The organism is Pseudomonas sp. PDM27, assembly GCF_019219205.1.
GTDB lineage: Bacteria > Pseudomonadota > Gammaproteobacteria > Pseudomonadales > Pseudomonadaceae > Aquipseudomonas > Aquipseudomonas laurylsulfatiphila.
The window spans coordinates 456,407-1,208,761 of record NZ_JAHUWF010000001.1 but is presented as its reverse complement, the minus strand read 5'-3'; the positions used below and the strand labels follow the sequence as shown (position 1 = coordinate 1,208,761).

Here is a 752,355-nt window from a genome sequence, read left to right as displayed (position 1 = left end):
CTGGCGGCCTTGAGTTTGAATTCACTGGAATAAGATTTACGCATATCCAAACACCTCAAATTTGGGCGCCATCATAGCGCCCGATTGAAGTGTCCAAAATCATTAGGCCAGTTCAGCTTGCTCGCGAAGGCGGTGTATCAGGCGACGTGGATGTTGAATGTGCCGGCCCCTTCGCGAGCAAGCCCGCTCCCACAGGTTACTTGGCGTTTTTGGGATTTCGTCTGGCTGCAATTCCCTTGTGGGAGCGAGCCTGCTCGCGAAGGCGGTGTATCAGGCGACGTGGATGTTGAATGTGCCGGCCCCTTCGCGAGCAAGCCCGCTCCCACAGGTTCTGTTTGGTGTCAGGTTCTTCGGGCGAGGGCGCCCATGGCCATGAACAGCGCCGCAATGGCCCGGGCCTCGTGGAGGTCGCCGCGGGCCACCAGTTCGGGGATCTGCGCCAGTGGTATGCGCAGGCATTCCAGGGGTTCGGGTTCGTCGCCTTCGAGTTGGCAGGGGCTCAGTTGTTCGGCCAGTACCACCCGGTAGCGATGGCACAAATGCCCCGGTGCCAGGGTCAGTTCGCCCAGTTCGGTGAGGCGTGCGGCGCGCAGGCCGACTTCTTCGCTTAGTTCGCGTTGCGCCGCCTGCAAGTAGTCTTCATCGGGCTCGGCGCCGCCCTTGGGCAGGCCGAGTATGGTTTTTTCCACACCGACCGCGTATTCGCGCACCAGCAGCACATGCTCCGGATCAGGCATCGCCACCAGCATCACCGAGCGATAACCGGTGCCGCGCAGGCGTTCGTAGACCCGCTGCTGGCCGTTGCTGAATTGCAGGTGCAGGGCTTCGATCTGAAAGTGGCCGCTTTGCGCCAGCAGTTCAGTCTTGAGGATGGTTGGGCAGTTGCGCATGGGGCAGTCCCCTGTTTGGGATGAGGACACTGTGCGCTGTACAACGGGGGCCGCCATCGTCCGAGCGGACGAGGGCGGCAATGAGGCTCAGCCGAGGGTCGCCACGCTGCGCAGGATCAGGCGCACCAGCATGGTCTGGCGGGTTACGCCGGTCTTGGAGAAGGTCGAGCGCAGGTGGGCCCGCGAGGTGTTGCGGCTGATGCCCAGTTCTTCCGAGGCTTCGTCCAGGGTCAGACCGTTGGCCAGCAGCATCGCCAGCTGGGTTTCCGCCGGGGTGAAGTCGAACAGCGCGCGCACGATTTCCTGCGGCGCGGTGGACTGTTGTTCCGGGTCGCTGATGAAAATCACCACGGTCGGGCACTGCTTGCCTTCGCTCCAGTCGGTCAGTGGCACCGAGCGCACGATGATCCCCAGGTCCGCTTTCCCGGACGGGCGCTGCACGCGCAGGGCTTCGACCACCGACGGGTTGCTGCTCTTTTGCGACAGCAGCGACTGCTTGACCAGGCGGCGGAACTCCTGGGTGTCCCGGGCCGTGCCCACCTGCAGGCCATCGTTGACCAGTTTGATGCCGTCCTTTTCCTGGATCAGTCGATCGGCCACCTGGTTGGTCTGCAGCACCTTGCCGGACTCGTCGAGGATGATCGTGCCGACCGCCATCTGGTTCACCGCGCCGGCGTACAGGTTGCGCTCGGCTTCGATGCGGTTGAGCTGCATGTGGATCTTGATCGACCGCTCCAGGTGTGGAATGAAATGCGTGAGCATGGCCTTTTCTTCGTTGCCGAAAGGCTTGTCGTCCCGTCCACGGCTGATGCGAATGCGGCACTGGGCGCCGTCAACGGTGTTGATGTCGGCACCGAGGATGTGGAACACGTCCACCGGTTCAAGGAAGTTCTTGTAGAACTCGGAATTCTGCCAGTCGTCGTTGGAGACGAACTCGGCGAGGGTCACGACCTGGCGGTTGGGCAGGTCGACAAAGGGGTCGAGGCTGAAAAAGTGTTTGTTGTACGACGCGGTCGCCTCGGTCGAAGTGCCGGTGGTGTTGACCATCAAGCCGTCCACGTGGGCGCTGGGCGGACGCAGGATGAAGGTCACGTACTTGCTGTTCAGATGCACATTGAGCTGATTGAGGAACGTCGCCCAGGGAATGGTTTCCAGCGGCCCCTGATAGAGGTTGCCGATCAAATCACTGAACGTATCGAGGCTGAGGCTCTGCTGCATAGGGAAAAACCGTTTTTATTATTAGCGTTGGCGGTGGCCGAGGATAAGCGCCGGTATCGACTCCTTGCAACGCTCGGGCTCAGGGCCTGACAGGCGGCTGCCGATCAGGCCCGGGGCGGGCGAAAAGCCGCTGGCGTCAGACCCGTTCGCTGGCGCGCACGACAAACTTCTTGTGCTCGGCCACGTCCGCCGACAGCGCCTCGACGTCGGTGTAGAACTGCTCGTACCAGCGGCGCAACTGATAGACCGGGCCGTCGCCGTCGCACAGCAGCGGGTTGTCGACGCGGGTCTTGCTGTGCCAGATGGCCACGTCTTCGTAGAAGGCTGCCTGGGCCTGTGCCACGTAGGCCTTGGCCATCGCCTGGTTCTGCTCTTCGCTGAGCCCCGGGATTTTTTTCACCAGCACGCCGTAGCGCAGGGTGAAGCTGTCCAGATCGATCGGCACGTGGCAGTTGAGCAGGATCGAGTGGATCGGCTGGCCGTTCATGGCGCCGTTCATTTCGGTGATCTGATAGGCCGGGCCGAAGTAGGTGGCTTCGGTGGTCAACACGCTGTCGCCGGACAGGCGTTCGCTGCGGGCGCGCATGATCTGGGTGGCCAGGTGGCCTTCGAAAATGTTGATGAACTCATCGACCGGCGCGCCGTGCACGGTGCCGAAGTGCGCCATGTCGGCGATGTTGTCGATCAGTTCGCGGCAGTTGGTGCCAATCTGCAGTTCAGCGACTTCCCATGCAGCCCATTCGTCGCTGTAGCAGGCGTCGATGCGCGGAATGCGTTGTTCCGGCAGCGGCGGGTTGCCTTCGGGGTCATTCCAGACGAACAGCAGCTGGTTTTCTTCCATGATCGGCCAGCTTTTGATTTTGGCCCGTGGCGGGATGCGCTTGGCATAGGGGATGTCGTCGCACACGCCATCGGCGCCCCAGCGCCAGGCGTGGAACGGGCAGCGGATCGAGTTGCCTTCAACGCAACCGGTGCTCAGGTCGGCACCCATGTGCGGGCAGTAGCCGTCAAGAATATGCAGTTCGCCGTCTTCACCCTGGAACGCCACCAAGCGGGTGCCGAACACCTCCAGGCGATGGGCCTTGCCGTCGCGGTATTGCGCGGCCAGGCCCAGGCAATGCCAGCCACGGGCGTAGCGGTCTTCCAGCAGTTTGGCTTCGATGCGGTGCAGGGTACTCATCTTATTATTCTCCCAAGGGATCACGGGGTTGGCGCATGTAAGGGATTCTGCCGCCCCTGTAAAAGCGGGCATCGTCTGAATGGACGATGGCTGCTTTAAGCAGGCCCGCTCTACTGGCGCCATTGGACCCATGGCAGGAGTTGGCGATGAGCAATGAACAAGGGCCGGTCGCGGTGATTACCGGGGCCGCCAGTGGTATTGGCCGAGGCCTGGCCGAGCACGCGGCGACACTGGGCATGCGCCTGGTGCTGGCGGATCGGGATGCGGCGGGCCTGCAAGCCCTGTGCGACGAATTGAAGGCCGGTGGTGCGCAAGCGATTGCCTGCGTCACCGATGTCGGTGAGGTGAAGCAGGTCGAGCGCTTGCGTGACCGGGCTGTCGAGCACTTCGGCGGGGTCGACCTGCTGTTCAACAACGCCGGCGTCATGCAGACCGGCTTCAGCTGGGAAATCACCGAAGCGCAATGGCAGCGCATGCTCGACGTTAACCTCAACGGCGTGATCAACGGTATTCGCAGCTTTGTGCCGCTGTTGCTCAGCCAGGGCCGGGCGGCCCATGTGATCAACACCGCGTCCCTTGCCGGGCTGGTCAGCAGTCCGCTGATGGCTCCGTACAACGTGACCAAGCAGGCGGTGGTCGCGCTCTCGGAAACCCTGCATTACGAACTCGCCATGCTCGGTGCGCCGGTGTCGGTTTCGGTGCTGTGCCCGGGGCCGGTGGCCAGTGAAATCATGGCGTCGAACCAGTTGGTGGACAGCGCCGGATCCGACTTCAGTCAACTGCTCGACAGCACCATTCGCCAGGGCATGACCCCGGCGGAACTGGCTGCGCAAGTGTTCGCCGCCGTCGCGCAAAAACGCTTCTGGATCCTGCCCCACAAGGGTTTCAAACCGGCCCTTGAGCGCCGGGTACAAAGCATCCTGGGCGAGACCAATCCGCAATTTCAAATGACCGACGTAGAGGACGATGCCCATGCCGCTCGATAAGCAGATCGCCGGGGTTCTCCAGCAATTTCGCGACCTCCCGGAACCCGATTTCAGCCAGGTCGATGCCGCTCAGTACCGGCAGTTCTCCGATAACCTGCTGCCGGCCATCCCCGGCGACCCGATGAGCGAGGTGCGCGATCTGAAAGTGGCCGGCGCGGACGGTGAGCTGGATGCACGGCTGTACCGGCCATCGGAAGCGCCCGACCTGCCGTTGCTGGTGTATTTCCATGGCGGCGGATTTGTCATGGGCAATCTCGATACCCACGATAATCTTTGCCGTTCGCTGGCGCGCCAGACCGAGGCAGTGGTGGTGTCCGTGGCTTATCGATTGGCCCCGGAACACCCGTTCCCGGCGGCGCCCCTCGATTGCTATGCGGCCACCTGCTGGCTGGTTGAGCACGCGGCTGAACTGCGCGTCGATGGCAGCCGACTGGCCGTGGCCGGGGACAGCGCCGGTGGCAATCTGGCGCTGGCGGTCAGCCAACTGGCGGCGCAAGGCAAGGGACCGAAGATCCGCTATCAGTGCCTGTTCTACCCGGTCACCGATGCGGGATGCGACAGTCAGTCCTTCGAGGAATTCGCCGAAAGTTATCTGCTTTCGGCCAAGGCGATGCGCTGGTTCTGGCAGCAATACCTGCAAGAGGATGGACAGGCGGATGATCCGTTGGCCTCGCCATTGCGAGCCGAAAGCCTGGCAGGCTTGCCGCCGACCACCTTGTACACCGCCGGATTCGATCCCCTGCGGGACGAGGGCGAAGCGTTGGCCGAGTGCCTGCGCGAAGCCGGTGTGGTGGTGCGCGTGCAGCGTTACGAAGGCATGATCCACGGTTTTATCAGCATGGCGCCGTTTGTTGAGGCCGCAGCACAAGCGTTGACGGACGCTTGCGCCGATTTGCGTAGAGCACTCCAATGAGCGGCCTGGTTTTCAATACGGTGCCGCAACTGATCGAGGCCATTGGTGCCGGTCAGATGGTGGTGATCACCGACGATGAACACAACGGCGAAGGCTCGCTGCTGATGGCCGCCGAACAGGCCGGGGCCGAGGCCGTTACCTTCATGGCGGTGCAGGCACGCGGGCTGATTTGCCTGGCCCTGACCGAGCAGCGCTGCCGCGCGCTGGGCCTGGACCTGATGGTGCCCAACTCCCGGGCGCAGCATGGCGTGGGGTTTACCCGCTCGATCGAAGCCGCCACCGGGGTGTCCACCGGCATCTCGGCGGCGGACCGGGCGCGGTCGATCCAGGTGGCGGTCGACCCGGCCAGCGTACCGGCGGACCTGGTGCAACCGGGGCATATCTTCCCGGTGCAGGCCTTGCCCGGCGGCGTGATGCAGCGGGCCGGTCATGTCGAGGCCGCTTGCGACCTGACACGGCTGGCGGGGCGGCAACCGGCGGCCACCCTGGTGGGCATTCTCAACGAGGATGGCGAACTGGCCCGTGGTGCCGAGTTGCATGAGTTCGCTCAACGTCATGGCTTGCGGATCGGCACCATCGCCGACCTGATTCACTACCGCATCCTGCATGAGGGCACGATCGAGCGCGGCGGTGAGTATCCATTACAGACTCGCCACGGCGAGTTCCAGGTGACGACCTATCAGGACACCTACCAGGGCGCGCTGCACCTGGCGCTGGTCAAGGGCCGGATCGACAGCACACAACCGGTGCTGGTGCGGGTGCAAAGCATCGAGACGTTGCGCGACGTGCTGGGGTGTGAAAGCGAAGGCGGGACACAGCAGTGGACCCTCGAACGCTCGCTGGCGAGCATCGCCGCCGCCGGTAACGGCGTACTGGTGTTGCTGGCGCAGAAGGAAACCGCCGACGGCGTGCTTGAACAACTGCGCCAGCGCAGCGGCGGCAAGCCGCGCGCACCGCAGTTTCCGCAACGGACCCTGGGCATCGGCGCCCAGATCCTGCGCGACCAGAACGTGCGCAAAATGCGCCTGATGAGCTCGCCGGTACCCTACAAGGCCGTGTCCGGCTTCGATCTGGAAGTGACCGAGTTCGTGCCGTTCCAGCCGGTAGTCTGAAGCCAACACCTGAACCTGTGGGAGCGAGCCTGCTCGCGAAGGCGGTCGGTCAGTCGACATCCATGTTGAATGTGCGGGCCTCATCGCGAGCAGGCTCGCTCCCACAGTAATTTCGGTTGGTTGCATATTGTGTGTACACCCACGAACCCTGTGGGAGCGAGCTTGCTCGCGATGGCGGAGTGTCGGTCGACATCTATTTTGAACGTGCCGGCCTCATCGCGAGCAAGCTCGCTCCCACAGTAATTTCGGTTGGTTGCATATTTTTTGTACACCCACGAACCCTGTGGGAGCGAGCTTGCTCGCGAAGGCGGTCGGTCAGTCGACATCCATGTTGAACGTGCCGACCTCATCGCGAGCAGGCTCGCTCCCACAGTAATTTCGGTTGGTTGCATATTTTGTGTACACCCACGAACCCTGTGGGAGCGAGCTTGCTCGCGATGGCGAGCTATCAGACACACCCAGTCAAAAGCTGACCCAACTCTCAAGCATCCACCGGTCTAGCCTTTCTCCTGAACTCACCATGTAGAGGGCAAAGGAATGCCGGATTTACCCGCCTCACATCGCCTGCGCACAGACCGCTATCCTGAATCCAACAGGATTTACCTGCTGACGAGCAACACGCTGGGCCGAGAACCGGTATTCAAGGATTTCGGTTTGGGCAGGCTGGTCGTCAAGCAATTTCAATATGCACAGGAACAATACTGGGCGAACTCTTTAGCCTGGGTCGTCATGCCCGATCATTTTCATTGGTTGATCGAACTGCAGCAGTGCTCACTCAGTCAACTGATGCGAAAAACCAAATCATTGAGTACGCGAGCCGTGAACATGTCCGTCGGACGTAAAGGCAGTCTTTGGCAGCAGGGTTATCACGATCGGGCGTTGAGGCGGGACGACGACCTGGTAAAGCTTGCTCGATATGTCGTCGCCAACCCGCTGCGCGCGGGATTGGTGGGGAAGCTGGGCGATTATCCGCTGTGGGACGCGATATGGGTTTGATCCGTAACCGCGTTGCCACCATCGCGAGCAAGCTCGCTCCCACAGTAGATTTGGTTGCCCGCAGATGTTGCGTACACCCGCTAACCATGTGGGAGCGAGCTTGCTCGCGATGGCGGAGTGTCAGTCGACATCTCTTTTGAATGAGTGCGCTTAAGGCTTGATGCCTTGCAACATCTTCCTCGCCTGATCCTGCACCGCCTGCGGCGCGGTCATGTTGCCGTCGATCACGGTGATCACTGCATGGCCTTGCCACAGTTGATAGGCATCGGCTTTTTGCTGGGTTTCGGTCGGTGACTGCGGGGCGGCCAGGTTGACGTGGACCACGCCGTCGGCGCCACGTTGTGAGGTGAAGTTCACCCGGTCCCAGTTGCCGATCGGGGCAAAGCTCACGCCCTTGACTTCATCGGGTTTCAGCGGTGGGTAGTTGAGGTTCAGGCCGCTGACACCCGGCAGGCCCAGCACGTTCAAATCACACTGGTGTTTGCTCCTGGCACAGGCCTGTCTGGCTTCTGTACCGGCCAGGCTCGCCTGTTCTATCACCTTCACGGCAAAGCGCGCCGTGTCGTCCATCGCACCGAGGGTCTTGCGGTAGCCGGCCTGCTGGTCGCGGATGATCAGGTCCATGTCGATGGCCGTGGACACCGCCACTGCCGGAACCCCTTTGAACATCGCCCGCACAGCCGCGTTGAGGGTGCCGGACATCTGCGTCAGCGGGCCGACGTTTTCGCCAAAGTTGCTGCCCGAGACCACCAGGTCCGGCGGCGAATCCTTGAGGAACACGTCGAGTCCGACGTTGACCGCATCCACCGGCGTGCCAATGGCGGAAGTCTTGCCGGCGGGCGGCGTATAGCCCTGCGGTGGTCCGACGCAATACCGACCCGGCGCCAGTTCGGTCACCGCCAGGGCCTGGCCGGGTACGACCACGCTGGCGGCGCTGATGCCGCTGCTGTCGTTCAACGGGCCGACCAGGGTGACCTTATGCCCGGCAGCGGTCAGGGCGCGGTACATCGCATCGATGCCGGGCGCGCGGCAGCCATCGTCGTTGGTCAGCAGGATGTTCAGGGCGTTGGCCTGCATCGACAGGCCAACGCTGGCCATGGCGATGACGCCGGTGAGGAGTTTGTTCATGGGGACTCTTCCGTGGGAGGCGCGGATTTTACAAAGCACAACGCCCCGACCGAAGAAATCGGTCGGGGCGCGGTGAGTTTAGCGGGTGCCGAGTTTGCGCAGGTTGCCAGGGGTGAATTCGTCTTCGGTGAAGGCGGTGGCGTTGAGCTTGGCCGGTTTCTGATCGACCAGCATGCGGTCAACCAGGTAGGAGCCGGCGATCAGGTCGTGGTAGATGCCGAGGCGAGCGTGGTAGCGCTGCATTTCGTAGGCGTAGATCGAGGTCTGCATGTTGGTGCGCCACAACTGGCCACGGCTGTCGTAGTTGTCGGCCATGGTTGCCGACCAGGTGTCCTCGTCGAGGTACAGTACGCGCTTGGCGTATACGTGGCGGGCACCTTCCTTGAGGTTGGCCTGCAACACCCAGACGCGGTGTTTCTCGTAGCGCATGTACTGCGGATCGACGTGACCGGTGGTGTCCAGGATCTGGTCGACCGTTACGCTCGGGTCGTCGATCTTGTAGTTGTGGTACGGAATGTAGATCTCTTTCTTGCCGACGATGGTCCAGTTGTAGCGGTCCGGCGCACCGTTGAACAAACGGTCTTCGTCGTATACGCGAAAACCACCGGCGCCGGTCGGCGAGTCGTAACCCACGGTCGGTGCGCGACGTACCCGGCGTTGGCCCGGGCTGTACTGCCAGGCCTGGCGCGGGGAGGCGGTCGGGTTGATGAACTCGTGGCCGACCACGATCTCGCCTTTCTTGCGCACCGGTTCCAGGGTGGTGATCAGGAAGTGGGTGAATACACCGTTGGCGGTATCCAGGGCTTTGTCCGGGCTCGACCAGATCGAGAAGATCTTGTAGTCGACCTCTTCCAGTACCTTTTCCTTGTTGGAGTACACCACCGCCTGGCCGTAGACGGCCTCTTCAGTGCTGGCTCGCCCCTGCAAGGTATGGTTGAACATCAACTCGCTGCCGTTCTTCGGGATCGGGAACGGCGAGGCACCCCAGGCGTTTTTCGTGTCGTTGTTGTCATTGTCGAGTTCGGCGGTGACGGCGTTTTTCTTGACCTGGTCTTCCAGGCGCTGATCCAGGCGGAAGTCGCGGTGGCTCGGGTACACCGGGATCTTGAACGTGTCAGGGTAACGCTTGAGCAGCGCTTTCTGGCCATCGGTCAAGTTGTCGGCGTACTTGTCCATGTTCTTCGAATCGATGACGAACAACGGCTTTTCCGCGGCGTACGGGTCCGGGTACGGGGTGCCGGGACCGGCGTATTTGAGGCCGGGTGGCAGGCCGCGCCATTTGCCGGTCCAGGCCGGGATGCTGCCGTCGGCGTTGCCGGCTTTTTCGGCACCCATCGGGGTCAGGTCCTGGCCCAGGCGGGCGGCTTCTTCGGGGTTGACCTTGGCGTAGGCCAGGCCACTGCCGAGCAGGCCGACGGTCAGCGCCGTGCTCAATAATGTTTGGGTGAATCTGGACATGCTGTGCTCCTCCGACAGGGGAATCAGAACCGGTACTTGAAGTTGAGCGCGACGTTGTCGCGGTCGGCCAACGGGCTGTTGTTGGCGTTGCCGAGGTAAGCGTTGTAGCGGGCCTCGACGGTGAAGTTGCCCAGGTAGCGCCATGAACTGCCGATGCTGGCGCGGTTATCGTTCTGGCCGGCGTTGATCGAGCCGACCATCGAACTGTCGCCGTGGGCGGCGGCGCTGAAGGTGACAGGCACAGACATGTCCCATCCGCTGAACACGTCGTTGTAGTCAAAGTTCGCCTGCACCGTGTAGCCCCAGGCATCGCGGTCATAGACCAGGCTGTCGGTTCCCGGCAGCGCGAAGCCCGGCGCCAGGGTCACCGGTTGCGACTTGTCGTTGCTGACCACGGTGTTGTAGACCACCTCGCCGGTCAGGGTGGTGTTGTCGGCGAAGGAGGTCGGGCCGAGCACGTAGATCATCGACGTTTGCGCCTGCACGGTCTTGCCACGCACAGGGCTGGAGAAACCGTTGTCGACCATCACTGGCGTGCCGTCGCGGTAGCTGACTTCACCGGCCCAGCTGACGTCGCCCAGCACGGTGGCGAAGCTCGCGCCGAACAGGTCGATGTTGTCGAAGTAGCGCACCTGGTAGCGGCCCAGCGTTGTCGCGAAATCCAGGGACGGAGTCTTGTCGTGATAGCGCGAGTAGTAGATGCCGAACTCGGTGTTGTTCAACGACTCGGCGGCGTAGGTGAAGGCCAGACCGTACTGGCCGCTGTCGCTCGGCTTGTCGTCCTTGAGGCGGGTGACGAAACCGGAGGCGTCGTTGAAGCCGCCCTCATCGATGAAGTCGGTGGTGGAGAAGTAGCTGCCCACGCCGAACAGCTCGGTCTTTTCCCATTTGTATTGGTAGTACGCCTGGACACCCAGGCTTTCGGTCAGGGCGAACTGGGTGAACAGTTGGCCGACCGGCAGCAGGATTTCCTTGACCTCGACGCCCGGCGTGGTCGCCTTGGTCGCGTCGACCGGGCTCTGCGCTGCGGAAATACCCGGGTAGAACAGGCTTTCACCCCAGCTCACCACCTGGTTACCCAGGCGCGCGTTGAGGGCGTGGCCGCTCACGTCCCAGGTGCCGTAGGCGTAGTAATCGAGCATGCGCAGTTCATTGCGATGCTGGTCGATGGTGTCCTGGGAGAAACGGTCGGGTTGGCTGCAATGGCCACCGGCAAAGCAGTTCGAGGTGCCGGTGGTGTTGTCGTTGCCCTGATCGTAGACGTTGTCGTAGAAACCGGTCGCGCGGACGAACACGCCGTAGTTGTCTTGCCACTTGATGTTGGCTTCGGTGAGAAAGCCGCTGCGGTTATTGATCAGGCTGCCTTTATCGAACGCGTTGTCACCATCGTTGGCGTTGGCATCGGCAGTCAGTTTGTGATCGCGAGACTCGGTCCGCCAGGCGAGGCTGTAAGTCAGTGTGGTGTCCCAGTCGATGCTCAAGTCTTCGCTCGGCTGAAAGCTCATGGCGTTAACGTGAGCGCTTAATCCGCCAGCCAGCAACAGCAATGCCAGCTGTACGCGAGGGTGCTGTGTTGGTGGGGCGATTATTGTTTTTATCATGTCGTCCTCATGGCCCAGGTCAGACCTGCCCGACCTGCATTTCAGGGGGGTGATTGGTGCTGTGGGCGACTATGGAGTCACGACTAGCGCACAACATCGTCCAAGCGGACTAAGCGATTTGTACGGGAACAGCCGCACCGGATCGCTGTAGGCGCTGCCGCAGGCTGCGATCTTTTGATCTGGCCTTTGAAAGATCGCAGCCTCGTTGCACTCGACAGCTCCTACAGGGGGTTGGGGGCTGCGGCCTTCTCTGTAGGAGCTGCCGCAGGCTGCGATCTTTTGATCTGGCCTTTAAAAGATCGCAGCCTCGTTGCACTCGACAGCTCCTACAGGGAATGGGGATTGCGGTTTTCTCTGTAGGAGCTGCCGAAGGCTGCGATCTTTTGATCTGGCTTTTGAAAGATCGCAGCCTCGTTGCACTCGACAGCTCCTACAGAGGGAGCTGCGGTCTTCGGCTTAGTCCCATCGGACGATGAACACCCGGCGCGTGCGGCGAACAATCCCGAGACCGACTGCACCGGGCGAAGATCCGGCGGTGGCGGTTTCTGCCTGATGGGCGCTGAACAAGGGTGATCGCATGAACGCTGCCGGGATCAAATGGGACGAGTGTTGTGATGTGTTGGTGATTGGCTCGGGAGCCGGGGGCATGACGGCTGCGCTGCGTGCCCACGACCTGGGCTTGAATGCGCTGCTGATCGAGAAGAGCGGCGAGTACGGCGGCACCTCGGCGGTGTCCGGCGGCGGCATCTGGATCCCCAACAACCACCGGATCAATGCGCTCGGCGGCAGTGATTCGGCAGCCGAAGCGATTGCCTACATCCGTGCCGTGACCCATGGCGAGATCGACGACGGGCGCATCGAAGCCTATGTCGAGCACGGCCGGGAGATGGTCGAGTACCTGGAAAGACACACCCGGGTACGCTTCGAGGCGCAACCTCGCTACGCCGATTACTACCCGGAAGTCGCGGGCGGCAAACCGGGTTATCGCTCGATGGATCCACAACCCTTCGATGCCGCCGAACTCGGCGAAGAGTTCCTGCGCATGCGCGCACCGTCCCCCGGTACCCTGATGATGGGGCGCATGGCGATGACCATGAAAGAGGCGCAAGTGCTGCTGTGCCGTGGCCCCGGCTGGTTGCGCCTGACCCTGCGGGTGATGTGGCGTTACTGGCGTGACCGCGAGGGTCGACGTTTGTCTCGCCGCGACCGCTACCTGACCCTGGGCAATGCCTTGATCGGTGCCTTGCGCTGTTCGTTGCAGGATCGCGGCAAATCCCTGTGGCTCAACTGTGCGCTCGAAGAACTGCTGTTGGTCGGCGACCGGGTCGGCGGTGCGCGGGTCAATCGCAACGGTCAGTTGCTCAACGTCAAGGCGCGCTACGGGGTGATCGTTGCCTCCGGTGGTTTCGAGCGCAACCAGGCGATGCGCGAGCAGTACTTGCCGCAGCCGTCCCGGGCCAACTGGAGTGCCACGCCGCCGAACAATACCGGCGACGGCATTCGCGCCGGCCAGGCCATCGGCGCGCGTACCGCGTTGATGGAGCACAGCTGGTGGGCGCCGACCACTTTCGTCAAGGGCGAAGAGAAGCAGCGTGCGTTGTTCGTCGAACGAACCTTGCCGGGGTGCGTGATGGTCAACGCCGCAGGCGAACGTTTCGTCAACGAAGCCGCGCCCTATACCGACATCGTTTATGCGATGTACGCCAACAACCGCGAAGGCGCCGCGAGCGTGCCGTGCTGGATGGTGTTTGACGCCGAGTTCCGCCGCAAATATCCGTGCGGTGCCTTGCTGCCGGGCTATGCCCAGCGCGACTGGCAATTGCCCGAGCATCTGCGTGACTACTTCCACAAGGCGTCGAGCCTGGAAGAGCTGGCGACAAAAATCGGCGTCGACGCGGGCGGGCTGGTGCGCACCGTGCAGCGCTTCAATGGCATGGCCGTGCAGGGCGTCGACGAGGATTTCCACAAGGGCGACTCACTGTTCGACCGCTACTACGGCGACCCGAACGTGCAACCCAATCCGTGCCTGGCGCCGTTGCTCAAGGGACCGTTCTACGCCGTGCGCATCGACGCCGGCGACATCGGTACCAAGGGGGGGCTGCTGACTGACGTGCACGCCCGCGTGTTGCACGAAGACGGGCAACCGATCAACGGCCTGTACGCCATCGGCAACAGCGCCGCCTCGATGATGGGCCGCACTTATCCAGGTGCCGGCTCGACCATCGGCCCGGCCATGACCTTCGGTTACCTGGCCGCCAATCACATCAAGTGCCAGAGCGAAACCGCTTCGGCGAAAACCTTGTTCGGGAGCGTTGAATGAATCAGCCACGTCAACAGATCGCTGTCGTGACCGGTGCCAGTCGTGGAGTGGGCCAGGGCATCGCCTTGGCCCTCGGTGCGGCGGGCATGACCGTATACATCACTGGCCGCGCCCCGGCGCAGGGCGGCTCGAACCTGTACGGGCATGCCCTGCACGGCTCGCTGGAGGACACCGCCGCCGCGATCACCGCCGCCGGTGGACGCGGTATCGCGGTGGTCTGTGACCACGCCGATGACGCGCAGGTCCGGGCGTTGTTCGAGAAGGTAGAGCAGGAGTGCGGGCACCTGGATTTACTGGTGAACAATGCCGCGTTCATCCATGACCAGTTGATCGAACCGGGGCCATTCTGGGCCAAACCGCTGGAGCTGGTACGGATTCTCGACGTCGGCCTGCGCTCGGCCTACATCGCCAGCTACTATGCCGCGCCGCTGTTGCTCAAAAGTGCCCAAGCGCTGATTTGCTTCACTTCATCGTTCGGGGCCGGGTGCTACATGCACGGTCCGGCATACGGCGCGCAAAAGGCCGGGGTCGACAAACTGGCGGCGGATATGGCCATTGATTTCGAAGGGCAGGGCGTGGCGGCGTTGTCGCTGTGGCTCGGCCCGCAACTGACCGAGCGCACCCGGATTGCCGGCCAGCAGCACGGTGAGCAGTACCAGGCGTTTCTCGCCCAGGCCGAAACCCCGCAGTTCAACGGGCGGGTGATCCAGGCCTTGCTCAATGATCCGCAGTTGATGGCGCTGTCCGGGCAGACCTTGATCACCGCCGAAATCGCTCCCGGCTACGGCATCTGCGAAGCCGAAGGCCGCCAGCCGCCGTCCCATCGCGCCATGCTCGGCGACCCGCGCCAACAGCACCCGGCGCGGGTGGTCTGAATTCACAGTCGTCAGGCACACACACAAACCTGTGGGAGCGGGCTTGCCCGCGATGAGGGCGTCAGCTTCAACATTGATGTTGACTGACACACCCCCATCGCGGGCAAGCCCGCTCCCACAGGTAATGTGGCATTAATCAAAATATCGCCGACGCTTAACTGACTGGCTGCAATGCCCACTCACGCAACACATTCTTCGTCACTTTGCCCGCGGCATTGATCGGCATGCTCTGCAGCACCTGCACACGGCGCGGCACCTTGTAGTTGGCCATCTGCTCACGGCACCAGGCGAGGAACCGCGCCTGCTCGATTTCCATTCCTGGCGCAGGCAACAGGAACGCCATCGCCACCTCACCCATGCGCTCATCGGGAATACCGATCACCGCGGCCTGGGCCACGCCCGGGTAGGTCAGCAGACACTGTTCGATCTCCGCCGGGTACACGTTGAAGCCACCGGTGATAAACATGTCCTTTAGGCGGTCGGTGATGCGCAGGTAACCCTGTTCGTCGAGCATGCCGATGTCGCCGGTGTGCAGCCAGCCGTCGGCGTCGAGAATCTCCTGGCTGGCTTCGGGGTTGTTGAGGTAACCCTGCATCAGGTTGTACCCGCGGATCTGCACTTCACCGGGAATGTTCGCCGGTTGGCTGCGGCCAGTGTTGCCGACACAGCGCACTTCCACTCCCGGCATCGCCCGGCCGCTGGTGTTGGCGACGATCTCTGCGCAATCACCGGAGCGGCAGATCGTGGCGAAACCGCAGACTTCCGTCAGGCCATACGCGGTGACGATGGTGGCGAATCCCAGTTCGTCGCGCATGCGGTGGATCATCTCCACGGGAATCGCCGCCGCGCCGGTTACTGCTACCCGCAATGAACCCAGGTCGAACTCGCTGCGTTGCGGATGGGCCAGCAACGATTGATACAGCGTCGGCGGCCCGGGCAACACGGTGATGCGTTCGCGCTGCACGCATTCGAGCACGGCCTGCACGTCGAACACTTGCTGCGGCAGGAGGGTGCAGCCACGCATCAATGCGGCCAGCCAGCCGGCCTTGTAGCCGAATGAGTGGAAGAACGGATTGACGATCAGGTAGCGATCGCTTTCGCGCAGCCCGACGATGTCGCTCCAGTCGCGCACGATGCGCAGGTTCTGGCCGTGGCTGGTCATCACGCCCTTGGGCTTGCCGGTGGTGCCCGAGGTGAACAGCACATCGGACAAGGCTTGCGGGCCAACGCTTTGCTCGCGGGTGCGCAAGGCCAGTTGCGGCACGTCGGCTGCCAGATCCATGAACCGTTCCCAGGCCAGGGTACCCGGATTGGCGCCGCGCAGGCTGACGATATGGCGCAGTTCAGGGAGGTCTTCCGACACCAGCATGCCGGGGTAGTCCGCGCCGAGGAATTCGCCGATGGCAAACAGCACGCAGGTGCCGCTTTCGCGCAGGATGTAGCCTGCCTCGCTGCCCTTCATCCGGGTATTGAGCGGTACCAGGGCGGCGCCGACACTTTGCAGGGCCCCGGCGGCGACGATCCATTCCCATACGTTGGGCGCCCAGATCGCCACGCGGTCCCCGACCTGTACGTCGAGGGCCAGCAGTGCGCGGGCAGCCTGGCGACGCAACTGGTCGAGTTGGCGATAGCTGATGGTATGGCCCGCGTCCTCGATGGCCGGGCGGTCGCCGTAGGCCAGGGCAGCGTTGGCGAACAGTTGAGCGATGGTCAGTGCGGTGGCGACAGGCGGCATGGGGCCTCCCCGGTTAGAAGACAGTTGCGAAAAAGGGAGTAGGCCGGGCAGGGCGCCCGGCCGGATTGCGAATTACTGGGCGGGCGGGGCGAAACGGCGACCGGCGGAGAAACCACCGTCCACGGCGATCATCTGGCCGCTGACAAAGGACGCTTCGTCCGAGGCCAGGAACAGCGCGACATTGGCCACTTCTTCCGGTTGCCCGGAGCGGCTGAGCATGTGCTGCGAGGCGAAGAAGGCGTGGAACGCATCGTTGTCACGGACCATGCTGGTCATCGGCGTTTCGATCAGGCCCGGGCACAGGCCGTTGACGCGAATGTTGGCGTAGCCGTAGTCGATGGCCATCGAGCGGGTCAGCTGGTTGATGCCGCCCTTGGACACGTTGTAGGCCACGTTGCCGTCGCAGCCCTGCAGGCCGAAGATCGAACCGACGTTGATGATCGAACCACCGCGCTGCTCCACCATCGACGCCAGCGCGTACTTGCTGGTGAGCATGCTGCCGGTCAGGTTGATGTCCATCACCCGTTGCCAGTTGGCGGTGGTGGTCTGGGTCACGCTGCCCTGGTCGGCGACGCCGGCGGCGTTGACCAGAATATCGATGCGCCCGAAGCGGCTGATGACGTCTTGCATGACCTGCTGGACCTGCGCTTCGTCGCGCACGTCGAGGGTCATGAACAGGCCGGGGAAATCCGCCGGTGCGCTGCCGATGTCCAGCCCGACCACTTGCGCGCCTTCGGCAGCGAAACGGCGCACGCAGGCCAGACCGATCCCCGAAGCGCCGCCGGTGACCACCGCGACCTTGTTCTGCAAACGAGCCATAACTGCACCTCTTTATTGTTGTGGGCTAATGCTGTGGCCGAGTCTAACTGCAGACCGGGCCTGAGTGATCGTCCAATGAGACTAAGCAATAGATCTCCCGTCGTGCACATTTCAACTGTGGGAGCGGGCTTGCTCGCGAAGGGGGCGGCAGCCTCGACATCATCGTTGCCTGACACACCGCCTTCGCGAGCAAGCCCGCTCCCACAATTGACCGCATTCCCCCGTAGGAACGTACCCTCAATCCGGGAATTTCAGGCGTACCCGGGCACCCGTCGGGCGGCTCTGGCAGGCCAGCGTCCAGCCGTCGGCCAGTTCCTTGGGGGTCAGCACGTCGTTGCGCGCCAACTGGACTTCACCTTCCTTGACCACGCACATGCAGGCCCCGCAAAAACCCTCTTCACAGGACGACGGCACGTCGAGGCCGGCCGCTTTGCAACTTTGCAGCAAGGTGTCGCCGGGTTTGCAGGCAATTTCGTGTTGCTGGCCATCGAGTTCGACGATCAGCGCTTCGCATTGCGACTGCATGGCCGCGGCCCGCGCCACGGCCTCTTCGGCCAACAGCTCGTCGGGGTCCGGTGGCGAGACGAAACGTTCGACATGAATGCGATCGGCCGCTTCGCCCAGTGCCAACAGTGTGCGCTCCACGGTGTCCATGAAGGGGCCCGGACCGCAGATGAAGTAGTCGCCGCCGGCCGATCCGCGCAGCAGATGACGGACCTGATGGTCCGTCAGGAAGCCCTGCACCGAATCGAGGACGTGCACCACGTGCAGTTGATCAGGATGCGCCTTGATCAACCGGCACAGCTCGTCCTTGAAAATCACCGACGCTTCATCGCGGTTGGCGTAGATCAACTTGATCGGCCGCCGGCTGCCATGGAGCACTGATTTGAGAATGGAAAACACCGGGGTGATGCCCGAGCCGCCCCCGAACAGGACCAGGGGCTTTTCGGTGTCCGCCTGCGGGTCCAGGCAGAAATGCCCGGCCGGTGGCAACACTTCCAGCCAGTCGCCGACCTGGACTTCGTTCATCCAGTTCGACACCCGGCCACCGTCAACCCGTTTCACCGTGACCTTGGGCAGCGCGTCCGCGAGGGGCGAGCTGGCCATGGAGTAGCAGCGGGTCAACAGTTTGCCGGCGAAGGGCACGCGAAAACTCAGGAACTGGCCCGGTTTGTAGCGAAAGCGCTCACGCAGGGTTGGCGGTACGTCCAGCACCAGCGAGCGCGCGTCAGCGGTCTCGTCGATCACCGCGCACACTTGCAATGAGACGCTTGCCGTCGTGTGTTCGGCCGGGGTCAGGTTCTGTTGTTGCGTGCCCATGTTCACCTCGACCTCAGAGCCCGCTGATCAGTTGGGCGTTGTCGACGCGGATCTCGGCACCGTTGACGAACCGCGACTCGTCGGTGGCGAGGAACAGCACCACGTTGGCAATGTCCCGTGGCGCCGCCATACGGTTCATCGGGTCCTGGTCCAGCGCTTCCTGCGGGATCGGCTGTCCGCCGGCCAGGGCCTGGGTCATCGGCGTGTTCACACCATCGGGGTGCACGCTGTTGCAACGGATGCGGTAGCCCTGCTGCTTGCAGTGCAGGGCAATGGAACGGGTCATCGCCGCCACCGCGCCTTTGGACGCCGAGTAGGCGCAGAACAGCGGCATGGCGCCCAAGGCGGCGACCGACGACATGTTGATGATCGAGCCGCCACCGCTTTCCTTCATCGCCTGGATGGCGTACTTGCAGCCGAGGAAGTAGCCGTCGCCGTTGATCTTCTGCACCTTCTGCCACAGCTCCAGGGTGGTGTCTTCGATGCTGCCCAGGGCCAGGATCGCGGCGTTGTTGACCAGTACGTCGAGGCGGCCGAAGTGTTCGACGGTGGTCTTGACCACGTGTTGCCAGTCGCTTTCGCTGGCGATGTCATGGCGGATGAACAGCGCGTTGGCGCCGATTTCCGCAGCCGCCTGGCGACCGGCTTCTTCGTTGAGGTCGGTCAGTACCACTTTGGCGCCTTCGCGGGCCAGCAGCAGGGCGTCTTCGCGACCAATGCCGCTGGCGGCGCCGGTGATGATGCAGACTTTGCCTTCTACACGTTGCATTGTTGTTCTCCTGATCGTGCGGTTTGAAGTGCGAATTGGTCGGCCACGTGGGCGGCAGCCCGGCGACCGGAATAGATGCAATCGGCCAGTGACAGGCCGGAGACATACAGGTTGGAGGCGACCCCGACCGCATTGCGGCCGGCGCTGTACAGGCCGTTTATTGGCTGGCCGGCAGGGTCCAGCACCCGACCGCTGGCCTCGCAGACTTTCAACCCGCCCAGGGTGATGACCGGGCAGGGGAACAGTTTGCTGGCGAATGAAAGATCGAGGGCGTACCACGGGCCCTGGTCGAGGTTGGCGAGCATCGCCGCGGACTTGCCGAACTCGTCGGCGACTTCACCGCGTGCCGCGCGGGAATAGCGTTCGACACTCTGGCGCAGCAGTTCCGGCGGCAGATGGCAGCGCTTGGCCAACCCGGCCAGGCTGCTGCTGCGCTTGGCGTTGAACAGCAGGTTGAGCAGCACCGGCAGGCGCTGGAAATTCCACACCTTGCCGGGACCGACCTGACTCAATGCCTCACGTACCAGCGCACGGTTGAGCACCAGAATGGCGCGACCATCCTGTTCTTCGACCATGGCGTGGCCGAGGGTTGCGCCGTAGATTTCTTCGTTGGCATAACGCTGTCCGCGGGCATTGACGATCAGCCCCCGGGCCCAGGCCAGTGGCGGATTGATGAAACGCCAGGCGCTGACCTTGTCCATCCGCGCCACGCTGCCACCGGCGCTCTGGCCCAGGGCGATGCCGCTGCCATTGCACCCGGTGGCGCCCAGCGGCAGGCCGGCCAGGTACTGCGGCGCGTGCTGGCGCACCAGATCGCGATTGAAGATGAAACCACCGCTGCTCAACAGCACCGCCTGTTCGGCGCGAATCAATTGGCGGATGGCGCTGCTCTGTTCGATACGACGCTGACGGGCGCGCAAGCGGTCGGCCAAGGCCGGAGCGTACATATGAATGGCCGCGGCCCAGCGCGACAGACGCGCATGTTGTTTGGCAGCGCGGCTACCCGAAGGCAACTGCCAGGCTTCGACACCGAGGACCTTGTCGTCGAGGTCGAGCACCAGCCGCCGTACTTCGCACTGGCTGCGCAGGCGCGCACCATGACGCAAGGCGCTGGCCTTGAGCGGGGCGAACAGACTGGCACCGGACATGCCCGGGCCTTTGGTGCGATGGCCACGGGGTGCCGGCTTGGCGCTGGCGGCATAGGCCGGCACGGCTTCGTTGCCCGAGTAATAAAGGTAGTACTGGTCGCTCGGGTACGAGGTCTTGTGCGGCGGCACGCTGGCTTCGAAGGCTGCGCCTTGTCGCTCCAGCCAGGACAGTTGCTCGCGGCTGCCTTCGCAGAACGCCCGCAATGTCTCGTGGCTGACGGCTTCACCGACTTCCTGACGCAGGTAATTGAACATGGCGTCGCTGCTGTCTTCATAGCCCGCCTGGCGCTGATACGGCGTACCGCCGCCGGCATAGACCACACCACCGCTGATTGCCGTGGCGCCACCGCCTTCGAAACGATCCAGGGCGAGCACCGACAGGCCGCGAGTGCTGGCTTCGATGGCGGCACAGGCGCCGGCTCCGCCAAACCCGATGATCAGCAAGTCGCAGCGGTCATCCCATGGCAACGGGTCGGCGCTGTTCACTCGCAACGCCGTCAACCGGTTCAGGCTGTCCATGTTCGGGCCTCAACCAGCGGCTGCGAGAGAAGGTGCGGGTTTGGCGGTGGTGGTGTAGCTGCCGTCAAGGTAGACCAGCGGGGTGATGGCGTCAGTGGTGTGGATCTGCAGGATGCGTCCGATGAACACGGTGTGGGTGCCGTAGCTGAAGTGGCCGTCCTGGCGGCAGAGGATCGCCGATTGTGCGTCACCCAGGTAAGGAATGCCGCCCGGGCTGGTCAGCCAGTTGCCACGGTCGAAGCGTGCTTCGCCCTTGATCGCGCCGCTGCACAGGTTGGCCAGGTCTTGTTGGTCGACGCCGAGGATGTTCACGCAGAAGTCGGCGCCGGTCGCCAGTGCGGCGTGGGGCGAGGCGGTCTTGTTGACGCAGATCAGCAGTGATGGCGGCTCGGTGCTCAGGGAGTCGACCGCGGTGGCGGCCATGGCGAAGCGTTCGGAGCCGTTGCTGGTGCTGATAATGGTGACGGACTTGGCCAGGCGGCGCATGGCCTGGAGCATGTCGGCTTTGAGATTGGCGTCGTTCATCGCACTGGGCCTTTTTTTTTGGGGGTGGAGTGCGATGGATTCTTGCTCTGACGTCCAGTCGTCACATCGTCCGAGGGGACTAGGCCTTGGCGGCCTCCGGGCCGACCAGGCTCTTGGTTGATTGAGTACATATCCGTTGCTGCGGTAACGGCGGCTTATGGTTCCGCTCTTACAGCGGGTCACTTTGGCAAACGCCCCAAAGTAACCAAAGGTCTCGCCCCTTACGTACGGCCCCTCGCTGAGGCTCGGGGTTCCTTCGCTCCGGTGTCCATCCGGGGGCATTGCCCTCCGGTCGGCTTCGCTTCGACCTACATGCAATGAGTTCGACTGCGTCGAACGACGCTGCGCGCCCATCCCCGGATGAACACCTCCGCTCAGCCTGCCGAGGGGGCGGGTAGATCAAGAGCTGCAGGCGAGCTAACGCTCGGCCTGATGAGTGGTGAGAAGCAGCGCGGTGTGGGCTGCTCTGCTTTTGCTCTTCTGTGGGAGCGAGCTTGCTCGCGAAGGCGGCCTGACAGCCGACCTGAACCTGGCGGATGTACCTCGACCCTGTGGGAGCTGGCTTGCCTGCGATGGCGGACTACCGGCCGGCAGAAACCTTGCTGCTGTACTCAGTTCCTGTGGGAGCGAGCCTGCTCGCGAAGGCGGCCCGACAGCCGACTGGAATTTTGTGGCTGTATCACCCCCAAAAGATCGCAGCCTCGTTGCACTCGACAGCTCCTACAGGGGAATGCGCATGCATCAGAACCAGGCCGGCCGGTAGGCCGCCTCGGGCTCTGTAGGAGCGAGCTTGCTCGCGAAAAACCTGAGAGCACCGCGGGGTGCCAGGCTTCCCGCATCATCGTTGACCTCCATCGCGAGCAAGCTCGCTCCTACAGGCTTTTCCAAGTGACCCGCTGTAAGAGCGGAACCCTAAGCGGCCGGTACCGCAGAAACGGATATGTACACCCTCAAAAATCCATGCCGCCTGACACAAAGCCATCGCGAGCAAGCTCGCTCCCACAGTGATCTTCAGTGGCCACAAGTATCGAGTAAAACAGGGGGCTCAAAGTGGGTCTGCCCGCGAAGATGGCCTGCCAGCCAACACATCACTTTCTGATTCACCCCCACCCAGATACCTGTTCCCCAAAACCACATGGTCCGTTTGAGGGATGCCCGCCGCTTTGCGCATTGCTTGAATGCCAGCGTAGGGGCACTACACCCGCCCCGTTGCACGCGCGCCCCGGCGGATGGGGTGAACAAAGGAGAACAATAAAAATGCTCAACCAAGACCTGATTCGCCAGCGTCTGAGCCAACGTGCCCGTGAGTTGGTGCCGATCCTGCGTGAACGCGCCCTGAACGCCGCGCAAGCCGGGCAGTTGCCTGAAGAAACCCTGAAGGATTTCCACGACGCCGGGTTCTTTCGCATCCTGCAACCGTCCCGTTGGGAAGGCTATGAGCTGGAACCCAAGGATTTCTTCGACGTGCAGATGACTCTGGCCGAGGGCTGCATGTCCTCGGCGTGGGTGCTGGGGGTGGTGGCGATCCACAACTGGCAGCTGGCGTTGTTCGACGACCGCGCCGCGCAGGATGTCTGGGGTAGCGATTCCAGCGTGCTGATCTCGTCTTCCTACATGCCGGTGGGCAAGGTCGAGCGGGTCGACGGTGGTTTCAAGTTGAGCGGTCGTTGGGGCTTTTCTTCCGGCAGCAAGCACTGCGACTGGGCGTTCCTCGGTGCGCTGGTGCCGCCGGAAGAGGCGGGCGGGGCGCCGGATTATCGGACGTTCCTGGTGCCGCGCAGTGACTACCAGATTCTCGACAACTGGAATGTCATGGGCCTGGAAGCCACCGGCTCCCACGACATCCTGGTGGAAAACGCCTTCGTTCCCGAGTACCGCACCCATCGCGCGCTCGACGGTTTCATGCAGAACAGTCCGGGCAATGCGGTGAACACAGCGCCCTTGTTCCGCCTGCCGTTCGGGCAGATTTTCGTGCGTGCGGTGTCGTCGTCCGCCATCGGTGCCCTGCAAGGCGCGGTGGATCAGTTTGTCGAGCACAACCGCGCCCGGGTCGGGGTCAATGACGGTCGCAAGATGGTCCAGGACCCGGCCGCGCAATCGTCGCTGGCCAATGCCATGGTCTGCGTCGATGAATGCAAGACCGTGCTGCATCGCAACTTCGCCCTGATGCTGGAGCGCGCGCAGAAGGGGGAGCCGTTGAGCATGCCCGAGCGGGTGAAGATGCGTTACGACTCGGCGCTGGTGGCCGACAAGTGCGCCAAGGCGGTTGGCGACCTGATGTTCAACAGCGGTGCCTCGACGATCTTCCGCAGTCACGCGATCAACCGTGCCTTCCGCGACATTCACACCGGTCGCGCCCACGTCGCCAACAGCCCGGCCAAGTACGCCTGGAACCTGGGCGGCGTGAGCATGGGGCAGGACAGCAGCGACTTTTTCCTCTGACGCTTCCCTACAGCTCTTTTTCTATGAAACGGGCTAGTCCGTTTGCGTGATTCGAGCGCCCCGTCGATGCACGAGCATTGACGGTAAGGCGAAGGTCTACGGCGCCGACTGCGCATCCAAATAAGCACAAGGATCAACCATGAAATTTTCCCTGATTTACGAAGCCCAGACGGTGGACTCCAGCCGCGAAGGCGACCGCAAGATTTTCGAAGACACGGTCGAGCAGGCCGTGCTCGCCGACAAGCTCGGTTTCGACACCTTTTGGTGCGTAGAGCACACGGCGCTGAGCAACTACTCGCACATGTCCGCGCCGGAAACCATGCTGGCTTTCGTGGCCGGTAAAACCGAGCGCATCGGCATCGGCCACGGCGTGGTCTGCCTGCCTCCGGCGATGAACCATCCGGTGAAAGTCGCCGAGCGCATCGCCACTCTCGACCTGCTGTCCAAGGGCCGTGTGCACTTCGGCGTCGGCAAGGGCGGCACCCAGCAGGAAGCCGGCACCTTCGGCTACGACCTGGCGACCTTGCAGCCGCAGATCGACGAGATGATGTACCTGATCCCGAAAATGTTCGTGCAGGACGAGATCGAGCACAACGGCGACTTCGTGCAGATCCCCAAGCGCCCGATCCATCCAAAACCGTATCAGGACCCGCACCCGCCGATGTACCTGGCGTGCACCAACACCGAGTCGTTGAAAAACGCCGGCGGTCGCGGTATGGGCGCATTGGTGCTGGGCTTCGGTGGCCCGGAAGAAATCGCCAAGAAGGTCGAGGTGTATCACACGGCCTACGACAACCGCGATGAGAAGAAGCAAGTGGGCTTCCGTCCTAACCGGCACATCGCCGCGCTGTGCCCGGCCATCGTGCTGGACGATAACGAAGAAGCGCGCCGCATCGGTATCCGTGGCCAGCGTTACTTCATGGAATCCCTGGGTTACTGGTACGGCGGTGGCGAGCGTCCGGATCCGCAGAAGTGGAAGGACGACACCTTCGTCGATGGCAACGGCCAGAGCGTGATCAAGTCGCGCTTCGCCTCCGAAGAGGTCAGCGTCGACTTCTCCGACCCGACCATGGCGATGATGAACCCGAACCACGCCTACGGCACCGTCGAGGATTGCATCGGCTACGTGCAGCGTCTGATCGACGCCGGCGCCGACGAAATCCTGTTCATCTGCCAGATGGGCACCGTGCCGCAGTGGGCGCAGCTGGAAACCTTGAAGAATATTGGCGAGAAGGTGATCCCCCATTTTCGTAAGGGCTGATGTCAGGACGAAGCTAGCCGGTTAACGAATGTTCTCCATTCGGACCGAACCTGTGGCGAGGGGGCTTGCCCCCGTTCGGCCGCGAAGCGGTCGCAAAACGGGGCAGCACGGTTTTTCAGACATTCCGAGTCGCCCGGTCGTGGGACTACTTCGTAGTCCCACGGGGGCAAGCCCCCTCGCCACAGGAAGTAGCACAAGGAAATTGATCGCTTGTGTTACAGGCCTGGCACGGACGTCAGGTCACCTTTCCAACGGGTCCCCAAGGCCCGTTTTTTTATGCCTGCACCAACCCCACAGCCACCACACCTCTGTAGGAGCTGCCGCAGGCTGCGATCTTTTGATCTTCGGCCACTCCAACTCTGCCAAAAGATCGCAGCCTTCGGCAGCTCCTACAGGGGGGGACCATTTGGAGGGCAGCTCACGCAATGTTTTGCTGGGTATTTCAAACAGTGTGATGCTGGCGGAGATCACGGCGAACCGGGGGCTGGACCAAATATCACCACCTGCACAACGCAACGCCAGGAACTGCCGCGGTTTGCGATCTTTTGATCTCTATTTTCCATCGACTCCGAGAAGATCAAGATCAGAAAATCGCGACCAGCGATAATTCCTACAGGGATTTCCTGGTATTGACGAAGAGGTTCAAACGCCCATTATTTTGTTGGGCTTTATTGAAGGTCATTACTGCTGCAATTGTTGCAAATATATACCTGGCATTGTGAGTGGCTGATATCGCTCCTATATTTCATCAGCTGCTCGCAATGATTGTTTTTTAACGAGATCAAAAATAACAAACAAACGTCGCCACTAAACTCGGAAAGGAATTATTCCATGCGAAAATACCACGCAATGTTTAAAGGCCTGCTCCTCGCTGGATTACTCAGTCCACTGGTCAGCCATGGAAAGCAGATGGAGGATAAGACTGATATTCAGGCATTGGCCACATCTCCTCAATGGTTGACAACCAAGGTTTATATAGAGGGAGCCCCGGAAGTAGACGTCAAGGAAAAATATCCGGGTGTTGTTGGGATATCCATGTGGGATCCCGGCCGTAATCGCTATGAATTTTTTTATACCGATACCGGGCAATCAAAGTATGACAATGGCGGCGGCGGTTACTTCCTTGTCACCGGTGACAAAACAACGCATATCCTGGTGCCTGATAAAGGAACGGTCAGAACGGTGGTCAGAAGACTGGAAAAGTTGAATGACGAAGAATTCACCTACTCACGAGAGGTGCCTCGCGACATGGTAGATACCAATGCGCCTGTCCGGATCTATGTGGTCCATGCGCCCTACAGAGGACCTTTAAAGACCTCGATGTCGCACTAAAAGCCTTTCGGCAGTCATTTATTAAGTAGTTATTTCGATACTTCAAGGCGTCCGCGTTAAATGACGCCACTCTGAAGTGGCATCCATAAAAACCCAAAAATAAAAGGTGCAACATGAGTATGAAATTCAGAACGCTATTGATGTCTACGCTACTACTGGCCGGAATATACTCGGCTGGCGCCCATGCACAGCCGACAACGCCTTCGGCGGCAAAAGACGCTATCGCCACGCCAGATAATGCACTCATGCTGACTGTTTTCCTGAAGCACGATCAATCGCGCCCATTGGGGGAGTTGAAAGAGCAACTCGCCAAACAGGATTTTTACAAGGTGTTCCCTCCGGCCGGGGTGGAGGTTGTCAGCTGGAATATAACCATGGGGATAGGACAGGTCATCGTTCTACGCCTGCCTGCCTCGCGTCTCGCCGCGGTCAATCTCGCACTTGAAAACACCGCGTGGGGCAGTTACCGGACAGAGTTCTTTCCGACCTATGATTTCAAGGAAATAGCCCTGGCAGAGCAAAAGAAAGTGCGAGAAGCCAAGTCTACCCAGTAATCACAGAGCCAATGCGCAGCGTCTTGAGCGTGCAGGATTTACCTCGGCTGCGAACACAATCGCACTTTCCTAAAACGGGCCATTTCTGGCCCGTTTCTTTATGCCTGCACTCATCCCACAGCCACCACACCGTTGTAGGAGCTGCCGCAGGCTGCGATCTTTTGATCTTGATTTTTATCGATGCCGAGAAGATCAAGATCAAAAGATCGCAGCCTTCGGCAGCTCCTACAGGGTGTTTGTAAGGGTTGTTTAATGCCTGTCGGAATCACTTCTTGAAAGCTACAGCGCCTTGCGTCGTTGCCTACAGGTACGCCAGAATCCGCCGGCTTGTGCGCCTTGGACCCCCTCGGTAACTTGATTCGTGTCACTGCCCATCAGTGATCGGGTTTAGTCGCCTGTGGTTACACGAAGCGTGCATGCATTCCAAAAAGTCAGGTCATTTCATGTCTGCACTTGATGGTAGCTGTGCGCAGGGCGCTCTCGGGCGCGCCGGTTTCGTGTCTCCCCGGTCGACTAACCTGCGTACAGCTGCCACCCCCTTGTTTGGTCGCAATTGGGTGACGGCTCCAATTTCTGGAGACTGAATCATGGTCAAACCTTCACCTAATCCCCCCGAAACCGAACGCATCCCCTCACTCGCCGACATCCGCGCCATGCCGCGCAAACCCAGCACCATGTACACCGTCAATCCCGAACTCGATGCCCAAACCCTGCTGGGCGATGCCTGCCAATCGCTGGCCTCGGCGAATGTCATGACACTCGATCTGGCGGACCATACCGAGGGCCCAAGCCGCCACACCCTGCTGGGCATCGCCCAGATCATCATGCTCGGCGAGCTGTCGGTGAACCGTGCACTGGATCGGCTAGACCCACCTGAATAGCTACTGATCTGCAAATGTGAAAACTGTGGGAGCGAGCCTGCTCGCGAAGAGGCCGGCACATACAACATTGTTGTTGCCTGACACTCCGCCTTCGCGAGCAGGCTCGCTCCCACAAGTTATTTTTGATGCCCCAGCCATCATTTCCGCTAGTCCCATTGGACGATGTTGCCCCTCCCCGAACCCGTTTGAATAGGCCCTACATAAAGTCTCCCCCGGCACCAGCCGAAGGGCGGCACCGCCTGAGTAAAACGAGGAGTGCATCCATGGATATCCGCGGTCTGGGTTACGTCACCCTGTTATCCAGCGACCTGGCGCAATGGCGCCACTACGCAAGCCAGGTGCTGGGCATGATGGTCAGCGGCGACGATGAGCTTTTGTACCTGAAAATGGACGAGCGTCATTATCGCGTGCTGGTGCAGAACAGTGCCGAGAACGGCTTCGGTGCCTGCGGCTGGGAAGTGGCCGGCAAGGCGGCGCTGGAGCAGGCAGTCAGCGAGCTGCAACAGGCCGACGTGCAAGTGACCCGTGGCACCGCCGCCGAGGCCGAGCTGCGCAAGGTCCAGGAGCTGGTGCACTTCAGCGACCCGGATGGCAATCGCCACGAAATTTTCTGGGGCCCGCTGCAGGACTTCGCTCGTTTCGTCTCGCCGGTGGGCGTCAAAGGTTTTGTCACCAACGACCTCGGCATGGGCCACGTCGTATTGCCAGCACCCGCCTTCGAACGCTGCCGCGACTTCTACGAACAGGTGATGGGTTTTGGCCTGTCGGACCTGATGAAAGTCCGCTTCACCCCGGACCCGGCCGAGCCGCAAAAACGCATCCACTTCCTGCACTGCAACAACGGCCGCCACCACTCGCTGGCGATTTTCGAGTGCCCGATGCCCCACGGCTGCGTGCACATGATGGTCGAGGTCAACGCGCTGGATGAAGTCGGCCGCGCCCTGGACCGCGTCCACGCCAATGGCGTGAAGCTGTCGGCCACCCTCGGCCAGCACACCAACGACCAGATGATTTCTTTCTACATCAAGACCCCGTCCGGGTTTGACCTGGAGTACGGCTGCGATGGCCTGGTGGTCGACTGGGACCGCCACACGCCGTTCGAAAGCACCGTAGTCAGCCACTGGGGCCACGACTTCAGTGTCGGTCGCCAATGAGGAACAAGACGATGGACAAGCAAATGAGCACCGCCGAGATCGTCGGCCAACTGCGTGACGGCATGACCATCGGTATCGGTGGCTGGGGCCCGCGCCGCAAGCCGATGGCGCTGGTGCGCGAAATTCTGCGCTCGGACCTCAAGGACCTGACCGTGGTTGCCTACGGTGGTGCCGATGTCGGCATGCTCTGCGCCGCCGGCAAGATCAGGAAACTGGTGTTCGCCTTCGTCTCACTGGATTTCATTCCGCTGGAGCCTTACTTCCGCAAGGCGCGCCAGGAAGCGGCGCTGGAAGTGATGGAGATCGACGAAGGCATGCTGTTGCTCGGCCTGCGGGCGGCGGCGATGAATGTGCCGTTCATTCCGACCGCCGTGGGCCTGGGCACCGATGTGCTGCGCCACAACCGCCAGATCAAGTTGATCGCCTCGCCCTACGCCGATGGCAAGGACTGGGTAGCGATGCCGGCCCTCAAGCTCGACGCGGCGCTGGTGCATGTCGACCGTGCCGACAAACGCGGCGTGTGCCAGATCAGCGGCCCGGATCATTACATGGACGACCTGTTCGTACGGGCTGCAACCCACAGCTACGTGACCTGCGATGAACTGGTCGACAGCGACTACTTCCATCAGGACAGCGCCCACGCCCATCAAGTGTTCTGGGAACGCAACCTGACCACCGCCGTGGCCCACGTGCCGGGCGGGGCGCATCCGTCGTCCTGCGCGCCGCTGTACGGTTTCGATGTCGCGCACTTCAAGGCCTACAACGCCACGGTGCAGGCGGCCGATGGCTGGGAAGGTTACGTGCGCGACTACGTCGACTGCACCCACGAACAGTACCTGGACAAGGTTGGCGGCCTGGCTGCGATCCGTGAACTGCCGTTGCCGATTTTCTAAGGGAGCCTTCCGATGAGCACTACCACTTACAGCCTCGCCGAACTGATGATCTGCGCGGCCTCCGAAGCCTGGCGCGAAGACGGCGAAGTGTTGGCCACCGGCATCGGCGTGATCCCGCGCCTGGCGGCATCCTTGGCCATGCTGACCAGCAACCCGCAACTGCTGATGACCGACTCCGAAGCCTACATGGTCGCCGAACCGGTGCCTTTGGGCGCACGCAAGGGCTACGAGCCCAAGCGCGACAGCTGGATGGGCTTCTCGCGAATTTTCGACAATGTCTGGGGCGGCAAGCGCCATGCACTGGTCGGCCCGACCCAGATCGACCGTTTTGGCCAGGCGAACATTTCCTGCATCGGCGACTACGCCAAACCCAAGGCGCAGATGCTCGGTGTGCGCGGTTTCCCCGGCAACTCGATCAGCCACGCCAACTCGTTTTGCGTGCCGAGCCACAACCGTCGGGTGTTCGTCGAAGGCGAAGTCGATATGGTCGCCTCGGTCGGCTACAACCCGGCCCGCCTGGCGCGGGGCTGGAAGCTGGACGACATCGACATCCGCCTGATCATCACCGACCTCTGCGTCCTGGATTTCCTGGGCCCGCAACGGCAGATGCGCATTCGTTCGCTGCACCCCGGCGTGACGGCGGCGCAGGTCCAGGACAACACCGGCTTCGAGTTGCACGTGCCGGACGACTGCCCGACCACCGCCGCCCCGACCACCGAGCAATTGCAACTGATCCAGCGTCTGGACCCGCACAACCTGCGCGCCCTGCAGCTTAAAGACAACCCGCCAGGCCAGCGCTGAGCGCCCGCGTTTTCGGAGACAAGTGATGGCTGAACATAACGACAAGAACGAGGCCGAGGTGGTCCTGTACGAAGTGCGCGACGCGGTGGCAATCGTCACCATGAACCGTCCCGAGTACCACAACGCACAGAACTCGCAGATGACTTATGCGCTGGACGCGGCGTTTCGCCGGGCCTGCGATGACGATGAAGTGAAGGTCATCGTGTTGCGCGGCGCCGGCAAGCATTTCTCCGCCGGGCATGACATCGGCACCCCGGGCCGCGACGTCGACAAGAGCTTCGATCGCGCCAGCCTGTGGTACGACCATGTGAACAAACCGGGCGGCGAGTTTCTCTATGCCCGGGAGCAGGAAGTCTATCTGGGCATGTGCCGGCGCTGGCGCGAGATGCCCAAGCCGACCATCGCCATGGTCCAGGGCGCGTGCATTGCAGGTGGGCTGATGCTGGCCTGGGTCTGCGATCTGATCGTCGCCAGCGATGATGCGTACTTCGCCGATCCGGTGGTGCGCATGGGCATTCCCGGGGTCGAGTATTTCGCCCACGTGCATGAACTCAATCCGCGCATCGCCAAGGAATTCCTGTTCCTCGGCGAGCGCATGCCGGCACCGCGCGCCTATCAGATGGGCATGCTCAATCGGGTGGTTGCTCGCGACGAGTTGGAACAACAGACCCTCGACATCGCCGGGCGCATCGCGCAGATGCCGCGTTTGGGCCTGCAACTGAGCAAGCAAGCGGTGAACAACGCCGAAGACCTGATGGGCAAGCGCGCGACCATGGACATGGTGTTCGGCCTGCATCACTTCGCCCACGCCCACAACGAACTGGTGTCCGGTGACCGCCTCGGCGGCTACGACGCCAAGGCCATGGCCAGTTCCCAGCGCAAAACGGGCGAGGCGTGAGCATGGCGATTTCGTTGAATACCCGCCTGACCGAACTGCTCGGTTGCCGCTACCCGATCATCCAGACCGCCATGGGCTGGGTCGCCGACCCGAAACTGGTGGCGGCCACGGGCAATGCCGGTGGTTTCGGTTTTCTCGCCGGTGCGACCATCGAACCGCAGCAGATGGAAGCGGCGATTATCGAAACCCGGCGCCTGACCGATCAGCCGTTCGGGGTGAATTTCCACATGTACCAGGCCAATGCCGGAGAGATCGTCGAGCTGGTGTTGCGCCATAAAATCCGGGCGGTCAGCTACAGCCGTTCGCCGGGCAAGCAAATGATCAGCCGCCTGAAAGATGCCGGGGTGGTGTGCATTCCCACGGTCGGCGCACTCAAGCATGCGCAGAAAGCCGTGGAAATGGGCGCCGATGCGGTGACGGTACAGGGCGGCGAGGGCGGTGGGCACACCGGTTCCGTGCCGACCTTGATGCTGCTCGATCAAGTGGTCAACGCAGTCTCAGTGCCGGTGGTGGCGGCGGGCGGCTTCAAGGACGGTAAGGGGCTGGTTTCTGCATTGGCCTACGGCGCCGAAGGCATCGCCATGGGCACGCGTTTTCTGATGTGCGCCGACAGCCCGGTGCCGCAGGCGACCCTGGCGCGCTACCTGGCGGTCAAGGACCCGGCGGCGATCATCATCAGCCGCGCCATCGACGGCATGCCGCAACGGATGATCCGCAACGAGTTGCTCAACCAGCTGGAAAACAGCGGCGGTCTCAAGCGCCTGTTGCTGGCCTTGCAGAGCGGTTTGGCCTACCGCCGCCACACGGGCATGAGCCTGACGCAACTGCTGACCAGCGCGCTGAAAATGCGCGGCGCCGGAGAGCTGACCGCCGCGCAAAGCATCATGGCCGCCAACGCGCCAATGGTGATCCAGAAAGCCATGGTCGACGGGCAACCGGCCGCGGGCGTGTTGCCTGCCGGACAGATCGCCGCATCCATCGACAGCTTGCCCAGCTGCGCCCAATTGATTGAACAGATCGTCCGCGACGCCGAAGCGCGCCTGGGTGAGCTGTGCCGCCGTGTGTCGTAAGAGGAAAAGACATGAAACCATTTAGTGTCAGCATCGATAACGGCATTGCCGAACTGGTGTTCAACCGGCCGCCGGTCAACGCCTTCAACAACCAGGGCTGGGCGGATATCGCTAGCGAGATCGAGGGCCTGGGCCGTAACAACGACGTGCGGGTGATCCTGATTCGTGCCGAAGGTCGCGGCTTCTGTGCCGGGGTCGATATCAAGGAACTGGCGGCCGACGGCAACCTGATCGTCGCGGTGAACAAGGGCAACTACGACAGCTTCAAGGCCATTCACCGCAACCCGAAACCGGTGATCGTTGCCGTGCACGGCTTCGTGCTGGGCGGCGGCATCGGCATCTGCGGCGCCGCCGACATCATCGTCGCGTCCGAGTGCGCCACCTTCGGCGTGCCGGAAGTGGATCGCGGGGCCATGGGCGGCGGCGCGCATTTGCAGCGCCTGTTCCCGGTGCAGAAGGTCCGCCACATGTACTTCACCGGCGAGCCGATCGACGCCGCCGAGGCTTACCGTCTGGGCGCCGTGGAGCAGGTGGTCAAGCGCGAAGACTTGCGCGAAGCCGCGTTGCAGATCGCCCGCACCATCGCCGCCAAGAGCCCGGGCATGATCAGCCTGGCCAAGGAAGCGCTGACCGGCATCGAAGACGGCAATCTGGAAGACAAATACCGCTGGGAGCAGGGCTTCACCCTCGAAGCCTACCGCTCACTGGACTCTCAGGAAGCACGCGACTCGTTCGTCGAGAAACGCGATGCCCGATTCAACGGCTGAAGGCATACCCATGGACCTGACCTATACCCCGGCCCAGCAGGCCTTTCGCGTTGAGGCGCGGACCTGGCTGGCGGCCAATGTACCGAGTGAACCGCTGCAATCGTTCGACACCGAACAGGGCTTTGCCGAGCACCGCGCCTGGGAAGCCAAACTCAACGAAGGCCGTTGGGGCATGGTCACCTGGCCGACCGAGCTCGGCGGGCGCGGCTGCGACCTGATCGAATGGCTGATTTTCGAAGAGGAATACTACCGTTCCGGGGCGCCGGCACGGGTCAACCAGAACGGTATCTTCCTGCTCGGCCCGACCCTGATGGAGTACGGCAGCGAAGAACAAAAGGCACGGTTTCTGCCGCGCATGGCCACCGGCGAAGACATCTGGGCCCAGGCCTGGTCCGAGCCGGGTGCCGGTTCCGACATGGCGGCGATCCGCTCCAAGGCGGAACGGGTGGGCGACCACTACGTGATCAACGGTCAGAAGACCTGGTCGACCCGCGCCGTGTGGGCCGATTGGGTGTTCGGTATTTTCCGTACCGATCCACAGTCCCAGCGCCATCACGGCCTGACCTTCATCCTGCTGCCGCTGAATACGCCGGGCATCACCGTGCGGCCGATTCCGCAGCTCAATGGCTTGCCGGGCTTTGCCGAAATCTTCTTCGACGACGTCAAGGTGCCGGTGGAAAACGCCCTCGGCGGTGAAGGCATGGGTTGGCACGTGGCGATGTCCACCGCCGGTTTCGAACGCGGTTTGTTGCTGCGCTCGCCTGCGCGTTTCCAGGAAACCGCCAAGCGTCTGGTGCAACTGTACCTGGCCAACCGCGAGCAGGCCGACCGCGACCCGGCCATCGGTGAGGCGGTGATGCGTGCCTGGCTCGATGCCGAGGCCTACACCCTGAGCACCTACATGACCGCCTCGCAACTGGTGCAGGGCGGCAAGATCGGGCCGGAGTCGTCGACCAACAAGATCTTCTGGTCCGAACTCGACCAGCGCATGCACGACACCGCCATGAGCATTCTTGGCCTGCGTGGCGAGCTGCTGCCCCAAGCCCCGGCCGCCGGTGACGTCGGCCATTGGCTGGAAGGTTTCCTGTTTGCCCAGGCCGGGCCGATCTACGCCGGCACCAACGAGATCCAGCGCAACATCATTGCCGAACGCATGCTCGGCATGCCGCGTGCCTGAGGAATAGACCATGGACTTTAGTTTCAGCCGCGACCAACTGCTGTTTCAGGACAACGTTCGCAGCTTCCTGATCAACGAAGTCACCCCGGAGCGCATCCGCGAACTGTGGCAGAGCGACAGCGGGCGCAGTGAGCGACTCTGGGCGCAACTGGTGGAGCTGGGCCTGACCGCGCTGACCGTGCCCGAGGCGCAGGACGGCATGGGCATGAATGAATTGGATTTTGTGCTGATTGCCCAGGAATGCGGTTACGCCGGTCTGCCCGAACCGCTGGTGGACACCATGCTGGTGGGCGTGCCGTTGCTCGCCGCCCTTGATGAGCAACACGCGGCGCTCAAGCAATACTGGTTGGCGCGGGTCGCCGAGGGCAGTGCACGCCTGGCCGTTTCTGAACCGGGTAACCCGCTGGTCAGCGATGCCCATGTTGCCGATCTGCTGTTGCTGGCCCATGGCGACGAGGTACATGCGCTGGAGCGTGATGCCGTTTGCCTGACCCGCAACGAGTCGGTCGACCCGAGCCGTCAACTGTTCCAGGTCGAATGGACGCCGACGCCCGCTACTTGCGTGGCCAGCGGCGAACAAGGACGGCGCTTGTGGGCAGCCGCCTTCAACCGTGGCGCCCTCGCCAGCGCCGCGCAATTGCTGGGGCTGGCCAAACGCATGGTCGACCTGGCGGTGGACTACACCTTCGAGCGCAAGCAGTTCGGCAAGCCGGTCGGCTCGTTCCAGGCGGTCAAGCACTTGATGGCCAACGTCGCGGTACAGATCGAGTTCGCCAAAGGCCCGTTGTACCGCGCCGCTTATGCGCTGGCCGAGCAGCAACCGGGGCAGGACGTGCTGGTGTCCCACGCCAAGCTGGCAACGGCGGAAGCGGCGATGCTCGCGGCGAAGAACACCATCCAGGCCCACGGCGCCATGGGTTACACCTGGGAAGTCGACCTGCATCTGTTCATGAAACGCGCCTGGGCGCTGGACAAGGTCTGGGGCGATCGCGGTCGTCACAAAGGACGGATTCGCGCGGCGTTGTTTGACGGCACCCCAGAGCTGGGTGCGGGCAGTACTTTCTAAACAGTCAGTAAGGGTGACGAAATCCCTGTGGGAGCGGGCTTGCTCGCGAAGAGGCCGGCACATTCAACAGGTATGTTGCCTGACCCACCGCTTTCGCGAGCAAGCCCGCTCCCACAGGTTATCGGCGCCTGATCTTAATTTTTATACCGAGGTAGACCATGCCTGAAGCCTATATCGTCGACGCCTTGCGCACGCCCACCGGGCGGCGCAAGGGTGGTTTGAGCCAGATCCACGCCGCCGACCTGGGCGCGCATGTATTGCGCGCACTGGTCGAGCGCAACGCCATTCCCGACGAGGATTACGACGACGTGATCTTCGGCTGTGTCGACACCATCGGCCCGCTGGCCGGTGACATTGCCCGCACCAGTTGGCTGGCGGCCGGCCTGTCGCAATCGGTGCCGGGCACCACCATCGATCGCCAGTGCGGTTCGTCCCAGCAAGCGGTGCACTTCGCCGCCCAGGCGGTGATGAGTGGCACTCAGGACGTGGTCATCGCCGGTGGCGTGCAGACCATGACCCAGATCCCGATTTCCTCGGCGATGATCGCTGCCGAGCCCTTGGGCTTCACCGATCCGTTCAGCGGCTCCGAAGGCTGGGTGCGGCGCTACGGCGCGCAACCACCGACGCAGTTCCGTTCGGCGCAGATGATCGCGGAAAAATGGGACCTGTCCCGGGCGCAGCTCGAAGCCTATTCGCTTGAGTCCCATCGGCGGGCCCTGCAGGCCATCGAGCAAGGTCGCTTCAATCGCGAGATCGTGCCGTTGGCCGGTGTGCTGCATGACGAAACGCCGCGCCAGACCAGTCTGGAAAAAATGGCCGAGCTGGAATTCCTGTTCGGCTGCGACCGGGTCACCGCCGCGGTGTCGAGCCAGACCTGCGACGCGGCCAGCGCGATGCTGATCGTCTCCGAAGCGGCGCTCAAGCGTTACGGCCTGACGCCACGGGCACGCATCCATCACCTGAGCGTGCGCGCCGAAGATCCGATCTGGATGCTCACTGCGCCTATCCCGGCCACGGCCTACGCGCTCAAGCGTGCGGGGATGAAACTGGAAGACATCGACCGGGTGGAGATCAACGAGGCCTTCGCTTCGGTGGCCATGGCCTGGTTGAAAGAGACCGGCTATCCCCACGAACAGACCAACGTCAACGGCGGCGCGATTGCCCTCGGCCATCCGCTGGGCGCCACCGGCACCCGTTTGATGTGCAGCCTGCTGCATGAGCTGGAGCGCAGCGGCGCACGCTTCGGTATGCAGACCATGTGCGAAGGCGGTGGGCAGGCCAATGTGACCATCATCGAGCGCTTGTGATTTCAAGATGTCCACTGAACCTGTGGGAGCGGGCTTGCTCGCGAAGGCGGAGTGTCAGCTACATCAATGTTGGCTGACCCACCGCTTTCGCGAGCAAGCCCGCTCCCACAGGGGGTTGTGTCGATTAGTGATGAAATTGAAGGATGAACAACATGAAAATCTGTGAAAACCGTGTCGTGATCATCACCGGTGCCGGCGGTGGCCTGGGCCGCGCCTATGCGCTGGCCTTCGCCGCCGAAGGCGCGAAGGTGGTGGTCAACGACATCAACCGCGAAGCGGCCCTGGCCGTGGTCGGCGAAATCCTCGGCCAGGGCGGCAGTGCCGTGGCCAACAGCGACGACATCACCCGTTATGACTCGGCAGGGCTGATCGTGCGCCAGGCCATCGAAACCTTTGGCGACCTGAATGTGGTGGTCAACAACGCCGGCATCTGCCGCGACCGCATGTTCGCCAGCCTCAGCGAAGCCGACTGGGACGCGGTGGTGGCGGTGCACCTCAAGGGCCACTTCTGCATTTCCAGCCACGCCGTGAAGTACTGGCGTGAGCAGGCCAAGGGTGGCGCCAGGGTCGATGCGCGGATCATCAACACCAGTTCCGGCGCCGGTTTGCAGGGTTCCATTGGCCAGTCCAACTACGCGGCGGCCAAGGGCGGTATTGCCTCGCTGACGCTGGTGCAGGCGGCCGAACTGCGCCGCTACGGGATCACCGCCAACGCCCTGGCGCCGGCCGCGCGGACCGGGATGACCGAGCAGGTGTTCGCCGACACCATGAAAAAGCCTGAAGAGGGCTTCGATTATTTCGCCCCGGAAAACGTCGCGCCGCTGGTGGTGTGGCTGGGTTCCGAGGCGTCCGCCGAGGTGACCGGGCAGATGTTCGAAGTCGAGGGCGGCAAGTTGTCGATCGCCGATGGCTGGCGCCGTGGCCCGCAACTGGATCGCCAGGGCCGCTGGGCGGTGGGCGAGATGGGCGATGCCGTCGCACAGCTTGTGGCTCAGGCTGTTCCGGCAGCCAAAGTGTACGGCAGCTGAAAAAGACCGGTCTCAGATGGGCGGCACGCGGCTATAATCGGCCAAAATCGAACCCCTGTGGGAGCGAGCTTGCTCCGGGCGGCGTTCCGACGATGGACTCCAGCGCAACGCGTGTATTCAGACAGAACGCGTTATCGTTCACGTCCATCGCGAGCAAGCTCGCTCCCACAGGTTTCCCGCGATCCTCCCGTCACCACACGAGACCTGCCATGACCATTTCCCTGTACGACGCTTCCGTGCCTGTTTTCCAGCAAATGCTCAACGCCCTGAGCGATGTACTGAAAAAGGCCGAGGCTCACGCCACCGAAAAAAACATCGACCCTAACGCCTTTCTGCAAGCGCGCCTGTTCCCGGACATGTTCCCGCTGGTGCGCCAGGTGCAGATCGCCGTTGATTTCGCCAAGGGCGTTTCTTCGCGTCTGGCTGAAGTTGAAGTGCCGAAGTACGACGACACCGAAACCACTTTCGCCGAACTGCAAGCGCTGCTGAGCAAAGTTCTGGCTTACATCGGCGAGTTCACGCCGGAGCAGATCAACGGCAAGGAAGGCATCGAGATCGTCACCCGTCCGGGCACGCCGAAAGAGAAACGCTTCAGTGGCCAGGCCTACCTGCTGACCTACGGCCTGCCGCAGTTCTTCTTCCACGTCACCACCACTTATGCACTGCTGCGCCACAATGGCGTGGAAGTGGGCAAGCGCGACTACATGGGCGCGTTCTAAACCGCCCAGGTACAAAAAAGCCCGCCAAGGTTTGCGCCTTGGCGGGCTTTGTTTTACGTCAAAAGATCGCAGCCTGCGGCAGCTCCTACATGGGAACGGTGTACGCCCTGTAGGAGCTGCCGCAGGCTGCGATCTTTTGATTTTCAGGCCAGGCGCTCTTCACCCAGGCAAGCCGCCGCCGTGAACAGCACATCGGTGGACGAGTTCAGCGCGGTTTCCGCCGAGTCCTGCAACACGCCGATGATGAAACCGACCGCCACCACCTGCATGGCGATTTCGCTCGGGATGCCGAACAGGCTGCAGGCCAGCGGAATCAGCAACAGCGAACCACCGGCCACACCCGAAGCGCCACAGGCGCAGATCGCCGCGACCACGCTCAGCAGGATCGCGGTCGGAATGTCCACGGTGATACCGAGGGTGTGCACCGCCGCCAGGGTCAGCACGGTGATGGTGATCGCAGCACCCGCCATGTTGATGGTCGCACCCAGCGGGATCGATACCGAGTAGGTGTCTTCGTGCAGGCCCAGGCGCTTGCTCAGTTCCAGGTTGACCGGAATGTTCGCCGCCGAACTGCGGGTGAAGAATGCGGTGATGCCGCTTTCACGCAGGCAGGTCAGCACCAGCGGGTACGGGTTGCGGCGCAGTTTCCAGAAGACAATGATCGGGTTCATCACCAGTGCCACGAACAGCATGCAGCCCAGCAGCACGGCCAGCAGGTGCGCATAGCCGATCAAGGCGCCGAAACCGGAGGTGGCCAGGGTCGAGGCCACCAGGCCGAAGATCCCCAGCGGGGCGAAGCTGATCACCAGGCGCACGATCACGGTCACGCCATTGGACAGGTCGCCCAGTACTTCGCGGGTGGTGTCGCCGGCATGACGGATGGCGATGCCCATGCCGATGGCCCACGCCAGGATGCCGATGAAATTGGCGTTCATCAGCGCGCTGACCGGATTGTCGACCACGCTCAGCAACAGGCTTTGCAGCACTTCGCCAATCCCGCCCGGCGCTGTGACCGCGACGTCCTGGGTCGACAGCACCAGGCTCGACGGGAACGTCATGCTGGCAACCACCGCGACCACGGCGGCGGTGAAAGTGCCCAGCAGATACAGGAACAGAATCGGCCGGATGTGGGTTTCCTGGCCGTGCTTGTGGTTGGCAATCGACGCCATGACCAGCACGAACACCAGAATCGGCGCGACGGCTTTCAGTGCCGAAACAAACACTTTGCCGATGAACGCCGTGGATTTGGCCACGTCGGGGGCAAACAGGGCCAGGGCAATACCGGCGATCAGGCCGATCACGATCTGCGTGACCAGGCTCAAGCGTTTAAGGCGGTGCAATAGAGAAGGGGATGAAGCAGTCATAAAACAGCATCTCTGATTTTTTATTAATGCATGGTTTCGCAGGTTTGCGGCAACAAACAGGGCAGGCCGCAGGCAGGAAACCGAGAAGGAAACACAGGGATCAATGTCTTTTAAGGTGTTGAACGTCGCATTTCTTGTGGGAGCGAGCTTGCTCGCGATGACGGTGGCACAGTCCATAGTTGCGTTGTCTGACAGTCCGCCATCGCGAGCAAGCTCGCTCCCACAGGTTTTGCCCTTAAATAATCGGCATTAACCACAGGGTGTACTTTTTTCAGGGCGCGGACTTTATCACAGCGCAGGTACGATCCTTCAGACCTGTGACGAACTGACGCCCTGGTCTTCAACGCGAATTGCAGGTTCGTGCAACCGCATCCGAAAACACTCTGTTAAGATTCGCCATCCTCATTTTCATGTCTGCCAGTGGGCCTTCGGGCTATCGCTGGTGTCGTCGTTTTCTGGAGTTGTGCATGCGGTTGTTGCCCATTCTTCTGTTGTCTGCCGCCGGTTTCACGGTGCTGACCACGGAATTCATCATCGTTGGCCTGTTGCCGGCGATCGCCAGGGACCTTGAGGTCAGCATCCCGCAGGCCGGTTTGCTGGTGACCTTGTTCGCGTTCACCGTGGCCGCGTTCGGGCCGTTCCTCACGGCTTATTTCGCTCGCTTCGAGCGACGCAAGCTGTTCATCTCGGTACTGATCCTGTTTGGCCTGGCCAATACGCTGGCGGCGCTGGCACCGAACATCTGGGTGATGGCGTTTGCCCGGTTGATCCCGGCGCTGGGGTTGCCGGTGTTCTGGGCGCTGGCCAGCGAGACGGCGGTGGACATCGTCGGGCCGGATTACGCCGGTCGCGCCATTGCCAAGATCGGCTTCGGCATCGTCTGCGCCACGGTGTTCGGCATTCCGGTGGGCACGCTGATTTCCGATGCGTTCGGCTGGCGCAGTGCCTTTGCGATACTGGCGGTCATCGCCTTTGCCAAGGCGTTGCTGCTGTTTATCTATCTGCCCAGGACCAATCTGCACCAGCATCAGGTGAGCTTCCTGTCGCAGTTCAAGATCCTGCGCAGCCCGCTGATGCTCGGTCATGTGTTGCTGTCAGTGATTGTGTTCAGCGGTATGTTCACGGCCTATACCTATCTGGCCGACATCCTCGAGCGTCTGGCCGGCTTCAACGGCACCGTGGTCGGCTGGTGCCTGATGGGCTTCGGCGCGGTCGGGTTGATCGGCAACTCCCTGGGCGGCCGGGCAGTGGATCGGCATCCGTTGATGGCGTCGATGATGTTCTGCGCGTTCATGATTGCCGGCCTGGTGGCGCTGGTGCCGAACATCCATTCGCCGCTCGGTCTGGCGGCGGCGATGGGCATCTGGGGCGTGACTCAGGCGGCGTTGTTCCTGGTCAGCCATGTGCGCCTGATGAAAGCCGCGCCCGAAGCGCCGGCATTTGCCGCGTCGCTGAACATCGCCGGGGCCAACCTCGGCATCGGCCTGGGCGCGATGATCGGTGGCCGGGTGATTGACAGCGTCGGCCTGCAAGGCCTTGGCTTTGCCGCCGCCGCTTTCATCCTGGCCTCGATCCTGCTGGCCATCGCCCTGATGACGTTCAAGCCGCGCGAAGCGGTTACAGCGCTGTAAACAGCTCGCGTCGGGCACCTTCGGTAATGGCGACAATGCCGGGGTGCTTGACCTTGCGCTCCACTGAGATGGCATAGAACGACTCGCTCACCGCGTCGGTCTGGCCGATCACTTGCACGCCATACTGGCGTTGCACTTCATCGGCAATCACGCTCGGGCCGATGAAGATCCCGCTGCCGGATTGGCCGAAGGCCTGCATCAGGGCGCTGTCGTCGAACTCGCCGACAATCTGCGGTTGAATCTGCTGCTCGGCGAACCAGCGCTGCAAACGGCTGCGCACCACGGTTTCCGGGCCGGGAATCAGCAGCGGCGCGCCGTGCAGGTTGCGCGGGAAGTCCTGACCGAAACGTGCCGCCAGCTCAGGGGTGGCGAAGAAGCTGATCCCGCACTCACCCAGTTTCTGGCTGTAGCCCTTGATGTCCAGGTGCGACGGCATCGGGCTGTCGGAGATCACCAGGTCCAGGCGCTGGATCGCCAGGTCGGCCAACAAACGTTCAAGCTTGTCTTCGCGGCAGGTGATGCGCAGCGGTTCGCTCAACTCCATGGTGGGTGCGATCAGGCGATAGACGATGGACTTGGGCACCACGTCGGCCACGCCGACACGAAACAGAATCTGCTGCTCATTGGGTTGTGCCCGCAGCATCAGTTCCAGTTCGCCACCCAGCTGGAACATTTGTTCGGCGTAGGGCAGTGCCTGGCGCCCAGCCTCGGTCAGTTCGAGTTGCCGTCCGACGCGCCGAAACAACTCGATGCCAAAAGTCTGTTCCAGCAATGAAATCTGCCCGCTGATGGTTTGCGGCGTGAGGTTCAGCTGTTCGCAGGCACGCACGATGCTGCCGGTCTTGGCCACCACCCAGAAATAATGCAGTTGTCGGTAATTCAACATAGGTACGGTCCCTGTAGGAGCTGCCGAAGGCTGCGATCTTTTGATTTAAAAGATCGCAGCCTTCGGCAGCTCCTACACAAAAGCAAGAAGGTCTGGATTCGTAAAAATCGAAGTATATACCGCAAAAATACGAATTTTACTGAAGTGTTTGCTTCCCTAGAATGCATCGCTATCAACGGGCCATCGTTTCGGTCCCGTTCGTTCTATCGAGGGAGCATCATGAAAATTAAAGCCACGGCGCTGTTGATCACATCTTTACTGGTATTGGCCGGTTGCGACCAGGCCGAGAAAAGCGCGCAACAGTTGATGGGCAAGGCGGCCGAAAGCGCCAAACAAGCGATTGACGATACCCACAAGGCCGCCGAACAGGCGCTCAGCGATGCCACCGGCGGGTTGATCAGCAAAAAAGAATCATCGGAAAAAGAATCGGAAAAAACCGAATCTTCCTCCCAGGAAATCTAAACCGTATTACAACGAGTCAGGACTGACCCATGGACTACCTTTTACAACTTGCCGCCAGCCCCACTGCCTGGGTTGCCCTGGCCACCCTGGTGGTGATGGAAATCGTGCTCGGCATCGATAACCTGATCTTCATCTCGATCCTGACCAACAAGCTGCCCGAGCAACACCGACAGAAGGCGCGGCGCATCGGTATCGGCATGGCGCTGATCCTGCGATTGGGCCTGCTGAGCACCATCGCGTTCATCGTCCAGTTGACCGCTCCGGTGATCGAGATTCTCGGCCACGCGTTTTCCTGGAAAGACATGATCCTGATCGCCGGTGGCCTGTTCCTGTTGTGGAAGGCGACCACCGAGATCCATCACAGCATGGACCCGGCGCCGGATGATCCGACGTCGAAGACATCCACCGTGACCCTGGGCTTTGCCGCGGCGATCGGTCAGATCCTGATGCTGGACATGGTGTTTTCCATCGACAGCATCATTACCGCTGTCGGCATGACCGAGCATTTGCCGATCATGATCATCGCGGTGGTGGTGTCGGTGCTGGTGATGTTGTTTGCCGCTGATCCGTTGGCCAAGTTCATCAACGACAACCCGACGGTGGTGATGCTGGCCCTGGGCTTCCTGATCATGATCGGCATGACGCTGATTGCCGAAGGCTTTGGCGCCCATGTACCGAAAGGCTACGTCTATGCGGCCATGGCATTCTCGGCTTCGATCGAGGTGTTGAACATGATGTCCCGCCGGGCCAGGCAGAAGCGTGTAGCCACGGAAGTCTGACCGCCGCTAAAAGGAAACGCCTGAACACCTTGTAGGAGCTGCCGCAGGCTGCGATCTTTTGATCTTCTGGGAAAAAGATCGCAGCCTGCGGCAGCTCCTACAGGGATGTGTTCAGGCGTTTTTGTTTGAAATTCAGGTCAGTGGGCGCTGGCGTGGCGGCGGGTTGCCTTGGCGGGTTTTGCAGGTTGAACGGGAGGGTGATGGTGGCGGCGAGTGATGCGCAGCACGCCCCACAGCATGGCGGCGGCTACCGCCAGCCAGCTGCAAATCAACATCGCAATGATCATGGTCAGGCTCATCTGTGCCTCCTCTTTGCCCTGCTGCGGGCACACATGCTTCGCTGTCGTCTCTTTAGAACACAGTCTAGCCGTTACTGCATTTCAGACTATTGACCGAAAGTCGGCAGTCACCAACCAGTTCGCTCTATCGAATGCACGCGTCTGCCGTTTAAAGCTATACCCTGGCAGCGCGGCGACCTATGATCGACGACCGAGCCGGGAATGGGATTGCCTGGCGTCTGAACCTGAACAAGAGAGAGCTGATGGTGCGGGTATTTTCTCGAATTTTGTCGGCCATGCTGATGGCCGGTTGCGTGGCGAGCCTGGCGGGTTGTGCCGGGAGCGTTACGCCCGAGATCAAGCGTTTGCCGGAGCGTGTCGAACTCAGCGGCCGATTCTACCGGGGCGATGCGTATCAAAGCGGGCCGCAGGTGCTGGCCAGCATGCTGTCCCAGCAGGGCATCGTGATCACCCCGGGCTTGCTCGAAAAGCCCTTGCATTTGCCGGGGGGTGAAGCGCAGTTGCAACAGAACATGCAGAACCTGGCCCGTGAGTACGGGATGGTGGTTTATCCCCTCGACAGCAATCTTGCGGCCTTGTTGACGCAGGTCGCCGCCGGTTATCCGGTGATGGTGCGCTTCACCGAGGGCTCGGCCATGTGGGCCGAACCGCGTTACGCCATTCTGGCCGGCTACAACCGCCAGAAGCAGACGGTCCTGTTGCGTGCGGGGATGGATCGCCGCGAACTGATGAGCTTCAGCGCCTTCGAGTCGGCATTCAAGGACGCCGGTGGCTGGGCCGTGCTGATCCAGAATCCGACGCAGATCCCGTCTCAGGTCGATCAACAGCGCTGGCTCAAGGCCGCCAACGAGCTGGCTCAGGCCGGTCAGGAGCAGGCTGCCGCCAAGGCGAAAAAGGCCCTGGCCGCGCACTGAGTCCGTTGGTCACCCGACGGGCACCATCGCTCGCCGCCAGCCTCTGATCTTCATAGGCCCGGATCATTGCTCCGGGCCGAGATCAGGAGGCACCCATGGCTCATTCCACAACGCCCGTCGGTCCGCACTCGTCTGAACATTCCTCTGGCGATGAGCTGGGTTTCGACCCCGACTCCCCTGACCTTACCGATCCTCAGGTCGACCCGATCGGGCCCGCCAAGGCACCGAGGGATGTGAAGCCGGGTGACAACCCCAAGGCTCCGGCAAAGCCCTACGATCCACTGGGTGATCTGAAACCTTAGGTTCAATGGAGGTGTGTATGTCTACCGATTCCAGTTTTGACGACAAAGGTCCGGAAACTGTCCCCACGACCCCCGAGCAAAGCACCGACCCGGTGATGGATCCGGACAGCCCGTTGAGGGATCCGCTGGCGCGGCCAACGGTGGCGCCCACTGAAAAGCCGAAGGGGTGGAGAGATCCAAGTACCGGCGACGGCATCCCGGACGACGACCAGATGCCGCTGCCCAATGACTGAATAGCCGCCACCTGTAGGAGCTGCCGAAGGCTGCGATCTTTTGATCTTGCTTTTAAAAGATCAAGATCAAGATCAAAAGATCGCAGCCTTCGGCAGCTCCTACAGATTGAAGTACCAAAAAAAAGCCCCGAGTGATCGGGGCTTTTTCATGTGTTTGCAGCAGGATTACTGCGACGCTTCAACCACGCCGCTCTGCCGCTGCTTGAGGTTCTTGTCTGCCTTGTACTGCAAGGCTACGGAAGGCACGTCTGCGCTCTTTCCGCTCTCTACCCAATTACGCATGCGTGTGGCATCGGCAAAATGGGTGTACTTGCCATAGGCGTCAAGGATCACCAGAGCCACCGGGCGGTTACTCATTCGGGTCACCAGCACCAGGCAGTGGCCTGCTTCGTTGGTGAAACCGGTTTTTGTCAGCTGGATGTCCCAGTCCGGCTTGCGGACCAAATGGTCGGTGTTGCGAAAACCCAGGCTGTAGTTGGGTTTACGGAACGAGACGGTTTTTTCCTTGGTCGTGCTCAGCTCGGTCAACAGCGGGTACTTGTGCGCGGCGATCAACAGTTTGCTCAAATCGCGAGCGGTCGACACGTTGCGCGGGGAGAGACCGGTCGGCTCGACGAAATGCGTGTTGGTCATGCCCAGCGCCCGAGCCTTGGCGTTCATAGCAGCAATGAACGCGGCATAGCCGCCCGGATAGTGGTGGGCCAGGCTTGCAGCGGCGCGGTTTTCGGATGACATCAGGGCAATCAGCAACATTTCCCGGCGGGGCAGTTCGCTCTTGAGCTTGACCCGGGAGTACACGCCTTTCATTTCCGGTGTGTCGCTGATGTTGATGTTGATGTATTCATCCATGTTCTGGCGGGCTTCAACCACGACCAGGCCGGTCATCAGTTTGCTGACGGACGCGATGGGGACGACGACGTCAGGATTGCTGGCATAGATGACTTTGTTGGTCTGCATGTCCAGCAGCAAGGAGCTGCCGGAAGCGAGCTTGAGTGTCTTCGTATCTCGCGGCGCTGCGGTGGTCTCATCAGCACTGGCGATTGGCGTGAGGAAAGTCCCTGTAACTGCAAAAAATAGGCTCAGGATCGAAAGACGGATTTTCACGCTGGCAGACTCACAAAGTGTTGATAAGCCGTTCTGTAACGGGCTATTTCGTAAAAAGCGCGACATTCTGGAGTATGGCTGAATAACTGTCGATGGTTGTTCAAACAACAGGCGAAAGTCCTGAGAAACATGAAAAAAATGTCATTTTCCGTCGGGTGGTCGCGTGTGTTTCGCAGGCAAAAAAAACCCCGCCAAGGGCGGGGTTCTTCGATTCGCTGTCCGCGTCTGCGGTGAAACTCAGCTGTGCAGGGTTTCAGCGGCGTACAGGGTGTTTTCCAGCAGGCAGGCACGGGTCATCGGGCCAACGCCGCCCGGCACCGGAGTGATCCAGCCGGCGCGGGGCAGGGCGGTTTCATAGATCACGTCACCGACCAGCTTGCCATCGTCCTGACGGTTGATGCCGACATCGATCACGATCGCACCTTCCTTGATCCATTCGCCCTTGACCAGGCCCGGCTTGCCGGCGGCGACGACGACCAGGTCCGCACGGCCGACATGACCGGCCAGGTCCTTGGTAAAGCGGTGAGTGACCGTCACGGTGCAACCGGCCAGCAGCAACTCCATCGCCATCGGGCGGCCAACGATATTGGACGCACCGACGACCACGGCATTCATCCCGTAAAGATCGACCCCGGTGCTTTCCAGCAGGGTCATGATGCCTTTGGGGGTGCATGGGCGCAGCAGCGGGATACGCTGGGCCAGGCGACCGACGTTATAAGGATGGAAGCCGTCGACGTCTTTGTCCGGACGAATGCGCTCCAGCAGTCTGGAGGCGTCCAGGTGTTCGGGAAGCGGAAGCTGGAGCAGAACGCCGTCGATCGCAGGATCGTCGTTCAGGCGATCGATCAGCTCGGTCAGCGCTTCTTGAGTGGTTTCGGAAGGCAGGTCATAAGCTTGGGACAGAAAGCCGACCTCTTCACAGTCTTTACGCTTGTGCGAGACATAAACCTGAGAGGCAGGATCGCTACCGACCAGGATCACCGCGAGGCCGGGCGTGCGCAGGCCTTGCTGGCGACGCTCGGTGACACGTTGGGCGATCTGCTGGCGCAGGCTGGCGGCGATCGATTTGCCGTCGATTAGTTGTGCAGTCATTGCGCGTGATTAACCATCGAGAGGGGAAAAAAAGAGAACGCATTCTCGCATGTCATGCGGTGAGGGCAAAGGCGCTTGGTCTGCAAATTCCCCTAACTCCTTTAATTAAATGAATTTTTTTTAAAAAGGATTTGACGACCTTCGGGTGGCTCTATACTATTCGTCGCACTTGTCGGGCACAGCCTAGCACTGGTTAGGAAGGTTGAGCGGGATTACGATTCTGCAAGACTGGAAAGCACTTAGTTTGTAGTCCTCCAAGGGTACAGCTAACAAGGCGCCCGTAGCTCAGCTGGATAGAGCATCCGCCTTCTAAGCGGATGGTCGCAGGTTCGAGTCCTGCCGGGTGCGCCATTAGGCAGCTTTGGCACAAGTAACGCGATATGGTGGGCGTAGCTCAGTTGGTAGAGCACGGGATTGTGACTCCCGTTGTCGTGGGTTCGATCCCCATCGTCCACCCCATATTTCGAAAGGCGCCAGATTAACAGTCTGGCGCCTTTGCTTTAACGGCTTCATCCGCGGATGTGGTGGAATTGGTAGACACACTGGATTTAGGTTCCAGCGCCGCGAGGCGTAAGAGTTCGAGTCTCTTCATCCGCACCAAATAAAGCTTCGATCAGGCTGTTGGCCTGGCTGGAGCTTGATAAAGAAGTTGTTTGGCTTCTTTAACAGGCAATATGGTGGGCGTAGCTCAGTTGGTAGAGCACGGGATTGTGACTCCCGTTGTCGTGGGTTCGATCCCCATCGTCCACCCCATATTTCGAAAGGCGCCAGATTGAAAAGTCTGGCGCCTTTTTTGTTTCGGCGGCCGCAGGTTCCGGGTCGCAGGGGCGGGGCGTTTCGTCGTATTTATGTTTCTCGATGATGCGGTCCTGTCCGCCGGTCTTGCTTGCGAGGCTGGCTGTCAGGGAGATGATTGGCGACCTCTTCTATATAGGAACGGTCGGCGCAGAGCCTTGGCGTGATTGGTTGTATTTGCCATCGGGGCGAGGTGCATTGGTGTATTCGCCCCTATAAATTGCCTGCTGCTTTTTTACCCGTTTTCAGTAGGGTGACTTCTTGAGTTTGACCCACTAGAATGCATGCCCTTGATTCTGGGGTCGGAAACGGCCGGCTAACGTCTGTGCAACGAGGAATATCCATGCAAGTTTCTGTTGAAAATACTACTGCTCTTGAGCGCCGCATGAGCGTCACCGTGCCGGCTGAGCGCATCGAGAGCCAGGTCAACAAGCGTCTGCAGCAGACCGCCCAAAAGGCCAAGATTGCTGGCTTCCGTCCAGGCAAAGTGCCAATGAGCGAAATCAAGCGCCGTTTCGGTGCTGACGCTCGCCAGGAAGCTGTAGGCGACGTGATCCAGTCCTCCTTTTACGAAGCTGTGGTTGAGCAGAAGCTGAACCCGGCTGGTCAGCCTTCGATCGAGCCAAAATCCCTGGAAGCGGGCAAGGACCTGGAATACGTAGCCGTATTCGAAGTGTTCCCTGAGTTCACCGTTGCCGGTTTCGACGGTATCGCCGTCGAGCGTCTGAGCGCTGACGTGACTGACGCCGATCTGGACAAGATGCTGGAAATCCTGCGCAAGCAGAACACCCGTTTCGAAGTGGCCGATCGCGCTGCCCAGAACGAAGACCAGTTGAACATCGATTTCGTCGGCAAGGTCGACGGTGAAGTGTTCGCTGGCGGTTCCGCCAAGGGTACCCAGCTGGTTTTGGGTTCCGGCCGCATGATCCCTGGTTTCGAAGATGGCCTGGTTGGCGCCAAGGCCGGTGAAGAGCGCGTTCTGAACCTGACCTTCCCAGAGGACTATCAGAACCTGGACCTGGCTGGCAAAACCGCCGAGTTCACCGTGACTGTCAACACCGTTTCCGAGCCAAAGCTGCCAGAACTGACTGAAGAATTCTTCGCCCAATTCGGCATCAAGGAAACCGGTCTGGAAGGCTTCCGCGCCGAAGTTCGCAAGAACATGGAGCGTGAGCTGCGTCAGGCGATCAAATCCAAGGTCAAGAATCAGGTAATGGACGGTCTGCTGGCCACCAACCCGATCGAAGTGCCAAAGGCTCTGCTGTCCAATGAAGTTGACCGTCTGCGCGTGCAGGCTGTCCAGCAGTTCGGCGGCAATATCAAGCCTGACCAACTGCCGGCCGAGCTGTTCGAAGAGCAAGCCAAGCGCCGCGTAGTGCTGGGTCTGATCGTGGCTGAAGTGGTCAAGCAATTCGACCTCAAGCCAGACGAAACCCGCGTTCGCGAGATGATTCAGGAAATGGCTTCGGCCTACCAGGAGCCTGAGCAAGTTGTGTCCTGGTACTACAAAAACGACCAGCAACTGAACGAAGTTCGTTCGGTTGTGCTGGAAGAGCAAGTTGTGGATACTGTTCTGCAGAAAGCTAGCGTGACCGACAAATCGGTCTCTTACGAAGAAGCGGTCAAGCCGGTAGAAGCACCACAAGCCGACTGATCACTTTTGCGGTAAGAAGCAAACACCATAAGCCAGCCTTCGTGCTGGCTTATGCGTATTCAAGACATAACTATTTGGGAGTGACTGCAGAGCATGTTCCGTAATTCGTATATTCAGCAGAACTCTGATATCCAGGCCGCAGGCGGCCTGGTCCCGATGGTTGTCGAGCAGTCCGCTCGTGGCGAGCGCGCCTACGACATCTACTCGCGCCTGCTCAAGGAGCGAGTGATCTTTCTGGTTGGCCCGGTAGAGGACTACATGGCCAACCTGATCTGTGCGCAACTGCTGTTCCTTGAAGCGGAAAACCCGGACAAGGACATCCATCTCTATATCAACTCCCCGGGCGGTTCGGTGACGGCGGGCATGTCGATCTACGACACCATGCAGTTCATCAAGCCTAATGTGTCGACCACCTGTATCGGTCAGGCGTGCAGCATGGGCGCATTCCTGCTGACGGCCGGTGCCCAGGGCAAGCGTTACTGCCTGCCGAACTCGCGAGTGATGATTCACCAGCCACTGGGCGGTTTCCAGGGCCAGGCGTCGGATATCGAAATCCACGCCAAGGAAATCCTCTTCATTCGTGAGCGTCTCAACACGCTGATGGCCAAGCACAGCGGGCGCACGCTTGAAGAAATCGAGCGCGATACCAACCGCGATAATTTCATGAGTGCGGACGCTGCGCGTGAGTACGGGTTGATCGACGAAGTGATCAGTCAGCGCCCTGCTTAAAATAAGCAGCTCAAAATAAGGTTGGTCGGCGGGTCCGATCACCTGCGGGCTTGAAAAAGCCCGCAATAGCCTTCATCTTGTGTTGCAAGCCTATCGGATTTGGATCGAACGAATGACTGACACCCGCAACGGCGAGGACAACGGCAAGCTGCTCTATTGCTCCTTCTGTGGCAAAAGCCAGCATGAAGTACGCAAATTGATTGCCGGCCCCTCGGTCTTTATCTGCGACGAGTGCGTCGACCTGTGCAATGACATCATCCGCGAGGAGGTGCAGGAAGCACAGGCCGAAAGCAGCGCGCATAAATTGCCTTCGCCTAAAGAAATCAGCGGCATCCTTGATCAGTATGTGATTGGTCAGGAGCGTGCGAAAAAGGTTCTGGCCGTAGCGGTGTACAACCACTACAAGCGCCTGAATCAGCGTGACAAAAAGAATGACGACGTCGAACTCGGCAAGAGCAACATCCTGCTGATCGGCCCGACAGGCTCGGGTAAGACCCTGCTTGCCGAAACACTGGCCCGCTTGCTGAACGTTCCGTTCACCATCGCCGACGCAACCACCCTCACCGAGGCGGGTTACGTGGGTGAGGATGTCGAGAACATCATTCAGAAGCTGCTGCAGAAATGCGATTACGACGTGGAAAAAGCCCAGATGGGCATTGTCTACATCGATGAAATCGACAAGATTTCGCGCAAATCCGACAACCCGTCGATCACCCGGGACGTTTCCGGTGAAGGCGTGCAGCAGGCCCTGCTCAAGTTGATCGAAGGCACGGTCGCTTCCGTTCCGCCTCAAGGTGGTCGCAAGCATCCGCAGCAGGAATTCCTTCAGGTCGACACCCGTAACATCCTGTTCATCTGCGGCGGTGCGTTCTCCGGTCTGGAAAAGGTTATTCAAAACCGTTCCACCAAGGGCGGTATCGGTTTCAACGCGGAAGTGCGCAGCAAGGAAGAAGGCAAGAAAGTCGGTGAGTCCCTGCGTGAAGTCGAGCCTGACGATCTGGTCAAGTTCGGTCTGATCCCGGAATTCGTCGGTCGTCTGCCGGTCCTTGCGACGCTGGACGAGCTTGATGAGGCTGCGTTGATGCAGATCCTCACCGAGCCGAAAAATGCTCTGACCAAGCAGTATGCCAAGCTGTTCGAGATGGAAGGCGTTGATCTGGAATTCCGATCCGACGCTCTGAAATCGGTCGCCAAGCGTGCCCTGGAGCGTAAAACCGGTGCTCGCGGCCTGCGTTCGATTCTCGAAGGTGTATTGCTCGACACTATGTATGAAATCCCCTCGCAATCCGAGGTGAGCAAGGTAGTGATCGATGAAAGCGTGATAGAAGGCAAGTCCAAGCCACTGTATATCTATGAAAACAGTGAGCCGACCGCCAAGGCCGCGCCAGACGCTTAAGCGTCACGCAGCTTGAACAAAGAAGGGGCCTTCGGGCCCCTTTGCTATTTGGGGCTGGCTCGCCGAAACGGCGGCCTGGCTTTTGTAGGCGCTGCCGCAGGCTGCGATCTTTTGACTTTGCTTTTCAAAAGAGCAAGATCAAAAGATCGCAGCCTGCGGCAGCTCCTACAGGGTTATGCGAAGTATCCAGCCCCCTGCAGGCTTCGATCTTAAAAGTCGTTCCTTTATCTGCTTGTTTTTTTCCAGAGCAGCCCCCATCTTGGTTTCAAGCTTACTTCCATCTGTTTACGGCCTTACGGCCGCCGTAGAGGCGAAATCATGAAGACAACCATCGAATTGCCTCTCCTGCCATTGCGTGATGTCGTGGTTTATCCGCACATGGTTATCCCGCTGTTCGTGGGGCGCGAGAAATCCATCGAAGCCCTCGAGGCTGCGATGACGGGTGACAAGCAGATTCTTCTGCTGGCCCAGAGAAACCCGGCTGACGACGATCCCGGTGAAGAGGCCCTGTACCGCGTGGGTACGATTGCCACCGTTCTGCAGCTGCTGAAGCTGCCTGACGGCACGGTCAAGGTCCTGGTCGAAGGTGAGCAGCGGGGCGCCGTTGAGCGCTTCAGCGAAGTGGACGGCCACTGCCGTGCCGAAGTCTCCCTGATCGACGAAGTTGACGCACCAGAGCGCGAGTCGGAGGTGTTCGTTCGCAGCCTGCTGTCCCAGTTCGAGCAATACGTGCAGTTGGGCAAGAAAGTCCCGGCTGAAGTCCTCTCGTCGCTCAACAGCATCGATGAGCCAGGTCGCCTGGTGGACACCATGGCCGCGCACATGGCCCTGAAGATCGAGCAGAAGCAGGAAATCCTCGAAATCATCGATCTGTCGGCCCGGGTCGAGCACGTTCTGGCGTTGCTCGATGCCGAGATCGATCTGCTGCAAGTCGAAAAACGCATTCGCGGCCGCGTCAAGAAACAAATGGAGCGCAGCCAGCGCGAGTACTACCTGAATGAGCAGATGAAGGCCATTCAGAAAGAGCTCGGTGACAGCGACGAAGGTCATAACGAAGTCGAAGAGCTGAAAAAGCGTATCGACGCCGCCGGCTTGCCGAAAGACGCGCTGGCCAAGGCGACTGCCGAACTGAACAAGCTCAAGCAGATGTCACCGATGTCCGCGGAAGCGACCGTGGTGCGTTCGTACATCGACTGGCTGGTTCAGGTGCCGTGGAAGGCCCAGAGCAAGGTACGCCTGGATCTGGCGCGTGCCGAAGACATTCTGGATGCCGACCACTATGGCCTCGAAGAGGTCAAGGAGCGCATCCTCGAATACCTCGCCGTGCAAAAACGCGTGAAGAAGATTCGTGGTCCGGTGCTGTGCCTAGTCGGTCCTCCCGGGGTCGGTAAAACGTCCCTGGCAGAGTCGATTGCGCATGCCACCAACCGCAAGTTCGTACGCATGGCCCTCGGTGGTGTGCGTGACGAGGCGGAAATTCGTGGTCATCGCCGTACTTACATCGGTTCGATGCCAGGAAGATTGATTCAAAAAATGACAAAAGTGGGTGTGCGCAACCCGCTGTTCCTGCTCGATGAAATCGACAAAATGGGCAGCGACATGCGCGGCGATCCGGCATCGGCGTTGCTGGAAGTGCTCGATCCCGAGCAGAACCACAACTTCAACGATCACTATCTGGAAGTCGATTACGACCTGTCCGATGTGATGTTCCTGTGCACTTCGAACTCGATGAACATCCCGCCGGCGCTGCTGGACCGGATGGAAGTGATCCGTCTGCCGGGCTACACCGAAGACGAGAAGATCAACATCGCCGTGAAGTACCTTTCGCCTAAGCAGATCACTGCCAACGGTTTGAAAAAAGGCGAGCTGGAATTCGACGCCGAAGCGATTCGCGACATCATCCGCTACTACACCCGTGAAGCCGGTGTGCGTGGCCTTGAGCGGCAGATTGCCAAGGTTTGCCGCAAGGCCGTCAAGGAACATGCGCTGGAAAAACGCTTCTCGGTGAAGGTCACCGCAGACATGCTGGAGCACTTCCTGGGCGTGCGTAAATTCCGCTATGGCCTGGCCGAGCAGCAGGATCAGATCGGCCAGGTGACCGGGCTGGCGTGGACTCAGGTGGGTGGCGAACTGCTGACCATCGAAGCCGCTGTGGTACCGGGCAAGGGCCAGTTGATCAAGACCGGTTCCCTGGGTGATGTGATGGTCGAGTCGATCACAGCCGCGTTGACCGTAGTTCGCAGTCGGGCGAAGAGCCTGGGCATTCCCCTGGACTTCCATGAGAAGCGCGACACGCACATCCATATGCCTGAAGGAGCGACCCCGAAAGACGGCCCTAGCGCCGGCGTGGGCATGTGTACGGCCCTGGTTTCGGCATTGACCGGCATTCCGGTGCGCGCGGATGTCGCCATGACCGGCGAAATCACCTTGCGCGGCCAGGTGCTGGCCATTGGCGGCTTGAAAGAAAAACTGCTGGCTGCCCATCGTGGCGGGATCAAGACCGTGATCATTCCTGAAGAGAATGTGCGCGATCTCAAAGAGATTCCGGACAATATCAAGCAGGATCTACAGATTAAACCGGTTAAATGGATTGACGAGGTCCTGCAAATTGCGTTGCAATACGCGCCGGAGCCCTTGCCGGACGTGGCTCCGGAGATAGTCGCGAAGGATGAGAAACGTGACGCGGATTCTAAGGAAAGAATTAGCACGCATTAGTACGTATTTGCCTGGGGGGCTTCCTTGACAGTTTTTTAGAGCCCTTGTTATAAAGCGGCTCTTAAGTGTCTGTAGGCCATTCAGCACTCGTTTTTGCTTTCACCAAAAAAACTTAGAATCATACTCAAATAGATATAAGGGGACTTAGAGTGAACAAGTCGGAACTGATTGATGCTATCGCTGCATCCGCTGATATCCCGAAAGCTGCTGCTGGCCGTGCGCTGGACGCTGTAATCGAATCCGTCACTGGCGCTCTCAAGGCTGGCGACTCTGTTGTTCTGGTTGGTTTCGGTACTTTCTCCGTTACCGATCGTCCAGCTCGCATCGGTCGTAACCCACAGACCGGTAAGACGCTGGAAATCGCAGCCGCCAAAAAACCAGGTTTCAAAGCCGGTAAAGCACTGAAAGAAGCTGTCAACTAAGTTCGATTCAGGTTTTTACCCATCCGGGTCGGGGTCATGCCTGACTTGGCAGCGGAGCGGCAGTCCTGACTGCAGGTCGCCGGTTCAAGACACCAAGGGTCGCCAGTTCGAGTCTTTGATCCGCTCCGCCAGTTACGAGAAGGCGCATCCTCGGATGCGCCTTTCTTCTATCCGGATTCTACCCACGCTCCACGGTTGCCTAATTTTGAAGTTCAACCGTTTCTGGGGGACGCATGCTGCAGAATATCAGGGACAATTCACAAGGCTGGATTGCCAAGACTATTATCGGGGTCATCGTTGCACTGATGGCCTTGACCGGTTTCGACGCCATTTTTCAGGCCACGACGAGCAAGAATGAAGCGGCGAAGGTCAATGGTGAAGAAATCAGCCAGAACGAGCTGAGCCAGGCGGTCGATATGCAACGCCGCCAGCTCATGCAACAGCTGGGCAAGGATTTCGATGCTTCCTTGCTGGACGAAAAAATGTTGCGCGAATCGGCTCTCAAGGGCCTGATCGATCGCAAGCTGCTGCTGCAAGGCGCAGAACAATCGAAGTTTGCCTTTTCCGAAGCGGCACTTGACCAGGTCATCCTGCAAACACCGGAATTTCAGGTTGATGGCAAGTTCAGCTCCGAGCGTTTCGACCAGGTGATTCGCCAGCTCGGCTATACCCGCATGCAATTCCGCCAGATGCTGGCTCAGGAAATGCTGATTGGCCAGCTGCGTGCCGGTCTGGCCGGTAGCGGCTTCGTGACCGATGCGCAGGTACTGGCATTTGCCCGTCTGGAAAAACAGACCCGCGATTTCGCTTCGCTGAACATCAAGGCTGACCCGTCGGCTGTGAAGCTGACCGACGAAGAGGTCAAGGCCTATTACGACGAGCACGCCAAGGAATTCATGACGCCGGATCAGGTGGTCATCGACTACCTCGAGTTGAAGAAGGCTTCCTTCTTCGACCAGGTCAGCGTCAACGACGAAGACCTGCAAGCGGCCTATCAGAAAGAAATCGCGAACCTGTCCGAGCAACGCCGGGCTGCGCACATTCTGATTGAAGTGAACGACAAGACCACTGAGGCGCAAGCCAAGGCGAAGATCGAAGAGATCCAGGCCCGTCTGGCCAAGGGTGAGCAGTTCGAGGTGCTGGCCAAGGAGTTCTCCCAGGATCCGGGTTCGGCGAACAACGGCGGTGACCTTGGTTTTGCCGGTCCTGGCGTCTACGACCCGGCGTTCGAAAAAGCCTTGTATTCGTTGGCCAAGGACCAGGTTTCGACGCCGGTTCGCACCGACTTCGGTTTCCACCTGATCAAGCTGTTGGGTGTGGAAGCGCCTGAAGTGCCAACCTTCGCCAGCCTGAAAGACAAGCTGACCCGTGCGCTGAAAACCCAGCAAGTCGAGCAGCGTTTCGTTGAGGCGAGCAAGCAGCTGGAAGACGCCTCGTTCGAAGCGTCCGATCTGGCTCAGCCGGCGCAGGACTTGAAACTGACCGTACAGACGTCCAAGCCGTTCGGCCGCGAAGGCGGTGAGGGCATTGCAGCCAACCGTGCCGTGATCACTGCCGCGTTCAGCCCGGAAGTCCTGGATGAGGGTGCGAACAGCACCGCCATCGAACTCGATCCGGAAACCGTGATCGTGTTGCGTGCCAAGGAGCACCTGAAGCCTTCGCAACTGCCGCTGGAAAGCGTTGATGCGGCTATCCGCGGGCAATTGGCCAAGGAGCACGCCAGCGCCGACGCCAAGACCAAGGCTGAAGCCTTGATCGCCAACCTGCGCGATGGCAAGACCCCGCTGGATCAGGCCGTCGACGGCCAGGCCTGGAAAGTCACCGAAGCGGCGACCCGCGCTCAGGAAGGGGTCGACCCTGCTGTGCTGCAAGCGCTGTTCCGCATGGCGAAGCCGGTGGCCAAGGACAAGCCGACCTTCACCAGCGTGACGCTGGCGGATGGCAGCCTGATGATCGTGCGCCTCAACGGCGTGAACGAAGCAGCGGCGCCGACCGAAGAAGAGAAAGCGCAGTACCGTCGCTACCTCGCTTCGCGCATCGGCCAGCAAGACTTTGCGGCGTATCGCAAGCAGCTGGAAAGCCAGGCGGACATCAAGAAATACTGATGCCTGACCAGGTTTAGCGCGACACAGGAGACCCCGGCCGAAACGCCGGGGTCTTTTTGTTTGGCCGTACGTCATTTGCCGCGGTGACTTTTGTGCAAAACCGGGGTCAATCAGCCTGTAACCGTTTTAAGACACGATCGATGCTCCGCTAAGCATCGATCTGTTGCACAATACGCCCCGAACCGTTTTCCTCAGGATGTTCAATGTTTAAATCATTTCCCATGCGGATTGTCGGCGTGGCTGCCGTGCTGGCCGTTGCAGCCGGTTGTTCATCGAACAAGGCTGCCATCTACGAGCATGAGAACTTCGACGATTCCGGCACCTTCTCCCGTAACTATCCGGTCACTGATATCCAGAGCTGTGAAGCCGCCCGCCGCGCCTTGCTCAGTCAGGGTTACATCATCACCAGCAACGATCCGAAGCTGGTCAGCGGTCACAAGAGCTTCCAGCAGACCGGCGAGAACCACATGGAGATCAGCTTCAGTGTGGTGTGTGCCGATGACGGTAGCGAAGGGCACCATGCGACTGTGTTCGCCAACGCCCTGCAGGATCGTTATGCGCTGAAGAAGACCAACAACTCCGCCAGTCTTGGTGTGGGCGTGCTGGGCTCGGTGTCGATGCCGATCGGCTCCTCTGACGACTCGATGGTCAAGGTCGCCAGCGAAACCGTATCGTCTGCCAAGTTCTACGAGCGTTTCTTCGCACTGGTCGAGCTGTTCCTGCCGCCGGAAGCGAAAAAGGCTGCGCACATTCCCGAAAAGCCGAAAACAGACCTGGGCATGCCTGAAGCCAAGCCGGCGCCGGCTCCCCTGGCTCCCGCCGCGACCACTGCACCGGCCGCAGAGCCAACCCCGGTGACTCCGGCGCCGGCTCCAGTGGAACCGGCTCCAGCGGCCTCTGAGCCGGTCATGCCGCCGCCTGAAGCGGCACCCATTACTCCGGTTCAGAACATGGATCCGGCACCGTCGGTAGAAACCATCACGCCGCCGACAAACCCGACCGACATGCCGCCGCCGAGCGAGGCGATTCCGGCGATGCCTGTCACCGGCCAGTGATTGTTCGCGTTACGGGATCGGCCAACGAGTCACGATCCCGTAGCGAGCGCATGGATTGATCCGCGTCAAACAAGGCCGCTGTCCTGCGGCCTCCCACGAAAAAAACCAATGATAAATTCCTGACCAGCTGCTACGTTTTATTCAGTAGCGACGGAGTGTCGTGTCCGCGTCATTTTTCTTTCATGCGGACACCTTATGCTCAAGGCATTGGTCATTTGTTCAGACGTTTTTCAATACGGGTTGGGGGATTCAAAGATGGACGATTATCAAGAAGAACTGCTCGAGTACCAGGCTTTCGAACTGGACCCGCTGGAACCCGCAGAAGACGCCACCGAGCTTTAAAGCTCCAACTTGTCGCTTGCGGCTAAAGGCTTCAGGCTGTTTTTCGATGACTGCGGCGAAACTCGCCAGGTGTCTGCCCGTTCCAGCGTTTGAATGCGCGTTGAAAGGCTTCGGCTGAGGCAAAGCCCAGCAGATAGGCGATTTCCCCGAACGCCAGTTCGGTGTCGCGTATGTAGGTCATGGCCAGGTCGCGACGGGTTTCATTGAGGATTGCGCGAAATTGCGTGCCTTCCTCGGCAAGTTTGCGGCGCAGGGTCCAGGTGGGCAGCTTCAGGCGTGCCGCCACTTCTTCCAGGTCGGGCTCCCGGCCACCATTGAGCAAGGGACCCAGCAGCGCGATGATGCGTTCACGCAGGCTGCGGGTGCGTGTCAGTTGTTCCAGCTCCTGCTCACACAGTTGCAGCAAATGCCGCCAGGTGCTCGGGCAATGCTCGGGGTTGCGCTGGGCGAGGCTTGCCAGGCTCAGGCGCAGTTGATTGCGTTCGCTGCCAAACTGGATCGGACAGTCACCCAGGACGTCATAGGCCGCGCGGTAACCGGGTTCGTCGAATTCGATCTCGATACGTTCGGCGCGCAGCGGGATGGCGCTGACACTGGATAATTGCTGCAACCAGCCAGCAATGATCGAATCCACCACGAAGCGGTTGTAGGCGTTGTAGGGGCTGATCGAATAGAAGCGCAGCCAGGCGCCCCGGGCGTCTTCGTGGAAGCTTGATTGGCCGCGATAATTGGACCCATACAAGGCTTCGAAGCGGATCAGGCAGCGCGCGGCTTCACGTACTGTGGGTGCCTGGGCAGCGGTGACCCCTGCGAGGCCGATCTGGCTCAGGCGACTGAGCTGGCCCATGCGCAAACCAAGGGCCGGGTTGTCGGTCAGTTGAATGGCGCCGTGGCCCAGGCGCATGTAGCGCGGTATTGACAGGCGGGCACCGGCCTCGCTCAGTCGCGCTGCATCGAGGCCGTATTGATCGAGCAGCGGCTGCGGATCGACGCCATGACTGCGCACGGCATCGGCCAGGCTATGAACAAAGCCCACCGACAGATCGCCGAGGCGCATCGGCTGCGGTTTCATGGCTTACAACCAGAGGTTCAGCAAACGCGCACCCTGGGCGTTGCCGTCGGAAAACTGCTGGCCGTTGCGGCTGAGGAAACTGTACCCGGCGCTGCCCTGATCCCAGAACTGACCCCGCAGGAACACACTCATGCCGGCGACAGCCAGACTGGCCGGTACCCGGGTCGTGAGGGTCAGGCGCTGCCAGGCCTGGCCTTCGCTGACTTCTCCGGGCTTGAGGTTGACCGACGCCGGCTCCGATGAACCCCTGTAGCCACGCCACGGCTGCTCCCAGGTGCCACGGCCGGGAACAAAGGCCGGTACCGCAACCAGTTGTACGCTCTGGTCGTTGAGCTTGAGGTAGTTTTCCGGATACCAGCTGTCGTGGCCGATCAATACGCCCAACCTTCCTGCGGGGGTATCAACGACGTTGAGCGAGTGTTCGGCGTTCGCCTTGATCCCGTTCTGTTCTGCGAAGAACGGGTGCATCTGGCGCTGGGGCTGGCCGATCGGCAGGCCATCGTTGCCGAACACCACACTGCTGTTGTACAGCGCGCCGCGACCGATTTTCAGGGTGCCGTCGATGATGCTCGGTTCGGGCAGCACGATGGAGCCCGCGACCAGCGTCACGTGGAATTCCTTGGCCAATCCTCCGAACAATGCCTGGTAGTCTCTGGCCATCGCCTTGGCTTTCATGCGCAGGTGGGCATCGTCCAGGCGGTTGCCACCCTCGGCGCTGATCAACGCTCTGGCGAACTTCAGGGGATTGCTCACCGCCAGCCAGTTCATGGCCTCCTTGAGGGTGCCGGCCTGATACAACTCATCCTTTTCGCCGCTGACCATCAGCCAGGTACCGACGTGTTCCGGCAACACGACGACGGTCTTGCCGTTCAACAAACCCTGGTCCCGGGCTGCTTGCAGATAGGCCGCGAGTTTACGGTGCAAGCGCTCGGGGCTTTGATAATCGGTAGGAAACAGTTCGGGCTGAATGCCCAGCAGATTGCCACGATCCGCAGGCGTACCCTGGTCGACAGCCAGGTTGATCCGCAGGTCAGAAAGGTAGTGACCCACCGGCCGGTCCGCGGCCCACATCGCGTAGGTCGTGAGGGCGGCGAGCAACGCCATGGAAAATGTCAGGTACAAAAGTTTGCGCATGGGGACACAGTTTACAGCCTGGAGCCGGGTGTGGCTTTTGATTTGGAACCGGATCGAGCATAAAGGGAATCAAGGGCTTAGTGGGCAACTTTCAACGCTGACGGTTTTTTCGCGGTCGGCGGCCTTTCTGCGTCGAGATGCAGCAATGAATGACCGGGTTGAGCGCGAGGGGAATTGACGGGGAGGGGGCACCGGTCGCCATCATGTTGCTCGACCGGCCGGGAGGTGAACGTTATTTGGTGACCAGCAGTTCCGGGCCGAGGTAGTTGTTGATCTGGTCGATATCGTCATCGCCCAGGCTGCCCACCGAAGAAGCCAGGCGCAGACGCGACAGCAAATAGCGCACTTTGGCCTCGAACAGATCGTGACGTGCAACAAAGAGCAGTTCTTCGGCATTGAGGACGTCCGAGTTGGTACTGGTGCCGCCTTCCTTGAAGCCCTTGCGTGTCGATAACAGTGAGCGTTCGTTGGACACTACGGCCTTCTCCAGGGCGCGAATGCGTTTGGCACCGCTGAGTATGCCTTGATACTCACGGGTGGTTCCGGTGATGACTTCCTGACGCGCGGCGTCAAGCTCATCCAGGGCCTTGTCGCTATTGGCGCTCGCCTGGCGCGTCAGTGCGCTGACGCCGCCGCCGCTGTACAGCGGGATATTGACTTCCAACCCGACCGAGCCGTAGTGGTTGCGTTGGTTCAGCTCGGAAAGCGATTGGCTCTCACCCGCGGTGTAGCCGGCGATGAAATCCAGTGTTGGCCAGTGGCCTGCCCTGTTGCGCTTGACTTCTTCCTCGGCGAGGTCGCGGCTGTAACGGCGCGCATGGATCAGTGGACTATCGGACTGGGCCTTGACCAGCCAGTCCTGCAGGTTGCTCGGCAGCAGCGGCGGTGTATCGAAGCTCGGACGCAAGGTGGTCAGCGATTCGGGAGTCTCACCGATATATTCCTCAAGCTTGGCGCGCGCGTTGACCAGGTTGTCCTGCGCTTCGATCAGTTCGGCTTCGGCGAGGTCGCGGCGGGCGGCCGACTCGTCGATGTCGGTGACGGTGCCGGCCCCCAATTCCATGCGCCGTTTCGCCGAGGCGAGTTGTTCATCGAAGGCGCTCAGCTTGGACTTGGCCAGGGTGATGGTTTCGCTGGCCAGGAGCACGTCGAAATAGCTTTCGGCCAGGCGCACCGCGGCGTCCTGGCTTTTGGCATCGAATACCGCGTTGCTGTAGTCGGCACGCTGCTGACCCTGGCGGTACTCGGCCATCTTCTGTTTGTTGAACAGCGGCTGGCGCAGGCGCACGTTGGCGCCCTTGGAGTCGTAGTGCAGATCATTGTCGATGTTGTTCTGGCTTTGAGAGCCGTTGACCTTGTTGTTGTAGGCCGATGCGTTGATCTGCGGCAGCAGGCCGGCCTTGCCGATGGCGCGGTTTTCGCCGCCGGCTTGTTTTTCATGCACGGCGGCCTGGTAGATAGGACCCTGGTACTGCAACAGGTCCCAGGCTTGCTTGAGGTCCATGGCGTCAGCCGGCAGGGCCAACCCCAGCAAGCAGATAAGCAGGCAATGACGTTCCATTTCATTGTTCCTTGAATGAGCTGTCCACGCGTTCGAGCATTGGTTTAAGAAGATAGCTCATCATGTTGCGTTCGCCGGTCTTGATGGTGACGCTGGCGGGCATGCCGGGGCGAATGTGATTGGTGCCAAGCAGGTTCATGCCGTCGGGCGTGACTTCCACCTGGGCCAGATAGAAGGGTTGCTTGCTTTCCTCGTCCATCAGGCGGTCGGCGGAGATGGTCAGCACGCGGCCGGGGATGTTGGGCGTCTTGGCATGGTTGAAGGCCGGGAAGGAAATGTCCACGGGCAGGCCGGGGACCATCTTGTCGATGGCCTGCACGGGAATCATCGCGTCGACCTGCAGCGGTTCGTTGAGCGGAACGATTTCCATGATCTTGAAACCGGGCTGAATGACCCCGCCGACGGTGGCAATGCTCAGGCCCTGGACCATGCCATCGATTGGCGAGCGAATCACCGTGTGGGTCACTTCATAGTCGAGCGCGCGCAAGCGGTCGGCCAGGGTGGTGTTTTCCTTGGCGGTTTCAGTCAGCTGCGATTCGACTTCCTTGAGGTAATCGTGCTGGCGCTGCAGGATGCGCAGCTTGATTTCGGTGGTCTGGCTACGCACGCGGGCGATGTTGTTGAGGTTCTCGGCCTGGCCGGCAGAGAGGTCGGCGTTGCTGCGTTCCAGCTCGAGCAGACGATTGCGCGGCACATAGCCTTCAGCCGACAGCACGCGGGTGCCTTGCAGTTCCTGATTGAGGAAACCGATCTGCGAGGCGCGGGCGCTGTAGACCTGTTGCAGGCCCTTGAGCTGCACTGCCGACGCTGCCAGGTTCTCCTGCAGGATGCTGATTTCGCCAGCGAGTCCGGCGCGGCGGGTGTCCAGCAGGCGCTGCTGCAGGTCCATGGCGGCCTCCAGGCGGTAATCACCCTTGAAGCGCTTGAGCAGCTCGGGATCGTAGGTCACCACATCGCGACCGTCCCGTTCCGCTTCCAGGCGGTTTTCCACGGTCTTGCTGACGATGTACTGGGCGCTGATCGCACCCTCTTCGGCAGCGGCCCGCAACGAGTCGAGGCGGACCACTTCCTGGCCTTTTTTCACGAGATCGCCTTCGCGAACGAGAATGGCCTCCACGGTACCGCCGGTGAGGTGCTGTACGGCTTTGCGATTGTTGGTGACTTTGACTGTGCCTGTCGCGACCACGCCGGCATCCAGCGGTGCCAGCCAGGACCACAGGAGGAAGCCGCCGAAGCCGGCGAGCACCAGCCACACGCCCCATCGTGCGGGTCTGCCGACGTCCAGATCTACCACGCTGCGAGGATCGGCAGGAATCATCTCGGTGTGTTGGCTCAATTGCATGATCGGTCACTCCCGTGCTTTGACGGAGGCCAGCGGAGTCGACGCGCCTGCAGGCATCACACTGGCCTTGCGCAGCGCTGCGAATACTTCATCGCGCGTGCCAAGCATCTGCACGCCGCCGTCACGCAGCATCAGCACCTTGTCGACGGCGCAGAGTACGTTGGGACGGTGGGAAATCAGGACGACGGTGGCACCACGGCCCTTGAGTTCGGCCAGCGCATCGACCAGGGCCTTTTCGCCGATGTCATCGAGGTTGGCGTTGGGCTCATCCAGCACGATCAGATTGGGCTCGCCATACAGTGCGCGGGCCAAGGCAATGCGCTGTTTCTGGCCACCGGAAAGCGGGCTGCCATCGGTGCCCAGGCGGGTGTCATAACCCTGCGGAAAACGCAGGATCATCTCGTGCACGCCGGTGATCTTGGCGGCGCGGATGACCGCTTCACTGTCCACTTCGCCAAAGCGTGCAATGTTGTCGGCGATGTTGCCCTCGAACAGCTCCACGTCCTGGGGCAAGTAGCCGAGCCAGGGGCCAAGTTCGCCCTTGTTCCAGGTGAATATGTCTGCGCCGTCCAGGCGCACCTTGCCGGCCTGCGCCGGCCAGACCCCGACCAGCAGGCGGGCGAGGGTGGATTTGCCCGAGGCGGACGGGCCGATGATGCCAAGGCTTTCACCGGGGACCAGACTGAAGCCCACCCCGCGCAGAATCGTGTTGTTGGTACCAGGGGCACCGGCATACACGTTCTCCACAGCCAGCATGCCCTGCGGCCGCTGCAGCGACATGCTCGGTGGCCGGCGCGGAAAGTCTTCCAGCATCTCGTTGAGCCGGCTCCAGGCCGAACGGCAGCCGAGCAATTGCTTCCACGAGGCGATGACCTGTTCCACCGGACCCAGTGCACGGCCGGTGAGGATCGAGCAGGCAATCATCATCCCGGGTGTGATCTTGCCTTCGATCGCCAGCAGCGCGCCGGCGCCGAGGATCAGTGACTGCAGCGTGATACGCACGAAGCGCCCGGTGCTGCTGATCATGGCGGCGCGGTCGGAGGCCAGGGTCTGCATTTCCAGAATGCGCAAATGGCTTTGGAACCAGCGCTTGCTGATCGACGGCAGCATGCCCATGGCCTCGATGACCTCGGCATTGCGCAAGTTGTTGTTGGCGTATTGGGCGGAGGACATGGCGGCCTGATTGGCTTCGGCCAGCGGCTTCTGCGTCGCCTTTTCAGTGAGATAAGCCAGGCCCATCAGAATCAGGGATCCGATCAGCGTGATCAGTCCGAGCAGCGGGTGGATCAGATAGGCGACCAACAGGTAGATCGGCGTCCAGGGTGCATCGAAGAAGGCGAACAGGGAGTTGCCGGTGACGAACTGACGAACCTGGGAGAGATCTTGCAGGGCCTGGGCCGGATTACCTCCGGCGCGGCTCAGGTTGCGTTCGAATGCAGCGTTGAAAATGCGTCGGTTGAGGTCCATGTCGAGACAGTTGCCGACCCGGATCAGCACCTTGGTGCGGACCATTTCCAGCGTGGACATCAACAGGAAAAGACCCACCACCAGCACAGTCAGCATCGTCAGCGTCGTGACGTTGCGACTGACCAGGGCTCGATCATAGACCTGCAACATATAAATAGCTGGCGTCAACATCATGACGTTTATGACGCCACTGAACGCCGCCAGCATGTAAAAGCTGCGGCGCATGCGAAAAAGGGCGTCGGACAGTTCGGAACGGATGCTCGACTGCTTGGGCATGGTGATCCTCCCACTTCGAAAAGGCGGTTGCCCTTGGAGCGCAACAGCTAACAGTAAATGTAGTCCCTTAAACGACTTATGCACGCGCAGGCTGGTCGCTCTGTGGATGGCGAGTCTTCCGAAATCTCTGCGTTGCTCCCTTATGCAGGAGCGTAGGTCGCGGTGAAACAGTCCGAAATAACATTTCGCTCTATACCTGCACTCAACTTTCTATATGTCTTTTAAAAACAGCTAGTTGTGATCACCAAGCACCAGTCGTCTGTTTTAACGACGTAATATTGACAAAGATTTGCTATGGAACTTTAGTCTTAGTTATCGGGGGGCCCACCCGCCTGAAGCTTGTCATTGTTTTGGCAACGCAAGGTGCGGTGATTTCCCGGAAGGAGCAGAGCATGTCGATCATTGCGTTCTTTTGCAGAGTGAAGGGGCTTTCCAGCAAGTTTGCCTTTACCTCCTGTTTCCATGGCCCGCCCAGGGCGCGTACTCGCTCTGCCTGACCGTTCGGCGAGCCATTCACTACGCGAATTCCAGGCGCGTATCCCGGGTCCCGGGTAACGCCAGCTCTCTCGCTAGAAAACAAGACCAACAAACTGCACAAGCCAGCACGTGACTTGGCGCGGATGGACTTTCTCGTCCCGCGCCTTTACCCAGACAGATCGAGGGCAATCCAAAATGGCCAATTTCAACAAGTCGGACCTGGAGTTCATCCTCAAGCAAATCTTCATCGCAGAAGCGAATGCCGACGGCGCCAGCCTCAGTGATTTGCTTCCCAACAGTCAGGTGCCATTCGGCCTGCGTACCGTCGATGGCAGCTTCAATAACCTGCTCACCGGCCAGAGTGAATTTGGCGCCGCGGACAACGCCTTCCCGCGCCTGCTTGATCCTTCCTTTCTATCGCCGGCATACGCCGGGACCGGGACGGTGATCGACCCGCAACCACGGATTATCAGTAACCTGGTCGTCGACCAGACCGCCAACAACCCGGCGGCCTATGCCGCAGCTTTCGACCCCGGACTGGACGGAGTGCTCAACTTCGGCGTGGTGGGTGCGGGTAATGACGACGTACTCAAGGATGGCGTAGAGATAGTCACCAGCCCCGGGCTGGATGGCGTGTTCGGCACGGCAGATGACAAGGACGTGTTCTTCATGCCCAACGTGTCGCCAGACGTCGGCCTTACCGCCAGCTTCAACTCGTGGATGACCTTCTTCGGCCAATTCTTCGACCACGGTCTCGACCTGGTTACCAAGAGCGCGACTGACGTCGTATTCGTTCCGCTGCAAGCGGATGATCCGTTATTCGTACCGGGCAGCCCGACCAATTTCATGGTGTTGTCACGTGCCGTGCGTACCGCCGGCGCGGACGGCGTAGTCGGCACGGCCGATGATGGCCAGACCAATACCACTTCGCCGTTCGTCGACCAAAGCCAGACCTACAGCTCGCACCCCTCGCATCAGGTGTTTCTGCGCGAGTACGTCCTCAACGCGGCAGGTGACCCTGTTGCCACGGGGCGCTTGATTACCAACCGCGATCTCGGTGCCGATGGCATATTCGGCACTGCCGATGATGGCGCCGGTAATGGCATGGCGACCTGGGCAGTGGTCAAGGCTCAGGCCCGTGACATGCTCGGCATCAACCTGACTGACGCCGATGTACACAACGTTCCGCTGCTCGCAACCGATGCATACGGCAACTTCATCCGCGGGCCGAACGGCATGCCGCAAGTGGTGATTCGTATCAGTAACGGTGCTGACGGCATCGCCGGGACGGCTGATGACGTCACTCAACTGGTCGAAGGCAACCGGGCTGCTCCGATCAGTCTGGCCAACGCCGTGAGCACCGGGCATGCCTTCCTCGACGACATTGCCCACAATGCTGCGCCGGTCGTCGTCGGTGGCGTTCTGCAGGCGGATGCCGACACTGCAGTCGGCAATGCGCAGCCTGTTGGCCCAGGTGGCAACAACCTGACCTATGACAACGAACTGCTCGACTCCCACTACATTGCCGGCGACGGCCGGGTGAACGAGAACATCGGCCTGACCACCGTGCACCATGTGTTCCACTCCGAGCACAACCGCCTGGTCCAGCAGTCCAAGGACACCATCCTTGCCTCCGGTGACCTGGCCTTCCTCAATGAGTGGCTGGCTGACGACGTGACGGCGATACCGACTACACCCGCCGAAATCGCGGCGCTGGTGTGGGACGGTGAACGCCTGTTCCAGGCCGCCAAGTTCGGCACCGAGATGCAGTACCAGCATCTGGTGTTCGAGGAGTTCGCGCGGACCATTCAGCCACAGGTCGACGAATTCCTTGCGCCCAACGGCTATGACACCTCGATCAACCCGGCGATCCTCGCCGAGTTCGCCCACGTGGTTTACCGCTTCGGCCACTCGATGTTGACCGAGACCGTCGATCGCTTCGACCCCGCATTCAATCCGCTGCTCACTGATCCGAACAATCCGGACTCGCAACTGGGCCTGATTGCGGCCTTCCTCAACCCGCTGGCGTTCGCCGGCAGCGGAGCGACCGCGGACGAAGCGGCAGGGGCGATCATTCGTGGTGTGACTCGCCAGGTCGGCAACGAGATCGACGAGTTCGTCACTGAAGCCCTGCGCAACAACCTGCTTGGTCTGCCGCTCGATTTGCCGGCCCTGAACCTGGCACGTGGTCGCGACACTGGCATCCCTACCTTGAATGAAGCGCGTCGTGAGATGTACGCATCGACCGGCGACAGCCAACTCAAGCCGTACATCAGTTGGGCTGACCTGGTGGACCACCTCAAGCACCCCGAGTCGCTGGTCAACTTCATCGCGGCCTATGGCACGCATGGCACGATCACGTCGGCAACCACGCTGGCAGAAAAACGCGCTGCAGCCCTGGCGCTGGTATTCGGTGGCGCGGGTTCGCCTGCAGACCGCCTGGACTTCCTCAATAGCACCGGTGCCTGGGCCAACGTGACTCAGGCTGGCCAGGATGGCGTGCTGGGTACCGCAGACGACGTGACGGGCGTGACGATCACGGGCCTCGATGATATCGACTTCTGGGTCGGCGGCCTCGCCGAGCAGAAAATGCCGTTCGGCGGCATGCTCGGCTCGACGTTCAACTTCGTGTTTGAAACCCAGATGGAGGCGTTGCAGAACGGCGACCGTTTCTACTACCTGTCGCGTACCGCGGGCCTGAACTTCGGCACTGAGCTTGAGAATAACTCCTTTGCCAAGTTGATCATGCTCAACTCCGATGTCACCCACCTGTCGAACACCGTGTTCCTGACGCCGACGTTCACCCTCGAGGTCAATCAGGCCAACCAGTTCACCGGCTTGGGTGTGGATGGCAGGGCCGATCCGACGGGCGGCATCATGATCAACGGCGTGGAGGTCGTGTCGCTGGTGATTCGCGACAACCCCGAGACCGTAGGTCCGGATACCAACTATCTGCAGTACACCGGTGAAGACCATATCGTCATGGGCGGCACCGCCGGCAATGACATCATCATTTCCGGTGAAGGCGATGACACCCTTTACGGCGACGCCGGCAACGACCGCCTCGAAGGCGGTGCCGGCAACGATGCGGTACTGGGCGGCGATGGCGACGACATCATCAGCGACTCGTTCGGCGACAACCGTCTGGAAGGTAATGCCGGTAACGATGTGATCGTGGCCGGCAGCATGCTGGTTGCTGGCAACCTGATCCTGGGTGGCGACGGCCAGGACTTCATCATCACCACTGAAGACATCAGCACCACCTTCGGCGGCCAGGGTGACGACTTCATCCTCGGTGCCAAGACCAACCTGCCTCCAACCGGCAACGAAGGTGATGACTGGATCGAGAAGGGCACCCAGGACGGTGCGCCTGGCGATAACTTCTCACCATTGCTCAATGACGATGTGATCGGCAACGACATCTTTGTCGGCGGCGGTGGCTTCGACGAAATGATCGGCGAGGGTGGTGACGACATCTTTGTCGGCAGCGATGCCCAGGACAAGATGGACGGCATGTCCGGTTTCGACTGGATCACCTACAAGAATGACAACATTGGCGTGACCGCTGACCTGAGCCTGGCCGCGCTGGCGCAGCCACACGGCAATACGCCAAACCAGAACGCCGGGGTGTTCAATCCGGTCGGCGCCTCGCCGGCCTCGATTCTCGACCGTTTTGCCGAGGTCGAGGGCTTGTCCGGTTCGAGTTTCGGCGACGTGCTCAAAGGCGATGATGTCGATGCCGACACCATCATCAACCACGGTGGTGCCACGGGCAGTGCGCTGACCAATGTTGCGTTGATCCGCGGACTGGACCAGTTCCTGGCTGATGCCGGCTTGCCGGTCACCGGCTTTGCCACTGGCAACATCATCCTTGGCGGCGATGGCAGTGACCTGATCGAGGGTCGTGGTGGCGATGACCTGATCGACGGTGACAAATGGATCAACGTCAGGATTGCCGTTTATGACCCGGCTGACGTCAACCATACCGGTCCCGAAATCGCCTCCTTCGACAGCATGGTCGATATGATCCCGTTCATGCTGGATGGCAGCATCAACCCTGGTCAGCTCAAGGCCGTGCGGGAGATCCTGCCCGGTACCTCGACCGGTGGGGCGGCCTTCGACACCGCCATTTTCTCCGGGCTTCAGGACGAGTACACGGTGACCGTCGACGACCGCGGCACCGCCGATCTGGCGGACGACGTCTATACGGTGACAGACAGCGTAGCGGGCCGCGACGGCGCCGATACCCTGTTGCATATCGAACGCCTGCAGTTCTCCGATAACCAGCTAGTGCTGGTGGATGGGCTCAATGCCCAACCGACTGGCAGTCCGACTATCACCGATGGCAACGGCGGCGCGATCGTCGTGGGCGACACGCTGACTGTCAGCGTGGCCGGGCTGCGCGATGCCGACAACATCACGGCGGGTAATCCGCTGGGCTTGATCAACAGTTCCGTGTCCTACTACTGGCAGTTCGAGGCAACTCCAGGCAGCGGCGTTTTCGAGGACATCATCCTGTTGCCGGCCGGTGACCTGGCATTCCAGAGTGCCGACGGCACCACGTTCAAGGTCTCTCCCGACCTTGCCGGGCTGTCGTTGCGCGTCAAGGCGATCTACCAGGATGCTCATGGCACGACTGAAATGATGTTCTCGCAACCGACTGCCGTGGTGGCTCCCGGCACGCCGGTCGTACCGACGGCGCCGGTACCGGTGGTGGATGCCACCGCGGGTGGTGCGGGTCTGCACATGGTCCGCTCCGACCTCAACTTCATTCTTGACCAGATCAAGATTGCCGAGGCTGATGCGGCCGGTCAGGACATCCTCTCGCTGATCCCGAACATCCGTGCGCCGCTGGGCCTGCGTACGGTCGACGGGTCGAACAACAACCTGTTGAACCTCAACGGCAACAATCACACCGAGTTTGGTGCCGCCGACAACCTCTTCCCGCGCGTGAGCGATCCGGTCTTCAATCCGGCGGAAGGGGGGACGTCGTATACCCAGAGCAGCGGCCTTGTGATTGACTCGCAGCCGCGCACCATCAGTAACCTGATCGTCGATCAGACCGCCAACAACCCGGCGGCCTATGCCACGGCTTTCGACCCGGGCGCGGACGGTGTGCTCAACTTCGGCCTGGCGGGTAATGACGACGTGCTCAAGGATGGCGTATCGATAGTCGCCAGCCCCGGCCTGGACGGTCAGTTCGGTACTGCCGACGACCGCGATGTATACCTGTTCGAGAACACCACGGCGGATGCGGGGCTGTCAGCTCCGTTCAACGCCTGGATGACCTTCTTCGGGCAGTTCTTCGATCATGGCCTGGACCTGGTGACCAAAGGCGGTTCGGGCACTGTCTTCATTCCGCTTCAGCCGGATGATCCACTGTTCGTCCCAGGTAGCCCGACCAACTTCATGGTCCTGACCCGTGCGACCAACCAGCCAGGGGCGGATGGCATTCTCGGCACCGCCGACGACATCCATGAGCACACCAACACCACCTCGCCGTTCGTGGACCAGAACCAGACCTACAGCTCGCACCCGTCGCATCAGGTGTTCCTGCGCGGTTATGAACTGACCGCCGACGGCCCTGTCGCGACAGGCCGGTTGATCACTAACCGTGACCTGGGGGCGGATGGCACGTTTGGTACCGCCGACGACGTTGAAATCGGTGGCATGGCAACCTGGAAGGTGGTCAAGGCGCAGGCGCGCGATGTGCTGGGCATCAACCTGACCGACGCCGATATCGACAGCGGCCCGCTGCTGGCGACTGACGCCTATGGCAACTTCATCAAAGGGCCGAACGGCTTCCCGCAGATTGTCATTCGGGTAAACAACGGGGCAGACGGCATTGCCGGCACCGCCGATGACGTCACTACGCTTGTCGAAGGCAATCCGGCCAGTCCGGTCAGCCTCGTGAACGCAGTGCGCACTGGCCATGCCTTCCTTAACGACATCGCCCACAACGCTGTACCGGTCGTTACCGGCGGGGTTCTGCAGGCGGATGCCGACACCCTTGTCGGCAATGCGCAGCCTGTTGGCCCAGGCGGCAACAACCTGACCTATGACAACGAACTGCTCGATGCTCACTACATCGCCGGCGACGGTCGGGTCAACGAGAACATCGGCCTGACCGCGGTGCATGCGATCTTCCACTCCGAGCACAACCGCCTGGTCCAGCAAACCAAGGACACCGTGCTCGATTCGGGTGACGTGGCCTTCCTCAACGAGTGGCTGCTCACTCCGGTGGTCACCTTGCCAACCACCCAGGCTGAGTTCGATGCGCTGCAGTGGAATGGCGAGCGCTTGTTCCAGGCTGCCAAGTTCGGCACCGAGATGCAGTATCAGCACCTGGTGTTCGAGGAGTTTGCGCGGACCATCCAGCCCAACATCGACCTGTTCTTTGCACCGACCCAGGTCTATGACGTCGACCTCGATCCTTCGATCGTCGCCGAGTTCGCCCACACCGTGTACCGGTTTGGCCACTCGATGCTGACCGAGACTGTCGATCGCTATGACATCGACTTCAACGTGATAGGCGATCCGGCCAGCGCCAATCCCGATCAGCAACTGGGCTTGATCGCGGCGTTCCTCAACCCGTTGGCGTACGCCGCCAGTGGCGTGTCGCCAGAGGATGCGACCAGTGCGATCATCCGTGGGGTGACCCGGCAAGCCGGTAACGAAATCGACGAGTTCGTCACCGAGGCGCTGCGCAATAACCTGCTCGGCCTGCCGCTCGACCTGCCGGCGATCAACATCGCCCGTGGCCGCGACGTGGGGATTCCTTCACTCAACGCGTTCCGCCGCGACATCTACAGTCAAACCGGTGACACCCAACTCAAGCCGTACAACAGCTGGGTCGACCTGGTGCAGCACCTCAAGCATCCGGAGTCGTTGATCAACTTCATCGCCGCCTATGGCACGCATGACACGATCACGACGGCGACCACGCTGGAAGGCAAACGCGCTGCAGCGATGGCGCTGGTCTTTGGTGGTGTGGGGGCCCCGGCTGACCGCCTGGACTTCCTCAACAGCACCGGTGCCTTTGCCAACGTGACGCTGCCCGGCAGGGATGGGATCGCGGGCACTGCCGATGACCTGAGAAATGTCACGATCACGGGCGTCGATGCCATCGATATGTGGATCGGCGGCCTGGCCGAACAGAAAACTCCGTTCGGCGGCATGCTCGGCTCGACCTTCAACTTCGTGTTCGAGAACCAGCTGGAAAAACTGCAGGACGGCGATCGCTTCTACTACCTGGAGCGTACCTCTGGCCTGTCGATGAATGCGGAGCTGGAAAGCAACTCGTTCGCCAAGCTGATCATGGCCAACACTTCGGCCACGCACTTGCCTGGCCTGGTGTTCTCGGATCCCGGGTTCTACCTGGAAGTGGATCAGGGCAGGCAGTTCAACGAAGGCCTGCTATCCGTCGATCCGCTCGGCCCGAACGGCGAGCAGGTGGTGTTCCGCGACAACCCGCTGACAGTGGGCGCGGACACCAACTACATCAAGTACACAGGTGATGAGCACATCGTGCTGGGCGGCACCGAGGGCGCAGACATCCTCCTCTCCAGTGAAGGCGACGACACGGTCTGGGGGGATGGCGGCAACGATCGCATCGATGGCGGTGACGGCAACGACCAGCTGCGTGGCGGCGCTGGCGACGACATCATCACCGATACCGGTGGCGACGATAACCTCCAGGGTGGCGACGGCAACGACGTGCTGCACGGAGGCAACGGCGTCAACCTGATCATTGGCGGGTTCGGCAACGACTTCATCGTGACCGGTGAGGACGCCTCCGAAGCCATTGGTGGCCAGGGCAACGACTTCATCCTGGGCAGCAAGGCCAACGAACAGGACATGGGTAACGAAGGCGACGACTGGATCGAGAAGGGCACTTCGGACGGTGCACCTGGCGACAACTTCGACCCGCTCGGCAACGACCCTGTGATAGGCCACGACGTCTACATCGGTGGTAACGAGAACGATAAGTTCAACGGTGAAGGCGGTGACGACATCATGGTCGGCAGTCTCGGCATGGGTGACCGCTATATCGGTGGCTCGGGCTATGACTGGGCGACCTTCAAGGATCTCGCCCAGGGCGTGAGCGTCGATTTCAGCGACCGCTTCTTCGATGTGCCACCGATGCCGGGTTCGGGCGCTTCGGCGCTGGTGCGTTTCGACATCATGGAAGGTCTGTCGGGTTCGACCCACGGTGACTACCTGCGCGGTGACAGCGAAGATGCAACATCGCTGCCTACGGCGGGTGCAACCGGCAGTGTGCTGACCAACATCAGCCTGATCGACGGCCTGGCGGGTCTGTTGCCAGCCGGAGCGACGTTCTTCGACGGTGGCAACATCATTCTCGGTGGTAGCGGCAGCGACCTCATCGAAGGCCGCGGTGGTGACGACATCATCGATGGTGACAAGTGGCTGAACGTGCGCATCAGCGTACGGGCGAATGCTGATGGAAGCGGCGCGGAGATCGCCACGTTCAACAGCATGGAACCCCTGGTGCCGTTGATGCTCAACGGTACTTACAACCCGGGCCAGTTGGTCATCGTGCGGGAGATTCTGACCGGCACTGACAACTTCGACACCGCGGTGTATTCCGGTAATGCGTCGGAGTACAGCGTCACCCTCGACGGCAATGCCGTCATCGTGACCGACCTGGTGGCAGGCCGTGATGGCGTGGATCGCCTGACGGGCATCGAGCGCCTGCAGTTCGCTGACCAGGCGCAGGCGTCCGGTGTCGGTACCGCAGTGAACAGCGGTCCTGTGGGGCGTCTGGCGATCCTTGATAATGCCACCGGTGCGCGTGAGGATACGCCTGTCGCCGGCCAGCTGTTGCGCGTCAGCGATCAGTCGGTCCGGGACCTGGACAGTGTGAGTGCAACCAATCCGACCGGTGCGGTTACCGGTCCGGTGTCTTACTACTGGCAGGTCGAAACCGTTGCCGGTTCGGGCATCTATGAAGACATCACCATTATCGCCGCCGGCGAAGCATCGCGGGTGACGGGCACCACCTATCTGGTGGCGGATGATGTCGCCGGTCTGAACATCCGTGTTCGGGCGGTTTATCAGGATGCCGACGGTACGCTGGAGTTCGTCGATTCGTCGGCGAACAACACACCGACTGCAGGTCCGAGCATCCTCGGGCTGGCGACGCAGAACCAGGTGTTGACCGCTGACCCGTCGACCATCATCGATGTCGATGGCCTGAGCAATCCGCAGTTCACCTTCCAGTGGCAGGAGACCAACGGGGTGACCTTCGTCAACATCGCCGGAGCCACCGGCAGCACCTTCACGCTCGGCCAGGCTCAGGTCGGCGATCAGGTGCGCGTGGTGGTCAGTTACGTCGATGACTTCGGTGTCGCCGAAAGCGTTGCGTCCGATGCCACGGCACCGGTGGTCAACGTCAACGATGCACCGACAGGTGCGTTGCTGATCAGCGATACGACACCGACTCAAGGGCAGGTGCTGACCGCACAGACGGCCGGGATTGCCGATCCGGACGGGCTGGGCACATTCAGCTTCCAGTGGCAGCAAGGTACCGGGACTACCTTCACCAATATCGCTGGCGCGACCAACGCTACGTTCACCCCAGGTGCGGCACAGGTCAACCAGCAAATCCGGGTGATCGCACGCTACACCGATGGCTTCGGCACGCTGGAGTCGGTGACCTCTGCGGCGACGGCGCTGGTCGTGCTGCTGGGTGCGGTGCAAACGGGTGACGCCCTGGCGAACACCCTCGTCGGTACCGCAGCTAGCGATGTGCTGTTTGGCTTGGGCGGGAACGATACGCTCATTGGCCTGGGTGGTGTCGACCAGCTGTTTGGCGGCATCGGCGACGACAATCTCAGTGGCGGAGACGGCAACGACTTCCTCAATGGCGAGGACGGCAACGACTTCCTCAATGGCGGAGCGGGTAATGACCAGATGCTGGGCGGCGTCGGCAACGACACCTTCCGCGTCGACTCAGCCGGGGACGTGCTGATCGAGTTGGTGGGCGAGGGTCAGGATTCCGTACAGACCTCGCTGGCCAGCTTCACTCTCGGCGCCAATGTCGAGCATCTGCTCTACCTTGGAGTCGCCAACTTCACCGGCAACGGCAACGCACTGAACAACGTCATCACCGGCGGGACGGCCAATGACACCCTCAACGGCGGTGACGGCAACGACACATTGATGGGTGGTGCCGGTAACGACGTTCTCACCGGCGGTGCGGGTAGTGACGCAATGGTCGGCGGAGCCGGCAACGATACCTTCCGCGTCGACTCAGCCGGGGACCTGGTGACCGAGGCGGCGGGTGAAGGCTCCGATTCCGTACAGACGACCCTGGCCAGTTACACACTGGGCGCCAATGTCGAGAATCTGCTCTTCACCGGAACCGGCAACTTCACCGGCAACGGCAACGCGTTGAACAACGTCATGACCGGTGGGGTGGGTAATGACACCCTCAATGGCGGTGACGGCAACGACACGTTGCTGGGTGGCGCTGGCAACGACGTCATCACGGGCGGTGCGGGCAATGACCGGATGGTCGGCGCACTGGGCAACGATACCTTCCGCGTCGATTCAGCCGGGGACCTGGTGGTCGAGGTGACGGGTGAAGGTACGGACTCCGTACAAACGACGACGAACAGCTACACGCTGGGTGTCAATGTCGAGCATCTGCTCTTCAACGGAGCCGGCAACTTCGTCGGCACCGGCAACGCGTTGAACAACATCATCACCGCCGGGACCGGTAATGACACGCTCAACGGCGGTGACGGCAACGACACATTGCTGGGTGGCCTCGGCAACGACGTCCTCAATGGCGATGCAGGTGCCGACCGGTTGGAAGGCGGAGTCGGCAATGACACCTACCGCGTCGATTCTGCCGCGGACGGGGTGATCGAGTTGGCGGCCAGCGGAGAGGACTCCATACAAACCTCGCTGTCCAGCTACACACTGGGCGCCAATGCCGAGCATCTGCTCTACACCGGAGTCGGCAACTTCGTCGGTACCGGCAACGCGTCGAACAACGTCATCACCGCTGGGGTGGGTAATGACAACCTCAACGGTGCAGACGGCAACGACACTTTGCTGGGCGGCCTCGGCAACGACATCATCGATGGCGGTGCCGGCAACGACAGTATTGCCGGTGGTGCCGGCAACGACACGATGAATGCCAGTACTGGCGACGATGTCTTCGTGTTCGGACTGGCCTTCGGCAACGACCGGATCATCGGCTTTGATGCCAATGCGGCGGGCGGCCAGGATCTGCTCAACTTCGTCGGGGTCGGCATCACGGCTGCGACGTTCAACAGCAGTGTCAACGTCCTTGATCAGGGAGCGGATACATTACTCACCTTCGGTGCCGGTTCCATCACCCTGGTAGGTGTGGGAGACCCGAACACCATCTCGGCCTCGGACTTCATCCTGGCCTCTTGATGTTCTGACAGGCACTGTCGCAAGGAGCGTGGACCACGGAGGGGAGGGCAATGGATGCCCTCCCTTTCTTCTTCCACTCGGTTTTCCGGGTGCCAGCAGCGTACTGGAGCTCGACAAGGCAGGCTGGAACCGAGCTGCGCAATCAAAAAAAGGGGACTTTCGGCCGTGAACATTTCAGCCACCTGCCTCTTGATCAGCCTGTTGGCTTCGGTTGCGGCTACTGCCCTCGGAGCTGTTTCAGTGTTCGATCTGGACTTCACCCGATCGGCCATGGAAACCCTGAAAAAACTGGATATCAACGACGCTTGCATCATCTCCGCTTCAAGTCCCGCCGCGTTTACCTTCTGCCGAAAAGGATCGTCGACGCTCTGGAAATATCAGGTGCTGGATCTGGAGCAACAGGCGGCGATTCAAGTGGGGCAAAAGCGCACTTCGACGGACTATCAACGAATTACCGTTGTGCAACTCAATAGCGTTGCCTGCGAGCAGGATCACCTTGTCGCATTGGCTAAACCGGCTATCAGGCGAGGACTTGCCCTTAGCCTGATCACCCTGTTTCTGTTGGTCGGCCTGCGGTATACCTACCGGGCAATCAGGCAGGGTTATTACGTACAGGCCGGTGTTGCGAGGCCCGGTTTGCAGCGATTGAGCGAATCCGGGTTACCGCAACATTCAACGGTCATGGCGTTGCTCGCCTGGGGCATGGCGGCAGCTACGGCATTTGTGTACTTCGGCTTTTAAGTCTGGGGCGAACAGTATTCATCCATCAGGCGGTGTGAACTCGCTGGCTCACACGCTTGAGCACCTGCCAGTAAGTGGGCGGTGGCGGCACGATGCCGCGCTGCCGTAAAAGAGCATGTAACTTCGGCAGGCGAAAATACGGCACCGATGCCATCAGATGATGCTCGATGTGAAAGTTGACCCGGATAGGCGCCACGCAAGCGCGGGCGATCAAACCGGCCTGTGTGGTTCGCGTATTGCGAAGGACGTCCGTGCCGGGTTCCAGGCAGGCATGTTCCGCCATGGAACGAATGCGGATGAACAACGGGAACGGCGTGACATAGGCCAGCACCCACACGCCGTACAACCACGCCTGTCCACTGACCCAGAATGCGGCAAGGAGCAGGCCGTTGGTGAGCAGCATGCCGCTGGCGTTTCTGAAAAAGGTCCGTGGGTAGTCCCACCAGCGACGACCTGCCTGCGGCAGGCGGCGGATATCGCTGGTGAGCGACCACTGCAGCACGCCGGCATCCATCAGCACGCGTCCAGCCAGGAACTTGAGGCCGGTAGTGCCTGAAAGATCACGCAGGCACTTGCGCATCATGGAGCGGCGCGTCGTAGGCAATCCGGCAACCAGGCAGAGATCGGGATCGTCGACGGATGAGGTCCTGGCATGATGAGTCAGGTGATAGGGACGATATTTGCGCAGCTCGTTCCAGATCGGCCGGGCGCACAACCAATCGACCAGTACGTCATTGCACCATTTGCTCTTGAACAATGTCCCGTGCGCGGCGTCGTGCTGCAAAATGCCAAAGCACAACTGGCGTCCGGCAATAATCACGACACCCGCGATCAGGGCGAGACTGAATCCCCACCAGGGCAAGAGTTCGCGGGCCCAGGCCAGGCTTGTAAAGGTCAAGGCCAACATGCCCCAGGTAGACACCACCGCCCAGGCACCCCAGAGGTCTGAGCGTTCGCTGAAGGATCTGATTTCGTCGCGGCTGAGAATATCGCTGATTTTAGTTTTGTTATGCATGTCTATCCTCGACATCAAGGGCCTGGAACCGGCCCGGGTGATGAGTCAGTTGAGTCTTCAGGGCTGTTGCACAAAGGTGCGCCAGATCTGGTGGCCGCGATCCACGAAACGCTGGGTGCAGGCAAAGAACTCCGTGCGCAGCGCCACATCGACCATAGGTTCCGGTAGCAGGGGATCGAAGACGATCTGGCGGATGCCTTCGCGGCCGAGGATGAAAGATTCGCGTGCGGCCATGTCCGGCTTCAGTTGCCCGGCGCGCAGCGTCCAGCTTTCCAATTGCTCGCACTGGCGGCGGTAGCTGTCGTTGAGCAACTCACCCTTCCACAGGTTTTGTATTCGCTGCGCCTGCGCCTCTTCGAAGCCCTGGGCCTGGAAAACCAGTGCGGCCGGTTCCAGGCCGAGTTCGATCAAACGTCGACGCAACGACTCGATATCAGGCGAGATATTGTTCGGGCGCACGTACAGGTCTTTGTCCAGCTCCGCGAAACCCAGCATGTGCAGGGCCCGTTCACGCTGGCGCAAGGTGTTGCGATCACTGCGCCCCAGGGCGTTGCACGCCACCATCAGATAACTGCCGTCCCACGGCCGCAGATGCTGCTCCACGTTGCGCCACTCGAACAACTGCGCCGAGATGTCCCTGGCCTGTGGCCCCAGCCGATAACTTCCTCGGCCCGCACCTTCCAGCAATGCTTCGATAGTGAGGCGCGCCAAGGTGACCCGGACGTTGTTTTCACTGATGCCGAATAGCTCGCAGGCGACGATGGCTTCCCTGACCTGCAAGGGAACGCCGTTTTTAGCAACCAGCAGTTCGAGCGCCAGGCTTTTTACGCAAGGTTTCATTGTCTTTCCAGGTCATTACAGGTTGTGAATAAATCTATCGTGCCGTGTAATATTACACAATAGTAAGTTTATTCATTTTTATTGTAATGATCAGGTTGACGGCCTTATGTCATGCGCTCGCCTGGAAAACGCCTTCGCCGGCAAGCCTGCTCCCACAGGGTTTTGCGTCGCTCACAAAAGGAGGGTGAATACGCGTTCTCTGTGGGAGCTGGCTTGCCAGCGAAGACGGCCTCGCGTCATGCACCGGCCTGGAAAACGCCTTCGCCGGCAAGCCGGCTCCCACAGGTTTTTGCGTCGCTCACAAAAGGAGGGTGAATACGCGTTCTCTGTGGGAGCTGGCCTGCCAGCGAAGACGGCCTCGCGTCATGTACCGGCCCGGAAAACGCCTTCGCCGGCAAGCCGGCTCCCACAAGGTTTTGCGTCGCTCACAAAAGGAGGGTGAATACGCGTTCTCTGTGGGAGCTGGCCTGCCAGCGAAGATACCTTGGGCTGCCGGATCAACGGCGGTTTACCGCTCCAGGCATGGCCACTACCCACCCTGTGGCAGCACCCGGGCATTATTTCCCGAGCCTTCGATGTAAACGTTCATGCCTTTGCTCAGGGCCGGATTGATCGGCTGGGTGACCGATACCAGCACGCCACTCTTCACCCGCACGATGACCTGCTGCGCCGCTACCGGCTGGTCATACTTTTTCTTCTCTGCGTAATTGCCGCCCACCGCACCGGCGAGTGCACCGGCGACCATGGCGACGTCGCGCCCGGTGCCACTGCCGATCAGGCTGCCGATACCGAGGCCGCCAAGGCCTCCGAGGACAGCGCCGACGCCACTGTCGTGATTGGTCTGCATCTGCGTCAGCGATATCTGCTCGATCTTGCCCGAGCGAATCTCCATTTCACCGGCACCGCCCTCGTTCGATCCCACGGCGGAACAGGCACTGATCAAGACAGTCGCCAACGCGACCGTCAGCCAGGACAGGATTGCTTTCATAGCTGTGCACCTCGTCATTGGTATTTGATGGCAATGCCTTTGAGCTTGCGGCCCTGGATCGTATCGATGTCGCGGTTCCACAGAGGTCCGGTCACGTAGGCGGCAACGGGTTGGATCCGGTCATAAACCACCACCACCGCGTCTGCACCCAGCTTGGCGCCTTCTTCACGCAGTTTCTGTTCGACCTGGGTGATGGGAGGCGCCGGGTCGACGCTGGCATCGATCAGGATTTCGCCCAAACGCACGCTGGGGCGCGTCGGTTCCGTGCGTAATATCTGGACTTCGGCGGGCAGGGTCGGAGCAGGGTGCTCGACCCCGACGTAGGCGGTCGTCTGGGCATCCACCGTTGCGCAAGCGCTTAACGCAAGCGCGCTGGCGATGAGTGCCGCGGCGATTAAAGGTCTGTGCAGATGTGTGAGTCGAAGCAATGTATGGGAAGCCATGTCAGCTATTCCTCTATCGGGAAGAGATTCAACTGCGGATGAATGCCCAGAGATCGACGTTCAACTTGTCGATCGCCGCCTTGAAGTCCTGGGCGGTGATTTTCTGGGTTTCATTGGACAGTTGCTTGCCGAACACCTTGCGCACGACCCTGACCACGGTCTGGTTGTCTCTCGCGTCGACGAGCTCGGCCTCGATGTACAGCTCGGTGTCCTGATCGCGGTGACCGGTGGCCGCCTGTGTCGCCCCGACGACAGCGGCGACGGGCACCACTTCATACCATTTCATGCCTTCGTTGGAGGCGCTCACGCCGGTAATCGCGGCGCGCAGGATCAAGGTTTTCGAACCTTTTGGCGCGGCACTCGTGTGGTGGACCATCCGGTATTTCTGCCCCAGCGTCGCCTTGACCCTGTTGGACATGTAGTCCCGGATGTCATCGAGTGTCTGCTGGTTGACCCGCTCATTGGGTTGGGGCGCCGGATACAGTTCCAGTCGCTCGAACGCTACCGTGTCATAGGCATTGGGGTTCCACGACGGGCTCACCCAGCGCATCGCCGTGCCGCCGCTGGGCGTGGTGACCTCCTGCAGATTGTCGTAGTTGGACAGGTAGCCGGAGTATTGCGCCTGTTCAGTGACTTTGGAGGTGCAACCGCCGAGCAGAAGCCCGGCCACGGCGGCACCGACAAGCAGGTTTCGGGACAGACTCATGATGCTGTGATCTCCTCGGATGAAGTCGCTTTTGTGTGGCAAGACACTCAAAAGCGCCAGGTCATGTTTCCGGTCACGGCTTGAATCCAGGCGCTGTCGAATTGACCGGAAATTCGATTGCCCGAAACGTTTCTGGTCTGGTCCACCGGCATGTCGCCAATCCAGATCATGGCCCAGCTGAGGTTGACGTCGGTGTCCTTGTCCAGCGCATAGGTGGCTCCTGTCGCAAGGCGCCAGGATTCGGCCATCGGTACGGTCACGGTGCGGTTCCTGTCCGACACGGCACTGCTGTCGTAAGCCACGCCGACGTTCCACAACCATTGCTCGGTGGCCTGGTATTGCGCACCCAGGGACAGGTGCCAGGTGTCCTTGAAATGTGCGTCGACAGTGGTTGATCGGGCGCCGAGCGCCGTGGTGTCGACCTGCACCGCGATGTCGCCGAACTCTGACCAGTCCTGCCAGTTGACCGAAGCGAGCAAGGCCCATTGTCGGTCCAGTTGCTGGAACAGGCTCAGGGTGACGGTTTGCGGCACCTTCATGTCGAGTTCGGTCTTGGTGTTGTTGACGCGCTCGAGCAGTCGGCCATCGCCTTTCACATCCAGCCGGTCCTCGAAGTCCAGATCGACCTGGCTGGTGTAGGTCAGGCCAATGCGTGTGCCGGCTTGCGGGGCGTAGATCACGCCGACATTCGCACCGAAGCCCCAATCCTGGTCCTTGTACTTGAATTGGCCGTCGGTGCGGTCGGTAAAGCCGAATGGCGAGCGGTCAATCGCGGTCTGGGCTTGCAGCATGCCGTACATGGCCTTGACGCCCAGCCCCACCGACCATTGCTCGTTGAAGCGGTAAGCCACGCTGGGCACCAACGACAAACCACCCAGGCTGGCGTTCTGGGCGAAGTAGCGGCCTGACCAATCGTTGTCGTAATTGACCGCCAGGCCGAAATCGGCGTACTGGCCGAAGCCGACGCTCCAGTGGTCGTCCAGTTCATGGCTGATGAAAAAACTGCCGCCGGGGATCGGGTCGAGGGCATTGCCACTGCCGCTGCCCGGCACGTTGGTGTCTTCGTCGCGATCGAACTTGAGGTCGCCGTAAAGCACCTGCAAGCCCGCGGTGATCTGTGTTCCCGGCAAGTAACTCAGGCCCGCCGGATTACTGGCAATGGTCGAAGGGCCCTGGGCCCGGGCGGCGGCGCCGGCGTTGGCCAGGCCAGCGTTATCGGTGCCGATTTCGTAGAGCATGAGGCCGCCGGCCCAGGCTTGCTGGCTGCATAGGGCCAATAACGTAAAGGCAGGCATTGCTCCTGATCTGGTTTGCATGGATTAGATCCCGGCAAGTGTACATTTTCGAAATAAGGGTAATAGCGATCGTCGAGAAACTTTAATTGCATTGAACCAGTACGGCTCGATCACACATAAGTGGTAGTTCATATTCTCGATATTGGAAGGAACAACTTGTGAATAGCGCCATCCATGTTATTCAGAGTCGTGAAGTAGAGCGCCATAGCGCTTCACCCCGGGGCAGGATGAAGCGCAGCCCTTGTTGATTACTGTTGGGTGCCTGGCAGTAGTTCAAAGGTCGGAGTAAACGGGGTGATCGCCGCCATCAACAGTTCGAACGGTTTGCGATCGCCCTCGAAAGTGGCTTTGCCGGCTGCAACAAGTTGATCAAAGCTGGTTTTCCTGGCCATCACACCTTCAAGGTCAGCACGGTCAAGCGTGATGGTAAGGTCGGGTTTGCTGGCTTGCTGCCCCTTGATATTGGTCAACGTCGAGTTGCTCAACTCCACGACAAACTGCTCGCCGTTATCGGGTGTCTTGAGGTTGAAGATGAAGTGCTGGTTCGCGACTTTGCTGCCATCCAGGGCAATGCCCAGGTACTCCAGCCATAACTCGGTGCTCATGCCGCGGATCATGTCCGCACCACCCGTTTTTGGCGGCACACCCTTGGGCATGCCATGGCGCAGTTCATAGGCTGCCGAGAGGAAACTATTGCGCACGCCAGCACTTTCTTTCTGATAACCGACTTGCTCATAGACATCCGCGAGCAAGTCCTTGGCCTTGCTGTTCTGCGGTTCGGCATACACCAGCTTGTTGAGGATTTCATAGGCTTCGCGGTACTTGCCCTGATCGAACAAGGATTGACCCTTGGCCATGATCTTGTCGGCGCCGCCCATCATTTCCACATACAAGGGTGCCGAATCCTTTGGAGACAACGGCATCAGCGTCGCCGGATTGGCATCCCAGTAACCCAGGTAGCGGTTGATCACGGCGCGACTGTTGTGTTCTTCCGAGCCGTGGTAGCTATGGGTGGCCCAGTTGTTTTTCAGGCTTTCGGGCAGTTTATAGACGTTTTGAATCTCGTTGATGGTGACGCCCTGGTTGGCGGCATGCAGCACGGCGTTGTTCAGGTTGGCATAGGCATCGCGTTGCGCGCGCATCACATCCTGAATCCGCTCATTGCCCCAGCGTGGCCAACTGTGGGAGGCGAACATGACGTCTGCCGTCTGACCGTAGCGATACAGGGCATTGTTGATGTTCTTCGACCAGACCAGCGGGTCGCGGACGAGGGCGCCGCGCAGGGTATAGATGTTATGGATGGTGCCAGTGATGTTCTCGGCTGCCCAGAACGCCTTGAATTGTGGAAACCAGGTGTTCATCTCCGCAGGCGCTTCAGTGCCAGGCGTGCTCTGGAACTCCATCTCCACGCCGTCGATGGTCAGGGTCTCGAAATCTTTGGTAATAAAGCGATTAGGTTCGATCAGGCCCATGTTGCCACTGGAAGCGTTTTTACCAATGGCCATGTCGACATGACCATAGGGGCTGTGCGGCAACAGCAAACCATATTGCAAGAACGCCCGCCGGTTCATGGCGTTGCCGGCATAGACGTTTTCAGCCACGGCATGCTCCATGAAACCTTGCGGTGCAATCAGCGGGATCTTGCCGCTGCGGACATCGGCCTCGTCGACCACGCCACGGATTCCGCCAAAGTGATCGGCATGGGAGTGGGAGATCACCACCGCCACGACCGGGCGCTTGCCCAGTTTTTCGTTGATGAAGTCCAGGGCGGCCCTGGCGGTTTCCTTCGACAGCAGCGTGTCGAAGACAATCCAGCCGGTGTCGCCCTTGATGAAGGTGATATTGGCCAAGTCAAACCCGCGCACCTGGTAGATCTTGTCCGGAACGACTTCATAGAGACCATAGGCCGTGTTGAGCACCGCCTGACGCTGCAGCGACGGATTGATGCTGTCGTAATCCTTGCCTTCATTCAGGAAGTTGTAGCTGCCCATATTCCACGCGACGTTCCCGGCGTCGGCCATGATCTTCTTGTAGGGCGGTGCGGCGATGAAGCCTTTTTTCGCTTCTTCAAGGTCGCGCTTGTCTGCAAAGGGGAGTGTCTTGCGCACAGTGTTCTGCATGTCGACCGTGTAGGACGAAGGCGCCTTGCCCTTGCTGTCGAAGTGCACGTTTTGCGATGGAGCCGGATCGGAAGCTGCGCCGTTTGCATCGGCCGCGAAAACGCCAGGGCTGATGCCACCGCCAAGTGTGATCGCCAGTGCCAGATGGAGGGTCTTGTTGTACATGAAAGGTTCCTGCGCCAGATGAAGTGTCCAAGGGCGTCAAGGCAACGCGAGTGTTCTGCGTTCTCGGCTTGACCTGTCGAACCATGAATAGCATATTGAGTTAATTCCGAAAAATTCCGTTTTAAAGGCTTTCGATAACATAAAGGTTATGAAATGACGCCGAACCGTCTACGTCAGTTTTTGGCATTGATCGAGCACGCACACTTTGGCCGAGCGGCAAAGGCGCTGGGTGTTTCCCAGCCGGCGCTGAGCAAAAGCATCCAGTTGCTGGAGCGCGAACTCGGGGTCACGTTGTTCGATCGACGCACCGACGGTGTTGTATTGACTGCATTTGGTCATTTGCTTCGGGAGAAGAGTCAGCGCCTGTTGGTGGCAGAACAGGATCTGCGGCGTGACATTGCCTTGCTGGCGGGCGGGGATATCGGCGCACTGAAAGTCGCTTTCGGTCCTTACCCCAGTATCATCAGCGGCTACGCCAGCATCGCGCGGATGCATGCCCGGCATCCGCAAATCAAGGTGACGGCCCATGTGGCCGGGTGGCGGGAGGTGGCGCATCAGGTCACAACCGGCGTGGTGGATCTGGGCATCGCTGAAATCAGTACATTGCAAGGCCGGGAAGAACTCACCTGCGAGCTGTTGGGGGAACATGAAGGCCGCCTGTTCTGTCGCCCGGACCATCCGCTGCTGGCGCAAAACCGTCCCCTGACGCTGGCACAAACACTCGATTACCCCTGGGTGGCGTCGCGCATTCCCTTGCGATTGGCGACCCACTTGCTTCCGGCAACGCTGGGTTGCGCCGGTGCCTATGATGCGTTGACCGGAGACTTCGTACCGGCCATCGAAATTGATGTGCCCATGCAAATCGTGAAGTTCGTCGAGAACAGCAACGCCCTGGCGCTGGGGAATCTGTCGACGTTCGAGCGCGAATTGTCGGCGGGAGAAATCGCGCCGTTACCCGTTCAGGACCTCGCACTGCGTACCCGGTACGGCTTCATTTACCTCAAGGAACGTTCGCTGCCCCCCGCGGTAGAGGTGTTCATGAAAGAAGTGAGGGCAGTGGAGGCCGACGTTTGCCAGCGCGAAAGTCTGTTGGTCAAGATCATGGAGGCGTGAACGCCAGGGACAGATGACACTGTCAGCGTTTCTTCTATTTTTTTTCCTGATCGCCGGGTGGCAGGTGTGAAGTTTTCCAATGCGGATTTATTGAGGTACAGCCCATTTATTAATGAGCTATACCCAATGTTCCCCCATGCACTTCTTCCACTTTTGGAGGTTGTTATGAATACCCGCATCGTTCCACTCGCGCTACTCATTGCAGGTCTCTTCGGTTGCAGCACGGCTTCAAACCACTCAATGAATCTGCCTCTGGCGGCCACCCACCGCAATGCGGGCCAGACAGGCAACGCCACCCTGACAGCCGAAGGCAACCAAACCAATTTTGATTTCTATATCACGGGCGTTCCGACCGGAACCCTCCTGCCGCCGCGCATTTACACCTTCATCAACAAAGGCAGCTGTCAGCAACCCGGACCTGTCGCCTATGCGATGAACGATAAGGTCAATACAAAAAATGAAGCCGGGTCCAACGGTTGGAGCTTTTACCGTAATGCGCCTATCGCAACGTCAGAGTTGCTTTCCGGAAAGTATTCCATCGTCGTGCGTACATCACCCGAAGATGGCAGCGTCGATATTTTCTGCGGCGATGTCGCGCAGGCAAAGCGATGAAATGAGGTGATCCATGAAGGGGCGGCTTTGCGGCCGGCTCCTTGTAAATGCGCGTCTATACTCACCATCCGGTTAGTGGTAGGGCTGAATACTGGGTATGCATAGGACTGGAGCCAAATGCCATTGCGGTCAAAGCTCAACATATTTAAGGAAGCCGCACCCGTGACGGACGACCGTCAGTATTAAGGATGGGGCAGTTGAAGTTTTTGAGCCTTGAGAGATGAGAGCACGACGTATCCGAGATGGGTGGTTATGTGAATCAACTGGAAGAGGATCAAGTTCATGAAACTGAGAAAACTTGTACTGACGGGACTGGCGTTAAGCAGTCTTGCAGGTGCAGCCAGCCTGTCGACAGTGACTCAAGCGGCAGACAAGAAACCCAACATCCTGTTCATCATGGCCGATGACATCGGCTGGATGCAGCCGAGCATCTATCACCAGGGCCTGGCGGTGGGTGAAACGCCGAATATCGATCGCATCGCCCAGGAAGGCGCGAAATTCATGACCTACTACGCCGAGCAGAGTTGTACGGCGGGGCGCAATGCTTTTTTTACCGGGATGCACCCGCTGCGAACCGGCATGATCCCACCGCAATTGCCCGGCAGCCCTTCATGGCTGCGCCCTGGTACCCCGACACTGTCCAAGTTCCTGCTGGATCTGGGCTATAACACGGGCGAATTTGGCAAGAACCACCTGGGTGACAATTTTGAGGCACTGCCGACTTCCCACGGCTTCCAGGAATTCTGGGGCTACCTCTATCACCTCGATGCGATGCAGGGCGTGAGTTTTGTCGATATCAACAAGACGCCGCAGGTGCAGGGCATAGCACCGCCCTGCAAGACCTCTCCCATCAATGGGCTGCCGGATGTACCAGGCGCCATCGATCCGCGGGAAGGTACCTGCCTGACGCCACCTCGTCCGGTCATGTCCTGCGTCTCCAGCGACGGTACGCAGAAGAACACCACATGCAAGGACGAAGGGCCGCTGACGCTGGAACGCTCGAAGTCCGTGGATGAAGAAATCTCTGCCAAGGTCATCGACTTCCTCGACCGCAACGATCCGAAGAAGACCAACAAGCCCTTCTTCGTCTGGTACAACCCGGCGCGCATGCACATCACCACGGTGCTGCCACCCAAGTATGACGCCATGGTCGGTGAGCCCGGCGGAAAAGACTGGGGCACCAACGAAGCAGGCATGAAGCAACTGGACGACAATATTGGTTATGTCCTGAAGAAACTCGAGGACATGGGCCAACTGGACAACACCATAGTCGTCTTCACCACCGACAACGGTGCGGAAACCATTACCTTCCCCGACGGCGGTACAACCCCGTTCAAAGGCGGCAAGTTGACCACCTGGGAGGGTGGCATGCGCGCTCCGCTGGTCATCCGCTGGCCCGGGGTGATCAAGCCAGGCACTGTCCTGACCGACATCTTTGCCTCCCTCGACTGGGTGCCGACACTGGTCAGTATCGCTGGCGGCAAGAAGGGCAATGAGCTGAACGAGCAGATCATGGCGGGCAATTACCCCGGCATCGTCAAGACCAAGCTCGATGGCGTGGATCAGACGGACTACCTGACCGGCAAGTCCGACAAGTCGGCGCGCGACACCTTCTTCTACTACACCGGGTCACAACCTTCGGCGGTGCGCTACAAGAACTGGAAGATGTACTACACCATAGTGCCGGATACCGCGACGGGCGGGTTGTATGGCGCGACCACTTTCCACTGGACCCAACTGCTGAACCTCAAGCGCGACCCCTTTGAAACAACCGTTGGTGCCGACGCCAAGTCCATCTCGGGCTATGCCGGTGCCTTGGGCTCAGCGGGTAACGCCTATATCTACAACTGGAACATGCTGCCGATCGGACAGTTGCTCTGGGAGAAGGAGCTGATGTCGTACAAGGACTTCCCGCCTATGCAGGCGCCGGAAACCTACAACCTGGACGGCATCCTCAAAGCCATGCGGCAGAGTGGTCATAACGGACACGATTAACCTCGCGGCTGGTGAGCTGCCATAAAAAAAGGGCGCCCCAACAGGCGCCCGTTTTTTTCGGGAGAGCTTTCAGTCCTACTTCGCTACACCGTTGAGTAGCACCCCATAGGACTGCAGAAACTCCACCGTCCCGTGAAAGATCAGACCCACGCCCATCGCCGAAACGAAGAAACCGACGATGCGGGTCGCGGCATCGATGCCTTGCGGGCCAATCTTCTTGAGAATGTTGTTGGCGTAGGCCAACGAGAGGTAAGTGACCAGCATGGTGGCGCAGATCGCCAGCGCCACGACGGCGAAGGACAGTACGGCGCGGTCGGAGTCCTTGATGGTGCTCGTCAGGCCAATCACCGTGGCAATGGCGCCGGGGCCGAACATGATCGGCATGGCCATGGGGATGAAAGATACGTCCTCGTCGCCTTTGCCACCGCTTGGAATCAGGCTGCTGTCGGGCGAGGGCGCAAAAAGCTCGAACCCGATTCGCATCAGGATCACCCCGCCGACCACTCGAATCATACTCAGCGGAACTTCAAACAAACGCAGCAGCAGGTTGCCGAAGATCAAAAAGAAAAACATCAACAGCAATGCGTAAAGACAGGCTTTGCGTGCAACACGGCGCTGTTCGACAGAGTCTTTGCCCTGCAGCAGACCCAGGAATACCGGAATGGCCTCCAGTGGGTTGATGATTGCCAGCAGGGTAGTGAACATGCCGAAGAACAGGGTGAAGTAGGTGTTCATGGATGGTCTGCCCAAACGGGTGGTTGACCAAGTTACCTTAGCTGATCAGGAACAAATCACCTCAAACCACTGCCGCACTGTTCGGAACCTGTGTACCGATACCGCTGACCTCCGGCAGCAACGCCGAAGGTCGATTCGACGGCAGGATCACCTACTGGCGGACACCCAGTCCGCCGCGCGTTCGGCGATCATGATTGAAGCGGCGTTGGTGTTGCCGCCCACCAGCGTCGGCATGATCGAGGCATCCACCACCCGCAGCCCCTCGATGCCATGCACGCGCAATTGGCTGTCCACCACCGCACGCTCGTCGTTGCCCATCTTGCAGGTACCGACCGGGTGATAAATGGTGTCGGTACGCTGGCGCAACAGCTCGATCAGCTGTTCATCGCCGTACAAGCCGTCGCTGAACATATCCTTCAAGCCATAACGCGCCATCGGCGCTTGTTGAATGATGTTCCGGGTCATGCGGTAGCCCGTGAGCAGGGTCTCGACATCTTCGTCATGCCCGAGAATGTTCGGGTCGATGCGCGGTGGGGCGCTCGGGTCGTTTGATTGCAGGCCGACGCTGCCGGTGCTCTTGGGCCGTAACACGCAGACGTGGCAACTGAAGCCGTGACCCCAGTGCAGCTTGCGGTTGTGGTCGTCGATCATCGCGATCACCGAATGCAGCTGGATATCCGGGCGTGCAAGTTTGGCATCGGTTTTCAAGAAGCCGCCACCTTCGGCGAAGTTGCTCACAAAAGGGCCGCGCCGATGACGGGCATAGTCGATCAATGCCTTGCCCATCTTCACACTGCCGCGCAGTGAGACACCCATCAATGACGTATCCTGGCTCCTGTAGCTGAGCACGACATCCGGATGGTCCTGCAGGTTTTGCCCGACACCGGGCAGTTCGTGCTGCACCGTGATGCCTTGGGGCTTGAGTTCCTCTTGCGGGCCAATCCCCGAGAGCATCAGCAATTGTGGGCTGCCGAAACAACCGGCACTCAGCAGGACCTCCCGGCGTGCTTTGATGGTCTGGCGATTGCCCTTGAGGCGCAGCTCGACACCGACGGCTTTTTTGCCTTCGAGCACAATGCGTTCGGCCGCGGCCGACGTCAGCACCGTGAGGTTCTTGCGCAGGTGTCGAACCGGTTTGAGGAACGCGGTGGCCGTGCTCCAGCGCCGACCGTCGCGGATCGTCACATCGAACTGGCCAACGCCTTCCTGGTCGACGCCATTGAAGTCGGGATTGTGGCGGTGTCCGGCCATCTGTCCCGCCTCGATGAAAGCTTGCGTGACGGGATGCATCGGGTTCCTGCCGACATAGAGTTCGCCTTGCGCCCCGTGGTAGTCGCATGCGCCGCGGTGGCTCATTTCACTCTTGCGAAAGTACGGCAGTACCTCGGCGAACGACCAGCCGGGATTGCCCAGCGCCTGCCAATCGTCGAAGTCACTGTGGTGGCCGCGGATATACACCATGCCGTTGATCGAGCTGCTTCCGCCCAGTACCTTGCCGCGTGGCTGGTAGCCGCGACGGCCGTTCAAGCCGGGCTGCGGTACTGTGTGAAATGCCCAGTTGACGTGTCGGCTCGGCAGGATCGCCGCGACGCCCACCGGGGCATGGATCAATGGCGAGCGGTCTTCCGGACCGGCCTCCAGCAAACATACCGTGATATCGGGATTTGCACTCAAGCGGTTGGCCAGGACACAGCCGGCTGAACCGGCACCAATGATTACGTAGTCGAATTCCATCACACAATGATCCCGAGCGAGCGAACAGGGGCTGCTTCACCAGGAAGCAACAAAGGTACCTGGGACCGATTGTTGGCTGAAGGCGTTAGAAAATTATTGACCTCTCATGCCAATTATTTGATCTTTGACGACATGACTACATTGATCAGAACAAGCTCCTTGACCGGATTCCGTGAGGTGGCAAGCCAGCTTGGCGGGCAAGCCGACCTCATGCTCGAGCGCTTCCGCATCCATCCGGACGTGCTGATGGACGAGGAAGCACGGATACCGTTGCGTTCGCTGGTCGGGCTGCTGGAGTTTGCCGCCCGAGAGCTCGATTGCCCTGATTTCGGCCTGCGCATGGCCGAATACCAGGACTTGCACGTCTTGGGGCCGATTGCGGTCATCGCTCGAACGTGCGCAACGGCGGGGGAGGCGCTGGAGCAAATCATCCGTTTTATCGGCTACCACAGCCCGGGCATCCAGCTTGATCTGGACCTGAGCGAGAACCACGCGCCGCGCCTGTTGATCGACATCCGCCTGTCCGGACCGACCCCGCGACGGCAAATGGTGGAGCTGGCAATGGGGGTGGCGCATAACGGCATGAAGTTGCTGTATGGCGACAACTTCGTTGCCCAGGCGGTTCTGTTTTCCGCCAATCACTCAGTGGCTCAGGCACGGTACCGGCGCTATTTCAAAACCGCGGTGTGCACCGGGCAATCCTGCAACGCCCTGGTACTTCGTGACGAACAACTCAATCAGCGGATTGAACAGCAGGCCCCCTACCTGCATCGCGCACTGGAGCAGTATTTCCAGCAGTTCGACTTGCAAGCGACGTCGGATGTTGTCAGTCAGGTCGAGCGCCTGGTGTTGCGCATGATGCCGATACAGCGTTGCCGTTTGCCATTGATTGCCGAACAACTGGGCATGCACGTGCGTATGTTGCAGCGAAGGCTGGCCGAGCAGGGGAGAAGCTTCGATGAAATAGTCGAGAGCTTGCGGCGTGACCGTGCCGACCACTATCTGGCAGAGCGGCACATGCCGATGTCCCAGGTTGCCGGTCTGCTCGGCTATAGCGAACAAAGCGTGTTCAATCGCGCTTGCCAGCGCTGGTTTTCCATGTCGCCGGGAGCCAGGCGTCGTCAGTTGTTCGAATGAAGCTTTATCGATCTTCGCGCGGATCCTGCTGGCTGGAGAAATCTCAACCGTCACCGCTATTGCGAATCACAGCCTTCAGCCAGCGCCGCAGCCGCAAGACTTTGGGAGACATCTCATTGCCATTGAGACACAGCAGGCGGTAAGCCGACACGCGCTCCAGCTTCTCCTTGAAAGGCAGGACCAATTGGCCTGTCTTCAGGTGCTTTTCGATCAGCCCCAGCGGAGCCATCATCAATCCGTGTCCGTCGATGGCCGCCTGCAGGCCATCACTCAGGCTTTCAAAAAGCAGCTCACGCTGTGGCGGGATATCCATGCGTCCGGCGGCTTGATTCCAAAGTGTCCAGACGCCAGGCGCCTGGGCTAGCGCAATGCGAGGGATACTTTCGATGCGCTCCCCGGCAACGAGTCTTGCCGCTATTTGCGGTGCACAGACAGGCGCACCGGATACATCCGCCAGTTTTTCCGAAAATACGTTGAATCGGGTTTGCGTGGTATGGCGAATGGCGATGTCCAGCTCGCGGGCTTCCAGATCGGCCACTCTGGATGAAAACTCCATATGCACGGTGATATCCGGGTTCTCACGTTCGAACTGCGCCATGCCCGCACTCAGGTAGGTCGCCGCGAAACTGGGCGCCACACTGATGCGTAAAGGGTTGGTATCACTGGCTTGCTTGACCGCCTGAAGCCCGATAGAGATCTCCGCCAACCCCCGGCTGACGTGCAGCTGGAGCTTGCGACCGCTTTCGGTCAATTCGATTTGCCGATTGCGTCGAACAAAAAGCGCCACACCCAATACGCCTTCCAGCCTTCGAACCTGGTGACTGATTGCCGAAGGCGTCAGGTGCAGGAACGTCGCGGCCTCTTGAAAGGAGCCCAGCCGCGCAGCGGCTTCAAAAGCATTGAGCGCAGGCAGTTGTCGCACGCTTTCTGCCGGGATGAGGATCTTCTTTTCACGTGACATTTTGTCATCCAAGTAAAACCAATGTCGTTTGTCGAGCTCACGACCCCGCTCGTACTGTTGTTCACGAGATCGATGATCCGAGGCGCACCTATGCGCCCCGGAACACGCCACGACCAATACCACGAGCGGGGTAAAAACATGAATTCATTTCTGTTGCAAAGGCCGTTGGAAGTGCCTGTCGGGTCCTTCGCCGGGTTATTCCTGGAGCGAATCCAACGCTACGCAGACAACCCTGCGCTGATCGACGGGCTGAGCGGTGAACAACTGACCTATGCCGAACTGTCCCGGCATGTGCGTGTGCTTGCCGGCAACCTGATAGAGCGCGGTCTGGAGCCAGGGGAGGTCACCGCCATCATCGCGCCGAACAGCATCTGGTTCCCGGTGGCTCTGTACGGTATAGCCTTCGCCGGCGGCGTGTACTCCACACTCAATCCCATGTCCTCGCCGGAGGACGTGCGAGAACTCCTCAAGCTGGTGGGGGCCACGCGTGTGATCGTCACCCCGCAAGTCTTCGAACGGCTGCGTGACACCTTGATCACATTGGAGTTGAAAGAAATTATCGTGCTGGGTGAGTCTGCGGGCCTCACGCCGTTTGCCTCGTTGCTGGTGGGCAAGCCTCTGGCCGAAGAGCGCTGCCGTGATCTGCAAAAGGACCTGTTGGCCCTGATGTTCTCCAGTGGCACCAGCGGCTTCCCCAAGGCGGTGATGCTCAGCAATCGCAACTACGTCGCGGCGACCGAGCAGGTGACCGCCGCCCAGGTTTTCCGCAAGTCCGACACCATCCTGGCGGCGCTGCCGTTCTTCCATATCTATGGACAGACCAGCTTCATAGGCTCGGCGCTTTCTCAGGGCGCGCGCTTGATCGTATTGCCAGCTCTCGACCTGGAAGTGACTTTGCGCGTGATTCAGGATTACAAAATCACTGTCGCTCCGGTCGTTGCGCCCGTTGTGTTGCAGTTTGCCAAGCATCCTTTGGTCGATCACTTCGACCTGTCGAGCCTGCGCCTGGCCATCTCCGGTGCCTCGCCCATCAGTGCTGACCTGCTGAAGAGCGCCGCCGATCGATTGAAAGTACCGGTGCTCAACGGCTGGGGCCTTACCGAATCCACCACCACCGGCGCTGTTTCCGAGCCGGGCATGCCGAAAGAGGCCGAAGGTTCGGTCGGCCGGGTGATGCATGGCATTGAGGTGCGGGTCGTGGAAATCGGCGGCAGCCAGGACGTGGCGCCAGGTGCGGATGGCGAGCTGCTGATACGCGGTCCCAATGTGATGCTCGGCTACTTCAACAATCCGGCGGCAACCGCCGAAACGATCGATGCGCAGGGCTGGCTGCGAACCGGAGATGTAGGCCGGATCGATGAACACGGCAATCTGCGAATCATCGACCGCGCCAAAGAGTTCATCAAGTTCAAAGGCTTCCAGATCAGCCCGGTCGAACTCGAAAGTGTGTTGTTGATGCACCCCGCGGTGGCGGATGCCGGCGTCGTGCCCAGCCCTGACACCGAATCCGGTGAAGTGCCCAAAGCCTTCGTTGTGCTGCGCTCACCTGTGACCGAAGCCGAACTGATCGACTTCGTCGCACAGCGTGTAACCCCCTACAAGAAACTGCGCGACATCGAGTTCATCGACGCCATTCCGAAGAACCCGGCAGGGAAAATCCTGCGGCGGATCCTGGTACTGCGCGAGCGCGAAAAACGCGAAACCCATGCCGCGTCCGGCGACCGCCTTGAGGATCGGGTCGTAGTCACGCGCCACGGTAATGTGCTGTCGATCTGCCTGGACCGTCCGCGCAAGATGAATGCCTTCGACCGCGACATGTTCATCGGCCTGGCCAAGGCCATGGCGATCTACGAAGACGATCCAAGCCTGCGTTGTGCGGTGTTGCATGCCAATGGCCTGGTCTTCACTTCGGGCATGGACATCGTCAGCACTGCGCCTCTCGCCGCGCGGGGAGAGTTGCGTATCGGCGATCCATCGCTGGTGGATATGCTCGAAATCGACCCGGCCGTTCGCCGCCGAAGCAAACCGGTGGTTCTCGCCGTTCATGGTAAGTGCATGAACCTGGGGGTGGAGCTGGCGGCAGCGGCGGACATTGTTATCGCCGCGCAAGAGGTCACGTTCATTCAGCGCGAGGTGGCAGTCGGGTTGTTCCCGTTCGGGGGGGCCACCGTGTTCTTGCCGGCAAAAATCGGTCTCGGTAACGCGCTTCGCTACATCCTGACGGCGGAGGAGTTCGATGCTCAGTCCGCTTGCCGGATGGGGCTGGTGCAAGAAGTCGTACCGCAGAGCCAGCTGATGACGCGCGCTTTCGAATTCGCACGGCTGATTGCGCAGAACTCACCGTCCGGGGTTAAAGCAGCGCTTGCGTCGGTGCGCCTGGCCCGTGAAAAAGGCCCCGAGGCGGCGCTTGCAACACTGCTCAGTGAAGTCGCCCGGTTGACCGGCGCAGAAGACTTCAAGGAAGGCGCAGCAGCCTTCCTGGAAAAACGAGCGCCGAACTTCAAGGACGCGTGAGCGCCACACCGGATGCATTGAATCCTTTGCAATAGAAGGGGGGCGGCTGCGCGACAAGCGTAGCCAAACCCATTTGCCGCCTTTCAATCACTACACAAGGAACTCGGCATGAGTGCCCTGAACATTGCCCAGCCCATCGTTCCCCCCGCCATGCAATCCTGCTTCGAGCACCAACGCGCCGCCTACCTCGCCACGCCCGAGCGCAGCTATGCCCAGCGCGTGGAAGACCTCAAGAAATTGGCGCGGATGCTGAAAGACAACCGCCAGGCACTGATCGAAGCGATCAACCAGGACTACGGCAACCGCTCCACCTTCGAGACGCTGTTCGCCGAGTTTTTCGTCGTGCTGGGAGATATCAAGTCCACCATCAAGCACCTGAAGAAGTGGATGAAACCGCAGAAGCGCCACATCGATCTGATGGTCTACCCCACCTCCAGTAACCGTGTCATTCCCCAGCCGCTGGGCGTGGTCGGCGTGATCGTACCCTGGAACTTTCCGCTGCTGCTGTCGTTCGGGCCACTCACCGCCATCTTCGCCGCCGGCAACCGGGCGATGGTCAAGATGTCGGAAAACTCGAACAATCTGACGCGTCTTCTGATGTCCATCTCACCGAAATATTTCCAGCCGCAACAGCTTCAGTTCTTCGAAGACAGCGGCGCCAATGGCTCGGTGGGCCCGGCTTTTTCCTCGATCTCCTTCGACCATCTCTTCTTCACGGGCTCGGGTCAGACCGGCCGCGCCGTGATGGCGAATGCTGCGCGCAACCTGACCCCGGTGACGCTGGAGTTGGGCGGAAAATCACCCGCCGTGGTCGCGCCGGATTTCCCGATGACCCTGGCCGTCGATCGCATCATGTGGAGCAAGGCCTTCAACGCGGGCCAGATCTGCACCAACGTCGACTATGTCTTCATTCCCGCCGGCTCCGAGGCGGACTTCGAGCGCGAAGCCCAGCGGGTCATAGCCGAGCGCTACCCCGATATCAATCATGCCGATTACACCTCCATGATCGACCAGCGCGCCTATGACCGCATGCAGGCCACGCTGGATGATGCTGTGGCCAAGGGCGCGCGCGTGGTCAATCTTTTCCCCGAGCAGACGCCGGACAAGACCCTGCGCAAGTTCCCGCTGACCCTGGTGTTCGACGTCAGCGACGACATGGTCATCATGCAGCGCGAGATCTTCGGCCCGCTGCTGCCGGTCAAGACCTACACCACTCGCGAAGAAGTGGCCGGTTATGTCAACCAGCACGACAGGCCACTGGCGCTGTATCCCTTCACCAGGGACCGCGCCCTGCAGGACTACTACGTGTCCCACATCATGTCGGGCGGCGTATGCATCAACACCGCGCTGCTGCACGTGTCTCAGCACGACATGCCCTTCGGCGGCGTCGGCGCCAGCGGTATGGGCCATTACCACGGTTACGAAGGCTTTCAGACCTTTTCCAAAATGCGCCCCGTCTATCGTCAGGGCTTCTTCGCGGCCACCAGGATGATGCTGCCGCCCTACGACAAAGGACCGCTCAAGCCCAACAAACTGATCGAACTGATCATCAAGTTGAAGGGCTGAAGCCCTGTGTACCTGACTGTTGCATAACGTCTTCAAAGGAGTTTTCCATGCCCCTCTATGAATGCCAGACCGTCAAGGGAACGCTCAGCGAGCGTCAACGCCAATCGCTGGCCGAGTCCATCACATCCATTCACACCCAGGAGACGGGCGCGCCGGCCAGCTATGTGCACGTGCTGTTCAAGGAGCTTGAAGCGGGAAGCGCATTCACCGCCGGCCAAGTCGCGACCCCCGCGATAATTCGCGGCCAGATACGTGCAGGACGACCACAAGCGACGCGCCACGCCATCCTGCGCGCAATCACCGACGTTTACATGGCAGTCACCGGGGCCGATGCGAATGCAGTGGTGGTGGCAGTGGTCGACATTCCCGCTTCATGGGCCATGGAAGGCGGTCATATTTTCCCGGAACCGGAACAGCCCCCTGAAGTGGCCTGACACGCTTCGCTGCGACGAAAACATTTGCGCATTTTTTGACGGCCGATAATTTTGCGACCGTCGTAGGCGCCCCTTACAAAAAAAAGGAATCACCCATCATGTCCAACGAAAACCCCCTGTTGATCACGCGCCACGGCGCCGTTATGTCCATCAGCATCAATGACGCACCGATCAACCGAATGAGCTTCGCTTTCATCGACGCTCTGGAAGCGGCGGTTGAAGAGGCCGCCACCGATTCAAGTGTACGTGCCCTGCTTTTCACGGGTGAAGGCGAGGCCAATTTCTCCGTTGGCATGGACCTCAAGGAGGCGATGCGCGAGGTTCCAGCCCGCGGTGGTTGGGACACCGTGCTTGACCAGCGCCTACGTGTTCTGGCGCGCATCGAGTCCCTGGGCAAGCCGTCGATTGCCACTATGTTCGGCTACTGCCTGGGCGGCGGGCTCGAATTGCCCCTGGCCTGCCATTTCCGTCTTGCCGCCGATACGGGCACGCAGATAGGTCTGCCCGAGATGGATCTGGGAACCGTGCCGGCATGGGGCGGTTCGGTGCGCCTGACTCGCTGCATTGGTCGTGACAACGCGCTCGATATGGTGTTGCGTGCCCGCAGGATTGACGGTCACGAGGCCTTGCGCATGGGGCTGGTGCGTTCCGTTCATCCCGTCGCCGAACTCAAGGCAGCAGCGATGGCGCTGGCGCAGGAACTGGCTGAGAAGGCGCCACTGGCCGTGGACGGTGTACTGCGCTGTATCGTAGGCGCCGACGAGAGGACACTGGACGAAGGACTGCGTGTAGAGCGCAAGGCTTTCCTGCGCTGCGCGGCGAGCAAGGATCAGGCTGAAGGTGCACGCGCCTTCTTCGAAAAGCGCAAGCCGGTATTTACGGGGAATTGACCATATGAGGGGTGGCCACTCCCGGTCACCCCCTGTTGCTGCTCATTTCGATCATTAAGTTGTCAGTTACGGTCATTGAGCAGCCGCGTCGCGACTCTTAGTCTGTCGAACATGACTGATGGGGGCCGTAGAGCTCCTGCACTTTCCGTGATCGAACGATGTGGAGTTACCGATGACCGCCGCTCAATACCCGCACCTGTTGGCTCCGCTGGACCTGGGTTTCACCACGCTGCGCAATCGCACCCTGATGGGTTCGATGCACACGGGCCTTGAGGAGAAACCGGGTGGTTTCGAACGCATGGCGGCGTACTTTGCCGAACGTGCCCGTGGTGGTGTCGGCCTGATGGTCACCGGCGGTATCGGCCCGAACGACGAAGGTGGCGTGTATTCCGGTGCGGCCAAGCTGACGACCGAAGAAGAGGCGCTCAAGCACCGTATCGTCACCCGTGCCGTTCATGACGCGGGCGGTAAAATCTGCATGCAGATCCTCCACGCCGGTCGTTATGCCTACAGCCCGAAACAGGTTGCACCCAGCGCCATTCAAGCGCCGATCAACCCGTTCAAGCCCAAGGAGCTGGACGAGGAAGGCATCGAGAAGCAGATCAGCGATTTCGTCACCTGCTCGGTACTGGCGCAAACCGCCGAGTACGACGGTGTGGAAATCATGGGCTCCGAAGGTTATTTCATTAACCAGTTCCTCGCCGCCCACACCAACCACCGTACCGACCGCTGGGGTGGCAGCTATGAAAACCGCATGCGCCTGCCGGTGGAAATCGTTCGCCGCGTGCGTGAAGCGGTCGGCCCGAACTTCATCATCATTTTCCGTCTGTCGATGCTCGACCTGGTCGAAGGCGGCAGCACTTGGGAAGAGATCGTTCAACTGGCCAAGGCCATCGAGCAGGCCGGCGCGACCATCATCAACACCGGTATCGGCTGGCACGAAGCGCGGATTCCGACCATCGCCACCAAAGTGCCGCGTGCGGCGTTCAGCAAGGTCACGGCCAAGCTACGTGGTTCGGTGAATATTCCGCTGATCACCACCAATCGCATCAACACGCCGGAAGTCGCCGAGCAAATCCTGGCCGAGGGCGATGCTGACATGGTGTCCATGGCGCGGCCATTCCTCGCCGATCCGGATTTCGTCAACAAGGCCGCTGAAGGTCGTGCCGATGAAATCAACACCTGCATCGGCTGCAACCAGGCCTGCCTCGATCACACCTTCGGCGGCAAGCTGACCAGTTGCCTGGTCAACCCGCGTGCCTGCCACGAAACCGAACTCAATTACCTGCCCGTGCAGCAACCGAAAAAAATCGCCGTGGTCGGTGCCGGCCCTGCCGGTTTGTCCGCCGCGACCGTGGCGGCCGAGCGTGGCCATCAGGTGACGCTGTTCGATTCGGCCAGCGAAATCGGCGGTCAGTTCAACATCGCCAAGCGCGTTCCGGGCAAGGAAGAGTTCTTTGAGACTATTCGCTACTTCAACCGCAAGCTGCAGACCACCAATGTCGAGGTGTGCCTGAACACCCGCGTCGACGCGGCACAGCTGGTCGAAGGCGGCTACGACGAGATCATCCTGGCCACCGGCATTGCGCCGCGCGTGCCGGCCATTCCTGGCGTGGAAAACGCCAAGGTGCTGAGCTACCTGGATGTGATCCTGGAGCGCAAACCGGTCGGCAAGCGTGTTGCGGTGATTGGTGCCGGTGGTATTGGTTTCGACGTTTCCGAGTTCCTCGTTCATGAAGGTGTCGCCACCAGTCAGGATCGCGCCGCGTTCTGGAAGGAGTGGGGCATCGATACGCACCTTGAGGCACGCGGTGGTGTCGCCGGTATCAAGGCCGCACCTCATGCGCCGGCCCGCGAGGTGTTCCTGCTGCAACGCAAGAAGTCCAAGGTCGGCGACGGCCTGGGCAAGACCACCGGCTGGATCCATCGCACGGGTCTGAAGAACAAGCAGGTGCAGATGCTCAACAGCGTTGAATACCTGAAGATCGACGACGAAGGTCTGCACATCCGCATCGGCGAAACCGGCGAGCCGCAGGTGCTGCCAGTGGACAACATCGTGATTTGCGCCGGGCAGGACCCGCTGCGTGAATTGCATGAAAGCCTGGTGGCGGCGGGGCAGAGCGTGCACCTGATCGGTGGCGCGGACGTCGCGGCAGAGCTGGATGCCAAGCGGGCGATCAATCAGGGTTCGCGGTTGGCGGCGCAGTTGTAACAGACAGGTCTGTGGCGAGGGAGCTTGCTCCCGCTGGGCCGCGAAGCGGCCCCAAATCGGTAGGTCCGGTACATCAGAAGTATCGAGTGTTCCGGGTTTGCGCCTGCTGCGCAGGCGAGCGGGAGCAAGCTCCCTCGCCACAAACCAGGTGATAACATGCCGGCTCTTCACCCAGAGCCGGCATTGATGCTTCTTCCTCCCGATACCTGGCTACCCCAGGCTCCCCTCGAACCCCTTCACCTCGACTGGCTCACCCACGCCGGCGTCGAAGTCGCCATCCTGCGTCTGGACCGGATCGATCCGCTGATCAGCGGCAACAAATGGTTCAAGCTCATCGAACACCTGAAGACCGCCGACCGCGCGGGGGCCGAAGGCATCATCAGTCTCGGTGGCGCGCACTCCAATCACCTCCACGCCCTGGCGGCGGCGGGCAAGCGTTTCGGCTTTGCCACCGTCGGCCTGTTGCGCGGGCATCCTCAGGAAACGCCGACCGTGAGGGATTTGCAGGCATTTGGCATGCAGTTGCACTGGCTGGGTTACGGCGGCTATCGGGCGCGACACGAGGCCGGTTTTTGGCAGCCATGGCAAACGCAGTATCCGACATTGCATCCGGTGCCTGAAGGTGGGGGCGGATTACCCGGCGCACGAGGGTGCATGCAGTTGCGGGCGCAGGTTTGTGCGCAACTGACTGGATTGGGCTGGAGTGATTACGACGGCTGGTGGCTGGCCTGCGGAACCGGCACGACCCTCGCGGGGCTGGTGCTGGCCGAAGCCGGTGATCATCCGGTTTACGGGGCGTTGGCGGTACCTGACGATCATGGGGTGGTGCAGCAGGTCGAGCGGATCGTGCAGGAGGCCGGAGTGGTCGATGCGGCGTATGAGCTGTTTGAGGCCAGTCGCGGCGGCTTCGCGAAGGTCGATCCGCTGCTGCTTGAGTTCATCGAAAAGACCGGGCAGGCCAGCGGCATACCCCTGGAACCGCTGTATACCGGCAAGGCGCTGCTGGCACTCAAGCAACAAGTCGAAGCGGGCCGATTCGCCCAAGGTACACGACTGGTCTTCATCCACACCGGCGGCTTGCAGGGGCGGCGAGGGTTTGATTCACAAGCCTGAAACGCACCGCAAATCAATGTGGGAGCGAGCTTGCTCGCGATGAGGGCATTGCATTCGGCACATTTGTCGACTGACACACCGCCATCGCGAGCAAGCTCGCTCCCACCTCTCGGGTTGCCGTCAAGTTCAGCTATCGCGGGTTTCGCCTTTGGGCATCATCCGCAGCAAGGTGTTATCGCCCACCACATAATGGTGATACAGCGCGGCCACGGCATGCAGGCCGATCAGCCAATAGCCGATAGTGCCGCCGAGCTCGTGCCAGTCCTGGAGTTGTTTGCCCAGCTCCTTGTTTTCCGCGATCGGCATCGGCAGGTCGAAACCGTAGAACATCACCTGGTTGCCTTTGGCGCTGGTGACCAGCCAGCCGAGAATCGGCGTGACGATCATGAAAATGTACAGCGCCCAGTGCATCAGCCTGGCCAGCGTCGTTTGCCACGGCGGCGAAGCGGGGAAGACCTGCGGCGCCGGGCCGAGACTGCGTGCGAACAATCGCAGCCAGACCAGGACGAATACGGTCAGGCCGAGCATGAAGTGTGATTCGACGATCAGCGTGCGCCCGCCACTGCCCTTGGGAAATAGCCCGCGAAACTCGATACAGGCGTAAACCAGCGCCAGCAGGACCAGCATCAACCAATGCAGCGTGATCGATACGGTGCTGTAGCGCGACTCGGAGTTTTTCCACGGCATACGGTGTTCCTCAGAGGTCCGGTTTAAAGCCACCGCTCTTGTCCGACGGTGTGCCTTAACTGTAATCCTGTTTCACCGGGTTTGCCTGAGGTGATCGATCGCTGTCAGGTAATTGATGTAGGGCTGCCGCAGGCTGCGATCTTTTGATTTTCGGCGGCATTGGGGACCGGAAAGTCAAAAGATCGCAGCCTGCGGCAGCTCCTACAAGGGCGGTGCGGTTTTTAGCTCGATTGCGGCATTTCGCCGTTGGCCAGGCGCTTGTTGATGTCGGCGATCACCTGCGGCAGATCGGTGATGGTGTCGATCATGTAGTGCGGGCGCGAATCTTCGAACATTGCATGGATGCGCTTGCGCTCGCTGTCCAGTTGGTCGCTGCCCAACGCACGATAACCTTCGTAATCCAGGCCCAGGGCGTTGCCCGAGCAGATCAGCGCCACGGTCCACATGCCGGCGCGGCGACCTTCGAGAATGCCTGGCACGGTGTCATCGATCTTCACGCACGCGGCGACATCGTCGATGCCCAGGGCGATGACGTTGGCCAGCGCCTGGGCCGGCCATGGGCGGCCATTCGGGACTTCGTCGGTGGCCACCACGTGATCGGCCACATAGCCGTTGGTGGCAGCCAGTTCGACCACCTTGTCCATGACCTGTTTCGGGTAACCGGAGCAGGAGCCGATCTTGATCCCTTGCTCGCGCAGGTTGGCGATGGTCTCCAGAGCGCCCGGAATCAGCGCCGAGTGTTCGGCGATTTTTTCGATCTGCAGCGGCATGAAACGCTGGTAAATCGCGGTGACGTCGTCGTCGGTCGGCGTGCGGCCGAAGACTTTGCGATAACGCTCGGCAACTTCCGGCAGATCGCACAGGGTGCGGATGTGGTCCCACTTGCCCATGCCCATCGGGCCACGGGCTTCTTCGATGGACACCTGGACGTCGAACTCGGCGAACGCCTCGACGAAAATCTGCGTCGGGGCGAAGGAGCCGAAGTCGACCACGGTGCCGGCCCAGTCGAGGATGGCGGCCTGGAGTTTGCTTGGGTTGGAGTAGTTCATGGTGATCTGAATCCTGTAATAACTGGCTATTTAGGAAAACTGTTCTTTGTGGGAGCGAGCCTGCTCGCGAAGGCGGTATATCTGCCGACATTTATGTTGAATGTCAGACTGCATTCGCGAGCAGGCTCGCTCCCACAGGGGATCGGGGTGAATCAGATCTCCAGCACTTCCATCTCGCGCAACACTTCGCCAATCGCGGCCACGGCTTGGCGCATCTCGTCCGGTTGCACATGCCCGATGCAACCGACGCGGAAGGTTTCGACCTGGGTCAGTTTGCCGGGGTAGAGGATGTAACCCTTGGCCTTGACCCGCTCGTAGAATTCCTTGAACTGGTAGCGAGGATCTTTCGGGGCGTGGAAGGTGGCGATGATGGGCGCCTGAATGGCCGCCGGCAGGAAGCTGCGCAACCCCAGGTTACCCATCTCTTCCATGAGTGCCTGGCAGTTGGCGGCGTAGCGTTCGTGCCGGGCCGGCAAGCCGCCTTCTTCGTTGTATTGCAGCAGGGCTTCGTGCAGCGCCGCGACCACGTGGGTCGGCGGGGTGAAGCGCCACTGGCCGGTCTTGGCCATGTAGGCGTGCTGGTCCTGCAGGTCCATCGCCAGCGAATGCGAGTTGCCGGCGGCGCTGGCCAGGGATTCTTTGCGAGCGAAGACAAAACCCATGCCCGGCACGCCTTCCAGGCATTTGCCCGAGGCGGCGATCAGGGCGTCGAACGGCACTTGTTGCGCGTCCACCGGCAAGGCACCGAAGGAACTCATGGCGTCGATGATCAGGCGCTTGCCGTGTCCCGCGACGACCTGGGCGATCTCCGGCAGCGGATTGAGGATGCCGGTGCTGGTTTCGCAGTGAATCAGGGCGACGTGGGTGATGCCGTCGTCGGCGCGCAGCAGGCGGTCGACGTCGGCGGCGGTGGTCGGTTCGTCTTCGGCGGTCTCGAAGGTGCTGAAGGAACGGCCCAGCACTTCGCAGATTTTCGCCAGGCGTTTGCCGTAGGCGCCGTTGATCAGTACCAGAACCTTGCCATCGCGAGGCACCAGGGTGCCGATCGCTGCCTCGACGGCGAAGGTACCACTGCCTTGCAAGGGCACGCAGTGGTGGGTGGCGGCGCCGTTGACGATCGCCAGCAATTGCTCGCAGAGGCTGGCGGTCAGTTGATTGAAGCGGTCATCCCATGAGCCCCAGTCGATCATCATCGCCTGACGGGTGCGGGCCGAAGTGGTCAACGGGCCGGGGGTGAGCAGGATGGGTTCGGCAGCACTCATTTTCGTGTCCTCGCAATCGATGGGGTGAAGCTACGGGGCTTAAATTGCAATTTGCCGTGCTATCAATCAAATTGTTTATTGTTATGCCAGCCATCAGTGAGGATTATTCATGAACCTGTTTCAGCTCCGCGCCTTCGATGCGGTGGCCCGGGAGGGCAGCTTTACCCGGGCGGCGGCGCGGCTGTTCATCAGCCAGCCGGCGGTCACCGGGCACATCAAGGCGCTGGAAGAGCACTATCAGATCACCCTGTTGCGCCGCACCGCCCGACGCGTGGAACTGACGGAGGAGGGCACCAAGTTGGCGGCGATCACCCGGGCGATGTTCGGCCTGGCCGAAGAGGCGCAGGTGATGCTCGAAGCCAACCGGCAATTGTTGACGGGGCGCCTGGAGGTGGCGGCGGACGGTCCGCACATGGTCATGCCGATGCTTGCCAGCCTGCGCGCGCGCTATCCGGGGATCACGGTGAACCTGCGCCTGGGCAACGCCCAGGAAACCCTGGCGGCGCTGCTGTCCGAACATGCCGACGTGGCGGTGCTGACCGAAGTCGAGCCACGCAAGGGCTTGCATCTGCAGGCGCTGAACGAATCACGGATTTGTGCGCTGGTGCCCGACGGGCACCCTTGGGCGCAGAAGACCAAAGGCGTGCAGCTCAAGGAACTGGACCAGGTGATCATGGTGCTGCGCGAACCGAGTTCGATTACCCGGCGCACCTTCGATGAGGCTTGCGCCCAGGCCAGGGTCAATCCGCGGGTGCTGCTGGAACTGGACAGCCGCGAAGCGGTGACCGAGGCGGTGGCCGCCGAACTGGGGGTAGGGGTGGTGTCGTCGGTGGAAGTCAGCCACGACCCGCGAGTGGCGGCGGTGCCGATCATTGGCGAGGGGTTGGAGAACCGGCACATGATCGGGTGCATGGAGCGGCGCCGGGATTTGCGGTTGATTCAGGCTTTTTTGGGTTTGGCGCCCACTCCGTAGGCAGGTCCGCCGCCATCGCTGGCAAGCCAGCTCCCACAGGGATTTATGCCAGTTCGCCGATTTTGTGTACGACTCAATACCTGTGGGAGCTGGCTTGCCAGCGATGGCTTCGGTCCTGCCTACACAAGACTCTCGCGAACCATCTCAAGAAACGTCGCCACGATTCGCCGCGAACTCTGCTCGCGCAAGCACACCAGCGTTTCAGTCAGCCGCCGTTTGCAATCGGTAATCGGCAATGAGCAAACCCGTGAGTCGGCGCCGAACTCGGCCGCCGACACCACGCCGATGCCAATCCCGACCACCACCGCTTCACGCGCCGCTTCCCGGCCTTCAACCTGGATCGCCGGACGAATGCGGAACCCGGCGCCGGCCATTTCCTCCTCCAGGGTCTGGCGCGTCACCGAACCGATTTCCCGCAGTACCAGCGGTGTGTCATCGAGGTCGGCGAGGGTGATGGATTCACGGTCGGCCCACGGATGATTGCGCGACACGAACGCCACCATCGGGTCATTGCGCAGGGGCAGGGAGATCAGGCGTTCGTCACTGACGTCACGGCCCAGCAACGCCAGGTCGGCCTGATAGTTGAACAGTCGAAACAGCGACTCATCGGTGTTGCCGGTTTCGATCTTCACGCTGATCCCGGGGTAGCGTTCGCAGAATCGGGCAATCTGCGGCAGCACGTGCACCGGCGCATCCACCGCCAGAATCAGGCTGCCGGTCTGCAGGGCCTGGGACTCCTGCAGCAGTTCCTGGGCTTCGGCTTCAATCACAAAAAGCCGCTGGGTAACGCTCAGCAGGCGTTCGCCCAGATCGGTCAGGCGCACCGAACGCTTGTTGCGGTGAAACAGCAAAACACCGTAGCGCTCTTCAAGTTTGCGCACTTGGTCGGAAATCGCCGGCTGCGTCAGAAATAGCCGCTCGGCGGCTTTGGTAAAGCTTCCATGTACCGCAACGGCATGGAACGCTTTGAGTTGGGCGTGGGAAACCGACATCGATATCTCCAGTAACAAGCAAAGCTTATTTTGGAAATACGATAAATCGATTTCACTTATTAAACAGTAATTGTTTTTATCACTCTCAGCCCCGCTGACCGGTCAGTCGAACCGCAGCGGGTGCCATGAGCCTGGGCGTGCGAAACAGGACTCATCTGACCGGTATCCGCCGTAGGGACGGGGCGATATCGCAGTGCTCAACAATAAAAAAACAGGCGTTTGCTTCCAATTCTGCCGGCACACTCACACCCTGAGGTCAGAACCACAATGAACAAGCACATCGGCACCATCAAGCGTTGGCGCGTGCAGATCTTCGCGATCACCTGGCTCGCCTACGCCGCTTTCTACTTCACGCGCAAAGCCTTCTCGGTGGCCAAACTCGGCATCGCCGAAGACCCGACCTTCATGCTCGACAAAATGGCCATGGCCAACCTCGATGCCATCTACCTGACGGCCTACGCCGTCGGCCAGTTCACCTGGGGCATCCTGGCCGACCGCTTCGGGCCGCGGGTGGTGGTGCTCGGCGGGTTGCTGATTTCCGCGGGTGCGGCGCTGGTGATGGGCAATTTCGCAACGTTACCGATTTTTGCTACCTGCATGCTGATACAAGGCCTGGCGCAGTCCACCGGCTGGTCGGGATTGTGCAAGAACCTGGGCAGTTTCTTTCCCTCCGAACAGCGCGGTCGGGTATTGGGCCTGTGGAGTTCCTGCTACGCCTTTGGCGGGCTCGTGGCCTCGCCGTTTGCCGGCTGGTGGGCGTATACGCTCATCGGCACCTGGCATGCGGCGTTCATTTCCAGTGCGGCGGTGGTTGGGCTGGTCGCCGTGCTGTTTTTTATTTTCCAGCGCAACAAACCTGAAGACGTCGGCTTGCCGGCAGTGGAGCCGGAGCCAGAGCTGACCGCTGAAGAAACCCTTGCCCAAAGCAAAATCAGTATCTGGGTGCCACTCAAGGAAATCCTGCGCAACCGCACGGTGCTGGTGCTGGGGCTGGCGTACTTCATGCTGAAACCGGCGCGCTACGCGATTCTGCTGTGGGGACCGGTGATCGTCTTCGAACAGATGCCTTCGGTGGGCAAGGTCGGTGCGGCGATCATTCCGACCTCGTTCGAACTGGCCGGGTTGCTCGGGCCGATCATGATCGGCCTGGCCTCGGACAAACTGTTCGGCGCCCGGCGCATGCCGGCTTGCGTACTCAGTCTGTTGGCACTCACCGTGACCCTGGCATTGTTCATGGGCGCCCTGCATACCGGCAGTGTAGTCCTGGTGGTGGCGCTCTTGTTCGTCATGGGCCTGACCCTCTACGGGCCGGACTCGATGATCAGCGGCGCGGCGGCGATCGATTTCGGCACGGCCAAGGCCGGTGCGACGGCGGCCGGGTTCGTCAACGGTTGCGGTTCCGTCGGGGCGGTGCTCGGCGGATTGCTGCCGGGTTACTTCGACTCGGTCACCGTGTTCATTGTCTTCGCCGGCTGCGCGCTGTTCTCGGCGCTGGTGCTGATCCCGCACTGGAACAGCCGCCCCAACGGCCTGAAAACCAACCATCCCTGCGTACCCAACCGGGCGATGAACATCAAACCCCTGCGTACCTGAATCCTGTCCCTCGCCGCCGATGTGTACATCGGCGGCGGTGACACCGGGCTGTGGACCGCGATCATGCTCATGGACGGTGGAGCAGCCAGTCGAACAGCAGGCGGGTATCGCCCCGGGGTTCACGGGACTGTGGGTTCAGAGGTCGTGGCCGAGGGCCCAGCGCCGTACAGAGCACCGGGCGATCCGGGTCACTGTCGAGGAAAATCACCTGTACCTCACTGCCCGCCACGGGCAAGCGGGAGGGATCGATCCAGTCTTCGGCGGTGGTCAGCGCCAAGGGCAACCACAGGCCGCTGGGCAACGACTCTGTGGCGGAATCTGTGGCGGGCCAGAGGTTCACCCGAATCCGGCCATCCTCGTCCACTGTCGGCGGCTGTCCGACCGGGCCGCACACTTGGCCGGGCTGATACCCGGGAATGCTCGGCCTGGGTTGTTTAAGCGCGGGCCTGAACACCGTCGACCAGGGGATGGCGCTGAATTGATTGCGGTAACCCAGGGCCATGCCCGCTGAGTCGTCGAGCAGAATTGATGGCTGCCCCCCCTGATGGCTTGTTTCGGTCACCAGCCATTGATCATTGAAACTCGCCAACGGATGCCCGGCCACCTGCACGATCCGTCCGCTGCGTAATGCGCCCAGGTTGCTTTGACCGTGGATCTGCAGGTGCCGGCACCGCAGGCGTTCCAGTTGTCGCCGGCTGAGCTGGTCGCGATGTTGTTGTTCGCGAGCGAGAACCGGTCTGGCCGTGGTGAACGAGTGATTGGCTGCGCCGTCGCTGATGTCCGCTGCACCAGGATTGCTCGCACCTGGGCGCACAGGGGGGAGCGAGGCATCATGGCGCTGGAACAGTTCGCTGATCACGGGTTCGTGATCGTCGACTGCGTCGCTGCGCAGCGACATGAGCAGTGGCTCCTGGGGGAAACTCAGGCTGTCATCGGCCAATACCAGCACATGGCCGTCGCGTTGATGCTCGAAGTGGTAGTGGATGCCTTCTTCCTCGCACAGTCGGTGCAACAACGCCAGATCGGTTTCTTCGTACTGAATGCAAAAAGGTCGCACGGGATAGTGCCCGGTTGCCAGTTCAAAGCGATAGCTGCTGGCGGGCAACCCATGTTCCTCGAGCAGTTGGTGCAGGATCATGGGCACGCTGGCGCGCTGGAAAACCCGTCGGCGGCGTCGCTGCTCCAGCGCCTGGAGACGGGACACCAGCACCAGTTTGTAAGCGACCCGGTGTGCGCTTCGATGTTCACACCCGGCGCTGTGCAGCACGCCATGTATGCCTTGGTCGTGGCCAAACTCGAGAAACGCCGGCTGGTGCAGCAATCGCTCAAGGTTCAGGGCCGGTGCCAGCCCGATAACCTCGATGTCGAATCGATAGGGCTGGTTGAGTGCGTCATGACCGCTGAACCGGACCACCTGGAAACTCAGGTCGTCATCGAGAAGCGTCAGGGTGGTGGGACTTTCCTTGTCGTTGTGCATCTAACACGCTACCGCCGTGAAGTAGGGTGCAAAGCGTACGAAACCCCGGCGCATTGCGGGCACGGTAAAGCGACATTTCCGAATCGCCCTACAACCGCTGGTGAAGATGTCGATGCCAGTCGGGATTTTTTGGTCGATTGCCAACTTTAGGCCGTATAAACTTGTGCAAAGCGTCGGCCAATAGATGTCTCGGCGCCACAGATGCCACAGATAAGAGAGTGAGAAATGGGCGCACAGTGGAAGGTTAAACACAAAGAAGCGGCAGCCAATGCCAAGGGCAAGATCTTCGGCAAACTGGTGAAGGAAATCACCATCGCTGCGCGCAACGGCGCTGATACTGCTACCAACGCACACTTGCGTCTGGTGGTTGAACAGGCCAAGAAAGCTTCGATGCCCAAGGAAACACTGGATCGCGCCATCAAGAAGGGCGCGGGCCTCTTGGGCGAGACCGTGCAGTACCATCGCGTGACTTATGAAGGGTTCGCCCCGCATCAGGTGCCGTTGATCGTCGAGTGCGTGACCGACAACATCAACCGCACCGTTGCCGAGATCCGCGTGGCGTTCCGCAAGGGCCAACTGGGCGCTTCCGGTTCGGTAGCCTGGGACTTCAACCATGTCGGCATGATCGAAGCGTCGCCGGACACCCCGGACGCCGACCCGGAAATGGCCGCCATCGAAGCCGGTGCGCAGGATTTCGAACCGGGTGAAGAGGGTGCAACCCTGTTCCTGACCGAACCGACCGACCTCGACGCGGTACAGAAAGCCCTGCCGGAACAAGGCTTCACCGTGCTGTCGGCCAAACTGGGCTACCAGCCGAAAAACCCGGTCAGCGGCCTGAGCGACGAGCAGATGGCGGAAGTGGAAGCCTTCCTCGAAGGCCTCGATAACCATGACGACGTGCAGGACATGTTTGTCGGGTTGGCGGGTTAAGTCTTTGTGTCAATGACGGTTCTGTTGTCTGTCAGACCGTCATCGCGAGCAAGCTCGCTCCCACAGGTTTAGCGCTGTCCCTGTGGGAGCGGGCTTGCTCGCGAATGACCGCGCAGCGGTCACAGATTTTTCAGTTGCTCCACGACTTCGCTAAACCCCGGCCGCGCCAGCACCTGCGGCTGACAGCAACGCCGCTCCAGATCTTCCAGCACCCCACGCCGATCATCGCTCAACCCCGAGTCGATCCGCGCCAGCAACTCCCCCAGCAACACCCCAAACGCCCGCACCTCGATCCGCTGCAAGGCACGGCTTTCAAGGCTGTCGGAAATCCCGTGGAACGAGGCCGCGCCAAAGTCCCCCAGCAAGCAATCTCCCTGCTCATTCCACAGGATATTGTGCCCGTAGAGGTCGCCGTGGGTGATGCCATGGCTGTGCAGGTGTTCGGCCACCGAGGCAATGCCCGAGGCAATGCGCAGCGCCACGGTCGCACTGAAGCGCAAGTCGTCGGGGTAGATGTCACGGCTGCACGACGCCAGGCTCGGCAGTCCGGCGAGGTTGCGGTAACACGGTGCGATCAGTTGCATCACCAGCCCGGCGGTTTGCTGCGGGTGATCGATAATCCGCCCTTCGACGCGGATCAGGTTCGGGTGCAGGCCGGCGGTGATGCAGGCGTTCATCTCGTGCAGCGGTGAACCATCGCTGGTCATTTCGCCCTTGTAGAGCTTCACCGCAACGGCCATGGGCGGCTGGTCAGCCGGTTGCCAGACGGCCTGATGAATCACCCCGGACGCCCCTTCGCCGAGCTTTTTTTCCAGGCGCAATGCCGACCAGTCAATGCACGGTGTCGCGTCGAGGGCCGCGGCGTCGGCTTCGGTTTCCAGCGGGTTACCGGCGTATGCCAGCCAGGTCAGGCTCGGCAATTCCAGCAACCATTGCGGCAACTCGGTCAACTGGTTGGCGGCGATGCGGATCAGCTCCAGCCGATGGCACTGACGCAACGACTCCGGCAGCGCGTGCAATCGGTTGCCGGCGAGCATGAGCTTTTGCAGATATGGGCGCTCTCCCAACTCACTCGGCAGCGTCTCGATGCAGTTGTCGGTCAGGATCAGCCAGCGCAGCAGCGGGGGCAGTGCCGCAGCGGGCACATGGGCGATGCGGTTGGCCTTGAAGCCGATCATCGTCAGTGCGGTGCATTGGCCCAGGCAGGCCGGCAACTCGGTGAAGCGGTTATCGGAGCAGAACAGCACGCGCAGACGGTTCAGGCGATGCAAGTCATCCGGCAGGGCGCTCAAGGCATTACCGCTGAGGTTGAGTACTTCCAGCGAGTCCGCCAGATCGAAAATTTCCCGAGGGAATTCCGTGAGGTCGTCGACCAGATCCAGCCGCGTGATGCCTGACAACTCGCCGGCACGCAATTGAGCAAGGGTATGCATGAACAGATTCGCCATTAGCCAAGGGGAGGACGCGTGGCCCTGGAAAGGGGCGACATGATAGCGGGAAAGATGTGGCGCCTGTCAGGCCGCTTTCGCGAGCAGGCTCGCTCCCACATTGGATCACTCCCGCCCGGGCAATTCGGTCAACTGTGGGAGCGAGCCTGCTCGCGAAGGGGTCAGTCAATGCAACAAAAAGATATCGATCAAACTGGCTCGCTGACTTCAACCAGTTGCCCCAGTCGACTGCGGGTGCGTGCCAGGTCAATGGCGTCACCGTCCAGGCTTTCGCGCAAGGCGTGCTGCCCGAGCAGCGTCAAGTGCTTGTCCTGATCGTAGAGCACGTCGATGAGGTTGATGAAACGTTGCTGGGCGGCAATCGAGCACTCACCGAGCGGCGGCAGGTCATCGATGATCCAGCGGTCGAAATGGCGACACAGCTCCAGGTAGTCCATCACGGCCGTGGGTTGGTCGCACAGGTCGGCGAAGGTAAAACCGATGCTGCGCCCTTCGCACAGGCGTGCCTGGAAATGCCGGGTGCCCACTGGCAAGCAAACAGGTGGGAGCTCACGATCCGGCAGATTCAATGAACGCCGCTGCACCGCGCTGGCCGGCCACACATAACGGCCTTGGGTGAACAGCTGTTGCGCGTGGCTGCGGACCTGGCTGCGATAATCGTGCGGCCCGCCGACTTCCATTACCTGCATGCGCGCATTGATCAAGTCGATCACCGGTTTGAAGCGGGCGTGGTACAGCGGATTGGGCAACAGGCCTGCGGGCGGGTAGTTGGAGGTGACCAGCAACAGGATGCCACGCTGGAACAGTGCCTTGAACAAGCGGGTGATGAGCATCGCATCGCCGATGTCGTGCACATGGAACTCATCGAAACACAGCACCCTGCAATCGCTGAGCAGGGCATCCAGGGTGATCGCCAGGGCGTCGGGATGATCGCGATGCTCGAACATGCCCTGGTGCAGTTGGGCGAAAAACTGATGGAAGTGCAGGCGTTGTTTTTGCGCAAGGGGAACGGCGCGGAAAAAACCGTCGAGCAGCCAGCTCTTGCCGCGCCCTACGGCGCCATGCAGGTAAAGGCCCGGAAGGGTTTGCGTCGAAGTGCCCATCAACAGACAAGCATGTCGGGCCATACAGTCGATCACGCGTTGCTGGCTGTGACTGAGGGTGTAGCCCCGGGAATGGGCCTGGTGACGAAAGTAGTCGTGGATAACCTCGCTTGCCTCGGCGCTGCCGGCAGCCGGTGCCTTACCGAGAAGGCGACGCAACGATTGCCAGCGCGATTTGATTCGCGAACGATTGGGCGGTGAAACGGCCACTGAGATGTCACCTCTGGTGTGCGGGCAGGCTCCCCGAGCTGCGGCGGCATAGTGTAACCAGATGAGGGAATTTGCCTCCAGCTGTGTCGGAATATTCCGAGCCACCGTAACCGGGTTCTAAGGGAGCACCGCAAACCCTGTGGGAGCGAGCTTGCTCCCACAGAGGGGGATCAGAACTGAGTGGTCTGCTTGAGCATCTGCGCTGCCGCTGTGTCCGCCGGGCTGACCATCGCATAGTTGTAGCCACCACCCGACCAGTACTCGGCCTGCAGGTCTCCATCGCTACGGCTGCCACGGGGCAGCAGGAAGTTTTTCGGTCCTGGCGGGCGCACATAGAAACTGATTTTCTGCCCGCCCTGATTCTCGTAGACCACCATCGCTGCCGGGCCTTGCTCGGTACTCAGCAAACGCCCGCTGGCCGGCTTGAACCCGGCACCCGAGAGGTCGGGCAGGCGATTGGCCCGGGTGAAGTAGCGGTCGAGCCAACCTTGCATGTCACCGTCGTCGCCGGCCTTGTAATCCGCGGGCAGGATGCCTTGCTGGGCAATCAGGCGATACGCCTGCAGGGCATCGGTCATTGGAAGCTGGGGGCTCGCGAGTGTCATCTCCCGCGCTTGCCAACCGCTGAAACCGCCGACGCTGACCGCGATGAGCAATACCGCGGCGCTGGCCAGGTGTCGACGGGATTGGCGTTTGAGGCGCTGGCGTATCACCGCCGGATCCAGGTTCGGGTTCGACGGTTGTTGGAAGGCGCCACTCAAGACCGCGCGCAGTGTCTGCGCATCCTGCTGCCAGGCGCGCACTTGCGCCGCCACCTGCGGGTTGCTGGCCAGGAAAGTCTCCACCAGGCGCCGGTCGGCGTCGCTCAGTTGGTGGTCGACGTAGGCGTGCAGGTCTCGCTCGCTGGGGGGCATGCTGATCATTTGAGTCTCCGCAGGGATGGGCGGTTGATTTCGCCATCGCTGAGTTGGCGCAGGGCCTGGCGAGCCCGGGACAGGCGGGACATCACGGTGCCGGTGGGGACGTCGAGAATCTCGGCGACCTCTTTGTAACTCAAGCCTTCTACCGAGACCCAGAGCAGCAGCGCGCGTTGTTCGGTGGGCAGTTGATCGAAGGCATTGAGGGTCGATTGGGCAATGACCGTGCGCTCCACCGAGGGCTGGGCATCGTCACGCCCGGTAAAAAAGTCGAGCATGCGCGCGTAGCGCCGGGAGCGGCGGTGCGCATCGAGAAACTGCCGATACAGAATCGAGAACAGCCAGGCGCGCAAGTCGCCCTCGGCGCGTTTGCCAGCCCACCTCGACAGCGCCCGCTCCAGGCTCGCCTGCACCAGGTCGTCAGCGCTGCTCGGGTTGCGCGTCAGCGATACGGCGAACCGTCGCAATCCGGGAATGATTTCTCTGAGTTGTTCGTCGATATCGTTCATGAAGTCCTGACTAGTCACTACGCTGGACAATGGACCAGGAAGACGCTCGGTATTCGAGGTTATTCCACGTCAGAAAAAATAAATACCGCGCGTGGGAATAAACCTGTGTGCGGTTCGTCTGCTTGATTCTTCTCACTTGTGGCCGATGGCCCTGGAGTCTTTCATGGTAGATCGATCATCACCGCCCACCCGGCCACCCTTGAGTGCAGGGAGCCTGACGTTGCGTCTGGCTGGCATTGCCGTGGTCGTTGCCGCACTGGCCGGGGCATTTGCCTACGTCAACGGCACCTTCGACCCACAACGCCTGACCCCGAAGAAACTGATCAACGTGCTGGAAACCAACAACGGCGTGCACCCGGGTTTCCGCCGCAACCATTCCAAAGGCGTGTGTGTGATCGGACATTTCGAAAGCAGCGGTGAGGCGCGCAGCTATTCCACCGCTCAGGTGTTCAATGAGGCGCAGACGCCGGTGGTCGGGCGTTTCGCCTTGCCGGCCGGTAACCCCTACGCGCCGGACAGTGCCGTGCCGATCCGCAGCATGGCCTTGCGCTTCACTCAGGCCAACGGCCAGCAGTGGCGCACCGGGATGAACAGCATGCCGGTGTTCCCGGTGGGCACGCCCGAGGCGTTCTATCAATTGCAAAAAGCCCAGTCGCCAGATCCGGCCACCGGCAAGCCGGACCCGAAGGCGGTGCCCGCATTCTTTGCTTCGCACCCGGAAGCGGCGCCCTTCCTGGCCTGGATCAAAACCGCCAAGCCGTCGGCCAGTTACGTGACCGAAAACTACAACAGCGTCAATGCGTTCTATCTGGTCAACGCGGCGGGTCAGCGCCAGGCTGTGCGCTGGAACATGGTGCCCCTGGCCCAGGACGCACCAGGGGCCACGGCAGCTGAGGGCAGTGATTTCCTGGAGAAAGACCTGGTCCAGCGAATCGCCGCAGGTCCGTTGCGCTGGCAACTGAACATCACCCTGGCTAACCCCGGCGATCCGGTGAACGACGCCAGCAAGGCCTGGCCCGAAGGACGCAAGGTGTTGAACGCTGGCACTCTGGTGCTTGAAAAGACTCAGCCGCAACTCAACGGCGAATGCCGTGACATCAATTACGATCCACTGGTGTTGCCTGCCGGGATCGAAGGTTCCGACGACCCGTTGCTCGCCGCCCGTTCAGCCGGTTACGCCAATTCCTACCTGCGTCGCACCAGCGAAGTCAGCCAGTTGCCCGCCGCCAAGCAGGAGGTCCAGCAATGAGCACCCAACCGAACCACTTCGCCCCGCTGGCGCGCCTGCTGCACTGGCTGATGGCGCTGATGATCATCGCCATGCTGTTTATCGGTGCCGGCATGGTCGCCTCGGTGTCCGAGCGGCATGAATGGCTGATCCATTTGCACAAACCCTTGGGGGTCGCGATTTTGCTGTTGGTGATTGTGCGTCTGGTGGTGCGTTTCTCTACCACGCAGCCTCCGCTGCCAGCGGACCTGCCGGGTTGGCAAGCGCTGGCGGCCAAGGCTTCGCACGTCTTGTTGTATGCACTGATGCTGGTCTTGCCGCTGCTGGGCTGGGCGATGATTTCGGCGTCGGGCGAACCGGTGATGCTCAGCAGTTCGTTGCAGCTGCCGTCGATTGTGTCGGCGAATGCGCAGCTGTTTGCGTTTTTGCGCAAGGCGCACGGGTATCTGGCGTACCTGCTGTTTCTGACCGTGTTGCTGCATCTGGCGGCGGCGTTGTTTCACGGTTGGGTGCGGCGTGATGAGGTGCTGGACAGTATGTTGCGGGGTAAGGATCGCGGTTAATCACCGCCTGAAAAAGATCGCAGCCTGCGGCAGCTCCTACAGAGGTACGCCGATTCCTGTAGGAGCTGCCGCAGGCTCGGGCCGCGTTCGGACGATCTTTTGATCTTGAAGGGTGATCAGCGCAAGGTATCGACCATATCGGCGAGCGTGGTTAGCACATCCTTGCCCAACTGCTTCGACCGCTTGCCCGACCAGCCCGTCAACGGATTCGGATGGTCGTCATGATCCTTGAACGGCATTTCCAGGGTCAGCGACAGGCAGTCGTACTTCTGGCCGACGCTGTTGCAGGCCAGCGTCATGTTGGCCTGGCCCGGTTCGTCGCGGGTATAGCCGTACTTGGTCTGGAAGTCCTTGGTGGTGTGCTTCAGATGACTGCGGAAGTGCTCCTCGAGCTTTTCGATCCGTGGCGTGTAGCCTGGATTGCCTTCGCAGCCGGCGGTGAACACGTGAGGGATTTCCTCGTCACCATGGACGTCGAGAAACATATCGACGCCGTACTTTTCCATCTGCTGCTGAACGAACAGGACCTCCGGGCTGATTTCCTGGCTGGCGCTCTGCCAGGCACGATTGAGGTCCTGGCCCATGGCGTTGGTGCGCAGGTGGCCGTGGAAGGCACCATCCGGGTTCATGTTCGGCACCAGGTACAGGTCGGCGCTGGCCAGCAGTTTGTTCAGCACAGGGTCGTCGTGTTTTTCCAGGCGTTCGATCACGCCTTCCATGAACCACTCGGCCATGTGCTCGCCCGGATGCTGCTGGGCAATCATCCACACCTTGCGTCGACCTTCGGCCCCGGTGCCTTTGCGCAACAACTGGATGTCACGGCCTTCGACGCTTTTGCCGGTGGCCAGCAGTTCGGTACCGGCCTTGCTCAGCGCCTGCTCGATCAGCCAGTCGTGACGGCCACGGCTGTAGGGTTCGAAGTAGGCGAACCAGGCGTGGGTCTGCTCGGCTTCGAGGCTGAAACGCAGGCAATCGCCTTCGAAAATGGTGGGTACGCGGAACCAGTTGACGTGATCGTAGGAGGCCACCGCCTGATAGCCGGTCCAGGCCTTGTTATAGGAGGACTGGCTGGCATTGTTCAGGCGAAACCAGTGCTCCTGGCCGACATGCAGGCCGCTGGCCTTGAAGTGGAACCACTGGAAATGGGCACTGCGGGTGTCCGGGCGAATGGCCAGAAGCGGTTTGAGCGGATCGCTGATGTCGATGACTTGGATGTTGCCGCTGTCGAAGTTGGCACTGATGTCGAAAGAGGATTTGGCCACGGTCATAATCGGGTCCTGAATATGATTTTTATCGCGGCTACTTTACACGCAAGAGAGGGGTGAAACCGAGGGAAATTGCGGGTTGCAGGGGTGGGGGCGTCCTCCTTGACGCCGACGCAGCTTAGAAGCTATGCGATTGATTCTCAAGTGCTATCTGTCGCTGGTTTGAACCAATGATGCCGGGCTTCTCTTGCCAACTGGAATTCTTTTGATATCATCCGCGCCATCGAATTTGCGGCACCCAAAGACTTCATTAGCCTGAAGCCAAAGCCAGAAAAAACTGGCAAAAAAAAGACCCGGCAAAAAGCCGGGTCAAAAACCGTGATTAGCCTGATGAGGAGATAGTCCAGGAGACCGACCTAAGGTCACCTGGTTCATCGACTGATCTCGCGACCAGTTGATGCAATAATAATCATTCTCGTTTACGGGTCAAGCGTTTTTATCTGCGCGACAGGAAAATTCTTTCCTGTCCTCTCGATTTGCCTTCTCACCTCAAGCATTTTCATACTTTTCCAGCGAGCGATCGACCATCGCCTTGGCCATGTCGATCATGTGCACCGTCGAAAACGCCAGGTCACGGTTTACGCCTTGCAGGTGACTGGCTGATTCGTACGCAGTGGCGGCAGCACAGCGCAACAGGTCCAAAGCATGGACCAGCGCCTCTTCGCCGCTGATGTTGCGGTTCACATCAAAAAAACGCGACTCGGCCACTTCCTCCGAAACGGCAGGTTTCAAGTAATAGTCCAGCGCGCGTTGTGCCGCCGCCGAGTCCAGGGATGAGGTGAGGGTAGTGTCGATTTGCACGTCCGGCAGATCATTGGCGGGTGGGTTCATGGCGATGGCAAGCTCCGTGTTAGATTCAGATCCGTGATTCGATCCTAATACGAACTGTATTTGTGACGAGGATTTAAATACTACAATTTGTGTTTTGATGGTCGGAGTCGCCCACGTATCGTGCCGCACATGGATAAATGGATTGAATTGGTCAAGGCCAAAATGAGTGAACTCAAAATCACTCAAGAGATACTCGCCGAGCGCCTCGGGATGTCCCAGGGCGGCATTGGCCACTGGCTCAACAAACGTCGTGAGCCGGGCATCGAAGACATGAACCGTGTGTTGCAGGCGCTGGGCCTCGAGTTTCTCGAAGTGGCGCTGGTGATCCGGGAACCGCAGGCATCAACGGACGACGAAGTCCCCCTGGCCCACAAGTACAACCCGTACTTTCGCTACCCGATCAGTGACTGGCACGAGCCTGCCGAAGTGCGCGACGGCGAGGTCCCGGTGTACGGCAAGGAGCGCTATGAACTGTCCGATTACCACGCCCGGGGGCCGGCATTCTGGTTGAGAGTGGCAGGCGATGCGATGACCGCACCCAATGGCATCAGCATCCCGGAAGGCATGTTGATTCTGGTGGACCCGGCCGTGGAAGCCGTGCCTGGCAAACTGGTCATTGCCCAGTGGCCGGACAGCGCCGAAGCCACGTTTCGCAAGCTGATCGAAGAGGGCGGTCAGCGTTATCTGGTCCCGCTCAATCCGACGTATCCGAAAGCCTTGTACGCCGACGAATGTCGAATCATCGGCGTGGTGGTTCAGGCAACAGCCAGGTTCTGATCAGATCGGTCCTGGCAATGCGTAGGACCGATCTTCATTTCACGCTTCTTCCAGTTCGACCAGCGCACTGCCTTCACTGACCATCTCGCCTTCCTGGCAATACAGCGCCTTGATCACCCCGGCATGGGGGGCGCGAATGCTGTGCTCCATTTTCATCGCTTCAAGTACCACCAACTGCGCCCCGGCCTCGACCGATTGCCCGGCCTCCACCAGCACGCGGACGATGCTGCCGTTCATCGGTGCGGTCAGCCCGCCCTGATGGCTGTGGCTGGCCTCGACGGCGCTGATCGGGTCGTAGGCCTCGATGCGGTGCAATTCGCCATCCCACTGCAAATACACATGCTCGCCACGGCGTATCGCGCGGTGTTGACGGCGCACGCCAGCCTGCTCGGTCAACAGATGCTCCCCCTTGAGTCGGGCGCTGTGGGCATTGATATCGCCCAGCGTCAGCGCGCGGTCCTGGCCTTCACAACTCAAGTGCAGAGTGATTTCTCTCGGCAAACCGGCACGCAGACCAGAAGGCGCCGCCCACGGTGAACTCGGGTCATCGGCACGGGTTGCGTGCGGCTGGCTCTGGGCAAATGCCTGGGCGGCGGCTTGCCAGAACTCATCGCCGAGTTCCGCTGGCGCCGGCAGCAACTGTTCCTGATAGCGCGGAATGAAGCCGGTATCGAGTTCGGCAGCGGCGAACGCTGGATGACCGATGATGCGCCGCAGGAAATTGATGTTGGTCTTCAACCCGCCGATGGCGAACTCGTCGAGCATGCTCAGCAAGCGCAACCGTGCCTGTTCACGATCCTCGCCCCAGGCAATCAGCTTGCCGAGCATCGGGTCGTAGAACGGCGAGATCTCATCGCCTTCTTCAACGCCGCTGTCCACCCGGCGCCCAGGCCCCGGGGTGGATTCGCGATACAACTCCAGGCGACCGGTCGCCGGCAGGAAATCATTGCCCGGATCTTCGGCGTACAGCCGCACTTCGATCGCGTGGCCCACCAGCGGCACCTGATCCTGAGTCATCGGCAACGCTTCGCCGCGCGCCACACGAATCTGCCAGGCTACCAGGTCGAGACCGGTGATGGCTTCGGTGACCGGGTGTTCGACTTGCAGGCGGGTGTTCATCTCCATGAAGAAGAATTCGCCGCGGGCATCCAGCAAAAACTCAACGGTGCCGGCACCGACGTAGCCGATGGCCTGCGCCGAGCGCACAGCCGCTTCACCCATGGCGCGCCGCAGTTCCGGACTCAGGCCCGGTGCCGGGGCTTCTTCGACGACCTTCTGGTGCCGGCGCTGAATCGAGCAGTCACGCTCATTGAGGTACAGGCAGTTGCCGTGTTGGTCGGCGAACACCTGGATTTCCACGTGACGTGGCTTGAGCAGGTATTTCTCCACCAGCATCCGCGAATCGCCGAACGACGATTGCGCCTCGCGCTGGGCCGAGGCCAGGGCTTCGGCCAGTTGGCTGACGTCCTCGACCACTTTCATGCCCTTACCGCCGCCGCCCGCGGTGGCCTTGAGCAGCACCGGGTAGCCGATGCGTTCGCAGGCGGCGCGGAAGGTTTCCAGGTCCTGGGCTTCGCCGTGATAACCAGGCACCAGTGGCACGCCGGCGGTTTCCATCAGGGCTTTGGCCGCGGACTTGCTGCCCATGGCGTCGATGGCCGAGGCCGGTGGGCCGAGGAAAATCAGACCGGCGTTTTCGATGGCGCGGGCGAATCCGGCGTTCTCCGACAGAAAACCATAGCCGGGGTGAATCGCCTGGGCGCCGCTGGCCTTGGCGGCGGCGATCAGTTTGTCGATCTGCAGATAACTGTCGGCGGCTTTGCTGCCACCCAGGTCAACGCGAATGTCGGCTTCGCGGCTGTGCCGGGCGTCACGGTCGGTGGCACTGTGCACGGCCACGGTCGTCAGGCCCAGGGCCTTGGCGGTGCGCATCACCCGGCAAGCGATTTCGCCACGGTTGGCCACCAGCAGGGTGGTGAGGACAGGTGCGCTCATCAACGGGGCTCCTTGGTGGTTTCGGCTTGCCAGCTCGGCGGACGTTTTTGCAGGAAGGCACGCAGGCCTTCCTGCCCTTCGGGGCTGACGCGGATGCGGGCGATGGCGTTTTCGGTGTAGCGGCGCAATGCCGGGGTCAATGAGCCGTCGCCGACTTCGCGCAACAGATCCTTGCTGGCGCGCATCGCGGCCGGGCTGTTGAGCAGCAGGTTGTCGATCCACTGCTCGACTTTCTGCTCCAGCTCGGCACTGGCATAGCTCTCCGACAACAGGCCGATTTCCCGTGCCCGTTGTCCGCCAAAGCGCTCGGCCGTCAGGGCATAACGCCGGGTCGCGCGCTCGCCGATGGCTTGCACCACGAATGGGCTGATCACCGCGGGTGCCAGGCCGATGCGCACTTCCGACAGGCAGAACTGCGCGTCATCGGCACCGATGGCCATGTCACAGCAACTGATCAGGCCCAGCGCTCCGCCGAAGGCTGCGCCTTGCACCACAGCCAGGGTCGGCACTTTCAGTTTGGCCAGGTTGTACATCAATTCCGCCAGTTCCCGGGCGTCATCGAGGTTGGTGGCGTAATCGAGTTCGGCCGATTGCTGCATCCAGGCAAGGTCGGCGCCGGCGCTGAAATGCTTGCCACGGCCGCGCAGGATCAGGAAACGCAGGCTGGCATCGCTCGCGACTTTGTCGAGGGCGATGATCAGTTCGCGGATCATTTCGGCGTTGAAGGCGTTGTTCTTTTCTTCACGGCTGAGCCAGAGAGTCGCAAAACCCCTTGGATCGCTCAGCAGTTCGAGGGTGTTGAAGTCGCTCATAGTGTCCGTCTCCACGGCTCTTGTGTAGGAGCGAGCTTGCTCGCGATGGGCTACAGGGCGGCGCGCTTTTCCAGAAAACACGCGTTATCGTTAACGTCCATCGCGAGCAAGCTCGCTCCTACAACAAAAAAATCACATCCGGAACACACCGAAGCGGCTCGGTTCGATTGGCGCGTTCAACGACGCGGACAAGGCCAGGGCCAGTACGTCACGGGTCTGGGCCGGATCGATGACACCGTCGTCCCACAGGCGCGCGCTGGAATAGTAGGGGTGACCCTGCTCTTCGTACTGGTCGAGGATCGGTTGCTTGATCTCGGCTTCCTGCTCGGCACTGAAACCATGGCCGCTGCGTTCGGCCTGTTCGCGCTTGACCTGCACCAGCACACCGGCCGCCTGTTCGGCGCCCATCACACCGATGCGTGCGTTTGGCCACATCCACAAGAAGCGCGGATCGTAGGCGCGACCGCACATGCCGTAGTTGCCGGCACCGAAGCTGCCGCCGATGATCACCGTGAACTTCGGCACCTTGGCGCAAGCCACCGCCGTCACCAGTTTCGCGCCGTGCTTGGCAATACCGCCGGCTTCGTATTTCTGGCCGACCATGAAGCCGGTGATGTTTTGCAGGAACAACAACGGAATGCCGCGCTGGCACGCCAGTTCAATGAAGTGCGCGCCTTTCTGCGCCGCTTCGGCGAAAAGAATGCCGTTATTGGCGAGGATAGCGATCGGGTAACCGTGCAGGTAAGCAAAACCGCAGACCAGCGTGGTCCCGAACAGCGCCTTGAACTCGTCGAACACCGACCCGTCCACCAGACGCGCGATGACTTCACGCACGTCGAACGGCTGCTTGGCATCGGCCGGCACCACGCCGTACAACTCGTCGCTGCTGTAGAGCGGGGCGATCGGCGTGCGTTGCTGAACCTCGCCTTGCTTGCGCCAGTTGAGGTTGGCCACGCTGCGGCGCGCCAGCGCCAGCGCGTGTTCATCGCTCTCGGCGTAGTGGTCGGCCACCCCGGAAATCTTGCAGTGCACATCGGCCCCGCCGAGGTCTTCGGCGCTGACCACTTCACCGGTCGCGGCCTTCACCAGCGGCGGGCCGGCGAGGAAGATCGTCGCTTGCTCGCGGACCATGATCGCTTCGTCGGCCATCGCTGGCACGTAGGCGCCACCAGCGGTGCAGGAACCCATGACCACGGCAATCTGCGGAATGCCCATGGCGCTCATGTTGGCCTGGTTGAAGAAGATCCGGCCGAAGTGCTCACGGTCGGGGAACACTTCATCCTGGCGCGGCAGGTTGGCGCCGCCGGAGTCCACCAGGTAGATGCACGGCAGACGGTTCTGCTGGGCAATGGTCTGGGCGCGCAGGTGCTTTTTCACGGTCAGCGGGTAATACGAGCCACCTTTTACCGTGGCGTCGTTGGCGACGATCATGCATTCGACGCCTTCCACACGACCGATCCCGGCAATCACGCCCGCAGCGGGGACGTCTTCGCCATACACCTCATACGCCGCCAGTTGGCTGATTTCCAGAAACGGCGAACCCGGATCGAGCAAACGGTTGATGCGCTCGCGAGGCAGCAGTTTGCCCCGCGAGGTGTGGCGTTCCTGAGCCTTCGGGCCGCCACCTTGCGCCACTTGGGCGAGCAGGGTGTGCAACGCGTCGACCTGCTTGAGCATCGCCGCACTGTTGGTGGCGAACTCCGCTGAACGAGGGTTGAGCTGGGTATGCAGAATCATGGCTTACTCCGTAAGCAGCTTTAAGCGGCAAGCTTCAAGCTGCAAGAGGAACGCTTCTGCTTGTCGCTTGAAGCTTGCCGCTTGCAGCTGACGAAATTCATTTCGTCTCGTTAAACAGTTCGCGACCGATCAGCATGCGACGGATCTCACTGGTACCGGCGCCGATTTCGTACAGCTTGGCGTCACGCAACAGACGGCCGGCCGGGAATTCATTGATGTAGCCGTTGCCACCGAGAATCTGGATCGCGTCGAGGGCCATTTGCGTGGCGCGTTCGGCGCTGTAGAGGATCACGCCGGCGGCGTCCTTGCGCGTGGTTTCGCCGCGCTCGCAAGCCTGGGCCACGGCGTACAGGTAGGCGCGGCTGGCGTTGAGCTGGGTGTACATGTCGGCGACCTTGCCCTGGATCAGCTGGAATTCGCCGATGCTTTGGCCGAACTGCTTGCGGTCGTGGATGTACGGCACGATCAGGTCCATGCACGCCTGCATGATGCCGGTCGGGCCACCTGAAAGGACGACGCGCTCGTAGTCGAGGCCGCTCATCAGCACTTTCACGCCGCCGTTGAGTACGCCGAGGATGTTTTCTTCCGGCACTTCGACGTCATCGAAGAACAGCTCGCAGGTGTTCGAACCGCGCATGCCGAGCTTGTCGAACTTGTTGCTGCGGCTGAAGCCTTTCCAGTCGCGCTCGACGATGAACGCGGTGATGCCGTGGGGGCCCTTTTCCAGGTCGGTCTTGGCATAGATCACGTAGGTGTTGGCGTCCGGACCGTTGGTGATCCAGGTCTTGCTGCCGTTGAGCACATAGTGGTCGCCACGCTTGTCGGCGCGCAGTTTCATCGAGACCACGTCGGAACCGGCATTCGGCTCACTCATGGCCAGCGCGCCGATGTGCTCGCCGCTGATCAGCTTCGGCAGGTATTTGGATTTCTGTTCATGGTTGCCGTTGCGGTTGATCTGGTTGACGCAGAGGTTGGAGTGAGCGCCATAGGACAGGGCCACCGAGGCCGAGCCACGGCTGATTTCTTCCATCGCGACCACGTGGGCCAGGTAACCCAGGCCAGCGCCGCCGTACTCTTCCGGCACGGTAATGCCCAGCAGGCCCATGTCGCCGAATTTGCGCCACAGGTCGGCGGGGAACAGGTTGTCGATGTCGATCTGAGCGGCGCGCGGGGCGATCTCCTTGGCGACAAAGGACTGAACCTGATCGCGCAGCATGTCGATGGTTTCACCGAGGGCAAAGTTCAGGGATGGATAGCTCATGGGGCACCTTTTGGCTTTTTTGTCGGGTGGGGAGGGCCGTGATTCGGTTCTCACCTTTACGTTAACGTAAGCCTGTGACGAATGGCTGTCAATCACCCTTTACGTTAACGTCAACTTGAGCGAGAGTAGAGCCAGTTCAAGATAGAACGCGGACCCATCCTGTGGGGCCGCCGGTAGCCCATAAATAAAGACAATAGGGGTCGTCATGGATCAACCCAGTGCAAGCCCGCAACGCAGTTACACCCGTGGTTCCCAGGACAAAGCCTTGCTGGCGATGACCATCGGCCAGGCGTTTGACAACACGGTCGCGCAGTACCCGGACGGGGAGGCGCTGGTGGTGCGCCATCAACAGCTGCGTTACACCTGGCGACAGTTGGCCGAGGCTGCGGACCTGCACGCCAGGGCACTTCTGGCGCTGGGGCTGCAAGCCGGGGACCGCCTTGGTATCTGGGCGCCGAACTGTGCGCAGTGGTGCATCAGCCAGATTGCCACCGCGAAAATCGGCGTGATCCTGGTCAATATCAATCCGGCGTATCGCAGTTCCGAGCTCGAATACGTACTCAAGCAATCCGGCTGCCAATGGCTGGTGTGCGCCGGCGCCTTCAAGACGTCGAACTATCACGCGATGCTGCAAGGCCTGGTGCCCGAGCTGGCCGAGCAATCCATCGGCAAACTGCAGAGCGAGCGATTGCCGCAGTTGCGTGGCGTTGTCAGCCTGGATGCCCAACCACCGTCGGGGTTCCTGCCATGGTCGCAACTGGCCGATCTGGCGGACAGCGTGACAGTCGAGCAACTGCATGAGCGCCAGAACAGCCTGCATTTCGATCAGCCGGTGAATATCCAGTACACCTCTGGCACCACCGGTTTCCCCAAGGGCGCGACCCTCAGTCACTACAACATTCTCAACAACGGTTACATGGTCGGCGAAAGCCTGGGCCTGACGGCGACCGATCGCCTGGTGATCCCGGTGCCCTTGTATCACTGCTTCGGCATGGTCATGGGCAACCTCGGCTGCATCACCCATGGCAGCACGATGATCTATCCGAACGACGCGTTCGATCCGTTGCTGACCCTCGGCACTGTGGCTGACGAAAAAGCCACGGCTCTGTACGGCGTGCCGACCATGTTCATCGCCATGCTCGATCAACCTCAACGTGCCGAATTCGATCTGTCGAGCCTGCGCACCGGGATCATGGCAGGCGCGACCTGTCCTATCGAAGTGATGCGCCGGGTCATCAGCGACCTGCACATGAGTGAAGTGCAGATTGCCTACGGCATGACGGAAACCAGTCCGGTGTCATTGCAGACCGGTCCTGCAGACGATCTGGAATTGCGCGTGACCACCGTCGGCCGCACCCAGCCGCAGCTTGAAAGCAAGATCATCGACGAAGCGGGCAACCTGGTGCCACGGGGTACCATCGGTGAGCTGTGTACTCGTGGTTACAGCGTGATGCTGGGTTACTGGAACAACCCCGAAGGCACCGCGGAAGCCATCGATCAGGCAGGCTGGATGCACACCGGTGATCTGGCGAGCATGAACGATGAGGGGTACGTGTGTATTGCCGGGCGCAACAAGGACATGATCATCCGTGGCGGTGAGAATATTTACCCGCGGGAGCTGGAAGAGTTTTTCTTCACGCATCCGGCCGTTGCGGATGTTCAGGTGATCGGCATTCCATGCTCGCGCTACGGCGAGGAGATCGTCGCCTGGATCAAGTTCCACCCCGGCCACAGCGCTACCGAACAAGAGCTGCAAGCCTGGTGCAAGGAGCGCATCGCGCACTTCAAGACGCCGCGTTACTTCAAGTTCGTGGAAGAGTTTCCGATGACGGTGACCGGCAAGATCCAGAAATTCCGGATGCGCGAGATCAGTATCGAGGAGCTCAAAGCGAAGCTGTAGGAGCTGCCGAAGGCTGCGATCTTTTGATTTTCAAGAGATCGCAGGCTGCGCCAGCTCCTACAGATGTATGTGGGAAACCTGAATGCCAGACAGCACAAAGGGGAGCCGAAGCTCCCCTTTAATTTGTCGTTGCGCGTGCTCTTTTTTTATTATTGAGGGTCGGTCTGTTTTTGTTTTTGGCAACCGTTGCCCTTTACCGCTGTTTTTGGCGATCCCCATCCGGGATCAAGAGCAAACGTATTTTTTTGAGCGCTGATCTGCTTTTTCGCTGAGCGATCCAACCAGTACGGGAGCTACCTGAAGGTAGTTTTATTATTCTCTGTCTGGCCGCGGGTCACTTCGAAAAGCACCCTGAAAAGCACATCTTCTCCAAAAAAATCTGTTAGCTGCGTCTCTGCCGTGTTGTTTTTGTTATGTCAGAGTCGTTACGTCTTGTTTTTATTAGGGTTGCCGCAATTTTTTTATTCTTGTTATGCGATAGATATAGCAGGAGCCGTGCCAACTTTATAAAAGCCTTTAAAATCAACGCTTTGCGATTTTGTAGGGTTTTTCGACTCAGGCAAAACCCTACATTTTGTTTCCGTGTTACTCGCTTGTGCCCACGTTTGAGTCTGTGCGGTAACACCCGGACACACTCAACCCACTCACTGTGCGCTGCGGGCCCTGGCCACGCGGGAACCGGTAGGGCGACCCAATACGCTGCAAATCTGTTGACCGGCGAGCATCAGGGCGTCGAGGTCGATTCCGGTGGCGATACCCAGGCCGTTCAGCAGGTAAACCACGTCTTCGGTCGCGACGTTACCGCTGGCTCCCTTGGCATAGGGGCAGCCGCCGAGACCGGCGATGGAGCTGTCGAACACCGAGATACCTTCCAGCAGGCTGGCGTAGATGTTGGCCACGGCCTGGCCGTAGGTGTCGTGGAAGTGCCCGGCGAGTTTTTCACGGGGTACATCCTTTGCTACCACTTCGAACATTTTCCGCGTCGCGCCAGCGGTGCCGGTGCCGATGGTGTCCCCCAGCGAGACCTCGTAGCAGCCCATGGCATAGAGCTCGCGAGCGACCAAAGCGACTTGCTCCGGGGGAATGTGACCTTCATAGGGGCAGCCCAGCACGCAGGACACGTACCCGCGCACGGTCACTCCCTGTTGTCTGGCGGCGTCCATGATCGGCGCGAAACGCTCCAGGCTTTCGCTGATCGAGCAATTGATATTGCGCTGGGAAAACGCTTCGGACGCTGCGGCGAACACGGCCACTTCCTTGACCCCGGCGGCGAGGGCATCTTCGAAACCGCGCAGGTTGGGAGCGAGCGCGCCATAGACCACACCCGGTTTGCGCTGGATCTGCGCGAAAACCTCGGCGGAGCCGGCCATCTGCGGCACCCACTTGGGCGACACGAAACTGCCGACTTCTATATAGCCGAGCCCGGCTGCGGTCAGTGCATCGACCAGTTGCACCTTGTCGGCAACACTGATGGGTTGGGCTTCGTTTTGCAGGCCGTCGCGCGGGCCGACTTCGACAATGCGTACGTGGGTGGGGAGGGACATGGGCTTTGACCTGTTGTTTTTGTCTGAATGCGCCGAGAACCCTGTGGGAGCGAGCTTGCTCGCGATGAGGGCTTCACATTCAACATTTTTGGTGACTGACACTCCGCTATCGCGAGCAAGCTCGCTCCCACAGTGGATAGTGTGGATCTACTGAATCGATTCCTGGCTTTTGAGGGTCTGCTCCAGCGCCTGTACGCAGCGCTCTTCGGCAGTATCGAGCTCCAGTTTCATCTGTTCGATGTCCAGCAGCTGCTGTTCAAGCTGCTCACGGCGCTCGCTGATTTTCGCCAGCATGCTGTGCAACTGTTTGGTGTTACCGCTGGACGGGTCGTAAAGCTCGATCAGCTCGCGGCATTCAGCCAGTGAGAAACCGATGCGTTTGCCCCGCAGGATCAGCTTCAGGCTGACTTTGTCCCGGGGCGAGTAAATGCGTTCCTGGCCGCGGCGCTCGGGGCTGAGCAGGCCTTGTTCCTCATAAAAGCGAATGGCGCGGGTGGTGATGTCGAGCTCGCGGGCGAGGTCGGAAATGCTGTAGGTCTGGCTGCTCATGGAAGCGCTCGCAAAAGGTCATGGCGCTAAGCTAATGGCAGGTTGACGTTTACGTCAAGGGAGAAAAGATCGCAGCCTGCGGCAGCTCCTACATGGGATTTGTATTCACCCTGTAGGAGCTGCCGCAGGCTGCGATCTTTTGATTTTTCTCAAACCGGCTGCTTATCCAGCTTTTTCTCCTGCGCCGTTACCTGCTGGCACAGCTCGATCATCTGCTCGCGCATCCAGCGGTTCGCTGGGTCCTGGTCAGTGCTTTCGTGCCAGTAAAGGTGGGTTTCCACCGGCGGCACATCATTGACCGGCAGATAAAAGGCGTGCAGGTCGTTGCGGCGGGCGAAGCGTTCCGGCACGGTCATGACCATGTCCGTCTGCTGCAACACCTGCGAGGCCATCAGGTAATGCTGGGAACGCAGGGCGATCTTGCGCTGGATGCCCATCTTGCCCAGCGCCAGGTCGACATAGCCGAGGCCGCTGCGGCGGCTGGAAATATGGATGTGGGTCAGGCTCAGGTAATCATCCAGCGTGAGTTTTTCCTTGCCCGCCAGCGGATGCCCTTTGCGCATAGCACACACGTAACGGTCTTCCATCAACTTGACGTGACGCACCTGCGGGTCGGTGTTGAGCGGCGCATCGACCGCAAAGTCCAGGCGGCCGGCCGCCAGCTCCTTGGTGGTCTCGCGGCGTTTGGACAGAAAACTCTCGATGATCACCGTCGGCGCCAGGCGGCGCAGACGCTGGAACAGCGGCGGCAGGATCACCGCTTCGGTGAGGTCGGTCATGCTGATGCGATAGGTCTTGACCGCTTGCTGCGGGTTGAAAATGCGGCTTTCCTGCACCGACACGCGCAGCAGTGAGAGCGCATTGCGCACCGGACCGATGATGTTCTGCGCCATGGGCGTCGGCACCATGCCCTGGGCCGTGCGTACGAACAGAGGGTCGTTGAAGGTCTCGCGCAGGCGGGCCAGAGCGTTCGACACCGCCGGTTGGGTGATGCCGACAATCTGCCCGGCACGGGTCAGGTTGGCTTCGGTGTAGATCGCGTCGAAGACGATGAAAAGGTTGAGATCGACCTTGCTCAGATTCATTACGCGGCTCTCTTATTGTGTGGGCGGGCTGACCTTGACGATCAGCCGATCATATATCGGTGATGAATGTTTATACACGCCGAGAATAGGCTAGGTAAATTTTCATGGCTGTTCTAGCATCGATTGCATGATCTAAACAACCTCCCCCAAGAAGGTATCTCGCTCATGGATTTCGCTTATTCGCCCAAGGTTCAGGAACTGCGTGAGCGCGTAACAGCGTTCATGGACACCTACGTTTATCCCGCCGAAGCCGTGTTCGAGCGCCAGGTCGCCGAGGGCGACCGCTGGCAGCCGACCGCGATCATGGAAGAACTCAAACTCAAGGCCAAGGCTGAAGGGCTGTGGAATTTGTTTCTGCCTGAGTCTGAACTCGGTGCCGGTCTGACCAACCTCGAGTACGCGCCGCTGGCGGAAATCATGGGCCGCTCGTTGCTGGGGCCAGAGCCGTTCAACTGTTCGGCACCGGACACCGGCAACATGGAAGTGCTGGTGCGTTACGCCAACGAAGAGCAGAAGCAACGCTGGCTCGAACCCTTGCTGCGCGGCGAGATCCGCTCGGCGTTCGCCATGACCGAACCGGACGTGGCGTCCTCCGATGCCACCAACATGGCCGCCCGTGCGGTGCGCGATGGCGACGAGTGGGTGATCAACGGCAAGAAATGGTGGACCTCGGGTGCTTGCGACCCACGCTGCAAAATCCTGATTTTCATGGGGCTGAGCAATCCGGACGCGCCACGCCACGCCCAGCACTCGATGATTCTGGTACCGGTCGATACCCCCGGCGTGAAGATTGTGCGCCCGCTGCCGGTGTTCGGTTACGACGATGCGCCCCATGGTCACGCCGAAGTGCTGTTTGAAAACGTCCGGGTGCCGTACGAAAACGTCCTGCTGGGCGAAGGACGCGGCTTCGAAATCGCTCAAGGTCGCCTTGGTCCGGGCCGGATTCACCACTGCATGCGTTCGATCGGCATGGCCGAGCGTGCACTGGAACTGATGTGCAAGCGCTCGGTGAGCCGTACGGCATTCGGCAAGCCCCTGGCGCGGCTGGGCGGCAACGTAGACAAGATCGCCGATTCGCGGATGGAAATCGACATGGCACGTCTGCTGACACTGAAGGCGGCGTACATGATGGACACCGTTGGCAACAAAGTGGCCCGCAGCGAGATCGCGCAGATCAAGGTCGTCGCGCCGAACGTTGCGCTGCGGGTGATCGACCGGGCGATCCAGATCCATGGCGGGGCAGGGGTTTCCAACGATTTCCCGCTGGCCTACATGTACGCGATGCAGCGCACCCTGCGACTGGCCGACGGTCCGGACGAAGTGCACCGTGCGGCGATCGGCAAGTTCGAAATCGGCAAATATGTGCCGAAGGAGATGATGCGTAGCGGGCAGTAAGACCGCGTCATCGTTCTTCGCGAGCAGGCTCGCTCCCACAAGGGAACTCTGTGGTCACAGATAGTGTGTTCACTGAAGATCCACTGTGGGAGCGAGCCTGCTCGCGAAGGCGTCCGCACATTCACCACAGCACTTTCAATACACCCAAACCTCAACCCGCCGATTCTTGATCCTTCCCTCATCAGCGCTATTGGCCGCCACCGGCATCTGCGCTCCAAACCCGCGAATCTCGCGAAACACCACACCGCTTTTCACCAGCTCCCGCCTTACCGCCATGGCCCGCAGCTTCGACAAAAGATCGGCGCGCGCCGGGTCGCTCTTGGCATCGCCAAAGCCCACCAGTGTTACCTGGCCATTGGTTTTGTCGTGCTGCTTTATATAGTCGAGCACCCGGGACAAGTCTTGTTGCGCCTTGTTGTCCAGCGTTGCGCTGCCTTCTTCGAAACGAAAGTTGACCGACAAACGCTGCGCGTGACGGCTCAGGGCCTGATAACCCTCGGGCATCAACGCATTGGGTGTCACGGTCATGGCCTGGACGGTCTGGGCGATGAAACCGTTGGCGGCGACAATCGCTTGACCTTTACTGCTTTGGGCGAACGCCGCCAGTGCATCGGCCCAAGGGTTCTTTGCGCCCGGCGGCAGATAGAAAAACAGTCGACGGGACAGCGGATAGTCTTCCGTGGCAATCAGGTTGTTCAGTGGCGGCATGGCTTGTGATTGCCCATCGACAATCGCCACGGCTTTGGCCCGACGCACGTAGGGCAGGCCGATAAAACCAATGCCTTGTGGGTCGACGCTGACCGCATCAGACAGTTGTTCGCTGGACTCGAAGCGTTTCGCCGCGCTGCCGAGGGTTTTCCCATGGCCACTGAGGACCAGTTCCTTGAAGGTGTCGTAGGTCCCGGACTGATCATCCCGCGCATACAGGTGAATCGGCCCGCCGCGACCGCCGATGTCTTCCCAGGTCTTCACCTCGCCACTGAATATGCGCGCCAGTTGCACGGTGTCGAGTTGGCTCAACGGGTTGTCCGGGTGAACGATGATCGCCAGGCCATCGATGGCGATGACCTGTTCGGCGCTCGGGCTTTTCAGGTCACCGAGGGATTGCAGGCTTGTCAGTTCGCTGTCCTTGATCGGGCGCGACGAGGTGGCAAGATCGGCGCTGGCTGTTTTGAGTGCAGTGAAACCGGTGCTGGAACCATGGGCCGCCACCTCCACCACGACCCGATGGCCCTCAGCGGTTTCGCCGACAATGCGCAGTTCGTTGGCGGTGTCCGGGGTTTCGCGGTGAATCCTGCGCAGGCCTTGTTCGCCCATCAAACCCTCGACCAGCGCAGGTCCCAGGGCCGCGCCGATGGTGTTGGAGCCCTGAATGCGCAGCACCGGGCCTTGTCCGGATGTCGGCAAATTGCCAGCAGCCGCCAGGTGTGGGAAGCCGAGGCACAGCATCAACAGGAACAACACGCGCAGCATCATGCCGGCACCTTATATAGCCAAAGGAGGTGTCGGGAGATTAAGTCAGTGAGGTTTCCGAAAAATGACAAGTTGCAGTGCTGGTCCCCTGTGGGAGCGAGCTTGCTCGCGATAGCGGTGGTTCAGTGACAATGATGTCGACTGACACTCCCTCATCGCGAGCAAGCTCGCTCCCACAGGGGATTGTGGTTGGTCCTGGATCAGCTCAACTCAAGCCAGATCGGCGCATGGTCCGAAGGTTTTTCCATGCCGCGCAGTTCATAGTCCACACCGGCGGCCTTCACCCGCGGCAGCAAGCCGTGGGAGGCGAGGATCAGGTCGATGCGCAGGCCGCGCTTGGGTTCGTCTTCGAAGCCACGGCTGCGGTAGTCGAACCAGCTGAAGGTGTCGCTCACGTCCGGGTTCAGGTGACGGAAACTGTCGACCAGGCCCCAGTTCTTCAGGCGGGCCATCCACTCGCGCTCTTCCGGCAGGAAGCTGCATTTGCCGGTCTTCAGCCAGCGCTTCATGTTGTCCGGGCCGATGCCGATGTCGCAGTCTTCCGGGGAAATGTTCACATCGCCCATCACCACCAGCGGCTGGTCGTTCTTGAACTGGCTTTCCAGCAATTGCTGCAAGTCGCCGTAGAAGCGTTCCTTGGCCGGGAATTTGGTCGGGTGGTCGCGGCTTTCGCCCTGTGGGAAGTAGCCGTTCATGATGGTGACCGGTACACCGTTGGCGTCGGCGAAGGTGCCCCAGATGAAACGCCGCTGGGCATCTTCTTCGTCGGTGGCGAACCCTTTATGCAGGGCCAGCGGTTCCTGGCGCGAGAGCAGGGCGACGCCGTAATGGCCTTTTTGCCCGTGGAAATACACGTGGTAGCCCAGCGCCTGCACCTCGGCCAGCGGGAACTGCTCATCGTGGACCTTGGTTTCCTGCAAGCCGATCACATCGGGCTGGTGCTTTTCGATCAGCGCCGCCAGCTGATGGGGGCGGGCGCGCAACCCGTTGATGTTGAAGGAGACGATCTTCATGGTCGGCAGTCCTGGCAAAAGGGCGATGCTAGCTGACATGGGGGAATCGGGCCAGTGTGGGGATTGGGTTTTGCCTGTCAGTCTTGTGTGGGCAGTGATGGCCCTTTCGCGAGCAAGCCCGCTCCCACAGGTTATGCGCCGGCCTTTGCTTTTGTGGGAGCGGGCTTGCTCGCGAAGGCGATTTCATTGCCTACACTGATTGCGGATCTTTAAGGAACTGTGTCAGCGCCGATCAGCTCGTAACAACAGTAACAACAAGAGCGCAGCCATCCGAGCTGTGCCGGGGAGATCAACCGTCATGCCCGAAACCTCGACCGCCATCGCCGATATTCACATGCTCGACAGCGGCTACGCCCGTGAAGCCCGTTCATTGCTGTACCAGGCCTATCGGCACGAACCGACCTTCGGTTATCTGTTCGAGTCCGAACGCACCGGTTACGAACAGCGGGTTCGCGCCACGGTGCGCGAACTGGTGACCCAGCATTTTCTCCAGGACCTGCCGGCCATCGGTCTGCTGGTCAACGACCGCCTGATCGGCATCGCCCTGATCGCGCCGCCGCAACGTCGTCTGGGGGTCACCGAAAGTTGGGCGTGGCGCCTGCGCATGGTGCTCAGCACGGGATTTCGCTGCACTCGTCGCTACCTCGAATATCACGCTGCCGTGGAGGCCTGCGTGCCGAACGACTCGGTGCACGTCTTGCCGTTGCTGGGGGTTCACCCGCAGTTCCAGGGCCAGCATTTCGGCGAACAACTGTTGCAAGCCGTGCACAACTGGTGCGCGGTGGATGAACACTCACAGGGCGTGATTCTCGACACCGGGAATCCTCGCTATCTGGAGTTCTATAAACGTCAGGGCTACGAGGAAATCGGTGAAGTTGCCGTAGGGCCGGTTCGCGAGCACGTGTTTTTTCACCCCAATCCCCAGGTGTTACAAACAGCAACGGCTTAGCCCACGAACTTTCTTTGCATGTCAGGCTCTATCACGCTTCCATGTTCATGAACCATGCTCGTGATAGCATCCGCGCCTATGAAGTTTCCAGGAAGATTTACCAGTGGCGTGCTCATGCTGTTATCCAGCTGCACGGCGCTGGCGCAAAGTGAATTGGATGTGCGGATCAAACCGTCCAACGATGAACTGAAGGCCAATATAGAGGGCTATATCGGCAGCCTCGGCGATCGTGACGAAGAAGCCTTGCAGCGCTTCAGTCGTGGCGCCGAGGAGCAGGCGCGCAAGGCCGCCCAGGCCTTGGGTTATTACCAGCCGCACATCGACAGTGAAGTGAAGGGCGGCGATAAGCCGCGCCTGGTGTTGAAGGTCGACCCCGGCGAGCCGGTGCACCTGCGCAATGTCACGGTGCGAGTCGAAGGACCCGCAGCGTCCCTCAAATCCTTTCGAATCCCCAAAAGCGACGCGCTCAAGCCCGGTGCCGTGCTCAACCATGGGCATTACGAGGACGCCAAGCGCCTGATCCAGAACCAGGCTTCGCGGTATGGCTTTTTCAGCGGCCACTTCACCCGTTCGAAACTGTCGGTCGACCCCCGGGCCGGCGTTGCCGATATCGAACTGATCTATGAAAGCGGTCCGCGCTACACCTTGGGCAAGGTCAGTTTCGAGGGCGATACGCCGTTCGATGACGAGCTGCTGCAACGCATGGTGCCCTTCAAGGCCGGTACACCTTACGACTCGGAGCTGATTGCCGAACTCAATCAGAACCTGCAATCGAGTGGCTACTTCGAAGGCGTGCGCGTGGACGCGGCACCTGCGACGTCAAAAGAGAATGCGATCCCGGTGGACGTCAAGCTCGAAACCCGCAAGCCACGGACCATGGGCCTGGGCCTGGGGTTCTCCACCGACGTGGGGCCACGGGCCAAGGCCAACTGGACCCGGCACTGGGTCAACGCACAAGGGCACAGTTATGGCTGGGAAACCGAAGTCTCGGCACCCCGGCAAAACGTCGGGCTGTTCTACGACATTCCGCTGGACCCGCCACTGACCGACAAACTGCGTTTTGCCGGTGGCTACCAGAATGAAGAAATCGCCGATAAGGAAAGCCACAGCAAGCTGCTGACCCTCGGCCCCGAGTGGCACAGCAAGCTGCCCAGCGGCTGGCAACGGGTGGTGTCGCTGAAGTGGCAGCGCGAGGATTACCAACTGGGCGATGACTCGGGACTCAGTACCTTGCTGATGCCCGGTGTGAGCTATTCGTACCTCAAAAGCGACAACCGCATCGATCCGCACAACGGCTATCGCCTGCAATTCGAATCCAAAGTGGCCAAGGAAGGCCTGGGTTCCGACAGCAACCTGCTCTACGGCACGGCGTTGGTCAAAGGCCTGACCACAGTGTTCGATAAACACCGCTTCCTCGGGCGGGTGCAGGTCGGCGGCAGTGCCACCAACGGTTTCAAATCGGTACCGCCGTCGTTGCGCTTCTTCGCCGGTGGTGATCAGAGCGTGCGTGGCTACGACTATCAGAGCCTGTCCCCGGAAAACTCCGACGGCGACCGCATCGGTGGCCGCTACATGGTGGCCGCCAGCGCGGAGTATCAGTATTCGGTCGCCGAAAAATGGCGGGTCGCGACCTTTGTCGACCAGGGCAACGCCTTCAACACCCTCGAACTGCCGAACCTCAAGACCGGGGTCGGTATCGGCGTGCGCTGGGTCTCGCCAGTGGGACCGATCCGCCTGGACCTGGCCCATGCGCTGGACGACGATGGCGGTATTCGACTGCACTTTTCCATGGGGCCTGAGTTGTGAAGCGTGGTTTGAAAGTAACGCTGTTGGCGATAGCCGCACTGTTGATGCTGGTTGTCCTGACGCTGGCCACGGTGCTCGGCACGGCGACGGGCAGCCGTTGGGCCTTGGGTTTCGTACCGGGTTTGACCCTGGACAATTTCCAGGGCCGGCTGGGCGGGCAGTGGAGTGCCGACCGGGTGCTGTGGCAGCAGGACACCAGCCGGGTTGAACTGAACCAGGTGATTTTCGCCTGGTCGCCGTTGTGCCTGACCCGCATGACCTTGTGCATCGAGCAATTGCAGGCCGACCAGGTCAGCCTGACGTTCCCGCCGGGTGGCGAAGAGCCGGACAGCGGCCCCATCACACTCCCGGAGCTCAAGTTACCCTTGGCCATCGAGCTGGGGGAGATCAAGGTCGGCAGCCTGTTGTTCAACGGCAGCGAAGAGCTCAAGGGCTTGCAACTGGCGGCGCACTGGACCGCGGCCGGTTTGAAGATCGACGCGGTGTCGTTACAGCGCGAGGACTTGAGCCTGAACCTGTCCGGTTCGCTGCAACCAAGCGGTAACTGGCCACTCAGCGCCGAAGGCAAACTGACCCTGTTGGCAACCCCTGAACCTCTGGCGCTGGCACTGAAAGTCGACGGCGACCTGCTCAAGACCCTGAACCTGAAAGCCGACAGCAGCGGTTACCTCAACGGGCAACTGACCGGCGAGCTGCAACCCCTGGTGGACGACCTGCCGGCCAAGGTGCGGATCACCGCCGATGGTTTCAAACCCGGTGCCGATCTGCCGGACACCCTGCAACTCAATCAGCTTGAGCTCACCGGCGCTGGCGACTTGAAGAACGGCTACGCGCTGCTCGGCAAAGCCACGCTGCCCGCCGAGCAAGGGCCGGTCGCCCTGGCGCTGCAAGGCAAGGTCGACGCCAACGGCGCGCAGATCGCCGCGTTGGACCTGACCGCCAACGACAAGCAAAGCCTCAAGCTCACAGGGCTCGTGGATTGGAGCAAAGGCCTGAGCGCCGAAGCGAAAATCGACTGGCTGGACTTCCCCTGGCACCGTCTCTATCCCTTGATCGACGAGCCGGAGGTAGCGTTGCGCCGCTTCACCGGTGAGGTGTCCTACACCGACGGCAAGTACCTCGGTCATTTTGACGCCGCGGCGGATGGTCCGGCGGGCGCCTTCACCCTGGCCAGTCCGTTCGCCGGCGACCTGACGAAAATCTACCTGCAACAGATTCAACTCCAGGCCGGGCAGGGCAAGGCTGAAGGGCACCTGAACCTGCAGTTCGCCGACGGCATTGCCTGGGACACCGCGCTGGACCTGTCGGCGATCAACCCGGCGTACTGGGTCGCGGAGCTGCCGGGCACGCTGGCGGGGCCGTTGCGCAGCACGGGCGAACTGAAAAACGAAGTGCTCAGTCTCAATGCCGACCTGGACCTCAAGGGCAAACTCCGCGGCCAGCCGGCGGTGATCCAGGCCAAGGCCGATGGCCGTGGTGAGCAATGGAACCTCAACGCCCTGCAGGTTCGCCTGGGCGAGAACAGCATCAGCGGCAAGGGCAGCCTGCAACAGAAGCTCGCCGGACAGATCGATCTCAAGCTGCCGCGCCTGGCCCAGCTCTGGCCAGAGCTGCGCGGCCAACTCAATGGCCGCGTGGATGTCGCCGGCACACTCAAGGCGCCCCAGGGCAAGCTTGACCTGCAAGGCTCGCAATTGGTTTTCCAGGACAATCGCCTGCAAAGCCTGAACCTGGACGCCACGCTGGACAGTGCGCAACGGGCGAAAATCGACCTCAAGGGCAGCGGCATCCAGGCCGGTGACACCTCGCTGGGAACCCTGACCGCCAGCGGCCAGGGCGACATCAAGAACCAGAAGCTGAGCCTCGATCTGCAAGGGCCGAAGCTGAAACTGGCGCTGGGTCTGGACGGTGCGCTGGATAAAGGCAATTGGCGTGGACGCCTGGCCAGCGGTGATATCCAGGCCGGTGGCCAGGACTGGAAGCTGCAAGGGCCGGCGAAACTCGAACGCCTGGCAGACGGCAAAATCAACTTCGGTGCCCATTGCTGGGCATCCGGCCAGGCCAGCCTGTGTGGGGAAGACTCGCGCCTGATGCCCGAGCCGAAGCTGCGTTATCACCTCAAGCAGTTCCCGATCGACAGCCTCGCGCAGTGGTTGCCGAAGGATTTCGCCTGGCAGGGCCGGCTCAATGCCGATCTGCAACTGGACCTGCCGGCCAGTGGCCCGAACGGCCAGGTCAGCGTCGATGCCGGCGGCGGCACGTTGCGCATCAAGGAAAAGGACCAGTGGCTGGACTTCCCGTACCAGACCCTGAAGCTCACCAGCAAACTCACGCCCAAACGTATCGACACCGAACTCAATTTCGTTGGCGGCAAACTCGGCGAACTGATGGTGCAGGCGCAGCTCAATCCGTTGCCGAAGAACAAACCGTTGAGCGGCTCGTTCCGCTTGAGCGGGCTGGACCTGTCGGTGGCGCGACCGTTCGTGCCGATGGTCGAGAAGCTGACCGGGCGCCTAAATGGCAGCGGCACGATTTCCGGCGGACTTTTGGCACCGCAGGTCAATGGCAGCCTGCAACTCAGTGACGGCGAGGTAACTGGACCGGAGTTGCCGATGGAGTTGCAAAACCTGCACGTTCAGGCGCTCATCGCCGGTGAAAGCGTGCAACTGAACGGTGGCTGGAACAGCGGCAAGGCCGGGCAGGGCAGCTTGAACGGCAACATCGCCTGGGGTCAGGCGCTGGTGGTGGATCTGGCGCTCAAGGGCACGCAATTGCCGGTCACCGTCGAGCCTTACGCCAAGCTTGAAGTCGCACCGGACCTGAAAATCTCGATGAAGGGCGATGAGTTGGCCATCGCCGGTAAAGTGCTGGTGCCCAGAGGCGAAATCACCATTCGTGAATTGCCGCCGTCGACGGTCAAGGTTTCCGATGACACGGTGATCGTCGGTCAGCAGACCGAGGAGGGCAAGCCACCGCTGGCGATGAAGATGGACATCGAAGTGCTGGTCGGCGAGGACAAGCTGAGCTTTGCCGGGTTTGGGCTGACGGCGAATGTGCAGGGGCATGTGCACATCGGCGACAACATGGACACCCGCGGCGAGCTGTGGCTCAACGACGGGCGTTACCGCGCCTACGGCCAGCGGCTTTCGGTGCGCCGGGCACGTTTGCTGTTTGCCGGGCCCATCGACCAGCCGTACCTGGACATCGAAGCCATTCGCAAGACCGACGACATCATCGCCGGCATTCGTTTGAGTGGTAGCGCCGAACAACCGACCACGCAGATCTTCTCCGAACCGGCGATGAGCCAGGAGCAGGCCTTGTCCTATCTGGTGCTCGGGCGTCCGCTGAGCAGCAATGGCGAAGACAACAACATGCTCGCCCAGGCGGCCCTCGGGTTGGGCTTGATGGGCAGTTCCGGTGTGACCAGCGGCATCGCCAAGAACCTGGGGATCCAGGACTTCCAGCTCGACACACAGGGCAGTGGCGACGCCACCAGTGTAGTGGCCAGCGGCAATATTTCCGAGAAACTCAGCCTGCGCTATGGCGTCGGCGTGTTCGAACCGGCCAACACCATTGCCCTGCGCTACAAGCTGAGCAAAAGGGTCTACCTCGAAGCGGCGGGCGGCGTGGCCAGTTCGCTGGACATCTTCTACAAGCGGGATTTCTAGGCCTGCGTTTTCGTTAAAACCGAGTCGCCCCCATCGCGAGCAAGCTCGCTCCCACAAGGTCCAGTGCGATCCCTGTGGGAGCGAGCTTGCTCGCGATGGCGTCAGTGTGGCCGCAACAAATTCCGATGCCATTGATCAACTATTTACCAAGCATGCTAACTATTACGTTGACATTCGCTGCCTAGGCAGTAACATTTAAACATACATTCACTGCCTAGGCAGCTAACCGGTGGTCAGATGAAACATTTCTCTCCAGACGATTTCCACAATTGCCATCTCGGCCTGCTGCTCGGACGCGCCGCGCTGCTCAAGGACCGGATCATCGACACCCACATGGAACCCCACGGCATCACCGCCGCGCAGTTCAAGGTGTTGATCATCATGGCCCAGTACGGCGTCGATTCGCCGGGCGAGTTGTGCCGTCACCTGTCCCTGGACAGCGGCTCGATGACTCGCATGCTCGATCGTCTGGAACAGAAGGGCTTCCTCGCCCGCCAACGCTCCGAGGCGGATCGTCGCCAGGTGCAGCTGGTACTCACGGAGGAAGGGCAGAGGTTGGCTGATCGCCTGCCGCACATCGGTGCCGAAGCCATGAATGAACTGGCCGGTGCCATCACTCCAGATGAGCTGAAAACCCTGGAGATGATTCTGAAGAAGATTTTGGTAGCAGCCGGTGACTCGATCACCCTGCTGCGAGTAGGTGACAAATGAGCAGTAAACCCTTGCGTGCCGGCCTGAGCCTGGTGCTGCTGGCCATGAGCCTGGCCGGTTGCGCCAGTTACAGCGGCCTGAAAACCGAAGGTGTCAGCCTTGACGCGAAAAACTTCAAGGCCGGGCAATCCCTCGGCGGCGTGACCCTGTCGCCGGCCGCCTGGCCGAAAAGCGACTGGTGGAAAAGCCTCGGCGACCCGCAACTCGACGGCCTGATCCGCGAGGCCCTGCGCGACAGCCCGGACATGCAGATCGCCGACGCCCGTGCCCACCAGGCCAGCGCTGCCGCCTACGCCGCCGACGCCGCGCGAATGCCGACCCTGGATGCCAGCGCCGGTGTCAGCCGCTCGCGCCTGGCCCGGGACCAGGACCCGCTCGGGCAGGGTGACGCTTACGCCACCGTGCGTAACATCAGCACCAGCTTCAACTACAACTTCGACCTGTGGGGCGGCCAGCGTGATGCCTGGGAAGCGGCCCTCGGCCAGGCCCGTGCCGCCGAAGTCGACCAGCAGGCCGCGCAACTAACCCTGGCTGCCGACGTCGCCCGGGCCTACAGCGATCTCGGTCAGGCGCACATCGTGTATGACCTGTCCAACGAAGACCTCAAGCGCACCCGGCAAATGCTCGAGCTGAGCCAACGCCGCCTGACGGCCGGGATCGACAGCCAGTACCAGTTCCAGCAGACCGAAAGCCTGGAAGCCACCTCCCAAGCCAATTTGATCGACGCTGAAAAGCGCCTGAACAGCGCGAAGATCGCCCTTGCGGTGCTGCTCGGCAAAGGTCCGGACCGCGGCAATGAAATTGCCCGGCCGAACATTCTTCAGCCGAGTGCGGTAGCGCTACCTTCGGTGTTGCCGGCCGAGTTGCTCGGGCGTCGCCCGGACCTGGTCGCCGCGCGCTGGCGGGTCGAGGCGGCGAGCAAAAGCATCGACGCCGGCAAGACCCGGTTCTACCCCAACCTGAACCTCAGCGCCGCTGCCGGCGCCGAGTCCTTGTTGGGCGATGCGATGTTTGGATCGGCCAGCCGCTTCTTCAACATTGCACCGACGATTTCTGTGCCGATTTTCGACGGTGGCCGCTTGCGCGCCGACCTCGATTCGCGCGACGCCGACTACGACCTCGCGGTGGCGCAGTACAACAAAAGCCTGGTGAAGGCGCTGGGGGATGTCAGTGACAGTATCAACCAGCTGCGCGATATCGGCCGGCAGATCGCGGCCCAGCAGCACGCCACCGACATCGCCCAGGACTCCTACAACACCGTGGTCCAGCGTTACGGTTCCGGCATCGGCAACTACCTGGACGTGCTCAGCATCGAGCAGCAATTGCTCCAGGCCCAGCGTCAGCTGGCCAACCTGAATGCCGAGCAGATCGACCTGTCGATCCAACTGATGCAGGCGCTGGGCGGCGGCTTCCAGCCTGAGGCCATCGCCTCGGCCGACGCCACGCCAGCCACGCTGACCCACTAATTCAAGGTACTCGTCATGGCCACTGCCGATACAACTCAACCTCCTGAAAACTCCCAGGGCAACCCCAGCTCGGGCAAACGCAAGTTCATGCTGCTGGTCCTGGCTGCCGCCGTCGTGCTCAGCGGCGCGGGCGTCTGGGCCTACCACGAGTTCTACGGGCGCTGGAGCGAAAGCACCGACGACGCCTATGTGAACGGCAACGTGGTGGAAATCACCCCGCTGGTCACGGGCACCGTGGTCAGCATCGGCGCCGACGATGGCGATCTGGTGCATGAAGGCCAGGTGCTGGTGAACTTTGACCCGAACGACGCTGAAATCGGTCTGCAAAATGCCCAGGCCAATCTGGCGCGAACCGTGCGTCAGGTGCGCGGCCTGTACAGCGATGTCGATGGCATGAAAGCCCAGGTCAACGCGCAGAAAGCCGAAGTGCAAAAGGCCCAGGACAACTTCAGCCGGCGCAAGAACCTCGCCGCCGGCGGGGCGATTTCCCAGGAAGAGCTGTCCCACGCCCGCGACGACCTGACCTCGGCGCAAAACGCCCTGGCCAATGCCGAACAAAAGCTCAAGACCACCAGCGCGCTGGTCGATGACACCGTGGTGTCTTCGCACCCGGACGTGATGGCCGCCGCCGCACAACTGCGTCAGGCCTACCTGAACAACTCACGCAGCGTCCTGATTGCACCGGTTACCGGTTACGTGGCCAAGCGTTCGGTGCAACTGGGCCAACGCGTGCAACCGGGTACCGCGCTGATGGCGGTGATTCCGCTGGATCAGCTGTGGATCGACGCCAACTTCAAGGAAACCCAGCTGCGTGACATGCGCATTGGCCAACCGGTCGAGATCGAGACGGACCTGTACGGCAGCAGCGTGAAATACAGCGGCACCATCGACAGCCTCGGCGCCGGCACCGGCAGCGCCTTTGCCCTGCTGCCGGCGCAGAACGCCACCGGCAACTGGATCAAGATCGTGCAGCGCGTACCGGTGCGAGTCCACATCAACGCCGAAGAACTGGCCAAACATCCGCTGCGGGTCGGCCTGTCGACCATGGTCGACGTGGACCTGCACGACCAGAGCGGGCCGGTGCTGGCACAACAGCCGCCGCAGAAGGCTTCGTTCAGCACCAGCGTCTACGACCGTCAGTTGGCCGAGGCCGACGCGATGATCACCCAGTTGATCCACGACAACAGCGCCGCGGTCAGCAAAACCGCGCAACGCTGATTCGCCACTACACCGCCCCTGTGGGAGCGAGCCTGCTCGCGAAAGCGGACTGACATTCAACATCAATGTCGACTGAATCGACGCCTTCGCGAGCAGGCTCGCTCCCACAGGGTTAGCTGCGCCCGTCTGGTTTCAAAGGATTCGCCATGAGCAATAACGCGTCTTTCACACCGCCAAGCCTGCTGCTCAGCACCATCGGCCTGTCGCTGGCGACCTTCATGCAGGTGCTCGACACCACCATCGCCAACGTGGCGCTGCCGACGATCTCCGGCAACCTGGGCGTGAGTTCGGAGCAGGGCACCTGGGTCATCACCTCGTTTGCGGTGAGCAATGCCATCGCCTTGCCGCTGACCGGTTGGCTCAGTCGGCGTTTTGGTGAGGTGAAGCTGTTTGTCTGGGCGACGCTGCTGTTCGTGCTGGCCTCGTTCCTGTGCGGGATATCCACCTCGATGCCCGAGCTGGTGGGTTTCCGGGTGCTGCAAGGGGTGGTGGCGGGGCCGTTGTACCCGATGACCCAGACGTTGCTGATCGCAGTTTATCCGCCGGCGAAACGGGGGCTGGCCCTGGCGTTGCTGGCGATGGTCACGGTGGTCGCGCCGATTGCCGGGCCGATCCTCGGCGGCTGGATCACCGACAGCTACAGCTGGCCGTGGATTTTCTTCATCAACGTGCCGATCGGCCTGTTCGCGGCATGGGTGGTCACCCAGCAGATGAAAAAGCGCCCGGTGGTCACCAGCCGCCAGCCGATGGATTACGTTGGTCTGATTGCGCTGATCATCGGCGTGGGGGCTTTGCAGATCGTGCTCGACAAGGGCAACGATGCCGACTGGTTCGAATCCAGCTTCATCGTGATCGGCTCGGTGATTTCGGTGGTGGCCCTGGCGTTCTTCGTGATCTGGGAAATGACCGACGAACACCCGGTGGTCAACCTGCGCCTGTTCGCCCACCGCAACTTCCGCTACGGCACCATCGTGCTGATCCTGGGCTATGCCGGGTTCTTCGGTATCAACCTGATCCTGCCGCAGTGGCTGCAGACACGCCTGGGCTACACCGCGACCTGGGCCGGTTTTGCCGTGGCACCGCTGGGGATCCTGCCGGTGTTGCTGGCCCCCTTTGTTGGCAAATACGCACCGAAATTCGACATGCGGTTACTGGCCGGCGGGGCATTCCTGGCCATTGGCCTCAGTTGCTTCATGCGCGCCGGGTTCACCAATGAAGTGGATTTCCAGCACATCGCCATGGTGCAGCTGTTCATGGGGATCGGCGTGGCGCTGTTCTTCATGCCGACCCTGACCATCCTGCTCTCGGACTTGCCGCCGAGCCAGATTGCCGACGGTTCCGGGTTGGCGACGTTCCTGCGGACCCTGGGCGGTAGTTTCGCGGCGTCGCTGACCACCTGGATCTGGATTCGTCGGGCCGACCAGCACCATGCCTACCTGACCGAAAGCATCACCCCGTTCGACCCGGCGACCCGCGAAGCACTGAGCAACCTGGGCGGGGCGGGGGCCAAGGCCTACACGCAACTGGATCAGATGGTGATCAGCCAGGCGTACATCATGTCCACGGTGGATTACTTCACCTTGCTGGGCTGGATGTTCATGGGGCTGATCCTGATCGTGTGGCTGGCCAAGCCGCCGTTTACGGCGAAGGCGGGGCCTGCGGCGTCTGCCGGGCACTAACAAACACTGCAGAACCCCTGTGGGAGCGAGCTTGCTCGCGATGGCGGTGGATCAGTCAACAGAGATGTTGAATGTTAATCCGCTATCGCGAGCAAGCTCGCTCCCACAGGGATCTCCTACAGCCTTCAGTTCGCGGGAGCTGCCAATTGTGGCGGCGGGGCGAAGTCAAACGGCGCCAGCGCAAACCCTTGCTCATCCACCTGCAACGCCCAACCCTGGCGATCCCAATCCCCCAGCACGATGCGCCGGGCGGCCTGGTCGCCCAACTGCAACTTGTGGATGGCCGGACGATGGGTATGCCCGTGGATCAAGGTCTTCACCCCGTACTCCTGCATGATCCGCGGAATCTCTTCGGGCGTGACGTCGACGATGTCATTGGCCTTCATCCGCACCTGGGCACGGCTTTCACTGCGCAGTTTGCGTGCCAGCTTGTGCCGGGTGCGCAAGGGCAGGTTGCGCAGGATGAACAGGGTGATCGGGTTGCGCAGGTAGCGACGCAGCTTCATATAGCCTTCGTCGCGGGTGCACAGGCTGTCGCCGTGCATCAGCAGCACCGGTTCGCCGTTGAATTGCACGACACTCGGGTCTTTCAGCAGGGTACAGCCGGCCTGCTTGCAGAAGGCCTTGCCGAGCATGAAATCACGATTGCCGTGCATCAGGAAAATGGCCGTGCCGCTGTCGCTGAGGTCGCGCAGGGCCTGGCAGATGGAACGCTGGAAGGGCGTCATGGCGTCGTCGCCAATCCACACTTCGAAAAAGTCGCCCAGGATGTACAACGCACTCGCCGAGCGGGCGCGTCCGGCGAGCAAATCCAGAAACGCCCGGGTAATGTCCGGGCGCTCCTCTTCCAGATGTAAATCTGAAATCAGCAATATCACTCAATGATCTCGGCTTTCTCGATGATCACGTCGTCTGCCGGTACGTCCTGGTGGCCGGACTTGGAAGTGGTGGCCACGCCTTTGATCTTGTCGACAACGTCGGTGCCGGCGGTCACTTTACCGAATACCGCGTAGCCCCAGCCTTGAACGTTCTTGCCGCTGTGGTTGAGGAAGCTGTTGTCCGCCACGTTGATGAAGAACTGTGCGGAAGCCGAATGCGGCTCCATGGTGCGGGCCATGGCGATGGTGTACTTGTCGTTGGAAAGACCGTTGTCAGCTTCGTTCTGGATGCTTGGGCGCTTGTCTTTCTTTTCTTTCATGCCTGGCTCGAAACCGCCGCCCTGGATCATGAAGTTACCGATGACGCGGTGGAAAACGGTGTTTTCGTAGTGACCGGCTTTAACGTATTCGACGAAGTTGGCCACGGTGATCGGGGCTTTGTCGGCGTTCAGTTCGAGGACGATGTCGCCGAAATTGGTAGTCAATTTGACTTGGGTCATGATCGTTACTCACTTAAGGAATTCGTGGTGTTGGAACAGCATGTCCCGCCACCGGTTCAGCCTTTTTGGCCAAGGTGCGCAGTTTAGCGTGCCAGACGCGAATTTCGAGGCAGTTTTTTCATTTGCGGCCCATTAAATGCGACGGTTTACAGAGTGCGCTCTGTCAGGCACTTGACGGCATCGGCTATGATAGCGGCTTTGTTTTGTCCGGCCTTCATTACGGCCACGCACTTGTACGTTCAAGGATCCTATGAGCAAGCCCACTGTCGACCCTACCTCGAATGCCAAGACCGGCCCAGCCGTGCCGGTCAACTTCCTGCGGCCGATCATCCAGGCAGACCTGGACTCGGGCAAGCACACGCAGATCGTCACCCGTTTCCCGCCTGAGCCCAACGGCTACCTGCACATCGGCCATGCCAAGTCGATCTGTGTGAACTTCGGCCTGGCCCAGGAGTTCGGCGGCGTCACGCACCTGCGTTTCGACGACACCAACCCGGCCAAGGAAGACCAGGAATACATCGACGCGATCGAAAGCGACGTCAAATGGCTGGGCTTCGAGTGGTCCGGTGAAGTGCGCTACGCCTCGCAGTATTTCGACCAGTTGCACGACTGGGCGGTGGAATTGATCAAATCCGGCAATGCCTACGTCGATGACCTGACTCCGGAACAGGCCAAGGAATACCGTGGCAGCCTGACCGAACCTGGCAAGAACAGCCCGTTCCGCGACCGCAGCGTCGAAGAGAACCTGGACCTGTTCGCCCGCATGAAGGCCGGCGAGTTCCCGGACGGCGCACGGGTGCTGCGGGCCAAGATCGACATGGCCTCGCCGAACATGAACCTGCGTGATCCGATCATGTATCGCATCCGCCACGCTCACCACCACCAGACCGGCGACAAGTGGTGCATCTACCCGAACTACGACTTCACCCACGGTCAGTCGGACGCCATCGAAGGCATCACCCACTCGATCTGCACCCTGGAGTTCGAAAGCCACCGTCCGCTGTACGAGTGGTTCCTCGAGCACTTGCCGGTGCCGGCCAACCCGCGCCAGTACGAGTTCAGCCGCCTGAACCTGAACTACACCATCACCAGCAAGCGCAAGCTCAAGCAACTGGTCGATGAAAAGCACGTCAACGGCTGGGACGACCCGCGCATGTCCACGCTGTCGGGTTTCCGCCGCCGTGGCTACACGCCGAAATCGATCCGCAACTTCTGCGAAATGATCGGCACCAACCGTTCCGACGGCGTGGTCGACTTCGGCATGCTCGAGTTCAGCATCCGTGACGACCTCGACCACAGCGCTCCGCGTGCCATGTGTGTGCTGCGTCCGCTGAAAGTCGTGATCACCAACTATCCGGAAGGCCAGGTCGAGAACCTCGAACTGCCGTGCCACCCGAAAGAAGACATGGGCGTGCGCGCTTTGCCGTTCGCCCGTGAAATCTACATCGACCGTGAAGACTTCATGGAAGAGCCGCCGAAGGGCTACAAGCGCCTGGAGCCGGCCGGTGAAGTGCGTCTGCGTGGCAGCTACGTGATCCGCGCCGACGAAGCGATCAAGGACGCCGATGGCAACATCGTCGAACTGCGTTGCTCGTACGATCCGGACACCCTGGGCAAGAACCCGGAAGGCCGCAAGGTCAAAGGCGTGATCCACTGGGTGCCGGCCGCGGCCAGCGTCGAGTGCGAAGTGCGTCTGTACGATCGTCTGTTCCGTTCTCCGAACCCGGAGAAGGCCGAAGACAGCGCCAGTTTCCTGGACAACATCAACCCTGACTCGCTGCAGGTACTCACCGGTTGTCGTGCTGAACCCTCGCTGGGCAATGCACAGCCGGAAGACCGTTTCCAGTTCGAGCGCGAAGGTTACTTCGTCGCCGATCTCAAGGACTCGAAACCAGGTCAGCCGGTATTCAACCGTACCGTGACCCTGCGTGATTCGTGGGGCCAGTGATTCAGCGTCAAGGGAAATAACGTGCTTACGATCTACAACACGCTCACCAAGAGCAAAGAAGTCTTCAAGCCGCTCGATGGCAACAAGGTGCGCATGTACGTGTGCGGCATGACCGTGTACGACTACTGCCACCTGGGCCACGGCCGCAGCATGGTTGCGTTCGACCTGGTGACCCGCTGGTTGCGCTTCAGCGGCTACGACCTGACTTATGTGCGCAACATCACCGACATTGACGACAAGATCATCAATCGGGCCAACGAGAACGGCGAGTCGTTCGAAGCCTTGACCGAGCGCATGATCGCGGCGATGCACGAAGACGAAGCGCGCCTGAACATCAAGAAGCCGGACATGGAGCCGCGTGCCACCGATCACATCCCGGGCATGCACGCGATGATCCAGACCCTGATCGACAAGGGTTACGCCTACGCCCCGGGCAATGGCGACGTGTACTACCGCGTCGGCAAGTTCATGGGCTACGGCAAGCTGTCGCGCAAGAAGATCGAAGACCTGCGCATCGGCGCACGCATCGAAGTCGACGAGTCCAAGCAGGACCCGCTGGACTTCGTATTGTGGAAAGCCGCCAAGCCGGGCGAACCGAGCTGGGAATCGCCGTGGGGCGCCGGGCGTCCGGGCTGGCACATCGAATGCTCGGTGATGTCGACCTGCTGCCTGGGCGAGACCTTCGACATTCATGGCGGCGGCAGCGACCTTGAGTTCCCGCACCACGAAAACGAAATCGCCCAGAGCGAAGCGGCCACCGGCAAGACCTACGCCAACGCGTGGATGCATTGCGGCATGATCCGTATCAATGGCGAGAAGATGTCCAAGTCCTTGAACAACTTCTTCACCATCCGCGACGTGCTCGACAAGTACCACCCGGAAGTCGTGCGTTACCTGCTGGTATCGAGCCATTACCGCAGTGCGATCAACTATTCGGAAGACAACCTCAAGGACGCCAAGGGCGCCCTGGAGCGTTTCTACCACGCGTTGAAAGGCCTGCCGAACGTGGCACCTGCCGGCGGCGAAGCCTTCGTCGAGCGTTTCACCCAGGTGATGAACGACGACTTCGGCACGCCGGAAGCCTGCGCGGTGCTGTTCGAGATGGTCCGCGAGATCAACCGTCTGCGTGAGAGCGATCTCAATGCAGCGGCCGGCCTGGCGGCGCGTCTGAAAGAACTGGCCAGCGTGCTGGGTGTATTGCAGCTCGAAGCCGATGACTTCCTGCAGGCCGGTGCCGAAGGGCGCGTGGATGCAGCCGAAGTCGAGGCGCTGATTGCTGCTCGCCTGGCGGCACGTGCCGGCAAGGACTGGGCCGAATCCGACCGCATCCGCGACCAGCTCACCGCCATGGGCGTGGTGCTGGAAGACGGCAAGGGCGGTACGACCTGGCGTCTGGCTGACTGATTGCCTGATCCGCTATAAAACAAAACCCGTCTTGTGCGGGTTTTTGTTTTTTAGAATCAAAAGATCGCAGCCTGCGGCAGCTCCTACACGTGGATTGCGTACACCTTGTAGGAGCTGCCGCAGGCTGCGATCTTTTTCAACCGTCCAACTGCCGCAACCGCTTGTACAGGGTATTGCGACTAACCCCCAACAGCCGCGCCAGATACGAAATATTCCCCCCGACCGCCTGCAACTGCCGATTCAGTGCTTCCACATCATTCAAGTCGATGCCCAATGGCTCCGGCGTCTCCACCGGTTCCATCTCCAGGTCGACAAAAAAATCATCCGGCAAGTGCTCTGCCCGCACCGGTTGTTCTTCGGCCATGGCCAGGGCCACCTGGATCACGCTGCTGACCTGGCGCAAGTTGCCCGGCCACGGGTGGCGGCTGAACAACGCCATCACTTCCTGGCTCAAACCGGCCCATTGCGCTGGTTCGCGGTGCTGCTCCCACAGGCGCTTGAACAGTGCCTCCTTATCGCTGCGCTCACGCAGGGGCGGCAGTTCCAGGGTCAGGCCGCCGATGCGGTAGTACAAGTCTTCACGAAACCGCCCCAGTTGTACTTGTTCGCGCAGCGAGCGGTTGGTCGCCGAAATGATGCGCAAGTCCACAGGGAACAATTCGCTGCTGCCCACTGGTTGCACGCAACGCTCCTGCAACACCCGCAACAGTCGCGCCTGAGTCGGCAGCGGCATGTCGCCGATTTCGTCGAGAAACAGCGTGCCTTTGTCAGCCTTGCGGATCAGCCCGATGCTGCCTTTCTGGTTGGCGCCGGTGAACGCGCCTTTCTCATAGCCGAACAACTCGGATTCCACCAGTTCGGCGGGAATCGCCGCACAGTTGACGGCGATGAGCGCTTGTTTGCTGCGCGAGCTGGCCTGGTGCAGGGCTTTGACGAAGACCTCCTTGCCGACCCCGGTTTCACCGTGGATCAGCAGTGGAATGTCTTTTTCCAGCAAGCGTTCGGCCTGGCGCACGGCTTTTTCCACGCGGCTGTCGCCGAAATGCAGGGTGTTGAGGCTGATGGCCGCGGGTGCAGCGACAACCGGCTCGGTGAACACTCGAGGTTGAATGGATGCCTGTTTCGGCCGCTTCAGCAGGCACTGGAAGCGGTTGCGTCCTGAGGTTTGCAAGGCAAAGGGCAGGCCTTCGGGCTGATTGAGCAGCTCCAGCAGCGAAACCTTGAACAGGCTTTCGACACTGACCCGCGACAGGCTGATGCCCAGCAGATTGTCGGCCCGGCGATTGGCCGACAGCACCTGGCCGCTTTCATCGAAAATCAGCAAGCCGGCCCATTGGCTGTCGAGGTTGTTCAGCCCGGTATTGAACGTCAACTGGAAATGCTGGCCATGGAACAGGTTGAGGATCAGCCGGTTTTCCACGGTCTGGCTCATCATCTTGACCATGCCCAGGGTGTGCGATGGCGGCAGGTAGCTGTCGCTGGACACGTCCAGCACCGCGATCACCTTGCGCTCGGCATCGAAAATCGGCGCGGCGGAACCGGTCATGAAGCGGTTGGCCTTGAGGAAATGTTCATCGTGCTCGATGTGCACGGCTTGCTCACAGGCCAGGGCGGTGCCAATGGCGTTGGTGCCGGTGCAACGTTCCATCCAGCTGGCGCCGGCGCTGAAACCCCGGGCCAGTTTCGGCTCGATAAAGCGCTGGGTGCCCCACGATGTGAGCACCTGGCCCTGATGGTCGGCGAGCATGATCAGGCAATTGGAATTGCTCAGGATGTTCTCGTAGTAGGGCAGCACTTCCTGATGGGTGGTTTGCACCAGTGAATGCTGGCTCTCCAGCAATTGTGCGATGCCCGCGGCCGGCAATTGATCGAATGCCGGCGCGCTCTGATGACTGAGGCCGAACGCGCGGCAACGCGACCAGGAGTCCTGGATGATGGCGTCGTGGGACAGCGGCGATGCGGGTGCGGGCATGGCAGTCAGTCTCTGAATCAGCATTTTATTGTTGTTATGGCTACATGCACCCCCTGTAGGAGCTGCCGCAGGCTGCGATCTTTTGATCTTGTTTTTGAAGAGCAAGATCAAAAGATCGCAGCCTGCGGCAGCTCCTACAGGGAGGCGTGAACGGTGTCTAGAGTGTTGTTCACTATTGTTCACTGTCAATGGGTGAACTGTTCAATTGTTCATTTCAGATTGTTCATTTGTGTTCAGCAACGAACGTGGACGGGCTGTGGTTTTCACTCATTTCAAGCTAAATCAACGGCTTGGGATTTTTGGCACGGATGTCGCTTTATCGCTCCGGTCGCTTGACTCCAATAATAAAAGGCCGAGCCATGTCACTCACCCTGGAGCACGTCAGCCGCACCGTCGAGGGCCAGACCTGGATCGACGATGCCAACCTGAGTTTTGAACCCGGTTCCTTCAACGTTTTGCTGGGTCGCACCCTGTCCGGCAAAACCAGCCTGATGCGCCTGATGGCCGGTCTGGACAAGCCCGACAGCGGCCGCATCCTGATGAACGGCGTCGATGTTACCCAACGGCCGGTGCGCTTGCGCAATGTGTCGATGGTTTATCAGCAATTCATCAATTACCCGACCATGACGGTGTTCGACAACATCGCCTCGCCGCTGCGCCAGGCCGGTGTATCCAGCGAGCTGATCCAGAGCAAGGTGCTGGAAACCGCGAAGATGCTGCGCATCGAAAAATTTCTGAAGCGTTATCCGCTGGAGCTTTCCGGTGGCCAGCAACAACGCACGGCCATGGCCCGGGCGCTGGTCAAGGATGCCGAGTTGATCCTGTTCGACGAGCCGCTGGTCAACCTCGACTACAAGTTGCGCGAGGAACTGCGCCAGGAAATGCGCGAGCTGTTCAAGGCGCGCCATACCATCGCGATCTACGCCACCACCGAACCCAACGAGGCCCTGGCCCTGGGCGGTACCACCACCATTCTTCACGAAGGCCGGGTAATCCAGAGCGGCCAGTCGTCTTCGGTCTATCACCAGCCGCAAACCGTGCTGGCCGCGGAGCTGTTCTCCGAACCGCCGATCAACCTGATGCCGGGGCGCATTGCCGGCAACGAAGTGAGTTTCGCCAACTTCGTGCACTTTCCGCTGAACGTCGATTTGCGCCCGGTGGGCGAGGGCGAGTTCCGTTTCGGCGTGCGACCCAGCCATATCTCGCTGGTGCCGAGCAATGACGATGACCTTGAACTGGCGGTGACCGTCGAGGTGGCCGAGATCAGTGGGTCGGAAACCTTCCTGCACGTGCGCAACGAGCATTTCCTGCTGGTGCTGCACCTGCCGGGAGTTCACGAATACGACGTCGATGCGCCGATCCGTATCTACATCCCGACCCATAAACTGTTTGTGTTCGATACGCAGGGCCGGCTGGTGCAGGCGCCGGGCCAGCGTGTCGCGAGGGTAGCCTGATGGCCGAAATCCGTTTGCAGAACCTCGCCCACAGCTACACCAAAACCCCGGTGGGACCTGAGGACTACGCGATCCGCGAGATGGACCACATCTGGGAGCAGGGCGGCGCCTATGCGTTGCTCGGTCCGTCGGGCTGTGGCAAATCAACCTTGCTCAACATTATTTCCGGGCTGCTCAGTCCGTCCCAGGGCCATGTGCTGTTCGACGGCAAAGCGGTCAACGACCTGACGCCGGAGAAGCGCAACATTGCTCAGGTTTTTCAGTTCCCGGTGGTCTACGACACCATGACGGTGTTCGACAACCTGGCCTTCCCCCTGCGCAACCAGGGCATGGCCGAGGCAAGGATTCATACCAAGGTGCAGGAAATCGCCGAAGTCCTCGACCTGCAGAATCTGCTGAGCAAAAAGGCGCGCAACCTCACCGCCGACGAAAAACAGAAAGTCTCCATGGGCCGCGGGCTGGTGCGCGACGATGTGTCGGCGATCCTGTTCGACGAGCCGCTGACGGTGATCGACCCGCACCTGAAGTGGAAACTGCGACGCAAGCTCAAGCAGATCCACGAGCAGTTCAACATCACCATGGTCTACGTCACCCACGATCAACTGGAGGCCTCGACCTTCGCCGACAAGATTGCGGTGATGTACGGCGGGCAGATCGTGCAGTTCGGCACACCACGGGAACTGTTCGAGCGCCCGAGCCACACTTTTGTTGGCTACTTCATCGGCAGCCCGGGGATGAACCTGATCGAGGTTCAGCCGCAACCGGGGGGCGTCGGGTTCGCCTCGACCCACCTGCCGCTGTCCGAGGCCATGCAGCGACGCATCGCCGAATCCGAATGGAAAACCCTGAAGGTCGGCATTCGCCCGGAGTTCGTCCATGTGTGGGACGAAGCCTTTGATGATGCGCTGCGGGCACAGGTCGTACACGTCGAAGACCTGGGTACCTACAAGATCATGAGCCTCGACCTCGATGGCACGCCCCTGAAAGTGCGCCTGGCCGAAGACAAACCGGTGCCGCAGGGCACGGCCTACATCAGTTTTCCTGCGCAATGGCTGATGGTCTATGCCGATGATTTCCTGCTCGAAGCCCATGCCAGCCAAGAGGTGCAGCCATGAACAAGGTGCAGAACAACAAGGCCTGGTGGCTGGTGCTGCCGGTGTTCCTGCTGGTGGCGTTCAGTGCGGTGATCCCGATGATGACCGTGGTCAACTATTCGGTGCAGGACATCTTCGACCAGTCCAGCCGCTATTTCGTCGGTGCCGATTGGTACAAGCAGGTACTGCTCGACCCTCGGCTGCACGACTCGCTGTTGCGCCAGTTCATCTATTCCGCCTGCGTGCTGCTGATCGAAATTCCGCTGGGCATCGCCATCGCCCTGACCATGCCGACCAAGGGCCGCTGGTCGTCGGTGGTGCTGATCGTGCTGGCGATCCCGCTACTGATCCCGTGGAACGTGGTCGGCACCATCTGGCAGATCTTCGGCCGCGCCGACATCGGCTTGCTGGGGGCGAGCCTCAAGGCCATGGGAATCAACTACAACTATGCGGCGAACACCATGGACGCCTGGGTCACCGTGCTGGTGATGGACGTCTGGCACTGGACCTCGCTGGTGGCGCTGTTGTGTTTCTCCGGGTTGCGGGCGATTCCGGATGTGTATTACCAGGCGGCGCGGATCGACCGTGCCTCGGCCTGGGCGGTGTTCCGGCACATTCAGTTGCCCAAACTCAAGAGCGTGCTGCTGATCGCGGTGATGCTGCGTTTCATGGACAGTTTCATGATCTACACCGAGCCGTTCGTGCTGACCGGCGGCGGCCCGGGCAATGCCACGACCTTCCTCAGCCAGACCCTGACGCAGATGGCCGTAGGGCAATTCGACCTGGGGCCGGCCGCGGCGTTCTCGCTGGTGTACTTCCTGATCATCCTGTTGGTGTCCTGGCTGTTCTACACCGCCATGACTCACTCTGACGCCAACCGTTGAGGCCCGCGCCATGAGCAAAAGAAAGCTTATCCCTTTGCTGCTCTACATCCTGTTCCTGCTGGTGCCGATCTACTGGCTGCTGAACATGTCCTTCAAGAGCAACAGCGAAATCCTCGGCGGCCTGACGCTGTTTCCGCAGGATTTCACCCTGGCCAACTACAAGGTGATCTTCACCGACCCGAGCTGGTATACCGGCTACATCAACTCTGCGTATTACGTGAGCCTGAACACGATCATTTCCCTGACCGTGGCACTGCCGGCGGCTTATGCGTTTTCGCGTTATCGCTTCCTGGGCGACAAGCACCTGTTCTTCTGGCTGCTGACCAACCGCATGGCGCCACCAGCGGTGTTCCTGTTGCCATTCTTCCAGCTGTATTCGTCGATCGGGTTGTTCGACACCCATATTGCCGTGGCCCTGGCTCACTGCCTGTTCAACGTGCCGCTGGCGGTGTGGATTCTCGAAGGCTTCATGTCCGGCGTACCCAAGGAAATCGACGAAACCGCCTACATTGATGGCTACAGTTTTCCCAAGTTCTTCGTGAAGATCTTCATCCCGTTGATCGGCTCCGGCATCGGTGTGACGGCGTTCTTCTGCTTCATGTTTTCCTGGGTCGAACTGCTGCTGGCGCGAACCCTCACCTCGGTGAACGCCAAACCCATCGCGGCGGTGATGACCCGCACCGTTTCGGCATCCGGTATCGACTGGGGTGTACTGGCGGCGGCGGGGGTGTTGACCATCCTGCCGGGCATGCTGGTGATCTGGTTTGTTCGCAACCACGTGGCCAAGGGCTTTGCCCTGGGCCGGGTATGAGGAGCTGATGATGGAATGGATGAGTTGGACCGCCCCCACGGCGGCGTTCTTCGGCGTCATTGCCTTGATCCTGGTGGGCATGACCACCTGGGAGTTGCGTTCGCCGAGCGTGCTTCGGCGAGGTTTGCTACCGATTGCCACCACCCGTGGCGATCGCTTGTTCATCGGTCTTCTCGGCAGCGCCTACCTGCATTTGCTGGTAATCGGCGTCACCGACTGGAGCATCTGGGTGGCGTTCGCGTTGTCCCTGGTGTGGCTGTTGGCTGTGATGCGTTGGGGCTAGGGTCTGTACGAGAGATCGCCGAGCGGCGATCAGGCAAGGCAAAAACAGGCGAGGTAGCGGAGTTGACGTCAGTCAATGAGCATACCGAGCCTGTTTTTAACGCAGCATGATCGACGCGCAGGCAGCTCTCGTACAGAGCCTGCTCCGAAACCCTAAAAGGAGGTCTTATGTTCGACAAAAACAATAAGCTGCGACATAGCATTTCATTGGCAGCCATGCTGGCACTCAGCGGTTTGAGCGCTTCGGCCTGGGCCGATGCCTACGAAGATGCCGCAAAAAAATGGATCGGCAGTGAATTCAAGCCATCCACACTGACGGCCGATCAGCAGCTGGAAGAATTGAAGTGGTTTATCAAGGCGGCGGAGCCCTTCCGCGGAATGAACATCAAGGTGGTCTCGGAAACCATCGCTACCCACGAGTATGAGTCCAAGGTCCTGGCCAAGGCCTTCACCGAGATCACCGGGATCAAGCTGACCCACGACCTGCTGCAGGAAGGCGACGTGGTGGAAAAGCTGCAGACCGTGATGCAATCGGACAAGAGCATCTATGACGGCTGGGTCAACGACTCGGACTTGATCGGTACGCACTTTCGGTACGGCAAGACCGAATCGATCACCGACCTGATGGCGAACGAAGGCAAGGACTTCACCTCGCCGACCCTCGACATCAAGGACTTCATCGGCATTTCCTTCACCACTGCGCCGGACGGCAAGATCTACCAGTTGCCTGACCAGCAGTTCGCCAACCTGTACTGGTTCCGTGCCGACTGGTTCGAACGCGCGGACCTCAAGGCCAAGTTCAAGGAAAAGTACGGCTACGAGCTGGGCGTTCCGGTGAACTGGTCGGCCTATGAAGACATTGCCAAGTTCTTCAGTGAAGACGTCAAGGAGATCGACGGCAAGCGCGTCTACGGGCACATGGACTACGGCAAGAAGGACCCGTCCCTGGGCTGGCGCTTCACCGATGCCTGGTTCTCCATGGCCGGTGGCGGCGACAAGGGCATCCCCAACGGCTTGCCGGTGGACGAGTGGGGCATTCGTGTCGAGGACTGCCACCCGGTGGGTTCCAGCGTGACCCGCGGCGGCGACACCAACGGCCCGGCGGCGGTGTTCGCCACCACCAAGTACGTCGACTGGCTGAAAAAGTACGCGCCTCCGGAAGCGGCGGGCATGACCTTCTCCGAATCCGGCCCGGTGCCCTCCCAGGGCAGCATCGCCCAGCAGATTTTCTGGTACACCGCCTTCACCGCCGACATGACCAAGCCAGGCCTGGCGGTGATGAACGCCGATGGCACGCCGAAATGGCGCATGGCGCCGTCACCACGGGGACCGTACTGGGAAGAGGGCATGAAGTTGGGTTATCAGGACGTGGGTTCCTGGACCTTCATGAAGTCCACGCCTGAGAAGCAGAAACTGGCGGCCTGGCTCTATGCGCAGTTCGTGACTTCGAAAACCGTGTCGCTGAAGAAAACCATCGTCGGCCTGACGCCTATCCGCGAATCGGACATCAACTCACAAGCGATGACCGACCTGGCGCCGAAACTCGGTGGCCTGGTGGAGTTCTACCGCAGCCCGGCCCGCGTGCAATGGACCCCGACCGGGACCAACGTACCTGATTATCCTCGCCTCGCGCAGTTGTGGTGGAGCCACATCGCCGAAGCGGCCAGCGGCGACAAAACCCCGCAACAGGCACTCGACGGCCTGGCCAAGGATCAGGACGCGATCATGACCCGCCTGGAGCGTTCGAAGGCACAAGCCAGCTGCGCACCGAAAATGAACCCCGAGCGCGATGCTCAGTACTGGTTCGATCAGCCGGGCGCTCCGAAACCTAAACTTGAAAACGAGAAACCGAAAGGCGAAACCGTGAGCTACAGCGAGCTGCTGAAATCGTGGGCGGATGCGCGTAAGTAAGTGTTTGGGAATGTGAAAGGCGAACGGCACCGAAAGGTGCCGTTTTCATTTGTGCTTGACCTACAGTCTTCGCGAGCAAGCCCGCTCCCACATTTGATCGGAGATGGGCTGACTAAATCAAAATAGCCAAATCCGTGTACTTGGCCACCAATGGGTCAGACGTTAGAAGTTTCATGGGTTCAGTCATCGCGGTTGCAACAATGAGGCGGTCGAACGGGTCACGATGGTGATGTTCGAGGTCTTTCACGGCAATGGCATGTTCTGAGGTCACTGGCAATTCGATGAAACCGCTTTCGAGGCAGTACTGGCGGATTTCTTCCAGGTCAACATTCAGCTTTCCCAGCCCGACCTTGATCGCCATTTCCCAGAATGTCGCTGCGCTGATGTATATGTCGGCAGCGTCTTCAATAAGCTTTCTAGCCTTTCCGGATAGTTTGGGGTCATCGCTGAGAGCCCAAAGCAAAACATGAGTGTCCAGCAGAACCCTCATTCGTGGGTTCCTTCAAAAGCATCCAGCATGTCGTCCGGCAGTGGTGCATCGAAGTCTTCAGCCAGAACCAGTTTGCCTTTCATCGCACCGATACGCTTCCCGCTGGTTTTTCCTACGGGAACAAGGCGGGCCAAGGCTCGACCATGCTTGGCAATCGTTATGATCTGGCCGGCCGCCGCATCATCGACGAGTTTGGACAGATTGTTTTTTGCTTCGGCCAACGGAACGACGATCATGATTTCTCTCCCATATTCTGGATAAATATAGCCAGAATTTTTCGGGGTGGCAAAGGCAAGCGAACCATAGGTCGGTTTCGCCATTTCATTGCACATCATCACCATCGGTTCTTGTTTCATTTGAATACTCCTGTAAGCCCGTCGCTCACATTAGCGTTCGGAGCAGTCGCCGGATGTCATCAATCGCTGATCGCCAGACAAATACTTTCTGAAAAGAGGGTAGGCAATGAAGATTAAAAGATCGCAGCCAGCGGCAGCTCCTACAGGCTGTACGCCTCCCGAATGTAGGAGCTGCCGCAGGCTGCGATCTTTTGACCTTGCCCCCCCAAACGCAAAAACGGCACCCGAAGGTGCCGTTTTTGTTTGTTGCCGAGAGTCGCCTAAGCGATCAACCCGCCAGGCCCGACTGTTGAACCAGGTTCAGCAGCGGTTGTGGGTACAGGCCGAGGAAGAAGGCCAGTACCGCGATGGCCAGCAGCATCACGCCGCCTGCACGTTGTTCCCAGTGCAGCTGGGCGTCGACGCGACGCAGGTTCGGTTCGATCAGGTACAGGGTGACCATCACACGCAGGTAGTAGAACACGCCGATGGCGCTGCCCAGTACCAGGGAACCGACCAGCCACCATTGGTGCGACTCGACACCGGTGGCGATGATGTAGAACTTGCCGATGAAGCCCGCGGTCAGCGGGATACCGGCCAGGGACAGCATCATCACGGTCAGTACGGCAGTCAGGTACGGACGCCGCCAGAACAGGCCACGGTATTCGTACAGCGCGTCTGCGTCACGGCCTTTGTACGGCGAGGACATCAGGGTGATCACGCCGAAGGCGCCGAGGCTGGTGATCACGTAGGTGACCAGGTACACGCCGATGGCTTCCACGGCCAGGCCCTTGCTCGCCACCAGGGCGATCAGCAGGTAGCCGAAGTGGGCGATGGACGAGTAACCCAGCAGACGCTTGAGGTTGCTCTGGGTCAGTGCCAGCAGGTTACCGAACAGGATCGACGCAATGGCGATGATGGTCAGCACGTCGCTCAGCACGCCGCTGCTGGCCGCTGGCGAGATCTGGAACAGGCGCACCATCACTGCGAACACGGCCACTTTGGAAGCGGTGGCCAGGAACGCTGCGACCGGTGCCGGAGCACCCTCGTAGACGTCTGGAGTCCAGAGGTGGAAGGGCACCAGCGACAGCTTGAACGCCAGGCCGATCAGCATCATGCCCAGGCCCAGCTGTGCCAGCGAGCTTGGCAGGCCAGTAGCCGCCAGCGCCTGGCCGATGCCGACGAAGCTCAGGGAGCCGGAGTCTGCGTACAGCAGGGCCATACCGAACAACAGGAACGCGGAGCCGGCAGCCGACAGCACCATGTACTTGATACCGGCTTCCAGCGAACGCTTGTTGAAGAAGGCATAGGCCACCAGACCGTAGACCGGCACCGACAGCAGTTCCAGACCGATGAACAACCCGGCCAGGTGCTGCGCGCTGACCAGCACCAGGCCACCGGCGGCGGCCATCAGGATCAGCAGGTACAGTTCTTCGCGGTTGCCCGGGTACCCCGTGCCGCCATCGCCGAGGTAGGCGTGGGCGAGGGTGACACAAGCGAGGGTGGCGACCAGGATCAGTGCCATGTACAGGCAAGCGAAGCTATCGATTTGCAGCAGTGGGGTCACGGCCAATGGCGCGACCTTCAAGGCTGGCAGGATCGACAGCAACGCCAGGTTCAGACCCGCCACGGACAGCAGGAAGGTCTGGGAGTGGTTGCGGCGCCAGGCAATTGCCAGCATCACCACGATGATCGTGGCGCTGGTAATCAACAGCGGCGCTAGCGCGATAAAGTGTTGAGTCGTGAATTCCATAGCGCTCTTACCGGGCCGAAGCGAGTTGAGTGAAGGCGGTGCCGAGCCACTGCTGCACGCCATGCATCGTCGCGGCAGAGGTATCGAGGAACGGTTGTGGGTACACGCCGATGTAGATCAGCAGTGCAGCCAGACCGACCACCATGATCATTTCGCGACCGTCCATGCCATGCATCACCGCGTCCGATTTGGCCGGGCCGAAGTAGGCACGATGGATCATGATCAACGAGTAGACCGAACCGAACACCAGGCCGGACGTCGCGATGATGGTGACCCATGGGGCGATCGGGAAGGTGCCGATCAGGATCAGGAACTCACCGACGAAGTTACCGGTACCCGGCAGGCCCAGGGACGCCGCCGCGAAGAACAGGCTGAGGGCCGGCAGGTAGGCGATCTTCGACCACAGGCCACCCATTTCGCGCATGTCGCGGGTGTGAGTGCGTTCGTACAGCTGGCCGCTCAGGATAAAGAGTGCCGCCGCCGACAGGCCGTGGGCCAGCATCTGCATCACCGCGCCCTGCAGCGCCAGTTGGCTGCCGGAGTAGATGCCGATCAGTACGAAGCCCATGTGGGAAACGGACGAGAAGGCGATCAGACGCTTGATGTCGGTTTGCGCGAACGCCAGGAACGCACCGTAGAAGATCCCGATCAGACCCAGGGTCATGGCGAACGGCGCGAACTCGGCCGAGGCATTCGGGAACAGCGGCAGGGCGAAACGCAGCAGGCCGTAGGCAGCGGTTTTCAGCAAGATACCGGCGAGGTCGACGGAACCTGCAGTCGGTGCCTGGGCGTGAGCGTCAGGCAGCCAGGAGTGGAACGGCACCACGGGCAGCTTGACCGCGAAGGCGATGAAGAAGCCGAGCATCAGGATGTACTCGGTGGTCGTCGACATCTTGGTCTTCAACAGGTCGGCGTAGTTGAAGGTAATCACGCCGGTGTCGTTGAAGTTGACCAGTACCAGGCCCAGGATCGCCACCAGCATGATCAGGCCGGAAGCCTGAGTGAAGATGAAGAACTTGGTCGCCGCGTAGATCCGGGTTTTCTTGCCGTCCGAAGAACTGTGACCCCAGAGCGCGATGAGGAAGTACATCGGCACCAGCATCATTTCCCAGAAGAAGAAGAACATGAACAGGTCGAGGGCGAGGAACACGCCGACGACACCGCCCAGGATCCACATCAGGTTCAGGTGGAAGAAGCCCACGTGACGCTGGATCTCTTTCCACGAGCAGAGTACCGAGAGGACACCCAGCAGGCCGGTCAGCATGATCATCAACAGCGACAGGCCGTCGAGGGCCAGGTGCACGTTGATGCCGAAGCGCTGGATCCAGACATGCTTGAACTCAAGCGCCCAGGTCGGATCGGCACCCGGTGCCGGAGCGAATGAATAGTCACCGTTGGCCCACAGCCAGAGGCCGAGGGAAAGCAGCAGGGACATGGTGATCAGCGCAATCCAGCGGGGGAGGGTGGCGCCGAAGCGCTCACCCATCCAGCACAGCAGGCCGCCGATGAAGGGGATCAGGATTAGCCAAGGCAGAATCATGACGGGTTCGTTTCCTTTCGCAAATTCGCAAGGTTCATATCAGACCGCTACCAGCACGACGGCGCCGATGACCAGCACGGCACCAGCAGCCATCGAGGCGGCGTACCAACGCAGTTGACCGGTCTCGGTACGGCTCAGGGCGGTGTGACCGCCTTTGGCCATGCGCGGGATCAGACCGATGGTCTGGTCGAGCGGGTCTTTGCGCAGGATGTGGCTGATCGCCAGGTACGGCTTGACGAACAGTTTGTCGTAGATCCAGTCGAAGCCCCAGGCAGCGAACCACCAGGCCGAAAGGACACGGCCGATGCCGCTGTTGGCGATGGCCGTCACGAAGCGACGCTTGCCGAGGAACAGCAGCGCGGACAGCAGGATACCGGCCAGGGCGATGGCGCCCGAGGCGATTTCCAGGCTGTGCTTGGCTTCGCCGCCGGCATGGCCGACGCTCTCAGGCAGCACGCCGTGCAGCGGCGGAACGATCATTGCGCCGACGAAGGTCGACAGTACGATCAGTACCGACAGTGGCAGCCAGTGGGCAATGCCGTGACCGGCGTGGGCTTCGGTCTTCGCTTCACCGTGGAACGCGATGAAGATCAGGCGGAAGGTGTACAGCGAAGTCATGAACGCACCGACCAGACCTGCATACAGCAGACCTTCGTTACCGCTGGCAAACGCTTCCCAGAGAATTTCGTCCTTGGAGTAGAAGCCCGCGGTCACCAGTGGCAGGGCCGCCAGGGCCGCGCCACCGACGATGAAGCTGGCGTAGGCCAGTGGCAGTTTCTTCCACAGACCGCCCATCTTGAAGATGTCCTGCTCGTGGTGGCAGGCAACGATCACCGCACCGGATGCAAGGAACAGCAGGGCCTTGAAGAAGGCGTGGGTCATCAGGTGGAAGATCGCGCCATCCCAGGCACCAACGCCCAGGGCCAGGAACATGTAGCCGATCTGGCTCATGGTCGAGTAGGCGAGGATACGCTTGATGTCGGTCTGAACCAGGGCTGCAAAACCTGCCAGGACCAGGGTCACGCCACCGACAATGCCTACCAGGTGCAGGATTTCCGGCGCCAGGGTGAACAGGCCGTGGGTACGGGCGATCAGGTAGACACCGGCGGTCACCATGGTTGCGGCGTGGATCAGTGCCGAAACCGGAGTAGGGCCGGCCATCGCGTCCGCCAGCCAGGTTTGCAGTGGCAGTTGTGCGGATTTACCGACAGCGCCACCCAGCAGCATCAGGGTGGCCATGACCATCCAGAAGTCGCCGGCCTGGAATTTCTGCGGTGCCAGCACCAGCAGTTCCTGGACGTTCAGCGTGCCCAGTTGGGCAAACAGAATGAACAGGCCGATGGCCATGAACACGTCACCGATGCGGGTCACGATGAAGGCTTTGAGTGCGGCGTTACCGTTGTTGCGGTTGCTGTAGTAGAAACCGATCAACAGGTACGAGCACAGGCCCACGCCTTCCCAGCCGAAGTACAGGAACAACAGGTTATCGCCCAGCACGAGGAACAGCATGCTGGCGATGAACAGGTTGGTGTAGGCGAAGAAACGCGAGTAACCGGCTTCACCGCGCATGTACCAGGACGCGAACAGGTGGATCAGGAAGCCGACGCCGACGACCACACCGAGCATGGTCAAGGACAGGCCGTCCAGGTACAGGGCGAAGTTCGGCGTGAAGCCTTCCACCGCCATCCACTGCCACAACACCTGGGTGTAGTGGCCGCCTTCCGGCGGGGCGACGTTGAATTGCCAGATCACATAGGCGGTAACGATCGCCGACAGACCGATGGAGCCGACGCCAATCAACGCGGCCAGGTTTTCCGAGATGCGTCCACGGGAGAACGACAGCAGCAGGAAACCGATGAGAGGGAATACGAAAGTCAGATAGAGAAGGTTCATCCGCGCATCTCACTGGCAGCGTCGATATCGAGCGTGTGGAAGCGGCGATACAGTTGCAGCAGGATCGCCAGGCCAATACTGGCCTCGGCGGCTGCCAGGCTGATCACCAGGATGAACATGATCTGTCCATCCGGCTGCGCCCAGCGGCTACCGGCAACGATGAACGCCAAGGCGGAGGCATTCATCATGACCTCCAGGCTCATCAGCACGAAAAGGATGTTGCGGCGGACCATCAGGCCGACCAGACCGAGGCAGAACAGGATGCCGGCGACCGCCAGACCATGCTCCATGGGGATAGCAGGCATCGTCATTGCTCCTTGGCTTCGTTGCGGCCCAAGTGGAACGCCGTGACGGCTGCGGCGAGCAGCAGCATCGAGGCGAGTTCAACCACCAGCAGGTAAGGACCGAACAGGCTGATGCCCACGGCCTTGGCGTCTACGGTGGTGTGGCCGATGGCTTCACCGGTCTGGTGGGAGAACAGCACGTACAGCAGTTCCACCAGCAGCAGCGTGGCGAGGAGGACCGGGCCGCCCCAGATGCCGGGCTTGAGCCAGGCGCGCTCCTGCTGAACCGAGGCCGGGCCCAGGTTCAGCATCATCACCACGAACACGAACAGCACCATGATGGCGCCAGCGTAGGCGATCACTTCCAGGACACCGGCAAACGGTGCGCCGAGGGCGAAGAACGTCATGGCCACGGCGATCAGCGAAATGATCAGGTAGAGCAGGGCGTGCACAGGGTTGGTGTGGGTGATCACGCGAAGCGTGGACACCACAGCGATACCCGATGCGAAATAGAAAGCGAATTCCATCTTTCTTCCTTAAGGCAGCAAGCTCTTCACGTTGATCGGCTGGGCTTCGTTCTGCGCGGAGCCTTTCGGCTTCCCGGCAATCGCCATACCTGCAACACGATAGAAGTTGTAATCAGGGTTTTTGCCGGGGCCGGAGATCAGCAGATCTTCTTTCTCGTAGACCAGGTCCTGACGTTTGAACTCGGCCATCTCGAAATCCGGTGTCAGCTGGATCGCGGTGGTCGGGCAGGCTTCCTCGCAGAGGCCACAGAAAATGCAGCGCGAGAAGTTGATGCGGAAGAAGTCCGGGTACCAGCGACCGTCTTCGGTTTCAGCTTTCTGCAGCGAGATGCAACCGACCGGGCAGGCCACGGCGCACAGGTTGCAGGCTACGCAACGCTCTTCGCCATCGGGGTCGCGGGTCAGGACGATACGTCCACGGTAGCGCGGCGGCAGGTAGACCGGTTCTTCCGGGTACTGCAGCGTGTCGCGCTTGCGGAAGGCGTGGCCGAAAATCATCACCAGGCTGCGAAGCTGGGTGTAGAAGCCATGCACGATGTCAAATATGTACTTCATGATTCTCTATCCTCACTGAGCCGCGACGGCGGGCGTGTTGAGCAACACGATCGCAGCGGTCACCAGCATGTTGACGAGGGTCAGCGGCAGGCAGAACTTCCAGCTGAAATCCATCACTTGGTCATACCGTGGGCGCGGGATCGAAGCGCGCAGCAGGATGAAGATCATGATGAAGAACGCGGTTTTCAGTGCGAACCAGATGAACGGGATCTGCGGCAGGAGGCCGAACGGACCGTGCCAGCCACCGAAGAACAAGGTCACCAGCAGCGCCGAAATCAACACGATGCCAATGTACTCGCCGACGAAGAACATGCCCCATTTCATGCCGGCGTATTCAATGTGGTAACCGTCGGCCAGTTCCTGTTCCGCTTCCGGCTGGTCGAACGGGTGACGGTGAGTCACGGCCACGCCAGCGATGAAGAAGGTCAGGAACCCGAAGATCTGCGGAATGATGAACCACAGGTTCTGCGCTTGATATTCAACGATGTCGCGCATGTTGAACGAGCCGACCTGGATCACGATGCCCATCAGCGACAGGCCCATGAACACTTCGTACGACACAGTCTGCGCCGAGGCACGCAAGCTGCCCAGCAGGGCGAACTTGTTGTTGCTCGACCAGCCGGCGAACAGCACCGCGTAGACCGAGAGGCCAGCCATGGCGAAGAAGAACAGGATGCCGATGTTGATGTCCGCCACGCCCCAGGTCGGGGTGATCGGGATGATCGCGAAGGCAATCAGCAGGGCGCTCATGGCCACGACCGGTGCCAGGGTGAAGATCATCTTGTCGGCGAATGGAGGCGTCCAGTCTTCCTTGAAGAACATCTTGATCATGTCGGCGGCGATCTGGAACGCGCCGAACGGGCCGACGCGGTTCGGACCGTAACGGTCCTGCCAGAGGGCGAGCAAACGACGCTCGACCCAGCTCAGCAGGGCGCCGCAAACCACCACGGCGAGCAGAATCACCACGGCCTTGAGGACCGTGATGATGATGTCGATCACTTCAGGAGTGAACCAGGTCATTGAGCTGCCTCCTGCAGACCGTCAACGGATTTGCCAAAGATCGCTGGCGGAATGCCGGCGATGCCCGCAGGCAATGCCACCAGGCCTGCGCCCAGCTCTTCATTGATGCGCAACGGCAGACGCAGGGTCTGGCCGGCCACGTTCAGGCTCAGCATGGCACCGTCGTTGACGCCCAGGCGGTCGGCTTCGGACTTGGCCAGTGCGACGTAGGCAGCCGGAATGCGTTCCTGGACCGGAGCGGCTTTCGAAGAGTTTTCTTCGCTGCCGAACAGGTGGAAGAACGGCACGACCTGCCAGGTGCCTGGAGCCGGGTTGAACGCGCGCGGAACGCTGGCGAACCAGTTCAGCGAGTCACCGGTGCTTTCGATCAGGCGGGTGCCCGGGTCGCCAGCGCGGATGTGACCACCGACTTCGTCCTGGAACTTGTTCCAGGCTTGCGGCGAGTTCCAGCCCGGAGACCAGGCGAATGGCACTTGCTGACGCGGTTCGGCCGAACCCGAGTAACCTTCCATGGAGAAGGCGAACGCGGTGTCCTTGTCCTGCGGGGTACGCGGTTCGTGCACGTTGATGTCGGCGCGCATGGCGGTACGACCGGAGTAGCGCAGCGGTTCACGGGCCAGTTTCATGCCCTTGATGCGGAACGCGGCGGACGGTGCGGCGTCGACAATGCGGTTCAGGACCGGGGTGCTGGAAGCGACAGCGGCGGTGGCGTGGTCCAGCTGGGTCCAGTCGATCGGCTGGTTCAGCAGGGTGGCGCGCAGGGCATGCAGCCAGCGCCAGCCTTCGTGGACCAGGATGCTCGCGTCCATGTACTTCGGATCGAAGACCTGGAAGAAGCGCTGGGCGCGGCCTTCCTGGCTGACCAGGGTACCGTCGCCTTCAGCGAAGCTGGCAGCTGGCAGCACCAGGTGCGCGCGATCGCTGGTGGCGGTCTTCTGATGGTCGGCGACGATCAGCACTTTCGCGGCAGTCAGGGCGGCATCGACACGGGCCTTGTCGGTACGGGTGTACAGATCGTTTTCCAGCACGACAATGGCGTCGGCCTTGCCATCGATCACCGCTTGCAGCGCGGCGTCGACCGATTCGCCACCGAGCATGGCCAGGCCGAGGCTGTTGGCCTCCGGCACGATCAGGCTGATGGAACCGTTCTTCTCGCGCAGCTTCAGGGCCTTGGCGATGTTCGCGGCAGCTTCGATCAGGGCTTTGGAGCCCAGGGAAGTACCGGCGATGATCAGTGGGCGCTTGGCCGCGAGCAGGGCGTCGGCGATGCGCTTGGCCAGTTCGAGGGCTTCAGCGTCCAGGCCTTCAACGGCAGGCGCGCTGGCGTCGAGGGCGTGCGCCACGGCGAAACCGATGCGGGCCAGGTCGTCGGGAGCGGCGTGAACGCACTCTTCGGCGATGTCGTCGAGCTTGGTTTCAGCCAGGCTGGCGATGAACAGCGGGTTCAGCGCGTGCTGGCCGATGTTCTTCACGGCGGCGTCGAGCCAAGGCTGGACGCGCATGGCGTCGGCCATGTCTTCGGCCTTGCCCTTGACCGATTGGCGCAGGGACAGGGCCATGCGCGCAGCCGTCTGGGTCAGGTCTTCACCGAGGACGAACACGGCGTCGTGGTCTTCGATGTCGCGCATGTTCGGCACTGGCAGCGGGCTGTCTTTGAGCACTTGCAGGACCAGGCGGATGCGCTCCAGTTCGGCGGCTTCGATACCCGAGTAGAAGTGCTCGGCACCGACCAGCTCGCGCAACGCGTAGTTGCTTTCGAGGCTGGCGCGAGGCGAACCGATACCGACGATGTTGCGACCGCGCAGCAAATCAGCAGCTTTATCCAGCGCGTCGTCGAGGCTCAGCTTGGTGCCGTTGGCCAGCAGCGGCTGACGTGGACGGTCTTCGCGGTTGACGTAGCCATAGCCGAAGCGGCCACGGTCGCACAGGAAGTACTGGTTCACCGAACCGTTGAAGCGGTTTTCGATGCGGCGCAGTTCGCCGTAACGCTCGCCCGGGGAGATGTTGCAACCGCTGGAGCAGCCATGGCAGATGCTCGGCGAGAACTGCATGTCCCACTTGCGGTTGTAGCGCTCGGAGTGAGTCTTGTCGGTGAACACACCGGTCGGGCAGACCTCGGTGAGGTTGCCGGAGAACTCGCTTTCCAGGGTGCCGTCTTCAACGCGACCGAAGTACACGTTGTCGTGTGCGCCGAACACACCGAGATCGGTGCCGCCAGCGTAGTCCTTGTAGAAGCGCACGCAGCGGTAGCAAGCGATGCAGCGGTTCATTTCGTGGGAAATGAACGGGCCCAGTTGCTGGTTCTGGTGGGTACGCTTGGTGAAGCGGTAACGGCGCTCGTTGTGGCCGGTCATTACCGTCATGTCTTGCAGGTGGCAGTGACCGCCTTCCTCACAGACCGGGCAGTCGTGAGGGTGGTTGGTCATCAGCCATTCAACAACACTGGCGCGGAACGCCTTGGACTCTTCATCTTCGATGGAGATCCAGGTGTTGTCGGTGGCAGGGGTCATGCAGGACATGACGATGCGACCACGGGTGTCGTTCTCGTCGGTGTACTGCTTGACCGCGCACTGGCGGCAAGCGCCAACGCTGCCCAGGGCAGGGTGCCAGCAGAAATAAGGGATATCGAGGCCTAGCGACAGACATGCCTGTAACAGGTTGTCTGCCCCATCGACTTCGAGCTCTTTGCCGTCTACGTGGATAGTGGCCATGGTTCAAAGTTCTTCGTTGGCCCGGTGTCAGCGGGCGTGGCTAATGGAATCTTGTCATTCGCGTGAATCAACACAGCCGCTTACGGCGTCATCACACGAAAAGCGAAGGGCACGGACCCTTCGCCTTTTTAAGCGGTTACGCGCCGACTACGATCGGCCTTGCCAGAGGCGGGACGGCGGCGCTGACAGGCGCGATACCGGCTTCGAACTCTGGACGGAAGTATTTGATTGCGCTGCCCAACGGCTCCACGGCGCCCGGTGCGTGAGCACAGAAGGTCTTGCCTGGGCCGAGGAAACCGACCAGACCCAGCAGGGTCTCGATGTCGCCTGGCTGGCCTTCACCGTTCTCGATGGCCATCAGGAGCTTGACGCTCCATGGCAAGCCATCGCGGCACGGGGTGCAGAAGCCACAGGATTCGCGGGCGAAGAACTGCTCCATGTTGCGCAGCAGGGACACCATGTTGACGCTGTCGTCCACCGCCATGGCCAGGCCGGTACCCATGCGGGTGCCCACTTTGGCGATGCCGCCGGCGTACATTTGTGCGTCCAGGTGTTCCGGCAACAGGAAGCCGGTACCGGCGCCGCCTGGCTGCCAGCACTTGAGCTTGTAACCGTCGCGCATGCCACCGGCGTAGTCTTCGAACAGCTCGCGACCGGTGACGCCGAACGGCAACTCCCACAGGCCCGGGTTCTTGACCTTGCCGGAGAAGCCCATGAGCTTGGTGCCCATGTCTTCGCTGCCTTCGCGAGCCAGGGATTTATACCAGTCCACGCCGTCGGCAATGATTGCCGGCACGTTGCACAGGGTCTCGACGTTGTTCACGCAAGTCGGCTTGCCCCACACGCCAACGGCAGCAGGGAAGGGCGGCTTGGAGCGCGGGTTGGCGCGGCGGCCTTCGAGGGAGTTGATCAGTGCGGTTTCTTCACCGCAGATGTAACGCCCGGCACCGGTGTGGACGAACAGCTCGAAATCGAAACCGCTGCCCAGGATGTTCTTGCCCAAAAGGCCCGCTGCCTTGGCTTCTTCCACGGCACGGTTGAGGTGCTTGGCGGCGGTGGTGTATTCGCCACGCAGGAAGATGTAGCCGCGGTAGGTTTTCAGCGCACGGGCGCTGATCAGCATGCCTTCGATCAGCAGATGGGGCAGTTGCTCCATCAGCATGCGGTCTTTCCAGGTGTTCGGCTCCATTTCATCCGCGTTGCACAGCAGGTAGCGGATGTTGATGGATTCGTCCTTGGGCATCAGGCCCCACTTCACGCCCGTGGGGAAGCCCGCACCGCCGCGACCCTTGAGGCCGGAATCTTTCACGGTCTGGACGATGTCGTCCTGGGCCATGTCGGCGAAGGCCTTGCGCGCAGCGGCGTAACCGTTCTTGGCCTGGTACTCGTCGAGCCATACGGCTTCGCCGTCATCGCGCAGACGCCAGGTGAGCGGGTGAGTCTCGGCCGAACGCTTGATGCGGTTGGCTGGACCGAAGGAAGTCAGGGTCATACGTAGCCCTCGAGCAATTTGGCAACGCCTGCTGGCTGCACATCACCGAACGTGTCGTCGTCGATCATCAGCGCCGGCGCCTTGTCGCAGTTGCCGAGGCAGCAGACCGGCAGCAGGGTGAAGCGACCGTCGGTGGTGGTCTGACCCAGGCCGATGCCGAGCTTGCTCTGGATTTCGCTGACCACGGACTCGTGGCCGCCGATGTAGCAGACCATGCTGTCGCAGACGCGAATGATGTGGCGGCCGACCGGCTGACGGAAGATCTGGCTGTAGAACGTCGCCACGCCTTCAACGTCGCTGGCCGGGATGCCGAGGATCTCGCCGATGGCGTACAGGGCGCCGTCCGGCACCCAGCCACGCTCCTTCTGGACGATCTTCAGGGCTTCGATCGACGCCGCGCGCGGGTCTTCGTAGTGATGCAACTCGTGCTCGATGGCCGAGCGCTCGGTTTCACTAAAGGTGAAACGGTCTGTCTGGATAAGCGTGCTGTTCATGCTTAGCGGTCCACGTCGGCCATAACGAAATCGATACTACCCAGGTACGCGATCAAGTCCGCGACCATGCTGCCTTTGATCACCGAAGGGATCTGCTGCAGGTGCGGGAAGCTTGGGGTACGAATCCGGGTGCGGTAGCTCATGGTGCCGCCATCGCTCGTCAGGTAATAACTGTTGATGCCCTTGGTCGCTTCGATCATCTGGAAGGATTCGTTGGCCGGCATGACCGGGCCCCACGAAACCTGCAGGAAGTGCGTGATCAAGGTTTCGATGTGCTGCAGGGTGCGCTCTTTCGGCGGCGGCGTGGTCAGCGGGTGATCCGCCTTGTACGGGCCTTCCGGCATGTTGCGCAGGCACTGGTCGATGATCCTGATGCTCTGGCGCATCTCTTCGACACGCACGATGCAGCGGTCGTAGGCATCGCCATTGGCGGCCAGCGGCACTTCGAATTCGAAGTTCTCGTAGCCCGAGTACGGGCGCGCTTTACGCAGGTCGAAGTCGCAACCGGTCGAACGCAGGCCGGCACCGGTGACGCCCCATTCCAGGGCCTCTTTGGTGTTGTAGTCGGCAACGCCGATGGTCCGGCCACGCAGGATGCTGTTGTCCAGGGCGGCTTTCTGGTATTCGTCCAGACGCTTGGGCATCCACTCGACGAAGTCCTTGACCAGCTTTTCCCAGCCGCGCGGCAGGTCGTGGGCGACGCCACCGATGCGGTACCAGGCCGGGTGCAGGCGGAAACCGGTAATGGCCTCGATCACCGTGTAGGCGCGCTGGCGGTCGGTGAAGGTGAAGAACACCGGGGTCATGGCGCCGACGTCCTGGATGTAGGTACCCAGGAACAGCAGGTGGCTGGTGATCCGGAAGAACTCGGCCATCATGATGCGGATGACGTCGACCTTCTCCGGCACCTTGATGCCGGCCAGCTTCTCGACCGAGAGCACGTACGGCAGGTTGTTCATCACGCCGCCGAGGTAATCGATACGGTCGGTGTACGGGATGAAGCTGTGCCACGACTGACGCTCGGCCATTTTCTCGGCACCACGGTGGTGGTAACCGACGTCCGGTACGCAATCGACGATCTCTTCACCGTCCAGCTGCAGGATGATGCGGAACGCACCGTGCGCCGAAGGGTGGTTCGGGCCGAGGTTGAGGAACATGTAGTCCTCGTTCGGGCCGGAGCGTTTCATGCCCCAGTCTTCCGGCTTGAAGCGCGCGGACTCTTCTTCGAGCTGCTGCTTGGCCAGGTTCAGGGTGAACGGATCGAACTCGGTGGCGCGCGCCGGGAAGTCCTTGCGCAGCGGGTGACCTTCCCAGGTCGGCGGCATCATGATGCGCGACAGGTGCGGGTGGCCTTTGAAGTCGATGCCGAACATGTCCCAGACTTCACGCTCGTACCAGTTGGCGTTCGGCCAGATGCTGGTGACGGTCGGCAGGCTGAGGTCGCTCTCGGACAAGGCGACCTTGATCATTACGTCACTATTACGCTCGATCGACATCAAGTGGTAGAACACGGAGAAGTCGACGCCGTTCGGCAGCCCTTGACGCTTGGTGCGCAGACGCTCGTCCACGCCGTGCAGGTCATAGAGCATGACGTACGGCTTGGGCAGGTTACGCAGGAAAGTCAGGACTTCGACGAGTTTGGCGCGGGCAACCCAAAGCACCGGCATGCCGGTGCGGGTAGGCTGGGCGGTGAACGCCTCCGGGCCAAAACGGTTGTTCAGTTCGACGACCACATCCTGGTCGTCTGCCTTGTAAGGCGGGATGTACAGAGCACTGCCTGTAGTCATGGTTATTTATCGCTTTCGGTCAACGTAAAGAATGAAGCCAGCTTCTCGTTTCTTTGAAACAGCAGATCTGGATCAGACTTCGTCGGGGCTGCGCAGGTTGGTTACCTGAATACGCTGTTCGCGGCGCTTTTCCTTCTCGGAAGGCATCTCGGCGCGATACACGCCTTGATCGCCAACGACCCAGGAAAGTGGGCGACGCTCCTGGCCAATCGACTCCTGCAACAGCATCAGGCCTTGCAGGAAAGCTTCAGGGCGGGGCGGGCAGCCAGGCACGTAGACGTCCACGGGCAGGAACTTGTCCACCCCTTGAACGACGGAGTAGATGTCGTACATGCCACCGGAGTTGGCGCACGAACCCATGGAAATGACCCATTTAGGCTCGAGCATTTGCTCGTAGAGACGCTGAATGATCGGCGCCATCTTGATGAAGCAGGTACCGGCGATAACCATGAAATCCGCCTGGCGCGGCGATGCCCGGATAACCTCGGCGCCAAAGCGCGCGATGTCGTGGGGCGCCGTGAAGGCGGTGGTCATTTCCACGTAGCAGCACGAAAGACCGAAGTTATACGGCCACAGGGAGTTCTTGCGCCCCCAGTTGATCGTGCCGTTGAGCACGTCTTCGAGCTTGCCCATGAAAATGTTTTTGTGGACTTGATCTTCTAACGGATCGGAAACGGTTTCCCGCTGGCCAATCGGATACTGCTCGTTAGGAGCATCGGGGTCGATCCTGGTGAGATTGTATTGCATTGCCAAAGCCTCATTGTTTCAGCTTCGCTTGCCGCTTGCGCCGAGCTTCCGGAGCCCAGTCAAGGGCGCCCACTCGGAATAGGTAGACAAGGCCTGCCAACAGAATTGCTATGAAAACGAGAGCTTCGACGAATCCGGTCCAGCCGCTTTCGCGGACGGACACAGACCATGCAAAGAGAAAGAGGGCTTCGATATCGAAGATCACGAAGAGCATCGCGACCAGATAGAATTTGGCTGAGAGCCGCAAGCGGGCGCCACCTGTAGGTAGCATGCCGGACTCGAACGGTTCGTTTTTGCTGCGGCCCCAGGCTTTTGACCCGAGGAGGCTGGAGACACCCAGCATGAAGGCGCAGAGGCCGACAACGCCTAGAAGGAAAATGGCAAAGCCCCAGTTGTGGGCCATGAGTCCTGTCGCTTCGGGCATGCTGGTAATCCTTAACAGAGAGCAAAGGTCTCTGAGCTTGAAAAGAAACAAAAGCAGTGACGATATGTCGCAGCAATCAATCCCGCTGATTTTATGGCTAAACACCCGGCAAGTAAAATTCCTATAGCGAAATTATTTATAGGAATAAGGACATAGGGAACCCCAAAAGCCCTGTGGCCCTTGGCCCGTGGGCATTAGCCGGCATTTCGTCAATTATGTTTTGTAAGGAATGTAACGAACATAGTTATAGCTAAATGATAATCAATATTGTTTGGCTTGGTTTTTATACTGCTTGTCCTTCAGATACTCGGGAAGTTGTCTTATATGGGCGTTACTTGTAGGAGCGAGCTCGCTCGCGATGGTCGTGAACGATAACGCGGGGAACCAGATTCCCCAGCGGCGTCCTTGAGTTTTTCGCGAGCAGGCTCGCTCCTACAGGGAGAGTGTGGTGTTGGTGAAATCGCAGGCAAAAAAACGCCCCGAACCAGGCGGTCGGGGCGTCAGATGTGCAGCGCTGCGGTTAGCTTTCTATTCAGTCCGCAGCGGCTGATGTCTCAGGCGAAGCAGATCAGTGGAACTGTTCTTCTTCAGTCGAACCGGTCAGTGCAGTTACCGAAGACGAGCCACCCTGGATCACGGTGGTCATGTCGTCGAAGTAGCCGGTGCCCACTTCCTGCTGGTGAGCCACGAAGGTGTAGCCTTTGGCGGCGTCAGCGAATTCCTGCTCTTGCAGCTTCACGTAGGCAGTCATGTCGTTGCGGGCGTAGTCGTGCGCCAGGTTGAACATGCTGTGCCACATGTTGTGAATGCCGGCCAGGGTGATGAACTGGTGCTTGTAGCCCATGGCGGACAGTTCGCGCTGGAACTTGGCGATGGTCGCGTCGTCCAGGTTTTTCTTCCAGTTGAAGGAAGGCGAGCAGTTGTACGACAGCAGTTGGTCCGGGTATTCCTTCTTGATCGCTTCAGCGAAGCGACGAGCCTCGTCCAGGTCCGGCTTGGCGGTTTCGCACCAGATCAGGTCGGCGTACGGAGCGTAGGCCAGGCCGCGAGCGATGGCCTGGTCCAGACCGGCGCGCACTTTGTAGAAGCCTTCCTGGGTGCGTTCGCCAGTCACGAATGGCTGGTCGTACGGGTCGCAGTCGGACGTCAGCAGGTCAGCGGCGTTGGCGTCGGTACGGGCCAGGATGATGGTCGGAGTACCGGCGACGTCAGCTGCCAGACGGGCAGCGGTCAGCTTCTGTACGGCTTCCTGGGTAGGAACCAGTACCTTGCCGCCCATGTGGCCGCATTTCTTCACGGAAGCCAGCTGGTCTTCGAAGTGAACGCCGGCGGCGCCTGCTTCGATCATGCTCTTCATCAGCTCGTAGGCGTTCAGTACGCCGCCGAAACCGGCTTCAGCGTCAGCCACGATCGGCGCGAAGTAGTCGATGTAGCCTGCGTCGCCCGGGTTCTTGCCGGCTTTCCACTGGATCTGGTCGGCACGACGGAACGAGTTGTTGATACGCTTGACCACGGTTGGAACCGAGTCCACCGGGTACAGCGACTGGTCCGGGTACATCGATTCGGCGGAGTTGTTGTCCGCAGCAACCTGCCAGCCCGACAGGTAGATCGCCTGGATACCGGCTTTGACTTGTTGTACAGCCTGGCCGCCGGTCAGGGCGCCCATGCAGTTGACGAAATCTTTCTCAGGACGGAAGGCTGGCTTGGCACCCTGGGTGACCAGGTTCCACAGCTTCTCGGCGCCCATTTTTGCAAAGGTGTGCTCAGGTTGAACCGAGCCACGCAGGCGGACGACGTCAGCAGCGGAGTAAGTGCGTGTCACGCCTTTCCAGCGCGGGTTTTCAGCCCAGTCTTTTTCGAGGGCTGCAATTTGCTGTTCGCGTGTCAGTGCCATGGGAGATAAACCTCGTCGCGTCTTTATGAAAAGTTGTTCTGCGGTGGAAAATTCCTGCGCTCGCTGACCAGAAGCTTAAGCGTCAAGTCGGATTCGGCGGGGAGGGCGACGGGATGAACGATGGGCTCGAGGGGAAGTGAGCAGGTAAAGGCGAACTGCGGGCGCATTCGGGCGTCGTGGGCCTTGGTACGAACATCAGTGTGGTGCCGGGTTACCTATTACGCTTCCGTCCCTCGGGACAACTTCGTTCCAGTCGACAACCTCGTCAAACACACCTTGTGGGCGGTACAGACACGAAGCGGTTCGCGGGGTAGGTGCGAACATCGCCTCGAAGGCCCTTGCCAGGGCCCCTGATTAGCGGGAGCGAGGCCATCATGCCTTCGCTTTTTTGGCTCGTCAAACGTTTTGTAGTGCTTTTTTTCAAGCACTACATCTTTGGTCTAATACGACTCGCCAGTCAGTTTTCGGTGGTTTAGTCCAAGGTGTCGACTTTCACCCGCAAAGTCATGTCGTTGCGGCTCTGGGTTGAGTAGCTGCGGGTCTGGCCCTGTTTGTCGGCCTGGGTCTGGCCATTGACCCCGGCCAGCAGGATCCACTCACCGAGGTGGCCGGTGACGGTTGTGTCGGTACTTTGCACGTTCACTACATCCTGACGTTCCTGGCTCATGCGGTCACGGTTGGTACTGATCGAGAGGTGAACGATGTCGCCGGTGACGTTTGCGGTGACGTAAAAGCCCTGGGTGACGTTGCGGTATTCGGTCTGGCTGCGCAGGTCGCCATAGCCATCGGTCTGCGAGCTGGTCAGTGGCACGCTCTGGCCGACCTGGATCAGCGCCGGTGCGCCTTCGCTGGCCTGCACTTGTTGAATGCCGCCGTCACGGCTGTCGGTGCTGTAGTTGATGATGCGGGTCTTGGCGCCGTTGGCTGAAGTACCCTGGTCACCCTGGAAGTTGTTGTCGCTGGTGTCGACAGTGATCAGCAGGCGCTTGGGTGCTGTGTCGAGTTGGGAAACAAGGGCTTTAAGTTCGTCGATCTTGCGTTGATCGGCGTTGACGATGAGTTGATTGCCGTAGGCGCTGACCTGTCCGTCCTTGCCGATGAAATCCTGCGCCACCGGCAGCAGGTCGGCGCTGGTGCGGTAGTTCAGGGGCACGATTTCTGTGGCTGCCATGACCGAAAAACTGCAGGCTACCAGCAGGGTGCTGAGCAGGGCGCGTAGGGACATATCCGTTATCTCCGGCTTTGTGATTTGTGTAGGAGCGAGCTTGCTCGCGATGGTCGTGAACGATAATGCGTGAAGCCTGACACCCCGCGGCGTTCTCAAGTCCATCGCGAGCAAGCTCGCTCCTACAGGTGCATGTGTTGATATTGCCAGTTTGTCGGCCTGGAGTGGCGCTAGTTGAATCCTGGACAGCAAAACGCCCCGGCATCGTGTGATGTCAGGGCGTTTTGTGGTGTTCTTGAGGCTGCTATCGCGAGCAAGCTCGCTCCCACAGGGATCGATGGTGTTGCCAGAATCTTCAACAACTCACAGATCTATTGTGGGAGCGAGCTTGCTCCGGGCGGCGTTCCGACGATGTAGGCGACTCGGTCTCAGGCCGAATGCCGCACCATGTCCACATGCGGAATCCCGGCTTCCAGGAACTCCTCACTGACCATGTGAAAGCCCAGGCGCTCATAGAACGCCGTGGCTTGTACCTGGGCGCTGAGCATCTGCTGCTTGAGTCCGCGCTCTTCGGCTTCGCCGATGACCGCTTGCATCAATGCATCGCCGACTTTCAGGCCGCGCCAGTCCTTGAGTACCGAGACCCGGCCGACATGTCCATCGGGCAGCAGGCGCGCGGTGCCAATCGGAAAGTCGCCTTCGTAAGCGAGGAAATGCACGGCATCAATGTCATCGGCGTCCCATTCCAGTTCTGGCGGAACGGATTGCTCGGCGACGAACACCGCTTCACGAATGCGCCGGATCTCGGCGTTGTCCTTTTGCCAGTCTGCGACACGTACGTGAATCTTATTCATCGGCAAACCCCAGGCTTCCTTGCTTGACCAGTTCGCACAAGAGGCCGCGGCCGTCTTCATCGTTCAACCATTCGCCGAGGTTGTCGGTGTGCAGCGCGTCGGCGGCGCAGATCATCTTCAGCAGTTCGCGCAGTTTGCCCGGCAGGTAACGGCTCTGGCCGCTGGCGAACAGCAGCAGGTCGTCATCGACTTCGGACCACGCCAGGCGCGCGCTCGGGTTGCGAATCAGGATCGCGCCTTGCTCCAGGGCGGACATGAAGTCCTCTTCTTCGACGTCTTCCGGACCCACCACCAGTTCCGGGTAGCGTGGCTCGGTCATGAACTGGCCGAACCAGGTCAGCAGCAGGCGCTCGTCGCTCATGTGCTCGGCCAGCAGGCCTTTGAGGCGGTCGAGTGCATCGCGCTGGATCTGGTGAGGATCGGCAGCCGGCAAGGCGTCGGCGTCGGTGTAGCGTTCTTCGTCCGACAGGAACTGGCTGAGGAAGTCGGTGAAGTGGGTCAGCACTTCAGCGGCGCTCGGCGCGCGGAAGCCCACCGAGTAGGTCATGCAGTCATCCACGGCGACGCCGCAGTGAGCCAGGCGCGGCGGCAGGTAGAGCATGTCGCCCGGTTCCAGCACCCATTCATCGGTGGCTTCGAATTCGGAGAGGATGCGCAGGTCGGCGTGGGTCAGCATCGGGCTCTCGGCGTTGCACATCTGGCCGATCTTCCAGTTGCGCTTGCCGTGGCCTTGCAGCAGGAACACGTCGTAGTTGTCGAAGTGCGGACCCACGCTGCCACCTGGCGCGGCGTAGCTGATCATCACGTCGTCGATGCGCCAGCTCGGCAGGAAGCGGAAGTTTTCCAGCAGTTCGCTGACTTCCGGGACGAACTGATCCACGGCCTGAACCAGCAGGGTCCAGTCACGCTCAGGCAGCTTGCTGAATTCATCTTCGGCGAACGGGCCGCGACGCAGTTCCCATGGACGCTCGCCATTCTCGATGATCAGGCGCGATTCGACTTCTTCTTCCAGCGCCAGGCCGGCCAGTTCGTCGGCGTCGATCGGGCTTTCGAAATCAGGAATCGCCTGACGGATCAACAGCGGCTTTTTCTGCCAGTAATCGCGCAGGAATTCCCGTGCCGTGATGCCGCCCAGAAGTTGAAGAGGAATATCAGGATTCATGTGTAACCTATTGAAAAAATGCACTTTTCAGACGGGAATAAAAACGCCCGGCGCGGCCGGGCGTCTTCAAAGGGTCTAGCGATCGATCAGATGCGTTTGGCTTGCTCTACAGCGTTGCCGATGTAGTTCGCCGGGGTGAGCAGTTTCAGCTCGGCCTTGGCGGCGGCTGGCATGTCCAGGCCGTCGATGAAAGTCTGCAGCGCTTCAGGGCTGATGCCCTTGCCACGGGTCAGTTCTTTCAGTTTTTCGTACGGGTTTTCGATGTTGTAGCGACGCATCACGGTCTGGATCGGCTCGGCCAATACTTCCCAGCAAGCGTCCAGGTCGGCGGCAATCTTCTGCTCGTTGAGCTCAAGCTTGCTGATGCCCTTGAGGCTGGCTTCGTACGCGATCACGCTGTGGGCGAAGCCGACACCGAGGTTACGCAGTACGGTGGAGTCGGTCAGGTCGCGCTGCCAGCGGGAGATCGGCAGCTTGCTCGCCAGGTGCTGGAACAGGGCGTTGGCGATGCCCAGGTTGCCTTCGGAGTTTTCGAAGTCGATCGGGTTGACCTTGTGCGGCATGGTCGACGAACCGATTTCGCCAGCGATGGTGCGCTGTTTGAAGTAACCCAGGGAGATGTAGCCCCAGATGTCGCGGTCGAAGTCGATCAGGATGGTGTTGAAGCGGGCGATCGCGTCGAACAGCTCGGCAATGTAGTCGTGCGGTTCGATCTGCGTGGTGTACGGGTTGAAGCCCAGGCCCAGCTCGTCTTCGATGAAGGCGCGGGCATTGGCTTCCCAGTCGATCTCAGGGTAGGCCGACAGGTGGGCGTTGTAGTTGCCGACAGCGCCGTTGATCTTGCCCAGCAGCGGAACGGCAGCGACTTGAGCGATCTGGCGCTCAAGGCGGTAAACCACGTTCGCCAGTTCTTTGCCCAGGGTGGTCGGCGAGGCCGGTTGACCGTGGGTGCGCGATAGCATCGGCACGTCGGCGAAACGGATGGCCAGTTCGCGGATGGCGTTGGCGGTCTGGCGCATCAGCGGCAGCATCACGTCATCACGGCCTTCGCGCAGCATCAGGGCGTGGGACAGGTTGTTGATGTCCTCGCTGGTGCAGGCAAAGTGGATGAACTCGCTGACCTTGGCCAGCTCCGGCAGCTTGGCCGCTTGCTCTTTGAGCAGGTATTCGATGGCCTTGACGTCGTGGTTGGTGGTGCGCTCGATCTCTTTGACGCGCTCGGCGTGCTCCAGAGAGAAGTTTTCCGCCAGGGTGTTGAGCACAGCGTTGGCTTCGGCGGAGAACGCCGGCACTTCGCTGATGGCAGGGTGAGCGGCCAGGCGCTGGAGCCAGCGCACTTCAACCAGAACGCGGGCACGGATCAGGCCGTACTCGCTGAAAATTGGGCGCAGGGCCTGGGTTTTGCCGGCGTAGCGGCCGTCAACAGGGGAAACCGCAGTGAGCGAAGAGAGCTGCATGGGGTGTTCTCGGACAGTCGGGCAACGAAATGGGGCGCGTATCATACATGAAAAAATCCGCCGGTCCGTCGCCAACTGACCGGCGTATTACGCGTATTGCAGAGTTCGGTGCTGTCGATGCGGGTTATTCGTTACGCATCAAGGGGTAAAGCTCTTTGAGCAATTTTCGACGGCTGATTACCAACTGCCAGCGATGACCGCCCAATTGCCGCCACAGGCGTGCAGAACGGATGCCGGCCAGCAGCAGGGCGCGAATTTTCGAGGCGTTGCTCGGTTGTTGCAGGTTGCGCATGTCGCCGTGCACCTGGATACGTTGGCGCAGGGTGCTCAACGTGTCCTGGTACAGCGCGCCGCAGGCGGCGATCACGTTTTCGTGCGCCGGGCCGAAGTGTTCGACCTGGGACTGGATCTGCGGCAAACGCTTGCCGATCACCTCGAGCATGTCGCCACGTTTTGCCAGTTGGCGCTCAAGACCGAGCATCGCCAGGGCATAGCGCAGCGGCTCGCGCTGCAGGGCGCTCGGGTCGCGCTCGAGGGCGCCGATCAGGGCGCGATAGCCTTCACGCAGGTTGATGTCATCGCCGCCATAGACTTCCAGGGTGTCCTTGGGGTCACGGATCAGCAGGCTGCCGAGCATGCAGCTCAGGCCGGCCTCGTTGGTCTGGCCGCTCTTGGCAATCCTGTCCACCAGCACCGCGGCGAGAAACACGCCGCCCAGTGCTGTCAGTTGCTCCTGAATCGGGTTCATAGGGCCTGGCCCTTGCTCGTCCACGGCTCGGCGACTTCAATCACGCCGCCGCCGAGGCAGATCTCACCGTCATAGAACACCACGGACTGGCCCGGAGTGACCGCGCGTTGCGGATCATCGAAGGTCGCGCGATAACCGGTGGCGGTTTTTTCCAGGGTGCAGGGCTGGTCGCTCTGGCGATAACGAACCTTGGCGGTCAGCTTGCGTGGCTGGCTCAGGTCGATCGGGTTGACCCAGTAGATATCGGAGGCGAGCAGGGCGCGGGAGAACAGCCACGGGTGGTCATTGCCCTGGCCGACGATCAGCTCGTTGTGCTCCAGGTCCTTGATCAGCACGTACCACGGCTCGTCGCTGGCGTCTTTCAGGCCGCCGATGCCCAGGCCCTGGCGCTGGCCGATGGTGTGATACATCAGGCCATGATGGCGGCCGATGATTTCACCTTCGGTGGTCTTGATCTCGCCCGGTTGTGCCGGCAGGTACTGTTTGAGGAAGTCGCTGAAGCGGCGCTCGCCGATGAAGCAGATCCCGGTGGAGTCCTTCTTCTTCGCGGTCGCCAGTTCGTACTTTTCGGCAATCGCGCGCACTTGCGGTTTTTCCAGCTCGCCGACCGGGAACAGGGTCTTGGCGATCTGTTCGCCGCCGACGGCGTGCAGGAAGTAGCTCTGGTCCTTGTTCGGGTCCAGGCCCTTGAGCAGTTCGGTGCGGCCATCGATGTCGCGGCGACGCACGTAGTGGCCGGTGGCGATCAGGTCGGCGCCAAGCATCATGGCGTAGTCGAGGAACGCCTTGAACTTGATTTCGCGGTTGCACAGGATGTCCGGGTTCGGCGTGCGTCCGGCCTTGTATTCGGCCAGGAAATGCTCGAACACGTTGTCCCAGTACTCGGCGGCGAAGTTGGCGGTGTGCAGCTTGATGCCGATCTTGTCGCACACGGCCTGGGCGTCCGCCAGGTCATCCATGGCGGTGCAGTATTCCGTTCCATCGTCTTCTTCCCAGTTCTTCATGAACAGGCCTTCCACCTCATAACCCTGCTCGATCAGCAGGAGGGCGGAAACGGAAGAGTCCACGCCGCCGGACATGCCGACAATGACGCGCTTCTTTTGTGTGTCAGAAGGGGCTGGATCACGCATAGGGATTCAATGAGTGTCTTGAAAAAGGACGCGATTCTAACAGGCCGGAGCCTGCATGGCTAAAGAGAAGGACGGATCAATTCAAGGCCGAAGTGTTGGCCTGCCAGATAGTCATCGATGCAGCGCATGATCAGCTCGCTGCGCCAGTTGTCGCGCTGCTCGATTAATTCCTCGCGGGTCAACCACTTGGCGCCGACGATGCCGTCGTCCAGTTGATAATCGGGGTGGTGTTTCAGCGCTTTGGCGATGAAGCAGACCCGCTGGTAGGTCACGCCGTTGCTCGGGGCGGTGTAGAGGTAAATGCCCAGTACGCCGGTCGGTTCGACATCCCAGCCAGTTTCCTCGAGGGTTTCGCGCACGGCGGCTTCGGTCAGGGTTTCGTTCGGATCCAGGTGGCCTGCGGGCTGGTTGAGCACCACGCGACCGTGCTTGAGTTCTTCGACCATCAGGAAGCGGCCGTTGTCTTCGACGATGGTGGCGACGGTGATGTGGGGTTTCCAGTCCATGAAGTGTCCTCAGATTAAGCTTGGAATGCGATTAATGTGGGAGCGAGCCTGCTCGCGAAAGCGGTGGGTCAGCCAGCATTGATGTTGAATGATAAACCGCATTCGCGAGCAGGCTCGCTCCCACGGGGTCCGATTTCGACAGATAAAGTTGTGTGAAGGCCAGAAAACACAAACCCCGGCACATGGCCGGGGTTTGTGGTGCTTCCTTACAACCTTAAACCAGCGCTGCAACCGCTGCGTTGAAGGTTGCGCTTGGGCGCATGGCCTTGCTGATCAGCTCGGCGTCGGCGTGGTAGTAACCGCCGATGTCCACTGGCTTGCCCTGAACGGCGTTGAGTTCGGCAACGATGGTCGCCTCGTTCTCGGTCAGGGTTTTGGCCAGGGTCGCGAACTGCGCTTGCAGTGCAGTGTCTTCGGTCTGGGCGGCCAGGGCTTGAGCCCAGTACAGCGCCAGGTAGAAGTGGCTGCCGCGGTTGTCGATGTTGCCGACTTTGCGCGATGGCGACTTGTTGTTGTCCAGGAACTGGCCGGTGGCTTGGTCCAGGGTCTTGGCCAGTACCAGCGCCTTTGGATTGTTGTAGGTCACGCCCAGGTGTTCCAGGGACGCGGCCAGGGCCAGGAATTCACCCAGCGAATCCCAGCGCAGGAAGTTCTCTTCCAGCAGTTGCTGAACGTGCTTCGGCGCCGAACCGCCGGCGCCGGTTTCGAACAGGCCACCGCCGTTCATCAGCGGCACGATCGACAGCATCTTGGCGCTGGTGCCCAGTTCCATGATCGGGAACAGGTCGGTCAGGTAGTCGCGCAGTACGTTGCCGGTCACCGAGATGGTGTCCTTGCCTTCGCGGGTGCGCTGCAGGGTGAACTTCATGGCGTCGACAGGCGACATGATCTGGATGTCCAGGCCGGCAGTGTCGTGATCCTTCAGGTAGGCCTGAACTTTCTCGATCACCACGCCGTCGTGGGCGCGCATTGGGTCCAGCCAGAAAATCGCCGGAGTGCTGCTGGCGCGAGCACGGTTGACGGCCAGTTTGACCCAGTCCTGGATCGGCGCGTCTTTGGTCTGGCACATGCGGAAGATGTCGCCGGCTTCGACCGACTGCTCCAGCAGCAGGTTGCCCTTGCTGTCGGTGACGCGAACAACGCCGTCAGCCTTGATCTGGAAGGTCTTGTCGTGGGAACCGTACTCTTCGGCTTTCTTCGCCATCAGGCCAACGTTCGGCACGCTGCCCATGGTGGTCGGATCGAATGCGCCGTTGGCTTTGCAATCTTCGATCACGGCCTGGTAGATGGTCGCGTAGCAACGATCCGGGATCACGGCCTTGGTGTCGTGCAACTGGCCGTCGGTGCCCCACATCTTGCCGGAGTCGCGGATCATCGCTGGCATCGAGGCGTCGACGATCACGTCGCTCGGCACGTGCAGGTTGGTGATGCCTTTGTCGGAGTTGACCATCGCCAGGGAAGGGCGAGCGGCGTAGACCGCCTGGATGTCAGCTTCGATGGCCGCTTGCTGTTCAGCAGGCAGGGCCTTGATGCGAGCGTACAGGTCGCCGATGCCGTTGTTCAGGTTGAAGCCGATCTGTGCCAGCACGTCAGCGTGCTTGGCCAGTGCGTCTTTATAGAACTCGGCAACGATCTGGCCGAACATGATCGGGTCGGAGACCTTCATCATGGTGGCTTTCAGGTGAACCGACAGCAGCACGCCTTGTGCCTTGGCGTCTTCGATTTCGGCGGCGATGAAGCTGCGCAGGGCGTTTTTGCTCATGACCGCGCAATCGAGGATCTCACCGGCTTGTACGCTGGTCTTTTCTTTCAGGACGGTGGCGGTGCCGTCTTGAGCGATCAGTTCGATTTTCACGGCGTCAGCGGCGTCGATCAGGGCGGCTTTTTCGCTGCCGTAGAAATCGCCGGTGCTCATGTGCGCAACGTGGGACTTGGAGTCCTTGGCCCAGGCGCCCATTTTGTGCGGGTGCTTGCGCGCGTAGTTCTTGACCGACAGCGGAGCGCGACGGTCGGAGTTGCCTTCACGCAGAACCGGGTTCACGGCGCTGCCCTTGACCTTGTCGTAGCGCGCCTTGGCTTCTTTGTCGGCGTCGCAGGTCACGGTTTCCGGGTAGTCCGGCAGGTTGTAGCCCTGGGCTTGCAGCTCTTTGATCGCGGCTTGCAGTTGTGGAACCGAAGCACTGATGTTCGGCAGCTTGATGATGTTGGCTTCAGGCGTAACGGCCAGGGCGCCCAGTTCGGCGAGGTGGTCGGCTACGGCTTTGTCACCCAGTTGCTCGGGGAAGCTGGCCAGGATGCGCCCTGCAAGAGAGATATCGCGGGTTTCAACGGCGATATCAGCCGAGGCGGTGAACGCCTCTACGATAGGCAACAGTGAATAGGTGGCGAGGGCAGGAGCTTCGTCGGTGAAGGTATAGATGATCTTCGAGCGGGTGGGCATATTCGGATTAACTCTCTCTTCTTTGCTAAAGCGTGCGCAGAAACTCGAGGGCGCCGGGTAAGCGCGTTCGTTCAAAGTCATCCATGAGCCGAATATCGAGGTTTCGTTGCTGTGATGTTGGGTGCATCAGTGGGGCGTCAAGCAGTCGGGCTGCGGTAACAGACCGACTTATCGGGTTGAAACTCTCGTCGTAGAGCCGTTCAACACGTCGTGACCCTTTAGTCAGCGGCGGCATTATACATAGGTAGCTGGCAATCTGCCGATGGTTCATACGCAACGAATGTCGTCCATTGGTCTAAAGGTCGCAGGGGCGAGGAGGGCGTAAGGTCATTCGTCGTGCTTGAGTTTGGCGTTTTTCCCTTTGCTTTCAGGCTTGTAGGCCGCTGGTTGTGCGGCTTTGCGGCATATGGATAGAACATAGGGTTTGCGCGCCGATTCAACTGGGTTACGCTCGAACCAAGCCAGATGTTCAATCCAATCAATGGAGTTCAGCATGGGTTACAAGAAGATTCAGGTTCCAGCCGTCGGCGACAAAATCACCGTCAATGCAGACCATTCTCTCAATGTTCCTAATAACCCGATCATCCCCTTCATCGAAGGCGACGGCATTGGTGTCGACATCAGCCCGGTCATGATCAAGGTTGTCGATGCTGCTGTTAAGAAGGCTTATGGTGGCGAGCGCAAGATTTCCTGGATGGAGGTGTACGCCGGGGAAAAAGCGACTCAGGTCTACGATCAGGACACCTGGCTGCCTCAGGAAACCCTGGACGCGGTCAAGGATTACGTGGTTTCCATCAAGGGCCCGCTGACCACCCCGGTCGGTGGCGGCATCCGTTCGCTGAACGTGGCCCTGCGCCAGCAACTCGACCTGTACGTCTGCCTGCGTCCGGTGCGCTGGTTCGAAGGCGTGCCTAGCCCGGTCAAGAAGCCGGGTGATGTCGACATGACCATCTTCCGCGAGAACTCCGAAGACATCTATGCGGGTATCGAGTGGAAGGCCGGTACGCCGGAAGCCACCAAGGTCATCAAGTTCCTTAAAGAAGAAATGGGCGTCACCAAGATCCGTTTCGACGAGAACTGCGGTATCGGTGTCAAGCCGGTTTCGCTGCAAGGCACCAAGCGTCTGGCGCGCAAGGCCCTGCAATATGTGGTCGACAACGATCGCGATTCGCTGACCATCGTGCACAAAGGCAACATCATGAAGTTCACCGAAGGTGCCTTCAAGGAATGGGCCTACGAAGTGGCGGCTGAAGAATTCGGCGCGACCCTGCTCGACGGCGGTCCGTGGATGCAGTTCAAGAACCCGAAAACCGGCAAGAACGTCATCGTCAAGGATGCCATCGCCGACGCCATGCTCCAGCAGATCCTGCTGCGCCCGGCCGAGTACGATGTGATCGCGACCCTGAACCTGAACGGTGACTACCTCTCCGACGCCCTGGCGGCGGAAGTGGGCGGTATCGGTATCGCACCGGGTGCCAACCTGTCCGACACCGTGGCCATGTTCGAAGCCACCCACGGTACGGCGCCGAAGTACGCCGGCAAGGACCAGGTCAACCCGGGTTCGCTGATCCTCTCCGCTGAGATGATGCTGCGCCACATGGGCTGGACCGAAGCGGCCGACCTGATCATCAAGGGCACCAATGGCGCGATTTCCGCCAAGACCGTGACCTATGATTTCGAGCGTCTGATGGAAGGGGCGAAACTGGTGTCGTCTTCCGGTTTCGGTGATGCGCTGATCTCGCACATGTAAGAAAACGCAGGTACACAAAAACCGCCTGATTCAAGAAGTTGAGTCAGGCGGTTTTTTTATGGCTGGTTGACCCGGCGGTGTTAAACCGAAACGGTCTGCTCAGGTGACTGTGTCGCGGCTTTCAAGGCATCTACCGGGTTGGTGATGTTGACCGCGTGAAGGCCTTTGGGCCCCTGGATGATGTCGAATACGACGGCTTGCCCGGCTTTCAGGGTTTTATAACCTTCCATTTTAATGGCCGAGTAGTGGGCAAACAGATCTTCTGTCTTGCCTTCCTCGTTGATGAATCCGTAACCCTTGGCGTTGTTGAACCACTTCACCTTGCCGACTGCCATACCCAACTCCCTCTGCAACAGACTCCATCACTGGAGTATCATCCACTACATCCGCAGTCGAACCTGTAAATAAGTTTGACTCCGCGGACCTTTTTTACCCACTGTGGGCTCTATTGGTTGTAACACCCTTTTGCCGATAGTCAAGCTGACCGGCAGTCGGAGTTGAAATCGCTGATAGCCGCCCCCACCACTGTATTTGAACAACTGACGAACCTTTCTTTCCATGCATGCAATCAGCCAGATTCGACTAACATTCAATCAGGATCGCCCTGATTTACACGACGACGATTCCGCAGGCATTGCTGTTCAGGAGGCAAAGCCTGCTCTACAGGCGCCGCCGATGTACAAGGTGGTTTTGTTCAATGATGACTACACACCGATGGATTTCGTCGTCGAAGTGCTCGAGGTGTTTTTTAACCTGAATCGCGAGCTGGCGACCAAGGTCATGCTGGCCGTCCATACAGAAGGACGGGCAGTATGTGGAGTGTTTACCCGCGACATCGCGGAGACCAAGGCCATGCAGGTCAACCAGTACGCCAGGGAAAGCCAGCATCCGCTACTCTGTGAAATCGAGAAGGACGGTTAATCGCCGACCACTTGGGTATGAGGTGAAGCTATGTTAAACCGCGAGCTCGAAGTCACCCTCAATCTTGCCTTCAAGGAGGCCCGTTCGAAGCGTCATGAGTTCATGACCGTCGAACACCTCCTGCTGGCCCTATTGGACAATGAGGCTGCCGCCACCGTTCTGCGTGCGTGCGGCGCAAACCTCGACAAACTCAAGCATGACCTGCAGGAGTTCATCGACTCCACCACGCCATTGATCCCCGTGCATGACGAGGATCGCGAAACCCAGCCAACCCTGGGCTTCCAGCGTGTCCTGCAACGTGCTGTGTTTCACGTACAGAGCTCGGGCAAACGCGAAGTGACTGGTGCCAACGTGCTGGTCGCGATCTTCAGTGAGCAAGAGAGTCAGGCGGTGTTCCTGCTGAAACAGCAGAGCGTTGCCCGCATAGATGTCGTCAACTACATCGCCCATGGCATTTCCAAGGTGCCGGGGCATGGCGATCACTCTGAAGGTGAGCAAGATATGCAGGACGACGAGGGCGGTGAGTCTTCTTCCTCGGGCAATCCCCTGGATGCTTATGCCAGCAACCTCAACGAACTCGCGCGCCAGGGTCGTATCGATCCGTTGGTGGGGCGTGAGCTGGAAGTCGAACGTGTCGCACAGATCCTGGCACGTCGACGCAAGAACAACCCGCTGCTGGTGGGCGAGGCGGGCGTGGGTAAAACCGCGATTGCCGAAGGCCTGGCCAAGCGCATTGTCGACAACCAGGTGCCGGACCTGCTGGCCAACAGCGTGGTTTACTCCCTCGACCTGGGTGCCCTGCTGGCCGGTACCAAGTACCGTGGCGATTTCGAGAAGCGCTTCAAGGCGTTGCTCAATGAGCTGAAAAAACGGCCGCAGGCAATCCTGTTCATCGACGAGATCCACACCATCATCGGTGCGGGTGCTGCGTCCGGTGGTGTCATGGATGCCTCGAACCTGCTCAAGCCGTTGCTGTCCTCGGGTGATATCCGTTGCATCGGGTCGACCACCTTCCAGGAATTCCGCGGCATCTTCGAGAAGGACCGTGCCTTGGCCCGGCGCTTCCAGAAGGTCGATGTGTCGGAGCCTTCGGTGGAAGACACCATTGGCATTCTGCGCGGCCTGAAGGGGCGTTTCGAAAGCCATCACAATATCGAATACAGCGATGAGGCCCTGCGCGCGGCTGCCGAACTGGCTTCGCGTTACATCAATGATCGTCACATGCCGGACAAAGCGATCGATGTGATCGACGAAGCGGGTGCCTACCAGCGCCTGCAACCGGTCGAGATGCGTGTCAAGCGCATCGAAGTGCCTCAGGTCGAAGACATCGTCGCGAAAATCGCGCGGATTCCACCAAAGCACGTCACCAGCTCCGACAAGGAATTGCTGCGTAACCTCGAGCGTGACCTGAAGTTGACCGTGTTTGGTCAGGATGCCGCGATCGATTCGCTGGCCACCGCGATCAAGTTGTCCCGTGCCGGCCTCAAGTCCCCTGACAAGCCTGTCGGTTCGTTCCTGTTCGCAGGGCCTACCGGTGTCGGTAAAACCGAAGCGGCGCGTCAGTTGGCCAAGGCGCTGGGTGTCGAGCTGATTCGCTTCGACATGTCCGAGTACATGGAGCGCCACACCGTATCGCGTCTGATCGGTGCGCCTCCGGGTTATGTCGGGTTCGACCAGGGCGGTCTGCTGACCGAAGCCATTACCAAGCAACCACACTGCGTGCTGTTGCTCGATGAAATCGAGAAAGCGCATCCGGAAGTCTTCAACCTGCTGCTGCAGGTCATGGACCACGGTACCTTGACCGATAACAACGGGCGCAAGGCGGATTTCCGTAACGTGATCGTCATCATGACGACCAACGCCGGTGCCGAGACAGCTGCGCGTGCTTCGATCGGTTTCACCTTCCAGGACCACTCGTCCGATGCGATGGAAGTGATCAAGAAGAGCTTCACGCCGGAATTCCGCAACCGTCTGGACACCATTATCCAGTTTGGTCGCCTCAGCCATGAGGTCATCAAGAGCGTGGTGGACAAGTTCCTTACCGAGCTTCAGGCGCAGCTGGAAGACAAGCGAGTGTTGCTGGAAGTCACCGATGCGGCCCGCAGCTGGCTCGCCGAAGGTGGCTACGATGCAGCGATGGGTGCTCGCCCAATGGCGCGCCTGATCCAGGACAAGATCAAGCGCCCACTGGCGGAGGAGATTCTTTTTGGCGAACTGGCCGAGCATGGCGGTGTGGTGCACATCGACATCAAGGATGGCGAGCTGACCTTCGAGTTCGAGACCACGGCCGAGATGGCCTGACGTTAAACCGCAACAAAGCAAAAAGGCGCCGAAAGGCGCCTTTTTGTTGTCTGTAGGTCATACACAAATCCTTTGTGGGAGCGGGCTTGCTCGCGAAAGCGTCGGCATATCCAGCATCCCTGTGTCAGACAGATCGCATTCGCGAGCAAGCCCGCTCCCACAGGGTTTGGTGTGATGGCAGCTAAATCCCAGACAAACAAAAACGCCCGGCATAAGCCGGGCGTCTTGTATTGACCAGATTAGCGGGCGCGGTAAGTGATGCGCCCTTTGCTCAAGTCATAGGGAGTCAGCTCTACGCGCACTTTGTCGCCGGTAAGAATACGGATGTAGTTCTTGCGCATCTTGCCGGAGATGTGCGCGGTTACGACGTGCCCATTTTCCAACTCCACACGAAACATGGTGTTGGGCAGGGTGTCGACGACAGTGCCTTCCATTTCGAAGCTGTCTTCTTTCGACATGCAGTAAAGCCCTCGGTGTCCAATGAATGGCCCGGTGCAACTGCGCCAGGCAAAAGCGGCGTGCATTGTGCCCGAAAAGTGGGGTTTAAGCCAAGGGGTTTAGGGCCGGCTCTAGTTTAGAACCACCCAGCGCTGATTAATCAGCAACTCAATAGGGCGATATTGAGTCTTGTAATTCATTTTTTTGCAGTTTTTGATCCAGTAGCCGAGGTAGACCGCCTCTAGCCCCAGTCGCCTGGCCTCGGCGATTTGCCACAGGATTGCATAGCGCCCAAGGCTGCGACGCTCTTCGGATGGTTCGTAGAAGGTGTAGACAGCCGAAAGACCGTTCGGCAGTAAATCGGTGACGGCGACGGCCAGCAGCTGGCCGTTCAGGCGGAACTCATAAAACCGTGAAAACGGCAGGTCCCGCACCAGGAAGGTCGAAAACTGGTCGCGACTTGGCGGATACATGTCGCCATCGGCGTGACGCTGTTCGATGTAGCGCTGGTAAAGCTCGAAGTACTCTTCGTTGAAGCGGGGCTTGGCCGGACGCACCTGCAAGTCCGCGTTGCGCTTGAAGATGCGTTTCTGTTGTCGGTTGGGCGTGAACTGTCCCACGGGAATGCGCGCCGGAACGCAGGCATTGCAATTCTGGCAATGCGGCCGGTAGAGATGATCGCCACTGCGACGAAACCCCATCTCCGACAGGTCTGCATAGACATGCACATCCATGGGCTGGCTAGGGTCGAGGAACAGGGTTGTGGCCTGCTCATCGGGCAGATAACTGCAAGAGTGCGGCTGAGTGGCATAGAACTTCAAACGCGCCAACTCGGTCATGATCAACCCTCGGGATAATGCTTTTGAATAAGTGTAAGCCACGCGCGCAAATGTCGCTCAGCAAACCCAGGTGGCATGGTTGGGTTGGTCCAGATATCCGGCCAGATAGCTGGCAAACTCGCGGCGAGGAATCGCCCGGGCTCCCAAACTATGCAGGTGATCGGTGGGCATCTGGCAGTCGATCAGTACAAACCCTGAGTCTTTCAGATGCCGGACCAGGGTGGCAAAGCCGAATTTCGAGGCGTTGTCAGCGCGGCTGAACATGGACTCGCCAAAAAATAACTGCCCCATCGCCAGGCCATACAGGCCGCCGACCAGTTCGTCTCCGTCCCACACTTCCACCGAGTGCGCGTGACCCCGCCTGTGCAGCTCGATGTAGGCCTCTTGCATCGCTTCGGTGATCCAGGTGCCGTCGGCGTAATCCCGGGGCGCCGCACAAGCGCGAATGACGGCGGCGAAGTCCTGGTCGAAGGTCACTTGATAGCGTTGCTGGCGCAGCAGTTTGTTCAGGCTGCGCGAGACGTGCAATTCGTCGGGAAACAAAACCGTGCGCGGGTCCGGAGACCACCAGAGAATCGGCTGGCCTTCGGAAAACCATGGGAAGCAGCCGTGGCGATAAGCCGAGATCAGCCGATCGGCGGACAGGTCGCCACCGGCAGCCAGCAGCCCGTTGGGGTCGCGCATGGCCTTTTCCAGCGGTGGGAAATGCAAGGTGTTGCGTTGTAACCAAGTCAGCATGGCATCCGGGCTTGCAGAAGGGGAGGGCAGTGGCGGGCATTGGCCCGCCATAAAGTTTGCCTTCAAACGGCAGGAATGTCGTCGAGGTATTTTTCGGCGTCCAGCGCCGCCATGCAACCGGCACCGGCCGATGTAACGGCCTGGCGATAAACATGGTCGGCCACGTCGCCAGCGGCAAACACACCTGCAATCGCCGTGGCGGTAGCATCGCCTTCGCTGCCGCCCTTGACCAGCAGATACCCGTCGCGCATTTCCAGTTGCCCGATGAACAGGTCGGTGTTGGGTTTGTGGCCGATGGCGATAAACACCCCGGCCAGCGGCAGCTCTGTGGTTTCACCTGTTTGGCTGTCCCGCAGACGGGCGCCGGTCACGCCACTGGCATCGCCGAGCACTTCGTCCAGATTCTGGTTCCAATGCAGGCGGATATTGCCGTTGGTGGCTTTTTCGAAGAGTTTGTCCTGGAGGATTTTCTCTGAGCGCAGTTTGTCGCGTCGATGGATCAGGTGCACTTCCCTGGCGATGTTCGACAGGTACAAGGCTTCCTCGACCGCGGTGTTGCCGCCGCCGACCACCGCGACCACCTGGTTGCGATAGAAGAACCCGTCACAGGTCGCGCACGCCGACACCCCTTTGCCGGCAAATGCTTCCTCCGACGGCAGGCCCAGGTATTGCGCGCTGGCGCCGGTGGCAATGATCAGGGCGTCGCAGGTGTAGGTGCCGCCATCGCCAATCAGTTCGAACGGCCGTTGTTGCAACTTGGCGGTGTGGATGTGGTCGTAAACGATCTCGGTGGCAAAGCGTTCGGCGTGTTTTTGCATGCGCTCCATCAGCACGGGGCCGGTCAGGCCTTCGACGTCGCCTGGCCAGTTATCGACTTCGACGGTGGTGGTGAGCTGGCCACCTGCCTGTATGCCGGTAATGACAACGGGCTTGAGGTTGGCGCGGGCGGCATAAACGGCTGCGCTGTAACCGGCGGGACCGGAGCCCAGGACAATCAGGCGGGAATGCTTCGCTTCGCTCATAAAAACACCTCATAAGCCTTTGTCACAAAAGACAATGCATGCTCAAATTGAATAGCATGTCATGTGCTGTTGACTATGCTACACCCAAGGGTCTCAAGCATGGCGTCGTGCGTACAAACCCGTACAATGCCCTGCGTGTTACATATATTCAGTGCGCACCGTGTTTATAAAAACCGGGGCGCAGTGTTAAAAGTAGTCCCGGTTACGTGTGTTAACTTTTTTACCTGCCTGGATTGGGCAGTTTTTTAGACTTTCAACAGATGGACGCGCCATTGGCGCAGGAAAAGAAGCGTTTTGAAGAAATCCACCGCAGCACCTAAACCAGCCGTCGTTCCGCTCTGGCGCCAGCACTTGCACTACCGACTCAAGGAAGGTGCGCTGATCGCCATCGGTGCACTGTGCCTGTTCCTGATGATGGCCTTGCTGACCTATGGCAAGGATGATCCGGGCTGGAGCCATAACAGCAAGATCGACGACGTGCAGAATTTCGGCGGGCCCGCGGGCTCCTACAGCGCCGATATCCTGTTCATGGTGCTGGGTTACTTCGCCTACATCTTCCCGTTGCTGCTGGCGGTCAAGGCGTACCAGATCTTCCGCCAGCGTCACGAACCGTGGCAGTGGAGCGGCTGGCTGTTCTCCTGGCGCCTGATCGGCCTGGTGTTCCTGGTGCTGTCGGGGGCCGCGCTGGCCCATATCCATTTCCATGCCGCGACCGGTCTGCCGGCCGGTGCGGGCGGTGCGCTGGGCGAGAGCCTCGGCGAACTGGCGAGGAACGCCCTGAATATCCAGGGCAGTACGCTGCTGTTCATCGCATTGTTCCTGTTCGGCCTGACGGTGTTTACCGACCTGTCGTGGTTCAAGGTGATGGACATCACCGGCAAGATCACCCTCGATCTGTTCGAACTCTTCCAGGGCGCGGCCAATCGCTGGTGGGCGGCCCGTACCGAACGCAAACAGCTGGTCGCCCAGTTGCGTGAAGTCGATGACCGTATGGATGAAGTGGTTGCGCCGACCGTCACCGACAAGCGCGAGCAGGCCAAGGTCAAGGAGCGGTTGATCGAGCGTGAGCAGGCCCTGAGCAAGCACATGTCCGAGCGCGAGAAGCAGGTGCCGCCGGTGATTGCACCCGCGCCGCCAAAACCGGCCGCGCCGAGCAAACGCGTCGAAAAAGAGAAACAGGCGCCACTGTTCGTCGACAGCGCCGTGGAAGGCACCTTGCCGCCGATCTCGATTCTCGATCCCGCGGAAAAGAAACAGCTCAATTACTCGCCCGAATCCCTGGCGGCGGTCGGCCACCTGCTGGAAATCAAGCTCAAGGAGTTCGGCGTCGAAGTGAACGTGGACTCGATCCACCCGGGCCCGGTGATTACCCGTTACGAAATCCAGCCGGCGGCGGGGGTTAAGGTCAGTCGCATCGCCAACCTGGCCAAAGACCTGGCCCGTTCCCTGGCCGTGACCAGCGTGCGCGTGGTGGAAGTGATTCCGGGCAAGACCACGGTCGGTATCGAGATTCCCAACGAAGACCGGCAGATCGTGCGTTTCTCCGAGGTGTTGTCGACCCCCGAGTACGACAACTTCAAATCCCCGGTCACCCTGGCCCTGGGTCACGACATCGGCGGCAAGCCGGTCATCACCGACCTGGCGAAGATGCCGCACCTGCTGGTGGCCGGTACCACCGGTTCCGGTAAGTCGGTGGGTGTGAACGCGATGATCCTGTCGATCCTGTTCAAGTCCGGCCCGGAAGACGCCAAGCTGATCATGATCGACCCGAAAATGTTGGAACTGTCGATCTACGAGGGCATTCCGCACCTGCTGTGCCCGGTAGTCACCGACATGAAGGACGCCGCCAACGCCCTGCGCTGGAGCGTTGCCGAGATGGAGCGACGCTACAAGCTGATGGCCAAGATGGGCGTGCGCAACCTGTCGGGCTTCAACGCCAAGGTCAAGGAAGCCCAGGACGCCGGCGAGCCGTTGAGCGATCCGCTGTACAAGCGCGAAAGCATCCACGACGAAGCGCCGCTCCTGCAAAAGCTGCCGACTATCGTGGTGGTGGTCGACGAATTCGCCGACATGATGATGATCGTCGGCAAGAAGGTTGAAGAACTGATTGCCCGTATCGCCCAGAAAGCGCGTGCGGCCGGCATTCACTTGATCCTCGCGACCCAGCGTCCGTCGGTGGATGTGATCACCGGTCTGATCAAGGCCAACATCCCGACCCGCATGGCGTTCCAGGTATCGAGCAAGATCGACTCGCGGACCATCATCGATCAGGGCGGTGCCGAACAACTGCTGGGCCACGGTGACATGCTGTACATGCCGCCGGGCACCAGTCTGCCGATTCGTGTTCACGGTGCCTTCGTGTCCGACGATGAGGTTCACCGCGTGGTGGAGGCCTGGAAGCTGCGGGGCGCGCCGGAATACAACGACGACATCCTCAATGGCGTCGAAGAGGCGGGCAGCGGCTTCGAAGGCAGCAGCGGGGGCGGCGACGGTGACGATCCCGAGGCCGACGCGCTGTACGACGAAGCGGTCCAGTTCGTGCTGGAAAGCCGTCGCGCCTCCATTTCCGCGGTTCAGCGCAAGCTCAAGATCGGCTACAACCGCGCCGCGCGCATGATCGAAGCCATGGAAATGGCCGGGGTCGTGACGTCCATGAACACCAACGGTTCGCGTGAAGTCCTGGCCCCGGGCCCGGTGCGCGACTGACCCGAATATGAAAGGGTGGCGCCCTTTGGCGCCGCTCGCACTCCCACGAATGTTATGAGGACTCCCATGCGTCTGATCCGCATGCTGTTGCTGCCGGTACTGGCTTTGACCACGCTCCAGGCTAACGCCGATGACAAGGACGTGGCACGCCTGACCCAACTGCTGGAAAAATCCCAGACCCTGACGGCGCGTTTCTCGCAACTGACCCTTGATGGCACCGGCACCCAGTTGCAGGAAACCGCCGGCGAGATGTCCCTGCAGCGTCCGGGCCTGTTCTACTGGCATACCGATGCGCCGGCCGAGCAGACCATGATCTCCGATGGCAAGAAAGTCACCCTGTGGGACCCGGACCTGGAACAGGCCACCATCAAGAACCTCGACCAGCGCCTGACCCAGACCCCGGCCTTGCTGCTGTCCGGTGACGTGTCCAAGATCAGCCAGAGCTTCGACATCAGCGCCAAGGAAGCCGGCGGCGTGATCGACTTCACCTTGAAGCCGAAGACCAAGGACACCCTGTTCGACAGCCTGCGCCTGTCGTTCCGCAATGGTCTGGTCAACGACATGCAGCTGATCGACAGTGTCGGCCAGCGCACCAATATCCTGTTCACCGGGGTGAAGGCCAACGAGCCGATCCCGGCGTCCAAGTTCAAGTTCGACATCCCTAAAGGGGCGGACGTGATCCAGGAATAAAACGCAGAACCCCTGTAGGAGCGAGCCTGCTCGCGATGGACTCAAGGACACCGCTGGGTGTCAGGCTGCCAGCGTTATCGTTAACGTCCATCGCGAGCAGGCTCGCTCCTACAGGGGATAGAGAACCAGTGAGGTTTTGTAGATAGTCATGGACCTGTTTCGCAGCACCCCCATCGCCCAGCCCCTGGCCGCCCGCCTGCGCGCGGCCAACCTGGACGAGTACGTCGGTCAGGAACACGTGCTCGCTCGCGGCAAGCCCTTGCGCGAAGCGCTGGAGCAGGGTGCCCTGCATTCGATGATTTTCTGGGGGCCGCCGGGCGTGGGCAAGACCACCCTGGCGCGATTGCTCGCGGAAGTCTCGGATGCACACTTCGAAACGGTCTCGGCGGTGCTGGCCGGGGTCAAGGAGATCCGTCAGGCGGTGGAAATCGCCAAGCAGCAGGCCGCGCAGTATGGCCGCCGCACCATTCTGTTCGTCGACGAAGTGCATCGTTTCAACAAGTCCCAGCAGGACGCGTTCCTGCCTTATGTCGAAGACGGCACGCTGATTTTCATCGGCGCGACCACGGAAAACCCTTCGTTCGAACTCAACAACGCCTTGCTCTCCCGCGCCCGCGTCTACGTGCTGAAAAGCCTCGACGAAGCGGCCCTGCGCAAACTGGTGCAGCGCGCGCTGACCGAAGAGCGGGGCCTGGGCAAGCGCAACCTGACCCTCAGCGATGAAGGCTTCCAGATGCTGCTGTCGGCCGCGGACGGCGATGGTCGACGCCTGCTCAACCTGCTGGAAAACGCCTCGGACCTCGCCGAAGACAACAGCGAGATCGGCACCGAGCTCCTGCAAAGCCTGCTCGGCGACACCCGTCGACGCTTCGACAAGGGTGGCGAAGCGTTCTACGACCAGATATCCGCGCTGCACAAATCGGTGCGCGGCTCCAACCCCGACGGCGCGCTGTACTGGTTCGCGCGCATGATCGACGGCGGTTGCGATCCGCTATACCTGGCACGGCGTGTGGTGCGCATGGCCAGCGAAGACATCGGCAACGCCGACCCGCGCGCCCTGAGCCTGTGCCTGGCGGCGTGGGAAGTGCAGGAGCGTCTCGGCAGCCCGGAAGGCGAGCTGGCGGTGGCCCAGGCCATCACCTACCTGGCCTGCGCGCCGAAAAGCAACGCGGTGTACATGGGCTTCAAGACCGCATTGCGCGCGGCCGCCGAACACGGCTCGCTGGAAGTGCCGCTGCACCTGCGCAATGCGCCGACCAAGCTGATGAAGCAGTTGGGCTATGGCGACGAATATCGCTATGCCCACGACGAACCGGATGCTTACGCCGCCGGGGAAGACTATTTCCCGGAAGAGCTCGACCCGATTCCGTTCTATCAGCCCGTGCCCCGTGGCCTGGAGTTGAAGATCGGCGAAAAACTCAACCACCTGGCAAAACTCGACCGTTTAAGCCCCCGGCAGCGGAGAAAATAGTGCTTCCCTTGATCGTTGCGGTTTCCGTCGGCGGGATGGCCGGCACGCTGTTGCGCTTTGCCACGGGTAACTGGATCAACGCGAATTGGCCGCGGCACTTCTATACCGCGACGCTGGCCGTTAATATCGTGGGCTGTTTGCTGATCGGCGTTCTATACGGTCTGTTTTTGATACGCCCGGAGGTGCCCATCGAGGTGCGCGCCGGGTTGATGGTTGGCTTCCTCGGGGGGCTGACGACTTTTTCATCCTTTTCACTGGATACGGTGCGCCTGCTTGAAAGCGGGCAAGTGCCGCTGGCCCTGGGCTATGCGGCGCTCAGCGTATTCGGCGGGCTGCTTGCCACCTGGGCCGGCCTGTCCTTGACCAAACTTTGATAAACGAGAAACCGACATGCTCGATTCCAAACTGTTACGTAGCAACCTTCAGGACGTAGCGGACCGCCTGGCATCCCGTGGCTTTGTACTGGATGTTGCGCGCATCGAAGCGCTGGAAGAACAGCGCAAGACCGTCCAGACCCGCACCGAAGCACTGCAGGCTGAACGTAACGCGCGTTCCAAATCCATCGGTCAGGCCAAGCAGCGCGGCGAAGACATCGCGCCGCTGATGGCGGATGTCGAGCGCATGGCGGGCGAATTGAGTGCCGGTAAAGTCGAACTGGATGCGATCCAGACCGAACTGGACTCGATCCTGCTGGGCATTCCCAACCTGCCGCACGAATCGGTACCGGTCGGCGAAGACGAAGAAGGCAACGTTGAAGTGCGCCGTTGGGGCACCCCGACTGCCTTCGATTTCCCGGTTCAGGACCACGTGGCCCTGGGCGAGAAGTTCGGCTGGCTGGACTTCGAAACCGCGGCCAAGCTGTCCGGCGCCCGTTTTGCCCTGCTGCGTGGCCCGATCGCCCGTCTGCACCGCGCCCTGGCGCAGTTCATGATCAACCTGCACGTCACCGAGCACGGCTACGAAGAGGCCTACACGCCTTACCTGGTCCAAGCCCCGGCGTTGCAAGGCACCGGTCAACTGCCGAAGTTCGAAGAAGACCTGTTCAAGATCGCCCGCGAAGGCGAGGCCGATCTGTACCTGATCCCGACCGCCGAAGTGTCGCTGACCAACATCGTCGCCGGCGAAATCGTCGATTCGAAACTGCTGCCGATCAAGTTCGTCGCCCACACGCCTTGCTTCCGCAGTGAAGCCGGTGCTTCGGGTCGTGATACCCGCGGCATGATCCGTCAGCACCAGTTCGACAAGGTTGAAATGGTGCAGATCGTCGAGCCGTCGAAATCGATGGAAGCGCTGGAAGGCCTGACCGCCAACGCCGAGAAAGTCCTGCAACTGCTGGAACTGCCTTACCGCACCCTGGCGCTGTGCACCGGCGACATGGGCTTCAGCGCGGTCAAGACCTACGACCTGGAAGTGTGGATCCCGAGCCAGGACAAGTACCGCGAAATTTCGTCGTGCTCCAACTGTGGCGACTTCCAGGCCCGCCGCATGCAGGCGCGCTTCCGCAACCCGGAAACCGGCAAGCCGGAACTGGTACACACCCTGAACGGTTCCGGCCTGGCAGTGGGTCGCACCTTGGTGGCGGTGCTGGAGAACTATCAGCAGGCCGACGGTTCGATCCGTGTGCCCGAGGTTCTCAAGCCGTACATGGGTGGCCTTGAGGTCATCGGTTAAATGAAATATCTGCCGCTGTTTCACAACCTTCGCGGCAGTCGTGTGTTGGTCGTCGGTGGGGGGGAAATTGCCTTGCGCAAATCCCGCCTGCTGGCCGATGCCGGTGCGCAGCTGCGGGTGGTTGCACCTGAAATCGAAGCACAACTGCGCGAACTGGTTGCCGGCAGCGGTGGCGAGTGCCTGTTGCGTGGCTACGCCGAGGCGGATCTGGACGGTTGCGGGCTGATCATTGCCGCCACCGACGACGAAGCGCTGAATGCACAAGTCTCCGCCGATGCCCATCGGCGTTGCGTGCCGGTCAACGTGGTGGACGCGCCGGCCCTGTGCAGCGTGATCTTCCCGGCCATCGTCGACCGCTCGCCGCTGATCATTGCCGTGTCCAGCGGTGGTGACGCGCCGGTGCTGGCACGCTTGATCCGCGCCAAGATCGAAACCTGGATTCCTTCCACCTACGGTCAACTGGCCGGCCTGGCGGCGCGTTTTCGTCATCAGGTCAAAGGCCTGTTTCCGGATGTGCAGCAGCGTCGGGCGTTCTGGGAGGATGTTTTCCAGGGTCCGGTTGCCGATCGGCAACTGGCCGGGCAGGGCGCTGAAGCCGAGCGTTTGCTCCAGGCGAAAATCGATGGTGAAGCTCCAGTGGCGACCGGTGAGGTCTATCTGGTGGGGGCGGGGCCAGGTGATCCCGATCTACTGACGTTCAAGGCACTGCGCCTGATGCAGCAAGCCGACGTGGTGCTGTACGACCGTCTGGTGGCGCCGGCGATTCTCGAACTGTGCCGCCGCGACGCCGAGCGGGTCTACGTCGGCAAGCGCCGTGCCGATCACGCGGTGCCGCAGGATCAGATCAACCAGCAATTGGTGGACCTGGCCAAGCAAGGCAAGCGTGTGGTGCGACTGAAGGGTGGCGATCCGTTCATCTTCGGTCGTGGCGGTGAAGAGATCGAAGAACTGGCAGCCCATGGCATCCCGTTCCAGGTCGTGCCGGGAATCACGGCGGCCAGTGGTTGCGCGGCCTATGCCGGGATTCCGCTGACCCACCGCGATTACGCGCAGTCGGTACGCTTTGTCACCGGGCACCTGAAGGACGGCTCAACCGATTTGCCCTGGGCCGATCTGGTCGCACCGGCGCAGACGCTGGTGTTCTACATGGGCCTGGTGGGCTTGCCGATCATCTGCGAGCAACTGATCAAGCACGGTCGCGGTGCTGATACCCCGGCGGCGTTGATCCAGCAGGGTACAACGGTCAATCAGCGGGTGTTTACCGGAACCCTGGCCGATTTGCCACGATTGGTGGCGGAGCATGAGGTGCATGCGCCGACGCTGGTGATCGTCGGTGAGGTGGTGCAACTGCGCGAGAAACTGGCGTGGTTCGAGGGGGCTCAGGGGCAGGTCTGAAGACCGAGTTGTTCCCATTCGCGAGCAAGCCCGCTCCCACATTGGATTCGTGAACGACACAAATCCCCTGTGGGAGCGGGCTTGCCCGCGAAGAGGCCCTCACATCCACCGCAAAACTCAGCTCAGACTCAGGCCTTTCGCCAAACCCCTTTCCCACTCAACCGCTCCCGGTCATGAGCCACGGTAAAGTCCTGCGCCGGCCCCTTGGGCACCACACCCGTCGGGTTGATGGTGCGATGGCTGGCATAGTAGTGATTCTTGATGTGTTCAAAATCCACCGTCTCGGCAATCCCCGGCCACTGATAAATCTCCCGCAGCCAGTTCGACAGGTTCGGATAATCCGCAATCCGCCGCAGGTTGCACTTGAAGTGCCCGTAGTACACCGCATCGAAGCGAATCAGCGTGGTGAACAGGCGGATGTCCGCTTCGGTCAGGTATTCGCCAGCCAGATAGCGGTTGGCGCCCAGCAGCAGCTCCAGGCGGTCCAGTTCGGCAAACACCTCGTCGAAGGCTTGTTCGTAAGCCTGTTGCGACGTGGCAAACCCGGCGCGGTACACGCCATTGTTCACTGCCGGATAAATCCGCTCGTTCAACGCATCGATCTCACCGCGCAGCGGCGCCGGGTAGAAGTCCAGGTCGTTACCGGTCAGATCGTCGAAGGCAGCGTTGAACATGCGGATGATTTCCGATGATTCATTGTTGACGATGCGTTTGTGCTGTTTGTCCCACAGCACCGGCACCGTGACGCGGCCGGTGTAATCAGCGGTATCGGCGGTGTAGCGCTGGTGCATGAAGTCGAAGTGATCGAGCTTGTCGCCGGTGGAGCCGAGGGTTTTGTCGAAGGTCCAGCCGTTTTCCAGCATCAGCCAACTGACCACCGAAACGTCGATCAGGCTTTCGAGGCCTTTGAGTTTGCGCAGGATCAGGGTGCGATGGGCCCACGGACAGGCCAGGGACACGTACAGGTGATAGCGACCGGGTTCTGCGGCAAAACCGCCGACGCCCGTCGGTCCCGGCTTGCCGTCTGCGGTCAGCCAGTGCCGACGTTGCGCCTGTTCACGCTGGAACGCGCCGTCCTTGCTGCTTTCGTACCACTTGTCCTGCCAGCGGCCATCGACTAACAAACCCATGTTCAAGACTCCAGAAGCCAATATTCGTTGGAGTCGAGTCTATTCCCATGGGTTCGAACAAAAAGCGCAAAGATCGGGCGCGAATGATCGGTTAAATCGATTTGTTGCGCGCGGCCCAGTATTGTTCGGCGGTTTCAAAGGCCTGTTCGCGGCTCTGGCCGAGTCCACGCAGGGCCAGGGCCATGGTCGAGATCAGCGCCATTTGCGGATAGCTGTCGACCACGTCGCCACGCCACACCGCTTTCAGGTGTTCGGGATCGAGCGAGGCGGGTTTGACGTGACGCTGCGCCGACAACTGCGGCCATTCCTCGTCCCAACTCTCGCCGCCAGTGGTGCCATACAGGTGGCTGTCGGCGTCCGGGTTGATCTCGATCTCGCCGCCATCGCCCTTGATCACGATCGCGGTATCGCCGAGCAAGCCGCTGGCATCGCGATGCACGGCCTGATAGCCGGGGTGGAAAATGCTCTGCAGGCCGCAACGCGCGCCCAGCGGATTGAGAATCCGCGCCAGCGAGTGGATCGGCGAGCGCAGACCGAGGGTGTTGCGCAGGTCGATCATCCGTTGCAGCTGCGGTGCCCAGTCCACCAGGGGCATGAAGGCCAGACCGCCGTTATCCAGCGCCGAGCCGACCTGTTGCCAGTTGCGGCACAGCGGGATGTTCAATTCACCCAGCAGTTGCTCGCTGTACAGGCGACCGGCCGTGTGGGCGCCGCCGCCGTGCATGAAAATCCGCACGCCGTTTTGCGCCAGGCACTTGGCTGCCAACAGGTACCACGGCAAGTGCCGCTTCTTGCCGGCGTAAGTCGGCCAGTCCAGGTCCACCGCCAGCGCCGGAGGGTTCAGGCGTTCGCGCAAGGCTTCGGTGAACCCGGCCATTTCCTCGGCGCTTTCTTCCTTGTGCCGCAGCAGCATCAGGAATGCGCCGAGCTGGGTTTCCTCGATCTTTTCATCGAGTACCATGCCCATGGCCTCGCGGGCCTCGACCCGGGTCAGGTCACGGGCGCCGCGCTTGCCTTTGCCGAGGATCCGCACAAACTGGGCGAACGGGTGCTCGGCGGGCGTTTCGAGGGTCAGTGCTGGGTAATCGGTCATAAGCAATTCGTCGGTTTGGGCAGGCCCGCCAGCTTCGCGGCGAGTTTGGCGGGGGTGCCTTTGAACAGTCGGTTCAGGTGCAGGCTGTTGCCTTTTTCCGGGCCGAGTTTCAATGCGGTGTACTTGATCAACGGGCGGGTGGCCGGTGACAGCTGGAACTCGGCGTAGAAACTGCGCAGCAGTTCGAGGACTTCCCAGTGTTCGGGCGTCAACTCGATGTCTTCGGCCGCCGCCAGGGCACTGGCCACATCGGCAGACCAGTCATTCAGTTCGACCAGGAAACCGTCCTTGTCCAGCTCGATGGCGCGAGCGCCGACCGTCAATGCATTCATAGCCAACTGTTGACCTTGTCATAGTGAATCGACAGTTCGACGAAGGCCGGGTAATCGATCGCCTGGGCCCAGTCCGGAACCACCAGCGCACGGGCCTGGGCATCTTCGGCCAGGACGAACAGCTTCAGGCCACGGGTGCTGAGCGCTGTGAACGGCACGGTGCCTGGCTGCAATGCATAGGCCGCATCGCCGGACAGCAGCAATCCGTCGTTGGCACCGATCACGCGCAGGCAACTGGTCAGGCGTTCGTCACCGAACGGGGAGTGAGACAACACATGCAAAGTCGACATCAGAGGGTAATCACCTGGTCGTAACGGTCAATGAGGGCGGTGATTTCGTGGGCGGCCAACACCCGGGCTTCTTCCAGCACCAGGCCGCTCGGGTCGAGGCCGCGCCGGCTGATGCTGTCGCCACAGGCAAACAGTTCCTCGACACCGAACAGCGGCAGGGCTTGCAGGTTGGCGCTCAGGTCTTTCTGTTGCAAGGTCCTGGCGTTCTGGCTGGCGGCCAGCTGGAACACGCCGTCATCGAGAAACAACAGGCCAATCGGCAGATCGAAGGCCCCGCCGGCCAGCACGATATCCAGCGCTTCCCGCGCGCCCGGGCCGGACCATGGCGACTGGCGGCTGATGATCAATATGGATTTGGCCACGTCATGCGCCTCCGAAACAGATCAGGCGGTCGGCATCCTGCGCCGCGTCATGCAATTGGCCGAGGCCGGACAATTCCCACGGCGCACCGACGGCAACGGCCTCGCGCTGATAGCGCCGGGCCTCTTCTTCATTCAAGACACCACGCCGCAGGGCGGCGGCGATGCACACCACGCCATCGAGTTGGTGGTCGCTGACAAAGGCGCGCCATTGCTTGGGCAAGTCCGCTTCATCCTGGGGCGTGACCACGCTGGCGGACGCGTTGTAGACGCCGTCCTGATAGAAAAACAGCCGGACGATCTCATGCCCGCCGGCCAGCGCCGCTTGGGCGAACAGCAGGGCGCGGCGCGAGGAGGGCGCGTGGGCGGCGGAAAACACGGCGATGGCGAACTTCATGACAGACTCGATCAGCGAAACTGCGGCCATGATAATGCTTTATCGGCGGGTCGGCGAAAGTAACCTGCCATATCCCCGCAAACCCCCTGTAGGAGCTGCCGCAGGCTGCGATCTTTTGATCTTGTTTTTAAAAAATCAAAGTCAAAAGATCGCAGCCTGCGGCAGCTCCTACAGGGGGATAGAGGTGTCAGCGCGGCATGTACCCCAACTGCCAGCGTCGCGGGATCTTCAACGACAGTACCCCGAGCGCGGCAGCCAGCAGGCCACTGGCAAACAACGCCTTGAGTCCCAGGTGATGTTCCAGCACGGCACCGAGTACCGCGCCAGCGAACATGCCGGTCCAGGGGATCAGTTGCACGCGCCAGCCGTTACGGCGCTCGCCGAGCATATAGCGGCCCAGTCCGCGGCCGAAACGCGACAGGGCGCCGGTGACGTAAGTCAGGCCCACCGGCAGGCCGTTCACTTCTTCCACCGCGGCGTTGAGCATGCCCATTGCGATGATCGCCGCCAGCAGGGCCGGCAATTGCCCGTCATAAGGCCAGGCTGCGGCGGCGCACAGCAGGGTGGCGATGCACAACAGCAGCGGCAGGGCCCGCCGGCCACCCAGGCGGCTGACGATAATGCCCAGGGCGTTGCCGACGATGAAGGTGGCGACGAGGATCACCAGGCGCAGGGTCAAGCCAAGGTCGCCCGTGCTGATGGCGACCGCCATCCGGGTGGTGTTGCCGCTCATGAACGAGACGAAGTCGCCGCTGGCCATGAAGCCGATGGCGTCGGTCATGCCGGCGAGTACCGAGAGCATGGCCACCAGGCTCAGGCCTATGCGTCCGCGCCATTTCTGCGTGTGCAAGTGACCGGGGCTGGCGTGGGTCCTGGCGGTGTTGGGCAGCATTGGCGACGGCATCCTTGAACAGGCTTAGGGTTTTATCCCATTCAACTCGCAATACTCCAGCCAGTCCATACCGGCCATTTCCGCCACTTCCCGGTGCACTTCCAGGCGCTGCGCTTCGTAGTCTTCGGCCGTAGCAGCCGTCAGTTGCAGCGTCAGCTCCCAGGCGAACAATCCTTGGCGTTCCGCCTCGGCCTCGAAGGCTTCGTGCAAGCGTTCGTCGCGGTACTGCGCCGGGGTTTCACCCTTGGCCTGGGCCTGCAACGGGTTGAGGTTGTCGAGGTCGTGGCGCAACTCGGGACGTTCATCGAGAAACCGCTTCAGTGCCTGTTCATGTTGCTGCTCGGTTGCCGCCATGGTCGCTCCTTGAAAACGGATTACGAGGATTGCTGCTTGCTGGCCTTGGCCGCTGCCGCCAGGCATTCGAGGGCAAATTGCTCGGTGTAGGTCATCTGGATCGGCGTGGTTTCGCCTTTGACGGTTCTTTCGCCGTCGAGGATGTAGCGAATCCGCTTGTCGGTGACGCCGATTCGCTTGGCGATCCAGGACGGCGTCTGCCCGATCTGGCTGATCAGCTTGTCGGCATATTCAGTGCTCGGTTTGTAGAACTCGGCATTAGGTGTCATCAGATTTCCAGTCAGGGGTGCGATGGGGCGTTGTTAGCGCGACAGGGTGCGCGAATCGTTGTGCGCTGTCGCGGTATAAATGCAGTAAAGCAGAACGATACGGGCTGCCGGGGTGATAAAGTCCGCTTTTTCCCGATGAGTGAATGCAATGCGAATTCTGATGGTGGCGCTGGCCGTGACGTTGCTGGCCGGATGCGCCAGCTCGGCGATGAACGACGCCCGCACCAAGGCCCCGTACAAGACCCTGAACTCGGAAAAACCGGGGAAGGACGTCGTCCAGTGCGTGCAGTTCTCCTGGCAGGACGAGGCCGTGTTCGGCGTGGATGCCGCCGCCTATCTGGAGCCTGGCGAGAAGGGCGGCACGACCGTTTATACCCGTTCGGCGGAGTCCTTCGTCGACGTGACCACCGATGCCTCGGGCACGGTGTTGAGCTACTACGCACAGAAGGATGATTTCGTGGCCAAGCGCCGCTTGGCGGCGTTGGCGACTTGCCTCTGATCTGAAGGCTTGTTGCATTACCCCTGTGGGAGCGAGCCTGCTCGCGAAGACGTAGTGTCAGTCGCTATCAATGTTGGCTGATATACCGCTTTCGCGAGCAGGCTCGCTCCCACATTGGTTTTGTGTATTGATCAGTAATTCAGGCGCTTCTGGAAGAAGAAGTGCTTGTGCCCCGGCGGGTAATCGGCAATGTGCCCGATCTCGCTGTAGCCGCATTTCTTGTAGAACTCCGGCGCCTGGAATTCGAAGGTGTCGAGCCACAGCCCGACGCAATGTCGTTCCCGCGCCAGGTCCTCGGCCATCTGCATCAGTTTCGAGCCCAGGCCCTGTCCCCGTGCCTGTTCCGGCACCACCAGCAAGTCGATATACAGCCACTGGTAAAACAATCGGCCATGCAGACCGCCGAGGATCTCGTCGTTGTCGTCGCGCACCAGCAAGGCGATGTGCTCAGGCACGTTGCCTTCGGCCTTCGAGCCATTGTAGGCGCGCAAGGGTTTGAGGATGGCCTGGCGTTGTTCTTCCGTGGGGTTTTGCGACAGTTCGATACGCAGGTTCATGGCTATATCCTTATGGCAGTGAAGCCGCAGCCTATCCCGGTTGCAGCGATTGTTCCATCCCCGGGAAAGTTGAACCGTCGCCAACGCACAGCTGTCATTCCTTAAGACGCGTCACTCCAGACGCCGCTGATGAGGACAACGCCCCGTGAACATTTTTGAAGCCTTGCGCGAAAGCCACGAACGCCAACGGACCTATGCCAAGGCGCTGATCCGTACCAGCGGCGATACGCCTGAGCGGGTCGAGGCGTACAAGCAACTCAAGTCAGAATTGCAGGCTCACGCCACGGCCGAAGAGCGGCATTTCTACATCCCGTTGATGAAGTTCGACAACGGCGTCGACCTCAGCCGTCATGGCATCGCCGAACATCACGAAATGGACGAAATGATGGAGGCGCTGGATGACACCGAAATGTCCAGCCCGGCCTGGTTGGTGGCCGCGAAGAAGCTTTCGGAGAAGGTGCATCACCACCTCGAGGAAGAAGAGCAGAAGTTCTTCCAGATGGCCGGCAAACTGCTCGACGACAAACAGAAAGAGTCGTTGGCCGGGCAATACGAGAAGGAGTACAAGGCGCAGCTTGCTTGAAGAGGCGGGTTTTCACCTAACATGTGCACTCTCTGACAAATAACAGGACGCGTTGTCATGTCGAACACAGCCGAGCGGGTCAACATCCTTGAGTCCCAGGTGTTGTCCCACGACTGGTACCTGCTGAAGAAAATCACCTTCGATTACCAACGCAACAACGGCGAGTGGCAACGCCAGGTGCGAGAGGTCTACGACCGTGGCAACGGCGCGGCGATTCTCCTGTACAACCGCGAAAAGAAAACCGTGGTACTGACCCGACAGTTTCGCCTGCCGGTGTTCGTCAACGGTCACGACGGGCTGTTGATCGAAGTGGCGGCGGGGCTGCTGGAAGGCGCGGCGCCTGAAGACCGCATCCGCGATGAAGCGGAGGAGGAGACGGGTTACCGCGTGCACCATGTGCAGAAGGTGTTCGAGGCGTACATGAGCCCCGGTTCGGTGACGGAAAAACTGCACTTCTTCATTGCCGAGTACGACGCCAGGTCGAAAGTCAGCGACGGTGGCGGGCTGGAGGCGGAAACCGAAGAGCTGGAAGTGCTGGAGTGGGCGTTCGACGACGCGCTCGAAGCGTTCTACCGTGGCGAGATCTGCGACGCCAAGACCATCATGCTGTTGCAGTATGCGGCGATGAAAAACCTATTCAATCAATCCTGATCTCCCCGTAGGAGCTGCCGCAGGCTGCGATCTTTTGATCTTGCATTGAAAAGATCAAAAGATCGCAGCCTGCGGCAGCTCCTACAAGGTCAAAAGCCGGGCAGGCGCGCGGTGCCGGGCGTTTGCCCGCCTTCAAGGGTGAGCAACAACGCCTTGGCCTCCAGCCCACCGGCAAACCCGGTGAGCTTGCCCGACGCACCAATCACCCGGTGACACGGCGCCACGATCGAAATCGGGTTCTTGCCATTCGCCGCACCCACCGCCCTGACCGCCGCCGGGTTGCCGATCTGTTCGGCGATCTGGCTGTAGCTGCGGGTCTCGCCGAACGGGATGGTCAGCAGCGCCGCCCAGACCTTTTTCTGAAATTCCGTGCCGGCAAAGTCCAGTTCCAGTTCGAAGCGATCGCGGGTGCCGGAAAAATATTCGCGCAGCTGCGCGGCAGTGCGCACCAGGATCGGGTTGTCCGGCGCCTCGCTCATCGGGCCGAGGCGCACCCGCCCGGGTTTGTCGTTTTCCCAGAGGATGGCTGCCAGTCGCGAACCGTTCGCCACCAGCTTCAACTGGCCGACCGGGGAATCCACGGTGATGCAGGTATAGGTCATGCCAGGGCTCACGGGAAATTGCTGAACAGGCGTTAAGGATACTGTGTCGACGAGGAGGCGCAATACGTAATCCCGACCATACTTGCTCACTGCTTTTGAAGCGTTCCCCAGGTTAATAACAAGAAGAGACCGACTCATGAAGTACGAACCTTTTGCCAAATCGCTGATTGCGACCTCATTGGCTCTCAGCTGCCTGACTGCTCACGCTGCCTCCGTGGCCCCGGCGACGGGGGAAAACGGCATGGTGGTCACCGCCCAGCACCTGGCCAGCCATGTGGGCGTGGATGTGCTCAAGAACGGCGGCAACGCCGTCGACGCAGCGGTCGCGGTCGGCTATGCGCTGGCGGTGGTGTACCCCGCGGCAGGCAACCTCGGTGGCGGCGGTTTCATGACCATCCAGTTGGCGGACGGGCGCAAGACCTTCCTCGACTTCCGTGAAAAAGCGCCGCTGGCCGCCACCGCCAACATGTACCTGGACAAGGACGGCAACGTCATTCCCGATCTGAGTACCCGTGGCCACCTGGCCGTGGGTGTGCCGGGCACCGTTTCGGGCATGGAGCTGGCGCTGTCCAAGTACGGCACCAAGCCGCGCAAGGAAATCATCGCCCCGGCCATCAAGCTGGCCGAAGACGGTTTCGTGCTGGAGCAGGGCGACGTCGATCTGCTGGACTACGCCACCGACATGTTCAAGAAGGACATCAAGGATTCCGGCTCGATCTTCCTCAGCAACGGCGAGCCGATGCAGGTCGGCCAGAAGCTGGTGCAAAAGGACCTGAGCAAAACCCTGCGGGAAATCTCCGAGAAAGGCGCCGACGGGTTCTATAAGGGCTGGGTGGCCGACGCCATCGTCACCTCCAGCCAGGCCAACAAGGGCATCATCACCCAGGCCGATCTCGACAAATACAAGACCCGCGAACTGGCGCCCATCGAGTGCGACTACCGTGGCTACCACGTGGTCTCGGCACCGCCACCGAGCTCCGGCGGCGTGGTGATCTGCGAGATCATGAACATCCTCGAAGGCTATCCGATGAAGGATCTGGGCTATCACTCGGCCCAGGGCATGCACTATCAGATCGAAGCGATGCGCCACGCCTATGTGGACCGCAACAGCTACCTGGGCGACCCGGATTTCGTGAAGAACCCGATTGCCCACCTGCTGGATAAAAACTACGCGACCAAGCTGCGCGAAGCGATCAACCCACAAAAAGCCGCGGTATCGAGTGAGCTCAAGCCCGGCGTAGCGCCCCATGAAGGCAACAACACCACGCATTACTCCATCGTCGACAAGTGGGGCAACGCGGTGTCGGTGACCTACACCCTCAACGACTGGTTCGGCGCGGGCGTGATGGCGAGCAAGACCGGGGTCATCCTCAACGATGAAATGGACGACTTCACCTCGAAAATCGGCGTGCCGAACATGTACGGCCTGGTGCAGGGCGAGGCCAACGCCATCGCACCCGGCAAGGCGCCGCTGTCGTCCATGAGCCCGACCATCGTCACCAAGGACGGCAAGGTGGTGATGGTGGTCGGCACTCCGGGTGGCAGCCGCATCATCACCGCGACCTTGCTGACCATGCTCAACGTGATCGACTACGGCATGAACATCCAGGAAGCGGTGGATGCACCGCGTTTCCACCAGCAATGGCTGCCGGAGGAAACCAACCTGGAAGCCTTCACCACCAGCCCGGACACAGTGAAGATCCTCGAAAGCTGGGGGCACAAGTTTGCCGGTCCGCAGGACGCCAACCACCTGGCGGCGATCCTGGTCGGTGCACCGTCCCTGGGTGGCAAGCCGGTGGGCAAGAACCGTTTCTACGGGGCGAACGACCCACGGCGTAACACCGGGTTGTCGCTGGGTTACTGAGGGTTGTGTCCGGAGGGGGACGGGCTTATGTTCGTCCCCTGAACCATCGACCGTTCAAGGAAGGAAATCATGACCACTGCGTTGTTAATCATCGACGTCCAGCAGGCTTTGTGTTCCGGTGAGTACGAGTGCTTCGAGATCGGACGAGTCATCGACACCATCAATGACCTGTCTGCCCGGGCGCGCAAGGCCGGCGTGACCGTGGTGCTGATCCAGCACGAAGAAGCGGGCAGCCCGCTGGCGCATGAGACTGCCGGCTGGCAACTGGCCGCAGGGCTGCAAACCTCGCCCGCGGATCATCGCGTGCGCAAGACCACCCCGGATTCGTTCTACAAGAGCCACCTGCAAAAACTGTTGCCGGTGCAAGACTTCGAGCGCCTGGTCATCTGCGGCCTGCAAACCGATTACTGCATCAACTCCACCGTGCGCCAGGCCCTGACACTGGGCTATGACGTGGTGCTGGCGAGCGACGCACACTCCACCGTCGACAACGGCAACCAGACCGCCGAAGACATCATCGCCGAACACAACAAGGACCTGAAACGCCTGACCGGTTCCGTGGCGCGGATCGACGTGATCCCGGCCAAAGATATTCAACTCTAATCCACCACATTTCCCTGTGGGAGCGAGCTTGCTCGCGATGGCGTCATTCCAGCCAGCTTTGATGTTGACTGACCCACCGCTATCGCGAGCAAGCTCGCTCCCACAGTAATCCCGGTTGCCCGCAGATGTTGCGTACACCCACCGCCCCCTGTGGGAGCGAGCTTGCCCTCGATGGCGTCATTCCAGCCAGCTTTGATGTTGACTGACCCACCGCTATCGCGAGCAAGCTCGCTCCCACAGTAATCCCGGTTGCCCGCAGATGTTGCGTACACCCACTAACCCTGTGGGAGCGAGCTTGCTCGCGATGGCGTCATTACAGCCAGCATCGGTGTTGGCTGACCCACCGCTATCGCGAGCAAGCTCGCTCCCACAGTAATTTCGGTTCCTGGCAGATGTTGCGTACACCCACCACCCCCTGTGGGAGCGAGCTTGCTCGCGATGGCGTCATTACAGCCAGCATCGGTGTTGGCTGACCCACCGCTATCGCGAGCAAGCTCGCTCCCACAGTAATCCCGGTTGCTGGCAGATTTTGCGTACACCCACCAACCCCTGTGGGAGCGAGCCTGCTCGCGAAGGCGTCATTACAGCCAGCGTTCATGTCAGCTCACCCAGAGCCCCCACAGGCCCTACACCGCTCCGAAAATCTCGATCAGCTCGTTGAGGAACGCACTCACCAGGTCCTTCTGACGAGATGAATGCCGCACCGCCGCATGAAAGCTCACCTCATAGCGCAGCAACTCCGGGTTCAGCGGGTGCAATTGCCCCAGCTGTTCATGCCGGGTCGCGTAGTGCTGCGGCAGAAACCCCAGGTGCTGGCCGGACAGGATCAGCAGGGCCGCGCCGTCCATGCTGTCGGTGAGCACGGTCAGGCGTTCGATGGAGGTGGGGGCCGGCATCTCCGGCAGTGGATGGCTCGGCCAGACCCAGTCAAAGCCGCTGACATCTTCGCGGGTCAGTGCGCCGACCTGGTCGAACAGCGGATGCGAGGGCGCGCAGTAGGCAATCTGGGTTTCCGGGAACAGCGGGAAATAATCGATGCTGGGCAAGCGGTGCCAGAAGTAACCAATGGCCAGGTCGATATGGCCGTTGATGATTTTCTCTTCCAGCAGGGACGACGACAGCTCGGTGAAATGGAAGTACAGCCCCTCGTGCCGAGCCCGCAAACGGGCGATGGCCAGGCCGATTTTCTTGTTCGCCACCGGATCGATCTGCCCCAGCAGGCCAATGTTGATGCTGCCCGAGACTTTGCGGTTGATGTGCTGCACCTCGACCCGGAATCCTTCGGCCGCCGCCAGCAAGCGTCGGGCCGCCTCAATGAACTGCGTGCCTTTGGGCGTGACGGAAAACCCGCCACGTCCGCGTTCGCACAGACGGAAACCGACCCGCGCTTCCAGCGTCGCCAATTGCGCGCTGATCGTCGGCTGCGTGGTGTTGAGGGCGGTTTGCGCCGCCGAGATGCCGCCGGCCTCGACGACGGTCAAAAATACCCGGATCAGACGCAGATCCAGCTCCGTAACAGTTCCCAGCATGGGGGCTCCTGGTTCTCGATTACATAGGCGCTGATCTATGTGAACAGTGTGCCTGCGATATTTTATTGCCCGGATTCACACCCTACATTGCCGTGAAACCAGCGTCATCGTCAGCTTTTTCTGGAGTTTCACCCGATCTGGACGTCGTAGCGAGCGCTGTAACCACAAAAACAACAAACACCCGCATAGGAACAATCGTATGTCAGGTTCCCCAGTGTCTGCGCGCGCCGCCGAGGCGAGTGGCGGATTGGCCATCGAAGGCCACTCCATCGATTACATTCCGGAAAACGAACGTCACGCCAAACTCAGCAGCCAGGGGCCGTTCTGGTTCCTGGGCAACTTCCACTTCTTCACCATCTCCATCGGCTTTGTCGGCCCGAGCCTCGGCTTGTCCGCACTGTGGACCATGCTCGCCGGTGCCCTGGGCATCATGTTCGGCACCATTTTCATGGCGTTCCACGGTTCCCAGGGCCCGGAAATGGGCCTGCCGCAGATGATCCAGTCCCGCGCCCAGTTCGGCTATCGCGGGGTGATCCTGGCGTTGATGGCGACCATGTTCGTGTTCGTCGGATTCAACGTGGTGAACATCTCGCTGATCATGAACGGCCTGGAACATGTGTTCGGCATTGACCCGACCATCGTCGCCGTCGCCGTGGTGCTGATCGGTGCGCTGTTGTCGATCTACGGCCACGACCTGATGCACAAGGCGTTCAAGTGGGCCTTGCTGGCGACCTTGCCGCTGTACGCCCTGGTGACCATCGCCCTGATGTTCGGTGCGGGCCAGGAAGGCGTCACGCCGGCGACCGATCTGGGCTTCAACTGGGTGGCCTTCGCCACGCTGTTCGCCATCGGTGCCAGCTACAACATTTCCTATGCGCCCTACGTGTCCGACTATTCCCGCTACCTGCCGAAAAACACCAGCCGGGTGAAACTGATCGCGGCGGTGTTCATCGGTGCCTCGTTGTCCGGCAGCTGGATGATCGGCCTCGGCGCCTGGCTGGCGCAGCAGTTGAAAGCAGCGGATGCACTGGTGGCGTTGAACCAGGTCGGTTCTTCCATGGTGCCGGGATTGGGCAATCTGCTGGTGATCGTCTCGGTGGCGGGCTTCCTGCCGATCATCGCGCTCAACACCTACAGCGCCATGCTGACGCTGCTGACCGGTGTCGACTCGATCAGGAAAATCACCCCGACACCCCGCGCCCGCGTGCTGTCGATCAGTGTGATCAGCGTGATTCTGTTGACCTGCGTGCTGTCGATCAAAGGGGACGGCATCGCGCTGTTGAACACCTTCCTGGTGCTGTTGCTGTACTTCCTCGTGCCGTGGACCGCCGTCAACCTGGTGGACTACTTCTTCGTGCGCAAGGGCCGCTATGCGATCCCGCATTTCTTCACGCCGAAGGGCATCTACGGCGCCTGGCAATTTCGCGGCATCGCTTCGTACCTGATCGGCTTCGCCGCGATGGTGCCGTTCTTCTACATCTTCGATGCCGCTGCCGGCAAAGAGGTGTTTGTCGGCCCGCTGGCGCGGGTGCTGGAAGGCGTGGACATCGCCTGGCTGGTGGGCCTGGTGGTCTCGGGGCTGACTTATTACCTGCTCAGCCGCTCGATTGACCTGGCTGCCGAACGCCGGGTGATCGACGCCCTGAGCGAGAGCGACATCGTCGCCATGACCCATTCATCTGCGGAGACAGGGCGTTGAACAACGCAAAAAATACCGTGGTCGCCTGTTGCCAACTGGCACCGAAAATAGGTGACCTGGCCTACAACCGCACGCTCACCGAGCGCGCGATTCGCCAGGCGGCGCACCAGGGCGCGCAAGTCGTCGTGCTGCCTGAACTGGTGCAGAGCGGTTATGTGTTTGCCGATCGCGACGAGGCGCTGAGCCTGGCGGAAACCGTGGACGGTCCGACCTTGCAGTTGTGGCAGGCCCTGGCCCGTGAGCTGAACCTGGTGATCGTCGGCGGCTTCTGCGAACGCCTGCCCGGCGATGAGCTGGCCAACAGTGCGGCGATGATCGACGCCAATGGCCTGCGCGCGGTGTACCGCAAGGCGCATCTGTGGGATGCCGAAAAGGACATCTTCACCGCCGGCGATGCGCCGCCGCCGGTGATCGAAACCGTGCATGGACGGCTCGGCATGCTGATCTGCTACGACCTGGAATTCCCCGAGTGGGTGCGACTGCCGGCGCTGGCCGGCGCCGATCTGTTGTGCGCGCCGGTCAACTGGCCCGACGGTCCGCGGCCGCTGACCGAGCGCCCGGCGGAAGTCTTGCGGGTGCAGGCCAATGCCTCGGTGAACCGCCTGTTCATCGCCGCATGCGATCGCTATGGCCATGAGCGCGGGGTCGGCTGGGTGCAAGGGTCGGTCATCGTCGATGCTGACGGCTACCCCTTGGCCGGGCCGGCGGAGCAGGGCGGCGAGCAGATCCTGCTGGCGACGCTGAACCTCGCCGAAGCGCGCAACAAGCGCATCAGCGCCCGCAACGACCTGCATCAGGACCGCCGGCCACAGCTGTACGGGTTGCACAGCAGTTTGTAACCGATGATGTCATTGCGTGCTGGACGCCCGTCAGGGGCCTATGGCATCGTCGAAACGAAAAGCCATGCAGTGAACGGGATCGCAATGATGGGGGCGGGAAATAAAGTCGACGGTGACGCAACGATGGTCACGCTCAAGGCGTTCAATCATTGCGTACTGCACCTTGGCCGGCTGGCGCGGGAGAGCGGGGCGTCGCGATTCATCGCCGATGGCCTGCAGGCCTTCGGTCAACTGGTGCCCTTCGCCTCTGCCTGGTGGGGCGAAATGTCTGCGCCAGGTCCTGAGGTGCCCATGCAAAGCTGGATGCATGGCAGCATCAATCTCCCTGAATCCTTTGCCGCCGAATGGCATCCGGTGGCGGCCAACGATCAGTTCTCCTACGCCACGCTCAATCATCCCGGTGAAGTGGTGCGCGACAAGGGTTTCACCGACCCTTGCGAGGCAGTCAATGATTTCGCCCGGCGCTTCGATCTCTATCACTTGATGAGCATCACCTACGAATTGCCCGAAAGCGGCCTGATGTTTTTCGTCTGCCTCTACCGGGGTGAGGATGAACAGGCGTTCGAGGAGAACGAAGCCGAGCTGTTTTTGGCGTTCTGCGATCACCTGTTCCAGCTGTGGCGGTTTCAGGTGCAGGACATGATTCGCTTCGACAGCGAAAACGGCGCGAGTGATTTTGGCGTCGCGCGCATGGACGGCAGTCTGCTCTATGTGGGGGCCAGGTTGTGCGTCGCCATCCAGCGCGAACTGCCCGGCTGGAGCGGTTCCACGCTGCCACCTGAGGTGATCGCGCAATTGTCCAAAGCCCCCTGTGTGATCCGTCTGGGCCGCTGCGCCCTGACCCTGAGCCCCAACGCCGAACACGTCATCCTGTCCCTCGAAGCCCCCTCGGGCGGGGATGGCCTGGCACCTCGGGAGCGCACGGCAGCGATGCTGTTCGCCGCCGGCCATTCCTACAAAGAGATCGCCAAACTCCTCGCCTTGAGCCCCGCGACCGTGCGCACCTATCTGCGTAACTGCTACTTGCAGCTCGGTGTGAAAAGCAAGGTGGAACTGGGCTCGGTCCTGCGTTCGCCGGGCGGGCTGACGGAGTCCGTGCGCCGGGATTAATCCCAGCCGTTTCAATTATTTGCCTGACCCCTCCTCATTTGCAGAGGTCCATTCGAACGCTGCTCCCTATAGGGTAGGCCCTGTCTATACAAGGGCTTGTGCAGCCGTTCGGGCCGCTTCAAAACAATAAGAACAGGGGTGAGGCATTTGAGACTTTCCAGGCTTTTTGTCGCCATTGCGGCGACCACGACATTTTCCGGCATGGCGTTGGCGGCGACACCCGCCGACACGGTCATGCGCAATGGCTACGTCTACACGGTCGATGGCCAGAATTCCGTGCAGCAGGCCATCGCCATTTCGGGCGGCAAGATCGTCTACGTCGGCAGCGATGCCGGGGTCGACGGCTACATCGGCAAGCAGACACAGCTGATCGACCTGGCCGGGCGCATGCTGATGCCGGGCTTCGTCGATGCGCACATGCATCCGGGGGATGGTGGTCGCGCCATGACGCTGTGCGACCTGAAATACCAGACCATGACCCGCGCGCAGTTTCAGGCGAGCATCCAGGCCTGCCTCGATGCCGAGAAAGACAAGGGCCCGGACGTGTGGCTGGAAGTCGGCAGCTGGGATCGCATGGGCATGACCGGGCTTGACGGCGACGCCGACAAATCGACCCTGGATGCGCTCAAGACCCAGCGTCCGATCCAGGTGCGCTCCACCGATTTTCACACCGTGCTGACCAACTCTCGCGGCCTGGAACTGGCCGGGATCAACAAGAACACCCCCGACCCCGAAGACGGCAAGTACCGACGTGACAGCGCCGGCAACCCGAACGGCATCTGCGAGGACGGCGCCGCCGAGTCTCTGGCCGCCGTGGTGCCGCCGGCGACCGACGCAGAAAAGCTCAACCAGACCCGTGCGGCCCTCGACGCCATGCGCCAGCAGGGCATCACCAGCTTCTTCGATGCCCTGTCGGGAGCGGAAAGCGGCAAGGCCTTCACCACTCTGCAAAAAACCGGCGAACTGACCGCCCGGGCCTTGCTGGCGATCAAGCTGGACCCGGCCGCCGCGGCCGCCGACCCGGTGAAAACCATCGCCGAGGCCAAGGCCCTGGCCAACACCTACGACCAGGGCGAAGTGCATGTCGCGCCGGGCGTGAGCATGCGCCACGTCAAACTGTTCATGGACGGCATCATCAATGCCCCGGCGGACACTGGCGCCATGTTGACCCCGTACCTGCACAACAGCGGCACCGACAAGGCACCGCAGTGGACGCCGGGCAAGAACCTGGGCGAGCTGTACTTCCCGCCACAAGTGCTCAATCCGCTGGTGCTGCAAGCGGTCAAGGCCGGTTTCGATCCGCACCTGCACGCCACCGGCGAGCGCGCGGTGCGCGATGCACTGGACAGCGTCGCCTACGTGCGCAAGGAACTGCCCGGTCAGGATTTCCGCCCGGCCATCGCGCACGCCGAGTCAGTCGACCCTGCTGACTACCCACGTTTCAAGGCGCTGGACGTCACGGCCACCATGTCGTTCCAGTGGGCGCAGCAGGCACCGTCCACGGTCGACGGCACCAGCGATCACCTCGGCGCCGAGCGTTTCGAGCGCATGGAACCCTCGGGCAGCATCGCCAATGCCGGCGGCCGTGTGGCGTTTGGCAGCGACTGGCCGGTCGATCCCCTCGATGAGTTCCTGGCGCTGAAAGTCGGTGTCACCCGTTCCGGCGACCCCACCAACCCGCACAGCTATGGACCCAAATATGCCGGGCGACTCAACAACGATCCGGCCATGTCGCGAGCCGAAGTGCTGCGCAGCATCACCCTCAATGCCGCGCAACAGCTGAAGCTGGAGGCGGTGCTGGGCTCGGTCGAAGTCGGCAAGTTCGCTGACCTGATCGTGCTCGACAAGAACTTCATGCAGGTACCCGAGGAGGCGCTGGGCCGCAATGACGTGCTGTTGACGCTGGTCGGCGGCAAGGTCGTGTGGGCCAAGGCGCCGTTCCTGGGGCTTGCGCCAAACGTGGTTTCCCAGGCCGTTACTTCCCGATCCGCCCAATAAAAACCAGAGAGCGTTCCGATGCGATTGATTCCAAACCTGTTGGCCGCCGCACTGGCCTTGTCGTCGGTGCAGGCGATGGCCGCCGCTGACCTTGTGTTGTTCAACGGCAAGGTCTTTACCGCTGAACCCGGCCAGGCGCTGGTGCAGGCTGTTGCGGTGCAAGACGGCAAGATTCTCAAAGTCGGCAGCGATGCCGAAATCAATGCCCTGGCCGATGCCAAGACCCAGCGCATCGACCTGGCGGGCAAGGTGTTGATGCCAGGCATGATCGACACCCATAGCCACCCGGTGGTGGGGGCGTTCGACAGCATGAAGGCCAACCTGCTGGACGAAGTCAAACCGCTGTCGGAACTTGAGCAGTGGTTGATTGAAGAGGACAAGGCCGGGCGTGCCCGGGCTGGTGATGTGATCAGCGTCGCCGGGGTCAGTTCGGCCTATTGGGAAAAAAGCCGTGAACTGGGCAAGGTGTTCAATCAGGGGCGCTGGGCCGATCAGCCTGTCGTCTTCAGCGGCATCGACGGCCACACCGGTTGGGCCAACAACGCGATGCTCAAGCGTCTGAACATCGACGCTGCACTGGTCAAGAGCCTGCCGGAGAAAGAGCGCGGTTACGTCGGCCATGAAGCGGACTTCACCCCTAATGGCTACTTTGCCGAATCACGCTGGGACGTGGTGCGCAGCGGGATTCCCGCGCCCAGCCAGGAGACCATGCTCAAGGCCGCGAAAGAGGCGGTGCGGGTCAACAACCAGTTCGGCATCACTGCGTGGATGGACGCCGCGGCGAACGGCGGCAGTGAAGACTCACTGTTCGATTTCCACGCCACCGCCGAAACCGTCGGCGTCCTGCCGCTGTACAAGGCGCTGGCGCAGAACGGCGAACTCAGCGCCCACGTCGCCGCGTTGATGGTCACCAACCCGAAGAGCAAACCGGCCGACCTGGAAGTGATCGCCACGGTGATGAAGCAGTTCGAAGGCGTGCCTAACCTGACGTTCCCCGGCATCAAGGTCTTTGTCGACGGCATTCTCGAGTTCCCAGGGCAGACCGCTGCGGTCATCGTGCCGTACAAGAACAGCCACAAGGACGGACAACTGCTGACCGACCCGGCGCACTTCGGTGAACTGGTGGTGGCGGCGGAAAAACGTGGCTGGATCGTGCACATGCACGCCGTCGGCGACCGCGCGGTGCGTGAAGCGCTCAATGGCGTGGCCTATGCGCGCAAGCTCAGCCCGAAGCCGGTGCCGCACAGCGTCGCGCACCTGCAACTGGTCAATCCCAAGGAGTTTCCGCGCTTCAAGCAGCTTGGCGTGATCGCCTCGATGCAACTGCTGTGGGCCACCGGCGAGTCCTACACCGTCGAACTGGTCAAACCCTACATCAGCGCCTTTGCCTACGGTTACCAGTATCCCGCGCGGTCCCTGCATGACGCTGGCGCAACGATTGCCGGTGGCAGCGACTGGCCGGTGTCGAGCGCCAATCCGTTCAACGCCATTGCCCAGGCCAGCACGCGCAAGGGGCCGTTGGGCGTACTCAATGCCAAGGAAAGCATCGACCGCCAGACCATGTTCTATGCCTACACCCTCAATGCCGCGAAAACCCTGGGCCTGGACAAGCAGATCGGCTCGCTGGCACCGGGCAAGCAGGCTGACCTGATCATCCTCGACCGCGACGTGTTCAAGGTCAGCGATGACGACCTGTTCGAAACCAAAGTCCTGAACACCTTCTTCGCCGGCAAGCAGGTCTACGCCCCCGCGTCCTGACCTGCGAACACCCGACACACGCAAAAACCGCCAGCCCCTCGTCGCGCGAGGGGCCTGGCATCGCCATGCCTGAAATTCCCCGTACGCCATAACAACAAGAGAACTGTATGAACGCACTTTCAGCATTGACCCTCGCCGCACTGGCATTGGCCCCCCTGAGCAGCCACGCCCTGGCCCTCAACGATGACTTCAGCCTTGACATGACCCTGGGCGTCGTCAGCGACTACCGTACCCGTGGCATCTCGCAAACCCTGGGGGATCCGGCCGTGCAGGGCGGGGCAACGCTGCTGCACAGCAGTGGCCTGTACATCGGCGCCTGGACCTCCAACGTGGATTTCGGTGGCGACTTCGATACCCGGCAGGAGCTTGAGTACTACGCGGGTTATTTCTGGCAGGCGACCGAGGCCATCAGCCTGGACCTGGGCTACATCAAATACGACTACCCGAAAAACTCTGAATTCAACCTCAGCGAGGTCTACGCCATTGTCGATGTCTATGGCGTCAAGCTCGGTGCCTATTACTCAAAGGACACACCGAACTTTTTCGGCGAGGACCAGGACACCCTTTACACCTACCTGAGCTACAAAATCGATCTGCCGGCTGAAGTCGGCCTGGACCTGCGCTTTGGACGCAACGATGTGAAAGACCCTGCGTTCTGGTCCGCCAGTGGCGATAACCGCGAGTCTTACTACGAGTGGGAGGCCAAGCTGACACGCGACTTCGTCGGCGTGACCTGGGGCCTGAGCTACGTCGACACGGACTTGTCGAAAAGCGAGTGCAGCAGTTGGTATGGGTATGACGACCTGTGTTCGGCCACGGTCGTTGCCAGTGCCACCAAGACCTTTTAAGTACACCCCCGACAACAAAAACAGTTCCTCAAAGGAAACACCGTCATGAGTGCGCAACGCAGTCCCCTGATCGAGACCCGCTCGATCGATTTCATTCCCGAGGCCGAGCGTCACGGCAGCCTCTACAGCCAGTTCACCCTGTGGCTTGGCGCCAACCTGCAGATCACCGCCATCGTCACCGGCGCCCTCGCCGTGGTGCTGGGCGGTGATGTGTTCTGGTCGCTGATCGGCTTGCTGATCGGGCAAGTGCTCGGCGGCGCCGTGGTGGCGCTGCACGCGGCGCAAGGGCCGAAGCTCGGGCTGCCGCAGATGATCTCCAGCCGCGTGCAGTTCGGGGTGTATGGCGCGGCGATCCCGATTGTCCTGGTGTGCCTGATGTACCTCGGTTTCAGCGCCACCGGCGCGGTGCTGTCGGGGCAGGCGATTGCGCAGTTGATCAGTGTCAGCGACAGCGCCGGCATCCTGATTTTCGCGGCGTGCATCGCGTTCCTGACGATCTTCGGCTATCGGGTGATTCACCTGGTCGGGCGGGTGACCAGCGTGCTGGGCATCATCGCCTTCGCCTACCTGTTCACCCGGTTGATGACCCTCAACGACATCGGCCTGCTGCTCGACAACCGTCATTTCAGCTGGAGCACGTTCCTGCTGGCGGTGTCGCTCTCGGCGTCCTGGCAGATCGCTTTCGGCCCTTATGTGGCGGACTACTCGCGTTACCTGCCGAGCAAGACGTCGTCATGGAAAACCTTCGCCGCTGTCGGTCTCGGCACTGTGCTGGGGGCCCAGGCTTCGATGGTGCTCGGGGTGTTCGCCGCCGCACTGGCCGGGGCGAATTTCCGTGGGCACGAAGTGGCGACCATTGTCGGTCTGGGCAGCACCGGGGGGATCGCCTCCTTGTTGTACCTGAGCATTGTGTTCGGCAAGGTCACGGTGTCCACCCTCAACGCCTACGGCAGCTTCATGTGCATCGCCACCATCATCAGTGGCTTTCGCCGCCGCCTGGAAATCAGCGCCCGCCAGCGCATGCTGTTTGTGCTGCTGATCGTCGCGGCGTCCACTGCGCTGGCATTGGCGGGGCAGTACTCGTTCCTCAACTCGTTCAAGTACTTCATCCTGTTTTTGCTGACGTTCTTCACCCCGTGGAGCGCGATCAACCTGGTGGACTACTACTTCATCAACAAGGAGCGTTATGACATCCCGGCGCTGTCCGACCCGACAGGCCGCTACGGTCGCTGGAACGTGCTGGGGATCAGCGTCTATGTGATCGGCGTGTTGATCCAGTTGCCCTTTGTCGACACCCATTTCTACTCCGGGCCGATGGTTGCGCAACTGGGCGGCGTGGACATTTCGTGGATTGTCGGGTTGTTGGTGCCGGGTGTGATCTATTACGCGCTGGCCAAGCCGTCGATGGGTGCTGTGGTGGTTGAGCGGGGTTAATATCGGAAGAGCGGCGAGTACCTGTGGCGAGGGAGCTTGCTCCCGCTGGACTGCGTAGCAGTCCCATCTTTTAGGGCCGCTTCGCGCCCCAGCGGGAGCAAGCTCCCTCGCCACAGGGTCCAGTGTTTACTGGCGTTCGGGGAGTTTCCAGCGCTCACGCAACTGCTCGTACTGCGCTTGCGGCAGTTGCACCAGCACCGGGGATTTGCCAGGGTCCAGCCAATCCAACAGCCGCGCAATATCTGCCGGGTCCATGGCCGTACAGCCACGGGTCGGTGCCGTGGGGCCGCGCCAGATGTGGAAGAAAATGCACGAGCCGGCAGCGGGAGAGGCCGGGGTGTTGTGCTGGATGAAAATGCCCTGGCGGTACAACTCATCCGGGCGGCGCATCCGTTCGGAGCTGCTCCAGTCTTTTTCGACGACCGCGCCGTCGACCAGTTCGTTGTAGCGAGTCGATTGGCTGTCATCCACGCATTCGATGCTCGGTGTCAGCGACAGATAGGGCAGGCGGGTATCGGCCGAAGGCGCGTAGCCAAACGCCGTGCCCAGCTTGAACATGCCAGCTGGCGCCTTGCCGTCGCCTTCCTGCTTGACCGGTCCTTCAGGTGGCCCGCTGTCGAGCAGCCCCTTGCCCCAGCCCATGCCGTTCTTGCCGAGAACGACGGCAAAGGGCGCTTCGAATTTGCGCAAGGTCTGCCCGTGCCGTTCATAGCGCTGGGCAGTACCCTGGATGTCATTCCAGCCTTTACTGGTGACCACGATCAGTTGGTCGCTGCCATCGAGTCCCTGGGCCATGGCGGCCAGCGGAAAAAGCGCCATCAACATGGCCTTGAGCAGATTGTTCATGGCGCCAACGGCGTGATGGGGAAGTCCATGACGTCCGGCTTCGGTGGATTGCCGCTGTACGTGAAGTGCCACCACTCGGCCGAATAACCCACAAAGCCTTCCTTGGCCATGGCATCGGTCAGTCGCTGGCGATTGGCCCTGGCCGTGGCGTTGATCAGCGCCGAGTCGGTGTGCGCGCGCTCATCGAAGCAGTCGAAACCGGTGCCCATGTCGAGCGCGCCGTCGTGCCAGCGCTCGCCGTAAGGCGCCGTGCAATCCACCGGTGTGGCCGAAGGCGTCCAGGTGTCGGCGGGCAGGGCGTCGGGGCCGGTCATCGTCAGGTCGACGGTGTTGCCCCGGGAGTGATTGGACACCCGGGCCACATACCCCAGGCGCCAGAAGTCCTGCTTGTCGACCCGCGGATAGAACTCGGTCTTGAGCGGGTCGCCGGGTTCGCTGGCGAAGCGGCCCATGTCCGCCACCGCGCGGGTCGGGCGATAGCAGTCGAATACCTTCAGCCCGTAGCCTTCGGCTTTCAGTGCGCTTTGCACTCGGGCCAACGCCTTCGCCGCGTCCTGCGACAGCAGGCACTCCGCCGCCTGGTAGCCGTCGAGCGGGTGTCCGGTGAAATTGTGCGCGCTGGCGTAGCGGATGTCCTGCACGATGCCCGGGTCGACGCTGCGCACATACAGCATGTGCCCGGGTTTCGAGTCGTCGGCCATGCACGTCAGGGCAAGGCTCAGGCACAGCAACAACAGACAGGGTGAACGCGGCATCGGGACGGCTCCATGCATGACCAGTCACTCCATCATGGCTGGAAACCGCCGGCACCTCCATGAAGTTGTTGATCGGCATGATAGGACGAGCGCACCAGCGGCCCGGACGCCACGTTCTTGAAGCCCATGCGCGTGCCTTCCTCGGCGAACCAGGCAAAGGTGTCCGGGTGCACGAAGCGCTGCACCGGCAGGTGACTGCGCGAGGGCTGCAAGTACTGACCGAGGGTCAGCATGTCGATGTCGTGCTCGCGCATGCGCTGCATGACTTCGATGACTTCCTCGTCGGTTTCGCCCAGGCCCAACATCAATCCGGATTTGGTCGGTACGTGGGGCACGGCGAGCTTGAACTTCTGCAGAAGGTCCAGCGACCACTCGAAGTCCGAGCCAGGGCGCGCGGCCTTGTACAGACGCGGTACGGTTTCCAGGTTGTGGTTGAACACATCCGGCGGCTCAGTGGCGGTGATCGCCAGGGCCACGTCCATGCGTCCGCGATAATCCGGCACCAGGGTTTCCAGTTGCACGCCGGGGGACAGCTTGCGGATCTCGCGCAGGCAATCGACAAAGTGCTGGGCGCCGCCGTCGCGCAAATCGTCGCGATCCACCGAGGTGATCACCACGTACTTCAGGCGCAGTTCGGCGATGGCCACGGCCAGGTTCATCGGCTCGTTGGTGTCCAGCGGCCTGGGCCGGCCATGACCGACATCGCAGAACGGACAGCGCCGGGTGCAGATGTCGCCCATGATCATGAAGGTTGCGGTGCCACCGGAAAAACACTCGCCGAGGTTCGGGCACGAGGCTTCTTCGCAGACACTGTGCAGCTTGTGCTTGCGCAGCAGTTGCTTGATCCGCTCGACCTCGGGAGAGATCGGCATGCGCACGCGGATCCAGTCGGGTTTGCGCGGGAATTCATCCGTGGGAATGATCTTCACCGGAATCCGCGCGACCTTTTCCGCGCCGCGCAGTTTGGTGCCGACCTCCACCTTGGCCGGGTGGTTGCCGGTCGATTCGACAATGGCGTTCATGGTGTTTTCCTTGTGCAGCAGGGTACAGAACCTGTGGGAGACCCTGTGGGAGCGAGCTTGCTCGCGATGAGGCCATTACATTCAGCATTGATGTTGAATGAAAGTCCGCCATCGCGAGCAAGCTCGCTCCCACAGGTTTTTTCCCACAGGGTTTTGTGTTGTGTGCTTAGTCGCGGTAAACCGGGAAGTCCGCGCACAGGGCGGCCGCCTGGCGGGCGACATTGGCTTCGATGTCGGCATCGCCCAGGTGATCGAGGATGTCGCAGATCCACCCGGCCAGGGCGATGCTTTGCGCTTCCTTGAAGCCACGGCTGGTGATCGCCGGCGTACCGATGCGCAGGCCGGAGGTCACGAACGGCGATTGCGGATCGTTGGGCACGGCGTTCTTGTTCACGGTGATGCCGGCACGCCCGAGGGCGGCGTCGGCGTCCTTGCCGGTCAGGCCCTGGCGGATCAGGCTGACCAGGAACAGGTGGTTGTCGGTACCGCCGGAGACCACGTCATAACCGCGCTCGATAAACACCTGTGCCATGGCCTGGGCGTTGCGGATCACCTGCGCCTGATAAGTCTTGAATGCCGGCTCCAGCGCTTCCTTGAAGCACACGGCCTTGGCCGCGATCACGTGCATCAGCGGGCCACCCTGGCCGCCGGGGAACACGGCGGCGTTGAGCTTCTTCTCCAGCTCCGGGTTGGCCTTGGCCAGAATCAGGCCGCCACGGGGGCCGCGCAGGGTCTTGTGCGTGGTGGTGGTGACCACGTCGGCGTAGGGCAGGGGATTTGGGTACAGACCGGTGGCCACCAGCCCGGCGACGTGGGCCATGTCGACGAAGAAGTAGGCGCCGACCTTGTCCGCAATCTGGCGGAAGCGCGGGAAGTCCAGGGTCTTCGAATAGGCCGAGAAGCCGGCGATGATCATCTTCGGCTGGTGCTCGAGCGCCAGACGCTCGACTTCGTCGTAATCGATCAGGCCGGTGGTGGTGTCGATGCCGTACTGCACGGCGTTGTACAGCTTGCCGGAAAAGCTCACCTTGGCGCCGTGGGTCAAGTGGCCGCCGTGGGCCAGGCTCATGCCGAGCACGGTGTCGCCCGCTTGCAGCAACGCCAGATAAACCGCGGCGTTGGCCTGGCTGCCGGAGTGCGGCTGGACGTTGGCGTAGTCGGCGCCGAACAGTTGTCTGGCGCGATCGATGGCCAGTTGCTCGACCACATCGACGTGCTCACAGCCACCGTAGTAGCGCTTGCCCGGATACCCTTCGGCGTACTTGTTGGTCAGGCCGCTGCCCTGGGCCTGCATCACCCGCTGGCTGGTGTAGTTTTCCGAGGCGATCAATTCGATATGGTGTTCCTGCCGCGCATCCTCGGCGTTCATCGCCGCCAGCAGTTCGTCGTCGTAGCCTTTGATCTGGTCGTGTTTGCTGAACATGGTGTGGTCCTTTTTGCGGATTCGTGGGGGCTTCAAGCGTCGGCGTGTTCGGCGGTCAGGCGTGCATAGGCGTCTTGATCCAGCAAGTCGCTCAACGCCTCGACATCGACCGGTTTGAAGCGAAAGAACCAGCCTTCGCCCAACGGGTCTTCGTTGACCAGTTCCGGGCTGCTCTCCAGCGTGTCGTTGACCTCGACCACCTCACCGTCCAGCGGCATGCCGATGCTGCTGGCCGCTTTCACCGACTCCAGCACCGACACTTCAGCGCCGGCACCGAAGGCGCCCAATTCAGGCACCTGAACGAACACCACATCCCCCAGCGCCTGCTGGGCAAACGCCGTGATGCCGACGGTGACCAGGCCATTGCTCTCAAGGCGCAACCATTCGTGATCGACGGTAAAACGCAATTGGCTCATATCAACTCCTTATTGTTTTAAGGCTCGTGGCGGGGCGACGAGCGGGGTTGGAGGAGTGATAGCAAGGGCGGTGCCAAGGTTTATTAGTTGTTTTAAATCAATGGCTTGATGTGATTTTATTAAGCGTGAGAGATTTCGTCCGTATTGAAATCAATACAGGCAAACAGGGCAGTGGGCGCAGACGCCGTCATTGCGGGTGGGAAAGGTTTTGTCTTGATTTCGCTACGCTGTATCGATTTGCGAACGACGATCTTGCGCACGACTTAGTCCCCTGTGGGAGCGAGCTTGCTCGCGATAGCGGCATGACAGTCACATTGATATTGACTGACACTCCCTCATCGCGAGCAAGCTCGCTCCCACAGGGGAATGTGTTGTCGGTGACAATGTGTTCTGACAGATAACTCAGGGCTTGCCGGGAATGCCGTACTTGCGCAGGCGAATCGCGATGGCGCTATGGGACGTCTGCAACCGCGCAGCGAGCAATCGACTGGACGGATAGCTGCGATAAAGCTGTTCCAGCAGGTTCTTCTCAAAGTCGCCAACAGCCTCTTCCAGGCTGCCCACTTCACCGTCGTTTTGCCGCTCGACGGCGGTGCGGGCGATGTCGAGGTCGTCGATGTCCACCAACGGATTCTCGCAAATCGCCGCCGCGCGAAAGATCACGTTTTGCAGTTGTCGCACGTTGCCCGGCCAGCGGTTGCCGAGCAGGGCACTGAAGGTGCTCGGTGCCAAGCGACAGGCCGGCCGCTGGATCTGCGCGCAGGCCTGCTGCATGAAGTGATTGGCCATCAGCAGGATGTCGTGACCGCGCTCGCGTAGCGGCGGCACTTGCAGGTTGAGCACGTTGAGGCGGTAGAACAGGTCTTCGCGGAAACGTCCTTCGGCGACCATTTTTTCAAGGTCGCGGTGGGTGGCGCTGAGCACCCGCACATTGACCCGTACTTCCTTGTCGCCACCGACCCGACGGAAGCAGCCATCGCTCAAGAAACGCAGCAACTTGGCTTGCAGGTAAGGCGACATTTCCCCCACTTCATCGAGGAATACCGTGCCCTGGTCCGCCAGTTCCAGCAGGCCGAGCTTGCCGCCCCGTTGCGCGCCGGTGAAGGCGCCGGGGGCGTAGCCGAACAGCTCGCTTTCAGCGAGGCTCTCGGGCAGTGCCGCGCAGTTCAGGGCCAGGAATGGCGCGTCGTGCCGTGGGCTGATGGCATGGCAGGCACGGGCCACCAGCTCCTTGCCGGTGCCGGTTTCACCCTGGATCAACAGTGGCGCATCCAATGCTGCGACCCGTTGCGCGCGGGCCTTGAGCGCGCGGATCGGCGGTGATTCGCCGAGCAGCGCATCGAAGCCTTCGGCATGGTCGTGGTGCAACGCCGACAGGCGTTCGCCGATGCGATTGGGTTGATACAGGGTGAGCAGGGCGCCAGCGTCGGTGATCGGCATCGCGTCGAGGAGCAACGTCTGGCCGCCGAGACTGACCTCGTGCATCGGCAGGCGGAAATGATGGGCGATCAGGGTGCGCTGCAAGTCGGCATCGTCGAACAGGGCGGTCAGCGACTCACCGGCCGGTTCGCGGCCGCACAGGGCGATCAGCGCCGGGTTGGCCAGCAGCACATGACCACGGTCATCCACCGCCAGCACCGGGTCGGAACTGGCGGCCAGCAAGGCGTCCAGTTGCAGGCGTCGGCGTTGCCCCGGAAGGATGTCGACCAGGGTCACGGCCTGCACGCCGCGCACATCGAAAAGGGCTTCGCGCAGTTCTTCGAGCACCTCGGTGCCGAGGGTCGGCGCATCGATGTAGACGTTCGGCGGGACCATCTCCACGGCGTCCAGGTTGAAACTGCGTCCACCGAGCAGGGCCAGCACTTCCTGGGTGATTCCGACGCGGTCGATGAAGGTGACGTGGATGCGCATGACGGGCCTGCAAGGTTGTCGAACTGAAATCAGTATGCCCGGCAAATTTTCAATTTGGCGAGTGGCATATCACGGCTTGGCGGTTTTACGGGCGCTGGCGGCCAGGTCCTCGAGGAACGCCTGGAGGATGGGCGGCGGTGCCGTGCCGCGCCGGGTGATCACATCGAAGGGTGACTTCAGGCGCAGGCTCGCGGCTGCCAGTTGATGCATCTCGCCGCTCTTGACCCACTGGCTGGCGAAGTGCTCGGGCAGGAAGCCGACATAGGCGCCGGAGATGATCAGGATGGCCGAAGCCTCGATGTTGTCGACGGTGGCCGCCGCCTTGCTCACGCCCAGGTGCTCGAGGTCGTATTGCTGCATGTAGCCACGCACGACGATGCGCCCGGCGGCGACTTCTTCGAGCAATTCCTCACCTTCAGCCTGGCTGCCAAACAGCGGGTGGCGCCGCCCGCAATACAAGCCCAGGGCTTCCTGGTACAGCGGCGATTGCAGCAGCCCCGGCACATGGATCGGGAAGTGCCCGATGGCGAGATGGAGTCGACCGTCGAGCACCCGTTCTTCGAGTTCCGCCGGGGTGCCGACGTACACGTTCAGGTGCACGTCGTGGCCCCGGGAGACGAAGCGCTGGGTGGTGCGCGGGATCGGCGAGTCGGGGTCGGTGATCGTGGTGTCGATGATCCCCAGGTTGAGCTTGCCGCTGATGTGCTGCTTGAGCACGTCGGCGTCCATGCAGAAGTTTTCCACCGCCGACAGCAGGCGCTGGGTGGCTTCATGAATCGCCACGCCCTGTTCGGTCAGGCGAAAGCCGCTGCGCCCGCGCTGGCAGAGTTTGACCCCCAGGCGGGTTTCCAGGTGGGTCATCTGCTCGCTGATGGTCGACTGCCCGGCATTCAGCGCCGCCTGCGCGGCCGAGAAGCCGCCGCAGCGGACAATCGTGGCAAACACCCTGAGCAGTTTCAGGTCGACATCGTGCAGCTGGATCATCTTGGACCTCCGCCTGTGGACGCATCGGGAATGCCGATATGAGTATCTGATGTTTAGCATTTTTTCCACGAAAACCTGCGCCCATAGTCTCTCCAACGGCGGTCGCCTTGCAGTCCGCCAGGCCGATAACAAGAAGTGGAGAGGCTAGAAATGTCGAACAACGGTTATGAATCCGGTCGCCTGAACCTGCCATTCGTGGGTCATTGCACCTTTGGCAAATCCCCGGTGTGCACCGATTGGGACGCACTGGATGCCGACGTCGCGGTGCTCGGCGTGCCCAACGACATGGGCACCCAGTGGCGCTCCGGCGCACGCTTCGGACCACGCGGGATTCGTGAAGCATCGACGCTGTTTTCCTTCGGTCACGCCGGCGCCTACGATCACGAAGATGACGTGATGTACCTCACCGCATCGGATGTGCGCATGGTCGACGTCGGTGATGCCGACATCGTCCACACCGACATGGCCACCAGCAACAAGAACACTGAATACGCCGTGCGCAAGATCCTCGATGCCGGCGTGATGCCGGTGGTGCTCGGCGGCGACCACTCGGTGCACGCGCCGGTGATCAAGGCCTTCGAAGGCCGCGGCCCGATCCACATCATCCACTTCGATGCGCACCTGGATTTCGTCGACGAGCGCCACGGTGTGCGCTACGGCCACGGCAACCCGCTGCGCCGCGCTTCGGAAATGAACCACATCGTCGGCATGACCCAGATGGGCATCCGCAACGTGTCGTCGTCCAACCGCGACGACTACGAAGCGGCCCATGAAGCCGGCTCGAAAATCCTCTCGGTACGCGACGTGCGCCGCCTCGGTGTCGAGGGTGTGCTGGCGCTGATCCCGCAGAACATCAACTACTACATCACCATCGACATCGACGGTTTTGACCCGTCCATCGCCCCCGGCACCGGCACCCCGAGCCACGGCGGCTTCCTCTACTACGAAGTGCTGGAAATCATCCAGGCCCTGGCCAAGCGCAGCAAGGGCAACATCGTCGGCATGGACCTGGTGGAAGTGGCGCCAGTGTACGACCCGACCGGCATGACCTCGATCCTCGCCGCGCAACTGCTGCTCAACAGCATCGGTTTCATCTTCCACGAGCGCGGCAAGGTGCGTGCGGCCGCCGAGAGCGAAACCACTCCAGCCTGATATCGAAACCAAAAAGCTCAGAAACCAGAGCCCCGGCAGGACCTGACTGCCGGGCAGAGAGAATAAAAATGGACACGATCGTCAAGAGTTACCTGCAAAAATTCGGCGTCAGCGAAGCCACCCAGACCTTCCTCAGCAAGGTCCAGAAGATGTTCATCGGTGGCGCCTGGGTCGAAGCCAGCGACGGCCAGACTTCCGATGTGATCGAACCCTCGACCGAAGGCCTGATCACCCGCATTCCCATGGGCACCACCGCTGACCTGGACCGCGCCGTGCAAGCCGCCCGCGCCCAGTTCGACGGCGGCGCCTGGCGCCAGGCCAAACCGGCCGAGCGCGAGCGCATGATGCAGCGCCTGGCCGACCTGATCGAACAGAACGCTGCCGAACTGGCGGAAATCGAATCGATCGACATGGGCAAATCCGTGGCCTTCGCCAAGGACGTGGACATCCAGGGCACCGTCGATACCCTGCGTTACTTCGCCGGCTGGGCCACCAAGCTGCACGGCCGTACCGTCGAACCTTCGTTGCCGGGCAACTACCTGGCCTATACCCGCAAAGAAGCGGTCGGCGTGGTCGGTGCCATCGTGCCGTGGAACTTCCCCTTGCAGACCATGGCCTGGAAGCTCGGCGCGGCCCTGGCGACCGGTTGCACAGTGGTAGTCAAGCCCGCCGAACTGACCTCGTTGTCGGCCCTGCGTTTCGCTGAACTGGTGCAGGAAGCGGGCATCCCCGACGGCGTGATCAACATCGTCACCGGGCGCGGCAGTGTGGTCGGTGCGGCCATGGCCACCCACCCCGGCATTGACAAACTGACCTTCACCGGCTCGACCCCGGTCGGCCAGACTGTCGGCCGCGCAGCGCTGGATGACATGAAGCGCCTGACCCTCGAACTCGGTGGCAAATCACCGGTCATCGTCTGCGCCGACGCCGACATCCCGGCCGCCGCCCAAGCGGTCGCCAACGGTGTGTTTTTCAACTCCGGGCAGGTATGCGACGCCGGTACACGGGCCTATATTCATAGCAGTGTCTACGACCAATTCCTCCGCGAGCTGATTGCCTACACGCGCACCCTGAAAATGGCCCCGGGCCTGGACCCGGACTGCTTCATCGGCCCACTGGTATCGGCCCTGCAAAAGCAGCGCGTGACCGAGTACATCGAGACCGGCAAGGCCGAAGGCGCCGAACTGGTCTACGGCGGACAAGCGGTCGATGGCCCAGGCTTCTTCGTAGAGCCGACCATCTTCGCCCATTGCCGCAATGACATGCGCATTGTCCAGGAAGAGATCTTCGGACCGGTGCTGGTCACCGCACCCTTCGACGATGAAGAGGAGGCCCTGGCCCTGGCCAACGACTCGCCTTACGGCCTGGCGGCGGCACTGTATTCCAACGACCTGGGCAAAGTGCACAGCCTGATCCCGCGCCTCAAGGCCGGTTCGGTCTACGTCAACGCCCACGGCACCCTCGATCCGTCGATGCCGTTCGGTGGCTACAAGCAGTCCGGGTTCGGCAAGGACCTGGGCGCCGAGCAGCTCGATTACCTGCTCGAAACCAAGGCAGTCTGGATCACGCTGCCAGGCTGACGCTGATCAGTTAAGACAAGGAATAATGCAATCCCTGTGGGAGCGAGCTTGCTCGCGATAGCGGACTGTCAGCCAACATCAATGTTGCATGTCACGCCCCCATCGCGAGCAAGCTCGCTCCCACAGGTTTTGCGCCAAAGTTGAAAGCAATTGCACCTTTGAAATTCGGGAACGGCAAGGACGCGCCCCGGGAGTCGTTCCCCCCGAAAGAACGCGGTTATCTCGTCATGATCTTCCAACAATAAGAGACCATCATGAACACTAACGCCAAGTCAGCCCCGAGCGTGTCCGGCCTCGATGACAAACCCGTCGTCGAAAGCCATTCGATCGACTTCATCCCCGAGAACGAGCGCACCGACAAACTGTCGAGCCAGGGCCCGTTCTGGTTCCTCGGCAACTTCACCTTCTTCACCATGACCATCGGCTTCGTCGGCCCGAGCGTCGGCCTGACTGCGCTGTGGACCACCCTGGCCGGCACGCTGGGCATCATGTTCGGCACGCTGTTCATGGCGTTTCACGGTTCGCAAGGCCCACACCTGGGCCTGCCGCAGATGATCCAGTCCCGCGCGCAGTTCGGTTATCGCGGGGTGATCCTGGTGCTGCTGGCGACGCTGTTCGTGTTCGCCGGTTTCAACATCGTCAACCTGGTGCTGATGATGCAGGGGTTGCACACGCTGTTCGGTTTCAGCCCTGCGGTGATCGCGGTGGCGGTGACCATCCCGGCGGCGGTGCTGGCGATTCTCGGCCATGACTGGATGCACCGCAGCTTCAAATGGGCGCTGTTCCTGTCGTTGCCGCTGTATGGCCTGGTGACCATGGCGGTGCTGATGGGTTGGGTGCCGGATGCGGTGCTGCCGGCACTCGCGGAAGGTGAAGTGGCCCGGGAGCCGCTGGGTTTCAACTGGACCGGTTTCATTGCGCAGTTTGCGGCGGCGGCCAGCTACAACATCGCCTACGCGCCTTATGTGTCCGACTACTCGCGCTACCTGCCGAAAAATACCTCCAGCGGCAAGCTGATCGCCGTGGTGTTCCTTGGGGCTTCGCTGTCCGGCGCATGGATGATTTCCGTGGGTGGCTGGCTGGCCGATCACCTGCATACCACTGACGTGCTGGTGGCCCTGGGGCAAGTCGGCAACACCGTGTCGCCACTGATGGGTACGGCGGTGGTGGTGGTCACCATCCTGGCGTTCCTGCCGGTGATCGCGATGAACATCTACAGCGCCAAGCTGACCACGCTGACCTGCGTCGATTCGATCAAGCACATCGAACCCACCCGCAAGGCACGCATCCTGGCCATCGGCTTCGTGATCCTGCTGCAACTGGGCGTGGCCCTGAGCATCCAGAGTTCGGGCAAAGGCCTGTCGGTGCTGGGGATTTACCTGGTGGTGATGCTGTACTTCCTGGTGCCCTGGACCTCGGTCAACCTCACCGATTACTTCTTCGTGCGCAAGGGCCGCTACGCCATCCCGCACTTCTTCATGCCCCACGGCAACATCTATGGCAGCTGGGGACTGCGCGGCATCGCCGCCTATGCCATCGGTTTTATCTCGATGATTCCGTTCTTCTACATTTTCGACGGCGTTGAACAGCGCGAGGTGTATGTCGGCCCGCTCGCCAAGGCACTGGGCAGTATCGACATCGCCTGGCTGGTCGGGCTGATCGTCTCGGGCCTGGCGTACTACTGGCTGAGCCGCTCGATCGACCTCAAGCGCGAAGAAGCGGTGATCCAGCAGATCGAGAAAACCTCCCCGCAATACACCACCGGCGACACGCTGACCCACAAACAGCAGCCACTGCCGGTATTCACTGAATCGACGGTCGGGAGATAAGCATGACCACGCAAAAATACGACTACATCATCATTGGCGCAGGCTCGGCAGGTTGTGTGTTGGCCAACCGCCTGAGCGAAGACCCGGCCACCTCGGTGCTGGTCCTGGAATTCGGCGGCAGCGACAAGAGCGTAGTGATCCAGATGCCCAGTGCCTTCTCGATCCCGATGAACACCAAGAAGTACAACTGGCGCTACGAGACCGAGCCGGAGACTTTCCTCAACGGCCGGCGCATTCACTGCCCACGGGGCAAGGTGTTGGGCGGTTCGTCTTCGATCAACGGCCTGGTGTATATCCGCGGCCATGCGCTGGATTTCGACGAGTGGGAATCCCTGGGTGCCGAAGGCTGGGGCTATCGCAACTGCCTGCCGTACTTCAAGCGTGCCGAGAGCTACGAGTCGGGCGGCGACAGCTATCGCGGGCAGTCCGGACCCTTGCACACCACCAACGGCAACCACATGAAAAACCCGCTGTACGGCGCCTGGGTCGATGCCGGCGCGGAGGCGGGCTACATCAAGACCGAAGACTGCAACGGCTACATGCAGGAGGGTTTCGGTGCCATGCACATGACCGTGAAAAACGGCGTGCGCTGCTCCACGGCCAATGCCTACCTGCGTCCGGCCATGGGCCGTCCGAACCTGACGGTGATCACTCACGCGATGACCCGACAAGTCATCCTCGAAGGCAAACGTGCGGTGGGGGTCATGTATGACCACGGCGGCCAGACCCACCAGGTGCTTTGCAACCGCGAAGTGCTGATCTCATCCGGGCCGATCGGCTCGCCGCACCTGCTGCAACGCTCCGGCATCGGCCCGGCGGACGTCCTGCGCAAAGCCGGGATCGGCGTGCGCCATGAGCTGCCGGGGGTAGGGGAGAACCTGCAGGATCACGCCGAGGTGTACATCCAGTTCGGCTGCAAGGAACCGGTGACCCTCAACAGCAAGATGGACCCGCTGAGCAAGCTGATGATCGGTCTGCGCTGGCTGCTGTTCAAGGACGGCCTGGGCGCCACCAACCACTTTGAGGCCGGTGGCTTCATTCGCTCCGAGAAAGGCCTGCGCTGGCCCGACATCCAGTTCCACTTTCTGCCGGCAGCGATGCGCTACGACGGCAACAAGCCGATCAAGGGCCATGGCTTCATGGTGCTCACCGGGCCGAACAAACCGAAAAGCCGTGGTTACGTGCGGGTTCGCTCGGCCGACCCGTACGAGCATCCGGAGATTCGCTTCAACTATCTGGAGCGGGAAGAGGACCGCGAAGGTTTCCGCCGCTGCATCCGCCTGACCCGCGAGATCATCGGCCAGAAAGCCATGGACCGCTTCCGCGACGGCGAAATCGCCCCGGGCGCGCAGGTGACCAGCGATGAAGACCTCGATGCCTTCGTGCGCGACAACCTGGAAAGCACCTACCATCCCTGCGGTTCGTGCCGCATGGGCGAGGACGACATGGCGGTGGTCGACTCCGAATTGCGCGTGCGTGGTATCGCCGGTCTGCGGGTGATCGATTCGTCGGTGTTCCCGACCGAGCCGAACGGCAATCTGAATGCGCCGACCATCATGCTGGCCGAGCGGGCGTCCGATCTGGTGCGTGGCGTGCAGATGCTGCCGGCGTCGGATGTGCCGGTGGGGTTGGTGGAGGGCTGGGAAAGCAGCCAGCGTACTTCGTTGCCGGGGCGTAACGTGCGGGTCTGACCGCAATCCGCAATCCGATATGGAGATCCAATGTGGGAGCGAGCTTGCTCGCGATAGCGGAGTATCAGTCGACTTCAATGTTGAATGAAATACGGCTATCGCGAGCAAGCTCGCTCCCACAGTGGACGGCGGTGCTTTCAGGAAAAAAAGTGCGTCGTTGTTTCTTGACCATTGCTAGTCTGTAAATCCTTGAGACCGCAATGGAGCACCCTCATGGCTATTCAGGCCCTGCGCGCCGACGCATCGCATATCGACCAGATCGCCCCTCTGTTTGACGCCTACCGGATGTTCTACGAGCAGCCGTCGAACCTGGCGCAGTCGCGCGCCTTCATCGCCGAGCGCATCGCCCGGGATGAATCGGTGATTTTTCTGGCCCGGGACGCCGACGGTGAAAACCTCGGCTTCGTCCAGCTGTTCCCGACTTTCTCCTCGATCGATGCCCATCGCACCTGGCTGCTCGGTGATCTGTTCACCACACCCGCGGCCCGGGGCAAAGGCGTCGGCACCTTGCTGATGAGCACCGCCCGGGATTTTGCAAGGCTGGCCGGTGGCAAAGGCATGACCCTGGAAACCGCCACCGACAATTTCACCGCCCAGCGCCTGTATGAATCCCTGGGCTGGGTGCGCGATCCCGGTTACTACACCTACTGCCTGGATCTGAAAAAAGACTGAGTCAGCAAGCCTTTCAGGCAAACACCGGCCGCATGAATGAACGCTCGTAGCTGAGGATGAATTTCCGGTCTTCGGCGTATTTGAACGCCGCGATGCACGCCGGATCGTTCATCGATTGCTGCCGGTAATGTTCGTAGGCCGCCAGGCTGGGAAAGGTGAACAGCGCCAGGGCGATGTTGTTGGCGCCCTCCGAAGGCAAAAAGTAGCCGTGGTGCTGGCCACCGAACTTCTCCACCAGGGGGATCCACAACTTGCCGTAGTGCTCGAAGGCCTCGAGCTGGTAGGGGTCGAGCACGTATTTCAGGTAGCAGGTCACCATTGTTTCACTCCTTGATCAGGTTTTGAGGGCGTCGCTACTGTAATCAACAGTGGGCGCCCGGCACAGCCGCTTGTTCGACATTGACCGGTAAGTTTGCGCCAGAGGCCTGTGCTGGCGCCGCTGCACTATTGGTTCAGTCAATAGTCACCATCAAGAATCGCAAGTTCTGTTTTTTGCGCAAAGGCGGAAAATTGCCGGCATTGAACACGCTGCTCAAGGAACCTGCGCGATGAAAATCTTGACCCGACTGGCTGTGATTGCCCTGTTGCTGGGCAGTGTTGCGTCGACCGCATCGGCCGTTGCCGAGGACGCACGCGCCTGCCACCTGCCGCCCATCACCGGTAGCCAGGGCGGCTTGCAATACGGGCAGACGGTCGGGGTGCTCTACAGCGAAAACACCGTGGAAAACCTGCAATACCTTGAGCAATACCACTCGGTGGCCGTTCATGGCGCGAAGAACGCACTGGATGCGCGAATTCGTCAGGCCTTCGTCGACAGCTCCGATCCGCAACTGGCCATCGACTGGCTGCTGAGTTCGTTGCACAAGAGCTTTCTGTCGGTGACGGTCTACGACAGCCTCGATGCCCTGGTGCAGGCCCATCCCGATGTCGTGGTGATGCTCGATACCCACAACCAGTTGCTGACCCAGCGTAACGACCGGGTCGAGGCGCGTTTCGCCGCGTGGTTCTACGACGCCAGCCTGCAATACATCGGCAAGGCCGAAGGCGCGGTGGAAAAACAGCTGCCGTCGGTGTGGGTGCATGAAAAGACCGCGCCCGAGATTGCCGCGCAAATCGAACAGCAACGCGACCTGCAACTGACCGCGTTGAAACAGTTCGATGCGTCGTTGAAGGCGCTGGTATCCGCCGGATTGACCGCAGCAACCCATTAACCAGCCAACTCACCATAGATTGCATTTCAGGACCTGATTCATGCGCACTTTTTTTGCCCCGACCCTGGCCTTCGCCTCGCTGTTGCTGGCCGGTTGTGCCACGCCGAACAATCCGACGCTGACCTTGCAGACCAGCAAGTCGCCCGAGGCGTACACCCATTGCGTGGTGCCGAAATTGCAGCACGATGCACTGGCGCCCACGGTGTCGCAGACCCAGCGCAGCTACCGGATCGTCGTATCGAGCAAAGTGGCGGCGGACAACGTGCTTGAAACCTACAAGGCCCCGAACGGCGGCAAGGTGTTCCTGTACGAGCGCAAGCTGCTGGCGTCGACCTTCGTGCCGTCCAGTTTCGAGCGTGCGGCGCAGGAATGCCTGTAAGCGCCATTTCAGGCAAAAAAAAAGCCGCCGGGAGAGGCAGCAGAAAGTTAAAGCACGCATTGGATGAGCTGAGTATGGCGCCCACTTCATGACAATTCGATGACAAATGAACAATTGTGGCAAGGGGGCCAACAGCGTCTACCCTCATCGGTCACAACCATCATGATGACGGTGCAGACGGTGATGAAAACGGACAAGGTTGAATCAAGCGAAGCCTCGGCACTGATCGATGAGCGAATCCGCGAACTGACCGACTGGCGCGGCGAGACCCTGGCCCGCCTGCGCAAGATCATCCGGCAGGCCGACCCCGAAGTGATCGAAGAGTGGAAGTGGCGCGTGCCGGTGTGGTCCCGTGCCGGCATCCTCTGCACCGGCGAGACTTACAAGCAAGTGGTGAAGCTGACCTTCGCCAAGGGCGCGTCGCTGGACGATCCGTCGAAGCTGTTCAATGCAAGCCTTGAAGGCAATACCCGACGTGCCATCGATGTACGCGAGGGCGAGCAGATCGATGAAAAGGCGCTGACGGCGTTGATTCAGGCGGCGATTGAACTTAATACATCCCGCACCAGGAAGTAAGCTCACGCACAGCCCCCCCTGTGGGAGCGAGCCTGCTCGCGAATGCGGACTGACATTCAAAATCAATGTCGACTGACACACCGAATTCGCGAGCAGGCTCGCTCCCACATTGGGCGGTGCCCATCTGACCGTTTTGGATATCCTCAGCTGTCATGTTCCAATAGCGAGCATTCGCAGACTGGAACCGCAACATGAAGAAAATCGCCGCCCTGACTCTCGCCCTGGCGCTCAGCGCCGGCCTGTTCAGCACTCCCACCCTGGCTGCGGGCGATGTCCAGGCCGGGGAGAAAGTGTTCAAGCGCCTCTGCAGCGGCTGCCATCAGATCGGCGAATCGGCTCGCGCCTTTTTCGGCCCGCAGCTCAATGGCGTGATCGGTCGCCACTCGGCCGTCACCACGGACTACGTGTATTCCGACGCGATGAAATCCGCCAACCTGGTCTGGGATCGCGAAACCCTGATCGCCTACCTCGAAGCACCGAAGAAAGTGGTGCCCGGCACGCGCATGATTTTTTGGGGCCTCAGTGACCCGGAAAAAATCGAAGACCTGTTGGCCTATCTGCAAACGTTTCCGGCGCAGTAATCACTCGCCCAGGTTCTCCACCAGCCATTGAGTGAAGCTGCGCGCCATCGCCGTGTTCTCGCTGTCACGGTGGGTCAGCAGCGCCCAGTTCGGGCCGCGGATGGTTTGTTCCACCATCGGCTGCAACAGCCCGGTGGCCCGCGCCTGCCGACTCAGCAACTGGCTCACCAGCGCAATGCCGAGCCCGGTGCAGGCGGCGTCCAGCAGCAGCCCCGGATCGGAAAAGTTCAGCCCCTGATCCATCTGCCCCACATCAATGCTCGATTCCACCGCCCAGTGGCTCCAGTCCATTTCCCGCTCGCCATGCAGGGTGGTGCGCTGTTCTGTCGGCACCGCCAACAGGCTCGGGTGACACGCCGGATAGAGGCGGTCGGCGTGCAGCACCTTGAAACTGCATTCGGCCTGGGAACTGATGTCATCGCGCACCGCCAGGTCGATGGTCTGGCTGGCCATGTCCGGCACTTCATCGGTGCTGAAGATCCACAGATCGACCTGCGGATGCTGGCGACGGAAATCCCCCAGGCGTGGCAACAACCAGTGCCGGGCAAACGCCGGGGTGGTGTTGAGCACCAGTTGATTGGGTTTCTGGTATTGCCCCAGCCGGCGAATGCCCACGGCCAGTTGCTGCAACAACGCCTGGGTGGTGCTCAGCAGATCGTGACCGGCATCGGTCAGGCTGACGCTGCGCCCACTGCGATAGAACAGCGGTTGCTCCAGGTACGCCTCAAGGCTGCGGATCTGCTGGCTGATCGCCGACTGGGTGAGGTGCAACTCTTCGGCGGCCTTGTGAAAACTGCCCAGCCGGGCGGCGGCTTCGAAGCCGCGCAGGGTGCTCAGGGGCGGCCAGTGTTTGAGCATATCGATAAGTTCCTCTAATCAGTTGCCTGCAAAATCCATCGTTTGTTTGCCCGTTTTACCAGCCGTAGCATGCATGCCAAGACCGCCAAGGGCGTTTTCATTGAACACAATGACTTAACTCAGAGGTACTTGTCATGCAGCAGAACGTTATTCAAAACAGCGGTTGGACGATGCCGGCCGAATGGGTCACCCACGCCGCCACCTGGATGGTCTGGCCGCACAACAAGGCCCTGTGGGAGTCGGGCTGGCGGGTGACGCTGCCCCAGGTTCAAGAGGACTTCGCCCGGGTGGCCAACGCCATCGCCCGTTTCGAGCCGGTGAAACTGGTGGTCGATCCATCAGCGGTCGCCAGCGCCAAAGCCTTGTGCGGGCCGAACATCGAGTTGATCGAACTGGCGGTCAACGACAGTTGGTGCCGCGACTCCGGCCCGAGCTTCGTCTGCCACCCGCAGCAAGGCCTGGCCGGTGTGAGCTGGCGCTTCAATGCGTGGGGCGGCAAGTCGGCCCACGATCTGGACGAAAGCCTGGCCCGCCGCGCGCTCAATCATCTGGGCCTGGAGTGTTTCGGCACCGCGCTGAGCAACGAGGGTGGTGCCATTCATGTGGACGGCGAGGGCACGCTGATCACCACCGAGTCGGTGCTGCTCAACCCTAACCGCAACCCGGGCGTGACCAAGGCCGAGATCGAAGAGATCTTCACCCGCCTGCTGGGCGTGAAGAAAACCATCTGGCTGCCGGGCGATCCGGACTACGTGACCGGTGACATGACCGATGGCCACGTCGATGGCGTGTGCGCCTTCGCCCGCCCAGGCGTGTTGCTGGTGGACGCGACCCACGACAAACAATCGGTGTACGCCGAAGTCGCCCGGGAGAACCGTCGCGCCCTTGAACTGGCCACCGATGCCCAAGGCTGTCAGTTCGAGCTGATCGAACTCTATGAAGCCACCGACGCGGTGGACACCGAGGCCGAAGTGTTCTGCGCCTCCTACACCAATTTCTACATCGCCAACGGTGCGATCATCATGCCGGCCTACGGCATCGATGCCGACAAGGTCGCTGCCGAAGTGCTGGCGCAGGCGTTCCCCGGTCGCGAAGTGGTGCCGGTGCGGATCAACCATCTGGCCCATGGCGGCGGCGGGGTGCATTGCATCACCCAGCAACAGCCGGCCTGGCCGGTGCGGGGTTGATGCCATGACACTGTTGACCATCGCCACCACCCAGATGCCCTGCACCTGGGACCTGAAACACAACCTCGACCAGGCCGAGCAACTGGTCCGCGAGGCCGCGGCCAAGGGCGCGCAGGTCATCCTGTTGCAGGAGCTGTTCGCCACGCCGTATTTCTGCATCGAGCAACACCACAAGCACCTGGCCCTGGCCGAGGAGTATCGCGACAGCCACGTGCTCAAGCGCTTTGCCGCATTGGCCAAAGAGTTGGGCGTGGTGCTGCCGCTGAGCTGGTACGAGAAGGCCGGCAATGCCTACTTCAATTCGTTGAGCGTGGCCGACGCCGACGGACGCCTGTTGGGCGTGTATCGCAAGACCCACATCCCCAACGCCATCGGCTATCAGGAGAAGGAATACTTCAGCCCCGGCGACAGCGGGTTCCGGGTCTGGGACACCGCGTTCGGGCGCATCGGCCTGGGAATCTGCTGGGATCAATGGTTCCCGGAAACCGCCCGCTGCCTGGCCTTGATGGGCGCCGAAGTGTTGCTGTTCCCCACGGCCATCGGCTCGGAGCCTGGCTGTGCCACCCTCGATTCCCGCGATCACTGGCAGATGACCATGCGCGGCCACGCCGCCGCCAACCTGTTGCCGGTGGTGGCGGCCAACCGTGTCGGCCGGGAAGCGGCGACCACCGACCCGACCCTGCAAATGAGCTTCTATGGCTCGTCATTCATCTGCAATCACAAGGGCAAGTTGCTCGCCGAAGCCGACCGCGACAGCACCGGCGTGCTCGTCCACACCCTGGACCTGGCGGCCATGCGCGAAGACCGCCTGACCTGGGGCATCTACCGCGACCGCCGTCCGGACATGTACGGCGCCTTGCTGACCCAGGACGGTCGTCAGATCCACTCACGCTGGGCAACCCAAGGGGTGTGACATGAATACGATCAACAAGCTGTGCCTGGCCATGGGGCTGGCGCTGACCTGTGCGGTGCCTGCGTTGCACGCCGAGGAGAAAACCCTGCGGCTGTACAACTGGGCCGATTATTTTGCCGAGGACACCCTGAGCAGGTTCACCGCCGAAACCGGGATCAAGGTGATCTACGACGTCATGGACGGCAGTGAAACCCTGGAAGCCAAGATGCTCGCCGGCGGCAGTGGCTACGATCTGATCTTCCCCGGTGATACCGTGGCCGAACGCCTGATGCGCGCCGGCAGCCTGCAACCGCTGGATCAGTCCAGAATCAGCGCCTTGAACGACGTCGAGCCCGGGTTGCAGAAGCTGCGCTCGCACTATGAGCATTCGAGCAACGCCACGGTTCCCTACACCTGGGGCACCATCGGCCTGACCTACAACGCCGAACAGGTCGCCCAGCGTGCGCCGGACGCACCGGTCAACAGCCTGGACATGCTGTTCAAGCCGGAGCTGGCGGCGAAGTTTGCCGATTGCGGCATCTCGATGATCGACTCGCCGGACGAAGTGCTGGCGGTGGTGCTCAACTACCTCGGCCGCGACCCGCGCAGCGGCAAACCGGCGGATCTGGCGGCGGCCAGTGAGTTGCTGATGAAGATGCGGCCGTACGTGCGCAAATTCCAGTCGCAACCGGTGACCGATCTGGTCAACGGCAACCTGTGCATGTCCCTCGGCTACAGCGGCGACATGACCCAGGCGCAGCGCACGGCCGACAGCGCCGGCAAGAAAACCACCTTCCACTACCGCATTCCCCGCGAAGGCACCACGGTGTGGATGGACACCATGGCCATTCCCGTCGACGCCCGGCACCCGGAATACGCCTACGCTTTCATCAACTTCGTGATGCGCCCGGAAAACATGGCGGCCATCAGCAACTTCACCGGCTACCCGACCTCCAACGCCAAGGCGCGGCCGGACGTCGATGCCGCGATGCGCAACAACCCGGACATCTACATCGATGAAGCCACCTACGCGCGGCTGATTCCCGGCAAGGACATTCCCCAGGTTGACATGCGTGCACGCATGCGCACCTGGACCAAGTTCAAGACCGCTACCGTCAATTGATCACCGGTCGGCCCGCGGGCCGGCCAAACCCCGGATTTCAGGAACACATATGCCGACACGTCGAACATTCATCAAGCAGGTATCGGTCTTTGCCGGACTGGGCGCGGTGGCGTCCATGGGAGTGGGCTTTGCCGCTCTGCCGGTGCGCGCGGCCGGCAAAGGCAACGGGTACATGCCCGATGAAGGTGAAAAACACCAGCGGGCCTTCATCGCCTTCGGGGCTCAGGCCGCGATCTGGGAGGACTTCACGCCCCACGTGCAAGACGCCCTTGGCCGGATCGCCCGCAGCATCGCCGAATACGAGCCGGTCACGGTGTTCTGTCGCCAGAGCGAACGGCGCCTGGCCGAAAGCAAATGCGGCAGCCACAACACCACCTTCGTGATCACCGAACTGGACGACATCTGGATGCGCGACATCGGCGCCAACTTTGTCGTCGATGATAACGGCAACCTCGGCGCCGTGGACTTCAACTTCAACGGCTGGGGCAACAAGCAGCAGCATGAGGACGATGCGCAATTGGCCGCCCAGGTCGCACAAAACGCCAGGGCCGAGTACCAGCGCAGCGAACTGGTGGGCGAGGGCGGTGGCATCGAAGTGGATGGCCACGGCACCGGGATCATGACCGAAAGCAGCTGGATCAACCGCAATCGCAACCTCGACTGGAGCAAGGCCGAGGTCGAAGCGGAGCTGAAGGAACGCCTGGGCCTGCGCAAAATCATCTGGCTGCCGGGCATCAAGGGCAAGGACATCACCGACGCCCACGTCGACTTCTATGCGCGCTTCGTCAAGCCCGGGGTGGTGATCGCCAACCTCGACAACGACCCCGAGTCCTACGACTACAAGGTCACTCGCGCCCATCTGCAGATCCTGGAAAACGCCACGGATGCCGATGGCCGCAAATTGCAGGTGCATACCGTTTCGCCACCGCTCAACCCGCGCAACAGCCAGTTCAGCAAGGACAACCAGGACTTCGCCGCCGGCTACATCAACTACTTCGTGATCAACGGCGCGATCATTGCGCCGCAATTCGGCGACAAGCAAGCGGATGCCAAGGCCTTCGACCTACTTTCCGAACTCTACCCTGACCGTGAAGTGGTGCAACTCGACATCGACGCGATCTCCGCGGGCGGTGGCGGGATTCACTGCGTGACCAGTCATCAGCCGATGGTGTGATGATTTCAGGCTCTACACAAAACCTGTGGGAGCGAGCCTGCTCGCGAAGGCGGTGGGTCAGTGAACAATATATTGACTGACACTCCGCCTTCGCGAGCAGGCTCGCTCCCACAGGGATTTTGGGTGAATCAGTAAGTCAGGCCCTGCTGGCCTTCAGATAAGCACCGAGGCGCCGCCCCATCTCCTCACCCAACGCCTGCAAGCCACTCAGCGGTCGCACCATCACCTCAAACTCGACAATCCTGCCCTGTTCGTTGAAGCGGATCATGTCGATGCCCTTGAGCTCTTTCTCGCCGACCCGGGCGCTGAATTCGAGAATCACGTTCAAGCCATCCGCCGTCGCCAGCTCGCGGTGATAGGCAAAATCCTCGAACACGTTCATGACCGTGTTGAGGATCATCGACACCACCGGCGCCCCCGGATACGGCGTGTGCGCCATCGGCGAGCGGAACACCGCCTGCGGATCGAGCAATTCGGGCAAGGCGCTCAAGTCGCGGTTGCCGAGCATCGCGTGCCACTGCTTCAAGGACGCGGCGACGTTGGGGTTCAGGTTCAGCTCAGACATCTTCAACTCCTGTTTTTATTGTTGTGGTGCGAAAGCGTTGGTCGATCACCCTGGCGGCATCGTCGGCCCACTGACAGTAGAGCATCGGCCCCGGATGAAAGCCGTCGCTGGCCATCAAGCCCGGTTCGGGCGCCAGCGGGGTGGTCAGCATCGTACATTGATCCACGCCGGCGGCCAGATCCGCAAGCCGTGCATTGAAACGACGCGCCCTGTACCCCAGAAACCAGCGCAGCGGCTGCGGCAGGGCAGGGAACAAATGCATCGGCGGAAGCGGCGACACCACAACCTGCTTCACCGCGAATGTGTCGCACAACAGCGCCATCAATCGCTGTTGCCGAGCGAGCCACTGATCCAGGGTGAGCGAACTGGTGACATCGTTGACGCCAATCGACAACAGCGCCACATCGAACGGCTCGGGGGCGTGCTGTTCGAGCAGCTCCAGCAACCCTTGCGAATCCAGGCCGGTGCGCGCCCAGAGTTTCCACGACACCTGATAATCCTCGGCCAGGCGCTCGACCAACCGACCGCTGAGCGCCTCGCCTTGAGTCGCCGCCCCCACCCCCGCCGCGGCGCTGTCGCCGACAATCAACAACCGCAGAACGTCGCCGCTGCCGGCCTCGCCCTGGCGTTCGCCTTCGGCTTCCGGCAGCCTCGGTGTCACCCGTCGCGTGTACAGGCCCTGCATCAGCAGCAATGGGCCGAGCAAAATTTTGGCGAGGGTTTCAACCCGGCTCATATGACGTTATCGCCCCGCAATACACAGCTCCCCGGTCGCACGAATCATCGCCTGGCCATGCAGGTAATCCTTGATCAGCGCCGAGCGTTCGGTGGCCAGCCATTGCGGGCAGTTCGGGTCTTTGCGGTAGGGCAGGAACGCGGCGTACTGCGTGAGCAGCAGGTTCTGCAGTTTGTCGAGTTTGGGCCGGATGTCGTTGTTGAGGTCCGGTCGTGGCGTGTCCGGTGCCTCGTGCGCCGCTTGCCATTGCGCGAGCCGGCCGTATTGCACCAGTTTGCTGGCTTCGATCTGGGCGGTGATCAGGTCGGCGACATCGTCGGGGTCGAGCTTGCGCTGGTCCGCCTGCTGGCGCGCGTTGGCGATGACTTGCGCTTCCCGGGCATTGTCCTGGACCGGTTTGCCGCTGTCCCACTTGGTCAGCGCCACCAGCTCACTGATGTACAAGCGCTCATTCATCGTCGCCAGCAAGGGTTGCAGGGCATCGGGTGCCGGGGGCGTCGTGCCGGCCTGGGCACCGCCGGCGAACAAACCGAGCAGGGCGCAGGCCAGCCAGTGCGAAAGGCGTGGGGAACGGGGCATGGACGGAATCTCCTTGGACGCAGAAATCACTCCCGCTTGTGTATCACAAGTGCGGCCAGGGAACGACAGGTTGCGAATGATTCAGGCCAGCAACCGCTCAATCTGCGCCAGTTCCCAGGTGCTGAGCAAACTCACCGGGTCGGTGCCGAAGCGCTGCCCGCTGTCGAACGCATACTCGCGGCCATCGGGGCATTGGCCGTGCAGGCAGTGGCGCAAGTGACCGGCGTCGACATCGAGCAACAGGCGCCAGCCGTCGATGTCGACCCGAACATGACTGGACTCGCAAGCGTCGTCGACTCGCTTGAAGGTGCGAATACCCTGGGCGGCATCGCGCAACGGCTGGTAAACCTCGCGGGCGGTGAGGGCGGGCACAGGTGTCTCCAGGATGAAATCGGGGGAGGCACAGGATAGATCATCAGCGTGCATAGAAGCCCGGCTTATGAGGCCGGCTTCACGCCGCGAGCCACCAGCGGCCCTGCAACAAAGAAACAACCCGGAGTTTCGGCCTAGACCACCTGCACATTCTGAGCAGTACTCGCCACGGCATGACAACCACAGGCCAGGAGATGGCCCTGCAATACCACCGGAATGCCGTTCATACGCCGGCGGGGATGCCCTTCGACGAAGGCAAACTCGCCCAGATGCAGCGGGCAGGAAGCCTTGTCGCCCAACACCGCCGGGGTTTTTCCATTGAGGGTATGCGTGCCTTCGAGCTGGCAGGAAACCACGGTGCCACCGCTGCTGGTGGCGTCGCCCAGGCAAATGGGATGGCTCATGTTCTGGGTACGCCGCCGTTAGGGGAACCGAACTTGAAAGGGTCGGCACCTCGGTTCTCGCGGTTCTTCGTTTTGCGCGCCTCGTCCGGTGGGCGGATCATCTGTACCGTCAGACTGCCGTCCTGGCCGGCGTAGACCACCGCGCTGGCTCCGCCGTCCAGGTAGCTGGCGATGGTCGCCAGGTTGATTTCCACCAATGCTCCACTGACCCCGGTATTGCCCAGACGCCGACCGATGTCGTAACCCTCATCGACATTGCCCAGCTCAATGCCATGGCCGTCCGTATTCAGGCCGTGCAAGGCCATGGTCAGGGCGATCTCAGCGTCCCGGTTGTCGGTGGTGTCATAGAACACGCGGACCGGCTTTTGCCCTTTGGGTAATGTCTCCAGGGCTTGCAGCCAGCCTGCCTGCAGGGCTTTGGCCTGCAAGGCCGGTTTTAGGCGCTGGCCGTGTTCATCCTGCATCGAGACCTTGATTGGTCGGTGCAAGTAACCCAGCACTGGCGCGGCGTCGAACTCTTTGACCTGGTGTTGGGCCCAGCGGATGGGTAGCCATGGGGAGGGTTCGAACTCTCCTGGCCCGCGGTTGCTGATGGTTTGCCACAGGGTGGGGAGTTGGGATTGCCAGTAGGCGGTGGACATGGTGCCGGGGGCATCGGGGTTTGCAAAACCCTTGGCACGCTCCGCCTCTTCGTACACATCTCGAAATTCTCGGGAATGCTTCCAGTAAAATGCCCAAAGTTTGCCCAGATCAGTGTTTTTGTTTTGGTTGTCCTCACGCTCGTGAGTGGCATAACGGCGAATGTACCGATCCACCCGATCCGAGCGAGTGACTAGCAGCCCCGCCATGCTTTCGTACACCGTGGGGACGACGTGGCCGTTCTGCAACCCAGGGGTGCCAGGCACGCGTAAACCGTTTCGCGTGACGTCGCCGTCCTCGCTCACGATCAAGGCCTGGGGCACTTTGGGGTTGTCATCAAAGAACTGGAACAAACGCTCGATCATGCCTTGGGCATGGGTCGTATTCTCCGCGTCCTGCCACAAAAACAGCGTGACACCAAGCGTGGCGGCATTGCGACCGTTGAGGATATTGCTCGCAGCCCCTGTATCTGAAGGTTGTTTGGGCGGCGCGATGGAAAACACCGGGATTGGCCAGTACGCCACTGACGCGCCTGCCGAATGTTTGAATGAAACTCGGATTTTGATATCTCTACTAATCTCTCTGAAGTCCAGTGAGTCCGTGTAGTCCTTGGGGTCTCGTGAGTAAATCGAAGCAAAGTTGTCGTTTTTCTTTTTGATGAAATGCCAGATTTCAGATTGATGATCGTGATAAATCCCGAGACCTACCCCTCGTATTTCCAAGGCATAAGTCCGCGCTTGCGTGGCCTGCCGCTCGGCGATCTGCGCCTTGACGTCGGCTTTGTAAGCGGCAAGCCCCGCCCTTTCATTGGCCACGGCCTCTCCCCACCAGTGAACGCTGAAAATCAGCACCAAGGGACCCAGAATGGCGGCGATACCCCAGCGCATTACCGGGTTCATGTCTCGAAGTTCCATGTTGAGTTCCTGTGCCTTGATTTGAACAATCCAGACGAAGCCGAGCCAAAGGATCAGCAGTACGCCGGCGATCCAGAGATAGGGCTTCAGTTTCGGTAGCGCTCGGGGGCTGTGTTGAGGATCGCTCACAAGGCACCTCCTTTTTTAGAGGCGCTGGCAAGCAGAGCGGGTGGCGTCAGCGAGACCAAATCGGAGGGTGGAAATATGCCCTCTTGGTAATACAAATAGCTGGACTTCACTAGCGCCTGAGCCTCAGTGCTGAGTCGCAACCACCCTGGCAACCGTTCAACTTGCTCGTATTGTTTTTTGTCCATCTTCCAATCCGCAATCGCCACCAACACCTCACGCATCTCCGGGTCGTCAAGGCAGTGGGCCTGGCCAATGGCAATGTCCATCGCCGTCACCCAACGCTGGTTTTCCGGGCTGCGTAGGATTGCCGAGTGATAGGAGTTGGCGCCCCAGGTCCCCTGGTCATGTGCCATGCGTGCCCGGGCCTCGCGTGGGGTTTCCTCGCGCTCGTGGCAGGAACTGCCGCTGGAGCGGGCCGCGCCCTTTCGTACGGCGCGCGTATGCTCCTCCGGGTCTTCGGACAACCCGTTGAAACGCGCCAGCGCTTCCTGCTGCGTGGTGTACGGGGCGTCATACTCGATGGGCATTTTGATCCACAAGAAGGTCGCGGCGTCCTTGCCCAGCGCGATGCTTTTTGCAACCTCATCGGGTTTGTCCAGGCCCGCGGTGGTCGGGCTGCCTTGGATGGCTTCGCCACCGAACATCTGCGGCGCATGGGGCGGGTGCAGCGCCTCGGCGTTGATCAGGCGTTCCTGCCCCTTGGCTATCGGCGCTTGCGAGGCCACTCCGGTGACAAAGGAAGCGCCCGGGTAGCGGTGTTCGCCTGGCGCGCGGATGAACTCGGGTTGTGGCGGCTTGCCCACCAGCACCGGCTCGCCGTCACGATGGCGTTTGGTCCACAGCCGTTGATAGAAGCCCAGAGACTGCAGCGCCATCATCGCCGGCCGGCCATCCGGCGTTGCATCCGGCACCCCGTAGGTGCCGATGCCTTGCACGTCGTCCAGAGCCACGGTGGTGTCGTCCGGGCAAAAATACAGGTACACCTTGCCGCGATTGTCGCGCTCGGGGAAAACGCTGAGGTTGCCGATCTTGTCCTGGCGGGTCCCCTGCGTCGGTGACCATCGAGGGCCGCTGCGACCGCCATAGGTTTTGGCTTCCCGGAGCGCGGATAATGGTGGCTGGGGATGGGGCGTTTGCGTGACCGCCATGACGATACGGATCAGGGTGGCGAGGGTGTCATGGTCCTTGGGGGTGACGTCGCGCAGGACGCTATAAGGCGTGTCCACGAGAATCAGGGTATCGGCGCAACGCTGCCCCTTGTCCACCAGCAGGGCTTGCGCCAGTAATGCGATCAGGGTGCCTTGGCTATGGCCCATGATGGTGATGGTTTCATCGGGGGATACCCGGCGAATTTCCCTGACCAGCATTGCCAGACGGTGAGCGGCTAACACAAAGTAATGCCGCAGCGGCGCATTGGCGAAGAGTAGGTAATTGTTCGGCTTGATCAATTCGACCATGCCGGTTTTCCGGTTGGCCTTGAAGCCCTCGCCATACATCTCTTTCAGGTTGTTGGTGGCATTGACAAAAAAACCACCGGCCTTGGCAAAGTGGCGATCCAGGCGATTGCCCTGGATATCCTGAAACTGGTTGCGCATCCTGAACGGATCACCGGCATCATCACGCTTGACGTGTTCCGGTGCGGCGCGATAGCCCCAGTAGAACGGGATCATCAGGCTGCGGGTTTTGGGTGCGGTAGTATCTCGACGATAAAGGTAGGTATCAGGGTCATCGAGTATGGCACTCTGATCACTGCTCAACTCTTCACGCGGCACTTCCTTCGCTGCACTGTAAGCCGCCCCATACCGCCCCGCCTTGAGATCCGGCCGATCCAGCCGCTCATTCACCCCCTGGCACAACCCGGTTTCCACCGACTCATAGGACGCCCCCGGGTCATTCACGCCATGCAGGAAGATCACCACCCCCGGCAGGTCGGCGGGCACTTCCAAGTTGCGCACGGTGTTGCAGTTGGGCAGCAGGCGAGTGGTGAGTTGCGCCACGCAGTACATCTCTTCGCTACTCATTGGCGGCCACCGTTCGGGCCTTTGTCACGCATCGCCGCCGTTTGCGCCTGATGCATCTGCTCGCGCTCCACCCGCTCGGTCAGTCCGCTTGAATCCGTCAGTCCTTGCACCGTGCTGCCATCCTCCAGTTTGATTTGGTAAGCATGCTCGACCGCCAGTCGGGCGCTGCCGTCGTCGTGGCCGGGGTAGTGAAAGGCCAGGCGTTGAGCGGTGGAGTCACGACCAAACGTGGGCACCGAAGCACTGTCGGTCTTGGGCCCCACCCAGTCATGCTCGCCGGCATGCACAATCGCCTTGCCCTGCGTTCCGATCTCGACCCCGCCACCGATCCTGATGTAGCTGCCGTCATCGGCCACCAGGCGGATGGTGGGGGCGGTGATGAGCACTTCGCCTTCGGCGGCCGACAGGTGCAGGTTCTTTTGCGCGTTGAGCACCATGTCGTCGTCCTGGGCCTGCACCAGCACCTTGCCGCGATTGGCGATGGCGCTGATGCCCTCGTCCTGGGCGAAGGCGCTGATGCCTTTGCCGGCTTGCAGGCGCATGGCCGCGCCGCTGCTCAGCTGCAAATGATCCTGGGCGGTGGTGTCATGGTTTTCACCGGCGTAATGCACCTGTGAGCGCGGTGTGGCGCTGGCAATGCCGGCTGCAGCCGCCACCGCGACCACCGGTTCGCCCGGACTGTTGCTGGTCGGTTCAGGCCATTGACTCAACGACTGGCGCAACGCCTCGATGCCCTGGGTGTCGATCTTCGGGCTGCCACGGGCAGCGGCGGTCTGGCCGAGGGCCTGGAACAGTTCGCCGCACTCGGCCAACAGCTTGAGCAGTTCTTCGCGGTCCAGCTGTGAGCCCTGGGCATCGTGGCGAGCGTAGGTGGTCAACAACAGCCCTTGGGCCGCCCGCAGGGCAATCGCGGCATCGCTGCGCAGTTCGGCGCCCTGGCCGCGCGCCTGGGCCTGCCCGTCGGTTCGCGGCGTGACGAGCTTGCCCAGGTTCAGCGCGGTGGCCTGATGGGTCGTGCCCAGTCGGGTGCGCAACGCCCCGGGTGTATCGTCGAAGAGCAGTTCGTTGAAGCCCTGGCCCTGATGTTCCCGGGTCTGGATCCCGGATAAGGTTCGATTGCCCGGCAACCCCGTGGCGTTACTGAAGTGCGGGGGAAAATGGTCGGCGTTGTAGAGCACCGACGTCACCAGGGGACGGTCGATGTCGCCACCGAGGAAAGTCACCAGCACTTCCTGACCGATGCGCGGCAAGAACTGGTGGCCGAAGCCGGCGCCACCACTGGGCATGGCGACCCTTAGCCAGGTCGTGCCCTGGGTGGGGTCCTGCGCCCGCTGCCAATGAAAGCGCACTTGCACGCGCGCCAGTTCGTCGGTGAAAACCTCCTCACCTTCCGGGCCCACCACAATGGCGGTGAGCGGCCCGGAAATCGTCGGCCGCGGGGTAATGATCGGTGGGCGAAAGGCAATCTTGTGGCGGATGCAGACGAAACGGTTGTCGTAGCTCGCCGGTTGATCCGTCAGGTAGTTGTTGCGGCCCTGGTGCTCCACCTTGAGCAGGAGGAACTGACGATCATCCACGGGATCAGCATCGTGATCGAAGTGCTGGGTCAGTTCGAAGGTGTAGCCCGGCAGCATGGCGCGACAGTTACTGGCGCCCTCAAACGTCTTGCCCTGGACCTCCAGGGCTTCGAGTCGATGCCGCACCAGCGCTTCGCCCTCTGCGGGCATACCGTGGCTGTAATGACCGGGAAAGTCGTAGATCTCGTAGGCTGGCACATCACCCTGGACGTTGAGGCTGGGCATGCTGACCGGCAGCGGATTGCGCGGCTGCCGGTAGTCGAACGTCCGGATGGCCATCTTGCCGGACTGCAAAACCCGCTGGCTGCTCCATCGGGTGATCGAGTCGGCGGTCTCGGTGACCGCCGCGCTGTGGTAGCGGATCCGCGGTTGCCGGGCCAGCGGCTCAAGGTGGCGGGAATGGTCGGTGATGATCAGGCGGTGTTCTTCCTTCGTATGCTCGAAGTAGAACAACAAGCCCTCCCGCTCCAGCAGGCGCAAGACGAAATCCAGATCGCTCTCGCGGTATTGCGTGATGTAGCTGTGGGACTTGAGCGGCTGCTCCAGGCGGAACTCGAACCTGGGCAGCACGCCATAGTGGGCGAACACCGTGCGCAGGATGTCTTCGATGTTCTGCTCTTGAAAGATCCGCGAGTCGACGCGTCGCGACAGCATCCACAGCCAGGGGCTCAAGGTGGCCGAATAGTAAGCCAGGCCGCCGTCACTGTTCTGCAGGCTGAATCGACTGATGTAGCCCTGAATGTAACGCGCCTCGCCGGTTGCCAATTCAATCTCGAGTGACGCCGGTTGTCCCATTAACGACTTGAGTTCCAGTCGCGCATCCTGACTGATCAGCGACAGCTCGAAACTGAATAGTGTCGATAAGCCCTCGGCGCCGGAGAAATGCTCGAGCAGCAGCTCCTGCTGGTTCGCAATCGGGGAGGTGAACCTGATCAGACGCCGGTTCTGTGGCGAGGATATTTTTGTCAGTTCCATTAACAAGCTTCCTGCGGCATAAGCAACCCGTGGTCGCCCCAGGACCTGCGCATCCATGCTCCTAGCGAAACCCAAAGGCGGCAATTAAGTCGCTTGTGAAATAGCTTGTATGTAGGACGCTTCCTTTTTTAGATGCGGATTTGTCGGCGCAATCGCGATCGACGCAGTGGCGCTGTACGTTTTTTGTTTTGGGCGGCGGTAGATACGTGGGTACCGGGGGCGAGTCCTGAAGCAGGCGTGAACCTGTTTCAGGACTGGACTAAATGCACGCAGCGGCCATCAAACTCAGGCTTGTTTGTTCAACGCCGCTTCCGCCGCGGCGATGTCAGCCTGGCGCTTGACGATCATGTCGCCCACCGGTGGCCCCTGGAAGCGCCGGGCTTCAAAACCGAACCAGACGATGGCGGTCAGGACCAGGAAACCGATGGTGATGTACAGCGCCCAATCGTTCGGTGGCTGGATGCCGATGACGAAGATGATGATCATCGACAGGATCGAGAGGATGGCGAACACCGAGTACCAGAATCGCCCCATGTTCCATGGCCCCATGGTCGGCCACTTCGACGTCCCGTAGGTAAACAGGCCGAGCGCGATGGGAATGGCGAAGGAGAAGAACAGGAAGATCACCGTGCAGGACACCACGATCGTGTAGACCGGCGTTGCCCCGACCGAGATCACCGACGAGCCCCAGTCGAACAGGACGGCAAGGGTGGCACCGGTCCAGATGGCCGCCACCGGGCTGCGAAAGGTCGGCGAGACGGAGGACAGGGCTTTGGAGCAGGGCAGGCCACCGTCCCGGGAGAAGGCGAAGATCATGCGCGAAACCGAGGTGACGGTGGCCAGTCCGCAGAGTACCTGCGAGATGAATATCGCCACGAAAAGCACCAGTTTCAAGGTCGGGTTGACCTGGGTGTTCATGGCCCAGAAAAACACGTTCCAGCCTTGCTTGGCCGCCTCGTCCATGTTCGGCAGCATCAGCACGAACGCGCTGAGCATCAGCCAGCCGAACAGCAACGACCAGACCACCGACATGACCATGCCGCGGGGCACCGACATGGCCGCGTTGCGGGTTTCCTCGGAGGTATGCGCCGAGGCGTCATAGCCGGTGATGGTGTAGATCGGCAGCAGCAGGCCGAGCATGAACACCCAGCCGTTGGAGACCTGCGGCCAGACGTTGCCGCCCGCTTCGCCGGAATAGTTGCCGAAGGTCCACAGCCGCGCGAATTCATAGCTGGGTGCCGAGATCAGGCAGACGATGGTCAGCGCCAGCGCCGTGGCGAAGATCAGGTAGCCGGAGAAGTCGGTGAGCTTGGCGGTCAGGCCGATGCCCAAGTGGTTGCACAAGGCTTGAAGGCCCGTGAGGATTGCCAGGAAAATCACCCTGACCGTGGTCGTGTCCTCCATGCCCAGTGCCGGTCCGAAGGCACCGAAAAAGAAGTAATAGGTACCGACGTTGATCGCCCCCAGCACCGTGACCAGCCCCAGCAGGTTGAACCACGCGGTCAGCCAGCCGGTGAAGCGGTTACCGAGGATCGAGCCCCAGTGGTACAGGCCGCCGGCGGTGGGGTAGGCCGAGGAAATCTGCGCCATGGCCATGGCGAATACCCCGGAGATCAGGCAGCCGATCGGCCAGCCGATCCCGATGGATATACCCCCCGCGCCCGAGGTGCCCTGGGCCAGTGAGTTGATACCACCGGAGAGGATGCAGATGATCGAAAAGGAAATGGCGAAGTTGGAGAAAACACCCATTCGTCGTGAGAGTTGCTGGGCGTAGCCCATGCTGTGCAGCACCTTGACGTCATCGTCGTGCGCTTCGGTGCCCGGCTGGCTTGTTGGGTTCATTGTTGTGTGCCCCTTTTCAGGTATTGGACAGGCCGAACTGAGCCGCCGTAGGCTCGACCTTGGTTTTCTGTAGGAGCGAGCTCGCTCGCGATGGACTTGAGGACGACGCGGGGTGTCAGGCTCCCCGCGTCATCGTTGACGTCCATCGCGAGCAGGCTCGCTCCTACAGACGGCCGTGAAGTGCCGCGTCGAAAATCTTTGCCACGCCGTCCCGGGTCAAGGGCAGCGGGTTGCCACCTGCCGAGGGGTCGACAATCGCCATGTCCGCGATCAGGTCGGCCTGCCGGTCATCCACGCCCAGTTCAACCAACGTATGGGGCACGCCGATGTCCTTGCGCAGCTTGAGGACGAAGGCCAGGAAACTGTCGAACCCCGGCGAGGGCAGGCGCAGGTACGCCGCCAGGCGGGTGATGCGCTCCTCGATGGCCGTGCGATTGAATTGCAGGACATAGGGCATGAAGGTGGCGTTGGTCATGCCGTGATGGGTGTCGTACAGCGCACCCACCGGATGGGAAAGCGCATGCATCCCGCCCAGGCCTTTCTGGAATGCCGTGGCGCCCATGGCCGCCGCCGCGAGCATTTGCGCGCGCGCCTCGAGGTCCGACGGCGTGTGTACCGCTTTCACCAGGGCGTTGGCCACCAGGCGCATGCCTTCCACCGCAATGCCATCGGCCAGGGGATGAAAACCGGGGGCGCAGTACGCTTCCAGGCAATGGGATAACGCGTCCATGCCCGTGCCGGCGGTGACCTTGGCGGGCATGCCGACGGTGAGGGCGGGGTCACTGATGACCACGCGCGGCATCATTTTCGGGTGGAAGATGATGCGTTTGGTGTGGGTGCGCTCGTCGATGATCACCGCCGCACGCCCGACTTCCGAGCCGGTCCCCGCCGTGGTCGGCACGGCAATGACCGGGGCGATGCGGCTGTCGTCGGCGCGGGTCCAGTAGTCGCCGATGTCTTCGAAGTCCCAGACCGGGCGGGTCTGGCCGCTCATGAAGGCAATCAGCTTGCCCATGTCCAGGCCACTGCCGCCGCCGAAGGCGATCACACCGTCATGTTTGCCGGCGCGCCAGGCGTCGAGCCCGCCGGCCAGGTTGGCTTCGACCGGGTTGGGCTTGAGGTCACAGAACAACGCCACACCCAGGCCGGCGGCGCGCAATGCGTCCAGTGCCGCCATGGTGATCGGCGCGCGCGCCAGGCCGCTGTCGGTGACCAGCAAGGGGCGCTCGATCCCCTGGCTGCGACAGACATCGGCCAGCTCGGCAATGCGCCCGACACCGAAACGAACGCTCGTGGGGTAGTTCCAGTTTCCTGTCAGGTTCATGGTCTACACCTCGTGACGCAGATGAAAGGATTTGGCCCGGGTCAGGTGCTCGTAGCCCAGTGACGACAGGGTGACGCCGCGCCCGCTGTTCTTCACGCCGGTCCAGGCCAGCGCCGGGTCCAGGTAATCGCAGCGGTTCATGAACAGCGTGCCGGTGGCGACCTGGTTGCCCAGGCGTTCGGCCGCTGCGAGGTCCCGGGTCCAGATGGACGCGCTGAGCCCGAACTCACTGTCGTTCATCAAGGCGATGGCCTCGTCATCGCTGGCCACCGGCATGATGCCGACCACCGGGCCAAAACTTTCATCGCGCATGACCGACATTTGATGGCTGACATCGACCAGGACCTGCGGCGCGAGGTAGGCGCTGCCCGGCACGTCGGCGCTGAAGGCCTGCGGATCGATCAGCGCCGTCGCGCCCTGGGCCAGTGCTTCGGCGATCTGGCCACGCACGAAAAACGCGGCGCCCGGTGTCACCATCGGACCGAGGGTGGTGGCTTCGTCCAGCGGGTTGCCCAGCACGTACTGGCGGGTCAGTTCGGCGAAGCGCTCGACAAACACCGGGAAGATTTTCTGGTCGACGTAGATGCGTTCCACCGCGCAGCAACTCTGCCCGGAATTGAAGAAACTGCCGTCCACCAGGTTTTCCACCGCATGCTCGAGGTTGGCGTCAGCCCGCACGTAGGCCGGATCCTTGCCGCCGAGCTCCAGGCCCACGCCGATGAAGCGTCCCGTGGCGGCGCTTTCCATGGCCTTGCCGGCATCGACTGAACCGGTGAAATTGACCTGCTGTACCCGGCCCGAATCAATGATCGCGGCGGTCTGCCGATGATCGAGCAGCAGGTTGTGGAACAGGCCATCCGGCAGATGGGCGCGGCGCATGGCCTCGGCGAAACGCTCGCCCACCAGCAGCGTCTGCGACGCATGCTTGAGGATCACGCTGTTGCCGGCCATCAGCGCCGGGATGATCGTGTTCACTGCCGTCAAATAGGGGTAGTTCCACGGCGCGACCACCAGCACCGTGCCCAGCGGCTCGCGCTTGATGTAGCGTCGAAAGCCCGCCACAGGCGCCGGCTCTACAGCGGCCAGCGCTTGCGGCGCGATGGCGATCATGTGCCGGGCGCGTTCGGCAAAACCGCGCAGTTCGCCGGCGCCATAGCGCACCGGGCGCCCCATCTGCCAAGCCAGTTCCGGCACGATGTCGGCCTGCATCGACAGCATCGCGTCCACTGCGGCGCTGCACAATGCTGCGCGTTCGCTCAGTGAGCGGCGTTGCCATGCCGCCTGTGCGCTGGCAGCGGCGGTCAGCGCCTGCTCGACCTGCGCCGCATCGGCCATCTCTCGTTCGACGTACACCCGGCCATCGACCGGGGAGATCAATTGCACCTTCGCAGTCATGATGTTCTCAATAGCGCTCGAAGCCGCGCTGCAGTTCCCAGTCGGTGATTCGCCGGTCGTACTCTTTCTGTTCCCACTCGGCGGTGTGCACGTAATGGTCGACCACCTCATCGCCGAACGCCTCGCGCAACATGGCGGAGGCCTTGAGGGCGGCGCTCGCCTCGCGCAGTGTCTTGGACACTTCCGGCAAATGCTCGTCCTGGTAGGCATCCCCTTCGAAGGGCGGCACGAGATCGAGCTTTTCGTCGATACCGGCCAGGCCCGCCGCGATCAACGCGGCGAAGGCCAGATAGGGGTTGAGGTCGGCACCGCCGATGCGGCATTCGATGCGGATGGACTTGCTGCCTTCGGCGCACAAGCGAAAGCCGGCGGTGCGATTGTCGCGGCTCCACACCGCCCGCGTCGGCGCAAAGGTACCGGCCTGGAAGCGCTTGTAGGAGTTGATGTAGGGCGCGAGAAAACAGGTGATGTCGTTGGCGTACTTGAGCTGCCCGGCGACCCAGGCACGCATCAGTTTCGACATGCCGAACTCGGCTTTCGCGTCGAAGAACAGCGGCTTCTTCGCGTTCTTGTCCCACAGCGAATTATGGATATGACTGCTGGAACCGGCGGCGTCGTAGCGCCACTTGGCCATGAAGGTGATCGCCTTGCCCTGCAGCTGCGCGATCTCTTTGCAGGCGTGCTTGATGATGACGTGGTGGTCGGCCATGGTCATCGCATCGGCGTAGCGGATGTTGATCTCTTCCTGGCCCGGGCCCCATTCGCCCTTGGAGTTTTCCACGGGAATGCCCGAGGCCTGCAAATGCTTGCGAATCGCCCGCAGCACCGGCTCTTCGCGGGTGGTCTGGAGGATGTTGTAGTCCTCGATGTAATGGCCGGCGGTTTTCGGTTTGTGATAGTTGCGCTTGTGGATCGCCTCGTAGCTCTCATCGAACAGATAGAACTCGAGTTCCGAGGCAAACATGCCGGTATAGCCGCGCTCGCGCAGGCGCTCGACCTGCTTTTTCAGAATCGCCCGCGGGCTGTGGGGCAGGTCCTGGCGATGGTGATGATCGAGCACGTCGCACAGCACCAGCGCCGTGCATTCAAGCCAGGGCACGCGCCGCAGGGTGGACATGTCGGGCTTGAGCACGAAATCGCCGTAGCCCTTGCTCCAACTGGCCGCGGCGTAACCCGGCACCGGCTCCATGTCGATGTCGTCGGCCAACAGGTAGTTGCAGCAATGGGTTTCTTCGTGGCCGCTGTCGATGAAAAACTCGACCTGGAAGCGCTTGCCGACCAGGCGTCCCTGCATGTCGACCATGCAGACCAGCACGGTGTCGATTTCGCCGGCGGCAGCGGCGCGTTTGAGTGCATCAAAGCTGAGGAGGGGCTCGGTCATCACGGCAATCCTGCGTGAAAGGTTTTGGCCAGTCTGAGATCGCTGTTGCAGACGCTCTCCAGAAACACCCAAAACCTGCAGAACCGAGCATCATGAGCAACGAGTTGCTCAAAGCTTAGCCTACCGTAGCAATGTGCAACTATTGTAGGAGCGAGCTTGCTCGCGATGGACTCGAAGACACCGCGTTTAATCAGAAGCCCCGCGTCATCGTTGACGACCATCGCGAGCAGGCTCGCTCCTACAGGTCAAGGGTGCTCGCGTTTACTCCGGCAATCCCGCCAGGCGCAATCCATCGACGAAACGGGCGAAATCTTCAGGCCGTTGAATGGGCAGCCAGTCCTTGAGGGCGCACAGGCGCAATGAGGGATCCAGCGCTAGCAGGCGTTGCATCGCCGGCTTCGCTTTGTCCATCCGACCACCGAGCGCGTGACTGGCCGCCACCAGTGCCGCGGCGACCAGCAGGCTGGGCAGGTTGCCCAGTGCCTTGTCCGCCCAGGCCGCAGCGGCATCGAAGTCCCCGGCGAAGAAATGCGCGAGCGCCATGCCGACCTGCATCCTGAACATTTCCGGGTCCAGCGGGCTCAAGCGAACGGCATGGTTCAAATGCTCGATGGCCGCGTCCGTTTCACCGCGCAACGCCCGCAGGATACCGCCCAGAAACCAGGCGGGGGCGAGGTTGGGATTGAGCAGGCGCGCCCTGTCGAGCAGTGCAATGCCGCCGTCGACTTCGCCAGCGAGATGGGCCAGCGCATGTCCGCCCCGGGTCAACGCCACGGCATCATCGCGGCCGAGGGTCACCGCCAGACGCGCCAGCCGTATGCCCTCGGCGATTTCCGCGGGTCGATCGCTCATCCAGCCATTAAGCTTGCGCCAGAAGTGGCACCAGGCAGCCATGCCATAGGCCGAGGCAAATTCCGCATCGAGCTCGATGGCCTGGTAGAACATCGGCAGGGCCTGCTCGATGGCTTCCCGGCCGCCGCTGTGCAGTTTTGCCATGGCCCGCAGGTAGTAGTCGTAGGCGTCCAGGCTATCCGTCGGCTTGCGCTTGGCGCGTTCGATTTCTGCCCGCTCCAGTTGTGGCGCGATCGCGCCGACGACGCTTTCGGTGATTTGGTCCTGCAGCTCGAAGATATCGTCCAGCAGGCCTTCGAAGCGCTCGGCCCAGAGGTGCGTACCGCTTGTCGCGTCGATCAGTTGCCCGGTAATGCGCAGCTTGTTCCCGCTCTTGCGCACGCTGCCTTCGAGCACGTAGCGCACGCCCAGCGCCTGGCCAACGCCTTGGGCGTCCACCGTCTGGCCCTTGTAGGTGAAGCTCGAATTGCGCGCGATGACGAACAGCCAGCGAAGGCGCGACAGGGCGGCGATGATGTCCTCCACGACGCCGTCGGCGAAGTATTCCTGCTCCGGGTCGCCGCTCAGGTTCTGGAAGGGCAGGACGGTGATCGAGGGTTTTTCCGGCAGGACCAGCGCCGGGGAGGGGAATGGCTTCGGGGCGGCGGTCGGGTGTTCATCGCTCTCGGGCTGTCGCGCTTGCCCGGCCAGGTCGCCGTTGATCCGGCCAACGAAGCGGTAGCCTTTGCGGGCGACGGTGCGTACCAGTCGCTGCTCCTCACCGGTATCGCCGATGGCCTTGCGCACGGCATTGATGTGGCTGGTGATGGTTGATTCCGAAACGATCCGGTCGCCCCACACCGCCTTGAGCAATTCGTCCTTGCTGACGACGCGGTCGGGATTGTTGACGAACAGCAGCAACAGGTCGAAGACCTGCGGACCGACGGCCACGACTTGCCCACGTAGGGTCAGCTCCCGGCGTTCCTGATCGAGTACGTAGTCTTCAAAACTGAATGGCAAGTCGGGCATCCCCTGGCGAAGCGCCCTCAACTCCGTGTCCCAGGCGGCTGATTGGTAACTGGGAAAGATGATACGGCAGCTCGACAGCCGCTGCACCGTCGGCGGCAAGGAAGGCTGGACGAACGTCAGTTGCCTTGGACAAAAATCCAAGCGCTCTCCAAGGCAAACCCAAGGACTTGCCTGACCCGTGCAGGCAATCTCTCTACACCGACGCAATGGTTGCCGTCGACAAGTGGAGAACAGTCATGAAGATCGTCGTCATCGGAGGCTCCGGCCTCATCGGATCGAAACTTGTGAACACCCTTCGCGAGCGCGGCCATGATGCGCTCGCCGCCAGCCCCAGCACGGGCGTGAACAGCATCACCCGCGAAGGCCTGGCCGAAGCGATGGATGGTGCTGACGTGGTGGTCGACGTGGCGAACGCGCCATCGTGGGAGGACCAGGCCGTTCTCGACTTCTTCCAGACCTCCAGCCGTAACCTGCTGGCCGCCGAAGCCGCCGCCGGAGTTCGTCATCATGTTGCCTTGTCGATTGTCGGCAGCGAACGGCTTCCCGATACCGGTTACTTCCGGGCCAAGGTCGCGCAGGAAGCCCTTATCAAGGCGTCCAGCATTCCCTACACCATTGTGCGTGCCACGCAGTTCTCCGAGTTTGCCGGCGGCATTGTCCAGTCGTTCGCCGTTGGCGATGAGATTCATGCGTCCCCGGCGCTGATCCAGCCGATAGCATCCGACGACGTGGTAGCGGCGCTGGCCGATGTCGTGCTGGCAGCGCCGCTCAATGGCACCGTTGAAGTCGGCGGTCCGGAAACCATGCCGATCGACGAACTGGCCAGGCGCTATCTGCGAGCCACCCAGGACAGCCGCAAGGTCGTGCCGGACGTACATGCCCGTTACTTCGGCGCCGTGCTCAACGATCAATCGCTGGTCACCGGCAAGAACGCACGCCTGGGGGCGATCCGCTTCGACGACTGGCTGGCCCGGTCGACAGCGCAGTAACGCATCGCACCCTCACATATACCTACCCATCCAGGAGAAATCCCATGGTTACCCGATTGCTAATGGCCGCTGTCTTCGCCGCGCTCTCGATCAGCGCCGTCTCGGCCGCCGAGCCGCCCCCCGGCAAGGTGACGGTGGTGTTCGACCGTCCCATTCCCAACATCCCCGGCAAGAGTATGAGAGGCGTGGTCGTCGAGTATGGGCCGGGTGCCGCGTCGCCGGCCCACACCCATCCGAAAACGGCCTTCATCTATGCGACGGTGCTGGAAGGCTCGTTTCGCATCCAGGTCAAAGGCCAGCCGGAAAAGATCTACAAGGTCGGCGAAAACTTCGTGGAGGAGCCGGGTTCCGTGCACCTGGTCAGCGCCAACTCCAGTGACACCCAACCGGCACGCCTGTTGGCGGTGTTCGTCCTCGACACCGAGGAAAAGGTGCTCGTCACCCCGATCAAACAGTGAGCCGATCAACCCGCTCATGAAGGCCCGACAGCCGGGCGGCAGACCCTGCCGCCCCGTGGCTGCCTGGTGCTTGCCACTGAACAGGACATGAAAAAATGAACTCGCTCCAGGACAAGGCCGCCATTGCCGCCGCAACACCGGTGGTCATGGTGCGGCGCAGCCAGCGCAAGACCATCGGCCTGTTGTTGTGTGTCGCGGCCGTGATGTTCGTGGCGGTTTGGGGCGCCATGGCGTTTACCCGTGGCGTGACCTCGACCGACAACGCCTATGTCCGCGGCGACGTCACCTCGCTGGCCGCCAAGGTCGCCGGCTATGTCACGGCGCTCGAGGTCGAGGACAACCAGGCCGTGCGCGCGGGTGATGTGCTGTTTCGTATCGATGACCGCGACTATCGCGCCAAACTTGCGCAAGCCGAGGCCAATGTCAGCGCCGCCCGGGCGAACCTGACCCATGTCGACGCGCAGATCCGGCTTCAGCATGCACTGATCAGGCAGGCCGAAGCACAAAGACGCTCGGCCACCGCCGACATGAGCCTGGCGGCCAAGACCCACGACCGCAGCCGCAAACTGATCGTCAGCAATGCCGTGAGCCAGGCACTGGTCGATGAAACCGGCACGGCACAATCCAGAGCCGTGGCGTCGGTATCGGCCGCTTCGGCAACGGTCGAGGCCCAACAGCAGCGCATCAGTGTGTTTGTCGCGCAAAGAGAGGCGGCCGTGGCAGCGGTGGCCCAGGCTGAAGCGGCCCGTGATCTCGCCCGGATCGATCTCGATCACACCGTGGTGCATGCGCCGGTGGATGGCGTGGTCGGCAATCGTCAGGTTCGCCTCGGCCGCTTCGTCACGCCGGGTGTCGCCCTGCTCGATATCGTGCCGGTCAACGATGTGTGGGTCGTGGCCAATTTCAAGGAAACCCAGCTCGAACAGATTCGCCCCGGTCAGCCCGTGCGCGTCACGGTCGATGGCTACCCCGATGCGGCACTGGCTGGCGTGGTCGACAGTTTTGCACCGGGCAGTGGCTCGGCGTTCAGCCTGTTGCCACCCGACAATGCCACCGGGAACTTCGTACGTGTCGTACAGCGCGTTCCGGTGAAGATCCGCCTGGCTGACAATCCGCTGCCGGGGCGCATCGTGCCGGGGCTGTCCGCGCGGGTAGAGGTTGCGCAAGGGGCCGGCTCATGAGTCGCGCCAGGCCGACGACCGGCGTGCTGCTCATCGCGGGCATCGTCCTGGCCGCGTTGACCGAAGCGATCGCCAGCACCGTGCTCGCCCTCGGACGCGGCGACATCATCGGCGACACCTATGCCACACCTGACGAGTTCGCCTGGCTGGATGTCGGCTACATCGCCCTCAAGCTGATCGGGTTCATGCTCGCCCCTTGGCTGATGCAGCGGTTTTCTCCACGCAACGTGCTCATCGGCGCCACCCTGGTCATGGGCCTGGCGTGCTGCGTGGCTGCCGTCAGCGCTTGGCTGGAGCTGCTGATCGCATTGCGCATCCTGCAAGGCTTCGCCGGCGGTGCTTTGCTGGTGGCGGGTCAGGCGATGATCTTTCGCGGTTATCCGCGCGCCCTTCAGCCGATCCTGCAAGCCCTGTTCGCCATGGCGGCCGTGGTCGCGTCCGCGACCCTCGCACCGGCCCTGCAAGGGTGGTTGATCGACAGCCAGTCCTGGACCTGGATTTTCTTCAGCGTGGTGCCGCTGGCATTGGCAGCGACCGGGCTCTTGCTCATCGCCGACCACCCCATGCCCGCCAGGGGCCGGCAGCCTTCGTTTGACTGGCTCGGGTTCTCGTTGCTCGCTGCGGCCCTGTTCTGTTTCACCTACGTGCTCAGCCAGGGCAGCCGCTGGGACTGGTTCGAGGAACCGCGCATCCTGGTGCTGACGGTGCTCGGTGCCGCCGCGCTGCTGGGCTTTCTCGGCCAACAGGTCCTGGCCGACGGCCAGGGGCTGCTTGATTTCAGCCTGTTCAAATCGAGCGATTTCACCTTTGCCTTTATCGTCAGTTTCGTCGCCGGTGCCGCGCTGTTCGGCAGCGCCTACCTGATCCCGGCATTCGCCCTGTCGGTACTCGCCTTCACACCGACCGATGCCGGCCTGCTGCTGTTGCCCAGCGGCGGTTTTTTTGTCGGGTCGCTGCTCATCGCCGCCTGGTTGTTCCAGGTCCGCCGCGTGCCGCCGGTGGCGACCGTGCCCTTGGGCATCCTGCTGATCATGGCGGCGATGTGGATGCTCTCCGGCTCTACCAGCGAAAGCGGCAGCGATGACATGATGGTGGCCATCCTGCTGCGCGGCCTGGGCCTGGGCTTCCTGTTTCTGTCGATCACACTGATCGCCTTCACCCACCTCAACAGCCGCAACCTGGCCAGCGGCATCGGCCTGTTCAACACAGGCCGCCAGCTGGGTGGCCTGATCGGCGTCGCCGGGCTGCAGACCTTGATCGAGCATCACGCCGTCACCAACGGCGCGGTCCTCGGCACCTACGTCACTCCGGGTGGGCACGCGCTCATCGAGCGGCTGACGACCACCACCGCGATGCTGGCGGGGAAGGGCATGGACCCGCTGACCGCCGGCCGGGCGGCCAGCAGCCTGCTGGGCAAGGCGGTGTCAGGTCAGGCCACGGTGATTGCCTTCGACACGGCGTTCTTCGCCGTGGCCCTGCTGTTCGTTTTTGCCGCGCCCATCCTGGTCGGCATCAAGATTGGCCTGGCGCGCTATGCGAAAGCGCAGGAACAACGGACGAACTGATCACCCGCACGAAAAAGCCCGGCGGTTGAGGCCGGGCTTTTCGTTGAGTCCTGCGGTAAAGCACTGCATTCAGACAGCGCGGCTTTCGATCAGACGGTCGGAGCCACCTTCGGCGACGCGGTTTTGCAGCAGCTTGTCGGAACCGCCTTCGGCAACACGGTTTTGCAGGAGCTTGTCGGAACCGCCTTCGGCAACACGGTTTTGCAGGAGCTTGTCGGAACCGCCTTCAGCGACGCGGTTTTGCAGGAGCTTGTCAGAGCCGCCTTCGGCGACGCGGTTTTGCAGGAGCTTGTCAGAGCCGCCTTCGGCCACACGTTTTTCCAGCAGGCGATCCGAACCACCTTCGGCCACACGATTCTCGAGAAGGCGATCGGAGCCACCTTCAGCCACACGGCTTTCAATCAGACGATCCGAGCCGCCTTCAGCGACCACAGGTTGAGCAGAGTTTGCGGCGAAAGCGTTAACTGCGAAAACCGAGAAAGCGATGCTGAGGAGGGTCTGGCGTTTCATGAGGGTGTGCTCCGGGGTGCTTATGGGTTGGTATGGAGCAGATGTTACGCCGGGGATTTTTTAAGAGAACTTCATTGAACTGATGGTGACTATCGATGCGGTCAATGGATCGCAGATCCATGTGGGAGCGAGCTTGCTCGCGATGGCAGTTTCACATTCAACATCTGTGTCGATTGACACACAGCAATCGCGAGCAAGCTCGCTCCCACAGGTTTTCATGTGCCTGACAACGGGGCTCAAGCCTCGCTGATCTGGCTGACGCTGGTGATCTGACCATTCCAGACCATCTCGTAATGCGCTGCTTGAATGATCGAAGACACGGGCCTCGGCGTCATCAACGCCCAGCAATGACTGCCCGGCATGCGCACTGAGTGATAACGCAAACCGGGACAACCGGCGTCCCGCACCGCCCGCCCCAGCACGCGGGAATGGCTGTAATCGTCCGACGCATACACCGGATCGGTCAGCGGCAGGGCGGTGGCGTCCTTCATCCCGCCATCGCCAAAGGCACAGGCCAACCCGCGAAACACAAACCGCTCATAGTTCAGGCCCGGCACCTTCGACCAATACAGAGCCTGGTGATGCCGCACTTCGGCCAGCGCCGCTTCCATCGAATCCGCCAGGTACAACACCCCGAAACTGCCGTCACTGAAGCGCGACCCGGCCGGATTGACATGGGTAAACGGCGCGATGGCGTAAGAGCACCCGGCAATCCCGAACGGGATCTCGCTGCGCGCAATCAACTCCAACTGACCCAGCTCATTCTTCAACCGCGGATTGGTCAACGCCTGAATCTCGAACAGCACCTCAAACTCATCCGCATCCGCGACGTCATCAAACAACGCAATCGGCGGAAACTTCGAATTGACCAGGCGATAAGCCTGCAACGACTGACCGGCAAACACCGCCAGCTCACTCGCCATCACCATTGCGCACCCCGCAACATGTCGATGCGGCGGTAGGTTTCATACAGCGCAATCATGTCGCCCTGGGCCATGATCTCCAACGGGCTGCGGCCATTGAAAAACTCATTGTCATTGGCCATCGAGGCAAAGCCGTACACGTTGTCCGGGTTGTCGAACACCAGCCGCAGCGTGGCGTGAATGTTCAGCACGAAGCTGATGCGCTGCATCTGGTCTGCATCCAGTGCCACCGCCCAGTCCGGGTCACGCTGACGGGCGCGGGTGTAGGTGCTGCGGGAAATGCGCAGGATGCGACAGGCCTGGTCGCTGGTGGCCTGCCACTTTTCCAGAATGCTCACCGCAGCGCGCAGGCCGGTGACGCATTGGTTCTTGCTGAAGGATTGGGGTTGCAGGGGGACGGCCATGATCAATACCTGTCTTGACTCTATAGACTCAAAGATAGATATTCTGAATCTGTAGAGCAAGTCGGTTCGACCGGCGGACCACTTCCCGCATCAAGCATCACTGATGAAACGTGCGCCCCAACGCATCCAGCCGAGTCGCAATAGGCGGCAAGCGCCGACTGCTCGACGCCAGCGTCTGCACATCATCCGCCGTGTTCTGCGCGATGCCCTGCACCGACTGCAAGCGCCCGACAATCTCGACACTCGCCGTGGATTGTTCGCGGGTCGTCGTGAAAATTCGCCCGTTGAGTTCATCGATCTGCGAGATGTCGCTGCCAACCGCCTGCAGCATCGCCGCCGCTAATTGACTGTCCTCGACACAGCGCTCCACACCTTCGCGGCTGTCCTGCATGGCCTCCACGGCTTTGCGGCTGCCTTGCTGCAAGGCCTCGATGATGGTCCGGATTTCCTTGGTTGACACCGCCGTGCGCTGCGCCAGGCTGCGCACTTCATCGGCCACCACCGCAAAGCCGCGGCCTTGCTCGCCGGCACGCGCCGCTTCAATCGCCGCGTTGAGGGCCAGCAAATTGGTCTGCTCGGCAATGCTGCTGATCACCTCCAGCACCGTACCGATCTGCTGCGCCTGCCCGGCCAGCACCTGCACGGTCTGGTTGGTGCCTTCCAGGCGCGAGGCCAGATGGGTGATTTCCTGCCGCGCGCGGTTCACGCTTTCCTGCCCGCGGGTGATCTGCACACTGGCCTGGCCGGCATGGGCAACGGCATGCTCGACATGCACCACGATGTGCTCCATCGCATCGCCCATGCGCTGCATCGACCCGGTCATCTGCGCGATTTCCGTCAGCTGATGCCTGGCGCCTTTCTCCAGCGTGTTGCTGGCCTTGGCCAACTCCTGGCCCAACTGACCCAAACCGTTGGAATCACGCACCACCCCGTCCACCAACGCGGTGATCTGCATCAGGAACTGATCGAAACGCTGCGCCAGCGACACATGCACCCGCGCCTGGTCACCCTGACCGGCACCCACGGTGAACTGCGAAGTCGCGGCGAGCATCTTGTCCAGCATGTCCTGGCTCTCTACCGCGTCGGCCTGGCTGTGCACCGCCAGATAGAGCAGCGCGACCGTCTCCATCACCACATAAAAGGCGTGAACGAACACCATCGTCCAGCCACCGTGATGCGCCATCACATACACCGGAAAACCCTGGTGCTGCAGCACATGGAACACCACGTGATGCAGCGCAATCGTCACCGCCGCCACCAGAATCGGCAGCCAGTCCCGATAAAACGTGAGCACCGCCAACAACGCAAAGATCCCGAAGTGCGACTCAATGACCCCCTCGGCCTGATTGATGTGCAACGCCGCCATCACCATCAAGCCAACACCGAGCAAACAGCGCATCAACCGCGAGCCGCCGATGGCGCGATACAACAGCGTCAACAACAGGCTGGTACCGCCACCCACCAGCAGCGCCTGCTTGAAGGTGTCGTGCCAGAACGCCAGGCCCACCGCGAAAGCGAACATCAGCCAGATCAGGCCCAGCATGATGCGGTCGGCTTTGCGGTAGTGGTCGAGGAAGCGAGGGGGGAAGGGCATGTACGCTGACTCCATGTAATCGAACCGGGAAGAAACCGGGGTTGGACTGATACCGGAAGACAAGCCTTTTTTCGCTTGATCCATGGAGGCAAATCGGTTGCCGCCATGGTCGGGATATTGAGAAATCGTGAGGAGTGTAGCTGTTTGCCATCATTCATGGCCGGGGTGGCGGGGCAGGGGCGAACAATGTCAGATTTAGAGGCAAGGAATGCTGAATTGGCGGGGGTAGGGGCTCGCATGCAGGGACGCGCCGGAGCCTTTGGCGAGGCCGATATCGGCCTATGCGGTCACTCGTCAAAAGCTGCAGTCGGCTGGGATCCAACCGGTCGATACTTTCAGAAAATGGCGATTTCTCCTGGCCCGAACACCCCACACAATCGCACCCTGTATTGGGGGATTTTCCCCGTTCTCGGGGCTTTTATCCTGGTTTCTCATACGCCTGCCTGAAGCCGGCGGTCAGAGGGGGCATGGCATGGAGCCATTAGCCCCATCCTGTCACTTTTGGCGGGAGATTTGCATCGTTCTCATCCCGGCTCGACATCAGACATTTCGCCAGCCGGGCCAGGAGCAGTGGCTCGTAGCCCACGTATTGCCACGCGCTCCGGGGAACCCGTCAGAGGTGTTTGCGATGAAACTAGATACCGGAAGGTTCAAACCTAGTGCATTGTCCAAAACCAGGCTGGCGCTGAGTATCTCTGCTGCCGCGATCATGTTCGGGCTGGGCCTGTCCCAGACCCATGCAGCCCCCCTCGACAACACCGATCCACCGCCTCCTACCGACCCATCGGCGTTCACCAATCCGCCCGCCGACCCCGATGCCGCATTGCGAGACTTGCTCAAGCTGCCTCCCGCCAATGTCGGCGCCTTCGACTTACCCAATGGAGTGGTCGGTAACCGCAAGACCCCCTTGGTCGACAATGTGCTGCCGCCCAATCTGCAACCGAGCTTCAACATCCCCACTAACGGTAATGCCAGCCCGGTGTTCGGGGTTCAACCGTTCACACAGAAGCTGGAGCTGTTCGAGGAGTTCGGCTCGAACAAACTGAACGCGGCCGACCCGCCATCACCCGTTCCGTTTCCGGTTCCGACGCTGGGTCCCGCACCGGCGCAAGACCCCTTGAAGGTGGCGCGTAGCGGCCCGTCGCCGGCTGCGCTGGATGCCTTTCTCAGGCAGCCGGCATTGACGCCCTTCCCGACAGAGTTCTCCAATGTGCTGGACCGCAACCCCTGGAGGGCGCAGATCGAGCTTTTCCTCAATCGCCGGGTCGATTCGCCCGCAGAAGGCCGGCCACCGGGAAAAGGCTGGTCGCACCAGCGTTTCAATGAGTTTTTCCCGCGCGACGCCTTCAAGACGGTGCAAGCCGGTGCGCACGTCAACAGCGGCTTGCGTGATCGTATGCAACGGCATAACTACGCCGTGGGGGAATTCGCGCCAGGCGGGCTCTATCACAACACCAACGGCAACCCGGCCAACGAAGGCACAACCAAGGGCATTCAGGTGCAGTTTCACCCCAACTTCCCTGTCCAGGACCACAATGCGTTGTGGACATTCGACGGCACCTTTCCGCCCAAACTGCTTCAAGTGCGCTATGGCCAGGCGATGCTGATGCGGCATTACGATGCCTTGCCGATTGACCCGTCGGCCAACCGGGGCTTTGGCCTGCACACCATCAGCACCCATGAGCATAACGGCCACTCGCCCGCGGAAAGCGACGGTTTTGCCAACGCGTTCTTCTTCCCGGGCCAGTACTACGACTATCGCTGGCCGATCCAGTTGGCCGGTTACGACAGCATCAATACCAGCGCTCAGGATCCGCGTGCGGCGTTCCCGTGCGATCCCGGTGAAAAGCTTTTCGTCAACGACGCCACCCCCGGCTTCAAGACCTGCAACAACGGCACCATCAAGATCCGTGGCGACTGGCGCGAAACCATGAGCAGCCACTGGTTCCACGACCACATGCTCGATTTCACCGCGCAGAACGTCTACAAGGGCAATGCGACGATGATGAACTACTACAGCGCCGTGGACCGTGGCAACGAGTCGGTCGACGACGGGGTCAACCTGCGCTTGCCCAGCGGTTCGGGCCTGGGCTGGGGTAACCGCGACTATGACGTCAACTTGACGATCGCCGACAAGGCCTGGGACCAGACCGGCCAGTTGTGGTTCAACCCCTTCAACACCGATGGCTTCCTCGGTGACCAGGTGCTGACCAACTGGGAGTACAAGCCCTTCCTGGACGTACGTGCCCGTCGCTACCGTTTCCGCATTCTCAACGGATCGGTTTCTCGCTACTTCAAGCTGGCGGTGGTGCGTCAGGTCAATGGTAATAGTGGCGAGTTTCCTGGCCCGAGAAACTCCGGGGTTTCCTATAACCGGGTGCCGTTCCACATGATTGCCAACGACGGCAATATCATGGAACACGCGGTGCCGTTCGATGGCAGCCTGGACCTCGATGGTGACGGCGACAGACAGGACCACAATGCCATTCTGCCGATCCAGGGCATTTCCGAACGCTATGACATCGTCATCGACTTCGCGAAAAACGGCATCAAGCCGGGTGACAAGATCTTCTTCGTCAACATCGAGGAGCATGAAAACGGCAAGCGTCCCGAACGTGACATTCCATTGGCGAATGTACTCTCCGGGAGTTACCTGCCCGTTGTCAGGCAAACCAGCCACGGGCCACAGTGGATCAACGGTGACCCGGGCGTGGGCCTGTTCATGCAACTCAACGTCCAGCCTTACACCGGCCAGGACGTCAGCATGAACCCGGTCGACTTCGAGCCCGCCAAGCCTGGCAAGCCCGAGGGCAGGTTCATGATCCCTTTGCCTTTGCACCGTGACGACCCTGCCGATATCGCCCGGCTTGCCCGGGCGCGGCACCGCACCTTTATCTTTGGCCGCTCCGATGGCACGGATTCCAAGCCCTGGACGATCAAGACCGATGGCGGCCCAGGCTTCAACATGGACCCGCGGCGGATTTCAGCCGCGCCACAACTGGCCACTGGCCCGACACCGGCGGGGTTCAAGGGGGAGGGCACGCTGGAAGTCTGGAAAATCCAGAACGGCGGCAATGGCTGGAGTCACCCGGTGCATGTGCATTTCGAGGAAGGGATCATTCTCACTCGAGGTGGCAAACCACCACCAGAATGGGAAAAAGGCGCGCGCAAGGACATCTACAATGTAGGCTCCCATCCGGAGAGCCTCGACAATGTCGAAATGGCTTTACGCATCCGTGAGTTCGCCGGTACCTACATGGAGCACTGCCACAATACGCAGCATGAGGACACGGCGATGCTGCTGCGCTGGGACTCCGAGCACCCTGGCCAGTTCCAGTTGATGCCCACGCCATTGCCCAGCTGGGACGGCGTGAAATTCGTGGCCTCGGTGGCGTTACCGACATTCCGTACGGGGGATGGCGTCGGGCCACAGGTCAACAATGACCAGGAGGATAACAGTGGCAGTGGCAGTGGCAGTGGTAGTGGAAGTGGAAGTGGAAGTGGAAGTGGAAGTGGCAGTGGAAGTGGCAGTGGAAGTGTTAGCGGGGGCAAAGGCTAGCATCGTCCATCAAGCCACTTTTCCCGTCGGACAAAAAACGGGCGCCTTCTGCGCCCGTTTTCATTCACTGCGCAGCCTGCGCCCGCAACCGCCGACCAATCACATCCATCAAGTCGCAACCCTCGCGCACTGGAATGACCAGTAGTTTGAAAAAAACCTACAACGCATCGTGCCGAAACCGATCTCGGATCGGTAGGCGATGCTCTCCAACACCTGTGTAACCGTCCGAACACGACATTCGCCGTTGTTTGAAAAACATCGTAAAAATAAATCGGTCTTTTTGTTTTGGTGGCTCTCATATATATGGAAGATTGAATTGGTGCTTTTGCTGTAAGGGGTGCGCCGGAAGCCGCAGAGGTTGTTTGGGGTTTATGTGATTTTTCGCGCGTGACGTATGTGGTTAATATTTAATCGTTGAAGCTTATAAGTTATTTCGGCATAACTTTTATGCTGTTTGTTGTGGAATTCATATTATTGCATGGAGCGCTATATGCAGGAACCAATTACACATTACTCGCCTTTGATAACGCCTGAATCTCGACAGGTTCTAGCTACAGAAGACCAAGTTTTTCCTTCAAGCTTCGAAAGTATTTTGTTTTGGGATGGGGGTCTCCCGGCAGTTACTACGCCCCATAGTATTGAGAGTACAAAAAACCCCAGTTACTCATACCAAAAGTTGGAGGCGATAGGGCTTTCGGTGCACGATCAGATAACGAGTTTTTTTTCTGGTGCTACACCGAATGTTCGAGATTATCTAGAAAAACGCATAGTCGCAGCTATTGATGGGCAGGAGTTCAATGCATTGGAAGCTGCCTTAAAAAAGAAAGCGATCATCGTAGAGCTTCTACAAAGGGCCAGAATCCATAGAAGTTGGCGCGATGCACTACTATATAATGGTTGGGACGCATTGTCGCTAGACAGAAAAATGAGTGTCGTAGTATTTGCATCGAATACGGATGCAGAAGACGATATGGCAGTGCGACAAAGCTTTTATGAAGAATATATTTTATCGCTAACTGCCGCCTACGTTAAACGAATCCTTGTCGAAGCCATCTCCATTCTGGAGGACGCTTCCACAACTGCAGACGCTGCAATCCATCGCGCTTTGGCAAGGGGCGAAGTCGCTTACACCTACAGGTTACACATTGGTAATGGCATAGAGGCGGGAACTGTGGCGGGTGCCATTGCCATCCATGTCGCCGAAGGTTGGCCCTTCGGGGCAGTGATCCATAAAGGCATTAAGTTGTTGGCAGGGTTGGGGGAAGCACTTATCAGTCGGGCCACTGCTGTTGGGATCGGGGCCTTGTTCTATTCACCTGCTCTTGCTAACGGCGAACGCTTTCCTCAAACAGTACTCACACTACCCGGCAGCACTTTTTTGCCAACGCTGCCGCCAAACCTGAGTGAAATCGCCGCTACCGAAGGAACCATTGACCTTCCTTATCGGATTGTTGGCGACCTTAACCGATACACACTTGTTGCAACCCCGGCTGGAGGGGGTGTCTCGGCAAAAGTGCCAGTGCGAGCATTGGTGTTCGATCCAACGACCAGCAGCTACAGTTTCACGTCAAACGATACGCCGCCCAATATCCTCAGTTTTCCCATTATTCACTTGGGAAGCAATTCGACAACTTCGCCCGCCCGACCTGCGCAAGTACCGACGTACACTGGAGTGACGCTGTCGCCATTGCTTGTGCAGCCTGAAACCTTTCCCGCGTTCGAATTGCCTGATTTCAGGGATTGCATTTACTGCTTTCCGATTGAAAGCGGCCTGCCGCCAGTATACGTTGTTTTTAATAGTCCTTATAAAGGAGCAACCACAAAGGGGAAATACAGCGGCCGATTTTTCAATCCCGCCAAAGCCGGAGGCCCAATCCTCGATCTCGATTGGACAAATGCTACCGTGACCCAAGCGGGTATTGATCTGGTCAAATTACATGCGGGACGTTTCAGGCCCTCGGATGCCAATGCCATCATGATTGATCGCTTGGAAAAAATTCTGTTGGGTAAATTGGTGGTCACAGAAGTGGATAAACGCTTCTATACTCATGAAATCAGAGAGCTGGAACGTTTCAGGGCATTAGGTGTGGTAGACGGTGTAGAACCGAATGACGAAGGTGTTATTTGGAATAATACACATGCCGCGACGCTGGAAGATTACAAAGTCAAGGATGCTTTTGAACTGCTCTATACACCTGATGCTATAGAGGCGGATCGAAAACAAAGTGAACGAGAGTACAAGGAACTTGGAGGGGTAAAATAATGAGCGTCATGGAAATCATCGTACTTAACGAAAAACCTGAAGAGGTAATTCTATTTCTTACCAAAAATGAATTAGGCATCTCTTTGCCTAGGCTTGATGGTATTTATAATCGGGCTAACTGGGCGCATGTGGGGAATAACATAGGGCTATTAAATCTTGTCAAAAAAATGAGTGATGCCGGTTTTGTCAAATACAGTGGAACCGGAGTTGTAAGGGGGCCCAACTGGAGAGAGCCGGCATTCATGCTCGAAGGCAAATATACCTTTGATTGATAGCACTAAGTGCCTGAACGCAGGTGCCAGAGAGCGGTGACCGTAGCCATCATTTCGTGGCCGTCCGGTTCCCTTGTCCAGTCGTTTAAATCATCGAAGGATTTCCAGGTTGAGCCGCTACCCAGCGGCTCTTCTCTTTGCTACGGGCATATTGAGTATCTTCGCCTGATTGGTTTTTCGCGGCCTCGAATCAAGCTGACGGGTAACCCCTTTCTGGAGTAGCAATAAAACGGGCGCGAGAGCACCCGTTTTTTTTTACTCCGCAGCCTGCGCCCGCAACCGCCGACCAATCACATCCATCAAATCACAGCCATCGCGCAACGGAATGACCAGCAGCTTGGAAAAGTCTTCCAGCACCACCGTGTCGCAACCGAGCTCGGAACGGTAGGCGATGTTTTCCAGCACCTGCGTGACTGTCCGAATCCGGTAATCGGCCATGGCTTGCAGGACGTCGAGTGGGGCTTGGGTGTCGATGAGCAGGGAGGCCGGAACCAGGTCGATTCCGGTGAGGGGCATGTATCGATTCATTTTGAATGATCTCTGTTTGTTGGGCTCAAGGCCATCAGTTGGTCATTCTCTGTGTTCAGGTCGCCAAACCCGAATCGCCATTAGGGCGACGGCGCCGACTATAAGCCGCACGAGATCAGCGCGGGAAGGTGAGGCATTCCGAGCTTTGTGTAGGACCTTTGAGGATGAAACTTCAGACCTTTCACCTCAGGTCGCTGGAAATCCAGACACAGACCTGAGATGGTCATCGCCCCTTGGTTTCAGCCACCCACGCTATCCTTAATCATCGCTCCTGCCGTCGAGATGGATCTTCGCCCATGCAAACCCCCAACCCCCAACGCCCCCTCTGGAAAACCTACCTGTTTTTCCTCGCCCCGATGGTGCTGTCGAACTTCCTGCAATCCATGTCCGGCACGGTCAACAGCATCTACATCGGCCAGATGCTCGGCACTCAAGCGCTGGCGGCGGTGTCGGGGATGTTCCCCATCGTGTTTTTCTTCATCGCCCTGGTGATCGGCCTTGGTGCCGGCGCGGGGGTGTTGATCGGGCAGGCGTGGGGGGCGCGGGAGACGCATCTGGTGAAGGCGATTGCCGGGGCAACCTTGTTGTTGGGGGTGTTGATCGGGTTGACGGCGGCGGTGGTGGGCAGTGTGTTTGCGCGGTCGGCGTTGGTCGGGTTGGGGACGCCGGCGGATGTGCTGGACGATGCGGTGGCGTATGCCCATGTGATGTTGTGGATCATGCCGTCGCTGTTGGTGTTTGTGCTGTTCACGCAACTGCTGCGCGGGGTGAGCGATACCTTGTCGCCATTGTTGGCGCTGGTGGTGTCGACCATGGTCGGGTTGGCACTGACGCCGGCGTTGATTCGCGGGTGGATTGGCTTGCCGCCGCTGGGGATTCAGAGTGCGGCGTTTGCCGGGTTGGTGGGTAACCTGGTGGCGATGGGGTTGCTGGCGTGGCGCTTGATTGGCAAGGGCCATCCGCTGGCGCCGGACCGCGAATTCTTTGCGGCGATGAAGCTGGACATGGCGATTCTCGGCAAGGTGCTGCGCATCGGTTTGCCCACCGGGTTGCAGATGGTGGTGTTGTCGCTGTCGGAGCTGGTGATTCTGGCGCTGGTGAACCAGCACGGCTCTCAGGCGACGGCGGCCTATGGCGCGGTGACGCAGATCGTCAATTACGTGCAGTTCCCGGCGCTGTCGATTGCGATTACCGCGTCGATCCTCGGGGCGCAGGCGATTGGGGCCGGGCGCATCGAGCGCATGGGGCCGATCCTGCGCACGGGATTGATGATCAATCTGTGCCTGACCGGTGGTCTGGTGGTGCTCGGGTATTTGCTGTCGCATTGGCTGCTGGCCTCGTTCCTCACGGAAGAAGCGACGCGGACCATGGCCCAGCACCTGTTGCACATCATGCTCTGGAGCCTGTTGGTGTTCGGCTTCCAGGCGATCATCGGCGGCATCATGCGCGCCAGCGGCACGGTGATGGTGCCGGTGGCGATTTCCATTGTCTGCGTGGTGGGGATTCAATTGCCGGCGGCCTATCTGCTGGATGCGAAGTTCGGGCTGCAAGGGGTGTGGATGGCGTTTCCGGTGGCGTATCTGGGGATGCTGGTGTTGCAGACGCTGTATTACAAACTGGTGTGGCAGCATCAGAAGATTGAGCGGTTGGTGTAGGCGGGACGAAGAGAGCGGATAATGCTCTGCACCGAAACCTGTGGCGAGCGAGCTTGCTCGCGCTTGAGTGCGTAGCACTCACAAAATTCGGTCATCGTTATTGGTTTTTGGGGCTGCTGCGCAGCCCAGCGGGAGCAAGCTCCCTCGCCACAAAAGCCTCTGCCACAAAAGGCAGGTTTGGCTGAAGTTCGCAGGCGCAATCGCCTGGGGAGGTTTTCACATGAGCCCCTTGTCCCATTCCATCCTGCAAGACCGGCCGGCAGCCGGACGGCGTTTGATCGAGCCGCTGTTGCCTTACGCCAATCGCCCCGATGTCATCGTCCTGGCCTTGCCCCGTGGCGGCGTGCCGGTGGCTTATGAGGTGGCCACGGCGCTGAAGGTTCGCCTGGACCTGATGCTGGTGCGCAAGCTCGGCGTGCCGTCCCATCAGGAGTACGCCATGGGCGCGATTGCCAGCGGTGGCGTCCAGATTCGTAATGAAGAGGCGCTGCGGGTGCATCCGATTGCCAAGGCTGCATTCGACGCCGTGGTCGAACGGGAAAGCCGCGAGTTGCTGCGCCGCGAGCAGGTCTACCGCGGCACGCGGCCGGCGGTGCAGCTCAAGGATCAGGTGGCGATCCTGATCGACGACGGCCTGGCCACCGGCGCTTCGATGCGGGCGGCGATCCAGGCGCTGCGGGTGCAGGAACCTGCGCGCATCGTGGTGGCGGTGCCCGTGGCACCCATCGAGACGGTGGAGGCGCTGCGCCGCGAGGTGGATGAACTGGTCTGCCCGCTGATGCCCGAGTGGTTCACTTCGATTGGCCATTGGTACATGGACTTTTCCCAGACTTGCGATGCCGAGGTGATCGAGCTGTTGCTGCGGGCGTGGCAACGTGAGGCGTGCGGGTAGCGCTGACGGTCATCGGCAGGTGGTCGCAAATCCCCGCGCGAGGTGGAATAAACACCGGTTGTTTGCTTTAGTCCATCTGGTGCCGGCCTTTGTGTGCGGCATGCCAACTCAAGACGGGAGTCCTCCCGGAGAGTGCCATGAACCTTCGATCCGCGCGTTGCATCGCTCTGGCCGGCACGTTGGTGTTCGGCCCGGTGCTGTTCGCTGAAGCCGTGGAATACAAGGAGGTCAACGCCAAGGCCAGCACCTTGAGTTTCACCTATCAGCAGATGGGGTCGAGAACCTACGGCACCTTCGGCAAGTTCAAGGCCAATCTCGACTTCGACACCGATAACCCGGGCGCCGCCCATGCCGCACTGACCATCGACCTGAGCAGCATCGATGCCGGCAGCGACGACGCCAACACCGAGCTGCAAAAACCGGCGTGGTTCGACACCGCGACTTATCCGGTGGCGACGTTCGAATCGACGTCCGTCAAGGCCCTCGGCAATAACCGTTACACCATCACCGGCAAACTGTCCCTGCGCGGGCTCACTCGGGAAGTGAGTGTGCCGGTGCAGTTGAGGTCGGAGAGTTCCATCGGCATCTTCGAAGGCCAATTGGTGCTCAAGCGTAACGACTTCAAGATAGGCGAGGGCGAGTGGGCGGACAGTATGGTGTCCAACGAGATCAATATCCGTTTTCGGATGGTGGCGCCGCAGCGGTGACTGTGAGGCCGCCTTCGCGAGCAGGCTCGCTCCCACATGTGATCTTTGGTGAACACAATATCTGTGTACGACGCCGATCCAATGGTGGGAGCGAGCCTGCTCGCGAAGGCGGCCTGACAGTCAGCGCAAATGCCAGGCACTTTGCGAATAGAACCTCACTCGGCCCACCGCACGATCCGCAAAAAAAGCGCCCGGTCCACATGGCATGGACCGGGCGCCGATCAATCCGCGCTAGTGCACTGGCACTGTCACGGTTTTGCCGAAGGCCGACTTGATGGTCGCTGTCGGGTTGGGCGACGGGCCACTGCCGACGGTCGTCACCGCTATATTCCAGCGCGCGCCTGTAGCCGTAGGCGTCAGGGTGGCGGCGCCGAGGTTCACCGTGCCGGTTGTGGTCGTGGCAGTCGCCGTGATGGTATTGCCCGTGCCACGCGAGGTGGTGCCGGACAGCACCCAATACCAGCGGCTGTTACTGCGAGCGGTGACGGTAGCGCTGGTGACGATCAGGTTCTCGACGACCGCTGCCGAGACCGCCACGGACACTGTTGCCGGTGCCGACTCCGCACCCTTGGCATCGGCGGCCTTATAGGTAAAGGTCGCGGTGAACGGGGCGGGGACCGTGGCCGGTGGTGTGTAGATCACGCGCACGCCGTCGGTGCTGACCGTGCCCTTGCCGGAGTCCGGTTGCTCCAGGCCCACCACTTTAAGTGGCACGTTGCCGTCAGGGTCGTTGTCGTTGGCCAGTACGTTGATGGTCACCGGGCCGCTGTTGCTGATGGCGCTGTCGGGGTTGGCGATTGGCAATTTGTTATCGCCATCATTGTTGCGAGTATCGCCAGTGCGGAAGGTTGGCAGCGCGGCGGAGTTGACGTAGTTGACGCCGTCCCAGCCGGGCAGGGGCGTTGGCATCAACTGGAACTGGCCGGGGTGCTCGATATCCCAGCGCAGCAACATGGCGTTGTCCTCGTGCTGGGTATTGTGGCAGTGCTCCATGTAGGTCCCGGCGAATTCACGGAAGCGGATCGCCATTTCCACTTCCTGCGAGCTGTCGATGCCTTCGCCGATGCGATAGACGTCCTTGCGTGCCCATTTTTCCCATTCCGGTGGCGCCTTGCCGTCGCGGCTGAGGACGACGCCTTCTTCGAAGTGCACGTGCACCGGGTGGCTCCAGCCGTTGCCGCCGTTCTTGATTTTCCACACTTCCAGGGTGCCGTCGCCGGAGAACCCGGCATCGGTCGGGCCGTTCGCCAGTTGCGGCGCAGCGCTGATCCGCCGTGGGTCCATGTGGTAGCCGAAACCGCCGTCGGTCTTGATGGTCCAGGGGGCTTCGTCGGTGCCGTCGGAGCGGCCGAAGATGAACTCGCGATGCCGTGCTGCTTTGAGTTTGGCCTGTACGACCGCATCGTCGCGGTTGAGGGTCAGTGGGATCATGACCTTGCCGGCCGCTTTCCCCGGTTTGGCGGGTTCGTAGTCGGCAGGGTTCATGCTCACGTCCTGGCCCGAATAAGGCTGTACCACCATCTGCATGAACTTGCCCACCACCGGGTCGCCGGCGTCCCATTCCAGCCCTTTGCTGCCCGACTTGAGCACGGCCTTGTACCTGCCGGACAGCACATCGGCCAGACTCAGCGGTACACTCTCCGGACCCTTGCCGGTCTGGTGCTCCATCAAGTTGACGAAGTACAGCTTGTCACCGACAGAGATCCCGTTTTTCGCGAAGTTGACGATGATGTCGAAACGCTCGGCAATGCCCTGGGTGGGCAGTATCGCGTTGTGGTCCTGCACATCACCGTCACCGTCCAGGTCCATGCTGCCGTCGAACGGCACGGCGTGTTCCATGAGGTTGCCGTCGTTGGCGATCATGTGGAACGGCACGCGGGTATAGGACACGCCCGAACCTGCCGGGCCGGGGAATTCGCCGCCGGTGCCGACGACTTCACGCACCAGCGCGATCCTGAAGTAGCGCGACACCGAGCCGTTGAGAATGCGGAAACGATAGCTGCGCGCCCGCACTTTCAGGCGCGGCTGGTACTGCCAGTTGACCAGGATCTGATCGCCGAGGAAGCCATCGGTGTTGAAGGGGTTGAACCACAGCTGGCCGTTCTGATCCCAGGCCTTGTCGGCCACCAGCAGATTCACATCGTAGTCACGGTTGCCCCAGGGCAACGCCGAACCGCTGGGCAGGCGCAGGTTGACGCCGTCCTGCAGCGCTTCGTTACCGCGGTCCAAGGCGCTGTAGTAGTTCATCATCACCGCGTTGCCTTTGTAGACGTTCTGCGCGGTGAAATCGAGCATGTGGTCGTGGAACCAGTGGGTGCTCATGGTTTCGCGCCAATCGCCACGAATCTTGATGCTGCCGTTGTTGCAGGTCTTCAGGCCCGGAGTGGCGTCGTTGACGTACAGGGTTTCGCCCGGGGCGCAGGGGAAGGCCGCGCGTGGATCTTCAGCCTTGGTGTTGATGGTGTCGTAACCGGCCAGTTGCATCGGCCAGCGATAGTCGTAGTACTGGCCGGGAAAGAAAAACGCATTGGCATAGCCGTCGCTTTCGGCCGGGGAGTGGCCGTTGTGTTCGTGGGTGGTAATGGTGTGCAGGCCAAAGCCCATGTTGGCCGATGGATCGATCGGCAGGGCGTTGTAGTGCCGCATCAGCACCGGTTGGCCGTAGCGCACCATCAGCAGTTTGACCGGAAATGTGCCGTCGAAGGTCCAGAGCGCCTTGTGGTTCTGAATCGGCATGTTGGGGTGAAAACGCGTGTCGATGCCTTTGGTGGTGCCCGTGGTGGTCGGGATGTCCGAGGTCTGGTAGTAGAGACCGCCCGGCCCGAACTCACCGACGGCGTAGTTGTGCAGCTGGCGACGGTCGCGCATGCCGCCGTTGAGCTTGGCGCCTGCTTGCACGGTCTTGAAGGCGACCTGCGGGTAGAACTCGTTCCAGCGCTGATGGGACCAGCCTTTTCCAGGCGGACGCCCTTCAGCCGGCGAGCCGACCGGATGGCGGTTGAGGAAAGCTTCGATCTGCGCTTGCCACGGGTTGCGATCCAGCACGTTGGAATACTGTGACGGAAACGGGTACAGCCCCGGCTGGCGCATGAAAGCTTCGAGCGCTGTGGCCGAAGGACCACTTCGGGCGATGCTGTTCGGGTCCTGGTTGGGCGCCGGGCCGACAGTCGGAGGCGGGAACGTCAGGGGTGGCGCGGGCAGTGTCGGGTCGAGTTTTTCCGTGCCGAATTCTTCGAACAACAGCAGTTGCTGAGTGTACGGCTGGGCCCCGAACAACGGGCTAGGCTTGCCATTGGTGGGGATCTTGAATGATGTTTGCTGGGCTGGTTGAAGCACGTTGTCGGTCGTTGGCGTGGTGCGGGTGCCGTACATGCCATTGGGCAGGGCGATGGCGCCTTGGTCAGCGGGTGGCATGGTCAGAATGGCATCCAGCGCGGCCTGGGGGGCGGCCGGCGGGTTGGTATATGCCGAAGGATCGGTTGGAGGCGGATAGCTGACATCGTCAAGCGGTGCGGCGTTGGCAGTGCCGAGGCTGATGTTGATCAGCATCACAGCGGCGATGCCCGGTTTGCTGAAACCGAGCGGTTTGAGGTCAGGCAGGTTTTTCATAGTGTTTCCCTCGGGGCGCGCCGATGTGGCTGACGTACGCAATGCGGTCGATGCAAGAGCTACGCCAATCGCGAGGGAGTCTCGGAGAGTATGGAAAGCTGATTTGTATCAAAACATTTAAGATCTTTCTGTCGCGCCGAAGTGGGTGGCAATCCTCAGGTTCGGGGGCCTTGACCCACCCATTTCCCCAATCACCTGCCACCCCACCATCACCCTTCGGACCGCAGGTGTCAGGCGCGTTATGATAGGCGGCCCTTGCCTCCCGGAGCCTGTCACTGCAATGCCCCTGATCAGCCACTTCAAGACCCCGTGCCCCGAGCACATCAATAGCCAGATCCTGCAGATGGTGGTCGACAACCTGACTGACATCAGTATGGTCGCGATCCCGCCCAGCAACCTGCTGTACAACCTCTATCAATACGCGATCGGCTTTGAGGTGCACCTGTATCTGGAGGCGCTCAACGGTGAAAAAGGCATTGCCGTGGAGTTGATCGTTGCCACTGACGAAGACGATCCGCAGAAGGTGCTCGGCTTTGTGCTGTACCTGCCGGTGCAGGACGACCCCGAGGCCTGTGGCGTGGCGTACATGGCGGTACAGGCCGAGTATCGGCGCCAGGGTGTGGCCCGACGGATGCTGCGGGAAATGGTCGACCGCTATCCCCATGCCGAGCTGACGTGCGCGGTGGCCAAGGTGCCGTATTTCGAGGCGATGGGCTTTCAGGTGGTGGGCGTGCGTGCGACCCAGGTGTTGATGAATACCCGCGACCACAGCACCGATGGCTTGATGGCGTTGCTGGACGTGGCGTCGATCTACAGCTCGCTGGAAGTGCGGCAGATTCATACCTACCTGCTGCAAAAGCACGGCAAGCGGGCCATGACCGACGCGGAAAAACAGCGCGACCGGCATCTGGACCAAATGACGCGCAAGGCCAATGAATGTGTGCGCGAGCGCTTGGGTGATGAGGCAGTGCCGGCGAGTGGCCCAAAACTGCGTTTGGTCTAGATCCATTGTGGGAGCGAGCCTGCTCGCGAAGACGGCGTCACATCCAACATCAATGCTGCCTGACCCACCGCTTTCGCGAGCAGGCTCGCTCCCACATTTAACGGCGGTCAGCGCTTAAGCCAGCTTCACATTCATGGTAATCCGCGCCGTGAACACCTTCTTGCCCTCGGCATCGTGAATGTCCACCGGCACGATCTTGTCGCCTTCGGTGCTCCAGTCCACTGCATCCCCTTCGGCCACCGCCGTCACATCGCTCTTTGCCTTGGCCAGGTATTCCACGGTCATGCCCTTGGGAATCCAGCGCGCGCCGGCAGGAATGGACACGTCGGTCATCATCCCGGCGGCCAGCTCGGCGGCGTTGCACATCGCTATCGCATGCACCGTCCCCAAATGATTGGTGATCTCCCGGGCAAACGGCACCTGCACGGTGGCCGAGCCTTTGCGCAAATCCTGGACCAGCGGGTTGATGGTGGAGAAGTAGGGCGCCACCTGGCAGGCCATTTTGCTGAACGCTTCCGGCCCGGCGCTGTTGAACATGCTGAGGAACTGACTCATTTTTTTGCCTCTTGAGGATGACAGGTTGCAGAACAATCTTCCGTAACAGAATAATGTTCTGTGACGGAACAGTATTCTGTCGAAGAGAAATCTGTCAACCTGACGCCACTTGTTCGCTGGCAACCGCCAGCCTCCACCCATGACTTTTGCGGACTGTTTTTCAGCATGGATACCGCCGATCTGCTCGAACGCTGCTACCCCGGACGACGCGCCGAACTCAAGCGCGACATCTTCAGGAAGGCCCTGTGCCTGTTCAACGAACAGGGGATCGAGGCCACCACCATCGAAATGATCCGCGCCGAATGCGATACCAGTGTCGGCGCCATCTATCACCACTTCGGCAACAAGGAAGGCCTGGTGGCGGCGCTGTTTTTTACCGCCCTGGATGACCAGGCCCGTTTGCGCGACAGCTACCTGGCGGATGCACACACCACGCAGGCGGGGGTGCACGCGCTGGTGCACAGCTATGTGGATTGGGTCGATAGCCAGCCGGAGTGGGCGCGGTTCCAGTACCACGCGCGATTTGCCGTCACCAAGGGGCCGTTCAAGGATGAACTCGCCACCCGCAACAAGGCGCGTAACAAGCAGTTGCTGGAGTGGCTGGGGGCACAGGGCCATGAGCTGGGGAGTTTTCCGGCGGAGCTGATACTGTCGCTGATCATCGGCCAGGCAGACAGTTATTGCCGCGCGTGGCTGTCGGGCCGGGTCAAGGGCAGTCCGAGGGCGTACCGGGACATGCTGGCGCAGGCGGCGTGGCGGTCGTTGTGCGCCCCCGAAACACAATGACTTTTCCCTGTGGGAGCGAGCCTGCTCGCGAAGACGGCGTCACATCCAACATCAATGCTGCCTGACCCACCGCTTTCGCGAGCAGGCTCGCTCCCACAGTGATTTGTGTGGGTTTTTCAGAGGCAAAAAAAGAGCCTCAAAGCTCTTTGATGGGGAGGAAGTAGAGCCCTTGAGGCTCAAGATGCGCATGAAGCAGGCGGTGAGCTTGGTAGGGGTTCAGTGCACTCACCACCTACGCAGCGGCTTGCACAAGCAAGCGACTGCGTAAGTTCATCCTAAAAAGACCGAGTGTTTCACTCAAGTACCGCTAGTCGCATCCCCCGGCCAGCCGGCGCGGCGCAACGCCTTGAGCAGGGTTTCGGCATCCAGCCCCGGCACCCCATGCCCGTTGCCTTCGGCTGTTTCGGCGGCGAGCAGGGCATTGATGATGGCTTCTTCCACGGCTTCGGTGGCGGCCAGGAACAGCTCGCTGATGTGGTCGTTGTTGACCATGCTCAGGTTGTTTGTGGTCGGCGCTTTCTTGCTCTCGTAGGCCGCCGGTGGCACGTGATCGTTACCGGTGGCGAAAGCGATGAAGATGTCGCCGCTATGGTCTTCATTGCCGCCGCCGGTGCGGGCCAGGCCGAGGCTGGCGCGTTGGGCCAGGCGCGTGCACTGGTGCGGCAGCAACGGCGCATCGGTGGCCAGGCAGACCACGATCGAACCCATGCCCGGATGGGGCAGCGAGGCCTTGAGGAACGGCGAATCGACCTGTTCCATGTAGCGCCCGACCGGATACCCGTCGACGCGCAGTTCGTTGCGGATGCCATGGTTGGCCTGGACAATCGCCCCCACTGTCCAGCCGCCCTGGGCGCTGTTCAAGCGTCGAGACGCGGTGCCGATGCCGCCCTTGAATTCGTGGCAGATCATGCCGCTGCCGCCACCGACATTGCCTTCGGCCACCGGGCCACCCGCCGCCGAGCGCACGGCTTGGGCTACGTGTTCAGGCTTCACGTGAAAGCCGTTGATGTCGTTGAGCAAGCCGTCGAAGGTTTCCAGCACCACCGGCATGTTCCAGTAGAGGCGTCCGTCATCGGCTTGCTGCTCGCGGTCGACCACGATCAGCGCATCGCGCACCACGCCCAGGCTGTGGGTGTTGGTGAAGGCGATGGGGCTGGTCAGCAAGCCCGCTTCGCGAATCCACTCCAGCCCCGTGGCATCGCCATTGCCGTTGAGTACATGCACGCCGGCAAAGCACGGTTGCTGACTGGTGGAACCGACACGCGGCTCGATGACGGTGACGCCGGTGAGGATGTCGCGGCCGTTGGCCGTGCGTCCTCGTACATCACAGTGGCCGATCCGCACGCCGGGGACGTCGGTGATGGCATTGAGCGGACCGGGTTGCAGTTGGCCGAATTGGATGTTCAGGTCGCGGGCACGTGGTTTCATGGGTTTTCTCATCTTCGATTCGTGGCAGAAAAAAATATTTGTTGGGCACCACGGACACTGTGGGAGCGAGCTTGCTCGCGATGGGGTCGTTACATTCAACATCTATGGCAACTGATCCACCGCTATCGCGAGCAAGCTCGCTCCCACAGGGGTATGCGGTGTCCTTGCTATTGACCGTTCTTGACCTTGCTCCAGATTCGCGTGCGCACGCGTTCGGTCGCTGGCGGCAGGGGCTGGAGGGTGAACAGGGTGGCCATGGCTTCGGCAGACGGGTAGACGGCCGGGTTGTTGCGGGTCGCTTCGGCCACCAGCGTGGTCGCGCTGCGGTTGCCGTTGGGGTAGTTGAGGTGATCGCTGACCGGGGCGATGACTTCAGGGCGCATCATGTACTCGATGAAGGCCATCCCTTGTTCCGGGTGCGGGGCGTCCTTGAGCAGCACCAGGGTGTCGAACCACACCGGTGCGCCTTCCTTGGGCAGGCTGTAGGCGATCTTCACGCCGTTGCCGGCCTGCTCGGCGGTGGTCTTGGCTTCGAGCATGGCGCCGGACCAGCCGAGCGCCACGCAGATGTTGCCGTTGGACAGGTCGCTGATGAACTTCGACGAGTTGAAGTAGGCAATGTGCGGCCGCAACTTCAGCAGCAGCGCTTCGGCCTTCTTGTAGTCTTCGGGGTTGGTGCTGTTGGGCGGCAGGCCGAGGTAGTGCAGGGCGACCGGCAGCATCTCCGACGGCGAGTCGAGCATGGCCACGCCGCACTCGCCGAGCTTGGCCAGGTTCTCCTCCTTGAACACCAGGTCCCAGGAATCCACCGGCGCCTTGTCGCCCAGTACCGCGCGCACTTTGTCGACGTTGTAGCCGATGCCGTTGGTGCCCCACAGGTACGGCACGGCGTACTGGTTGCCCGGATCGTTGTTGGCCAGTTTCGCCAGCAGATCGGTGTCCATGTTCTTGAAGTCCGGCATCTGCGCGCGGGGCAGTGGGGCGAGGGCACCGGCCTTGATCAGGGTCGGCAGACTGAAGTTGCTCGCCACCACCACGTCGTAGCCGCTGCGGCTGGTGAGCAATTTGCCTTCGAGCACTTCGGCGCTGTCGAAGGTGTCGTAGACCGGCGCGATCCCGGTGTCTCGCTTGAAGTCGTGCAGGGTCGTGGGGCCGATGTAGTCGTACCAGTTGTACACGTGCACGGTCGGGGCTTCGACGGCTTGCGCCGACAACGACACCGCCAGACAGGCGCCAAACCCCAGATTGAAATACAAGCGGTGACGACTCATGATGCGGCACTCCTGGCCTGTTGCGGCCGGTGGTAATCAGGAGTTTGCAGCGTATCGACCGGGGTGGCCTTCACCCATTCCCATCATGGGTTACTCAAAAGGGGTAGTGCGTGGACGCGTTGTTGAAAGAGTTGCCGGTGCACCAGGGGCTGGCGCGGGTCTTCGCGACGGTGGGGCGGGACGGTTTCTGGCGGGCGCTGGTCGATACCCTGCGGCTGCTGGTGCCGCTGGACAACGCCCTGGTGGCGCTGATGCGCCCGGGCCACGTGCCGCGCCTGCTGATTGATTTCGATGCCAAGGGCAACAGTGCCGAGCAGGAAGAACTGGCGGACTACCGCGCCGGCATGTACCTGCTCGATCCGTTCTATCAAGCCGTGTGCGCCGGCATCGCCGACGGCTTGCACAGCCTCGAATCGGTGGCCCCCGACCAGTTCCAGCACAGCGAGTACTACCTGAGTTACTTCAGCACCGTGGTCGGTGGCGACGAGTTGCAGTTCATGGTCAACCTCGACGGCGCCGTGCTCGGCCTGTCCCTCGGGCGTTCGACGCGCTTTGGCCTTGAGGATCAGGGGCGCCTGCTGTGCGTGCGTGACTGGGTGCTGTCCGCGATGCGCCGCCACCTGGAGTTGCTGCCACCGGAAGGGCCGGTCGCCGAACCGCCGGCGGGTGACCTGGCGACCTTGCTCGATCGCTTCGACGCCCGCCTGACCGTGCGGGAAATCGAAACCGCGCGCCTGATTCTCCAGGGCTTCTCCAGCAAGGCCATCGCCCAGCAAATGGGCATCTCCCCGGAGACGGTGAAAGTGCACCGACGCAACCTCTATCACAAGCTCAACGTGAACGGGCATGGCGAGTTGTTTGCGCTGGTGTTGCAGCCGCGTTAATCCGGGTTGAGTGGTTGACCAAGGCGTCGCCTTCGCGAGCAGGCTCGCTCCCACAGTTGAACTGCATTCCATTGTGGGAGCGAGCCTGCTCGCGTAGGGCGCTATGCGGTCTTCAGCCCTGCTGTTGCTGCCAATGCGCCTTGAGGTATTCGATGAACACTTTCACCTTGCGCGTGTTGCGCCGGTGGGCCAGGTACAGCACGTAGATCCACGGCCCGAACGCGCCGGGTTCACGCCAGTACTGCGGCATCAAGTCGACCAGTTCGCCACGCGCCAGATAGGGCGCGGCACTCCACTGCGGAATGAACTGCAAGCCCTGTCCATCGAGCAGGCAGGCCAGCAGAAAGTCGTAGTTGTCGCTGGCCACCCGTGGCGTCGGTTGTGTCAGCCGAATCCGTTGTTCGCCTTGCTTGACCCACCAGAAATGCCGGTTGAGCAGCGGGTGGCGGAAGATCAGCCAGTCGTGCTGCTGATAGTTCTCCAGTGAAACATCCTCGCCCTTGCGCGCCAGGTAAGCCGGGCTGGCGCAGAGCAACACCTGGTTTTCCACCAGCGGCTGCGCGATCACGCCAGGCAGGTCGATGGGGCCGTCGCGCAGGGCCAGGTCGTAGCCGCCGTCCACCGGGTCTTCGAAGTTATCGCTCAGGTCCACTTCCAGTTTGACCTGCGGGTACGCGGTCAAAAAGCGACAGCACACCTGGTTCAGAAAAGCCGGCGCGAACGAGGGCGGGGCGGTGATCCGCAGGTCGCCGCGCAGTTCATGCTGCAACTGTTCCACATCCTCGGTGGCCAGTTGCAGTTGCATCAGCGCCTGACGCGCGCCTTCCAGGTAGATGCGACCGGCTTCGGTCAGCGCCATGCGCCGGGTGGTGCGGTCGAACAGGCGCGTGCCGAGTTCTTCCTCCAGTTGAGCCACGGCCTTGGTCAAAGCCGATGGGGTCTTGCCGAGCAGGTCGGCGGCGCGGCTGAAATTACCCTGTTCGGCGGTGGCGACGAACATGGTCAGGGCACTCATTTTATCCATTTATCTATTCCTGATAGGCACAGAAGTTGTGCGGGAGCAGGCATTCAGTTCTCGATTCGGCTTGGATAGTCTTGGCTACAGCCCAACAAAAATAAAGAGCCGCCCATGAAACAGATTCTGACCCTGGCCGCGTCACTTGTCCTGGCCTGTTCCTCGATGGAAAGTATGGCCGCTGTCGATCTCATCCTGCACAACGCCAGGGTGTACACCGCCGAACCCGGCCAGCCCTTGCAGCAGGCCATAGCGGTGGAGAACGGCAAGGTTTCGGCGGTGGGTTCCGATGCCCAGGTGCTGCGGCTCAAACAGCCGGGCACGCGCATCGTCGACCTGGGCGGCAAGGTGCTGATGCCAGGGTTTATCGACTCGCACTCGCACACGGTGAAGGGCGGCCTGCAATTGCGTCAGGCCAATCTGGACGGTGAGTTGCTGGCGCTCGACGAGCTGGAAAAACGCCTGCGTCAGTGGCGCGAAGACGGCAAGGCCAAACGCGGTGACATCCTCAGCGTCGGCGGCTTGCCATCGACCTACTGGAGCCAGGTCGAGGCGCTTGAGCAGCGCTTCAATCAGGGCGAATGGGCAGACACGCCGATTCTCTTTCTGGGCTGGGACCTGCACACGGGGTGGGCCAACCGGGCCATGCTTCAACGTGCCGGTGTGGATGCCGCGCGGGTCAAGGCGTTGAAGGACGAAGAGCAAGCCACGATCGGGCATCACGACGATGGACGGCCCAATGGCTTCCTGGTCGACGCCGGACTGTATCCGGTGCAGGCCCTGCTGCCACCACCGACCACCGAGGAATTGATGGCGGGCGCGCGTGCAGCACTCGACTATTACAAAAGCCTGGGCATCACCGGTTGGATGGACCCCATCGCCAATGAAATTCCCGGTGGCGATGTGAACAATCAGTCGCTGGGGGTGTTGCCGATCTACAAGGCGCTGGCCGAACGCGGCGAGTTGACTGCGCATGTGGCCGCATTGCTGATGGCCGATTCGAAAGCCACACCGGCCGATCTCGATGAACTGGACAAGGTCCGCCAGCAGTTTATCGGCGTGCCCAACCTGACCCTGCCGGGCATCAAGATTTTTGCCGACGGCGTGGCGGAAGTTCCGGCGCAAAGCGCCGCCATGCTGGAGCCCTACAAGGACTCGAAAAAATCCGGCGAATTGCTGATCGACCCGGCGCACTTCGGCGAGCTGGTCAGCGCTGCCGACGCCCGTGGCTGGCTGGTGCACATCCACGCGATTGGCGACCGCGCGGTGCGTGAATCGCTCAACGGCATCGAACAGGCGCGCAAGGATCGGCAAAGCGGGATTCCCCACTCCATCACGCACCTGCAAATGGTCAACCCCAAGGAGTTCGCCCGCTTCAACCCCCTCAACGTGATTGCTTCGATGCAGCTGTATTGGGCCATGGCCGATGAGTCGAGCATGGACCTGGTCAAGCCCTATGTCAGTGCCATGGCCTTCCTGTATTCGTACCCGGCCCGCTCGCTGCTCAAGCACGGCGCGACCATTGCCGGCGCCAGCGACTGGCCGATCACCACGCCGGATCCGTGGAAGGCGATCTACCAGGCGGTCAGCCGCACCGGCCCCAAAGGTGTGCTCAACGCCGCCGAAGACATCGACCGCCAGACCATGTTCCAGGCCTACACCCTCAACGCCGCCCGCACCCTGCGCCTTGAAGAACAGATCGGTTCGCTCAAGCCGGGCAAACAGGCCGACATGATCGTCCTCGACCGGGATGTCTTCACCGTCAAGCCCGAGGCCCTGCGCGATACCCGAGTGTTGCAGACCTGGTTCGCTGGCCGCGAGATTTTTGCCCTTAAACGCTGATTCCATTCAGACCGGACACAGTACCTGTGGGAGCGAGCCTGCTCGCGAAAGCGGTGTATCAGGCAATACAGATGTCGACTGACACACCGCCTTCGCGAGCAGGCTCGCTCCCACAGGTTAATCACCCATGTTAAGAAAGGAACACCGCTCGTGAAACTGCATTGCTTCGTCACCGACACCCACAGCCCACAGATCCGAGGCCAGCAAATCGGCGAAACCTGGGCGGCGCAAATCGGCAAGACGGTGGCGCTCTATCTCGACTTTTTCAATCAGGTGGGCGTGGCGCCCGAGCAGGTGCGCGCCCTGGGCGAAGCCAGCCTGCAAGCACTCACCGACTGGAGCCCGAGCCTGGCCCAGGAACTGCAAGCCACGGCCGAAGGCGCCGGGATTCCCCTGTGGCAACTGGCGAGCCTGAACGCCCGCACGGAAATCCTCGCGGTGATGCCGGCCTCTCTCGAGGGCGAATGCTCGACAGCGGTCTTCGCGCCGGCGGGGGCCGATGCGCCCAGGACCCTCCAGACCTGGGACTGGCACGATTCGCTGGTGCCCCACGGCATGCTGCTGCAACTGACAAACCCTTCCGGCATGACCGTCAAGCTGTTCACCGAGTTCGGCATGCTGGGCAAGATCGGCGTGAACAGCGCCGGCCTCGGGCTGCACTTCAACATCCTCCACCACGCCAGCGACAACGCGGTAGCCGGGGTGCCGGTGCACGCCATTGCCCGACGGATCCTGGAGGAGGCGACCAGCGTTGAAGAGGCCATTGCCCTGGCGCGGTCGGCACGGGTCAGTGCGTCGACCGTCCTGACCGTGTTCTCGAGTCGTGATACGGCGCCACGGGCGGCGAGCATTGAAATGTCCGCCGCCGGCACCGCTGTGGTCCTGCCCGGCGAAGACGGCTGGATCACCCACACCAATCACTTCCTTGACCCGGTGCTGAGCCTTGGCGAGCGAACGCCGGATGCATCGACCACCTACGCACGCCTGGCCCATGTCGACGCGGCGCGGGTCGACATGATCCATGGCGACTTGAATCGCCGAGCAGCGGCCATGTGTGGTGACGCTGGCGACGAGGCGCCGATCTGTTTCCATCCGGACCTGAGCCTGCCGGCCACCGAGCGCTGGGAAACCCTGCTGACCATCGGCATCGACAGCGAAAACGCGGTCCTCGAATACGCCGCCGGCAACCCGATGCTGCTGGCCCGCGACGGCTTTCAGCGCTTCTGAAACGACGTCCTCCATAACAACAAAAAGAGCACTCGATATGGCTAGTTACGGTCATTCCCCGGCGGGTTCGCAGTCCGCCCTCAGAACCTTCTTCGTCTCTGGCATGGGCACCGCGCTGGAGTTCTATGACTTTGTCATCTACGGCACGGCGGCGGCGCTGGTGTTTCCCAAGGTGTTCTTCCCGCAGATGGACCCGTTGACCGCCACGCTGTTTGCCTTCGGCGCCTTTGGTGCGGGCTTTTTTGCCCGGCCGTTGGGTGGCATGGTGTTCGGGCACTACGGCGACAGGATCGGCCGCCAGAAAATGCTGGTGATCACCCTGTTGCTGATGGGCTTGAGCACCCTGTTGATCGGCTGCCTGCCGGGCTATTCGTCGATCGGCCTGGCCGCGCCGGCACTGCTGGTGTTGCTGCGGTTGATACAAGGCTTCGCCGCCGGTGGTGAGTGGGGCGGGGCGGCGCTGTTCGGCATCGAGTCGGCGCCGCCCGGTCGACGAGGGTTGTGGGGCAGTTTCACCAGCATGGGGATCGGCATCGGCGGCATCCTCGGCGCGGCCGTGTTCGGCATTGTCAGTGTCGCCTCCAACGATAATCTCGCCGATTTCGCCTGGCGCATTCCCTTCTGGCTGGGCGGTGTGCTGGTGTTGATCGGGCTCTATGCGCGGCTGCAAAAACCCGTTGAACAGCGTGTCGAACACAAGACGCCGGTGCGTATGCCACTGATCGCGGCACTGCGGGCGCGGCCCAAAGAAATGCTGCTGTGCACGGGGATCGCGTTTGGCTACGTGACCATCGCCTACATCGGCAGCACGTTCTTTTTGTCGTACGCCACGCAGATCGGTTACGGCAGCACCGATGCACTGATCTTCGATTTTTCGCTGTCCGTGGCCATCGTCATCACCGCACCGCTGTTCGCCTTGCTCTCCGACCGGATCGGCCGCCGCAAGGTCATGATCCTCGGCGCGGTCATCATGGCCGTCGGGTTTTTTGCCTTCTTCCCGTTGGTCGGCATGAAAAGCCTGCTGGTATCGACCCTGGCCTACATCGCGGTTGGCGCGTTCATGGGAGCGACACAGGGGCCGATTCCGGCCTTTCTCGCAGAGCAGTTCCCCCGGGAGATGCGCTATTCGGGGATGTCCGCCGCCTACCAGATCGGCGCTGCACTTGGCGGCGGTACGGCGTCGAGCGTGGCCACGGCGATCCTGATTGCCACCCATCACAATGCGGTGGGTGTAGCCGTGTACGGCTCGGTGGCGCTGGCGATTGTCGCGGTCTGCTCTTTCTTCTTGAGGGAAACCGCGCACTTGAGCATGGCGCAGATTGATGAGGTGGCGGGAGAGGGAAGGCATCCGTCGGTGGCTGGTTTAGCTACACGCCCTTAGAATCAAAAGATCGCAGCCTGCGGCAGCTCCTACAGGGTTTTGTATTTCCTGTAGGAGCTGCCGCAGGCTGCGATCTTTTGCTTTTCAATTGCCGAGCTTGAACACCAACGCCTTCAACCCACACTCGACATCCGCATCCGGAAACTCCGGCGGATTCTCCAGCCGCTGCTCAAACCGCAGCCCCGGCGCCTCACGAGTCACGCCATCGATCAGGAAGTCCGCCCCAAACGCCGGGTCGTTCATGCAGGCCAACACCGTGCCTTCAGGGCTGAGCAATTCCGGCAGGCGACGCAGTACCCGCTGGTAATCCTTGGTCAGCAAAAAGCTGCCTTTCTGGAACGACGGCGGGTCGATGATCACCAGGTCGTACGGGCCTTTGCCGATCACCTTGCCCCAGGACTTGAACAGGTCGTGGCCGAGAAACGTGACCTTGCCCAGGTCGTGGCCGTTGAGCCGGTGGTTGTCGCGGCCACGGCTCAGGGCCGGGCTCGACATGTCGAGGTTGACCACGTGGCTCGCGCCGCCTTCGATGGCCGCCACCGAGAAGCCGCAGGTGTAGGCGAACAGGTTCAGCACCCGCTTGCCCTGTGCATGGGCGCGGACCCAGTCGCGGCCGTAGCGCATGTCGAGGAACAGCCCGGTGTTCTGCTTGCGGCCCAGGTCGACCCGGTATTTCAGGCCACCCTCGGTGATGGTCATTTCTTCGATGACGTCGCCCAGCAGCCATTCGGTGGTGCTTTGCAGCAGGTAGCGATGTTGCAGCAACAGCGTATGGGCGCCGGATTTTGCCCACTGTTCAGACTGGGTGATCGCCATCAGCCGCTGCTTCAGGTCTTCCAGCTGCCCGGCCTCCGGCTCCTTGAACAACGCCACCAGCACCACGCCCTGCAACCAGTCCACGGTCACTTGCTCCAACCCCGGCCAGCAGCGGCCACGGCCGTGGAACAGGCGGCGGGTTTCGGCAGGGGCGGCCGCGAGGGCGGTCAGCAGGTGCTGGTCGAGGGTGGCGAGGGCTTCAGGGTTCATCGGGTCGGGTCGGTGGCGTGGAAAGGGGCGGCATTTAACCATAAATGCGCACTCGACGGACCACACAAGTCCCCCTGTGGGAGCGGGCTTGCTCGCGAAGGCGTAGTGTCAGCCGCTATTAATGTTGGCTGACACTACGCCTTCGCGAGCAAGCCCGCTCCCACAGGGTTTTCGGTGCTCGCTATGCGCGAGTTATCACGTTTAATTTAACTTTACGTGAGGATTTGGCGATCTTCCGGCTCCCATAATCGGCTCCAACGAATAACAACCGGGAGCCGGACATGTCGCAGTCAACTGCTTCACCCAAGGCCAGTCATCCACGCTGGCTACGCCTGACCCACTGGCTCAACGCCCTGGCGGTGCTGGTGATGGTCACCAGCGGTTGGCGCATCTACAACGCCTCGCCCCTCTACGAATTCAGCTTTCCCAGGTCGATCACCCTCGGCGGCTGGCTCGGTGGCGCGCTGCAATGGCATTTCGCAGCGATGTGGTTGCTGGCGATCAACGGCCTGATCTACCTGGCCTTCAACCTGTTCAGCGGGCGCCTGAAGCGGCGTTTCTTCCCGGTGTCGCCCAAAGGCGTGCTGCACGACCTGTGGGCCGCCTTGCGCGGAAAACTCGGGCACGCCGACCTCAGCCATTACAACCAGGTGCAACGCGTCGCCTACCTGTTCGTGATGGTCGACATCACGCTGCTGGTGCTCTCCGGGTTGGTGTTGTGGAAGTCGGTGCAGTTCCCGCTGCTGCGTGAATTGATGTTCGGTTACGAAGGCGCACGCCGTGTGCACTTCTTCGCCATGGCGCTGTTGGTGGCCTTCGTGGCAGTGCATCTGCTGATGGTCGCGCTGGTGCCGAAAACACTGTTGGCCATGATCGTCGGCCGCAAGGAGCAAGCATGAAAAAGCGCATTCAGATCCCCGGGCTGGACGAATCTTCGATCCTCACCGACGCCCGCAAGATCCTCGCCCCGCAAATCGAAGACCGCTCGCGGCGTTCGTTCCTGCTGCGTGGCCTGACCCTCGGCGGCGTGGCCATGTTGTCCGGTTGCAACATCACCGACAACGAAAGCGTCGACACCGCGCTGTCCTCCATGTCGCGCTTCAACGACCGGGTACAGGGCTGGCTGTTCAACCCCAACGCCATGGCGCCGACCTATCCCGCATCAATGATCACCCGGCCGTTTCCCTTCAATGCCTTTTACGGCATCGACGAGGCGCCGACAGTGGAGGAGGAGAGCTATCGCCTGGAGGTCAGCGGCCTGGTCGCCGACAAACGCAGCTGGCGCCTCGAAGAGCTGCGCGCCATGGCCCAGACCGAGCAGATCACCCGGCACATTTGCGTCGAAGGCTGGAGCGCAATCGGACGGTGGGGCGGCGTGCGCTTCAGCGATTTCCTCACGCGCATCGGCGCCGACACCGACGCCAAATATGTCGGCTTCAAATGCGCCGACGACTACTACACCAGCATCGACATGGCCACTGCGCTGCACGCACAAACCCTGCTGGCGCTGACCTGGGACGGCGCGGTGCTGCCGCGCGAGTACGGCTTCCCGATGAAGCTGCGCATGCCCACCAAGCTTGGCTACAAGAACCCCAAACACATTCAGGCGATTTTCGTCAGCAACACCTACAGCGGCGGTTACTGGGAAGACCAGGGCTACAACTGGTTCGGTGGCAGCTGACGGATGCCTGGGCATTGCATACAACCACAACCCACGCTCCAAGGAGTTTCATCATGAAAAAGTTGACCACCGTTGTACTGTCCATGTGCCTGGCCGTTGGCGCTGCCTCTGTATTTGCGGCTGACACCATGAGCAACGACAGCATGAGCAAGGATTCGATGTCCAAGGATGCCATGTCCAAGGACGCGATGAAGAAAGATGCAATGTCCAGGGATGCGATGAAGAAAGACGCGATGTCCAAGGACTCCATGAGCAAGGACGGCATGAAAAAAGACGCCATGTCCAAAGATGCGATGAAGAAGGACGCCATGTCGCAGTAAACATCAGCCGCCTCCAGTGGGAGCCCCCACTGGGGGAGCGGCAATCGATGGAGAAGGTGCGTCGCAGCCAGCAAACAATTAGTTACGATGCCAGTCTTGCCGAAAGTGCACGCGCAACCAAAACTGCATGTTTAAAGTGCTGTACTCAATTCGCGGTAGAAAGAAATAACATGCTCTCACCTAGTATTTCATCATTAAACAGTCTGGCCACTAGCAAGCAAGCTGACACACCGACAGTGGCGGCACCATCTTCCGAACACTATTTTCTTTCTTCTTTTTCTCCCGCCAATGGCGATCTGGTGTTAGGCCAGATATCCGTTGTAAGCAAGGGAGGCTCAATATGGACGCCAGTTCGTCTGCTGGGAAGTCTGTTGTCAATGTTTAATATAGTGGTTCAAGAGCCTGAGTCGTTTTGTTTTCAAGATGCGGAGTGCACGGAAATAAACGACAGGCCGGATTCGATCGTGGATTTGGTGGACATGATGGAAATGGTCTTGAAGGAGGAGCGTCAGCGTAAAAAATCAAGAGTGAACAACGAGCCGGTCAGGCAGCTCTCGAGTATAACTATTCACAATTCTAACGTTGATTCGGCGAGGGGGGCAGTCCATGAGAAGGCTTGCGTCTGGAACTTTTGCAATGGTTTTCTTAAGGCGATGGGTGAGGTTGAGGAAAGTATTGAAGACTCCAAGGTCAGTGGTGGCAGCGCATTGACGGATTATTGCGGTATTTTTTTGCATAATAAACTTGATCAGTTGTTTTTAGAGTTATGCAAGCATCCTCGTTACATTCCGGTAGATACACTTCTCGCAACTGCAAGTAAACAGAAAGAACCCCTCGATGGGAAACCATGGCAACGTATTCATAAACCCGCCGCCCATTTATTTTCGATTATCAGCAAGGACATGATTGATGCGTTCACTCGGCCTCAAAGCAAGTCCGAGCCTACAGCCCGCATTCATTTTTTTCTGGATGACATCAAGATAAATGATGTGGTTGACGGGACTGACACAGATGCCAGTAGAACAACGTCTGAGGAACTGCGTCATCTCTATCAACGCAGGGATGAGTTGGGCGATACGGTGAGGTTCTATCAAGATAACCTGGCGGTACCATCGCCGTGGGAGCAGGATCCGGAACTGTGGAGTCGATGCAAAATAAGTGTCAATTCTGCTCAAGCGCCATCAGCACCTGAAAAAACCATAACCAAAAACGTTCAAGCCGACTCAAAGGGAGAGATGAGTGAATCGGTTTCATCCCTGTTGACAGATGAGTATTACGATCTTCTTCGTGATTTCGCTGGTATTGAGATCGCGAGAGGAAATATAGGCTCTCCGGCGGAAATTAGTAAAAGGTATGAGGAGGGAGAGTGGGGTGAATTTATTACCCTGGAAGAATTTGCGTCTCTTTTAACCTATGAGGAATTTTATAGGTACATACAGCCTTGTTTGGATAAGTTTGATTCAGAAAAAAAGGGTATTAATACAATCGTAGTGTATATGGTGTCTGCGCTGAATAAGCTGAGAGAATCTACGCGTTCTACATATTGTGATAACTTTGTTGTAGGCAAGTTTTTTGTAGACAAGTTTTTTGCAGCGCGCAAGAATCTGTTAGATGAGTTTCGCAAACACAGCTACTTGCCCAACTCTGTTATGCCGATAAAGCCGGTTCCTGATCGTCATGATCAGAAATTTGCGGACCTTGATCAGATATTCGACTTCAAGAGAAATGATAAAGATGAGTATGAGTTTGTCCGGAAAAGCGATGGCGAAAGCTGCAAGCTGAACGGCGTGTTTTCCTATGTCATCCTTCCAGAAAAACCTGATCATGTTTATTGCGGTGTGGGAAATGGTCTGCAGAATTCGAAAGGGGGGGGGAACATATATCGGTTTTTTAATCCAGACTACGTAGAAGGTCACAGTTCACTGGCTCAAGGTAAAGATGTGCTGTTTGCTGGTGAATTTCTGTTTGAAGACGGACAGCTGAAGCTCTGGACTAATGGCAGTGGTCATTATCTACCAGTAGCTGAGCTTCGTTTGACTAATTTAACGGAAGTTGTTAAGCGCATACTTCCTGAAGATTTATTTCGAGATCACGATAAACTGACGGAAACTGAAAGGACGGCGCGCAATAGGTATTTGCGGATTTCGGAGGAGGACGAAAGCATTTTGAGGGATCGTTACCCCGCACTTGCCAACTATGATTCCGCCCCCAAAACCGATCTAGATGTCTTCAGGAAATTAATGATTGATAGAGGGTTGGGGTACCGGGTGGACGTACGATTTAGTGATACGAAAAGCGCAGGCGCCGTAGGAAGAAAAAAATGAGATGAAGTAACCGCTCCCATCGACGCCGCTACGAGCAGAGTACTCTGGGGGGTATGACTTGAAATCATACCCCCGTGACTTGTAATGGTTACAACCCACCCAACGCCAGGTGTTAAAAAATCGCAAACCAGCTCAGTCGTTCGGTGGAGCCGATATGACTATCAGCAAGGTGCCGTTGCAAGTGTTGTTTGCGCTGACGTCTTCGCGGGCAAGCTTCCCACAGGGATCACCACTGAACCTGTGGGAGCGGCGATGCGGCGATCCGACTTGCTCGCGAAAGCGTCCTTGCAGACGCTACAAATCCCGGATCAGAAGTAATACCCGATGTTCATGTACAACTGATTCTCCCAATGATCCGTCCCGCCCACCCCAAGGCTCTGGGTATAGCTGCTGCCTCCAATGTACGGATCGTTCTTGCCGAAGATCCATTCCGTGGCGATCCACAATTTGCTGAACGAGAACGAAGTGCCGAGGATCGCCCGCTCGGAGGTCTTGAAGTCATCGGCGGATTTGTCGAAGGCGCTGTAGTTGGCGTAGAGCTTGACCCCGCTGATCTGGTCGAACAGGTACTTGCCGGCCACGTCATAGCTGAGGTCCGCCACGTACAGGTTGCCGCGGCTGGCGACGTTGTAGGTGCCGTCGTAACCGCCGAAAGTCACCAGTTCATCGGTACCGGGGTTGCGTGGAGACATCTGCTGGCGCGCTGCCTGCAACTGCACGCCCCAGGGGCCGTTCTTGCCCAGGTAGTGCAGTGCGACGGCATTGCGCCGGCCGTCTTTGTCGGTGTCGCGGTTTTGAATGCTCGACGTCAGGCCGGACAGGCCGACCTCGGATTTCCACGGCCCCAGGTCCAGCGCCCTGGCTACGCGCAGCACCACGGTGTGGCGTTCCTGGTTGTCGCTGCCGTCGGTCACGTAGCTGTCGGCTTCCGATACCACGCTGGAGTAGGTGACGCCATTGCTGGTGCCTTTGCCTTGCCAGGCCGGGCGCAGGTAGTAACCGGCCTGGACGTTCCAGTCGCCGCTTTGCTGGATGTACTTGGCGCCGACCTGCTGCACGTCTTCCAGGCCGATGACGTTGCCCAGGGTTTCGTAGAAGGTGCTGCCGAAGTACGGCTGCAATCCGAACGGCACCGAGTTCAGGCCCACTTGCACCTGCTGGTCGGGGTTGAACCTGTAGCCGGCCCACGCGTACTTGGCGAACTGGATGTCGCCGTAGTTCCTGGTGTACTGGTAGGGATAGGAGCGGCCGTAGAAACGGTACTGGGCCTCACCGATCCAGGTGTCGGAGTTGTACTTGGCGCTGAGGAATACGGTGTCCAGGCCGAATTTCTGGATGTCGCGGTCCGGGTCGTAGTCCCAACGGGCCCGCACCGCGCCGCCGAGGTCGAGATTGTCGGTGACTTGCACGGCCATGGCCGGGGCAGCAAAGGTGCAGAGTAGCGCGAGGTACAAAGGACTCAAGCGCAGGGAAACAGGGAAGGGCATGTGGCAGCTCTCGGTTATTTTTATTTGAGATGCCGGCCAGTCTTGCGATCTGAGCTGCGATGAACAAACGATTAAAAATCCGCTGAAACCTTCCTCGAACGCATGTTACTGAAAAAATCCTGTAGGACAATGTATCGCCGTCATGGGATCCTTGCGCCCTGTCACTGGTCCTTGAGAGCCTTTCATGAAACGCAAAATGCCCGGCCTGAATGCGCTCAAAGCGTTCGAAGTGGCCGGTAGCACAGGCAGCTTCACCCGCGCCGCCGAACTGCTCAACGTCACCCAGAGCGCGGTCAGTCGCCAGGTGCGGCAGCTGGAAGAGCAACTGGGCGAAAACCTGCTGGAGCGCCGTCACCATCACCTCGAACTGACCAGCGCCGGCCGGGTTTTGCTGCGGGCATTGCACCAATCCTTCGACAAGATCGAGCTGACGGTGCGCAGCATCCAGCAGAAATCCCATGCCAACCGCCTGCACATCAACGCGCCGCCGACCTTCACCAACCGCTGGCTGATGCCGCGCCTGGGGCGCCTGCGCGAGAAGCATCCAGAGCTGGAGTTGAGCATCACCACGCGCCTGCAGGACAGCCTGGCGGAAACCAGCACGCTGGACTGCGCGATCCGGTTCGGCAACGGCGAATGGGATGGCCTGGACAGCTCGTTACTCTTCAAGGAGCGGCACATCGCGGTGTGCGCGCCATCGCTGTATGCGCGGGAGTGGAGCGAGCAGGGCATCGACCTCAATCGCCTGACGCTGCTGCATGTGCTGGCCCGGGAAGACCAGCGCTACCTGACCTGGAAACACTGGCTGGACGCGGCACGCATCCATGGCGTCGATACTCAGGGCGGATACGAATTCGACCTGCTCGACCTGGCGATCCGCGCGGCCATCGATGGCCTGGGCATCACCATCGCCGACTGGCACATGGTCGCGCCGGAGCTGGCCAGCGGGCAGCTGACCCAGGTGCTTAACGTGCATGTCGAAGGCCATCAGTCGTATTGGCTGGTGACCCGGCCGGAACAGTCACTGCCGCAGTTGCAGGTGTTCAGCCAGTGGTTGCAGGAAGAAATCTGGCTGGCGCAAAGGCAGCTCGAACCCTCCACCGCCGTCACCTGAACCCCCCTGTAGGAGCTGCCGCAGGCTGCGATCTTTTGATCTTGCTTTTAAAAGCCAGGATCAAAAGATCGCAGCCTGCGGCAGCTCCTACAGGGTAACGTGCGTTTTTTGAATGTTATCTCGCTCAATAAATCGTTTGTCCAACTTGCGCCGGATGCCAAGACTGCTCGAACTGGATAAAAACAACGATGGGCGATGCACATGCGACTCGAGCGAAACTTTGTTAACGGGCAATTCAATGAGCCGGCCAGCGCTGCGTTGATCGCCGTCTATAACCCGGCCACCGAAGCGCTGATAGGCCACGTCTCGGCCGCCACCCGCGACGAAGCCACGGTTGCCGTCGAAGCGGCTGCAGCGGCGCAGAAAACCTGGGGCAAGCTGACCAGCATCGAGCGCGCCGAACACCTGCGCGCTTTCGCCGATGCCCTGGAGGCCTGCGCCGAGAACATTGGTGAAGCCCTGGCCGCCGAGTCGGGCAAAAGCGTGAGCGATGCCAGCAACGAAGCCCGTTACGCTGCGCAGATCACCCGTTATCACGCCGAATGGGCGCGCCGCATCGAAGGCGAGATCATTCCCAGCGACACACCGAACGAAAACCTCTTTCTGCACCGCGAACCGATTGGCGTGGTCGCCTGCCTGATCCCGTTCAATTACCCGGTCTACACCTTGCTGCGCAAAATCGCTCCGGCGCTGATTGCCGGCAACACGGTGGTCGTACGCCCGAGCAACAACACGCCGACCTCGGCCTTCGAAATCGCCAAGGCTGTACAGCAATCCGGCATGCCGGCTGGCGTGATCAATATCCTGACCATGGATCACGCCACCGCCGCCACGGTTTGCACCCACAAAGCCGTGGGCCTGATCACCCTCACCGGCAGCGTCAATGCCGGGCGCATCGTGCTCGATTATTGCAAGGCCAACATCGCCAAGCCGTCCCTGGAACTGGGCGGCAAGACCCCTGCGATCATCGAGGCCGACGCCGACCTCGAAGCCGCCGCCAGTGCGATCGTCGCCTCCAAGACCACCCACTGTGGCCAGTTGTGCACGGCGGTGGAGCGGGTCTATGTGCAGGAAAGCGTCTACGACCAATTCCTCGGCCTGCTGAAAGAGAAAATCAGCGCCGTGAAATACGGTGACCGCGCCACCGACGCCAGCCTTATGGGGCCATTGGTCAATGCCAGTTCGCAGCAGAACATCCACGCCATGGTCGAGCGCGCCATCGCCGACGGCGCGGTGCTGGAAACCGGTGGTGTGCTGCCGGAAGGCAAGGGCCATTTCTATCCGCCGACCCTGCTCAGTGGCTGCCGCCAGGACATGGAAATCATCCAGGAAGAAATCTTCGGCCCGGTGCTGCCAGTGCTCAAGTACCGCGACATCGACGAAGCCCTGGCCATGGCCAACGACCACCAGTTCGGCCTGTCGTCGGTGCTGTACACCGAGAACTATCGCACCGCGCAGAAAGTCGCCAACGCCATCGAGGCGGGCGAACTGTACGTCAACCGCACCCCGGCCGACCCGTACCAGGGCTTCCACGCCGGCTGGAAGCGCTCGGGCCTGGGTGGTGATGACGGCAAGCACGGCATGCTCGAATTCACCCAGACCCGCCTCGTGGTCATGAAGTACTGATTTACCCGGAGCACCCCTCTCGCTTATGTGGGAGCGGGCTTGCTCGCGAAGACGTCTTATCAGTCGACATTGATGGTGCCTGACACTCCGCTTTCGCGAGCAAGCCCGCTCCCACATTGGCCTGAGTACACCTGAGTCATATAAAAACAATTATTCGAGCGCCCGGACCACCGGGTGCCAGAGGTCTACTCGATGTCCAAGCCAGCAACCACTGTTGCCGCTGTTCAGGGTTCGAACGCGGGTTCAAAAAGCCAAAGCGACAAGGGAAGTCGTTATTTCCAACTGATGCTGTTGGTGCTCGCCGCCGGTGCGATCTATCCGATCCTGTACCTGCGCCAGGTCTACCAGACCACCATGCTCGAGGTGTTCCAGATCAGCCACAGCGAGCTGGGCTACCTGTACTCGATGCTCGGCACGATCTTCCTGCTCTCGTATTTGCCCAGCGGCTGGCTGGCGGATCGCATCGCACCACGCTTCCTGATTTTCTTCTCGCTGGTGGCCACCGGTGCCCTGGGCCTGTGGTACTCCACCGCGCCGTCGATGACCGGTTTGATGATCATCTTCGGTTGCTGGGGCCTGACCACCGGTTTGACCTTCTGGGCCTCGGTGCTCAAGCGGGTGAAGATGATTGCTCATCACACCGAGCAGGGTCGGTTCTTCGGCATCCTCGACGGCGGTCGCGGTCTGGTCGAAGCCCTGCTGGCAACCGTCGCCCTGGCGCTGTTCGCCTTCGCCACCGAAACCCGTGGCGAGTCGGTGGCCGAAGGCTTCAAGCACGTGGTCTACCTGTATTCCTTCACCTGTATCGCCATCGGCTGCGTGCTGGTGCTGATCAAGGACCCGAAGGCCATGGAAGACGCGCCGACGGTGGAGAAGGGCAAGTTCAACCTGCTCAGCGACCTGACCACGCTGGTGAAAATCCCTGAACTGTGGCTGGTCACCGCCATTGTGTTCTGCGGTTACCACATCTTCTGGGCCACCTACAGTTTCTCCGATTACCTGCAGGGCGGCGGCATGACCGCGGTCATGGCCGGCACCATCACCACCATCAAGCTGTGGATGCGCCCAATCGGTGGCATCGGCGGCGGTTGGCTGGGTGACAAGTTCTCCAATATCTCGGTACTGGTCGTCGCGTTGTTCCTCGCTTCCCTGGCGATGATCGGCCTGATCGTGTTCCCGGCCCTCAACAGCCTCGGCCTGCTGATCGGCACGGTGATTTTCATCGGCCTGATGACCTACGCCATTCGCGGGCTGTACTGGGCGATTCTCGACACCTGCAACATTCCGCTGCGCATCACCGGCCTGGCCATCGGCATCGTCTCGGTAGTGGGTTACCTGCCGGATGCCTTCATTCCCTTGATCAACGGCTACCTCACCGAGCATTTCCCCGGTGCCTTTGGCTACAAGCTGTATTTCGGCTACATCGCGTTCGTCGGCCTGCTCGGGACCCTGGCGGCCCTCACGCTGCGTGCACGGATCAATCGTCAATCGTTAAAGAAGACAGGTGCCTGAGATGAAAATCGTCGCCCTTGAAACCCATATCGTTGCTGTTCCGCCACCGCACATCGGCGGGATGTACTGGCTGTTCGTCAAGATCAGGACCGACTGCGGCATCGAAGGCGTCGGCGAAATCTACGCCGCGACCTTCGGCCCCAAGGCCATGCTGCCGATCATCGAAGACGTGTTCGAGCGCTACCTGCTGAACCAGGACCCGCACCACATCGAACGCTTTTTCCGCCAGGCCTATTCGAGCGGCTTCACCCAGCGCCCGGACCTGACCATGATGGGTGTGGTCAGCGGTCTGGAAATGGCCTGCTGGGACATCATCGGCAAGGCGGCGAACAAGCCGGTCTACGAGTTGCTCGGGGGCAAGGTCCACGAAAAGCTGCGCTCCTACACCTACCTGTACCCGGTCAACAGCAAGGGTGAGTACGACTACGACGACCCGGACCTGGCCGCCGAGTGCGCCATCGAAAACATGAACAAAGGCTTCACCGCCGTGAAGTTCGACCCGGCCGGGCCGTACACCGCGTACTCCGGTCACCAGATTTCCCTGGAAGTGCTGGAGCGCTGCGAAACCTTCTGCCGCAAGATCCGCGAAGCGGTGGGCGACAAGTGCGACCTGCTGTTCGGCACCCACGGGCAGATGGTGCCGTCCTCGGCCATTCGCCTGGCCAAGCGTCTGGAGAAGTACGACCCGCTGTGGTTCGAAGAGCCGGTGCCGCCAGGCCAGGAAGATGCGATGGCGCAAGTCGCGGCCAAGACGTTGATTCCTATTGCCACCGGTGAACGCCTGACCACCAAGTACGAATTCTTCAAGCTGCTGCAGGCCGGCGGCGCGTCGATCCTGCAAATGAACGTCGCACGCTGCGGCGGCCTGCTGGAAGCGAAGAAGATCGCGAGCATGGCCGAGGCGTATTACGCGCAGATCGCCCCGCACCTCTACAACGGACCGATCGGCGCGGCGGCGAGTTTCCAGTTGGCGACTTGCACGCCGAACTTCCTGATCCAGGAAAGCATCATGACCTGGGGTGGTTTCCATGCCGAAGTCCTGACCAAACCCTTGCAGTGGGAGGACGGCTACATCATCCCGTCCACCGAGCCGGGCCTTGGCGTGGAGCTGAACATGGACGTGGTGCGCAAGCATTCGCCGTACACCGGTGAGCGGTTGCACCTGCAAATGGCGCCGACTCCGGCGGATGTCAAAGACACTTCGCCGGCCAGGGGCTGACGGGAGAGGGCGCAATCCCCTGTAGGAGCTGCCGCAGGCTGCGATCTTTTGATCTTGCTTTTGAAAAATCAAAAGATCGCAGCCTCGTTGCACTCGACAGCTCCTACAGGGGGAGGCGCGGTTTTTTTTGTACAACGACTTACGCGGTAACCGTGCATGACATACGACTACATCATCGCTGGCGCCGGCGCAGCAGGCTGCGTTCTGGCCAATCGCCTCTCGGCTTCCGGGAAACACACGGTGCTGCTGCTGGAAGCGGGCGGGAAAGACTCGTCCTTCTGGTTCAAGATCCCGGTCGGCTTCGCCAAGATGTATTACAACCCGACCTTCAACTGGATGTACTACAGCCGCCCGCAAAAGCAACTGAACAACCGTGAGATCTATGCCCCGCGCGGCAAGGTGCAGGGTGGTTCGGGCTCGATCAACGCGATGATCTACGTGCGTGGACAGGCCCATGACTTCGATGACTGGGCGGCCAACGGCAACGACGGCTGGGGCTTCAAGGACGTGCTGCCGTACTTTCGCAAGCTGGAAAACCACCCGCTGGGTGACAGCGATTACCACGGCGGCAGCGGCCCGATCAGCATCACTCCGATGAAGGGCCAGACCCATCCGATCTGCGATGTGTTCCTCAAGGGCTGCGATGAACTGGGCTACCCCATCAGCGACGACTTCAACGGGCCGAAATTCGAAGGTGCGGGCATCTACGACGTCAACACCCGCGACGGCCAGCGTTGCTCCAGCAGCTTCGCCCATTTGCACCCGGCATTGAGCCGACCGAACCTGACGGTCGAGCATTTTGCCCTGGTCGACCGGGTACTGTTCGACGACCGGCAACGTGCTACCGGGGTTTCCATCACCCAGCACGGCGTGGTGCGCACTTTCAGCGCCAACAAGGAAGTGATCCTCTGCGCCGGTGCCGTGGACACGCCGAAGATCCTGCAACTGTCCGGCGTGGCCGATCAGGCGCTGCTGGCCAGGCACAACATCCCGCTGGTCAAGCACCTGCCGGCGGTGGGGCAGAACCTGCAGGACCACCTGTGCGCCAGTTACTACTACAAGGCCAACATCCCGACGCTGAACGACCAGCTCAGTTCGCTGTTCGGCCAGTTCAAACTGGGCCTGAAGTACCTGTTTACCCGCAAGGGCGCGCTGGCGATGAGCGTCAACCAGGCCGGCGGGTTCTTCCGTGGCGACGGGCAGCAGACCAACCCGAATTTGCAGCTGTACTTCAACCCGCTGTCGTACCAGATCCCGAAGAACAACAAGGCCAGTCTCAAGCCCGAGCCGTACTCAGGCTTCCTGCTGTGCTTCAACCCGTGCCGGCCGACCAGTCGCGGGCATATCGAAATCGCCTCGAAAAACCCGCGGGATGCGGCGCTGATCGACCCCAATTACCTGAGCACCCAGAAGGACATCGACGAGGTGATCCAGGGCAGCCGCCTGATGCGCAAGATCATGCAGGCGCCGGCGCTCAAGGGCATCACCGTCGAAGAGGTGTTGCCGGGACCGGTGGTCGAAACCGACGAGCAGATGCTGCAGTACTTCCGTGAAAACAGTGGCTCGATCTACCACTTGTGCGGTTCCTGCGCCATGGGCCCGGACGAGCAGAAATCGGTGGTGGACAAGCGCCTCAAGGTCCACGGACTGGACGGATTGCGCATCGTCGATGCGTCGATTTTCCCCAACGTGACATCGGGCAACACCCACGCCGCCGTGTTGATGGTGGCGGAAAAGGGCGCCGACCTGATCCTGCAGGACGCGTGATGCCGGTCACCTGGTTGTATCAAAAATGAATTTCCGCGGTCTGCGCTGCTCATACCTTTAGGCAGCGGATCCAATTCCGCGAAATCATTGAGGCAATCAGGGAGCGGCACGGTCATGAGTCGAGTACCGACGGCGGACGGACATCGTCCTGGCGGGTTGATTCTGGTGGTCGAGGACGACCCGCTGATCCTGGAGTTTCTCTGTGAGATTCTTCAGGAGGAGGGTTTTGTCGTCGAGCCGCACAGCAGTGCGGATGCGGCAGCGGTCTATCTGGAGCAGCATGCGCCGCAGGTGGGCATGCTGCTGACAGACATCACCATGCCCGGCACGCTCAATGGCGCGGACTTGGCCAACCAGTTCGGCGATCGCTGGCCGGACAAGCCGATCATGATCATGTCCGGTTTCGAAACCCCTGAAAGCTCAGGGGTGCGGCACGCGGTCTCGTTCATCAAGAAGCCCTGGATGATCGGTGGGCTGCTCGATTGTGTGAGCCAGGCCTTCAAGTCCAAACGACTCAACTGAGCCGTTCGCAGATGCTACATTGCCGGGCACATCCGTCCGGCAGCTGCGAGGTTCCTTTCCTTGTCCGATCACCCTGTATTCAACTCGACTTACCGTGCCTTTCTGTTCGACATGGACGGCACCGTCCTGACGTCCATTGCCGCTGCCGAGCGGGTCTGGACCACTTGGGCCGTGCGCCATGGTGTCGATGTCGAGTCCTTCCTGCCGACCATTCACGGCGCCCGCGCCATCGACACCATCCGGCGCCTGGGCTTGCCCGGGGTGGATGCCGAGGCCGAAGCCGCGTGGATCACCGAAGCGGAAATCGACGACGTCGACGGGGTCTTCGAAGTGGCGGGCGCGGCGAAATTCCTGCGGTCCTTGCCGGCCAGACAGTGGGCCATCGTCACCTCCGCGCCACGGGAGCTGGCGCTGCGGCGGATGGCGGCGGCGGGGATTCCCGAGCCTGAGGTGATGATCACCGCCGAGGATGTGAGTGCCGGCAAGCCTGACCCCGCGGGATATCGACTCGCGGCCCGGCGCCTGGGCGTGGAGCCTGGGCAGTGCCTGGTTTTTGAAGATGCCACGGTGGGGATTCTGGCGGCTGAAGCGGCGGGGGCGGATTTGATTATTGTCACGGCGACCCATGAGCAGCCGATCGAGACGGTGCATGGGACGTTGGCAAGTTATGAATCGGTGCGGGTTCTGGTGGATGCCGCAGGTCTGCGCCTGCACGCGGTCTAATGTGGGAGCGAGCCTGCTCGCGAAGACGTCGTGTCAGCGGCTATTGATGTTGGCTGACACACCGCTTTCGCGAGCAGGCTCGCTCCCACAGGGGATATGTGGCATTCAGTAGAGTCCCGGAACCAACCGCCAGGTGCGGGCGCAATAGGCTTCGTATTCGCTGCCGAACTGCGCCCTGAGCAAGGCTTCTTCCGAGTGAATCCGGGCAATCAGCGGGATCAGGGTCAATGCCGCCAGCAGCAGACCGACCCCCGAGCGAAACGCCAGTGCCCAGCCCACGGCGATGACCATCATCCCCAGGTAACTGGGGTTGCGCAGGCGCCGGTAAATGCCCTCGGTGACCAGTCGGTGCCCCGGCTGGATCGCCACCAGCCCGCTGAAGCGCTTGCCCAGCACAAACACCGGCCACAACCGCAGCGCGCCGCCCGCGATGAATAACAGGGCCCCGAACCAGCGCACGCCTTCACCTCCAAAGGTCCAGAAATCGATGCGGTCGGTATAGGCCGGCACAAAGCCGCTGAGCACGCCGATCACGCCGAAGACCGGGAGGACCCAGCGATTGGCCCGGTCTTCGCGTTCTCCCGAACTCAGGTTGACCTCGGTAAACAGCGATGCGACAGCCATGACCAGGGTGGCCAGGGCGACGACAACCAGTGAGCCGTGGCTGAAGTAAGCCGCGAAACCGCCCAGTCCCCAGATCGCCAGGGCGAGGTAGGCGAGGGTGCTGACGACGGCGAAAAACGCCAGTTTGGCCGAGATTTTCATGGCGCCTCCAAAAAAGACCTCCGGTATGTTCAGTGTAGATACCGAGTGTTCCCACGCAGAGCGAGGGGGCGATCAAATCACCTCTGCCCGCGCATTGCGCCGGATCACCTGGGGCGGTTGTCCGAACACCCGCAGGAAGGTTTCGCGCATGCGTCGGCGGTCGGTGAACCCGGTTTCCACGGCGATCTGGTCGAGGGTCAGGCGTCCGCGCTCGAGCATCTGTCGCGCCGCTTCCAGACGCAGGTTCTCGATGGCCTTGGCCGGCGATTGCCCGGTTTCGGCGCGAAACGCCCGGCTGAATTGCCGGGGGCTGAGGTTGGCCACTTGTGCCAGTTGCTCCACCGAAAGGGGCTGGGCGAGGTGTTCCCGGGCGTAGCCGAGCACGGTTTGTATGCGGTCGGATTTCGGCGCCAGTTCCAGCAGCGCCGAATGCTGCGACTGGCCGCCGGCGCGGCGGTGGTACATCACCAGTTTCTGCGCCACGGCCCGGGCCAGCTCGGCGCCGTGGTCCTTTTCCACCATGGCCAGTGCGAGGTCGATACCTGCGGTCATGCCGGCGGACGTCCAGATCGAACCGTCGATCACGTAGATGCGATCAGCCTCGACCTTGATCGCCGGAAACCGCGCCTGCAGTTCCCGGGCGTAGGCCCAGTGGGTGGTGGCCCGCCGTCCGTCGAGCAAGCCGGCCTGGGCCATGACGAACGCCCCGGAGCAGATCGACGCCGTGCGGCGCGCGCTGTGGATGCTGGCCTTCAGGTAGTCCAGCACGGCCTCGGGCGCCTGCTCGACGATCGAGTCGCCGCCGACCACGATGACGGTGTCGAACACGCGCCCGTCGAAGGCCTCGGTGCAAACGCTCAAGCCACCCGAGGCGCGCAGGTTGTGACCGTTTTCCGACAGCACGCGCACGTCATACAGGGGCTGTGCGGCACTGAAGTTGGCGTATTCGAACACCGGCATGGCGGCCAGTGCCATGGACTGGAAACCCTCGAAAACCACGAACGCCACGCTGATCATCGGCTTGTCCTCAAACGGTTATGTCCGAAAAACGTACTTTAAACGTCATTTGAGACAGGCGTAAGTCCCTTTATAACGGTCTGCACCCGGCGAATCTCTCGCCTTACCCTTGAGGAATTGCACCATGGCTCTCTCATCCAAAGGCACTGCACTGATCACCGGCGCTTCTTCGGGCATTGGCGCGGTGTATGCCGACCGCCTGGCCCGCCAGGGTTACGACCTGATCCTGGTAGCCCGCAGCCGGAGCAGACTCAATGCCCTGGCCAAGCATTTGAGCGACCAGACCGGGCGCAGCGTGGAGGTGGTGGCCGCCGACCTGACGAACAAGGCGGATTCGCTGCGGGTCGAACAGATCCTGCGCAACGACGCCAGCATCACCCTGCTGGTCAACAACGCCGGGGTCGGTGGCGTCATGCCGCTGCTGGCCAGCCCCGTGGACGACATGGAGGCGATGGTCAGCCTCAACGTGACGGCGTTGATGCGCCTGGCCTACGCCGCTGTACCCGGCTTCGTTGCCCGGGGCGTCGGCACCCTGGTCAATATCGCCTCCATCGTCGCCATCGCCCCGGAAATCCTCAACGGCGTGTACGGCGGGACCAAGGCGTTCGTCCTGGCCCTGAGCCAGTCGATGCAGCATGAACTGGCGGACAAAGGCGTACGCGTCCAGGCGGTGTTGCCGGGGGCGACCGCCACCGATTTCTGGAGCGAGGCCGGCAACCCGGTGGAAAATCTGCCGCAGGAGATCGTGATGTCCGCCGAAGACATGGTCGATGCCGCGCTCGCTGGCCTGGCGGCCGGTGAAACAGTGACCATCCCGGGCCTGCACGATGGCAGCCAGTGGGATCGTCACGAAGCCCAGCGCAAGACGCTGTCCGGGTTGTTTGGCAATAGCGTGGCGGCGCCGCGTTATCGCTGAGACTGCCCCCGGACCGGGTGAACTAAACTTGCATGAGAGGACCGTTCACCGCTGGCTCGTCGACCTGTCTGGCGAGCCGGTGGCGTGTAACAGGAACCGACATGCTGCACATCCGCACGCCTTTGATCCTGCACCCCGGCCTGTCGACCCCGACCCGCCGCATCTGGCTGAAACTGGAAAACCTGCAACCGGGCGGCTCGTTCAAAATACGCGGCATCGGCTTGCTGTGCAGCCGGGCGGCGCAGCAGGGCAAGCGCAAGGTGGTCTGTCCCTCCGGCGGTAACGCGGGACTGGCCACGGCCATGGCCGCGGCATGCCTGGGGCTCAAGGCCTGCATCGTGGTGCCGCACACTACCCCGCACAGCACCCGGGCGCGGATCAGCAAGACCGGCGCCGAGGTGATCGAGCACGGCAAGGTCTGGGACGAAGCCAATCAACGGGCCCGGGAACTCGCCCAGGACCCACGCAGTGAATTCGTGCCGGCCTTCGACCACCCGGTGTTGTGGGAAGGGCACAGCACGATGGTCGATGAAATCCTTGCCGACTGCCCGCCAGTGGACGTGCTGGTGGCATCGGTGGGCGGCGGTGGCTTGCTGGCCGGCCTGCTCACCGGCCTGATTCGTCATCGGCACACCGATTGCCGCATCGTCGCCTGCGAGACCGAAGGCGCGGCGTCGTTCGCCGCGGCAGTCGCGGCCGGGCACCCGGTCAGATTGCCGAAAATCGACACGGTTGCCACGTCCCTGGGGGCCGCGCAAGTGGCCGCCTGGCCGGTCAGGCACATCGGCGATTTCCCCTATGAGTGCGTAGTGCTCAGTGATGATGAAGCGATCATGGGCGTGGTGCGTTACGCCAATGATTTGCGTCAGCTGGTCGAGCCGGCGTGCGGCGTTTCATTGGCGACCGCCTACCTGGATCACCCGGCGATTGCCGACGCCCATGACGTGGTGATCGTGGTGTGTGGCGGGGTGAGTATCAACGCGCAACTCGTGGCCGGGTGGGCACGCATGTCCACTGACATACACGCGAGGCAGGGCTGGAAACGCTATCCCGGTGTCACAAGCCCCACCGCTGGCGATGACGGTCTTCAGTGATCGGCGGCAACGCCTTCCTGGACGAGGATGGCGCGGGCCAGGTCTTCGTCGCTTGCGTTGTTGAGGGCGGGATTGTCCTGACGGATCTTTTTCAACACCGACTCCAGGTAAGCACCACGAATCGCACCGCCGCTGGCGACGAAGCTGGAGGCGTCATCCCGGGCGGGAATCATGAGTTTGTCGTCTTTGAATGTTGAGTACAGCGAGGCGGAAACCCCGGCCGAGGTAGCGACATCTTTGGCATCCACATCGGCCAGAGCCGAACCTGCGGGTAAACAAAGTACCAGTGCAGAGATGATTAATAGGCGGCGCATGACGGTGTCCTCCGACAGCCTGAAGCATAAGGGATGTACCACATAGTTTAGGATACGTGGCAGTCGACGAGAGTTCCGTGGAGAGAGCTCTGTGACGTCGCCGCCGAGAACAGGTGTGGGAGGCAGGGTCGTTGAGCGTCGATATTCAAAGCGTGGTGATCGGGGCCGGCGTCGTCGGGTTGGCGGTGGCCAGGTGCCTGGCCATGAGCGGGCGGGACGTGCTGGTCGTCGAGGCCGGGGCGGGCATCGGCACGGGCATCAGCTCGCGCAACTCGGAGGTGATTCATGCCGGTATCTATTACCCGGAAGGCAGCCTCAAGGCGCGGTTTTGCGTGGAGGGCAAGCAGCGTCTATACGCTTTTTGCGATGAGCACGCCGTTGAATACCGGCGCGTCGGCAAGCTGATCGTGGCCACCGATGCGCAACAGCGCTCGGCGTTGCAGCGTCTGTTGGAGCAAGGGCGGCTTAATGGTGTCGATGACCTGCAATGGCTCGACAGCGCACAGGCCCGCGAGCTCGAGCCGGCGTTGTCGTGCGTCGCGGCACTGTGGTCGCCCTCTACTGGCATCGTCGATTCCCACGGGCTGATGCTGGCACTTCAGGGCGACGCCGAGCGGTTCGGTGCGACGCTGGCCTTGCGCACGCCGTTGCTGTCGGCCCTGTGCCTCGACCAGGGCTTCGAGCTGCACATGGGCGGCAGCCAACCCATGACCCTGCGCTGCCGCGAAGTGATCAACTGCGCGGGGCTGTCCGCTCCCGAGGTGGCGCGCGCTATCGTCGGTCTGCCTGCACAGTGCGTTCCCCAGGCGCATCTGTGCAAGGGCAGTTATTTCAGTCTCAGCGGCCGGGCACCCTTTCGGCACCTGGTGTATCCGGCCCCGGAGAGTGCGGGACTGGGCGTGCACATGACGCTCGACCTGGGCGGGCAGGCGCGCTTCGGGCCGGATGTCGAATGGGTCGAGCACATTGATTACCGCGTCGAACCCCGTCGGGCCGAGGGTTTTTATCAGGCGATCCGCCGTTATTGGCCGGGTTTGCCGGACAACAGCCTGCAACCGGCCTACAGCGGCATTCGCCCGAAAATCAGCGGGCCGACCGAGCCGGCCGCCGATTTTCTCGTCAGCGGATGCGCCGAACATGGCGTGCCGGGGCTGGTGAATCTGTTCGGCATCGAGTCACCGGGGCTGACCAGTTGCCTGGCGCTTGCCGAGTACGTGGTGAAACGCCTCGACGACCGATGATCAGTGCTGGCCCTGCCTTGCGGGCATCGGGTCTATGCTAGGGAGTGCGCTTACTGCCATCGGAGACCTCTGATGATCACTGTACGCACTGCCTGCCTGCTGGCCGATTACAAACGCTGGGCCAATCAGCGTCTGTTTGACAGCCTTGCGGCGCTTCCTCCGGGCGAAGTCAAAAAACAACGGGTGTCAGTGTTCAACAACATGATCGGCACCCTCAATCATGTCTACGTGGTGGATTGCATCTGGCGGGCGCACCTTGAAGGCCGGGGACACGGTTTCAAGACCTCCCACGATCTGCTGCATGCCGACCTGTCCGAACTGCGCCAGGCGCAAAAAGAGATCGATCGCTGGTACTGCGACTGGAGCGCCCGGCAAACCGATGCCTCCCTGGACAAGCCGGTGGAGTTCACCTTTGTCTCGGGCGAAAGCGGCACCATGAGCGCCGGCGCGATGCTGATGCATGTGGTCAACCACGCCAGCTATCACCGCGGCTGGGTGGTGCAGATGTACTTCGAGATTCCGGCCATGCCACCGGTGACCGACATGCCGGTGTACCTGCGCGAATCCGAGCCGGTGCTCCTGCAGTCGATCAATGCCCCGACGGTGGCGCCGCCATGTGTTGTGCAATTTTCGAACGCAACCAGCGTTCTGCCGGATCGTTATCGCTGACCCCGTTCCAGACCATCGACAGTTCGGACAGGTTGATCTCAAAGGGCGCATCGTCCGCCCGTAACTGGCTGCTGCCTTCGATCAGCGCACTGGCCGCGTAATCCGGTACGGTGGCGAGCATGTCAGTCCCCGCCAGCAAGGCCCGCAAGCCCGCGAACTGTGGCACCGCCAGCACCACCCGGCGCGAACGGCCGATGCGGGCCAGGTCATTGTCGATGGATCCGCTCAGATCCCCGGAAAACGACACCAGTGCGTGAGGGCGTTCGCAGAACTCGTCGAGGGTCAACGGGCCGGGACGGTCATCGCCGCGCAGGATCTTCACACTCAGGTCGCGCAGTTTCTTGCGCTTGGCGTTGGCCGGCAATTCCGTGGTGTAGCTGATACCGACGGAAATCTCGCCACTGGCCAGCATCGACGACATCAGCAGGAAATTCACCCGGCGCACCACCACCACAACGTTCTGCGCCTCCTCGCGAATCTGCTTGAGCAGCGGCGGAAAGAGCCCGAATTCGGCGTCGTCGGACAAGCCGATGCGAAACACATCGCGACTGGTGGAGGGCTCGAAATCCTTGGCCCGGCTGACCGCCCCGGAAATGGTGTCCATCGCCGGCTGCAACTCCTTGAGAATCTGCAACGCCCGCGGAGTCGGCTCCAGGGTTCGACCGTTGCGCACCAGCAACGGGTCGTCGAACAGATCGCGCAACTTGGCCAGTGACGCACTGACAGCGGGTTGACCGAGAAACAGTTTTTCCCCGGCCCGGGTCAGGTTCTTCTCGAACATCAGGGTTTCGAAAATCACCAGCAGGTTCATGTCCACGCGGCGCAGGTCATTGCGGTTCATTGTGGCGGGCTCGGTGGGGGTGGGTTTTTTCAGTAAAGCAGCAAACCCTGCGGAATCTAGGGTTCGCTGAATACCTGTGGGAGCGAGCTTGCTCGCGATTGCGGTGCATCAGGCACATCATCGTTTACTGATGCTCCCTCATCGCGAGCAAGCTCGCTCCCACAGGTTCGGCGCTTTATTCAGACGGATCAAGTCGATCCAGCGCCCGGTTCACTGCCAACTCACCCAGCATGATGACCTGAGCAATGCCCAGCAGCGTGTTGCGATGCGAGCCCTCCAGAAAACCCGCCAGATCGTTGGTCATCACATTGGCCGAGGCCAGTGATTCGCAGGCGTGGGCCAGCAGGGTTTCGGTGTCGAGGTCGGGGTTGATGGTGAACATCGTGGACGGTTTGTGGGGCGTGGCCATGATGTTGGCGGCGGGGTTGAGGTAGTGATTGAGGGCGTGTTCGGCGGCTTCGTGGAATGGCTTGGCGTCGGGGCTTGCGTAGGGGGAGGCTGGATCGGTTTCTGGCGGGTTGGGTGTTGGTTTGATCATCGATAGAACTCCAGTACTGTAAAAAATGGAGCCATCACTTTCGCTACCAAACGAAGGGCGGTGGCCATGCACAGGTTGGTAGACCGGAGTACTGGAACCGGCGCCCCCGAAGAGGCCCTGCGCATGACGACCATAAAAGCAGCAACTGCTTGAAGTGGCGCTACGCGCAGTACTCCGGGCTACCAAACCCGATCGCTGTTTTTCAGCGACCGGCTAACGATAAAGCCCGGACCCAAGGCGCGTAAGCCGGCGGATTCTGGCGTAACCGTAGGCAATGACGCAAGGCGCTGTAGCTTTCATCAAGTAACGCTGACAGCCGTTAAACAAGGTCGGTCAGTCGATGTTTAATATGCGGTTGTCACGACAAAAACATGGCTTTGGGCGTAGCACGAAACCTGTGGGAGCGGGCTTGCTCGCGAAAGCGGTGTGTCAGTCGACAACATTGCTGGCAATGCCGACGCCTTCGCGAGCAAGCCCGCTCCCACAGGTTCATGGGGTGGATTCAGGCTCGGTCAACATTTTGCGGAAGGTCTCCACCAACGGCCGCAAATTGATCCGGTGCCACGCCGCCCACAGCGGTCGGGTGAGGGAAATCCATGGCACTTCCCGCAGCACCACGCCCGGCGGTGCGTTGCGGCTCAAGCCTTTCTGGATCATGGCGATGCCCAGTCCCGAGGCCACCAGTGCCATGGCGGTGAACGGGCCGGTGGCTTCCATGCGGATATCCGGGGTGAAGCCGGCGCGGATGCAGGCGCTGACGAAGTTTTCGCGGCTGGCGACATTCTGGTGTTGCACGCCAATCCACTCCTGACCGGCGAGGTCCGCCGGGGTCAACACGGCCTGTTGTGCCAGCGGATGGTGCTCGGGCAGGGCCAGCAGCATCGGGTCGTCCAGCACCTGAAAACCCAGCAGGTCCGGGTCGTCTTCGGTCGGTGGTTCGCTGACCAGGGCGATGTCCAGGCTTCGCTGGCGCAAGCCTTCGAGTTGTTCGGCCGAGCGCAGGTTGTACAGCGCCACATGCACGTTCGGCCGGTTGACCCGCAGCACGCGCAAGGCATTGGGCAGCACGCCGGCATGCATGGCATTTTCGATGTAGCCGATGCACAGGCCGCCTTCCTCGCCGCGCCCCAGGCGTTTCCCGAGGGATTCCAGGCGATTGGCGTGGGTCAGCAGGGCGCGGGTTTCGGCGAGGAAAGTCTGGCCGTCGCGGGTCAGGCGGATGCGTTGCTGGCTGCGCTCGAACAGGGTCAGGCCCAGGCGCTCTTCGAGCTGGGCGATCTGCCGGCTCAGGGGCGACTGGGATATGTGCAGGCGTTCGGCGGCGCGCCCGACGTGTTCTTCCTCGGCGACGGCGACGAAGTAGCGCAATTGGCGGATGTCGATCATGTCAGACCTTCAAGGACTCAAGTGCTGCACATTATGTCTTGGACGGTCCGATGCTCGCAATCTAGGATCGGCTCAACGGTCAGCCACCTGACCTCTGATACTCAAGAGGATTCACCATGAGCTTGAAAGACAAACTGCCCGGCACGCTGGGTTTGGGCACCGCACCACTGGGCAACATGTTCCGCGCCATTCCCGAGGACGAGGCAATGGCCACCGTCCATGCCGCCTGGGACGCCGGCGTGCGTTACTTCGATACCGCGCCGTTCTACGGTTCCGGCCTGTCGGAAATTCGCCTCGGCGCCGCATTGGCCCGCTACAACCGCGACGACTACGTACTGAGCAGCAAGGTCGGCCGGGTGATCCTCGATGAAGTCGAAGACACCGCCGCCCGTGACCTGGGCGAGAAGAGCGGGGTGTTCGAGCACGGCCTGCCGAACAAAATCGTCAACGACTACAGCGCCGACGCGACCCTGCGTTCCATCGAAGACAGCCTCAAGCGCCTGCAAACCGATCGCCTGGACATCGTCTGGGTCCACGATATCGCCCAGGATTTCTACGGCGATCAATGGCTGGAGTACTTCAACCAGGCCCGCACCGGCGCGTTCAAAGTGCTGACACGCTTGCGCGAGGAGGGCGTGATCAAGGGCTGGGGCCTGGGGGTGAACAAGGTCGAACCCTGCGAACTGACCCTTGATCTGAGCGAAGCGCAGCCGGACGGTTTTCTGCTGGCGGGTCGCTACACTCTTCTGGACCATGATCGCGCCTTGCAGCGTTTGATGGACGCCGCCCTGGCGCAGCAGGTCGAAATCGTGGTCGGCGGTCCTTACAGCTCGGGCATCCTGGCCGGTGGCGCGCACTTCGAATACCAGAAGGCCAGCCCGGCGATCATCGACAAGGTCGAGCAGATCAAGCGTATCGCGGCGGCCCATGGCGTCGACGTCAAGGCCGCAGCCTTGCAGTTTTCGCTGGCTAACCCGGCAGTCGCCGCGGTGATTCCGGGTTCCAGCCGTCCGCAGCGGATTGCCGAAGACGTGGCCGCGCTGTCGGCGGTGATACCCGCTGCTTTCTGGCAGGCGTTGCGTGAGGCGAAGCTGGTCTCCGAGCGCGCGCCCTTGCCCCTCATTGGAGCTTGAACATGAAGATTGATTTGAGTGGAAAACTGGCAATCGTCAGCGGCAGTACCGCCGGCATCGGCCTGGGCATCAGCCAGGCATTGGCCGAGGCGGGCGCCACGGTGGTGGTGATCGGCCGCGATACGGCCAAGGTCGAGCAGGCACTGGCGAGCATCCGTCAGCGTGTTCCAGCTGCGCAATTGCGTGGCGTGACCGCCGACCTGGGCACCGCCGAAGGCGCCGAAAAACTGTTTGCCGCCGAACCTCGGGCAGACATCCTGGTGAACAACCTCGGGATCTTCAATACGGTGGACTTCTACGACGCCCCGGACAGTGAGTGGACGCGCTTCTACGAGGTCAACGTGATCTCCGGTGTGCGCCTGTCCCGGCACTACACACCGGGCATGGTCAAGCAGGGTTGGGGGCGGGTGATCTTCCTGTCTTCGGAATCCGGCGTGGCGACACCGGCGGACATGATCAACTATGGCGTGACCAAAAGCGCCAACCTGGCGGTGTCCCATGGCCTGGCCAAACGCCTGGCCGGCACCGGGGTGACGGTCAACGCGATCCTGCCCGGCCCGACCTTTACCGATGGCCTGGAAGACATGCTCAAGGACGCCACAGCCGAATCCGGGCGCAGCGCCCGGGACGAAGCCGATGCGTTCGTGCGCAAGGCCCGGCCGACGTCGATCATCCAGCGCGTGGCGGACGTCGAGGAGGTTGCCAATCTGGTGGCCTACATCGCTTCGCCGTTATCCTCGGCCACCACCGGTGCTGCCTTGCGGGTCGACGGCGGTGTCGTCGACAGCCTGGCCATCTGAACCTTATTGATTGGAGAAAGCATTTCATGGCAACTGCAACAGCCTTCATCGACATCCCGGCTTCGGCCGATCAGGTCTGGCAATTGATTGGCGGGTTCAACTCGCTGCCGGACTGGCTGCCGTTCATTCCCAGGAGCGAGCTCAGTGACGGCGGGCGCGTGCGCAGCCTGCAAACGGCGGATGGCGCGGTGGTGATCGAACGCCTGCAAACCTTCGACAACGCGGGCCGAACCTACAGCTACTCGATTGAGCAGGCACCCTTTCCGGCGATTGATTATCTGGCGACGATCAAGATCGAGGCACAAGGCGAGGGCGCGCGGGTGACCTGGTCCGGGCGGTTTGAACCGGTGGGCGTGAGCAATGAGGAAGTGGAGGCGTTGTTTACCGGGATTTATTCCGGCGGACTGCAAGCATTGCGGGCCAACTACCCGGGTTGATTCACCCAGCGGAAAACACCACCAATCCCCTGTGGGAGCGAGCTTGCTCGCGATAGCGGAGTGTCAGGCGATATATTTTTACCTGATACACCGTCATCGCGAGCAAGCTCGCTCCCACAGGGGGTGATCATTGTTTGTAAGAGTTTGTCAGGCCGGTGGAATCAAACTCTCCCGACAATCAAGCACCAGCCGCGCACCACCCAGTTCGCTGCTGCCCACCTCCAGCGTAAATCCGTGCAGGCTGACAATCGCCGCGACGATGGACAGGCCCAGCCCGAAGCCGGTCTTTTGATTGCCGGCCTCGGCGCGATAGAAACGCTGGAATACCGCTTCACGCTCTGCCTCGGGAATGCCGGGGCCTGAGTCGAGCACTTCGATCCGTGTATGCCCGCCAGCATTGACCCCGCGCAGGATCACCGCACCACCGGGCGGGGTGAACTTGATCGAGTTGCTGAGCAGGTTCGCCACAGCTTCGAACAGCAGCGCCCGGTCGCCATTGAGAGGTGGCAATGACGCGGGCAGGTGCAGTTGGAAAACCAGGCCGTCGTCTTCCGCCAGGGGCAGGTAGAACTCATGCAGTTCCTGCAGCAACGCCACGGGGTCCAGTTGCACGAAACCGGAGCGGCGCCGGCGATCTTCCAGTTCGGAAATCCGCAGCAGGCCACGGAAACGCGCCATCAGCGTGTCGGCCTCGGCCAGCACCAGGTCCAGTTGCATGGCCTGCGGCGAGCCTTCGCCGGCTTGCTGCTGCATGCGGTAAAGCTGCGCGCGCAGACGGGTCAGGGGCGTACGCAGGTCATGGGCGATGTTGTCGCACACGCCCTTGACCTCATGCATCAGGCGCTCGATGCGTTCGAGCATGGCGTTGACGATGGCGGCGAGCATGTCCAGTTCGTCACGCCGATTGGACAGTGGCAGGCGCCGGCTCAGGTCGCCCGCGACTATGGCTTCGGCACTGGCCTGGATCCCGCGGATGCGGCGCAACGGTCGGCGCCGCAGCAGATACCAGCCGACGATGCCCGGCAGGATGGTCAGGGTCACCCCCCAGAACAGCGCGTGCAGAATGATGCGGGTCACGGCGAACAGCGAACCGTTGTCGCGCACCAGCACCAGCCAGCGGCCGTCGAGGGTGCGGGTCGCCACGGCGTCGCAACTGTCGGCGGGCAGCGTCAGGTCATCATTGTCGCCGGAGGCATCGCAGTCGCGCAGCATGTGGATCTTGCCATCGAGCGGCAAGCCGTCCGGAATGTAGCGCAGGGCGCCACTGAGGTAACGGTGCCGGGCATCGAACAGGCCGTAGGCGTCGATGCCGCGGATGTCGAAGGTCATGCTGACGGCGAGGGCGTCCACCAGTTGCTCGCCCGAGAACCGCGAAAACAGGTGCTGGCGCTGCATCAGTGAGTGCTTGGCCAGGTTGTCCAGGTAAGCGGAAACCTCGTAGTACATGACCCCCATGAGGATCCCGCTCCAGATCACGAACAGTGAACTGTAGAGCGCCAGCAAACGGCTGCTGGAAGAGCGCCAGCCTTTAGACGGGTTCGGCAATGACATAACCGGAGCCTCGCACGGTCCGAATCAGTGGGACATTGCCAGGCGGGTCGATTTTCTTGCGCAGACGGCCAATGTGTACGTCGATCAGGTTGGTGCCGGGGTCGAAGTGGTAACCCCAGACTTCTTCGAAAATCATCATCCGCGAGAGGATTTGCCCGGTATTGCGCATCAGGAATTCCAGCAGTTTGTACTCGGTGGGCAACAGCGTCAGCAGTTGACCGTCGCGACTCGCTTCGTGGCTGATCAGGTTCAGCTCCAGGTCCGCCACCCGCAACGTGGTGGCCTGGGCGGTCATGGTGTTCTGCCGGCGCAGCAGGACTTCGACCCGGGCGGCCATTTCATCGGTGGCGAAGGGTTTGGTCAGGTAGTCGTCGCCGCCGGCGCGCAAGCCGCGTACGCGTTCATCGACGTCGGACAGTGCGCTGATCATCAGGATCGGTGTCGCCACGCCCATGGTCCGCAGCGTGGTGACAATCGCCAGGCCATCGAGCTCGGGCAACATGCGGTCGAGGGTGATCAGGTCATAGTTGCCGCTGACTGCCCGCTCCAGCCCTTCGCGGCCATTGTCGACCCAGTCGACGTCGAGGCCGTGGCTACTCAGTTCGGCGACAATTTCCCGGGCGGTCACGGCGTCGTCTTCGATGGTCAAGATGCGGGTCATAAGGCTGGCCTGATTTGCAGTTCAATACGAAGTTGCGAGCATTTTGCCAAGAAAAAACCGCGACTTAATAAATTAACTTTCATCTGGGCGGGGTCCTCGTTCGCAACATTGATATCATTGAGCCATAACTTCAATGGGGTGCTGCATCGTGCGTAACTCGATCCGCCATGGCTGGATGCCGATTTGTCTGTTGTTGTTCAGTGTGTTCAGTTCATCTGCCTGGGCTGGTAATACACCTTGCTCTGGCAAAAAGGGTGGAATCGATCGCTGCGACGGCGATCTGTTCCTGTGTAACGACGGCTCCATCAGCGGCTCGAAAAAAAGTTGCTCGGCCATGTTCGGCGGTCAGACCCAGGAACGTCCACAGGCGTTTATCCAGGACACCCAGGGTTGCTCCTGTGGCACCGGTTCGTTTTGTACCGGGCCAAGAGGCGGCGTTTACTGCCTGACCCCCAGCGGCAATAAAAGCTATAAGCGCAAATAACCCATGCATAAAACCCGTTGGCTCAACCTGTTCCTTGCAGTTTGCATGAGGCCGGGAAGTTCAAACTTTCTAAGCAATTGAAGCACAACGATTTATTCAAAGTGCGTGACTGGCACGGTGACTGCAATTCCTTCCTCGAAGAGTTGTAACACCATCTTTCTGCCTGGAGCGATACAACTATGAATAGATCCTCTGACGGTTTCTATCCCGCCATGGATGAATCCACCACGCTGTCCGGCGTGTCCTGGGGCGCGATTTTCGCGGGTGCCGCTGCCGCGGCGGCGTTGTCGCTGATCCTGGTGTTGCTCGGCTTCGGCCTGGGTTTTTCGGCGGTATCGCCTTGGGCCAATGAAGGCGTGAGCGCCAAAGGCCTGGGGATCTCGACCATTGTCTGGCTGGCCTTCACCCAGATTGTCGCTTCGGGGCTTGGCGGTTACATCGCCGGGCGACTGCGGGTGAAGTGGGCGTACATGCACGGCGATGAAGTTTACTTTCGCGACACGGCCCATGGTTTTCTGGCCTGGTGCGTGGCGACGCTGGTGACGGCCACGCTGGTCGCCGGGTCGGTCAGCAGTCTGGTCGGCGGTGGCGTGCAGGCCGGGGCGAACATGGTCGGCGGTGCCGCCAGTGCCGCGACGCAAGCCGTGGGCACGGCGGCGGGCAATACCCAAGGTGATGAGTACGGTTACTTCGTCGACAGCCTGTTCCGTGATGATCGCCCGGTTGCCGTCAGTGATGATGCGGCCCGGGGCACCGTCACCCGGATCTTTGTGCGTTCCCTGAGCAGGGGTGAGCTGGCCGCCGAAGACCGGACTTACCTGGCGCAACTGGTCGCGCAGCGGACCAACCTCACTCAGGCCGACGCCGAACGTCGTGTCGATGAGGTCTATGCCCGCACCCAGAAAGCCGTGGCCGACGCCAAGCTGGCCGCTCAACAAACCGCTGACACCGCTGCGAAAGTGGCGGCGTGGACCACGCTGTGGATGTTCGTTGCGCTGTTGGCCGGTGCGTTCTTCGCCAGCCTTGCCGCAACCTTCGGTGGTCGTCGTCGGGATGCGGTGGTGTATCTGGAAACCGATACCTACGTCACCACTGCACCGATTCGTTAATCCAGGAGAACTACCATGCGTTCATTACTGCTGTTCTTTCTCGGCGTGCCGATCCCGATCATTATCTTGATTGCGTTGTTTGTGCATTGATTCGACTGCCGCTTCTGCCTTTGGGTGAAGCGGCGCTTTTGCTTAAGCCATCGCGAGCAAGTCGGATCGCCGCACCGTCGCTCCCACAGGAAAGCGTGATTCCCTGTGGGAGCGAGCTTGCTCGCGATGGCGGTCGATGAGGCGAAATGAATCTGTCAGTCAATCGGCGTACTGACAAACACCTCAAGCCCTTCGGCATACGCCGTGAACGCGGCGATCCGCGGAAACTGCGCCGCACTCACCTGGTCCGGCACCACCAGGTTGGTGAAGCTCCAGGCTACAGCGAGGGTGATGCCGTCCTGCTCGATCGCACCGTCAGTCTTCAGCGGCTGCTTTTCCAGCTCCCGCTCCAGCGCCGACCAGGCCGCCACCAGCTGTCCTTCGACCCGCTGCACCCAAGGCTCGAATTGAATTTCCGCCGGCCGCAGGTTGCGCTCGTAGTAAAGCTGCACGGACTTTTCGCTCGCGGCCAGCGCCAGGCCGATCAGGCGCAACGCGCGCAGGCGCTGAGCCGGTTCGACGGGCATCAGGCTGTTATCGGCCAGGGTTTCCAGGTAGTCGATGATCAGCGTCGAGTCCATCAACACCTCACCGTCATCCAGCACCAGCGTAGGTGCCTTGACCACCGGGTTGATCTGCCGGAATTGTTCGAAGTGGCGGAACACCGAGATCGATTGATGTTCCAGCGTGACTCCCAGGCATTTGGCAGAAATGGCGGCGCGCCTGACATAGGGCGAGTCCAGCATACCGATCAGCTTCATGGTCCTTTCCTTTATATGGCCATTTCGGGAGGGACAACCTTAGCTGAGGTTCGCAGCCATGCAAATGGCAGGGAAAAAGGCGGGGAAAATGGCCCCGTGCAGGCCGTTTGTCTTCTATATACAGCCGCTCGATTGAATTTCTTGCTATAAACGCACTCCGATTACCGCCTCAAAGCCTGCTGTAGAGCATTTTCAGGGCTTTGTCGGACAAATTCGCTGTCTTTTCAGTTGCTGAGGCCTCAAGTCGGCCTTAGACTGCCGCCCCTCGTAAATTGAGTGCCGGGTGGCGCTTGGAACAAACGGCGCCTTTCCGATGGCCTGCCCAGGTCTGCCGGAACGCTCCCTTATTCGCCTTAATGCACGTTTTTTTATAGAGATATCAATGACAAAGGACAAGTTGCTGGCCATGCCGGCGGATGACTACATGAATGCCGAGCAACATGCTTTTTTCTCCGAGCTGTTGCAGAACATGAAAGTCGAAACCCATGAGCGCATCGAACAGAACCGCATCGCCATCGAAAGCCTGGACACCCCGGCCGATCCGGCAGACGCGGCTTCGGTCGAAGAAGAGCGCACCTGGCTGGTGAACGCGATCGATCGCGACCAGCGCATGCTGCCTCAGTTGGAGCAAGCCCTTGAGCGCATCAAGGAAGACAGCTTTGGCTGGTGCGACGACAGCGGCGAGCCGATCGGCCTCAAGCGCCTGCTGATCAGCCCGACCACCAAGTACTGCATCGAAGCTCAAGAGCGTCACGAGCAAATCGACAAGCACCAGCGTCAGGCCTGATTCTGTGAGGCAGCCCTGTTGAACCGGGCTGCCTGAAAAGATCGCAGCCTGCGGCAGCTCCTACATTTGTTCCGTAGGGGTTGCTGCAGGCTGCGATCTTTGTTTTCTGCCGTCTGCGATTTCCCGATTCTTATATTGATCTGCTGCAACGTTCGCGACTAAAGGCTCATGGATAATGGCCTTATGCCGGCGTTTAATGCGAAGACAACAATTAGAAGTTTTCCGGGGTGACGATGATGACAAGAGACGGGTCTCTGGCTGCGGCAGTGCCTGCACCAGTGCTGTTGCCGAAAAACCGCTGGCTGACACCGACGCTGCAAAGCATCGCCTTGATGCTGTTGTTATGTGGCATGTCGTTGGGCGGTTGGTCGCTCTACCTTGGCCTGCCCCTGGCCGTCCTGATCATCTGGCTGCCTCGCTTGCGTTCGCGCGCGACCCCACAGGCGGCTTCCCCCGGCAACCCCGATGCCATCGGCGTGTTGACTCGCGACCTTTCCTACACCACCAGCCATAACGCGCTTTCGGCCGCCGGGGTGGCGTTCTCGGTTCGGCAACTGGCGGAAAAACTGCAATCGCAGCTCTCGGCGGCGGCACAGATCGTCAGCAACGCCGAGGTCATGATTACCACCGAACACGCCACCTCGCTGCTCAGTCGCCAGGCGCTGAGCGCCGCCAGCGAGGCTCATCAAAGTGGCGCGGTGGGGCGTACGGAACTGATCGAGTCCATTGCCCGCATGCATCAGCTCAGCCAGCGCGCCAGCAACAGCCGTGAACTGATCGAAGCCTTGAGCCTGCGCAGCGATGATATCCAGCGCGTGACCCTGGTGATTCAGTCCATCGCCAGCCAGACCAACCTGTTGGCGTTGAACGCCGCCATTGAAGCGGCGCGGGCGGGGGAGCACGGTCGCGGGTTTGCCGTGGTGGCCGACGAGGTTCGCGGACTTGCCGCACGCACGGCGACCGCGACGGGCGAAGTCGGCGAGATGGTGGCCGATATCCAGCAACGGACCGCGCAGGTGGTGGAGCAGATCCGCCAACTGTCCAGCGACCTCGACAACGGCGTCGAGCAGGTCGAGCGCACCGGGCAGCACCTGGAGAACATTGCCCGTCTGGCGGCCAGTGTCGAGTCCCAGGTCGGGGAAATCGCCCAGGGCGCAGACACCAACCGTGAACAGCTCGACAGCCTGTTTCACGCCATCGAACAGATGCGCAGCGACCTGGCGGTCAGCGATCAGCAGACTCAGCGTCTGGCCCAGGCGGCGGTGCAAATGGAAGGGCAGGCCGAAACCATCAGCGAGCGACTGGCCGAGGTGGGGCTGGATGATTATCACCAGCGGATCTATGACCTGGCCCGGGAAGGCGCGAGCCGGATTGCAGAACGTTTCGAGGCGGATATCGATGCCGGTCGAATCAGTCTGGACGACCTGTTCGACCGCAACTATCAGGTCATCCCCCATACCAGCCCGGCCAAGTATCAGACGCGTTTCGACCGCTACACCGATCAGGTCTTGCCAGCGATCCAGGAACCCTTGTTGCCGCGTCACGAAGGATTGGTGTTCGCCATCGCCTGCACCCAGCAGGGTTATGTGCCGACCCACAACCATGCGTTCAGCCAGCCGCTGACGGGGGACGCGCAGGTCGATGCCTTGCAGAACCGGACCAAACGCAAGTTCGCCGACCGCACCGGGATCCGCTGCGGCAGCCATCAGAAGGCCGTGCTGCTGCAAACCTATACCCGGGACACCGGCGAGTTGATGCACGATCTCTCGGTGCCGATCATGCTCAAGGGCCGGCATTGGGGCGGTTTGCGCCTGGGCTACAAGCCGGAAAAACCGCGCTAGAAACCCCGGGTTGCCGGGTAATGCTGTTCAACTGTAGGAGCGAGCTTGCTCGCGATGGACTCAAGAGCGCCGCGTTTAGTCAGTAAACACGCGGCATCGTTAACGACCATCGTCGGAACGCCGCCCGGAGCAAGCTCGCTCCTACAGTGGATCGGGTTGCCGGGTGATTGTTACAAATCCTGCAACTGACCTGTGCAGCGTTTTGCTGTTTCCTCGTCGAGAATTTAACTAGCATACCTATTAATTAGGTTGCTAATGAAGTTCGAGGTCAGCATGCAAGGCAAAGTTGATGTCGCGGTCATGATCGGCAGCGGCGTACCTGCCAATCTGCGCTCCATGGGACGCAAGGTTTGCTGGGTGGTGTTGCTCAATGGCGAGCGCCGGGGCACGGCGTTCTCCAGTCGCGACGAAGCGGAGGAGTGCAGGGCTGCCTGGTTGGCGCAATTGAACGCCGAAAGACCTGACAGCCTGCATTGAAGTGGTCAGTGGGTCTGATGCATGCGCAGGTTCAGGTCGTCGACTACTCGCGCCCAGTCTGCGTCTTCGCGTAGTTGTTCCTTGAGGAAGCCGGCCTGCTGCGGTGACCAGAACTCGGCGTCGATGAGCTTCTTGTCGTCGGGCAGGGAATGGCCGGCAATGAAGTCGTCGATCGCTTTCTGGCTCGAGTCCAGGCCGAGCTGGTCGAACAGGCCTTTCAGGTCGTGTGTCGGTGATTCCATCTTCATCTCCTTGCAGGTCATCAGTCGGGACGAGGGGCGACGTGCAGTCTCCTGGTTTCGAGGGCGCCGCACGGGTGGAGTTCGATCACGATGTTCAAACGCAACACAGAGCATAGACCGCCAATCCGGGTATCAGGCTTTCAGTGCCCCGGCATCGACCGCCGCCTTCAGTTCCCTGGCCGATTCCTGGGCTGCGATGGCAGCGACATCCGGGGTTTTGAACCAGCGATCTTTTTCGACCTGGTGATAGGTCACGGTCTTGAGCGGTGGTTTGGCGCGCATGACAATCACGGCCTGGAATTCACCCTCGACTTCTCTGGCTTCACCCCGGATAAAAAACTCGCCGATATCAAATTCCGTCACGTTGCAGACTTCCCCTGGAAATACATTGTTGTTGTCAACGCCATCCGATTTGTTGCGGATTCGTTTTATTGGGCGGGCAGTATGGCAGTAGTTGCCCGTCGACGGCTGAGATAAGTCGACGGGCAGACCAAACGTTGATGAAAATGAGCGCGACAGGCCTGTCAACCCTGTGATTCAAGAAACCGGGCGAGGGCGCAGGCTTCGTTATGATTGGCTCGGAAACCTCTTACACAGCCGGTAGAAATATCCTTGATGTGAAAGAAGGCAATGCCCGCCATCACCACCTGAAAGCGCGGGCGGGAAGGGACATCGGGAAGCGGTCCGGAACGGCCGAACGGTCTCGGCTGCGAGATCGCTGTTGTTTGCGAGTCAGGCACCAAGGGATAGGCAAAGTGTGTCAGTGTGCACATATGAAGTCCTTTTCATTGTTTTGCCGACGTATGTACGTCGTTTTGGCTAGTCTTCAGGAGCATCGCTGCTCTAGAATCACCCTTATTGGTGGGTGAATGATGTTTATCTAAAGCAATTTTTTGCTGACGATATGTAGGAAATTTTTTTCTCTTGGTGAGATTTTTCCCCGAAGTTGATAGTCCATAATTTTCGGGCAGCAGGAAGGGCGTTTTCCTTCAGCCTGTGACGAACACCAGTCAGGACGACGCGAGTGACGTTCCAGTAGTCTTCTCAAGCTTCGTGATGAATGAGTGCACTGCTCATTCAGGACATCAATCCGGGTTCTCTGGCGACACCTTCGGCATTGCCGCTTTTTTGGCTGTGCGTTTGTTTTCGCGTACGGCGCCATTTTTCAGATGTGGGGATGTTTCCTTGGCAGTAAGTAATCTCGATATGCATGCCTTGTTCGTGCTGGGCGATTTGCGCGCAAAGCTGGTCAAGCAGTTTCAGTCACGTTTCGTTTACATCACCGAACAGAACGCTGAAGGCATTTACATTGCCGAAATCGACACCGAATCAGCCCTGGTGGTGGACGACAAGCCCGGACTCAAGCTCAAGGTCGGCGATCATTTCAGCGCCTCCGTGTTGCCCAGTCGCGAAGGCGGCAAGCTGGACATCAGGTTCCGCGACATCAAGCTGACGGTTTACGGCATTGGCGATTACGCCTTCGTGACCACCGCCGATGGTCAGGGGGTCGTGTTCAAGGAAGGTCACAGCGTGGTGATGGTGTTTGCCGCCCATCAACAGTTGCAGGAAGGCCTGACCAAGACCCTCAAGGCCGTGACCGCCAAAGTGGCCAAGTGGCGCAAGGGCGAGCTGGTGACCTTCAAGGCCAGCGAGTGATGACCCTGACCCGCGCCGACTTCCACGAACAGAACCTGGCCAGCGCTCAAGACGAAGCGCGGCGGCTGTTCGAGCACAAGCCCCTTCTGCAAGGAGCCTGGCTGAACTGGGTGGCGTCACAGCTTTACCAATTGCAACCGGCGCCCTACGCCAGCATGGTCAGACGAGAGCTGACGCGTTTGCAGGAAACTTCCGAAAACTGATCCCCGCACCTCGAAAGCAGGAACCTCTACTACAGTCATTGGACTGAGTATTCAGAGGCTTCGCGGTCTACTGCCAGGCCATCCTGCTATTGCTGTGAACAGCACGAGGTGCAAAAGCATGAACGGATTACGACGGTTGCTGGCTGCTGTCCTGGCCACTTTCGGTTTGCTGGCGACACCCGCCCAGGTGTTTGCCGCCCAGGCGCCGATCCACTTCGCCGACCTGAACTGGGAAAGCGGCAGCCTGATTACCGATGTCCTGCGCATCATTGTCGAGAAGGGCTACGGGCTGCCCACCGATACCTTGCCGGGTACCACCATCACCCTGGAAACCGCGCTGGCCAACAATGACATCCAGGTCATTGGCGAAGAGTGGGCCGGTCGCAGCCCGGTCTGGGTCAAGGCCGAAGCCGAAGGCAAAGTCGTCAGCCTCGGCGACACGGTCAAGGGCGCTACCGAAGGCTGGTGGGTGCCGGAATACGTGATCAAGGGCGACCCGGCCAAGGGCATCAAGCCGCTGGCGCCGGACCTGCGCAGCGTCAGCGACCTGCCGCGCTACAAAGACGTGTTCAAGGACCCGGAAGCCCCGACCAAAGGGCGTTTCCTCAACAGCCCTATCGGCTGGACCTCGGAAGTGGTCAACAAGCAGAAGCTCAAGGCGTACGGGCTGGACGACAGCTACGTGAACTTCCGCAGCGGTTCGGGGGCGGCCCTGGATGCAGAGATCAGTTCGTCCATTCATCGTGGCAAGCCGGTGCTGTTTTACTACTGGTCGCCTACGCCTTTGCTCGGCCGCTTCAAGCTGATTCAACTGGAAGAGCCACCGTTCGACGCCGAAGCCTGGAAGACCCTGACCGACGCCGACAACCCCAATCCACGGCCGACCCGTTCCCTGGCTTCGAAGCTGTCGATCGGTGTGTCCACCCCCTTCCAGAAGCAATATCCGCAGATTGCCGAGTTCTTCGCCAAGGTCGACTTTCCGATCGACCCGCTGAACAAGGCGCTGGCCGAGATGAGCGAGAAACATACACCGCCGCGCCAGGCGGCGCAGGCGTTCATGAAGGCTCATCCGGACGTCTGGCGCGCCTGGCTGCCCAAGGACGTGGCGGACAAAGTCGCCGCCGCCCTGTAGGCGCTGCCGCAGGCTGCGATCTTGTCTGAAAAAGCAAAATCAAAAGATCGCAGCCTGCGGCAGCTCCTACAATGTTCTGTTCAAATCCCTTTCAAGGATTCCTGACCATGACCTTGCTGTTGGCTCAATGGCTGGTGACGATCTTCGCCGTGATCAGTCTGGTGCATGTGTATTGGGCGTTGGGTGGCGAGTGGGCGGCGGTGGCGGCGGTCCCGCAAGTACCGCAGGAGGGCAGCGCAAAATTGAGGCCGGCGTTCAAGCCACGAGGCTGGATCACGCTGGTGGTGGCCGGGGCATTGCTGTTGATCGCCGTGCTGGTGTGCTGGCGGGTGGGTTGGTGGCTGCCGCCCTTGCATCACTGGTCGTTGCAGTGGGTGATCAGCGCCATTGCGATCTTGCTGTTTGCCCGGGCCATTGGCGATTCGGAGCTGGTGGGCTTTTTCAAGGAGGTCAAAGGTTCGAAATTTGCCCGGCTCGACACCTGGGTTTATTCGCCGTTGTGTGTGGTGTTGGGGGCGGGGTTGTTGGCGGTGGCCTGGGTCTGATACCGCGACGTTTCTGTAGTGACAGTACTGGCCTCATCGCGAGCAAGCTCGCTCCCACAGGTTTTGTGTGCGCCACAAATCCACTGTGGGAGCGAGCTTGCTCGCGATGAGGCCGGTCCAGTCGATGCAAATCCTTGGTCTAACTCCCGCTCTCCGTACGCCGACTACTCACCTCAGCCGGCACATCATCCCCGGCCATACGCTTACGAAACAGCGCCGCCCGGGCCAGCAGCAAGGTGGTCACCGGCACGGTAATCGCCAGCAGGATCGGAATCAGCCAGGCGTGCAGGACCGGCGCAGACTTGAGCGCCGAAAAGTAGATGATCGAAGCCAGCGCCACGCACCAGGCTCCGAGTGTCGAGGCCAGTGCCGGTGGGTGCATGCGCTGGAAGTAGTCCTTCATGCGCAGCAGGCCTGTGGCGCCGATCAAGGCAAACAGGCTGCCGAGCACCAGCAGGATCGCCACCGGGATTTCCACCCACATCGACAAGGGCGCATTCATTCGATCACCTCACCACGCAGCAGGAATTTCGCCAGGGCGAAGGAGCCGACGAAACCGAACAGGGCGATCAGCAGCGCCGCCTCGAAGTAGGTGTCACTGGCATAACGAATACCCAGCGTCAGCATCATCAGCATCGCGACGATGTACAGGTAGTCCAGCGCCAGGACCCGGTCCTGGGCCGACGGCCCTTTGAACAGGCGGATCAGGGTCAGGATCATTGCCAGGGAAAACAGGAACAGGCTCAGCAGGATCGCGTTCGCCAGCAAGGGGCTCATTCAAAGATCTCCATCAACGGACGCTCGTAGGTCGTCTTGAAGTGCTGGATGAACAGCGCCTCGTCGTCCAGGTCGAAGACGTGCAACAGCAGAATGCTGCGGTCCAGCGCCAGCTCCGACCAGACCGTACCGGGCACCACCGTGGTGATCATCGACAGCGCGGCCAGGCCATTGGCGTCGCGCAAGTCCAGCGGCACCTTGATGAATTGCGAGCGGGGCGGGCGGTGACCGGCATTGAGCACGCCCCAGGCCACGGCGAGGTTGGACACCAGCACATCGCGCCCGACCAGCAGGACCAGGCGCAGGATCACCCCCGGACGACGGATGCGCACCGGCAGCGGACGCAGCCTGCGCATCATCAGCGGCGCGCAGAACCCCAGCGCCGCCCCCAGCAGCAGATTGCCGGGGCTGGTCGACAGGTTCAGCAACAGCCACAACAGGCACAAGGCCAGCGACAGCAAGGGTGCGGGAAACAGACGCTTCATGGTTGCACCTCCTGCGGGCTAGCCTTGGCCGTGGGGTTCGGTACGACGCGGGTGTCGAGCACCGCCATTACGTATTGCTGCGGGTTGTACAAGGCATCGGCGGCGGCCTGGGTGTAGCGCAGCAGCGGATCGGCCTTGAAGGTCAGCGCAATGCTCAAGCCCAGCAGCGCGAAGATCGGCACGCATTCCAGGCGTCGCAGCAGGGGCGATGGTCGTTCCGCCGGCGTCCAGAAGCGCTGGATGCCCAGGCGCGAGAATGCGACCAGCGACGCCAGCCCCGACACAATCAACAACACCAGCAGGCCCCACGCGGCATTGGAAATCGGTGTGTCGCCGCTGTTGCCCAGGCCCAGCGGATTGAGCAGGGCGCCGATCAACCCGAGTTTGCCGATAAACCCGGAGAGCGGCGGCATGCCGATGATCAGCAAGGCGCAGGCGATGAAGCTCAGGCCGAGAAACGCCATGGTCCACGGGATCACCTGGCCGACCACGGCTTTCTGGTCGTCGTCGAGGTTGGTGCCTTTGGGGGGATGCAGGGATTCCAGGGGGCGGGGCAACAGTTCGGCTTCGTCTTCGAGCTGTATTTCGTTGGCCGAGCGCGAACGCTCGATCAGTTCGGCCAGCAGGAACAGCGCGCTCAAGGCCAGGGTCGAGCTGAACAGATAGAACAGCGCAGCGCCCACCAGGTTCGGCTGGGCGAAACCGATGGTCGACAACAGGATGCCCGCCGACACCAGAATGCTCAGGCTGGCCATGCGCTCCAGGCGTTGCGCGGCGAGGATCGCAAGGGCGGCACAGACGATGGTCGCCATGCCGCCGTAGATCAGCCACTCCCCGCCAAAGAACGCCGATGCCCCGGCCTGGGCGGAGAACAGCAGCGTCCACAGGCGCAGCAAGGTGTAGACGCCGACCTTGGTCATGATCGCGAACATCGCCGCCACCGGCGCGCTGGCCGAGGAATAGGCCGGCACCAGCCAGAAGTTCAACGGCCACATGCCGGCCTTGGCCAGAAACGCGACGGCCAGGATCCCCGCGCCGGCGTGCAGCAAGCCCCGGTCAGCTTCGGACACCAGCGGGATCTTTACCGCCAGATCGGCCATGTTCAGCGTGCCGGTCACCCCATAGATAAGCGCCGCGCCAATCAGGAACAGCGACGAGGCCAGCAGGTTGATCGAGATGTAATGCAGCCCCGACGACACCCGCGCCCGGCCCGAGCCGTGGAGCATCAACCCGTAGGACGCGGCCAGCAACACCTCGAAGAACACGAACAGGTTGAACAGGTCCGCGGTGAGGAATGCGCCGTAGAGCCCCATCAACTGGATCTGGAACAGCGCGTGGAAACTGGAACCGGCGCTGTCCCAGCGGGCCATGGCGAACAGCAGGGCACTGACGCCGATGATGCCGGTCAGCACCAGCATCAGCGCCGAAAGACGATCGACCACCAGCACCAGGCCGAACGGCACTTGCCAGTTGCTCGGCAGGTACACGCCGATGGAGCCTGGCACGCCGGTAGTTTGCGTCCATTGCAACAACGCCACGGCAATGCCCAGCCCGAGCAGGCTGGAGAACAGATTGATCCTGGCCTTGAGCGGCCGGTGCTTCTCGCCGAGCATCAGCATGATCGCGGCCGTCAGCAACGGCAGCAGGATGGGCGCGACGATCAGGTGGGTCATCGCCATCATTCCCTGGGCTCCCGGCCATCCACATGGTCGGTGCCGGTCAGGCCCCGGGACGCCAGCAGCACCACCAGGAACAGCGCGGTCATGGCGAAGCTGATGACGATCGCCGTCAGTACCAGCGCTTGCGGCAACGGGTCGGTGTAGTGCAACAGATCCTGCGGCACGCCGTCCTTGATGATCGGTTCCTTGCCGATGAACAGGCTGCCCATGCTGAAAATGAACAGGTTGACGCCGTATGACAGCAGGCACAGGCCCATGACCACCTGGAACGTCCGGGGGCGCAGGATCAGCCAGACGCCGGACGCGGCCAGGACGCCGATGGCGATTGCGATGACTTCTTCCATCAGACGGCTCCCTTGGCGGCAACGGATTTAGGCTGGGCAGCGGTTTTGTGACCGCGCACCGATTGGTGGGCGAGGGCGGTGAGGATCAACAGGGTCGAGCCGACCACCACGCCGTACACGCCGATGTCGAAGAACAGCGCGCTGGCCAGGTGGATGTCACCCAGCAGCGGCAACGAAAAATGCCAGGTATGGGTGGTCAGGAACGGGTAGCCGACCAGCATCGCACCCAGGCCGGTGGCCGTGGCAATCATCAGGCCCGTGCCCATCCAGCGCAGCGGTCGCAGGCTCATTTGCGCCTCGACCCACTGCGTGCCGGCGACCATGTATTGCAGGATGAACGCCACCGACATCACCAGCCCGGCGACAAAGCCGCCGCCCGGTTGATTGTGTCCGCGCATGAACAGGTAGAACGACACCACCAGCGCCACCGGCAACAGCAGGCGCACCAGCACCGCCGGCACCATCATGAAGCCGAGCGCGGTGTCGCTGGCGTGACGCGGGTTGACCAGGTCGGTGACCACATCCGGTGCGAGCAAGCGTTGCTGGGCCGGCAGTTGCAGGCTTTCTTTCGGCGGACGGAAGCGACGCAGCAGGGCGTACACGGTCAGGGCCACGGCCACCAGTACGGTGATTTCACCGAGGGTGTCGAAACCGCGGAAGTCCACCAGCATCACGTTGACCACGTTGCTGCCGCCGCCTTCGGGCAAGGCGCGACTCAGGTAGAAGGAGGAAATGTCGTTGGGGGTCTGGCGCGTCAGCATGGCGTAGGCCAGCAACGCCATGCCGACACCGACCACGGTCGACAGCAGCAAGTCGCGGATCCGCCGCACCCGCGCGCGACGCAGGCTGCCCGGCAACGGCGAGACTTCTTCGATCCGTCGTGGCAGCCAGCGCAGGCCCAGCAGGATCAGCACCGTGGTCACCACTTCGACCGCCAGTTGGGTCAAGGCCAGGTCCGGCGCCGAGAACCAGACGAAGGTGACGCAGGTCATCAGGCCGCAGACGCTGACCATGGTCAGGGCTGCCAGACGGTGATACTTGGCCTGGTATGCCGCGCCAAGGGCACAGGCGATGGCCAGCAACCACAGGGTGACGAAGACGATCGAGCCGGGGATCTTCGGCCGGTCGCCCCAGTGCAGGCTGCTGTGCAGCATGGGAATCAAGCCGGCCAGCACGGCGGCGAGCACCACCAGGAACAACTGCATCTGCAGGCGCCGGGTGCCAATCCGCGGCTCCAGGCGACGGGCCAGGCGCAGGCTGGCGACCAGTGCCCATTCGAACAGGTGCTTGCCATCCAGGCGGCCAATGACGGGCGGGCGGTTGAAGCGTCCACGCTTGAATTGATTGCGCAGCAGCAGGTAGACCACGGTGCCGCAGGACAAGGCGATCAGGCTCATGATCATCGGCGCGTTCAGGCCGTGCCAGATCGCCAGACTGTATTCGGGCAGGGTGCCGCCAACCACCGGTTGCGCCGCCGCCGCGAGCAGCGGGCCGACCACCTGTGCCGGGAAGATCCCCACCAGCAGGCAAGTGAACACCAGCAACTCGACCGGCGCACGCATCCAGCGCGGTGGCTCGTGGGGGGTGTGAGGCAAGTCGGTCGCGGGCGGACCGAAGAACACATCCACGGTGAAACGCAGGGAGTAAGCCACGCTGAAGGTACCGGCGATCGTTGCCACGATCGGCAAGCTCAACTCGACCCAGCGCGTGGCATTGATGAACACGGTTTCGGCGAAGAACATCTCCTTGGAGAGGAAACCGTTGAGCAACGGCACGCCGGCCATCGAGGCGCTGGCGACCATGGCCAGGGTGGCGGTGAATGGCATCAGCTTGTACAGGCCGCTGAGTTTGCGGATATCGCGGGTACCGCTTTCGTGGTCGATGATGCCGGCGGCCATGAACAACGAGGCCTTGAACGTCGCGTGGTTGAGGATGTGGAACACCGCGGCGACGGCGGCCAGCGGGCTGTTCAGGCCGAGCAGCAGGGTGATCAGGCCGAGGTGACTGATGGTCGAGTAGGCCAGCAATCCCTTGAGGTCGTTCTGGAACATCGCGCAATACGCCCCGAGCAACAGGGTGCAGGCACCGGCGCCGCTGACGATGTAGAACCATTCTTCACTGCCCGAAAGCGACGGCCATAGCCGCGCGAGCAGAAACACCCCGGCCTTGACCATGGTCGCCGAGTGCAGGTACGCCGACACGGGCGTCGGCGCGGCCATGGCGTGGGGTAGCCAGAAGTGGAAGGGGAATTGCGCACTTTTGCTCAGGGCGCCGATCAGGATCAGGGGCAACAGGATAGGGTAGAGGGCATGGGCGCGAATCAGGTCGCCGGCGGCCAGGACCTTGTCCAGGTCATAGCTGCCGACCACATGGCCGAGCAGCATGACCCCCGCCAGCAGGCACAAACCGCCCGCACCGGTCACCATCAGCGCCATGTAGGCACCGCGCCGGGAATCGGCGCGATGGTGCCAGTAGCCGATCAGCAGGAACGAGAAGAGGCTGGTCAGCTCCCAGAAAAACACGATCTGGATCAGGTTGCCGGAGATCACCAGCCCCAGCATGGCGCCCATGAAGGCCAGGAAAAACGCGAAGAAGCGCGGCACCGGATCGTTCGGCGACATGTAGTAGCGGGCGTACAGCGACACCAGGGTGCCGATGCCCAGCACCAGCAGGGAGAACAGCCAGGCGAAACCGTCCATGCGCAGAACGAAGTTCAGGCCCAGGCTGGGCAGCCAGGAAAACTCTTCGCGAATGACGCCGCCATCGGCGATCTGCGGGTACAGGAATGCGACCTGAACGCTGCCGATCAGGGCGATCAGGCCAGCCAGCAGGGATTCGGCGTTACGGGCATTGTGCGGCAACACGGCCGCCAAACAGCTGCCTATGAAAGGCAGAAGCAGTAGAACTATCAGGGACATAGGCTTCTAATCTGCGGAAGTTTGTGAAGCATCATACGTGCCAGCTCCCGGATCGCCAAACGCCAAGCTGTCGCAGAATCCTACACGGTAGACGGAAAAGCCCTGATTCACATTGTTTCCGGTAGAAGGGTTTCGCCTGTGCCGACGCCTTCGCGAGCAGGCTCGCTCCCACAGTGGGAATGCGTTTCCCCTGTGGGAGCGAGCCTGCTCGCGAAAGCTATTCAACAAACAAAGCAGAGGCTACGGCTTAACCCTGTGTTTCCCGCTCCAGTTCTTCTTCGACCGCAGCCGCCTTACCCTTGGTCTTCAACTCGCTGACAATCACCGCCGCCACAATCAACCCGGCCCCGACCAGGGCAATCGCCGGCAAGCGTTCCCCGGCGATGCGCCCGACAATCCCGGCCCATACCGGCTCGCCGGCATAGATCAACGTGGCGCGGGTCGGAGACACGCTTTTCTGTGCCCAGTTCATCGCCACCTGAATCGCCGCACTCGCCGCCCCAAGGCCCAGTGCGCTGCACAGCAGCAGCCAGGAGAAGTCCGGAATCGCCTCGTTGGTCGGCACCACCATCAGGAACGACAGCGCCGAAGTGACCGCCAGTTGCACCACCGTCACCCGGCGCACATCGACCTGGCCGGCATAGGTGCTGATCAGGATGATCTCGGCCGCAATGGCCACGGCGCTGATCAAGGTGGCGATTTCACCGGGACTGAAGTTGAACGACGCACCGGCCGGCCCGGACAACAGCATCAACCCGGTAAAGGCCAGCATGATGCCGATGCTCGGCATCAACCCCGGACGCCGCCCCAGCACCAGCCATTGCAGCAATGGCACGAACGGAACATACAAAGCGGTAATGAATGCCGATTGGCTGCTGGGAATGCTCTGCAGGCCGACCGTCTGCAAGCCGTAGCCGAGCATGATCGCCACGCCGATGAACGACCCGGCCTTGAGTTCGAACAGGCTCAGGTCGCGCAGGTGACGCCAGGAGAACAGGGCGACGATGCTCGCGGCGGCGGCAAAGCGCAGGCCGACGAAAAACATCGGGCCGCTGACGGTCATCGCATGCTGAACCAGCAGGAAGGTTCCGCCCCAGACCATCGTGATCAGCACCAGCACGCATTCGGCCTTGCTGAACCTTGTGAAACGGGAGGAAGCCTTTGGGGAATTCACCGACGTCATGACCTTGCACGCTACTGGAGGGGGACGCACAATGCGCCGAATGTTGCGCAGTATACTGCCCAACCCCACTCAGTGAGCAATATAGTGCACAAAGATTCTACCCAACGGGCTTCGGTCCTCCAGCACGTCAGCCAAAATGTTCGTCGTTTGCGTCATGCCGCCGACCTGAGCCAGACCGCGCTGGCCGAAAAGTCCGGTGTCAGCCGCCGAATGCTGGTGGCGATCGAGGCGGGGGAAAAGAATGTCAGCCTGACCACCCTCGACCGCGTGGCCGAAGCCCTCGACGTCGCCTTCAGCGATTTGATCCAGGCCCCCGACGCCCGCGATCCCAGCCGTATCAATGAGCTGGCCTGGACCGGCACGATTCCCGGCAGCAAGGCCGTGTTGCTCTCCAAGGCCCAGGCCAGTCGCGAAGTCGAGCAGTGGGAGTGGTGCCTGCAACCGGGCGAGGTGTATCCCTCGGAACCGGACGCCGATGGCTGGAGCGAGCAGATTTATGTCTTCGAAGGTTGCCTGACCGTTATGCTCGGCGACCGGCCACAGAATATTGCGGCGGGTGAATTCTTCATGTTCGCCAGCAACCAGCCGCACTGTTATCGCAATGACGGGACGGTAGCGGCGCGGTTTGTGCGAAATGTGGTGATCTGAACAGGGAGAGCAGGATGGGCCAGACCTTGAACAATGACGCCGATGTCCTGATTGTCGGTGGCGGTCTCAGTGGCGCGATGCTGGCGGCGCAGTTGATGCGATTGCCCGGTCGGCGTCGGGTGCTGGTGATCGAACCCCGTGCCGAGTTGGGGCGGGGCGAAGCCTACAGCGCGGTGGAGTTGGGCCATACGCTCAACGGCAACGCGGCGCGCATGAGTGTCGACCCGGACAACCCCGACGACCTGACCCAATGGCTTACCGACTACATTGCCGGCGGCGGCTGGCCGGAGTCGGACCAGCAGCATGTGCCGATCAGCGAATTGTTTCCGCCTCGGGGAATCTTCGGCCTGTACGCTCGGCAGCGCCTGGCAGAAGCGCAGGCGGTGGGTGCCTTGGTCGGTTCGACGGTCGAGCATGTGCAGGCCGAAGTGGTCGATTTGCAAACCGATGCAGACGCCGTGCGGTTGACCTTGAGCGACGGCCGATGCCTGCAGGGCGCTTTTACGGTACTGGCCACCGGGATGTTCCCCGCCGCGCGCACGCCACAAACCCAATCCAGCGGCTTGAATGCGGCCGCCCTCGATCCGTGGGACGTGGCGGCCATGCAGCAGCTCGATCCGCAGTCGACGGTCATGATCATCGGCTCGGGCCTGACCATGGTCGACGCCGTGGTATCCCTCGAACAGGCCGGACATCGCGGGCCGATCGAAGTGTTTTCCCGCCATGGGCTGCTGCCCCATGTGCGCCGCCAGCCACCGGCCTGGGTGGATTTTCTCGCCGAGGATCAGGACCTCCGCACGCCTCGCCAGTTGCTGCGCGAATTGCGTCGACACTGCCGGGACGCCATTGCCCAGGGCATCGATTGGCAGGCGCCACTGGACACGGTACGGGCACACATCGGCCGCTTGTGGCATCAGGCGACGGATGTGCAGCGTCGGCAGTTCGTGCGGCATGTGCGGCCCTGGTGGGAAAGCCATCACCACCGTTCGCCACCCTTGAGTGCCGAACTGGTAGAGCGTTTGTATAAAGAAGGACGGTTGCGTATTCACGCAGCGTCCTACCAGGGCCTTGAGCCTTCGATCAATGGCGGGGTGAGCATCCGCCTTCGACGACGCGGCGAGGCGCAGGCCTGTGTGGTCAGCGGTGCTGCCCTGATCAACTCCAGCGGTATCGAATACGACTGGCGCCGGGTCGCGCGACCGTTGCCCCGGCAACTGCTCGCCCGTGGCCTGGTGCGGCCGGGGCCGTTGGCCCTGGGCATCGCGGCAGAAGTCGATGGCGCGGTGCTGAACGCGCAGGGGCTGCCTGCCAGCCGTCTGTTTGCCATGGGCCCGCCGTTGCGCGGCCTGTGGTGGGAAAGCACGGCCGTCACTGATGTGGCGAGCCAGGCCAAGGCGCTGGCCGAGCGACTGGTGCGTTAAGGCTGTCCATTCAACACACTGCGTCGTGCGCTGCACGCCCCGCACTCCCTCTGTAGGAGCAGCCTTCGGCAGCTCCTACAGGGAAACACTCTCCCACCCTGTAGGAGCGAGCTTGCTCGCGAAAAACCTGAGAACACCGCGGGGTGTCAGGCTCCCCGCATCATCGTTGACCTCCATCGCGAGCAAGCTCGCTCCTACAGGTCGGGCGGTGTTCCGTTTTTCCAAGTAACCCGCCCCGCAGCCCCCCGATTACTGCTGCATCACGGTTGCCTGGTTGGTCGACCCATACTGTTGCACGGTGGCTGTCTGGGTCATGCCGCTCTGGTCGATGTTGGCGATGTTGCCGGTGCCGCCCTGGGTCACGTACGCCACGTTCATGGTGTCGGCCTGTTTGACGGTGATCATGTTGTCGCTGCTGCCGGACAATTGCTGGGTGTACGCGCGGTTGCTGCTGCCGTCCTGATTGAACTCAGTGCTGTTGCCCGAGCCCATTGTGCTGCCCATGGCCAGGTTGGTCTCGCCGCGCTGGTCGGAGATCAGGATGTTGTCAGTGCCGTTCTGGTCGAAGTACAGCTCGTTATACAAATTGTCCTGGCTGATGGTGGTTTTGTTGCCGGTACCGGTCTGGTTAGTGGTGACGATATGGCCGGTGCCGTTCTGGGTGAAGTTGGCGACGTTGTCGTAGCCATTCTGGTTGATGGTCGCACGCTGGCCGGTGCCGAACTGGCCGCCGGTCTGCGGGCCTTTCCAGTTGCTGGCGTAAACCTTGTTGCCGTCGCCTGTGGTGTTGACATTGAGCACCTGGTCTGTGCCGTTTTGGTAGGTGAAATGCACGTTGCTGTTGCCTTGTTGATAGAGCGCCAGGGTCGAGTTGGCGGATTCGTACTGGTCGGCATAGAGGGCGTTGAGGTTGCCGACCTGCAACACCGAAGCCACGTTGTTATCTCCAAAGCTCTGGTCGACGATGGTTTCGTTGGTGTTCCCGTATTGGTTGATGGTGGCCTGGCTGGTGACCTGAGTCTCTTGCCAGACTTCGGTGCCGTTGCCGTTGCCGTACTGGTTGATGGTCAGGTTGCCGCCCTGGCCGTTGCGCTGGTCGCCATAGGCATAGTTGCCGTCGCCGTTCTGGTTGATGTCCATCCGGGCGCCGTTGTGCAACACCTGTTCGGCGGTGCCGTAGTTCTCGTTGCCGTGCTGGGTGACCGTCGCTTTATTGTCGACTCCCACTTCCGTCTGTTCGACGTTGGCTTCGTTGTTGTCACCGAACTGGAAGGTCTTGGCGGACGCGCCGTCCTGGCTGCTCTGGTAGATGAGCGAGAAGCTGCCGTTACCTTCCTGTTGCTGCAAGGCTTCGCTGCTACCCACGCCGATTGACTGGCTGGCATGGGTGTTGTTGTACGTGCCGGACTGCAGCTGATGGATGGTGCTGCCGTTTTCGTACAGTTGCTCGGCATAACCGGCGTTGTACTGGCCGGACTGTTGCTGGTCGATGGTGCTGGTGGCGGTGTCCTGCACCGCCGCGGCATCGTTGCCCAGCCCCTGTTGCTGTTGATTGGCGCTACTGAGCGGAGCCGCGATCTGCTTCACGTCGGCGATGTTGGCGGTGCCGTCCTGAAACTGGTTGGAAACGCTGTCTTCAGCCATGGCCTGGGCACTGGCCATGACGAGGATCGCGGCGGTGAGGGGCGTCAATTTGAACATGATTGAATCTCCATATCGGGTGCAGTGCTTTAGCGATATTGTTTGACCGAAACGCTCATGCCGTTCCCGGACTGGTTCACGGCGCTTTGCAGCCCCGTGCCGGCCTGGTCGATGCTGGCGCTGTTGTCATTGCCGTTTTGCGAGATCCGGGCGCGGTTGTGGCTGCCTGTCTGGGTAATCGAGGCATCGTTACCGGACCCTTGTTGATTGATCATTGCCATCAAGTCGCTTCCTTGTTGCAGGATGTACGCCTCCTGATTGCTGCCCGACTGGACGATGCTGCCGAGCAACGACTGACCGTTCTGTTGCAGCATCGCGACGTTGGCCTGGCCGTTCTGGTCGATCAACGCGTGCTGACCTGCCGGTGGTGGCAATTCACCAAGATCGCCACCGGGGCCGAGGTCCTCGTTTTCCATCAAGTCGTCGGCGTGCACGCCTGCACTGCCGCAGAGCAGAAGCAGGCAGAGCAGGGCGGCAGTCGAAGTTTTCATGGGCCTGTCCTTAGGGTTGAAGCCGGCCCCATCAACCCGCGCGGTTGATGGGGCGCGGGCTCAGTTGGCGATCACCGGCACCGTGCGCACGGAGCCTTGGGACGAAGTGATTGTGGCGGTCGGGTTCGCCGACGGAACCACCGTGGTGGTGTTGTTCACCGTCAACCTCCAGCGTCCATTCAGCGGTACGGAGGTGGTGCCCAGGGTGACCAGCCCGGCAGGGGTCGTGACCTTGACGGTGATGGTGTTGCCGGTGGTCACCGATGAGGTGCCGGCAAAGTCCCAGGTGAAGCGGTTATTGGAGCGGGCGCTCACCGTTGCGGTGGTCACTGCGAAGGTTTCCGCAGCAGGCCGTGGCGAGACTTGCACCGTGACCGTGGCCGGTGTCGTCGACACGGCGCCGAAGCTGTCCCTGGCGAAGTAGGTGAAGGTCGTGGTGAAGGCCGTGGGGACGGAGGCCGGTGGCGTGTAGGTGAGCACCGTGCCGTTACTGCTGACGGTGCCGCGACCTGTCGGTGGTGGAGTGAAGCTGGCGACGGCCAGCGGCAGGTTGCCTTCCGGATCGGTGTCGTTGGCCAGCACGCTGATCGGGATCGCCACACCCAGTGTCGTGACGGCATCGGCGACTGCCACCGGCGGCCGGTTAGGCGCCACGGTAATGGTCACGGTTGCCGCCGTCGTCGAGGCCAGGCCTTTGACGTCCTGGGCCTTGTAGGTGAAGGTCGCGGTCAGCGGCGCGTTGACCACGGCGGGAGGGGTGTAGACCACCGCCGTGGTGCCGCTCAATGCCACGGTGCCCTGGCCGGCGGCCGGTGGGGTCAGCGCGGTAATGCTCAGCGGTGTGTTGCCATCAGGGTCCCTGTCGTTGGCCAGCAGGTTGAGGGTGATCGGCACGCCGAAGCTGGTGCTGCCGGTATCGGCGACGGAGATCGGTGCCTGGTTAGCGCCGGTGTCCGGTGCAGTGCCGACGACGACAACCGGCTCGGTGTCACTGCCACCGGCGGCGGATTTCACCGTGACGGTTGCCGGTGGTTGAGCCAGGTCGGCCACCGTCAGGCGTTGCAGGGTGCCGGTTTTCGACAGCCGTCCGTAACCCTGGGCGACCATGTCCGGTACCACCACTTCGTCGGTGGAGGTGGCCTCGATCAGCAGGCTGTGGTTGCTCCAGCTATAGCGAGCGGTCTGGATTTTCACCACGTCCGAGAGCTTGCTCGACACCGCGGTCGGGCGGGTGGTGCCGGCCGGGTTGGTGGCGGTCACCACCACGACCGGCGGCACAGTGCCGTTGGCCAGCAGATGCTGGGCGAAGAACGTGCCGTTGTTATCGCTCACCATGTTGGTCTGGCAAGGCGTCGGTGGTGGGCCGGGCACCAGGGCGATGCTTTCGCGAAAGCACAGGGTCGAACCATTGGCGGCTTTGGCGAACACTTCGACCCGGGTGTTGTTGCCCCCCGTGCCGGCGGTGCGCCGGTAGGTGGCACGGCTCATGTCCACCGCGGTTTGCGCGCGGCTGTCGAGCACCTTGCCGGCCACGGTGAAGAGGTTGGTCTGGATGGTCCCGGCCGGGCCCTGGATGCGTACGAAGTTGGTGTTGTTGGGGCTGCCGGTCACGGCCTCGGTGAGGTTCGGGTCGCCGATGAAGGTTTCGATGGCGCCGGTGTCCGGATTCACTGCGGTGTAGGGGCCGTTGACGCTGCGCAGGAACGGCCCGAGCGCACCGTTGACCGCACCGGTGAATACCCCTGGCGCACCGATGCCGACGTCCCGGGTGATGTTGATCGCTCGACGGCCAGGGGTGGTGACGTTGACCGTTTCCACACCATAGGGGTGGGTAATGGTGTAGGTCCCGGCAGTGGGAATATTTATCCGCATGCGAATCCGCGCGAAGCTGATCTGGTCGCCATCGACCGGATTGCCGCCAGCAAAGGCAGCCTCGATCCCTGCGACATAAGCGTCCATGCCATAGCCGGCGGCGTTGTTGGGGATGCTGGTCTCGGCCAGGTACCAGAAGGCTTCGTCCGGCCAGTTATCCGGGAACACCATCGGCTGGGTGTCATCGAAAATGCCGGGTGTCGGCAGCAGGGTGCACATGTAGGCCGGTGGCACACTGGCAGCGACCCGTGTGCTGACGGCACGGGACTGGCACAGCTCCATCGACAGCTGATTGTTGTCCTGATACCAGATCGGGAATTTCCCGGTGGCAAAGGTGTAGGGGCCGGGATCGACGGCGGCGAGTTGCGCGAAAGCACTGCCGGACAGCGATAGAGTCAGTCCCAGGGCGTTGACCGCCAGGCGTGGCCATTTGTTCATGATGCCTCCTGATGAGGATCTGGGCATGTGAGCGTTCATTGCACGATGACCACTTCTTCGGTATCGCTGCCGCCATTGGCTGACGTCACGCGAACCTGGGCTGGCGGAACCGGCGTGATGCCGGTGGCCAGGCTTTTCACGGCGCCGTCGCCACTCAGGGCGCCGATGGCAAGACCGGTGCCGGTGGTAGCGGTGAGCACCGGTGGCGACGTTTCGTCGCTGGTCGAGGCGGTGATGCTGATTTGCCCGGTGCTCAGGCTGTACTCGGCACGTGAGATGGTCACCAGGTCGGTCAGCGGCATGGGCAAGACGGTCGGCGTGCTGCTGGGGATGGCCAGGTGGTTGTCGGCGGTCACCTGCAAGGTGCTCGGCAGGGCCGGATTGGTCGGCGACTGCGCATACCAGTGGCCGGTGGTGTTCGCTTCGGAGAAGTTCAGGACCGGGTTGTTGCTGGTCAGGGTCACGCTGGCCGGTGGCGGCGGGGCCATCACGAACACATCCTGCTGGGCCACCGGTGCACTGGCACCGGCATGTCGCGAGTAGGTGCTGCGTTCGGCGATCACCGGGGTCGGCCGGACCACCGTCGACAACTTGCCGGATACGGCAAAGAGGGTGGTGCGCAAGTCCAGGCCATTGGGGCCTTCGATGCGCACGTAGTTGGTGTTGAACGGGCTGCCGGTGACGGCTTCGTTGAGGTTCGGATCGCCGACGAATTTTTCCGCCTGGCCCGTGGTCGGGTTGGTCTCGGTGTAGGGGCCGTTGACGCTGCGCAGGAAGGGTCCGACGTCACCCTTGAGCGCGCCGTCATAGGTTTTTGGCGCGCCGATGCCGATGTCCCGGGTCATGTTGATCGCCCGCCGGCCGGGGGTGTCGATATTGAATACGTCGACGCCGTAGGGGTGGGTGATGACATAGGTGCCGGCGACGGGCACGTCGACGCGGATACGGATACGGGCGAAGCTGATCTGATCGCCCTCCAGCGGATCACCACCGCTGAAGGCCGCTTCGAGCGCCGAGACATAGGTCAGGTCGATGCCTCGGGCGGCGTCGACGATGGTCGTTTCGCCGGTCGCCCAGAACGCTTCGTCGGGGAAGTTGGTCGGGAAGACCAACGGTTGGGTGTCATCGAAAATCCCGGGGTTAGGGATCAACGAGCACATGTAAGTCGGGGCGCCAGGCGCGCTGGGAACCCTGGAACTGACAGCCTTTGACAGGCACAGGTCAAGGGTCCGGCCGTGGGCATCCTGATACCAGGCGGCGAAGTTGCCATTGGCTGGCAGGTAGGGTCCCGGGTCTACGGCAAACAGCGCTGCCTGGGCGATGCCTTGGGCTAGAGCGGTCACGACCAGCGCGGTCGCGGTTTTGCACAGTAAAGGGTGCATGAGTATTCCCTCTATCGAAGTACCTGCCCCTTGGGGATGGGTCAGTTGGCAGGGAGGGTGGCAACTTCCATACCAATCAGCGAAAACGCCCGGGAGAGGCCCGGAGTAAAGGCGTTGACGCAGTCGCGGCCGACAGACCGGGAAGTGTTCAAGCGGGCGGTTGTCCCCAACATTGGGGTAATGGGGCGTATGGGAGAGGGGAATCGCAGTCCCCGGGTCCGGGCAAACCGCCTTGAGTGGGCTATAAACCTAAGGGGGGTTACCGGGAACGTGTCCATGACCACAATCGCTAAAGTGCTTGCGACCGAAAGCGAAGTCCGCTTGAGAACGCGCAAGCAGCCGTTCGATCTGCTGCGCTGGTTTTCGCTGATCAGCATGGCGGTGATCGGTACGGTGGCGGTGGCGCTGGGGGCGGTGTCCACGCGGTTCGTGATTACCGAAAGCGTGCAGCGCGATGCGCTGTTGACCTCACAGTTCGTTCAGGCGATCGCCGTGGCCGAAGTGCGCCATGTGTCGATTCCCAACGTGCGGACCATGGGCCAGTTGCTCGACCCACGAACAGACAAGGACTTTCCCGACGTCGACCCGCTGGCCCGGGCCAGTGCCCGTGATGAATTCCTCGACCATATCGAAAATCTGCCGGACGTGATCCTGGCCAATATCTATGCCCCCGACCGCATGGTGATCTGGTCGACCAACCCGTCCTTGATGGGCACCACGATTCATGACGATGAAGACCTCGAGCGGGCATTCAACTCGAAGACTTCCGTGTCGACCAGTTACCACGAGGTGGACAAATCCCGCATGGAGCAGAAGTTCGTGGTGCCACCGAAATTCATCTTCCTCGAGAACTACATTCCCCTGTTCGACGCCGATGGCACCACCGTCACGGCGATGGTCGAGATCTACAAGGAACCGCAGGACCTGATCAACCGCATGGAACGCGGCCTGGTGCTGATCTGGCTGGCGACCGCCCTGGGCGGCGCGCTGATTTACCTGGGCCTGTACTGGATCGTGCGGCGTGCGGCGATCCTGCTGGCGACGCAGCAGAAGCAGTTGATCACCAACGAAACCTTCGTCGCGCTGGGGGAGATGTCCTCGGCGGTCGCCCACAGTCTGCGCAATCCGTTGGCGAACATCCGTTCAAGCGCCGAGCTGGCGATGGAGTTCGACGACGGCCCGGCACACCGGAACATCAGCGACATCATCGGTCAGGTCGATCGCATGTCGAATTGGGTACGGGAGTTGCTCCAGTCCCTGCGACCGCTCAATGACGAGGCGGAACCGGTGAACCTGGTGGCTGCACTGCACGATAGCCTGCTGGCTTACGAGCAGCAGATCGGCAAGGCCAGGGTCAACGTGGTGTTCGAGCCGGACCAGACGCCCATGGTCCTGAGCCAGCACGTGCAACTGACCCAGATCCTCAACAGCCTGCTGTCCAACGCGGTGGAAGCCATGGACAGCGGCGGAACGCTGACCATCCGGATCGAGCCTCGCGAAGCCGAGCGTGTCAGCGTGACGGTCAGCGATACCGGCAAAGGCATGAGCGAAGAACAGTGCACCATGGCCTTCCGGCCGTTCTTCACCACCAAGCAGGGCGGGCTGGGCGTCGGGCTGGTGCTGGTCAAGCGGATCATGGAGCGTTTTGGCGGGGTAGTGACTCTCGATAGCCGTGAAGGCGAGGGCACCACTGTTCGCCTGTCGTTTAATCTGGCCCCCTGATAATGGGGACGAACTGTCCCCGTTAACGGGTCAAACCCCCAGTCATTTCCACGGACGTAGTGCATTGATGTCGATAAACCATTGTTTTATCGAGTGTTAATGATTTTGCAGACAGCAGTTACAGAACTGGCGAGATCCTTGCAAGACCACCATCACCCCCTTCACGACATCGAGGCGGCTGGCGATGGAAAAAAAAGCGCAGTGCAGCGAAGAATCCTTCGATTTGCCTGACGGGGTCAAAGGCTCACGCAACACCGCGCGGGTGGAAAACGCTCTGCCGCCTGCAGTGCAGGCCCGTTTTGACTACCCCACCACGCCAACGGCGCCCTTGCCGTTTCCACCGACGGCCAATGGCCCGTTGCGCCGCACTGCCAACCTTCCTCAATCGCAACGGCTTCGGTCCTGAACTTGAACAGGGAGGGTGTCGACATGAACATGCAGACGCATTCACCGCGCTCACGCGCTTTGGGCATGCACCTGGTGCTGATGCTGGTGACCGGTTTGCTGGCCAGCCAGTTGCTGGTCGCCAGCCAGCCATTGTCGACGCCCACACCGGCTCCCGCAGTCGCTCCCGAATCCGCTGTCGTTGAAGACGCCACCCCGTGGGGTCGCGACTATTTCCCCAACACCCTGCTGACCGACCAGGACGGTCGGCAACTGCGTTTTTTCGATGACATGATCAAAGGCAAGGTGGTGGTGATCAATTTCATCTTCACCACCTGCAGCGACTCCTGTCCCCTGGAAACCGCGCGTCTGCGTCAGGTGCAGAAACTGCTGGGAGACAGGGTTGGCAAGGACATCTTCTTCTACTCCATCAGCATCGACCCCTTGAGCGACACCCCCGAGGTGCTCAAGGCCTATGCGCAACGCTTCCAGGTCGGGCCCGGGTGGAAATTCCTCACCGGGGAATTCGCCGACGTCACCGAGCTGCGGCAGAAACTGGGCCTGTTCATCGAAGGCATCGATAACGGCCGCAACAAGGACCACAACCTGAGCCTGATCGTCGGCAACCAGGAAACGGGCCGCTGGATGAAAGCCTCGCCGTTCGAAAATCCGTGGATCCTGGCCGACCAACTGGCCAACACCCTGCAGAACTGGAAGCAGCCCAGTGTCGAAGAAAGCTACGTCGATGCGCCGGAAATCCGTCCGCCAAGCAATGGCGAAGAGCTGTTCCGCACCCGCTGCGCGTCTTGCCACAGCCTCGGCCCACTGGACGGGCAGGGCATCGGTGTGCACAGCATCGGCCCGGACCTGATCGGCGTGACCCGTAAGCGCGATCCTGCCTGGCTCAACCGCTGGATCCGCGAACCGGATCGCATGCTGGCGGAAAAGGACCCGATTGCGACAGAGCTGTTCGAACGCTACAACCGGATTTCGATGCCCAACCTGCGGCTGGACCAGAAGTCCGCCCAGTCCATCATCGACTTCCTGCAGGAAGAAACCGACCGTCAGCATCCACCGGTGGCGCCCTTGGTCAGCGGTAACGAAGAGCCGGAACATCATCACGCCGTCGAACAACCGGAGATGCCCCCGGTGCAATAGCGTCAAAATAGTTATGTGGGCCAGTCAATTGCTATCAATGTTACCTACACTGACTTGATACAGGGCTGGAAAGGCTGGTTTTCAAGGACTCAGGACAGACCCCATGCAGATACTGGAACAACAAAAAGTACCTGCGCCGCAGGCCCCGGCAGCTTCGCGCAAGGGCTGGCTGCCTCAATTCAACTTGCTGCGCTGGTTCTCCCTGGCCAGTTTTTTCATCATTGCCGTGGTGGCGCTGGGGCTGGGCTACATCTCCACGCGCTTCGTGGTCGATGAAAGCATCGAGCGCGATTCGATGCTGACCGCGCAGTTCATCCAGGCCATTGGCGAGGCCGAAATCCGTCACGCCGGAATTTCGCCGGGCAGAACCATGGGCGAAATGCTCGACCCGCGACTGGACCATGCCTATGCCGACGTCCGTCCCGAATCCCGGGCCGCCGCACGTGCCGAGTTTCTCGATCATGTGGAGCATCTGCCGGACATCCTGCTGGCGACGGTGTATGCCCAGGACCGCACCGTGGTCTGGTCGACCAACCCCGAGTTGATCGGCGTGCGCATCGAGGACGACGATGAACTGGATGAATCCTTCGAAATGAAATCGCCGGTGTCCACCAGCTACCACGAGATCGATGAAGAGCGTCCCGAGCAGCGCCTGCTGCATGAACCGGAATACCTGTTCGTCGAGAACTACATCCCGATGTTCAACGCCGACAAAAGCAAAGTGATTGCCATGGTGGAGATCTACAAGGAACCGGTGGACCTGGTGGGACGCATCCAGCGTGGCTTCAAGGCGATCTGGCTGGCAACCCTGATTGGCGGGGCGGCGATCTACCTGGGGTTGTTCTGGATCGTGCGGCGTGCGGCGATACTGTTGCAAAGCCAGCAAAAACAGCTGATCGCCAACGAAACCTTTGTCGCCCTGGGGGAAATGTCCTCGGCGGTCGCCCACAGCTTGCGCAACCCACTGGCCAACATCCGCTCCAGCGCCGAACTGGCCCAGCACATCGCCAGCCAGCCGGCCCAGAAAAACATTGGCGATATCATCAATCAGGTCGACCGCATGTCGCGTTGGGTCCGGGAGTTGCTGGTGTCGTTGCGGCCGATGAATGACGACTTTGAAACGGTCGACCTGGTGCTCGCCATCGAAGACACCCTGAGTGCCTTTGAGTCCCTGATCAAGCGCTCGAACGTCGAAGTGCGTTTCGCGCCCGCCAGCGTGCCACCGGTCGTCAGCCACCAGGTGCTACTGACGCAAATACTCAATAGCCTGTTTGCTAACGCACTGGAAGCCATGCCCAAGGAGGGCATGCTGACGATCGAGATCGACTCCACGGTGCCCGGCTACTTGAGCATGATCCTGACCGACACCGGCAAGGGGATGTCCAAACAACAACAACAAATGGTCTTCAAGCCGTTTTTCACCACCAAACAAGGTGGATTGGGCGTGGGCCTGGCCCTGGTCAAAAGAATAATGGAGCGTTTTGACGGCTCGGTCGAACTGACCAGCCGGGAGCAGGAAGGAACCCGCGTTTGTCTCAATTTCAAAGTGGCAACGGGAGGGGTATATGGAGCACAGCATTCTGCTGGTCGAGGATGACGAGATCCTCGCCGAGAATATTCAGACTTACCTGGAGCGCAAGGACTTCGAGGTGACCGTCTGCCACTCGGCTGAAGATGCACTGGAGCAGTTGGGTTCTTTCGCACCTGACGTGGTACTGACCGACAACTCGTTGCCGGGCATGAGTGGTCACGACCTGATCCAGAAGCTGCGCATCAGCGCGCCGGATCTGAAAGTGATCATGATGACCGGTTATGGCAACGTCGAAGACGCCGTGGTGGCAATGAAGGAGGGCGCCTTTCACTACGTCACCAAACCGGTGGCCCTGCCGGAACTCAAGCTGCTGCTCGACAAGGCCTTGGCGACCGACCGCATGGAGCGCACGCTGTCCTTTTATCAGGAGCGTGAAGCCCAGAAGTCGGGGGTGCAGGCACTGATTGGCGAGTCGGCACCGATGGTGTATCTCAAGGGCACCATCAGCCAGTTGCTCGACGCCGAACGGCGGATGGCCAACAGCGATCTGCCGCCGGTCCTGGTGGAAGGCGAGACCGGTACCGGCAAGGAACTGGTGGCCCGGGCACTGCACTTCGACGGCCCGCGCAGCAAAGGCCCGTTCATAGAATTCAACTGCGCTTCGATCCCGTCCAACCTGGTGGAATCAGAGCTGTTCGGCCACGAGAAGGGCGCCTTCACCGACGCCAAGGACCGTCGCATGGGGCTGGTGGAAGCGGCTGATGGCGGCACGCTGTTCCTCGATGAAATCGGTGAAATGGACCTGCTGTTGCAAGCCAAGCTTCTCAAGCTGTTGGAAGACCGGACCATTCGCCGGGTCGGTTCGGTGAAGGAGCGCAAGGTCGATCTGCGGGTGATCAGCGCCACCAACTGCAATCTCGAACAGATGGTCCAGCAAGGCAAGTTCCGCCGCGATCTGTTTTTCCGCCTGCGCATCATTTCAATCAAGGTGCCGCGCCTGTACGCCCGTGGCGCCGATATCCTGCTACTGGCCCGGCACTTCCTGGGGCTGCATGGCAAACGCTACGGCAAGCCGAACCTGTATTTCAGCAACCAGGCCGAAGAGTTGCTGCTCAGCTACAGCTGGCCAGGCAACGTACGCGAATTGCGCAACATGCTCGAGCAAACGGTGTTGCTGGCGCAAAGCGACACCATCGCTGCCCATCAATTGAACGTCTGCCTGAGTCTGGTGGATGAGCCACCGATGTTTCACCACGAGCCGCAACATTTCAGCGAACAGCGTCCGTCCTACAACGGCGGCGAATCCATGAACCTGCCGGAAGTGGAGCGCGACATGGTGCGCAAGATGCTCGACAAGACTGACTGGAACGTCACCAAGTCGGCACGCCTGCTGGGTCTTAGCCGTGACATGTTGCGCTACCGGATCGAAAAGCTCGGCCTCGCCCGCCCGGACAAACGCCAGTGGTAATCATTGCAACACCGGGCCCTGTCTCAGGCAGGACATCAAGCAACCGGGATTCTCGACTTCCTGGTTCACGTAGACGCCACGCTCAGGATCGTAGGAGCGGATAAACACCCGGACCGTCGCATCAGCCACGGTTGGCAGGCGCGAGTCGGTAAACACATGCTCGCTTGAAACCGGAATGAAATCCCCGGGCGCGGTCGGGATGTATGAGCCCGGCGGGATGATGTTCATGGACGGTGGTGAGGGGTGGGCGAAGGGTTGGTCGGCGCCGTAATAGTTGAATTCACTGCTGTAGTCCGTGGTGTTTGGAAAGTCGTCGGCGTGGGCTGCAGCGGACAGGCTCAGGCAGAAGGCGAAGAGAAGCGTCAGGTCGGTCTTTTTCATGGCAACACCTGCTAAATCGGTTTAACCACATTTCCCCCAAGGTCATTAACTATAGCTGGCGCCGAGAGCCGCCGTCGGTGTTGCGCGGATTACAAGTTCGCAACACCTGTCAGGAACATGTTGATCTAGACTCCGGCCGGTCAATTCGACGACCCGAACCCTGGAGCGTGCAATGGAACTGCCGACAAAAGAACAAGTCATCGCCAGCAACCGCGAGGCCTGGAATGACTCCGCCCGTCACCACAAAGACTCCAGCGAATGGCAAGCCTTGTTGAAGGGTGTGGAACAGGCGGATTTTTCCTGCCTGGATGACACCCTGACCGCGTTGCTGGCCCAGACCGGTGTCGACGGCAAGGAGGTGCTGCAACTGGGCTGCAACAACGGCCGCGAAAGCCTGTCGCTGTTCGCCCTGGGCGCGCGCAGCGTGGTGGGCGTCGACCAGTCCGACGCATTTCTCGAGCAGGCACGGGAACTGGCTTCCCGCTCGCCCCATGCGCCGCAATTCATCGAAGCGGACATTCACCACTTGCCTGCACAACTGCAGGAGCGATTCGACCTGGCGCTGATCACCATCGGGGTCTTGAACTGGATGCCGGACATCGGCGAATTCTTCCGCCATGTGGCGCGTACGCTGAAACCGGGGGGCGCGCTGGTGGTGTACGAAACCCACCCGTTCCTGGAAATGTTCGACCCCGAGGCCGCCGATCCTTTTCGCCCGGCCAGTTCATACTTCCGTCGCGAACCGTTCGTGCAGCACGAACCGATCGTCTACGAGGGCAAGATCGAACAGCCGGCCGCGCCGTCCTACTGGTTCGTCCACACCCTGGGCGACCTCTTCGGCGCCGCCATTGCCGCAGGGCTGCAGATCCGTCACTTCAAGGAATACCCGCACTCCAACCGCGAAGAACTGTATGACCGCTATCAGCAGCAGGTGGCGCAGTTGCCGTTGTGTTTTACCTGGGTGGTGGTGAAGTCAGCGACATAACGCGCAGAATCAAATCAGAGATTTGAGTGATTGACCGTGTGCCCTGGTTGCGCGCAGAGATCTATGCCCAGGGCATGAATGACCTTCAGGACCGTATCGAAACGTGGTTTTGCTCCGGGCGCGAAGGCTTTGTAGAGGCTTTCGCGACCCATTCCCGAGTCTTTGGCAATCTGTGTCATGCCACGGGCTTTCACCACATAGCCGATAGCGCGAAGAAACTCCTCGTTGTCACCGTCTGCCAGTACCTGAGACAGGTACTCGCAAATGGCTTCATCACTGTCGAGCAGCGCCGCCATGTCGAAATTCGTCAAAGTCTGGCTCATGGTCAAACCTCCTTTGCCATTTTTTTTGCGCGTTTGATATCGGCGGTTTGAGATGACTTGTCACCCCCGGCCAGCAAGACAATGACGACACCGCCTCGCATCGTGAAGTAAACCCGGTATCCGGCACCCACGTCCACGCGCATTTCAGAAACGCCATCACCGACTGATTTGTTATCGCCGAGATTACCCGCAGATGCTCGGTCAATGCGACGAGCGATAGCTAGCTTGGCCCGCAAATCGCGAATTGAGGCGTGCCATGCTGCGAAAGTAGTGGTTTGCTGGACAAGATAATTCATTGCTCGAATGTATCCAAATGGATACAGATGAGCAGTCAGACATTTCCGCGATCAGGTGGTTTTTTTCTGAGGAAGATGTAGGCGACTCCTTCGCGAGCAAGCCCGCTCCCACACCGGATTTGTGAACGACACAGATCAAATGTGGGAGCGGGCTTGCTCGCGAAGGGGGCAACACGGTTAAGCGGATAACCCCGTGATCAAGCCTGCGCCTGCGCCTGTGTCACCACCGGCCGCCCCGGTTTGCGTAGCGGATCCAGGCGTGAGCCGCTGTAGCGGGTTTCGCGGAAGAAGCGCCAGCGGCCGAACAGGCCGTAGACGTGGGTGACGCGGCCCTGTTCCTGATAGCCCATGCGGATGTGCAGTTTCAGCGCCGGGATGTTGTGGGTCTCGCAAACGTCCACCACCTTGTTGCAGCCTTGCAGCGCCATGGCATCCCAGAGGGCCACCTGGACATCCACGGACAGGCGGGTGCCGAAGTAGGCGCGGGTCATTTCGCCGCCGAATTCGAAGAATTCGCCTTCCTTGACCGGGAACCAGCAGCCGTAATAGTGACGGTCGAAATAATCCCGGGTGCTGCCCCAGATGAAGCCGATCGCATGGCCTTCGTCATCCAGGTACATATGTCCGGTATGACCTTCGGCGGCGAGCTCGGCCATGGTCCCGACACGGTCGCCGAAGTGCTTGGCAAACGCCGTGGCATTCTCCGGGGTGATGGTCACCTGGCGGACGGGAGAATAGGGCCTCAGCTTGTGCGGCGGTACCGGGCTGACCAGGTCGCGCTCCATCCACAGCAACTCCCAATGGAAGAACACATAGCGCTTCCACAGCGTACTGAACGTGCGACCCAGGCCCTTGCGCTTGATGTGTTCGTGAAGCTTGTCGAGTACGCTCATGAAGCCCTCCTTTAACCGAGGATTGGTGGTGTGTGGTGAAGGTATTGATGGGTATAGATCACCCGTGGCAAGTGCATGGCCATGTCTTTGCCATCAATGTATTTCAAGTTATGTATCAGTCTTGACACAGTTTTCAGGCGTCAAAAAGCTGCTCGTCCCGGACGTATTCGGGAGGAAAACAGCCGATTGAAAGCTGTACTACCTGTGGGAGCGAGCCTGCTCGCGATAGCGGTGGTTCAGTCAACAAAGAGGTTGAATGTTCAGGCCTCTTCGCGAGCAAGCCCGCTCCCACAGGGGATTGCGGTTTATTCGAGAACCACCTGCGCGCGGTGGGGCGCAGCCTCGCCAGCGGCGGTATAGGCCACCCGCGGCACCCCCGGCAAACGCTGTTCCAGCAACGCACTCAAGGACTCTCCCGGTTCCAGGTAGGCATCGCCGAAGTCGGCGCCGAGGCGGTTCGGGTGGGCGACGATTTCCAGTAGTCCGTCGGGCGGCAGCGCGGCGTTGCGCAGATCCACCGGGGTGCACACATAGTTGGCGGTGGTGCCGGCCAGGTGGCTCAGGCGACGGTTGAGCAGGTCCTTGAACACGCGCTTGGGCAGGCTGAGGTTTTGTCCCAGGTTGCGCGCCAGACGCACGGGCACTCCCTGGCGGGCGGCGAAGCGCGCGACGATCTCGCCGATCGGCCAGATGTTGTGCACGTGTTGATGGGAGTCCAGGTGACTGGGGCGCAAGCCGTTGTCCAGGCAGCGTTGCCACTGGGCTTCGAGTTCTTCGAGCACGGCGTGACGATCCCGGCGCCCGAGCCAGAGGCGGGTGCGGCGCAGGTTGAGGTCGAACACGCCGGCGCCGTCGCAAAAGGTCGGGCGCTGCACAATGCTCTGGCTCAACGGACGGCCGTAGGTCAGGTTGAAGTGCAGGCCGATGCGGCCTTCGAGCAACGGGTGCCGGGCCAGGACGCAGGCCGCTTCGAACGCCGGCATGTTGGCCATGGCGGTGGCGGAACTGATGAGCCCGGCCTGGAACGCGCCGAGGATCACCGCGTTTTCGCAGGCGCTGAGGCCGAAGTCGTCAGCGTTGACTATCACTTGCCGGGGCATGTTCAGCCTCCTTGGGTTTTTCCGTAGGCACAGGTGTTTTGACAGCCGGTGTCGCGACGGGCGCCGGGGTGGCGACTGCAGCCGCTGCACGCCGGGCGCGCCATTGCTGTAATCGGGGTTTGAAGCGTTGCCAGACCCGTAAGGCCAGCCCCAGCACCAGACCGCCCGGGCGCCAGGAGTAAAAACTCCAGCGCCAGTGTTCCAGTTGCCCGGTCATGCGTTCGTGCAGTTGATGGCTGGAGTTTTCCAGGCTGACCCGTGACGCATCGATCCACTGCCAGTGGTCTTCCAGGCCCCAGCGAATCCACTCTTCGAGCAGCACCCGACCGCTGCCCAGGTCGGCATATTGCGGCAGGAACGCCAGGTTGTAGTCGTACAGCCGACCCTGTTCCAGCAAACCGAGGCGATAGCTGATGCAGCGCCCCTCAAGCTCCAGCACCACCACGCGCACCAGGCCGCGGGCGGCCAGTGCAGTGAAGGCGCGGTCCATCCACTGGCGATGGCGTGCATCGGAAAAGATCCCGACCCCTTCATCGCCTTTCCAACTCACGGCTTCGACTTCAGCGATCTCCTGCAACAGCGGCCCCATGGTCAACGCGTCGGGGGTAATCCGCCGCACCCGGGCGCCACAGGCGGCGATGCGTTTGCGTGCGCGGCGCAGTTTGTAGCGCGGATCGCCGGAGACTTCCTGATGGTCGGCCTCGCTGATCAGGTGCACCGGCACCCGACAGCTCAGGCGTTGTTCGGCGGTCGAGCTCAGCGCCTGCCACGGTGCCAGGGCCTGGGCCGTGGCACCGGCCAGTTCGTTCAATTGCAGCAGGGAATGGGGCAGGCGCTGGCGGATCTGCGTCAGCGCCTTGCCTAAAGCGTCGCCGTCCAGCCAGGTCAGCAGCGCGAGGCGGTCGGCGAGGGGATAGCCCAAATGATGCAGGACCCGAAATGGCACACGCGCAAAGCGCTCCACGGACGCCACCAGCGGCAGGCACAGCGCCAGTTCGTCACCCTGCCAGCCGAGCAGCACGTGCAACTGCTCGCCGGGTTTGAGTGCCTGTTCCGATGCGCATAGCCAGGCCAGGGTGTTGAACGGCGTGTGGTCCGTCACGCGCTGGCGCAACGCTTCGTAAGCCGCAGCGGGAAAGTCGTGGGTGCACAGCGAAGTGTGCCATTCGAATCGTAGCGTCATGGGATCACGTCGCCTCGGCGGTGGCAGGTTCACGCGCCGGTTTGCGCAAGGTTTCCAGGCGCGAGCCGGTGTAGCGTGTTTCGCGGAAGAAGCGCCAGCGGCCAAACAGTTCGTAGACGTTCATGATCCGTCCCTGTTCGTTGTAGCCGGTGCGTATATGCAGCTTGAGTGCGGGGATGTTGTGCCACTCGCACACGTCCACCACCTTGTTGCAGCCTTGGGCGTGCATGGCTTTCCACAGCTCGGTTTGCAGGTCCATCGACAGCCGGGTACCCCAGTAAGCCCTGGTCAGTTCGCCACCGAACTCGAAGAACTCCCCTGGCTTCACCGGGAACCAGCAACCGTAGTAGTGCTTATCGTGATAGTCGCGGGCGGCCCCCCAGATGAACGCCACCGCGTCACCCTTGTCGTCCAGGTGCATTTGCCCGGTGTAACCCTCGCGGGCCAGTTCGGCCATGGTCTCGACCCGGTCGCCAAAGTGACGGGTGAAGGCCACGGCGTTCTCCGGGGTGATGCTGACGACCCGCAGCGGCGGGTAGGCCTTGAGTTTGTGCGGTGGCACCGGGCTGACCAGGTCACGTTCCATCCACAGCAGTTCCTGGTGGGAAAACACGAAGTGCTTCCAGATTTTTTTCAGGGTGGCGCTCAGGCCTCTTTGCTTGATGTGTTCGCTGAGTTTGTGCATTGCACTCATGTTGTTGGCTCCTGACGGGATTGCCCGTGAGTGGAGTGATTCCTGCGCGCGGCGAAATGCCGACACGGCCAAGCACAAGCGGGGCGGTCATGAGGCGATCCAGCTGAGGGCGAACAGGGTTTGCCCGGGCAGCTCGAAGCTCACGCGACCGTCCCGGCAGTTGAAGGGCGCGTCGCGGCTGCGATTGTCGGCACCGAAGTAACGCAGGGCGCCCTTGCCCAGCGGGCAGGCCACACCGTTGAGGTCGACACGCTGCAAACGCGTGCCCTTGTTCACCCCCAGCAGCGTGCGGTTGAGGTCGTCGGCCATGGCCAGCGCATCGACTTCGAAGGCATCGTTGTCCAGGCGCACCACCTGGTGCAGCCAGTGTTGCCGGATGAACTGCTGGGCCAGGCCGACGGGTTTGAGTTCGAAATGATCATCGCCGAGCACCCGCAGCATGCCCTTGGGGTACTCGGGTTCGTCCGCGGCCTGGAACCAGCCGAGCATGTCGAGCAGGCCGTCCTGGGACGCGTTGATCACCACCGAAGCCCACCACAGCGAGGCGTAGTGGGTTTCCTGATCGTAAGGGCTGAGGCTGGCACCGCTGGACATGTTGGTCTGGTCGAGCAACAAGGCCTTGCGCGGCCGACCCTGGGCGTCGAGCCCCACCAGTTCGGCGGCACGGCGCACGCTGTCGCGGTAGACGCGGGTCGCGAGCAGGTCGCGGATCATCCATTCGTGCCAGGCCAGGGCGTCAATCTGCTCGCCGTTGTCCTTGAGCAAGCGCCGGGCCCAATCGATGCCACGCCGCTCGCTGGCGTGGTCGGACAACGGCCCGTTGATAAAACGCGAGCTGGCCGGAATGGCGATGCGCACGCCGGCCCTGGCGTTGTCGGGGTTGCCGCGAACCTGCCGGGCCATGCTGTTGAACTGGGTCTGGAAACTGGCGTAGTCCGGGTAATTGAGGTTCGGCTCGTCGGCAAAACCGATGTAGTGCGTGCCCTTGCCGCCCAGGGCACGGGTCGCGGCCAGCCAGGCCTCGAGGCCGCCATGGCTGGTGCTGTCGGCGCGCAGTTCGGCTTGGCGCTGGCTGCCGGCCAACAGGGTGATGTCCTGGGTGATGCCGAACCGCTCCTGGTACAGGCGACGGAACGCGTCTTCGTAGTTCGGCCGCGTGGCCATGATGTCGACGAGGCTGTAGTAAGTCGCCGCCTGCGGTTTTAGCGCATCGAGCACGGCAAAGCTGGCGGGCGGTGGCATCACGTAGGGCAGGGCGATGCCCAGGTTCGGCGTGTTGCCGAGCAGCTCCTTGTGCAGGGTCAACCGGGTCCGGCCATTGTCCTCGCGCAGCGGCTTGAGCTGTTGCGGATTCTGTGCGAACAGATTGGCCGTGCCATCGAGCCAGAACGCCGCCTTGCCGCTGCCTTGCAGGCGCAGGCGCCAGACCTGGTCGCTGTCGGCGACCGGCAGTTCGGCCTTGTCGAATTGCCAATAGGCGCGGTAGGGCTTGAGGGTCAACGTCAGTTGCTTGCCGTCGCCCACGCGCTGGGCTTGCAGGGCTTGGACGCCATCGTGGAACTTGCCGGCGAGGACGGCGTGTTCGCCGGCCGCGACCTTGAAATACAGCTCGTCGCCGTCACGGGTTTCCGCGCTGAAATGCACCTTGGCCGGAGCGAACAGCGCCACCGTGCGCTCATCGTGTTCCACGCGGTAGCGGCGGAAGCTGTAGCCCGGAATCTCCAGGCGATAACTGCTGGCACCCGGTGCCAGTGGCCAGCGCTGGCTGCCCTGGGTCTCGGCGGCGGCAATCGCTCGTTCGCCCGCAAGCTTGCCCTGGCCATCGAGCAGATACAGATGTTCTTCGTTGGCCCCGGCCTGCCACGCCGCCACCCATTGCACGCTCAGGGTGTCGGGGCGATCCGTTTGCAGGTACAGGCTGCCGTCGCGGATATCGGCCCAGCGCATCGGCCCGGCGTAGACGTCGACGCTCAGGCCAAGGCTCACCAGCAGCGCGAAATACTTCATGCCGACTTCCGTTGCAGCACCAGCAGCATCGGCGCGATATCGCTGGGCAGGATGATCAGGGTTTGCCAGAGCGGCACCTGGCTCAGGCGGCAATACATCACCAGCAGGGCGACCGTCACCGCCAGGTAGGCGATGGACGAGGCCGCCGCCGCACCGACGATGCCGTAGGCCGGGATCAGCACCAGGTTCAGCGCCAGGTTGAGCAGGGCACCGAGGCCCATCAACAACGAAATCGAACCCGGGCGATTCTTGCCCAGCAAGTCCAGGCGCAGGATGCTCGCGTAGCACAGCCCGAGCAGGCCCGGCAGCAGGGCGAGCAATGCCGGATAGGCCGGTTGGTAGGCCACGCCGAACAGCGTGACGATCAGCCATTCACCGATCAGCGCCATGCTCAGGCAGGCGCCGAGCATCACCGTGGCCGTCAGGCGCAAGGCCAGCGGCGTGACTTTGTCGATGCCGTCTTCCTGTTGCAGCAGGCGTTTCATCAGCGGCGTGGTCACCGCTTCCGGGACGATCAACAGCAACTCGGCGGCGGCGCTGGCCATGGCGTAGTGACCCAGCGCGGTGCTGCCGAGCAGGGCGCCGATGAACAGGTAGTCGGAGCGCAGGATCACTTGCTGGAACAGCAGGTCCGGATGGCTGCGGGCGCTGTAGCGCAGCAGTTCGTTCTGGCTGGCGCGGTCCCATTGCAGGGTCAGTGGCTGGTTGCGCTTGAGCCACACCCAACCGACCAGCACCACCAGGCTGATGCCCGCCAGCCAACTGATCAGCGCCGCTTCCAGCGCCGCGCTTTGCCACATCCAGAACAAGGCGAGGAACAGCAACAGCGGCACCAGCGACTCGATCAGGCGCAAGGCATTGAAGGCGACTACGCCGCCCGAGGCGTTGTGCAAGGTCAGCAAACCGCTTTTGAGCACCGTCAGCGGCACCGCCAGCAGCAACAGCCAGGCGAGCAGGCCCAATTGCGTGGTGATGTCCAGTTCACTGCCGAACTCGCGGGTCAGCGCCACCACCAGCAGGGTCAGCAACGCCGCCAGCAGGCAACCGAACACCAGCACCTGGCTGAGCAGCAATCCCATCGGTCGCTGCTTGGCCGCCTGATAACCCACCGCGGAGTTCAAGCCGCCGCTGGTGGCCGCGCTGATCAGGTCGGGCAGGGTGCTGAGCAAGGCAAACAGGCCGCGTTCGCTGGGGCCGAGAATCCGCGCCAGCAGCACGTTGCGCAGCAAGCGCAAGGCGATCATCGCCAGTTTGGTGCCCATGCTCAGGGCCAGATGCTTGAGGTAGTGGCTGCGGCTCATGGACGTGCCCCACGGTAGATGCGCCAGGACAGCAACTCGGGATTGCACGCGGTACGCTGGCTGACGCCGAAGCGCGGCAGGGCCAGCGGATCTTCGGTCCCTCGATAAATGCCGGTGCCGGTGCCCAGGGCAAACGGGAAGTCATGCCTGGCCACCTGTTGGCGCACCCGCGCATCGTTGTCGCCATTGGGGTAGCAATAGACCGGCAGCGGCCGGTTGCAACCGATCAGCAGCGCGTCGCGACTGCGGCGCAGTTCTTCGTCCAGGCGTTGATCGTCGAGACCGGTGAGGATCGCGTGGCTGGCACCGTGGGGGCCGAAGCGCACCAGGCCGGACGCTTCGAGCGTACGCACCTGCTGCCAGTCCAGCGCCTGGGGCAACGACTCCTGCGGGCAGTCGTCGGTCAGGCGATTGAGGTCCGGTGGCGACAGGGTCTTCAGGCTCTGCAGGAAATTCAGCAACGCCAGGCTGCGGCGCTGCTCGTCCGGGTCATCGCACAGTGTCGGCAACGGACGGCCCGCGAGTTGCAAGCGTTCGATCAGGTGCCGGCGTGCCTGTTCGCCATGGCTGTTCCACAGGGTTTCGCCGATGCTTTCCCACCAGAACCGCTGGCGGCTGCCGATGAAATCGGTGGACAGGAAAATGCTCGCCGGCACCTGGTATTCCCGCAGCAACGGGAAGGCATTCACTGCGTTGTCGCGCCAGCCGTCATCGAAGGTCAGCGCCACTTTCGGCCGCTCCGAGCGCGGCGTGCCGGGTTGCAGAATGTCCATCAGCGGCACGCAGTCGAAGTGTTTTTTCAACCACAGCAGCAGGTGTTCAAACGCCTTTGGCCCGACGCACAGTTCATTGCGATGGGGCAGTGCGGCGGCCCGGTCGCTGGCCAGCACCCGGTGCAGCATCAGGATCACCCCGGCGCCGTGCAGTTGATTGCGCCCGACCGGGGAATTGAGGTACAGCCAGCCACTGGTGCGTTTTAACAATTGCTTGATCGCCATGGCACGCATCTCTCATCGATTTTGCTCGGGGTTCCATTGGGCGTAACGCTGACCGCGCAGGAACTGCCACAGGCCAATGCTCATCCCGGCAAGGGTCACCAGAAGGAACGCGGCGAGGCGAAAGGGTTTGGGCAAGCGGTGTTGCGAATCCAGCAGGCCGGCAATGGCTACCGTGTAGCCGAGCAGTTGCGCGATCAGGCTCAGGCGATAGAAGTCGTGGTCTTCCCACAACCAGAAATTGCTCAGCAGCAACGGCAGCAACAGGATCGGCGCCAGTCGCCGGATCAGCTTGTGGCTGATCAGGGCAATCGCATACAGGCCGTGGGTCAGCGGATTGAGCAGCTCGCGGCGCTGGGCCAGGCTTTGCAGGCCACCGACCGTGACCCGCTGACGGCGGCGGAACTGCTTGTCGGCTTCGTCCACGCCCTGGTCGATGACCCGGGCCTGGGGCACATAGACAATCTTTTTGAAGGCCGCCGGTGCGCAGGTGCTGATAAAGAAGTCGTCGTTGACCTCCGCCGGCACGTTCTGGAACAACTCGCGACGCAGGGCGAGCAATGCGCCGTCGGCGGAGACCATGCAGCCGGTGCGATTTTCCACGTAGCGCAGCCAGCCTTCGTAATGCCGATACAGGCTGTCGCCAATGCTCAGGCCCTTGCCGGTCACCGGGATCACCATGTGCCCGGCACAGCCACCGACCTGCGGGTCGTTGAGCGGTGCGAGCAGATGGCCGAGGGTGTCGGTGGACCATTGGTTGTCGGCGTCGGTGAACACCAGGATCGCGCCGCTGCTGATCGCGACCCCGGCATTGAGCGTCGCCGCCTTGCCCTGGCGGGGCAGGTCGAGCACGCTGATGCGCGGGTCATCGACCCTGCGGGCGCAGGCCACGGTGTCGTCGGTCGAACCGTCACTGGCGAGGATGATGTGCAGCGAGCGGGCCTGGTAATCCTGGGCCAGCACGGTGCGCAGTTTTTCCTCGATATGCCGTGCCTCGTTGTGGGCGGCAATCACGATGCTCACGTCCATCGGTTGCGCCGGTCCATGACGCGGTGCCCGATAAAAGGGTGCCAGCAACGTCAGTAACAGGGGGTAGCCGAGGTAGGCGTAGACCGGTAGCAACAGGCACAACCAGAAAATGAATTCAGCCACGGGCGGGCCTCCTGGCATTCCAATGACAAAGGCTGAGGATGAATCCGGCGCCCGCCAGGTGCAGGCGCACCCAGTGCAGGCCCCAGAGTTGCAAGGTCAGGCGCATGTCGTGGTGCTTGGCACTCTGGCGCAGGCTCAGGCCCAGGGCGGGCAGGAGAGTCAGCATCAGCATCAGCACCGCATGGTGGGGGAAGCCGTCGAGCAGGGCGGAAATGGCCAGGAAGTCGATCCCCCAGGCGGCCATCGACAGCAGCGGAAAACGCAGCAGGCGCAGGCTCGGGCCATGGGTGCGCAGCAGTTGCAGATGACTGCCCTGGCGCCACAGTTCCTTGCCCATCCATTCGCGCCAACTGCCTTCGTAGCCCCAGTGCAGCGCCACGCTCTGGTTCACCGAGCGCAGCCTGGCGCCGGCGTCGGCCAGGCGCATGGTCAGTTCCTTGTCCTCGCCGGTGCGCAGTTGTTCATTGAAACCGCCAACCTTGTCGAACCAGCGACGGCGCATCAGCAGGTTGGAACTGGGCAGCCATTGCACGGCATGCAGCGGCTGCGTATCGGGGCGCAAGGTGCGGCGCTGCCAGGCATCGGCGTACCACGGCGCTTCGGCCGGGGTGTGCAGGTCAAGCCCCATGACATCGGCCTGGCCGACGGATTCGAGGTCGAACAGCAGTTCGAACCAGTTCTCCGGCATCTCGATGTCGGCATCGATAAAGGCCAGCCATTCACCACGGGCGATCGCCGCGCCGCGATTGCGCAATGCGCCGATGAGCAGGCCGGGCAGGACCAGCACCTGGGCGCCGAACTGCCGGGCGATGTGCGGGCCCTGGTCGTCGGAGCCGTTGTCGACCACGATCAACTCGCATTCCACCCTGGCCGCATCGGCGGCATGTTGTGCCGCAAACAGGGTCCGGGCGATGTGCCGGGCTTCGTTGTACATCGGGATGACGATACTGATGCGGGTCATGCCTTGGCCTCCGTCAACGGGGCGTCTTCGGCCTTGGTGCGCAGCACGCTGGTCAACGCGAGCATGATCCACAGGTATTTGTGGTTCGGCGCGCTGAGGAACATCAGGAACAAGGTCAATGACAGAAAACTCATGCTCAGGTGGGTCATCACATCGGCTCGCGCTGCGTCCCCGCGCAACAGCCAGGCCCTTCGGGCGCGAAGCAGGTTGTACAACCCCAGGGCCAGCATGCCGACGAACATCAGGCCGGCGGGAATCCCCAGTTCACTGAAGATTTCCAGGTAGGTGTTGTGGGCGCGCCGGTACAGGTCTTGGGTCTCGCCCTTGATGGAAAAGGCCTTGGCGTAACCGGTGGTGGCGTAATGCAGCGGGAAGGTGCCGGGGCCGGTGCCGAGCAAGGGGTTCTCGGCAATCATCGAGCTGCCGACCACAATGTAGGAGGCGCGACGGCCCAGGGACGGGTCCTGGCTCTTGGCCCCGGAACTGAGGATGCTCAGCGACTGGATGCGCTCCACGTAACCGGCCGGCATCGCATAGAACCCCAGCGGAATCACAATCGCCAGGCCGAGCATGGCAAAGCCCAGGTGACGCGGACGAATGCGTGGCAACTGTGCACGGTAATGCCACGCACCGATCAACAGGCTGAGGAACAACACCACCAGCCCGGAACGGGAATCGGTCTTGGTCATGCCGCCCAGCAACAGGAGGGTGCAGCCCCCCCAGAACAACCGGTGCAACAGGTTCGGGCTGCGCACCACCAGCAACAGCGCCATGGGCACGGCGAAGGCGATCAGCAGGGCAAAGTTGTTCGGGTCCTTGAGCAGTCCGGAGGCGCGGCCCGCGTCCTGGTATTTGGTGGAGAACATGGCCATGGCGCAGGTCACCGCGACACTGATGGCGACCAGCCGGGCGAACATGTCGAGGTTCAACTCACGCGCCACCAGCAGGGTGATGACAAACAGAATCAGGCCGACGCTCAATTCGCGCAGGTGGCCCAGGGAGATGCCCATGTCGTCGGTGTTCAACAGGCTCAGCAGGTACAGCAGCATGAAACCGACCAGCAAGTGCCAGATATTGCTGCGCAGGCGATCGGCCGGCAGTTGCCGAATCGCCAGTTGCAGCATCAGGATCAGCGCCAGCGAAGCTCCGAGGAACTTGGAGCCCGATAACGCGTTGTCCTTGAACAGCCCCTCGAACGGCAGGATGGCGACAATGCCCAGCAGGCCCCAGGCCGGTTTGCGGTACAGCACCGCGACACCCACCAGGCCCAGCACCGCGCCCGGCGCCAGGTACGGATAGGGGCTGGCCAGCAGACCGAGGCAGACCAGGCCGAGCAAACTGACGATCGAGAGTGGAAAAATCACGCGCGTGCCTCCCGTGCAGTGCGGATGTAAAGCTGCGACCAGCGTTCGGCCAGGGCCTTGAGGTCGTAGCGATCCCGTTGCGTACGTTTTGCGTTTTCGATCAACTCGCCGGCCAGTGCCGGGTCTCGCACCAGCGTGCCGATCTGGCGGGCGAGGGCGGCGCTGTCGGTGGGCGCGGCGAGCAGGCCGTTGTGGCGGTCCTGCACGACATCGGGAATCCCGCCGACGCCAAAGGCCACCACCGGCACGCCGGCCTGCATCGCTTCGAGCAGAATCATCGGCGTGCCTTCGGTGCGCGAGCTGATCACCAGCGCATCGAGTTGCCGCCACCAGGCGCGCATGTCGGTCTGGTAACCCGGCAACGTGATGCGTGCCTGCATGCCGGCCTCGTCGATGCGCGCCTGCAGGCTTTCCCGCTCCGGCCCGTCGCCGAGCATCACCGCATCCAGTTGCGGATACTGCTGACACAACGGGATCAGCGCATCGAGAAACAGGTCAGGGCCTTTTTCACTGCTCAGGCGCCCGACGTAACCGGCCAGCCAGCGTTGACGTGCGCCACTGTGCGGCAGCAGGTCGTTGGCCGCCGGCAGGCCGTTGGGGATCACCTGCAACTTGTCCGTGCGCACGTTGGCCTGGCGATGCAGCACCGCAATGCTTTCGGCGACACACACCACCCGGTCCACCGAAGCCGTGCGGCACAGTTGCAGGCTCAGCCAGGTGTAGAACTTCTGCTTGCGGCTGCGCGGGGTGAAGCCGTGCTGGGTGATCACCAGGGGCAGGCGCAACAGCGTGGCGCCGACCCAGCCGAACAGCAGGCCCTTGAAGTTGTGCGTATTGATCAGTGGCCGCCGGTTCCGACGCTGGCGCAAATGCCCCAGCAACGCGCCCAGGCCCGCGCAGCCCAGGCAATCGACACCGGCCTGGCGAAAACGCGCGATCAGCTCTGGCGGCGCATCGAGAAACAGCACCTGGTGCTGCCCCGGCGTCGCCAGGCAATGGTCCAGCAGCATCCGCTCGGCCCCATAGAAGCCGCCGCTGCTGAGCAAATGAATGATCGGCAGGTCGCGGGGGGTGCCGAGCGCCGCGTTCAATTGCGCACCCAATGCACGAGGGCCGGAACGCTCCAGTTCTTGTGCGGATTGTTTGGCAGGACGCTTTGATCGTTGAGCACCAGCAGCACCGGCAAGCCCAGTTCATGGCTGATTTGCGCAGGGTGCTTGAAGCGGTGGTCGAAGAACTCACGCACGTAGACCAGGGCAATCGCCAGCAGCAGACCGGTGAACAGCCCGAACGGAATGATCAGCAGCGGTTTGGGGAACGCCGCCTCAGTCGGTTCGAACGGCGGGCTGAGCACCCGGGCGTTGGACAGGTCGTTGTCCAGCGCACGCGCGGTGCTGCTTTCGGCGAAGCGCTGGGCATAGGTGGAGAACGCCGCATGCAGCGCATCGATCTCGGTGTCCATCTGCCGCAGCTTGCTCTGGGTTTCCTGCAACTGGTGGATGCGGTTCTTGAACTCGGCAATGCGCGCGGTTTTCTGGTCGATGATCGAGCTGACCGTCGCCAGGTCGCTGGTGCGCTCCTGGATCCGGTTGCTGACAATCTTCAGGAACTGCCCACGGGTGCGGGTGATTTGCTCACGTGCCAGCAGCATCGGTTCACTGCTGGGCTGGAAGATCGCCAGGTCGCTCATGTAGCGGCTGACCAGGGTCGTCAGTTGCTCACCCAGCTGCTTGATCTCGCGGTCTTCGAACGCGACGTTGTCGACCGTGGTGGTGAAGGTGTAGGGGAAGGTGTAGTCGTTGAACCGGGCGTTGTTGGCGCTGGCCAGGTTGGTTTTCAGGTATTCGAGCCAGCGCTGGCTTTGCAGCAACCGGTCCTGATACAGGTTCAGCGCTTGCTCCTCGGTGTTGATCGCGTTGAGGCGGAAGGTGATTTCTTCCTTGGGATCGGACGAGCCGATCTTTTCGAGCAAGGCCAGGCGGTTGGCTTCCAGGCCATCGAGACGCACCTGGTACTGCAATTTCTTGGTTTCGTAGAAGCTCTGCGGCAGGTCGATCGATTGCATTTCCTGGCGGTTGACCAGGTAGTTCTGCAGCAGGGCGGCGACGAAGCGGGTGCCCTGGGCCGGGTCAGGGAAGCTGTAGACGATCGAGATCACGTTGGAGCCTGGCAAGGTTTCAACCTTGAGGGCGTCGGACGCTTCCTGCGTGAGGACATCGAGCGCAGTGTCGCGTACCGGATCGGTCTGCAGCCCCAGCATGTTGCGAAGCGGGTTGATCACCTGCTCGCGAACGGGATTGCTGACATACCGTTTGAACGGCTGCACCAGCAGTTTGTTGAAGACGCTCACGGGCGGTGTGTACTCACCCTTTTCGCGCAACTGGTCGATGGTCTGGCGAATCAAGGCCGGCGAACGCAGGATATTGCTCTCGGTCTCCATGTCCGCCAGCGACGGCGGAATGAAGGACGCGTTCTCCTGGTTGAGGGTGCTGGTGGCATCCCCCTGGGAGAGCTTCTTGGACTGCACGATCACCTGGGCGGTGATATCGAAGCTCTGCTTGAGCATCAGCGGCAAGACCACGGCGATCACTGCAAAGATCAGGAATACTCGTTTCACCAATTGCTTGTTGGCGAAGAAGATCCTGAAGAACTCATGCAGGTAGTTTTCCTTTGGATTCATGGCGGTCACCTGTGAGTTAGTCGTTGCTGTCTTTGTTGTCGACGCGATAGCTGAAGCTCATGCCCACGCCCTGGAACAACACCACGTCCGCCAGTTGCCGGGCGAGTTCGCCGGCGCTGGCCAGTTTGGTCTTGGGCACGTACAGCATGTCGTCCGCCTGCAGGTAGGCGATCTGCGAGGCATCGCCGGACAAGGCTTTCTCCACGTCATAACGATGCGCGACCACCTGGTTGCCGTTGCGCCGCATGATCATCACCGAGTCCAGGCGCGCCTTGACGTTGGAGCCGCGTGCCATGGTCAGGGCCTCAAGCACCGATACCGGGCGGCGGATCGGGTAGGAGCCCGGCTGGCCGACTTCACCCAGCACAAAGATCTCGTTGCCGGCGGTGGACTTGAGCAGCACGTCCACGGTCATGCGGCCCGGCAAGGTGGCGTAGCGTTTATTGAGGTAGGCCTCCAGCTGGTTGACGGTCATGCCTTGCAGCGGCACGGAGCCGATTTCCGGGAAGCTGGCGTAGCCGTCGGTGCCCACGGTGATTTCCCGGCTCATGCCGGTGCCGGGGTGGTTGAGCACGGACTTGAGGTTCTGCTCATTGGTCAGCGGGCTCACCAGGTTCACCGACAGCTGATTGCGGTTGGGCTGGAACAGCTGTTTGCGGTCGTAGGCGCGCTGAATCGCTTCGCGTGCCTGATCGCGGGTCAGCCCCTCGATTTTCACCGAGGTGTTGGCCCCAGGCAGTTCGATGGTGCCGTCGGGCAGCACCAACTGGTTGCCGTTGAGCTGGCTGGCGGCGGTGAAGTTCAGCGAGATCATGTCCCCGGACTGCACGCGATAGGCGTCGGAACCACTGGTGCTGATGTGGAAAATCACGTCCAGTACATCCTGTGGCCGCAAGGTCTGCTCGACCTTGGGCACGTCGGTGGCCTGGGCATTGGCCGGCGGGGCCGTGAGGATCTGCACCGGCATGCTTTGGGACTGGTCGGAGGAAGTGCTGGAGCAACCTGCAAGCGGCAGCAACAGCAGGACAAGCATCTTGGCGTTCATGGCGTCATCCTTTCTGGTGGCTCACAGGTTTTTGTACAGCCACTTGGGCATGTAGTACTTGCGTCGGTTGAACACGCTGCCGACCAGTTTCGCGCCAGCCTGGCTCAGGCGCTGGGCCGCGGCCTGGGCCACTTCCCAGCGGGTGTCTTCAGAGCGAACGACCATGACCACGCCGTCCGCCTGGGTGCTGATGGCCAGGGTGTCGGAATCCGAATACACGGCATCGCCGTCGATCACCACGAAGCGGTATTGACTGCCGAGTTGATCGAGCAGCGGGCCCAGGCGTTCCGGTGTGAGGTGTTCGTTGCCCCGGGGGTGGCGGCCGAACGGCAGTACGTGGAACGGCAGGCTGGACACGTCCACCACACAGTCCTGCAACAAGGGCGGGTTCTGGGTGTTGAACAGCAAGTCGTGAAACCCCCGTTCCCGGGTCAGCCCCAACTGTTGCGTGAGGTTGGTCGCCGACTGGCTGGCGTCCACCAGCAGCACCAGGCCGCTGCTCATCTGCGCCAGTTGGCTGGCCAGCGCCAGGGCGCTGGTGGTGGTGCCCGCGCCGGGGTTGGCGGCGGTCAGGAACAGGATCCGCAGGTCCTGGTCCAGCACGGTCGATGTCAGGTTGGACTCGCTCGGGCTGGCAATGCTGAGGCTTTTAGCAGTTGAACCGTCCATTTAACTCGCTCCGTGGCCGCTGAATACTTTGAAAGGGGTTTTCAACAGAATCTTCAAATCAAGCAGCAGGCTCTGTTGGGCGATGTAACGCAGATCCAGCTCGACACGCTGGTCGAAATCGATATTGCTGCGCCCGGAGATCTGCCACAGGCCGGTCATGCCGGGGTAGATACTCAGGCGAACGAGGTGATTGTCCTTGTAGCGGTAGGCGTTGAACGAAGTGGGCCTGGGGCCGACAAGACGCATGTCGCCGCTCACTACGTTGAACAGGTTCGGCAGCTCGTCGAGACTGGTGCGCCGCAGAAAGCCGCCGATGCCGGTGATGCGCGGGTCCTTGTCGATCTTGAAATCGATGGCGTCGGCGCCGTGCTTGTTCAGGTGCCGCAGGGACTCCTTGAGCTCCTCGGCGTTGATGACCATGGTGCGGAACTTGTACATGCCGAACAGGCGGCCGCGGTAACCGGTGCGCTTTTGCACGAACATCACCGGCCCCGGGCTGGTGCACTTGATGGCCAGCGCCAGGCCCAGCAGCACCGGCGCAATCAGCACCAGGATCAGCAGCGCACCGCAGCTGGCCAACACGCGGTTGGTGCGCGACAGGGTCCAGGGTCGGCCACCGTCGCGACCGGTAATCCAGCCACGTCCCTGCATGTGAATGGCGGCGTCCATGCGCATGCGGTGCTCGGGGTCCATGCGCTTGTCTCTGCGCATTGCATCCAGGGGCACACTTTTCTCATGACCAGTCATAATTCCTCCGCAAAGTTCAGCCGCGTGCGGCGTGGGCGATAGGCAGTTAGTTAGTGCTAAACAGATTATTGTTTAGTTAATTGTTTTTTATCGCTTTGTTACTTAGTTAATTGGTATTAGTCAGTTAATTACTTATTTGATTAGTGTTAAATGTTTAATTACTTGGTTAGTAGTAAGCGCGGAACCAGGCAACGAAGCGCCCAAGTCCCTCATCCAGCTCGATGCGCGGCTGGAAATCGGTCGCGTGTGCCAGGTCGCTGGCATCGGCGCAGGTGTTGAGCACATCGCCGGGTTGCAGCGGCAGCAGCTCGACCCGGGCTTTGTGACCCATGTGTTTTTCCAGCAGCGCCAGATAATCCTTGAGCGCTACCGGGTGCTGGCCGCCGATGTTGAAAATCCGCCAGGGCGCCATGCTCGTGGCCGGGTCCGGGTGTTCGCGGTCCCATTGGTCATTGGCTTGCGGCGGGCACTCGATCAGCCGCGTGATGCTCTCGATGATGTCGTCGATGTAGGTGAAGTCCCGCTGGTGCTCGCCGTAGTTGAACAGCTTCAGTGGCTGCTCTTCGGCGATGGCCCGGGCGAACTGGATCGGCGACATGTCGGGCCGTCCCCAGGGGCCGTATACCGTGAAGAAGCGCAGCCCGGTGCAGGGAATACCGAACAGGTGGCTGTAGCTGTGGGCCATCAACTCGTTGGACTTCTTGGTCGCGGCATACAGCGAGAGCGGATGATCGACACCATCGCGCACCGAGTAGGGTGTGTGCTGGTTGGCGCCATACACCGAGCTGGACGAGGCGTAGATCAAGTGTTTGACCGGGTGGTTGCGGCAGCTTTCGAGGATGTTCAGGAAACCGCTCAAGTTGCTGTCCAGGTACGCCCGGGGATTTTCCAGGGAGTAGCGCACCCCGGCCTGGGCGGCGAGGTGGATCACCACCTCGGGTTTCTCCCTGGCAAACAGCGCCTCTATGGCCGGCGTATCGGCCAGGTCAACCGTTGCGAGCTGGAAAGGGCGTGCCTGCTCCTGCACCCAACGCACACGATCGTGCTTGAGTTGCGGGTCGTAGTAGCTGTTGAAGTTGTCCAGGCCGAACACCTGGTGGCCGTCGCGCAACAGTCGCAGCACGCAATGGGCACCAATGAAGCCGGCCGCTCCGGTGACGAGAATCTTCATGGACGCAAGGCCTCGGGCACGATGTGGCGCAAGCCGATGCCGCTGTAGTGCAGGCCGGCAGCCGCCACCTGTTCCGGGTTGTAGAGGTTGCGCCCGTCGACGATCACCCGGCAGCGCAGTTTGCTCGCCAGCAGGTCGAAGTCGACCACGCGGAAGTTCTTCCACTCGGTGCAGATCACCAGGGCATCGGCGTCTTCGAGTGTGTCATCGCGGGTGGCGCACAGATGCAGGTCGTCGCGGTAGCCGTAGAGGCGCCGGCATTCGGACATGGCTTCCGGGTCGTAGGCCTGCACGCTCGCGCCTTCGGCCCAGAGTGCCTCCATGAGATAACGGCTGGGGGCTTCGCGCATGTCATCGGTGTTGGGTTTGAACGCCAGGCCCCACAAGGCGATGGATTTGCCGGCCAGCCCGCCGGGAAATTGCGCCTTGAGTTTGCTGAACAGGATATGGCGCTGGAGGTCGTTGACCTCGGTCACGCTACGCAGCAGACGCAAAGGCATGCCGCAGTGCTCGGCGGTGTGCAGGAGGGCGCGCAGGTCCTTGGGGAAGCAGGAACCGCCGAAGCCGCAACCGGGGTAGATGAAGTGGTAACCGATGCGCGGGTCCGAACCGATGCCTTTGCGCACCGCTTCGATATCGGCGCCCAGCAACTCGGTGAGGTTGGCCAGTTCGTTCATGAAGCTGATGCGCGTGGCCAGCATCGCGTTCGCCGCGTACTTGGTCAGCTCGGCACTGCGATTGTCCATGAACATCAGTTTTTCGTGGTTGCGGCAGAACGGTGCGTAGAGGTCGCTCATCTGGCCGCGGGCTTCATCGTCGGCGGTACCGACGATGATCCGGTCCGGGCGCATGCAATCGGCCAGGGCACTGCCTTCCTTGAGAAACTCCGGGTTGGACACCACCCGAACCTTCAACGAGCCTTTGCCGCGGCGCTGCAACTCTTCGACCGCGGTGGCACTGACCTGGTCCGCCGTGCCGACCGGCACCGTGGACTTGATGATCAGGGTGCGGTCGGCCTCCATGTAACTGGCAATCTGCCGGGCCACGTTCAGCACATGGCTGAGGTCGGCGGAACCGTCTTCGTCGGCGGGCGTACCGACGGCGATGAAGATCAGGTCGGCATGCTCCACCGCATCGCTGGCCTGGGTGGTGAAGAGCAGGCGACCGGCCTTGATGTTTTCTTCAAGGGTGGCGGAAAGCCCTGGTTCACTGATCGGTGGCACGGCCTGTTGCAGTTGCCGGATCTTGTTCGGGTCGATGTCGACACACAAGACACGATGTCCGACATCGGCCAGTGCCGCTGCTTGTATCAGGCCAACATAGCCCGTACCAAATACGCTCACGTCCATATTGGCGTGCCTCGTAAGACAGTGGAGAGTCGCGAAGTGAAAACTGTAAAAAGGGGTATAGACCAGCCTCGGAAAACCGCGTCAACCATCCGGCATGTTAAAAGGGCAAGACACCCCCAAACTCGGGGGGCCAATTGCCATCAAACGCGCACCACTGTTGGGTTTTCCCCCGATTTCGGGTTTTTGGCGAGAGTCCAAAGAAAGCGATAAACGGTCGTAAGCCGCGAAATACAAGGGTTGTAGCAGCTTGAGTGTGTCAGATTTGAGTCACCGGTTTCTTGACGCTTTTCCCCAAGGTCCGACCGTTCTTGCGCGTATGTGGCGATATGCCAGCGTCAAGAATCGACCGACAATCTATTGGCATGTTGCCTTTCGGGGTCATTGCAAAATTCAATGATCTGACAGGTCGACGGGGGGCTGGCCAATGGCACTTTCATGAGTCGGGCGCACCTTCTACCGGAGCGCCCGGGAGCGGGGGAGGCGGTGTCAATTGACCACGCTGGCACCCCGCCTTGCGTCGGCGGTTTGCGGTTTCGCCTTGGGGTCGTGCAGCAGGGAGAAGCCACGATCGAGCAAGGTGTGGCCGATAACCCGCGAGCCCACTTCGTTCAAGTGTGAGTCGTCCAGGTACAGCAACTGACCCTCGATGATCGGACTGCACACGCCGGCCGGGCATATCACCTGGTTGGGGTCGATGAAGCGTATCTGCGGGAACCTGGCCCGCACGTCCGCCCAATACGGCGCCAGTGTGCTCTGGACGACCGAGCAGTTGCGCCCGGTGCCGAACATCAGCCGGCGAATCGGGCAACTCGCGGCCTTTTCGATGTGCTGGTTGCTCAGGATGACGATCACCTGGCCGCTGTTCTCCACCACCCGCCGCAGGCTCGCTTCGACCAGATCCCTGGCCCGGTCATCCTTGGGCCAGATCGCCGCCAGTACCACGTAGCGATACTTGTTCTGCTCGATCAGGCTGAACACCCGCTCGTTGCGTTTCGCACAATGGGCCGCATACACCGGAGGCATTTCGGCGGTGTAGCCGAGGATTGGCGGGCAAGAGTCCATGGTGTAGTCCATGAGCATGATGTTGTCGGGCCTGGCCAGAATGTCGACCATGCCGGTGAAGTGATTGGCAAACGAGTCGCCGATCATGATGCCGTCCAGCGCCTCCTTGGTTGCGCCCAATCGGCAGTGCTCATTGGGTTCGGTCTGGTACAGCGCATTGGGCACATGGCAGCCGCGGCGGACCTCGGCAGGCTTGTTCAGGGTCATCCCTTCAAGCGCTGAAACGTCGGCGTTGAAGCGTTGTGGAAAACCGTTGAACTGCAGGCTCAGCCCTGCCAGCACAGCCAGCCCCAACGCCGGAAGGGCAAACCGGCGGGTGAACACCCGGGCAAAGTGCAGGCCTGCCCCGGTACGGCGAAACGGCACCTCGACGTACCGCCAGGACAGCCACGACAGCAGGACAGAGGCGGCAATCAGCAGCGCGCCCACGGGCAGGTCGATGGGGATTTCCACGTAGTTCAGGAAGGCAATCAGCGGCCAGTGCCACAAATACAGCGAGTAGGAGATCAGGCCGATAAACACCATGGGCCGGCTGGTGAGCAGGCGTGAGTGGCGTTCACCGCTGCCGGCCAGGATCAGCAAGGCGGCGCCCAGGCAGGGAATCAGGGCGTTGATCCCGGGAAAGGTGGAGTCGGGGTTCAAGGCAAACAGCGAGAAACCGATCAGCAGGTAGCCCGCCAGCGCATAGCCATGGGCCGCCCGTTTGCCGATCACGCGCGGTGAATGGAGGTAGATCGCCAACAGCCCGCCCAGCATCAGTTCGAAAAAACGCGTGGGCAGCAGATAGTAGGCGGCCGTGGCGAAGACCCCCGTCGCGTACTCGGAAACCCCCACCGCCAGCACCACGCCGATGGCCAGCACGGGCAACACGTAACGCGGCGCCAGCCGATACAGCAACACGATGAACAGCGGCCAGATGACGTAGAACTGCTCTTCGATACCCAGCGACCAGGTGTGCAGCAAAGGCGCTTCGCTGGCATCGGCGGCGAAGTAGTTACCGTACTTGACCCAGATGTAGATATTCGAGACGCCCAGCAGCGAGAGCAGGGCGCTGACGTTGAGCCGGACCAGATCGACCGGAGACAGGATGAAGGCCCCGGCGATCACGGTCGCCAGCAGCACCGTCGCCAGCGCCGGCACGATGCGGTTGATGCGCCGCTGATAAAAGCCCTTGAGCGAGAACGCATTGCGCTTGACCTCGGAAAACACCTGGGAAGTGATCAGGAATCCCGAGATGACGAAGAAGATGTCGACGCCCACGTAGCCGCCGGGCAACAGGCTCGCCTTGAGGTGATGCAGCAACACTGCAATCACCGCGACAGCGCGCAGCCCATCTATGTCGGAGCGATACTTGCCTTGAGCCATGCGCCTGCCCATCCCTAAAACCGCAGCCATCCATCGATGTCCGACCCGTGACAATCGCTGTCAGGCTTGCGGACACTCAACCCACCCATCATTTGTAGCTGGAAACCGGGGGTACGCAAAAAACGATGGCATCCGAGGCGCACGAGCGTGGTTTTTTGTGGGAGCGAGCCTGCTCGCGAAGACGGCGGCACATCCAGTATCGATGTGACTGACATACCGCTTTCGCGAGCAGGCTCGCTCCCACAGGGTTCTGCGCTTTACCCGACTACCATCACCACTGCACGAACCCGAGGTATCGCACTGTTTTTTGTGGCTTTTACCGCGTGGGCACGGTCCCCTGTGGGAGCTGGCTTGTCGGGTCGCCGCATCGCAGCGATGGTCGTCAACGATAACGCAGGTGACCTGGATAGACGCGGTCCCCTGTAGGAGCTGGCCTGCCAGCGATGGTCGTTAACGATGACGCGGGTGAACTGGATCAACGCGGTCCCCTGTAGGAGCTGGCCTGCCAGCGATGGTCGTCAACGATAACGCGGGTGAACCGGATCAACGCGGCGCACTGGAGTCCATCGCCAGCAGGCTGGCTCCTACAGTTTCCCGGGAGTGAGTAAAGAACCTTTTTATTGTCCTTGCCGGGCTCGCCAGGCGCCCGGCGCGCACCCCAGCCACCGCAGGCATGCACGATTGAAGCTTTGTACATCGCTGTAGCCCAGGCGGTCGGAAATCTCCACCAGCTCCAGGTCTGTCCCCTGCAAAAAGTCTTGGGCCCGGTAGCGGCGGTACTCGTCGAGCAACTCGGAAAAACTCCAGCCCAACGCCTTCAAGCGTCGGGCTGCGGTGCGCTCGAGCAGATGCTGGGTGCCACACCATTGCTGCCAGTTGGCTTGTGCGAGGTCGACGATCAAGTGGTCGCAGACTTGCTCCAGCAAGGTCGGTTCGCTGTTGCGTCGGGTCTGTTCCAGCAATTCCACCAGTGTCTGCTCCAGTTCATGATTGCCCGGCGTCAACGGGATGACGAACAGCTGTGGATCGAGGCGGATCGAGTGTTGCGCCTGTTGCCACTGCACGGGGGCACGGAAGGCTTGCTCGTGATCCTGCGGGTTGGCGGTGCAGGGTCCGGTCAGCCCGATGCCCAGCACCGGATCGCGCCCGAGGCCGCTGGCGAGGAACTTGCGCCGCAACATGCTGCACAGGCTGATGAGGATGTAATCGGCGGTGGCTGCGCCGGCTTTCACGCTGCCGCGATCGAGCAGACGCAGTTCGACGTTGTCGCCGCCGCGCACGATCTGCGCCTGGAAGTGCCCGTTGAAAAACGGAAAGAAGCGCACGAAATACTGGCAGGCGCTGTCCAGTGAGTCGGCCACGTCGAACAGGTACGTCAGGCCATTGGTGGCGGTGGAAACGAAACGCCGACCGGCCGCCAGGCCGATCAGCGGATCGCCGGTCTGTTCCAGGGCAAACGCCCAGAAGCGCCGCGACATGAACAGCGGAACGCGCATGAATGGCGTGCGCAACTCGAACAGGCTGCGACGAAAAAGGCCTTCGATCTGTTCGCGGTCCACACCACGGGCCAGCAACTCTTCGATGGCCGGCAGCAGGGTCGGCGCGTAGAACGCATTGGGTATGGATTGATCGTGCAGTGGCTGATCGCTTTTTGTCATGTAGGGCTCACAGCTTGTTCCGGAACACTGGTTAGGCTGCCCGACGTTAAGCGATTTGCCGGAGCAAGACCATGCTTGATTTACGCCAGCTCGATTTGAACCTGTTGCTCGCCTTCGATGCGATTTACCAGCAGCGCAGCGTCACCCGTGCCGCCGAGGTGATGTGCCTGTCGCAACCGGCCATGAGCAATGCGTTGCGTCGCCTGCGCGAGTTGTGCGGCGATCCGCTGTTCATCAAAAGTCGCCTGGGCGTGACGCCGACACTGGTCGCCCATCGTCTGGCCGACTACGTGCGTGCGGCGCTCGAGTCATTGCGCGATGGCTTGCGCATGATCCCCGCCGCGCGGCAGAACAATCCGCTGCTGCGCATCAGTTGCCTGGATTGCCTGCAACCGGTGTTGCTCGATGCCTTGCTCGAATCGCCCCATGCCGATTGGCAGGTGCGATATTTCCAGCCCCGGCGCCGTGACGCCTTGCAGGACCTGGCCAGCGGCAAGCTGGATATCCTGATCGACCTCGACCAGCCGCTGGCCGGGCTGGCCGGCCTGCACAAACAGGCATTGCCCGCCGACCATTACGTGTTCGCCTATGGCGCCGCGCTCAAGGCGCCGCCGCGCACCTTGCAGGAATACCTGGAGCAACCGCAGATTCAGGTGTCGAGCCGCCGCGACGGACTCAGCCCGGTGGACCTGCAGCTGGGCTTGAAAGGCCTGCGCCGCCATGTCGCGATGAGCACCCAGAGCACCCTGGCCGCGAAGCTGATCGCCGACCGCCAGCCACTTGGCATCAGCCTGCCAAGCCGGGTCGCCGGTGTGCTGGGCCTGCAACACGTGCCGCTGCCCCTGGACGAACCCGTGGAGTTGAAGCTGGCGCTGTACATCGAGTCCCGCTATCGCTTCGAGCGCAGCCGCGAGGAGGCGATGCATTGCCTGCTGCGCGCCCTCGGTGAGCCCCGGGCATTGCAGGCGCTGGCGCGGCGTGCGTGACACCAAGGCAACGCCGAACCCTGTGGGAGCGAGCTTGCTCGCGATTGGGCCGTGTCAGGCGACATCATTGTTGAATGACACACCGCTATCGCGAGCAAGCTCGCTCCCACAAGGATTGCGGCGTTGCAGGCAAGCCTTAGTTCGATGCCAACAACCGCCGGTCAACCGTCAGCACCGCCTCGACCATCGCCTGTGCCGCCGGTGTCAGGGAGTGCCCCGCGCGGCTGACGATGCCGTAGTGCAATTGCAGGCCGGGGTCGTCCTTGGGCACATCGGCAAACTCCAGCAGGCGGATCAGGCCCTGGTCGGCGAGTTCGGCCAGGGCCTCGATGGTCGCGATGCCCACTGCGTCGGAGCGCATCACCACGCGGCGGATGGCATCGAACTGCGCGCATTCCACGCTTGGGTTGAAGTCCGCCTCGCCCTGCGCGTCGGCGAGGATCTTGCGAATCATCGGTGGTATTCGCGTGCCGACCACCGCGTAGTCGAGCAGGGCGCGCAGGGACAGGTCCTGCTGGTGCGCCAGGGGGTGACCGACACGGCAAAAGAACCGCCCGCGCCGGGGGCGCAACAGCTGCACCTGGTATTGCGGGTCGCCGGTGAAGTACCGCGCGTCGGCCACGAGGAATTCGATCTGCTGTTCACGAAGCCAGACCGCCAGTTGTTCCCAGTCGCCCTGGTGGAAACTGATGCGGATCGCCGGGTGCGCCTGGATGAATTCCGCCAGCGCCTCGGGCACCAGCAACTGTGCCGGATACGGACCACAGCCGAAGTGCAGCTCGCCACCGGTCAGGCCGTTGTATTGCGTCAGTTCGTTGTGCAGGGCCTGGCTGCCGGCGAGCAGGCGCCGGGCATGTTGCAGCACCAGTTCACCCTGGCCCGTCAGGCGGAATTCTCGGCTGCTGCGCTCCACCAGCGCGCAGTCGAGGTCGCGCTCCAGGGTCTGGATGCTGCGGCTGAAGGCCGGTTGGCTGAGGTTGATCGCCTCGGCGGCACGCCCGAAATTGCGGTAATCGGCCAGGGCGACAAGGTGGCGGAGTTGTCGTAGATCCATCATGCGTCTCCTGCATTTGGCGGATACTTTTAATGCATTGGATCGATAACACAGAGGCTGGCATAAGTACACGCCTGTCTTCTCGCCGTAACCTGCCATGACCAGCCAACCGTTCATTTCCAGCGCCTTCACCCGCACCATTCTCAGCCATGCCCGGCAGTCCGGCCTGTGTCAGGACCAACTGCTGCAACGGGCCGGCATCTGTCTTTCGTTGCTCGAAGGGCAGGACCTGCAGGTGCCTGCGCACCTGGTCGAGCGCCTGTGGAACGAATGCGAACGTGCGGGCGCGGGGGCGTCGTTTGGCTGTGAACTGGTCAATGGCATGGCGACCACCACGTTGCGGGGTTTGAACATCCTGCTGGACTCCGCGGCCACCTTGCGCGCGAGCCTGGCGTGCTTCACTGATTTCCTGCCACGGGTGACCAATTATGTGGTGGCGGAACTGGAGGAGGGTGACGGGCAGGCCCGCCTGCACCTGCGCAATGCTGGCCGGCAGGCGCATTTTTTCGGCCTCGATGCGGCGACCCTGACGTTGGTGCGCAACATCGCCCGACGTTTGGGGCGGGCGCCGGCCGAGGTGTTTGTCAGCGTTCGCCTGACCCCGCAGCAGGCGGCCGGGCAGTGGTTGCGTAGCGCGGGTATCGAGGTGCTGGAGGGGGCACATCCGTGTTTGAGCCTGCCAGCGGTTAGCCTGGATGAGCCGTTGTTGGGGGCGAATGCGTTTTTGCATCAGAGCATGTTGCGGCATTGGCAGACTGCGGCGGCGCAACAGAGTCGCAGCGATAGTCTGGAGTTGGCGCGGCATTGGTTGACGGCCGGCGATCAGCCGATTGAGCGGATTGCCGAGCGGTTGGGGTATCGGCAGGCCAGTAATTTTATTCGGGCGTTTCGTAAGCGGTTTGGGGTTACGCCTAAGCAGTTTCGTCTGGGGGTGTAGTTGTTGGGTGTGGTGTACATATCCGTTGCTGCGGTAACGGTGGCTTATGGTTTCGCCCTTACGGCGAGTCACTTTTTTTACAAGCGCCTAAAAAAAGTAACCAAAAAAACGCTCGCCCCGAACGTACGGCCCCCTCGCTGAGGCTCGGGGTTCCTTCGCTGCGGTATTCATCCGGGGGCATTGCCCTCCGGTCGGCTTCGCTTCGACCTACATGCAATGAGTTCGACTGCGTCGAACGGCGCTGCGCGCCCATCCCCGGATGAACACCTCCGCTCAGCCTGCCGAGGGGGCGGGTAGATCAAAAGCTGCAGGCGAGCTAACGCTCGGCCTGTTGAGTGGTGGGGTTGTACGCCGACCCACTGTGGGGGCGAACCTGCTCTTCGGCTAAACGCACGCCCCCTGTAGGAGCTGCCGAAGGCTGCGATCTTTTGATCTTGATCTTCCGCTCTTTCGACATCGTCAAAAATCAAAATCAAAAGATCGCAGCCTTCGGCAGCTCCTACAGGGAAACACGCACGCATCAGAATCAGGCCGGCGGGCTCTGTAGGAGCGAGCTTGCTCGCGAAAAACCTGAGGGCACCGCGGGGTGTCAGGCTCCCCGCATCATCGTTGACCTCCATCGCGAGCAAGCTCGCTCCTACAGGCCGGGCGGTGTTCCGTTTTTCCAGGTACACAGTCAAAAGCAAAGACGAATCAGCGAATAAAGTGAATCTTCCCGCTGTCATCATTGCCCATGTAAATGCCATAAACCCCGGCCTGCCGCTCCTCGATATAACGCTCGAGAATCTGCCGGATCGCCGGATAGTAGATGCTGTCCCAGGGAATCTCCTCAGGCGCGAAGAACTTGTAGTCGAGGGTTTCCGGCCCGTATTGCCCGGTGATCTCCAGCGCGATGGCGCGGAAGATGATGTACACCTCGCTGATCTTGGGCACGCTGAAAATCGAGTAGGGCGAGACGATTTCCGCACGCACGCCACTTTCTTCCCAGACCTCGCGCAAGGCCGCCTGTTCGGTGGTCTCGCCGCTTTCCATGAAGCCTGCGGGCAGGGTCCAGGTGCCGGGGCGCGGCGGGATGGCGCGCTGGCACAGGAGGTACTTGCCGTCCTGCTCGATGATGCAGCCGGCGATGATTTTCGGATTGATGTAGTGGATGTATCCGCAACCGCGGCACATCAGGCGCTCGTGCGTATCGCCCGGCGGCAGCTGCTGACCGAGATCAGCGCTGCCGCACTTGGGGCAAAAGCTCGGGCTGAACATCTCAGCGACCTATGCGCGGTTCTTTCAGCGCGATGGGCAGGGTGATCGCCGGGACGTCGCCGGTTTCTTCCTGCTTGCGCTTGAGGTAGTCCAGGGCCACGGCTGCGGCCGCGCGCACGTGGTCGACGCAAGCCTGGTGGGCGGCCAGCGGGTCACCGCCCTTGATCGCCTCGACCATGCGCTCCATTTCCTGGTTGCTGGCGCCGCGACGGTTTTCCTGGGACACCGAGGTCGCCCGCAGGTAGCTGATGCGTGCCTGCAACTGGCGCAGTTGGGTGGCCGCGACATGGTTGCCCGAGCCTTCGAGCAGCACGTCGTAGAAACCCTGCACCGAATCGATGACCTGTTGCAGTTCGCCGTCCTTGAGCGCCTTGCGGTTTTCTTCGAGGGCTTTTTCCAGGGCCTTGATGTCCTTGGCCTTGGCACGCAGGGTGAACAGTTGCACGATCAGCCCTTCGAGCACGCAGCGCAGCTCGTAGATGTCCACGGCGTCGGCCAGGGTAATGATCGCCACACGCGGGCCCTTGGCATCGGCGAATTCCACCAGGCCTTCGGATTCCAGGTGACGCAAGGCTTCGCGCACGGAAGTACGGCTGACGCCCAGGCGATCGCACAGATCGCGTTCGACCAGACGGTCTCCCGGCAGGAGCTGGAAGTTCATGATGGCGCTTCGCAGTTTATCCAGCACGATTTCGCGCAGGGTGACGGGGTTGCGATTGACCTTGAAGCTGTCGTCGAGTGGCAGGCGTTTCATGGGGTCCGCTCTGATTGTGGCTGTCCATGCAAAAAGAGCACTTCGATTACGGGAATCCCGGTGCTCGGTCGGATCAAACAGCCAAGGGTTAACTGGAGGCCTCGGCATCGGCTTCGGCGAAGGCTTCACGGGCGAGCCGGAAACTGTCTACGGCAGCGGGGACACCGCAATAAATGCCGACCTGAAGCAATATTTCGCGTATTTGCTCACGACTCAGGCCGTTACGCAAGGCGCCGCGCACATGCAGCTTGAGTTCATGGGGCCGGTTGAGGGCCGAGATCATCGCCAGGTTGATCATGCTGCGTTCCTTGAGGGACAACCCCTCACGACCCCAGACATGACCCCAGCAATACTCGGTGACCATCTCCTGCAAGGGGCGGGTGAAGTCGTCGGCGTTCTCGATGGAGCGCTTGACGTAGGCCTCACCCAACACCTGGGTGCGGATCTTCAGGCCTTTTTCGTATTTTTCGTTGCTCATTTGCGTAGCTCCCGTGGGCTCAAAGGCCGCCCATCAAGGTGTATTTGAGTTCCAGATAATCCTCGATGCCGTACTTCGACCCTTCACGGCCCAGCCCCGAGGACTTGATGCCGCCGAAGGGGGCGACTTCGGTGGAAATCAGCCCTTCGTTGATCCCGACCATGCCGTACTCCAGCGCCTCGCTCATGCGCCAGGCGCGGCCCAGGTCGCGGGTGTAGCAGTAGGCGGCGAGGCCGAATTCGGTGTCGTTGGCCATCTCGATGGCCTGGGCCTCGGAGTCGAAACGGAACACCGCGGCCAGCGGACCGAAGGTTTCATCGCGGGCGACTTTCATCTGTGGGGTGACGCCTGTGAGCACGGTCGGCTGAAAGAAACCGTTGCCCAGCGCATGACGTTCGCCACCGCACAGCAGTCGTGCACCCTGGGCCAGGGCGTCTTGCACGTGCTCTTCGACCTTGGCCACGGCACGCTCGTTGATCAGCGGGCCCTGGGTGACACCTTCTTCGAAGCCGCTGCCGACCTTGAGCTGCGAAACCCGTTCGGCAAGGCGTGCGACAAAGGCATCGTGGATGCCGGCCTGCACCAGGAAGCGATTGACGCAGACGCAGGTCTGCCCGGCGTTGCGGAATTTGGCGATCAGCGCACCGTCGACGGCACGTTCCAGATCGGCGTCGTCGAAGACAATGAACGGCGCGTTGCCGCCCAGTTCCAGCGAGACCTTTTTAAGTGTCGGCGCGCACTGGGCCATCAGCAGTTTGCCGATGGCGGTGGAGCCGGTGAACGACAGTTTGCGCACCTGCGCACTGGCGGTCAGCTCGCCACCGATGGCGATGGCGTCGCCGGTGATCACGTTGAAAATACCCGCTGGAATGCCGGCCTGTTCCGCCAGCGCGGCCATGGCCAGTGCCGAGAACGGTGTTTCCGGAGCCGGCTTGACGATGCACGGGCAACCGGCGGCCAGCGCCGGGCCGGCCTTGCGGGTGATCATTGCTGCCGGGAAATTCCACGGCGTGATGGCCGCGACCACACCAATCGGCTCCTTGCTGACCACGATGCGCGCATCGCCCTTGTGGCTGGGAATGGTGTCGCCGTAGATGCGCTTGGCTTCCTCGGCGAACCACTCGATGAAGCTCGCGGCGTAGAGGATTTCGCCCTTGGCTTCGGCCAATGGCTTGCCTTGTTCCAGGGTGAGGATTTCGGCCAGGGCATCGGCATTTTCCAGCATCAGGGCATGCCAGCGCTTGAGCGTATTGCTGCGCTCTTTGGCGGTCAGCGCACGCCAGGCCGGCCAGGCCTTGTTGGCGGCCTCGATGGCCAGGCGCGCGTGCTCGGCGCCGAGGTTCGGCACCTGGCCGATCGACTCGCCGGTGGCCGGGTTGAAGATGTCCTGTTGCGCACCATCGGGCGCATCCAGCCATCGGCCATTGATGTAGGCCTGCTGGCGGAACAGTAACGAGGCTGCTGGGCTCATGCCGGCTCCTGAAAAAAGTGATGAACCTGTGGGAGCGGGCTTGCTCGCGAAGGCGGAGTGTCAGTCGACATTAATATGACTGACCCACCGCTTTCGCGAGCAAGCCCGCTCCCACAGGGGGATTGTGTACAGCCATCAGGCCAGGGCAGGCAGCGGGCCCAGCTTGCCTTTGTGGTAGATCATCGGCGTCACCGGTTGCTCGGGCAGGATCAGGTTCTTCACCGCGCCGACGATGATCGCGTGATCACCGCCATCGTATTCGCGCCACAGTTCGCACTCGATGATGGCCGTCGCCTTGGCCAGGATCGGGTTGCCCCGTTCGCTCAGGTGCCACTCGATGCCTTTGGCCTTGTCCTTGCCTTTACCGGCGAAGGCATAGGCTTCGGCGGTCTGGTCGGCGGACAGCAAATGAATCGCGAACTGCTTGCTGTCGCGCAGCACCGGGTAGGTGTCGGAGCCGTAGTTGGGGCAGAACAGCACCAGTGCCGGGTCGATCGACAGCGCACTGAAGGCGCTGGCGGTGATGCCGACGATGCCGCCGTCCGGGTCCAGGGTGGTGACCACCGTGACCCCGGACGGGAACGAGCTCATCACGTCTTTGTAAATGCCGGGTTCGATCATTTTCCAGGACTCCTAGCGCATCACGAAGGGATCAGGCATCGGTGCCTGGGACAGGTTGATCCACACCGTTTTCAGCTCGGTGTAGGCCAGCACCGAATCGATGCCGCTTTCGCGTCCATAACCACTGTTCTTGAAACCGCCGATCGGCGCCATGGCCGAGACCGCGCGGTAGGTGTTGACCCAGATGATCCCCGAACGCACGTCCCGGGCCAGGCGGTGGGCACGGCCCAGGTCGCGGGTCCAGATGCCGGCGGCGAGGCCGAACTGTGAGTCGTTGGCGATCGCCAGGGCTTCGGCTTCGTCTTTGAAACGGATGACCGAGGCCACCGGGCCAAAGACTTCTTCCTGCATGATCTTCATCGAGTTGCGGTCGCACTCGAACAGCGTCGGTTCGTAGAACCAGCCATCGCCCAGATTCTCAGGACGCTTGCCACCCAGGCGCAGGCGCGCACCTTCGGCGATGGCATCGGCCACCAGGCCTTCGACCACCGCCAGTTGCTGCGCGGTGGCCATCGGGCCCATTTCGCTGCTGTCTTCCTGGGGGTTGCCGATGCGAATGCGCTGGGCGCGTTCCACCAGGCGACCGACGAACTCGTCGTAGATTTCGTCCTGCACCAGCAGGCGCGAACCGGAGACGCAGCTCTGCCCGGAAGCGGCATAAATCCCGGCGATGGCGCCGTTGATCGCGCTGTCGAGGTCGGCGTCGGCGAAGATGATGTTCGGCGATTTGCCGCCCAGTTCCAGGGACAGCTTGGCGAAGTTCTCCGCACTGCTGCGCACCACATGCCGCGCCGTGGCCGCGCCGCCGGTGAAGGCGATCTTGCGCACCAGCGGATGGCGGGTGAGGGCGGCACCGGTGCTCGGGCCATAACCGGTGACGACGTTGACCACCCCCGGCGGAATCTCGGCTTCCAGGGCCAGGCGCGCCAGTTCGAGGATGGTCGCCGAGGCGTGCTCCGACGGCTTGATCACGATGGTGTTGCCCGCGGCGAGGGCCGGGGCGAGTTTGATCGCGGTCAGGTACAGCGGGCTGTTCCACGGGATGATCGCGGCAACCACGCCCATGGCTTCGTGCACGGTGTAGGCAAACAGGTCCGGCTTGTCCAGCGGCAGGGTGCCGCCTTCGAGCTTGTCGGCCAGGCCTGCGGTGTAGTGGAAGAACTCCGGCAGATAACCCACCTGGCCACGGGTTTCGCGGATCAGCTTGCCGTTGTCGCGGCTTTCCAGCTGCGCCAGTTGTTCCTTGTTTTCGGCGATCAGGTCGCCCAGGCGTCGCAGCAGTTTGCCGCGCGCGGTGGCGGTCAAGCCGCGCCAGGCCGGGCTGTCGAAAGCGGTCTGCGCGGCTTGTACGGCGCGCTCGACATCAGCTTCGTCGGCATCGGGCAATTCGGCCCAAGGTTCGGCCAGCGCCGGGTTGAGGCTTTCGAAGGTCTTGCCGGACAGGGCATCGACCCATTCACCGCCGATGCACATCTGGAAGCGTGCGAGTGTCATGCAACGATCCCCTTGATCTGGTTTTGTTGGGAGTGCGCGGCCTGCAGAAACTCCAGCAACAGCTGGTTGACCAGGCGCGGCGATTCTACGGGCATCATATGCCGTTGCTCGGCGAGCACGGCAACGGTCGCACCGGGAATGCGTTCGGCCAGTTGCCGGGCCATTTCCGGGGTCGAGCCGGGGTCCAGTTCGCCGGTGGCGATCAGTGTCGGCACGCGGATGCTGCCCAGGTCGTCGGCGCGGTACATGTCCTGGGTGGCGAACAGTTCATAGGTGGTCAGGTAACCCTGCGGGTCATTGCCGGCCAGGGTCTGGCGGATCGCGGCGATCTGCGCCGGGTTCGCGGCCTGGTATTCGCGGCTGAACCAGCGCGACAGTGCCGCTTCGGCGTTGGCGTCCGGCCCGTGTTCGGCAGCCTGGCTGGTGCGGGCGATGACCCCGGCGCGCTGTTCGGCGCTGCGGTTGAACACACTGTTGAGCACCACCAGGCCTTCCAGGCGTTGCGCGTAGTGCAGGGCAAACGCCCGCGCCACCAGCCCGCCCATGGAAAAACCGATCACCGTTGCCTTGGGCAATTGCAGGTGGTCGAGCAGCTCCAGCAACTGGTCGGCATAGCCGAGCAGCGGTGTGCCACTCTCTGGCCGCGGACTGGCGCCATGGCCGAGCATGTCGTAGGCGATGACGCGGTACTTCGTGGCCAGGCCAACGATCTGGCCGCCCCACATTTCTTTGTTCAGGCCCACGCCGTGGATCAAGACCACGGGCTGGCCTTGGCCGGTCGCCAGGTAACTGGTGCCAGCCGGGGTGAGTTCAGCGGTGAGCCGAATCATGGAGCGCTCCTGCAATGCCTTCTTGTTGTCGTTCTACCGGCCGGTTACTGGGCTTTTTCGGCGGCCAGTTCTTCCAGGTCGATGTAGCGGTTGCCGATGCGCGGATGCAGGCGGCCGCCGTCGGCGCAACCCAGGACCACGACGATTTCGTCGGCACGCGGGGCGTCTTCGATCTGCATTTCCAGGGTGATGTAGTGCGAACGCAGGCCTTCGTCGTCCTTGTGCATCATCGGGATCTGGATCGAGGTGCCCGGGCCGCCGCGCTTGTTGGTGAAGCTCAGGTAGCTCTTGGCCTTGACCGCTTCGCGGTAGTGGTTGCCGAAACGCAGGGTGTGGATCACCGCCGAAGCGTGCTCGATTTCGCCATCGGCACCGACCACCGCAGCCTTGCCGTAAGCCTCGATCTTCTCGGCACCGCCGATGATGCCCACCAGGCGCTCGACCATCAGTGCGCCGAGGTCGGAGCAGTTGGCGCGGATCTGTGGTTTCAGGTCTTCGACGAAACCGTTGCCCAGCCAGGGGTTTTTCATCACCACGGCCAGACCGACCATGGTCACGGGCTTATCGGTGGCTTTGCCGCCTTCAATAAAGGTTTCTTCGACATAGCTGACGATCTTGCGGATTTCGAAACTCATGAGCTGCTCCGTGGAGGTTTTGGGTGTCTGTGCGTCTGATGGTATACCATAATACCGATAGCACAAGTCCCTGAACGGAGTTTCTGGCTGGATGGCGTGCAAAAGTGTGCGCCGTCGGTCGCAGCGGACAAACGGCAGGCACGGGGTTACGTCGCCTTGGGGGGAGTTTTGTTCAGGAAGGCGAGGGAGCTTGCTCCCGCGGGGCGCTCCAGTGCGAAGCTGCCGGAATCCCCGGGGGGAAAACAGATCTGTAGGAGCTGCCGAAGGCTGCGATCTTTTGATCTTGATTTTGCTTCTGCGATCTGGAGATTGCTGAAGATCAAGATCAAAAGATCGCAGCCTTCGGCAGCTCCTACAGGGGAACGCGTGCACCACCAACAAAATCCGCCAGCCCGCCATCGCCAGCAAGCCGGCTCCTGCCGTTATCGGTGCTACCCGGAATTACGTGAACAACCAAAAAAAGGGACTGCTGTGCAGTCCAGCGGGACGGTGCGGCGATCCGACAAGCTCCCTCGCCACAGGGTTATCTTAGGAGGAGGGAGTGACGTTGCTTGATGGTCGTCAGGACTTCGCTTCCTTGGTCCCCAGCACATCACGGATGTTGTCCACCACATTGCTGTCCTTGATCACATCATTGAGCCAACCCTCGAGCGGCATGTTGCCCCATTTGATCGCGCGTTCGATCAGGTAGGGGACAGGGCTCTGGGGCTCGGTCTGCTTGAAGAATTGCGCGATTCCCGCCAGCAGGGTGAACGCCTCGTCGCGGGTCTGTGGCGTGGTGCGCAGCGGTGCGACTGGAAGGTCTTGCCGGGTCTGGGTCATTGCAGCACCTGTGGGTTGTGCGCCAGCGCTTTCGGAAACGGCCGGGATGGGCGCGGCAGCGGCCGGGTTCAGTTCGATGCCGCGATCCTTGAGCAGCTTCTCGGCCAGTTGGCCGGCGCGGGACAACACGTCGTGGAGCCCGGCAAAACTCGGCGCGTCATGGCCGAACAGCCTGTCGGCGGTGTTCTGCAGCCGTTGGCATGCGTTGAGGCTGGCGGCTATTTCGCCGGCCTTCAGGCGCAGGTGATCGGAGTCGGTCAGCACCACCGAACGCTGGAACACCTCGGCGTTGATCTTGCCTTCGTCGAGGGCGGCACGCATGGCCTGGGGGTTCTGCAACCCAAGGTTTTCCACGTGCCGGGATTCGTCATAGCGCAGCAGGCCGTACTGTTGGCCCTGGGTGATGGGCAGTCCGCCCACGACCTCCGCCAGCGACGTTTTCATCCATGCCAGGCGGGCAGCGCGTTCATCGACCCCATCCTCGAGGGACGGGAAGAGGTCGGTCCAGAAATTGTCCAGTATACGTTCGGCCAGGGTCAGGCCGAAGGTGATACCTGTGAAATGGTGCTTGTGCGCCAGGGCTTCGCTGAGCCAGGCGACGAGCATCAGGTCCTTGCTCTGTCGAGCCAGGCCCTGTGCAGCCAGGGTGAGGGTCAGGTCCCAGTCGGATGACTTCAGGTCGGTTTGCCAGTCACCCTGGGTCAGGTAGTCGGGGTCTGCTCGCCGTGCTTCTTTCACCTGATCGAACAAGGTGGAAAAGCTCAGGTCTTCGCCGCTCCCCTCGTTGATGGGCGCTGTCAGTTCGGCCAGCGAAAGGTCGTTGAGAAATTCAGACATGGGAAACTCTGATCAGGCTAAAAGAACACCGTGCCCGCCGGGCAGGCACGGTGCTGAAAACGAGCCGCTTGCACGGCCCGTCGTTACCACGGTGTTATGCGTAAACCTTGTTCGCGGTGCGGTCCCAGCCACCGGTGACGTTGCCGCCGCCCTGGCCATCTGCACGGCTCTGCTGGGTGTAGGTGGTCTTGATGCGAGAGAAGTTGAAGCTGATTTCTTCGATCGGCAGATCGCCAACGGCTTTGTCTTCACCGTCCTGGCTGCCGCCGGCGATCGCTCTCACGGAAGACACGATGACTTCTTCCAGGTTGATGGTCAGGTAGGTCACCTTGTCGCCACCGGCGCGGTTCACGTTCAGTTGGATATTTTTAATGTGCTTGCCGTTGCAGCAGTGTTCGAACAGCTTGGCAGAGGCCTTGTCCACGGCTTTGCGGATTTTGAAGTCGCTCAACGATGCGCGTTCCGACGAAGCACCACCCGACGAGCTGGCCGTCGCGGAAGTCGCTTGGGTGGCGCCGTACTCGTAGCCCAGCACTTCGATCCAGTCCTTGTGTTTTTCGTCCAGAACTTCACCTGGAATGCCGTCGATCTTGATGTATGCGTCAAATGCCATTTCTATTTTCTCCTTACCTTCATTTAAAGGGAGACGACTTGCGCGCAAGTCACAGCCCTTCGCTTTAACCTCTTTGAAACGATCAAGAGAGGTGTCTTATGCCAGCCCGGGCCTCTCGTCGAGATGACCCGGATGCCGGTAATTCTTCACAAGGCGCGCTTTGCTCAGTTGAGTGCCCGCACTTCGATCTCTACTCGCCGGTTAGGCTCCAGGCAGTGAATCAGCTGGGCCCTGGGTTGCTGCATGTCGCACTTGACCAGAGGCTTGGTGCTGCCTTCGCCGATCGCTTCCACCAGCTCGCCGGGCACGCCTTTGCCCACCAGGTAGGTCTTGATGGTTTGCGCCCGCTGTCTGGACACCTGCAGGTTGCCCTGGGGATCGCCGAGTTGATCGGCGTGCCCGGCGATGATGATTTTTCCGATGTTGGGGGTGCTGAGCAGCTTGCCGGCGATCGCACTCAGCTGGCTTTGCCCTTCAGTCTTCAGGCTCTGGAAATCCGCACGGGCGAAGGCGAACAGGGTGTCCGACTCCAGCGTGATGGTTTCGATCGAGCGCAACGACTGGGTCAGCAGGCTGTTGATGTAGTTGCGCGAGCTGGAGATCAGGAACGCGTTGTCGAGGATCTGCGGCACGTCCGGTTCGTGGATCTGGTCGCTGTAGAAGTTGATCTGGCGGCTGGCGAACTCATAGTCCGAGGCGGCGACGCTGGCGTTGCCGACCTGACGGGCAATCGCCGGGTACCAGTAATCCGGGATTTTCGCTTTCAGGAACCCGGGGTCGGCCTTCTCACGCTGGGCGCGCGACAGCATGACGTAGGTGTCCAGCGTCGCCTTGCCGAAACCGGCGATGGACTGCGCCCGGTTGTCATTGGGCAGCGCCTTGGGTTCGACGCTGTCCACACCGGTCACGGGCATCAACTCTTTGGCGTTGCGCTGATAGACCTTGAGGGTGGTCAGCAAATACAACGAGCGGGTCAGGTTGTCGGCCGTGGGCTTGAGCATCACGCTTTCCAAGCGGTCGAAATAGTGGCTGCGCACCAGTGGCTCTACCTTGTGCCCTTGATAGAGCCCCAGGCGCAGGCGCAGCGGCACGCCCTGATCGTGGTGTTGCGCGTAGTAGTGCGCAGTCCAGAACCGCAGGCGATCCAGGGTTTGCCAGGCGGTGTACTGCCCGGTGGCCGATTGATCGTCGGCGGCGGCCTGGGTCAGTTCTGTGGACAGGCTCTGCAGGGTGTTCTTGTTGTTGACGTACGACCAGCCCAACAGGCTGCACAGCAATGCAGCGACCAGTCCGGCACCGCCGATCCAGGCTGCCCTGCGCCGACGCTCGCGGTGGTTGGTGGTGTACAGCGCCACCAGGTGCTGGTCGGGAATGATGACCTTGCGGAACAGACTGTTGATGAACAACGGTCGCGGCTGCGCATTGCCGTCGGCGATCTCCCGGTCACCTTCCAGCGAGAAACGCTCTGTCACCTGCCGTGCATGGCCGCCCAGTTCCGGCTGGTCGGCATCGAGGGCGCTGGTGAAATAGAAGCCGCGCAGCAGCTCCGCACTTTGGTAAGGGTTGGCGCGCAGCAGGGCATCGACGAACAGTTGAAGCCGGGGCTTGAGGGCCGCCAGTTCCAGCGGGAACCGGTACACCGCCGAATCCTGCCGGGTGATCTGGATGTCCTGCGTGACCAGTTGCTGGCTCGCCACCTGTTGCCAATAGCTGACCAGTTCGTCCATCGCGACGCCGAAGCGCTGTCCCCAGTCGGCCTGTTCATAGCCTTTGTGGGAAAAGGTCTTGCCCATCACTTCGCCGCGGGCGGTCTCGTCCAGTTGGCGATAGAAGGGCGCGAAGCCCGGCACCAGGTCGCACTTGGTGAACACCAGGTAGACCGGCAGGCGCACTTCCAGCAAGGCATGGGTTTCCTGGATGCGTTCACGCAGGCGCTTGGCGATGCGCTCCTGATCTTCGAGCGAGGCTTGCAGGATGTCGTGGATGCTCACCGTGACGATCAGGCCATTGAGTGGCCGGCGCTGGCGATGCTGGCGCAGCAGTTGCAGGAACGCGCGCCATTTGCCGGCTTCTTCCTGGTTGTTCATGTAGCGCCCGGCGGTGTCCAGAAGCACGGCCTCGGAGCTGAAGAACCAGTCGCAATTGCGCGTGCCCCCCAGACCTGCGACCCGCACGCCTTCGCGCTCGGCGTAAGGGAAATTGAGCCCCGACTGGTAGAGCATGGTGCTCTTGCCTGCCGCGGGCTGGCCGACCACCAGGTACCAGGGCAGGGCATACAGCGCATCCTTGGGGTTGCTGCCCCGAGGCTTGTTGCTGTGCAAACGCTCGATGCTCTGCAACAGGCGCTCGCGCAGCAGGCTGACCTCTTCGCGATCCGCCGGGCTCGCGTTCAATACGGCCTGGTCGGCATCCTCGCGCAGCAGTCCTTCGAGGTTGTGATGCCGGGACACGCCGCGATAAAGCAGCAGCACATAGCCGGCGGACAGACCCAGGAACACACCGATGCCGGTCAACAGGCTGTTGAGCGAACTGAAGCCGAATGCACGCCCAATGCCCCACACCACGAAGATCGTGAGGAAAAAGCACACCCCCAGGATGTAGGGCTGATAGCGCAAGAAGTAATACTTGATCTTGTTCATACGGACTTCGAATCCAGGGCATCGACAAAACGGTCGATAACGTCACCCAGAGGGCGGTCGATTTCGGGAAAAGCGTGTTTGCGGTGGTGCTCGTCAAAGGCATCGAATGACGCCAGCACGTCATAGCTCTGCGAGCGGTCATGGATGCCAGTCAGCAGGCGATAGGCATCGCTGGTATTGCGTGAGGCAAAGCAGATCAGCCGGGGGCGCATGAAGTCGTCCGCCAGCAGGTTGATCTGCGGCACGGCGCGTTCGGGTGTCATTTGCGTCAGCCAGGTGACCCACAAATCGGCGGTCGGGTTTTTCAACCCCCGTTCCGCCGGCAAGGGCAGGGCGATGCCGATCGGCGTGGCCTGACCGAGGTGCTTTTTCAGGGCCTGGAGCCGGGTCAGCACGGCGTTGGTAACGAATTCCGGGTAGGTGCCCTGTAGCGCGTAGGCGATGTCGCCCAGGTTGAAGTTCACCAGGAACTTGTCGTGCACGCGCCGGAACAACTCGAAGTCCTGTCCTTGCAACGGGCGCAGGGCTTTGATGCGCTCGAACAGCACCGAAGTGCTTTCGCCCTGGACGGCCATGTGCAGCAGCGGCCTGATCTGCCCGCTGAACAGTTCGCCCAGGGTGAACGGATTGACCAGCGGTTCGGCTTCGCTGGCCTTGAGCGTCTGGAAAATGAAGAACGGGTAACGTCGGCCACTCGCATCCCTTGAGCTGATCAACCCACCCAGCAGCCAGTTGCCGTTGCGCGCGCGATAGCTGAAAAAGCACACCGGCAAAGCGTCGAACAACGCCCGCCAGTCTTCGCGATGCTGCAGGGCGGCCAGCGCCCCTTGCAGCCAGCTATCGAACTCGCAGACCTCGTCGCCCGCACCTTGCAGGCTGACGAAGTCCGGGCTCGCGGGGACCTTGCCGAAGCAGCCGATCATTGGCCGGATCCCGGGTTCAAGGTGCGGCGGCTCACAGCGCTTGACCTTCTTTGGCGTTGAGCGCGCTCAAGGCCTTGACGTTGGCCAGGTCGGTCAACTTGACGCCGCCGTAGTTGCGCACGGCGAGGCTGACCGGGCCACTGCCGGTGTTCCAGCTGAAGCGTTGCTGGATGCCGTCCAGATCGCTGACCCGTGCGCTGTCGTTCATGCGCAACAGGCCCCAGCGGCCCGGGTAGTCGAACACCGTGATGCGTTCGCCAGTCAGGGTCACCACATCCAGGCGTGCGCCCGGCGTGGTGGTCGTGCCCGGCCAGGAGAAGCGGCTCCAGCTGGTCTTGCCGTTGCGGTAGTGCTGCACCTGGCCATCGAGGGTGAAGATGATGTCGGTCAGGTTGGCCGAGGGCTCGAGCATGATCTCGAAGCCGTTGTCGCGGTCCGACAGGCTGGCGATCACCTGGCCCAACGAACTGGCCTTGTCGATGCTGTTGACCATGTTCGGGTTGACCAGCGGCGTTGCCTTGCTGTTGCTGCTCATCCCCAGGCCTTCGCCACCGGACAGGTTGCCGATTTCGTTGCGCTTGAAGTTCGGCAGCAGCCCGGACTCCGGGTCGACGAAACGCTGCAGGTCCTTGACCGAGGCTTCATTGCGGCTGCCTGGCGCAATCGGGTAACGGTGCGCCATGACCTGTTCCCAGGGCTTGGCGATCTGCTGTGCCCAGGCCTTGGCAATCTGTTGGCCGGCCGGGTCGCGCAGGGTTTCCCAGGCAAACTGGATCGGCAGGCTGAACAGGCCCTGCAACGATTCGGACAGGCCACCCTGGCTGGTGTCGACGGTGGTCTCGACATAGTTGCGCACGCTGGTCACTTCGCTTGGCAGCCCTTCGAGGGTTTCGCTGATCAGCTGCTTGCTGCTCTTGCCAACGTCCTGGGAGCGCTGGATGTTGTTCATCCGCACCTTGAGCTTGCGCAAGGCCGCGAGGTAGCGGTCCATGATCGTGCTGTCGGCGCCTTCGGCGTTTTGCACGGCGAAAACCCGCGACACCGGCTCGAAGCGCTTCGCCAGGCTGCCGTCATCGACCGCCGGCAACGGCGAAATCAGCGCGCTGGGCGACGTGTTCTTGCCATCGAAAATCCCGCTGACGCCGCTCCAGAATCCGTCATCGGGCTTGACGCCCGCCGGCAGTGTTTCGCGGGGGGCCGGGACATCCCATTGGGTGTTGTCGTTGACCGCCGCCAGGAGGATTTTCACCGGCGAGTTCTGCACGTCGCTGAGCAGGGCCAGCTGTTGGGTCGCGTTGGCCATGTCGGTGAAATGGCGAACGCCGACGCTGTCGATCAGGGTGTACCAGGCCTGGGTGTAGTCGCGCTTGTAGCGCGTCATGAACTCGCGGATGAAATTGGCTTTCTGCACGATGCTGTCGCCGCCTTCGCCGTCGAGCACCCAGTCCGATTCGTTCTGCAGGTTGCCCGACACCAGCTTGATCAGCTCAGGCTTGACGAACTGTTCCCAGCCCTGGCGGGTGAAAATCGCCGGCACCGCCTCGGTGCCGTACAGCAACTGCCGGCCGGGCATCGGCACCAGGTCGCTCAAGCCCACGGCCGGGAACTGACGGCTGGATTCGAGTTGCAGGCGCAGGTATTCACGGTCCACCAGCGAGCTGGAAATCATGAAGGACTTCAGGCTGTTGCGGGTTTCGCTGATGAGTTGCTCGTTACGCGACAAGGACGGTGCCTGGCCATTCTTGAGCAATTGCACGTAGACCGGCGAGTTGTCCTGGATCACCGCCGTGCTGACAGGATTGTCGGCACTGGCGGTATTGGCCCAGGCCACCGGCAACGCAGCGCCGACGAACTCCGGGTCCGGGTGGGTGCCGGGTTGCGTCAGCATCAGGTAGAGCTTCAGTGCGTTATAGGACTCGATGATGGACGCGACTTGTCGCTCATCCAGGCGCCCGAGCATTTCTTCGGACAACGACAGCCCGCCGGTGGTCGCCGACAAATCCGCGGCATCGCTGGCCGTGGCCGGGTTGCGCAGTGCTGCCAGCGCTTCGCTGCGTGCCTTGTTGGCAGCGCCCTTGGCCGAGCCGCTCAGGCGACTGGCCGCCTCACCGGTACTGCGCGGCAAGCCGCTCAGGCGACTGGCCGCCTCACCGGTACTGCGCGGCAAGCCGTTCAGGCGGGTGGGCAGCTTCAGGCCTTGCGCACGGCCTTTGCCGGCGTTGGCCTTGGACGACGCCGAGGCAAAGCTGTTCTGCGGGTCCATGGTTTTGGCGAACTCGTTGAAGGCGCGCATCTGCAATTGCAGTTGCAAGGTGACGGGTTCCAGCGCCTGGGTACGCAGTTGTTGCAAATAGGCGGCTTGCGCGACGCGGTAGATGTCGTCACCGCGATACAGTCCTGCGCCCAGCTGCAACGGCACGCCTTTGGCACGGTTCTTCTCGATGACCGAGAGTTGCTCGCGCAACAGCTCCAGGCCTTGGCCCGAGGCGAGCAACCCGGCACGCTCCGGGGACTGTTGCAGCTCGGTCAGTTGCTCGCGCAACGTGGCCAGCCACTGACGGTTGTTCTGGAACGACAGGGCTTGCCAGCCAATGAACGCGACGCCGGCCAGTACCGCCAGGCCCAGCAGGGCAGGGCTGACGGAGGTGTTCTTGCCAAGGCGCGACTGATAAAGGGTCAGGTCGCGATCCGGGAAGATCACCCGGCGGAACGTATCGGTAATGAAATAGCTGCGGTCGCTGATTTTCTTGCCGGTGCTTGGCTCCGATTGCTCATGTTCCGGTTGCTCTTGTTCCGGTTGCAAGGCGAACGACTCGGCCAGGTCGTCTTCATACACCTGGCCCAGCTGCTGGTCGGTCTGCAGGGCGCTGGTGAAATACAGCCCGCGCAGCAACAGGGGCGCACCGCTGCGACCGGTCTCGGCGAAGTGCTGGAGAAACTGCTCCAGCACGCCGGACAGTTCGGCGAAATAGTTCGGGAAGTTCAGCAGTGCGCTGTTGGCATCGGCACCCAGCGCAATCATCTGGGCGTCGACGTGACGGCGAATATGGTTGTGCAGATTGGCCAGCTTGGCATCCAGCACCGGGCGCAGACCCTGGTTGCGGATCTCGGACAAACCGAAGGTCATGCCCAGCGGTTGCTGGCGTTCGTTCAGGTCCAGGCCCTCGAACGCCTGGCTGAAGCCCGGCAGTTGATCGGTCTTGCTCAGCATCAGGTAGATCGGTGGACTGGCGTCCAGGCAAGCGTTGTACTCCTCGATGCGCGACACCAGTTGCGCGGCGAGTTCGTTGCGCTCGGCCGCACTGCACGCCAGCAGTTCAGGCAGGCTCACCACCAGCACCAGGCCGTTGACGGCGGCCTTGCTGCGTTGCTTTTTCAGCATGCGCAGGAAGGCGGCGAACTCGCTGGCCGACGGGTCGTCCCGCAGGTAACGGCCGGCCGTATCGATCATCACGGCCTCGGGGCTGAAGTACCAATCGCAATGCTGGGTGCCGCTTTCGGTGTCGTTGGCGCTGCTGGCAATGCTTGCGGAAAGGCCCGAGCGGGTCAGCAACGAGGTCTTGCCCGCCGCGGACATGCCGATGACCAGGTACCACGGCAAATCGTAAAGTGCCGACGAGCCGCCGCCACCGGCCGAGCGGTCGGTGCGCAGCATCGCAATCGCGTGCTTGAGACGTTCGCGCAGCACCTGCTGATCGCGGAACTCACCGGTGGACTTGAGCGAGCGATCGACTTCGATCTGCACCAGGTTTTCAAGGTTGTGCTCCGCCCGGATACGCTTGTACTGACGCAGCACAATGATCAGCAGGTAGAAGGCGCTGACGATCGCCATCGCCTCCGGCGCATAACCGCGCAGCCAGCTCACATGCGGCGCGACGAACCAGCAGACCGCCAGGCTCGCCAGCCACAGGGCGGGAACGAGGAACCAAAAGCTTTTCAACAAACGCAATAATGTCTTCATGTCTTCCTGACTCGGTTACCTGACCTGTGCTCAGGCACTGAACAGCTGGCTGATTTGTTCGGACAACGCGGCTACGTCCTTGGCCAGCAACCAGTCCAGCGTCAGGTAGACACCTGCGCAGACCAGCGCAATCAGCGCCAGGTAGAGCCAGAGGGGAACTTCATGGCGCAGCATTTGCGAGACCTGGTCGGGCAACGCCCAGTCAGGCGAGAGGGCCTTGGGCGTCTTGCGATAACGCGCGATGTCCTGGCCCAGGGTATTGGCCAGGTAACGCAGCTGATCCTTTTGCCCGAGGCTGAACTTGCCTTCGAAGCCCAGGGCCAGGCACAGGTGGTAGACCTCGAGCACATCAAGGTGCTGTTTGACGTCGCCACGCAGGGCATCGATTTTTTCGAAGAAGCCTTCGCCGGCCAGGTGCACGCCGAAGTAGCGGAACTGCAGCGGCTGCAATTCAAAGTGCCGGCGCAACTCGTTGTCCCCGGAGCGCAACACGCTTTCATCGAGGAACGCACACAGGGCGTACTGGGTGTCCTTCACCTGTTCGACGCTGTAGTTGGCGCTGCGGGCATCGCGCTCCAGTGCCTTGAAGAAGGTGTCGACACTGGCCTCGAAGGCGCTGACCGACGTCACTTGCCGGCCCTTGCGCACGATCAGCGCCATGCTGATGAAGTCTTGCACCAGGTCTTTGAGCGTCGGTTTTTCACGGGCGGCCGCAACGGCGCCTTGCAGTACGGCTTCGGTCATTTGAGTACCGCCATCAGTTCAAGCTTGAGGTTGGTGAAGGCGCTGGGCGCGTAGAAAGAGATGGCCTGGGCGCTCATCATTCGTTCATACACCCGGCCGTGGGGCTCGATGGAGAAGTAGTGATTGTCCAGTCGCACCGGAATCGCATTGGGCAGGCGGGTCGAATGATTGAGGGTGACGCCGGGCATGGCGCTGTTGACCACCACTTCGATGTCTTCCGGCGAGCCGACCTTGAACGCCCGTGGCACCAGCTCCAGCAGGCTTGCGCCCGGCATGTCGGCGTGCACGGAGATGTAGAAGTCCGCCTCGGCCAACCGTGGGTCGTGCAATTGCCCTTGCCAGTAAGAGGGTTTGGTCTGGGTCAGGTTGATCACCACACACTGGTTCGGCACGACGTTGTCGAGCAGCACGCGAATCATTTCGTCGAGCTTGACCAGCGAGGCCGCCGGGTCGTGGTGGTCGTATTCGGGGATGTCGTTGAGCTGCGTATCCAGCGAGAACGTCAGCAGGCCTCCGGCGAGTTCGGCCAGGAACAGATACAAGCGCTCGGGGTGCAGGCGCGGATGCGCGAGCAGGTGCGCCAGGCTCGGGTGGGCACGGTTCACCGTGTTCAACAGCCAGAACAGGGTGACGTCGCTGGAGCCAAATTCGGCGATCTGGTCCGCGCGCTCGCGACGACGACCCGACAAGGCCTTGCTCTTGGATTGCAGGGCGCCGAGCAAACGCTTGCCCAGTCCGACCAGGGTGTCGTGGGTGCCCAGGTGCAGCGTCGGGTGCACGAAATGCCCGTCGAGGTTGAAGCCGCCGATGTTGTTGCGCGACAACCGGGCAATCGGGCACCAGGTGTAGCCATCGAGGTTGTCGCCGTCGATCAGCATCACCACGTTCAGGCGCAGGCTGGTGATTTCGTTTTCCAGGTCGCCCTCGTTGAGGTCCGGCAAGGTGTCGAACTGCTTGCGAAAGCGCCGCCCGGTCTTCTGCTCCTGGCCGTCTTCGACGTAGTTCAGGCCGAATGGCTCGGGCAGTTTCAGCGCGGCGTAGACCTTCAGGTCGTTGCCCTTGAGCAGGTCCTTCAGGTCACGGGCCGCCGGCAGCGGGTCGTGCTGCGGTGCGTCGAACAGGCTGCCGTCGGGAAACACCAGCTTCAGGCGCTTGAGCTGCAGGGAGCCGGTGGCAAGGGCTTCCTCGTCCACTTCGAGCAACTGCACGCCCCAGTGAAAAGGCGTGTTGCGCAGGGTCGCCTGCGCCAGCTGATGCTGGTGGAACTCATCCTGATACTGGAAATGTTGTGGCAAAAGGAACATGCCTTCGGACCACATCACCCGGCTTTGCTTACTCATTGAGCGCTTTCCAATAATGAATTCAATTTCGACTCCACGGCTTTTTCCGCGGAGGCACTCGCCTGGTCCTGGGCTTTCTGTACCACGGCGTCCTGCACGCGCTCGGTCAGCGTGGGTTCGGCCGGTTGCTCAGCGGCTTTGGCCAGTTGTTCCTGGGTCTTGGGTTTATCGAGGACATCGACACCACTGACGGCAGACACCGTGTTGTTGTCCACCAGCACACGCAAGCCGTCGGAGGAGAACCAGATGCCGTCCTTGCGCAGGGAGTTGGCGTCGAACGCGACCTTCCAGCGGCTGTTCTCGTCGTTGCGGAAAAAAGCCGCGACGCCGACATAGCCCGCCGCCTTGTTCAGCGGCCACTTGTCGACTTGCCCCATGCCGGGCAACAAGGTGATTTCGCGGTTTTCGATCAGGGTATTGCCGAGGGCTTTTTGCGGGTCGTCCCACAGCGAGTCGGCATCCACCGACGCAAAGCGCTCCAGCGAAGTCAGCTGGTACACCCGCAGCACCACCGAAAGCGGCTTGCCGGCCGCATCGGGGTTGAGCTGGTTGCCGCCGTCGGACGTGAGGATGACCTTCTCGTTATCCTCGAACAGCATGTCGCCGGCCCAGGTATTGTCGACCCGCTTGCCGACCCGGTCGGTGACGCCGCAGGCGCTGAGTACCGTCATCATCGCCACCGCCGTCAGGCATTTGGCCAACGTCGTCCTCGCGGGACGCTTCCCTGAATATCTCTTGTCCATGACCACTACCTGTTAATGCCCGATCAGCTCAGGCGATAGGCGAAATCGCCGTCGCTGCCCAACTCGATGTTCAAACTCTGAATCGGTTTGTCCTGCGCCATGCGCTCCAGGACCCGCTGGGCCAGTTCCGGCATCAGGGTCTGGGACAAAATGTTGTCGATGTTGCGGGCGCCGCTGTCGACCTCGGTGCAGCGCGAGGCAATCGCCTTGACCAGTGCTTCGTCATAGCTCAACAGCGCTTGATGATTGCGCTCGAAGCGCTGGCGAATGCGCGCAAGCTTGAGCGCGACGATGCGCTCGAGAATCGCGTCCTTGACCGGGTAGTAGGGGACGATGGTCAGGCGGCCGAGGAAGGCGGGCTTGAACACCTGGTTCAACTCGTCACGCAGCCCTTCGACGATGTCCTGTGGCGTCGGTTGCGGCTGTGCATTGAGGCACCACTGCATGATGCGGTCGGTGCCGGTGTTGGACGTGAGGATGATCACGGTATTGCGGAAGTTGATCTCGCGACCTTCGCCGTCATCCAGCACGCCTTTGTCGAACACCTGGAAAAACAGTTCGAGCACGTCCGGGTGGGCTTTCTCCACTTCATCGAGCAGCACCACGCTGTACGGCTTGCGTCGCACCGCTTCGGTCAGCACACCGCCCTCGCCATAGCCGACGTAGCCCGGTGGCGAACCCTTGAGGCTGGAGACGGTGTGGGCTTCCTGGTACTCGGACATGTTGATGGTGATGACGTTGCGCTCGCCGCCGTACAGGGTGTCGGCCAGCGCCAGTGCGGTTTCGGTCTTGCCGACGCCGCTCGGGCCGAGCAGCAGGAACACGCCGATCGGTTTGTTCGGGTCTTCCATGCGTGCGCGGGAAATCTTGATGCGCTTGCCGATTTCGTGCAGTGCGTGGTCCTGGCCGAGCACCCGCTCGCCCAGCAACGCCGGCAGGCGCTGCACGGTTTCGATTTCGTCGCGCAGCATCTTGCCCAATGGAATGCCGGTCCAGCCGGAAATCACTTCGCCGATGGTCCCGCCATCCACCAGGGCATGCACCAGCGGTTGCTCACCCTGGACGCTGGCCAGTTCGGCGCGCACCGCGGCAATCTCCTGGGCATCCGGTGTCTGATTCTCCGGGTGGCTGAGGGCACCGAGTTTTTCCACCAGTTGCAGTTCGCGTTGCCATTGTTGTTCGAGGGCGTCGCGGGTCTGCTGTGCGCTTTGCAGTTCGGTATTGAGGGCGGTCAGCCGCCGGGCGTGGTCGCTGCCTTTGGCGGCTTCCTGCTGCAGTACCGCGATTTCCGCCTGCAGGTTGTCGATCTGGCGTTTGCAGTCTTCCAGCGGCCCCGGCTGCGCCGATTGACCGAGGGCCACCCGCGCGCAGGCGGTGTCCAGCACGCTGACGGCCTTGTCCGGCAACTGGCGGCCGGTGATGTAGCGATTGGACAGGCGCACGGCCTGCACCAGCGCTTCGTCCATCACCGTGACCTTGTGATGCTCCTGCATCTTGGCCAGCAGGCCGCGCAGCATGTGGATCGCCTTGTCTTCGTCCGGCTCTTCGACCTTCACCACCTGGAAGCGCCGCGCCAGGGCGGCATCTTTCTCGAAGTACTTCTTGTACTCGGCCCAGGTGGTCGCGGCGATGGTGCGCAGTTCGCCCCGGGCCAGGGCTGGCTTGAGCAGGTTGGCGGCATCGTTCTGCCCGGCCTGGCCACCCGAGCCGATCAGGGTGTGCGCTTCGTCGATGAACAGAATGATCGGGTGCAGGCTGCGCTTGGTTTCTTCGATCACCGACTTGAGCCGGTTTTCGAATTCGCCCTTCACGCCGGCACCGGCCTGCAACAAGCCCAGGTCCAGGGTGTGGATGGCGACACCCTTGAGCACCGACGGCACGTCACCCTGGATGATGCGCAGGGCCAGGCCTTCGACCACGGCGGTTTTGCCGACGCCGGCCTCACCGGTGAGGATCGGGTTGTTCTGGCGGCGGCGGGTAAGGATGTCGACCATCTGCCGCACCTCGAACTCCCGGCCCAGCACCGGGTCGATCCGGCCTTCGCGAGCGCTTTGCGTGAGGTTGATGGTGTATTGATCGAGGGCCGGGGTCTTGCCGTTGCCTTTTACCGTGCCGGCGCTGGCGACGTCGGACGTGCCCAGCGGTTTGGCCTGTTTCGACTCGGCGCTGCTGTCCACCAGTGCGCCGAGGTTGACGCGCAAGTCGTCGGCGTTGATTTTCTCAAGCTCGGCGGCGCTGGCGACCACCACGCGGCGCAGTTCGTCGTCATCGAGCAAGGCTTGCAACAGATGACCGGTGCGGATCTGCGCCTGGCCGAACTCGATGGACGCCAGGACCCACGCCTGTTCGATCATGCGGGTCAGGTGTGGCGACAGCGCCGGCGTGCGCGTATTGCCTTTCTTGAACGTCCCCAGTGCCGTCACCAGCTGCGCCTGCAAGCGTTCGGGCACCACGTCGTAATGACGCAGGATGGCCGGCAGGTCGTTGTCGTGGCTGTCGAGCAACTGCAACAACAGGTGCTCGATTTCGACATCGTAATGGTGTTCCGACAGGCACAAGGCCGCGGCGCTTTCAGTGGCGGCGCGGCTGGTGTCGTTGAGCTTGGCAAACAGGGACTTCAGGTTCACAGGGAGACCCCATCAAAAGGAATGTGGAAGAGGGCACAACGGGATGGCTCGACGTCGGAGGCCGGTCGCTTGAGCCAGCCGAGCCAGCCCAGCGAAACGTTGCCTTGGCGCCCCAGGCGCGCAACGGGCACGGCCTGGGGTTTGAGCCTGGGCGCCAACTGGAAGTCGAGTTCGGCACCGACATAGAAACGCACCAGTTCCACCAGTTTCCGGTAGTCCTCGGTGCCTGGCTGGAAGCGTTGATAGTCGGCCAGCTCCAGTGGACCCATCTCGATGCGCACGCACGACTGGTAGTCCCAGACCCGGTTGCCGGCGACGGCGCTTTGCCCGAGCACGGCGTTCTTGCGCCCCAGTTGCGTGCACTGGCTGGCGTCGAGTTTCAGCCAGCGACCGGCAAACGGCTTGACCTTGAACGGCAGCGAAAAATAGAAGGTCAGCATCGCTTCCAGGTTCAGGGCGTTGCGCGGTTTCTGCGCAAACAGCCCGGAGAAATAGCTGAACAGTTCGCGGCGCAGGGGCGAGCCTTGGCGGTCGAATTTCTGCTTCTGCGCCTCGGGGCCGAAACCCACCAGGTTGAGCAGGTAGCGATCGAAGTCCGAAGTACCGTTGCGTTCGTACTCGATGTAGAACTTGTACTTTTGCCAGGCCTCGTAGAACAGCGTGGTCATGCGGTGCGAAAAGATGTCGAGGAAGGCATGGGCCGCGTCATCGCGGTACTGGATGTGCCGCTCGATCAACAGCTCGGTGTACGGGCGCGGCAACACACCCGAGGGCCCGACCAGGCCCATGAAGGTGACTTGCATCTCGGACAGCGGCAGGCCGGCCACGGACACCTTGCCTTCACGCTCGAACTGCAGATCGCTGACTTCACTGGCCGGGAAGTTGAGCGACAGCTGCGAGCGAAAACGCAGAGGGTCTTCGTGCGGTCGGGTTTCCAGGTCCATGCGCCCGGTTCTGCTGTAATGCAGGCGAAGCAGGCGCACCAATTGGAAAAACTCGAATCGGTGCGGCTCAGCCCTTGCCTGGTCGATCAGACCAGGGGTTGATCGCCGGTTCGCGGTGGCCATTGGACGACTCTCTTTTCGCGCTGCAAGGTGCGAAGGGTTAATTGGGTAAAACTGTTCATGGTGCAGTACTGACCAAAGAAGTGATCGAGCACCATGCCGAACAGGAACACACCGCTGCCGGTGTATTGGCTTTCATCGAAATTGAGGGTGATGCCGACGCCGCGCACGAAGTTCGGCCGCGGGTGGCCGATGCGCGCCACCACTGGCTCGCTGCTCACCGAGACGATGCCGTTGATCTGTTTGCGCAGTGCCGACAGGTTGCGGTAGTTGTAGAGCGACAACAGCTCCAGCAGCACTTCGCGACCACGGGACACCAGCGACATATGGTTGAGCGACAGGTGTGAAATGAGCCGCCAGATCACGCCGTTGCCCAGCGGCACGCGAGCGGTGGCGGTGGGCTTGCGCAGGCAACGGATGTCCTTGATCACCGAGTTGCCCGGGATAGTGAAATCGCCGCGCTCGCCACCGAAAGGCAACATCAGCGGCAGGTCGCGGTTGCTGCAGGTCAGGCGGATGCTCAACGTATCGTTGTTGGCCTCCATCAGCCCCAGTTCTCGATCGACCACCCGGATAAACACGTTCGAGCCATCGCGCTGGCCGGTCTGTACGGCTCGACGTCGGGCAATCCAGAAGCTCTGGCCCGGGCCCTGATCGCCACGAGGCTCGAAAAATGGATGGCAAGTGCCCACCTGATCGATGCTGCCCACTTTGCGCACACGTCGTACGCGGTCGATGGACACCACTTCGGCCGAGCTTTGCAGGCGCACATCCGGCGTCACCGCGTACTCGTGCTGGGCGTGGGTCAACTTGATCGGCTCGGCTTGCTGGCGGAACAGGTTGATGATCGGCGTGCAATTGAGCTTGAAGTTGTTGCGCCCGATGTTCTGCGTCAGGCGCGCCAGCCGGTCGCTCAGGTCGTAGTCGGAGAAGTAGAAATTGATCTCGACTTTCTCGACCTCCTTGCCCGCCAGAATCCGTGCAAAGCCCGACAGGTCGAAGAACATGAACTTGTCGGGGAAGGTGAAGTACTCGTGCAGCAGGCGGTAACCGAGGAACGAGCGCTCCGAGTAATCCACCAGGCCTTCATCCAGGCCATAGCCGACGGTTTTCAGCGCGTTGGCCGGCAAGGCGACTTCGCGGGTGCGACCCTGATCTTCGAAGCTCAGTGTGGCCTTGGCCAGGTTGTTGAACAGCAGTTCGTACAGTTGCAGCATCAACGTGCTTTCGCCGTCGAGGAAGAACCGCAGGCGGTCCAGTTCCAGCTTGCCGAACATCACGTCGCCGGTCGCCACCAGGCCGATGCGCAAGCGCGCGACCAGGTCAGCGCTGTGGCCGTTGAACGCCGAACGTTCCATCTCGATGAACGACGCCTGTTGCACCGCCACCGGCCACAGCTCGACCGGGTAGCAGGTGCGGAATTTACACACCACGCCATCGATCGGGTTGGCACTGATTTCGGTATGCCGGGGCACACGGAAGGCTTCGGTGACTTTTTCCTGCTTGCCCAGGTTGAACTCGACGATCGACATCGACGGGGTAGGGCGCAGGTAGTGCGGGTACAGCACTTCGAGAAACGACTCGACGATTTCCGGCAGCTCGTCGTCGAGTTTTTTGTGTACCCGTGCAGACAGGAACGAGAACGCTTCGATCAAGCGCTCGGTATGCGGGTCTTCGCAGTTATCGCCCTCGATGAGCAACCGCGAAGCGATTTTCGGATACTGGCTCGCAAACTCCTGGCCCAAAAAGCGCAGGTGCGACAGTTCCTTTTCGTAATAGGGCAGCAGATCGTCGAGCATCAGTTGAGGTTCTGCACTTTGTATTCCTGGGTATTGACCTGCAGCACCGCGTCGAAGGACACCTGACGGGTGACGTCTTGCAGGCGCAGGACCGCGTCCACGCGAAAGGTCAGCATGCGTTGGCCGGTCTGTTGGGCAAGCAGTTGGACTTTGACGCTGCGAAAGCGCCGGTCGCCGACCGAGATCGCCTTCTCCAGCTGCCGCTGGATCAACAGGCGATCCTTGGGGTCAAGCACGCTGCGACTGGTGAAATCCGGCATGCCGTAGTCGAGGATGGTGCCGCCCAGATTGACGAAACCTTCCAGCTCGTTGGCGACCAGGGACTGGCGGGTGTTGACCAGGATCTCCAGGTCGCGAACGATGCTGGCCTTGTAATCGGCCAGCGAACACAAGCGCTGCGATGACGCTTCGATGGACTGGTGCGGACGATCGTCCAGCAACCGGTCCAGCAGTGATGGCAACAGCTTGTGTTGACTACTCATATTGCCTCCCTGGCAATGTGCTCGATCAGCCGCGGGTCGATTGCGGCAATTCAGCCACCAGGCGCAACGAAGCGGTGAGCTCGTCCAGTTGGTAGTGCGGGCGCAGGTAGGTCACGGCCTTGTACACCCCCGGCTTGCCCGGCACTTCGAACACCTCGGCGCGGGCTTCGCGCAACGGGAACTTGGCCTTGGCTTCCTGGCTCGCGGTGTCGTCCAGCAACACGTAGCTCGACAGCCACTTGTTGAGGAACAGCTCGACGTCCTTGCGCGAGGCGAAGCTGCCGATCTTGTCGCGCATGATCGCCTTCATGTAGTGGGCGATGCGCGAGGTGGCGAAGATGTACTGCAACTGCGCGGAAAGCCGGGCGTTGGCGTTCGCGATGTCGGTGTTGTACTGCTTCTGCTTCTGCGCCGACTGGGTGCCGAAGAACGCGGCGTAGTCCGTGCCCTTGCAGTGCACCAGCGGAATGAAGCCGAGGTCCGACAGCTCTTTTTCACGGCGGTCGGTGATGGCGATCTCGGTCGGGCACTTGAGGGCGATTTCACCGTCATCGGTCTTGAACGTGTGGGTCGGCAGGCCTTCCACCAGGCCACCACCCTCGACGCCACGAATCGCCACGCACCAGCCGTAACGGGAAAACGCATCGGTGACCCGGGTGCCCAGCGCGTAGGCGGCGTTCATCCACAGGTACTTGTTGTGGTCGCGTCCGTCGACGCTTTCGACAAAGTTGAATTCCTCGACCGGCGTGGTATCCGGGCCGTAAGGCAGGCGACCGAGCACGTGGGGCAGGGTCAGGCCGACATAACGCGAGTCTTCGGAGGCGCGGAACGACTTCCACTTGGCGTATTCGACAGTGTCGAAAATCTTCGCCAGATCCCGTGGGCCGGACATGTCGGTGAACGAATCCCAGCCAAACAGCTCAGGCGAAGCCGCCGAGATGAACGGCGCATGGGCGGCCGCGGCGACGTGGGAAATCTCTTCGAGCAGGTACATGTCTTCCGGGCTGCGGTTGAACTCGTAGTCACCCAGCAGCATGCCGAACGGTGCACCGCCGAAGGTGCCGTATTCTTCTTCGTAGATCTTCTTGAACAACGCGCTCTGGTCGAATTCGGAAGCGGCTTTGAGGTCGCGCACCAGGTCTTTCTTCGACGCGTTGAGCAAGTGGATCTTCAGCGTGGTGCTGGTCTCGGTCTGGTCCACCTGATACTTCAGGCCGCGCCAGGAGGCTTCCAGCTGCTGGAACTCACTGGCGTGCATGATTTCGTTCATCTGCTCGGAGAGCATCGCGTCGATCTCGGCGATGCGTGCATCGAGCACGGCGATCAGGTCCTTGCTTGGCGTCATTTCGCCTTCGAGGATCTGGTTGACCAGTTCGCCGATCAGGTCGCGGGTACGGGTGCGTTCAGTCTCGGAACGGGCCACGCGGCTTTCGGAAATGATGCTGTCGAGCAACGAGGATTGTGCGGTGAAGCTGTCCACTTCAACCAGCGTGCTGTCCTGTTGAGTCACGGTTTGCTTGTCGTTCATCGTCAGGCTCCTACGCTTTGCCGTCGGTGGCCGGAACGGCGGCTTCACGGCCGAATTCCTTGCCCAGGGTTTTCAACTTCTCGGTGTTCTGCAACACATCCATCAGCAGCTCTTCGAGCTTGTCGTTGCCGCCCATCTTGTTGCGCAGGTCCGCCAGCTTGTTGCGCACTTCCAGCAGCTTGCGCAGCGGCTCGACCTGCTTGACCACGTTCTGCGGTTCGAAGTCTTCGAGGGCGTTGAAGTTGAGCTCGACGCCCAGCTGCGTGCCGTTTTTCGCCAGGGTGTTGTCGACGCGGTAGGTCAGGCGCGGCTTGATGCCCTTGAGCACGCCGTTGAAGTTGTCGCGGTCGATGAAAATGAACTTGCGGTCCTTGAGCTTCGGCAGCGGCTCCAGCGGGTTGCCGGAGAAATCGCCCAGCACACCGACGACAAAGGGCAGCTCTTTCTTTTCCTGAGCGTCACCGATATCCACGTCGTAGGTGATATGGACCCGAGGCGCGCGGACGCGGTCGAGTTTGTGCTGGGTACTTTCCTTCTTCGCCATCGTGATCTCCTGTGCGAACAATTCGCTGCAAGTCGTTTGCGTGTCGGTTCAATGGGTGGCCGAGCGCGTTACATTCCTTCGATCGTCAGCAGCAGGCGCTGACGGATTTCATCGTTCATTTCCATGATGTTGGCGTGCCCCACCAGCTCTTCGAAGCTGGTGTTGCCGGCGATCTGGGTGCTGCTGCGGATCACGGCCTCGTCGGGCAACTGCGAGCGAACCGGCGAGCTGATGACGCAGAAGGGCAGGTCGCCGAACTCCTTCAAGCGTTCGAAACTGACGGGGAAACGCAGGCCTTCGAGCAGGCGGCTGATGCCGGGCGACTTGCTCAGGCAGTAGAACAGCACCAGGTAATGCACCACGAAGCGGTACAGCTCGGCGCTGCTGCGATTGGGGTCTTTGATGACGGTGCGAAAACGGGCCAGGTCGAACGAACTGAAGCCCACCACCCAGCGCACGGGGCTGGTGATACGAATGGATTGACCGCTTTGGGACAGCACCTTGTCGTACTCCAGCGCAAACAATTGCGGGGTCGTACTGAGCAGGTTGAGGGGCACTTCGAGTTCATTGACCAGCTGGAACGGAGCGGCCGAGCCGATGCGGTCGAAGAGCTCCTTGAGTTCCTTGAAATGGTGCTGGGTCTCGCGCCCGCTGCTGCGTTGCGCGCCTTGCAGGTATTCACCGAAAAACGCTTGCGGACGAATCAGCAAAGCCAGGGTCGCCAGATAATCCGAGGCCTGCGCCTTGAGCGCATCGGAAATGGCCCGGGTCTGGCTTCGCAGCTGGATCAATGCTTCAACATCAAAAAACGTCTGAGTCATCGGTACATCGTCCTTGAGCACTTCGCACCTTCCTGGAATAAAACCGGAGAGCATGTCGAGTGACTTGATTCACAAGTGGACATCCGTCCACGAGAAGTGACTGCTGGTGTTCGTCATCAAAAAATCACACTGCCGGAAACAATCGGAAGTGTGATGCTGGCATATAGATATCGAGTTGCCAGTAACGTCGTGTATGGCAACACGTCGTATCGAAAAGTTCATTCGGGGGGCAGATTTTTTCTCGTTTTTGTTACATGCCGCAATGATGCCTTAGTGCCACTATTTGCGGGATGTGTCTGTCAGACAGTTCCGAAAGCCAGTCAATTCAATGGTTTCAGAGGCGTGGTGGATCCAATTTTTAATTGAAAATAATTTGTAAAAGGTGAACCGGTTCACCCAATGCCCGCTTGAGGGTCTGTTAAAGAAAAGATTGAAGGATAAGTGTCATATAGCCGGCAAGGAAGTGATGGCATCTCAGGATATCCGGGATATACAAGGCGTCATTTCCATTGCTGAACGAGTGTTCGGGCAATTTGGCGTTACATATCGTCGATATTTCTGTATAACGCGCCGGGTACGAGTGCGCCCCGTAACTTTCATGTCGGGCCGTGCAATAGCGTGAGGGCTTTCGGGCCTTTGTTAAATGGAATTTATGCTCGCCACGGATGTCAGGCGACGCGACTATTGAGGCCCTGTCTCATGAGAACGTTGAAACTCATTGCCGTACTTATTCTCCTGCCGCTTTGCCTTGGTTTGTTTGGCGTCTGGGAGTTGCAACGCAGTACCGAGAGCATTCGGGACTTCGCCGAAGCCAAAGCCGAGTTGGGCGTGATGCGTCCCGAAATCGAAGCGATGCTCGCCAAGCCGTTCTCACGCTCGGCCAAGGTCGATATCAACGGTGAACGCATGGGTGTTCACCAGGCTTTGTCGCTCATTACCCAAGCCGAGCATGAACTGACCATCCTGCAACCGGTGGCAGCCGTGATGAACAACCTGGCCAAGGGCGTCATCGCCCTCGGCCTGCTGGCCTCGCTGGTCGGTGTGCTGGGACTGCTGGGTTTGCGTTGGGCCGGTGCCCGCGCCAGTCATTCCCGTGAACGATTGCTGCACACCTTCAGCCGAGTGAGCCGCCTGTTGCCGTACCTGCTGGTGGGGCACATCGTCGCCATGGGCGCGGCGGTGGCGGCTATCCTCGGTTTCGAAGGCCTGGGGCTGTGGCACATGGGGAAAATGGCCACTGGTGAATTCAAGCTGATGCTCATCGTGCTGATGCTGATGCTCGGTTTCCTGTATTCGATCTGGCAGATGGGCAAGCAGCTGCCGGTCATGCTGCACATGTTCCAGTCCACGCCGATGAGCGTGCTGGGCCAGGTGGTCACACCGCAACAGGCGCCGGCGCTGTGGGCCTATGTTCGCGAACTGGCGGACCAGCTCGGCGCGCTGGCACCCGAGCACATCGTGCTGGGCATGACCGAAGGCTTTTACGTCACCTCCAGCGACGTCAACCTGCTCCCGTCAGGCACCGCGCTCAAGGGCCGCACCCTGCACGTGCCGATGATGTACCTGGGCTTGCTCGATTCGGCAGAAACCGGCGCGGTCATCGGTCACGAACTGGCGCACTTCGCCGGTGCCGATACCGAGTACAGCCTGCGCTTCGTACCGATCTACGAGGGGATCGGCCGCAGTCTCGGGGTGATTGCCGAAACCATGCTGCAAAGCGATGTGCTGCAACGCACGACGCTGTGGCCGGCTTTCATGCTCGGCGAGTATTTCATGGAGCGTTTCGATCATGCGGTGAGCCACTGGAGCCGCGTGCGGGAGCTGGCGGCGGACGCGGCGGGTGCGCAGTTGACGGGAAATATCGCCATCGCTTCGGCGCTGGTGCGCATCTCTGCCATCGACCCCTTGTTGCACCAGGGGGTCTCGACCCATGTGGTCCACGCGACCAACCCCAGCGCCGAACACGTCCTGACCCGCGACTTGCCAGGCAGCGTACTGCAGGAGCTGACCGCGCAGCCGCTGACCCTGCCCGAGGAGGAAATGGCAGCCAGCCTGCCTCATCCGTCGGACACTCACCCCTCCAACCGCGAGCGGCTGGCGTCCCTGCAAGTCACGGTCGAAGAGGCCGTCAGCCGCGGCACCCGCCCGATCATCGCGGCACAGGCCAGCGCCGCGATGGATCACTATTTCGCCGATCCCCAGGCATTGCGTGCGCGCATTACCGAGGACTTTCTCGGCCACTACGTGGAGCAGGATGCGGCGGTTGTGCAAGCGTTGCGTAACCATGCCGGCAATGCCACGGAGGAAGTCCGACTGCATGAAGGCGCACGATTGCGCGGGTGGATTACCCTGGGTTGCTTCTCGCTCTTCATGTTGCTGGGTTTGGGCCTGCTGATCCTGCCGTACCTGTTACCGCAGGTTTTCGTGGACGCGGATGCCACAATGAAGTTGGTTGGCATTCTGCTCTTGATCAGCATGGCGTTCCTGCTGCCACTCTCCTTGCGCATGCTCACGCGGGCGAACAAGACTGCGTTGCTACTGACGCCCGAGCACTTCGTGTTCGCCAACTTCAAGGCGCCATTGCCAATACAGCACGTCGCCGATTTTGGTCTGCAAGTGGGGCACGGGGTGCACTTGAATTTGCTGCTGGAAGACGACGCCCCCATGCCTGAGTTGGCCTCGCGTTCGTTCTTTTCACCGGATGCGAAACTTAACAGGAAAAAACGCTGGGTCCAGTTGCAGCTGCTTCAAGTCTGCCGTGACGACAAAAAACTCAAGGACCAGGAGTTGGCAGACCTGATTGGCACCTATCTGAATGCAGGCACTGCGCGGCACTTGCTGCAGCAGCGATTCGAGCAGGCTTGAAGGCTTTCAGCATTGGCAAGCGTGGGGTTCCGGGTTCAATGGCTCCCTGCGCAAAGCTGATGAAGATCTGAAAGCAGCCCTTGCAGTTGGTTGTTTTGAAAGGCATACATTTTACAAGGATGCGTACATGACACTGCCCCACTTTATTTACCATCCCGATCCCGTCGGTAGCGGTTCGGTGCAACCCTCTTGCGCCACTTGCGTGAGCTGCAATCAGGCGCGAGGCTTCATTTATGTGGGCCCGGTATACGCCATTGATGAATACGAAAACTGCATCTGCCCTTGGTGCATTGCCGACGGGAGTGCGCACCAGCGCCTGGGCGCGACGTTTGTCGATGACGAGAGTATCGGCCTGGACGGCGAAGACACGCTGAGCGAGGCGCAGATCGCCGAAGTCAGCCAGCGCACGCCTGGTTTTAATGGCTGGCAGCAAGAGCGCTGGTTCACTCACTGCGACGACGCAGCCGAGTTTGTCGGTAAGGCCGGCCATGCAGAGTTGCTTGAACTGGGCCCGGCAGCCATCGCTGCCGTTCAGGACTCGACAGGCTTGGAGGACGGTCCGCAGTGGCAAGCGTTCTTCAATGTCCTGGATAAGGATCATGGGCCTACCGCCTACCTGTTCAAATGTCGCCACTGCGCCACGCTGGGCGCTTACCAAGACAGCCATTGATACCCAAAGTGCTCAATCCGTGGCGACCCACAAGGAAGAGTCTCTGATGACCGACGATCATACCCCCGACTTCACCAAAGTCCCCACCGGCATGCTGCCGTTCCCGTCTGTTGAAGACGTGTTTGTCGCCGATCAACTGGAGCTGGCCGACCATCTGCACCCTTTGTTCAGCTTGGATATCAGCACCGTAAACCCCGAGTGGTCGGGCGTGCTGCACATGCTCAGCCCGTTGGAGCCGTACGAGGGCTTTGTCGGCGAGCTGACCGAGTGGGACGGGTGCCATGGCGACCTGCTGAAAACCAACTGGATCGGCTTCAAGGTCGAGCAAGGGCGCTATCGCTTGTGCGGCGATCCACGTTACTTCTTTCTGCACGAGGGGAATGCACAGCTGGCTGATCCTCACCCGGAGGCGAGAGCGGATCTGGAGCGGCACTACGCCGATCAGCACAGCGCTTTTGCCGCAACCGTTGAAAGGTTTAAAACCAGCGGTGTGCTGGCGCGTGAGGATGGCGAACCGTTGTATGCAGTGGAATTTGTCGCGCAACTGGGCGGCGAAGTCGATGGCTGCGCCAACTGGGTGGAGGCGGTCGAATTTCCAATGCACATCGTTGAACTGGACCCCGACCGCGGTGATTCGAATGTCTACCCCCTGAGCCCTGCGGATAACCGGTTTTTCCACGTGGCAAGCGTTCCGGGCTGGCATTACCGGACGGCCGGCGCAGACATGATCGTCATGTTCTACGAGCCGATTGAAGGCTTGGTGCTATTCACCTTCGATTACAGTTGAATCCCATGAATAAGGCCGAACTGCAAACGCTTGTAGTCAGAGTTAAAAAGTATCTCGCGATTATCTTTATGCTCTGCCTTGTAGGCGTTGTCATCTATGCGTACCTGCACAAACCGGAGTTTCCTTCTGCGATAGTCCTGAAGCAAGACTTCATTCCGGGGCAGTCAATCTACATCGTTCAAGATGCCAGGGATGCAGATGAGCCCAAAAGCCTGAGGTTCTACGTCAACAATGGCGACGGCAGGAATAATGAGACGATGAAGGTGCTCCTCGGAAAGACCCCGCCCTTCCTGGTCTCGGACACTGACTTGAAAGACGTGGTAATCCAGCGTGTCTCCAACGGCCTGCACATCAAACTCAAAGGCGCAGTCTCGAATTACCAGAGCAACCTTTACCTTGAAGACGGCGACACTTACACCACCTACCGTGTAAGCCTTGAACAAGTCGAAACGCGACCGCCCTTGGCGAGCGGTCGGTAAGCTTGCTTCAGCAAGGCAATCACCGCGCAGACAACCGCAATCGCCAGCGCCGGCCACTGCATCGGCAAATCGATGATACTGGTTGCTGGCGAGGGGGGGGCTGGTCGTATTGATGGCGTGCTTGCTGCCATTCTCGTTGCGCATGCTCAAACGGGTGAACAAGACGGCGTTGTTGCGGACGCCCGAGCACTTGGTATTTGCGAACCTAAAGGCGCCATTGCCGATCCGGCACATCGCCGATTTTGGTCTGCAAGCGTGGGGTGCGAAGTTCAATGGCACCCTGCGCAAAGCTGATGAAGATCTGAAAGCAGCCCTTGCAGTTCGTTGTTTTCGTCCAGCAAGGGTTGTGCGTTTTCATAGAGGACAACGTCGTTGATCGAGCCCATGCCGCCGTACAGCGACATCAGTCGAGACAACGCGTATGCCATATCCTGGGGCAGCGCAAGGCTGCACTCCTCAACTCTGTCGGCCCATTGCGGGTGACCGAATCTCCTCAGCAGTTCTGCTGTTCGGGCAAGGTTCGAGGAGATCTTGCAGATGTCTTTCATGGCGCCAGTCCTGAGCGAATCATTTATCAACGTTCACAACGTTGGCGGAACCATGGTTCCAATCGACCGAGTAGCTGAGGCCATTCCAGTTACCACTGATCAATACCCAGTATTTAATGCTATGTATGAGGAAGACTTTCCGCCGGCAATCCGTTAGGCAGCTGAATCTTCAGGCCGCGTGCGATCTGAATGCCTATGTAGAAGGCATCCCCCAGTACACCAGAAAGTTCAGGATCGTCGGCTTCAAACTCTTTGCCAGCCCATACGCCGATGGTCAAATCGTGCAGCCGGGCTTTATCTTTTTCAACGCCCAGCAACACGTTCTTGATGAATTGCAACTGGATCAACGAGCTTGAGTAAATCTGGAATTCTGGACAGCCGTTGTATCTCAGGGCGGTGATGGCTAGCGCATTGTCGATGTAGTCGAGGGCGGTTATCGGCGTTTTCAAGAGGCGGTCCCTCTCGGTATCAGCGTTTTGATTGCTGCGCGACGCCACGTATTGATCAAACATTCGAACCTGCTCTCCGATCCGGGCAGAGTCTCGATTGGAATCAACATGTTTTCTATAGGTCAGGAATTGTTCCGATTGTGGTCCATGGGCCAGCAACGAAACAATGGCCGCACATTGTATGAGCCAATAGATCTCGAACGAGGATTCGGTGCCTCGACAATAACCAATATCTGTCCCTTTGCTGTACAAGTCACGAGCCAGTTGGCTGGCTTTATCGCGGTTTATCGTCGTCTCTGATTTCCATCCGGCCCGGTCATTTGCGATGACGAATACCCGATAACGCTGCAACAGGAGGGCATCCACTAGCGTCAGGTCCGGGCAGGCGGGGGGCATCAGCGGTACAAACACTTGTGGCTCACGATTGATCGGCAGCCAGGACAGGTTCCTTTCCACTCGGGAAGGTGGCTTGTCCACTTCGGTCAAGGTGGCTGTATCGACAACCTGCTCGCTGGGGGCGGGTGAAGGAGCGATTTTTTGCCCGAAAAGGCTTTTCAAGCGATGCAGTAGTTTTGACATGGAGGTAGCCGTTCAAGGATTTTGATTTTGAGTACAACTATCCGCTGACAAGAATTTCCAGGGAGTACTTGCCGTTTCCGCCAATCGCGAGCCCCAGCAGGCAACCTTTTGCGCGGTCCAGCGCCTGCTCTTCAGTGAGGGTGCAAGGCCTGGAAGTCAGCCACTCAGGTTTCCTGTATCTGGGGGCGTCCGGCTGCAACATGTAATCCATGCGCTGGCGCAGTTGAGGAGAGGGCGGTGGGAGCAGGTGGTCGTAACGTTCAGTGTATTGGGTGAGCGCTTCGTTTGAGCTTCTGAGATCAATAAGGTTTTTAAACATCTCGGCACCAGGCAATGATCTGTCACGACGAATCGTCTGATTTGAGTACTGTCGTAGAGTCTTAGTGCTGAGAGTCAATTACATAAAGTAGCCGATAGCGGGTCATTGCATCGCTAAGTCTTAATCTGAGATAGGTATGTGCAGGGCCCAGTGCTTCAAGAATCAGCGCCGACTCCTCCAGATAGGATGCCCTTTTAGAATGAGTCCACGTCGACGGAGCGGACTGCAAATTCGTGATACGGTCGCATAGCTTGATCGCTGCGGCCTCCCTCGAGTGCGCGGCGATGCTCTGGAAATAACGTTCTTCGGAGAATGGAACAATCAAATTTTTGCTCAGGCAGCCGACGGTCGAGGCTACCAGGGTGCCAAAGACATCAGCCAGCTCTGCCTGCGTAGTAGGCGTGTCTTCTAATACGTCATGTAATAGGGCTGCGGGCAAGGCGATCTCAAGGGCGCCAACCGTCTCTACCCGATCCGCAAAAATCAGTTCATTGGCCACCATCGCCACGTGCGTGGTGTAGGGAAGCTCCGAGCCTTTCATCTGCTGGCCGAGGTGAGCAGTGGAAGCAAACAGCCAAGCCTGGTTGTAGAGTTGTTGCAGGTCGATGGGTGTCATTGGCGGACTTTCGGAAGAATGACGGCAAAAAAATGATGTAGCTAACTTGGCCGGGGTGAAGAGAATGTTTTAGATGGCCGTTCCTCTATTTGCCCCCGGCTGCACAATTAGCAAATTATCTAGCTCTCTACGACGACATTTCATGACAAACACCAAGGCTGTATCGGGATCCTTTTGGAATAGATCGAAACTGGCACGGTCAATTTCGTAGTATTCCTCGTAGTCAACCATTCCGTTGCTAACTGGAATCGACACGTAAAAGCGGCCTGTAGTCTCCTCGACTCCAATGGAAAACATGTGTTCACGGCTTACAAAAGCATCTTTGAATTTCATGGCATTCTCTAAAATAATGGATGCGTGCGAAAGGCCTCAACAGAAAGCGCTCCCGCATCTATTACCGCTTCGCTGTTACCATTGGGTAATTTACCTCCGGGAAGCCAGAATTCGTTGGCCCCAGCCTCATTGCCGGATGGAATGCGAAGGTTCAAGTCTCTAGGAGTCGGGATGTCTACGCGCACTAGAGTGTTACTTTCCAGAAAATCTTCTGGAAGTCCAAGGGCTTTTTCCAATGCTCGTTTGTCGCCATTGGTGCTGTCTAGAAGTTGATTGGCTTCATGCTTTGGCATTATGAAGGAAGTACCATCCTTCTGAGCGATTCCGTACTTGTCAAGGTTTGATTTTGTCATGAGTCGCGAGGCGCCCTTGTCAAATTGTGCCAAATGCTCGGAAACATATTGTGGCTCCAGGTAGGTGGCTGCATCTGGCCTAGTACCTTTTGGCATAGCCAGAATATCCGCTTCGGTGAAGCCAGGTTTGAATTTCGTCCCGGGTTGCTGGTTTGGCCTGCTTGCTGGCTGTTTCGTAAATTGCTCGCGCAGCGCGTGCTGTTCCGATTCTGCCCGCATCAAAGGCGCCGGCTCCCTAACCCGCAACTCATCCCGAGCCAGCAACTTCTGCTCATTCCTTGCCAGCCAGCCCGCCAACTGCTTGTTCGATATCTCCGCCTGTAGCTTCGCGCTACGGGTCGCGATGTTTTCCATGCTGTTCATCACACCGGCTTTCATCTGGCCTCGGGTCAGGTAGGTGACGATGGCGGTGAGCAGCAGGAGTACAAGCTGCTCCTGTCCGCGAGCCAGTTGTCGTGCCGCGCGTTCGATGCGTTCCTGTACCAGTGCGGCGGAGCCGCCGCTGGGGTCGAGGCCGGACGGCTTGACGCCTTCTTCGGCGTGCCAGGCCGTGGCGATGCCTTCCTGCAAGGTCGAGAGGCAGGCGGGCAGGCCCTGGTAAAAATATTCGGCGATGGCGGCCAGGCCCAGGCCCATCAGGATCAGGTTGCCGACCTGCAAGCCGATACCGGCCCCGGCAGCGGCTCCGGGGGCTGCGCCGATTCCAAAGGCGAAGGCCCCCGCTGCGCCGCCGGCCACGGTGCCGATCGCCACGCTGCCGCCGAGAATCATCGAGACTTCTTTGACCAGTTGCAGCAGCACCGGCAGGATCTGCTCGATTTCAATCGAGGCCCACTTGCGCTTGAGGTCCATCTGGATGATCGGGTAGGAGAGGGTCATCGCCTGATGCACCGCATCGATGCGACGACCGCCCATGTAGCCGTAGGCCTGGCTCGCGCCATTGCTGACACGCCGGGTGAAGCCGTTCCAGTTGTCGTGCACGCTCTGCAAGCCGTCGTTGACGCCCTGGTTCAGCTCGTTGAATTTCTGGTCGAGGTTGCGTTCGACATCGGCCCAGCTGGGCACGTTGGCTAAAAGATCCATTTACTCGTCACTGTCCTTGGGGGTAAGGCGCTTCCTTGTTGCTGCGGTCGAGCTGTCGAATATCCGACTTCACATCATTGCCAAAGTGATGGCCATCAGCCGCACTTCAGACTGTGGGGCGGGTAGAAGATTTCAACATGGATCCCATTTTTGTTATTCGCGTTACATTCGGCAATGATGGCAATAAGGCATTAGTCGCCAACAAGTGGTCGCTAACTTCCCGTTCATCCTTGATATATCAGCGTTTCTGGCTGGCCAGTGTGGCGATAATTATTTTTCGGGGATTATCCTGAACTGAGTTCCAAGTGCGTGGAAGTGCGCGCATATATGGCGTGCGGGTTGACACAATGCATGACATGGGTGTCTCCTTCCCGCGTTCGAGCATCTGTGATGCCTGCAAAAGTGTGACAAATTTCGCAAATATTTTACTGAATGATGGCACTTTCATACTGTCTTGCGGTCGCAGTTTCTGACGCCTGTTTCGTGTGAGGAACTTCACTCGGCGTTTAAACAACCCCGATGAAAATGAAGCGTTTTTGCAGGCAGTCGCTTACAAGACTTGCAAATTGCCACAGTCCGAAAACATGGGGCGGCGAGGTGTTCGCCCTGATCGATGATGTGGCAAACAGGGTTTTGACCCTCTTATCTGATTCGTTATGCGCAGTGGTTGAGAGAGGGCGGTAGCTTTCCACTGTTTTCAAGGAGATACACATGTTGATGGACCTTGCCGCAATGCTTTCCCCGCAGAATCGGCGCCTGTTCAAGTTCAAGAACCTCGCCAACCCCGAACAGCAATTGTTGCTTGAGTCCTTCAAGGGGACTGAAGGTCTGTCGCGTGCGTACAACTTCGAGTTGCTGCTGGCGTGCCAGGACTCCGGCGTCGAGCTGAAGTCGATGATGGGTCAGCACGTGGTTCTGGAAATCGAGCTGGTAGACACCACGCCTCGTTACCTGGCGGGCTACCTCACGCGTTTTGCCAGTATCGGCAGCGACGGTGGCATGGCCCGCTACACGGCGACGCTGAACCCCTGGTTCTCCATGCTGAAGAACCGTTTCGATACGCGCATTTTCCAGGGTTGCACGGTGGAAGATGTCGTCACCCAGGTGTTTGCCTTGTGCACCGCGTTTTCCCGGCACGAGTTCCGCCTGAGCAAGCCGCTCAAGCATTACACCTACATCACCCAGTACCGCGAATCCGACTTCAACTTTGTCCAGCGCCTGCTGGAAGAAGAGGGGATGTTTTACTACTTCGAGCACACCGCCGAAGGCCACACCATGATCATCTGCGACGACTCCACTACGTTGGTGCCGTTGCCTGAGCAGCCGCAGATCCGTTTCCACACGGCATCGGTCACCGAGACCGCCGACTCCATCACCCAATGGAGCGGCAACCGCCAGTTGCAGTCGGGGAAAATCGCGGTCCAGACCTTCGATTATCGTCAGCCGTCCAACCGCTTGCCGGTCGCCATGAAGAGCCTGAACAAGCAGGGCGATGTCGACGAATTCGAAATCTACGACTTCCCCGGTCAATACACCCACGGCACCTACGACGAAGGCGAAGCGCTGCTGCGGTTGCGGGTCGAAGCGCTTGAACTCAAGGGCAAGAGCTTTCATGGCGCCAGTAACTGCCGCGCGATGAAGCCCGGTTATACCTTTGAGCTGTTGCAGCATTACGATCACGATCAAGGCCCTGCCGATGAGCGTCAGTTCCTGCTGATGAGCGTCGAAAGCGAAGGCCACAACAACTACCTCAACGGGCACCAGGCCAGCTACTACAACACCTTCTCCTGCGTGCGCAAAAAGATCGTCTTCCGCCCTCAACTCACCACCCCGCGTCCGACCATCTCCGGCCCGCAAACCGCGATCATCGTCGGCCCGCCGGGGGAGGAAATCTTCACCGACGAACTCGGCCGCGTGAAGGTGCAATTTCACTGGGACCGCAAGGGCGAGCACAACGACAAGAGCTCCTGCTGGGTCCGCGTCGCGCAGTCCGGTGCCAGCGGCGGCTTCGGCAGCATCCAGATTCCCCGGGTAGGCGATGAAGTCGTGGTGGTGTTCCTCGACGGCAACCCCGACCGCCCGCTGGTCATGGGCAGCCTCTACAACAGCCAGAACACCCCGCCCTGGTCGTTGCCGGCGAACAAGACCCAGAGTGGTTTTTTGACCCGGTCGATGAAGGGTGACGGCGGCACGGCGAACTTCTTCCGCTTCGAAGACAAAGCAGGTGCCGAGCAGATCATCATGCATGCCGAGCGCAACATGGACACCGAGATCGAGGTCGATGAAGTCCATACCGTCGGCAGCAACCGCACGATCAAGGTCGGTGGCACGCACACCGAAACGATCAAGAAAGACACGGTGATGAATGTCCAGGAAGGCTCGCTGACGATTCAGGTCGACAACCAGTTCATTCAGGTCAGTGCCAATCAGCACATCATTCTTCAGGTGGGCGGCAGCAGTATCAAGCTGACCCCCGAAGGCATCGAAATAAAAGGCGACGCCATCGATATTCTTGGCAAGAACACCTATGTCCACGGCGACCGTGTCGATATCAACAAGTGAGAAATCAGACCATGGTCAGGACCAGTATCTACGACCGTATTTCCGAGAAACGGATCGCGGCCGAGACACTTGCGCGGCAACAGTTGCAGGAGGCTGCCGAGGCTTCGCCCGCTGTCATCGAGCCTGAGCCGGTAGCGGTGATACCGCTTCATTTGGCGCGCAATGAATTGAAAGTCGCGGGGCTGAATCTGGTAATGCCGCAAGGCTTCAACTTCCGCGACATCGATACAACGCTCGAAAAGCAGGGTCATCCCGTCACGTTCAGTGTCAAGCGTCGTCCTGCACCTGAAGGGCTGACACTGCAACGTTCGGTGCAGTTGTATGTGGAGAACCTGCGCAAAAACCATCCCGACGTCACCATCGTGCGGCAGAGCGATTGCCTGCTGGCGGGCAGTCCGGCGATTACCCTGGATTATATCTTCACGGCGGGACAGGAGCGTCGCCACGGCAGAACGACCAGCGCAGTCATCCATCCCGACAATGGTAACGAGCGCCAATGGTTGAGTATGTCGACGATGATCAATCCCGCTCATGCAGAGCTTGCCGATTGGTTGATCGAGTTCGAGACGATGCTCGAAAACATCAGCGCTGACTAAGCCTTTTCCTCTTTCACCTATTCACGGAACGCACGCCCAATGGACTATCAGCTTCAGGAAGGATCCATCACTTTGCCGGAAGGTTTTCAGGACCGCACGGTGAACATGTTTGTACTCGGCAACAGCATTCCTGCGCCGCTGAACATCACACTGTCGCGCGACAACATGCTGCCGGCAGAGAATCTGAAGGCTTACATCGAGCGCCAGGTAAAACTCATTGCCGCCAAACTGCGCGGCTATACCTTGCTCAGCAAGAAGCCGGCAGCGCTGTCCGGAGAGCAACCGTTCTCCGGCATCCAGGTGGATGCTTACTACATGAACGATGGTCGACCGGTTTACCAACGGCAGGCCGCGTTCGAAATCGAACCCGGTCGCATCCTTGTGTTTTCCACGACCAGCCAGGCTGATTTCAGCGTCACACAAAACCAGAATTGGCTGCAGCTGCTGGCAAGTTTCAAACCGCGCCAGGCCGATACGGTGTCCACCGACAGCGCCGAACAGGAGTAACCCATGTTCGAAGCTGCGCGTTGGGGCGATGAAATTGAACACACCAGTGCGCTCGGCGGTTTTCTCGCCGGTGCAGTGATCGGGCTTGCGATTGCGACGGCAGCCGCATTCATGATCTGCACGGCGGGGCTCGGCGGAATTCTGCTGGGAATTGCCGTAGGACTGGCTGCCAGTTTCGTCCCCATGATTGGCGAAAGCATAGGGTCGGCAATGAGTTCGCCCGCCGGGGGGATCAAGCTTGAAGGCTGCTCGACGGATGTGTTCATCAACGGCCGCAATGCCGCCCACGCAAAGTTGAGCATGGGCACGTGCGATAAACACCCTGCGCCGGTCATGGTTGCCGAAGGCTCTTCCAACGTTTTCATCAACAATGTGGCGGCTTCGCGCAAGGGGGACAAACTGACCTGTGGCGCGAAGATCTCCAGCGGCTCGAACAATGTGTTCATCGGCGGCGGGACAGAGCGCTATCTGGATGTCGACGAAGAAATTCCCGGCTGGCTTCGGGTCACCGTCGACGTGCTGATGATTGTCGCCTCGATGGGCCGCGCAGTAGGTCCGATCTTCAGATTGGGCATGACGCAAGGTCTGAAGGCTGCCGGGCCTTGCGCATTGAAGTTTGGAGCGACCGTGGCGGCCAGCTATCTGGCCGGGCGCTTTGTCATCGGTCCGGCCGTTGAGCGCGCAATCGGCGGTTTGAGCGGTAACCCCGTCGACCTTACCAGCGGGCGCAAGCTATTGCCCGAGTCTGGAGAAACCGACTTTGCGCTCCCGGGGCTCATGCCGATTGAATGGTCTCGCTTCTATGCCAGCGACCTGACCGTCGACAGCGTGCTCGGCAGAGGCTGGGTCTTGCCTTGGGAGCAAAGCCTGCGCAGAAGCGGCAGCTTCGTCTACCTCACGGATAACCAGGGGCGCAGCGTGCCCTTTGTGGATGTGGAGCCCGGTGATCGCATCTATAACCCCTATGAGCAGCTCCACCTGGTCCGCACCGAAGGCGGCCACTACCTGCTGCAAACCCTCGACAACCTGTTCTTCTACTTCGGTGAGGTGCCGGACGACAACAGCGATGTCCCGCTGCAACGCCTGGAAAATGCCCTCGGGCATTACCTGCATTTCACCCGCACGGCTGAAGGCCGGTTGACCGACATCAGCGCCACGGGTGGTGTTCGGGTGCACCTGCACTATGACAACCCGCTGGGGCGCCTGACCGACGTCAAGCGCGTCGTCGACAACCAGGCGGTTGAAACCCTGGTGCAGTACCGCTATGACGACAACGGCCAACTCATCGAGGTGATCAATCGCAACAGCGATTCGATGCGCCGCTTCAGCTACGCCGACGGTGTGATGGCCAGCCACAGCAACGCCCTGGGCCTGAGCTGTCATTACCGGTGGGAAACCATTGAAGGCCAGCTGCGTGTGGTGGAGCACTGGACCAGCGATGGCGAACACTTTCACTACCGCTACGACTTCAAGCACCGCACCTCGTGGGCCACTGACGCACTGGGGCGCGAGCTCCAGGTCCACTACAACGAAGATCGCCGCGTGATTGCCAGTCGTGACTTCGGCGGTGAGCAGTACGCTATCGACCTCGACGAAGCGGGCAACATGACCGGTCTCAAGCTGCCGGATGGAAACCGGTTGGGGTTCAAGTACGACAACTTTTCGCGTTTGCTTGAAGAAACCGACCCATTGGGCCGCCAGATCAAATACAAGTACCACCTCGGTACTACGCTGGTCACAGAAACCACCTTCCTGGACGGCAGCACCTGGCAATCCCGCTACGACGCCAAGGGCAACCTCATCGCCGAAGTCGACGCCCTCGGTCACACCACCGAATACCTCAACGGCGACGATGGCCTGCCACACACCATCATCGACGCGACCCACAAGTCCAAATACCTGTGGTGGAACACCCTGGCCCAGGTCGAGCGCTTCCAGGATTGCTCGGGTAAAAACACCACATACCGCTTCGACGAGCGCCAGCACCTGGTCGCCGTCACCGACGCGCTGGGTCAGACCACCACGCTGGAACGCAAGCCCGACGGCGAAGTGCTGCGCATCCATCACCCGGACGGCAGCGCCGAATCCTTCACCTACAACGCCCTCGGCCAATTGCTCAGCCATACCGACGGCAAAGGCCAAACCACGCGCCTGCTACGCACCGCCCGGGGCCTGCCGAGCAGCCGCCAGGACGCCAAGGGGCAGCGCATTCGCTACGAGTACGACCCGGCGATTCGCCTGACGGCACTGATCAACGAAAACAACGCGGCGTACCAGTTCGCCTACGATGCGTCCGACCGGCTGGTCGAAGAAAAGCGCATCGACAACCTGACCCGGCGCTTCAGCTACAACCTCGGCGGGCATCTGACCCAGGTCGACGAAACCGGCTACGGCGAGCGCGGCGAACGGCCACAGCGTCGCACCGAATTCGAGCGCGACAGCATCGGCCGGCTGCTGGCCAAGCTCAATGCCGATGCCCGTCAGGATTACGCGTACGACGACGCTGATCGCCTGCTGTCGATCCAGCGCCTGCCGAGCGCGCAGGGCAAGCAACTCGGCGTCAGCGAAGAAACCCTCGAATTCTCCTACGACCTGCTCGGCCGCCTGATCCAGGAGACTACGGCTCAACGCGCCTTGTCCTACGAGTACGACCCACTGAGCAACCTCACCACCCTAACGTTGCCCACCGGCCAACACCTCAATCACCTGTACTACGGCAGCGGCCACCTGCACCAACTCAACCTCGACGGCCAGCTCATCAGCGACATCGAGCGCGACGACCTGCACCGCGAAGTCCTGCGTACACAGGGCAAACTCACCAGTTGTTTTGGCTACGACGCGATGGGCCGCAAGAGCTGGCAGTTCGCCTCGCGCCTGCCGGCGGAAAAACTCTCGCGCCTCCACAACCCCGGCATCCAGCCCGACCTGCTGGTCGAGCACGCCTACAACCCGATCCACCGCCGTCACCAGTACGACCCGGCCGGCGAACTGACCCGCACCCTCGACAAACTGCGCGGCGAGATCAAGTACGAGTACGAAGCCAACGGCCAGTTGCACAGCCGCGACACCGGCCAGCTGATCGACAGCGAAGAATTCCGCTACGACGCCGCGGCGAACCGGCTGAACTTCAACACCAGCCAGTTTGACCACGTCAAGGACAACCGCCTCAAGCGCTGGCGGGATCAGGAATATGCCTACGATGCGTGGGGCAACCTGATTGAAAAGCGCAGCGGCATGGGCACGCTGCAGACGTTTCGTTATGACTGTGAGAATCGGTTGGTGCGGGCCGAGACGCTGGTCAACGGTAAATTGGAGAGTACCGGTTCGTATCGGTACGATAGCCTGGGGCGGCGGGTTGCCAAGGTTTCAGAGATCAATGGCAAGACCGAGCAGAAGCACTTTTTGTGGCAAGGCCTGCGGATGCTGCGGGAGGAAAGTCCGGGGCGGAGCAGTCTGTACCTGTATGAGCCGGGGAGTTATGCGCCCTTGGCGCGGGTCGATCAGGCAGAGGGTGGGGAGCAGCAGCTTTACTATTTCCATACCGACCAGATTGGTACGCCGCTGGAGATGACGGACCGTGATGGGGAGATTGTGTGGCAGGCGACGTACAAGGCGTGGGGTTCGGTTGAGAAGCTGACGGTCAATGAAGTCGAGCAGAACCTGCGGTTTCAGGGGCAGTATTTCGACGACGAGACGGGGCTGCACTACAACACGTTTCGGTATTACGATCCGGAGGTGGGGCGGTTTGTAACGCAGGATCCGATTGGGTTGTTGGGTGGTAGTAATTTGTATGGTTATGCTCCCAACACAAACGGGTGGATTGACCCCCTGGGCTGGTGTGTCAGTGCTGTGGTTACACGTGGCGCAGCAGGACAACCTCTTCGAGCAACAGCGACAATTACCGCGAAAGATCTCGGTACTGGAACAGCGACGAATGCTTCATCAAGAGCTTGGGCACGTGCGCTGGGTGATTCAAAAGACGATGCGGGACATATAGTCGGAAAGCTTTTGGGTGGTTCAGGCGGTAAAGATGGTGTTTTTCCACAGCTCTCAAGAATAAATCGTGGTCTTTTTAGGGATTTTGAAGGGGAGGTTGCCAGTTTCGTAAGAAATAATGGGCCGGTGGATGTAGATATTAAATTTATCTATGGTGCATCAAGTACCAGGCCGACCAAGGTTGTGTATAACGTTTTTCAGCAAGGAAAAACTGTACTGTCGGATATTTTTAGTAACTGAGGTTGTTATGGAAGAAGAAGTTTCGGTGGTTGAGGCGTTGAAAGGATTTATGTCGGAAATGCGAGATTGGGAGACAGCTTTTCGCGATGAGCAGATGAGTCTGATCGATGCGGATAAAGATACATCTGACTGTGATAAAAAGTATGAAGTGGAACTTAAGAGGGTTCTAACCAAATTTTCTGTGTCAGATGAACGAAGCTGGGCTCGGCTGGTAGATCTCGGTTGTGGGTCTCCTCCGACTTATGATCCAGAGAGGGATGTAATAAACAAACCTGTTCAAGAAGGTAAAAATTACGCTGTGGTTGTCGAGCAGATGGCTAGGCTAAAGGCTGTATATAAGTTTGTTCTGAAAAATACTGGAAATGGCTGGTTGATAGTGAAAAAAGAAACAAAAAATGGTGATAAGTGGAAAAAAACCGCTCTTTGACCTTTGTGTAAAAGACGGTGGAGTGGTCTGTTGCACCTGTGGCGCGGTAATTCATGGGTGTGTTTGGTTGTTTGTCTGTGGTCAAGGATTAGTGGAGTTTGTGCCGTTCTTTAAAATTTTAACTTTCGAGTGGTTTAAGGTTTTTTAAGCCGTTTTCTCTTTAATCTAAAACTACATGGGAAACATTGGGTCGAGTATTCAAAAGTGCTCGCGCCGGCCAAAAGATCAATCGCCAGTATTATGGCGCAGCCACTTGCACCAACTCAACTTCGGCGGCCAACTGATCTGCGACATCGAACGGGGCGACCTACACCCACCCCAGTATCCAGCCCGACCAAGCAGCAGATAGAGCTATTATGGTTAGAGACTACCGTTTAAAGATGCAGTATTCGTGAAGAAGTCTGAGCTCAAATATTGGTGTTGAGATATTTTTAAGTTAATAAGGGTGGGAGGGTTATTATGGGGTGGGCTGAACTGGAAGAGTGTGTATATAAAGCTGCAAAGTCTGCTTTTTCGAGCCTGAAAGGTGCTCATCCTAATGAAGAGTTTTACGTATGTGCTCTATATACTGATAGCGGTGCTTTGACCATTTGTCCATCTGCTAACTCTTTTCGTGGGTTGGAAGACAAGATAGGTCAAGAAGAAGAGGGAGATAGAACTTATGAAGTTGTTCAATATTATAAGTGGGCATCTTCTGAGTGGGCGTATGAAGCTTGGCAAAGTGAAGAGTTTGAAGGGGTATGCAAGGCTCTAAGGGAGTCTGCAGAGCGGAGCGATTTTGAGAGTTTTCAGGCGCAGGTTTTTCAAGTGATGACAAACGCTCTTCATTTGCTAAAGAATGAGGGTTTTTTTGAATCTTTTAATGCTCATCAGTCTCCTGTTCTGTTTGTAACTATCACAGATGATGATCGTGCAGAGGAATTTGAAAATAAGTCCGCAGAAGTTCTTAATGGTGAGCAGGTTTTTGATGAGTTTGTAAGTCGTTACAATGGTGTGGAGTAAGAGTCTCATCGACGCACGACTCGTTACCTAAAAATTCCTTGTCAGGAATTCCCGGTCCGCATACCGCAAGTGAAGTTCTCAGGGCAACAATTCAACAAGGAAGAAAGGCTCCGCCGCCTGGTGCAATAACTGATTTGGGATTGTAATATGATTGAAATTGACGAAGAGTGTAAAAAAATAGAAGGGTCAGAATTTTTTTATAATATGGGGGGTGACGGGGCTGACGATGGTCGATTGATATATATAAAAAATGTCCGCGAGGTTTTTGTAGAGCCTTCTGATGCTGAGTTTAAGGGGCGCTACGATGGTGTTGAGTGGCTGCCCACATCCCCAACTCAACCGGACCCTTTTTATAATATTCCTAATCCACATTCTGATCTTGTTGCTATGCGGATGAAGGTAAATAAGGCGGTAATGGCTGCGACTAAAAATCTTGGTAAAAATAAATTTTTGTGTGCGTCGCATGACTTTAGCCTTGCGGCAAGAAATGGAATCTGCTTCGCTTTTAGGCAATATGTCTCTGAAGAGTATTACGGACTTGGTGATCGATGGTCGACAATAATAAAATTGTATTACTGTGGTCGCTGGCCTGTTGGCTTCTGTAAGGATGAAATAGTCGTTATTTGATTTGCGATGGATGAGTTGAGTATCTCCGTTGTCGGCAGTTTGGTGAGGGATTTTTAGTTTGTGTAGTTATGTGCGCTTCGCTCTTTTATAATATGATTAGTTTGTGGTCAGGTGATCTAGTGCTCCGTTCATGTCGTCGACGACGCAATTCCCTGCCGCATCAATGTCTTGAGCCTGAACTGTAATTACCTCTGAGAAAACATCCACAGCGGCTAACGTGTGGTGGAGCAATGGACCAGCTATGGTGAGCCCTCAGCATCGGCCGTCTGCTGGCCAAACTCAATGCCGATGCCCGTCAGGATTACGCGTACGACGACGCTGATCGCCTGCTGTCGATCCAACGCCTGCCGACCGCGCAGGGCAAGCAGTTGGGTGTCAGTGAAGAAACCCTCGAATTCTCCTACGACCTGCTCGGTCGCCTGATCCAGGAGACCACAGCGCAAGGCGCCTTGTCCTACGAGTACGACCCACTGAGCAACCTCACCACGCTGACGTTGCCCACCGGCCAACACCTCAATCACCTGTACTACGGCAGCGGCCACCTGCACCAACTCAACCTCGACGGCCAGCTCATCAGCGACATCGAGCGCGACGACCTGCACCGCGAAGTCCTGCGCACCCAGGGCTCGCTCACCAGCTGCTTCGGCTACGACGCGATGGGCCGCAAGAGCTGGCAGTTCGCCTCGCGCCTGCCGGCGGAAAAACTCTCGCGCCTCCACAACCCCGGCATCCAGCCCGACCTGCTGGTCGAGCACGCCTACAACCCGATCCACCGCCGCCACCAGTACGACCCGGCCGGCGAGTTGACCCGCACCCTCGACAAACTGCGCGGCGAGATCAAGTACCAATACGAAGCCAACGGCCAGTTGCACAGCCGCGACACCGGCCAGTTGATCGACAGCGAAGAGTTCCGCTACGACGCCGCGGCGAACCGGCTGAACTTCAACACTAGCCAGTTTGACCACATCAAGGACAACCGCCTCAAGCGCTGGCGGGATCAGGAGTATGCCTACGATGCGTGGGGCAACCTGATTGAGAAACGCAGCGGGATGAACCGGCTGCAGACGTTTGTTTATGACTGTGAGAATCGGTTGGTTCGGGCCGAGACAATGGTCAATGGCAAGCTGGAAAGTACCGGTTCGTATCGGTACGACAGCCTGGGGCGGCGGGTTGGCAAGGTGTCAGAGATCAAGGGTCGGACCGAGCAGAAGCACTTTTTGTGGCAAGGCCTGCGCATGTTGCGTGAGGAACGTCCGGGGCGGAGCAGTCTGTACCTGTATGAGCCGGGGAGTTATGCGCCGTTGGCGCGGGTGGACCAGGAGGAGGGTGGGGAGCAGCAGCTTTACTACTTCCATACCGACCAGATTGGTACGCCGCTGGAGATGACTGACGCGGACGGGAGTATTGTCTGGCAGGCGACGTACAAGGCTTGGGGGGCGGTTGAGAAGCTGACGGTCAATGAAGTCGAGCAGAACCTGCGGTTTCAGGGGCAGTATTTCGACGACGAGACGGGGCTGCACTACAACACGTTTCGGTATTACGATCCGGGGGTGGGGCGGTTTGTTACGCAGGATCCGATTGGGTTGTTGGGTGGTAGTAATTTGTATGGTTATGCTCCCAACACAAACGGGTGGATTGACCCTCTAGGGTGGTGCGTGACTACTAGCGTCACGAGAGGGGGAGGAGGACAGCCGCTAAAAGCAACCGCCACTATTACTCCAAAAGATTTGGGAACGGGTACTGCAACTAATGCATCATCCCGGGCATGGGCCAGATTACTGGGTAATTCTGATGATGATGCCGGCCATATAATCGGTAAGCTTCTCGGTGGTGCGGGAGGTAAAGATGGAGTTTTTCCACAGTTAAAAGGTATAAATCGCGGGCAGTTTAGAGACTTTGAATCGGCTGTCGCCAATGCTGTAAAAAAGAAAGGTGCAGTAGATGTTGAATTGAATTTCATCTATGGCAACGGTGGGACGCGACCAACATCGATAACCTATGATGTTTATCGTCAGGGCAATAAAATACTCGAAGGAATTTTTGGGAATTGATATGACTGATAAAGATCGTTCACTGCAAGCATTAAAGGTTGTTAATGACTTTATGGCTAATATGAACTCTTGGGAAGTAGAATTCTTTAGAGTTCGAAAGGAAAATCTAGCCGGAGGCGGGGATGATCCTGCTATAAAAGCTCGCTTTAGCGGTAAGTTGGAAAAAGTACTACAAAAATTTGCGTTGAAAGATAAAAGCAATTTTGGTCGTTTGATAGACTTGGGTTGTACGAATCCTCCAACGTATGATCCACAGTCTGACGTTATAGAGGTCATTTCTGTGAGCGACGATGAGATTGTTTTTCAGATTCAACAAACTGTTGGGGTAGAGGTTACGTCGCGAATTTTCATGGTTTTTAAGGCTGGCGAATGGCGAATTAAAAAGAAAGAGAGTTTGGGGTATGACGATAAGTGGAGGCGTTCGCCTTTGTAATGTAAGTAATTGAAATGGAGTTTTCGGCTTTCAGTGACTCCTCAAAGGATATTGGTGGGAAGCGGAGTTGGAGATGGTTTGTGGAGTTGGTCAAGATCTTTAAAATTTAATTCTTTGAGTGACTGTGAGCTTTTGCTTCAGTCACTCTCTTTACTAATCTATTACATAGATTATTAATTTCGAAAGCGTCTTAGGGCATTCCCTATATTCCACCGTCACGGTCTAGGTGATGCTCATCGACATGAGCGACGACCTGCACCGCGAAGTCCTGCGCACCCAGGGCACCCTCACCAGCTGCTTCGGCTACGACGCGATGGGCCGCAAGAGCTGGCAGTTCTCCTCGCGCCTGCCGGCGGAAAAACTCTCGCGCCTCCACAACCCCGGCATCCAGCCCGACCTGCTGGTCGAGCACGCCTACAACCCGATCCACCGCCGTCACCAGTACGACCCGGCTGGCGAGTTGACCCGCACCCTCGACAAACTGCGCGGAGAGATCAAATACCAATACGAAGCCAACGGCCAACTGCATAGCTGCGACACCGGTCAACTGATCGACAGCGAAGAGTTCCGCTACGACGCCGCGGCGAACCGGCTGAACTTCAACACCAGCTAGTTTGACCACGTCAAGGACAACCGCCTCAAGCGCTGGCGGGATCAGGAATATGCCTACGATGCGTGGGGCAACCTGATTGAAAAACGCAGCGGCATGGGCAAGCTGCAGACGTTTGTTTATGACTGTGAAAATCGCTTGGTGCGGGCTGAGACGCTGGTCAACGGCAAGCTCGTAAGTACTGGTTCGTATCGGTACGACAGTCTGGGGCGGCGGGTTGCCAAGGTTTCAGAGGTCAACGGCAAGACCGAGCAGAAGCACTTTTTGTGGCAAGGCCTGCGCATGTTGCGTGAGGAACGTCCGGGGCGGAGCAGTCTGTACCTGTATGAGCCGGGGAGTTATGCGCCGTTGGCTCGGGTGGACCAGGAAGAGGGTGGGGAGCAGCAGCTTTACTACTTCCATACCGACCAGATTGGTACGCCGCTGGAGATGACTGACGCGGACGGGAGCATTGTCTGGCAGGCAACTTACAAGGCGTGGGGCTCGGTTGAGAAGCTGACGGTCAATGAAGTTGAACAGAACCTGCGGTTTCAGGGGCAGTATTTCGATGAGGAGACGGGGCTGCACTACAACACGTTTCGGTATTACGATCCGGAGGTGGGGCGGTTTGTAACGCAGGATCCGATTTCTTTATCAGGAGGCATGAATTTTTACTCGTATGCACCAAGCCCTAATAACTGGGTTGATCCATTAGGTTGGTGTTCTACGAAGTTAGGTAACAACATGGGAGCACGTACCGGCGATGGAATGGCAAATCACCATTTGATACCCGAAGAGCTGATAAAAAGTACTCAGTTCAAAAAAATGTTTGGTAGGCTGAACAAAATTGGTTGGGATCCGGATGGGGCGTCAAATGGGATTTTTCTACCTGGCTCAAAAGATCTAGCCAAAACTACTGGCATGCCGGGGCACTGGTCGAATCACGGTCAGTACACTGAAGCTGTAAAAAAACAAGTTGGTGAAACTTAACAATAACCTAAATAATTTGACTGATATAGATCTGGCGCTTGGCGTGAAAAATGTTCAAACGTGGGCTGCTCAGGGTCTAGAAGGCGGGCTATTTAAACTTGATGCCATAACTGGTCGGTTGCTTTAAAGGTGGAAAAATGAAAGATATATATATTATTAGTTATGATCCGGATGGTGAGGGTGCGCCATTTTTTTTTGATTTGAGTTGGGTTCCCGATTTGCCAACCTTCCATTATCCCTCCGAAAACCCAGAGCAAGGTGCCTTAAGCGACTGCTATCGAGCAATGGCTGATGTTCCCCAATTAACGGCAGATTGGTTGCCGGATCATTTTTTGGCGTCCAAAGACTTTTTGGCTGTCTGCGATGTTTTTGAGTGCAAGTATGTTAGCAGGCCGGTTGAACTTTTTACTCAGGGGGTGGCTAAGCAAGATAAGTCATATTTTTTCTTCGCCGTTGTCGAAAGGCTGAGAGCTATGGATTTGGATAGTTCCTCTTTCGTGCTGGATAGTAATGTGAAGTCAGGCGCTCTCGATTTGAGGGGTTCAACTTATGAACGTATTGATAAGCTTGTAGTTTTGGAAAGTGTTGATTCTGATTTGTTCTATTTTGAAGAGATTCATGAGGTTGCATGTTCTGCTCGCTTCCTTAATGAGTGCATTAATAAGAAAATCCATGGTCTTACCTTTAAAAAGATAGATGATGATTATCGGTATGCGCCCTGGGATGATTTTTAGTTAGACGAAGCCGAATGTTATGACGGTGAGAATCGGTTGTTCCGGGCTGAGACGCTGGTTAATGGCAGGCTGGAAAGTACGGGGCCGTATCGGTACTACAGCCTGGGGCGGCGGGTTGCCAAGGTTTCAGAGGTCAACGGTAAAACCAACTCAACCTCGACGGCCAGCTGATCAGCGACATCGAGCGCGACGACCTGCACCGCGAAGTCTTGCGCACCCAGGGCACCCTCACCAGCTGCTTCGGCTACGACGCGATGGGCCGCAAGAGCTGGCAGTTCGCCTCGCGCCTGTCGGCGGAAAAACTCTCGCGCCTCCACAAACCCGGCATCCAGCCCGACCTGCTGGTCGAGCACGCCTACAACCCGATCCACCGCCGTCACCACTACGACCCGGCCGGCGAACTGACCCGCACCCTCGACAAACTGCGCGGCGAGATCAAGTACCAATACGAAGCCAACGGCCAGTTGCACAGCCGCGACACCGGTCAGTTGATCGACAGCGAAGAATTCCGCTACGACGCCGCGGCGAACCGGCTGAACTTCAACACCAGCCAGTTTGACCACGTCAAGGACAACCGCCTGAAGCGCTGGCGGGATCAGGAATATGCCTACGATGCGTGGGGCAACCTGATTGAGAAACGCAGCGGCATGGGCACGCTGCAGACGTGCACTGCTCGAGAAGCTAGAGTGGGTAGTAGGCTTGAGGCTACTTTCGGCAAGCAAAATGTTTTGAAAGAGCGCTACTTGAGAGACGTTACAGGAAAAATTGTAAAAGGTCCGGATGGCACTGCACGGCGCGTGGATTTCGTCGTTAAGCGTTCCGATGGGAGTTGGCAGCCAATTGAAGTGACCAGTAAAACGGCAAATAAAACGCTCCAGCTTATCAAAGAGCAAGAATACGCGAGGCTGGCGGTATGTTTGTGCGAAATCCTAAGACAAAAGAGTTGATTGAAGTTTCGGATGTTTCTAGATTAATAAGGGTGGACTAATGGTCGATTTTACAAAGTATAGTGTTCCAATGTTGTATAGTAGGAATAAGAATTTAGAGTATAAACAGCACGTCATTGATGCATCAATGGCATTGTTAGGTTTTTTGTGGAGGGAGGGGTTAATTGCAAATAAACCTTTTGATGATGCTGGGGGGTTGAAAATGGATTTCATTGTTAAGTTATCTGATCTTAGTCCGGAAGGAGTAGAGCTTTTTAAAAAAGCAGTACCAGCATGGCTTCAGAAAGTTGACCGTGGAGGTGACCGATCAGATGTAGTGGGATTAGAGAAAGAACTGAAAAAAATCAGGTCTAAGTGATTAGTTGAGGTAGCACCAAAACGCCACCGCCAACCTGCTTAAATTCAATACCAGCCAGTTTGACCACGTCAAGGACAACCGCCTCAAGCGCTGGCAGGATCAGGAATATGCCTACGATGCGTGGGGCAACCTGATTGAAAAGCGCAGCGGGATGGGCACGCTGCAGACGTTTGTTTATGACTGTGAAAATCGGTTGGTGCGGGCTGAGACGTTGGTCAACGGTAAGTTGGAAAGTACCGGTTCGTATCGGTACGACAGCCTGGGGCGGCGGGTTGCCACGGTTTCAGAGATCAACGGTCGGACCGAGCAGAAGCACTTTTTGTGGCAAGGCCTGCGAAAGGGACGTAAAGGTAAACTTAATGGTAAGGCTGGACAGCCACTAAAAGGAACATGTTGATGAGTATATTAAAGGTTAAAGAGCCTGTAACGATTGCTGCTGTGATTGAGGCCGTGCAAGCGGGTGATGTTATAATTGATGATCTGTGTGTGTACGTTGAAGATGATGTTGGAACTATAACTCCAGAGCTTGTTTGTTATTTGGATGCATATCCTGAAATGGCAGGAGATGTTGAAATTTACAGTGATTTTGTGGCGGCGAATGAATTGGAGTTAATTTATTATGGTCAGCAGTTTAATGATGTGCTGAGGAATGTTCTCGAGCAGGAGGTATCTGCAAATATAGTTAAAGTGGTGGCTGCGCTTAATTACTATCTTGAAAATGACGATTTTATGGAAGTGAATTAGTGGTGTGTTCAAGGGTGTAAGTGCGTTGGAGAGGGTAAAGTCGTTGTTGGCTTTAATGCTCGACTTGCAGTTGATCGAATAAAGGGAGCGGTTTCAATTAGGTAGTATGGCTTTTCTGAAGTTTTGGCGTTGTACTTTGATGTCTTTTTGAGGCTTTGGTGGGTGGTGTTTGTATAGCTCCTTAAAATTATGTGTTTGGAATGGTTTGGGAGCTTCCTAAACCATTTTTTTATTGAGTTGGTAACCTGATCCGGTGCTTTAGCTACAACCTCGGCGGGCATCTGACCCAGGTCGACGAAACCGGCTACGGCGAAGGGCCACAGCGCCGCACCGAATTCGAGCGCGATAGCATTGGCCGGCTGCTGGCCAAACTGAATGCCGATGCCCGTCAGGATTACGTGTACGACGACGCTGATCGCCTGCTGTCGATCCAGCGACTGCCGAGCGTGCTATTAAGAAATCCCTCGGTGAAGGTGTTAATTTCAAAAGGTAGTTAAGTATGAATTATTCAGATTTGCTGGTGCTTAAGGACGAGGCGTTGACTAAAATTAGCGACGAGAGTTTTTGCGCTAAGTTTGTTGATGATGCTGCTCATGGGGAGATTTCTTTTTCTAAGGGGCCATGTCATACGATAATTCCATTGGAGCTCGAAATGGCGGGTGTTACTCCATCAAAAATTATTGATAAGGAACCGGCCAGTAAAAAGAACGTATCTAAGTATTTTCTTTGTGATGGTCAAGTAGTAAGAATTGAAAGTTATAATTCTCAAGGCTTGCTGGATGAGTTCGAGTTTTTTAGGTCTTTTGGAGGTCTATTATTTTCACTTCGGAAAAATAAACATAATGAGATCCTTTGGCTAAAGATAGCAGAGCTAAAAGATGGGAAGGTTCTAAGAGCTTGTCGCGTAGATGGGGATATGGAGTATTGGGCATATCGATATAGCTGGGAGGAGGACAGAGTTAAAGAGGTTGTTTTATTGGCGAGTAATGGTGTCGCTGGTACCGTAATCAAGGCTGGATATGATATTGATTCGACTGTTGCAAGGCTCTTTTTCTTGAGTGATGGTAAAGAGGTAGATATATATTCACATGTCTAGAAGCCGATTTTTATATGGTGGGTAGATGTTGGTCTATGAATACGGCGTGCTAAGCAACCTGAGGGCGTTCTAGCGGATCTGTGAGTTGTGGGTGAATATATGATTTCGAAAAAAGTAATGGATTTCTGTAGGCAGAAAGGCTGGTGGTACGCTGACGTCAGTGCTGACTATGAAATAGAGCTAAAAAAAATAGACGTTGATGCGTCTAGCGATTTCGGTCAGTTTTATCTTCATGTTGAGGATGGGCCGACTTTTATGAGTCGCGGCAAAGAGATATATCAAATTTGTTGGTTTTCAAAAAATACTAATTTTGATTTGGCGCTGAAACGAACCCATGAAACGCTCGGAGTACCTTTAGAGTATCTTCCATTGGATAGCTTTGAAGGTGAGAGTGGTTTTTTTTATAATAAGCTAACTGGCGAGGTGGTTGAGCTTACTCTTGGTGACTCATTGGCTGAGTTCAAACAGGGGAGGCTCAAGCCCCAGTGGGCAAGTTTTAACGAGTTCTTGGAAAGTTTTTTTGAGTTAAATTGAAGGGGTTTGTACTCAGCAGTTTTTCGTCGGTAGGAGATTGTGGATGAAAAGCGTAGCAAAAATTGAGATATTTCAACCTGGGATCGTTATTTTTGATCCGGTTGCATTGAATGATTTTGTTCTAAGTAATGGGATAGATACTGGTAATTTATTCGAGCTTTTTTTGAGTGACGAAACCATTGGGTTAAGTGTAGTGGAAAAGGGGGTGATTTTTCCTATCTATCAAATTCCGGAAATGGAATATAGTATTTTTCTAAAGGGAACAGACCAAGATCAGAAGTCCAGTTTTAATAAAGCGGTAAAGAAATTTTGCTATTCTGGGATCCCGTTGGTAGTTGTTTCTGGTTTGGTTGTTATTGCTGATCTGAATGCTCTAATGAATTGGGATAGTGATTATTTTCTGGATTATAGAGAGGCTTGTGTTGATGGTCTTGGGAATAATGATTATCTAGAGGTTGCGAGTGGTTTGTATGATTTGAGTATTAGTGGTGTCATGGGGTTGGGTGAACCATTTGTTTCTTTAGGTTATGAACTGGAGTTCAAATCCGTGGCGCAGTTCCCGAAGCTTCCAAATGATGCCTATACTGATGATTGGGACTTTTCCATTACTTGAGTGAGTTCTTCCCTTGGTGACTCCTTGAAACAAACCGCTAGGAAAGCAGGTCAGCAACCTAGGTGATAAAATTATCTCGATAATTTCAAGTAATAAATTTATGGCTCAAAAATTTACTATCGTTACTGATACTGCAACAGTCGCAATATTCGACCTTGCAGCTATAAGGCATAGGATGTCGGACACTCCTGATTGGTGGAGTATCGTTGCAGATGAAATTCAAGAGATTAATGAGGGGAATGTAGCTTTTTTGGGGTTGGGGCAGGATGGTAGTTACAAAATAGCAATTGTCGATGATATAGCTGCGGATTTCGGAGTCTTGTACCTTGGTTTTCCTTCTGGGCAAGTGTTCGTCGGCGCAGGTGAAGATACTACTGGTGGAGATCTTGAGCCTGATGGCTCTGACTCTATTCAAGGGGTGGTAGTTAATTTTAAGCCGGGGAGCTATTTGATGAAATATAAAAAAACAGAGGATGTTCTAGAGTTGGCTTTTCAATCATCGATGAAAAAAACTAATGACCTTGCGGACTCGATAAGGATTTAGGGTGATATTGTTTATCTTGTCTGATGTATCGGAGTCGGGGCGCTTGTCAAACCTTAGGGCATATTGTCAGTTGTCTCGTTAGAGTCGGAGTTGGTTAGGGGTGAATTTTTTTTTTGGGTCTCTGATTTTCAGAGTGGCTTTTAACCTTAATACCTTAGGCCACTTCCTGCATATTGCCCGCACCGCCTGGAGACTGCTGAACATTCGTTAGGACGTCTAGTGTGTTAATACATCCGCAATGAGTACACCCCGGTGATTCGCCTGATTGCGTTGGTCAACTAAAAGGTTGGGTGGTTATGAAGGTTTATTCAATAACGCAAGATGATAAATACAAAACATTGATCGATGCGGATCAGGTGGAAAGTCTGCTGGGATTCGCTACAAAGCTGGCATATGGTGAAGTGATTTTAGAGTCTGAAAGACAGGCTTTTTGTGTCGTCTATAATAGTGATGATAAAAATAAGCCGGCACGTTCTGATTTTTTTACTTTTTTCAGGCCGATCTTGGTTGTCTCGGAAACAGCATATGATGCGCTTGATTTTTTGCAGGTTTTTCCTAGGGTTAAGCTGCTCGGGCCACGCGCAGGGGATGTCGCAATATTCATTGCCGAGCTTCTATCAAATGCATTTGATATTGATCAATCCGATTATGATAAGGGGGAGGGTGGTTACGTCGTTTATAACGCGGTGTTAAAAGTTCCAGAGAGTTACATGGGTGAAATTTTTCGCATTCCTGAAAATCCGCAAGTGCTATATGTCAGTCAGGTTTTCAAGGACGCTGTAGAGTCACTAGGCCTAAGAGGGCTCGCTTTTAAGGAAGTTGCTCGGAGTTGTTGAAGGGGCTGTGAGGTGTGCAGAGGTTGTATTGAAATGGTGTTTTTTTGTTTCGGAAGTAGATGTATTTTTATATGACTATGGAGAAGATAAATACCCAGACAGCCGTTGATAGCGCCGAGAAATACAGCCTGGGTTATTACCGTGCAGGCATCGTGCTTTACGTGATACGCGAGTTTCTGGAAGTTGACGGACGTAAAGTCCCGGTGTCGGCCCTTGCTTCAGTCAATTTGAACGCCTGGAGTGAGAAGGTCACTCTGAAAGACGAGGCGGGGAATCAGATTCTATCAACGGTGTGCACCGGCATCATGAGTCATGACCTGCTCCTCACGACGCTGGATGTGCTGCTGGATGCTCAACGGGCAAGCAGCGGTGAGACTGTCGAGAGCCTGGCCTGAGAATTCCAGGGCCTGAGCAATACAAAAAAAACCGGCTGATCAGGCCGGTTTTTTGTGGCGCGGTGGTAGAGCTTCTGACAATCCGTGAAGTCGCGTTTTTGCCTGCGACTCAATCATTAACCTGGAGAGAAAGATTGTCACTCCGGTTAGATCGATTATTTCTTTCCGCTATTTATATAGATGCAATCTGCATATCCATAACCGATTAATCCGCGTCATGGCTTTTACCTTGTCCGTGATCGAATCCGATTGTTCGTCACAGCAGAAACAATCGTCCTGCCTGCCTCGTTAAGCCTGCCCCGACATCGACTTTAGCTGTTCGATCGTCAGCTTGTTGCGCTCGGCCGATTCCCTAGAATCGGCCTCCATCAGCTTCGCCCAACTATCCAGTCCTTCAGGGAGCAACACCATGATGAATGCCATGCAGATGCAAATGCCGATGAACGCCACCATGCCAATGATGCCGATGATGGGCATGCCGATGATGATGGCGACCATGTCCTGCGACATGATGGACGACGGCATGATGTGCAAGATGATGCCGGCCGCTGGCATGGACATGGCCATGTTCAAGAACAGCGCTGAAATGATGCAGATGATGATGAACTGCGGCATGCCGATGATGATGCACTGCGGCAACATGAGCATGATGTGCATGTCCCAGGCGAGCATGGCCATGCCGATGATGAACATGATGATGCCAATGCCGATGATGGGCATGCCGATGCCGTCGATGAAGTGCGTGATGGAATGCACCATGATGGCTGACGGCATGATGTGCAAAATCATGCCGATGGCCGGCATGAACATGGACATGATGAAAAACTGCTGCGCGCTGATGATGAAAATGATGAACGACTGCGGAATGCCGATGATGATGAGCTGCAACGGCATGCCGCTGATGTGCTGCACCTGCTGATCCCTGCGATGTACCTGTAACTGTAGGAGCGAGCTTGCTCGCGATGGACGTCAACGATGACGCGGGTTTTCTGAAAAAACGCGTCAGCCTTGAGCCCATCGCGAGCAAGCTCGCTCCCACAAGGTCGTTTCAGTCCAGGCGTTCGGGGTAGGTCACTACAAGATAAGCCACCGCTTCACTGTCGGCGGGGTTGCGATAGCGGTGGGGCTGGTCGGCATAAAACAGGATCGAGTCCCCCGTGGACAGCAGGTAACGCTCGTCGTTGACGCTGATTTCCAGCACACCCTGCGCCACCACCAGGTTTTCCTGGACGCCTGGGCCATGGCCCTGCGAATGGTCCTCTCCCAATGGGCTCAGGCGCAGTTCGTAGAATTCCGATTGGCGCGCCACGTCAAAGGGGAACAGGGCGCGGCTGACAAAAGCGCCGTTGGCACTGACCAGGCGTTTGCTCTGGCTCGCCGACAGCACGGCCACACCTTCGAAGGCCCGATGCTCCAGAAACGCAGCCACCGATACCTTCAAGCCTTTGGCGATTTTGCACAGCACCTTGATGGACGGCACGCTGCGCCCCGATTCGATTTGCGCGAGCATGGCACGGCTCACGCCGCACTGTCGGGCCAGGGCATCGAGGGACAGATGGCGCTTGCCCCGCAGGCGCAGCAGGTTTTGTGCTACCCGTTCGCAGATTGGGTCCTCTTCAGGGGCATCCGGATTGTTCAGGTCCAGCACAGGCTCGTCTGCGCTAATCAGAAAGCGCGAGGGTTCGTGCGCGTTCACGCCTGACGTGTCTCGGTAGACCGAGACGCCTGAACCCACTGGAATGCCTGAAGTCCGGCGTTGCGTGCGTACATCTCCCACATGGCCCGTGCCCGTTGCTGAGCTTGTTTGCGTTTGCGGTAGCTGGCGAAGTCGATGAGGTTGTCAGTCGGATTCATGGGGCACTTCACTGTGGTGATGAATGACGGGATGACTGGAGAGTACGCTTCTACTTTTATAACGATAAATACTTAATTTTTATTTGTTAATTCCTTTTTGTTCTTTGTGCGGGTGGTTTCAGGTGTCAACGCAGTACCTGTAGGAGCCAGCTTGCTGGCGATGGACTGCAGTGCGCCGCGTTTATCCAGTTCACCCGCGTTATCGTTAACGACCATCGCTGGCAAGCCAGCTCCCACAGGGGACCATGCCCACGCTGAAACTGTAGGAGCCAGCTTGCTGGCGATGGACTCCAGTGCACCGCGTTTATCCGGTTCACACGCGTTATCGTTAACGACCATCGCTGGCAGGCCAGCTCCCACAAAGGACCGTGCCCACGCTGAAACTGTAGGAGCCAGCCTGCTGGCGATGGACTCCAGTGCGCCGCGTTCATCCAGGTCACCCGCGTTATCGTTGACGACCATCGCTGGCAAGCCAGCTCCCACAAGGGACCGTGCCCACGTAGAAAATGAAGTGACCTCCAAGCCAGTCAACGCCCCCCAAAAAACCATGAAAAAACCCGGCTGATCAGGCCGGGTTTTTTGTTGGGCGTTGTGGTGCGGCGATTAGTTATGCCGCACGATTCTGGATCAGACGATCCGAACCACCTTCAGCAACGCGGTTCTGCAGCAGTTTGTCGGAGCCACCTTCAGCAACGCGGTTCTGCAGCAGTTTGTCAGAGCCACCTTCAGCAACGCGGTTCTGCAGCAGTTTGTCAGAGCCACCTTCAGCAACGCGGTTCTGCAGCAGTTTGTCGGAGCCACCTTCAGCAACGCGGTTCTGCAGCAGCTTGTCGGAGCCACCTTCGGCGATGCGGTTCTGCAGCAGTTTGTCAGAACCACCTTCAGCAACGCGGTTCTGCAGCAGTTTGTCAGAGCCACCTTCAGCCACGCGGTTCTCCATCAACTTGTGGGAACCATCGGCGGCGACGCGGTTTTCGATCAGGCGATCGGAACCACCTTCAGCCACACGGCTTTCAATCAGACGATCCGAGCCGCCTTCAGCGACCACAGGTTGAGCAGAAGTTGCGGCGAAAGCGTTAACTGCGAAAACCGAGAAAGCGATGCTGAGGAGGGTCTGGCGTTTCATGATCGTGTGCTCCGGGGTGCTTATGGGTTGGTATGGAGCAGATGTTACGCCGTGGATTTTTTATGAGAACTTCATTGAGTTGATGGTGACTATTGATGCAGTCAATGGTGGGGAGCGGGCTTGCTCCGGGCGGCGTTTCGACGAAGGCGGTGTGTCAGTCGACAAGATTGCTGGCAATGCCGACGCCTTCGCGAGCAGGCTCGCTCCCACAGGTTTTTGCAGTGGCCACGGGGGGCGGGGTTAGCGGGATATGAGGCCGTGGTCGATGGCGTATTTGACCAGCGCCGCCGGTTTGTCGATGTTGAGCTTGCGCCGGATGCTCAGGCGGTGTGTCTCCACCGTGCGCACGCTGATGTCCAGTTCCCGGGCCATTTCCTTGTTGTTCAGCCCTTGCGCCATCTTCGACAGCACCTGGCTTTCCCTCGGGGTCAGTTCGTTGTCGGAGTTCCTGTCGGCGATCAGCCGCTGTGCGATGTCGGCGCTGTAGAAGGTCCCGCCGCTGGTGATGGCTTCGATGGCGGCGATGATTTCCCGTGACGGGGCGTTTTTCAGCACGTAGCCGCTGGCGCCGGAGCGCACCGATTCACTGACGTATTCGTAATTGTCGTACATGCTCAGCACCAGCACCTTGAGCGATGGGTACTGGCTGCGCAGCACGCGGGTCAGTTCCAGGCCGTTCATGTCCGGCAGGCTGATATCGACCAGCAGCAGGTCCGGCTGGCAGCGCCCGACCATGTCGATGGCGTCGGCGCCGTTTTCCGCTTCGCCGACCACTTCCAGGGGCGACATCACGGCCAGCAGTGCCTTGATGCCGTCGCGCACCAGGGAGTGATCGTCGACCAGGGCGATGCGGATCGGGGAGGGCAGGTTCATCGCAGCTATTCACTCTTGTAGTGGTGGGGCCGGCTCAGTGTTTTGCGCCAGGCTTCATCGGCAGTCGTACGTCCAGCTCGCTTCTGCCCGGCATCGAGATCAAGTCGAAGCGCCCGCCATAATGTTCGACGCGTTCGCGGATGTTACGCAAGCCAATGCCGGCCTGACGACGTTCGACCTGGGCGACGTTGAAACCGATGCCGTCATCGACCAGCGTCAGCCGCACGGACTCGTCGCAGCCGCGCAGTGTAATGGACACGTGCTTCGCCTGGGCGTGGCGTTCGATATTGGTCAGGCCTTCCTGGACGATGCGGAACAGCGACACCGCCGCGCCGTCGACCAGTTGGCAGTCGAATTCATTTTCGTCATAGGTCACGGTCAGCCCGCTGCGCTGCTCGAATTCCGCCGCCAATTGGCCGATGGCCGCCGGCAGGCCGAGGGTGTCGAGCAAGGATGAGCGCAGGTCATGGGAGAGGCTGCGCACTTCACCGATGGCATCGCCCAGGCGTTCGGTGGCGTCCCTCAGGGTGTTCAGGCCCTTGTCCCGGGCTTGTCCGCTTTCCAGCAGGTGGCAGGCCAGTTCGAACTGGAACTTGATCGAGACCAACACCTGGCTGACGCCGTCGTGCAACTCGCGGGACACCCGGGATCGCTCCTCTTCCTGCAGGCTGACGATGCGTTGGGTCAGGCGCTGCAGTTTCTTGTCCGCCAGGCGATGCTCGCTGACGTTGAGGGTCATGCCGGTGGCGAAGACGAACAGCACCGCGACCAGTGCGACCACGGCAATCGCCATCATGGTCTTGCGGATGCCCATGGCCACTTCGGCACGTGCCTGCTGGGTGGCGCGCTCGACGTCTTCGAGGTAGATGCCGGTGCCGAGCATCCAGCCCCAGCGGTCAAGCATCACCACGTAGGCGAGCTTGTCGGTCACCTGGCCGGAGGAGGGCTTGTTCCAGGCGTAGCGTTGGAAGCCTTCACCGGATTGCGCGCTTTTGAGCAACGCCTGAATCACCGGCAGGCCGTGGGGATCCTTCATGTCCCACAGGTACTGGCCCACCAGGTCCGACTGGCGCGCATGCATCAGGCTGCGGCCTTCGTGGTCGTAGACGAAGAAGTAGCCGTTGATGCCGAAGCTGAGCTTGCGCAGTTCTTCCAGCACTTGCTGCTGGGCGCGGGCGTCGCCATGGCCGTCGTCGTACAGCGGGGCGATCAGGCTCTGGGCCATTTCCACGTAGTTTTTCAGTTCCGCACGCTTGCTCGCCAGAATGCTGTCTTCGATCAGTTGCGCCTGTTGATCGCCCAATTGGCGGTTGAGGGAAATCACCAGCGCGCAGATGACGGCAATGGCCAGCACCAGCGGCAGAATCCCGAGGGCGACGATCTTGTGTTTGAGCTGCATGTTGACTCCTGCCCGCGCGAAGGCTGGGGATCATATGCCAAAGAGGCGTTCGGCCAGTAGCGTTGCTGGACGGAATGACTGTCGGCCGTGATGCCACTTAATTGAAATGCAGAACCTGTGGGAGGTGGCCCCGGATCCGGTGGTCAACCCACATCCCCTGTGGGAGCGAGCTTGCTCGCGATGAAGGCGGTACATTCAGTAGTGATGTGGCAGACAGTCCGCCATCGCGAGCAAGCTCGCTCCCACATTTGATTGGCGTGTTCTACGTAGAACTACGTAGACGCCATGTACGTAGTAACGCGGATTTATTTGTGGACGGCATGCGCAGATATTGGGCCAGCTCCGCACCGCGGACACAATTATAAAAATTACCGCCGCAGTCACTGGCTGTCGGCAGGAGACACGCTATGCCCCGTCTGGCTAAACACCTCGCCTGGTTTGCCGTGGCTGTCCTGGGAGCGATTGCGCTGAGTGTCGTGGCCCTGCGCCGCGGCGAAGCGATCAACGCCCTGTGGATCGTAGTCGCAGCCGTCGCCATCTACCTCGTTGCCTACCGCTACTACAGCCTGTTCATCGCCAACAAAGTGATGCAGCTCGATCCTACTCGCGCCACGCCGGCTGTGCTCAATAACGACGGTCTGGACTATGTGCCGACCAACAAACACGTGCTGTTCGGTCACCACTTCGCGGCCATTGCCGGAGCGGGGCCGCTGGTCGGGCCGGTACTGGCGGCGCAGATGGGTTACCTGCCCGGTACCCTGTGGCTGATCGCCGGCGTGGTGCTGGCCGGTGCCGTGCAGGACTTCATGGTCCTGTTCATGTCCACCCGCCGCAACGGCCGCTCCCTGGGCGACATGGTCCGTGAAGAAATGGGCCGCATCCCCGGCACCATCGCGCTGTTCGGCTGCTTCCTGATCATGATCATCATCCTCGCGGTGCTGGCGCTGATCGTGGTCAAGGCCCTGGCCGAGAGCCCGTGGGGGATTTTCACGGTGATGGCGACCATCCCGATCGCGATGTTCATGGGCATCTACATGCGCTACATCCGCCCGGGTCGCATCGGTGAGATCTCGGTGATCGGCGTGCTGTTGCTGCTCGGTTCGATCTGGCTCGGCGGGCAGATTGCCGCGGATCCGGTGTGGGCCAAGGCCTTTACCTTTACCGGTATCCAGATCACCTGGATGCTGATCGGCTACGGTTTCGTTGCCGCGGTGTTGCCGGTGTGGCTGATCCTGGCACCCCGTGACTACCTGTCGACCTTCCTGAAAATCGGCACCATCGTGGCTTTGGCCATCGGTATCCTGGTGACCATGCCCGAGCTGAAAATGCCGGCCCTGACCCAGTTCATCGACGGCACCGGCCCGGTCTGGAAGGGCGGTCTGTTCCCGTTCCTGTTCATCACCATCGCCTGTGGCGCGGTGTCGGGTTTCCATGCGCTGATCGCTTCCGGCACCACGCCGAAGTTGCTCGCCAATGAGGGGCATGCCCGTTACATCGGTTACGGCGGCATGCTGATGGAATCCTTCGTGGCCATCATGGCGATGGTCGCGGCTTCGGTGATCGATCCGGGCGTGTACTTCGCCATGAACAGCCCGGCGGCCGTGGTGGGCGCCGATGCGGTGGCCGTTGCGCAAACCGTCAGCAGCTGGGGCTTTGCGATCACGCCGGAAGCGTTGCAAGCGGTGGCCCATGACATCGGGGAAACCACCATCCTGGCCCGTGCCGGCGGTGCGCCGACCCTGGCGGTGGGGATTGCGCAGATCCTGCACCAGCTGTTGCCGGGCGAGAACACCATGGCGTTCTGGTACCACTTCGCGATCCTGTTCGAAGCGCTGTTCATCCTGACCGCGGTCGACGCCGGTACCCGTGCCGGGCGCTTCATGCTCCAGGACCTGCTCGGCTCGTTCGTGCCGGCCCTGCGCCGCACCGAGTCCTGGACCGCCAACCTGATCGCCACCGCCGGTTGCGTCGCCATGTGGGGTTATCTGCTGTACCAGGGCGTGATCGATCCGCTGGGCGGCATCAACACCTTGTGGCCGCTGTTCGGCATCTCCAACCAGATGCTGGCCGGTATTGCGCTGATGCTCGGCACCGTGGTGCTGATCAAGATGAAGCGCCAGCGTTATGCCTGGGTCACCTTGCTGCCGGCTGTGTGGTTGCTGATTTGCACCACCACCGCCGGTTTCATCAAGCTGTTCGATGCCAACCCGGCGATCGGCTTCCTCGCCCTGGCGAAGAAGTACAGCGATGCCCTGGCCAATGGTCAGGTACTGGCCCCGGCCAAGAGCATCGAGCAGATGCAGCACGTGATCTTCAACGCCTACACCAACGCCACGCTGACCGCGCTGTTCCTGTTCGTGGTGTTCAGCATCCTGTTCTTCGCACTCAAGGTCGGTATCGCCGCCTGGGGCAGCAAGGAGCGTACGGATAAAGAAGCGCCATTCCAGGCGCTGCCGAATGCATAGGCGAGGAGGGCAGCATGTTCAATGACCTGAGTCGCCTGGGTAAATACCTCGGTCAGGCCGCGCGCCTGATGGTCGGCATGCCCGACTACGACAACTATGTCGAGCACATGCAGACCAAGCACCCGGACAAACCGGTGATGGACTACGAGGCGTTCTTCCGCGAGCGCCAGGAGGCCCGTTACGGCAGTAAAGCCGGACCCAAGTGCTGTTGAGTGAACAATAAAAAACCGGCTGAAAGGCCGGTTTTTATTTTGTCTGGAGCAAAGTCCCGAGAGATGGAGGCCGCGCGGCGATCCGGATTGTCGCCGTCCCTGTTGCCCCGGGTCAGTCATGGGGCCTTGTCATTCTTTCGCCCGTGAGGCTGATGATCCGGCTTGGCGATCTTGAGTGCCCGGTCGGCGACCTTGGCGTTATGCACCAGGCGAGCGAGCACGGCGACAACGATGATCGCCAGCAATACCCAGATGACAATGGCTTTGAGGTACATGGCGCAACCTCTCGCGGCAAACAATCCTTCCTGTCGCCCACGTCCTTGTAGCAAATGGTATTAATCCATTGTGGCAGGTGTTGATGATCTTGCATCGCGTGACTGATTTGCGCTGTTTATCAGCTATCTCCACCGGATGAAGCGACAGTTTCCCCGACCGGTACTTTAATGGATGGTCTGGAGCGACTGATCGCGGGGCTGTCATAGCCTCAAGGCTATGGATCCCATACCGAAAAGCTATTTCATCAATCGGTGATCCGGATCCACGCTCAAGGGTGGTTAGCTGAAAACAAAATCAAGAGGAGATGCCATGTCAACTGAATCGAAATGCCCGTTCAATCACGCCGCTGGCGGTGGCACGACGAACCGCGACTGGTGGCCGAACCAACTGAACCTGAAGATCCTGAGTCAACACTCGCCCAAGTCTGACCCGTTGGGGGGCGACTTCAACTACGCCGAAGCCTTCAAGAGCCTTGACTTCCAGGCGCTGAAAAATGATCTGACTGCGCTGATGACCGACTCCCAGGACTGGTGGCCGGCGGACTTCGGTCACTATGGGCCTCTCTTCATCCGCATGTCCTGGCACGCCGCAGGCACCTATCGCACCGGTGACGGCCGGGGCGGGGCCGGTTCCGGCCAACAACGCTTTGCACCGCTCAACAGCTGGCCGGACAACGTCAGCCTCGACAAGGCCCGCCGGCTGCTCTGGCCGATCAAGCAAAAGTACGGCAACAAAATCTCCTGGGCCGACCTGATCGTCCTCACCGGCAACGTCGCCCTGGAGTCCATGGGCTTCAAGACGTTTGGTTTTTCCGGTGGTCGCGCGGATGTCTGGGAACCGGACGAAGACGTTTACTGGGGTTCTGAAAGCAAATGGCTGGGCGGTGACTCGCGTTACGGCAAAGAAGACAAACCGGTGCAGAAACCCGGCGATGTGCCCTTGGTGGCTGAGCCGGGCAGAAACGAGGACAGCCGTACCGAAAATGGCCGCAATCTGGAAAACCCCCTCGCCGCAGTGCAGATGGGCCTGATCTATGTGAACCCGGAAGGCCCCGAAGGCGAACCGGACCCGGTTGCCTCGGCCAAGGACATCCGCGAAACCTTCGGCCGCATGGCGATGAACGACGAGGAAACCGTGGCGTTGATCGCCGGTGGCCACGCCTTCGGCAAGACCCACGGCGCCGGGCCTGCCGACAACGTCGGGGCGGAACCGGAAGCTGCCGGCCTGGAGCTGCAAGGCCTGGGCTGGAAGAGCACATTCGGCACCGGTAAAGGGGCCGATACCATCACCAGCGGCCTGGAAGTGACCTGGACCACCACGCCAACCAAATGGAGCAACAACTACCTGGAAAACCTGTTCGGTTTCGACTGGGAACTGACCAAGAGCCCGGCCGGCGCCCATCAGTGGAAACCGAAGAACGGTGCCGGTGCCGGGATCATTCCGGATGCCTTTGATCCGTCCAAACGTCGTGATCCGACCATGCTGACCTCGGACCTGGCCCTGCGTTTCGACCCGATCTACGAACCGATCGCCCGGCGCTTCCTGGCCAACCCCGATCAACTGGCCGATGCCTTCGCGCGCGCCTGGTACAAACTCATTCACCGGGACATGGGCCCGCTCTCGCGCTACCTCGGTCCGGAAATGCCCGGCGAGGAACTGCTGTGGCAAGACCCGATCCCTGCCGTCGATCATCCGCTGGTGAATGACAGCGATGTGGCAGGCCTGAAAAGCAAGGTGCTGGCGTCCGGCCTGTCGGTGTCGCAGCTGGTATCGACGGCGTGGGCCGCCGCGTCCAGCTTCCGTGGCTCCGACAAACGCGGCGGTGCCAACGGCGGGCGCCTGCGCCTGGCGCCACAGAAGTCCTGGCCGGCTAACCAGCCGGAGCAACTGGCCAACGTGCTGGCCAAACTGGAAGGCATCCAGAAGGAGTTCAACAGCGGCGGCAAGAAAATCTCCCTGGCCGACCTGATCGTGCTCGCCGGCGGCGCGGGTGTCGAACAGGCGGCGAAAAACGCCGGCCACAGTGTGACGGTGCCGTTCAGCCCAGGCCGCACGGACGCCAGCCAGGAACAGACCGATGTCGAGTCCTTCGGTTTCCTTGAACCGATTGCCGACGGCTTCCGTAACTACCTGAAAACCCAGTACCGCGTGCCGGCCGAATCCTTGCTGATCGACAAGGCACAACTGCTGACGCTCAGCGCGCCGGAAATGACGGTACTGCTGGGTGGCCTGCGGGTGTTGAACACCAACGTCGGCCAGAGCAAACACGGTGTGTTCACCCAACGGCCGGAAGCGCTGACCAATGACTTCTTCACCAACCTGCTGGACATGGGCGTGGAGTGGAAACCGGTGTCGGATGCCCAGCAGGAGTTTGAAGGGCGTGATCGCAAAACCGGTGCGGTGAAGTGGACGGGCACCCGGGTTGACCTGGTCTTCGGTTCGAACGCGCAGTTGCGTGCGCTGGCCGAAGTCTATGCCAGCGCCGATGCGCAGCAGAAATTCGTCAAGGATTTCGTGGCTGCGTGGACCAAAGTGATGAACCTGGATCGCTTCGATCTGGCGTAATCAAAAGGCCTGAACTTGCCGCGACCTGCAGGGACCCGGTCGCGGCAAGCCTTTCTACTGTTGTTCAGCACCGACAGACCAGGCATCGATCACCGATTGCAGGAACTGCTGCGACAATCGCGGGTTGTCCAGGGCTCTGGCGATCAGTATCGCCCCGGTAATCGATGACAGGATGCGCAAGGCTTCCTGGTGCTTTTCATCATCGGTTTCGCCGTCGACCAATGGCATCAGCGTTTCGATCAGGGTCTGCACGCCTTGGGTGAACGAGTGGCTGACGGCACCGCCGTTGCGCGCGACATCGGCCGCCAGGGCAGGGATCGGGCAGCCTTCGGTCCAGTTGTTCATGTGGCTTTGGCTCAAGTACCTCTTGAGCAGTTCGGGGATGGATTTGGCCGCTCGCCAATCGTCGATGTTGGTTTCGAACGTACGGCTCACGGCCTCCGACGCCAACTGCTCCTTGCCACCGGGGAACTGTCCGTAAAAGCCGCCGTGGGTCAGGCCCACAGAGCGGGACAGTTCGCCGATCCCGATTCCGTCGATGCCTTTTTCCCGGTACATCCTCGAGGCTGCGCCGAGGATCGCTTCCTTGTTGGCGGCTGCCTTGTCTTTCGTCACTTTCATGAGTGGAGTCCTGTCTTGCGATGGGCGCCATGGCAATTTTTTGCTGAAGGGCTGGTATTAATGATGGTCGTAATATAAATTCGCGGCAATGGCCTTGCAGGAAAAACACCTCACAGGTGCTGACCCATGAAACGTAATGATCTGCGCAATATCGACCTCAATCTGCTGGTGGTATTCGAGGCGCTCATTCAGGAGCGCAACGTCACTCGGGCCGCGCAAAGACTGTCCCTTGGCCAACCGGCGGTCAGCGGCGCATTGGCTCGTCTGCGCACACTGTTCAACGACCCCCTGTTTAAACGCATTGGCCACAAAATGGAACCAACCACCCGAGCCTTGCAGGTGGCGCAAACGCTCGGGCCGGCACTGGACTCCATTTGTTTCGCCGTCAGTCTGACGGGTTGTAATGAAAAAACCTGCTGATTCATAGGGGCCTTCACTGATTTGGATCCAGCGATGGTCGTCAACGATAACGCGGGTGAACTGGATGAACACGGTCCCCTGTAGGAGCTGGCCTGCCAGCGATGGTCGTTAACGATAACGCGGGTGAACTGGATAAACACGGTCCTCTGTAGGAGCTGGCCTGCCAGCGATGGTCGTTAACGATAACGCGGGCGAACTGGATGAACGCGGCGCACTGGAGTCCATCGCCAGCAGGCTGGCTCCCACAGTTTCATCGTGGGCACGGTCCCCTGTAGGAGCTGGCCTGCCAGCGATGGTCGTTAACGATAACGCGGGCGAACTGGATAAACGCGGCGCACTGGAGTCCATCGCCAGCAGGCTGGCTCCTACGTTTCAGCGTGGGCAGGGCCCCCTGTGGGAGCTGGCTTGCCAGCGATGGTCGTTAACGATTACGCGGGCGAACTGGATGAACGCGGCGCACTGGAGTCCATCGCCAGCAAGCTGGCTCCTACAGGTATTGCGTGAAAAACGACGCGGACGCGGTCCCCTGTGGGAGCTGGCCTGCCAGCGATGGTCGTTAACGATAACGCGGGTGAACTGGATAAACGCGGCGCACTGGCGTTCATCGCCAGCAAGCTGGCTCCTACAGTTTCCCCGTATTGCGTGAATACCTTTTTTTTGTGCTTATACATGATAGCCATCATTAATAGTGATACCCAAGTTCACTCCATTCGATTCGTCGCTGCCCCTTGTGCGGCCGAGAATTCTCCAACCCTTAAACCGTCTGGCGGACACCCCCATGGAACAGTCACTCAAACCTTTGCGTTATCCCCTTGCTGCCCTGACCCTGGCGGCCATCACGGCCTGCGGTCACGCACCCGATGCCGCCAAGGCGCCGGGTGCGCCTTCTGTCACCGTCGCCAAAGTGCTTGAGCAACCCATTACCGAATGGGACGAAGTCACCGCCCGTCTGGAAGCGCCGGAAACCGTCGTGGTTCGTCCGCGGGTTTCGGGGCAGATCGATCGTGTCGCCTTCACCGATGGCGAGTCGGTCAAGAAAGGGGATCTGCTGTTCCAGATCGATCCACGTCCGTTCGAACACGAAGTGCACCGCCTCGAAGCGCAGTTGCAACAGGCTCGCGCCGCGCTGGTTCGAAGCGCCAACGAAGCGCAACGCGGCCAGCGCCTGTTGAGCAGCAATGCCATTTCTGCGGAACTGGCCGACACGCGCAGCACCACGGCCCAGGAAGCCAAGGCCGGTGTCGATTCGGTTCAGGCGCAGCTGGATCTGGCGCGCCTGAACCTGAGCTTCACCCGCGTCACTGCGCCGATCAGCGGCCGGGTCAGCCGTGCCGAAATCACCGCCGGCAACATCGTCACCGCCGACACCTCGGCGCTGACCAGCGTGGTCTCCACCGACAAGGTCTACGCCTATTTCGACGCCGACGAACGCCTGTTCCTCAAGTACGGCCAGCTCTCCCGTGAAGGCCGGCGCAGTCAGTCCACGCCGGTGTACATGGGCTTGTCGAACGAGGAGGGCAATAGCCATCTGGGGCAGATGAACTTCGTCGACAACCAGGTCAATCCCAAGACCGGCACCATCCGTGGCCGCGCAGTGTTCGACAACGCCGACGGTCAATACACCCCGGGCCTGTATGCCCGATTGAAACTGGTGGGCAGCGCGGCCTATGCCGGCCTGCTGATCAAGGACGAGGCCGTGGGCACCGACCTTGGCAAGCGATTCGTGCTGGTGATCGACCAGGACAACAAGGCCGTGTACCGCAGCGTCGATCTGGGGCCGAAGCTCGAAGGCTTGCGCATCGTGCGCAGCGGTTTGCAAAAAGAAGACCGGATCGTCATCAACGGCCTGCAACGGGTCCGTCCCGGCGCGGTGGTCGCGCCTCAGGACGCGCCGATGGCCGATGCGCAAACCGTCGCCAACCTGGCCCGTCAGCGGCAGGCCGTCGAGGCGGGTAATCAGCCCGTCGCTCCGTCACCGGCGCTGGTGAAAACCGATGCCGCCGTTTCGCCTCGCGGATAAAGGAACACTGCCATGAAGTTCTCCCGGTTCTTTATCACGCGGCCGATCTTTGCCGCCGTGCTCTCGCTGCTGATCCTGATTGCCGGCGCCATCGCGCTGTTCCAGTTGCCGATCAGCGAGTACCCGGAAGTGGTGCCACCCACTGTCGTCGTTCACGCCAACTATCCGGGGGCCAACCCCAAGGTTATCGGTGAAACCGTGGCCGCGCCCCTGGAGCAAGCCATCACCGGTGTGGAGAACATGCTGTACATGTCTTCGCAGTCGACGGCCGATGGTCGACTCACGCTCACCGTGACCTTCGCCCTGGGCACCGATCTGGACAACGCCCAGGTACAGGTGCAGAACCGCGTGACCCGCACCGAACCGAAACTGCCGGAGGAAGTGACGCGCATCGGTATCACCGTGGACAAGGCGTCGCCCGAGCTGACGATGGTGGTGCACCTGACCTCGCCGGACAAGCGCTACGACATGCTCTACTTGTCCAACTACGCGATCCTCAACGTCAAGGATGAGCTGTCGCGCCTGAACGGAATCGGTGACGTGAAGATGTTCGGTATCGGCGACTACTCGCTGCGCATCTGGCTCGACCCGAACAAGACCGCGTCACGCAACCTGACCGCCACCGACGTGGTCAATGCGGTGCGTGAACAGAACCGACAAGTGGCGGCCGGCCAACTGGGTTCACCGCCTGCGCCCAACGCCACCAGCTTCCAGATGTCGATCAACTCGCAGGGGCGCCTGGTTACCGAGGAGGAGTTCGAAAACGTGATCGTCCGCAGTGGTCCGGACGGCGAAATCACCCGTCTCAAGGACATTGCGCGGATTGAACTCGGCTCCAACCAGTACGCCTTGCGCGCCTTGCTCAACAACCAGGAAGCGGTGGCGATGCCGATCTTCCAGCGCCCGGGTTCCAATGCCATCGACGTTTCCGACCAGGTGCGGACGAAGATGGCCGAGCTGAAGAAGAGCTTCCCGGAGGGCATGGACTACGAGATCGTCTACGACCCGACCATCTTCGTGCGCAGCTCGATCGAGGCGGTGGTTCACACCTTGTTCGAAGCGCTGATCCTCGTGGTGCTGGTGGTGATCCTGTTCCTGCAAACCTGGCGCGCCTCGATCATTCCACTGGTCGCCGTACCGGTGTCGTTGATCGGCACCTTTGCCGTGATGCACCTGTTCGGTTTTTCGCTCAACGCCTTGTCGCTGTTCGGCCTGGTATTGGCGATCGGCATCGTGGTCGACGATGCGATCGTCGTGGTGGAGAACGTCGAGCGCAATATCGAGACGGGGCTTGATCCGGTCGAAGCGACGCAAAAAGCCATGGGCGAGGTGACCGGCCCGATCATCGCCACGGCATTGGTGCTGTGCGCGGTGTTCGTCCCGGCGGCGTTTATTTCCGGCCTGACGGGGCAGTTCTACAAACAGTTCGCCCTGACGATCGCGATCTCCACGGTGATCTCTGCGTTCAACTCGCTGACCTTGTCGCCGGCATTGGCGGCGGTTTTGCTCAAGTCCCACAGCGCACCCAAGGACCGCTTTTCGAGGATTCTGGATCGCCTGTTCGGTGGCTGGCTGTTCAAGCCCTTCAACCGGCTGTTCGAAAAGGCCGGCAACGGGTATGTCGGGACCGTGTCCAAGGTCATCCGTGGCAGCAGCGTGGCGTTGCTGGTCTATGCCGGCCTGATCGCCCTGACCTACATGGGCTTCAGCACCACGCCGACCGGGTTCGTGCCGACCCAGGACAAAAAGTACCTGGTGACCTTCGCGCAACTGCCGGATGCGGCCAGCCTGGATCGCACCGAGTCGGTGATCCGGCGCATGAGTACCATCGCCATGAACGAACCGGGCTTCGACAGCGCCGTGGCCTTCCCGGGCCTGTCGATCAACGGTTTCACCAACAGCCCGAACGCCGGTATTGCCTTCATCGGCTTGAGCGCTTTCGATGAACGCAAAAGTCCGAGCCTGTCCGCCGGAGCGATTTCCGCTTCGCTGAACGCCAAGTTCGGTGGCATTCAAGACGCCTACATCGCGGTGTTCCCGCCGCCGCCGGTTCAAGGCCTGGGCACCATTGGCGGCTTCCGCCTGCAGATCGAAGACCGCGGCAACCTGGGTTACGACGAGCTGTACAAAGAGACCATGAACATCATCGGCAAGAGCCGCAGCGTGCCGGAACTGGCCAACCTGTTCACCAGCTACACGGTGAACGTGCCCCAGGTCGAAGCCGCCATCGATCGCGAAAAAGCCAAGACCCACGGCGTGGCGATCAACGACATTTTCGACACGCTGCAGGTGTACCTGGGGTCGCTGTATGCCAACGACTTCAACCGTTTTGGCCGTACCTATCAGGTCAATGTCCAGGCTGAGCAACAGTTCCGCCAGGAGCCGGAGCAGATCGGTCAGTTGAAGGTGCGCAACGACCGTGGAGAGATGATTCCACTGGCCACCTTCGTCAAGGTCAGCCCAACGTCGGGGCCGGACCGGGTCTCGCACTACAACGGTTTCGTCACTGCAGAAATCAACGGCAGCGCGGCCCCGGGCTACAGTTCCGGCCAGGCGCAGGCGGCGATTGAAAAGCTGTTGAAGCAAGAACTGCCCAACGGCATGACCTACGAGTGGACCGACCTGACCTACCAGCAGATCCTCTCCGGCAACACCGCGTTGCTGGTGTTCCCGCTCTGCGTCCTGCTGGCGTTCCTGGTGCTGGCGGCCCTGTATGAAAGCTGGAGCCTGCCGCTGGCGGTGATCCTGATCGTGCCGATGACCCTGCTGTCGGCGATTGCCGGGGTGATCATCTCCAAGGGCGACAACAACATCTTCACCCAGATCGGCTTGATCGTGCTGGTGGGGCTGGCGTGCAAGAACGCGATCCTGATCGTCGAATTCGCCAAGGACAAACAGGACCAGGGCCTGTCGCCGCTGGACGCTGTTCTCGAAGCCTGCCGCCAGCGCCTGCGCCCGATCCTGATGACGTCGTTCGCGTTCATCATGGGCGTCATCCCGCTGGTGACGTCCACCGGCGCCGGTTCCGAGATGCGTCGGGCCATGGGGGTTGCCGTGTTCTCCGGGATGCTCGGGGTGACCTTCTTCGGTCTGTTGCTGACACCGGTGTTCTACGTCCTTATCCGTCGCTACATCGAACGTAAAGCCGCGCGCCAGGCGGCCCGCGCTCACTCGCTCAAGGTCATCGATCCGGAGGCACACTGATGAAGGCTTTCAAGCTGTTTTTACCGAGTCTGCTGGTCACCGCGCTGGCCGCCTGCACCGTCGGGCCGGATTACAAGACCCCGGACACGGCGCCTGCCCATGTCGTCTCGGCACAAGGGGCCAACTACGATCAAACACGTTTCGAATCGGTGTGGTGGCAGCAATTCGATGACCCCACGTTGAATCAGCTGGTCGGTAAAGCGCTCAACGGCAACCGCGATCTGCGCGTGGCCTTCGCCCGCTGGAAAGCCGCCCGGGCGATCCGCGATGACATCAGCAACGACAACCTGCCGGTGGTCACCAGCCGGGTCAGCAGCCAGCAGGGCAAGTCGCAGGTGCCGGGTCTGACCGAGCAGCGGGTCAACACCGATCGCTACGACCTGGGCCTGGACATGGCCTGGGAGATCGATCTGTTCGGGCGCATCCAGCGCGAACTGGAATCCAGCGATGCCCGGGAAGAAGCCACGGCGGCGGACCTGTACCAACTGCGGGTGAGCATGATCGCCGAGTTGGTGGATGCCTATGGTCAGCTGCGGGGTGCGCAACTGCGGGAAAAAATCGCCTTGGCCAACCTCAAGAACCAGAGCGAATCGCGCAGCGTCACGGTGAGCCTGCGTGACGCGGGCGTGGGCAATGAACTCGACGTGGTGCGTGCCGATGCCCGCCTGGCGGCCGTCGAGGCGAGCGTGCCGCAACTGCAGGCGGAGCAGGTGCACCACAAAAACCGCATCGCCACGCTGCTGGGTGAACGCCCGGACACGCTGGGCATCGACTTGAGTCCGAAGGACTTGCCGGCCATCGCCAAGGCGTTGCCGGTTGGCGACCCCGGTGAGCTGTTGCAGCGGCGCCCGGATGTGCGCGCGGCAGAGCGCCGACTGGCGGCTTCAACGGCGGATGTCGGGGTGGCCACCGCCGACCTGTTTCCACGGGTGAGCTTGAGCGGCTTCCTGGGGTTCATCGCGGGGCGTGGTTCGCAGATCGGCTCCAGCGCCGCCCGCGCCTGGAGCCTGGGCCCGAGCATCACCTGGGCCGCGTTTGACCTGGGCAGCGTGCGGGCGCGCATTCGTGGTGCAGACGCCGAGGCCGAGGGTGCATTGGCGACCTATGAGCAACAGGTGCTGCTCGCCCTGGAGGAGTCGGAAAACGCCTTCAGCGACTACGGCAAGCGCCAGCAACGCCTGCTGTCGCTGATCCGGCAAAGCGAGTCGAGCCGTGCCGCGGCCGACCTGGCGGCGACCCAATACAAGGAAGGGGTGGTGGACTACCTGGTGTTGCTCGACGCACAACGCGAGCGCCTGAACGCCGAGGATGCCCAGGCACTGGGTGAAACCGACCAGTACCGGGCCATTGTGGCGATCTACAAATCCCTGGGGGGCGGATGGGACAGCGGCGACACCCGGCTCGCGAAAAACAACTGACAAACCCGTTGTTGCTGTTGTAGGAGCGAGCTTGCTCGCGATGGACGTTAACGAAAACGCGTGCTTGCTGGCTAAGCGCGGTGTTCTTGAGACCATCGCGAGCAAGCTCGCTCCCACAGGTTTAGTGGCGGGCTTGCCCGCGATAGCGGTGTATCAGACCTGCAAATATTCCCGAGCCAACAAGCAAGCCCGCTCAATCAGCATCGGTGCCATTTCAATCGCTGTCGGCGTGCCCTGGCGGGTGTGAATCCAACCCAGGTACGTGGTGCCACGCAGCATCAGGAACAGCGCCAGGGTCTTGCGATCCGCCTCGGTCAGCGGCTTGACCGCGTGGTAGCCGTCGAGCAGCGCGGCCTTGATCTGATCAAAGCGCGGGTCATCCAGGCAGAAGTACAGCGCGGTGGCCAACTCGAACATGTGCCAGCCAAACCCGGCATCGTCGAAGTCGATCAGGCGCAAACGCGGGCCTTCGATCAGCAGGTTCTCGGGCACCAGGTCGGCGTGGATCATGCCGAAGTTGCCCAGGTGCCGACCGTATTGGCGCAAGTCCTTGCGCGCCGTGCGCCGGGCCTGTTGCAGCAGGTTCCGCTGCTCATCGCTGAGTTGTTCCAGCTCCCAGAAACGTCCCCAGAACGGGTTGGCGCCGATCAGGCCTTCTTCATCCCAGGCGTGCCGGACAAACTCGTCCGGCTGCTGCCAATCCGCCGAATGCAGGTGAATGCGCGCGGCAATCGCGCCGGCCTCACGGAACAGAAAATCGATTTCGGTATCGGCCTGCACCCCGTTCTCCGAGGTACCGGCGGTGGCGCCCGGCAGCCAGGCGAGCATGTCGATGTGGCGCGGCTCGCCGATGGCTTGATGGGTGACTTCGACCAGGTGGCTTTGATTCTGCGCACGGATGATCTGCGGCACGGTGATGCCGGCGCCGGCCAGTGCCTCCATCCATTGCAGCTCGGAACGCAGCGCGGCTTCGCCGTGATAGCCATTGCGGTGGATGCGCAAGGCAACCCGCTGACCATCGTGGCGGTGGGCGGAGAACACCGCGTTCTCGCGAAACTTCACCAGTTCGATGTTGGCGAACTCGCCGTCCCACTGTTGCAGGGCATGGCGCGCCAGTTCGTGCAGGCGGGCCACTTGCTGGTCGTGTGGCAGGGTGTGGAATTCAGTCATGGCAGGGCCTCAAATCGCGCTCAGGGCGTGGTCCAGGGTGTCGACAAACAGGTCGGCGTGATCGCGGCCGAACACCAGCGGCGGCCGTAGCTTCAGAATGTTGTCGCCGGCGCCGATCTTGCTGATCAGCACGCCGTTCTCGCGCATGTCGTTGACCACCTTGCGCGCCTCCAGGCCGGCCGGCTCCTTGCTGGTGTGGTCGCGCACCAGTTCCATGGCGAAGAACAGGCCCTTGCCGCGCACGTCGCCGATGATCGAGTGCCTCGCGGCCAGCGCTTGCAGGCGTTGTTGCACGTAAGCGCCGACGTCTTGCGCGTTTTTCAGCAGTTGCTGTTGCTCGATCACGTCCAGCACCGCCATGCCGACCGCCGCCGCCACGGGCGAGCCACCGAAGGTGTTGAAGTACATCGCATGGCGCCCGAAGGATTCGACCAGGGCCTTGTGGGTGATCAAGCCGGCCAGTGGATAGCCGTTACCCATGGGTTTGCCGAGGGTGACGATGTCCGGCACCACGCCGTGGGCCTGATGCCCCCATAGGTGGTCACCGGTACGGCCGAAGCCGGACTGCACTTCGTCGGCGATGAACAGACCGCCGGCAGCGCGGATCAGCGCGGCGGCCTTGTTGACGAAGCTGGCCGGCACCCGTGGCAGGCCTTCGTTGGCGAACAGGGTGTCGATCAGCAGCGCGGCCGGGCGAATGCCCTGGGCCTGCATCGAGGCAATCGCGGCGGCGATGTTGGCCGCGTATTGCTCGGCCAGTTGCGCCTCGGTGATGCCGGCCGGCGCGTGGTACAGGCACGGAATCGGCACGGCGCGGGCATGGGCGGCGAAGGGTTCCGGCGAGGGCAGGGCGGTGGTGACTTGGGCCAGCGACGCCGAGTTGCCGTGGTAGTTGTAGTCACTGACGATGATGCCGGTGCCGCCACTGGCAAAGCGTGCCAGACGCAGCGCCAGCTCATTGGCCTCGCTGCCGGTGCAGGTGAACATCGCGGTGTCCAGCGGCTCGCCGAAGGTCGCGGTCAGGCGTTCGGCGTAGCGCACCACTTGCTCGTCGAGGTAGCGGGTGTGGATGTTCAGCGTGGTGGCCTGGCGGTGCATGGCCTCGGTCACGTGAGGGTTGCAGTGACCAACACAGGGCACGTTGTTGTAGACGTCGAGGTAGCGACGACCGTCGACGTCGAACAGCCAGACACCTTCGCCGCGCACCAGGTGCAAGGGTTTGTCGTAGAACAGCGGTGAGGCGCTGCCCAGTACGCGATGGCGGCGTTGCAGCAGAGTGTTTTCAGGCATGGTCCGGAACCTCGATGACAGTGGCGCGACGGTTGCGCAGCAGGTAGTTGAAAATGCACAGGCTGAAGGTCACGGCGAGGGCGATCAGCATCAGCAGGTCGAGCTGGAAGCAGGCGGCGATCACCACCAGCGTCAGGGCCAGGCCCAGCCAGGCAACCAGTTTGCCGCCGGGCAAAGTGAAGGGCCGTGGCAGGTCAGGCTGGCGGGTCTTGATGCGCAGGTACGCGGCGAAGATGAACAGGTAGCCAACGTTGAGCAGCAACACGACCGCGAGCATCACCGTGGCCGGGTCCACTTCGGACAGCGGCAGGCCGATGGCGCCGATCAGCAACAGCGCCGGCCAGGGTGTGCCGCGTTTGCCGGTCTTGCCCAGCCATTGCGGGAACAAGCCGTCGCGGGCCATGGCGAACAACTGCCGGGACGCGGCGAACACCAGTGAAAAGAAGGTAGCGATCAGGCCGAACACCGCGCCGCAGCCAATCACCTTGGCCAGCCAGGAGCCGTCACCGAAGGCGCTGCTGCTGGACATCGCGGCGTACAACGGATCACCTGCCGAACCGACCAGCTCGACGCCACCGGCACCGGGTGCGCAGACCAGCACCACCAGCGCCGTCACCAGCAAGGTGCCGATCGCTGCCAGAATGCCCCGTGGCATGGTGCGGCCGGGGTTGTGCGCCTCTTCGGCTGCCGAACCAGTTTGCTCGACCGTGATGAACAACCAGATCGCGAAGGGTACGCAGGCGAAGATGCCGCCGAGGCTGACCGGGGTGACGACGTTGGCGGGCAGTTTCAGCAAGTTGGCCAGTTCGACATGGGGCGCCATGGCCACGCCAAAGGTGAGCAGGGCGACCACGGCGATCACGCCGGCAATGAAGGTCAGGCCCATGGCCTCACCGACGCCGCGCATGTGGATGCCGATGATCACCGCGAACAGCGCGGTCTTCACCGGCCAGCCACCGAGGCCGAAAATCGATTCGGTGTAGGCGCAAATGAAGGTCGCTGCCGCACCGGTGCCGATGGTCAGCGCCAAGGCACAGGCAACGCCGACCAGATACCCCACGAACGGCCCGAACGCACTTTGCGCATACACGAACACGCCGCCAGCGCTGGGCAACGCCGTGGACAGTTCCGCCACGCACAAGGCCAGGCCGCCGCAGAGCAGGGCCATCAACAACGTGGCGATCAACATGTTCAGCCAGCCACCGGCCGCCAGCCCGAAGTTCCAGCCGGAAAACTGCCCGGCCACCACCAACGCAATTCCGAGGCCGGCAATCTTTGGCCAGCCCAGCGCACTTTTCTTGAGCACAGAAATCTCCCGCGACCCGAAGGCCGATTTATTGTTTTAGTGAGATGTGGAGGGGTTCAGCGTTGCATTGCAGGGCACTTTGGAGCGGGTTGTGCCCCAGAGGTCGGCTTCGATACTACGCCGGGGGTGTGGCGGGGCAGGTGTGCGTGTGTGCCATGTGGTTGGTTGTGGGTGCCAGATGTGGGCCTGCTCGCGAAGGCCGGGTGTCAGGCGACGGTGGTGTTGGCTGTGCTGGCCTCATCGCGGGCAAGCCCGCTCCCACAGGGATCTCTGGTAAACACAAGATTTGTGCATGGCAGAGATCCAAATGTGGGAGCGGGCTTGCTCGCGAAGGCGGAGTATCAGTCGGCAGGGATGTTGGCTGTGCCGGCCTCTTCGCGGGCAAGCCCGCTCCCACAGGGATCTCTGGTAAACACAAGATTTGTGCATGGCAGAGATCCAAATGTGGGAGCGAGCCTGCTCGCGAAGGCGGGGTGTCAGGCGACGGTGGTGTTGGCTGTGCTGGCCTCTTCGCGGGCAAGCCCGCTCCCACAGGGATCTCTGGTAAACACAAGATTTGTGCATGGCAGAGATCCAAATGTGGGAGCGAGCCTGCTCGCGAAGGCGGGGTGTCAGGCGACGGTGATGTTGGCTGTGCTGGCCTCATCGCGGGCAAAGCCCGCTCCCACAGGGGATCTTTGGTTAACACAAGATTTGTGCATGGCAGAGATCCAGATGTGGGAGCGGGCTTGCTCGCGAATGCAGGGTGTCAGTCGGCAAGGATGTTGGCTGTGCTGGCCTCTTCGCGGGCAAGCCCGCTCCCACAGGGATCTCTGGTAAACACAAGATTTGTGCATGGCAGAGATCCAAATGTGGGAGCGAGCCTGCTCGCGAAGGCGGGGTGTCAGGCGACGGTGATGTTGGCTGTGCTGACCTCATCGCGAGCAGGCTCGCTCCCACAGGGGATCTGAGATGCACCTGGAAATTGTGTGTGGCAGAAAATCCAAATGTGGGAGCGAGCTTGCTCGCGATGGCGGAGTGTCCGTCGATGATGAGGTTGGCTGTGCTGGCCTCTTCGCGGGCAAGCCCGCTCCCACAGGGATCTTTGGTAAACACAAGATTTGTGCATGGCAGAGATCCAGATGTGGGAGCGAGCCTGCTCGCGAAGGCGGTGTATCAGGCAACTCCGATCTCAGATACGAAAACTCCCCACCAACTGATTCAACCGCCCGGCCTGTTGCTCCAGCTCGGTGCAAGCACGCAACGTCGCTTGCAGGTTCTCCACCCCTTGCTGGTTCAGGCTGTTGATCCGGGTGATGTCGACATTAAGGGCCTCGACCACCGCCGTCTGTTCTTCCGTGGCGGCGGCGACGGACTGGTTGACGTTGTCGATCTCGCCGATGCGCTGGGTCACGCTGCCCAGGCGGGAGCCGGCGAGGTTGGCGATGGTGACGCTTTCTTCGCTGTGGCGCTGGCTCTCGGTCATGGTGGTGACCGATTCCCGTGCGCCCACTTGCAGCTCTTCTATCATCTGCTGGATCTCCAGCGCCGAGGCCTGGGTGCGTCCGGCCAGGCTGCGCACTTCGTCCGCCACTACCGCAAAGCCACGACCCGCTTCACCGGCCCGCGCCGCTTCAATGGCCGCGTTGAGCGCCAGCAGGTTGGTCTGCTGGGAAATGCCCTTGATCACTTCGAGGATCTGCCCGATGTTCACGGTCTTGTCGTTGAGCACTTCGATGTTGGCGCACGAGGCACTGATCTTGCCCGACAGTTCGTGCATCACCTCGATCGTGCGTTGCACCACCTGGCGTCCGTCCTCGGCCTGTTGCCGGGCACTGGACGCCTGGTGCGAAGCATCGCTGGCGTTGTGGGCGATCTCTTGCGCGGCCGCGCCCAACTGGTTGATCGCCGCTGCCACGCTGCTGGTGCGGGTGGATTGATCGTCGAAATTGTTCAGCGAAGCGTTCGATGCATTCAGCACGCGCCGCGCCCCTTCATTGACACCGAGGGCCGCCGAGGACACCTCGCGCATCGACTGGTGGATGCGTTCGACAAAGCGGTTGAAGGCGGTCGCCAGTTGACCGATTTCATCCCGCGATTGCACCTGCAGGCGCCGGGTCAGGTCGCCTTCGCCGAGGGAGATGTCCTCCATCACGCGGGTCAGCACTTGCAGCGGCCGGGTAATACGCCGCGCCGTGTAGCCGATCAACAGCAAGCCGAGCAGGGCCGAACCGCCACCGAGGAGCAATTCCAGCGCGGTGCTTTGCACGCCCTGGGCATCGAGTTCCTTTTGCAAGGTGGTCACCGGTGCCAGCAGGACGTCTTGCGGCACTCCGACCAGTACGCCCCACGGTGCGGCGCCGGCAATTGGTGACAGCGGCTCAAGCACCTCGATCTGCCGGGCGTCGACAAACACCTTGGGTTTGCCCTGGCGCAAGGCGTCCATCACCTCGACGCTGTCCATCGGCTGGCCGAGACGGCTGACATCCTGGCTGTCGGCGGAGATCACCCCGCGCGGGCTGATGATGCTGATCTGACCGTTGCCTTCGAACAACTCACGGGCGCTGGCCTGGCTGTTCTGTTGCAGGGCGGCGAGGTTGATGTCGAGCCCGACCACGGCGATCACCTTGCCGTTTTCCAGCAACGGGAAGGCCACGCTGGTCACCAGTTTGCGGCTGCCGGACGCCTCGTCGAAATAAGGCTCGAGCACACAGGCCTGACGGGTGTCGCGGGCGCAGGTATAGAAGGCGTTGTAGGGCGCACCGCTCGGCCCCGGCTCGGTGTTGGCAAGCAGGCCTTCGTCGCCGATCACTGCTTGCAGCTCGCCGGGTTTGCTCTGCACCCAATACAGGGCGAAGCGCCCGGTTTCGTTGCTGCCAATGTCCGCCTGGTGGGCGAAACCGGCGTCGTCGCCGTCAAGTCCACCGGGTTCGAAAATGACATAAAGCCCGAGCAGGTCGGGCTTGTCGATCAAGGCCTGGTGAAGCTGGGTACTCAGCTCCCGGCGCAGTTGCTGGCGGGTCAGGCTGCCCTGTTGTTGCAACTGTCGCAGGTACAACAGGTAGCGCGATAACCCCTGGCCATATTCGTGGGTCTGCATGAAGGTGCGTTGCACTTGCATGGCCTGCACTTTGCCCAGGGCCTGCATGTGTTCCCTGGCCGCATTGGCGAGCATGTCACCGCTGGCTTGCGCAACCTGCTGGCTGCTCTTGTGGGTCTGATAGAGCGACAAGCCCATCAACAGGCCGACGACCAGCAGCAGGCAGAGCCCGGCGAGGAGGGCGATCTTGCTCTGGATCGTCAGGAGTTTCTTGTGCATTGGAAATACCTTTTTCCACGTGGGCAATGACGCCGCCATTGCCCACGACCGAGGTTAGAAACCGGTGACGAACAGCAGTTGGGCGTAGACGTTCCGGTCGTTGTTGCCCAGTTGCGTGCCGCCGTTTTCGGCGCTCTTGTCCGGCTGGTAGATGCCCACCAGCGGCATCACGGTCAGGTGGTCGTTGACGTGCCATTCGGCATACAGGTCGACTTCGTGGCCGTCGGTATTGCCCAGGCTGCGGTCGATGGTGTCGAAGTTGAAGTACAGTGCGCCCAGGTTCAGGTTTTCCAGCGGCGAGACTTTCAGCCCGACGTTCTGAATCCGCGAATTGCTGTTGAAAGGGCCGGCGTAGTTGCCCGCCACTTCACCCTGGAACCAGGTGCCATACCCACGGCTCATGCCGTAGAACAAGGTGTCGTAGCCTTCCGAGAAGCGGCTGTAGCGGTAGCTGACGTTCGGGGTCCAGGTCGCGTCGGAGAAGGTCCAGCCGGCTTCCAGGTACCAGGCGTCTTCGGTGGCGGCGTGGGGTTTGTCCTGCTTGGCGTATTCGCCGGACAGGAACAGGTCTTTCACCCCGGCATTGCCCGCCGCGCGCACGCTGTAGGTCTTCATGCCGTCGCGTTCGAGCTGGATCGGCGAGGCGTACTGCTCGTCGATGTCGGTGGTCTTGATGTAGGTCAGGCCCACCGTGCCGGCCTCGGCCACGTGCTCCAGGGTGCCGACGTACATTTCGGTCTTGGCCTGGGCACGGTTGTCGGACTTGAGCCACATCAGGTCGCTGCGCCAGCCTTCCTTGCCGCCCAGACGCAATACGGCGGTTTCGTCGAAGGCTTTGCGGGCGGCCAGGTAGTAGGCGCCACCACGGTTGAACTCGCCGTCGGCCAGGCCCTTGCCCATGTTCAGGGCGTCGCCGTCGATCAGGAAGCCATCGCCGACCACGATGTTCTGGCGGCCGAAGGACAGGTCCACACCGTCCTTGCCCAATGCGCCAAACAGATCGGCCGAACGCCAGCCGAGGTAGGCGTCTTCGAACTTGGTGGTGCGTTCGGTGCCATCGCTGAAACCGGCGGCATCGCCGTCGCCCCAGGTGCCGGAGCTGAGCAGGTTGCCCGCGCCGTACGCCGTGCCCGCACCGCCCAGGCCCTTGTCGAAACTCAAACCGTATTTGATGTAGCCCTCGCGCCACGACGAGGAACCTTCGTCGAGACGGCCGGACAGGGCGTAGTTTTCCTGGCTGTGGAAAATGCCGAACGCGGCTTCGAGGGTGGCGTTCAGATGGCTGTCATCATCGGCGTACAGCTCATAGGCATTGGCCTGGCCGGCGCTGATCATCAGCGCGAGCGTCGAGAGACGAAGCAAGGGGGACTTGAGCATGGTGTGGCATCCGTTCTTGTTCTTGAGCGCAGGTTTGCGGTCTGCCCGGATACTAAGTCGCGGCTTTCGTTCGCCCTTTTCCCTGTTTGCCAATTAGTTGGTTGTGCATGCCAGATTGTCCGGTTTGGCAGCCCGGCCAACATAACTGGCACGCAGGGCAAAACCTGCGTGCCGGCGACCACCGACAATCCCCACCCAGCTGCCGAAGCACCCTGGCCTCGGCATTTTTTGGTGTTGGCGTTCGCCTGCCGGCGAGCGCGTGGATTTTCAAGGGCGTTTTCCTATGTTCACTTCGCTGCGTTTGCCCCTCATCGGCTTGCTGTCCTTCACCCTGGCTCAGGCGGTGTCTGCCGCCGAGTGCGCCACGGATACCCAGCGTGGTGCCGCAGTGTTTGCCACTGAGTGCAGCGTCTGCCATGCGGTGACCCAGGGTACGACCGGGATGATGGGGCCGAACCTGTTCGGCGTGTACGGGCGCAAGTCCGGCTCGCTGCCGGGCTTCAGCTACTCCCAGGCCATGCGCGACAAAGACGTCAGCTGGCAAGCCGAGAACATCACGCAATTGATCACCCAGCCCCAGGCCTACGTACCGGGTACCTACATGCCGTATATGGGCCTGGCGTCCGCCGACGACCGTCAGGCGGTCGCGTGCTTTCTCAAAGAACAACACTGATCAGGCCGCATTTGCGCCTGAACAAATCGTCTGAATGAAAGGTGAATTATGAGCAACGTTGAAATCCTGCCCCAGGTGGCTGCATTCCTCGAACGTCGTCACGGCTGCTTCATTGACGGCCAGTGGGTGTTTGCCGAGGGCGACAGCATCGCCGTGGTCAACCCGGCCACCGGGCAAATCCTGTGCGAAACCCTGGATGCGCCGCTGGAGATCGTCGAGCGCGCCGTACAGTCGTCGCACAAGGCGTTCAAATCCGGCGTGTGGTCGAGCCTGCGCCCGGCCGACCGTGAGCGCATCCTGCTGAACTTCACCCGCCTGGTCGAAGAACACGCCGAAGAACTGGCCCAGCTGGAAACCCTGAGCCAGGGCAAGTCGATCAACATGGCCCGCGCGCTGGACCTGAACGCCACCGTGGAATTCATGCGCTACATGTCCGGCTGGGCGACCAAGATCGAAGGGCAGACCTTTGACGTGTCGATTCCGCTGCCACCGGGCGCGAAGTTCACCGCGTTCACCAAGCGTGAGCCGGTGGGCGTGGTGGTCGGCATCGTGCCGTGGAACTTCCCGCTGCTGATCGCCGCCTGGAAGCTGATGCCGGCCCTGGCCACCGGTTGCACGGTGATCATCAAGCCGGCGATGGAAACCCCGCTGACCGCCATGCGCCTGGCCGAGCTGGCGCTGGAAGCGGGCATCCCGGCCGGCGTGTTCAACGTGGTCACCGGTGGCGGTGCCTCGGTCGGCGGTGTGCTGACCTCGCATCCTCTGGTGAGCAAGGTGTCGTTCACCGGTTCCACCGCCGTGGGCAAGAGCGTCGGCGTGGCGTGCATGGAAAACATGACGCGCTTCTCCCTGGAACTGGGCGGCAAGAACCCGATGATCGTGCTCGCCGATGCCGACATCGAAAAAGCCGTGCAAGGCGCGATCCTCGGTGGCTTGCTGAACAACGGCCAGGTCTGCGCCGCGGCATCGCGCTTTTATGTGCACCGTTCGATCCACGACAGATTCGTCGAAGCCCTGGCCGCCGCGGTCTCGGCGATGCCGATTGGCGCGGGCATGAATGGCGACGCGGCGATCAACCCGCTGGTGTCGCGCAAGCAACAACAAAGCGTGCTCAAGCACATCGAACTGGCTCGCCAGGAAGGTGCGCGGGTGGTGACTGGCGGTGAGTTGCTTGAGGGCGACGGCTTCTTTGTGCAGCCGACCATTCTGGCGGACATCGACCACAGCATGGCCGTGGCCCGCGAAGAAGTGTTCGGCCCGGTGCTGGGCGTGATGCCGTTCGACGACGAAGACGCCGTGATCGAACTGGCCAACGACAACCGCTACGGCCTGGCCGCCAGCCTGTGGACCAACGACCTGGGCAAAGCCATGAACCTGGTGCCACGCATTGAAGCCGGCACGGTGTGGGTCAATGCCCACGTGTTGCTCGACCCGGCGATGCCGTTTGGTGGCGTCAAGCAATCGGGCATGGGCCGCGAGTTCGGTCGCGCGGTGATCGAGGCCTACACCGAGCTCAAGTCGGTGTGCATCGCCCACTGATAAACCTGTAGGAGCTGCCGAGGGCTGCGATCTTTTGACCTTGCTGTAAAAATCAAAGATCAAAAGATCGCAGCCTTCGGCAGCTCCTACGGATGGGGGTTACGCGGGAGGTGGCGGTTTCGCCAGTACGGTGGGCAGCGAGTTTGGTCGTGCGGTGATTGAGGCACCTGTAGGAGCTGTCGAGTGCAACGAGGCTGCGATCTTTTGATTGTGTTTCTAAAATCAGGATCAAAAGATCGCAGCCTTCGGCAGCTCCTACAGATGGGTGTTACGCGGGAGGTGGCGGTTTCGCCAGTTCAATGCCGGCGGCACCCAGGCGCTTGAGAATTTCAAACAGCAACTCGCTCTTGATCGCCCCGACCGTACGCGGGCTGCCGACGTAGCCGGTGATGGTCAAGGTGATGCCTTCCGGTTTCAACTGGCTGAAGCGCAAGAACGGCGCCGGTTTATCCAGGATGGATTCGTGCTCGGTGTAGCTGTCCATCAGCAGGTTTTGCACCAGTTCCGGATCGATATCCAGCGGGAACATCAGTTCGAGTATCACCACGCCCTGGGCGCTGCCGCCGAGGGTGACGTTGCGCAGGTTCTGCGAAATCAGGTGGGAGTTGGGCACGATCATGATCGAGCGGTCGGCCAGTTGTATTTCCGTGGCCCGCACGTTGATCCGTCGTATGTCGCCTTCGACGCCACTGATGCTGATCAGGTCGCCGACCTTCACCGGGCGCTCGGTCAACAAAATCAGGCCGGAGATGAAGTTCTTCACGATCTCCTGCAGGCCGAAGCCGATGCCCACTGACAGGGCGCTGACGATCCAGGCCAGGTTGGTCCACTTGATCCCCAGCGACGACAGTGTGAGCAGCACGACCAACGCGTATCCGATGTTGGCGAACAGGGTGCTCAGCGAGGCGCACATGCCCGGGTCCATCTCGGTTTTCGGGAGGAACTCGCCGTCCAGCCAGCGGCGTAGCGTGCGAATCAGGTAGACACCGATCAGCAGTGTCAGGAAGGCGCGCATCAAGTTGTCCGGGACGATGTTCAGCTTGCGCAGCCCTTCGCCACCGAGAATGGCCGCGGTGCTGGTGACCAATTGCCCGAACGTCGTACCTACGCCGCCGACAAACAATGCAATGACGCCGACCAGCATCAGGATGGCGCGGCCCGCCCCGGAAAACACGGTGCATATCTGCTCCAGGCGTGGATTGCCGATGCCCAGCAGCTGTTTGATCGCCTTGCCGGTTGGTTGCCTGGGTGAAAAAAGCGATTCGCAGGTGTCCTGGTACACCTGCGTGAGCAGGTAGAACGCGGCGAAGACGATGAAAATCCACACCATTTCATAGGTGATGAACCGGGCCATCGTCACGTAGCCGATCACCAGGGCAAACAGGGATACCACCACGGCAATGCCGGCAAACACATAAATCAGGCCGGCGGACGTGGTGACGCCTTCGGGAGTCTCTCCGGCAACGATCAGCGCCCGTCGGGTCTTGCTGACGCGCAACAGCAGCGCGCCGATCACCAGTGCCACGACCAACGCCACGATTCCCCGGCCGAACAACACCACTTCGGCGCTCATGCCGGTGACGTTGCTCATCTGCACCAGTGTGACCAGCACCAGCAGCAGGCTGGCCAGCCGCCTGGGGTAGGGCTCCATCGCCAGCGCCACCGGATCGGCGATATCGGGCAGGCGCCATGAAGGATGTTTGGTCGACAGCAACGCACGGCTCAACCCGGTGATCATCACGCAGGTATAGGCCAGCTTTTCCAGGTATTGCGCCAGGTCGGCCAGCAGCGGGGTGTAGGGCAGTTGCCGGGTCGCGGCAAAGTGCAGCAATTGCAGGGCGATGCCGGCGCTCAGCACCGTCGCCAGTACCGAGGCCAATGCCAGGGAGCTGCGCCGTAACCGGCCTTCGGGCATTCGATGAATGCACAGCCACGCCAGACCCCGACCGGCGAGTTTTCGCCCCAGGCTCCAGATGACCAGGGCCAGCACCAGCAGGGAGGCCGTGATTGCGCGTTGACCGGGTTGCCAGGCCGCCTGGTGCGTGAGCTTGAGTTGCTGGACGAGGGCGCTGAAACGTTGGCGGTCATCGAGCGGAAGATTGAACAATGGCGACCAGAACCGCGGGTTCAGGATGCTATTGGTCTGCTGGGTCACCTCCGCCTCCAGCAGGCTGCGGCGGATGCTGGCGATCTGGGTGATCAGCTCGGCGGCACTGACTTTCAGCGCAGCCAGGGTTTTGAGCTGGTTGTCGATCCTGTCTTTTTGCTCGCCGAGGGTGTCTCGCTGGGTGGTAATGGCAGACGTCACCTGTGCGCTCTCGTCGAGCGGCACTGGCCCCAGCACGGTGAGTTGCGCCTGCAACTGCGCCTGTCCGGGCAGCAGCGATGTGGAGAGGCGTTCAATATTCTGGATCAGTGCCAGCACCAGGTCCTGCGAGCTTTCCAGCTGGGTGTAGGTGCTGGCCTGGGAAACCTGCTGCTTGAGGCTGTTCAGCTGGCTTTGCAGCCCCAGCAATTCGCTGTCGGAGATGCTGATGACCGGGGCGGTGGGGGCGGGAGCAAGGGTGTCGGCCATGGTCGCCGCCGACAGCCATCCCGGGGTCGCCACCAGCAGTGCGAAGGCGACGTAAATCATTGACTTCCATACATTGAACATCGGCGTGCTCGACGGGTTGTTAGTCACTTAGCCAATGAGGTTAGGTCATGACACGCAGCCTTGAGCGATGTTTTGTCGAAAGTGTCCGGTCGGTTTTCGCCCGGGCGCTACTCATGCTGTTGCCGCGCCGGGAAAAACAGTTCGAAGCAGGTGACGCCGTCGACACTGCTGACGTGGCAGACGCCATTGTGCAGTTGCATGATCGTCGCCACGATCGACAGGCCCAGGCCATTGGACTGGGCCGAGCGCTCGCGGGATTCGTCGACCCGGTAGAAGCGTTCGAACAGCCGTGGCAGATGCTGCGCCGGGATGGTCTGGCCGTGGTTGCGTACCTGCACCTGGATGCCGTCGGCGGTCGGGTTGGCGTGAATGCACAACTCTGAATGCGGCGCGCCGTACTTGATGGCGTTGGCGCACAGGTTGGCCAGGGCACGGCGCAGCAACATGGGCTCGGCCCAGATCAGGCCGCTGCCGTGGGCATTGATGCTGATGCCTACATCGGTCGCCGGGCCTTCGAAATAGTCGGCCATGCGTTGCATTTCGTCGGCGGCATCCAGTTCCTGGCGCTGGCGCAAGGCACTGCGCGGATCGGTACGGGCCAGGAACAGCATGTTGTCGAGCATGCGTGCCAGGCGTTCAAGCTCTTCGACATTGGAGGCCAGCAACTGCTGATAGGCGTCGGTGCTGCGGTTCTGCTGCAAGGCCACCTGGGTTTCGCCGAGCAGGTTGTTGATCGGCGTGCGCAGTTCGTGGGCCATGTCGGTCGAAACCTGACCCAATTGCACAAAACCCTTGTCCAGGCGGTCGAGCATGGCGTTGAAGGCGTCGATCATCGGCAGCAGCTCCAGCGGTGCGCCCTGGCTGTCGAGGCGCTCGTTGAGGTTGCCGACGTCGATGCTCTGGGTGTGGCGGGCCAGGCGCCGCACCGGCAACAGGCCTCGATGCACCAGCACATAACCGGACAACGCCAGCAGAATCGCGGCCACGGTGGCGAACAGGTAGACGTTGAGCCGGTAATCGGCGAGCACGGCGGTGCGTTCGGTCATCAGGCGCCCGGTCACCACTTGCAGGCTGCCCAGGTCTCCGGAGTCGATGGTCGCCGCCAGGGCGGAAAACGGCACGCCGTTGACGTTGGGCAAATGCTGCACGTCGTCCAGGGTCAGTCGATGATCCATCGCCACCGGGGTCAGCACCGGCATTTTCAGGTTACCCGGGTTGACCACCAGCAACGGCGGTTGCCCCGGGGTGCCGATGGTCAGCAGGGCCTCGCGGTTGCCCATCATGTTCTGGAACAGCGCCGGTTTGGCCTTGATCAGGTCCAGGGTGTTGCTGTCGTTGAGGAAGGTGCGCAACTGGTCGATGCGGGTGATCAGGGCAATGTCGTCGCGATGGATCAACTCGCGTTCCAGGTCGCGGTACAGCGCCACGCCCAGCAACGCCAGTGAGACAAACGCCAGCAGAGCAAACACCAGCGCCAGGCGCAGGGTCAGGGAGTGGCTCAGACGGGAGGCGGATCGCAGCGGCGTCATGGCATTCATGGGGGCATTCAAGGTTGAGTGTCGAAGCGATAGCCGATGCCGCGCACGCTGTGGATCAGCTTGAGCTGGAACGGGTCGTCGATTTTCAGGCGCAGGCGACGCACCGCGACATCGACGACATTGGTGTCACTGTCGAAATTCATGTCCCAGACCCGCGAGGCGATCATCGAGCGTGACAGCACTTCGCCCTGATGCGTGGCGAACAGGTGCAGCAGGGCAAACTCCTTGTTGGTCAGGGTGATGCGGTTGCCGGCGCGGCTGACGCGACGCTTGAGCACGTCGATCTGCAGGTCGTCGACGTGCAGGTGTTCGTCTTCCCGGGTAGGGCCGCGGCGGGTCAGGGTGCGCAGGCGCGCCACCAGTTCGGCGAAGGAAAAGGGTTTGATCAGGTAATCGTCGGCGCCCAGTTCGAGGCCCTTGATACGGTCGGCGATGTCATCCCTGGCAGTGAGGAACAGCACCGGTGTGTCGGCTTCCTTGCGCAGGCGGCGCAGGACTTCCCAGCCATCCATCTTCGGCATCATGACGTCCAGCACGATTACGTCGAAGTCGTGTTCCAGGGCCAGGTGCAGGCCATCGACGCCGTCGCGCGCCAGGTTCACGGTGTATCCGAGTTCCTGCAGGCCGTTGAGCAGGTAATTGCCGGCCTTGGGTTCGTCTTCGACTACGAGGATGTTCATGGACAACCTGCCTGGTTCGGTCGGGCTACGGGGGCGCATCAGTGGCGCAAGTGTAGCCCGATCGGCAGTGATGGCAGGCATCCGCTCAGTTCTCGCCCAGGCAGTTCACACCCTGAACCTGATAGTCCAGTTGATGCTCGCGACCCTGGTGGTCGAGGTAGTTGAACTGCGCGGGCACGATGCCGCACTTGCCGTTGAGGTCGGTCATGGACAGCACTTTGGCCACGTCCACCGGGACATAGAAACCGTCCTGGTCGTGGATGATTGGCGAGGTGGACTGGGTGGCGGCAAATGCCGAGCCGGTGGCGAGCAGGGCGGCAAGGCCAAGGATCAACAGTTTCATCACAAGTCTCTCTTTTCAGGGTTGAGGGGCTGCCGGTGGTTGGCCTGGCAGTGAGTTCAGGCTAACGGTGTGATCCGGACAGCCGACCAACAACTTGATGACAAAGCTGTAATGAAACGCCCCTGCAACACCGCAATCCCCTGTGGGAGCGAGCTTGCTCGCGAAGACGGTGTGTCAGATACCTGAAATGTCGACTGACACTCCGTCATCGCGAGCAAGCTCGCTCCCACAGGGGGGGCAGCAGCAACCCGCGGATCCATGGCCTAAGCTTGTTTGCAGGCCCATGCTCTTCGAACACCTCGATGGGCAAGCGGCACCTATAAAAACAATGCAATCAGGAGATGCCCATGTCCGCTTTGATCCGTCGTTTCAGTCGCTGCATGGCCGCCGGTTTGACCGCTGCCGTGCTTGTCGCACCAGCCTTCGCGCTCGATACCGTGAAATTCATGGCCCCGGGCTCGGTGGGCGGTGGTTATGACCAGACTGCCCGTGTGCTGGGCAAGGCCATGGTCGAGGCCAATACGGCCAAGTCCGTGACCTTCGAGAACAAGGGCGGGGCGGGCGGGACCCTGGGGCTGGCGCAATTTGCCAACAGCACCAAGGGCGATCCGAATGCGTTGCTGGTGGTCGGGGCGATCATGGTCGCGGGCATCGAACAGAACAAGTCGCAGATCAGCCTGAAGGATGTGACGCCCATTGCCCGGCTGTTCACCGAGTACAACGTGATCGCCGTGCGCAAGGAATCGGAATACAAGACCCTCGATGACCTGATCAAGGCCTTCAAGGCCAACCCGACGAGCATCACCTGGGGCGGCGGTTCCAAGGGCTCGGTGGATCACATCGGCATTGCCGAGCTGGCGGGCAAGCTGGACGTGCCGGTCAACAAGGTGAACTATGTGGCTTTTGGTGGCGGTGGCGAGGTGGTCGCCCAGGCGCTGGGCGGCCAGCTCAAGGTGATCACCGGCGGTTTCGCCGAGCTGGGGCAGTACATCAAGAACGGTCAGTTCCGTGTCCTGGCCATCGGCGCGCCGGAGCGTGTTCCCGGCATTGATGCGCCGACCCTCAAGGAGAGCGGCTATGACGTGACGATCGGCAACTGGCGCGGCGTTTACGGTGCGGCGGGCCTCACCCCGCAGCAGCGTAAAGAGGTGATCGACGCTGTCGTGGCCGCCACCAACAGCAAGGTCTGGCAGGACAATATCCAGACCAACGCCTGGACCCCCAGCGTGTTGACCGGCGATGAGTTCGGCAAATTCGTCGACGAAGAACACGTGCGGTTGCACGCCATGCTGGTCAAGGTCGGGCTGCTTTGAGATGACCACACTGCGCGCAGTGGTGCCGACGCAATTGGCGGTCGGCCTCGGCCTGATCGCCATCAGCGTGGTGTTGGCGATGGGGGCCTACCGGTTTCCGCCGGAAATGGGTTTCGTCATCCTCCCGGCCTACGTTTACCCCTATGTGGTGGCGGCGTTTCTCGGCGGTGTGGGCCTGTTGCTGAGCTATCAGGCGCTGAGCGGCGGTTTTCGCGAGCTGGATAACGACGACGCAGGCACGGTGCCCGGTGGAAAAACCGGCGCCGCCTGGGTGACCGCCGGGCTTGTCGGGGTGGCGCTGCTGATCAACCTCATCGGTTTTGTGCTGGCCGCCGGGTTGTTGTTCGCCTGTTCGGCGCGGGGGTTCGGCAGCCGTCACCCGCTGCGGGACCTGGCCATCGGCATTGCCCTGACCCTGCCGATCTACTGGCTGTTCAACGCCGGGCTGGGGGTTTCCCTGCCGTCGCTGATCAACATCTGGCTTTGAAAGGAGATCGACACCGTGGACATTCTTTCAAGCCTGGCGATGGGTTTTGCCGCGGCACTGACGCCGATCAACCTGATGTGGGGTTTTATCGGCTGCCTGCTCGGCACCGCCATCGGCGTGTTGCCGGGAATCGGACCGGCGCTGACGGTGGCCCTGCTGTTGCCGATCACCGCCAAGGTCGATCCCACCGGCGCGCTGATCATGTTTGCCGGTATCTACTACGGTGCGCAGTTCGGCGGTTCCACCACCTCGATCCTGCTCAACACCCCGGGTGAATCGTCTTCCATGGTCACGGCCCTGGAGGGCAACCAGATGGCGCGCAACGGCCGCGCCGGCCCTGCGCTGGCAACGGCGGCAATAGGCTCCTTCGTCGCCGGTACCATCGCCACGGTTTTGCTGACGCTGTTTGCGCCGGTTGTGGCCAGGCTGGCGCTGAATTTCGGCCCGACCGAATATTTCGCCATCCTGGTGCTGTCGTTCACCACCGTGTCGGCGGTGCTTGGCGCCTCGATGCTGCGCGGGTTCGCTTCGCTGGGCGTCGGCCTGACCATCGGTTTGATCGGCCTGGACTCGACCTCGGGCATTGCCCGCTACACCCTCGGCGTTCCCGAACTGGTGGACGGTATCGAGGTGGTGCTGGTGGCGGTCGGTCTGTTCGCGGTGGGCGAGGCCCTGTACAGCTTGCTCTATCAAACGGAAGCGAACGAAGGGCGGCATCGCCTGACCTCGTTGTGGATGACCCGTGCCGACTGGAAACGCTCGGTGCCCGCGTGGCTTCGCGGCACGCTGATCGGCTTTCCGTTTGGTTCGATTCCGGCCGGCGGTGCGGAGATTCCGACCTTTTTGTCCTATTCCACCGAGCGCAAGCTCAGCAAGTACCCCAAGGAGTTTTCCGCCAACAAGGGCGAGGGCGCCATCGAAGGCGTCGCCGGCCCCGAAGCGGCCAACAATGCCAGCGCGACCGGATCCCTGGTGCCGTTGCTGACCCTGGGCATCCCGACATCAGCCACCGCGGCGATCCTCCTGGCCGCGTTCCAGAACTACAACCTGCAACCGGGGCCGATGCTGTTTGAAACCTCCGCCGACCTGGTCTGGACGCTGGTGGCCTCGCTGTACATCGGCAACGTCATCCTGCTGGTGTTGAACCTGCCGCTGGTAGGGCTGTGGGTCAAACTGCTGCAGATCCCCCGGCCGTACCTGAATGCCGGCATCCTGGTGTTCGCCACCATCGGCGTGTATGGCATGCGCCACTCATCCTTCGACCTGCTGCTGATGTTGGCGATTGGCTGGGGCGGGGTGTTGATGCGGCGGTTCGACTTCCCCGTCGCCCCGGTAATCGTCGGCATGCTGCTGGGGCCGATGGCCGAGAAACAACTGCGCAACGCCTTGTCCATCGGCCAGGGCGACTGGACGGTGTTCGTCACGCAACCGATCTCTGCGTTCTTTCTCGCCCTGACGCTGCTGGTGCTGGTGGTGCCCCATGTGTTGCATAAACGCGGGATCAAGTTGCATGAGGATGATTGAGCAATCCCTGTGGGGGCGACGGTGCGGCTCGCTCCCACAGTAATTTCGGTTGTTCACGAATACTGCGTACACCCACTAACCCTGTGGGAGCGAGCCTGCTCGCGAAGACGGAGTGTCAGCGAAATAAATGTCAACTGACTCGACGCCTTCGCGGGCAAGCCCGCTCTCACAGTAATTTCGGCTGTTCACGAATACTGCGTACACCCACTAACCCTGTGGGAGCGAGCCTGCTCGCGAAGACGGAGTGTCAGCGAAATAAATGTCAACTGACCGGACGCCTTCGCGAGCAGGCTCGCTCCCACAGTGATTTTTGTCACTCGCACATTTTGCGTACAGCCTCATGCAGTGGCTTGTGCGGTGAACCACTGCATGACCGGCGCGCACGCCGGATGGGTGGCCGCCGAGGGTTGCAGGCACAACGAGTAAATCCCCCGGGTCTTCAATGGTTCACCAAACGGAATCACCAGTTCGCCGCGCTGGATCGACTCGCCTGCCAGGGTCATGTCGGTCATCGCCACCCCCAGCCCCCGGGCGGCGGCATCGAGTGCCAGTTCGTCGAGGTTGAAGGGGATATGCCGATAGTCCTGCAACGCCTTGCCGCCATGGGCTGACAACCATAGCTGCCAGTCATGTTGATCGGAGGAGCGGTGCAACAACGCGAACCCCGACAGATCCTCCAGCGAAGCCAATGGCCGGGTCGGGGTGCCCAGCCCAGGCGCACACACCGGCACCAGGGCTTCCTCGAACAGCGTCAGGCAATCGGGCGCTGTGGACGGTTCAGGCAGATAGAGAATGTAGGCGTCGCTGTCACTGGCAGGTTCCACGATTTCGGTGGCCACGGTTTCGATTGCCAGGGAGACGTCCGGGTGATGCCGGTAGAAATCGTTCAGTTTGGGCAACAACCAGCGCACCGCCAGTGACACGTGCATGCGTATGCGGAACGGGCGTTGCTTGGGCGCCAGCCGGTCTTCCAGCGACCTCAATTGTTCGAGGATGGTACGAGCGCTGGCCAGCACCTGCTCGCCTTCCGGGGTCAGTTGCAGGCTGCGGCTGCTGCGCACGAACAAAGCGACACCGAAGTGGCTCTCCAGTTGCTGGATCTGTCGGCTCACGGCGCTTTGGGTCAGGCAGAGCTTTTGCGCGGCCTGGGTGAAACTGCCTGACCCGGCGACCTCGACCAGGGCCTGCAAGCCCTGCAGCGAGGGCACGTGGCGTACTTTATCCATGCGTTTTAAGAATGCCTCGATGATTTAATAACGTTGGTTGTCTGCGTTATCAGCCTTTAGATTCTAGTCATGGACACCGTTCACGAAAACCATTTATGCGAATCCTGCATAAAACGCTGATCGAGACGGTTCACAGAACAAGAACCTGAGGTGACGCATGGAAAATATCTGTGGCTGGATTGCGCAAGCGGGGAGTTCTCCGTTGCGCGATCCGCTCAAAGGCACGCAGCACGCCGACTGGCTGGTGATCGGCGCCGGCATTACCGGCCTCAGCGCGGCCCACGCCCTGGCACACATGCACCCCCAGGCACGCATTGTGGTCGTTGACCGCCAGCGGGCGGCGCAGGGGGCATCGGCGCGTAACTCCGGGTTTGTGGTGGCCCACGAACATCCCGTCGCCGGCGAGCTGTCGGGAAGCGCCGGGTTCGCCGGCTATCAGGTGGATACGGCGATCGGCCGCGCCGCCGCCGATGAAGTGCGCAAGCAGATCGCCCGGCTGGGCATCGAATGCGACTTCAGGGAGTCGGGCTATTTCTTTGCCGTCAGCGATCCACGCAAGCTGAGCGACGTCGAGGCCAAGTTGCAGACCTTGCGGGCCGTTGGCGCCAGTGCGCAGTTCCTGCAAGGCGAGCAACTGATCGAGAAACTCGGCACCCGCCACTACCGTGCCGGAATCTGGTGCGGCAATGGCAATGCCTTGCTGCAACCGGCCAAGTACGTGAAGGGCCTGCTCGATGCCTTGCCGCCGACAGTGACGGTCCATGAGAACAGCGATATCGCAGGTCTTGAGCGCCTCGGCGACGGCCGGATCCGTGCCCGGGGCCAAGACGGCTGCGTTGAAGCCAGACAGGTGTTGGTCTGCCTGAACGCCTTCCTTCCTCGTTCCGGGATCGACGACAGCGGCACCTTCGCGATGGAACTCAGCGCCAGCCTCACCCGGCCCCTCAGCGATCAAGAGTTTCAAGCCCTGGGGGCGCCAGCGTCCTGGGGTGTGCTGTCGACCCGTCCGTTGGGCGCCACGGTACGCCTGACGCCGGATCGCCGGGTGATGATCCGCAACACCGCGGAATACCGCTCCAGGGATTTGTCATTGAGCGAGCTGTCGGCCCGTCGCCAACACCACGTGCTGGGGTTGCAACGGCGTTTCCCGATGCTCGGCGAGCAGGACATCGAATACACCTGGACCGGTCATCTCAGCGCTTCGCGCTCCGGGCAACCGTACTTCGCGAAAGTCGAGGAGGGCGTGTTCGCCGTGGCCGGGTGCAATGGTTCCGGCGTGGCGCGGGGCACGCTATGGGGGCGCTTGCTCGCGGAAATGGCCTCGGGCGGTGATTCACCCTTGCTGCAATCGGTCATCTCGCGGGCACAACCCGGCTGGCTGCCGCCCAAGCCGCTGCTCGACATCGGTGCCATGCTGCGTATGCGCGTGGAAACGGTCCGGGCCAGAAGCGAAGTCTGACCAACACGAACTTCACAACAAGAACAACAGCACTTCCCATCGAAGGTGATTCAACATGCGCGTCAATACGCTTTCCCTTGTGGCCCTGATCTCGACCTTTTCCGCTGTCGCCTACGCCGACGAAACCGTCAATATTTCCAATTGGAACGGTTACATCGCCGACGACACCTTGCCCGACTTCACCAAGGCAACCGGGATCAAGGCGACCTACGACATCCACGACAGCAACGAAGTGCTGGAATCGAAACTGATGACCGGCAATACCGGTTATGACGTGGTCAGCCCGTCGAACCACTTCCTGTCGCGCCTGATCAAGGCCGGCGCGATCCAGAAACTCGACAGGAGCCAGTTGCCCAACTGGAAAAACCTCGACCCGGCATTGATGAAGAAGCTTGAGGTCAACGACCCGGGCAACCAGTACGGCTTCCCTTACATGTGGGGCACGGCGGGCATCGGCTACAACGTCGAGAAGATCAAGGCGATCTTCGGCAATACCGACGTCACCCATTCCTGGAAGCTGTTCTTCGACGAGAACAACATCAAGAAACTCAGCGAGTGCGGCGTGGCGATCATCGACAACCCTACGCAGATCCTGCCGATCACCCTCAACTACCTGGGGCTGCCGCCTCATAGCCACGAGCCGGCCGATTACAAGAAAGCCGAGCAGGCACTGCTGAAGATCCGGCCTTACGTCCAGTATTTCCATGCGTCCAAGTACATCAGCGACCTGGCCAACGGCAACGTCTGCGCGGTGATCGGTTTCAACGGCGACATCGTGCAGGCCGCCGCCAGCGCCAGGGAAGCGAAGAACGGCATCGACATTGCCTACTCGATCCCGGACGAAGGTTCCACCTTGTGGCTGGACATGGTGGTCATGCCCAAGAGCGCGCCACACGAGAAGAACGGCTACGCCTACATGAACTACCTGCTGGAGCCGAAGGTGATTGCCAACATCAGCAACAGCATCCACTACGCCAACCCCAACAGTGCGGCGGATGCCTTCGTCGACCCGGCGGTGAAGCAGGATCTGGCGATCTATCCGCCGAAAACCGTGATGGACAAGCTGTTCACCGTCGAGGACTTGCCCGCGGCCATCGCACGCCTCAGCACGCGGTTGTGGACCAAGCTGAAAACCAATACCTGACGGTGGCGTCATGCGCACAACTGTCACTTGAGCAAAATCACTGTGGGAGCGAGCTTGCTCGCGATAGCGTCAGGCCAGACGACATTGATGTTGAATGGGCCACCGCGATCGCGAGCAAGCTCGCTCCCACAGGTTGTTTCGGGGGGATCGGTTCAGGCCTCGATGGCCGGGAAGTCGATGTCGGTCAGGATTGCGTTGTTCAGGTAGTTGGTGAGCGTCTGCGCAGCCACATGGGCGATCACTTCGATGATCTTGCCGTCGTCGATACCCGCGATACGGGCTGCGGCGATCTGCTCGGCGCTCAGGTGGCCACGGCTTTCGGTGACCTGGCGGGCGAGGGTGGCAATGGCGTTAAGCTCGCCGTGTCGTGCGCTGAGGATCTCCTGCTTCGACAGTCCGGCCTTACCGGCGAACACCGAGTGAGCCGCCAGGCAGTACTCGCAGCCGTTGACTTGCGAAGTGGCGAGGAACACCGCTTCCTTTTCCGTGGCGCTCAGGGACGTCTTGCCCAGTGCGGCCGAGTTTTGCAGGTACGAGGCCAGCACGGCCGGTGCGTGGGCCAGGACTTTGAAGACGTTGGGCAGAAAACCGATTTTCTTCTGCACGCCTTCCAGCAGCGGGCGGGTGGTGTCGGTGGCGTTTTCCAGGCTGATCGGGGCAATGCGGGTCATGGTGATACTCCGTGATGTGAGGCGCGGAATGCGCTGGGTACGGAGCTCATGTTAGGGAGAAGGTCTGGTGTATTGGATGCAAATCGTCGAGGATATGCGACAGATCGTCCAGAACTGCCTTCGGGAGCCTTGTCATGGATCGCTTGTCCACGTTGCTCACCCATTTCGGCGTCAATGCCGGCACTTTCCATAGCGGAATGTTCTGCGGCACCGTCGCCTACGACGGCAAACAGGCCAGCGGTCATTTGCACCTGCTTCAGGCCGGCGAGTTGCTGCTCAAAATGGGCGACCAGCCGGACCTGCAACTGACCGAGCCGAGCCTGATCTTTTTCCCCCGGCCCTATCGGCATCGTCTGTTTGCGTCTGAAGCATCCGGCACGCAACTGGTGTGCGCGACCCTGGATTTCGACGGCGGTGCGGGCAATGCCCTGGCGGCGGCGCTGCCGGATTACCTGGTGCTCAAGCTCGATGAAATCCCGACCCTGGCCGGGACCCTGGAATGGCTGTTCAACGAGGCGTTCGACGGTACGTGCGGGCGTGAAGCGGTGATGGATCGCCTGTTCGAGCTGCTGGTGATTCTGTTGCTGCGGCACATCCTGAGCACCACGGGCCAGCAACCGGGCATGATGGCGGGCCTTGCCGATGCGCGCCTGGCGCGGCCCCTGAGCCTGATGCATCAAAGCCCGGCCAAGGCCTGGAGCGTGGCCGAACTCTCGGTCGCCGCCAACATGTCGCGGGCCAGTTTCGCCGAACACTTTCGCCGGGTGGTCGGGCAGACGCCGGTGGATTACCTGGTGAGCTGGCGCATCAGCCTGGCGCAGAAGCGCCTGCGCGAGGGCCGGCCGATAGCGCTGATTGCCGAGGAAGTGGGGTATGAGAGCCCCTCGGCGCTGGCCCGGGCGTTCCGGCGCAAGACCGGGCTGAGCCCGCGGGAGTGGAAGGGTAGTTGATACACCCGAAAACCCTGTGGGAGCGAGCTTGCTCGCGATAGCGGTGTGTCAGACACCTGATATGGCGACCGACACTCCGCCATCGCGAGCAAGCTCGCTCCCACAGGTCCCGCGGTGCAGCTTCTTGCGCGAGTATCAGAACTTGAACGCCTGCCGTCCCACCAACAGCCATTTACCGTCCTGCTTTTGCCAGATCTGGAAGTTCTCGATCTCAGTGGGCACCACTTCAGTGCCTTTGAGCGCTTGCGCCGAGAAATGGTGGCGGACCAGTGCGACATCGCCCGAGACGGTGATGGTCTGGTTTTGCATCTCAAGGGTCTTGAACGCGCTTTTGCCGGTTTCGATGTCGGCGATGAAGGCCTGCTTGTCCTGGATCTTGCCGCTGGAATGCCCGTAGGTCAGGTTCTCGGCGGTCAAGGCTTTCAGCTCCGGGATGTCCTTGTGCAGCATGGCCTGGGTCAGGTGGTCGACCGCTTGGGCCACGTCCTTGTCCGAGGCGGCCGGGGTGGCGGCGACGTAGCCGGTGAACAGGCACAGAAAACCAATCAGCACTTTTGCTTTTTTCATGGGTATTTCCTTGTTGTTGTAGGGATGACTGATGAATGGATGAGTATTCATCAGTCATCGTACAACTTATCACGCACTGGAGGGAAAAAGCGAACTTGCCCGGCGACCTTGCCTCGAAGTTAAAAGGGCGATGTCCTGACTTCGAGGTATTGCAGCCATGCAGCCGAACCAACGTATACGGCACGACCTGACGTTGCTGATGGTGTTCCTGGTGATCGTCGTGGTGTCGGGTTTTTCTCCCCGCAGCCGGGTGGACTGGGCGTTGGAAAACCTGCTGGTGCTGTTGCTGGTGGGGACGCTGGTCGCGGTTTCTCGGCGATTCCGCTTGTCGGCGTTGTCCATCACGTTGGTGTTTGCGTTTCTGTGCGTACATGAACTGGGCGCCCATTACACCTATTCCCTGGTGCCTTACGATCGTTGGTCTTCGGCGTGGTTGGGCTTCAGTTTCGATCGGGCGGCAGGTGTTCACCGCAATCACTACGACCGGCTGGTGCATCTGAGCTACGGGCTGCTGCTGGCATATCCGGTGCGCGAAGTCCTGTGGCGGCTGACGCCGCTGCGCGGGTTCTGGCTGTTTTTCGTGACCCTGAACATCATGCTGTCGACCTCCGCCCTGTACGAACTGGTGGAGTGGATCGGCGGTGCCTTCCTGGGCAATGACACGGCGAAGGCCTTCGTCGGCGCGCAAAACGATCCGTGGGATTCGCAAAAGGACATGGCCATCGCGGTCGCCGGTGCGTTTGCCAGCCTGTCGCTGGTGTCCCTGCGCGGCATGCGGCAAAAGCAACCGGTGACGACCGCATGTCGCAAAAAACACAATCTGTGGCAATAGGCTTCAATTACTGCGCGACCCCGTCGATAACCTCTTCAAGAGTGCCATCCGCGCGGGGGAACCCCGCCGCCTAACGTGCCAGAGAGGAACCACAGAGTGTCCATAAAACTGCGTTTAATGTTGCTGATCGGCACCGGACTACTGGCTGCATTGATCATGAGCCTGGTCAGTTACCTGGGGAACGCCCGGATGGCCGAGGCCGTGGGCGACGACAACGTCAGCATGGCCGCGCTGCGCAATCACCTCGAAGCCGACATGATGCACGACGCGTTGCGCGCCGACGTGCTGTCGGCCATGTTGGTGGGCTTGAACAAGAGCACCAGCAGCAAGGCCGAGGTGCGCAGTTCCATCGAAGAGCACACCCAACGCTTTCGCGAAGTGCTCGGGGAAAACCTCAAGCTGCCGGTCAGCGACACCATCAAGGCCGGCCTGAACAAGATCAAGCCCAGCCTCGACACCTACATCGGCACTGCCGAGCGTATCGTCGGGCTGGCCCTGGAAAACCCGGAAGCCGCGCAACAGGAACTGGGCACGTTCAACAACGCCTTCAGCCAACTGGAAGACCAGATGGAGGCCCTCAGCGAGTTGATCGAAAGCGACACGCAACAGACCAGCCAGGGCACCGCGCTTGCCATCAACAACGCCAACCTGACCCTCGGCGGCGTGCTGATCGCCAGCCTGTTGTTGCTGCTGGCCCTGGGGCGTTCGGCGATCCTGAGCATCATGGGCCCGTTGCAAACCGCCAGCCGCATTGCCGAGAGCATCGCCCATGGCAACCTCAGTGAGCCGATCGTCGAGCCCACCCACAAGGACGAAGCCAGCGCCTTGATTCGTAGCCTGGCAACCATGCAGCGGGATTTGCGCGGCATGATCGAGGTCGTCCGCAGCAACGCCCACGGCGTCAGCGGCATGAGCGAACTGCTGAGCAACGGCTGCCATGAGGTGGCCGGCAGCAGCCAGCAGCAAAGCGCGGCGGCCAGCACCATGGCCGCGGCCGCCAGCGAAATGACCGCGAGCATCGAGGAAATCACCCGGCATGCCGAACGGGCGCTGAACATGGCCAATCAGGCAGAAAACCTGGCCAAGGATGGCGGCCGGGTGATCCACCAGGTGGTCAGCGACATGGACGGCATCGCGCGTTCGGCGCAGCAGTCGGCGCAGGTGATCCGCACGCTGGACAAGGAGTCCGAAGGGATTTTCAACATCATCCAGGTGATCAAGGGTATTGCCGACCAGACCAACCTGCTGGCACTCAACGCCGCCATCGAAGCCGCCCGCGCCGGCGAGCAGGGTCGCGGTTTTGCCGTGGTGGCCGATGAGGTCCGCAGCCTGGCGGGGCGCACCAGCGCTTCCACCCAGGAAATCGCCAGCATGGTCGCGCGCATCCAGCAAAGCACTCGCGAGGCGGTGGTCAGCATGGAGGAGGGCGTGGCCCAGGTCGACAAAGGCATGGCGGTGACGGCCGATGTCGAGCGCGCCATCCGCGAGATCCTCGATGCCACGCTGCACACCACGCAACTGGTCAATGACATCAGCCGTACCATCGGCGAGCAAAGCCTGGCCAGCAACGAGATCGCCCATCAGGTGGAGATGATTGCCGGCATGTCCGAAGGCAACAGCAAGGTGATCGGGCAGACGGCGTCGACCACCGATGAACTGTCCAGTCTGGCGGGGCAGCTGTCGCAGTCGGTGGATCGGTTCAGGCTTTGAGGTAGAGGTTGCCTGACAGGACGCCATCGCGAGCAAGCTCGCTCCCACAAGGGCAGGGGTGTACACAAATGCTGAGTACATCCAATCCACTGTGGGAGCGAGCTTGCTCGCGATGGCAATAGTCCAGACAACGCAGGACTAACGGCCTACAAATACTTGTCCGTCACCGCCCCCTCCGAAGCACTGGACACGGTCTTCGCATACTTGGCCAACACCCCGCGCTTGTACTTCGATTCCGGCCGCACCCAGCGGCTCTTGCGCTGCGCAAGCACGGCATCGGAAACATCGACCGTGATCAACCGCGTTTCAGCATCGATGATGATCCTGTCGCCATTCTCGACCAGCGCAATCGGCCCGCCTTCAAAGGCTTCCGGCGTGATGTGACCGACCACGAAACCGTGGGAACCACCGGAAAAACGCCCGTCGGTGATCAGCGCCACCTCCTTGCCCAGGCCCTTGCCCATGACCGCTGAGGTCGGCGAGAGCATTTCGCGCATGCCCGGCCCGCCCTTGGGCCCTTCGTAGCGGATCACGATCACTTCGCCGGGTCGCACTTCGCCATTGAGAATGCCGGCCAGCGCACCTTCCTCGCCGTGATAGACCCGTGCCGTGCCTTCAAAGCGCAGGCCTTCCTTGCCGGTGATCTTGGCCACGGAGCCGGTGGGCGAGAGGTTGCCGCGCAGGATGACCAGGTGCGAGTCCTTCTTGATCGGCTGGTCGAAGGGCCGGATCACGTCCTGTCCGGCCGGATAGTCGGGCACGCCGGCGAGGTTTTCCGCCAGGGTCTGGCCGGTGACGGTCAGCACATCGCCGTGCAGCATGCCGGCATCGAGCATGCGTTTCATCAGCGGTTGAATGCCGCCGATGGCCACCAGCTCGCTCATCATGTACTTGCCGCTGGGGCGCAGGTCGGCGACCACCGGGGAGATCTTGCCCAGCTCGACGAAGTCATCCAGGGTCAGTTCCACATCCACCGCGTTGGCCATGGCCAGCAGATGCAGCACGGCGTTGGTTGAGCCGGCGAGGGCGATCACCACGCGGATCGCATTCTCGAAGGCTTTGCGGGTCATGATGTCCCGGGGCTTGAGGTCGAGCTTGAGCAGCTCCATGACCTGCTGGCCGGCGCGGAAACTGTCCGAGGCCTTGTCGCCGCCAATGGCGTCCTGGGAGCTGGAGCCGGGCAGGCTCATGCCCAGCGCCTCGATGGCCGAGGCCATGGTGTTGGCGGTGTACATGCCGCCACAGGAACCGGGGCCGGGAATCGCCACTTCCTCGATCTGCTTGACCTGGATCTCGCTGATGTCGCCCCGCGCGTGCTGGCCCACGGCCTCGAACACGGAAATGATGTCGGTATGCCCGGCGCCCGGCTGGATGGTGCCGCCATAGACAAAGATCGATGGGCGATTTAGCCGCGCCATGCCGATCAGGCAGCCCGGCATGTTCTTGTCGCAGCCGCCGATGGTCACCAGGCCGTCGAAACCCTCGCAACCGGTGACCACTTCGATGGAGTCGGCGATCACCTCGCGCGATACCAGCGAATACTTCATGCCTTCGGTGCCGTTGGCGATGCCGTCGGAGATGGTGATGGTGTTGAAGATCACGCCCTTGGCGCCCGCGGCATTCGCACCTTTTTCAGCTTCGCGCGCCAGCTTGTCGATGTGCATGTTGCAGGGGGTGACCATGGCCCAGGTGGACGCGATGCCGATCTGCGGCTTGTCGAAGTCTGCATCGGTAAAACCCACGGCCCGCAGCATGGCCCGGGCGGGCGCGGCTTCGACGCCGTCGATCACTTGGGATGAATATTTGCGCAGATCGTCTTTATCGCTCATGACAACACCTCAAGCCTCAGCGGAAAAAGCCCAGTGAGTATAGTTCCCCTCCTGAAAGGCAAAAGATCGCAGCCTTCGGCAGCTCCTACAGGGTTTTTTGCACTGGCGGTGTATCAATGTAGGAGCTGCCGAAGGCTGCGATCTTATGATCTTGAACCGGACCACACAGTCTCGAACAGACGCGCGGGTTTGCCATGTCGTGATATTCTTCGCAACAACTTGGTTTGACCTATTCTGTTTACCCGTCCTCGCGACGGGCGAACGAATCACTGTCGCTCAAGTAGCTGAAGCCAAAAAAGATAAAAAGTCAGTTCAGAAGGGACAAAAAACTGGGGTCGATGCAGTTCATCGGCCTTGTGTGCCCACCCTGCAATCCTTGAGTGCCGCATCCGTGACTGCCATGAAACACGGGGCTGTGCGCATGAGGATGGAAGGGCGGATGGCGTTTTATCATAGGTGCTACAGATGTTTAAGAAAGTGAACACAGCCCTGCTGGGGCTGGCCTTGTCGTTGGGGATGACGACAGCCCAGGCCGAAGAAGCCAAGAAGGTCGACGTACTGCTGATTGGCGGCGGCATCATGAGCGCGACCCTGGGTGTCTGGCTCAACGAGCTGGAACCTGGCACTTCGATGGAAATGATCGAGCGCCTCGACGGCGTCGCCCAGGAAAGCTCCAACGGCTGGAACAACGCCGGTACCGGTCACTCCGCCCTGGCCGAACTGAACTACACCCCGGAAGACGAGAACGGCAAGGTCTCGATCCCGAAGGCCGTTGAAATCAACGAAGCCTTCCAGATCTCCCGTCAGTTCTGGGCCTGGCAGGTTCAGCAAGGCGTGCTGAAGAACCCGCGTTCGTTCATCAATTCCACGCCGCACATGAGCTTCGTGTGGGGCGATGACAACATCAAGTTCCTGAAAAAACGCTACGACGCCCTGCAGGCGAGCCCGCTGTTCGCCGGCATGCAGTACTCCGAAGACCCGGCTGTGATCAAGCAGTGGGTGCCGCTGATGATGGAAGGGCGTGACCCGAACCAGAAAATCGCGGCCACCTGGAGCCCGATCGGCACCGACGTGAACTTCGGCGAAATCACGCGTCAGTTCGTTGCACACCTGCAAACCACGCCGAAGTTCGACTTGAAGCTGTCCAGCGAAGTGCAGGACATCACCCGCAACGAAGACGGCAGCTGGCGTGTCAGCTACAAAAACCTGAAAGACGGCAGCAAGACCGAAACCGACGCCAAGTTCGTGTTCATCGGCGCCGGCGGCGGTGCCCTGCACCTGCTGCAGAAGTCCGGCATTCCTGAAGCCCAGGAATACGCAGGCTTCCCGGTCGGCGGCTCGTTCCTGGTGACCGAGAACCCGACCCTGGCCGAACAACACCTGGCCAAGGCCTACGGCAAGGCTTCGGTGGGCGCACCGCCGATGTCGGTTCCGCACCTGGACACCCGCGTGCTGGACGGCAAGCGCGTGATCCTGTTTGGCCCGTTCGCGACCTTCAGCACCAAGTTCCTGAAAGAAGGTTCGTACCTGGACCTGCTGACCACCACGACCACCCACAACGTGTGGCCAATGACCAAGGTCGGCATCAAGGAATACCCGCTGGTCGAGTACCTCGCCGGCCAGCTGATGCTGTCTGACGAAGACCGCCTCAATGCCCTGAAGGAATACTTCCCGAACGCCAAGGCTGAAGACTGGCGCCTGTGGCAAGCCGGCCAGCGCGTGCAGATCATCAAGCGTGACGAAGCCGCCGGTGGCGTGCTGAAACTGGGCACCGAAATCGTCGCTTCGCAAGACGGCAGCATCGCCGGCCTGCTGGGCGCCTCCCCAGGCGCATCGACCGCCGCACCGATCATGCTGACCGTGCTGCAGAAAGTGTTCAAGGACAAGGTCGCGAGCCCTGAGTGGCAGGCAAAACTGCACCAGATCGTACCGAGCTACGGCACCCAGCTGAACAACAGCCCTGAGAAAGTCGCTGAAGAGTGGGCCTACACCGCCAAGGTGCTGGAACTGACTCCGCCACCAGCGGTGATTGCGCCGGCTGTGAAACCAGTGACTGTCGACACGGATGCGAAAGCGCCGAAGCCTAGTGCTGCGAGTGATATGGCTCTGTAACTAGACGCCGGATCAAAAAAAGCCCACTGAACCGGCGACGGTCAGTGGGTTTTTTGTGGGCGATGACCAGGACATGCCGAAAAGCTGTTCACTTAAGCGTGTCTTCAGTCAAAGAGAAACCCGTGGCGAGGGAGCTTGCTCCCGCTTGAGTGCGTAGCACTCACATAAAAAACGGCACATTTTTTGGGGCCGCTACGCAGCCCAGCGGGAGCAAGCTCCCTCGCCACAGAAAGCAGTGTGTCTGAGGCATTTGCTTAAGTGAACAGCACTCTCTCTATGCCGCACATATCGGCAATCCCTGTCATCAATTGCCAAGTATCTGACGCTCAATGTGAAGCAGACAGGTTGGCTGTGTCGATACTGATTTGTTTACCGACCTGGGTAACGCGAAACCGTAAGTCTGAGACCTCTCCGCCCTGGCGGGAATATGGGCGGCGTTCCGACTATGGACGAACTTGCGCTGCGTTTAGTCAGTCAGCGCGCGTTTTCGTTTACGTCCATCGCGAGCAGGCTCGCTCCCACAGTTGTCAGTTGCATCTCGATAAAACAATCATAGAGAGCGCAGAATGAAGTTCAGTTTTATAGACAACCGCCAGCCGAGCCGCCGGCGGGTTTTACGCGATGCTTTCACGTTGGCTTTGGCGGCTTCGCCGGTGGCAAATCTCGCCAGGGCAGCCGAGGAAAACACTGAGGAAGTGACCTTTGCCGCGGGTCCGCGACCATTGGTGCAATACCCGCAAAAACGCCCGTTGACCCTGGTGACCACGCGCCCGCCGCACCTGGAGACGCCGTTTTCTGTCTTCAATGAAGGGGCCATCACGCCCAATGACGCGTTTTTCGTGCGTTACCACCTGGCCGATTTTCCGACAAGCATCGATCCGGACAGTTACCGCCTGACGATCAAGGGCTTGGTCGACACGCCGCTGTCGCTTTCCCTTGCCGAACTCAAGGCGCTTGCCGAGCCGGTGGAGGTGGTGGCCGTCAATCAGTGTTCGGGCAACAGCCGTGGCTTCTCGATGCCGCGGGTGTTCGGGGCTCAGTTGGGCAATGGCTCGATGGGCAATGCGCGATGGCTGGGGGTGCCGCTCAAGGCGGTACTGGAAAAGGCCGGAGTGAAGGCTGGTGCCATGCAAGTGACCTTCCGTGGGCTCGACAAGCCGGTGCTGCCAAGCACGCCGGAGTTCATCAAGGCGCTGGACATCAGCCATGCCATGGACGGCGAGCCGATGATCGCCTGGTCGATGAATGGCACCGACCTGCCATTTCTCAACGGTTACCCGATTCGTCTGGTGGTGCCCGGTTATTTCGGCACGTACTGGGTCAAGCACCTGAGTGAGATCGAAGTCGTCGACCATACCTACGATGGTTTTTTCATGGCCAAGGGGTACCGGGTTCCGGATAACGATTGCCTGTGCATTGCCCCCGGTACCACGGCGGCGAACACCCAACCGATTTCCAGATTGCCGGTGCGCAGTTTCATCACCAGCGTCAAACATGGCGATGTATTGCCGCTGAACCAAAGCCTGGTGCTCAAGGGCATCGCGTTCGATGGCGGCGCCGGGGTCAACAAGGTTGAGGTGTCGATCGACGGCGGAGCTACATGGCGCGAATCCACCCTCGGGCAGGACCTGGGCCGTTTCTCCTTTCGTGAGTGGACGCTGCCGGTCACCTTTACCAACAAGGGCGCCACTCAGTTGATGGTGCGCGCCAGCAACAGGGCCGGCGAGACGCAGCCGCTGCAAGCGGACTGGAACCCCGGTGGCTACCGCCGCCATGTCGTCGAAACCCGCCACGTGACCGTCGCCTGAGGAGGGCTGCATGAAACTTTTGACCTCCCTGCTGTGCGCCGCTCAGGTTTGCCTGATGACCCTGGCAGACGCCGCGCCACTCTCGATCACCTTGCCGCCCGAAACGGCAGCGTTCAAGCCCAGTTCGCTGCCTGGTTACCCATTGGCGCAGCAGAAGTGCTCCACCTGCCATTCGGCCGACTACATCAACTTCCAGCCGCCCGGCATGAGCCTGGCGCAGTGGACCGCCGAAGCGGGCAAGATGCAGCACGTGTACGGTGCTCCGATCAGCGACCGGGATGTGAGTGTGATCGGCGCCTACCTGGCGGCGACCTACGGCAGTGCAAAGGCCAGCGACGCCGATGTCCAGGCGGCCTCGAATCCGCCGGTGGAGCAGCCGCCGACGGTATCGGTGGCAAAAGTGGCTTCAGCCTTGCTCAAGGACAACGCCTGCCTGTCCTGCCACGCAATCGACCATAAGGTCGTTGGCCCGGCCTATCACGATGTGGCGGCCAGGTATGCCAACGACCCCCAGGCACTGGCCCGGGTAATGTCCAGCATTCAGCGCGGCGGCAGCGGGAAGTGGGGGGATGTGCCCATGCCGCCCTTCGCGCAGTTGGGCCCGGACGACCTGAAAAGCCTGGCGACGTTCATCATGAGCCAGTGAGCCCGCCGTCCAGATAGCGGGCAATGGTCGCCAGTTGGGTGGAGCACGCGTTCCCCTGTAGGAGTTGCCGCAGGCTGCGATCTTTTGATCTTGATCTTCAGCTATCTCCAGATCGCAAAAGCAAGATCAAAAGATCGCAGCCTTCGGCAGCTCCTACAGTTATTTCGAAATCCGTGTTCCGCGGGATTCCGTGAAGAACCAAAAAAAAGCCCACTGGAGCGGCGACGCTCAGTGGGCTTTTCTGTGAGTGCGATTTGTTCAATCCATCTAGGGATTGGCGGCACTGAAGCGCTTGAGAATGTCCTGGTACATTTTGGTCCGCCGGTGATCCCGGCCATATCCCCCCGCGGCGGCGACGGTGCCGGCCTGGACGTGGTCCAGGTACTTGAAGATTTTGCCGGGGGACAGAAACACCACCTTGTAGCCGAGGCCGATCGCGCGGTCCTGCAGTTCATAACCGGGCACCCGGTCATCGATCTGGAAATGCAGACCCTGCTGCTTCATCAACCTGCAATTCCATAGCGTGCAAAAGCTTTTCAGGTGGGTTTCGGTGTAGGGCTTCGGTTCTCTTGAGCGTAGGCCCAGGGAGAGTTTCAAGCGGCGAAAATGGTGCTTTGCGAAGCGTGAGGTGAAGCGCCAGACAGTCCTTGGCAACCCGCGATTGAGTTGCTCGGTGCAGCCGACCGCGATGACGTTTCGATCCCTGGTGCAGTGCTCCATCATCAGCGCAAAGATGTTGGCATCGAAGACGAAGGTGTCGGTGTGCATCAGGAACAGATGGTCGGTATTGACCCTGGCCAGCGCCATGTCCAGTGCCTTGCCATGGGCGATGTGGCCGGGTTCTTTGGTGGGGGCATCGCGTTCGATCAGGTTGATCCAGTCCAGTGAGCGCAGGTACTCGACGCTGGCGTCCGCCGAATCGTTGTCCACCACCCAGACGGGTATGCCGGCTTTGCGTGCAGGCTCACGCAAAAGGTCCAGGCAGATCCTGGTCAGATCGAGGGTTTTGTAGTTCACCAGAACGATGCTGAACGGCGGTTTGGCGCTTGTATCGACACGGGCCATCTTCGAAATGCTCGACTACCTGAAAGCTTCGAAGACTAAACAAGCAACCTTAGCCCAAGCTTAATTTCACCTGGGCGGGTTGGCCGTTGGCATTCAGGCGGCCTCGATACGCCTAGGGCTTGGCCTGGTTTTTCAGCTTCTCTTCGATTTTCGCATCGACCGCCGCACGAATCTGGTCAACGCTGAAACTGGCAGGCTTCTGGCTCGGCGGGTACTCGATGAAGGTCTGCAGGAAGCGCGCCGCCTTGGCAACACCCGCGGCCATCAGGTAGGAGTTTTTCACCAGCCAGTCGTTGTACTGGTCCGAGACCAGGTCAGCCCGTTCATAAGGGTCCATGCGCAGGTTGAACAGCTTCGGCACGCGCAGTGGCACGAACGGGCTGCTCCACACCGCAAAGCCACCGGGTTCGCGCTGTTCGGCGAAGACCACTTTCCAGTTGTCGAAGCGCATCGATACCAGCACGCCGTCGTCGTTGAAGTAGTAGAACTCGCGACGCTCGCCTTTAGGCTGTTGGCCGGTCAGGTACGGCAACTGGTTGTAGCCGTCCAGGTGCACCTTGAAGCTGTTGCCACCCGAGGTCGGTGCCCAACCCTTGAGCAACTTTTCCTTCACGTCGGTTTCGCCCGCGGCTGCCAGCAAGGTCGGGAACCAGTCCATGCCCGAGAACATCTCGTTGGACACTTCACCGGCCTTGATCTTGCCTGGCCAACGAATGATCGCCGGCACGCGGTAGGCGCCTTCCCAGTTGGAGTTCTTCTCGTTACGGAACGGCGTGGTGGCTGCGTCCGGCCAGGAGAACTGGTTCGGGCCGTTGTCGGTGGTGTAGACGACGATGGTGTTGTCGGCGATTTTCAGGTCGTCGAGGGTCTTCAGCAGTTTGCCGACATCGCCGTCGTGTTCCAGCATGCCATCGGCGTAGTCGTTGCCGGGCATGCCGCTCTGGCCCTTCATCGAGTCGCGTACGTGGGTGAACAGATGCATGCGCGTGGTGTTCATCCAGACGAAGAACGGCTTGTCGGCCTTGGCCTGTTTCTCGATGAAGGATTGAGCGGCAGCCGTGGTTTCGTCGTCGATGGTTTCCATGCGCTTGGCGGTCAGCGCGCCGGTGTCTTCGATCTTGCCGTCGGCGTAGCTGTGGATCACGCCGCGTGGCGTCCTGGCCTTGACGAAGTCAGGGTCATCCTTGGGCCAGTAAGGGCGCTCGGGTTCCTCTTCGGCGTTGAGGTGATAGAGGTTGCCGAAGAACTCGTCGAAACCGTGGTTGGTCGGCAGGAATTCGTCCTTGTCACCCAGGTGGTTCTTGCCGAACTGGCCGGTTGCATAACCCTGGGACTTGAGCGCCTGGGCGATGGTGATGTCGCGTTTTTGCAGGCCGATCGGCGCGCCCGGCACGCCCACCTTGGTCAGGCCGGTGCGCAGCGGTGACTGGCCGGTGATGAACGACGAGCGCCCGGCGGTGCAGCTGTTCTCCGCGTAATAGTCGGTGAACAGCATGCCTTCGTGGGCGATGCGGTCGATGTTCGGCGTCTTGTAGCCGACCACGCCCATGGAATAGGCGCTGATGTTGGTCTGGCCGATGTCATCGCCGAAAATCACCAGAATGTTGGGTTTGTCAGCGGCATTCGCCGCCATTGCCATGACCGTTATCGCCACCAGGGCAAGTTTCGGCAGCCACTTTTTTATGCGAGTCATCTGACTGGCTCCTTGTTGACGGGCGTCGCACAGGGCGACCAGCGGCCATGTTCGAACGTCGTCAAAAGGTTCGCGCCACCCGTATCAGGTGGCGTGGCCGTCGATATGCAACACCGCGCCTGTGACGCTGGCGCCGGCACCGCTGGCCAGCAGTAACAAGGGGCCGTTGAGTTCTTGCAGGCCGGCTTCCTTGCCTCGACCGGCCGCGATGACGTTGACGCGAATGCGGTGCGGTGTCAGCGACTGGGCCATGGCGCGGCTCATGCGGATCAGGCTGCTATTGGCGCGCAGGCACGGGTTCGGCTCGCTGATGGGGCGCGGCGGCGGGTCGATGTTGACGATGCTGCCACCGCGTTCGGCCCGGATCATGTGCAGGCTGGTGCAGTGGACGATGTGATTGTTCAAGGCAACATGCTCGCGCTCGGCGCTGTTGTTGATCAGCACATCGACGCTGCCGAATCGCTCCTGCACGGTGTCCAGGGCGGCTTCGATGCTCGGTCTGCGGGCGCTGTCGAGGCTGACAACCATGACTTCGCCACCTTCCCAATGCAGGTCGGCCGCCAGTTGCTCCAACTGCGAAGGGTGCTGGCCGCCGAGGGCCACACGGGCGCCGGCGAGGCTGATCAGGCGGGCGAAATGCGCGCCCAGTCGGGTGCTGGCATCGGCCACCAGGACGGTCTTGCCGGCCATGGAAAACGGCTGCATGAGATCGCTCATGGGCGTGCCTCCGCGGTCATCGGGCGGCGGGTGATCAGGGCTCGTGGGACAGGTATCCCGGGCGACGGAACAGGCGCGGCGCCGAGCATTTTCAACACCAGTTCCGAGTAATGGCGGATGACGGCATCAATGCTCCAGCGACCATCGGCCTGGTACCAGACGCAGGCATGGGTGAGCATGTTGAACAGGGTGCGGGCCATCAATTTGGGTTCGGCGCAGCTCAGCGAACCTTCCTTGACCCCTTGTTCCAGCAGTTCCTGCAGGGCGTTCAGATACTGACGCCGGGCTTGGCGGACCTGCTCCAGATCCTCTTCGTCGAGGCTTCTGAACTCCAGATTGCCGAGCATGGCCTCGTCCTGGTGTTCCAGGTGATAACGCACGTGGCAGGCGATGAAGGCGAGCAGTTTGATATCGGCGGTCGCGGACTTTTTGGGGCGACGCCGTGCCCACTCCCGGGACACCCCCTGGAAATACTCGAGAATCAGCTCCAGCAGCAGTTCGTTTTTGCCTTTGTAGTAGAGGTACAGCGTCGAGGCGTTGATGCCAGCTTCAGTGGCGAGCTGGCGCAGGCTCATCGAGCCGAAGCCGTTGCGCGAGATCAGTTTGATGGCGGCCAGGCGGATGTTGCTTTCAGTCATGTTCATGGGAGTGATCCTGCGGTCATCAAAACTCAAACACGGATTGTGTGGCGAGGGAGCTGTTGTGGGAGCGAGCCTGCTCGCGAAAAATGCCCGGACAACCGCGGTCAATCAGATGAAGCGCGTTATCGTTGACGTCCATCGCGAGCAGGCTCGCTCCCACAACAAGCTCGCTCCTAAGGTTTTGGTTATTGCAGATTGCCAGCCACCGCGATGGTCTGCGCCGTGATGTAGTTCGACTCCGGCGAGCAGAACAGGTACACCGCATCAGCCGCTTCCTGCACGGTGCCCGGACGACCCAGCGGGTTGCGCTGGGCGAACGACTTGGCGGCTTCCGGGCTGATGCCGACACGGATGTCACGGCCTTCGATGTTCACCGTAGCGCCGGCATGGGCGTCGGCCTTGGTCATGCGGGTTTCGATGAAACCGAAGGCCACGGCGTTGACGTTGACCTTGAAACGACCCCATTCGCGCGCCAGCGCACGGGTCATGCCGATCACGCCGGCCTTGGCCGAGGAGTAGTTCATCTGCCCGGCGTTGCCGTTGAGGGCCGACACCGAAGAAATGTTCACCACTTTGCGGAATACCTCGCGCTCTGCCGCCGCATCGGCCTGGGCCTGGGCCTTGATGATCGGGTAGGCGGCACGCAGGATGCGAAAGGGCGCGGTCATGTGGCAGTCGAGAATGGCGTACCACTGCTCGTCGCTCATCTTCTGGATCACGTCGTCCCAGGTGTAGCCGGCGTTGTTGACGATGATGTCGATGGCGCCGAAGTTGTCCATCGCGGTCTTGACGTAGCGGTCGCCGAAGTCCGGGGCGCTGACGTTGCCGTGGCAGACGGCGGCTTCACCACCCAGCTTGCGGATCATTTCAGCGGTCTCGTGGGCCGGATCGGCGTCCAGGTCGTTGATGACGATGCGCGCGCCTTCGCTTGCCAGTTTCAGGGCGATCTGTTGACCGATGCCACGACCGGAACCGGTGACCAGTGCGACTTTGCCTTCGAGTTTTGCCATGGGGTGTTGCTCCTCAGTGATCAGTTTTGTTTACAGAGCGATCACGGCGTCGCCAACGATTTTGGTCTCGCCGTATTGATTGGTGGTGCGCACTTCGACTTTGATCCGTTGCTCGCCCTCGACCTCGAAGCGCTCGACGACAGTGCCGGTGCAGGTGATCTGGTGACCCAGGTGAGTGATGCCGAGAAAGCGCACGCCGAACTCGCGCAACTGACGCTGATCGACCCACTGGGTCAGCAGGCGACCGAGGTAGGCCATCGACAGCATGCCGTGGGCGAACACGTCGGGCATGCCGGCCCGGCGGGCGTAATCGGTGTCGATGTGGATGGCGTTGTGATCACCCGATGCACCGGCGAACAGGGCCAGGGTGGTGCGGTTGATCGGCGGCAGGGCCAGTGGTGGCAGGGTGTCGCCGACGTTGATTTTTTCCAGGCTAATCGCGTTCATCAGTGTTCTCCGCTTCAGCTGTTGCGCTGCACAAGCACGCTGCGCAGGTCCGCAACGTGCTCACCGTGCTGATTGGTGACTCGGGTTTCGCGCACCACGAATTCCAGCGCGCCGCCTTTCTTGTCGTAGATGTCGGCGATGCGCACATCGAAGCGCAAGGTGTCGCCGGCATAGGCCATGCGGTGATAACGGAAGGATTCTTCGCCGTGCAAAATGCGCGCGGTGACGATGCCCAGTTCGTCACGCCAGGCGTTCGAAGGAATCTGGAACTCCAGCGAGAACAGAAAGGTCGGCGGCAGCGGCAGGTTGGGATACCCGGCATCGCGTGCGGCCTGTTCGTCAAAGTAAACCGGGTTGGTTTCCCCGGTGGCCTTGGCGAAGAAGCGCAGTTGCCCGGCTTCGGCGGTCACGAGGAAAGTGGGCAGTTGTCTGCCGATGTGTTTCTTGTCGATCATCGAAATGGCTCCTTTGCTCTGCGGGCGCGTCAGTTTTTCTGGTAAACGGTGACCACGCAGGCGCCGCCCAGGCCGAGGTTGTGCTGCACCGCAATGCGCGCGTCCTGCACCTGGCGTTGTTCGGCGGTGCCGCGCAATTGGTGGGTCAGTTCAAAGCACTGGGCCAGGCCGGTGGCGCCCAGCGGGTGGCCCTTGGAGAGCAGGCCGCCGGACGGATTGGTCACCCATTTGCCGCCGTAGGTGTTGTCACCGTCGTTGACCAGTTGCTCGCCGCCGCCCTCAGCGCACAAGCCCAGGCCCTCGTAGGTCAGCAGTTCGTTCTGCGCGAAGCAGTCGTGCAGTTCGATGACGTCGACGTCCTGCGGGCCGATGCCGGCCTGGTTGTAGGCGACATCTGCAGCCATACGGGTCATGTCGAAACCGACCACGCGGATCATGTCCCTGGCGTCGTAGGTGCTCGGCAGGTCGGTGGTCAGCGCCTGGCCCGCCATCAATACGTCGGTGCGCAGACCGTGCTTTTTCGCGAACGCTTCGGACACCACGATGGCCGCGGCAGCGCCACAGGTCGGCGGGCAGGCCATCAGTCGGGTCATCACGCCTTCCCACAACATCGGGGCGGCCATGACTTCTTCGCTGCTCACCACGTTGCGGAACACTGCCAGCGGGTTATTGGCGGCGTGACGGCTGGCCTTGGCGCGGATCTTGGCGAAGGTTTCCAGTCGGGTGCCGTACTTCTGCATATGCGCGTAGCCGGCGCCGCCGAACTGGCGGATGGCATTGGGCAGGTCAGGCATGCTGATCAGTTCGTTGGCCAGCACCAGGGCGCGTTCGGTGGCCGGTGCGCGATCGGTCCAGGCGGATTTCAAGGCACCCGGGTTCATGTGTTCGAAGCCAAACGCCAGGGCACAGTCCACCGCGCCGCTTTGTACGGCCTGGCGAGCGAGGAACAGGGCGCTGGAGCCTGTGGCGCAGTTGTTGTTGACGTTGATCAGCGGGATGCCGGTCATGCCCACGCGATACAGGGCTTTCTGGCCGCAGGTGGAGTCGCCGTAGACATAACCGGCGTAGGCCTGCTGGATGTCATTGAAATCCACACCCGAATCGGCCAGGGCCTGGCGGATCGCCTGTTCACCCATGACGTCGTAGGGCTCGTTGGTCCCCGGTTTCTTGAACTGGATCATGCCGACGCCAGCAACGAACACTTTATTGCTCATCGTTGTTTTCCTTGTTGTTTGAGAGGGTCAGAGCTTGCGCGCGATCATTTCGCGCATGACTTCACTGGTGCCGCCGTAGATGCGATTGACCCGTGAGTCGACGAAAGCGCGGGCGATCGGGTACTCCATCATGTAGCCGTAGCCACCGTGCAGCTGGACCATGTCGTCGATGCATTTCCACAGGGTCTCGGTGGTGAAGAGCTTGGCGATGGCCGCTTCTTCCAGGGTCAGGCGCCGGCGCATGTGCTCGCCCAGGTAGTAGTCGACCATCACCCGCATGGCGGTGGCCTGGGCCTTGATGTCGGCGAGCTTGAATTTGCTGTTCTGGAAGTCCCAGACGGCCTGGTTGAAGGCCTTGCGGTCTTTCACGTATTCGAGGGTCTGCTCCAGCAGGCGCTCCAGCTTCGCGGCGGCGGACACGGCGATCGAGAAGCGCTCCTGGGGCAGTTCGCCCATCAGGTAGGTAAAGCCCAGGCCTTCCTCGCCGAGGCGGTTGCCGACGGGCACGCGGACGTTGTCGAAGAACAGCTCGGCGGTGTCCTGGGCGTGCTGGCCGACCTTTTCCAGCTTTCGCCCATGCTTGAAACCGGCGCGGCTGGCTTCCACGGCGATCAGGCTGATGCCCTTGGCGCCGGCAGCCGGGTCGGTCTTGCACACGACAATGACCAGGTCGGCGGTCAGGCCGTTGCTGATGAAGGTCTTGCTGCCGTTGATCACGTATTCGTCGCCATCGCGCACGGCGGTGGTGCGCACGGCCTTGAGGTCGCTGCCGGTGCCGGGCTCGGTCATGGCGATGGCCAGGATGATCTCGCCCGAGCAAATGCCCGGCAGCCACTGCTGTTTCTGTTCTTCGTTACCGCAGCGATTGATGTACGGAGCGATGACGTCCGAATGCATGCCGAAGTAGGCGCCACTCACGCCGGCCCGGGCGAACTCCTCATTGAACACCGCGCAATGACCGAAATCACCGCCGCCGCCACCGTATTCGATGGGCAGGGTGATGCCGAGCAAGCCTTCGCGGCCGGCCTTGAGCCAGGTTTCGCGGTCGACCTGGCCGGCCTTGTCCCAGGCGGCCTGGCGCGGCAGGCATTCGCGTTCGAAAAAGCGTCGCACGGTGGTGCGGAACATCTCATGGTCGTCGCGGAAAACGGTTCGGGCGATGTGCACGCAAGACTCCTCAAACATGGCAGGCCGGCCTTGGGCCGAGCGCTTACGCAAGGCGCGGACTGCGCCTGTGATCTGAGGGTTACGATAGGTGGGGCCCGTGGCCCGAACGCCACCCGAGCCGGGTGGCAGGGAAAAAAACAATCCATGTAGGAGCTGCCGCAGGCTGCGATCTCTTGATCTTGTTCTTGAAAAACAAAGTCAAAAGATCGCAGCCTGCGGCAGCTCCTACAGGGTTTCAGGGGTGGACGTTGCTGTCATCCTGGGATTCCAGGTCGCGCACCCGGGCCACCGCTTCATCGCGGCTGCTGACGCCGAGCTTGCTGTAGATATGGCTCAGGTGCCATTTCACGGTTTCCGGGGACAGGCCCAGGGCTCGGGCGATTTTCTTGTTGGGCAGGGCCTGGGCCAGCAGGCGCACGACTTCGATTTCCCGCTCGCTCAACGGTTCGATCCCGGCCGTCAACGGTTTGCTGGTGGCCGTTGTCGCAGGTTTGGCCTTCGAGATCGCCGGGGTCGTGGCCTCGGCCGCCTGCAAGCGCTCGACATAAAACGCCAGCACCGGGTCCAGGACTTCGCGGGCGGCGATATCGCAGATCAGTTTCAAGCCATCCGGATGGGCGTCGAGGAGGCTGCGCACCAGGCCAAAGCGTTGACCTCGGCGCAAGGCTTCGATGACTTTGATCCGTGCCCGTTCAGGGTTGCCGCGTTCGGACTCGATCACGGCGCTGAGCACCAGCAGGCGCGTTGCCCCGAGTTGGCGACGATGCCGGTCGCAGGTTTCGATCAATCGTTCTATGCGATCGAAAGCCCCGTCCAGATCACCCTGGACCAGTTGCCAGCGAGCGCGGGCATTCTCGGCCAGGATGTGGATTTCCTTCAGGGCCGTGTGCCCGGCATCCGGGTGACGCGCGTCGATGGCTTCCAGGCGCGCCAGTTTGGTCTGGGCTTGTGCCGTCTCCCCGAGAATCAGCAACCAGCGCACTTGCCAGGTCAGGCAGTAGGCTTGCAGGCGCTCCAGACCGAGTTTGATCGCGTACTCATCCAGCCGCTCGACAAACGCCAGGGCTTCTTGATGGTTACCTGCCAGCCATTGCACGTTCCATAACACTTGCAGCACACGCAGGACGGAATCGGGAATCGAAATGCGTTCGAGAATGTCGATCCAGCCCGAGAGCATTTTGAACGCGGCGTCGACATCGTTGGTTTCGTACAGCACCTCACCGAGCAGCGCGGCGGAGAGATAAGTCGCGTCGGCGCCGGCCTTGCCACATTGGCCGGCCTCATGCAGCACGTCGCGGTAAACCCTTTCCGCCTGAGTCATCTGGCCTTCAAGGGCCAGGCTCAAGCCAATCATGCAACGACCCTGAAGGCTGCCGGCCGTGGTCCCCAGCAGCGGTTCGCCATTGATCAGCAGGTTCGGCCGGTCGAGTTGCACCTGCCGAGCCTTTTCGTATTCGCCGCGGTGCATGTACAGCCAGGACAGGATGTTGGCGCAGGAGCCGATGGCCACGCTGTTGCTGCCCGGCGGCGGGTTGAGCAGTTGCGGCAGGACCGTCATGGCCGCGTCGGTGTCGTCGCGTTGCAGGGCCAGGGAGGCGCGCAGCAGCGAGATCATGAAGTGGTCATGGACTTCGCTCTCGGGTACGTCGCGAAACAGTTGTTCGAGACTGGCGCTGCAGGCCACGAAATCCCGGGCATACAACTGCATCCGCGCCTTGAGGATGCGCAGCTTGACCCGGGCCTGTACCTGTTCGACCGGCAACAGCCGTACCAGCTCGATCAACATGCGCAGGTCGCCATGGGCGTAGAGCGCCTCGGCGTGTTGCTCCACCAGGTCGGCGGCGGCAGCCGGGTCGCCGCCCATGACCGCATGGTGCACCGCTTCATCCAGGTGATTGTGGTCACGGAACCAGTGCCACGCCCGCACGTGCACCGCGTGTTGCTCGGCCTGGCTGCGGGAGTCGAAATACTTGAGCAGGGTTTCGCGCAACAGCGGGTGCAGGCGATACCAGGTTTCACGTTCGGCGCTGTCCACCGGGATCAGGAACAGGTTGTCCCGCTCCATGCGCGTCAGTAGCGCATTCGCTTCGGCAACCGCCTGCGGGTGGCCGCTGAGAGCGGCGCACAACGAGGCGCAGAATCGGTTGCACACGGCCATGAGCAGCAGCAGGTCGAGGTCGGTCGGCGACAGGTGAGACAGCACTTCGACTTCGAAAAACTTGGCGAAGGCTTGATCGTCCCGCAGCTGCGTGTGCCCTGATGGGGTGTCCGGGGTGGCAGGCGGGCGGTTCTTTTTGCGGCTGACGGCGAGCAGTTGCAGGCCGGCGACCCAGCCATCGGTCAGCTCATGCATCATCCTGGCGTCGCGGGCATTGATCTCGCCCAACTGCGCCTTGAGGAACTGTTCGGACTCGACCGCCGTGAAGCGCAAGTCCCGCAGGTTCAGCTCGAGCACCAGTTCCTGGCTGCGCAACCGCGCCAGGGACAACGGCACGGCACTGCGCGACACCAGCGCCAGGTGCAGGTTGGCCGGGGCGTAGTCGATCAGCCATTGCAGGGCCTGGTGAATGCCCACGTCGGTCAGGTGGTGCAGGTCGTCGAGTACCAGCACCAGTTCACGGCCACGGCTGGCAATGCTGCGCACCAGGGTGATGACAGTGCGCTCAACGGCTTCGCTGTCGATGCCGCGACCTTCCAGTTGAGTCGCGTCCCGCACGAGTGCCGGGTCGATTTGGCCGAGGCTCGCCAGCAGGTAGTCAAGAACACGCGTCAGTTCGTTGTCGTCCGCCGACAGCGTCAGCCACGCCACGTCGAATCCCAACGGCAACAGCGCCTGGCGCCAGGCGATCAGGGTCGAGGTCTTGCCGCAGCCGGCCGGCCCCTTGAGCACGATGCAGCGCAGGCGTCGGGCCTTGAGCATCTGATCCTGCAGGCGTTCGCGGGAAATCAGGCGCCCGGTGCTGCGCGGCGGAATCAGTTTGGTGCTGACGATCGGGGACTGAACCGGATTGAAGACCTGGCTGGCATGGGGGTCCGATGCATTGGACTTGCGGGGTTTATCCATGGGGCTGTCCGATTCTTTCTTGTTTTGTGGGTGCGTCGAATCTCATCGAGTGTAACCCAGGGCATGGGTGGCATGACCCTGTCTTTGGCGGCCACCACCCGATGTGGGTGGTGGTCGTCGATCAACGGATTGATCTACTGGAAGGCACAAGAATAGGAGTGCTGTGGCGCTCCGTCAGAACAGTGGAGCGTTGGCAATGGGCGTACTGAGTGGCATTCGGGTGGTGGAGTTTGAGGCAATCGGGCCGGCGCCGTTTGGCACCATGCTGTTGGCCGACATGGGCGCCGACGTGGTGCGCATCGACCGCCCGCAGAAGGCCAGTGACCTGGGGCCGAAGCTGGAAGGCAAGCGTGCCGATATTACCGGACGCAATCGGCGTTCGGTCACCCTCGACTTGAAGCGCCCGGACAGTGTCGCCGCTGCGCTGGAACTGATCGAACGTGCCGATGTGGTGATTGAAGGGTTTCGCCCCGGCACGATGGAGCGCCTGGGTCTTGGCCCTGACATCGCGCTCGAACGCAATCCGCGCCTGGTCTACGCGCGGATGACCGGTTGGGGCCAGACCGGCCCGATGGCCGACCGCGCCGGGCATGACCTGAACTACATCGCCTTGTCAGGTGTGTTGTCGAGCATCGGCCCGGCCGGTGGGCGACCAGTACCGCCGCTGAACCTGGTGGGCGACTACGGCGGTGGCGGCATGCTGCTGGCGATGGGCGTGCTGGCGGCGCTGGTCAACGTGCAGCGCGGCGGCGCCGGCCAGGTGGTCGACGCGGCCATGACCGAAGGTGCGGCGCAACTGGGCTCGGTGATCTGGGGCCTGCTCGCCGGCGGGCACTGGACAGAACAGCGCGGCAGCAACCTGCTCGACGGCGGCGCGCCCTGGTACGACACCTACGAAACCCGCGACGGCCAGTACATGGCAATCGGGCCGATCGAGTCGCGCTTCTATGCGCAGATGCTGGAAATTCTCGGACTGTCCAACGCCGACCTGCCCAATCAGCACGACCGGGCTGGCTGGCCGCGGCTGCGTGAGGACTTCACCGCTGCGTTCCTGGGCCGCACCCGCGAGCAGTGGGTGGCCGCGTTCGAAGGCAGCGACGCTTGCGTTGCACCGGTGCTGGGGCTTGTCGAAGCCGCCCGGCATCCCCACGGCGTTGCCCGTGGCAGCTTCATCGAGGTCGACGGGGTGGTGCAACCGGTCCCGGCTCCGCGTTTCCTTGGCACGCCATCGGCGCAACCGCAACCCGCTCCCGAGCGTGGCGAGCACGGCGGCGACGCACTGCGCGACTGGGGCTTCGACACGCCGGCCATCGAGCGCTTGCGTGAGCTGGGTCTGGGATGGCGCGCCTGAACGCGTTCGCCCCGAAAAAACATAAAGATCCGCGCAGCGCAGGAGTCACCCATGGCCATTCAGTTCAAGATCATCGATCACGTGGCACTTGTCACGCTCGATGCGCAACAGTCGAATAACGCGCTGACCCTCAGCGATTTGATGCACCTGCGCAAGACTCTGGGCGCCTGCCAGGATGACGAACAGGTGCGGGTCATCGTGCTGACCGGTGCCGGCGAACGTGCATTTTGCAGCGGCGCGAGCCACAAGGAGTCGCTGCTGGCCGCATCGGGTTTCGTTGCCGGCACCCTCAAGAGTCGCGAAACCGAAGCCGAGGAGGGCGGCTACAGCCGACTGTTCGACCTCAGCGACCTGGACATCTGGAAACCGGTGGTCGCCGCCATCAATGGCGCCTGCCTGGGCGGCGGTCTTGAGCTGGCGCTGCAATGCGATCTGCGCATCGCTTCGTGCGGCGCTACGTTCGGCTTGCCTGAAGTGTGCGACGCGACCATTCCGGCGGCCGGCGGCGTGCAGTACCTGCTCCGTGCGATTCCGGCGGCGCACGCGATGAAAATGGCTCTGACCGGGGAGTCGATCGGCGCGCAGGAGGCTTTGGACATCGGTTTGATCATAGAGCTGCTGCACCAGGACCGTCTGCTGCCGGCGGCGCTCGATCTGGCCGGGCGCATTGCCGCCAATGGCCCGCTGGCAGTGCAGTCGATCAAGCGCCTGGCCTTGCAGACCGCCCACCTCGCACCCCGGGATTTCGTCACCCAGGCCCATCTGCACTGGGGGTTGCTGCGCGACAGCGAAGATCACACCGAAGGGCGCATGGCCCAGGCCGAGCAGCGTTCACCGAAGTACACCGGCACCTGACGCAACAGGCAGCGCCGCATTCGTCCTGACCTGACAACAATAATTCACAGGAGAACCCCATGTATTTGACCCAAGGCCTGCACCGCGTGTTGCAGCAACGTCCCCATGCCGTGGCGACGGTCTTTCGCGACCGCCGCCGCACCTATGCCGAACTGGTCGAGCGGGTGGCTCGTCTGGCCGGGGCCTTGCAGCAACTGGGGATGCAGACCGGCGACCGCGTCGGCCTGCTGGGCCTGAACTCCGACCGGTTCCTTGAGTATTTCCTGGCGACCTGGTGGGGCGGCGGCGTGGTCAACCCGGTGAATATTCGCTGGAGCGTGCCGGAAATCGTCTACTCGCTGGACGACTGTGACACGCGCATCCTGCTGATCGACGACACCTTCCTGCCCATGGCTGAAGACATCGCCGGCAGCGCCAAGGTACGACCATTGCTGATTCACATCGGCGACGGGCCATTGCCCGAAGGCATGCTGTCCTATGAGCAACTGATTCGTGAAGCTACGCCGGTGGACGACGCCTTTCGCGGCGGTGATGACCTGGCGAGCATCATGTACACCGGCGGCACGACCGGCCGGCCGAAGGGCGTGATGCAGTCGCACATGAACCTGTGGACCGCTGCCGTGGCCCGTGCGGCCGATGTGCCGGTGTCGGCGGATGCCCTGACCCTGCACATCGCGCCGATGTTCCACCTGGCAGCGCTGTCGCGGGTCATCCTGATCTCGCTGCTCGGTCTGCCGAGCATTTTCGTCCCGGCCTTCGATGCCCTGGACGTGATGCGTACCATCGAGCGCGAGCGCATCACCGACATCCTGATCGTGCCGACCATGCTTCAGGCATTGATCATGCACCCGGAATTCGCCAGACATGACCTGAGCTGCCTGCGCAGTCTCACCTACGGCGCCTCGCCGATTGCCGTGCCCTTGCTGGAGCTGGCGCTCAAGGCGTTGCCCAATGTCGAGTTCACCCAAGGGTACGGCATGACCGAAGCGGCGCCGCCGATCAGCGCCAACGGTCCGGAAAACCACAGCGCCGAAGGCATTGCCAATGGTCGTCTGCGCTCGGCCGGGCGGCCCGGGCTGGGCGTGACCGTGCGCATCGTCGACGAACACGACAACGAGGTGCCGCGCGGCACGGTCGGCGAAGTGCTGGTCCGTGGCCCGAACATCATGCTCGGCTACTGGAACAAACCCGAAGAAACCGCCCAGGCTCTGCGTGGCGGCTGGATGCACACCGGCGACGGCGCCTACATGGACGACGACGGCTATATCTACATCGTCGACCGCTTCAAGGACATGATCGTCAGCGGTGGCGAAAACGTTTATTCGGGTGAAGTCGAAAGCGCGATTTCCAGTCACCCGGCCGTCGCCGCCTGCGCAGTGATCGGCATTCCCTGCGCGCAATGGGGCGAAGCGGTGCATGCGGTGATCGTACTCAAACCCGATCACGAAGCCGCGGGCGCCGCGATCATCGAGCATTGCCGGCGGCAGATCGCGGGCTACAAGACGCCGAAGTCGGTCGAGTTCCGCACTGCGTTGCCGCTGTCTGGCGCGGGCAAGGTGCTCAAGCGCGATTTGCGCGAACCGTTTTGGGCCGGCAAGGACCGGGGTGTCAGCTGATGCCACAGGTGAACGGCGGCGCAGTCATTCCCGATGGCTTCTGCGCGCTGGAACAACGCTCGGGTTTTTTGCGCTGTTGCGGCGACTTTTATGTGCATGAAACGCTGCCGATCCTGGCGGTGCGCCTCGAACCCCAGCATCTCAATTACGTGCGCATCGCCCACGGCGGCTTTCTCGCCACGGTGGCGGACAGCGCGTTCGGCGTCATCTTACGGCGCCATTCGGTGTCGCAGTCGGTGGCAGTGACGGTCAATCTGAACGTCGATTACCTCGGTCCGGTGCGCGAAGGAGACTGGCTGGAGGCGCATGTGCATGTGCTCAAGAGCGGCGGCACCTTCATCAACGCCAGCTGCCTGTTGAAGGTCGGCGAGCGCCTGGTGTTACGTGCCAACGGTGTCTTCACCCCGTGGAAAGGCCAGATGCCATGTACATGACCCAATGCCTGCAACGCACACTGCAACAAAATCCGGATCAACTCGCGACGGTTTTCGGTGATCGCCGTCGGACCTATCGCCAGTTTGGCGACCGCGTCGCACGTCTGGCGGGTGCCTTGCAGAATCTGGGCATGGCGGCCGGCGATCGGGTCGGCATGCTGGCGCTCAATTCCGACCGCTACCTGGAATACATCATGGGCGTGTGGTGGGGCGGCGGGGTGCTCAACCCGGTGAACATCCGCTGGAGCGTGCCGGAGATCGTCTATTCGCTGGACGATTGCAGTACTGGCATCCTTATCGTCGACGAACACTTTGCACCACTGGCCGAGAAGATCCGCATCAGTGCCCGCCATGTGCCACGGTTTATCTATGCCGGCGAGGGCGAAGTGCCGGTGGGCATGCTGGGTTTCGAGCAATTGATTGCCCAGGCCACGCCGGTCGAAGACGCCGGGCGTGGCGGTGAAGACCTTGCCTGCATCATGTACACCGGCGGCACCACCGGGTTTCCCAAGGGCGTGATGCAGTCGCATTTGAACCTGTGGTCGGCGTGCATGCCGCGCATGGTCGACATGCCGCCTATCCATGACGGTCGACTGTTGCACGTGGCGCCGCTGTTCCATGTCGCCGGCATGGCTCGGGCACTGATTCAGTTCATGGCCGGTGAAAGCCATGTGCTGCTGTCGAGTTTCGACGCGGCCCAAGTGCTGCAGGTGATCGAGCGGGAACGGATCACCGAGACGCTGCTGGTGCCGACCATGATCCTCGCACTGCTGGCTCATCCGGACTTCGCTCGCCATGACCTCGGTAGCCTGAAACGCCTGACCTACGGTGCGTCACCCAGCGCTGGCGAAATGGTGGAACAGGTGTTGGCCCGGCTTCCGGATCTCGAGCTTTCACATTCCTACGGGTTGACCGAAGCCTGCCCGGTGGTGTCGAGCAATCTGCCGTGCAATCACACGCCGCAGGCACGCAAGAGTGGTCTGTCGCGTTCGGTCGGGCGCGGCGGGTTGGGGGTCAACGTGAAGATCGTCGACCCGCAAGGTCAGGAAGTTGCGCGTGGCACGGTGGGCGAGATCATCGTGAGCGGGCCGAACATCATGCAGGGTTACTGGAACAAGCCCGAGGAAACCGCCAAGGCATTGCGCGATGGCTGGTTGTACACCGGCGATGCCGCGTGGATGGATGAGCAGGGATACCTGTTCATCGTCGACCGCTTGAAGGACATGATCGTCAGCGGTGGCGAAAATGTTTACTCGGCGGAAGTCGAAAACGTCCTGGCGCGGCACCCGGCCGTGGCGCTGTGCGCGGTGATCGGCGTTCCCCATGAACAGTGGGGCGAGGCGGTGCATGCGGTGGTGGTGCGCAAGCCCGGTGCCCAGGTCGATGCCGAGCAATTGCGCAGGTACTGCCGCGAGTTCATCGCACCCTACAAATGCCCGAAAACCGTTGAGTTCCGCGACGAACTGCCGCTCTCGGCCGCCGGCAAAGTCCTCAAGCGCGAACTGCGCAAGTAGCCAAACCACACCCCCCCTGTGGGAGCGAGCCTGCTCGCGAAGGCATTACGACATCCAGCAATGATGTTGACTGATCCACTGCTTTCGCGAGCAGGCTCGCTCCCACAAGGGACTGTGTGCCTCCCCTGAACTCCATTGTTCACCCCATCGCAATCGCTACCCGATCCGGGTGGCTTCACGACCCACCCCCCGCCAATACAGTGGTTCCACGAACCAGGCGCAAGCCTTGCCTGGCAACCCACTGGAGATCCCGATGCATATCAACCGTACCGTCTACCGTGAAGACCACGAAATGCTGCGCGACACCGCGCGGCGTTTCTTCGAGCGTGAGTGCCTGCCCAAACAGGCACAGTGGGACGAGGCCGGGCAGGTCGACCGGGAAACCTGGCTCAAGGCTGGCCGCCACAATCTGCTGTGCCTCACCGTGCCGACCGAATATGGCGGTGGCGGCGGCGACTTCGGCCACTCGGCGGTGTTGATCGAAGAGCTTTACCGCGCCGGGGTTTCGGGCTGGAGCCTGGGCGTGCATTCGGACATCGTCGCGCCCTACATCGTGCGTCTGGGCACCGAAGAGCAGAAGCAGAAATGGCTGCCGAAAATCTGCACCGGCGAAACCGTTCTGGCCGTCGCGATGACCGAGCCGGGCACTGGCTCCGACCTCAAGGCGATCCGCACCACCGCCGTGCGTGACGGCGACGAGTGGGTGATCAACGGCAGCAAGACCTTCATCAGCAACGGCCTGACCTGCGACATGGTGGTGGTCGTGTGCAAGACCGACCCGAGTGCCGGGGCCAAGGGCTGCAGCCTGATCATGGTCGAGTGCGACCGTGAAGGGTTCCGCCGCGGGCGCAAGCTGGACAAGGTCGGCCAGCACGCCGCCGACACCGCCGAGCTGTTCTTCGACGATGTCCGTGTGCCGGTGGGCAATCTGCTCGGTGAAGAGAACAAGGGCTTCATGCACCTGATGGAAGAGTTGCCGCAAGAGCGCCTGGTGATCGCCCTGTACAGCGCCGCCAAGCTCGAACGCCTGCTGGAGCAGACCGTCGAGTACGTGAAGGATCGCAAGGCATTCAACCAGACCGTCTGGGACTTCCAGAACACCAAATTCAAGCTCGCCGACATCAAGGCCCAGGCCACGGCCGTGCGCCTGACCATTGACCACTACATCAGTGAGCACATGCGTCGTCGCCTCACGGTGCAGGAGTCGGCCATCGCCAAGCTCCTGGCCACCGAAACGCTGTGGAAGTGCATCGACGACATGGTCCAGCTGCATGGCGGCTACGGCTACATGATGGAGTACCCGATCGCCCGCGCCTTCGTCGACATGCGCGTGACGCGTGTCTTCGGTGGCACCAGCGAAGTGCTGCGCGAACTCATCGCGCGCCAGTTGTGATTCCTTTTCCCGCATTTTTTCAGGTGACACCATGAGCGAAAAAGTACTGGTTGCCGGCGTCGGCATGATCCCGTTCCGCAAGCCCAGCGACAGCCCGACCTATGTGCAGATGGGCGCCGAAGCGGTGCGTCGCGCCCTGGCCGATGCGGCGATCGATTACAGCCTGGTCCAGGAGGCTTACGCCGGTTACGTCTACGGCGATTCCACTTGCGGCCAGACCGTGCTCTACGAAGTCGGCATGACCGGGATCCCGGTGGTCAACGTCAACAACAACTGCTCGACCGGCTCCACCGCGTTGTACCTGGCGCGCAAGGCCATCGAATCCGGTTCGGCCGATTGCGTACTGGCGGTGGGTTTCGAGCAGATGCAGGCCGGCGCATTGAAGTCCCACTGGGACGACCGCCCGCCGACCCGTGAACGTTTCCTGCCGATCCTGCGCGGCCTCACCGCCGATATGGATGGCATGGCCCAGGCCATCCGTACCTTCGGTGGTGCCGGGCGCGAATACATACAGAAATACGGCACCAGAATGGAAACCTTCGCCGCAGTGCGCGCCAAGGCCAGCCGTCATGCTGCCAACAACCCGCTGGCATTGTTTCGCAAGGTGCTCAGCGTCGAAGACGTGATGAACGACCCGGTGATTCTGCCAGGTGTCATGACCCGCCTGATGGCGTGCCCACCGACCTGCGGTGGTGCGGCGGCGATCCTGGTGTCCGAGCGTTTCGCGAAAAAACATGGCCTGCGCCACGACGTGGAAATCGTTGCCCAGGCCATGACCACCGACACACCCGAATCCTTCAACTTCGAAAAACCGTCGATGCTCGACTGGGTGGGCACCCACATGACCCACGCCGCCGTGGGCCAGGTGTACGAGAAGGCCGGCGTCGGTCCACAGGACATCGATGTCTGCGAACTGCACGACTGCTTCGCCCAGAACGAAGTGATCTGCTACGAGTCGCTGGGTTTCTGCCCCGAGGGCGGGGCCGAGAAGTTCGTCATGGACGGTGACAACACCTACGGCGGGCAGATCGTGATCAACCCGTCCGGCGGTCTGCTTTCCAAGGGCCATCCATTGGGCGCGACCGGTTTGGCGCAGTGCTACGAGTTGACCCAGCAATTGCGCGGCAACGCCGAGCAGCGTCAGGTCGACGGTGCGCGCCTGGCCATGGCCCATAACCTCGGACTGGGCGGTGCATGCGTAGTGACGCTGTACGGCAAAGTCAGTGGAGGTGCCCGGTGAGCAGCTTGCTCGACGCCTTTCGCTTGACCGCGCTGCCGCCACACGCAGAAGCCTTTCGTGCCGAGGTCAAAGCTTTTCTGGCCGAGCATCTGCCAAGGGTTTCGGCGAGTGTGCGAGCGCGCAGCTGGACCGGCTTCGATGCAGGTTTCAGTCGGCAACTGGCGCAGCGCGGTTGGGTCGGCCTGACCTTGCCCGCCGCTTATGGCGGTGCCGGGCTGGATGCGTTCAGTCGCTTCGTGCTGGTGGAAGAGCTGCTGTCTGCCGGTGCTCCGGTGGCGGCACACTGGATCGCCGACCGCCAGAGCGGGCCGTTGATCCTGAAGTTCGGCAGCGATGCACAGAAGGACTTTTTCCTGCCGCGCATCTGCGCCGGCCAGGCGTTTTTCTGCATCGGCATGAGCGAGCCAAACTCGGGTTCGGACCTGGCCAGTGTGCGCAGCCGTGCCACCCGTTGCCCTGAAGGTTGGCGCCTGAGCGGGCGCAAGATCTGGACCACCAACGCCCATCACGCCGACTACATGATCGCCCTGGTGCGCACCAGCGGTGCGCCCGAGGACCGTCAAAACGGGCTGTCGCAATTCATCATCGACCTCAAGCAGCCAGGCATCAGCGTGCGTCCCATCGTTGACCTGGCCGGTGACGCGCATTTCTCCGAAGTGGCCTTCGACAACGTCTTGCTCGGCGAAGACGCGTTGGTGGGCGAGGAGGGCAGTGGCTGGAAACAGGTCAACGCTGAACTGGCGTTCGAGCGCAGCGGGCCGGAACGTTTCTACTCCAGCATCGTGTTGCTCGACCTGTGGGCCGAAACGTTGCGGCGCACGGGCGCGACGGCCCAGGAGAGCGCATTGCTCGGCAGTTTTCTCAGCCAGCTCACCTGCCTGCGCAACCTGTCGCTGGCACTGACCGCACTGCTCGCACGGGGTGAAAGCCCGGTGGTGGAAGCCGCACTGGTCAAGGACATCGGCACCGAATTCGAGCAAGCGATCCCGGCAGCGATTGCCGCGGCGATCAGCGCCGATCCGGATGCACCGGTCGATGAGGCGCTCTACAGCACGGTCGCCTACCTGAACCAGGTCGCGCCGACTTTCTCGTTGCGCGGCGGCACCCGGGAAATCCTGCGCGGCATGATCGCCCGCGGCCTTGGCCTGCGCTGATGCACCTCCAACAGGAAATACTTCATGTTCACTGAAGCCATTGAAAAGATCCTCAGCGACTTGTGCACGCCGGCGCGGGTCCGTGCCGTGGAAAGCGCAGACAGCGCAACGACGTTGTGGAGCGCCCTGGAAGACAGCGGTTTTCTCGAGTTGCTGACGCCGGAAGTCGCCGGTGGCGCGGGCCTTGCGCTCAACGCACTGCTGCCGATTTTTGTCGCCTTCGGTCGCTGCGCGTTACCGGTCCCGGCGGCGCAAAGCATGGCCGCTCGCGCGTTGATGCGTGACTGCCCGAGCGCGCCACCGAGCGGCATGTTGACCCTGGCCGGTACAGCCCATCGCGAGCCCGATGGCCTGTTGTGCGTGCCACGGGTGGCGTTTGGCTTGATGGCCGATTTCGCCCTGGTCAACCTGGAAGGCGAGTTGTTGCTGCTTGATTGCAGCCTGGCCCGCCGTCAGCCCACGGGCGTTTACGGCAGCCAATGCGCCACCTTGTACTGGTCGCAGGACTCAGTCGGCAGTGCCATCGGCAATAACGGCGAGGAAGTACGGGTGTTCAACGCCGCTATCCACGCCGCCGCCATCGCCGGCGCCATGGAGCAGGCACTCGCCATGACGCTGGAGTACTGCAACGACCGCGTGCAGTTCGGCAAGGCCATCGGCAAGTTCCAGGCGGTGCAACACCAGCTCAGTGTGATGGCCGAGCAGGTTGCCGCTTCGCGCATCGCCGCTGAACTGGCGTTTACCGGCGATTCGCAGGTGCCGCCGCTGATGGCGACGGCCATTGCCAAGGCGCGGACCAGCATGGCGGTGCCTCAAGTCACGGCCATCGCCCATGCATTGTTCGGCGCCATTGGCGTGACCGAAGAACTGGACCTGCAACTGTTCACCCGGCGCCTGCACGAGTGGCGCGTCAGCGAAGGTTCGGAAACGTACTGGAACGGGATTGTCGGCCAGGCGTTGCTGACGCAGCCGAACGTCACGGCCTGCGAATTCGTGCGTCACGTCACCCCGTCTCCCACCGCTTGAGGATCAGCCATGAAGCCGTTTTTGAAGTACGAACAGGACGGTCATGTCGTCACCCTGACGATGAATGACCCCGAGCGACGCAATCCGTTGACCGGCAACAGTGCCGTGCCGGAGTTCCTCGAAGCCATCGAGCGCATTGAGCGCGACAGCAGCGTGCGTGCCGTGATCATCACCGGCGCCGGCACAGCGTTTTGCTCCGGCGGCAACGTGCGCGACATGGACCGCTATGGGCAAATGTCGGGCATGCAATTGCGTCAGGAATATCGCACCGGCATTCAGCGCCTGCCCCTGGCGCTGTTCAATCTGGAAGTACCGGTGATCGCCGCGGTCAATGGCGCGGCCATTGGCGCGGGGCTGGATCTGGCCTGCATGTGCGACATCCGCGTGGCGTCCGGGCAGGCGAAGTTTGCCGAGAGCTTCGTCAAGTTGGGGATCATTCCGGGGGACGGCGGCGCCTGGCTGTTGCCACGGATCATCGGTCTGTCCCGCGCCACCGAACTGACCCTGACCGGGCAAATGATCGACGCTCGCCAGGCCGAGCAATGGAATCTGGTGTCCCGCGTTGTTCCCGCCGAACAGTTGCTGGATACGGCACGGGAAATCGCCGCGTCGATTGCCGCCAACCCGCCTCACGCCGTGCGTCTGGCCAAGCGTTTGTTGCGCGAAGCCTTGCACACCCGACTCGACACGCTGCTGGAAATGTCCGCGACGTTCCAGGTGCTGTCGCACCAGACCGCCGACCACCGCGAAGCCGTGGCGGCCTTTATCGACAAGCGCGTGCCGAACTTTACCGGGTGAATGTCACCGAGCGTAACGCCCGGCTTGAACTGGGCTGTTACACCGCGCGAAACCTCGCGACCAACACCCCCTCAAATCACCCGTTTGGGTGTGAGGGACGGGCCGGAGCCCCACTAGCATGGGCGCTCCAACACTTAATCCTTAACCGGAGAAACCGCATGACAACAAAAACAATGCGCGGAGTCTTCCAGCCGAGTCTGCTGGCCGTCGCTGTAATGATTGCCACTTGCGCGAGCAATCAGGCTCACGCTGTTGATTTCAATATCGGGGAAGTTCAGGGCAGTTTCGATTCATCGCTGTCGATAGGGGCGAGCTGGTCGACGGCTGATCCGGACAAGCAATTCATCTCCAACTTCAACTCACAGGGCGTTACCGGCGGAAAGTCCGCGTCCCGGACCACCGACGACAACCGCCTGAATTTCAAGAAGGGTGAAACCTTCTCGAAGATCTTCAAGGGCGTGCATGACCTGGAGCTGAAGTACGGTGACAGCGGCGCCTTCGTGCGCGGTAAATACTGGTACGACTTCGAGCTGATGGACGAGAGCCGCCCGTTCTATGACATCAACGACTCGGGGCGAGATCGCGCGGCCAAGTCCTCCGGCGCGATGTTCCTCGACAGCTTCGTCTACCACAACTACTCGATTGGCGATCAGGTCGGCAACGTGCGCCTGGGCAAGCAAGTAGTGAGCTGGGGCGAGAGCACGTTCATCGGCAACTCGATCAACAGCATCAACCCGATCGACGTCGCCGCCTTGCGTCGTCCCGGTGCGGAAGTGAAGGAAGGCCTGATTCCGGTCAACCTGCTGTACGTGTCCCAGGGCCTGGCCGACAACATCACCGCCGAAGCGTTTTACCAGCTGCAATGGGACAAGTCGGTGGTGGACAACTGCGGCACCTTCTTTGGCAATGACGGCGTACCGCAAGGCTGTGACGACCGCCTGGTGATCGCCGGTCTCGACCTGCCACCGGGCGTGGCGAAGAACACCGGTGGTTTGGCGGCCATTGCCGCAGGCACCGATGACGCCTTTATCCCGCGCCTCAACGACAACGATGCACGCGACAGCGGCCAGTATGGCCTGGCCCTGCGCTGGTACGTGCCGGAAGCCAACGACACCGAGTTCGGCGCCTATGCGATGAACTATCACAGCCGCAACCCGCTCCTGAGCATCAACCAGATGAGCAACCCGGCCGGGGGCGTGGCTTCGGCGCGCAGTGCCCGCTACTTCATCGATTATCCGGAGGACATTCGCCTGTATGGCTTGAGCTTCCAGACCAACGTCGCGGGCGTTTCGCTGGGGGGGGAACTCAGCTACCGGCCGAACATGCCGCTGCAACTGAACACCGCCGACCTGTTGTCTGCGGCGACCTTCGGCGCCACATCGCCTCTGATCACCACCGGTTTCGCCGGGCGAACCCTGGGTGGCGAGGTCAATGGCTACAAGCGCATGCCGGTGACCCAGGCGCAGGTGACCGCGACGCAGTTCTTCGATCAGGTGTTCGGTGCCAGTCGCCTGACCCTGGTGGGCGAGGTGGGTTACAACAAGATCAACGGCCTGGGCAAGGCGGACGGTACGGACCTGCGCTTCGGTCGCAGCCCGGCCTTCGGTTCCGGCGAACTGCCGGGTGCCGCCGGTGCCGCCACTTGCCGTGGCAGCGCAGTGGGCCAGCCCAACGCCAGCAACCCGGCGCAGGAGTGCAACAACGATGGCTTCTACACCAGCAGCAGCTGGGGCTATCGCCTGCGTGGCAAACTCGATTACCCGAACGCGATCGCCGGTATCAACCTGTCGCCGAACCTTGCCTGGTCCCACGACGTCCAGGGTTACGGCCCGAACTTCGATGAAGGTTCCAAGGCGGTCAGCCTCGGTGTCGATGCCGACTACCAGAACACCTACACCGCCAGCCTCAGTTACACCAATTACTTCGGTGGCGATTTCAATACCAACGTCGACCGCGACTACGCCGCGCTCAGCTTCGGCGTGAATTTCTGATGCAACCCTGCCAGAGGAAACTGAACATGAACGCACGTTTAATTCTGCGCGCCGGCGCACTGAGTCTGTCGTTGCTGGCCACTGGGGTCATGGCCGCAGTCACTCCGCAGGAAGCGGCCCAGCTGGGCACCAACCTGACGCCGTTGGGAGCACAGAAAGAGGGCAATGCCAACGGCAGCATTCCTGCCTGGACCGGTGGCCTTAAACCCGGCGCGGCGCCACTCGACAATGGTTTTCTTGGCGATCCGTTTGCCGGTGACAAGCCGCAGTTCGTGATCACGGCAGCCAACGTCGAGCAGTACAAGGACAAGCTGACCCCAGGTCAACTGGCGATGTTCAAGCGCTATCCGGACAGCTACCGGATCCCGGTGTACAAGACCCAACGCACGGCCGCGTCGCCACAGAACATCTATGACCTCGCCAAAAAGAGTGCGGTGACCACCGAACTGACGCCCGACGGCAACGGCCTGGTGAACTTCACCCAGACCCGCTATTACCCGTTCCCGATTCCGAAGAGCGGTGTGGAGGTGTACTGGAACCACACCAACCGCTATCGCGGCGGCAACATGGAACGTATCGCGGCCCAGGCGGCACCGCAAACCAACGGTTCCTATTCCATCGTCGAGTACGAAGACAAACTGGCCTTTCCACAGTTGATGGAAGGCGTCGATGCCGGGCAGGCCGATAACGTTTTGTATTACTACAAACAGGAAATCACCGCGCCGTCGCGCATGGCCGGCAGCGTGGTCCTGATCCACGAGACCATCGACCAGGTCAAGGAACCGCGCCTGGCATGGGTCTACAACGCCGGTCAGCGCCGCGTGCGCCGTGCACCGCAAGTGGCGTATGACGGCCCGGGCAACGGTTCCGACGGCATGCGCACCGCCGACAACACCGACATGATGAACGGCGCGCCGGATCGTTATGACTGGAAACTGGTGGGCAAACAGGAACTGTACATCCCGTACAACAACTACAAGTTGCAGTCGCCGAAGGTCAAATACGACGACATCATCAAACCGGGGCACATCAACCAGGACCTGACCCGTTACGAGTTGCACCGCGTGTGGCACGTACAGGCCACGCTCAAGCCCGGTCAGCGTCACGTCTATGCCAAGCGCGATATGTACTTCGACGAGGACACCTGGCAACTGGCCGAGGTCGATCACTACGACGGCCGCGGTCAGCTGTGGCGAGTAGCGGAAGGTTATGCGGTCAACGATTACGAGCGCGGTTCGTCGAACTTCTCCATGCTCGGCATCTACGACCTGATTGCCGGTCGCTACAACGTCCTGGCGATGACCAACCAGTCCAGGCATGCCACGACGTACGGCATGACCGCGAAGATGACCGACTTCACCCCGGCGGCGCTGCGCAACGACGGCATTCGCTGACCCGTTGCCGCGCTTCAGACAACGCCCTGTTCGCAGGGCGTTGTGCGTTGTTCGGCACCTACCACCTGATGCGGGTGGCGCGTTATCTGGCGGCGGGCTCAATGATGGTGCCTACTCCCCATCAGCGAGGTCCGCCATGTTTGTGCCACGGCCGCATCTGATCGATGCACTTGAGGGCAAGCCGTGTAGCTTGCAACTGCTTTGTGCGCCTGCCGGGTATGGAAAGACGTCCTTGGTGCAGCAGTACTTGCAAGGCATTGCGCCGTCGGGGGCGGTGGTCTGGATGGCTTTGGGCGGACAGCGGCAGACGCTGGAGCACTTTATTGCCAGGTTGGCGGGGGCGCTTGGGTTGCCGGTGGATACTGCACCGGATGGGGTATTGGCGTTTCTTGATTCAGGACTCTCGGTGCCTGTTACGCCGCTTTCGCGAGCAGGCTCGCTCCCACAGGGGGACGCGGTCAACTGTGGGAGCGGGCTTGCCCGCGAAGGGGCCAACGAATCCCGCGCGATCCGCCTGGTGTTCGACGATCTTCCCGTGGATATGCCCGCAGACCTGAACCACTGGTTCGACCAACTCCTGTCCCTCAAAAACCCGCAACTGCAGGTGCTGGTCACCTGCCGCCAGCGTCCGGACTGGAATCTGCCGCGCCTGATGCTGACCGGTCAGTTGCTGGAGTTCGGTGCCCGGCAACTGGCCCTGCGCCCCGATGAGTTCGAATCGCTGATTGACGCCCTGGCGCCACACACCGATGCGCTGGCCAGGGGAACTCTCTGGCATGAGACCGGCGGGTGGTGCGCCGGTGTTCGCCTGTCGCTTTCGCTGGATCATGCCCAGCCATCGCCATTGCTCGGCCAATACCTGGAACGTGAACTGTTGTCGCGCTTGAGTGACGAGCAGCGCGAAGTGATGGGTGGGCTGGCACATTTGTCCCGCGTCAGTGCGGACCTCTGCGAACAGTTGTGGGAAGGCCGGCAAGCGGCGCGGGTGTTCAACAGTCTGTTGGAGTGCCAGGCCTTTGTGTTCCCGATCGAGCAACAACCCGGCTGGTTCCGCCTGCTACCCGCCGTGGCGCAAGCCCTGCAAAGCCAATTGAACGGTGCACCGTTGAACCGGCTGCGCTTGCGGGCCTGTCAGCTGCTCAGTGTGCTAGGGCATGTCGACGACGCGGTGGAGCAGGCACTGTGTGCCGATCAACCTGAAGTGGCTGCCAATTACATGGAGCGCCTGTGGCTGAGCTGGATTCTCAGAGAACGGCACTTGAGCAAACTGATGGATTGGCGTGAGCGCATCGAGCCGCAGTTATTGCACAGCAGCCCGCGTCTGATCTATCTGTGCGCCAAGGCCTTGCTGTTCAGTGGGCGACTGGACGAAGCCGCCGAGTGCCTGGCGCGTCTGGGGCATTTTTTGCCGTTGCCCGACCCGGTACGCAATCAACGCCTGCTGGCGAACTGGCAGGCGTTGTTTGGCACCTTGCAGGCCTTGCGTGGACAGACCGGGGCGGCGCGCCTGCATTGCCGTGCAGCCCTTGATTATCTTGGGGGAGAGGACTGGTTGTCGGTGTTGTTGTGCCATTGCATCCTGGCGCGCCTTGCCATGGAGACCGGCGATCTTGCACAAGCGCAAACCTTGCTCGATCAGTCGCTGGAGTTGGCCCGGCGCCAGGGCAGTCATGAATCGGAAGTGCTGGTCAATGCCGACCGGGTCCGCCTGATGATGCTCAGGGGACAAGCGGGTTTTGCCCAGGCACTGTTGCGCACTGAGCTGGACCGGTTGGCCCCGGTCTCGTCGCAGCCTTATCCGTTGCTCGGTCGGTTGCTGTTCCTGCGCGGTGAGTTGCTGCTGCAGCAAGGGCATTGCAGCGAAGCCGAAGCGGTGATCCAGGCGGGGTTGCTACAGGTCCGCGATTGCTGCGCACCCTTTGTACTCAATGCCTATCTGCTGCTCGCGGAGATTGCCTCGCGCAACCACGACCCACAAAAGGCTCATTTGCTGTTGCATGAGGCCGAGCGGCGCATGCAGTGTGGCAAGATCGACAACGCCTTGTATCAGGCACCGATTGCCCGGCAGAAAAACCGCATTCTGGCCCGTGAACAGCCCGCCGAAACCGGCCAGGTTTCTGTCACTCGTCTCTCTGCGGGTGTGCCGGATTACCAGGATGACCTGACCCCCCGCGAGGTGTCGGTGCTCAAGTTGCTGGCCGAGGGCATGTCGGTACGCGAAGTGGGCAGCCGCTTGTTCATCTCGGAAAACACCGTGAAAACCCACGCCAAGAACATCAACGTCAAGCTCGGCGCCTGCCGTCGCACCCAGGCCATCAACAGCGCCAAGGCCATGGGCATCCTCGCCTGAATTCATCGCCGTCACGCCACCCACCTGATCCGGGTGGCGGCGTGGCGCCCGCGATGATCAACCATGCAGCCAGACCCTGTGCATTGCCGCCCGGCCGTGGCCGCGGCCTGACAAAAACAAGAGAGGTAGTGATGAGCGCCATCGAGAGTTCGACGAGCTGTGACATCCGCACGATCCTGGAAAAACAGCGCGCGGCCTTCCAGGACCGCGAACCCTATACCCTTGAAGAGCGCTGTGAGTTGCTCGACCGGGCCATCGGTTTGCTGGTCAATCACGAACAGGACATCGTCGAGGCACTGACCGCTGATTTCGGCCATCGCAGCCCGGGTTTCTCCAAGGGCAGTGAAGTGCTGTCGCCACTGGCGACACTGCAGCAGACCAAGGCCGAACTGGCCGAATGGATGCGTCCGGAACAACGTCGGGCCCGCGCCGGCGAAGCCTGGGTGCAATACCAGCCGCTGGGTGTCGTGGGCATCGTCACGGCCTGGAACGTGCCGGGTTACATGGTGTTCAGCGGGCTGGCCGGCGCATTGGCGGCGGGCAATCGGGTGATGATCAAACCCTCGGAATTCACCCCGCATACATCTGAGCTGATCGCGCGGCTGATCCGCTCGGTCTACGCCGAAGACGAAGTGGCGGTGGTGCTGGGTGGTGCGGACGTCGGGCAGGCGTTCTGCGGCCAGCCGTTCGACCATTTGCTGTTCACCGGTGCCACCAGCATCGGCAAGCACGTGTTACGGGCCGCGGCGGAAAACCTGGTGCCGGTGACCCTGGAGCTGGGTGGCAAGTCGCCAACGATCATCTCGCGTTCGGCAAACTTCAACGAAGCGGTGGCCAAGGTCGTGATCGGCAAGCTGCTCAATGCCGGTCAGTTGTGCGTGGCTCCGGACTACGTGTTTGTCCCGCAAGAGTCGGTAGAGGCTTTCATCGCCGTGGCCAAAGCCGTGGTGGCGAAGTTCTTCCCGACGCTCATGGACAACCCCGACTACACCTCCATCATCAACACACGTCATTTCGAACGCTTGCAGGGTTACCTGAGCGAGGCCCGCGCCGCGGGTGTCGAGCTGATCGAACTGAATGCCGGCGCTGAAGATTTCAGCCAGTCGCCGCTGAACAAGATCGTACCGACGCTGCTGCGCAATCCCGGCGACGACCTGCAGGTAATGCAGGACGAAATCTTCGGTCCGCTGCTGCCGATCAAACCCTACGAAACCCTCAGCGAAGTCATCGCCCGGATCAATGCGCGGCCGCGTCCGCTGGCCTTGTACTACTTCGGCAACGATGCCGCCGAAGAAGCCCTGGTGCTGACCCGTACCTGTTCCGGCGGCGTGACCCTCAACGGCGTGATGAGCCATGCCAGCACCGAAGGCCTGCCTTTCGGCGGCGTCGGCCAGAGCGGCATGGGGGCCTATCACGGCATCGACGGTTTCCGCACCTTCAGCCATGCCAAAGCCGTTTTGCGTACAGCGGCCAACCCGGCCTGAACCCCACATCATTGTCGAGAGAACTGTCATGAAAGCTGCCGTATTCCATCAGGTTGGAGCCCCGCTGGTCATTGAAGAAGTGGGCATCAGCAAACCTGGCCCGCGTGAAGTGTTGATCCGCACCAAAGCCGTGGGGGTGTGCCACTCGGACCTGCACGTCATCGACGGCTCGTTTCCGTATCCCGGCCCGATGGTGTTGGGTCATGAAGCCGCCGGCGTGGTCGAGCAGGTCGGCTCCGAAGTGCGTTCGGTCAAGCCGGGTGATCATGTGGTCACCTGCCTGACGGTGTTCTGCGGCCATTGCGAGCACTGCGTCACCGGCCACCTGGCGCGTTGCGTGTCGCCGGAAACCAAACGTGACAAGGACGAAGAGCCGCGCCTGACCTACGTGCAGAAACCGATGCCGCAATTCGTCAACCTGTCCGGGTTCGCCGAGCAGATGCTGGTGCACGAAAACGCCTGCGTGGCGATCCGTCGCGACATGCCGCTGGACCGCGCCGCATTGCTCGGTTGCGCGGTGACCACTGGCACCGGCGCGGTGTTCAACACTGCCAAGGTGCGTCCGGGCGAAACCGTGGCCGTGATCGGTTGCGGTGGCATCGGTCTGGCGGCCATCAACGGCGCGGCACTGGCCGGGGCAGGGCGGATCATCGCCATCGACATGCTCGACTCGAAGCTGGAACTGGCCAAACAGTTCGGCGCCACCGACCTGATCAACGGCCGGGACGGCGATGCCGCCAGGCAAGTGATGGAACTGACCCGTGGCGGTGTGCACCACGCCTTCGAATGCATCGGCCTCAAGCAAACCGCCGAGCAAGCCTTTGCCATGTTGGCGCGCGGCGGTACCGCCACCGTGATCGGCATGCTCAAGCCCGGTCTGAAAATAGAGCTGGACCCGCTGCAACTGCTGCATGAACGCCGTATCCAGGGTTCGTTGATGGGTTCCAACCGCTTCCCGGTCGACATGCCGCGCCTGGTCGACTTCTACATGGCCGGCAAGCTCAAGCTCGATGAAATGATTTCCCAGCGCATTCGTCTGGACCAGATCAACGAGGCGTTCGATGAGCTGCGTCGCGGTGAACTGGCGCGTTCGGTGATTGTTTTCGATTGATAAGCCCCGTCATTTCCTTGTAGGAGCGAGCTTGCTCGCGAAAAACCCGAGAACGCCGCGGGGAGTCAGGAAGCCAGCGTTATCGTTGGAGACCATCGCGAGCAAGCTCGCTCCTACAGGGGGTGTGGGTAAGCCCCAATGCTTTTGGAGTGGATGGATGGACATTGAATTCTCTGCGCACGAGCGCGCGTTTCGCGAGGATGTGCGCGCATTTCTTCGTGATCACCTACCCGTTGAATTCGCCGAGCGGATCGCCCTGGGCAAGCGCCTGAGCAAAGCGCATCAGGTGCAATGGATGCGCACACTCAACCGGCAAGGCTGGCTCGCACCGGGCTGGCCTGTCGAGTTCGGCGGTACCGGTTGGAGCGATGTGCAAAAGCATATTTTCGACGAGGAATGCTTTGCGGCCGGGGCGCCGAAAGTATCTTCCTTCGGTTTGAAAATGGTTGCCCCGGTGATCATCAAGTTCGGCACCGCCGAGCAGAAAGCACACTTCCTGCCGCGGATTCTTTCCTGTGAAGACTGGTGGTGCCAGGGTTACTCCGAACCGGGTGCCGGTTCTGATCTGTCGTCATTGAAAACCCGTGCGGTGCGCGAGGGCGATGACTATGTGGTCAACGGCCAGAAAACCTGGACCACGCTGGCGCATTTCGCCGACTGGATGTTCTGCCTGGTGCGCACCGACCCCGAGGCGCGTCAGCAACGGGGCATTTCGTTCCTGCTGATCGACATGAAAACCCCCGGCATCACCGTGCGGCCGATCATCACCCTCGACGGCGAGCATGAAGTCAACGAAGTGTTCTTCGACAACGTGCGGGTGCCGGTGGCGAATAGGGTCGGGCAGGAGAACGAGGGCTGGACCTGCGCCAAGTACCTGCTGACCCACGAGCGCACCAGCATCGGCGGGATCGCGCAGAACAAGGCATTGCTCACCCGGCTCAAGCGCATTGCCAGCCAGGAAGTCCGCGATGACCGGCCATTGATTGACGACCCGTTGTTCCGCACACAGATCGCTGAAGTCGAGATGCAGTTGATGGCGGCCGAAATGAGCAACCTGCGAACCCTGGCGGCGACACAAAACGGCGAAGTACCCGGCGCCGAAAGCTCGTTCCTGAAGATCAAGGGCACCGAGATCCGGCAGGCCATCACCTACCTGATCAGCAAGGCCGTGGGGCCGTACGCGTTGCCGTTCATTGAGGATGAGTTGGGTTACGGCAGCGAACCCTTGCTGTACACCGACTACAGCAGCGCGGCCACCTACCAGTACCTGGATGCGCGCAAGGCCTCGATTTATGGCGGCGCCAACGAAATCCAGAAGAACATCATCGCGAAAATGATCCTCGAACTGTAAGGCGCCCCGATCATGGATTTCAAACTGACAGAAGAGCAAATGATGCTGCAGGAAACCGCCGCGCGCCTGGTGCGCGACGTGTATGGTTTCGAGCATCGCGAGCAATACCGCCAGAGCAGACACGGCTTCAGCGACCCGTTCATGCAGCAACTGGGCGACCTCGGCCTCTGCGCCGTGCCCTTTGCCGAGGCTTATGGCGGCTATGGTGGCAGCGGTGTGGAGAACATGCTGATCATGACCGAACTGGGCCGTGGCCTGTGCCTGGAGCCTTTCCTGCATTCGGTGATTTTCGCCGGTGGCCTGGTCGACCAGTTGGGCACCGCCGCCCAGAAAGACACGCTGTTGCCGCAGGTCGGCAGCGCCAGCCTGCAACTGGCCGTGGCCCTCGATGAGCCGCAGAGTCACTACCAGTTGCACGACGTTCAGACGACCGCCGAGGCGGTCAGCGGCGGCTGGAAGCTCAATGGCCGCAAGTCGGTGATCATCGGCGGTCAGAGCGCCGGGCTGATTCTTGTCTCGGCGCGCACCAGCCACGGGGCTCGGGACGAGAAGGGCATCACGGTGTTTCTGGTCGACCCGCAAGACCGCGGCGTCGGTCGACGCGATTTCGCCACCATGGACGGGCGGATGGCCTGCGAGCTGTACCTGGACGACGTGTTCGTCAAAAGCAGTGCGGTACTCGGCGCAGTGGGGCAGGCCTTGCCGGCGCTGCGTTATCAGCAGGGCCGTTGCATCGCCGCGCAATGCGCCGAGGCCGTCGGCAGCATGGAAGCGGCGTGCGCGTTGACCCTCGACTACCTGAAAACCCGCCAGCAGTTCGGTCAGCCCATCGGCAAGTTCCAGGTGCTGCAACACCGTATGGTGGACATGCGCATCGAGCTGGACCAGGCCACGTCCATGACACTGCTCGCCGCCTGCGTGGCCGATCAGGCGGACAGTGACGAACGCAGCCGCATCCTGGCAGCCGCCAAGTTCATCGTCAGTCGCGCCAGCCGCTTTGTCGCCGACCAGGGTATCCAGTTGCACGGCGGCATCGGCCTGACCTGGGAGTACATGCTGTCGCACCACGCCAGGCATTTGCTGATGGTGGCGCGTCAGTTTGGCGATGACGATCACCATTTGCAGGCTTACGCGAAGTTGCTGCAGGTGGCGTGAGGCATACCCCAACCGCGAGGCTATCGCCGCCCGCCACGTTAGAACGTACCTGTGCGCACCTCGCCGCTGCGGGTATAGCGAGCGATCAGCACACCCCCGGGTGAGCTGATCGAGTTCAGCAAGGTGAAGGCCGCCGCCTGTGCGTTGTCGTCGAACAGGCGCTTGCCGCGTCCCAGCAGGATGGGGTGAATCATCAGCCGCAACTCGTCCACCAGGCCGGCGGCGAGCAGTTGGCGCACCAGGTCGCCACTGCCTTGGGTCAGTAGACGAGGACCGTCCTGGCACTTGAGCGCGCTGATCGCGTCGACCAGGTTGCCCTGTAGCGCATGACTGTTGTGCCACTCCAGCGAATCGCCGCGATGGGTGGCCACGTGCTTGGGGACGCCGTTGAACAGATCGGCAATGGTGTGGTGGGGTGAGTCGGCCGAAGCGTGCGGCCAATAGGCGGCGAAGATGTCGTAGGTACGACGCCCCAGCAGCAACTCGAACGGCTGCGAGAACAGGTCCTGTACGGCCTGGCCGGTTGTCTGGTCGGCGTAGGGCACGATCCAGCCACCGAAGCGGAATCCGCCACTGGTATCCTCTTCGGGCCCGCCGGGGGCTTGCATGACGCCGTCCAGACTCACGAACGCGGCAACGGTCAGTGTGCGCATGCTGTTCTCCTGATTCGTCCTGGTTAAAGAGGTTAGACAGGGGCGTCTGCGATTGGTTGAGACATTCCCTGCCGGATGGTCGAACCTCTATTTGAGTATGCCTGCGCCGTAACCAGCGGCGATGACCATGAGTGCGAGAAAACAGATCAATTGTAGGCAAAAGAAGGTAAACCGAACCGCCACGAAGCTGTCGGTCTGCACATGGGATACGTGAACCAGAGACTGACACACACGAGCGATCAGGACGATCATGGACAAGTAGCTCACCGCAGGACCGTCGACACCAAGGGCTGAAATCACGAACACGATGACGCCAAAGACCGGCAGATTTTCCACACAGTTGGCGTGTGCTCTTGTCCCGCGCCGATACCAATCCTCGCCTTCGAGCTGATCGCTTCGGAAAGAAGCGATCGGAACATTCGAGAACAGGATTCTGACCCAGCGATAGACCCCGACGGTTGCCATCAACAACAGTAAGGTCCAGGTCGCAAATCCAAGCAGCATCCACATCGGAGTCGTCATGGCTGCCATCCTCAATCCATCAGTTTCAGCGCGTCATCCCACTGTCGCGCGACCGACACGCGGTCGGTCGCGTCCTGTCGATCACTGGCCCATGATGGGTGCCAGTGCGGTCTGGACCCTGGACATCTGTGCCGGGGTTGTCATGCGCGCAAGCAGCCGGCCAAAGTGTGGATGCTGCACGCCCGAGACAATGTATTGCCAGCGGTAAGCGCTCAGCACGCAGGCCTTGATTTGCGCGGTCTCATCGACGCTGAACGATCGTGAAGCATTTCCCATGAAGTAGTCGGCATCGGCTGCCGATTGTGCCTGCAGGATCGCGTCGACGGCCGCCACCAGGGCAATCAGATCGTTCACGGCCTGGTCGCGCTCGGCCGGGGAGAGTTTCGCGTGCTCCGCCTCCCACTCCAGTTCATCGAGTACGACGTGGCGGCTTTCATCCTTCCAGTGAAACTTGAAGACGTCCCTGAACAGTGGGCACAACTCCTCGCGCGGGGCGATGCTCTGCACGTAGTGCGTCTGCACGAACAGCTCGATATGACAGGTCAGCGCCAGTACCGCCCAGGTGCTGGCCGCCAGCACCGCGCGCGCCACATCGTTCGGATCGGCAACCTGACGATATCCCGCCGGCAATCGAGAACCCATCATCGTCTCGATACGCCGGAACAGCTCCTGATGCTTGATCTCGTCGTTGGAAAAACGCACCAGCGCTTCGAGTGCGAGCTGATCGTCAAATACATGGGCCCGACCCTGGTCGAGCATCTTGGCACTGATAAAACGCTCGACCAGGCCAAAAATGTACGCATAGGTTCGGCCCTGAATCTGGCTGAGCAGGCGCGCCTCGTCTGCGCCGAGGAAGGTCAGGCGGTCGATATGCGACAGGCCGTCGGGCAGGAATTTGCGCGAGAAGTCGAAGCTGCGGTCCTGCAGCAAGTCGCGATCGATCTGCCATTCCGCTTTCTTCGAGGATCTGACGAGTTGCGCATAACGGGCGGCGTTGCCCGAGTCCGGGCGGGGCAGGGTAGCGGCGGTGTTCATACTGATCTCCGGCTGGCGTGGTCGAGTTGGGATGGGCCAATTACGGTTAGCGCGGGAGTCAATGACAATCGGTGAAGCGTCTGGGGATCGTCTCGATCACTGAGCCCGCGTTGGTGCTAATCTAGGCCTCGCCGTTCAGGCGGCGAATGACCAGTGCGCCTGATTACATGCTCGGGACTCCGGAAAGGAGGGCTGGCAATTGCTGGATGCGCTATCTGATGTATTGCGGGTGATTCGGCTGTCTGGAGGGGTCTTCCTCGAGGCGGAGTTCACTGCGCCCTGGTGTCTGAGCGGAAGAATCTCCGCCGACGATTGCAAACCGTTCCTGGCGGCCCCTCGACATATCATTGCCTCGCATTTTGTCGCGGCGGGGCACATGCAATTGCGCATCGACGATGGCCCCACCCTCGACGTGCGGGCAGGCGAACTCATTCTGCTTCCTCGCAATGACGTTCATACCTTTGGCAGTGATCTAGGCATTGCACCCATGTCGGCGCGCGAAGTCATTCAGCCGCCGGAAGTCGGCGGCATATCACGCATCAAGTGCGGCGGGGGCGGCGAGGCCACACAGTTACTGTGCGGATTCCTCGGCTCTGAAACACCGTTCAGTCCGTTGCTTTCGTCGCTGCCATCCTTGTTGAAGCTGGATGTCCGCGCGACGGCTTCGGGCGCCTGGATTGAAAGCTCTTTCCGTTTCGCCGTCAGTGAGATCGCGGCGGGGCGCGTCGGCTCGACAACGGTCATCGCCAAGCTCTCCGAACTGCTGTTCGTCGAAGCCGTCAGCCAGTATGTCGCGAACCTCCCCCCGGAACGGCGCGGGTGGCTGGCGGGGTTGCGAGATCCGCATATCGGGCGCGCACTGGCGCTGCTCCATGCCCGTCCAACCGAGGGCTGGACGGCGGAAGCCCTGGCGCTTGAAGTGGGCATGTCGCGCTCGGTATTCGCGGAGCGATTCACGGCATTGGTCGGACAGCCACCGATGCAATACCTGACGCTCTGGCGTATGCACGTGGCGGCTCAACACCTGCGCGAAGGTCGCGGTAACGTGGCGCAAATCGGCTTTGCAGTGGGCTACGAATCCGAAGCGGCGTTCAGTCGCGCATTCAAACGCCAGTTCGGCACATCACCCGGTACCTGGCGCAGACAATCGGCATGAGAAGGGCTGGTGCCTGGGGGCGGTCTGATCGAGCCAGGTGGAGAATGTTTCCTCGTGGCGTGAAGCGGCCATTCCCTGTGTGGACGCAGGGTCCAGCAGGGTGATTGAACCCATCAGAAATTAGAGCGATCCTCCGTCTGAATTAGCGGACGCTCACTTGATTTCAACCCCATCCTGCAATGTCGCTTTCACGTCTCTACTCATTTGTAGTTACCCCTGGCGGGTAATTACGTGTCGCTCTACCGCGCAGCATACTCTGGCCAACCCTGGCGGATTGGGCCCTTACTTAACTGTGCAAGGAACAGAGATGAAGATTGAGTTGGTGCAACTGGCTGGCCGTGACGGCGATGTCGTTCACAACCTCGGGCGAACCTTGGAGGCTATCGCTACCTGCGCGGTTGACACGGATCTGTTGATCTTCCCGGAAACCCACCTGACGGGATTTGTCGATGCCGAGCAATTGGCGAGTGTGGCCGAACCCTTGGATGGCCCCACCTTGCAGGCCGTCCAGCAGATGGTGCGCAAGCGTAATGTCTCGGTTGTCGTCGGCATTGCGGAGAATGATGGCGGTATCTTTTACAACACCTCGGTACTGGTGACCCCAGAAGGTATCGCCTTGCGCTACCGCAAGACCCACTTGTGGCCATCGGAGCGTGGTCTGTTCCAGCCGGGTGACCGCTATGTCACGGCACTGTGGAAGGGCGTACGTGTAGGCATCCTGATCTGCTACGACATCGAACTCCCCGAAAACGCCCGCGCCCTCGGGCAGCTCGGCGCCGAGCTGATACTGGTCACCAACGGCAACATGGATCCCTACGGCCCGGTCCATCGCACGGCAATCATGGCTCGCGCCCAGGAAAACCAGGCGTTTGCTGTCATGGTGAATCGGGTGGGAGAAGGGGACGACGGCCTGGTGTTCGCGGGGGGCAGCGCGGTGGTCAATCCGTTCGGGCAAATAATGTTTGAGGCCGGTCGCGAGGAGTGTCAACAGGTGGTCACGCTTGACCTTGGCCAGCTCAAGGAGTCCCGTCGGGATTACGACTATCTCAACGACCGTCGCCTGCACCTGACAGGTGTACAACTCGAGCATACGGACGGTCGTCGCGAGCTGCTGATTCCTTGAGTCGCTCGAATTCTTTTTCCCAGTATACGTTATTGATCTTGCCGATGTCGGCCCTGCCATATAAATCTAACAATCAGCAGGCGCAGCGCTGGTATTTTAAACAGCGCTACCGCTCCGGAGTCTCCAGATGAACCCGAAAGTCGGTTTACAGCTAGTCCTTGCCTCACTGTTGAGTACAAGCATCCTCTGCACTGAGGCTGCTGAGCCCCAGATGAATATCTACAGTTGGTACGACTTTATCGCACCGGATGCGACGAAAGATTTTCACAAGGAAACCGGCATCAAAGCGACGTATGACTCGTTCGATAACGCCGATGTCATGCAAAGTAAAGTCATGGCCGGTCGTAGCGGCTATGACGTGGTGATTGCTACCGATGGGCTGTTGCCAAACCTGATAAAGGCCGGTGTCCTCAAGGAAATAGACCGCGCGCAATTGTCCAATTATCACCATCTCAACCCGGATATCCTTGCCAAGTTACACGCTAACGATCCCGGTAATCGATACGCAATTCCGTATATGTGGGCGACCACCGGGATTGGTTATGATGCGGACAAGGTCAAGTCGATCCTTGGTCCGGATGCTCCGGTCAATTCATGGGATCTGATTTTAAAGGAGGAGAACCTCGCCAAGTTAAGCCAATGCGGCGTGGCCATGCTGGACGCACCGGGCGAGATTTTTCCGATAGTAATGCATTACCTTGGGCTGCCCTATAACAGTCAGAATCCTGAGGACTTCCGCAAAGCTGAGGCGCTGTTGCTGAAGCTGCGCCCTTACATCCGTTACTTCGACTCATCCAAATTCAGCGCTGACTTGGCCAATGGCGACATCTGTGTTGTGCTCGGCTGGGCTGGCGGAGTTTTCGGGGCACAAGAGAGTTCCAGACTTGCTGGTAACGGACGCAATATCATCTATAGCATTCCTCGCGAAGGTGCACCGGTTTGGGTGGAAAACCTTGTGCTGCTTAACGACTCCCCGAATCCAGCGGAAGGAATGGCCTTCATCAATTACATGCTACGCCCTGAGGTCATCGCCAAGTCCTCCAACTACTTGGCATATCCGAATGCCAACAAGGACGCCACCGCGCTGGTCGATGAGAATATTCGCAATAATCCTGACGTTTATCCTTCGAAGCAGGTTTTGGATACTCTGTTCCCGCTGGAGCCGATCTCGCTGAAAATGGAACGGGTACGCACCCGTCTCTGGAGCAAGATCAGGACTGGCAGTTGATCGTATCTGCGCAAGGACGATCAGGGGTTATTGTTCGCACCGCCCCGGATTGCTCCGGGGCTTCGCACTAGCGACGATAGTAACGGCGATCGTCCTCGTAACGGTACCGCATGGCCCGATCGTGGTGGCGCTCCCAATCACGATGGCGCTCGGCTTCTCGGCGGGCTTGCTCTCTACGCCACTGATCTCTACGCCACTGATCCCTGCGCCAGTCGTCTCGGCGCCAATCGTGTCTATGATCGTGCCAACGGCCGTCATGCCAGTATCGGTCGTCATGGGCCAGCAACGGCCCTGGCTGCTTGCCGGCCATGCTGGCCAGGGTCGGCCAAGGGTTGTCGGCGGCCTGGACGGGAGTCTGGATGGCTGGGGCTTGAGTTGCAAAAACAGGGGTTGAGTCCTTCATCTGTGTGGCGGATGCCGAGCCCACTGCCGCGAACGCGAACAGGCCGAACAGCACCATCCGTGGGACATGGAATTTCATGAGCGAAGACAACCTCTGATGGACAATCGGACGTGTGGCCATCTGGCGGCGGGTAGCCTGCGGGGGCGTGCTTACCGAGCGGATGTGCCTATCCACATAGACCGGTAAATAGGGAAAAGTTCTAGGGGGCCGGTGCTTAAATAGCCAACGGTCTCAGGCGTGGGCTGATAACAAACAGAAGCGGTGGCGATGGCCGTTGCAGCAGGAACTTCAGGGTGTTGGCTTGGTCTATAGCGGCCCTGTATCGGCAGTGCCATCCGAGTTCAGTCGAGTCCGCCCCCTGATGCCAAACAAGAGTTCTCTGCCGGTCCTGATCCTGGTGTTCTGCGCTGTCACGTCGTTTTGTTCTGTCGCTGCCGAGCGAAGAGCGCCCGCGCAGAGCAACAGCGCATCAACCACACTGATCGAAACAGCCTCGCGGCAGTATGAAAACGGCCAACTGGACCAGGCCGCCGCCACGCTTGAGCGTGCCCTGCATATCCAGCCGAACAATCCCGCGACGCTGCATTACCTCGGTGTTTTGCGACTTCAGCAGGGACAGTACCAGCAGGCTGAAACCTTGGCGGCGCGCTCGAACATGCGGGTGGGTAACAACGTCCAGTTGCGCAACCGCAACTTCCAGTTGATCCAGGCGGCGCAGCAAGCCCAATCTTCGGGAACCCCACCCAATGCCAAGGAGGACGTGGTCGCCGTACAGAAGGGGCTGGAAGAGGAGACCCAAAGGCGCCGCGAAGCGGACGCGGCGGTTGTCGGGCAATCCACTGCGGACACCGGGCGTGAGGCTGGCAACTTCATTACTGCAGAGGCAAATCGGGTTTCGGATGTACCGACGGCGGGCAGAGTAGGGGCCGAGGGGCAATTGCAAATGGCTAATGTCGGGCCAGAGCGGGCGTACGCCGAGGTCGAGATTCCCCGCGGCCATATGCCGCCTCCGGGCAAATGCCGAATCTGGTTTCCTGATCGTCCGCCGGGGCATCAGCCTAAACCCGGCAAATGCAAGAAGCTGCGATATCGGGTTCCCTCAGGGGCCTACCTGGTGCGCGGGTGAGTTTGCGGGTGTCCGCTTTTGGCCGACTGCTGCCTGTCACGAAGGGCTTCTTTCGAGCCACTGCGGACGGTGGAACGGGGTACGAACCTCTGTGGAGCTGGCTTGCCAGCAAGGGCATCACCAAGGTGGTTCAGACAGATGACGGCTCCTGAATCGCGGGCAACCTGCATTCATCTTGTAGATCAACCCCCAGCCATTCTTGTCCGCTAGTTCTAGCAGGGCCAGTAGGTGGTAAATACGTGGTCCATTGTTTAAACAGCTCAAGGCTCAAGATCGAACTGGTGGAGTTTCTCCGCTGCTGTGCCGAACTGACCAAGGTGGTAAACGGCCGCACCTGCCGACGAGAATGTAAACTTCTCATATTCTTTGGGGGCGAGACCGGTGGTGACGTGCGGATGGTAATTTTCGCCGGACGACTTTGGAACAAAGTCCGAAACCTAGGTGATCAAGCCCGGGAGGACCTCGGGAACTTGGCGCTGATGAAGAAGTGTCTCGCGGTCGCGCTATCTGACCCTACGACTCACATGGGACGTGAGTCCGTGGACCATCGGGAGAAAGCACCAAATAGGTACGTCGACCCTGCCCTTTGGCAGCCACAGCGTCCAACGGTGACTTACGTCGGGACGGTCGTATTTTGTCTGTCCATCTATGAGATCAGCGAATACGTTCACGTGAAGCGGCCAGACAAGAAATACATCCGAATGACGTCGCTGCCGGTGAGTAAACGACGCTCCGATTTTCCAGATGGATGGATGATGAGCGCCGATATGCCAAGCGGAAGAATCTGCTTGCAGGTGTACTCCCCGTACCACGGTGTGGAGTGGGTTCAGCGCTGGGTTGAAGACAAGCCTGGCGATTTGGTCGGCAAGATCCCGAGCATCATAAAGTTGCTGATCGCCGAGGCGCCAATGCTGGCTGCCAAGGTTGAGATCCAACGAGTGCGGAACGAAAGGAACGACAGCGGCACAAGTTAGAGATCGAAGAGTGAAGACGTAAGGAAGAGGAAAAGTGCCGACTCAAGGCAATCCAGGACAGCCGCGATCGACTCGAATTAGTAATTCAGACCTGGGCAAAAGTGAACCGCTTTCGGGTTTTCTTCGACAACCTCTCCCAAAAAGCGGAGCTTCTCGAATCAGGAGTGCGGCAAGTTGTATTAGATCGCTTAGCCCAAGTGAAGGATCTGATCGGTGATTTCGACGCTCTCAAGCATTTTGAGGGTTGGGATCCACCGGAACGCTAGGAGTATCCATCACGGGGGGGGACGCGGGAGTTTGGTGGCGTTCGCGCGTGAAAAATCTTTCGAGATCATTCCGTGTTGATCGACGACTTTTCGACTTGAAAATCCTTTATCAATAAAGCAGACCAGAGAAATCGGTTCTACGCTCCACCTCCGAAGCCCCGGCCCCCCAGAGTTAGGGCAAATCAGGAGAAAGCGAAGTGCATGGACTGACCCAGATCCACATTCAGAACTTTCGGGCGTGTAAAAACGTCTCTTTATCCCTCGGCAGCTTTACCCCTCTGGTGGGGCAAAATAACGTTGGCAAATCCACGGTGCTAGACGCAATCCGAATTGTCCTAGCGCCGAAAACGTTCGCTAAAACGGATGCTTCTGACCCGGCGTTGCCAATAGTCCTCAGCGCCTGTATTTCTGGAATAACTCCGGAATTGATCGCGTTAATTCCAGAGCCAAGACACCGCCTAGCTATTGAACCCTATTGCGTTAATGGAGAGCTATGGATCCGCACCACCGGCACAGGAACCTCCAAGCCGGTTCAGGAGGTCTGGCAACCTGATGAGAAGGATGCCAATGGCATTCCTACAACCTGGCGCGCGTACCCGACGGGACTGCCGTCAGTTGTTTCTGCTCTGCTTCCTGAAGCTCTTCATATTCAAGCCATGGACGATGTGCCGGAGGATTTAGGAAAAGGAAAAGCTGGCAGCACTATTCGCGGGCTGCTCGATGAAATCATGACGCCAATCCTCACAGCACATGTCGAAGTCACGCAAGCCTTGGAAGCAGTTCGACGCATATTGACGGTTGATGGCGATCAGAGATCTCCTGTATTGGCAGGCTTTGACAATAACGCTACCGCTGCCCTTGGAGAGTTCTTTCCAGGATTGCGCTTGGATTTAGATGTCCCCTCAATCGATGTAAAAGAATTCTTTAAATCGGGAGACTTACACGTTACCGACGAGGCGTCCGGTGATCGTCGACGATTTGATCAGGTGGGAAGTGGCGCACAGCGAGCGATTCAGATGGCGCTCATTCGGTTGCTGGCGGATTTGCGCCAAGCCACCGCACAGGGCATTTCTAGGCGGATGCTGCTGATTGATGAGCCGGAACTTTTCTTACACCCACAAGGGGTCCGCAAGCTTCGAGAAGCGCTTAAACAACTTTCGGTAGCGGGCTTTCAGGTTGTGTTCACTACCCACTCCCCCCTAATGCTCAGCAGGGATAACGCTCCAGATACAGTCATCGTTCGGAGGCATCCCGTTGACGGCTCTGTCGTCCGCGCACAGTTACGCGAAGCTGTTGCTGCTGCAATGGAGGAAGCTCAGGCTCAGTCGCGAACTCTTTTCGAGTTAGGCAACGTTGCTGACATCTACTTCGCAGAGAAGGTAATTCTTTGCGAAGGTAAAACCGATCAGCGTCTGCTGCCGTTGGTGTACGAAAGGCTTTATGGATCGAGGCCAGAGCTTGATCGCATCTGCTTTGTGGCGCTAGGCAGCTGCTCCAGCATCCCTAAAGGCGTTTCGGTGCTCTCAGCTATGGGTATCACCTGTGGAGTAATTGCAGACTTGGATTTTGCTTTCACGCACGCCAGGAGTGGTGCCGAGTCTTGGTTATCAAAAGACGGTGAGGATATGGCCAAAGTAAGAGACGTGTTGGCCAGAATTGGAGCGGAGCAAGGTGTGCCGCTGGGTGGGAACGGTCTGCCCGTCAATGCTGGTGGATTGAGAGCGGCGGATACTTGGGCGCTTTTCGCACAGGACGCGGATGGCCTCAAATTAGCGGAAGCAGTTCATCAAGAGCTTTTGGCCCGAACTACGTGGGTATGGCCTATCGGCTGTATCGAGGATGTATTCGGTATTCACGAAAAAGGCGAGGAAGCCATTCTTGAACAAGAGGATTTTCTACGTGGCGCTGATGGTGCATCAACTGAGGCAAGGGCGCCGTTGCTGAAGGCCTGCTTGGAATGGTTGAGAGCAATTTGATCGGCCAATGAGTAGATTTAAGGAGGCCACGTATCAGTGGCCTTACCAATACAAGCATGCCCCCCTGCTCAAAAAAGGACCTAGGCGGGCGCGGTGCCTGTCCTGAGAGCCTTGGGTAATTGCACAGACTTGCCCGCCCATTTGCATTCGAGCTGACCAATCATTTGCATTAGATTTGACTAGCATGATTCGCGTACATGACGGGGCAGAAAACAACCCAATGCTGACGGTGGTGCTTATCCATGGATTTTTGTAATAGGGTTATGGTACCGTTTTGTCTGATCGGTGCGCACACAATAGAGAGTGGCTAACTCGTTACCTAGCCTGCCGGTACTGGAGTTTTCTGGTACGTCTGGATCAGTCTGAGAGTGACGCACCGGTCAAATTTTCCCCTTCCGTCTACCGGGCTCATAGACGGAGTAGAACCATGTTTTGGTCCCTACGATTCGAATCCGATCCTTCGTCTCCAAGCCTTCGACGGTTGAATCTTCAATAAGGGTGGTCTCGCGCTTGAGGATCACTATCACTTCTGAAGCTTCCCGTGCTGGCCATTTCACCATGGCCGATACGCCTAGGTAATCGTATTGCGCCCACGAGCCATCGGTGAACTGCCTAGTCTTCAAGCCTCTACGTAGCTTGTGCCAAGTCTCAACCGTCTCAATGATACGCGCTGCGACTGGTAACAACTCAAAGCTCGCCTGTATGCGAGAGAGCGGACGTCGCACTCGAGTGATGTGAGACCAACCAGTCCGGTTGATTGTGACTGCGCCAAGTGTGGGATGTGAGGCGCCTGCAGTCTTCCAAATTTGATAAAAGTCCCAGGCAGCAGGTTTGAGGCTTTTCGAGAATAGGTTAAGACGATTTGGCAGATTACCCTGCTTCGACATATCTACCTCTGCCAGCCCCAGCGCTCGATGCTGGCCGGTGGCGAGTCGAGAAAAAGGGCGAAGGCACTCAATGCCTGGTTGAAATCGGTTTTTTAGTTGAACGATCACCGTGCCTCTGTCGGTGTAAGACTCGGTCAGTTTGAGATCGGCCCACCAAGCTTGGCTCGGTACCTTCCCTTGACCTCCCACCTCCTTTACGTACAGTAAGGCAACCGGCAGGGGAGATTTTTTCCAAAGCTCTCGCTTGGTTTCGATGTTAGGAATTTTAATTTCAATAAAATCTTCCCCCGTGCGGGCTACATAGCTAGCCCCGCTCTTAATCTGCACATGAATCAAACCACCGGTGAAAAGGTGTTTCCACGACCTCCGATCTTCTGGCCGATCCTCGTCCACCTTCAAGGTACGCAAGTAAATCAGCCCATCCACACCGTCATCGTCGACCTGCCCCATTTCTTGCCAGGACCAACCCCATGCACGGCAAACCGAATCGGTATAGGCCGTGCTTGCAGCAGAAATTCGATTCGACTCTGATGTCACCTTTGGTACCTTTCCAGTATTTTCAACATCCGCAATCTACCACGGGCCACGACGGCATTGCCTGTCACCCAATGGCCAGAATAGATGGAAATGGTAAAAGTGTTGTCTGTTCATTGTTGCGTATTTGCTACTTTTACAGCGCAACCCTTCAGCCGCTATCTCCGTTAGCGAGTGTTTGAGTCTCGACAATCGATATCGCAGACCACATCAATCCGATGCCGAAATGTCGATGAGATCAAAAGACTCCATGGGTGGGTTACGCTAGCCTGCATCAATCAATCACTGGCCACTGTCATATGACCCCTCTAAACGCAGCCATCCAAAGCAACGATCAGCTGGACTTTGAGAGGGGGAGAGAGGCTGCTCGTCTAATTTGGGAAGATGATCCTGCGGCGGACGCCTTGGTCGATCCACGAAGTCCAGCGTTCGCGCATGCGATGATCGATGCGTCGGTTGAGGAGTTGCGAAACTCGAAGGGCCTGTTGAAAAAGATGATTGATCGCGCAACTGCCGGTGCAGAAGACTTGGCTGTTGCTCAGTTTCAAGGCGTTATCGAAGTTATTCAGAACGCCGATGATGTTCGCGCCAATGAAGTGCGATTCGCCCTCAGAGACGGTCCCAGAGGTCGGCAGTTGCTCATTGTGCATGATGGAGAACCGGTCACTTGTCACAACGTTCTCGGTATGGCATTACCGTATCTGACATCCAAGACAGAGCGAACTGATCAGCGCGGACGTTTCGGTATCGGAATGAAAACGCTCAAACGCGTCGCTGATGCCATTGCGGTGCATTCTGCTCCATACCACTTCTCAAGTGATCAGCAGCGCTTCGGCAGAATTGATGCCGAGCCAGAGATAACAGGTTTTTACGAGCCGAGCAGTGAAACGTTGTTAGTGGCAGATCTGAGCGATACCTTTGAAGAGGAAAACCTCGCCGATTGGTTCGACACGTGGCGTGATGAAGGGCTTATGTTCCTTGCCTCAGTTAGCAGATTTCGTTGGTGCGAAATCAACGGGACCACTCGAAGTGAACGCTCCCTAGTTTTTTTACCTTGGGTCAACTCCGACTACTCGCTCCACCACCAAGGGATAACGCGGTTGCAATCCAGGCATGTCGTTGGGCCAGAAAATAACTGGACCGTCTGGAGGGCAACTGTGCAGGTTCCCACTCACCTGCACCCAGCACATAAGGCACGAAGCAATGATACGAATATTTCTATCGCATTAGGCGCACAAGAGGGAATGTCTGGTCTTTTCATTGGCTTTCGTACGCAGGTCAATGTGTCCCTACCGTTTTCGTTAGATGCCCAGTTTGACCCCAGCACATCTCGAGAAGCAATCATTGAGAACGCTTGGAACAGTTGGCTGATTGACCGAGCCTGCGATGTGGTGGCGACCATTTCCGCGGGGTTATTGGCGTCCGAACCAAAGCGTGCTTGGGCGTTGGTGCCACTTGCTGAAGAAGGAGTCGGTGAGGCCAATGATTACTGGCTGCATAAGCGTTTTTCTTCAGGCCTTCAGGCTACGCGCAATTGGTTAGGAACCGAGGCACTGGTCTGCCTACGTAGTGGTATGTCGACGCTCACGAACGTTGTTTATGAAGACGAAGTGCTCGATGGACTTCTTGATGAAGAGGATCTTGGCCGAATGGTCGAAGGCCTCAACCCGCTTGAAGCTGACATCCGCGATAAAAAAGAACGCTGGCGGCAAGTTTTGAGTGCCTTGGGTGTATCGCGTGTTCTTGGCACAGAGGCTCTATTGGAATCGCTGGAAAACGGGTCGTTTGAGGATAAGTCAGAATCCTGGTGGGTGGAGTCGGGATCACGGTTGGTGCTGCATCACCCCGACGATGAGCTTTTCGATAGGGCATTTTTGTTGTCCCATCATTATCTCGCATTGTCCTGCAAAGAATTTGGTGAGACCGCTCGACCGCTTGTGTTTGGTGCCTCTCCGTCACCTTTCGCTGAACGCTGGGATCTTCTGGAGTGTCTCCATTCGGCATACGCTCATGGTGATGCGGGCGAAACAGTCATTAATTGGCTGGAAGCCAACGCGGCCTTCGTAACTGATCTCGACGCCAAGACAGAGCTTGCAGCTTTTGCTGAGGCTCTTAAAGGTCAGAAGATTGACATTACCGATGATGACTTGCGTGATCTTCGAGCGCGTTTCGATGAGGTTCCGGACCAGCAGGCGGAGCCGTTAGGCTTAGAAATCGGTGCTGTATTACGAGTTGATGGCCACGTATTTAAGTCCGGAAAAACCTCGCGCCAGAAGGTGTCGCTTGCCGAAAGTTACCTTTGTAAGACTCTCGACGGTGAAAACTCCACTTGGCCCGATGCAGCAGGAACTACGACCAACATCCAGTGGATTTCGGCTAGATACGAGGCTGTGCTCAAGACCGAAGCTGGAAAATGGGCTAAGCGCAAACGTGACGATGGCTCTGTCTCACGAGGCCCGAGAAAGTTTCTAAGCCTACTGGGGGTCGAGAGTACCCCACGTGTCATGAAGTTGGATGAGCGCGTACGGTGGGGCGGCGTAAGACGATCGGCAGACCTCCGACAGAAAGGAGCAGAGCTAGTCAGGTACGATCAAATCTCGCCCGATTTGAGCCGCGTACTGCATAGCCTGCTCGCCCTCAGCAAGCGCGATGCGAGAATACGTAGTTCTGCGTTACTACGAACTTTGTCTCGAAATTGGGACCGTGTTTATTCGCCGCGAAGCGCGGTGCCGGCTGAGCACCTGGCGATAAAATATACGTACAGTCGCGGCGAGATCAGTGCCGCTTGGGTCAATGAGCTACGTGATAGTCGATGGATTGCTGTGGGGCGTGGGGAATTAGTTGTACCGCAATCAGCAGTGCTACGAACGCCTGAGACGCAGACTACTTATTCGACTTTCGTTTGCGATATCGTTGGTAGAGAAATCAATACCAGCCTCGCGGCCTCGCTGAATTTGATTACGGATGTCCGAGTCGGGGATCTAGTGGCGACGCTTGAAAAGTTACGTGATAGCGGTGAGGTTGTGACTCATGCCCAAACGCTACCTCTTTATAGGACTATCGCCAAACGTTGCCCACCAGTGACCACCTACAATGCACGGATCGGCGAATTAAGTGTTCAGGAGCTTCGTCAAAGGTTTTTAGCCAAAGGGGGCTTGATTCATGTGGGCGAGAGTAGATGGCGTGGGCCAAACGATCTCATGATGGGGATGGATATATTTCATGATCGACAGTCATTTGTGCCTGGTGGCATCGCTTGTACCAATCTGTGGGTGATGCTCGGTGTTGCAGAGCCAGATTTTGACGACTGCATCCAGTTCTGCCGAGATTTAGCTGTAGCCCCCTATGATCCAGAGGCGGAAGCGGTGCTAATGGACGTTTATCGATACATGGAAGGCATCAAAGATTTAATTGAGCCAAGGCATCGGGCCAAACTCCGTACCTTACCTGTTCATTGCGAAGACGGATGGACTACAGCTCGACCGGTTTTTTATGTAGAAAACTCAGAATTACGTAATCAATTGGCAAAAAATATACTGTCATTGAAATTCTGGATTCCTCCATGCGATGTGCGCGACCTGCCTCATCTTATGAGGTTTCTAGCCGTTGTAACGCTTAGCCCGAGCCTTAAGATCGAAGCAGAAAGTGAAGAAGCTGTCGAGTATGGAGAGCAGACGCGAATGCGCTTTGTGCACGCACTTGATCACCTTTCGACTGAGTTGGCACACAGCGCGCCTGCACTGCGAGATCGTATAGCTATCGGATGGGACGAGCTTAAAGCGGTGCCATTGATGGTCTATCACCGGTTAATCCCTGTCAGGGCGACATTTCCTGATTTGCCCTTGCCAGGTGTTTTGGTATCGCTAAAAGCCTTCATGCAGGAAAGTCCTCCAGCATTCCATTTTCGAGACGACGACATCGGTGACCGGGATTCGGCGGGCAAAGTTATTGCGTCAATGTTCCCCATGGAAGGGCGCCGAAGAATCGATGCTGAGTGGGTGCTCGCGTGGCAGAAAAGTAGGGACGTAGTCACTGCCGAGATTCGACTTGCTAGCGACGAAAAACGTAACGATGCAATGCAGGAAGCGGCCGCCGCTATTAATGCCTCGCTCAAAGGCAAAATTATCGTCACACAACCTAGAAGTAATGTTGCTTATATCAAGCCACGGACGCTCAAAGAAACGGTAGGCGCTGTCGTTGGCGCTACCATTAATCCTGGTACCACGCGGCTAAAACCCGCAGCCAAACCTGCGGGAGTTTTGAAAACCAAACCACCAAGCCCAAGCGATACGAATGAGTCATCAAGCCCAAGTGCCCCCGCCGCATATACGAATGCCGACCTCGAGCAGCGCGGCTGGGAAATACTTGTACAGGCACTAGAGACGTCGGCAGATCGACGCCTTGTTGATTTTCGTAAGCGTCAAGGAGTAGGGGCAGATGGAGTGTTCGACTGGAAAACGTTTGTCGAAATGAAAGCAACCGCTCGTAGTCCTCAATCCCAAATCGAACTATCAAATAATGAGTTCAAGCGTGCGAAGGAGCGTGGTAGCGACTTTATACTGGCGCTCGTCTCCGGACTTGAAACGGGATATAGGGACGAGGTAAGGCTGATTTTCGATCCTGCAAATTGCGCAACGATCCGACCTACAAATGGTGTGAGACTGGTGGCATTACTAGAGCTTCCTTCAATCATCATCCATTTCGAAAATACCTAAGGCTACGCTTTATCGGCAGGGCGCACACCAAGCGAGTGCCCCCCCTTACAAACTTGGATTGAACCAATCGATACAACAGACTGGCTAAACCGTTCGGCAGTCATTTCGTAGTTTAGCGCTTTCCGAGGACGGCTATTTAGCTACCTTGACACCTCGTTGAGCGTGGCTCGCGAGTGATCCGTATGCGATTACGGCAGTTATAAGCATTATCTACACCCACTATCTCTCATTAATAGTTGGGCGCGACCAGCGTAGAGACATCAGCGGCTACCTGCCTACAATCCGCTATTGGCCGCTTTCTGCCTGTTGCGAAGGGCTTCTTTCGACCGATTGTGTCTGCCAGCGATTCCAGTGGCCTGGCACGGACGAAAATGAAACCGCACGGAGCGGTGGATAGCGCAGAGTCTGCTCGTTACTGCGAAGGGGTTAACGGGGCGCGGGTCAAGACGTTGGCTGAAAGGTCCATCAATCAGCCAGGTGGTCTGCGTGTGGCGATCAGGTGTCAGTACTGAGTCTATCCACGACTTCAAGCATGGATGCCTTGCTGGACTCCTGTGCCGAGGGAGGTGTCATGCTATCCACGCTTGAGTTTGTGCTACACCCACTATGAAACCGTAGGCTCCTCACCACGCATCGTGCCCGCCGTGCTGGCGACCACAAGCGCCACGGCGCAAGCCAGCAAGGCGAATGCCGTGAAAACCCCCATCACATGCAAGCACGGCATGACATGATTCCAGGCTCGAGCCACCCCCAGGAAAGCGGCGAACAGCCAGCCACTCATGGAGAACGCCCCCAAGAGTGCAAGGCGACCGCGGTCGGAACCCGGTAACAAGACGAAGGGGGCTTTTTGCAACAACGGGAAGCCGACGCGATGCAACAGACCGCCGTTCAGGGTCAGCAGCGCGACAACCGCCACCTTGGCCCAGAGCTTCTGGTTGAGCAAGTACGCAGTGCCCTCGAGAAGATACCCCTGAAGGACCAACAGCAGACCACTGCCCCAAAGGGCCAGTAACGCGAGGGTGGCGATTTTCCTGGTTTCTTCCAGATACTCAAGCTTCGCCTGATCCAGCGCTTCCTTGCGCCAATTCCAAAGCTTGTGATCGGCTAGCAATACCCTGCCGAGGGCAATACAGCTGGCGAGCAGATGAACGTACACGAGGAGCATTTTAAGCATTATTTTTTTTGACCTTCTTATTGTATGGACAATGCGCTCCCTGCGTCCTGAGTTTGAATATTAATGATACGTATTCCTGCTTGTAACAACAAGTTTCAATACCCTCTAGTCAGCATTTTTTACGCTTACCTGTACGTGTTGATTGGATCCATTCGGGCATCTGCAGGTTCAGGTGTTCGGTTCTAACCGGGAAAGGCCGCTCCTGGCCGTTATTTATCTGTCACGACCGCAGCCGATTGCTGCCGGATGTGCCCCATAAGCCCTAAAGCCTGAGATGACTCTTGGACTTCTGTACCAACTTCTCAGCTCAAACTCATCGAGTTTTTGAAATCACACCACTCATGTATTGATTTATATCGCGAAGATCCTTAATCCTCCAGGCGTACGGCGATAGCTTTACACCATTCTCTTGCAAAGTTCTTGGAATCAAGTCTCCATTTGGACGAAGTATTATCGATGACACAATAACGCCCGGATAATCATTTAACCGTTTTTTGAAAGCGGAGGTTGTAAGGTCAGGCGTAGGAGGGTTGCTTTTATTAGCCAGCGGTCCTGTTCCTTTGAGATCTGTTCCGTGGCACATGATACATCTCTGTGAGTAGATACTTTTCCCGTTAACATTGTCCGCGAAGGATAGTGAAGTTTGAATGAGCGATAACATTCCGAGCGTGACGATGAATAATGTTTTCATTTTGATGCGGCCTTGTTGTTTAAAACAGATCTGAATCGAGGGGCAAATCCCGGAGGTGCCACTGCAACACTCAGTTCATTAGCAATGTGCTCGCGCCCACGAGAGGTCGACTGGCGAAACACAGTGATCAGGTTGTCAGCGGACAGTTGTTGTATTCAGGTGCCAGAGGGCCAACTTGAGCGGGCGGTCATTTTGCTTGTCTGGCAACGTCGAAGCCGGGAGGCCGATGGGGTTGTCGCCAGCGAATGCCTGTAGTTTCAGGCAGATAAGGGGCAGGGCGCCGAGCACTGTTTTCATTGTTTTCATCTTCCTTGATGGGATCAGCGTCGATTGGACGCGATCAAGTGCGCGGGAAAGATATCAGCCATCGTGTCGGCCTACACCGTCATTTCTGATGCCCGTTGAATCAACTCGTTTTCCTGGCGCATCCCGGTGACGGCTTTTGACTGTGGAGCAGCCTCTCGCGACAAGCAGAAAGCGGCCAGGAGCAGTCAGTCAGCGCGCTTACAAGAGGAGGGGCGATACAGCTTCCCCTTCAACTGACCTTGCTGCGATACCAGACGGCAGTACGTTCATTATCAGCTTGGGATTTTCGTATTTCGAACTGCCGTGATTCGTGCAGGACATGCCTCCAGCTGCTGCAACCGTAGCGCTTGGGCGTCTGTTCTGGATAGGTACCACCAATCCAGCGGATGGCTGCTTCCAGTCGCGTCCAGCCACCTTCGGCAAGCTCGGTTTCCGCTTCACGTAAACAGCTGCATATCCCACTGCCGGGCCAATCGACTGAGCCATCCACCCGGATACCGTCGAACACATCTTCAAATGCTTGGCTCTGCATAAACGAAGCCAGTTTATCTCGTGCCTCACTCATGTGTTTGGCCCAGGATTGCAGATTCAGACAATGCCGATTGATGGTTTCGTAGCTGTCCTCCAGAAAGCCATCCGCCGCCTGGCAGCCTGATTCAGTCCAGAGATCGAAACGCTCAATGAAGTGGTGGACCAGTTCATTGCGCAGGTCAACGAGCTCCTTGAGAGCGGCCTTCGTTGCCTCATAGCGCTCGCCTGACATTTCCATTTGGTGTCGATAGCTGAACCAGATCTGGTCACCGGCATCGGCTTGCGTCTGTGATTCTTCTTTTTGGGACGACTGGGTCAGAAAGCTTTCGGTCAACATCCCCATCAACGTGCCCATGGTTTTTTTCTGGGCACATGCGATCTTTTGCTCACGGATGATAGGCAGCTGATCCGCAGGACCGCTCAGCTCGCCATGGGCGGTAAGAGCTTTCAGTAGCAGTTCGTATTGTTGCAAGCTCAACAGGCAGCGCCCCAGCTTGCGCTGCACTATAGGTTGAAGGTCAGGTACATCATCCGAAGGCAATTTAGTGACTTCATCCATGATTAACGACTCAGGCATAAGTGGTAGGGCTGGAGCGATTCACCGCAATACGCTTGCCCTGCCAGGAGGGCTTGCAACGCGTAAATCGGATGCTTTCAAGTTCGATTCCCAGTTATCGGAAGGTGCTTTCGTATCTGAGGTGTTTGGTTGGGAAATTACACCCTACTTGACCACCCATTTGCATTGGACCTGACCCGTCACCGATTCTAGACGAGCACGGTGTTATTACCGCCTATGTGGAGCGTCTCACACTGGTTCGTGGCGCATCGGCGCGACCCGGCAACGAAGGGTTGGTTGGCCATTCACCAGCCTTTAATCTTGCCCTGTCGGAGCTGCGGCGAGCGTACTTTGTACAGGCGACTGAAAGTACAAGGTTTGGTCTAGTACCTGGCGCTCACGCTGCACGACTGCCAATGACCGCCATCCTGGCAGCGTATTAACCTGCCAAGGCATCCCGCGTCTTGGCAGGCTGCCATTTAAGTAGTTGTTATAAAAGATAAAAACAAAATATCCCCTCTTGGTATGGCGTGTGCTAACTGCATAATCATGACCACTCCTGCCATCAACCTCAGCTTCTCGGAATGGTCGAGTGTGTTTGGTAACGCTAAGATCACCGCTGCGTGTTTACCCGAACCTAAAAAAATAAAAACAGGTGTCTCCATGCTTCTCGACCATGCGTTGTTAATCGATGCCAGCGGCACGCCGATACGCCAGCACCATAAAAATTATTCAACCGAATGGGATGAAATCAGCGACTGGTCGAACCGCGTTTATATGCCCTATCGTGTGTCCCCTACGGGGTATGCAATCAAGCCCCACGCAACCATGCATTCGTCCAGGATTGGCGAGTTGACGCTGAGTCGTTTTGCCTATGGCGTGGCGGTGTGCGTCGATGATTTTTCGCCAGAAGCCGGGAATGCACTTTTGCTCACGACCATTCGCGGCAATGCCCGGCACTGGGTGCAGCGTTCTGTCACTGAAGATACGGCTGTGGGAGGATCCTTCATCGCCGATTGCAGTCGTGTCGATTACCGGATCGACCTTGACCCGGATCACTTGCAGCTGAATCTGACCATTCCTCATGGGATTCTGGAGCAGACAGCACAGCAGTGGTTTGGGTTCGTGCCCGATGATCAGTTCTGGAGACACAAGTGCGTCATTGGTGGCGTTGGTTCGAGCTGGCTAAGTCTGCTGGAGTACACGGTTCGTTGTGTGGCGGAGGCTCCCGATCACATGGCTAAAGGGCGTATGGGGGCTCACCTGGAGCAAAGTCTTTGCGTTCATCTGCTGCAAGAGTGGGCTGGCCGCGCCGCGCAAGCCGGGTTTGACTTCAGTAGTCCCATGAATCGGATTGCACCCCGTTACGTCAGGGCTGCCGAAGAGTTCATGAGTGCCAATGCCGCGAGCCTGCCGACGATGGCAGAGGTTGCCAGTGCGGTCGGGACCAGTGTGCGGGCATTGAGTGGTGCCTTCTCACGATTTCGCGGTATGACGCCCGGTGCATTCTTGCGCGAGCAGCGATTGCAGGGGGCGCGGCGCGATTTATTGGCGACGGATCCGGAGTCGGGCACGACCGTTTCGTCCGTCGCCTTTCGCTGGGGATATTTGAATCTGGGTGAATTTGCGGGGTGCTATCGCAAGCGTTTCAGCGAGTTACCCTCCCAAACCTTGCGGCGCCGGCTGCGCTAGCGATTTGACGAAGGACAAGGGCACCGAGAGCTGTGTCGAAGCCGCTCTCGGTGCCCAGGAATCCAGTCATTTGCTGCGGATCAGAACACCCACAACAGCCGTAGGTTGACCCGCTGCTTTTCCTTGAAACCGTTGTCGACCGAGACGTCCTGGCCGTAATTGACCAAGGCCTGGAAGGCAGGGGTCAACCAGTATGATCCCCCGACACGAAACTTACTGGTGTCGGGTTCATCGCTCTGATCCTGTCCGTCAAGGCGTGTCTCGCCACCCCAGAGTTGAGACGCACCGACATGCACCGACAGCTTGGGTGTCACGGCGTACCTCAGGTAGGTCTGGGCTTGCCATTGCGGTTTCTGGCGCAATGTCAGACCTTGACTCGAGAAGTCGTCATTTTTGCCAAACAAGGTCACATCAGCGGTGAGGTCCAGGGACAGTTTTTCAGTGAGACCGGTCACATAACCCGTTTGCAATATCAGCTTCCAACGGTTTTCGCCAAGGTTGAGTGCATCGTTTCGGTCATAGTTACCGGTCGGCACGTACAGGTAGGGCGCAATACCCCAGTAACGGTTTTTCGCCGGGTCATTCACCAGCCACAGGGTAGACGCCAGGATCAGATCACCCACGCCACTGGTTTGTCCCAACGAGTCGTTATCGCGTGTACCTTCCAAGCGACCGAAGGGCAACAGGAACTGCGAATTGACGGTGTAGTCACCCAGTTGTTGGTAATTTGCGACTCGCAGTATGCCGATATCCGAGTCGAGCCCCGCTTTGACCGCAACCTTGTGGCCATCACTGTAAAGCGAGCGCCGCTGCGCATGTTGCAGGTAAAGCAAGCCGATGTTGCTGCCGGCTGGCAGCGCAGCAGCGTATTCGCCGGCATCCACATCGATGGCCTGGGCGTTGCCCGCCAGCATGGCCATCGCAAGGCCGGCACCAAACATTGAAGTGTCAAGCGCGCCTACCAAGGATCGAACGCGCGCAGGAGTACGTATGGAGAGCTCCATGAGTCACCTTTTTTATTTTTGTTGGTTTTCAGAGAGGGAACAGTTTTTTGCACCATCGCCTGGAGCCCCTGGCGGGCTCTCTTAGGACTTAAGGCGAATCAGCTACTGGCTTGGTTGGTCAGATGGCGGTAGGCCGCCGTTTCGAAATCCAGATACGCATTGACCGAAACGGGATCGGCGAATGGCAATATCTGGGTGGCCCAAAAACCACCGATGCCGTTCTTGCGGTCGATCCAATAGTAAAGATTGGCCAATCCGGCCCACGCCAAAGAGCCCGCAGGTCGGCCGGTGGGGGCGTCTTGTTCGTTTATCATGAAACTCAACGCCCATGACTTTGACATGCCCGGGAAAAACTCCGCGGTGTGAGAGATGCTTGGAATAACGCCGGGAAGTGCTTTGACTTTCAGATGTTCAAGGCCATTTTTTTCAGCGAAGCGAATCGTTTCCGGTCTCAGAATCCGTCCGTGATCACCTTGCCCATCGTTAAGCCAGGCACGGATAAACAGGCAATAATCCTTCACAGTCGAAAACAGGCCATGACCGCCCATGTGCACTTCGGGCTCCTGCGAAACGATGGAGTCCTCGATTGCCGTCAGCGATCCATCCTCTTCCCGCTGATGCAGGCCAGCCCGTCGCTGGAGCATCGACGGGGTCATGGTAAACCCGGTATCGGTCATGCCCAGTGGCTCGAAAATACGCTGTCGCATTACGTCACCCAGACGTTTGCCAGTAATGGCCTCCACCACCAGGCCGGCCCAATCCAAACCGGAGCCGTATTCCCACTGTTCCCCTGGCTCAAACAGCAAGGGTGTTTTCAGCGCTGCCAGCGACCCGCCGATGACGCTGGGTTGTCCTTGTTCCTGAACCAGTCTGTTGTAGTTTTCGTTGAAGAATTCATAACCAAAGCCTGCCGTATGAAGCAGAAGCATTCGGGTGGTGATGTGCTTTTTGGGCGCGCGAAGCCGTGGGGTGCCGTCGCTATCAAACCCTTCGAGCACCTTCAGTTCGCCAATCATCGGTACATAGGTACTGGCCGGTGCATCGAGATCGAGTCGACCTTCTTCGACCAACTGCAGCACTGCCGTGGCGGTTATCGCTTTCGTCGTGGAATACATGGCGAAAACACTGTCGGTCGTCATTGCACCTGCTTGACCGGACATTCGTTGTCCTGATGCACCCTCGTAGAGCAAACCGTCGCGCCCGGTGATTGCTGCGACTACGCCTGGGACGCGTTGATGTCCAGTCGTGACGCTTTCGAGCAAGTGGTTGAGTGATGATGTAAAACCTGGATTCATTTTTTTATTCTCCTTGAACCCAACCTATAGTCCGCTCGGCTAGAGCCTATGGCAGGGCAGTGGTAGGACTGACTGAGCCGACGTCACGTGATGAACGTCGGGCCAGTGGAGAGTACGAAAATAGAATCAGAGGGTTTGTCGGCTGCCGGCAGAGGATGTCGGAGTCAGGCACTTATTCAAGTACCGCGCAGATGGGTGCTGTGTAAGCGACTGCGGCCAGAATTGAGTGCTCGCTGGTGGCGCGACCCTGGCGAAAGCATTACGAGTCTTTTGGGCGTCAGACGGCGCGCAGGAGGCGTGGCTTTATCCAGGGGCAGAGGCAGGCGATCAGTACGACTCCGCCAAACCGGAACGATCCATCATGCGAACACTGGCAAAGGTCGATTCGTTTCGCGCCTGGTCGAGCGCTGTCAGCGGTTTGGTCAATGACGGCTGCGTCGTCGCAAGCGTTGCCAGTTTGCGACTCGTTTCAGGGCCGGAACGCTCCTCACTGGGTGGAATACCAAAGTACTCGCGATAGCATTTGGAAAAATGCGGTGTGGACACGAAGCCGCATACATACGCCAACTCAATGATCGACAATGATGTTTGCTTGAGCAGTTGTCGCGCTCGGACAAGCCGTAACCTCATGTAGTAGCGTGACGGCGTACAGTGAAGGTATTTCTGAAATAGCCGCTCCAGCTGTCGACGTGACAGGTCAACGTATTCAGCAAGGTTATCCAGGTCGATCGGTTCCTCGAGATTGGCCTCCATCAACGCGACGATTTCCTGCAGCTTGGGCTGATGAGTTCCGAGCACATGCCTGAGTGGAACGCGCTGATTGTCCTGTTCGTTGCGTATGCGCTCGTAAACAAACATCTCGGAGATGGCTGCGGATAATTCACGACCATGATCGCGACCGATCAGGTGCAACATCATGTCCATGGGGGCCGTTCCGCCGGAACTCGTGAATCGGTTTCGGTCGAGGGTGAACAGGCTCGCGCTGATGCTGACTCGCGGGAAAGCTTCCTGCATGGCCGCCAGAAATTCCCAATGCACGCTGCACTCGTAGCCGTCGAGCAGCCCGGCTTTTGCGAGCGCCCAGCTACCGGTGCACACGCCTCCCAACCGCCTGGATTGACGCGCCAGGGCTTGCAGCCAGGTAATGTGCTCGCGGGTAATCACGCTCTGGATTCCAATACCGCCGCACACGATTACAGTGTCCGCCACCAATGGATTTTTCCATGAAGCATCCGGGGTGATTTGCACGCCGTCACTGGCCCAGACAGGCTCTCCACCGGGGCTGAACGTATGCCAGCGATATAACTCTCGCCCCGACAACTGATTGGCCATGCGCAGTGGCTCTACTGCCGACGCCAGGGAAATGAGTGTGAATTTGTCCAGCAGCAGAAAACCGACGGATTGAGTCGTACCGTCGGACACGGTGGAGTTCGATGACATCGTGGTCATGTCCTCACAAAAAGCGATGACGGCCTGAGACACAGGAGCGGGTAATACCCCCTGTCCTGGCGAAGGGGGTATCAGGTTGGGCGCAACGACCTCGCTGGTTTTATCCCGCCGATGTCACGCTCGCAGCTTGCGCGGGGTGACGCGATGTCAGCAGGCCGATAAAGGAGATCGCCAGCGCCAGGCCAATGGTCGTGCTCACTTCGGTACGGTGATCAGGGGAGGCCATCATCACCGCCAGCGCCGCGCAGATGAACAGGATCACCAACCAGGTGAGCCATGGAAACAGCCACATGCGAAAGGTCAGCTCGACGTTCTGCCGACGCAACATCCGGCGCATGCGCAGCTGCGACACCGCAATGGCCAGGTACACCACCAAGGCAATCGCGCCGGAACTGGCCAGCAGGAACTCGAACAACCCGGCGGGCATGAAGTAGCTCCACACGGTGATCGCCGCGCCCAGCACGGTGCTGGCGATGACGGCTGCCCGCGGCACGCCTTCGGAGGAGGTCGCCTTCAGTGCCTTCGGCGCATCACCGCGACGGCCCAGCGAGTACAGCATGCGCGAGGCAATGTAGATCGAGGAGTTCATGCAACTGGCCACGGCGATCAGCACCACCACGTCCACCATGAACTTGGCGTGGGGAATGTTCATGATTTCCAGCGCCCGCTGGTAGGAACCTACCGAAGCCAACAGCGGATCGTTCCAGGGCACCACGGAGATGACCACGAAAATCGACAGCAGGTAAAACACCCCGATGCGCCAGATCACCGAACGGGTGGCCTTGGCAATGTTCTGCGAGGGATTGTCGGATTCGGCGGCGGCGATGGTGACCGCTTCGGTACCGATGAAACTGAACATGATGGTGATGAAGGCGCCGACTACCGCCGACAGCCCGTTTGGAGCAAACCCGCCGTGCTCGGCCATCAGGCCGCTCAATCCGCTGACTTCCCGATCGGGAACCCAGCCCATCAACACGGCAAAACCTACGCCGATGAAGCCGATGATCGCCACCACCTTGGCCATGGCGAACCAGAACTCGAATTCACCGTACTTGGACACGCTGAACAGGTTGGTCACCACCAGTGCAATGATCGACCCCAGGGCGAACAGCCAGGCATCGATCTGGGGAAACCACTGGTTCAATACATGCCCGGCGGCCAGCGCTTCGATAGGGATCACCAGCACCCAGAACCACCAGTAGAGCCAACCGACGGTGAAGCCAGCCCAACGGCCGATTGCCTGGTCGGCATAGGTGGAGAAGGAGCCGGTGTCCGGGTTGGCCACCGCCATTTCACCGAGCATGCGCATGACCAGAACGACGAGCAGGCCAGAGAACAGATAGGCCAGCAGGACCGCCGGGCCAGCCGCCGCAATGGCGTGTCCTGAGCCAACGAACAAACCGGCGCCGATAATACCGGCGATTGACAGCATTGTTACGTGACGAGGCTTGAAGCCCTGCGCCAATTGGCCACTCGAATCCTTGGAGCTCGGGCTAATCATTGGTTTTTTATTCTCTGCCGATCGACATTTAAGCGGATGGATAGGGCAACAGATCATCATTGCTGCCTGCCGGGCTTCCTGAAAGAAGCACCCTTCAAACGCTGCAGTTCTTATCAAGCCCATCATCGTGACGTGGTCGTTTCGATGAAAAGGTGCGCCACCTTACCCGGCTTGTCCGATGATTCAGTTACCTGATCACGCCACATCCGTGTCTGATATCGACACAGGAAGACATTGTGTTCGCGATGAAAACCAATGAGTCACTACGCGGCCAAAGGTAATCATCTCGGTTTATTGAGAGTGCTTTTGGTCAGGTAGGGAGACTCGTTGCCTATAAGGAATGAATTAACCGCTCCTCAAGAACCTCGATTTTGGTTGACTGACTTCCTCGGGGCGTGAGGCGGCCAGTCACGCCTGGCTATCGTCGGCTAGTAATGGAGGGGGGAGTGAAGGGCAATCCAGGTTCATATCAGGTGCGAGGAAAGGTTGCAGTAAATGTTGTACCGGTGGTGAGAGTAGAAGTTACAGCCACTTTGCCGCAGTGCGCCTTTACGATCTCCCGAACGATGAACAGACCCAACCCGACACTTCTGAGTTCGGCATTGTCATGACTGCCTCGGATCATCGGCTCGAACAAATCCCCAAGCAACGCCTCAGGTATAGGGGTGCCGAAGTTGTGCACGGTTATAACGAGAACTTGATCTTCAAAGCGTGTGGAAACGGTGACTTCGCTATCGCTGGCACCATAGGCGACTGCATTGGCGACCAGATTGCCGATGAGCTGATAAAGCCGATCGCTGTCTGCAGAGAAAGCACCTTGCCCATACCGCAGATGGGTCAACGTATGCCCGGGAAAAGCCAGGCTCAACTCGTCCAGGCAATCGGCTATCAGGTCGTGTAAATCGACCGGTTTGGGCAGGACCGAGATACCTCGCCCCACCTGAGTCAGGGTGAAATCCAGTAGATCGGCCACCAGGCGCTGCGCACGCTCGGCCGAATGGGTGATGTGGCCAAGTATCTGGACCTGTTTGGCATCCATCTCTCGGCGGCCCAGCAGTTCCGTGGCCATTTTTATGGCTGACAACGGGTTGCGCAGGTCATGACTGACAATCCCGATCAGTTGCTCGGCGAACAGGGCCCTGTCTTCAGCCGCAGCGTACGTGATACGCAACTTGTCCTGGGACATGTCCAGTACGCGTTGGTCCTTGAGGTGTTTCGCCAAATGCCTTTCGGCAAGCATTCGGGCATTGAGCAGTTCGCGCTCGTACCTTTGGCTATCCGCAGCCTTGAACAGGGTCATTTCATGAAATATGCCAGCAGAATGCTCACAGCTGATGGCGCTGAGCATCATTGGAATGGAATGTCCGTTGTAGTGAGCGAGATCGAATTTCACGTCAGCAACGACGCCCTGAATCTGCATGAGGGGCGCCCAGTACATCTTGTGGAACGTCCTTCCCTCGGGGCTCATCAAATCCTGGATGTGACGACCGAGCAGCTCTTTTCGCCGGTAGCCTAACCAGCGGCAGAATGTGAGGTTGACCTGTGCGATCTCGCCATTTTCTGCGGTCAGCAGCAATCCACAGTCAGCTTCGTCGAAGAGAACGTCAGAACCGGGCTGCGAATTTTCATCTTCGGACATTTGTATTCACTGACCAATGGGGCCGATATCTGGAAAATTATAGACACGGCTTGTGCAAAGGCCCTCAGAACTTACCCCTTTCAGAGTGATTGGCCTCGATATTTTTTTGGGGCGTTCACTGGTTTGGAGGTCACGGCCCCTTGTGGGAGCTGGCTTGTCAGCGATGGTCGTTAACGATAACGCGTACCGATCAACGCATGTCCTGGTCCTGAGATTGATTTGTTGAACTAGGACTGAACGTACTCATCTAACCTATACGTGGGAATATTTCCCGCGAAGCGATACTGACTGGTGTTGATGGATCATGCGCAAACCGCAGTTGCTCTTTAAAGCTGCAGATTGATGACCGTACCGGTTGGCTGGCCGCTCAAATGGGCGGCCGGAAACTTACTGGACATTGCGTTCGATACGGACATGACTACGCAACTCCAACCGGAGGTTGGAACATGCAGCTCAATAAATGTTTATTGGCTCTGGCAATTGGCGCAGTCCTGTCGGCATCGACTGTACTGGTGCCCGATTACATCGGCAGTTTCTCCAGCGTGTATGCCAAAGAAGGTGGCAGCGGCGGTGGTCAGGGTGGCAGCGGCCAAGGAAAGGGTGGTGATCATGGAGCTGGAGGCGATCATGGAAAGGGTGGCGATCATGGAGCAGGAGGCGATGGAAAGGGTGGTGATCATGGAGCAGGAGGCGATGGAAAGGGTGGCGATCATGGAGCGGGAGGCGATCATGGAGAGGGTGGTGATCATGGAGAGGGTGGTGATCATGGTGCGGCAGGCGATCATGGAGAGGGTGGCGATCATGGTGCGGCAGGCGATCATGATGCGGCAGGCGATGATGGTGTAGCAGGCGATCATGATGCGGCAGGCGATGATGGTGTAGCAGGCAATGGCAATGCGCATGACAACGACGCAGACAACAATGGCGCAGACGCTGCCGTGAACGACGCAGATGCAGTCCGGGACGCTGCCAAAGCCGATGCGGATGCCGTCCGGGATTCGGCAATAGCCACTGCAAATGCAACCAGGGACGCCGCCAGAGCTCAGGCAGATGCAGCCAGGGACGTAGCAAACGCTGCTGGCGTAGCGGGCGCGGATGCCACCAGGGATGCTGCCAGGGCCGCTGCGGATGCAGCCAGGGACGCCGGCAAGGCAGGCGCAGATGCAGCCAGAGATGCTGCCAAAGCTGCTGCAGATGCAGCCCGGGACGCCAAAGTTTACGCAATATGCCAGAGAGTCGAGCAAAGTCCGACCGAAAGATGCCAGAAAGGCTGGCAAAGTTGAGGCGAAAGACGCCTGAGAGATGTGGCAGACGGCCGAGACGCCACGGATATACACGCGCCTGAGGTACGCAAATAGGCCTGCGCGTTCCGTAATGAACACGGCAGGCCTTCCGGTAGAAAACGTCTCGCAACCTTGAGGGGCGTATCGGCAATGAATCGCAAGCCCTTAAGCGTCGCGGGGCTTGCAGCGTTCTTTCGAAATCTGTCGCACAGTCCGAAACACCGACTGCTTTTGGCCGGCGTTTGCCGCCGCGCCGCTTTCTTCCAAGAGCATTCATAAGGGGATGGCAAGAAACGACTCGAGGCGAACATCCTGAAACCTCACTATGGAGCGCCTATCCAAAGCGCTCCTGTCAGTCAGCGGTCAAAGCCAGGCTTTGATTTGAGCGCAGACTGCCTGGGTGGAAATGCCATAGCGATCATGCAACGTCGGCAGGGCACCGGCATCGAGGAATGCATCGGGCAATGCGATCTGCCTGAAGGTTGGCGTCACCCCATTGCGCAGCAGCACCCCGGCAACGGCCTCGCCGAGACCGCCAATAATCGAACTGTTCTCTGCTGTGACCACCAGGCGACCAGGCTTCCTTGCCTCGGCGAGAATGGTTTGCTCATCCAGTGGTTTGATCGTTGGTACGTGCAGCACGGCGACATCGACGCCGTCCGCCTGCAGTTCCTTCGCGGCTTCCAATGCTCGCATGGTCATCAGGCCGGTGGAGATGATCAACACATCGTTACCGGTGCGCAGTGTCTTGGCCTTGCCGATCTCGAATTTATAGCCGTACTCATCCAGCACCAGCGGTACATTGCCGCGCAGCAGGCGCATGTACACCGGCCCTTGATGCGCGGCAATGGCGGGCACGGCCTGCTCGATTTCCAGGGCGTCGCAGGGATCGACGATCATCAGGTTGGGCATGGCCCGGAAGATCGCCAGATCGTCCGTGGCCTGGTGGCTGGGTCCATAGCCGGTGGTGAGGCCGGGCAGGCCGCAGACGATCTTGACGTTGAGGTTTTCCTCGGCGATCGCCATGCAGATGAAGTCATAGGCGCGGCGCGAAGCGAACACCGCGTAGGTGGTGGCAAAGGGTACGAAGCCTTCACGGGCCATCCCCGCGGCCGCGCTCATCAGCAGTTGCTCAGCCATGCCCATTTGATAGAAACGGTCGGGATGTGCCTTGGCGAAGATGTGCAGGTCGGTGTACTTGGACAGGTCGGCGGACAGACCGACGATGTCCTGGCGCTGATCAGCCAGCGCCGCGAGCGCATGACCGAAAGGCGCAGATTTCGTGGCTTGGCCTTCCGAGGCAATCGACGCGATCATCGCCGAGGTGGTCAGGCGTTTTTTGATCGGTTCGGCAGTCGAAGTCGGAGTGTTGGCGGCGTTGCTCATTGGTTATTTCCTTCTTCAAGATTGATCAGTGCCAGATCCCATTCGTGTTCTTCCACGCGGATGAAGTGTGTCTTCTCGCGGGTTTCGAGGAAGGGCACGCCTTTGCCCATTTTGGTGTCGCAAATGATCACCCGTGGCTGGCTGCCGGAATGATTGCGCGCGGCATCGAACGCGGTGACCAGTGCGTCGAGGTCATTGCCATCGACTCGCTGAGTGAACCAGCCAAAGGCTTGCCAGCGATCGACGATGGGTTCGAACGACAGGATCTCGCTGGAGTAACCGTCGGCTTGCTGGTTGTTGACGTCGACGATGGCGATCAGGTTGTCGAGCTTCCAGTGCGAAGCCGACATCACGGCTTCCCAGGTCGAGCCTTCGTTCAACTCGCCATCGGACAGCAGGTTGTAGACGAAGGAGGGTGAGCCTTTGCGCTTGAGGCCCAGGCAGGCACCGACCGCGATGCCCAGACCCTGACCCAGCGAACCGCCGGTGATTTCCATGCCCGGGGTGTAGGCGGCCATGCCTGACATCGGCAGGCGGCTGTCGTCCGCGCCGTAGGTTTCCAGCTCATCGAGCGGGATAATTTCGGCTTCGATCAAGGCGGCATACAGCGCAATCGCGTAGTGACCGATCGACAGGTAGAAGCGATCGCGGCCCTCCCATTGCGGGTCTTCAGGCCGATAGTCCAGGGCATGGAAGTAGGACACAGCCAGCAGGTCGGCGGCACCGAGGGCTTGGCCGACATAGCCTTGCCCCTGAACTTGCCCCATGCGCAACGCGTGGCGGCGAATGTTATGGGCACGCTCTGTCAGTGTTTTGGGTGTAACGAGTGAAGGATTGGCAGTCATGGTGAAAGCTCCAATAAATCAACGATTGACCGAGGCGGCGGGAATTCGCAGCACCAGCGTGGCGCCGAACACCAGTACGCCGGTGATCAGGTACATGCCTATGGCGCTGGAACCGGTCTGTGTGGTGATCCAGCCGATCAGGTAAGGCGAACAGAACCCGGCGAGGTTGGCGAAGCTGTTGATTGCCGCAATGCCCGCGGCGGCGGAAACGCCCCCGAGCAATGTGGTGGGCAGCATCCAGAACAGCGACGTCGCGGACAGGATTCCGGACGCGGCCAGGCTCAGGCTTAGGATGGACAGGACGATATTGCCGCCCAGCAATGCGGCGAGGGCCAGGCCGAGTGCGCCGGCAATCATCGGGGCGATCAGGTGCCAGCGTCGCTCGCGGTGTTTGTCGCCACTGCGACCGACCAGCAGCATTGCCACGATGGCGCAGAGGTAGGGCAGGCTGGTCAGGAAACCGATGTGCAGCGGATCGGAAACCCCGGCATTGCGTACCAGTGTCGGTAGCCAGAAGGTGATCGCGTACTGGCCCATTACAACGCAGAAGTAGATGCCTGCGAGCAACCACAGACGACGGTCGCGAATAAACTCGCCCACCGACGCATGGGTGATTTTCTGCTGGTCATCCTCGGCCAGTTCGCGGCGGATCAGTGCTTTTTCGTCGTCATCGAGCCAGGTGGCCTGGTGTACGCCATCCTTGAGATAGCTCAGTACCAGCAAGCCGATAAGAACGGTGGGCACAGCTTCGAGCACGAACATCCACTGCCAGCCGGCCCAGCCATGCATGCCGGCGAAGTGATTCATGATCCAGCCGGAGATCGGGCCACCGACCATGCCGGACAGCGGAATGGCGATAAACCACAACACGGTCATGCGCGCACGCCGATAGGACGGAAACCAGTAGGTCAGGTACAGCAACAGCCCCGGCGCCAGGCCTGCTTCGGCAATGCCAAGCAGAAAGCGCAAGGCATAAAATTGCCACGCGGTTTCGACGAAGGCGAACAGGGCGGAGACGATGCCCCAGGTGATCATGATGCGGGCGATCCAGACCCGCGCACCGACCTTGTGCAGGATGATGTTGCTGGGAACTTCGCAGAGGAAATAGCCGATGAAGAACATGCCGGCGCCCAGTCCATAGACCGTTTCGCTCAGCGCCAGATCGTTCATCATTTGCAGCTTGGCAAAGCCGACATTGACCCGATCCAGATAGGCACACAGGTAGCACAGCATCAGAAAGGGCATCAGGCGCCACGCGGTTTTACGGTAGGCGTTGGAGCGCACGGTCGAAACCGCTTCGAGCGACAGGGTAGTCATGATGGTCTGATCTCTTGTTTTTATTGACCGCCAGGCAATCAAGCCTGGCTGCATCGTCGATCCAGAACCGCACGGGCCGCGCAGGCCCGCTCAGGTGTATTCAGTGAATCAGCATGCCGCCGTTCACATCCAGGGTGATGCCGGTCAGGTAAGAGGATAGGTCGCTGGCCAGGAACAACGCGGCGTTGGCGACATCCTGAGCCTCACCCAGACGTCCCAACGGGATGCCGTCGATGATCGCGTGGCGACGTTCGTCCTGCATCAGGCCACCGGTGATGTCGGTGTGGATCAAACCGGGGGCGATGGAGTTTACGCGAACCTTGTCCGGCCCCAGTTCCCGTGCCATGGCCTTGGCCAGGCCCAGCACGCCGGCCTTGGCGGCACTGTAATGCGGGCCACCGAAAATGCCGCCGCCGCGTTGAGCGGAGACCGACGACATGCACACGATGCTGCCGCCCGACTGCTGGCGCATCATCGGAATCACCGCCTGTGACATCAGTAGGGTGCCGCGCAGGCTGACGTCCAGCACCTTGTCGTAATCGGAGGGGCGGATATCCAGGGTCTTGAGGGGCTGGGTGATGCCGGCGTTGTTGACGAGAATGTCGATGCGGCCGAAGTGCTCGATGATTTTGGCGACGGCCTGCTGGACTTGCGATTCGTCTGCGACATTGGCGGCGAGGCCGAGATGACCTTCCCCCAGGGAGGCGGCGGCATCCCGTGCGGCGGATTCGTCCAGGTCGATGATCACGACACGTGCGCCTTGTTGCGCGAAAGTGGTCGCTGTTGCGCGGCCAATGCCACGTGCGGAGGCTGCACCGGTGATGATCGCGACTTTGCCTTTGAGAAGCATGGAAGAGTACCTCTGATTGTTTTTATTGGGTCGATCCACGAAGAACCGATGACTCAGCTTGTTCTCCAGGCGGACCCTGAGCAATAACGCGAATGTCACTCGATGCTGAAAAAAATTCAGCACTCGCCAACCAACTCTTCCAATGTTTGAATAGCTGAACGCCCGGCCCAAGCCACTTGCAGCGGAAAAACAATAATCATGCGTTCACCTGGCGATGCACCTCCGATCCTTCCACCACTGAAAGCCATTCAGGCCTTCGAACAGACGGCACGCTTCGGCAACGTCGCCCGCGCCGCCGAACTGCTCGACCTGACGCCCTCGGCAGTCAGTCACCAGTTGGCCAAACTCGAGGCAATGATCGGGCGGCAGCTGTTTCTCAGAACGGCCAGGGGCGTGACATTGACGCCAGTCGGCGAGCAGTACCTCACTGAGGTTTCCGGCATCCTGCACAGTCTGGCGGTGGCCACCGAACGGGCCACCAGCGATGTCAGCCTCGATTGCCTGCGCTTGCATTCGTCGCCCAGTTTCGGCTTGTTGTGGCTGATGCCGCGCCTGGAGCAATTTCGCCAGAGTCATCCCGATATCCAGCTCAACCTCTCGTGCTCCTACGAGTCGCTACACTTCAGTCGCGACAAGATCGATGTGGACATCCGCCACGGCATGCCCAATTGGCCCAGCTACGAAGTACGGACCATCCGCAATGAAAAAATTGCCGTGCTGGCGTCCCCGAAGCTTCTGGAAAAACGCCCCATCCGGGCGGTCGCGGATTTACTGGACTGCAATCTGATCCTGTCGGAAGCGACGCTCATCAAGTGGCCGCAGCTGTTTGCTCAACATGGTCTGTCGCGACCTGAAAGACCCTACACACTCAGCTTTGACCGCTCCTACATGACGCTGGAGGCCGCCAATCACGGTCTTGGGTTTGCCTTGGAAAGCACGCTGCTTGCGCAGGACTATCTGGCGCGTGGCGCGCTGGTCGAGGTAGCGCCTGAGTTGAGCGCCCCAATCACTGCACACCACCTGGTTTTCCCCAGAGCCCATGCAAATTTTCCCAGGGTGAGAAGATTTCTGGAATGGATGCAGAATGAGTTAGGGCATGACCTCAATTACTGACCCTGATGTCATGACGCCCTGCACGCCCACTTCTAAAAAACGTAAGGCGGCGGTATTGTGACCATATTCCTGTGGAGTCACGAGTTGTCAGTCTACGATAGGATGAGTAAGCTGCTGTCATGAATCAGCCATCAATACCTACCTCCTCGCCGAGCATTCGTGGCCCAGCGGAGCACGACATTCGAGACCAGATTGTCGCTGCTGCCAACGAGCACTTCAGTCAGTATGGCTACGGTAAAACCACGGTTTCCGACCTGGCGAAGGCCATCGGTTTTTCCAAAGCGTACATCTATAAATTCTTTGATTCCAAGCAGGCGATCGGCGAAGCGATCTGCTCAAACTGCTTGGGGCAGATCGTTGCGGCAGTCGAACAGGCTGTTAATGCAGACGCGATTTCACCAACCGAGCGTTTCCGCAGACTGGTAAAAACCGTCATTGCCACGGGTGTGGACCTCTTCTTCAATGATCGCAAGCTCTACGACATCGCGGCATTTTCCGCTTCGGAGGGCTGGGACAGTGCCCAGGTTTATGAAGCACAGATCAAGCGCTTTATCTTTGAGATCGTGCGTCAAGGGCGAGAAATTGGAGAGTTCGAGCGCAAAACCCCGCTGGACGAAACAGTAGAGTCGATCAATCTGGCGCTGCGACCTTTCGTCAATCCTCTGCTGCTGCAACACAATCTGGACTTTATTGAGGAGGCGCCCACGCTGACCTCCAACCTCATCTTGCGCAGCCTCATGCCTTGACGCGTTTCAGGTGATTTGAGTCGAGGCGACATCCCCTTCATTGCGTTTTCTGTTCCCGGTACATGAGTGCCGGGAAGACGATCAACTTTGCTGTTTGTGACTACTGACCAAATTGGTCGAAAGGATAATATGGGGCGCTGTAGTTCTCGATGTTCTCTTTCAGTGACACCCATAGAGTCCAGGCCATGAAAAAATAAAACTCAAGAGCCCCGTTGGCCTGGCAGTCGTGCTTGCGTCCTCCAATGTGCTTGCCGGTGGCTTCGCGCTCAACGAACAAAGCATCAGCGGGATGGGATCCGGTTTTGCCGGTCGATCTTCATCTGCGGAAGACGCCAGTACCCTCTTCGGCAATCCGGCGGGCATGGCGCGGCTTAAACGAGAGCAGGCCAACGTGGGGGCGGCCACGCTGTTCGCCAAGTCTGATATCAGCCAGACTCGCAGTACGTTTGGAGGGACGGAAGAGGGCGACATGGTGCCCACGACCACCGTACCAATGGGGTATTACGTCAAACCCATCGATGACCATTGGGCATTCGGCGTCGGGTTTTATGTGCCTTTTGGGTTGATCACTGACTACGGCAGTGGTTTTGCCGGACGCTATTACGCCAACAAGAGCGAAGTCACCACAATGACTTTCCAGCCGACCATCAGCTAAGCCTTTAACGAAAATATTTCGATCGGATTCGGTCCGACCATTAACCGTATCGGCGGTGAAATATCGGGGATGGTGCCCAATCCACTAAGCCCGGGACTTAATGACGGCAAGCTCAAAAGCACTGGCGATGACACCGCACTTGGATTCAACGCCGGTGTGCTGGTGCAGGCGACAGATCAGACCCGCCTGGGGCTGACCTATCACTCCAAGGTCAGTTACCACGATTACCGAAGAGCAGAACTGGCATGACACGTGGGCTCACGCTATCGGTGCGACCTATCAATTGAATAATCAATGGGTGCTTCGTGGCGGGTTTTCGGTTGATCAGTCACCCACCAACAACACCAATCGCGGGCCCCGGATTCCTACGGGCGACCGAAAGGTTGTCAGCTTCGGTGCCGGCTGGACGCCGGTGGAAAATGTCACGATCGACCTCGCTTATTCCTACCTTTGGGAGGAGAGCGTAGAGGTCAATGACAGCTCGGCAACGAGAGGTGCATACAGTGCCAAATACAAGAACAGTGCGAGCGGGCTCGGTACTTCTGTCAGCTACCGTTTCTAGCTGAGCGTTGTTACATCGCAAATGTCGGTTCGGGAGTGCGTGTTGCCTCCCGAATCCAGACGCTCAAGGACCTGTATATCGGGCCATTTCTCAGAGAGAAAGGTTGAAGCCTGGACACTGCACCGCTGGCGAGCTTCATCGCGACGCAACAGGCAGGGTTTCAGGAGGTTGCCAGCCGCCGCCGAGCGCCTTGAATGCCGCAACCGCGGCCCGTGCCGATTCCGTCCGTGCCTGCGCTCGGGCATCGGAGGCCTGCAGCATCGTTTCGTCGGCGTGCAGAACATCAATCAGACTGGCTGTGCCTTTTTCGTAGGCAATGAACGACGATTGGCGAGCCTGTGTCAGAGAGGCCTCGCCTCCAGCGAGAGTGGTTGCCTGAGTGTCGCGATTCACCAGAGCGGAGAAGGCATTCTCGACATCCTCAGTGGCGCGTAAAACCGACTGGCGGTAAGCGGCTAGCGCTTCGGCTTCTTGTCCCTTGGCTTGATCGATTTGAGCGTTTATGCGGCCGAAGTCAAAAAGCCTCCAGCGCAGCCCCAGTGCACCCGCCGACTGATTGGCGCCGCCAGTGAAAAGGTTGCCGCCGGATACAGCTGTGGCACTACCCAGCAATGCGCTGAGCGAGAATTTCGGGTAGTACTCGGCAATCGCCACACCGATGCGCGCATTCGAGGCTGCCAGGCGGCGTTCAGCCACGATCAGATCTGGCCTGCGGCGCAGCAGATCGGCCGGTGTTCCCCAGACCTTGATCTGCGGCGCAAGAGGAATGCTCCCCGTATCTGCCAGTTGCGTGCGGTGAGTGCCGGGCGGTGTGCCGAGCATGACATCCAGTGCATTCATGGCAGCATCCAGGCCAGTCTGGAGCACTGGTAGTGTCGCCTGGACTTGCGCTAACTCTCCCTCAGTCTGCTGAACCTGGTAGTTGGCAGCGAGGCCCTTGCCGTAGAGCAAGCGGACTTTCTCCAGCAGTCCCTGCCGGGTTTCGACTTGTCGCTTGGCAATGTCCAGCCGGGCCTGCAATCCACGGATAGTGATGTAGATATCGGCCGTCTGTGCTGCAACCGCCAATCGCGTGGCGGTCGCGCCCGCCTCGGAGGCCTGGTACTCGGCGAGTGCGGCTTCGCGTCCGCGTCTCAGGCCGCCAAAGACATCAACTTCCCAGCCAGCATTGAGGTTGAGCTCGTAAGAACTTCCGTACCGATCATAGCCAGGCATCGAGTTCAAAACCTGGCCGAGTGGCGTCTCGATGGATTGGTAGGAGCGCGCGGCCTGGCCATCGATGCTCCCGGAGGGCAACAAGGCGGCATTTGCGGCACCCAATCCTGCCCGTGCCTGTGTGACTCGCGCTGCCGCTTGCGCCAGATCCAGGTTCTGTTCAAGAGCCTTGGAGACGAAGTCGGTCAGCACGGGATCTCCAAAACTATCCCACCAGCTCACGAGACTGGTCGGCACGGTTGCAGGCCTGTGCTCAACAGCTGGTTGACCCAGATAACGATCGGAAAGAGGGAGGCTCGGTCGTTGATAGTCCGGACCGACCGCACAGCCGGCCATCAAACTGGCGGTCACCAAAAGAGCGATTGGGTGTAGAGGAGGCATTTGGGTTCCTTCAATGAGGATTGATTGTGACCATATTAATTAAAGGTCACATTCTGTCAATCAATGAAGTCTATTGTTTTTTGCTGTCTGTCAGTTATTTTGTGACCATTGACATAAGTGGTCACAGTGCCGAAAATACTGGGCATGTCCAATTGTTGAGTAACGGAACCCATGCGCCGGCTTCTACCTGTCCCGATTGCCGTTTGTCTGTTGCCTCTCGTCCTGACGGCGTGTGGCGACTCATCCGTCGTTGATGATCCACGCACGCATGCTCCTTTGGTGAGGTCCTCTGCGGTTCAGGGGGCGTCCGAGGCTTCACGATCTTTCACTGGCATCGTGGTCGCCCGCGTTCAGGCTGACCTGGGCTTTCGGGTCTCGGGCAAGATACTTGAGCGCCTGGTTGACACTGGCCAGACGGTCAAGCGGGGTCAGCCACTCATGCGCCTCGACCCGATCGATCTCGGGTTGCAGGCGCGGGCACAGCAAGAGTCGGTCATGGCCGCTCGGGCGCGAGCCAGACAAACAGCGGATGACGAGGCTCGATATCGCGACCTGGTTGCCGCCGGAGCCATTTCTGCCTCGGCGTACGATCAGGTCAAAGCCGCGGCTGATACCGCAAAAGCACAGCTCAGTGCGGCGCAAGCGCAGGCAGACGTCGCTCGCAATGCGTCGGGTTACGCCGTGTTGTTTGCTGATTCCGACGGAGTAGTGGTGGAGACACTTGCCGAGCCAGGACAAGTCGTCAGCCCGGGACAGGCTGTGGTTCGACTGGCGCGGGCAGGGCAGCGCGAAGCCATTGTGCACTTGCCCGAAACGCTGCGTCCGGCGGCAGGTTCCACCGCGCAGGCAACGCTTTATGGCAACGCCACGGATGCAGTGACAGCCAGGCTGAGGTTGCTTTCCGATTCGGCCGATCGCATGACGCGCACATTTGAGGCGCGGTATGTGCTCGAGGGCGCGCTGGCCAATGCGCCGTTAGGTTCGACTGTCACTCTGCGGATCGCCGAAGGCAGCGCAAATGGTCAGGTGTTGCAAGTGCCGCTGGCTGCTGTCCATGACCCGGGCAAAGGTGCCGGCGTCTGGATTGTTGCGGGCAACCCCGCGAAGGTGACTTGGAGACCTGTGCGTATTTTGAGCGTGGACGATGATGCAGCGCGAGTTGCAGGTGATCTCAAGGTCGGTGAGCAAGTTGTCGCGTTAGGTGCACATCTGCTGCGTGAGGGTGAAGAGGTGAGGCTGGCTCGACAGGGTGACGTCGAAGTTGCCGGGAGCCATCCATGAGCCAGGGGCGCTTCAATCTTTCGGCGCTCGCCGTTCGCGAGCGTTCGATCACGGTGTTCCTGATCTTCCTGATCGGTGTCGCAGGGATCCTGGCGTTTTTCCAACTGGGGCGTGCGGAAGACCCGCCGTTTACGGTCAAGCAGCTGACGGTCATCACGGCGTGGCCGGGCGCTACGGCGCAGGAGATGCAGGACCAGGTCGCCGAGCCACTGGAAAAACGCCTGCAAGAATTGAAATGGTACGACCGCACGGAAACCTACACCCGTCCGGGTCTCGCCTTCACCGTGGTGACACTGCTCGATCGCACTCCGCCTTCCCAAGTGCAGGAGGAGTTCTATCAGGCACGCAAAAAGCTCGACGATGAGGCGATCAAACTTCCGGCGGGTGTGATTGGCCCGATGGTCAACGACGAGTTTTCAGATGTGACCTTTGCGCTTTTTGCCTTGAAAGCCAAAGGCGAGCCGCAGCGACTGCTGGTACGTGATGCGGAATCGCTGCGCCAGCGCCTGTTGCATGTGCCGGGTGTGAAAAAGGTCAACATCATTGGTGAGCAGAGCGAACGCATCTTTGTCTCCTTATCCCATGATCGGTTGGCCACGCTGGGCGTATCTCCCCAGGATATTTTTGCCGCGCTGAATAATCAGAACGTGCTCACGCCAGCCGGCTCCATTGAAACCAAGGGGCCAGAAGTCTTCCTTCGTCTTGACGGTGCCTTCGACAAGATGCAGAAGATTCGTGACACACCGCTTGCGATTCAGGGGCGAACCTTGAAGCTCTCGGACGTGGCGACGGTCGAGCGTGGTTACGAAGATCCGGCGACCTTCCTGGTGCGTAATAACGGTGAGCAAGCGCTGTTACTGGGTGTCGTGATGCGCGAGGGCTGGAACGGTCTTGATCTGGGCAAGGCACTGGACGTGGAGACGACCAGGATCAATGAAGGCATGCCGCTGGGCATGACGCTTACCAAGGTCACCGATCAGTCTGTGAATATCAGTTCGGCCGTCGACGAATTCATGATCAAGTTCTTCGTCGCCTTGCTGGTTGTGATGCTGGTGTGCTTTCTCAGCATGGGCTGGCATGTCGGTATTGTCGTGGCGGCGGCGGTGCCGCTGACCCTGGCCGTGGTGTTTGTGGTGATGGCGGCCACGGGCAAGAACTTTGACCGTATTACCCTCGGGTCGCTGATTCTGGCACTGGGGCTGCTGGTGGACGACGCCATCATTGCGATCGAGATGATGGTGGTAAAAATGGAGGAAGGCTACGACCGCATCAAAGCGTCCGCCTATGCCTGGAGTCATACGGCCGCACCGATGCTTTCCGGCACCCTGGTGACCGCTATCGGCTTTTTGCCCAACGGCTTCGCACAGTCGACAGCCGGTGAGTACACCAGCAACATGTTCTGGATCGTGGGCATTGCCCTGATTGCCTCATGGGTGGTTGCGGTGGCCTTTACCCCCTATCTGGGTGTGAAGATGTTGCCGAAGATCGAAAAGGTCGAAGGGGGGCAGGCGGCCATTTACAACACCGCCAACTACAACCGCTTCCGCCGGATTTTGACGCGCGTCATCGCCCACAAATGGCTGGTGGCCGGTACTGTTATCGCAACATTTGTCCTGGCGATTGTCGGCATGAGCCTGGTCAAGAAGCAGTTCTTCCCCACCTCGGATCGTCCTGAAGTGTTGGTTGAAGTGCAAATGCCCTATGGAGCCTCAATCGAGCAGACCAGCCTCACCACCGCCAAAGTCGAGGCCTGGCTGCAAAAGCAGGATGAAGCAAAAATCGTCACGGCCTATATCGGACAAGGTGCGCCGCGTTTCTACCTGGCCATGGCGCCGGAGCTCCCTGATCCGTCATTCGCCAAGATTGTGGTGTTGACGGAGAGTCAGGAGGCACGGGAGGCCCTCAAGTTCCGTATTCGCGAGGCCGTCGCTGAAGGGCTTGCCCCGCAAGCGCGTGTCAGGGTTACGCAGTTGGTGTTTGGTCCATATTCACCTTTTCCTGTCGCCTATCGGGTGATGGGGCCTGACCCGTCGACATTGCGCGAGATCGCCGCTCAGGTACAGGCAGTGATGCAGGCGAGCCCCTTGATGCGAACCGTCAACACTGACTGGGGGCCGCTGACACCCACGCTGCATTTCACCCTGGACCAGGACCGCTTGCAGGCGGTGGGGCTGACCTCCAGTGCTGTCGCACAGCAGTTGCAGTTCCTGCTGGCCGGGGTGCCGATCACGGCCGTTCGTGAAGACATTCGTTCGGTGCAAGTGATCGGACGTGCTGCGGGTGATATCCGGCTCGACCCTGCAAAAATAGAAGGCTTTACGCTAGTGGGCACGGCGGGCCAGCGGATTCCGCTGTCCCAGGTAGGGGCAGTGGACGTGCGCATGGAGGATCCTGTCCTTCGGCGTCGTGACCGCACGCCGACCATTACTGTGCGTGGCGACATTGCCGAAGGCTTGCAGCCACCGGACGTCTCAAGCGTGATCATGAAGGAACTGCAACCGGTGATCGGCAAGTTGCCGGATGGCTATCGTATCGAGCAGTCGGGGGCTATCGAGGAGTCGGGCAAGGCCGGTCAGGCGATACTGCCGCTGTTGCCGATCATGATTGCCGTCACGCTGCTGATCATCATCCTGCAGGTGCGTTCGGTCTCGGCGATGATCATGGTGTTCCTCACCTCGCCACTCGGACTGATTGGTGTGGTCCCGACACTGCTGGTCTTCCAGCAGCCGTTTGGAATCAATGCGTTGGTGGGGCTGATCGCCCTGTCGGGCATTCTGATGCGTAATACGCTGATTCTGATTGGGCAAATCCATCACAACGCACTAGAGGGACTGGATCCGTTCCATGCAGTGATCGAAGCCACAGTACAGCGCGCTCGCCCGGTGCTGCTCACAGCGCTGGCGGCCATCCTGGCGTTCATTCCGCTGACGCACTCCGTCTTCTGGGGAACCCTGGCTTACACACTGATCGGAGGTACGTTCGTCGGAACCATCGTGACACTGGTGTTCCTGCCGGCGATGTATTCCATCTGGTTCAAGATCAGTCATGTCAGTCAGAGGCAAACTGAAACAGCAGAAGTGACCTAAGCGCTCGGATCTACTTATAAGAGAGGGCTTCACCGTATTGGCGCTTCGCGATCAGGTCGTGCCCCCAACGCTTAATCCTGTGAATCCCGATGACGCGGCAACCGGGCTGGCCCGACCTGGGTCGCCCTGAAGCCCCGGAAGATGGCACTAACGCATGTGCTTTCGAATGGGTTCGGATTTGGTGGGGGGAGTTGGTATCGGAGGTCTGGCGTTGCGCAAACGACTGAAAAGGTGCGCAAAGGATCCAAAAAAGACCGAGTGGAAAACGCAAGCTTCAGAAACTACAAAGCCCTGAATAGCCAGGGCTTTGTCGCACCCAGGATGGCGCAGGCGATGGGATTCTGCCAGTGCTCTTCATGATTGAGCACCATGGTTAACTCAGATCCTTTCTGCAACCGCGTTTTCTCTCATCCAATATTTGAGTGGTACGTAAGGATGCTCAACTGTCTGTCGGCGAACCCTCATCGCAGAGAAAAGATTGAGGTTGCGACAAAGCACTACGAACTGACGACAGACGCTGCGAATGGCTTTGCCGTTGTCTTTGCGAAAGCCGGCGATGGTTTTGAAGTCAGGAGCCAATCCAAAGCTGCCCTTCACGAAAGGCAGCCAGCGGTCAGAATCGGTCTCCTCTGCGCCTCATGAACTCGACTTTCAGGCGCGCTTGGGGAGCTTCCAGTTCGGGCGGATGAAGTGGCATGTGTAGCCATTCGGTATGCGTTCGAGGTAATCCTGGTGCTCTGGTTCCGCTTCCCAAAAAGGCCCGGCCGGTTCTATTTCGGTGACTACTCGGCCCGGCCAAAGGTGTGAAGCATCGACATCGGCAGCGGTGTCCTCGGCAATGTCGCGTTGCTGTTCATCGAGGTAGTAGATCGCCGAACGATAGCTGGGGCCCTGGTCATTACCCTGACGGTTGGGCGTGCTGGGGTCGTGTATCTGGAAGAAGAACTCAAGGATCTGCCGGTAGCTGATCACGGCAGGGTCGAAGACGATCTCGATGGCTTCGGCGTGGTTGCCATGGTTGCGATAGGTGGCATTCGGCACATCGCCGCCGGTATAACCGACCCGCGTGTGCAGCACACCGGGATAGCGCCGCAGCAGATCCTGCATGCCCCAGAAGCAGCCGCCGGCGAGAATGGCAGTTTCGGTTTGTCTGGTCATGGTCTGTCCTTCCTCTCGGGGACGTTGTGTATAGCCCCTGTTATGAGGGCGTGTTGGCCAATTCCAAGGTTTCGCGCAAACAGGATTGGAATGACCGTTCCTGGCCGCGTGAAGACATCCGGATATGGGCAAAGCGTGGCACAGTTTCCGGAGATATTTCGACGTCGCAGCGTCGCCGCGGCAAGGCGTTCTATTGAGTTGGCATGGCTTGGCGAACAGCCGTTGCGAGAGAAATAAATCTCATTCGCCATTTATCTGGCGCTCGTCTGACGCTCGTCTGAAAAACGTCGGATAAATGACGTTTCGCGTTGTTCTTTCACCCTCCTGACCTAGGCTCAAGCCATGTGGGGAGGAGGTGAAGTCCATGCGCAGATTATTGATTGGCTCGTCGATGCTGGCCTGTCTGGTGGTGCTGGGCGGCTGGTTGAGTCGACCACAGCCGTTGCCGGTCAGGCTGCTGGAGGTTGAGCGCGGGCCGGTGGAGACACTGGTGGCCAACACGCGCGCGGGTACGCTGAAGTCCTGTCGGCGCTCGCATCTGTCCTTCAATGTCGGCGGCCAGGTTGCCGAGTTGCTGATCGCCGAGGGCCAGCGGGTCCAGGCGGGTCAGGTGCTCATGCGCTTGCGGCAGGTCGAGCAGCAGGCCCGGTTGCAGGAGGCCGAGGCGCGGTTGGAGGCCCAACGCAACGCCCGCGAACAGCGCTGCCAGCAGGCTCATCTGGACCGGCGCGACCTCGATCGCCTGGGCCAGTTGGCCGACCGCAAGCTGGTTGCCGCCGACCGCCTCGATCAGGCCGAGACCAAGGCTAACCTGGCGAAGCTGATGTGCAATGCCAGTGCCGTGCTGATCCGCGAGGCCGACGCCAGCCTGCAGTTGCAGCGTTCACTGCTGGAGCAGACGACCCTGCGTGCGCCATTCGCTGGCGTAGTCGCAGAAATCAACGGCGAACTCGGCGAGTTCGTCACCCCTTCGCCGCCGGGTATTCCCACGCCGCCGGCGGTCGACCTGATCGACGACAGCTGCCTGTATGTCGAGGCGCCGATCGATGAAGTGGACGCTGCCCGGGTTCGCCCCGGAACCGCGGTGCGGATCACCCTGGATGCCTTCCGTGGCCAGCAGTTCGCTGGCCGCGTCAGCCGCATCGCGCCCTATGTGCGTGAACTGGAGAAGCAGGCGCGCACCGTCGATGTCGAGGTGCGCTTCGACCAGCCGCCGGCCGATCTGGTCCTGCTCACCGGCTATAGCGCCGATGTCGAGATCCTCCTGGAGCAGCGCGAACGTGCTTTGCGCATCCCCACCGAGACCCTGCTGGAGGGGCAGCGCGTGCTGCGCTATGACCCGAGCGCCCGGGTGTTGCGCGAGGTTGAGGTGCAAACCGGGTTGAGCAACTGGCGCTGGACCGAGGTGCTCGCCGGGCTGGACGAGGACGCGCGCATAGTCGCCAGCCTCGAGCAGGAAGGGCTCAAGGACACCGTGTCGGTGATCCCGGTGGATGCGGCGGAGACTCAGCAATGATCCGCCTGCGCGGCGGCAGCCGCAGCTTCCAGTTGGGCGAGCAGCAGGTGATGGGGCTGGACGGCCTGGACCTGGACATCGCCGCCGGTGACTACGTGGCGGTGATGGGGCCGTCGGGCTCGGGCAAGTCGACCCTGCTGAACATCCTCGGTTTGCTCGATGCGCCGAGCGCCGGCGAATACTGGCTGCAGGGCGAGGCCACGGCGACGCTGAGCGAGGCGCGGCGCGCCCAATTGCGCAGCCAACTGATAGGTTTCGTGTTCCAGTCCTACCACCTGATCGCACGGCTGACGGTGCTGGAAAACATCGAGCTGCCGATGGTCCTCGCCGGTATCGGCGCGGCGCAACGGCACAAGCGCAGCAGCCAATTGGTGGCGCGCCTGGGGCTGGGCGATCGCATTGCCCACCGCCCGGGCGAGCTGTCCGGCGGTCAGCGCCAGCGCGTCGCCATCGCCCGGGCGATGGTCATGCAACCGGCGCTGTTGTTGGCCGACGAGCCCACCGGCAATCTCGATAGCCAGGCCGGCGCCGAAGTTTTCAGCCTGCTGGAGGAGCTCAACGACGAGGGGCTGACCCTGATAGTGGTGACCCACGACGCCAGCCTGGGCGCCCGTGCGCAACGCCAGTTGCACATGCGTGACGGGCGGATCCACAGTGCTGCGTCGCAGCAGGCGCTGGCCTGATGCGCGCCGCCGATGCCCTGGCCTTCTGGCTCGGCGCCTTGCGTGGGCATCGCTCGCGCAGCCTGATGCTGCTGCTGGCCATCGCTATCGGGGTGGTGGCGGTCAATCTGCTCACCGGTCTCGGCGCGGGCGCGCGGGCCTTCGTCCTGAACGAGTTCTCGGTGCTCGGGCGCGACATCCTGATCGTTTTCCCGGGCCGCAAGGAAACCACGGGGCGCATGCCGCCGCTCACCGGCCTGACACCGCACGAGTTGACCTTGCAGGACGTCCAGGCCATCACCCGGTTGCCGGGCATCCGCCGGGTCGCGCCGATGCAGGCCGGGCAGATGGAAGTGATAGTCGGCAACCGCAATCGTGAGGTGCTGACCCTGGGCACCACCCGGGACTTCTTCGCCATTCGCCAACTGACGGTCGTCCAGGGCCAGCCCCTGCCGGCGCTGGACCCTGAGCAGGGCGAGGCCGTCTGCGTGATCGGCGGCAAACTCCGGCGCGAACTGTTCGGTGCGCGCCCGGCCCTGGGTGAATGGTTGCGCGCCGGCGACCGGCGCTTCCGGGTGGTCGGTATCCTCAGTGAGCGGGGCGAATCCCTGGGGATGGATTTCGCCGAAATGTTGATCATCCCGGTGGCCAGTGCCCAGGCCTTGTTCAATCGCGAGGGGTTGTTGCGAGTGTTTGTCGAGGTGCGTGGACCGAGCTTTCTCGAGCGCAGCAAGCGGCTGATACTCGCCGCGCTCAAGGAGCGCCACGAGGGTGAGGAAGACGTCACCCTGATCAGCCAGGACAGCCTGCTCAGTTCCTTCGACGAGATACTCACGGTGCTGACCCTGGCGGTGGCCGGGATTGCCGCGATCAGCCTGCTGGTGGCTGGCATCCTGATCATGAACGTGACCTGGATTGCGGTGAGCCAGCGCAGCGCCGAGATCGGCCTGCTCAAAGCCATAGGTGTGACGGCGGCGCAATTGCGCCTGCTGTTCCTCGGCGAGGCGGCGCTGCTCGCCCTGGCGGGGGCGCTGGCGGGGCTACTGCTGGCCGAAACCTTGCTCTGGCTGGGGCGCCTGGCGTTCGATCTGCCGCTCTATGCACCCTGGTGGGCGCGGGCCAGCGCGGTGCTGCTGGCATTCGGCACGGCGCTGCTGTTCGCCTGGCTGCCGGCCGCTCGGGCCTCGGCGCTGGAGCCGGTGGCGGCGCTACGCCCGCCGGGAGCACACTGATGCGCTGGCAAGATGGTTTCCGGCTGACCAGCTCGGCGCTGACCTGTCGACCTTTGCGCAGCCTGCTGACCCTGCTCGGGGTAGCGATCGGGATAGCCGCTGTGACGCTGCTCACGGCCATAGGCGAAGGCGTGCGTGGCTATGTGCTGGAGAACTTCTCGCAGTTTGGTACGCGGATCATCACCGTGCGCCCGGGCAAGACCCAGACCAGCGGTCTCGGCGGTCTGCTCGGCAGCGTACGGCCACTGACCATCAGTGATACCGACGCCCTGCGGCGCTTGCCGCATGTCGAGGCGGCGGTGCCGATCATTCCGGGCAGCGGGGATATCCAGTACGGTCAACTGAGCCGGCGCAGCGACATTCTCGGTGGCGGCCATCAGTTGGCGCAGGCCTGGCGTATGCAGCTGAGCCTGGGCGAGTTCCTGCCCGTGGCCCGTGACGGTCGTTCGCCGCCCTATGTGGTGCTCGGCCATCAGCTGCGTGTCGAGCTGTTCGGTGCACGCAATCCGCTGGGCGAACTGGTCCGCGTCGGCGGCGTGCGTTTCCGGGTGATCGGCGTGATGGCGCAGAAGGGCCAGTTGCTCGGCTTCAACCTCGACGATATCGCCTACATCCCGGTGGATTGGGCCGAAAGCCTGTTCAACCGCACCGGGGTGGTCAAAGTCCATGTGGTGTTCGGCGCCGGCACCACTTCGCGGGCGTTGAGTCAGCAGATTCGCCAGGTGCTCGGCGAACGGCACGGCGAGGAGGACTTCAGCCTGAGCACCCAGGACGACATGCTGCGCAGCTTCAACCGCGTTCTCGGCACCCTGAGCCTGGCCATCGGTGCCTTGGGGGGCATTTCCCTGTTGGTCGGCGCCGTCGGCATTCTCACCATCATGACCACCACTGTGGGCGAGCGCACGGCGGAAATCGGCCTGTTGCGGGCGATTGGTGCCAGTCCGCGGCAGGTGCTCGGGCTGTTTCTCGCCGAAGCGACGCTGCTGTCCCTGGCCGGTGGTCTGCTGGGTCTGCTGTTGATGGGCCTGCTGCTCGGGCTACTGCACCTGGCCATGCCGAGCCTGCCCTTGGCGCTGCAGCCGCTGTTTCTGCTGCTGGCGCTGCTGCTGGCAGCGGTACTCGGCATTCTCGCCGGCCTGGCGCCGGCACTGCGGGCGGCCCGCCTGCATCCGGTGGCGGCTCTGCGCAGTGAATAGCGGCCAGGCCTGGTTGTACGCTGCGTGACGATAACGGAAACGCCGGCGCTGGGCCGGTGATTTTAATGGGTTGGCGGCGGCAAAAAGCGAGTGTAAAACTCCGGCAACAAGTCCTCGGAATTCAGAGTGTCCATAGAGGATACATTCCTGCGGGTTTACGTTGATCAATGTTTCGAGTGATCGCTTAGGGTCGTTTTCAGCCGGTCACCACAGGCAGAAAACGGCCAAAAGCGGCCCGTGGACACTCTATTAGCGAAACAGTAGCTTATGCAGCAAGCGAGAACTGATGTGTATTCTTGGTCCGTTTTCAACCACGCTTGTGCATTTCCCTTCGCGTCACATCTTGGACGGAAACGAATGAACCCAACTCTCCATAAGGCAGCTAATGGTCATCTGACACTTGATTTCAACGAGTCGTCAGACGCTTGTTGGCTATCGATAGCTGAAGATCTGATCAACCTTCGAGGGTTCAAACGGGTGGGTTCACCCGTCATAGGCATCAGTGAACAAATTCACCGAAATTTCCAGTGTGCTGAGTTCAAGCTGACGGCCGGCTGGGACAATTGGTCTGGACATTACTTGCTTTCAGACTCTGTGGCGGGTGATGTATTTCTGCAAAAGCTATTCGACCAGGTTCGCGCCTGACAGGCGGCTCACGTCATCCATTTCGCAGATTGAGAGTGCGTGTCTGAGTGTTTTCGGATGGCTGCAAAGGGTCGTTTTCTGTCTCTCGCGACCGGCAGAGATCGGCCAAAAGCGGACAGTGGACACAGTGATGGCAAATAGGTAGCGTTACCGATAGCACGAGTGGCACTAACTGTCAGATCACCAAGCTGCAAGGAAGCCAGCATGACCAGGACTACCTACGACAAGGCAACGCGCGCGCTGCCCCAGGACATGTTTGAATATGCTCCGCCTAAATCGCTGGCTATCTCGCTTTTCGCTGAGAATTCCGCGGAATATTTTAAATCAATAAAATCTATTGTTGAATAATATCATGAACGCTCGAAATGATGGAAAAGCTTACGAAGCGATGGTGTTTTGGGTATATACAGCATTATGCAAAGATGAAAGACTTACGTCAGTTGAACGTGACGTAAAAGTCGAAGGCCCTGATGGGTTGCGACAAATTGACGTGTTAGTCAAGCATGAACATGCGGGGGTTGCGTATACAACAATCATCGAATGTCGCGATTACGCAGGAAAACTTAACGTAACGCACCTTGATGCATTCGCCTCAAAGCTAATAGATGTGAAAGCAAGTAAAGGGATTCTTGTTTCGAGGAAGGGGTTCAGCAAAACAGCGGTGCAAAAAGCAGGTCGCTTAGGTATAGGCCTGTGTGTTGTTGATAATGCCGATACAATGCTGAAGCAGCTTGTCGTTGCGGTTCCAGTCATCGTGAAGGTCATTCATCCCTCACTTCAAGTCCAGACAATGATGAAAAACGATAGTGCCGAAAGAAAAGTACTTGCCAGCGCTTTGACGACCATCAACGATGTACCATTACGCAATCTAGTGATTCAAGAACTCCGCGATGGAGTGATTAATTTACCCGACGAGGCTCAAGTTTTTGACTGGACTCCGAGAACCTTAATCCCACCATTTTTTGTCCGAGATGCTAGCGGGGTGAAAGTTGAGGTTCCTTGGTTCACTGTCTCACTACATCTAGATGTCTGGTATTTGTTCGGGCATACGGATAATTTACCGGACTTTGTATCGCAAACGCGTGTAGGCGATTCCACTCACAATGTTTTCATGCCCAGCCGTTTTAAGATGGGCCTTAATCAAAGTTTTGCGCGCTATGATCAATATTCGGAAATTCCCTACAACTATAACGAAGCAATTATCGGGGTGTTTATTCCTGAGGCCGATAGTCCAACCACTTCGACTCATGAGGCATGGATTTTAGGGAGTTGCCGATGATTTTTAAGATGACCAGTGCTACCACCGGTAGCCCATAATTCTGGGGCGGCGAGTTACTAGTCGCTATCGTTCAATCACCTCACCTCGATATGTACGGTATCGAGGGGCAGTTTTCGACCCATACCCGCCGCTCAAGAGGGCCGAGATGTCGGTTGTATATTTTAAATTCTTACAATCCCTGAGCCAGGTTTTTCTAAAGCCTTAAGCCACCCCTTGAGACCGGTGTTGTCTACTTCATTGATAGCGTACCCGCGAGCAATAATAGTTTCTTTTGCACCAGGGCTCAACTCCGAAGTTGTAACAAGTAGCCCGAGTTCGGCATTAAAGTGCTGCATATCCGCATGCAGGCCTTTTACGATAACTTTTTCAACTTTGGCTTTTTGCCGCTTACATTGGATTATTATGTGAGGTGGGTCGCTTTCTTCATTCTGGTTACTTTTCCATACTCGGACGTCGATTCCATCATCGTTTGAACCAGGGCCAAGCTCTACAGAAAAACCTTGCTGGTGAAAATACTCAGCAGTCAACTCTTCAAATTTCCTCCAGTGCATATCAGAAAGTCTGTCATGATTTGCGATTAGATAATTTACAAATCGCTGGTCTAAAAACTTACCAGCTTCAATTTTTCCCGAGCCGCCCTTAAAAAGACCCTCCAAGGCTTCGACGCTTTTCCACTCGGTGTATCGCAGCCCAGAATTAGGATTCAAGCGCATCCCTTCATCTATAACTTGTATTCTCTCTAGAGCTAGCTCTGCGCCTTTCATGCCATGTTTTTTATGAGCAGTGCGAATGAAAAGGGTTGGATCAAGTGTTCTAGTATCTCTTGCAATCGCAGCTTCTATAAGTTTTGGCCAAACCTCAATGAAAATTTGTTGTACGCCTGCATGGATGTGTTCAAACTCCGTGCCATGGTACTTATGAAAAAGGCCAATGCCTGTAATATCTCCATTAAACTCTTCTTTCGTATATCCAATTCGATGAAGCAATTTGTAAAACAATTCGTCGTAATCTTCGGATCGAAGTCTTACTACTTGTGTTTCAGAAGCCCTTAGAAGGTCTGAATAACCAGTGTCCACCAGATGGTCACACATTTCCTCAATAGACAAAGCTAGGCCGGACTTGTATCCAGCGGTTTCGGACAAACTATCGCCCAGCACCTCTGGGTTGAACCAGATTGATCCCATACTGCTTCCCCAAAATTCCGGATTGTCGATACACCTAATGCTAATTACTTCCAGAGATATAGTAATGAATTGTTTCATCCCCGTAGGATAGTACACCTTTTCTTTCCGTAGCTCCGTGTATACGCAAAAGCTTAATCAGGGGAATGCGAAGTCAGTGTGTCGCGACGCATCGCGCCATACTCCGCTTGCTAACTGGTTTAACTTTTCTGCAATCCTACTGCTGTCTCGTGCGACTCGGGCTGGCTGAAAGCAGCTCGCTTCTGGCCGGTTTCTACCTATCATGACGCGCAAAAATCGGCTAGAAGCGGACATTTATAACCAGCAATGCAAATTTTTCGAAGCTGTACGAGGCATGCAGCGGCGACATCGACGCATTCGTTCTTCAACCATGTTGCACGGATCCATGATATAGCTTGACGGATAGCAATAGGCTACCATCCAGATATAAATCCATCACTCATGGACGGTAGCGGTGACGATCATTCGAGAAATTTATAAATGGTCCCAAGATTTATCCGCTTGGCAGCAGGACGCGATTTCCCGGCTTTACCAAAACCGATTGCTTTCGTCGGTTGATCTAGACGATCTCTACGCGCTCGCTAAAGCGGAGGCAGGCATCCAGGACCCTGAAGGTCGCGTGCCTCAGGTGCTGCGGGACACGCAACTCGCTCCCCCCGCTGACCCTGCTCGATTGGTACAACTGACCTCCATCAAAGAACTTGAAAATGTCAATGCGCTTGCTAATGGCGGGCGCTTACCGATCGCTCCGACTGGAATAACTGTCATTTATGGAGAAAACGGTGCAGGTAAGTCTGGTTACTCCCGTGTCTTCAAACACGCATGCAGGGCAAGAGACCGTCGAGAGCCAATCCTCCCCAACGCCAATCTCCCGCCAACGGCGGGCGGTGTAGCGAAAGGGGTATTCGAGGTCACCATTGACGGTGTCGCTGCTGATCTACCCTGGCAATACAATACGACTGCGCCGGGGGAGTTGTCTGATATCTCTATTTTTGACACTCACTGTGCTCGAGCGTATGTCGATAACCATGGGGATTTCGCTTATGCACCTTATGGTCTGGATATTCTCGAGGGTCTAGGCTCCGTCTGTGTGAGGCTGAAACAGCGTGCTACGGAGGAGAAGAACGCTAGCGCGCCTAGCGACGCGGGTTACGTCGCGCTTGCCAGAGAGCAAACGGCTGTTGGAAAGGTGCTTTCAGAAATCCCAACCAAGACGACTGCGCCGGATGTTGAGGCGCTCGCCTTACTGACTGATGAAGAGTCGAAACGGCTGGTTTTGTTGACAGCAACCTTGGCTGAGGCTGATCCGAAACAAAAAGCTCAGGCTTTGCGGCAAAAGGCGACACGTTTAAATGCCTTAAAGGAACGAATCATAGCTGCCGCTGCGCTGGTAAGTGACGAAAAAATTAGTCGATTAAAGGAGCTGATCGCCAAATCAAAAAGCGCCAAAGCGGCAGCGGAATTGGCGGCCGCGGAGTTTAAGCAGGCGACTGGTTTGCTCTCAGGTACCGGCGGCGATGAGTGGCGAGTGCTGTTCGATGCTGCACGTGCCTTCGCTGTCATCAGTCACGCCGATCAGAAGTTCCCCGAGCTTCATGCTGAATCGACCTGTCCGCTGTGCCAGAACGTCCTTGGCGACGATGGTGCTAACCGACTGGTGAAGTTCGACGAGTTTATCCGTCAAGCGGCGGAGGCCACTTCGAAAGCGGCCCGTGAAGTGGCCGCTGCTGCTTACAAAGCAATTCAGAACGCCTCGTTGGATATCGTATTTCGCGATGGCTTGGTGGAGGAGTTGGCAGAGTTAAACGCGCCGCTTTCTGCGGGATGTTTCGCTTTGCAGGAATCTCTCAAGGCTCGCCAGCAATCTGTACTGGATGCATCTGCTGGAAGGATCTCGTGGGATGTCGTCTTGAAAATTTCAGAAGCCCCGGCACCGCAGTTGGCTCAGATAGTTATTGATCTACAGGCGCAAGCTACTGCCCTGGAGGCAACGGCTGATGAAAAGCTGCGCGCTAGCATGATGATCGAGCGCAATGAGCTCAATGCTCGGGTCCGCTTGCTGGCTGTTAAAGATTCTGTGTTGGAGGCTATCGCTAAGCATGAACTTTGTCGAAGGCTTCAGGTATGTATCGGCGGTATGGACACCCGAGGGATCTCGCGCAAGTCGACCGAGCTCTCACGTTCGATTGCCAGCCAAGACTTGGCCGACGCATTGAACGAGGAGTTCCAGCGGCTGAAGGTTCACCATCTTAAAATTGTGATGAAGCCGGAGTCCCCGGCAGGGCGGACAACGTTCAAGCTGGTATTGCAATTGCCAGGCGGGGGTACTCCGTCTGCGATTCTAAGTGAAGGCGAGCAGCGAGCAATCGCTATTGCGTCATTTCTCGCAGAGGTAAAGTTGGGCCGAGGGCGAGGTGGGATCGTCCTTGACGATCCAGTGTCATCGCTTGATCACCGACGGCGTTGGGAAGTGGCGGAGCGCTTGGCCCTAGAGTCACTGACTCGCCAGGTAATCGTTTTTACGCACGACATTTATTTTCTGTGCATTCTGGAGCAAAAATCTGCCGAACTGAACGCGACACTGACGAAGAATTACATTCGCCGCACTAGTGATGGATTCGGCGTACATGCCAGTGATTTACCTTTTGACGTACTCGGAACGAAGGAACGCATTGCTCGACTTCGGCAAGAGCTCGTCGAAATTCGCAGAGCCGTCAAGGATGGAAATGATGACGGCCAGCGTCGGTTGACAACCTCCTGCTATGGTCGTCTGCGTTTGGCATGGGAGCGTAGTGTAGAGGAGGTGTTGTTTAACGGTGTCGTCCAGCGGTTCGGGGAAGGTGTTTCAACGATGAAGCTGAAGTCGGTCGTAGTGACAGATGATGATTACCGTGTGGTGGAGCAAGGGATGACAAAGTGCTCTAAATTCGAGCATGACGCCGCATCCCCAGTTGGAAGGCTGCCATTACCTGAACCTGATGAGTTGGAACAGGACATCGGAAAGCTTTCAGCCTGGCGAGATCTGGTTAACAAACGAAATGATGTCACGAGGGGGCAGCGATAGGTATATGGCCTCATCGAAATGCGCATAGGGCGTTTCCAGTTTCAGGTAGCTTCACCTTGAGGCGCGCCCTACCGGGCGCGCTACATCCAGCCACAATGGTACATCTTCATCAAGGTTTGGTAAGTCAGGCTATTCCTGTACAGGCCGCTCCTGGCGGCTAGCTGCTTACTGCAAAGGCCTGCTTTTGGCCGTTTTCTGCCTGTCGCCACCATCAGCTATGGGTCGGTTTCTGCCTTCCATGACCGGCTGAAACCGACCCAAAACGCACATCAGTGACAGGCAACGCCTCGGCGATGTTCAAGGAGGAGCAGGGCGCCTGATGCAGAACGGGCGATATTGATAAACCGGCGTCGCTCAGCCCATTCCGAACCCCACTCAGGCAGGGAACCGGGCTATCCAGTGCCTGGCAATTTCTTCGCGCCGGCAGATCCACACCGCGTCGTGGCCTTGCACGTAATCGAGAAAGCGCGCCAGCGCCATCGCACGACCGGGATGGCCGCTGATCCGCCCATGCAGGCCGACGCTCATCATCTTCGGGTGTTGCGCGCCTTCCTGCCACAGCAGGTCGAACGCACCCTTGAGCAGCCGGAAGAAGTCTTCACCGCAGGCGAAACCGTTCGGCAGCAGGTAGCGGGCGTCGTTGTTGACCAGTGTGTAGGGGATCACCAGGTGGGCGGGCGAGCCCGGGAGCCAGTAGGGCAGGTCATCGTTGTAGGCGTCCGAGCTGTAGAGAAACCCGCCGTCCTCACGCAACAGGCGACGGGTGTTCTGGCTGACCCTTCCTGTGTACCAACCGACGGGGCGTTTGCCGCAGGCCTGCTCGATCACGTCGAGGGTGAGGCGGATATGGCGCCGCTCCTGGTCTTCAGGCATGTCGCGATAGTCCAGCCAACGGTAGCCATGCCCGGCAATCTCATGGCCGGCCGCGCAGAGCGCCTGGCCGATCGCCGGGGTGAGTTCCAGTGCCCGGCCGACGGCGAAGGCGGTCAGCGGCAGGCCTCGGGCGCGGAACAGTTCCAGAATGCGCCACACGCCTGCGCGCGATCCGTATTCGTACATGCCCTCGACGCTCAAGTCCGGTTCCCCCACACGCGGCGGGCGGCCCGGTAGCTCGTGAAGCCAGGCCTCCGACTGGGCGTCGCCATTGACGAGGCAGGATTCCGCGCCTTCTTCGATGTTGAGGACGAACTGCACCGCGACGCGCGCTTCACCCGGCCATCGCGGGTGGGGTGGGCGGCCGCCATAACCGATGAGGTCCCGGGCGGACATCAGCCCAGCTCGAAGGTGGTGACGCCGAACACACGTTCGTGCGCGATCGCCGGAGGAGGGCCGAGGTACATGCGAGCGCAGCCGAACACCTCGGTCATGCCCTGTTGGCGCACGAGCGCCATGGCGGCAGGGTTGTTCTCCGGGGCATCGAGAAACAGCGGGCCACCCTGCGCAAATTCCGCCAGGCGCGCGTAGAGGGCATTGGCCGCCAGGGCGTCATCGGCGAACAAGGGCCCGATCTTGCAGTCTTCCCGGCAGCGCCTTATGACGCCATAGCCGCTCAGCCTGCCCTCGCGCCGGCAACCCACGGCGAGTGCATCGGCCTGGGCTATCCATCCGCTCAGGAAGGTTGCGCGCGGGGCGGGGAAGCAGGTGCGGTCGTAATCGACCACCTGATCGAACGGGAAGGCGGCCAACGGCACGATGTCCTGGTCGTCTGCCTGGGAGGTCGTCGGGCGCTCGGTGATCTCGGCACGAAAACGCAGGTTGCGATGGGAGAAGACGAAACCACCCTTGGCGTAGTAGTCCTGCATCGTGAAGACGCCGTCCATGCCGATGCTCGCGCCCGGGCGCAGGCGGGCGAGGAGTCGCTCGCGGCGTGCGTGCCAGAGGGTATTGCCCAGGCCCTGGCTGCGATACTCAGGCCGGACGATGAAAAACCCCATGAAACCGAATTCGCCATGGTAGGAGGTGATGGCACCGCCGCCGATCAATTCGCCGTCCTGGGACGCCGCGATGAAGGCGGCAGGGTCGGTGGCCCAGAACAGCTCGGCGTCGTGAAGGCCGGGGTTCCAGCCCTCACGGGCAGCCCACTCGACGAGTTCGTCCAGCTCGGGACGGGTCATGTTGCGTATGACCAGCTGATTGGACACCGTGAAATTCTCCTCAGTCGCTAATCGAGCCTGTGGTCCATCCCCGCCCGGAACTCTTTCGGTATAGCTTCAACCCGAGTATTGATCCAGCTCGTCACATCGCCTTGAGGCGTTTACAGGGGCGCTTTCAAAAAGCGCTGTTCATGATCTGGATCCGGCAACAGGCAGGTGTCGTATTTCCCGAAGAGCCGATATCGATTGAGCGCAATGCGGTCGTAGGCCCAGTCTCGAAGTGGGCGAGGGATGATGCGCAACAGGTTCACGGGGCGCCAGATGGCGGGTAACTGGGCAAAGATTTCGAAAAATGCTTGGGAACGCTCCCAGTAGAACCGGTCGCGGATCACCGCCATGCTGTGGAATTGATCCATGGGCAAACCTGCCCAGGCGAGCAGCGCCTGCCCCTCGGGTGACTGAACCGCCGCCAACCGCACGCGCCGCTGGCGGTCATGGCGAATCACGAACCTCACCCAGCCATTGCACAGCTTGCAGACACCGTCGAACAACACCACCGTCTCTCCGGGTTTGAGCAGCGGCGCGGGGGAGGGGAGGATTTTCGAGGCTGGCATGAGCGTGGGTCCAAGGACGCCTGGGTATCCCGGATCATAACCGCGCGCCGGCGTTGAAGTCTGCATTGGGCCGACGGCCACAAGCGGACAGTCGAACGCTTACATTTCTCGATGGCTATTGCAAAGGCTGGGTTGCAGCGCTCCGGGAACCGGCGAACGCACTCGTGCCAAGCCAGCGCCACAAGTTTTCCGCATCCTGCACAGCGCCGTCTACACGCAGCTCCCGCGACTGGAGAACCTCCCTGGGTGTGCGGTCGCCAGTCCACACCTCGGTCAACGCGCGCACGCTAGAGTCTACGACGAGCGTGAGTTCGCGTCCGGGGTCATCGCGGCACAGATCTGCCACACCATGTTCGACCACAAGCCACCACTCTTTCTCGCCGGAGCGCGCGTCGCGGAACCTGAAGTGGATGACCACCGACCGGGACGGGAACATCTCGATGCGCGCGAACCGGCGCACGTCCCACATGAGCAGGCCCGCATCGAGTTCGTTATCGCGAAGGCGGCTACCTATCCAGCGCGCGCCCCAATGGCCTAGCGCCATTATGATGGGGCGCAATTCCTCGCCTGCCTCGGTCAGGTTGTACTCCCAGACCTTGCCCACGGCTGTGCGATATACCACACCGATATCTTCCAGGTGGCGCAGCCGCTGTGCCAGCAAGCTGGTGGACATTCGCGGTACGCCGCGGTGCAGTTCATTGAAGCGCTTACTGCCGCATAGCAGTTCGCGCACGACCAAAGGCGTCCAGCGCTCGCACAGTGCCTCAGCACCGCGCGCAACCGTACAAAACTGACCGTAGCTTTCGTCCATCGCCTGTACTCCGCAACTACAACGCTTCAGATTCTGAACTAGTCTCGCGACTTCGCCACGTGCACGCTCAAACCTGCGAAACCCACTGTCTCAGGAGAACGTCATGACCAAGATAGCCATCATTCAGCGGCCGCCAGTGCTGCTCGATCGCAGCGCGACGATCGCCCGAGCCGTGCAATCGATCGCTGAGGCCGCGGCGGCGGGAGCCTCGTTAATTGTTTTACCCGAATCGTTCATTCCAGGTTATCCGTCGTGGATCTGGCGGCTGGCGGCGGGAAAAGACGGAGCTTTAATGGGCCAGTTGCACACCCGTCTGCTGGCCAACGCCGTTGATATCGCGAATGGTGACCTGAACGAATTGTGCGAGGCCGCCAGCGCTCATGCCGTGACAATCGTATGCGGCATCAATGAATGCGAGGGGCGTAATGGCGGCGGCACGCTCTACAACAGCGTAGTCGTTATCGGTACGGACGGCGAAGTGCTCAACCGGCATCGCAAGCTGATGCCAACGAACCCCGAGCGCATGGTCCATGGTTTCGGTGATGCGTCAGGGTTGCGTACGGTCGATACACCTGTCGGCCGCATTGGTACGCTCATCTGCTGGGAAAACTACATGCCCCTGGCGCGCTATTCATTGTATGCCCAGGGCGTGGAAATCTACGTCGCCCCCACGTACGACACCGGCGAGGGCTGGATCAGCACGATGCGTCACATTGCACTCGAAGGGCGATGCTGGGTGCTCGGCAGTGGCACCGCGCTGCGCGGCAGCGACATTCCCGATGACTTTCCGGCTCGCATGCAGCTGTTTCCCGATCCGCAAGAGTGGATCAACGACGGCGATTCGGTGGTGGTCAACCCTCAAGGCCGGATCACAGCCGGTCCACTGCACCGAGAGACAGGCATTCTGTATGCGGACATCGACGTCTCACTCGTGGCCCCAGCGCGGCGCACGCTCGACGTCACCGGGCACTATGCGCGCCCTGACATTTTCGAACTGCAGGTGCGGCGCACGCCGGCGACAGCGGTGCGCTATATCGACGGGTGAAAGTCACCAACGCTCAGGCGATCCATCTCAACTTCGACGGTAGGCGTAACAACTGATGAAGGAGTCATTCCATGAGCATTCAAAGGTCTTACAAAGGCAGTTGTTTTTGCGGCGCAGTCGAGTTCACCGTCAGCGGTGAGCCGGCCGCGATGGGCTATTGCCATTGCGAGTCGTGTCGACATTGGTCGGCAGCGCCGGTCAATGCCTTCACGCTGTGGAAACCCGAGGCGGTGCAAGTTACTCGGGGGGCTGACAACATTGGCACCTACAACAAGACACCGCAGAGTTATCGCAAGTGGTGCAAGCGTTGCGGCGGACACCTCTTCACCGAACACCCGGGGATGGGGCTTATCGACGTGTATGCCGCTGTCATCCCGGATCTCGTGTATTCGCCAGGCGTTCACGTCCACTATCAGGAGACCAGGCTGCGCATCAAGGACGGGTTGCCCAAGCTGAAGGATGTCCCCAGTGAGTCAGGCGGATCGGGCGTCAGCGTGGACGAGTAGTGCCAGGTTTTCCAGAGGCTGTGACGGGTCGCCATGGGCCGATTGCTACCCCTCACAGCTGGCAAAAATCGACCCGAAGCAGCCAGTCAAAAGGTAATTGATTCAAAATCCGGAATTCCGAAACGACGGTCATTCGGGGGGCAGGGCGGAGCGTTCGGTTTCGCCTTGCAGCAACGCCAGGGCCCGATCAAAGTCGAAGCGCTCAAGCTGCTGCGCTACCCGGCTCAGACGTCTGGCCAATGCATCATCGAGAGACAACCGACGCAACTCATCAAGCGCCTCAATGGCTGCAGTGTCACTCTCAGCCAATAATTGCTCGAGCCGAGTGAGCCGGTCACCGAGTTCCGCCTCGGCCTGCGGCGACTTCGCCCCTATAGGCGTTTTTTCCTCGGGCAAAAGCGCCAGCGCACTCAATACGGGTATCAAACACTGCCTAACCTCGGCCAAGTGAGCTTGCACGCCATCGATCGGCTCGCCAGCCTGGCACGCTTGTTCCAGCTGTGCTGCAGCCTGTGCCAGCGCCTTGGCGCCGATGTTCCCCGCGTTACCATGCAGGGTGTGAGCCATTCGAACCGCCGCCGTTGGATCGGCGTCGGCATCGGCGATTGCCGTTTCGAACTGTTCGACGAAGTGCTTCTGGGTCCCATGGAATGTGCGCAGCAGTCGCAAGTAAAGGGCCGTCTTGCCCGAACAGGCAGCCAGACCGGCGACCTGATCGATGCCTGCAAGCTCGGCGGGCAACTGTCCGGATGTCTCGGCAACGGTTGCCTCCCACGCCCGGCCGCCACGCCCGGGCCGTGGCGTGATCCACCTGGCCAGCGTGGCGAACATGCCGTCGACGTCCAATGGCTTGGACAGGTGGTCATTCATGCCGCAGGCCAGGGCGCGTTCGCGGTCCCCGGCCATGGCGTCGGCGGTCATGGCGATGATCGGCAACGCTGCGAAGTCCGATTGCTGGCGAATCCTGCGGGTCGCGGTATAGCCGTCCATCACCGGCATCTGGCAGTCCATCAGCACACCATCGAAATCGCTGTCCCGGGCCAACCAGTCGAGTGCCTGTTGGCCATCGAATGCCAGCTCGAGCTCGATGCCTGCCTCTTGCAACAAGTCGCACGCCAGCTCCCTGTTCAGTTCGTTGTCCTCCACCAGCAGCAGGCGCGCGCCCTTCAGGCGTGCCATGTTGTCAGCGCTCTGCTCGGTGCGCTCATGGGCGCGGGTAGCGGTTTGGGGCACTTTGCCGAACACTGTGCCTATGGCTTCGAGCAAGGTGGACGGCGTGACCGGCTTGGTCAGCACCACCGGCAGATGGACGTCCTGGTGCCTGGCCTGTTCAAGTAACTCCTCGCGATCAAGGGCGGTGACCATGATGACGGACGGTGTGCGTGCCAGGTTGGCAGAGCGCATCTGGCGGACCGTCTCCACCCCATCCATGCCCGGCATCCGCCAGTCCATCAGGACCAGGTCGAAAGGCAGTGAATCTTTCTCGGCCTGCGCCAGCATGCGCAGGGCCATGCGACCACTTTCGGCGACGTCCACTTCGACACCGAAGCTGTGCGCCATGCCCGAAAGAATTTCCCGCGCACTGGCGTTGTCATCGACCACCAGCACGCGGATGCCCAGCAGTTCATCGGCGGTGAACATGCGTCGCGCAGGAGCATCTGCCTGCAGGCCCAGACTCACGCAAAAGTGAAACGTCGAACCGCTGCCCAGCACACTTTCGACCCAGATGCGGCCTCCCATCATCTCCACCAGACGCTTGGAAATCGCCAGGCCCAGGCCGGTCCCTCCGTACTTGCGAGTGGTGGAACTGTCGGCCTGGATGAAGGACTGAAAAATTCTCTGGCATTGCTCTTCGCTCATGCCGATGCCTGTGTCGCGCACCCAGAAATGCAGCTCGACCTTGCCCTCGTCATTCCCGGTGCGCTCGATGCCCAGCACAATCTCACCCTGTTCGGTGAACTTCGTCGCGTTGTTGCCCAGGTTGGCCAGGACCTGGCCCAGCCGCAGCGGGTCGCCAATCAGTGCGGTCGGCAATTCGGCAACCGTGCTGTAGAGCAGCTCCAGGCCTTTATCCTCGGCCCTCAGGCCCACCACGTTGGTGAAGTTCTCCAGCACGTCTTCCAGGCGGAACGGAATACGCTCCAGGTCCATCCTGCCGGCTTCGATCTTGGAGAAATCGAGGATGTCGTTGATGATCCCCAGCAGGCTCTCCGCCGAGCGATGCACTTTCACGATGTAGTTGCGTTGCCGGTTATCGAGGTCGGTGCGCAGCGCCAGGTGACTCATGCCGATAATGGCGTTCATCGGCGTGCGGATTTCATGGCTCATGTTGGCGAGGAATTCACTCTTGGCCCGTGTCGCCTCTTCGGCGATCTCCCGGGCGTGCTGCACTTGCGCCTCGGCGGCCTTGCGGTCGGTGATGTCGTAATACCAACTGGCGCTGATGTTGCGCTCGCCGAGCGTCAGGGGGACGGCCGAGAGCAAGACCTCGAAACGCTTCCCTCCATCGCGCTGCAGGCTGGCCTCGAAGTTTAGAACCGCGCCCTTGGCGGCTGCGGCCAGGAAGCGGTCGTGTGCCTGTGCATCGCACCAGAAGCGACTTTCATCCATTTCGCCCAGTTGCTCGCGGCTGACGCCGAACAGGCCCTCCAGCTCCGGGTTGCAGTAACTCAGGAGGCCATCATCGCCACGGATCAGCATGGCCACCGGACTGCTGTCCAATACCGCACGCAACTGCGTTTCGCTGGATTTGAGCGCCGCTTGCATCTGCCGCCGCTCGCTGACATCGCGAACCGAAGCGCAGATACAGGTGCCACGCCCCTCCAGAAGCGGCAAGTGCGACAGGCCGATCTCCACGGAAAACAGGCTGCCATCCTTGCGAAGGCCCTTGAGGTCATCGAGTTTCGCGCCCATCTGCCGGGTGCTGCCATGGGCGATGAAGCCATTGCGCAAAGCCACATGCCGACCACGCGCCGCGTCAGGCACCAGCCGCTCGATGGTCTCGCCCACAAGTTCACCCGTGGCATAACCGAACAGCGTGTCCAGTTGCGGGTTGGTCATCAGGATCTCGCCCTCGGCATTGATGACGATCATGCCGTCCGGTGCCGCTTCGAGGATCGCGCGATACCAGGCCTTGGTGGCACGCAAGGCAGTCTGTTGTGCCTCCAGCTCCTTCGATTGCAGCTCCAGCCGCAAGGCCTGCTGACCCATTTCGTCGGCCTGGCGCCGGGTCTCGCTCAGCAAGGACTGCACCGCCAGATGACGCTCCATCACCGCCATGGCACCGGCCAGGCGTGGCATGGCCTCCTGCAGCAGCGACTGTTCACGGGCCCCCAACGGTTGATAACCCGCCAGCTCGAGCACACCGAGCAGACGTTCACCGCGCAATACCGGCTGCACCAGCAGATAGCTGGCCGGCACTTCACCTAATTGCGAATGCAACCGTCCGAGCGGCTGCGTCAGCCCCTGCAATTCACGAGGCGCACGATCCAGCGCGCACTGCCCTAGAAGGCCGGCTCCCAGAGCCACCGTCGGCGCCGGCGGGTAATCGGGATCGGTCGCGTAACCGCCAATCAGTTGCAGGCTTTCATCTTGATCCTGCACGCTATAGAGCACGCCTCGGCAGGTGCCGAGCATGCTCGCCATATGGCGCAAAAAAGCCTGGGCCAGATCGCGTGGCGTTTCCGCTTGTGGCAAGTCAGCCTGGAGTTGCTCGGTTTGCGCCTTGACCCAGCGTTGGCGCTCCAGTTGTTGCGACTCGGTTTGCAGCGTCGCGATGGCACGCGCCAGATCACCGGTTTCATTTTGCAGATCGATATGGGGAATCGTCCCGTCCAGTCGGCCAGCCGTCAGCTCGTCAACGGCAGCGCGAACCCGGTAAAGGGGCAGGCGAATCGAGCGGCTGATCAACCAGCCCATCAACCACGCCAGTGCCAGGCCGCCCAGCAGCAATTGATAAGTGAGCCGGGTGCTGCGCCCGGCAAAGTCTGCGATCTGTTTGGCCGTGTCATGAATGGAGGCCTGTTTGATTCGCGCCATCTCCTTGAGCAAGTTGTCCCCTCGCTCATCCAGCCCCTGGAACCCGACGCTATTGATCATCCGCAAGGCTTGCGCTTGATCCCCAGCGGCAAGTTCCAGTGCTGCCTCACTGTCGTGCAGCAAACGCTTCAACAAAACCTCGAACGTGGCGAATCGCTCCTGGTTTTCCTCGCGCCAGAGGGTCGGTTGTGTCTGTAGCAGCGCCTCTTCAAGATGTTGTCGAGCCTCACGAAATTGCTCGACGCCCTTGCTACGATCATCTGCGTTGTTGCCGCCGACCGCATGCTGCAATCCCTGCATGAGATGCGACATCTGCACCCGTGCTTCCTGCAAGGGTTCAATACCCGCTAACTCATGCTGGTACAGCCTCTGCATATCCGCTTTCAACAAATCCTGGGTACGCAGACTCTGCACGCCGAGCACCAGAACCAGCGCCCCTAATGTCGCGAAGCCGAGGATCAGCTTGATACGAAGAGGCAGGCGTTCAAGTTGAGCGAGTACTCGGGTCATGGCAATTCCCGTTGATGAAAAACCGGCGCGTTGACCGTTCAGGGTTTCTGGAGAGTGCGTTGCAGGTTGATCAGCATGGCCATGTCCTGATCGCTGTCCGCAAAGCGCTCGGCAATGAGATGGAATTGCTCGGCGTTGGCAAGGAAGGCATCACAGACGTCTGGGTCGAAGTGGCTCGCGCGCCCCTGCCGAATGATCTCCACGGCCTGTCCGTGCGGCATTCCCGCCTTGTACACACGACGACTGATCAGCGCGTCATAGACATCCGCCACCGCCATCAATCGGGCGCTCATGGGGATTTCTTCGCCAACCAGTCCCTGCGGGTAGCCGCTGCCATCCCACTTTTCCTGGTGGCTGTAGGCGATTTCCTTGGCCATGCGCAAAAAGTCCACCGAAAGGCCCAACTGATCCTCGGCACGCTGGATGGCATCGCGCCCCAGGGTAGTGTGGGTTTTCATGATCTCGAATTCTTCCGGGGTGAAACGCCCCGGCTTGAGCAGGATGTGATCAGGAATGCCGATCTTGCCGATATCGTGCAGCGGTGCCGACCGGAACAGCTGGCGGATGCTGTCATCGTTCAGGAACGGATTGAAACGCGGATGATCGCGCAACAGTTCAGCCAGCAGCCTGACGTAGTGTTGGGTACGACGGATGTGGTTGCCCGTCTCGTTGTCGCGGGTTTCGGCCAGTGAAGCCATGGCCTGGATAGTGACGTCCTGAATGGCTATGACCTCACGGGTGCGGCGCTGGACTTCCTGTTCGAGGAAGTCATTCTGATCGCGAAGGAAGTCAGCCGCGGCCTTGATCTTCAGTTGGGTCTGCACCCGGGCCAGGACCAATGGCGGACTGATCGGCTTGGTGATGTAGTCGACCGCGCCCAACTCCAGGCCCTGGATTTCGTTTTCCATTGACGCCAGGGCCGTGAGGAAAATGATTGGAATCTGGCGGGTGCGCGGATCTTGCTGCAGCAGCCGGGCCACGTCATGCCCCGACAACCCCGGCATCATGATGTCGAGCAGGATCAGATCCGGCAGTGGATTGTTTTGCAGCACCCGCAACGCCGCTTCGCCGCTGTTGGCGGCCTTGACCCGATACCTGTCCTTGAGCAGGTCAGTCATCAGCATCAAGTTGTCCGGCGTGTCATCGACCACCAGAACGGTGGCCGCAGGATAAACATCCTGTTCAATGCCCATGTCTTTAGGCTCCGCTGCCCGATGAAGGAATGCGTAAAGTCCCTCTATTGCAGACAAGCGTAGCTCTATTCGTCGCAATTGCTGATGGAGAACCCAGGCAGCTCAATAGCCTTCCTCGGAAAACACGGAGTTACGAAACGCCCGTGGTCTGGCAATGATTCGAAAACAATAATGACAAAAACATCAATATTGAAATATTAATCAATATTGAATACCTTGACCCTGCCTGACGATGAGACCTGTGCGCCTCACGACTTCAATCACAACAAGGGCTCGAGATGAACAACAACAAGAAAGTTTCCGAATTGCCTTCCTCCACCGTCGATGTGCTGGTCGTCGGTAACGGTCCGGTAGGGGCGACAATCGCGGCGCTGCTCGGCCGCTACGGGGTTACGACCCTGGTGCTGGACAAACTCCACGAAATCGTACTGATGCCTCGTGCCATTGCCCTGGACAACGAGGCCCTGCGCATCCTGCAACTCGCCGGATTGTCGGAGGACGCTTTCGAAAAGATCGCTATCCCTGAAGTGAGGATGCACTCTCCGGTCCTCGGGCAATTCGGTCGAGCCGATACCCAAGGGTGCATCGATGGCCATCCCAAGCTTGTGACGTTCTATCAACCCGACCTCGAACGAGCGATGCGTGGCCAGGTTTCCCGACAGAAATCAGTGACCAGCCTGGGTGGTTTCGAGCTGGAGAGTCTGGTCGAGGAGGCGGACGGCGTGGTCGCCACCGTACGGGATGAAAATGGGCAGTCGCATGCCGTTCGCGCCCAGTACCTGATCGGTGCGGATGGCGCCAGCTCCAGGGTCAGGGCACTGATCGGCCAGGAGTTCGAAGGGCAAACCTATGCAGAGGATTGGCTGATTGTCGATGCCAGGAACCGGCATCAGTCAGCCATTGATCACATTGAGTTTATCTGTGATCCACGGCGGCCCACGCCGCACATGCCGGCACCCGGTGGCAGGGAGCGTTGGGAATTCATGCTGCAGCCCGGCGAATCCCGGGAGGAGCTGGAAAGCCCGGAAAGCATCGCGCGGCTCATTGCGCCATGGGTCAATCCGCAGGAACTGGACATCGAGCGCAAGGCGGTCTATCGATTCCACGCGCGCTGCTGCAATCGATTCAGCAAGGGACGTACTTTCCTCGTCGGCGACGCCGCACACATCACCCCTCCTTTTGTGGGGCAAGGTCTCGTAGCGGGCCTTCGTGACGGCGCCAACCTTGCCTGGAAGCTGGCTTGGGTTCTTCGTGGCCATGCCGCGCCTGCGATACTCGATACCTATGATGCAGAGCGCCGCCCGCATGCCCGGGCCATGATCGATCTGGCAAAGCTCATGGGCCGCCTGGTGATGCCAAAGAACAAGATTGCCGCATTCTTCATCCACGGCCTGATGCGCACGCTGGCGTTGACCCCCGCTACCAGAAGGTACTTCGAGCAGTTGGACATCAAGCCGAAAAACACCTTCAAGCACGGCCTGTTCGTGCAGCATCGCAGGGGTGACAAGTTGGTCCGTGGCAGCCTGTTTCCCCAGGCTTGGGTCCGCACCCTGCAAAAGCAGATCAAGCTGAGCGACGATGCACTGGGAGACAACCTGACCCTGGTTGGATTCGGTGTTGACCCGTTGTCGCTGCTCACCACTGATCAGATCGTTTCCTGGGAAAAGATGGGGGGCCACTTCCTGGAGGTCAGACCTCGCGGTCAACGTTCCGGCGGCCGTTGTGACTTCATCGAAGACATGAACCATGACATCCTGCCGCTGGCTGCAAAAGGAACGCTGGTCGCCGTTCGCCCTGACCGTATCATCATGCATCACGTCCCTGGCACAGAGGCCAGTAGACTCCTTGGGGACTGTTGGGGTCTGCTGATGAGTGATGACGCCACGCCTGACCGCGTTTCCATTACTATCAACGAGCCCACCCGATTGCGAGCTTGATCATGCCTTCCCCCACACTTTCGTTAGACGATGCCGCGCCCCAACCTCTTACCAGGGGCTACAAGAAGCGTGAGCGCACCCGTCGCGGTCTGGTGGACGCGGCGTTGCGCCTGGTTGCACGCAAAGAAGTGGGGGAGATCGCACTGTTGGAGGTGGCCGCGGAAGCGGAGGTATCCAACGGGACCATCTACAACTATTTCCGCACACGCGACGAAGTACTGGAGGCGGTGGGCATCGCCATGGCCGCCGAGTTCTCTGACGCCATTTCCGTGTTGACCTCGGACGTGCAGTGCGGCGCGCAGCGGCTTTCGATTGGTGTTCGCATGTTTATCTGTCGGGCCGCTACCGACCATCAATGGGCAAATGCACTGCTGCGCATCATCCATTTCGATCAGGCAATGCGCTCGCGCCTGGCCACCCATGTCCTTGACGATTTGCGCGAGGGGCTGCGTGCGGGCACTTTCGCCTACGTGGACGAAGGCGTTGCCCTGGACATGGTCTTGTCATGCACCACTGGAGCAATGCGCTCGGTTGTCGAGGGCCGTGCAGCGGTGGAGCACGATCTGCGGGTCAGCGAAATGATTCTCCAGGCGCTGGGCGCAACACCTGCCAGAGCCAGGAAAATTGCCAGCAAGCCGCTTCCCGCCTGATCGGATGTCATCCCGACGCTGCCAGTGACTTTCGGGCCGAAGCCACTGCCCGAAAATACTGAACATGCATGTTCATTTGCGTTTTTTTGCAAAGAGCTCATTTTTAGCTTTTTATGGCCTCGTGCACTCTGTTTTCAAGAGTTATAACGCTTTTCATCGGGATTGACGGATTTAATTCAAAAACCACTGTTGACGCCAATTGAACACGAGTGTTCAATTGGCGTCATAGAGGTAATCCTGGAGAGAGAACCGTGGAATCCCTGAATCCAACGCAACGCCGCCTTCATCAAGCCGCTTTTCGCCTGTTCGCTGAACGAGGTACCTCGCAAGTGAACATTCTGGACCTTGCACAAGCGGCCGGCGTGGCGCGCGGAACGGTCTATAGCAACATCGACAACATGGAAAGCCTGTTCGAGGCAGTTGCCGGGCAGCTTGCGGCGGAGATGCATGAGCGCGTGAGCAAGAGCTTCAACTCCCTGTCCGATCCCGCTCAGCGCCTTGCCAATGGCATCCGGTTCTTCATCCGTCGAGCGCATGAGGATTCCCATTGGGGGGCCTTTATCCATAAGTTCGCCATGAGCAACTCGGCATTGCGCGAAATGTTCAGCGGCCAGGCGACGACCGATCTTCTGAACGGACTTTCCAGTGGGCGCTACACCTTTCGCCAGGAGCAATTGCTCTCGATACTCACGCTGATATCGAGCAGCGTCCTCGGCTCGATTTTCCTGGTGCTGGAAGGGCATAGAACGTGGCGCGAAGCGGGCTCTGACACGGCTGAGCTGGTGCTGCGGGCACTGGGCATTCCACCGCAAGAGGCTCGTGCACTGGCAACCTCGGAGTTGCCGGTACTGCCGTCTCCAGACTGATCACCGAACCCTTTCGACCCGATAACACCCCCTGATTTTCCAGGGGGCGGGATAGCTTTGCCTTAAAAAACCGGAAAACAACAACAATGACCCACAAAAAAGAACGGCACCGGCTGGCGACTCCGCAACCGGCCCGGCATCCGCAGCCGACAGTGAAGGCGCAGGATCTGACGCACCTGATCTTTCAACGGCCGGACTTGAACCAGGCGGCGCGCTTCCTGACGGACTTCGGCCTGACGGTCGGTCAGCAGGACGCCGACACGCTCTATCTGCGCTCTACTGAAGCGAGTTCCTACTGCTACCGCGTCCAGCGTGCCGAGCAGGCACGGTTTGTCGGGTTCGGTTTGGCTGTCGAGTCTCTCGACGATCTGGAAAAGCTGACTCAGATCCCGGGTGCGTCATCGATCGAGAAGTCGGACCATCCTGGTGGCGGGTATCGCGTCCAACTGAAGGATCCTTCCGGTTTCATCGTGGAGGCTGTTTGCGACCGGACGCCAGCCAGACCTTTGGAACATCGGGCACCTCTATCCTGGAACCTGGCGCAGCAGCAACCGCGAATCAACGCTACACAACGTCCGCCGATGGCTCCGCCTGAGGTACTCAAGCTCGGTCATATCGTCATTGAAGTGGCCGACTACCAGTCGACCTGTGCCTGGTACACCCGGCATTTCGGATTTATTCCCAGCGATGTGCAGGTACTCCCCGACGGCTCGCCTATCGTCGCCTTCATGCGCCTTGACCTCGGCGAAACGCCCACCGCCCACCATACGCTCGCGATAGCGCAGGGGTTCATGGCTGCCTATAGCCATAGTGCCTATGAAGTCGTCGATGCAGATGCGGTGGGCATGGGGCAGCGCGTCCTGCGGGAGCAGGGGTGGGAACACGCCTGGGGGATCGGGCGGCACATCCTGGGCAGTCAGATCTTCGATTACTGGCAAGACCCATGGGGCGATAAGCACGAGCATTACTGCGACGGGGATGTGTTCACGGCCACTCGTCCTACGGGCATCCATCTCGTGAGTCCGGAAGCAATGGCGCAGTGGGGGCAGCGCATGCCCAAGCGTTTTACCAAACCCAGGATGAGCTTCAGCAATGTGCGAGCGCTGGTCCGCAACCTGCGACGCAGCCCGGACTTGACGATTCGCAAGTTGATCACGCTGATGCGGATGTTCGGGTAGAGCGGCCACCATGTCGGGCATCGCTACCCGGTATAGCCGGCGAGACGTACTCAAGGCCGGAGCCTTGATCGCCAGCGGCTCGTTGATCTACAGCGTCGCCAGCCCACCCTCAGAACAACACCACAGTTCTCGCGCCGTCGAGCGCGGGACAAACGCTGCCCCAGGAGTACCTTCAATGTCCGCTGTACACGTCGTCCGCTTTGAGTTTGAGAACGGAATCCACTGGGGCGTGCTACGCCAAGACCGTATCACGATTGTCCCGGGCACTTTTGAGACCACGGGTGACTTCATCTGCCAGAACAGTATCGACGACCTCGCTCGACTCGAAGGTACGCAGTTGGAGGCGCACGAAGTGAAGCTGCTGTCGCCGGTGACCCGTAACCAACAGTTCGTCTGCCAGGGGGCCAACTACCGGCAGCACATGATCGAGTCGGGCATGGACCCGGATGCGAAGAAGTACAACATGATGTTCACCAAGGCGACCAGTTGCCTGGTGGCCGCAGACAGCGTTCTGATCAAGCCGCGCACCGTGCGCTTCCTTGACTATGAGATCGAGCTCGGGCTGGTGATGAAACGCGCAATCAGCGGCGTAGTGACCGTCAATGACGCCAACCTGCATGAGTTCGTTGCGGGTGTGGTCATTGTCAACGACTACTCGGCACGCGATATCCAGATCCCTCAGATGCAGTTCTACAAGGGCAAGAGCTTCCGTACTTTTGGCCCGGTCGGCCCGTATCTCTGCCTGCTGGGTGCCCAGGACATGCATTACCTGAAAGCCTTGCAGTTGCGCCTGACGGTCAACGGCGAAGTCCGACAAAGCGACAGCACCGCCAACCTGGTGTATGGCCCCGCTGAAACCCTCACCGAACTCTCCACCGTCCAGGATCTCGCCCCCGGCGACCTGATCGCCACCGGTACGCCTGCTGGATGCGCACTGACCATCCCTTCGCCGGCCAAACAGCGCATTGCAGCCCTGATGCCGGAAGCCACCAAATGGAAGCTTTTCCTCAAGGCGCAGGAAGGACGGACGCAGTATCTCAAGGCAGGCGACGTGGTCGAGGCGCGCATTCGCAGTGCCGATGGCGTGATTGACCTGGGTGTGCAACGTAACCGAGTCGTAGAGGAGGCCTGAAAATGATGGTGCGATCTCTGAGCGACATTGAAAGTATTGAGCAGGTCCCGCTGGCAGAACGTGGCTTGGCTTCAAGCACTTATGAAGCACTGACGCGGACAGCCGAGCTTGGCCCCAACGCGCCGGCACTGAGTTTCTTCGCCGACGCTACCCGCTTCAGGAACACCCACCACTGGAGCTATGCCGAACTGGTCGCAGACATCACTCGCGCGGCGAATGCCTTCCACGACCTGAGCATTACCCCGGGTGAAGTGCTGGCCTTCATCCTGCCCAACCTGCCGGAAACCCACTTCACCATCTGGGGGGGTGAAGCGGCCGGTGTCGTCATGGCGATCAATCCGCTGCAAGAGGCCAAACAGATAGCGGCCTTGTTGCGGGCCGCGAACGCCAGCGTGGTGGTAACGCTCGCGCCGACTCCGGGCAGTGACCTGTGGCCCAAGCTGGCTTCGCAGCTGGATCAACTTCCCCAGATCAAGCACGTCGTGTGGGTTGGCATGGGGCCTTACGTTGATGCAGCTCAGCGTGAATCCCTGGAGTCCCTGGCAGAAACAGAACGTGAGTTGCACAGGGGCGCCACGATTCACGAATTACGCACGTTGATGGACGCTCAGCCAGGCACGCACTTGAAGAGTGCCCGGTTGTTTCGCCCGGAGGATCGTTCCTCTTACTTCTGCACCGGCGGTACCACCGGGTTGCCCAAGATTGCGATGCGTACCCATGGGGCGGAGGTGTTCAACGCGTGGGCCATGGCCACGCACATGCAACCGCATGGGAGTGGTCAGGTCATTTTCTGTGGGTTGCCGCTGTTCCATGTAAACGCTCAGTTGGTGACCGGCCTGATGCCTTGGAGCCAAGGTGATCATGTCATCCTCGGCACGCCGCAGGGTTATCGCGGTGAGGGGGTGATGCCACGCTTCTGGGAGATGGTTGAGTACTTCGGCATCAACTTCTTTTCCGGTGTTCCAACCGTCTATTCCGCACTGTTGCAAAACGAGCTGGAAGGCCGCGACCTGTCCAGCCTTCGTTATGCCATGTGTGGTGCCGCGCCGATGCCGGTCGAACTTTTCCGGGAGTTCGAAGGCCGGACCGGGGTGAAGATCCTCGAAGGTTATGGACTCACGGAGGGCGCATGCGTCTCCTCGGTTAACCCGCCCCATGGCGAACGCTACATCGGCTCCATCGGTATACGGATTGCCTATCAGGACATGCGCGCAGTCATGCTCGATGACGCTGGAGAGTATCTGCGCGACGCTGACCCAAACGAAATTGGCGTGATCACCATCACGGGTCCGAACCTGTTCGAGGGCTACGTTGAGGAAAGCCATAACCGGGGTCTGTGGATTGAGATCAATGGTCAGCGCTGGCTGAACACGGGCGACCTGGGTCGCCAGGATGAAAATGGCTACTTCTGGCTGACCGGGCGCAAGAAGGAGCTGATTATCCGCGGCGGCCACAATATCGATCCCAAGCAAATCGAAGAGGCGCTGCAAGCCCACCCGGCGGTGGCGTTGGCGGCGGCCATCGGCAGCCCGGACGCCTATTCGGGCGAAGTGCCGGTCGCCTACGTGCAACTGCGACCAGGCCACGTCTGCAATATCGAAGAGCTTGAGCAATTTGCTCAGCACCACATCAGTGAGCGGGCGGCCATTCCCAAGCGGATCGAAATCCTCGAAGCACTGCCATTGACGGCCGTTGGCAAAATCTTCAAGCCCGCCTTGCAGCAGCGCGAAGTAACCCGAGTCGTTCGGCAGGAAGTGCAACGCATGTGTCTGAAGGACATTGCGGTCGAGGTCATCCAGCATGAACAACGTGGGTTAGTCGCGTGCATCCGCGCCGGAAGAGATCAAGAGTCTTTGGCCCTCCTTCTTGGTCGCTATAGCTTTCAAGTGGAGTGGCTCAAATGATCCCGGCTTCGTAAGTTCGGCGCCTGGGCCCTGATAGTCGTCAGCCAGGGCCTTTCACAACTTCGATCAACTCCAACCGGCACTGCCAAGTGCACCGGAAGGCGAAGCTTTGCCTGCGCACCAATCAATAAAAACAATTCGAGGTGGGAAATGAAACTGAGCAAGCGTGCAACCCCGTGTCTCTCAGCTGTGCGAGAAGTGTCTTCCTGGATCAGATTCACAGGTGCCGCGGTAATACTCAGCGTTTCAACAAGCGCAAGCGCCAATGGCATTGCCTTGAACGAACAAAGTGCAAGCAGTGCGGGAACTGCCTATGCGGGAAGGTCATCTTCCGCGCTGGACGCCAGCACGATCTTTGGAAATCCTGCAGGTTTGACCAAATTGAAACGGACCGAGATTTCCGGCGGAGCTGCGGTCGTCTCGGTGAGCGATGACATCAGTGATGCGCAGAGCAGTGCCCCGGGAACGAATAAAGGGGACTCGGTACCGTTGGGCGTTGTGCCCTTTGCCTATATGTCGACGCCGCTGGATGATCGATTTTCGATTGGCCTGGGTCTCTATGCTCCGAGTGGTCTGATCAATGATTACGAGAGCTCTTTTCAGGGCCGCTACCATGGTTCCTATAGCACGACCAGGGAGATCACCCTGCAGCCCACCATTGCCTGGCGGATCAATGATTACGTATCCATTGGTGGTGGACCGACCATCAACCGTTTCAACGCAAAACTTCAGAACTACCTGGCCACCGGCGCCCTGAACAACGGCGAGGACACACGGGTCACCATCAAAGGCGATGACACCGCACTCGGTTACAACGTCGGGGTTTTGTTTGACTTGAGTGATGCCACCCGTTGGGGGATTAACTATCACTCGAAGGTGGACTATGAACTCGAAGGGCATACCGAGATTTCCGGCTCCCCGAGCGTTGTCCCGCTGGACGGAAAGTATGACAATAAGATAGACCTCACGATGCCCGAATCCGTCGACACGTCTATCACCCATCATTTCAACAGTCGCTGGACGGGCTACCTGGGGACCACCTGGAAGCGTTGGAGCCGGATCAAGAAGGTCGAGGCCGTCAACAGCGGCCTTACTCCCCTGGGCCAGGCGGCGGGGCTGGGAAGTGTGACCGAAGAAATGAACTGGCGGGACACCTGGAGCACCGCCGTTGGCGCCTCCTGGCAGTTGAACCAACAATGGCTGCTGCGCGCGGGCTACGCCTATGATCCTTCGCCCGTCAGGAATGCCGATCGCAGCGTGCGCGTTCCGGTTGGCAATCGCCAGGCCGTGACCCTGGGTGGTGCTTATTCGCCGAGTCCGGATCTGACGATAGACTTTGCTTATGGTTATCTCTGGGATTCCAAAGTCTCGGTGAAGCAGTCGAACAACTCCGGTCTTCAACCGCAATACAGTGCCAACTACCGCAATAGTGCGAATGGCATTTCAGTGCAGGCAACCTATCGGTACTAAGCGACACGACTCCATTTTTAATAAACTTGTGTTGCCACGACCGATTGAATCCACAGTCGATTGCGGTCTGCCAGCAAGTGCCACTTCTACCCGAAAGCCGTCGCTGAGCATCGGCTCACCCCCTTGAAGGGCCTGTTGCTTAGTCGAAGCTTGACGGCCTCGGGATTATTCTGCGCAATCCGGCATCAACAGCAGGTGGTGTCCGGTTCTTCTGGCGCGACTCCAAGGGGATAGAGCCGATCATCAAACTGACTCAAGCGCGGGTACTCGAGGGGGGCATCCTCACCGATGTTTTCCAGGCGTTGGCGGTACCCCTTCAGGAAATCCTGTCGAGCTTCATCAGTGATGTACGGCACATGCCAACCGACGAATGGCTGCAGCACGTCCATTCCGACATAGGCCAGGGTTCCGCGCAGTAGCGGGCGCAACATGTCCTCCAATGGACCATGGATGGCGTTGTCGCCGAACATGTGTTCGCGTCCGCCCAGGGTCACGGTCACCAGGGCTTTCTTGCCGCGTAGGCCGCCCTGATCGTAGAAACGCTTGCCGCCGTAACAAATGCCGGATACCAGAACCCGATCGATCCAGCCCTTGAGGATGGCCGGTGTCGAGAACCAGTAGACCGGGAAGTTGAGGATCAGCAGGTCCGCCCACAACAGTTTGTCCAGCTCTTGCTGGATATCGGCGGCGAGTGTCTGTTCTTTGCTGCTGCGTCGTTGCTCAAGTGCGTAGACCAGATACTCGGGGTTTTCCCGGGCGCGGAAATCCCCGGCACCGGCCACCGGATTCCAGTTCATTTCGTACAGGTCGGATACCCGGACCTGATGCCCTTGGGATTGCAGCGTCTCAACCGCTTGGTCGCGCAAGGCGGCGGTAAAGGAATTCGGTTCGGGATGGGCATGTACGATGAATACATTCATGGCGATTCCTTGAATTGAGGGGGGGCTGAGTGCAGTGCACTCGCGCCGGTCAAAAGTAGGTGGGCCATGTGCGCATTTCGTGGCGCCCGATACCGTTATTGATGGCGCGCCGCTGTGCCGCCAGTGCCTCGACGAGAAAACGACGGGTTTCTCCCGGTGCAATCACCTCGTGGGTGCCCAGCGCACCGGCCAGTGCAAAGGCCGAGGTGTCTTTCGAGAATTCAGCGTACAGGCGCTCGTAGCGCTCGGGATCCGTCTCGCGCGTCACGTCATGCACGACGCTGACCGCAACGCCCGGGTCGACGAAGCTGACGTCGGCCGAGCACCAGGCGGCCGACTGGTCGCTGTTGCGGCCACCGCCGAAATTCAGATAGGCCTGGCCGAAACTCTTGCGCACGATCACCGAGAGCTTAGGTACCGAGCACAGTTGTACGGCGTGGATCATGTTCATGATGTGCGCCGGTGCGCTGCGTTTCTCGCCTTCGATGCCCACGAGGAAGCCGGGGGTATCGACAAGAAACACCAGTGGAATGTTGAACGAGTCGCACATGGCGATGAAGCCGGTGGCCTTGCGGCAGGCATCGGCGTCCAGCGCTCCACCCTTGAATTGCGGATTGGAGGCGACGATCCCGATGCTGGCGCCTTCAAGGCGGGCGAGAGCGGTAACGACCGAGCGACCGAATCGGTCCTTGAGCGCAAACAGGCTGTCGCGGTCGACCAGCGTCGCCAGCAGCTTGCGCATGTCGTAGGTTTTGCTGCGCTCCACCGGGACGATGGTTTCCGGGCCCGACGGGTCAGGTCGATCCTCGGGCCCGCAGGGCAGGAGGGCGGGTGTCTCATTCGAGTGAGAGGGCAGGTAGCTGAGAAACTGCCGGATCGCGCTCAATGCTTCCTGGTCAGTGTTGACCACCTTGTCGGCCAGACCGGTGATTTCAGCATGCATGCGCCAGCCGCCGAGTTCCTCGGCGTCCGAGGATTCACCGATCGCCACGGAGGTGACTTTGGGGCTGGAGACGGCGAGCAATGCACCCTTGCGCATGACGGTGAAGTCCGCCAGGCACGAGTACCAGCTTGCCGATCCAAAACACGGGCCCAGTACTGCGCTGACCCACGGGGTTTCGCGGCGCCGGCAGTATTGCTGGGCGTCCTGGCCGGCACTGGCCATGCTCGCCGCGCCCATCGCGTCCTGCATGCGCTGGCCGGACGATTCGCCAAGAAAGATCAGCGGCATGCCATTGCGAGTGGCGCATTCCTTCATGTAAGCGATCTTGCGTGCATTGATCCATGAGGACGACGCGCCTTTGACCGTCATGTCGTTGGAGACCACGGCCACCCTACGCGAATCGATGCGACCGAAGCCGGTGATCTTGCCGTCCGCCGGCGTGCTGTCCCGGTCCTCGGGCCGGGAGGAGTGGGCGAGCATGCCGATTTCGCTGAACGACTGCGGGTCGAGCAGGCCCTCCAGTCGTTCCCGTGCATTGAGCACGCCAGCCTCGCGGCGCGCCTGGAGCTTGGCCTCGCCACCCATTTGCAGGGTGTTTTCGCGGCGGGTCTGCAGTTGCTGTTCCGGTGATGGGTGTTCGCAGGTCATCGTGAGGTCTCATTGGGAACTGTGACGGCACGTCCGACGATTTCGCCGTGACGCAATGTGTGAAGGACTGGCGGCACTTCGTACAGACGGGCGCCATCGCGCCAGTCGAACAGACGAAGGGCCTGCAGGGTGCGGATCGGGACTGTCGTCTTCATGGTCGATCACCCTTTGCCAGAACCAGGGTCATGAACGCCGACATCAACAGCCCGCTGGACTGGACCAGGCAACTGCTGGCGTTGGCGACCTGGCGCCCGGCGCATTCGCCACGCAGCTGACGCACGGATTCGATCATCAATTGCATGCCGAACTGGCCGGAGTGGTTGAAGGCCAGCCCGCCGCCGGAGGTATTGACCGGCAATGCACCGCCGGGCGCGGCAATGCCGCTGCGCAAGAATGCGCCGGCCTGGCCGGGTGGGCAGAAACCCATGGCTTCGAGTGCGACGAGCACGTTGATGGTGAACGCATCGTAGATCTGCACCATGCTCAATTCGTCGCGCGCGATGCCGGACATGCAAAGCGCACGCTCGGCACAGTCGGCGATGACCCCAGGGCCGAGCCAGTCGGTCGAGCCCAGTGGCGTGACGTGATGCCGATAGGTATCGGCGAAGCCGCGGATGTAAACCGGTGGTTTCGCCAGCGTGCGTGCGCGGTCTGCTTTGGTGAGAATCAATGCACCGGCGCCGTCGCTGACCAGGCAAATATCGGCCTTGCGCAACGGGTCAGAGATCAGTGGCGACGCCAGGTACTCCTCCATCGTCAGCGGTTTGCGCAGCGTCGCCTGAGGATTCAACTGTGCCCAGCGTCGTGCGTTGATCGCTACTTCGCCGAGGTCCTCCTCGCTCGCCTGGTAACGATGCAGATACTGCTGCGCGAGCATCGCGTACCAGCTGATCGGGCTCAGTACACCGTAAGGCGCAACAAATTGTCCCGACGGCGAGCGCGGCTCGTTGATGACGCCGCCGCGATTGCGGCTCTGATCCAGTCGCTGGGTGCTGCCGTAAGTGACCAGCGCCACCGAGCACAACCCCGCCTCGATCGCGGCCATGGCGTGGATCAAATGGGTGAGCGGCGAGCCGCCGCCGACCACCGTGCTGTCGACATGACGTGGCGTGATGCCCAGGTACTCGCTCACCAGCAGCGCGTTGGCGCGGTCGTCCCAGTGCGCGAAAACCCCATCGACATCGGCCAGGGTGAGGCCGGCATCGAGCAGGGCGTCACGGGCCGAGCGGCATTGCAGCGACAGCGCGGTGTCGCCAGGCGCCGCCTTGCCAAGCCCGGCCTCGCCGACACCGACGATGGCATAGCGGCCCGCCAGGCGGGAAGGGTCGTTGCTCATGCTTGCGCCTCCTGGGCGACGAGTTGCGCGCGCACGTCTTTCTTCAATACTTTGCCGACCGGACTGCGCGGCAGGCTCTCCCAGAACAACACTTGCTTGGGCGTTTTCAGGCTGCCGAGTTTTTCGCGGCAGATCGCGACGAATTCCTCGGCGGTCGCGCTGGCGCCGGCCTTGAGTTCGATCACGGCGATGACTTTCTCACCCCAGTCGGCATCGGGCAGCCCGACCACCGCGCAATCCATCACCGCCGGATGCGCCCAGATCACTTGCTCGATCTCGCTTGGGTAAATATTGAAACCGCCGGAGATGATCATGTCCTTGGTGCGATCGACGATGTACAGATAGCCGCCTTCGTCGAACACGCCGATGTCGCCGGTGTGATGCCAGCCGAAGCGGCGGGCCTCGGCGTTGGCTTGCGGGTTGTCGTAGTAACCCGGCGCTACCAGTTCGCCGCGGGCGACGATTTCGCCGCGTTCACCAGGCTCGACGAAGCGTCCTTCTTCATCCATCAGCGCCACTTCGCAGGCCCCGGTGGGGCGACCGGCCGAGCCCAGGTGCTTGCCGTCGCGCATATGGTCTTCGCGAGTCAGCAGAGTGATCACCCCTGGCACTTCGGATTGACCGTAGGCCTGCATGAACACCGGTCCCCACAGGGCAATGCCCTCGCGCAGCTTGTCCACGGACATCGGCGCCGCGCCGTAGATCACGTATTCCAGCGAGGAGCAGTCGCGGGTCCGGGCATCCGGATGCGACAGCAGTCGGTAGATCAGGGTCGGCGGCAGGAACAGGTGGGTGATGCGCTCCCGTTCGATGGTTTCCAGGACGGTGCCGGGATCGGCGGACGCTGCGATGACGTTGCGCGTGCCGAAAATCGACAGCGCCATGGCGGTCGCTCCGGCGGCGTGGGTCAGTGGTGCCACGACCAGGTGCGCCGGGCTTTTCGCCGGTGGCATGAACTGGTTGCTGATGCGGTAGCAGGCCAGCAGCGCACGATGGCTTTGCATGATCGCTTTCGGCCGGCCGGTGGTACCGCCCGAGGATTTGATCAGGGCGGTATCGTCCAGCGAATTGCGCACGGTGCAGCGCTGGCCGGCGTGTTCGCGACACCAGTCGGCGATGCTCAGGCCGGCGATGGGCTGGTCCAGGCCGATCACCGTGGTCAGCGTCGGCACGCCTGCGCGGATGCGTTCGACATGCTCGGCGTACTGGGAATGCAGGACCAGCACCGACAGTTGGGTGAAGCTCATGAACCAGATCAGGCTGTCGATCGAGTCGCGGGCGTTGAGCGGCACGAAAGTCGCCCCCGCGCGCAACGCGCCGAGCATGGCGACGAAGCCCAACGGGTGATTGGGCGCCAGCACGCCGACATGGGCGGATCGCAGGCGCAGCAGGGACAGGGCATGACCGATCGCGTGGGATTCGGCTTGCACCTGGGCGTAGGTGAGGCTGAACCCGGTGCCTTGCAGGCAGATGTTATCGGGATGGCGATTGGCGCCGGCATCGAAGTAGTCGGTGATCATTTCCATGGTGACGGCTAATCCAAAAGAGTGAACTGGGGCAGCGTGCAGGATTCGCTGACGGTTTCGAAACAGACCCTGACGGCGGCGCCGATCCGCACGCGCTCAAGGTCGGCGTCGAGGATGTTGGCGACCAGCCGGACGCCTTCATCGAGGTCGATCAGCGCGACGACGTAAGGCAGCCGGGCCTCGAAGGCCGGCGACGGGGCAATGCGGCTGACCGTGAAGGAATAGATGCGCCCATGGCCGCTGGCATCGATCCACTCGATGCGCTCGGACAGGCAGCCGATGCAGAATGCGCGCGGGTAGAACTGGCAGTTGCCGCAACTGGCGCAACGCTGGATGACCAATCGTTGCTCCTGGGCGGCCGCCCAATAGGCGGCCGTTTCGGCGGTGGGCTGCGGCAGTGGTCGTGGCGGGATGGGAGTCGACATGGCAGCCTCAGTGAGTACGCAATTCGAAACCGGCCATGGCGATATGCACATGACGTTGTTCCGGCAGCCTGGCCAGACCGGCGATCAGCTCGCTCAGCGGACGACGCACACTGAAGGTGTCGTCGATCACTGTCGGCACCAGACCGGTGATTTTTTCGTCGCCGTACATGGCCCGCAGCAGCAATTCATCATCCGACAAGCCGGCGTAGCGGCGACGCAGTTCAGGGACTCGCGGCGCCAGTACCGGCGGCTGTAGGGCGATTTCGCGGGAACCGTTGGCGAGCACACGATCCTTGACGTCTGCGTCCACCGGCAGTGGCAGGGCACCGAAATAACCGCACACGTACTTTTTCACTTCATCCGGCACCACCTTGTAACGCTCGCCGCTCAGCACGTTCATCACCGCTTGCGCGGCGATCATCGCGGGGAAGGGCGTGGCCATCACCGGCGAACCGAGTTCGACGCGGATCCGCGCGATCTCTTCGAGCACCACCGGCAGCTTGTCGGCGATGCCCGCCAGTTGCAGCTGCGATTGCAGGTTGGACATCGCGCCACCGGCGTACTGGGTAACGAAGTGCGCCGGGTCGTATTCCGCCGGAATGCCTACCGGGAAGCCGTTCTCTTCGGCAATCCCGGCGAGGTAGTCACCGATCTCGTCCGCCGCGCGGTCATCGAAGTCGACCTCGAAACCAATCTCGCGCAGGTTGCGGGCCAGCATCTGCGCCGATGGCCCGGCATTGCCGTTGGCCAACGGATCGATCGAGCACAGCAGCCGGTCGGCACCCTGTACGGCTGCTTCAAGTGCAACCAGCGAGCCGGTCGCGTTCAGGCAATGGGTGAGCACTTCCAGTGGTCGATCGCCGATCACAGCCTTGATGGCCGGCACAATGCTGCGCACCTGCTCCACTGTCATGCTGCCGCCGGCATCGCCGAAGGCAAAGGCATCGATGTCGAAGCGCTGGATGGCCTCCCGGGCCTTGGCGGCATAGAAAGGTGCGTCATAACCGGGTGCCAGGTTATAAATCAGCCCGATCGTGGTGGTGGCACCCAGGCGCTTGGCCGTGGCGATCGATGTCGTCAGGTTGTCCCAGCAATGCAGTGACTCAAGAAAGACAATATCGCGCGCGCCATTGGCGACCAGCCGTTCAACATACAACTCGCTGAGGTCATCCGGCTCGGGGTAGAAGCTGCGCAACATATTGCTGCGCACCGCTGCACGCAGCGGTGTGTGGCGGATACGCTCGGACAACAGCCGTAGCCGTTCCAGTGGATTCTGGTTGAGGAACAGTACGCTGGCGTCGAATTGCACCAGCGCTACGGTTTCAATGGCATGGAAGCCCAGGGCATCCAGACGCTCGGCCATCGGCAGCATGTGCTCGGTGCGCATGCGTGTGGCCCACAGGCACTGGTGCGCGTCACGCAGGGTGGCATCGACCAGCTGGATACGGCGACGTTTGCCGGTGCGGATGAACTCCGCATTCACTTTTTCGCGTAGTTGATTCAGCACATGTCACCCCTTGCTGTGTTCGAGATGGATGGACAGGCCCGGGCCTGTGACACTCAGTACGGTGTAGCCGGGCCAGCGTTGCAGCAGCCCTTGGGTCAGGGCTTGCTCGGGGGTGCGGATTTCATACTCAAGCTTCTGAAACGGCGGCAGTGCAGGGCAGCCGCAGATCAGGGCGGCCAACGCATCATCGGTGGACAGATTGATCGGACGGCACGGCGTCGCGACGGCGCCGATGCGTTGTTGCAGGCTGGTCAGTGACGTGTCGATCGGGCCGTAGCAGCCCTGCAGCCAGCGGCGCAAGGCGGGTTGCAGCGTGGCATAGCGTGGTTCGGCATCCAGATGTTCGAGTGCCTGTCGTGCAATCGCTTGCGCGAAGGGCGGCAGCATCGGCGGGTTGCCCAACTCCTGGCGTATGCGCGTGCACTCGCGGGCAAACCCGAACAGATCCGCCAGGCGTCCGCGCGAACGCAAGGCCTGCATGGCGTCGGCGGCGATTTCGCCTGGCAGTTGATGTTCGTAAGGTGCCAGGTCGAATGCCCAGGGCTGGCTTTCGGGGAAACCTTGCTGATCCGCCACGGCGGCGAACTGGGCCTCGGCTTCTTTTATACGGTCCGGGTCCGGGGCTTGCAGCGACAGTTCGAGCAACGCCGCCGAGCGCACCAGCAGGGGCAGCGCAGGCGTCGATGCACCATTGGCGACACAAGGCAGCGCGGCATCGAGGCGATCGATGCCCAGTCGAATCGCCTCCAGTGCAACCTGCGGGCCGAGTCCGGTGTGGCAGCGAGTGTGCAGATCCAGTGGCGTGCCATCGAGGCCATCGCGCAGTGCTGAAAGCAACCCGGGCAGGCGATCGACATGCAGCAGGCCGGCTTCGTCGCGCAACATGATGCGCTGTGCGCCGGTCTGGGCGAGTCGTGCAGCAGAGGCCGAATAGTGGGCATCGCTGTGCTCATGATCGTCGACGTAGGGCAGGGCGGCGATGACGCTCAGGCCGTTGGCCAAGGCCATTTGCACAGCGCTGTCCAGACGCTGGAAATCCAGCTGCGGATCGATCAATACAACCTCGCTGATGCCATTCCGGGCGAGCAATCGCAGCCAGGTGTTCAGGGCCTCGCCCGACAGCACATCGAAATAGCCATGGGTCGCCAGCAGATTCACCGTGGCGCGCAGCGGCGTGCCATTGGCGCGCTCGCGCAGCGCAGCAACGCGTTGCAGCGGGTTTTCCTCACGGCTGACGCACTGGGCGATCACCGCCGGGCTCAAGACTTCGATGGCGGCAAGACGTGCGTGCCCCAGCGAGTTCATCGTCCCCAGCAACATCGCGGTGCTGGCGGCACCGCCCCAGACGGCGGTCTGGCCGTCACTGAGGCTGACATCGACCAAAGTAGTCATGCTCATGCGCGCTCCCTGGCTTGTTTCAACGCCTGCTTGCGGGCCGGTACGAACACGTCTTCGACCCAGCGTGTGGTGACGCGGCCGGCGACGAAATCCGGATGATCGAGCACGGCGTGGTGGAAACTGGCGGTGGTCGACAGGCCGACGACTTTCATGTCCTCCAGCGCCTTGCGCATCAGCACGATCGCTTCACTGCGCGTCGGTGCATGCACGATCAGTTTGGCCAGCAGCGAGTCATAGAACGGCGGCACGGTGGCGCCGCTGAAGCAGTGGGTATCGACGCGCACGCCCTGGCCCTTGGGTGCCAGCCACTCGCTCACCAGGCCGGGGCTGGGCAGGAAATTGCGGTCCGGGTCTTCGGCGTTGATCCGGCATTCGATGGCGTGACCGCTCAGTTTGACGTCGGCCTGAGTGAACGACAGCGGCAGGCCGGCGGCGATGCGGATCTGCTCGGCCACCAGATCGAAGCCCGTGATCATTTCCGTCACCGGGTGCTCGACCTGGATGCGGGTATTCATTTCCAGGAAATAGAACGTACCGTCGCGGTCATCGACCACGAATTCGATGGTACCCGCGCCGAAGTAACCGACGTTTTTCGCCAGACGCACGGCGCATTCACCCATTTGCTCACGGGTTTGCGCGGCGAGGCTCGGGGAGGGGGCTTCCTCGATCAACTTCTGGTGACGACGCTGGGTCGAGCACTCGCGTTCGCCCAGGTGCACCACGTTGCCGTGGCGATCGCCCATGATCTGGATTTCGATATGCCGCGCCAGCTCGATGAACTTCTCGACGTACAGGGTCGGATCGCCAAAGGCCGCCTGGGCTTCCGAAGAAGCCGAGCGGAATGCCGCCTCGGCCTCTTCATCGCTGCGCACGATGCGCATGCCACGTCCGCCGCCACCGGCGGTGGCCTTGAACAGCACCGGGTAGCCGATTGCGCTGGCGATGCCGCGTGCGGTCTCGGCATCGGCCACCGCATCGGAGCCGGGGACGCGCGGCACTTCGGCTTTTTCCGCCAGACCGACGGCGGTGATCTTGTCGCCCATCGAATCGATGATCTGCGCCGACGGACCGATGAACGCCAGCCCGGCGTCTTCGCAGGCCTGGGCGAAATGCGAGCGTTCGGACAGGAAGCCGTAGCCGGGGTGGATGGCGTCGCAGCGATGCTCCAGCGCCGTACGGACCAGCAACTCGGCGCACAGATAGCTTTGCGCGGCGGGCGGCGGGCCAATGATCACGCACTGGTCGGCCAGGCGGGCGGCCAGGCTGTCGCTGTCGGCTTCGGACACCGCCGCCACCGATTCGATACCCAGGGTCTTGCAGGCTCGCACGATGCGAACGGCGATTTCGCCACGGTTGGCGATCAGGACCCGACGAATGTCGCGGGTTGCCACGGGAATGCTGCTCATCAACGAGCCTCCGGTTCAATAATCATCAAGATCTGGTCGCGCTGAACCATCTGCAGGTCCTGGGCGACGATGCGCACCACACGGCCCTTCACCGGGGAGGCGAGGGTGTTGAAGAGCTTCATGGCTTCCACCAGGCACAGTGGCGCGCCGGTTTCCACCAGGGTGTTTTCTTCAACGAACGACGCCTGGTCGGGGCTGGGTTTGCGATAGAAGGTGCCCATCATGGTCGCCCGCACGGCCACCTGGCCCTCGGCGATTTCAGGCGCGCTTGCGGCTGCCGCAGGGGCGGCGGCCGGTGCGGTTGTTGCCGGCGCGGCGCCTTGGGCAGGCGCCAGCGAGCGCTGGATCGTGCCGGATTTGCTGGCGGTCAGCGTGGTGTCACCGACGCGGACTTCAAGGAAGTCCAGATGGGTCGTGTGATCCAGGATCTCCAGGATTCTTCGTGCTTCTTTATGTGTGAGCGACATGCCTCGGCCTCTTGTTGTTCGAATTGCCTGGTCGGATAAAAACATCGAAACGTAGGATTGTCAACAATCGTACAATCATGTAATTTGCAGTTCGTGAGCCAAGGCGTTCGCACAGCGCTGGATACAAAAAGCGTAGCCCGCGACGGCCAGAGGCCTGGCGATTTCAGAAAACAGTGGTGTTTTGGAGGGGGCGAGAATGAGTACAATCGCGGTTAAGTCGGATGTCGCGGGTACGGTGTGGCAGATTCATGTCCGCGAAGGCGATATCGTTGAAGAAGATCAGACCCTGGTCATCATGGAGTCCATGAAGATGGAAATCCCGTTGATGGCGCTCGAGTCGGGTCGAGTAGTGAGTGTCCTCGTTGCCGAAGGCGACGTAGTGAAAGATGGCCAGGATGTTTTGCTGATGGAGTGCGATTGAAGTCTATGTCAATGAATGCAGGTTCGGCGTCGGCCGCCAAGGGCGGTAGTGCAATAGGTATCACGCGGGCCGGTCGCCAGCGCGTTCTGACGATGCCGGAGCAGATTGCCGAGAGCATTACGCTGGCGATTCTGCGCGGTGAATACGGGCCGGGCGATTCGGTGCGTGAGCAGGAGCTGGCCGATCACTTCCAGGTCAGCCGTGGTCCGATCCGCGAAGCCCTGCGCATTCTCGAAAAGGTCGGCGTCGTGACCATCGTGCCGCAGCGTGGCGCGCATGTGACTTCATTGAGCAGGCAGGAAATCGACAACCTGTTCGAGATCCGCGCCGTGCTGGCCGGGTTGCTGGCCAAGTACCTGGTCGATCTCGATGCAGCGCTCGTCAACCAGATGGACGCCATCGTCACCCGGCTTGAACTGATCGCCGGGCAAGCCGATGCACTGGACGAGTATGCCCAGGGCAGTTATCGCCTGAGCACGGTGTTGTTTCAGTCCTGCGGCAACAAGCAGTTGGCAGAACTGATGGGTGCACTGGCGATCCAGACCGCACGCTACACCCGCTTGGGCTTGCGCTCACCGGAGCGTCGCCAGGCTTCCGCCGTTTATTGGCGCGGGTTGGTCGAGGCACTTGGGCAGAACAACAGTAGCGCCGCCGGCAACCTGATGGTCGAGCTGATCAACGCTTCCCATCAAGCGGCATTGAACCACTTGGAATAACCGTACACAGGGGGCACAACACTCCCTAGTGCTGTGTCTAATTGTCGACAATAAGACAAAATATCATGACAAAAAAACGCACCGCAGGACTCATGCTCAGTTGGGCAGCCCGGCAACACCGCGGCCGCACCTCGCTGATCTTCGGCAACAGGGCACTGACTTACGACGAGGTGGAGGCGGGCAGCAACCGTCTCGCCCACGCCCTGATTTCCCTTGGCTTGCAAGTGGGGGAGCGCGTCGCCGTGTTGCTCGACAATTCGCCTGAAGCGATAGAAAGCGTTTTCGCTGCAGAGAAGGCCGGCCTGGTCTACGTGGCGCTCAACGCCCGGCATACCTTGGCCGAGCAGATCGCGATCCTCGACGACGCCGGCGCGAGCCTGCTGGTGGCGGGGCCGGAATTTCGCGAGATCAGCCTGGGGGTCATGGGTCGCGTCGAGAGTCTGCGTCATGTCATGGCGCTCGACTGGCAGGCACCGCAGGTGCTGGATTACCGTCAGCAACTCGCCTCGATGCCGGCCTGTGCGCCCAATGTCCAGGTGTCGCCCGACGCCTTGCTGCGTATCGCCTATACCTCGGGCACGACCGGCAAACCCAAGGGCGTCACCTATACGGTCAAGCGTTGGTACGAGCGCCTGACCAACCATTTCTACGCCATGGAATACAGCCTGGGCGTGACCGATGCGATGTTGCACGTCGGTCCCTTGACCCATGCCGCCGGTGTGCACCTGTTGCCGTGCTACTTGCGGGGGGCGCGCAATGTGATCCTGGAGAAGTTCGAGCCGCTGGAAACGCTGCAACAAATCGAACGCCAGCGGATCACGCAAATGATGTGCGTGCCGACCATGCTCACGCGTTTGCTCGACACCCTCGACAGCGGGGTCGCGGCCGATCTGTCGTCGCTGCGTTGCATCCATTACGGGACCGCGCCGACTTCCGTCGACCTGATCCGCCGGGCCATGGCGCGGTTCGGCCCGGTGATGCGCCAGCAGTACGGAATGACCGAGGCCGTGCAGCCGCTGGCGGTGCTGTATCCGTACGAACACGCAGAGGATGGCGTGCTGCGCTCCTGCGGCAAACCGACTGCCAACGTGCAGATCACGGTGCGCGACGCCCAGGGTATAGAGAGGGCGGTGGGGGAAATCGGCGAGATCGCCATCGCCACCGATGGCATCGGCGAAGTGTCGTTCTGGCGCCGTCCCGATCTGGAAGCCGAGGCGATCCGTGATGGCTGGTACTACTCGGGCGATCTGGGTTACCTCGACGAGCAGGGCTTCCTTTATATCGTCGGGCGCAACAAGGACATGATCATTTCCGGTGGCTTCAACGTCTATGCGCGGGAAGTCGAGGACGCCCTGGAAAGCCATCCGCAGGTGCTCGAAGTCGCGGTGCTCGGATTGCCCGATGCGGAGTGGGGCGAGCGCATCGCAGCGTTCGTCGTGCGCCGCGAAGGCACCACCGTCGACAACGAAGCTCTCGGCATTCACTGCGCCGCGCTGATCGCCGGCTACAAGAAACCGCGCCTGATCGAGTTCGTCGACGCCCTGCCGCGCAACAACGCCGGCAAGGTGGTTAAAAACATTCTGCGCGACGACTATCTCGCGCGCCTGCAGAGGAAATCGTCATGAGCACGCCTGTTGCCCCTGAATGGTCCCGGGAACTCGCCGACATCCGCGCTCGCCGCGAAGTTGCCTATGCATTGGGCGGCCCGGAAGCAGTGGAGAAGCATCATGCCCAGGGCAAGCTCACGGCGCGTGAACGCATCGGTCACCTGCTCGATGGCGAAAGCTTTGAGGAATTCGGCATCCTCGCCGGTGCCGTGAAATACACGGCCGAGGGCAAGATCGCTTCCGCCACGCCGAGCACGGCGGTGGTTGGCGTGGGCAAGATCGAGCAGCGACGCACCGTGGTCGCGGCGGACGACTTCACCATTCGCGGCGGATCGTCGGAGGCGGCGGTCGCGGAAAAGTGGATCTACGCCGACCGTTATGCCTGGGAATACAAGCTGCCGATCATTCGCATGATCGACAGCGCCGGCGGCAGTGTGAAGCTGCTCGACAAGCTCGGCCACACCAAGATTCCGGGTTATGCCTTGCTGCCGATCACCAATCTGCTGGGCGCCGTGCCCGTTGTCGGTATCGCCCACGGTGCTTGTGCCGGCCTCGGTGCGCTGCGGGTCGCCGCCTCGCACCTGTCGATCATGGTGCGCGGCCAGAGCCAGGTGTTCGCGGCCGGCCCGCCGGTGGTGAAGCAGGCGTTCGGCGTCGATATCGACAAGAACGACCTCGGCGGATACGACCAGGTGCATCGCCACAGCGGCATGATCAACCTCGCGGCCAACAGCGACGCCGAGGCGCTGGACCTGGCCAAGCGCTTCCTGTCGTTCCTGCCGGGCAATGTCTGGGAGCAGCCACCGCGCGCGGCATCGACCGATTCCCCCGGTCGCCGCGACGCCTGGCTCAACGATGCGATTCCCCATGACCGGCGCAAGATCTTCAACCCGCACAAGATCCTCAAGTCGCTGGTGGACAAGGACAGCCTGTTCGAGATGTCCCCGGATTTCGGCGCGTCGACCATCACCGCGTTCGCCCGTCTCGACGGCTACCCGGTCGGGATCATCTGCAACAACCCGCGGGTCGGCGGCGGTGCGCTGACCCGTGCGGCGGCGCTCAAGCAGACCCGTTTCATCGACCTGTGCGACACCTTTCATCTGCCGATCATCTACCTCGTCGACCAGCCTGGGGTGATGACCGGCCAGGAAGCCGAAATGCAAGGCACGCTGATTGCGGCGATGCAGGCAGTGCATGCGATCGAACAGGCGAGCGTGCCGGTCATCACTATCGTGCTGCGCCGCTGTGTCGGCCTCGCCGGCGCCATGGTCAGCCCCTGGCACGGCCCGACGGGTACCGCCTTGCCGCACCGGTTTGCCTGGCCTTCGGCGCAGTGGGGCTCGATCCCGATCGAGGGTGGCGTGGCCGCCGCCTACAAGCAGGAAATCGCAGCCGCGGACGACCCGCTGGCCCGGCGCAAGGAACTGGAGGCCCATTACCAGGCCCTGGCGTCACCGCTGCGTACCGCCGAGCGTTTTGGCGTGATCGACATCATCGAGCCGGACAGCACGCGTCCATTGCTGTGCAACTGGGTGGGTGACGCGTATCGCATCACCGCACTTTCCCTGGGGCCGAAGCGGCGGACCATGCGCTAGTCCTGGCAGGACGAGCGGCATCCGGCCTTACCTTCATAACAACAACTCAAAGGTACAGACGATGTTCTGGAAAAAGAGTCCTTGCGCCGTTTTGGCAACGCTGATGGTGATTCACCTGCTGGCCCAGGTGGACCGCAACATCCTGCTGGGCTTCGCCCCGCAAATCACCGGCGAGCTGGCGATCAATAATGCCCAGTACGGCTTTCTGGTCGGCGCGGTCTGGGTCCTGAGCTACGGGGTGATGGCGGTGTTTCTCGGCGCCCTGGCCGACCGGCACAGCCGGCCACGGGTGATCGGTGCCGGCATGCTGGTCTGGAGCGCCTGCACGATTGCCTCAGGCTACGTGCAGAACTTCGAGCAAATGGTGGCGGCGCGTTTTCTGGTGGCCACCGGTGAAGCCGCGCTGGTGCCTGCCGCCACGGCACTGTTGATGGAGTTGTTCTCGGAGAAGCGCCGGGGCACGGCGATGGGCCTGTTCTACCTCGGCATTCCGCTTGGCATCGGTTGCAGCTTTTTGTTGGCGGGTACCCTTGGCGCCGCCCATGGCTGGCGCACCACGTTCCACTTCCTGGGGCTTGCCGGGATTGTCATCGGCCTGCCGTTGATGTTGATGAGCGACAAACGCAGCATCCACGCCGTGCAGGAGCGCGGCGCGTCCCTGACGACGCAGATGGCCGCGGTGTTAGCGGAGCTGCGCACTAACCGCGTGGTGCGCTACACGGTGGCCGGTTTCGTGTTGGCGCATCTGGTCTATCCGGGCATTTCGTTCGCGCAATTGTGGATCGCCCGCGAACGCGGCATGGACCCGGCGACCATCGCCACGACCATGGGCGTCATGCAGATTGTCTTCGGTTCGCTGGGCGCATTGGCCGGTGGCGTCTTGAGCGATCGCCTGGCCCCGCGTTTCAAGGGTGGCCCCGCCAGTGTGCTGGTACTGCTGGTGCTGGTAAGTGCGCCGTTCATGATCGCTTATCGCCTGGTGCCGACGGATTCGCCACTGTTCTACGTCGGCATGGCAGTGGGCATTTTCATGTTGATGTCGCTGTACGGTTGCGCGACCACCGCGATCCAGGGTGCGGTGCCTGTGCGCATGCGTGCGACGGTCATGGGTTGCTCGATGTTGCTGTTGAACCTGTTCTCGGTGGCGCTCGGCACCTTTGTCGTGGGCTGGATCAGTGATGTGCTGACGACTGCCGGCGTGGCTTCGCCGCTGAGCCGTGTGTTGCTGGTCAGCGACATTCTGGCGCTGCTGCTCGGTGGCTTGTTCTTTTATGTGGCGGCGCGGATCAAGCGTGAAAGCACGCGTGCGCTGCCGGCCATGGGAATCAAGGTCTAGCTTATGTCCAGGTCCGCCGTCATTCAGTTTCAGTCGGTTGTCAGCCAGTACCTGCCGGGTGTGCTGGCGAGCATTGTCGTGGCGATTGCCGCGCGCTTCCTGGCTGATCAATACCACGCGCCGGTGATGCTGTTGGCGCTGCTGCTCGGCATGGCCATGAATTTCCTGGCGGCGGGGCCGAGCAAGCCGGGTATCGACTTCAGTGCCCGTGAAATCCTGCGGGTGGGCGTGGCCCTGCTGGGGCTGCGCATCTCCCTGGAGCAGATTGCGGCATTGGGCTGGCATCCGGTGCTGATCGTTGTGGTGTCGGTGGTGGTGACCATCGTGGTGTCCATGCTGGCGGCGCGCGCCATGGGTTTCAACGTGCTGTTCGGCCTGTTGTCCGGTGGTGCTACGGCCATTTGCGGTGCTTCGGCGGCGTTGGCCCTGGCGGCGGCGTTGCCGGCCCATCATGCCAAGGAGCGCGCGACGCTGTTCACGGTGATTGGCGTGTCCAGCCTCTCGACCCTGGCGATGATTGTCTATCCGGTGATTGCCCGGGCGCTCGGTCTGGACCCGCTGCAGGCCGGGGTGTTTCTCGGCGCCACCATCCATGACGTCGCCCAGGTGGTGGGCGCCGGGTACAGCATGTCCCATGACATCGGCGATACCGCCACGGTGGTGAAACTGATGCGCATCGCCATGCTGCTGCCGGTGATCGTCTGCGCGGTGTTGATCACCCGGTCCCAGGGCGGGAACGACACCGGTCAGCGGCCGCCGTTGCTGCCCTGGTTTGCCGTGGCCTTCGTGGTGCTGGCGACGGTCACCAGTTTCGGCTGGTTGCCTGCGGCGGTGCAGAACCTGGGCAATCAGATGTCGAGCTGGTGCCTGGTGGTCGCGATCAGCGCGCTGGGCATGAAAATCCAGCTCAAGGAGCTGGCCACGGTGGGGCTCAAACCCATTGTGTTGATGGTCGGTGAAACCGTGTTCCTGCTGGGGCTGGTGTTGCTGTTGATACGACTCGTCGGTTGAGTCGGGTCGTTCCATACCGCGCAGGATGCTGAGTCCGGCGGTATTGATCGGGTTACTTGAATGAATCGAACACTCCCCTGATGGGGATAAGAGTGGTGAGCACTGTCGCGCCCGAATCGGGTGGCCAGATGTTTTTTCATGAACATAAAACAACAACAAGAAAAGATCGGAGCCAACGTATGCGGATCAATAAAAAACTCGGTGTGGGTGTGTGGGAGCCAACACTGCTGGCCTCTGCGCTATTTATCGCGGCAGTGCCGGCGGCTCATGCCTTTGAACTCGATACCGGAAATGAAGACTGGACGGTACGTTTCGACAACACTTTCAAGTTCAACTATGCCCAGCGGGTGGAAAGCCCCAACAGCAAGTTGGCCCGGTCATGGAACAACAACGACGGTAACCGCAACTTCTCTTCGGGCAGTGCGGTGTCCCAGCGCCTGGACGTGCTCTCGGAACTGGATGTGGCCTACCAGAAGAAGATGGGTTTTCGCGTCAGCACCAACAGCTGGTACGACCATGCCTACGACAATGTCGGCAGTGACAACGCGGCGACCAACCAGTTGAACAATGGGCGCCCGGATTCGCGCCATGTCAGCGGCTATGTCGATCGCTATTACAACGGGCCGTCGGCGGAAATCCTCGATGCCTTCGTTTTCGGCAGCGCGGAAATCGGTGACGAGTCGATCCTCAGCGCCAAGCTCGGCAAGCACACCCAGTACTGGGGCGAGAGCGTCCTGGCCTTCGCCCACGGCAACAGCTACGGCCAGTCCGGCCTGGACATCACCAAGGCGCTTACGGTGCCAGGTACCGAAGCCAAGGAATTGTTCATCCCGCGCAACCAGCTGTCGATGAGCTTCACGGTCAACCCGGAGCTGACCCTGGGTGCGCAGTATTTCCTCGACTGGGACGCTTCGCGCCTGCCGGAATCCGGGACCTATCTGGGCTTCAACGACGGCATCCAGAACGGCGGGCACAACCTGTCGCTGATCGGTGGCTTGAATCCGCGCTTCGGTACGCCCGGACCCTTGGGGGCGAACCAGTTCCTGCGCCTGAGCAATGGCCATACCTTTACCCCGGACAAGCATGGCGACTTCGGCCTGATGGCCAAGTGGAGCCCGGAATGGCTGGAAGGCACGCTCGGCGTCTACTACCGCAAGACGTCCGACATCCTGCCCAACCTGGTGCTGCAACCGACCGCTGTCGGCCCGGCGCAGCTGATCTCCGGCAACATCGGCAGCTACAACCAGTTCTACGTCGATGACATCGATATCTATGGCCTGAGCCTGTCGAAAAGCGTTGGCGATGTCAGCGTCGGATTCGACCTGAACTACCGCGAAAACATGCCGCTGGCCAGTGTGCCGGGCACCGTCAATGCGGCGGCGGCCGCCGCCGGGGTGCCAGGCTTCATCGGCAGCTTCAACGGGGAAAACGGCGTGGCGCGCGGCAACACCGTGCACGCGGTGCTTAACGGCCTGACGACTTTCGGCGACACGCCGCTGTGGGACAGTTCCTCGTTGCTGGTCGAGCTCGGCTACAGCCGCTGGCTGAAAGTGACCGACAACAAACAGCTGTTCAAGGGTGAAGACTGGTACCACGGCACCGACAAGGTCACCCGCGACAACTACATCATCGGCGTCAACTTCAACCCGACCTGGTACCAGGTGTTCCCCGGCGTCGATATGTACATGCCGATGACCTACAACGTCGGCCTCAATGGCAACTCCGCCGTGCAGCTGGGCGGCAACGAAGACTCCGGCAGCTACTCGGTCGGCGTCGGCTTCGACATTCGCAACCAATACCGCTTCGACCTGAAATACGTGGACAACTTCGGTCCATTCGATACCTGCAGCTCACCGGGCAGCGCAGGCAGTCAGGGCGACGGCTCCGCACCGGGTGTGAACGGACAGTACAACTGCACGCCAGGACAAACCACCGCCTTCGGCGGTACTCCGGCCCAGCTCAAGGATCGCGGCATGGTGACGGCCACCTTCAAGACAACTTTCTGATTCGCGATTGCTTAAAACCCAATCAGGAGAACGACACAATGAAATGCATGCACACTCTGTTGACCGCCTCGGTTGCGCTGGCCTTCGCCGGCCTGGTCCAGGCCGCCGTACCCGCCGCCGACGCCGCGAAACTGGGCAGCAGCCTGACCGCCGTCGGCGCCGAGAAGGCCGGCAATGCCGACGGTTCCATTCCGGCCTACAGCGGTGGGCTGACCAGCCTGCCGGCAGGCTTCAAGGCCGGTGACACTTTCCGCCCGGATCCATACGCCGGCGAGAAACCCTTGCTGGTGATCGACGGCAAGAACGTCGCGCAGTACAAAAACCAGCTGACCGCCGTCACCGTCGAACTGGCCACGCGTTTTCCAAGCTTTCGCGTCGAGGTCTACCCGACCCACCGCAGCGTCGCGCTGCCGCAAAGCGTGCTGGACAACACCCTGAAAAACGCCACCGGCGCCAAGTCGCTGGAAGGCGGTAACGCGATCGAGAACGTGCTGCCTGGCGTGCCGTTCCCGATCCCGCAGTCGGGCGCCGAGGCCATGTGGAACCACCTGTTGCGCTATCAGGGCGTGGCTTATTCCACCAAGTACGATTCGTGGAACGTGGATTCCTCGGGCTCGCAGAACCTGGCGACCAGCGGAGAGGTGGTGAACTCGTTCCCGATATTCGAAGACCCGGACAAGGTCATCGATGGCAAGGACACCTACTTCCAGACCCGCCTGTTGTATACGGGCCCGGCGCGCCGTGCAGGCGAGGCGATCATGCTCAAGGACGCCGCCAACCCGCTGGCGCAGGCACGCCGTGCCTGGCAGTACTTGCCCGGGCAACGCCGCGTGAAGCTGGCACCCACCCTGGCCTACGACACGCCAAACCCGGGCACCGCAGGTTCCGGCACTTATGATGACGTTTATGTCTTCAACGGTGCGCTGGATCGCTATGACTGGAAACTGGTCGGCAAGCAGGAAATGATCGTGCCGTACAACGCCTACGCCCTGAGCTATCTCAAAGACACGAAAACCTTGACCACCCCGAATCACCTGGCGCCGCAGTTCGTGCGTTGGGAGAAACATCGGGTGTGGGTTGTCGAGGGCACGCTGAAGGCGGGTGCCCGTCACGTCTATAGCAAACGTCGCTTCTATCTGGATGAGGACAGCTGGGTCGCTCTGGCATCGGATCAGTACGACGCCCGTGGCCAGCTCTATCGCGGTTCGTTCAGCTTCCTCTCGCAAAGCTACGACGTGACCACGCCCAACACCACGCCGCACGTGATCTACGACCTGGTCGGCGGTACCTACAACATCAACGGCCTGTCGGGCGCCTACGGCGGCATCAAGTACATCGCGCCGCTCTCCAAGGCGCAGTGGTCGCCGGATGCGCTGGCCGGTAACGGTATTCGCTAAGCCAAGCGCAAGCAAACGCTCGCACGATCCACTGTAGGAACGAGCGGGCTCGCGATGGACCAGAGGGCGACGTGGGCATCCAGACAGCACGCGTCATCGTTCACGACCATCGCGAGCCAGCTCGCTCCCACATGACCTGCACGACGCGGTTTTCCGAAGAGGACGCAGCATGTGTTCATATAAAAACAATAGTTTGCGTTTGGCGTTAGGCGTTGTGCTCGGCCTGTCGCAGGGCATCACCCAGGCGGCCGATTACGTCGATGTGCTGGACCTGCCCGCCAGGGCCAGTGCATTGGCCGTGCGCAGCCCGTTGCTGGACGTCGCCAATGCCGGGCAACGGCTGGTGGCGGTCGGGCAGCGCGGGCACATTCTTTATTCCGACGATTGCGGCCAGCAATGGCAGCAGGCGAGCGTACCGGTCAGCAGTGACTTGAGTGCGGTGTATTTTGCTTCGCCGCAGCAGGGCTGGGCCGTCGGCAACGATGGCGTGATCCTGCACAGCAGCGATGCCGGCGTGACCTGGAACAAGCAACTGGACGGTCGACAGATCGGCGCGTTGCTGGTCAGGCATTACACGGCGCTGGCCACTGCCGAGCCGGCCAATGAGCAGTGGCCGCTGTTGGTCGCTGACGGTCAACGGCTGGTCGAGGAGGGCGCCGACAAGCCGCTGCTCGACGTCTGGTTCGCCGACGACAAGGTCGGCTACGTGGTCGGGGTGTTCAACCTGATCCTGCGTACCGAGGATGGCGGCCAGAGCTGGACGCCGTTCCAGGACCGTACCGACAACCCGCAGAACTTTCACTTGAATGCCATCGCCTCGACCGGTGATGCGCTGTACATCGCCGGCGAGCAGGGCCTGCTGCTGAAATGGGAGGCGGCGCAGCAGCGTTTCGCCGCCCTGGCTACGCCCTATCAGGGCAGTTTTTTTGGCGTCGTCGGCAAGCCTGGGGAAGTCGTGATCTACGGCCTGCGTGGCAATGCGTTGCGCAGTACCGATGGCGGGTCGAGCTGGACGCCGTTCGACACCGGGCTGCAGGTCAGCGTCACTGCTGCCGCGATTGATGCCCAGGGTCACTATCGCCTGTTCACCCAGGCGGGGCACATGCTCGCCGATCAGCGTGACAACGCCCAATTGCAATTGATGCCGCAACAGAACCCGTCACCGGTCGCCGGTGCCACCCTGGCCGTCGATGGTTCGCTGGTCGTGGTGGGTACGCGTGGCGCACGTGCGCTTCTCAAAGAATAAGAGCCAGAACATAGAGCGAGTACTCAGACATGGCCCCTACCAAGCAAGACAACATGCCGGTGATCCGCGACCTGCGCGATTTTGATCGGCGCTCCGGCAACCTGCTGGAACGGCTGGTGTTCAACTATCGTCCGCTGTTCATCGTGCTCATGACCCTGGCCACCCTGGTGCTGGGCTACATGGCGGCGACCCGTCTGGAGCTGCGCCCCGGCTTCGAAAAAATGATCCCGCAGAGCCAGCCGTACATTCAGAATTTCCTCGAGAACCGCCACTCGTTACGCGGCCTGGGCAATTCGGTGCGCGTGGTGGTGGAGAACACCCGGGGCGACATTTTCGACCCCGAATACCTGAACGTGCTCAAGCAGGTCAACGATGAGCTGTTCCTCACCGAAGGCGTCGACCGCGCCTGGATGAAATCCCTCTGGACCCCGGCCGTGCGCTGGACCGAAGTCACCGAAGAGGGCTTTCAGGGGGGGCCGGTCATGCCCGACAGTTATCAGGGCTCGCCCTCCGATATCGAGCAGATGCGCCAGAACATCAACCGCGCCGGCATCGTCGGCAGCCTGGTGGCCAGCGATTTCAAGTCGAGCATGTTGATCGTGCCATTGCTGGACAAGGCTTCGGCCACGGGGAGCGGCATCAACTATCACGCGTTCTCGCAAATGCTCGAGGAGCGTCTGCGCGACAAGTTCGAATACGCCGGTGACCCTGCGGCGCGCAAGGCCGGGGAGGAGGGCAAGGGTCACTACAAGGTCCGGGTGATCGGTTTTGCCAAGCTGATCGGCGACCTGATCGACGGCCTGATCCAGGTGATGATGTTCTTCGGCCTGGCCGTGGTCACCTCGCTGGTGATCATCTACCTCTACACCCGCTGTGTGCGCAGCACCTTGCTGGTGGTCGGCTGTTCGCTGATCGCGGTGGTCTGGCAGCTGGGCATCGTCGCCTGGTTGGGTTACGCCATCGATCCGTACTCGGTGCTGGTGCCGTTTTTGATCTTCGCCATTGGTGTGTCCCACGCGGCGCAGAAGATGAACGGCATCATGCAGGACATCGCCCGTGGCACCCACAAGCAGGTGGCCGCGCGCTACACCTTCCGCCGCCTGTTCATCGCCGGGGTCACCGCGTTGCTGGCCGATGCGGTGGGTTTCGCCGTGCTCATGCTGATCGACATCCCGGTGATCCAGGACCTGGCGATCACCGCCAGCATCGGTGTGGCGGTGCTGATTTTCACCTCGCTGCTGCTGATGCCGGTGGCGCTGTCTTTTGTCGGCGTCGGCAGCAAAGCCGCCGATCGTGCGCTGCAGATCGACACGCGGGCGAGCGCGCATAAAGGCTTCGGCAAACTGTGGGACAGTCTTGACCGCTTCACGACACCGAAGTGGGCCACCGGCGCCGTTCTCGTTGCAGCCTTGCTCGGGATCGGCGGATTCGTGGTCAGCCTGCAACTGAAAATCGGCGACCTCGACAGCGGCGCCCCCGAGCTGCGCGCGGATTCGCGCTACAACCGCGACAACGCCTACATCACCCAGCATTACGCACTGTCCAGCGACCTGTTCGCGGTGATGATCAAGACCCCGGCGGAGGGCTGCCTGAACTACAAGACCCTGGTGCTCGCCGACCGCCTGGCCTGGGAGCTGCAACAGTACCCAGGCGTGCAGGCCACCGCGTCCTTGGTCAACGCGGTACGGCAGATCACCGCCGGTACCTACGAAGGCAACCCCAAGCTCAACAGCATCCAGCGCAACCAGGACGTGCTGAACTATGCCGCGCAGCAAGCCTCGGTCAACTCACCGGAGTTGTTCAACACCGAGTGCTCGCTGATGCCGGTGATCGCCTTCCTCAAGGATCACAAGGCCGAAACCCTGGATGCCATGGTGGCGATTGCCGACAGGTTCGCCAGGGAAAACAGCAGCGACGATCGCCAGTTCCTGCTCGCCGCCGGCACTGCCGGGATCGAGGCGGCGACCAACATGGTGGTGCGCGAGGCCAATCGCACCATGCTGCTGTACGTCTACGCGGCGGTGACGCTGTTCTGCCTGATCACCTTCCGCAGCTGGCGGGCCACGCTGGTGGCACTGTTGCCCCTGGTGCTGACCTCGATCCTCTGCGAAGCCTTGATGGTGGCCATGGGCATTGGCGTGAAGGTGGCAACGCTACCGGTAATAGCCCTGGGGGTTGGCATCGGCGTGGATTACGCGCTGTATTTGCTCAGCGTCCAGCTGCAATACCAGCGCCAGGGTTTGCCGTTGTCCCAGGCCTACCGCAACGCCGTATCCTTTACCGGCCGAGTGGTCGGCCTGGTCGGCATCACCCTCGCCGCCGGCGTGGTGTGCTGGATCTGGTCACCGATCAAGTTCCAGGCCGACATGGGCATGCTGCTGACCTTCATGTTCCTGTGGAACATGCTGGGTGCATTGATATTGATCCCGGCGCTGTCGCATTTTCTTTTGCGTACACATCACGTCCTCGGCAAGAAAACGGACGCGGTGGCGCCTGAAGTGTCAGGTGCCGAGGCGTCGCAAGGGCTTGAGCGTTGCGACACTGACCTGGCGGGTAAGGGCAGGGTGCCCGTCAGTCGGGTGGAGTAAAGGGATATTCCGGGTGATGCGCCCTGCGGTACTAGCGATGGTTGCGATAGCGTTCGGTCAAGGACTGCACGAGGGTGACGTAGGATTGCGTCTCGGCGTAGGGAGGCACGCCGTTGTACTCGGCCACGGACGCTTCGCCGGCGTTGTAGCCTGCCAACGCCAGCACCTGGTTGCCGTTGAAGCGCTTGAGCAGCCAGGCCAGGTAGCGCACGCCGCCACGAATGTTCTGTCGTGCGTCGAACGGATCGTCCACGGCGAAGCGCTCGGCGGTGGCGGGCATCAACTGCATCAGCCCCTGGGCGCCGGCTTCGGAGATGGCGTAGGGGCGAAACGCCGATTCGGCATGTATCACGGCGCGGACCAGCGCCCGGTCGACACCATAAAGACCCGAAGCGGCTTCGATCTCCCGCCGATAGGATTGGGTGTCCAGGCGCAGTGAGGCGACCTTGAAATCCTTCGGCGCCCTGCACAGATAGCAGCCCTTGATGAAATAGAGATCTATGACATCGACCCGTGCGGAAATCCCGACGGGGCGCCGGCTCACATATTGACGAACACCCCTGTGGATGAAGGTGAACACCCGAACCCGCACCGCGCCTGAATTGTCGTCCTGCACAAGCCGGGGCAGGGCCTTTGCCTTGGCGCCGACACCGGCGCCCGCCATGCCATTGAGACGAGTGCAGCGGGCGCTGGCGATGGCTTGGCTGCTGTAGCTGATGGCTCCGTCCCTGGCTTGGCACTTGTACATGGCGCTGGCGCACAGTGGCGCGACCAGCAAGGTCAGCCCGATGCCGCCAAGAAGGCTCTTGCGAGCCCATCGCCATGCTCTGCAACTCATCACATCGCTCCGCGCCGCAGGCGCCGATCAGGCCTTGGGGCGGCTGGTCCGGGCGCTGCCTTTGGAGGGCCTGTTCCGGGTGGCCCGCCTTTTGTTCTGATAGTTATACGCCTTGTAATCGGCCTTGGGACTTGCGTTGACGTACGGGCTGCTTGCGACCCGTTGCGGTCATTGGCAATTCTCTATTGCAGCCATTCCCTGGTTGCACATCAATGCGGGCATGCACCCAGTCGATGTTGGGCTACTCTTTTCTTGCCGGTTCCCAATGAGGAACTCGCCATTGGCGGATGCCTGGTTCAGGTGTCCAATTCTCCTGGCGCGACGGGAGGCATGCGATGCGGCAACCCAAGATCGTAATCGTCGGTGCAGGATTGGTTGGCGGATCAGCAGCCCTGTTTGCGGCCGTGGCTATTCCGAGCGCCGAGATCGTCATCATCGATGTCGAGCGAGTACGGGCCGAAGGGCAGACACTGGACCTCACCCACGCAGCAGCATTCTGGGGGCACAATCGCTTCTATGCCGGTGATTACGAGAACGCACGAGACGCGGACATCATCGTAATCACCGCTGGTGTCGGTCTGAAGCAAGGGCAGACTCGTCTGGACTTGGCCAGAACCAATGCGGCCATCGCAGCGCAAGTTGTGGATCGCACTGCACCGTTGGCCCCGGATGCGATCTACGTAATCGCGACCAACCCCTGCGATGTGTTGACCAGTGTCGTTTTTGACCGCCTGCGTTGCGCGCGCGAGCGCGTTATCAGCACCGGCACCTCCCTCGACACCGGGCGGCTACGATCGCTGCTCTCCGAGCGGCTGGGCGTCGTGGCGCCTGCGATTCACGCCTACGTTCTCGGCGAACACGGCGAATCCGCGCTGATCGACTGGTCCGGCGCGACGGTCTGCGGAATGCCCCTCGATATGTTCCTGGCCAGGAGCGGCAAAGAATTGGGGCCTGCCAGCCGCGATCTGATCCTGCGCTCCGTGCACGAGGCAGCCACGCTCATCAAGGAAGGCAAGGGCGCCACCCACTATGGAGTCGCCAGTGCGATTGGGCGAATTTGCCAGGCCATCGTACATAACACCGACCTCATTTTGCCGGTCGCTGTCGTGCATGCTGAAGTCGAAGGCGTACCGGAGGTGTGTTTGTCGCTGCCGATGGTGGTCAATGGCAGAGGTGCGCAGTTACTGGCTTATCCGGAACTCGGCCCCATCGAGCGCGAGGCCTTGCAGCGCAGTGCATGCATCGTCAAAGAGGCAACCGACAGCGTGCTTCTCGCCCGTTAGGGAAATTGCGCACGCTCTGAATAAACCGAACAGTGCCGCCAAGAGGTTTATATCATGGCTGTATTACCCGCAAAGGATTCGCAACCTGCAAGCCCAGCCATGACGAAACCGACGCCATCGGAAGGGCACCTCAGTAATGTCTGGAAATTTCTCGTCCCGGTGGGCATAGGTATCGTGCTCTGGTTCCTGCCGGCGCCGGCTGGCCTCGACGTGAAGGCGTGGCACATGTTCGCCGTGTTCGTCGCCACCATCGCCGGCATCATGACCGCCCCTCTTCCGATGTCGGCGGTAGCCATTATCAGCGCTACGGTGGGCGTACTGGTTGGCGTCGTGTCCTTTGCCGATGTCACCAAATCCACGGGGACGGACCTCGTCTGGCTGGTGATGCTCGCCTTCTTCATTTCCCGAGGCGTGATCAAGACCGGACTGGGGCACCGCATCGCACTCCTGTTCATGCGGCTGCTGGGCAAGCGAACCCTGGGGCTGGGTTATGGACTGGTCATGACTGAACTCCTTATCTCGCCCGCCATGCCCAGCATCACTGCTCGCGCCGGTGGGGTGATGCTGCCGATTACCCGAGCGATGTCGGAGGTCCTCGGCAGCCATGCCGATGACCCTGAATCGCGCGGCAAGGTGGGGAACTATCTGATCCTCTGTGCCTTCCACGCCAACATCATCACCGCAGGCATGTTCATCACGGCGATGGCGGGAAATCCCCTGGCGGTCAAGATGGCCGCAGACCAAGGCGTCTCAATCAGTTGGCTCGAATGGGCGGTGGCAGCATCAGTTCCCGGTTTGCTGTGCCTTGCCCTCATTCCGTTGGCCTTGCTGTGGATTGTCCGGCCGCAGATTCGCCAGACACCCGATGCGAAGGCCCTGGCACAGAGAGAACTCCTGGCAATGGGGCCCATCTCGGCCAAGGAAATCATCATGGCGGTGATCTTCGTTGGCTTGCTGGTGCTTTGGATTTTCGGTGAGGATCTGAAAATCGGAGCGACGCTGGCGGCGGCTCTCGGTGTCTCGTTGCTGTTCATCACCGGCGTACTGACCTGGCAGGATGCCCTTAATGAGAAATCCGCCTGGGACACCATGATCTGGATCGGCCTGCTGATCATGCTGGCCTCCAAACTCAATGAGTACGGCATGGTTTCGTGGTTCGGCAAGGAGTTCGGGGCATACCTGGAAGGTTTCCCGAGGCTGGCTGTCTATATGCTGGTGGCGGCGATCTATTGCTACATCCATTATTTCTTCGCTAGCGCCACGGCACATATCAGTGCTCTGTTTCCCCTCTGCATGGCGCTTATGGTCGCTGCCGGCATCCCGCCATTCACAGCAGCGGTCGCTCTCGGCATCCTGAGCAGCGTCAACGGTTGTCTGACCCAATACGGCATCGGTTCCGGGCCGGTCATGTTCGGTGCCGGTTACGTCACTCAGGGGGAATGGTGGAAGACCGGCTTCTTGATGAGCGTCATCTACATGGTTATCTGGCTGGTCGTCGGCCCGCTGTGGTGGCAGTTGCTTGGACATGTTTGAGACGGCACTGGAGAATGGAAGTAGCCAGTCACCTGATTGATAAGGGCGGTACTGCGCTATCTGTTGACACCTATGTACGAATGCGCAGCAGTCGAGGAACTGGAGATGGATCAATCATCGCACGTTGACCTGTTACCAGTCGGGTCAGGTCAGAGCCTCTACGCTGAAGGGGTAGGGTAAAACAACGTCTGCTCCTGACCGATTTCTGCCTGTCGCCACCGTCAACCTGGCTTTCCCTTATGGTTCGAACATGACGTCCGGGCGACCAGCGTCATGTTCGTCGAAGGTCAGCGCCATGGGCCGGCAGTGCCCAGGGCAGGATGCCTTCCTGGAACTCCCACGTCCGGTATGTGCTGCGGGCAAGATGAGGGCTTAGTCAACCATCACCTCGTCCAGTGCCTGCTCGAGGGTGCTGACCGTGCGCTCGATATTGTGCAGCTTTTCGAGTCCGAACAGACCGATGCGGAAGGTCTGGAAGTCGGCCGGCTCGTCGCATTGCAACGGCACTCCGGCGGCGATCTGCAGGCCGTGGTTGGCAAATTTCTTGCCACTCTTGATGTCGGCATCATCGGTGTAGCTCACCACTACGCCAGGGGCCTGAAAGCCGGCTGCAGCCACGCTTTTGAAACCTTTGCCGGTCAACATTGCGCGAACCCGATCGCCCAGAGCCTGTTGTTCGTCGCGAACCTTGTCGAAACCGTAGGCTTGCGTCTCTTTCATCACTTCGTTGAATCGCGCGAGGGAATCGCTGGGCATGGTCGCATGGTAGGCATGTCCGCCCTGTTCGTAGGCCTGCATGATCTGCAGCCACTTTTTCAGGTCGCAGGCGAAGCTGCTGCTTTGCGTCTGTTCGATGCGCCCGAGGGCCAGGGAACTGAGCATCACCAGGGCGCAGCAAGGGGAGGCGCTCCAGCCTTTCTGCGGTGCGCTGATCAACAGGTCGACTGCGCATTTGTGCATATCAACCCAAATCGTGCCTGAGGCGATGCAGTCCAGCACGAACAGGCCACCCACCGCATGCACGGCGTCGCCGACGGCCCGCAGGTATTCGTCGGGCAGGATGATCCCCGATGAAGTTTCAACGTGGGGGGCGAAGACTATCTGCGGCTTGTGCGCCGCAATGGCTGCCAGCACTTCGTCCAAAGGGGGTGGGGTGTAGGCAGCCTGGCGACCCGTATCGACCGGTCGGGCTTTCAGCACCGTGGTAGCCGCCGGGATGTTGCCCATCTCAAGGATCTGGCTCCAGCGATAACTGAACCAGCCGTTGCGTATCACCAGGCATTGCTGGTCGGTGGCAAACTGTCGCGCCACCGCTTCCATGCCGAATGTGCCGCTGCCCGGGACCACCGCAACAGCCTGGGCGTTGTAGACCTGTTTCAGGGTCGTGGAAATGTTCTTCATCACCCCTTGAAATGACTGCGACATGTGGTTGAGCGAGCGGTCGGTGTAGACCACTGAGTACTCGACCAGCCCTTCGGGATCGATATCGGGATATAGCTTTGACATGGAGTGACTCCTTTGGCAGGGACCTCAGTGGTATCGACCCTGCCCTAAGCCTTGGCAAATGACAAGATTGTTCGGGATGGAATGGCGACTTCTGTCGAGCGGCTGGCATCATCAGGGCGTGAAGCTGCCATTAGAGAAATAACGCTGCCTGGCGAAAAAAAGAAATAAGCGCCCCTTGGCCTTACGCCTTTCCTTTGTCGAATCAGATTCCTCTGCTAGATTTTCTGCCGATGTGTTTACTGCCATAAACACGTTTATCGAAAACTCCCAAGCAAGGAAGCACCTTCATGAAAAAGACTCCTCTTTTCACCCTTGGTCTGCTCGCAACGGCGATGTTGCTCGGTGCGACGGCCGTGCAGGCGCAGAGTGAGCCGGTGGCTCAGGTGTCCGGGCCTGAGGCCGATGTGAAGGTGACCGAAACCTATGTGCGCATGATGGCGCGCGAAGCCTATTTCTGGGGTTGGCCGATGGCCAACATCTATAACCGGCGGCTGAAGTTCAAGGACCTGCCGCAAGCCGGCCTGATGGGCGGCATCGTGCCCGTGGCGCCGATCAATCATCTGTCGATGCTCACCGATTACATCTCGCCAGGTGAACGCCTGGTGGCCTGCCCGAACCAGGACGTGGTCTACGGTGCCGGCAGCATCGCGCTGGATCTGGAGCCGGTGGTCTTGCAGGTACCGGATTTCGGCGACCGGTTCTGGGTGTATCAGGTCGTGGACCTGCGCTCCGACAGCTTCGCCGAACTGGGCAAGATGTACGGCACCAAACCCGGTTTCTACCTGCTGGTGGGCCCGGACTGGAACGGCAAGGTGCCTGAGGGCATCACCCAGGTTTTCCGCGCAAAAACCAACACCGGTTTCGTGATTCCACGGGTGTTCCAGGACGATACGACCGAGGATCGCAAGGCGATCCAGCAGTATTTGTCCGGCATCGATATGTACCCGGTGTCCAAATACGACGGCAAACTCAAGCAGCGTGACTGGAGCAAGTCGCCGAAATTCCCGGCAGAAGCGGCCGGTGCCGAAGAAACCCGCTGGGTCCTCCCGGAAAAATTCTTCGATGAACTGCCGGCACTCCTGAAGGACGCCAAGCCATTGCCCAGCGAAGAAGCACGCTATGCGCAGTTGTCGGTACTGGCACAGATCGCCCAGCGTGATCCGGAGCTGAAAAAGGCCATGATCGACGAGGCGCAAAAGTCTGATGCCGAGGTGGTCAAGCCGCTGTTGCAGTTCCGCAATTATGGCAAGCAGTTGCCCAATCACTGGAGCACCATCGACAACGGCGCAGCGTTCGGCACCGACTACTTCCTGCGCACGGCGGTGGCCCGCTCGAACATCTTCGTCAACAAGCAGATCGAGACCAAGTACTTTTACCAGGACCTGGATCAGTCCGGCACGCGCCTCAATGGCGGCCAGCGCTACAGCGTGACCTTCCCTAAAGATGCCTTGCCGCCGGTCAAGGGTTTCTGGTCGCTGACTTTGTATAACGAACAGCACTTCTTCGCAGATAACCCGCTGGGCCGTTATTCCCTGGGCACCAAGAACAAATCGCTCAAGCCCAATGCCGACGGCTCGCTGACGCTGTACGTGCAGAGCGAATCCCCGGGTGCCGACAAGGAAAGCAACTGGCTGCCCGCGCCCAAGGGCGCCGATTTCTCGCTGTACGTACGCGCCTATTGGCCTGAAGCCGCCGCGATGAACGGCCAGTGGACGCCGCCAGCGGTGGTCAAGCTCAACTGAAAACCGTGCCCCTATTTATCTTCAAACTGCGCCACATAAGGACATCCCATGAGCAGCTTGCGTAACACCCTGACCGCCCTGGCAGTGGCGGTCTCCCTGAGCGGCGTCGCCGATGCCGCCACGCGTTACGAAGAGCTGGCCAACCAGCCCTTCGAAAACGGTTTCCCGACCGAGGCCACCGCACGCAGCATGATCGACGAGCTGATTTTCCAGCGCGCCGTGCAGTCGTATCTCTGGTCGTTGCCAGCCATCAACATCTGGTCGATGAAGGAGGCGTCGGAGAAACAATTCGGCGCCGGCTACAACATCCTGCCGACCTGGAAAAAACGCATCAACGCCAAGACCTTGGTGACCACGCCGAACTCCGACCTGGTCTACGCCATGAGCTATCTGGACCTGGCGAAGTACGGTCCGCTGGTGGTTGAAGCGCCGCCCGGCGTGCAGGGCATGTTCGACGACTTCTTCCAGCGGCCGATTGTCGGTCCGACCATTGACGGCAAGACCTGGCGCGGCGACGTCGGCCTGGCGGGCCCCGACAAGGGCAAGGGTGGCACCTATGTGCTGCTGCCGCCTGGCTACACCGGCCCGGAGCCCACCGAAGGTTTCGTCTACCGCTCGCGCACCAACAACGTGTTCCTGTTCTGGCGCACTTTCTTCAAAGACCCGAAAGACCTGAGCGTGCCGGTGGCCGAAGTCGAGCGCACCAAGATCTATCCGCTGGGCAAGAAGGATTCGGCGCTGCCGATGCAGTTCCCCGATGCCACCGGTGCACCGATCAACATGCTGTTCCCCGAGGATGGCCGGTACTTCGATCTGCTGTCGCGCTTCATTGAAGCCGAAGCTGTCGACCCGGCGGACATGGACATGCGCGGCTTCCTGCACACCATCGGCATCGAAAAGGGCAAGGCCTTCGCCCCGGATGCACAGCGGCGCAAGCTGCTGGATGAGGCGGCACGCACCGCGTTCAAGATGAGCAAGGTGGTCACCAGTCATCTGCTGATGAAAGAGCCGGGCGGCCTGTACTACACGGATCGCCAGTACGTGAACACCTTCGCCGGGGAAAACACCGAGTTCCAGTCCAGCGGCACGTTCACCAACCTCGAGCAGCGTGTGGCGTTCTTCACCTCTGCCTACTCGGACAGTCCGGGCATGGTGATGAACATGGTCGGCGCCGGCGCCAAATATCCCGCCACCACCCGCGATGCCGACGGCAAGTTCCTCGACGGCGCCCACACCTACAAGCTCAACCTGCCCGCCAATGTGCCGGCGGCGTTGTTCTGGTCGGTGACTGCCTACGACAACCTGACGGCATCGGGCCTCGACAACGGCCAGCCGTTCCCGTCGCTCAACCAGATGGACAAACCGGCGCAGAACAGCGATGGCTCGACCGACCTCTACTTCGGCCCTGAATCACCGGGTACGGGCAAGAACTGGATACGTACCGTGCCGGGCAAAGGCTTCCTGGTGATCGTGCGTTTGTATGGTCCCAAGCAAGCGTTTTTCGATCAGAGCTGGAAGCCCAGTGATTTGATCAAACAGTAATGATGAGTTGCCTTGCCCCGTTGTAAAGCGGGGCAGGGCGAACCAGGGAGAGACTGCTGAGCTAAATTAGCCGGTGCGTTAACCGGCGCGACGATCAGTATCCATTTCCATTGTCCGATTTGAGGGGACTCAGACAGTTCAGTTTGCTTTACCAGTCGCTGAACAACGCCAGGTAATGACGTGATACTGATAGTCCGCAATTGGCCGATTTGGACCATTCGCGAGTGCTCGCTTTTGCCGGGGACGGATGACCAAGCCAAAAGTGGCATTGATCTGATCGGCCAAAGACGCTTCGATCCACCGAGCGGGGCTTCTCACCCTGTTAATCCCTGTTAGCTGCCGTATTGAGTGCCATGACGATCCACGCCGCGCCGTTGATCATCACAGACCGCTCGCCGGGGATGCCCGCGAAGGCTGTGCGAACCGCGGTCGAGGCACGGGCGCGGATGTCGTCAGGCTGATTAGCGAGCACAAGCGACAGCGGGCCGCCCTCGAACGCCATCTTTACCGCGTCGTCGATCGCCGCGTCCCGCGTCTCGCCCTCGCCGAACGGGATGGAAGCATCGAAGGGCGTGATAGTGACATCGGTGAAGCCGGCTGCTGTCAGGATGCGTGCCACCCGCTCCCGGTCGCCGAACGAGAATGGGCCGGGCGCTTCGGGATCGGGCGGGGTGATCGGCGGGACGATCCCCTTGATCGCGCCCATCGGCAAGCGCACCCAATCGTTCTCGGCCATGCCGCGCCAGCAGACGAAAGCGACCCGCGCGCCCGGCTTGAGCGCACGGCGCATATTAGCGAATGCCGCCGTCGGATCGTCGAAGAACATCACTCCGAAGCGCGAGAACAGGATGTCGAACGCGCCCTCGGGCAATTCGGTGCTGCTGGCGTCGGCCACCTGGAACAGGGCCGGCGTATCCTGCGGCGTTAGCGCGCGCGCTCTGCTGATCAGCGGTTCGGATATGTCCACGCCGAGCACATGGCCGCCCGCGCCGACGCGGGCGGCCAGATCCAGAGTAGACGCCCCCGCGCCGCAGCCGACGTCCAGCACGCGTTCGTCCGTGGCGGGCGCCGCGGCTTCGATCGCGGCCTGGCCGAACACCGCCATCATGGCATCGAGCCGAGCCTGGTTGGCGACCCAGTACTCCCCGCTTTGACCATTCCAGTCGGCGACTGGATAGGCATTTTGCTCTTTCATGCTATCTCCTTGTTCTGATTCGTTTGTAACTGGCTACCCTTTAATCGAGGCAAGGGGGAAAGGACGCTACTTGGCCCATGCCGCGATCCGTTCCGCGATCGCCTCAGGGGCCTCGATGTGCAGGAAGTGACCGACGCCGGGGACGACCTCCATCGCGTGCGGGGCGGCGAACCGATGTCGGTCGTCGACCTGCGGGGGAAGGATGCAGCCGTCGTTGGCACCGTGAAGCTGCAACAGGGGCACCGCGATCGGCTGCGAAAGACGGCGCGTCGCCCCAAGCATGCCGGGGCGCAGCATTGCCCGGTAGTACTTTAGGGGCGCGGGCATGCTGGCCCGCAGGTGCTCGCGTAGCTCCGCCTGGAGAGCAGGATCGAGGGAGAGGCCGGGCGACCACTGACGCCAGAGGCGGTGGATGAGGGCGAAGTCGCGGGCTGTGACCATCCAGCCGCTTCCTGGCAGTTGAAAGAGCCCCATGTACCAGCTCCGGCGTAGCTGAGCGGGGTGCGTCAGCCGGCTCATGAACGTCAGTGGGTGAGGGATTGCGAGCGTGATCGCTCGTTCGATCTTCTCTGGTGCGGTGACGCAGGCATCATATGTAATCAGGGCGCCCCAATCGTGGCCAATCAACTCCACGGCTCGCCCCGGAGACCAGCGGTCGATCAGCGCGAGCACGTCGCTGGTGAGGGCTGCGAAGTCGAACGGCCCCGCGGTCGGGGACGGCGCGTAACCACGAAGCCAGGGGGCGACGACGCGACGTCCGCGGCGACCGAGCTCGGCAAGGAAGGGCTTCGCGGTCGGCGGATGGTCCGGGAACCCGTGCAAGACAAGCGTCGGTTGACCATCGGGATCGCCACACTGCAGCGCGTGAAAGGTGCCGTGTGGCAGATCGAAGGTAACGTGTTCGAACTCCATGTGTGTCAGCCTTTTCCAAGAGTGGTCGGACGAGAGATGCTGATGCTGGCTTCGGTGCCTCTGGTTTTGGACATGTGCGTCTCCTCAGGCACCGGGTGAGCTGCGGGGGCAGCCGTCCAGTCGGTTTTCGATGACACCGGCCCGCGACCTTCAGAATCCGATAGCCCGCGGCAACCGGAGAAGGGAATCTGTGCTCTCAAACCAGCATCGACTGTTGGGCGAAGATACCCGCCATCGCGCCTTGCCATGATGCCGTGGTGACCGAGGCCATGAGGGGATTGGCGAGGTCGCCGGCGGCGTAGACGCCGGGCATGCTGGTTTCGCGGCGCTCGTCGACCTGTAGGGCGATGCCCAGGGGGGTGTCGACCGTCGCAAGGCCCAGTGATTCATGCAGGGGGGCGGACGGCTTGTTGCGCGGATGCGCGAACAGAATGTCGACCGCGACAGGGGGGCCGGCGTCGAGCCTGACGGTGGCGTTATAGCTCTCGTCATGGTCGATTTCGGTGATCCAGCCATCGACGACAGGGATGCCGCGGCGCACCAGATCGGCCCGGATGTCGGGTGGAATGTCGTGACCATTGGCGAAGACCGTTAATGTGTCGGTCCAGTCGTGGTACAGCCTGACGTAGTTGTGCGACGGCGGGCCGGACCAGACGAGACCCCAATGCCGGCCGGCAACTTCAAAGCCGTCGCAATAGGGGCAAGGCACGATGGAGGTGCCCCAGCCTTCGGCAAAGCCGGGAACTTCAGGCATCTGGTCGGCGACGCCATAGCTCAGGATCAGGCGGCGCGCCTTGAGGCTTTCGCCATCGCCAGTGAGGACGGAGAAATCGTTGATGGCGCCGGAGATACTCTCAGCCCGGGTAGTGACCAGCCTGACCGTGGGATAGCGCGCCAGCTGCTGCCGCGCCTCGGCCAGGATCTCCAGCGGTGGCTTGTGGTCGTGGCCGAGCAGGCCATGCGAGTGGTTGGCGAAGCGATTGCGCGGCAGGCCGGTATCGAGAACGGTGACCTTGCGGCGGGCACGGCCGAGCTGCAGGGCGGCGGCAAGACCGGCAAAGCTGCCGCCTATGATGAGGACGTCATTCATGGTGATGGGCTCCGCGTTGTGGATGAAGGGAGATTGGCATGTACTTTTAAGATACTTTGAAGTACCCTAATTCATGAATTAGAATACTGTCAAGTACTGGAATTTTTATGACCGAAAACAGCCAGGGCCGGCGCGGCCGGCCCGCTAACGAGACGCTTGGTCAAACAATCGTCGACGCCGCGTGCGAACTTTTTGTGGAGTTGGGTTTTCAAGCGACGACCATGGACAAGGTCGCCCAGCGGGCGAAGATCTCCAAGCTAAGCATCTATCGGCACTTCGAGAACAAGGAGGCGCTCTTCAGCGCGGCCATCGCGGCCCACTGCCAGCAGTTTGCACCACAGGCCCTTTTTGAAGGCTTCGACGGTTCGGCCGAAGATCAGCTCATGGCGGTGGGATCAACCTTGCTTCGCACCCTGTTGAGCCCGGACGTGCGCAGTGTCGAAGCCATGATCATGGCCGACAAGACGAATCAAAAGTCGTTAAGCAAGCGCCAATACGAAGCCGGCCCCGCCTATGTCATCGCCCAAATCGAGGCCCTGTTGCGTCAGTTGCACGCGAAGGCGATTTTGAACGTGCCCGATCCTCTCCAGTCCGCCCGCTTGTTTGCCGCGCTTTTCAAAGGATCCGATCTCCTGATTATCGCGCGCTTCGATGAGGCGAGAGCAGAGGACGACAACGAAATCGAATCCTATTGCCGGTCGGCCGTCGACATGTTCATCGCCGCGCACGGTGGCAATGACCACGCGGGCGAATAAGCATTTGATTGCTCCGGGCAGCTTGGCCTGGGGCGTCGTCCAGACGCTTCGTCATATTGGGCTGGCGCGCGCCAATATGGCGACAGTATCGAAACGCTTCTTTGGTGGATCACCTTCAGCATTTCACGAACTGGCAACTTCGTGACCGGGGTCGTCCCGACAAACCTTCACCAGTCACCTCGCCCAGGGAAAGTAGGGCAGCAATCGTTCCGTCTCCTTTCTGACCACGGCGTAGCATTCACAACTCAGCGCCTCGAGCCGGGCCCTGTCCAGGATCTTGATGTGTCCCCGACTGTATTCGATGACACCCAGGCGCTGGAGCTTGCCGGCGGCGTCGGTCACGCCTTCGCGGCGTACACCCAGCATGTTGGCGATCAACTCCTGGGTCATGGTCAGTTCATTGCCTTGCAGGCGATCGAGCGACAACAGCAACCAGCGGCACAGCTGCTGGTCGATGGAGTGGTGGCGGTTGCACACTGCCGTCTGGGCCATTTGCGTGATCAGGGCCTGGGTGTAGCGCAGCATCAGCAGCAGCATCTCTTCATGGCGGTTGAACTCATCCTTGAGTGGCTGGCCGGGTAACCGGTAAGCATGCCCGGCACTTTGCACAACGGCGCGGCTGGGCGTGCTTTCGCCGCCCATGAAGACTGCAACGCCGATCAGGCCTTCGTTGCCGACCACCGAAATCTCGGCCGAGGCACCGTTCTCCATCACATACAACAGCGACACGATGGAGTCGGTGGGGAAGTAGACATGCCGCAGGGCGCCGCCGGACTCATAGAGCACTTTGCCCAGTGGCAGCTCGACCAGTTCGAGGTGGGGGAGCAGGCGCTCCAGTGCTGGCGCCGGAAGTGCCGCCAGCAGGTAGTTCTGTTGTGGCTTGGGTACAGCAAACATATCAGCCACCCTTCGAGGGAGAATTCCCTGAGGGGGACAGGGTACTCCAAAGCGCGCTATGCGGGGCAGCGCACCGAAGCAGCCGCTGCCATCTGCCATGCTCAAGGGAGCGACGCTGCCTCTGCAGCGCCGAATGTTGGAGGTTGTCATGAGCAAGCACATTGACCCGAATCTTCGCCAGGGCCCTGGCAAGCCCACTGCGAAACAGCCACAGAGCACGCCGCTCCCCCTGCATGACAAGCCCGGGCAGGCTGCCAACCCGCCCGTACACATCAAACTGGGTGAGGCCGTGCAGCCGCACCACCAGGGCCCGAGTCATCCAGTCTGAATCCAGGCCCGCCTAGAGCGCTGTTTCTCAGCGCTCAAGATCGGTTTCGACGGTTCTATCCCACCCTGGGGTTTCGGGTTGGTGCGCTTTTACCGGGCATGTCACCACGACCTGATGTTCTGTGCCGTCATCGAGCAATTCCAGCGCGTCATTGCCCAGCAGCTCGCCGTCCAGCGTGATCGAGGCAGTAGTGCTTGTGCCGGGGCGTACATGGATCTGGTAATGCGTCGCCCCATAGCGGTAGCGCAGCGTGTAGCCAGGCCAGCCCTGCGCCAGCAGCGGTACGATATGCAATGCAGTCCCGACCCGCTGCAATCCGAGTAATGACTCCACGATGAAGCGGTACGTCCAGCCGGCCGACCCGGTGTACCAGGTCCACCCCCCACGGCCTGCATGGGGCGGCGTGCCGTAGACGTCGGCAGCCATGACATAGGGCTCGACCTTGTAGGTTTCGAGGCGCTTGGCGACTTCATGGCCGGCGGGGTTGATCATGTTGAGCAAGCGCCAGGCACTGATGTCGTCGCCAAGCTCGGCGAACGCCATGCCGGCCCAGACGGCGGCATGGGTGTACTGGCCGCCATTTTCCCGTACGCCCGGCACGTAGCCCTTGATATAGCCGGGCTCGAGCGAGCCTGTGTCGAAGGGTGGATCGAGCAGCAGGACCGCGCCTGTGTCGGGCCGTACCAGATGCTGCTCGAATGACGCCATGGCCGTGCGGCGCCGCGTTGGCGAGGCGGCCCCCGACAGTACCGACCAGCTTTGCGAGATCGAGTCGATGCGGCATTCGTCATTGTGGGCCGAGCCCAGGACCTGGCCGTCGTCGAACCAGGCGCGCCGGTACCATGAACCGTCCCAGGCATGCTCTTCCAGACTGGCCTGCAGCAAGGCGGCCTGGCGGGTACAACGCTGTGCGAAAACAGGGTCGCCATGCAATTGGGCAGTGATGGCAAACTGCTGCAACACATCAAAGCTGAAGAAGCCCAGCCACACGCTTTCCCCTTGGCCCAGATGGCCGACCCGGTTCATCCCGTCGTTCCAGTCGCCCGTGCCCATCAACGGCAGGCCGTGGCTGCCGCGCTGCAGGCCGTGTTCGATGGCGCGAACACAATGCTGATAGAGGCTTTCTTCGAGGTGCGATTTGCCCGGCAGGTCGTAATAGGACTCTTCCCCAGCATATAGCGGTCGGCCTTCAAGGTAACCCACGGGTTCGGCCAGCACGCTGAGGTCGCCGGTGACGCTGAGATAGTGACTGGTCGCCAGCGCCAGCCACAGATAATCGTCCGAACAGCCACTGCGCACCCCCCGATCGAGCGGCGGGTGCCACCAATGTTGCACGTCGCCTTCGGCATATTGATGGGCTGCACACAACAACAAATGGCCACGTACGCTGGCGGGATCGGCATGGATCATCGCCATGCTGTCTTGCAGTTGATCGCGAAAGCCGATGGCCCCGCCGGACTGGTAGTAACCACTGCGGGCCTGGAAGCGACAGGCGATGACCTGGTACATCAACCAGCCATTGACCATGACATCGATGCTCGGGTCGGGGGTCTGGACCTGAATCACGCCCAGTTGCGAACGCCAATGTTCGCGTACCGCCTCGAGTTCTGCGGTGGCCGCCCCCAGGCCGCGGTACTGTTGAACCAGGCGCAGGGCTGAGGTGGTATCCCTGGCGGCACCGAGGCGGAAGACCACGTCCTGGTCGTCACCGTTGTCGAGGTCGAGGGTCACCTGAATCGCCGCACAGGGATCCATGCCCCCACCGGTTCGACCCGACAGGCGTGCCTGCTGTAGTCCGGCAGGTGCCTTGAGGCTGCCATTGCGGCCAATGAACTCGGTGCGATCGCCGCTGATGCTGGTGGCGGTCGAGTCGGTATCGAGGAACGCCACCCGTTCGCAAAACTCGATCGAATAGGCGTTCCTGGCAAAAAATGCGCCGCTGCTGGGGTCGGCTTCCGTCACCACATGCATCGCCGATTTGCTGCGCAAATCGCCCAGCACCCACTCGACATAGCAGGTCGTCGACAGGCGCCGGGCGCGGCCTGAACGGTTGCGAATCTGCAAGTGCGAGAACTTGATCGAAGCATCCAGCGCCACGTACACCCACAACTCGGTGTGGATACCGTCTTCATCGTGCTCGAAGACGCTGTAGCCGAAACCGTGCCGGGTGCGGTACGCGCCAGTGCCGGGACAAGGCTGTGGCGTCACCGACCAGAAATGCCCGGTTTCTTCATCGCGCACGTAGATCGCCTCGCCGCTGGCGTCGGTGAGCGGGTCGTTATGCCAGGGGCTCAGACGAAATTCGTGAGCGTTTTCCATCCAGGTGTAAGCGCCCCCACTTTCAGAAATTACCGTACCGAAGTGCGGGTTGGCCAATACGTTGGCCCATGGCGCCGGCGTCGGCCTTCCCGGCTGCAAGGTCATGACATACTCGCTGCCGTCGGCACTGAAGCCGCCATAGGCGTTGCCCAGGAGTAAACCGTCGATGGCGGGCAGGGTAGCGGCCGCTTTTGCCTGGCGCTTGTGCGTGGGCACGAATGCCGGGTAGGCCGGGCTTGCGTGACGCCGATGGACCTGCTCGGCAATACTGCCGTTGCCTTCGCTCAGCACCAGGCGCGCCACCGACAGGATCAGCGTGCGGTCCTCGTTGGACAGCTGCTGTGCGGGACGCACGAAAATGCCCCCGGGACGGTCGATCAGCGAAGCTTCGCTGCCGGACGTCACCACCCCCATGATCAAGTCCTGGAGTTGCTGGCGATAGCCGGCCTGGTCTTCGTTCCAGATGACCAGGTCCACCATCAGCCCCTTTTGCCGCCAGTAGGCATGGGCCTTGACCATCTGGTGCACGAGTTCGATGTTGTCGACGGTGGCGATCTGCAGCAGAACGATGGGCAGGTCGCCGGAGATCGCCTGGCCCCAGAGGCTCGATTGATTGCGTCGGTTGGCCATCAGGACGCTGTTTTCCGCGCGTAACGAAGCATTGGCGTAGAGGATCGAAGAGGCCATCTGTTCGAACAGGCGCCCATCTTCCAGCGAGACATTGAGTTGGCGCAGCAACACCTGGCTGTGGGTCCATGCCAGGTCGAAGACGCGATCGGCGAGGTGCCGGTCGCGGTATTTGTTGATCAGGTACAGACAGTCCTCACGGCTGTCCGCGATGCCGGTCACCAGGTCAATGGTCGCCGTTTGTCCGGGGTCCAGGGTGATACGGCAGCGGATGGCCACGATCGGGTCCAGCACCGAGCCTGCGGTGCCGGACAACTGCTCGACATTGCCATCGAGCGCCGCGGGTGCTGAAACGTTGCGTCCGCGGCCGATGAATCGCGCCCGATCGGTCTCGTAGGAAATGGCATCGATGTCCACGCCATGGGCGGCCAGCAGGTGGCACATCCAGGGGACGGCTTCCTCACTGGAGCGACGCCTGCGGGTGCAGACGATGGCCTGCAGCGCTGGCAACAATTCGGTCTGCACGAACAGGTTGCTGAAGGCCGGGTGCATGGCATCACTGATTGCCGGCGCCAGGACCACCTCGGCGTAGGTGGTGATCTCCACGCTACGGCGCACGCGACTGCGGTTGGTGATGTGCAGCCTGCGCAGTTCGATATCGTCTTCGGGGGACACGACGATCTCGGTGTGGGTATCGAAGTCGAGCTCGCGAACACGAAACTCGGCCCGGGCATCGCTGAAAATCGCTTCATGGCTTTCTGGCCGGTGCCGGGTCGGCTGGTGGGCCGAGGACCAGAACACGCCGCTGCTGACATCGCGCAGGTAGCAGAACATGCCCCAGTTGTCGCAGGTCGCGTCTTCATGCCAGCGGGTCACGGCGATGTCGTTGCAGCGGCTGTAACCGCCGCCGGCACTGCTGAGCATGACGTGGTAACGGCCGTTGGACAGTAGCTGGACGGCGGGGCGCTTGCGTCCGGGATCGGCGAACACTCGCAGCCTGGTTTCCTGTGCGCGCCCGTTTTCATCTGTGGCAGGTGCCAGGGTTGCATGCAGGTAAGGTGCGGCGGTTTTGGGGACGCGTTCCTGCAGCAACAGGGTGGTCGCCTGGAAGGCCGGGACCGACTCGAAGCGGCGCTGCATGGGCCGGTCCAGCAGCAGGCTGGTCAAGGCCAGCAGACTCATGCCCTGATGGTGCGCCATGAACGAGCGCACGATCGCATAGCGCTGGCCGCGTGGCAGGCGTGCCTCGGTGTAGTCGACCGCTTCGTACAGGCCATAGCGTCCGGCCGACCCTTGGGCTGCCAGGCGTTGCAGGTTGCGGCAGGCCGCTTGCGGCTCGACCATCAGCGCCAGGGCGCTGGCGTACGGCGCAATCACGGTATCCTCGGCCAACCCGCGCTTGAGGCCAAGGCCTGGAACACCGAACGCCCGATACTGATAATTGAAGTGGGCGTCGAGGGTGTTGTAACCCGACTCGGACACGCCCCAGGGGATGCCCAACAGGTTGCCATGTTCGATCTGCAAGGCCACGGCCGCGCGGCAAGTCTGCTCCAGCAGCGTCCCTTCATAGCTGGGCATGACCAGGTTGGGCATCAGGTACTCGAACATCGATCCTGACCAGGAAAGCAGTACCGGTACCCCCCGATTGTTGCTGAGCAAGCGTCCGAGGGTGAACCAGGCTTGTTGCGGCAGCTGGCCCTGGGCGATGACCACGAAATTGGTCAGGCGAACCTCTGACGCGAGCAGGTCGTAATAACCGTTGTCCAGCCTGCGCTCGTCGGCGTTGTAGCCTATCGAGAACAGGTCACGTTGAGCATCGTAGAGGAAGGTGAAGTCCATGCTCGCCAGTGACGAGGACAACTCGGCCAGGCGCTCAAGGTGGCTGATTCGTGCGCGAGCCAGATGTTGTACGGCCTGCACTTGCGCCTGATTGGCGGGCAGCCACAGCGTGCAATCGAGCTCGGCCATTTGCCGCAGGCTGAGTGCTGGTGCTGGTGCTGGTGCTGGTGCTGGTGCTGGTGCCCGGGCGGGTGCCAATGGCAGCTCGAAGCGCAGTCGTTCCGCCCGCAGATCCGCACACTGTGCCTGCAATGCCTGCAGCCAATAGTGTGCTTCTTCTGCAGCGGTGGCCGCAGTGTCGATTGCCAGGGCATCCGCCAGATCGAGTAATTGCAGGAGGTTGTCCGGGGTGTCCTGGGTCATGGCCAAGGTCACCTTCGTGCGCAGTTCAAGCACGGCACGGTCATCGAGGTTCCCGTCCTGTAACGCCTGCTGCAGCACATCGAGGGTGTCGCCCAGACCGCTGAGGGTGCGCTGATCGAACAGGGGGGTGTCGACCAACCCCAGCAGCCCCGGCCGCAGGGTGAGCAGCAGACCCGCCAGGTTGCCGCTGTCCACGGTGGACACATACCGAGGCGCCAGCGGCAGGAGTGACTGGGTGTCGTACCAGTTGTAGAAGTGCCCATGGTGTCGCTCAAGACCGGCCATGCACTCAAGCGTGGCCGTGACGCGTTCAAGCAGGCGCCCGGTACTCAGGTAACCGAAATCGTGGGCCGCCAGGTGCGAGAGCAAGGCCATGCCCATGTTGGTCGGTGAGGTGCGATGGGCAATGGTTGGCTTGGGTATCTCCTGGACGTTGTCCGGCGGCAACCAGTTGTCCTCAGGCCCCACGTACCGATCGAAGAACGCCCAGGTCCGGCGTGACAGCATGCGCAGGAAGCGCAGCTCTTGCACTGACGGGTCAAACCCCGCCGGGGTTGTCGGCAGGCTGATCCACCAGGCAATCGCCGGACTTACCAGCCACACCAGCAGCAAGGGTGCCGCCAGTGCGAGTACATGAAGAGAGGGGAGCAGGGCCAGGAATAGAATCAGCGCCAGCGCAGGGGCAATCCACATGCTTTTATACATGCCGGACAGATCGTTGCCACTGGAGCGCTCGACTTCACGAGACGGTTGCCATTGCAGCAGGCGGCGCTTGCTGATCAGCATGCGCCACAGTGAGCGGGCAATCGCATCGAAGCTCAACAACGCATCGGATGGCAACCAGACAAGCGACAACAGCGCGCGCATGAAATGCTGGCCCGAGGTCCGTAATGCCGCACTCAGGTGTTGCCCCAATGGAATATCGGCAGCTTTCTGTACCAGCGCCAGTACCGATTGCAGCAAGGGTTGGAGAAATACCAGGATGACCACCGCCAATGTCCAGGAGACGGCCTCGTTCGAACCTAGCCAGCCCCATGTCAGCATGACCAGGAAGGCGCCTGGCTCCAGGCTGCGGCGCAGATTGTCAAAAATCTTCCAGCGGGCAAGGTTGCAAAGAAGGTTGGGCGCAAATCCTCCCTGGGGTTTCGGTGCCCACGGCAAGGCCCAGTACAGCACTTGCCAGTCCCCGCGAATCCAGCGGTGTCGGCGCTTGGCATCGGCGCTGTAGCGAGACGGGTATTCCTCATACAGCTGTACATCGCTGAGCAGCCCGCAGCGGGCATAGCAGCCTTCGATCAGGTCGTGGCTGAGAATGCGGTTGTCGGGCAGGTAGCCCTCGAGTGCCTGTTCGAAGGCGTCGACGGCATAGATGCCCTTGCCGATGAAGGAACCGTTCTGGAACAGGTCCTGATAAACATCGGAGACGGCACGGGTATAAGGATCGACACCGGCATCGCTGCCAAACAGGCGGGCGTAGGTCGAGCGTGCCGTGCTGGGCAGGCTGATCCCCACGCGTGGCTGGAGGATGGCGTAACCGCTGACGATCTTGCCGCTTTGTTCATCGAATACCGGATGGTTCAGCGGGTGCATCATCGCACCGATGCACTGGCGCGCGACATCCCGGGGCAGCAGGGTATCGGTGTCCAGGGTGATGACGAAACGCACCGATTCCAGTGGCGCGACATCACCGACGATCAATGCAAAGCGCTGCTGTCCTTTACCTCGCAGCAACGCGTTGAGCTCGGCGAGCTTGCCGCGCTTGCGTTCATGCCCCATCCATACCCGCTCGGTCGCGCTCCAGTGCCGGGGCCTGTGCAACAGGAAGAACCGGTCGACCTGGCCATCGGCATATTTGTGGTTGAGCGCCTCGATCAGTTGGCGCGCCAGGGCGAGCAATTCGGCATCCTCGGGCATCACCTCGGCAGGGGCGTCCATGAAGTCACTGAGCAGCGCAAAATGCAGGTTGGCATCGCGGTTGGCCAGGAATCGCACTTCCAGGCCTTCCGCCAGGGCCTCGATGTCGCCGGCGTTGGCAAACATCGTCGGCACCGCCACCAGCGTTCGCGCCTCGGTCGGTATGCCCTTGCTGTAATCCAGGCGCGGCAGCAGCGACGGGACGACCGTGAGCGTCACCAGCCAGTTGACCAGCCCGATCGCCAGGCGGCTGGTCATCAATAACGCGGGCACGGCGAGCAGGACCAGGCACCACAGTGGCGTGCCGCTGTGATAGGCACTGCCGAGGAATGGCCAGGCCAGCAGCAGTGTCAGCAGCAGGGAAGGGCACAGGTAGAACTTCAACGGGGCGCTCTGCAGCAGTCGCTTCCATCGCTCGTGCAGCGGCACGCTGGCATGCAGTGCCTGCTCCAGTCTGAGTAACCCGTCAGCCACCAGGTAATAGCCCACGTGCCCGGTGACACCGGCCGTGGGCTGTGTGTTCGCGGCCAGTTCGAGGGATGCTTGTGCCACCCTGGTTTCGGAATGCACGCAATGCCGGGCAAGGCGTTCGACCACATGGCGGTAACGGTCACGGGTGGCAAAGTCCATGTTCGCGTAGACGCCTGCCGGGTCCGTGCGCAATACCTGTTCGACATGGCTGAGCAGCTCGACGAACTCGCGCCAGTCGGTCGCTGCCAGCAACCGCAAGCTGGCGATGCTGTTGCTGATGGACACCTGATCACCGGATTGCTGCTGGGCATCCATCTGCACCAGGCGTTCGACCGTCAGGCCGGAATCACCGAGCGTCTGTTCTATCCACGCCATGGGCAATATCAGCGCGGCGCTTTGTCCGTGCAGGCGGCGCGCCAGTTCCGCAACGAAGGGTGGCGTCATCGGCGGTGCCGATCGCGCCATGTCGGCAACGGTCAATACCACGCTCTTGGCGTCGCGCTCGGCCATTTCGATCAATCGATCGGCCCAGTCATCGGCAAGGTTGCGGTCATCCCGGTTGGCCATGACCCGGGATGCCACGCGCCGCAGGTTCTCGATCAGCGCCAGGCGCAGCATGATCGGGATGGCCCATAGCTCGCCCAGGGTCAGGGCCGTGATGGTCTGATAAGAGGCGATGAAACAATTCAGGCTTGGCGCGTCGACCCGGCCATCGCCGTGCGCGATGGTTTCCAGGGCGATGTCGTAGACCCGCGGCAGGCCTGCCGAAGGGCCTTCGGCCAGGCGTGGCAGCTCGCGGCTATAGCCGTCGGGCAGGTGGGTCCTGGCGGTACGGATGTTTTCTTCGATCAGGTAGAAGTTGTCCAGCAGCCATTCCGCCGCCGGGGTCGCGCGTCGGCTGGACAGCTGTACAGTCTTGAGCGCCGCACAGCTACGTTCCAGAAGCAGTTGGTTGTCAGTCAGACGGCCCAGCAGGGCATCCTTTTTTGACAGGCGCCCGAGCAAATGTTGGCGGGCCAGCACGATGCCGTGGTCTGCCATCTGCTGCGCATTGAACAGGTCGGCACGCAGGATGGGCTCGTACTCGAACTTGTGCCGTGCTGCACTCCACCTGAGCCAGATGGCCGGTGAGCGCCAAAGGCTGGACAGCGTGCGAGTCAGGATATTTTGCATGAATTCCTTCGTACGACCCGCGCGGGGCAGGTCGCTTGTGGAATGAAGGCGGTTCTACGCCAGGCCAGGTGTGCGGGGCATTGCGCCGCCGGGCGCTGCATTCCACCGACGAGTGTGGATGGTTCATCGCGGCGAAGTCTGTTCGTTAGCGAACATAGGGCATGTCAAATGCAGGGGGCCGTGTGATCAGTGAGCGATCCGGGATGCCGCTTTTGGCCGCAAAGCGACGGCATGACCGTCGCCGTGGAAGTGGTCGCTAAACGTGGGCGCCGAATGCCTATGTCTGGCCTTGAGTTGACCGACCCTGCCAATCGCGCAGCCATTGCAAGCCCTTGGAGGTGTCGCCGCGTGGCCGGTACTCGCAACCGACCCAACCGGTGTACCCCAGTTGATCGATCAGCTCGAACAGGTAGGGATAGTTCAGCTCGTTGTTCATGTCCGGTTCGTGGCGATCCGGTACGCCCGCGATCTGGATATGGCCGATGTTGGCGATATCCCGTCGCAGCTTCGTCGCCACGTCACCCTCGACGATCTGGCAATGGTAGACGTCGAACTGGACCTTGAGGTTGGCCTGGCCGACCGCTTTGCAGATAGCCTGGGCCTGATGTTGGTAGTTGAGGAAAAACCCCGGCATGTCGCGGGTGTTGATCGGCTCCAGCAATACGGTAATGCCAGCCTTGGCGGCTTGTGTCGCTGCGTGGCTGAGGTTTTCCAGGTAGGTTTGCTGGTGCCTGGCGCGATCCGCTTCGTTGGCCAGCAGCCCGGCCATGACATGGATGCGGTCGTTGCCCAGTACCGCGGCGTATTCCAGAGCCTTGTCGAAACCGGAGCGGAACTCCGACTCACGGCCTGGCAAGGACACGGTGCCTTTTTCGCCGGCCGCGATATTGCCAGGCGGTGCGTTGAACAGGGCCTGGACCAGGCCATTGTCGTCGAGCCGCTGTTTCAATTGCTGTGGGCTGTAGTCGTAGGGGGACATGTATTCCACTGCCTGAAAACCATCGGCGGCGGCGGCGGCGAAACGGTCGAGAAAGTCATGTTCGGGGTAGAGCATGCTGAGGTTGGCAGCGAAACGAGGCATGAAGACTCCTGCGGTCAAAAAATCAATCTGTGGGTTACCCCTGCACACCAACGGCTTCGTGCAATTCATCCAGCGCCTGGGGCAGCGGCGACAGGATGTCATCCTCGTGCCAGACACCGGCCAGCGTCAATGCCACCCGGTGGCTCGAGTGGGTGTGGACCACGCCTCGTCCCTGCACCTCTCAGTCGAGATGGCTGCCCACCACGTCGACTATCCGTTGAGCAATCTGCACGGCGTGGGTCTCCAGCGCGAAGTGGCCGGTATCGAGCATCTCGACCACCGCATCAGGGTTGTCACGCTTGTAGGCCTCTGCACCTGGCGGAATGAAAAACGGATCGCCCTTGCCCCAGATCGCCAGTGTCGGCACTTGGGCATCGCGCAAGAATTGCTGGAACGCCGGGTACAGCTTCAGGTTGTTCCGATAGTCATAAAACAGATCGAGCTGGATGTCCTTGTTACCGGGCCGTTCCAGCAATAGTGCGTCCAGATGATAACCCTCGGGTGCAATGAGATCGGGGTTGCTCACGCCTTCCACATACTGCCAGCGCGTGCCTTCCAGGTGCAGGATGGCATCGTTGATCACCTGGCGATTGGCGGGCGACGGATCGTTCCAATACTGGCGGATCGGCGCCCAGGCATCCCCCAGGCCTTCGAGATAGGCATTGCCGTTCTGCGAAACGATCGCGCTGACCCGCTCCGGGTACGCCAGCGCCAGGCGCAGGCCGACCGGCGCCCCATAGTCGAAGAAGTACATCCCGTAACGCTTGAGGCTCAGCACATCGACGAACTGGCGGATCGTCTCGCCGATGGCGTCGAAGGTGTAGACGTAGTGGCGTTCGGCGGGCACCTCGGTGAAACCGAAACCGGGCAGATCCGGCGCAATCAGGCGGTACTTGTCTGCGAGCAGCGGGATCAGGTCCCGGAACTGGTGCGACGAGCTGGGAAAGCCGTGCAGCAGCAAGAGTACGGGAGCGTCGGCAGCACCGGCTTCGCGGTAGAAAACCCTGACGCCGTCGGCTTCAACGAATTTGCAGGCAATGGTGGTGTGCGGGAGCGTGGTCATGACGGATCTCCATTGTAACTGTTTAAAGTTATTTATACGGGTTACCTATTTTCATTTTGCACGGACTTTGTAACTGGTCAAATCTTTTTTGTGGGTTACAATCCGTGCATCGATTCCCGGGAGATTTCCATGACTGACGCCGTCGCCACGCCTGACTTGCCCGTACCGCTGGTGCTGGCCGACCATCCGGCGCTGGACCTGCTGAACACCCGAATGGTGGTTGAAGGCCAGCGGCGCGACCTGCTCAACAGCGATGCCGACGCGGCGCGCTGGCTGGAGCAGATCGGTTTCGGTCGGGCGACGGACGTGGCAGTGGGGGACGGGCAGTTGCTTGCCCGATTGCGCAAGCTGCGCGATTGCATCGAGAGCCTGTTCGCCGCCCGTCGAGAGAACCGCGTGGCGGATCCGGTAGTGCTTAATGCCTTTCTGCTGCGGGTCGTGCCGCAACTGGTGTGGGAGGAGGCGGGCGCGCCGGTGCTGGATCGCCTGCACCAGGGCGATGCCGGCCACCAGCGTCTGGGCAGGCTCGCTTACGCCGCCGCGGAGTTGCTGGCCGAAGGCGATTTCAGCCTGGTACGCAAATGCGAAAGCGCCGAATGTTCACTGATGTTTTACGACCGCACCAAATCGCACAAACGACGCTGGTGCAGCATGGCGCTGTGCGGAAACCGGCATAAGGTCGCCGAATTCCGCAAGCGACGCCAGGGTGTTGTGGACTGAGGGCCATGACGCTGCGTGGTATTGGCAGGGCGGCGCCCCGGTCAGCCTGAACCACAGTCATCCGATCTTTCATCGCGCGTTGCTGCCTGTGAAGACCGCGTCGTCGAAGGTTGCACTTTGAAATTTCCTGCCGCCATCACGCTCATCCCTAGCGGTTTGTGCGAAAACCCGCTCGCGTGCCCGGGTTTTTTGCACGAATCTGCACTGCTGTCGCTCGTATCATTTCACTCGGTAAAAACGCTGAGCATTTGCGATGAAAAAAAACACGACCCTGTGGGACATCAGTCCACCCTTGAGTAGCGAAACACCGACCTGGCCGGGGGACACGCCTTTTCTGGAGGAACGCGTCTGGACCTACGGTCCCGAGTGCCCGGTGAATGTCGGACGCATCACCCTGTCACCGCACACCGGTGCCCACGTCGATGCGCCGCTGCATTACAGCGCCGACGGCGCGGCGATTGGCGAGGTCGCGTTGGATGTGTATATCGGGCCTTGCCGCGTTTTGCATTGTCTGGACAGCGGCGACCTGGTGCAGCCCGGGCAACTGGAAGGGCGTTTGCACGATGTGCCTGAGCGTGTGCTGCTGCGGACCTATCGCCAGGCACCGCTGGCTGCCTGGGACCCGGCGTTCACGGCCGTTGCCAGGGAAACCGTCGATTTGTTGGCCAGCCTGGGTGTGAGGTTGATCGGCATCGATACGCCGTCACTGGACCCGCAGCAATCCAAGACGATGGATTCACACCGTGCCGTGGCCCGTCACGGCATGGCCATTCTTGAGGGGGTCGTGCTCGATGACGTGCCGGAAGGGGATTACGAGTTGATCGCGTTGCCGCTACGTTTTGCCAACCTCGACGCCAGCCCGGTCCGGGCGATTTTGCGGCCGTTGAGTACTCAACAACGCGAGTGACCCAAACGGCAACCCTGAGCCGGGCGCCGGTTCCGGTAGCGGGTGTCAGGCGTTACTCTCGGTGAATTTTTCGTAGTACAGCTGCACGCTCTCCAGTGCTTGTGCCTGCAGCCAGGTCTTGATCGACTCCACCATCGGCGGCGGCCCGCAGACGTACATGTCGACCGGGCCATCGCGAAGTTCGGCGACGTCGAAGTGTTCGGCAATGTAGCCGCGCTTGCCGGTCCAGTGCGGCGACGGTTCGCTGACCACCTCGGTGTATCGCAGCCCCGGGAGGTGTTGCGCATACGCCTGGATGCGCGCCTGTTCGCACAGGTCGGCCGCATCGCGCACGCCGTAGTACAGATGCACGGGTTGCTCGCAGCCGCGTTCAGCCAGTTCGTCGAGCATGCCCAGCAAGGCAGAAAGTCCGGTGCCGCCAGCCACCAGGATCAGTGGCCGGGCGACGTGCCGCAGATAAAAAGCCCCCAGCGGTGCCTCCAGAACGATGGGGTCACCCACCTGACAGCGTTCGCGGATGTAGTTGCTCATCACGCCATCGGGCAGCAGGCGAATCAGGAACTGCAGCCGATTGCTGACGCCCGGCCGGTTGGCGAAGGAGTAGGAACGCTTGTTCTCGGTCCCCGGAATCTGCAGCCGGGCGTACTGCCCGGGCAGGTAATCCAGCGACTGGCCCACATCGCCCAGATCCAGATGCAGGATCGCCGTGCTGGCCGACACCTGTTTGACCTCGGTGACCGTTGCCGTGAGTTGATCGGGGCCAGCGGCGTTGCACAGGCTGGAAGCGAAGTCGAAATAGAACGCGGCGTCGGATTTGACCCGGGTCTGGCAGGTGAGCATTTTGCGTTGTTGCAGGTCCTGGCTGGAGAGGGCTTCCTCATCCACATAGTCCTGGCTGTAATCGCCCGACTCGCAACGCCCCTGGCAGGTTCCGCAGACGCCTTCGCGGCAGTCCAGGGGGATGTTGATGCCATTGCGCAGGGCGGCGTCGAGCAGGATTTCATTGGCCTGCACAGGGAAGAACAGCGTTTTGCCGTCGGCAAAGCTGAACGCGACTTTATGGTTCATGCCCGGTCTCCCTGGGTTCAGAGGTGATAGAAGTCGAGTACCGAATTGATCGTGTCGTTGAGCAGCAACACATGCTTGCGAACGATCAGCCAGCTATCGGCGTGGGGCTTGAGGCGGTAGGTTGCGCGGCCGAAAAACTGTTCGGTCGTGGCCAGGCGGTAATACAGGGTGTGCCAGTTCAGCTGCACTTGCAGCTCGTCGTTTTCCAGGGGGGCGATCCGCACGTTGCCGATCTGATGCAGGGTGCGCGGCATCGGCGTCGAGGACGCGGACTTGCCCGTGCGCAGGCGGAACACGCGGTCTTCCAGGCCTGAACGGTTGGGGTAATAGATCAGCGACATTTCGCGTTTGGGGTCGCGGGTGTAGACGTGTTCGGAGTCCCATTGCGGCAAGTGGAACTCGCTGTGCTCGGCGAACAGCTGGACATAGGCATCCCAGTCCTGGGCGTCGCACAGTTCGGATTTGCGATAGAAAAACTGTTCGATCCGGTACTGCAGTTGCGCATTCATCATTGCACCTCACGGAGTTTCAGGGATTTGGCGTCCAGGCCGTCGAGCAGGAATTTCTGCCAGTTGCTGTGCTGGTTGACGTAAAGCCCTTCATGGGTGAATTCGGTGCCGGTCATGGCCGGGGCAATGCCGATCGCTTCGCTGTTGGGCGTGGCGCCGCTGGCCCAGCGGTGACTGCCGCGGGAGATATCGCTCCAGCGTTCCAGGCGCGCCTGGAAGCCACGCTGGGCTTCACGGAATTCCACCAGGTCATCCGGCGTACCCAAGCCCGAGACGTTGAAGAAATCCTCGAACTGGCGAATGCGGTTTTCGCGGTCGGCGTCCGACTCGTTCTTGACCCCCAGGCACTGGCTGATGATTTCCGTCTTGTTCCACGCCACCGGACGGATGATGCGCAATTGCGAGCTGATCTGATCGAGGAAAAACAGGCTCGGGTAGATGTTCAGGTTGCGCAGGCGATGCATCATCCACTCGGCTTTTTGCTGGCCATGTTCTTCGATCAGCCGCGGCATGATCGTCGCGTAGCCGGAGCGTACCGAAGGGTTGGGCATGTCGCTGAACAGCAGGCTGTGACCGTTGTTGAACGCGAACCAGCCATCATCGGTATTGGCATCGCCGGCGCCGAGCTTGCTGTAGTCGAGGGTGTTGCTGGCGGCGTTGCCGTTTTCGCTGTTGACCTGCTGGCGATGTTGCACCGTGGCGACGTAGTTGTAGTGGACGGTGCTGACGTGATAACCGTCGAGGCCGTTTTCGTTTTGCAGCTTCCAGTTGCCGTCGTAGGTGTAGGCCGACTTGCCGGGCAGTACTTCCAGCTCACCGGTTGGCGACTGGGCGACCATCATGTCGAAGAACACTTTGGCATCGCCGAGGAAGTCTTCCAGGCTGTTGTCGGCGTGCACATCCAGGCTGATGAAGACGAAACCCTTGTAGCTCTGGATGCGGGCTTTTTTCAGACCGCGTGTGGCTTTGTCGAAGCCTTCCGGGTATTCGCCCGGTGCCTTGACCTTGACCAGGCGGCCATCACTTTTGTAGCACCAGGCATGGAACGGGCAGGTGAAGGTCGATTGATTGCCCTTGCCCACGCGGGTCAGCGTCGTGCCGCGATGCTGGCAGGCATTGATCAGTGCATTGAGCCGACCCTCACCGTCGCGGGTAATGATCATCGGCTGGCGACCGGCGCGCACTGTTACGAAGTCGTGGTTGTTGGCCAGTTCGCTTTCGTGGCAGGCGTAGATCCAGTTCTTCTCGAAGATCAGTTCCATCTCCAGATCGAACAGCTGCGGTTCGGTGAAAATCTCCCGGGCGATGCGGAACACGCCTTCTGCGGGACGGAAGTCCAGGCAGCTTTCGATAAACGTTTTCCATTGCTCGACGTTTCTTTCGCCACTCATGGTGTGCACCTTTTTTTATTCGGCTAATCGGTGCGCTCATTAGAGAAGCGGGGCGGGTGATGGTCTATCCGATAAGTTGGCGAAGGCAGTCCGTAAAATTGGGGGGGCAGGTAACAGTCGGTTGGGCAGCGATGACACAAATCCGCCACCAGGTGATAAACGGCTGCACCTGATTGCGCCAATCAGATACTGTTTTGCACGACGTCGAGTGCGGATCGAGGGCTTTTGCGGCTTCGCCAGCCATGTCTTGTCCGCTTAGTTGCCAATCACTATCCGTTAATTCGGTGTCGACGTTTTATGGCGTGGAAGTTGCTCCTGTCCCGCCTGACAAGCGCCACCAGAGCGCGCAGAACCAGACTCCGTGAGTGCACCATGATGAGTAGCAAAGTGGATCCGCAGTTTCGCGACATTCGTGTCGACAGCGATGACCTGGAGGCTGCCAGAAGCTGGATGTCCGGTATTTGCGGACCCCATCGACTCGTGAGCGCGACCCCCGAACGGATCCGCTTTCATCACAACGCCAACATGTTCAAATCGATGGCCACCACCTTGGGCACCATCGAATACGGCACCGACGTCACCATCGATATCGAAGACGCCGAGCACTTCAGCAGCTATAGCCTGAGCCTGCCGTTGTCGGGCGAACAGGAGCTGAGCAAGGCGGGCAGCGTGGTCAGGTCCGACCGCGATCAAGGGGTCATCATTTCCCCCAATGAACACCAACTGCTGGCGATTTCCGGTGACTGTCGCAAGGTCCAGGTGGTGATTACCCGAGTGGCGATGAGCGAGGCTCTGGAAGGGATGCTGCAACGGCCACTGGATGCGCCGCTGCGCTTCGAACCGATGATGGATGCGATCGATGGGGCGTCGGCGTCGTGGTGGCGCATGGCGCGTTATTTCATCGACGAGCTGGAGCGAAGCAGTGAACTCTTCGAGCAGGTGGCCTTCACCCGGGACATTGAAAGCTCGCTGATCAAGGGCTTGATCCTCGCCCAGCCCAACAACTATTCGCAGGAACTGCGGGACGCGTTGGGCGTGAAATTGCCGCACTACCTGGTCAGGGCTCGACAGTACATCCACGACAACGCCCGCGAAGCGTTGCACCTGGAGGACATCGAAGCTGCTGCCGGTGTTTCACGCTTCAAGTTGTTCGACGCGTTCAGGAAGTACTTCGCCTTGTCGCCAATGGCCTACCTGAAAAAGTATCGCCTGAATGCCGTACGCCAGGAGATTCTCGAGCACGGCTCGGCACGCAACATTTCCGGGATAGCCATGGGCTGGGGGTTCATGCACCTGGGCCGTTTTTCCACCGAGTACCGCAAGTTGTTCGACGAAACCCCGAGCATGACGTTGCAGCGCAAGGAGGCCCGGCGCCTGCACGGGCTCTGAGGGACGCTGCGGTCTTACTTGCGTACCACCAGATCGAGCAACTGCTCGCGCTCCTTGATTTTCTGCAGGACGATCTCCGAACGTATGTCGGTGACGCCGGCGGTGCGGTTGAGGTGATTGACGATGAAATCCGAGAAGTGTTTGAGGTTGCGGGCCTGGACCCGCAACACATAGTTGCTCGCCCCGGTAATGACATAGGCGGTGACCACCTCCGGCCACTGCTGGACCTTCTTGATGAAGGTCTCGTGCCAGTCCTCGACGTCCTGTCGCAACGACACATGGACGATGGCTTCCAGCTCGATGCCCAACCGTTCGGCATTCAGTACCGCGCGATAGCCGGTGATGATTCCTTCGCTTTCCAGCAGGCGCAACCGGCGCAGGCAGGCCGACGGTGACAAGGCGACTTTCTCCGCCAGCTCCTGATTGCTGATTCGGCCATCCTGTTGCAACTGATGCAGGATTCGCAGGTCTGTCGAGTCAAGATTCATGGTTTGAATAAATCCGCGTTTATGGGTATTGGATTCGAATTATCTGCGAAATAACTACTACATGGCTGGTTACTTTGCACGAAAATTCTCCAAAGGTTCGTTCATTATCTCTCTACCCAAAGGCAAGTTGATCGCCTTGAACCAGGGCGCCTGATCCGGCTGATGCAACCCGCCCGGATGGCGTCCCATGACAAAAAAACAGGACACTCGATGACGACAAGAAACAGTTGCCTGGCGCTTGATGCCCAGGACGCTCTGGCGCCCCTGCGCCAGCAATTTGCGCTCCCCGAAGGGATTATCTACCTCGATGGCAATTCCCTCGGTGCGCGGCCGATCGCGGCATTGGCGCGGGCACAAGCGGTGGTCGCCGAGGAATGGGGCAATGGCTTGATCCGCAGCTGGAACAGCGCTGGCTGGCGCGAGCTGTCCGAGCGTCTGGGCGACCGCCTGGCGGGTTTGATCGGCGCGGGGGCGGGTGAAGTCGTGGTGACCGATACCACCTCGATCAACCTGTTCAAAGTGCTGAGCGCTGCCTTGCGCGTACAGGCCACAAGGTCACCCCAGCGGCGAGTGATCGTCAGCGAATCGAGCAATTTCCCCACCGACCTGTACATCGCCGAAGGCCTGGCGCAGATGCTGCAACAGGGTTACACCCTGCGCCTGGTCGACAGTCCTGAAGCCTTGCCGCAAGCCATTGACCAGGACACGGCGGTGGTCATGCTCACCCACGTCAATTACAAGACCGGCTACATGCATGACATGCAGGCCCTGACCGCGCTGACCCACGAATGTGGCGCGCTGGCCATCTGGGACCTGGCGCATTCCGCAGGCGCAGTACCGGTCGATCTGCACCAGGCGGGTGCCGACTACGCCATCGGCTGCACCTACAAGTACCTCAATGGCGGGCCGGGATCGCAGGCCTTTGTCTGGGTTTCGCCGTCATTGTGCGATCTGGTGCCGCAACCCTTGTCCGGCTGGTTCGGGCACTCGCGGCAATTCGCCATGGAGTCGCATTACGAGCCGAGCAGCGGCATCGCGCGTTACCTGTGCGGCACTCAACCGATCACCTCATTGGCGATGGTCGAGTGCGGCCTGGACGTGTTCGCCCAAACGGACATGGCCAGCCTGCGCCGCAAATCCCTGGCCCTGACGGACCTGTTCATCGAACTGGTCGAGCAGCGTTGCGCGGCTCACGAACTGAAGTTGATCACGCCGCGCGAACACGCCAGACGCGGCAGTCATGTCAGCTTCGAACACCCCGAAGGTTATGCGGTGATCCAGGCCCTGATCGACCGTGGCGTGATTGGTGACTATCGCGAACCGCGCATCATGCGGTTCGGTTTCACCCCGTTGTACACAACCTTCACCGAGGTCTGGGATGCGGTGCAGATCCTCGGCGAGATCCTCGACCGGAACACCTGGTCGCAAGCGCGATACCAGGTTCGCCACAGCGTGACTTGAACCTTGCGGCGTCCTTGTCCAGCTGCGGGCATTTTCCCGCAGCGGGCGTTCGGTCGCCGGCAATAACCAGTTCTGCAATCACAATAATAAGGAGCACGCAGAATGAAACTGTCCCTCTGGCCTGCCTTGCCGCTCGCCATCTCCAGTTGCCTTGGCCAAATGGCCTGTGCCGCCTCTGACAACGGATTTGTCGAAGACAGCAGCCTGACCCTGACCAACCGCAACTTCTATTTCTACCGCAACAACCTCAACAACCCCGGCGGTCAGAACTATCGGGACGAGTGGGCCCACGGGATCATGCTCGACTACCGCTCCGGCTACACCCAGGGAGCGGTGGGTTTCGGGGTCGATGCCTACGCGCAGTTGGGCATCAAGCTCGACAGTGGCAAGGGGCGCACGGGCACAGGGTTGTTGCCGGTCGATTCCGATGGCCGTCCCGAGGATGAGTACTCCGAAGCCGGTGGTGCGCTGAAGGCGCGGATTTCGCAGACCGAGCTCAAGTACGGCAACCTGACACCGCTCAATCCGGTGTTCGGCACCGGCAATGCGCGACTGTTCACCAGCAGTGCCACCGGCTTCCAGCTGACCAGCAATGAGCTCAAGGCATTGCAACTGGACATTGGCCACTTCACTGCCGGCAATGACAATAATTCGACCAATGCCGATGGCGCCCTTAAAGCGCTGTACGCCGGGGTGGAAACCCGCAGCGTCGATTACCTGGGCGGCAGCTATGCGCTGAGCGATCAGTTGAGTGTCAGCCTGTACGGTTCGCAGTTCACCGACATCTGGCGGCAGTACTACGGCAACGTCAATTACACCTATGTGCTGACGCCAGACCAGTCGCTGAACCTGGATTTCAATCTCTACCGCACCAACGATAACGGCGACAGCCTGGCCGGAAGGATCGACAACACCACCTGGTCGTTTGCCACCGCGTACAGGTTCGGCGCTCATCGGTTGACCCTGGCGTACCAGCGGGTCGATGGCGAAGAACCGTTCGATTACCTGGGTTTCGACCAGCAACCGGGCACGTCGATTTTTCTCGCCAACTCGATTCAGGTCCTCGACTTCAACGCCCCCAACGAACGCTCCTGGCAACTGCGCTATGACCTGGACATGGCGCCTTTCGGCGTACCGGGGCTGAGCTTCATGTCGCGTTACGTCAGTGGCGACCACATCGATGACAGCCATTACGACGGCGGCCCCAATGGCGCCTATGGGCGTTACGGCGATGACGGCAAGCGTTGGGAACGCGACCTCGAGGCGCGCTATGTCGTGCAGTCGGGCAAGGCCAGGGACCTATCAATACGCGTGCGTCAGGCCAGTGTGCGTTCCACCGCACAGGTCGCCCGGGCCGACACCACGGACAACAACGAAGTCCGGGTGATCGTCGAATATCCACTGAGTATTTTCTGATCCGTGTCCTGCTGTGCGTGGCTGATCCCCACCGTTTAACCCACAACGTGCTCTTCAAGAAAGACAAAATCCAGAGGACATAGAAATGACCGATAACTGCGGTTTCGAAACGATATCCAACCGTGAACATGGCCTGCGGCGTCAACTGACGTCGGGGCAGATGAGCATGATCGCCATTGGTGGTGCAATCGGCACCGGGCTGTTCATGGGCAGCGCCTATGCCATTGGTTATGCCGGGCCGAGCGTGCTGTTGAGCTATGCCATTGGCGCAATCATCACCTTGCTGCTGATGGGCTGTCTGGCGGAAATGACCGTGGCCCATTCGACCTCGGGTTCGTTCGGCGCCTATGCCGAATTTTATGTCAGCCCGTTGGCCGGGTTCCTGGTGCGCTATGCCTATTGGGCGGCGATCGTGCTCGCGGTCGGTACGGAAGTGACGGCGGTGGCGATGTACATGAAGTACTGGTTTGCCAACGTGCCGGAATGGATCTGGATCGTCTCGTTCTCCAGCGTGTTGATCGTGCTCAATGCCATCAGCGTGAAGACCTTCGGTACCTTCGAGTACTGGTTCTCGACCATCAAGATCGGCGCGATTGTCGGCTTCATTATCCTGGCGGTGTATGTGGTGTTCGGTTCCGGCAATCCGGAATACGGCGTGCACAATTACACCGCTCACGGCGGTTTCTTCCCCAATGGCCTGCAAGGGATGTGGATTGCGGTGATCGTGTCGATCTTCAGCTACCTGAGTGTGGAGATGATCGCAGTGGCGGCCGGTGAGGCGAAGGATCCGGAGCAAGCGGTGAAGAAAGCCTTTCGCGGGACTATCGTGCGCCTGGTGGTGTTCTACCTGTTGACCCTGGCATTGATGCTGGCGATCGTGCCTTGGGTCCAGGCTGGCCATGCCCAGAGTCCGTTCGTCACGGTCATGCAGGCCATCGGGATTCCCGGCGCCACCGGTGTGATGAATTTCGTGATCCTGATCGCGGCGTTGTCGGCGATGAACAGCCAGTTGTACATCACTACGCGCATGATGTTCAGCCTGTCTCGAGCCGGCTACGCACCAAAATCCATGGGGGTGTTGAGCAAGACCGGCATCCCGTTGAACGCGCTGTTGCTTTCAAGTTCGGGGATCGCCCTGGCGACCTTGCTCAACATCCTGTACCCGGAAAGTTCGTTCACCCTGATGATGGCGATCTCGATGTTCGGCGCGATCTTTACCTGGTTCATGATCTTCCTCACTCACTACTGTTTCCGTCGTTTTCATGAACGCAATGGCAACCGTAAATTGTCGTTCCGCATGCGTCTGTTTCCCTACAGCACATTGTTGGGGTTGGTCCTGATGGGCGCTGTGATGATCACGACCTACTTCACAGAAGCCTTCAAGATGACCCTGGTGTTCGGTGTGCCGTTCTTGCTGGTGCTTTCGGTTGTCTACGGCATTTTTTTCAGGAAAACCAAGGCCGTTACGGTGCTGAATCCGCAGCCCAGGGGCTAGACCGAAGGGAGTCCCGCTGTTGCGGGGCTCCCTTGTTTGCAGTGCACGGCCGAATATCTGTTGACCTGGCTGTTTCGTACCAACAGACTTTCTCCTTTTGTGTGTTCCTAAAGGTCCGTCTGATGCGTAAGTCATTCACTGTTGTTGCATTAAGTCTGCTTGTATCGCAGTACGCCCTCGCCGGCGAAGCCACCAACACGGCTATCGGTGGCGGTGTCGGCGGCGCTCTTGGCAGCGTGGTCGGTCAGGCTATGGGCGGTAGCACTGGCGCTGCAATCGGCGCCGGCGTCGGTGGCGCGGCCGGGGGCGCGATGACCGCCAAGAGTGGCAAGAAGACCGAGTCCGCTATTGGCGGAGGTCTCGGTGCAGCGGGTGGCCAGGTCATCGGCAACAGTGTCGGTGGTTCCACCGGTGGCCTGATCGGCGCGGGTCTGGGCGGCGCAGCAGGTGGTGCGATCGGCAACAATATGGCCGATGACGACGACCACCACGATTCGGGCTACAAGCATAAGAATAAACACAAGAACAAACATAAACACAAACATCACGACTGATCGCGGGTGCCGAGACAGAGCATTTGGAATGCTGTGTTTCAAAAAGGGGAGCGGGCATGGCGCTCCCCTTATGGGGGTAATACTGCATCTGTGGCGAGGGAGCTTGCTCCCGCCGGGGCGCGAAGCGGCCCCTCCTTTCCCTAAAGAGCAGGGGACTGCTGCGCAGTCCAGCGGGAGCAAGCTCCCTCGCCACAGGTTGCTTATTGTTCGCTCTATCTCTTAAGTGAACAGCATTACCCCTATGGGTGGTCTTTCAGGTCGTGTCCGAGCCGCCTTGACGTCTCGGTGATCACCCGGGGTAGAGGCCTCTCGGCCACTCGTCCATGAGCCATTGGCGTTCTGCCGGTGATTCGATTGCTTTCACACAGCGTTATCCATTTACGCCGGGTGCTGACGTGTCCCACCGTCGGTCGGCTTTTTCCTGCGTGGGTTGACCCGGAGCCAGAAAGGGCTAGCTTTCATCGAGTGGGAAAAATTCCCACGCCAAGATTTCAGGATAAACAACAAAGCTTACTCCCATGCCGCTCCCGGATTACAACGCGGATCGCGTTGGCACTGCTCGCGGTAAATCACCAGGAGAATGCACGATGAACACTTACCTGCTTTTCAAGAAAGGTTTATTGGCGCTGGCGATCGGTGGCGTCCTCTCGGCCTCCATCGTTTTGGTACCGGACTCCATTTCCCATGACGCCACTGCCTATGCCAAGGATGGTGGTGGTGGTGGTGGTGGTGGTGGTGGTGGTGGTGGTGGTAACGGCGGTGGCGGGGGTGGAAGCCACGGTGGCAACGGCGGTGGTGGTAGCGGTGGTGGAGGCCACGGTGGTAACGGCGGTGGCAGTAGTGGAGGCCACGGTGGCAACGGCGGTGGCAGTAGTGGAGGCCACGGTGGTAACAGCGGTGGCAATGGCGGCAACAGTGGCCATAGCGGCAGCGACCATGGGAATGGCAATGGGAATTCAGGCCATGCGGGTACTGGAAACTCGAACTCCGGTCGCAGTGGCACCCATGCAGAACCGGGTGACGACCATGGCGTTCACGTCGGTGGCGAGCCAGGTGACGATCACGGCGTTCACGTCGGTGGCGAGCCAGGTGACGATCACGGCGTTCATGTCGGCGGCGAGCCAGGTGACGATCATGGCGTTCACGTCGGCGGCGAGCCGGGTGACGACAAGGGCGTCCACACCGGCGGCGAACCCGGCGACGACAACAGCCGGACCTGAAGCGGCCTGATGCCCCATGCAGAACCCGGGAGACCGGTTTTGCATGGGGGCACGTAAAAAATACTGCCTGCATTCATGGGATTATTTCCCACGCAGCTATACTGGGGTTAACTGTCCGGGAATGCGCTGAATGCAATCGACTACCTTGCCCACTTCGCTCCTCAAAGCCCTGCGCCATGTCATGCGGCCGCTGGTACGCCTGATGCTGCGCAAAGGCGTCACGTACCTGGTTTTCGCCGACCTGCTCAAGGAGGTGTTCGTCGATGTGGCGGACCGTGAGTTCCGTCTGGGCGACAAGGCACCGACCGACAGCCGCATCAGCCTGCTCACCGGTGTGCATCGCAAGGACGTACGGCGTTTGCGCAACACCGGCGACCCCGCTACTTCCACGCTTCCGGAAAACATCACCTTCGGTGCGCAACTGGTCAACGCCTGGAACAGCGCTCCCTTCTGCAACGACACCGGCCAGCCATTGCCGCTGCCTCGTTTGGCCAGTGTCGGCGGCGACCGTTCCTTCGATGCCCTGGTGGCGAAGGTCAGCACGGATATCAGGGCGCGGGTGGTGCTGGACGAGTGGCTGCGCCTGGGCGTCGTGCGCCTTGACGAACAGGAGCGTGTGCACCTCGAAGCCCAGGCCTTCGTGCCGCAAAAGGGTTTCGATGAGAAAGCGGCTTACCTGGGGCATAACCTGCACGATCATGCCTGCGCTGCGGTACACAACTTGAGCAGCGAAGGCCCGGCCTTTTTTGAACGCAGCGTCCACTATGACGCACTGGCCCCGATGAGCGTCGAGGCGCTGCGCGAGGCCGTTGCCAGCGAGGGAATGCAGGCCCTGTTGAGCTTCAATCGACTCGCCGCCGAGCTGGAGTTTCGCGACCTGCCCAGCCTCGAACCGCGCCAGCGCATCACGGTCGGCCTGTACTTCTACACTGAACCTTGCGATCCCAACTCACCGACGGCTCCCAAGCCATGACCATCCATCTGCGCCTGATTCGAGCAGCCGCCCTCGCTCTGGGCCTCGGGTTTGCGATTGTGTTGCAAGCCGCGCCGGCCTGTGTCAGCCAGAATGACGCGGGCAGCAGTGAAGTGCCGCTCATCCAGGCTCCGGGTGGCACCGGCGGTACGGGCGCGGCGCCTGGCGGCATGGGCGGTACGGGCATCGGCACCGACAATGGCGGGGTGGGCGGTACCGGCGCACCGCTGAACAAACGCCCAGGCGGCATTGGTGGCACCGGTGCCGTCGCCGGCGGCGTGGGTGGCACCGGCATCAGCAACGACAACGGCGGAATCGGCGGCACCGGCATTGTCGGCACCATCACCGGGTTCGCCTCGATCTGCGTCAATGGCGTGGAAGTGCACTTCAACAAAAACGTCCCTGTGAGTGAGAACGGCATTGCCGCCACCAGCACCCGCCTGGCAGTAGGCCAGGTGGTTGCCGTGGAAGCGTTCAATTCCCGGCGCGGTCTGGAGGCCGGGCGCATTGCTATCCTGCATGTCTACGAAGGCCCTTTGACAGCCCTGCCCAGAGACTCCATGCCCATGCGTGTCATGGGCCAACCGGTACGCCTGGCCAACGGTGCTCAAGTCGCTCCCGGCCTGCGTGCGGGTGATCCCGTACGGGTCAGCGGGCTGCGTGATGCCCGTGGTGAAGTGGTGGCCAGCCGCATCGACCGTGCGCCCGGCCTCAAGGAGGCCAGCGCCATCGGCCCGATCGATCGCAGCGGTTATCTGCAGGGGCTCAAACTCGGCAACCATCCGGGGCCGGCGCAGGAAATGCTGGTGCGCGGCCAGTGGTCGGGCCGCGAACTGGAGGTGAGCCAGAGTCGCCCCGACCCGAGCCTGCCGTTCATTGGCCGGGCACACAATGCGGTGATCGAGGGCCTGGTACAGGGCCGGCAGGACCGTCGCCTGGTGGTGGGGGGCTTCAATGTGACGATGGCGAGCGACACCGTGTTTGCCGGTGTGCAGTCTTCGCAGCTGACGCTGGATCGACGCGTGCGGGTTACCGGCGTGTTCAGCGGCGCGCGGGAGGTACAGGCCACGCGTATCGAATTGCCTCGCGAGCGCTCCGATTCACCCGCCAGCAACCAGCACGGGCGGGTTCGAAACAGCGAGCAAAACACGGACGACTCAAGCGGCTCGGGCCATTCGGGCAGCTCGGACGATTTCAACAGCGCCGGCGACTCGAGCGGCTCCAACAGCTCCAACAGCTCCGGCAACTCGCGGGATTCGGGGAACTCGGGCAGTGACAGGAGTGGCCGCTCCGAGAGCGGTGGCAGCGTCGCCGACAATACTCGCCACGGGGGCAATGACAGTCATGGCGGTGGCGACAGGATCGAACGCGTGGATGTGGATGTGGATGTGGACGTGGACAAGTCCGGCAAGTCGGAGCGTGTCGAGAAGGTCGAGCAATCCGGCAAAGTCGAGAGAGTGGAGAGGGTCGAGAAGGTAGAGAAGGTAGAGAAGGTAGAGAAGGTAGAGAAGGTAGAGAAAGTCGAAAAAGTCGAAAAAGTCGAAAAAGTCGAACGTCCGGAGAAGGTCGAGAAAGTCGATCGGCCAGAAAAGGTTGAGAAAGTAGACAAGGTTGATCGGCCAGAAAAAGTCGAGAAGGTCGAAAAAGTAGAAAAAGTAGAAAAAGTAGAAAAAGTCGAGACCATTGAAAAAGTCGACCGCTCTGGCAAGTCGGGTTAAACAGTGAAGGCATGATGCACTTGCGCCATAAGTCACTAGGCTGTGTAAGTCACGCAACAAAGCCTGCGTGTGAACTTCGATGACGCAAGACACGAGGTGAACATGGACCCCAAGCGCATCCTGCTCGTCGGTTGGCTGGCCAGCCTGGCCAGCCTGGCCAGCCTGGCCTTGCCGGCCTTGGCCGATACCTTCTCGACCTCGATCGGAACCGACTACTCCCGGGGCGATTATGGCACCGGCACGACTTCCGAAACCTGGTACGTCCCGCTGGTCGGCAAATACGAAACCGGTCCCATGACCTACAAGCTCACTGTGCCCTGGCTGCGCATCACCAATCCTTCGGTCGGCCCTGACGGCGAGCCGTTGCCCGGCGGTTGCGACAAAGTGGAAAGCGGTTTGGGCGACACTGTCGCCGGTGCCGACTATGCCGTGCTGGACGGCAACATTGGCGGGCTGTTCGTGGACCTGATCGGCAAGGTCAAGTTGCCCACAGCCGACGAAGACAAGTGCCTGGGCACCGGCAAAACCGACTATTCCGCCCAGGTCGATGTCGCCAAGGCCTTCGGCCGGGTGACCGGGTTCGCCACGCTGGGCTGGAAAAAATTCGGCGATCCGTCAGGCTCCGACTTCGACAACCCGATATTCGCCGGCCTGGGCTTCGCCATGCCCGTGTACGCGCGCACTACGGCGGGGGTGTCCTACGACTGGCGGCAGAAGGTCGTATCCACGGGCGACCAGATCAAGGAACTCACCCTCTTCCTCACGCACAAGCTCAATCAGAACTGGAAATTTCAGTTGTATGCCGTCAAGGGGTATTCCGATGCGAGCCCGGATGGCGAGGCTGGACTGGTGTTCACCCACACCTACTGATACCCGCCAGTTTCCGGGCCCCGATGGGTTTTGTCGTCTCAACCCAGGCCTGCGCCTGCTTCAGTCCGGATGGTCGGTGGTTGACACACGGGCTGACAGGCCTAATCTGAAAGTGTGGGAATATTTCCCACGCACAGATGCCGACTGGCTCTGAAGGATCGTTCGGAAACCGCAGTTGCTTGTTTTTGCTGCAAATTAATGGCCGTGCCGGTTGGCTGGCCGCTCCAATGGGCGGCCGGGAACTCACTGGACATTGCGTTCGATACGGACATGACTACGCAACTCCAAGCGGAGGTGCATCATGCTTCTAAAAAAATGTTTGTTGGCCCTGGCAATTGGCGCAGTCCTGTCTGCATCGACTGTGCTGGTGCCCGATTATGTCGGTAGCTTCTCCAGCGTGCATGCCAAAGATGGCGGCAGCGGTGGTGGCGGCAGCGGAGGAGGCGGAGGAGGCAACGGAGGCGGTGGCGGTCACGGTGGTGGTGGCGGCGGTGGCTCCGGAGGCGGCGGTCATGGTGGTGACGGCGGAGGCGGCCACGGTGGCGGCGGTGGTGGTAACAGTGGTGGTCACGGTGGCGGCAGTGGCTCCGGCAACGGAGGCTCCGGAGGCGGTGGTCACGGTGGTAATGGCGGAGGCGGTAACGCTGGCGGTGGCCATGGCGATGGTGGCGGTGACGGTGGCGCAGGACATGGCGGCATGGGCCGCGGCGATGCTGACCATGGTGGTGTTGCCGGAAACGCAGGCCCAGGCAATGCCCGTGGCGATAAAGCCGATAAAGCCGATAAGGCTGATAGGGCCGATAAGGCTGATAGAGCCGATAAGGCCGATAGAGCCGATAGAGCCGATAGAGCCGATAAGGCCAATAGGGCTGACAACGATGCCGCAGATGCAGCCAGGGACGCTGCCAAAAATGACGCAGATGCAGCCAGAGACGCTGCCAGAGCTGATGCAGACGCAGCCCGGGATGCTGCGAAAGCTGATGCAGATGCAACCCGAGATGCCGCCAGAGCTGCGGCGGATGCTGCCCGTGACGCTGCAAAAGCTGCAGGTGTAGCGGGTGCGGATGCAACCAGAGATGCTGCGAGAGCCGCTGCAGATGCCGCCAGGGACGCTGCCAAGGCAGACGCAGATGCAGCCAGAGATGCAGCCCGGGCTGCTGCAGATGCTGCCCGGAACGACGCCAAGGCCGATGCGAACGCGGCCAGAGAGGCGGCCAAGGCCAAGGCGAGGGAAGCCCGAGAAGATGTGGCGGACGCCCCTGACGCTCCAGACGCCCCGGATGTCGACGTGGTTGAGGTACAGAACTAGGCCTGCACGCAACGCAACGGCAGGCATACCCGTAGAAAACGTCCCGGGAATTTGAAGGACGTATCGAAAAAAAGTCGCAAACCCTGCAGGGTTTGCGACTTTTTTTGTTCGTTCACGTAATGGCGGGGAACACCGATATTTCGTTATTTGTGTGCCCCGGGACTCCGTGAAGTCCCTTTTTTGCCATCGTGTTGCGCGGTCGCGCTACACCGATCAGCCGTTGCTGCGATTGGTCGCCTTGGCCTTGCTTTGAGCGACAGCGGCTTCAGCCTTCTGCTTCTGCGCAACCTGGAAGGCTTCCATCGAGACCTTGCGGGCCGACTCCATGCGATTGAATGTCTTGTCACCACCACCGGTGGCCATCGCCAGAGAAGAAGCGGTAAGCGCGGCGATGACGAAGAGAGCTTTCATGGATTTCATTTGGATATCCTCAAGTGAGAAAAGTGAGATGGGTAAATAGTTAAAAACGGAATTCATTGGCAAAGGCTGAACGGGCTTGTTCAACCTGACTTCACCAGCCAGCCAGAGCAGCGTTTCCGGTTCCCCAGGTACGTTGCTCCATACGGCCTTCAGCGTTTTTGTTTTTCGCCCAGACGGTGAGCAGCACCATCATTCCAAAGCCACCGACGATGAGAACCGGATAGGCCGCCAGCAACTCGACCAGCGAGTATTTCCAGGCCAGCGGACGACCGACACCGAGCATGGCGGCATAAAACCAGGACACACCAGAGAGCGCGCCGGAGAACAGCGCCAGCATGCGCAGGTTGAAGGAGAGTTTGAGTATCGAACCGGCTTTCTTCAGTGCCGGCAATACAGCGCTATGCAACAGGAAACCGTTAAAGGTCAACAGCACAACGATGCCGATTTTGGCTTGCAACTTTGGATTGAGGAAATATTCCATCCCCTTGCCGGCATAATCTATTCCGACAATAGCAATGCCTGTAATCCAAAGCGCTACAAGTGCAAGCGATACGGTTTTTTGAAGGCTTTCCAGATGCGCGTCATCATGGTGACCCGACACATCCCCCTTCAGGAGTTGCTTGACCATGGCAATGTCACTGGTCAACACAAGCCCGATTGCCACGCAGCAGGCGATAAGATGGAAATATACAACGCCCAAGCGAATATATTCCGCGGCTGGCGAAGTCAGTATACCAAGTTCCATGATTACCTCTTTGTACTCTTAGTGGATCAACATGACTTCAGCACGGCTAGTTGAATTTATCCGTTGCTGACTGCAGTCAGGATCCAGCAATTTCTATTGTTTAATCTTGCGGCGTTGTGCTGCGAAGAAAAAAGCGAGTTTAGCGAATGAACTTTTTGATCATTCGGTTAGTTCCATTTTCAGGTAACAAAAAACCTCATTCGCACTGGGCGTCTATATGAGGTTTAACTTCCGCTTCTTGAGTCAGCTGAGCATCGGAGCCCGTGTGACCTGTTGCGTATTCTGAACGAAAAAAGCCGTCTCCGTTCATTTTTTGATCAATTTTGCTGACCAACGGCAGTGCCGAAAATGGTCGCATATTGCCATCACTGGAGGGCGCAGCCAGCACCATGACTGGCTTTCGGCGGGTCGGGGGGCGGATAAAAGTCCCGTCGATTTTTTCGTCTTTTTTTGCATATTCCAGGGTGAAAATCGGGGGGTATAAGCCAATCAGCCATCAAAAAAGCCCTGGTCGGGGTCAAAAACCAGGGCAATGCACTGCCATTTTTCTTTCGAAAAAAGCACATTCCGGACAGTTGATTGCGTCGGCATTAACAGGGCGGTCAGCACCGACTGGGAAGTAGTGCTGACCGGCCTGTGTTTATCTCACCGAACCAGTTCGACCTCGCTCGGGCGCCACGCTTTCGTGAAGAACGACTCAAGGGGGCTGTAGAGGCGCAGGAGCATGAACCAGCCCTTGTCCGGCATGGTTTGTATCCAGTTGCCGGCTTTGGCGTCCGCAGGTCTGGAAGGGCCGAAGTAGATGGTCATGGAACCATCCGCGTTTTCGACGGCCGCCGGTGACGGGTAGGTTTGACTGCCGGCACGGGGGTAGCGCTGTGGTGTCTGGAGCATGGAGCGCGTCTGGTTGTCGTAGACGGTGAAGGACCAGAATTTCGCCGCAGGGATCTTGGGTGGCAGGGTCACCTTATAGGTCTTTGCGCCATCGAAGGGGTTCTTGTCGGCGTCAGTAAAACCCATGAGGTACTGCGAGCCTACATTGGGCACGCGCATGATCATGCCCGGCGAATCCATGGTGTAGCCGTAGTAGAAGGCCGTGCGCGAATCAAGCGTGCGCGCGCCAGTCGGTGGCAATGGCTTGAACAGGCCTTCCTTGGTGATCAACGGCGGCGGTGTTTCAAAATTGAAGCCGCCTTGCCACAGCATGTTGGCCCACATCGAGTTCGGGTAATAGGCCCAGCCGGGATACTCGGCGCCACGCCAGTTCAGCGCTCGTCCAGCGGCGTTGCCCACGGCTGCCGCGTCGCTGAGGATCTTCTTCATCCGCTCGTCCGGCGCAAAGGGTTTGCCCTTCACGATACCAATGGCCGCCAATTGGCCCATGAGTTCCGGGCTGAACGAGGTGGCAGGTTCCAGCTGTACAAGCTTGTCGAGCATCTCGAAGTAGGAAAAATCGTTGGGCGGGATGGTGTTGAAGGATTTGCCACTGCCCTCGATGAACTTCGTTGGCGGTATCGGGGGGATGGGCTCCAAGCGGATTTTGCCTTCGAGTGCCGTGGCAATGCTGGTGCCGTGGCCACCCGGCGTGTAGGGGTAGATCTTGAGTTTTTCCTTGATGAGGTCAACGGCAGGTTTCGGGTCGTTGTTCTCCATAAAGGCACGTACGGCGTAGAGCACATGGTTGGTCTTGGAGCGGCCGACAAAGTAGCCGCCATCAGGAACAGGACCCTCGTAGCCGGGTGGAAGAATCAGGTATCTACCCCCTTCACCCCGATCAGGTCCGGGTGCGCCAATGTCGATGATCCAGCCAAACCACATGTCATTGAGCGTGCCGAGGGCCTTGGGTGGCACTTCAATCACCAAGGGTCCTTTCGTCAGGTCGAGGGTTGCCACCGAGTAGATCGTATCGGCGTTGGCCGTGAGAAAGAGCGAGTTGGAGTCCATCAACTCGGAGAAGATGACCACCGAGTTGTCTTCAGCGCCAATGCTGTGGAAACCCTCGCGAATCGCATAGGCCGAGGCGCCGGAAAAACTGTTCACGAAGGCATCGACACCCCGTGTGAACGCCAGTGTGTCATAGACATTCCGGGCAGTTTCGGCGCTTGGCGCGCCATCCTTGAATTCCAGCACGCCGATTCGGGTCTCGACACGGTCCGGCGTCTTGATGGCGGGTGGAATGTCGGTGGCCGCCTGCGCCGAGGTCAGCACCGGCAACATCAGGGTAAAGAAGGACGTGAGTACGGCGATGGGTTTGAGAAGGTGCGCCATGGGTGTCTCCCGGGGGGAAGTTTGAAGTATCGATGACTCAAACTGAGGAAGGGCATGGCGCAAGGATTTTCGAAAGCCAGGCAAACCACAGCCTGGTTCCAGGTCATCGAAGGTGTGCTGAAACTGAAACGCCCGGATGACCTTTGACGGATATTGCGCGCAGGTGACGGAGCAGCACGGAATGCTCGATCAGTTCTTCCAGCCGACCCAAGCATAGGTGCACATTTGCCATCGCTCCAGCCAGCGGCAACTGTTGGTCGATTGTTGCCTGTCTCGAAGGGGTGCAATCGACCGATACCCGCCAGACAGAATCATTCTATGGAGTGAGTAATCCCGGTTCATGGGCTTCACGACTGACGCTCATCTTGTCGCCAGCGAGAACGGGAGGGTGGCCGAGTAAACGTTCAGCAGCCTCCAGGCTGTCTTTCTGTGGACAGGTGAAAGGCAGCTCGTGGCCGCTTACTGCCTGTCACGAAGGAGAAAAAATGGCTGAACGGAGTTTGCAGAAATGGAAGTAGGAAAAATATTGACCCCATGGCGTATCTTTCGCCTCGTGAAAACAACGCGTCAGCCCAAATGTCACCGGCCTGCATCGATTGATGTTCTCGATCAAGGCGATGCTGCCGATAAAAACAGTGATAGGACAGTTCTCTCAAAAGTAGGAATTAGAAATTTTCCCGGCGATTACGTATTGCAACGCTATGCCTCAATGTGTCATCAGGCAGAAGTTCCTCATCAATAATGCATTCAATTTTGCTGCCCGACTCTACTTTTTCAATAAGCTCCCTAATCGCTATCTTCATGAACCAGTGGGGCGTTCGGTCTAGGCTCTGCGCTGCAGTTTTCAGCCGATTATGTGTTCGGGAGTCCAGTTTTACGCCGAGTGTGGTGGTAGCCATTTCAGCCTCATCTGTTTTTTTAAAAGGAAATAGTCGGGGTCGTTTTAAGTTTGGCGCTAGAAGAGGGTCAGTCGAGTTTTTTTGAAAGTTTCTCGCGATTTCAGTTGAACGGTTTTCGTGACTGGCTTTTTAAAAGCTATCAAAAGCCACATCTACACTCACATTGTTCGAGGTCAGATAAGGCCTTCGATAGCTGTCCAAAGTGCACCTGCCGTTGATTTACTGAAATACAGTTATTCGATGTTCTTTTTTATCGACCGGTGCATGATCAGGCACGTTTTTTCTGTGCGACCCCGGATACTGGGGTCAGCCTGGCAAACAAGTCTTTGGGATCGGACAGTTCCGGTACTAACTCAATTGTGCGGCCGATATCGAACGCTTGTGCGACCTCCAGTACATAACGCAGGGCCGAGTAGTCTTCCAGCGCAAAGCCGACTGAATCGAACAGCGTTACTTCTTTTACGTTTTCGCGACCGCCGACTTCGCCGCTCACGACACGCCAGAATTCGGTAACTGGCGAATCGGCTGGCATTTGCTGAATTTCACCTTCGATGCGACTCTGTGGCTCGTACTCAACGAAAACCCGTGACATTTCGACAATCGAACGGTGCAGCTCCGTCTTGCCGGGGCAGTCACCGCCGACCGCATTCAGGTGCATGCCAGGCTCGATCATTTCCGGAGTCAAAATGGTTGCGTAGGCTTTGTCTGCGGTCACCGTGGTCACGATATCGGCGCCCTTTACAGCGTCTGCGATATTTGAGGTAACGACAACCTTGATGCCAGGAAATCCTTTGAGGTTGGCGGCCAACTTTCGGGTGGCATGGGGGTCGATATCGAATAATCGTATTTCGTCGATGCCCAGTATTGTGTGAAAGGCAATGGCCTGGAACTCGCTTTGTGATCCATTGCCGATTAGCGCCATGGTGCGCGAGTCAGGACGGGCCATGTATCGCGCAGCCAGCGCTGAGGTGGCTGCGGTACGGATCGCTGTCGTCAGGGTCATCTCGCTGAGCAACACGGGCTCACCGGTTTCGACATCGCCAATGGCACCAAACGCCATGACCGTCAGCATGCCGCTCAGGGTGTTTTTGGGATGGCCATTTACATATTTGAAGGCGTACAGCGACGCATCCGAAACGGGCATCAACTCGATGACCCCCTCGGCAGAGTGATTGGCTAAACGTGCGCATTTTTCAAAGTCGTGCCAACGAAGGTAGTCTTCGCGAATGTACTCCGCCATTTCGGAAATAAAGGCACAGATGCCTTTGCGTGATACCAGTTGGCTCAGGTCATTTACATCAATATATCGCGTCATATCTTTGTCCTCGGCGGCAAGTGGAGAGCAGTTAATCAACATTTTTAGCATTGCTTTTCGAGCAGCAGTCGGCGCTGCGCCTGTTTAAGGGGCAGTCATTCAGGTATACGACAAGCTATGAATCAGGTAGCAGCTTTCAAAACCTAGATGTCCTTGGACAACTCCAGATTTAAACCTTTGCGGTTAAGTGCCCATAGATAACAAAGTCCCACCACTATCCAGATGCACCCCAGCTTCTGTGCCTCGAGCCCCATGTTGTACATGATCGCGCAAGTGATAGTGAAACCCAGTACAGGGGTTATCAGGTGGCGCCAAATGGCACGGGACTTCATGCGGCGCCAGTAATAGTTGATAACGGTAATGTGCAGGATAATGAAGCCACTGAGTGCGCCGAAGTTAACTAACGATGTCAGCGTGTCTACGGTGTCGATGAAAAAATAGCAAATGATCATCGACAGTACGGCGACCATATAGATACTCACATAGGGCGTACTGTATTTCGGGTGTACTTTCGCCAAAATCCTGGGAAGTTTCCCATCCCGAGCCATCCCGAACAGCAATCGCGAAACCGCGGCTTGAGAGGTAATGGAGACAGCAACGCCCCAGGCCAGCGCAGTGGCGATTGCAGTCAGTGAGGCCAGCCAGCTTCCTCCTGCAATCTCTGCTATTTCATAGAACGCGGAATCTGCGGAAGTAAAGCCCATACCCGCCGCCAGATCGGTGGCCAGCCAGGTCTGTGCGACAAAGATGGCGCCCATGACCAACAAGCTGATCAATGCAGCTCTTCCCACGCTGCGTCCGGCATCGCCCTTGGTTTCTTCTGCCAAGGTGGAGATGGCATCGAAGCCCAGGAATGAAAGTACCGCGATGGAAACGGCCTGCATCATCAAGGGAAAGCTGAATGCTACAGGGTTGTACAGAGGCGAGAGCGTCAAGTGCCCGTTCCCGGCCCCTGTGTGCAAAGCGTTCCAGCCACAGGCCAGGAAAATGCCAAGGACAATGAGTTGTGCCAGTAAAAAGAGGATGTTCATTCGAGCGGTGAAGGTCATGCCGCGCAGGTTAACGAGCGTGGCAGTTATCAGGAACGCAAGAATGAAACCTGTTTTCGGAATGGCGGGATACAGGTGATTCAGCGCGATGGCCGCATAGATATACAGCAATGGCGGGATCAGCAGGTAGTCGAGTAACAGTAGCCACCCGGCGATGAATCCGGCATTGGGATGCAACCCGCGTTGCGCGTAAGAGTACACAGATCCGGCGATGGGGAAGGCGCGAGCCATGCTCCCATAACTCAGTGCCGTGAACAGCATGGCAACCATGCCAATGATGTAGGCCAGCGGTACCATCCCGGGAGCTTCGCTGTTCACGTACCCGTAGACTCCGAATGGAGCTATCGGGATCATGAAAATCATTCCATAAATGACCAGGTCGGTAAGCGACAAGCTGCGTTTGAGTTCTTGTTTATAACCAAAATCTTCAATAGCCATGATTTGGTACTTCCGTATGCAAGTAAGGCGGCTATTTCAGCCCGTCAACCAGAAACGGCATAACGGCTGAAACAGGTTTTTTAAACCCGGCAGGTTAAAAGACGCCTAGGCGGTTTTTTTATAGTTGTATGACCGATTTAACAAGCAACAGCATTTACAACAGTGGAGCCAAGTAGTCTGACCATGACCGAACAGCTTCCGGTTTTTGCAATAAGTCGTTTCTCACTTCAATGAGTGCAGCGTTGATGCCCCGTTGATCGCCATGAAAGGGCACCGTCATATCCTCAAGAGGATTGATCTCGTAAGGTTCGTTGGCCGCTACCTTGAGGTCGTGAGCCGCCAGGCCTTGAATCAGCGTATGCGCGTAAGTGTGAGCACGGTCAAACAGAATGCCGACTTCAACCGCGCGCGGCTGGCCGTGATAGACCGGTGTGAAACTGTGGACCCCAATGACCCTGACTTCTCGGCCCATGGCCAGTCGAGCGTCGATCAGTTCGCTCAGCTTTTGATGAAAGGGCTTGAACAAACGTTCTTGCCGATACTGCCGTGTCGCTCCATCCAGACGTTGATTGCCCAGCACATCGTAAATTTCACTGCGAACTGGGATGCTGTCCAGCGCTTCGAGCGGCCGATTCAGATCAATCAGCAATCTGGAGTAGTTCGCGGATATCAATGTCGCGCCGAGTGCCTCCGACAGGCTTTCGGCGAGCGCCAACGCGCCGATGTCCCAAGCGATGTGCTGCCTGGCCGCCTCGTCGGTCAGGCCCAGACCATCCAGTTCTGGCGGGATAAAGGCGCTGGCGTGTTCGCAGACCAGAATGACCGCGTGCTCGGCGTTTTCCCGGCTCACGGTGTAAACCGGCTTGTCGTACAAGCCGTATTCCAGTGTTTCAGTAGAGTCGTGCATAGTGATCACACAGTTCGGCAGGGGTCATGGTCTGCGTCGACTTCAGCTCTTGGGCTTTCACGGCAAAGTACGCATCGAGGAGTAGCTTCGGCAGTTGCTCAAACAGCTCCTTGCTGTCGCGCAAACTGGCCAATGCCTCACTGAGGGAACCAGGCAGGGCTACGATGTTTCGTGCCTGACGTTGTTCCTCACTCAGTGTGTCCGGCGACTCATCGGCCGAAGCGTCCAGAACCAGTTTGTGTTCGATGCCTATTCTGCCGGCCATCAGCACTGTGGCCATGGTCAGGTGCGGCGATGACGTCGCATCGAGCGGGCGAAACTCCAGGTTGTATTGTTTGGCGGGTGACTTGCCCCCGATAGTGATAGTCGGGCATATGCGCAGTGAAGCCTCTCTGTTGCGCTGTCCCAGGTTGGCATATGAAGCACTCCAGTGATGGGGTTTCAGGCGCAGATACGAAATGGGCGTCGGCGCGCTGAATGCGCACAGGGCTGGCAGATACTTCAGTACCCCTGCGGCCCAGTGCTGGCCCAGTGTCGAGAGTCCATTGTCTTGCTCGGGACTGTACATGACGGGGTGTCCAGCCTGATCCTGCAAACTGATATGCAGATGCACTCCGTTACTCACCCCATCGGGTTGCAGCTTTGGAGAAAAACTGATGTCCAGGCCCATCTGCCGGGCGATTTCGCGGGTGATCTCCCTTACGTTCACTGCCCTGTCGGCAGCGGCGACCCCCTGAATGGGGCGGCAGGTGATTTCATATTGAGCCTTGCCGTATTCCGGCAAAAACATTTCCGGCTCTACGCCGGCGGCTTTCAGGGCACTCAACAACCAGCCACCGAAGGACGCGGCGTGATGTTGGGCGGCGAGGGAAAATGCGTGGTGCGAGTTAGCCGGGTCCAAATAGCCCAGGTTGAATTCATGCTCGAACGCTGCCGTAACCTCAAGACCCAGTTCGTCGCGATAGCGCTGGATTTCATTGCGCAACAATGTGCGTGGGCAGGCCGACCAAGGCTGTCCATCGGTTTCGCAGATATCGGAGTGGATGAAGTCCAGACCCGGTGCATTGGCGTCGGGGCCATTGGGCACGCGGACGCGGCTTCCCATGTCCGGAATCAGGCGCAGATCGCCACAGGATCCCCATGGGTTATCGGAGGCCACCACGTCCTGTGGCGTCAATGCACTGTTGGCAGGTACCCAGCCACAGCCCGCAACCCGGTAACTCTCAAGCTCGTCGCTGGGAAATGAACGCCCGCGCGTCACACCAATCAAGTCAGTGGTGACAATGGTGGTCAGGGCCGTTGGTGCAATTGGTGTTTTATCTGCGCTGGACAGGCTCATGCTCCCATCTCCTGCAAACGGTTGATGACGGTTTGAGTGTCGGTGATCCAGCAATACCCTTTGATGGCGTCCAGACAGGCTTGATGCCTTGGTGCCGTGTAGGTCGCGCAGGCATCCTCGACCAGTGTGACCAGATAGCCTCTGTCCGCCGCATCGCGAACGGCCATGTCCACACATTGGTCGGTGACAATCCCTGCGATGATCAGATGCCGGGTTTCAAGATTGCGCAGCACGTAGTCGATGTTCGTCGAGTTGAATACACCCGACGAGGTCTTGGGCAGCACGATTTCGTTCTCGGTGACGGCCAGCTCATCAATAATGCCCGCGTGGAAGCTGCCCCGGGGCAGGTGCATATCCGACAACTTGTGATCCAGCGAGCGGTCACGACCATCTGCCGTCAGGCTCTCGATAATGGTGTGCAGCACATTTTGCCGAGCGCCGCGCACCGCCTTCAGCAGTTTTACCTGGTTCGGTATCACCGTGGTTTGAGCGCGAGTCAGGAAGTATTCCGCCCCTGGCCCTCGCAAGTGAGGATCAAACTGCGGATCCAGCCAGGCACGCTGCATATCGACCAGTAAAAGGGCCGTCTGGCCGTAACTGAAGGGCAAATCACGCGGAGAGTGATGGGGAAGGGTGAACATTATTATTTTTCCTCCAGGAGGTGGGCGGCGAATCCGGCGCGCAGCGAATCAATACCTTCCAGGCGATCATTGAGGTTGTTGCTGCGTTGAGTCAGGGTGGCAATCAGGGCTTCCACCTGGGCGAGTGCGGGAACCAGGGTGTCGAACGCAGAGACCGATTCGACGGGGGCGCTGATGATCAGGTCGGCCAGTTCGCGCAGGGGAGAGACGTAAATGTCGGTGAAAAGAACGATGCGGGCATTGCGTGCCTTGGCTGCGGTAGCGACACGCAGTGCCTGGGTCTGATACCGGCGATAGTCGAAAAGCAGGATGACGTCCTGGCGCTGAATGTCATACATCCGATCGGGAAGTTGGGCATTGTCTTCCAGCGTGTGGCATCCCGAACGCAACAAGCGCAAGTGATTGACCAAATAGCCGGCGAGGAAACTGCTGAGTCGACCGCCGAAGCAAAAAATCTGGTGCCGGTTGTCCAGGATCCAGTCGACGAGAACACGCACATCTTCGGGCTGAGTCAGTGCCCGGGTTTCTTGAAGGGTGCGGCTGCTGTCTTGCAAATAGAGTGTCCAGGTATCGTCCTGGGACAAGTGAGCACGGGGCTGGAGCAAAGTGATAGGGGAACGTAAGCGTTGATCCATCTCGCTGAGCAGGGCTTCCTGGAAATCAGCGTAGCCACCAAATCCCAGCTTCTTCACCAACCGCATGATGGTCGGGTCGCTGACGCCTGCCTGCTCCGCCAAGCGGGCCATTGCGCCGAGTCCGCTTCGTGGATAGTGGTCAAGCAAAACACGGATTACCTTGCGCTCCGATGGGGTCGGCTTCAGAGCGGCATCGGTAATTTTTTCACGTAAATTTGTCATTGGATCGCCTTTCAAAGCGCTGTTGTTTTTATTACAGAACCAGTTGAATTGAGTCTATATGTAGTGAATCGAACATGTCTAGCGTTTTCTGTGCCGCCTGTCTTTTTCACTACAGTGAGGAAGAAATGGCTTTCGCCTGTCGATTCTTGAACATGGGCCCGTCAGACGACCGCCTCGTGTTCGACGTATCTGCACACATCATTGCCGACATGGAAAGCCATCGCGGAGAATAGGTCGGGTTGTTCCGATCCTGAGAAACCAGGCCGTCTCGCGAGACGGCCTTTTCACAATAGTTCGCGACGGGCGCGCTGTTGGCGCTGTCGCTCTGGACCGTAGGTTCGCGTGGCACTGATGACACCGACCGGGCTGGACCATCTCCTTGCTCGGATGGACTGCCTGCGTAGTTCGCCAAGCTATTCTCACGGGGCTCGCGCACCAACGCATGATCGGCGCGTTCGGATTCAGTCAATGGCAGTTCAGAGGCCATTGCATGCTGCCGCTGGTTATCGCTTGACTCGAACGCCTGCTTTGTCGTTGAGGCCGTCCGGGGGGGCAGTGTCCGCTCCTGGCCGATTCTGTCGGTCGACATCGGCAGCCATGGGTTGATCAGGGCCGATCGCAATAAGGACTGTCTGGAGGCTCTGCAGGTATTGCGCCTGGCACAAAGCGACCAGGGCGGACGTGCACGGGGACAGCGCTCTGACCGCAGGCAACGGCCGTACTATAATTAATGTCTGTCAATGTTTGTGTGGCGAGCGCTCCAAAACGAATCAGGTATCCATAGCGTTCACCTGACAGGCAAAGGGCAGCACAGCAAAAGGGATGGACAATACGTCTGATTACTCGAGAGAGGGTTCAGCCATGAAAATTCACTCCTTCCAGCATTACTCTCATGGTCTGGAAATGGCCGTTCACGATGCATGGATTACCGCCAAGGTGAAGTCCACCCTGGCATTTTCCGATCCGACCCTTAGCCTGCATATCAATGTCAAAACCCATGCGGGCATAGTGGGGTTAAGCGGCCGCGTCAACACTCATAGACAGTGTGAACAGGCCATCGATCTGGCCCGTTCGGTTCATGGTGTCGCCGAAGTCGATGCCAGCGACCTGCAGACCCATGTGTTCACGCCAGGGAGTTTTCCAGAAGCGCCCAACGCCGAAGAGAGCACTGAGCGCCGGCCACAATCGTCGACAAAGATGGACGACAAATGACAATGGCAACTTTGTAGGCGCCGCGCTCCCGGTCGGGAACCGAGAGCGCAGGGAAGCTGAATGCCCCTGTGCCCCAGAGTGAAACACCCATGGCTTCGTGGACATTTCCGAGTGGCTGCTCAGGCCGTTTTCTGCCTGTCATCCAAGGGTCTGCATCAGGCTGCGTAATTGGAGAATCGCCTGCGCAATCGGGGAGGTTGGCAGGCAGCGCAATCGCTAGTTTAGGGCCCATCCAACAACAAGACCTCGCTATAGGAAGGCTTATGCAATACAGGCTTGCCATCTCGCACTGTGTGCCCTGCGCTTTTGAGTCGACTAAGGGAAACCTTTAGCCGGATTGAAGTTTTCCCCCCAACGGATGCTGTTCATCTCGATATCGGCGCGGCGCCTACTGACTTACCTTGGGTAGACAGGAGGCGTGTCGTCTTGGCGGGCTGTTGCATTGAGCCCGCCTGGCGTTTTACCCCATAACAACAATAGGCCTGACCATGCTCGAACCCATCGTTCTTTATATCCCTGATGCAATTCGCCTTCCTGCGCAAGAAGGCTCGGTGTTCGGCTGCCGGCATTTTTAACTTTTAGTTCGAATCTGCTCCTATAAATACAGTGCCCAGCACATACAGATGTGGAGAAGTTAGATGCTTCAGGTAAAACAATCTTGCCGTGGGCTTGGTATTGCCGGCGTGTTGGGAATGATCTGTTCGCCGGCAGCCTATGCCGATGTTGTCGATGATAGTCACTTGAAAGTGGATACGCGTAACTTCTACTTGCACCGTAATTACACCAATAACAATGCGCCGGTCTCTGAAGTGCATAGTTGGTCTCAGGGTTTCGATGCACAGTTTACGTCCGGTTACACCGACACGGCCCTGGCGATCGGCCTTGATGTGGATGCGCAATACGCCGTGCGCCTGGATTCATCGGGCAACGACGGTTCGCTGCCTTTCAGCGTCAGTGACCAGCAGACGGCGGATGACTACAGTCGCGCCGGTGCAACCTTCAAGATGCGCTACAGCAAGACCGAGTTGAAGGTCGGTGACCTTCGCCCTCAATTGCCGGTGGCGTACGATGACACCAGTCGGCAACTGGATACGATCTATCAAGGGGCGGTGGTCGAGTCCAGGGAAGTCGATGGATTGACGATGACCGGTGGCCGGTTCTGGTCTGCCGTGACACGGGAATCTTCCAACCACGAGAAACTGTACAAGTTTGGCTCCACCGATAATCTCGACAGTGACGGCCTGGACTTTGGCGGCGCAACTTACGACATTACCAAGAACCTGCAAGCCAGTTATTTCTATGGCGTGTTGCACGATATTTATCAGCAGCACTATTTCGGCCTGATGCATATGGCTGACTTGGGTAATGGCTACAAACTCAAGACCGACTTGCGCTACTTCAATAACAATGAAGATGGTAGTGCCTTGAACGGTGAGATCGACAACCGTTCCTACGGTGGCCTGTTCACCTTGCTCAAAGGCGCCCATATGTTTGGCCTCAGTTACCAGCGCATGCTCGGTGACAGCGTGTTCCCGACGATGAACGGGTTTATCCCGCAACCCTATCTGGTGCACTGGTCGTCCCTGGGGTTTGTCCGCCCGGATGAAAAGTCCTGGGGCGCGCGCTACAGCTATGACTTTGCCGGGATGGGCATGCCGGGGCTGAAGCTCTACACCCGCTACATCAAGGGAACCCACTGGGATCGTGGCGCCAACCTGAGCGACAACCAGGAAAGCGAACGCTTCCTGGGGCTCAGCTACGTGGTGCAGAGCGGGGCGCTGCAAGGCCTGGGGCTGGACCTGCGCAACATCGACGTGAAACAGAAGTACGGTTACGACTACAACGAATTCCGTTTCGCCACGACCTACACCTGGAAGTTCTGGTAAGCCCGGTCCACCCGGAGTTTGACCCCATAACAATAAGAGGCCTGACCATGTTCGAACCCTTTGTCCTTTACCTCTGCCCCGCAACTTCCCAGTCGGTGCGCTGTGCACCGTCACCCGGCGCGCTGCGCCCATGAGCGGATTCCAAGAGGAGCAAACACTAATGAATATCCAGGTCGATAACGCGGTCCTGCAACAGCAGAAGAAGAAAACCTACATTTACGAGTGGTACGTGGTCGGCCTGTGCATGATCGCCTACATCTTTTCATTTGTGGATCGGCAGATCCTGGCGCTGATGATCGAACCGATCAAAGCCGATCTGCAGATCAGCGACACCCAGTTCAGTTTGCTGCACGGGCTGGCCTTTTCGTTGTTCTACGCGTTCATGGGCATGCCCATTGCCTACCTGGCGGATCGCTTCTCCCGGCCGAAGATCATCGCCGTCGGCGTGGTGTTCTGGAGCCTGGCGACTGCCGCCTGCGGCATGAGCAAGAACTTCCTGCACATGTTCCTCGCCCGCATTGGCGTGGGTGTCGGCGAAGCGGCCCTGTCGCCCTCGGCCTACTCGATGTTCAGCGACATGTTCCCCAAGGAAAAACTTGGCCGCGCCGTGGGCATCTACTCGATCGGCTCGTTCGTCGGTGGTGGCCTGGCCTTCCTGGTGGGTGGCTATGTGATCGCGATGCTCAAGGACATGAACACCATCGAAGTCGCCGTTCTCGGTGCGATGAAGGCCTGGCAACTGGCGTTCTTCATTGTCGGCCTGCCCGGTATCGTGGTCGGCCTGTTGATCTGGCTTACCGTGCGCGACCCGGCGCGCAAGGGGCTGCAGGTCGATGCACAGGGTCAGGCCAAGAAGGTTGCGATGAGCGATGGCTTGCGTTTCCTCGGTCGCCACCGTGCCACCTTCACCTGCCATTACCTGGGCTTTTCGTTCTACGCCATGGCCCTGTTCTGCATGATGAGCTGGAGCCCGGCGCTGTACATCCGCAAGTTCGGCCTGTCGCCAATGGAGGCCGGCTACATGCTCGGCACCGTGCTGTTGGTGGCCAATACCGCAGGCGTGCTGTTTGGCGGATGGCTCACCGACTACCTGGCCAAGAAAGGTCATCAGGACGCCGCCATGCGCACCGGCGTCATCGGTGCCCTCGGCATGGCGGTGCCGGCCGTGCTGTTCCCGCAAGTCGATCAACTGTGGCTGTCGGTGACGCTGTTGGTGCCGGCGATGTTCTTCGCTTCGTTCCCGATGCCGGCGTCCACGGCGGCGATGCAGATCCTCGCGCCGAACCAGGTGCGCGCGCAGGTCTCGGCGGTGTTCCTGCTGATCAGCAATCTACTGGGCCTGGGCCTGGGCACCACGCTGGTGGCGCTGTTGACCGACCGCTACTTCGGATCGCCCGCGGCGGTGGGTTCGTCGATGTCGCTGGTGATCGCCGGTGCATCGGCGTTGACGGTGCTACTGCTCTGGCGTGGCTGCCGTCGTTTTCGGGAAAGCTATGCCCGGGAGTATCCGACCCGGGCCTGATTGGTCATAGTCCACGATCGGCGCCTCGGCCTCGCTCCCTTTGAAGGGCGCGGGGCCGAGGTGCTCCAGGACAGGAGAACCCTTGATGTTGAATGATGTACACCTGCTGGAACGGCACAGCCTGCTCAGCTCGGCCGATTACCGCGAGATCAAGGACAAGGTCAGCCAATACCTGTGCCCCCACAGCTTCAACGTGCTGCGTGACGAGCCCATCCACACTCGGCTCAACGGGGTGTTTTTCGGCGATTCGGCACTGCTCGACCTGCGCTATGGCGCGCCGGTGGAAATCACCATCGGCGACATTGCCGATCAGTACCTGTTTCGCATTACCTTGCAGGGGCACTGCGAGGTGGCCCACGGGCGGCGCAGCGCGGCGATGCAGTCGGGCTACCTGAGCGTTTCCTCGCCGTTCGCGCAAAGCCGCATCGTCACCGATGGCGAGTGCCGCAACCTGATCCTGCGGGTCGACCGTGATGCCCTGGAGACGCAACTGCAACGCCTGCTCGGCCGCAGCCTACGGCAGTCGGTGATCTTTGATGTCAGCGTCGACCATCTGGGCGCGGGCGTCGTCAGCCTCTATCACACCCTGGACTACATCTGCCGGCTGTACGGCAGCGGCGTCGACGGTTCGCGCCTCGCCAGCGGCTTGTCCGAATACCTGATGCAACTGCTGCTCACACAGCTGCCGCACAACTACTCGGCGGATCTGTTGATCGACTCGCGCGCGCCGCTGCCGCACCACGTGAAAAAGGCCCGTGACTACATCGAGGAACACCTCGACGGACCGATCAGCCTGACGACCCTGAGCGAACTGTGTGGCGTCTCGGTGCGCACCCTGCAAAACGGTTTCAACCAGTTCCTTCAGCAGGCGCCGGTCGAATACATCCGTGACCGGCGCCTGGCGGTGATCCACGAGTCGCTCAAACAGGGCAGGGCCGGCGAAACCGTCACCGATATCCTGTTGCGTCATGGCATCAACAGTTTCGGGCATTTCTCCAGCGCCTATCGGCAACGCTACGGCTGTCTGCCGTCGGACACCCTGCGGCGGCAGAAGCATTGAGACTCCTGCGCAATCCGTCAGTCGGCTGCGCAATCGGATAAGTGCGCGACGGTGCGGCTCGATAGGATCGAGTCACTGACAAAAAGGAGTATCTGCATGAATATTACTGTGCTGGGTGGTGGTCACGGCTGTTACGCCGCTGCTGTCGAAATGGCTGAAAAGGGGCACCCGACCCGCCTGTGGCGTCGAGACTCCACCGCGCTCAAGGAGCTGCTGGCCATCGGCAGCCTGACCATCAAGGACTACAAGGGCACTCGCCAGTTGTCCGTCGGCCAGCAGGGCGACAAGCTGTCGTTCACCGACGACCTGGCCGAAGCCCTGGGCGATGCGCAACTGGTGATCATCCCGCTGCCGTCGACCTCCCACGAAGACCTGGCCAAACATGTTGCGCCGCACCTGCACGACGGTCAGGTGGTGTTCCTGCCACCGGGCACTTTCGGCAGCTTCGTGTTCGCCAAGGCCATGGCCGATGCGGGCAACCGGAGCAAGGTCGCCTTCGCTGAAACCGGTACGTTGCCGTACCTGGTACGCAAGCATGGCGCCAGCGACCTGGTGATCAGCGGGTACGCCACCCGCCTGCCGACCGGCGTATTTCCCAGCAACCTGTCCGAGCATGCTTTCGCGGTGCTGCGCGAGGCCTACCCGAGCGTCGAGCCGATTGAAGACGCCCTGAGCGGTGCGTTGATGAACGCAGGCCCGATCATCCATCCGCCGCTGATCATGATGAACGCCGGTCCCCTGGAGCATTTCGAGGCCTGGGACATTCACAACGAAGGTACCCAACCGTCGATCCGCCGCGTGACCAACCAGCTCGATGCCGAGCGCATGGCTGTGCGCGAAGCACTGACCTACGGCGCGCCGCACTTCCCCCTGGCCGACCACTACAACACCACCGAAGGCGATGAGTGGATGTACGGTCGCGGTGCCCACGGCAAACTGACCGACAGCGGTGACTGGCGCGAAGACATCGACCTGCAGAAGCACCGCTACATGCTTGAAGACACACGCCTGGGCCTGTCCTTCCTGGTGTCCGTCGGCCGCTGGGCCGGTGTGCCGACTCCGGTCGCGCAGGGTCTGCTGAGCATTGCCTCGGTCGTCGCTGCACGGGATCTCTACGCCGAAGGCCGTACCCTGGAAAACCTCGGTCTGGCCAAACTGAGTCGAGCGCAGATGACCGAACTGCTGACCAAGGGCTACAACTGATGAACGCCGCGCTGCCCCAGGTCAGCGTGGTCGGCGCCGGCCGGATGGGTGAGGGCATTGCCCTGGCGTTCATCCATGCGGGCCTGCCGGTCACCCTCATCGACATCAAGGATCGCTCCGAGGAGGAACGGCACGGCTACTTCGAGCGTGTGCGCAACAACATCCGCAGCGAATTGCAGATGCTGGTACGCCTTGGTGTGCTCGAGGGGGATCAGGCGGACATCGCGATAGCCCGGCTGACGGTGCAATCAAAATCCCGGGCCGCGGCGACACTGCCTCAGTGCGACCTGGTGTTCGAAGCGGTGCCGGAGGTCATCGCGGTCAAGCAGGAGACCTTCGCCTGGGTCAGCGAGCATGTCCCGGCGTCGACCATCATCGCCTCGACGACGTCGACGTTTCTCGTCACCGAGTTGAGCGAAATGGTCAGCACGCCTGCGCGCTTCGTGAACGCGCACTGGCTCAATCCCGCGTACCTGATGCCGCTGGTGGAAGTCAGCCGCAGCGAAGCGACCTGCCCTCAGGTCGTCGAACGGCTGCTGCAACTGCTCAAGCGGATCGGCAAGGTGCCCGTGGTGTGCAATCCGGTGGCTGGCTACATCGTGCCGCGCATTCAGGCATTGGTGATGAACGAAGCCGCACGGATGGTGGAAGAGGGCGTGGCCAGCGCAGAAGATATCGACACCGCAGTGCGCGTCGGTTTCGGGCTGCGCTTCTCGGTGCTGGGCCTGCTTGAATTCATCGACTGGGGCGGCGGCGACATTTTGTACTACGCCTCGCGCTACCTGAGTGGAGCGCTGTCACCGCGCTTCGAATCGCCACAGGTGATCGCCGACAACATGCAAAACGGCCGCAATGGCTTGCGAGATGGCCAGGGTTTCTACGACTACCGTGACATGGACGTGGAAGCCTATAAGCAGCAGCGTCTTGGCGATTTTGTCCGCAAGCTGCAATTGTCGGGGTTGACGCCAGCGTTCGATGGCGCCTTGAAGCAGGCCTGAGCCTCAGGGCCCGGATGCCGGGCCCTGACTGCACGAGGTTGCAGCGAGGGCCTTTGCCCGCTCTCAGTCGATCCAATTGCGTAGCCTGAGCAGGCCAGGCGCAGGCCTGATACCAGCAGGCGATCAATAATCCCAGAAGGCTGCAATCCAGCGGAAAGCATCACCGTCGATCGCCACTCGGCCGACCGAGGGGAAGGGCAGGTGAGTGGCGACAAACAGCTCGCCGCTCGCCGCCGCTTCCTGTAGCAGGCGGACTCGAACGCGAACCGATTCCTCGGGATCGTGTTCGAAGCCGTTGTGCCAGTCGGGATGGTCGAAGGCCACCGGGAACAGGGCGTCACCGGCGAAGGTCAGGCGCTCGCCGCCGGAGCTCACGTAGACCACGCAGTGCCCGGGCGTGTGGCCGCCGGTGAGTTTGGCGACCACACCCGGTGCCACTTCATGCTCATCCTCGAAGATGTGCAGCTTGCTGTGGTACTGCTCCATGAACTGGTTGGCGGTTCTGCGCAGGACGTCCGGCACCGGTTGGGGCATCGAGGTCTGGGAGAAATCGGGGGTTGTCCAGAAGTCGACTTCGGTGGCCGTGACGTGGATGCGCACGTCGGGACGCAGGCGGTTCTTCACCTCATCGACGAGCAGCCCGCCGATATGGTCCATGTGCATGTGGGTGATCACCACGTCGGTGATGGACGCGAGGTCAATACCGGCGGCCTCCAGTCGCTTGGGGAACTGCCCGGCTCGCGGAAAACCGGGGAACTGGCCGCCCAACCCGGCGTCAACCAGGACGGTCTGCTCGCCGCTGCGTACCACCAGCACGTTCAGTGCCCAGTCGAACATGTCCGGCCCGAGGTACATGTCCTTGAACCAGGCCGCGCGGGCAGCCGGGTCGGCGTTGGTGGACATGGTCTCGGTCGGCAGCGGCAGCACGCCATCGCTGACCACCAGAACGTCAATCTCGCCGAGCCGCAGTGCGTAGCGCGAAGGCACCAGTTCCTCGGCATCCGCTTGCTGCCGGGGGAAGGATTTCAGAGGCATGGTCATGGTCGTTCTCCTATTGCTTGTGTCGAATACATCAGGCGAATGTCGCTCTCGCGACGGCAGGAAAATGCCGCGAGGTGTTCAGGCCACCGGGATCATGGGATCGGCTGCGGCCAGGGCGGTGCGCCGGTCGGCGGCCGGGGGGTAGATCCACAGGGTGTTGATCTGCGTCTTGAGTTCCTTGGCTTCTGCCTTCACCAGCTTCAGCTGACGATCCCAACCTTCGGTGTACACCGCGCCCCAGGCACCCAGGTCCAGGCAGGTCACGTATTTGGGCTGGCGGTAGAGGGTCGGGGGCACGCCCAGCAGGTCGGCGGCGGCGTTGTTGCCGGCGTGGCGGCCCAGGCTGATCGCGTGCTGGCAGGACATCGCGGCGAAATTGCCGATATCGTCGGTGGCCGCGTAGGCCACATCGCCTGCGGCGAACACCTTGCCCTGGCCACGGACCTTCAGGTTGCCGTCAACGTGCAGACGGCCCTGGCCATCGCGCTCGCCAGTGAGCTGTTCGGTGAGGGCACTGGCGCGGAAACCGACGGTCCAGATCACCGTGTGGCTCTCGATGTGTCGGCCATCGGCGAGGGTTACGCCGTTGGCGTCTACCGAAGCGACCGTTGCGCCGGTGATCCACTCGATGCCCAGCGCTTCGGAGGCCTCGACGATGGAAGGACGAATGCCGTCGCCCATGGCGGCGGCGATGCGCTCACCGCGATCGACGATTATCACTCGTACGTCCTGGTCTGCACCCAGCACGGCGCGCAGGCGGGCAGGCATTTCGGTGGCTGTCTCGATGCCGGTGAAGCCGCCACCGGCGACCACTACCGTGTTGCGGGCGCGGCTGGCAGGCTGTTTGCCGAGCGACATCAGGTGACGCTCCAGGCGAGCGGCAGACTCGATCTGGTCAACGTCGAAGGCGTGCTCGTTCAGGCCCGGCACCGGGGGACGTGACAAACGGCTGCCGGAGGCCAGCACCAGCCTGTCGTAGGCCAGTTCGGCAGGGCGGCCGGCCTCGTCGCGGTAGCCGACGCGGCTGGTCTGCTCGTCGATGCGTTCAGCGGTGCCTTTGACGAAGCGCACGTTCACCGCGTCGAGCAGGGCATCCAGCGGGGCGAACATGCTATGCACATCGGCTTCATAGAAGCGCGGGCGAATGCGCAGTTCGGCTTGCGGCGCCAGCAGGGTGATCTCCACATCCTGGCGGTCATGCATGTCCAGCAGGCGGGCGGCGCTCAAGGCACTCCACAGACCGCCGAACCCCGCACCAATAACCAGAAGTTGCTGTTTCATGATGTGCTCCTGACTCGAATGAATGAAACTTGAAGCAGTGGCCTCAAGCTCGGCGTGACAATGAAGGGTCGCCACGAAATACAAGCGGCGTTGTTCTGTTTCCAGTCGTCCGCTGTGGATTCATGCTATGGGAGCGAACTTCGAGGTGCACTTCTCCATCGGTGTGCGGGAATTACGCATCCGTTGAAGAAAGTTATACGAAGGTATCGGTCAGGAACCTGGCCAGGGTATTCAGTGCGCTTGTCGCAAGGCGGCTTCGACACAAGCCAGTAACTGTTCGGCTGCGAATGGTTTGGGCAGGCAGGCAATCACCCCGGGCAAACCCGAAGTGATGCGCGGATTCTCGCCCGGGTAGGCGGTGATGAAGATCACCGGGACGTGCAGGCCGCGGGCGCGCAATGCCTCGTACAGCTCAACGCCACACATGCCGGGCATCTGGATGTCGGAGATCAGACAATGGGCATTCGCCGGACCGTCGGAGTCGAGGAACTCGCGGGCCCCGTCGTAGGTGCGCGCCTGGTAGCCAGAGGCGCGTAGAAGGCCTTCCAGGGCAGTGCGAATGGATTCGTCGTCGTCGACGACTGCAATGACAGCCCTGTTGCGGATTTCAGTCTGTTGCATCATGTGGGGCACTCGTGGCGGCGCCTGCCGTACTTGCAAGATACGCCGTCGCCTGAGTCGGAAAAGTATACCTAGGTATAAATGAACAAGACTTGAGTGTGGAAATCCTGACTGGAAGTCGGGTGCTCATGAGATCTGTCGCGCAAAGTTCGAGAGGAGAATACGCAGGTATAAGTTCGAGGATCCAAGGGATGCTTTCATTGGCCTCATGTACTAAAGACTCGCCCGGCTTGCCTGAATACGCTGCAATCACATCGCAGACCCCGAACACATATTCGGATGCGACGAGGCGCTGTTCGAATCCAACTTCACCAGGCGGGTGGTCAAATGAACAGAAACGATCTGCGGCATGCCGACATCAATTTGCTGGTTGTCTTCGAAACCATGATGCGTGAGCGCAACGTCACCCGGGCGGGCGAACGCCTGTTCCTGGGTCAGACCACCATCAGCAGCGCGTTGGGGCGGCTTCGTTCCATGTTCGATGATCCGCTGTTCATCCGCACCGGGCGGGTGATGGAGCCGACAGCCCGAGCCGAGGAAATCCACGCACGACTGGCGCCTGCGCTCGAAGGTATTGCCCTTGCCCTGAGTTGCAGCCAGGCGTTTGATCCGGGCACCAGCGAAGCATCCTTCCATGTCGGGCTCTCCGACGATGTCGAGTACGCGCTGCTGCCAGGGTTGATGAAACACCTGCGCATCGAAGCGCCCAACGTCACGCTGGTGGTCCATCGGGTGGATCAGTGGCAGTTGCCGCAGTTGCTGGTCAGCGGTGACATCTCCGTGGGCATCAGCCTGACCCGGGACCTGCCGGCGAGCGCCCGTTGCCGCCGTTTGCGACCCATGCAGTCGATGTTGCTGCGTGCCGACACGGCGGTTGGGCCCGTAACGCTGGAGGAGTTCTGCCGGCGCCCGCATGTGGTGGTCTCCACGCAGGGACATGTGACCGACGATGTCGACCGCGCCCTGGCTCGCCATGGTCGTCAGCGCCGTGTGGTGCTGACGGTCCCCCAATTCAGCGCTTTGCCCGCACTGCTGGACAGCAGCGACCTGCTGGCCATCGTGCCTGACTATGTGGCCCAGGAGATGGTCCGCCTGGAAGGGATGCGTGTCGATTACGCGCCGCTGCCCCTGTCGAGCCCGGACCTGTCCATGGCCTGGCGTGGCGCCAGCCATGCGGACCCGCGCGAGCGCTGGTTGCGCGCCTGCTTCGCACGCTATCTGGCGCAGCAGCCGGAGCGCCCGGTGGTGCTGGCCGTGGCCTGAGGGCGGGGCTTCAGCTTTCGCGGGTGAACCGGCTGCGGTAGTCGCGCGGCGAAATCGTCAGGTGACGCTGGAAGGTGGTGCGCAGCCTTTCCTCGTCGGCGAATCCGCAGGCGCGGGCGATCTGCTCGATGTTGCGCGGCGAGGTCTCCAGCAGACGCTTCGCCGCCTCCAGGCGGAACAGTTCGATGGCCTTGGCGGGCGGGCGCCCGGTATGCCGCTTGTAGACCCGGGAGAAGTTACGCAGGCTCATCTTCGCCTGTTTCGCCAGACGCTCCACGGTCAACTTCGGGTCGTCCAGGTTCTCGGCCAGCCACAGGTGCAATTCGTCGAACACCGAACTGTCCTGCGCCTGCATCTGCAACAGCGTGCTGTATTGCGCTTGTCCACCCGGACGCTTGATGTACACCACCAGCTCGCGGGCCGCCTGCATGCTGACTTCCCGGCCGCAGTCCGCCTCCACCAGGGCCAGTGCCAGATCGATGCCGGCGGTCACGCCCGCCGAGGTCCATACTGCGCCCTGCTGGATGAAGATCGCGTCGGCGTCCACCTCCAGGGCGGGGAAGCGCTGTTGCAGCGCGTCGCACATGGCCCAATGGGTGGCGGCGCGGCAGCCGTCGAGCAGGCCGGCCTTGGCCAGCAGGAAGGCGCCGCTGCAGACTGAGGCCACGCGGCGTGCGGTGGGCGCTTCGCGATGTAGCCACGCCACCAGTTCGACGTGGCTGTCCAGGGTCTGGCAGATATCGGGAGCACCGGGAACGACGAGGGTATCGATGGCTGCGAGATCGAGCTCGCCAAGCGAGCAGGTGTCCACCGCCAGACCCTCGACGGTGCTCACCAGGCCGCCATCGAGACTCGCCGTGCGCAGCCGGTAGCCGGGCAACCCGCGCTGGGAGAGCGCCTTGCTGGCTGCCCAGAACACTGTCTGTGCGCCACTGAGATCGAGCAGGCCCATCTGCGGGTAGGCGACGAACACCACCTCGCGCTGGCCCGTCCACGGCTGGTGGTGTGTCGAGTGGTGCAGGGTGGTGGCGTTCGTCATGGAATCCTGCCTGTTCGAATGGCGGCTGAGCCAGGGCCTGCACGGGGAATTTTCGAGCACTCGCGGCTGGCCGTTTTTCAGGGGTTTCTGGCCTAACGCCGGCGTGCATCGGCATGCTAGCTTTGCTCGCAGCTCAAGTCATTGCGCCACCGCGCGCGTGCTGACGCCGACTCCCGAAAACACCGCCCCGGTTGCGGATGACCGTTTGGCTGGCGCATTGCTGCGGGTGTCATCATGGACTATCTTTTTTGACCTGCACACCGCCCATGATGCGGTCCCGCTAAGGAGGCAAGATGACTTCGTGGTCGAATCCCAACCCGCCGCAAAGCCCGCGGGGTCCCAAGGAACCGGTGGTCTATGTGGTCGATGACGATGAGTCCATGCGTCTTGCGCTCGATGGGTTGTTGCGCTCGATCGGTCTGCAGGTCCAGACCTTCGAATCCTCTCAGGATTTCCTCGCTTTTGCCAAACGCGACGTGCCCGGTTGCCTGATCCTCGATGTGCGCCTGCGCGGCGAAAGCGGCCTGGCATTCCAGGAACAGATGGAGAAGAGCGGCGTTCGCATTCCCATCGTGTTCATGACCGGCCATGGCGACATCGCCATGACGGTCAAGGCCATGAAGGCCGGCGCGGTGGACTTCCTGGCCAAACCGTTCCGTGACCAGGACATGCTTGACGCTGTCGCCAGTGCCCTGGCCCGTGACAGCGAACGCCTGCTTGCCGAGCAGTCAGGCGCGGCCCTGCGCACCGCCTTCAAGGCGCTGACTCAAAGAGAACGCGAGGTCTTGCGCTTCGTGGTGGCGGGGTTGATGAACAAGCAGATCGCGGCGGAGCTCAACCTGAGCGAAGTGACCGTGAAGGTCCACCGCGGCCAGGTGATGAAGAAGCTGGGCGCACGTTCTGTTGCCGAGCTCGTGCGCATGGCCGAAACGCTGGGCGTCGAACCTGCGCGCCGGGCAACCTGAGCGGGGCCCGCGCCCAATAGCCAAACACGCCGCAGGCCACCCTTCCGAGCGGCACCAGAAACCTCCTGAACGGTGCCGTGCCGATGGCGAGCAGACAGCAGATCTTGTGGGATGATGGCGAGCGGGTGTTCTCCCGCGTTCAGCGCTTGGGGCAGGGCGGTGGCAGTGAGCTGCTGGTGCAGCCATCCGCCGAACAACCGCTGCCCGCGACCCTCGACCGACTGGCTCACGAATACAGCCTCAAGGATGATCTGGACAGCACCTGGGCCCTGCAGCCACAGGCGCTGACGCGCGAAGGCGGGCAGACGCGTCTGCTGCTCGACGACCCTGGCGGCGAACCCCTGTCGCACCTGCTGCTGGCCCCTCTGGAGGTAGAGCCCTGCCTGCGCCTGGCCATCAGCATCGCCGAAGCGCTGCGCCACTTGCACCAGCGTGGCCTGGTGCACAAGGATCTCAAGCCCAATCACATCCTGGTCAATTGCCGCGACGGTCAGACACGGCTGACCGGTTTCGGCCTGACGTCCCGGTTGCCACGCGAACGACAGGCACCCGAGCCGCCGGAGACCATTGCCGGCACCCTGGCGTATATGGCGCCCGAGCAGACCGGGCGGATGAATCGCTCCATCGACTCGCGCAGCGATCTCTACGCCTTTGGCATCACGCTCTACCAGATGATCACTGGCGTCCTGCCGTTCAGCGCCAATGACCCGATGGAGTGGGTGCACTGCCACATCGCGCGCAAGCCGCTGCCACCCTGCGAGCGGGTGTCCGGTGTGCCGCTCATGCTGTCGCAGGTCGTCATGAAACTGTTGGCCAAGACTGCCGAAGAGCGTTACCAGAGCGCCGCGGGGGTCGAGCACGACCTTCGCCGGTGCGTGGCCGACTGGCAGCGCGATGGGCGCATCGAAGCATTTTCCCTGGACGAGCAGGGCGCGACTGACAGGTTGCTGGTTCCCGAGAAACTCTACGGTCGCGAGCGCGAGGTGCAAATCCTGGTCGAGGCCTTCTCGCGCATCGTCAATAGCAGCGCTCCGGAACTGGTGCTGGTGTCCGGGTACTCCGGAATCGGCAAGTCCTCGGTGGTCAACGAACTGCACAAGGTACTGGTGCCGCCACGCGGGCTGTTCGCGTCCGGCAAGTTCGACCAGTACAAGCGCGACATCCCCTACTCGACGCTGGTGCAGGCCTTCCAGGGCCTGGTCCGCACCCTGCTGGGCAAGAGCGACGAGGTGCTGGCTGACTGGCGCAGCACGTTGCTGGAGGCGCTGGACCCCAACGCCCGGCTGATGACCGACCTGATTCCGGAGCTGAAGCTGATCATCGGCGAGCCGGCGCCGGTACCGGAGCTGGAACCGCAACAGGCGCAGCGGCGTTTCCTGCTGGTGTTTCGCCGATTCATCGGCGTCTTCGCCCGCGCGGATCACCCCCTGGCGCTGTTCCTCGATGACCTGCAATGGCTGGACGCAGCGACCCTCGACCTGCTCGAAGACCTGCTGACCCATTCGGAACTGCGCCACCTGATGCTGGTGGGCGCGTACCGAGACAACGAGGTGGATGCCAGCCATCCGCTGACCCGCAAGCTCCAGTCCATTCGCCATGCCGGCGTGCGCGTCGATGAGATCAGGTTGCTACCGCTGGCTCGGGCGCACATTGAACAGCTGATCGCCGAGGCGCTGCGTTGCCCTCCACCCGGCATCGTGGCCCTGGCCCGGCTGGTGCAGGACAAGACTGCTGGCAACCCGTTCTTCGTCATCCAGTTTCTTCAGGCCCTGGCCGAGGAGGAGCTGCTGAGCTACGACCATGCGGTGCGCCGGTGGCGCTGGGAACCGGAGCGCATCCACGCCAAGGGGTACACCGACAACGTCGTCGATCTCATGGTCGGCAAGCTCGCGCGCCTGCCAGCGGATACCCGGCAGGCGCTTCAGCAGCTGGCGTGCCTGGGCAGCGTGGCGCAGATCGACACCCTGGCTACCGTGCTGGAACTGACGCCGGTCCGCGTCCATGGGGTGCTGTGGGCGGCGGTGCGCCAGGAGCTGGTCGTGCAACTGGAGGGGGCCTGTGCGTTCGCCCACGACCGCATCCATGAAGCCGCCTATTCGCTGATCGCTGACACTTCCCGGGCCGAGGCGCACTTGCGGATCGGCCGGATCCTGGCGGCGCAGACGCCAACGGAGCGGCGCGAGGAAGCCATCTTCGAGATCGTCGGCCAACTGAACCGTGGCGCCAGCCTGATGAACGCGCGCGGTGAGCGTGAGCAACTGGCCGAGTTCAACCTGCTGGCCGGCCAGCGGGCCAAGGCTTCCACTGCCTATGCCTCGGCGCTGGCTTACCTGGGAGCCGGCGCGGAGTTGCTCGACGAGGATGGCTGGGAGCGCCGCCACGAACTGCGCTTCGCCCTGGAGCTCAACCGCGCGGAGTGCGAGTTCCTGACCGGTCAACTGGCACTGGCCGACGAGCGCCTCACCGCGTTGGCGGAGCGCGCCACGACCACGGTGCATCGTGGGGCGGTGGCCTGTCTGCAAATGGACGTCTGTCTGCTGCTCGATCGCAGTGACCGCGCGGTAGGTGTGTGCCTGGCCTATTTGCGCCAGGTCGGTATCGATTGGTCATCCCACCCGGACGACGAGGAGGTGCGCCGCGAATACGAGCAGATCTGGATACAGCTGGGCGAGCGCAGCATCGAGCAGCTCATCGATCTGCCGCTGATGGAAGACGCGGCCTCGCTGGTCACCCTCGATGCCTTGAGCAAGCTTTTTGCACCGGCTCTGCAGACCGACGCCAACCTGGCCTGCCTGACCATCTGCAAGGCGGTCAGCCTGAGTATGGAACGCGGCAATTGCGACGCTTCCTGCGTGCTTTATGCCAACGTCGGGCGGGTGGCCGGTCGGCGCTTCGGCGACTATCAGGCGGGCTACCGATTCGGCCGTCTGGGCTGCGAATTGGTCGACCGGCGTGGCCTGAAACGCTTCGAGGCGAGCACCTACCTGTGTTTCTCGATGTTCGTTGCGCGCTGGATGAGACCGGTGCGCGAGTGCCGGGAACTGCTGCATCGCGCCTTCGTCGCGGCCAACCGGGTCGGCGATCTGCCTTACGGCGCCTATGCCGGCAATGGTCTGATTTCCGACCTCCTGTTCATCGGCGAACCTCTGCAGGACGTACAGGGCGAAGCCGAGCACGGTCTGGCCTACGCGCAGAAGGTGCACTTCGGTCTGGTCATCGACTTCATCAGCACCCAGCTGGCGTTGATCCGCATGCTGCGGGGACAGACTCCGGTCTTTGGCTGCTTCGACGATGGCCAGTTCGATGAAGCGCGCTTTGAGGCGCACCTGGGCAGCACGCCGGACCTGGCGCTGGCAGCGTGCAAGTACTGGGTGCGCAAACTGCAGGCACGCTACCTGGCCGGCGACTACGCGGTAGCGGCAGACTGCGCGGCGCAGGCCAAGGCGCTGATGTGGATCGCTTCGTCATTCCTCGAGGAAGCCGAGTACCACTTCTACGCGGCACTGACCCTGGCCGCCCGGTTTGATCCCGACTCCACCGGGGGGCCGGCTGCGCAACTGCAGGCGTTGGCCGAGCACCATGGCCTGCTGCAAGTCTGGGCGCAGCAGTGCGCGGAAACCTTCGCTTGCCGGGTTGCACTGGTGGGCGCCGAAATCGCACGCATCGAGGGGCGTCTGGTCGAGGCGCAAATGCTTTACGAGCAGGCCATTCAGTTGGCGCAGGATAGCGGCTTCGTCCATCTGGAAGCGCTGGCCAACGAGCTCGCGGCGCGCTTCTACGGCGCGCGCGGCCTCGGCAAGATCGCCCGGCTGTACCTGCAGGATGCTCGCTATGGCTACCTGCGCTGGGGCGCCGACGGCAAGGTCCGGCAGTTGGAGGGACGCCACCGGCACCTGCGCAACGAGGAGCCGGCACCCGGCCCGACCACTACCATCGCTACTCCGGTGGAGCACCTGGACCTGGCCACGGTGCTCAAGGTTTCCCAGGCAGCCTCGGGAGAGATCGTCCTCGAAAAGCTGATCGACATGGTCATGCGCACGGCCATCGAGCAGGCCGGCGCGGAGCGTGGCTTGCTCATTCTCGCCGAGGCCGGCGAACTGCGCATCGCGGCGGAAGCCGACACCGGTAATGGCACCACACAGCTGCGCGACGGGCCGGTGAGCGCGGCCGCGCTGGCGGAGTCGGTGCTCTACCAGGTGCTGCGAACCGGGGAGAACCTGTGCCTGGAGGACGCTTCGGCCGATCCCGCGTTCGCTGCGGACCTCTACATCCACCAGCGCGGGGCGCGGTCGATCCTGTGCCTGCCGCTGATGAATCAGGCCAAGCTCACCGGCGCGCTCTACCTGGAGAACAACCTCGTGGCCGGCGCGTTCAGCCCGGCGCGCATCGCCGTTCTGCGGCTGCTGGCGTCGCAGGCGGCAATCTCGCTGGAGAACGCGCGCCTGTACCGCGATGTGGCCGAACGCGAGGCCAAGATCCGCCGACTGGTGGAAGCCAATATCATCGGCATCATCGTCTGGAGTGCCAATGGCGAGATCATCGAGGCCAACGATGCCTTCCTGCGCATGGTTGGCTACGAGCGCGACGACCTGGTTTCCGGGCGTGTACGCTGGCACGACATGACCCCGCCGGAGCGGCGCGCGGAAAGCGAAGAGGCCCTCGCCACGGCCGTGCGCACCGGCCGTGCACGACCCTTCGAAAAGGAATACATCCGCAAGGACGGCTGCCGTCTGCCGGTGATCGTCGGCCTGGCTGCCTTCGAGGCCAGCGTGCAGGAAGGGGTGGCCTTCGTGCTCGACCTGACCGAACGCAAGCAGGCCGAGGAGCAGGTCCGCGAGGGCGAGCGGCGCTACCGCGAGGTGCAGACGGAACTGGCCCATGCCAACCGTGTAGCCACCATGGGGCAACTGGCGGCGTCCATCGCCCACGAAGTGAACCAGCCGATCGCCGCCACTGTGACCAATGCCAACGCCGCCTTGCGCTGGCTGGACGCGCAACCGCCGGAACTGGGCGAGGTGAGCCAGGGGCTGGGGCGCATCATCAAGGATGCCAATCGTGCAGCGGATGTGCTGGGGCGCATTCGTGAGCTGATCCGCAAGACGCCGCCGCAGAAGCAGCCGGTGGACGTCAACGCGGCGGTGCGCGAGATGGTCGAGTTCACCCGCGGCGAAGCCGTCAAGCATGGCGCTGTGGTGCGTACACGACTCGCCGACGGTTTGCCGCAGGTGAATGCAGACCGGGTGGAGCTGCAGCAGGTGCTGCTCAACCTGATCATCAATGCCCTCGAGGCCATGGGCGGCGTGCCCGATGGGGAGCGCCACCTGCTCATCAGCACCGGGCACGAGCCGGACGGGATGCGGGTGACGGTCGGCGACAGCGGGCCAGGGTTCGCCGCGGAGAGCGCCGAGCGGGTCTTCGCGCCGTTCTACACCACCAAGGCCACCGGCCTGGGCATGGGCTTGTCGATCTGTCGCTCGATCATCGATACCCACGGCGGTCGCCTGTGGGCCAATGCGAACCTGCCGCGTGGTGCGCTGGTGCAATTCACGCTGCCGGCGCATCCCGCAACGGGCGCGGCGCTTGAGCTCGAGTGACGTGATTCGGGGGAAAAGGTCCGGAGCAGCAGCCTCCGGACCTTTTTGCCTGCAACTGCACTGCGTTACGACGGTCGATCCATCAACCCTGGATGAACGCCAGCAGGTCCGCATTGATGATGTCGGCATGGGTGGTGCACATGCCATGGGGCAGGCCCGGGTAGGTTTTCAGCGTTCCGTGCTTGAGCAGCTTGATGGTCAGCCGTGCCGAGTCGTCGATGGGGACGATCTGATCGTCTTCACCATGCAGGACCAGGGTTGGCACCTCGATCATCTTCAGATCCTCGGTGAAGTCGGTTTCCGAAAAGGCCTTGATGCAATCGTATTGCGCCTTGGCGCCGCCATTCATGCCCTGGCGCCACCAGTTGTCGATCACCGCTTCGGATACCTTGGCATCCGGCCGGTTGAAACCGTAGAAGGGGCCGGCGGCCACGTCCCGGTAGAACTTCGCGCGGCTCGCCGCAAGCGCCTCGCGGAAGCCGTCGAACACTTTCAGTGGCAGGCCGCCCGGGTTCTTGTCCGTGCGCAGCATGATGGGCGGCACGGCACCGATCAGCACCGCCTTGGCGACACGACCACCGCCACCATGGCGCGCGACGTAGCGGGCCGCTTCGCCGCCACCGGTGGAGTGACCGATGTGCACGGCGCCCTTGAGGTCCAGATGGGCTGCCAGCTCCGCAAAATCGGCGGCATAGGTGTCCATATCATTGCCCACGGCGGACTGGCTGGAGCGGCCATGACCGCGCCGGTCGTGGGCGATCACGCGATAGCCCTTGCCGAGGAAGAACAGCATCTGGTTATCCCAGTCGTCGCTGGACAGCGGCCAGCCGTGATGGAACACGATGGGTTGGCCGGTGCCCCAGTCCTTGTAGAAAAGACGCGTGCCGTCCTTGAGCGTGAGGTATCCCGAGCCCTGATCCCGGCGGCGTGAACCGCCACTCGCTGGCGTTTGGGTTGTGCTCGATTGACCCGCCAGGGCAGGCACGGCCACTGCCAGTGCGGCAGCCGCCACGCCGGCGTTCATCAGGGCGCGGCGGGTGGTTCCTTTGGTTTCGTCGGTCATGGTGAAGGCTCTCGTCTGGGTACCGCTGTTGCGGCGAATGAGGACCGGTACGACCGGTCTAGCGAAGTGCGCAAGGCTTTTCGCATTGAGGCCGAAGTACCGGTCCACAAACCCTATTCCCAGGCAATAGCCCGCACCATCGTCCATGGGTATCGCGCAACCATACTTAGGTTTCGTGGATGGCTGGATCAGCCGCCTCGTCCATGCGCTTGCGGGCTATTGCGGCATGAGTCTGATTTATCCGGGACCTTGCGGATCAGGTGGTAAAGCCGAACAGGCGTTTTGGGGTCTCCCACAGTATCTGGTGGCGGTCGCTGGCATTCGGGAACATCTCGCCGAAGTTTGTCAGGACGGTGCCCAACTCCATGTTTTGGTGTGCGCGCAAGAACGGCCAATCCGTGCCCCACATACAGTTTTCGGCAGTGAACGCCTGCAGCAGTGCCAGTTGGTATGGCTTGGCATCGGCAAAGGGGTAGCTCTCCCTGGAGTATTGCGACAGCCCGGAGAGTTTGACGAAGGTACGTCCGTTGCCAGCCAGCGACAGCAATGCCTGGAAAGCCGGCTGCTGCAAGCCGGCACGGGCATCGGGCCGGCCGGAGTGGTCGATCAGCACCCGGGACCGTGTGCGCTGCAGCAGCGGCAACAGCGCAAGCAACTGATCGTCCTTGACCTGGATCTGGGCATACAGGTCCAGATCGGCCAGGCGTCCCATCAGGGTGTCGATCTTCAGAAAGCGTTCAGGACCCAGCAGCGCAGCATTGAGCGCCACACCGACGACACCCTGCGCCTTGTACTGCGCGAGCGTCTCGCTGGAGATGTCGTTCGGCACCACGACCACACCTTTATGACGGCCCTTGTTGCGAGCCAGCGTGTCCAGGAGACAACGGTTGTCGTAGCCATAGGCAGAAGTCGGCTGCACGATCACTGAATGGCGTATCCCATAGGCCTGCATGACCTGTTCGTAATACGCCGCGGGGCCGACCTCAGGGCCAGCCGGTTGGTAGGTAGAGTCAGCCGGATAAGGGTATTGGACAGGGTCGATCACATGATGGTGGCAATCGATCTTGGGTTGCGACAGCAGACTGAGTAGTTGGGAGTCCATAACCGTACCTGGCGATTGATCGGTGCCTTCATTGTCTGCGTGCTGCGTGGTGCTGTTGCGGGAGGCCTGGCTCAGGACCGGCATGCCAAGCGCGGCGCTGGCGCTGAGTACGACGGAACCTTTCTTGAGCAGCGAGCGGCGGGACAAGCCCGTGTCATCGAGATGTGTGGTCATGTTCAAACCCTTGTTTTTAGTGTGTGCAGCTACAGAGCGTCCATCACTGCAACCGCCGTCAAGGCAGTTGCGTCGACCTTAGAACAAGCGCTTCCCAAGCGTCCTCTGTGAAGTCGTTAAGCAGGTATCGGTTTTTGTTATGGGCATTTCCATCTGACTGGGCTCCTGGGCGCTTTAAATCCTCCGATAAGAAAAACAGATACCCGTTTAAGGATTTCCCAGAGGCGGCGCAGACAGCCGCGGCTTTAAAGTCACGCCCAGCGTTCGGCTGTCGGGCGGCCTCAGGCCTGCAGCGATCACCAGGCCGTTCGGTATCTCTACAACAATAAGAAGGTGAAAACATGAGTCACGAAACGGTCGACATCAAGGCGTGGATCGACAACCGACCGGTTGCCGGGTACCAGTGGTTGATCATGAGCCTGTGCTTCTTCATTGTTCTATTCGATGGGCTGGATGTGGCGGTCATGGGTTTTATCGCGCCTTCACTGATTCAAGAGTGGGGGTTGTCCAAGGCGGCGTTTGGCCCGGTCATGAGTGCCGGGATGATCGGGCTCGCCATCGGCGCCCTGACCGCCGGCCCTTACGCTGATCGTGTGGGGCGCAAGAAAGTGCTGCTGTTGGCGGTGACAGGGTTCAGTGTACTGAGCCTGGCGTGTGCGTTTGCGCGTAACCCCTATGAGCTGGCGGCCTTGCGGTTATTGACCGGTGTGGCCCTGGGCGCCGCGATGCCCAACACCACCACGCTGCTTGCCGAATACTTGCCAGAGCGCAATCGTTCGCTGTTCATCACCATCATGTTTACCGGGTTCAACATGGGGTCGGGGCTGGGTGGCTTGTTGGCAGCCTGGCTGATTCCCCTGTACGGCTGGAAATCGGTGTTGCTCGCCGGTGGCATTCTGCCAATGGTGCTGCTGCCTTTCCTCTGGTTGTTGCTGCCTGAGTCCGCACGATTCCTGGCAGCGCGCAATGCGCCAGCGGCCCAGATCGCCAAAGTACTGAACAAGCTGGGGGGCAAGTTTTCGGCAACCACGAACTTCACCCTCGCCGAACCCCAGGCCCAGCACAAGGCGCCGGTGCGCATGCTGTTCACCGAACGTTATCGGGCCGGCACCCTGGCGTTGTGGCTGACCTATTTCATGGGCCTGCTGGTGATCTACCTGACCATGGGCTGGATGCCGACCCTTTTGCGCGAAGGCGGTCTGTCCATCGAGCGTGCTGCCACCATCACCGGCCTGTTCCAGATCGGCGGTACGGTCGGGGCGATCGTGGTGGGCTGGATCATGGACCGACGCAATCCGAACGGCGTGATCGCCACCTCCTATGCACTCGGTGGCGTGTTTATCCTGCTGCTGGGGGCCTTCAGCCTGGAGTCGAGCCTGCTGGCGCTTGGCGTGATCGCCGCCGGTTTCTGCATGAGCGGCGCGCAGACTGGCCTCAATGCGTTTGCCCCTGGTTATTACCCGACGGATTTCCGTGCAACGGGCGTGAGCTGGATGCTCGGCATCGGTCGTTTCGGCGGTATCTTTGGCTCTCTCATCGGTGGTGCGGTGCTCAGTCTCGGGTTGGGCCTGCCGTTGCTGTTCGCACTGTTGAGCGTGCCGGCCTTCATCGCCGCCCTGGCGATCCTGGCCAACGGTCTTGCACGGCGCCGGGTCAGCCGGGCGCTGCTGGCGCAATAAACTTTTTCGAACACAGGAACTCATCATGGCACGCATCATCGGTGGCCTCGCTGTCTCCCATACACCTACCATCGGCTTCGCTGTCGATCACGATAAACAGAATGAAGCGGCCTGGGCGCCGATTTTCGCAGGCTTCGAACCGATCAAGGTGTGGTTGAAGGAGCAACAGCCGGACGTGCTGTTCTACATCTTCAACGACCATGTGACGTCGTTCTTCTTCGACCACTATGGCGCGTTCTCCCTCGGTGTCGATGAGCGTTACGAGGTCGCCGACGAAGGCGGCAATCCGCGCTCGCTGCCCGCAGTGGGCGGGCATGCCGCGCTGTCGCGACACATTGGGCAAAGCCTGATGGCCGACGAGTTCGACATGAGCTTCTTCCGCGACAAGCCGCTGGACCACGGGTTCTTCTCGCCGATGTCGGCGCTGTTGCCCTGTGATCCGGCGTGGCCGGTGCAAATCGTGCCACTGCAGGTGGGGGTGTTGCAGTTCCCGATCCCCAGTGCATTGCGCTGCTACAAGTTGGGCCAGGCCCTGCGTCGGGCGATTGAAAGCTATCCCGAAGACCTGAAGGTAGCCATTGTCGCCACCGGCGGCGTGTCCCATCAGGTGCATGGCGAGCGTTGCGGTTTCAACAACCCGCAGTGGGATGAGCAGTTCATCGATTTGCTGGTCAACGACCCGCAGTGCCTGACCGGGATGACCCACGCCGAATACGCCACCCTGGGCGGGATGGAAGGCTCGGAGGTGATCACCTGGCTGATCATGCGTGGTGCGTTGTCGGCCACGGTGAAAAATCTGCATCAGGACTATTACCTGCCCTCCATGACCGGTATCGCGACCCTGTTGCTGGAAAACCAGGACCGTGCAGTACCTGCCGAGGTCAATGCACGCCACCTGCAGCATATGCAGCACCAGTTGGCCGGCATCGAAAAACTCGAAGGCACCTATCCATTCACCCTGGAGCGCAGCGCCAAGGGTTATCGCCTGAACAAGTTCCTGCATCGCATGATCGAGCCGCAGTGGCGCCAGCGTTTTCTCGAAGCGCCGGAAGCGTTGTTCGACGAAGGGGGCCTTAGCGACGAGGAACGGGATCTGTTGCGCCGTCGTGACTGGCGCGGGCTGATCCAGTACGGGGCGATCTTCTTCGTGCTGGAGAAACTCGCGGCGGTACTCGGGATTCCCAACTTGCAGGTCTATGCCGCCATGCGTGGGCAGAGCCTGGAAGCGTTCATGAAGACCCGGAACCAGCAGGTGCTCTACTCGGTGGCGGGTAAAGGCCCGCGCTGATCATCAGCGGTTAGTGCAGCGGCTCGTCCCGGGCCGCTATCCATTCTTTTCCTATTGATCTTGCTGTGCCCGGATACTGCGGGCGCAGGGCATTTCCTTACCCAAAAATCGGAAAAACAATAACAATGAAAAACACCGTTGATCACCGATTCGTCTGTTCCCTGGCTGTTGTCTGTGCACTCCCGTTGCAAGCGTCTGCTGCAGGCTTCATTGAAGATGCCAGCGCCAACCTGAACCTGCGCAACTTCTACATCAACCGCAACTTCACCAACCCGGCCTATCCACAAAGCAAGGCCGAAGAGTGGACCCAGAATTTCATTCTCGACGTCCGCTCCGGCTTTACCCAAGGCCCGGTGGGCTTCGGGGTGGATGCGCTGGGTCTCTATTCGGTCAAGCTCGATGGCGGCAAGGGCACCGGCGGCACTCAGCTGTTGCCGATCCATGGCGATGGGCGTCCCGCCGAGGATTTCGGTCGCCTGGCAGTGGCCGGGAAAATGAAAGTGAGCAAGACCGAACTGAAGGTCGGGGAGTGGATGCCGGTGTTGCCGATCCTGCGTTCCGACGACGGTCGTTCGTTGCCGCAAACCTTTCGTGGTGGCCAGGTCACTTCGCAAGAGATCGACGGCCTGACCCTGTACGGCGGACAGTTCCGGCAGAACAGTCCACGCAACGATGCGAGCATGGAAGACATGTTCATGCAGGGCAAAACCGTGTTCACCTCTGATCGCTTCAACTTCGTCGGCGGCGAATATAGCTTCAACGACAAACGCACGATGATCGGGCTGTGGAACGCCGAGCTCAAGGACATCTATCAGCAGCAATACCTGCAACTGGTCCACAGTCAGCCCCTGGGTGACTGGACGCTGGGCGCCAACCTCGGCTACTTCTGGGGCAGTGAAGATGGCAGTGCCCGTGCCGGCGACCTGGACAACCGTACCGTCTCGGCGCTGTTATCGGCCCGGTATGGCGGCAACACCTTCTACGTCGGTCTGCAAAAACTCACCGGCGATGATGTGTGGATGCGGGTCAACGGCACCAGCGGCGGTACCCTGGCCAATGACAGCTACAACAGCAGCTACGATAACGCCCGGGAGAAGTCCTGGCAGTTGCGCCACGACTACAACTTCGTCGCCCTCGGCATTCCCGGCCTGACCCTGATGAACCGCTACATCAGCGGCGATAACGTGCACACCGGCGCGATCACCGACGGCAAGGAGTGGGGGCGTGAGTCAGAACTGGCCTACACGGTGCAGAGCGGTCCGCTGAAAAGCCTCAACGTCAAATGGCGCAACTCGAGTATTCGCAAGAGCTTCAGCAGCAATGAGTTCGATGAGAACCGGGTGATCGTCAGCTATCCGATCAGCCTGCTGTAAAATCAAAAGATCGCAGCCTGCGGCAGCTCCTACCAATATTCACATATCCCTGTAGGCGCTGCCGCAGGCTGCGATCTTTTTTTGAAGCCGTTACCTCATTCCTGCGCTGCCTGTTCGCGGATCACCCGGCGAATCATGTCCATCAGGGCCTGGGCCACCGGGGAGTGCAGGCAGCCATTGCGATAAGTCAGACCGATAGCCCGGGTGGTCTGGTTCAGTTCCAGGGGCAGGATGCACAACTCGCCCGAGGCGATCTCCTGTTCCAGTTGATGGGCGGAAACGGCGGCGAGCATGTCCGAACGCAACAACAGGCCGCGAATGATCGCCATGTCGCCGCTTTCTACTACAGGCCGGGGCGGCGCAATGCCGAACCGGGTGAAACACTCATCGAGCATTTGCCGGGCCGGCGAGCCGGCGCGAGGCAGCACCCATCGGGCGGCGCCCAGTTCATCGTGCGCCACGGCTGTCGAACAGAGCGGGTGACCGTGCCGCGCCACTACCACCATGTCTTCCGTGAGCAGTGCTTCGCCGACCAGGTCGCTGGCGTAGGCCTCCGGGCGCAGGGCACCGAAGACGAAATCGACATCACCGGCACGCAGTTCTGTGGCCAGCAGATCAAACGGACTTTCGTTGGTGATCACCTGGATGCCCGGGTGTTCGGCCATCATGCGTACCATGGCTTCGGGCAATATCCGGGTGCGGCCCAAGGGCAGGGCGCCGACCTGCACCACGCCTTGCAAGGTGCCGCGCAGAGCGGTGATGTCGGTCTCGATGTGGCGCAATTCGTTCAGCGCCCGGCGGATCGCAAAGAGGATTTCGTGGCTGGCACGGGTGGGCTGCAAGCCGCGAGGCGTGCGCTCGAACAGCGGTTGGCCGCACCCGCTTTCCATCACCTTGATGGTCGAGCTGATGGCCGGCTGACTCAGGCCGAGCAGGCTGGCAACGGTCTGCATGTGCCGGGTTTCGCAGAGTTTGACGAACACTTGCAGGCGCCGGGCCTGGAACAGGTACAGCGGCTCGACCGCTCGTTTATCCCCGCCACCCAGCAACCGCGGCACGCTGTCCAGCTCCGCCAGCACACGACGTGCCCGCGGCAGCAAGCGCTCACCAAAATCGGTCAGGCGCATACCGTTGGCGTGGCGTTCGAACAGTGGCACGTCGAGCCGCGCCTCCAGCTCGGAGATCGACCGTGTGACCACCGATTGAGCGCGGTACAGCGCCACAGAGGCCCTGGAAACACTCCCGTGATCGGCCACCCGGACGAAGGCGCGGACGTGCATCAGGCTGGGCAGTTCTGTGGCTTCCATGGTGCGTGGGCTCTGCAAAGGGTCATTCCGGTTGGACTATGCCGCTGCCTTGATCGAGTAGCAATAAAAAAAACGCATACCTGCAACACTTCAACGCATTACTCCTGTGGCGGGTCGCGATGCGATGCTCTTTGGAAACGCAGGAGGAGTATCCGCAATGATCGAGTCACCGAAAAATGCGCTGGTCATCAGCGCCCACTCTGCCGATTTCGTCTGGCGCGCGGGCGGTGCCATCGCGCTGCATGCGCAACAGGGCTATGCCGTGCACATCGTCTGCCTGTCCTTCGGTGAGCGCGGTGAGTCCGCCAAGCTGTGGCGCAAGGGCCAGATGAGCGAAGAGAAAGTCAAAACCGCACGGCGTGAAGAGGCCCAGGCCGCGGCCGATATCCTGGGGGCCAGCGTTGAGTTCTTTGACATCGGCGACTACCCGATGCGTGCCGACAAGGACACCCTGTTTCGCCTGGCGGATGTGTTTCGTCGCGTCCAGCCCGAGTTCGTCCTCAGCCACTCGGTGAAAGACCCTTACAACTACGATCACCCGCTGGCCATGAACCTGACGCAAGAGGCCCGCATCATCGCCCAGGCCGAAGGCTACAGGCCGGGCGAGAAAATTGTCGGTGCGCCGCCGGTCTACAGCTTCGAGCCGCACCAGCCCGAGCAATGCGAATGGCGCCCCGATGTGTTGCTGGACATCACCTCGGTCTGGGACAAGAAGTACGCGGCCATCCAGTGCATGGCCGGTCAGGAACACCTCTGGGAGTACTACACACGCGTCGCCCTGCAACGCGGTGTCCAGGCCAAGCGCAACGTAGGTATCACCTCCAGCCGCGACATCGTTTATGGCGAGGGCTACCAGAGCCTCTTCCCCCGCGTGACGGAGAACCTGGCATGAGCGAGCTGATCGGAAAAACCGGTGTTGTCGTGCGCAACATCCCCAGGGCCGAGCAGGCCCTGGTCGATGAACTGGGGCGCTTCGGTGTCGCGACCATCCACGAGTCCCAAGGGCGAAAAGGCCTGCTGGCGTCTTCGATTACCCCGATTCAACGAGGGGCGGTCGTCAGCGGCTCAGTAGTCACGGTGCTGGTCGCACCGGGCGATAACTGGATGTTCCATGTGGCAGTGGAGCAGTGCCGCCCCGGGGATATTCTGCTGGTTGCCCCCAGCTCGCCGTGCACCGACGGCTACTTTGGCGACCTGCTTGCCACTTCGCTCAAGGCCCACGGCGTGCGTGCCCTGGTGATCGATGCCGGGGTGCGTGACACCCATACCTTGCGCGAGATGGGCTTCCCGGTCTGGTCCCGCGCCATCAGTGCCCAGGGCACCATCAAGGAGACCCTCGGTTCGGTCAACCTGCCGCTGGTGTGCGGCGGTCAGTTGGTCAACCCGGGCGACGTGGTGGTCGCCGATGACGACGGCGTGGTCATCGTGCGTCGGGGCGAGGTCGCGCAAGTTGTCGAAGCCAGCCGTGCCCGCGCCGACCTGGAAGAGCAGAAGGCCTTGCGCCTGGCCAGGGGCGAGTTGGGGCTGGACATCTACAACATGCGCCAACGGCTTGCGGAAAAGGGCCTGCGCTACGTCGACAGCCTCGATGAACTCGGAGACTGAACATGGGCCAGACACGTATTCCTTGCCTCTTGATGCGTGGCGGGACGTCGAAAGGCGCCTACTTCCTGGCCCACGACTTGCCCGACGAGCAAGCGCTTCGAGACCGCGTATTGCTGGCGGTCATGGGCTCGCCGGATGCGCGGCAAATCGATGGCATCGGTGGCGGCGACTCGCTGACCAGCAAGGTGGCGATCATCAAGCCCTCCGCGCGCGCCGACGCCGATGTGGACTACCTGTTCGCACAGGTGCTGGTCAATGAGCCGCGGGTCGACTACGGCCAGAACTGCGGCAACATTCTTGCCGGTGTCGGACCGTTCGCTATTGAGCGCGCACTTGTGGCCGTGACGGGTGATGTAACTCCGATACGCATTTTCATGGAGAACACCGGACAGATCGCGATTGCTCATGTGCCCACACCGAACGGCACCGTGCGCTACTCCGGCGAAGCACGCATTGACGGGGTGCCGGGCTGCGCTGCGCCGTTGGTCGTTGAGTTCAAGGACATCGCCGGGTCCAGTTGTGGTGCATTGCTGCCGACAGGCAACGTGGTCGATTTGTTCGACGGCGTTGAAGTCACCTGTGTCGACAACGGTATGCCGGTGGTGTTGATCCGCGCAGAAGACCTCGGCCTCAACGGTCATGAACGCCCTGAACAACTGGATGCCGACAGCGAAATCAAGGCCAGACTCGAATCGATCCGGTTGCAGGCCGGCCCACCCATGAACCTTGGGGATGTCAGCCAACGCAATGTGCCCAAGATGTGCCTGATTGCGCCAGCACAAGCGGGTGGAGCACTGAGCACCCGGACCTTCATCCCCCATCGCTGCCACACCAGCATCGGTGTGTTCGGTGCGGTGAGCGTGGCGGTTGCCTGCTTGATCGAGGGCAGCGTGGCGGCAGGCGTGGCGCGTGTCGTTGGGGGCGATATCAGGCAACTCTCGGTTGAACACCCCACGGGGGAGTTCACCGTAGAGTTGCGCTTTGAACATGATCGTTTAACGAGTTGCGGCCTGATGAGAACGGCCCGATTGTTACTGGACGGGGCTGTCTGTGTCCCGCGGACGCTATGGGCAGGCAAGCAGGGCGATTAAGCGGTGTGTACAAGGGCTCCCGTAGCGTCAGGCGCTTTTACTGCAAAGTCCCGTACGCCATCCACGTCAGTCGATGGGCAGCGATATGCTCAATCTTGTTCCTTTGTCCGGTGCGCTGTCGATCCTGAACTCCCCACCCAGCATGCTGATGCGTTCCTTCATGCCCACCAGCCCGAACGAGTTCAGTTTTTTGCGATCCGTCATGCCTACGCCGTTGTCCTTGATCTGCAGGTAAAGCTGGCGACCCTCCCTGGAGAGTTCGATGTGCACCTGTGTCGCTTGCGCGTGCCGGGCAATATTCGACAGTGATTCCTGCACGATGCGGAACAGCGTGGTGGCGGATTTTTCATTCAGGTCGCAACGGAAATTTTCGTCTTTCGCCGACATCGTGCAATCGATCGCGTTGCGCTGCCGGAACTCTTCAAGTTGCCACTCGATCGCGGCCTGCAATCCCAGGTCGAGTACGGGTGGCCGAAGATCATTGATGATACTGCGCACACTACGGATGGCTGTATCGAGGTGATGCAGCGCATCGCTGGCCTTTTCGTTGAGCCTGGGGTGCATGGCACCGGTGCGCGCCTGCAGCATGGAGACATCGATGCGCAACGCCAGCAGACTCTGCCCCAGCTCGTCGTGGATGTCGCGTGCGATGCGCTTTCGCTCTTCTTCCTTGATGTGCTCCTGATAGGAGGCCAGTTCTCGCAGCTGCCGCTTTGATTGCAGCAATTCTTCGGCCTGCATCGTCAGTTTGCGCTGCAAGTAGAACAGGTCGACAAACACCTGGATCTTGGCGCGAAGCACTTCGGCCACTATCGGCGAGAAGATGTAATCCACGGCGCCGGACGTATAGCCGCGGAAGCGCTCGGAATCGGTGTCGGCCTCCGCGGTGACGAAGATAATGGGTGTATGGGCCGACTTCGGGCGGCCGTGAATGAGTGCAGCGGTTTCAAAACCGTCCATCGCCGGCATTTTCACGTCGAGCAGTATGACGGCGAAGTCGCGCTGCAATAGCAGGCGCAGCGCCTCACGTCCGGACGTCGCCGTGGCGACATCGAGGCCCATGTCGGTAATCACCGCGGCGAGCGCCGTGAGCTTGGCGGGATTGTCATCCACCAGCAACACGGAGGCTGGCACGCCATCAGGCGGGGCAGGGTGCCGCACCTGGGCGTTCTCCTTGAATACCGGAGGTTGCTTCATCGATAGAGCCATCTGCGCATCAGTGACAGCAGCTGGTCGGTATCCACCGGCTTGCTGACGTAGTCCGAGGCGCCTGCCTCGATGCACTTTTCACGGTCACCCATCATCGCCTTGGCCGTCAGCGCAATCATGGGCAGGGCTTCAAATCGTTTGAAGGTACGGATCTGGCGCATGGTTTCGAAGCCATCCATCTCGGGCATCATGATGTCCATCAGCACGATGTCGGTATCGGGCTGCTGTTGCAGCAGTTCTATGGCGGTCCGGCCGTTTTCGGCGGTGGCCACCCGCATGTTGTTGCTCTCGAGCACGCTGGTCAGGGCAAAGATGTTGCGCACGTCGTCGTCGACCACCAGGGCCTTTTTGCCCTCGAGGCTGTCCGAGCCCTCATAGAGTTTTTCCAGCATCCTGCGCTGGGTCTGCGACAGCCTGTCGACGACACGGTGTAGAAACAGTGCGGTTTCGTCGAGTATGCGCTCGGGGGATTGAACGGCCTTGATCACGCCCTTGCCCAGCAGTGTCCGGAAACGCTCGTGTTGCGGCTTGGTCAGTGTCTCTGCACCGTAGACGACGATCGGCAGTTCACGCCTGGCCTGGTCTTCCTGCAACGTCTCGAGCAGCTCGATGCCGGATGCGTCGGGCAGTTCGAGATGGATTGCCATGCAGTCGTAGCGTTTCTTTGCCAGTTTCTTCAAGGCTTCAGCGCCGCTGGCGGTCGTTTCGATCTTCACGTCGGTGTTGCCGAGCAGATCGAGGATGCGGGCGCGGTTTGCTTCGTCGCCGTCGATCAGCAGCAGGTTCCTGGTCTTGCGTCCCGCGAATGCGACGATGCCGACCAGCGCATGTTGAATCTCATCGGCTGTGACTGGCTTGAGCAGATAGTCGAAAGCGCCATAGCGCAGCCCGCGTGTGCGGTCGTCAGTGCTCGAGATGATCTGGACCGGGATGTGACGCGTGGCGAAATTTCCCTTCAACTGCTCGAGCAGCAACCAGCCATCGATGTCTGTCAGGCCCGGGTCCAGCGTGATCGCGGCGGGTTTGAAGCGCTCGACAAGTTCCAGTGCATCCGCGCCACGGGTCGTGACGATAGCCCTGAACCCCTTCTGGTGCGCGGCCTCGAGCAGGATGCCGGCGAATCGGGCGTCGCCCTCGAGCATCAGCAGCACCTGGTCCCCGGGTTGGACCGACTCGCGGTCGTCGAGTATCTGTGCAGAAGGGCCTGACATAAGGTCGCGCCTGACCTGGCCAGGTACTGCCTCTGTCGCGGGTTCATCCAGCATCTGACGCTGGGCATCCTGTGTTCGCAAGGGCACGTACAGCGCAAAAGTACTGCCCTTGCCGATCTCACCGGGGATCAGCCGCAGCTCACCGCCCAGCCGGTGTGCGAGCTCGCGGCTGATCGACAGGCCGAGGCCGGTGCCACCGTATTTTCGTGAGGTTCCGGTATCGGCTTGCTGGAACGCTTCGAAGATCAGCTTCTGCTTGCCGGCCGATACGCCAATGCCTGTGTCGGTGACCACGAAGGCGACCACCGCATCGGCGCGATTCAGTTCGCTGTGATCCACACTCCACCCGGACACAACGGGCTCGATGCCGATCTTGACGCTGCCTTGTTCCGTGAACTTGAAGGCGTTGGACAGCAGGTTCTTGACCACCTGCAGCAGGCGCTTTTCGTCGGTCCACAAGGCGGGGGGCAGGGTAGGCGCCAGTTCGATCGTGAAGGTCAGGCCCCGGCTTTCGGCGACCGGGCGGAAGGTGCGTTCGATCTGGTCGTGCAGATCGGCGAACAGCGCTTCATTCAGATCCAGTGTGACCGTACCCGACTCGATCTTGGACAGGTAGAGAATCTCGTCGATCAGCTCCAGCAGGTCTTTGCCCGCGCTGCGGATGGTCTTGGCATATTCGACCTGCCTGGGGGTGAGATTGTGTTCCGCGTTGTCGCTGAGCTGGCGGGCCAGGATCAGCAAGCTGTTCAATGGCGTTCTGAGCTCATGGGACATGCTGGATAGGAATTCGGACTTGTACTTCGAGGTCAGCGTCAGCTGCTCCGCCTTCTCCTCCAGCGACAGCTTGGTGATTTCGACTTCGCGGTTCTTGCGCTCGACTTCGGCTTTCTGCTCCGCCAGCAGTCCGGCCTTGTCCTCCAGCTCCTCGTTGGTCTGTCTCAATTCCTCCTGTTGCCTTTGCAGCTCGTGCGCCAGCGATTGCGACTGCTTGAGCAGTTCTTCGGTACGCATGTTGGCTTCGATCGTGTTGAGCACGATACCGATCGATTCGGCCAGCTGATCGAGGAAGGTTTGATGAATGATGCTGTAGCGCGTGAACGAAGCCATTTCGACGACGGCCTTGACCTTGTTCTCGAACAGGATCGGCAACACGATGATATTCAGCGGGGCGGCAGCACCGAGTCCCGATGAAATCGCGACGTAATCGGCCGGTACATCGGTCAGCAGGATGCGCCGCTTCTCGTAGGCGCATTGCCCGACCAGGCCCTCGCCGAGCCGCCACTCATCGTTCACATTGATGTTGCCCTTGTACGCATAAGCGGACAGCAGCTTGAGTTTCGCCGGATCCGGCGGGTTCTCGTCCATCATGTAGAACACACCGTGCTGGGCGTTGATCAGCGGAGCCAGTTCAGACAGCACCATCTTGGAGACTGCCGCCAGATCGCGCTGACCCTGCAGCAGGCGGTTGAATTTCGCCAGATTGCTCTTGAGCCAGTCCTGCTCCGCGTTTTGCCGCGTGGTTTCGCGCAGGTTGCGGATCATCTCGTTGACGTTGTCCTTGAGTTCCGCCACTTCACCCTTTGCTTCCACCTCCACGTAACGGGTCAGATCGCCCTTGGTCACGGCCGTCGCCACATCGGCAATTGCACGCACCTGGTTGGTCAGGTTGGCCGCCAGACCGTTGACGTTGTCCGTCAGGTCGCGCCAGGTGCCGGCAGCACCCGGCACGTGGGCCTGGCCCCCCAGCTTGCCCTCGACGCCCACTTCACGCGCCACCGAGGTCACCTGGTCGGAGAACAGCGCCAGCGTATCGGTCATACCGTTGATGGTGTCGGCCAGTTCGGCGATCTCACCCTTGGCTTCCAGTGTCAGTTTCTTCTTCATGTCGCCGTTGGCGACGGCGGTCACCACTTTCGCGATGCCTCGCACCTGGCTGGTCAGGTTGGCCGCCATGAAGTTCACGTTTTCGGTCAGGTCCCTCCAGGTGCCGGACACGCCTTGCACCTGTGCCTGCCCCCCGAGCTTGCCTTCGGTGCCGACTTCGCGCGCCACCCGCGTCACTTCGGCGGCAAAGCTGTTGAGCTGGTCCACCATGGTGTTGATGGTGTTCTTCAGCTCCATGATTTCGCCCTTGGCTTCCACGGTGATCTTGCGCCCCAGGTTGCCTTTGGCCACCGCCGTCGTCACGTCGGCGATGTTACGCACCTGATTGGTCAGGTTGGCCGCCATGCTGTTGACCGAGTCGGTCAAGTCTTTCCAGGTGCCACCGACGCCCGTCACCTTGGCCTGGCCGCCGAGTTTGCCGTCAGTCCCCACTTCGCGCGCCATGCGCGTCACTTCGTCGGCAAAGGTCGAGAGCTGGTCCACCATGGTGTTGATGGTTTCCTTGAGCTGGAGAATTTCACCTTTGGCTTCGGCTGTGATCTTGCGCGACAGATCGCCGTTGGCCACCGCCGTCGTCACGTCGGCAATGTTGCGCACCTGGGTGGTCAGGTTGGCTGCCATGCCGTTGACCGAATTGGTCAAGTCCTTCCAGGTGCCGGACACGCCGGTCACTTCGGCCTGTCCACCCAGTTTGCCTTCGGTACCGACTTCCAGCGCGACCCGTGTCACCTCCGAGGCGAAGCTGGAGAGCTGGTCGACCATGGTGTTGATGGTGTTTTTCAGTTCGAGAATCTCGCCCTTGGCTTCAACGGTAATTTTCTTGCCGAGGTCGCCGCGCGCCACCGCCGTCGTCACCTGGGCGAGGTTGCGCACCTGAGTGGTGAGGTTGGCCGCCATGCCGTTGACCGATTCGGTCAGGTCGCGCCAGGTGCCTGATACGCCGCGCACTTCCGCCTGGCCGCCCAACTTGCCTTCGGTACCGACTTCCAGCGCCACGCGGGTCACCTCGGCCGCGAAACTCGAGAGCTGGCCGACCATGGTGTTGATGGTGTTTTTCAGCTCGAGAATCTCACCCCGGGCTTCGACGGTAATCGTCTTGCCCAGATCGCCTTTGGCCACGGCAGTGGTCACGTAAGCGATGTTGCGCATCTGGGTGGTCAGGTTGGCGGCCATGTCGTTGACGGAGTCGGTCAGGTCTTTCCAGGTGCCGGACACCCCTTTGACATTGGCCTGCCCGCCGAGAATCCCCTCAGTGCCGACTTCGCGCGCCACGCGGGTGACCTCGGAAGCGAAGGAACCCAGGCGCGTCACCATGGTGTTCACGATCTCGGCGGATTTGAGGAACTGGCCCCGCAGTTTCAGACCGTCGAGTACCGGCGGTACCTGCTGGCTCAGATTACCCTCGGCCACCGAACCGACCACGCGAATGATCTCGTTCATCGGGCTGATGAGGTCGCTGGTGAGCGCATTGCTGGAGTTGACGATCTTTTGCCACGAGCCTTTCATCATCGGCAATTGGATACGCTCATCGACCTTGCCCTGCTTGCCGATCAGTTGCGCCACGCGTTCGAATTCGGTGGTGGTCTCGGCCGCCATGTCGATGATCTCGTTGAGCGTGTCGGCGATCTTGCCCGGCATGCCAGTCCAGTCTTCCGGCATACGGGTGGTGAAGTCACCTTTGCGCAACGACTTCAGCGCTGCCAGCAATGTCTTCATGTCCAATACTTCGATCGGTGTCGTCACTGTGGCCATGTCTTTGTCCAGTCAAAATGATGCCGCGGGCAAGGCATCACCCCTTGCCGCAAGAGCCGGCATTGCAGTGTTTACCCTGTTGAAAACTGCGCGCTGGCTTACGAAATACTAGCAAGGTTGGTGCAATGCCCCGGATCCTGGGGGAAATTGTCATCTTGCAGTGCAATCCCGACCTGCTAACGTAGAGCCCGGCAGCAGATTCAATGGCTTGCTGGCCACTGGCCGCAGGGTTTGTGTGGGAATGCATGAGCGCGCGCCTCTGGGCCGGCGGGTTCAACATCATCTGTACATCGAGACACGATACGGCCAGGGCCTTGCGGGTGCGAATGGAAAAGACCGATGACTGACCACAAAATCAGAGTCTTGCTGGTGGATGATCACAGCATCGTGCGTAGCGGTGTGCGACGCATGCTGGAGACGGCCGGCGAGATCGACGTAACGGGTGAAGCCGAGACGGCACAAGACGCCATGCTCCTGGTCCGCGAGCAGGATTTCGACGTGGCGCTGGTCGATATTCAGCTTCCCGACAAGAACGGCCTCGAGCTTCTCAAACTCATGCGTGCGCACAAGCCCAAGCTCGCCGTTCTGATGTTGAGCATGCATTCGGTCGAGGCCTATGCGTTACGCGCAATCAAGCACGGCGCAGCGGGATACCTCACCAAGGACATTTCCGCAGCCACCCTGGTGGCGGCCGTTCGCAAGGTGGCCTCAGGCGGCAAGCACGTCAGTCCCGAGCTGGCGGAAAAACTGGTCAATGCTATTGGCAGAGGCGACGAGGCACCCCACGAAGCGCTCTCCGACCGGGAGCTTGAAGTACTGAAGCTCCTCGCTGCAGGCGAAAGAATTGTGCGCATCGCTCAGATACTGCATTTGAGCCCGAGCACCGTCACGACGTACCGGGCACGCATCCTGGAAAAAACCGGGATGGACAGCAACGCGAAACTGGCCCGCTATGCACTTGAAAACGGCTTGTTAACCTAGAGTGACTGCTTGTAGTGGAACCACTACAAGCTTTTGGCTGATATCTCCACAAAGAACTCCTGCTAACGTCGATAGCGGAGACCGTCCCGATCAAGCATATTTACCCCTCGGAATATATTGGTCTGCTCAATGGAGTTGTCTTCGTCAACGAGTCAGAAAAAGACTCCGGAATGGATATTCACAAGTTGAGCACTGAGTGCACGCTGCATTCATGTTGAATCAACGTTCAAACTGGAGGGCGTCATGATGATAGGTTATGGGTTATGCGCATTACTGTGGGGGGTAGTGCTGCTGGAGGAAATCCAACTCATGCCCCGTCAGGAATGGAAAGAAGAGGGTCTGAAAAAGGTTCTATTGCTGCGCCGGACCAGAACACAGACTGGCTACTTTATTGCGTTGATCGCTGGCGCAATGTGCCTTTATAGCGAAATCCTGGTGGCGCCGGTCGAACAGAGTATTTTCAATCCGGAGCTGATACTTGCCGTATCTGGTGTTCTTTGGGGGGCTTATCTTTCCGTAGTCTGCATGAAGGGGAAGCGATAGAGGCCGCTGGATCTCGTTTAAACCGGCGTTAGCAGCACCGTTTTCGAACTGCTAACAGCGGATTTCATTGGCAGAAGCCGAACTTCCTTGTTCAGCCTGGCTTCACCATCCAGCGAGGGCGGCGTTTCCTGGAATCCTGAAGCCTTGCTCCATACGCGTTTCGGTGTCTCTGTTTTTTGCCCAGGCAGTAAGCAGGACCATCATCCCGAAACCGCCGACGATGAGAACCGGATAGGCTGCCAGCAACTCGACCAGCGAGTATTTCCAGGCCAGCGGACGACCGACACCGAGCATGGCGGCATAGAACCAGGACACGGCGGAGAGAGCGCCGGAGAACAGCGCCAGCATGCGCAGGCTGAAGGAGAGCTTGAGTAACGAACCGGCTTTTTTCAGCGCCGGCAATACAGCGCTATGCAACAGGAAGCCGTTAAAGGTCAGCAGCACAACGATGCCGATTTTGGCTTGCAGTTTTGGATTGAGGAAATACTCCATCCCTTTACCGGCATAATCGATCCCGACAATACCAATGCCAGTAATCCAAAGTGCTACAAGTGCAAGCGATACGGTTTTTTGAAGGCTTTTCATGTGCGCGTCATCTTGGTGACCTGACGCATCCCCCTTCAGGAGTTGCTTGACCATTGCGATGTCACTGGTCAAGACCAGCCCGATTGCCACGCAACAGGCGATAAGATGAAAATAGACAACGCCCAAACGCACATATTCCACGGTGGACGAAGAAAACATACTAAGTTCCATGGTGACCTCTTTTATTCAATAGTGAATCAACTTGGCTCTTGGCACGGCTTGATTACCGTTGCTGACTGCCATTCAGATCCAGCCATTGTTATCAATTAATCCTGGGGCAATACGCCACCAAGATAATAGTGAGTTTCGCGAATGAACTTTCAGTCATTCGAATATGTCCATTTTCAGGTAACACAAAACCTCAATCGCACTGAGTGCACAGGAGGTTTAACTTCCGCTTCTTGTTAGGGGGCGGCTAGGCCCGGAACCCGATCGAGGAGTTGATCAGGCAATGCTGGTAGGGTCGGCAGGGCTTCCACCCCATTCGAGGAAACGGATCTTGTGAATCTCGCCCTCGCTGTCTTCGTAGACCAGGGTCACCGGTACGACGCCGGTCTTGTCGGATGTATCGGTGCGCTGCAGCACCCGTTTCACATCGATGTCCATACCATAGTGGTATTCGACGGCTGAGACATGTGCACCCGGGTCTTGCAGGTTGTTCTGGTCAAAGACACTGGGTGCGAGACTGGAAATCACGGCACTGACTATCGTGGCCATGCTCATAAGGCTGTACCTCCACTGAAGTTCACTTGACAAGGACTTAATGTGACACGTCATGAAAGTGAAGTTCACTTCACCTCGACGAACGTGCCCGCCTGAAAAGCCTGTAGTGGCTGCAAACTCTCTGCAATTCCCCGCGCTTGACGCCTCTCGACCATTCGTCCTAAAACCCCTGAATTTGTTGGTTAAAGTCCGTTTTTGACGGAGGTCATAACATGTCATGACGGATTTTTTTTGCTCTTCTCTCTTCTGTAGGAGCGAGCTTGCTCGCGATGGAGCATCCGTCTGGCACGCGGGCTGCAGCCATTAATTCCATTGGTTATGGAGGTCAGAAGCATTCGTTCTATTGCCTGTGGCATGGGTGGCTAATCTACGGAGGTTGAAGGAGGGCAACCTTCAGGACGGTGCAGCCATATGGACGAAAATCCGATTGAAACCGACTACCTGGTCATCGGTGCTGGCGCGATGGCCATGGCCTTCGTCGATACCCTGCTCAAGGAAACCAATGCACGCATCGTGATGGTGGATCGACACGATCGAGCTGGCGGGCACTGGAATGATGCCTACCCGTTCGTACGGTTACACCAGCCCTCGGCCTTCTATGGCGTCAACTCACGGGAACTGGGCAGCGGAACGAAAGACACGACGGCACTGAACGAGGGCTTGTATGAGCTAGCCTCCGGTGCCGAGGTGGTGAGCTACTTCGATCAGGTGATGAATCAGCAGTTTCTGCCCTCAGGTCGAGTCCGTTTTTTCCCCATGTGCAACTACACCGGCGACCGCCTTGACGATCACCGGTTTACCTCGCTCGTCAGCGGCGCCGACCATCAGGTCCGGGTGAGCAAAAAGGTGGTGGACGCCACCCATGCCCAGACGGCGGTGCCCTCGACCCACCCGCCCAGGTACAGGGTGGAATCCGGCGTGCAATGCGTGCCACTGAACGACCTGCCGAAAATCCGCCACCCGTACGCCAGCTACGTCGTGGTGGGATCGGGCAAGACCGGGATCGACGCTTGCCTGTGGTTGCTGCAAAACGGTGTTGCCCCCGCAACAATCAGCTGGATCATGCCGAACGATCCGTGGTTGATCGACCGGGCCAACATGCAACCCGGCCTCGACAGCTTCGAACGAACCATCGGGGGGCTCACGGCACAGTTCGAGGCCATCGCCGCCGCAGACTCGATCCCGGACCTGTTCTCCAGGCTCGAGGCGACAGGTCAGCTCTTGCGCCTGGACAAGTCCGTCGAACCCACTGCCTACCGTTGCGCCACAGTCACACAGGCGGAACTGCGTGAGCTTCGACGCATCGACAACATCGTGCGCCTGGGGCGGGTGCGAGTGATCGAGCCAACGCGCATCGTGCTCGACCAGGGCAGCATCGCCACGAGCCCACATGCTCTGCACATTGACTGCAGCGCCAGTGCCATCCCGACACTCCCTGACATGCAGGTGTTCGACGGCGGCAAGATCAACCTGTGGATGGTCAGCAGCTGCCAACCCGTATTCAGCGCGGCCTTGATCGCCTATGTGGAAAGCCACCTGGTCGATCAAGCGCAGATGAATGCGCTGTGCACAATGGTCCCCCCGCCCCACGTCCCCTCGGACTGGATCAGAATCTGGGCGGTCTACCTGGGTAATCAACTACGCTGGGGAGAGCATGACGGCCTGGCCCGCTGGATCAAGCAGTCACGTTTGTACTTTATGACGGCGGTGGTCAGGGGTTTGCAAGAAACCGACACCGAGAAACTGGCACAGCTGCATCGACTCTATGTCAGCCGGCAGCAGGCGCTGGCGAGTTTGCCACGGTTGCTGGGGGCCATCGCTTGAATCGCAGGAAGCGCACATGAACGAGCCACACTTCGAACTGCTCGACATCAATGGCATCCACATGCGGATAGCCACGCAAGGTAGCGGCCCGCTGGTCTTGCTATGCCACGGTTTTCCGGAGCTGTGGTACTCGTGGCGCAATCAGCTTGCTGCACTGGCGGCCGCCGGCTACAGGGCGGTAGCACCCGACATGCGCGGCTATGGCGGCACAGATGCGCCGGCCGAACCCGACGCCTACACCACGCTCCACCTGGTAGGCGACATGGTCGAGTTGGTCAACGCACTCGGCGAACGGCAAGCCGTGATCGTCGGCCATGACTGGGGTGCGCAGGTGGCCTGGAGCGCCGCATTGCTGCGACCCGATCTGTTCCGCGCAGTGGTTGGCATGAGCGTTCCCTTCTCGCCGCCGGCACGCGTGGAACTCCTCAGCGCGCTGGTCTCGCGGGGGATCAGCGACTTCTACATCCAGTATTTCCAGACGCCGGGTGTGGCCGAGGCCGAGCTGGAAAGGGACGTCGAGTCGTCGATCCGGCGCATCTACTTCAGTGGCTCGGGGGATGGCCCCGAGGGGCTGGTATTCGGCCGGCTGCAGCCGGGCCAGGGCTTCCTGGGCGCGATGATCGAGCCCGAAACCCTGCCAGGCTGGCTAAGCCTGGAGGATATTGCCTACTACACCCGCGAATTCACCCGCAGCGGATTTCGCGGCGGCTTGAACTGGTACCGCAACATGACGCGCTCATGGGCGCTGCTGGCACCCTGGCGCGGTTGCATTATTCGACAGCCCTCGATGTTCATTGCCGGCAGCCGCGACGCCGTGCTGAAGTTTCCCAGTTCCCCGCGGCAGATCGAAGCCTTCGCGCAGACACTGCCGGGACTGCGCGGGTGTCATATCCTCGAAGGTGCCGGCCACTGGATACAGCAAGAGCGCGCGACAGAGGTCGATGAGCTGCTACTGGGCTTCCTGAAAAAACTATGAACGGATCGAAACCGGAGGGACCCATGATCAATTTCATCGCCACCGACGAGCCACCTGAAGCCGTTCGCCTGATGGTCAAGGTTTACGCCTGCTTGCTGCTCGCAGGATTTGCGCTTGTTCCGGCCTATCTGATTGGCTACTTGTACTTTTTTCAGGACCCCACACTTTTATTCGAGAATCACCTGTTCCATATCTTTGCGATCACGGCAGCGACCCTGGCAGGCCTGTTTGTTACTTACGTCACGTGGCGCTGTTATCAGTCATCGGGAGAGCCGCTGCTGCGATGGATGACGCTTGGATTTCTCGGCTTTGTAGTGATCTACGCGTTGCATGGTGCGTTCACCGGGCTTGCGCACCACAATATCTGGCTCTTCCTGCTTTATGGACCGGCTTCTCGACTGGTCATGTCGATTCTGCTGTTAATCGGAATGCTGTCGTACCACCGCCCACCTGATGCCGCGGACCAACGAATCAAGGCTCGCCCGTGGTTGACCTGGATAGGACTGTTCCTGCTGGTTGACGTGGCAGTGGCGTACGTCGCGAATTCGCCGATCGCCAGCAATCTCGCGGTGCGCCTGTCGATGGAGGGGGGCGCCCTCGTTCTTTCCACGTTGACCGTGACCATACTCCTGCTGCGCCGTATCCGTTCGCCGCTGATGACCATTTTCATCATCTCGGTCACCGCGTTCGCGCTGTCCTCCCTTGCCTTCATCCTTGCGCGTCCGTGGAACCATATGTGGTGGCTCGCTCACGCGATCTTCGCCGGTGGATTCTTCATGTTGAGCTATGGGGTCGTGCAAGCGTTCCTCACCACGCGGTCGTTTTCCAGGATCTACAGCCAGGAGGAGTTGATGGTGCGTCTTGCCGAAGCGATGGCGTATGCCGAGAGCGCCCTGCAGGAACTCCAGCGCACCAATCAAGAACTCGGGCACCTGGCGGCGACCGATCCACTGACAGGCGCTGATAATCGGCGTCGGTTCATGGAGCGGGTCGAAGGCGAGATCGGCCGGACCAAACGCGGCGATGCGCCGTTCTCCGTGCTGGCACTGGATCTGGATAATTTCAAGTCCATCAACGATCGCTTCGGGCATCAGGTTGGCGACGACATCCTGAAGAGTTTCGTGGAGAAATGCCTCGATTCGATTCGGCCGTATGACGGCGTAGCCCGAGTGGGCGGAGAAGAATTCATGATACTGCTGCCGCAGACTTCACTTGAAGGCGCGCACGAAATCGCCGAGCGTCTGCGAAGCACCGTTGCCAATAGTTCCTTTCATGGCCTGCAGCGGCCAACCGTGGTCACAGTGAGCATCGGCGTATCGCAATCCGGTCGCGATGGCGACACCATCGAGGCCATTCTGCGTACAGCCGATCAACGCCTGTATCACGCTAAACACGAAGGCCGTAACCGTGTGGTCACTGCCTTCAAGACCAGCCTCCAACCGCTGCCCTGAGTGTCGTCTCGAAGTCGCTGAAAGCGTCGGCACCGATACCCGGCTTTGCGCCACGGTATCGGCTGTCATTCGCAGGATTCAGCCTGTTTCACCGGCATTATCCGATGACGTTTCGCCGCCCATACGACCCCGCCCACCAGCAACACGATCGAGACCACTTCCATCAAGCCAGGCATGCGCTGGCTGAACAGAAAACCGTATACGCAGGCAAACAGCGTTTCGAACACGATCATCTGGCCGCTCAACGACGCGGGCATTCGACGCGAGCAAGCATTCCAGAGCCCATTGGCCAGCCATGAACCACAGAGTGCCAGGAACAGGCAAACCCACAGGAAAGTCGTCCAGCGGCTGCTTTCAACCTCAGAGGGCACCAGGTTCGGGAACAGCATCAAGGCCGCGAAGCCGAACACGATCGCCACGATGCCCGTCACGATGCCGGTCAGCGTCGACCACTCGCTGCTGTTGAAATGGCTTTGTTTGAGATACCGGGCGTTATGGGTGGCGTACCACGACCAGCAGGCCACGGCACTGAACCCGCAGGCCAGGCCCAGCAACTGGGAAGACAATGAGGTGCTCGCCGCCTGCGCGCCGGTATGTTCCAGACTGACCGATACGATACCCAGGAATACCAGCAGCAGGGGGAGCTTGAGCCTGGTCAGGGGCAGGGACCCTGCATCGCTACGCCCCAGAAAGGTGATGGCGACCGGCATCATGCCGTTGATAAGGGCGGCCGCGGTCACCCCGCTCAGCTGTACGGAAGCGCCCAGGAGTGCGTAGTTCAGGACATTGCCGGTCAGTGACAGACGCAGCAGCATCCAGGCATCGCCGCGGGTCAAACGCGACAGCAGACGGGACGCGATGGGCAAGGCCACGACGAGCGAGATCATCCCGTACAGGGCAAACCGCACACTGCTGATCAGCACGGCATTGAATTCCGGCAGCAACGAAGGGCCGATGATCACGCCACCCCAGATGGCACCCGCCAATATCGCAAATACAACACCACTGTTCATCATCTCGGCTCTGGCAGGCTGTTTAGCCGCATTCTAGCCATGGCAGGTAAGCGCCACCTGCGATATAAAGTTGGTCACCCATTCCCCAGGGGAATGTCTCGTAGCGCTCGTCAGTCCCGGAGAACCGCCATCAACCGTTATCTGCGTACCTTGCCCCCATTGGAGACCCTGATCACGTTCGAGGCCGTGGGACGACACGCCAGCTTCACGGGCGCCGCCGGCGAGCTGTTTCTGACTCAGAGCGCCGTGAGCAAACAGATGCGCCAGCTTGAGGACTGCATGGGCGTCCCGCTCTTCGAGCGCAAACCACGAGGGGTCAAGTTGACCAGCGCAGGGGATGAACTGCTGATGACGGTCAACGTACTCCTGACCACGATGTACCAAAGCGTCACGCGAATTCGCAACGTTCATCAGTCCAACGCCGTCTCGGTGCTGGCGACCCATGCCCTGGCCCAATTCTGGCTGTTCCCGAAGCTGATCGAATTCAACAAGGCGTACCCGGACATCGCCGTGCACGTTCACGCGATCAATGAATTCGATGAGGCCAGCCTCAATGATTTCGACGTGGGCGTACTCTATGGTTCCGGCCAATGGCCGTCGCTGGACAGCGATTTCCTGCTGCCGGAAATCGTCTACGCCGTGGCTCATCCTTCACTGGATGTCTCGGGGGTCGAGACACTGGAACAATTGGCGCAAGCCAACCTGGTGCAAATCGACACCTGCGCCTGGCAGTGTCTGGACTGGCATCAATGGTTCGGTCACTTTGGTATCGACTTCGTCGCGCGGGACAAGGCCCCGGTCTTCAACCAGCTGACGTTGGCGTATCGGGCCGTTCAACAAGGCATGGGCATCGGCCTGGCCTGGTCGTTCATGGCGGATGAGGCGCTGGCCAAGGGAGAGTTGCAGCGGGTGACGCCTTTCGAATGCGTGACGGGCAATGGCGAATTCCTGGTGTCGCTCAAGCATCGCAAGCGTTCTGCCTCTGCCGAGATATTTCGCCAGTGGCTCCTGGGGGCGATGGGGGACTGAGGACCTAGGCAGTTTGTCTAATGAGTCGATCTCCGTATAGGATCATAAATTGATCCGCTCGTTGGATAGCAACATCCATAATTTAATTTGAGATGTCTGTCATTGTAAAAAGTCATTGATTGAAGTCATTAACTATTTTATTGGTTAAATATAAATATACGCTCTTCGATCCACTTGAGAAGTTCCTCGGCGCCAACAGATTGCGGCTTCCTGAGTTTTACCAAGAGTCGAGCATGGATATTCTGGAACAGTGGGTGATCGATTGACCGAGTCACCAGATCTCCGCTGGCCATATCGTTAAAGGCAGAGAATTCGCTCATCATCGTGACCGCATCTCCGTTCATCACGTAGCGTCGCAGGGCGGTGAGGGAGTTCGTGACCAAGGCCGGCCGAATGGACAGGTTTTCCGTATGTGCAACGAGCTGGATAATTTGCCCCAACCCGTATTGAAGCGGCATGACTGCCAATGGGTAGCGCATTATCTCTTCGAAGTTCAAAGGCTCACTGAGGCGCGTAAGCGGATGGCCTGCGCGCATGAGTAATCGAACAGGTTGCAGCGATGAGGCGCGGTAGGTGACTTCAGGATGTGCCGGTGGATTGTACGCCAAGCCAATATGGGCGGCGCTCTGGGCAACTTCCTCCAAAACGCTGTTGACAGGAAGCACATCCAGACTGATACGAATGCCAGGATAGGTGCCCGTGAAATCGCGCAAGACATTATCGATCAGCAAGTCGATGAAGCCCTCGCTGGTGACTATGCGGATGTCACCTTCCCTTAACCCTTTCAGTCCTCGCAGGCGGTCTTCAAGATGCTCTTGTTGGGCCTGGCATCCACGCCAGAATTCCAGCAGAAGGTGGGCTGCCTCGGTCGGCGCTACACCACGTGCCTGCCGTTCAAACAACAGGGCTCCTACTTCCTCTTCCAGTAGTTGAATTTGCCGGGTGATGACCGAAGGTGCGGTGTTCAGATTCTCGGCGGCCCCGCGAATTGAGCCGCTGGTAAGCACCTCATAAAAATAGCGCATTCGGCGTTGATTCAGGTCTCTCACAAAAAATCCTGCCCTTGCATGGCTCTGTTGCTCTCAGGGCAACGATACCATCAAGAAGTTGCTCTTGCTTGCCTGACCATTGCACCTGAATATCGGTCAAACAATAAAACGCCTATAGCGGAGGGCAATATGCACAGGTGCATCAATCCATCGAGCGAACTTACGGCCATCTATCGAAAGATAGACTGGCGGTTATTACCCTTTTTGCTCCTGTGTTACGTGGTGGCGTATCTGGACCGGGTAAATGTGGGATTTGCCAAACTTCAGATGCAAAGCGATTTGAACTTGTCCGATGCTGCTTATGGGCTTGGAGCCGGAATCTTTTTTGTCGGCTACGCCCTGTTCGAGACGCCTAGCAATTTGCTCTTGCCCAGGATCGGAGCGCGTAAGACGCTCAGTCGGGTGATGATTTTGTGGGGTATTACCTCCGCTTGCATGCTGTTCGTCGAAAGCGAGCGATCATTTTACCTACTGCGCTTGCTCCTCGGGATTTTTGAGGCGGGCTTCGCTCCAGGCATGATTTTTTACCTTACCTACTGGTACGGACGCGAACGATTGGGCCGAGTGATGGCAATCGTCATGCTTGCGGGCCCGCTGGGTGGAATGTTCGGGGCACCTTTGTCCGCATGGCTGATGACAACCTTCGCAGGAGTCCACGGTCTGGCCGGATGGCAGTGGATGTTTTTCCTGGAGGCCATGCCGGCCGTGCTGTTAGGTGTCATAGCGCTAAAAGTCCTGAGTGATAAGCCCGCCGTCGCGCCGTGGTTGAGTGCTCGGGAAAAACAGGTACTGCAAGCGCATATCGGTGAGGGTCAAGGAAAGCACCATTCGTTTGCACAGGTATTGAAAGATCCCCGTGTTTATCTGATGGCCGCTGGCTACTTCTGCTTGATCTGCGGCATCTACTCAATGAGCTTTTGGCTGCCATCGATTCTCAAGGACGCGGGAGTCCAGGGCGTCATGCAGATTGGCTTGTATTCAGCGATTCCCTACATCGGTGCGATGGCCGGGATGCTGATCTTCAGTCGTACGTCGGATCGGTTCTATGAGCGGCGTTGGCACACGGCGGTGCCGGCCCTGATAGGGGCGATCGGCTTGGCTGGATCAGTGGTTTACAAAGATCACCTGGGGTTGGCACTCGCGTTTCTGACCCTTGCCACGAGCATGATGTGGGTTGCGTATACGGTGTTCTGGGCAATCCCTTCGCAACATCTCAAAGGCGATGCCGCTGCGGGAGGAATCGCAGTAATCAATACCATCGGACTGACGGGTGGGTTCATCAGCCCCACCTTGATCGGTTACGCCAAAACCGCTACTGACAATTCTGATTCAGGGCTTCTGATCATGGCCGTCATTCTTGTGATAGGAGCTTTGATCCTTGCCGCCAACAGACCGCAACCTGCTCAGCAAAGTACCCACACAACGCAGCCCATCTAAAAACCTCTACGAGACGTCTTTACTGCCATGACCTACCGAATTCTGATCGCTGGATTTCAACATGAGACGAACACGTTCGCGCCCTCCAAGGCTGAATACGAAAATTTCGTCAGAGGCGAGGGCTTTCCTCAGATGGTAAGAGGCTCTGATTTGTTGGAGCTGCGCAATGTCAATATTCCGCTCGGAGGGTTTCTAATCGAAGCCGACCGGTTGGGTTATGAAGTCGTGCCGGTGATCTGGGCCGGGGCCAGCCCCTCCGCGCATGTCACTGAAGAAACATACGAACGCATTACCAAAGAAATAATAAATGCCGCTGCCAGTGAAGCCATCGACGGTCTCTATCTGGACCTGCATGGCGCGATGGTTGCCGAGCATACGGACGACGGCGAGGGAACGCTTCTGGCTCGTCTACGAGCGGTCGTTGGCGAGGACATTCCGATAGTCGCGTCGCTGGATTTACACGCCAATGTTACAGAGTCGATGCTCAAACATGCCGATGCGATGGTTGCATTTCGCACGTATCCCCACGTGGACATGGCAGATACTGGCGCACGAGCGGCGAGATTGCTTGATTTGCGGCTGCGCTCCGGAAAGCTGCATTGCGAAAGCCTGCGCCTGCCTTTCCTGATTCCGATAAATGGGATGTGCACGCTCCTGGATCCAGCACGAAGCTTCTACGAGCAGTTGGAGCACCTTGAGTCCGACGGCGTTTCATTGTCATTTACCCCGGGCTTTCCAGCCGCTGATTTCGAGGAATGTGGGCCAGTCATCTGGGGCTATGGCATAGACAGGCAAGTGCTGAAGGAGGCTGTCTCAATCCTTTATGAAAAGGTAGTGGGCGAAGAAGATCAGTGGGAGGTGCCTTTCCTGCTCCCGGACGAAGCAGTGCTGCGGGCCATGGCATTGGCAGAAAACGCGCAACGCCCGATCGTCATTGCAGATACCCAGGACAACCCGGGAGCGGGCGGGGATTCGAACACAACGGGAATGCTCAAGGCCCTGATAAAGCACGGAGCTACCAACGCCGCAGTCGGATTGATTTGCGATCCAGCCGCAGTTCATTCCGCCATTGCGGCCGGGATCGGCGGCTTCGTCGAAATATCACTAGGGGGACAGTCGGGCGCACCAGGCGATAGCCCCTTGCAGGGGCGCTTTGAAGTGATGCATCTGTCCGATGGTCGTTGTCGTTTTGCAGGCCCCATGATGAATGGCATGGAGGTTGATGTGGGGCCAGTTGCCTGCTTGAAAATCGGCGGCGTGAAGGTGGCCGTCAGCTCTGGAAAATGCCAGATGCTGGACAGAAACTTGTATCGGCTAGCCGGTATACAACCTGAGCAAATGAGTGTTCTGGTTAACAAAAGCTCCGTTCATTTCCGTGCTGATTTCGCGCCGATTGCCGAGCAGATACTCGTTGCCAAGGCACCAGGCCCCATGACGGCGGATCCCGCGGACATTCCATGGAAAAGGCTTCGTGCGGGCATCAGACTGAAGCCCAACGGACCTTCATTCCGTATTTGAAGACAGTACATGCCACCTGTTTGGCGCCGGTGTCGGTTGTTGAACGACCGATAGCAGCCTCTGACCATAAGCTGCTATCGGTCGATTGAATTGGCTGATCGGTTCCGCTTTGTGTATCACCGCAAACCCGGAGCCGTTGGCAAAATACGCTCCCTGGCACGAGGCGGTGATCCCTTTGTTCATCCATGATTTAACGGTATGTTGGAGTCCTCAACTCAAGGACGCCCCATGGCTATCCACCAACCCACCTCCACGCAAAAACACTTGGCAGTGTTAATCGACGCCGACAATGCCCCCGCAGCAATTGTCGAAGGTTTATTCGAAGAAATCGCCAAGTACGGTGTCGCCAACGTCAAACGGATCTATGGCGACTGGACTGGCCCTCAGTTAGGTGGATGGAAAAAGGTGCTACTGGACCATTCGATTCAGCCTATCCAACAGTTCGCGTATACCAAAGGTAAGAACGCAACAGACAGTGCCTTGATCATCGACGCAATGGACCTGCTATACACCCGGCGCTTCGACGGTTTCTGTCTGGTTTCGAGCGACAGTGATTTCACCCGCCTCGCTTCGCGGTTACGAGAAGAAGGTTTGACGGTCTACGGGTTTGGTGAAGAAAAAACCCCGAGACCGTTCGTGTCGGCCTGCGACAAGTTCATCTATACCGAATTGCTGCGCGGTGAAGTGCTTGTTGCTGCAAGCAATGGACATGATCGACCCGAGCCCGAGCCACCCGCCGAAATCGAGGCCGTCATAGTCGCCAGTACACCCGAGGTAAAAAAGCTACCCAAGGCACCAGTAAGTTTCATCGCAAAGATCTTGGATGACATTGCCGACGAGGACGGCTGGGCTCACTTGGGGGCGCTGGGCACCAACATCAGTAAATTGCGACCTGAGTTCGACCCTCGCACCCATGGTTATAAAAAGCTCAGTGAGTTGATCAAGGGGTATCCGGATACGTTTGAACTGCAAGCTAGAGGAACGTCGGGAGTGGGTGGTTCAATACTCTATGCCCGGCACCGACAACCGAGCTGATAGTACCCGTCACCAATGACGGCTCTTGGCCGAATGCTGCCTGTTGTGAAAAGGGTGATTGACTGTGGATTTAACCGATCGCAAGTGACGCAAGAATTCCTCGAAGACGCATTCCAGGCACCGTCCGGGAAGGGTAGGTCCAATGCCTTGCCTCAGAGAAGAGGACCGGCATTGGTCTCGCTGTCGGCGAGCCCCTGAAGCGCTCGCCTGCAGTCCTTAAAATAGCCGGGTGATTTCATTCAAGATCCGATCCTGGGTTTGAGTACTTGGCCTTTGGCGATAAGCTACTGCGAGAAAAGCAACGCCTTCGTAGTCGCAGCGAATCGAAAAAGTCATGCCTTCACGCAACCCGTAGACTGATCTTTCTCCTGCTTCAACAAAATATCTCGCTTTTGTAAGAGCCGCTCTGGCGCGCTGCAGGCAACCCGTTTGGCTAAGTGAGTGTTGTATCCAACTCGTTGTGATTCGCACAGACGACGTCTCGCTGTCATCGACAGGTGGTCGAGTAATTTCTTTAGTCGCTGCAGTCATGTTCTCGTCGCTGGTGCAAGCGGTCAGCCCCATTGAGATAACACCCAGTAAAAAACCAAGACGAACACTTGAATGCTTGAGTGGATTTCGCATGGTGAGGCGTACCTGTGATGATCTGCAATGAATGAAGTGTCAGGCCTCACTTGCCGGTATCAGTGCTGCCCTCAGGACTGCGGGTCGAACCCGAAGACGCGCACTTCCTGGTCGCAGCGACAGGCCTTGGCGATGCGCGCCGCCCACGCTATGGCCTCATCGCGCGAAGGCAGTTCCAGCACGGTGAAGCCGCCGTCGAGCGTGGGCGCCCAAGGATAGCCGCCCATTGCAACCGCGCCGTCGGCAGAGACGAGTATGGGCGGTACGTCGTTGTCGATTCCGCCGCCGAACACGTAGACACCGGCGGTTTTCGCCTCATCAATCACAGCGTGTGAGTCGCGACGCACCGCTCCCCATTCGCCATCGGGCACCACCATCGCCGCGCTTGGAAAAGAGATCAGGTATTTGGCCACGGTGCTTCTTCCGGGAATTGATGGTGGTCGTGATGCCTGTGGGCGGCATGCACCGTCCAATGGGCTCGCTGGCTGCTCGGGCAAACGTTTAAAGGCTAGCGCATTGGGCCGCCGCAAGGCTGCCGCTCGTCGGCGACAGCGCCTGGCCGATTTCTGCCCCGCGTGACAGGCAGAAATCGGCCAAAAAGCATTTATCAGTATGGGATTTTGTTTAGCGGTACTTGCCGGGAGCGATCCAGGCTGGCGTGACATCGCGAACCCGGAAGATTTTGCAGTACAAAACAGCGACGGTGTCTCTCGCCCCCAAACCCAATGATAGAATCTCGTTTTGAAAAAGGAGTTTCATCTGTGGAGGCTGGAAAAAAGAGTTGCCCCTATTGCGCGGAAGTCATCATGGCTGAAGCCATTTTATGTAAACACTGCCAATCCGACCTCAGGCAAAAAGTACGAATCCCGCCCGGGTGGCCAATACCGTCAGAAAAGAAAATTGGCCGGGTCGGCATGATCATCGTTGGAATCACTGTCGCAATCACCTTGTACCTGGCGGTCGGCTTTTATGTCAGTAGCACATCGCAAGACAAGGAAAGCATGCAGGCCCGTGATGCCGCCGAACAATGCCGCGAGGAAGTAGACAGCTACTCCGGCCCGGCAATCGGAAAAAGCATCATCGCAGAGGTGTGTCGAAAGCTGGAGGACGATTTCCGCAAGGGTTTGAGCCAGGTGCCATAAAAAAGGGATTTCACGGAATCCCGGGGGAAAACAGATCATGTAGGAGCTGCCGAAGGCTGCGATCTTTTGATCTTGATCTTCAGCAATCTCCAGATCGCAAAATCAAAATCAAAAGATCGCAGCCTTCGGCAGCTCCTACAGGGGAACACGCACGCCTCAGAACCAGGTCGGCCGGTAGGCCGCCTGGCTTTGGCTGTTGATCTGGTTCTGGCATGGATGGCGGCGTTCCTACGAAAAACCTGAGAGCACCGCGGTGTCAGGCTCCCCGCATCATCGTTGACCTCCATCGCGAGCAAGCTCGCTCCTACAGGCCGGGCGGCGTTCCGTTCTTCCAAGTTACCCGCTGTAAAAGCGGAACCATAGGCGGCCGTTACCGCAGAAATGGATATGTACACCACTAACAAAATCCGCCAGCCCGCCATTGAGCGGGCTTTTTTGCCTTTGTCATCTGGCTGGCTGAATCAGACCAAGCCGACAAACGACAGGATAAACAGGATGATCACGACGGCGCCAACGAGGTAGATAATATTGTTCATGACTTCACCGCTTCATTTGGGTTGAGGGAAGAAACCGGGGTGTCTAAACAGCTGACACCCTCGTTCGCGTTTCCGTTCCGTTACCCTTGCAGCAGGAGCGATCCAGAGGTTTTCGGCTTGCCGGCGCGCGACCGTGCAAAAAATGCTGATGCCAGGCGGACCTGGTCGCGACCGGGCACCGAGCTAAAGCCTGAAAAGCACGAACTCAATCGTCTGGCGGTATGGCTCAGTTTTTCTTCTTGATTAATTTGTTCATGTAGTACTTGAGGCTGAAACGATCTTTGGGTCTTGGTTTGTAGTGGGTTTTGTTTCTTTGCGCGGGATCGATCGCCAAGGTGCCGGCGGTATAGTAATAAAGCGCTATAGACCGGCGAGTAATGTGCTCTGGGGTCGTCAAAGGCTCCGGGTGCCCATGATTGCTGTCTTTGTCTGTATTGAAAACGACGCAGCGGTTGTAAATGGGCAAGACCTTTTTAAGACAGGTTTTCATGTTGACATCCCAAAGTTCCAGGTTGCCTCCATACTCGTCTTTCCAGTCTTCGTTCAGATAAATAATAATGTTCAGTCTGCGCTCGACGTTAAGCTTTTTGTTGAGCCTGAAGTCCGAGTGCACCCCCAGGAAACCCCCGCTTTTCGTTTCATGCAGGCCGCCACCGGTGAAGTAGGGGTCAGGTATCAAGCCTTCGATGCCGGTCAACTTCTCAAGAAACTGCAACATGGGGGCCGAGTTGAAAGCATTGAAAACAGTCTTTAAAAACGGAGAACATTCGTTTGGACTGATTTGACGTTTGCGTTGCCCTTTGTAGCCGCGCTCGTAGAGCATTTCGTTGTTGGTTGGCTCGACCGGGAAATGCGAGCAAATGCTTGCAATCAGGTCTTCGTGCAGGAAGTTGTCGATGACGATGTGCGGAAATGGCGTAGCCTGCACATATTGGCCAGTCAATGACTCACCAAAGGCGCTGGCGTCGTTCTGGTCGAAATCAAGCTCCGGTGAGAGGGTGATGGGTAGTGCCTGAGTGATGACTGCCATTATTGCTCCGATAACTTGATATAACGACCTGCGGGTGACTGGCTCATGCGTGTCGGCGCAGCTTAGGCCTTGCCGTCACCCTTGTTCAGGCGCTTGAGTATATTATTGTACATTTTGGTTCGTCTATGAGTCTTTCCATAGCCGCCAGTCGCTGCAACAGTCCCCGCCTGGATATGATCAAGGTAGCTGAAAATTTTACGTGGCGATAAAGTTTCAACGACATAACCAAGTTCGGTCATCTGGTCTTGAAGGGTATATCCAGGAACGCGATCATCCATCGAAAAATGCATGCCGTGCTGCTTGACGAGTTTGCAGTTCCACAATGTAAAGAAGCTCTTCAAGTAGACTTCCTTGTAGGGCTTTGGTTCTCTGGAACGTAATCCCATGGAAATTTTAAGGCGTCTGTAATGGTGTTTGAACAGTCGCGAACTAAAGCGCCAGGCAGTTCTCACGGTGCCACGATTCAATTGCTCTACACACCCGACGGCTACGACTTTTTTATTATTGATGCACTTGTTCAGTATCATCGGAAAAATATTTTTATCGAAAACAAACGTATCGGTATGCATCAGGAGCAAATAATCGGTTTCAACCCGCTCCAAAACCATGTCGAGTGCCTTGCCGTGCGCGATATGGCCTGCTTCCGGTTCGGAAATGGATCGTTCGATTAAATTGATCCAGTCAAGTGTTCGCAAGTATTGAGTACTTTCATCGGCCGAGTAGTTGTCAACCACCCAGATTGGGACGTTCTTGTCGCCCACGTGCTGGTGCAATAACTCCAAGCATATCTTGGTGATTTCCGGTGTTTTGTAATTCACGATGACGATGCTGAAATTATTGGGGAAATCAGTCGGAGGGCTAGTACTGTTCATTGTTCAGGTGCTCAATGATATTATATTTTTATGTGGGGGCGATTGAGTCCGTGTCCGGTTTCGCGTATTTGCCCGCGCAAGGTTTTTCTGCCTAAGAGCTTGATCTTCAGTCGCTTTGTCATGCACTAAATTTACATGGCTTACTCGCGCCTGATGGAGAACAGTGAATGCGGGCCTCATCGTATAAGGATCCTGTCTATAGGTAAATATCCACGAAATAGTTCGTTACATCGGACGGCGGGTCAGATGAGTCCGCCCGGGGTGCTGTGGGGCTGGATTCAATCTCAAGGTAAATCGGAGCCGCGGTCCGGAAAAGAAACCGCGGCGACCGATCAATCAGGCGGCAGGGAGCAGGCCTTTCTGTTTGGCGACATGGGTCGCCAGGGCGTCCATCAAGTCCGGGGACAGGCAGTCGTAGGGTTCCAGGCCGATCGAGCGCAAGCGCTCGCGGATAGCCTTCATTTGCGCTGGCGGTGTGCCGGTTTCGATGATGGAGGACACGAACGCCGCGAATCCCGGCGCTGCCCATCCGCTCTGTGGCGAAAGCTCGGTGTGGACGAAGTCCAGGCCATAAAACGCATGGTCCTTGTTCTCGATGCGCCCGAAGAGATGGGCGTGACACTGCTTGCAGGCGTGGCGCTGGATGGCGGCGGATTCGTCGACAATCGCCAGTTTTTCGCCGTGGGCAATGACGCTGACCTTATCTCGAGGCACCACGGCGATGACGGCGAATATCGCGTTTTGTGGTTTCCAGCATTTGCTGCAGCCGCACGCGTGGTTATGCAGGGTTTGCGCGTCGATCCTGACTTCGACCTTGTCGGTCGCACACAGGCATTGCAGGGTGCCACCGGTGAAATTCGCGGCGGCGGGTTGGATGCCATTGTCCAGTGCGGGGTGAAGTTGCAAGGTGCTCATGCTGGCGTCTCCGTTTCAGGGGGCAGGCAAAGGTGCCTGGGGCCGCGCCCCAGACCGTTGGATCAGCGGATTTTGAAAAGGACACAGTGCATAAACGAGAGACCTCCTTCGGTGCGACCGGTGGGTTACCCAGATCAAGAATAGTCTGCGATGACGCCTTGAGCGCGGCCAGGGTTACCTCACCGCAGCCGCAAGGTTTCAAACAGCGCGCGATCCTCTTTTTTTGCCGAGCGCGCATGGCGCCGAATGACCTGCAACAGGCATTCGGTGAAGCAGACTGCCGGGTTGCTCAGTGCGCCATTGCGGCGTGTCACGATGCTCAGCTGCCGGGGCTCGAACTGCTCGGTCAGCCCCAGGGATACCACACGCCCCAGGAATGGCGGGGCGGTGCTCACGATGGAAGGCCCCCAGGTGCACATGTCGGCCCGCTCGACCATCATCTGCAAAATGGCCAGTGAATGAGCACGCAGGATTCGATTCTCGTCAATCTGCGCGCCGTGTTTCCAGAACAGTTCCTGCATCAGCCCATCGTGCCCGTCGGGCGCGTAGTTCAGGGTCCAGTTTTCTTCCAGTAGCTCGTGGATCGATCGCGCATGCTGTCGGGCGTGACCCTCGCGGACCAGCACCGAGGTCTGGTAATCGAGCAAGGTTTCGCTGGCGAACTCCTGGGTCGACTGGGTGGGATGGAGTTGGCCAATCGCGAAGTCCATGCTGCCGTCGCGCAACAGCGGTTGGGCAACGGCCATCAGGCTTTCGTACAGCTCCAGTCTGATTTGTGGCATCCGCTCGCGAAATACCGACACGACTTCGGGCAGGAAGGTCAGGGCGACCCATGGGGTGATCCCGACGCAGAGCTGGCCCTGGGCCTTCCCGCGCATGTGATCCAGCTCGGTCTGTGCGTGCTCCAGTTGTTTGATCACCAGCCTGGCGTGAGTCAGCAGCACTTTGCCGTATTCGGTGAAGTTCAGACCGCTGGCGGTTCGGGTAAACAGCGGTAGCTGCTGGCTGGTTTCCAGCTCGCGCAGCGCTTTGGTCACCGCGGCCTGGGAAATCTCCAGCGACCGAGCGGCCGCGCGGATGCTGCCGGTTTCGGCGCTGGCAATCAGCGCCTGTAATTGATGCAGTTTCATCTGCTCACCCTGGTGACAACTCATGGTTGTCATCATAACCAAACTGCGGCTCCCCAGCCCAGCGCCAGTTCCCTAAGATCGAGCCCAACAGCGCTTTCGCTGCCGCACAGCCCTCGAAGGAGAACACTGATGAATGCCGGTTTGGTCCTGCCTGGTATTGCCGCGATGCAAGATGAAATGATCGCGATACGTCGCAGCATTCACGCGCACCCTGAACTGGGTTTTGAAGAATTCGCTACCAGTGAGCGGGTTGCAGCGTGTCTGACTCAGTGGGGCTTCGAGGTCAGCACCGGGGTGGGCAAGACCGGGGTCGTTGCCACCCTGAAGAATGGCGAGGGGCGGTCCATTGGCTTGCGCGCCGACATGGATGCGTTGCCGATCCAGGAAACCTCCGGTTTGCCTTATGCCAGCCGGATAGACGGTGTCATGCATGCCTGCGGTCATGACGGTCATACCGCTATCCTGTTGGCGGCGGGTCAGTATCTGGCCCGGACACGGGCATTCAACGGCACTGTGCACCTGATTTTCCAACCGGCGGAAGAGGGGCTGGGCGGTGCCAGGAAAATGCTGGAGGACGGGCTGCTCGAACGGTTTCCGTGTGACGCGATCTTCGCCATGCATAACGTGCCGGGTTATCCCGTCGGGCATTTGGGTTTTTACAGCGGACCGTTCATGGCGTCTGCCGACACGGTGAACATCAAGATCATCGGCAACGGCGGCCATGGCGCGGTGCCGCACAAAGCCGTCGACCCGGTGGTCGTCGGCGCCTCGATCGTGATGGCCCTGCAAAGCATCGTCTCGCGCAACGTCAACCCGCAGGAGATGGCAATTATCACCGTGGGCTCCCTGCAGGCCGGGAGCGCCTCGAATGTCATCCCGTCCAGCGCCGACTTGAGCCTGAGCGTACGCGCCCTGACCCCCGAGGTTCGCCGGTTGCTGGAGGTCAGGATCACCGAATTGGTCAAGGGCCAGGCCGAGAGTTTCGGCGCCCGGGTCCACATCGATTACCAGCATTGCCATCCGGTGCTGATCAACGATCCCGAACAGACGGCATTTGCCCATGAAGTCGCCCGCGAGTGGCTGGGAGATGAACACCTGATCGATGACTTGCGGCCATTCACCGCCAGCGAGGACTTTGCCTTTGTCCTGGAAAAGTGCCCCGGCAGCTATCTGGTGATCGGCAACGGCGAGGGCGAAGGCGGGTGCCTGCTGCACAACCCCGGCTATGACTTCAATGACGGCTGCCTGCCGGTAGGCGCGAGCTATTGGGTCAAGTTGGTCGAACGTTTTCTGAGTTGAGACGGCGCAGCTCCACCCGTTGTGCCGGTAAAAAATCTACGGTCTGAGAGGAATAAAAATGAACAAGATGATTGCAGCCGTTTCCCTGGTGTTCCTGACGGCCTCGAGCCTGGCGGGGGCGGCCGACTGGTCCGGCAAAGTGTTGAAGTTGGGAGTGGACCCGACGTACCCACCGCTGGAGTACAAGAACCAGGATGGCACGCTGACGGGCTTCGGGGTCGATATCGCCGAAGCGTTGTGCGCCGAACTGAAAGCCCGCTGCGTCTGGGTGGAAAGCAGTTGGGACGGGATGATCCCGGCACTGCTGGCGCGCAAGTTCGATGCGGTGGCGTCTTCGATGACCATCACCCCCAAACGCCTTGAGCAGATTGCGTTTACCGACAAGGTGTCCAATGCACCGGCACGCCTGGTGGCCAAGCGTGGATCGGGATTGCAGCCGACCCTCGAATCGCTCAAGGGCAAGCGCATTGGTGTGGAGCAGGGCTCGACCCAGGAGTCCTATGCCAAAGCGGTTTGGGGGGCCAAGGGCGTGGACATTCTGTCCTATCAGAATCAGGACCAGGTGTACGCCGACCTGGTCGTGGGGCGACTTGACGCCTCGTTGCAGGGTGCCATTCAAGCCAGTCACGGCTTCCTGAAAACAGCGGCGGGTCAGGACTATGAATTTGCCGGTGCCACCCTGGAGGACCCGGGCTTCTTCGGCGTCGGCGATGGCCTTGGTCTGCGCAAGGAAGATGTCGCGTTGCGCGAAGACTTGAACAAAGCCCTGGCCACCATTCTCGCCAACGGTACTTACGCGCGGATCAACGACAAGTACTTCGATTTCGATGTCTACGGCGCCCGGTAACGGCGCCCGGTAACCCGTCGTCGTGACCTTGAGCAGGGCGCTCGCTCGAGCGCTCTATTGCCCCCCTTCACCTCACCCTAACAAGAACAAGGAGAGTGAGATGCTTCTGGAAGGTTTTGGCCCGCAGATTCTGCTGGGCACCCTGGCTACCGTCAAACTGGCGCTTTGTTCATTGCTGATCGCCGTCCTGGCCGGGCTGATCGGCGCCAGTTCCAAGTTATCGTCCAATCGATTGTTGCGAGCACTGGCCGCAGGGTATACGACGGTGATCCGCAGCATGCCGGACCTGGTGATCATGTTGCTGCTGTTCTTCAGCCTGCAGATGTTGCTCAACCGGATGACCGACTGGCTGGGCATCACCCAGATCGACATCGACCCCTTTCTAGCCGGTGTCGTGACGCTGGCGTTCATTTACGGGGCCTACTTTACCGAGACGTTTCGCGGCGCCTTCCAGGCCGTCCCGGCGGGGCAGATCGAAGCGGCGAGGGCTTACGGCATGACCCGTGGGGAAACCTTTCGCAAGGTCCTCTTTCCACAAATGCTGCGCCACGCCTTGCCGGGCATCGGCAACAACTGGCAGGTGCTGATCAAGTCGACGGCCCTGGTGTCGATCATCGGCCTGACCGATGTGGTCAAGGCCACGCAGGATGCGGGCAAAGGCTCGATGCAGTTCTTTTACTTCACCCTGGTCGGCGGCCTGATTTACCTCGCCATTACCACGGTCTCCAATGGCGTGTTGCTGTGGCTTGAGCGCCGCTACTCGGTCGGCGTCAGGAAGGCTGCGCTATGACCGCGATTCTCGAAAACTACTGGCAGGCTTACCTGTGGAGTGACGGGCCGCACTTTTCCGGGCTGGTGGTCACCTTGTGGCTGCTGATTCTGGCAGTGGCGATGGGCTTTTTGCTGGCGGTGCCGTTGTCGATGGCCCGCGTCAGCCGCAACCCGCTGCTGCGCCTGCCGGTCTGGTGTTACACCTACGTGTTTCGTGGCACTCCGTTGTACATCCAGCTGCTGTTCTTCTACACCGGGGTGTACAGCCTGCATGTGGTGCGGTCCCAGGACTTTCTCAACGCGTTTTTCCGTGACGGCTTCAACTGCACGGTGCTGGCGTTCGGGCTCAATACCTGCGCCTACATGACCGAGATTTTTGCTGGCGCTATCAGGGCGACCGCCCATGGTGAAGTCGAGGCCGCCAGTGCCTACGGAATGAGCCGGTTCACGCTTTATCGGCGAATTATCCTGCCGTCGGCGTTGCGCCGCGCGCTGCCGTTTTTCAGCAATGAAGTGATCCTGATGCTGCACTCCACTTCCGTGGCCTTTACCGCCACCGTGCCCGATTTGCTGAAGATCGCCCGGGATGTCAACTCGGCGACCTATGCATCCTTCACTGCCTTTGGCATTGCCGGCGTGTTGTACGCCGCCTGTGCTTTTTTCCTGATCTGGCTGTTTCGACGTGGCGAACTGCATTGGCTGGCCTACCTCAAACCGCGCACGCACTGACCCCTATCGGACTTGCTCGAATGTATAAATTGATCGTTGAAGATATCCATAAAAACTACGGCAACCATGAAGTGTTGAAAGGGGTTTCGCTCAAGGCCAGGGCGGGTGATGTGATCAGCATCATCGGCTCCTCCGGGTCCGGGAAAAGTACCTTCCTGCGTTGTATCAACCACCTCGAACAACCGTCGGCCGGGCGCATTGTCGTCAATGACGAAGAATTGCTCACCCGCAGAAACCCGAGGGGCGAGTTGTGTGTGGTTGACCCCGGGCAGCTGCGGAGCCTGCGCAGCCGGTTGTCGATGGTGTTCCAGCACTTCAATTTGTGGAGCCACATGACCGTGCTGGAAAACATCATCGAGTGCCCGATGAGCGTGCTCGGTATCAGTCGGGCCCAGGCACTGGAGCGGGCGCGTCATTACCTTGCCAAGGTGGGGCTGCCACAAAAGGTCGAGGCCCAGTACCCGGTGCACTTGTCCGGCGGCCAGCAACAACGGGTGGCCATTGCCCGTGCGCTGGCGATGGAACCCGAAGTGATGCTGTTCGACGAACCGACCTCGGCCCTTGACCCTGAACTGGTGGGTGAGGTGCTCAAGGTCATGCAGCAACTGGCCGAAGAGGGCAGGACGATGGTGGTCGTCACTCACGAAATGGCGTTTGCCAGGCAGGTGTCGAACCACGTCATGTTTCTGCATCAGGGGCGGGTGGAGGAGTCGGGAGCGCCAGGCACACTGCTGGAACAGCCGCAAAGCGAGCGGTTGCAGCAGTTCCTGGCCGGGAGTCTCAAGTAGCTGCCCGTTAATCTGCGAAAGAAAGGCACCGGCGTTCAATGGCGGGTGCCCAGGGGAGACAGACTTCACAAGGGGGATTTCTGACTGAAGTGCCGTGAGAGTATTTCGACTTTCCAGGCGTGAAGGATAATTTCGAGTACTAACGTCAGCACAGCAACCGACCGGCTGCTTTTGGCCGTTTTCTGCCTGTCGCGAGAGGCAGAAAATGACCCATAAGGGACGCTCGGACCTGTCTATGAAACGAGGGGTTTCTATGAAGAAATACAATTCCGCTGCAGGTATTCTATGGCTTGAATTATTCCTGCCGGACGCAGAGGGACGCAGACCATGGGACGCCCGGAACGAACACGGTTCCAGCTCAGGAAAATCGGATTTTCTGAGGCCAACGCCATCTTCATAGTGGATTGCCTGGGTGAGGGGGACTTACAGACGGGCCGCAGTCGGCTGCAGGGAATGCACGACCTACTGCTTGAAATGGACCCGGACAAGTACGACTACTTTCGCGATTTCGCCCGTCATTTCGAAGCATCAAACGCTCAGCAATTCGATGAGAGTCTTGGAGAGATTGTCCGGCTTTGCCGCATTGGTATCCGGCCTATCCTGTTCATAGATGGGCATGGACATCCGGAAAAAGGTCTTCGCCTCCCTTCGGGAGATCATGTGTCATGGCTGGACCTGCTTTGCTATTGCCGGAAGATTATTCAAACGTCAGCCGGTGAGTTGACCGTGATAGTTGCCGCTTGCCATTCCATGAAGGCCATCAAGCATCTAGGTGAGGAAGACCGCCTACCGTTTGCCTTCTACTACGGCTACCCATCAACTGTTTCGGCCGGTGCCATTGCCGATGATACAAAGGTGATCTACCAAAGCCTGCTGCGCGATGGCGGGGAAACGGCAATGAAGGCAGATTTAAGGCTGCAGATATTCTCGGAATACGAACACGTCGAGACGCATCTAGCAACAGCTCTATTGATGGCGAGTGAGCCAAGCATCCTAGCTGGCCTGATGCCTGGGCTATCGAGGAGCAATGTTTCCCGCATGTTCGAACAAACAGCTCTCAGTCAGGGGCTGCGGTTGGCGGGGAAAAGAAAGGCGTTGAACTCAATCCTGAATTCTGGTCATCTCGCGGTCGAATTGGTGAGTAAACGAATGCATGACACCCGCAGGCTACAAATGATTATCGAGGACATCCACCGGTTTATTGCCGGTGGTGCCGATATTCAGTCAACGTCAACAGACTGAGGAAAGCGACATAGAATTGATACGCACGTTGCTACATCTTGAATCGCCCCTAGTTTTGTAGACGTTGAGCGACTGCTCCTGGCCGTTTTCTGCCCGTCGCAAGAGGCAGAAAACGACTGGGGGATTCAACCCATGGCTGTCAGTGACGGTACGGGTCTGCAAGGCAAATCCACAACGCAATCACTTCTTCGCAGGTTTACCGCTGGCTGGAATGTGCAAGTACGACATCACGCTTTCAGTCAGTTCGGTGGCCAGTTTGACCGCTTCCTTATTGCGCGCCATCACGCCGGCGACCAGGCCTTCGATCAGGGCCAGCACGGCGATGTTGGAGCTGGTCAGCACCGGGTGGTCGCAAGGGGCAAACAGCGTGTGCTCGGCAATGCCGGTGAGCGGCGAGGCCGGTGAGTCGGTGATTGCCAGCACGGATGCGCCGCGTTCATTGGCGAAGCGTGCCAGTTGCAGGGTGTCGAGGGAGTAGCGGGGCAGGGAGATTGCCAGCAACACGTCCTGATCGGTAATCGCGGCCAGGCGGTACGCGGCGTTTTCGTTGCCACCCTCCATGCTGATGGCCGTGGCGTCGGCACAGAAGGGCATCAGGGTCGACGCGGCGAGGCCGGCGAAGTAGACACTGTTGCCGAACCCCAGGATGTAGATTTTGCGTGCCGTGGTCAGGCGAGTGACGAAGGCTTCAAAGGTGTCGGCGTGGTTGTTGGTCACCGCCGTGGCCAGGTTGCTGCTGGCGCTCTGCAGTTGTTCATGCAGGCCAAACGCGCCGCCCGGGCGATGGGCCAGTTCGTTGCGCAGTTTGTCCACCGGCGAGACCATCTGCTGCAAGGTTGCGACCAGTTCGGCCTTCATGCCGCTGTAGCCACCGAGGTCCAGCGCTTTGGCCAGGCGGTTGACGGCGGCGGGTGAGGTCAGTGTTTCGTGAGCCATCTCCTCGATGGTCAGCGTCGCGGCCTTGAGCGGGTGACGCAGGATGAAGTCCGCCACCTTGCGCAGTGACGGTGGCAGTTCGGAAACGATTTCCGTCAGTTTGCGCATGACCGGCGCGGCATAGACGGTGGTGTCTTTCGATGGGGTTGGCATATCCGGCTCAACGTTTCCTGAAGGTGAGAGAAGGGCTGTGCCTGATGCCCTGACAAGGTTGGCCGGAGTGTATCCCAAGCCTGCCTGGTCAGGGCAGCGCCGAGCAGTGGGCGGGTGGCGGTCTTACTTCAGGCTCCCGGCCAGAAACTGCCGCAGGCGTTCGGACTGCGGGTTGACCAGCACCTCACGCGGGTCGCCGCGCTCTTCGACAACGCCCTTGTGCAGGAACACCAGTTGGTTGGAAACCTCGCGGGCAAAGCCCATTTCGTGGGTCACCACCACCATGGTGCGGCCTTCCTGTGCCAGGTCCTGCATGACTTTGAGCACTTCGCCGACCAGTTCGGGGTCGAGGGCCGACGTCGGCTCATCGAACAGCATCACCTGCGGTTCCATCGCCAGTGCACGGGCAATCGCCACGCGCTGCTGCTCGCCACCGGACATGTGCGCCGGCCAGGCGTGCATGCGGTGCGCCACACCGACTTTGTCCAGGTAGTGCTCGGCCTTTTCCCGTGCCTCTTTCTTGCTTTGGCCCAGCACATGCACCGGGGCTTCCATGACGTTTTCCAGAGCGCTCATGTGCGACCAGAGGTTGAAGTGTTGAAACACCATCGACAGTTGCGAACGCATGCGCTGCAACTGCCTGGGTTCGGCCGCTTTCAGCCCGCCAAGTTTGTTGGTCACCAGCTTGAGCGGTTCGCCATTGAGTACGATGTTGCCTGCATTGGGTTGCTCCAGCAGGTTGATGCAGCGCAGGAAGGTACTCTTGCCGGAGCCGCTGGAGCCGATGATGCTGATTACGTCGCCGGCCTGCGCTTGCAGGGACACGCCCTTGAGTACCTGGTGGGCGCCGTAGCTTTTGTGCAGGTCCTGAACTTCAAGTTTGTACATGGTTTGAACTCTCTGGAATCAGTCGCTGAGCAAGCGACCCTGGCGAATGGGGGCGATGCCTGCCACTTTGGCCAGCCACAATCCAGGCTGGGCAAAACGCAGGCGTTCGCGGGCATAGAGAATGCCGTCGGTGCTGGCGCGCACCACGCTATGGCGGTCGGTCAGCGGGTCGATGACCTCGAACAGCGGATCGCCGACCTTGACCTGCGCGCCCAGCGGTTGCAGAAAACTCACCACACCGGGATGGGGCGCACAGGCGTACTGGGCGCCGGCGAATGGCATGGCCTGGCAACGGCTCGGCGGTGCCGCTGGCCAGTCACCGCTGATCAGGCCCTGTTCGGCGAGATAGCCGAGAATGGCCTGGGCACTGTCGACGCATTGCTCGCGCCCGGTGTCGGCCATGCCGCGCAGTTCGATGGTGGTGGCCGCGCATGCCAGGGGAATATTGGCTTCGGGAAACCGCTCGGCCAGGCGCAGCCAGGCAATGGCGCAGGCTTCGTCGAAGGCGCTGCCGCCGGCATCTTCGGCCAGCAACGTGACCTCCGCACCGAGGCGTGCGGCCAGGGACTGCAAGCGTGGCCAGTGTTGCGGCATCGCGTACAGCAACATGATCGATTCGAAGTCGCAGTGCAGGTCCAGCACCACATCGGCGTCACAGGCATGCTGCAGCAACAGGCGGCGCAGGCCGTCGAGTTCCGAGGCCGCTGCCGGCAGGGCGGCGAGGGCATCGCCCATGGCGCGGCGGATCAGGGCGATGTTGGCGTCGGCATCGTCTGTCAATTTGCCTTCCAGCAGCGGTGCAACGGCATCGACCAATTCCGGGAAGTCGCGATTGAAGTTCTTGCCGCTGGAGAATTCAAAACGCCCCTGATGGGTGGCCTGGAACATCTGGGCGATACCGATCGGGTTGGCCATGGGCACCAACTCGATCACCCCGGTCAGGCGGCCTTGGGTTTCCAGTTCCAGCAGACGGCGCTTGAGTTCGACGGCGACGCGCATCCCCGGCAACTCGTCGGCATGCAATGACGCCTGGATGTAGGCCTTGCGTGTTCCACTGCCAAAGCGGAACAGCGACAGCGTGCGTTCGGTGCCCGAGGCACTCCACGGCAACAGGTATTGAATGTGCTCCATGTCAGCTCCTTAGTGCTTGCGCGGTGCCTGGTACGCCAGCCAGCGGCGCTCGGCCAGCTTGAACAGACGCACCAGAATGAAGGTCAGGGCGAGGTAGATGAGGCCGGCGGTGATAAACGCCTCGAACGGCAGATAGAACCGTGAGCTGACAGTCCGCGCGGCCCCGGTGATGTCGACGAGGGTGACGATGGAGGCCAGGCTGGTGGTTTGCAGCATCATCAGCACTTCGTTGCTGTACTGCGGCAATGCCCGGCGCAAGGCCGACGGCATGAGAATGCGACGGTACAGGGTCAGGCGGGACATGCCCATGGCCCTGGCGGCTTCGATCTCGCCATGGTTGGTGGATTTCAGGCTGCCGGCCAGCAGCTCTGCGCTGTAGGCGCTGGTGTTGATCGCGAAGGCCAGGCAGGCGCAAAAGGTGGCGCTGGAGAGGTAGGGCCAGAGCACGCTTTGGCGCACCGCTTCGAACTGCGCCAGGCCGTAATAGATCAGGAACAACTGCACCAGCATCGGCGTGCCGCGAATCACGTAGGTATAGAGCCAGGCCGGGAAGTTGATCAGCGGCGATCGCGAGACCCGCATCAGCGCCAGCGGAATCGCCAATACCAGGCCCAGGGCCAGGGAAATCAGCAGGACTTTGAGGGTCAACACGGCGCCGTTGAAGTACAGCGGCAGGTTTTCCCAGATCAGGTTGTAGTCGAGAATCATGGGTGGCTCCCCTCACAATTCGGCGGCTTTGATGCCGACCGAATAGTGTTTTTCCAGATAGCGCAGCACCAGCAAGGACAGGCTGGTGAGCATCAGGTACAGCGCCGCCACCGCGAGGAAGAACGTGAAGGGCTCGTGTGTGGCATCTGCGGCGTTCTTGGCTTTGAACATCATGTCCTGCAAGCCGATCACCGAGATCAGCGCGGTGGATTTGGTCAGTACCAACCAGTTGTTGGTGAACCCGGGAATGGCGAAACGAATCATCTGCGGTACCAGGATTCGCCAGAACACCTGCGCACCGCCCATGCCATAGGCCACGCCGGCCTCGGCCTGGCCTTTGGGGATCGCCATGAAGGCGCCGCGAAAGGTTTCCGAGAGGTAGGCGCCAAAAATGAAGCCCATGGTGCAGACGCCGGCGATGTAGGGGTTGATGTCGATATAGCGGGTGTAACCGAGCGCCAGGGCGAGGCGGTTCACCAGGTCCTGGCCGCCGTAGAAGATCAGCAGGATCAGCACCAGGTCTGGAATGCCGCGAATCAGGGTGGTGTAGCTTTCCCCGAGCAGGGCCAGCCATTTGAGCGGCGAGAGGCGAAAGGCCGCACCGATCAGGCCCAGGGCAATTGCCAGGGACATGGAGGTCAAGGCCAGGTTGATGGTCAGCCAGGCGCCATCGAGAATGCTCGATCCGTAGCCGTGGAGCATGATGAAGTTCCTCAAGCGAGCGCCGCGAGGCGCGCAGGACAAGCCCCGGCAGACGCCTGCAGGGGCCGGCGCCGGGGTCAGGTTTCAGGGGCTGGCTTACTCGCCGTAGATATCGAACGCGAAGTACCTGGCCATCACTTGCTGGTACTTGCCATTGGCGCGAATGGCGTCGATCGCGGCACTCAGGCGCGCAACGTTGGCACTGTCGCCTTTGCGCACGGCGATCCCGGCGCCCCGGCCAAAATATTTCGGGTCGTTGATGTCGGGCCCGGTCAATGCGAAACCCTGGCCTGCCGGTGTCTTGATGAAACTCTCATCGGTGTTGACGATGTCGGCGAGGGTGGCGTCCAGACGACCCGAGGCGAGGTCGAGGAAGGCTTCATTCTGCGAGGAGTAGCGCACCACGACGACGCCGGCTTTTTCCAGTTGCTCGGTGGCAAAGCGATCGTAGGTCGAGGAGCGTTGCACGCCGAGTTTCTTGCCCTTGAGGTCGACCAGAGGGTCATTGATCACGTTGCCGGCCTTCATCGCGAACTTGCCCGGCGTGTGGTAGTACTTTTTGCTGAAGTCCACGGATTTCATCCGGTCTTCGGTGATGGACATCGACGACAGCACGGCATCGATCTTGCGCACTTTGAGCGACGGGATCATGCCGTCGAACTCCTGAATGACCCACTCGCACTTGACCTTCATTTCTTCGCACAAGGCGTTGCCGATGTCGTAGTCGAACCCGCTGACGTTGCCCTCCGGTGTCTTGAAGGAGAAGGGCGGGTAGGCGGCTTCGATACCGATACGCAGGCTGTCTTCGTCGGCATGTGCCAGAAAGCTGAAAGCGCATAGCGCCAGAGCACCTAGAAGTTCTGTCTTGTTCATATTGTTGACTCCCTGGAGGGCATTGGGGGAACGGGTGCCCGCCATCCGGGTTGGCGCGGTGGATCAATCCTGTGATCGGCGAGGCTATAAATGACACAATAAAAATCCATATGCAAGGCAACTGAAAAAAATCATATCAGTCCCGGGCGTGACAACGTGCACCTGTGCCCGATCGCTCCAGGCACTGGTGAGCGTTTCTGCGGGGTTTCGCAATGATTTTTCCGGGGGGCGAAAGAGCTTTTTTTGGCGGCGCTCGTTCGGTTCACAGACTGATCGGCAGGGAGGCCGTCGCTACAAAGTCATCGGGCTGATGGCCAAGGCGTCGCTTGGCTACTGCATGCTTCATAAGCGCTGGAGCGTTGGTTTTTCCGGGCGGGTAAGGTCTGCGGCCTGAGTTGCACGCAATGCACCCTGCAGCGTACTCATCACCATTTCATGCAGCAGCTTGCGGCGTGCACCAATGCCGGCCTGGGGCTTCCCGACCCAGGCCGGCAGTTGATTGAGCAGGGAAACGATGCCGTTCATGGTCGCGCGCAGGGTGGCGCCAGCCGGTTTACCGGTGAGTTGCTCTATGGCCTCCACCAGGTGCTCCTCGTAGCGTCCGCGCAGGGTCAGGATCGAGGCCTGCTGTTCGCAACTCAAACAATGGAGGTCGTACTCAGCCAGGCGGAAATGCGCGGCCATGCGCTCGTGGAGCCGCAGGTGCGCCTCAAGCAGGCCGTGCAGTCGTGCAGTGGGGGCGGATTTGCGCCGGGTCACCAGGCTGGCGCCATCAAGCAACGCTTCGTAGAGCTCCTCGATCAGTTCAAACAGCAGTGCCTCTTTGCTATCGATGTGGTTGTAGAGGGAGCCGGCCGTGATCCCCAGGCAAGTGGCCAGGTCGCGCATGCTGACCCGGCTGAAACCATGCCTGGCGAACAGCTCGACCGCCTTGTGCCGCGTTTCCAGGTAGCGCGTGTTGCGCGCTTCGTCGACAGGCATGGCAAAAAGGGATTTGGAGGGCTGCATGTTGCTCATCCACCTCATACGCGAAACTGCCCCAACAGCCGATTGAGCTGACCCGCCAGTTGGCCCAGTTCCTGGCTCGCCGCGTTGGAACGGTCTGCTGCCTGGGCATTTTCGTGGGCCAGAGAGGCTGCTCGGGTCACATTCTGGTTGATGTCTTCGACCACGTGTGACTGCTCCAGGGTGGCGCTGGCGATCGAGGCGTTCAGTTCAGTGACATTGCGCAGCGCGCCGAGTACCTGGTGCAGGCTTTCAGCCGTTTGGTGGGCCTGTTCCACGGTTTGTCGAGCGGCCTGGCTGCTGGCATTGATGACATTCACCGCGGCTTCCGAGTTGCCGTGCAGGCGCTCGATCATGTCCTGGATTTGCGCGGTGGACTGCTGGGTGCGCTGTGCCAGCAGGCGCACTTCGTCGGCCACCACCGCGAAGCCGCGACCCTGTTCGCCAGCGCGCGCCGCCTCGATGGCAGCGTTCAGCGCAAGCAGGTTGGTTTGCTCGGCGATGGCGCGGATCACTTCCAGCACGCTGCCGATCTGGGTGCTTTCCCGGGCCAGGCTCTGGATCACCTCGACGGCCTGGCCGATGGTATCGGACAACTGGTCGATCTGGAGCAGGCTGGTGTCGATGTTGTTCTGGCCCCGACGTGCCTGCTCTTCGGCCTGGCGAACTTCGTTGGCAGCGTGCTCGGCGTTCCTGGCCACTTCCTGCACGGCGTAGGAGACCTCATGGATGGCGGCGGCGACCAGCTCCATCTGCTGCGATTGCTGCTGGCTGTGGTTCTGGCTATCGGCGGCGATTTCACCGAGTGACTTCGAAGCCTGGTCCAGGCTGTCGGCGGACTGGATGGACTGGCCGATCACGCCACGGAGCTTGTTGGTGAATACGTTGAAATGGCGGCTCAA

At 60.5% G+C, this 752,355-nt stretch carries 628 protein-coding genes, 4 tRNA genes and 18 pseudogenes (1 of these 650 running past the window's edge); 320 read left to right on the top strand and 330 right to left on the bottom strand.

Translation table 11 applies throughout. The annotated features are described in order from the left end of the window. Positions 1 to 341: 341 nt before the first annotated feature. The 3 genes from nudE to KW838_RS05335 all read right to left on the bottom strand — a co-directional run bounded on the left by nudE (position 342) and on the right by KW838_RS05335 (position 3,288). Positions 342 to 890 (bottom strand): ADP compounds hydrolase NudE, encoded by a 549-nt coding sequence (nudE, locus tag KW838_RS05345; RefSeq protein ID WP_102702280.1) that lies wholly within the window; start codon positions 888 to 890, stop codon positions 342 to 344. A gap of 87 nt (positions 891 to 977) precedes the next feature. Continuing rightward, on the bottom strand, positions 978 to 2,108 hold the full coding sequence (locus tag KW838_RS05340; RefSeq protein WP_095967425.1) for a helix-turn-helix transcriptional regulator: 1,131 nt from the start codon (positions 2,106 to 2,108) through the stop codon (positions 978 to 980). A gap of 136 nt (positions 2,109 to 2,244) precedes the next feature. Next, positions 2,245 to 3,288 carry a Rieske 2Fe-2S domain-containing protein gene (locus KW838_RS05335; RefSeq protein ID WP_218500599.1) on the bottom strand — a complete coding sequence of 348 codons (1,044 nt, stop codon included), beginning with the start codon at positions 3,286 to 3,288 and terminating at the stop codon, positions 2,245 to 2,247. Between the two features lie 146 nt (positions 3,289 to 3,434). Here KW838_RS05335 and KW838_RS05330 point away from each other — a divergent pair, with 146 nt between their 5' ends. The 4 genes from KW838_RS05330 (at position 3,435) to KW838_RS05315 (ending at position 7,295) form a co-directional block, all read left to right on the top strand. Continuing rightward, on the top strand, positions 3,435 to 4,274 hold the full coding sequence (locus tag KW838_RS05330) for an SDR family NAD(P)-dependent oxidoreductase (protein WP_218500598.1): 840 nt from the start codon (positions 3,435 to 3,437) through the stop codon (positions 4,272 to 4,274). Beyond that, positions 4,261 to 5,187, top strand: coding sequence for an alpha/beta hydrolase (locus tag KW838_RS05325; RefSeq protein ID WP_218500597.1), 927 nt, complete (start codon positions 4,261 to 4,263; stop codon positions 5,185 to 5,187). Before KW838_RS05330 ends, KW838_RS05325 begins: the two co-directional genes overlap by 14 nt. Beyond that, positions 5,184 to 6,299 carry a 3,4-dihydroxy-2-butanone-4-phosphate synthase gene (locus KW838_RS05320; RefSeq protein WP_102702284.1) on the top strand — a complete coding sequence of 372 codons (1,116 nt, stop codon included), beginning with the start codon at positions 5,184 to 5,186 and terminating at the stop codon, positions 6,297 to 6,299. Before KW838_RS05325 ends, KW838_RS05320 begins: the two co-directional genes overlap by 4 nt. Before the next feature lie 537 nt (positions 6,300 to 6,836). Next, positions 6,837 to 7,295 (top strand): transposase, encoded by a 459-nt coding sequence (locus KW838_RS05315; protein WP_218500596.1) that lies wholly within the window; start codon positions 6,837 to 6,839, stop codon positions 7,293 to 7,295. 150 nt (positions 7,296 to 7,445) lie between these two features. On the opposite strand, the gene surE is transcribed toward KW838_RS05315, so the two are convergent. The 3 genes from surE to KW838_RS05300 all read right to left on the bottom strand — a co-directional run bounded on the left by surE (position 7,446) and on the right by KW838_RS05300 (position 11,482). After that, positions 7,446 to 8,423, bottom strand: a complete 978-nt coding sequence (gene surE, locus KW838_RS05310; protein WP_218500595.1) for a 5'/3'-nucleotidase SurE — start codon at positions 8,421 to 8,423, stop codon at positions 7,446 to 7,448. Positions 8,424 to 8,501: 78 nt separating this feature from the next. Further along, the gene (locus tag KW838_RS05305) at positions 8,502 to 9,881 is read right to left on the bottom strand and encodes a DUF1329 domain-containing protein (RefSeq protein ID WP_116581253.1); all 1,380 of its coding nucleotides are present in this window, start codon (positions 9,879 to 9,881) and stop codon (positions 8,502 to 8,504) included. A gap of 23 nt (positions 9,882 to 9,904) precedes the next feature. After that, a complete protein-coding gene (locus KW838_RS05300; RefSeq protein WP_102702288.1) occupies positions 9,905 to 11,482 on the bottom strand; it encodes a DUF1302 domain-containing protein in 1,578 nt (525 codons plus the stop codon). Positions 11,483 to 12,059: 577 nt separating this feature from the next. Between KW838_RS05300 and KW838_RS05295 the strand changes: the two genes are divergently transcribed. Together KW838_RS05295 and KW838_RS05290 are read left to right on the top strand one after the other, a co-directional pair. Continuing rightward, positions 12,060 to 13,802, top strand: a complete 1,743-nt coding sequence (locus KW838_RS05295) for an FAD-binding protein (RefSeq protein WP_218500594.1) — start codon at positions 12,060 to 12,062, stop codon at positions 13,800 to 13,802. Then, a complete protein-coding gene (locus tag KW838_RS05290; RefSeq protein ID WP_218500593.1) occupies positions 13,799 to 14,677 on the top strand; it encodes an SDR family NAD(P)-dependent oxidoreductase in 879 nt (292 codons plus the stop codon). The genes KW838_RS05295 and KW838_RS05290 overlap by 4 nt, the downstream gene beginning before the upstream one ends. Before the next feature lie 154 nt (positions 14,678 to 14,831). Here KW838_RS05290 and KW838_RS05285 read toward each other — a convergent pair whose 3' ends face one another. The 6 genes from KW838_RS05285 to KW838_RS05260 all read right to left on the bottom strand — a co-directional run bounded on the left by KW838_RS05285 (position 14,832) and on the right by KW838_RS05260 (position 21,512). Beyond that, positions 14,832 to 16,412, bottom strand: coding sequence for a FadD3 family acyl-CoA ligase (locus KW838_RS05285; protein WP_218500592.1), 1,581 nt, complete (start codon positions 16,410 to 16,412; stop codon positions 14,832 to 14,834). A gap of 72 nt (positions 16,413 to 16,484) precedes the next feature. After that, a complete protein-coding gene (locus KW838_RS05280) occupies positions 16,485 to 17,231 on the bottom strand; it encodes an SDR family NAD(P)-dependent oxidoreductase (protein WP_095967411.1) in 747 nt (248 codons plus the stop codon). Between the two features lie 237 nt (positions 17,232 to 17,468). Continuing rightward, entirely contained in the window at positions 17,469 to 18,551 is a 1,083-nt protein-coding gene (locus tag KW838_RS05275; protein WP_218500591.1) for a ferredoxin--NADP reductase, read from the bottom strand. 13 nt (positions 18,552 to 18,564) lie between these two features. Continuing rightward, the gene (locus KW838_RS05270; RefSeq protein WP_102702293.1) at positions 18,565 to 19,320 is read right to left on the bottom strand and encodes a glucose 1-dehydrogenase; all 756 of its coding nucleotides are present in this window, start codon (positions 19,318 to 19,320) and stop codon (positions 18,565 to 18,567) included. Next, entirely contained in the window at positions 19,308 to 20,987 is a 1,680-nt protein-coding gene (locus tag KW838_RS05265; RefSeq protein WP_218500590.1) for an FAD-binding protein, read from the bottom strand. The genes KW838_RS05270 and KW838_RS05265 overlap by 13 nt, the downstream gene beginning before the upstream one ends. A 9-nt stretch (positions 20,988 to 20,996) precedes the next feature. Continuing rightward, on the bottom strand, positions 20,997 to 21,512 hold the full coding sequence (locus KW838_RS05260) for a flavin reductase family protein (protein WP_015094274.1): 516 nt from the start codon (positions 21,510 to 21,512) through the stop codon (positions 20,997 to 20,999). Between the two features lie 1,257 nt (positions 21,513 to 22,769). Between KW838_RS05260 and KW838_RS05255 the strand changes: the two genes are divergently transcribed. From KW838_RS05255 to KW838_RS05180, 17 genes and pseudogenes are all read left to right on the top strand, one after another. Continuing rightward, on the top strand, positions 22,770 to 23,954 hold the full coding sequence (locus KW838_RS05255) for a flavin-dependent monooxygenase (RefSeq protein WP_126050361.1): 1,185 nt from the start codon (positions 22,770 to 22,772) through the stop codon (positions 23,952 to 23,954). Between the two features lie 139 nt (positions 23,955 to 24,093). Beyond that, the gene (locus KW838_RS05250) at positions 24,094 to 25,215 is read left to right on the top strand and encodes an LLM class flavin-dependent oxidoreductase (RefSeq protein WP_095967405.1); all 1,122 of its coding nucleotides are present in this window, start codon (positions 24,094 to 24,096) and stop codon (positions 25,213 to 25,215) included. A 400-nt stretch (positions 25,216 to 25,615) separates the two neighbouring features. After that, a pseudogene (locus KW838_RS29805) lies at positions 25,616 to 25,720 on the top strand (DUF6124 family protein); the annotation flags it as partial. 326 nt (positions 25,721 to 26,046) lie between these two features. Next, on the top strand, positions 26,047 to 26,547 hold the full coding sequence (locus KW838_RS05245; RefSeq protein WP_102702617.1) for a DUF4822 domain-containing protein: 501 nt from the start codon (positions 26,047 to 26,049) through the stop codon (positions 26,545 to 26,547). A gap of 119 nt (positions 26,548 to 26,666) precedes the next feature. After that, complete coding sequence (locus KW838_RS05240) at positions 26,667 to 27,101, top strand: hypothetical protein (RefSeq protein ID WP_015094278.1); 435 nt, start codon at positions 26,667 to 26,669, stop codon at positions 27,099 to 27,101. Between the two features lie 587 nt (positions 27,102 to 27,688). Continuing rightward, positions 27,689 to 27,982: a DUF6124 family protein gene (locus KW838_RS05235; protein ID WP_095967402.1), complete on the top strand. Its 294-nt coding sequence runs from the start codon at positions 27,689 to 27,691 to the stop codon at positions 27,980 to 27,982. A 263-nt stretch (positions 27,983 to 28,245) separates the two neighbouring features. Then, a complete protein-coding gene (locus KW838_RS05230; protein ID WP_007977166.1) occupies positions 28,246 to 29,136 on the top strand; it encodes a VOC family protein in 891 nt (296 codons plus the stop codon). Positions 29,137 to 29,147: 11 nt separating this feature from the next. Beyond that, complete coding sequence (locus tag KW838_RS05225) at positions 29,148 to 30,029, top strand: CoA transferase subunit A (RefSeq protein ID WP_218500589.1); 882 nt, start codon at positions 29,148 to 29,150, stop codon at positions 30,027 to 30,029. A 12-nt stretch (positions 30,030 to 30,041) separates the two neighbouring features. Then, the gene (locus tag KW838_RS05220; protein WP_218500588.1) at positions 30,042 to 30,830 is read left to right on the top strand and encodes a CoA-transferase subunit beta; all 789 of its coding nucleotides are present in this window, start codon (positions 30,042 to 30,044) and stop codon (positions 30,828 to 30,830) included. Between the two features lie 25 nt (positions 30,831 to 30,855). Next, positions 30,856 to 31,728: an enoyl-CoA hydratase gene (locus KW838_RS05215; protein WP_102702621.1), complete on the top strand. Its 873-nt coding sequence runs from the start codon at positions 30,856 to 30,858 to the stop codon at positions 31,726 to 31,728. Positions 31,729 to 31,730: 2 nt separating this feature from the next. Then, positions 31,731 to 32,798 (top strand): nitronate monooxygenase family protein, encoded by a 1,068-nt coding sequence (locus KW838_RS05210; protein ID WP_218500587.1) that lies wholly within the window; start codon positions 31,731 to 31,733, stop codon positions 32,796 to 32,798. 11 nt (positions 32,799 to 32,809) lie between these two features. Continuing rightward, positions 32,810 to 33,565, top strand: coding sequence for an enoyl-CoA hydratase family protein (locus KW838_RS05205; RefSeq protein ID WP_218500586.1), 756 nt, complete (start codon positions 32,810 to 32,812; stop codon positions 33,563 to 33,565). Between the two features lie 10 nt (positions 33,566 to 33,575). Continuing rightward, the gene (locus KW838_RS05200; protein ID WP_218500628.1) at positions 33,576 to 34,742 is read left to right on the top strand and encodes an acyl-CoA dehydrogenase family protein; all 1,167 of its coding nucleotides are present in this window, start codon (positions 33,576 to 33,578) and stop codon (positions 34,740 to 34,742) included. 10 nt (positions 34,743 to 34,752) lie between these two features. Next, on the top strand, positions 34,753 to 35,808 hold the full coding sequence (locus tag KW838_RS05195; RefSeq protein WP_102702625.1) for an acyl-CoA dehydrogenase family protein: 1,056 nt from the start codon (positions 34,753 to 34,755) through the stop codon (positions 35,806 to 35,808). A gap of 158 nt (positions 35,809 to 35,966) precedes the next feature. After that, positions 35,967 to 37,115: an acetyl-CoA C-acetyltransferase gene (locus tag KW838_RS05190; protein ID WP_218500585.1), complete on the top strand. Its 1,149-nt coding sequence runs from the start codon at positions 35,967 to 35,969 to the stop codon at positions 37,113 to 37,115. 152 nt (positions 37,116 to 37,267) lie between these two features. Next, positions 37,268 to 38,143, top strand: a complete 876-nt coding sequence (locus tag KW838_RS05185; protein ID WP_102702627.1) for an SDR family oxidoreductase — start codon at positions 37,268 to 37,270, stop codon at positions 38,141 to 38,143. Between the two features lie 209 nt (positions 38,144 to 38,352). After that, positions 38,353 to 38,862 carry a DUF1993 family protein gene (locus KW838_RS05180; RefSeq protein WP_007977144.1) on the top strand — a complete coding sequence of 170 codons (510 nt, stop codon included), beginning with the start codon at positions 38,353 to 38,355 and terminating at the stop codon, positions 38,860 to 38,862. Positions 38,863 to 39,005: 143 nt separating this feature from the next. On the opposite strand, the gene sstT is transcribed toward KW838_RS05180, so the two are convergent. Then, positions 39,006 to 40,226 carry a serine/threonine transporter SstT gene (gene sstT, locus KW838_RS05175; RefSeq protein WP_218500584.1) on the bottom strand — a complete coding sequence of 407 codons (1,221 nt, stop codon included), beginning with the start codon at positions 40,224 to 40,226 and terminating at the stop codon, positions 39,006 to 39,008. Between the two features lie 467 nt (positions 40,227 to 40,693). Here sstT and KW838_RS05170 point away from each other — a divergent pair, with 467 nt between their 5' ends. After that, a complete protein-coding gene (locus tag KW838_RS05170; protein WP_102702629.1) occupies positions 40,694 to 41,857 on the top strand; it encodes an MFS transporter in 1,164 nt (387 codons plus the stop codon). On the opposite strand, the gene nhaR is transcribed toward KW838_RS05170, so the two are convergent. After that, positions 41,844 to 42,743 (bottom strand): transcriptional activator NhaR, encoded by a 900-nt coding sequence (gene nhaR / locus KW838_RS05165; protein ID WP_007977140.1) that lies wholly within the window; start codon positions 42,741 to 42,743, stop codon positions 41,844 to 41,846. The genes KW838_RS05170 and nhaR overlap by 14 nt on opposite strands. A 219-nt stretch (positions 42,744 to 42,962) precedes the next feature. Here nhaR and KW838_RS05160 point away from each other — a divergent pair, with 219 nt between their 5' ends. Next, a complete protein-coding gene (locus KW838_RS05160; protein WP_102702184.1) occupies positions 42,963 to 43,205 on the top strand; it encodes a hypothetical protein in 243 nt (80 codons plus the stop codon). A 29-nt stretch (positions 43,206 to 43,234) separates the two neighbouring features. Beyond that, the gene (locus tag KW838_RS05155) at positions 43,235 to 43,984 is read left to right on the top strand and encodes a TerC family protein (protein ID WP_102702183.1); all 750 of its coding nucleotides are present in this window, start codon (positions 43,235 to 43,237) and stop codon (positions 43,982 to 43,984) included. Positions 43,985 to 44,121: 137 nt separating this feature from the next. Here KW838_RS05155 and KW838_RS05150 read toward each other — a convergent pair whose 3' ends face one another. Continuing rightward, positions 44,122 to 44,283, bottom strand: coding sequence for a hypothetical protein (locus KW838_RS05150; RefSeq protein ID WP_173900859.1), 162 nt, complete (start codon positions 44,281 to 44,283; stop codon positions 44,122 to 44,124). A gap of 179 nt (positions 44,284 to 44,462) precedes the next feature. Between KW838_RS05150 and KW838_RS05145 the strand changes: the two genes are divergently transcribed. The 3 genes from KW838_RS05145 (at position 44,463) to KW838_RS05135 (ending at position 45,732) form a co-directional block, all read left to right on the top strand. Further along, positions 44,463 to 45,197, top strand: a complete 735-nt coding sequence (locus tag KW838_RS05145; protein ID WP_102702182.1) for a peptidase C39 family protein — start codon at positions 44,463 to 44,465, stop codon at positions 45,195 to 45,197. 95 nt (positions 45,198 to 45,292) lie between these two features. After that, complete coding sequence (locus KW838_RS05140; RefSeq protein ID WP_218485183.1) at positions 45,293 to 45,499, top strand: DUF6021 family protein; 207 nt, start codon at positions 45,293 to 45,295, stop codon at positions 45,497 to 45,499. Positions 45,500 to 45,516: 17 nt separating this feature from the next. Next, positions 45,517 to 45,732, top strand: a complete 216-nt coding sequence (locus KW838_RS05135) for a hypothetical protein (protein ID WP_102702180.1) — start codon at positions 45,517 to 45,519, stop codon at positions 45,730 to 45,732. Positions 45,733 to 45,897: 165 nt separating this feature from the next. On the opposite strand, the gene pbpG is transcribed toward KW838_RS05135, so the two are convergent. Together pbpG and folD are read right to left on the bottom strand one after the other, a co-directional pair. Then, positions 45,898 to 46,836: a D-alanyl-D-alanine endopeptidase gene (gene pbpG, locus KW838_RS05130; protein ID WP_015094299.1), complete on the bottom strand. Its 939-nt coding sequence runs from the start codon at positions 46,834 to 46,836 to the stop codon at positions 45,898 to 45,900. A gap of 237 nt (positions 46,837 to 47,073) precedes the next feature. Then, positions 47,074 to 47,928 (bottom strand): bifunctional methylenetetrahydrofolate dehydrogenase/methenyltetrahydrofolate cyclohydrolase FolD, encoded by an 855-nt coding sequence (folD, locus tag KW838_RS05125; RefSeq protein WP_008001570.1) that lies wholly within the window; start codon positions 47,926 to 47,928, stop codon positions 47,074 to 47,076. Between the two features lie 274 nt (positions 47,929 to 48,202). Between folD and KW838_RS05120 the strand changes: the two genes are divergently transcribed. The 12 genes from KW838_RS05120 (at position 48,203) to KW838_RS05065 (ending at position 59,141) form a co-directional block, all read left to right on the top strand. Beyond that, positions 48,203 to 48,279 (top strand) — tRNA-Arg (locus tag KW838_RS05120). A 32-nt stretch (positions 48,280 to 48,311) separates the two neighbouring features. Further along, positions 48,312 to 48,387: transfer RNA gene (locus KW838_RS05115), tRNA-His, on the top strand. Between the two features lie 56 nt (positions 48,388 to 48,443). Continuing rightward, a tRNA-Leu gene (locus KW838_RS05110) sits at positions 48,444 to 48,528 on the top strand. 77 nt (positions 48,529 to 48,605) lie between these two features. Continuing rightward, positions 48,606 to 48,681 (top strand) — tRNA-His (locus tag KW838_RS05105). A 385-nt stretch (positions 48,682 to 49,066) separates the two neighbouring features. Further along, entirely contained in the window at positions 49,067 to 50,377 is a 1,311-nt protein-coding gene (gene tig, locus KW838_RS05100; RefSeq protein ID WP_102702178.1) for a trigger factor, read from the top strand. 93 nt (positions 50,378 to 50,470) lie between these two features. Further along, positions 50,471 to 51,106: an ATP-dependent Clp endopeptidase proteolytic subunit ClpP gene (gene clpP, locus KW838_RS05095; RefSeq protein WP_015094302.1), complete on the top strand. Its 636-nt coding sequence runs from the start codon at positions 50,471 to 50,473 to the stop codon at positions 51,104 to 51,106. 112 nt (positions 51,107 to 51,218) lie between these two features. Continuing rightward, a complete protein-coding gene (gene clpX / locus KW838_RS05090) occupies positions 51,219 to 52,502 on the top strand; it encodes an ATP-dependent Clp protease ATP-binding subunit ClpX (RefSeq protein WP_007982210.1) in 1,284 nt (427 codons plus the stop codon). 318 nt (positions 52,503 to 52,820) lie between these two features. Then, complete coding sequence (lon, locus tag KW838_RS05085; protein ID WP_015094303.1) at positions 52,821 to 55,217, top strand: endopeptidase La; 2,397 nt, start codon at positions 52,821 to 52,823, stop codon at positions 55,215 to 55,217. Positions 55,218 to 55,366: 149 nt separating this feature from the next. Next, the gene (locus tag KW838_RS05080) at positions 55,367 to 55,639 is read left to right on the top strand and encodes an HU family DNA-binding protein (protein WP_002552737.1); all 273 of its coding nucleotides are present in this window, start codon (positions 55,367 to 55,369) and stop codon (positions 55,637 to 55,639) included. A gap of 233 nt (positions 55,640 to 55,872) precedes the next feature. Further along, the gene (locus KW838_RS05075; protein ID WP_102702177.1) at positions 55,873 to 57,744 is read left to right on the top strand and encodes a SurA N-terminal domain-containing protein; all 1,872 of its coding nucleotides are present in this window, start codon (positions 55,873 to 55,875) and stop codon (positions 57,742 to 57,744) included. 203 nt (positions 57,745 to 57,947) lie between these two features. Then, a complete protein-coding gene (locus KW838_RS05070) occupies positions 57,948 to 58,799 on the top strand; it encodes a DUF2242 domain-containing protein (protein ID WP_218500583.1) in 852 nt (283 codons plus the stop codon). 195 nt (positions 58,800 to 58,994) lie between these two features. After that, positions 58,995 to 59,141 carry a hypothetical protein gene (locus tag KW838_RS05065; RefSeq protein WP_173900858.1) on the top strand — a complete coding sequence of 49 codons (147 nt, stop codon included), beginning with the start codon at positions 58,995 to 58,997 and terminating at the stop codon, positions 59,139 to 59,141. 31 nt (positions 59,142 to 59,172) lie between these two features. On the opposite strand, the gene KW838_RS05060 is transcribed toward KW838_RS05065, so the two are convergent. From KW838_RS05060 to KW838_RS05040, 5 genes are all read right to left on the bottom strand, one after another. Then, on the bottom strand, positions 59,173 to 60,213 hold the full coding sequence (locus KW838_RS05060; protein ID WP_218500582.1) for an AraC family transcriptional regulator: 1,041 nt from the start codon (positions 60,211 to 60,213) through the stop codon (positions 59,173 to 59,175). A gap of 3 nt (positions 60,214 to 60,216) precedes the next feature. Beyond that, the gene (locus KW838_RS05055; RefSeq protein WP_102702174.1) at positions 60,217 to 61,347 is read right to left on the bottom strand and encodes a carbon-nitrogen hydrolase family protein; all 1,131 of its coding nucleotides are present in this window, start codon (positions 61,345 to 61,347) and stop codon (positions 60,217 to 60,219) included. Between the two features lie 232 nt (positions 61,348 to 61,579). Then, complete coding sequence (locus KW838_RS05050; RefSeq protein WP_102702173.1) at positions 61,580 to 62,908, bottom strand: TolC family outer membrane protein; 1,329 nt, start codon at positions 62,906 to 62,908, stop codon at positions 61,580 to 61,582. 1 nt (position 62,909) lies between these two features. Next, positions 62,910 to 64,250 carry an HlyD family type I secretion periplasmic adaptor subunit gene (locus tag KW838_RS05045; protein ID WP_218500581.1) on the bottom strand — a complete coding sequence of 447 codons (1,341 nt, stop codon included), beginning with the start codon at positions 64,248 to 64,250 and terminating at the stop codon, positions 62,910 to 62,912. Between the two features lie 6 nt (positions 64,251 to 64,256). Continuing rightward, positions 64,257 to 65,993, bottom strand: coding sequence for a type I secretion system permease/ATPase (locus KW838_RS05040; RefSeq protein WP_102702171.1), 1,737 nt, complete (start codon positions 65,991 to 65,993; stop codon positions 64,257 to 64,259). Positions 65,994 to 66,665: 672 nt separating this feature from the next. On the opposite strand from KW838_RS05040, the gene KW838_RS05035 reads away from it, so the two are divergent. Then, positions 66,666 to 77,903: a peroxidase family protein gene (locus tag KW838_RS05035; RefSeq protein ID WP_218500580.1), complete on the top strand. Its 11,238-nt coding sequence runs from the start codon at positions 66,666 to 66,668 to the stop codon at positions 77,901 to 77,903. 165 nt (positions 77,904 to 78,068) lie between these two features. Then, positions 78,069 to 78,644, top strand: a complete 576-nt coding sequence (locus tag KW838_RS05030) for a hypothetical protein (RefSeq protein ID WP_218500579.1) — start codon at positions 78,069 to 78,071, stop codon at positions 78,642 to 78,644. A gap of 25 nt (positions 78,645 to 78,669) precedes the next feature. Here KW838_RS05030 and KW838_RS05025 read toward each other — a convergent pair whose 3' ends face one another. From KW838_RS05025 to KW838_RS04995, 7 genes are all read right to left on the bottom strand, one after another. Next, entirely contained in the window at positions 78,670 to 79,659 is a 990-nt protein-coding gene (locus KW838_RS05025; RefSeq protein ID WP_218500578.1) for a fatty acid desaturase family protein, read from the bottom strand. Between the two features lie 57 nt (positions 79,660 to 79,716). Beyond that, a complete protein-coding gene (locus KW838_RS05020) occupies positions 79,717 to 80,499 on the bottom strand; it encodes a PaaX family transcriptional regulator C-terminal domain-containing protein (RefSeq protein ID WP_218500577.1) in 783 nt (260 codons plus the stop codon). A 529-nt stretch (positions 80,500 to 81,028) separates the two neighbouring features. Continuing rightward, the gene (locus tag KW838_RS05015; RefSeq protein ID WP_102700620.1) at positions 81,029 to 81,487 is read right to left on the bottom strand and encodes a glycine zipper 2TM domain-containing protein; all 459 of its coding nucleotides are present in this window, start codon (positions 81,485 to 81,487) and stop codon (positions 81,029 to 81,031) included. A 14-nt stretch (positions 81,488 to 81,501) separates the two neighbouring features. Then, positions 81,502 to 81,930, bottom strand: a complete 429-nt coding sequence (locus KW838_RS05010; protein ID WP_102700621.1) for a hypothetical protein — start codon at positions 81,928 to 81,930, stop codon at positions 81,502 to 81,504. A 28-nt stretch (positions 81,931 to 81,958) separates the two neighbouring features. Continuing rightward, positions 81,959 to 82,636, bottom strand: coding sequence for a DUF3313 domain-containing protein (locus KW838_RS05005; RefSeq protein ID WP_218500576.1), 678 nt, complete (start codon positions 82,634 to 82,636; stop codon positions 81,959 to 81,961). A 47-nt stretch (positions 82,637 to 82,683) separates the two neighbouring features. Further along, on the bottom strand, positions 82,684 to 83,952 hold the full coding sequence (locus KW838_RS05000; RefSeq protein WP_218500575.1) for an OmpP1/FadL family transporter: 1,269 nt from the start codon (positions 83,950 to 83,952) through the stop codon (positions 82,684 to 82,686). A 227-nt stretch (positions 83,953 to 84,179) separates the two neighbouring features. After that, a complete protein-coding gene (locus tag KW838_RS04995; protein ID WP_102700624.1) occupies positions 84,180 to 86,216 on the bottom strand; it encodes an alkyl/aryl-sulfatase in 2,037 nt (678 codons plus the stop codon). Between the two features lie 153 nt (positions 86,217 to 86,369). Between KW838_RS04995 and KW838_RS04990 the strand changes: the two genes are divergently transcribed. The 3 genes from KW838_RS04990 to KW838_RS04980 all read left to right on the top strand — a co-directional run bounded on the left by KW838_RS04990 (position 86,370) and on the right by KW838_RS04980 (position 89,936). Beyond that, the gene (locus KW838_RS04990) at positions 86,370 to 87,329 is read left to right on the top strand and encodes a LysR family transcriptional regulator (RefSeq protein ID WP_218500574.1); all 960 of its coding nucleotides are present in this window, start codon (positions 86,370 to 86,372) and stop codon (positions 87,327 to 87,329) included. Between the two features lie 165 nt (positions 87,330 to 87,494). Beyond that, the gene (locus KW838_RS04985; protein WP_102700626.1) at positions 87,495 to 87,941 is read left to right on the top strand and encodes a hypothetical protein; all 447 of its coding nucleotides are present in this window, start codon (positions 87,495 to 87,497) and stop codon (positions 87,939 to 87,941) included. A 282-nt stretch (positions 87,942 to 88,223) separates the two neighbouring features. Next, complete coding sequence (locus KW838_RS04980; RefSeq protein WP_218500573.1) at positions 88,224 to 89,936, top strand: arylsulfatase; 1,713 nt, start codon at positions 88,224 to 88,226, stop codon at positions 89,934 to 89,936. Between the two features lie 75 nt (positions 89,937 to 90,011). Here the strand turns inward: KW838_RS04980 and KW838_RS04975 are convergent, their stop codons facing one another. Continuing rightward, positions 90,012 to 90,671 carry a MarC family protein gene (locus tag KW838_RS04975; protein ID WP_102700627.1) on the bottom strand — a complete coding sequence of 220 codons (660 nt, stop codon included), beginning with the start codon at positions 90,669 to 90,671 and terminating at the stop codon, positions 90,012 to 90,014. 147 nt (positions 90,672 to 90,818) lie between these two features. Further along, entirely contained in the window at positions 90,819 to 92,405 is a 1,587-nt protein-coding gene (locus KW838_RS04970; RefSeq protein ID WP_218500572.1) for a GMC family oxidoreductase, read from the bottom strand. A gap of 159 nt (positions 92,406 to 92,564) precedes the next feature. Between KW838_RS04970 and KW838_RS04965 the strand changes: the two genes are divergently transcribed. Beyond that, positions 92,565 to 93,542, top strand: a complete 978-nt coding sequence (locus KW838_RS04965; protein ID WP_256358715.1) for an AraC family transcriptional regulator — start codon at positions 92,565 to 92,567, stop codon at positions 93,540 to 93,542. 43 nt (positions 93,543 to 93,585) lie between these two features. Here the strand turns inward: KW838_RS04965 and KW838_RS04960 are convergent, their stop codons facing one another. Next, the gene (locus tag KW838_RS04960; protein WP_256358714.1) at positions 93,586 to 94,515 is read right to left on the bottom strand and encodes a LysR substrate-binding domain-containing protein; all 930 of its coding nucleotides are present in this window, start codon (positions 94,513 to 94,515) and stop codon (positions 93,586 to 93,588) included. Between the two features lie 126 nt (positions 94,516 to 94,641). Between KW838_RS04960 and KW838_RS04955 the strand changes: the two genes are divergently transcribed. From KW838_RS04955 to KW838_RS04930, 6 genes are all read left to right on the top strand, one after another. After that, a complete protein-coding gene (locus KW838_RS04955; protein WP_218500571.1) occupies positions 94,642 to 97,017 on the top strand; it encodes a crotonase/enoyl-CoA hydratase family protein in 2,376 nt (791 codons plus the stop codon). Between the two features lie 108 nt (positions 97,018 to 97,125). After that, complete coding sequence (locus KW838_RS04950) at positions 97,126 to 98,583, top strand: coniferyl aldehyde dehydrogenase (RefSeq protein ID WP_218500570.1); 1,458 nt, start codon at positions 97,126 to 97,128, stop codon at positions 98,581 to 98,583. A gap of 47 nt (positions 98,584 to 98,630) precedes the next feature. Continuing rightward, complete coding sequence (locus KW838_RS04945) at positions 98,631 to 99,017, top strand: tautomerase family protein (RefSeq protein WP_102675597.1); 387 nt, start codon at positions 98,631 to 98,633, stop codon at positions 99,015 to 99,017. Positions 99,018 to 99,115: 98 nt separating this feature from the next. After that, entirely contained in the window at positions 99,116 to 99,907 is a 792-nt protein-coding gene (locus KW838_RS04940; RefSeq protein WP_218500569.1) for an enoyl-CoA hydratase/isomerase family protein, read from the top strand. A gap of 172 nt (positions 99,908 to 100,079) precedes the next feature. Beyond that, positions 100,080 to 102,119, top strand: a complete 2,040-nt coding sequence (locus KW838_RS04935) for an FAD-dependent oxidoreductase (protein ID WP_102700634.1) — start codon at positions 100,080 to 100,082, stop codon at positions 102,117 to 102,119. A 186-nt stretch (positions 102,120 to 102,305) separates the two neighbouring features. Further along, positions 102,306 to 103,232 (top strand): 1-aminocyclopropane-1-carboxylate deaminase/D-cysteine desulfhydrase, encoded by a 927-nt coding sequence (locus KW838_RS04930; RefSeq protein ID WP_218500626.1) that lies wholly within the window; start codon positions 102,306 to 102,308, stop codon positions 103,230 to 103,232. Between the two features lie 126 nt (positions 103,233 to 103,358). Here the strand turns inward: KW838_RS04930 and KW838_RS04925 are convergent, their stop codons facing one another. The 3 genes from KW838_RS04925 to KW838_RS04915 form a co-directional block, all read right to left on the bottom strand. After that, positions 103,359 to 103,919 (bottom strand): cytochrome b, encoded by a 561-nt coding sequence (locus tag KW838_RS04925; RefSeq protein WP_218500568.1) that lies wholly within the window; start codon positions 103,917 to 103,919, stop codon positions 103,359 to 103,361. Between the two features lie 221 nt (positions 103,920 to 104,140). Then, positions 104,141 to 104,968: a phosphonoacetaldehyde hydrolase gene (phnX, locus tag KW838_RS04920; RefSeq protein ID WP_007976965.1), complete on the bottom strand. Its 828-nt coding sequence runs from the start codon at positions 104,966 to 104,968 to the stop codon at positions 104,141 to 104,143. A 152-nt stretch (positions 104,969 to 105,120) separates the two neighbouring features. Then, positions 105,121 to 106,230 carry a 2-aminoethylphosphonate--pyruvate transaminase gene (locus KW838_RS04915; RefSeq protein ID WP_218500567.1) on the bottom strand — a complete coding sequence of 370 codons (1,110 nt, stop codon included), beginning with the start codon at positions 106,228 to 106,230 and terminating at the stop codon, positions 105,121 to 105,123. A gap of 109 nt (positions 106,231 to 106,339) precedes the next feature. Here KW838_RS04915 and KW838_RS04910 point away from each other — a divergent pair, with 109 nt between their 5' ends. Next, complete coding sequence (locus KW838_RS04910) at positions 106,340 to 107,203, top strand: LysR substrate-binding domain-containing protein (RefSeq protein ID WP_218500566.1); 864 nt, start codon at positions 106,340 to 106,342, stop codon at positions 107,201 to 107,203. 119 nt (positions 107,204 to 107,322) lie between these two features. Here the strand turns inward: KW838_RS04910 and KW838_RS04905 are convergent, their stop codons facing one another. Then, positions 107,323 to 108,195: a LysR family transcriptional regulator gene (locus KW838_RS04905; RefSeq protein WP_102700640.1), complete on the bottom strand. Its 873-nt coding sequence runs from the start codon at positions 108,193 to 108,195 to the stop codon at positions 107,323 to 107,325. Positions 108,196 to 108,462: 267 nt separating this feature from the next. Here KW838_RS04905 and KW838_RS04900 point away from each other — a divergent pair, with 267 nt between their 5' ends. Next, positions 108,463 to 109,788 (top strand): MFS transporter, encoded by a 1,326-nt coding sequence (locus tag KW838_RS04900; RefSeq protein ID WP_218500565.1) that lies wholly within the window; start codon positions 108,463 to 108,465, stop codon positions 109,786 to 109,788. A 67-nt stretch (positions 109,789 to 109,855) separates the two neighbouring features. On the opposite strand, the gene KW838_RS04895 is transcribed toward KW838_RS04900, so the two are convergent. After that, positions 109,856 to 111,265 (bottom strand): type VI secretion system Vgr family protein, encoded by a 1,410-nt coding sequence (locus tag KW838_RS04895; RefSeq protein WP_218500564.1) that lies wholly within the window; start codon positions 111,263 to 111,265, stop codon positions 109,856 to 109,858. A gap of 225 nt (positions 111,266 to 111,490) precedes the next feature. On the opposite strand from KW838_RS04895, the gene KW838_RS04890 reads away from it, so the two are divergent. Further along, complete coding sequence (locus KW838_RS04890; RefSeq protein WP_056854673.1) at positions 111,491 to 112,195, top strand: YebC/PmpR family DNA-binding transcriptional regulator; 705 nt, start codon at positions 111,491 to 111,493, stop codon at positions 112,193 to 112,195. A gap of 119 nt (positions 112,196 to 112,314) precedes the next feature. On the opposite strand, the gene KW838_RS04885 is transcribed toward KW838_RS04890, so the two are convergent. The 4 genes from KW838_RS04885 to KW838_RS04870 form a co-directional block, all read right to left on the bottom strand. After that, a complete protein-coding gene (locus KW838_RS04885; RefSeq protein ID WP_218500563.1) occupies positions 112,315 to 113,628 on the bottom strand; it encodes a leucine-rich repeat-containing protein kinase family protein in 1,314 nt (437 codons plus the stop codon). A 203-nt stretch (positions 113,629 to 113,831) separates the two neighbouring features. Continuing rightward, on the bottom strand, positions 113,832 to 114,956 hold the full coding sequence (gene zapE, locus KW838_RS04880) for a cell division protein ZapE (RefSeq protein WP_218500562.1): 1,125 nt from the start codon (positions 114,954 to 114,956) through the stop codon (positions 113,832 to 113,834). A 170-nt stretch (positions 114,957 to 115,126) separates the two neighbouring features. Beyond that, entirely contained in the window at positions 115,127 to 115,879 is a 753-nt protein-coding gene (locus KW838_RS04875; RefSeq protein WP_218500561.1) for an anti-sigma factor, read from the bottom strand. Further along, positions 115,876 to 116,382 carry a sigma-70 family RNA polymerase sigma factor gene (locus tag KW838_RS04870; RefSeq protein ID WP_102700646.1) on the bottom strand — a complete coding sequence of 169 codons (507 nt, stop codon included), beginning with the start codon at positions 116,380 to 116,382 and terminating at the stop codon, positions 115,876 to 115,878. Before KW838_RS04870 ends, KW838_RS04875 begins: the two co-directional genes overlap by 4 nt. A gap of 163 nt (positions 116,383 to 116,545) precedes the next feature. Here KW838_RS04870 and KW838_RS04865 point away from each other — a divergent pair, with 163 nt between their 5' ends. Together KW838_RS04865 and KW838_RS04860 are read left to right on the top strand one after the other, a co-directional pair. Next, a complete protein-coding gene (locus KW838_RS04865; protein ID WP_218500560.1) occupies positions 116,546 to 117,631 on the top strand; it encodes a catalase family peroxidase in 1,086 nt (361 codons plus the stop codon). After that, positions 117,628 to 118,173 carry a cytochrome b gene (locus KW838_RS04860; RefSeq protein ID WP_007976988.1) on the top strand — a complete coding sequence of 182 codons (546 nt, stop codon included), beginning with the start codon at positions 117,628 to 117,630 and terminating at the stop codon, positions 118,171 to 118,173. Before KW838_RS04865 ends, KW838_RS04860 begins: the two co-directional genes overlap by 4 nt. Positions 118,174 to 118,289: 116 nt before the next feature. Here KW838_RS04860 and KW838_RS04855 read toward each other — a convergent pair whose 3' ends face one another. Then, on the bottom strand, positions 118,290 to 119,441 hold the full coding sequence (locus tag KW838_RS04855; protein WP_102700648.1) for a M14-type cytosolic carboxypeptidase: 1,152 nt from the start codon (positions 119,439 to 119,441) through the stop codon (positions 118,290 to 118,292). A gap of 486 nt (positions 119,442 to 119,927) precedes the next feature. Further along, positions 119,928 to 120,269 (bottom strand): DUF6124 family protein, encoded by a 342-nt coding sequence (locus KW838_RS04850; RefSeq protein ID WP_007981011.1) that lies wholly within the window; start codon positions 120,267 to 120,269, stop codon positions 119,928 to 119,930. A 129-nt stretch (positions 120,270 to 120,398) separates the two neighbouring features. Here KW838_RS04850 and KW838_RS04845 point away from each other — a divergent pair, with 129 nt between their 5' ends. After that, positions 120,399 to 121,046 carry a LexA family transcriptional regulator gene (locus tag KW838_RS04845; RefSeq protein WP_102700649.1) on the top strand — a complete coding sequence of 216 codons (648 nt, stop codon included), beginning with the start codon at positions 120,399 to 120,401 and terminating at the stop codon, positions 121,044 to 121,046. 39 nt (positions 121,047 to 121,085) lie between these two features. On the opposite strand, the gene KW838_RS04840 is transcribed toward KW838_RS04845, so the two are convergent. The 4 genes from KW838_RS04840 to KW838_RS04825 all read right to left on the bottom strand — a co-directional run bounded on the left by KW838_RS04840 (position 121,086) and on the right by KW838_RS04825 (position 126,851). Further along, a complete protein-coding gene (locus tag KW838_RS04840; protein WP_218500559.1) occupies positions 121,086 to 123,041 on the bottom strand; it encodes an acetyl/propionyl/methylcrotonyl-CoA carboxylase subunit alpha in 1,956 nt (651 codons plus the stop codon). Next, a complete protein-coding gene (locus tag KW838_RS04835; protein ID WP_102700651.1) occupies positions 123,041 to 123,853 on the bottom strand; it encodes a gamma-carboxygeranoyl-CoA hydratase in 813 nt (270 codons plus the stop codon). The genes KW838_RS04840 and KW838_RS04835 overlap by 1 nt, the downstream gene beginning before the upstream one ends. A 132-nt stretch (positions 123,854 to 123,985) precedes the next feature. Next, a complete protein-coding gene (locus tag KW838_RS04830) occupies positions 123,986 to 125,590 on the bottom strand; it encodes a carboxyl transferase domain-containing protein (protein WP_102700652.1) in 1,605 nt (534 codons plus the stop codon). Positions 125,591 to 125,687: 97 nt separating this feature from the next. Then, complete coding sequence (locus KW838_RS04825; protein WP_102674656.1) at positions 125,688 to 126,851, bottom strand: isovaleryl-CoA dehydrogenase; 1,164 nt, start codon at positions 126,849 to 126,851, stop codon at positions 125,688 to 125,690. Positions 126,852 to 127,056: 205 nt separating this feature from the next. On the opposite strand from KW838_RS04825, the gene KW838_RS04820 reads away from it, so the two are divergent. After that, positions 127,057 to 128,751 (top strand): AMP-binding protein, encoded by a 1,695-nt coding sequence (locus KW838_RS04820; RefSeq protein ID WP_218500558.1) that lies wholly within the window; start codon positions 127,057 to 127,059, stop codon positions 128,749 to 128,751. 644 nt (positions 128,752 to 129,395) lie between these two features. Here the strand turns inward: KW838_RS04820 and KW838_RS04815 are convergent. From KW838_RS04815 to KW838_RS04805, 3 genes are all read right to left on the bottom strand, one after another. Further along, on the bottom strand, positions 129,396 to 130,295 hold the full coding sequence (locus KW838_RS04815) for a hydroxymethylglutaryl-CoA lyase (RefSeq protein WP_218500557.1): 900 nt from the start codon (positions 130,293 to 130,295) through the stop codon (positions 129,396 to 129,398). A gap of 147 nt (positions 130,296 to 130,442) precedes the next feature. After that, the gene (locus tag KW838_RS04810; RefSeq protein ID WP_007980992.1) at positions 130,443 to 130,844 is read right to left on the bottom strand and encodes a MerR family DNA-binding transcriptional regulator; all 402 of its coding nucleotides are present in this window, start codon (positions 130,842 to 130,844) and stop codon (positions 130,443 to 130,445) included. A 149-nt stretch (positions 130,845 to 130,993) separates the two neighbouring features. Next, entirely contained in the window at positions 130,994 to 131,929 is a 936-nt protein-coding gene (locus tag KW838_RS04805) for a LysR family transcriptional regulator (protein ID WP_102700655.1), read from the bottom strand. Between the two features lie 165 nt (positions 131,930 to 132,094). Between KW838_RS04805 and KW838_RS04800 the strand changes: the two genes are divergently transcribed. Further along, entirely contained in the window at positions 132,095 to 133,324 is a 1,230-nt protein-coding gene (locus tag KW838_RS04800; RefSeq protein WP_095966522.1) for an acyl-CoA dehydrogenase, read from the top strand. A gap of 135 nt (positions 133,325 to 133,459) precedes the next feature. Here the strand turns inward: KW838_RS04800 and KW838_RS04795 are convergent, their stop codons facing one another. Next, positions 133,460 to 134,800: a substrate-binding domain-containing protein gene (locus tag KW838_RS04795; protein WP_218500556.1), complete on the bottom strand. Its 1,341-nt coding sequence runs from the start codon at positions 134,798 to 134,800 to the stop codon at positions 133,460 to 133,462. A gap of 197 nt (positions 134,801 to 134,997) precedes the next feature. Continuing rightward, positions 134,998 to 135,810, bottom strand: a complete 813-nt coding sequence (gene xthA / locus KW838_RS04790) for an exodeoxyribonuclease III (protein WP_056724077.1) — start codon at positions 135,808 to 135,810, stop codon at positions 134,998 to 135,000. A gap of 298 nt (positions 135,811 to 136,108) precedes the next feature. Between xthA and KW838_RS04785 the strand changes: the two genes are divergently transcribed. From KW838_RS04785 to KW838_RS04755, 7 genes are all read left to right on the top strand, one after another. Continuing rightward, entirely contained in the window at positions 136,109 to 136,759 is a 651-nt protein-coding gene (locus KW838_RS04785; RefSeq protein WP_218500555.1) for an N-acetyltransferase, read from the top strand. Between the two features lie 78 nt (positions 136,760 to 136,837). After that, complete coding sequence (locus tag KW838_RS04780) at positions 136,838 to 138,565, top strand: autotransporter assembly complex family protein (RefSeq protein ID WP_102700661.1); 1,728 nt, start codon at positions 136,838 to 136,840, stop codon at positions 138,563 to 138,565. Continuing rightward, entirely contained in the window at positions 138,562 to 142,233 is a 3,672-nt protein-coding gene (locus KW838_RS04775) for a translocation/assembly module TamB domain-containing protein (RefSeq protein WP_218500554.1), read from the top strand. The genes KW838_RS04780 and KW838_RS04775 overlap by 4 nt, the downstream gene beginning before the upstream one ends. 237 nt (positions 142,234 to 142,470) lie before the next feature. After that, on the top strand, positions 142,471 to 142,944 hold the full coding sequence (locus tag KW838_RS04770) for a MarR family winged helix-turn-helix transcriptional regulator (RefSeq protein ID WP_218500553.1): 474 nt from the start codon (positions 142,471 to 142,473) through the stop codon (positions 142,942 to 142,944). Beyond that, positions 142,941 to 144,410, top strand: coding sequence for an efflux transporter outer membrane subunit (locus KW838_RS04765; RefSeq protein ID WP_218500552.1), 1,470 nt, complete (start codon positions 142,941 to 142,943; stop codon positions 144,408 to 144,410). Before KW838_RS04770 ends, KW838_RS04765 begins: the two co-directional genes overlap by 4 nt. Positions 144,411 to 144,425: 15 nt before the next feature. Then, complete coding sequence (locus KW838_RS04760) at positions 144,426 to 145,628, top strand: efflux RND transporter periplasmic adaptor subunit (protein ID WP_218500551.1); 1,203 nt, start codon at positions 144,426 to 144,428, stop codon at positions 145,626 to 145,628. Positions 145,629 to 145,774: 146 nt separating this feature from the next. Beyond that, entirely contained in the window at positions 145,775 to 147,307 is a 1,533-nt protein-coding gene (locus KW838_RS04755; protein WP_218500550.1) for a DHA2 family efflux MFS transporter permease subunit, read from the top strand. Positions 147,308 to 147,432: 125 nt separating this feature from the next. Here KW838_RS04755 and lpxH read toward each other — a convergent pair whose 3' ends face one another. Both lpxH and KW838_RS04745 read right to left on the bottom strand, forming a co-directional pair. After that, positions 147,433 to 148,185: a UDP-2,3-diacylglucosamine diphosphatase gene (gene lpxH, locus KW838_RS04750; RefSeq protein WP_007970487.1), complete on the bottom strand. Its 753-nt coding sequence runs from the start codon at positions 148,183 to 148,185 to the stop codon at positions 147,433 to 147,435. Next, positions 148,182 to 148,685: a peptidylprolyl isomerase gene (locus tag KW838_RS04745; protein ID WP_095966512.1), complete on the bottom strand. Its 504-nt coding sequence runs from the start codon at positions 148,683 to 148,685 to the stop codon at positions 148,182 to 148,184. Before KW838_RS04745 ends, lpxH begins: the two co-directional genes overlap by 4 nt. Positions 148,686 to 148,935: 250 nt before the next feature. Here KW838_RS04745 and KW838_RS04740 point away from each other — a divergent pair, with 250 nt between their 5' ends. Further along, positions 148,936 to 150,633, top strand: coding sequence for a glutamine--tRNA ligase/YqeY domain fusion protein (locus KW838_RS04740; RefSeq protein ID WP_218500549.1), 1,698 nt, complete (start codon positions 148,936 to 148,938; stop codon positions 150,631 to 150,633). 21 nt (positions 150,634 to 150,654) lie between these two features. Further along, positions 150,655 to 152,037 (top strand): cysteine--tRNA ligase, encoded by a 1,383-nt coding sequence (gene cysS / locus KW838_RS04735; RefSeq protein WP_007970481.1) that lies wholly within the window; start codon positions 150,655 to 150,657, stop codon positions 152,035 to 152,037. 136 nt (positions 152,038 to 152,173) lie between these two features. Here the strand turns inward: cysS and KW838_RS04730 are convergent, their stop codons facing one another. Further along, positions 152,174 to 154,009, bottom strand: a complete 1,836-nt coding sequence (locus KW838_RS04730) for a sigma-54-dependent Fis family transcriptional regulator (RefSeq protein WP_218500548.1) — start codon at positions 154,007 to 154,009, stop codon at positions 152,174 to 152,176. A gap of 359 nt (positions 154,010 to 154,368) precedes the next feature. On the opposite strand from KW838_RS04730, the gene KW838_RS04725 reads away from it, so the two are divergent. From KW838_RS04725 to KW838_RS04700, 6 genes are all read left to right on the top strand, one after another. Then, positions 154,369 to 155,463, top strand: a complete 1,095-nt coding sequence (locus tag KW838_RS04725; RefSeq protein WP_015094365.1) for an ABC transporter ATP-binding protein — start codon at positions 154,369 to 154,371, stop codon at positions 155,461 to 155,463. Next, positions 155,463 to 156,578: an ABC transporter ATP-binding protein gene (locus KW838_RS04720; protein ID WP_102699214.1), complete on the top strand. Its 1,116-nt coding sequence runs from the start codon at positions 155,463 to 155,465 to the stop codon at positions 156,576 to 156,578. The genes KW838_RS04725 and KW838_RS04720 overlap by 1 nt, the downstream gene beginning before the upstream one ends. Continuing rightward, positions 156,575 to 157,441 carry a carbohydrate ABC transporter permease gene (locus KW838_RS04715; protein WP_102699213.1) on the top strand — a complete coding sequence of 289 codons (867 nt, stop codon included), beginning with the start codon at positions 156,575 to 156,577 and terminating at the stop codon, positions 157,439 to 157,441. The genes KW838_RS04720 and KW838_RS04715 overlap by 4 nt, the downstream gene beginning before the upstream one ends. A gap of 10 nt (positions 157,442 to 157,451) precedes the next feature. Continuing rightward, the gene (locus tag KW838_RS04710) at positions 157,452 to 158,252 is read left to right on the top strand and encodes a carbohydrate ABC transporter permease (protein WP_007970460.1); all 801 of its coding nucleotides are present in this window, start codon (positions 157,452 to 157,454) and stop codon (positions 158,250 to 158,252) included. A 10-nt stretch (positions 158,253 to 158,262) separates the two neighbouring features. Beyond that, positions 158,263 to 158,535, top strand: a complete 273-nt coding sequence (locus KW838_RS04705) for a DUF2160 domain-containing protein (RefSeq protein WP_015094367.1) — start codon at positions 158,263 to 158,265, stop codon at positions 158,533 to 158,535. A gap of 167 nt (positions 158,536 to 158,702) precedes the next feature. Further along, positions 158,703 to 160,445, top strand: coding sequence for an ABC transporter substrate-binding protein (locus KW838_RS04700; RefSeq protein WP_218500547.1), 1,743 nt, complete (start codon positions 158,703 to 158,705; stop codon positions 160,443 to 160,445). A gap of 112 nt (positions 160,446 to 160,557) precedes the next feature. On the opposite strand, the gene KW838_RS04695 is transcribed toward KW838_RS04700, so the two are convergent. From KW838_RS04695 to KW838_RS04575, 25 genes are all read right to left on the bottom strand, one after another. After that, positions 160,558 to 160,935, bottom strand: coding sequence for a type II toxin-antitoxin system VapC family toxin (locus KW838_RS04695; protein ID WP_218500546.1), 378 nt, complete (start codon positions 160,933 to 160,935; stop codon positions 160,558 to 160,560). Next, positions 160,932 to 161,267, bottom strand: coding sequence for a type II toxin-antitoxin system Phd/YefM family antitoxin (locus tag KW838_RS04690; protein WP_371317817.1), 336 nt, complete (start codon positions 161,265 to 161,267; stop codon positions 160,932 to 160,934). Before KW838_RS04690 ends, KW838_RS04695 begins: the two co-directional genes overlap by 4 nt. Before the next feature lie 292 nt (positions 161,268 to 161,559). Then, positions 161,560 to 163,023, bottom strand: a complete 1,464-nt coding sequence (nuoN, locus tag KW838_RS04685) for an NADH-quinone oxidoreductase subunit NuoN (protein ID WP_015094370.1) — start codon at positions 163,021 to 163,023, stop codon at positions 161,560 to 161,562. A gap of 7 nt (positions 163,024 to 163,030) precedes the next feature. Beyond that, a complete protein-coding gene (gene nuoM, locus KW838_RS04680; RefSeq protein WP_102699203.1) occupies positions 163,031 to 164,563 on the bottom strand; it encodes an NADH-quinone oxidoreductase subunit M in 1,533 nt (510 codons plus the stop codon). Between the two features lie 39 nt (positions 164,564 to 164,602). Further along, on the bottom strand, positions 164,603 to 166,456 hold the full coding sequence (nuoL, locus tag KW838_RS04675) for an NADH-quinone oxidoreductase subunit L (protein ID WP_218500545.1): 1,854 nt from the start codon (positions 166,454 to 166,456) through the stop codon (positions 164,603 to 164,605). After that, positions 166,453 to 166,761 (bottom strand): NADH-quinone oxidoreductase subunit NuoK, encoded by a 309-nt coding sequence (nuoK, locus tag KW838_RS04670; protein WP_007946416.1) that lies wholly within the window; start codon positions 166,759 to 166,761, stop codon positions 166,453 to 166,455. The genes nuoL and nuoK overlap by 4 nt, the downstream gene beginning before the upstream one ends. 2 nt (positions 166,762 to 166,763) lie before the next feature. After that, entirely contained in the window at positions 166,764 to 167,267 is a 504-nt protein-coding gene (nuoJ, locus tag KW838_RS04665; RefSeq protein ID WP_015094373.1) for an NADH-quinone oxidoreductase subunit J, read from the bottom strand. Between the two features lie 9 nt (positions 167,268 to 167,276). Next, the gene (gene nuoI, locus KW838_RS04660; RefSeq protein WP_015094374.1) at positions 167,277 to 167,822 is read right to left on the bottom strand and encodes an NADH-quinone oxidoreductase subunit NuoI; all 546 of its coding nucleotides are present in this window, start codon (positions 167,820 to 167,822) and stop codon (positions 167,277 to 167,279) included. Positions 167,823 to 167,834: 12 nt separating this feature from the next. Continuing rightward, positions 167,835 to 168,842: an NADH-quinone oxidoreductase subunit NuoH gene (gene nuoH / locus KW838_RS04655; protein WP_095966504.1), complete on the bottom strand. Its 1,008-nt coding sequence runs from the start codon at positions 168,840 to 168,842 to the stop codon at positions 167,835 to 167,837. Next, positions 168,839 to 171,553: an NADH-quinone oxidoreductase subunit NuoG gene (gene nuoG / locus KW838_RS04650; protein ID WP_218500544.1), complete on the bottom strand. Its 2,715-nt coding sequence runs from the start codon at positions 171,551 to 171,553 to the stop codon at positions 168,839 to 168,841. Before nuoG ends, nuoH begins: the two co-directional genes overlap by 4 nt. A gap of 136 nt (positions 171,554 to 171,689) precedes the next feature. Further along, positions 171,690 to 173,045, bottom strand: a complete 1,356-nt coding sequence (gene nuoF / locus KW838_RS04645) for an NADH-quinone oxidoreductase subunit NuoF (protein ID WP_095966502.1) — start codon at positions 173,043 to 173,045, stop codon at positions 171,690 to 171,692. Next, a complete protein-coding gene (gene nuoE, locus KW838_RS04640) occupies positions 173,042 to 173,539 on the bottom strand; it encodes an NADH-quinone oxidoreductase subunit NuoE (RefSeq protein WP_218500543.1) in 498 nt (165 codons plus the stop codon). The genes nuoF and nuoE overlap by 4 nt, the downstream gene beginning before the upstream one ends. A 2-nt stretch (positions 173,540 to 173,541) precedes the next feature. Then, complete coding sequence (nuoC, locus tag KW838_RS04635; RefSeq protein WP_007981273.1) at positions 173,542 to 175,326, bottom strand: NADH-quinone oxidoreductase subunit C/D; 1,785 nt, start codon at positions 175,324 to 175,326, stop codon at positions 173,542 to 173,544. A 72-nt stretch (positions 175,327 to 175,398) separates the two neighbouring features. Continuing rightward, positions 175,399 to 176,073, bottom strand: a complete 675-nt coding sequence (locus KW838_RS04630; protein ID WP_007970441.1) for an NADH-quinone oxidoreductase subunit B family protein — start codon at positions 176,071 to 176,073, stop codon at positions 175,399 to 175,401. Between the two features lie 10 nt (positions 176,074 to 176,083). Further along, on the bottom strand, positions 176,084 to 176,497 hold the full coding sequence (locus tag KW838_RS04625; protein WP_003223812.1) for an NADH-quinone oxidoreductase subunit A: 414 nt from the start codon (positions 176,495 to 176,497) through the stop codon (positions 176,084 to 176,086). A gap of 568 nt (positions 176,498 to 177,065) precedes the next feature. After that, entirely contained in the window at positions 177,066 to 178,391 is a 1,326-nt protein-coding gene (gene aceA / locus KW838_RS04620) for an isocitrate lyase (protein WP_007970439.1), read from the bottom strand. 472 nt (positions 178,392 to 178,863) lie between these two features. Beyond that, entirely contained in the window at positions 178,864 to 179,616 is a 753-nt protein-coding gene (locus KW838_RS04615) for a secretin N-terminal domain-containing protein (RefSeq protein ID WP_218500542.1), read from the bottom strand. A 368-nt stretch (positions 179,617 to 179,984) separates the two neighbouring features. Beyond that, positions 179,985 to 180,410, bottom strand: coding sequence for a GNAT family N-acetyltransferase (locus KW838_RS04610; protein ID WP_095966499.1), 426 nt, complete (start codon positions 180,408 to 180,410; stop codon positions 179,985 to 179,987). Then, a complete protein-coding gene (locus KW838_RS04605; protein WP_218500541.1) occupies positions 180,403 to 181,572 on the bottom strand; it encodes a cupin domain-containing protein in 1,170 nt (389 codons plus the stop codon). Before KW838_RS04605 ends, KW838_RS04610 begins: the two co-directional genes overlap by 8 nt. 86 nt (positions 181,573 to 181,658) lie before the next feature. Next, on the bottom strand, positions 181,659 to 183,029 hold the full coding sequence (purB, locus tag KW838_RS04600; protein ID WP_007972090.1) for an adenylosuccinate lyase: 1,371 nt from the start codon (positions 183,027 to 183,029) through the stop codon (positions 181,659 to 181,661). Between the two features lie 124 nt (positions 183,030 to 183,153). Then, the gene (hflD, locus tag KW838_RS04595; RefSeq protein WP_007972088.1) at positions 183,154 to 183,777 is read right to left on the bottom strand and encodes a high frequency lysogenization protein HflD; all 624 of its coding nucleotides are present in this window, start codon (positions 183,775 to 183,777) and stop codon (positions 183,154 to 183,156) included. Further along, the gene (mnmA, locus tag KW838_RS04590; RefSeq protein ID WP_007972086.1) at positions 183,774 to 184,907 is read right to left on the bottom strand and encodes a tRNA 2-thiouridine(34) synthase MnmA; all 1,134 of its coding nucleotides are present in this window, start codon (positions 184,905 to 184,907) and stop codon (positions 183,774 to 183,776) included. The genes hflD and mnmA overlap by 4 nt, the downstream gene beginning before the upstream one ends. A 59-nt stretch (positions 184,908 to 184,966) precedes the next feature. Beyond that, complete coding sequence (locus tag KW838_RS04585; RefSeq protein WP_102699198.1) at positions 184,967 to 185,413, bottom strand: NUDIX hydrolase; 447 nt, start codon at positions 185,411 to 185,413, stop codon at positions 184,967 to 184,969. Between the two features lie 214 nt (positions 185,414 to 185,627). Further along, positions 185,628 to 187,853 carry an NADP-dependent isocitrate dehydrogenase gene (locus KW838_RS04580; RefSeq protein ID WP_218500540.1) on the bottom strand — a complete coding sequence of 742 codons (2,226 nt, stop codon included), beginning with the start codon at positions 187,851 to 187,853 and terminating at the stop codon, positions 185,628 to 185,630. Between the two features lie 327 nt (positions 187,854 to 188,180). Further along, positions 188,181 to 188,348: a hypothetical protein gene (locus KW838_RS04575; protein ID WP_162831814.1), complete on the bottom strand. Its 168-nt coding sequence runs from the start codon at positions 188,346 to 188,348 to the stop codon at positions 188,181 to 188,183. Here KW838_RS04575 and icd point away from each other — a divergent pair. After that, positions 188,347 to 189,603, top strand: a complete 1,257-nt coding sequence (gene icd, locus KW838_RS04570; RefSeq protein ID WP_007972065.1) for an NADP-dependent isocitrate dehydrogenase — start codon at positions 188,347 to 188,349, stop codon at positions 189,601 to 189,603. The genes KW838_RS04575 and icd overlap by 2 nt on opposite strands. Before the next feature lie 80 nt (positions 189,604 to 189,683). Here the strand turns inward: icd and cspD are convergent, their stop codons facing one another. Beyond that, entirely contained in the window at positions 189,684 to 189,938 is a 255-nt protein-coding gene (cspD, locus tag KW838_RS04565) for a cold shock domain-containing protein CspD (RefSeq protein ID WP_218500539.1), read from the bottom strand. Between the two features lie 223 nt (positions 189,939 to 190,161). Between cspD and clpS the strand changes: the two genes are divergently transcribed. Together clpS and clpA are read left to right on the top strand one after the other, a co-directional pair. Continuing rightward, positions 190,162 to 190,524 (top strand): ATP-dependent Clp protease adapter ClpS, encoded by a 363-nt coding sequence (clpS, locus tag KW838_RS04560; RefSeq protein WP_015094394.1) that lies wholly within the window; start codon positions 190,162 to 190,164, stop codon positions 190,522 to 190,524. 30 nt (positions 190,525 to 190,554) lie between these two features. Next, positions 190,555 to 192,825, top strand: coding sequence for an ATP-dependent Clp protease ATP-binding subunit ClpA (gene clpA, locus KW838_RS04555; protein ID WP_007972069.1), 2,271 nt, complete (start codon positions 190,555 to 190,557; stop codon positions 192,823 to 192,825). A gap of 239 nt (positions 192,826 to 193,064) precedes the next feature. Here the strand turns inward: clpA and infA are convergent, their stop codons facing one another. From infA to trxB, 4 genes are all read right to left on the bottom strand, one after another. Further along, entirely contained in the window at positions 193,065 to 193,283 is a 219-nt protein-coding gene (infA, locus tag KW838_RS04550) for a translation initiation factor IF-1 (protein ID WP_002553999.1), read from the bottom strand. Positions 193,284 to 193,394: 111 nt separating this feature from the next. Beyond that, the gene (locus KW838_RS04545) at positions 193,395 to 194,102 is read right to left on the bottom strand and encodes an arginyltransferase (protein ID WP_102699195.1); all 708 of its coding nucleotides are present in this window, start codon (positions 194,100 to 194,102) and stop codon (positions 193,395 to 193,397) included. Between the two features lie 57 nt (positions 194,103 to 194,159). After that, positions 194,160 to 194,840, bottom strand: a complete 681-nt coding sequence (gene aat, locus KW838_RS04540; protein WP_218500538.1) for a leucyl/phenylalanyl-tRNA--protein transferase — start codon at positions 194,838 to 194,840, stop codon at positions 194,160 to 194,162. Positions 194,841 to 194,902: 62 nt separating this feature from the next. Next, on the bottom strand, positions 194,903 to 195,862 hold the full coding sequence (gene trxB, locus KW838_RS04535; protein WP_218500537.1) for a thioredoxin-disulfide reductase: 960 nt from the start codon (positions 195,860 to 195,862) through the stop codon (positions 194,903 to 194,905). 294 nt (positions 195,863 to 196,156) lie between these two features. Between trxB and KW838_RS04530 the strand changes: the two genes are divergently transcribed. From KW838_RS04530 to cysG, 6 genes are all read left to right on the top strand, one after another. Continuing rightward, positions 196,157 to 198,568, top strand: coding sequence for a DNA translocase FtsK (locus KW838_RS04530; RefSeq protein WP_102699193.1), 2,412 nt, complete (start codon positions 196,157 to 196,159; stop codon positions 198,566 to 198,568). Between the two features lie 66 nt (positions 198,569 to 198,634). After that, positions 198,635 to 199,258, top strand: a complete 624-nt coding sequence (gene lolA, locus KW838_RS04525) for an outer membrane lipoprotein chaperone LolA (RefSeq protein WP_008049385.1) — start codon at positions 198,635 to 198,637, stop codon at positions 199,256 to 199,258. 148 nt (positions 199,259 to 199,406) lie between these two features. Then, complete coding sequence (locus KW838_RS04520; protein WP_015094400.1) at positions 199,407 to 200,729, top strand: replication-associated recombination protein A; 1,323 nt, start codon at positions 199,407 to 199,409, stop codon at positions 200,727 to 200,729. Next, entirely contained in the window at positions 200,729 to 201,103 is a 375-nt protein-coding gene (crcB, locus tag KW838_RS04515) for a fluoride efflux transporter CrcB (protein ID WP_008049383.1), read from the top strand. The genes KW838_RS04520 and crcB overlap by 1 nt, the downstream gene beginning before the upstream one ends. 16 nt (positions 201,104 to 201,119) lie before the next feature. Further along, complete coding sequence (gene serS, locus KW838_RS04510) at positions 201,120 to 202,400, top strand: serine--tRNA ligase (RefSeq protein ID WP_104447773.1); 1,281 nt, start codon at positions 201,120 to 201,122, stop codon at positions 202,398 to 202,400. Continuing rightward, complete coding sequence (gene cysG, locus KW838_RS04505; protein WP_095966489.1) at positions 202,401 to 203,795, top strand: siroheme synthase CysG; 1,395 nt, start codon at positions 202,401 to 202,403, stop codon at positions 203,793 to 203,795. 128 nt (positions 203,796 to 203,923) lie between these two features. On the opposite strand, the gene KW838_RS04500 is transcribed toward cysG, so the two are convergent. The 9 genes from KW838_RS04500 to KW838_RS04460 form a co-directional block, all read right to left on the bottom strand. Then, a complete protein-coding gene (locus KW838_RS04500; protein WP_218500536.1) occupies positions 203,924 to 204,925 on the bottom strand; it encodes a glutathione S-transferase family protein in 1,002 nt (333 codons plus the stop codon). Between the two features lie 91 nt (positions 204,926 to 205,016). Beyond that, a complete protein-coding gene (locus tag KW838_RS04495; protein ID WP_102699190.1) occupies positions 205,017 to 206,018 on the bottom strand; it encodes a glycosyl transferase family protein in 1,002 nt (333 codons plus the stop codon). Continuing rightward, positions 206,015 to 206,350 carry a TusE/DsrC/DsvC family sulfur relay protein gene (locus KW838_RS04490; RefSeq protein ID WP_015094405.1) on the bottom strand — a complete coding sequence of 112 codons (336 nt, stop codon included), beginning with the start codon at positions 206,348 to 206,350 and terminating at the stop codon, positions 206,015 to 206,017. The genes KW838_RS04495 and KW838_RS04490 overlap by 4 nt, the downstream gene beginning before the upstream one ends. Beyond that, entirely contained in the window at positions 206,347 to 206,640 is a 294-nt protein-coding gene (gene tusB, locus KW838_RS04485; RefSeq protein ID WP_102699189.1) for a sulfurtransferase complex subunit TusB, read from the bottom strand. The genes KW838_RS04490 and tusB overlap by 4 nt, the downstream gene beginning before the upstream one ends. Beyond that, positions 206,640 to 207,002, bottom strand: coding sequence for a sulfurtransferase complex subunit TusC (gene tusC / locus KW838_RS04480; RefSeq protein WP_102699188.1), 363 nt, complete (start codon positions 207,000 to 207,002; stop codon positions 206,640 to 206,642). Before tusC ends, tusB begins: the two co-directional genes overlap by 1 nt. 1 nt (position 207,003) lies before the next feature. After that, a complete protein-coding gene (gene tusD / locus KW838_RS04475; protein ID WP_007977064.1) occupies positions 207,004 to 207,396 on the bottom strand; it encodes a sulfurtransferase complex subunit TusD in 393 nt (130 codons plus the stop codon). A gap of 187 nt (positions 207,397 to 207,583) precedes the next feature. Further along, a complete protein-coding gene (locus tag KW838_RS04470) occupies positions 207,584 to 208,288 on the bottom strand; it encodes a YoaK family protein (RefSeq protein WP_102699187.1) in 705 nt (234 codons plus the stop codon). 24 nt (positions 208,289 to 208,312) lie between these two features. Continuing rightward, positions 208,313 to 208,642: a DUF6388 family protein gene (locus KW838_RS04465; RefSeq protein ID WP_015094410.1), complete on the bottom strand. Its 330-nt coding sequence runs from the start codon at positions 208,640 to 208,642 to the stop codon at positions 208,313 to 208,315. A 20-nt stretch (positions 208,643 to 208,662) separates the two neighbouring features. Next, positions 208,663 to 208,911 carry a hypothetical protein gene (locus tag KW838_RS04460; RefSeq protein WP_095966482.1) on the bottom strand — a complete coding sequence of 83 codons (249 nt, stop codon included), beginning with the start codon at positions 208,909 to 208,911 and terminating at the stop codon, positions 208,663 to 208,665. A gap of 148 nt (positions 208,912 to 209,059) precedes the next feature. Between KW838_RS04460 and KW838_RS04455 the strand changes: the two genes are divergently transcribed. Continuing rightward, positions 209,060 to 209,410: a hypothetical protein gene (locus KW838_RS04455; RefSeq protein ID WP_218500535.1), complete on the top strand. Its 351-nt coding sequence runs from the start codon at positions 209,060 to 209,062 to the stop codon at positions 209,408 to 209,410. Between the two features lie 131 nt (positions 209,411 to 209,541). Here the strand turns inward: KW838_RS04455 and KW838_RS04450 are convergent, their stop codons facing one another. After that, complete coding sequence (locus KW838_RS04450) at positions 209,542 to 209,967, bottom strand: GNAT family N-acetyltransferase (RefSeq protein ID WP_218500534.1); 426 nt, start codon at positions 209,965 to 209,967, stop codon at positions 209,542 to 209,544. A 145-nt stretch (positions 209,968 to 210,112) separates the two neighbouring features. Here KW838_RS04450 and KW838_RS04445 point away from each other — a divergent pair, with 145 nt between their 5' ends. Beyond that, a complete protein-coding gene (locus tag KW838_RS04445; protein ID WP_102699184.1) occupies positions 210,113 to 210,550 on the top strand; it encodes a hemerythrin domain-containing protein in 438 nt (145 codons plus the stop codon). 57 nt (positions 210,551 to 210,607) lie between these two features. Next, entirely contained in the window at positions 210,608 to 211,201 is a 594-nt protein-coding gene (locus KW838_RS04440; protein ID WP_102699183.1) for an NUDIX domain-containing protein, read from the top strand. Between the two features lie 89 nt (positions 211,202 to 211,290). Here the strand turns inward: KW838_RS04440 and KW838_RS04435 are convergent, their stop codons facing one another. Then, positions 211,291 to 211,803: a methylated-DNA--[protein]-cysteine S-methyltransferase gene (locus tag KW838_RS04435; RefSeq protein WP_102699182.1), complete on the bottom strand. Its 513-nt coding sequence runs from the start codon at positions 211,801 to 211,803 to the stop codon at positions 211,291 to 211,293. A gap of 136 nt (positions 211,804 to 211,939) precedes the next feature. Here KW838_RS04435 and ggt point away from each other — a divergent pair, with 136 nt between their 5' ends. Then, a complete protein-coding gene (gene ggt / locus KW838_RS04430) occupies positions 211,940 to 213,667 on the top strand; it encodes a gamma-glutamyltransferase (protein ID WP_218500533.1) in 1,728 nt (575 codons plus the stop codon). Positions 213,668 to 213,736: 69 nt separating this feature from the next. Further along, entirely contained in the window at positions 213,737 to 214,270 is a 534-nt protein-coding gene (locus tag KW838_RS04425; protein WP_218500532.1) for a cysteine hydrolase family protein, read from the top strand. A 626-nt stretch (positions 214,271 to 214,896) separates the two neighbouring features. Here KW838_RS04425 and KW838_RS04420 read toward each other — a convergent pair. Next, the gene (locus KW838_RS04420) at positions 214,897 to 215,799 is read right to left on the bottom strand and encodes a LysR family transcriptional regulator (protein WP_218483547.1); all 903 of its coding nucleotides are present in this window, start codon (positions 215,797 to 215,799) and stop codon (positions 214,897 to 214,899) included. Positions 215,800 to 215,998: 199 nt separating this feature from the next. Between KW838_RS04420 and KW838_RS04415 the strand changes: the two genes are divergently transcribed. From KW838_RS04415 to KW838_RS04385, 7 genes are all read left to right on the top strand, one after another. After that, positions 215,999 to 217,498 carry a cytosine permease gene (locus KW838_RS04415; protein WP_102699178.1) on the top strand — a complete coding sequence of 500 codons (1,500 nt, stop codon included), beginning with the start codon at positions 215,999 to 216,001 and terminating at the stop codon, positions 217,496 to 217,498. Further along, positions 217,495 to 218,337, top strand: coding sequence for a nitrilase family protein (locus KW838_RS04410; RefSeq protein WP_218500531.1), 843 nt, complete (start codon positions 217,495 to 217,497; stop codon positions 218,335 to 218,337). Before KW838_RS04415 ends, KW838_RS04410 begins: the two co-directional genes overlap by 4 nt. Positions 218,338 to 218,424: 87 nt before the next feature. Further along, positions 218,425 to 219,447: a helix-turn-helix transcriptional regulator gene (locus tag KW838_RS04405; RefSeq protein WP_218500624.1), complete on the top strand. Its 1,023-nt coding sequence runs from the start codon at positions 218,425 to 218,427 to the stop codon at positions 219,445 to 219,447. Positions 219,448 to 219,648: 201 nt separating this feature from the next. After that, positions 219,649 to 221,445: an amidohydrolase gene (locus KW838_RS04400; RefSeq protein WP_218500623.1), complete on the top strand. Its 1,797-nt coding sequence runs from the start codon at positions 219,649 to 219,651 to the stop codon at positions 221,443 to 221,445. An 18-nt stretch (positions 221,446 to 221,463) separates the two neighbouring features. After that, a complete protein-coding gene (locus KW838_RS04395) occupies positions 221,464 to 223,203 on the top strand; it encodes an amidohydrolase (protein WP_218500530.1) in 1,740 nt (579 codons plus the stop codon). A 107-nt stretch (positions 223,204 to 223,310) separates the two neighbouring features. Next, a complete protein-coding gene (locus KW838_RS04390; protein ID WP_102699173.1) occupies positions 223,311 to 224,051 on the top strand; it encodes a TorF family putative porin in 741 nt (246 codons plus the stop codon). Positions 224,052 to 224,096: 45 nt separating this feature from the next. Further along, a complete protein-coding gene (locus KW838_RS04385; protein ID WP_218500529.1) occupies positions 224,097 to 225,485 on the top strand; it encodes a cytosine permease in 1,389 nt (462 codons plus the stop codon). A 20-nt stretch (positions 225,486 to 225,505) separates the two neighbouring features. On the opposite strand, the pseudogene KW838_RS29800 reads toward KW838_RS04385, so the two are convergent. The 8 genes and pseudogenes from KW838_RS29800 to KW838_RS04350 form a co-directional block, all read right to left on the bottom strand. After that, a pseudogene (locus KW838_RS29800) lies at positions 225,506 to 225,601 on the bottom strand (N-acetyltransferase); the annotation flags it as partial. 10 nt (positions 225,602 to 225,611) lie between these two features. Further along, positions 225,612 to 226,331, bottom strand: coding sequence for a L,D-transpeptidase (locus KW838_RS04380; protein WP_218500528.1), 720 nt, complete (start codon positions 226,329 to 226,331; stop codon positions 225,612 to 225,614). After that, positions 226,328 to 227,086, bottom strand: coding sequence for a M15 family metallopeptidase (locus KW838_RS04375; protein WP_218500527.1), 759 nt, complete (start codon positions 227,084 to 227,086; stop codon positions 226,328 to 226,330). The genes KW838_RS04380 and KW838_RS04375 overlap by 4 nt, the downstream gene beginning before the upstream one ends. Before the next feature lie 32 nt (positions 227,087 to 227,118). Continuing rightward, positions 227,119 to 228,108, bottom strand: coding sequence for a lipoyl synthase (gene lipA / locus KW838_RS04370; protein WP_218500526.1), 990 nt, complete (start codon positions 228,106 to 228,108; stop codon positions 227,119 to 227,121). A 166-nt stretch (positions 228,109 to 228,274) separates the two neighbouring features. Then, a complete protein-coding gene (gene glyA, locus KW838_RS04365; RefSeq protein WP_218500525.1) occupies positions 228,275 to 229,531 on the bottom strand; it encodes a serine hydroxymethyltransferase in 1,257 nt (418 codons plus the stop codon). Positions 229,532 to 229,563: 32 nt separating this feature from the next. Continuing rightward, complete coding sequence (gene gcvH / locus KW838_RS04360) at positions 229,564 to 229,947, bottom strand: glycine cleavage system protein GcvH (protein WP_015094430.1); 384 nt, start codon at positions 229,945 to 229,947, stop codon at positions 229,564 to 229,566. Positions 229,948 to 230,349: 402 nt separating this feature from the next. Then, positions 230,350 to 231,858 (bottom strand): sigma-54-dependent transcriptional regulator, encoded by a 1,509-nt coding sequence (locus tag KW838_RS04355; RefSeq protein WP_007980657.1) that lies wholly within the window; start codon positions 231,856 to 231,858, stop codon positions 230,350 to 230,352. Positions 231,859 to 231,927: 69 nt separating this feature from the next. Beyond that, positions 231,928 to 232,842, bottom strand: coding sequence for a LysR family transcriptional regulator (locus KW838_RS04350; RefSeq protein ID WP_102699166.1), 915 nt, complete (start codon positions 232,840 to 232,842; stop codon positions 231,928 to 231,930). Between the two features lie 150 nt (positions 232,843 to 232,992). Here KW838_RS04350 and speB point away from each other — a divergent pair, with 150 nt between their 5' ends. From speB to KW838_RS04325, 5 genes are all read left to right on the top strand, one after another. Then, positions 232,993 to 233,994 (top strand): agmatinase, encoded by a 1,002-nt coding sequence (speB, locus tag KW838_RS04345; RefSeq protein WP_008049320.1) that lies wholly within the window; start codon positions 232,993 to 232,995, stop codon positions 233,992 to 233,994. A gap of 68 nt (positions 233,995 to 234,062) precedes the next feature. After that, positions 234,063 to 235,574, top strand: coding sequence for an aldehyde dehydrogenase (locus tag KW838_RS04340; RefSeq protein WP_102699165.1), 1,512 nt, complete (start codon positions 234,063 to 234,065; stop codon positions 235,572 to 235,574). A gap of 254 nt (positions 235,575 to 235,828) precedes the next feature. Further along, a complete protein-coding gene (locus KW838_RS04335; RefSeq protein WP_007980664.1) occupies positions 235,829 to 237,403 on the top strand; it encodes a cytosine permease in 1,575 nt (524 codons plus the stop codon). Positions 237,404 to 237,405: 2 nt separating this feature from the next. Beyond that, positions 237,406 to 239,094, top strand: coding sequence for a choline dehydrogenase (gene betA, locus KW838_RS04330; protein WP_218500524.1), 1,689 nt, complete (start codon positions 237,406 to 237,408; stop codon positions 239,092 to 239,094). A gap of 213 nt (positions 239,095 to 239,307) precedes the next feature. Next, positions 239,308 to 239,766, top strand: coding sequence for a GNAT family N-acetyltransferase (locus KW838_RS04325; protein ID WP_218500523.1), 459 nt, complete (start codon positions 239,308 to 239,310; stop codon positions 239,764 to 239,766). Between the two features lie 13 nt (positions 239,767 to 239,779). On the opposite strand, the gene KW838_RS04320 is transcribed toward KW838_RS04325, so the two are convergent. Continuing rightward, positions 239,780 to 240,085 carry an NIPSNAP family protein gene (locus KW838_RS04320; protein ID WP_102699161.1) on the bottom strand — a complete coding sequence of 102 codons (306 nt, stop codon included), beginning with the start codon at positions 240,083 to 240,085 and terminating at the stop codon, positions 239,780 to 239,782. Positions 240,086 to 240,314: 229 nt separating this feature from the next. Between KW838_RS04320 and KW838_RS04315 the strand changes: the two genes are divergently transcribed. The 4 genes from KW838_RS04315 to KW838_RS04300 all read left to right on the top strand — a co-directional run bounded on the left by KW838_RS04315 (position 240,315) and on the right by KW838_RS04300 (position 242,513). Next, positions 240,315 to 240,977, top strand: a complete 663-nt coding sequence (locus tag KW838_RS04315; protein ID WP_218500522.1) for an ATPase — start codon at positions 240,315 to 240,317, stop codon at positions 240,975 to 240,977. A gap of 40 nt (positions 240,978 to 241,017) precedes the next feature. Continuing rightward, positions 241,018 to 241,356: a hypothetical protein gene (locus KW838_RS04310; protein ID WP_218480437.1), complete on the top strand. Its 339-nt coding sequence runs from the start codon at positions 241,018 to 241,020 to the stop codon at positions 241,354 to 241,356. Between the two features lie 183 nt (positions 241,357 to 241,539). Beyond that, positions 241,540 to 241,932 (top strand): DUF1801 domain-containing protein, encoded by a 393-nt coding sequence (locus KW838_RS04305; RefSeq protein WP_218500622.1) that lies wholly within the window; start codon positions 241,540 to 241,542, stop codon positions 241,930 to 241,932. A 191-nt stretch (positions 241,933 to 242,123) separates the two neighbouring features. Continuing rightward, positions 242,124 to 242,513: a cytochrome c family protein gene (locus tag KW838_RS04300; RefSeq protein ID WP_218500521.1), complete on the top strand. Its 390-nt coding sequence runs from the start codon at positions 242,124 to 242,126 to the stop codon at positions 242,511 to 242,513. Here the strand turns inward: KW838_RS04300 and KW838_RS04295 are convergent, their stop codons facing one another. After that, positions 242,514 to 243,371 (bottom strand): LysR family transcriptional regulator, encoded by an 858-nt coding sequence (locus KW838_RS04295; protein WP_218500520.1) that lies wholly within the window; start codon positions 243,369 to 243,371, stop codon positions 242,514 to 242,516. It lies immediately after the preceding gene. Positions 243,372 to 243,505: 134 nt separating this feature from the next. Here KW838_RS04295 and KW838_RS04290 point away from each other — a divergent pair, with 134 nt between their 5' ends. The 4 genes from KW838_RS04290 to KW838_RS04275 are packed head-to-tail and all read left to right on the top strand — an operon-like array spanning position 243,506 to position 247,747. Next, positions 243,506 to 244,558 carry an agmatine/peptidylarginine deiminase gene (locus KW838_RS04290; protein ID WP_218500519.1) on the top strand — a complete coding sequence of 351 codons (1,053 nt, stop codon included), beginning with the start codon at positions 243,506 to 243,508 and terminating at the stop codon, positions 244,556 to 244,558. A 4-nt stretch (positions 244,559 to 244,562) separates the two neighbouring features. Further along, positions 244,563 to 245,471 (top strand): N-carbamoylputrescine amidase, encoded by a 909-nt coding sequence (aguB, locus tag KW838_RS04285; protein ID WP_007980688.1) that lies wholly within the window; start codon positions 244,563 to 244,565, stop codon positions 245,469 to 245,471. A 1-nt stretch (position 245,472) separates the two neighbouring features. Next, on the top strand, positions 245,473 to 246,573 hold the full coding sequence (locus KW838_RS04280; RefSeq protein WP_218500518.1) for an extracellular solute-binding protein: 1,101 nt from the start codon (positions 245,473 to 245,475) through the stop codon (positions 246,571 to 246,573). A gap of 49 nt (positions 246,574 to 246,622) precedes the next feature. Further along, entirely contained in the window at positions 246,623 to 247,747 is a 1,125-nt protein-coding gene (locus KW838_RS04275) for an agmatine/peptidylarginine deiminase (protein WP_218500517.1), read from the top strand. Positions 247,748 to 247,883: 136 nt separating this feature from the next. Here KW838_RS04275 and KW838_RS04270 read toward each other — a convergent pair whose 3' ends face one another. The 13 genes from KW838_RS04270 to KW838_RS04210 all read right to left on the bottom strand — a co-directional run bounded on the left by KW838_RS04270 (position 247,884) and on the right by KW838_RS04210 (position 264,451). After that, positions 247,884 to 248,312: a nuclear transport factor 2 family protein gene (locus KW838_RS04270; protein ID WP_116581400.1), complete on the bottom strand. Its 429-nt coding sequence runs from the start codon at positions 248,310 to 248,312 to the stop codon at positions 247,884 to 247,886. Further along, positions 248,305 to 249,048: an SGNH/GDSL hydrolase family protein gene (locus KW838_RS04265; RefSeq protein ID WP_218500516.1), complete on the bottom strand. Its 744-nt coding sequence runs from the start codon at positions 249,046 to 249,048 to the stop codon at positions 248,305 to 248,307. Before KW838_RS04265 ends, KW838_RS04270 begins: the two co-directional genes overlap by 8 nt. A 6-nt stretch (positions 249,049 to 249,054) precedes the next feature. Further along, positions 249,055 to 249,627 (bottom strand): chorismate mutase, encoded by a 573-nt coding sequence (locus tag KW838_RS04260; RefSeq protein WP_218500515.1) that lies wholly within the window; start codon positions 249,625 to 249,627, stop codon positions 249,055 to 249,057. 81 nt (positions 249,628 to 249,708) lie between these two features. Next, entirely contained in the window at positions 249,709 to 249,999 is a 291-nt protein-coding gene (locus KW838_RS04255) for a hypothetical protein (protein WP_218500514.1), read from the bottom strand. A gap of 134 nt (positions 250,000 to 250,133) precedes the next feature. Then, entirely contained in the window at positions 250,134 to 250,403 is a 270-nt protein-coding gene (locus KW838_RS04250) for a PAAR domain-containing protein (RefSeq protein ID WP_218500513.1), read from the bottom strand. After that, a complete protein-coding gene (locus KW838_RS04245; protein ID WP_218500512.1) occupies positions 250,400 to 252,085 on the bottom strand; it encodes a DUF2875 family protein in 1,686 nt (561 codons plus the stop codon). Before KW838_RS04245 ends, KW838_RS04250 begins: the two co-directional genes overlap by 4 nt. Continuing rightward, a complete protein-coding gene (locus tag KW838_RS04240) occupies positions 252,082 to 254,106 on the bottom strand; it encodes a DUF3274 domain-containing protein (RefSeq protein WP_218500511.1) in 2,025 nt (674 codons plus the stop codon). The genes KW838_RS04245 and KW838_RS04240 overlap by 4 nt, the downstream gene beginning before the upstream one ends. Further along, positions 254,103 to 256,664, bottom strand: coding sequence for a type VI secretion system Vgr family protein (locus KW838_RS04235; protein WP_218500621.1), 2,562 nt, complete (start codon positions 256,662 to 256,664; stop codon positions 254,103 to 254,105). The genes KW838_RS04240 and KW838_RS04235 overlap by 4 nt, the downstream gene beginning before the upstream one ends. Positions 256,665 to 256,943: 279 nt before the next feature. Further along, entirely contained in the window at positions 256,944 to 258,500 is a 1,557-nt protein-coding gene (locus KW838_RS04230; RefSeq protein ID WP_218500510.1) for an amino acid permease, read from the bottom strand. Positions 258,501 to 258,663: 163 nt separating this feature from the next. Next, complete coding sequence (locus KW838_RS04225; RefSeq protein WP_218500509.1) at positions 258,664 to 259,824, bottom strand: iron-containing alcohol dehydrogenase; 1,161 nt, start codon at positions 259,822 to 259,824, stop codon at positions 258,664 to 258,666. A gap of 3 nt (positions 259,825 to 259,827) precedes the next feature. Further along, on the bottom strand, positions 259,828 to 261,219 hold the full coding sequence (locus tag KW838_RS04220) for an aldehyde dehydrogenase family protein (RefSeq protein WP_218500508.1): 1,392 nt from the start codon (positions 261,217 to 261,219) through the stop codon (positions 259,828 to 259,830). 7 nt (positions 261,220 to 261,226) lie between these two features. Continuing rightward, positions 261,227 to 262,600 carry a glutamine synthetase family protein gene (locus KW838_RS04215; protein ID WP_104447722.1) on the bottom strand — a complete coding sequence of 458 codons (1,374 nt, stop codon included), beginning with the start codon at positions 262,598 to 262,600 and terminating at the stop codon, positions 261,227 to 261,229. 261 nt (positions 262,601 to 262,861) lie between these two features. Continuing rightward, positions 262,862 to 264,451 carry a winged helix-turn-helix domain-containing tetratricopeptide repeat protein gene (locus tag KW838_RS04210; protein ID WP_218500507.1) on the bottom strand — a complete coding sequence of 530 codons (1,590 nt, stop codon included), beginning with the start codon at positions 264,449 to 264,451 and terminating at the stop codon, positions 262,862 to 262,864. A gap of 245 nt (positions 264,452 to 264,696) precedes the next feature. On the opposite strand from KW838_RS04210, the gene KW838_RS04205 reads away from it, so the two are divergent. From KW838_RS04205 to KW838_RS04190, 4 genes are all read left to right on the top strand, one after another. Then, on the top strand, positions 264,697 to 265,449 hold the full coding sequence (locus KW838_RS04205; RefSeq protein WP_218500506.1) for an SDR family oxidoreductase: 753 nt from the start codon (positions 264,697 to 264,699) through the stop codon (positions 265,447 to 265,449). 44 nt (positions 265,450 to 265,493) lie between these two features. Further along, positions 265,494 to 265,907: a cupin domain-containing protein gene (locus KW838_RS04200; protein WP_218500505.1), complete on the top strand. Its 414-nt coding sequence runs from the start codon at positions 265,494 to 265,496 to the stop codon at positions 265,905 to 265,907. Positions 265,908 to 266,002: 95 nt separating this feature from the next. Then, on the top strand, positions 266,003 to 267,088 hold the full coding sequence (locus KW838_RS04195; RefSeq protein WP_218500504.1) for an HlyD family secretion protein: 1,086 nt from the start codon (positions 266,003 to 266,005) through the stop codon (positions 267,086 to 267,088). Further along, positions 267,085 to 268,653 (top strand): DHA2 family efflux MFS transporter permease subunit, encoded by a 1,569-nt coding sequence (locus tag KW838_RS04190; protein ID WP_218500503.1) that lies wholly within the window; start codon positions 267,085 to 267,087, stop codon positions 268,651 to 268,653. The genes KW838_RS04195 and KW838_RS04190 overlap by 4 nt, the downstream gene beginning before the upstream one ends. A 69-nt stretch (positions 268,654 to 268,722) precedes the next feature. Here KW838_RS04190 and KW838_RS04185 read toward each other — a convergent pair whose 3' ends face one another. The 4 genes from KW838_RS04185 to KW838_RS04170 form a co-directional block, all read right to left on the bottom strand. Next, entirely contained in the window at positions 268,723 to 269,163 is a 441-nt protein-coding gene (locus KW838_RS04185) for a phage infection protein (protein WP_218500502.1), read from the bottom strand. Between the two features lie 236 nt (positions 269,164 to 269,399). After that, a complete protein-coding gene (locus KW838_RS04180) occupies positions 269,400 to 270,092 on the bottom strand; it encodes an RES family NAD+ phosphorylase (RefSeq protein WP_218500501.1) in 693 nt (230 codons plus the stop codon). Continuing rightward, positions 270,086 to 270,490 (bottom strand): antitoxin Xre-like helix-turn-helix domain-containing protein, encoded by a 405-nt coding sequence (locus KW838_RS04175; protein ID WP_218500500.1) that lies wholly within the window; start codon positions 270,488 to 270,490, stop codon positions 270,086 to 270,088. Before KW838_RS04175 ends, KW838_RS04180 begins: the two co-directional genes overlap by 7 nt. 97 nt (positions 270,491 to 270,587) lie before the next feature. After that, positions 270,588 to 272,084 carry a methyl-accepting chemotaxis protein gene (locus KW838_RS04170; protein ID WP_102699134.1) on the bottom strand — a complete coding sequence of 499 codons (1,497 nt, stop codon included), beginning with the start codon at positions 272,082 to 272,084 and terminating at the stop codon, positions 270,588 to 270,590. A 628-nt stretch (positions 272,085 to 272,712) separates the two neighbouring features. Here KW838_RS04170 and KW838_RS04165 point away from each other — a divergent pair. The 3 genes from KW838_RS04165 (at position 272,713) to KW838_RS04155 (ending at position 278,178) form a co-directional block, all read left to right on the top strand. Next, on the top strand, positions 272,713 to 275,643 hold the full coding sequence (locus tag KW838_RS04165) for a multicopper oxidase domain-containing protein (protein WP_218500499.1): 2,931 nt from the start codon (positions 272,713 to 272,715) through the stop codon (positions 275,641 to 275,643). 490 nt (positions 275,644 to 276,133) lie between these two features. Continuing rightward, positions 276,134 to 277,906, top strand: a complete 1,773-nt coding sequence (locus tag KW838_RS04160) for an S-type pyocin domain-containing protein (protein ID WP_218500498.1) — start codon at positions 276,134 to 276,136, stop codon at positions 277,904 to 277,906. Between the two features lie 8 nt (positions 277,907 to 277,914). After that, positions 277,915 to 278,178, top strand: a complete 264-nt coding sequence (locus KW838_RS04155; protein ID WP_256358710.1) for a hypothetical protein — start codon at positions 277,915 to 277,917, stop codon at positions 278,176 to 278,178. Positions 278,179 to 278,433: 255 nt separating this feature from the next. Here the strand turns inward: KW838_RS04155 and KW838_RS04150 are convergent, their stop codons facing one another. After that, the gene (locus KW838_RS04150; RefSeq protein ID WP_095946406.1) at positions 278,434 to 278,706 is read right to left on the bottom strand and encodes a hypothetical protein; all 273 of its coding nucleotides are present in this window, start codon (positions 278,704 to 278,706) and stop codon (positions 278,434 to 278,436) included. 296 nt (positions 278,707 to 279,002) lie between these two features. On the opposite strand from KW838_RS04150, the gene KW838_RS04145 reads away from it, so the two are divergent. The 3 genes from KW838_RS04145 to KW838_RS04135 all read left to right on the top strand — a co-directional run bounded on the left by KW838_RS04145 (position 279,003) and on the right by KW838_RS04135 (position 281,960). Continuing rightward, positions 279,003 to 280,361: an MATE family efflux transporter gene (locus KW838_RS04145; RefSeq protein WP_218500496.1), complete on the top strand. Its 1,359-nt coding sequence runs from the start codon at positions 279,003 to 279,005 to the stop codon at positions 280,359 to 280,361. Between the two features lie 220 nt (positions 280,362 to 280,581). Further along, entirely contained in the window at positions 280,582 to 281,253 is a 672-nt protein-coding gene (locus KW838_RS04140; protein WP_218500495.1) for a phosphoribosyltransferase, read from the top strand. A gap of 137 nt (positions 281,254 to 281,390) precedes the next feature. Beyond that, positions 281,391 to 281,960 carry a YceI family protein gene (locus KW838_RS04135; RefSeq protein ID WP_218500494.1) on the top strand — a complete coding sequence of 190 codons (570 nt, stop codon included), beginning with the start codon at positions 281,391 to 281,393 and terminating at the stop codon, positions 281,958 to 281,960. 231 nt (positions 281,961 to 282,191) lie between these two features. Here KW838_RS04135 and KW838_RS04130 read toward each other — a convergent pair whose 3' ends face one another. Next, positions 282,192 to 285,569: an Ig-like domain-containing protein gene (locus tag KW838_RS04130; protein WP_218500493.1), complete on the bottom strand. Its 3,378-nt coding sequence runs from the start codon at positions 285,567 to 285,569 to the stop codon at positions 282,192 to 282,194. A gap of 280 nt (positions 285,570 to 285,849) precedes the next feature. Between KW838_RS04130 and KW838_RS04125 the strand changes: the two genes are divergently transcribed. Next, a complete protein-coding gene (locus tag KW838_RS04125) occupies positions 285,850 to 286,572 on the top strand; it encodes a GNAT family N-acetyltransferase (protein ID WP_218500492.1) in 723 nt (240 codons plus the stop codon). Positions 286,573 to 286,686: 114 nt separating this feature from the next. Here the strand turns inward: KW838_RS04125 and KW838_RS04120 are convergent, their stop codons facing one another. Beyond that, positions 286,687 to 287,127, bottom strand: coding sequence for a hotdog fold domain-containing protein (locus KW838_RS04120; protein ID WP_218500491.1), 441 nt, complete (start codon positions 287,125 to 287,127; stop codon positions 286,687 to 286,689). Positions 287,128 to 287,292: 165 nt separating this feature from the next. Between KW838_RS04120 and KW838_RS04115 the strand changes: the two genes are divergently transcribed. After that, entirely contained in the window at positions 287,293 to 287,913 is a 621-nt protein-coding gene (locus tag KW838_RS04115) for a TetR/AcrR family transcriptional regulator (protein WP_218500490.1), read from the top strand. A gap of 297 nt (positions 287,914 to 288,210) precedes the next feature. On the opposite strand, the gene KW838_RS04110 is transcribed toward KW838_RS04115, so the two are convergent. Continuing rightward, a complete protein-coding gene (locus KW838_RS04110; RefSeq protein WP_218500489.1) occupies positions 288,211 to 289,341 on the bottom strand; it encodes a P1 family peptidase in 1,131 nt (376 codons plus the stop codon). Between the two features lie 167 nt (positions 289,342 to 289,508). Beyond that, the gene (locus KW838_RS04105; protein ID WP_218500488.1) at positions 289,509 to 290,612 is read right to left on the bottom strand and encodes an extracellular solute-binding protein; all 1,104 of its coding nucleotides are present in this window, start codon (positions 290,610 to 290,612) and stop codon (positions 289,509 to 289,511) included. A gap of 110 nt (positions 290,613 to 290,722) precedes the next feature. Between KW838_RS04105 and KW838_RS04100 the strand changes: the two genes are divergently transcribed. Beyond that, complete coding sequence (locus tag KW838_RS04100; protein ID WP_218500487.1) at positions 290,723 to 291,496, top strand: helix-turn-helix transcriptional regulator; 774 nt, start codon at positions 290,723 to 290,725, stop codon at positions 291,494 to 291,496. Positions 291,497 to 291,608: 112 nt separating this feature from the next. Here KW838_RS04100 and KW838_RS04095 read toward each other — a convergent pair whose 3' ends face one another. After that, entirely contained in the window at positions 291,609 to 292,520 is a 912-nt protein-coding gene (locus tag KW838_RS04095) for a LysR family transcriptional regulator (RefSeq protein WP_102702752.1), read from the bottom strand. Positions 292,521 to 292,625: 105 nt separating this feature from the next. Between KW838_RS04095 and KW838_RS04090 the strand changes: the two genes are divergently transcribed. From KW838_RS04090 to KW838_RS04080, 3 genes are all read left to right on the top strand, one after another. After that, complete coding sequence (locus tag KW838_RS04090) at positions 292,626 to 294,353, top strand: amidohydrolase (RefSeq protein WP_218500486.1); 1,728 nt, start codon at positions 292,626 to 292,628, stop codon at positions 294,351 to 294,353. 150 nt (positions 294,354 to 294,503) lie between these two features. After that, complete coding sequence (locus tag KW838_RS04085; protein ID WP_218500485.1) at positions 294,504 to 295,580, top strand: C45 family peptidase; 1,077 nt, start codon at positions 294,504 to 294,506, stop codon at positions 295,578 to 295,580. A 37-nt stretch (positions 295,581 to 295,617) separates the two neighbouring features. After that, positions 295,618 to 296,961, top strand: coding sequence for an MFS transporter (locus KW838_RS04080; RefSeq protein WP_218500484.1), 1,344 nt, complete (start codon positions 295,618 to 295,620; stop codon positions 296,959 to 296,961). A gap of 84 nt (positions 296,962 to 297,045) precedes the next feature. Here KW838_RS04080 and KW838_RS04075 read toward each other — a convergent pair whose 3' ends face one another. Beyond that, positions 297,046 to 297,987 (bottom strand): class I SAM-dependent methyltransferase, encoded by a 942-nt coding sequence (locus tag KW838_RS04075; RefSeq protein ID WP_218500483.1) that lies wholly within the window; start codon positions 297,985 to 297,987, stop codon positions 297,046 to 297,048. A 281-nt stretch (positions 297,988 to 298,268) separates the two neighbouring features. Here KW838_RS04075 and KW838_RS04070 point away from each other — a divergent pair, with 281 nt between their 5' ends. Genes KW838_RS04070 through KW838_RS04055 form a run of 4 tightly spaced genes read left to right on the top strand, consistent with a single transcriptional unit; the run spans position 298,269 to position 302,312 of the window. Beyond that, on the top strand, positions 298,269 to 298,886 hold the full coding sequence (locus tag KW838_RS04070) for a cytochrome b/b6 domain-containing protein (RefSeq protein ID WP_218500482.1): 618 nt from the start codon (positions 298,269 to 298,271) through the stop codon (positions 298,884 to 298,886). Then, positions 298,883 to 299,668: a molybdopterin-dependent oxidoreductase gene (locus KW838_RS04065; protein WP_218500481.1), complete on the top strand. Its 786-nt coding sequence runs from the start codon at positions 298,883 to 298,885 to the stop codon at positions 299,666 to 299,668. The genes KW838_RS04070 and KW838_RS04065 overlap by 4 nt, the downstream gene beginning before the upstream one ends. Positions 299,669 to 299,721: 53 nt before the next feature. Further along, on the top strand, positions 299,722 to 299,988 hold the full coding sequence (locus tag KW838_RS04060) for a pentapeptide MXKDX repeat protein (protein ID WP_218500480.1): 267 nt from the start codon (positions 299,722 to 299,724) through the stop codon (positions 299,986 to 299,988). A 47-nt stretch (positions 299,989 to 300,035) separates the two neighbouring features. Further along, positions 300,036 to 302,312, top strand: a complete 2,277-nt coding sequence (locus KW838_RS04055) for a hypothetical protein (RefSeq protein WP_218500479.1) — start codon at positions 300,036 to 300,038, stop codon at positions 302,310 to 302,312. Between the two features lie 308 nt (positions 302,313 to 302,620). On the opposite strand, the gene KW838_RS04050 is transcribed toward KW838_RS04055, so the two are convergent. Then, positions 302,621 to 303,799 (bottom strand): hypothetical protein, encoded by a 1,179-nt coding sequence (locus KW838_RS04050; RefSeq protein ID WP_218500478.1) that lies wholly within the window; start codon positions 303,797 to 303,799, stop codon positions 302,621 to 302,623. A gap of 184 nt (positions 303,800 to 303,983) precedes the next feature. Here KW838_RS04050 and KW838_RS04045 point away from each other — a divergent pair, with 184 nt between their 5' ends. From KW838_RS04045 to KW838_RS04015, 7 genes are all read left to right on the top strand, one after another. Next, on the top strand, positions 303,984 to 304,913 hold the full coding sequence (locus tag KW838_RS04045) for a LysR substrate-binding domain-containing protein (RefSeq protein WP_218500477.1): 930 nt from the start codon (positions 303,984 to 303,986) through the stop codon (positions 304,911 to 304,913). A 201-nt stretch (positions 304,914 to 305,114) separates the two neighbouring features. Next, complete coding sequence (gene aldA / locus KW838_RS04040; protein WP_218500620.1) at positions 305,115 to 306,539, top strand: aldehyde dehydrogenase; 1,425 nt, start codon at positions 305,115 to 305,117, stop codon at positions 306,537 to 306,539. 192 nt (positions 306,540 to 306,731) lie between these two features. After that, the gene (locus KW838_RS04035) at positions 306,732 to 308,051 is read left to right on the top strand and encodes a nitrate/nitrite transporter (protein WP_218500476.1); all 1,320 of its coding nucleotides are present in this window, start codon (positions 306,732 to 306,734) and stop codon (positions 308,049 to 308,051) included. A 1-nt stretch (position 308,052) separates the two neighbouring features. Further along, a complete protein-coding gene (locus KW838_RS04030; protein WP_218500475.1) occupies positions 308,053 to 309,270 on the top strand; it encodes a mandelate racemase/muconate lactonizing enzyme family protein in 1,218 nt (405 codons plus the stop codon). A 156-nt stretch (positions 309,271 to 309,426) separates the two neighbouring features. Further along, complete coding sequence (locus tag KW838_RS04025) at positions 309,427 to 311,037, top strand: GMC family oxidoreductase (RefSeq protein WP_218500474.1); 1,611 nt, start codon at positions 309,427 to 309,429, stop codon at positions 311,035 to 311,037. A 114-nt stretch (positions 311,038 to 311,151) separates the two neighbouring features. Then, positions 311,152 to 311,559, top strand: coding sequence for a response regulator (locus KW838_RS04020; RefSeq protein WP_218500473.1), 408 nt, complete (start codon positions 311,152 to 311,154; stop codon positions 311,557 to 311,559). 60 nt (positions 311,560 to 311,619) lie between these two features. Further along, positions 311,620 to 312,282: an HAD-IA family hydrolase gene (locus tag KW838_RS04015; protein ID WP_218500472.1), complete on the top strand. Its 663-nt coding sequence runs from the start codon at positions 311,620 to 311,622 to the stop codon at positions 312,280 to 312,282. A 105-nt stretch (positions 312,283 to 312,387) separates the two neighbouring features. Here the strand turns inward: KW838_RS04015 and KW838_RS04010 are convergent, their stop codons facing one another. Together KW838_RS04010 and KW838_RS04005 are read right to left on the bottom strand one after the other, a co-directional pair. Further along, positions 312,388 to 313,047, bottom strand: a complete 660-nt coding sequence (locus tag KW838_RS04010) for an isoprenylcysteine carboxylmethyltransferase family protein (RefSeq protein WP_218500471.1) — start codon at positions 313,045 to 313,047, stop codon at positions 312,388 to 312,390. A 72-nt stretch (positions 313,048 to 313,119) separates the two neighbouring features. Further along, a complete protein-coding gene (locus tag KW838_RS04005) occupies positions 313,120 to 314,064 on the bottom strand; it encodes a GlxA family transcriptional regulator (protein WP_218500470.1) in 945 nt (314 codons plus the stop codon). 124 nt (positions 314,065 to 314,188) lie between these two features. Here KW838_RS04005 and KW838_RS04000 point away from each other — a divergent pair, with 124 nt between their 5' ends. Beyond that, entirely contained in the window at positions 314,189 to 314,980 is a 792-nt protein-coding gene (locus tag KW838_RS04000) for an SDR family oxidoreductase (protein WP_218500469.1), read from the top strand. Between the two features lie 101 nt (positions 314,981 to 315,081). Next, on the top strand, positions 315,082 to 316,074 hold the full coding sequence (locus tag KW838_RS03995; protein ID WP_218500468.1) for a pyridoxal-phosphate dependent enzyme: 993 nt from the start codon (positions 315,082 to 315,084) through the stop codon (positions 316,072 to 316,074). Here KW838_RS03995 and KW838_RS03990 read toward each other — a convergent pair. Then, on the bottom strand, positions 316,068 to 316,388 hold the full coding sequence (locus KW838_RS03990; protein ID WP_218500467.1) for a DUF2388 domain-containing protein: 321 nt from the start codon (positions 316,386 to 316,388) through the stop codon (positions 316,068 to 316,070). The genes KW838_RS03995 and KW838_RS03990 overlap by 7 nt on opposite strands. A 131-nt stretch (positions 316,389 to 316,519) precedes the next feature. Here KW838_RS03990 and KW838_RS03985 point away from each other — a divergent pair, with 131 nt between their 5' ends. Next, complete coding sequence (locus KW838_RS03985) at positions 316,520 to 317,629, top strand: NAD(P)/FAD-dependent oxidoreductase (RefSeq protein WP_218500466.1); 1,110 nt, start codon at positions 316,520 to 316,522, stop codon at positions 317,627 to 317,629. Positions 317,630 to 317,701: 72 nt separating this feature from the next. Next, positions 317,702 to 318,298, top strand: a complete 597-nt coding sequence (locus KW838_RS03980) for a DinB family protein (protein ID WP_218500465.1) — start codon at positions 317,702 to 317,704, stop codon at positions 318,296 to 318,298. Here the strand turns inward: KW838_RS03980 and KW838_RS03975 are convergent. The 3 genes from KW838_RS03975 to KW838_RS03965 form a co-directional block, all read right to left on the bottom strand. Beyond that, positions 318,219 to 319,139, bottom strand: coding sequence for a LysR family transcriptional regulator (locus KW838_RS03975; protein WP_102701967.1), 921 nt, complete (start codon positions 319,137 to 319,139; stop codon positions 318,219 to 318,221). The genes KW838_RS03980 and KW838_RS03975 overlap by 80 nt on opposite strands. Before the next feature lie 175 nt (positions 319,140 to 319,314). Then, entirely contained in the window at positions 319,315 to 319,677 is a 363-nt protein-coding gene (locus KW838_RS03970) for a DUF6124 family protein (protein WP_218500464.1), read from the bottom strand. A 489-nt stretch (positions 319,678 to 320,166) separates the two neighbouring features. Then, a complete protein-coding gene (locus KW838_RS03965) occupies positions 320,167 to 321,063 on the bottom strand; it encodes a LysR substrate-binding domain-containing protein (RefSeq protein ID WP_102701969.1) in 897 nt (298 codons plus the stop codon). A 116-nt stretch (positions 321,064 to 321,179) separates the two neighbouring features. Here KW838_RS03965 and KW838_RS03960 point away from each other — a divergent pair, with 116 nt between their 5' ends. Genes KW838_RS03960 through KW838_RS03950 form a run of 3 tightly spaced genes read left to right on the top strand, consistent with a single transcriptional unit; the run spans position 321,180 to position 323,433 of the window. Then, positions 321,180 to 322,196 carry an aldo/keto reductase gene (locus KW838_RS03960; RefSeq protein WP_218500463.1) on the top strand — a complete coding sequence of 339 codons (1,017 nt, stop codon included), beginning with the start codon at positions 321,180 to 321,182 and terminating at the stop codon, positions 322,194 to 322,196. 2 nt (positions 322,197 to 322,198) lie between these two features. Next, complete coding sequence (locus tag KW838_RS03955; RefSeq protein WP_116583258.1) at positions 322,199 to 322,996, top strand: SDR family NAD(P)-dependent oxidoreductase; 798 nt, start codon at positions 322,199 to 322,201, stop codon at positions 322,994 to 322,996. Between the two features lie 26 nt (positions 322,997 to 323,022). Then, the gene (locus KW838_RS03950; RefSeq protein WP_218500462.1) at positions 323,023 to 323,433 is read left to right on the top strand and encodes an SRPBCC family protein; all 411 of its coding nucleotides are present in this window, start codon (positions 323,023 to 323,025) and stop codon (positions 323,431 to 323,433) included. Positions 323,434 to 323,580: 147 nt separating this feature from the next. Here KW838_RS03950 and KW838_RS03945 read toward each other — a convergent pair whose 3' ends face one another. Together KW838_RS03945 and KW838_RS03940 are read right to left on the bottom strand one after the other, a co-directional pair. Then, positions 323,581 to 324,984 (bottom strand): HAMP domain-containing sensor histidine kinase, encoded by a 1,404-nt coding sequence (locus KW838_RS03945; protein ID WP_218500461.1) that lies wholly within the window; start codon positions 324,982 to 324,984, stop codon positions 323,581 to 323,583. Next, a complete protein-coding gene (locus KW838_RS03940) occupies positions 324,962 to 325,645 on the bottom strand; it encodes a response regulator transcription factor (RefSeq protein WP_218500460.1) in 684 nt (227 codons plus the stop codon). Before KW838_RS03940 ends, KW838_RS03945 begins: the two co-directional genes overlap by 23 nt. A 133-nt stretch (positions 325,646 to 325,778) precedes the next feature. Between KW838_RS03940 and KW838_RS29440 the strand changes: the two genes are divergently transcribed. Together KW838_RS29440 and KW838_RS03930 are read left to right on the top strand one after the other, a co-directional pair. Continuing rightward, positions 325,779 to 326,129, top strand: a complete 351-nt coding sequence (locus KW838_RS29440; RefSeq protein ID WP_256358709.1) for a hypothetical protein — start codon at positions 325,779 to 325,781, stop codon at positions 326,127 to 326,129. A 179-nt stretch (positions 326,130 to 326,308) separates the two neighbouring features. Beyond that, the gene (locus tag KW838_RS03930) at positions 326,309 to 327,238 is read left to right on the top strand and encodes a hypothetical protein (RefSeq protein WP_218500459.1); all 930 of its coding nucleotides are present in this window, start codon (positions 326,309 to 326,311) and stop codon (positions 327,236 to 327,238) included. Between the two features lie 245 nt (positions 327,239 to 327,483). On the opposite strand, the gene KW838_RS03925 is transcribed toward KW838_RS03930, so the two are convergent. Next, entirely contained in the window at positions 327,484 to 328,089 is a 606-nt protein-coding gene (locus KW838_RS03925) for a glutathione S-transferase (protein WP_218500458.1), read from the bottom strand. A gap of 382 nt (positions 328,090 to 328,471) precedes the next feature. Here KW838_RS03925 and KW838_RS03920 point away from each other — a divergent pair, with 382 nt between their 5' ends. The 3 genes from KW838_RS03920 (at position 328,472) to KW838_RS03910 (ending at position 331,194) form a co-directional block, all read left to right on the top strand. Further along, positions 328,472 to 328,876 (top strand): TraR/DksA C4-type zinc finger protein, encoded by a 405-nt coding sequence (locus KW838_RS03920; RefSeq protein ID WP_007935965.1) that lies wholly within the window; start codon positions 328,472 to 328,474, stop codon positions 328,874 to 328,876. Positions 328,877 to 329,109: 233 nt separating this feature from the next. Next, positions 329,110 to 330,717 carry a methyl-accepting chemotaxis protein gene (locus KW838_RS03915; protein WP_371317814.1) on the top strand — a complete coding sequence of 536 codons (1,608 nt, stop codon included), beginning with the start codon at positions 329,110 to 329,112 and terminating at the stop codon, positions 330,715 to 330,717. Positions 330,718 to 330,990: 273 nt separating this feature from the next. Further along, positions 330,991 to 331,194, top strand: coding sequence for a hypothetical protein (locus KW838_RS03910; RefSeq protein WP_102701451.1), 204 nt, complete (start codon positions 330,991 to 330,993; stop codon positions 331,192 to 331,194). A gap of 5 nt (positions 331,195 to 331,199) precedes the next feature. Here KW838_RS03910 and KW838_RS03905 read toward each other — a convergent pair whose 3' ends face one another. From KW838_RS03905 to KW838_RS29435, 3 genes are all read right to left on the bottom strand, one after another. Then, complete coding sequence (locus tag KW838_RS03905; protein WP_007973758.1) at positions 331,200 to 331,436, bottom strand: DUF2789 domain-containing protein; 237 nt, start codon at positions 331,434 to 331,436, stop codon at positions 331,200 to 331,202. 132 nt (positions 331,437 to 331,568) lie between these two features. After that, the gene (locus KW838_RS03900) at positions 331,569 to 331,799 is read right to left on the bottom strand and encodes a hypothetical protein (protein WP_007973761.1); all 231 of its coding nucleotides are present in this window, start codon (positions 331,797 to 331,799) and stop codon (positions 331,569 to 331,571) included. A gap of 161 nt (positions 331,800 to 331,960) precedes the next feature. Then, positions 331,961 to 332,209: a hypothetical protein gene (locus tag KW838_RS29435; RefSeq protein WP_102701444.1), complete on the bottom strand. Its 249-nt coding sequence runs from the start codon at positions 332,207 to 332,209 to the stop codon at positions 331,961 to 331,963. A gap of 433 nt (positions 332,210 to 332,642) precedes the next feature. Between KW838_RS29435 and KW838_RS03895 the strand changes: the two genes are divergently transcribed. From KW838_RS03895 to KW838_RS03880, 4 genes are all read left to right on the top strand, one after another. Beyond that, positions 332,643 to 333,092, top strand: a complete 450-nt coding sequence (locus KW838_RS03895; RefSeq protein WP_173900842.1) for a hypothetical protein — start codon at positions 332,643 to 332,645, stop codon at positions 333,090 to 333,092. Next, positions 333,092 to 333,295 (top strand): hypothetical protein, encoded by a 204-nt coding sequence (locus KW838_RS03890; RefSeq protein ID WP_095967984.1) that lies wholly within the window; start codon positions 333,092 to 333,094, stop codon positions 333,293 to 333,295. The genes KW838_RS03895 and KW838_RS03890 overlap by 1 nt, the downstream gene beginning before the upstream one ends. A gap of 118 nt (positions 333,296 to 333,413) precedes the next feature. Then, the gene (locus KW838_RS03885; protein WP_218500457.1) at positions 333,414 to 334,427 is read left to right on the top strand and encodes an ABC transporter substrate-binding protein; all 1,014 of its coding nucleotides are present in this window, start codon (positions 333,414 to 333,416) and stop codon (positions 334,425 to 334,427) included. 107 nt (positions 334,428 to 334,534) lie between these two features. After that, positions 334,535 to 334,972 (top strand): DUF3995 domain-containing protein, encoded by a 438-nt coding sequence (locus KW838_RS03880; RefSeq protein WP_218500456.1) that lies wholly within the window; start codon positions 334,535 to 334,537, stop codon positions 334,970 to 334,972. Positions 334,973 to 335,111: 139 nt separating this feature from the next. Here KW838_RS03880 and KW838_RS03875 read toward each other — a convergent pair whose 3' ends face one another. The 7 genes from KW838_RS03875 to KW838_RS03845 form a co-directional block, all read right to left on the bottom strand. Beyond that, positions 335,112 to 335,474 (bottom strand): Na+/H+ antiporter subunit G, encoded by a 363-nt coding sequence (locus KW838_RS03875; protein WP_085714755.1) that lies wholly within the window; start codon positions 335,472 to 335,474, stop codon positions 335,112 to 335,114. Further along, on the bottom strand, positions 335,471 to 335,749 hold the full coding sequence (locus KW838_RS03870; RefSeq protein WP_007973773.1) for a K+/H+ antiporter subunit F: 279 nt from the start codon (positions 335,747 to 335,749) through the stop codon (positions 335,471 to 335,473). Before KW838_RS03870 ends, KW838_RS03875 begins: the two co-directional genes overlap by 4 nt. Next, positions 335,746 to 336,234 carry a Na+/H+ antiporter subunit E gene (locus KW838_RS03865; RefSeq protein WP_218500455.1) on the bottom strand — a complete coding sequence of 163 codons (489 nt, stop codon included), beginning with the start codon at positions 336,232 to 336,234 and terminating at the stop codon, positions 335,746 to 335,748. The genes KW838_RS03870 and KW838_RS03865 overlap by 4 nt, the downstream gene beginning before the upstream one ends. Then, the gene (locus KW838_RS03860) at positions 336,231 to 337,916 is read right to left on the bottom strand and encodes a monovalent cation/H+ antiporter subunit D (RefSeq protein WP_218500454.1); all 1,686 of its coding nucleotides are present in this window, start codon (positions 337,914 to 337,916) and stop codon (positions 336,231 to 336,233) included. The genes KW838_RS03865 and KW838_RS03860 overlap by 4 nt, the downstream gene beginning before the upstream one ends. After that, the gene (locus tag KW838_RS03855; protein ID WP_007973781.1) at positions 337,913 to 338,257 is read right to left on the bottom strand and encodes a Na+/H+ antiporter subunit C; all 345 of its coding nucleotides are present in this window, start codon (positions 338,255 to 338,257) and stop codon (positions 337,913 to 337,915) included. The genes KW838_RS03860 and KW838_RS03855 overlap by 4 nt, the downstream gene beginning before the upstream one ends. Then, positions 338,257 to 341,175: a monovalent cation/H+ antiporter subunit A gene (locus tag KW838_RS03850; RefSeq protein WP_218500453.1), complete on the bottom strand. Its 2,919-nt coding sequence runs from the start codon at positions 341,173 to 341,175 to the stop codon at positions 338,257 to 338,259. The genes KW838_RS03855 and KW838_RS03850 overlap by 1 nt, the downstream gene beginning before the upstream one ends. Positions 341,176 to 341,422: 247 nt before the next feature. Further along, on the bottom strand, positions 341,423 to 342,358 hold the full coding sequence (locus KW838_RS03845) for a DMT family transporter (protein WP_256358708.1): 936 nt from the start codon (positions 342,356 to 342,358) through the stop codon (positions 341,423 to 341,425). 84 nt (positions 342,359 to 342,442) lie between these two features. Here KW838_RS03845 and KW838_RS03840 point away from each other — a divergent pair, with 84 nt between their 5' ends. Next, positions 342,443 to 343,006 carry a helix-turn-helix domain-containing protein gene (locus KW838_RS03840; protein ID WP_102701434.1) on the top strand — a complete coding sequence of 188 codons (564 nt, stop codon included), beginning with the start codon at positions 342,443 to 342,445 and terminating at the stop codon, positions 343,004 to 343,006. 14 nt (positions 343,007 to 343,020) lie between these two features. Next, positions 343,021 to 344,427 (top strand): FAD/NAD(P)-binding protein, encoded by a 1,407-nt coding sequence (locus KW838_RS03835; protein ID WP_218500451.1) that lies wholly within the window; start codon positions 343,021 to 343,023, stop codon positions 344,425 to 344,427. A gap of 249 nt (positions 344,428 to 344,676) precedes the next feature. Here the strand turns inward: KW838_RS03835 and KW838_RS03830 are convergent, their stop codons facing one another. From KW838_RS03830 to KW838_RS03815, 4 genes are read right to left on the bottom strand one after another with little or no spacing between them, the layout of a single operon-like run. Continuing rightward, the gene (locus KW838_RS03830; protein WP_218500450.1) at positions 344,677 to 346,128 is read right to left on the bottom strand and encodes a curlin; all 1,452 of its coding nucleotides are present in this window, start codon (positions 346,126 to 346,128) and stop codon (positions 344,677 to 344,679) included. Between the two features lie 29 nt (positions 346,129 to 346,157). After that, on the bottom strand, positions 346,158 to 346,619 hold the full coding sequence (locus KW838_RS03825; RefSeq protein ID WP_102701431.1) for a curlin: 462 nt from the start codon (positions 346,617 to 346,619) through the stop codon (positions 346,158 to 346,160). Between the two features lie 60 nt (positions 346,620 to 346,679). Continuing rightward, positions 346,680 to 348,929, bottom strand: coding sequence for an Ig-like domain-containing protein (locus KW838_RS03820; RefSeq protein ID WP_218500449.1), 2,250 nt, complete (start codon positions 348,927 to 348,929; stop codon positions 346,680 to 346,682). Between the two features lie 35 nt (positions 348,930 to 348,964). Continuing rightward, positions 348,965 to 350,311 (bottom strand): hypothetical protein, encoded by a 1,347-nt coding sequence (locus KW838_RS03815; protein ID WP_218500448.1) that lies wholly within the window; start codon positions 350,309 to 350,311, stop codon positions 348,965 to 348,967. Positions 350,312 to 350,587: 276 nt separating this feature from the next. Here KW838_RS03815 and KW838_RS03810 point away from each other — a divergent pair, with 276 nt between their 5' ends. From KW838_RS03810 to KW838_RS03790, 5 genes are all read left to right on the top strand, one after another. Next, on the top strand, positions 350,588 to 352,033 hold the full coding sequence (locus tag KW838_RS03810; protein ID WP_218500447.1) for a HAMP domain-containing sensor histidine kinase: 1,446 nt from the start codon (positions 350,588 to 350,590) through the stop codon (positions 352,031 to 352,033). A gap of 184 nt (positions 352,034 to 352,217) precedes the next feature. Then, on the top strand, positions 352,218 to 352,439 hold the full coding sequence (locus KW838_RS03805; protein ID WP_218500446.1) for a hypothetical protein: 222 nt from the start codon (positions 352,218 to 352,220) through the stop codon (positions 352,437 to 352,439). A gap of 23 nt (positions 352,440 to 352,462) precedes the next feature. Next, positions 352,463 to 353,575 (top strand): SCO family protein, encoded by a 1,113-nt coding sequence (locus KW838_RS03800; protein WP_173900841.1) that lies wholly within the window; start codon positions 352,463 to 352,465, stop codon positions 353,573 to 353,575. A gap of 103 nt (positions 353,576 to 353,678) precedes the next feature. After that, positions 353,679 to 355,172 (top strand): sensor histidine kinase, encoded by a 1,494-nt coding sequence (locus KW838_RS03795; protein ID WP_218500445.1) that lies wholly within the window; start codon positions 353,679 to 353,681, stop codon positions 355,170 to 355,172. After that, positions 355,141 to 356,574 (top strand): sigma-54 dependent transcriptional regulator, encoded by a 1,434-nt coding sequence (locus KW838_RS03790; protein WP_102701425.1) that lies wholly within the window; start codon positions 355,141 to 355,143, stop codon positions 356,572 to 356,574. Before KW838_RS03795 ends, KW838_RS03790 begins: the two co-directional genes overlap by 32 nt. On the opposite strand, the gene KW838_RS03785 is transcribed toward KW838_RS03790, so the two are convergent. Further along, positions 356,575 to 356,955 carry a hypothetical protein gene (locus KW838_RS03785; protein WP_218500444.1) on the bottom strand — a complete coding sequence of 127 codons (381 nt, stop codon included), beginning with the start codon at positions 356,953 to 356,955 and terminating at the stop codon, positions 356,575 to 356,577. It abuts the gene before it with no gap. Positions 356,956 to 357,127: 172 nt separating this feature from the next. Between KW838_RS03785 and KW838_RS03780 the strand changes: the two genes are divergently transcribed. Next, the gene (locus KW838_RS03780; protein WP_218500443.1) at positions 357,128 to 357,940 is read left to right on the top strand and encodes a bifunctional 2-polyprenyl-6-hydroxyphenol methylase/3-demethylubiquinol 3-O-methyltransferase UbiG; all 813 of its coding nucleotides are present in this window, start codon (positions 357,128 to 357,130) and stop codon (positions 357,938 to 357,940) included. A gap of 14 nt (positions 357,941 to 357,954) precedes the next feature. Here the strand turns inward: KW838_RS03780 and KW838_RS03775 are convergent, their stop codons facing one another. From KW838_RS03775 to KW838_RS03675, 21 genes are all read right to left on the bottom strand, one after another. Then, entirely contained in the window at positions 357,955 to 358,263 is a 309-nt protein-coding gene (locus KW838_RS03775) for an addiction module antidote protein (RefSeq protein WP_218500442.1), read from the bottom strand. 2 nt (positions 358,264 to 358,265) lie between these two features. Continuing rightward, positions 358,266 to 358,559: a type II toxin-antitoxin system RelE/ParE family toxin gene (locus KW838_RS03770; protein WP_218500441.1), complete on the bottom strand. Its 294-nt coding sequence runs from the start codon at positions 358,557 to 358,559 to the stop codon at positions 358,266 to 358,268. A gap of 197 nt (positions 358,560 to 358,756) precedes the next feature. Further along, on the bottom strand, positions 358,757 to 359,452 hold the full coding sequence (locus KW838_RS03765) for an N-acetyltransferase (protein WP_218500440.1): 696 nt from the start codon (positions 359,450 to 359,452) through the stop codon (positions 358,757 to 358,759). 305 nt (positions 359,453 to 359,757) lie between these two features. Next, positions 359,758 to 360,552: a ChbG/HpnK family deacetylase gene (locus KW838_RS03760; protein ID WP_218500439.1), complete on the bottom strand. Its 795-nt coding sequence runs from the start codon at positions 360,550 to 360,552 to the stop codon at positions 359,758 to 359,760. Further along, the gene (locus tag KW838_RS03755; RefSeq protein WP_218500438.1) at positions 360,524 to 361,735 is read right to left on the bottom strand and encodes a GNAT family N-acetyltransferase; all 1,212 of its coding nucleotides are present in this window, start codon (positions 361,733 to 361,735) and stop codon (positions 360,524 to 360,526) included. Before KW838_RS03755 ends, KW838_RS03760 begins: the two co-directional genes overlap by 29 nt. A gap of 4 nt (positions 361,736 to 361,739) precedes the next feature. Continuing rightward, positions 361,740 to 362,429, bottom strand: a complete 690-nt coding sequence (locus KW838_RS03750; RefSeq protein WP_102701419.1) for an N-acetyltransferase — start codon at positions 362,427 to 362,429, stop codon at positions 361,740 to 361,742. An 87-nt stretch (positions 362,430 to 362,516) separates the two neighbouring features. Further along, positions 362,517 to 364,436: a hypothetical protein gene (locus KW838_RS03745; protein ID WP_218500437.1), complete on the bottom strand. Its 1,920-nt coding sequence runs from the start codon at positions 364,434 to 364,436 to the stop codon at positions 362,517 to 362,519. Continuing rightward, entirely contained in the window at positions 364,433 to 365,737 is a 1,305-nt protein-coding gene (locus KW838_RS03740; protein ID WP_218500436.1) for a lipopolysaccharide biosynthesis protein, read from the bottom strand. Before KW838_RS03740 ends, KW838_RS03745 begins: the two co-directional genes overlap by 4 nt. Next, positions 365,734 to 366,735, bottom strand: coding sequence for a polysaccharide deacetylase family protein (locus KW838_RS03735; RefSeq protein ID WP_218500435.1), 1,002 nt, complete (start codon positions 366,733 to 366,735; stop codon positions 365,734 to 365,736). The genes KW838_RS03740 and KW838_RS03735 overlap by 4 nt, the downstream gene beginning before the upstream one ends. A gap of 12 nt (positions 366,736 to 366,747) precedes the next feature. Further along, positions 366,748 to 367,884, bottom strand: coding sequence for a glycosyltransferase (locus tag KW838_RS03730; RefSeq protein WP_218500434.1), 1,137 nt, complete (start codon positions 367,882 to 367,884; stop codon positions 366,748 to 366,750). Then, positions 367,877 to 368,845 carry a glycosyltransferase family 2 protein gene (locus KW838_RS03725; protein ID WP_218500433.1) on the bottom strand — a complete coding sequence of 323 codons (969 nt, stop codon included), beginning with the start codon at positions 368,843 to 368,845 and terminating at the stop codon, positions 367,877 to 367,879. The genes KW838_RS03730 and KW838_RS03725 overlap by 8 nt, the downstream gene beginning before the upstream one ends. Then, the gene (locus KW838_RS03720) at positions 368,842 to 370,209 is read right to left on the bottom strand and encodes an O-antigen ligase family protein (protein WP_218500432.1); all 1,368 of its coding nucleotides are present in this window, start codon (positions 370,207 to 370,209) and stop codon (positions 368,842 to 368,844) included. Before KW838_RS03720 ends, KW838_RS03725 begins: the two co-directional genes overlap by 4 nt. Then, positions 370,206 to 371,300, bottom strand: coding sequence for a glycosyltransferase family 4 protein (locus tag KW838_RS03715; RefSeq protein ID WP_218500431.1), 1,095 nt, complete (start codon positions 371,298 to 371,300; stop codon positions 370,206 to 370,208). Before KW838_RS03715 ends, KW838_RS03720 begins: the two co-directional genes overlap by 4 nt. After that, positions 371,297 to 372,889, bottom strand: coding sequence for a Wzz/FepE/Etk N-terminal domain-containing protein (locus tag KW838_RS03710; RefSeq protein WP_218500430.1), 1,593 nt, complete (start codon positions 372,887 to 372,889; stop codon positions 371,297 to 371,299). The genes KW838_RS03715 and KW838_RS03710 overlap by 4 nt, the downstream gene beginning before the upstream one ends. A 16-nt stretch (positions 372,890 to 372,905) precedes the next feature. Beyond that, positions 372,906 to 373,934 carry a polysaccharide biosynthesis/export family protein gene (locus tag KW838_RS03705; protein ID WP_102701412.1) on the bottom strand — a complete coding sequence of 343 codons (1,029 nt, stop codon included), beginning with the start codon at positions 373,932 to 373,934 and terminating at the stop codon, positions 372,906 to 372,908. Positions 373,935 to 373,955: 21 nt separating this feature from the next. Then, a complete protein-coding gene (locus KW838_RS03700) occupies positions 373,956 to 374,603 on the bottom strand; it encodes a CpsD/CapB family tyrosine-protein kinase (protein WP_218500429.1) in 648 nt (215 codons plus the stop codon). Beyond that, positions 374,604 to 375,350, bottom strand: coding sequence for a sugar transferase (locus tag KW838_RS03695; protein WP_102701410.1), 747 nt, complete (start codon positions 375,348 to 375,350; stop codon positions 374,604 to 374,606). It abuts the gene before it with no gap. A 166-nt stretch (positions 375,351 to 375,516) separates the two neighbouring features. Then, positions 375,517 to 376,521 carry an NAD-dependent epimerase gene (locus KW838_RS03690; protein WP_218500428.1) on the bottom strand — a complete coding sequence of 335 codons (1,005 nt, stop codon included), beginning with the start codon at positions 376,519 to 376,521 and terminating at the stop codon, positions 375,517 to 375,519. Beyond that, positions 376,518 to 377,870 carry a UDP-glucose/GDP-mannose dehydrogenase family protein gene (locus KW838_RS03685; RefSeq protein WP_218500427.1) on the bottom strand — a complete coding sequence of 451 codons (1,353 nt, stop codon included), beginning with the start codon at positions 377,868 to 377,870 and terminating at the stop codon, positions 376,518 to 376,520. The genes KW838_RS03690 and KW838_RS03685 overlap by 4 nt, the downstream gene beginning before the upstream one ends. A 486-nt stretch (positions 377,871 to 378,356) precedes the next feature. After that, complete coding sequence (locus KW838_RS03680; RefSeq protein WP_218500426.1) at positions 378,357 to 380,297, bottom strand: acyltransferase family protein; 1,941 nt, start codon at positions 380,295 to 380,297, stop codon at positions 378,357 to 378,359. 617 nt (positions 380,298 to 380,914) lie between these two features. Continuing rightward, positions 380,915 to 381,955 (bottom strand): AraC family transcriptional regulator, encoded by a 1,041-nt coding sequence (locus tag KW838_RS03675; RefSeq protein ID WP_218500425.1) that lies wholly within the window; start codon positions 381,953 to 381,955, stop codon positions 380,915 to 380,917. 71 nt (positions 381,956 to 382,026) lie between these two features. On the opposite strand from KW838_RS03675, the gene KW838_RS03670 reads away from it, so the two are divergent. Beyond that, on the top strand, positions 382,027 to 382,941 hold the full coding sequence (locus KW838_RS03670) for a LysR family transcriptional regulator (protein WP_218500424.1): 915 nt from the start codon (positions 382,027 to 382,029) through the stop codon (positions 382,939 to 382,941). 136 nt (positions 382,942 to 383,077) lie between these two features. On the opposite strand, the gene KW838_RS03665 is transcribed toward KW838_RS03670, so the two are convergent. Next, positions 383,078 to 383,998: a LysR family transcriptional regulator gene (locus KW838_RS03665; protein ID WP_256358706.1), complete on the bottom strand. Its 921-nt coding sequence runs from the start codon at positions 383,996 to 383,998 to the stop codon at positions 383,078 to 383,080. A gap of 94 nt (positions 383,999 to 384,092) precedes the next feature. Between KW838_RS03665 and KW838_RS03660 the strand changes: the two genes are divergently transcribed. Then, positions 384,093 to 384,932 carry a helix-turn-helix domain-containing protein gene (locus tag KW838_RS03660; protein WP_218500423.1) on the top strand — a complete coding sequence of 280 codons (840 nt, stop codon included), beginning with the start codon at positions 384,093 to 384,095 and terminating at the stop codon, positions 384,930 to 384,932. Positions 384,933 to 385,625: 693 nt separating this feature from the next. Here the strand turns inward: KW838_RS03660 and KW838_RS03655 are convergent. The 23 genes from KW838_RS03655 to KW838_RS03545 form a co-directional block, all read right to left on the bottom strand. After that, positions 385,626 to 386,189, bottom strand: a complete 564-nt coding sequence (locus KW838_RS03655) for an NUDIX hydrolase (protein WP_218500422.1) — start codon at positions 386,187 to 386,189, stop codon at positions 385,626 to 385,628. A gap of 1 nt (position 386,190) precedes the next feature. After that, positions 386,191 to 386,943, bottom strand: a complete 753-nt coding sequence (locus KW838_RS03650) for a GntR family transcriptional regulator (RefSeq protein WP_007978695.1) — start codon at positions 386,941 to 386,943, stop codon at positions 386,191 to 386,193. Positions 386,944 to 387,031: 88 nt separating this feature from the next. After that, complete coding sequence (locus KW838_RS03645) at positions 387,032 to 387,421, bottom strand: carboxymuconolactone decarboxylase family protein (protein WP_007978697.1); 390 nt, start codon at positions 387,419 to 387,421, stop codon at positions 387,032 to 387,034. Positions 387,422 to 387,440: 19 nt separating this feature from the next. Further along, entirely contained in the window at positions 387,441 to 388,892 is a 1,452-nt protein-coding gene (locus KW838_RS03640) for an NAD-dependent succinate-semialdehyde dehydrogenase (protein ID WP_218500421.1), read from the bottom strand. A 135-nt stretch (positions 388,893 to 389,027) separates the two neighbouring features. Further along, a complete protein-coding gene (locus KW838_RS03635) occupies positions 389,028 to 389,513 on the bottom strand; it encodes a flavin reductase family protein (RefSeq protein WP_007991923.1) in 486 nt (161 codons plus the stop codon). 12 nt (positions 389,514 to 389,525) lie between these two features. Further along, positions 389,526 to 391,007, bottom strand: coding sequence for an aldehyde dehydrogenase (locus tag KW838_RS03630; RefSeq protein WP_218500420.1), 1,482 nt, complete (start codon positions 391,005 to 391,007; stop codon positions 389,526 to 389,528). Further along, positions 391,004 to 391,837, bottom strand: coding sequence for an alpha/beta fold hydrolase (locus KW838_RS03625; protein ID WP_007978706.1), 834 nt, complete (start codon positions 391,835 to 391,837; stop codon positions 391,004 to 391,006). Before KW838_RS03625 ends, KW838_RS03630 begins: the two co-directional genes overlap by 4 nt. 44 nt (positions 391,838 to 391,881) lie before the next feature. Then, positions 391,882 to 392,472 (bottom strand): amino acid synthesis family protein, encoded by a 591-nt coding sequence (locus KW838_RS03620; RefSeq protein WP_007978708.1) that lies wholly within the window; start codon positions 392,470 to 392,472, stop codon positions 391,882 to 391,884. A 561-nt stretch (positions 392,473 to 393,033) separates the two neighbouring features. Next, complete coding sequence (gene tssA, locus KW838_RS03615) at positions 393,034 to 394,131, bottom strand: type VI secretion system protein TssA (RefSeq protein WP_218500419.1); 1,098 nt, start codon at positions 394,129 to 394,131, stop codon at positions 393,034 to 393,036. Between the two features lie 94 nt (positions 394,132 to 394,225). Continuing rightward, positions 394,226 to 394,744, bottom strand: a complete 519-nt coding sequence (locus KW838_RS03610; protein ID WP_218500418.1) for a type VI secretion system tube protein Hcp — start codon at positions 394,742 to 394,744, stop codon at positions 394,226 to 394,228. Positions 394,745 to 394,908: 164 nt separating this feature from the next. Then, positions 394,909 to 397,383, bottom strand: a complete 2,475-nt coding sequence (gene tssM, locus KW838_RS03605; RefSeq protein WP_218500417.1) for a type VI secretion system membrane subunit TssM — start codon at positions 397,381 to 397,383, stop codon at positions 394,909 to 394,911. Further along, positions 397,380 to 398,306, bottom strand: coding sequence for a type VI secretion system-associated protein TagF (tagF, locus tag KW838_RS03600; RefSeq protein ID WP_218500416.1), 927 nt, complete (start codon positions 398,304 to 398,306; stop codon positions 397,380 to 397,382). The genes tssM and tagF overlap by 4 nt, the downstream gene beginning before the upstream one ends. 31 nt (positions 398,307 to 398,337) lie before the next feature. Next, a complete protein-coding gene (locus KW838_RS03595; protein ID WP_218500415.1) occupies positions 398,338 to 402,267 on the bottom strand; it encodes a type VI secretion protein IcmF/TssM N-terminal domain-containing protein in 3,930 nt (1,309 codons plus the stop codon). Positions 402,268 to 402,297: 30 nt separating this feature from the next. Further along, positions 402,298 to 403,011, bottom strand: coding sequence for a type IVB secretion system protein IcmH/DotU (icmH, locus tag KW838_RS03590; protein WP_102701748.1), 714 nt, complete (start codon positions 403,009 to 403,011; stop codon positions 402,298 to 402,300). Continuing rightward, entirely contained in the window at positions 403,008 to 404,351 is a 1,344-nt protein-coding gene (gene tssK / locus KW838_RS03585; RefSeq protein WP_007978722.1) for a type VI secretion system baseplate subunit TssK, read from the bottom strand. Before tssK ends, icmH begins: the two co-directional genes overlap by 4 nt. Further along, positions 404,348 to 405,094 carry a type VI secretion system lipoprotein TssJ gene (gene tssJ / locus KW838_RS03580; RefSeq protein WP_218500414.1) on the bottom strand — a complete coding sequence of 249 codons (747 nt, stop codon included), beginning with the start codon at positions 405,092 to 405,094 and terminating at the stop codon, positions 404,348 to 404,350. Before tssJ ends, tssK begins: the two co-directional genes overlap by 4 nt. 23 nt (positions 405,095 to 405,117) lie before the next feature. Next, positions 405,118 to 407,721: a type VI secretion system ATPase TssH gene (gene tssH, locus KW838_RS03575; protein ID WP_218500413.1), complete on the bottom strand. Its 2,604-nt coding sequence runs from the start codon at positions 407,719 to 407,721 to the stop codon at positions 405,118 to 405,120. Next, entirely contained in the window at positions 407,718 to 408,788 is a 1,071-nt protein-coding gene (tssG, locus tag KW838_RS03570; protein ID WP_218500412.1) for a type VI secretion system baseplate subunit TssG, read from the bottom strand. The genes tssH and tssG overlap by 4 nt, the downstream gene beginning before the upstream one ends. Then, a complete protein-coding gene (gene tssF / locus KW838_RS03565; RefSeq protein WP_218500411.1) occupies positions 408,752 to 410,584 on the bottom strand; it encodes a type VI secretion system baseplate subunit TssF in 1,833 nt (610 codons plus the stop codon). Before tssF ends, tssG begins: the two co-directional genes overlap by 37 nt. Next, positions 410,584 to 411,066, bottom strand: a complete 483-nt coding sequence (gene tssE / locus KW838_RS03560) for a type VI secretion system baseplate subunit TssE (protein WP_102701753.1) — start codon at positions 411,064 to 411,066, stop codon at positions 410,584 to 410,586. Before tssE ends, tssF begins: the two co-directional genes overlap by 1 nt. A gap of 25 nt (positions 411,067 to 411,091) precedes the next feature. Next, complete coding sequence (gene tssC / locus KW838_RS03555) at positions 411,092 to 412,594, bottom strand: type VI secretion system contractile sheath large subunit (RefSeq protein ID WP_007978737.1); 1,503 nt, start codon at positions 412,592 to 412,594, stop codon at positions 411,092 to 411,094. 10 nt (positions 412,595 to 412,604) lie between these two features. Further along, entirely contained in the window at positions 412,605 to 413,138 is a 534-nt protein-coding gene (tssB, locus tag KW838_RS03550; RefSeq protein WP_007978739.1) for a type VI secretion system contractile sheath small subunit, read from the bottom strand. A gap of 68 nt (positions 413,139 to 413,206) precedes the next feature. Further along, positions 413,207 to 413,959: a hypothetical protein gene (locus KW838_RS03545; RefSeq protein ID WP_007978741.1), complete on the bottom strand. Its 753-nt coding sequence runs from the start codon at positions 413,957 to 413,959 to the stop codon at positions 413,207 to 413,209. Between the two features lie 699 nt (positions 413,960 to 414,658). Here KW838_RS03545 and KW838_RS03540 point away from each other — a divergent pair. From KW838_RS03540 to KW838_RS03525, 4 genes are all read left to right on the top strand, one after another. Then, a complete protein-coding gene (locus tag KW838_RS03540; protein WP_218500410.1) occupies positions 414,659 to 416,824 on the top strand; it encodes a M48 family metallopeptidase in 2,166 nt (721 codons plus the stop codon). A gap of 127 nt (positions 416,825 to 416,951) precedes the next feature. Then, the gene (locus tag KW838_RS03535) at positions 416,952 to 417,494 is read left to right on the top strand and encodes a CbrC family protein (protein WP_218500409.1); all 543 of its coding nucleotides are present in this window, start codon (positions 416,952 to 416,954) and stop codon (positions 417,492 to 417,494) included. A 46-nt stretch (positions 417,495 to 417,540) separates the two neighbouring features. After that, positions 417,541 to 418,281 carry a hypothetical protein gene (locus tag KW838_RS03530; protein ID WP_218500408.1) on the top strand — a complete coding sequence of 247 codons (741 nt, stop codon included), beginning with the start codon at positions 417,541 to 417,543 and terminating at the stop codon, positions 418,279 to 418,281. Positions 418,282 to 418,286: 5 nt separating this feature from the next. Then, the gene (locus KW838_RS03525; protein WP_218500407.1) at positions 418,287 to 418,760 is read left to right on the top strand and encodes a hypothetical protein; all 474 of its coding nucleotides are present in this window, start codon (positions 418,287 to 418,289) and stop codon (positions 418,758 to 418,760) included. Positions 418,761 to 419,029: 269 nt separating this feature from the next. Here the strand turns inward: KW838_RS03525 and KW838_RS03520 are convergent, their stop codons facing one another. The 6 genes and pseudogenes from KW838_RS03520 to KW838_RS29425 form a co-directional block, all read right to left on the bottom strand. Further along, positions 419,030 to 419,308 (bottom strand): hypothetical protein, encoded by a 279-nt coding sequence (locus KW838_RS03520; protein WP_218500406.1) that lies wholly within the window; start codon positions 419,306 to 419,308, stop codon positions 419,030 to 419,032. Between the two features lie 119 nt (positions 419,309 to 419,427). Further along, positions 419,428 to 420,336: an immunity protein Tsi6 family protein gene (locus tag KW838_RS29430; protein WP_256358705.1), complete on the bottom strand. Its 909-nt coding sequence runs from the start codon at positions 420,334 to 420,336 to the stop codon at positions 419,428 to 419,430. Positions 420,337 to 420,385: 49 nt separating this feature from the next. Beyond that, a pseudogene (locus tag KW838_RS03510) lies at positions 420,386 to 420,655 on the bottom strand (ADP-ribosylglycohydrolase family protein); the annotation flags it as partial. 61 nt (positions 420,656 to 420,716) lie between these two features. Further along, positions 420,717 to 421,271, bottom strand: a complete 555-nt coding sequence (locus tag KW838_RS03505) for an HD domain-containing protein (RefSeq protein ID WP_218500405.1) — start codon at positions 421,269 to 421,271, stop codon at positions 420,717 to 420,719. A 69-nt stretch (positions 421,272 to 421,340) separates the two neighbouring features. Beyond that, a complete protein-coding gene (locus tag KW838_RS03500; protein WP_218500404.1) occupies positions 421,341 to 421,604 on the bottom strand; it encodes a hypothetical protein in 264 nt (87 codons plus the stop codon). 8 nt (positions 421,605 to 421,612) lie between these two features. After that, complete coding sequence (locus KW838_RS29425) at positions 421,613 to 423,040, bottom strand: DUF6861 domain-containing protein (RefSeq protein ID WP_256358704.1); 1,428 nt, start codon at positions 423,038 to 423,040, stop codon at positions 421,613 to 421,615. Between the two features lie 711 nt (positions 423,041 to 423,751). Between KW838_RS29425 and tssI the strand changes: the two genes are divergently transcribed. From tssI to KW838_RS03375, 23 genes and pseudogenes are all read left to right on the top strand, one after another. Continuing rightward, positions 423,752 to 425,602 (top strand): type VI secretion system tip protein TssI/VgrG, encoded by a 1,851-nt coding sequence (tssI, locus tag KW838_RS03490; RefSeq protein ID WP_218500403.1) that lies wholly within the window; start codon positions 423,752 to 423,754, stop codon positions 425,600 to 425,602. 11 nt (positions 425,603 to 425,613) lie between these two features. Beyond that, the gene (locus KW838_RS03485) at positions 425,614 to 426,198 is read left to right on the top strand and encodes a hypothetical protein (RefSeq protein ID WP_218500402.1); all 585 of its coding nucleotides are present in this window, start codon (positions 425,614 to 425,616) and stop codon (positions 426,196 to 426,198) included. A 39-nt stretch (positions 426,199 to 426,237) separates the two neighbouring features. Continuing rightward, on the top strand, positions 426,238 to 426,705 hold the full coding sequence (locus KW838_RS03480) for a DcrB-related protein (RefSeq protein ID WP_218500401.1): 468 nt from the start codon (positions 426,238 to 426,240) through the stop codon (positions 426,703 to 426,705). Between the two features lie 3 nt (positions 426,706 to 426,708). Continuing rightward, positions 426,709 to 430,941, top strand: a complete 4,233-nt coding sequence (locus tag KW838_RS03475; protein ID WP_218500400.1) for an RHS repeat-associated core domain-containing protein — start codon at positions 426,709 to 426,711, stop codon at positions 430,939 to 430,941. A gap of 7 nt (positions 430,942 to 430,948) precedes the next feature. Next, positions 430,949 to 431,368 carry an NTF2 fold immunity protein gene (locus KW838_RS03470; RefSeq protein ID WP_218500399.1) on the top strand — a complete coding sequence of 140 codons (420 nt, stop codon included), beginning with the start codon at positions 430,949 to 430,951 and terminating at the stop codon, positions 431,366 to 431,368. A gap of 459 nt (positions 431,369 to 431,827) precedes the next feature. Further along, entirely contained in the window at positions 431,828 to 432,370 is a 543-nt protein-coding gene (locus KW838_RS03465; protein ID WP_218500398.1) for a DUF4303 domain-containing protein, read from the top strand. Between the two features lie 147 nt (positions 432,371 to 432,517). Continuing rightward, positions 432,518 to 432,997 (top strand): hypothetical protein, encoded by a 480-nt coding sequence (locus KW838_RS03460; RefSeq protein WP_256358703.1) that lies wholly within the window; start codon positions 432,518 to 432,520, stop codon positions 432,995 to 432,997. A gap of 257 nt (positions 432,998 to 433,254) precedes the next feature. Beyond that, a pseudogene (locus KW838_RS03455) lies at positions 433,255 to 435,048 on the top strand (RHS repeat-associated core domain-containing protein); the annotation flags it as partial. 1 nt (position 435,049) lies between these two features. Further along, a complete protein-coding gene (locus tag KW838_RS03450) occupies positions 435,050 to 435,481 on the top strand; it encodes an NTF2 fold immunity protein (protein WP_218500397.1) in 432 nt (143 codons plus the stop codon). Positions 435,482 to 435,728: 247 nt separating this feature from the next. Beyond that, positions 435,729 to 437,006 (top strand): annotated as a pseudogene (locus tag KW838_RS29420) (RHS repeat-associated core domain-containing protein); the annotation flags it as partial. A 191-nt stretch (positions 437,007 to 437,197) separates the two neighbouring features. Continuing rightward, on the top strand, positions 437,198 to 437,794 hold the full coding sequence (locus tag KW838_RS03435; protein ID WP_218500396.1) for an imm11 family protein: 597 nt from the start codon (positions 437,198 to 437,200) through the stop codon (positions 437,792 to 437,794). 143 nt (positions 437,795 to 437,937) lie between these two features. Beyond that, a pseudogene (locus KW838_RS29415) lies at positions 437,938 to 438,465 on the top strand (RHS repeat domain-containing protein); the annotation flags it as partial. 316 nt (positions 438,466 to 438,781) lie between these two features. After that, positions 438,782 to 439,099 carry a hypothetical protein gene (locus KW838_RS03425; protein ID WP_218500395.1) on the top strand — a complete coding sequence of 106 codons (318 nt, stop codon included), beginning with the start codon at positions 438,782 to 438,784 and terminating at the stop codon, positions 439,097 to 439,099. Positions 439,100 to 439,118: 19 nt separating this feature from the next. Continuing rightward, positions 439,119 to 439,448 (top strand): annotated as a pseudogene (locus tag KW838_RS03420) (hypothetical protein); the annotation flags it as partial. Positions 439,449 to 439,495: 47 nt separating this feature from the next. Further along, complete coding sequence (locus KW838_RS03415; RefSeq protein ID WP_218500394.1) at positions 439,496 to 439,843, top strand: hypothetical protein; 348 nt, start codon at positions 439,496 to 439,498, stop codon at positions 439,841 to 439,843. Between the two features lie 236 nt (positions 439,844 to 440,079). Beyond that, positions 440,080 to 440,289: pseudogene (locus tag KW838_RS03410) on the top strand (RHS repeat protein); the annotation flags it as partial. 53 nt (positions 440,290 to 440,342) lie between these two features. Next, positions 440,343 to 440,939: a hypothetical protein gene (locus tag KW838_RS03405; RefSeq protein ID WP_218500393.1), complete on the top strand. Its 597-nt coding sequence runs from the start codon at positions 440,343 to 440,345 to the stop codon at positions 440,937 to 440,939. Between the two features lie 87 nt (positions 440,940 to 441,026). Then, positions 441,027 to 441,473, top strand: a complete 447-nt coding sequence (locus KW838_RS03400) for a hypothetical protein (RefSeq protein ID WP_371317813.1) — start codon at positions 441,027 to 441,029, stop codon at positions 441,471 to 441,473. 43 nt (positions 441,474 to 441,516) lie between these two features. After that, on the top strand, positions 441,517 to 442,086 hold the full coding sequence (locus KW838_RS03395; RefSeq protein WP_218500392.1) for a hypothetical protein: 570 nt from the start codon (positions 441,517 to 441,519) through the stop codon (positions 442,084 to 442,086). Between the two features lie 100 nt (positions 442,087 to 442,186). Next, entirely contained in the window at positions 442,187 to 442,630 is a 444-nt protein-coding gene (locus KW838_RS03390) for a DUF6386 family protein (protein WP_218500391.1), read from the top strand. A gap of 296 nt (positions 442,631 to 442,926) precedes the next feature. Beyond that, the gene (locus KW838_RS03385) at positions 442,927 to 443,466 is read left to right on the top strand and encodes a double-CXXCG motif protein (RefSeq protein WP_218500390.1); all 540 of its coding nucleotides are present in this window, start codon (positions 442,927 to 442,929) and stop codon (positions 443,464 to 443,466) included. Between the two features lie 71 nt (positions 443,467 to 443,537). Next, positions 443,538 to 443,861, top strand: a complete 324-nt coding sequence (locus KW838_RS03380) for a hypothetical protein (RefSeq protein WP_256358702.1) — start codon at positions 443,538 to 443,540, stop codon at positions 443,859 to 443,861. Positions 443,862 to 444,270: 409 nt separating this feature from the next. Beyond that, on the top strand, positions 444,271 to 444,780 hold the full coding sequence (locus tag KW838_RS03375; RefSeq protein ID WP_218500389.1) for a hypothetical protein: 510 nt from the start codon (positions 444,271 to 444,273) through the stop codon (positions 444,778 to 444,780). Between the two features lie 129 nt (positions 444,781 to 444,909). Here the strand turns inward: KW838_RS03375 and KW838_RS03370 are convergent, their stop codons facing one another. The 6 genes from KW838_RS03370 to KW838_RS03345 form a co-directional block, all read right to left on the bottom strand. Then, the gene (locus KW838_RS03370; protein WP_162130295.1) at positions 444,910 to 445,500 is read right to left on the bottom strand and encodes a helix-turn-helix domain-containing protein; all 591 of its coding nucleotides are present in this window, start codon (positions 445,498 to 445,500) and stop codon (positions 444,910 to 444,912) included. 53 nt (positions 445,501 to 445,553) lie between these two features. Beyond that, the gene (locus tag KW838_RS03365) at positions 445,554 to 445,715 is read right to left on the bottom strand and encodes a hypothetical protein (protein WP_173900852.1); all 162 of its coding nucleotides are present in this window, start codon (positions 445,713 to 445,715) and stop codon (positions 445,554 to 445,556) included. A 72-nt stretch (positions 445,716 to 445,787) separates the two neighbouring features. Next, positions 445,788 to 446,177 (bottom strand): hypothetical protein, encoded by a 390-nt coding sequence (locus KW838_RS03360; protein WP_218500388.1) that lies wholly within the window; start codon positions 446,175 to 446,177, stop codon positions 445,788 to 445,790. Positions 446,178 to 446,322: 145 nt separating this feature from the next. Then, positions 446,323 to 446,841, bottom strand: coding sequence for a phage infection protein (locus KW838_RS03355; RefSeq protein ID WP_218500387.1), 519 nt, complete (start codon positions 446,839 to 446,841; stop codon positions 446,323 to 446,325). Between the two features lie 240 nt (positions 446,842 to 447,081). Continuing rightward, a complete protein-coding gene (locus tag KW838_RS03350) occupies positions 447,082 to 447,714 on the bottom strand; it encodes a response regulator transcription factor (RefSeq protein WP_102700963.1) in 633 nt (210 codons plus the stop codon). A 34-nt stretch (positions 447,715 to 447,748) separates the two neighbouring features. Then, entirely contained in the window at positions 447,749 to 449,113 is a 1,365-nt protein-coding gene (locus KW838_RS03345) for a cache domain-containing protein (RefSeq protein WP_218500386.1), read from the bottom strand. Between the two features lie 407 nt (positions 449,114 to 449,520). Here KW838_RS03345 and KW838_RS03340 point away from each other — a divergent pair, with 407 nt between their 5' ends. Further along, complete coding sequence (locus tag KW838_RS03340; protein ID WP_102702207.1) at positions 449,521 to 451,578, top strand: carbon starvation CstA family protein; 2,058 nt, start codon at positions 449,521 to 449,523, stop codon at positions 451,576 to 451,578. A 14-nt stretch (positions 451,579 to 451,592) separates the two neighbouring features. Then, positions 451,593 to 451,790, top strand: a complete 198-nt coding sequence (locus tag KW838_RS03335) for a YbdD/YjiX family protein (RefSeq protein ID WP_007976534.1) — start codon at positions 451,593 to 451,595, stop codon at positions 451,788 to 451,790. A 116-nt stretch (positions 451,791 to 451,906) separates the two neighbouring features. Here the strand turns inward: KW838_RS03335 and KW838_RS03330 are convergent, their stop codons facing one another. Further along, positions 451,907 to 452,065 carry a hypothetical protein gene (locus KW838_RS03330; RefSeq protein WP_165824794.1) on the bottom strand — a complete coding sequence of 53 codons (159 nt, stop codon included), beginning with the start codon at positions 452,063 to 452,065 and terminating at the stop codon, positions 451,907 to 451,909. 310 nt (positions 452,066 to 452,375) lie between these two features. Here KW838_RS03330 and katG point away from each other — a divergent pair, with 310 nt between their 5' ends. Further along, a complete protein-coding gene (gene katG / locus KW838_RS03325) occupies positions 452,376 to 454,631 on the top strand; it encodes a catalase/peroxidase HPI (protein ID WP_102702208.1) in 2,256 nt (751 codons plus the stop codon). A gap of 54 nt (positions 454,632 to 454,685) precedes the next feature. On the opposite strand, the gene KW838_RS03320 is transcribed toward katG, so the two are convergent. After that, positions 454,686 to 455,252 carry a TetR/AcrR family transcriptional regulator gene (locus KW838_RS03320; protein WP_218500385.1) on the bottom strand — a complete coding sequence of 189 codons (567 nt, stop codon included), beginning with the start codon at positions 455,250 to 455,252 and terminating at the stop codon, positions 454,686 to 454,688. Positions 455,253 to 455,378: 126 nt separating this feature from the next. Here KW838_RS03320 and KW838_RS03315 point away from each other — a divergent pair, with 126 nt between their 5' ends. The 4 genes from KW838_RS03315 (at position 455,379) to KW838_RS03300 (ending at position 462,314) form a co-directional block, all read left to right on the top strand. Next, positions 455,379 to 455,672 (top strand): LysR family transcriptional regulator, encoded by a 294-nt coding sequence (locus tag KW838_RS03315; RefSeq protein WP_218500384.1) that lies wholly within the window; start codon positions 455,379 to 455,381, stop codon positions 455,670 to 455,672. Between the two features lie 778 nt (positions 455,673 to 456,450). Then, positions 456,451 to 457,692, top strand: coding sequence for a multidrug efflux RND transporter periplasmic adaptor subunit MexE (gene mexE / locus KW838_RS03310; RefSeq protein ID WP_218500383.1), 1,242 nt, complete (start codon positions 456,451 to 456,453; stop codon positions 457,690 to 457,692). A 12-nt stretch (positions 457,693 to 457,704) separates the two neighbouring features. Next, a complete protein-coding gene (locus KW838_RS03305) occupies positions 457,705 to 460,896 on the top strand; it encodes an efflux RND transporter permease subunit (RefSeq protein ID WP_218500382.1) in 3,192 nt (1,063 codons plus the stop codon). Beyond that, the gene (locus KW838_RS03300; RefSeq protein ID WP_218500381.1) at positions 460,896 to 462,314 is read left to right on the top strand and encodes an efflux transporter outer membrane subunit; all 1,419 of its coding nucleotides are present in this window, start codon (positions 460,896 to 460,898) and stop codon (positions 462,312 to 462,314) included. Before KW838_RS03305 ends, KW838_RS03300 begins: the two co-directional genes overlap by 1 nt. A gap of 153 nt (positions 462,315 to 462,467) precedes the next feature. Here the strand turns inward: KW838_RS03300 and KW838_RS03295 are convergent, their stop codons facing one another. The 6 genes and pseudogenes from KW838_RS03295 to KW838_RS03275 all read right to left on the bottom strand — a co-directional run bounded on the left by KW838_RS03295 (position 462,468) and on the right by KW838_RS03275 (position 470,755). Then, positions 462,468 to 463,484 carry a phosphotransferase enzyme family protein gene (locus tag KW838_RS03295; RefSeq protein WP_218500380.1) on the bottom strand — a complete coding sequence of 339 codons (1,017 nt, stop codon included), beginning with the start codon at positions 463,482 to 463,484 and terminating at the stop codon, positions 462,468 to 462,470. Between the two features lie 9 nt (positions 463,485 to 463,493). Next, positions 463,494 to 464,774 carry an aspartate aminotransferase family protein gene (locus tag KW838_RS03290; RefSeq protein WP_218500379.1) on the bottom strand — a complete coding sequence of 427 codons (1,281 nt, stop codon included), beginning with the start codon at positions 464,772 to 464,774 and terminating at the stop codon, positions 463,494 to 463,496. After that, positions 464,767 to 466,080: an amino acid permease gene (locus tag KW838_RS03285; RefSeq protein ID WP_102702219.1), complete on the bottom strand. Its 1,314-nt coding sequence runs from the start codon at positions 466,078 to 466,080 to the stop codon at positions 464,767 to 464,769. The genes KW838_RS03290 and KW838_RS03285 overlap by 8 nt, the downstream gene beginning before the upstream one ends. A gap of 1,171 nt (positions 466,081 to 467,251) precedes the next feature. Beyond that, positions 467,252 to 468,277 (bottom strand): annotated as a pseudogene (locus KW838_RS29795) (methyl-accepting chemotaxis protein); the annotation flags it as partial. Between the two features lie 372 nt (positions 468,278 to 468,649). Continuing rightward, positions 468,650 to 469,159, bottom strand: a pseudogene (locus tag KW838_RS29790) (cache domain-containing protein); the annotation flags it as partial. Between the two features lie 273 nt (positions 469,160 to 469,432). Then, entirely contained in the window at positions 469,433 to 470,755 is a 1,323-nt protein-coding gene (locus KW838_RS03275) for an alginate export family protein (RefSeq protein WP_218500377.1), read from the bottom strand. 283 nt (positions 470,756 to 471,038) lie between these two features. Here KW838_RS03275 and KW838_RS03270 point away from each other — a divergent pair, with 283 nt between their 5' ends. Continuing rightward, on the top strand, positions 471,039 to 471,428 hold the full coding sequence (locus KW838_RS03270; RefSeq protein WP_218500376.1) for a cytochrome c family protein: 390 nt from the start codon (positions 471,039 to 471,041) through the stop codon (positions 471,426 to 471,428). 48 nt (positions 471,429 to 471,476) lie between these two features. Beyond that, positions 471,477 to 472,967, top strand: coding sequence for an aldehyde dehydrogenase family protein (locus tag KW838_RS03265; RefSeq protein WP_218500375.1), 1,491 nt, complete (start codon positions 471,477 to 471,479; stop codon positions 472,965 to 472,967). A 268-nt stretch (positions 472,968 to 473,235) separates the two neighbouring features. On the opposite strand, the gene KW838_RS03260 is transcribed toward KW838_RS03265, so the two are convergent. The 4 genes from KW838_RS03260 to KW838_RS03245 form a co-directional block, all read right to left on the bottom strand. Beyond that, positions 473,236 to 475,623 (bottom strand): DUF3772 domain-containing protein, encoded by a 2,388-nt coding sequence (locus KW838_RS03260; protein ID WP_218500374.1) that lies wholly within the window; start codon positions 475,621 to 475,623, stop codon positions 473,236 to 473,238. A 107-nt stretch (positions 475,624 to 475,730) separates the two neighbouring features. Continuing rightward, complete coding sequence (locus KW838_RS03255; protein ID WP_218500373.1) at positions 475,731 to 477,161, bottom strand: heavy metal sensor histidine kinase; 1,431 nt, start codon at positions 477,159 to 477,161, stop codon at positions 475,731 to 475,733. 8 nt (positions 477,162 to 477,169) lie between these two features. Next, positions 477,170 to 477,841, bottom strand: a complete 672-nt coding sequence (locus KW838_RS03250; protein WP_007979096.1) for a heavy metal response regulator transcription factor — start codon at positions 477,839 to 477,841, stop codon at positions 477,170 to 477,172. 85 nt (positions 477,842 to 477,926) lie between these two features. Next, complete coding sequence (locus KW838_RS03245) at positions 477,927 to 478,184, bottom strand: DUF2790 domain-containing protein (RefSeq protein ID WP_102702227.1); 258 nt, start codon at positions 478,182 to 478,184, stop codon at positions 477,927 to 477,929. A 347-nt stretch (positions 478,185 to 478,531) separates the two neighbouring features. On the opposite strand from KW838_RS03245, the gene KW838_RS03240 reads away from it, so the two are divergent. The 3 genes from KW838_RS03240 to KW838_RS03230 are packed head-to-tail and all read left to right on the top strand — an operon-like array spanning position 478,532 to position 481,508. Then, a complete protein-coding gene (locus tag KW838_RS03240) occupies positions 478,532 to 479,497 on the top strand; it encodes a tripartite tricarboxylate transporter substrate binding protein (protein WP_218500372.1) in 966 nt (321 codons plus the stop codon). A 1-nt stretch (position 479,498) separates the two neighbouring features. Beyond that, positions 479,499 to 479,984: a tripartite tricarboxylate transporter TctB family protein gene (locus tag KW838_RS03235; RefSeq protein ID WP_102699833.1), complete on the top strand. Its 486-nt coding sequence runs from the start codon at positions 479,499 to 479,501 to the stop codon at positions 479,982 to 479,984. Between the two features lie 15 nt (positions 479,985 to 479,999). Then, entirely contained in the window at positions 480,000 to 481,508 is a 1,509-nt protein-coding gene (locus KW838_RS03230; RefSeq protein WP_218500371.1) for a tripartite tricarboxylate transporter permease, read from the top strand. A gap of 338 nt (positions 481,509 to 481,846) precedes the next feature. Here the strand turns inward: KW838_RS03230 and KW838_RS03225 are convergent, their stop codons facing one another. Continuing rightward, complete coding sequence (locus KW838_RS03225; protein ID WP_218500370.1) at positions 481,847 to 482,734, bottom strand: LysR family transcriptional regulator; 888 nt, start codon at positions 482,732 to 482,734, stop codon at positions 481,847 to 481,849. A gap of 157 nt (positions 482,735 to 482,891) precedes the next feature. Here KW838_RS03225 and KW838_RS03220 point away from each other — a divergent pair, with 157 nt between their 5' ends. Both KW838_RS03220 and KW838_RS03215 read left to right on the top strand, forming a co-directional pair. Continuing rightward, positions 482,892 to 484,193: an FAD-binding oxidoreductase gene (locus KW838_RS03220; protein ID WP_218500369.1), complete on the top strand. Its 1,302-nt coding sequence runs from the start codon at positions 482,892 to 482,894 to the stop codon at positions 484,191 to 484,193. A gap of 55 nt (positions 484,194 to 484,248) precedes the next feature. Beyond that, on the top strand, positions 484,249 to 485,337 hold the full coding sequence (locus KW838_RS03215; RefSeq protein WP_007974146.1) for a polyamine ABC transporter substrate-binding protein: 1,089 nt from the start codon (positions 484,249 to 484,251) through the stop codon (positions 485,335 to 485,337). Positions 485,338 to 485,489: 152 nt separating this feature from the next. Here KW838_RS03215 and KW838_RS03210 read toward each other — a convergent pair whose 3' ends face one another. Then, the gene (locus tag KW838_RS03210; protein WP_218500368.1) at positions 485,490 to 486,008 is read right to left on the bottom strand and encodes a carboxymuconolactone decarboxylase family protein; all 519 of its coding nucleotides are present in this window, start codon (positions 486,006 to 486,008) and stop codon (positions 485,490 to 485,492) included. Positions 486,009 to 486,142: 134 nt separating this feature from the next. Here KW838_RS03210 and KW838_RS03205 point away from each other — a divergent pair, with 134 nt between their 5' ends. After that, entirely contained in the window at positions 486,143 to 486,958 is an 816-nt protein-coding gene (locus KW838_RS03205) for an AraC family transcriptional regulator (RefSeq protein ID WP_218500367.1), read from the top strand. Between the two features lie 135 nt (positions 486,959 to 487,093). On the opposite strand, the gene KW838_RS03200 is transcribed toward KW838_RS03205, so the two are convergent. Next, on the bottom strand, positions 487,094 to 487,525 hold the full coding sequence (locus tag KW838_RS03200; RefSeq protein ID WP_102699839.1) for a nuclear transport factor 2 family protein: 432 nt from the start codon (positions 487,523 to 487,525) through the stop codon (positions 487,094 to 487,096). A gap of 157 nt (positions 487,526 to 487,682) precedes the next feature. Here KW838_RS03200 and KW838_RS03195 point away from each other — a divergent pair, with 157 nt between their 5' ends. The 3 genes and pseudogenes from KW838_RS03195 (at position 487,683) to KW838_RS29780 (ending at position 490,067) form a co-directional block, all read left to right on the top strand. Beyond that, complete coding sequence (locus KW838_RS03195; protein ID WP_218500366.1) at positions 487,683 to 488,357, top strand: DUF2238 domain-containing protein; 675 nt, start codon at positions 487,683 to 487,685, stop codon at positions 488,355 to 488,357. A 75-nt stretch (positions 488,358 to 488,432) separates the two neighbouring features. After that, a pseudogene (locus KW838_RS29785) lies at positions 488,433 to 489,209 on the top strand (MCP four helix bundle domain-containing protein); the annotation flags it as partial. Next, complete coding sequence (locus KW838_RS29780) at positions 489,204 to 490,067, top strand: methyl-accepting chemotaxis protein (protein WP_371317816.1); 864 nt, start codon at positions 489,204 to 489,206, stop codon at positions 490,065 to 490,067. The pseudogene KW838_RS29785 and the gene KW838_RS29780, both read left to right, overlap by 6 nt. 146 nt (positions 490,068 to 490,213) lie before the next feature. Here KW838_RS29780 and ilvD read toward each other — a convergent pair whose 3' ends face one another. Further along, the gene (gene ilvD / locus KW838_RS03185; protein ID WP_218500364.1) at positions 490,214 to 491,896 is read right to left on the bottom strand and encodes a dihydroxy-acid dehydratase; all 1,683 of its coding nucleotides are present in this window, start codon (positions 491,894 to 491,896) and stop codon (positions 490,214 to 490,216) included. A gap of 465 nt (positions 491,897 to 492,361) precedes the next feature. Here ilvD and mqo point away from each other — a divergent pair, with 465 nt between their 5' ends. From mqo to KW838_RS03170, 3 genes are all read left to right on the top strand, one after another. Continuing rightward, positions 492,362 to 494,008, top strand: coding sequence for a malate dehydrogenase (quinone) (mqo, locus tag KW838_RS03180; protein ID WP_218500363.1), 1,647 nt, complete (start codon positions 492,362 to 492,364; stop codon positions 494,006 to 494,008). A gap of 566 nt (positions 494,009 to 494,574) precedes the next feature. Next, the gene (locus KW838_RS03175) at positions 494,575 to 495,816 is read left to right on the top strand and encodes a molybdopterin-dependent oxidoreductase (protein WP_218500362.1); all 1,242 of its coding nucleotides are present in this window, start codon (positions 494,575 to 494,577) and stop codon (positions 495,814 to 495,816) included. Positions 495,817 to 495,826: 10 nt separating this feature from the next. After that, positions 495,827 to 496,462: a c-type cytochrome gene (locus KW838_RS03170; RefSeq protein ID WP_218500361.1), complete on the top strand. Its 636-nt coding sequence runs from the start codon at positions 495,827 to 495,829 to the stop codon at positions 496,460 to 496,462. 267 nt (positions 496,463 to 496,729) lie between these two features. On the opposite strand, the gene KW838_RS03165 is transcribed toward KW838_RS03170, so the two are convergent. The 10 genes from KW838_RS03165 to KW838_RS03120 all read right to left on the bottom strand — a co-directional run bounded on the left by KW838_RS03165 (position 496,730) and on the right by KW838_RS03120 (position 507,935). Next, positions 496,730 to 497,527, bottom strand: coding sequence for a glycosyltransferase family 2 protein (locus KW838_RS03165; protein WP_218500360.1), 798 nt, complete (start codon positions 497,525 to 497,527; stop codon positions 496,730 to 496,732). 112 nt (positions 497,528 to 497,639) lie between these two features. Further along, positions 497,640 to 499,220, bottom strand: coding sequence for an arylsulfatase (locus tag KW838_RS03160; RefSeq protein WP_218500359.1), 1,581 nt, complete (start codon positions 499,218 to 499,220; stop codon positions 497,640 to 497,642). Positions 499,221 to 499,304: 84 nt separating this feature from the next. Continuing rightward, positions 499,305 to 499,937 (bottom strand): SDR family NAD(P)-dependent oxidoreductase, encoded by a 633-nt coding sequence (locus tag KW838_RS03155; RefSeq protein WP_218500358.1) that lies wholly within the window; start codon positions 499,935 to 499,937, stop codon positions 499,305 to 499,307. Continuing rightward, entirely contained in the window at positions 499,934 to 500,581 is a 648-nt protein-coding gene (locus KW838_RS03150) for a TetR/AcrR family transcriptional regulator (protein ID WP_218500357.1), read from the bottom strand. The genes KW838_RS03155 and KW838_RS03150 overlap by 4 nt, the downstream gene beginning before the upstream one ends. A gap of 182 nt (positions 500,582 to 500,763) precedes the next feature. Beyond that, on the bottom strand, positions 500,764 to 501,588 hold the full coding sequence (locus KW838_RS03145) for an SDR family NAD(P)-dependent oxidoreductase (protein ID WP_007974186.1): 825 nt from the start codon (positions 501,586 to 501,588) through the stop codon (positions 500,764 to 500,766). Positions 501,589 to 501,618: 30 nt separating this feature from the next. Further along, complete coding sequence (locus tag KW838_RS03140) at positions 501,619 to 502,035, bottom strand: MaoC family dehydratase (protein WP_217837960.1); 417 nt, start codon at positions 502,033 to 502,035, stop codon at positions 501,619 to 501,621. 14 nt (positions 502,036 to 502,049) lie between these two features. Beyond that, positions 502,050 to 502,490, bottom strand: a complete 441-nt coding sequence (locus KW838_RS03135; protein WP_007974190.1) for a MaoC family dehydratase N-terminal domain-containing protein — start codon at positions 502,488 to 502,490, stop codon at positions 502,050 to 502,052. A gap of 29 nt (positions 502,491 to 502,519) precedes the next feature. Further along, positions 502,520 to 503,704 (bottom strand): lipid-transfer protein, encoded by a 1,185-nt coding sequence (locus tag KW838_RS03130; protein WP_218500356.1) that lies wholly within the window; start codon positions 503,702 to 503,704, stop codon positions 502,520 to 502,522. 27 nt (positions 503,705 to 503,731) lie between these two features. Then, positions 503,732 to 504,889, bottom strand: a complete 1,158-nt coding sequence (locus tag KW838_RS03125; protein ID WP_256358701.1) for an acyl-CoA dehydrogenase family protein — start codon at positions 504,887 to 504,889, stop codon at positions 503,732 to 503,734. Positions 504,890 to 505,106: 217 nt separating this feature from the next. Then, positions 505,107 to 507,935, bottom strand: coding sequence for a LuxR C-terminal-related transcriptional regulator (locus KW838_RS03120; protein WP_218500354.1), 2,829 nt, complete (start codon positions 507,933 to 507,935; stop codon positions 505,107 to 505,109). A 196-nt stretch (positions 507,936 to 508,131) separates the two neighbouring features. Here KW838_RS03120 and KW838_RS03115 point away from each other — a divergent pair, with 196 nt between their 5' ends. From KW838_RS03115 to KW838_RS03035, 17 genes and pseudogenes are all read left to right on the top strand, one after another. Beyond that, positions 508,132 to 509,286 carry a CaiB/BaiF CoA-transferase family protein gene (locus KW838_RS03115; protein WP_218500353.1) on the top strand — a complete coding sequence of 385 codons (1,155 nt, stop codon included), beginning with the start codon at positions 508,132 to 508,134 and terminating at the stop codon, positions 509,284 to 509,286. 51 nt (positions 509,287 to 509,337) lie between these two features. Then, positions 509,338 to 510,141 carry an enoyl-CoA hydratase/isomerase family protein gene (locus KW838_RS03110; RefSeq protein WP_218500352.1) on the top strand — a complete coding sequence of 268 codons (804 nt, stop codon included), beginning with the start codon at positions 509,338 to 509,340 and terminating at the stop codon, positions 510,139 to 510,141. 56 nt (positions 510,142 to 510,197) lie between these two features. After that, positions 510,198 to 511,757, top strand: a pseudogene (locus KW838_RS03105) (long-chain fatty acid--CoA ligase); the annotation flags it as partial. Beyond that, the gene (locus KW838_RS03100) at positions 511,757 to 512,191 is read left to right on the top strand and encodes a PaaI family thioesterase (RefSeq protein ID WP_218500350.1); all 435 of its coding nucleotides are present in this window, start codon (positions 511,757 to 511,759) and stop codon (positions 512,189 to 512,191) included. The pseudogene KW838_RS03105 and the gene KW838_RS03100, both read left to right, overlap by 1 nt. After that, entirely contained in the window at positions 512,182 to 513,705 is a 1,524-nt protein-coding gene (locus KW838_RS03095) for a long-chain-fatty-acid--CoA ligase (protein ID WP_218500349.1), read from the top strand. Before KW838_RS03100 ends, KW838_RS03095 begins: the two co-directional genes overlap by 10 nt. 253 nt (positions 513,706 to 513,958) lie before the next feature. Further along, positions 513,959 to 515,098: an acyl-CoA dehydrogenase family protein gene (locus tag KW838_RS03090; protein WP_095967213.1), complete on the top strand. Its 1,140-nt coding sequence runs from the start codon at positions 513,959 to 513,961 to the stop codon at positions 515,096 to 515,098. Positions 515,099 to 515,129: 31 nt separating this feature from the next. Next, positions 515,130 to 516,338, top strand: coding sequence for a lipid-transfer protein (locus tag KW838_RS03085; RefSeq protein ID WP_218500348.1), 1,209 nt, complete (start codon positions 515,130 to 515,132; stop codon positions 516,336 to 516,338). Continuing rightward, positions 516,335 to 517,492, top strand: coding sequence for an acyl-CoA dehydrogenase family protein (locus KW838_RS03080; protein ID WP_218500347.1), 1,158 nt, complete (start codon positions 516,335 to 516,337; stop codon positions 517,490 to 517,492). Before KW838_RS03085 ends, KW838_RS03080 begins: the two co-directional genes overlap by 4 nt. Before the next feature lie 24 nt (positions 517,493 to 517,516). Continuing rightward, positions 517,517 to 518,518 (top strand): acyl-CoA dehydrogenase family protein, encoded by a 1,002-nt coding sequence (locus KW838_RS03075; RefSeq protein ID WP_218500346.1) that lies wholly within the window; start codon positions 517,517 to 517,519, stop codon positions 518,516 to 518,518. A 9-nt stretch (positions 518,519 to 518,527) separates the two neighbouring features. Beyond that, positions 518,528 to 519,316: a crotonase/enoyl-CoA hydratase family protein gene (locus KW838_RS03070; protein WP_218500345.1), complete on the top strand. Its 789-nt coding sequence runs from the start codon at positions 518,528 to 518,530 to the stop codon at positions 519,314 to 519,316. A gap of 158 nt (positions 519,317 to 519,474) precedes the next feature. Continuing rightward, positions 519,475 to 521,307 carry a DUF1302 domain-containing protein gene (locus tag KW838_RS03065; protein ID WP_218500344.1) on the top strand — a complete coding sequence of 611 codons (1,833 nt, stop codon included), beginning with the start codon at positions 519,475 to 519,477 and terminating at the stop codon, positions 521,305 to 521,307. 26 nt (positions 521,308 to 521,333) lie between these two features. Continuing rightward, positions 521,334 to 522,701, top strand: a complete 1,368-nt coding sequence (locus KW838_RS03060) for a DUF1329 domain-containing protein (protein ID WP_218500343.1) — start codon at positions 521,334 to 521,336, stop codon at positions 522,699 to 522,701. Positions 522,702 to 522,936: 235 nt separating this feature from the next. Next, on the top strand, positions 522,937 to 525,051 hold the full coding sequence (locus KW838_RS03055; protein WP_371317812.1) for a LuxR C-terminal-related transcriptional regulator: 2,115 nt from the start codon (positions 522,937 to 522,939) through the stop codon (positions 525,049 to 525,051). Positions 525,052 to 525,182: 131 nt separating this feature from the next. Continuing rightward, positions 525,183 to 526,535 carry a coniferyl aldehyde dehydrogenase gene (locus tag KW838_RS03050; protein WP_218500341.1) on the top strand — a complete coding sequence of 451 codons (1,353 nt, stop codon included), beginning with the start codon at positions 525,183 to 525,185 and terminating at the stop codon, positions 526,533 to 526,535. A 28-nt stretch (positions 526,536 to 526,563) separates the two neighbouring features. Then, on the top strand, positions 526,564 to 527,646 hold the full coding sequence (locus KW838_RS03045; RefSeq protein ID WP_218500340.1) for a Zn-dependent alcohol dehydrogenase: 1,083 nt from the start codon (positions 526,564 to 526,566) through the stop codon (positions 527,644 to 527,646). Positions 527,647 to 527,803: 157 nt separating this feature from the next. Further along, positions 527,804 to 528,997 carry an acyl-CoA dehydrogenase family protein gene (locus tag KW838_RS03040; RefSeq protein WP_218500339.1) on the top strand — a complete coding sequence of 398 codons (1,194 nt, stop codon included), beginning with the start codon at positions 527,804 to 527,806 and terminating at the stop codon, positions 528,995 to 528,997. Positions 528,998 to 529,009: 12 nt separating this feature from the next. After that, entirely contained in the window at positions 529,010 to 530,152 is a 1,143-nt protein-coding gene (locus KW838_RS03035) for an acyl-CoA dehydrogenase family protein (RefSeq protein WP_218500338.1), read from the top strand. Positions 530,153 to 530,190: 38 nt separating this feature from the next. Here the strand turns inward: KW838_RS03035 and KW838_RS03030 are convergent, their stop codons facing one another. The 3 genes from KW838_RS03030 to KW838_RS03020 form a co-directional block, all read right to left on the bottom strand. Beyond that, entirely contained in the window at positions 530,191 to 530,805 is a 615-nt protein-coding gene (locus KW838_RS03030; protein ID WP_218500337.1) for a dihydrofolate reductase family protein, read from the bottom strand. Positions 530,806 to 530,892: 87 nt separating this feature from the next. Beyond that, complete coding sequence (locus KW838_RS03025) at positions 530,893 to 531,327, bottom strand: MAPEG family protein (RefSeq protein WP_218500336.1); 435 nt, start codon at positions 531,325 to 531,327, stop codon at positions 530,893 to 530,895. A gap of 81 nt (positions 531,328 to 531,408) precedes the next feature. Beyond that, positions 531,409 to 532,362, bottom strand: a complete 954-nt coding sequence (locus KW838_RS03020) for a diiron oxygenase (protein WP_218500335.1) — start codon at positions 532,360 to 532,362, stop codon at positions 531,409 to 531,411. A 199-nt stretch (positions 532,363 to 532,561) separates the two neighbouring features. Here KW838_RS03020 and KW838_RS03015 point away from each other — a divergent pair, with 199 nt between their 5' ends. The 3 genes from KW838_RS03015 to KW838_RS03005 all read left to right on the top strand — a co-directional run bounded on the left by KW838_RS03015 (position 532,562) and on the right by KW838_RS03005 (position 535,869). Beyond that, positions 532,562 to 533,518: an AraC family transcriptional regulator gene (locus KW838_RS03015; RefSeq protein WP_218500334.1), complete on the top strand. Its 957-nt coding sequence runs from the start codon at positions 532,562 to 532,564 to the stop codon at positions 533,516 to 533,518. Positions 533,519 to 533,825: 307 nt separating this feature from the next. Continuing rightward, positions 533,826 to 534,641, top strand: a complete 816-nt coding sequence (locus tag KW838_RS03010; protein WP_218500333.1) for a carbon-nitrogen hydrolase family protein — start codon at positions 533,826 to 533,828, stop codon at positions 534,639 to 534,641. Positions 534,642 to 534,768: 127 nt separating this feature from the next. Continuing rightward, the gene (locus KW838_RS03005; RefSeq protein WP_218500332.1) at positions 534,769 to 535,869 is read left to right on the top strand and encodes a polyamine ABC transporter substrate-binding protein; all 1,101 of its coding nucleotides are present in this window, start codon (positions 534,769 to 534,771) and stop codon (positions 535,867 to 535,869) included. A 67-nt stretch (positions 535,870 to 535,936) separates the two neighbouring features. Here the strand turns inward: KW838_RS03005 and KW838_RS29410 are convergent, their stop codons facing one another. Further along, a complete protein-coding gene (locus KW838_RS29410; RefSeq protein WP_256358700.1) occupies positions 535,937 to 536,350 on the bottom strand; it encodes a hypothetical protein in 414 nt (137 codons plus the stop codon). A gap of 283 nt (positions 536,351 to 536,633) precedes the next feature. Here KW838_RS29410 and KW838_RS03000 point away from each other — a divergent pair, with 283 nt between their 5' ends. The 3 genes and pseudogenes from KW838_RS03000 to KW838_RS02990 all read left to right on the top strand — a co-directional run bounded on the left by KW838_RS03000 (position 536,634) and on the right by KW838_RS02990 (position 540,614). After that, positions 536,634 to 537,398 (top strand): tetratricopeptide repeat protein, encoded by a 765-nt coding sequence (locus tag KW838_RS03000; RefSeq protein ID WP_218500331.1) that lies wholly within the window; start codon positions 536,634 to 536,636, stop codon positions 537,396 to 537,398. A 470-nt stretch (positions 537,399 to 537,868) separates the two neighbouring features. Beyond that, a pseudogene (locus KW838_RS02995) lies at positions 537,869 to 538,638 on the top strand (hypothetical protein); the annotation flags it as partial. A gap of 197 nt (positions 538,639 to 538,835) precedes the next feature. Beyond that, complete coding sequence (locus KW838_RS02990; protein WP_218500330.1) at positions 538,836 to 540,614, top strand: AAA family ATPase; 1,779 nt, start codon at positions 538,836 to 538,838, stop codon at positions 540,612 to 540,614. 380 nt (positions 540,615 to 540,994) lie between these two features. Here KW838_RS02990 and KW838_RS02985 read toward each other — a convergent pair whose 3' ends face one another. Further along, on the bottom strand, positions 540,995 to 542,038 hold the full coding sequence (locus KW838_RS02985; protein ID WP_218500329.1) for a DUF4365 domain-containing protein: 1,044 nt from the start codon (positions 542,036 to 542,038) through the stop codon (positions 540,995 to 540,997). 437 nt (positions 542,039 to 542,475) lie between these two features. Here KW838_RS02985 and KW838_RS02980 point away from each other — a divergent pair, with 437 nt between their 5' ends. Further along, on the top strand, positions 542,476 to 546,750 hold the full coding sequence (locus tag KW838_RS02980) for a sacsin N-terminal ATP-binding-like domain-containing protein (protein ID WP_218500328.1): 4,275 nt from the start codon (positions 542,476 to 542,478) through the stop codon (positions 546,748 to 546,750). A gap of 604 nt (positions 546,751 to 547,354) precedes the next feature. Here KW838_RS02980 and KW838_RS02975 read toward each other — a convergent pair. The 4 genes from KW838_RS02975 to KW838_RS02965 all read right to left on the bottom strand — a co-directional run bounded on the left by KW838_RS02975 (position 547,355) and on the right by KW838_RS02965 (position 550,011). Continuing rightward, the gene (locus KW838_RS02975) at positions 547,355 to 547,924 is read right to left on the bottom strand and encodes a hypothetical protein (RefSeq protein ID WP_102699852.1); all 570 of its coding nucleotides are present in this window, start codon (positions 547,922 to 547,924) and stop codon (positions 547,355 to 547,357) included. 313 nt (positions 547,925 to 548,237) lie between these two features. Beyond that, on the bottom strand, positions 548,238 to 548,615 hold the full coding sequence (locus KW838_RS29400; RefSeq protein WP_256358698.1) for a c-type cytochrome: 378 nt from the start codon (positions 548,613 to 548,615) through the stop codon (positions 548,238 to 548,240). 135 nt (positions 548,616 to 548,750) lie between these two features. Continuing rightward, the gene (locus tag KW838_RS02970) at positions 548,751 to 548,912 is read right to left on the bottom strand and encodes a hypothetical protein (protein ID WP_218500327.1); all 162 of its coding nucleotides are present in this window, start codon (positions 548,910 to 548,912) and stop codon (positions 548,751 to 548,753) included. Between the two features lie 238 nt (positions 548,913 to 549,150). Beyond that, complete coding sequence (locus KW838_RS02965) at positions 549,151 to 550,011, bottom strand: OST-HTH/LOTUS domain-containing protein (protein ID WP_218500326.1); 861 nt, start codon at positions 550,009 to 550,011, stop codon at positions 549,151 to 549,153. A gap of 200 nt (positions 550,012 to 550,211) precedes the next feature. Here KW838_RS02965 and KW838_RS29395 point away from each other — a divergent pair. Together KW838_RS29395 and KW838_RS02960 are read left to right on the top strand one after the other, a co-directional pair. Further along, a pseudogene (locus tag KW838_RS29395) lies at positions 550,212 to 550,352 on the top strand (AAA family ATPase); the annotation flags it as partial. A gap of 319 nt (positions 550,353 to 550,671) precedes the next feature. Continuing rightward, positions 550,672 to 551,700 (top strand): AraC family transcriptional regulator, encoded by a 1,029-nt coding sequence (locus tag KW838_RS02960; protein ID WP_218500613.1) that lies wholly within the window; start codon positions 550,672 to 550,674, stop codon positions 551,698 to 551,700. A gap of 80 nt (positions 551,701 to 551,780) precedes the next feature. Here the strand turns inward: KW838_RS02960 and KW838_RS02955 are convergent, their stop codons facing one another. From KW838_RS02955 to KW838_RS02910, 10 genes are all read right to left on the bottom strand, one after another. Continuing rightward, complete coding sequence (locus KW838_RS02955; RefSeq protein ID WP_218500325.1) at positions 551,781 to 552,704, bottom strand: transporter; 924 nt, start codon at positions 552,702 to 552,704, stop codon at positions 551,781 to 551,783. 98 nt (positions 552,705 to 552,802) lie between these two features. Beyond that, entirely contained in the window at positions 552,803 to 553,999 is a 1,197-nt protein-coding gene (locus KW838_RS02950) for a serine hydrolase (RefSeq protein ID WP_218500324.1), read from the bottom strand. A gap of 327 nt (positions 554,000 to 554,326) precedes the next feature. Continuing rightward, on the bottom strand, positions 554,327 to 555,448 hold the full coding sequence (locus KW838_RS02945) for a GlxA family transcriptional regulator (protein ID WP_218500323.1): 1,122 nt from the start codon (positions 555,446 to 555,448) through the stop codon (positions 554,327 to 554,329). Between the two features lie 100 nt (positions 555,449 to 555,548). Further along, positions 555,549 to 556,949: a GABA permease gene (gene gabP / locus KW838_RS02940; protein ID WP_218500322.1), complete on the bottom strand. Its 1,401-nt coding sequence runs from the start codon at positions 556,947 to 556,949 to the stop codon at positions 555,549 to 555,551. Between the two features lie 469 nt (positions 556,950 to 557,418). After that, on the bottom strand, positions 557,419 to 558,588 hold the full coding sequence (locus tag KW838_RS02935) for a PAS domain-containing sensor histidine kinase (RefSeq protein WP_218500321.1): 1,170 nt from the start codon (positions 558,586 to 558,588) through the stop codon (positions 557,419 to 557,421). A 464-nt stretch (positions 558,589 to 559,052) separates the two neighbouring features. Next, the gene (locus tag KW838_RS02930; protein ID WP_218500320.1) at positions 559,053 to 559,970 is read right to left on the bottom strand and encodes a hypothetical protein; all 918 of its coding nucleotides are present in this window, start codon (positions 559,968 to 559,970) and stop codon (positions 559,053 to 559,055) included. Positions 559,971 to 560,234: 264 nt separating this feature from the next. Continuing rightward, positions 560,235 to 561,257, bottom strand: coding sequence for a transketolase family protein (locus KW838_RS02925; RefSeq protein ID WP_218500319.1), 1,023 nt, complete (start codon positions 561,255 to 561,257; stop codon positions 560,235 to 560,237). Continuing rightward, on the bottom strand, positions 561,254 to 562,102 hold the full coding sequence (locus tag KW838_RS02920) for a transketolase (RefSeq protein WP_218500318.1): 849 nt from the start codon (positions 562,100 to 562,102) through the stop codon (positions 561,254 to 561,256). Before KW838_RS02920 ends, KW838_RS02925 begins: the two co-directional genes overlap by 4 nt. 18 nt (positions 562,103 to 562,120) lie before the next feature. After that, complete coding sequence (locus tag KW838_RS02915) at positions 562,121 to 563,419, bottom strand: MFS transporter (RefSeq protein WP_218500317.1); 1,299 nt, start codon at positions 563,417 to 563,419, stop codon at positions 562,121 to 562,123. A gap of 100 nt (positions 563,420 to 563,519) precedes the next feature. After that, on the bottom strand, positions 563,520 to 564,269 hold the full coding sequence (locus tag KW838_RS02910) for an SDR family NAD(P)-dependent oxidoreductase (RefSeq protein WP_218500316.1): 750 nt from the start codon (positions 564,267 to 564,269) through the stop codon (positions 563,520 to 563,522). A 198-nt stretch (positions 564,270 to 564,467) separates the two neighbouring features. On the opposite strand from KW838_RS02910, the gene KW838_RS02905 reads away from it, so the two are divergent. The 3 genes and pseudogenes from KW838_RS02905 (at position 564,468) to KW838_RS02895 (ending at position 567,345) form a co-directional block, all read left to right on the top strand. Further along, positions 564,468 to 565,382: a LysR substrate-binding domain-containing protein gene (locus tag KW838_RS02905; protein ID WP_218500315.1), complete on the top strand. Its 915-nt coding sequence runs from the start codon at positions 564,468 to 564,470 to the stop codon at positions 565,380 to 565,382. A gap of 119 nt (positions 565,383 to 565,501) precedes the next feature. Continuing rightward, positions 565,502 to 566,128: a TetR/AcrR family transcriptional regulator gene (locus KW838_RS02900; RefSeq protein WP_218500314.1), complete on the top strand. Its 627-nt coding sequence runs from the start codon at positions 565,502 to 565,504 to the stop codon at positions 566,126 to 566,128. A gap of 193 nt (positions 566,129 to 566,321) precedes the next feature. Further along, positions 566,322 to 567,345, top strand: a pseudogene (locus KW838_RS02895) (OmpP1/FadL family transporter). Between the two features lie 135 nt (positions 567,346 to 567,480). Here KW838_RS02895 and KW838_RS02890 read toward each other — a convergent pair. Then, positions 567,481 to 568,941 (bottom strand): efflux transporter outer membrane subunit, encoded by a 1,461-nt coding sequence (locus KW838_RS02890; protein ID WP_218500313.1) that lies wholly within the window; start codon positions 568,939 to 568,941, stop codon positions 567,481 to 567,483. Between the two features lie 171 nt (positions 568,942 to 569,112). Between KW838_RS02890 and KW838_RS02885 the strand changes: the two genes are divergently transcribed. The 3 genes and pseudogenes from KW838_RS02885 to KW838_RS29390 all read left to right on the top strand — a co-directional run. After that, positions 569,113 to 570,222, top strand: a complete 1,110-nt coding sequence (locus KW838_RS02885; protein WP_218500312.1) for an efflux RND transporter periplasmic adaptor subunit — start codon at positions 569,113 to 569,115, stop codon at positions 570,220 to 570,222. Beyond that, complete coding sequence (locus KW838_RS02880; protein WP_218500311.1) at positions 570,219 to 573,308, top strand: efflux RND transporter permease subunit; 3,090 nt, start codon at positions 570,219 to 570,221, stop codon at positions 573,306 to 573,308. The genes KW838_RS02885 and KW838_RS02880 overlap by 4 nt, the downstream gene beginning before the upstream one ends. A 28-nt stretch (positions 573,309 to 573,336) precedes the next feature. After that, positions 573,337 to 573,494, top strand: a pseudogene (locus KW838_RS29390) (beta-ketoacyl-ACP synthase II); the annotation flags it as partial. A gap of 282 nt (positions 573,495 to 573,776) precedes the next feature. On the opposite strand, the pseudogene KW838_RS29385 reads toward KW838_RS29390, so the two are convergent. Both KW838_RS29385 and msrA read right to left on the bottom strand, forming a co-directional pair. After that, positions 573,777 to 573,887, bottom strand: a pseudogene (locus KW838_RS29385) (hypothetical protein); the annotation flags it as partial. A gap of 72 nt (positions 573,888 to 573,959) precedes the next feature. Next, a complete protein-coding gene (gene msrA / locus KW838_RS02875; protein WP_218479886.1) occupies positions 573,960 to 574,466 on the bottom strand; it encodes a peptide-methionine (S)-S-oxide reductase MsrA in 507 nt (168 codons plus the stop codon). Positions 574,467 to 574,830: 364 nt separating this feature from the next. Here msrA and KW838_RS02870 point away from each other — a divergent pair, with 364 nt between their 5' ends. From KW838_RS02870 to KW838_RS02840, 7 genes are all read left to right on the top strand, one after another. After that, positions 574,831 to 575,982 carry an efflux RND transporter periplasmic adaptor subunit gene (locus KW838_RS02870; protein ID WP_218500310.1) on the top strand — a complete coding sequence of 384 codons (1,152 nt, stop codon included), beginning with the start codon at positions 574,831 to 574,833 and terminating at the stop codon, positions 575,980 to 575,982. Next, the gene (locus tag KW838_RS02865) at positions 575,979 to 576,665 is read left to right on the top strand and encodes an ABC transporter ATP-binding protein (protein ID WP_218500309.1); all 687 of its coding nucleotides are present in this window, start codon (positions 575,979 to 575,981) and stop codon (positions 576,663 to 576,665) included. The genes KW838_RS02870 and KW838_RS02865 overlap by 4 nt, the downstream gene beginning before the upstream one ends. Continuing rightward, positions 576,665 to 577,876 carry an ABC transporter permease gene (locus KW838_RS02860; protein ID WP_218500308.1) on the top strand — a complete coding sequence of 404 codons (1,212 nt, stop codon included), beginning with the start codon at positions 576,665 to 576,667 and terminating at the stop codon, positions 577,874 to 577,876. The genes KW838_RS02865 and KW838_RS02860 overlap by 1 nt, the downstream gene beginning before the upstream one ends. Beyond that, a complete protein-coding gene (locus KW838_RS02855; protein WP_218500307.1) occupies positions 577,876 to 579,072 on the top strand; it encodes an ABC transporter permease in 1,197 nt (398 codons plus the stop codon). The genes KW838_RS02860 and KW838_RS02855 overlap by 1 nt, the downstream gene beginning before the upstream one ends. A gap of 357 nt (positions 579,073 to 579,429) precedes the next feature. Beyond that, positions 579,430 to 579,717 (top strand): hypothetical protein, encoded by a 288-nt coding sequence (locus KW838_RS02850; RefSeq protein WP_218500306.1) that lies wholly within the window; start codon positions 579,430 to 579,432, stop codon positions 579,715 to 579,717. Between the two features lie 204 nt (positions 579,718 to 579,921). Beyond that, positions 579,922 to 580,065 (top strand): hypothetical protein, encoded by a 144-nt coding sequence (locus KW838_RS02845; RefSeq protein ID WP_218500305.1) that lies wholly within the window; start codon positions 579,922 to 579,924, stop codon positions 580,063 to 580,065. 4 nt (positions 580,066 to 580,069) lie between these two features. Continuing rightward, positions 580,070 to 580,996, top strand: a complete 927-nt coding sequence (locus tag KW838_RS02840; RefSeq protein WP_218500304.1) for a restriction endonuclease — start codon at positions 580,070 to 580,072, stop codon at positions 580,994 to 580,996. Positions 580,997 to 581,157: 161 nt separating this feature from the next. Here the strand turns inward: KW838_RS02840 and KW838_RS29775 are convergent, their stop codons facing one another. Further along, positions 581,158 to 582,276: a restriction endonuclease gene (locus tag KW838_RS29775; protein ID WP_218500303.1), complete on the bottom strand. Its 1,119-nt coding sequence runs from the start codon at positions 582,274 to 582,276 to the stop codon at positions 581,158 to 581,160. Between the two features lie 376 nt (positions 582,277 to 582,652). On the opposite strand from KW838_RS29775, the gene KW838_RS29770 reads away from it, so the two are divergent. Then, a complete protein-coding gene (locus tag KW838_RS29770; protein WP_218500302.1) occupies positions 582,653 to 585,262 on the top strand; it encodes an AAA family ATPase in 2,610 nt (869 codons plus the stop codon). A gap of 375 nt (positions 585,263 to 585,637) precedes the next feature. Here KW838_RS29770 and KW838_RS02825 read toward each other — a convergent pair whose 3' ends face one another. From KW838_RS02825 to KW838_RS02810, 4 genes are all read right to left on the bottom strand, one after another. Next, entirely contained in the window at positions 585,638 to 586,531 is an 894-nt protein-coding gene (locus KW838_RS02825; protein WP_218500301.1) for a polysaccharide deacetylase family protein, read from the bottom strand. Continuing rightward, on the bottom strand, positions 586,531 to 587,403 hold the full coding sequence (locus KW838_RS02820; protein WP_218500300.1) for a GNAT family N-acetyltransferase: 873 nt from the start codon (positions 587,401 to 587,403) through the stop codon (positions 586,531 to 586,533). The genes KW838_RS02825 and KW838_RS02820 overlap by 1 nt, the downstream gene beginning before the upstream one ends. A 113-nt stretch (positions 587,404 to 587,516) precedes the next feature. Next, positions 587,517 to 587,969: a thiol-disulfide oxidoreductase DCC family protein gene (locus tag KW838_RS02815; RefSeq protein ID WP_102699867.1), complete on the bottom strand. Its 453-nt coding sequence runs from the start codon at positions 587,967 to 587,969 to the stop codon at positions 587,517 to 587,519. A 115-nt stretch (positions 587,970 to 588,084) separates the two neighbouring features. Further along, on the bottom strand, positions 588,085 to 588,780 hold the full coding sequence (locus KW838_RS02810) for a helix-turn-helix domain-containing protein (protein ID WP_218500299.1): 696 nt from the start codon (positions 588,778 to 588,780) through the stop codon (positions 588,085 to 588,087). A gap of 103 nt (positions 588,781 to 588,883) precedes the next feature. On the opposite strand from KW838_RS02810, the gene KW838_RS02805 reads away from it, so the two are divergent. Both KW838_RS02805 and KW838_RS02800 read left to right on the top strand, forming a co-directional pair. After that, entirely contained in the window at positions 588,884 to 589,825 is a 942-nt protein-coding gene (locus KW838_RS02805) for a carbon-nitrogen hydrolase family protein (RefSeq protein ID WP_218500298.1), read from the top strand. A 71-nt stretch (positions 589,826 to 589,896) separates the two neighbouring features. Continuing rightward, the gene (locus KW838_RS02800; RefSeq protein ID WP_218500297.1) at positions 589,897 to 590,331 is read left to right on the top strand and encodes a GFA family protein; all 435 of its coding nucleotides are present in this window, start codon (positions 589,897 to 589,899) and stop codon (positions 590,329 to 590,331) included. 129 nt (positions 590,332 to 590,460) lie between these two features. Here KW838_RS02800 and KW838_RS02795 read toward each other — a convergent pair whose 3' ends face one another. Together KW838_RS02795 and KW838_RS02790 are read right to left on the bottom strand one after the other, a co-directional pair. Next, a complete protein-coding gene (locus KW838_RS02795) occupies positions 590,461 to 594,879 on the bottom strand; it encodes a response regulator (RefSeq protein WP_218500296.1) in 4,419 nt (1,472 codons plus the stop codon). A gap of 38 nt (positions 594,880 to 594,917) precedes the next feature. Continuing rightward, a complete protein-coding gene (locus KW838_RS02790) occupies positions 594,918 to 596,072 on the bottom strand; it encodes a two-component system response regulator (RefSeq protein WP_218500295.1) in 1,155 nt (384 codons plus the stop codon). 278 nt (positions 596,073 to 596,350) lie between these two features. Between KW838_RS02790 and KW838_RS02785 the strand changes: the two genes are divergently transcribed. The 7 genes from KW838_RS02785 to KW838_RS02755 all read left to right on the top strand — a co-directional run bounded on the left by KW838_RS02785 (position 596,351) and on the right by KW838_RS02755 (position 605,209). Continuing rightward, positions 596,351 to 598,009 carry a bifunctional 3-(3-hydroxy-phenyl)propionate/3-hydroxycinnamic acid hydroxylase gene (locus KW838_RS02785; protein WP_218500294.1) on the top strand — a complete coding sequence of 553 codons (1,659 nt, stop codon included), beginning with the start codon at positions 596,351 to 596,353 and terminating at the stop codon, positions 598,007 to 598,009. Between the two features lie 2 nt (positions 598,010 to 598,011). Next, complete coding sequence (locus KW838_RS02780) at positions 598,012 to 598,659, top strand: TetR/AcrR family transcriptional regulator (RefSeq protein WP_218500293.1); 648 nt, start codon at positions 598,012 to 598,014, stop codon at positions 598,657 to 598,659. 251 nt (positions 598,660 to 598,910) lie between these two features. Further along, positions 598,911 to 599,525 carry a TetR/AcrR family transcriptional regulator gene (locus tag KW838_RS02775; protein WP_218500292.1) on the top strand — a complete coding sequence of 205 codons (615 nt, stop codon included), beginning with the start codon at positions 598,911 to 598,913 and terminating at the stop codon, positions 599,523 to 599,525. Between the two features lie 86 nt (positions 599,526 to 599,611). Next, the gene (locus KW838_RS02770; RefSeq protein WP_218500291.1) at positions 599,612 to 600,703 is read left to right on the top strand and encodes a VOC family protein; all 1,092 of its coding nucleotides are present in this window, start codon (positions 599,612 to 599,614) and stop codon (positions 600,701 to 600,703) included. A 175-nt stretch (positions 600,704 to 600,878) separates the two neighbouring features. Then, positions 600,879 to 601,835: a fumarylacetoacetate hydrolase family protein gene (locus tag KW838_RS02765; RefSeq protein ID WP_218500290.1), complete on the top strand. Its 957-nt coding sequence runs from the start codon at positions 600,879 to 600,881 to the stop codon at positions 601,833 to 601,835. A gap of 2 nt (positions 601,836 to 601,837) precedes the next feature. Further along, complete coding sequence (locus KW838_RS02760; protein ID WP_218500289.1) at positions 601,838 to 603,739, top strand: acyl-CoA synthetase; 1,902 nt, start codon at positions 601,838 to 601,840, stop codon at positions 603,737 to 603,739. Positions 603,740 to 603,889: 150 nt separating this feature from the next. Next, positions 603,890 to 605,209, top strand: a complete 1,320-nt coding sequence (locus tag KW838_RS02755; protein ID WP_218500288.1) for an OmpP1/FadL family transporter — start codon at positions 603,890 to 603,892, stop codon at positions 605,207 to 605,209. A 185-nt stretch (positions 605,210 to 605,394) separates the two neighbouring features. Here the strand turns inward: KW838_RS02755 and KW838_RS02750 are convergent, their stop codons facing one another. Genes KW838_RS02750 through KW838_RS02705 form a run of 10 tightly spaced genes read right to left on the bottom strand, consistent with a single transcriptional unit; the run spans position 605,395 to position 615,785 of the window. Beyond that, positions 605,395 to 606,129 carry an NAD(P)H-dependent oxidoreductase gene (locus KW838_RS02750; RefSeq protein ID WP_218500287.1) on the bottom strand — a complete coding sequence of 245 codons (735 nt, stop codon included), beginning with the start codon at positions 606,127 to 606,129 and terminating at the stop codon, positions 605,395 to 605,397. Positions 606,130 to 606,178: 49 nt separating this feature from the next. Beyond that, entirely contained in the window at positions 606,179 to 607,720 is a 1,542-nt protein-coding gene (locus KW838_RS02745) for an acyl-CoA carboxylase subunit beta (RefSeq protein ID WP_218500286.1), read from the bottom strand. Then, positions 607,717 to 607,875: a hypothetical protein gene (locus tag KW838_RS02740; RefSeq protein ID WP_218500285.1), complete on the bottom strand. Its 159-nt coding sequence runs from the start codon at positions 607,873 to 607,875 to the stop codon at positions 607,717 to 607,719. Before KW838_RS02740 ends, KW838_RS02745 begins: the two co-directional genes overlap by 4 nt. Continuing rightward, positions 607,872 to 609,056: a thiolase gene (locus KW838_RS02735; RefSeq protein WP_218500284.1), complete on the bottom strand. Its 1,185-nt coding sequence runs from the start codon at positions 609,054 to 609,056 to the stop codon at positions 607,872 to 607,874. The genes KW838_RS02740 and KW838_RS02735 overlap by 4 nt, the downstream gene beginning before the upstream one ends. Further along, positions 609,053 to 610,582, bottom strand: a complete 1,530-nt coding sequence (locus KW838_RS02730; RefSeq protein ID WP_126045436.1) for an AMP-binding protein — start codon at positions 610,580 to 610,582, stop codon at positions 609,053 to 609,055. Before KW838_RS02730 ends, KW838_RS02735 begins: the two co-directional genes overlap by 4 nt. Positions 610,583 to 610,590: 8 nt before the next feature. Beyond that, positions 610,591 to 611,007 carry a Zn-ribbon domain-containing OB-fold protein gene (locus tag KW838_RS02725; RefSeq protein WP_102699878.1) on the bottom strand — a complete coding sequence of 139 codons (417 nt, stop codon included), beginning with the start codon at positions 611,005 to 611,007 and terminating at the stop codon, positions 610,591 to 610,593. Between the two features lie 7 nt (positions 611,008 to 611,014). Next, the gene (locus tag KW838_RS02720; protein ID WP_218500283.1) at positions 611,015 to 612,514 is read right to left on the bottom strand and encodes a hypothetical protein; all 1,500 of its coding nucleotides are present in this window, start codon (positions 612,512 to 612,514) and stop codon (positions 611,015 to 611,017) included. 3 nt (positions 612,515 to 612,517) lie between these two features. Beyond that, positions 612,518 to 613,912, bottom strand: coding sequence for a hypothetical protein (locus KW838_RS02715; protein WP_218500282.1), 1,395 nt, complete (start codon positions 613,910 to 613,912; stop codon positions 612,518 to 612,520). Continuing rightward, on the bottom strand, positions 613,909 to 615,318 hold the full coding sequence (accC, locus tag KW838_RS02710) for an acetyl-CoA carboxylase biotin carboxylase subunit (protein WP_218500281.1): 1,410 nt from the start codon (positions 615,316 to 615,318) through the stop codon (positions 613,909 to 613,911). Before accC ends, KW838_RS02715 begins: the two co-directional genes overlap by 4 nt. Then, entirely contained in the window at positions 615,318 to 615,785 is a 468-nt protein-coding gene (locus KW838_RS02705; RefSeq protein ID WP_218500280.1) for a biotin/lipoyl-containing protein, read from the bottom strand. Before KW838_RS02705 ends, accC begins: the two co-directional genes overlap by 1 nt. A 196-nt stretch (positions 615,786 to 615,981) precedes the next feature. Between KW838_RS02705 and KW838_RS02700 the strand changes: the two genes are divergently transcribed. The 10 genes from KW838_RS02700 (at position 615,982) to KW838_RS02655 (ending at position 629,708) form a co-directional block, all read left to right on the top strand. Then, positions 615,982 to 616,206 (top strand): acetyl-CoA carboxylase biotin carboxyl carrier protein subunit, encoded by a 225-nt coding sequence (locus tag KW838_RS02700; RefSeq protein ID WP_102699883.1) that lies wholly within the window; start codon positions 615,982 to 615,984, stop codon positions 616,204 to 616,206. 5 nt (positions 616,207 to 616,211) lie between these two features. Further along, positions 616,212 to 616,922, top strand: a complete 711-nt coding sequence (locus KW838_RS02695; protein WP_218500279.1) for a GntR family transcriptional regulator — start codon at positions 616,212 to 616,214, stop codon at positions 616,920 to 616,922. Between the two features lie 65 nt (positions 616,923 to 616,987). Next, complete coding sequence (locus KW838_RS02690) at positions 616,988 to 618,547, top strand: class I adenylate-forming enzyme family protein (protein ID WP_218500278.1); 1,560 nt, start codon at positions 616,988 to 616,990, stop codon at positions 618,545 to 618,547. Continuing rightward, the gene (locus tag KW838_RS02685; protein ID WP_126045445.1) at positions 618,544 to 620,124 is read left to right on the top strand and encodes an acyl-CoA carboxylase subunit beta; all 1,581 of its coding nucleotides are present in this window, start codon (positions 618,544 to 618,546) and stop codon (positions 620,122 to 620,124) included. The genes KW838_RS02690 and KW838_RS02685 overlap by 4 nt, the downstream gene beginning before the upstream one ends. Positions 620,125 to 620,185: 61 nt before the next feature. Further along, complete coding sequence (locus tag KW838_RS02680) at positions 620,186 to 621,460, top strand: MFS transporter (RefSeq protein ID WP_218500277.1); 1,275 nt, start codon at positions 620,186 to 620,188, stop codon at positions 621,458 to 621,460. Between the two features lie 3 nt (positions 621,461 to 621,463). Continuing rightward, a complete protein-coding gene (locus KW838_RS02675; RefSeq protein ID WP_218500276.1) occupies positions 621,464 to 622,471 on the top strand; it encodes a YeiH family protein in 1,008 nt (335 codons plus the stop codon). Positions 622,472 to 622,650: 179 nt separating this feature from the next. Beyond that, positions 622,651 to 624,477, top strand: a complete 1,827-nt coding sequence (locus KW838_RS02670; RefSeq protein ID WP_218500275.1) for a DUF1302 domain-containing protein — start codon at positions 622,651 to 622,653, stop codon at positions 624,475 to 624,477. Between the two features lie 38 nt (positions 624,478 to 624,515). Continuing rightward, positions 624,516 to 625,874 (top strand): DUF1329 domain-containing protein, encoded by a 1,359-nt coding sequence (locus KW838_RS02665; RefSeq protein ID WP_102699889.1) that lies wholly within the window; start codon positions 624,516 to 624,518, stop codon positions 625,872 to 625,874. Positions 625,875 to 626,043: 169 nt separating this feature from the next. Continuing rightward, positions 626,044 to 627,120 carry a YCF48-related protein gene (locus KW838_RS02660; protein ID WP_218500274.1) on the top strand — a complete coding sequence of 359 codons (1,077 nt, stop codon included), beginning with the start codon at positions 626,044 to 626,046 and terminating at the stop codon, positions 627,118 to 627,120. Positions 627,121 to 627,149: 29 nt separating this feature from the next. Beyond that, entirely contained in the window at positions 627,150 to 629,708 is a 2,559-nt protein-coding gene (locus KW838_RS02655; protein ID WP_218500273.1) for an RND family transporter, read from the top strand. 31 nt (positions 629,709 to 629,739) lie between these two features. On the opposite strand, the gene KW838_RS02650 is transcribed toward KW838_RS02655, so the two are convergent. Beyond that, a complete protein-coding gene (locus KW838_RS02650) occupies positions 629,740 to 630,546 on the bottom strand; it encodes a lytic transglycosylase domain-containing protein (protein ID WP_218500272.1) in 807 nt (268 codons plus the stop codon). A 335-nt stretch (positions 630,547 to 630,881) separates the two neighbouring features. Between KW838_RS02650 and KW838_RS02645 the strand changes: the two genes are divergently transcribed. Further along, positions 630,882 to 631,829, top strand: coding sequence for a lactate dehydrogenase (locus tag KW838_RS02645; RefSeq protein WP_218500271.1), 948 nt, complete (start codon positions 630,882 to 630,884; stop codon positions 631,827 to 631,829). Positions 631,830 to 631,883: 54 nt separating this feature from the next. Continuing rightward, positions 631,884 to 633,362: a DASS family sodium-coupled anion symporter gene (locus KW838_RS02640; protein WP_218500270.1), complete on the top strand. Its 1,479-nt coding sequence runs from the start codon at positions 631,884 to 631,886 to the stop codon at positions 633,360 to 633,362. A 372-nt stretch (positions 633,363 to 633,734) separates the two neighbouring features. Here the strand turns inward: KW838_RS02640 and KW838_RS02635 are convergent, their stop codons facing one another. Further along, positions 633,735 to 634,868, bottom strand: coding sequence for an aminotransferase class V-fold PLP-dependent enzyme (locus KW838_RS02635; protein WP_218500269.1), 1,134 nt, complete (start codon positions 634,866 to 634,868; stop codon positions 633,735 to 633,737). A gap of 287 nt (positions 634,869 to 635,155) precedes the next feature. Here KW838_RS02635 and KW838_RS02630 point away from each other — a divergent pair, with 287 nt between their 5' ends. Together KW838_RS02630 and KW838_RS02625 are read left to right on the top strand one after the other, a co-directional pair. Next, the gene (locus KW838_RS02630; protein WP_218500268.1) at positions 635,156 to 636,610 is read left to right on the top strand and encodes a DUF1254 domain-containing protein; all 1,455 of its coding nucleotides are present in this window, start codon (positions 635,156 to 635,158) and stop codon (positions 636,608 to 636,610) included. A gap of 48 nt (positions 636,611 to 636,658) precedes the next feature. Next, positions 636,659 to 638,152 carry a DUF1254 domain-containing protein gene (locus KW838_RS02625; protein ID WP_218500267.1) on the top strand — a complete coding sequence of 498 codons (1,494 nt, stop codon included), beginning with the start codon at positions 636,659 to 636,661 and terminating at the stop codon, positions 638,150 to 638,152. 322 nt (positions 638,153 to 638,474) lie between these two features. Here KW838_RS02625 and KW838_RS02620 read toward each other — a convergent pair whose 3' ends face one another. The 3 genes from KW838_RS02620 to KW838_RS02610 form a co-directional block, all read right to left on the bottom strand. Further along, complete coding sequence (locus KW838_RS02620) at positions 638,475 to 639,347, bottom strand: class I SAM-dependent methyltransferase (RefSeq protein WP_218500266.1); 873 nt, start codon at positions 639,345 to 639,347, stop codon at positions 638,475 to 638,477. Positions 639,348 to 639,413: 66 nt separating this feature from the next. Further along, positions 639,414 to 640,259, bottom strand: coding sequence for an alpha/beta fold hydrolase (locus KW838_RS02615; RefSeq protein ID WP_218500265.1), 846 nt, complete (start codon positions 640,257 to 640,259; stop codon positions 639,414 to 639,416). Between the two features lie 196 nt (positions 640,260 to 640,455). Then, positions 640,456 to 641,349 carry an NAD(P)/FAD-dependent oxidoreductase gene (locus tag KW838_RS02610; protein WP_218500264.1) on the bottom strand — a complete coding sequence of 298 codons (894 nt, stop codon included), beginning with the start codon at positions 641,347 to 641,349 and terminating at the stop codon, positions 640,456 to 640,458. Positions 641,350 to 641,456: 107 nt separating this feature from the next. Between KW838_RS02610 and KW838_RS02605 the strand changes: the two genes are divergently transcribed. After that, a complete protein-coding gene (locus KW838_RS02605; protein WP_218500263.1) occupies positions 641,457 to 642,104 on the top strand; it encodes a TetR/AcrR family transcriptional regulator in 648 nt (215 codons plus the stop codon). Positions 642,105 to 642,278: 174 nt separating this feature from the next. On the opposite strand, the gene KW838_RS02600 is transcribed toward KW838_RS02605, so the two are convergent. Further along, entirely contained in the window at positions 642,279 to 643,001 is a 723-nt protein-coding gene (locus tag KW838_RS02600) for a Crp/Fnr family transcriptional regulator (RefSeq protein WP_218500262.1), read from the bottom strand. Between the two features lie 148 nt (positions 643,002 to 643,149). Between KW838_RS02600 and KW838_RS02595 the strand changes: the two genes are divergently transcribed. Then, positions 643,150 to 643,329, top strand: coding sequence for a hypothetical protein (locus tag KW838_RS02595; RefSeq protein ID WP_218500261.1), 180 nt, complete (start codon positions 643,150 to 643,152; stop codon positions 643,327 to 643,329). A 27-nt stretch (positions 643,330 to 643,356) separates the two neighbouring features. On the opposite strand, the gene KW838_RS02590 is transcribed toward KW838_RS02595, so the two are convergent. The 4 genes and pseudogenes from KW838_RS02590 to KW838_RS02575 form a co-directional block, all read right to left on the bottom strand. Next, a complete protein-coding gene (locus KW838_RS02590) occupies positions 643,357 to 652,035 on the bottom strand; it encodes a GH36-type glycosyl hydrolase domain-containing protein (protein ID WP_218500260.1) in 8,679 nt (2,892 codons plus the stop codon). Positions 652,036 to 652,312: 277 nt separating this feature from the next. After that, positions 652,313 to 653,116 carry a 2-oxo-tetronate isomerase gene (otnI, locus tag KW838_RS02585; RefSeq protein ID WP_218500259.1) on the bottom strand — a complete coding sequence of 268 codons (804 nt, stop codon included), beginning with the start codon at positions 653,114 to 653,116 and terminating at the stop codon, positions 652,313 to 652,315. Between the two features lie 82 nt (positions 653,117 to 653,198). Next, a pseudogene (locus KW838_RS02580) lies at positions 653,199 to 653,282 on the bottom strand (aldolase); the annotation flags it as partial. Positions 653,283 to 653,297: 15 nt separating this feature from the next. Beyond that, on the bottom strand, positions 653,298 to 654,179 hold the full coding sequence (locus KW838_RS02575; protein WP_218500258.1) for an alpha/beta fold hydrolase: 882 nt from the start codon (positions 654,177 to 654,179) through the stop codon (positions 653,298 to 653,300). A gap of 129 nt (positions 654,180 to 654,308) precedes the next feature. Here KW838_RS02575 and KW838_RS02570 point away from each other — a divergent pair, with 129 nt between their 5' ends. Beyond that, positions 654,309 to 654,899, top strand: coding sequence for an ABATE domain-containing protein (locus tag KW838_RS02570; protein ID WP_218500257.1), 591 nt, complete (start codon positions 654,309 to 654,311; stop codon positions 654,897 to 654,899). A gap of 253 nt (positions 654,900 to 655,152) precedes the next feature. Beyond that, positions 655,153 to 655,806 (top strand): arylformamidase, encoded by a 654-nt coding sequence (gene kynB, locus KW838_RS02565; RefSeq protein ID WP_218500256.1) that lies wholly within the window; start codon positions 655,153 to 655,155, stop codon positions 655,804 to 655,806. Between the two features lie 45 nt (positions 655,807 to 655,851). Here kynB and antC read toward each other — a convergent pair whose 3' ends face one another. From antC to antA, 3 genes are read right to left on the bottom strand one after another with little or no spacing between them, the layout of a single operon-like run. Further along, positions 655,852 to 656,874, bottom strand: a complete 1,023-nt coding sequence (gene antC / locus KW838_RS02560) for an anthranilate 1,2-dioxygenase electron transfer component AntC (protein ID WP_218500255.1) — start codon at positions 656,872 to 656,874, stop codon at positions 655,852 to 655,854. A gap of 17 nt (positions 656,875 to 656,891) precedes the next feature. After that, on the bottom strand, positions 656,892 to 657,383 hold the full coding sequence (gene antB / locus KW838_RS02555) for an anthranilate 1,2-dioxygenase small subunit (RefSeq protein ID WP_218500254.1): 492 nt from the start codon (positions 657,381 to 657,383) through the stop codon (positions 656,892 to 656,894). Next, positions 657,383 to 658,774, bottom strand: a complete 1,392-nt coding sequence (gene antA, locus KW838_RS02550; protein WP_102699917.1) for an anthranilate 1,2-dioxygenase large subunit — start codon at positions 658,772 to 658,774, stop codon at positions 657,383 to 657,385. The genes antB and antA overlap by 1 nt, the downstream gene beginning before the upstream one ends. A 375-nt stretch (positions 658,775 to 659,149) precedes the next feature. On the opposite strand from antA, the gene KW838_RS02545 reads away from it, so the two are divergent. After that, on the top strand, positions 659,150 to 660,163 hold the full coding sequence (locus KW838_RS02545; RefSeq protein ID WP_218500612.1) for a helix-turn-helix domain-containing protein: 1,014 nt from the start codon (positions 659,150 to 659,152) through the stop codon (positions 660,161 to 660,163). 14 nt (positions 660,164 to 660,177) lie between these two features. Here the strand turns inward: KW838_RS02545 and KW838_RS02540 are convergent, their stop codons facing one another. Continuing rightward, positions 660,178 to 660,651 (bottom strand): Lrp/AsnC family transcriptional regulator, encoded by a 474-nt coding sequence (locus KW838_RS02540; RefSeq protein WP_007971266.1) that lies wholly within the window; start codon positions 660,649 to 660,651, stop codon positions 660,178 to 660,180. Positions 660,652 to 660,861: 210 nt separating this feature from the next. Here KW838_RS02540 and kynU point away from each other — a divergent pair, with 210 nt between their 5' ends. From kynU to KW838_RS29370, 9 genes are all read left to right on the top strand, one after another. Next, positions 660,862 to 662,112: a kynureninase gene (gene kynU / locus KW838_RS02535; RefSeq protein WP_218500253.1), complete on the top strand. Its 1,251-nt coding sequence runs from the start codon at positions 660,862 to 660,864 to the stop codon at positions 662,110 to 662,112. A 102-nt stretch (positions 662,113 to 662,214) separates the two neighbouring features. After that, positions 662,215 to 663,528, top strand: a complete 1,314-nt coding sequence (locus KW838_RS02530) for an OprD family porin (RefSeq protein ID WP_218500252.1) — start codon at positions 662,215 to 662,217, stop codon at positions 663,526 to 663,528. A gap of 85 nt (positions 663,529 to 663,613) precedes the next feature. Further along, positions 663,614 to 665,023, top strand: coding sequence for an amino acid permease (locus tag KW838_RS02525; RefSeq protein ID WP_102699920.1), 1,410 nt, complete (start codon positions 663,614 to 663,616; stop codon positions 665,021 to 665,023). Positions 665,024 to 665,145: 122 nt separating this feature from the next. Then, a complete protein-coding gene (locus KW838_RS02520; protein WP_218500251.1) occupies positions 665,146 to 665,577 on the top strand; it encodes a glycine zipper domain-containing protein in 432 nt (143 codons plus the stop codon). Positions 665,578 to 666,164: 587 nt separating this feature from the next. Further along, the gene (locus KW838_RS02515) at positions 666,165 to 666,797 is read left to right on the top strand and encodes a hypothetical protein (RefSeq protein ID WP_371317811.1); all 633 of its coding nucleotides are present in this window, start codon (positions 666,165 to 666,167) and stop codon (positions 666,795 to 666,797) included. Positions 666,798 to 666,927: 130 nt separating this feature from the next. Next, positions 666,928 to 667,770, top strand: coding sequence for a DUF6502 family protein (locus tag KW838_RS02510; RefSeq protein WP_218500250.1), 843 nt, complete (start codon positions 666,928 to 666,930; stop codon positions 667,768 to 667,770). After that, a complete protein-coding gene (locus KW838_RS02505) occupies positions 667,767 to 669,488 on the top strand; it encodes a DUF5666 domain-containing protein (protein WP_218500249.1) in 1,722 nt (573 codons plus the stop codon). The genes KW838_RS02510 and KW838_RS02505 overlap by 4 nt, the downstream gene beginning before the upstream one ends. A 102-nt stretch (positions 669,489 to 669,590) precedes the next feature. Continuing rightward, positions 669,591 to 670,358 carry a hypothetical protein gene (locus KW838_RS02500; RefSeq protein ID WP_218500248.1) on the top strand — a complete coding sequence of 256 codons (768 nt, stop codon included), beginning with the start codon at positions 669,591 to 669,593 and terminating at the stop codon, positions 670,356 to 670,358. A 377-nt stretch (positions 670,359 to 670,735) separates the two neighbouring features. Then, positions 670,736 to 671,413 (top strand): hypothetical protein, encoded by a 678-nt coding sequence (locus KW838_RS29370; protein WP_256358695.1) that lies wholly within the window; start codon positions 670,736 to 670,738, stop codon positions 671,411 to 671,413. Positions 671,414 to 671,880: 467 nt separating this feature from the next. On the opposite strand, the gene KW838_RS02490 is transcribed toward KW838_RS29370, so the two are convergent. From KW838_RS02490 to KW838_RS02475, 4 genes are all read right to left on the bottom strand, one after another. Continuing rightward, a complete protein-coding gene (locus tag KW838_RS02490) occupies positions 671,881 to 672,087 on the bottom strand; it encodes a co-regulatory protein PtrA N-terminal domain-containing protein (RefSeq protein ID WP_095967122.1) in 207 nt (68 codons plus the stop codon). A 91-nt stretch (positions 672,088 to 672,178) separates the two neighbouring features. Next, a complete protein-coding gene (locus KW838_RS02485) occupies positions 672,179 to 672,832 on the bottom strand; it encodes a hypothetical protein (protein WP_095967121.1) in 654 nt (217 codons plus the stop codon). A gap of 196 nt (positions 672,833 to 673,028) precedes the next feature. Further along, positions 673,029 to 673,223, bottom strand: a complete 195-nt coding sequence (locus KW838_RS02480) for a hypothetical protein (protein ID WP_218500247.1) — start codon at positions 673,221 to 673,223, stop codon at positions 673,029 to 673,031. Between the two features lie 254 nt (positions 673,224 to 673,477). Then, positions 673,478 to 675,100, bottom strand: coding sequence for a DUF1254 domain-containing protein (locus KW838_RS02475; RefSeq protein ID WP_218500246.1), 1,623 nt, complete (start codon positions 675,098 to 675,100; stop codon positions 673,478 to 673,480). 508 nt (positions 675,101 to 675,608) lie between these two features. Between KW838_RS02475 and KW838_RS02470 the strand changes: the two genes are divergently transcribed. Next, positions 675,609 to 675,842: a hypothetical protein gene (locus tag KW838_RS02470; protein ID WP_218500245.1), complete on the top strand. Its 234-nt coding sequence runs from the start codon at positions 675,609 to 675,611 to the stop codon at positions 675,840 to 675,842. Here the strand turns inward: KW838_RS02470 and KW838_RS29765 are convergent. From KW838_RS29765 to KW838_RS02440, 7 genes are all read right to left on the bottom strand, one after another. Beyond that, positions 675,766 to 675,999, bottom strand: coding sequence for a transcriptional regulator (locus KW838_RS29765; RefSeq protein ID WP_371317810.1), 234 nt, complete (start codon positions 675,997 to 675,999; stop codon positions 675,766 to 675,768). The genes KW838_RS02470 and KW838_RS29765 overlap by 77 nt on opposite strands. 268 nt (positions 676,000 to 676,267) lie before the next feature. After that, positions 676,268 to 677,314: an ornithine cyclodeaminase gene (locus KW838_RS02465; protein ID WP_218500610.1), complete on the bottom strand. Its 1,047-nt coding sequence runs from the start codon at positions 677,312 to 677,314 to the stop codon at positions 676,268 to 676,270. Between the two features lie 143 nt (positions 677,315 to 677,457). Beyond that, positions 677,458 to 678,801 carry an APC family permease gene (locus KW838_RS02460; protein WP_218500244.1) on the bottom strand — a complete coding sequence of 448 codons (1,344 nt, stop codon included), beginning with the start codon at positions 678,799 to 678,801 and terminating at the stop codon, positions 677,458 to 677,460. Positions 678,802 to 678,955: 154 nt separating this feature from the next. Then, the gene (locus KW838_RS02455) at positions 678,956 to 679,708 is read right to left on the bottom strand and encodes an N-formylglutamate amidohydrolase (RefSeq protein WP_218500243.1); all 753 of its coding nucleotides are present in this window, start codon (positions 679,706 to 679,708) and stop codon (positions 678,956 to 678,958) included. Further along, entirely contained in the window at positions 679,692 to 681,047 is a 1,356-nt protein-coding gene (locus KW838_RS02450; protein ID WP_218500242.1) for a glutamine synthetase family protein, read from the bottom strand. Before KW838_RS02450 ends, KW838_RS02455 begins: the two co-directional genes overlap by 17 nt. After that, a complete protein-coding gene (locus KW838_RS02445) occupies positions 681,044 to 681,688 on the bottom strand; it encodes an isochorismatase family cysteine hydrolase (protein ID WP_218500241.1) in 645 nt (214 codons plus the stop codon). Before KW838_RS02445 ends, KW838_RS02450 begins: the two co-directional genes overlap by 4 nt. A gap of 2 nt (positions 681,689 to 681,690) precedes the next feature. Continuing rightward, on the bottom strand, positions 681,691 to 682,545 hold the full coding sequence (locus tag KW838_RS02440; protein WP_218500240.1) for a MurR/RpiR family transcriptional regulator: 855 nt from the start codon (positions 682,543 to 682,545) through the stop codon (positions 681,691 to 681,693). A gap of 861 nt (positions 682,546 to 683,406) precedes the next feature. Between KW838_RS02440 and KW838_RS02435 the strand changes: the two genes are divergently transcribed. The 6 genes from KW838_RS02435 to KW838_RS02410 all read left to right on the top strand — a co-directional run bounded on the left by KW838_RS02435 (position 683,407) and on the right by KW838_RS02410 (position 690,426). Further along, the gene (locus KW838_RS02435; RefSeq protein ID WP_218500239.1) at positions 683,407 to 683,757 is read left to right on the top strand and encodes a BON domain-containing protein; all 351 of its coding nucleotides are present in this window, start codon (positions 683,407 to 683,409) and stop codon (positions 683,755 to 683,757) included. A 638-nt stretch (positions 683,758 to 684,395) separates the two neighbouring features. After that, positions 684,396 to 685,643, top strand: a complete 1,248-nt coding sequence (locus KW838_RS02430; RefSeq protein WP_102701152.1) for an OprD family outer membrane porin — start codon at positions 684,396 to 684,398, stop codon at positions 685,641 to 685,643. Positions 685,644 to 685,803: 160 nt separating this feature from the next. Continuing rightward, on the top strand, positions 685,804 to 687,165 hold the full coding sequence (locus KW838_RS02425) for an MFS transporter (protein ID WP_102701151.1): 1,362 nt from the start codon (positions 685,804 to 685,806) through the stop codon (positions 687,163 to 687,165). A gap of 85 nt (positions 687,166 to 687,250) precedes the next feature. Next, entirely contained in the window at positions 687,251 to 688,225 is a 975-nt protein-coding gene (locus KW838_RS02420) for an AraC family transcriptional regulator (protein WP_218500238.1), read from the top strand. A gap of 96 nt (positions 688,226 to 688,321) precedes the next feature. Then, on the top strand, positions 688,322 to 689,428 hold the full coding sequence (locus KW838_RS02415) for an NAD/NADP-dependent octopine/nopaline dehydrogenase family protein (protein ID WP_095967114.1): 1,107 nt from the start codon (positions 688,322 to 688,324) through the stop codon (positions 689,426 to 689,428). Then, positions 689,428 to 690,426 (top strand): 3-hydroxybutyryl-CoA dehydrogenase, encoded by a 999-nt coding sequence (locus KW838_RS02410; RefSeq protein WP_218500237.1) that lies wholly within the window; start codon positions 689,428 to 689,430, stop codon positions 690,424 to 690,426. Before KW838_RS02415 ends, KW838_RS02410 begins: the two co-directional genes overlap by 1 nt. A gap of 123 nt (positions 690,427 to 690,549) precedes the next feature. Here KW838_RS02410 and KW838_RS02405 read toward each other — a convergent pair whose 3' ends face one another. From KW838_RS02405 to KW838_RS02395, 3 genes are all read right to left on the bottom strand, one after another. After that, the gene (locus KW838_RS02405; RefSeq protein WP_218500236.1) at positions 690,550 to 691,467 is read right to left on the bottom strand and encodes an MBL fold metallo-hydrolase; all 918 of its coding nucleotides are present in this window, start codon (positions 691,465 to 691,467) and stop codon (positions 690,550 to 690,552) included. Between the two features lie 78 nt (positions 691,468 to 691,545). Then, positions 691,546 to 692,748 carry an NAD(P)/FAD-dependent oxidoreductase gene (locus KW838_RS02400; RefSeq protein WP_218500235.1) on the bottom strand — a complete coding sequence of 401 codons (1,203 nt, stop codon included), beginning with the start codon at positions 692,746 to 692,748 and terminating at the stop codon, positions 691,546 to 691,548. A 231-nt stretch (positions 692,749 to 692,979) separates the two neighbouring features. Then, positions 692,980 to 693,372, bottom strand: a complete 393-nt coding sequence (locus KW838_RS02395; protein WP_102701145.1) for a response regulator transcription factor — start codon at positions 693,370 to 693,372, stop codon at positions 692,980 to 692,982. A gap of 324 nt (positions 693,373 to 693,696) precedes the next feature. Between KW838_RS02395 and KW838_RS02390 the strand changes: the two genes are divergently transcribed. Beyond that, a complete protein-coding gene (locus KW838_RS02390) occupies positions 693,697 to 694,632 on the top strand; it encodes a LysR family transcriptional regulator (protein WP_218500234.1) in 936 nt (311 codons plus the stop codon). A gap of 10 nt (positions 694,633 to 694,642) precedes the next feature. On the opposite strand, the gene KW838_RS02385 is transcribed toward KW838_RS02390, so the two are convergent. Next, positions 694,643 to 695,671, bottom strand: coding sequence for a GlxA family transcriptional regulator (locus KW838_RS02385; RefSeq protein ID WP_371317809.1), 1,029 nt, complete (start codon positions 695,669 to 695,671; stop codon positions 694,643 to 694,645). Between the two features lie 293 nt (positions 695,672 to 695,964). Here KW838_RS02385 and KW838_RS02380 point away from each other — a divergent pair, with 293 nt between their 5' ends. Further along, entirely contained in the window at positions 695,965 to 696,636 is a 672-nt protein-coding gene (locus KW838_RS02380) for a response regulator transcription factor (RefSeq protein WP_218500233.1), read from the top strand. A gap of 83 nt (positions 696,637 to 696,719) precedes the next feature. Further along, positions 696,720 to 702,230, top strand: coding sequence for an AAA family ATPase (locus KW838_RS02375; RefSeq protein ID WP_218500232.1), 5,511 nt, complete (start codon positions 696,720 to 696,722; stop codon positions 702,228 to 702,230). An 82-nt stretch (positions 702,231 to 702,312) separates the two neighbouring features. Here KW838_RS02375 and KW838_RS02370 read toward each other — a convergent pair whose 3' ends face one another. Together KW838_RS02370 and KW838_RS02365 are read right to left on the bottom strand one after the other, a co-directional pair. After that, positions 702,313 to 703,293 (bottom strand): alpha/beta fold hydrolase, encoded by a 981-nt coding sequence (locus KW838_RS02370; RefSeq protein WP_218500231.1) that lies wholly within the window; start codon positions 703,291 to 703,293, stop codon positions 702,313 to 702,315. 256 nt (positions 703,294 to 703,549) lie between these two features. Then, the gene (locus KW838_RS02365) at positions 703,550 to 704,569 is read right to left on the bottom strand and encodes an amidohydrolase (protein ID WP_218500230.1); all 1,020 of its coding nucleotides are present in this window, start codon (positions 704,567 to 704,569) and stop codon (positions 703,550 to 703,552) included. 341 nt (positions 704,570 to 704,910) lie between these two features. Here KW838_RS02365 and KW838_RS02360 point away from each other — a divergent pair, with 341 nt between their 5' ends. From KW838_RS02360 to KW838_RS02350, 3 genes are all read left to right on the top strand, one after another. Continuing rightward, positions 704,911 to 706,248 carry an aromatic acid/H+ symport family MFS transporter gene (locus KW838_RS02360; RefSeq protein WP_102701140.1) on the top strand — a complete coding sequence of 446 codons (1,338 nt, stop codon included), beginning with the start codon at positions 704,911 to 704,913 and terminating at the stop codon, positions 706,246 to 706,248. Between the two features lie 25 nt (positions 706,249 to 706,273). After that, entirely contained in the window at positions 706,274 to 707,536 is a 1,263-nt protein-coding gene (locus KW838_RS02355; protein WP_218500229.1) for a gallate dioxygenase, read from the top strand. 125 nt (positions 707,537 to 707,661) lie between these two features. After that, complete coding sequence (locus KW838_RS02350) at positions 707,662 to 708,909, top strand: OprD family porin (RefSeq protein WP_218500228.1); 1,248 nt, start codon at positions 707,662 to 707,664, stop codon at positions 708,907 to 708,909. Between the two features lie 95 nt (positions 708,910 to 709,004). On the opposite strand, the gene KW838_RS02345 is transcribed toward KW838_RS02350, so the two are convergent. Further along, a complete protein-coding gene (locus KW838_RS02345) occupies positions 709,005 to 710,216 on the bottom strand; it encodes a LysR family transcriptional regulator (protein ID WP_218500227.1) in 1,212 nt (403 codons plus the stop codon). A 157-nt stretch (positions 710,217 to 710,373) separates the two neighbouring features. Here KW838_RS02345 and galB point away from each other — a divergent pair, with 157 nt between their 5' ends. Genes galB through KW838_RS02330 form a run of 3 tightly spaced genes read left to right on the top strand, consistent with a single transcriptional unit; the run spans position 710,374 to position 712,912 of the window. Beyond that, entirely contained in the window at positions 710,374 to 711,108 is a 735-nt protein-coding gene (gene galB, locus KW838_RS02340; RefSeq protein ID WP_218500226.1) for a 4-oxalmesaconate hydratase, read from the top strand. Beyond that, on the top strand, positions 711,105 to 711,821 hold the full coding sequence (locus KW838_RS02335; RefSeq protein WP_218500225.1) for a 4-carboxy-4-hydroxy-2-oxoadipate aldolase/oxaloacetate decarboxylase: 717 nt from the start codon (positions 711,105 to 711,107) through the stop codon (positions 711,819 to 711,821). Before galB ends, KW838_RS02335 begins: the two co-directional genes overlap by 4 nt. Before the next feature lie 2 nt (positions 711,822 to 711,823). Beyond that, on the top strand, positions 711,824 to 712,912 hold the full coding sequence (locus KW838_RS02330; RefSeq protein ID WP_218500224.1) for a 4-oxalomesaconate tautomerase: 1,089 nt from the start codon (positions 711,824 to 711,826) through the stop codon (positions 712,910 to 712,912). Between the two features lie 66 nt (positions 712,913 to 712,978). Here the strand turns inward: KW838_RS02330 and KW838_RS02325 are convergent, their stop codons facing one another. Both KW838_RS02325 and KW838_RS02320 read right to left on the bottom strand, forming a co-directional pair. Beyond that, positions 712,979 to 714,109 (bottom strand): response regulator, encoded by a 1,131-nt coding sequence (locus tag KW838_RS02325; protein WP_218500223.1) that lies wholly within the window; start codon positions 714,107 to 714,109, stop codon positions 712,979 to 712,981. Beyond that, positions 714,106 to 718,968 carry a response regulator gene (locus tag KW838_RS02320; RefSeq protein WP_218500222.1) on the bottom strand — a complete coding sequence of 1,621 codons (4,863 nt, stop codon included), beginning with the start codon at positions 718,966 to 718,968 and terminating at the stop codon, positions 714,106 to 714,108. Before KW838_RS02320 ends, KW838_RS02325 begins: the two co-directional genes overlap by 4 nt. A gap of 339 nt (positions 718,969 to 719,307) precedes the next feature. Between KW838_RS02320 and KW838_RS02315 the strand changes: the two genes are divergently transcribed. Next, positions 719,308 to 719,949: a response regulator transcription factor gene (locus KW838_RS02315; RefSeq protein ID WP_102701131.1), complete on the top strand. Its 642-nt coding sequence runs from the start codon at positions 719,308 to 719,310 to the stop codon at positions 719,947 to 719,949. A 243-nt stretch (positions 719,950 to 720,192) separates the two neighbouring features. Further along, on the top strand, positions 720,193 to 720,492 hold the full coding sequence (locus KW838_RS02310; protein WP_218500221.1) for a hypothetical protein: 300 nt from the start codon (positions 720,193 to 720,195) through the stop codon (positions 720,490 to 720,492). Positions 720,493 to 720,594: 102 nt separating this feature from the next. On the opposite strand, the gene KW838_RS02305 is transcribed toward KW838_RS02310, so the two are convergent. Together KW838_RS02305 and KW838_RS02300 are read right to left on the bottom strand one after the other, a co-directional pair. Continuing rightward, positions 720,595 to 721,248, bottom strand: coding sequence for a hypothetical protein (locus KW838_RS02305; RefSeq protein WP_218500220.1), 654 nt, complete (start codon positions 721,246 to 721,248; stop codon positions 720,595 to 720,597). A 273-nt stretch (positions 721,249 to 721,521) separates the two neighbouring features. Continuing rightward, positions 721,522 to 721,800, bottom strand: a complete 279-nt coding sequence (locus KW838_RS02300; RefSeq protein ID WP_095967106.1) for a DUF2790 domain-containing protein — start codon at positions 721,798 to 721,800, stop codon at positions 721,522 to 721,524. A 411-nt stretch (positions 721,801 to 722,211) separates the two neighbouring features. Here KW838_RS02300 and KW838_RS02295 point away from each other — a divergent pair, with 411 nt between their 5' ends. From KW838_RS02295 to KW838_RS02285, 3 genes are read left to right on the top strand one after another with little or no spacing between them, the layout of a single operon-like run. Further along, entirely contained in the window at positions 722,212 to 723,624 is a 1,413-nt protein-coding gene (locus KW838_RS02295; RefSeq protein WP_218500219.1) for an FAD/NAD(P)-binding protein, read from the top strand. A 16-nt stretch (positions 723,625 to 723,640) separates the two neighbouring features. After that, positions 723,641 to 724,600 (top strand): alpha/beta fold hydrolase, encoded by a 960-nt coding sequence (locus KW838_RS02290; protein ID WP_102701127.1) that lies wholly within the window; start codon positions 723,641 to 723,643, stop codon positions 724,598 to 724,600. Between the two features lie 23 nt (positions 724,601 to 724,623). Then, positions 724,624 to 726,051: a diguanylate cyclase gene (locus tag KW838_RS02285; RefSeq protein ID WP_102701126.1), complete on the top strand. Its 1,428-nt coding sequence runs from the start codon at positions 724,624 to 724,626 to the stop codon at positions 726,049 to 726,051. Between the two features lie 65 nt (positions 726,052 to 726,116). Here the strand turns inward: KW838_RS02285 and KW838_RS02280 are convergent, their stop codons facing one another. Then, positions 726,117 to 727,067 (bottom strand): DMT family transporter, encoded by a 951-nt coding sequence (locus KW838_RS02280; RefSeq protein ID WP_218500218.1) that lies wholly within the window; start codon positions 727,065 to 727,067, stop codon positions 726,117 to 726,119. 90 nt (positions 727,068 to 727,157) lie between these two features. Here KW838_RS02280 and KW838_RS02275 point away from each other — a divergent pair, with 90 nt between their 5' ends. Next, positions 727,158 to 728,093 (top strand): LysR substrate-binding domain-containing protein, encoded by a 936-nt coding sequence (locus KW838_RS02275; protein WP_218500217.1) that lies wholly within the window; start codon positions 727,158 to 727,160, stop codon positions 728,091 to 728,093. Positions 728,094 to 728,230: 137 nt separating this feature from the next. Here KW838_RS02275 and KW838_RS02270 read toward each other — a convergent pair whose 3' ends face one another. Further along, positions 728,231 to 729,142 (bottom strand): LysR family transcriptional regulator, encoded by a 912-nt coding sequence (locus tag KW838_RS02270; protein ID WP_218500216.1) that lies wholly within the window; start codon positions 729,140 to 729,142, stop codon positions 728,231 to 728,233. A 129-nt stretch (positions 729,143 to 729,271) separates the two neighbouring features. Between KW838_RS02270 and KW838_RS02265 the strand changes: the two genes are divergently transcribed. From KW838_RS02265 to KW838_RS02255, 3 genes are all read left to right on the top strand, one after another. After that, positions 729,272 to 730,579: an MFS transporter gene (locus KW838_RS02265; protein WP_218500608.1), complete on the top strand. Its 1,308-nt coding sequence runs from the start codon at positions 729,272 to 729,274 to the stop codon at positions 730,577 to 730,579. Positions 730,580 to 730,606: 27 nt separating this feature from the next. Next, positions 730,607 to 732,097, top strand: coding sequence for a M81 family metallopeptidase (locus tag KW838_RS02260; RefSeq protein WP_218500215.1), 1,491 nt, complete (start codon positions 730,607 to 730,609; stop codon positions 732,095 to 732,097). Positions 732,098 to 732,325: 228 nt separating this feature from the next. Beyond that, on the top strand, positions 732,326 to 733,132 hold the full coding sequence (locus tag KW838_RS02255; RefSeq protein WP_218500214.1) for an NYN domain-containing protein: 807 nt from the start codon (positions 732,326 to 732,328) through the stop codon (positions 733,130 to 733,132). 216 nt (positions 733,133 to 733,348) lie between these two features. On the opposite strand, the gene KW838_RS02250 is transcribed toward KW838_RS02255, so the two are convergent. Then, a complete protein-coding gene (locus KW838_RS02250) occupies positions 733,349 to 733,756 on the bottom strand; it encodes a hypothetical protein (RefSeq protein WP_146025387.1) in 408 nt (135 codons plus the stop codon). A gap of 71 nt (positions 733,757 to 733,827) precedes the next feature. Next, the gene (locus KW838_RS02245) at positions 733,828 to 734,169 is read right to left on the bottom strand and encodes a transcription initiation protein (RefSeq protein WP_218500213.1); all 342 of its coding nucleotides are present in this window, start codon (positions 734,167 to 734,169) and stop codon (positions 733,828 to 733,830) included. A 393-nt stretch (positions 734,170 to 734,562) separates the two neighbouring features. Here KW838_RS02245 and KW838_RS02240 point away from each other — a divergent pair, with 393 nt between their 5' ends. Then, positions 734,563 to 734,898, top strand: a complete 336-nt coding sequence (locus KW838_RS02240) for a hypothetical protein (protein WP_256358694.1) — start codon at positions 734,563 to 734,565, stop codon at positions 734,896 to 734,898. A gap of 762 nt (positions 734,899 to 735,660) precedes the next feature. Here the strand turns inward: KW838_RS02240 and KW838_RS02235 are convergent. From KW838_RS02235 to KW838_RS02220, 4 genes are all read right to left on the bottom strand, one after another. Next, a complete protein-coding gene (locus tag KW838_RS02235; protein ID WP_102701116.1) occupies positions 735,661 to 736,464 on the bottom strand; it encodes a 2OG-Fe(II) oxygenase in 804 nt (267 codons plus the stop codon). A gap of 62 nt (positions 736,465 to 736,526) precedes the next feature. Next, the gene (locus KW838_RS02230) at positions 736,527 to 737,336 is read right to left on the bottom strand and encodes a glycosyltransferase family 2 protein (protein ID WP_218500212.1); all 810 of its coding nucleotides are present in this window, start codon (positions 737,334 to 737,336) and stop codon (positions 736,527 to 736,529) included. A 336-nt stretch (positions 737,337 to 737,672) separates the two neighbouring features. Next, entirely contained in the window at positions 737,673 to 738,251 is a 579-nt protein-coding gene (gene gfa, locus KW838_RS02225; RefSeq protein ID WP_218500211.1) for an S-(hydroxymethyl)glutathione synthase, read from the bottom strand. Positions 738,252 to 738,430: 179 nt separating this feature from the next. Further along, entirely contained in the window at positions 738,431 to 739,381 is a 951-nt protein-coding gene (locus KW838_RS02220) for a LysR substrate-binding domain-containing protein (RefSeq protein ID WP_218500210.1), read from the bottom strand. Between the two features lie 129 nt (positions 739,382 to 739,510). Between KW838_RS02220 and KW838_RS02215 the strand changes: the two genes are divergently transcribed. From KW838_RS02215 to KW838_RS02190, 6 genes are all read left to right on the top strand, one after another. Further along, positions 739,511 to 740,680: a M20 aminoacylase family protein gene (locus KW838_RS02215; RefSeq protein WP_218500209.1), complete on the top strand. Its 1,170-nt coding sequence runs from the start codon at positions 739,511 to 739,513 to the stop codon at positions 740,678 to 740,680. 58 nt (positions 740,681 to 740,738) lie between these two features. Continuing rightward, positions 740,739 to 741,527 carry an ABC transporter substrate-binding protein gene (locus KW838_RS02210; RefSeq protein WP_218500208.1) on the top strand — a complete coding sequence of 263 codons (789 nt, stop codon included), beginning with the start codon at positions 740,739 to 740,741 and terminating at the stop codon, positions 741,525 to 741,527. Between the two features lie 100 nt (positions 741,528 to 741,627). Continuing rightward, the gene (locus KW838_RS02205; RefSeq protein ID WP_102701110.1) at positions 741,628 to 742,317 is read left to right on the top strand and encodes an ABC transporter permease; all 690 of its coding nucleotides are present in this window, start codon (positions 741,628 to 741,630) and stop codon (positions 742,315 to 742,317) included. Next, positions 742,314 to 743,027 carry an ABC transporter permease gene (locus KW838_RS02200; protein WP_007978207.1) on the top strand — a complete coding sequence of 238 codons (714 nt, stop codon included), beginning with the start codon at positions 742,314 to 742,316 and terminating at the stop codon, positions 743,025 to 743,027. Before KW838_RS02205 ends, KW838_RS02200 begins: the two co-directional genes overlap by 4 nt. A gap of 20 nt (positions 743,028 to 743,047) precedes the next feature. Next, entirely contained in the window at positions 743,048 to 743,815 is a 768-nt protein-coding gene (locus KW838_RS02195) for an ABC transporter ATP-binding protein (RefSeq protein WP_102701109.1), read from the top strand. 327 nt (positions 743,816 to 744,142) lie between these two features. After that, positions 744,143 to 745,057 carry a hypothetical protein gene (locus KW838_RS02190; RefSeq protein ID WP_218500207.1) on the top strand — a complete coding sequence of 305 codons (915 nt, stop codon included), beginning with the start codon at positions 744,143 to 744,145 and terminating at the stop codon, positions 745,055 to 745,057. A gap of 180 nt (positions 745,058 to 745,237) precedes the next feature. On the opposite strand, the gene KW838_RS02185 is transcribed toward KW838_RS02190, so the two are convergent. The 8 genes from KW838_RS02185 to KW838_RS02150 all read right to left on the bottom strand — a co-directional run. Further along, positions 745,238 to 746,146 carry a MurR/RpiR family transcriptional regulator gene (locus KW838_RS02185; protein ID WP_218479781.1) on the bottom strand — a complete coding sequence of 303 codons (909 nt, stop codon included), beginning with the start codon at positions 746,144 to 746,146 and terminating at the stop codon, positions 745,238 to 745,240. 123 nt (positions 746,147 to 746,269) lie between these two features. Beyond that, positions 746,270 to 747,034: an ABC transporter ATP-binding protein gene (locus KW838_RS02180; RefSeq protein ID WP_218500206.1), complete on the bottom strand. Its 765-nt coding sequence runs from the start codon at positions 747,032 to 747,034 to the stop codon at positions 746,270 to 746,272. Between the two features lie 18 nt (positions 747,035 to 747,052). After that, complete coding sequence (locus KW838_RS02175; RefSeq protein ID WP_218500205.1) at positions 747,053 to 748,165, bottom strand: succinylglutamate desuccinylase/aspartoacylase family protein; 1,113 nt, start codon at positions 748,163 to 748,165, stop codon at positions 747,053 to 747,055. 9 nt (positions 748,166 to 748,174) lie between these two features. After that, entirely contained in the window at positions 748,175 to 748,873 is a 699-nt protein-coding gene (locus KW838_RS02170) for an ABC transporter permease (protein WP_218479778.1), read from the bottom strand. Between the two features lie 12 nt (positions 748,874 to 748,885). Further along, positions 748,886 to 749,575, bottom strand: coding sequence for an ABC transporter permease (locus KW838_RS02165; RefSeq protein ID WP_007978261.1), 690 nt, complete (start codon positions 749,573 to 749,575; stop codon positions 748,886 to 748,888). Between the two features lie 96 nt (positions 749,576 to 749,671). Further along, positions 749,672 to 750,448, bottom strand: coding sequence for an ABC transporter substrate-binding protein (locus KW838_RS02160; protein ID WP_095966922.1), 777 nt, complete (start codon positions 750,446 to 750,448; stop codon positions 749,672 to 749,674). Positions 750,449 to 750,790: 342 nt separating this feature from the next. Continuing rightward, positions 750,791 to 751,474: a TetR/AcrR family transcriptional regulator gene (locus KW838_RS02155; protein WP_218500204.1), complete on the bottom strand. Its 684-nt coding sequence runs from the start codon at positions 751,472 to 751,474 to the stop codon at positions 750,791 to 750,793. Then, positions 751,471 to 752,355 carry the 3' portion of a methyl-accepting chemotaxis protein gene (locus tag KW838_RS02150; RefSeq protein ID WP_218500203.1) on the bottom strand. 744 nt of this gene lie beyond the right edge of the window, so only the last 885 of its 1,629 coding nucleotides appear in the window; the start codon falls outside the window, past its right edge — the gene reads right to left on this strand; its stop codon occupies positions 751,471 to 751,473. Before KW838_RS02150 ends, KW838_RS02155 begins: the two co-directional genes overlap by 4 nt.

What these genes read in the sequence shown, in the direction of transcription:
- nudE (WP_102702280.1), bottom strand. Translation starts at nt 890, where the DNA reads ATGCGCAACTGCCCAACCATCCTCAAGACTGAACTGCTGGCGCAAAGC.
- KW838_RS05340 (WP_095967425.1), bottom strand. Translation starts at nt 2,108, where the DNA reads ATGCAGCAGAGCCTCAGCCTCGATACGTTCAGTGATTTGATCGGCAAC.
- KW838_RS05335 (WP_218500599.1), bottom strand. Translation starts at nt 3,288, where the DNA reads ATGAGTACCCTGCACCGCATCGAAGCCAAACTGCTGGAAGACCGCTAC.
- KW838_RS05330 (WP_218500598.1), top strand. Translation starts at nt 3,435, where the DNA reads ATGAGCAATGAACAAGGGCCGGTCGCGGTGATTACCGGGGCCGCCAGT.
- KW838_RS05325 (WP_218500597.1), top strand. Translation starts at nt 4,261, where the DNA reads ATGCCGCTCGATAAGCAGATCGCCGGGGTTCTCCAGCAATTTCGCGAC.
- KW838_RS05320 (WP_102702284.1), top strand. Translation starts at nt 5,184, where the DNA reads ATGAGCGGCCTGGTTTTCAATACGGTGCCGCAACTGATCGAGGCCATT.
- KW838_RS05315 (WP_218500596.1), top strand. Translation starts at nt 6,837, where the DNA reads ATGCCGGATTTACCCGCCTCACATCGCCTGCGCACAGACCGCTATCCT.
- surE (WP_218500595.1), bottom strand. Translation starts at nt 8,423, where the DNA reads ATGAACAAACTCCTCACCGGCGTCATCGCCATGGCCAGCGTTGGCCTG.
- KW838_RS05305 (WP_116581253.1), bottom strand. Translation starts at nt 9,881, where the DNA reads ATGTCCAGATTCACCCAAACATTATTGAGCACGGCGCTGACCGTCGGC.
- KW838_RS05300 (WP_102702288.1), bottom strand. Translation starts at nt 11,482, where the DNA reads ATGATAAAAACAATAATCGCCCCACCAACACAGCACCCTCGCGTACAG.
- KW838_RS05295 (WP_218500594.1), top strand. Translation starts at nt 12,060, where the DNA reads ATGAACGCTGCCGGGATCAAATGGGACGAGTGTTGTGATGTGTTGGTG.
- KW838_RS05290 (WP_218500593.1), top strand. Translation starts at nt 13,799, where the DNA reads ATGAATCAGCCACGTCAACAGATCGCTGTCGTGACCGGTGCCAGTCGT.
- KW838_RS05285 (WP_218500592.1), bottom strand. Translation starts at nt 16,412, where the DNA reads ATGCCGCCTGTCGCCACCGCACTGACCATCGCTCAACTGTTCGCCAAC.
- KW838_RS05280 (WP_095967411.1), bottom strand. Translation starts at nt 17,231, where the DNA reads ATGGCTCGTTTGCAGAACAAGGTCGCGGTGGTCACCGGCGGCGCTTCG.
- KW838_RS05275 (WP_218500591.1), bottom strand. Translation starts at nt 18,551, where the DNA reads ATGGGCACGCAACAACAGAACCTGACCCCGGCCGAACACACGACGGCA.
- KW838_RS05270 (WP_102702293.1), bottom strand. Translation starts at nt 19,320, where the DNA reads ATGCAACGTGTAGAAGGCAAAGTCTGCATCATCACCGGCGCCGCCAGC.
- KW838_RS05265 (WP_218500590.1), bottom strand. Translation starts at nt 20,987, where the DNA reads ATGGACAGCCTGAACCGGTTGACGGCGTTGCGAGTGAACAGCGCCGAC.
- KW838_RS05260 (WP_015094274.1), bottom strand. Translation starts at nt 21,512, where the DNA reads ATGAACGACGCCAATCTCAAAGCCGACATGCTCCAGGCCATGCGCCGC.
- KW838_RS05255 (WP_126050361.1), top strand. Translation starts at nt 22,770, where the DNA reads ATGCTCAACCAAGACCTGATTCGCCAGCGTCTGAGCCAACGTGCCCGT.
- KW838_RS05250 (WP_095967405.1), top strand. Translation starts at nt 24,094, where the DNA reads ATGAAATTTTCCCTGATTTACGAAGCCCAGACGGTGGACTCCAGCCGC.
- KW838_RS05245 (WP_102702617.1), top strand. Translation starts at nt 26,047, where the DNA reads ATGCGAAAATACCACGCAATGTTTAAAGGCCTGCTCCTCGCTGGATTA.
- KW838_RS05240 (WP_015094278.1), top strand. Translation starts at nt 26,667, where the DNA reads ATGAAATTCAGAACGCTATTGATGTCTACGCTACTACTGGCCGGAATA.
- KW838_RS05235 (WP_095967402.1), top strand. Translation starts at nt 27,689, where the DNA reads ATGGTCAAACCTTCACCTAATCCCCCCGAAACCGAACGCATCCCCTCA.
- KW838_RS05230 (WP_007977166.1), top strand. Translation starts at nt 28,246, where the DNA reads ATGGATATCCGCGGTCTGGGTTACGTCACCCTGTTATCCAGCGACCTG.
- KW838_RS05225 (WP_218500589.1), top strand. Translation starts at nt 29,148, where the DNA reads ATGGACAAGCAAATGAGCACCGCCGAGATCGTCGGCCAACTGCGTGAC.
- KW838_RS05220 (WP_218500588.1), top strand. Translation starts at nt 30,042, where the DNA reads ATGAGCACTACCACTTACAGCCTCGCCGAACTGATGATCTGCGCGGCC.
- KW838_RS05215 (WP_102702621.1), top strand. Translation starts at nt 30,856, where the DNA reads ATGGCTGAACATAACGACAAGAACGAGGCCGAGGTGGTCCTGTACGAA.
- KW838_RS05210 (WP_218500587.1), top strand. Translation starts at nt 31,731, where the DNA reads ATGGCGATTTCGTTGAATACCCGCCTGACCGAACTGCTCGGTTGCCGC.
- KW838_RS05205 (WP_218500586.1), top strand. Translation starts at nt 32,810, where the DNA reads ATGAAACCATTTAGTGTCAGCATCGATAACGGCATTGCCGAACTGGTG.
- KW838_RS05200 (WP_218500628.1), top strand. Translation starts at nt 33,576, where the DNA reads ATGGACCTGACCTATACCCCGGCCCAGCAGGCCTTTCGCGTTGAGGCG.
- KW838_RS05195 (WP_102702625.1), top strand. Translation starts at nt 34,753, where the DNA reads ATGGACTTTAGTTTCAGCCGCGACCAACTGCTGTTTCAGGACAACGTT.
- KW838_RS05190 (WP_218500585.1), top strand. Translation starts at nt 35,967, where the DNA reads ATGCCTGAAGCCTATATCGTCGACGCCTTGCGCACGCCCACCGGGCGG.
- KW838_RS05185 (WP_102702627.1), top strand. Translation starts at nt 37,268, where the DNA reads ATGAAAATCTGTGAAAACCGTGTCGTGATCATCACCGGTGCCGGCGGT.
- KW838_RS05180 (WP_007977144.1), top strand. Translation starts at nt 38,353, where the DNA reads ATGACCATTTCCCTGTACGACGCTTCCGTGCCTGTTTTCCAGCAAATG.
- sstT (WP_218500584.1), bottom strand. Translation starts at nt 40,226, where the DNA reads ATGACTGCTTCATCCCCTTCTCTATTGCACCGCCTTAAACGCTTGAGC.
- KW838_RS05170 (WP_102702629.1), top strand. Translation starts at nt 40,694, where the DNA reads ATGCGGTTGTTGCCCATTCTTCTGTTGTCTGCCGCCGGTTTCACGGTG.
- nhaR (WP_007977140.1), bottom strand. Translation starts at nt 42,743, where the DNA reads ATGTTGAATTACCGACAACTGCATTATTTCTGGGTGGTGGCCAAGACC.
- KW838_RS05160 (WP_102702184.1), top strand. Translation starts at nt 42,963, where the DNA reads ATGAAAATTAAAGCCACGGCGCTGTTGATCACATCTTTACTGGTATTG.
- KW838_RS05155 (WP_102702183.1), top strand. Translation starts at nt 43,235, where the DNA reads ATGGACTACCTTTTACAACTTGCCGCCAGCCCCACTGCCTGGGTTGCC.
- KW838_RS05150 (WP_173900859.1), bottom strand. Translation starts at nt 44,283, where the DNA reads ATGAGCCTGACCATGATCATTGCGATGTTGATTTGCAGCTGGCTGGCG.
- KW838_RS05145 (WP_102702182.1), top strand. Translation starts at nt 44,463, where the DNA reads ATGATCGACGACCGAGCCGGGAATGGGATTGCCTGGCGTCTGAACCTG.
- KW838_RS05140 (WP_218485183.1), top strand. Translation starts at nt 45,293, where the DNA reads ATGGCTCATTCCACAACGCCCGTCGGTCCGCACTCGTCTGAACATTCC.
- KW838_RS05135 (WP_102702180.1), top strand. Translation starts at nt 45,517, where the DNA reads ATGTCTACCGATTCCAGTTTTGACGACAAAGGTCCGGAAACTGTCCCC.
- folD (WP_008001570.1), bottom strand. Translation starts at nt 47,928, where the DNA reads ATGACTGCACAACTAATCGACGGCAAATCGATCGCCGCCAGCCTGCGC.
- tig (WP_102702178.1), top strand. Translation starts at nt 49,067, where the DNA reads ATGCAAGTTTCTGTTGAAAATACTACTGCTCTTGAGCGCCGCATGAGC.
- clpP (WP_015094302.1), top strand. Translation starts at nt 50,471, where the DNA reads ATGTTCCGTAATTCGTATATTCAGCAGAACTCTGATATCCAGGCCGCA.
- clpX (WP_007982210.1), top strand. Translation starts at nt 51,219, where the DNA reads ATGACTGACACCCGCAACGGCGAGGACAACGGCAAGCTGCTCTATTGC.
- lon (WP_015094303.1), top strand. Translation starts at nt 52,821, where the DNA reads ATGAAGACAACCATCGAATTGCCTCTCCTGCCATTGCGTGATGTCGTG.
- KW838_RS05075 (WP_102702177.1), top strand. Translation starts at nt 55,873, where the DNA reads ATGCTGCAGAATATCAGGGACAATTCACAAGGCTGGATTGCCAAGACT.
- KW838_RS05070 (WP_218500583.1), top strand. Translation starts at nt 57,948, where the DNA reads ATGTTTAAATCATTTCCCATGCGGATTGTCGGCGTGGCTGCCGTGCTG.
- KW838_RS05065 (WP_173900858.1), top strand. Translation starts at nt 58,995, where the DNA reads ATGCTCAAGGCATTGGTCATTTGTTCAGACGTTTTTCAATACGGGTTG.
- KW838_RS05060 (WP_218500582.1), bottom strand. Translation starts at nt 60,213, where the DNA reads ATGAAACCGCAGCCGATGCGCCTCGGCGATCTGTCGGTGGGCTTTGTT.
- KW838_RS05055 (WP_102702174.1), bottom strand. Translation starts at nt 61,347, where the DNA reads ATGCGCAAACTTTTGTACCTGACATTTTCCATGGCGTTGCTCGCCGCC.
- KW838_RS05050 (WP_102702173.1), bottom strand. Translation starts at nt 62,908, where the DNA reads ATGGAACGTCATTGCCTGCTTATCTGCTTGCTGGGGTTGGCCCTGCCG.
- KW838_RS05045 (WP_218500581.1), bottom strand. Translation starts at nt 64,250, where the DNA reads ATGCAATTGAGCCAACACACCGAGATGATTCCTGCCGATCCTCGCAGC.
- KW838_RS05040 (WP_102702171.1), bottom strand. Translation starts at nt 65,993, where the DNA reads ATGCCCAAGCAGTCGAGCATCCGTTCCGAACTGTCCGACGCCCTTTTT.
- KW838_RS05035 (WP_218500580.1), top strand. Translation starts at nt 66,666, where the DNA reads ATGGCCAATTTCAACAAGTCGGACCTGGAGTTCATCCTCAAGCAAATC.
- KW838_RS05025 (WP_218500578.1), bottom strand. Translation starts at nt 79,659, where the DNA reads ATGCATAACAAAACTAAAATCAGCGATATTCTCAGCCGCGACGAAATC.
- KW838_RS05020 (WP_218500577.1), bottom strand. Translation starts at nt 80,499, where the DNA reads ATGAAACCTTGCGTAAAAAGCCTGGCGCTCGAACTGCTGGTTGCTAAA.
- KW838_RS05015 (WP_102700620.1), bottom strand. Translation starts at nt 81,487, where the DNA reads ATGAAAGCAATCCTGTCCTGGCTGACGGTCGCGTTGGCGACTGTCTTG.
- KW838_RS05010 (WP_102700621.1), bottom strand. Translation starts at nt 81,930, where the DNA reads ATGGCTTCCCATACATTGCTTCGACTCACACATCTGCACAGACCTTTA.
- KW838_RS05005 (WP_218500576.1), bottom strand. Translation starts at nt 82,636, where the DNA reads ATGAGTCTGTCCCGAAACCTGCTTGTCGGTGCCGCCGTGGCCGGGCTT.
- KW838_RS05000 (WP_218500575.1), bottom strand. Translation starts at nt 83,952, where the DNA reads ATGCAAACCAGATCAGGAGCAATGCCTGCCTTTACGTTATTGGCCCTA.
- KW838_RS04995 (WP_102700624.1), bottom strand. Translation starts at nt 86,216, where the DNA reads ATGTACAACAAGACCCTCCATCTGGCACTGGCGATCACACTTGGCGGT.
- KW838_RS04990 (WP_218500574.1), top strand. Translation starts at nt 86,370, where the DNA reads ATGACGCCGAACCGTCTACGTCAGTTTTTGGCATTGATCGAGCACGCA.
- KW838_RS04985 (WP_102700626.1), top strand. Translation starts at nt 87,495, where the DNA reads ATGAATACCCGCATCGTTCCACTCGCGCTACTCATTGCAGGTCTCTTC.
- KW838_RS04980 (WP_218500573.1), top strand. Translation starts at nt 88,224, where the DNA reads ATGAAACTGAGAAAACTTGTACTGACGGGACTGGCGTTAAGCAGTCTT.
- KW838_RS04975 (WP_102700627.1), bottom strand. Translation starts at nt 90,671, where the DNA reads ATGAACACCTACTTCACCCTGTTCTTCGGCATGTTCACTACCCTGCTG.
- KW838_RS04970 (WP_218500572.1), bottom strand. Translation starts at nt 92,405, where the DNA reads ATGGAATTCGACTACGTAATCATTGGTGCCGGTTCAGCCGGCTGTGTC.
- KW838_RS04955 (WP_218500571.1), top strand. Translation starts at nt 94,642, where the DNA reads ATGAATTCATTTCTGTTGCAAAGGCCGTTGGAAGTGCCTGTCGGGTCC.
- KW838_RS04950 (WP_218500570.1), top strand. Translation starts at nt 97,126, where the DNA reads ATGAGTGCCCTGAACATTGCCCAGCCCATCGTTCCCCCCGCCATGCAA.
- KW838_RS04945 (WP_102675597.1), top strand. Translation starts at nt 98,631, where the DNA reads ATGCCCCTCTATGAATGCCAGACCGTCAAGGGAACGCTCAGCGAGCGT.
- KW838_RS04940 (WP_218500569.1), top strand. Translation starts at nt 99,116, where the DNA reads ATGTCCAACGAAAACCCCCTGTTGATCACGCGCCACGGCGCCGTTATG.
- KW838_RS04935 (WP_102700634.1), top strand. Translation starts at nt 100,080, where the DNA reads ATGACCGCCGCTCAATACCCGCACCTGTTGGCTCCGCTGGACCTGGGT.
- KW838_RS04930 (WP_218500626.1), top strand. Translation starts at nt 102,306, where the DNA reads ATGCTTCTTCCTCCCGATACCTGGCTACCCCAGGCTCCCCTCGAACCC.
- KW838_RS04925 (WP_218500568.1), bottom strand. Translation starts at nt 103,919, where the DNA reads ATGCCGTGGAAAAACTCCGAGTCGCGCTACAGCACCGTATCGATCACG.
- phnX (WP_007976965.1), bottom strand. Translation starts at nt 104,968, where the DNA reads ATGAACTACTCCAACCCAAGCAAACTCCAGGCCGCCATCCTCGACTGG.
- KW838_RS04915 (WP_218500567.1), bottom strand. Translation starts at nt 106,230, where the DNA reads ATGAGTGCTGCCGAACCCATCCTGCTCACCCCCGGCCCGTTGACCACT.
- KW838_RS04910 (WP_218500566.1), top strand. Translation starts at nt 106,340, where the DNA reads ATGAACCTGTTTCAGCTCCGCGCCTTCGATGCGGTGGCCCGGGAGGGC.
- KW838_RS04905 (WP_102700640.1), bottom strand. Translation starts at nt 108,195, where the DNA reads ATGTCGGTTTCCCACGCCCAACTCAAAGCGTTCCATGCCGTTGCGGTA.
- KW838_RS04900 (WP_218500565.1), top strand. Translation starts at nt 108,463, where the DNA reads ATGAACAAGCACATCGGCACCATCAAGCGTTGGCGCGTGCAGATCTTC.
- KW838_RS04895 (WP_218500564.1), bottom strand. Translation starts at nt 111,265, where the DNA reads ATGCACAACGACAAGGAAAGTCCCACCACCCTGACGCTTCTCGATGAC.
- KW838_RS04890 (WP_056854673.1), top strand. Translation starts at nt 111,491, where the DNA reads ATGGGCGCACAGTGGAAGGTTAAACACAAAGAAGCGGCAGCCAATGCC.
- KW838_RS04885 (WP_218500563.1), bottom strand. Translation starts at nt 113,628, where the DNA reads ATGCATACCCTTGCTCAATTGCGTGCCGGCGAGTTGTCAGGCATCACG.
- KW838_RS04875 (WP_218500561.1), bottom strand. Translation starts at nt 115,879, where the DNA reads ATGATCAGCATGCCCCCCAGCGAGCGAGACCTGCACGCCTACGTCGAC.
- KW838_RS04870 (WP_102700646.1), bottom strand. Translation starts at nt 116,382, where the DNA reads ATGAACGATATCGACGAACAACTCAGAGAAATCATTCCCGGATTGCGA.
- KW838_RS04865 (WP_218500560.1), top strand. Translation starts at nt 116,546, where the DNA reads ATGGTAGATCGATCATCACCGCCCACCCGGCCACCCTTGAGTGCAGGG.
- KW838_RS04860 (WP_007976988.1), top strand. Translation starts at nt 117,628, where the DNA reads ATGAGCACCCAACCGAACCACTTCGCCCCGCTGGCGCGCCTGCTGCAC.
- KW838_RS04855 (WP_102700648.1), bottom strand. Translation starts at nt 119,441, where the DNA reads ATGACCGTGGCCAAATCCTCTTTCGACATCAGTGCCAACTTCGACAGC.
- KW838_RS04850 (WP_007981011.1), bottom strand. Translation starts at nt 120,269, where the DNA reads ATGAACCCACCCGCCAATGATCTGCCGGACGTGCAAATCGACACTACC.
- KW838_RS04845 (WP_102700649.1), top strand. Translation starts at nt 120,399, where the DNA reads ATGGATAAATGGATTGAATTGGTCAAGGCCAAAATGAGTGAACTCAAA.
- KW838_RS04840 (WP_218500559.1), bottom strand. Translation starts at nt 123,041, where the DNA reads ATGAGCGCACCTGTCCTCACCACCCTGCTGGTGGCCAACCGTGGCGAA.
- KW838_RS04835 (WP_102700651.1), bottom strand. Translation starts at nt 123,853, where the DNA reads ATGAGCGACTTCAACACCCTCGAACTGCTGAGCGATCCAAGGGGTTTT.
- KW838_RS04830 (WP_102700652.1), bottom strand. Translation starts at nt 125,590, where the DNA reads ATGATTCTGCATACCCAGCTCAACCCTCGTTCAGCGGAGTTCGCCACC.
- KW838_RS04825 (WP_102674656.1), bottom strand. Translation starts at nt 126,851, where the DNA reads ATGAGCTATCCATCCCTGAACTTTGCCCTCGGTGAAACCATCGACATG.
- KW838_RS04820 (WP_218500558.1), top strand. Translation starts at nt 127,057, where the DNA reads ATGGATCAACCCAGTGCAAGCCCGCAACGCAGTTACACCCGTGGTTCC.
- KW838_RS04815 (WP_218500557.1), bottom strand. Translation starts at nt 130,295, where the DNA reads ATGTCCCTCCCCACCCACGTACGCATTGTCGAAGTCGGCCCGCGCGAC.
- KW838_RS04810 (WP_007980992.1), bottom strand. Translation starts at nt 130,844, where the DNA reads ATGAGCAGCCAGACCTACAGCATTTCCGACCTCGCCCGCGAGCTCGAC.
- KW838_RS04805 (WP_102700655.1), bottom strand. Translation starts at nt 131,929, where the DNA reads ATGAATCTGAGCAAGGTCGATCTCAACCTTTTCATCGTCTTCGACGCG.
- KW838_RS04800 (WP_095966522.1), top strand. Translation starts at nt 132,095, where the DNA reads ATGGATTTCGCTTATTCGCCCAAGGTTCAGGAACTGCGTGAGCGCGTA.
- KW838_RS04795 (WP_218500556.1), bottom strand. Translation starts at nt 134,800, where the DNA reads ATGATGCTGCGCGTGTTGTTCCTGTTGATGCTGTGCCTCGGCTTCCCA.
- xthA (WP_056724077.1), bottom strand. Translation starts at nt 135,810, where the DNA reads ATGAAGATCGTCTCCTTCAACATCAACGGGTTGCGCGCCCGCCCCCAT.
- KW838_RS04785 (WP_218500555.1), top strand. Translation starts at nt 136,109, where the DNA reads ATGCCCGAAACCTCGACCGCCATCGCCGATATTCACATGCTCGACAGC.
- KW838_RS04780 (WP_102700661.1), top strand. Translation starts at nt 136,838, where the DNA reads ATGAAGTTTCCAGGAAGATTTACCAGTGGCGTGCTCATGCTGTTATCC.
- KW838_RS04770 (WP_218500553.1), top strand. Translation starts at nt 142,471, where the DNA reads ATGAAACATTTCTCTCCAGACGATTTCCACAATTGCCATCTCGGCCTG.
- KW838_RS04765 (WP_218500552.1), top strand. Translation starts at nt 142,941, where the DNA reads ATGAGCAGTAAACCCTTGCGTGCCGGCCTGAGCCTGGTGCTGCTGGCC.
- KW838_RS04760 (WP_218500551.1), top strand. Translation starts at nt 144,426, where the DNA reads ATGGCCACTGCCGATACAACTCAACCTCCTGAAAACTCCCAGGGCAAC.
- KW838_RS04755 (WP_218500550.1), top strand. Translation starts at nt 145,775, where the DNA reads ATGAGCAATAACGCGTCTTTCACACCGCCAAGCCTGCTGCTCAGCACC.
- KW838_RS04745 (WP_095966512.1), bottom strand. Translation starts at nt 148,685, where the DNA reads ATGACCCAAGTCAAATTGACTACCAATTTCGGCGACATCGTCCTCGAA.
- KW838_RS04740 (WP_218500549.1), top strand. Translation starts at nt 148,936, where the DNA reads ATGAGCAAGCCCACTGTCGACCCTACCTCGAATGCCAAGACCGGCCCA.
- KW838_RS04730 (WP_218500548.1), bottom strand. Translation starts at nt 154,009, where the DNA reads ATGCCCGCACCCGCATCGCCGCTGTCCCACGACGCCATCATCCAGGAC.
- KW838_RS04725 (WP_015094365.1), top strand. Translation starts at nt 154,369, where the DNA reads ATGTCACTCACCCTGGAGCACGTCAGCCGCACCGTCGAGGGCCAGACC.
- KW838_RS04720 (WP_102699214.1), top strand. Translation starts at nt 155,463, where the DNA reads ATGGCCGAAATCCGTTTGCAGAACCTCGCCCACAGCTACACCAAAACC.
- KW838_RS04715 (WP_102699213.1), top strand. Translation starts at nt 156,575, where the DNA reads ATGAACAAGGTGCAGAACAACAAGGCCTGGTGGCTGGTGCTGCCGGTG.
- KW838_RS04710 (WP_007970460.1), top strand. Translation starts at nt 157,452, where the DNA reads ATGAGCAAAAGAAAGCTTATCCCTTTGCTGCTCTACATCCTGTTCCTG.
- KW838_RS04705 (WP_015094367.1), top strand. Translation starts at nt 158,263, where the DNA reads ATGGAATGGATGAGTTGGACCGCCCCCACGGCGGCGTTCTTCGGCGTC.
- KW838_RS04700 (WP_218500547.1), top strand. Translation starts at nt 158,703, where the DNA reads ATGTTCGACAAAAACAATAAGCTGCGACATAGCATTTCATTGGCAGCC.
- KW838_RS04695 (WP_218500546.1), bottom strand. Translation starts at nt 160,935, where the DNA reads ATGAGGGTTCTGCTGGACACTCATGTTTTGCTTTGGGCTCTCAGCGAT.
- KW838_RS04690 (WP_371317817.1), bottom strand. Translation starts at nt 161,267, where the DNA reads ATGTGCAATGAAATGGCGAAACCGACCTATGGTTCGCTTGCCTTTGCC.
- nuoN (WP_015094370.1), bottom strand. Translation starts at nt 163,023, where the DNA reads ATGGAATTCACGACTCAACACTTTATCGCGCTAGCGCCGCTGTTGATT.
- nuoM (WP_102699203.1), bottom strand. Translation starts at nt 164,563, where the DNA reads ATGATTCTGCCTTGGCTAATCCTGATCCCCTTCATCGGCGGCCTGCTG.
- nuoL (WP_218500545.1), bottom strand. Translation starts at nt 166,456, where the DNA reads ATGAACCTTCTCTATCTGACTTTCGTATTCCCTCTCATCGGTTTCCTG.
- nuoK (WP_007946416.1), bottom strand. Translation starts at nt 166,761, where the DNA reads ATGCCTGCTATCCCCATGGAGCATGGTCTGGCGGTCGCCGGCATCCTG.
- nuoJ (WP_015094373.1), bottom strand. Translation starts at nt 167,267, where the DNA reads ATGGAATTCGCTTTCTATTTCGCATCGGGTATCGCTGTGGTGTCCACG.
- nuoI (WP_015094374.1), bottom strand. Translation starts at nt 167,822, where the DNA reads ATGAAGTACATATTTGACATCGTGCATGGCTTCTACACCCAGCTTCGC.
- nuoH (WP_095966504.1), bottom strand. Translation starts at nt 168,842, where the DNA reads ATGACCTGGTTCACTCCTGAAGTGATCGACATCATCATCACGGTCCTC.
- nuoG (WP_218500544.1), bottom strand. Translation starts at nt 171,553, where the DNA reads ATGGCCACTATCCACGTAGACGGCAAAGAGCTCGAAGTCGATGGGGCA.
- nuoF (WP_095966502.1), bottom strand. Translation starts at nt 173,045, where the DNA reads ATGACCCTGACTTCCTTCGGTCCAGCCAACCGCATCAAGCGTTCGGCC.
- nuoE (WP_218500543.1), bottom strand. Translation starts at nt 173,539, where the DNA reads ATGAACAGCACGCTTATCCAGACAGACCGTTTCACCTTTAGTGAAACC.
- nuoC (WP_007981273.1), bottom strand. Translation starts at nt 175,326, where the DNA reads ATGACTACAGGCAGTGCTCTGTACATCCCGCCTTACAAGGCAGACGAC.
- KW838_RS04630 (WP_007970441.1), bottom strand. Translation starts at nt 176,073, where the DNA reads ATGCAATACAATCTCACCAGGATCGACCCCGATGCTCCTAACGAGCAG.
- KW838_RS04625 (WP_003223812.1), bottom strand. Translation starts at nt 176,497, where the DNA reads ATGCCCGAAGCGACAGGACTCATGGCCCACAACTGGGGCTTTGCCATT.
- aceA (WP_007970439.1), bottom strand. Translation starts at nt 178,391, where the DNA reads ATGGCACTGACACGCGAACAGCAAATTGCAGCCCTCGAAAAAGACTGG.
- KW838_RS04615 (WP_218500542.1), bottom strand. Translation starts at nt 179,616, where the DNA reads ATGTCCCTACGCGCCCTGCTCAGCACCCTGCTGGTAGCCTGCAGTTTT.
- KW838_RS04610 (WP_095966499.1), bottom strand. Translation starts at nt 180,410, where the DNA reads ATGAATAAGATTCACGTACGTGTCGCAGACTGGCAAAAGGACAACGCC.
- KW838_RS04605 (WP_218500541.1), bottom strand. Translation starts at nt 181,572, where the DNA reads ATGAATCCTGATATTCCTCTTCAACTTCTGGGCGGCATCACGGCACGG.
- purB (WP_007972090.1), bottom strand. Translation starts at nt 183,029, where the DNA reads ATGCAGCTCTCTTCGCTCACTGCGGTTTCCCCTGTTGACGGCCGCTAC.
- hflD (WP_007972088.1), bottom strand. Translation starts at nt 183,777, where the DNA reads ATGAACCCGATTCAGGAGCAACTGACAGCACTGGGCGGCGTGTTTCTC.
- mnmA (WP_007972086.1), bottom strand. Translation starts at nt 184,907, where the DNA reads ATGCGTGATCCAGCCCCTTCTGACACACAAAAGAAGCGCGTCATTGTC.
- KW838_RS04585 (WP_102699198.1), bottom strand. Translation starts at nt 185,413, where the DNA reads ATGGACTGGAAACCCCACATCACCGTCGCCACCATCGTCGAAGACAAC.
- KW838_RS04580 (WP_218500540.1), bottom strand. Translation starts at nt 187,853, where the DNA reads ATGCCCACCCGCTCGAAGATCATCTATACCTTCACCGACGAAGCTCCT.
- icd (WP_007972065.1), top strand. Translation starts at nt 188,347, where the DNA reads ATGGGTTACAAGAAGATTCAGGTTCCAGCCGTCGGCGACAAAATCACC.
- KW838_RS04575 (WP_162831814.1), bottom strand. Translation starts at nt 188,348, where the DNA reads ATGCTGAACTCCATTGATTGGATTGAACATCTGGCTTGGTTCGAGCGT.
- cspD (WP_218500539.1), bottom strand. Translation starts at nt 189,938, where the DNA reads ATGGCAGTCGGCAAGGTGAAGTGGTTCAACAACGCCAAGGGTTACGGA.
- clpS (WP_015094394.1), top strand. Translation starts at nt 190,162, where the DNA reads ATGCATGCAATCAGCCAGATTCGACTAACATTCAATCAGGATCGCCCT.
- clpA (WP_007972069.1), top strand. Translation starts at nt 190,555, where the DNA reads ATGTTAAACCGCGAGCTCGAAGTCACCCTCAATCTTGCCTTCAAGGAG.
- infA (WP_002553999.1), bottom strand. Translation starts at nt 193,283, where the DNA reads ATGTCGAAAGAAGACAGCTTCGAAATGGAAGGCACTGTCGTCGACACC.
- KW838_RS04545 (WP_102699195.1), bottom strand. Translation starts at nt 194,102, where the DNA reads ATGACCGAGTTGGCGCGTTTGAAGTTCTATGCCACTCAGCCGCACTCT.
- aat (WP_218500538.1), bottom strand. Translation starts at nt 194,840, where the DNA reads ATGCTGACTTGGTTACAACGCAACACCTTGCATTTCCCACCGCTGGAA.
- trxB (WP_218500537.1), bottom strand. Translation starts at nt 195,862, where the DNA reads ATGAGCGAAGCGAAGCATTCCCGCCTGATTGTCCTGGGCTCCGGTCCC.
- lolA (WP_008049385.1), top strand. Translation starts at nt 198,635, where the DNA reads ATGCGTCTGATCCGCATGCTGTTGCTGCCGGTACTGGCTTTGACCACG.
- KW838_RS04520 (WP_015094400.1), top strand. Translation starts at nt 199,407, where the DNA reads ATGGACCTGTTTCGCAGCACCCCCATCGCCCAGCCCCTGGCCGCCCGC.
- serS (WP_104447773.1), top strand. Translation starts at nt 201,120, where the DNA reads ATGCTCGATTCCAAACTGTTACGTAGCAACCTTCAGGACGTAGCGGAC.
- cysG (WP_095966489.1), top strand. Translation starts at nt 202,401, where the DNA reads ATGAAATATCTGCCGCTGTTTCACAACCTTCGCGGCAGTCGTGTGTTG.
- KW838_RS04500 (WP_218500536.1), bottom strand. Translation starts at nt 204,925, where the DNA reads ATGGGTTTGTTAGTCGATGGCCGCTGGCAGGACAAGTGGTACGAAAGC.
- KW838_RS04495 (WP_102699190.1), bottom strand. Translation starts at nt 206,018, where the DNA reads ATGACCGATTACCCAGCACTGACCCTCGAAACGCCCGCCGAGCACCCG.
- KW838_RS04490 (WP_015094405.1), bottom strand. Translation starts at nt 206,350, where the DNA reads ATGAATGCATTGACGGTCGGCGCTCGCGCCATCGAGCTGGACAAGGAC.
- tusB (WP_102699189.1), bottom strand. Translation starts at nt 206,640, where the DNA reads ATGTCGACTTTGCATGTGTTGTCTCACTCCCCGTTCGGTGACGAACGC.
- tusD (WP_007977064.1), bottom strand. Translation starts at nt 207,396, where the DNA reads ATGAAGTTCGCCATCGCCGTGTTTTCCGCCGCCCACGCGCCCTCCTCG.
- KW838_RS04470 (WP_102699187.1), bottom strand. Translation starts at nt 208,288, where the DNA reads ATGCTGCCCAACACCGCCAGGACCCACGCCAGCCCCGGTCACTTGCAC.
- KW838_RS04465 (WP_015094410.1), bottom strand. Translation starts at nt 208,642, where the DNA reads ATGGCGGCAACCGAGCAGCAACATGAACAGGCACTGAAGCGGTTTCTC.
- KW838_RS04460 (WP_095966482.1), bottom strand. Translation starts at nt 208,911, where the DNA reads ATGACACCTAATGCCGAGTTCTACAAACCGAGCACTGAATATGCCGAC.
- KW838_RS04455 (WP_218500535.1), top strand. Translation starts at nt 209,060, where the DNA reads ATGCGAATTCTGATGGTGGCGCTGGCCGTGACGTTGCTGGCCGGATGC.
- KW838_RS04450 (WP_218500534.1), bottom strand. Translation starts at nt 209,967, where the DNA reads ATGAACCTGCGTATCGAACTGTCGCAAAACCCCACGGAAGAACAACGC.
- KW838_RS04440 (WP_102699183.1), top strand. Translation starts at nt 210,608, where the DNA reads ATGTCGAACACAGCCGAGCGGGTCAACATCCTTGAGTCCCAGGTGTTG.
- KW838_RS04435 (WP_102699182.1), bottom strand. Translation starts at nt 211,803, where the DNA reads ATGACCTATACCTGCATCACCGTGGATTCCCCGGTCGGCCAGTTGAAG.
- ggt (WP_218500533.1), top strand. Translation starts at nt 211,940, where the DNA reads ATGAAGTACGAACCTTTTGCCAAATCGCTGATTGCGACCTCATTGGCT.
- KW838_RS04425 (WP_218500532.1), top strand. Translation starts at nt 213,737, where the DNA reads ATGACCACTGCGTTGTTAATCATCGACGTCCAGCAGGCTTTGTGTTCC.
- KW838_RS04420 (WP_218483547.1), bottom strand. Translation starts at nt 215,799, where the DNA reads ATGCTGGGAACTGTTACGGAGCTGGATCTGCGTCTGATCCGGGTATTT.
- KW838_RS04415 (WP_102699178.1), top strand. Translation starts at nt 215,999, where the DNA reads ATGTCAGGTTCCCCAGTGTCTGCGCGCGCCGCCGAGGCGAGTGGCGGA.
- KW838_RS04405 (WP_218500624.1), top strand. Translation starts at nt 218,425, where the DNA reads ATGGGGGCGGGAAATAAAGTCGACGGTGACGCAACGATGGTCACGCTC.
- KW838_RS04400 (WP_218500623.1), top strand. Translation starts at nt 219,649, where the DNA reads ATGGCGTTGGCGGCGACACCCGCCGACACGGTCATGCGCAATGGCTAC.
- KW838_RS04395 (WP_218500530.1), top strand. Translation starts at nt 221,464, where the DNA reads ATGCGATTGATTCCAAACCTGTTGGCCGCCGCACTGGCCTTGTCGTCG.
- KW838_RS04390 (WP_102699173.1), top strand. Translation starts at nt 223,311, where the DNA reads ATGAACGCACTTTCAGCATTGACCCTCGCCGCACTGGCATTGGCCCCC.
- KW838_RS04385 (WP_218500529.1), top strand. Translation starts at nt 224,097, where the DNA reads ATGAGTGCGCAACGCAGTCCCCTGATCGAGACCCGCTCGATCGATTTC.
- KW838_RS04380 (WP_218500528.1), bottom strand. Translation starts at nt 226,331, where the DNA reads ATGAACAATCTGCTCAAGGCCATGTTGATGGCGCTTTTTCCGCTGGCC.
- KW838_RS04375 (WP_218500527.1), bottom strand. Translation starts at nt 227,086, where the DNA reads ATGCCGCGTTCACCCTGTCTGTTGTTGCTGTGCCTGAGCCTTGCCCTG.
- lipA (WP_218500526.1), bottom strand. Translation starts at nt 228,108, where the DNA reads ATGAACGCCATTGTCGAATCGACCGGCAACCACCCGGCCAAGGTGGAG.
- glyA (WP_218500525.1), bottom strand. Translation starts at nt 229,531, where the DNA reads ATGTTCAGCAAACACGACCAGATCAAAGGCTACGACGACGAACTGCTG.
- gcvH (WP_015094430.1), bottom strand. Translation starts at nt 229,947, where the DNA reads ATGAGCCAATTGCGTTTTACCGTCGATCACGAATGGTTGCGCCTTGAG.
- KW838_RS04355 (WP_007980657.1), bottom strand. Translation starts at nt 231,858, where the DNA reads ATGCGCATCCACGTCACCTTCATCGACCGCGTCGGAATCACCCAGGAA.
- KW838_RS04350 (WP_102699166.1), bottom strand. Translation starts at nt 232,842, where the DNA reads ATGATCCAGCTGCACGATGTCGACCTGAAACTGCTCAGGGTGTTTGCC.
- speB (WP_008049320.1), top strand. Translation starts at nt 232,993, where the DNA reads ATGTCGAACAACGGTTATGAATCCGGTCGCCTGAACCTGCCATTCGTG.
- KW838_RS04340 (WP_102699165.1), top strand. Translation starts at nt 234,063, where the DNA reads ATGGACACGATCGTCAAGAGTTACCTGCAAAAATTCGGCGTCAGCGAA.
- KW838_RS04335 (WP_007980664.1), top strand. Translation starts at nt 235,829, where the DNA reads ATGAACACTAACGCCAAGTCAGCCCCGAGCGTGTCCGGCCTCGATGAC.
- betA (WP_218500524.1), top strand. Translation starts at nt 237,406, where the DNA reads ATGACCACGCAAAAATACGACTACATCATCATTGGCGCAGGCTCGGCA.
- KW838_RS04325 (WP_218500523.1), top strand. Translation starts at nt 239,308, where the DNA reads ATGGCTATTCAGGCCCTGCGCGCCGACGCATCGCATATCGACCAGATC.
- KW838_RS04320 (WP_102699161.1), bottom strand. Translation starts at nt 240,085, where the DNA reads ATGGTGACCTGCTACCTGAAATACGTGCTCGACCCCTACCAGCTCGAG.
- KW838_RS04315 (WP_218500522.1), top strand. Translation starts at nt 240,315, where the DNA reads ATGAAAATCTTGACCCGACTGGCTGTGATTGCCCTGTTGCTGGGCAGT.
- KW838_RS04310 (WP_218480437.1), top strand. Translation starts at nt 241,018, where the DNA reads ATGCGCACTTTTTTTGCCCCGACCCTGGCCTTCGCCTCGCTGTTGCTG.
- KW838_RS04305 (WP_218500622.1), top strand. Translation starts at nt 241,540, where the DNA reads ATGAAAACGGACAAGGTTGAATCAAGCGAAGCCTCGGCACTGATCGAT.
- KW838_RS04300 (WP_218500521.1), top strand. Translation starts at nt 242,124, where the DNA reads ATGAAGAAAATCGCCGCCCTGACTCTCGCCCTGGCGCTCAGCGCCGGC.
- KW838_RS04295 (WP_218500520.1), bottom strand. Translation starts at nt 243,371, where the DNA reads ATGCTCAAACACTGGCCGCCCCTGAGCACCCTGCGCGGCTTCGAAGCC.
- KW838_RS04290 (WP_218500519.1), top strand. Translation starts at nt 243,506, where the DNA reads ATGCAGCAGAACGTTATTCAAAACAGCGGTTGGACGATGCCGGCCGAA.
- aguB (WP_007980688.1), top strand. Translation starts at nt 244,563, where the DNA reads ATGACACTGTTGACCATCGCCACCACCCAGATGCCCTGCACCTGGGAC.
- KW838_RS04280 (WP_218500518.1), top strand. Translation starts at nt 245,473, where the DNA reads ATGAATACGATCAACAAGCTGTGCCTGGCCATGGGGCTGGCGCTGACC.
- KW838_RS04275 (WP_218500517.1), top strand. Translation starts at nt 246,623, where the DNA reads ATGCCGACACGTCGAACATTCATCAAGCAGGTATCGGTCTTTGCCGGA.
- KW838_RS04270 (WP_116581400.1), bottom strand. Translation starts at nt 248,312, where the DNA reads ATGTCTGAGCTGAACCTGAACCCCAACGTCGCCGCGTCCTTGAAGCAG.
- KW838_RS04265 (WP_218500516.1), bottom strand. Translation starts at nt 249,048, where the DNA reads ATGAGCCGGGTTGAAACCCTCGCCAAAATTTTGCTCGGCCCATTGCTG.
- KW838_RS04260 (WP_218500515.1), bottom strand. Translation starts at nt 249,627, where the DNA reads ATGCCCCGTTCCCCACGCCTTTCGCACTGGCTGGCCTGCGCCCTGCTC.
- KW838_RS04250 (WP_218500513.1), bottom strand. Translation starts at nt 250,403, where the DNA reads ATGAGCCATCCCATTTGCCTGGGCGACGCCACCAGCAGCGGTGGCACC.
- KW838_RS04240 (WP_218500511.1), bottom strand. Translation starts at nt 254,106, where the DNA reads ATGAGTAGCGAAGAGATGTACTGCGTGGCGCAACTCACCACTCGCCTG.
- KW838_RS04230 (WP_218500510.1), bottom strand. Translation starts at nt 258,500, where the DNA reads ATGAACCCAACAAGCCAGCCGGGCACCGAAGCGCACGACGATGACGTC.
- KW838_RS04225 (WP_218500509.1), bottom strand. Translation starts at nt 259,824, where the DNA reads ATGAACCTGACAGGAAACTGGAACTACCCCACGAGCGTTCGTTTCGGT.
- KW838_RS04220 (WP_218500508.1), bottom strand. Translation starts at nt 261,219, where the DNA reads ATGACTGCGAAGGTGCAATTGATCTCCCCGGTCGATGGCCGGGTGTAC.
- KW838_RS04215 (WP_104447722.1), bottom strand. Translation starts at nt 262,600, where the DNA reads ATGACCGAGCCCCTCCTCAGCTTTGATGCACTCAAACGCGCCGCTGCC.
- KW838_RS04205 (WP_218500506.1), top strand. Translation starts at nt 264,697, where the DNA reads ATGAAGATCGTCGTCATCGGAGGCTCCGGCCTCATCGGATCGAAACTT.
- KW838_RS04200 (WP_218500505.1), top strand. Translation starts at nt 265,494, where the DNA reads ATGGTTACCCGATTGCTAATGGCCGCTGTCTTCGCCGCGCTCTCGATC.
- KW838_RS04195 (WP_218500504.1), top strand. Translation starts at nt 266,003, where the DNA reads ATGAACTCGCTCCAGGACAAGGCCGCCATTGCCGCCGCAACACCGGTG.
- KW838_RS04190 (WP_218500503.1), top strand. Translation starts at nt 267,085, where the DNA reads ATGAGTCGCGCCAGGCCGACGACCGGCGTGCTGCTCATCGCGGGCATC.
- KW838_RS04185 (WP_218500502.1), bottom strand. Translation starts at nt 269,163, where the DNA reads ATGAAACGCCAGACCCTCCTCAGCATCGCTTTCTCGGTTTTCGCAGTT.
- KW838_RS04180 (WP_218500501.1), bottom strand. Translation starts at nt 270,092, where the DNA reads ATGGTGATGGCGAGTGAGCTGGCGGTGTTTGCCGGTCAGTCGTTGCAG.
- KW838_RS04175 (WP_218500500.1), bottom strand. Translation starts at nt 270,490, where the DNA reads ATGGCCGTCCCCCTGCAACCCCAATCCTTCAGCAAGAACCAATGCGTC.
- KW838_RS04170 (WP_102699134.1), bottom strand. Translation starts at nt 272,084, where the DNA reads ATGCCCTTCCCCCCTCGCTTCCTCGACCACTACCGCAAAGCCGACCGC.
- KW838_RS04165 (WP_218500499.1), top strand. Translation starts at nt 272,713, where the DNA reads ATGAAACTAGATACCGGAAGGTTCAAACCTAGTGCATTGTCCAAAACC.
- KW838_RS04160 (WP_218500498.1), top strand. Translation starts at nt 276,134, where the DNA reads ATGCAGGAACCAATTACACATTACTCGCCTTTGATAACGCCTGAATCT.
- KW838_RS04155 (WP_256358710.1), top strand. Translation starts at nt 277,915, where the DNA reads ATGGAAATCATCGTACTTAACGAAAAACCTGAAGAGGTAATTCTATTT.
- KW838_RS04150 (WP_095946406.1), bottom strand. Translation starts at nt 278,706, where the DNA reads ATGAATCGATACATGCCCCTCACCGGAATCGACCTGGTTCCGGCCTCC.
- KW838_RS04145 (WP_218500496.1), top strand. Translation starts at nt 279,003, where the DNA reads ATGCAAACCCCCAACCCCCAACGCCCCCTCTGGAAAACCTACCTGTTT.
- KW838_RS04140 (WP_218500495.1), top strand. Translation starts at nt 280,582, where the DNA reads ATGAGCCCCTTGTCCCATTCCATCCTGCAAGACCGGCCGGCAGCCGGA.
- KW838_RS04135 (WP_218500494.1), top strand. Translation starts at nt 281,391, where the DNA reads ATGAACCTTCGATCCGCGCGTTGCATCGCTCTGGCCGGCACGTTGGTG.
- KW838_RS04130 (WP_218500493.1), bottom strand. Translation starts at nt 285,569, where the DNA reads ATGAAAAACCTGCCTGACCTCAAACCGCTCGGTTTCAGCAAACCGGGC.
- KW838_RS04125 (WP_218500492.1), top strand. Translation starts at nt 285,850, where the DNA reads ATGCCCCTGATCAGCCACTTCAAGACCCCGTGCCCCGAGCACATCAAT.
- KW838_RS04120 (WP_218500491.1), bottom strand. Translation starts at nt 287,127, where the DNA reads ATGAGTCAGTTCCTCAGCATGTTCAACAGCGCCGGGCCGGAAGCGTTC.
- KW838_RS04115 (WP_218500490.1), top strand. Translation starts at nt 287,293, where the DNA reads ATGGATACCGCCGATCTGCTCGAACGCTGCTACCCCGGACGACGCGCC.
- KW838_RS04110 (WP_218500489.1), bottom strand. Translation starts at nt 289,341, where the DNA reads ATGAAACCACGTGCCCGCGACCTGAACATCCAATTCGGCCAACTGCAA.
- KW838_RS04105 (WP_218500488.1), bottom strand. Translation starts at nt 290,612, where the DNA reads ATGAGTCGTCACCGCTTGTATTTCAATCTGGGGTTTGGCGCCTGTCTG.
- KW838_RS04095 (WP_102702752.1), bottom strand. Translation starts at nt 292,520, where the DNA reads ATGGATAAAATGAGTGCCCTGACCATGTTCGTCGCCACCGCCGAACAG.
- KW838_RS04090 (WP_218500486.1), top strand. Translation starts at nt 292,626, where the DNA reads ATGAAACAGATTCTGACCCTGGCCGCGTCACTTGTCCTGGCCTGTTCC.
- KW838_RS04080 (WP_218500484.1), top strand. Translation starts at nt 295,618, where the DNA reads ATGGCTAGTTACGGTCATTCCCCGGCGGGTTCGCAGTCCGCCCTCAGA.
- KW838_RS04075 (WP_218500483.1), bottom strand. Translation starts at nt 297,987, where the DNA reads ATGAACCCTGAAGCCCTCGCCACCCTCGACCAGCACCTGCTGACCGCC.
- KW838_RS04070 (WP_218500482.1), top strand. Translation starts at nt 298,269, where the DNA reads ATGTCGCAGTCAACTGCTTCACCCAAGGCCAGTCATCCACGCTGGCTA.
- KW838_RS04065 (WP_218500481.1), top strand. Translation starts at nt 298,883, where the DNA reads ATGAAAAAGCGCATTCAGATCCCCGGGCTGGACGAATCTTCGATCCTC.
- KW838_RS04060 (WP_218500480.1), top strand. Translation starts at nt 299,722, where the DNA reads ATGAAAAAGTTGACCACCGTTGTACTGTCCATGTGCCTGGCCGTTGGC.
- KW838_RS04055 (WP_218500479.1), top strand. Translation starts at nt 300,036, where the DNA reads ATGGAGAAGGTGCGTCGCAGCCAGCAAACAATTAGTTACGATGCCAGT.
- KW838_RS04050 (WP_218500478.1), bottom strand. Translation starts at nt 303,799, where the DNA reads ATGCCCTTCCCTGTTTCCCTGCGCTTGAGTCCTTTGTACCTCGCGCTA.
- KW838_RS04045 (WP_218500477.1), top strand. Translation starts at nt 303,984, where the DNA reads ATGAAACGCAAAATGCCCGGCCTGAATGCGCTCAAAGCGTTCGAAGTG.
- aldA (WP_218500620.1), top strand. Translation starts at nt 305,115, where the DNA reads ATGCGACTCGAGCGAAACTTTGTTAACGGGCAATTCAATGAGCCGGCC.
- KW838_RS04035 (WP_218500476.1), top strand. Translation starts at nt 306,732, where the DNA reads ATGTCCAAGCCAGCAACCACTGTTGCCGCTGTTCAGGGTTCGAACGCG.
- KW838_RS04030 (WP_218500475.1), top strand. Translation starts at nt 308,053, where the DNA reads ATGAAAATCGTCGCCCTTGAAACCCATATCGTTGCTGTTCCGCCACCG.
- KW838_RS04025 (WP_218500474.1), top strand. Translation starts at nt 309,427, where the DNA reads ATGACATACGACTACATCATCGCTGGCGCCGGCGCAGCAGGCTGCGTT.
- KW838_RS04020 (WP_218500473.1), top strand. Translation starts at nt 311,152, where the DNA reads ATGAGTCGAGTACCGACGGCGGACGGACATCGTCCTGGCGGGTTGATT.
- KW838_RS04010 (WP_218500471.1), bottom strand. Translation starts at nt 313,047, where the DNA reads ATGAAAATCTCGGCCAAACTGGCGTTTTTCGCCGTCGTCAGCACCCTC.
- KW838_RS04005 (WP_218500470.1), bottom strand. Translation starts at nt 314,064, where the DNA reads ATGATCAGCGTGGCGTTCGTGGTTTTCGAGGGTTTCCAGTCCATGGCA.
- KW838_RS04000 (WP_218500469.1), top strand. Translation starts at nt 314,189, where the DNA reads ATGGCTCTCTCATCCAAAGGCACTGCACTGATCACCGGCGCTTCTTCG.
- KW838_RS03995 (WP_218500468.1), top strand. Translation starts at nt 315,082, where the DNA reads ATGCTGCACATCCGCACGCCTTTGATCCTGCACCCCGGCCTGTCGACC.
- KW838_RS03990 (WP_218500467.1), bottom strand. Translation starts at nt 316,388, where the DNA reads ATGCGCCGCCTATTAATCATCTCTGCACTGGTACTTTGTTTACCCGCA.
- KW838_RS03980 (WP_218500465.1), top strand. Translation starts at nt 317,702, where the DNA reads ATGATCACTGTACGCACTGCCTGCCTGCTGGCCGATTACAAACGCTGG.
- KW838_RS03975 (WP_102701967.1), bottom strand. Translation starts at nt 319,139, where the DNA reads ATGAACCGCAATGACCTGCGCCGCGTGGACATGAACCTGCTGGTGATT.
- KW838_RS03970 (WP_218500464.1), bottom strand. Translation starts at nt 319,677, where the DNA reads ATGATCAAACCAACACCCAACCCGCCAGAAACCGATCCAGCCTCCCCC.
- KW838_RS03965 (WP_102701969.1), bottom strand. Translation starts at nt 321,063, where the DNA reads ATGATCGACATCCGCCAATTGCGCTACTTCGTCGCCGTCGCCGAGGAA.
- KW838_RS03960 (WP_218500463.1), top strand. Translation starts at nt 321,180, where the DNA reads ATGAGCTTGAAAGACAAACTGCCCGGCACGCTGGGTTTGGGCACCGCA.
- KW838_RS03955 (WP_116583258.1), top strand. Translation starts at nt 322,199, where the DNA reads ATGAAGATTGATTTGAGTGGAAAACTGGCAATCGTCAGCGGCAGTACC.
- KW838_RS03950 (WP_218500462.1), top strand. Translation starts at nt 323,023, where the DNA reads ATGGCAACTGCAACAGCCTTCATCGACATCCCGGCTTCGGCCGATCAG.
- KW838_RS03945 (WP_218500461.1), bottom strand. Translation starts at nt 324,984, where the DNA reads ATGTCATTGCCGAACCCGTCTAAAGGCTGGCGCTCTTCCAGCAGCCGT.
- KW838_RS03940 (WP_218500460.1), bottom strand. Translation starts at nt 325,645, where the DNA reads ATGACCCGCATCTTGACCATCGAAGACGACGCCGTGACCGCCCGGGAA.
- KW838_RS29440 (WP_256358709.1), top strand. Translation starts at nt 325,779, where the DNA reads ATGGGGTGCTGCATCGTGCGTAACTCGATCCGCCATGGCTGGATGCCG.
- KW838_RS03930 (WP_218500459.1), top strand. Translation starts at nt 326,309, where the DNA reads ATGAATAGATCCTCTGACGGTTTCTATCCCGCCATGGATGAATCCACC.
- KW838_RS03925 (WP_218500458.1), bottom strand. Translation starts at nt 328,089, where the DNA reads ATGAAGCTGATCGGTATGCTGGACTCGCCCTATGTCAGGCGCGCCGCC.
- KW838_RS03920 (WP_007935965.1), top strand. Translation starts at nt 328,472, where the DNA reads ATGACAAAGGACAAGTTGCTGGCCATGCCGGCGGATGACTACATGAAT.
- KW838_RS03915 (WP_371317814.1), top strand. Translation starts at nt 329,110, where the DNA reads ATGATGACAAGAGACGGGTCTCTGGCTGCGGCAGTGCCTGCACCAGTG.
- KW838_RS03910 (WP_102701451.1), top strand. Translation starts at nt 330,991, where the DNA reads ATGCAAGGCAAAGTTGATGTCGCGGTCATGATCGGCAGCGGCGTACCT.
- KW838_RS03905 (WP_007973758.1), bottom strand. Translation starts at nt 331,436, where the DNA reads ATGGAATCACCGACACACGACCTGAAAGGCCTGTTCGACCAGCTCGGC.
- KW838_RS29435 (WP_102701444.1), bottom strand. Translation starts at nt 332,209, where the DNA reads ATGTGCACACTGACACACTTTGCCTATCCCTTGGTGCCTGACTCGCAA.
- KW838_RS03895 (WP_173900842.1), top strand. Translation starts at nt 332,643, where the DNA reads ATGCATGCCTTGTTCGTGCTGGGCGATTTGCGCGCAAAGCTGGTCAAG.
- KW838_RS03890 (WP_095967984.1), top strand. Translation starts at nt 333,092, where the DNA reads ATGACCCTGACCCGCGCCGACTTCCACGAACAGAACCTGGCCAGCGCT.
- KW838_RS03885 (WP_218500457.1), top strand. Translation starts at nt 333,414, where the DNA reads ATGAACGGATTACGACGGTTGCTGGCTGCTGTCCTGGCCACTTTCGGT.
- KW838_RS03880 (WP_218500456.1), top strand. Translation starts at nt 334,535, where the DNA reads ATGACCTTGCTGTTGGCTCAATGGCTGGTGACGATCTTCGCCGTGATC.
- KW838_RS03875 (WP_085714755.1), bottom strand. Translation starts at nt 335,474, where the DNA reads ATGAATGCGCCCTTGTCGATGTGGGTGGAAATCCCGGTGGCGATCCTG.
- KW838_RS03870 (WP_007973773.1), bottom strand. Translation starts at nt 335,749, where the DNA reads ATGAGCCCCTTGCTGGCGAACGCGATCCTGCTGAGCCTGTTCCTGTTT.
- KW838_RS03865 (WP_218500455.1), bottom strand. Translation starts at nt 336,234, where the DNA reads ATGAAGCGTCTGTTTCCCGCACCCTTGCTGTCGCTGGCCTTGTGCCTG.
- KW838_RS03860 (WP_218500454.1), bottom strand. Translation starts at nt 337,916, where the DNA reads ATGATGGCGATGACCCACCTGATCGTCGCGCCCATCCTGCTGCCGTTG.
- KW838_RS03855 (WP_007973781.1), bottom strand. Translation starts at nt 338,257, where the DNA reads ATGGAAGAAGTCATCGCAATCGCCATCGGCGTCCTGGCCGCGTCCGGC.
- KW838_RS03850 (WP_218500453.1), bottom strand. Translation starts at nt 341,175, where the DNA reads ATGTCCCTGATAGTTCTACTGCTTCTGCCTTTCATAGGCAGCTGTTTG.
- KW838_RS03845 (WP_256358708.1), bottom strand. Translation starts at nt 342,358, where the DNA reads ATGACGTCGGTGAATTCCCCAAAGGCTTCCTCCCGTTTCACAAGGTTC.
- KW838_RS03835 (WP_218500451.1), top strand. Translation starts at nt 343,021, where the DNA reads ATGGGCCAGACCTTGAACAATGACGCCGATGTCCTGATTGTCGGTGGC.
- KW838_RS03830 (WP_218500450.1), bottom strand. Translation starts at nt 346,128, where the DNA reads ATGTTCAAATTGACGCCCCTCACCGCCGCGATCCTCGTCATGGCCAGT.
- KW838_RS03825 (WP_102701431.1), bottom strand. Translation starts at nt 346,619, where the DNA reads ATGAAAACTTCGACTGCCGCCCTGCTCTGCCTGCTTCTGCTCTGCGGC.
- KW838_RS03820 (WP_218500449.1), bottom strand. Translation starts at nt 348,929, where the DNA reads ATGAACAAATGGCCACGCCTGGCGGTCAACGCCCTGGGACTGACTCTA.
- KW838_RS03815 (WP_218500448.1), bottom strand. Translation starts at nt 350,311, where the DNA reads ATGCACCCTTTACTGTGCAAAACCGCGACCGCGCTGGTCGTGACCGCT.
- KW838_RS03810 (WP_218500447.1), top strand. Translation starts at nt 350,588, where the DNA reads ATGACCACAATCGCTAAAGTGCTTGCGACCGAAAGCGAAGTCCGCTTG.
- KW838_RS03805 (WP_218500446.1), top strand. Translation starts at nt 352,218, where the DNA reads ATGGAAAAAAAAGCGCAGTGCAGCGAAGAATCCTTCGATTTGCCTGAC.
- KW838_RS03800 (WP_173900841.1), top strand. Translation starts at nt 352,463, where the DNA reads ATGAACATGCAGACGCATTCACCGCGCTCACGCGCTTTGGGCATGCAC.
- KW838_RS03795 (WP_218500445.1), top strand. Translation starts at nt 353,679, where the DNA reads ATGCAGATACTGGAACAACAAAAAGTACCTGCGCCGCAGGCCCCGGCA.
- KW838_RS03790 (WP_102701425.1), top strand. Translation starts at nt 355,141, where the DNA reads ATGGAGCACAGCATTCTGCTGGTCGAGGATGACGAGATCCTCGCCGAG.
- KW838_RS03785 (WP_218500444.1), bottom strand. Translation starts at nt 356,955, where the DNA reads ATGAAAAAGACCGACCTGACGCTTCTCTTCGCCTTCTGCCTGAGCCTG.
- KW838_RS03780 (WP_218500443.1), top strand. Translation starts at nt 357,128, where the DNA reads ATGGAACTGCCGACAAAAGAACAAGTCATCGCCAGCAACCGCGAGGCC.
- KW838_RS03775 (WP_218500442.1), bottom strand. Translation starts at nt 358,263, where the DNA reads ATGAGCCAGACTTTGACGAATTTCGACATGGCGGCGCTGCTCGACAGT.
- KW838_RS03770 (WP_218500441.1), bottom strand. Translation starts at nt 358,559, where the DNA reads ATGAATTATCTTGTCCAGCAAACCACTACTTTCGCAGCATGGCACGCC.
- KW838_RS03765 (WP_218500440.1), bottom strand. Translation starts at nt 359,452, where the DNA reads ATGAGCGTACTCGACAAGCTTCACGAACACATCAAGCGCAAGGGCCTG.
- KW838_RS03760 (WP_218500439.1), bottom strand. Translation starts at nt 360,552, where the DNA reads ATGCCCCGGCAAGTGATAGTCAACGCTGACGACTTCGGCCTCAGCGCC.
- KW838_RS03755 (WP_218500438.1), bottom strand. Translation starts at nt 361,735, where the DNA reads ATGACGCTACGATTCGAATGGCACACTTCGCTGTGCACCCACGACTTT.
- KW838_RS03750 (WP_102701419.1), bottom strand. Translation starts at nt 362,429, where the DNA reads ATGAGTGCAATGCACAAACTCAGCGAACACATCAAGCAAAGAGGCCTG.
- KW838_RS03745 (WP_218500437.1), bottom strand. Translation starts at nt 364,436, where the DNA reads ATGAAGTATTTCGCGCTGCTGGTGAGCCTTGGCCTGAGCGTCGACGTC.
- KW838_RS03740 (WP_218500436.1), bottom strand. Translation starts at nt 365,737, where the DNA reads ATGAGCCGCAGCCACTACCTCAAGCATCTGGCCCTGAGCATGGGCACC.
- KW838_RS03735 (WP_218500435.1), bottom strand. Translation starts at nt 366,735, where the DNA reads ATGGCGATCAAGCAATTGTTAAAACGCACCAGTGGCTGGCTGTACCTC.
- KW838_RS03725 (WP_218500433.1), bottom strand. Translation starts at nt 368,845, where the DNA reads ATGACCCGCATCAGTATCGTCATCCCGATGTACAACGAAGCCCGGCAC.
- KW838_RS03710 (WP_218500430.1), bottom strand. Translation starts at nt 372,889, where the DNA reads ATGAATCCAAAGGAAAACTACCTGCATGAGTTCTTCAGGATCTTCTTC.
- KW838_RS03705 (WP_102701412.1), bottom strand. Translation starts at nt 373,934, where the DNA reads ATGAACGCCAAGATGCTTGTCCTGCTGTTGCTGCCGCTTGCAGGTTGC.
- KW838_RS03700 (WP_218500429.1), bottom strand. Translation starts at nt 374,603, where the DNA reads ATGGACGGTTCAACTGCTAAAAGCCTCAGCATTGCCAGCCCGAGCGAG.
- KW838_RS03695 (WP_102701410.1), bottom strand. Translation starts at nt 375,350, where the DNA reads ATGACTGGTCATGAGAAAAGTGTGCCCCTGGATGCAATGCGCAGAGAC.
- KW838_RS03690 (WP_218500428.1), bottom strand. Translation starts at nt 376,521, where the DNA reads ATGAAGATTCTCGTCACCGGAGCGGCCGGCTTCATTGGTGCCCATTGC.
- KW838_RS03685 (WP_218500427.1), bottom strand. Translation starts at nt 377,870, where the DNA reads ATGGACGTGAGCGTATTTGGTACGGGCTATGTTGGCCTGATACAAGCA.
- KW838_RS03680 (WP_218500426.1), bottom strand. Translation starts at nt 380,297, where the DNA reads ATGGCTCAAGGCAAGTATCGCTCCGACATAGATGGGCTGCGCGCTGTC.
- KW838_RS03675 (WP_218500425.1), bottom strand. Translation starts at nt 381,955, where the DNA reads ATGACAAAAAGCGATCAGCCACTGCACGATCAATCCATACCCAATGCG.
- KW838_RS03670 (WP_218500424.1), top strand. Translation starts at nt 382,027, where the DNA reads ATGCTTGATTTACGCCAGCTCGATTTGAACCTGTTGCTCGCCTTCGAT.
- KW838_RS03665 (WP_256358706.1), bottom strand. Translation starts at nt 383,998, where the DNA reads ATGATGGATCTACGACAACTCCGCCACCTTGTCGCCCTGGCCGATTAC.
- KW838_RS03660 (WP_218500423.1), top strand. Translation starts at nt 384,093, where the DNA reads ATGACCAGCCAACCGTTCATTTCCAGCGCCTTCACCCGCACCATTCTC.
- KW838_RS03655 (WP_218500422.1), bottom strand. Translation starts at nt 386,189, where the DNA reads ATGTTCAGCCCGAGCTTTTGCCCCAAGTGCGGCAGCGCTGATCTCGGT.
- KW838_RS03650 (WP_007978695.1), bottom strand. Translation starts at nt 386,943, where the DNA reads ATGAAACGCCTGCCACTCGACGACAGCTTCAAGGTCAATCGCAACCCC.
- KW838_RS03645 (WP_007978697.1), bottom strand. Translation starts at nt 387,421, where the DNA reads ATGAGCAACGAAAAATACGAAAAAGGCCTGAAGATCCGCACCCAGGTG.
- KW838_RS03640 (WP_218500421.1), bottom strand. Translation starts at nt 388,892, where the DNA reads ATGAGCCCAGCAGCCTCGTTACTGTTCCGCCAGCAGGCCTACATCAAT.
- KW838_RS03635 (WP_007991923.1), bottom strand. Translation starts at nt 389,513, where the DNA reads ATGATCGAACCCGGCATTTACAAAGACGTGATGAGCTCGTTCCCGTCC.
- KW838_RS03630 (WP_218500420.1), bottom strand. Translation starts at nt 391,007, where the DNA reads ATGACACTCGCACGCTTCCAGATGTGCATCGGCGGTGAATGGGTCGAT.
- KW838_RS03625 (WP_007978706.1), bottom strand. Translation starts at nt 391,837, where the DNA reads ATGATTCGGCTCACCGCTGAACTCACCCCGGCTGGCACCAGTTACCTG.
- KW838_RS03620 (WP_007978708.1), bottom strand. Translation starts at nt 392,472, where the DNA reads ATGAGTTTCGAAATCCGCAAGATCGTCAGCTATGTCGAAGAAACCTTT.
- tssA (WP_218500419.1), bottom strand. Translation starts at nt 394,131, where the DNA reads ATGTCTGAATTTCTCAACGACCTTTCGCTGGCCGAACTGACAGCGCCC.
- KW838_RS03610 (WP_218500418.1), bottom strand. Translation starts at nt 394,744, where the DNA reads ATGGCATTTGACGCATACATCAAGATCGACGGCATTCCAGGTGAAGTT.
- tssM (WP_218500417.1), bottom strand. Translation starts at nt 397,383, where the DNA reads ATGAACAAGATCAAGTATTACTTCTTGCGCTATCAGCCCTACATCCTG.
- tagF (WP_218500416.1), bottom strand. Translation starts at nt 398,306, where the DNA reads ATGATCGGCTGCTTCGGCAAGGTCCCCGCGAGCCCGGACTTCGTCAGC.
- KW838_RS03595 (WP_218500415.1), bottom strand. Translation starts at nt 402,267, where the DNA reads ATGAAGACATTATTGCGTTTGTTGAAAAGCTTTTGGTTCCTCGTTCCC.
- icmH (WP_102701748.1), bottom strand. Translation starts at nt 403,011, where the DNA reads ATGACCGAAGCCGTACTGCAAGGCGCCGTTGCGGCCGCCCGTGAAAAA.
- tssK (WP_007978722.1), bottom strand. Translation starts at nt 404,351, where the DNA reads ATGAGTAAGCAAAGCCGGGTGATGTGGTCCGAAGGCATGTTCCTTTTG.
- tssJ (WP_218500414.1), bottom strand. Translation starts at nt 405,094, where the DNA reads ATGGACAAGAGATATTCAGGGAAGCGTCCCGCGAGGACGACGTTGGCC.
- tssG (WP_218500412.1), bottom strand. Translation starts at nt 408,788, where the DNA reads ATGGCCACCGCGAACCGGCGATCAACCCCTGGTCTGATCGACCAGGCA.
- tssF (WP_218500411.1), bottom strand. Translation starts at nt 410,584, where the DNA reads ATGCTCGACGATCTGCTGCCCTATTACGAAAAGGAACTGTCGCACCTG.
- tssE (WP_102701753.1), bottom strand. Translation starts at nt 411,066, where the DNA reads ATGAGTAGTCAACACAAGCTGTTGCCATCACTGCTGGACCGGTTGCTG.
- tssC (WP_007978737.1), bottom strand. Translation starts at nt 412,594, where the DNA reads ATGAACGACAAGCAAACCGTGACTCAACAGGACAGCACGCTGGTTGAA.
- tssB (WP_007978739.1), bottom strand. Translation starts at nt 413,138, where the DNA reads ATGGCGAAGAAGGAAAGTACCCAGCACAAACTCGACCGCGTCCGCGCG.
- KW838_RS03545 (WP_007978741.1), bottom strand. Translation starts at nt 413,959, where the DNA reads ATGACTCAGACGTTTTTTGATGTTGAAGCATTGATCCAGCTGCGAAGC.
- KW838_RS03540 (WP_218500410.1), top strand. Translation starts at nt 414,659, where the DNA reads ATGAGAACGTTGAAACTCATTGCCGTACTTATTCTCCTGCCGCTTTGC.
- KW838_RS03535 (WP_218500409.1), top strand. Translation starts at nt 416,952, where the DNA reads ATGACACTGCCCCACTTTATTTACCATCCCGATCCCGTCGGTAGCGGT.
- KW838_RS03530 (WP_218500408.1), top strand. Translation starts at nt 417,541, where the DNA reads ATGACCGACGATCATACCCCCGACTTCACCAAAGTCCCCACCGGCATG.
- KW838_RS03525 (WP_218500407.1), top strand. Translation starts at nt 418,287, where the DNA reads ATGAATAAGGCCGAACTGCAAACGCTTGTAGTCAGAGTTAAAAAGTAT.
- KW838_RS03520 (WP_218500406.1), bottom strand. Translation starts at nt 419,308, where the DNA reads ATGAAAGACATCTGCAAGATCTCCTCGAACCTTGCCCGAACAGCAGAA.
- KW838_RS29430 (WP_256358705.1), bottom strand. Translation starts at nt 420,336, where the DNA reads ATGTCAAAACTACTGCATCGCTTGAAAAGCCTTTTCGGGCAAAAAATC.
- KW838_RS03505 (WP_218500405.1), bottom strand. Translation starts at nt 421,271, where the DNA reads ATGACACCCATCGACCTGCAACAACTCTACAACCAGGCTTGGCTGTTT.
- KW838_RS03500 (WP_218500404.1), bottom strand. Translation starts at nt 421,604, where the DNA reads ATGAAATTCAAAGATGCTTTTGTAAGCCGTGAACACATGTTTTCCATT.
- KW838_RS29425 (WP_256358704.1), bottom strand. Translation starts at nt 423,040, where the DNA reads ATGGATCTTTTAGCCAACGTGCCCAGCTGGGCCGATGTCGAACGCAAC.
- tssI (WP_218500403.1), top strand. Translation starts at nt 423,752, where the DNA reads ATGTTGATGGACCTTGCCGCAATGCTTTCCCCGCAGAATCGGCGCCTG.
- KW838_RS03485 (WP_218500402.1), top strand. Translation starts at nt 425,614, where the DNA reads ATGGTCAGGACCAGTATCTACGACCGTATTTCCGAGAAACGGATCGCG.
- KW838_RS03480 (WP_218500401.1), top strand. Translation starts at nt 426,238, where the DNA reads ATGGACTATCAGCTTCAGGAAGGATCCATCACTTTGCCGGAAGGTTTT.
- KW838_RS03475 (WP_218500400.1), top strand. Translation starts at nt 426,709, where the DNA reads ATGTTCGAAGCTGCGCGTTGGGGCGATGAAATTGAACACACCAGTGCG.
- KW838_RS03470 (WP_218500399.1), top strand. Translation starts at nt 430,949, where the DNA reads ATGGAAGAAGAAGTTTCGGTGGTTGAGGCGTTGAAAGGATTTATGTCG.
- KW838_RS03465 (WP_218500398.1), top strand. Translation starts at nt 431,828, where the DNA reads ATGGGGTGGGCTGAACTGGAAGAGTGTGTATATAAAGCTGCAAAGTCT.
- KW838_RS03460 (WP_256358703.1), top strand. Translation starts at nt 432,518, where the DNA reads ATGATTGAAATTGACGAAGAGTGTAAAAAAATAGAAGGGTCAGAATTT.
- KW838_RS03450 (WP_218500397.1), top strand. Translation starts at nt 435,050, where the DNA reads ATGACTGATAAAGATCGTTCACTGCAAGCATTAAAGGTTGTTAATGAC.
- KW838_RS03435 (WP_218500396.1), top strand. Translation starts at nt 437,198, where the DNA reads ATGAAAGATATATATATTATTAGTTATGATCCGGATGGTGAGGGTGCG.
- KW838_RS03425 (WP_218500395.1), top strand. Translation starts at nt 438,782, where the DNA reads ATGGTCGATTTTACAAAGTATAGTGTTCCAATGTTGTATAGTAGGAAT.
- KW838_RS03415 (WP_218500394.1), top strand. Translation starts at nt 439,496, where the DNA reads ATGAGTATATTAAAGGTTAAAGAGCCTGTAACGATTGCTGCTGTGATT.
- KW838_RS03405 (WP_218500393.1), top strand. Translation starts at nt 440,343, where the DNA reads ATGAATTATTCAGATTTGCTGGTGCTTAAGGACGAGGCGTTGACTAAA.
- KW838_RS03395 (WP_218500392.1), top strand. Translation starts at nt 441,517, where the DNA reads ATGAAAAGCGTAGCAAAAATTGAGATATTTCAACCTGGGATCGTTATT.
- KW838_RS03390 (WP_218500391.1), top strand. Translation starts at nt 442,187, where the DNA reads ATGGCTCAAAAATTTACTATCGTTACTGATACTGCAACAGTCGCAATA.
- KW838_RS03385 (WP_218500390.1), top strand. Translation starts at nt 442,927, where the DNA reads ATGAAGGTTTATTCAATAACGCAAGATGATAAATACAAAACATTGATC.
- KW838_RS03380 (WP_256358702.1), top strand. Translation starts at nt 443,538, where the DNA reads ATGACTATGGAGAAGATAAATACCCAGACAGCCGTTGATAGCGCCGAG.
- KW838_RS03375 (WP_218500389.1), top strand. Translation starts at nt 444,271, where the DNA reads ATGATGAATGCCATGCAGATGCAAATGCCGATGAACGCCACCATGCCA.
- KW838_RS03365 (WP_173900852.1), bottom strand. Translation starts at nt 445,715, where the DNA reads ATGAATCCGACTGACAACCTCATCGACTTCGCCAGCTACCGCAAACGC.
- KW838_RS03360 (WP_218500388.1), bottom strand. Translation starts at nt 446,177, where the DNA reads ATGGTCGTCAACGATAACGCGGGTGACCTGGATGAACGCGGCGCACTG.
- KW838_RS03355 (WP_218500387.1), bottom strand. Translation starts at nt 446,841, where the DNA reads ATGAAACGCCAGACCCTCCTCAGCATCGCTTTCTCGGTTTTCGCAGTT.
- KW838_RS03350 (WP_102700963.1), bottom strand. Translation starts at nt 447,714, where the DNA reads ATGAACCTGCCCTCCCCGATCCGCATCGCCCTGGTCGACGATCACTCC.
- KW838_RS03345 (WP_218500386.1), bottom strand. Translation starts at nt 449,113, where the DNA reads ATGCAGCTCAAACACAAGATCGTCGCCCTCGGGATTCTGCCGCTGGTG.
- KW838_RS03340 (WP_102702207.1), top strand. Translation starts at nt 449,521, where the DNA reads ATGCCCCGTCTGGCTAAACACCTCGCCTGGTTTGCCGTGGCTGTCCTG.
- KW838_RS03335 (WP_007976534.1), top strand. Translation starts at nt 451,593, where the DNA reads ATGTTCAATGACCTGAGTCGCCTGGGTAAATACCTCGGTCAGGCCGCG.
- KW838_RS03330 (WP_165824794.1), bottom strand. Translation starts at nt 452,065, where the DNA reads ATGTACCTCAAAGCCATTGTCATCTGGGTATTGCTGGCGATCATCGTT.
- katG (WP_102702208.1), top strand. Translation starts at nt 452,376, where the DNA reads ATGTCAACTGAATCGAAATGCCCGTTCAATCACGCCGCTGGCGGTGGC.
- KW838_RS03320 (WP_218500385.1), bottom strand. Translation starts at nt 455,252, where the DNA reads ATGAAAGTGACGAAAGACAAGGCAGCCGCCAACAAGGAAGCGATCCTC.
- KW838_RS03315 (WP_218500384.1), top strand. Translation starts at nt 455,379, where the DNA reads ATGAAACGTAATGATCTGCGCAATATCGACCTCAATCTGCTGGTGGTA.
- mexE (WP_218500383.1), top strand. Translation starts at nt 456,451, where the DNA reads ATGGAACAGTCACTCAAACCTTTGCGTTATCCCCTTGCTGCCCTGACC.
- KW838_RS03305 (WP_218500382.1), top strand. Translation starts at nt 457,705, where the DNA reads ATGAAGTTCTCCCGGTTCTTTATCACGCGGCCGATCTTTGCCGCCGTG.
- KW838_RS03300 (WP_218500381.1), top strand. Translation starts at nt 460,896, where the DNA reads ATGAAGGCTTTCAAGCTGTTTTTACCGAGTCTGCTGGTCACCGCGCTG.
- KW838_RS03295 (WP_218500380.1), bottom strand. Translation starts at nt 463,484, where the DNA reads ATGACTGAATTCCACACCCTGCCACACGACCAGCAAGTGGCCCGCCTG.
- KW838_RS03290 (WP_218500379.1), bottom strand. Translation starts at nt 464,774, where the DNA reads ATGCCTGAAAACACTCTGCTGCAACGCCGCCATCGCGTACTGGGCAGC.
- KW838_RS03275 (WP_218500377.1), bottom strand. Translation starts at nt 470,755, where the DNA reads ATGCTCAAGTCCCCCTTGCTTCGTCTCTCGACGCTCGCGCTGATGATC.
- KW838_RS03270 (WP_218500376.1), top strand. Translation starts at nt 471,039, where the DNA reads ATGTTCACTTCGCTGCGTTTGCCCCTCATCGGCTTGCTGTCCTTCACC.
- KW838_RS03265 (WP_218500375.1), top strand. Translation starts at nt 471,477, where the DNA reads ATGAGCAACGTTGAAATCCTGCCCCAGGTGGCTGCATTCCTCGAACGT.
- KW838_RS03260 (WP_218500374.1), bottom strand. Translation starts at nt 475,623, where the DNA reads ATGTTCAATGTATGGAAGTCAATGATTTACGTCGCCTTCGCACTGCTG.
- KW838_RS03255 (WP_218500373.1), bottom strand. Translation starts at nt 477,161, where the DNA reads ATGAATGCCATGACGCCGCTGCGATCCGCCTCCCGTCTGAGCCACTCC.
- KW838_RS03250 (WP_007979096.1), bottom strand. Translation starts at nt 477,841, where the DNA reads ATGAACATCCTCGTAGTCGAAGACGAACCCAAGGCCGGCAATTACCTG.
- KW838_RS03245 (WP_102702227.1), bottom strand. Translation starts at nt 478,184, where the DNA reads ATGAAACTGTTGATCCTTGGCCTTGCCGCCCTGCTCGCCACCGGCTCG.
- KW838_RS03240 (WP_218500372.1), top strand. Translation starts at nt 478,532, where the DNA reads ATGTCCGCTTTGATCCGTCGTTTCAGTCGCTGCATGGCCGCCGGTTTG.
- KW838_RS03235 (WP_102699833.1), top strand. Translation starts at nt 479,499, where the DNA reads ATGACCACACTGCGCGCAGTGGTGCCGACGCAATTGGCGGTCGGCCTC.
- KW838_RS03225 (WP_218500370.1), bottom strand. Translation starts at nt 482,734, where the DNA reads ATGGATAAAGTACGCCACGTGCCCTCGCTGCAGGGCTTGCAGGCCCTG.
- KW838_RS03220 (WP_218500369.1), top strand. Translation starts at nt 482,892, where the DNA reads ATGGAAAATATCTGTGGCTGGATTGCGCAAGCGGGGAGTTCTCCGTTG.
- KW838_RS03215 (WP_007974146.1), top strand. Translation starts at nt 484,249, where the DNA reads ATGCGCGTCAATACGCTTTCCCTTGTGGCCCTGATCTCGACCTTTTCC.
- KW838_RS03210 (WP_218500368.1), bottom strand. Translation starts at nt 486,008, where the DNA reads ATGACCCGCATTGCCCCGATCAGCCTGGAAAACGCCACCGACACCACC.
- KW838_RS03205 (WP_218500367.1), top strand. Translation starts at nt 486,143, where the DNA reads ATGGATCGCTTGTCCACGTTGCTCACCCATTTCGGCGTCAATGCCGGC.
- KW838_RS03200 (WP_102699839.1), bottom strand. Translation starts at nt 487,525, where the DNA reads ATGAAAAAAGCAAAAGTGCTGATTGGTTTTCTGTGCCTGTTCACCGGC.
- KW838_RS03195 (WP_218500366.1), top strand. Translation starts at nt 487,683, where the DNA reads ATGCAGCCGAACCAACGTATACGGCACGACCTGACGTTGCTGATGGTG.
- KW838_RS29780 (WP_371317816.1), top strand. Translation starts at nt 489,204, where the DNA reads ATGCAGCGGGATTTGCGCGGCATGATCGAGGTCGTCCGCAGCAACGCC.
- ilvD (WP_218500364.1), bottom strand. Translation starts at nt 491,896, where the DNA reads ATGAGCGATAAAGACGATCTGCGCAAATATTCATCCCAAGTGATCGAC.
- mqo (WP_218500363.1), top strand. Translation starts at nt 492,362, where the DNA reads ATGTTTAAGAAAGTGAACACAGCCCTGCTGGGGCTGGCCTTGTCGTTG.
- KW838_RS03175 (WP_218500362.1), top strand. Translation starts at nt 494,575, where the DNA reads ATGAAGTTCAGTTTTATAGACAACCGCCAGCCGAGCCGCCGGCGGGTT.
- KW838_RS03170 (WP_218500361.1), top strand. Translation starts at nt 495,827, where the DNA reads ATGAAACTTTTGACCTCCCTGCTGTGCGCCGCTCAGGTTTGCCTGATG.
- KW838_RS03165 (WP_218500360.1), bottom strand. Translation starts at nt 497,527, where the DNA reads ATGGCCCGTGTCGATACAAGCGCCAAACCGCCGTTCAGCATCGTTCTG.
- KW838_RS03160 (WP_218500359.1), bottom strand. Translation starts at nt 499,220, where the DNA reads ATGACTCGCATAAAAAAGTGGCTGCCGAAACTTGCCCTGGTGGCGATA.
- KW838_RS03155 (WP_218500358.1), bottom strand. Translation starts at nt 499,937, where the DNA reads ATGAGCGATCTCATGCAGCCGTTTTCCATGGCCGGCAAGACCGTCCTG.
- KW838_RS03150 (WP_218500357.1), bottom strand. Translation starts at nt 500,581, where the DNA reads ATGAACATGACTGAAAGCAACATCCGCCTGGCCGCCATCAAACTGATC.
- KW838_RS03145 (WP_007974186.1), bottom strand. Translation starts at nt 501,588, where the DNA reads ATGGCAAAACTCGAAGGCAAAGTCGCACTGGTCACCGGTTCCGGTCGT.
- KW838_RS03140 (WP_217837960.1), bottom strand. Translation starts at nt 502,035, where the DNA reads ATGAACGCGATTAGCCTGGAAAAAATCAACGTCGGCGACACCCTGCCA.
- KW838_RS03135 (WP_007974190.1), bottom strand. Translation starts at nt 502,490, where the DNA reads ATGATCGACAAGAAACACATCGGCAGACAACTGCCCACTTTCCTCGTG.
- KW838_RS03130 (WP_218500356.1), bottom strand. Translation starts at nt 503,704, where the DNA reads ATGAGCAATAAAGTGTTCGTTGCTGGCGTCGGCATGATCCAGTTCAAG.
- KW838_RS03125 (WP_256358701.1), bottom strand. Translation starts at nt 504,889, where the DNA reads ATGTTTGAGGAGTCTTGCGTGCACATCGCCCGAACCGTTTTCCGCGAC.
- KW838_RS03120 (WP_218500354.1), bottom strand. Translation starts at nt 507,935, where the DNA reads ATGGATAAACCCCGCAAGTCCAATGCATCGGACCCCCATGCCAGCCAG.
- KW838_RS03115 (WP_218500353.1), top strand. Translation starts at nt 508,132, where the DNA reads ATGGGCGTACTGAGTGGCATTCGGGTGGTGGAGTTTGAGGCAATCGGG.
- KW838_RS03110 (WP_218500352.1), top strand. Translation starts at nt 509,338, where the DNA reads ATGGCCATTCAGTTCAAGATCATCGATCACGTGGCACTTGTCACGCTC.
- KW838_RS03100 (WP_218500350.1), top strand. Translation starts at nt 511,757, where the DNA reads ATGCCACAGGTGAACGGCGGCGCAGTCATTCCCGATGGCTTCTGCGCG.
- KW838_RS03095 (WP_218500349.1), top strand. Translation starts at nt 512,182, where the DNA reads ATGTACATGACCCAATGCCTGCAACGCACACTGCAACAAAATCCGGAT.
- KW838_RS03090 (WP_095967213.1), top strand. Translation starts at nt 513,959, where the DNA reads ATGCATATCAACCGTACCGTCTACCGTGAAGACCACGAAATGCTGCGC.
- KW838_RS03085 (WP_218500348.1), top strand. Translation starts at nt 515,130, where the DNA reads ATGAGCGAAAAAGTACTGGTTGCCGGCGTCGGCATGATCCCGTTCCGC.
- KW838_RS03075 (WP_218500346.1), top strand. Translation starts at nt 517,517, where the DNA reads ATGTTCACTGAAGCCATTGAAAAGATCCTCAGCGACTTGTGCACGCCG.
- KW838_RS03070 (WP_218500345.1), top strand. Translation starts at nt 518,528, where the DNA reads ATGAAGCCGTTTTTGAAGTACGAACAGGACGGTCATGTCGTCACCCTG.
- KW838_RS03065 (WP_218500344.1), top strand. Translation starts at nt 519,475, where the DNA reads ATGACAACAAAAACAATGCGCGGAGTCTTCCAGCCGAGTCTGCTGGCC.
- KW838_RS03060 (WP_218500343.1), top strand. Translation starts at nt 521,334, where the DNA reads ATGAACGCACGTTTAATTCTGCGCGCCGGCGCACTGAGTCTGTCGTTG.
- KW838_RS03050 (WP_218500341.1), top strand. Translation starts at nt 525,183, where the DNA reads ATGAGCGCCATCGAGAGTTCGACGAGCTGTGACATCCGCACGATCCTG.
- KW838_RS03045 (WP_218500340.1), top strand. Translation starts at nt 526,564, where the DNA reads ATGAAAGCTGCCGTATTCCATCAGGTTGGAGCCCCGCTGGTCATTGAA.
- KW838_RS03040 (WP_218500339.1), top strand. Translation starts at nt 527,804, where the DNA reads ATGGACATTGAATTCTCTGCGCACGAGCGCGCGTTTCGCGAGGATGTG.
- KW838_RS03035 (WP_218500338.1), top strand. Translation starts at nt 529,010, where the DNA reads ATGGATTTCAAACTGACAGAAGAGCAAATGATGCTGCAGGAAACCGCC.
- KW838_RS03030 (WP_218500337.1), bottom strand. Translation starts at nt 530,805, where the DNA reads ATGCGCACACTGACCGTTGCCGCGTTCGTGAGTCTGGACGGCGTCATG.
- KW838_RS03025 (WP_218500336.1), bottom strand. Translation starts at nt 531,327, where the DNA reads ATGACGACTCCGATGTGGATGCTGCTTGGATTTGCGACCTGGACCTTA.
- KW838_RS03020 (WP_218500335.1), bottom strand. Translation starts at nt 532,362, where the DNA reads ATGAACACCGCCGCTACCCTGCCCCGCCCGGACTCGGGCAACGCCGCC.
- KW838_RS03010 (WP_218500333.1), top strand. Translation starts at nt 533,826, where the DNA reads ATGAAGATTGAGTTGGTGCAACTGGCTGGCCGTGACGGCGATGTCGTT.
- KW838_RS03005 (WP_218500332.1), top strand. Translation starts at nt 534,769, where the DNA reads ATGAACCCGAAAGTCGGTTTACAGCTAGTCCTTGCCTCACTGTTGAGT.
- KW838_RS29410 (WP_256358700.1), bottom strand. Translation starts at nt 536,350, where the DNA reads ATGAAATTCCATGTCCCACGGATGGTGCTGTTCGGCCTGTTCGCGTTC.
- KW838_RS03000 (WP_218500331.1), top strand. Translation starts at nt 536,634, where the DNA reads ATGCCAAACAAGAGTTCTCTGCCGGTCCTGATCCTGGTGTTCTGCGCT.
- KW838_RS02980 (WP_218500328.1), top strand. Translation starts at nt 542,476, where the DNA reads ATGATCGATGCGTCGGTTGAGGAGTTGCGAAACTCGAAGGGCCTGTTG.
- KW838_RS02975 (WP_102699852.1), bottom strand. Translation starts at nt 547,924, where the DNA reads ATGCTTAAAATGCTCCTCGTGTACGTTCATCTGCTCGCCAGCTGTATT.
- KW838_RS29400 (WP_256358698.1), bottom strand. Translation starts at nt 548,615, where the DNA reads ATGAAAACATTATTCATCGTCACGCTCGGAATGTTATCGCTCATTCAA.
- KW838_RS02970 (WP_218500327.1), bottom strand. Translation starts at nt 548,912, where the DNA reads ATGAAAACAGTGCTCGGCGCCCTGCCCCTTATCTGCCTGAAACTACAG.
- KW838_RS02965 (WP_218500326.1), bottom strand. Translation starts at nt 550,011, where the DNA reads ATGGATGAAGTCACTAAATTGCCTTCGGATGATGTACCTGACCTTCAA.
- KW838_RS02960 (WP_218500613.1), top strand. Translation starts at nt 550,672, where the DNA reads ATGCTTCTCGACCATGCGTTGTTAATCGATGCCAGCGGCACGCCGATA.
- KW838_RS02955 (WP_218500325.1), bottom strand. Translation starts at nt 552,704, where the DNA reads ATGGAGCTCTCCATACGTACTCCTGCGCGCGTTCGATCCTTGGTAGGC.
- KW838_RS02950 (WP_218500324.1), bottom strand. Translation starts at nt 553,999, where the DNA reads ATGAATCCAGGTTTTACATCATCACTCAACCACTTGCTCGAAAGCGTC.
- KW838_RS02945 (WP_218500323.1), bottom strand. Translation starts at nt 555,448, where the DNA reads ATGACCACGATGTCATCGAACTCCACCGTGTCCGACGGTACGACTCAA.
- gabP (WP_218500322.1), bottom strand. Translation starts at nt 556,949, where the DNA reads ATGATTAGCCCGAGCTCCAAGGATTCGAGTGGCCAATTGGCGCAGGGC.
- KW838_RS02935 (WP_218500321.1), bottom strand. Translation starts at nt 558,588, where the DNA reads ATGTCCGAAGATGAAAATTCGCAGCCCGGTTCTGACGTTCTCTTCGAC.
- KW838_RS02925 (WP_218500319.1), bottom strand. Translation starts at nt 561,257, where the DNA reads ATGAGCAACGCCGCCAACACTCCGACTTCGACTGCCGAACCGATCAAA.
- KW838_RS02920 (WP_218500318.1), bottom strand. Translation starts at nt 562,102, where the DNA reads ATGACTGCCAATCCTTCACTCGTTACACCCAAAACACTGACAGAGCGT.
- KW838_RS02915 (WP_218500317.1), bottom strand. Translation starts at nt 563,419, where the DNA reads ATGACTACCCTGTCGCTCGAAGCGGTTTCGACCGTGCGCTCCAACGCC.
- KW838_RS02910 (WP_218500316.1), bottom strand. Translation starts at nt 564,269, where the DNA reads ATGCTTCTCAAAGGCAAAGTCGCGATCATCACCGGTGCAGCCTCCGCA.
- KW838_RS02905 (WP_218500315.1), top strand. Translation starts at nt 564,468, where the DNA reads ATGCGTTCACCTGGCGATGCACCTCCGATCCTTCCACCACTGAAAGCC.
- KW838_RS02900 (WP_218500314.1), top strand. Translation starts at nt 565,502, where the DNA reads ATGAATCAGCCATCAATACCTACCTCCTCGCCGAGCATTCGTGGCCCA.
- KW838_RS02890 (WP_218500313.1), bottom strand. Translation starts at nt 568,941, where the DNA reads ATGCCTCCTCTACACCCAATCGCTCTTTTGGTGACCGCCAGTTTGATG.
- KW838_RS02885 (WP_218500312.1), top strand. Translation starts at nt 569,113, where the DNA reads ATGCGCCGGCTTCTACCTGTCCCGATTGCCGTTTGTCTGTTGCCTCTC.
- KW838_RS02880 (WP_218500311.1), top strand. Translation starts at nt 570,219, where the DNA reads ATGAGCCAGGGGCGCTTCAATCTTTCGGCGCTCGCCGTTCGCGAGCGT.
- msrA (WP_218479886.1), bottom strand. Translation starts at nt 574,466, where the DNA reads ATGACCAGACAAACCGAAACTGCCATTCTCGCCGGCGGCTGCTTCTGG.
- KW838_RS02870 (WP_218500310.1), top strand. Translation starts at nt 574,831, where the DNA reads ATGCGCAGATTATTGATTGGCTCGTCGATGCTGGCCTGTCTGGTGGTG.
- KW838_RS02865 (WP_218500309.1), top strand. Translation starts at nt 575,979, where the DNA reads ATGATCCGCCTGCGCGGCGGCAGCCGCAGCTTCCAGTTGGGCGAGCAG.
- KW838_RS02860 (WP_218500308.1), top strand. Translation starts at nt 576,665, where the DNA reads ATGCGCGCCGCCGATGCCCTGGCCTTCTGGCTCGGCGCCTTGCGTGGG.
- KW838_RS02855 (WP_218500307.1), top strand. Translation starts at nt 577,876, where the DNA reads ATGCGCTGGCAAGATGGTTTCCGGCTGACCAGCTCGGCGCTGACCTGT.
- KW838_RS02850 (WP_218500306.1), top strand. Translation starts at nt 579,430, where the DNA reads ATGAACCCAACTCTCCATAAGGCAGCTAATGGTCATCTGACACTTGAT.
- KW838_RS02845 (WP_218500305.1), top strand. Translation starts at nt 579,922, where the DNA reads ATGACCAGGACTACCTACGACAAGGCAACGCGCGCGCTGCCCCAGGAC.
- KW838_RS02840 (WP_218500304.1), top strand. Translation starts at nt 580,070, where the DNA reads ATGAACGCTCGAAATGATGGAAAAGCTTACGAAGCGATGGTGTTTTGG.
- KW838_RS02825 (WP_218500301.1), bottom strand. Translation starts at nt 586,531, where the DNA reads ATGTCCGCCCGGGACCTCATCGGTTATGGCGGCCGCCCACCCCACCCG.
- KW838_RS02815 (WP_102699867.1), bottom strand. Translation starts at nt 587,969, where the DNA reads ATGCCAGCCTCGAAAATCCTCCCCTCCCCCGCGCCGCTGCTCAAACCC.
- KW838_RS02810 (WP_218500299.1), bottom strand. Translation starts at nt 588,780, where the DNA reads ATGGACGAAAGCTACGGTCAGTTTTGTACGGTTGCGCGCGGTGCTGAG.
- KW838_RS02805 (WP_218500298.1), top strand. Translation starts at nt 588,884, where the DNA reads ATGACCAAGATAGCCATCATTCAGCGGCCGCCAGTGCTGCTCGATCGC.
- KW838_RS02800 (WP_218500297.1), top strand. Translation starts at nt 589,897, where the DNA reads ATGAGCATTCAAAGGTCTTACAAAGGCAGTTGTTTTTGCGGCGCAGTC.
- KW838_RS02795 (WP_218500296.1), bottom strand. Translation starts at nt 594,879, where the DNA reads ATGACCCGAGTACTCGCTCAACTTGAACGCCTGCCTCTTCGTATCAAG.
- KW838_RS02790 (WP_218500295.1), bottom strand. Translation starts at nt 596,072, where the DNA reads ATGGGCATTGAACAGGATGTTTATCCTGCGGCCACCGTTCTGGTGGTC.
- KW838_RS02785 (WP_218500294.1), top strand. Translation starts at nt 596,351, where the DNA reads ATGAACAACAACAAGAAAGTTTCCGAATTGCCTTCCTCCACCGTCGAT.
- KW838_RS02780 (WP_218500293.1), top strand. Translation starts at nt 598,012, where the DNA reads ATGCCTTCCCCCACACTTTCGTTAGACGATGCCGCGCCCCAACCTCTT.
- KW838_RS02770 (WP_218500291.1), top strand. Translation starts at nt 599,612, where the DNA reads ATGACCCACAAAAAAGAACGGCACCGGCTGGCGACTCCGCAACCGGCC.
- KW838_RS02765 (WP_218500290.1), top strand. Translation starts at nt 600,879, where the DNA reads ATGTCCGCTGTACACGTCGTCCGCTTTGAGTTTGAGAACGGAATCCAC.
- KW838_RS02760 (WP_218500289.1), top strand. Translation starts at nt 601,838, where the DNA reads ATGATGGTGCGATCTCTGAGCGACATTGAAAGTATTGAGCAGGTCCCG.
- KW838_RS02755 (WP_218500288.1), top strand. Translation starts at nt 603,890, where the DNA reads ATGAAACTGAGCAAGCGTGCAACCCCGTGTCTCTCAGCTGTGCGAGAA.
- KW838_RS02750 (WP_218500287.1), bottom strand. Translation starts at nt 606,129, where the DNA reads ATGAATGTATTCATCGTACATGCCCATCCCGAACCGAATTCCTTTACC.
- KW838_RS02745 (WP_218500286.1), bottom strand. Translation starts at nt 607,720, where the DNA reads ATGACCTGCGAACACCCATCACCGGAACAGCAACTGCAGACCCGCCGC.
- KW838_RS02740 (WP_218500285.1), bottom strand. Translation starts at nt 607,875, where the DNA reads ATGAAGACGACAGTCCCGATCCGCACCCTGCAGGCCCTTCGTCTGTTC.
- KW838_RS02735 (WP_218500284.1), bottom strand. Translation starts at nt 609,056, where the DNA reads ATGAGCAACGACCCTTCCCGCCTGGCGGGCCGCTATGCCATCGTCGGT.
- KW838_RS02730 (WP_126045436.1), bottom strand. Translation starts at nt 610,582, where the DNA reads ATGGAAATGATCACCGACTACTTCGATGCCGGCGCCAATCGCCATCCC.
- KW838_RS02725 (WP_102699878.1), bottom strand. Translation starts at nt 611,007, where the DNA reads ATGTCGACTCCCATCCCGCCACGACCACTGCCGCAGCCCACCGCCGAA.
- KW838_RS02715 (WP_218500282.1), bottom strand. Translation starts at nt 613,912, where the DNA reads ATGAGCATGACTACTTTGGTCGATGTCAGCCTCAGTGACGGCCAGACC.
- accC (WP_218500281.1), bottom strand. Translation starts at nt 615,318, where the DNA reads ATGAGCAGCATTCCCGTGGCAACCCGCGACATTCGTCGGGTCCTGATC.
- KW838_RS02705 (WP_218500280.1), bottom strand. Translation starts at nt 615,785, where the DNA reads ATGTCGCTCACACATAAAGAAGCACGAAGAATCCTGGAGATCCTGGAT.
- KW838_RS02700 (WP_102699883.1), top strand. Translation starts at nt 615,982, where the DNA reads ATGAGTACAATCGCGGTTAAGTCGGATGTCGCGGGTACGGTGTGGCAG.
- KW838_RS02695 (WP_218500279.1), top strand. Translation starts at nt 616,212, where the DNA reads ATGTCAATGAATGCAGGTTCGGCGTCGGCCGCCAAGGGCGGTAGTGCA.
- KW838_RS02690 (WP_218500278.1), top strand. Translation starts at nt 616,988, where the DNA reads ATGACAAAAAAACGCACCGCAGGACTCATGCTCAGTTGGGCAGCCCGG.
- KW838_RS02685 (WP_126045445.1), top strand. Translation starts at nt 618,544, where the DNA reads ATGAGCACGCCTGTTGCCCCTGAATGGTCCCGGGAACTCGCCGACATC.
- KW838_RS02680 (WP_218500277.1), top strand. Translation starts at nt 620,186, where the DNA reads ATGTTCTGGAAAAAGAGTCCTTGCGCCGTTTTGGCAACGCTGATGGTG.
- KW838_RS02675 (WP_218500276.1), top strand. Translation starts at nt 621,464, where the DNA reads ATGTCCAGGTCCGCCGTCATTCAGTTTCAGTCGGTTGTCAGCCAGTAC.
- KW838_RS02670 (WP_218500275.1), top strand. Translation starts at nt 622,651, where the DNA reads ATGCGGATCAATAAAAAACTCGGTGTGGGTGTGTGGGAGCCAACACTG.
- KW838_RS02665 (WP_102699889.1), top strand. Translation starts at nt 624,516, where the DNA reads ATGAAATGCATGCACACTCTGTTGACCGCCTCGGTTGCGCTGGCCTTC.
- KW838_RS02660 (WP_218500274.1), top strand. Translation starts at nt 626,044, where the DNA reads ATGTGTTCATATAAAAACAATAGTTTGCGTTTGGCGTTAGGCGTTGTG.
- KW838_RS02655 (WP_218500273.1), top strand. Translation starts at nt 627,150, where the DNA reads ATGGCCCCTACCAAGCAAGACAACATGCCGGTGATCCGCGACCTGCGC.
- KW838_RS02650 (WP_218500272.1), bottom strand. Translation starts at nt 630,546, where the DNA reads ATGAGTTGCAGAGCATGGCGATGGGCTCGCAAGAGCCTTCTTGGCGGC.
- KW838_RS02645 (WP_218500271.1), top strand. Translation starts at nt 630,882, where the DNA reads ATGCGGCAACCCAAGATCGTAATCGTCGGTGCAGGATTGGTTGGCGGA.
- KW838_RS02640 (WP_218500270.1), top strand. Translation starts at nt 631,884, where the DNA reads ATGGCTGTATTACCCGCAAAGGATTCGCAACCTGCAAGCCCAGCCATG.
- KW838_RS02635 (WP_218500269.1), bottom strand. Translation starts at nt 634,868, where the DNA reads ATGTCAAAGCTATATCCCGATATCGATCCCGAAGGGCTGGTCGAGTAC.
- KW838_RS02630 (WP_218500268.1), top strand. Translation starts at nt 635,156, where the DNA reads ATGAAAAAGACTCCTCTTTTCACCCTTGGTCTGCTCGCAACGGCGATG.
- KW838_RS02625 (WP_218500267.1), top strand. Translation starts at nt 636,659, where the DNA reads ATGAGCAGCTTGCGTAACACCCTGACCGCCCTGGCAGTGGCGGTCTCC.
- KW838_RS02620 (WP_218500266.1), bottom strand. Translation starts at nt 639,347, where the DNA reads ATGAAAGAGCAAAATGCCTATCCAGTCGCCGACTGGAATGGTCAAAGC.
- KW838_RS02615 (WP_218500265.1), bottom strand. Translation starts at nt 640,259, where the DNA reads ATGGAGTTCGAACACGTTACCTTCGATCTGCCACACGGCACCTTTCAC.
- KW838_RS02610 (WP_218500264.1), bottom strand. Translation starts at nt 641,349, where the DNA reads ATGAATGACGTCCTCATCATAGGCGGCAGCTTTGCCGGTCTTGCCGCC.
- KW838_RS02605 (WP_218500263.1), top strand. Translation starts at nt 641,457, where the DNA reads ATGACCGAAAACAGCCAGGGCCGGCGCGGCCGGCCCGCTAACGAGACG.
- KW838_RS02600 (WP_218500262.1), bottom strand. Translation starts at nt 643,001, where the DNA reads ATGTTTGCTGTACCCAAGCCACAACAGAACTACCTGCTGGCGGCACTT.
- KW838_RS02595 (WP_218500261.1), top strand. Translation starts at nt 643,150, where the DNA reads ATGAGCAAGCACATTGACCCGAATCTTCGCCAGGGCCCTGGCAAGCCC.
- KW838_RS02590 (WP_218500260.1), bottom strand. Translation starts at nt 652,035, where the DNA reads ATGCAAAATATCCTGACTCGCACGCTGTCCAGCCTTTGGCGCTCACCG.
- otnI (WP_218500259.1), bottom strand. Translation starts at nt 653,116, where the DNA reads ATGCCTCGTTTCGCTGCCAACCTCAGCATGCTCTACCCCGAACATGAC.
- KW838_RS02575 (WP_218500258.1), bottom strand. Translation starts at nt 654,179, where the DNA reads ATGACCACGCTCCCGCACACCACCATTGCCTGCAAATTCGTTGAAGCC.
- KW838_RS02570 (WP_218500257.1), top strand. Translation starts at nt 654,309, where the DNA reads ATGACTGACGCCGTCGCCACGCCTGACTTGCCCGTACCGCTGGTGCTG.
- kynB (WP_218500256.1), top strand. Translation starts at nt 655,153, where the DNA reads ATGAAAAAAAACACGACCCTGTGGGACATCAGTCCACCCTTGAGTAGC.
- antC (WP_218500255.1), bottom strand. Translation starts at nt 656,874, where the DNA reads ATGAACCATAAAGTCGCGTTCAGCTTTGCCGACGGCAAAACGCTGTTC.
- antB (WP_218500254.1), bottom strand. Translation starts at nt 657,383, where the DNA reads ATGAATGCGCAACTGCAGTACCGGATCGAACAGTTTTTCTATCGCAAA.
- antA (WP_102699917.1), bottom strand. Translation starts at nt 658,774, where the DNA reads ATGAGTGGCGAAAGAAACGTCGAGCAATGGAAAACGTTTATCGAAAGC.
- KW838_RS02545 (WP_218500612.1), top strand. Translation starts at nt 659,150, where the DNA reads ATGAGTAGCAAAGTGGATCCGCAGTTTCGCGACATTCGTGTCGACAGC.
- KW838_RS02540 (WP_007971266.1), bottom strand. Translation starts at nt 660,651, where the DNA reads ATGAATCTTGACTCGACAGACCTGCGAATCCTGCATCAGTTGCAACAG.
- kynU (WP_218500253.1), top strand. Translation starts at nt 660,862, where the DNA reads ATGACGACAAGAAACAGTTGCCTGGCGCTTGATGCCCAGGACGCTCTG.
- KW838_RS02530 (WP_218500252.1), top strand. Translation starts at nt 662,215, where the DNA reads ATGAAACTGTCCCTCTGGCCTGCCTTGCCGCTCGCCATCTCCAGTTGC.
- KW838_RS02525 (WP_102699920.1), top strand. Translation starts at nt 663,614, where the DNA reads ATGACCGATAACTGCGGTTTCGAAACGATATCCAACCGTGAACATGGC.
- KW838_RS02520 (WP_218500251.1), top strand. Translation starts at nt 665,146, where the DNA reads ATGCGTAAGTCATTCACTGTTGTTGCATTAAGTCTGCTTGTATCGCAG.
- KW838_RS02515 (WP_371317811.1), top strand. Translation starts at nt 666,165, where the DNA reads ATGAACACTTACCTGCTTTTCAAGAAAGGTTTATTGGCGCTGGCGATC.
- KW838_RS02510 (WP_218500250.1), top strand. Translation starts at nt 666,928, where the DNA reads ATGCAATCGACTACCTTGCCCACTTCGCTCCTCAAAGCCCTGCGCCAT.
- KW838_RS02505 (WP_218500249.1), top strand. Translation starts at nt 667,767, where the DNA reads ATGACCATCCATCTGCGCCTGATTCGAGCAGCCGCCCTCGCTCTGGGC.
- KW838_RS02500 (WP_218500248.1), top strand. Translation starts at nt 669,591, where the DNA reads ATGGACCCCAAGCGCATCCTGCTCGTCGGTTGGCTGGCCAGCCTGGCC.
- KW838_RS29370 (WP_256358695.1), top strand. Translation starts at nt 670,736, where the DNA reads ATGTCGGTAGCTTCTCCAGCGTGCATGCCAAAGATGGCGGCAGCGGTG.
- KW838_RS02490 (WP_095967122.1), bottom strand. Translation starts at nt 672,087, where the DNA reads ATGAAATCCATGAAAGCTCTCTTCGTCATCGCCGCGCTTACCGCTTCT.
- KW838_RS02485 (WP_095967121.1), bottom strand. Translation starts at nt 672,832, where the DNA reads ATGGAACTTGGTATACTGACTTCGCCAGCCGCGGAATATATTCGCTTG.
- KW838_RS02480 (WP_218500247.1), bottom strand. Translation starts at nt 673,223, where the DNA reads ATGGTGCTGGCTGCGCCCTCCAGTGATGGCAATATGCGACCATTTTCG.
- KW838_RS02475 (WP_218500246.1), bottom strand. Translation starts at nt 675,100, where the DNA reads ATGGCGCACCTTCTCAAACCCATCGCCGTACTCACGTCCTTCTTTACC.
- KW838_RS02470 (WP_218500245.1), top strand. Translation starts at nt 675,609, where the DNA reads ATGGAAGTAGGAAAAATATTGACCCCATGGCGTATCTTTCGCCTCGTG.
- KW838_RS29765 (WP_371317810.1), bottom strand. Translation starts at nt 675,999, where the DNA reads ATGGCTACCACCACACTCGGCGTAAAACTGGACTCCCGAACACATAAT.
- KW838_RS02465 (WP_218500610.1), bottom strand. Translation starts at nt 677,314, where the DNA reads ATGACGCGATATATTGATGTAAATGACCTGAGCCAACTGGTATCACGC.
- KW838_RS02460 (WP_218500244.1), bottom strand. Translation starts at nt 678,801, where the DNA reads ATGGCTATTGAAGATTTTGGTTATAAACAAGAACTCAAACGCAGCTTG.
- KW838_RS02455 (WP_218500243.1), bottom strand. Translation starts at nt 679,708, where the DNA reads ATGCACGACTCTACTGAAACACTGGAATACGGCTTGTACGACAAGCCG.
- KW838_RS02450 (WP_218500242.1), bottom strand. Translation starts at nt 681,047, where the DNA reads ATGAGCCTGTCCAGCGCAGATAAAACACCAATTGCACCAACGGCCCTG.
- KW838_RS02445 (WP_218500241.1), bottom strand. Translation starts at nt 681,688, where the DNA reads ATGTTCACCCTTCCCCATCACTCTCCGCGTGATTTGCCCTTCAGTTAC.
- KW838_RS02440 (WP_218500240.1), bottom strand. Translation starts at nt 682,545, where the DNA reads ATGACAAATTTACGTGAAAAAATTACCGATGCCGCTCTGAAGCCGACC.
- KW838_RS02435 (WP_218500239.1), top strand. Translation starts at nt 683,407, where the DNA reads ATGAAAATTCACTCCTTCCAGCATTACTCTCATGGTCTGGAAATGGCC.
- KW838_RS02430 (WP_102701152.1), top strand. Translation starts at nt 684,396, where the DNA reads ATGCTTCAGGTAAAACAATCTTGCCGTGGGCTTGGTATTGCCGGCGTG.
- KW838_RS02425 (WP_102701151.1), top strand. Translation starts at nt 685,804, where the DNA reads ATGAATATCCAGGTCGATAACGCGGTCCTGCAACAGCAGAAGAAGAAA.
- KW838_RS02420 (WP_218500238.1), top strand. Translation starts at nt 687,251, where the DNA reads ATGTTGAATGATGTACACCTGCTGGAACGGCACAGCCTGCTCAGCTCG.
- KW838_RS02415 (WP_095967114.1), top strand. Translation starts at nt 688,322, where the DNA reads ATGAATATTACTGTGCTGGGTGGTGGTCACGGCTGTTACGCCGCTGCT.
- KW838_RS02410 (WP_218500237.1), top strand. Translation starts at nt 689,428, where the DNA reads ATGAACGCCGCGCTGCCCCAGGTCAGCGTGGTCGGCGCCGGCCGGATG.
- KW838_RS02405 (WP_218500236.1), bottom strand. Translation starts at nt 691,467, where the DNA reads ATGACCATGCCTCTGAAATCCTTCCCCCGGCAGCAAGCGGATGCCGAG.
- KW838_RS02400 (WP_218500235.1), bottom strand. Translation starts at nt 692,748, where the DNA reads ATGAAACAGCAACTTCTGGTTATTGGTGCGGGGTTCGGCGGTCTGTGG.
- KW838_RS02395 (WP_102701145.1), bottom strand. Translation starts at nt 693,372, where the DNA reads ATGATGCAACAGACTGAAATCCGCAACAGGGCTGTCATTGCAGTCGTC.
- KW838_RS02390 (WP_218500234.1), top strand. Translation starts at nt 693,697, where the DNA reads ATGAACAGAAACGATCTGCGGCATGCCGACATCAATTTGCTGGTTGTC.
- KW838_RS02385 (WP_371317809.1), bottom strand. Translation starts at nt 695,671, where the DNA reads ATGACGAACGCCACCACCCTGCACCACTCGACACACCACCAGCCGTGG.
- KW838_RS02380 (WP_218500233.1), top strand. Translation starts at nt 695,965, where the DNA reads ATGACTTCGTGGTCGAATCCCAACCCGCCGCAAAGCCCGCGGGGTCCC.
- KW838_RS02375 (WP_218500232.1), top strand. Translation starts at nt 696,720, where the DNA reads ATGGCGAGCAGACAGCAGATCTTGTGGGATGATGGCGAGCGGGTGTTC.
- KW838_RS02370 (WP_218500231.1), bottom strand. Translation starts at nt 703,293, where the DNA reads ATGACCGACGAAACCAAAGGAACCACCCGCCGCGCCCTGATGAACGCC.
- KW838_RS02365 (WP_218500230.1), bottom strand. Translation starts at nt 704,569, where the DNA reads ATGACCACACATCTCGATGACACGGGCTTGTCCCGCCGCTCGCTGCTC.
- KW838_RS02360 (WP_102701140.1), top strand. Translation starts at nt 704,911, where the DNA reads ATGAGTCACGAAACGGTCGACATCAAGGCGTGGATCGACAACCGACCG.
- KW838_RS02355 (WP_218500229.1), top strand. Translation starts at nt 706,274, where the DNA reads ATGGCACGCATCATCGGTGGCCTCGCTGTCTCCCATACACCTACCATC.
- KW838_RS02350 (WP_218500228.1), top strand. Translation starts at nt 707,662, where the DNA reads ATGAAAAACACCGTTGATCACCGATTCGTCTGTTCCCTGGCTGTTGTC.
- KW838_RS02345 (WP_218500227.1), bottom strand. Translation starts at nt 710,216, where the DNA reads ATGGAAGCCACAGAACTGCCCAGCCTGATGCACGTCCGCGCCTTCGTC.
- galB (WP_218500226.1), top strand. Translation starts at nt 710,374, where the DNA reads ATGATCGAGTCACCGAAAAATGCGCTGGTCATCAGCGCCCACTCTGCC.
- KW838_RS02335 (WP_218500225.1), top strand. Translation starts at nt 711,105, where the DNA reads ATGAGCGAGCTGATCGGAAAAACCGGTGTTGTCGTGCGCAACATCCCC.
- KW838_RS02330 (WP_218500224.1), top strand. Translation starts at nt 711,824, where the DNA reads ATGGGCCAGACACGTATTCCTTGCCTCTTGATGCGTGGCGGGACGTCG.
- KW838_RS02325 (WP_218500223.1), bottom strand. Translation starts at nt 714,109, where the DNA reads ATGAAGCAACCTCCGGTATTCAAGGAGAACGCCCAGGTGCGGCACCCT.
- KW838_RS02320 (WP_218500222.1), bottom strand. Translation starts at nt 718,968, where the DNA reads ATGGCCACAGTGACGACACCGATCGAAGTATTGGACATGAAGACATTG.
- KW838_RS02315 (WP_102701131.1), top strand. Translation starts at nt 719,308, where the DNA reads ATGACTGACCACAAAATCAGAGTCTTGCTGGTGGATGATCACAGCATC.
- KW838_RS02310 (WP_218500221.1), top strand. Translation starts at nt 720,193, where the DNA reads ATGATGATAGGTTATGGGTTATGCGCATTACTGTGGGGGGTAGTGCTG.
- KW838_RS02305 (WP_218500220.1), bottom strand. Translation starts at nt 721,248, where the DNA reads ATGGAACTTAGTATGTTTTCTTCGTCCACCGTGGAATATGTGCGTTTG.
- KW838_RS02300 (WP_095967106.1), bottom strand. Translation starts at nt 721,800, where the DNA reads ATGAGCATGGCCACGATAGTCAGTGCCGTGATTTCCAGTCTCGCACCC.
- KW838_RS02295 (WP_218500219.1), top strand. Translation starts at nt 722,212, where the DNA reads ATGGACGAAAATCCGATTGAAACCGACTACCTGGTCATCGGTGCTGGC.
- KW838_RS02290 (WP_102701127.1), top strand. Translation starts at nt 723,641, where the DNA reads ATGAACGAGCCACACTTCGAACTGCTCGACATCAATGGCATCCACATG.
- KW838_RS02285 (WP_102701126.1), top strand. Translation starts at nt 724,624, where the DNA reads ATGATCAATTTCATCGCCACCGACGAGCCACCTGAAGCCGTTCGCCTG.
- KW838_RS02280 (WP_218500218.1), bottom strand. Translation starts at nt 727,067, where the DNA reads ATGATGAACAGTGGTGTTGTATTTGCGATATTGGCGGGTGCCATCTGG.
- KW838_RS02275 (WP_218500217.1), top strand. Translation starts at nt 727,158, where the DNA reads ATGTCTCGTAGCGCTCGTCAGTCCCGGAGAACCGCCATCAACCGTTAT.
- KW838_RS02265 (WP_218500608.1), top strand. Translation starts at nt 729,272, where the DNA reads ATGCACAGGTGCATCAATCCATCGAGCGAACTTACGGCCATCTATCGA.
- KW838_RS02260 (WP_218500215.1), top strand. Translation starts at nt 730,607, where the DNA reads ATGACCTACCGAATTCTGATCGCTGGATTTCAACATGAGACGAACACG.
- KW838_RS02255 (WP_218500214.1), top strand. Translation starts at nt 732,326, where the DNA reads ATGGCTATCCACCAACCCACCTCCACGCAAAAACACTTGGCAGTGTTA.
- KW838_RS02250 (WP_146025387.1), bottom strand. Translation starts at nt 733,756, where the DNA reads ATGCGAAATCCACTCAAGCATTCAAGTGTTCGTCTTGGTTTTTTACTG.
- KW838_RS02240 (WP_256358694.1), top strand. Translation starts at nt 734,563, where the DNA reads ATGGCTGAAGCCATTTTATGTAAACACTGCCAATCCGACCTCAGGCAA.
- KW838_RS02235 (WP_102701116.1), bottom strand. Translation starts at nt 736,464, where the DNA reads ATGGCAGTCATCACTCAGGCACTACCCATCACCCTCTCACCGGAGCTT.
- KW838_RS02230 (WP_218500212.1), bottom strand. Translation starts at nt 737,336, where the DNA reads ATGAACAGTACTAGCCCTCCGACTGATTTCCCCAATAATTTCAGCATC.
- gfa (WP_218500211.1), bottom strand. Translation starts at nt 738,251, where the DNA reads ATGAGCACCTTGCAACTTCACCCCGCACTGGACAATGGCATCCAACCC.
- KW838_RS02220 (WP_218500210.1), bottom strand. Translation starts at nt 739,381, where the DNA reads ATGAAACTGCATCAATTACAGGCGCTGATTGCCAGCGCCGAAACCGGC.
- KW838_RS02215 (WP_218500209.1), top strand. Translation starts at nt 739,511, where the DNA reads ATGAATGCCGGTTTGGTCCTGCCTGGTATTGCCGCGATGCAAGATGAA.
- KW838_RS02210 (WP_218500208.1), top strand. Translation starts at nt 740,739, where the DNA reads ATGAACAAGATGATTGCAGCCGTTTCCCTGGTGTTCCTGACGGCCTCG.
- KW838_RS02205 (WP_102701110.1), top strand. Translation starts at nt 741,628, where the DNA reads ATGCTTCTGGAAGGTTTTGGCCCGCAGATTCTGCTGGGCACCCTGGCT.
- KW838_RS02200 (WP_007978207.1), top strand. Translation starts at nt 742,314, where the DNA reads ATGACCGCGATTCTCGAAAACTACTGGCAGGCTTACCTGTGGAGTGAC.
- KW838_RS02195 (WP_102701109.1), top strand. Translation starts at nt 743,048, where the DNA reads ATGTATAAATTGATCGTTGAAGATATCCATAAAAACTACGGCAACCAT.
- KW838_RS02190 (WP_218500207.1), top strand. Translation starts at nt 744,143, where the DNA reads ATGGGACGCCCGGAACGAACACGGTTCCAGCTCAGGAAAATCGGATTT.
- KW838_RS02185 (WP_218479781.1), bottom strand. Translation starts at nt 746,146, where the DNA reads ATGCCAACCCCATCGAAAGACACCACCGTCTATGCCGCGCCGGTCATG.
- KW838_RS02180 (WP_218500206.1), bottom strand. Translation starts at nt 747,034, where the DNA reads ATGTACAAACTTGAAGTTCAGGACCTGCACAAAAGCTACGGCGCCCAC.
- KW838_RS02175 (WP_218500205.1), bottom strand. Translation starts at nt 748,165, where the DNA reads ATGGAGCACATTCAATACCTGTTGCCGTGGAGTGCCTCGGGCACCGAA.
- KW838_RS02170 (WP_218479778.1), bottom strand. Translation starts at nt 748,873, where the DNA reads ATGATTCTCGACTACAACCTGATCTGGGAAAACCTGCCGCTGTACTTC.
- KW838_RS02165 (WP_007978261.1), bottom strand. Translation starts at nt 749,575, where the DNA reads ATGCTCCACGGCTACGGATCGAGCATTCTCGATGGCGCCTGGCTGACC.
- KW838_RS02160 (WP_095966922.1), bottom strand. Translation starts at nt 750,448, where the DNA reads ATGAACAAGACAGAACTTCTAGGTGCTCTGGCGCTATGCGCTTTCAGC.
- KW838_RS02155 (WP_218500204.1), bottom strand. Translation starts at nt 751,474, where the DNA reads ATGAGGTGGATGAGCAACATGCAGCCCTCCAAATCCCTTTTTGCCATG.